This is a genomic window from Psychromonas sp. KJ10-2 (genome assembly GCF_047323255.1).
Taxonomy (GTDB): Bacteria; Pseudomonadota; Gammaproteobacteria; order Enterobacterales; family Psychromonadaceae; genus Psychromonas.
The window spans coordinates 865,069-1,787,814 of record NZ_CP178827.1 but is presented as its reverse complement, the minus strand read 5'-3'; the positions used below and the strand labels follow the sequence as shown (position 1 = coordinate 1,787,814).

774 protein-coding genes, 25 tRNA genes, 3 rRNA genes, 2 other RNA genes, 85 pseudogenes and 2 riboswitches (2 of these 891 cut by a window edge) are annotated in these 922,746 nt (G+C 38.6%); of the genes and pseudogenes, 554 read left to right on the top strand and 335 right to left on the bottom strand.

Annotation, left to right across the window (positions count from 1 at the left end; genetic code table 11):
* The 7 genes and pseudogenes from cysI to ACLKL2_RS08575 form a co-directional block, all read right to left on the bottom strand.
* Positions 1 to 1,359: the 5' portion of an assimilatory sulfite reductase (NADPH) hemoprotein subunit gene (gene cysI, locus ACLKL2_RS08605; protein ID WP_113820540.1), read on the bottom strand. It extends 330 nt beyond the left edge of the window; the window shows 1,359 of its 1,689 coding nt (coding positions 1–1,359); the start codon lies at positions 1,357 to 1,359; its stop codon lies beyond the left edge, outside the window.
* A pseudogene (locus ACLKL2_RS08600) lies at positions 1,359 to 3,151 on the bottom strand (assimilatory sulfite reductase (NADPH) flavoprotein subunit). The gene cysI and the pseudogene ACLKL2_RS08600 overlap by 1 nt, the downstream one beginning before the upstream one ends.
* A gap of 246 nt (positions 3,152 to 3,397) precedes the next feature.
* On the bottom strand, positions 3,398 to 4,009 hold the full coding sequence (locus tag ACLKL2_RS08595; protein ID WP_113820538.1) for a TIGR04219 family outer membrane beta-barrel protein: 612 nt from the start codon (positions 4,007 to 4,009) through the stop codon (positions 3,398 to 3,400).
* A 29-nt stretch (positions 4,010 to 4,038) separates the two neighbouring features.
* Entirely contained in the window at positions 4,039 to 4,494 is a 456-nt protein-coding gene (locus tag ACLKL2_RS08590; protein WP_413694076.1) for a copper chaperone PCu(A)C, read from the bottom strand.
* On the bottom strand, positions 4,491 to 4,700 hold the full coding sequence (locus ACLKL2_RS08585; protein WP_113820536.1) for a hypothetical protein: 210 nt from the start codon (positions 4,698 to 4,700) through the stop codon (positions 4,491 to 4,493). The genes ACLKL2_RS08590 and ACLKL2_RS08585 overlap by 4 nt, the downstream gene beginning before the upstream one ends.
* Before the next feature lie 148 nt (positions 4,701 to 4,848).
* Complete coding sequence (gene ilvN, locus ACLKL2_RS08580) at positions 4,849 to 5,349, bottom strand: acetolactate synthase small subunit (protein ID WP_113820535.1); 501 nt, start codon at positions 5,347 to 5,349, stop codon at positions 4,849 to 4,851.
* Positions 5,342 to 7,066, bottom strand: a complete 1,725-nt coding sequence (locus tag ACLKL2_RS08575) for an acetolactate synthase 3 large subunit (RefSeq protein ID WP_113820534.1) — start codon at positions 7,064 to 7,066, stop codon at positions 5,342 to 5,344. Before ACLKL2_RS08575 ends, ilvN begins: the two co-directional genes overlap by 8 nt.
* 444 nt (positions 7,067 to 7,510) lie before the next feature.
* Here ACLKL2_RS08575 and prfB point away from each other — a divergent pair, with 444 nt between their 5' ends.
* From prfB to ACLKL2_RS08555, 4 genes are all read left to right on the top strand, one after another.
* Positions 7,511 to 8,608 (top strand): peptide chain release factor 2, encoded by a 1,098-nt coding sequence (prfB, locus tag ACLKL2_RS08570; protein WP_413694075.1) that lies wholly within the window; start codon positions 7,511 to 7,513, stop codon positions 8,606 to 8,608.
* 62 nt (positions 8,609 to 8,670) lie between these two features.
* Positions 8,671 to 10,188, top strand: coding sequence for a lysine--tRNA ligase (lysS, locus tag ACLKL2_RS08565; protein ID WP_113820532.1), 1,518 nt, complete (start codon positions 8,671 to 8,673; stop codon positions 10,186 to 10,188).
* A gap of 528 nt (positions 10,189 to 10,716) precedes the next feature.
* Positions 10,717 to 11,025 carry a hypothetical protein gene (locus tag ACLKL2_RS08560; protein ID WP_413694074.1) on the top strand — a complete coding sequence of 103 codons (309 nt, stop codon included), beginning with the start codon at positions 10,717 to 10,719 and terminating at the stop codon, positions 11,023 to 11,025.
* Between the two features lie 109 nt (positions 11,026 to 11,134).
* Complete coding sequence (locus ACLKL2_RS08555) at positions 11,135 to 11,896, top strand: DUF6969 family protein (RefSeq protein ID WP_413694073.1); 762 nt, start codon at positions 11,135 to 11,137, stop codon at positions 11,894 to 11,896.
* Positions 11,897 to 11,942: 46 nt separating this feature from the next.
* On the opposite strand, the gene ACLKL2_RS08550 is transcribed toward ACLKL2_RS08555, so the two are convergent.
* The gene (locus ACLKL2_RS08550) at positions 11,943 to 12,404 is read right to left on the bottom strand and encodes a GAF domain-containing protein (RefSeq protein WP_413694072.1); all 462 of its coding nucleotides are present in this window, start codon (positions 12,402 to 12,404) and stop codon (positions 11,943 to 11,945) included.
* A 174-nt stretch (positions 12,405 to 12,578) separates the two neighbouring features.
* On the opposite strand from ACLKL2_RS08550, the gene ACLKL2_RS08545 reads away from it, so the two are divergent.
* The 4 genes and pseudogenes from ACLKL2_RS08545 (at position 12,579) to ACLKL2_RS08530 (ending at position 15,601) form a co-directional block, all read left to right on the top strand.
* Positions 12,579 to 12,875 (top strand): EF-hand domain-containing protein, encoded by a 297-nt coding sequence (locus tag ACLKL2_RS08545; RefSeq protein WP_113820549.1) that lies wholly within the window; start codon positions 12,579 to 12,581, stop codon positions 12,873 to 12,875.
* 488 nt (positions 12,876 to 13,363) lie between these two features.
* A complete protein-coding gene (locus ACLKL2_RS08540) occupies positions 13,364 to 13,615 on the top strand; it encodes a hypothetical protein (RefSeq protein WP_413694071.1) in 252 nt (83 codons plus the stop codon).
* A gap of 104 nt (positions 13,616 to 13,719) precedes the next feature.
* Positions 13,720 to 14,805: an ATP-binding protein gene (locus ACLKL2_RS08535; protein WP_413694070.1), complete on the top strand. Its 1,086-nt coding sequence runs from the start codon at positions 13,720 to 13,722 to the stop codon at positions 14,803 to 14,805.
* Positions 14,806 to 14,919: 114 nt separating this feature from the next.
* Positions 14,920 to 15,601, top strand: a pseudogene (locus ACLKL2_RS08530) (response regulator).
* A gap of 67 nt (positions 15,602 to 15,668) precedes the next feature.
* On the opposite strand, the gene rplI reads toward ACLKL2_RS08530, so the two are convergent.
* Genes rplI through rpsF form a run of 4 tightly spaced genes read right to left on the bottom strand, consistent with a single transcriptional unit; the run spans position 15,669 to position 17,081 of the window.
* Positions 15,669 to 16,121, bottom strand: coding sequence for a 50S ribosomal protein L9 (rplI, locus tag ACLKL2_RS08525; protein WP_113820526.1), 453 nt, complete (start codon positions 16,119 to 16,121; stop codon positions 15,669 to 15,671).
* Between the two features lie 16 nt (positions 16,122 to 16,137).
* Positions 16,138 to 16,365: a 30S ribosomal protein S18 gene (gene rpsR, locus ACLKL2_RS08520; RefSeq protein ID WP_113820525.1), complete on the bottom strand. Its 228-nt coding sequence runs from the start codon at positions 16,363 to 16,365 to the stop codon at positions 16,138 to 16,140.
* Between the two features lie 9 nt (positions 16,366 to 16,374).
* Positions 16,375 to 16,680 carry a primosomal replication protein N gene (priB, locus tag ACLKL2_RS08515; RefSeq protein WP_113820524.1) on the bottom strand — a complete coding sequence of 102 codons (306 nt, stop codon included), beginning with the start codon at positions 16,678 to 16,680 and terminating at the stop codon, positions 16,375 to 16,377.
* An 8-nt stretch (positions 16,681 to 16,688) separates the two neighbouring features.
* The gene (rpsF, locus tag ACLKL2_RS08510) at positions 16,689 to 17,081 is read right to left on the bottom strand and encodes a 30S ribosomal protein S6 (protein WP_113820523.1); all 393 of its coding nucleotides are present in this window, start codon (positions 17,079 to 17,081) and stop codon (positions 16,689 to 16,691) included.
* A gap of 309 nt (positions 17,082 to 17,390) precedes the next feature.
* Between rpsF and ACLKL2_RS08505 the strand changes: the two genes are divergently transcribed.
* Positions 17,391 to 18,635: a DUF481 domain-containing protein gene (locus ACLKL2_RS08505; RefSeq protein WP_413694069.1), complete on the top strand. Its 1,245-nt coding sequence runs from the start codon at positions 17,391 to 17,393 to the stop codon at positions 18,633 to 18,635.
* Between the two features lie 82 nt (positions 18,636 to 18,717).
* Here the strand turns inward: ACLKL2_RS08505 and rlmB are convergent, their stop codons facing one another.
* Together rlmB and rnr are read right to left on the bottom strand one after the other, a co-directional pair.
* On the bottom strand, positions 18,718 to 19,458 hold the full coding sequence (gene rlmB / locus ACLKL2_RS08500) for a 23S rRNA (guanosine(2251)-2'-O)-methyltransferase RlmB (RefSeq protein ID WP_413694068.1): 741 nt from the start codon (positions 19,456 to 19,458) through the stop codon (positions 18,718 to 18,720).
* Between the two features lie 46 nt (positions 19,459 to 19,504).
* Positions 19,505 to 22,021: a ribonuclease R gene (rnr, locus tag ACLKL2_RS08495; RefSeq protein WP_413694067.1), complete on the bottom strand. Its 2,517-nt coding sequence runs from the start codon at positions 22,019 to 22,021 to the stop codon at positions 19,505 to 19,507.
* A 208-nt stretch (positions 22,022 to 22,229) separates the two neighbouring features.
* Here rnr and ACLKL2_RS08490 point away from each other — a divergent pair.
* The 5 genes from ACLKL2_RS08490 to ACLKL2_RS08470 all read left to right on the top strand — a co-directional run bounded on the left by ACLKL2_RS08490 (position 22,230) and on the right by ACLKL2_RS08470 (position 22,922).
* Positions 22,230 to 22,306: transfer RNA gene (locus tag ACLKL2_RS08490), tRNA-Arg, on the top strand.
* Between the two features lie 64 nt (positions 22,307 to 22,370).
* Positions 22,371 to 22,446, top strand: a tRNA-His gene (locus tag ACLKL2_RS08485).
* 27 nt (positions 22,447 to 22,473) lie between these two features.
* Positions 22,474 to 22,550 (top strand) — tRNA-Pro (locus ACLKL2_RS08480).
* 111 nt (positions 22,551 to 22,661) lie between these two features.
* Positions 22,662 to 22,756: transfer RNA gene (locus tag ACLKL2_RS08475), tRNA-OTHER, on the top strand.
* A gap of 71 nt (positions 22,757 to 22,827) precedes the next feature.
* Positions 22,828 to 22,922 (top strand) — tRNA-OTHER (locus tag ACLKL2_RS08470).
* Between the two features lie 1,017 nt (positions 22,923 to 23,939).
* Here the strand turns inward: ACLKL2_RS08470 and ACLKL2_RS08465 are convergent.
* Both ACLKL2_RS08465 and ACLKL2_RS08460 read right to left on the bottom strand, forming a co-directional pair.
* Entirely contained in the window at positions 23,940 to 24,347 is a 408-nt protein-coding gene (locus tag ACLKL2_RS08465) for a hypothetical protein (protein WP_413694066.1), read from the bottom strand.
* Between the two features lie 35 nt (positions 24,348 to 24,382).
* Positions 24,383 to 25,381 carry a KAP family P-loop NTPase fold protein gene (locus ACLKL2_RS08460; protein ID WP_413694065.1) on the bottom strand — a complete coding sequence of 333 codons (999 nt, stop codon included), beginning with the start codon at positions 25,379 to 25,381 and terminating at the stop codon, positions 24,383 to 24,385.
* A 623-nt stretch (positions 25,382 to 26,004) separates the two neighbouring features.
* Here ACLKL2_RS08460 and ACLKL2_RS08455 point away from each other — a divergent pair.
* From ACLKL2_RS08455 to ACLKL2_RS08445, 3 genes are all read left to right on the top strand, one after another.
* A complete protein-coding gene (locus ACLKL2_RS08455; protein WP_413694064.1) occupies positions 26,005 to 26,466 on the top strand; it encodes an outer membrane beta-barrel protein in 462 nt (153 codons plus the stop codon).
* A 900-nt stretch (positions 26,467 to 27,366) separates the two neighbouring features.
* A complete protein-coding gene (locus tag ACLKL2_RS08450) occupies positions 27,367 to 28,293 on the top strand; it encodes a porin (RefSeq protein WP_413694063.1) in 927 nt (308 codons plus the stop codon).
* A 591-nt stretch (positions 28,294 to 28,884) separates the two neighbouring features.
* Entirely contained in the window at positions 28,885 to 29,796 is a 912-nt protein-coding gene (locus ACLKL2_RS08445; protein WP_413694062.1) for an aldo/keto reductase, read from the top strand.
* A gap of 73 nt (positions 29,797 to 29,869) precedes the next feature.
* Here the strand turns inward: ACLKL2_RS08445 and ACLKL2_RS08440 are convergent, their stop codons facing one another.
* Positions 29,870 to 30,499 (bottom strand): LysE family translocator, encoded by a 630-nt coding sequence (locus tag ACLKL2_RS08440; protein ID WP_413694061.1) that lies wholly within the window; start codon positions 30,497 to 30,499, stop codon positions 29,870 to 29,872.
* A 118-nt stretch (positions 30,500 to 30,617) separates the two neighbouring features.
* A complete protein-coding gene (locus ACLKL2_RS08435; RefSeq protein ID WP_413694060.1) occupies positions 30,618 to 31,346 on the bottom strand; it encodes a tRNA-uridine aminocarboxypropyltransferase in 729 nt (242 codons plus the stop codon).
* 156 nt (positions 31,347 to 31,502) lie between these two features.
* Here ACLKL2_RS08435 and ansA point away from each other — a divergent pair, with 156 nt between their 5' ends.
* Positions 31,503 to 32,504 carry an asparaginase gene (gene ansA, locus ACLKL2_RS08430; RefSeq protein ID WP_413694288.1) on the top strand — a complete coding sequence of 334 codons (1,002 nt, stop codon included), beginning with the start codon at positions 31,503 to 31,505 and terminating at the stop codon, positions 32,502 to 32,504.
* A gap of 53 nt (positions 32,505 to 32,557) precedes the next feature.
* Here ansA and ACLKL2_RS08425 read toward each other — a convergent pair whose 3' ends face one another.
* From ACLKL2_RS08425 to ACLKL2_RS08415, 3 genes are all read right to left on the bottom strand, one after another.
* A complete protein-coding gene (locus ACLKL2_RS08425; RefSeq protein ID WP_413694059.1) occupies positions 32,558 to 34,333 on the bottom strand; it encodes an alkaline phosphatase D family protein in 1,776 nt (591 codons plus the stop codon).
* A gap of 299 nt (positions 34,334 to 34,632) precedes the next feature.
* Positions 34,633 to 35,247, bottom strand: coding sequence for a glutathione S-transferase family protein (locus ACLKL2_RS08420; protein WP_413694058.1), 615 nt, complete (start codon positions 35,245 to 35,247; stop codon positions 34,633 to 34,635).
* A gap of 23 nt (positions 35,248 to 35,270) precedes the next feature.
* Positions 35,271 to 35,741, bottom strand: coding sequence for a MarR family winged helix-turn-helix transcriptional regulator (locus ACLKL2_RS08415; protein ID WP_413694057.1), 471 nt, complete (start codon positions 35,739 to 35,741; stop codon positions 35,271 to 35,273).
* A 235-nt stretch (positions 35,742 to 35,976) separates the two neighbouring features.
* Between ACLKL2_RS08415 and ACLKL2_RS08410 the strand changes: the two genes are divergently transcribed.
* Positions 35,977 to 37,128: an iron-containing alcohol dehydrogenase gene (locus tag ACLKL2_RS08410; protein ID WP_413694056.1), complete on the top strand. Its 1,152-nt coding sequence runs from the start codon at positions 35,977 to 35,979 to the stop codon at positions 37,126 to 37,128.
* 92 nt (positions 37,129 to 37,220) lie between these two features.
* Here the strand turns inward: ACLKL2_RS08410 and ACLKL2_RS08405 are convergent, their stop codons facing one another.
* Complete coding sequence (locus ACLKL2_RS08405) at positions 37,221 to 38,606, bottom strand: ABC transporter ATP-binding protein (RefSeq protein ID WP_413694055.1); 1,386 nt, start codon at positions 38,604 to 38,606, stop codon at positions 37,221 to 37,223.
* Positions 38,607 to 38,986: 380 nt separating this feature from the next.
* On the opposite strand from ACLKL2_RS08405, the gene ACLKL2_RS08400 reads away from it, so the two are divergent.
* Entirely contained in the window at positions 38,987 to 39,817 is an 831-nt protein-coding gene (locus ACLKL2_RS08400; RefSeq protein WP_413694054.1) for a YHYH protein, read from the top strand.
* Between the two features lie 501 nt (positions 39,818 to 40,318).
* Here ACLKL2_RS08400 and ACLKL2_RS08395 read toward each other — a convergent pair.
* The gene (locus tag ACLKL2_RS08395) at positions 40,319 to 40,963 is read right to left on the bottom strand and encodes a single-stranded DNA-binding protein (protein ID WP_413694053.1); all 645 of its coding nucleotides are present in this window, start codon (positions 40,961 to 40,963) and stop codon (positions 40,319 to 40,321) included.
* A 653-nt stretch (positions 40,964 to 41,616) separates the two neighbouring features.
* Here ACLKL2_RS08395 and ACLKL2_RS08390 point away from each other — a divergent pair.
* The 17 genes from ACLKL2_RS08390 to ACLKL2_RS08310 all read left to right on the top strand — a co-directional run bounded on the left by ACLKL2_RS08390 (position 41,617) and on the right by ACLKL2_RS08310 (position 57,749).
* Complete coding sequence (locus ACLKL2_RS08390) at positions 41,617 to 42,459, top strand: 23S rRNA (adenine(2030)-N(6))-methyltransferase RlmJ (protein ID WP_413694052.1); 843 nt, start codon at positions 41,617 to 41,619, stop codon at positions 42,457 to 42,459.
* A gap of 315 nt (positions 42,460 to 42,774) precedes the next feature.
* A complete protein-coding gene (gene alaS / locus ACLKL2_RS08385; protein ID WP_413694051.1) occupies positions 42,775 to 45,402 on the top strand; it encodes an alanine--tRNA ligase in 2,628 nt (875 codons plus the stop codon).
* 41 nt (positions 45,403 to 45,443) lie between these two features.
* Entirely contained in the window at positions 45,444 to 46,676 is a 1,233-nt protein-coding gene (locus tag ACLKL2_RS08380) for an aspartate kinase (RefSeq protein WP_413694050.1), read from the top strand.
* Positions 46,677 to 46,774: 98 nt separating this feature from the next.
* Positions 46,775 to 46,957, top strand: a complete 183-nt coding sequence (csrA, locus tag ACLKL2_RS08375; protein ID WP_113818314.1) for a carbon storage regulator CsrA — start codon at positions 46,775 to 46,777, stop codon at positions 46,955 to 46,957.
* 1,664 nt (positions 46,958 to 48,621) lie between these two features.
* A tRNA-Ser gene (locus ACLKL2_RS08370) sits at positions 48,622 to 48,714 on the top strand.
* A gap of 18 nt (positions 48,715 to 48,732) precedes the next feature.
* Positions 48,733 to 48,809, top strand: a tRNA-Arg gene (locus ACLKL2_RS08365).
* A 63-nt stretch (positions 48,810 to 48,872) separates the two neighbouring features.
* Positions 48,873 to 48,949: transfer RNA gene (locus tag ACLKL2_RS08360), tRNA-Arg, on the top strand.
* A gap of 79 nt (positions 48,950 to 49,028) precedes the next feature.
* A tRNA-Arg gene (locus tag ACLKL2_RS08355) sits at positions 49,029 to 49,105 on the top strand.
* 80 nt (positions 49,106 to 49,185) lie between these two features.
* Positions 49,186 to 49,262: transfer RNA gene (locus ACLKL2_RS08350), tRNA-Arg, on the top strand.
* Between the two features lie 569 nt (positions 49,263 to 49,831).
* Positions 49,832 to 50,086 (top strand): OadG family transporter subunit, encoded by a 255-nt coding sequence (locus ACLKL2_RS08345; protein ID WP_113818313.1) that lies wholly within the window; start codon positions 49,832 to 49,834, stop codon positions 50,084 to 50,086.
* A gap of 32 nt (positions 50,087 to 50,118) precedes the next feature.
* The gene (gene oadA, locus ACLKL2_RS08340) at positions 50,119 to 51,915 is read left to right on the top strand and encodes a sodium-extruding oxaloacetate decarboxylase subunit alpha (RefSeq protein WP_413694048.1); all 1,797 of its coding nucleotides are present in this window, start codon (positions 50,119 to 50,121) and stop codon (positions 51,913 to 51,915) included.
* A gap of 22 nt (positions 51,916 to 51,937) precedes the next feature.
* Complete coding sequence (locus ACLKL2_RS08335; protein ID WP_413694287.1) at positions 51,938 to 53,056, top strand: sodium ion-translocating decarboxylase subunit beta; 1,119 nt, start codon at positions 51,938 to 51,940, stop codon at positions 53,054 to 53,056.
* Between the two features lie 82 nt (positions 53,057 to 53,138).
* Entirely contained in the window at positions 53,139 to 53,408 is a 270-nt protein-coding gene (locus ACLKL2_RS08330) for a hypothetical protein (RefSeq protein ID WP_413694047.1), read from the top strand.
* Positions 53,409 to 53,742: 334 nt separating this feature from the next.
* Positions 53,743 to 55,323, top strand: coding sequence for a glutamate--cysteine ligase (gene gshA, locus ACLKL2_RS08325; protein ID WP_413694046.1), 1,581 nt, complete (start codon positions 53,743 to 53,745; stop codon positions 55,321 to 55,323).
* 153 nt (positions 55,324 to 55,476) lie between these two features.
* Entirely contained in the window at positions 55,477 to 56,091 is a 615-nt protein-coding gene (locus ACLKL2_RS08320; RefSeq protein WP_413694044.1) for a hypothetical protein, read from the top strand.
* Positions 56,092 to 56,137: 46 nt separating this feature from the next.
* Positions 56,138 to 56,647, top strand: coding sequence for an S-ribosylhomocysteine lyase (gene luxS / locus ACLKL2_RS08315; RefSeq protein WP_113818307.1), 510 nt, complete (start codon positions 56,138 to 56,140; stop codon positions 56,645 to 56,647).
* Between the two features lie 178 nt (positions 56,648 to 56,825).
* The gene (locus tag ACLKL2_RS08310) at positions 56,826 to 57,749 is read left to right on the top strand and encodes a LysR substrate-binding domain-containing protein (protein ID WP_113818306.1); all 924 of its coding nucleotides are present in this window, start codon (positions 56,826 to 56,828) and stop codon (positions 57,747 to 57,749) included.
* A gap of 29 nt (positions 57,750 to 57,778) precedes the next feature.
* Here ACLKL2_RS08310 and focA read toward each other — a convergent pair whose 3' ends face one another.
* Positions 57,779 to 59,299, bottom strand: coding sequence for a formate transporter FocA (gene focA / locus ACLKL2_RS08305; RefSeq protein ID WP_413694043.1), 1,521 nt, complete (start codon positions 59,297 to 59,299; stop codon positions 57,779 to 57,781).
* A 331-nt stretch (positions 59,300 to 59,630) separates the two neighbouring features.
* Positions 59,631 to 60,908 (bottom strand): HlyC/CorC family transporter, encoded by a 1,278-nt coding sequence (locus ACLKL2_RS08300; RefSeq protein ID WP_413694042.1) that lies wholly within the window; start codon positions 60,906 to 60,908, stop codon positions 59,631 to 59,633.
* A 328-nt stretch (positions 60,909 to 61,236) separates the two neighbouring features.
* Here ACLKL2_RS08300 and ACLKL2_RS08295 point away from each other — a divergent pair, with 328 nt between their 5' ends.
* Positions 61,237 to 61,980, top strand: coding sequence for an endonuclease (locus ACLKL2_RS08295; protein WP_220149645.1), 744 nt, complete (start codon positions 61,237 to 61,239; stop codon positions 61,978 to 61,980).
* A gap of 64 nt (positions 61,981 to 62,044) precedes the next feature.
* Here the strand turns inward: ACLKL2_RS08295 and ACLKL2_RS08290 are convergent, their stop codons facing one another.
* On the bottom strand, positions 62,045 to 62,839 hold the full coding sequence (locus ACLKL2_RS08290) for a cytochrome C assembly family protein (RefSeq protein WP_113818302.1): 795 nt from the start codon (positions 62,837 to 62,839) through the stop codon (positions 62,045 to 62,047).
* 299 nt (positions 62,840 to 63,138) lie between these two features.
* Here ACLKL2_RS08290 and ffh point away from each other — a divergent pair.
* The 7 genes and pseudogenes from ffh (at position 63,139) to hldE (ending at position 68,915) form a co-directional block, all read left to right on the top strand.
* Positions 63,139 to 64,571 (top strand): annotated as a pseudogene (gene ffh / locus ACLKL2_RS08285) (signal recognition particle protein).
* A 208-nt stretch (positions 64,572 to 64,779) separates the two neighbouring features.
* Complete coding sequence (gene rpsP, locus ACLKL2_RS08280) at positions 64,780 to 65,028, top strand: 30S ribosomal protein S16 (protein ID WP_113818300.1); 249 nt, start codon at positions 64,780 to 64,782, stop codon at positions 65,026 to 65,028.
* A gap of 26 nt (positions 65,029 to 65,054) precedes the next feature.
* On the top strand, positions 65,055 to 65,582 hold the full coding sequence (gene rimM / locus ACLKL2_RS08275; RefSeq protein ID WP_113818299.1) for a ribosome maturation factor RimM: 528 nt from the start codon (positions 65,055 to 65,057) through the stop codon (positions 65,580 to 65,582).
* A 19-nt stretch (positions 65,583 to 65,601) separates the two neighbouring features.
* Positions 65,602 to 66,348 carry a tRNA (guanosine(37)-N1)-methyltransferase TrmD gene (gene trmD, locus ACLKL2_RS08270; protein WP_113818298.1) on the top strand — a complete coding sequence of 249 codons (747 nt, stop codon included), beginning with the start codon at positions 65,602 to 65,604 and terminating at the stop codon, positions 66,346 to 66,348.
* A gap of 42 nt (positions 66,349 to 66,390) precedes the next feature.
* The gene (rplS, locus tag ACLKL2_RS08265) at positions 66,391 to 66,741 is read left to right on the top strand and encodes a 50S ribosomal protein L19 (RefSeq protein ID WP_113818297.1); all 351 of its coding nucleotides are present in this window, start codon (positions 66,391 to 66,393) and stop codon (positions 66,739 to 66,741) included.
* 282 nt (positions 66,742 to 67,023) lie between these two features.
* Positions 67,024 to 67,395 (top strand): YbaN family protein, encoded by a 372-nt coding sequence (locus ACLKL2_RS08260; RefSeq protein WP_113818296.1) that lies wholly within the window; start codon positions 67,024 to 67,026, stop codon positions 67,393 to 67,395.
* A gap of 92 nt (positions 67,396 to 67,487) precedes the next feature.
* The gene (hldE, locus tag ACLKL2_RS08255; protein ID WP_413694041.1) at positions 67,488 to 68,915 is read left to right on the top strand and encodes a bifunctional D-glycero-beta-D-manno-heptose-7-phosphate kinase/D-glycero-beta-D-manno-heptose 1-phosphate adenylyltransferase HldE; all 1,428 of its coding nucleotides are present in this window, start codon (positions 67,488 to 67,490) and stop codon (positions 68,913 to 68,915) included.
* Positions 68,916 to 69,010: 95 nt separating this feature from the next.
* On the opposite strand, the gene ACLKL2_RS08250 is transcribed toward hldE, so the two are convergent.
* Positions 69,011 to 70,348, bottom strand: coding sequence for a TolC family outer membrane protein (locus ACLKL2_RS08250; protein WP_113818294.1), 1,338 nt, complete (start codon positions 70,346 to 70,348; stop codon positions 69,011 to 69,013).
* A 539-nt stretch (positions 70,349 to 70,887) separates the two neighbouring features.
* On the opposite strand from ACLKL2_RS08250, the pseudogene nudF reads away from it, so the two are divergent.
* From nudF to parE, 4 genes and pseudogenes are all read left to right on the top strand, one after another.
* Positions 70,888 to 71,489, top strand: a pseudogene (gene nudF / locus ACLKL2_RS08245) (ADP-ribose diphosphatase).
* A 172-nt stretch (positions 71,490 to 71,661) separates the two neighbouring features.
* Complete coding sequence (gene cpdA / locus ACLKL2_RS08240) at positions 71,662 to 72,498, top strand: 3',5'-cyclic-AMP phosphodiesterase (RefSeq protein ID WP_413694040.1); 837 nt, start codon at positions 71,662 to 71,664, stop codon at positions 72,496 to 72,498.
* A 19-nt stretch (positions 72,499 to 72,517) separates the two neighbouring features.
* Positions 72,518 to 73,105: a YqiA/YcfP family alpha/beta fold hydrolase gene (locus ACLKL2_RS08235; protein ID WP_413694039.1), complete on the top strand. Its 588-nt coding sequence runs from the start codon at positions 72,518 to 72,520 to the stop codon at positions 73,103 to 73,105.
* 95 nt (positions 73,106 to 73,200) lie between these two features.
* A complete protein-coding gene (parE, locus tag ACLKL2_RS08230) occupies positions 73,201 to 75,090 on the top strand; it encodes a DNA topoisomerase IV subunit B (RefSeq protein WP_113820261.1) in 1,890 nt (629 codons plus the stop codon).
* Positions 75,091 to 75,245: 155 nt separating this feature from the next.
* On the opposite strand, the gene ACLKL2_RS08225 is transcribed toward parE, so the two are convergent.
* The 8 genes and pseudogenes from ACLKL2_RS08225 to rsgA all read right to left on the bottom strand — a co-directional run bounded on the left by ACLKL2_RS08225 (position 75,246) and on the right by rsgA (position 82,872).
* A complete protein-coding gene (locus tag ACLKL2_RS08225; RefSeq protein ID WP_413694038.1) occupies positions 75,246 to 75,524 on the bottom strand; it encodes a ricin-type beta-trefoil lectin domain protein in 279 nt (92 codons plus the stop codon).
* Positions 75,494 to 75,778 carry a hypothetical protein gene (locus tag ACLKL2_RS08220; protein ID WP_413694037.1) on the bottom strand — a complete coding sequence of 95 codons (285 nt, stop codon included), beginning with the start codon at positions 75,776 to 75,778 and terminating at the stop codon, positions 75,494 to 75,496. Before ACLKL2_RS08220 ends, ACLKL2_RS08225 begins: the two co-directional genes overlap by 31 nt.
* Before the next feature lie 274 nt (positions 75,779 to 76,052).
* On the bottom strand, positions 76,053 to 77,237 hold the full coding sequence (locus ACLKL2_RS08215) for an energy transducer TonB (protein ID WP_413694036.1): 1,185 nt from the start codon (positions 77,235 to 77,237) through the stop codon (positions 76,053 to 76,055).
* A gap of 39 nt (positions 77,238 to 77,276) precedes the next feature.
* The gene (locus ACLKL2_RS08210) at positions 77,277 to 78,188 is read right to left on the bottom strand and encodes a MotA/TolQ/ExbB proton channel family protein (protein WP_413694035.1); all 912 of its coding nucleotides are present in this window, start codon (positions 78,186 to 78,188) and stop codon (positions 77,277 to 77,279) included.
* Between the two features lie 90 nt (positions 78,189 to 78,278).
* Positions 78,279 to 79,352, bottom strand: coding sequence for a potassium channel family protein (locus tag ACLKL2_RS08205; protein WP_413694034.1), 1,074 nt, complete (start codon positions 79,350 to 79,352; stop codon positions 78,279 to 78,281).
* Positions 79,353 to 79,361: 9 nt separating this feature from the next.
* On the bottom strand, positions 79,362 to 80,900 hold the full coding sequence (ilvA, locus tag ACLKL2_RS08200) for a threonine ammonia-lyase, biosynthetic (protein ID WP_113819024.1): 1,539 nt from the start codon (positions 80,898 to 80,900) through the stop codon (positions 79,362 to 79,364).
* Positions 80,901 to 80,945: 45 nt separating this feature from the next.
* Positions 80,946 to 81,796: pseudogene (gene asd / locus ACLKL2_RS08195) on the bottom strand (archaetidylserine decarboxylase).
* Between the two features lie 68 nt (positions 81,797 to 81,864).
* Entirely contained in the window at positions 81,865 to 82,872 is a 1,008-nt protein-coding gene (rsgA, locus tag ACLKL2_RS08190) for a small ribosomal subunit biogenesis GTPase RsgA (protein WP_413694286.1), read from the bottom strand.
* A 127-nt stretch (positions 82,873 to 82,999) separates the two neighbouring features.
* Between rsgA and orn the strand changes: the two are divergent.
* The 4 genes and pseudogenes from orn (at position 83,000) to ACLKL2_RS08170 (ending at position 84,159) form a co-directional block, all read left to right on the top strand.
* A pseudogene (gene orn, locus ACLKL2_RS08185) lies at positions 83,000 to 83,540 on the top strand (oligoribonuclease).
* Between the two features lie 322 nt (positions 83,541 to 83,862).
* Positions 83,863 to 83,938: transfer RNA gene (locus ACLKL2_RS08180), tRNA-Gly, on the top strand.
* A 49-nt stretch (positions 83,939 to 83,987) separates the two neighbouring features.
* Positions 83,988 to 84,063 (top strand) — tRNA-Gly (locus tag ACLKL2_RS08175).
* Between the two features lie 20 nt (positions 84,064 to 84,083).
* Positions 84,084 to 84,159: transfer RNA gene (locus tag ACLKL2_RS08170), tRNA-Gly, on the top strand.
* Positions 84,160 to 85,010: 851 nt separating this feature from the next.
* On the opposite strand, the gene ACLKL2_RS08165 is transcribed toward ACLKL2_RS08170, so the two are convergent.
* Positions 85,011 to 85,883: an endonuclease/exonuclease/phosphatase family protein gene (locus tag ACLKL2_RS08165; RefSeq protein ID WP_413694033.1), complete on the bottom strand. Its 873-nt coding sequence runs from the start codon at positions 85,881 to 85,883 to the stop codon at positions 85,011 to 85,013.
* A 149-nt stretch (positions 85,884 to 86,032) separates the two neighbouring features.
* On the opposite strand from ACLKL2_RS08165, the gene ndk reads away from it, so the two are divergent.
* The 4 genes from ndk (at position 86,033) to ACLKL2_RS08145 (ending at position 88,181) form a co-directional block, all read left to right on the top strand.
* Entirely contained in the window at positions 86,033 to 86,461 is a 429-nt protein-coding gene (ndk, locus tag ACLKL2_RS08160; protein ID WP_413694032.1) for a nucleoside-diphosphate kinase, read from the top strand.
* Positions 86,462 to 86,640: 179 nt separating this feature from the next.
* Entirely contained in the window at positions 86,641 to 87,513 is an 873-nt protein-coding gene (locus tag ACLKL2_RS08155; RefSeq protein WP_113817358.1) for a prepilin peptidase, read from the top strand.
* Positions 87,514 to 87,517: 4 nt separating this feature from the next.
* Positions 87,518 to 88,018: a tRNA adenosine(34) deaminase TadA gene (gene tadA, locus ACLKL2_RS08150; protein ID WP_413694031.1), complete on the top strand. Its 501-nt coding sequence runs from the start codon at positions 87,518 to 87,520 to the stop codon at positions 88,016 to 88,018.
* Entirely contained in the window at positions 88,011 to 88,181 is a 171-nt protein-coding gene (locus ACLKL2_RS08145; protein WP_181817662.1) for a hypothetical protein, read from the top strand. The genes tadA and ACLKL2_RS08145 overlap by 8 nt, the downstream gene beginning before the upstream one ends.
* A gap of 104 nt (positions 88,182 to 88,285) precedes the next feature.
* On the opposite strand, the gene ACLKL2_RS08140 is transcribed toward ACLKL2_RS08145, so the two are convergent.
* The 3 genes from ACLKL2_RS08140 to mltF all read right to left on the bottom strand — a co-directional run bounded on the left by ACLKL2_RS08140 (position 88,286) and on the right by mltF (position 91,869).
* Positions 88,286 to 89,230: a DMT family transporter gene (locus tag ACLKL2_RS08140; RefSeq protein ID WP_413694030.1), complete on the bottom strand. Its 945-nt coding sequence runs from the start codon at positions 89,228 to 89,230 to the stop codon at positions 88,286 to 88,288.
* Positions 89,231 to 89,542: 312 nt separating this feature from the next.
* Entirely contained in the window at positions 89,543 to 89,818 is a 276-nt protein-coding gene (locus tag ACLKL2_RS08135; RefSeq protein WP_413694029.1) for a CBS domain-containing protein, read from the bottom strand.
* Positions 89,819 to 90,027: 209 nt separating this feature from the next.
* Complete coding sequence (mltF, locus tag ACLKL2_RS08130) at positions 90,028 to 91,869, bottom strand: membrane-bound lytic murein transglycosylase MltF (protein ID WP_413694028.1); 1,842 nt, start codon at positions 91,867 to 91,869, stop codon at positions 90,028 to 90,030.
* Between the two features lie 192 nt (positions 91,870 to 92,061).
* Here mltF and purL point away from each other — a divergent pair.
* From purL to ACLKL2_RS08105, 5 genes and pseudogenes are all read left to right on the top strand, one after another.
* A pseudogene (purL, locus tag ACLKL2_RS08125) lies at positions 92,062 to 95,959 on the top strand (phosphoribosylformylglycinamidine synthase).
* 145 nt (positions 95,960 to 96,104) lie between these two features.
* The gene (locus ACLKL2_RS08120) at positions 96,105 to 98,807 is read left to right on the top strand and encodes a sensor domain-containing protein (RefSeq protein ID WP_413694027.1); all 2,703 of its coding nucleotides are present in this window, start codon (positions 96,105 to 96,107) and stop codon (positions 98,805 to 98,807) included.
* Positions 98,808 to 98,934: 127 nt separating this feature from the next.
* Complete coding sequence (gene cls / locus ACLKL2_RS08115) at positions 98,935 to 100,413, top strand: cardiolipin synthase (RefSeq protein ID WP_413694026.1); 1,479 nt, start codon at positions 98,935 to 98,937, stop codon at positions 100,411 to 100,413.
* 509 nt (positions 100,414 to 100,922) lie between these two features.
* Positions 100,923 to 101,378, top strand: a complete 456-nt coding sequence (locus tag ACLKL2_RS08110; RefSeq protein WP_413694025.1) for a hypothetical protein — start codon at positions 100,923 to 100,925, stop codon at positions 101,376 to 101,378.
* Between the two features lie 13 nt (positions 101,379 to 101,391).
* Positions 101,392 to 101,577: a DUF1289 domain-containing protein gene (locus ACLKL2_RS08105; protein ID WP_413694024.1), complete on the top strand. Its 186-nt coding sequence runs from the start codon at positions 101,392 to 101,394 to the stop codon at positions 101,575 to 101,577.
* Between the two features lie 328 nt (positions 101,578 to 101,905).
* Here ACLKL2_RS08105 and ACLKL2_RS08100 read toward each other — a convergent pair whose 3' ends face one another.
* A complete protein-coding gene (locus tag ACLKL2_RS08100; protein WP_413694023.1) occupies positions 101,906 to 102,343 on the bottom strand; it encodes a MerR family transcriptional regulator in 438 nt (145 codons plus the stop codon).
* A 530-nt stretch (positions 102,344 to 102,873) separates the two neighbouring features.
* Positions 102,874 to 105,558, bottom strand: a complete 2,685-nt coding sequence (adhE, locus tag ACLKL2_RS08095; protein ID WP_113819958.1) for a bifunctional acetaldehyde-CoA/alcohol dehydrogenase — start codon at positions 105,556 to 105,558, stop codon at positions 102,874 to 102,876.
* A gap of 351 nt (positions 105,559 to 105,909) precedes the next feature.
* On the opposite strand from adhE, the gene ACLKL2_RS08090 reads away from it, so the two are divergent.
* Both ACLKL2_RS08090 and ACLKL2_RS08085 read left to right on the top strand, forming a co-directional pair.
* Positions 105,910 to 107,031: an AI-2E family transporter gene (locus ACLKL2_RS08090; RefSeq protein WP_113820292.1), complete on the top strand. Its 1,122-nt coding sequence runs from the start codon at positions 105,910 to 105,912 to the stop codon at positions 107,029 to 107,031.
* A 1-nt stretch (position 107,032) separates the two neighbouring features.
* Positions 107,033 to 107,962 (top strand): class I SAM-dependent methyltransferase, encoded by a 930-nt coding sequence (locus tag ACLKL2_RS08085; RefSeq protein ID WP_413694022.1) that lies wholly within the window; start codon positions 107,033 to 107,035, stop codon positions 107,960 to 107,962.
* Between the two features lie 147 nt (positions 107,963 to 108,109).
* Here ACLKL2_RS08085 and ACLKL2_RS08080 read toward each other — a convergent pair whose 3' ends face one another.
* From ACLKL2_RS08080 to ACLKL2_RS08070, 3 genes are all read right to left on the bottom strand, one after another.
* On the bottom strand, positions 108,110 to 108,625 hold the full coding sequence (locus tag ACLKL2_RS08080; RefSeq protein WP_413694021.1) for a hypothetical protein: 516 nt from the start codon (positions 108,623 to 108,625) through the stop codon (positions 108,110 to 108,112).
* Positions 108,626 to 108,980: 355 nt separating this feature from the next.
* Positions 108,981 to 111,146, bottom strand: coding sequence for a phosphate acetyltransferase (pta, locus tag ACLKL2_RS08075; RefSeq protein ID WP_113818875.1), 2,166 nt, complete (start codon positions 111,144 to 111,146; stop codon positions 108,981 to 108,983).
* Between the two features lie 61 nt (positions 111,147 to 111,207).
* Positions 111,208 to 112,407: an acetate kinase gene (locus ACLKL2_RS08070; RefSeq protein WP_113818876.1), complete on the bottom strand. Its 1,200-nt coding sequence runs from the start codon at positions 112,405 to 112,407 to the stop codon at positions 111,208 to 111,210.
* A 278-nt stretch (positions 112,408 to 112,685) separates the two neighbouring features.
* Between ACLKL2_RS08070 and yfbV the strand changes: the two are divergent.
* A pseudogene (gene yfbV / locus ACLKL2_RS08065) lies at positions 112,686 to 113,134 on the top strand (terminus macrodomain insulation protein YfbV).
* On the opposite strand, the gene rlmA reads toward yfbV, so the two are convergent.
* From rlmA to pflB, 3 genes are all read right to left on the bottom strand, one after another.
* The gene (gene rlmA / locus ACLKL2_RS08060; protein WP_413694020.1) at positions 113,131 to 113,946 is read right to left on the bottom strand and encodes a 23S rRNA (guanine(745)-N(1))-methyltransferase; all 816 of its coding nucleotides are present in this window, start codon (positions 113,944 to 113,946) and stop codon (positions 113,131 to 113,133) included. The pseudogene yfbV and the gene rlmA overlap by 4 nt on opposite strands.
* A gap of 103 nt (positions 113,947 to 114,049) precedes the next feature.
* Positions 114,050 to 114,790 (bottom strand): pyruvate formate lyase 1-activating protein, encoded by a 741-nt coding sequence (pflA, locus tag ACLKL2_RS08055; protein WP_413694019.1) that lies wholly within the window; start codon positions 114,788 to 114,790, stop codon positions 114,050 to 114,052.
* Positions 114,791 to 114,978: 188 nt separating this feature from the next.
* Positions 114,979 to 117,264, bottom strand: a complete 2,286-nt coding sequence (gene pflB / locus ACLKL2_RS08050; protein ID WP_413694018.1) for a formate C-acetyltransferase — start codon at positions 117,262 to 117,264, stop codon at positions 114,979 to 114,981.
* Between the two features lie 534 nt (positions 117,265 to 117,798).
* Here pflB and ACLKL2_RS08045 point away from each other — a divergent pair.
* Positions 117,799 to 118,248 (top strand): ACT domain-containing protein, encoded by a 450-nt coding sequence (locus tag ACLKL2_RS08045; protein WP_413694017.1) that lies wholly within the window; start codon positions 117,799 to 117,801, stop codon positions 118,246 to 118,248.
* Positions 118,249 to 118,406: 158 nt separating this feature from the next.
* On the opposite strand, the gene ACLKL2_RS08040 is transcribed toward ACLKL2_RS08045, so the two are convergent.
* Positions 118,407 to 119,927, bottom strand: a complete 1,521-nt coding sequence (locus tag ACLKL2_RS08040) for a DUF3360 family protein (protein ID WP_413694016.1) — start codon at positions 119,925 to 119,927, stop codon at positions 118,407 to 118,409.
* A gap of 437 nt (positions 119,928 to 120,364) precedes the next feature.
* Complete coding sequence (fldB, locus tag ACLKL2_RS08035) at positions 120,365 to 120,883, bottom strand: flavodoxin FldB (RefSeq protein ID WP_413694015.1); 519 nt, start codon at positions 120,881 to 120,883, stop codon at positions 120,365 to 120,367.
* Between the two features lie 57 nt (positions 120,884 to 120,940).
* On the opposite strand from fldB, the gene xerD reads away from it, so the two are divergent.
* The 3 genes from xerD (at position 120,941) to recJ (ending at position 124,516) form a co-directional block, all read left to right on the top strand.
* On the top strand, positions 120,941 to 121,837 hold the full coding sequence (gene xerD / locus ACLKL2_RS08030) for a site-specific tyrosine recombinase XerD (RefSeq protein ID WP_413694014.1): 897 nt from the start codon (positions 120,941 to 120,943) through the stop codon (positions 121,835 to 121,837).
* 143 nt (positions 121,838 to 121,980) lie between these two features.
* Entirely contained in the window at positions 121,981 to 122,832 is an 852-nt protein-coding gene (dsbC, locus tag ACLKL2_RS08025; protein WP_413694013.1) for a bifunctional protein-disulfide isomerase/oxidoreductase DsbC, read from the top strand.
* Entirely contained in the window at positions 122,780 to 124,516 is a 1,737-nt protein-coding gene (recJ, locus tag ACLKL2_RS08020; RefSeq protein ID WP_413694012.1) for a single-stranded-DNA-specific exonuclease RecJ, read from the top strand. The genes dsbC and recJ overlap by 53 nt, the downstream gene beginning before the upstream one ends.
* Before the next feature lie 94 nt (positions 124,517 to 124,610).
* On the opposite strand, the gene trmL is transcribed toward recJ, so the two are convergent.
* Complete coding sequence (gene trmL, locus ACLKL2_RS08015) at positions 124,611 to 125,075, bottom strand: tRNA (uridine(34)/cytosine(34)/5-carboxymethylaminomethyluridine(34)-2'-O)-methyltransferase TrmL (protein WP_113820582.1); 465 nt, start codon at positions 125,073 to 125,075, stop codon at positions 124,611 to 124,613.
* A gap of 333 nt (positions 125,076 to 125,408) precedes the next feature.
* Here trmL and ACLKL2_RS08010 point away from each other — a divergent pair, with 333 nt between their 5' ends.
* The 3 genes from ACLKL2_RS08010 to cysE are packed head-to-tail and all read left to right on the top strand — an operon-like array spanning position 125,409 to position 127,152.
* The gene (locus tag ACLKL2_RS08010; RefSeq protein ID WP_413694011.1) at positions 125,409 to 126,032 is read left to right on the top strand and encodes a cation diffusion facilitator family transporter; all 624 of its coding nucleotides are present in this window, start codon (positions 125,409 to 125,411) and stop codon (positions 126,030 to 126,032) included.
* Entirely contained in the window at positions 125,998 to 126,345 is a 348-nt protein-coding gene (locus tag ACLKL2_RS08005; RefSeq protein ID WP_413694010.1) for a cation transporter dimerization domain-containing protein, read from the top strand. Before ACLKL2_RS08010 ends, ACLKL2_RS08005 begins: the two co-directional genes overlap by 35 nt.
* Positions 126,346 to 126,372: 27 nt before the next feature.
* Positions 126,373 to 127,152, top strand: a complete 780-nt coding sequence (gene cysE, locus ACLKL2_RS08000) for a serine O-acetyltransferase (protein WP_413694009.1) — start codon at positions 126,373 to 126,375, stop codon at positions 127,150 to 127,152.
* A gap of 30 nt (positions 127,153 to 127,182) precedes the next feature.
* Here the strand turns inward: cysE and ACLKL2_RS07995 are convergent, their stop codons facing one another.
* Entirely contained in the window at positions 127,183 to 127,404 is a 222-nt protein-coding gene (locus ACLKL2_RS07995) for a DUF1653 domain-containing protein (protein WP_113820585.1), read from the bottom strand.
* Between the two features lie 172 nt (positions 127,405 to 127,576).
* Between ACLKL2_RS07995 and ACLKL2_RS07990 the strand changes: the two genes are divergently transcribed.
* On the top strand, positions 127,577 to 127,810 hold the full coding sequence (locus tag ACLKL2_RS07990) for a cell division protein ZapB (protein ID WP_113820586.1): 234 nt from the start codon (positions 127,577 to 127,579) through the stop codon (positions 127,808 to 127,810).
* A 79-nt stretch (positions 127,811 to 127,889) separates the two neighbouring features.
* Here ACLKL2_RS07990 and rraA read toward each other — a convergent pair whose 3' ends face one another.
* The 3 genes from rraA to pyrB all read right to left on the bottom strand — a co-directional run bounded on the left by rraA (position 127,890) and on the right by pyrB (position 129,913).
* Entirely contained in the window at positions 127,890 to 128,405 is a 516-nt protein-coding gene (gene rraA, locus ACLKL2_RS07985) for a ribonuclease E activity regulator RraA (RefSeq protein ID WP_113820587.1), read from the bottom strand.
* Positions 128,406 to 128,512: 107 nt separating this feature from the next.
* Positions 128,513 to 128,968, bottom strand: coding sequence for an aspartate carbamoyltransferase regulatory subunit (gene pyrI, locus ACLKL2_RS07980; protein WP_413694008.1), 456 nt, complete (start codon positions 128,966 to 128,968; stop codon positions 128,513 to 128,515).
* A gap of 9 nt (positions 128,969 to 128,977) precedes the next feature.
* Positions 128,978 to 129,913: an aspartate carbamoyltransferase gene (pyrB, locus tag ACLKL2_RS07975; RefSeq protein ID WP_413694007.1), complete on the bottom strand. Its 936-nt coding sequence runs from the start codon at positions 129,911 to 129,913 to the stop codon at positions 128,978 to 128,980.
* Positions 129,914 to 130,097: 184 nt separating this feature from the next.
* On the opposite strand from pyrB, the gene dacB reads away from it, so the two are divergent.
* Positions 130,098 to 131,561: a D-alanyl-D-alanine carboxypeptidase/D-alanyl-D-alanine endopeptidase gene (gene dacB / locus ACLKL2_RS07970; protein WP_413694006.1), complete on the top strand. Its 1,464-nt coding sequence runs from the start codon at positions 130,098 to 130,100 to the stop codon at positions 131,559 to 131,561.
* A gap of 250 nt (positions 131,562 to 131,811) precedes the next feature.
* On the opposite strand, the gene ACLKL2_RS07965 is transcribed toward dacB, so the two are convergent.
* Both ACLKL2_RS07965 and srmB read right to left on the bottom strand, forming a co-directional pair.
* A complete protein-coding gene (locus tag ACLKL2_RS07965; RefSeq protein ID WP_413694005.1) occupies positions 131,812 to 133,347 on the bottom strand; it encodes a hypothetical protein in 1,536 nt (511 codons plus the stop codon).
* A 153-nt stretch (positions 133,348 to 133,500) separates the two neighbouring features.
* Complete coding sequence (gene srmB, locus ACLKL2_RS07960; RefSeq protein ID WP_413694004.1) at positions 133,501 to 134,862, bottom strand: ATP-dependent RNA helicase SrmB; 1,362 nt, start codon at positions 134,860 to 134,862, stop codon at positions 133,501 to 133,503.
* 230 nt (positions 134,863 to 135,092) lie between these two features.
* Here srmB and cobT point away from each other — a divergent pair.
* The 7 genes and pseudogenes from cobT (at position 135,093) to ACLKL2_RS07925 (ending at position 143,659) form a co-directional block, all read left to right on the top strand.
* A pseudogene (gene cobT / locus ACLKL2_RS07955) lies at positions 135,093 to 136,147 on the top strand (nicotinate-nucleotide--dimethylbenzimidazole phosphoribosyltransferase).
* A 47-nt stretch (positions 136,148 to 136,194) separates the two neighbouring features.
* Positions 136,195 to 136,971, top strand: coding sequence for an adenosylcobinamide-GDP ribazoletransferase (locus tag ACLKL2_RS07950; protein WP_413694003.1), 777 nt, complete (start codon positions 136,195 to 136,197; stop codon positions 136,969 to 136,971).
* A gap of 12 nt (positions 136,972 to 136,983) precedes the next feature.
* Entirely contained in the window at positions 136,984 to 137,649 is a 666-nt protein-coding gene (gene cobC, locus ACLKL2_RS07945) for an alpha-ribazole phosphatase family protein (protein ID WP_413694002.1), read from the top strand.
* Between the two features lie 268 nt (positions 137,650 to 137,917).
* A complete protein-coding gene (gene nhaD, locus ACLKL2_RS07940) occupies positions 137,918 to 139,360 on the top strand; it encodes a sodium:proton antiporter NhaD (protein WP_413694001.1) in 1,443 nt (480 codons plus the stop codon).
* A gap of 804 nt (positions 139,361 to 140,164) precedes the next feature.
* Positions 140,165 to 140,590 (top strand): pilin, encoded by a 426-nt coding sequence (locus ACLKL2_RS07935; protein ID WP_413694000.1) that lies wholly within the window; start codon positions 140,165 to 140,167, stop codon positions 140,588 to 140,590.
* 6 nt (positions 140,591 to 140,596) lie between these two features.
* A pseudogene (pilB, locus tag ACLKL2_RS07930) lies at positions 140,597 to 142,281 on the top strand (type IV-A pilus assembly ATPase PilB).
* Positions 142,282 to 142,432: 151 nt separating this feature from the next.
* Positions 142,433 to 143,659, top strand: a complete 1,227-nt coding sequence (locus ACLKL2_RS07925; protein WP_413693999.1) for a type II secretion system F family protein — start codon at positions 142,433 to 142,435, stop codon at positions 143,657 to 143,659.
* Positions 143,660 to 144,751: 1,092 nt separating this feature from the next.
* Here ACLKL2_RS07925 and ACLKL2_RS07920 read toward each other — a convergent pair.
* The gene (locus ACLKL2_RS07920) at positions 144,752 to 145,435 is read right to left on the bottom strand and encodes a LysR family transcriptional regulator (protein ID WP_413693998.1); all 684 of its coding nucleotides are present in this window, start codon (positions 145,433 to 145,435) and stop codon (positions 144,752 to 144,754) included.
* A 211-nt stretch (positions 145,436 to 145,646) separates the two neighbouring features.
* Between ACLKL2_RS07920 and ACLKL2_RS07915 the strand changes: the two genes are divergently transcribed.
* The 4 genes from ACLKL2_RS07915 to ACLKL2_RS07900 all read left to right on the top strand — a co-directional run bounded on the left by ACLKL2_RS07915 (position 145,647) and on the right by ACLKL2_RS07900 (position 149,555).
* A complete protein-coding gene (locus ACLKL2_RS07915; protein ID WP_113820599.1) occupies positions 145,647 to 146,627 on the top strand; it encodes a TRAP transporter substrate-binding protein in 981 nt (326 codons plus the stop codon).
* A gap of 183 nt (positions 146,628 to 146,810) precedes the next feature.
* Complete coding sequence (locus tag ACLKL2_RS07910; protein WP_413693997.1) at positions 146,811 to 147,311, top strand: TRAP transporter small permease; 501 nt, start codon at positions 146,811 to 146,813, stop codon at positions 147,309 to 147,311.
* Positions 147,312 to 147,370: 59 nt separating this feature from the next.
* Positions 147,371 to 148,645: a TRAP transporter large permease gene (locus tag ACLKL2_RS07905; protein ID WP_113820601.1), complete on the top strand. Its 1,275-nt coding sequence runs from the start codon at positions 147,371 to 147,373 to the stop codon at positions 148,643 to 148,645.
* A 160-nt stretch (positions 148,646 to 148,805) separates the two neighbouring features.
* Positions 148,806 to 149,555 carry an aspartate dehydrogenase gene (locus ACLKL2_RS07900; protein ID WP_413693996.1) on the top strand — a complete coding sequence of 250 codons (750 nt, stop codon included), beginning with the start codon at positions 148,806 to 148,808 and terminating at the stop codon, positions 149,553 to 149,555.
* A 129-nt stretch (positions 149,556 to 149,684) separates the two neighbouring features.
* Here the strand turns inward: ACLKL2_RS07900 and ACLKL2_RS07895 are convergent, their stop codons facing one another.
* Both ACLKL2_RS07895 and yddG read right to left on the bottom strand, forming a co-directional pair.
* Positions 149,685 to 149,975: a putative quinol monooxygenase gene (locus tag ACLKL2_RS07895; RefSeq protein WP_413693995.1), complete on the bottom strand. Its 291-nt coding sequence runs from the start codon at positions 149,973 to 149,975 to the stop codon at positions 149,685 to 149,687.
* A 72-nt stretch (positions 149,976 to 150,047) separates the two neighbouring features.
* On the bottom strand, positions 150,048 to 150,971 hold the full coding sequence (gene yddG, locus ACLKL2_RS07890; protein WP_413693994.1) for an aromatic amino acid DMT transporter YddG: 924 nt from the start codon (positions 150,969 to 150,971) through the stop codon (positions 150,048 to 150,050).
* A gap of 185 nt (positions 150,972 to 151,156) precedes the next feature.
* On the opposite strand from yddG, the gene ACLKL2_RS07885 reads away from it, so the two are divergent.
* Both ACLKL2_RS07885 and chrA read left to right on the top strand, forming a co-directional pair.
* Positions 151,157 to 152,173, top strand: a complete 1,017-nt coding sequence (locus tag ACLKL2_RS07885; RefSeq protein ID WP_413693993.1) for a hypothetical protein — start codon at positions 151,157 to 151,159, stop codon at positions 152,171 to 152,173.
* 339 nt (positions 152,174 to 152,512) lie between these two features.
* Complete coding sequence (gene chrA, locus ACLKL2_RS07880) at positions 152,513 to 153,685, top strand: chromate efflux transporter (protein WP_413693992.1); 1,173 nt, start codon at positions 152,513 to 152,515, stop codon at positions 153,683 to 153,685.
* Between the two features lie 286 nt (positions 153,686 to 153,971).
* On the opposite strand, the gene ACLKL2_RS07875 is transcribed toward chrA, so the two are convergent.
* Positions 153,972 to 155,564 carry an ABC-F family ATPase gene (locus tag ACLKL2_RS07875; RefSeq protein ID WP_413693991.1) on the bottom strand — a complete coding sequence of 531 codons (1,593 nt, stop codon included), beginning with the start codon at positions 155,562 to 155,564 and terminating at the stop codon, positions 153,972 to 153,974.
* Positions 155,565 to 155,741: 177 nt separating this feature from the next.
* On the opposite strand from ACLKL2_RS07875, the gene ACLKL2_RS07870 reads away from it, so the two are divergent.
* The 4 genes from ACLKL2_RS07870 to ACLKL2_RS07855 all read left to right on the top strand — a co-directional run bounded on the left by ACLKL2_RS07870 (position 155,742) and on the right by ACLKL2_RS07855 (position 159,650).
* Positions 155,742 to 157,004 carry a DEAD/DEAH box helicase gene (locus ACLKL2_RS07870; protein WP_413693990.1) on the top strand — a complete coding sequence of 421 codons (1,263 nt, stop codon included), beginning with the start codon at positions 155,742 to 155,744 and terminating at the stop codon, positions 157,002 to 157,004.
* A gap of 825 nt (positions 157,005 to 157,829) precedes the next feature.
* On the top strand, positions 157,830 to 158,393 hold the full coding sequence (locus ACLKL2_RS07865; RefSeq protein ID WP_413693989.1) for a DNA-3-methyladenine glycosylase I: 564 nt from the start codon (positions 157,830 to 157,832) through the stop codon (positions 158,391 to 158,393).
* A 287-nt stretch (positions 158,394 to 158,680) separates the two neighbouring features.
* A complete protein-coding gene (locus tag ACLKL2_RS07860; RefSeq protein WP_113817377.1) occupies positions 158,681 to 159,157 on the top strand; it encodes an NYN domain-containing protein in 477 nt (158 codons plus the stop codon).
* A gap of 127 nt (positions 159,158 to 159,284) precedes the next feature.
* The gene (locus ACLKL2_RS07855; RefSeq protein WP_181817663.1) at positions 159,285 to 159,650 is read left to right on the top strand and encodes a NirD/YgiW/YdeI family stress tolerance protein; all 366 of its coding nucleotides are present in this window, start codon (positions 159,285 to 159,287) and stop codon (positions 159,648 to 159,650) included.
* A 50-nt stretch (positions 159,651 to 159,700) separates the two neighbouring features.
* On the opposite strand, the gene hemB is transcribed toward ACLKL2_RS07855, so the two are convergent.
* From hemB to ubiE, 8 genes and pseudogenes are all read right to left on the bottom strand, one after another.
* Positions 159,701 to 160,714, bottom strand: a complete 1,014-nt coding sequence (hemB, locus tag ACLKL2_RS07850; RefSeq protein ID WP_413693988.1) for a porphobilinogen synthase — start codon at positions 160,712 to 160,714, stop codon at positions 159,701 to 159,703.
* Between the two features lie 79 nt (positions 160,715 to 160,793).
* The gene (locus tag ACLKL2_RS07845) at positions 160,794 to 161,579 is read right to left on the bottom strand and encodes a TatD family hydrolase (RefSeq protein ID WP_413693987.1); all 786 of its coding nucleotides are present in this window, start codon (positions 161,577 to 161,579) and stop codon (positions 160,794 to 160,796) included.
* Positions 161,580 to 161,582: 3 nt separating this feature from the next.
* Positions 161,583 to 162,348: pseudogene (tatC, locus tag ACLKL2_RS07840) on the bottom strand (twin-arginine translocase subunit TatC).
* A gap of 15 nt (positions 162,349 to 162,363) precedes the next feature.
* The gene (tatB, locus tag ACLKL2_RS07835; RefSeq protein ID WP_113817386.1) at positions 162,364 to 162,753 is read right to left on the bottom strand and encodes a Sec-independent protein translocase protein TatB; all 390 of its coding nucleotides are present in this window, start codon (positions 162,751 to 162,753) and stop codon (positions 162,364 to 162,366) included.
* A 131-nt stretch (positions 162,754 to 162,884) separates the two neighbouring features.
* Entirely contained in the window at positions 162,885 to 163,127 is a 243-nt protein-coding gene (tatA, locus tag ACLKL2_RS07830) for a twin-arginine translocase TatA/TatE family subunit (RefSeq protein WP_413693986.1), read from the bottom strand.
* 79 nt (positions 163,128 to 163,206) lie between these two features.
* Complete coding sequence (gene ubiB, locus ACLKL2_RS07825; RefSeq protein WP_413693985.1) at positions 163,207 to 164,847, bottom strand: ubiquinone biosynthesis regulatory protein kinase UbiB; 1,641 nt, start codon at positions 164,845 to 164,847, stop codon at positions 163,207 to 163,209.
* A complete protein-coding gene (locus ACLKL2_RS07820; protein WP_413693984.1) occupies positions 164,844 to 165,494 on the bottom strand; it encodes a ubiquinone biosynthesis accessory factor UbiJ in 651 nt (216 codons plus the stop codon). The genes ubiB and ACLKL2_RS07820 overlap by 4 nt, the downstream gene beginning before the upstream one ends.
* A gap of 26 nt (positions 165,495 to 165,520) precedes the next feature.
* A complete protein-coding gene (gene ubiE, locus ACLKL2_RS07815; RefSeq protein WP_113817389.1) occupies positions 165,521 to 166,276 on the bottom strand; it encodes a bifunctional demethylmenaquinone methyltransferase/2-methoxy-6-polyprenyl-1,4-benzoquinol methylase UbiE in 756 nt (251 codons plus the stop codon).
* 375 nt (positions 166,277 to 166,651) lie between these two features.
* Between ubiE and pgi the strand changes: the two are divergent.
* The 6 genes and pseudogenes from pgi (at position 166,652) to ACLKL2_RS07785 (ending at position 172,567) form a co-directional block, all read left to right on the top strand.
* A pseudogene (pgi, locus tag ACLKL2_RS07810) lies at positions 166,652 to 168,303 on the top strand (glucose-6-phosphate isomerase).
* A 364-nt stretch (positions 168,304 to 168,667) separates the two neighbouring features.
* A complete protein-coding gene (locus ACLKL2_RS07805) occupies positions 168,668 to 169,522 on the top strand; it encodes a hypothetical protein (protein ID WP_413693983.1) in 855 nt (284 codons plus the stop codon).
* 53 nt (positions 169,523 to 169,575) lie between these two features.
* A complete protein-coding gene (locus ACLKL2_RS07800; protein ID WP_413693982.1) occupies positions 169,576 to 171,192 on the top strand; it encodes an aldolase catalytic domain-containing protein in 1,617 nt (538 codons plus the stop codon).
* Positions 171,176 to 171,838, top strand: a complete 663-nt coding sequence (locus ACLKL2_RS07795; protein ID WP_413693981.1) for an HAD family hydrolase — start codon at positions 171,176 to 171,178, stop codon at positions 171,836 to 171,838. The genes ACLKL2_RS07800 and ACLKL2_RS07795 overlap by 17 nt, the downstream gene beginning before the upstream one ends.
* Positions 171,828 to 172,337, top strand: coding sequence for a 3-deoxy-manno-octulosonate cytidylyltransferase (locus tag ACLKL2_RS07790; protein WP_413693980.1), 510 nt, complete (start codon positions 171,828 to 171,830; stop codon positions 172,335 to 172,337). The genes ACLKL2_RS07795 and ACLKL2_RS07790 overlap by 11 nt, the downstream gene beginning before the upstream one ends.
* Positions 172,338 to 172,381: 44 nt before the next feature.
* Positions 172,382 to 172,567 carry a hypothetical protein gene (locus ACLKL2_RS07785; protein ID WP_413693979.1) on the top strand — a complete coding sequence of 62 codons (186 nt, stop codon included), beginning with the start codon at positions 172,382 to 172,384 and terminating at the stop codon, positions 172,565 to 172,567.
* Between the two features lie 73 nt (positions 172,568 to 172,640).
* On the opposite strand, the gene ACLKL2_RS07780 is transcribed toward ACLKL2_RS07785, so the two are convergent.
* From ACLKL2_RS07780 to ACLKL2_RS07770, 3 genes are all read right to left on the bottom strand, one after another.
* A complete protein-coding gene (locus tag ACLKL2_RS07780) occupies positions 172,641 to 173,255 on the bottom strand; it encodes a hypothetical protein (protein WP_413693978.1) in 615 nt (204 codons plus the stop codon).
* Between the two features lie 86 nt (positions 173,256 to 173,341).
* On the bottom strand, positions 173,342 to 173,812 hold the full coding sequence (locus ACLKL2_RS07775; RefSeq protein ID WP_413693977.1) for a hypothetical protein: 471 nt from the start codon (positions 173,810 to 173,812) through the stop codon (positions 173,342 to 173,344).
* A gap of 36 nt (positions 173,813 to 173,848) precedes the next feature.
* Entirely contained in the window at positions 173,849 to 174,889 is a 1,041-nt protein-coding gene (locus tag ACLKL2_RS07770; protein ID WP_413693976.1) for a glycosyltransferase family 9 protein, read from the bottom strand.
* A 36-nt stretch (positions 174,890 to 174,925) separates the two neighbouring features.
* Between ACLKL2_RS07770 and ACLKL2_RS07765 the strand changes: the two genes are divergently transcribed.
* A complete protein-coding gene (locus tag ACLKL2_RS07765) occupies positions 174,926 to 175,630 on the top strand; it encodes a 3-deoxy-D-manno-octulosonic acid kinase (RefSeq protein WP_413693975.1) in 705 nt (234 codons plus the stop codon).
* Here the strand turns inward: ACLKL2_RS07765 and waaA are convergent.
* Positions 175,611 to 176,897, bottom strand: coding sequence for a lipid IV(A) 3-deoxy-D-manno-octulosonic acid transferase (gene waaA, locus ACLKL2_RS07760; RefSeq protein WP_413693974.1), 1,287 nt, complete (start codon positions 176,895 to 176,897; stop codon positions 175,611 to 175,613). The two genes, ACLKL2_RS07765 and waaA, sit on opposite strands and share 20 nt — an antisense overlap.
* An 83-nt stretch (positions 176,898 to 176,980) precedes the next feature.
* Between waaA and ACLKL2_RS07755 the strand changes: the two genes are divergently transcribed.
* Complete coding sequence (locus ACLKL2_RS07755; RefSeq protein ID WP_413693973.1) at positions 176,981 to 178,021, top strand: CDP-glycerol glycerophosphotransferase family protein; 1,041 nt, start codon at positions 176,981 to 176,983, stop codon at positions 178,019 to 178,021.
* 262 nt (positions 178,022 to 178,283) lie between these two features.
* The gene (locus ACLKL2_RS07750; RefSeq protein ID WP_413693972.1) at positions 178,284 to 179,378 is read left to right on the top strand and encodes a glycosyltransferase; all 1,095 of its coding nucleotides are present in this window, start codon (positions 178,284 to 178,286) and stop codon (positions 179,376 to 179,378) included.
* A 135-nt stretch (positions 179,379 to 179,513) separates the two neighbouring features.
* Here ACLKL2_RS07750 and ACLKL2_RS07745 read toward each other — a convergent pair whose 3' ends face one another.
* The gene (locus ACLKL2_RS07745) at positions 179,514 to 180,356 is read right to left on the bottom strand and encodes a glycosyltransferase family 2 protein (protein ID WP_413693971.1); all 843 of its coding nucleotides are present in this window, start codon (positions 180,354 to 180,356) and stop codon (positions 179,514 to 179,516) included.
* 394 nt (positions 180,357 to 180,750) lie between these two features.
* Between ACLKL2_RS07745 and glpE the strand changes: the two genes are divergently transcribed.
* From glpE to tkt (ACLKL2_RS07730), 3 genes are all read left to right on the top strand, one after another.
* Positions 180,751 to 181,062: a thiosulfate sulfurtransferase GlpE gene (glpE, locus tag ACLKL2_RS07740; protein WP_113819922.1), complete on the top strand. Its 312-nt coding sequence runs from the start codon at positions 180,751 to 180,753 to the stop codon at positions 181,060 to 181,062.
* A 50-nt stretch (positions 181,063 to 181,112) separates the two neighbouring features.
* Positions 181,113 to 181,463 (top strand): DUF6572 domain-containing protein, encoded by a 351-nt coding sequence (locus ACLKL2_RS07735; protein WP_333382964.1) that lies wholly within the window; start codon positions 181,113 to 181,115, stop codon positions 181,461 to 181,463.
* A 231-nt stretch (positions 181,464 to 181,694) separates the two neighbouring features.
* Entirely contained in the window at positions 181,695 to 183,683 is a 1,989-nt protein-coding gene (tkt, locus tag ACLKL2_RS07730) for a transketolase (protein ID WP_413693970.1), read from the top strand.
* Positions 183,684 to 183,763: 80 nt separating this feature from the next.
* Here the strand turns inward: tkt (ACLKL2_RS07730) and ACLKL2_RS07725 are convergent, their stop codons facing one another.
* The 3 genes and pseudogenes from ACLKL2_RS07725 to tal (ACLKL2_RS07715) form a co-directional block, all read right to left on the bottom strand.
* Positions 183,764 to 184,033 carry a capsular polysaccharide synthesis protein gene (locus ACLKL2_RS07725; protein ID WP_413694285.1) on the bottom strand — a complete coding sequence of 90 codons (270 nt, stop codon included), beginning with the start codon at positions 184,031 to 184,033 and terminating at the stop codon, positions 183,764 to 183,766.
* Between the two features lie 89 nt (positions 184,034 to 184,122).
* A pseudogene (locus tag ACLKL2_RS07720) lies at positions 184,123 to 184,604 on the bottom strand (capsular polysaccharide synthesis protein).
* Between the two features lie 518 nt (positions 184,605 to 185,122).
* The gene (gene tal, locus ACLKL2_RS07715) at positions 185,123 to 186,082 is read right to left on the bottom strand and encodes a transaldolase (protein WP_413693969.1); all 960 of its coding nucleotides are present in this window, start codon (positions 186,080 to 186,082) and stop codon (positions 185,123 to 185,125) included.
* A 259-nt stretch (positions 186,083 to 186,341) separates the two neighbouring features.
* Here tal (ACLKL2_RS07715) and rbsD point away from each other — a divergent pair, with 259 nt between their 5' ends.
* The 8 genes and pseudogenes from rbsD (at position 186,342) to ACLKL2_RS07675 (ending at position 192,272) form a co-directional block, all read left to right on the top strand.
* Entirely contained in the window at positions 186,342 to 186,749 is a 408-nt protein-coding gene (gene rbsD, locus ACLKL2_RS07710) for a D-ribose pyranase (protein ID WP_113817820.1), read from the top strand.
* Between the two features lie 21 nt (positions 186,750 to 186,770).
* Positions 186,771 to 188,274: pseudogene (gene rbsA / locus ACLKL2_RS07705) on the top strand (ribose ABC transporter ATP-binding protein RbsA).
* Positions 188,271 to 189,254, top strand: a complete 984-nt coding sequence (gene rbsC / locus ACLKL2_RS07700; RefSeq protein WP_413693967.1) for a ribose ABC transporter permease — start codon at positions 188,271 to 188,273, stop codon at positions 189,252 to 189,254. The pseudogene rbsA and the gene rbsC overlap by 4 nt, the downstream one beginning before the upstream one ends.
* 34 nt (positions 189,255 to 189,288) lie before the next feature.
* Positions 189,289 to 190,167: a ribose ABC transporter substrate-binding protein RbsB gene (gene rbsB / locus ACLKL2_RS07695; protein WP_413693966.1), complete on the top strand. Its 879-nt coding sequence runs from the start codon at positions 189,289 to 189,291 to the stop codon at positions 190,165 to 190,167.
* Between the two features lie 146 nt (positions 190,168 to 190,313).
* On the top strand, positions 190,314 to 191,243 hold the full coding sequence (rbsK, locus tag ACLKL2_RS07690) for a ribokinase (protein ID WP_413693965.1): 930 nt from the start codon (positions 190,314 to 190,316) through the stop codon (positions 191,241 to 191,243).
* Positions 191,244 to 191,266: 23 nt separating this feature from the next.
* A complete protein-coding gene (locus tag ACLKL2_RS07685) occupies positions 191,267 to 191,569 on the top strand; it encodes a LacI family DNA-binding transcriptional regulator (RefSeq protein WP_413693964.1) in 303 nt (100 codons plus the stop codon).
* Positions 191,539 to 192,009 (top strand): annotated as a pseudogene (locus ACLKL2_RS07680) (substrate-binding domain-containing protein); the annotation flags it as partial. The gene ACLKL2_RS07685 and the pseudogene ACLKL2_RS07680, both read left to right, overlap by 31 nt.
* On the top strand, positions 191,994 to 192,272 hold the full coding sequence (locus tag ACLKL2_RS07675; RefSeq protein WP_413693963.1) for a substrate-binding domain-containing protein: 279 nt from the start codon (positions 191,994 to 191,996) through the stop codon (positions 192,270 to 192,272). The pseudogene ACLKL2_RS07680 and the gene ACLKL2_RS07675, both read left to right, overlap by 16 nt.
* A 123-nt stretch (positions 192,273 to 192,395) precedes the next feature.
* On the opposite strand, the gene ilvD is transcribed toward ACLKL2_RS07675, so the two are convergent.
* The 4 genes and pseudogenes from ilvD to ACLKL2_RS07655 all read right to left on the bottom strand — a co-directional run bounded on the left by ilvD (position 192,396) and on the right by ACLKL2_RS07655 (position 197,032).
* Positions 192,396 to 194,234 carry a dihydroxy-acid dehydratase gene (gene ilvD, locus ACLKL2_RS07670; protein WP_413693962.1) on the bottom strand — a complete coding sequence of 613 codons (1,839 nt, stop codon included), beginning with the start codon at positions 194,232 to 194,234 and terminating at the stop codon, positions 192,396 to 192,398.
* Between the two features lie 102 nt (positions 194,235 to 194,336).
* Entirely contained in the window at positions 194,337 to 194,588 is a 252-nt protein-coding gene (gene ilvM / locus ACLKL2_RS07665) for an acetolactate synthase 2 small subunit (RefSeq protein WP_413693961.1), read from the bottom strand.
* Positions 194,585 to 196,230 (bottom strand): annotated as a pseudogene (ilvG, locus tag ACLKL2_RS07660) (acetolactate synthase 2 catalytic subunit). The gene ilvM and the pseudogene ilvG overlap by 4 nt, the downstream one beginning before the upstream one ends.
* Positions 196,231 to 196,561: 331 nt before the next feature.
* Positions 196,562 to 197,032 (bottom strand): hypothetical protein, encoded by a 471-nt coding sequence (locus ACLKL2_RS07655; RefSeq protein WP_413693960.1) that lies wholly within the window; start codon positions 197,030 to 197,032, stop codon positions 196,562 to 196,564.
* 305 nt (positions 197,033 to 197,337) lie between these two features.
* Here ACLKL2_RS07655 and ACLKL2_RS07650 point away from each other — a divergent pair.
* Positions 197,338 to 198,853: pseudogene (locus tag ACLKL2_RS07650) on the top strand (YifB family Mg chelatase-like AAA ATPase).
* A 94-nt stretch (positions 198,854 to 198,947) separates the two neighbouring features.
* Here ACLKL2_RS07650 and ACLKL2_RS07645 read toward each other — a convergent pair.
* Genes ACLKL2_RS07645 through pepA form a run of 3 tightly spaced genes read right to left on the bottom strand, consistent with a single transcriptional unit; the run spans position 198,948 to position 203,828 of the window.
* The gene (locus ACLKL2_RS07645; RefSeq protein WP_413694284.1) at positions 198,948 to 201,806 is read right to left on the bottom strand and encodes a valine--tRNA ligase; all 2,859 of its coding nucleotides are present in this window, start codon (positions 201,804 to 201,806) and stop codon (positions 198,948 to 198,950) included.
* A complete protein-coding gene (locus ACLKL2_RS07640) occupies positions 201,806 to 202,282 on the bottom strand; it encodes a DNA polymerase III subunit chi (protein WP_113819764.1) in 477 nt (158 codons plus the stop codon). The genes ACLKL2_RS07645 and ACLKL2_RS07640 overlap by 1 nt, the downstream gene beginning before the upstream one ends.
* Before the next feature lie 31 nt (positions 202,283 to 202,313).
* Complete coding sequence (gene pepA, locus ACLKL2_RS07635; RefSeq protein WP_113819763.1) at positions 202,314 to 203,828, bottom strand: leucyl aminopeptidase; 1,515 nt, start codon at positions 203,826 to 203,828, stop codon at positions 202,314 to 202,316.
* A 207-nt stretch (positions 203,829 to 204,035) separates the two neighbouring features.
* On the opposite strand from pepA, the pseudogene lptF reads away from it, so the two are divergent.
* Together lptF and lptG are read left to right on the top strand one after the other, a co-directional pair.
* A pseudogene (gene lptF / locus ACLKL2_RS07630) lies at positions 204,036 to 205,113 on the top strand (LPS export ABC transporter permease LptF).
* Positions 205,114 to 206,178, top strand: a complete 1,065-nt coding sequence (gene lptG / locus ACLKL2_RS07625; protein WP_413693959.1) for an LPS export ABC transporter permease LptG — start codon at positions 205,114 to 205,116, stop codon at positions 206,176 to 206,178.
* 72 nt (positions 206,179 to 206,250) lie between these two features.
* Here the strand turns inward: lptG and ACLKL2_RS07620 are convergent, their stop codons facing one another.
* Positions 206,251 to 206,793: an RDD family protein gene (locus ACLKL2_RS07620; RefSeq protein ID WP_413693958.1), complete on the bottom strand. Its 543-nt coding sequence runs from the start codon at positions 206,791 to 206,793 to the stop codon at positions 206,251 to 206,253.
* A 176-nt stretch (positions 206,794 to 206,969) separates the two neighbouring features.
* On the opposite strand from ACLKL2_RS07620, the gene ACLKL2_RS07615 reads away from it, so the two are divergent.
* From ACLKL2_RS07615 to ACLKL2_RS07530, 18 genes are all read left to right on the top strand, one after another.
* Positions 206,970 to 207,054 (top strand) — tRNA-Leu (locus tag ACLKL2_RS07615).
* Positions 207,055 to 207,165: 111 nt separating this feature from the next.
* Positions 207,166 to 207,768, top strand: a complete 603-nt coding sequence (locus tag ACLKL2_RS07610; protein WP_413693957.1) for a tyrosine-type recombinase/integrase — start codon at positions 207,166 to 207,168, stop codon at positions 207,766 to 207,768.
* Complete coding sequence (locus tag ACLKL2_RS07605) at positions 207,762 to 208,175, top strand: site-specific integrase (RefSeq protein WP_413693956.1); 414 nt, start codon at positions 207,762 to 207,764, stop codon at positions 208,173 to 208,175. The genes ACLKL2_RS07610 and ACLKL2_RS07605 overlap by 7 nt, the downstream gene beginning before the upstream one ends.
* Positions 208,175 to 208,750 carry a hypothetical protein gene (locus ACLKL2_RS07600; RefSeq protein WP_413693955.1) on the top strand — a complete coding sequence of 192 codons (576 nt, stop codon included), beginning with the start codon at positions 208,175 to 208,177 and terminating at the stop codon, positions 208,748 to 208,750. The genes ACLKL2_RS07605 and ACLKL2_RS07600 overlap by 1 nt, the downstream gene beginning before the upstream one ends.
* A gap of 95 nt (positions 208,751 to 208,845) precedes the next feature.
* A complete protein-coding gene (locus ACLKL2_RS07595) occupies positions 208,846 to 209,058 on the top strand; it encodes a hypothetical protein (protein WP_413693954.1) in 213 nt (70 codons plus the stop codon).
* Between the two features lie 2 nt (positions 209,059 to 209,060).
* A complete protein-coding gene (locus ACLKL2_RS07590; protein ID WP_413693953.1) occupies positions 209,061 to 209,459 on the top strand; it encodes a hypothetical protein in 399 nt (132 codons plus the stop codon).
* A gap of 106 nt (positions 209,460 to 209,565) precedes the next feature.
* Positions 209,566 to 211,722 (top strand): VapE domain-containing protein, encoded by a 2,157-nt coding sequence (locus tag ACLKL2_RS07585; protein WP_413693951.1) that lies wholly within the window; start codon positions 209,566 to 209,568, stop codon positions 211,720 to 211,722.
* A 778-nt stretch (positions 211,723 to 212,500) separates the two neighbouring features.
* Positions 212,501 to 213,634, top strand: a complete 1,134-nt coding sequence (locus tag ACLKL2_RS07580) for a phage major capsid protein (protein WP_413693950.1) — start codon at positions 212,501 to 212,503, stop codon at positions 213,632 to 213,634.
* A gap of 55 nt (positions 213,635 to 213,689) precedes the next feature.
* The gene (locus ACLKL2_RS07575) at positions 213,690 to 214,214 is read left to right on the top strand and encodes an HK97 family phage prohead protease (protein WP_413693949.1); all 525 of its coding nucleotides are present in this window, start codon (positions 213,690 to 213,692) and stop codon (positions 214,212 to 214,214) included.
* A 2-nt stretch (positions 214,215 to 214,216) separates the two neighbouring features.
* Positions 214,217 to 215,251 (top strand): phage portal protein, encoded by a 1,035-nt coding sequence (locus ACLKL2_RS07570; RefSeq protein ID WP_413693948.1) that lies wholly within the window; start codon positions 214,217 to 214,219, stop codon positions 215,249 to 215,251.
* Positions 215,251 to 215,541, top strand: coding sequence for a head-tail connector protein (locus ACLKL2_RS07565; RefSeq protein ID WP_413693947.1), 291 nt, complete (start codon positions 215,251 to 215,253; stop codon positions 215,539 to 215,541). The genes ACLKL2_RS07570 and ACLKL2_RS07565 overlap by 1 nt, the downstream gene beginning before the upstream one ends.
* On the top strand, positions 215,541 to 215,858 hold the full coding sequence (locus tag ACLKL2_RS07560) for a phage head closure protein (RefSeq protein ID WP_413693946.1): 318 nt from the start codon (positions 215,541 to 215,543) through the stop codon (positions 215,856 to 215,858). The genes ACLKL2_RS07565 and ACLKL2_RS07560 overlap by 1 nt, the downstream gene beginning before the upstream one ends.
* The gene (locus ACLKL2_RS07555; protein WP_413693945.1) at positions 215,855 to 216,244 is read left to right on the top strand and encodes an HNH endonuclease; all 390 of its coding nucleotides are present in this window, start codon (positions 215,855 to 215,857) and stop codon (positions 216,242 to 216,244) included. Before ACLKL2_RS07560 ends, ACLKL2_RS07555 begins: the two co-directional genes overlap by 4 nt.
* Complete coding sequence (locus ACLKL2_RS07550) at positions 216,241 to 216,588, top strand: P27 family phage terminase small subunit (protein ID WP_413693944.1); 348 nt, start codon at positions 216,241 to 216,243, stop codon at positions 216,586 to 216,588. The genes ACLKL2_RS07555 and ACLKL2_RS07550 overlap by 4 nt, the downstream gene beginning before the upstream one ends.
* Positions 216,569 to 216,829, top strand: coding sequence for a hypothetical protein (locus tag ACLKL2_RS07545; protein WP_413693943.1), 261 nt, complete (start codon positions 216,569 to 216,571; stop codon positions 216,827 to 216,829). The genes ACLKL2_RS07550 and ACLKL2_RS07545 overlap by 20 nt, the downstream gene beginning before the upstream one ends.
* Before the next feature lie 10 nt (positions 216,830 to 216,839).
* Entirely contained in the window at positions 216,840 to 218,219 is a 1,380-nt protein-coding gene (locus ACLKL2_RS07540; RefSeq protein ID WP_413693942.1) for a terminase large subunit, read from the top strand.
* 754 nt (positions 218,220 to 218,973) lie between these two features.
* Positions 218,974 to 219,546, top strand: a complete 573-nt coding sequence (locus ACLKL2_RS07535) for a PEP-CTERM sorting domain-containing protein (protein WP_413693941.1) — start codon at positions 218,974 to 218,976, stop codon at positions 219,544 to 219,546.
* 337 nt (positions 219,547 to 219,883) lie between these two features.
* On the top strand, positions 219,884 to 220,819 hold the full coding sequence (locus tag ACLKL2_RS07530; protein ID WP_413694283.1) for an SDR family oxidoreductase: 936 nt from the start codon (positions 219,884 to 219,886) through the stop codon (positions 220,817 to 220,819).
* A gap of 97 nt (positions 220,820 to 220,916) precedes the next feature.
* Here ACLKL2_RS07530 and ACLKL2_RS07525 read toward each other — a convergent pair whose 3' ends face one another.
* On the bottom strand, positions 220,917 to 221,333 hold the full coding sequence (locus tag ACLKL2_RS07525) for a hypothetical protein (RefSeq protein ID WP_413693939.1): 417 nt from the start codon (positions 221,331 to 221,333) through the stop codon (positions 220,917 to 220,919).
* A gap of 935 nt (positions 221,334 to 222,268) precedes the next feature.
* Here ACLKL2_RS07525 and ACLKL2_RS07520 point away from each other — a divergent pair.
* The 4 genes from ACLKL2_RS07520 to ACLKL2_RS07505 all read left to right on the top strand — a co-directional run bounded on the left by ACLKL2_RS07520 (position 222,269) and on the right by ACLKL2_RS07505 (position 225,346).
* Positions 222,269 to 223,252 (top strand): TRAP transporter substrate-binding protein, encoded by a 984-nt coding sequence (locus tag ACLKL2_RS07520; protein WP_413693938.1) that lies wholly within the window; start codon positions 222,269 to 222,271, stop codon positions 223,250 to 223,252.
* 203 nt (positions 223,253 to 223,455) lie between these two features.
* Entirely contained in the window at positions 223,456 to 224,151 is a 696-nt protein-coding gene (locus ACLKL2_RS07515; RefSeq protein WP_413693937.1) for a TRAP transporter large permease, read from the top strand.
* A complete protein-coding gene (locus ACLKL2_RS07510; protein WP_413693936.1) occupies positions 224,151 to 224,774 on the top strand; it encodes a TRAP transporter large permease subunit in 624 nt (207 codons plus the stop codon). Before ACLKL2_RS07515 ends, ACLKL2_RS07510 begins: the two co-directional genes overlap by 1 nt.
* Positions 224,774 to 225,346: a TRAP transporter small permease gene (locus ACLKL2_RS07505; RefSeq protein WP_413694282.1), complete on the top strand. Its 573-nt coding sequence runs from the start codon at positions 224,774 to 224,776 to the stop codon at positions 225,344 to 225,346. Before ACLKL2_RS07510 ends, ACLKL2_RS07505 begins: the two co-directional genes overlap by 1 nt.
* A gap of 45 nt (positions 225,347 to 225,391) precedes the next feature.
* On the opposite strand, the gene ACLKL2_RS07500 is transcribed toward ACLKL2_RS07505, so the two are convergent.
* The 4 genes from ACLKL2_RS07500 to ACLKL2_RS07485 all read right to left on the bottom strand — a co-directional run bounded on the left by ACLKL2_RS07500 (position 225,392) and on the right by ACLKL2_RS07485 (position 229,494).
* On the bottom strand, positions 225,392 to 226,021 hold the full coding sequence (locus tag ACLKL2_RS07500) for a YitT family protein (protein WP_413693935.1): 630 nt from the start codon (positions 226,019 to 226,021) through the stop codon (positions 225,392 to 225,394).
* A gap of 321 nt (positions 226,022 to 226,342) precedes the next feature.
* Positions 226,343 to 226,804, bottom strand: a complete 462-nt coding sequence (locus ACLKL2_RS07495; protein ID WP_413693934.1) for an Lrp/AsnC family transcriptional regulator — start codon at positions 226,802 to 226,804, stop codon at positions 226,343 to 226,345.
* 321 nt (positions 226,805 to 227,125) lie between these two features.
* Positions 227,126 to 229,087: an EAL domain-containing protein gene (locus ACLKL2_RS07490; RefSeq protein WP_413693933.1), complete on the bottom strand. Its 1,962-nt coding sequence runs from the start codon at positions 229,085 to 229,087 to the stop codon at positions 227,126 to 227,128.
* On the bottom strand, positions 229,081 to 229,494 hold the full coding sequence (locus ACLKL2_RS07485) for a hypothetical protein (protein ID WP_413693932.1): 414 nt from the start codon (positions 229,492 to 229,494) through the stop codon (positions 229,081 to 229,083). The genes ACLKL2_RS07490 and ACLKL2_RS07485 overlap by 7 nt, the downstream gene beginning before the upstream one ends.
* Before the next feature lie 663 nt (positions 229,495 to 230,157).
* Here ACLKL2_RS07485 and ACLKL2_RS07480 point away from each other — a divergent pair.
* The 6 genes from ACLKL2_RS07480 to ACLKL2_RS07455 all read left to right on the top strand — a co-directional run bounded on the left by ACLKL2_RS07480 (position 230,158) and on the right by ACLKL2_RS07455 (position 234,342).
* On the top strand, positions 230,158 to 230,436 hold the full coding sequence (locus ACLKL2_RS07480) for a hypothetical protein (protein ID WP_413693931.1): 279 nt from the start codon (positions 230,158 to 230,160) through the stop codon (positions 230,434 to 230,436).
* Positions 230,437 to 230,465: 29 nt separating this feature from the next.
* Positions 230,466 to 230,840, top strand: a complete 375-nt coding sequence (locus ACLKL2_RS07475; protein WP_413693930.1) for a PEP-CTERM sorting domain-containing protein — start codon at positions 230,466 to 230,468, stop codon at positions 230,838 to 230,840.
* A gap of 235 nt (positions 230,841 to 231,075) precedes the next feature.
* Complete coding sequence (gene metN / locus ACLKL2_RS07470; RefSeq protein WP_113819749.1) at positions 231,076 to 232,110, top strand: methionine ABC transporter ATP-binding protein MetN; 1,035 nt, start codon at positions 231,076 to 231,078, stop codon at positions 232,108 to 232,110.
* Positions 232,100 to 232,786 carry a methionine ABC transporter permease gene (locus ACLKL2_RS07465; protein ID WP_113819748.1) on the top strand — a complete coding sequence of 229 codons (687 nt, stop codon included), beginning with the start codon at positions 232,100 to 232,102 and terminating at the stop codon, positions 232,784 to 232,786. The genes metN and ACLKL2_RS07465 overlap by 11 nt, the downstream gene beginning before the upstream one ends.
* A 48-nt stretch (positions 232,787 to 232,834) precedes the next feature.
* Positions 232,835 to 233,653, top strand: coding sequence for a MetQ/NlpA family lipoprotein (locus ACLKL2_RS07460; RefSeq protein WP_413693929.1), 819 nt, complete (start codon positions 232,835 to 232,837; stop codon positions 233,651 to 233,653).
* A 206-nt stretch (positions 233,654 to 233,859) separates the two neighbouring features.
* Positions 233,860 to 234,342 carry a DUF1348 family protein gene (locus ACLKL2_RS07455; protein WP_413693928.1) on the top strand — a complete coding sequence of 161 codons (483 nt, stop codon included), beginning with the start codon at positions 233,860 to 233,862 and terminating at the stop codon, positions 234,340 to 234,342.
* 339 nt (positions 234,343 to 234,681) lie between these two features.
* Here the strand turns inward: ACLKL2_RS07455 and ACLKL2_RS07450 are convergent, their stop codons facing one another.
* Entirely contained in the window at positions 234,682 to 235,167 is a 486-nt protein-coding gene (locus ACLKL2_RS07450) for a YHS domain-containing (seleno)protein (RefSeq protein ID WP_113819745.1), read from the bottom strand.
* A gap of 160 nt (positions 235,168 to 235,327) precedes the next feature.
* Here ACLKL2_RS07450 and ACLKL2_RS07445 point away from each other — a divergent pair, with 160 nt between their 5' ends.
* The 27 genes and pseudogenes from ACLKL2_RS07445 to ACLKL2_RS07315 all read left to right on the top strand — a co-directional run bounded on the left by ACLKL2_RS07445 (position 235,328) and on the right by ACLKL2_RS07315 (position 263,606).
* Positions 235,328 to 236,149: an AraC family transcriptional regulator gene (locus ACLKL2_RS07445; RefSeq protein ID WP_413693927.1), complete on the top strand. Its 822-nt coding sequence runs from the start codon at positions 235,328 to 235,330 to the stop codon at positions 236,147 to 236,149.
* A 308-nt stretch (positions 236,150 to 236,457) separates the two neighbouring features.
* On the top strand, positions 236,458 to 237,636 hold the full coding sequence (locus tag ACLKL2_RS07440; protein ID WP_413693926.1) for a hypothetical protein: 1,179 nt from the start codon (positions 236,458 to 236,460) through the stop codon (positions 237,634 to 237,636).
* Positions 237,637 to 237,911: 275 nt separating this feature from the next.
* A riboswitch (cobalamin riboswitch) is annotated at positions 237,912 to 238,052 on the top strand.
* A gap of 129 nt (positions 238,053 to 238,181) precedes the next feature.
* Complete coding sequence (locus ACLKL2_RS07435) at positions 238,182 to 239,018, top strand: DUF4198 domain-containing protein (protein ID WP_413693925.1); 837 nt, start codon at positions 238,182 to 238,184, stop codon at positions 239,016 to 239,018.
* Between the two features lie 63 nt (positions 239,019 to 239,081).
* Positions 239,082 to 239,689: pseudogene (gene cbiM / locus ACLKL2_RS07430) on the top strand (cobalt transporter CbiM).
* Positions 239,689 to 240,276, top strand: a complete 588-nt coding sequence (locus tag ACLKL2_RS07425; protein ID WP_413693924.1) for a hypothetical protein — start codon at positions 239,689 to 239,691, stop codon at positions 240,274 to 240,276. The pseudogene cbiM and the gene ACLKL2_RS07425 overlap by 1 nt, the downstream one beginning before the upstream one ends.
* Positions 240,276 to 241,070, top strand: coding sequence for a cobalt ECF transporter T component CbiQ (gene cbiQ, locus ACLKL2_RS07420; protein WP_413693923.1), 795 nt, complete (start codon positions 240,276 to 240,278; stop codon positions 241,068 to 241,070). The genes ACLKL2_RS07425 and cbiQ overlap by 1 nt, the downstream gene beginning before the upstream one ends.
* Complete coding sequence (locus ACLKL2_RS07415; RefSeq protein WP_413693922.1) at positions 241,054 to 241,557, top strand: energy-coupling factor ABC transporter ATP-binding protein; 504 nt, start codon at positions 241,054 to 241,056, stop codon at positions 241,555 to 241,557. Before cbiQ ends, ACLKL2_RS07415 begins: the two co-directional genes overlap by 17 nt.
* Positions 241,544 to 241,747 carry a hypothetical protein gene (locus ACLKL2_RS07410; RefSeq protein ID WP_413693921.1) on the top strand — a complete coding sequence of 68 codons (204 nt, stop codon included), beginning with the start codon at positions 241,544 to 241,546 and terminating at the stop codon, positions 241,745 to 241,747. Before ACLKL2_RS07415 ends, ACLKL2_RS07410 begins: the two co-directional genes overlap by 14 nt.
* A 9-nt stretch (positions 241,748 to 241,756) precedes the next feature.
* A complete protein-coding gene (locus ACLKL2_RS07405; RefSeq protein WP_413693920.1) occupies positions 241,757 to 243,577 on the top strand; it encodes an ATP-binding protein in 1,821 nt (606 codons plus the stop codon).
* A gap of 24 nt (positions 243,578 to 243,601) precedes the next feature.
* Positions 243,602 to 245,041 (top strand): cobyrinate a,c-diamide synthase, encoded by a 1,440-nt coding sequence (locus tag ACLKL2_RS07400; protein ID WP_413693919.1) that lies wholly within the window; start codon positions 243,602 to 243,604, stop codon positions 245,039 to 245,041.
* A gap of 13 nt (positions 245,042 to 245,054) precedes the next feature.
* On the top strand, positions 245,055 to 246,221 hold the full coding sequence (locus ACLKL2_RS07395; RefSeq protein WP_413693918.1) for a cobalt-precorrin-5B (C(1))-methyltransferase: 1,167 nt from the start codon (positions 245,055 to 245,057) through the stop codon (positions 246,219 to 246,221).
* Entirely contained in the window at positions 246,218 to 247,642 is a 1,425-nt protein-coding gene (locus ACLKL2_RS07390) for a precorrin-8X methylmutase (protein WP_413693917.1), read from the top strand. Before ACLKL2_RS07395 ends, ACLKL2_RS07390 begins: the two co-directional genes overlap by 4 nt.
* Positions 247,642 to 249,063 (top strand): precorrin-6y C5,15-methyltransferase (decarboxylating) subunit CbiE, encoded by a 1,422-nt coding sequence (gene cbiE, locus ACLKL2_RS07385; protein ID WP_413693915.1) that lies wholly within the window; start codon positions 247,642 to 247,644, stop codon positions 249,061 to 249,063. Before ACLKL2_RS07390 ends, cbiE begins: the two co-directional genes overlap by 1 nt.
* On the top strand, positions 249,060 to 249,797 hold the full coding sequence (cobI, locus tag ACLKL2_RS07380; RefSeq protein WP_413693914.1) for a precorrin-2 C(20)-methyltransferase: 738 nt from the start codon (positions 249,060 to 249,062) through the stop codon (positions 249,795 to 249,797). The genes cbiE and cobI overlap by 4 nt, the downstream gene beginning before the upstream one ends.
* Positions 249,794 to 250,570 (top strand): cobalt-precorrin 5A hydrolase, encoded by a 777-nt coding sequence (locus tag ACLKL2_RS07375; RefSeq protein ID WP_413693913.1) that lies wholly within the window; start codon positions 249,794 to 249,796, stop codon positions 250,568 to 250,570. Before cobI ends, ACLKL2_RS07375 begins: the two co-directional genes overlap by 4 nt.
* Positions 250,571 to 250,593: 23 nt before the next feature.
* Positions 250,594 to 251,379, top strand: a complete 786-nt coding sequence (gene cobJ, locus ACLKL2_RS07370; protein ID WP_413693912.1) for a precorrin-3B C(17)-methyltransferase — start codon at positions 250,594 to 250,596, stop codon at positions 251,377 to 251,379.
* Between the two features lie 73 nt (positions 251,380 to 251,452).
* Entirely contained in the window at positions 251,453 to 252,256 is an 804-nt protein-coding gene (gene cobM / locus ACLKL2_RS07365; protein ID WP_413693911.1) for a precorrin-4 C(11)-methyltransferase, read from the top strand.
* Positions 252,243 to 253,334: a cobalamin biosynthesis protein CobW gene (gene cobW / locus ACLKL2_RS07360; RefSeq protein ID WP_413693910.1), complete on the top strand. Its 1,092-nt coding sequence runs from the start codon at positions 252,243 to 252,245 to the stop codon at positions 253,332 to 253,334. The genes cobM and cobW overlap by 14 nt, the downstream gene beginning before the upstream one ends.
* A 6-nt stretch (positions 253,335 to 253,340) precedes the next feature.
* Positions 253,341 to 255,683 carry a cobaltochelatase subunit CobN gene (gene cobN, locus ACLKL2_RS07355; RefSeq protein ID WP_413693909.1) on the top strand — a complete coding sequence of 781 codons (2,343 nt, stop codon included), beginning with the start codon at positions 253,341 to 253,343 and terminating at the stop codon, positions 255,681 to 255,683.
* Entirely contained in the window at positions 255,650 to 257,131 is a 1,482-nt protein-coding gene (locus tag ACLKL2_RS07350; protein WP_413693908.1) for a cobaltochelatase subunit CobN, read from the top strand. Before cobN ends, ACLKL2_RS07350 begins: the two co-directional genes overlap by 34 nt.
* On the top strand, positions 257,128 to 257,781 hold the full coding sequence (gene bluB / locus ACLKL2_RS07345; RefSeq protein WP_413693907.1) for a 5,6-dimethylbenzimidazole synthase: 654 nt from the start codon (positions 257,128 to 257,130) through the stop codon (positions 257,779 to 257,781). The genes ACLKL2_RS07350 and bluB overlap by 4 nt, the downstream gene beginning before the upstream one ends.
* Before the next feature lie 94 nt (positions 257,782 to 257,875).
* Positions 257,876 to 259,054: a sirohydrochlorin chelatase gene (locus tag ACLKL2_RS07340; RefSeq protein WP_413693906.1), complete on the top strand. Its 1,179-nt coding sequence runs from the start codon at positions 257,876 to 257,878 to the stop codon at positions 259,052 to 259,054.
* 385 nt (positions 259,055 to 259,439) lie between these two features.
* Positions 259,440 to 260,048, top strand: coding sequence for a histidine phosphatase family protein (locus tag ACLKL2_RS07335; RefSeq protein ID WP_413693905.1), 609 nt, complete (start codon positions 259,440 to 259,442; stop codon positions 260,046 to 260,048).
* Between the two features lie 102 nt (positions 260,049 to 260,150).
* The gene (locus ACLKL2_RS07330; RefSeq protein WP_413693904.1) at positions 260,151 to 260,969 is read left to right on the top strand and encodes a cobalamin biosynthesis protein CobD/CbiB; all 819 of its coding nucleotides are present in this window, start codon (positions 260,151 to 260,153) and stop codon (positions 260,967 to 260,969) included.
* Between the two features lie 48 nt (positions 260,970 to 261,017).
* The gene (locus tag ACLKL2_RS07325) at positions 261,018 to 262,043 is read left to right on the top strand and encodes a threonine-phosphate decarboxylase (RefSeq protein ID WP_413693903.1); all 1,026 of its coding nucleotides are present in this window, start codon (positions 261,018 to 261,020) and stop codon (positions 262,041 to 262,043) included.
* Between the two features lie 362 nt (positions 262,044 to 262,405).
* Positions 262,406 to 262,636 carry a DUF302 domain-containing protein gene (locus ACLKL2_RS07320; RefSeq protein ID WP_413694281.1) on the top strand — a complete coding sequence of 77 codons (231 nt, stop codon included), beginning with the start codon at positions 262,406 to 262,408 and terminating at the stop codon, positions 262,634 to 262,636.
* Positions 262,637 to 262,844: 208 nt separating this feature from the next.
* A complete protein-coding gene (locus ACLKL2_RS07315) occupies positions 262,845 to 263,606 on the top strand; it encodes a transporter substrate-binding domain-containing protein (RefSeq protein ID WP_413693902.1) in 762 nt (253 codons plus the stop codon).
* Between the two features lie 57 nt (positions 263,607 to 263,663).
* Here the strand turns inward: ACLKL2_RS07315 and ACLKL2_RS07310 are convergent, their stop codons facing one another.
* Together ACLKL2_RS07310 and ACLKL2_RS07305 are read right to left on the bottom strand one after the other, a co-directional pair.
* A complete protein-coding gene (locus tag ACLKL2_RS07310; protein WP_413693901.1) occupies positions 263,664 to 264,695 on the bottom strand; it encodes a hypothetical protein in 1,032 nt (343 codons plus the stop codon).
* A 188-nt stretch (positions 264,696 to 264,883) separates the two neighbouring features.
* Complete coding sequence (locus ACLKL2_RS07305) at positions 264,884 to 265,621, bottom strand: acyltransferase family protein (RefSeq protein ID WP_413693900.1); 738 nt, start codon at positions 265,619 to 265,621, stop codon at positions 264,884 to 264,886.
* A 358-nt stretch (positions 265,622 to 265,979) separates the two neighbouring features.
* Between ACLKL2_RS07305 and ACLKL2_RS07300 the strand changes: the two genes are divergently transcribed.
* From ACLKL2_RS07300 to ACLKL2_RS07155, 30 genes and pseudogenes are all read left to right on the top strand, one after another.
* Positions 265,980 to 266,438, top strand: coding sequence for a sulfotransferase (locus tag ACLKL2_RS07300; protein ID WP_413693899.1), 459 nt, complete (start codon positions 265,980 to 265,982; stop codon positions 266,436 to 266,438).
* Complete coding sequence (locus tag ACLKL2_RS07295) at positions 266,396 to 266,872, top strand: hypothetical protein (RefSeq protein WP_413693898.1); 477 nt, start codon at positions 266,396 to 266,398, stop codon at positions 266,870 to 266,872. Before ACLKL2_RS07300 ends, ACLKL2_RS07295 begins: the two co-directional genes overlap by 43 nt.
* Before the next feature lie 913 nt (positions 266,873 to 267,785).
* Entirely contained in the window at positions 267,786 to 268,004 is a 219-nt protein-coding gene (locus ACLKL2_RS07290; RefSeq protein WP_413693897.1) for an acyltransferase family protein, read from the top strand.
* On the top strand, positions 267,947 to 268,801 hold the full coding sequence (locus tag ACLKL2_RS07285) for an acyltransferase family protein (protein WP_413694280.1): 855 nt from the start codon (positions 267,947 to 267,949) through the stop codon (positions 268,799 to 268,801). The genes ACLKL2_RS07290 and ACLKL2_RS07285 overlap by 58 nt, the downstream gene beginning before the upstream one ends.
* A 116-nt stretch (positions 268,802 to 268,917) precedes the next feature.
* Entirely contained in the window at positions 268,918 to 269,340 is a 423-nt protein-coding gene (locus tag ACLKL2_RS07280; RefSeq protein WP_413693896.1) for an SGNH hydrolase domain-containing protein, read from the top strand.
* Positions 269,322 to 269,678 carry an SGNH hydrolase domain-containing protein gene (locus tag ACLKL2_RS07275; protein WP_413694279.1) on the top strand — a complete coding sequence of 119 codons (357 nt, stop codon included), beginning with the start codon at positions 269,322 to 269,324 and terminating at the stop codon, positions 269,676 to 269,678. Before ACLKL2_RS07280 ends, ACLKL2_RS07275 begins: the two co-directional genes overlap by 19 nt.
* 94 nt (positions 269,679 to 269,772) lie before the next feature.
* Entirely contained in the window at positions 269,773 to 270,771 is a 999-nt protein-coding gene (locus tag ACLKL2_RS07270) for an NAD-dependent epimerase (protein WP_413693895.1), read from the top strand.
* Between the two features lie 146 nt (positions 270,772 to 270,917).
* Positions 270,918 to 272,016 (top strand): annotated as a pseudogene (locus ACLKL2_RS07265) (oligosaccharide flippase family protein).
* Positions 272,017 to 272,423: 407 nt separating this feature from the next.
* The gene (locus tag ACLKL2_RS07260) at positions 272,424 to 272,759 is read left to right on the top strand and encodes an acyltransferase family protein (RefSeq protein WP_413693894.1); all 336 of its coding nucleotides are present in this window, start codon (positions 272,424 to 272,426) and stop codon (positions 272,757 to 272,759) included.
* A 25-nt stretch (positions 272,760 to 272,784) separates the two neighbouring features.
* Entirely contained in the window at positions 272,785 to 273,312 is a 528-nt protein-coding gene (locus ACLKL2_RS07255) for a hypothetical protein (protein ID WP_413693893.1), read from the top strand.
* Positions 273,313 to 273,504: 192 nt separating this feature from the next.
* Complete coding sequence (locus tag ACLKL2_RS07250; protein WP_113818624.1) at positions 273,505 to 274,671, top strand: glycosyltransferase; 1,167 nt, start codon at positions 273,505 to 273,507, stop codon at positions 274,669 to 274,671.
* A complete protein-coding gene (locus ACLKL2_RS07245) occupies positions 274,672 to 274,869 on the top strand; it encodes a hypothetical protein (protein WP_413693892.1) in 198 nt (65 codons plus the stop codon).
* A gap of 41 nt (positions 274,870 to 274,910) precedes the next feature.
* A complete protein-coding gene (locus ACLKL2_RS07240) occupies positions 274,911 to 275,780 on the top strand; it encodes a glycosyltransferase (RefSeq protein ID WP_413693891.1) in 870 nt (289 codons plus the stop codon).
* Position 275,781: 1 nt separating this feature from the next.
* A complete protein-coding gene (locus tag ACLKL2_RS07235; protein WP_413693890.1) occupies positions 275,782 to 276,720 on the top strand; it encodes a glycosyltransferase family 2 protein in 939 nt (312 codons plus the stop codon).
* Positions 276,720 to 277,295 carry a hypothetical protein gene (locus ACLKL2_RS07230; RefSeq protein WP_413693889.1) on the top strand — a complete coding sequence of 192 codons (576 nt, stop codon included), beginning with the start codon at positions 276,720 to 276,722 and terminating at the stop codon, positions 277,293 to 277,295. The genes ACLKL2_RS07235 and ACLKL2_RS07230 overlap by 1 nt, the downstream gene beginning before the upstream one ends.
* Positions 277,292 to 278,317: a glycosyltransferase gene (locus ACLKL2_RS07225; RefSeq protein ID WP_413693888.1), complete on the top strand. Its 1,026-nt coding sequence runs from the start codon at positions 277,292 to 277,294 to the stop codon at positions 278,315 to 278,317. Before ACLKL2_RS07230 ends, ACLKL2_RS07225 begins: the two co-directional genes overlap by 4 nt.
* Position 278,318: 1 nt before the next feature.
* On the top strand, positions 278,319 to 279,515 hold the full coding sequence (locus ACLKL2_RS07220; RefSeq protein WP_113818628.1) for an O-antigen ligase family protein: 1,197 nt from the start codon (positions 278,319 to 278,321) through the stop codon (positions 279,513 to 279,515).
* Positions 279,508 to 279,870: an acyltransferase family protein gene (locus ACLKL2_RS07215; protein ID WP_413693887.1), complete on the top strand. Its 363-nt coding sequence runs from the start codon at positions 279,508 to 279,510 to the stop codon at positions 279,868 to 279,870. The genes ACLKL2_RS07220 and ACLKL2_RS07215 overlap by 8 nt, the downstream gene beginning before the upstream one ends.
* A complete protein-coding gene (locus ACLKL2_RS07210) occupies positions 279,843 to 280,487 on the top strand; it encodes an acyltransferase family protein (protein WP_413693886.1) in 645 nt (214 codons plus the stop codon). The genes ACLKL2_RS07215 and ACLKL2_RS07210 overlap by 28 nt, the downstream gene beginning before the upstream one ends.
* Before the next feature lie 328 nt (positions 280,488 to 280,815).
* Positions 280,816 to 281,406, top strand: a complete 591-nt coding sequence (locus tag ACLKL2_RS07205) for a hypothetical protein (protein ID WP_413693885.1) — start codon at positions 280,816 to 280,818, stop codon at positions 281,404 to 281,406.
* A complete protein-coding gene (locus ACLKL2_RS07200) occupies positions 281,403 to 282,221 on the top strand; it encodes an undecaprenyl-phosphate glucose phosphotransferase (protein WP_413694278.1) in 819 nt (272 codons plus the stop codon). Before ACLKL2_RS07205 ends, ACLKL2_RS07200 begins: the two co-directional genes overlap by 4 nt.
* 99 nt (positions 282,222 to 282,320) lie before the next feature.
* On the top strand, positions 282,321 to 282,815 hold the full coding sequence (locus tag ACLKL2_RS07195) for a hypothetical protein (protein WP_413693884.1): 495 nt from the start codon (positions 282,321 to 282,323) through the stop codon (positions 282,813 to 282,815).
* Positions 282,815 to 283,507 (top strand): outer membrane beta-barrel protein, encoded by a 693-nt coding sequence (locus ACLKL2_RS07190; protein WP_413693883.1) that lies wholly within the window; start codon positions 282,815 to 282,817, stop codon positions 283,505 to 283,507. Before ACLKL2_RS07195 ends, ACLKL2_RS07190 begins: the two co-directional genes overlap by 1 nt.
* Positions 283,497 to 284,021 carry a polysaccharide biosynthesis/export family protein gene (locus tag ACLKL2_RS07185; RefSeq protein ID WP_413693882.1) on the top strand — a complete coding sequence of 175 codons (525 nt, stop codon included), beginning with the start codon at positions 283,497 to 283,499 and terminating at the stop codon, positions 284,019 to 284,021. The genes ACLKL2_RS07190 and ACLKL2_RS07185 overlap by 11 nt, the downstream gene beginning before the upstream one ends.
* A 23-nt stretch (positions 284,022 to 284,044) precedes the next feature.
* Positions 284,045 to 286,231, top strand: coding sequence for a GumC family protein (locus ACLKL2_RS07180; RefSeq protein ID WP_413693881.1), 2,187 nt, complete (start codon positions 284,045 to 284,047; stop codon positions 286,229 to 286,231).
* 29 nt (positions 286,232 to 286,260) lie between these two features.
* The gene (locus ACLKL2_RS07175) at positions 286,261 to 287,013 is read left to right on the top strand and encodes a tyrosine-protein phosphatase (RefSeq protein ID WP_413693880.1); all 753 of its coding nucleotides are present in this window, start codon (positions 286,261 to 286,263) and stop codon (positions 287,011 to 287,013) included.
* Between the two features lie 803 nt (positions 287,014 to 287,816).
* Entirely contained in the window at positions 287,817 to 288,734 is a 918-nt protein-coding gene (locus ACLKL2_RS07170; protein WP_413693879.1) for a DMT family transporter, read from the top strand.
* A 198-nt stretch (positions 288,735 to 288,932) separates the two neighbouring features.
* On the top strand, positions 288,933 to 289,868 hold the full coding sequence (locus tag ACLKL2_RS07165) for a YHYH protein (protein ID WP_413693878.1): 936 nt from the start codon (positions 288,933 to 288,935) through the stop codon (positions 289,866 to 289,868).
* A gap of 19 nt (positions 289,869 to 289,887) precedes the next feature.
* A complete protein-coding gene (locus tag ACLKL2_RS07160; RefSeq protein WP_258546859.1) occupies positions 289,888 to 290,448 on the top strand; it encodes a hypothetical protein in 561 nt (186 codons plus the stop codon).
* A gap of 167 nt (positions 290,449 to 290,615) precedes the next feature.
* Positions 290,616 to 291,500, top strand: coding sequence for an alpha/beta hydrolase (locus ACLKL2_RS07155; RefSeq protein WP_413693877.1), 885 nt, complete (start codon positions 290,616 to 290,618; stop codon positions 291,498 to 291,500).
* 95 nt (positions 291,501 to 291,595) lie between these two features.
* On the opposite strand, the gene ACLKL2_RS07150 is transcribed toward ACLKL2_RS07155, so the two are convergent.
* The 3 genes and pseudogenes from ACLKL2_RS07150 to dgcN all read right to left on the bottom strand — a co-directional run bounded on the left by ACLKL2_RS07150 (position 291,596) and on the right by dgcN (position 294,545).
* A complete protein-coding gene (locus ACLKL2_RS07150; protein ID WP_413693876.1) occupies positions 291,596 to 292,456 on the bottom strand; it encodes a D-amino-acid transaminase in 861 nt (286 codons plus the stop codon).
* A 95-nt stretch (positions 292,457 to 292,551) separates the two neighbouring features.
* Positions 292,552 to 293,304, bottom strand: a pseudogene (gene dgcA / locus ACLKL2_RS07145) (N-acetyl-D-Glu racemase DgcA); the annotation flags it as partial.
* 236 nt (positions 293,305 to 293,540) lie between these two features.
* A complete protein-coding gene (gene dgcN, locus ACLKL2_RS07140; protein WP_413693875.1) occupies positions 293,541 to 294,545 on the bottom strand; it encodes an N-acetyltransferase DgcN in 1,005 nt (334 codons plus the stop codon).
* 1,328 nt (positions 294,546 to 295,873) lie between these two features.
* On the opposite strand from dgcN, the gene htpG reads away from it, so the two are divergent.
* From htpG to ACLKL2_RS07120, 4 genes are all read left to right on the top strand, one after another.
* Entirely contained in the window at positions 295,874 to 297,778 is a 1,905-nt protein-coding gene (gene htpG, locus ACLKL2_RS07135) for a molecular chaperone HtpG (protein WP_413693874.1), read from the top strand.
* Between the two features lie 132 nt (positions 297,779 to 297,910).
* Positions 297,911 to 298,555, top strand: coding sequence for an adenylate kinase (gene adk, locus ACLKL2_RS07130; protein WP_113818641.1), 645 nt, complete (start codon positions 297,911 to 297,913; stop codon positions 298,553 to 298,555).
* 228 nt (positions 298,556 to 298,783) lie between these two features.
* A complete protein-coding gene (locus ACLKL2_RS07125) occupies positions 298,784 to 299,164 on the top strand; it encodes a C40 family peptidase (protein WP_413693873.1) in 381 nt (126 codons plus the stop codon).
* A 58-nt stretch (positions 299,165 to 299,222) separates the two neighbouring features.
* A complete protein-coding gene (locus tag ACLKL2_RS07120; RefSeq protein ID WP_413693872.1) occupies positions 299,223 to 299,333 on the top strand; it encodes an NlpC/P60 family protein in 111 nt (36 codons plus the stop codon).
* 12 nt (positions 299,334 to 299,345) lie between these two features.
* Here the strand turns inward: ACLKL2_RS07120 and ACLKL2_RS07115 are convergent, their stop codons facing one another.
* Positions 299,346 to 299,966: a flavin reductase family protein gene (locus ACLKL2_RS07115; RefSeq protein WP_413693871.1), complete on the bottom strand. Its 621-nt coding sequence runs from the start codon at positions 299,964 to 299,966 to the stop codon at positions 299,346 to 299,348.
* 195 nt (positions 299,967 to 300,161) lie between these two features.
* Here ACLKL2_RS07115 and ACLKL2_RS07110 point away from each other — a divergent pair, with 195 nt between their 5' ends.
* Complete coding sequence (locus ACLKL2_RS07110; RefSeq protein WP_413693870.1) at positions 300,162 to 300,578, top strand: 3-phosphoshikimate 1-carboxyvinyltransferase; 417 nt, start codon at positions 300,162 to 300,164, stop codon at positions 300,576 to 300,578.
* 67 nt (positions 300,579 to 300,645) lie between these two features.
* Here the strand turns inward: ACLKL2_RS07110 and ACLKL2_RS07105 are convergent, their stop codons facing one another.
* The gene (locus tag ACLKL2_RS07105) at positions 300,646 to 301,773 is read right to left on the bottom strand and encodes a JmjC domain-containing protein (protein WP_413693869.1); all 1,128 of its coding nucleotides are present in this window, start codon (positions 301,771 to 301,773) and stop codon (positions 300,646 to 300,648) included.
* Between the two features lie 162 nt (positions 301,774 to 301,935).
* Here ACLKL2_RS07105 and ACLKL2_RS07100 point away from each other — a divergent pair, with 162 nt between their 5' ends.
* Positions 301,936 to 302,865, top strand: a complete 930-nt coding sequence (locus ACLKL2_RS07100) for a DMT family transporter (RefSeq protein ID WP_413693868.1) — start codon at positions 301,936 to 301,938, stop codon at positions 302,863 to 302,865.
* 82 nt (positions 302,866 to 302,947) lie between these two features.
* On the opposite strand, the gene purB is transcribed toward ACLKL2_RS07100, so the two are convergent.
* From purB to mnmA, 3 genes are all read right to left on the bottom strand, one after another.
* Positions 302,948 to 304,318 (bottom strand): adenylosuccinate lyase, encoded by a 1,371-nt coding sequence (gene purB / locus ACLKL2_RS07095; protein ID WP_113818993.1) that lies wholly within the window; start codon positions 304,316 to 304,318, stop codon positions 302,948 to 302,950.
* A 75-nt stretch (positions 304,319 to 304,393) separates the two neighbouring features.
* Positions 304,394 to 305,071, bottom strand: coding sequence for a high frequency lysogenization protein HflD (hflD, locus tag ACLKL2_RS07090; RefSeq protein ID WP_413693867.1), 678 nt, complete (start codon positions 305,069 to 305,071; stop codon positions 304,394 to 304,396).
* Positions 305,072 to 305,119: 48 nt separating this feature from the next.
* On the bottom strand, positions 305,120 to 306,262 hold the full coding sequence (gene mnmA, locus ACLKL2_RS07085; protein WP_413694277.1) for a tRNA 2-thiouridine(34) synthase MnmA: 1,143 nt from the start codon (positions 306,260 to 306,262) through the stop codon (positions 305,120 to 305,122).
* A gap of 293 nt (positions 306,263 to 306,555) precedes the next feature.
* On the opposite strand from mnmA, the gene ACLKL2_RS07080 reads away from it, so the two are divergent.
* Entirely contained in the window at positions 306,556 to 308,469 is a 1,914-nt protein-coding gene (locus ACLKL2_RS07080; protein ID WP_413693866.1) for a methyl-accepting chemotaxis protein, read from the top strand.
* A gap of 97 nt (positions 308,470 to 308,566) precedes the next feature.
* On the opposite strand, the gene ACLKL2_RS07075 is transcribed toward ACLKL2_RS07080, so the two are convergent.
* Entirely contained in the window at positions 308,567 to 308,866 is a 300-nt protein-coding gene (locus ACLKL2_RS07075) for a hypothetical protein (RefSeq protein ID WP_413693865.1), read from the bottom strand.
* A gap of 229 nt (positions 308,867 to 309,095) precedes the next feature.
* Positions 309,096 to 310,007, bottom strand: coding sequence for a LysR family transcriptional regulator (locus tag ACLKL2_RS07070; RefSeq protein WP_413694276.1), 912 nt, complete (start codon positions 310,005 to 310,007; stop codon positions 309,096 to 309,098).
* A 165-nt stretch (positions 310,008 to 310,172) separates the two neighbouring features.
* On the opposite strand from ACLKL2_RS07070, the gene ACLKL2_RS07065 reads away from it, so the two are divergent.
* From ACLKL2_RS07065 to ACLKL2_RS07050, 4 genes and pseudogenes are all read left to right on the top strand, one after another.
* The gene (locus ACLKL2_RS07065) at positions 310,173 to 310,829 is read left to right on the top strand and encodes an NAD(P)H-dependent oxidoreductase (protein WP_413694275.1); all 657 of its coding nucleotides are present in this window, start codon (positions 310,173 to 310,175) and stop codon (positions 310,827 to 310,829) included.
* A gap of 337 nt (positions 310,830 to 311,166) precedes the next feature.
* Entirely contained in the window at positions 311,167 to 312,246 is a 1,080-nt protein-coding gene (locus ACLKL2_RS07060) for an efflux RND transporter periplasmic adaptor subunit (protein ID WP_413693864.1), read from the top strand.
* Positions 312,246 to 315,364 (top strand): annotated as a pseudogene (locus ACLKL2_RS07055) (multidrug efflux RND transporter permease subunit). Before ACLKL2_RS07060 ends, ACLKL2_RS07055 begins: the two are co-directional and overlap by 1 nt.
* Before the next feature lie 137 nt (positions 315,365 to 315,501).
* Complete coding sequence (locus ACLKL2_RS07050) at positions 315,502 to 315,975, top strand: FKBP-type peptidyl-prolyl cis-trans isomerase (RefSeq protein WP_413693863.1); 474 nt, start codon at positions 315,502 to 315,504, stop codon at positions 315,973 to 315,975.
* Positions 315,976 to 316,024: 49 nt separating this feature from the next.
* Here the strand turns inward: ACLKL2_RS07050 and ACLKL2_RS07045 are convergent, their stop codons facing one another.
* The 3 genes from ACLKL2_RS07045 to ACLKL2_RS07035 all read right to left on the bottom strand — a co-directional run bounded on the left by ACLKL2_RS07045 (position 316,025) and on the right by ACLKL2_RS07035 (position 318,536).
* Complete coding sequence (locus ACLKL2_RS07045; protein ID WP_413693862.1) at positions 316,025 to 317,392, bottom strand: L-serine ammonia-lyase; 1,368 nt, start codon at positions 317,390 to 317,392, stop codon at positions 316,025 to 316,027.
* 83 nt (positions 317,393 to 317,475) lie between these two features.
* Entirely contained in the window at positions 317,476 to 318,132 is a 657-nt protein-coding gene (locus ACLKL2_RS07040) for a DUF1007 family protein (RefSeq protein WP_413693861.1), read from the bottom strand.
* An 11-nt stretch (positions 318,133 to 318,143) separates the two neighbouring features.
* Entirely contained in the window at positions 318,144 to 318,536 is a 393-nt protein-coding gene (locus ACLKL2_RS07035; protein ID WP_113818982.1) for a DUF2750 domain-containing protein, read from the bottom strand.
* A 474-nt stretch (positions 318,537 to 319,010) separates the two neighbouring features.
* Here ACLKL2_RS07035 and ACLKL2_RS07030 point away from each other — a divergent pair, with 474 nt between their 5' ends.
* A complete protein-coding gene (locus tag ACLKL2_RS07030) occupies positions 319,011 to 320,681 on the top strand; it encodes a sensor domain-containing diguanylate cyclase (protein WP_413693860.1) in 1,671 nt (556 codons plus the stop codon).
* Between the two features lie 373 nt (positions 320,682 to 321,054).
* On the opposite strand, the gene ACLKL2_RS07025 is transcribed toward ACLKL2_RS07030, so the two are convergent.
* The 6 genes from ACLKL2_RS07025 to rpsU form a co-directional block, all read right to left on the bottom strand.
* Positions 321,055 to 321,131 (bottom strand) — tRNA-Ile (locus ACLKL2_RS07025).
* Between the two features lie 232 nt (positions 321,132 to 321,363).
* Entirely contained in the window at positions 321,364 to 323,208 is a 1,845-nt protein-coding gene (gene rpoD, locus ACLKL2_RS07020) for an RNA polymerase sigma factor RpoD (protein ID WP_113818160.1), read from the bottom strand.
* A gap of 97 nt (positions 323,209 to 323,305) precedes the next feature.
* Positions 323,306 to 323,704: a hypothetical protein gene (locus tag ACLKL2_RS07015; RefSeq protein ID WP_413693859.1), complete on the bottom strand. Its 399-nt coding sequence runs from the start codon at positions 323,702 to 323,704 to the stop codon at positions 323,306 to 323,308.
* Between the two features lie 5 nt (positions 323,705 to 323,709).
* A complete protein-coding gene (dnaG, locus tag ACLKL2_RS07010; protein ID WP_413693858.1) occupies positions 323,710 to 325,053 on the bottom strand; it encodes a DNA primase in 1,344 nt (447 codons plus the stop codon).
* A 218-nt stretch (positions 325,054 to 325,271) separates the two neighbouring features.
* Positions 325,272 to 325,715 carry a GatB/YqeY domain-containing protein gene (locus ACLKL2_RS07005; protein ID WP_113818162.1) on the bottom strand — a complete coding sequence of 148 codons (444 nt, stop codon included), beginning with the start codon at positions 325,713 to 325,715 and terminating at the stop codon, positions 325,272 to 325,274.
* An 18-nt stretch (positions 325,716 to 325,733) separates the two neighbouring features.
* The gene (gene rpsU / locus ACLKL2_RS07000) at positions 325,734 to 325,949 is read right to left on the bottom strand and encodes a 30S ribosomal protein S21 (protein WP_025563760.1); all 216 of its coding nucleotides are present in this window, start codon (positions 325,947 to 325,949) and stop codon (positions 325,734 to 325,736) included.
* A 289-nt stretch (positions 325,950 to 326,238) separates the two neighbouring features.
* Here rpsU and tsaD point away from each other — a divergent pair, with 289 nt between their 5' ends.
* Complete coding sequence (gene tsaD / locus ACLKL2_RS06995) at positions 326,239 to 327,258, top strand: tRNA (adenosine(37)-N6)-threonylcarbamoyltransferase complex transferase subunit TsaD (protein WP_413693856.1); 1,020 nt, start codon at positions 326,239 to 326,241, stop codon at positions 327,256 to 327,258.
* 90 nt (positions 327,259 to 327,348) lie between these two features.
* On the opposite strand, the pseudogene queG reads toward tsaD, so the two are convergent.
* A pseudogene (queG, locus tag ACLKL2_RS06990) lies at positions 327,349 to 328,528 on the bottom strand (tRNA epoxyqueuosine(34) reductase QueG).
* Positions 328,529 to 328,802: 274 nt separating this feature from the next.
* Here queG and tsaE point away from each other — a divergent pair.
* The 11 genes and pseudogenes from tsaE (at position 328,803) to ACLKL2_RS06935 (ending at position 340,303) form a co-directional block, all read left to right on the top strand.
* On the top strand, positions 328,803 to 329,270 hold the full coding sequence (tsaE, locus tag ACLKL2_RS06985) for a tRNA (adenosine(37)-N6)-threonylcarbamoyltransferase complex ATPase subunit type 1 TsaE (RefSeq protein WP_413694274.1): 468 nt from the start codon (positions 328,803 to 328,805) through the stop codon (positions 329,268 to 329,270).
* Between the two features lie 196 nt (positions 329,271 to 329,466).
* A pseudogene (locus tag ACLKL2_RS06980) lies at positions 329,467 to 329,859 on the top strand (AMIN domain-containing protein); the annotation flags it as partial.
* A 26-nt stretch (positions 329,860 to 329,885) separates the two neighbouring features.
* Entirely contained in the window at positions 329,886 to 331,673 is a 1,788-nt protein-coding gene (locus ACLKL2_RS06975) for a LysM peptidoglycan-binding domain-containing protein (RefSeq protein ID WP_413693855.1), read from the top strand.
* Positions 331,655 to 331,894 (top strand): LysM peptidoglycan-binding domain-containing protein, encoded by a 240-nt coding sequence (locus tag ACLKL2_RS06970; RefSeq protein WP_413693854.1) that lies wholly within the window; start codon positions 331,655 to 331,657, stop codon positions 331,892 to 331,894. The genes ACLKL2_RS06975 and ACLKL2_RS06970 overlap by 19 nt, the downstream gene beginning before the upstream one ends.
* Before the next feature lie 18 nt (positions 331,895 to 331,912).
* Positions 331,913 to 333,792, top strand: a pseudogene (gene mutL / locus ACLKL2_RS06965) (DNA mismatch repair endonuclease MutL).
* 1 nt (position 333,793) lies between these two features.
* On the top strand, positions 333,794 to 334,729 hold the full coding sequence (gene miaA / locus ACLKL2_RS06960; protein WP_413693853.1) for a tRNA (adenosine(37)-N6)-dimethylallyltransferase MiaA: 936 nt from the start codon (positions 333,794 to 333,796) through the stop codon (positions 334,727 to 334,729).
* Positions 334,730 to 334,883: 154 nt separating this feature from the next.
* Complete coding sequence (gene hfq, locus ACLKL2_RS06955; protein WP_113818168.1) at positions 334,884 to 335,111, top strand: RNA chaperone Hfq; 228 nt, start codon at positions 334,884 to 334,886, stop codon at positions 335,109 to 335,111.
* Between the two features lie 181 nt (positions 335,112 to 335,292).
* The gene (gene hflX, locus ACLKL2_RS06950; RefSeq protein WP_113818169.1) at positions 335,293 to 336,624 is read left to right on the top strand and encodes a ribosome rescue GTPase HflX; all 1,332 of its coding nucleotides are present in this window, start codon (positions 335,293 to 335,295) and stop codon (positions 336,622 to 336,624) included.
* 215 nt (positions 336,625 to 336,839) lie between these two features.
* Positions 336,840 to 337,948, top strand: a pseudogene (gene hflK, locus ACLKL2_RS06945) (FtsH protease activity modulator HflK); the annotation flags it as partial.
* A pseudogene (gene hflC / locus ACLKL2_RS06940) lies at positions 337,948 to 338,814 on the top strand (protease modulator HflC). The pseudogenes hflK and hflC, both read left to right, overlap by 1 nt.
* A gap of 130 nt (positions 338,815 to 338,944) precedes the next feature.
* On the top strand, positions 338,945 to 340,303 hold the full coding sequence (locus ACLKL2_RS06935) for an adenylosuccinate synthase (RefSeq protein ID WP_413693852.1): 1,359 nt from the start codon (positions 338,945 to 338,947) through the stop codon (positions 340,301 to 340,303).
* 373 nt (positions 340,304 to 340,676) lie between these two features.
* Here the strand turns inward: ACLKL2_RS06935 and ispB are convergent, their stop codons facing one another.
* A complete protein-coding gene (ispB, locus tag ACLKL2_RS06930; RefSeq protein WP_413693851.1) occupies positions 340,677 to 341,648 on the bottom strand; it encodes an octaprenyl diphosphate synthase in 972 nt (323 codons plus the stop codon).
* A 559-nt stretch (positions 341,649 to 342,207) separates the two neighbouring features.
* Between ispB and rplU the strand changes: the two genes are divergently transcribed.
* From rplU to ACLKL2_RS06900, 6 genes and pseudogenes are all read left to right on the top strand, one after another.
* Positions 342,208 to 342,519: a 50S ribosomal protein L21 gene (rplU, locus tag ACLKL2_RS06925; RefSeq protein ID WP_113818175.1), complete on the top strand. Its 312-nt coding sequence runs from the start codon at positions 342,208 to 342,210 to the stop codon at positions 342,517 to 342,519.
* A gap of 16 nt (positions 342,520 to 342,535) precedes the next feature.
* Positions 342,536 to 342,793: a 50S ribosomal protein L27 gene (gene rpmA / locus ACLKL2_RS06920; RefSeq protein ID WP_113818176.1), complete on the top strand. Its 258-nt coding sequence runs from the start codon at positions 342,536 to 342,538 to the stop codon at positions 342,791 to 342,793.
* A gap of 152 nt (positions 342,794 to 342,945) precedes the next feature.
* A pseudogene (gene cgtA, locus ACLKL2_RS06915) lies at positions 342,946 to 344,117 on the top strand (Obg family GTPase CgtA).
* 187 nt (positions 344,118 to 344,304) lie between these two features.
* Positions 344,305 to 344,460, top strand: a pseudogene (locus ACLKL2_RS06910) (hypothetical protein); the annotation flags it as partial.
* 82 nt (positions 344,461 to 344,542) lie between these two features.
* Entirely contained in the window at positions 344,543 to 345,172 is a 630-nt protein-coding gene (locus ACLKL2_RS06905; protein WP_413693850.1) for a mechanosensitive ion channel family protein, read from the top strand.
* 254 nt (positions 345,173 to 345,426) lie between these two features.
* Positions 345,427 to 346,536: a mechanosensitive ion channel family protein gene (locus ACLKL2_RS06900; protein WP_113818179.1), complete on the top strand. Its 1,110-nt coding sequence runs from the start codon at positions 345,427 to 345,429 to the stop codon at positions 346,534 to 346,536.
* Positions 346,537 to 346,706: 170 nt separating this feature from the next.
* On the opposite strand, the gene barA is transcribed toward ACLKL2_RS06900, so the two are convergent.
* Entirely contained in the window at positions 346,707 to 349,418 is a 2,712-nt protein-coding gene (barA, locus tag ACLKL2_RS06895) for a two-component sensor histidine kinase BarA (RefSeq protein ID WP_413693849.1), read from the bottom strand.
* A gap of 115 nt (positions 349,419 to 349,533) precedes the next feature.
* Between barA and rlmD the strand changes: the two genes are divergently transcribed.
* Both rlmD and relA read left to right on the top strand, forming a co-directional pair.
* The gene (gene rlmD, locus ACLKL2_RS06890; protein ID WP_413693848.1) at positions 349,534 to 350,868 is read left to right on the top strand and encodes a 23S rRNA (uracil(1939)-C(5))-methyltransferase RlmD; all 1,335 of its coding nucleotides are present in this window, start codon (positions 349,534 to 349,536) and stop codon (positions 350,866 to 350,868) included.
* Between the two features lie 244 nt (positions 350,869 to 351,112).
* Positions 351,113 to 353,324, top strand: a pseudogene (gene relA, locus ACLKL2_RS06885) (GTP diphosphokinase).
* A gap of 79 nt (positions 353,325 to 353,403) precedes the next feature.
* Here relA and priA read toward each other — a convergent pair.
* Positions 353,404 to 355,638: a primosomal protein N' gene (gene priA, locus ACLKL2_RS06880; RefSeq protein WP_413693847.1), complete on the bottom strand. Its 2,235-nt coding sequence runs from the start codon at positions 355,636 to 355,638 to the stop codon at positions 353,404 to 353,406.
* A gap of 334 nt (positions 355,639 to 355,972) precedes the next feature.
* On the opposite strand from priA, the gene rpmE reads away from it, so the two are divergent.
* The 11 genes and pseudogenes from rpmE to ACLKL2_RS06825 all read left to right on the top strand — a co-directional run bounded on the left by rpmE (position 355,973) and on the right by ACLKL2_RS06825 (position 369,089).
* Positions 355,973 to 356,188, top strand: coding sequence for a 50S ribosomal protein L31 (rpmE, locus tag ACLKL2_RS06875; protein ID WP_113818184.1), 216 nt, complete (start codon positions 355,973 to 355,975; stop codon positions 356,186 to 356,188).
* 555 nt (positions 356,189 to 356,743) lie between these two features.
* Positions 356,744 to 361,312: a biotin carboxylase N-terminal domain-containing protein gene (locus tag ACLKL2_RS06870; RefSeq protein WP_413693846.1), complete on the top strand. Its 4,569-nt coding sequence runs from the start codon at positions 356,744 to 356,746 to the stop codon at positions 361,310 to 361,312.
* A 95-nt stretch (positions 361,313 to 361,407) separates the two neighbouring features.
* Positions 361,408 to 363,742: pseudogene (locus ACLKL2_RS06865) on the top strand (diguanylate cyclase domain-containing protein); the annotation flags it as partial.
* Between the two features lie 6 nt (positions 363,743 to 363,748).
* On the top strand, positions 363,749 to 364,621 hold the full coding sequence (locus ACLKL2_RS06860; protein WP_413694273.1) for an EAL domain-containing protein: 873 nt from the start codon (positions 363,749 to 363,751) through the stop codon (positions 364,619 to 364,621).
* Positions 364,621 to 365,373, top strand: coding sequence for a class I SAM-dependent methyltransferase (locus tag ACLKL2_RS06855; protein WP_413693845.1), 753 nt, complete (start codon positions 364,621 to 364,623; stop codon positions 365,371 to 365,373). Before ACLKL2_RS06860 ends, ACLKL2_RS06855 begins: the two co-directional genes overlap by 1 nt.
* A 241-nt stretch (positions 365,374 to 365,614) precedes the next feature.
* Positions 365,615 to 366,244, top strand: a complete 630-nt coding sequence (locus ACLKL2_RS06850; protein WP_413693844.1) for a TnsA endonuclease N-terminal domain-containing protein — start codon at positions 365,615 to 365,617, stop codon at positions 366,242 to 366,244.
* Complete coding sequence (locus ACLKL2_RS06845) at positions 366,241 to 366,882, top strand: hypothetical protein (protein WP_413693843.1); 642 nt, start codon at positions 366,241 to 366,243, stop codon at positions 366,880 to 366,882. The genes ACLKL2_RS06850 and ACLKL2_RS06845 overlap by 4 nt, the downstream gene beginning before the upstream one ends.
* A 152-nt stretch (positions 366,883 to 367,034) precedes the next feature.
* Positions 367,035 to 367,502: a hypothetical protein gene (locus ACLKL2_RS06840; protein ID WP_413693842.1), complete on the top strand. Its 468-nt coding sequence runs from the start codon at positions 367,035 to 367,037 to the stop codon at positions 367,500 to 367,502.
* Positions 367,499 to 368,080, top strand: a complete 582-nt coding sequence (locus ACLKL2_RS06835; RefSeq protein WP_413693841.1) for a Mu transposase C-terminal domain-containing protein — start codon at positions 367,499 to 367,501, stop codon at positions 368,078 to 368,080. Before ACLKL2_RS06840 ends, ACLKL2_RS06835 begins: the two co-directional genes overlap by 4 nt.
* Complete coding sequence (locus ACLKL2_RS06830) at positions 368,077 to 368,688, top strand: TniB family NTP-binding protein (RefSeq protein ID WP_413693840.1); 612 nt, start codon at positions 368,077 to 368,079, stop codon at positions 368,686 to 368,688. Before ACLKL2_RS06835 ends, ACLKL2_RS06830 begins: the two co-directional genes overlap by 4 nt.
* Positions 368,689 to 368,720: 32 nt before the next feature.
* Positions 368,721 to 369,089 (top strand): hypothetical protein, encoded by a 369-nt coding sequence (locus ACLKL2_RS06825; RefSeq protein ID WP_413693839.1) that lies wholly within the window; start codon positions 368,721 to 368,723, stop codon positions 369,087 to 369,089.
* Positions 369,090 to 369,732: 643 nt separating this feature from the next.
* Here the strand turns inward: ACLKL2_RS06825 and ACLKL2_RS06820 are convergent.
* Positions 369,733 to 370,804 (bottom strand): annotated as a pseudogene (locus ACLKL2_RS06820) (IS3 family transposase).
* Positions 370,805 to 371,187: 383 nt separating this feature from the next.
* Here ACLKL2_RS06820 and trpS point away from each other — a divergent pair.
* Positions 371,188 to 372,227, top strand: a pseudogene (trpS, locus tag ACLKL2_RS06815) (tryptophan--tRNA ligase).
* 701 nt (positions 372,228 to 372,928) lie between these two features.
* Here trpS and ACLKL2_RS06810 read toward each other — a convergent pair.
* From ACLKL2_RS06810 to ACLKL2_RS06795, 4 genes are all read right to left on the bottom strand, one after another.
* Entirely contained in the window at positions 372,929 to 374,074 is a 1,146-nt protein-coding gene (locus tag ACLKL2_RS06810) for a hypothetical protein (RefSeq protein WP_413693838.1), read from the bottom strand.
* A gap of 638 nt (positions 374,075 to 374,712) precedes the next feature.
* Complete coding sequence (locus tag ACLKL2_RS06805; protein ID WP_413693837.1) at positions 374,713 to 375,747, bottom strand: IS110 family transposase; 1,035 nt, start codon at positions 375,745 to 375,747, stop codon at positions 374,713 to 374,715.
* A 111-nt stretch (positions 375,748 to 375,858) separates the two neighbouring features.
* Entirely contained in the window at positions 375,859 to 377,253 is a 1,395-nt protein-coding gene (locus ACLKL2_RS06800; protein WP_413693836.1) for a DEAD/DEAH box helicase, read from the bottom strand.
* Entirely contained in the window at positions 377,247 to 377,816 is a 570-nt protein-coding gene (locus ACLKL2_RS06795; protein ID WP_413693835.1) for a hypothetical protein, read from the bottom strand. The genes ACLKL2_RS06800 and ACLKL2_RS06795 overlap by 7 nt, the downstream gene beginning before the upstream one ends.
* A 155-nt stretch (positions 377,817 to 377,971) precedes the next feature.
* Between ACLKL2_RS06795 and ACLKL2_RS06790 the strand changes: the two genes are divergently transcribed.
* On the top strand, positions 377,972 to 378,166 hold the full coding sequence (locus tag ACLKL2_RS06790; RefSeq protein ID WP_413693834.1) for a helix-turn-helix domain-containing protein: 195 nt from the start codon (positions 377,972 to 377,974) through the stop codon (positions 378,164 to 378,166).
* 94 nt (positions 378,167 to 378,260) lie between these two features.
* Here ACLKL2_RS06790 and ACLKL2_RS06785 read toward each other — a convergent pair whose 3' ends face one another.
* Positions 378,261 to 378,473 carry a DUF3892 domain-containing protein gene (locus ACLKL2_RS06785; RefSeq protein ID WP_413693833.1) on the bottom strand — a complete coding sequence of 71 codons (213 nt, stop codon included), beginning with the start codon at positions 378,471 to 378,473 and terminating at the stop codon, positions 378,261 to 378,263.
* Positions 378,474 to 378,737: 264 nt separating this feature from the next.
* Between ACLKL2_RS06785 and ACLKL2_RS06780 the strand changes: the two genes are divergently transcribed.
* From ACLKL2_RS06780 to ACLKL2_RS06715, 14 genes and pseudogenes are all read left to right on the top strand, one after another.
* On the top strand, positions 378,738 to 380,366 hold the full coding sequence (locus ACLKL2_RS06780; RefSeq protein ID WP_413693832.1) for a type I restriction-modification system subunit M: 1,629 nt from the start codon (positions 378,738 to 378,740) through the stop codon (positions 380,364 to 380,366).
* Positions 380,356 to 381,309 (top strand): restriction endonuclease subunit S, encoded by a 954-nt coding sequence (locus ACLKL2_RS06775; RefSeq protein ID WP_413693831.1) that lies wholly within the window; start codon positions 380,356 to 380,358, stop codon positions 381,307 to 381,309. Before ACLKL2_RS06780 ends, ACLKL2_RS06775 begins: the two co-directional genes overlap by 11 nt.
* 26 nt (positions 381,310 to 381,335) lie before the next feature.
* Complete coding sequence (locus tag ACLKL2_RS06770; RefSeq protein WP_413693829.1) at positions 381,336 to 381,812, top strand: hypothetical protein; 477 nt, start codon at positions 381,336 to 381,338, stop codon at positions 381,810 to 381,812.
* A 1-nt stretch (position 381,813) separates the two neighbouring features.
* A complete protein-coding gene (locus ACLKL2_RS06765; protein WP_413693828.1) occupies positions 381,814 to 384,486 on the top strand; it encodes a hypothetical protein in 2,673 nt (890 codons plus the stop codon).
* Between the two features lie 20 nt (positions 384,487 to 384,506).
* Positions 384,507 to 385,337, top strand: coding sequence for a hypothetical protein (locus tag ACLKL2_RS06760; protein ID WP_413693827.1), 831 nt, complete (start codon positions 384,507 to 384,509; stop codon positions 385,335 to 385,337).
* Positions 385,338 to 385,355: 18 nt separating this feature from the next.
* A pseudogene (locus ACLKL2_RS06755) lies at positions 385,356 to 388,709 on the top strand (type I restriction endonuclease subunit R).
* Between the two features lie 23 nt (positions 388,710 to 388,732).
* Positions 388,733 to 389,419: an HNH endonuclease gene (locus ACLKL2_RS06750; protein ID WP_413693826.1), complete on the top strand. Its 687-nt coding sequence runs from the start codon at positions 388,733 to 388,735 to the stop codon at positions 389,417 to 389,419.
* Between the two features lie 415 nt (positions 389,420 to 389,834).
* Positions 389,835 to 390,836, top strand: a complete 1,002-nt coding sequence (locus tag ACLKL2_RS06745; protein ID WP_413693825.1) for a TniQ family protein — start codon at positions 389,835 to 389,837, stop codon at positions 390,834 to 390,836.
* A 4-nt stretch (positions 390,837 to 390,840) separates the two neighbouring features.
* Entirely contained in the window at positions 390,841 to 391,392 is a 552-nt protein-coding gene (locus tag ACLKL2_RS06740) for a hypothetical protein (protein ID WP_413693824.1), read from the top strand.
* The gene (locus ACLKL2_RS06735) at positions 391,341 to 392,933 is read left to right on the top strand and encodes a type I-F CRISPR-associated protein Csy2 (protein ID WP_413693823.1); all 1,593 of its coding nucleotides are present in this window, start codon (positions 391,341 to 391,343) and stop codon (positions 392,931 to 392,933) included. Before ACLKL2_RS06740 ends, ACLKL2_RS06735 begins: the two co-directional genes overlap by 52 nt.
* Positions 392,934 to 392,947: 14 nt before the next feature.
* On the top strand, positions 392,948 to 393,982 hold the full coding sequence (locus ACLKL2_RS06730; RefSeq protein ID WP_413693822.1) for a type I-F CRISPR-associated protein Cas7f/Csy3: 1,035 nt from the start codon (positions 392,948 to 392,950) through the stop codon (positions 393,980 to 393,982).
* 118 nt (positions 393,983 to 394,100) lie between these two features.
* Positions 394,101 to 394,406, top strand: a complete 306-nt coding sequence (locus ACLKL2_RS06725; RefSeq protein ID WP_413693821.1) for a type I-F CRISPR-associated endoribonuclease Cas6/Csy4 — start codon at positions 394,101 to 394,103, stop codon at positions 394,404 to 394,406.
* Positions 394,360 to 394,632 carry a type I-F CRISPR-associated endoribonuclease Cas6/Csy4 gene (locus ACLKL2_RS06720; protein WP_413694272.1) on the top strand — a complete coding sequence of 91 codons (273 nt, stop codon included), beginning with the start codon at positions 394,360 to 394,362 and terminating at the stop codon, positions 394,630 to 394,632. The genes ACLKL2_RS06725 and ACLKL2_RS06720 overlap by 47 nt, the downstream gene beginning before the upstream one ends.
* Positions 394,633 to 395,314: 682 nt before the next feature.
* Positions 395,315 to 395,488: pseudogene (locus ACLKL2_RS06715) on the top strand (Txe/YoeB family addiction module toxin); the annotation flags it as partial.
* Between the two features lie 151 nt (positions 395,489 to 395,639).
* Here ACLKL2_RS06715 and ACLKL2_RS06710 read toward each other — a convergent pair.
* On the bottom strand, positions 395,640 to 397,286 hold the full coding sequence (locus tag ACLKL2_RS06710) for a diguanylate cyclase (RefSeq protein WP_413693820.1): 1,647 nt from the start codon (positions 397,284 to 397,286) through the stop codon (positions 395,640 to 395,642).
* Between the two features lie 533 nt (positions 397,287 to 397,819).
* Between ACLKL2_RS06710 and ACLKL2_RS06705 the strand changes: the two genes are divergently transcribed.
* On the top strand, positions 397,820 to 398,017 hold the full coding sequence (locus ACLKL2_RS06705) for a cupin domain-containing protein (RefSeq protein WP_413693819.1): 198 nt from the start codon (positions 397,820 to 397,822) through the stop codon (positions 398,015 to 398,017).
* 393 nt (positions 398,018 to 398,410) lie between these two features.
* On the opposite strand, the gene ACLKL2_RS06700 is transcribed toward ACLKL2_RS06705, so the two are convergent.
* Positions 398,411 to 398,716 (bottom strand): DUF1566 domain-containing protein, encoded by a 306-nt coding sequence (locus ACLKL2_RS06700; protein ID WP_413693818.1) that lies wholly within the window; start codon positions 398,714 to 398,716, stop codon positions 398,411 to 398,413.
* A 32-nt stretch (positions 398,717 to 398,748) separates the two neighbouring features.
* Positions 398,749 to 399,456, bottom strand: a complete 708-nt coding sequence (locus tag ACLKL2_RS06695) for a DUF1566 domain-containing protein (RefSeq protein WP_413693817.1) — start codon at positions 399,454 to 399,456, stop codon at positions 398,749 to 398,751.
* Between the two features lie 253 nt (positions 399,457 to 399,709).
* Here ACLKL2_RS06695 and ACLKL2_RS06690 point away from each other — a divergent pair, with 253 nt between their 5' ends.
* The 3 genes from ACLKL2_RS06690 (at position 399,710) to ACLKL2_RS06680 (ending at position 403,712) form a co-directional block, all read left to right on the top strand.
* Positions 399,710 to 400,252, top strand: a complete 543-nt coding sequence (locus tag ACLKL2_RS06690) for a heparan-alpha-glucosaminide N-acetyltransferase domain-containing protein (protein ID WP_413693816.1) — start codon at positions 399,710 to 399,712, stop codon at positions 400,250 to 400,252.
* A 461-nt stretch (positions 400,253 to 400,713) separates the two neighbouring features.
* Positions 400,714 to 402,381, top strand: coding sequence for a solute:sodium symporter family transporter (locus ACLKL2_RS06685; protein ID WP_413694271.1), 1,668 nt, complete (start codon positions 400,714 to 400,716; stop codon positions 402,379 to 402,381).
* A 266-nt stretch (positions 402,382 to 402,647) separates the two neighbouring features.
* Positions 402,648 to 403,712: a LacI family DNA-binding transcriptional regulator gene (locus ACLKL2_RS06680; RefSeq protein ID WP_413693815.1), complete on the top strand. Its 1,065-nt coding sequence runs from the start codon at positions 402,648 to 402,650 to the stop codon at positions 403,710 to 403,712.
* 65 nt (positions 403,713 to 403,777) lie between these two features.
* Here ACLKL2_RS06680 and ACLKL2_RS06675 read toward each other — a convergent pair.
* The 4 genes and pseudogenes from ACLKL2_RS06675 to ACLKL2_RS06660 form a co-directional block, all read right to left on the bottom strand.
* Positions 403,778 to 405,881 (bottom strand): annotated as a pseudogene (locus ACLKL2_RS06675) (alpha-galactosidase).
* Positions 405,882 to 406,212: 331 nt separating this feature from the next.
* Positions 406,213 to 407,442: an ABC transporter substrate-binding protein gene (locus ACLKL2_RS06670; RefSeq protein ID WP_413693814.1), complete on the bottom strand. Its 1,230-nt coding sequence runs from the start codon at positions 407,440 to 407,442 to the stop codon at positions 406,213 to 406,215.
* A 40-nt stretch (positions 407,443 to 407,482) separates the two neighbouring features.
* Entirely contained in the window at positions 407,483 to 408,334 is an 852-nt protein-coding gene (locus tag ACLKL2_RS06665) for a carbohydrate ABC transporter permease (protein ID WP_113817481.1), read from the bottom strand.
* Positions 408,334 to 409,260: a carbohydrate ABC transporter permease gene (locus ACLKL2_RS06660; RefSeq protein ID WP_413693813.1), complete on the bottom strand. Its 927-nt coding sequence runs from the start codon at positions 409,258 to 409,260 to the stop codon at positions 408,334 to 408,336. The genes ACLKL2_RS06665 and ACLKL2_RS06660 overlap by 1 nt, the downstream gene beginning before the upstream one ends.
* A gap of 386 nt (positions 409,261 to 409,646) precedes the next feature.
* Between ACLKL2_RS06660 and ACLKL2_RS06655 the strand changes: the two genes are divergently transcribed.
* Entirely contained in the window at positions 409,647 to 410,774 is a 1,128-nt protein-coding gene (locus ACLKL2_RS06655; protein ID WP_413693812.1) for an ABC transporter ATP-binding protein, read from the top strand.
* A gap of 295 nt (positions 410,775 to 411,069) precedes the next feature.
* Here ACLKL2_RS06655 and ACLKL2_RS06650 read toward each other — a convergent pair.
* Positions 411,070 to 414,166, bottom strand: a pseudogene (locus ACLKL2_RS06650) (beta-galactosidase).
* Between the two features lie 409 nt (positions 414,167 to 414,575).
* Here ACLKL2_RS06650 and ACLKL2_RS06645 point away from each other — a divergent pair.
* Positions 414,576 to 415,577 (top strand): substrate-binding domain-containing protein, encoded by a 1,002-nt coding sequence (locus tag ACLKL2_RS06645; protein ID WP_413693811.1) that lies wholly within the window; start codon positions 414,576 to 414,578, stop codon positions 415,575 to 415,577.
* Positions 415,578 to 415,796: 219 nt separating this feature from the next.
* Here ACLKL2_RS06645 and galM read toward each other — a convergent pair whose 3' ends face one another.
* From galM to galE, 5 genes and pseudogenes are all read right to left on the bottom strand, one after another.
* Positions 415,797 to 416,888 (bottom strand): galactose-1-epimerase, encoded by a 1,092-nt coding sequence (galM, locus tag ACLKL2_RS06640; RefSeq protein WP_413693810.1) that lies wholly within the window; start codon positions 416,886 to 416,888, stop codon positions 415,797 to 415,799.
* Between the two features lie 10 nt (positions 416,889 to 416,898).
* Positions 416,899 to 417,852, bottom strand: coding sequence for a galactokinase (gene galK, locus ACLKL2_RS06635; RefSeq protein ID WP_413693809.1), 954 nt, complete (start codon positions 417,850 to 417,852; stop codon positions 416,899 to 416,901).
* A gap of 22 nt (positions 417,853 to 417,874) precedes the next feature.
* Positions 417,875 to 418,057: a galactokinase family protein gene (locus tag ACLKL2_RS06630; RefSeq protein ID WP_413693808.1), complete on the bottom strand. Its 183-nt coding sequence runs from the start codon at positions 418,055 to 418,057 to the stop codon at positions 417,875 to 417,877.
* 18 nt (positions 418,058 to 418,075) lie between these two features.
* Positions 418,076 to 419,129 (bottom strand): annotated as a pseudogene (locus ACLKL2_RS06625) (UDP-glucose--hexose-1-phosphate uridylyltransferase).
* A gap of 85 nt (positions 419,130 to 419,214) precedes the next feature.
* Positions 419,215 to 420,225, bottom strand: coding sequence for a UDP-glucose 4-epimerase GalE (gene galE, locus ACLKL2_RS06620; protein WP_413693806.1), 1,011 nt, complete (start codon positions 420,223 to 420,225; stop codon positions 419,215 to 419,217).
* Positions 420,226 to 420,470: 245 nt separating this feature from the next.
* Between galE and ACLKL2_RS06615 the strand changes: the two genes are divergently transcribed.
* The 14 genes from ACLKL2_RS06615 to ACLKL2_RS06550 all read left to right on the top strand — a co-directional run bounded on the left by ACLKL2_RS06615 (position 420,471) and on the right by ACLKL2_RS06550 (position 437,443).
* Positions 420,471 to 422,402 carry a putative nucleotidyltransferase substrate binding domain-containing protein gene (locus ACLKL2_RS06615; protein ID WP_413693805.1) on the top strand — a complete coding sequence of 644 codons (1,932 nt, stop codon included), beginning with the start codon at positions 420,471 to 420,473 and terminating at the stop codon, positions 422,400 to 422,402.
* A complete protein-coding gene (locus ACLKL2_RS06610; protein ID WP_413693804.1) occupies positions 422,402 to 423,118 on the top strand; it encodes an exonuclease domain-containing protein in 717 nt (238 codons plus the stop codon). The genes ACLKL2_RS06615 and ACLKL2_RS06610 overlap by 1 nt, the downstream gene beginning before the upstream one ends.
* Positions 423,119 to 423,388: 270 nt before the next feature.
* Positions 423,389 to 424,309 carry a manganese-dependent inorganic pyrophosphatase gene (locus ACLKL2_RS06605; protein ID WP_413693803.1) on the top strand — a complete coding sequence of 307 codons (921 nt, stop codon included), beginning with the start codon at positions 423,389 to 423,391 and terminating at the stop codon, positions 424,307 to 424,309.
* 195 nt (positions 424,310 to 424,504) lie between these two features.
* Positions 424,505 to 425,845: a UDP-N-acetylmuramate:L-alanyl-gamma-D-glutamyl-meso-diaminopimelate ligase gene (gene mpl, locus ACLKL2_RS06600; protein WP_413693802.1), complete on the top strand. Its 1,341-nt coding sequence runs from the start codon at positions 424,505 to 424,507 to the stop codon at positions 425,843 to 425,845.
* Positions 425,846 to 425,858: 13 nt separating this feature from the next.
* Entirely contained in the window at positions 425,859 to 426,473 is a 615-nt protein-coding gene (locus tag ACLKL2_RS06595; RefSeq protein WP_413693801.1) for a flavin prenyltransferase UbiX, read from the top strand.
* A gap of 526 nt (positions 426,474 to 426,999) precedes the next feature.
* A 16S ribosomal RNA gene (locus ACLKL2_RS06590) occupies positions 427,000 to 428,541 on the top strand.
* A 114-nt stretch (positions 428,542 to 428,655) separates the two neighbouring features.
* Positions 428,656 to 428,730: transfer RNA gene (locus tag ACLKL2_RS06585), tRNA-Glu, on the top strand.
* Between the two features lie 425 nt (positions 428,731 to 429,155).
* Positions 429,156 to 432,041, top strand: a 23S ribosomal RNA gene (locus ACLKL2_RS06580).
* A gap of 150 nt (positions 432,042 to 432,191) precedes the next feature.
* A 5S ribosomal RNA gene (gene rrf / locus ACLKL2_RS06575) occupies positions 432,192 to 432,307 on the top strand.
* The 16S, 23S and 5S rRNA genes sit together here with 1 tRNA gene alongside, the layout of an rRNA operon.
* 1,028 nt (positions 432,308 to 433,335) lie before the next feature.
* Positions 433,336 to 434,259, top strand: coding sequence for an ABC transporter ATP-binding protein (locus ACLKL2_RS06570; protein ID WP_413693800.1), 924 nt, complete (start codon positions 433,336 to 433,338; stop codon positions 434,257 to 434,259).
* Positions 434,249 to 435,022, top strand: a complete 774-nt coding sequence (locus ACLKL2_RS06565; RefSeq protein WP_413693799.1) for an ABC transporter permease — start codon at positions 434,249 to 434,251, stop codon at positions 435,020 to 435,022. Before ACLKL2_RS06570 ends, ACLKL2_RS06565 begins: the two co-directional genes overlap by 11 nt.
* On the top strand, positions 435,019 to 435,696 hold the full coding sequence (gene trmB, locus ACLKL2_RS06560) for a tRNA (guanine(46)-N(7))-methyltransferase TrmB (RefSeq protein WP_413693798.1): 678 nt from the start codon (positions 435,019 to 435,021) through the stop codon (positions 435,694 to 435,696). The genes ACLKL2_RS06565 and trmB overlap by 4 nt, the downstream gene beginning before the upstream one ends.
* Positions 435,697 to 435,769: 73 nt before the next feature.
* Positions 435,770 to 436,795, top strand: a complete 1,026-nt coding sequence (msrP, locus tag ACLKL2_RS06555; RefSeq protein ID WP_413693797.1) for a protein-methionine-sulfoxide reductase catalytic subunit MsrP — start codon at positions 435,770 to 435,772, stop codon at positions 436,793 to 436,795.
* An 18-nt stretch (positions 436,796 to 436,813) separates the two neighbouring features.
* Positions 436,814 to 437,443, top strand: a complete 630-nt coding sequence (locus ACLKL2_RS06550; RefSeq protein ID WP_413693796.1) for a protein-methionine-sulfoxide reductase heme-binding subunit MsrQ — start codon at positions 436,814 to 436,816, stop codon at positions 437,441 to 437,443.
* Between the two features lie 63 nt (positions 437,444 to 437,506).
* Here the strand turns inward: ACLKL2_RS06550 and ACLKL2_RS06545 are convergent.
* The 8 genes and pseudogenes from ACLKL2_RS06545 to dksA form a co-directional block, all read right to left on the bottom strand.
* A pseudogene (locus ACLKL2_RS06545) lies at positions 437,507 to 438,645 on the bottom strand (glycerate kinase).
* Positions 438,646 to 438,976: 331 nt separating this feature from the next.
* Positions 438,977 to 439,357, bottom strand: coding sequence for an aspartate 1-decarboxylase (gene panD, locus ACLKL2_RS06540; RefSeq protein ID WP_413693795.1), 381 nt, complete (start codon positions 439,355 to 439,357; stop codon positions 438,977 to 438,979).
* Between the two features lie 70 nt (positions 439,358 to 439,427).
* The gene (gene panC / locus ACLKL2_RS06535; RefSeq protein WP_413693794.1) at positions 439,428 to 440,282 is read right to left on the bottom strand and encodes a pantoate--beta-alanine ligase; all 855 of its coding nucleotides are present in this window, start codon (positions 440,280 to 440,282) and stop codon (positions 439,428 to 439,430) included.
* 45 nt (positions 440,283 to 440,327) lie between these two features.
* Positions 440,328 to 441,122 (bottom strand): 3-methyl-2-oxobutanoate hydroxymethyltransferase, encoded by a 795-nt coding sequence (gene panB, locus ACLKL2_RS06530; RefSeq protein ID WP_413693793.1) that lies wholly within the window; start codon positions 441,120 to 441,122, stop codon positions 440,328 to 440,330.
* A gap of 58 nt (positions 441,123 to 441,180) precedes the next feature.
* A complete protein-coding gene (folK, locus tag ACLKL2_RS06525; protein ID WP_113819427.1) occupies positions 441,181 to 441,663 on the bottom strand; it encodes a 2-amino-4-hydroxy-6-hydroxymethyldihydropteridine diphosphokinase in 483 nt (160 codons plus the stop codon).
* 18 nt (positions 441,664 to 441,681) lie between these two features.
* Positions 441,682 to 443,046, bottom strand: a pseudogene (gene pcnB, locus ACLKL2_RS06520) (polynucleotide adenylyltransferase PcnB); the annotation flags it as partial.
* Positions 443,047 to 443,287: 241 nt separating this feature from the next.
* On the bottom strand, positions 443,288 to 444,181 hold the full coding sequence (gene gluQRS / locus ACLKL2_RS06515; RefSeq protein ID WP_113819425.1) for a tRNA glutamyl-Q(34) synthetase GluQRS: 894 nt from the start codon (positions 444,179 to 444,181) through the stop codon (positions 443,288 to 443,290).
* 68 nt (positions 444,182 to 444,249) lie between these two features.
* Positions 444,250 to 444,699 carry an RNA polymerase-binding protein DksA gene (gene dksA / locus ACLKL2_RS06510; RefSeq protein WP_113819424.1) on the bottom strand — a complete coding sequence of 150 codons (450 nt, stop codon included), beginning with the start codon at positions 444,697 to 444,699 and terminating at the stop codon, positions 444,250 to 444,252.
* A 274-nt stretch (positions 444,700 to 444,973) separates the two neighbouring features.
* Here dksA and hrpB point away from each other — a divergent pair, with 274 nt between their 5' ends.
* The 7 genes from hrpB to rlmF all read left to right on the top strand — a co-directional run bounded on the left by hrpB (position 444,974) and on the right by rlmF (position 451,934).
* A complete protein-coding gene (gene hrpB / locus ACLKL2_RS06505) occupies positions 444,974 to 446,992 on the top strand; it encodes an ATP-dependent helicase HrpB (protein ID WP_413693792.1) in 2,019 nt (672 codons plus the stop codon).
* Positions 446,961 to 447,455, top strand: a complete 495-nt coding sequence (locus tag ACLKL2_RS06500) for an ATP-dependent helicase C-terminal domain-containing protein (protein WP_413693791.1) — start codon at positions 446,961 to 446,963, stop codon at positions 447,453 to 447,455. The genes hrpB and ACLKL2_RS06500 overlap by 32 nt, the downstream gene beginning before the upstream one ends.
* A gap of 209 nt (positions 447,456 to 447,664) precedes the next feature.
* A complete protein-coding gene (mrcB, locus tag ACLKL2_RS06495; protein WP_413693790.1) occupies positions 447,665 to 449,761 on the top strand; it encodes a penicillin-binding protein 1B in 2,097 nt (698 codons plus the stop codon).
* A 1-nt stretch (position 449,762) separates the two neighbouring features.
* Complete coding sequence (locus tag ACLKL2_RS06490) at positions 449,763 to 450,182, top strand: SufE family protein (protein WP_413693789.1); 420 nt, start codon at positions 449,763 to 449,765, stop codon at positions 450,180 to 450,182.
* On the top strand, positions 450,175 to 450,441 hold the full coding sequence (locus ACLKL2_RS06485) for a hypothetical protein (protein WP_413693788.1): 267 nt from the start codon (positions 450,175 to 450,177) through the stop codon (positions 450,439 to 450,441). Before ACLKL2_RS06490 ends, ACLKL2_RS06485 begins: the two co-directional genes overlap by 8 nt.
* A complete protein-coding gene (locus ACLKL2_RS06480) occupies positions 450,404 to 450,928 on the top strand; it encodes a DUF3108 domain-containing protein (RefSeq protein WP_413693787.1) in 525 nt (174 codons plus the stop codon). The genes ACLKL2_RS06485 and ACLKL2_RS06480 overlap by 38 nt, the downstream gene beginning before the upstream one ends.
* A gap of 40 nt (positions 450,929 to 450,968) precedes the next feature.
* Positions 450,969 to 451,934, top strand: a complete 966-nt coding sequence (gene rlmF, locus ACLKL2_RS06475) for a 23S rRNA (adenine(1618)-N(6))-methyltransferase RlmF (protein ID WP_413693786.1) — start codon at positions 450,969 to 450,971, stop codon at positions 451,932 to 451,934.
* Positions 451,935 to 452,037: 103 nt separating this feature from the next.
* Here rlmF and ACLKL2_RS06470 read toward each other — a convergent pair whose 3' ends face one another.
* Positions 452,038 to 452,616, bottom strand: coding sequence for an acetate uptake transporter (locus tag ACLKL2_RS06470; RefSeq protein ID WP_413693785.1), 579 nt, complete (start codon positions 452,614 to 452,616; stop codon positions 452,038 to 452,040).
* 297 nt (positions 452,617 to 452,913) lie between these two features.
* Between ACLKL2_RS06470 and ACLKL2_RS06465 the strand changes: the two genes are divergently transcribed.
* The 4 genes from ACLKL2_RS06465 (at position 452,914) to ACLKL2_RS06450 (ending at position 456,085) form a co-directional block, all read left to right on the top strand.
* Complete coding sequence (locus tag ACLKL2_RS06465; RefSeq protein WP_113819418.1) at positions 452,914 to 453,681, top strand: ABC transporter ATP-binding protein; 768 nt, start codon at positions 452,914 to 452,916, stop codon at positions 453,679 to 453,681.
* A 68-nt stretch (positions 453,682 to 453,749) separates the two neighbouring features.
* Positions 453,750 to 454,523, top strand: a complete 774-nt coding sequence (locus ACLKL2_RS06460) for an ABC transporter substrate-binding protein (RefSeq protein ID WP_113819417.1) — start codon at positions 453,750 to 453,752, stop codon at positions 454,521 to 454,523.
* Positions 454,524 to 454,667: 144 nt separating this feature from the next.
* On the top strand, positions 454,668 to 455,408 hold the full coding sequence (locus ACLKL2_RS06455; protein ID WP_113819416.1) for an ABC transporter permease: 741 nt from the start codon (positions 454,668 to 454,670) through the stop codon (positions 455,406 to 455,408).
* A 2-nt stretch (positions 455,409 to 455,410) separates the two neighbouring features.
* Positions 455,411 to 456,085 carry an ABC transporter permease gene (locus ACLKL2_RS06450; RefSeq protein WP_413693784.1) on the top strand — a complete coding sequence of 225 codons (675 nt, stop codon included), beginning with the start codon at positions 455,411 to 455,413 and terminating at the stop codon, positions 456,083 to 456,085.
* Between the two features lie 469 nt (positions 456,086 to 456,554).
* On the opposite strand, the gene ACLKL2_RS06445 is transcribed toward ACLKL2_RS06450, so the two are convergent.
* On the bottom strand, positions 456,555 to 457,430 hold the full coding sequence (locus tag ACLKL2_RS06445) for a LysR family transcriptional regulator (RefSeq protein ID WP_113819924.1): 876 nt from the start codon (positions 457,428 to 457,430) through the stop codon (positions 456,555 to 456,557).
* A 105-nt stretch (positions 457,431 to 457,535) separates the two neighbouring features.
* Between ACLKL2_RS06445 and ACLKL2_RS06440 the strand changes: the two genes are divergently transcribed.
* From ACLKL2_RS06440 to cdd, 7 genes are all read left to right on the top strand, one after another.
* Complete coding sequence (locus ACLKL2_RS06440; protein WP_413693783.1) at positions 457,536 to 457,826, top strand: carboxymuconolactone decarboxylase family protein; 291 nt, start codon at positions 457,536 to 457,538, stop codon at positions 457,824 to 457,826.
* Positions 457,827 to 457,860: 34 nt separating this feature from the next.
* Positions 457,861 to 458,349 (top strand): DUF4865 family protein, encoded by a 489-nt coding sequence (locus ACLKL2_RS06435; protein WP_413693782.1) that lies wholly within the window; start codon positions 457,861 to 457,863, stop codon positions 458,347 to 458,349.
* 121 nt (positions 458,350 to 458,470) lie between these two features.
* Positions 458,471 to 459,124 (top strand): LysE family transporter, encoded by a 654-nt coding sequence (locus ACLKL2_RS06430; RefSeq protein WP_413693781.1) that lies wholly within the window; start codon positions 458,471 to 458,473, stop codon positions 459,122 to 459,124.
* Between the two features lie 357 nt (positions 459,125 to 459,481).
* Positions 459,482 to 460,402 (top strand): YheT family hydrolase, encoded by a 921-nt coding sequence (locus ACLKL2_RS06425; RefSeq protein WP_413693780.1) that lies wholly within the window; start codon positions 459,482 to 459,484, stop codon positions 460,400 to 460,402.
* Positions 460,403 to 460,645: 243 nt separating this feature from the next.
* Positions 460,646 to 462,655 carry a transketolase gene (gene tkt, locus ACLKL2_RS06420; protein WP_413693779.1) on the top strand — a complete coding sequence of 670 codons (2,010 nt, stop codon included), beginning with the start codon at positions 460,646 to 460,648 and terminating at the stop codon, positions 462,653 to 462,655.
* Positions 462,656 to 462,699: 44 nt separating this feature from the next.
* A complete protein-coding gene (gene udp, locus ACLKL2_RS06415) occupies positions 462,700 to 463,458 on the top strand; it encodes a uridine phosphorylase (protein ID WP_413693778.1) in 759 nt (252 codons plus the stop codon).
* Positions 463,459 to 463,597: 139 nt separating this feature from the next.
* Positions 463,598 to 464,011, top strand: coding sequence for a cytidine deaminase (gene cdd, locus ACLKL2_RS06410; RefSeq protein ID WP_413694270.1), 414 nt, complete (start codon positions 463,598 to 463,600; stop codon positions 464,009 to 464,011).
* 157 nt (positions 464,012 to 464,168) lie between these two features.
* On the opposite strand, the gene ACLKL2_RS06405 is transcribed toward cdd, so the two are convergent.
* The gene (locus ACLKL2_RS06405; RefSeq protein ID WP_413693777.1) at positions 464,169 to 465,533 is read right to left on the bottom strand and encodes a hypothetical protein; all 1,365 of its coding nucleotides are present in this window, start codon (positions 465,531 to 465,533) and stop codon (positions 464,169 to 464,171) included.
* A gap of 382 nt (positions 465,534 to 465,915) precedes the next feature.
* Here ACLKL2_RS06405 and tal (ACLKL2_RS06400) point away from each other — a divergent pair, with 382 nt between their 5' ends.
* The 9 genes and pseudogenes from tal (ACLKL2_RS06400) to ACLKL2_RS06360 all read left to right on the top strand — a co-directional run bounded on the left by tal (ACLKL2_RS06400) (position 465,916) and on the right by ACLKL2_RS06360 (position 475,209).
* The gene (tal, locus tag ACLKL2_RS06400) at positions 465,916 to 466,866 is read left to right on the top strand and encodes a transaldolase (RefSeq protein WP_113819973.1); all 951 of its coding nucleotides are present in this window, start codon (positions 465,916 to 465,918) and stop codon (positions 466,864 to 466,866) included.
* Between the two features lie 156 nt (positions 466,867 to 467,022).
* Positions 467,023 to 468,279, top strand: a complete 1,257-nt coding sequence (locus ACLKL2_RS06395; protein WP_113819974.1) for a NupC/NupG family nucleoside CNT transporter — start codon at positions 467,023 to 467,025, stop codon at positions 468,277 to 468,279.
* Between the two features lie 131 nt (positions 468,280 to 468,410).
* Positions 468,411 to 469,184 carry a deoxyribose-phosphate aldolase gene (gene deoC, locus ACLKL2_RS06390; RefSeq protein ID WP_113819975.1) on the top strand — a complete coding sequence of 258 codons (774 nt, stop codon included), beginning with the start codon at positions 468,411 to 468,413 and terminating at the stop codon, positions 469,182 to 469,184.
* Positions 469,184 to 470,431, top strand: a complete 1,248-nt coding sequence (locus ACLKL2_RS06385) for a phosphopentomutase (RefSeq protein ID WP_413693776.1) — start codon at positions 469,184 to 469,186, stop codon at positions 470,429 to 470,431. Before deoC ends, ACLKL2_RS06385 begins: the two co-directional genes overlap by 1 nt.
* A 15-nt stretch (positions 470,432 to 470,446) precedes the next feature.
* Positions 470,447 to 471,157, top strand: coding sequence for a purine-nucleoside phosphorylase (deoD, locus tag ACLKL2_RS06380; RefSeq protein WP_113819977.1), 711 nt, complete (start codon positions 470,447 to 470,449; stop codon positions 471,155 to 471,157).
* Between the two features lie 175 nt (positions 471,158 to 471,332).
* Entirely contained in the window at positions 471,333 to 472,121 is a 789-nt protein-coding gene (locus ACLKL2_RS06375) for an outer membrane protein OmpK (RefSeq protein ID WP_413693775.1), read from the top strand.
* A 177-nt stretch (positions 472,122 to 472,298) separates the two neighbouring features.
* Positions 472,299 to 473,624, top strand: a complete 1,326-nt coding sequence (gene deoA / locus ACLKL2_RS06370; protein ID WP_413694269.1) for a thymidine phosphorylase — start codon at positions 472,299 to 472,301, stop codon at positions 473,622 to 473,624.
* A 347-nt stretch (positions 473,625 to 473,971) separates the two neighbouring features.
* Positions 473,972 to 474,948: pseudogene (gene add / locus ACLKL2_RS06365) on the top strand (adenosine deaminase).
* 45 nt (positions 474,949 to 474,993) lie between these two features.
* The gene (locus ACLKL2_RS06360) at positions 474,994 to 475,209 is read left to right on the top strand and encodes a TIGR02450 family Trp-rich protein (RefSeq protein WP_413694268.1); all 216 of its coding nucleotides are present in this window, start codon (positions 474,994 to 474,996) and stop codon (positions 475,207 to 475,209) included.
* A 113-nt stretch (positions 475,210 to 475,322) separates the two neighbouring features.
* Here ACLKL2_RS06360 and ACLKL2_RS06355 read toward each other — a convergent pair whose 3' ends face one another.
* The gene (locus tag ACLKL2_RS06355) at positions 475,323 to 477,152 is read right to left on the bottom strand and encodes an ABC transporter ATP-binding protein (protein ID WP_113819982.1); all 1,830 of its coding nucleotides are present in this window, start codon (positions 477,150 to 477,152) and stop codon (positions 475,323 to 475,325) included.
* A gap of 210 nt (positions 477,153 to 477,362) precedes the next feature.
* On the opposite strand from ACLKL2_RS06355, the pseudogene ACLKL2_RS06350 reads away from it, so the two are divergent.
* The 3 genes and pseudogenes from ACLKL2_RS06350 to ACLKL2_RS06340 all read left to right on the top strand — a co-directional run bounded on the left by ACLKL2_RS06350 (position 477,363) and on the right by ACLKL2_RS06340 (position 480,660).
* A pseudogene (locus tag ACLKL2_RS06350) lies at positions 477,363 to 478,396 on the top strand (adenosine deaminase).
* 680 nt (positions 478,397 to 479,076) lie between these two features.
* Positions 479,077 to 479,394 (top strand): hypothetical protein, encoded by a 318-nt coding sequence (locus ACLKL2_RS06345; RefSeq protein ID WP_413693774.1) that lies wholly within the window; start codon positions 479,077 to 479,079, stop codon positions 479,392 to 479,394.
* A gap of 72 nt (positions 479,395 to 479,466) precedes the next feature.
* A pseudogene (locus ACLKL2_RS06340) lies at positions 479,467 to 480,660 on the top strand (IS3 family transposase).
* Between the two features lie 109 nt (positions 480,661 to 480,769).
* Here ACLKL2_RS06340 and ACLKL2_RS06335 read toward each other — a convergent pair.
* Together ACLKL2_RS06335 and ACLKL2_RS06330 are read right to left on the bottom strand one after the other, a co-directional pair.
* Complete coding sequence (locus ACLKL2_RS06335; RefSeq protein ID WP_413693773.1) at positions 480,770 to 481,432, bottom strand: cupin domain-containing protein; 663 nt, start codon at positions 481,430 to 481,432, stop codon at positions 480,770 to 480,772.
* 26 nt (positions 481,433 to 481,458) lie between these two features.
* Positions 481,459 to 482,232, bottom strand: a complete 774-nt coding sequence (locus tag ACLKL2_RS06330) for an SDR family NAD(P)-dependent oxidoreductase (RefSeq protein WP_413693772.1) — start codon at positions 482,230 to 482,232, stop codon at positions 481,459 to 481,461.
* Between the two features lie 160 nt (positions 482,233 to 482,392).
* On the opposite strand from ACLKL2_RS06330, the gene ACLKL2_RS06325 reads away from it, so the two are divergent.
* Positions 482,393 to 482,692, top strand: coding sequence for a winged helix-turn-helix transcriptional regulator (locus ACLKL2_RS06325; RefSeq protein WP_413694267.1), 300 nt, complete (start codon positions 482,393 to 482,395; stop codon positions 482,690 to 482,692).
* A 183-nt stretch (positions 482,693 to 482,875) separates the two neighbouring features.
* On the opposite strand, the gene ACLKL2_RS06320 is transcribed toward ACLKL2_RS06325, so the two are convergent.
* Positions 482,876 to 483,142 carry a hypothetical protein gene (locus ACLKL2_RS06320; RefSeq protein WP_413693771.1) on the bottom strand — a complete coding sequence of 89 codons (267 nt, stop codon included), beginning with the start codon at positions 483,140 to 483,142 and terminating at the stop codon, positions 482,876 to 482,878.
* Positions 483,143 to 483,459: 317 nt separating this feature from the next.
* Here ACLKL2_RS06320 and ACLKL2_RS06315 point away from each other — a divergent pair, with 317 nt between their 5' ends.
* Complete coding sequence (locus ACLKL2_RS06315; protein ID WP_113819985.1) at positions 483,460 to 483,729, top strand: DUF1778 domain-containing protein; 270 nt, start codon at positions 483,460 to 483,462, stop codon at positions 483,727 to 483,729.
* Positions 483,726 to 484,259, top strand: coding sequence for a GNAT family N-acetyltransferase (locus ACLKL2_RS06310; RefSeq protein ID WP_413693770.1), 534 nt, complete (start codon positions 483,726 to 483,728; stop codon positions 484,257 to 484,259). Before ACLKL2_RS06315 ends, ACLKL2_RS06310 begins: the two co-directional genes overlap by 4 nt.
* Before the next feature lie 266 nt (positions 484,260 to 484,525).
* Here ACLKL2_RS06310 and ACLKL2_RS06305 read toward each other — a convergent pair whose 3' ends face one another.
* Entirely contained in the window at positions 484,526 to 484,726 is a 201-nt protein-coding gene (locus ACLKL2_RS06305; RefSeq protein WP_413693769.1) for an Lrp/AsnC ligand binding domain-containing protein, read from the bottom strand.
* Positions 484,727 to 484,767: 41 nt separating this feature from the next.
* On the bottom strand, positions 484,768 to 484,980 hold the full coding sequence (locus tag ACLKL2_RS06300) for an Lrp/AsnC family transcriptional regulator (protein WP_413693768.1): 213 nt from the start codon (positions 484,978 to 484,980) through the stop codon (positions 484,768 to 484,770).
* Between the two features lie 149 nt (positions 484,981 to 485,129).
* Between ACLKL2_RS06300 and ACLKL2_RS06295 the strand changes: the two genes are divergently transcribed.
* Genes ACLKL2_RS06295 through ACLKL2_RS06285 form a run of 3 tightly spaced genes read left to right on the top strand, consistent with a single transcriptional unit; the run spans position 485,130 to position 487,244 of the window.
* Positions 485,130 to 485,918 carry a hypothetical protein gene (locus tag ACLKL2_RS06295; RefSeq protein ID WP_413693767.1) on the top strand — a complete coding sequence of 263 codons (789 nt, stop codon included), beginning with the start codon at positions 485,130 to 485,132 and terminating at the stop codon, positions 485,916 to 485,918.
* Positions 485,852 to 486,043: an EamA family transporter gene (locus ACLKL2_RS06290; protein WP_413693766.1), complete on the top strand. Its 192-nt coding sequence runs from the start codon at positions 485,852 to 485,854 to the stop codon at positions 486,041 to 486,043. Before ACLKL2_RS06295 ends, ACLKL2_RS06290 begins: the two co-directional genes overlap by 67 nt.
* Before the next feature lie 28 nt (positions 486,044 to 486,071).
* A complete protein-coding gene (locus tag ACLKL2_RS06285; protein WP_413693765.1) occupies positions 486,072 to 487,244 on the top strand; it encodes an aromatic amino acid transaminase in 1,173 nt (390 codons plus the stop codon).
* Between the two features lie 122 nt (positions 487,245 to 487,366).
* Here ACLKL2_RS06285 and ACLKL2_RS06280 read toward each other — a convergent pair whose 3' ends face one another.
* Both ACLKL2_RS06280 and ACLKL2_RS06275 read right to left on the bottom strand, forming a co-directional pair.
* Complete coding sequence (locus ACLKL2_RS06280; RefSeq protein WP_413693764.1) at positions 487,367 to 487,759, bottom strand: outer membrane beta-barrel protein; 393 nt, start codon at positions 487,757 to 487,759, stop codon at positions 487,367 to 487,369.
* Between the two features lie 35 nt (positions 487,760 to 487,794).
* Positions 487,795 to 488,880, bottom strand: a complete 1,086-nt coding sequence (locus ACLKL2_RS06275; RefSeq protein WP_413693763.1) for a DUF3943 domain-containing protein — start codon at positions 488,878 to 488,880, stop codon at positions 487,795 to 487,797.
* 274 nt (positions 488,881 to 489,154) lie between these two features.
* On the opposite strand from ACLKL2_RS06275, the gene ACLKL2_RS06270 reads away from it, so the two are divergent.
* On the top strand, positions 489,155 to 490,195 hold the full coding sequence (locus ACLKL2_RS06270; protein ID WP_413693762.1) for an acyltransferase: 1,041 nt from the start codon (positions 489,155 to 489,157) through the stop codon (positions 490,193 to 490,195).
* 141 nt (positions 490,196 to 490,336) lie between these two features.
* Here the strand turns inward: ACLKL2_RS06270 and ACLKL2_RS06265 are convergent.
* From ACLKL2_RS06265 to cmoA, 4 genes and pseudogenes are all read right to left on the bottom strand, one after another.
* Positions 490,337 to 492,425, bottom strand: a pseudogene (locus tag ACLKL2_RS06265) (cation:proton antiporter).
* Positions 492,426 to 492,666: 241 nt separating this feature from the next.
* Positions 492,667 to 493,071, bottom strand: a complete 405-nt coding sequence (locus tag ACLKL2_RS06260; RefSeq protein WP_413694266.1) for an NUDIX hydrolase — start codon at positions 493,069 to 493,071, stop codon at positions 492,667 to 492,669.
* A 489-nt stretch (positions 493,072 to 493,560) separates the two neighbouring features.
* Positions 493,561 to 494,547: a tRNA 5-methoxyuridine(34)/uridine 5-oxyacetic acid(34) synthase CmoB gene (gene cmoB / locus ACLKL2_RS06255; RefSeq protein ID WP_413693761.1), complete on the bottom strand. Its 987-nt coding sequence runs from the start codon at positions 494,545 to 494,547 to the stop codon at positions 493,561 to 493,563.
* A 28-nt stretch (positions 494,548 to 494,575) separates the two neighbouring features.
* Positions 494,576 to 495,313, bottom strand: a complete 738-nt coding sequence (gene cmoA, locus ACLKL2_RS06250; protein WP_413693760.1) for a carboxy-S-adenosyl-L-methionine synthase CmoA — start codon at positions 495,311 to 495,313, stop codon at positions 494,576 to 494,578.
* Between the two features lie 171 nt (positions 495,314 to 495,484).
* Here cmoA and aspS point away from each other — a divergent pair.
* The 6 genes and pseudogenes from aspS (at position 495,485) to ACLKL2_RS06220 (ending at position 501,172) form a co-directional block, all read left to right on the top strand.
* Positions 495,485 to 497,289, top strand: a pseudogene (aspS, locus tag ACLKL2_RS06245) (aspartate--tRNA ligase).
* Between the two features lie 301 nt (positions 497,290 to 497,590).
* On the top strand, positions 497,591 to 498,085 hold the full coding sequence (locus ACLKL2_RS06240) for a hypothetical protein (protein ID WP_413693759.1): 495 nt from the start codon (positions 497,591 to 497,593) through the stop codon (positions 498,083 to 498,085).
* Positions 498,086 to 498,187: 102 nt separating this feature from the next.
* Positions 498,188 to 498,469, top strand: coding sequence for a putative quinol monooxygenase (locus ACLKL2_RS06235; RefSeq protein ID WP_413693758.1), 282 nt, complete (start codon positions 498,188 to 498,190; stop codon positions 498,467 to 498,469).
* 315 nt (positions 498,470 to 498,784) lie between these two features.
* The gene (locus ACLKL2_RS06230; RefSeq protein WP_413693757.1) at positions 498,785 to 499,525 is read left to right on the top strand and encodes a hypothetical protein; all 741 of its coding nucleotides are present in this window, start codon (positions 498,785 to 498,787) and stop codon (positions 499,523 to 499,525) included.
* A gap of 501 nt (positions 499,526 to 500,026) precedes the next feature.
* Entirely contained in the window at positions 500,027 to 500,437 is a 411-nt protein-coding gene (locus ACLKL2_RS06225; protein ID WP_413693756.1) for a hypothetical protein, read from the top strand.
* Between the two features lie 321 nt (positions 500,438 to 500,758).
* Complete coding sequence (locus ACLKL2_RS06220; RefSeq protein ID WP_413693755.1) at positions 500,759 to 501,172, top strand: VOC family protein; 414 nt, start codon at positions 500,759 to 500,761, stop codon at positions 501,170 to 501,172.
* A gap of 423 nt (positions 501,173 to 501,595) precedes the next feature.
* On the opposite strand, the gene ACLKL2_RS06215 is transcribed toward ACLKL2_RS06220, so the two are convergent.
* From ACLKL2_RS06215 to ACLKL2_RS06200, 4 genes and pseudogenes are all read right to left on the bottom strand, one after another.
* Complete coding sequence (locus ACLKL2_RS06215) at positions 501,596 to 502,660, bottom strand: MFS transporter (RefSeq protein WP_413693754.1); 1,065 nt, start codon at positions 502,658 to 502,660, stop codon at positions 501,596 to 501,598.
* A 699-nt stretch (positions 502,661 to 503,359) separates the two neighbouring features.
* A pseudogene (locus tag ACLKL2_RS06210) lies at positions 503,360 to 503,851 on the bottom strand (ZapG family protein); the annotation flags it as partial.
* Positions 503,852 to 504,368: 517 nt separating this feature from the next.
* Positions 504,369 to 505,571, bottom strand: coding sequence for a hypothetical protein (locus ACLKL2_RS06205; protein ID WP_413693753.1), 1,203 nt, complete (start codon positions 505,569 to 505,571; stop codon positions 504,369 to 504,371).
* A 214-nt stretch (positions 505,572 to 505,785) separates the two neighbouring features.
* Positions 505,786 to 506,040 (bottom strand): hypothetical protein, encoded by a 255-nt coding sequence (locus tag ACLKL2_RS06200; RefSeq protein ID WP_413693752.1) that lies wholly within the window; start codon positions 506,038 to 506,040, stop codon positions 505,786 to 505,788.
* A 315-nt stretch (positions 506,041 to 506,355) separates the two neighbouring features.
* Between ACLKL2_RS06200 and ACLKL2_RS06195 the strand changes: the two genes are divergently transcribed.
* Positions 506,356 to 506,973, top strand: coding sequence for a MarC family protein (locus tag ACLKL2_RS06195; protein ID WP_413693751.1), 618 nt, complete (start codon positions 506,356 to 506,358; stop codon positions 506,971 to 506,973).
* Between the two features lie 124 nt (positions 506,974 to 507,097).
* Here the strand turns inward: ACLKL2_RS06195 and ACLKL2_RS06190 are convergent.
* The 4 genes and pseudogenes from ACLKL2_RS06190 to queC all read right to left on the bottom strand — a co-directional run bounded on the left by ACLKL2_RS06190 (position 507,098) and on the right by queC (position 510,043).
* Positions 507,098 to 507,579 (bottom strand): annotated as a pseudogene (locus ACLKL2_RS06190) (Hsp20 family protein).
* Positions 507,580 to 507,824: 245 nt separating this feature from the next.
* Positions 507,825 to 508,467 (bottom strand): annotated as a pseudogene (locus tag ACLKL2_RS06185) (DUF3581 family protein); the annotation flags it as partial.
* Between the two features lie 231 nt (positions 508,468 to 508,698).
* Positions 508,699 to 509,352, bottom strand: a complete 654-nt coding sequence (locus tag ACLKL2_RS06180; RefSeq protein ID WP_413693750.1) for a cupin domain-containing protein — start codon at positions 509,350 to 509,352, stop codon at positions 508,699 to 508,701.
* Between the two features lie 28 nt (positions 509,353 to 509,380).
* Positions 509,381 to 510,043 carry a 7-cyano-7-deazaguanine synthase QueC gene (queC, locus tag ACLKL2_RS06175; RefSeq protein ID WP_113818610.1) on the bottom strand — a complete coding sequence of 221 codons (663 nt, stop codon included), beginning with the start codon at positions 510,041 to 510,043 and terminating at the stop codon, positions 509,381 to 509,383.
* Between the two features lie 86 nt (positions 510,044 to 510,129).
* On the opposite strand from queC, the gene queE reads away from it, so the two are divergent.
* On the top strand, positions 510,130 to 510,807 hold the full coding sequence (queE, locus tag ACLKL2_RS06170; protein WP_413693749.1) for a 7-carboxy-7-deazaguanine synthase QueE: 678 nt from the start codon (positions 510,130 to 510,132) through the stop codon (positions 510,805 to 510,807).
* A gap of 66 nt (positions 510,808 to 510,873) precedes the next feature.
* Here the strand turns inward: queE and ACLKL2_RS06165 are convergent, their stop codons facing one another.
* Entirely contained in the window at positions 510,874 to 511,767 is an 894-nt protein-coding gene (locus tag ACLKL2_RS06165; RefSeq protein ID WP_413693748.1) for a polysaccharide lyase family 7 protein, read from the bottom strand.
* A 218-nt stretch (positions 511,768 to 511,985) separates the two neighbouring features.
* On the opposite strand from ACLKL2_RS06165, the gene ACLKL2_RS06160 reads away from it, so the two are divergent.
* The gene (locus ACLKL2_RS06160; RefSeq protein WP_413693747.1) at positions 511,986 to 513,113 is read left to right on the top strand and encodes a M14 family metallopeptidase; all 1,128 of its coding nucleotides are present in this window, start codon (positions 511,986 to 511,988) and stop codon (positions 513,111 to 513,113) included.
* 90 nt (positions 513,114 to 513,203) lie between these two features.
* On the opposite strand, the gene ACLKL2_RS06155 is transcribed toward ACLKL2_RS06160, so the two are convergent.
* From ACLKL2_RS06155 to ACLKL2_RS06145, 3 genes are all read right to left on the bottom strand, one after another.
* Positions 513,204 to 514,475 (bottom strand): leucine-rich repeat domain-containing protein, encoded by a 1,272-nt coding sequence (locus ACLKL2_RS06155; RefSeq protein ID WP_413693746.1) that lies wholly within the window; start codon positions 514,473 to 514,475, stop codon positions 513,204 to 513,206.
* Positions 514,476 to 514,625: 150 nt separating this feature from the next.
* Positions 514,626 to 515,351, bottom strand: a complete 726-nt coding sequence (locus ACLKL2_RS06150) for a heparan-alpha-glucosaminide N-acetyltransferase (RefSeq protein WP_413693745.1) — start codon at positions 515,349 to 515,351, stop codon at positions 514,626 to 514,628.
* Positions 515,352 to 515,372: 21 nt separating this feature from the next.
* A complete protein-coding gene (locus ACLKL2_RS06145; protein WP_113818616.1) occupies positions 515,373 to 515,987 on the bottom strand; it encodes a LysE/ArgO family amino acid transporter in 615 nt (204 codons plus the stop codon).
* Positions 515,988 to 516,110: 123 nt separating this feature from the next.
* Here ACLKL2_RS06145 and ACLKL2_RS06140 point away from each other — a divergent pair, with 123 nt between their 5' ends.
* A complete protein-coding gene (locus tag ACLKL2_RS06140) occupies positions 516,111 to 517,019 on the top strand; it encodes a LysR family transcriptional regulator ArgP (protein ID WP_113818617.1) in 909 nt (302 codons plus the stop codon).
* 12 nt (positions 517,020 to 517,031) lie between these two features.
* Here the strand turns inward: ACLKL2_RS06140 and ACLKL2_RS06135 are convergent, their stop codons facing one another.
* Positions 517,032 to 517,481, bottom strand: a complete 450-nt coding sequence (locus tag ACLKL2_RS06135; protein ID WP_113818618.1) for an RrF2 family transcriptional regulator — start codon at positions 517,479 to 517,481, stop codon at positions 517,032 to 517,034.
* 153 nt (positions 517,482 to 517,634) lie between these two features.
* On the opposite strand from ACLKL2_RS06135, the gene hmpA reads away from it, so the two are divergent.
* Positions 517,635 to 518,819, top strand: coding sequence for an NO-inducible flavohemoprotein (gene hmpA / locus ACLKL2_RS06130; protein ID WP_413693744.1), 1,185 nt, complete (start codon positions 517,635 to 517,637; stop codon positions 518,817 to 518,819).
* An 86-nt stretch (positions 518,820 to 518,905) separates the two neighbouring features.
* Here hmpA and ACLKL2_RS06125 read toward each other — a convergent pair whose 3' ends face one another.
* Both ACLKL2_RS06125 and ACLKL2_RS06120 read right to left on the bottom strand, forming a co-directional pair.
* Entirely contained in the window at positions 518,906 to 520,540 is a 1,635-nt protein-coding gene (locus ACLKL2_RS06125; protein ID WP_413693743.1) for a response regulator, read from the bottom strand.
* 182 nt (positions 520,541 to 520,722) lie between these two features.
* A tRNA-Tyr gene (locus ACLKL2_RS06120) sits at positions 520,723 to 520,806 on the bottom strand.
* Between the two features lie 136 nt (positions 520,807 to 520,942).
* Between ACLKL2_RS06120 and ACLKL2_RS06115 the strand changes: the two genes are divergently transcribed.
* Complete coding sequence (locus tag ACLKL2_RS06115; RefSeq protein ID WP_413693742.1) at positions 520,943 to 521,419, top strand: VC2046/SO_2500 family protein; 477 nt, start codon at positions 520,943 to 520,945, stop codon at positions 521,417 to 521,419.
* Positions 521,420 to 521,765: 346 nt separating this feature from the next.
* Positions 521,766 to 522,365 carry a DUF3332 domain-containing protein gene (locus ACLKL2_RS06110; protein ID WP_258546887.1) on the top strand — a complete coding sequence of 200 codons (600 nt, stop codon included), beginning with the start codon at positions 521,766 to 521,768 and terminating at the stop codon, positions 522,363 to 522,365.
* A 263-nt stretch (positions 522,366 to 522,628) separates the two neighbouring features.
* On the opposite strand, the gene purU is transcribed toward ACLKL2_RS06110, so the two are convergent.
* The 17 genes and pseudogenes from purU to ACLKL2_RS06025 form a co-directional block, all read right to left on the bottom strand.
* Positions 522,629 to 523,468, bottom strand: a complete 840-nt coding sequence (gene purU, locus ACLKL2_RS06105) for a formyltetrahydrofolate deformylase (protein WP_413693741.1) — start codon at positions 523,466 to 523,468, stop codon at positions 522,629 to 522,631.
* Positions 523,469 to 523,528: 60 nt separating this feature from the next.
* On the bottom strand, positions 523,529 to 523,987 hold the full coding sequence (locus ACLKL2_RS06100; RefSeq protein ID WP_413693740.1) for a YchJ family protein: 459 nt from the start codon (positions 523,985 to 523,987) through the stop codon (positions 523,529 to 523,531).
* A 62-nt stretch (positions 523,988 to 524,049) separates the two neighbouring features.
* Positions 524,050 to 525,720, bottom strand: coding sequence for an asparagine synthase B (gene asnB, locus ACLKL2_RS06095; RefSeq protein WP_113818915.1), 1,671 nt, complete (start codon positions 525,718 to 525,720; stop codon positions 524,050 to 524,052).
* Between the two features lie 207 nt (positions 525,721 to 525,927).
* Positions 525,928 to 527,085 (bottom strand): cation:proton antiporter, encoded by a 1,158-nt coding sequence (locus ACLKL2_RS06090; RefSeq protein WP_413693739.1) that lies wholly within the window; start codon positions 527,083 to 527,085, stop codon positions 525,928 to 525,930.
* 2 nt (positions 527,086 to 527,087) lie between these two features.
* Positions 527,088 to 527,465 (bottom strand): cation:proton antiporter, encoded by a 378-nt coding sequence (locus ACLKL2_RS06085; protein ID WP_413693738.1) that lies wholly within the window; start codon positions 527,463 to 527,465, stop codon positions 527,088 to 527,090.
* A 370-nt stretch (positions 527,466 to 527,835) separates the two neighbouring features.
* A complete protein-coding gene (locus tag ACLKL2_RS06080) occupies positions 527,836 to 529,440 on the bottom strand; it encodes a tetratricopeptide repeat protein (RefSeq protein ID WP_413693737.1) in 1,605 nt (534 codons plus the stop codon).
* A gap of 225 nt (positions 529,441 to 529,665) precedes the next feature.
* A complete protein-coding gene (gene yfaE / locus ACLKL2_RS06075) occupies positions 529,666 to 529,920 on the bottom strand; it encodes a class I ribonucleotide reductase maintenance protein YfaE (RefSeq protein WP_413693736.1) in 255 nt (84 codons plus the stop codon).
* Between the two features lie 14 nt (positions 529,921 to 529,934).
* Positions 529,935 to 531,080, bottom strand: a complete 1,146-nt coding sequence (nrdB, locus tag ACLKL2_RS06070) for a class Ia ribonucleoside-diphosphate reductase subunit beta (RefSeq protein WP_113818919.1) — start codon at positions 531,078 to 531,080, stop codon at positions 529,935 to 529,937.
* A 68-nt stretch (positions 531,081 to 531,148) separates the two neighbouring features.
* On the bottom strand, positions 531,149 to 531,985 hold the full coding sequence (locus ACLKL2_RS06065) for a sterol desaturase family protein (protein ID WP_413693735.1): 837 nt from the start codon (positions 531,983 to 531,985) through the stop codon (positions 531,149 to 531,151).
* Positions 531,986 to 531,987: 2 nt separating this feature from the next.
* Positions 531,988 to 532,620: a CDP-alcohol phosphatidyltransferase family protein gene (locus ACLKL2_RS06060; RefSeq protein WP_113818920.1), complete on the bottom strand. Its 633-nt coding sequence runs from the start codon at positions 532,618 to 532,620 to the stop codon at positions 531,988 to 531,990.
* Between the two features lie 21 nt (positions 532,621 to 532,641).
* Positions 532,642 to 533,292 (bottom strand): ATP-binding cassette domain-containing protein, encoded by a 651-nt coding sequence (locus tag ACLKL2_RS06055; RefSeq protein ID WP_413693734.1) that lies wholly within the window; start codon positions 533,290 to 533,292, stop codon positions 532,642 to 532,644.
* An 8-nt stretch (positions 533,293 to 533,300) separates the two neighbouring features.
* Positions 533,301 to 535,007 carry an ABC transporter permease gene (locus ACLKL2_RS06050; RefSeq protein ID WP_413693733.1) on the bottom strand — a complete coding sequence of 569 codons (1,707 nt, stop codon included), beginning with the start codon at positions 535,005 to 535,007 and terminating at the stop codon, positions 533,301 to 533,303.
* Positions 535,007 to 536,286: pseudogene (locus ACLKL2_RS06045) on the bottom strand (ABC transporter substrate-binding protein). The gene ACLKL2_RS06050 and the pseudogene ACLKL2_RS06045 overlap by 1 nt, the downstream one beginning before the upstream one ends.
* On the bottom strand, positions 536,273 to 537,121 hold the full coding sequence (locus ACLKL2_RS06040) for a DUF547 domain-containing protein (RefSeq protein WP_413693732.1): 849 nt from the start codon (positions 537,119 to 537,121) through the stop codon (positions 536,273 to 536,275). The pseudogene ACLKL2_RS06045 and the gene ACLKL2_RS06040 overlap by 14 nt, the downstream one beginning before the upstream one ends.
* Positions 537,121 to 539,274: an FAD-dependent oxidoreductase gene (locus tag ACLKL2_RS06035; protein WP_113818925.1), complete on the bottom strand. Its 2,154-nt coding sequence runs from the start codon at positions 539,272 to 539,274 to the stop codon at positions 537,121 to 537,123. The genes ACLKL2_RS06040 and ACLKL2_RS06035 overlap by 1 nt, the downstream gene beginning before the upstream one ends.
* A gap of 374 nt (positions 539,275 to 539,648) precedes the next feature.
* Positions 539,649 to 541,918 (bottom strand): annotated as a pseudogene (gene nrdA, locus ACLKL2_RS06030) (class 1a ribonucleoside-diphosphate reductase subunit alpha).
* A gap of 673 nt (positions 541,919 to 542,591) precedes the next feature.
* Positions 542,592 to 542,936, bottom strand: coding sequence for a thioredoxin family protein (locus tag ACLKL2_RS06025; protein WP_413693731.1), 345 nt, complete (start codon positions 542,934 to 542,936; stop codon positions 542,592 to 542,594).
* A gap of 379 nt (positions 542,937 to 543,315) precedes the next feature.
* Between ACLKL2_RS06025 and ACLKL2_RS06020 the strand changes: the two genes are divergently transcribed.
* Positions 543,316 to 544,299: a DUF1852 domain-containing protein gene (locus ACLKL2_RS06020; protein ID WP_413694265.1), complete on the top strand. Its 984-nt coding sequence runs from the start codon at positions 543,316 to 543,318 to the stop codon at positions 544,297 to 544,299.
* Between the two features lie 53 nt (positions 544,300 to 544,352).
* Positions 544,353 to 545,381: a methionine synthase gene (locus ACLKL2_RS06015; protein WP_413693730.1), complete on the top strand. Its 1,029-nt coding sequence runs from the start codon at positions 544,353 to 544,355 to the stop codon at positions 545,379 to 545,381.
* 89 nt (positions 545,382 to 545,470) lie between these two features.
* On the opposite strand, the gene mtgA is transcribed toward ACLKL2_RS06015, so the two are convergent.
* The 6 genes and pseudogenes from mtgA to ACLKL2_RS05985 form a co-directional block, all read right to left on the bottom strand.
* Positions 545,471 to 546,154, bottom strand: a complete 684-nt coding sequence (gene mtgA, locus ACLKL2_RS06010) for a monofunctional biosynthetic peptidoglycan transglycosylase (protein ID WP_413693729.1) — start codon at positions 546,152 to 546,154, stop codon at positions 545,471 to 545,473.
* A 234-nt stretch (positions 546,155 to 546,388) separates the two neighbouring features.
* Entirely contained in the window at positions 546,389 to 546,787 is a 399-nt protein-coding gene (locus tag ACLKL2_RS06005; RefSeq protein WP_413693728.1) for a DUF2061 domain-containing protein, read from the bottom strand.
* Positions 546,788 to 547,137: 350 nt separating this feature from the next.
* Positions 547,138 to 547,728: a polysaccharide lyase family 7 protein gene (locus tag ACLKL2_RS06000; RefSeq protein ID WP_413693727.1), complete on the bottom strand. Its 591-nt coding sequence runs from the start codon at positions 547,726 to 547,728 to the stop codon at positions 547,138 to 547,140.
* Positions 547,729 to 547,750: 22 nt separating this feature from the next.
* Complete coding sequence (locus ACLKL2_RS05995; protein ID WP_413693726.1) at positions 547,751 to 548,221, bottom strand: polysaccharide lyase family 7 protein; 471 nt, start codon at positions 548,219 to 548,221, stop codon at positions 547,751 to 547,753.
* A gap of 117 nt (positions 548,222 to 548,338) precedes the next feature.
* Positions 548,339 to 549,303, bottom strand: a pseudogene (locus ACLKL2_RS05990) (PQQ-dependent sugar dehydrogenase).
* Between the two features lie 48 nt (positions 549,304 to 549,351).
* The gene (locus tag ACLKL2_RS05985) at positions 549,352 to 549,480 is read right to left on the bottom strand and encodes a hypothetical protein (protein ID WP_413693725.1); all 129 of its coding nucleotides are present in this window, start codon (positions 549,478 to 549,480) and stop codon (positions 549,352 to 549,354) included.
* A gap of 301 nt (positions 549,481 to 549,781) precedes the next feature.
* Between ACLKL2_RS05985 and ACLKL2_RS05980 the strand changes: the two genes are divergently transcribed.
* Together ACLKL2_RS05980 and ACLKL2_RS05975 are read left to right on the top strand one after the other, a co-directional pair.
* Positions 549,782 to 550,558, top strand: a complete 777-nt coding sequence (locus ACLKL2_RS05980) for a DUF1223 domain-containing protein (protein WP_413693724.1) — start codon at positions 549,782 to 549,784, stop codon at positions 550,556 to 550,558.
* 215 nt (positions 550,559 to 550,773) lie between these two features.
* Positions 550,774 to 552,544, top strand: a pseudogene (locus ACLKL2_RS05975) (protein adenylyltransferase SelO).
* A gap of 437 nt (positions 552,545 to 552,981) precedes the next feature.
* Here ACLKL2_RS05975 and ACLKL2_RS05970 read toward each other — a convergent pair.
* A complete protein-coding gene (locus tag ACLKL2_RS05970; RefSeq protein ID WP_413693723.1) occupies positions 552,982 to 553,575 on the bottom strand; it encodes an AEC family transporter in 594 nt (197 codons plus the stop codon).
* A gap of 46 nt (positions 553,576 to 553,621) precedes the next feature.
* On the opposite strand from ACLKL2_RS05970, the gene ACLKL2_RS05965 reads away from it, so the two are divergent.
* The gene (locus ACLKL2_RS05965; RefSeq protein ID WP_413693722.1) at positions 553,622 to 553,861 is read left to right on the top strand and encodes a hypothetical protein; all 240 of its coding nucleotides are present in this window, start codon (positions 553,622 to 553,624) and stop codon (positions 553,859 to 553,861) included.
* Between the two features lie 421 nt (positions 553,862 to 554,282).
* Here ACLKL2_RS05965 and ACLKL2_RS05960 read toward each other — a convergent pair whose 3' ends face one another.
* The 3 genes from ACLKL2_RS05960 to ACLKL2_RS05950 all read right to left on the bottom strand — a co-directional run bounded on the left by ACLKL2_RS05960 (position 554,283) and on the right by ACLKL2_RS05950 (position 558,882).
* Positions 554,283 to 556,616 carry a glucose/quinate/shikimate family membrane-bound PQQ-dependent dehydrogenase gene (locus ACLKL2_RS05960; protein WP_413693721.1) on the bottom strand — a complete coding sequence of 778 codons (2,334 nt, stop codon included), beginning with the start codon at positions 556,614 to 556,616 and terminating at the stop codon, positions 554,283 to 554,285.
* A gap of 149 nt (positions 556,617 to 556,765) precedes the next feature.
* On the bottom strand, positions 556,766 to 556,954 hold the full coding sequence (locus ACLKL2_RS05955; protein WP_113818938.1) for a CsbD family protein: 189 nt from the start codon (positions 556,952 to 556,954) through the stop codon (positions 556,766 to 556,768).
* 479 nt (positions 556,955 to 557,433) lie between these two features.
* Positions 557,434 to 558,882 (bottom strand): DUF3360 family protein, encoded by a 1,449-nt coding sequence (locus ACLKL2_RS05950; protein ID WP_413693720.1) that lies wholly within the window; start codon positions 558,880 to 558,882, stop codon positions 557,434 to 557,436.
* Positions 558,883 to 559,405: 523 nt separating this feature from the next.
* Here ACLKL2_RS05950 and ACLKL2_RS05945 point away from each other — a divergent pair.
* On the top strand, positions 559,406 to 559,594 hold the full coding sequence (locus ACLKL2_RS05945) for a hypothetical protein (protein ID WP_113818940.1): 189 nt from the start codon (positions 559,406 to 559,408) through the stop codon (positions 559,592 to 559,594).
* Positions 559,595 to 560,148: 554 nt separating this feature from the next.
* Here ACLKL2_RS05945 and ACLKL2_RS05940 read toward each other — a convergent pair.
* From ACLKL2_RS05940 to ACLKL2_RS05925, 4 genes are all read right to left on the bottom strand, one after another.
* Positions 560,149 to 560,664: a DUF2982 domain-containing protein gene (locus tag ACLKL2_RS05940; RefSeq protein WP_413693719.1), complete on the bottom strand. Its 516-nt coding sequence runs from the start codon at positions 560,662 to 560,664 to the stop codon at positions 560,149 to 560,151.
* A gap of 821 nt (positions 560,665 to 561,485) precedes the next feature.
* Positions 561,486 to 561,590, bottom strand: coding sequence for a DUF2474 family protein (locus tag ACLKL2_RS05935; protein WP_413693718.1), 105 nt, complete (start codon positions 561,588 to 561,590; stop codon positions 561,486 to 561,488).
* Positions 561,590 to 562,588, bottom strand: a complete 999-nt coding sequence (gene cydB, locus ACLKL2_RS05930) for a cytochrome d ubiquinol oxidase subunit II (RefSeq protein ID WP_413693717.1) — start codon at positions 562,586 to 562,588, stop codon at positions 561,590 to 561,592. Before cydB ends, ACLKL2_RS05935 begins: the two co-directional genes overlap by 1 nt.
* A 5-nt stretch (positions 562,589 to 562,593) precedes the next feature.
* A complete protein-coding gene (locus tag ACLKL2_RS05925; protein WP_413694264.1) occupies positions 562,594 to 563,991 on the bottom strand; it encodes a cytochrome ubiquinol oxidase subunit I in 1,398 nt (465 codons plus the stop codon).
* Between the two features lie 586 nt (positions 563,992 to 564,577).
* Here ACLKL2_RS05925 and ACLKL2_RS05920 point away from each other — a divergent pair.
* Both ACLKL2_RS05920 and ACLKL2_RS05915 read left to right on the top strand, forming a co-directional pair.
* Positions 564,578 to 565,027 (top strand): outer membrane beta-barrel protein, encoded by a 450-nt coding sequence (locus ACLKL2_RS05920; protein WP_413693716.1) that lies wholly within the window; start codon positions 564,578 to 564,580, stop codon positions 565,025 to 565,027.
* Complete coding sequence (locus ACLKL2_RS05915; RefSeq protein ID WP_413693715.1) at positions 564,981 to 565,154, top strand: hypothetical protein; 174 nt, start codon at positions 564,981 to 564,983, stop codon at positions 565,152 to 565,154. Before ACLKL2_RS05920 ends, ACLKL2_RS05915 begins: the two co-directional genes overlap by 47 nt.
* A gap of 439 nt (positions 565,155 to 565,593) precedes the next feature.
* Here the strand turns inward: ACLKL2_RS05915 and purT are convergent, their stop codons facing one another.
* Complete coding sequence (purT, locus tag ACLKL2_RS05910; RefSeq protein WP_413693714.1) at positions 565,594 to 566,784, bottom strand: formate-dependent phosphoribosylglycinamide formyltransferase; 1,191 nt, start codon at positions 566,782 to 566,784, stop codon at positions 565,594 to 565,596.
* Positions 566,785 to 567,333: 549 nt separating this feature from the next.
* Here purT and ACLKL2_RS05905 point away from each other — a divergent pair.
* The 3 genes from ACLKL2_RS05905 (at position 567,334) to ACLKL2_RS05895 (ending at position 570,611) form a co-directional block, all read left to right on the top strand.
* Positions 567,334 to 568,737, top strand: a complete 1,404-nt coding sequence (locus tag ACLKL2_RS05905; RefSeq protein WP_413693713.1) for an ATP-dependent nuclease — start codon at positions 567,334 to 567,336, stop codon at positions 568,735 to 568,737.
* Positions 568,738 to 569,199: 462 nt separating this feature from the next.
* On the top strand, positions 569,200 to 569,964 hold the full coding sequence (locus ACLKL2_RS05900) for a hypothetical protein (RefSeq protein WP_413693712.1): 765 nt from the start codon (positions 569,200 to 569,202) through the stop codon (positions 569,962 to 569,964).
* Between the two features lie 347 nt (positions 569,965 to 570,311).
* A complete protein-coding gene (locus tag ACLKL2_RS05895) occupies positions 570,312 to 570,611 on the top strand; it encodes a 2OG-Fe(II) oxygenase (RefSeq protein ID WP_413693711.1) in 300 nt (99 codons plus the stop codon).
* A gap of 815 nt (positions 570,612 to 571,426) precedes the next feature.
* On the opposite strand, the gene ubiG is transcribed toward ACLKL2_RS05895, so the two are convergent.
* Positions 571,427 to 572,086, bottom strand: coding sequence for a bifunctional 2-polyprenyl-6-hydroxyphenol methylase/3-demethylubiquinol 3-O-methyltransferase UbiG (gene ubiG, locus ACLKL2_RS05890; protein WP_413694263.1), 660 nt, complete (start codon positions 572,084 to 572,086; stop codon positions 571,427 to 571,429).
* Between the two features lie 424 nt (positions 572,087 to 572,510).
* Here ubiG and gyrA point away from each other — a divergent pair, with 424 nt between their 5' ends.
* The 13 genes and pseudogenes from gyrA (at position 572,511) to tldD (ending at position 590,009) form a co-directional block, all read left to right on the top strand.
* Positions 572,511 to 575,231, top strand: coding sequence for a DNA topoisomerase (ATP-hydrolyzing) subunit A (gene gyrA, locus ACLKL2_RS05885; protein WP_413693710.1), 2,721 nt, complete (start codon positions 572,511 to 572,513; stop codon positions 575,229 to 575,231).
* A gap of 59 nt (positions 575,232 to 575,290) precedes the next feature.
* Positions 575,291 to 576,379 (top strand): 3-phosphoserine/phosphohydroxythreonine transaminase, encoded by a 1,089-nt coding sequence (gene serC, locus ACLKL2_RS05880; protein WP_413693709.1) that lies wholly within the window; start codon positions 575,291 to 575,293, stop codon positions 576,377 to 576,379.
* 32 nt (positions 576,380 to 576,411) lie between these two features.
* The gene (hisC, locus tag ACLKL2_RS05875) at positions 576,412 to 577,518 is read left to right on the top strand and encodes a histidinol-phosphate transaminase (RefSeq protein ID WP_413693708.1); all 1,107 of its coding nucleotides are present in this window, start codon (positions 576,412 to 576,414) and stop codon (positions 577,516 to 577,518) included.
* Between the two features lie 14 nt (positions 577,519 to 577,532).
* Positions 577,533 to 578,824 (top strand): annotated as a pseudogene (gene aroA, locus ACLKL2_RS05870) (3-phosphoshikimate 1-carboxyvinyltransferase).
* A gap of 337 nt (positions 578,825 to 579,161) precedes the next feature.
* Entirely contained in the window at positions 579,162 to 580,199 is a 1,038-nt protein-coding gene (locus ACLKL2_RS05865) for a rod shape-determining protein (protein WP_113819585.1), read from the top strand.
* 50 nt (positions 580,200 to 580,249) lie between these two features.
* Entirely contained in the window at positions 580,250 to 581,131 is an 882-nt protein-coding gene (gene mreC / locus ACLKL2_RS05860; protein ID WP_113819586.1) for a rod shape-determining protein MreC, read from the top strand.
* Positions 581,115 to 581,399 (top strand): rod shape-determining protein MreD, encoded by a 285-nt coding sequence (mreD, locus tag ACLKL2_RS05855; RefSeq protein WP_413693707.1) that lies wholly within the window; start codon positions 581,115 to 581,117, stop codon positions 581,397 to 581,399. Before mreC ends, mreD (ACLKL2_RS05855) begins: the two co-directional genes overlap by 17 nt.
* Positions 581,344 to 581,598, top strand: coding sequence for a rod shape-determining protein MreD (mreD, locus tag ACLKL2_RS05850; RefSeq protein WP_413693706.1), 255 nt, complete (start codon positions 581,344 to 581,346; stop codon positions 581,596 to 581,598). The genes mreD (ACLKL2_RS05855) and mreD (ACLKL2_RS05850) overlap by 56 nt, the downstream gene beginning before the upstream one ends.
* Complete coding sequence (locus ACLKL2_RS05845) at positions 581,598 to 582,167, top strand: Maf family protein (RefSeq protein WP_413693705.1); 570 nt, start codon at positions 581,598 to 581,600, stop codon at positions 582,165 to 582,167. The genes mreD (ACLKL2_RS05850) and ACLKL2_RS05845 overlap by 1 nt, the downstream gene beginning before the upstream one ends.
* Before the next feature lies 1 nt (position 582,168).
* The gene (rng, locus tag ACLKL2_RS05840) at positions 582,169 to 583,641 is read left to right on the top strand and encodes a ribonuclease G (protein ID WP_113819589.1); all 1,473 of its coding nucleotides are present in this window, start codon (positions 582,169 to 582,171) and stop codon (positions 583,639 to 583,641) included.
* A 107-nt stretch (positions 583,642 to 583,748) separates the two neighbouring features.
* Positions 583,749 to 587,666, top strand: coding sequence for a YhdP family protein (locus ACLKL2_RS05835; protein WP_413693704.1), 3,918 nt, complete (start codon positions 583,749 to 583,751; stop codon positions 587,664 to 587,666).
* A gap of 23 nt (positions 587,667 to 587,689) precedes the next feature.
* Positions 587,690 to 588,553, top strand: a complete 864-nt coding sequence (locus ACLKL2_RS05830; RefSeq protein WP_413693703.1) for a carbon-nitrogen hydrolase family protein — start codon at positions 587,690 to 587,692, stop codon at positions 588,551 to 588,553.
* 64 nt (positions 588,554 to 588,617) lie between these two features.
* Positions 588,618 to 590,009: a metalloprotease TldD gene (gene tldD / locus ACLKL2_RS05825; RefSeq protein WP_413693702.1), complete on the top strand. Its 1,392-nt coding sequence runs from the start codon at positions 588,618 to 588,620 to the stop codon at positions 590,007 to 590,009.
* A 114-nt stretch (positions 590,010 to 590,123) separates the two neighbouring features.
* On the opposite strand, the gene yjgA is transcribed toward tldD, so the two are convergent.
* Positions 590,124 to 590,633, bottom strand: coding sequence for a ribosome biogenesis factor YjgA (yjgA, locus tag ACLKL2_RS05820; protein ID WP_113819593.1), 510 nt, complete (start codon positions 590,631 to 590,633; stop codon positions 590,124 to 590,126).
* Between the two features lie 124 nt (positions 590,634 to 590,757).
* Here yjgA and pmbA point away from each other — a divergent pair, with 124 nt between their 5' ends.
* Positions 590,758 to 592,083 (top strand): metalloprotease PmbA, encoded by a 1,326-nt coding sequence (gene pmbA, locus ACLKL2_RS05815; protein ID WP_413693701.1) that lies wholly within the window; start codon positions 590,758 to 590,760, stop codon positions 592,081 to 592,083.
* A gap of 277 nt (positions 592,084 to 592,360) precedes the next feature.
* On the opposite strand, the gene ACLKL2_RS05810 is transcribed toward pmbA, so the two are convergent.
* From ACLKL2_RS05810 to rsfS, 5 genes and pseudogenes are all read right to left on the bottom strand, one after another.
* Entirely contained in the window at positions 592,361 to 593,194 is an 834-nt protein-coding gene (locus tag ACLKL2_RS05810) for a septal ring lytic transglycosylase RlpA family protein (RefSeq protein WP_113819521.1), read from the bottom strand.
* 4 nt (positions 593,195 to 593,198) lie between these two features.
* Positions 593,199 to 594,275: a rod shape-determining protein RodA gene (rodA, locus tag ACLKL2_RS05805; protein ID WP_413694262.1), complete on the bottom strand. Its 1,077-nt coding sequence runs from the start codon at positions 594,273 to 594,275 to the stop codon at positions 593,199 to 593,201.
* Positions 594,276 to 594,293: 18 nt separating this feature from the next.
* A complete protein-coding gene (gene mrdA / locus ACLKL2_RS05800; protein WP_413694261.1) occupies positions 594,294 to 596,198 on the bottom strand; it encodes a penicillin-binding protein 2 in 1,905 nt (634 codons plus the stop codon).
* A 3-nt stretch (positions 596,199 to 596,201) separates the two neighbouring features.
* Positions 596,202 to 596,671: pseudogene (gene rlmH, locus ACLKL2_RS05795) on the bottom strand (23S rRNA (pseudouridine(1915)-N(3))-methyltransferase RlmH).
* Complete coding sequence (rsfS, locus tag ACLKL2_RS05790; RefSeq protein WP_113819524.1) at positions 596,671 to 596,997, bottom strand: ribosome silencing factor; 327 nt, start codon at positions 596,995 to 596,997, stop codon at positions 596,671 to 596,673. Before rsfS ends, rlmH begins: the two are co-directional and overlap by 1 nt.
* A 298-nt stretch (positions 596,998 to 597,295) precedes the next feature.
* On the opposite strand from rsfS, the gene mraZ reads away from it, so the two are divergent.
* From mraZ to lpxC, 18 genes and pseudogenes are all read left to right on the top strand, one after another.
* Entirely contained in the window at positions 597,296 to 597,757 is a 462-nt protein-coding gene (gene mraZ / locus ACLKL2_RS05785; RefSeq protein WP_113819525.1) for a division/cell wall cluster transcriptional repressor MraZ, read from the top strand.
* A pseudogene (gene rsmH, locus ACLKL2_RS05780) lies at positions 597,757 to 598,684 on the top strand (16S rRNA (cytosine(1402)-N(4))-methyltransferase RsmH); the annotation flags it as partial. The gene mraZ and the pseudogene rsmH, both read left to right, overlap by 1 nt.
* 21 nt (positions 598,685 to 598,705) lie before the next feature.
* Positions 598,706 to 599,019: pseudogene (gene ftsL / locus ACLKL2_RS05775) on the top strand (cell division protein FtsL).
* 109 nt (positions 599,020 to 599,128) lie between these two features.
* Positions 599,129 to 600,844 (top strand): peptidoglycan D,D-transpeptidase FtsI family protein, encoded by a 1,716-nt coding sequence (locus tag ACLKL2_RS05770; RefSeq protein ID WP_413693700.1) that lies wholly within the window; start codon positions 599,129 to 599,131, stop codon positions 600,842 to 600,844.
* Complete coding sequence (locus ACLKL2_RS05765; protein ID WP_413693699.1) at positions 600,844 to 601,257, top strand: Mur ligase domain-containing protein; 414 nt, start codon at positions 600,844 to 600,846, stop codon at positions 601,255 to 601,257. The genes ACLKL2_RS05770 and ACLKL2_RS05765 overlap by 1 nt, the downstream gene beginning before the upstream one ends.
* Entirely contained in the window at positions 601,155 to 602,387 is a 1,233-nt protein-coding gene (locus ACLKL2_RS05760) for a UDP-N-acetylmuramoyl-L-alanyl-D-glutamate--2,6-diaminopimelate ligase (RefSeq protein WP_413694260.1), read from the top strand. The genes ACLKL2_RS05765 and ACLKL2_RS05760 overlap by 103 nt, the downstream gene beginning before the upstream one ends.
* Positions 602,380 to 603,204 (top strand): UDP-N-acetylmuramoyl-tripeptide--D-alanyl-D-alanine ligase, encoded by an 825-nt coding sequence (locus tag ACLKL2_RS05755; RefSeq protein ID WP_413693698.1) that lies wholly within the window; start codon positions 602,380 to 602,382, stop codon positions 603,202 to 603,204. Before ACLKL2_RS05760 ends, ACLKL2_RS05755 begins: the two co-directional genes overlap by 8 nt.
* The gene (locus tag ACLKL2_RS05750; protein ID WP_413693697.1) at positions 603,185 to 603,856 is read left to right on the top strand and encodes a glutamate ligase domain-containing protein; all 672 of its coding nucleotides are present in this window, start codon (positions 603,185 to 603,187) and stop codon (positions 603,854 to 603,856) included. Before ACLKL2_RS05755 ends, ACLKL2_RS05750 begins: the two co-directional genes overlap by 20 nt.
* A gap of 48 nt (positions 603,857 to 603,904) precedes the next feature.
* A pseudogene (gene mraY, locus ACLKL2_RS05745) lies at positions 603,905 to 604,988 on the top strand (phospho-N-acetylmuramoyl-pentapeptide-transferase).
* A 1-nt stretch (position 604,989) separates the two neighbouring features.
* On the top strand, positions 604,990 to 605,733 hold the full coding sequence (murD, locus tag ACLKL2_RS05740) for a UDP-N-acetylmuramoyl-L-alanine--D-glutamate ligase (protein ID WP_413693696.1): 744 nt from the start codon (positions 604,990 to 604,992) through the stop codon (positions 605,731 to 605,733).
* Between the two features lie 30 nt (positions 605,734 to 605,763).
* Positions 605,764 to 606,318, top strand: coding sequence for a glutamate ligase domain-containing protein (locus ACLKL2_RS05735; RefSeq protein ID WP_413693695.1), 555 nt, complete (start codon positions 605,764 to 605,766; stop codon positions 606,316 to 606,318).
* Positions 606,318 to 608,551, top strand: a pseudogene (gene ftsW / locus ACLKL2_RS05730) (putative lipid II flippase FtsW). The gene ACLKL2_RS05735 and the pseudogene ftsW overlap by 1 nt, the downstream one beginning before the upstream one ends.
* Before the next feature lie 97 nt (positions 608,552 to 608,648).
* Positions 608,649 to 610,109 (top strand): UDP-N-acetylmuramate--L-alanine ligase, encoded by a 1,461-nt coding sequence (gene murC / locus ACLKL2_RS05725; RefSeq protein WP_113819535.1) that lies wholly within the window; start codon positions 608,649 to 608,651, stop codon positions 610,107 to 610,109.
* Positions 610,109 to 611,029 carry a D-alanine--D-alanine ligase gene (locus ACLKL2_RS05720; protein WP_413693694.1) on the top strand — a complete coding sequence of 307 codons (921 nt, stop codon included), beginning with the start codon at positions 610,109 to 610,111 and terminating at the stop codon, positions 611,027 to 611,029. The genes murC and ACLKL2_RS05720 overlap by 1 nt, the downstream gene beginning before the upstream one ends.
* Positions 611,030 to 611,034: 5 nt before the next feature.
* Complete coding sequence (locus ACLKL2_RS05715) at positions 611,035 to 611,778, top strand: cell division protein FtsQ/DivIB (RefSeq protein WP_413693693.1); 744 nt, start codon at positions 611,035 to 611,037, stop codon at positions 611,776 to 611,778.
* A 182-nt stretch (positions 611,779 to 611,960) separates the two neighbouring features.
* Positions 611,961 to 613,205 (top strand): cell division protein FtsA, encoded by a 1,245-nt coding sequence (gene ftsA / locus ACLKL2_RS05710; RefSeq protein ID WP_113819538.1) that lies wholly within the window; start codon positions 611,961 to 611,963, stop codon positions 613,203 to 613,205.
* Between the two features lie 34 nt (positions 613,206 to 613,239).
* A complete protein-coding gene (gene ftsZ, locus ACLKL2_RS05705; RefSeq protein ID WP_413693692.1) occupies positions 613,240 to 614,508 on the top strand; it encodes a cell division protein FtsZ in 1,269 nt (422 codons plus the stop codon).
* An 87-nt stretch (positions 614,509 to 614,595) separates the two neighbouring features.
* On the top strand, positions 614,596 to 615,525 hold the full coding sequence (gene lpxC, locus ACLKL2_RS05700) for a UDP-3-O-acyl-N-acetylglucosamine deacetylase (protein WP_113819539.1): 930 nt from the start codon (positions 614,596 to 614,598) through the stop codon (positions 615,523 to 615,525).
* A 335-nt stretch (positions 615,526 to 615,860) separates the two neighbouring features.
* Here lpxC and ACLKL2_RS05695 read toward each other — a convergent pair whose 3' ends face one another.
* The gene (locus ACLKL2_RS05695) at positions 615,861 to 616,322 is read right to left on the bottom strand and encodes a DciA family protein (RefSeq protein ID WP_413693691.1); all 462 of its coding nucleotides are present in this window, start codon (positions 616,320 to 616,322) and stop codon (positions 615,861 to 615,863) included.
* A 129-nt stretch (positions 616,323 to 616,451) separates the two neighbouring features.
* On the opposite strand from ACLKL2_RS05695, the gene ACLKL2_RS05690 reads away from it, so the two are divergent.
* From ACLKL2_RS05690 to mutT, 4 genes and pseudogenes are all read left to right on the top strand, one after another.
* A complete protein-coding gene (locus tag ACLKL2_RS05690; RefSeq protein WP_413693690.1) occupies positions 616,452 to 617,303 on the top strand; it encodes a M23 family metallopeptidase in 852 nt (283 codons plus the stop codon).
* Positions 617,304 to 617,343: 40 nt separating this feature from the next.
* Positions 617,344 to 619,924 (top strand): annotated as a pseudogene (gene secA / locus ACLKL2_RS05685) (preprotein translocase subunit SecA); the annotation flags it as partial.
* Between the two features lie 65 nt (positions 619,925 to 619,989).
* Positions 619,990 to 620,070 (top strand): annotated as a pseudogene (locus tag ACLKL2_RS05680) (SEC-C metal-binding domain-containing protein); the annotation flags it as partial.
* A 102-nt stretch (positions 620,071 to 620,172) separates the two neighbouring features.
* Complete coding sequence (mutT, locus tag ACLKL2_RS05675) at positions 620,173 to 620,556, top strand: 8-oxo-dGTP diphosphatase MutT (RefSeq protein WP_413693689.1); 384 nt, start codon at positions 620,173 to 620,175, stop codon at positions 620,554 to 620,556.
* On the opposite strand, the gene ACLKL2_RS05670 is transcribed toward mutT, so the two are convergent.
* Together ACLKL2_RS05670 and nadC are read right to left on the bottom strand one after the other, a co-directional pair.
* Complete coding sequence (locus tag ACLKL2_RS05670; RefSeq protein WP_413693688.1) at positions 620,540 to 621,448, bottom strand: DNA ligase; 909 nt, start codon at positions 621,446 to 621,448, stop codon at positions 620,540 to 620,542. The genes mutT and ACLKL2_RS05670 overlap by 17 nt on opposite strands.
* A gap of 65 nt (positions 621,449 to 621,513) precedes the next feature.
* Positions 621,514 to 622,368, bottom strand: coding sequence for a carboxylating nicotinate-nucleotide diphosphorylase (gene nadC, locus ACLKL2_RS05665; protein ID WP_413693687.1), 855 nt, complete (start codon positions 622,366 to 622,368; stop codon positions 621,514 to 621,516).
* Between the two features lie 116 nt (positions 622,369 to 622,484).
* Between nadC and coaE the strand changes: the two genes are divergently transcribed.
* The 4 genes from coaE to ACLKL2_RS05645 all read left to right on the top strand — a co-directional run bounded on the left by coaE (position 622,485) and on the right by ACLKL2_RS05645 (position 624,480).
* The gene (coaE, locus tag ACLKL2_RS05660) at positions 622,485 to 623,084 is read left to right on the top strand and encodes a dephospho-CoA kinase (protein WP_413693686.1); all 600 of its coding nucleotides are present in this window, start codon (positions 622,485 to 622,487) and stop codon (positions 623,082 to 623,084) included.
* Positions 623,085 to 623,152: 68 nt separating this feature from the next.
* Entirely contained in the window at positions 623,153 to 623,884 is a 732-nt protein-coding gene (gene zapD / locus ACLKL2_RS05655; RefSeq protein ID WP_413693685.1) for a cell division protein ZapD, read from the top strand.
* 15 nt (positions 623,885 to 623,899) lie between these two features.
* Positions 623,900 to 624,094, top strand: coding sequence for a DNA gyrase inhibitor YacG (gene yacG, locus ACLKL2_RS05650; protein WP_113819548.1), 195 nt, complete (start codon positions 623,900 to 623,902; stop codon positions 624,092 to 624,094).
* Positions 624,095 to 624,135: 41 nt separating this feature from the next.
* The gene (locus ACLKL2_RS05645) at positions 624,136 to 624,480 is read left to right on the top strand and encodes a HopJ type III effector protein (RefSeq protein WP_113819549.1); all 345 of its coding nucleotides are present in this window, start codon (positions 624,136 to 624,138) and stop codon (positions 624,478 to 624,480) included.
* A 74-nt stretch (positions 624,481 to 624,554) separates the two neighbouring features.
* Here the strand turns inward: ACLKL2_RS05645 and yciH are convergent, their stop codons facing one another.
* Positions 624,555 to 624,881 (bottom strand): stress response translation initiation inhibitor YciH, encoded by a 327-nt coding sequence (gene yciH / locus ACLKL2_RS05640; RefSeq protein WP_413693684.1) that lies wholly within the window; start codon positions 624,879 to 624,881, stop codon positions 624,555 to 624,557.
* Positions 624,882 to 625,111: 230 nt separating this feature from the next.
* On the opposite strand from yciH, the gene ACLKL2_RS05635 reads away from it, so the two are divergent.
* From ACLKL2_RS05635 to ACLKL2_RS05580, 12 genes are all read left to right on the top strand, one after another.
* Positions 625,112 to 625,336, top strand: a complete 225-nt coding sequence (locus ACLKL2_RS05635; RefSeq protein WP_413693683.1) for a FeoA family protein — start codon at positions 625,112 to 625,114, stop codon at positions 625,334 to 625,336.
* Between the two features lies 1 nt (position 625,337).
* A complete protein-coding gene (gene feoB, locus ACLKL2_RS05630) occupies positions 625,338 to 627,632 on the top strand; it encodes a Fe(2+) transporter permease subunit FeoB (RefSeq protein ID WP_413693682.1) in 2,295 nt (764 codons plus the stop codon).
* Positions 627,629 to 627,859, top strand: a complete 231-nt coding sequence (locus ACLKL2_RS05625; RefSeq protein WP_181817759.1) for a FeoC-like transcriptional regulator — start codon at positions 627,629 to 627,631, stop codon at positions 627,857 to 627,859. Before feoB ends, ACLKL2_RS05625 begins: the two co-directional genes overlap by 4 nt.
* A gap of 186 nt (positions 627,860 to 628,045) precedes the next feature.
* On the top strand, positions 628,046 to 629,164 hold the full coding sequence (locus ACLKL2_RS05620) for a bifunctional tRNA (adenosine(37)-C2)-methyltransferase TrmG/ribosomal RNA large subunit methyltransferase RlmN (protein ID WP_113819554.1): 1,119 nt from the start codon (positions 628,046 to 628,048) through the stop codon (positions 629,162 to 629,164).
* 143 nt (positions 629,165 to 629,307) lie between these two features.
* Positions 629,308 to 629,910, top strand: a complete 603-nt coding sequence (gene pilW / locus ACLKL2_RS05615) for a type IV pilus biogenesis/stability protein PilW (protein WP_413693681.1) — start codon at positions 629,308 to 629,310, stop codon at positions 629,908 to 629,910.
* Between the two features lie 206 nt (positions 629,911 to 630,116).
* Positions 630,117 to 630,692, top strand: coding sequence for a helix-turn-helix domain-containing protein (locus ACLKL2_RS05610; RefSeq protein WP_413693680.1), 576 nt, complete (start codon positions 630,117 to 630,119; stop codon positions 630,690 to 630,692).
* A gap of 345 nt (positions 630,693 to 631,037) precedes the next feature.
* Positions 631,038 to 632,147, top strand: a complete 1,110-nt coding sequence (gene ispG, locus ACLKL2_RS05605) for a flavodoxin-dependent (E)-4-hydroxy-3-methylbut-2-enyl-diphosphate synthase (protein WP_113819557.1) — start codon at positions 631,038 to 631,040, stop codon at positions 632,145 to 632,147.
* A 243-nt stretch (positions 632,148 to 632,390) separates the two neighbouring features.
* Positions 632,391 to 633,668, top strand: a complete 1,278-nt coding sequence (gene hisS / locus ACLKL2_RS05600) for a histidine--tRNA ligase (RefSeq protein WP_113819558.1) — start codon at positions 632,391 to 632,393, stop codon at positions 633,666 to 633,668.
* A 37-nt stretch (positions 633,669 to 633,705) separates the two neighbouring features.
* Positions 633,706 to 634,380, top strand: coding sequence for a YfgM family protein (locus ACLKL2_RS05595; RefSeq protein ID WP_413693679.1), 675 nt, complete (start codon positions 633,706 to 633,708; stop codon positions 634,378 to 634,380).
* Positions 634,381 to 634,394: 14 nt separating this feature from the next.
* Positions 634,395 to 635,594, top strand: coding sequence for an outer membrane protein assembly factor BamB (gene bamB / locus ACLKL2_RS05590; protein WP_113819559.1), 1,200 nt, complete (start codon positions 634,395 to 634,397; stop codon positions 635,592 to 635,594).
* A gap of 77 nt (positions 635,595 to 635,671) precedes the next feature.
* Positions 635,672 to 637,135 (top strand): ribosome biogenesis GTPase Der, encoded by a 1,464-nt coding sequence (gene der / locus ACLKL2_RS05585; protein WP_113819560.1) that lies wholly within the window; start codon positions 635,672 to 635,674, stop codon positions 637,133 to 637,135.
* 4 nt (positions 637,136 to 637,139) lie between these two features.
* Positions 637,140 to 637,364: a zinc ribbon domain-containing protein gene (locus tag ACLKL2_RS05580; protein WP_413693678.1), complete on the top strand. Its 225-nt coding sequence runs from the start codon at positions 637,140 to 637,142 to the stop codon at positions 637,362 to 637,364.
* Between the two features lie 94 nt (positions 637,365 to 637,458).
* On the opposite strand, the gene ACLKL2_RS05575 is transcribed toward ACLKL2_RS05580, so the two are convergent.
* Genes ACLKL2_RS05575 through ACLKL2_RS05560 form a run of 4 tightly spaced genes read right to left on the bottom strand, consistent with a single transcriptional unit; the run spans position 637,459 to position 641,108 of the window.
* Positions 637,459 to 638,040 carry a BON domain-containing protein gene (locus ACLKL2_RS05575; protein ID WP_113819562.1) on the bottom strand — a complete coding sequence of 194 codons (582 nt, stop codon included), beginning with the start codon at positions 638,038 to 638,040 and terminating at the stop codon, positions 637,459 to 637,461.
* Between the two features lie 8 nt (positions 638,041 to 638,048).
* Positions 638,049 to 638,636: a D-sedoheptulose-7-phosphate isomerase gene (locus tag ACLKL2_RS05570; protein ID WP_113819563.1), complete on the bottom strand. Its 588-nt coding sequence runs from the start codon at positions 638,634 to 638,636 to the stop codon at positions 638,049 to 638,051.
* 8 nt (positions 638,637 to 638,644) lie between these two features.
* Entirely contained in the window at positions 638,645 to 639,013 is a 369-nt protein-coding gene (locus ACLKL2_RS05565; protein WP_113819564.1) for a YraN family protein, read from the bottom strand.
* A complete protein-coding gene (locus ACLKL2_RS05560) occupies positions 638,982 to 641,108 on the bottom strand; it encodes a penicillin-binding protein activator (RefSeq protein WP_413693677.1) in 2,127 nt (708 codons plus the stop codon). The genes ACLKL2_RS05565 and ACLKL2_RS05560 overlap by 32 nt, the downstream gene beginning before the upstream one ends.
* 118 nt (positions 641,109 to 641,226) lie before the next feature.
* Here ACLKL2_RS05560 and rsmI point away from each other — a divergent pair, with 118 nt between their 5' ends.
* The 4 genes and pseudogenes from rsmI to ACLKL2_RS20255 all read left to right on the top strand — a co-directional run.
* Entirely contained in the window at positions 641,227 to 642,087 is an 861-nt protein-coding gene (gene rsmI / locus ACLKL2_RS05555) for a 16S rRNA (cytidine(1402)-2'-O)-methyltransferase (protein WP_413693676.1), read from the top strand.
* 38 nt (positions 642,088 to 642,125) lie between these two features.
* An RNA gene (gene rnpB, locus ACLKL2_RS05550) (RNase P RNA component class A) lies at positions 642,126 to 642,498 on the top strand.
* A gap of 482 nt (positions 642,499 to 642,980) precedes the next feature.
* A complete protein-coding gene (locus ACLKL2_RS05545; protein WP_413693675.1) occupies positions 642,981 to 643,571 on the top strand; it encodes a hypothetical protein in 591 nt (196 codons plus the stop codon).
* A 228-nt stretch (positions 643,572 to 643,799) separates the two neighbouring features.
* Positions 643,800 to 643,877 (top strand): annotated as a pseudogene (locus tag ACLKL2_RS20255) (transposase); the annotation flags it as partial.
* Positions 643,878 to 644,122: 245 nt separating this feature from the next.
* On the opposite strand, the gene ACLKL2_RS05540 reads toward ACLKL2_RS20255, so the two are convergent.
* Positions 644,123 to 645,520, bottom strand: a complete 1,398-nt coding sequence (locus ACLKL2_RS05540; protein ID WP_413693674.1) for an SLC13 family permease — start codon at positions 645,518 to 645,520, stop codon at positions 644,123 to 644,125.
* An 88-nt stretch (positions 645,521 to 645,608) separates the two neighbouring features.
* On the opposite strand from ACLKL2_RS05540, the gene ACLKL2_RS05535 reads away from it, so the two are divergent.
* Complete coding sequence (locus tag ACLKL2_RS05535; RefSeq protein WP_413693673.1) at positions 645,609 to 646,409, top strand: AraC family transcriptional regulator; 801 nt, start codon at positions 645,609 to 645,611, stop codon at positions 646,407 to 646,409.
* Between the two features lie 131 nt (positions 646,410 to 646,540).
* On the opposite strand, the gene ACLKL2_RS05530 is transcribed toward ACLKL2_RS05535, so the two are convergent.
* The 4 genes from ACLKL2_RS05530 to ACLKL2_RS05515 all read right to left on the bottom strand — a co-directional run bounded on the left by ACLKL2_RS05530 (position 646,541) and on the right by ACLKL2_RS05515 (position 649,313).
* Entirely contained in the window at positions 646,541 to 647,272 is a 732-nt protein-coding gene (locus ACLKL2_RS05530; RefSeq protein ID WP_413693672.1) for an anti-sigma factor, read from the bottom strand.
* The gene (locus ACLKL2_RS05525) at positions 647,269 to 647,841 is read right to left on the bottom strand and encodes a sigma-70 family RNA polymerase sigma factor (RefSeq protein WP_413693671.1); all 573 of its coding nucleotides are present in this window, start codon (positions 647,839 to 647,841) and stop codon (positions 647,269 to 647,271) included. The genes ACLKL2_RS05530 and ACLKL2_RS05525 overlap by 4 nt, the downstream gene beginning before the upstream one ends.
* 101 nt (positions 647,842 to 647,942) lie before the next feature.
* Positions 647,943 to 648,494, bottom strand: a complete 552-nt coding sequence (locus ACLKL2_RS05520) for a DUF3455 domain-containing protein (protein ID WP_413693670.1) — start codon at positions 648,492 to 648,494, stop codon at positions 647,943 to 647,945.
* Between the two features lie 309 nt (positions 648,495 to 648,803).
* Positions 648,804 to 649,313: a GNAT family N-acetyltransferase gene (locus tag ACLKL2_RS05515; protein WP_413693669.1), complete on the bottom strand. Its 510-nt coding sequence runs from the start codon at positions 649,311 to 649,313 to the stop codon at positions 648,804 to 648,806.
* An 806-nt stretch (positions 649,314 to 650,119) separates the two neighbouring features.
* Between ACLKL2_RS05515 and ACLKL2_RS05510 the strand changes: the two genes are divergently transcribed.
* Both ACLKL2_RS05510 and ACLKL2_RS05505 read left to right on the top strand, forming a co-directional pair.
* Entirely contained in the window at positions 650,120 to 651,322 is a 1,203-nt protein-coding gene (locus ACLKL2_RS05510; protein ID WP_413693668.1) for a discoidin domain-containing protein, read from the top strand.
* 13 nt (positions 651,323 to 651,335) lie between these two features.
* Entirely contained in the window at positions 651,336 to 652,019 is a 684-nt protein-coding gene (locus ACLKL2_RS05505) for a polysaccharide lyase family 7 protein (protein ID WP_413693667.1), read from the top strand.
* A 94-nt stretch (positions 652,020 to 652,113) separates the two neighbouring features.
* Here ACLKL2_RS05505 and ACLKL2_RS05500 read toward each other — a convergent pair whose 3' ends face one another.
* The gene (locus tag ACLKL2_RS05500) at positions 652,114 to 654,105 is read right to left on the bottom strand and encodes a TonB-dependent receptor domain-containing protein (RefSeq protein ID WP_413693666.1); all 1,992 of its coding nucleotides are present in this window, start codon (positions 654,103 to 654,105) and stop codon (positions 652,114 to 652,116) included.
* Positions 654,106 to 654,820: 715 nt separating this feature from the next.
* On the opposite strand from ACLKL2_RS05500, the gene ACLKL2_RS05495 reads away from it, so the two are divergent.
* Together ACLKL2_RS05495 and ACLKL2_RS05490 are read left to right on the top strand one after the other, a co-directional pair.
* Positions 654,821 to 655,555: a hypothetical protein gene (locus ACLKL2_RS05495; RefSeq protein WP_413693665.1), complete on the top strand. Its 735-nt coding sequence runs from the start codon at positions 654,821 to 654,823 to the stop codon at positions 655,553 to 655,555.
* Positions 655,546 to 656,595: a 3-oxoacyl-ACP synthase III family protein gene (locus ACLKL2_RS05490; protein ID WP_413693664.1), complete on the top strand. Its 1,050-nt coding sequence runs from the start codon at positions 655,546 to 655,548 to the stop codon at positions 656,593 to 656,595. Before ACLKL2_RS05495 ends, ACLKL2_RS05490 begins: the two co-directional genes overlap by 10 nt.
* An 81-nt stretch (positions 656,596 to 656,676) precedes the next feature.
* Here the strand turns inward: ACLKL2_RS05490 and ACLKL2_RS05485 are convergent, their stop codons facing one another.
* The 3 genes from ACLKL2_RS05485 to ACLKL2_RS05475 all read right to left on the bottom strand — a co-directional run bounded on the left by ACLKL2_RS05485 (position 656,677) and on the right by ACLKL2_RS05475 (position 658,494).
* Positions 656,677 to 657,108, bottom strand: a complete 432-nt coding sequence (locus tag ACLKL2_RS05485) for a hypothetical protein (protein WP_413693663.1) — start codon at positions 657,106 to 657,108, stop codon at positions 656,677 to 656,679.
* 496 nt (positions 657,109 to 657,604) lie between these two features.
* Positions 657,605 to 658,159: a LysR substrate-binding domain-containing protein gene (locus ACLKL2_RS05480; protein ID WP_413693662.1), complete on the bottom strand. Its 555-nt coding sequence runs from the start codon at positions 658,157 to 658,159 to the stop codon at positions 657,605 to 657,607.
* A gap of 20 nt (positions 658,160 to 658,179) precedes the next feature.
* Positions 658,180 to 658,494 carry a LysR family transcriptional regulator gene (locus ACLKL2_RS05475; protein ID WP_413694259.1) on the bottom strand — a complete coding sequence of 105 codons (315 nt, stop codon included), beginning with the start codon at positions 658,492 to 658,494 and terminating at the stop codon, positions 658,180 to 658,182.
* A 152-nt stretch (positions 658,495 to 658,646) separates the two neighbouring features.
* Here ACLKL2_RS05475 and ACLKL2_RS05470 point away from each other — a divergent pair, with 152 nt between their 5' ends.
* The 7 genes from ACLKL2_RS05470 (at position 658,647) to ACLKL2_RS05440 (ending at position 665,844) form a co-directional block, all read left to right on the top strand.
* Entirely contained in the window at positions 658,647 to 658,862 is a 216-nt protein-coding gene (locus ACLKL2_RS05470) for a DUF6552 family protein (RefSeq protein WP_413693660.1), read from the top strand.
* A gap of 288 nt (positions 658,863 to 659,150) precedes the next feature.
* On the top strand, positions 659,151 to 660,428 hold the full coding sequence (locus ACLKL2_RS05465; RefSeq protein ID WP_413693659.1) for a hemolysin family protein: 1,278 nt from the start codon (positions 659,151 to 659,153) through the stop codon (positions 660,426 to 660,428).
* Between the two features lie 306 nt (positions 660,429 to 660,734).
* Positions 660,735 to 662,645: a biosynthetic arginine decarboxylase gene (gene speA / locus ACLKL2_RS05460; RefSeq protein WP_413693658.1), complete on the top strand. Its 1,911-nt coding sequence runs from the start codon at positions 660,735 to 660,737 to the stop codon at positions 662,643 to 662,645.
* On the top strand, positions 662,646 to 663,611 hold the full coding sequence (gene speB, locus ACLKL2_RS05455; protein ID WP_413693657.1) for an agmatinase: 966 nt from the start codon (positions 662,646 to 662,648) through the stop codon (positions 663,609 to 663,611).
* Between the two features lie 224 nt (positions 663,612 to 663,835).
* The gene (locus ACLKL2_RS05450; protein WP_413693656.1) at positions 663,836 to 664,774 is read left to right on the top strand and encodes a LysR family transcriptional regulator; all 939 of its coding nucleotides are present in this window, start codon (positions 663,836 to 663,838) and stop codon (positions 664,772 to 664,774) included.
* Between the two features lie 219 nt (positions 664,775 to 664,993).
* The gene (locus ACLKL2_RS05445; RefSeq protein ID WP_413693655.1) at positions 664,994 to 665,527 is read left to right on the top strand and encodes an alpha-ketoglutarate-dependent dioxygenase AlkB family protein; all 534 of its coding nucleotides are present in this window, start codon (positions 664,994 to 664,996) and stop codon (positions 665,525 to 665,527) included.
* Positions 665,528 to 665,538: 11 nt separating this feature from the next.
* Complete coding sequence (locus ACLKL2_RS05440; protein WP_113818594.1) at positions 665,539 to 665,844, top strand: NIPSNAP family protein; 306 nt, start codon at positions 665,539 to 665,541, stop codon at positions 665,842 to 665,844.
* A gap of 87 nt (positions 665,845 to 665,931) precedes the next feature.
* Here the strand turns inward: ACLKL2_RS05440 and ACLKL2_RS05435 are convergent, their stop codons facing one another.
* The 5 genes from ACLKL2_RS05435 to hydA form a co-directional block, all read right to left on the bottom strand.
* On the bottom strand, positions 665,932 to 666,933 hold the full coding sequence (locus tag ACLKL2_RS05435; protein WP_113819063.1) for an ABC transporter substrate-binding protein: 1,002 nt from the start codon (positions 666,931 to 666,933) through the stop codon (positions 665,932 to 665,934).
* 82 nt (positions 666,934 to 667,015) lie between these two features.
* Complete coding sequence (locus ACLKL2_RS05430) at positions 667,016 to 667,966, bottom strand: ABC transporter permease (protein WP_413693654.1); 951 nt, start codon at positions 667,964 to 667,966, stop codon at positions 667,016 to 667,018.
* Positions 667,959 to 668,756: an ABC transporter permease gene (locus tag ACLKL2_RS05425; protein WP_413693653.1), complete on the bottom strand. Its 798-nt coding sequence runs from the start codon at positions 668,754 to 668,756 to the stop codon at positions 667,959 to 667,961. The genes ACLKL2_RS05430 and ACLKL2_RS05425 overlap by 8 nt, the downstream gene beginning before the upstream one ends.
* A 102-nt stretch (positions 668,757 to 668,858) precedes the next feature.
* Positions 668,859 to 669,710, bottom strand: coding sequence for an ABC transporter ATP-binding protein (locus ACLKL2_RS05420; RefSeq protein ID WP_258546876.1), 852 nt, complete (start codon positions 669,708 to 669,710; stop codon positions 668,859 to 668,861).
* Positions 669,711 to 669,740: 30 nt separating this feature from the next.
* Positions 669,741 to 671,180, bottom strand: a complete 1,440-nt coding sequence (gene hydA / locus ACLKL2_RS05415; protein WP_113819060.1) for a dihydropyrimidinase — start codon at positions 671,178 to 671,180, stop codon at positions 669,741 to 669,743.
* Positions 671,181 to 671,646: 466 nt separating this feature from the next.
* On the opposite strand from hydA, the gene ACLKL2_RS05410 reads away from it, so the two are divergent.
* A complete protein-coding gene (locus tag ACLKL2_RS05410; RefSeq protein ID WP_413693652.1) occupies positions 671,647 to 672,876 on the top strand; it encodes a Zn-dependent hydrolase in 1,230 nt (409 codons plus the stop codon).
* 100 nt (positions 672,877 to 672,976) lie between these two features.
* On the opposite strand, the gene ACLKL2_RS05405 is transcribed toward ACLKL2_RS05410, so the two are convergent.
* On the bottom strand, positions 672,977 to 673,627 hold the full coding sequence (locus ACLKL2_RS05405) for a TetR family transcriptional regulator C-terminal domain-containing protein (RefSeq protein ID WP_413693651.1): 651 nt from the start codon (positions 673,625 to 673,627) through the stop codon (positions 672,977 to 672,979).
* A 290-nt stretch (positions 673,628 to 673,917) separates the two neighbouring features.
* Here ACLKL2_RS05405 and ACLKL2_RS05400 point away from each other — a divergent pair.
* The 9 genes and pseudogenes from ACLKL2_RS05400 to ACLKL2_RS05360 form a co-directional block, all read left to right on the top strand.
* A pseudogene (locus tag ACLKL2_RS05400) lies at positions 673,918 to 674,231 on the top strand (dihydropyrimidine dehydrogenase); the annotation flags it as partial.
* Positions 674,217 to 675,269, top strand: a complete 1,053-nt coding sequence (locus ACLKL2_RS05395; RefSeq protein ID WP_413694258.1) for an FAD-dependent oxidoreductase — start codon at positions 674,217 to 674,219, stop codon at positions 675,267 to 675,269. The pseudogene ACLKL2_RS05400 and the gene ACLKL2_RS05395, both read left to right, overlap by 15 nt.
* Before the next feature lies 1 nt (position 675,270).
* Positions 675,271 to 675,393, top strand: coding sequence for a hypothetical protein (locus ACLKL2_RS05390; RefSeq protein ID WP_413693650.1), 123 nt, complete (start codon positions 675,271 to 675,273; stop codon positions 675,391 to 675,393).
* A 194-nt stretch (positions 675,394 to 675,587) separates the two neighbouring features.
* Positions 675,588 to 676,119 (top strand): annotated as a pseudogene (locus ACLKL2_RS05385) (tRNA-dihydrouridine synthase); the annotation flags it as partial.
* Positions 676,120 to 676,122: 3 nt separating this feature from the next.
* Complete coding sequence (locus tag ACLKL2_RS05380; RefSeq protein WP_413694257.1) at positions 676,123 to 676,428, top strand: 4Fe-4S dicluster-binding protein; 306 nt, start codon at positions 676,123 to 676,125, stop codon at positions 676,426 to 676,428.
* Positions 676,400 to 676,540 (top strand): hypothetical protein, encoded by a 141-nt coding sequence (locus tag ACLKL2_RS05375; RefSeq protein WP_413693649.1) that lies wholly within the window; start codon positions 676,400 to 676,402, stop codon positions 676,538 to 676,540. Before ACLKL2_RS05380 ends, ACLKL2_RS05375 begins: the two co-directional genes overlap by 29 nt.
* Positions 676,541 to 676,572: 32 nt before the next feature.
* Positions 676,573 to 677,910 carry an aspartate aminotransferase family protein gene (locus ACLKL2_RS05370; RefSeq protein WP_413693648.1) on the top strand — a complete coding sequence of 446 codons (1,338 nt, stop codon included), beginning with the start codon at positions 676,573 to 676,575 and terminating at the stop codon, positions 677,908 to 677,910.
* 37 nt (positions 677,911 to 677,947) lie between these two features.
* Positions 677,948 to 679,441, top strand: a pseudogene (locus ACLKL2_RS05365) (CoA-acylating methylmalonate-semialdehyde dehydrogenase).
* A 301-nt stretch (positions 679,442 to 679,742) separates the two neighbouring features.
* Entirely contained in the window at positions 679,743 to 681,626 is a 1,884-nt protein-coding gene (locus ACLKL2_RS05360) for an RCC1 domain-containing protein (protein WP_413693647.1), read from the top strand.
* Between the two features lie 45 nt (positions 681,627 to 681,671).
* Here the strand turns inward: ACLKL2_RS05360 and ACLKL2_RS05355 are convergent, their stop codons facing one another.
* Positions 681,672 to 682,892, bottom strand: coding sequence for a hypothetical protein (locus ACLKL2_RS05355; RefSeq protein WP_413693646.1), 1,221 nt, complete (start codon positions 682,890 to 682,892; stop codon positions 681,672 to 681,674).
* A 330-nt stretch (positions 682,893 to 683,222) separates the two neighbouring features.
* Between ACLKL2_RS05355 and ACLKL2_RS05350 the strand changes: the two genes are divergently transcribed.
* The gene (locus ACLKL2_RS05350) at positions 683,223 to 684,089 is read left to right on the top strand and encodes a carboxylate/amino acid/amine transporter (protein WP_413693645.1); all 867 of its coding nucleotides are present in this window, start codon (positions 683,223 to 683,225) and stop codon (positions 684,087 to 684,089) included.
* 72 nt (positions 684,090 to 684,161) lie between these two features.
* Here the strand turns inward: ACLKL2_RS05350 and ACLKL2_RS05345 are convergent, their stop codons facing one another.
* From ACLKL2_RS05345 to ACLKL2_RS05320, 6 genes and pseudogenes are all read right to left on the bottom strand, one after another.
* A complete protein-coding gene (locus tag ACLKL2_RS05345) occupies positions 684,162 to 685,514 on the bottom strand; it encodes a PepSY-associated TM helix domain-containing protein (RefSeq protein ID WP_413693644.1) in 1,353 nt (450 codons plus the stop codon).
* Positions 685,515 to 685,716: 202 nt separating this feature from the next.
* Entirely contained in the window at positions 685,717 to 686,532 is an 816-nt protein-coding gene (locus ACLKL2_RS05340) for a mechanosensitive ion channel family protein (protein WP_113819050.1), read from the bottom strand.
* A 272-nt stretch (positions 686,533 to 686,804) separates the two neighbouring features.
* The gene (locus tag ACLKL2_RS05335) at positions 686,805 to 687,092 is read right to left on the bottom strand and encodes a hypothetical protein (RefSeq protein ID WP_413693643.1); all 288 of its coding nucleotides are present in this window, start codon (positions 687,090 to 687,092) and stop codon (positions 686,805 to 686,807) included.
* Positions 687,093 to 687,097: 5 nt separating this feature from the next.
* The gene (locus ACLKL2_RS05330; protein WP_413693642.1) at positions 687,098 to 687,337 is read right to left on the bottom strand and encodes a hypothetical protein; all 240 of its coding nucleotides are present in this window, start codon (positions 687,335 to 687,337) and stop codon (positions 687,098 to 687,100) included.
* A 30-nt stretch (positions 687,338 to 687,367) separates the two neighbouring features.
* Positions 687,368 to 687,466: pseudogene (locus tag ACLKL2_RS05325) on the bottom strand (hypothetical protein); the annotation flags it as partial.
* A 338-nt stretch (positions 687,467 to 687,804) separates the two neighbouring features.
* On the bottom strand, positions 687,805 to 688,176 hold the full coding sequence (locus ACLKL2_RS05320) for a hypothetical protein (protein ID WP_413693641.1): 372 nt from the start codon (positions 688,174 to 688,176) through the stop codon (positions 687,805 to 687,807).
* A 376-nt stretch (positions 688,177 to 688,552) separates the two neighbouring features.
* Here ACLKL2_RS05320 and gloA point away from each other — a divergent pair.
* The 3 genes and pseudogenes from gloA (at position 688,553) to ACLKL2_RS05305 (ending at position 691,099) form a co-directional block, all read left to right on the top strand.
* A pseudogene (gloA, locus tag ACLKL2_RS05315) lies at positions 688,553 to 688,936 on the top strand (lactoylglutathione lyase).
* Positions 688,937 to 688,952: 16 nt separating this feature from the next.
* Positions 688,953 to 690,050: an alkene reductase gene (locus tag ACLKL2_RS05310; RefSeq protein ID WP_413693640.1), complete on the top strand. Its 1,098-nt coding sequence runs from the start codon at positions 688,953 to 688,955 to the stop codon at positions 690,048 to 690,050.
* A 203-nt stretch (positions 690,051 to 690,253) separates the two neighbouring features.
* Complete coding sequence (locus ACLKL2_RS05305) at positions 690,254 to 691,099, top strand: DMT family transporter (protein WP_413693639.1); 846 nt, start codon at positions 690,254 to 690,256, stop codon at positions 691,097 to 691,099.
* A 55-nt stretch (positions 691,100 to 691,154) separates the two neighbouring features.
* Here ACLKL2_RS05305 and ACLKL2_RS05300 read toward each other — a convergent pair whose 3' ends face one another.
* The 3 genes from ACLKL2_RS05300 to ACLKL2_RS05290 form a co-directional block, all read right to left on the bottom strand.
* On the bottom strand, positions 691,155 to 692,075 hold the full coding sequence (locus ACLKL2_RS05300; protein ID WP_113819044.1) for a bile acid:sodium symporter family protein: 921 nt from the start codon (positions 692,073 to 692,075) through the stop codon (positions 691,155 to 691,157).
* Between the two features lie 179 nt (positions 692,076 to 692,254).
* Entirely contained in the window at positions 692,255 to 692,917 is a 663-nt protein-coding gene (locus ACLKL2_RS05295; RefSeq protein ID WP_413693638.1) for a DUF3047 domain-containing protein, read from the bottom strand.
* A gap of 207 nt (positions 692,918 to 693,124) precedes the next feature.
* Entirely contained in the window at positions 693,125 to 694,321 is a 1,197-nt protein-coding gene (locus tag ACLKL2_RS05290; RefSeq protein ID WP_413693637.1) for an MFS transporter, read from the bottom strand.
* Between the two features lie 359 nt (positions 694,322 to 694,680).
* Here ACLKL2_RS05290 and ACLKL2_RS05285 point away from each other — a divergent pair, with 359 nt between their 5' ends.
* From ACLKL2_RS05285 to ACLKL2_RS05270, 4 genes and pseudogenes are all read left to right on the top strand, one after another.
* Positions 694,681 to 695,490 (top strand): phosphate/phosphite/phosphonate ABC transporter substrate-binding protein, encoded by an 810-nt coding sequence (locus tag ACLKL2_RS05285; RefSeq protein WP_413693636.1) that lies wholly within the window; start codon positions 694,681 to 694,683, stop codon positions 695,488 to 695,490.
* Positions 695,491 to 695,893: 403 nt separating this feature from the next.
* A pseudogene (locus tag ACLKL2_RS05280) lies at positions 695,894 to 697,602 on the top strand (ATP-binding protein).
* 23 nt (positions 697,603 to 697,625) lie between these two features.
* Positions 697,626 to 697,976, top strand: a complete 351-nt coding sequence (locus ACLKL2_RS05275) for a response regulator transcription factor (RefSeq protein WP_413694256.1) — start codon at positions 697,626 to 697,628, stop codon at positions 697,974 to 697,976.
* A 30-nt stretch (positions 697,977 to 698,006) separates the two neighbouring features.
* On the top strand, positions 698,007 to 698,909 hold the full coding sequence (locus tag ACLKL2_RS05270) for an HD-GYP domain-containing protein (protein ID WP_413693635.1): 903 nt from the start codon (positions 698,007 to 698,009) through the stop codon (positions 698,907 to 698,909).
* A gap of 185 nt (positions 698,910 to 699,094) precedes the next feature.
* Here ACLKL2_RS05270 and ACLKL2_RS05265 read toward each other — a convergent pair whose 3' ends face one another.
* The 3 genes from ACLKL2_RS05265 to ACLKL2_RS05255 all read right to left on the bottom strand — a co-directional run bounded on the left by ACLKL2_RS05265 (position 699,095) and on the right by ACLKL2_RS05255 (position 700,331).
* Positions 699,095 to 699,547, bottom strand: coding sequence for a DUF6691 family protein (locus ACLKL2_RS05265; RefSeq protein ID WP_413693634.1), 453 nt, complete (start codon positions 699,545 to 699,547; stop codon positions 699,095 to 699,097).
* Between the two features lie 15 nt (positions 699,548 to 699,562).
* Positions 699,563 to 699,916 (bottom strand): YeeE/YedE family protein, encoded by a 354-nt coding sequence (locus ACLKL2_RS05260; RefSeq protein ID WP_413693633.1) that lies wholly within the window; start codon positions 699,914 to 699,916, stop codon positions 699,563 to 699,565.
* Positions 699,917 to 700,016: 100 nt separating this feature from the next.
* The gene (locus ACLKL2_RS05255) at positions 700,017 to 700,331 is read right to left on the bottom strand and encodes an ArsR/SmtB family transcription factor (protein ID WP_413693632.1); all 315 of its coding nucleotides are present in this window, start codon (positions 700,329 to 700,331) and stop codon (positions 700,017 to 700,019) included.
* A gap of 362 nt (positions 700,332 to 700,693) precedes the next feature.
* Here ACLKL2_RS05255 and ACLKL2_RS05250 point away from each other — a divergent pair, with 362 nt between their 5' ends.
* Positions 700,694 to 702,358: an FAD-dependent oxidoreductase gene (locus ACLKL2_RS05250; RefSeq protein WP_413693631.1), complete on the top strand. Its 1,665-nt coding sequence runs from the start codon at positions 700,694 to 700,696 to the stop codon at positions 702,356 to 702,358.
* A gap of 67 nt (positions 702,359 to 702,425) precedes the next feature.
* Here the strand turns inward: ACLKL2_RS05250 and ACLKL2_RS05245 are convergent, their stop codons facing one another.
* A complete protein-coding gene (locus ACLKL2_RS05245) occupies positions 702,426 to 702,677 on the bottom strand; it encodes a DUF2999 family protein (protein ID WP_113819034.1) in 252 nt (83 codons plus the stop codon).
* 445 nt (positions 702,678 to 703,122) lie between these two features.
* Between ACLKL2_RS05245 and ACLKL2_RS05240 the strand changes: the two genes are divergently transcribed.
* From ACLKL2_RS05240 to ACLKL2_RS05210, 7 genes are all read left to right on the top strand, one after another.
* Positions 703,123 to 703,725, top strand: coding sequence for an EAL and HDOD domain-containing protein (locus ACLKL2_RS05240; protein WP_413693629.1), 603 nt, complete (start codon positions 703,123 to 703,125; stop codon positions 703,723 to 703,725).
* Positions 703,710 to 704,117 carry an HDOD domain-containing protein gene (locus ACLKL2_RS05235; RefSeq protein ID WP_413693628.1) on the top strand — a complete coding sequence of 136 codons (408 nt, stop codon included), beginning with the start codon at positions 703,710 to 703,712 and terminating at the stop codon, positions 704,115 to 704,117. The genes ACLKL2_RS05240 and ACLKL2_RS05235 overlap by 16 nt, the downstream gene beginning before the upstream one ends.
* Positions 704,102 to 704,323, top strand: a complete 222-nt coding sequence (locus ACLKL2_RS05230) for a hypothetical protein (RefSeq protein WP_413693627.1) — start codon at positions 704,102 to 704,104, stop codon at positions 704,321 to 704,323. The genes ACLKL2_RS05235 and ACLKL2_RS05230 overlap by 16 nt, the downstream gene beginning before the upstream one ends.
* A 277-nt stretch (positions 704,324 to 704,600) precedes the next feature.
* Positions 704,601 to 705,101 carry a YceI family protein gene (locus ACLKL2_RS05225; RefSeq protein WP_413693626.1) on the top strand — a complete coding sequence of 167 codons (501 nt, stop codon included), beginning with the start codon at positions 704,601 to 704,603 and terminating at the stop codon, positions 705,099 to 705,101.
* 319 nt (positions 705,102 to 705,420) lie between these two features.
* On the top strand, positions 705,421 to 705,951 hold the full coding sequence (locus ACLKL2_RS05220; protein WP_413693625.1) for a redoxin domain-containing protein: 531 nt from the start codon (positions 705,421 to 705,423) through the stop codon (positions 705,949 to 705,951).
* Between the two features lie 82 nt (positions 705,952 to 706,033).
* Complete coding sequence (locus ACLKL2_RS05215; protein ID WP_413693624.1) at positions 706,034 to 706,687, top strand: LysE family translocator; 654 nt, start codon at positions 706,034 to 706,036, stop codon at positions 706,685 to 706,687.
* A 29-nt stretch (positions 706,688 to 706,716) separates the two neighbouring features.
* Positions 706,717 to 707,019, top strand: a complete 303-nt coding sequence (locus tag ACLKL2_RS05210; RefSeq protein ID WP_413693623.1) for an NUDIX hydrolase — start codon at positions 706,717 to 706,719, stop codon at positions 707,017 to 707,019.
* Between the two features lie 176 nt (positions 707,020 to 707,195).
* On the opposite strand, the gene ACLKL2_RS05205 is transcribed toward ACLKL2_RS05210, so the two are convergent.
* A complete protein-coding gene (locus ACLKL2_RS05205; RefSeq protein WP_413693622.1) occupies positions 707,196 to 708,386 on the bottom strand; it encodes an MFS transporter in 1,191 nt (396 codons plus the stop codon).
* 271 nt (positions 708,387 to 708,657) lie between these two features.
* Between ACLKL2_RS05205 and ACLKL2_RS05200 the strand changes: the two genes are divergently transcribed.
* Positions 708,658 to 709,110: a hypothetical protein gene (locus ACLKL2_RS05200; protein ID WP_413693621.1), complete on the top strand. Its 453-nt coding sequence runs from the start codon at positions 708,658 to 708,660 to the stop codon at positions 709,108 to 709,110.
* Positions 709,111 to 709,187: 77 nt separating this feature from the next.
* On the opposite strand, the gene ACLKL2_RS05195 is transcribed toward ACLKL2_RS05200, so the two are convergent.
* Complete coding sequence (locus ACLKL2_RS05195; protein WP_413693620.1) at positions 709,188 to 709,571, bottom strand: PaaI family thioesterase; 384 nt, start codon at positions 709,569 to 709,571, stop codon at positions 709,188 to 709,190.
* A gap of 243 nt (positions 709,572 to 709,814) precedes the next feature.
* Between ACLKL2_RS05195 and ACLKL2_RS05190 the strand changes: the two genes are divergently transcribed.
* Positions 709,815 to 710,354, top strand: a complete 540-nt coding sequence (locus ACLKL2_RS05190) for a GAF domain-containing protein (protein WP_413693619.1) — start codon at positions 709,815 to 709,817, stop codon at positions 710,352 to 710,354.
* Complete coding sequence (locus ACLKL2_RS05185; RefSeq protein WP_413694255.1) at positions 710,327 to 710,767, top strand: GGDEF domain-containing protein; 441 nt, start codon at positions 710,327 to 710,329, stop codon at positions 710,765 to 710,767. The genes ACLKL2_RS05190 and ACLKL2_RS05185 overlap by 28 nt, the downstream gene beginning before the upstream one ends.
* 75 nt (positions 710,768 to 710,842) lie before the next feature.
* Here ACLKL2_RS05185 and ACLKL2_RS05180 read toward each other — a convergent pair whose 3' ends face one another.
* Positions 710,843 to 711,445, bottom strand: coding sequence for a phosphoribosyltransferase (locus ACLKL2_RS05180; RefSeq protein WP_258546886.1), 603 nt, complete (start codon positions 711,443 to 711,445; stop codon positions 710,843 to 710,845).
* Between the two features lie 115 nt (positions 711,446 to 711,560).
* On the opposite strand from ACLKL2_RS05180, the gene ACLKL2_RS05175 reads away from it, so the two are divergent.
* The 10 genes and pseudogenes from ACLKL2_RS05175 (at position 711,561) to ACLKL2_RS05130 (ending at position 724,498) form a co-directional block, all read left to right on the top strand.
* On the top strand, positions 711,561 to 712,136 hold the full coding sequence (locus ACLKL2_RS05175) for a phosphoribosyltransferase (protein ID WP_113819213.1): 576 nt from the start codon (positions 711,561 to 711,563) through the stop codon (positions 712,134 to 712,136).
* Positions 712,137 to 712,460: 324 nt separating this feature from the next.
* Positions 712,461 to 714,086 (top strand): methyl-accepting chemotaxis protein, encoded by a 1,626-nt coding sequence (locus tag ACLKL2_RS05170; protein WP_413693618.1) that lies wholly within the window; start codon positions 712,461 to 712,463, stop codon positions 714,084 to 714,086.
* Positions 714,087 to 714,690: 604 nt separating this feature from the next.
* Positions 714,691 to 716,297: pseudogene (ushA, locus tag ACLKL2_RS05165) on the top strand (bifunctional UDP-sugar hydrolase/5'-nucleotidase UshA).
* 166 nt (positions 716,298 to 716,463) lie between these two features.
* On the top strand, positions 716,464 to 717,543 hold the full coding sequence (locus tag ACLKL2_RS05160) for a porin (protein ID WP_113819211.1): 1,080 nt from the start codon (positions 716,464 to 716,466) through the stop codon (positions 717,541 to 717,543).
* 44 nt (positions 717,544 to 717,587) lie between these two features.
* Positions 717,588 to 718,319, top strand: a complete 732-nt coding sequence (locus tag ACLKL2_RS05155) for a lamin tail domain-containing protein (RefSeq protein WP_413693617.1) — start codon at positions 717,588 to 717,590, stop codon at positions 718,317 to 718,319.
* A complete protein-coding gene (locus ACLKL2_RS05150; protein ID WP_413693616.1) occupies positions 718,316 to 718,585 on the top strand; it encodes a hypothetical protein in 270 nt (89 codons plus the stop codon). The genes ACLKL2_RS05155 and ACLKL2_RS05150 overlap by 4 nt, the downstream gene beginning before the upstream one ends.
* 28 nt (positions 718,586 to 718,613) lie before the next feature.
* A pseudogene (locus tag ACLKL2_RS05145) lies at positions 718,614 to 720,722 on the top strand (ExeM/NucH family extracellular endonuclease); the annotation flags it as partial.
* 88 nt (positions 720,723 to 720,810) lie between these two features.
* Positions 720,811 to 721,341 (top strand): annotated as a pseudogene (locus ACLKL2_RS05140) (carbohydrate binding domain-containing protein); the annotation flags it as partial.
* Positions 721,342 to 721,590: 249 nt separating this feature from the next.
* Positions 721,591 to 722,793, top strand: a pseudogene (locus ACLKL2_RS05135) (endonuclease); the annotation flags it as partial.
* A gap of 664 nt (positions 722,794 to 723,457) precedes the next feature.
* Entirely contained in the window at positions 723,458 to 724,498 is a 1,041-nt protein-coding gene (locus tag ACLKL2_RS05130) for a porin (protein ID WP_413693615.1), read from the top strand.
* Positions 724,499 to 724,569: 71 nt separating this feature from the next.
* Here the strand turns inward: ACLKL2_RS05130 and ACLKL2_RS05125 are convergent, their stop codons facing one another.
* Both ACLKL2_RS05125 and ACLKL2_RS05120 read right to left on the bottom strand, forming a co-directional pair.
* Complete coding sequence (locus ACLKL2_RS05125; RefSeq protein ID WP_413693614.1) at positions 724,570 to 726,150, bottom strand: BCCT family transporter; 1,581 nt, start codon at positions 726,148 to 726,150, stop codon at positions 724,570 to 724,572.
* 310 nt (positions 726,151 to 726,460) lie between these two features.
* Positions 726,461 to 727,432 carry a polysaccharide lyase family 7 protein gene (locus ACLKL2_RS05120; RefSeq protein WP_413693613.1) on the bottom strand — a complete coding sequence of 324 codons (972 nt, stop codon included), beginning with the start codon at positions 727,430 to 727,432 and terminating at the stop codon, positions 726,461 to 726,463.
* Positions 727,433 to 727,945: 513 nt separating this feature from the next.
* Between ACLKL2_RS05120 and ACLKL2_RS05115 the strand changes: the two genes are divergently transcribed.
* The 5 genes and pseudogenes from ACLKL2_RS05115 (at position 727,946) to ACLKL2_RS05095 (ending at position 733,264) form a co-directional block, all read left to right on the top strand.
* Positions 727,946 to 728,902, top strand: a complete 957-nt coding sequence (locus ACLKL2_RS05115) for a TRAP transporter substrate-binding protein (RefSeq protein ID WP_113818646.1) — start codon at positions 727,946 to 727,948, stop codon at positions 728,900 to 728,902.
* 65 nt (positions 728,903 to 728,967) lie between these two features.
* On the top strand, positions 728,968 to 729,444 hold the full coding sequence (locus ACLKL2_RS05110; RefSeq protein ID WP_413693612.1) for a TRAP transporter small permease: 477 nt from the start codon (positions 728,968 to 728,970) through the stop codon (positions 729,442 to 729,444).
* A 20-nt stretch (positions 729,445 to 729,464) separates the two neighbouring features.
* Positions 729,465 to 730,773, top strand: a pseudogene (locus tag ACLKL2_RS05105) (TRAP transporter large permease).
* A 279-nt stretch (positions 730,774 to 731,052) separates the two neighbouring features.
* Positions 731,053 to 732,717 (top strand): methyl-accepting chemotaxis protein, encoded by a 1,665-nt coding sequence (locus ACLKL2_RS05100; RefSeq protein WP_413693611.1) that lies wholly within the window; start codon positions 731,053 to 731,055, stop codon positions 732,715 to 732,717.
* A gap of 151 nt (positions 732,718 to 732,868) precedes the next feature.
* Entirely contained in the window at positions 732,869 to 733,264 is a 396-nt protein-coding gene (locus ACLKL2_RS05095) for an ATP-binding protein (protein ID WP_113818650.1), read from the top strand.
* 43 nt (positions 733,265 to 733,307) lie between these two features.
* On the opposite strand, the gene ACLKL2_RS05090 is transcribed toward ACLKL2_RS05095, so the two are convergent.
* Both ACLKL2_RS05090 and ACLKL2_RS05085 read right to left on the bottom strand, forming a co-directional pair.
* Positions 733,308 to 734,285, bottom strand: coding sequence for an ATP-binding cassette domain-containing protein (locus tag ACLKL2_RS05090; protein ID WP_413693610.1), 978 nt, complete (start codon positions 734,283 to 734,285; stop codon positions 733,308 to 733,310).
* Positions 734,285 to 734,686, bottom strand: coding sequence for a hypothetical protein (locus tag ACLKL2_RS05085; protein ID WP_413693609.1), 402 nt, complete (start codon positions 734,684 to 734,686; stop codon positions 734,285 to 734,287). Before ACLKL2_RS05085 ends, ACLKL2_RS05090 begins: the two co-directional genes overlap by 1 nt.
* A gap of 270 nt (positions 734,687 to 734,956) precedes the next feature.
* Between ACLKL2_RS05085 and ACLKL2_RS05080 the strand changes: the two genes are divergently transcribed.
* The 3 genes from ACLKL2_RS05080 to ACLKL2_RS05070 all read left to right on the top strand — a co-directional run bounded on the left by ACLKL2_RS05080 (position 734,957) and on the right by ACLKL2_RS05070 (position 738,248).
* On the top strand, positions 734,957 to 735,961 hold the full coding sequence (locus ACLKL2_RS05080) for an ABC transporter substrate-binding protein (protein ID WP_413693608.1): 1,005 nt from the start codon (positions 734,957 to 734,959) through the stop codon (positions 735,959 to 735,961).
* A gap of 150 nt (positions 735,962 to 736,111) precedes the next feature.
* Entirely contained in the window at positions 736,112 to 737,002 is an 891-nt protein-coding gene (locus ACLKL2_RS05075) for an ABC transporter permease (RefSeq protein WP_413693607.1), read from the top strand.
* Position 737,003: 1 nt separating this feature from the next.
* On the top strand, positions 737,004 to 738,248 hold the full coding sequence (locus ACLKL2_RS05070; RefSeq protein WP_413693606.1) for a quaternary amine ABC transporter ATP-binding protein: 1,245 nt from the start codon (positions 737,004 to 737,006) through the stop codon (positions 738,246 to 738,248).
* A 68-nt stretch (positions 738,249 to 738,316) separates the two neighbouring features.
* On the opposite strand, the gene ACLKL2_RS05065 is transcribed toward ACLKL2_RS05070, so the two are convergent.
* Genes ACLKL2_RS05065 through ACLKL2_RS05055 form a run of 3 tightly spaced genes read right to left on the bottom strand, consistent with a single transcriptional unit; the run spans position 738,317 to position 742,857 of the window.
* Positions 738,317 to 739,726, bottom strand: coding sequence for an efflux transporter outer membrane subunit (locus ACLKL2_RS05065; RefSeq protein ID WP_413693605.1), 1,410 nt, complete (start codon positions 739,724 to 739,726; stop codon positions 738,317 to 738,319).
* A 2-nt stretch (positions 739,727 to 739,728) separates the two neighbouring features.
* Positions 739,729 to 741,669: a MacB family efflux pump subunit gene (locus ACLKL2_RS05060; RefSeq protein ID WP_413693604.1), complete on the bottom strand. Its 1,941-nt coding sequence runs from the start codon at positions 741,667 to 741,669 to the stop codon at positions 739,729 to 739,731.
* Positions 741,670 to 741,672: 3 nt separating this feature from the next.
* The gene (locus ACLKL2_RS05055) at positions 741,673 to 742,857 is read right to left on the bottom strand and encodes an efflux RND transporter periplasmic adaptor subunit (protein WP_413693603.1); all 1,185 of its coding nucleotides are present in this window, start codon (positions 742,855 to 742,857) and stop codon (positions 741,673 to 741,675) included.
* Positions 742,858 to 743,258: 401 nt separating this feature from the next.
* Here ACLKL2_RS05055 and ACLKL2_RS05050 point away from each other — a divergent pair, with 401 nt between their 5' ends.
* A complete protein-coding gene (locus ACLKL2_RS05050; protein WP_413693602.1) occupies positions 743,259 to 743,555 on the top strand; it encodes a hypothetical protein in 297 nt (98 codons plus the stop codon).
* Positions 743,552 to 744,136 carry a crotonase/enoyl-CoA hydratase family protein gene (locus ACLKL2_RS05045; RefSeq protein WP_413694254.1) on the top strand — a complete coding sequence of 195 codons (585 nt, stop codon included), beginning with the start codon at positions 743,552 to 743,554 and terminating at the stop codon, positions 744,134 to 744,136. The genes ACLKL2_RS05050 and ACLKL2_RS05045 overlap by 4 nt, the downstream gene beginning before the upstream one ends.
* 16 nt (positions 744,137 to 744,152) lie before the next feature.
* Here ACLKL2_RS05045 and ACLKL2_RS05040 read toward each other — a convergent pair whose 3' ends face one another.
* The 4 genes from ACLKL2_RS05040 to ACLKL2_RS05025 all read right to left on the bottom strand — a co-directional run bounded on the left by ACLKL2_RS05040 (position 744,153) and on the right by ACLKL2_RS05025 (position 747,790).
* A complete protein-coding gene (locus ACLKL2_RS05040; protein WP_413693601.1) occupies positions 744,153 to 745,352 on the bottom strand; it encodes a response regulator in 1,200 nt (399 codons plus the stop codon).
* Positions 745,298 to 745,678: an ATP-binding protein gene (locus ACLKL2_RS05035; RefSeq protein ID WP_413694253.1), complete on the bottom strand. Its 381-nt coding sequence runs from the start codon at positions 745,676 to 745,678 to the stop codon at positions 745,298 to 745,300. Before ACLKL2_RS05035 ends, ACLKL2_RS05040 begins: the two co-directional genes overlap by 55 nt.
* 17 nt (positions 745,679 to 745,695) lie before the next feature.
* Positions 745,696 to 746,667 (bottom strand): sensor histidine kinase, encoded by a 972-nt coding sequence (locus ACLKL2_RS05030; RefSeq protein ID WP_413693600.1) that lies wholly within the window; start codon positions 746,665 to 746,667, stop codon positions 745,696 to 745,698.
* A 223-nt stretch (positions 746,668 to 746,890) separates the two neighbouring features.
* Positions 746,891 to 747,790 (bottom strand): HD domain-containing phosphohydrolase, encoded by a 900-nt coding sequence (locus ACLKL2_RS05025; RefSeq protein WP_413693599.1) that lies wholly within the window; start codon positions 747,788 to 747,790, stop codon positions 746,891 to 746,893.
* A 404-nt stretch (positions 747,791 to 748,194) separates the two neighbouring features.
* Positions 748,195 to 748,291: riboswitch (guanidine-I (ykkC/yxkD leader) on the top strand.
* A gap of 51 nt (positions 748,292 to 748,342) precedes the next feature.
* Between ACLKL2_RS05025 and ACLKL2_RS05020 the strand changes: the two genes are divergently transcribed.
* The 10 genes and pseudogenes from ACLKL2_RS05020 (at position 748,343) to ykgO (ending at position 758,610) form a co-directional block, all read left to right on the top strand.
* Positions 748,343 to 749,038, top strand: coding sequence for a putative urea ABC transporter substrate-binding protein (locus ACLKL2_RS05020; RefSeq protein ID WP_413693598.1), 696 nt, complete (start codon positions 748,343 to 748,345; stop codon positions 749,036 to 749,038).
* Entirely contained in the window at positions 749,017 to 749,430 is a 414-nt protein-coding gene (locus ACLKL2_RS05015; protein WP_413693597.1) for a hypothetical protein, read from the top strand. The genes ACLKL2_RS05020 and ACLKL2_RS05015 overlap by 22 nt, the downstream gene beginning before the upstream one ends.
* 20 nt (positions 749,431 to 749,450) lie before the next feature.
* Positions 749,451 to 750,263 carry an ABC transporter permease gene (locus tag ACLKL2_RS05010; protein ID WP_413693596.1) on the top strand — a complete coding sequence of 271 codons (813 nt, stop codon included), beginning with the start codon at positions 749,451 to 749,453 and terminating at the stop codon, positions 750,261 to 750,263.
* Entirely contained in the window at positions 750,263 to 751,054 is a 792-nt protein-coding gene (locus tag ACLKL2_RS05005) for an ABC transporter ATP-binding protein (protein WP_413693595.1), read from the top strand. The genes ACLKL2_RS05010 and ACLKL2_RS05005 overlap by 1 nt, the downstream gene beginning before the upstream one ends.
* 9 nt (positions 751,055 to 751,063) lie before the next feature.
* The gene (locus tag ACLKL2_RS05000; protein WP_413693594.1) at positions 751,064 to 751,834 is read left to right on the top strand and encodes an urea amidolyase associated protein UAAP1; all 771 of its coding nucleotides are present in this window, start codon (positions 751,064 to 751,066) and stop codon (positions 751,832 to 751,834) included.
* Positions 751,835 to 751,836: 2 nt separating this feature from the next.
* On the top strand, positions 751,837 to 752,475 hold the full coding sequence (locus ACLKL2_RS04995; protein WP_413693593.1) for an urea amidolyase associated protein UAAP2: 639 nt from the start codon (positions 751,837 to 751,839) through the stop codon (positions 752,473 to 752,475).
* 108 nt (positions 752,476 to 752,583) lie between these two features.
* Entirely contained in the window at positions 752,584 to 756,189 is a 3,606-nt protein-coding gene (gene uca / locus ACLKL2_RS04990; protein WP_413693592.1) for an urea carboxylase, read from the top strand.
* Entirely contained in the window at positions 756,189 to 758,024 is a 1,836-nt protein-coding gene (atzF, locus tag ACLKL2_RS04985) for an allophanate hydrolase (RefSeq protein ID WP_413693591.1), read from the top strand. The genes uca and atzF overlap by 1 nt, the downstream gene beginning before the upstream one ends.
* A gap of 202 nt (positions 758,025 to 758,226) precedes the next feature.
* A pseudogene (locus ACLKL2_RS04980) lies at positions 758,227 to 758,457 on the top strand (type B 50S ribosomal protein L31); the annotation flags it as partial.
* A 27-nt stretch (positions 758,458 to 758,484) separates the two neighbouring features.
* The gene (gene ykgO, locus ACLKL2_RS04975) at positions 758,485 to 758,610 is read left to right on the top strand and encodes a type B 50S ribosomal protein L36 (protein ID WP_113819944.1); all 126 of its coding nucleotides are present in this window, start codon (positions 758,485 to 758,487) and stop codon (positions 758,608 to 758,610) included.
* A 51-nt stretch (positions 758,611 to 758,661) separates the two neighbouring features.
* Here the strand turns inward: ykgO and ACLKL2_RS04970 are convergent, their stop codons facing one another.
* Entirely contained in the window at positions 758,662 to 759,648 is a 987-nt protein-coding gene (locus ACLKL2_RS04970; protein WP_413693590.1) for an MFS transporter, read from the bottom strand.
* The gene (locus tag ACLKL2_RS04965; RefSeq protein WP_413693589.1) at positions 759,608 to 759,784 is read right to left on the bottom strand and encodes a hypothetical protein; all 177 of its coding nucleotides are present in this window, start codon (positions 759,782 to 759,784) and stop codon (positions 759,608 to 759,610) included. Before ACLKL2_RS04965 ends, ACLKL2_RS04970 begins: the two co-directional genes overlap by 41 nt.
* Positions 759,785 to 760,024: 240 nt before the next feature.
* Here ACLKL2_RS04965 and ACLKL2_RS04960 point away from each other — a divergent pair, with 240 nt between their 5' ends.
* On the top strand, positions 760,025 to 760,864 hold the full coding sequence (locus ACLKL2_RS04960; protein WP_413693588.1) for a LysR family transcriptional regulator: 840 nt from the start codon (positions 760,025 to 760,027) through the stop codon (positions 760,862 to 760,864).
* A 52-nt stretch (positions 760,865 to 760,916) separates the two neighbouring features.
* Here the strand turns inward: ACLKL2_RS04960 and ACLKL2_RS04955 are convergent, their stop codons facing one another.
* The 3 genes from ACLKL2_RS04955 to ACLKL2_RS04945 all read right to left on the bottom strand — a co-directional run bounded on the left by ACLKL2_RS04955 (position 760,917) and on the right by ACLKL2_RS04945 (position 763,356).
* Complete coding sequence (locus tag ACLKL2_RS04955) at positions 760,917 to 761,207, bottom strand: DUF2218 domain-containing protein (RefSeq protein ID WP_113819942.1); 291 nt, start codon at positions 761,205 to 761,207, stop codon at positions 760,917 to 760,919.
* Positions 761,208 to 761,366: 159 nt separating this feature from the next.
* Positions 761,367 to 761,591 (bottom strand): hypothetical protein, encoded by a 225-nt coding sequence (locus ACLKL2_RS04950; protein ID WP_413693587.1) that lies wholly within the window; start codon positions 761,589 to 761,591, stop codon positions 761,367 to 761,369.
* Complete coding sequence (locus ACLKL2_RS04945) at positions 761,581 to 763,356, bottom strand: TonB-dependent receptor plug domain-containing protein (protein WP_413693586.1); 1,776 nt, start codon at positions 763,354 to 763,356, stop codon at positions 761,581 to 761,583. The genes ACLKL2_RS04950 and ACLKL2_RS04945 overlap by 11 nt, the downstream gene beginning before the upstream one ends.
* Before the next feature lie 122 nt (positions 763,357 to 763,478).
* Here ACLKL2_RS04945 and ACLKL2_RS04940 point away from each other — a divergent pair, with 122 nt between their 5' ends.
* Positions 763,479 to 763,685 (top strand): hypothetical protein, encoded by a 207-nt coding sequence (locus tag ACLKL2_RS04940; RefSeq protein ID WP_413693585.1) that lies wholly within the window; start codon positions 763,479 to 763,481, stop codon positions 763,683 to 763,685.
* A gap of 11 nt (positions 763,686 to 763,696) precedes the next feature.
* Positions 763,697 to 764,491, top strand: a complete 795-nt coding sequence (locus ACLKL2_RS04935; protein WP_413693584.1) for an AraC family transcriptional regulator — start codon at positions 763,697 to 763,699, stop codon at positions 764,489 to 764,491.
* A gap of 17 nt (positions 764,492 to 764,508) precedes the next feature.
* On the opposite strand, the gene ACLKL2_RS04930 is transcribed toward ACLKL2_RS04935, so the two are convergent.
* The 11 genes from ACLKL2_RS04930 to ACLKL2_RS04880 all read right to left on the bottom strand — a co-directional run bounded on the left by ACLKL2_RS04930 (position 764,509) and on the right by ACLKL2_RS04880 (position 770,350).
* Entirely contained in the window at positions 764,509 to 765,264 is a 756-nt protein-coding gene (locus tag ACLKL2_RS04930; RefSeq protein ID WP_413693583.1) for an ABC transporter ATP-binding protein, read from the bottom strand.
* 24 nt (positions 765,265 to 765,288) lie between these two features.
* A complete protein-coding gene (locus ACLKL2_RS04925) occupies positions 765,289 to 766,239 on the bottom strand; it encodes an iron chelate uptake ABC transporter family permease subunit (RefSeq protein ID WP_413693582.1) in 951 nt (316 codons plus the stop codon).
* The gene (locus ACLKL2_RS04920; protein WP_413693581.1) at positions 766,229 to 767,167 is read right to left on the bottom strand and encodes an ABC transporter permease; all 939 of its coding nucleotides are present in this window, start codon (positions 767,165 to 767,167) and stop codon (positions 766,229 to 766,231) included. The genes ACLKL2_RS04925 and ACLKL2_RS04920 overlap by 11 nt, the downstream gene beginning before the upstream one ends.
* A gap of 54 nt (positions 767,168 to 767,221) precedes the next feature.
* Entirely contained in the window at positions 767,222 to 767,674 is a 453-nt protein-coding gene (locus tag ACLKL2_RS04915) for an ABC transporter substrate-binding protein (RefSeq protein WP_413694252.1), read from the bottom strand.
* Positions 767,659 to 768,117, bottom strand: coding sequence for an ABC transporter substrate-binding protein (locus tag ACLKL2_RS04910; protein WP_413693580.1), 459 nt, complete (start codon positions 768,115 to 768,117; stop codon positions 767,659 to 767,661). The genes ACLKL2_RS04915 and ACLKL2_RS04910 overlap by 16 nt, the downstream gene beginning before the upstream one ends.
* Positions 768,118 to 768,890: 773 nt before the next feature.
* Positions 768,891 to 768,980: transfer RNA gene (locus ACLKL2_RS04905), tRNA-OTHER, on the bottom strand.
* A 748-nt stretch (positions 768,981 to 769,728) separates the two neighbouring features.
* Positions 769,729 to 769,805: transfer RNA gene (locus ACLKL2_RS04900), tRNA-Met, on the bottom strand.
* Positions 769,806 to 769,840: 35 nt separating this feature from the next.
* A tRNA-Met gene (locus ACLKL2_RS04895) sits at positions 769,841 to 769,917 on the bottom strand.
* Positions 769,918 to 770,035: 118 nt separating this feature from the next.
* A tRNA-Met gene (locus ACLKL2_RS04890) sits at positions 770,036 to 770,112 on the bottom strand.
* Between the two features lie 42 nt (positions 770,113 to 770,154).
* Positions 770,155 to 770,231, bottom strand: a tRNA-Met gene (locus ACLKL2_RS04885).
* Positions 770,232 to 770,273: 42 nt separating this feature from the next.
* Positions 770,274 to 770,350, bottom strand: a tRNA-Met gene (locus ACLKL2_RS04880).
* A 355-nt stretch (positions 770,351 to 770,705) separates the two neighbouring features.
* Between ACLKL2_RS04880 and ACLKL2_RS04875 the strand changes: the two genes are divergently transcribed.
* The 3 genes from ACLKL2_RS04875 (at position 770,706) to ACLKL2_RS04865 (ending at position 773,723) form a co-directional block, all read left to right on the top strand.
* A complete protein-coding gene (locus ACLKL2_RS04875; RefSeq protein WP_413693579.1) occupies positions 770,706 to 771,113 on the top strand; it encodes a hypothetical protein in 408 nt (135 codons plus the stop codon).
* A 227-nt stretch (positions 771,114 to 771,340) separates the two neighbouring features.
* Positions 771,341 to 772,237 carry a glucosaminidase domain-containing protein gene (locus ACLKL2_RS04870; protein ID WP_413693578.1) on the top strand — a complete coding sequence of 299 codons (897 nt, stop codon included), beginning with the start codon at positions 771,341 to 771,343 and terminating at the stop codon, positions 772,235 to 772,237.
* 274 nt (positions 772,238 to 772,511) lie between these two features.
* Positions 772,512 to 773,723 carry an outer membrane protein transport protein gene (locus tag ACLKL2_RS04865; protein ID WP_413693577.1) on the top strand — a complete coding sequence of 404 codons (1,212 nt, stop codon included), beginning with the start codon at positions 772,512 to 772,514 and terminating at the stop codon, positions 773,721 to 773,723.
* A gap of 87 nt (positions 773,724 to 773,810) precedes the next feature.
* Here the strand turns inward: ACLKL2_RS04865 and ACLKL2_RS04860 are convergent, their stop codons facing one another.
* Positions 773,811 to 774,110: an RnfH family protein gene (locus ACLKL2_RS04860; protein WP_413693576.1), complete on the bottom strand. Its 300-nt coding sequence runs from the start codon at positions 774,108 to 774,110 to the stop codon at positions 773,811 to 773,813.
* A gap of 21 nt (positions 774,111 to 774,131) precedes the next feature.
* Positions 774,132 to 774,569 (bottom strand): type II toxin-antitoxin system RatA family toxin, encoded by a 438-nt coding sequence (locus tag ACLKL2_RS04855; RefSeq protein WP_413693575.1) that lies wholly within the window; start codon positions 774,567 to 774,569, stop codon positions 774,132 to 774,134.
* A 146-nt stretch (positions 774,570 to 774,715) separates the two neighbouring features.
* Here ACLKL2_RS04855 and smpB point away from each other — a divergent pair.
* The 3 genes and pseudogenes from smpB to ACLKL2_RS04840 all read left to right on the top strand — a co-directional run.
* Positions 774,716 to 775,192: pseudogene (gene smpB, locus ACLKL2_RS04850) on the top strand (SsrA-binding protein SmpB); the annotation flags it as partial.
* Positions 775,193 to 775,286: 94 nt separating this feature from the next.
* Positions 775,287 to 775,640: a transfer-messenger RNA gene (ssrA, locus tag ACLKL2_RS04845) on the top strand.
* Positions 775,641 to 775,750: 110 nt separating this feature from the next.
* Positions 775,751 to 776,428, top strand: a complete 678-nt coding sequence (locus tag ACLKL2_RS04840) for a pseudouridine synthase (protein WP_413693574.1) — start codon at positions 775,751 to 775,753, stop codon at positions 776,426 to 776,428.
* Positions 776,429 to 776,677: 249 nt separating this feature from the next.
* On the opposite strand, the pseudogene folE2 reads toward ACLKL2_RS04840, so the two are convergent.
* Positions 776,678 to 777,596, bottom strand: a pseudogene (gene folE2 / locus ACLKL2_RS04835) (GTP cyclohydrolase FolE2).
* A 402-nt stretch (positions 777,597 to 777,998) separates the two neighbouring features.
* Between folE2 and arcB the strand changes: the two are divergent.
* Complete coding sequence (arcB, locus tag ACLKL2_RS04830; protein ID WP_413693573.1) at positions 777,999 to 780,242, top strand: aerobic respiration two-component sensor histidine kinase ArcB; 2,244 nt, start codon at positions 777,999 to 778,001, stop codon at positions 780,240 to 780,242.
* Positions 780,243 to 780,506: 264 nt separating this feature from the next.
* Here arcB and arcA read toward each other — a convergent pair whose 3' ends face one another.
* A complete protein-coding gene (gene arcA, locus ACLKL2_RS04825; protein WP_113819780.1) occupies positions 780,507 to 781,226 on the bottom strand; it encodes a two-component system response regulator ArcA in 720 nt (239 codons plus the stop codon).
* 518 nt (positions 781,227 to 781,744) lie between these two features.
* On the opposite strand from arcA, the gene thrA reads away from it, so the two are divergent.
* The 4 genes from thrA (at position 781,745) to tesB (ending at position 787,448) form a co-directional block, all read left to right on the top strand.
* Complete coding sequence (gene thrA / locus ACLKL2_RS04820; protein WP_413694251.1) at positions 781,745 to 784,207, top strand: bifunctional aspartate kinase/homoserine dehydrogenase I; 2,463 nt, start codon at positions 781,745 to 781,747, stop codon at positions 784,205 to 784,207.
* Positions 784,208 to 784,239: 32 nt separating this feature from the next.
* A complete protein-coding gene (thrB, locus tag ACLKL2_RS04815; protein ID WP_413693572.1) occupies positions 784,240 to 785,196 on the top strand; it encodes a homoserine kinase in 957 nt (318 codons plus the stop codon).
* Complete coding sequence (gene thrC / locus ACLKL2_RS04810) at positions 785,193 to 786,470, top strand: threonine synthase (protein WP_413693571.1); 1,278 nt, start codon at positions 785,193 to 785,195, stop codon at positions 786,468 to 786,470. The genes thrB and thrC overlap by 4 nt, the downstream gene beginning before the upstream one ends.
* A gap of 63 nt (positions 786,471 to 786,533) precedes the next feature.
* The gene (gene tesB / locus ACLKL2_RS04805) at positions 786,534 to 787,448 is read left to right on the top strand and encodes an acyl-CoA thioesterase II (protein WP_113819784.1); all 915 of its coding nucleotides are present in this window, start codon (positions 786,534 to 786,536) and stop codon (positions 787,446 to 787,448) included.
* Between the two features lie 4 nt (positions 787,449 to 787,452).
* On the opposite strand, the gene ACLKL2_RS04800 is transcribed toward tesB, so the two are convergent.
* Together ACLKL2_RS04800 and ACLKL2_RS04795 are read right to left on the bottom strand one after the other, a co-directional pair.
* Positions 787,453 to 787,528 (bottom strand) — tRNA-Ala (locus tag ACLKL2_RS04800).
* 177 nt (positions 787,529 to 787,705) lie between these two features.
* The gene (locus ACLKL2_RS04795; RefSeq protein ID WP_413694250.1) at positions 787,706 to 789,328 is read right to left on the bottom strand and encodes a choice-of-anchor I family protein; all 1,623 of its coding nucleotides are present in this window, start codon (positions 789,326 to 789,328) and stop codon (positions 787,706 to 787,708) included.
* Positions 789,329 to 789,760: 432 nt separating this feature from the next.
* Between ACLKL2_RS04795 and ACLKL2_RS04790 the strand changes: the two genes are divergently transcribed.
* The 7 genes from ACLKL2_RS04790 (at position 789,761) to ACLKL2_RS04760 (ending at position 798,153) form a co-directional block, all read left to right on the top strand.
* Positions 789,761 to 789,846: transfer RNA gene (locus tag ACLKL2_RS04790), tRNA-Leu, on the top strand.
* Positions 789,847 to 790,347: 501 nt separating this feature from the next.
* The gene (locus ACLKL2_RS04785; RefSeq protein WP_413693570.1) at positions 790,348 to 793,899 is read left to right on the top strand and encodes an EAL domain-containing protein; all 3,552 of its coding nucleotides are present in this window, start codon (positions 790,348 to 790,350) and stop codon (positions 793,897 to 793,899) included.
* 192 nt (positions 793,900 to 794,091) lie between these two features.
* Positions 794,092 to 795,033, top strand: coding sequence for a 23S rRNA pseudouridine(2604) synthase RluF (gene rluF / locus ACLKL2_RS04780; protein WP_413693569.1), 942 nt, complete (start codon positions 794,092 to 794,094; stop codon positions 795,031 to 795,033).
* Positions 795,030 to 796,076 (top strand): thiamine-phosphate kinase, encoded by a 1,047-nt coding sequence (gene thiL / locus ACLKL2_RS04775; RefSeq protein WP_413693568.1) that lies wholly within the window; start codon positions 795,030 to 795,032, stop codon positions 796,074 to 796,076. Before rluF ends, thiL begins: the two co-directional genes overlap by 4 nt.
* Positions 796,077 to 796,088: 12 nt before the next feature.
* The gene (locus tag ACLKL2_RS04770; protein WP_413693567.1) at positions 796,089 to 796,607 is read left to right on the top strand and encodes a phosphatidylglycerophosphatase A family protein; all 519 of its coding nucleotides are present in this window, start codon (positions 796,089 to 796,091) and stop codon (positions 796,605 to 796,607) included.
* Positions 796,608 to 796,609: 2 nt separating this feature from the next.
* Positions 796,610 to 796,918: a hypothetical protein gene (locus tag ACLKL2_RS04765; RefSeq protein WP_413693566.1), complete on the top strand. Its 309-nt coding sequence runs from the start codon at positions 796,610 to 796,612 to the stop codon at positions 796,916 to 796,918.
* Positions 796,891 to 798,153 (top strand): ABC transporter substrate-binding protein, encoded by a 1,263-nt coding sequence (locus ACLKL2_RS04760; RefSeq protein ID WP_413693565.1) that lies wholly within the window; start codon positions 796,891 to 796,893, stop codon positions 798,151 to 798,153. Before ACLKL2_RS04765 ends, ACLKL2_RS04760 begins: the two co-directional genes overlap by 28 nt.
* Positions 798,154 to 798,260: 107 nt before the next feature.
* Here ACLKL2_RS04760 and dxs read toward each other — a convergent pair whose 3' ends face one another.
* The 3 genes from dxs to xseB are packed head-to-tail and all read right to left on the bottom strand — an operon-like array spanning position 798,261 to position 801,288.
* Positions 798,261 to 800,120 (bottom strand): 1-deoxy-D-xylulose-5-phosphate synthase, encoded by a 1,860-nt coding sequence (gene dxs / locus ACLKL2_RS04755; protein ID WP_413693564.1) that lies wholly within the window; start codon positions 800,118 to 800,120, stop codon positions 798,261 to 798,263.
* Between the two features lie 2 nt (positions 800,121 to 800,122).
* Positions 800,123 to 801,013 (bottom strand): (2E,6E)-farnesyl diphosphate synthase, encoded by an 891-nt coding sequence (ispA, locus tag ACLKL2_RS04750; RefSeq protein WP_113819792.1) that lies wholly within the window; start codon positions 801,011 to 801,013, stop codon positions 800,123 to 800,125.
* A gap of 35 nt (positions 801,014 to 801,048) precedes the next feature.
* The gene (gene xseB / locus ACLKL2_RS04745; RefSeq protein ID WP_413694249.1) at positions 801,049 to 801,288 is read right to left on the bottom strand and encodes an exodeoxyribonuclease VII small subunit; all 240 of its coding nucleotides are present in this window, start codon (positions 801,286 to 801,288) and stop codon (positions 801,049 to 801,051) included.
* Positions 801,289 to 801,501: 213 nt separating this feature from the next.
* Between xseB and pomA the strand changes: the two genes are divergently transcribed.
* Both pomA and ACLKL2_RS04735 read left to right on the top strand, forming a co-directional pair.
* Positions 801,502 to 802,275, top strand: a complete 774-nt coding sequence (pomA, locus tag ACLKL2_RS04740) for a flagellar motor protein PomA (protein ID WP_113819794.1) — start codon at positions 801,502 to 801,504, stop codon at positions 802,273 to 802,275.
* Positions 802,275 to 803,245, top strand: a pseudogene (locus ACLKL2_RS04735) (flagellar motor protein MotB). The gene pomA and the pseudogene ACLKL2_RS04735 overlap by 1 nt, the downstream one beginning before the upstream one ends.
* A 52-nt stretch (positions 803,246 to 803,297) precedes the next feature.
* Here the strand turns inward: ACLKL2_RS04735 and ACLKL2_RS04730 are convergent.
* Both ACLKL2_RS04730 and rnd read right to left on the bottom strand, forming a co-directional pair.
* Complete coding sequence (locus ACLKL2_RS04730) at positions 803,298 to 804,668, bottom strand: AmpG family muropeptide MFS transporter (protein ID WP_413693563.1); 1,371 nt, start codon at positions 804,666 to 804,668, stop codon at positions 803,298 to 803,300.
* Positions 804,669 to 804,730: 62 nt separating this feature from the next.
* Positions 804,731 to 805,852: a ribonuclease D gene (rnd, locus tag ACLKL2_RS04725; protein WP_113819797.1), complete on the bottom strand. Its 1,122-nt coding sequence runs from the start codon at positions 805,850 to 805,852 to the stop codon at positions 804,731 to 804,733.
* A 461-nt stretch (positions 805,853 to 806,313) separates the two neighbouring features.
* Here rnd and leuC point away from each other — a divergent pair.
* From leuC to ACLKL2_RS04695, 6 genes and pseudogenes are all read left to right on the top strand, one after another.
* Positions 806,314 to 807,710 (top strand): annotated as a pseudogene (leuC, locus tag ACLKL2_RS04720) (3-isopropylmalate dehydratase large subunit).
* A gap of 11 nt (positions 807,711 to 807,721) precedes the next feature.
* Positions 807,722 to 808,343, top strand: a pseudogene (leuD, locus tag ACLKL2_RS04715) (3-isopropylmalate dehydratase small subunit).
* A gap of 192 nt (positions 808,344 to 808,535) precedes the next feature.
* Complete coding sequence (locus ACLKL2_RS04710; protein WP_413693562.1) at positions 808,536 to 810,065, top strand: alpha-isopropylmalate synthase regulatory domain-containing protein; 1,530 nt, start codon at positions 808,536 to 808,538, stop codon at positions 810,063 to 810,065.
* Positions 810,066 to 810,430: 365 nt separating this feature from the next.
* On the top strand, positions 810,431 to 810,859 hold the full coding sequence (locus ACLKL2_RS04705) for a DUF3010 family protein (RefSeq protein WP_113819801.1): 429 nt from the start codon (positions 810,431 to 810,433) through the stop codon (positions 810,857 to 810,859).
* A gap of 76 nt (positions 810,860 to 810,935) precedes the next feature.
* Positions 810,936 to 811,217, top strand: a complete 282-nt coding sequence (locus ACLKL2_RS04700) for a hypothetical protein (protein ID WP_413693561.1) — start codon at positions 810,936 to 810,938, stop codon at positions 811,215 to 811,217.
* Positions 811,218 to 811,530: 313 nt separating this feature from the next.
* Positions 811,531 to 811,773 carry a cysteine-rich CWC family protein gene (locus ACLKL2_RS04695; protein ID WP_113819803.1) on the top strand — a complete coding sequence of 81 codons (243 nt, stop codon included), beginning with the start codon at positions 811,531 to 811,533 and terminating at the stop codon, positions 811,771 to 811,773.
* Here the strand turns inward: ACLKL2_RS04695 and ACLKL2_RS04690 are convergent.
* Positions 811,763 to 812,350: an ankyrin repeat domain-containing protein gene (locus ACLKL2_RS04690; protein ID WP_113819804.1), complete on the bottom strand. Its 588-nt coding sequence runs from the start codon at positions 812,348 to 812,350 to the stop codon at positions 811,763 to 811,765. The genes ACLKL2_RS04695 and ACLKL2_RS04690 overlap by 11 nt on opposite strands.
* A 78-nt stretch (positions 812,351 to 812,428) precedes the next feature.
* Positions 812,429 to 813,979 carry a catalase gene (locus ACLKL2_RS04685; protein ID WP_413693560.1) on the bottom strand — a complete coding sequence of 517 codons (1,551 nt, stop codon included), beginning with the start codon at positions 813,977 to 813,979 and terminating at the stop codon, positions 812,429 to 812,431.
* Between the two features lie 382 nt (positions 813,980 to 814,361).
* Here ACLKL2_RS04685 and ACLKL2_RS04680 point away from each other — a divergent pair, with 382 nt between their 5' ends.
* The 9 genes and pseudogenes from ACLKL2_RS04680 (at position 814,362) to ACLKL2_RS04640 (ending at position 825,791) form a co-directional block, all read left to right on the top strand.
* Positions 814,362 to 815,234 carry a DnaJ C-terminal domain-containing protein gene (locus tag ACLKL2_RS04680; RefSeq protein ID WP_113819806.1) on the top strand — a complete coding sequence of 291 codons (873 nt, stop codon included), beginning with the start codon at positions 814,362 to 814,364 and terminating at the stop codon, positions 815,232 to 815,234.
* Between the two features lie 215 nt (positions 815,235 to 815,449).
* Complete coding sequence (locus ACLKL2_RS04675; protein ID WP_413693559.1) at positions 815,450 to 815,608, top strand: hypothetical protein; 159 nt, start codon at positions 815,450 to 815,452, stop codon at positions 815,606 to 815,608.
* A gap of 137 nt (positions 815,609 to 815,745) precedes the next feature.
* Positions 815,746 to 816,384 carry a uridine kinase gene (udk, locus tag ACLKL2_RS04670; RefSeq protein ID WP_113819808.1) on the top strand — a complete coding sequence of 213 codons (639 nt, stop codon included), beginning with the start codon at positions 815,746 to 815,748 and terminating at the stop codon, positions 816,382 to 816,384.
* 352 nt (positions 816,385 to 816,736) lie between these two features.
* Entirely contained in the window at positions 816,737 to 818,086 is a 1,350-nt protein-coding gene (locus ACLKL2_RS04665; protein WP_413693558.1) for an 8-oxoguanine deaminase, read from the top strand.
* A 304-nt stretch (positions 818,087 to 818,390) separates the two neighbouring features.
* Complete coding sequence (locus ACLKL2_RS04660) at positions 818,391 to 819,131, top strand: THUMP domain-containing protein (RefSeq protein ID WP_413693556.1); 741 nt, start codon at positions 818,391 to 818,393, stop codon at positions 819,129 to 819,131.
* Positions 819,079 to 820,668: a bifunctional 23S rRNA (guanine(2069)-N(7))-methyltransferase RlmK/23S rRNA (guanine(2445)-N(2))-methyltransferase RlmL gene (gene rlmKL / locus ACLKL2_RS04655; protein ID WP_413693555.1), complete on the top strand. Its 1,590-nt coding sequence runs from the start codon at positions 819,079 to 819,081 to the stop codon at positions 820,666 to 820,668. The genes ACLKL2_RS04660 and rlmKL overlap by 53 nt, the downstream gene beginning before the upstream one ends.
* Positions 820,669 to 820,881: 213 nt before the next feature.
* Positions 820,882 to 822,791 (top strand): annotated as a pseudogene (gene uup, locus ACLKL2_RS04650) (ATP-binding cassette ATPase Uup).
* Between the two features lie 7 nt (positions 822,792 to 822,798).
* Positions 822,799 to 824,607 (top strand): DUF3466 family protein, encoded by a 1,809-nt coding sequence (locus ACLKL2_RS04645; protein WP_413693554.1) that lies wholly within the window; start codon positions 822,799 to 822,801, stop codon positions 824,605 to 824,607.
* Positions 824,608 to 824,825: 218 nt separating this feature from the next.
* Positions 824,826 to 825,791, top strand: a complete 966-nt coding sequence (locus ACLKL2_RS04640; RefSeq protein ID WP_113819813.1) for a PstS family phosphate ABC transporter substrate-binding protein — start codon at positions 824,826 to 824,828, stop codon at positions 825,789 to 825,791.
* 589 nt (positions 825,792 to 826,380) lie between these two features.
* Here the strand turns inward: ACLKL2_RS04640 and ACLKL2_RS04635 are convergent.
* The 9 genes from ACLKL2_RS04635 to ACLKL2_RS04595 form a co-directional block, all read right to left on the bottom strand.
* A complete protein-coding gene (locus tag ACLKL2_RS04635) occupies positions 826,381 to 828,762 on the bottom strand; it encodes a cellulose synthase subunit BcsC-related outer membrane protein (protein ID WP_413693553.1) in 2,382 nt (793 codons plus the stop codon).
* Positions 828,762 to 829,802, bottom strand: a complete 1,041-nt coding sequence (locus ACLKL2_RS04630; protein WP_413693552.1) for a glycosyl hydrolase family 8 — start codon at positions 829,800 to 829,802, stop codon at positions 828,762 to 828,764. The genes ACLKL2_RS04635 and ACLKL2_RS04630 overlap by 1 nt, the downstream gene beginning before the upstream one ends.
* Positions 829,799 to 832,084 (bottom strand): cellulose biosynthesis cyclic di-GMP-binding regulatory protein BcsB, encoded by a 2,286-nt coding sequence (locus ACLKL2_RS04625; RefSeq protein ID WP_413693551.1) that lies wholly within the window; start codon positions 832,082 to 832,084, stop codon positions 829,799 to 829,801. The genes ACLKL2_RS04630 and ACLKL2_RS04625 overlap by 4 nt, the downstream gene beginning before the upstream one ends.
* The gene (locus tag ACLKL2_RS04620) at positions 832,084 to 833,031 is read right to left on the bottom strand and encodes a PilZ domain-containing protein (protein WP_413693550.1); all 948 of its coding nucleotides are present in this window, start codon (positions 833,029 to 833,031) and stop codon (positions 832,084 to 832,086) included. The genes ACLKL2_RS04625 and ACLKL2_RS04620 overlap by 1 nt, the downstream gene beginning before the upstream one ends.
* Positions 832,980 to 834,275 (bottom strand): glycosyltransferase family 2 protein, encoded by a 1,296-nt coding sequence (locus ACLKL2_RS04615; protein WP_413693549.1) that lies wholly within the window; start codon positions 834,273 to 834,275, stop codon positions 832,980 to 832,982. The genes ACLKL2_RS04620 and ACLKL2_RS04615 overlap by 52 nt, the downstream gene beginning before the upstream one ends.
* 6 nt (positions 834,276 to 834,281) lie before the next feature.
* Positions 834,282 to 834,695 carry a hypothetical protein gene (locus ACLKL2_RS04610; protein ID WP_413693548.1) on the bottom strand — a complete coding sequence of 138 codons (414 nt, stop codon included), beginning with the start codon at positions 834,693 to 834,695 and terminating at the stop codon, positions 834,282 to 834,284.
* Between the two features lie 347 nt (positions 834,696 to 835,042).
* Positions 835,043 to 835,999, bottom strand: a complete 957-nt coding sequence (locus ACLKL2_RS04605) for a GGDEF domain-containing protein (RefSeq protein ID WP_413693547.1) — start codon at positions 835,997 to 835,999, stop codon at positions 835,043 to 835,045.
* Complete coding sequence (locus ACLKL2_RS04600) at positions 835,999 to 836,997, bottom strand: response regulator (protein WP_413693546.1); 999 nt, start codon at positions 836,995 to 836,997, stop codon at positions 835,999 to 836,001. The genes ACLKL2_RS04605 and ACLKL2_RS04600 overlap by 1 nt, the downstream gene beginning before the upstream one ends.
* 236 nt (positions 836,998 to 837,233) lie before the next feature.
* On the bottom strand, positions 837,234 to 838,202 hold the full coding sequence (locus tag ACLKL2_RS04595; protein ID WP_413693545.1) for a tRNA-dihydrouridine synthase: 969 nt from the start codon (positions 838,200 to 838,202) through the stop codon (positions 837,234 to 837,236).
* A gap of 282 nt (positions 838,203 to 838,484) precedes the next feature.
* Here ACLKL2_RS04595 and apt point away from each other — a divergent pair, with 282 nt between their 5' ends.
* From apt to ACLKL2_RS04565, 6 genes are all read left to right on the top strand, one after another.
* Complete coding sequence (gene apt / locus ACLKL2_RS04590; RefSeq protein WP_113818689.1) at positions 838,485 to 839,024, top strand: adenine phosphoribosyltransferase; 540 nt, start codon at positions 838,485 to 838,487, stop codon at positions 839,022 to 839,024.
* A 3-nt stretch (positions 839,025 to 839,027) separates the two neighbouring features.
* Positions 839,028 to 841,511, top strand: coding sequence for a DNA polymerase III subunit gamma/tau (gene dnaX, locus ACLKL2_RS04585; RefSeq protein WP_413693544.1), 2,484 nt, complete (start codon positions 839,028 to 839,030; stop codon positions 841,509 to 841,511).
* A gap of 40 nt (positions 841,512 to 841,551) precedes the next feature.
* Positions 841,552 to 841,881 carry a YbaB/EbfC family nucleoid-associated protein gene (locus ACLKL2_RS04580; protein ID WP_113818687.1) on the top strand — a complete coding sequence of 110 codons (330 nt, stop codon included), beginning with the start codon at positions 841,552 to 841,554 and terminating at the stop codon, positions 841,879 to 841,881.
* 537 nt (positions 841,882 to 842,418) lie between these two features.
* On the top strand, positions 842,419 to 842,670 hold the full coding sequence (locus ACLKL2_RS04575) for a hypothetical protein (protein WP_181817716.1): 252 nt from the start codon (positions 842,419 to 842,421) through the stop codon (positions 842,668 to 842,670).
* Between the two features lie 127 nt (positions 842,671 to 842,797).
* Entirely contained in the window at positions 842,798 to 843,829 is a 1,032-nt protein-coding gene (locus ACLKL2_RS04570) for a phosphotransferase (protein WP_413693543.1), read from the top strand.
* Positions 843,813 to 844,625 carry a 3'(2'),5'-bisphosphate nucleotidase CysQ family protein gene (locus ACLKL2_RS04565; RefSeq protein WP_413693542.1) on the top strand — a complete coding sequence of 271 codons (813 nt, stop codon included), beginning with the start codon at positions 843,813 to 843,815 and terminating at the stop codon, positions 844,623 to 844,625. Before ACLKL2_RS04570 ends, ACLKL2_RS04565 begins: the two co-directional genes overlap by 17 nt.
* 234 nt (positions 844,626 to 844,859) lie before the next feature.
* On the opposite strand, the gene ACLKL2_RS04560 is transcribed toward ACLKL2_RS04565, so the two are convergent.
* The 4 genes from ACLKL2_RS04560 to ACLKL2_RS04545 all read right to left on the bottom strand — a co-directional run bounded on the left by ACLKL2_RS04560 (position 844,860) and on the right by ACLKL2_RS04545 (position 847,447).
* Positions 844,860 to 845,861 carry an LlaJI family restriction endonuclease gene (locus ACLKL2_RS04560; protein WP_413693541.1) on the bottom strand — a complete coding sequence of 334 codons (1,002 nt, stop codon included), beginning with the start codon at positions 845,859 to 845,861 and terminating at the stop codon, positions 844,860 to 844,862.
* 186 nt (positions 845,862 to 846,047) lie between these two features.
* On the bottom strand, positions 846,048 to 846,842 hold the full coding sequence (locus ACLKL2_RS04555; RefSeq protein ID WP_413693540.1) for an AAA family ATPase: 795 nt from the start codon (positions 846,840 to 846,842) through the stop codon (positions 846,048 to 846,050).
* A complete protein-coding gene (locus tag ACLKL2_RS04550) occupies positions 846,787 to 847,056 on the bottom strand; it encodes a hypothetical protein (RefSeq protein WP_413693539.1) in 270 nt (89 codons plus the stop codon). The genes ACLKL2_RS04555 and ACLKL2_RS04550 overlap by 56 nt, the downstream gene beginning before the upstream one ends.
* Positions 847,057 to 847,135: 79 nt before the next feature.
* Positions 847,136 to 847,447, bottom strand: a complete 312-nt coding sequence (locus ACLKL2_RS04545; protein WP_413693538.1) for a hypothetical protein — start codon at positions 847,445 to 847,447, stop codon at positions 847,136 to 847,138.
* A gap of 537 nt (positions 847,448 to 847,984) precedes the next feature.
* On the opposite strand from ACLKL2_RS04545, the pseudogene dcm (ACLKL2_RS04540) reads away from it, so the two are divergent.
* Both dcm (ACLKL2_RS04540) and dcm (ACLKL2_RS04535) read left to right on the top strand, forming a co-directional pair.
* Positions 847,985 to 848,444: pseudogene (dcm, locus tag ACLKL2_RS04540) on the top strand (DNA (cytosine-5-)-methyltransferase).
* A gap of 59 nt (positions 848,445 to 848,503) precedes the next feature.
* Positions 848,504 to 849,136: a DNA (cytosine-5-)-methyltransferase gene (dcm, locus tag ACLKL2_RS04535; RefSeq protein ID WP_413693537.1), complete on the top strand. Its 633-nt coding sequence runs from the start codon at positions 848,504 to 848,506 to the stop codon at positions 849,134 to 849,136.
* A 66-nt stretch (positions 849,137 to 849,202) separates the two neighbouring features.
* On the opposite strand, the gene rplQ is transcribed toward dcm (ACLKL2_RS04535), so the two are convergent.
* The 6 genes from rplQ to rpmJ all read right to left on the bottom strand — a co-directional run bounded on the left by rplQ (position 849,203) and on the right by rpmJ (position 852,273).
* A complete protein-coding gene (gene rplQ / locus ACLKL2_RS04530; RefSeq protein ID WP_028869287.1) occupies positions 849,203 to 849,583 on the bottom strand; it encodes a 50S ribosomal protein L17 in 381 nt (126 codons plus the stop codon).
* Positions 849,584 to 849,618: 35 nt separating this feature from the next.
* On the bottom strand, positions 849,619 to 850,605 hold the full coding sequence (locus ACLKL2_RS04525) for a DNA-directed RNA polymerase subunit alpha (RefSeq protein ID WP_413693536.1): 987 nt from the start codon (positions 850,603 to 850,605) through the stop codon (positions 849,619 to 849,621).
* A 25-nt stretch (positions 850,606 to 850,630) separates the two neighbouring features.
* Positions 850,631 to 851,251, bottom strand: a complete 621-nt coding sequence (gene rpsD, locus ACLKL2_RS04520) for a 30S ribosomal protein S4 (RefSeq protein WP_113819690.1) — start codon at positions 851,249 to 851,251, stop codon at positions 850,631 to 850,633.
* Positions 851,252 to 851,284: 33 nt separating this feature from the next.
* On the bottom strand, positions 851,285 to 851,674 hold the full coding sequence (gene rpsK, locus ACLKL2_RS04515; RefSeq protein WP_019613697.1) for a 30S ribosomal protein S11: 390 nt from the start codon (positions 851,672 to 851,674) through the stop codon (positions 851,285 to 851,287).
* 11 nt (positions 851,675 to 851,685) lie between these two features.
* Complete coding sequence (gene rpsM / locus ACLKL2_RS04510; RefSeq protein ID WP_113819689.1) at positions 851,686 to 852,042, bottom strand: 30S ribosomal protein S13; 357 nt, start codon at positions 852,040 to 852,042, stop codon at positions 851,686 to 851,688.
* A 117-nt stretch (positions 852,043 to 852,159) separates the two neighbouring features.
* Entirely contained in the window at positions 852,160 to 852,273 is a 114-nt protein-coding gene (gene rpmJ / locus ACLKL2_RS04505) for a 50S ribosomal protein L36 (RefSeq protein WP_005417265.1), read from the bottom strand.
* Between the two features lie 300 nt (positions 852,274 to 852,573).
* On the opposite strand from rpmJ, the gene ACLKL2_RS04500 reads away from it, so the two are divergent.
* The 3 genes from ACLKL2_RS04500 to ACLKL2_RS04490 all read left to right on the top strand — a co-directional run bounded on the left by ACLKL2_RS04500 (position 852,574) and on the right by ACLKL2_RS04490 (position 856,691).
* Positions 852,574 to 854,259 carry a LytS/YhcK type 5TM receptor domain-containing protein gene (locus ACLKL2_RS04500; protein WP_413693535.1) on the top strand — a complete coding sequence of 562 codons (1,686 nt, stop codon included), beginning with the start codon at positions 852,574 to 852,576 and terminating at the stop codon, positions 854,257 to 854,259.
* 8 nt (positions 854,260 to 854,267) lie between these two features.
* Positions 854,268 to 854,963 (top strand): two-component system response regulator BtsR, encoded by a 696-nt coding sequence (gene btsR / locus ACLKL2_RS04495; protein ID WP_413693534.1) that lies wholly within the window; start codon positions 854,268 to 854,270, stop codon positions 854,961 to 854,963.
* Positions 854,964 to 855,194: 231 nt separating this feature from the next.
* Positions 855,195 to 856,691: a carbon starvation CstA family protein gene (locus ACLKL2_RS04490; RefSeq protein WP_413693533.1), complete on the top strand. Its 1,497-nt coding sequence runs from the start codon at positions 855,195 to 855,197 to the stop codon at positions 856,689 to 856,691.
* Between the two features lie 1,080 nt (positions 856,692 to 857,771).
* On the opposite strand, the gene ACLKL2_RS04485 is transcribed toward ACLKL2_RS04490, so the two are convergent.
* Positions 857,772 to 857,990 (bottom strand): DUF3622 domain-containing protein, encoded by a 219-nt coding sequence (locus ACLKL2_RS04485; RefSeq protein WP_413694248.1) that lies wholly within the window; start codon positions 857,988 to 857,990, stop codon positions 857,772 to 857,774.
* A 135-nt stretch (positions 857,991 to 858,125) separates the two neighbouring features.
* On the bottom strand, positions 858,126 to 858,482 hold the full coding sequence (locus ACLKL2_RS04480) for a VF530 family DNA-binding protein (RefSeq protein ID WP_413693532.1): 357 nt from the start codon (positions 858,480 to 858,482) through the stop codon (positions 858,126 to 858,128).
* A 165-nt stretch (positions 858,483 to 858,647) separates the two neighbouring features.
* Here ACLKL2_RS04480 and ACLKL2_RS04475 point away from each other — a divergent pair, with 165 nt between their 5' ends.
* From ACLKL2_RS04475 to ACLKL2_RS04465, 3 genes are all read left to right on the top strand, one after another.
* Positions 858,648 to 858,980 carry a YajD family HNH nuclease gene (locus ACLKL2_RS04475; RefSeq protein WP_113818677.1) on the top strand — a complete coding sequence of 111 codons (333 nt, stop codon included), beginning with the start codon at positions 858,648 to 858,650 and terminating at the stop codon, positions 858,978 to 858,980.
* Between the two features lie 388 nt (positions 858,981 to 859,368).
* On the top strand, positions 859,369 to 860,865 hold the full coding sequence (locus ACLKL2_RS04470) for an alanine/glycine:cation symporter family protein (RefSeq protein ID WP_413693531.1): 1,497 nt from the start codon (positions 859,369 to 859,371) through the stop codon (positions 860,863 to 860,865).
* 151 nt (positions 860,866 to 861,016) lie between these two features.
* Positions 861,017 to 861,313: a DUF1244 domain-containing protein gene (locus ACLKL2_RS04465; protein WP_113818676.1), complete on the top strand. Its 297-nt coding sequence runs from the start codon at positions 861,017 to 861,019 to the stop codon at positions 861,311 to 861,313.
* Between the two features lie 406 nt (positions 861,314 to 861,719).
* On the opposite strand, the gene ACLKL2_RS04460 is transcribed toward ACLKL2_RS04465, so the two are convergent.
* Positions 861,720 to 862,511 (bottom strand): class I SAM-dependent methyltransferase, encoded by a 792-nt coding sequence (locus tag ACLKL2_RS04460; RefSeq protein ID WP_413693530.1) that lies wholly within the window; start codon positions 862,509 to 862,511, stop codon positions 861,720 to 861,722.
* Between the two features lie 115 nt (positions 862,512 to 862,626).
* A complete protein-coding gene (locus ACLKL2_RS04455) occupies positions 862,627 to 863,571 on the bottom strand; it encodes a tetratricopeptide repeat protein (protein WP_413693529.1) in 945 nt (314 codons plus the stop codon).
* A 148-nt stretch (positions 863,572 to 863,719) separates the two neighbouring features.
* Between ACLKL2_RS04455 and ACLKL2_RS04450 the strand changes: the two genes are divergently transcribed.
* Positions 863,720 to 864,676: a S49 family peptidase gene (locus ACLKL2_RS04450; protein ID WP_413693528.1), complete on the top strand. Its 957-nt coding sequence runs from the start codon at positions 863,720 to 863,722 to the stop codon at positions 864,674 to 864,676.
* A 583-nt stretch (positions 864,677 to 865,259) separates the two neighbouring features.
* Here ACLKL2_RS04450 and ACLKL2_RS04445 read toward each other — a convergent pair.
* Positions 865,260 to 866,717, bottom strand: coding sequence for an aminoacyl-histidine dipeptidase (locus ACLKL2_RS04445; protein WP_413693527.1), 1,458 nt, complete (start codon positions 866,715 to 866,717; stop codon positions 865,260 to 865,262).
* 559 nt (positions 866,718 to 867,276) lie between these two features.
* On the opposite strand from ACLKL2_RS04445, the pseudogene carA reads away from it, so the two are divergent.
* Both carA and carB read left to right on the top strand, forming a co-directional pair.
* A pseudogene (gene carA, locus ACLKL2_RS04440) lies at positions 867,277 to 868,426 on the top strand (glutamine-hydrolyzing carbamoyl-phosphate synthase small subunit).
* Positions 868,427 to 868,494: 68 nt separating this feature from the next.
* Positions 868,495 to 871,726 (top strand): annotated as a pseudogene (gene carB / locus ACLKL2_RS04435) (carbamoyl-phosphate synthase large subunit).
* Between the two features lie 122 nt (positions 871,727 to 871,848).
* Here carB and ACLKL2_RS04430 read toward each other — a convergent pair.
* Positions 871,849 to 872,538: a helix-turn-helix transcriptional regulator gene (locus ACLKL2_RS04430; protein ID WP_413693526.1), complete on the bottom strand. Its 690-nt coding sequence runs from the start codon at positions 872,536 to 872,538 to the stop codon at positions 871,849 to 871,851.
* A complete protein-coding gene (locus tag ACLKL2_RS04425; RefSeq protein WP_413693525.1) occupies positions 872,481 to 872,924 on the bottom strand; it encodes a hypothetical protein in 444 nt (147 codons plus the stop codon). Before ACLKL2_RS04425 ends, ACLKL2_RS04430 begins: the two co-directional genes overlap by 58 nt.
* 184 nt (positions 872,925 to 873,108) lie before the next feature.
* On the opposite strand from ACLKL2_RS04425, the gene ACLKL2_RS04420 reads away from it, so the two are divergent.
* The 3 genes from ACLKL2_RS04420 to ACLKL2_RS04410 all read left to right on the top strand — a co-directional run bounded on the left by ACLKL2_RS04420 (position 873,109) and on the right by ACLKL2_RS04410 (position 878,435).
* Entirely contained in the window at positions 873,109 to 874,893 is a 1,785-nt protein-coding gene (locus ACLKL2_RS04420; protein WP_413693524.1) for a hypothetical protein, read from the top strand.
* Between the two features lie 22 nt (positions 874,894 to 874,915).
* The gene (locus ACLKL2_RS04415) at positions 874,916 to 876,421 is read left to right on the top strand and encodes a hypothetical protein (RefSeq protein ID WP_413693523.1); all 1,506 of its coding nucleotides are present in this window, start codon (positions 874,916 to 874,918) and stop codon (positions 876,419 to 876,421) included.
* 703 nt (positions 876,422 to 877,124) lie between these two features.
* Entirely contained in the window at positions 877,125 to 878,435 is a 1,311-nt protein-coding gene (locus ACLKL2_RS04410; protein WP_413693522.1) for a DUF2254 domain-containing protein, read from the top strand.
* Between the two features lie 198 nt (positions 878,436 to 878,633).
* On the opposite strand, the gene ACLKL2_RS04405 is transcribed toward ACLKL2_RS04410, so the two are convergent.
* Complete coding sequence (locus tag ACLKL2_RS04405) at positions 878,634 to 879,851, bottom strand: MFS transporter (protein WP_413693521.1); 1,218 nt, start codon at positions 879,849 to 879,851, stop codon at positions 878,634 to 878,636.
* 545 nt (positions 879,852 to 880,396) lie between these two features.
* On the opposite strand from ACLKL2_RS04405, the gene ACLKL2_RS04400 reads away from it, so the two are divergent.
* The 3 genes from ACLKL2_RS04400 (at position 880,397) to ACLKL2_RS04390 (ending at position 882,933) form a co-directional block, all read left to right on the top strand.
* A complete protein-coding gene (locus ACLKL2_RS04400; protein WP_413693520.1) occupies positions 880,397 to 880,876 on the top strand; it encodes a DUF1294 domain-containing protein in 480 nt (159 codons plus the stop codon).
* Between the two features lie 152 nt (positions 880,877 to 881,028).
* Complete coding sequence (locus ACLKL2_RS04395) at positions 881,029 to 882,189, top strand: alpha/beta hydrolase (RefSeq protein ID WP_413693519.1); 1,161 nt, start codon at positions 881,029 to 881,031, stop codon at positions 882,187 to 882,189.
* A 153-nt stretch (positions 882,190 to 882,342) separates the two neighbouring features.
* Complete coding sequence (locus ACLKL2_RS04390; RefSeq protein WP_413693518.1) at positions 882,343 to 882,933, top strand: AAA family ATPase; 591 nt, start codon at positions 882,343 to 882,345, stop codon at positions 882,931 to 882,933.
* Positions 882,934 to 883,057: 124 nt separating this feature from the next.
* Here the strand turns inward: ACLKL2_RS04390 and ACLKL2_RS04385 are convergent, their stop codons facing one another.
* From ACLKL2_RS04385 to ACLKL2_RS04365, 5 genes and pseudogenes are all read right to left on the bottom strand, one after another.
* Positions 883,058 to 883,414 (bottom strand): RidA family protein, encoded by a 357-nt coding sequence (locus ACLKL2_RS04385; protein ID WP_413693517.1) that lies wholly within the window; start codon positions 883,412 to 883,414, stop codon positions 883,058 to 883,060.
* 1 nt (position 883,415) lies between these two features.
* Positions 883,416 to 884,059, bottom strand: a pseudogene (locus ACLKL2_RS04380) (cysteine hydrolase family protein).
* A 41-nt stretch (positions 884,060 to 884,100) separates the two neighbouring features.
* Positions 884,101 to 884,859, bottom strand: a complete 759-nt coding sequence (locus ACLKL2_RS04375) for an amino acid ABC transporter ATP-binding protein (protein ID WP_413694247.1) — start codon at positions 884,857 to 884,859, stop codon at positions 884,101 to 884,103.
* 129 nt (positions 884,860 to 884,988) lie between these two features.
* Positions 884,989 to 885,597: pseudogene (locus ACLKL2_RS04370) on the bottom strand (amino acid ABC transporter permease); the annotation flags it as partial.
* Positions 885,598 to 885,670: 73 nt separating this feature from the next.
* Positions 885,671 to 886,477 (bottom strand): ABC transporter substrate-binding protein, encoded by an 807-nt coding sequence (locus tag ACLKL2_RS04365; RefSeq protein WP_413693516.1) that lies wholly within the window; start codon positions 886,475 to 886,477, stop codon positions 885,671 to 885,673.
* Between the two features lie 126 nt (positions 886,478 to 886,603).
* Here ACLKL2_RS04365 and ACLKL2_RS04360 point away from each other — a divergent pair, with 126 nt between their 5' ends.
* From ACLKL2_RS04360 to ACLKL2_RS04315, 10 genes are all read left to right on the top strand, one after another.
* Positions 886,604 to 887,473, top strand: coding sequence for a LysR family transcriptional regulator (locus ACLKL2_RS04360; RefSeq protein WP_413693515.1), 870 nt, complete (start codon positions 886,604 to 886,606; stop codon positions 887,471 to 887,473).
* Between the two features lie 121 nt (positions 887,474 to 887,594).
* Positions 887,595 to 888,557, top strand: coding sequence for an ornithine cyclodeaminase family protein (locus ACLKL2_RS04355; protein ID WP_413693514.1), 963 nt, complete (start codon positions 887,595 to 887,597; stop codon positions 888,555 to 888,557).
* A 210-nt stretch (positions 888,558 to 888,767) separates the two neighbouring features.
* Positions 888,768 to 889,160: an SMU1112c/YaeR family gloxylase I-like metalloprotein gene (gloA2, locus tag ACLKL2_RS04350; protein WP_113818664.1), complete on the top strand. Its 393-nt coding sequence runs from the start codon at positions 888,768 to 888,770 to the stop codon at positions 889,158 to 889,160.
* A 33-nt stretch (positions 889,161 to 889,193) separates the two neighbouring features.
* Positions 889,194 to 889,562, top strand: coding sequence for a VOC family protein (locus ACLKL2_RS04345; protein ID WP_413693513.1), 369 nt, complete (start codon positions 889,194 to 889,196; stop codon positions 889,560 to 889,562).
* A gap of 258 nt (positions 889,563 to 889,820) precedes the next feature.
* Complete coding sequence (locus tag ACLKL2_RS04340) at positions 889,821 to 890,438, top strand: hypothetical protein (RefSeq protein WP_258546862.1); 618 nt, start codon at positions 889,821 to 889,823, stop codon at positions 890,436 to 890,438.
* An 11-nt stretch (positions 890,439 to 890,449) separates the two neighbouring features.
* The gene (locus ACLKL2_RS04335) at positions 890,450 to 891,013 is read left to right on the top strand and encodes a zf-TFIIB domain-containing protein (protein WP_413693512.1); all 564 of its coding nucleotides are present in this window, start codon (positions 890,450 to 890,452) and stop codon (positions 891,011 to 891,013) included.
* A gap of 56 nt (positions 891,014 to 891,069) precedes the next feature.
* Positions 891,070 to 891,537 carry a rhomboid family intramembrane serine protease gene (locus ACLKL2_RS04330; RefSeq protein WP_413693511.1) on the top strand — a complete coding sequence of 156 codons (468 nt, stop codon included), beginning with the start codon at positions 891,070 to 891,072 and terminating at the stop codon, positions 891,535 to 891,537.
* A gap of 305 nt (positions 891,538 to 891,842) precedes the next feature.
* Positions 891,843 to 892,442: a YitT family protein gene (locus ACLKL2_RS04325; protein ID WP_413693510.1), complete on the top strand. Its 600-nt coding sequence runs from the start codon at positions 891,843 to 891,845 to the stop codon at positions 892,440 to 892,442.
* Between the two features lie 165 nt (positions 892,443 to 892,607).
* A complete protein-coding gene (gene aphA, locus ACLKL2_RS04320; protein ID WP_413693509.1) occupies positions 892,608 to 893,318 on the top strand; it encodes an acid phosphatase AphA in 711 nt (236 codons plus the stop codon).
* A gap of 434 nt (positions 893,319 to 893,752) precedes the next feature.
* Entirely contained in the window at positions 893,753 to 894,787 is a 1,035-nt protein-coding gene (locus ACLKL2_RS04315; protein ID WP_413693508.1) for a DUF2235 domain-containing protein, read from the top strand.
* A 5-nt stretch (positions 894,788 to 894,792) separates the two neighbouring features.
* Here the strand turns inward: ACLKL2_RS04315 and ACLKL2_RS04310 are convergent, their stop codons facing one another.
* The gene (locus ACLKL2_RS04310; protein ID WP_413693507.1) at positions 894,793 to 895,707 is read right to left on the bottom strand and encodes a LysR family transcriptional regulator; all 915 of its coding nucleotides are present in this window, start codon (positions 895,705 to 895,707) and stop codon (positions 894,793 to 894,795) included.
* A gap of 147 nt (positions 895,708 to 895,854) precedes the next feature.
* On the opposite strand from ACLKL2_RS04310, the gene ACLKL2_RS04305 reads away from it, so the two are divergent.
* The 3 genes from ACLKL2_RS04305 to ACLKL2_RS04295 all read left to right on the top strand — a co-directional run bounded on the left by ACLKL2_RS04305 (position 895,855) and on the right by ACLKL2_RS04295 (position 898,094).
* Positions 895,855 to 896,304, top strand: coding sequence for a DoxX family protein (locus tag ACLKL2_RS04305; RefSeq protein WP_113819030.1), 450 nt, complete (start codon positions 895,855 to 895,857; stop codon positions 896,302 to 896,304).
* Between the two features lie 78 nt (positions 896,305 to 896,382).
* Entirely contained in the window at positions 896,383 to 897,324 is a 942-nt protein-coding gene (locus ACLKL2_RS04300; RefSeq protein ID WP_413693506.1) for a glutathione S-transferase C-terminal domain-containing protein, read from the top strand.
* Entirely contained in the window at positions 897,321 to 898,094 is a 774-nt protein-coding gene (locus ACLKL2_RS04295; RefSeq protein ID WP_413693505.1) for a dioxygenase family protein, read from the top strand. The genes ACLKL2_RS04300 and ACLKL2_RS04295 overlap by 4 nt, the downstream gene beginning before the upstream one ends.
* Positions 898,095 to 898,157: 63 nt before the next feature.
* Here ACLKL2_RS04295 and ACLKL2_RS04290 read toward each other — a convergent pair whose 3' ends face one another.
* Entirely contained in the window at positions 898,158 to 899,027 is an 870-nt protein-coding gene (locus ACLKL2_RS04290) for an AraC family transcriptional regulator (RefSeq protein ID WP_413693504.1), read from the bottom strand.
* Positions 899,028 to 899,146: 119 nt separating this feature from the next.
* Here ACLKL2_RS04290 and ACLKL2_RS04285 point away from each other — a divergent pair, with 119 nt between their 5' ends.
* Entirely contained in the window at positions 899,147 to 899,359 is a 213-nt protein-coding gene (locus ACLKL2_RS04285) for a YrhK family protein (protein WP_413693503.1), read from the top strand.
* Positions 899,360 to 899,395: 36 nt separating this feature from the next.
* On the opposite strand, the gene ACLKL2_RS04280 is transcribed toward ACLKL2_RS04285, so the two are convergent.
* Together ACLKL2_RS04280 and ACLKL2_RS04275 are read right to left on the bottom strand one after the other, a co-directional pair.
* On the bottom strand, positions 899,396 to 899,962 hold the full coding sequence (locus ACLKL2_RS04280; RefSeq protein WP_413693502.1) for a hypothetical protein: 567 nt from the start codon (positions 899,960 to 899,962) through the stop codon (positions 899,396 to 899,398).
* Between the two features lie 409 nt (positions 899,963 to 900,371).
* Positions 900,372 to 901,919 carry an alanine/glycine:cation symporter family protein gene (locus tag ACLKL2_RS04275; protein WP_413693501.1) on the bottom strand — a complete coding sequence of 516 codons (1,548 nt, stop codon included), beginning with the start codon at positions 901,917 to 901,919 and terminating at the stop codon, positions 900,372 to 900,374.
* Positions 901,920 to 902,539: 620 nt separating this feature from the next.
* On the opposite strand from ACLKL2_RS04275, the gene ACLKL2_RS04270 reads away from it, so the two are divergent.
* Together ACLKL2_RS04270 and ACLKL2_RS04265 are read left to right on the top strand one after the other, a co-directional pair.
* Positions 902,540 to 902,806 carry a hypothetical protein gene (locus ACLKL2_RS04270; RefSeq protein ID WP_413693500.1) on the top strand — a complete coding sequence of 89 codons (267 nt, stop codon included), beginning with the start codon at positions 902,540 to 902,542 and terminating at the stop codon, positions 902,804 to 902,806.
* Positions 902,803 to 902,955, top strand: coding sequence for a hypothetical protein (locus ACLKL2_RS04265; protein ID WP_413693499.1), 153 nt, complete (start codon positions 902,803 to 902,805; stop codon positions 902,953 to 902,955). Before ACLKL2_RS04270 ends, ACLKL2_RS04265 begins: the two co-directional genes overlap by 4 nt.
* A 95-nt stretch (positions 902,956 to 903,050) precedes the next feature.
* On the opposite strand, the gene ACLKL2_RS04260 is transcribed toward ACLKL2_RS04265, so the two are convergent.
* Together ACLKL2_RS04260 and ACLKL2_RS04255 are read right to left on the bottom strand one after the other, a co-directional pair.
* Entirely contained in the window at positions 903,051 to 903,374 is a 324-nt protein-coding gene (locus tag ACLKL2_RS04260) for a PEP-CTERM sorting domain-containing protein (protein ID WP_413693498.1), read from the bottom strand.
* A 47-nt stretch (positions 903,375 to 903,421) separates the two neighbouring features.
* Positions 903,422 to 903,583, bottom strand: a complete 162-nt coding sequence (locus ACLKL2_RS04255; RefSeq protein ID WP_413693497.1) for a hypothetical protein — start codon at positions 903,581 to 903,583, stop codon at positions 903,422 to 903,424.
* A 538-nt stretch (positions 903,584 to 904,121) separates the two neighbouring features.
* Between ACLKL2_RS04255 and ACLKL2_RS04250 the strand changes: the two are divergent.
* The 4 genes and pseudogenes from ACLKL2_RS04250 (at position 904,122) to ACLKL2_RS04235 (ending at position 907,707) form a co-directional block, all read left to right on the top strand.
* Positions 904,122 to 904,933, top strand: a pseudogene (locus ACLKL2_RS04250) (formate/nitrite transporter family protein).
* A 44-nt stretch (positions 904,934 to 904,977) separates the two neighbouring features.
* A complete protein-coding gene (locus ACLKL2_RS04245; RefSeq protein ID WP_413693496.1) occupies positions 904,978 to 906,687 on the top strand; it encodes a protein kinase domain-containing protein in 1,710 nt (569 codons plus the stop codon).
* Between the two features lie 82 nt (positions 906,688 to 906,769).
* Positions 906,770 to 907,165, top strand: coding sequence for a DUF4174 domain-containing protein (locus ACLKL2_RS04240; protein ID WP_413693495.1), 396 nt, complete (start codon positions 906,770 to 906,772; stop codon positions 907,163 to 907,165).
* 35 nt (positions 907,166 to 907,200) lie between these two features.
* A complete protein-coding gene (locus tag ACLKL2_RS04235; protein ID WP_113818819.1) occupies positions 907,201 to 907,707 on the top strand; it encodes a hypothetical protein in 507 nt (168 codons plus the stop codon).
* A 236-nt stretch (positions 907,708 to 907,943) separates the two neighbouring features.
* On the opposite strand, the gene ACLKL2_RS04230 is transcribed toward ACLKL2_RS04235, so the two are convergent.
* The 4 genes from ACLKL2_RS04230 to ACLKL2_RS04215 all read right to left on the bottom strand — a co-directional run bounded on the left by ACLKL2_RS04230 (position 907,944) and on the right by ACLKL2_RS04215 (position 911,722).
* Positions 907,944 to 908,633, bottom strand: coding sequence for a haloacid dehalogenase type II (locus ACLKL2_RS04230; RefSeq protein WP_413693494.1), 690 nt, complete (start codon positions 908,631 to 908,633; stop codon positions 907,944 to 907,946).
* 347 nt (positions 908,634 to 908,980) lie between these two features.
* Positions 908,981 to 909,553 (bottom strand): acyl-CoA thioesterase, encoded by a 573-nt coding sequence (locus ACLKL2_RS04225; RefSeq protein ID WP_413693493.1) that lies wholly within the window; start codon positions 909,551 to 909,553, stop codon positions 908,981 to 908,983.
* 124 nt (positions 909,554 to 909,677) lie between these two features.
* Positions 909,678 to 910,517 carry a hypothetical protein gene (locus ACLKL2_RS04220; RefSeq protein WP_413693492.1) on the bottom strand — a complete coding sequence of 280 codons (840 nt, stop codon included), beginning with the start codon at positions 910,515 to 910,517 and terminating at the stop codon, positions 909,678 to 909,680.
* Positions 910,518 to 910,621: 104 nt separating this feature from the next.
* A complete protein-coding gene (locus tag ACLKL2_RS04215) occupies positions 910,622 to 911,722 on the bottom strand; it encodes an alcohol dehydrogenase family protein (RefSeq protein WP_413694246.1) in 1,101 nt (366 codons plus the stop codon).
* 810 nt (positions 911,723 to 912,532) lie between these two features.
* Between ACLKL2_RS04215 and ACLKL2_RS04210 the strand changes: the two genes are divergently transcribed.
* From ACLKL2_RS04210 to ACLKL2_RS04200, 3 genes are read left to right on the top strand one after another with little or no spacing between them, the layout of a single operon-like run.
* Entirely contained in the window at positions 912,533 to 913,834 is a 1,302-nt protein-coding gene (locus tag ACLKL2_RS04210; RefSeq protein ID WP_413693491.1) for a c-type cytochrome, read from the top strand.
* Between the two features lie 18 nt (positions 913,835 to 913,852).
* The gene (locus tag ACLKL2_RS04205) at positions 913,853 to 914,332 is read left to right on the top strand and encodes a (2Fe-2S)-binding protein (protein ID WP_181817728.1); all 480 of its coding nucleotides are present in this window, start codon (positions 913,853 to 913,855) and stop codon (positions 914,330 to 914,332) included.
* The gene (locus tag ACLKL2_RS04200; protein WP_413693490.1) at positions 914,313 to 916,619 is read left to right on the top strand and encodes a xanthine dehydrogenase family protein molybdopterin-binding subunit; all 2,307 of its coding nucleotides are present in this window, start codon (positions 914,313 to 914,315) and stop codon (positions 916,617 to 916,619) included. Before ACLKL2_RS04205 ends, ACLKL2_RS04200 begins: the two co-directional genes overlap by 20 nt.
* Positions 916,620 to 916,676: 57 nt before the next feature.
* Here ACLKL2_RS04200 and ACLKL2_RS04195 read toward each other — a convergent pair whose 3' ends face one another.
* Together ACLKL2_RS04195 and ACLKL2_RS04190 are read right to left on the bottom strand one after the other, a co-directional pair.
* The gene (locus ACLKL2_RS04195; protein ID WP_413693489.1) at positions 916,677 to 917,390 is read right to left on the bottom strand and encodes a nucleotidyltransferase family protein; all 714 of its coding nucleotides are present in this window, start codon (positions 917,388 to 917,390) and stop codon (positions 916,677 to 916,679) included.
* The gene (locus tag ACLKL2_RS04190) at positions 917,383 to 918,375 is read right to left on the bottom strand and encodes an XdhC family protein (RefSeq protein ID WP_413693488.1); all 993 of its coding nucleotides are present in this window, start codon (positions 918,373 to 918,375) and stop codon (positions 917,383 to 917,385) included. Before ACLKL2_RS04190 ends, ACLKL2_RS04195 begins: the two co-directional genes overlap by 8 nt.
* A gap of 553 nt (positions 918,376 to 918,928) precedes the next feature.
* Here ACLKL2_RS04190 and ACLKL2_RS04185 point away from each other — a divergent pair.
* From ACLKL2_RS04185 to ACLKL2_RS04170, 4 genes are all read left to right on the top strand, one after another.
* On the top strand, positions 918,929 to 919,558 hold the full coding sequence (locus ACLKL2_RS04185; RefSeq protein WP_413694245.1) for a glutathione S-transferase family protein: 630 nt from the start codon (positions 918,929 to 918,931) through the stop codon (positions 919,556 to 919,558).
* A 60-nt stretch (positions 919,559 to 919,618) separates the two neighbouring features.
* Complete coding sequence (locus ACLKL2_RS04180) at positions 919,619 to 921,064, top strand: diguanylate cyclase (protein ID WP_413693487.1); 1,446 nt, start codon at positions 919,619 to 919,621, stop codon at positions 921,062 to 921,064.
* Between the two features lie 77 nt (positions 921,065 to 921,141).
* On the top strand, positions 921,142 to 922,236 hold the full coding sequence (locus tag ACLKL2_RS04175) for a YHYH protein (protein WP_413693486.1): 1,095 nt from the start codon (positions 921,142 to 921,144) through the stop codon (positions 922,234 to 922,236).
* A gap of 180 nt (positions 922,237 to 922,416) precedes the next feature.
* A protein-coding gene (locus ACLKL2_RS04170) for a HalD/BesD family halogenase (RefSeq protein ID WP_413693485.1) crosses the window boundary here: on the top strand, positions 922,417 to 922,746 show its beginning. Its footprint extends 456 nt past the window's final position; the window shows 330 of its 786 coding nt (coding positions 1–330); the start codon lies at positions 922,417 to 922,419; its stop codon lies beyond the right edge, outside the window.

Below are 922,746 nucleotides of genomic sequence, written 5' to 3'. Positions count from 1 at the left end.
TAAACCTTCAACATCGTCTGTTAAGCCTGGTAGGTAACGCTCAGCTTCTGCCATCGCTAATGGACATGTTGGTAAAGATACACATGCCATTGAGTCCATACGTTGGTCACTGGTGTTATCATCGATTAAGCCACATTCGCGAGCTAATTTTTCAATGTTGTCTTTTTCTGCTTCCGGTACGCTTGCGATCACTAGATTTTGGTTCGCTGTCATGCGGAAAGTACCTTGGTGTACTTTAGCAATTTTCACTAAACCTGATTTTAATGGCTTACCATCAAAGTCTAGGATACGGCCGTTTTCAATGAACACAGTTAGGTGCCATTTGTTATCGATACCTTTTACCCAACCGATACGATCTCCACGCTCTGTGAATTCGTAAGCACCTGGTGCTGCGAAGGTAATACCTGCACGTTTTTCAACTTCTTTTTTGAAGGTTTCAATACCGTGTGTTTCTAGTGTGTATTTAGTACGAGCATGTGAACGACTAACACGACCACCTAGGTCACGCTGAGTTGTTACCACTGCTTCAGCCACTTCCATCACTTTGTCTACTGGGATGAAACCAAAGTCATCACCTAGACGTGGGAAGGTCGTTTTATCACCGTGTGTCATACCTAGACCAGCACCTACTACTACGTTGTAACCAGTGATCTTGTTATCTTCAATGATGGCAATGAAGTTAAGGTCATTGGCATGGATATCCACATCGTTGTAAGGTGGTAATGCCACTGCAATTTTAAATTTACGTGGTAAGAAGATGTTGTGATAAATCGGCTCTTCTTCTGTATCTAATACTTTTTCACCATCTAACCAAATTTCAGCATAAGCGTTTGATTTTGGTAGGAAGTGTTCACTGATCTTTTTAGACAGTTCGTACACTTCTGTGTGTAACTCAGATTGCTCTGGGTTAGAGGTACAAATCGTATTACGGTTAACGTCACCCGCAGTAAAGATAGAATCGATGTTCGCTTTGAATTTCAATTCTTGGAATACTGATTTTAAGTTACGTTTAAAAATACCGTGGTATTGGAAAGTTTGACGCGTGGTAATACGGATACTACCAGCATCAGTTAACTCTTCAGCAATACGGTCAATCTCTAACCATTGCTCAGGTGTTACAACACCACCAGGTAGACGCGCACGTAATAGAAATGAGTAAAGCGGCTCTAGTTTTTGTTGCTTACGCTCAGCACGGCGATCACGGTTATCTTGTTGGTATAAACCATGGAACTTAACAAGTTGCACTTCATCAGGATGGAATGAACCTGTTGTTGTATCGTTAATACCTTCTACTAAGTTACCGCGAAGATAATTACTTTCAATTTTAATGCGTTCGTTGTCGTGTAATTTCTGGCTCATTAGTAAACATCCCTTTGGTAGCGTTTTGCTTGGCGTAATTCTGTTAAGTATTCTTCTGCATCTTCAAGGCTTAATTTACCTTGCTTACTGATAATTTCGATAAGTGTTGTTTGTACGTCTTTAGCCATGCGATTTGCATCACCACAAACGTAAAAATGAGCACCATCTTGTAACCATTTGAACACTTCAGCTGCGTTCTCTTTTAAACGGTCTTGTACGTAGATTTTTTCTGCTTGGTCGCGAGAGAAAGCTAAATCTAATTTAGTTAATAGACCTGATTTCAGGTAATTCTGCCATTCAACTTGGTATAGGAAATCTTCGTTAAATGTTTGGTCACCAAATAATAACCAGTTTTTACCCGTTGCATCCGTTGCTTCACGCTCTTGCATGAAAGCGCGGAATGGTGCGATACCTGTACCTGGGCCAACCATGATCACTGGTGTGTCTGGGTTAGCTGGAAGACGGAAGTTGTGGTTATCTTCGATAAATACTTTGACCTCTTCACCTTCTTCTAAACGGTGAGATAAGAAAGTAGAAGCACTGCCACCACGTTGTTGGCCGAGTTCGTTATCAAATACTACTGCACCAACAGTTAAGTGAACTTCTTCTTCCACTTCTGTTTGGCTTGATGCAATTGAATATAAACGTGGGCTGCTTCGGCGCAATAATGCAACGAAGTTTTCTTCTGTTACTGGGTCATTACCTTCTACTGTTACTACATCAACAATTTGATGTGTATTAGCAAAGTCACGGCATGCGTTTTTGTCTTCTGCTAATGCCAGTAGTTCTTTATTTTCAGTTAATGCTGCGTAACCTTCGATAAAGCCTGGTGTGTACCCGTTAGCTCGAACTCTTCAATTAATGCATTTTTTAAGGTAATCGTTTGCTCACCTAGTGTGATCTCTTTATCCGCATCTAAGCCTAGTTTAGCAATCAGTTCATCAACCATTGCTTGATCGTTCTTAAACCATACACCAAGCGCATCACCGGCCGTGTAGTGTAAATCTGAGCCTTCTAAATCGATTTCGATATGACGCACATCTTTAGCTGATTCATTACCAGTGATTTTCTGGCTAGTTAACAGGCTTGCAGAAAATGGGTTTTGCTTGTTGTATTTGTTTGCAGCCGCTGGTGAGCTTGATGCTACTGCTGCAGTTGTTACACCTTCTTTTTGCAGTGTTGATTCAACTGCGTCTAATGCTTTATCAAACCAAGCTTGTGTTACTTCTTGATAATCTACATCGGCATCTAAACGTTCAGTGATGATTTCACCACCTAATGCTGCTAAACGCTCTTCGAAGTCTTTACCTGTTTGACAGAAGAATTCGTAGCTTGAGTCACCTAAACCTAATACTGCAAATTTTAAATCTGCCAGTTTTGGTGCTTTTTTAGACGCTAAGAATGCATGTAGGTCGATAGCATCATCCGGTGCTTCACCTTCACCGTTTGTGCTTGCCACTACAATCACATGACTCTCATCTTTAATCGCTTTAACTTTGTAATCAGCCATTGAGATAAGTTGATTTGGGATGCCACGTGCAGCTGCTTGTTCTGCTAACTCTTGTGCAACGCCTTTTGCGTTACCAGTTTGTGAGCCGACTAAAATAGTTAAGCTTTGTCCTGCACTTTGTGTAGGAGCTGCTGCAGCTACTGGGCCTTGGCTTACGCCTGCTAGGTAACCACTAACCCATGCAGTTTGTACTGCATCTAAGCCAGCTGTTGCTTGTTGCAATTGAGCCAGTTGTGACTCAGATAAAGGCGAAGTTAAAGCCGATAAATTGTTAAGTGCCATGAAGTAATTTCCGCTATTACATTAAGATATGCGGAGTTTACGCGAGGTTATCTAGTCTACGAAAGAATAAAAGTTACTCTTTTATAACTAAATGGCATTTAAAGTGTAGGGGTAATAATCATTATCATTTAGGTGGTTTTTAAGGTGCTAAATATGGCTTTTTTCATCCTTTTAAAAGAAAAAAGCCATTAAGAATACGTTCTTAGTGGCTTTATAAAAGTGGTTTTATTTATTATCAAGCACTGTTTAGAAGTGTACTTCTACGCCTGCAAATAAACCTTTTACTTCTTGTGTACTGTTGGTGTGGTTAAGGTCTAACTCTTGTAGTTTATAACCAACACGTGCAGATACATTAACAAAAGGTGAGTCTGGGTTAAATGTGTAAGCCAAACCAATTTCAGTATCTAGGTAATCATCACTGGTTACAGATCCTGCAATGATTTCACCAAAGGCATGCATGCTTACACCTGGTACATGTACTTTAGCAGCACCGTAAGCCTGTGCAATTGAAGCGCTTTCGTTAAAACCATCAGCATCTGTGTAAGCCACACCTAAATCAACTTCTACTAGGTCATTATCTAAAATTTCGTAGTATAAAATAGCGTTTTTTGCTTGGCTATCTTCAGTTGTAAAGTCATCATTTTGTAAATCAGAAAACTTGATTTTACCATTTGGGATAAGTGGAATGAAATGTTCAAATGCAATGTAACCTGAGATGTTATTTGAACGATCTGACTGGCCTTGGTATGTTGTTTCGTTAGTATTGTAATCAATACCCGCATAAACACCTAAGAAATCAGCCATTGCTGGCATGCTCATTGTAGCTGCTACCGCAGCGGCTAAAATTTGTTTTTTCATAATAGGAAATTCCTTTGTGATCTCAATTATTATTGGTGTTTAGTATCTGCTGTTTTGTGAGACATTGTAATTTTTTGTATTGGCGCAGTGATATCTATTGCATCTCCATTATCAAAATAGAGTGTAATATCAACACTGTCACCGGCAACCAAATCATTTTTTAAACCTAAAAACATGACATGATAACCACCAGGTTGTAATTGTACACTATTATGCCCCTTTATGAGTATAGACTCAACTTGGCGCATTTTCATTAATCCTGCTTCACTAATGTGTGTATGTAGTTCTACGCGATCTGCTATGTCACTGCTGACAGAGACTAGTTTAACACTCTCTTCACTCTGGTTGTCTATCGTTAAAAAAGCTGCACTGTTTTTAACATGTGGTGGGGTTGCTCTAACATATTGATCAGTTACAGTTAATTCTGCAGCTAAACTATTTAGTGAAAATAAGAGAGAACAAATAACTAAACCTAAACGACTCATGATTTTTCCTTATCATGCTTAAAGAAGTAATAATAAATAAGATAGCCGAGTAGTATCCAAATACCAAATTTAAATAAAAAAGAAAGTGCGCCAACTAAGATAAAACAGGCAACCATAATAATGGCAATGACCGCTAAGCTTAGTACGGATATACCAAACATAAAAAGTACAAATGCGGACATTAGTAATGCAAAAAGCTCAAACATTTGAATCTCCTATAATAGCAAATAGACCATTTCATATATTGCTGCTGATTGATATTAGGCCGGCATATACAAAAAATGCAAAGTACAGAAACTATACTTTGCATTAATTATACTGATTTTAATGTAAATTACTTCGGGACTTTGTCTATTAAGCGCGTAAAGACTTATCACCGCGAGCAATACCACATACACCAGAGCGAACGATTTCTACTATTTCGCTACATTCATCCATTGTTGCTACGAATGCATCTAGCTTGGAGCCTGCACCCGTTAATTGGATAGTGTATAAGTTTTGTGTGATATCAACGATTTGACCACGATAAATATCACTGGTGCGTTTCACTTCTTCACGTGCTTCAGGGCCTACTGTACGCACTTTTAATAGCAACAATTCACGTTCAACATGCGGTGTTTGTGTTAATTCAGAAACACGTAGCACATCGACTAGCTTGTGTAATTGCTTCATCATTTGTTCAAGTGTTGCATTATCAACTACGTCAGTCGTGATGGTCATACGTGACAATGTGTTGTCGTTGGTTGGTGATACCGTTAATGATTCAATGTTATAACCACGTTGTGCGAATAAACCTACAACACGTGCCAGTGAGCCTGATTCATTCTCAATTAATACAGAAATAATTCTACGCATCAGTTTGCTCCGTTTTGCTTAGGTACATGTCTTCCATACTGCCGAATTTAACTTGCATTGGGTAAACGTGCTCTTCTGGGTCAATGGCAACATCTACAAACACAACACGTTCTTTTAATTCAAAGGCGCGTGTTAGTGCAGGCTCAAGCTCATCAATAGTATCTACTTTAATACCAATATGGTTGTAAGCTTCTGATAACTTAACAAAATCAGGTACACTATCCATATAAGAGTGAGATTGACGACCACCGTAGAACATTTTTTGCCACTGTTTTACCATACCTAATGAACGGTTATTTAATAGTAAGATAACAACAGGAATGTTGTATTGCATACACGTTGATAACTCTTGAATATTCATTTGAATAGAGCCATCGCCAGTCACACAAACCACAGGGCGGTCTGGGTGTGCAATTTTACAGCCCATTGCTGCCGGTAAGCCAAAGCCCATGGTACCTGCACCACCAGAGTTGATCCATTGGCGAGGTTCTTTGAATGGGTAGTATTGTGCCGCAACCATTTGGTGCTGGCCAACATCAGATGTCACAATCGCATCACCCTTGGTTACCTTGTATAAACACTCAATAACTTGTTGTGGTTTGATATGCGTATCGCATGTTTTATAAGCTAGGCAATCTTTCGCGCGCCATTCATTAATTTGATCCCACCAAGCGTTAATATCATTGCTGTCATTCATTGCGTTAGTTTCATCAATCAGATCTAACATCTGTTGTAATACCACTTCAACGCTACCTACAATCGGTAGGTCGGCATGAATATTTTTTGAAATTGATGTAGGGTCAATGTCAATGTGCATAATTTTTGCGTTTGGACAGAATTTATCTACGTTATTGGTTACTCGGTCATCAAAGCGCGCACCACATGCAAAGATTAAATCTGCATTGTGCATTGATTTATTCGCTTCGTAGGTACCGTGCATACCTAACATACCGATGAATTGCTCGTGTTCACCAGGGAATGCACCTAGACCCATAAGCGTATTGGTTACTGGTAAGTTGAGTTTTTCAGCCAGTTGTAATACTTGTTTTGACGCATTGGCAATGATTGCACCGCCACCTACGTATAAAACAGGTTTTTTAGCGCCGACTAAGGCGGAAACTGCACGTTTGATTTGTCCTTTATGACCACTAAGTGTTGGGTTATATGAACGCAAGCTAACACTTTCAGGGTATTCATAAGGGAATTTGTTAAGTGGGTTTTGTACATCTTTTGGTAGATCAATAACTACCGGGCCAGGTCGACCTGTTGATGCAATGTAAAACGCTTTTTTGATCGCCTTTGGAATATCTTCCGCAGTACGACAAGAGAAACTGTGTTTTACAACTGGGCGTGAAACACCAATCATATCCGTTTCTTGGAAGGCATCGTCACCAATCCAAAAAGTAGGTACTTGACCAGATAAAACAACTAATGGAATTGAATCCATGTAAGCTGTTGCGATACCAGTAATACAGTTTGTAGCGCCAGGTCCTGCTGTTACTAATACACAGCCAACTTTACCTGTTGAACGTGAATAAGCATCTGCCATGTGTACAGCAGCTTGTTCATGACGTACTAAAAAGTGTTCAATTTCATCAGATTGAAAGATTGCGTCGTATATATCTAATACTGAACCGCCAGGGTAACCAAAGATATGTTCTATACCTTCGTCCTGTAGAGAGCGCACTACCATTTCTGCGCCTGAGAGCATTTCCATGAGTTGTATCCTTATACAATCGGTTAATTGCGTCGTTTTCTACCTGTATCGGGTAGAAGCGAACCTTGTGTCAATAAGCCATCAACGTTACGTTAATGAGGCACTAACTTTACGTTAATAAAATTAAAATGCATCCTAATATTGCTACTTTTTGGTCTTTTTTGTTGACTTATTTGTGGTCTAACAAGTTTTTAGCGATGAACCGGTGAATTTGCTTTGACTTTGTTGGTTGCTTGTTTTGCCTTGTTAGCTACTTTTTATAAACCAAGTCGCTGTTTTAAGCGTATTAGTTAGCTATACAGGGGACTTTGTTATTACTTTTCGCTGATTCCTAGAGTGTGTTGATATCAAGCGCAGACAAATTCTTATTGTTCCCTATTTATTTACACAATAATTGGTTAAAATTCGGCTCTTTTTATTAATAAAATAATATAGTGAGTATTGATGTTTGAAGTAAACCCAATCCTTAATCAACTTAAAGACCTAACTGAGCGTGCTGAAATGCTTAGGGGTACCTTTGACTATGACGCTAAACTAGAGCGTTTAGAAGAGGTAAGTCGAGAGTTAGAGTCATCGGAAGTATGGAATGATCCTGACTATGCACAAGCTTTAGGTAAAGAGCGCAGTAGTCTTGAATTAGTGGTTAAAACTATTGATGCCTTAACAGCCGGTACTGACGATATTGAGATGTTGGTGGAAATGGCTGTTGAAGAAAATGATCAAGACACCTTCGATGAAGCGATTAAAGAAGCCAACGATCTTGAGAAGCAATTAGAAGTACTTGAATTCCGTCGTATGTTCTCAGGCAAACAGGATGCATGCTCTTGTTATCTTGATATTCAATCAGGCTCGGGCGGTACAGAAGCACAAGATTGGGCCAACATGCTACTGCGTATGTATTTACGTTGGGGCGAAGCTAACGGTTACAAAACCGAATTAATGGAAGCTACACCAGGTGATGTGGCTGGTATTAAAGGGGCTACGATCCGTTTTAGTGGTGAATATGCTTATGGTTGGTTGCGTACTGAAACAGGTGTACATCGTTTAGTACGAAAATCACCGTTTGATTCATCGGGTAAACGTCATACTTCATTTGCTTCTGCATTTATCTATCCAGAGATTGATGACAACATCGATATTCAGATTAATCCTACAGATTTACGTATTGATGTATATCGAGCGTCAGGTGCGGGTGGTCAGCACGTTAATACAACGGAATCAGCGGTACGTATTACCCATACACCGACCAATATTGTTGTACAATGTCAAAATGACCGTTCACAACATAAAAATAAAGATCAAGCGATGAAACAACTGCGCGCTAAACTCTATGAGCATGAGTTACAGTTGCAGAATGCTGAAAAACAGATCAACGAAGATGGTAAGTCAGATATTGGTTGGGGAAGTCAAATTCGTTCTTACGTACTAGATGACTCGCGAATTAAAGATTTACGCACCGGTGTTGAAAACCGCAACACACAGGTGGTGTTAGACGGCGATCTAAACAAATTTATTGAAGCAAGCTTAAAATCAGGTTTGTGATTTAACAATCAAGCTTGAAACAACAATCATTTTAAAAATTGAAGTAAAAGATAGGAACTATCATGTCAGAGCAAAACAAAGCAGAAGAACCACAGGTCGAGTTAAGCGAAATTCTAGCGCAACGTCTAACTAAATTAGATGCGATGCGTGAAAAGGGTCAAGCTTTCCCAAATGATTTCCGTCGTGAAAACATCTCTGACGATCTTCATAAGTTATATGATGCTAAGAGCAAAGAAGAGCTAGAAGAGTTAGCTGTTGAAGTTAGTGTTGCTGGTCGTATGATGACACGTCGTATTATGGGGAAAGCAAGTTTTGCAACCTTGCAAGATATGGGCGGTCAAGTACAAGTCTACGTTGCACGCGATAACTTAGCTGAAGGTTTTTACAACACTGAATTCAAAAAGTGGGATTTAGGCGATATCGTTGGTGCAAAGGGGGTTTTATTTAAAACTAAAACAGACGAGCTTAGTATTAAAGTATCTGAAATTCGCATCCTGACTAAAGCATTACGCCCGTTACCAGATAAGTTCCACGGTTTATCTGATACTGAAGCATGTTACCGTCAACGTTACCTTGATTTAATTGCCAATGAAGAGTCTCGTAAAACATTTATTTTACGTAACAAAATCGTTAATGCGATTCGTACTTACTTAAACGACCGTCAGTTTATGGAAGTAGAAACGCCTATGCTACAAGCAATTCCTGGTGGTGCAACGGCTCGTCCATTTGAAACATTCCACAATGCGTTAGACTTACCTATGTACTTACGTATTGCACCAGAGTTAAATCTTAAGCGTTTAGTGGTTGGTGGTTTTGAGCGTGTATTCGAAATTAACCGTAGCTTCCGTAACGAAGGTGTTTCAACACGTCATAACCCAGAATTCACTATGATTGAGTTCTACCAAGCTTACGCTGATTACATTGATCTAATGAACTTAACCGAAGATATGTTACGTACTATTACTGAAAATGTATTAGGTTCAAGCATCGTTAAATACGGTGAAGAAGAGTTTGATTTTGGTAAGCCATTTGTACGTTTAACGATGAAAGAGTCAATCCTAGAGTATAACGAAGGGATTGAAGCTGCTGAGTTAGACAGCATGGAAGGTTTAAAAGCGTTAGCTAAGCGTTTAGATATTCATATCAAAGATAGCTGGGGCGAAGGTAAAGTGTTAACAGAGATCTTTGAAGAGACGGCTGAGCACAAATTAATGCAACCAACTTTCATTACCGCTTACCCTGCAGAGGTTTCACCGCTAGCACGTCGTAGCGATGATAACCCAGATGTAACTGACCGTTTTGAGTTCTTCGTAGGCGGCCGTGAGTTAGCCAATGGTTTCTCTGAGCTAAACGATGCACAAGACCAAGCACAACGTTTCATGGATCAAGTTGCTCAAAAAGAGTCGGGAGATGATGAAGCAATGTTCTACGATGCAGATTACATTACTGCTCTTGAGCATGGTTTGCCACCAACAGCGGGTGAAGGTATTGGTATTGACCGTTTAGTAATGTTGTTTACTGACAGCCATACTATCCGTGACGTATTGTTATTCCCTCACATGCGCCCACAAGCTAAATAAGCTGATACTGGATATGAAAAGCGTTTATCGCTTTTGTTGACCATTTAAGCCTCGTTAATACGGGGCTTTTTTATGCCTGTAATAAATACCATTTGTAAGTTTTGTTACCCACTAACAGCAGTATTGATGTATCAGATAGCTATATCAGAAAATAATTGCTATTTATTTGCATTTAAAAATAGGGCGTGACCGTGATCACTGTGTGAATAAGAGGATGAACACTTTAATTTGTTGTTGTGATTGTTTTTTGATGTTTATGTCGTTTATTGAGCTGCTAAAATACTGATTTAATAGCAGTGATAATCTGTCATAAAAAAGCTTAATAATATTTTTTATAAATCATGTGCATTTGTTTTTTATCTGTGAGATATCAAGTATTTGATAACAACTTGATAAACTTGCATTTGTGATGACTTTTTCTGAAATTTTTAAATATAGTGCTAGGTCTTCTGAGAGGCAATAACGCATACCAAATAAGTGGCGCAGTTGTTGTAAGTGATTTTTAACTTAACCCTAAGGACAATGAAAATGAAAAAGATTTTAAAAAATAAACCTGCTGTTATCGCTGCTGGTATCGTTGGTGCTGTTTTAACTATTAATCCTGCTGTTGCATCTTGTGGTGCTTCATGTGATGCATTTTGTTCTCCATGCAAAGCTAAGTCTACAAAAGTTGTTAACCCTTGTGTCGCCGCCAATCCGTGTGCTGCACAGAATCCATGTGCCGCTAAAACCCCATGTGCATCCAAGAACCCGTGTGCAGCAAAGAACCTATGTGCCGCTAAAAATCCATGTGCAGCCAAGAATCCATGTGCTGCTAACCCTTGTGCTGCCAGTTAAACGTTATGCGTTGTAACAGATGATATGCTACCTGAGTGATGGTGTGATTGTTTTGCACCATTGCCTTTTTTCAATTACCTGTACTTTTAAATAATAAGGTAACGCTTATATGTCAACAAAAATTGGTTGGTCTGCCTGTGAAGAAGCCCTTCCACTCGAAATGCCTTCACTTGAGTATATTGATAATTTAGATGAGATGCTGGTGGCTGCACAAACCGTTAAGGAGTGCCATCGTTTATTAAATAAAGCGGGTATTAATGTGGTTAGTGAATTACTTAAGGGGCAGGGGACTTTTTATCAGTTAAACCATTATCCTGAACAAGATGTCTACGATGATGAGTCTCACTGTCAATATTATTATCATAATCACAGAGGCGTAGAAGGGGAGCATGGGCATTTTCATACTTTTATACGCTCACCTGCTATTCCTGAGTCTATTCAACCTATGTCAGGTTTTATGCAGTCTGAGCCTTGGCCGTCAGGAGAGGATGCGCTAGCGCACTTTATCTGTATCTCCATGGACGATGAAGGGTTTCCGGTTGGGTTATTTACCACTAATCGTTGGGTTTGTGCACAAACTTGGTATTCAGCTGAAGATACGATTGCTTTGCTTGATCGTTTTTATATTGATCATGCTTATCCTAACCTAGTGGTAAACCAGTGGATCACAGCGATGTTTGTGTTATTTAGACCTTATATCGTGGCGTTACTAACACATAGAGATAAAGTGATTGCCTTAAAACAAGCTGAAAATCCAGAGGTAGATGTACTAGAAGATCGTGAGTTAGATGTAACCGGTTCATTTACGATTACAATTGATCAGTGGGTTGCACAATTAACGGCGTTAATGAATATTGATATTGCTTTGTAATAAGGTGCATCAAATACTGAATTGATGCACCTTATTAAGTATTTACTTAAAAATTAAGCTTATCTTGTATTTGCTCTACAAAGTGAATTAAGCCTGCTTCATCTATTTCAGTAAAACGTTCTGTAATAGGGCTATCAATATCTAATACCGCTACTGTTTTACCCTGTGAGTTAATCGGTACAACAATCTCTGATTGACTTGCTGCATCGCAGGCAATGTGTCCCGGAAATTCATGTACGTCAGCGATACGTTGTGTGCTATTGGTACTGAATGCTTTCCCACAAACCCCTTTATCTAATGCAATACGGACACAAGCGACATTACCTTGGAAAGGGCCTAATACTAGTTCCTCTTCCTTATAAAGGTAAAAGCCTACCCAATTAATTTGGTGTAAGTTGCTATTAAGTAACGCACTTAAATTAGATAGGTTGGCAATCAGATCTTTTTCATCTTCGATCAGTGCAACGGCCTGTTTTGTTAATGACTGATAGTCAGCTAATGTTTTCATTTATACCTACTCTATACGTGAAATTATTGGCTTAGTATCAGGCTTTATTCTCTCAAATAAAATAGATAGTTAAATGAAATACCTGTTTTTTCAAATTATTTTCTATTTTGCACAGTATTTGCACATTCTGTTGTTATTGTCCTTGCGAAATTTAAACCTGATAGGATTTTTGAAATGAAAAATAGTTCAAACATATTACTAGCTTTAGTTATGTCTGTAGGTGTTATGAGTCAAAGTTATGCTGCCAGTTCTGATCAAGACCGACCTGAAGGCGGCCCTCAAGGTGGTCCACCACAATTTTCTTCTGTTGATACTGATGGTGACGGCGAACTTACTTTCGATGAATTTTCTGCTCAAGAGATCCCACACGGTGATCACCAAACTGTGTTCGATGATATGGATTCAGATGGCAACGGTGTAGTGAGTGAAAATGAATTTACTAGTTTTAAACCGCCTCGTCCGCAGTCTTAAAATTAATGATATTGCGAACATTCTGTTCATGACCTTAGTGCATGTCGATTCGTTATATCAGCAACAGATTTTCTAAACATAGATTTTTCTAAGCTTAGAAATAAAGGTACTTTCCAATTCGACCTTAACGGAAAGAAATAATAATAACAATAACCCAACTATATGATAAAAGAGCATAAGATTCTGGTCATGTAACAGTAAGCTAACAATAAATAACGATATTTATGTTAGCTTATATAAGTGGGACTCAAAGTGGGTGATTTGATTTATACTATTTTGATACAGGTAGTATGAATTATTAAATAAACCCGTTAGCGTATCTATCATGCTAGCGGGTTTAGTTTTTCCGATATTGTATTACTTCACTTTTAGCTTCTCTAACTCGTCGTATCACCTTTCAGTGTGTTATTAAAATATCAGTGCTATTTATTGTTAATGTTACCGAGATTAAAGGTACAATATTCATCACATGAGCATGAGAACCCTGCATGAAAATACATAATAAATTATTCCTCGTCTTCTTCGGCTTCAGTCTTGTATTAGTAACTGCGTTAGTTTTATTAATACAATGGAGTATTGGTAAAGGTATTATTGAATATGTGAATAGTAAAGAGGTTGAAGCATTAAAGCCCTTAGTGGCAGTGCTTGAAGATGAATATAAAAAAATAATAATTGGCAAAGTATACAAAATAGAAATAGGCATTTTGGACATTTATTATTTCTATATTCGCAAGGTTTAGACCCGCAATCTCAAGCTTCTACTTATGAGGCAAAACCAAATAGTAGGTTACCAAGAGCTGAGGGATTTGCCCCGCCACCAAGAAGGCGCCGTCCCCCGACTGATTTGAACGAAGGTTTTGCTGTTTTTGATGCTAATGACGCGCTTATCGTTGGTCATTATATCAAAGGCATTGATTATAATAGAATTGCAATCATGACTGATAAAGTGAATGTAGGGTGGTTAATGATCCCTAAGCATAAACAAATCACCGATGGTTATGAGTTAGACTTCATTAAACAACAACGAAGTTATCTTTGGTTAATTGCATTGATCACTATGGTGCTGGTTATTCTAATTACATTGCCATTAGCAAGACACCTTGCTGAGCCGATTAAAAAAATCATACTAGGTATGCATAAACTCACCCAAGGCGACTATCAACAGCACGTAGATGTAAAGCGAAAAGATGAATTAGGTGAGTTAAGCCGAGATTTTAATGAATTAGCACTGACACTTTATGAAAATGATAGTGCGCGTAAGCGTTGGTTAGCAAACATCTCCCATGAATTACGCACACCAGTCGCTATTTTAAGAGGTGAGTTAGAAGCAATCTTAGATGGTGTAAGAGCATTAGAGAAACAGAATATCGAGTCAGCGAATGATGAAGTTAAGCACTTACAGCATTTGATTGATGACCTGCATTTACTGACCAGTGCGGACATTGGTGGCATGCATTACCGTAAACAAAGCCTCGACGTGGGCCTGTGGCTAGAGTCGGAAGTGCCTAAATATACCAGCTATCTTGCCGCCGCTAATATTAAACTTGAGCTTGAGAAACAGTCTGGTGAGTTTATTGCTTTTGTTGATCCAACACGATTATGCCAACTGTTTGAAAATATCATGAATAACTGTATTAAATATTCGATAGCTAATTTAGTGAAATTATCATGGGCAGTTATCACTCATGATCAGCAAAAATATTTACAAATTACAGTGGAGGATAATGGCGTTGGTGTTGCTGAGCATCATCTACCCCATCTTTTTGAGTCGCTATATCGTGTCGAGAATTCAAGAAATAGACAAACTGGTGGCTCTGGGTTGGGGTTATCAATTTGTTCGCATATTGTGAGTGCACATCAAGGTAATATTAAAGCTGCTAAGGCTAAGTTAGGTGGATTAGCGGTGATCATCGAATTGCCTTTAGAATAGAATGGCAGTTTGCTCTGTATGAAGGCTAATATACTAATATCCGCTTATTTAACCCTAATTTTACCTAGCTAAAGTTAGGCTTGTCTTTATTGATGTTATTTATAGGAGTTGCCTGTGGCCAATTCAATTTTAATTGTTGAAGATGAAATAAAATTAGCGAACCTACTCGCTGATTATTTCAAATTGACTGATTATGAACCACATTTAATTGATCATGGTGACCTGGTGATTGATTGGGTAAAAACACATCAACCCAGTGTTATTTTATTAGACCTTATGTTGCCTGGCACTGATGGTATTACGTTATGCAAAGCGATTAGAGCCTTTTCTGATGTGCCTATTCTGATGGTTACCGCAAAGGTCGATGAAATTGATCGCTTACTTGGCTTGGAACTAGGGGCTGACGATTATATCTGTAAGCCTTTCAGTCCTAGAGAGGTGGTGGCGAGAGTTAACACTGTCATGAGAAGGGTGAAAAATAGTCATTCAGTGACTTCTCACTGGTTTTTCGCTTGATGAAAATCGTCTTGTCGCTATTTTTAATGGTACTGAATCATCATTAACTTCGGTTGAGTTTCAACTGCTTAAACGTTTAGCCAATAAACCTAGTCGTATTTTTACCCGTGAACAGTTAATGCAAAATATGTATTCAGATGATCGTATTGTGAATAACCGTACTATCGATAGTCATATTAAAAAGTTAAGAAAGAAGTTGATTGATATTAGTCAGGGAGAAGATTTGATTCAATCGGTGTATGGGGCGGGGTATCGTTTAGTTTTACCTGAGCAGTTATAGTTTTCTGTAGATAAAAAAATACCCGCTCGAGAGCGGGTATTTTTATCACATCAAAGTGTTTAACTGATTACTCAGCTTCAACAACTTCAAGGTTGATAACTGCAGTTACATCAGAGTGTACTGTAACAGTAATCTCGTAAGAACCAGTTAAACGTAAAGCGCCTTCAGGAAGACGAACTTCACTTTTAGCAACTTCTACACCAGCAGCAGTGATTGCATCAGCAATATCACGTGTACCGATTGAACCGAACAGTTTACCAGCATCACCAGCTTTAGAAGTGATAACAACCGCTTCTAATGCAGTAAGAGCTTCACCACGTGCTTGAGCAGCAGCTAGGTTAGCAGCTTGCTTAGCTTCTAGATCAGCACGACGTGCTTCAAAAGCTTCTAAGTTAGCTTTGTTTGCTGGTACAGCTTTTTGCTGTGGGAAAAGGAAGTTACGTGCGTAACCTGCTTTAACGTTTACTTTATCGCCAAGTTTACCAAGGTTAGCAACTGTATCTTGTAGGATAATTTCCATAATCTATAGCTCCTATTTACTTGTGTAAATCTGTGTATGGTAAAAGTGACAAGTAACGTGCACGTTTGATTGCGCGCGCTAGTTGGCGTTGGTATTTTGCACTTGTGCCAGTAATACGGCTAGGTACGATTTTACCACTTTCAGTGATGTAGTTTTTTAATGTAACAACGTCTTTGTAATCAATCTCAACAACATTTTCTGCTGTGAATCGACAGAATTTACGACGGCGGAAGTAACGAGCCATGGTAGTTCCTTAAATTTGTTCTATGTACTGAGCATGTAACACCAATTTACCAAGATTACTCTTGCTTTGGTGGTAAGTGATAAAACCACTTACTTTAATTTGCATGCCTTTCGATAATTTATTTTTCAACTGACTTGCTAATGGTCCACTTGTGGCAATTGGCATATAGCACATTGCATTCCGTGGTAATCCAGCTTCTTCTTGCACTGAACGATGTTCTATCGTCAGGTTACAGTGTTCAACGCCACTTGGGCTAATTTTATGTATCGGACTTTCGGTCACAATACCTGTAAGTTGCAAAAAGTTATCAGTCACTCAGTTTCTTATGCTTCAGCTTCTGCTGGTGCAGCTTCTGCTTCTGGGCGCGGAGCACGAGGAGCACGTTCAACACGCTCTTCTTTTGCTTTTGCTACTACAGATGCTTCAGTTACAGCAGTTTTAGTACGCATGATCATGTTGCGGATCACAGCATCGTTGAAACGGAAAGCAGTTTCCAGATCGTCGATTACTTTTTGCTCAGCTTCAATATTCATAAGAACGTAGTGTGCTTTGTGTAGTTTGTTGATTGGGTAAGCCAGTTGACGACGGCCCCAGTCTTCTAGACGATGAACAGTACCTGCTGCTTCAGTGATAGCAGTAGTGTAACGCTCAATCATACCATTAACTTGTTCACTCTGATCAGGGTGAACCATAAATACGATTTCATAATGACGCATATAAAAATCGCTCCTTACGGGTTAGTAGCTTCATAAGTTGGCTCAGCCGTACCAAATAGAAGCAAGGAACAAAAAGGGTGGCTGATTTAAGGCGGCAAATTGTACATTCTGCAATCAAACTGCGCAAGCAATAAAGCGAATATATTTTAAACTTTATGACTGAACTTTTCGAATTGGTTTGTATCTATTACTAGGCAAGCTAAAATAACTATTTACATACTTATCAAAGAGTCGATTTAATTGAATTCTCTACCCGTTTACATTCTGATAGCTAGCTTAGTGGCAGTGAGCGCCAATGCATGGTTTTTCATGGACTCGTTTCAAGGAGAAGACGCGGAGCCTAATAAAAAAGAAGAGGTAAAAGAACAAGAAACTGTGGTTGACCCCGAAGTGGTGGTTCTACAACAAACACCCATCCCTAAAGAGGAATCTGAGTCGCTGTTAGTGACTGCAACACAAGCTCAGGCTAAAAAGCAGATCGATGCGCTAAAAGCACAACTCGAAGCTGAAAAATTAAAAAACCAACAAGCATTAGCCGCCCAGCAAACACAACAGAGTAAATTAAATTACTTACAATCAGAAAATGAACGCCTGTTTGATCAGGTGTCTACGTTAGATAACCAAGTCAACATACAAGAGTCTTATCTTGCTGAAAGTTTAAAGCGAGAACAGCGCTTAAATGAAACACTGCAAAAGCAGTTATTACAGAAAGCGAGCATTACGAGTTCGCCGATCGACAACATTAAATCATCCATTGATCAACAACCGGATTTGTTAAAAACTAAAAAAGATAGCAGTGGTAAGGAGGCTATTTCAGATGCTGAGTTTATTGATGTCGCAGTGCAAACCAATAATATCAAAACTGATGTTGTTGATGGTAATGAGCCAGTAAACGAAGAGGAAAAACGTTTTAGTGGGGCAGTGGAGTTTGGCTTTAATTATGACCAAGATATTGATGTCACTAAAAGTGCTGATGGCCGCTTAATTTTAGATTATAACGTGACCGATAATTACAACATCAATAATGATATTCAATTTGAATTTGAAGATGAAGAAGATGAGGATACAGATAATGACTGGCGTTGGCAGCTTCAAGGTAACTACAGTTTAGACCTGGTAAATTCTTTATTTTTACGTAGTGATATTCAGCGTAGCCAATCTGCATCTTATGAAAAAGAGGACACCTTTACTGTAGGGCATGGTCATGTTTTCTTTAACGAAAACAACCATAAATTTAACACAGAGTTTGGCCCTGGTTATAAAGTGGCTGAGCCTAACGACGGTGAAGATGAAGTCTCGTATAATGAATTCATTGTTCGAACTAAATTAAACTATGAAAGGATTGTCACTGAAAACTTACAAGTGACGTTAGAAGGAACCTTTGAGTTAGGCCATAAAAACAGTGTGTATGAAAGTGAATTTAAAATACAAAATAGAATCTATCAGGAGTTATATTTAATTTTTGATATTAACTATAAGTATAATCAAAATGTACCTGATGATACTGAGAATGACGAATTATCCACTGGTTTTAATTTACAGTATGCATTCTAAATAACAGACGCTTAACCGCCATAAAAAAGGCCTAGTCATATTGTTATGACTAGGCCTTTTTTATTTATTTTAATACCAATGATTAGCGGCGTTGGCGTACTACTTCAAATAAGCAGATGCCTGTGGCTACTGATACGTTCAAACTTGAAACGGCACCTGCCATTGGTAGTTTGATTAATTCATCGCAATGCTCGCGTGTTAAGCGGCGTAAACCTTTACCTTCAGCACCCATCGCTAAAGCCATACCACTTTCTAGTTTACAATCGTAAAGGCTTTGTTCTGCTTCACCTGCTGTGCCGTAAATCCAAATACCTTTATCTTGTAAGTTACGCATTGCACGGGCTAAGTTGGTAACATGTATCAATGGAATTGATTCCGCTGCACCACAAGCCACTTTACGTACAACAGGCGTTAAGCTTGCTGAGTTATCTTTAGGGATGATCACTGCATGCACACCAGCGGCTTCTGCACTTCGTAAACAAGCACCTAAGTTATGTGGGTCAGTGACACCATCTAGAATTAATAGAAACGGTGGCATATCTAAGTTAGCTAAAATAGGCTCTAAATCATTATCGGTAAGCACTTTCATTGCTTTTACTCGTGCCATGATACCTTGATGCTGCTCTCCATCTGATTTCTCATCTAATGCTTTACGTTGCATAAATTGAACTGATACACCCCAATCTTTAGCTTTATTCAGTACATCATTTAAACGTTCGTCATCACGTCCTTTTAACGCGTAAATCTCAATAACACGTTCAGGTTGCTTTTCTAATAGGGCATCAACGGCATGCATACCGTAAATAATTTCATTTTTACTCATTTTTATTCTCTAATATTTAATATGTTTAATCTCTGATTAGGCTTTATTACACCCTAATCAGATTTTTTAGCTTTATTACGTGCACGTTCTGCGCGACCAGGTCGGCTTTTTTTGGTGCTAGTCGTCTTTTTCTTTTTAGATGATGGGGTGTTTTTACACCTTGTTTCACCGGGCGTTTCTTTTTCGGCGTTGCTTTTTTAGCTGCCGGCTTCTTCGTTTCTATAGAGCCTTCTTGCAGCTTTTCACGTTCGGACTTGGGTGCTGCTTTTTCGCCAGTTGAACGCGTTGCTTTACTACGTGCTCTTTTATCAATAGGGCGGTCAGATGATTTTCTTGGTGAAGGTTTACGGCCACGCGTGCGTTGACCCGCTAATGCTTCATCAGCGAGTTCAAAATCAATCTTTTTATCATCTAGGTTAACCGATAGTACTTTAACCTCTAATACATCACCAATGCGATAAACTCGACCGGTGCGCTCACCAGTTAAGGTTTGTTTACCTGCATCAAATTGGTAATAATCAGAAATTAATCCAGTGACATGTACTAAGCCGTCAATATGAATGTCATTTAAGCGAACAAAGAAACCAAAGTTAGTTACTGCCGCAATAGTACCGATCATTGTGTCGCCAATATGATCCTGCATATATTCACATTTTAAGGCATCGGCTACATCACGTGTTGCATCGTCAGCGCGACGCTCGGTCATTGAACAATGCTCACCAAGTTGGCTAACTTCATCATATTGATAGTTATAACCACCGGTTTCCGTCCATTTTGCTTTTAACTGATTATTTTCTTGGTGTGCAACTAGGTATTTAATTGCTCGGTGTAAAATAAGATCAGGGTAACGACGAATAGGCGAGGTGAAATGTGCGTACTCTTCTAATGCTAAACCAAAGTGTCCTAAGTTATCACCTTGGTAAACTGCTTGTTTCATTGAGCGTAATAGCATGGTTTGCAGTAGTTCTTTATCATCACGTTCTGCGAAGCTTTCCGCTAAATCTGCATAGTCACGTGGTGAAGGCTTTTCGCCACCTTGTAAGGTTAAGCCTAACTCTCCTAAGAATGAACGGAAGTTAGCTAGCTTTTCTTCACTTGGTGTTTCATGAACACGGAATAAAGCGGCAGCATCGGCAGAGCCAATGAAACGCGCTGAAGCAACGTTCGCTTGGATCATACATTCTTCGATGATTTTATGTGCATCGTTACGGACTAACGGCACAATTGAATCGATTTTACGTGCTTCGTTAAATAAGAAGCGGACTTCTAATGTTTCAAACTCCATACCACCACGAATGTGACGCGCTTTTTTGAAGGCTTTATAAAGGTTCTCAAGTTCTTCTAAGTGTGGCACTAATGGTTTGTATTGCTCACGTAATGGCTGATCACCTTCTAAAATAGAAGCCACTTTAGTATAGGTAAAGCGCGCATGTGAATTCATAACTGCTTCATAGAATTTATAATCCGTTAAATGGCCATCTTTAGAGATAACCATTTCACTGACCATACATAGGCGGTCTACTTTTGGATTGAGCGAACATAAACCGTTAGACAGTACTTCCGGTAACATTGGAATGACTTGGTCAGGGAAGTAAACAGAGTTACCACGATTTACTGCTTCTTTATCTAATATCGTGTCTTTACGCACATAATAACTTACATCCGCAATAGCTACCCATAAACGCCAGCCGCCATTCGGCTCTTTTTGACAAAAAACAGCGTCATCGAAATCACGTGCATCTTCACCGTCAATAGTCACTAATGGTAAGTCACGAAGATCAACGCGTCCTTTTTTAGCCTCTTCGGGTACAAACTCACCGTAATGCTCAATCTCTTTATCTAACCCTGCTGGCCATTCATGTGGAATGTCGTGAGTACGTAAAGCAATTTCCACTTCCATTCCTGGTTCCATATCTTGGCCCAGTACTTCTGTTATTTTACCTGTTGCTAAAAAACGTGCTTTAGGACGCTGTACTATTTCAACCACCACGATTTGTCCGTGTCGCGCTCCGCCGTTATTTTCTTTGCTAATTAATATCTCTTGATTAATGCGAGAATCATCAGGCACCACTGAGCCCATTCCATCTTCAACAAAATAGCGACCAACGATGGTTTCTTTACGTGCTTCTAATAAACGCACAAAGCGTGCTTCAGTTCGGCCACGTGAATCTACTTTTACGGGCTGTGCGAGAATAGTGTCACCGTGGAATAAAAAACGCATTTGATGATTAGGTAAAAATAGGTCTTTGCCATCATCTGCTGTTTTTAAGAAACCAAAACCATCTTTATGGCCAATAACAACACCAGTGGATAGATCTAACTTGTCAGGTAACCCGTAGGTCGCGTTTCGGCACCAAACTAATTGGCCATCACGTTCCATTGCTTTTAAGCGGCGACGTAATCCTTCCGCTTCTTCATCACTTGATAATGAGAATGCTTTAAACAAAGCATCACGAGTGATTGGTTTTCCATGTTTTTCGATAAATTGTAAAATGAATTCACGGCTTGGTACGGGATGTTCGTAAGTTTGTGATTCGCGATCTAAATTTGGGTCTAATGTCATATATGAAACTCTTTGTAAGGCAATTAGTGAAAGTATATCTGAAAATAGATAAAAGCTTTGAATTAATGAAGAAAAGGCTGATTTTTTTGTTTTTTAAGCAGATTGTACATCTATTGAGCAAGTAAACCTATTTTATTAAAAAAACTATAAAAAAGACTAGACAGCTTTTGCAGGGTTCAGTATTATCCGCGCCACGCTAAAGACGTGAGCATCCGTAGCTCAGCTGGATAGAGCGTTGCCCTCCGGAGGCAAAGGCCACAGGTTCGACTCCTGTCGGGTGCGCCATTACTTCGAGAGCAATAGTTTGAAAGAAAGCTCGGAAGTAAAGAAAGTCTTTAGATTGTTAGTGGCGGATGTAGCTCAGTTGGTAGAGCCCCGGATTGTGATTCCGGTTGTCGCGGGTTCAAACCCCGTCATTCGCCCCATCTTTTCTTGATGTAAAACTAGATACTCGGTGATTAGCGCAGCTTGGTAGCGCATCTGGTTTGGGACCAGAGGGTCAGAGGTTCGAATCCTCTATCACCGACCACATATAGAAAGGCCGTAACATTGCAAAATGTTACGGCCTTTTGCATTTCTGAAGCCTGTAGCATTTATGATGTTACGGGCTTTTTGCATTTTAGGTGTTTGATAAAATACTCGGTGATTAGCGCAGCTTGGTAGCGCATCTTCATGATTTTAATAGAGAGTTGGACCAAAGGGTGGTTTTAGGTTCGAATCCTCTATCACCGACCACATTTGAATAATCCGCTTAGCTCATAGAGTTAAGCGGATTTTTCGTTTCTGAACCTCTGATTTTTCATACTCGGTGATTAACGCAATTTGGTAGCGCATCTCCATGGTTTCATAAGGAGTTGGACTAGAGGGCGGTTTTTAGGTTCGAATCCTCTATCACCGACCACTGTTTTAGGTCATAACTCGTCTACGCTCGTCGGATCATCTAGAGCATTATTTACAGTGTTTTCGCCATGTCGGCGACTTTACTTTTTCTTGGTCAGAAGAAAAAGTAAGCAAAAAGACTGACACTGAATAACTTTCTAATCCAAGCTATTAATGCATTTTAAACGTACCGTTTCGTACGTGCATCCATGCACTAGCCTCAACTAACCCAAACATCCTGTTTGGTTTTACTAAAATGCGTTAATAGCTTGGGAAAGTTCAACAGTGGTGTCGTCGTAGCCACGTTGAGTATCGTTTTTTGGGGCGCAGAATTCATCCAGCCTTATTTTTAGAGGCTTAATTTAAAGTTACTTCGTTAAGTAATAACTCGTCTGCGCTCATCCTGTCTGTTTGATATTTCATTGCTTGGTGTTTCGCCATGTCGGCGACCTACTTTTTCCTACCAGAAGTATAAAGTAGGCAAAAAGACTGGCTCCCAATTCGTTTTTTAATCTGAATGAATAACAGCCTTCTTAACGCAGCGCTCAGACTCGACATCCATGTCTCGAACTGAGCTAGTAACGGCCCCCATGCCTTAACTTGCTGAAGTCAGTGATTAATTCAGAAAAACTCAACGGGAGGGATGTCATAGCCATATTGAGTAACGTTTTTTGGGGCGCAGGATTCATCCTGCCTTATTTTTAGAGGCTTAATTTAAAGTTACTTCGTTAAGTCATAACTCGTCTACGCTCGTCCTGTCTGTTTGATATTTCATTACTTGGTGTTTCGCCATGTCGGCGACCTACTTTTTCTTACCAGAAGAATAAAGTAGGCAAAAAGACTGGCTCCCAATTCGTTTTTTAATCTGAATGAATAACAGCCTTCTTAACGCACCGCTCAGACTCGACATCCATGTCTCGAACTGAGCTAGCAACGGCCTCCATGCCTTAACTTGCTGAAGTCAGTGATTAATTCAGAAAAACTCAACGGGAGGGATGTCGTAGCCGTATTGATTTTCATGTTATTAAGTAAATAAACGTTAATCAGATATAAATGACAATTCAACCAGTGAAATATAATCCGAAGAAGTTGCACAAGCTGTATTTGGATTGAATACAATATTAGCGTTTAAGCTTTTATATAATGAGTCTATGTTATGTGAGTCTAAACTTTCTAACTGAGTTGTATTGACAAAAGGTTGGATGTTGGAGCTAGGATTTTTATATTCAGCTATACAATCGTTTAGAAAATATTCAAATTGATAAGAATTCTTAGTTATTTTTAAAGGTTGCACCGATTGTTTTTTCGATACACCATTCGATGCATCATTATTATTTATGCTGTTTTTAGATCGATATGGGTTAGTTCCCTCCTCTCTTAATCTTAAATATAACTCAGGATGTAATTTCTTTAATATTATTAAGATTAATAGACTTAAAATACTCATTCTTTTAGTTGTAGTAATTTTATATGAATCGAGAGCTAAAAGTATTTTTTTACTTCTCTAAGAGATGATATTCCATGGTAAATCAAAACCATTTCAATTAGGGATACAACATATTCATGATTCAGTATATTGTCTTGAATTGGAAAGTTGGGGTAATCCAATTCAGATAAATTAACTCGTATATACTCTTTCAATGCAGGAGAAGGTAAAGTTACAGAGAGGTCAAAGAATCGACTTAAATAAAGATTAGCATCAAATCCATTACCATAAACCGCCTTTATTGAATGTTGTAGTTGTTCTGAATCTGTTGCAATCACAAATACGAAGTTTTTAGTATTAAAAAAATGTTTAACGCTTTCTATTACTTCTATTGAATAATTCGGTCTACACCGGTCTAGTTCATCAATTAAAATATAAACAGGGTATTTTTTGGGATGACCACCGGATTTTCTGACGTCAATAAAGGCTTCTGCTATAGCTTCTAAGGCAATTTTGAAATCTTTAATGCCATTCATTTTTTGACGTTGTTCTAAAACTGTTTTTAATACATCTTTAAGTGCATCTCCACATTCTTTCTCAGCTATATCTATGCCAAAAGTTGAAGAGACATCTTCAATTAGAGATTCATCGTCAGGGATACCTGTCTTATGTTTTAGATACCCAACAGCTAATGAGGGGATAGATTTCTTTACAAAATGAGTTCCTTTTTCAAAGAAATTTTTAATTAGTGCATTGTTGTCAGATATAGGGTTAGCAAGTTGAGAATGAAAGCAATCGATGAGAGCAGTCATTGGGTCATGGCTAAAATCAGACTTCCAAGCGTCAAAATAAATGACAGGATGATTGTGTTTTAATTGATTGTACCAACATTTTAAAAAGGTAGTTTTACCTGCTCCCCACTCCGAATTTAGATTAAGTACGTAGCCTTCAGGCCCTTTAGGAGTTAAAAAAGTTGTTAAATAATCTGCATAAGGTTTACGTTGAATTATTGGATATCTTTCAAATGTTTCTTCTGCACTGATAATTTCTGCCATAGATTTTCTCAATTAATTATTTTTATGTTGTAAATATTATCTGATAGTTACATGCAATGCATAATAAACAATTAAAAGTATTAATTAGTTATATTGCATTTCTAGACTCGGAAGTAGCTAGTAGTGCATCACTCAATGTGGTTACTACATCTTCACAGTTGAGTTTTTTGAAGCCATGAAATAATTTTAGTAAAACTAAATAGGATGTTTGGATTAGCTGGTATGGGGGATGGAGTGATTTATTCAGTAGCATAGTTATATAAGCGGGCTAAGCTCTGCGTTTCATCTGCAGTCCGAAACGGTAAGTTTAAAATAGAGAAAGTGGCTCCGCCGATAAACCGAAACCGTTGTTTGTAAATGTTAATAAAGTAGAGTGAGCGGAGACGACTCTGTCTCAGGATGATTGAGTTCATACATTGTCACTAATGCTTAATGTTGTAATCTCGCCTCGTCCTTCAATGAACTCTTTTTGCTAAAGAGGGTCATAACCAACCTGAGTAGATGCTTTATTAATTAAACGTTAAGTCTTAATAATTTGCATCTTTACTTTCCATTAATTAGCAACGCTGTTTTGTAAAAAATTAATGTCTAATTATTCGACACAATAAAAATTAAGGTAAAAAATGAGTAAAACAACTAAAACGTTAGCGGGCTCCCTGTTATTAGCGACTTTATCTGCGTCTGTATTAGCCGCTCCACAAACAAACTCATCTGCATCAAGTATTAAAGCGGGTGTGGCCTTTGACCAAGGTTTTGGTGTTACCGCTCAATTCAATAATAAAATTAATGCCTTTATAGGTAACGATGGAGTATCAGCTGATTACCTTTTTAAGCAAGGCGCTTTCAACTCTGATATTCCTATTAATTGGTATGTAGGTGTTGGTGGGGCTATTAATTGGGATGATAATGACCACGATAATTCCTATGCTGTCCGTGTGCCGTTAGGTGCTTCAATCCCTTTTGCAAAAAGCTGGGACGTTTATGGACAAGTTGCTCCTGACCTGGCATTTAAAGATAGACATAATGATAACAACGACTTTGAATTTGGTGTCGATGTTGCTTTAGGTGTACGTTACGGTTTTTAATTGCTTGATATATGTCTTGTAAAATAGAGGTGGGATGAGGTCCTACCTTTATCTATCCCTTTATAATCAAGCTATACTTATGTGCCTTTGCTTTTTAGATGGCTTAAAAAGAAAGTCGTCTATTATACCAATCACACTAAATAACTGATCTATTTTACTTGTTAAAATAACTGACTCCCTCGTTGTAATTTTCGCAAATAGAAAAAACTATTTAAGAATTAACATTTTTTAGTTAATCGTCGAGAGGTTTAAATTACGTTTTGAACCAAGCCATTTTTCCTGCGCAAAATGTAGATCACTTATTTAATACAACTGGTATTACTAGCCAAACGTATTATTAGTTTTGGCTATATATTTTAGTTGTCTAGCCATACTGACCGTAAATTACGAAATAGGTTTTGAACTTAGACGCTAAGCGAATTAGTCGCATTTGCCTTATGGCTCCGCTTTACCCAGCTTGTTTTACTTTGCTTCGGAAGTTGTCAATTATATCTTGGTCTATTTTGTATTTTGTTATAAATGAGGGAAACAAATAAGAATGTGATCTTGATCTTTAATTCAAAAGAGAGATGTTATTCACTGTTATTTTTTATGGTTATTGCTGATACAAAAAAAGTTCAATATTTCATCATGTTTTTTGTGAAAAAATGGAAAAATGATGGATTTAACACTTATTTAGCATTTTGGTTTGATTAATTAATGAGATGTATGTCACATTAAGGTTCTTTTTTGTCAAATAATTTGTGACGTCTCGTCATATAAGTGTGTTTGCTATTTCAGCCTTGAGAATTGTGTGGTAATTTTATTTTGCGCTTAAAGAGTTGTAATGCGTTGTTAACATTACATGACTTAAGTATTCAAAGGACTCAATTAAAATTAATAGCCACAAGGTGATGGAAAATGAAAAAAACAATCTTAGCAACAATGCTGACTTCTCTATTCGCAGCAACAGCAGCACACAGTGCAACAGTTTATGAAGCTGATGGCGTAACACTAGATCTTTTTGGTGATGTTGAAATTCAAGCTAACAAAGCTACTGAAGACAACTCAGCAAAAATGATTCACCTTGATGATGCTGACTTCGGCGTTCAAGCTGGTTATGTACTTAGTGATAGTTTATCTGCGATTGCTAAAATCTCTGTAACGGGTGAAGATGAAACTGGATCTACAAACAACATCGATCTTGATGAAGCGTTTGTTGGTTTAAGCTTTACACAGTTTGGTACAGTAACTATTGGTCAACAATACACTATCGCAGATGATATCGGTATTGCTAACGATTATGCATTTGGTATCAACAGTGGTTACGCTGGTGTTGCAACAGATGGTAAGCAAGTAGTTAAATATGTAGTTGATAACGGTAACTATTACTTTGGTGTTTCTTACTTATTAAATGAAAATGCAGCTTCTGATGATGTAGAGTCTATTGATGCTCGTTTAGGTGTGCGTATTGATGCATTAGACTTAACAGCTTACTTAGGTAAAGCTGATGATGCTGATCAGAGCGCTACTTCTGTTCTTTTAGAAGCTCGTTACTCGATGGATGATTTAGAGCTTGCTGCATCTGTTAGTAGCCTTGACGGTTATACTTCTGCTGAAGACAGTACTGCATTTGGTTTAGCTGCTGCATACACTGTTGATAAAGTAACTTATTCTGGTGGTTACTCTCTTCTAGATGTTGATGGTGATGACGATAAACTTAACACATATTTTGTTAATGCAGCATACGCATTCAATAGCAATGTAACTGTTTACGGTGAACTTGGTGGCGATGATTCTGACGATTCAGAATTAGGTTACGGTGTTGGTATGGCTGTAACATTCTAATTTAGTTTTTATTAAATAAAGTGTTCTTTTTGTTCTAAACAAAATAAATACTAACTATTTAATAAACAATAAAACTGCTTACTTGTGCAAACAGGTAAGCAGTTTTTTTATGGGTGATCCTTATAAAAGTGAATCACTTATAGAGTGACTATCTAGGTTAGTAACTGTTTTTTGAATAATACCAATCACACTAAGTAACTGATCTATTTTACTTGTTAAAAGAACTGACTCCTTCGTTGTCATTTTTGCCAATAGAACAACTATTCAAGCATTAACATTTTTTAGTTAATTCTTCGCCAGACTATTAACGAAGTTAATTATCGAGAGGTTTAAATTACGCCTTGAATTAAGCTACTTTTCCTACACAAAATTTAGATCACTTATTTAATGGATCTAACACATAGATATTATTATTATAAATTTGATATTAAACGCACATTAATACCCACTAGTAGTTATTTGTGGAGTTTGCCATGGGTACAATAGGTTAGTGTCTTTAGAAAAATGAACGAAGAGATGGAAGGACCTTTGAAAGTGGGGGGTATCAGTACCTACTTATTGTTATTAGAACAAATAATTTGAGGAAGTAATATGTTAGAGCAAGTTGAAAAGGTCATTATGGCGCCACAGGGACCCGCTTTTTCTAAATTAGTACAAGGTTACTGGCGTTTAGGGAGCTGGAATATGTCTGCTCAGCAACGCTTAACCTTCTTAAAACAACATATTGAACTAGGTATCACAACTGTTGATAATGCGGCTATTTATGGTGATAGTGAGGTGTTATTTGGGGAGGCGTTAGCGCTCGATCCACAAGTAAAAGAGCAGATTCAAATTGTGTCTAAATTTGGCATTAATGGTATCGAAGCATCTATAAATGAAAAGCGAGTTTCCCATTACGATAGTAGCAAGTCGGCCATTATTCGCTCAGCTGAGAATTCATTAAAGCGTTTAGGGGTTGAACAACTTGACGCATTACTAGTACATCGACCTGATTATTTGATGGATGCTGACCAAGTTGAAGAGGCATTTTCTGAATTAAAAAAATCTGGAAAAGTAGCTCATTTTGGAGTGTCTAATTTTACACCTTCACAATTTGATTTATTACAATCACGTTTAAACCAACCTTTGATTACTAATCAAGTAGAAATTAATCCTATCAATCTATCTGCACTTGAAGATGGTGTACTGGATCAATTACAGCAATACCGTATTCGTCCGATGGCATGGTCATGTCTAGCTGGTGGTAATATTTTCCAGCATTCAGATTTACAAAATGCGCGCCTACGTGCTTGTTTGGAGCAAATAGCTGAAGAAATTGGCGCGATTTCAATGACTCAAGTTATTTTTGCTTGGGTATTAAAGCATCCTTCAAAAGCAGTTGCTTTACTGGGGACTGGTCAAATAGAAAGGGTGAAAGAAACCGTTGGCGCTTTAGCATTAAAAATGAATACCGAACAGTGGTATCGCATCTTAGTGGCCTCTAAAGGCCAGCCTGTTCCTTAGGGGGGATTGTTTAAATAATTGTGCAGCAAGGGGCTTGTTTATGATCTCCTTACTGCACAACTTGAATTATTTCTTATATTAAGCTGAAGAAGAGTTCCCCTGCAAAGATTAATAATATTCCACCCATGACACGTTCAAACCAATAGCCTTGTTTTACAAAACGTTGGCGGACGCTCTCTTTGGAGAATAAAAAAGAGACGAGGCTAAACCACGCGGCTGTTGTTAGCACAATCCATATACCATAAATTGATTGGATTGCGATGGGGGTGTTTGGACTGACGATGGTAGTGAAGATCGCTAGAAAAAATAAGGTGGCTTTAGGGTTAAAGACATTGGTCATGAAACCAATGCTAAATGCTTTCTGTTGATCTTTTTTATTATTGTTTGTGTCGAGCGGATTCGCTTGGTTTGTGGTGGCTTTACTACTCAGTAAGTTAATACCTAAGTAGGTCAGATAGGCAGCCCCTAGGACTTTTGCCGATAGCATTAAATAAGAGGATTGTGAGATCAATAAACCTATACCCAATACAGTATATATAACATGAATTGCAATACCTGCACCTATTCCTAAGCTGGTAATAATCGCGGTCTTTCGTCCAAAGCTAATGCTTTGCCTAAGTACAATGGCGAAATCAGGTCCAGGGCTGATGACGGCGAGAAAATGAATGAGCGTTAACATTAAAAATTCGTGTAAGTAATGCATATTGTCCTTTCAAAGATAAAGTGAATGAAGAAATAAAACAGATTAAGCTTAGCCATACTTAACCAATACAGTACCAAAGCTAAGTGTTTGAACTAGCTAAATAAACTGGTTGCTATGTTTATTTATTTAAGGCTAAAGACAATAGCGCCTGCTGACTATTTTCAGGTAAAGGATGTCGACCTTTGCCGAGTAAATAGTTTTCTTTAAAGGTATTAAACAGAAGGTGCATGATGTCAGCATTTTCAAACTCTTTTAAGCTGGATAAGACTAAACTCGCTACTTCAGCAGTGGCTAGTTGGTTGTCTTTTGTTGCTTTTCGCACAAGGTATTCTGATAATTTTTCTGGTGAAAAAGATAACACTGGAAAGTTGTTTAAATAAGGACTTTTACGAAACATTTTTTTTGCTTGTGCCCACGTTCCATCTAATAAGATAAATAGAGGACGTTTATTTTGTATTAACTCTGGAAGTGTTGCTTGCTCGATTATCTGTCGATTTACCTCAGCATACTCCGAAGGAAAAACAACAATCGGCATCCACTTTGGATCCCTTAATAGATCTAACATCTCTGCTTGAGGTTTAGTACGAGACCAAATATAAGCGTAAGTATCGTCAATAAGATCGGCAATCAGTCGACCAGTATTACTGGGTTTCAAAATTTCATCATCATACATCAATAATAAAAATGCACTTTGACTACTGACGGTTTGTTTAATCTCACATAAGCACAGGTAGGGTAATAGCATACAGTGCTTACAACGGTTAATACTGCCTCCTCTCGCTAGGAAAGGACGGGTACTTTGACTTAAACGATAATCATATAATGTGTGAACTGCATGGATCCGCATAGTGAACTCTTTGATTGTAAAAATGATCCGATTTAATTTTTTATACAACAGCGATGGATTTGTTACTATACGCGAATAGGGCAATATTATTCTAACAATTCCCTTAAAACCTATTATTAATTATTTTACTGAGAATATAATGGCTGAAAAAAACGTATTTATATCGCTTACACTGGCGGCACAATCGGTATGAAACCTTCGAAAAATGGCTATATTCCTGTTGCAGGTTATTTATCTGAAACGATTAAAAATATGCCGGAGTTTTTTCATGAAGATATGCCAGATTTTGAAATTCATGAATATGAGCCATTGATTGACTCTGCTGATATCTCTCCACAAGCATGGCAAATATTAGCCAACGACATTCAGCAAAGATACCATGACTTTGATGGTTTCATTATATTGCATGGCACTGACACCATGTCTTATACTGCGTCGGCGTTATCGTTTATTTTTGAAAGTTTAAGTAAACCAGTCATTATTACCGGATCTCAAATTCCGCTTTCCCAGCTTCGTTCTGATGCGCGTGCTAACTTGTTGAACTCTTTATATATTGCGGCTCATCATCCGATTAATGAAGTGTGTTTATTCTTTAATAACCAACTATTCCGAGGTAACAGAACCACTAAACAACATGCAGATGGTTTTAGTGCTTTTGTTTCACCAAACTACCCTGTGTTGTTGGAAGCCGGTATTGATATTAAAAATATCGCAGGAAAGAAGCAGCGTACAGTTAATACTCGTCTCACCATTGGCCAAATCGAAAAACAGTCGATAGCCATACTGCATCTATTTCCTGGATTAGATTGGCAGGTATTGGATAATTTATTAAAAAGCCCATTACAGGCATTAGTACTTTTAACTTATGGTGTGGGTAATGCCCAGCAAGATCCTGAGTTATTGAATACATTAAAAGAAGCCAGTGATCGTGGCATTTTAATTGTTAACTGTAGCCAGTGTTTAAAAGGTAGTGTGAATATGGATGGTTATGCCACAGGGCATGCGTTAAGTGAAGCAGGGGTGATCGGTGGCATTGATATGACAACTGAAGCAGTGATTGCTAAATTACACTATTTATTGAGCCAAGATCTGAGTTATAAAGTAGTGAAGGAGTTATTAACGACTGATTTACGTGGTGAGTTGAGCACTTCTTTTTAAAAATTTATTTAAAATGCCTCGTTATTTATTAACGAAGCATTTTGATATTCACCTTATTCAGTTGTTAAAATCAATCCAGCATCATCTGCTAAGCTGCTTGCTATTGTAGAGCGCTCTGTTAATTGTTGGTATTGATCAGATAAAATCGTATCAACAAAGTGCCATTCACTTTCTACTTTTTCTGGTGTAAAAGTCAGTGTTAAGAAACCACGGTCTTTAACATTAACATATTGTAACCCCTCGACTAACGAAACAAAGCCGGCTTCAGTTGCCTCAACAACGGTATCACTAATGCCTAAGTAATATTCAAGCCCTGGCGAGGAAATCGATGGTGCTGCAAATTCAACACCCACAATTGCGTCCTTTGTATTAGATAAGTTATTCGCCCAAGCGTTATGGGTATCACCTGCAACCACAACTAAGTTTTTGTCATTATTATTAAAGATGTCTAATACTTTATCGCGCTCGGTAGCGTACCCATCCCATGCATCCAGGTTGTAGGGAAGTGTTGGGAAAGATAGTTGGCTCAATACCTCGGTTGTTAACTTATCTGCATTCTCTGCGTAATAAGTTTGTTCTGCTGTTGTTAAGGTAGGGTCGCTAGCTTCGATTCGGGCGGCTAGTAATGCTAATCCACCTAACTCTTCGTAATCACTGGTGCTCATTGCATTCAATGCTATCGCACCTGGTAATTTCATCTCACCCATTAAGACTTGTTGTCCCAATAACTGCCAACGGCCTGTATTGGTTGTTACGGTATCTTCAAGCCACTGTAATTGCTCTGCGCCTAGCATGGTGCGTTCTGTTTCATATAAATCTTGATTAAATGTTTCTTCATCAAAAAACAGGCTACCATCATAGTAATCTGCATAATTTAATTGTTGGTCACGTGCTAATACACGTGTGTCTAACATGTAAAGATCGATGAGATCACCAAAAGCAAAGTGGCGGTAAATTTCTTCATTATTACCTTCACTCCATGGGCGAATCGGTAACCATTCAAAATAAGCTTGTAGGGCGGCGAGTTTTCGCTCTTCGAAGCTACCTTCTCCATCATTATGATTACCTGCGCCGTCTCGCCAAGTGTCATCAGCAACTTCATGGTCATCCCAGACAGTAATAAAAGGCACTTTACTATGTAGTAATTGTAAATCAGGATCACTGTGATATTGGGCGTATCGAGTCCGGTAATCACTTAAGCTAAATAACTCTGTTGCAGGTAATACTTCTCGGTCGAGTGCTTCTGCGTTTTCACTTGCATATTCATCTCGCGCATATTCATAAATGTAATCACCCAAGTGTAATACGGCATCTAACGATTCTTGCTGGGCTGCTAAGTTATACACATTAAAAAAGCCTGCAGGGTAATTTGCGCAAGACATTACAGCTAATTTTACAGAATCAGGGGAACCATCACTGATTGTTTTAGTGGTGCCTATGGTCGATGTTACACCATGACTAATAAAACGATAATAATAGGTGGTGTCTGTTTCTAGGCCGATCACATCTATTTTCATCGTATAATCTTTTGCTGCATTGGTGGTGCTGTTACCTGTGCTGATTAATGTTGTAAAGGTTTGATCTTTTGATACTTCCCATGAAACAGTCAATTCTGCTTCAATATCGGGTGTAATGCGTGTCCAAAGAATGACTGAATTAGCCAAGGGGTCACCACTGGCTATTCCATGATTGAAACTAACATTAGCAACGCTCACTTCACTTTCATGTTCTTCGCTAGCACAACCCATCAAACCATAAGAAACAACTGCTGCACCAGCACCTCTCGCCGTTAAGATCAGAAAGTCGCGGCGTGATATAGAACCTTTCATAAAACTATCCCTATTTTAAAAATTAATAGTGTATGGTGCTTTTATGACAACTGAGTTGTTAATTGATTGCTTTTTATTTGATAAATTATAGAAATATATATAAGTGCACTATGTTGAATAGATAACTCTGTATTGAATTGTTCGATTAAACTCTAAGTGAGTTTAAGATTAATACCAATTGCATTAAGCAGGGGGATGGCAAAACGATAGGCGGCTTTAGTAAATTGCATGTGGAAAAAGACGCAAAGTAGTGTCATCTACTTAGCATCTTTCATTTTATATACTCATCATTGCAATAATTAGTTACCTAACTCGATATTTTCTGCTCTTTGGAAGGCTGGGTGAGTGGCAAGTTGTTTAGCATAAGCTGATATATGCGGAAAATTAGCTAGTTGACCGCTATTCGCGACCAGTTCAACAATGAACGACATCATAATGTCTGCTCCTGTTAATTTATCAGCAACTAAATAGCGTTTGTCAGCTAGTGAATCATTAAAGTAGCTGATCACTTTGAAGGTTTCTGTATCTGCATAATCTGCTAGAAAGTTAGTGTCACAGCCATCTTTGTTCACAAACATTTTTAATAATAAAGGTAAAATGGCTGAGCTTTCGGCAAAGTGAATCCATTGGCTATATTCAACTTCGTCTGTTGTTGATTTTTCTGGAGCCAGTTGGCCGTTCGAATATTTATTAATCAGGTATTCTGTAATAGCACCTGATTCTGCAATGATTAAACCATCATCTTCAATCACCGGTGATTTCCCTAATGGATGAATGGCTTTTAACTCTGGAGGCGCTAGGAAGGTTTGACTATCTCTTTGGTATTCAATAATACTATAATTCACGCCAAGTTCTTCAAGTAACCAAATAATACGTTTTGATCGAGATTTATTCAGATGGTGTAGTTTAATCATATTTATATGCCTTATTTTGAGGACTACTCTTGCAAGTTATCACACATTTTGTCGCAGCTTTCTTTTAAACTTAATAGTTCTTCAATGGGTAGCTTAGATTTACATAACATCTCATTGGGCACCGCTTCTGCTAGGGATTTTAATTGAGCACCTTGTGCTGTTAAAAATATTTCTCGCACTCGCTCATCTTCTAATCCACGTCGTCGGACAAGTAGTTGCTTGTTTTCAAGTCTTTTTAACAACGGGGTTAGAGTACCTGAATCTAAATGTAATTTATTACCTAACGACTTTACGTTAATACCATCATGGCTCCACAGCACAATCATCACCAGATACTGAGGGTAAGTTAAATCTAATGCATTGAGCATTGGGCGATACGCTCTGATGATTGCATTTGCCGCACTATAAAGAGAGAAACAAACTTGTTTTTCGATCACCAGATCTGATGTGTCGGATGCCATATTAGTATCTTGTTTTAGTGTGTTGCTAGCCATATTCAATCCTTTAAATAATTATGTTGCGCACAATATACTTGCGTTATTGCTTTTATGAAGCATATAATAGCGGCCAATTAGATTGTGTGCAATTTATTTTGTTGATGTGTTGGTCGCTATCTTAGACTGATTCATATTCGATCATCACTTTTTAAAATAGTTAACTAATAATCTATTCTCATCAGGTCATATTTTATTAAAACAGCTTAAATAAGCTGTTCTATAGGAGTCATCAATGAACAACTTCAGTTACAAAAACACCACAGAAATTCATTTCGGCCAAGGTCAAATTACCGCGATCACTAATAGTATTCCTAAAGATAAAAAAATATTAGTGACTTATGGCGGTGGCTCTATTAAAGGGAACGGTGTTTATGATCAAGTCGTTGCGGCACTGGCTCAGCATAATTGGGACGAGTTTTCAGGCATTGAGCCAAATCCACAATATGACACATTAATGAAAGCGGTTGAACGCATTCGTGCTGAAGGGTTTGATTACTTATTGGCTGTTGGTGGTGGATCTGTTGTGGATGGGACTAAATTTATTGCAGCGGCTGTCAACTTTGAAGGTGAAGAAGCCTGGGATATTCTTGCTAAACAAGGCGAGATTAAAACTGCATTACCATTAGGTTGTATTTTAACACTACCAGCGACGGGTTCAGAAACAAATGCAGGTGCTGTTGTTACTCGTGGTAAAGAAAAATTAGCATTTGGTAATCCGCTTGTACGTCCTCAGTTTGCAGTACTTGACCCACAAACCACGTTAAGCTTGTCTGAACGCCAAACATCTAATGGTGTTGTTGATGCCTTTGCTCATGTAATGGAGCAATACTTAACGTACCCTGTTAATGCAAAAATACAAGATCGATTTGCAGAAGGCATTCTATTAACATTAGTTGAAGAAGGACCAAAACTGATTGATGATTTACAAGATATGGAAGCGCGTACCAACGTAATGTGGGCTGCGACTCAAGCATTAAGTGGTTTAATTGGTGTAGGTGTTCCTCAAGATTGGGCAACACACATGATTGGTCATGAACTTACGGGTAATTTTGGTGTTGATCATGGTCGTAGTTTAACCATCGTTTTACCTGCTATCATGCAAGTCTGCCGTGAAGAGAAAAAAGCAAAACTATTACAATACGCTGAGCGTATTTGGAATATCACTGAAGGTTCAGATGATGCTCGTATCGATGCAGCTATCGAGCAAACAAAAGCCTTTTTCTCTGCAATGAAAACACCAGTATCATTAAGTGAAATCGACTTAACTCAAGCAGATATTGATACAGCAATGGTAAGTTTAGAAGCACATGGTATGACTAAGCTTGGTGAGAATGGAACAATAGATTTAGCACGTTCTCGTCAAATTTTAGCAACTGCACTTTAAGTTAAGCGATTGTTTAAATAGTTAGTTTAATGATTGCTTTAAAACCTCATTAGTTGGACTAATGAGGTTTTTGTGTTTGTCTGCTCACAAGCTTAGTTCAGGTCTATTACTTGGTCACAGCATTTTCCAATTAAGACCGGATCATGGCTAACAATCAATAATGCACACTTTTGTTCGCGCGCTAAATTAATTAATAACTCGGTAATTTCTTTTGCGATAAAAGGATCCAATCGAGAAGTAGGTTCATCTGCAAAGAGAAAAACAGGATCAAGCAATAAAGCCCGCAAAATTGAAAAGCGTTGTAGTTCACCACCAGACACATTTTTTGCACTGCGTTCTAGTAGCGATGAAGTTAAATTAAGCCTTTGCATCAACGGCTTAATTTTATCTACATTAATTTTATGTAGCTTTACCAAGTCATCGAGTAAGGTTTGTAGTGTGGTATGCTGACTTAAACTCGATGGAGGATCTTGAAATAGCTTTAACCATTGGCATGTTTTGGTATTGGTCAGTAATTTACTTACCTTTCCCTGTAGCGGTGGGAGCAATCCTAATAGCGTATCACCTAGTGTGCTTTTACTACAGCCACTGTCACCAACAACACCAATAATCTCTCCTGCATGGCAAGTTAGATTGAGCTGGGATGCAAGTATTTGCGTGCCACGAACTATGCTTAAGCTATTTGTTTCTAAAATTGCTCTTCCAAGCGGTTGCTTAGGTTTATCAATTTGCCAATATTTGGGATCTGCATAAACTAAAGATTGTGTATATTTAGCTTGTGGATCCTTGAGTACAGCTGCAGATTCTCCGGTTTCGATCATCTCGCCATCCTTTAATACTAATATATCGCCACCTAACTGCTGAGCAACTTCAATATCATGTGTGATGGTTAATAGGCTGCCACCTAATGTACTTTTTTGAAGTAATTTAACAATGTCATTACGGCGACTAATATCTAAACCTTTAGTTGGTTCATCGGCAATGATCAGGTTCGCGCCTCCTGCCGTTGCACTTGCAATCGCTAGGCGCTGCGCCATGCCACCTGAAAGTTCGCTAGGGCGTTGTAGTGCTTTATCTTTTAAACCAAGGTGATTTAAGTCCTCGATACTATGTTCAAAAGCTTGTTCGTTATCTAACCCTTGAACCAGTTCATACACTTCAGCGATTTGTTCATAATTAGGCATAAGTGGGTCAAGTGAATGCCAAGGCTCCTGAGGCAGCATACTAACCTGCTTGCCCCACAAGTTAGCACTATCAGCCGGAGTGACATGATTTCCAAGTATTTCGATACTGCCAGAAACGCTTAACGTGTCGGGTAATAATCCCATAATCGCTTTTGCAATTAAGGTTTTACCTGATCCTGTTTGCCCTAATATGGTTAAGGGGCGTCCTTGATATACCGTTAAAGAAATATTATTGAGCAAGCATTTCTGTCCTGCTTTTACCGTTAGTCCTGTGACTTTAATGAGTACTGTCATTTTTATTTCCTGATAAAAGGTGAAAGCCAAAAACGAGTGTTGCAATAGCAATTAACGGCTGAATTAAAATCCAAGGGGCTTGAGCATAATAGGGAAATAACTCTACGCTCATTGGAGGTTTTTCACTTACAGCCAATGTCTATGACCATGCAGATAAACATTCAATCAATGATGATGCACTGGCGGAGGCAAGTGAAATAGTCAGTTGTACGCTTGAGAATGGTCAGGCATCCGAGTGTGCCAATTATATTGTAAAGTACCTTCCAGACAGCCTAGAGGTTGGCCCATTTTGCCCATCAACGTTAGATGAGAAAGGCGGAGTTTGGCATTGGGATGGTGACGAAGCGGGTTTGTATCGAATCGATGGCGACTTTTTAAAAATGCTTTCCACCCAAGGTTATACTTTTTACAATGAGGCGGGCGAAGTTTATTCCTTTGATATTCGTACAGAAGGGCCTACAACCTCCAACGAATGTATTCAAGCTACCGTTGATTCTGACGTGAAAATGACGGTGCTTATTCCTATTAATCCAGTGATGGCAGACAAGCTAACAAGCCTAGAAACCGTTTCTCAAGTCGGTATTGCTTTAGATGGTGTACCTATTTTTGGTGATGCACCATCCGTATTGGATACAGGGCATATGCCAGCGCTAGATACTTGTGGCGGGCATATTGATCCAGGGGTGGTATCTTGGCATGCGACAGCGACAGACGTTAATGCTATCTACAAGGCAGAAGGTGTAGACGCAAAGTGTTCAAATGTGACTCAAGATCAAACCGCTCAATTTGGTTATGCATTTGATGGCTTTGCCATGTATGGAACACTCAATTACGACGGTTCTGTACCTGATGATCTTGATCAGTGTGGCGGTCATGTTGGTCTGACGGAAAAAGGCGGTGAAGCGGTTTACCATTACCATGCCCGTGATAGTTTCCCTAACTTGCTAACTTGTTTAGTGGGGGTGGTTGCAAAGGATAACTTTTCTACTAATGCCAGTGGCGGTCTTGGTTCATCTCATGGCGGTGGCGGACCAGGTGGGCCTGGACCAGATTTTGATTCAGTCGCGGAAGCGCTAGGCGTGGATGCTGATCTTCTAGAGCAAGCGATAAAAGAGGCCGGTGGTCGCGATGCAGATTTAAGCCAGGTGGCAGAAGCGTTGAGGGTTTCAGTTGATGCGTTACAAAAAGCAATGCCCAACCCTAAAAAGTAACACCGAGTGGTTTTAAAGAATCATTTGTGTGTTACCTGATAGGTTTCGTAACTAGATAATACTATTGAACCTCAATACTGGATAAGAAAAGCGAGTCAACATCGCTATTTATAGGGATTACTGCGTTAAATTATTGCTCAATAATTTGCCTAGAACTACGCACAACTAGCAGTATTGTCTATTACATGATTTAACTATCTAATTTTATATGATGTTTCGCTTCCATTAACCAGAACTGAGATTATTGAATAATAAAAATATACTAACTTTAATCTAGATAACAAAGCGCTGCTGCTGGGTACGTTTCCTGCACAAAATTTAGAACTCTTATTTAATGCAATTGGTATTACCTTAATTGGTATGGCCTCGTGGCCAAAAATCAACTCACTAAATTCAAGAGATAAAAAAACCTAGCATCGCTAGGTTTTTAACTATGTTTTACTTCTTAAATTATTATTTAGCAAATCGTCTTCCAACAAGTTACTACAAAATAACTCTACTCTAGAACGGAATGTCGTCATCAAAGTCCATTGAAGGCTCGTTAAAGCTAGCTGGTGCCGTCGGTGCTGGTTTTGCCGCTGGTGGCGGTGTTGGAGCAGCAGGGCGAGATGCTGGCGGTGGCGTCGGTTGAGGCGCTTGTTGTGGTTGGTAAGCTGGTGCCATTTGCGGAGCCGCTTGTGGTGCTGGTGGCTGTTGAGGTTGGTTGCCCCAAGATTGTTGTGGCGCCGACGATTGTGGTGCTGGATTTGAGTAACCACCTGGTTGCTGCCCACCTTGATAAGGTTGGCCTTGCCCTGGTGCTTGATTACGTGCATCTAGCATTTGGATATCGTTAGCAATGATCTCTGTTTTGTAGCGATCTTGGCCATCTTGACCCTGCCATTTATTGGTTTGTAATTTACCTTCAACATAAACTTTCGCACCTTTTTTAAGGTACTGGCCTACCATTTCGCCGAATTTACCGAAAACAACAATGTTGTGCCATTCTGATTTATTTTCGTATTCACCTGTTTGTTTGTTTTTCCAACTTTCCGTTGTTGCAATTGAAAAGTTAGCTACTGCGCCACCATTTTGGGTGTAACGCATTTCAGGATCTTTACCTAGGTTACCCACTAGGACTACTTTGTTTACACTACGGTTAAACATGTTTTTGCTCCGCTATTTCGACTTTACTTAAAATATTGTTAGTACTTCATTGAAAGAATGAAACACTATAATTTGTTGTGCTTATTGCTGTTCAAAAACCTGTGCATTGCTCTGGCTATTAACAGCTTTATTTCTGATTTTACGCTGATTCGGAGGTTCGAAAAGGGCGATGATTTAATTCAGATGTTGTGCTGTTTTTACTCCACTTTTTTATCATTCTTCAAAAGTGAAAATAGTCAGTTTACTGCGGTTGTAGATACCGAGAGAAAATAAAAACTAGTATTAGTATCAATTCTGCTAGGCATAAAAAACAAGCCACTACTACCGTCTAGTTTATAGGAAAATGCCCCTATAATACTACCGAAAATTCATTTAAAAGGTGAACTGAACCATAAAACTTCGCTATAGCGCTTGGGCCATCTGCTGGGAACAATATAAACAATAATTTTAGTGTAAGGTGAATGGTAAAATGTAGTGCCATTTTAGCTTGTATAAGTCAATTAACAGGTTTTAGAGGAGGGCGATTCAGCCTTTTAACTAACTGGTTGAGTCATGTATTGTGTTTATTCTGCTTGAGTCGATGTTTTTCGCGCAATCACTGCGTAAACTATTTATACTAGCCGCGTTATTTTATTAATTTTTTGGAGTTTTTTGTGCTCAGTTACCGTCATTCATACCATGCAGGCAATTATGCAGATGTGTTAAAACATACTGTGGTTGTTTCTATCCTTGATTATCTATTACAAAAAGATAAGGCCTTTTGTTATTTAGATACCCATTCAGGATGTGGAGCTTACCAATTAGACTCTGAACAATCTTTAAAAACTGGTGAGTTTAAAGATGGGATCGCTAAGTTATGGGATCTACAAACCTTACCTGTTCCTGTGTCTCGTTATCTAGAGCAAGTACGTGCATTTAACGGTGTGGAGAAACTAAATTCATACCCAGGATCACCGATGATCTGTAATCAAATGCGTCGTGATGATGACCGTATGTTTTTATTTGAGTTACATCCTAATGAATTCACCAATATGCGTTGCAACTTCTCGGGTGATCGCCGTATTAAAATGGCTAATACAGATGGTTTACAAGGCTTAATCGCTAATATGCCACCGAAAGAACGCCGCGGTTTGGTATTGATTGATCCCTCTTATGAAATTAAAACAGAATATGAAGAAGTGGTGGAAAGTTTAATCGCAGCGCATCGTCGTTTTGCCACTGGCACCTATGCATTATGGTATCCAGTAGTAAAACGTACCGTGATTAATAAAATGGAACGAGCACTTAAAGCCTCTGGCATTAAAAATATTCAATTATTTGAGTTGGGTATTCAAGCTGATTCGGAAGAGCATGGTATGACGTCAAGTGGCATGATAGTGATCAATCCTCCTTGGACACTTTTAAAAGAGATGCAGCATAGTTTACCTTTCTTAGCTGAAACCTTAGGTCTTGATGGCCAAGGCCATTACCGAGTTGAAACATTAGTCGCTGAGTAATAACTGCATAAATAACCTAGCTTTTTATTGTTGGGGTTAGGTTATTGTATTATTTACTTCAATAATGACTGTTTTATATTAGCGCTAACCTACCTAGTTAGTGACTTTCTTGTGAATTAGTTGAACATCTCGTTTTATTATTTATCTAAAAACATCCTGTTGCTTAAAAAATTATTGCTATCTCTGCATTTATAGCTACTTTCGCCTCACCCAGTGGCGTGATATATTAGCCTCCATTTATTTTTGATCTGTTTAGGGCTTAAATCCTCCTTGTTTTAAGAAAGCCTAAATCGACACTTTTACACGGAATATATCATGACTAAATCGACCTCTGATATTCGCCAAGGATTCATGGACTTCTTTGGTAAAAAAGGGCATCAGACAGTGAGCAGCAGTTCACTTGTTCCTGATAATGACCCGACGCTGCTATTTACAAATGCAGGGATGAACCAATTTAAGGATACTTTTTTAGGTTCTGAAACAAGATCTTACACGCGTGCAACTTCAAGCCAACGCTGTGTACGTGCTGGTGGTAAACATAACGATTTAGATAACGTGGGTTACACTGCGCGTCACCATACTTTCTTTGAAATGTTAGGTAACTTTAGCTTTGGTGATTACTTCAAAGAGCAAGCCATTGCATTCTCGTGGGAGTACTTAACAGAAGAGTTGAATATTCCAAAAGAAAAACTGTTAGTAACAGTTTACGAAAGTGACGATGAAGCATTTTCATTATGGGCTGATAAAATCGGCGTACCAGAAGATAAAATTATCCGTATCGGTGATAAATCACCTGAGAAAAAATTTGAATCAGATAACTTCTGGTCAATGGGTGATACAGGACCTTGTGGTCCTTGTTCAGAGATTTTCTATGATCACGGTGAGCATATTTGGGGTGGTCCTCCAGGTTCTCCAGAAGAAGATGGCGATCGTTTCATTGAAATCTGGAACCTAGTATTCATGCAATATAATCGTCTTGCTGATGGCACCATGGAAAACTTACCAAAACAATCTGTTGATACTGGTATGGGTCTTGAGCGTATTTCTGCGATCATCCAAAATGGTCATTCAAACTACGATATCGACCTTTTCCAAGGCCTGATCAAAAAAGTAGCGGACGTCACTGGTGCAAAAGATCTTGAAGATAAATCTTTACGCGTAGTGGCTGACCATATTCGTTCATGTGGTTTCTTAATCTGTGACGGTGTAATGCCTTCTAACGAAGGGCGTGGTTATGTATTACGTCGTATTATTCGTCGTGCTGTTCGCCATGGGCATAAGTTAGGCGCACAGGGTGTATTCTTCTACAAAGTTTACGAAGAGCTGATTAACCAAATGGGACAAGCGTACCCTGAACTTGAAAAACAACGTGAGTTTGTAGAAAAAATATTACGTTTAGAAGAAGAGCAGTTCGGTAAAACACTAGAGCGTGGTCTGCAAATCTTGGATAACGAATTAGAAGCATTAACTGGCTCTGTTATTCCTGGTGATCTTGTATTCAAACTGTACGATACTTACGGTTTCCCTGCTGATTTAACGGCAGATATCGCACGTGAGCGTGAATTAACTATCGACCAAGATGGTTTTGATGCAGCAATGACTGAGCAACGTACACGAGCTCAACAAGCGAATAACTTCGGTAAAGATTACAACGATGTTTTAAAAGTTGAAGATAAAACTGAGTTTCTTGGTTACCAAACTTTAGAAGCTGAAGGTACTGTTGCTTCGTTAATTAAACAAGGTGAGTTTGTACAAACCTTAGCTGAAGGTGATAACGCGCAAGTTATTTTATCGCAAACACCATTTTACGCTGAATCGGGCGGTCAAGTCGGTGATGCTGGTGTCTTAACATTCGGCGATACAAAATTTGTGGTTACTGATACTAAAAAATCAGGTGATGCATTCCTACACATTGGTTACTTAAGTACAGGTACATTAACTGTCGGTGATACGCTGCAAGCGCACGTAGAAGCTGACCGTCGTAAAGCAATTGCCTTACATCACTCTGCAACGCATCTATTACACGCTGCATTACGTGAAACGTTAGGTGAGCATGTTACGCAGAAAGGTTCACTATGTGATGCTGAGAAATTACGTTTTGATTTTTCTCACTTTGAAGCGCTGTCAACTGACACATTAAACAAAGTGACTTACTTAGTTAACCAAGCGATTCGCGATAACTTTGAAGTAGTAACTCAGCTGATGGACATTGATCAAGCTAAAGAGAGCGGTGCAATGGCTCTATTTGGAGAGAAGTACGATGACATGGTGCGTGTTGTGACAATGGGCGACTTCTCAGTTGAACTTTGTGGTGGTACACATGCTAAACGTACTGGTGATATGGGCTTATTCCTTATCACATCTGAAGCAGGTACGGCTGCTGGTGTACGTCGTATTGAAGCGGCTGTTGGTGATGCAGCGAGTGACGTATTACAAAATCTTCGAGAGCAATTCAACAAGGCTTGTGATCTAGTTAAAGGTGATACTTTCACATTAGGTGAAAAAATCCTGAGTACGTTAGAGCGTAATAAAGCACTAGAGAAAGAGTTAGCACAATTAAAAGCGAAAATGGCTAGCGAGGCTGGCTCTAATCTAACTGACCAAGCCGTTGACGTGAATGGCGTAAAAGTTGTTGTTGCTCATATGGAAGGGGTAGACCCTAAATCATTACGCACTAGCGTTGATGAGATGAAGAACAAACTACAATCAGGTGTTGTGGTATTAGCAACAACCGTAGGTGACGATAAAGTTAGCCTAGTGGTTGGTGTGACTAAAGACCTAATTGGAAAAGTAAAAGCAGGTGAATTAGTGAATGTTGTTGCTGTTCCTGTTGGTGGTAAAGGTGGCGGCCGTCCTGATATGGCGATGGCTGGCGGAAACAACCCAGCTGCTTTAAAAGATGCATTAGCGTTAGTTAACCCATGGTTAACCGAACGTTTGTAAGAATTTGGAGTCTATACCCGTGAGTATAGCAAGGAAATGAGATGGCACTGATAGTTCAAAAATATGGCGGTACTTCAGTTGGTACTGTTGAGCGTATTAAAGCGGTTGCGGATAAAGTCAAAGCAACGAGAGAAGCGGGTCATGATGTAGTGGTTGTTTTATCTGCAATGTCAGGTGAAACAAACCGTTTAATTGCCTTAGCAAAAGAGTTTATTGAGAAACCAAGTGCACGTGAAATGGATGTGCTGTTAACAACAGGTGAGCAAACGACCATTGCATTATTATCAATGGCGTTGCATAACCTAAACGTTGAAGCAGTATCAATGACCGGTGATCAAATTCGCATGAAAACGGATGCAAGTCACTCTAAAGCACGTATTTTAAATGTTGAGACTGAGAACCTTCAGAAACATTTAAAAGCGGGTAAAGTAGTGGTTGTTGCTGGTTTCCAAGGTCGTAGTGAAGATAACAACATCACCACATTAGGTCGTGGTGGTAGTGATACTTCAGCAGTCGCCATTGCCGCTGCATTAAAAGCCGATGAATGTCAGATCTATACTGATGTTGATGGCGTATATACTACTGACCCGCGTGTTGAGCCAAATGCACGTCGTCTTGATAGCATCACTTTTGAAGAGATGTTAGAAATGGCTAGCTTAGGCGCTAAGGTATTACAGATCCGCTCTGTAGAATTTGCAGGAAAATACAACGTGCCACTACGTGTACTTTCTAGTTTTAAAGATGGTGGTGGTACGTTAATTAGTTACGAGGAAAATAAAATGGAATCTCCTGTTATCTCTGGCATCGCATTCAACCGTGATGAAGCGCGTTTAACTTTATCTGGTGTGCCGGATCAGCCAACCATTGCTGCTCAAATTCTTTCTCCTATTGGTGCTGCCAACATTGATGTAGATATGATTGTGCAAAACACACTAGGTGATGGTAAAACTGATTTTACTTTCACTGTACACCGTGATGATTACGAAGAAGCAACGAAACTATTAAATGTAGTATGTACTAAGTTAAGTGCAGATTCAGTACAAGGTAATAACGAAATTGCTAAAGTATCTATCGTTGGTGTAGGTATGTGGAATCATCCTGGTGTTGCACAAAAAATGTTTGAAACATTAGGTGCTGAAGGGATCAACATGCATCAAATTGCTACTTCTGAAATTAAAATCTCAGTATTAGTAGATAGTAAGTATTTAGAATTGGCTGTACGTGCTTTACACAAAGCATTTGAGCTTGAGACTGAACCAAAGCAAGAAAAATAAACTATGTCATAACACAGTAAAATAAATGATATTTTTACTGTGTTATGAGCCATACTGATTAATCAATATATTCAATCTAATAATTTAGGAGCTTAAATATGCTAATTTTGACCCGCCGTGTTGGCGAAACGCTAATGATCGGTGACAACGTGACTGTGACAGTATTAGGTGTTAAAGGTAATCAAGTACGTGTTGGTGTAAATGCGCCAAAAGACGTATCTGTTCACCGTGAAGAGATTTACATGCGCATTCAAGCAGAAAAGAACGCAACAGCCAGTTAAGTAAGTTTTTAACCTGTTGCCTGTTACTTTTGTGCATAGAGGCTAAAAGCCGCTATTAACAGTAATAAATATGATTTTTGAAAAGAAGAGCTAATTAGCTCTTTTTTTATGTCTGTTGGTTTTTGTTTGGTTGGTTTTGACCTCGGCTTTGACCTTTGACCCTCGACCTTTGGCGCTGAGCGAATTAGACGACTGCCTATTACCATGGGCGGAAGAACTCTGCGATTCCTTTTCTTTTCGTTTATATGCACAACTTACGTAACATCTTTTGAACTTGGGGCGCTGGCTTCAGCCTGCAGTATTTTGTGTGTTGGTTTTGATCTTGGGCCGCTGGGCGAATTAGGCTATAGCCTAGTGCTATAAGCGGAAGAGCTTTGCGATTCCTTTTCTTTTCGTTTATATACACAACTTACGTAACATCTTTTGAACTTGGGGCGCTGGCTTCAGCCTGCAGTATTTTGTGTGTTGGTTTTGATCTTGGGCCGCTGGGCGAATTAGGCTATAGCCTAGTGCCATAAGCGGAAGAACTCTGCGATTCCTTTTCTTTTCGTTTATATACACAACTTACGTAACATCTTTTGAGCTTGGGGCGCTGGCTTCAGCCTGCAGTATTTTGAGTGTTGGTTTTTATCTTGGGCCGCTGGGCTAATTAGGCTATAGCTTAGTGCCATAAGCGGAAGAACTCTGCGATTTCTTTTCTTTTCGTTTATATACACAACTTACGTAACATCTTTTGAACTTGGGGCGCTGGGCGAATTATCCGGAAGGCTAGAGCAATGAGCGGAAGAGCTCTGCGATTCCTTTTTCAGCCTGCAGTATTTTGTGTGTTGGTTTTTATCTTGGAATGCTGTCCCTAAGTCGCTTGTTTTGATTTTAAGTCTTGACCTGTTGTATTTGGCTCATCTACGTTCGTCTAGGCTGTTTGATATTTACTAGCAGTGTTTTCGCCATGTCGGCGACACGACTTTCTTTTACCAGAAAAGAAAGTAGGCAAAGAAACTGGCACCGAATCATTTTCTCATCCAAATTCTTTATTACTTTTATAACGTACCGGCTCTATGGCACATCCCTGTACCAAACGAGCCTAAGCCAAACGTCCTGTTTGGCCTTACTAAAAGTAATAAAGCATTTGGGAAAATGCTACGGCGATGAGTTGTTACCGTAATGCTATATGGCCGATTGTTAAGAGTATTGGTTCCTGCTTTAGTCTGAGGTATCTTGTGTGTTGGTTTTGACCTTGGGCCGCTGGGCGAATTAGGCTATAGCCTAGTGCTATAAACGGAAGAGCTCTGCGATTCCTTTTTAACCTTGTTTTTCATTTTAGGCTTTATTTAGCATTCATTTACGTTAGCGGTTTAATCCCTTTCAGTATTTTCCATGACTTTTAGGGCAAACTTAAATGTGTTGCGCTATTCATGGTCACTTTCTTTAATTATTTCCGCTGTTTTTAGTTATTACTGCTCTTTTAAATCGAATTTTTGGGAGTGGTGCTTAACTTAGTTACACTGCTTTAATAATAAAACCTGTTTTCAGACTGCTTAAAAACACCCCATTTAACCTAAAAAAGCAACACTTTGTTTAATTAGCAAGCAAGCAAAACTTTTTCTTCAAAAAAAGTTTGACTTGTTTTCATAAGACAGTAATATGTGCGCCAACAAGACGACGGTGGGGTGGCCGAGTGGCCGAAGGCGCTCCCCTGCTAAGGGAGTAACGGGTTTATAGCCTGTTCGAGGGTTCGAATCCCTCCTCCACCGCCATTCTTGTAGATTCTTAAAGCGGGTGTAGCTCAGCTGGATAGAGTACCTGGCTACGAACCAGGCGGTCAGGGGTTCGAATCCCTTCACCCGCACCATCTTTCTATTTGCACGAAAAGACGGTGAGCTTAAGAATTGAATAAAAACAAAAGAATATCGCGGCGGGTGTAGCTCAGCTGGATAGAGTACCTGGCTACGAACCAGGCGGTCAGGGGTTCGAATCCCTTCACCCGCACCATTCTTTAAGGCTTACCTTTGGTAAGTTTTTTGTTTTTAGAGCTTTATTAATATTATTCCCAATAATATTAAACACCAATGCGGGTGTAGCTCAGCTGGATAGAGTACCTGGCTACGAACCAGGCGGTCAGGGGTTCGAATCCCTTCACCCGCACCATTCTTTAAGGCTTACCTTTGGTAAGTTTTTTTGTTTTTAGAGCTTTATTAATATTATTCCCAATAATATTAAACACCAATGCGGGTGTAGCTCAGCTGGATAGAGTACCTGGCTACGAACCAGGCGGTCAGGGGGTCGAATCCCTTCACCCGCACCATTTCTTTATTTTCCTACTATTTCACATAATATTTATTCAATAAATCCGAATTATAATTCAATTTTTGCTTTCCCATTAAATCCCTGTATTTATTTATATTCTTTATACTTTTTGATGTTTTTTATAAATTGCTTGAGCGCTTTTATTACCTTTATTTTCCAGCCTGTTTTTTATTTAGGATAACTGCATGTTTATTTAGTTTGATTGCAAATTAAGTCATGTTTTATATAGGAAATGTGCAGCATAAAATACCTAGAAATAACATTAAATAGTGCACTTTAAATCTCAACTCTGCTTAGTGGGTCAACTTCGTTGACTTTCATTTTATAGGCCAAACCAGTACAATAAACTGCTGCCGGATAATATTTTATTAATAGTGATATATATTAATGAGTTAATTTAATTAAATAACTTATTAATGATTCATTATTACTAAATCGGAACAGATTCTGGCAGGTATTCAAAGTCCACTTTATCGCGACATAAAATATACATTAATTGAATAAATATTCACTTTTGTAGTTGTCATCGGTCAAGTTGGATATTTATAAAAGGATAAGGATACGTCTATGGATATTTCAGGCTCTTTAGTTACTGCTTTAATGTTACTGGGTCTTGGTATGGCATTTGTTTATTTGTTTTTAGGGTTATTATTTATTTGTATTACGTTAATGGCGAAATACATCCCTGCAGATAAACCTGTTGCAACCCCACAAAGAAAAGCACCTGCTGTTCCTACAGCGAGTGACACTCAGGTTAACCCACAAGTCATTGCTGCTATTACCTCAGCAGTGCAACAATACCGTAAAGCACAATCAGCATAATGGACAAGAAATTAATAAAGGAGCAAGTGAATATGTCTAAGCCTCTAGCAATCACAGAAGTTGTGTTACGTGATGCACACCAATCATTATTTGCAACACGCATGCGCATTGACGATATGCTACCCATTGCAGAGAAACTAGATGAAGTAGGTTACTGGTCTTTAGAGACATGGGGCGGCGCTACTTTTGATTCATGTATTCGTTATTTAGGTGAAGATCCTTGGGATCGTATTCGCGCTTTAAAAGCAGCGATGCCTAATACACCACAACAAATGCTATTAAGAGCACAAAACCTATTAGGTTACCGTCATTACGCTGACGATGTGGTGCAAAAATTTGTTGAACGTGCACATACTAATGGCGTTGATGTTTTCCGTATCTTTGATGCGATGAACGATCTTCGTAACTTTGATACGGCGATTAAATCAGCAATCGAAGTTGGCGCACATGCACAAGGTACGCTGTCATACACGACCAGCCCTGTTCATACTATTGATGGTTGGGTAGATATGGCAAAACGTCTTGAAGATATGGGTTCTCACTCTATCTGTATTAAAGATATGGCCGGCCTATTAAAGCCTTATGTGGCAGAAGAGCTAGTAACCAAAATTAAAGCCTGTACTGATATTCCATTAGCGTTACATTGCCATGCAACAACTGGATTAAGTGTTGCTACACAACAAAAAGCGATCGATTCAGGTGTTGATATTATCGATACAGCGATCTCATCAATGAGTATGACTTACGGTCATTCACCAACAGAAACACTGGTTTCTATTGTGGAAGGCACGGCACGTGATACTGGGTTAGATCTGCATCAATTAGAAGATATCTCTTCTTACTTCCGCGAAGTACGTAAAAAGTACGTTAAGTTCGAAGGCGAATTAAAAGGGGTTGATCCTCGTATTTTATTAGCGCAAGTACCTGGTGGCATGTTAACTAACATGGAAAGCCAGCTTAAACAGCAAGGTGCTGGCGATAAAATGGATGAAGTATTAAAAGAGATCCCACGCGTTCGTGAAGATCTAGGCTTTATTCCACTAGTAACTCCAACGTCGCAAATTGTAGGTACACAGTCGGTTATTAACGTATTAATGGGTGAGCGTTACAAAAACATCACGAAAGAAACCGCTGGTGTATTAAAGGGCGAGTACGGAGCAACGCCTGCTGCCGTTAATACTGAACTGCAAGCAAAAGTATTAGATGGAGCGAGTGCCATTACTTGTCGTCCTGCTGATAATATCGCACCAGAAATGGCCTCTATTGAAGCAGAATTCAAGAAGTTAGCAACAGAAAAAGGCATTAAAGTTGCTGAGAACGAAGTGGATGACGCATTGATTTATGCGCTATTCCCTGAGATTGGTTTGAAATTCCTAGAGAACCGTAATAACCCAGATGCCTTTGAACCTGTACCAAGTGCAGACGATATGATGGTCGCGTCAACAGCGAAAGAGCCAGAGGCTTATTCTGTTTCAGTTGATGGTCAATTATATACAGTACAAGTTGGCCCAGAAGGCAGTATTGATGGTATTGCGCCAGTTAAAGCGAATGGTGCTGCGCTTCAAACAACATCATCAGGTTCAGCTCCTGCCGCGCCAGTTGCCACAACGGGAGTAGGCGAAGATGTACCTGCACCTTTAGCGGGTAATATCTTTAAAGTACTGTCAAAAGTTGGTGATCAGGTTAATGAAGGTGACGTTTTATTGATCATGGAAGCGATGAAAATGGAAACAGAGATACGTGCGCCTAAATCAGGCACAGTGCAAGCAGTCAATATCCGCGAAGGTGATGCGGTTGCTGTAGGCGAATCATTGTTCTTAATTGGTTAAGGAAGATAACGTGAATGGATTAATGACACTATGGGCAGATACTGGGATTGCAAATTTCCAGTGGCCCGAGCTAGTGATGATGGCGGTAGGGGCTTTGTTATTGTACCTAGCCATCGCGCGTAAGTTTGAGCCTTTATTACTATTACCTATTGGGTTTGGTGCTATTTTAGCGAATATCCCAAATGCTGGTTTTAATGATGAAGGTGGCATGCTTTATTACATCTACCATATCGGGATTGAAACGGGAATTTTCCCATTAATCATCTTTATGGGGGTTGGGGCGTTAACTGATTTTGGTGCGCTTATCGCAAACCCTAAGACATTATTCTTAGGGGCTGCAGCGCAGTTTGGTATTTTTGCGACGTTATTTGGTGCGATTTTATTAAACTTAGTACCTGGGTTTGAGTTTAGCTTGGCGGATGCTTCAGCGATTGCCATTATTGGTGGTGCAGATGGACCTACAGCTATTTTCTTAGCCTCTAAATTAGCCCCTGATCTGTTGGGCGCGATTGCGGTTGCTGCATACTCATACATGGCCTTGGTTCCGATTATCCAACCGCCTATTATGCGTGCATTAACAACACCTGAAGAGCGCCAGATTAAAATGGAACAGCTACGCCCAGTGAGTAAAAAGGAAAAAATCATTTTCCCACTGGCGGTATTGTTTATGACTATTCTATTTTTACCTGCTGCAACGCCACTAGTTGGCATGTTCTGTTTAGGTAACTTAATGCGTGAGTCTGGTGTAGTGGATCGTTTAAGCTCTACAGCACAAAACGAGCTGATTAACATCGTGACTATTTTCCTAGGCTTAGGTGTTGGTTCTAAATTGTCTGCTGATAAGTTCTTAAACTTAGAAACCTTAGGTATTTTAGGCTTAGGCGCAGTAGCCTTCTCAATTGGTACTGCATCTGGAGTCTTAATGGCGAAAGGCATGGGGCGTTTCTCGAAAAGTCCAATTAACCCTCTGATTGGTGCAGCAGGTGTTTCTGCGGTACCGATGGCCGCACGTGTAGCGAATAAAGTTGGCTTAGAAGCTAATCCACATAACTTCCTACTCATGCATGCGATGGGACCAAACGTAGCTGGGGTACTGGGTAGTGCTGTAGCAGCGGGTGTATTGTTAGCGATTGTTGGTTAACACATTCATTTAGTACCGTTTAGTCTCTAAGGCCACTATCTTATAGTGGCCTTTTTTGTGTTTAATCAATTGGAGTTCGGTAATGAGCGATTACTGGCTGTTATTTAGCAGCGGTTTTATCTCGTCGACATTATTTCCTGGTGGTTCAGAAGTGTTGTTTGTTTATTATCTAAAACAACAGTTGAGTTTAAAGTGGGGATATTTCTTAGCGGTAACCTTTGGAAATAGTTTAGGCGCAGTAACCACTTACTTATTAGGTTATTACTTCTCTTGGGGCCAAGAAAAAGCGGCATTAAAATACCCTAAAACCTTAGCTTTTGTAAGAAGTGGGGAAACCTTGTTTTACTGTTAAGTTGGTTACCGGTTATTGGTGATGTTATCTGTTTATTTGCTGGTTGGTTGAGGCTAGCACGTGCGACTGCTTTCTTAAATATTGTACTTAGTAAAAGCATTCGCTATCTGTTTTTGATGTGGTTGTTTATTTTTTAATAATGAATAGCATTTTTCAGCATTATAAATACTCTTTTACAGGTGTGAAATAATGCAAAGAAGCCAATAAATAGGGGGGCCATTGGAACAAATGTTCATGTTCTTGCTTTTACTGGCGACTTTCAGAAAATCCTTATTTAGTTCAATGAAGTTCGGTGGTAAAGTTAGCGCTCTAAAAATTACTCAGGGGCTAACTTTTGTCTAACAATTTTCAACAGCGTATCACTATCCTCAGCAAATACTCTAACAGTCTCACTGAATTTGGTCGCGGTATAGAGCGCGAAACATTACGTGTAAATGAAGACGGAAAATTATCTCAGGAGAAGCACCCAAGTGCTTATGGTTGCGCATTAACACATGACTCGATCACTACTGATTTTGCTGAAAGCTTATTAGAGTTTATTACGCCTGTTGCTAAGGACGTAGAGCAGCTTTTTGATTACTTAAATGATATTCACCACCATGTGGCTGTAAATTTACCTAGCGAGCAATACTTATGGCCAATGAGTATGCCTTGTTATGTACAAACTGAAGATCACGTTGAATTAGCGCAGTTTGGCACCTCTAATATTGGTCGAATGAAAACCACTTATCGCCAAGGTTTGAAAAATCGCTACGGTAGTATGATGCAGATTATTTCTGGTGTGCATTATAATTTCTCATTACCAAGTGATTTTTGGGATGTGTGGTCTGAACTACATAACTCTCCATTAACAGGGCAAGCTGCACAATCAGCAGGTTACATGGGGCTGATTCGAAATTACTTACGCTATGGCTGGGTTATCCCTTATTTATTTGGCGCTTCACCTGCAATTTGTAAGTCTTTTCTGCAAGGGAAAGAGACTACATTATCTTTTGAAAATACGGGTAAAGGGACTATCTACTTACCTTACGGAACTTCATTACGTTTAAGTGATTTAGGCTATACCAACAGCTCGCAGTCTGGTTTGAATATTTGTTACAACAATTTAGATAATTACCTAACGAGTGTACGTAAAGCGCTATCAATGAAGGACCCTAGCTTCACTGAAATGGGGGTTGTCAAAGAGGGTGAGTATTTACAACTAAATGACAATGTGCTGCAAATTGAGAATGAGTTATATGCATCGATTCGTGCAAAACGCGTACAGACTGGCAATGAAACTCCCTCTCAAGCACTTAAAGCTCGTGGCATTGAATACATTGAGATTCGTTCATTAGACGTTAACCCATTCTGTAAGTTAGGCATCACCAAGGAACAAGTACATTTCTTAGATTTGTTCTTAACTTGGTGTGCAAGTGTCGCGTCTCCTGAGTTATCTCAAGAAGAATACAAAGCCTGCGCGAGTAACTTTAACGACGTCGTGACTAGAGGCCGTGATCCTGAATTAACATTAACCATCGCAGAGCAAACATTTGATGTGGCAGGTTGGGGTGAATGGTTAAATTCGCAACTAATGGAAATGGCGATTGTATTAGATAAAAATAATGATGATGATTGCTACCAAAATGCAATGCAGCATATTAGTCCTCGCTTTAGTCACCCAGAGTTGACAAGTTCAGCACGTATTTTAGAGCGCATTAAACAGACGCAAGGCGATAATGGTTCATTAGCGTTACAGTTAAGTAAGCAATACAAAACAGAGCTTACAGAGCAACCTTATGCTGTTTGGTCTGAGCAAGTGTTTGCTGAGCAGAAGCAAGAATCTATCGTTAAGCAAAAGCAAATTGAAGATGCAGATACATTATCTTTCCCTGACTTTTTAGCCAATTACTTTGCTAACGCAAATAAAGCATAATCATTAATAATGGAGTAGATAAGGAGACTTATCTACTTCGACTTCGACTTTATTGATAGTGTTGCATCGCATCATTTTATGATTGGTTTATTTAATAACCTGTAACGTCATCTTATAATGAGTATCTTGCCAGTAAATAGGAAATCAAATCAGATGTATTTAGTTAAAAAATTAAGTCTGTTACTTTTCCCATTATCATTAATGGCTTGCTCTACTGCTCCACCAGAAAACCCTGAAAATATTTGTGATATCTTTTTTGAGTACCGTGATTGGTACACAGCTTCAAAAGAGATGAATGAACGTTGGGGTACGCCTATTCATGTGCCGATGGCCATGATGTATCAAGAAAGTAGTTTTAAACATGATGCTGCTCCACCGATGGAGTATTTTTGGTTTATCCCCATTGGCCGAGTTAGTGATGCCTATGGTTATGCTCAAGCTCGCGATGCGGCTTGGGGCGATTATCAGAGAGAATCAGGCAATAGTTGGTCAGATCGTGATGACTTTGATGATGCCATCGACTTCATGGGATGGTTTACTTATAAGACCCATAAAATAAATGGTATTTCAAAGTGGGATGCATATAACCAGTATTTGAATTATCATGAGGGCTGGACAGGTTATAAAAATAAAACCTATAACCAGAAGGCTTGGTTGATTAATGTATCAAAACAAGTGGATGCACGTTCCAAGCGTTATGCAACACAGTTAAGAGGTTGCCAAGAAAATTTAGATTCAAGTTGGTTATGGCGTTTATTTTTCACATAACGAGCTGAACACGATTAAAACACCTAACTTAGTAAAAGGAAAGACCATGCCATTATTAGATAGCTTTACCGTTGATCATACGATCATGAAAGCACCAGCTGTGCGTATTGCTAAAACAATGCAAACGCCAAGCAAAGATACAATTACTGTATTTGATTTACGCTTTACCGCACCTAATAAGGATATTTTATCAGAGAAGGGTATTCATACACTTGAGCATCTTTATGCTGGATTTATGCGTGATCACCTAAACAGCGATAAAGTAGAGATTATTGATATCTCACCAATGGGGTGTCGTACCGGTTTTTACATGAGCCTTATTGGCGCGCCAACAGAAGATCAAGTGGGTAAGGCTTGGTTAGCGGCCATGCAAGACGTATTAAACGTTGCCGATCAAAATGAAATTCCTGAGTTAAACGAATATCAATGTGGTACCTATGCAATGCACTCGCTTGAAGAAGCAAAAGAAATTGCACAAGCAATTATAGATGCGGGTATTGGTGTAAATAAAAATGATGATATCTCTTTATCAGAAGCGCAATTACAAGCTCTGTAATTCTACAGATTAACCGTTTATTGTTCTAAAAGGCTGCTTTGCAGCCTTTTTATTGTTAGTAAAAACAACCTCCTATCTTCCTTATTTAATCACCTAATATTCAGTTACTTGTTTCATATCAAGTATCAAAATAATTGATAGTTTACATTGATAGCAAATCAACTAGCTATGAAACAATATGAAATACACATTGAAACAACTGCAAGTTTTTAATGCCATCGCCAGTAATCAAGGGGTCAGTAGGGCTGCCGATGAGTTATGCATGACACAATCTGCTGTTAGCATGTCTTTAGCTCAATTAGAAAACCTATTGGATAGGCCTTTGTTTATTCGTCATGGAAACCGCTTAACCTTAAGCCATTGGGGACGTTGGCTAAGGCCACAAGCTAGAAAACTCATTCAAAACGCAGAACAAATCGAACAAGGTTTAAAGGATCAGAATTTGATTAGCGGTTCTTTGTCATTATGTGCAAGCCAAACACCTGCTAAGCACCTCTTACCACGTTTAATCAGCAATATTGATAGTGACTTCCCCGAATTACGTATTGAGCTAACGGTTAAGAACAGTGAAGAGGTGATTCGAGGGTTATTAAATCATGAGTTTGAATTAGGCATTATTGAAGCAAGAAATGATGATAGCAGGGTAATGCAAGAAGCAATCGTAGATGATCATCTAGTGGTTTTCACTAACCCTTATCACCCTTATGCAAACGATCAAAAAGTGAATTTAGCACGTTTGGAGCAAGCTCGTTGGATATTACGAGAACACGGCTCTGGCACAAGAAGGATCTTTGAAAGTGCAGTTTATGGATTAATAGAACAGCTAGACGTGTGGAAGGAATATGAAAGTGTTGCTGTGATCAAGGAGTTAGTCAAAAATGGTGTGTATTTGGGATGCTTGCCGTTATTGGATGTTCATCAAGAAGTCGCTAGTGGGGAGTTGGTTATTTTAGATACGCCGGATTTGAATATGCAACGTAGTTTATCCTTTGTCTGGTTAAATGAGCTAGGGGATAACCCTTTAAAAGAGTGCGTGATGACCGAGGCAAAAAGATTAGTGCGCGACGCAAAGAAAAATAAGGTTAAGCATTTTTATGATTAACCTTATGTTATTCAGCTAGATATAAAGCGTTAAGCTGCTTGGTGCGAATGCTGTGTCGCTGGTTCCGTTTGCTTAGTGTCTGGTGTTAAGTCACTTAATAAATAGTCGGTGATATGTTGGCGGCTAATCGTTGCAACGACTTTATCATTTTCTATTACTGGGTAAATAGAAGGGCGTTTAGCGGCTGCTTTGTTAAGGCGTTGTTGATAGTCTAGATATTGGCTAGAGAGTAATACACCTGAGTCACTGACTGGGTAAAGGATCGTTTTATCTACAGTCATAAACTCAATCAGTTCTGACACGCTTTGCTCCGGTGTCACACTGAGTACCTCTGTTTGCATTACATCGTTTACCGTTAATTCACTGTCTAGTTCAAAATCGTTAGCCCACCATGAGCGTAATAAATCCTGCTCCGAGACAAAACCTACTAAGTTATTGTCTGCATTAACAACCACAGCGCCACGTACCTTATGTGTTGATAATTGAAGTAGCGCGGCTGTGGCACTTTGTTGCGCAGTTAACGTTACTGCTTGTGTGTCCATAAGTTGGGCTACGGTTAATTGTGTAAGTGATGAATTTTTCATGATTGAAACTCCTTGTGATGGAAGGTGAATAGCTGCTGATGTAGCTGTATATATATTTGCTTTATGTGTTGTTGTTGAAGTATCTGTGGGGGTTAAAGGGGTTGGTGTTGCGTCATAAATAAACCAGTACCCTAACCCAACCATCACTCCTCCTCCGACTATATTGCCGAGTGTCACTGGGATTAGATTGCTGGTAATAAAATGGCTCACTGTTAAGTCTGCGAAGCTATTGGCGTTATATCCTAGAGATAGGAGGTATTCAGGTGATACGGTATTTTGTAAAACAATACCCAAAGGCACCATGAATAAATTGGCGATGCTATGTTCAAAGCCACTGCTTACAAACATGGCAACAGGTAATATCAGTAGTAACGATTTAGTGAGCATATCTTTGCTGCTAAATGTCATCCAAATGCCTAGACAAACCAATAGGTTACATAAAACACCTAATGAGAAAGCTTCTAACCAAGTATGATGAATTTTATGCTGGGCAAGCTTGAGGACACTTAATCCCCACTGACCTCCATCGAGTAGATACATTTTCCCACCAACAACTAATAGCAGGATTAACATCGCACCAACAAAATTGCCGATATAAACGCGTCCCCAACAAGCTAATAGCTGTTTACTGTTGAGCTTACCTTGTGCCCAGGCAACGCTACTGAGTAAGGTGCTAGTAAAAAGTTCTGCACCGCAGACAACCACTAAGATCAGGCCAAGACTAAAAGCAATACCGCCTGCTAATCTAGTTAATCCCCAGGATGAGGCATCTGATCCGGTTGTGACGGTAACGTAAAAAACAAAAGCGATGGCAATGAATATTCCGGCAAATACTGATAAGCCAAAAGAGTGCCGAATGCTTTTATTAATTTTATGTAATCCATACTGGCTCACCTCTAATAAAGGCGAGGCCAATGGCATTTTTTTGATGGTACTTTCATTTATGCTGCTAGTGGGATGATTCATATTCAATCACTAAGCCTCCGAAGTATGTGTAAAGAAAATGTTTAATTAGCGTTGTAGATTCGCTTTAAAAACAATACGACGATTAGCTTAAGAAGAATATTTGATAGTTTTTATTATCAATATCAGGAATATTGATAATAAGTTTTATGTTGGTAGGTCATATAAAACCAAGCAGGGGATATCACAGCTATTGATTGAGCTGATAAAGGAGTTGTTGTTATGGAGTGTGGTACGGGAGGTATTCGTTATTAAAGGAGATGTCAACATATCTAGCCGTGAATCTTAAATGACTAGATATGATGTCATCGATTTTTTAAATTCGCTTAGCGATTTAAACCGTTTCTTCTGTATATAGTGCAGGTAGAATTTTAACTAATTTAACCATATTATTTTCTACTTCCATGATCTCCATTGGGTAACCACAAATGCGGGTACTGACAGCAGAAGTAGGGATAGTTTCTAAGTGCTCTAAAATTAATCCATTTAATGTGCGGGGGCCATCGGTAGGTAATGACCAGCCCATCTCTTTATTAAGATCTCGGATACCAATACTACCTTCAATAATATAGCTATCGTCTTGTTGCTTATGTATCTCTTCAGAGCTGTGTGGCTCATGTGTGGTGGTAAAGTCACCCACAATTTCTTCTAGAATATCAGCTAAGGTCACTAGGCCTTGAATATCACCGTATTCGTCGACAACCAAACCCATACGTTCTTTGTTTTGCTGGAATTTGATCAACTGCGTATTGAGTGGAGTGCCTTCGGGAATAAAGTATAACTCACGCACACTTCTCAATAAGGTGGTCTTAGAGAAGTCTTCTTTCAAGAAGTTAAGTAAGGAATCACGTGCATGTAAAAAACCAATCGCCTCATCAATCGTATCGCGATATAACAAGGTCATTGTGTGTGTGCGATGCTTAAGTTGCTTTAAAATAGTTTCCCAATCTTGGTTGATATCAATGGCCGCAATTTCATTTCGTGGCACCATAATTTCATCAACAGTGACTTTTTCCAGCTCTAAAATACTTAATAACATTTGTTGATGGTGCTCTGGGATCATCGAACCCGCTTCATTCACTACTGATCTTAACTCATCACTAGAAAGCGCATGATCGCTTTGTTCGTTAACATTAATGCCAAATATGCGTAACAGACCATTAGAGATCCCATTAATACACCAAACAAATGGACTGAGTAATTTTTGTAATGGAGCGAGTAACAGCGAACTTGGAAATGCTATTTTTTCAGGGTACAAGACGGCTAACGTTTTTGGTGTTACTTCAGCAAATATAAGTATCACGAAAGTTAATACACCTGTTGCAATAGCAATACCAGCATCACCAAATAAACGTTGCCCAATAATAGTGGCAATTGCTGAGGCTAAAATATTTACCAAGTTATTGCCGATTAGGATCAGTCCAATGAGTTTATCTGGCTTGTTTAATAACTTTTCAACACGTACTGCTGTCTTATTTTTATCTTCGGCTAAGTGACGTAAGCGATAACGATTTAAAGACATCATACTGGTTTCTGAGCTTGAGAAATAAGCTGAAATGATGATTAAAATGACTAAGCTAATAAATAGTGCACTTGTAGGTATATCGTTCAAAAGTTGTCTCTATGGTTGCTTTAAAAAATAAACATGAATAACCTCGATATTAGCGAAGAAACACCGATATAACAAAGTAGATTTTCGAAAAATGAAGATTAATAATAAATTTTAGATAGAAACCATAAAAGACTTTGATAAGTTTGATTAAAGAAGAGGATTTGGCTGATTTTTTATATTTAAAAAGGATCATTACCTCCTGCAAGTTAGAAGGTTTTTTGTACAGATTATTAAGGTTAAATTAATTCCCTGTTTGCTTTCTTAATTGCTTGTTTTTTAGGCGCTTTATAGTAGATAATATGCCCTTTTTTTATAAGGGAATATAACTATCAAAACTTTTATTATTTTATCACTGTTGCCACTCTCTTTATCACTCCACGCAGAAAATACACAAATACAGTCTTTTTCCAGTGCCAAGAAGAAATTGGAAAAAGAGATCTATTTAACTTCTCAAGATCGCCATACGGTTTATTGTGATGCTGAATTTGATAGCCAAAAGAATATTATCCCGCCGAATGGATTCGAAAGTGATAAATATCAGAAGAGAGCTAAACGCATCGAATGGGAACATATTGTTCCCGCTGAGAACTTTGGGCGTAACTTTAGCGAATGGCGTAATGGCGCTGCTGTTTGTGTTACCAGTAAAGGTAAAAGCTACAAAGGACGCCGTTGTGCTGAAAAAGCCAATGAAGAATATCGTTATATGCAAGCTGATATGTATAACTTATATCCCGCGATTGGTTCTGTGAATGCAAGCCGTCGTAACTATAACTTTGTTATGTTAGGTGATGTTGAAAGTAGTAGTTTTGGTAGCTGTAAAATGAAAATTGTAAACAGTAAAGCGGAGCCTCCAGAAGCAAGCCGAGGCATTATTGCGCGTACTTATTTATATATGGATGGGTTATATACTCATTATAAAATGAGTAATCAGCAGCGCCAATTAATGAATGCTTGGAATAAAACGTATCCTGTTGATGCCTGGGAATGCGAACGAGCAAGGCGTATTAGTAAGATTCAGGGGAACAGTAATCAGGTACTTGAACAAAGCTGTAGAGAGGCTGGTTTTAATTAAGTAAAAAGGCATTAGATAATTGAGAAAGCAGCAATATTGAGTAAATGCTGCTTTCTCTTGATTGTTAAAGAATAATTTCTCGTACTATTCGACTACCGAAATAAGCGAGTGTTAATAATGAAGAACCAGCAATAGTAATGTAAATGACTAAACGCCCACGCCAGCCATTCTTATAGCGACCCCATAATAACACCGCATAAACAACCCAAGCGATCATGGTTAATAGTGCTTTATGGCCATTCTCAGATTCAAACATATCCTCTATGAAGATAAAGCCTGTGAGTAAGGTGCCGGTTAACAAAATAAAACCAATGAAAATAAGTTGGAATAAGCTTTTTTCTAACGTCATTAATGGTGGAAGATTTACTTTGCATAATAGTGTTTTATGCTTTTTTAAGCGATGATCCACATAAGCTAACTGCAGGGCAAATAAACTGGCAATAGTCATGATCGCATAAGCTAATATCGCTAATATAATATGTATCCCAAGTTGAGGATGATTCTCTAAATGGGTGATGTAATGGCTAGGTAAAAACATCACGACAATAAAGTTAATCGCGTTAAACCCATAAACAACCGGCAATAGCACTCCGGTGTTAACCTTTTTACTCATAGCAAAAGAGAGAAGGGCAATGACAAAAGTCGCTAATGATAAAACATTTAAGATAGGGAGGTTTTGCCCGTTAACCAAGAAGATATGTTGGTATAACCACACTGCATGCGTTAATAAAGCAATACTAGAGAGGCTTATCATTGGCATACTGAAAGTAGGGTTAGGATTACATGAAAAAAGCTGTCGGCTAGCTAATACGCCACTGAGGACATAAAAAACAATGCTTATAATTGCCAGTAGATCCATATGTTGTTGTACCTATTATCGTAAAGTGAAACTGTTTAAGGCTCACATTATAAGCTTTATTAAACAGATGAGAAGTTAATAGTATTTTTCATTCGTTATAAAAGCAATTATAACTATTATCATTTAGGTGTTTATATGACTGCCACATCAAAATCGCTAAATGTGCTAAATCATAAAGGGTAACGGCATTACGGGTGAGCTTCAACTAAACAATTCCAATGACTGTTCTTATTTTGCACCTTGGGTGATAACGGGTATAATAAAAGAATCCTAATAATTAATAGCAATGAGTCATAAACATGTTTGAGAACTTAACGGACAGATTGTCGAAAACGCTGAAAAATATCAGCGGCAAAGGTCGATTAACAGAAGATAATATCAAAGGTACATTACGCGAAGTGCGAATGGCACTGTTAGAAGCGGATGTAGCATTGCCTGTTGTTCGTGATTTTATTCAAGCAGTTAAAAAACGTGCTATCGGTAGAGAAGTCACTAAAACACTAAATCCAGGGCAGGCGTTTATCAAGATCGTACAAAGCGAGCTTGAATCTGCAATGGGCGAAGTTAATGAAAACTTAAATCTAGCGACTCAACCGCCAGCAGTCTTATTAATGGCCGGTTTACAAGGTGCGGGTAAAACCACCTCTGTTGCAAAGCTTTCATTATTACTAAAAAACAAAGAAAAAAATCTGTTTTAGTAGTAAGTGCCGATGTTTACCGCCCAGCGGCGATTAAACAGTTGGAAACCTTAGCATCTGAAGTTGATGTAGAGTTCTTCCCAAGTGATATCACACAAAAGCCTATTGATATTGCAAATGCCGCTATTGCACATGCGAAAAAGAAATTTATTGATGTAGTGATTGTTGATACGGCGGGTCGTTTGCACGTTGATGGCGAAATGATGGATGAAATCAAAGATCTTCATCAAGCTATTAATCCTGTTGAAACCTTGTTTGTCGTTGATGCCATGACTGGCCAAGATGCTGCAAATACAGCACAAGCGTTTAACGAAGCTTTACCACTAACAGGGGTTATCTTAACCAAAGCTGATGGTGATGCACGTGGTGGTGCTGCTTTATCTATTCGTCATATTACTGGTAAGCCTATTAAGTTTATCGGTATGGGCGAGAAGATTGATGCACTAGAACCGTTCTATCCAGATCGTATTGCTTCTCGTATCCTAGGCATGGGTGATGTTCTTTCATTAATCGAAGAACTTGAAACTAAAGTCGATAAAGATAAAGCTGCGAAATTAGCGAGTAAAGTACAAAAAGGTAAAGGTTTTGATTTAGAAGACTTCCGTGACCAGTTAGTGCAAATGAAAAGCATGGGCGGCATGATGGGCATGATGGATAAACTACCTGGTATGTCGAATGTACCTGATGCAATGAAGAGTCAAGTGAACGATAAAGCAACTAATCAAATGGAAGCGATCATTAACTCAATGACTAAAAAAGAGCGTGCTAAACCTGAAATCATTAAAGGTGGCCGTAAGCGCCGTATTGCAGCAGGTTCAGGAACGCAAATTCAAGATGTAAACAAGTTACTTAAGCAGTTTACGCAAATGCAGAAGATGATGAAAAAGATTTCTGGCAAAGGTGGGATGCGTAAAATGATGGGCGGAATGCAAGGAATGATGGGCGGCATGGGCGGTGGTATGCCTGGAATGGGTGGCGGCATGCCTGGTGGCATGAAAATGCCTCCTGGTTTAGGCGGTTTCCGCAAAAAATAAGTACCTATAACGCTTAGTTAAAGCACTCTAAAAGCCCCGTTGGAAGCGATTCAACGGGGCTTTTTGTTTTTTTAGTCTTAAGTACTCTTTGTAAATTGTGATTTTGATTGTTCTTTTCTCAAATAAGAGTATAATTTTGCGGCTTTCTACAGAAGCAGGTGGTCAGAATTCACTGACTTTCGACGTTTAACAATATAAAGAGGACGATATGGTAACTATTCGTTTAGCTCGTGGTGGCGCTAAAAAACGCCCATTCTACCAAGTGGTAGTAACTGATAGCCGTAGCCCACGTGACGGCCGTTTCCTTGAAAAAGTTGGTTTCTTTAACCCAACAGCACAAGGTCAATCAGAAAAATTACGTTTAGATACAGATCGCATCAACCATTGGGTTGGTCTTGGCGCACAGCTAAGTGATCGTGTAGCTAAATTAGTAAAAGATAACGAAGTAGCTGCTTAATTGCAGTTAGGTGAAGGGGATATTCGGTGAGCGATAAAGCACAACCAATAGAGATAGGCAAGTTTGGTGCGGTTTACGGCATCAAAGGCTGGTTAAAAGTCCACTCCTACACCGATGATCCGGAAAGTATTTTTCAATACAAACCATTGTTAATGAAATCTGCTGGTGGAGTTCAAGAAGTAATTATTACTGATTGGAAACGCCACAATAAAGGTTTTGTTGCAAAAGTAGATGGTTATGATGTTCGTGAAGAAGTACAAGCCTTAGTTGGTATTGAGCTTTTAGTGAATCCATCAAGTCTTCCTGAATTGGAAGCTGACTTTTACTGGCGAGATTTGGTCGGGTGTCAGGTTAAAACTGACAAAGGTTATCATCTTGGTGTTGTCACCGATTTGATGGAAACAGGTTCAAATGATGTACTTGTTGTAAAAGCCAACTCGAATGATGCTTTTGGGCAAAAAGAGCGGTTAATTCCGTTCATCGAAGAGCAAGTAATATCCAATGTTGATATTGCAGGCCAACTAATTACTGTTAATTGGGAACCTGATTTCTAATTACCCTAGGAGAAAAGTTATGTGGTTAGGGGTTATTAGCCTCTTCCCGGACATGTTTCGGGCCATTAGCGAAAATGGGGTAACAGGTCGAGCGATTAAAAATAACCTGATCTCTATCGAATGTTGGAATCCTCGTGATTTTACATTAGATAAACATAGAACGGTCGATGATCGTCCCTATGGTGGTGGACCTGGTATGTTGATGATGGTGCAACCTTTGCGGGATGCGATCAACGCAGCAAAACAGAGTGCAAGAGAAGCAGGGCATGAGGCAAAGGTGATTTACCTTTCTCCTCAAGGTCGACGTTTAGACCATCAAGGTGCACAGTCACTATCAAGCTCTGATGCTTTGATATTAGTGGCAGGGCGCTACGAAGGGATAGACGAACGCATAATCGAAAGCTTAATAGACGAAGAATGGTCTGTTGGTGATTATGTGTTAAGCGGTGGTGAGCTACCGGCGATGATTTTAATGGATGCTGTGGTACGTTTTGTACCGGGTGTACTAGGTCATAGTCAATCAGCTGAACAAGACTCCTTTGCGGATGGCTTGTTGGACTGTCCTCACTACACAAGACCCGAGGTGTTAGATGGAAAACAAGTGCCAAGTGTTTTATTGAGTGGTGATCACGAGAAGATTCGTCAATGGCGATTAACTCAATCATTACAACGCACGAAACAAAGAAGACCCGATTTATTACAAAACCTAGCTCTGACTGACGAGCAAGCAAAATTGCTTGCTGCTCTGGACAGTAGCTCCAACTAGACAGCGATGTTATTAGTTAACTAGGCATAAAAAGGTATAAAAATGAGCAAGATTATAGAAGCAATTGAAAACGAACAACTTCGTACAGATATCCCTGAGTTCTCTCAAGGTGATACTGTTGTTGTACGTGTTCGCGTAAAAGAAGGTGAAAAAGAGCGTCTTCAAGCATTTGAAGGTGTTGTTATTGCTAAGCGTAACCGTGGTTTACATTCAGCATTCACAGTTCGTAAAATCTCGAGCGGTGAAGGTGTTGAGCGTGTATTCCAAACTCACAGCCCACTTGTAGGAAGCGTTGAAGTTAAACGTCGCGGTCTGGTTCGCCAAGCTAAACTTTACTACTTACGTGAACTTACTGGTAAAGCTGCTCGTATTAAAGAGAAGCTAGGTAAGTAATTTCATAGTTTTAGCTTAATAAAATAAGCTGAAACATGTAAGTTGCAAATTGCTATAATAAAAAGGTCTGCTGATGCAGGCCTTTTTTTTGCTTTAATTCTTTAGCGTAATACAAGCTTTTATTATGTGAATTAAGATGTTTCTATTCAGCGAGCATTATAATACTTAATGGATAGTTTTCACTTGGCGGAGCTTGCAACCAATTGTTTTTAGTCTATTATTTTTTTAATAGTTAATTCGCTAGGCTGAAAACATGAATATGAATACCTACTGGGAGTGGGAATGAGAACGATCTTATTAAAATACACCTTATTTAGCATTGGCCTAATATCGACGATATTAGGTGCATTAGGTGTTATTTTACCGCTCTTGCCCGCCACACCTTTTTTTATACTAGCGCTATTTTGTTTTTCAAAAAGCTCTCCTAAGTTTCAACAATGGTTATTAAACTTACCGGGTATTGGTAATGACCTGAGAAACTGGCAGACACATAAAAAAATTCATAAAGAGCGTAAGCCTGCAATCTATTTGAGTGTGGTTATTAGCTTCCTTATCTCAATTACCCTATTAATAGGAAAACCACATTTACAACTTATGTTGATCACCATGATGTGTATATTACTTTTATTTATTAGACGCCTACCTGAGTATTAATCTCTATTTACCTACAAATTTGATGTTTTGAAAATGTGATTTGATGATCTCTGTGATAATCTAAGCCGATATATGGTTTAGAGATAAATAAAATGAAAATAACCCTACCTGAATATGAAAAAGCTAATGTATTAGTCGTTGGCGATGTAATGTTAGATCGCTATTGGCATGGTCCTGCAGCGCGTATTTCTCCAGAAGCCCCTGTTCCTGTTGTTAATGTGAAACAGGTTGAAGAGCGTCCAGGTGGTGCAGCTAACGTTGCCTTAAATATTGCCGCGTTAGGTGCCAAGTCAAATATCATTGGTTTAGTGGGCGCAGATGAAGCTGCTCAAGCAATTAAAGATAGCTTAAGCTCTGTTCACGTTGAAACTGACTTTGTTACGGTAAGCAGTGCGCCAACTATTACCAAGTTACGTGTATTAAGCCGTCATCAACAACTGATTCGTCTGGATTTTGAAACCTCTTTTAGTGATGTTGATAGCGCACCTATGATCGCTAATATGAGCAAAGCATTGCGTGCTAAAAATCCTGTTGTGGTGTTTTCTGATTACAACAAAGGCTCTCTGGCTGACGTACAAAAAATGATTCAAATTGCCAAGCAGCAAGGTGCAACAATATTAGTGGATCCAAAGGGGACTGATTTTGAAAAGTACCGTGGCGCTACCTTATTAACACCAAATTTATCTGAGTTTGAAGCTGTGGTTGGCACCTGTGACAATGATCAAATGTTATTTGAACGTGCCGCTCAATTGGTAAAAGATCTAGATTTAGAAGCGATGCTAGTAACACGAAGTGAACACGGCATGACGTTAATACGTGAGAATCAAGCACCTTTCCATCTCCCTACACAAGCACAAGAAGTATTTGATGTAACTGGTGCAGGTGATACGGTTATTGCTGTCTTAGCGGCTTCTATTGCTGCTGGTAGTAGTTTTGAAGATGCCTGTGCATTAGCGAATGCCGGCGCTGGTGTTGTTGTTGGTAAGATTGGTACTTCAACGGTGAATACTATTGAATTAGCTAATGCGGTATTTAGTCAGCAAGAGATTGGTTTTGGTGTCCTGTCTGAAGAGCAATTGAAGTTAGCGGTAAAATTAGCGCAACATCGCGGTGAAAAAGTCGTCATGACAAATGGCTGTTTTGATATTTTACATGCCGGTCATGTTTCCTATTTGAATACAGCAAGAGAGCAGGGTGAACGCCTTATTGTTGCAGTTAATAGTGATCAATCTGTACGCCGTTTAAAAGGTGATGGTCGACCAGTTAATCCTGTAGATCGTCGCATGGCTGTATTAGCGGGCTTAGGTGCTGTGGACTGGGTGGTTGAGTTTACTGAAGATACACCACAGCGTTTGATAGCAGGAGTTTTACCTGATCTATTAGTAAAAGGTGGTGACTATAAACCAGAAGAGATTGCCGGCGGTGAAGAAGTGATTGTTAATGGTGGTGAAGTGCGCGTTTTACAATTTAAAGATGGCTGCTCTACATCAGAAATAATTAAGACTATTCGCAATAATTAAGGCTATTCGCCATAATTAACGACTCATTAAAGCTAGGGCGTTCAGCCAATAAAAAAGGGAAGCAGTTGCTTCCCTTTTATCTATTAAATTGTTAATTAAGAGCTAGTGTCAGTCTTTTTAATCTCGTTAGTTTGCTTTGATAACCCTGCTGAAATATCAAATAGATCCTGTTCAGTTAATGTACCTGCTGATAGTTTTAGCTGTAACATGTTAATGATGTAATCGTAACGTGCATTAGCTAATAGGTTCTCAGACTCGTATAAGCTATTTGTTGCATCTAGTACATCAACAATTGTACGTGTACCTACTTCAAAGCTTGCTTCGGCGGCATCTAATGCACTTTGTGATGAAATTACACTTTGTTCATAGGCACTGATAGAACTCACAGATGCTTGAACATTGTTGTAACCACTACTGATACTCACTTCTGTACTACGGAAGGTTTCTACTAAATCTTGGCTAGCCATGACGTAGCTGTATTGTGCTTGTTTTACCTGTGATGTAATTGAACCGCCAGAGTAAATCGGCACATCTAGACTTAACCCAGCTGTTGCAGACTTTGCAGCATAAGAGCCTGAATCGTAATCATCGTAGTTGTAATCGTCGTAATCTAAATCTAATGTGAAATCAATCGTTGGACCATGCCCGGTTTCAGCTAAGTCGATATTCATTTTTGCTAATTCTTTAGCGATACGCATCGAGTGAAGCTCTAAATTATGTTCAATCGCTCTATTGCGCCACACGCTTACGTCACCTTCCAATGGTGTTGCTTGGAAGTTTTCAGTATCAAGGTAAGTGACTTGTTTTACATCTTCGCCAGTTAACTGACGTAATAGGTAGTAATTATTGGCTAACGTGTTTTTGGCTATAATTAAATCGGCAACCGTTGTGTCGTATTCAGCCTGTGCTTCATGCACGTCTGTGATAGCAATTAAACCGACATCAAAACGTTGTTGAGTTTGCTCTAATTGACGTTGAACAGCACGCTTATTTGCTTCAATAGATTTTACTGCCTCATCAGCACTCAATACATTAAAGTACGCAACTGCAACACGGTAAATTAAGTTCTGTGCTGCGTAACCATAAATCGCAGAATATTGTACTGCTTGTTTTTCAGCAATATCTGCATTTTGCCAATAAGTACCATTGTAAATCGACTGTGTTAGATCAAAGCCTGCACCGAAGTAATTATATCGGCTAGTATCTCGACTTGATTGTACTCTGTTTGCATCTAACCCAAACCCTATTTGTGGCAACAAGTCTGCTTTTGACTCATTTACTTGCTCTTTAAAAAAGTCATATTCAGCTTTGCTTTTTAAAATAACAGGGTCTTTTAGTTTCGCGGCTTCGTAAACTTGTTTTAAAGTATCTGCATTAGCAGCTAGGCTTGATAAACCTAGTAAGGTCGCTATATAAATGCGTTTTAGAGTCATGGTAAGAAGATCCTATTGGGTATATTGTTATGATACTTATTATCTTAGTAAGCTTAACAAGCACAAAGTTAAGCATGGGTTAAGCATATTATAAACTATTTTTTTGTTATCTTTATTATTGTAAATTTAAACTGAATATAAGGAATAATTAACGATCTATATTAAAAATGATGCTCAGCCTCTAGTGTCTGATCCTGTTTATAAAGATTATTTAAATGCAATAAATTGATTATTCATTCTAAGCGATTGACTTAGAGTGAAGTAAATCCATTCAAAGATAATGTTTTTTAGCATGGTGGTTTGCTTTATGTTAATGATTTTAATGGTGTTTTTGTAAGGTTATTTACATACATAATCATTAAGTTAAATCATTAAATTGTGACCAATATCCTATATCTTTTTAAAAAATGAGTAAATCGTTTATTGATGCCTATTATGCACTTTAGTATTTCAATTAAGCTATCAATCTAACCTATTTACTAGATAATTTTGTAATATTAAGTTGAGTACCTAAGCTATCATAAACGCAATAATGGAAGATGAATATGTACGATAAAAATGACGTTGAAATTGTAGCTAGTGAACCTTTGTATAAAGGTTTTTTTAAGTGTAATAAATTGACCATTCGCCATAAATTATTTTCAGGGAGTGGAACCAACCCATTCAAAGAGAATGTTTTGAAAGAGGCAAAGCGGCGGCTTTGCTTGCTTATGATAAAAAATTGGACACTGTGGTGTTAGTGGAGCAGTTTCGTCTTGGGGCAATGGACTCCCCACGATCGCCTTGGTTGTTAGAGTTAATTGCCGGCATGATCGATGAAGGGCAAACTGCTAAACAGACGGTTCTACGAGAAGCTTATGAAGAAGCTGGCTTAGCGGTGGATGATTGCCAATTTATGCTAAGTTATTATGTTAGTCCGGGAGGCTCTACGGAAACCGTTGACCTATTCATTGCCAATGTGGATAGCAGTAATGTACAAGGTGTATTTGGTTTAGCTGATGAAGGTGAAGATATTCGAGTACATGTAGTAGCACGAGAGGAAGCTTATCAATGGGTAACCAGCGGTAAAATAGATAATGCGATTACCATTATCGGTTTACAGTGGTTACAACTGAACTATAAAGACGGACTAAATATCTAACTAAATATACAATTTTTACGTTTCATTTCTCGGAAATGTGGCACTGTCGACATTTTTGGTGATTAAATCATTTTCATTTTTTTGACGATGGTAAAATAAATAACTTAAATCTAACTAAAACCACTGGTTTTTGTGGTGTTTTTTCATTTTAGCAGAGCGAAATAGATAATAAATGAATGGTGTAAATCAGACAGTTGTAAACCTAGTGCCTGACTCTACGGGTGATATTAAGTTACTACAAATTACCGATACTCACCTTTTTGCTGATTGTGAAAAAGATTTGTTAGGTATTAAAACCGTCGCAAGTTATGACGCAATCATTGAACACGCTGCTAAATATGCAGGGCAATGTGCTGCAGTGTTATGTACGGGTGATCTATCTCAAGACCATTCTGCACAATCTTATGTGGACTTTAGTGAGCGTATCAAAACCTTATCTATGCCTTGTTATTGGTTACCTGGTAACCATGATATGCAAGAGATCATGCTACCGTCATTATTAGCTGAAGGGTTAGCGCAAGCCAAACAAATTGTTAGTGAACATTGGCAGATCATTTTGTTAGATTCTCAAGTATCTGGTGTGCCTTATGGCCACTTAAGTGACTCACAACTCTCTTTTCTGCAGCAAAAGTTACAACAGTACCCAGATAAACATACTCTGATTGCCGTGCATCACCATGTATTACCGGTTGGTGCAGCCTGGTTAGACCAACACATTCTTAAAAATAACGAGCAATTTATCGCGCTCATTAGTCAATTTGATAACGTTAATGCCGTGTTATCCGGCCATGTTCATCAATCATTTGATCAAGTTAAAAATAATGTTCGCTATATCACCAGCCCATCTACTTGTGTGCAATTTAAGCCACAAAGTGATGATTTTGCTGTAGATGATAAACCGCCTGGATATCGCTATTTAGTCTTAAAAAAGTCAGGTAAAATAGACACACAAGTAGAGCGCCTTAACCCTGGTAAATTTACAACGGATGAGAACGCAACAGGTTATTAATATTAAATAAAGAGGTAAAATGAGAGACCCTAACATAACTAAAGTTTTGCTTTCGTTACATGGTTTTCATAGTTCTCCAGGTTCACTAAAAGCGCAGCAAATGCGTGAATACTTACAATCAGAACACCCCGATATCCATTTTATCTGTCCGCAACTTCCCGTTTTCCCTGAGCAAATGTGGCAAACTATTGAGTCGATTTTTAACCAATATGAAGGTTGTGAGATTGCAGTAATGGGCAGCTCTTTAGGTGGATTCTTGGCGACTAACGTTGCCCAGCAATATGCCGCGAAAGTGATTTTGATTAACCCAGCAGTGACACCGGATCTATTATTAACACGTTATCAAGGTGAGCAGACTCATCCTCATTTATTGGAAAACTATTTTATCGATCAAGATTATGTTCAACAGTTAGTTGCTTTGAACGTTGATCTGATAAATCTCCCTAAAAATATTTGGGTATTATTACAAGAAAACGATGAAGTATTGGACTATAGAGAAGCATTAAAAAAGTACGCTCAGTGTAAAATAACTTGTGAAAAGGGTGGTGATCATAGCTTTATTGGTTTCGAACGTTACTTAGCAGAAATAATTCACTTTCTTTATTAAATACATACAATCAATATATTTGTTCTGTGTTAACTTAAGCACAGAAAAATAACCCAAGATCAACACTACATAATAGACGTCAAATAGGTGCATGCATGAGCGAACAATATAATTCAGATTCCATTGAAGTATTAAACGGGTTAGATCCCGTTCGTCATCGACCAGGCATGTACACAGAAACTAATCGTCCTAATCACTTAGGGCAAGAAGTTATTGATAACTCGGTGGATGAAGCTTTAGCGGGCCATGCCAGTTCGATTCAAGTTATTCTGCATGAAGACCAATCCTTAGAAGTTATAGATGATGGGCGTGGTATGCCTATTGATATTCACCCAGAAGAGAAAATATCAGGGGTGGAGCTGATCTTTTGTAAGTTACACGCAGGTGGTAAATTCTCTGGTAAAAACTATGAAATATCTGGTGGTTTGCATGGTGTAGGTATTTCAGTTGTGAACGCACTTTCTACACGTGTTGATGTACAAATTCGTCGTGATGCTAAAGTCTTCCATATTGCTTTTGAAAATGGCGAAAAAGTCGAAGAGTTAAGTGAAGTAGGCACCTGTGGTAAACGCAATACTGGTACCAGTGTTCATTTTAGACCAGACCCAAAATACTTTGATAGCTTTAAATTCTCAGTTTCTCGTTTATTGCACCTGTTAAAAGCCAAGGCAGTGTTATGTCCTGGTCTAAGTATTAAATTTAAAGATCGTGTTAATAAAAATAACTATGAATGGTGTTATCAAGATGGTCTCAATGATTATTTATTAGAAGCCGTTGCTGAAAACGAATTACTTCCCTCTGCACCTTTTGTTGGTAAGTTCTCAGCGAATAGCGAAATGGCTGACTGGGCGGTAGTGTGGTTACCAGAAGGCGGCGATTCAATTACTGAGAGTTATGTAAACCTTATTCCAACAGCACAGGGCGGGACACATGTAAATGGTTTCCGCCAAGGTTTGTTAGATGCAATGCGTGAGTTCTGTGATATTCGTAATCTCCTTCCACGTGGTTTGAAATTGAGTCCAGAAGATATCTGGGACAAATGTAGTTATATTCTTTCGGTTAAAATTAAAGAGCCGCAATTTGCCGGGCAAACTAAAGAACGTCTATCTTCAAGACAATGTGCAGTGTTTGTTTCTGGAGTGGTTAAAGATGCGTTTAGTCTATGGTTGAATGCCAATGTCAGTGAAGCAGAAGCGCTAGCTGATTTTTGTATTAACAATGCCCAAACACGTAATCGTAAAAGTAAAAAGGTTGCTCGTAAGAAGGTCACACAAGGGCCTGCATTACCGGGTAAGTTAACCGATTGTTCGACTCAAGATCCGGAGCGTGGTGAACTGTTCTTAGTGGAGGGTGACTCAGCTGGCGGTAGTGCAAAACAAGCTCGAGATAGAGACTTCCAAGCGATTATGCCATTGCGCGGTAAGATCAAGAATACATGGGAAGATGAGTCAGATATTATTTTAAACTCTGAAGAGATCCATAATATCTCTGTTGCTATTGGTATTGACCCTGCTTCTAGTGATTTATCGGCGTTACGTTATGGAAAAATATGTATCTTAGCCGATGCCGATTCCGATGGGCTACATATTGCAACACTGATTTGTGCGCTATTTGTAAAACACTTTAGAGCGGTTGTTGATGCTGGCCACTTTTATGTTGCTATGCCTCCCTTATATCGTATTGATATTGGTAAAGAGGTTTACTATGCACTAGATGAAGGTGAAAAGAACGGTATTTTAGATCGTATTGAAGCGGAAAAGAAACGCGGGAAAGTTAACGTACAGCGATTTAAAGGTCTGGGTGAAATGAATCCCCTGCAGTTACGAGAAACTACCATGGACCCTAATACTCGTCGTCTAGTACAACTCACCATTGAAGATGCTGACAAAATGTTAGAAGTCATGGATATGCTGCTGGCTAAAAAGCGGGCGAGTGATCGTAAAACATGGTTAGAAGAAAGTGGTGATATGGCTGCCATTGATTAATATAATCGATTAGCAATGATTAAATAATGAATACCTTTTCATTCATTATCGAAGATTAACTAAGTTAATCTTCGATAAATTCAATTTATGCCTGAAAGTAAGTTATTTTTTACATGAAACTTAGCTTTCTTATTCAATACAACTGCTATCACCGTTTAAATGCCCGTGCGAGTAAACCATTGCTGAAAAATAGCTCGGTCTGGGCTGCATTTATGTAAGGTGAGATCTTTTATTTGATGGTTAGAAGTACCTTGAAGACCTCGGCGTGTTGATAGTGATGCAGTAAAGCATAATGATTCATCGGCAAGTGGGCGGATGGTTCCATCACCTAAAAGTGAAATTTGCTGTAGCTTGTTTTGGTCGCAGTTATGAAGTGTGACTTGTGCGCCTTCGATTGCTTCCGTCACTTGAGCGCAAACGTTAAACTCTGGCATATATAACTTATCTTCACTAAGCTTCTCAGTAGTAAATCTGAACCCAGAGCTCCCTTATAGCTATAACAAGTGTGTACTTGTAAGCCATTGGCTGGATCTATGTTTTTACCTCCACCACTGATATCTAAACAATAACCATTTAAATATCCATCGAGGTTATGTTTTAATGCGATTTCGACATTGTCAGCATGCATTGAAGTGGTCGTTGCTACAGCCAGTAAGCCGGTTAACCCTACAATTGAATGTTTCATCATTATAGTTTCCCGTGAGTTTGTGGCTAATACCAATTGTATTAAATAACTGATCTAAATTTTGCGCCGGAAAAATGGCTTAGTTAGAGGCGTAAGTTGATGTAAATGGTTGTTCCCTATACGAAACTTACAACGAAAAATAAGTTGTTTTAACAAGTAAAATAGATCAGTTACTTACTATGATTGGTATAACATTAGCTCAATTAATTAATGTAATTGCGATTATAAGGGTAACAGCTTAACTAATTTGGGAACCCTATACTGTAGACTTGATCGACTACTTATAACTGAATGAAAATATTTGTTTACTAGATACTTTATCTTGTCCTTGTAAGCTAGGCATAAAACGCTCTTGTGCAATAAATTCAATTACCGCTTCATCTAACTCTTTAGAGCCACTAGATTTTAAAATCTCAGTCTCCTTGGTGCTACCTGTAGGCAATACGGTCATAGAGGCAACAACTTGTCCTTTTTGGTTAAGTTTTGCAGCTACAGCAGGGTAGTCGGGCTTTTTACCGGAAATCGCCACTGCTTCAGGTAATTGACGAGTCTCACTTAACGTTAGCAAGCTCTTATCAACTTTGGGCTTAAAAGTAGGTTTTGTTGTTTTGCGAGTAACGGATACCTTATCACTATTTTTTGGGGAAGTTGTTTTTAATGTTTTTGCTACTGTTGTTACTACAGTTGCTGTTTTTTTACTGACTTTTACAGGTTGGGGGCTGGTGGTTTTTCTCACCTGTTTTTGCTTAGGTAACTCAGGTAAGTTAACTATTTCTTGTTCAAATAACTCCGCTTTTAATAGTGCTGCGTCATCTGCTTTGTGTGTATCGATATTGACTAAATACAGTTGAGTGCTTAGCTTTTCTTTATCTTGGTTATTAGTTGGTTTGGTTAAGCTATTCTTAACAATAACTTTTTTATTTTCAATAATTTCTAACTGTTCTGTGTTCGTTAGCTTGTCTGAACTTGACTCTTTAGGAGCAAACTCTGTAGACGACGGTTCAATGGTTGAAGCTTCTACTATCGCTTCTGTGGTTAAGCTTGTTGTTGCAACGGGCGTTGAAATTTTTCTGTCTTGCTCTACTGAGTTTTCCGCTAAGGCTAATTGTATTGGCTTAACGCTATTGTTTACAATCTCAGTAATATTTTCTCGGTGGCTTGTTTCAATTTTTATGTTAGCAGGTTGTTGGTTTATTAGGGGTAAATTACCGCTTTTTTCAGGTGAATGAAAATCTGCCTTGATAACATTAGGCTTTGAGTGATCTGCTGGTATATTGCTATGGTCAATTTCCATTGTTGGACTATTATTGCTTTGAAATGTTGCTTGTTGAGGCGCTGAAAGGCTCACAGAAAGCTGCTCTATGTTTTGCTCAGGTGTTTTAGTCTGGGTAAAGTAAAAGAACAAGTAATGTAATAACAGACTAATTATAATGAATGTAAAGTAATGATATGACGTTTTCATGGAATATGTTTGCTCTATCTAAACGAATTAAGTAAATGTCTATTGTAGTTTTTTTGCTTGTTCATAAGTTTGTACATCTACCAAAGATATTTCTTGGTTGTACATTTTGGCAATCGCAGCATGAGGAACACGTTTAATCTCTTCGCTTTGTTCATGAATAGCAACGTTCACTTCGTCCGTTTCATCAGAAAACTCATAATGATATGGCATCTCTTGTTGCTCAGAAACAGGTTTCGTTTCTACTTCTTTTGTTTGTTTCTCTTTTACCGGGTTTTCCACTGGTGTTTGTACTAAATGATGTTGCAAACAGATGTCATTAAACTGATGACGTATATTTTCTAAGTGTAATGTTTGTTTAATGAGTAATGAGCGGAATATTTGTTGTGGAATTAAAGTCAGTAATAAAATACCAATACTAGTGGTTAGCGGGATTAATGCTTGCGCTACACTGGCAATAATAATTGAAGTATCATGTATCTGTTGATGGCTAAATAGCTCAAAAGATTGGGTTAATATTAATAAAGCGCCTGATAAACCTAATATTGGCGAGATAAAAAGTGCTGACCTTAATAACTTTTGCCCTTTAGAAAGCAAGTTTATTTGCGCTTTTTGTGCAAAGCTAATGCGTTCTTTAGGTGAAGAAGGTAAAAGGTTGATGCTCTCTTTAAGCATAGTGAGGGCTGGTGTTGGTAGTGATTGACAAACGATTAGTGCTGCTGTTTTTTCTTGTCTCACCAATGCAGCAAAACATTCTTGAATAAGGAAGCGTTCTTTTTGTAAACGGTATACAAACCAAAAGAACAAGCGCTCCAAAATAACCACATTAGTGATCAACGATAATAACAATAATAGCCACATGACCGATCCACCTTGTTGAAACCAAGTGGGCATATGCTGTGTTATTGGATCTAACCATGGCAAAAAGTGTGATGGAGACATACCTGTACTCATTATTTGCTGCATCCTTGCATTATAAATTGAATAATATATAGAGTAATAGAAAACCAGAAAACTTCCCACTTAATTAGTGGTAGTTGTTATTTATTTGATCTCTTTCCAATTTATATCATTTTCATCAAGGCGTTCATTGGCAATATAATGAAGGTGATATCCGCTAGCAATTGAGGCTTCACTATTAGGGTTTAAATGCATCCCTTGACCACTCTTATGCATGCTATAACCAATCAGAATCATATCGTAACGATGTTTGAAGGTATCAAATAACTCTCCAAAGGTAATGCTTTTTTCAAGCTCTGGTACTAAAAAACTGTATAAAGTTGCACCGTCTAAGGTAGATAGTAATTTCTCAGTCACCTTGCTGGAGCCAGGATCTTGCATACTTCTCACCATCATCTGTGCACTGTTATCAATACTACACTCGATATTAGGACAGTGAATTTTTAATAGTTGAGCTTTTGTCTCATCAAAAAAGTGTGCGGTAATATTGGCATTTTTATCGGCAAAGGTGGCAATACTCAGTGCAATTGAAAGTGTTTCATCATCGGAATTGCCATCAATAATAATGCGTTGTGCTTTACGTAATGCAATCCTGTCTAATTCTTTAGTGTCCGAAAAGGCACCTAATTTGGCAAAAGAAACTTCTTCGACGTCAGGTAGCGGGTTTTTCATATCTTGCGTTACACATAATAAAATACGGCGCTGTTGGCGTTTTTTATCACCCAAGATCAATTGCACAATTTGATTTGTTGAATGCTCATCCCAGCATAACAAAAGAATATGGTCAGTTAAGTGTGAGTAGTCATTACTACCGTTCATATTTTTTCTCGCTATATCAATGAATAGTTGCGTTGTTTTACCAATAAAAGAAGCAAATACAATTAAACCCGATGGGATCTGCCATAGGGCGACTATTGCCTTTCCTAAATCCGTGGTTGGGCTGAAATCGCCAAAACCGACTGTTGATACCACCACCATATTATAATAAAAGAATCTGATAGGGTCAGTGGTTAACTCTGGCTCTTGTGCAAGCACAAATAAAAAATAGGTGATCAGTGCTTGCAGTATTAATAGAGCAAGCATCGCAGGCCAAGTTAATCGGCGTGTTAACTTCTGTAAAATTCTCGCTAATTGTGATGACGATAAGTAAGTACGCATATAAAAGTCTTAGCTATGTTTGGCATGTGATAAAAAGTATCGATATGCTGGATTTAATGTCTCATCCTTATAACTATAACCTAACGCGTCTAAATGTTGACTAAATTCAGCAGTTTGTGTGTCATCCAACTCAAAACCTGCAAGCACTTGCCCATAAGCTGCACCATGGTTTCGATAATGGAATAGGGTGATATTTGCATGCATGCCTAAAAGGTTTAAGAATTTTAACAGGGCGTTAGGATGCTCTGGAAACTCAAAGCTGTAGAGGCGCTCAGTCAGTTGTTGTGAAGGCACACCACCAACCATGTAACGAACATGCAATTTAGCCGTTTCATCGTGACTTAAGTCTGCTACTGAGTAACCTGCATCAGTTAAGCCTTCGGTTAAACTGCTTAGTTCATCAAAACCTTGAGGCGTACGAACACCCACAAAGATATTCGCTAACTTACTATCGCTATAACGATAATTAAACTCAGTGATCACTCGACCATCTAGTTGGTTACAGAAGGCTAAAAATGCCCCTTGTTTTTCAGGGATAGTGACGGCCAAAATACTTTCATTTTGTTCACCTAATTCACATCGTTCAGAGACGTAACGTAAGCTATGGAAATTAACGTTAGCACCACTTAAAATAGCCGTTAAGCGTTGATCTTTTAATTGATGCTGTTGTGCATATTTTTTCAAACCGGCTAATGATAATGCACCAGCGGGTTCCGCAATAGCACGTGTATCATCAAAGATATCTTTTACTGAAGCACAAATCTCATCACTGTTTACCGTGATCACTTCATCGATATATTGTTGGCATAAGCGGAAGGTTTCTTGGCCGATAGTTTTTACTGCTACACCATCTGCAAATAATCCAACCTTAGGTAATGTCACCGGTCCACCTGCTGCTAATGCCGCTTTTAAACAAGCGGCATCTTCAGGTTCAACGGCAATAATCTTGATATGTGGTAATAGTTGCTTAATATACACAGCAATACCAGCCGCTAAACCGCCGCCACCAACAGGTACGAATATTTTATCAATGTGAACATCTTGTTGTAGTAACTCTTTGCCCACTGTCCCTTGCCCCGCAATAATATCTGGATCATCAAAAGGGTGGATCAAGGTGTAACCATGTTGCTCAGCTAGCGCCAATGAATGTGCATTAGCAGCATCAAAACTTTCACCTATTAGCACAACGGTAGCGCCAAAACTACGAACAGAATTGACTTTAATATCGGGTGTGGTCTTTGGCATAACAATGGTCGCTTTCACGCCCATTTTTTGAGCTGATAAAGCAAGACCTTGTGCATGGTTACCTGCTGATGCGGCAATCACACCATTGTTTTTTTGAACATCAGTTAAACTTGCTAACTTATTATAAGCACCACGTAGCTTAAACGAGTGAACAGGCTGTAAGTCTTCTCGTTTTAGTAAAATATGATTATCTAAACGCTTAGATAATTTCTTTAACGGTTGTAGCTTAGTTTCAATAGCTGCTTCATAGATAGGCGCTAATAAGATATTTTTTAAATATTGTTCACTGCTGATGTTCGACATTACTGGCCTTGTTATTATTGTTTTATATTCAATGGGGAAAACTATTTATTTTACCGTAGCAAATAGTTTACCTAAACGCGTGACACTTGATGGGGCAAGTTCCTCAGCAAACTCAATGGAGTCTTTAGGGAATAGGGCAACAATTGTGCTGCCTAGTTTAAAGCGACCCATTTCTTGACCTTTTTCGATAACGATCTCTTGGTCTTGGTAATCCCAGTATTGTAGCTCTCTGTTTTTCTGTGCCTTTAACGTTCCTTCCCATACTGTCTCAATACTACCCACAATAGTTGCACCCACTAATACCATCGCCATTGGGCCTACTGCTGTTGAGAAAATTGCAACCGCACGTTCATTACGTGCAAACAAATTCGGTACATTTTGCGCCGTTAATGGGTTCACTGAAAATAGATCACCAGGAATGAAAATGAGCTGCTTTAATTTACCGGTAATAGGCATATGGATGCGGTGGTAATCTTTAGGCGCTAGGTAAATGGTAGAAAAAGACCGTCATCGAATGGTGCTGCTACATCATCACGCCCACCTAACAGTTCACGTAAACTAAAGTCATGACCTTTTGCTTGAAAAATACGACCTTGTTTAATTTCGCCCTGTTGACTGATACAACCATCTACTGGGATCGCCAGATTTTCATCACCCTCAACAATAGGGCGTAAACCACTTTTTAGTTCACGAGTAAAAAAGTCGTTAAAAGTATCAAAATCTTCTGCTTCTGAGTGTTTGGCTTCACTCATATCGATATTGAACTGTTTAATGAATTTTTTAATTAAGAAGGTAGTGAATGCACCCATCTTAGCTTCTGCTAATTTACCTGCAATAAAGGTAAATAAATGTTTTGGCAGAATATATTGAAAAACGATTTTCATTTGGTCGTTCATATTAAAACTCTCTGTTTTTAATGTAATTAAAGTTTAAAACTCATTAATGCGATTATTTTAAGTGGTGACTAATACACATTAGGATCGCGATGACGTGCATTTTTGGCGTCATCCATGGTTTCTAAAATACGTAAAAAGCTGTTGAATCGAGCACTATCAATATGCCCATCTTCAACCGCAGCCACAAGGGCACAGCCTGGATCTGCTTGGTGCTTACAATCTCTAAAGCGGCAGCCGCCTAAAAACTCTCTAAACTCGATAAAACCACTGGCAATACGCTCTGCTTCTAAATGCCAAAGTGAGAATTCACGAATCCCTGGGCTATCAATTAAATCACCCCCTTCTGCAAAATGATACAGGCGAGCTGTTGTGGTGGTATGTTTACCTAAACCAGAGCCCTCTGATATTTCACCGGTTAACGCTTCAACTTCCGGTAATAGCATATTAAGTAGGGACGTTTTACCCACTCCAGACTGCCCAACAAAGATATTCACCTTGTCTTTCATTACTGATTTTAGGTGGTCTAAACCATCACCTAATTTAGAGCTATAAATAACTTGGTAACCAATATCGCGGTAGCTTTGTAATTCTTTATCAATCAGTTCTGCAGACTCTTCATCTAATAGATCGACTTTATTTAGGACGATGATTGGCGTAATACCAATATCTTCACAAGCAACAAGGTAGCGATCAATAATATTTCGTGAGAATTCAGGAGCAATGGAGCTAACAATAATGATGTGATCGATATTGGCTGCAATGGGTTTGATACCATCATAATAATCTGGGCGAGTTAATACCGTTTTACGAGGATGAACGGCTTCAATGACACCGCTGATCCCTTGATGGGATTCTTTACCTGCACGCCATACTACGCGATCGCCAGTCACTAAAGATCGGATTGAGCGGCGTAATGTACAACGTTCTACTTTACCTTGGTCATCTTCAATATCTGCATGTTGTCCAAATCGACTAACCACTAATCCTTCTAATTGTGGACCGAGTTCAGCCTCATCCCATTGTGTGTCGCTTTTAGGTGCTAAGCGTTTGTTATGATTACTTTGAACACGACGGATTTGGTTTTTACTGAGTTTTTCTTCTTAGCCACAGACTTCCTTTGCTACCACTGGTGATTTGAATCGAGTATTATACTCTATTCTTATATTAAATAGCGATTCATCAATAGAAAAGGGTACTAGGAAAATGAATAAAGATAATTTGGTGTGGATTGATTTAGAAATGACCGGAGTTAAATCCTGATACCGATAAAATTATTGAAATTGCCACTATTGTGACTGATAGCGATTTGAATATTTTAGCGGAAGGCCCACAATTTGTTATTCACCAAAGTGATGCCGCATTAGATGCAATGGATGAGTGGTGCACTGAGCATCATGGCAACTCAGGTTTAACAACAAGAGTAAAAGCCAGTGACATTAGTTGTGAACAAGCGGAACAAGCCACCTTAGATTTCTTGAAAGAGTGGGTACCAGCAGGTACAGCTCCTTTATGTGGTAATAGCATAGGTCAAGATCGCCGTTTTATGGTGAGACATATGCCTACATTAGAAGCTTTTTTCCATTACCGTAGTATTGATGTAAGTACGATCAAAGAGTTAGGTCGTCGTTGGGCACCTGAAATGGTTGCGGCACACAAGAAAACAGGTACCCATTTAGCGCTGCAGGATATCAAAGAGTCTATTTCTGAGTTACAACATTATCAGAAGCACTTTTTTAGTTATTAAGTATCACTCGAATAATGAAAGCGTCATTTAATTTTTAATTGATGACTTATTTTATCTAATTCATACCGTTAGTTTTGCGAAGGGCAAAGTGAATTATTGCAAAAATAACGGTAACGGATCCTTTGCTTACCCTAACTTGAAGTGACTAGCTCGCTTTTTAGGCAAGTTATTAGGTAGTTGTTCAAAAACTCTGCAAGCAAACTTAGTTAAGTAGAAAATAGCTAAAAAAAGCTTGCAATCATTACCGCCATCTCTATAATTCGCACCTCGTAACGGACAGGCATCACCAAATGCTTTATCAGCCGCTACAGGAAAATATGAAGCGGTACTAGCTCAGTTGGTAGAGCACAACCTTGCCAAGGTTGGGGTCACGAGTTCGAGTCTCGTGTACCGCTCCAAGTTTTAATCTCCTGATTAAGAATAATTTTCCAAATAGTTTTAGATGAAGCGGTACTAGCTCAGTTGGTAGAGCACAACCTTGCCAAGGTTGGGGTCACGAGTTCGAGTCTCGTGTACCGCTCCAAATTCTAAAACCTATATGAAGCGGTACTAGCTCAGTTGGTAGAGCACAACCTTGCCAAGGTTGGGGTCACGAGTTCGAGTCTCGTGTACCGCTCCAAATCAAATTGTTCCCAGTCTAATATTATATTTCAACCCCATTGAACAACCTTGCAAAGTTAATAGCTGGTGTCACGCGTTTTCGAGTCTCGTGTATCGCTCCAAATCAAATTACTCCAAGTCTAATATTTTATTTCAAACCCATTGAACAACCTTGCAAAGTTAAGGGCTGGGGTCACGCGTTTTTCGAGTCTCGTGTACCGCTTCAAATCAAATATTCCCAGTCTAATGTTATATTTCAAACCCATTGAGCAACCTTGCCAAGTTAAGAGCTGGGGGCACGCGTTTTTCGAGTCTCGTGTGCCGCTCCAAATCAAATTATTCCCAGTCTAATATTATATTTCAAACCCATTGAACAACCTTGCCAAGTTAAGAGCTGGGGTCACGAGTTCGAGTCTCGTGTACCGCTCCAAATCAAATTATTCCCAGTCTAATATTATATTTCAAACCCATGAACAACCTTGCCAAGTTAAGAGCTGGGGTCACGCGTTTTTCGAGTCTCGTGTACCGCTCCAAATCAAATTATTCCAGTCTAATATTATATTTCAAATCCATTGAACAACCTTGCCAAGTTAAGAGCTGGGGGCACGCGTTTTCGAGTCTCGTGTACCGCTCCAAATTACTTGCTAAAGCCTATTACTTCCCAAAATATTAAAACAAGTTCACCCTCAATATTTATATTAATACCAATCATAGTAAGTAACTGATCTATTTTACTTGTTAAAACAACTTATTTTTTCGTTGTAAGTTTCGTAAAGGGAACAACCATTTACATCAACTTACGCCTCAAACTAAGCCATTTTTCCGGCGCAAAATTTAGATCAGTTATTTACTAAAATTGGTATAACTTAGTCAATTGCTCAATTGAAAAGTCACTAGTTGAGGTGTGTGATCGGATGCATTAGTAGGAATACTTCGTGCATTGGTGACAGTTAAGCCGCTATAAAAAACATGGTCTAAGGGCTTATCAAATATCTTCAGCCTGTTATCCGTGGTAAAAGTCACTTCATTTAACGCTAACTCTGTTAATGCTTTAACAACCGCCGATGTTCGAGCTTCGCTCCATGTATTAAAATCACCGGTAACGATCATTGGGCCTTGATGAGTTTTAATTAAGGTGAGGTAAGGGCTTAATTGTTCGGTTAATGGTGTTGCAGTGAGTGTGAAATTCACTGCATGTAGATTCACTAACAATAAAGTATCTGTCGTTCCTTGCATCGGGTAAGTTGATGCCAAGGCACTTTTAGGGATACGGCTCCAAGGTTCAGTATAAAGCGTGCCACATAATTGTTGTGCAGGTACTCGGCTTAAGGTATTTACTCCGTAATTGAGCTGCTGATATTGAAAGGCCACATTTTGTAAGCTGGATAAATTTTGTTGCTGTGCAAAGCTTATCAAGGTGCTGTTATATTTGGCCTCTTGTAAAGTAATTAAATCAACTTGTGTTGCCCATTTGTTTAATTGAGTGTCCCATCCAACACTCTGCTGTTTATAGATATTCCAGTTTAATAAAGAAAAAGTACTAGGTAACACCTTGTTGGGATTATTGATGGGTTGAGCATTGAAGGCAGGGCAGGTCGCCGTAAAATACCTTTGTTGTTGATTAATAATAGTCGTCTCATTTGGTGAATGAGGTAATGAAGGACTAATCGCAAACCATAAAGAGATCGTCACTATTACGATCAGGGAAGTGATGATCTGCTTTCTACTAAAATTAACTCGCATTTTGTTTTGCCTTAAATAAAAACTGCACGATAAATGCCCATCTGTATGAAGGAAATGTGATATTGGTTCTGTAAGCTCAGGTTGTTATTGATAGCCAGTGTCTATACAGGGTATATTATGAATCCCATTAACTAATTTAAGAAACTATTATGCCATTAGAAAGAACACTTTCCATGATTAAACCTGATGCTGTTGGTAAACAACTAATTGGCACGATCTTACAACGATTTGAACAAGCAGGTTTTACTGTTGTTGCTGCAAAACTAATGCAATTAACACGTGAACAAGCTGAGGGATTTTATGCTGAACATGAAGGCCGTGATTTTTATGAACCATTAATTGAGTTCATGACATCAGGTCCAACCATGGCATTGGTATTACAGGGTCAAGATATCATTCCAGCTTACCGTGAGTTAATTGGTAAAACTGACCCAACACAAGCAGCTGCTGGTACTATTCGTGCGGACTTTGCGGAGTCTACACGTTTAAATGCGGTACATGGTTCTGATAGCCCAGAGTCTGCTGCGCGTGAAATTGCTTACTTCTTTGTTGATGAAGAGATTTGCGTTAAAGCATAAGCAATTTGATATCCTTCATATCGGTTAATATGGCTAAAGGTATCTTTTGTTTAATAACCTCCTGCCAGCAGATTAATCACTGTGAATGATCACCTATAGTCAGTATCGTCATTATTAATTCTCTTGATGATACTTACTATTTATCCGCATAATCTATAACAATAATAATTAAGGCATTTATGAGTGACGTGATCACATTGATGGAACAAGTTCCCTCTTTCTATTTTGGGTTTGTTTTAATCTTAGGTTTATTGGTTGGTTCATTTTTGAATGTTGTGATTTATCGCTTACCTGTCATGATGCAGCGAAGTTGGGAAGCAGATTGTGCAGAAACCTTTCCCGACAGTAATATCAAAGTCGATGATTCCACCTTTAATTTAGTCCTGCCTCGTTCTCGTTGTCCTAAGTGTAACCACTTAATTGGCTCGCTGGAAAATATTCCTTTAGTTAGCTGGTTGCTACAAAAAGGCCGTTGCAAGCACTGTGACTGCAAAATTCCTGCGCGTTATCCAAGTATAGAGCTATTAACTGGCTTAATGTCATTAGCAGTCGCTTATATTATCCCTTTTGGTTGGCCTGTTTTATTTGCATTATTGTTCACCTGGACACTGATCAGTTTAACTTTCATTGATGTCGATACCATGCTTTTGCCTGATCAGTTAACTTTACCTCTAGTATGGTTAGGTTTACTGGTGAATATGTCTGGTACCTTCACAGGGCTCCAGGATGCTGTTTTAGGCGCCGTTTTCGGTTACTTGACCCTTTGGTCAATCTATTGGGCGTTTAAGCTTCTGACGGGCAAGGAGGGCATGGGATACGGTGATTTTAAGTTACTAGCTGCATTAGGCGCATGGTTTGGCTGGCAAGCACTGCCTTTAATTATTATTCTTTCTTCGTTCGCTGGTGCCATTCTCGGTATCATTATGATCGCCACCTCTAAGGATAAACAAAGTAAACCTATGCCTTTTGGACCATACTTAGCGATAGCTGGTTGGGTTTATTTAGTTTACGGCGTGCAACTGACTGATCTCTATCTATCATTGATTCTTTAATCCCATGAATACTGAACATTATACTGACCATGACTGGATGCAATACGCATTAACCTTAGCTGATAAAGCTGAAGCATTAGGTGAGATTCCGGTTGGTGCTGTGTTGGTTAAAGATAATCAAATTGTTGGAGAAGGGTGGAACTTATCGATTATCGAACATAATGCTTGTGCCCACGCCGAGGTGAATGCCATTGCCAAGGCTGGACAATATTTACAAAACTACCGTCTTATTGATTGCACTTTGTATGTGACTTTAGAGCCTTGCCCTATGTGTGCAGGAGCGATTGTACATTCTCGTATTAAGCGCTTAGTTTATGGTGCTGGAGATTATAAAACTGGCGCAGCGGGGAGTGTGTTTGATTTAGTGCGCAATGAACAATTAAATCATCAAGTCGAGGTGACTGCTGGTGTTGATGCTGAGCAATGTGCCACAAAAATAAGTGATTTTTTTAAGCGACGTCGTAAAGAGAAAAAAGCACTCAAAAAGGAGCAAAAGAATGAGTAGCAAAGTGGTGAATTTTGAAATAGAAAAAGAAACCAAGAACAGTGTACGCTACAAAGAAGTGCCGGAAGATGGACAAGCGCCTATAGTTGGCAGTTTATATCTACAAAAGTGGTTTGCAGGAAACAGTAAGCATATTCAAGTTACTATTGAAAAGAAAGATTAACTAGGCCCAGGTCTGGAGAATCAATAAGGCATAAATACGGCACGGCATCATAGGTTATAACGCCTTTATTCATTTGAGAATAAAGGCGTTTTTTTGTTGTGTACTTAAATGGACTTAGTCGCTGTAGGCTTAATTTCATTATTAATAATGGTTTTATTCGTTTGTTTGTTCGCTTGTTTTTTGGCGAAATAAGTACTTAATAAAGATCCTGATAATGATGTCAGTATGATCAACCCCATTAACAAATATTGTGTAGAGCTAAATTGCTCCCCGACTAATAATAATCCCATCAAGATCCCGGCAATCGGGTTACTGATCCCAGCAAAGGTAAACTCGACGACTGTCATTCTACTTAACATCCAAACATATAAGGTGTAAGCCAACATGGTATTAAGTACGATCAACCAAATTAACCCGCCAATATTTAGCGGACTAATATTCTGTAATGCAGTAAGGTATTGAGCTGGTGAAGATAAAGCATGCATTATTGCGATCACGGTTAAAATACTACCACCTATAATTAACTGCCAACATAATACCGGCCACCAATGCATTTTTAAGCCTAGGCTTTTCGTTATATTGCTGCCAATCACAATACAACCCAGCGCACATAACATGGCAACTAAACCAACAGGGTTCAGTTTGAGGTGCAAGGGATCAAATAACAACCAAGCGAGTGTGATGAGTGTAGCACCTGAAATTAGTTGTACTTTAGTCGGCGTATTCTTATGCACTAGCCAATAATAAAACATCGCAAAAACAGGTAAAGAAACCATGCCTACACCAGAAATAGCTGACGGCAATGTTTGCGCCATAATAAATAATAGGCCGAAAAAGAGCGCGATGTTGATACAACCTAAGCGTATTAATACAGGCCACTCTTTTGGCTTTGGTAAGTTAGGTTTAAAGGCTATCAGTAATAATCCTGCTGGTAGTGCACGCAATGCGCCTAATAAGAGAGGAGGCCATCCGCTTAAAGTGTACTGTGTGACTGCATAGGTGGTACCCCAAAAAATGCAGCGATCATTGCCAATATTACGTTCATTCATGTTGCTCTTAAAATAAAAAGGGTGAGCACTCTGCCTATTTTTAATCCATTTGTACAGAAAACTATTTTGCTATCGTGGCTTAGGTTGGGATAAATGAAAGATGGGAATTTCTAAGTGTTTGATCTGTTTATAGAACAAACACTTCAACGCTGGCTTTTTATTTTATTAATTTATAGCTGTTTTTGTGAGCACAGAGACAAGTTATTTTGTAAATGTGTCAGTAAATCTGTTCGCTTCATAATACCGATAAGTTTGTCACCTTTGACAACGGGAAAAATGTTATCTGATAAGTGCTGAGTTTTAATTGCCACTTCAAGAAAGATCTTCATCGGCATTAAATGTACTAAAGCTTGTGGTCATCACGTTATCAACTTGTACCGGTTTATCACAATGGTAAGCACTGCTTAATAATGCTTTTTGACAACCAATGAGGGATACCATTCCAAGTAGCTTCTTATCTACATTAACTACTGGCAACTGTGATTGTTGGCTACTAATCAATGTTTTAACGATATCTGTTAGCGAGGTGTGACACTGTAATGTGATTGGTTTGTTGTGCATGATTTGGCTAACTGTTTTTTTGCTCATGGAGGTGCCCTTATCTTTGTTGAAAGTTTATGAAGAGCATCTTAAAGCAAGCTTTAACATTGTCTAAATCGATTGTTTTTATTAAGTTGATAGGTTTTTTGTTTTTATTTGTTTAAAGCTTTGAAAAATGTTTCATTTCGAAGATGATGGGTTATAAATTTAGGATGGGAAACTGAGAGGATTGTCGTCCTCTCAGCGGTTTTATTCAATTATGGGGTATCAGTTGTTTCTGTTTGCTCTTCAGCTAATTTAGCCTCAGCTTCTGCTTTTTGCTCAGCGGCTAGTTTCGCGGCTGCTTCTGCTTCAGCTTTTTGCTCCGCAGCTAGTTTTGCGGCTGCTTCTGCTTCAGCCTTTTGCTCCGCAGCTAGTTTAGCCGCCTCAGCTTTGGCTTTTTCCGCTGCTTCTAAGGCTGCTTGTTTGGCTTTTTCAGCAGCTAACTCTGCTTGCTTCTTGGCTTCTTGTTCCGCTTCTTCGGCTTCTTTATCAGCTATTATTCTAGCTTGATTCTCAGCTTCAATTGCAGCTTGGTGTTGTTCTTCAGCTAAGGCTTCTTCTTCAAGTTTCTTTTGTTTTTCTAGCTCAATCGCAGCTAGCCTTTCCTCTTCAGCTTTAGCAATGGCGGCTAATCTTGCTTCTTCCGCTTTTTGTTCTTCTGCTAATTTTAAGGCTTTTTCTTGCTCTTGTGCATGCCGGGTTAAGGTTTCTAAATATTCTCGAATATTATCAACATAATGTTTAGCTTCTCGGCCTCGGGCATAACCGTAACGGGTTTTGGTATACCATTTTCGTTCATGGAGTAGTGGTAGGTTTTCTTTCACTTCTGCCCATGAATCTGGATTTTGACCTTTCATTTTGGTGATCCTACGAACATCTAGCAAGTGACCTAAACCAATATTGTAGGAAGCCAATGCAAACCAAATTCGTTCATCTTCTGAAATACTTTCCGGTAATCGTTTAATTAATTGCGTGAGGTATTTCGCACCACCTTGAATGCTTTGCTCGGCGTTCAAACGGTTTTTAATCCCAACAAATTTAGCGGTATCTAGTGTCAGCATCATCATGCCTCGTACACCCGTTGGTGACGTTGCTTTCGGATTCCAATGTGACTCTTGGTAACTGATTGATGCGAGCAACAACCAAGGCACTTCAGGGGTGGCATATTGTTTAAATAAAGTTTCATATTTAGGTAAGCGGCTATCAATGCGTTTTAAGAAAATACGGGTGTCTACGTAATCAAAATCACCGATATGACCAAAGTATTTCTCTTCCACTTTAGCAATGGTGCCTGAGTTATATTGATTACCCATAAACTCAATCATAGCGGAATACAAAGAGTCATCTTGTGCTTTACGAATTAACCAAGCGACAGGTTGTTTTTCATAAATAGTGAAGGCTTCGGCAAGCGCTGGATAATAGCGTTGTTTTTGTGCCAAGGTAGTACTGTCAACAATCGCATATCTAATCTCTTTTTGAGCGACCTTTTGTAGTAGCGACTCTTGATCTTCATTTTCTAAGACATTAATGACTAGGTCAGGGTGATCAACTAACGAAGCTTTAATATTCTCTTCATGACTACTGCCTTTTAAGACATTAACTGGGGCGTCGATATCTGCAATATCACGAGGACGGTAGGTACCTTTGTGATAAACCAAAGTTTGCGATAAATAGTAATAAGGTGGAGAGCTACGATATTTCTCTGCTCGCTTGGGCGTTAAGGTTAATCCTGCCCCTGCAAAATCAATTTCATTGTCTTCTAAAGCTGAAAATAGCGAGTCTAGATCGTCATATTCTTTGATGATTAATTTAAGGTGTAAATACTTAGCAAATTTTTTGCCTAACTCATAATCCAAACCGCTGTAATTGTCTCCATCAAAGCTATAAGTTAGCGCGCTATTCATAGTGCCCATAATTAACGTTTGGCGAGCTTGCATATCTTCAAGATCTGTTGTTGGCGTGACCAGGTTACAAGCGGTTAACAAAAAGAGAAAAATGGCGCTAAAAAACAGCTGTAACTTAAACGTTATAGCAGTGCGAAAAACAGGTTTATTCATAAAAGTGTAGCCGATCCAATGAGTCGAATTGGTAGATTATCCAAGAAACGATTTAAATATCTATTTATTTACCAATTATCAGGTTTATTTATGACAGACTATAGAGTGTTTCTATTTAATAAAAAATGCTTTTCTTTTATAATATTGAGCTAAACCCAAGTTCATTTATTTATCCAACGAGAGTAATAACCTATGGAAATTTTGCGTGGGGCACCTGCCTTATCGACATTTCGTGTTAACCAGTTGTTGAAAAACTGTGAAGTGTTAGATTTACCTGTAACAGGCATTTATGCTGAATTTATGCATGCTGCAGATCTATCTGATTCTTTAAATGACCAAGAGTTAGCTGTATTACAAAAGCTATTAACTTACGGACCTAAAATTGCAGAGCATGACCCAGTGGGCACTTTGTTATTTGTTACACCACGCCCAGGCACTATTTCGCCTTGGTCTTCAAAAGCAACGGACATTGCTAAAAATTGTGGTCTTACCAAAGTAAAACGTTTAGAGCGTGGTATCGCTTATTACGTTGAAACTAAAACAGAGTTAAATGAACAACAAATTCAAGCGTTAACTAGCCTATTGCATGACCGCATGATGGAAGTAGTGTTAACGTCGTTGGAAGATGCGGCGACTTTATTTGTACAAGGTACGCCGAGGCAAAATGACCAGTGTTGATGTGTTAGGTGAAGGCCGTAGCGCATTAGAAACTGCCAATGTGAACTTAGGTTTAGCACTTGCCGATGATGAAATCGATTACTTAGTTGAAAACTTTATTAAGTTAGAACGTAACCCTAACGATATCGAACTAATGATGTTTGCACAGGCAAACTCAGAGCATTGTCGTCACAAAATATTTAATGCTGATTGGACCATCGATGGTCAAAAACAGCCTAAATCATTATTCAAAATGATTCGTAACACACACGAATTACACCCAGAGCATGTGTTGTCTGCTTATAAAGATAATGCCGCGGTAATGGAAGGTTACCAAGCAGGGCGTTTCTTCCCAAGTGTTGATGACCGTGAATTTGGTTACCATCACGAAGATATCGATATCTTAATGAAGGTTGAAACACATAACCATCCAACGGCTATCTCGCCATTCCCAGGTGCTGCAACGGGCTCTGGTGGTGAAATCCGTGATGAAGGCGCAACAGGTATCGGCTCTAAACCTAAAGCTGGTTTAGTGGGTTTCTCTGTGTCTAACTTACGTATTCCAAGCTTTGAGCAAGCATGGGAAACTGATTTTGGGAAGCCAAGCCGTATTGTGTCAGCTTTAGACATTATGTTAGAAGCACCGTTAGGTGGTGCAGCATTCAACAATGAGTTTGGCCGTCCTAATATCCTAGGTTACTTCCGTACCTATGAAGAGAAAGTAGATAGCCATAACGGTAGCGAGATTCGTGGTTACCACAAGCCAATTATGCTTGCTGGTGGTTTAGGTAACATTCGCCGTGAACATGTGCAGAAAAAAGATATTCCAGTTGGCGCGAAATTGATCGTGCTAGGTGGCCCCGCTATGAACATTGGTTTAGGTGGTGGTGCTGCTTCTTCAATGGATTCAGGTGCTTCTTCAGAAAATTTAGATTTTGCTTCAGTACAACGTGAAAATCCAGAAATGGAACGTCGTTGTCAGGAAGTGATCGATCGTTGTTGGCAGATGGGGGAAAATAACCCAATTCAATTTATTCACGATGTAGGTGCGGGTGGTTTATCTAACGCGATGCCTGAATTAGTGGATGATGGCGGCCGTGGTGGAATCTTCGATTTACGTGCAATTCCAAACGATGAGAAGAGCATGGCACCACATGAAATCTGGTGTAATGAATCTCAAGAACGTTACGTAATGGCAGTTAAGCCTGAAAACCTAGCAACCTTTGAAGCGATTTGTAAGCGTGAACGTGCACAATACGCGGTGATTGGTACGGCTACTGAAGAACTACATTTAACACTAAACGATTCTGAGTTTGATAACAAACCCATCGATATGCCATTAGAAGTGTTGTTAGGTAAAGCGCCTAAAATGCACCGTGATGTTCAATCACAAACGGCTAAAGGTAAAGCATTAGACCTATCTGGCGCTAGTGTGAAAGAAGCGGCAGAACGTTTATTACGTCTACCTTCAATCGCAGAAAAAACCTTCTTAATCACCATCGGTGACCGTACGGTAACGGGCTTAGTAGCGCGTGATCAAATGGTTGGCCCTTGGCAGGTACCTGTTGCCGATTGTGCGGTAACAGCAGCGAGTTACGATACATACTTTGGTGAGTCAATGGCGCTGGGTGAACGTACGCCAGTTGCATTACTTAACTTTGGTGCGTCTGCTCGTTTAGCAGTGGCTGAATCAATTACTAATATCGCTTGTTCTGATATTGGTGATTTCAAACGCATTAAACTCTCTGCTAACTGGATGTCTGCAACGGGTCACCCTGGTGAAGATGCTGGTTTATACGAAGCAGTGAAAGCGGTTGGCGAAGAGTTATGTCCTGAATTAGAGCTTACTATTCCAGTAGGTAAAGATTCAATGTCAATGAAAACACGCTGGCAGGAAGAAGATGGTAGCGATAAAGAGGTGACATCACCATTATCATTAATCATCACTGCATTTGGTGCGGTACGTGACATCCGTAATACGGTGACACCGCAATTACGCACAGACCAAGGTGAAACTGACCTGATCCTAATCGACTTAGGTAATGGTAAAAACCGTTTAGGTGGTTCATCACTAGCGCAAGTTTACAAACAGTTAGGTGAAACAACGCCGGATCTAGATAGCCCTGAATTATTAAAAGGCTTCTTTAACTCAGTGCAAAGTTTATTAGCTGATAAGAAACTATTAGCTTATCACGATAGAAGTGACGGTGGTTTATTCTCAACAATCACTGAAATGGCCTTTGCTGGACACTGTGGTGTAACTGTTAAGCTTGATCAAGTGGGTAGTAATGATTTCTCTGCATTGTACTCGGAAGAGTTAGGTGCGGTCATTCAGGTTAAACGTGAAGATAAAGAAGCAGTACTAAATACCTTGGCTGGACACGGTTTATCGTCTAACTCATTAGTGATTGGTTCAATCAATGAGACAGACCAAATTGAATTCCTACGCGATGGTGTTGAAGTCTTAACTGCTAAACGTGCTGAGTTCCGTGGTATTTGGGCTGAAACAACACTGAAAATGCAATCATTACGTGATAACTCTGAATGTGCACAACAAGAGTTTGACCTTAAATTAGATGATAAAGATCCTGGTCTATCAACTAAGTTAACGTTTGATATCAATGAAGATGTTGCAGCGCCTTATATTGCTAAAGGTGTTAAACCGCGTATGGCTATCTTGCGTGAGCAAGGTGTTAACTCGCAACAAGAGATGGCAGCAGCCTTTAACCGTGCTGGTTTCTCTGCGATTGACGTACATATGAGTGATATCCTATCGGGTAATGTTCAATTAGAGAGCTTTGCTGGTTTAGTTGCTTGTGGTGGTTTCTCTTACGGTGACGTACTAGGTGCTGGTGAAGGTTGGGCTAAGTCTATTCTGTTCAATGAGCAGGCGCGTAATCAGTTCCAAACTTTCTTTGAGCGTGAAAACTCATTTGCATTAGGTGTGTGTAACGGTTGTCAGATGCTATCAAACCTGAATGAGTTAATTCCGGGATCTGATCTATGGCCGCGTTTTGTACGCAATAACTCAGAGCGTTTTGAAGCACGCTTTAGTTTAGTAGAAGTACAAAAATCTAACTCGCTATTCTTAAATGATATGTCGGGTTCGCAAATGCCTATCGCAGTGTCTCACGGTGAAGGTCGTGTGGAAGTGAAAGACAGCTCACACCTTGCTGCTATTGAAGCAAGTGGGTCAGTTGCATTACGCTTTATCGATAACTACGGTAATAACACTGAATCTTACCCATCTAACCCAAATGGTTCGCCAAACGGTATTACGGGTCTAACGTCTAAGGATGGTCGTGTCACTATTATGATGCCTCATCCAGAGCGTGTCTTTAGAACAGTGGCTAACTCTTGGCACCCAGATGAATGGAAAGAAGATAGCCCATGGATGCGTATGTTCAGAAATGTGCGTAAACAGTTAGGTTAAGCATAGTTTAGTTAATAAAAGGGAGCATAATGCTCCCTTTTTGTGTTCTAATGAACGACTGTTATTATATTAATGGTATTAACTCAAAGCATTTGTAGTAGTGCAGTTTGTTAATGTTATTGTTTCGTCATGGAGGGCAGTTCGGTTGTCTAGTCAAATCAGTAAGGTTTTATACATAGGTAATAATGTACAGTTAGTTAAAGCCTTATTACCCATCAATGCAGCGTTTGGTGCAGCAAATCTTACCCACTGTCATTGTGTTAATGGTCTTGAGGAAATGTTGCAAGAGCAATATTTCGATTACTTCATTTGTGAAGTTCCTATCTCAGGGGGATTAAAAGAACGTATAAAACAGCTTTACCCTGTATTAGAGTGTATCTATTTATCAAGCCAACAAGAGGGCAATGCAACGTCCGTATGCTTTAATGACGCTAAAGCAAAAGATTGTATTTCAGATGAAATTAAATCAACACTTAACTGTATTAGCATTCCTATTTATTACAAAAGTAATGATGGTTTAATCATCGCTTGTAACTCTTATTTCTCTAATATCTTTGGAGACACCCCTGACAACTTGGTTGGTAAACAACTGCAGTCGCTTTTACCTTGTACCGTTGAAGCGCAGTTAACGCAGGAAAATGAAACAAGAAAATCCACGCAACCGTTAGTGTTAGAGTGCAATCTGACAGAGTGTTGTGGTGACCAACGTGAGTTTTTATTACGAGAAGAAGTCGACCTGGATTGTAATATGCGTGTTGGTATGCTCTTTGATATTTCAGAGATGAAGGCCGCTAAAGCTGAAGTTGAGAAAGAGCGTGTCATGTTGCGCGCTACCGCTGACTTATCTCAAGATCTTATTTTCTTTAAAGATCTAGATAGTCGCTTCATTGGTTGTAATAAACAGTTCGAAAAATTTGTTGGTTGTTCAGAAGCAGAGATTATCGGTAAAGCAGATGATGAGCTGTTTGAAATCAATCAGGCGAGAATGTGTCAGGCGCAAGACGCTCAAGTGATGAGCAACAATGAAAGCTATGCAAGCAATGAATATTTAACTTATAACAATGGTGAAAAGCATTTTATCTTTATGCAAAAAGTGCCATTAAGAGACAAGAGTGGTCAGGTTCAAGGTCTCTTTGCTATTGGTCGTGATATCACAGAAAAAAGCATGATCGAGAAGCAGCTAAGGTTGACCAACGTGGTGTTTGAAAATAGCCGTGATGGTATCCTAGTGACAGATAATACTGGATTAGTGATCACCGCTAACGATGCTTGTTTCAGTGTTTCTGGTTACTCAAAAGAGGAACTGATCAACGTTAATATTACCTCTTTTGCTGATGGTTTTGACTCTTGTACACTATTTGATGATATTGAAGTCGGGCTTAAAAAAGAGGGCAAGTGGCAAGGGAATGTGCGTTTCTATACGAAGATGGGTTATCTTGGTTATTTCTGGCTAGAAGTAAATGAAGTGAAACACGGTGATGACAACATGAATAACCGTGTATTTATTTTCACTGATTTAACGCAAAACAAAGATTACGAAGCGAAGATTCAATACCTGTCTAAACATGATTCGCTGACCGGATTAAATAACCGTATTGCACTGTTTACTCACCTAGAGAAAGCAATCGCTCGCGCTAATCACAAACAGACCGCTATTGGTGTCTTACATATCGAAATTAAGGGTATCAAAGCCGTTAATGAGCGTTATGGCCATAATAAAGGTGATGTTATCTTTAGAGGTATTGCTAAGCGCCTTAAAGAGCTGGCTTCAGATAAAGATATTATTGCTCGTGTTAGTGATGACCAGTTTGCACTAGTGATTGAAGAGTTAGAAAACGAACAGGTAGTGGCGTTAATTGCTCGCCAAATTGCTCAGCAGTTCTCTGGTACGGTTACCATGGAAGGCATTGCAGTTAATTTGACGACTTCCATCGGGATCAGTATTTGTCCTGATGATGGTTCAGATGTAGATAGTATTTTAACTAATGCGGAAAATGCCATGTACCGCAGTAAAAATGATAAAAGTAGCGCTTATCACTTTTACACAAATGAATTAACTATTAATTCTACGCACCAATTAGCCTTGGAGAATGAGTTAAAATTAGCGCTTACTGAGGATCAGTTTGATGTCTATTACCAACCTCAATATGACTTAAATAAACGTCAAATTGTTGCGGTAGAGTGTGTGTTTAGATGGCATCATCCTGAACATGGTACTTTATTACCTGAGCGTTTCTTAATGTTAGCAGAGCAATCAGGTTTGATGGCTGAACTTGGTTTGAATATGTTTACCAAAGCCGCTCAGCAAGCCATGAAGTGGCATAATGCAGGGATCAATTTTGGTCGAATTGCGCTCAATTTATCAAAATCCGAGTTATCGCAATTATCGTTAATCGCCTCTATTCAGAAAATATTCTTGGATACCGGTGCTAAAGCGGGATGGTTTGAGTTTGAAATTGAAGAAAGCTTGTTCAGTAATGACCTGTATACCATTCAAGATAATCTTTTAAATCTGAGTCGTTTAGGGATCTCCTTTACCGTTGATGGTTTTGGTGCAGAGCGCTCAGTGCTGTACTCTATTGATAAACTTAATATTGATAAGTTTAAAATATCTAAACACTTCATCCAAGGAGTACCAGGGTATTTAGCTGGAGAGGCGATGCTTAAATCTGTATTTGTGTTAGCGCACTCTTTAGGTATTGATGTGGTGGGTGACACCATTGAAAGTGACCCTAGGGAGCAATTGATAAACGAACATCAATTTATATCAGATAAAAACCAATCTCCTAAAGAGGCAATGACCGCGTCGGAAGCGACCTTTTACTTAAGATGTCATAAACGTAAATAACTGACTTACCCTTTGACCACAGTAGGCTAGCTAAAAATAACTATCCTATTGTGGCAGTTTTGATACCATCCGCATAACCCATTAACCTCCATTCTGGTTAACTTTTATTTTCATCGATAGGATAGTAATGCCAAACCTAAACATTAATATGAGCTGGTTAGAAAGCGAGGTTTACCTTGTGCTTTCTGCTACTTTATATTTTAGTTTTTTAACGCTAATTACATTGCGCGTGATCATTAAGCGTAAGCCAATAGGTGTATCTCTTGCCTGGTTATTTTTAATTTTTGCCGTGCCTTTAGCCGGCATGATCGGATACTTAATTTTTGGTGAGTTAAACCTAGGAGCAAAGCGCAGTAAGCGCCGAAAGTTGCTTTCCGGTGCGTTTTTAAAGTGGATAGAAGAGCAGGCAAATACTTACAAGCAAGATAAAGAGTTAATCAGCGAAAATGCACATTCAATGCAATCTTTTGTTGAATCCTACACCAATATGCCCATGGTGAAAGGAAATAAACATACCTTATTAACCACCACGGACGATATTCTATTAGAGCTAACCAAAGAGGTTAGAGAGGCTAAAAAGCATTGTTATTTAATGTTTTATATTTGTAATAGCGGTGGCTTAGTAGACAAACTATTAGAGGAGTTAAAAGCAGCGGCACAACGTGGTGTTACCTGTAAGTTATTGTTAGATTCAGTAGGCAGTAGCGACTTTTTTAAATCTATTTTACCGGCTCAATTACGCAAAGCTGGAGTCGAGGTGGTAGAGGGCTTACCTGTAGGTGCATTCCGATTGTTATTCCAACGCCAAGATTTACGCTTACATCGCAAACTCGTTTGTATTGATGATCATATCGCCTATACCGGCAGCATGAACCTAGTAGACCCTGCTTACTTTAAAGTTGAGAAGGGCATTGGTGAATGGATTGATTTAATGGTGCGTTGTGAAGGCCCAATAGTGCAACATATGGAAGGCTTGTTTATCTGGGATTGGAGTTTAGAAACAGCTCAGAGTCTGGCTCTACCACCTGCGAATCGTTCACTGTTTCCTTTAGTGGGAGATGAAAACTCGCAGCTTATTCCATCGGGTCCTGAGTTTGGCAAAGTAGGCATTCATCAAGTGCTATTGACGGCGATTTATGAAGCTAAATACAGCTTAGTATTGACCTCTCCATACTTTGTCCCTGACGAAAGCCTATTAACCGCCTTACAGGTTGCATCGATGCGAGGGGTCGACGTTAAGATTATTTTACCTGCTAAGAATGACTCGTTAATGGTCAAGTACGCATCACGTGCTTTCTTTGAAGACTTATTAAAAGCAGGCGTAGAGATTCATCAGTTTTATGGTGGTTTGTTACACAGTAAAAGTATTGTGATTGATGAAAAGTTAGCGCTGGTGGGGACGGTTAATTTAGACCTACGTAGTTTTTGGTTAAATTTTGAGATGACGATGTTGATTGATAACCCGAAGTTTGCAGGGGATCTTCTGACTGCACAAATGCATTATACGTTAGCGTCTAATCAGCTGACTTTGGAGAAATGGCGTAAGCGTCCTTTCTTTAAACGTATTTTAGAAGGTGTGTTATACCTGTTTAGTCCACTGTTGTAGGTTGATATTTTGTTATGAGTGTTTATCTAACTAAGTAACTAAGTAACTAAGTAACTAAGTAACAAAGTAACAAAGTATGTTAATTGCGTTTTAGCTCATCTTCTTTCGTCGAGTCTATGCCATATTTATTTATAGCTATTTCGCCATGTCAGCGTGTTATTTTTCTTTGTTTGGCTTGGCTCATCTACGTTCGTTCGGTCTATTCCATATTTATTTGCAGTGGTTTCGCCATGTCGGCGTGTTGCTTTTCTTTGTCTGGGTAGATTCAACTCATCATTTGAGATAAAGCTAAGGGCGGGGTGTTGTTATCGAGTTTGTTTTTCGTAATATGTGATGATTAGCTTTAACTTACTTGGTGGTTTACAACATGTCGCTTCTTCTGCCTCATTTAATGAATCCCTTGTTATCTCACTTTTGTTGATTGATAATCTTTTATTGGCTTGAATTTCGATTGGCAGTTTGTGGCGCTGTTTTTAAAGGCATGTTTATGCAAATTTACGCAATAATGGATGATAATTAATTTAATGAAAGATGTAAAAGGTGTGTTTCGTAATCTTGAAAAAATGCTCGAAAAAGCGAGTTGGTTTGATGATGGTTGGGAAATTTATAATCGTGGCAATTATATGCAACTCTCTAAACATAATTGGTTTAATCAAAATCAAGGTGGTATCCACTTTGAAACCTTTATTGAAGGCCCGCAAATTAAACAAAAGTCTTTTCCTATTTGTATGCACGTTGAAGAAGATTGTCCTTCTCAGTCTGAGTTTATTCGTCAATTTATGGCGTTAGAAGAGAAGCGCATTAAAAGTTGGAACGGTTACAAAAAGCTTGATAGTAGCTATGGTATTTGCCAACGTACCTTACCGCTTAATTTTAAAAACCTTGAACAACGTTTATTTGAAGAGTTTAACCGCCTTCGAGTGTTAGAAGAGAGCATTGATCAAGTGTTACTTGAAGTGCAATAAAGCGGGAATCAAGATGAAGAAAAGAAAAAGCCCTTGTATTGACCAATGTGATTTTTCTGGGAGCAAAGGTTGGTGTTTAGGATGTGGCAGAACCAGAAATGAATGCCAAAAATGGAAATCAATGACACCTTATAACATGACCATTCTGCAAAAAGAGCTTAAGAAAAGAATGTTAAAAATTAAGGTGGAAATGAGCTAAATCCGAAAGGAAGTTAAAAAACTATACCAATTATGTGTTGAGGTAGTTGGTTAAAATCTGCCTATCTAGCTCTGTAAAGAGTCATTAATTATGTGTTGAGGTAGTTGGTTAAAAGCTGCCTATCTAGCTCTGTAAAGAGTGATTAAAATAGATAGGCAGTTTGATTATTTAGAGGTTATCGCTAAAGGGATTAGCAACAACCTGAATCAGTACAGCAATCACCACAAGCACAGCTTTCTGCACATTTACAGCTGTCTGTATTACAACAACACTCTGGTGTTTTTTGTCTTCACAACATTTACATACTTCACTCATGCTTATTCTCCAGTTAGGTTAGGTCAGTACTACAGCATCGCCATTGATTTTCAAAACAATCAAGTAAATAACAATCCGTTTCTATGCTCTTGTTTGATCCACAAGAGTTTGAAAACACCTCTAATGCTTTAATCGTTGTCTGTAATTCAGAAATCTGTGTTTTAATTTCTTCAATTTTAGTTAACGACTTATGCTTCACAACCGATCGTGATTCACTACAACAATGATCGAAAACGAGAAATTCCTTAATTTCATCTAAGGAAAAACCAACGCCTTGAAGCTTTTTCACCAAACGAATGACACGAATATCTTCATTAGAGTAATGACGAAATCCATTCACTTTTTCAGGTTGCTCAATAATGGCTTTACGTTGGTAGTAGCGAATTGTTTCTACGCCAACATTGGCAGCTTTAGCCAGTACGCCAATGGTAATTGGTTTGTTCTCATTCATCGATAGCTCCTATCCTACACTCTGTACCTAGGTACAGAGTCAAGCAGAGTTTTTTTAAATAAAAGCAAAAATAATTGATATTGAACGTCGACATTTTATCATCACATGTAAGTTGAATTGTTTTTAGGGGCGCATGGCGAATTAACCGTCAAGTTAGTCTATGAGCGGGTAAGCTCTGCCCACCCTGTTTTTTAGTTAACTCGATTTGATGTTTATTGCCTTTGTTTTTACTAAAGCGATTCATTACACTGGGCAACTCAAGAGGAAGGTTATCTGTTATTGATACATAACATTAACTGCTTAGTTTTTAGGACAATAAGACTATGGTCTATTGTTCACCTAACTCCTGTGAACCCTTATTTCTGCCATCTTTTCTTAAATTCAAAAATTCCATATTTAGAATTCCTGCTTTAATGCTCCTTTAAGACTGTTTACTTTCATTATATTTTTAATATGCATTTTTTATCGAACGCTAAATACAAAAAAGCCTGCTAAAAGCAGGCTTGATATTGTTGTTTGAAGGGAGTGGATTAGCTAACTAATTCTTTCACTTTTTTAGCTGCTACTTTTTTCTCTTCTTTTACTTCTGCTTTTACTTCAACTTCAGGTGCGTCTACAACGTCTGCGTAAGCTTTACCGTAGTAAGAAGCGATTAATACTTCTTTTAGCTCGCCGATTAATGGGTAACGTGGGTTTGCACCTGTACATTGGTCATCAAACGCATCTTCAGCTAGTTTATCCACTTTTGCCATGAATTCAGCTTCGTTAACACCTGCAGCTTGAATTGATAGTGGAATATCTAGTGCTACTTTTAACTCGTCTAACCAGTTTAGTAGGGCATTTAGTTTATCTTCAGTGTTACCTTCAGTGAAGCCTAAGTGCGCAGCTACTTCTGCATAACGAGCACGTGCTTTAGGGCGATCGTACTGTGAGAATGCAGTTTGTTTAGTCGGGTTGTTTGTTGCGTTGTAACGAATTGTATTCGAGATTAATAACGCATTTGCTAAACCGTGTGGAATGTGGAACTCAGCACCTAGTTTGTGCGCCATTGAGTGACAAACACCTAGGAATGCATTGGCAAATGACATACCTGCGATTGTTGCTGCGTTATGTACTTTTTCACGTGCAATTGGGTCTTTCTTGCCGTTTTTGTAAGAGCTTGGTAAGTACTCTTTTAACATTTTAAGTGCTTGTAAAGCATGGCCGTCAGAGTATTCGTTTGCTAGTACTGACACATAAGCTTCCATAGCGTGAGTCACTGCATCGTAACCACCGAATGCACATAGTGATTTAGGCATATCCATTACTAGGTTTGCATCAACAACAGCCATGTTTGGTGTTAGTTCGTAATCCGCTAATGGGTATTTTTGACCTGTTTTTTCATCAGTAACAACAGCGAAAGGTGTTACTTCAGAACCTGTACCAGATGTAGTAGTGATACATACTAACTCTGCTTTTGAACCCATTTTAGGGAATTTGTAGATACGTTTACGGATATCCATAAAGCGCATAGATAAATCTTCAAAGTCAGTTTCTGGGTGCTCGTACATTACCCACATGATTTTCGCTGCATCCATTGGTGAACCACCACCCACTGCTAGAATCACATCAGGTTGGTAGCTTAAACATGCTGCTGCACCTGCTTGTACTACTGCTAATGTTGGGTCTGCTTCTACTTCATGGAACACTTCTACTTCCATGCCTTTTTCTTTTAAGATGCTACGTAAATCGTCAATGTAACCGTTATTGAATAAGAAGCGGTCTGTTACGATTAATGCACGTTTTTTGCCTTCTAGGTCAGTCATTGCAACAGGAAGTGCGCCACGACGGAAGTAGATAGATTTTGGTAGTTTATGCCACAACATATTTTCTGCTCGCTTAGCTACAATTTTCTTGTTGATAAGGTGTTTTGGACCTACGTTTTCAGAGATAGCATTACCACCCCATGAACCACAACCTAGTGTTAAAGAAGGTGCTAATTCGAAGTTGTAAAGGTCACCAATACCACCGTGAGAAGAAGGTGTATTCACTAAGATGCGTGCTGTTTTCATTTTATCGCCAAAGTAAGCGATACGGTCTGCATTCGCATCTTGGTCTGTGTAAAGTACTGAAGTATGACCAACACCACCGATATCTAATACGATGCCTGCTTGACGTACTGCATCTTCAAAGTCTTTTGCTTTAAATAGACCTAATGTTGGAGATAGTTTTTCGTGTGCGAACTCATCATCCCAAGATGCTTCTAAACCTTCACCGATTAAGATCTTAGTTGATGTTGGTACTTTAACACCCGCTAATGCTGCAATTTTGTATGCTGGTTGACCTACGATTTTTGCATTAAGTGCGCCATCGATAAGTAACACTTTACGTACTTTCTCAGCATCTGCTTTGTTTAGTACTGCTGCACCGTATTTAGCGAAACGTGCTTTTACTTCGTCGTAAATTGATTCAACAACAATCGCTGCTTGCTCAGAAGCACAGATAACGCCGTTATCGAATGTTTTAGACATTAAGATAGAAGAAACAGCACGTTTGATATCTGCAGTTTCATCGATAACAACAGGTGTGTTACCCGCGCCAACACCGATTGCTGGTTTACCTGAAGAGTAAGCCGCTTTAACCATGCCTGGGCCACCGGTTGCAAGGATAAGGTTGATGTCGTCATGTTTCATTAGTTTGTTTGATAGCTCTACTGAAGGTACATCAATCCAACCAATAATATCTTTTGGTGCACCAGCTTTGATCGCTGCGTCTAATACAATTTTAGCGGCAAAGTTAGTTGCATTTTTAGCACGTGGATGTGGTGAGAAGATACAGCCATTACGTGTTTTAAGTGAGATTAATGCTTTAAAGATAGCAGTAGATGTTGGGTTAGTTGTTGGTACGATTGCACACACGATACCTACTGGCTCTGCAATTGTGATAGTGCCGCCTTCTTCGTTACGGTCAATCACACCACAAGTTAATTCATCTTTGTATTTGTTGTAAATGAATTCAGAAGCAAAGTGGTTTTTGATCACTTTATCTTCCATAATACCCATACCTGATTCAGTAGCAGCCATTTTAGCAAGCTCGATACGTGCTGTAGATGCGGCTAATGAAGCGGCGCGGAAAATTTTGTCAACTTGCTCCTGTGAGTAGTTTGCAAATTCTTTTTGTGCTGCTTTCACTCGAGCAACCATTGCATTTAGTTCAGTGACATTGCTTACAGTCATATATTTCTCCAAAGTTTAATAAATTTAAAATCTTTAAAAGTGCTTTATTAAGATGATTTGGTAAAAACAGACTTAGTAAATAACTTTTAAATTTATTATAGGAACAATGGTGATTCTCATATTGATCAGGATCACTTTTATGTTTAGATTTTTATTATTTTTAAAGAGATTTAGATCACTTATTACTAAAAGTGTATTTACAGGCGAAATACTCGTTAATAATAAGTATATTAGTAATACAATATGTTTATTATTCAATGGTTTAAATTCTTAGTTATTATTGCTCATCTATCCTTTATAATCGGCGCTAATAACCTTATTAATCATCAAATCAATTAAGGAAAGTGCAATATGGTGAATACCTCCACAGCAGCACGTACCGCACTCTATTGTTCAGCTTTAGTTATCTCTTTAGCAGGTATAAAAGTCGCAGCGCCGATTGTTGTTCCTTTTTTATTGTCTCTGTTTGTGGCAATTATTTGTAATCCTGCGATTAATTATTTGGAATCTAAAAAATTTCCAAGAGGGTTGGCAATTACTTTCGTCATTGTCACTATATTCTCTCTGTTTATTGTATTAGGTGGTGTCATAGGGGCCGCGGTAAATGACTTTAGAAAAGCCATTCCTACCTATGAAGCACAACTGTCTGAGCAGATAAACTGGCTTGTAGAGTGGTTAGCTGGGCACGATATTGCTTTATCTATGGATGAGGTTGGGGGTTATTTTGACCCAAGTAAAGTGATGAATTTAGTGACCTCTACACTAAGTGGTTTTAGTAGTGTGTTGGGCAATATCTTTTTGTTGCTTTTAACCGTGGTATTTATGTTAGCGGAAGGTAAGGTCTTTACTAAAAAGTTACATATGGCTTTTAATGACTCAGCCGAGACGGATAAAAAGTTAGATCATTTTTTAAAAATGGTTAACCAGTATATGGCGATTAAAACCTTAGTCAGCTTAGCAACGGGTTTGATTATCGGCAGCGTATTATGGGCAATGGGGGTGCAGTTTTATGTGTTGTGGGCTTTGCTTGCATTCTTGCTTAATTATATCCCTAATATTGGTTCAATCATTGCAGCGGTCCCTGCGGTTATATTAACGTTTTTACAGCTGGGAGCTGGTTATGCCTCGGTGGTGGTTGGGTTGTTTGTGAGTGTGAATATGATCATGGGTAACCTGGTGGAACCTCGCTTTATGGGCCGTAGTTTAGGTTTGTCTACTTTAGTGGTGTTTTTATCGTTAATTTTTTGGGGATGGTTATTAGGTATGGTTGGCATGCTTTTATCTGTACCATTGACCATGATTTTGAAGATTGCTTTAGAGAACAGTGAGGATGGGCGTTGGGTCGCTATTTTATTAAGCTCTGATGAAGAGGTTGAAGTACTGGAAAATATCGATCAAGACAAGATAGATGCAGAGTCACAGAATACAGTGTCAGAGAGTTTAGTTAACGTTACCAATAAAGAAGAAAATTAATATGTTTACAGCATTGTTAGAAAAGATGCATTTCCCTGAAGTACAAGCAGGGCAAGAGAAAGAGATGGCGCGTTTATTTCACGGACGTGGCTTTAACTACCCAGAATACCAACACTTTAATATTGATTGGTTATCGCCAGTGGTATTGATTATTCTTTATAAAGAAGAAAGTGACCAATGGTTAGCTAATTTAAGTGAGGCGCTATTAGCAGAGTTAACTGCAAGAGGGTTTGCTGTAGAAAGTATTCAAGTGCAATTTCGTTGTCGTGACCTTGCGCCTACCTTTGTTTTATACGGTAAAGAGGTCACTGATTATGCTGCCGATGAAAATGGTTTGTCGTATAAAATCAGCCTAGGTAAAAACCAAAATTACGGTATCTTTTTAGATATGAAAAACGGCCGAACTTGGTTAAAAGAGCGTGCTCAAGGTAAGCGCGTGTTAAATCTGTTCTCCTATACTTGTGCTTTTTCAGCTGCGGCAATTGCCGGTGGGGCTGAGCAAGTGGTTAATTTAGATATGAGCAAAGCGGCATTAGCGGTGGGGCGTGATAATCACCGTTTAAATGGTCATGATTTAGCTAAAGTGAAATACCTAGGGCATGATTTGTTTAAGTCTTGGGGAAAAGTGAAACGTTTAGGCCCTTACGATATTATTGTTGCCGATCCGCCATCTTTACAGAAGGGCAGTGTTAATATTAAACGTGATTATCCTAAAATTATGCGTCGTTTACCTGAGTTATTAAACGCTGGTGGGCAAGCGCTATTATGTTTAAATAGCCCTGATTTGGATTTCCAATTTATTACCGATTCACTCGCTGAACATTGCCCTGAAGCAAAGGTTATCGATATTATCAAACCACCGAGTGAGTTTACTAATATTGAACCCGATAAAGGCTTAAAATGCGTGTTAGTGGCATTACAGCCTGTATAACTATTTAACATCAAGGAGCGCTAGTCGCTCCTTTTTTATGAATCAATGATTGATATGGTGATTATTGAAGACTGATGGTGTTAATGACCTGTTGAAACTCTTTTTCAATTGTTTCATAAGTATCAAGCTTAGCGGTGGCGGTAAACATTAGAAACACATTCTCAGAGAGGGAAAATGATATTGCATGGATACTGTGCCTTCTAAGCCTCCATCGAATTTAGCATACAGCGCATTTCTACCTATCACTTTCGTTTGTTTACACTCATACAGGGTAATATCACGTTGAAAGACACTGCTTAACTCTGACTTTGCACTGGCGCAGACCTCATTCAGCTCATTAGGGTTACTGGGTACATTACCCACTTGCTTCATCACATTAATGTTGTCAGTAAAGTCATTGGCTAGGTTTTCTGAGTTATTGGGGATGAAATAAAGATCCATATTACCAGATTGGATCACAGGCATGATCTGCTTTAATAATGCGGGTGGAATACCGTCTATTTGCTCGAAGTTAAATAGATCTGGATTGGCTTTTATCTCAGGACCAGTGAGTGGTGACCAACTGTTTGGGATCTCTATCGTGTAGCCTAAGTCACTAGTCGCTTGTTTAGCTTGTGTAAAAAAGCTGATCAGAATTAAGCTAGTACATAAAAAATATTTCATTGTTATCTCTCCGTGATAAACCTATTCCATTAACTTATACCAATTGTATTAAATAACTGATCTAAATTTTGCGCCGGAAAAATGGCTTAGTTTGAGGCGTAAGTTGATGTAAATGGTTGTTCCCTATACGAAACTTACAACGAAAAAATAAGTTGTTTTAACAAGTAAAATAGATCAGTTACTTACTATGATTGGTATTATTGAGCTATTTTACTAATTAACATTATTCACTTCTGTGTGGTAAGTATTGTAAATTATCTTCTTTGCATAAAATTATTTTAGGTAATAAAAAAGCCCCATTTAACTTTATCGTTAAATGGGGCTTTTAACATGTGCTTAGCTTGTTAAGTAAAGGTTAACCTTCGATTAACGCTGCTTTTTCACTTGCTTGTGTTGCTTGAATTGCTGTTAGTGCGATGGTGTAAACAATATCGTCTACCAATGCGCCACGAGACAAGTCATTAACCGGTTTACGCATACCTTGCAGCATTGGACCAATACTGATCAGGTTAGCACTACGTTGTACCGCTTTGTAGGTTGTATTACCTGTATTCAAGTCAGGGAAGATAAATACTGTTGCTTGGCCAGCTACTTTAGAGTCTGGTGCTTTGCTCTTCGCTACGTTTTCCATCACCGCTGCATCGTATTGTAAAGGACCATCGATTAATAGATCTGGACGACGCTCTTGTGCAATTTTAGTTGCTTCTCGTACTTTCTCAACATCCGAGCCTGCACCTGAGTTACCAGTAGAGTAACTGATCATCGCTACTTTAGGGTCAATACCAAAAGCAATCGCAGAATCAGCAGATTGAATAGCAATATCAGCTAGTTGGTCAGCCGTTGGATCTGGGTTGATTGCACAGTCACCATATACTAATACTTGGTCAGGCAATAACATGAAGAAGATTGAAGATACTAAACTTGCACCTGGTGCTGTTTTGATTAACTGTAAAGCAGGGCGAATAGTATTGGCAGTCGTATGAACAGCACCCGATACAAGACCTGCTACTTCATTCTCCGCTAACATCATTGTACCTAGTACTACAGTATCTTGCAGTTGTTCACGTGCAACTACTTCTGTTAAGCCTTTACTTTTACGTAGTTCAACCATAGGTGCTACGTATTGCTCAATTACATCAACAGGGTTTACGATTTCAACTTCATCAGTCACAACAATACCTTGTTGTGTTGCGATGCGGTGAATCTCTTCTGGGTTACCAAGCAATACTGGTTTAGCGATACCACGTTGTGCACAGATAACCGCTGCTTGGATTGTACGTGGCTCTTCACCTTCAGGTAACACGATGCGTTGGTTTGCTTTACGTGCTAATTCCGTTAAGTGGTAACGGAATGCTGGTGGTGATAAACGACGTGATAATGAAGAGTCTTCAGTTAAGGTGTTTAACCAGTGCTTATCGATATGGCTTGCAATGTACTCTTGTACTTTCTCAATACGCTCTAGGTCGTCAACTGGGATTTCCATGTTGAAGTTCTGTAAACGCTGAGCTGTTTGCCATGTGTTACTTTTGATCAGTAAGATAGGTAAACCAGCATCCATTGCGCTTTGACAAAGTTTGATCACTTCTTCTTCAGGTGTGTAATCACCTGTAAGTAGTAAACAACCAATCTTCATGCCATTCATCACTGCTAAACATGCAGCAATGATTACGTCACTACGGTCACCAGAAGTCACTAGCATAGAGCCAGCTTTAAAGTGCTCAACCATGTTTGGAATAGAACGTGCACAGAAAGTCACTGACTGTAGACGACGGTTTTCTAAATCACCTGCGTTTAAGATTTTAGCTTCTAAGTGAACAGCTAAATCTTTTACACGTGGTGCAATTAGGTCAGCACTCCATGGGATACAACCTAAGATAGGCAGTGGGCTTTTGCTGAACATTTGTAACACTTCAAGATTGTTATTAATGCTTGCTTCTGGGATATCAAACATCTCTGTGATATCCATACCCGCTTTATCATTTTCATCAATTGGTGCGCCAACTTTGTTAATGATACAACCTGCGATACGTTCGTTGTCTTTACCACCAAATGAAGAAACCGCAATTTCCATGCGCTCTTTCAATTGTTGAGATGTGTCGTTACTTGGGTGCGTAACAAATACCATCTCAGCACCTAATGCTTTAGCGATACTGTAGTTAACACTGTTAGCAAACTGGTGTTTATCAGTTGGTACTAAACCTTCAACGATAATTACGTCGCTGTCTTTAGTGCCTTCACGGAAACGCTCAACGATGTTTTCAAGTAATTCTGAAGTGCGACCTGAAGAAATAAGGTTTTCAGCGTATTTCATTGCAAAAGGTTCAGGAGGTAGGATATTACAAGAGTTACGTAGAGTAGTGGTTGAACGTTCTGTGCCTTGATCACCTTGGCGAGGTTGAGCAATTGGTTTGAAGAAGTTAACTGCAACGCCTTGACGTTCCATTGCGCGAACCATACCAAGACTAACAGAAGTCACACCAACACCAGCCCCGATTGGGATAAGCATTATTGTACGTGCCATGAGTTTTCCTTTTATAAGATCAAAAAAAGGGAGTATAGACTCCTTCAAAAATTAGTCGTAATTATGCTGATACTAAGGCAGCAGAATCTTGTGCGATAACCCATTCTTCATTGGTTGGGATAACCATTGCGATAGGTGAATCTTCTGTAGTGATAACACCTTGAGTACCGAATAATGCAATTTTGTTTTTCTCTGCATCAACTTTGTAACCAAAGATAGTCAGTAGGTCTAATACTTTTTCACGAATGATGTCAGAGTTCTCACCGATACCACCAGTGAATACGATTGCATCGATACGGCCTAGTGGTACTGCGTAAGAAGCGATGTATTTAGCTAGACGGTAGCAGAACATTTCGATAGCAAGTGTCGCACCTTCATGGCCTTCTTTGTAGTTATCTTCGATATCACGACAGTCGCTAGACAGACCAGAAATACCTAATAGACCACTTTGTTTTTGTAACATATCCATTACACCTTTCAGGCTGTAACCTTTACGTTCAACTAAGTGCTCAATGATACTTGGGTCGATATCACCACAGCGTGTACCCATTACTAGGCCTGCAAGTGGTGTCATACCCATACTTGTATCAACTGATTGACCATTTTTGATAGCAGCAACTGATGCGCCATTACCTAGGTGAGCAGAGATGATGTTAGTTTCAGACACTGGTTTGTTTAATACTTTAGCAGCTTCGCCAGTTACAAATAGGTGACTAGTACCGTGCATACCGTAACGACGGATATGAGATTCTTTGTATAGGTTGTAAGGTAAAGCGTATAAGAAAGCTTTTGCTGGCATTGTTTGGTGGAATGCAGTGTCAAATACAGCAACTTGTTGTAAAGTTGGGAATGCTTCTTGTGCCGCTTTAATACCTAAAATGTGAGCTGGGTTGTGTAGTGGTGCAAGTGATGCACACTCTTCAATACCTTCTAATACTACGTCATCGATGATCACTGATTGAGTGAATTTTTCACCACCGTGAACGATACGATGTCCAACAGCAATAAATTGCTCTGCCAGACCTTCAATTTTCTTGATGATCTCTTCTACGATGAAACTAATCGCTGCAGAGTGAGCACTGTTTTCAGGAAGTTTAGCTGACTCCTTCTTGCCATCAAATTTCCATTTGATGCGCGCATCAGGAAGGTTAAAACATTCTGCTAAGCCACTGATGATTTCATCACCATTGTTTGCGTTAATAACAGCAAATTTAAGCGAAGAACTACCACAGTTAAGTACAAGGACTAATTTATTGCTCATGAAAAAATTCCATTCAGTAAAGAATTAACAAAAAATATCAAACCAAGGCCCGATATTAAGCTAGTATATAATGATTAGGGACAACTTAATTAGTACTCAGTATTGGTTGACCTTGCTCATATTAAGTTATATTGGTAATTTTACCTGTATGTAATAAAATTACAAATAACAATTTGCTAAAAACTATCCGAAATCAATCAATGGTTGGATATTTTTTGTTCGATTAAGCGAAATGTTATTTTTGGGATATATGTCTAATCTTTTTAAGGAGAATTGCATTGTTTGGATTTTTTGATTTAGTAAAAAAAGGTGAACATTATTTAAAAACTTGGCCTAAACAAGCTTGCCTATATTCCTTGTTTATTGACAGTAAAATGGTTTGCTATACACAACTATTAATAAAAATATTTCCTGTTTTTATTGTTTTAGTTGCTTCGCTTTATATCATATTTCCGGTTTACTTCTCTTGGCCGAGTACTGCTACTTTTATTCTATTTTTAATTGGTTTGCCTATTCATTGTTTATTATGGTTAGGAAAAGATCTCAACAAACCCTGTCACCATCACTGTTTGCTTGGTATGTAGAAATTATTGAAGTGTTAAATGGAAAGCAACCAGGTCAACAAGTGATGGTGGATAAACCACGCTTTATTGACCTAGCAAAATTGCTTAACAGAGGGTTTAAAAAAGGTGGCGATAATTTTCTCTATAATAATGAGTTAATTTAATCTTTTTGAAATACTTCAATATTAAAATCGCATTCAATTTGCCATTTTTGCTGTGCAAGAAGTTCTGCTAATTTCTCTTTAGTGAACTTCCAAGCAAATGGCGTCATATTAATTAAATCTTTTAATTGCTGTGGATTTTCAATTTCCAAGGTGTAATTTAAGTCAATTTTATCTGTTTTAGTAAAGCCTTCAACTGCCTCATTTTCTTCCACATGCTCATTTATTTGCTCATAAATCACTTCTCTTAGCTGATATAAGTGACGTGGCGCAGGTGTTACTGTAATTAAATAACAGCTTTTTTTGATTAATCGTTGTAACTCTTCCGCTTTTGAAGGCGCATAGATGCGGATCATTAGGTCTAATGTGTCATCAGCTAGGGGGATTTGGTAAGCACTAGCCACACAAAAATCGATGTTTTTATAGCGTTTTGCAGCATAACGCACCGCGACTTTAGAGATATCGACACCGCACACCTCATCCTTTGGCAGTTTTTCTTTGATGATATTGGTGTAATAACCTTCCCCGCACCCAAGGTCTAAAATACGTGCTTGCTCGCTATTCGTTAAATATTGCGCACTGATCTCAGCAACTTTATTGGCTAAAGGTAAGTAACCATGTGTATTAAGAAAGGCACGTCTTGCCATCATCATCTCTTGATTATCACCGGGATTTTTAGAGCCTTTAGATTGCACTGGCAGTAGATTTAAATAACCTTCTTTTGCAATATCAAAGTGATGGTTATTTTCACAAATCTGAGTGTTATTAGTTTGTTTAAAAGGTGTTTGGCAAAGCGGGCAAATAAAAGAGGTCATAATGTTACTGCTCAATCAAAAAAGCTAAGCTTAACATAAAGGCAGTATAAACTGCCTTAACAAGTGAGATAAAAGTAGGGGATTATTCTTGGTGGTTATCTTGTTAAAAAATGACACTAGGGTGATATTCCAATAGGACTTGTTGTACCGCTGTCATTACCTCTTTTGTTGGTGGTTGTACACCTTCTAACGGGTATATTTCGCCCATTTCAATCCATTTATGTCGACCTAGTTCGTGGTAAGGCAACATTTCGATCTTCTCTATGTTTTTCATGGGTTCAATGAATTTACCTAATGCATGTGCATCCTCAAGGCTATCGGTAATACCAGGCACAACCACATAACGTAAATACACGGCTTGATTATGGTCTGCTAAATATTGAGCAAACTCTAAGGTATATTTATTACTGACATGAGTTAGGTCGATATGTTTTTTGTTATCCATTTGTTTTATATCTAAAAGTACAAGGTCAGTGCTGTCTAAGATTTTTTTAGTTCTATCATCAATTTTACGGACAAAACCATTGGTGTCTAAACAGGTATGAATGCCTTCTAAGCGGCAAGCTTCAAACATAGCTTGTACAAATTCAGGTTGTAGCATAGCTTCACCACCGGAAATAGTGATACCACCGCCCGATGCATTCATAAAGTGGCGGTACTGTAATAACTCTTTCATCAATTCATCAACCGTCATCTCTTTACCGCCTTCGGTATCCCAAGTATCTCGGTTATGACAATACTGACAACGCATTAAGCAGCCTTGCAAAAAGATGATAAAGCGAATGCCTGGGCCGTCAACGGTGCCACAGGTTTCAATTGAATGTACTCGACCAGTCACTGGCATAAAGTTACCTCTGAAAATAAATTATTTATATGTACTTTTATTAACTAATCCATTTTTTTAATATAAAGGGCATTAGTTAAAAGAACAGGTAAATAATTAATTGTTTGGTGATAAAAATAAAGGCTTCACCCGTTAAGGTGAAACCTTTGAAACGTTAACCTATTATTTTTCTCTCCACAAATTGAGAGTTACAGGCTAGCAGTAAAGGTACGTGTAATAACGTCCTGTTTTTGCTCTGCAGTTAATGAGTTAAAGCGAACTGCATAACCAGATACACGAATTGTTAATTGTGGATATTTATCTGGATTTTCCATCGCATCTAACAACATGTCACGGTTCATCACGTTAACATTTAAGTGTTGGCCACCTTCAATCTCTGGTGTGTGTTTAAAGTAACCATCCATTAAACCTGCTAGGTTTGATTTTTGTGAATCATCAGTTTTACCTAGTGCGTTTGGTACGATAGAGAATGTGTAAGAGATACCATCCTGTGCGTAAGAAAACGGTAGTTTAGATACTGATGTTAATGATGCTACTGCACCTTTTTCATCACGTCCATGCATCGGGTTTGCACCTGGTGCAAATGGCATACCTGCACGACGACCGTCTGGTGTATTACCTGTTTTCTTACCGTATACAACATTAGATGTAATAGTAAGAATTGACTGTGTTGCACGTGCATTACGGTACATTGGGCGTGATTTTATTTTCTTCATAAAGGTTTCAACTAGTTCACATGCAATGTCATCAACACGTGGGTCGTTGTTACCAAATTTAGGGTAATCACCCTCGATATCAAAGTCAGTTGCAATACCATCTTCATCACGAATAGGACGCACTTTTGCATATTTAATCGCTGCTAATGAATCCGCTGCAATTGATAGACCCGCAATACCACAAGCCATAGTGCGTGAAACGTCACGGTCATGAAGTGCCATTAGTGATGCTTCGTAGCTGTATTTGTCGTGCATGTAGTGAATACAGTTTAATGCTGTCACGTATTGCTCTGCTAACCAATCCATGAAGTGATCAAGGTTTGAGTAAACTTCATTGTAATCTAATACTTCACTAGTAATAGCTGGTAATGTTTTAGGACCAACCTGTGCTTTTGATTTTTCATCAACACCGCCGTTAATTGCGTACAGAAGTGTTTTTGCTAAGTTGGCACGTGCACCGAAGAATTGCATCTGTTTACCAACAATCATTGGTGACACACAACATGCGATTGCGTAATCATCGTTATCAAAGTCAGTACGCATTAGGTCATCGTTTTCATATTGAATAGATGATGTATCGATAGATACTTTTGCACAGTATTTTTTGAAGTTAATTGGTAAGTCTTCAGACCATAATACAGTAATGTTTGGTTCTGGAGATGGTCCCATAGTGTATTGAGTATGTAAGAAACGGAAGCTGTTTTTAGTAACTAATGTACGACCATCAACACCCATACCACCAATTGATTCTGTTGCCCAGATTGGGTCACCAGAGAATAGATCATCGTATTCAGGTGTACGTAGGAAACGTACCATACGTAGTTTCATTACTAGGTGGTCAATTAACTCTTGTGCATCTGTTTCTGTGATCACGCCAGCTTGTAAATCTTTCTCAATGAAAATATCTAAGAATGAAGCGGTACGACCAAATGACATTGCAGCGCCATTTTGTGATTTGATTGCAGCTAGGTAACCAAAGTAAGTCCATTGAATCGCTTCTTTAGCGCTGGTTGCTGGACCTGAAATATCAGCACCGTATTTAGCCGCCATTACTTTCATTTGGTCAAGTGCACGGTATTGCTCAAAAATCTCTTCACGCAGTTTCATTGTATCTTCTAATGAAGTACCTGCGATTAATTCTGCTTCTAAGCTTTTATGTTGTGCCGCTTTTTCTGCCATTAGGAAGTCGATACCGTATAACGCAACGCGGCGGTAGTCACCAATGATACGACCACGGCCGTATGCATCAGGTAAACCTGTTAGTACGCCAGATTTACGACATTTAAGAATATCACCAGTGTACACATCGAAAACACCTTGGTTATGTGTTTTGCGGTATTCAGAGTAGATAGTACGAATGCCGTCATCTAGTTCTTTACCGTACACTTTACAAGAGCCATCGATCATACGAATACCACCATTCGGGATAAGCGCACGTTTTAATGGTTTTTCAGTTTGTAAACCAACAATCGTTTCTAGGTCTTTATTAATGTAGCCAGCGTCATGTGCGGTAATAGTAGAAACCACGTCCGTATCGAAATCAACAGGTGCATGCGTTGCGTTTTCCTGTTTAATACCTACCATTACATTTTCCCAAAGCTCATCTGTCGCTTTGGTTGCATCTGCTAGAAAACTTTCATCACCTTCAAATGGTGTGTAGTTTTGTTGAATGAAATCGCGCACGTTTACTTCAGTTTTCCAAGCTTCGCCTGCAAAACCTTCCCATGCTGATTCAAATGCTTCGTTTAATTTAGTCATAAAGCTTTACCTTTACCGTTAGTGATTAAAAAAATAGTTAGAATTTGTTTGTCCTAGGGCAATGCAAATTATGGTGAATAACAGAACATTAAGTGGCTTTAACATCAGCGCAATATAAGAGTTAGATAAAAAATGCTGGCGTGTTGAGTCAGCAGCTGCGCTGTCTTGATTGGTCATTTGATAAGCTAGAAGCTTGTCTGTTCTGTTGCCTGTTTGCATCTTAGAAGTTACCCCCGTGATGGATTGGTTATTATTTTAACAAAGGTGCTTTTTCAAAAATTGATTCACATCAACTTGTTAGTGAACTTGTAATAAAATTACAGTTTTCTTTTTCAAAATGTATTGTCCAAGTTATAAAGAGGTGAGTTCTTTATATCAAAAGTGTTGTATAGGAGAGTGAAGAGGAATTCGATAAACCAGATGGGTAGATAAAATATTAGGTTTTTATGCTTAAGGTCAGGGAAATAGTGGGATTTAGTATTGATAATGGTGAATAAACCTACTGTTTAAATAAAACTAAAGGAGCTATATCCTATGAGCAATCAAATTTTATTGACCATTACTGGCGAGTACCATGTTAATTTGGTGAATATGTTATCTGAGAAAACACACGCATTAGAGGGTAAGTGGTTAAACAGTAAAATTAACCATATAGATAACCAGATGGCAGGATTAATTAAAGTCGAACTTGATCCTCAACACCTTAAACAACTGATTGATGATATTAAGCAATTAGGGTTAACGGTCACTTGGATGGAGCTGCCGCCTATAGTAGAAGAGCAAGTGAGACGATTTAATCTATCCATTGATGCTAAAGATAGATTAGGCCTAGTGAAGGATATCTCAGCGGTATTAAATGATTATGATCTGCAACTACAAAACATGGAATGTAATCGTATTGGTGTGCCCGATATTGGCGGTACAGTGTTTACCAGTCACTTTCATATTTCCACTGTAACCCCCTTGATCAGGATGAGTTATTGAAATCATTGCAGCAGATATCTACAGATTTAGTAGCAGATATTAAAAGGCTGTAAATAATGGTTAACATTGCTTTAGAAATGAATAAACGTTAAAGATGAAAAAGGCGCTATTAATAGCGCCTTTTCTGTATCTAGTTAGAGAAATCTAGTTAATGAACTTTATAGTAAAGCTGGTAAACCATATTGTTTTTCGAACATACCCACAGCTACCATCGCAATAAAGCACACGATTAATACTGACCCTGGAATAATGACTTTATCTAAAAATGATAAACGTTTAGCGCGCTCTTTATCACCAATTAAACCATTATTATCCAGTAACATGGTGAGTGCCCAAGCTAATACCGGGTTAAACACCGCCGCAGTGAAGATACAAATACCTGCTGCTTGAGAGTCTTTTGTATTTTTAATCATCTGCATACCTGCTTCTAATAATGGTAGGAAAACACCGACTAATAGCGCAATACGCATTACTGGCGGCCAAACTGCTATATCCATCGGGAACCCTAAAAATGCGATTAACATTACCAAGCTACCTAAGATAATAGAGCCCGCAGGAATAGGGCGTTTAGCAATCGCAGCTGGGATCATGTAAGTTCCCCATGAAGAGGTGATATTACCACCACCCACTGCTGTACCAACCATTTGACGAACAGAACACATGGTCATGGTGTCATCCACATCCATTAATACTTCTTCTGTATTTTTGGGGTAGTTTAATTCTTGGAATATACGGTGACCTAAAAAGTCTGGTGACCACATCGCCACAGCTAAGATGGCAAAAGGTAACGAGGCAATAAAGTGTTCAAGGTTAGGTAAACCTAACATCCAACCTTCAGTCGTACTTCCCCACCAATAAACAGGGTTTAAATTAGGTAAGCCCATTTCTGTTTCAAAAATAAGATCAAACCCTGCACCAAAGGCTAATGCGATTAATAAACCTGTGACGGCACAAGCTGGAATCGCTAACCAACGTTTATTGATTTTAGCAAGAATGGCATACAACACGATATTAGCTGCTAGCACGATTAAACCAATATAGCCCATGCTACCTGCTGCGACGTCTGCCGACTCTAAACCCTTTGCCCAACTTTGAATTTGTCCGATTTGACTGAATGCCCCTGTAAAACCTAAAAAGACGAGTAGGCCGCCAGCAACCCCTTCACTGGTCAGGTTAACCAGTTTAGATCCACCTTTGAAGTAACTCAGTAATAATCCGAAAATACCTAACAAAATAGCTAATGCTAGTGGGTGAGCACCTGCAAGTGCAATGGCACCGATTAGTGGGATCATTGGCCCGTGGTTACCCGCTAGATTAGCTTTAGGGTTTATAAAACCAGAGGCAACAATACAAAATAGAAAAGCTGGAATAAGCATCTCTACGCGTGCTACTTCAATGGCAAAGTCTTTACCTAGGGTGATATGTGCCCATTGCTCAGTAAGACCATCAGCCCATGACATCATTACCGCTGAGTACATGGCGATGATGCCAATAGTACCTGCGACTGCTGGTACAAGATCTTCCCATTCAAAATTAAAGTCTCGGCCTGGTAGGTTTAACCCGAAACGGCGTGGTTTCATGATTTGTAATTCATGATTCAAGTAATCTGCTCTTGAGGCAAACTCGCTGGCTGGCCTGTGCAGGTCTTGGTAGCTTTTACTTTTGTTGTCTTTTGGCATTGAGGAGGTACTCCTGTACTCTGGTTTAATTTAAAATTTTTTGATCGTGCTGAGCACTGTAATAAGGTTAAATATTTGTAATAAATTTAATATTTGTAGCTTAAACAAAGTCAGAGGAAGACGATTGATCTGGATCAGAAGAGTTACAGTATTGAAATTTAATTACATAAAAATCAGGTAACGATGATAATAAGGTCAGATAACTGTAAAGAGATGTTGTACAGATAGGTTTAATTTAATACTAGAAATGGATTAGGCGATATGAAATTTTGCAATGGTTGAAATAGTAAAGCTATTGAAAAATAGAAAGTTAATACTTTATTGGTGATATGGAAATAAGTTAACAGCGCAGTTATTTACGGGGGTGTTGCTTTATAGTGAATCGCGCTGTTAATTGATAATTTGTATCTCTATTACAGAATAGGGTAACAGATACTTTATAGCAGCTCTTGCATCTCTTCTAATATCTGTAAACACCACTCACTAATACGTTGGTCGCTTAGTTCGTATTGTGTATCTTCATCTAAAGCTAAACCCACAAAGTATTGACCATCTTCGGTAAGCGCTTTAGACGCATCAAACTGGTAACTTTCAACTGGCCAGTAGCCGATAAACTTAGGTTGTTGTGGTAATAATTTATCATGCAGCATACCCACCGCATCCACAAACCACTCGCTGTATCCATCTTGATCACCTAAGCCAAAAATAGCGACAATTTTACCATTGACGGTTAAACCATCAATTTGATCCCATAACTTGCCCCAATCTTCCTGAAGCTCGCCAAAGTCCCAAGTGGAAATGCCTAAAATGACAATATCGTAATCATTTACCTTGCTTAACCCCTCATCTTTTATGTTAAATAGGTCCACTAATGATTCACCTAGCTCTGCTTGAATTTTTTCTGCAGCGATTTCTGTGTAACAAGTGCTAGAGCCATAAAATAAACCGATTTTCATATGCGACCTTTTGAAGAAAAATAAAAGAGGCGCTAATTTACCGTTAAGGCCGTTAGAATGGAAGTATTAAGCATCGAACAATTTTTAGATTCACTCTGGTTAGAGCGTGGGTTGTCTAAAAATACGCTGGATTCATATCGTCATGACCTCTCTTTAGTGGAGTTATATTTAGTCTCTAAAAACACCACATTAACTGAAGCCAGTGAGCGTCAACTCAGTGATTACTTTGAAAATAGATTAAAAGGTGAGATTGATTATAAAAGTACCTCTACTGCTCGTTTAATGAGTGCAGTACGTCGTTATTATCAATATTTATGTCGTGAAAAAATTCGCGAAGATGATCCGAGTGCCAAACTAGAAAGTCCTAAAATTGTAAAACCTTTACCTAAATCATTATCTGAATCGGAGGTGGATGCATTGCTAGCCGCACCGGAATTAGATGATCCTATTCAATTCAGGGACAAAGCAATGCTTGAAGTGTTATATGCGACAGGGTTACGTGTTACGGAATTAGTAGGGTTGACCATGGAAGAGATCAACCTAAAACAAGGTGTGATCAGAATTACTGGTAAAGGTAACAAAACGAGATTAGTACCCTTGGGTGAAGAGTCTGTACATTGGTTAGAGCGTTATATCGAAGAGATGCGTTCAGCGTTATTATCAGGGCAAAGTAGTGATGTGTTGTTTCCAAGTCGCCGTGGCACACAAATGGTAAGACAAACCTTTTGGCATCGTATTAAACATTATGCGCATTTAGCAGGTATCGATAAAGAGGCTTTATCGCCACATGTATTGCGTCATGCTTTTGCCACACACCTATTGAACTATGGTGCTGACTTACGTGTCGTACAGATGCTATTAGGACATAGTGATTTATCAACTACGCAAATATATACCTATATTGCCAAAGATAGATTAAAACTATTACATGAAGAGCATCATCCTCGTGCTTAGTTAACATTGTTCTTATACTAAAGTCAGGCATAGATGATTTATCACAGAGGCTAATATGAGATATAAAGGCATTCACATTAGTCAGCAAGATAGGCATAATCAATCGTCATTAATTTAATTTTTCAGGGGTCATGATGTCCATATTGAACGTTAAAAAAAGTGTAGGTGCATTACTTGCTGGGGTGTTACTTAGCACCAATAGCTTTGCGGCTATTTCACCAGAAGTAAATGAACTGCTTACTAAAAAGTTACAATCATTAAAAGTAGAAGTGGATTCTATCGATGAGTCGCCTGTAAAAGGTTTATATGAAATTGTTAGCCAAGGGGCTATCTATTACATTAGTGAAGATGGGCAGTTTTTATTAAATGGCGATATCTATGACTTAGATAATGGCATGAATAACTTAACCAGCGCTAAAGTAGCTGAAGTGCGTAAAGCAAATACTGCTGAACATTTTGCAAAAATTAAAGACTTCGAAAAAGATATGATCATCTATAAAGCAGATGATGAAAAGCACGTGATCACCGTATTTTCTGATACCAGTTGTGCTTACTGTCAGAAATTGCATTCACAAATGCAAGAGTACAATGACCTAGGTATTACAGTGCGTTACCTAGCTTTCCCTCGTGGTGGCGTTAACTCAAATGCTTACCATACAATGGTATCGGTATGGTGTTCTGATGATCCAAAAGGGGCGATGGATGACGCTAAAAAACGTCGTAACATTGAACCTGTTACTTGTGATAATACAGTGAAAGAACAATATGATTTGGGTGTTGCATTAGGGATTACTGGTACACCGACTATCTTCTTAGAAGACGGTACGGCTATGCCAGGTTACTTACCACCAGACCGTTTACTGCAAGTATTAGAACAAAAAAATAGACTAGTACAGCGGCTATTTGTAAACTGCATTGATAATTCCTTATCATGCAGTTTTTATGTCTTCAGAAATCAACAAAACACAAATCCAACAACGCCCACTTCAGTGTGACGATAGTATATTGTCATTATCCTGCTCCCCTTTGTTAACCAAGCTCTATGCGAGCCGCGGTATCACTGAGAATGCCGAGCTAGATAACAGCACTAAAACCTTAATTCATGCCAGCCAATTAAAAGGGATGGATGATGCCTGTGATTTGTTATATCAAGCCTATTTGAGTCAGCAAAAAATTATTATTGTTGGCGACTTTGATGCCGATGGTGCAACCAGCACCGCATTAAGCGTATTGTCATTACGTGCGTTAGGGTTCCAACAAGTTGATTACCTTGTACCTAACCGTTTTGATTACGGCTATGGCTTAAGTCCAGAGATTGTTGATTTAGCAGTGCAGCAGGGCGCTGAACTGTTAATGACAGTGGATAACGGAATTTCTAGTATCAGCGGTGTCGCTCATGCTAAACAGTGTGGATTAAAAGTATTAGTTACCGATCATCACTTACCCGGCGAAGAAACTCCGATTGCCGATGCCATTGTTAACCCTAACCAAGTAGGGTGTGATTTCCCGAGTAAAAACTTAGCCGGTGTGGGTGTAGCCTTTTATGTAATGCTAGCGTTACGCTCATTAATGCAAGAAAAAGGCTGTTTTACACAATTCCCTGCGCCTAACTTGGCTAACTTCTTAGACATAGTCGCATTAGGCACAGTCGCTGATGTGGTGAAATTAGACGGTAATAACCGTACTTTAGTGCATCAAGGGTTAGCCCGTATTAGAGCGGGATATTGCCGTCCTGGTATTAGTGCATTAATACAAGTTGCCAAACGTAATCAACAACAGCTGGTGGCTAGCGATTTAGGTTTTTCATTAGGTCCAAGACTTAATGCTGCAGGGCGTTTAGATGAGATGAGCCATGGTGTTGAGCTGCTATTATGCAATGACCCATTACATGCTAATACCTTAGCAACCGAGTTGGATGGTTTAAATGTGTCGCGCCGTGAGATAGAACAAAGCATGCAACAGGAAGCGCTTGCTAACTTGCAAAAGCTCTCCATTGACCAAGCTAACTTACCCTTAGCTTTATGTTTATTTGAAGCCGATTGGCATCAAGGTGTGATAGGGCTGGTGGCTTCACGTATTAAAGAAAGGTATTACCGTCCTACTTTTGCTTTTGCCCGCGCTAATGACGGCGAAATTAAAGGTTCAGCTCGCTCTATTCCTGGTGTGCATATTCGCGATATGTTGGATGTAGTGGATAAAACTATTCCTGGTGTCATTTTAAAGTTTGGTGGTCATGCCATGGCTGCTGGCCTGAGTTTGCCGGAGAAAGACTTCGCACTATTTAACGACACCTTAAATAAAGTGTTAGCAGAACAAGTAGAAGATCATCTATTACAGAATGTTATTTTATCTGACGGCCAGTTAACACCGGATCAATTAGACTTATGTATCGCCCAAGAGTTGCGTGATGCAGGCCCTTGGGGACAAGGTTTTCCCGCGCCAGTTTTTGATGGTGTATTCGAATTAAAACAACAACGTATCGTTGGTCAAAAACACCTTAAAATGATGTTAGAGCATGAGGGAAAGTTAATTGATGCCATTGCCTTTAATATTGACCCTGAAGTGTGGCCTAATCTGTCGGTGAAAAAAGTGTTCTGCGTCTATAGCTTGGATGTCAATGAGTTCAGAGGGCAAAGAACCGCGCAGTTATTAGTACAGCTGTTAGAGCCGAGGGGGTAGATTTAAATGGCTAGATGAGAGATGCGAGGGGCTAGATGCTCGTATCTCAAATCTCTAACTTCGTATCTCGTATCTCTCACCCCGAATCTCGCCTTTATACTGCCCCTGGAAAGTCTAGTTGACGCCATGCTTCGTAAACAAATACCGATACAGCATTAGATAGGTTCATTGAACGGCTATCTTCACGCATTGGAATGCGTAGTTTTTGTTGTAATGGCAATGCATCTAAAATGCTTGCTGGTAAACCACGAGTTTCTGGACCAAATAGTAATACATCACCATCTTGGAAGTTTGCATTATGGTGATAAGTAGTGGTTTTAGTGGTACAGGCTAGTAAACGCTTACCTTCAACCGCAGCTAAGAACGTATCGTAATCTTTGTGGATATGCACATTGATCATCTCATGGTAATCAAGTCCTGCACGTCTTACTTTTTTCTCATCTAAATCAAAGCCAAGTGGTTCAATCAAATGCAATACACAGCCTGTATTAGCACACAGGCGAATAATATTTCCGGTATTAGGTGGAATCTCAGGTTCGTATAATGCAACTTCAATCATCTGTTTACTCTTGTTTTATAAGTTTAAATACGGCAAAGGTTTATTTTATGGGTGTTTGACGGAAAATAAAAGCAATGAAATATTAATGCTATGGTGAGAAGACATTAAAAACTTATCAATACCTACATTTATGTTTTATATATTGTATTTAATTGATTGATTAGTGTGGATAAAAATACAAGTTATACTGTTTCTGTATAAAGCTAGCCAAGCTAATTTGAAGATGTTTTCACCTGCTTATTCTCAGTGGATGAAAAACATACTAGCGGTTTTTTGTATATAAAATCATAATGGGTATAATACCTGCCCAACTATTTTCAAAGTGGTGTTAACGTGACCCAATCATCGCAATCGCAAGAATACGCTTATTTAATTAAGCGTGCAGGCCATGCCGCTATTATCGCTGCTTCATTGCTTATTATTGTTAAGTTAGTTGCTTGGGTGATGACAGGTTCTTCAAGTATTTTAGCGGCTTTGACTGATTCCTTGATGGATGTAACAACATCAATTATTAACTTGTTTGCTATTAAAATTGCATTGCAACCTGCCGATAAAGAGCACCGCTTTGGCCACGGTAAAGCTGAAAGTTTAGCGGGTTTAGCGCAAGCTGCGTTTATCTCTGGGTCTTCTATATTTTTAATGATTAATGGTATTTCTGCTTTAATCAATAATCAACAGATTCATGCGAGTAGTGTGGGGATTTCAGTAATGATATTTTCGTTACTGGTCACGCTAGCATTGGTGTTATTTCAAAGCTATGTAGTACGAAAAACCAATAGTATGGCGATTAAAGCGGATGCGTTACATTACCGTACCGATATAATGCTAAATGGGTCAGTGCTATTAGCGATTATATTAGCCAGCTATGGTTGGCATTGGGCGGATGGAGTCTTTGCCATTGGTGTTAGTTTATTTATTTTGTATGGTGCACTGGGAAATTGGTATCCAATCTATTGATGCATTAATGGATAAACAACTCCCTCAAGAAGACCAAGAATTAATTATTAAACGTGCTTACAGTGTAAAAGGTGTGCGTGGTGTACATGATTTAAGAACCCGTTATTCCGGATATGTTAAATTTATACAATTACATTTAGAGTTAGATGATGAGCAAAGTTTATTTGATGCGCATCAGAAAGCAGATGATCTTGAGTTAATCTTAGAAACTGATTTTCCTGGTGCTGATATCTTAATTCATCTTGATCCCATTTCAGTGGTGCCAGAAAAAAACTCTCTTGATGCAATACTAGCTGAGCCATCAACAAAATAACGATACAAAATAGTTTAAGGACAAAAAATGCAATGTAACGTAAAAAACCTTTGGGAGAAGATCAGACAAGAGGCTTGGGATAGTTCTGCTAATGAGCCTATTTTAGCTAGCTTTTTCCATTCAACTATTTTGAATCATAAAGATTTAGCCTCAGCGTTGAGCTATCAATTAGCAAATCGTTTAGACAGCCGCACTATGCCGGGTATCTTAGTAAGAGAAGTGATCGATGATGCTTTTTCAAGCGACCCAGGTTTGATTGAAAGCGCAATGGCAGATATTTTAGCCGTGCAAGACCGAGATCCTGCGGTAGAAGAGTATTCGATTCCACTGTTGTACTTAAAAGGTTTCCATGCCATCCAAATTCACCGCGTGGCGCACTGGTTATGGCAAGAAAAGCGTATTGCTTTAGCTTTTTATTTGCAAAATCGTAGTTCAGTGATTTTTGGTGTGGATGTGCATCCAGCTGCCACTATTGGCAAAGGGATTATGTTTGACCATGCAACGGGTGTTGTTGTCGGTGAAACCGCTGTGATTGAAGATAATGTGTCAATCTTACAAGGCGTTACTTTAGGTGGAACGGGTAAAGAGAGTGGCGATCGTCACCCTAAAATCCGCCAAGGCGTTATGATTGGTGCCGGAGCCAAAGTGCTAGGTAATATCGAAATTGGTATGGGCGCTAAAATTGGTGCGGGTAGTGTGGTATTAGAGGCAGTACCTCCACACACAACCGTTGCAGGTGTACCGGCGAAAGTGGTGGGAAAGCCTTCTTGCGATATGCCTTCCCTGTCCATGGAGCAGTGTTTGTGACAGGGTAAATGGCAGTGGTCGATTTAACGGTTAATCTTCGTTTACCAAGGCAAAGCGAGGCTGGCTTTTACCATCGATCACAACATCTTCTACAAACATAGATAACGGTCTTACCCATAATCGTCCTTCTCCGTATAAAGGGCGATATACTACCATCTCTTCATCGGTTTCACTGTGAATAGCAATATCTTCTACTTGGTAAAAATTACCTTTGTAATGCTGATACTTACCCTTAGTTAATTGTGCTGACATTTTTCCTCTCAAATAATTCCAAATTGCAGTGAGAAGGTTAACATAGTGAGACTTTAAAGACGATTTACATCTTTTTTTCGTAAAAATTAAAACAAAGGTTGAATAAGCGCCGTGGAATGCTTATTCTCGTTGGATTCCAGTTAACCATTTACTTTGTATTAAGGGTCTTTAAATGACATTCGAGCTATTAGAAAAATTAGAAAACAAAATTAACCAAGCTGTAGAGACTATTGCATTGCTGCAAATGGAAATTGAAGAGCTTAAAGAAGATAAAGCAAACCTAGCCGGTAAAACAGAACAGTTACAATCAGAAAATGACCGTCTAAATACTGAGCATCAGCAATGGCAAGATCGCCTAAGTGCATTAGTTGGAAAAATTGACCAAGCAGAAACTAACGTAGACTAATCGCTACTTTAGAGTGCTGTAAATAAAAAAACCAACATTAATGTTGGTTTTTTTATGCTTGTAATCGTTATATTAACGATTAGAAAACATCTTCTTCATCGGCGTCTTCGTCATCTAATACTAAAGGCTCTGGAGAAATAACAATCCCAGTGCTGTCAGCGTATAAGAAGTCTTCCGGTAAGAAAGTGACACCTGCAAAGTTAACTGGAGAGTTTACCTCACCAATTTCGTCGTCATCTGCGCCCACTGGCATCGCTGTAATAGCTTGAATACCGATATCCATCTCTTCTAGCGAGTCCACTTCGCGTACACAACCATTGACCACAATACCTTCCCAATCGTTTTCCACGGCCAGTTCTGCAATGTGTGCATTGATTAACGCGCGTCGTAATGAACCGCCGCCATCAATTAATAACACTTTGCCTGCACCGTTTTCTTCTAGCACCTGATAAATTAAACCTACCGACTCAAAACACTTAACGGTAACCACTTCTCCGGCAAAAGAGTTGCGTCCACCAAAATTGGTTAATAGCGGCTCAGCTACATCAATCGTATCGGCGTAGATATCACATAAAACAGAAGTATTGTATTGCATATAAATGCTCACTTTTAATGATGAAGTTTGTAATCAGTATAAACGTAACGCACTCTAATTCAATATTATTCTAGGATATTTGTTGAATGTTTTTTAACCAAGGTTAATTAATCTAACTCGTCAAAAGTTGCGCGCTCAAAAGATTTTTCACAGTAATGGCATTTTAGTTTCAAGGTCTTTTTTTGTTTCACATAAAAACGGCTTTGAACAGGCTCATTATGGCTGATGCAATTACTGTTAGGACAGGATAAAACATCAATAAATGAACTTGGTAATTGCACTTTGAACTTATTAACCACTTTAAAATCTTTAATTTGATTAATTGTCGCATGAGGAGCAAATAATGCTAATTGGTTAGCTTGTTTATCATTAAAGAAGGTATTTTCAATTTTGATTAAATCTTTGCTTTCGCCACTTTGAGTCGCCAAATTAAGCCCAATGGTGATCTTTTCATTGGTTTGTGTAAATTTAAAAAATTTAAGGATCTTGACACCTTGTTGCGCAGGAATATGGTCAATTACTGAACCTTGCTCGATCGCTTCTACTTGTAATTTCTTTTGCATGATCAACTCCTAAGGCTTTGCTTGAAAGTGGTTAGTTAATAATAAAGCGAGCAATGCTTGGCGAGCAAATACACCGTTTTGTGCTTGTTGAAAGTAATAAGCATAAGGTGTGCTATCCACATCCTGATTAATTTCATCAATACGTGGTAATGGGTGTAATACTTTTAGGTTGTCTTTTACATTATTCAACATACCTGCATTTAACAGAAAAGCTGATTTCATATGTTGATACTCAGTTTCATCAAAGCGCTCTTTTTGTACGCGTGTCATATATAACACGTCCAATTCATCAACGACTTCTTCAATACTCGTATGCAAAGAGAAATTAATATTACGTTCTGTTAACTCTTCAATAATATAGTCTGGCATAGCTAATGCTTCAGGCGAAATAAAGTAAAAATTACAGTTAAACAGCGACAAAGCTTGTGCTAAAGAGTGCACCGTGCGGCCATATTTCAGATCACCTACAAAGGCAATATTAAGGTTATCTAATCGCGCTTGAGTTTCATAAATGGTGAATAGGTCTAATAAGGTTTGCGTTGGGTGCTGATTTGATCCATCACCACCATTAATTACCGGTACAGAAGTAAACTCAGAGGCTAAACGAGCTGCACCCTCTTGCGGATGACGCATAAAGAAAGCATCTGCGTAAGATGAGATGACTTTTACCGAGTCCGCTAGGGTTTCGCCTTTTTGAGCCAGTGATGTATTACCGCCACTGTCAAAACCAATGACACTGCCCCCTAAACGCTGTACTGCGGTTTCAAAAGATAAGCGAGTACGTGTTGATGCTTCAAAGAAGCAACTAGCGATCACTTTGTTATTTAATAAGGTTGGTTGGGGAGTTTGTTTTAAGGAGTGGGCAGTTTCTAAAATTAATTCTAAATCGGGACGAGATAGATCGGCGATGGAAATGATATTTTTCTGGTACAGCGGATTATTCATTTTTTTACACTCATATTGTCTGGCCAAGTTCTGGGATAAGTGAAGCAGATAACGCGCAAAATTATATCACTAACCTTGTCTTACTATCCAATAGGTTTGTATTTATTAATCTGTTAAATTTTCATCGCATGGTGTGGTGATAAAGGTTATCCTCAAAATTGATTTCTCGATTAAGTGGTTTTATATGTTAAAAGTGTGTTTGTTTTTTATCAGTAGTGTTTTAAGTACAAGTGTTTTAGCGCAACAATGGCAACAGTTACAATCCCTATTACCTAAAGGTACACAGGTCTCTTACCTGGTTTTAGAAGCGGATAACCAGAAAACCATTGCCAGTTTTCAAGAAGAAACCCTAAAAACCCCAGCCAGCGTACAAAAGTTATTAACGGCTACTACAGCTAAATTAACCTTAGGTGACGACTTCCGTTACCAGACCGTTATTCAAGGTGATAAAAGCAAGTTAAAGGGAGGCATTTATAAGGGGGATTTACGTCTACATTTCTCCGGCGACCCAATGCTAACACGTCAGCATATTAAGCAGTTATTACAGCAGTTAAAACGAACTGGTGTGAATAAAATAGAAGGTGATTTTTTATTAGATAATAGTGCCTTTAACGGTTACCAATGGAGTAACGGCCAGGCTTGGAATGATTTAGGAGTTTGTTATACCTCTCCGACTAGTGCCATTATAGTTAATCGAAACTGTGTTCAAGGAAACTTAAGTGTGACTTCTGCAGAGGCCACTAAGGCAAGGTTATTTGTGCCTGATTATGAACCTGTAGATATCACAGCAGATGTTGATGTAGTCACCAAAGAACAGCGTGATACGTTGTTTTGTGATTTAGAATTAACTCGCGATAGCCATAATAAATATCATCTATGGGGCTGCATGGTTCCACGTAAACGTGCTTTTCCTTTAGCTTTTGCTGTTAACGATCCAAATACCTATGCACAAAAAATTGTCACCGCGGAAATGAAAAAGGCAGGCATCAATCTAATCGGTGATGTGAAAGTGGCTACATTAGCTTACCAAACAAGCATTCCATCTTCTTCTGTTATGGCTTCACACCTTTCCCCGAATTTACCTGTGTTATTGAAGCAGATGATGAAGGATTCAGATAACCTGATTGCCGATAGCTTATTTAAAACTATAGGTGCCCATTACTTTAAGCAGCCAGGTAACTTTCGTAATGGCACTAAAGCGATGAAGTTGATATTAAAAGAGCAGGGCATTGATTTAGAGAATGCTTATATTGCTGATGGCTCTGGTTTATCTCGTCATAACTTAATGAGTGCAGAGTTGTTTATGTCGGTGATGAAATTTGTTTATCAGCAGGACGCTAAGTTAGGTTTGTTGGGTAGTTTGTCCGTTGCTGGTGTTGATGGCACATTAAAATATCATAAGGGTGTGAATAGCAAAGCATTAAAAGGGAAGATCATTGCTAAAACTGGATCATTAAAAGGCGTTGCGAACTTAGTTGGGATTGTGAAAACGCCAACGGGTGATAAGTTGTTTGTATTAATGATTAACGGTTATAACCAAGCAAACAGTGTGACTAATGCAGTGATACCAAGAGTTGAAAAAGCTTCAGTATATCTTTTTGAAAAAGCTTTCTTTAAACATATCTATGAAGGTACAACACCGCAGTAGTTTTACTACCAAGTATTTACAAAAAGGGGCTGTATCTTATTCGATACAGCCCCTTTTTTATGCTTTGCTATTAAACGTTATTGTTTGTTATACCAATTGTATTAAATAACTGATCTAAATTTTGCGCCGGAAAAATGGCTTAGTTTGAGGCGTAAGTTGATGTAAATGGTTGTTCCCTATGCGAAACTTACAACGAAAAAATAAATTGTTTTAACAAGTAAAATAGATCAGTTACTTACTATGATTGGTATTATTTAATTGAAAACCAAGTGGTTGGTCTGCCTTGAGAAAATAACAACACACCAGTTGATTCTAATGGTGCATCAACTGCCTTAGCATCAGTCACTTTAAGTGGATAACTTAATCCGTCGGACTCTAGTTGTAACCATTGTTGATCTTTTTTGACTAACAAATCCTGCCATGAGAAGTGTTGTGTTTGAGCAACCTCAATAGGCGCTTCAATACGTGAAACTCGGCTAGAAAACACTAAACCTTTGTCTTTTTCTTCAAAGACCAACATTTCGCAGCCATTACTTGAACACCAATCTAATAAAACAATGGCTTCCTCTTTACCATCACTATTTAGGTCAAAGCGAACTGAGTTAAAACGGGTGTTTTTAGGATCGGTTCTATGTATCTTAAAGTATTGACGCACCGCTTGTTGTACTTCTACATCAACTTGATTCGGCGCATCTAATTGTTGCGGAGAAAATTGGCGTGTTACCTGTATAGTTTCACTGTCTAGATCGCCATGTTTAGCATTCATTTTGTCAAAGGTAATTGGGTGATCGAGTGGTGTGAGTACATTATCTTTATTGATTTCGGTGCAAGATAAACTCAGACCTTCTCGTTTGAAGACTAGTTCTTCACGAATATTTTTATCACCTTCTTTAGTAAGCATCACTACCACGGTATCAGGAGTATTACTTTTCCAAAAACCAGTTTTAATGTTCTGCTCTGAGATTTCACCCTGTTGGAAGACCACAGTATGGTTGTCGTTTAAAGACAAGTTGATATCTTGCTGTTGGATCGCTTGGCTGAAATATTCACCCGTATAACTTTGGTCATTATCTAACTCGCCTAGCTCACCACAACCAAAAAACTGACCATCCACACTTTCTACTTTAGTGGTGTAACCCCAGTATTCTTTATGGTCAGAAAGGTAACACTGCTCAGGTTCAATTTTTAAGGTCAGACGTTGATCATTGTCATCAATGGCGTGCAGTGTATGTTGTCTTCCACTCTCTATTTTTGAGTTGGTGATGGTGTAAGACTGGTTACTGGTTTTAGCAGCAAAATAGAGCTGGTTGTCATAAATGTTAATACGCCAGTAGGGCATGTCACCGGTTGCTTTAAAACTAAAGTTATCAACGGCTTTAGCACACTGTAATGATGACTTTGCAGAAGCCATATGGTGCACTTTATCGATACGCGTTACGACGGATTTACTAGACTTTTTATCTGTAAAACTTATTTCACCTGCAAACTCTATATAAACAGGCTCTGACTTACTATTGCCTATCTGCTGATAAATTTCAGCTAATGGTTCTTCTGTTTGAATTGCGTATTGCTCAGGATCATCACAAGGGGTGAAATAAGCTTGGTTATTTTTATAGCTAAGTTGCCCTCTAAAGCTAGTGCCTAATATATGAGAAAAAGGCGTAGCTTGAGGAGTTGTTGAAACTTCACTCACTGTTTGTGTATTGGTTTTAGGTGGGGCAGAAGTACAGGCTGATAATAGGGTGATTAATGACGTTGAAATTAACAATGGATAAGATAGACGCATAATTGACCTTTAGACAGTTTCAGCTGAGAAAAATAAAAACCTTTATTATAATTACTATAACAGTCTGAAAATAATTGTCTGTAAGCTCAGATAGTTAACTTCTCAATTCTAAGAGAAGTTAACTGTTTTGACAAATATTGTTGATAAACTTAATTATTTATCAACGTTTTCTTCTTGGTTTTTGCTTTTACCGGCCCAATTTGGCTTACCCTTAGCTTTAATGGCACGGTGACGCTGTTTACCCATATCTTGTTTTTTCTTTTGACGCTTCTCTTTTTGCAGGCGTTTTACTTCTTCTTCGCGTGCTTTGCCTTTTTTAGTTAAAGGTTTTTTAGTTTTACGTAAACTTGTTTTAGCTTCTTTATGAGCAGGGCGTAAACCTTTAATCACACGGCGTTTTAAGATTTGATCTGTATAACGTTCAACCTTAGCCAGAATATCAATATCATGTGCTTCGATAATTGAAATAGCAGTACCTTTTTTACCACCACGGGCTGTACGACCGATTCGGTGCACGTAAACATCTGCACTACGTGGCATATCGTAGTTAATTACATGCGTAATATCAGGTACATCAATACCACGAGCAGCAACATCAGTGGCGATAAGGATATTAGTTGTGCCTTCTTTGAACTGACGTAATGATAAATTACGTTTTTCTTGGTCCATTTCACCACGTAGGTAGTTACAACGGATATTCAGCTCTGCAAGTTGTGCGACTAATTGCGCAAGACGATCGCGGGTTTTTACAAATACAATCATCTTATATACTTGTTCATGCTCTGGTTCTTGCTCAAGGATTGCAGCTAATAATTTTAATTTATGCTCTGGGTTATCCGCTAGATGCACATACTGTAAAATTTTACCGCTTTCTCTGCGTGTTACTTCTGCATCTAATTTAACTGGGTTTTTTAATACGTCACGAGCAAATTCGCGTAAGCCTTTACCTTCCAATGTTGCAGAGAAAAGAGCGGTCATTTTACGCCAGCGAGCTTCACCTGCAATACGGTCCATTTCAGCGATAAAGCCCATGTCTAACATGCGGTCTGCTTCATCTAAAACGAGACATTCAACTTCACGACAATCAAAGGCTTCAGCGTCAATGTATTCCATTAAACGCCCTGGAGTCGCAATCACGATATCCACAGAGCCCATAATGGTATCTTCTTGTTCTTGATATGAGATACCACCGATAATGTTACCCACAACTAGTTTAGTGCCTTCCACTAACTGCTCTGCGACTTCACTGATCTGTACCGCAAGCTCACGGGTTGGCGTTAATACTAAAATACGTGCAGAGCCACCTTTACGACGAGGGTAATCAATCAAGCGTTGTACCGCAGGTAGCAAGAAAGCTAAGGTTTTACCTGTACCTGTTGGCGCGCTGGCCATGATATCTCGTTCATCCATTGCGGGTGGGATCACTAGGTTTTGAATACTTGTAGGGCGTGTGTGGCCCATTTTAGCAACGGCGTTTAATAAATGCTGATCAAGATCAAGCGATGCAAATGACATGAGATTTTCCAATACAATAAAACAAAAAGCACATTATAAAGCAAAGATTGTGTTTAGGGGGAATTGTCTACTAATTAACGTATTTATTCCTAGTAAAGGCTTGGATTGTTATAAAATTGATTTACCATAAGATAAAATCTTGTATTTACCTCATATAATGTGAACTTAGATATAATAAACGTGTATTCAATGAGTTAATTGATTTAAGTAACCTCGAGTAAGGAAGTTGTGTGTTTGATATTGTTGCCCCATTAGATAAAGTCAGCCAAGAGTTTGTTGATGCTTTACAAGAAAAAATCGACCTTAAAACTAAACCACAAGGTAGTTTAGGCCTATTAGAATCTGTAGCATTTAAAGTGGGGTTATTACAGCAAACTCTAACACCAAGCTTTACTCATCCGAGCGTAGTTATTTTTGCTGCGGATCATGGCGTGGCAGAAGAGGGCGTGAGCTTATTCCCACAAGTTGTTACTGAGCAGATGGTACTCAATTTTCTGCAAGGTGGCGCTGCCATTAACTGCTTTTCTAAACAACACAATATTGACTTAAAAATAGTTAATGCCGGTGTTAAGGCTAACTTCGACCATATTCAAGCCGATAACTTTATTAATCAGCCTATTACCTTAGGCACAGAAAATTTTGCACAGCATGCTGCGATGACTGAGCAACAATGTGAGGCGGCTATTGCACAAGGTGCTGACATTGTTTTACAGCAACATAAAGCGGGTTGTAATGTCATTGGATTTGGCGAAATGGGTATCGCTAACACTACGTCTGCTGCTGCTATCATGTCGGCACTATTATCTTTATCAGGTCAGCAGTGTGCTGGTAAAGGCACAGGTATCACTGACCAAACTGTGTTATCAAAAGCGAAGGTCATTGACCAAGCAATACAAGCGCATCAGTTACAAAATACCGATGCACTTACTGTGTTACAAAAAGTGGGGGATTTGAAATCGCCATGATGGTCGGTGCGATGTTAAAAGCCGCTGAACTATCCATGTTAGTATTAGTGGATGGTTTTATCGCTTCAAGTGCGGCACTCGTAGCCAGTGAAATAAATGAAAACTTTCTACAATATACGCAGTTCTGTCATCAATCTGATGAACAAGCACACCAATTGCTTTTAACTAATATGCAAGCAACGCCATTATTAAATTTAGGGATGCGTTTGGGTGAAGGTTCTGGTGTAGCGGTTGCGTATCCTTTGTTAGTGTCTGCATTAGCTTTTTTAAATGAGATGGCATCTTTTAATGATGCAGGTGTTTCGGACAGTGGTCAGTAAATACTCACTAACAGTTAATTGCACCAATGAATAAGGTTTAAATATAAATGAGGCAGGCAATCACTAAACAATGGACGTTATGCTGCTATGCATTGTCCTTTTTCTCACGTGTACCTGTCCCTGCTTCAACGGATTTTAAAGCTTACCCTTTTCATTTAGGGAATGCCTATTTTCCTTTTGTTGGTTTGTTGTATGCGTTTCTGTGCCTTTTAGCTTATTCATTTACTCACCTGTTTTTTGACGAAAGCCTTAGTGTATTGCTGATGTTAATAGTTGGGCTATTATTTACTGGCGCTTTACATGAAGACGGATTAGCAGATAGCGCTGATGGTTTTGGCGGGGGTTATAATAAAGCACAACGTTTAACGATTATGAAAGATAGCCAAATTGGTGCTTACGGTGTGATCGCGTTAATTATGCTGTTCGCATTAAAGTTAATCAGTCTCACCCAATTGGCTGAGTTAAGTAGCTCAACGCTGTTTATTACATTTGTTGTTGCTTCAGTATTAAGTAGAGCAAGTGCCTTGTTAATAATGCAATACAATCAATATGCAAGATTAGATGAAAGCAGTAAATCAACACAGTCTTCACAGGCTTTACCAAAGTCCTATTTTGTAACAACTGTCTTGTTAAGCTTATTGGTGCTGTTTTTGCTGCCATTCAGCACTGCTTTGACGGTTTTATGTTTGTTAATTGCTAATTCTTTTTTCTGGCAGCGATATTTTAATAATAGTATTGATGGTTACACTGGTGATTGCTTAGGATTATTGCAGCAGTTAAATGAGTTATTGATAGTGCTGATTTGTCTCGCGAGTTTAAGCTAAAGGTAGGAAGGTATGTCTGACACAAATCAAAACAACTTTCCTATTGCTCATAACATTTACCTAGTGCGTCACGGTGCGGTAAATTTATCTTCTGATATTTGCTACGGCCAGCTAGACTGTGAATTGACGGATAGTTTCGAAAAAGACCTGCAATCATTCATCGATTATTTTCAAAATAAGCAGTTAAAAACTGCAAATATGCAAATTATCAGTAGCCCTTTAAGTCGTTGCTTAAACTTAGCAAAGGGCTTACAACAAAGTCTTCAACTAACCTTTATTCCTTTAAAAATGGAGAATGCTTTTCAAGAGATTAACTTTGGTGAATGGGAAGGTAAAACCTGGCAATCTATCGGCCAACAAACCATCGAAGATTGGAATGCTGATTTACTCGACTATCAATTCCCCAAAGGAGAAAGTGCACGGCAGTTTGATTTGCGTGTTGTAACCGCTTGGCTTCAACTCAATGATTCTCTCTTGAGAGCAAAGCAAGCTCAAAATATTGTATTGATAACCCATGCTGGTGTTATTCGATCTATTCTTAGCCACTTCTTAAAAATCCCTTTAGATCATGCTTTAACCTTAAAAATAGATAAACTCAGCGTATCGACATTACGTGTTGTTCCACAACAAGCGAAATTATCACAATGCACGGCTATTAATCATATTTTAGGACAATAATTGAGGGTTTATTGATCTACTTTATCTTTTCTGTATTTGTTAAGCGTTAACATCGCCTCTACCTGCTTAAATTATTGCTCGAAAAAAGTTGGGTTATATAAGCTATCTATCTGATTAATTTTATTATTTTTGAAAATTTGAGCTTGTACAGTCTCAGGCTTCAAAGTTTTAATATTTAGCACTTTGTGAGCGTACATTACCAGTCAGAGCTTATGCTAGAATCGGGCGAAATTTAATGCTTCAATTTATTTACTTTAAGGAAAACGTAATGTTAAAGCTGCCCACACGACTCGGTGTCATATTGACCTTTTTTACCGTGTTCTTCTCTTCTAGTTTGTTTGCTAGTACCGGAGAAACCATTGATTTAACTTCACATGGCATTGGCTATGCGGCCATTCTATTTTTTGCCATTGCCTACTGTTTAGTGATGTTGGAGGATGTTATACACCTTCGTAAGTCAAAACCTGTGTTGGTAGCAGCGGGTATTATTTGGGGCATGATTGGCTTTTATTATTCTCAACATGGTATGAGCCATGATGCGGAAGCCGCTTTTCGTCATAACCTATTAGAATATGCTGAGCTGTTCTTCTTCCTGTTAGTAGCAATGACTTATATTAACGCTATGGAAGAGCGTCAATTGTTTGATGCATTGCGCGCTTGGATGGTTAACAAAGGCTTTACACTACGTTTGATTTTCTGGTTAACCGGCGTGTTAGCTTTCTTTATCTCGCCAATTGCCGATAACTTAACAACTGCACTATTAATGTGTGCAATTGTCATGAAAGTGGGTGGCAACAATAAAAAATTCATCTCCATTGCTTGTATCAACATCGTTGTCGCTGCAAATGCCGGTGGTGCATTTAGTCCCTTTGGTGATATTACGACTCTAATGGTTTGGCAAAAAGGCATGGTGGAATTCACTACCTTCTTTGCGCTATTTATCCCTTCTGCGGTGAACTACTTAGTACCTGCTATCATCATGAGCTTCTTTATCTCTAAGGACCAAGCAAAAGGTGACGGTGAAGTGGTGATCATGAAGCGTGGCGCTAAACGTATTGTTGGTCTGTTTTTATTAACTATCTTCTTTGCGGTCGCGGGCCATTCTTTCTTAGGTATGCCACCCGTATTAGGCATGATGACTGGGTTAGGTATTTTACAGTTCTTTGCTTTCTTCCTACGTAAAACGCAGAAAAACCATTATCAATTTGCCATGGCGCATACCGTGGATAAAAAAGAGCATGAGCGCCTTCGTGGTTTAGGTGATGGCGCACCTTTTGATATCTTCAATAAGGTAGCAAGAGCGGAATGGGATACTTTGTTATTCTTTTACGGTGTGGTGTTATGTGTGGGTGGTTTAGGATTTATTGGCTATCTAGGCATGATCTCTGAAGCCATGTACAGCAATTGGGATGCAACCTACGCTAATATTACCGTAGGTGTATTATCGGCTATTGTGGATAATATTCCTGTGATGTTTGCGGTATTAAGCATGGAGCCAGTGATGAGCCAAGGCCAATGGTTATTAGTGACATTAACTGCTGGTGTCGGTGGTAGCATGTTATCCATTGGTAGCGCCGCAGGTGTGGCATTAATGGGCCAGGCGCGGGGCATTTATACCTTTGGCGTACACTTAAAATGGGCACCTGTGATTGCATTAGGTTATATCGCAAGTATTTTTGTGCACCTTTGGTTTAATGCGGTGTATTTTTAACCTCTGAACACACCCAAGCCGTTGTATGCGGCTTGTTAGGATCCTTTTATGTAAATAACGTCAGCCATACTTAGTGCGAGGTAATTGGCTGACTTTAAATTTCAATAAAAGTGTCACGTTGTCGCTATAAACTGCTTTTTACCTTGCTTGATGATAAATAATTTATCCCAATGTGCCCATATAATGGGAGCTAGGTTGATTTATAAGATAAAAGTGAACTATTTTAAGCTGTTATTGATGATGATGGTTATTTAACCTTTACTTATCTATTAATAATTTGGTATAAATAATTCGTTTAAAGTGGGGGTGACTACTATTTTCTTAATGATGGTTAAGATTAAGTCATTGATAACGGCTTTTGACAATACAATGATAATAGTAAAAAGTAACTTTTTTGTGTAACGTAACATTATGTGACAATTAAACTGGTTTTTTTGAAAATAAAAACTATTTTATATACAGTCATTATAAATGACGGAACAACGATAAAGGGAACAAGACTGTAAGTGTCATCATGGTGAATAATTGCTAACTATTTAGTTGCTTAGGTAATTATTTAGTGAATCGTTATTAACTATAATGGCTGACCAGCAGTTGTTGCTAATTAATCGTTATTTTGGAAAATAACCGTTACAAAATAACAGTTACTAATATACAGCAAATTAACAGGATTATTTTTTAATGATAACTTAGCTTGTTAGCATCACTAACTGAGATAAGTGGGAAGAGAAAAATATAAGTTAAAAACCAATTATTGTTTGGTATACACTAAAACAATACTAAACAAAGCTTAAGGATATAAAAATGAAAAAAATACAACAGGGTTTTACATTAATTGAATTGTTAATCGTTATCGCGATTATCGGTATTCTAGCAGCAGTGGCACTGCCTGCTTATAACACATACACAGAAAAAGCTAAGTTTTCTGAAGTGGTTGTCGCTACATCTCCTCTGAAAAGTGCGCTAGAAGTTTGTGCTCAAGTTAAAGGTGCTGACCAATTGAGTTATGCATTATGCCCTGAAGCATCTGCTGCACAAGCAACAGCATCTGGCTATGTTCTAAGTGTCAAATATGATGGTGATGCGGAAGCTCCGTTAATCACTGCTATAGAATCTGGTGCTACAGCATCAGGTGGCGAAACTTATACTTTACAAGCAGATGTTGATGAAACTACAGGTAGAATTGAATGGACGACTGGCGGTTCATGTGTTGAAGCTGGTATCTGTTAATATTTAATGGCCATTCATAATATTAGCGGCTTGGCATCTAGCTTAGCCGCTCGTGGTTTACTTAATCCAGATAAACTGCAACAAATTACTACTTCCTCTATTTCTGAACAGAAAGCCTTAACCACTTATCTTGTTGAAAATAATTTCATTGATAGTGAAACGTTATTAAAGTTTTGTGTTGAAGAGTATGGTGTTCCTCTATTAGATATAGATAGTTTGAATATTGAAGAGATCTCTGAAAAATTTCTGCATGCCAAGCTAATAGAGAAGCATCATGTCTTGCCTGTCTATGCGCAACAAAAAACCTTGTATATTGCCATGGCCGACCCGACCAATGTCTCTGCGTTAGAAGACTTTGGTTTTAGCTTTAGTATGCACACTGAAGCCCTGTTAATCGAAGAAACGAAACTGACCGAAGTTATTGATGCTATTTTAGATGACGGCACCAGCTCTCTAGAAGATATGGGCAGTATCGATGATATTGAAGTTGATGAATCAGAGTCGCGTTTAGATGAAGCGCAGGCTGTCGATGATGATGCACCTATCGTAAAATATATCAATGGTGTATTACTGGATGCAGTGCGTAAAGGTGCGTCGGATTTACACTTTGAACCCTACGAAAAAAAATACCGTATTCGTTTCCGTGTGGATGGTATTTTACATGAGTTTGCCTCTCCACCGGTTAACCTAGCTAACCGCTTTTCAGCGCGCTTGAAGGTCATGTCTAAGCTAGACATCGCAGAGCGTCGTTTACCGCAAGATGGCCGTATTAAGCTGAAAATATCCAATAAACGTAATATCGACTTACGTGTCAGTACCTTACCCACCATGTGGGGGAAAAGATCGTAATGCGTATCCTCGATTCTTCGGCGGCGAATCTCGATATTGATAAATTAGGGTATACAGACGAACAAAAAGCCAAATACCTCAGCGCCTTAGCTAAACCGCAAGGTATGATCTTAATCACTGGTCCAACGGGCAGTGGTAAAACCGTTTCCTTGTATACCGGACTAAACATTTTAAATACCGTTGAGCGTAATATCTCAACAGCCGAAGATCCTGTAGAGATCAACTTAACCGGTATTAATCAAGTACAGATTAATAATAAAGCAGGCTTAAACTTTGCCTCTGCATTACGTTCGTTTTTACGTCAAGATCCCGATATTGTGATGGTTGGTGAGATCCGTGATTTAGAAACGGCTGAAATCGGTATTAAAGCGGCACAAACCGGACACTTGGTATTATCTACGCTGCATACCAACTCAGCGGCAGAAACCCTGACCCGTTTACTAAACATGGGCGTGCCCGCCTTTAATATCGCTTCATCGGTGTCCTTGATTATCGCACAGCGATTAGGGCGTCGTTTATGCAGTGAGTGTAAAGCGCCGCTAGAAATTTCAGACTCAGAATTATTGCATATTGGTTTTACTGAAGCACAACTCGCTGAAAAACATAATTTGTACCAACCTGTTGGCTGTTCAAAGTGTACCGATGGTTACAAAGGCCGTGTCGGTATTTATGAAGTCATGGAGATGTCTGAGCAATTAGGGCATATTATTCTTAATGAAGGTAACGCTATGCAGATTGCCGAGGCCGCACAGCAATCTGGTATGTACACCTTAAGACAGTCTGCCATCAAACAAGCATTAAATGGTATCACCAGCCTTAACGAAGTTACCCGTATCACCTAAAGGATCTGGAAATATCCCCCATTGCTTTTATAGGTTAAAAGCAATGGCGAAGCACTAATAAAGTAGAAAAAGTATAGTCAAAAAATATAAAAAATGAGATATAGCTTGTCTGTATTTCACTATATTAAATAACTTCATTAAGAGAATTTCCATGGCGAATAATAACACTATCATTGAGTTAAATACCTTTAGTTGGAATGGTATAAACCGTAAAGGGGCTAAGGTTTCAGGTGAGTTGCAAGGCGCTAGCCAAAATGAAGTCAAAGTAGAATTACGCAAACAGGGTGTGAGTGTTACTCGCATTAAAAAGAAGCCTAAATCACTGTTTTCCTTTGGTGATAAAGTTCAGCCAATGGATATCGCCATTGTGTCACGACAAATTGCAACTATGCTTAATGCCGGTGTGCCCTTGGTACAAAGCTTAGAATTAATCGCTAAAAGTAATGAAAAGCCTTCTCTACGTAAGTTGATGACCTCGATAGCCAATGAAGTGGCAACTGGTACGCCAATGTCGCAAACCTTACGCTCTTACCCAAGACACTTTGATGATCTGTACTGTGATCTAGTAGAAGCGGGTGAGCAGTCTGGTGCTTTAGATACCATTTACGATCGTATCGCTACCTATAAAGAAAAATCAGAAGCGTTAAAATCTAAAATTAAAAAAGCGATGTTTTATCCTGCAGCAGTTATTGCAGTGGCTTTTGTGGTTACTTTATTATTGCTGTTATTTGTTATCCCGCAGTTCCAAGATATTTTCTCTGGTTTTGGTGCTGAATTACCTGCGTTTACTTTGTTTGTATTAGGAATTTCAGATATTGTTCAAAATTATTGGTATCTAGTTATCGGTAGTGTGTTTTTAGCTATTTTCCTGTTTAAAAGAGCGCATCGAGGCAGTGAGAAAGTCCGTAATAATACCGATAAATTTGTTTTAAAGATTCCTGTTATTAGCCCTATTTTAGATAAAGCTGCCGTTGCCCGTTTTGCGCGTACTTTATCAACTACCTCAGCTGCGGGTATCCCTTTAGTTGATGCATTACTGTCAGCTGCTGGTGCTTCTGGTAACTATGTTTACAGAACCGCAGTGCTTGCAATGCGTACCGAAGTAATGGCCGGTATGCAAATTAATGTGGCCATGAAAACCACCGATGCTTTTCCGGACATGGTGTCACAAATGGTCATGATCGGTGAAGAGTCGGGGGATATTGATGGCATGTTAGCGAAGGTCGCGGATATCTATGAACAACAAGTTGATGATGCGGTAGATAGTTTAACCAGTTTATTAGAGCCGATGATCATGGTGGTATTAGGTGTTGTTGTCGGTGGTTTAATTGTTGCCATGTATTTACCTATCTTCCAACTAGGTAGTGTTATTGGTTAATCATCGTTATGTGATTAAACAAACCATTGAAATGAAGAATAAAAAGCGAACTTAACCGTTCGCTTTTTTGCTCTTGTAGGGAGTGCTTTTCTGCACTTTGTTTAACAGCTTCAGTTTATTTATGAACGTTACGTGAATTAGCCGGCATGTTTAGGGTTTTGCTGCACTCTGTTTGCCTTAGTATTTTGGTATTGCCGTTTCAATATTAGTATGCGATGACTCGCATACACTGCAGGCTGAAGCCAGCGCCCCGAATATCAAGCTTTGCTTGATAGCTACCACAATTTACAAGTGATGTTCAATGTTGTTACTGTGTTTTGCTGCAGTCTATTTGCCTTAGTATTTTGGTATTGCCGTCTTCAATATTAGCATGCGATGACTCGCATACACTGCAGGCTGAAGCCAACGCCCCGAATATCAAGCTTGGCTTGATAGCTGACACAATTTACAAGTGATGTTCAAAATTTTTATGATTACGTTATTTATCAAACTTACGAAATGTATTTTGACCTTGGGGCGCTGGCTTTAGCCTGCTTGTTTTGGTGTTGTTATTTTTTTGCTGCAGTCTGTTTACCTCAGTATTTCATATTGCCATCTTCAATATCAGTATGCGATGACTCGCATACACTGCAGGCTGAAGCCAGCGACCCGAATATCAAGCTTGGCTTGATAGCTGTCGCTACTTATTAGTGATGTTCAATCTTGTTATTGTTTTTTGCTGCAGTCTCTTTTGAGCATTGTTGTTTTTAATATTAATATCAGTATGCGATGACTCGCATACACTGCTGGCTGAAGCCAGCGCCCCGCATATCAAGCTTTGCTTGATAACTGCCGCTTCTTATTAATGATGTTCAATGTTGTACTAGTTCAAACAATGAAATATATGTTTATCTGATTGGCATGAATTGTAGATAAAGTCCCAGGTGAGTTTGAGGTCTTTGAACTGGTGTAAGTCTTTGCTGGTTGATATCCAGAGTTCTCTGGAGAGTGACAGACTGGGTAATACCTGAATGATGTCGCTATCATCATAGGCAACAAAATGCGGCAGAATCCCTAATCCTAAACCTGACCTAATGGCTTGGCTTTGTGTGCCTATCGTGGTGGACTTATAAACGAAGCTGGCGGTGGGGGAGATCTCTTTTGGTACTTGAGCTGCTTGGTAAACACTTGTTCTTCGATGTAACCAATAAAAGGGTGGTTTTTTAGGTCAGATTTAGCCTTAATAACTGGATGATTCGCCATGTAGTCTTTACTAGCAAATACGCCAAGTGTGTAATCTGCTAGTTTTTTCTGAATGATGTTTGAGCCATGTTGCGGCCCAACAGTGATACTGATATCTACTTTACCGCTAGTAATAAAGGTATTGCTGGCTAATGAGATAAGCTCTACGTTTATCTCTTGCTCTTGCAACCAACGTGGTAAACGACTGGCTAAATAATAGTTACTAAATCCCTCAGTCACTCCTATTCGAATGGTAGATCGAGTTTTTAATTCATTACGATATTTTTCATTGGCCAGCAGTAGGGTACTTTCACACTTTTCTGCATAAGGCAGTAGGTTTTCACCTGCTTTAGTGAGGTGGAACCCAAGGTTATTTTGATAAAACAGTTTAGTGCCCACTGATTTTTCTAACTGTTCTATGCGATTGGCAATCGTGACATGAGAGCATCCTATCTTTTGCGCGGCAGAAGAGAGTCGTCCATAGCGTTTTAAGGCGATGAAATACTTTAGATCATTCCAATTTATTGATAATAAATCCGGGCTATCATTGCTCATTTATCATCCTTGTATAATGAGGAATTGTTTACTTTTAAAGCAAATAAATCCTATCGATTGTAAATTTTTTAACACCTACTGTAAACAAACCTCTATTGTTTTTAAGTTGCTAAGGGGCTAATTTGAAACTATCAAAAGACAAACACAGAGCTGATGTTTGTTTTTTCTTCGCAAGATTAACTGGACTTTAACTGAAGAACGATAGGGAAATATGATGAAAAAAACCATACTAGCAGCATTGACATTATTCATGAGTACGTCAACCTTGGCGGCTGAATTTAACTTCACCTTTGCACATGTTCTGAGCGATCAAACACCTAATGGGAAAGCTGTACGTGCTTTTGCTAAAGAGGTAAATGAAAAATCTGATGGGCGCATCAATGTGATGGTGTTACCCGCAGGACAACTAGGCGGTGATGTTGAAATCATTGAACAGTTGCAAATGAACATGGTACAAATCGCTATCCCACCTACGGCAACGCTAGGGAACTTTGAGCCTCGAGTACAAATTTTAGATTTACCTTTCTTACTGCCTTCTAAACAAGTGATGAAAAAAGTATTAGATGGTCCAACCGGTCGTAAAATACTAGATACTTTAGATGGGCATGGCATGCATGCGATTAACTTTTGGGGTGCTGGTTTCCGTCATATGACTAACAATGTACGTCCTATCACTAGCCCTGATGACTTAAAAGGGTTGAAGATGCGTACTATGCAATCACCAATCTTATTAAGTACTTACCGTAACTTTGATGCTAACCCAACGGCTATGGCTTATTCAGAGGTGTATAACGGTTTACAACAAAGTGTGATTGAAGGGCAAGAAAACCCAATCGCTAATATTACTAGTAAACGTTTTTACGAAGTTCAAAAGTACATGACCTTAACCTCAAATGCTTATCATGGTTACGCGGCCATTATGAATGATAAGGCTTGGGCTTCTTTACCAGATGATTTAAAACTGGTGATGACGAATGCATTTAACTACGGGCGTGATCTATCACGCGACCTAACGGATCAGTTAGAAGCTGATGCGTTGGATAATATTAAAAAGCACACCGAAGTGACCGAGCTAACGCCTGAGCAAATACAGGTGTTTGTTAAAGCCAGCTTACCTGTTCACGAAGAGTTCCGCGAAACAATTACCTCTGAACTATTAGATGATGTTTACACGGATATTAATGACCTATAACTAGCTGAATTGGATGTTTTTTTACTCAGTTACAGTAAACATCATCCCGTAACAGCAATCATCAAATTAATCATTAATTAAACCATTATTGCGCTTGTTATTTATAGTAATGGATAACAAGCGATAATCACCAGTCGTTATATTAATAACCAAGCTTTATTCATAACGTGTAAGGAGGAAGATATGTTTGAACTAATCAGTAAGTATTTGGATAAAATAGAAGGCTTTTTTATCGCGAGCATACTCGCAGTCGCTTCACTATTAACCTTCACACAAGTATTTTTTCGTTACGCGTTAAATGATTCTATTTTTTGGGCTGAGGAAGCGGTTTTATATTTGATTATTTCAATGAGCTTTCTGTCCACCAGTTTGGGAGTAAGAAAAGGGTCACACATCACCTTAGATTTATTAAAGTCATGTTTGCCACCTTTTCTTATTCCTTTTTTTATTGTGATCTCCTCCGTCATTGGCATTGCCTTTGCTATCGCACTGTTTTATTACGGTGGAAACCTTTTCCTTAATACCCTTGACCGTGGACAACTTTCACCTGCACTAAGGATTCCGGTGGCATCTGTTTATGCCTTTATTCCGGCTACTGCATTGCTGCAAGTGTTCCGCTATACACAGATTATTCATGCCGTTGTAACAAAACAGCCAATACATAACGAGTCTCCTCAACAGTAAGTTTGTCGGTCGCTAATAAACGCTCATCTATGCGCTTTTTTATACAGTAAGGTTTTCACATGATCATGTTTTTGTTAATTATTTTCTTCATTCTATTACTGCTGGGTTTACCTATTTATGGCTCCCTTGCCTTCTCTGTTGTGGGGGCTATGGAAGTAACCAATACAATGGATCCAACTATCGTACCGATGCGCATGTTCTCCGGTATGAATAACTTTTCATTGATGGCTATTCCATTTTTCATCTTAGCAGCTGAGTTAATGCGAGTAGGCGGGTTATCTGCGCGATTGATTAAACTAGCGCAAGTGTTGATTGGTTGGGCGCCTGGCGGCTTAGCGTCTGCTGCCGTACTGTCCTGTTTATTCTTTGGCTCTATTTCAGGGTCAAGTCCAGCAACCGTGGTTGCCATTGGTAGCATCATGTTTCCTGCGTTAGTAGCGGCAGGGTACAGCAAACGCTTTTCTATTGGTTTATTAACCACAGCTGGCACCTTAGGGCCTATTGTACCGCCAAGTATCGCCTTGATTATTTATGGTTCAGTGACCTCAACCAGTGTTGGACAACTGTTTGCAGCGGGGATTTTACCTGCGCTGTTATTGGGTGGCTTAATCATTGTTTATTGTATGGTTTACTCAAAAATTAAAAAATACCCTAATGCGCCTTTTCCAACCTTTAAAGAGGTAGTTGCTGCCTTTAAAGGCTCTGCGTGGGGATTAGGTTTACCAACTATTTTATTGGGTGGTATTTATAGTGGTGTGTTTACCGCTACTGAGTCTGCTGCGGTCGCTTGTGCATACGGTTTGTTTGTTGGCATGTTCATTTATAAACAAGTGAATGCAAAAGCCCTATGGGAAATATTGCAAACGACGGGCTTAACTTCGGGGTCATTATTGTTGATTACTGCTGGTGCTTCTGCCTTCTCATGGTTACTAACTATGACTGGTTCTGCCTCTCTTCTAGCGAACTCAGTGCTGTCATTAAGTGATTCTTCTGTGGTGATCACCGCCTTGTTAAACGTGATCATGTTGATTGCTGGTTTCTTCTTAGACAGTGTGTCAGCGATTATTGTATTAGCACCATTGATGTTACCAATAGCTACCGATGTCGGCATTGATCCAGTTCATTTTGGGATTATCAATCTAGTGAACTACTCAGTGGGTATGATCACACCACCTGTTGGCTTAAACTTATTTGTTGCCGTGGCTATTTCAAAAATGAATCTATTAGAGATCTTCAGAGGTTGTATTCCTTTCTTAACCATTATGATCATCGGGTTAGTGATTATCACTTATGTGCCATGGTTAAGCTTGGCTATACCTAGCCTGTTGTATTAAGGCAGGCTAAAAGAATCAATCAAAATTACGCTAATTAAATCATTGCTATATATATTTAACAAAGGGTTACAATGAAACAGACACGTACATTAAAAGTTGGCATTATTGGATTAGGCGCGATTGGCCGTGAAGTGGCTAATCGCATTGAAACAGGTAATGAGTGGGTGAAGCGCAATTAGTTTCCTTATTGTGCAGAGATAAAACTAAACATATTGCCTTGAGTGAGGGACAATCTGAACACTTTAAGTCGATTATTACCGATGATATTGATGACTTTTTTGCAGCCAAGCCTGACATTGTAATAGAAGCTGCTGGGCAACCCTCATTAAAGCATTATGGTGAAATGGTATTAGCTAAGGGAATAGATTTGTTAGTGTCTAGCATTGGTTTATTCACAGACGATCAAATTTTAGGTGAATTCATTAACACTGCAGACCAATCAGGTGCAAAAATTTTACTCTCAACGGGTGCCTTACCGGCTGTAGATTGGATGTCAGCCGCTTCGTTATCTGAAGTTAATACCATTGCGATCACCCAAACTAAACCTGTTGCATCATGGAAGAATACACCAGCAGAAGAGTTTGTGGACCTTAATTCAATTGAAGATAGTACCTGCTTTTTTGAAGGAACTGCCCGTGAATCGGCAAACCTTTTCCCTAAAAGTAGTAATATAAGTGCCATGCTTGCGTTGGCAACCATCGGTTTAGATCAGACAAAAGTGAAGCTAGTGGCTGACCCAACCAGCGATATTATGAACACCTATATCGACTTCGATAGCACGGTAGGTAAGTTACAAGTTAATTGGCAAGGTGTACCGTCAATTGCGAATCCAAGCACTAGCGCTGATGTCCCTCTTGCGATTGTTAAATGTATTAGAAACCTATCTTCATCGATTAATTACGGCGCTTAATCAAACGAGCAGCTGATAATGCGTTTATGCTAAAGTTATAGAACAAAGGGTAATATAGCGGTTATTATCATTTAATAACCGCTATATTGGTTATTGGCGGTGGTTACTGAGTGCGATTAGTATTAACGATTAACTGATATCACTCATCTCACTGAGACTCACACTCTCAATACACCCTTCCGTTGCTGCTTTGTAATTTTTAATATTTTGGTGATGCATATGCGCTTGCCACAGAGTACGAGACTCCCAAGTTTCATAGAACAAAAAGTGCAGGGGATTATCATTGTCTTGATGGAGTTTATATTGGATACAACCTTGCTCATTTCGTGTTGCTTGAGTTAGTTTTAGCAGTTCATCTTTGACCTGGTCGAGCTTACCTACTTTAACAAAAATATTGGCGGCAATAGTCAGTTCAGTCATTTGCATCTCCTTTATGGTTTACTCGATTGTGATATTAAATCACTAAAGCTTAAATAGGCATTGTGATCGTGTCTAAATATTTGAAGTTTGTTTCGTATTCGTGTCAGGTTTCTCTCGGGTCACGATAAAGCAAATCAATGAGCCTAATGTGACTAACGCCACGCCTTGCCAGAAAGAACCACTTAACGTTAATGAAAGATACACAGAAGCAAATAACGTTGAGAAAACCGGCGTAAAGTAGGAAAGCGTGCCCAACAAAATAATATTGCCACCTATCACAGCTTGGTTCCATAAAGCATAACCCGTCCCAATGCTAATACCTGCAATTATTAAAGTTAAACTGGAAGGTAAGGTAAAGTGGATGCTGGGCTCGTTACTGAAAAAGAACTTTATCCATAGGGTGATAGCAGTGGCGGCAAAAAATAACACAATGGCATTTTTTCCATTGCTTATTCTTTTTGTGATCACACAATAAAATGCCCAAATAAACGCAGCTGAAAAGGCCATTAAGTAGGTGATTGGGTTATCGGCTATATTATGCAGTAAAATGTCTAATGAAAGACCTTGGTCACCGGCGATACACCAAGCCACACCGGCGAATGCAATGAGGATACTTGGGTAAACTAACAGGTTTACTTTCTTAGGGCTCAGCAATACGCTTAATAATATGGTGAGCGCAGGCCATAAATAATTGATGATAGACATTTCCATGGCTTGATGACGATCAGTAGCCATACCCAATGACAAAGCTAGACATATCTCATAGGTAACAAATAAAGCACCGCCAATTAATAGATAGCGCATAGGAAAGTCTTTAACTTTAGGTACACCCATCACACACATCAAAAAGATAGCACTAATGCTGTACATCATGGCAGCCCCTGCAATTGGACTAAATAATTCTGATAAATCACGAATTAAAGCAGCCACAGAGCTCCATAGTAAGATCGCGACAACGCCACAAAAGGTATATTTATTTTCAGTGATAAATGACATAGAAGACCAAGATTAATAACATGAGAATGAGACCTTCATTATCAATATTAATGATAGGGATGCAATAGATTAACTTATTTATTCAGTACCATTTTAGGTTATGCTATTACTAGTTGTCTTAAAGGTCATTTCTCTATCTGGGCAAAAAGATCTGTTTTATTGTTAACCGTTAAAGTGAGTTTTGAATGTTAGATGCCATTTGTATTTTATCTAAAGACCATCAGCCGACTAGGGAATACCAGGCTGTACAAGGTGAGGCTAAAGCACAAACTATATTCTCCATCTACGAATTCAAATTACTGCCAGCAGAGCAAATAGAACAATATCGACATTCGCTATTTTGCCCTGAGTGCTTACAGGTTGCCTATTTTAGGCGTGCTTCTAAGGATGGCAAGCAAGCTTGTTTTGGTTCTCGTAACCACCTTGAAGGTTGCTCTGAGCTAAATACTCATAAACGTAATGGACCTATGGCGTTGGTAGAAAAAACGATGCTGGTGGAACAGGATACTGAAGCACAACTAATTGCAGAGGCTGTTAATCCAAGCTCCATAACGGAAAATAAAGCACCAGTAATAGAAAGCCAACAAAAGGCTGAGGTAGATGAACAGCAAGGTTTTACTATCGACTTTAGTGTTAAGCGTACTGTGCGTCGTGACGCTTCTATTCAAAATAAAAAGGCAGAGGAGGGTTCTCAAGCACCTATTTCAGATAAACCTCAATCAGCAACCGCTGTATTAGAACCGTTACAAAAAACAGAAAAAACCGTAACCCAAAGGTTAAGTACCTTATTAAAAAGCTTATTTAAGAACAGTTCTTTAGCTACCTCTGATGTCTGGGTGCAGACCAGTGAACAGCATCGTTGGCGCGCAAAAAACTTGTTTGTGCATTTTAGCGATGCCGAGCAGCTAGAGAAAGTGGCCCCGAGAATGTATTGGGGTAGCATCAGTTATAGCGATAAGCAGTTGTTATGGTTAAATGTCGCTGATAATAAAAACCTTTCTATTCCTATTAGTCATTTTAAAGAGGAGTTGTTAGCCCGTTATGGGATCACACAAGCTGAAGACTTAAAAGGCGCTAAGATTATTATTTTTGCTAAATGCTTGAACAATAAACAGAAGAGCCGACAGTTTTTAACCTTGTGGGATAATGACTTACAATATCTGCACTTGGATTTAGCCATTCACTCTACAAGCAAGCAATAGATTAAATAAAATAACCCCCTTCACAAATAGTACCTCCTACAATATTTATGTAATAAATGTTGCCGCTGTCATTTTACTGTCATCTAACTGCTGTAGATTTTCTCTGTTTAAATGGCCGCTCTGTTTTTTATATTGGATGTGATCGTCATTTATTGAAGTACTGATTGATATCTTGTGATGATGAGTGAGTACTTTTGTGGATTGATTATTCACTTCACAAAGCAAGGTGAGCATTGACTGAAAAAATTGCTTATTGCCAGTTTTCGTCTTATACCGATCACTCATGCATACTTTTTTGATTGATAAACAAATATAAAATGGACAATGGAAGCGTCGTCGATGTGGAATATATTTAAAACTTTCTTACTCTTAGGTTGTTATAGCTTTGGTGGGCCTGCAGCTCATATCGCCTATTTTAGAGAAACATTTGTCCAGCGCTTAGCTTGGTTAAGTGAACGTCAATATGCCGAATATGTTGCCTTAAGTCAGTTTTTACCTGGTCCAGGTTCAAGCCAAGTTGGCTTTGCTATTGGCTATCATCGCGCTGGGTTAAAAGGCGCAATCAGTGCTTTTTTAGGGTTTACGCTTCCTTCTGTTTTATTGGTGGGATTGTTAGCGGTCAGTGCAGGTTACTTAACTGATAATAGCTTTTTTCATTCAGTGATCCATGGTTTGAAACTATTGGCTGTTGTCGTAGTGTTTGATGCAGTATTGATGATGTTTAAACAATTCTGTAAAGATAAAGCACATGTCGCATTATGCTTACTCAGCGCCTGTGTTCTATTGGTGATGCCCAGTGTTGCAACTCAACTGTTAGTACTGTTATTTGCAGTTTTGACTGGTGTATTATTATTTAAATTAAAACAGCAGGAATTTACCGATAAGAAAACTCACTGTCTGATCCTAAATCCACTACGTTCATTAAACTTCCGTCCTTTATTTCTGTTTATTATTTTATTGTGCGTTGCACCTTTTTTAAGCTTTTTAAGCCCTTTATTTTCAGTGTTTTCTGATTTCTTTCAGACGGGAAGTTTAGTGTTTGGGGGAGGGCATGTTGTTCTGCCTTTATTACAAAATATCGTCGCAGAACAGTTAACGTCGGATCAGTTCTTAACGGGGTACGCCATTGCACAAGCTGTGCCTGGGCCCATGTTTACCTTCGCCACTTATATTGGTTATTTTATTCTGCCTGAAATGCCATTGATAGGTGCGTTAGTCGCAACCTTAGGTGTGTTTCTGCCTGGCTTTCTATTACTATTAGCTTGTTTAAAGAATTGGCAACGCTTTGCTAAAATTCCGTGTGTGAATGCTGCGATTACTGGTGTGAATGCCGCGGTAGTTGGGTTACTTGTCAGTGCTTTATACCAGCCTGTATTTGTTAGTGCGGTGTTTAATGGGCTAGATATGGCGATTATTTTAGTGGGGATTTTTCTACAAAGAAGCCTCAAATTACCTATTGTATATTTAGTACTGTTATTTGCCATGACAGGGTTGTTGTTGGGTTATCTTTAACGATTGCTTGCAACTATTCCCTTCAATTATTCACTCTAACTATTACCTATAAAAATGAAAAATCCGATACTTAAAAAGCATCGGATTAGTTTATTTAGCTAAGATAAGTCACTAAGGTTTTAGTTATACCAATCATAGTAAGTAACTGATCTATTTTACTTGTTAAAACAACTTATTTTTTCGTTGTAAGTTTCGTATAGGGAACAACCATTTACATCAACTTACGCCTCAAACTAAGCCATTTTTCCGGCGCAAAATTTAGATCAGTTATTTAATACAATTGGTATTATTCACCAACACCTTGGCTTTTTAAATACTCTTCGTAAGTACCGTGGAAATCAACTACTTTATCTTCTTTAATCTCGATGATACGTGTTGCTAGCGATGATACAAACTCACGGTCATGACTGACGAATAATAACGTACCTTCGTAGTTTTCTAAGGCTAAGTTTAATGATTCAATCGATTCCATATCCAAGTGGTTGGTTGGTTCATCCATTAGTAAGATATTTGGTTTGTTCATCATTAACTTACCAAACAGCATACGACCTTGCTCACCACCAGAGATGATTTTAACTGATTTAGTGATGTCATTCGCACCAAATAATAAACGACCTAATGTGCCACGTACTACTTGTTCATCGTCACCTTCTTGCATCCATTGACCCATCCAATCCATTAGATTTTGGTCTTTTTCAAAATCAGATGAATGGTCCTGTGCGTAGTAACCTAACTGTGCATTTTCAGACCATTTGTACTCGCCTGAAGTTAGCTCAATTTCGCCCATTAAAGTACGTAATAGTGTTGTTTTACCTACACCATTTTGACCAATGATAGCGACACGTTCACCGACTTCGATCATTAGGTTTAAGTCTTTAAATAAAGTGTTTTCAAAGCTCTTTGTCATGGCAACGGTTTCTAATGCGTTACGGAATAGTTTCTTCTCTTGTTTAAACACAATGTAAGGGTTAACACGACTAGATGCTTTTACTTCATCTAACTGGATTTTATCCATTTGCTTAGCCCGAGACGTTGCTTGTTTTGCTTTTGATGCATTTGCAGAGAAACGGCTTACGAACTCTTGTAGTTCAGATAGTTGTGCTTTTTTCTTCGCATTTTCAGATAATAGACGTTCACGCGCTTGTGTTGCTGCTGTCATGTATTCATCGTAGTTACCTGGGTATAAACGTAGTTCACCGTAATCGATATCAGCCATGTGTGTACATACTGAGTTTAAGAAATGACGGTCATGCGAGATAATAACCATGGTACATTGACGTGCATTTAATTCAGTTTCTAACCAACGGATAGTATCGATATCCAAGTTATTGGTTGGCTCATCAAGAAGCATGATATCTGGGTTTGAGAAAAGTACTTGTGCTAGTAATACACGTAGTTTCCAACCTGGAGCAACTTCAGACATTGGTCCGTAATGTTGCTCTAATGGAATACCAACGCTTAATAGGATTTCTCCAGCGCGTGAATCGGCTGTGTAACCATCCATTTCTGCGAATTCAGTTTCTAAATCAGCTACTTTCATACCATCTTCTTCACTCATTTCTGGTAAAGAGTAGATACGGTTACGCTCATTCATTACTGCCCACATCTCTTTGTGGCCCATCAATACTGTATCTAGTACTGTGTGCTCTTCAAAGGCAAACTGGTCCTGATGTAGCTTTGCAATACGTTCATTAGGATCTTTGGTTACGTTACCAGCACTTGGCTCTAGATCACCGGTTAAGATCTTCATGAAGGTTGATTTACCACAACCGTTCGCACCGATTAAACCGTAGCGGTTTCCAGTACCAAACTTGACTGAAATATTTTCAAAAAGTGGTTTTGCACCAAATTGCATGGTGATGTTATTTGTACTTAACACGGCTTATTCCTAAATAGTTTGAGTATTGCTTTTTTAAAGAGGAGTATTATACAGATACCGTGAGGTTAATCACCTTTCAATTGTATGAATTTTATGCGTTGGTTTCGATAGCGTGTAAAGCCTGCTTAAGGTAAGCTACGCGCCTTAGGCATATGCCGTATTTTAATGAGATGTACTATGAGTTTTGATTCACTAGGTTTACCCGTATCGTTAGTAGAAGCTGTTAAAGCGCAAGGTTATGAAAAACCTTCTCCTATTCAAGAACAGGCTATTCCTGCCGTTATCGCAGGAAAAGATGTCATGGCTGCTGCACAAACTGGTACAGGTAAAACAGCAGGTTTCACCTTACCTTTATTAGCTAAATTAGAAAAAGGCCAACGTGCTAAACCGAATCAAGTCCGTGCATTGATTTTAACGCCTACCCGTGAGCTAGCAGCACAAGTGCAAGCCAGCGTAGAAAAATACGGTCAGAATATGCCATTACGTAGCATGGTGGTGTACGGTGGGGTAAAAATTAACCCGCAAATGCAAAACCTTCGTCGTGGTGTCGATATTCTGGTGGCAACACCGGGACGTTTATTAGACCTTTACCAACAAAATGCTATTCGTTTTCAGCAGTTAGAAGTGTTAGTGCTAGATGAAGCTGACCGAATGTTGGATATGGGCTTTATTCACGACATCAAAAAGATATTAAAAGCCTTACCGCCTAAACGTCAAAACTTACTATTTTCAGCGACTTTCTCCGATGATATTCGCGCTTTAGCAAAAGGTTTGGTGAATAACCCAGTAGAGATTTCAGTAACACCACGTAATACCACAGTAGAAAAGATTGAACAGGTGTTGTATGAAGTGGATAAAACCAAGAAAACAGCGTTACTAAGTCAGTTAATTTTAGAGAACAAATGGCAACAAGTATTAGTGTTTGTAAAAACCAAACATGGTGCAAACCGCCTCGTTAAAAATTTAGAAGCACGCGGAATTCGTAGTGCGGCTATTCATGGCAACAAGAGCCAAGGAGCACGTACCAAAGCCTTAGCACAATTTAAAGAAAGCCAAATTAAAGTGCTAGTGGCTACCGATATCGCTGCGCGTGGTATTGATATTGACCAACTACCTAATGTAGTGAACTTCGACTTACCACATGTCAGTGAAGATTACGTACACCGTATCGGTCGTACCGGACGTGCAGGTAATGAAGGTCTTGCTGTTTCATTAGTGTGTCAGGAAGAATTTAAACTATTAAAAGATATCGAACGCTTTATCAAAAAAGTAGTGCCACGTCGTGTTCAACCTGGTTTTGAACCTGGTGAGCCACTGCAACCTTCTGTGTTAGATACACGCGAGAAGAAAATAAAAAAGCCTAAAGTAGCTAAGCCAGCTAACCGTGCTGGTGGTAATAAAAAACCACGTGGTGTACGTAACAATTTTGTAGGTAGTTAAGTTAGCTTTTACTTTATGTGAAGGTAATCACCGCTAATAATAAGCCCTTATTATTCAATTTTTTTGATTGGTGATAAGGGCTTTTTTGATCGTGTTATTTGAGCGTAGACGAGCAAAATCAATAGTAATTTGTAAATCTCTATAACAATCTCTAAACAAAAACTAGCCAAACCCTTACCTTTCATTACTGTATGCAAACAAATAAAAAGTATTGGACAGCCACTTAGTTAATTAATATCAAAGAGTTAATGGTAAAACATTGCTCAATGTGGCTACATCAAAATCTCCCGTTGAGTTTTTCTGAATCAATGACTGCCTTTAGCAAGCTAAGGCATGGATGCCGTTGCTAGCTCATTTCGAGACATGGATGTCGAGTATGAGTGGTGCGTTAAGAAGGCTGTTATTTATTAAGATTAAAAAACGATTCGGGGCCAGTCTTTTTGCTTACTTTATTCTTCTGGTAAGAAAAAGTATGTCGCCGACAGGGCGAAATAAATGCAACTAATAGCCCAAATGCTTCAACGAGCGAAGACGAGCTAACCTTAAACGATATGCGTGAGTCGGTGTTAGTCCATTTGAGTAAGATAAAATAAAGTCGCCAACAGAGCAAAACTATGTCACCGACAGGGCGAAATAAATGCAACAAATAGCCCAAATATAGCAACGAGCGAAGACGAGTCAATGCATTTAGGAAGTATTCATTACTATAGAAGGCAATGAAAATAAGGGTAACGCCAAAGCAACAACAACTAGCTAAACCTCATCCTTTTCATTACTGTATGTAAACAAAATTAACTCTACACACTCAACAGGTCACCATTATCAATGAACGACATCAAAAAATGCCAGTGGGCTTTAAAAACCAAGCTTGAAGAGGATTATCACGATACCGAATGGGGTGTGCCTGTTTATGATGATACAAAACTCTTTGAAGCATTGTCTTTAGAGCTGTGTCAGTCGGGGTTAAGTTGGCATACCATCTTAAATAAACGAGAAGGTTATCGCGCTGCATTTGATCAGTTTGATCTTAAAAGTGTGGCGGCATTTGATGATGTAAAAATTGCAGAGCTGCTTTTGGACACGGGCATCGTTCGCCATCGTGCAAAAATATCCGCGATCATTAATAACGCGCAATGTATTTTAAATGTGCAAAAAGAACATGGCAGCTTTTCTGACTATATTTGGCAGTTTACTGATAACAAAACCCTTGTTGGAAATTGGCAATCAAAAGAAAAAGTGCCTGCATCAACGGAGTTATCAGCGCTAATTAGTAAAGACATGAAGAAAAAAGGATTTAAATTTTTAGGCCCGACGACTACCTACGCTTTTATGCAGTCTGTTGGTTTGCTTAATGACCATACTACGGATTGCTTTCGCTTTAATGCATAGCAATAAATTCAAAAAACTCAGCTAATAATAATGCTGAGTTAGTCATGATAAAAAGACCACACCGAATATAGACGAGCTACTACATGTGGTTTTGGACGATATAAGTCACGTACTTGGTATCGCTTAAAGCCATTAATGAGAAAGGATTGGGTCTGTTTATCTACTCTTTTAGTATGTGTATCACTGGCGGTTGCTAAGCGTGTGTTTGAAGCGCAGCTGTTTTGGTACCCGTTTAACTCATATTTATATCAGTAAACGTTAACCATCAAAGTAAAAGGTCATTCTTAATGAAAAAAATTGCTATTTTTGCTGATGTTCAAAACATCTATTACACCACTCGCCAAGCGTATGGAAAGCAATTTAACTATCGAAAACTATGGCAACAAATTAGCGCACAAGGTGAAATTGTTTGTGCTTACGCTTATGCCATTGAGCGTGGAGATAATCAGCAACAAAAATTCCAAGAGATGTTAAGGCATGTGGGCTTTGAAGTGCGTTTAAAACCTTTCATTCAGCGCAGCGATGGCACCGCAAAAGGGGATTGGGATGTCGGCATTACTATTGATGTAATGGAATTAGCTGCTGAAGTTGATACGGTTATTCTACTTACAGGAGATGGCGATTTTGCTATTTTATTAGATAAAGTAAAAAGTAAGTTCGCTGTTACTACTGAAGCTTATGGTGTTCCTAAATTATCAGCTAAAGCCTTAATTGATGCTTGTACTGAGTTTCATCCTATCGAGACTGATTTATTAATTGGCTAAACTGCTATCAAAGTTATTGTGAACGAATTAATACTTGTCTAGTCGTAAATAATGAGAGCGCTAGTTATTTACGTTTTAACGTTGTAAATGCTAACGCTATTTTTATTTCTACTAAATGAGGAACGATATGATTAATGCTAACTTTATGCTTAAAGGTCTAATGGCAGTACTGTTCGCCAGCCTATTTTCTATTAATGCACAGGCTGCATTCGTTGGTCCTGGCGCGACCTCTATCCAAACCATCAGCGCTAAAGAGGCGCTTGAATTAGCGGACGATAGTAAAGTGGCTTTACAAGGTTCATTAGTGAAGCAAACGACTGAAGAACATTACCTATTTAAAGACCAAAGTGGCGTAGTTATGGTAGAAATTGAAGATGAAGACTTTCGCCATATTACAGTAACGCCTGAAGATAATATTCGTATTACTGGTGAAATAGATAAAGAATGGACGGAAACTAAAATTGATGTAGAACGTATAGAGTTAATTAAATAACCTACATATCAAAATAAAAAAATGCCGCATTAGATACGGCATTTTTATTATTATTTACGGTTTTCTTCCTGTAACCAGATCGCTACTTGCTTAGCAAAATAAGTTAAAATGCCGTTTGCACCGGCACGTTTAAAGCATAATAGTGATTCTAAAACACACTCTTTCTCTTTTAACCAGCCGTTATCAATAGCTGCTTTATGCATCGCATATTCACCACTGACTTGGTAAGCAAAGGTCGGTACTTGTAGTTCATGTTTTACACGACGTACGATATCTAGGTAAGGCATACCAGGTTTTACCATTACCATGTCCGCACCTTCTTGAATATCTAAGGCAACTTCATGAATTGCTTCGTCGCTATTTGCTGGATCCATTTGGTAAGTAAATTTATTCGCGCCTTTTAAGTTACCTGCACTGCCTACTGCATCTCGGAAAGGCCCGTAGTAAGTTGATGCATATTTAGCACTGTAGGCCATGATTTGTGTATTAATAAAGCCTGCGTTCTCTAATGCTTCACGAATAGCGCCAATACGGCCGTCCATCATGTCAGAAGGTGCAACAATATCAGCGCCTGCTTGTGCGTGCGAAAGGGCCTGTTTAACTAATATTTCTGTAGTAATGTCGTTTAACACATAACCTTCACTATCGATAATGCCATCTTGACCATGTGTGGTGAAAGGGTCTAATGCAACATCAGTGATCACCCCTAGTTCAGGTGCGGCTGCTTTAATACATTGTACAGCACGTTGCGCTAAGCCATTTTCATTATAAGCTTCTTCTGCCATTTCCGTTTTAATGTCACTAGGGGTCACTGGGAAGATAGCAACTGCAGGAATACCTAATTCAGCTAGCTCTTTGACTTCAAGCGCGAGTAGATCTAAAGATAAACGTTCAATTCCAGGCATTGAAGGAATCGCTTCACGACAGTTAGTACCTTCAATGACAAACATTGGGTAGATTAAATCGTTTACTGATAATTCATTTTCTTGAACTAGGCGACGTGAGAAATCATGCTTACGTAAACGGCGTAGACGGCGAGCGGGAAAAGATTGAGAAACAGTCATAATGGCTCCAATGTGATTAATGAGGATATATCTAGCGTACTAAGTGCACAGGTTAAACTTAACTTAGTACGCTAGGTATTTAAGGAGTTAAATTAAAAAATGCGTTACTTGTGTGTTGCGTGTTGCTTAGTAATGATTGTAAATCTTGTTGTCTTGCATCGGCAATGGTTTTTGCAATATAAGGTAAGTATTTAGGTTCGTTACGACTCGATTTTGGTTTAGGTCGCATTGAACGTGGTAATAAATAAGGGCTATCTGTCTCGATCATTAAACGGTCATCAGGGATCATGTTAACGATATCCAACAGGTGCTGACCTCTGCGTTCATCGCAAATCCAACCTGTAATACCAATGTGTAAGTCCAGTGCTAAATATTGTTCAAGTTCAGCTTGTGTTCCTGTGAAACAATGAACAACAGCATTAGATAGCTGTTTGATGTAAGGAGTGACTAACTCAATAAATCGTTCACTGGCATCTCGTTCATGCATAAACACAGGTAATTGATATTCAATGGCTAATTCTAGTTGTTGTACAAAGGCTGTTTCTTGCTCGAGCGGTGTGGAGTAGTTGCGATTGAAGTCTAATCCGCATTCGCCGACTGCCTTCACTTGTGGTTGTTGAAGCAATTCTCGCAGTTTTGTTATTGCTTGTTGATCCATACTGCTTGCATCATGAGGGTGGATGCCAGCTGTGCTGTATAGAAACTCTGGATATGACTTTGCTAAAGTAAGTGCTTGCTCACTTTCAGTGATATTAGTACCAGTGACAATCAGTTTAGTTAACCCAGCTTGTTTAGCTTGGTCGAGTACGTTAGGTAAATCTTTATCAAAACGTGAGTTGGTTAAGTTAACGCCAATATCAATCATAACTTACGACGCTTTATCTATATTATTTTCTTGTTCTTCCTGCTCAGGCTTTTTCACATAAAAACGCGCAAACAGTAAACCGACTTCAAATAAAATCAGCATAGGTACTGCCAATAAGGTTTGTGAGATCACATCAGGTGGTGTTAATAACATGCCAAAAATAAATGCAGCCACAACAATATAAGGGCGCTTTCCTCTTAATGAATCAGGAGTCGTTGCACCTGTCCAGCACAGTAATAATGTTGCAACGGGTATTTCAAAGGCTAAGCCAAAGGCAAAAAATAGTTTTAAGACAAAGTCTAGGTAGCTGCTGATATCGGTCGCTATGGTCACCCCTTCAGGGGCTGTGCTAGTAAAGAATGAAAACACTAACGGGAATACCACATAATAAGAAAACACCATGCCGAGGTAGAATAGAAATGCACTACTAGCGACCAATGGCATGACTAATTTACGTTCATGTTGGTATAAGCCTGGCGCAACAAAAGCCCAGACTTGATACAAAATAGCTGGAATGGCAATTAAAATAGACAAGACAATGGTTAACTTTATTGGTGTAAAAAGGGAGTGGCAACACCCGTTGCGATCATGCTTGAGCCTTCTGGTAATTGGCTGGTAAGCGGAACCGCAATATATTGGTAAATATCATTGGAGAAATACACTAGCCCTAAAAATAGGACGAGGACAATCACTACGATTTTTAGGATTCTATCTCTTAATTCTAAAGGTGGGTGATTAGCGGCAAGCTGTGTTGCTCTTGATCTGACATCGACTCGCTCATGGGTTATTTGTCCTGCGCAGATGATTTTTCTGGTGTTGAATCGTTTGTTATAGATTGTGTTGGTGTTTCTTTTACTGACTTAATGATGTCATCAACATTGTTTTTATATGGCTGTGTAAGCTGTTCAACATCTTGTTTCATTTCATCAATTGAGGCTTTCAAATTAGGGTTTAACTGCTCTAGCTCTTGTTTACTTTTTTTGAGCATATTCTCATTCATTTCATGTAATTCAAGCTCTTGAGATATCTCATTTTTAACTGAGTTTGCCATGTTTTTGGCAGTATTAACCCACTTTACAACAGTACGAATTGCAATAGGTAACCGTTGTGGGCCTAACACAACTAGTCCAATCACAGAGATCAATACGATCTCCCAGAAGCCAATATCAAACATTAAATAATGTGCCTTTTACTAAAACCTACCTGGCACTTATACGTTAAAGTTAAGCTCGGTAGGAGATGGTCTTCAAAAGTTATGCCGATGAAACTCAATAAGTTCTCTACATTATACTTGATACGGCTTAGTCAAATAGATGTCTTAATGAGTCTGAGGGTATTAGTCTTTTTGTTCGCTTTTTCAGCCTTCAGACTTTCTGGTGCTTTTTTGTCTGAGTTTACAGCACTGCTATCTTCATCTTTCACTGCTTTTTTAAAGCCTTTAATTGCGCCACCTAAGTCACCGCCAATACCGCGTAACTTTTTAGTGCCAAATAAAAGAACAACAATTACAGCAATGATAACTAACTGCCAAATTCCGATACCGCCCATAATTTTTTCCCTATATAAATAATGTTGTAAGTTAACTGGTCAACAATAAACTATTAATATGAACTTTTTACTACAGTTGTCACAATTTGTTATTAAATCGCCAAGCAAGTACCCATGATATTACTGCGGGTACGGTCAAATTCAAGTTAATTTTTCCATCGTCTTGTAAATATACTAGAGCAGAGATAATACTCAAAGTAACAGCTAAGGCTGTTATCACTTGGTTTTTACTATTGCGGCTTTGTTGTTCATTTAAGCGCTGCATTAATAACTGTTGTTGCTTTTGAACTTGTTTTGTTTGCGCTAAATTATGGTAAACCAGCTCTGGAATATCAGGTAATTTTTCTAACCAAAATGGTGCTTTTAGTTTTAATTTATTGACTAAGGTTTTAGGACTCACTTGCTCTCGCATCCAATTCTCTAAGAAAGGTTTTGCAGTGTCCCATAAATCCAGTTGTGGGTATAATTGACGCCCTAGTCCCTCTATATATAACAACGTTTTTTGCAGCAGCACGAGTTGCGGCTGTACCTGCATATTAAAGCGACGCGCTGTGTTGAACAGATTAATTAAGACTTGAGCAAAAGATATTTCCGATAATGGTTTTTCGAAAATGGGCTCGCATACGGCGCGAATAGCAAACTCAAACTCTTCCACAGGTGTATCTGAAGGTACCCATTCTGAGTCGATATGTAACTGTGCAACTTGGCGGTAATCTCGGTTGAAAAAAGCCAGAAAGTTTTCCGCTAAATAACGTTTATCTTCATTGGTTAATGTACCTACTATGCCGCAGTCAATACCAATCCACAGTGGATCTTCGGGGTGCTCATAGGAAACAAAAACATTCCCTGGGTGCATATCTGCATGGAAGAAACTGTCTCTGAATACTTGAGTGAAAAACGCTTCAACTCCACGTTCAGCTAGCAGCTTTAAGTTAGTATTTTGTGCTTTCAATGCATCAATATCTGACACGGGAATCCCGTAAATACGCTCCATCACTAGCGCATCTTTAGTGCAGTAGTCTGAGTATATTTCAGGGACGTATAACAGTTTAGAGTTTAAAAAATTGCGACGTAATTGAATCGCATTGGCGCCTTCGCGCATTAAATCTAATTCATCGACGATGGTTTTTTCATATTCGCGGATCACTTCAACTGGGCGTAATCTTTTAGCATCTTTTAGAAAGCGTTGTAGTAGTCCTGCAAACCATTTCATTAATTGTAAGTCAGCTGAAATGGTTTTTTCGATACCAGGACGAGTCACCTTAATGACAACTTCTCTGCCATCTTCTTTTAACGTGGCAGTATGAACTTGTGCGATAGAGGCGGAGGCTAATGCCACTTTGTCAAAATCATCAAAAATCTCATCGATAGGGCGTTGAAAAGATTTTTCTATCTGTTTAATCGCAAGGTCACCTGAGAAGGCGGGGACATTGTCTTGTAGATGAGCAAGCTGATCAGCATAAATGGGGGCTAGCAGATCTCGGCGTGTTGATAGCATTTGCCCAAGCTTGATATAAATAGGGCCTAGCGATTGTAGGCTTAAATGTAATCGTTCTGGTAAGCTTAAATGCGCATGTTGGTTGCGTAACCAGAATAAACACAGGCGCAGGATCCAATAGCTTTTAGGCCTTTGAGCTTTAGGCACTAGTTCAATTAAGCCATATTCTATGAAGGTTTTTTGTATCTGGTATAAACGTGAGAGCTCTTTAATCTTTATCATTTTTTGTCAGCTAATACCTTGCTTTGTGATAGGTCGTTTAGCTGCTTTTCCAGCTTATTATTTATCTTGTTTAATAACTGTTCTGTATCACTCTCTAAACGACTTACTTGATCACTAAAGTAAGCCACCTCTAATGCACTCGGTGCGACTTTTACCTCTTCTGTTAAGTACAGAGAAGATTGTTTTTCGATACGTTTATATTGAGTTTGTGTGGTTTGCACTGCTTTCTTAGCGTGCTGGAAGAATTTATGTGCAATGACATCACCCACTTTCTGCGATAGGTGTTCTTCCCAATCTATCTGCATGTCGGTCAACAACATTGCAAACTGCTGTACTAATTGAATATCGCCATCTACTTCCAGTTCACCTGATTTAATCAACTGCGTTAATTGACGGTTGTCTTGTAGTTTATTGAGCGCTTGGAAACTCACTTTGATGGTGCAGTCTGGCTCACCTTCAAACTTGTTAAGCACATCAACCTGTTGCTCTGAAATAATAAAGTACAGTGGCAGCTTTAGTTCTTTTAAACTCGCCGCAATGATGGTGCCATTAAGTTGTTTACGTTTGCTTACCGCACTGCTATCTAATTGATGTAGTTGGTTCACGCCTGTTTCTATTAAGCCGCAAAGTAAATTGGTTAATGGCATATTAATCTCTCGTGGTAAAAGGCTGTTTAGTATTTGTAACCGCGATGCAAGGCAACAATACCTGCGCTTAGGTTAAAGTATTCTGTGCCTTCAAAGCCGACATTATTCATCATCTCTTTCAAGGTATCTTGGTCTGGATGCATACGAATACTTTCAGCAAGATATTGGTAACTTTCACTATCATTAGCGATTAATTTACCTAGCTTAGGTAAAATGTTAAATGAGTAAAAATCGTAGAACTTCTCAACCGGTGTGTACACTGGTTTTGAAAACTCTAATACTAATAAACGACCGCCTGGCTTTAATACACGGTAAATAGAGGCTAATGCTTTATCTTTGTCTGTCACATTACGTAAACCAAATGCGATAGTGATCAGGTCAAAATGGTTATCAGGGAAGGGCAGTTCTTCAGCATTAGCTTGCACATAACTGACGTTGCCTTCGATACCCATATCGCGCAGCTTAGTACGGCCGACTTTAAGCATTGAATCATTGATATCAGCTAAAACCACTTCGCCTTTTGTGCCAACAATACGTGAAAATTTGGCCGTTAGATCGCCTGTACCACCTGCAAGATCTAATACTTTTTGACCTTGGCGTACACCTGAACAATCAATCGTAAAACGTTTCCAAATGCGATGAATACCCATGGATAACACATCGTTCATGATGTCATATTTAGCGGCAACAGAGTGAAATACATCGGCAACGAGCTCTACCTTCTTATCCTCTTCAACGGTTTTAAAACCAAAGTGAGTAGTATTATCTGGGTTTTCTTGCATCTTATCTGTTTACCTTTTGATAAATATATTGGCTTAATTGGATATCATCGCATGATACCAATTTTTAAAGGATATTTGGATCTTTATTGTCGACCCTTACATTGCTTGTTTTAATGTTACGCTTTCTTACAAAAACTCACCCTGTTATTGGCTATTATTCAGCGCTAATAATTAACACCATCACACACGGTTTAGCGTTAAATTATTCACAAGAGTTATTTAAGTATGCCTATTTTAAAGGTACATTAGTTGTTGTAACTCATTGTTTTGCCTTTTTATCAATATTTAATGAACAGTGTGTGGTTATTTCTGATAACTTATAGTCAATGAGCAATAACTGCAAAAGCTTTAATATCATAAACTTGGGAACCTCTTATGCTGAAAAATATTCAACCAACCCAGACCAAAGCTTGGTCAACACTACAAACGCTATTCGATGACCATGCAGAGATGCAGATTTCACAACTGTTTGCAGAAGATGCACAGCGCTTTGAAACCTTTTCTCGACAATTCAATGAAGACTTTTTATTAGATTTCTCTAAAAACCTAATCACAGAAGAGATTTTGGCCAGTCTGTTGGATCTTGCAGAAGAGGTCGATTTATCAAGTGCGATTAAGGCACAGTTCTCTGGTGAGAAAATTAATATCACAGAGCAACGAGCTGTATTACATACTGCGCTACGTAATCGCAGTAATACGCCAGTATTCGTTGACGGTGAAGATGTAATGCCAAAAATCAACGAAGTGCTTGCTCAAATGAAAGCATTTTGTGAAAAAGTACATTCAGGTGAGTGGCTAGGTTACACAGGTAAGCGTATTACTGATGTTGTGAATATCGGTATTGGAGGTTCAGACTTAGGTCCTTATATGGTAACCGAAGCGCTTCGCCCTTATAAAGTTGAAGGCATTGAAACACACTTTGTCTCTAACGTTGATGGTACACATATTGTTGAAACCTTAACTAAGGTTGACCCAGAAACCACTTTATTCTTGATCGCTTCTAAAACCTTTACTACACAAGAAACCATGACTAATGCACATAGTGCTCGCGACTGGTTCTTAAACTTTGCACAAGATGAAGCCTTTGTGGCGAAACACTTTGCTGCATTATCTACAAATGCCGCTGCAGTGACTGAGTTTGGTATTGATACTGCCAATATGTTCCAGTTCTGGGATTGGGTTGGCGGACGTTACTCGATTTGGTCTGCGATTGGTTTATCTATCGCCTTAACAGTAGGCTTTGAAAATTACGAAGAGCTGTTAGCCGGTGCTCATGAAATGGACCAGCACTTTGCAACGACTGATTTTAAAGACAACATTCCAGTGTTATTGGCAGTGATTGGTATCTGGTACAACAACTTCTATGGCGCGGAGTCTGAAGCTATTTTACCTTATGATCAATATATGCACCGTTTCCCTGCTTACTTTCAACAAGGAAATATGGAATCTAACGGTAAATGTACCGACCGTAACGGTGACCCTGTCGATTACCAAACAGGGCCTATTATTTGGGGCGAACCTGGTACTAACGGACAACATGCTTTTTATCAGTTAGTGCATCAAGGTACTAAGTTAATCCCTTGTGACTTTATTGCGCCGGCCGTCAGTCATAACCCAGCGGGTGACCATCATCCTAAGTTATTATCTAACTTCTTTGCTCAAACTGAAGCCTTAGCTTTCGGTAAGACAAAAATGCAAGTGGAATCTGAATTTGCAGCGGCGGGAAATCGGCAGAAGAAGTCGCTGATTTAGTACCGTATAAAGTGTTTGAAGGTAATAAACCAACAAACTCTATCCTGGTTAAAAAAATCACCCCTAAGACATTAGGACAACTGATTGCAATGTACGAGCAAAAGATTTTCACTCAAGGCGTTATCTGGAATATCTTCACTTTCGACCAGTGGGGAGTTGAGCTAGGTAAGCAACTAGCAGGACAAATCTTACCAGAATTAAGCAATGATGATTGTGTAGAAAGCCATGATTGCTCGACCAATGGTTTAATCAACGCTTGGAAAGCTTGGAAGTAAACTTTAAATCGCTGTTTTAACTAGTGATTGCCTTAGATTGTGTTAATTTGAGGCAATCACTCCACCTTAATTCCTTTCTGTTTTACTCATTGTTGATAAATCATTACTATAGCGTCTTTGTGTTATCGTTTTATCGCGAGTAATACTGGAATACTTATTTAGTTTAAATTCTTCTTTGTTTCACCGTTCAACTTATACCAAGTAATGTTTTAAATAATTGGGCATAGAGTTTGGTTTAAGAATTAATATATAGAATTTTATACCTGGTAAATAGGTAAAAGAATAGATAGTACGGAAACTGCCTATTATTGAATGATAATAGACTATTATTGCAATATGCATTAACCAAATTACCGAGAAATACATGTTAGAGACAGCCATTCTGGTATTGCTTTACAATAAAGAAATGAAAGACAGTAGTACTTTGAATTCTTTAATGAAATCGACAGTTCAATATTCAAAGGCTAAAATCGTTATATGGAATAATGGCCCTAAAAAGTTAAATATTGTCAACTCTCAAGACCTTATCGATTTAGGCTACCAAATAGAGGTCGTCGAAACCATCTCAAATGATTCATTAGCTGTAATATATAACCGATTCATAAAAGCCAATCCAGCTAAAAAATATATCCTGCTCGATGATGATTCAGAATTAAGTGAAGAGTTTATTAGTGCTTCAGCCAATAGCCAACCAGAGCATCTTTCTTTACCCATTATTACAAGTAATGGGAAAGTACAATACCCTAGTATTGATCGAAAACGCTATTCCTCTTTAACTGAAATAAAGCCTGAAAGTCGTATTATGACTATCGGCAGCGGTTTAGTGATTGGTAGGGAGGTTGTTAATGCATTAAAGCAACATTATAAAAGCGTGTTTGATGAGCGCTTTTATTTATACGGTGTTGATACGACCTTTTGTTTAAGAGTGAACAAAAGTGGGCAAGCAAAGAGCGTAAAACTTATTACTGGTTTTGATCATTCGCTATCTAAGTTAGAAAATGAAACTATAAAGATGGTTCGTTTTAGACGTATTGAGAGGAGTTACGAACTGGGTTTAAAATTGAGGTATTATATACCTTTAAGTAGATCTCTATTTTTTTTGTTAAAAACGGGTACTAGTGTTTTAAAAAGATTATGTTTAGGAAAAAGATATAAAGTTAGTTTTTTGTATGTGGTGAAGGCATTTATTTCTGGTAAGCACTATAGAAGTAATGATTAACTATATCAAATTAGCTTTATTAAATATACAAATCAATTTGCAAAAGGTTTTACATGAAAATATTAGATTGCACATTACGTGATGGTGGTTATTACAACAACTGGGATTTTGAGCAAGAGGTCGTAGAAGCTTATTTAAAAGCTGTTAGCGCTGCCAATATTGATTACGTTGAATTAGGGTTGAGGAGTTTTCCTAAGCCTGAGTTTTTAGGTGCGTATGCCTATACAACTGAAGCACATTTAAACACATTAGATTTACCTGAAGGCCCTACTTATGGAGTGATGGTGGATGCAAAAACAATTTTAGAGTCTGAGTTATCAGTTGAAGATGCTGTTGATGCCTTATTTATTCCGGCTAGCGATAGTAAAATTAGCTTGGTGCGTATTGCGGCGCACTTCCCTGAAGTAGAATATTCTGGTCCTATCGTTCAGCATTTGAAATCATTAGGCTATATCGTTGGTTATAACTTAATGCAGTCAGGTGGTAAACCGGCAGACGTCATTGCAGATAAAGCTCGTCAAGCTAAAGAGTGGGAAGATTTAGATGTATTATATTTTGCCGATTCACTAGGTAATATGGATGGAACTGAAGTTGAGCGAATTGTTACGGCATTGCGCACTCAATGGACTGGACCTTTAGGGATTCATACTCATAACAATATGGCTAAAGGCTTAGATAATTCTTTAGCGGCTAAGAATGCAGGTGTTAGTTGGTTGGATGCGACGATTACCGGTATGGGGCGTGGTGCGGGTAATACTCAAACAGAAAGCTTACTGGCTGTTTTGGATAAAGGCGAAAGTAAATATGTATCTAAACCTATTTATGAGTTAGTCATACGCCATTTCGAATCAATGCAAAAACATTATGGTTGGGGAAGTAATTTACTGTACTTTCTAGGGGCTCAAAATGATGTGCATCCAACTTATATTCAAAACTTATTATCAAACAGCCATTATGGCACGGATGAAATCGTTGGCGCGATAGATTACCTTAGTAAATTAGACGGAACTACTTCATATAATGGTGCTGTATTAAATACTGCTTTATCATTTAACACTAATGAAGCTGCTAAATTATCTGGAACTGATGCAGTGTGTGGTTTGTTTGATGATAAAAATGTTTTAATTATTACTAATGCACCGACGACACAAAAATATTTAAACGCTATTTTATTATATATACAACAATATAAACCCGTTGTTATCTCTATTAACATCTCTAATGCAATTCCAGCAGAATTGATTGATTATTATGTTATTTCGCATAACGCTAAGTTTTTATCTGATGCCAATGAGTATAAATCGTTAAATAAGCCTATTATTTTTCCAGCGCATCGCTTTACAACAGAAGAGTTGGGTCTTATTGCTGATGTTCAGAAGCTAGATTATGGGTTAGATATTCAATCGGATGTACTAACGTCAAACACAACTCATTGTGTTATCCCTTCTGACATTACTGCTGCATATGTATTAGCTATGCTGTTAGAATCTAAACCGTTATCAGTTAATACCATCGGTTTTGATGGATATGATATCAATGATTTACGTCAACAAGAGATGGTTAAAATTTTTGAGTTATATAGCCAAGATAAACGTAGCAGTAATATTGTTTCTTTAACCCCAACAACTTACCCGTTAACGAAAGGCTCTGTTTATGCCCCACATTGCTAATTACGATGTGTATATCTTTGATTGTGACGGAGTAATTTTAGACTCTAATCAATTAAAGATTGATGCAATGCATAATGCGTTACTCCCTCTTATTTCGGATATAGAGAAGGTAACTATTTGCGTTGATTACTTTCGAGATAACTTTGGTCGCTCACGTTTTCACCATGTTGATGTGTTTGTAAACGAATTTTTAGGTTTAAAAGAAAGTGAGAAAGAACCGATAAAAACAGCTGTTCTAAAAGGGTATTCAAGCCAGTGTAAGGCACTTTATTTGTCTGCTGATTTAACCCCTAAGGTATTAAACTTTGTATCGAGTTTACAAGGTCATAAATATATTGCGAGTGGCTCTGAGCAACAAGAGTTAAGAGATGTTTTTAAAGAGCGGGGCTTAGACACTTATTTTGATGGTATTTTTGGCTCGCCCACTAAAAAATCTGACTTAATAAAAGAAATACTTAATAAACATAATTCGGTAACAGGCGTCATGTTTGGAGATGCTATTTCTGACTATGAAGGTGCGGAGCTTAATCATATTGATTTTATAGGGTATTTACCTTTTTCTAACGTTAAAGAGAAATTGCTTACTCTTTGTGAAAAAAATCAATCTGTAACTATTGAGTCATGGGATGAATTAAATGGAAAATAATATGAAATATGCAGTTGTTATTCCGGCTAGGTTTCAGTCTAGTCGTTTTCCTGGAAAGCCTTTGGTTGATATTTGTGGTAAACCAATGATTCAGCATGTTTGGGAAAGATGTTGTATGGCTGTCAGTGCTACAGATGTATATGTAGCTACAGATAGTAAAAAAATTGCTGATTGTGTTGAAGGGTTTGGTGGTCAAGTTGTCATGACGTCATCGGATTGCTTAACAGGTACTGATAGATTAGCAGAAGCTAATTTGAAGTTAGATTGTGATTTTTTAATTAATGTGCAAGGCGATGAGCCTGTTATAGAGCCTAGCAATATTACCAAGATTATCGAATTATTTAAAAAGACTGGGAATGTTACAAATGCTTATTGTGCCATTACATCAGAAGATGAATTTCGTTCGTTAACGGTTCCTAAAGTAGTGACCAGTAAAGGCGGGAAGCTTTTATATATGAGTCGCTCTACAGTTCCTTTAACTAAAGGGGCGATTATGTAAATGCTTATAAACAAGTCTGTGTATATGCATTCAGTCGAGAGCATTTGTCATTTTTCACATCACATAACGAGAAGACGCCATTAGAAGAAATTGAAGATATTGAGATTCTTCGCTTTTTGGAGTCAGACATACAGGTTGATATGGTTGAAGTTGAAAGCGGCTCTTTAGCCGTTGATGTACCTGCTGATGTTGATAAAATTATAGAATACTTAAAAAATACATTTTCTTAGCAATGTTAGTAATATCTAATATTTTAAAGTACGTGCTCTAATTTTTATTCAAAATTTAGAGTACGTATTTAAATTATTTGTCTTTTTCGAGGTTAATTTTTTCTGAAAAGAAACTGTCTTTTTGAATTAATTTACCTTTTCCTAGTTCTATTATTAAATCTGATTCAAGTGTAAGCTCATTAAAGCCAGGGTTTTTAAACTCATTCTTATTTGTTTTGAATAAATAAACGTTTTGTTCATATAAGGCTGCTTCGAATATGGCTGTGGAATTAAAACTGATAATTGCTCTATATTTATGTTTATTGAGACTTTCTGATAAAAGCATAGCCGAATCAATTATGAAGTTATCATTTGATTTAATTATATCATTTATTTTCGTGGATATAGATGGGTGTGGGCGGATAGTAAACTGTATTTTATAATCCTTTAAGAAGTTTAATAGTTTAATTGAGTCATCTAAATAAATATCTCTAGGTAAGATTACAAATATACGTTCAGACTTTATTTGTTTTGAAAGTATTGGGAATTTGCTTTTAGGATAACCAAAAACTATATAGTTTGAAGAGTTTGGAATTAATTTGCTTATTTCATTTTTCGAATAATTTCCCCATAATAATAAATAATCAGAGCATACATTTTCGTAATTTATTACATCGTATGGGGTATCATTTATATAGTTGAAGTACATACCATGTTGAAGGCTATAAGTTTTAATTCCTCTTTTTCTAAAATAATATGATATGAACGATTCGACTAGATAGGAACTGTTAAATGCTATGTACTTCTGACATTTGACTTCCTTTTTTCAAGTTGATCAATTATTTTGAAAGATATTGAGAATACGGTCGCTAGTTTTAGTCGTTGTGAAAATGAACATTCTATTTCTTTGGTAAATTGAAACCCTTTTACTATAGATAGGAAAGATGGGATAAAACCCAAAACCTTTCCTTTTGTACTGTTTTTGATTCTTACATATTGAGGGAGTGCGCTGGGGAAGTAGGCTTTAATTAAGTCTATATAGCTCTCTCTTTTTGTAGAGTATGTATAAATAATATTTTCTGAGTCTGACAGCTTAATATTATTAGGGTTTAAAAATAAATAATCAATATATAGCTTTAACGAAGGCTTCCAAACCATCATACCCAGATAACTACCAACAACTTTATTTAAAGGGTAGTCTTTATAATGTCTTTCTTTTATAAGATTTTTGAGTTCTAGATATTCTTTGAGATTTTTATTTTTCATAGTTTTATCTTTAATAAATGTTGAGTTCATCTGTTTTTAGTTTAATAGTTTATTAATTTTATATTTTAAACTTTGGAGTTCAATGTCTTTCATAATATGAGCACCTTTAGCTCTTGCACTCCAAGGTAATTCTGAGATTGGTTTTTTGTGTTGTAATTCAACATGCTTTTCATACACGCTGACAACATTATCCAGGCTTAAGTAAGGACCTGTTCTGAGTGGATTACTGTGACCATATAAGCCAATGACTGGTGTGCCTTGTGTCGTTGCTATATGTGCTGGACCTGAATCTGGGGCTAATACTATTCGTGCTTCCTTTAATGTTGCCGTGAGTTGCTTTAATGACGTTTTGCCAATAAGGTTGATCACTGGTTGTCGCATCAATTTTTGAATGTTCTCACCTAAAGTGATTTCTCTGGGGGCAGGAGAACCACATAGAGCAACTTCAAAACCTTTCTCTATGGCGTAATCTGCAATAGCTGCATAGCGCTCTGTTAACCAATTACGTTCATCTTTACTTGCAGCTGGGCTAATAACAAAGAGTGGTTTGCCTGATGGACTAATGCTCTGTGCGAAGTTGATATCTGACTCGCTGAGTGGAATGTGCCATGTTGGTGTGGTTTTCTCAATGCCAAGGTAATAAGCGAATTCAAAGAAACTATCTAATACATGTTGGGACGCGGTATCCGGGATTTTTTTATTGGTGAATAGCCATTGTCCCTCTTTAGCACGTTTTCGGTTAAACCCTACTTTGTATTTTGCTTTTATTCCAATGGTTAATGCGCTGGCTCTTAATGCGAGCTGCATATGTAATAGCGCATCAAATTTTCTACCAGAAAGCTGCTTCCAAATTGCTTTCATTCCTTGATAACCCGTTTTTTTATCGAAAACAATTACTTCAACATTGGGCAAGTCATTTAATAACTGCGCTTCAATTTTCCCCATAATCCAGGTGATTTTGGTCGTTGGCCATTGTTTTTGAATAGCTTGCACCATCGCCACTGCATGGCATACATCCCCAATTGCAGAAAGGCGTAGTAAGCAAATAGATTTTGGTGCAGATGTAAATAGAGGCATGTTAATATCTTATCTTTAAAGTAAATGGAATAAGTCATGTTGAAAACGATTGAGCAAAATAACCTGTATATAGTGTTTGATGATAGCTTAATTAGCGATGATATTGAACGTTGTTTTGATGCTCAATACTGGCAACACAAAGATAAAGTCACTGGCTCAGCAACAGGGCGTGGCACAACATGGTTTGTTCAGTTAAAGACAATACAAGCAGCGCTTCGTCATTATCGACGCGGCGGTTTGTTTGGCAAGATTATTTCAGACCATTATTTTTTTACTGGTTGGCAAGATACACGTTCGGTTGCAGAGTTTCATTTACTTAAAACTTTAAAAGACCTTGATGTAAATGTACCCACACCGATCGCTGCTAGAGTGGTTAAAAAAGGCATGACTTATCAAGCTGACTTACTGTCTGAAAAAATCCCAAATGCACAAGATCTGGTGAGTATTTTACAGCAACGTCAACTCAATGACGTTGAGTACCAAGCTATTGCATTGCAAATCAAAAAAATGCATCAAGCACAGGTTAATCACACAGACTTGAACATCCATAATATTTTATTAGATACACAAGGTAATGCTTGGATTATCGATTTTGATAAGTGCTATGAAGAAAGTGGCGAAGAATGGAAAGAAGGGAACTTGAAACGCTTATTACGATCTTTCAACAAAGAAGTTAATAAGCGCCAAATTAAGTGGGGTATTAAAGACTGGGAATGCTTAATTAAAGCTTATCATCAATAATATTTTGTATTGCTTTACTGGTTATATTGAGTGCCCCTTGATTGTTTTCTACAAAATCGAGGGCTAGCTGTCCTTGCTGCTCTTGCATCTGCTTATTCTCAAACAACTCCTTTACAGTATGAGCAATCTCTTCTGCGTCTTGGCAAATAGTGCAGGCGCCTAGCGCTGTTAACTGTTCGGTGATCTCTTTAAAATTAAAGTAACTAGGGCCATTCAAAATAGGCTTTTTGAGGGCCGCTGCTTCCAGTAAATTATGACCGCCGACTTTATCGCCAATTAAGCTTCCAGCGATAAAGCATATATCCGCTGCGCCTAACAACGTCATCATTTCCCCCATTGAGTCACCTAAGTAGACTTGAGTATGTGTTGTAACGGGCTGCTCGCTACTGCGTGAAATGACTGACAACCCACTATGAGTAATTAACTTTTCCACTGAACGGAAGCGTTCTGGGTGACGTGGCACAATAATCAATAACGCCTCTGGGGTGTTGGTTAACACTTGCTGGTGGGCTGCGATAATCTGTTCATCTTCACCTTTATGTGTACTTGCAGCAATCCATATAGGTCGCGTATTTCCTAGGGTTGACCTTAAATTCCGTGCTGCATCTAATTGTGCGTGAGTCGCTTTAATGTCGAATTTAATTGAGCCTGTTAATTGTATCTGTTGCTTTGAAAGACCAAGGTTAATAAAACGTTGTGCATCTTGTTGAGTTTGCGCCAGCACAAAGTTTATATTGCTTAGTAACAGGTTAAATATGAAAGGAAACTTTTTGTAACGTACAGCCGATCTTTCTGATAATCGAGCATTAATAACGGTCACAGGGATATTCATTTTTTGACAGTAATATAATGTATTAGGCCAAAGCTCAGTTTCCATGATAAATAATGCTTTCGGCTGCATACGGTTGATAAAGCTTTTAATAGCAAAAGGGAAGTCTAAAGGCATGTAACGGTGCTCAATTAAATCACCTAACTTTTTGGCTTCATCGGCACCGGTGCTGGTGGTTGTAGTCAGAATTATATTAAGAGAAGAAGTTTGTTGCTTAAGTGCTTTAATCAAAGGAGTAATAGCGACGACTTCACCAACAGAGACTGCATGAACCCAAATAGGGTTGTTAAATGGCTTTTGAATAGCTGGCGTTATGCCAAAATGCTCTTTCCAGCGTTGCCCAAATTTAGGCTTATTGGGTTTAGATTTATATAGACCAATTAAAAAAACTGGGGCCACCAATATTAATAAAAGTCGGTAAGTTAAACGTATAAGCATATGATCAATTATTCACTGTTTGCCAAAAAGATGTAGTGTACACTACTATTCTTTGTTTTTAGTTCAAAATGTAGGGTAAATCAATGCATGCATCACCATCAAATATAGAAAGAAAACCCTTAAAATTTCTTTTTTATGTAGAGCAAAACTACTCCTTCGATATTCTTCGTCCGATACAAAAAGAAGCGCTTCGACGAGGTTATCAAGTTAAGTGGTTAGTGGTTGGAGCAGAAGTTTCTGAACAGTACTTACAAGCTGGCGAAGAGAAAGTTTCCATCGAGCAAGCCATTAGTTATCAACCTAATGCAGTGTTTGCACCTGGAGATAGGATCCCTCGTTTTATTCCTGGTATTAAAGTCCAAGTATTCCATGGTCTCAATGAAAGTAAGCGTGGCAATGTATATCCTGAAAGAGGGTTGTTTGACCTTTACTGTACAGAAGGGCCTGAACGGACTGGGACATTAAAAAGTCTCAATAAACCTTACTTTAAGGTTGTTGAAACAGGGTGGGTGAAGCTCGATACTTTGTTTCAATATAAAAAAAATCAGAGTTTTGATAAGCCGCAGGTGTTGTTTGCTTCTACGTTTTCACCTTCTTTATCTTGTGCCGAATTCATTTATGAAGAAATTAAACGATTAAGTCAAAATGGAAAATGGCAATGGTTAGTCACTTTACATCCAAAAATGCCAGCTTCAACCGTTGAAAAATACAAGGCTTTAGAAAGTGAACATTTACTCTTTCTTGAAAACAATAGGGTGATTGAGGGACTCCATAGAGCTGACCTAATGATTTGCGATAATTCTTCAATTTTTCAGGAGTTTTTACTGTTAAATAAACCTGTGGTAACCGTTAATAATAGAGCGCCGTTGGATTGTTTTATTGATATAACAGAAAGCGAGGCGCTACAAGGAGCTATTATTCAAGCTTTATCCCCTTCAGCTGAACTTTTGGAAAGTATTAAAAACTATGGCCCGTCAGTAACTCCTTATTTAGATGGTAAGTCATCACAGAGAGTTGTGAAGGCAGTAGAAGAGATGATAGATAGTCATTGGGTAGACAAAAAGCCGATCAATTTAATAAGAAACTTTAAAATTAGAAAGAATTTAAGCTATTGGAAGTATTAGAACGCTAGTTAAGTCAAATCTTTAGGGGATTTATCTCATTTAATTGGCTTTATAAGGTAAGATACCATTAAAATTAGATAGATATTGTTTATGTTTTTGATAACTAATTATAATTAGCTAAATAGTAAGTAGTTACTTCTTAATTTTAACTAGTAGATTAACATTATTTAGCAATTTTTATATTCGTACTCTTTATTGCTCCTTAATTAAGCCAAAGAGGCTGTTTTCATCTCAATTAATTATTTTTGGATTTATAATTTACATGATCAATGTTTTAGCAGTGACACATCACTCTCGTGAAAATATTAACCCTATTCGCCCTGAGGCTTCTCAAATTATTGGGTTGCATAAAACGGGTAAAGTGAAAGTGGTTGCTTTATGTAATCCTAACTCACCACTTATTGCTTTATTTGAGTCGCATGGCATAGAAGTGTTCACTGATAAGCTGAATAAGAAGTTTTCATTAACAACGATAAAAACCATAAGACAATTGATAAAAGACCGTGATATTAACATTTTGCATTTATTCAACAATATTGCTTGTTGTAATGGTGCAATGGCAGCTATCGGTACGAATGTCAAAGCAATTGCTTACAGAGGGCAGACGGGTAACATGAGTCGATTAGATCCTGCCAGTTATTTAACATTACTCCATCCTCGTTTAGATAAGATTATTTGTGTTGCTAAAGCGGTTGAGTTAGAGCTTAAAACGCACTTAGGTCGACATAAAGATAAAGCGGTGACCGTTTATAAAGGTCATGATAGTAGCTGGTATCAAAATCCAAAGGCTGATCTGTCTGGATTAAAACTACCTGAAGACAGTTTTATTATTTCTCTAGTTGCTAATTTAAGACCGCGTAAAGGCTTACCTGTTTTAATGGAAGCGTTATCTTTATTGCCTAAGGATACAAATCTGGATGTTTTATTAGTCGGGGCGGATCCTTCATCAGAAAAAATACAGGCGTTAATTGAGTCAAGTGGGCGTGTTGGTCGAGTACATGCGCTAGGTTATCGAACTGATGCGCCAGAAGTTGCTGCAGCTTCTGATTTAACGGTATTACCAACAACCAAACGAGAAGGCTTATGTCGTGCTGTATTAGAAGCTAACTCCTATGGAGTCCCAGCCATTGTATCTGATACAGGTGGTAATGCCGAGTTAGTGAAAGATGGCCATTCAGGCATTGTTGTTCCGCCATCTAAACCGCAAGAGTTAGCTGATGCCATTATGAAGTTATATAATGATAGAGCGTTATGTGCACTTTACGGTAAAAATGCCAAAGAAAGAGCAGTGAATAAATTTAATGTTGAGCAAGGTGTTGATGACACCTTGGCTATTTATCGTGACTTATTGGCATAATTGCTATCCTTAGTTAGACTATTGCTAGTACCTAGGTCAAATAACAGGACTACTTTACTGGCCAAAATTATTAAGCAAATTGGCGAGGTTGCCCTTTCCAATTTGCTTTACTCAGTTATAACTAAGAAGTGAGGGTTACTTATCAAAGTTTACCTTTGAGTATTTAGGTTTACTGAAGGCGCTGCATCGAATAAAGCGTTGAGCCCACTTTTTATCGCTATTGCCAAAATCATGTGCACCTTGGCGAGCATAATCATATAATACTCGTTCAATATAAATGCTGCGTTCACCAGCCATTTCTAGCATCGGTAATGTGAATGTTTTATCATCACATCTTCTTACGTATGCATGACAGCAAGTGACAATATCCTCATACTTTACTTTTTTAAAGTTTAGCCAAGTCTTAATTTTCCCTCTTAGTAGAGCGCGTCGTATTGTTTTATTGTATTCGGCTTTTGTTATGGTTAAATCACCTCTGTTAATTTTATTCCATAGCTTGTATTTAAAGGTTTTTAAATGAGAGGCTCGCCATTTAAAGTAACGGAATAAATTAAAACGTGCTACAAATTTAGGGTAACCTTTGCAATTTTTATCTTTAATTCCATTTGATTGGTATGAGCCATAAGTCATTAAACATTGCTGCTTTGTGTAGACTTCTTTTAGATAACTTAATACATCGGTGGAAGAAAGTTTGTCATCACCATCGACCAGTACTATCACATCTTCATCTTCTGGATTAGCGGCTTTTATACAAGTACAGATATTACCCATAGAAAACAGTTTATTTTGGTGTTTAATAAGGTGGAATCGTTTGTCATCTTTTATATTTTCTTCAATAACTTGGCAACTATTGTCGGTAGAAAGGTCATCTCCAAAATAAACCTCAAAATTTGTATAGTCTTGTTGCTTAAGTATCTCTATGTTGGCTTTTAGTTCATCAGCCATATTGTAGACTGCACTTATTATTATAAATTTCATTAAAGAGGTACCTGTAAATTAAACTGTATTCGTATCCATGTTTGATATTGAAGTGCTAATATCAAAATATCGTCCATTATTGTATTTTTACTTAAGAACTCGAAAGTTTCAGTAATATTATAGTCAACATATTCTATGTTATTTATTAAACTTCGAAAATGATACCCTTTTGGGGTTAGTGTTTATTTTTATCCATTATGTAGCAATTCTTTGTCGTTGCCTTTATGTTATTGTTTATTATAGTTGATAGAGACTGTTTTGTAATAACAATGATATCTTTTTGTATTAGCCGTCACCTTGTAATAACATAAAAATCCTCGGTATATATTTTTATACGATAAAATAATTACCTACCTTTGCATTGATAAATGTTTAATTAATAAAGGAACAAAAAATGTCCACATTTAAGCTAATAGAAATAGCTGAAACCAAACAACGTTTAGAGAATGAAGAGGCTGTTCTTGTGGATACGCGTGATGCGCAGTCTTATGCTGCTGATCATGCAGAAGGTGCTTTTAATTTAAATAACGAAACACTGAAAGCGTTTTTTGAAAAAGTGCAGTTTGATACGCCTGTTTTTGTCGTTTGTTATCATGGGAATAGTAGTAAAGGTGTTGCTCAATATTTAGCTGACCAAGGTTATAAAGACACTTATAGCGTTGAAGGTGGAATGGCGATGTGGCGCGAATTATACCCTCTTACTTAAATGGAATTTATTCTTCCCCCTCGAATTGATAAAGAACGTTAGGAACAGCAATGAGCGTAGTTGAAACAGATAGCATTGATGCTATTGGTATGGAAAAAGAAGCGAAACGCGTATTTTTGAGTATTATCGACCCGTTAGTATGGGACCATGATGATGTGCATCTTTTTACCTTACAGGAAAAAATTAATACTTATTTGTATTTTATTGAGTCGGGTGAGTTACTAAAAGCATTACCCGATGCGAAAGGATTTGATATTGCGATAGAGTTAATTCTTAAGCATATGCCAACGGATCAAGCGATTACCTTTTTTGATAAAACCACACAAATCTTATTGGATCAGGGAATTATTTTTGTTTTTGGTCCAAACAAAAATACGGGCTACGCTGAACAACAAAGCTAGTTCATGGCGTTTTATTAAGGGTATTTAATATACCCTTAATTATTTTATTTCATATTATTGAGCTTCATTTTTGCATTTTCTATGCGATTCTCCAGTTAAACTTTATTTTCTCCAATTATGTGATCAATTTGTAAATTATTGTTTGCCCCCGTACCACGTATTTGTGATAATCCGCACCAGATATATCCGCACATATTCTTTATTAAATCTAAATGTAATCAGGAGAAACAGATGCCTTCTCGTCAAGAGTTAGCTAATGCCATTCGTGCCCTTAGTATGGATGCAGTTCAACAAGCCAATTCAGGTCACCCTGGCGCACCAATGGGGATGGCTGATATTGCACAAGTGCTATGGACTGACTTCCTAAAGCACAACCCAACTAACCCAGATTGGGCTGACCGCGACCGCTTTATTCTATCTAACGGTCATGGTTCAATGCTTATCTATTCTCTATTGCATTTAACAGGTTATGACCTTTCAATTGACGACCTTAAAAACTTCCGTCAACTGCACTCAAAAACACCGGGCCACCCTGAGTATGGTTACGCACCTGGTATCGAAACTACTACTGGCCCATTAGGCCAAGGTATTACCAATGCCGTGGGCATGGCGATTGCTGAAAAATCATTGGCAGCGCAATTCAATAAAGAAGGCCACGAGATTGTTGACCACAACACCTATGCTTTCTTAGGCGATGGTTGTTTAATGGAAGGTATCTCGCATGAAGCTTGTTCTTTAGCGGGCACATTAGGTTTAGGTAAACTAATTGCATTCTGGGATGACAACGGCATCTCAATCGATGGTGAAGTAGAAGGTTGGTTCACTGATGATACGCCTAAACGTTTTGAATCTTACGGTTGGCAAGTACTGTCAGTAGACGGCCACAATGCAGAAGCAATTAAAGCGGCGATTATTTCTGCTAAAGCAGAAACCACTAAACCAACGATTATCTGTTGTAAAACCATTATCGGTTTTGGCTCTCCGGCTAAGCAAGGTACACACGATTGTCACGGTGCACCATTAGGTCACGATGAAATCGCAGCAACACGCAAAGCGCTAGGTTGGGAGCACGGTCCATTTGAAATCCCTGCTGACGTTTATGCAGGTTGGGATAACAAAACACAAGGTCAAGCAGCAGAGCAATCTTGGGATGAGAAATTCGCAGCGTATGCAGCGGCTTACCCTGAATTAGCAGCAGAATACAAACGTCGTGTTAATAACGAACTACCTGCAGAATGGGAAGCAAAATCTTCAGCTTACATTGCTGACTTACAAGCAAACCAAGCAAATATTGCAACACGTAAAGCCTCACAAAACTGTATCGAAGCTTACGGCGCAATGTTACCAGAACTACTCGGTGGCTCAGCAGATTTAGCACCATCTAACCTCACTATGTGGTCTGGTACTAAAGCGATTACCGCTGATGATGCTTCAGGTAATTACTTGCACTACGGTGTTCGTGAGTTTGCAATGGCCGCTATCATTAACGGTATTGCGTTACATAAAGGCTTTGTCCCTTACGGCGCTACTTTCTTAATGTTCATGGAATATGCACGTAACGCACTGCGTATGTCTGCATTGATGAAGCAACGTGCGATTCAAGTATTTACGCATGACTCAATTGGTTTAGGCGAAGATGGTCCAACACACCAACCAGTAGAGCAAATTGCCAGCTTACGTTTAACACCAAACATGAACACATGGCGTCCATGTGACAGTGTTGAATCAGCTGTTGCTTGGAAGTTTGCCATTGAATCAGTGGATGCGCCAACTTCACTTATCTTTAGTCGTCAAAACTTGAAACCACAAGCGCGTGATGCACAGCAATTAGCTGACGTAGCGAAGGGCGGTTATGTGTTACTTGATTCTGAAACCCCTGCAGAGATTATCTTAATCGCAACAGGCTCAGAAGTAGAGTTAGCGATGCAAGCGGCAGCTGAATTAACAGCGCAAGGTAAAGCGGTACGTGTGGTATCAATTCCTTGTACTGAGCAATTTGAATTACAATCAGCGGAATACAAAGAATCAGTATTACCGTCTGCAGTGACTAAACGTGTTGCTATTGAAGCGGGCATTGCGGATTACTGGTGCAAGTACGTTGGTTTAAACGGCAAAGTTATTGGTATGACTACTTTTGGTGAGTCTGCACCAGCAGATCAACTGTTTGAAATGTTTGGTTTCACTGTTAAGAACGTTGTAGAAACAGCTAACGCTTTATAATCAATTTTTACGATTTATAAGCTTTAAAATGAGCCCCAATCATATACTTATGATTGGGGCTCATTCATTTTACCTTTCCCTTATTCACACTCTTCTAAAATATGATAAAGCAATGTATTCGGTGCATAGTTATCATGGTCATATTTCCAAGTTAGCTTATATATAGGAGTATCAGCCTCTTTAAGTGTTTGTTTGACCAATGCTGTGGGAGTCGAGAAAAATCCTGCTCTTTGAACTAAATGTGGCTCATCAGCGCTGATTTTTAAGGTCTTTTCCCAAACCTCTTTTGCTACGCTATCCTGTGCGACTAGCCTTTCAAATTTATAATGAAATGAAAAATAAGGGGTAATACCCAGTAATTTCGTTACTATTGGGTTGAACCAATATTTAGTTCGTTGCGTATTTTTATTGAGTATTTTTGATAATTTTCCTGTGATTTTTATTTGTTTTTCACTGGGGGATTAAAATCGTTTTCAATCCAATACTGCTTCATTAATGCATACAGTTTAGCTGGGATTGGTGCACCTTTTTGGGAGGTCATAAACCAACTGGATATCAGTCTATCTGGACCTGGGCGTTCATAAACAAAAAAACCAGACTGCGAGTAGGTATCTACCCATTCATCTAAAGGTTTATTACAAAAAGTGGTGCTGTCAGTCCAAACGCCACCGTATTGAGAGAGTAGCTTTAAACGTAATAGGTCTGATTGATGTGCTAGGGATAGCTTGTTTAATATTTTATCTGGGATATCTAATGTAACGTAGAGACTTATATTGTTTGCATCTAAAACAACGACTTCCCAGTTTGGATTTTTTTAATCCAAGAGTCGATACATTTTTTGACCAAGTAAGGTGCATCTTCAAGTCCTTGATACCAAAGTAACCACAGTTTTCTTGGTAGTTGCTCTTGTCCTTTATTCAAAGTGCTCTCCTGAAACTAGACTAATTGTTAATACTAATAAAAGTGATGTATATCACTTAAACCTGAAAGCTATCATACTAAATAATAGGTTTATATCACTCCCTCAAAAGGCTTATACCAATCACACTAAGCAACTGATTCATTTTACTTGTTAAAATAACTGACTCCTTTGTTGTAATTTTCGCAAATAGAACGACTATTTAAGAATTAACATTTTTTAGTAAATTCTCCGTCAGACTATTAACGAAGTTAATCGTCGAAAGGTTTAAACTACGCCTTGAACTACGCCATTTTTCCTGCGCAAAATTGAGATCACTTATTTAATGCAATTGGTATTATTATAAATAATCGTTTAGGTTAGTTTATACCTTCACGCTCAATTTACGCTTTGAATTGAACTGTTTTTAATACAATTGGTACCCATTTAACGAAATAGACAAAAAGGGGATATTAAAAAAGAGAGCTGAATAAATTAAGCTCTCTTTTTTAAGTGTTTGGAACAGAGGAGTTATAGCGATTTAGCTCGCTAGTAAAGTCGCTAGTTGTTCATCTAACTTTATTTGATCCAAAGTAAAGTTACGGATACCTTCTGCCAGTTTTTCTGTGGCCATCGCATCTTCATTCAGTGACCATCTAAATTCACTTTCTGTCAACGGTGTCACTTGTTGTTTAGGTATATTTTTGTCTTTTAGTTTTTGCTCGATAGGCGCTTCACTGCTCTGAAGTTCTGCCATCAAATCAGGGCTAATAGTCAGACGATCACAGCCGGCTAATGCTAAGACTTCTTCCACACTTCTGAAGCTAGCCCCCATCACCACAGTCTGGTAACCCTGTTGTTTGTAGTAATTATAGATATTAGTCACTGAAATAACGCCCGGATCTTGATCGGCTGGGTAGGATGTTTTGCCCGTTTGCTTCTTGTACCAATCTAAAATTCGCCCAACAAATGGTGAAATTAAGTAGACGTTCGCTTCAGCACAGGCTTGCGCCTGAGCAAAGCTAAATAGCAATGTTAAGTTGCAGTTTATCCCTTCTTTTTCTAACGTTTCCGCTGCTTTAATCCCTTCCCATGTTGCAGCTAACTTAATAAGAATTCGATCGTTTGTAATCCCAGCTTGATTATACAAAGTGATTAACTTACGTGCTTTAACAATCGAACTTTGTGTATCAAAAGAAAGACGAGAATCAACCTCTGTAGAGATACGACCTGGGATGGTTTTGAGTATTTCTAATCCCACCAATACCGATAACTTATCACTGGCATCAGTTACTTGTTGTTGTGCATCTTGTGATTGTTGTTTTGCCCACTCAGTCGCTTGCGTTAATAGGTTTTGATATTGAGGTAAAGACGCCGCTTTTAATAATAATGAAGGGTTCGTCGTTGCATCTTGCGGTTGGTATTTTGCAATAGCTTGTACATCGCCAGTGTCAGCAACAACGGTAGACATTTGTTTTAATTGTAATAATTGGTTGCTCATAAATAGTTCCATGATGGTTGTTTTGTTTTATTAGTAACAAGCCTGAACTGCTTAAGCAAGCAAGATTTTAGAGAATTATCGTGGTTTAACAGTTTTGAAACATTTTACGTGAACTTGCTCTCTTTTTATCAGTTTAGAGAGTGCAATTTTTTTATTAATGTTTAAATTTCACTGTATCGAAACGATTGCGCAATCGTTTTCCAAGTGTTTTTTATCAAGCTAATTAAAACATTAAATAAATGCGGAATAAGGTTGTTACATGAAAAAATCAGCACTGTTAAACGCTCAACTATCTCATTGTATTGCTTCATTAGGACATTTTGATGAAGTGACAATATGTGATGCAGGCTTACCCATTCCAAATCAAGTAGAGCGCATTGATTTAGCTCTCACACACGGAGTACCAAGCTTTCTAGATACAGTGGAAGTGGTGTTAAGTGAAATGCAGATCACTGGAATCATTTTGGCTGAAGAGATAAAAAATATCAGCCCTGTATTACACCAAGCACTACTTCAGTCTATTGAAAAGCAGCAGCAATCTGTAGACCTGACCTATCTTAGTCATGAAGAATTTAAAGCAAAAACGGTTAATAGCAAGGCAGTCGTTCGTACTGGTGAGTGCACACCTTTTGCGAATGTGATTTTTCAATCCGGTGTAGTTTTTTAATTTGTTGATGCGAGAAATATGATGAGAGAACCGATATTAAAACTCACTGATATCCATAAATCTTTTCCAGGTGTAAAGGCACTAGATGGAGCATCTTTAAATGTGTATCCGGGACAAGTGATGGCTTTGTTAGGTGAAAATGGTGCTGGAAAATCAACATTAATGAAAGTGATCACTGGCATCTATTCCCTAGATAAAGGTGAGATACATTATGAAAACAAGCCTATTCGTTTTAAAGGGCCACGCGATTCACAACAAGCTGGCATCAGTATTATTCACCAAGAATTGAACTTATTACCGGCGTTAACAATTGCTGAAAATATCTTTTTAGGGCGAGAAATGACCAATCGCTTTGGTGCGATCAATTGGTCTGCTATGTATCAAAAAGCTGACCAATTATTGGCGCGCTTAAGAGTAAAGCATAAGTCTTCAACGATTCTCAGCGAGTTGAGTTTAGGTGAACAACAAATGGTAGAGATAGCTAAAGCACTCTCCTTTGAATCTAAAGTGATCATCATGGATGAGCCTACTGATGCATTAACAGACAGTGAAGTGGAAGCCTTATTTAGTGTGATTAATGAGTTACGTGATGAAGGTTATGGCATTGTTTATATTTCGCATCGTTTGAAAGAAATTTTTGAAGTTTGCGATGACATTACTATTTTACGTGATGGTAAGTTTATTGCGCAAAAAACGGTCGCAGAGATAGATGAAGATAAGTTGATTGAACTGATGGTTGGGCGCCGTTTAGACGAACAATACCCACGCATCCCTTGTGTGCATCAAAGTAACTGCTTAACGGTTAGTGAATTATCTGGTGAAGCAATAGATAAGGTTAGTTTTACGCTAAAACACGGGGAGATATTAGGAATATCTGGCTTGATGGGCGCAGGTCGTACTGAATTGATGAAGGTTATTTATGGGGCATTGGCACGCCACTCTGGAGAGGTTGTATTAGAGGGGGAGTGATTAATCCTGATTCAGCATTACAAGGTCTACAGCATGGTATTGCCTATATTTCGGAAGATCGAAAAGGTGATGGCTTGGTTCTCGGTTTGTCGGTGAAAGATAATATGTCGTTGTGTGCACTTAAAAGCCTTTCTAGTGGATGGCAGTTAAAGCATCAGGAAGAGCGCCTAGCAGTGAATGACTTTATTGGCCTATTTAATATTAAAACGCCTTCGATGGAACAAATAATTGGTAATTTATCGGGGGAAATCAGCAAAAGGTAGCTATCGCTAAAGGCCTGATGACTAAACCTAAAGTATTGATTTTAGATGAACCTACGCGTGGCGTAGATGTCGGGGCTAAAAAAGAGATCTATCAACTGATCAATAAGTTTAAAGCTGAGGGCATGAGTATTATTTTGGTGTCTTCGGAAATGCCAGAGGTATTAGGCATGAGCGATCGTATTTTAGTGATGCATCAAGGCCAGATCAGTGGCGAATTTAGTGCACAGGAAGCAGATCAAGAAAAACTAATGGCTTGTGCTGTTGGTAAAAATCACAATGAGGTAGCAGCATGAGTTCAAACATTACAACCCCTGAAGTTAATCAGTCTAAAAGGTATATTTTCACTAAAGCCTGGTTTATTGAGCAAAAATCATTGATCGCATTGATTGCCTTAATTGCCGTTGTATCTGTGCTGAATGAGTATTTTTTTACACTTGATAATCTGCTTAATATTTTACGACAAACATCGGTGATTGCGATTCTTGCTGCGGGGATGACGTTAGTGATCTTAACGGCAGGCATTGATTTAAGTGTGGGCTCTATTCTTGCATTATGTGGTGCTTTTGCTGCCAGTATGATTAGTCTAGAGATCTCTGTGTTTATTGCTATTCCAGTTTCTTTATTAGGCGGCGCGGTTTTAGGGTCAATGACTGGCGTAATTATATCAAAGGGTAAAGTGCAAGCATTTATCGCGACCTTAGTGATGATGACATTACTGCGTGGTGTGACCATGGTGTATACCGATGGTCGTCCTATCTCTACAGGTTTCACTGATGTGGCTGATCATTTTGCTTGGTTTGGTACTGGTTACTTATTTGGCATTCCAGTGCCTGTATGGCTAATGATTTTTGTATTTGCAGGGATTTGGTATTTACTTAATCATACTCGTTTTGGTCGTTATGTTTATGCGCTAGGCGGTAATGAATCAGCGACTAAGTTATCAGGTATCAATGTTGATCGTATCAAGATCGGTGTGTATGGCATTTGCGGCTTATTATCAGCACTGGCCAGGATCATTATTACTTCACGATTATCATCAGCTCAACCAACAGCAGGTATGGGTTATGAACTTGATGCAATAGCAGCCGTAGTCGTTGGTGGTACTAGCTTGGCAGGCGGTCGTGGTTACATTATGGGAACCCTGATAGGGGCCTTAATTATTGGTGTGTTGAATAATGCACTCAACTTATTGGATGTATCTTCATACTTCCAAATGATAGTAAAAGCAGCGGTCATTTTATTAGCCGTATTAGTAGATAACAAACAGAAATAAACTTTAAATTTTTAAACTAAAAAAGGAAAGTCCAATGAAAAAGTTAACAACATTAATTTCAGCGGCAGTGATATCAGCAACATTCAATGCAGGTGCGATGGCACAAGATACGATTGCAATGGTCGTTTCAACGTTGAATAACCCTTTCTTTGTATCAATGAAAGAGGGCGCTGAGAAAAAAGCAGATGCACTAGGTTATAAAATAATTGTACTGGATTCACAAAATGATCCGAGCAAAGAGTTAGCAAATGTAGAAGATCTATTAGTACGTGGTGTTAAAGCGATTCTGATTAATCCTACAGACTCTGATGCAGTATCAAATGCTGTGCGTTTAGCTAATCGTGCTGCGGTGCCAGTATTAACACTGGATCGAGCAGCAAATAATGGCGATGTAGTCAGTCATATTGCGTCAGACAATGTCGCTGGTGGTGAGATGGCGGGTAAGTTTATTCGTGAAAAAATAGGTGACAATGCAAAAGTAGTTCAACTAGAAGGCATTGCAGGAACTTCAGCAGCACGTGAACGTGGCGAAGGCTTTATGAAAGCAGTTAAAAGCGAAGGTTTAGAGCTATTAGCGAGTCAACCAGCTGACTTTGACCGAACTAAAGGCCTTAACGTGATGGAGAACTTATTATCATCTCAACCTAAGACACAAGCAGTATTCGCACAGAATGATGAAATGGCATTAGGGGCTTTCCGTGCAGTACAAGCTTCGGGTAAAGATATCTTTATTGTGGGATTTGATGGCACTGATGATGGTATTGCGGCGGTTAAGCGTGGATTGTTAGGAGCAACTATTGCACAACAACCTGGGTTAATTGGTGAAATTGGTGTGCAATCTGCTGTGGATGTATTAGCTGGTAAAAGTGTCGCTGAAAACATTCCAGTACCATTAATGATGGTAGTGAAATAGTAATATAAAACGATAACTATAGCCGCTGATAACACCTTTGTTACGGTATATAGTTATCAAATTTTATCTGAACTTTCTCGTCACTGACTCGGATAATATTTATGGTTTAAATATGTATGTTAAAAATAGTTAATAAAGGTTTATTTATGCGTCAACTAACTGTGTTAGGAAGTGTTAATGCGGATCATGTTGTTAAAGTCGATAGTTTCCCTCGTCCTGGCGAAACATTACATGGACATGGTTACGCGGTTATAGCGGGTGGTAAAGGTGCTAATCAAGCGGTTGCTGCTGCACGTTTAGGGGCCAATGTTAATTTTATTGCTAGTGTTGGTGATGATAGTTTTGGGATAGGAATTCGCAAAACCTTCGAGAAAGATGGCATCAATGTTGAGGGAGTGATGATAGAAGAAGACACTCCAACGGGTATTGCCATGATTCAAGTATCGGCCAGTGGTGAAAACAGTATTTGTATTTGTGCAGAAGCCAATGCGTGTTTAACTCCGAAAAAAATAGCACCTCACCAAAGTAAAATAGAACAAGCAGATACCTTATTATTACAATTAGAGGTACCGATAGAAACCATTGAAAAGGCAGCAAAAATTGCTAATCTATCTGGTACAAGCGTGGTGCTTAATCCAGCTCCTGCACAGGCATTAAGTGATCAGTTATTGGCTTTAGTTGATATTATTACACCTAATGAAACAGAAGCAGAAATATTAACGGGTATTAAAGTCTGTGATGACCAATCTGCTCAACAAGCAGCTAATGTTTTGCATGATAAAGGCATCAATACGGTGTTAATTACACTTGGTAGTAAAGGCGTTTGGTTAAGTAAAACAGGCATAGGTCAACGTATTGAGGGGTATCGAGTTCAAGCTGTCGATACAACAGCAGCAGGTGATACTTTTAACGGTGCATTTTTAACAGGTTTATTAGAAGATAAGAGTTTGGATGAAGCTATTTTATTTGCTCATGCAGCAGCTGCGTTGACTGTGACAGCCGAAGGGGCTCAATCTTCAATTCCCTATCGAGACGATGTGATCAATTTTTTAAAAGCCCGAGTATCAAAAACATAACAATAAAGGAAACTCATAAATCAATGGCCACTATTAAAGATGTAGCAAAACATGCGCAAGTTTCTACCTCAACAGTTAGTCATGTATTAAATAAAACACGTCACGTGAGTGATGAGGTGACAGAGAAAGTGAAGGCAGCGGTTGAGTTATTAAATTATGCGCCATCAGCTTTAGCAAGAAGCTTGAAGCTTAAAAATACACGTACCTTCGGTATGTTAGTCACCACCTCCATTAACCCTTTTTTTGCGGAAGTAGTAAAGGGGTTGAGCGTCGTTGTTATGAGCAAGGTTACAACCTACTTTTGTGTAATACTGAAGGGGATTTAGAGCGATTACGTTTCAACATAGATATGTTGTTACAAAAACGAGTAGATGGTTTATTACTGATGAGTGATGAGCTAGTTAATCAGAATATTGATATATTCGAACGTCATGAGCCTGTGCCAACGGTTGTAATGGACAATGGGGATATGGGCTTTTCTACCGATAAAATCCAAGATAATACGTTTCAAGGTGGTTATATGGCCACACAACACCTTATTAAGAATGGTCATACTAAAATAGGGTGTATTCGTGGTCCTATTGATAAACCAACGGCAAAAAAACGTTATGCTGGTTTTGAAAAAGCCATGAATGAAGCGAACTTAACAGTTAACGCAGATTGGGTAGAAGTCTCTAATTTTGAGTGTGAAGATGCTGCCATTGCTTTTAAAAATCTGTATCAAAAAGGGAGTTACCGACTGCTATTTTTGTGTGTAACGACATGATGGCAATGGGGGTGATTAATGCGGCAAATGATTTAGGATTATCGATTCCCGATGATTTATCGATTATTGGTTACGATGATATTAAAATCGCGCGCTATATGACGCCTTCTTTAACGACCATCCATCAATCAAAATTTAATTTAGGTCGACAGGCCTTTGATACTTTACTAGATAAAATACAAACCAAGCGTGAAAACGATTTAGAGATTCAATTAGAGCCCACACTAGTGGAAAGAAGTAGTGTGAAAAACCTGAATCTGTAAACTTAACTTTAATTTAAATAGTACAACAATTTAAATAATACAACAGCATTAAAAAAGCCCATTATGCATCCACATAATGAGCTTTTTTGATATCTGTTTACTTAAATGCCTTAAGTTAATGGCTTATTTAAGCTTAGTGATATCTCTTACCGCACCTTTATCGGCAGACGTTGCCATTGATGCATATACTTTTAATGCCACTGAAATAGGGCGCACACGATCAACAGGCTTCCAACCAATTGCATCTTGTTTTGCACGACGCTCAGCTAATATTTCATCAGATACTTTCAAGTCCATCGCACGTGTTGGAATGTTAATATCAATGATATCGCCATTTTCGATTAGACCAATTAAACCACCAGCTGCCGCTTCAGGTGAAACGTGACCGATTGATAATCCAGATGTACCACCAGAGAAACGACCATCGGTAATTAATGCACACTCTTTACCAAGACCAATTGATTTCAAGTAACTGGTTGGGTAAAGCATCTCTTGCATACCTGGGCCACCTTGTGGACCTTCGTAACGGATAACAACTACATCACCAGAAACTACTTTGCCACCTAAGATTGCAGCTACTGCATCATCTTGGCTTTCGTATACTTTTGCCGGGCCTGTGAATGTTAGGTTATCGTCATCAACACCCGCGGTTTTAACCACTGCGCCATCAATGGCCATATTACCGAATAATACTGCTAAACCACCTTCAGTACTGAAGGCATTATCAATTGAACGAACACAACCTTCAACACGGTCATTGTCTACAGTATCCCAACGACATGACTGACTGAATGCTTTAACAGTACGGATACCAGCAGGGCCTGCTCGGTAGAAATCGATGATTGCTTGGTCTTTAGTTTGCATAATATCGTATTGTGCTAACTGCTCACGCATCGTCATGTTTAAGATGGTTGGTGTATCACCATTCAATAAACCAGCTCGATCTAGTTCACCCAAAATAGCCATTACACCACCTGCGCGATGTACATCCTCCATATGGTATTTAGGAGTAGAAGGTGCAACTTTACATAGTTGAGGAATACGGCGAGACATCTCATCCATATCGGCAACGGTGAAGTCTAATTCAGCTTCTTGAGCACACGCTAATAGATGTAGAATAGTATTAGTAGAACCACCCATGGCGATATCTAATGCCATTGCATTTTCAAAAGCGGCACGGTTAGCAATTGAACGTGGCAATACCGAGTAATCATCTTCTTGGTAGTGACGTCTAGCGATATCAACAATACGAGTACCTGCATCTAAGAACAGTTGCTCACGGTCAGCGTGTGTTGCTAGCATTGAACCGTTACCTGGTAATGATAAACCTAATGCTTCTGTCAGACAGTTCATTGAGTTTGCAGTAAACATACCTGAACATGAACCACATGTAGGACAAGCACTACGCTCAACCTTTTCAACATCTTCATCAGAGACTGTTTTATCAGCGCCCATTACCATTGCATCAACTAAATCTAGTTTGATGATTTGCTCAGAAAGCTTAGTTTTACCGGCTTCCATTGGACCACCTGATACCATGATCACTGGGATGTTTAAGCGTAATGCTGCCATTAACATTCCAGGTGTGATTTTGTCACAGTTAGAGATACAAACAATCGCATCTGCACAGTGAGCATTTACCATGTATTCAATTGAATCTGCAATTAAATCACGTGATGGTAAGCTGTAAAGCATACCTGAGTGACCCATTGCGATACCATCATCAACAGCGATAGTATTAAACTCTTTAGCGATACCGCCTGCGGCTTCAACAGCACCAGCAACAAGTTGACCCATATCTTTAAGATGAACGTGACCAGGTACAAACTGTGTGAATGAGTTTGAAATGGCGATGATTGGCTTACCAAAGTCATCATCTTTTACGCCAGTTGCGCGCCATAGTGCACGTGCACCAGCCATATTACGGCCATGGGTTGAGGTTTTAGAACGATAATCTGGCATGTTAATTTCCTTAAACTGCTTGCTGGCTAACTCTATTAGCCTTTATTTTAAATAATATAAGTACAAGTAAAACAGATAACCCTTAAGGGTACAATCTGCATTTTACGCGCTTGCTTTAATATCTTCGTTTGATGCGGATAGCGTTACTTTTAATATACCGATCACTTTATCAAGTTGTTTAGTAAGTAGTGCTATTTCATGGTCACTACTCACTGTTAATTCAATATGTGTAACTTGTTGTTTTGTAGTCGCATTGATGGTCACAATGGCGAAACCTCGGTGTCGACAAACACGCAATAGGCGCTCTAAAAACTCAGGGCTATGCATCGCTTCGATTGTTAATGTGTTATTCATCCTACACTCTCCATCATTTGATCATTTGCTGCACCAGGCGGTACCAATGGCCATACATTTTCTTCTTCTGAAATCGATACATGTAATAAGTAGGGGCCATCGCTATTTAATAAGCGTTGTAATGCGTCATCTATTTGAGATTTTACAACAATGGTTTCACCAGGAATATCAAAGGCGCTAGCAAGTATCACAAAATCTGGATTATCAGTTAAAATCGTTTCACTGAAACGACCATTAAAGAACAGCTCTTGCCATTGTCTTACCATGCCTAAACGCTGGTTATCAATGAGGAGAATTTTTACCGGTAACTGTTTACGTTTAATCGTTCCTAACTCTTGTATGTTCATCATAAACGAACCATCACCCGAAACTGCGATCACCATATCATTTGGGCGAGCAACTTGTGCGCCCACTGCAGCAGGAACACCAAAGCCCATAGTACCAAGACCAGAGCTAGAAATATGGTTTTCAGGACGATCTACAAACATGTGTTGAGCAACCCACATCTGGTGTTGGCCAACATCACTACAAATGACCGTATCTGCAGGCATGGTTTCTGCTAGCTGGCGTAATAAAGCCGGTGCAAAAATCGGCTCACCTGGATGATCATAACGATTAGCGTGCGTGACTTTCATCTCGCTAATATGTTGCTGCCATTGTTCAATACTCGGTTTTACAGAGATATCCGGTAGCACTTGTTTAAGGTCATCGGTCATGGAAATGGTGACTTGGCGTAACTTATCTATTTCTGCAGCATCTATATCGAGATGAATCACTTTTGCGTGTGGAGCGAATTCATCTAATTTGCCTGTTACACGGTCATCAAATCTTGCACCTACCGCGATTAATAAGTCACATTCTTGAATCGCTAAGTTAGAGGCTTTACTGCCATGCATGCCAACCATTCCCATGAAGTAAGGGGAATCATGTTCAATACAACCAATTGCTTTTAGCGTACATACGCTTGGGATCTGTGTTTGTTCAATGAAAGTTCGTAAGGCTGGTACCGCTTTTGCCATACCAACACCGCCACCGACATACAGTAATGGTTTTTGCGCGTCATTAATTAGATTTTTAGCTTCAGTGATTATTGCTTGATTTAGTGGTTGTTGTGTTTCTGCTAATTGCGCTAAAGCATACGCAATACTTGGACCGACTTGGATATCTTTAGGAATATCAATGAGTACTGGTCCTGGACGTCCGCTGGTGGCGATTTCAAAAGCTTGCTCAATAATTGGTCCTAATTGCTCAGCGGTTTCCACCATAAAACTATGTTTTGTACATGCTAATGATAACCCTAATACATCTACTTCTTGGAAAGCATCGGTACCAATTAAGTGGGTTGGTACTTGGCCTGTAATCGCAACAACAGGCACCGAGTCTAATAAAGCATCAGCTAAGCCTGTGATTAAGTTGGTGGCGCCTGGGCCTGAAGTGGCAATACACACTCCCACCTTACCTGTTGAGCGGGCATAACCAATGGCTGCCATTGCTGCACCTTGTTCGTGGCGACATAAAAGGTGATCAACACCACCATCAAACAGTGCATCGTAAAGTGGCATGATCGCGCCACCGGGTAACCAAATACCTGTGTTACATTTTGCTCTTTGAGAGCGTGAACAACAAAGTTTGCACCATTCATGGGGGTTTCCTGAATTTATTGATGGTCAACCAATCTGTTTTGAATGTGTTGAAGATTGATTTTAAAGGGTGGTCTTTATAGCAAAAAAGTGCAGTTCAAACAACTTTTGTTACATTTTTAAACAGATTATTGTATAGAGTCGTGAATAGATATTCACTTGAAAGTCGTTGTGTTTGAATCGTTATATTAGGGGGATGTACTTTATTTTAGAATGAGAAAGTAATTACATTTTAAACCGGTGATCGCACGCTTTAAAGCCTCGCTACAGTAGGGTAACAGAGGTGGCTTATTACCAACCTCTGTTTTTATATTGTTCTTTAGACTGCTGGCGTTATCTAAATGCTTTTGTGGGTGTATCAGTTTTGCTTTTTGTATACTCTGCGACAGTTAATTGTTCAAAGGCTAATGCAATCCAGCTACTCATTAACATATCATAATGTTGTTCAACGCCACTACAAGCTACCACTATGTTTCCATACACAAATGACCCATAAAATAAAATATCATCATCTTGTAAAGAAGAAGGGTGCTTAGATTGAATATCCAGATTAGCACAACCGTTACGCCAAGCTTGATGTGCTTTTTTTCTAGCTAAATGATCAAATTGAATCGTCCACTCTTTTGGGGTACCTAATGATTTTTCAACCAAAATAGCGTTATCGAAGGAAGATTCCCAAGGCTTTAAACTCGGATCCATAACGACGATATGTAACTCTTTTCTATTAGTACGCTCAAATAATTTGAGTATTGCAGGTGTTACTAAATCGATAGCATCTACAGCTATTTCTTTATTACTTCTCATTGATCATTTCCTTACTCTTTTGAGCATTAATGGTTATATAAATGATTAATATACGTTGATCATTTAATTTATTAAGTTGTCATACGATACTATTTAATGATTGGTAATACCGTGAAGAGTGGCTCACTTTAATGACTGTAAAAATAATTCAGATTTGTTTATGTAATGAGATTTTGTATTACAGATCTAATTATTGCATCGTAGTTTATGCTTCTAGGCCCTCTATTTTGCTGAATAAATTTTGACTTCTATACTTCAACTAACACGTAACAGTTAATTGTTAATGGATGGTCAAGGGAGTTCAAATGGCGTTAGCAAGGTTAGTATGTCGTTCTATTTCTGGTGTGGATGCCCCCGAAGTTGAGGTTGAAGTACATCTTGGTACAGGATTACCTGCATTTTCTCTCGTCGGCTTGCCGGAAACTTCAGTCAAAGAAGCAAAAGACCGCGTTCGTAGTGCCATTTTAAACAGCAATTATAAGTTTCCAAGCAAGCGGATCACGGTGAATCTCGCACCCGCTAATTTACCCAAAGAGGAGGACGTTTTGATTTAGCTATTGCTTTGGGCATTTTACTCGCCTCAGAGCAATTAAAATGCCATGAGATTCTACAATTTGAATGTTATGGCGAACTCTCGCTGTCCGGAGAGTTACGCCATGTTGATGGTATTATTCCTTGCGCATTAGCCGCAAAAGAGCAACAGAGACAAGTTATTGTATGTCGAGAAAATGCACACGAGTGTGCTTTAACGGGAGCCAATGGCGTTGTCGCGAACTGTTTAGCTGATGTCTGTGCCTATCTACAACAAGAGTTTACTTTGCCGCCTGCAGAGCAAGATGTAACTGCCGCCATCGAAGCTTCTTCTTTAGACTTTAGTGACGTTTTAGGTCAGGAACAGGCTAAAAGAGTGCTGGAGGTTGCTGCTGTCGGGTCGCATAATTTACTCTTGATTGGTCCGCCAGGTACTGGGAAAAGTATGTTAGCTGAACGCTTTATGACCTTGTTACCTAACTTGGAGGAGCATCAAGCCTTACAAACTGCTGCTGTGTACTCGGTATGTGGAAAGCAACGTAGTGATTGGTTTTTACCTCCTTATCGTGCACCTCATCATAGTGCTTCGGCTGTGGCGCTGGTGGGCGGGGAGGTAAACCTAAACCTGGTGAGATCTCATTATCGCATCACGGAGTATTGTTTTTAGATGAACTAGCCGAATTTCCTAGACAAGTGTTGGATAGCCTTCGTCAGCCGATGGAAAACCACCATGTGACTATTTCTAGGGCGGCAAACCAAGTGACTTTCCCTGCGCATTTTCAATTGATTGCAGCGATGAATCCGAGTCCTTGCGGACATATTTCCGGTAGTTTAAGACGCAGTACTCCAGATCAAATATTACGCTATCTAGGGCGCTTGTCTGGCCCCTTCTTAGATCGCTTTGCTTTAGCGATTATGGTGCCTTTATTACCAAAAGGTTTATTAGCTGAATCCCAACAAGGTGCAAAAAACAAAATAGAAACCAGTGCAGAAATCAAAGTGAGAGTGTTAGCGGCTCGCAGTGTGCAGTTAACACGACAGGGCAAGTTAAATCATTATTTATCAAGTCAAGAGGTCAATCAATTCTGTGTACTTAGCAAAGAAGATGCTGTCTTTTTAGAGCAAGCAATTGATAAAATGGGGTTGTCTATTCGTGCTTGGCATAGCTTGTTAAAGGTAGCGAGAAGTATTGCTGACTTGCAACAGCAAAAAGATATTAACAAAGCACACCTCTGTGAAGCTTTAAATTATCGAGCGATGGACAGGTTATTAAGCAGTTTTAATTGTTGAAGTTATTTTTAAATTTTACAAACAAAAAAAGGGGCTGTTGAACAGCCCCTTCTAAAATTAATACTTGTTAATTAAGTATAGTAAATTGAATGGATTAAAGTGCTTTAATCGTTTCAATTTGCTCATTAAGTTTGTCACAAGTTGTTTGGTATTCAGCTTGTTTTGCTTTTTCTTTAGTAATAACCGCTTCAGGAGCATTACTTACAAAACGTTCATTGCTTAGTTTACCAGATACTTTATCTAACTCTTTTTTAGCTTTTTCAAGTTGTTTAGCTAAACGTGCTAATTCAGCTTCTACGTCAATTAACCCTGCCATTGGAATCAATAGCTCTAAGTCACCAATTAATGCAGTCACTGAAGCAGGTGTTTCCTCACCTTGAGCAACAAAAGTCACACTTTCTAGTTTTGCTAATGCCGCTAAGAAAGCGTCGTTATCTGAAAAACGACGTCTCGCTTCATCATCTGCATTTTTAACTAGTACGTTCAGCGGTACTTTTGGACTAATATCCATTTCACCACGGATATTACGAACAGCATCGATCACTTGCTTAACCCACTCAAGGTCAGCAACGGCTTGCTCATCCACTTGTGAAGCATCATATTCAGGGTAAGCTTCTAGCATGATGGTATCACCACCTTGGCCCGTGATAGATTTCACTCGTTGCCAAATTTCTTCAGTCATAAACGGCAGCATTGGATGTGCAACACGTAATAAGGTTTCTAATACGCTGATTAATGTATGACGCGTACCACGTTGCTCTTCTTCGCTACCTTTGAATAAAACAGGTTTTGTTAATTCTAAGTACCAACCACAGAACTCATTCCAAATGAAATCGTAAAGAATGTTCGCTGCGATATCAAAACGGTAAGTATCTAACGCTTGACGGAACTCTTTGATCATATTTTGTAATTGACCTTGGATCCAACGATCGGCAAGGCTAAATTGCATTGCTTGGTTATCACCAAAGCCAAAATCTTGATCTTCCGCATCCATTAATACATAACGGCTGGCATTCCATAACTTGTTACAGAAATTACGGTAACCTTCAAGACGATTCATATCCCAGTTGATATCACGACCTGTCGAAGCCATTGCTGCTAATGTGAAACGCAGTGCATCAGTACCATGTGCTTCAATACCATTTGCGAAGGTCTTACGTGTATCTTTTTCAATTTTCTTCGCAAGTTGTGGTTGCATCATGTTGCCAGTACGTTTAGTTACTAGGCTTTCAAGATCTAAACCATCAATCATATCTAAAGGATCTAATACGTTACCTTTAGATTTAGACATCTTATCGCCATTTTCATCACGGATAAGCCCGGTCACATAAACGGTTTTAAATGGTACTTGTGGAGTGCCATCGTCATTCTTCATAAAGTGCATAGTAAGCATGATCATACGTGCTACCCAGAAGAAGATAATGTCAAAACCCGTTACCAATACATCCGTTGAATGGAAGGTTTTAAGATCCATAGTTTGGTTTGGCCAACCTAATGTAGAGAAAGTCCATAAACCTGATGAGAACCATGTATCTAATACATCGTCATCTTGGTTTAATACAACACTGTCATCTAAGTTATGCTTAGCGCGAACTTCTGCTTCATCGTGACCTACATATACTTTACCTGCTTCGTCATACCAAGCTGGGATACGATGTCCCCACCATAATTGACGAGAAACACACCAATCGTTAAGGTCATTCATCCACGAGTTGTACATGTTTTCGTATTGTTGTGGTACGAATTTAATGTCGCCATTTGCAACAGCTTCTGTTGCTGTTTTAGCAAGAGGTGCAACACGTACATACCATTGATCTGTTAGCATTGGTTCAATAACAACACCACCACGGTCGCCATAAGGTACGGTTAAGTAGTGGTCTTTTACTTCGTCTAATAAACCAATTGCATCTAATTCACTTACCACTAATTTACGCGCGGCTTCACGTGTTAAACCTTGGAATTGTACAGGTAAATCTGTTGGGTAATCTTCGCTTTTTTCACCGTTAGTATTAAATACTTCTGCGCTGTCACGAATACAAGCATCAAAGGTTAATACATTGATCATAGGCAGTTTATTACGCTTACCTACTTCATAGTCATTAAAGTCGTGAGCAGGTGTAATTTTTACACAGCCTGTACCTTTTTCCATATCTGCGTGTTCATCAGCAATGATTGGAATTTCACGATTAACAAATGGCAGTAAAATCGTTTTACCGATTAAGTGTTGGTAACGTGGATCTTCAGGGTTAACGGCAACACCGGTATCACCTAATACGGTTTCAGGACGTGTTGTTGCTACTACGATGTAATCTTTACCGTCGAGAGTTTTTACACCATTCGCTAATGGGTAACGGAAGTGCCACATGAAGCCTTTCACATCTTTGTTTTCTACTTCTAAGTCAGAAATCGCAGTGTGTAATTTTGGATCCCAGTTTACAAGACGTTTACCGCGGTAAATTAAGTCATCGTTGTATAAATCAACAAAGGTCTTTTTAACGGCTTCTGATAAACCATCATCCATAGTAAAACGTTCACGATCCCAATCCACTGAAGTACCTAGACGGCGCATTTGACGTGAAATGTTACCGCCTGATTCTGCTTTCCAGTCCCAGATTTTTTCGATAAATGTTTCACGACCTAACTCTTTACGTGTTTGGCCTGTTTCAGCAAACAGTTTACGCTCAACCACCATTTGTGTTGCGATACCCGCATGGTCGGTACCCATTTGCCAAAGTGTATTTTTGCCTTGCATACGTTGATAACGAATCAAGGTATCCATGATGGTATCTTGGAATGCGTGACCCATGTGTAAACTACCAGTGACATTTGGTGGTGGGATCATGATGCAGAAGCTTTCTTTATCAGTATCTCCGTGTGGCTTGAAGTAACCTTTTTCTTCCCAGGTTTGGTAATTTTTTTGCTCAATCGCACTTGGGTTGTATGTTTTTTCCATCATTTGTCTTCTGTCTGGTTAGTTGACTCTTGAGATGTTGCTTCAACATCTTGAGTAGAGAGGGTGTGGCCCAGTTTTTTATAGGCACTGTAACGCATTCGCGCATTAATTTTTAGTTGTTCTTGTGCAGGCACAAAATCAATAATTTGTTGGAAGTTTAAATTAAACTTCGGAATGGATTGGTTCAGGTTAATTAATACTGCGCGAGGGTGTTGTGGAGCAAGCCAGCTAATCTCAACCGGAGAACCGTATCGTGGGCCTTCACCCACTAAATTATGTGGTACAAAACTATCACCATCAAATTGCCATAAATACTCATCTACAACAAATGCGTCCTGTTGATTTTCAGTATAAATAAACACTTTTTTATTTTGTTGGTAATAATAAGCCGCCAACTGACAAGCCTGCACATAATGGGCAGGCAAGTTAGTATCCGTATCTTCTTGCGAATGTATGTAAAAAAGAACTTGGCTCATTGTTAACATGTACCTTGTTGAACTTGATACATTAAGCGTCGATGTCCGTTAGTTCTTGCTCGCTACGGTTCATTACAAATTGTGTTAGCAATGGAACAGGGCGGCCCGTTGCACCTTTGTTAGTGCCTGAACGCCATGCTGTGCCTGCGATATCTAAATGCGCCCAAGTGTAAGCTTTAGTAAAGCGAGATAAGAAACAAGCTGCCGTAATTGAGCCTGCTGGACGACCACCAATATTTGCCATATCAGCAAATGGGCTATCCAGTTGTTTTTGGAAATCATCATCCATAGGTAATTGCCATGCTTTATCACCGGTTTGGTTAGATGCGCCTAGTAGCTCATGTGTTAAACCTTTATGTGGGCTCATTAATGCGCTGATATTATGACCTAAGGCAATAATACAAGCGCCGGTTAAGGTCGCCATATCTACAACACATTCAGGTTCGAAGCGCTCTACGTAAGTTAATGCATCACACAATACTAAACGGCCTTCTGCATCGGTATTTAATACTTCAACAGTTTGTCCTGACATAGTGGTTAAGATATCACCTGGGCGATATGCTTTGCTTGATGGCATGTTTTCTGCCGCAGCCACTAAACCTATTACATTGATGTTTAAGTCTAATTCTGCTATTGCTTGCATTGTACCAAATACCGACGCGGCACCACCCATGTCATATTTCATCTCATCCATGCCTGCGCCTGGTTTTAGTGAAATACCACCTGAGTCAAAGGTCAAACCTTTACCCACTAATACAATAGGTTTTTGATCGCTTGGACCACCTTGGTAGTTCATGATCGACATGTAGGCTGGGTTAGCAGAACCTTGTGCAACGGCTAAGTAACTGTTCATGCCCAGCGCTTGCATTTGTGGCGTGTCAATAATTTCAGTGGTGATTTTATCAAAACGCTGATCTAATTCTTGTGCTTGTTGGCTTAAGTAAAGCGGTGTACAGATATTAGGAGGCATGTTTGCTAAGTCTTTACAAAGCTTCATGCCCGCTGATACTGCAATACCATGCTGTAATGCTAGCTCAGCACGCGCTAATTCTTTGCGGCTTGGCACGTTAAACGTTAGCTTACGTAAAGGACGACGAGTATTGTCTTTATTGGTTTTAAACTGATCAAAATTGTATAGGCTATCTTGCGTTGCTTCGACGGCTTGTCGAACTGCCCAGTAACTATCACGACCTTTAATGTGTAACTCAGATAAGAAGCAGATAGCTTCCAATGCACCTGTGTCATTTAAAGTCGTAATGGTTTTTTCAATGATTTGCTTGTATTGTTTTTCGGTTAATTCGCGCTCTTTGCCACAACCAACTAATAAAACACGTTCACTTAGAACGTTTGGTACATGGTGTAAAAATAAGACTTGGCCGACTTTACCTTCAATATCGCCGCGACGTAATAAAGCACTTAAATAACCTTCACTGATTTCATCTAATACTTCGGCTGCATGAGATAGACGGCGAGGTTCAAATACACCTACAACAATACAGGCGCTGCGTTGCTTTTCCGGGCTACCACTTTTAACTAGAAATTCCATATGTATCCTTAAAACGATTATATTAAGATTAACTGTGCTATTTTTATAAAAATGCAGTTATCATTAGCTCTTGTGGATCTTGAAACGTAATATAAACTTACTAAAATAGCAATTTTACCGCAATTGCTCTCTTAATCCACTATTTTACCGCTTTTGTAGCATTCTTATTTTACATTGGAGATCAGCTTGATAATTCTTCGTTATTTAATGTTAGAAACATTTAAAAGCCAAGTTGGCATTCTCTTTGTTTTGATCCTCATCTTTGTTAGCCAAAAATTCATCACTATTCTTGCTCAAGCTATTAATGGCGTGATACCTGCTGACTTAGTATTAACTATTCTGTTTCTAAATTTGCCGACCTTAGGCATCTTAATGTTGCCTATTAGTTTTTATTTAGCAATTCTTTTTGCACATGGTCGATTACACAGCGAGTGAAATGGTTGCCTTAACCTCATGTGGTTATAGCCCCAATAAAGTGTTGAAGGCCACTTTAACCTTATCTTTGTTAACCTTTACCTTCGCTTGCTTTAATACTTTATATCTTGCGCCAAAAGCAGAAGATAAAATGATGTCTATTATTGAACAGGCTGAAGCAAATGCCGGCACGGCAACCCTAATTGAAGGACGCTTTCATAAAGCCTCTGGTAACGGTGGTGTAGTTTACGTAGAGAAATATGTGGAAGGGCAAAATTTACAAAACGTATTTGCAGCACATTGGCCAAAAGAGGGCGGAATTTCTCCTTCTGTGATCACCGCAAAAAGCGGTAATGTCGCTGAGAAAAAAGACGGGACTTGGTTAACTTTAGAAAATGGGCAACGTTATGCAGGTATTGTGGGACAAAATGAATTTGAGAATTCAAAATTTTCAACTTACCAAGTACATATTGCTAACTCAACAGTAGAAAATAAAACGCGTGACGTAGAAGCTTTGCCAACCTCTAAATTGATTGGTGTTGATAACCCTAAATATCAAGCTGAGTTGCAATGGCGTATTGCTATTCCTGTTTCTATTTTATTGATCACTTTCATGGCTGTACCCTTAGCGCGAGTTAACCCTCGTCAAGGCCGTTATGCAAAGCTACTTCCTGCATTAGCCTTATATTTAAGTTTTTTCTTATTGTTAAGTGCGTCTAAGAGTTTGATTGAAGACGGTGCTATCCCTTACTTTGGTATATGGGCAGGACAAATATTGTTTCTTGTTGTCGGTATTGTTTTACATTTACAAACAATCGGTAAGTTGAATTTTAGCCGAAGAAAAAAACTGACGCCTAAGGTGGAAAAGTAGATGGGTATTTTAGATAGATACATTGGTCGAACAATTTTTGCAGCGACCTTTTTAAGCTTATTTGTTCTGATTGGTTTAAGTAGCATTATTAAATTTGTTGAGCAGATGAAAAGTGTAGGGACTGGTGCTTATACAGTATTCTCTGCAGCCTATTTTGTACTGTTGAAAATGCCCGTTGAGATTGCTTTATTCTTTCCAATGGCAGCCTTGATTGGCGCTTTAATCGGTCTAGGATCACTAGCGAGTAGTAGTGAGTTAGTGGTTATGCAAGCTGCGGGGATGTCTAAATTTAGAATCGCTACGTCAGTATTAAAAACGGCGATACCTATGGTTATTGCTGTGATGCTGTTAGGTGAGTTTGTTGCACCTCAAACGGATAAAGAAGCTTATTTCATGCGAGACCAGCTTCGTAAAGGGACAGAGAAAGTTGATAATAAGTATGGTGTTTGGGCAAAAGATGCTAACTCATTTGTCAGTATTGGGCGCATGAATAGTAAAGCGGAATTGTATAATGTTCAGTTGTACTTTTTTGCTGACGATTTGACTTTGAGTCGTGCAATGGTTGCCAATCAAGCCACTTATCAAGATGGCTCTTGGTTATTACAAGAGGTAAGCCAAACCAGTTTCTATGATGGGGAAACACAAGTTGAAAACTTCCCTGATTATGTGTGGGAAACTGAATTAACCCCGAAAAAACTAGAAGTGATTATCAGCGAGCCAGATAAAATGTCGATGCGTGATATCTACGATTACATCACTTATTTAGAAAGCAATGAGCAAGACGCAAGTAGCTATTGGTTAATATTGTGGCGTAAAGCGGTATTGCCTTTCACAGTAGTGGTAATGATGCTGTTATCGGTATCATTTATATTTGGTGGGTTAAGATCTGTGCCTATGGGGACACGTCTTATTTTTGGTATTGCCAGTGGCTTTACATTCCACGTATCCGGAGAATTATTTGGACCAGCTAGTTTAGTCTTTGGTTTACCGCCGATTTTAGGCGCTTTATTACCTAGTATTTTAGTGTTAATGATTGCCATGTACCAGCTAAGAAAACAAACCTAATATAAGCTAAATTTAGGTCATATTACTCAGTTAATGCGCTGCTTTAACTGAGTAATTTCTTGGTGATAACAACTACTTTTCTTCTTTGTTATTTTCTTTAAATATCCATTTATTTAATGCTTTTGGAAGTACCACCACTTCACACTCTGCCCACAAATCTTGAAAAGCATTACGATCCTTTAATAGTGCCATAAAACTGCCCAAACCAAAGGCTGAAGTCGCTAAACGAATCGCTGCTTGGGTAAAGCTAATGTTACTCCCATCGCTATTTTGAACTCTTAATTGTGCCACTTTCATACCTAAGGTTTGTCCTGAGTGGCTCCAAAAGTAAGTGAAAAAGCCAATAATAATGACCGATAAATAAATTAAAAAGGCTAGGCTATGGCCTAAATAGTCAGTGCTATCCACATATAAACTTAAGTCAATGGTGCCCAGTTTAGCTGCAACATTGATCACTAACAAAGCAAGCATAGTCGCCACCGTAATAACCAATCCTATTGTAAATAGATCAACTACGTAGGCACTTAACCGTCTCCAAAAAGAGGCTCGAGGACATTGTTGATACTGCTCCATTAACGCAAGTGCAGCATTGTTTTTGTTATTCTGTTTTACCATGATAATCCCTCAAATAGGTGAAAAAACAGTGTAGCAAATGGCTAATAATTTGGCATTTTATTTATTGGCAGTAAGCTCAGTAGTGAGATATTGCATGGTTTTTAAGCGCTTACACGCTTTACAGTTAAAAACACTTGTTTGTACCGCTTCCATAGGTATAATTCTCAGCACTCAATGCCCGAGTGGTGAAATTGGTAGACGCGACGGATTCAAAATCCGTTTCCGAGAGGAGTGACGGTTCAAGTCCGTCCTCGGGCACCATATTAAAATCCTGTTAAATCAACAGGTTGCAAGTAACTAAAGCTTGTTAATAGTAGTTTAGTCAGTGCGGTTGATATCTTTTTAACGTAATTTAACGTAAAGGTATTAATAATGGCGAAAATACAAGTAAGAAAAGGCAAAAATGGCGTTACGTATAAAGTTGAATTTATGCGTGATGGCTTTCGTGCATCTAAAACTTTTAAATTGAAGAAAGAAGCACAACAATTCTCAGCTTCAATTACTCTCAATCATGATTTAGCCCTCAGCTTAACAAATTCACCACAAAATAAAATAACATTGAAAACTGCTATTGATGATTATCTAAGCCAGTATACCGGTAAAGATAAAGCTATTCTTGGCCGTTTAAAATGGTGGTGTAAGTGTATCGGTGATCTAGAAATCAGTAAGATTGATAGACGTACAGTTAAAGCATCATTACAAATGTTACTTGATGCAGGTAAATCAAGTGCAACTCACAACCGTTATAAATCAGCTATATCCTCAGTGTTTGAATTCATGCGTGATGAGTATGATACTAACCACAACCCAGCCCGAGAAGTAAAACAGCTCACAGAAAAAGCCAATAAAGAACGATATTGTTCAAAAGTAGAACTTGCCAGATTGTTTGAACGTGCAAAAGAAAGTGATTGGAATCGTATGTACACAATCATATTAATGGCTATCACAACAGGTGCAAGGCGAGGGAGTTGTTAAAGCTTCAATGGCAAGACATAGACTTCAAGAATCAAACAGCTTACTTATATGATACAAAGAATGGTGATGATCGTGTTTTACCACTAACTGTTGAATGCTTAGAAGAACTAAAGCAATTTAAACAGTCAACTGGATTTATTTTTCCACACCATGAAAACCCTTCTGCTCACTTAGTGAACTTTGATAATCATTGGCGTAAATGCTTAAGGCTTGCCAAAATAGAAGGTTTACGGTTCCATGATTTACGACACACTTGTGGCAGTTGGTTAGCCATGAATGATGTGCCTTTAAAGGCAATTGCAGAGATTTTAGGTCATAAAACTATTCAAACGACTCAACGCTATGTGCATCATAGTACTAGCCACAAGGCTAGCCACCTTAATCGTGTATTTGGAGGTATTGTATAATGAGTAAATGGAAATTTAATAATGTTAAAGCAGAGTCCTATGAGTTTGAAAATAACACAGTGGAATTTACTAATGGGAAAGATAGCTTTGTAGTTCAGTTTGATACAGATATTTTTCATTTGGACCAACGAATTGAAGAGCACAATGTCCCTCAGTTTAAAGAAAAAGGGTGGGCAGCTAGGTTAGGATATATTCACAGACTTCAAGAAAACTTGAAAGTTAAGAAAGAATTGTATCCAGATGAACCTTCAAAAGTTCCTCAAAAAGTGATAAACGCGCTTGTTCCCGTTCCAGATGGAGAGCCAAGTAAAGAGTACATAGATAACTATATACGGGCTATTAAAATTTTAAATCCACCTGAAAAAGTAAAAGCTATTCAGCGCAAAGTTTATTTCAGTGACAGAACTAAATTAAGAGATGTACTTTCTGAGCGGTTTAAGGAAGGGGAGTTGACCGAAGCTGAAAAAAACAAAGCGTTACAATGGCGATATGAAGATGTTAAAGGTTTTTCTGATGTTAAAGAAACAACAAAGACAACTCGTTGGCAATGGAAAATAACATTAAATAGTAAATAAGTTATTTTCCCCCGAATTATAAAACCCTTGTTGGTTTAATAGAGTTGTTAACCGCACTTAACTAAACACACTATTAAATCACCAAGGACATCATTATGACTGAACAACAAAAACTAGCGATGGATCTAAACAATTGGATCCCAATGCGAAAAATACCTTCTGTGTTACCTCAATTTTCTTACAATCAAATTAAAACATTATTTTGGAAACGTGAAAGTAATGGATTAAGTCGATGCTCTAAAATGGTAGGGCGCACTCTTTATATTAATTTGCCAATGTTTGGCCTTTATTTAGCTGGAGAACTTTAATTATGAGTAACAAATGCATTATAGCCATTGATAACGGGATCACATATGATCTATGCAATGTTTTAAACGGTCGGTATATCGCCCGAGACATATCAATCCCATCGTTTAATGAATTACGCCAGTTAATCCCAAAGCTTAAAGATTCTCTCTTTATCGCCTTTAATGATGAAAAAATGTGGCAGGGAAATCTGCTCAATGCTCACAGTATTAAACCACGTGGTGAGGTGTACCAAGGTAATGAGCCAATAGGTAAACAATTTATATGGGTTAAGCGTATGGATAGTTTGAACACACAGTTTGAAGTCGTTTGTGAAAACAGAAAATTAATTGATAAATTAACATTATCACAAGCTGAGTGGGTGATTACACATATTGCTAATTCACTTATTGAATTATCTTAGATAATAAAAAAGCAGCTAAGTAGACCACTACTAGCTGCTTTTCTCCGTTCCCTGTTGACCACAACAAGGACAAACTAAACAATAATCTATTCAATAAGGTAATTCCATGAACACTAATAATATTACACACACTCGCTTAAATAATCAACAATTTCCATATGATTTTATTCCGTATGGTCGATGGGATGAAAAAGGTTCACGTCCTGCACCCTATAAACTTAAACAGCGCTACGATGAAAGCCACCAGCTATGGAGTAAGGCTGATAATGACCGTGTTGGTATTAGGCTCAACAACCTTGTGCTGGTGGATTATGACGGTAACAAAGAGAATGCGGTCGGTGAAATACCAAGCGTTGAAGAACTGGCTAATGTGTTAGGTTATGTTAATTACAGGGCCATGGCTGATGCGTCACTGATACAGTGGAATGAGGCGATGACCTCGCTGCACTTTTTATTTATAGCACCACCCGAATTCAACGTTACAGATTTTAAACAGCATAACGGTGGAACCGATGATTTCTTTTGGAAGCACATCGATATTAAAACAGCTAATCAGTTGGTTTATCTAAAGTCTGCTAAGACAGTTAATTTACGTGATCCATCTACTTACCCATTAGCACCTCAAGCTATTATGGACCAGTTGAAAGGGCGTTCTGCTAAGTCCACCAGCGTCACATTCAACTACGAACACAAAGCATCTGAACATCAAATCAAACTGGCTACTGAATGGCTAAATGAAGCATGTGAAGAAATGGAAAATACAGAAGATGGTGGACGTAATAACAAGCTTAATTCACTAGGTTGTACACTGGCTGGTTTAGTCGCTGGTGGATCGTTAAATAATGAAACGGCTTATACTGCATTATTCAATGCTGCTATTGCTGCAGGGTGTGAACGTGGTGAAACAGTAGCCACGTTAGCCAGTGCATGGGAAGAAGGCGGTAAGACTCCACGTCGTGATGCACCTTATACGGCTATGAAACAGAGTGCTTCAGAAGCGTTTGCAGATCACGTAGTACATAACACTAATATAACTAATGCTGATTGTGTTATCACAGCGAGCTTTCCAGACGTTAAAGAAACTAGGCAAGGTTCACGAGTATTAAGCACACAAGAAAATCTGAAAGCTTTACTTCATAGTTGCAATATACAAGTGGCTACAAACGCTATGAATTTAAATCTTGATATTCAACAAAACGGCACCGTTCATCAACTGTCTTACGATGCAGTAAGATCTGAGTTGATAGGGCATGCTGAACGCGCAGGACTACCAAAAGTGGCAATTGAAGAACACTTAACTGCTATTGCAGAGAAGAACAACTACCACCCTGTTGAAGCTGCATTAACAAATAAAGAGTGGGATCTTATCCCACGGGTTCAAACACTCCTAAACGCTATACCTACAGATAACCCAAAGATTAGAGATTTGATTATGCGTAAATGGCTAGTATCAGCCATGGCTGCAATATATCAACCTAACTTTGGAACGAAATTGGTTCCTGTTTTAAAAGGGTTACAAAGTGCTAAGAAGTCTGCTTTTTTATCTCGACTATCTACTATAACCCCTGATAGTTTTTTACCTGAAGCAACATTAAACCCTGATGACGTAGATTCTGTTATACGTGTAGCAAGTCATCATATTGTTGAATTAGCAGAGTTAGAGCGAACAACCAGAAGGGAAGCAGGCGCTTTAAAAGCGTTTATTACCAATACAAAAGACAGCTTTCGTAAGAAATATGGACGTTCAGACACTAAAAAGCAGAGACAAACAGTATTTATTGCAACAGTAAATGGCGATGATTTCTTTAAAGATACAACAGGTAACACACGATTTGCTGTGATTGAATTATCTAATGACATTAACATGGATGTTGTAAATAACGTCCTGGGTTACCAATGGAACAGTGGCAAATTGATACAAGATAAGCCTGAGCTTTTAGAACAGTTTTGGCTTGAAGTGAAGCACGAGTTTGACAATGGAGCGGCTTGGCATTTGGATGATCACGAACAAAAATTAATTGAATCTGTAAATAATCGTTTTGTTGCTAAAGGAGAGTTTTACGAAATCATTAAAGATGATTTAAATTCAATATGGTTCGGCAATCCTGTTGGTTTAACACCAACAGCTATAACTAAGCGTCTAAACTTACAGCCTAATATGTGTGCAAAAGTGGGGCGAGATTTAAAGCAGTTAGTTAAAGATGGTATTTTATGTAACGGTCAAGGGAGACTTAGCAGAGAGTACTTTATATATAATCAGTAAGTATATATACGGTGCAAGCACGTACAAGCACGTACAAGCAGAAATGCCATTGTGCTTGTACGCTAAAGCCCTTGGTATCACTGGCTTTAGTTTGATTGGTACAAGCGTACAAGCAGTTTACTATAAAAGATTTTAATAAGTGTAATAGTATATATACTCGGTACATTATATATAATATGTACAATAAACGTACAGGTTAATGGCTAAATATAAACAATGGCATTTCTGCTTGTACGCTTGTACCAAAACTTTAAACACTAGTCGTACCAAGGGCTACAGCGTACAAGCACAGTAGCATGTGCTTGTACCGATATACTGAGTATATATACTATCACTCAGTATATATACTAGGCTTGATTAAACCCTTAGCCTCATTAACCATGGCTGTATATATAACAACTAATGACTTAACGTGTCGCCTCTCGTTTGAATTACCACTTACATTAGTGGTAGTGCAGTGTTCACCACCGTGCTTAGCTAACCAACGTCTAGGCTGTTTAGGTAGCATACACTCACCAGCTTTGACTGCATCTTCAAGTATTCTAATTATCAAATTTATTTCTTTCATTATACGTATTCCCTCTTACTGGATTGGAATCTCACCGCCGTATTCCTTTAATTTTCGCTTACGGCTGATTTGTGAGAGCTTGCAAACCTGTAATGTAAAATTTAAAAATTCACACTTTTCAAAAGTCAAGCATTATATATAATATTGTTGACACTTGACATAATATGTCACATGATTGTATGTAATTCAATCAATTGAAAAGGTGTAAAGATGAAAAATTTAATTAAATTACAACGTGAACTTGCTGGTTTACGTACTGAAATGCGTAACCTACTAACAGTGGCAGATGAAGAAACTCGTTCGTTAAATGAAGCTGAAAAAAGTAAGTTTGATGAACTACGAAATAAAGCTGATGGTTTGAAAGAAACTATCACGCGCCATGAAGCATTGGAGCATGAAGAAGAACGTTCTTTATCTAATGTTGCAGAACAAACTAGCAAACATGAAATGCCAACGGATACAGAATTGCGCAACTTCTTATTACGTGATGAAGTATCAACACGCTCAATGGACACAAGCACAACAAGTGATGTAATGATTCCTGAAGTACAGCGTCAAATTATGATGGCATTGCGTGACCGTTCCCCTATTCGTCGCCTAGCTGCTAATAAAACAACCTCAACGCATGAATATCAGTTACCTGTACAGATTAACGGTGCAAGTGTGGCTGAAGCAGCCGAGAACGATACGCGCGGTGAAACATCAACCCCAACATTAACAATGGCTACAGCAACACTTTCTGAAGTTTATGCACAACCTAAAGTGTCACAGCAATTACTTGATATGAATGCTGGCTTTGATATTCAAGGTTTTGTAAATCAATCAGTCGCAGATGCTTATGCAGATAAAGAAGGTCAAAAGTTTGCAGACGTATTAAATAATGCAACGGCTTCAGCTGGTGCGTTTGTGTTTGGTGAGATCCGTACTGAAGATGTACCTTCTGTAACATATGGGGCAACTTACGTTTCAAGTATTCGCTCACTTACTAAAACAGTAAAACAAGCTATTCGTAAAAATGCCACGTTCTTAGTTTCTCCTGATGTATTAACGTATTGGGAAGACTTAGTTGATAAAGATGATAAACCAATGGTTGGAACTGTAGAAGGTGGCGGCTCTAAACGTTTCCTTGGTTACCCTGTTGAAGAGTGTGAAGAACTAGCTGAAGGATCTTTATATTTTGGGGATTTCAATCGTGGCATGTTTACAGTCGATCATACAAGTTCTATGGGGTCAGTTGTTGACCGAGTGACAGAGAAGGGACAAGTTAAATATTACTCTTATATCTATTCTGCAGCTGCACTAGCAGATCATAAAGCATTAGTTAAAGCGAACTTTACTGCTTAATTCCTCATTGCGTTATGGGCTCATGGATGAGCTTAACTTATAAGGAGTTAAATTTATGGATATTAGATCGTCAAAAATCATCAATAGCGACACTGGTAAACTTAAAGGTTCAGCTGTTGTTTATGGTTCCCAATCTCAAGACCTTGGCGGATTTGTTGAAGTTATTGAACAAGGTGCATTTAGCCAACACTTGATAACCCAGCCAGATATTCGAGCTCTATATGAGCATGATGGTAAAGAGCTATTAGGCCGCACCACAAGTGGCACTTTACTAGTTAATGAAGATTCACAAGGTGTACACGTAGAGATTCAACCACCATCAACCCGAGCTGGTGAAGATTGCAAAGAGTTGGTTAAGCGTGGCGATATTACAGGTATGAGTTTTGGTTTTGTTGCACTTGAAGATCGTTGGGATCACAACACAACACCATCAACTCGTTATGTAACACGCGCAGAACTATGTGAAGTTACGATCACCGCATTACCTGCCTATAAAGCATCGTCAGTTACATTACGTAGCTTAGCAGCATCAAAGCAAAGCGATAATAATGCGCTATGGCTTAACTATTTGGAGGCTTAATTATGTGGCCATTCAGTAAAGAAGAAAAACGCGCAGAAATTACTATTAAAGATCTAGTCGCGTTACTTAATCCGCGTGATAGTCGTTCAGGTGTAAGTGTTGATCAAGATAGTGCGCAAGGTCTAACCGCTGTTTTTTCTGCTGTTAACTTCATAGCTAAACAAGTGGCAAGTTACCCACTTAAATCTGATAACCAGTTCATCAATCAGTTGGTTAATGAATCACCCGATGCTGTTATCACTGCTAATCAGTGGAAGTTAAGCACCATGCTTAATTTATTGTTATCTGGTAATGCTTATTGCCGTATTAACTGGAACAGAAGTGGCTACCCGAAAAGCTTAGAGTTTTTACAGAGTAACCGAGTAACACCAGTGATCGAACAATACCAACTCAAAGGTTATTTTGTAGATGGTAAAGCCACGTTATTAAAAAACATTGTACATTTTCGTATTAACTCAATTGACAGCATGACAGGGCGCTCACCTATTGCTGTTTGTCGTGATGCTATCGGTTTAGGCATTGCACAGCAGAACCAAGCAGCAGATCAACAAGCTAATGGAATGAAACCAAGTGGCGTTATTGAATACCCTGAATTCCTTAATAGTGATCGTGGTAAGAAGTTTAAGTCGTCATTGAATGAACGAAAAGCAGGTGAAACGCTTGTACTTGAAGGTGGTTCACAATTTAAAGCCGTAAGCATGAGCAATGCTGATGCCGAGTTCTTAGAATCTCGATTATTCTCAGTTGATGAAGTCGCACGTATTTTTAACCTAGATAAGATTTGGTTACAAAATTCTGGTACTGGTGCGAAGTATGACGAAGTAAACGCTTCACAGAAATCATTACTGGCTAACACTATTAGCCCTTATTTAATCGCTATTGAATCAGAGCTTAGTTTAAAGCTGATGGATAGCATTAAGTTTAACTTAGCTGAATTACAGCGTTTAGATGCTAAGACTCGTTATGACGTTTACGCAACCGCTAAAGAGTTAGGCGTGTTAACAGTTGATGACATTAAGCAACGGGAGGCTATTTAATGCTTACTCTTACGTTAGTGAAAGAACACTTAAAAATTGAATCAGATGATACCGCTGAAGATACTATTTTACAGTTATACCTTGATGCTAGTTTAGATACAGCCAGTGAATGGATTGGTATCGATATTGTAAACGATGAAACGTTGAAACCTTCAATAGTAGCCGGTTGCTTAATGTTCATTGGCACACTGTATCAACACCGTGCAGACGTATCTGAATTAACACTATCAAAAGTGCCACTGGCTGTTGAACGCTGTTGGAATATCCACCGTGATCATGGGGTGTATTAATGGATACTGGTAGATTAAATAAACGTGTTCAGTTTGGCTCTATAAAAACTGAATCAGATGATTACGGACAAGCTATCGAATCTTTTACAGAAAAGTTCAAAGCATGGGCGAATATAAAATACATTTCTGGTCGAGAATCTTTGTTAGCTAATGTTGTTACTGTGAATCAAACAATTATTACTATCGTATGTCGTTACCGTTCAGATTTAACACTGAAAGACAAGGTGAAGTATGACGGACAAACGTGGGAGATTACGAATATAGCACCAGACGAACGTAATAATTTTATGAATGTAACAGCAGAGATAACCCAGTGATCTACCGTTGCGCTATGTGTGGTAAGCGAATTATACAAGCCGATAAAGGCCGATGCAGTAGGCACCGCAGGACATACCACAAAAAGCGTAAATTATCGGTCAAACAATACGGCCATGCATGGCAACAATTAAGAGTGAAAGCATTAAACCGTTTCCCTATTTGCTTATGTTGTTTTGCTGGTGGATTAATTAAAGAAGCTGAAGAAGTTGATCACCTATATGCATTAGATGATGACTCAACATTAGAGCAAGTTTTAAATATTGATGACTTAGCCCCGTTATGTAGAAAGTGCCATGTTCGTAAAACGAGAACGTGTGATAACAATCCCAAACAACTGGCTAAATTCATCTTAAAAATCGAGATAGCGAAGGAGTTATTTATATGAAAATTCGCAGAGCGCAAAACAGTAAGCTATTAGGCAAGTATGGGCGAAAGAAGTGGAAAGACTTAGCCGAATTAATGCGACCAACAGCAACCAATTCAGATTGGGATTTATTAGAGTCTTACTGCATGAATTGGCAAATGAGTAATTCAGCCGCTGAAGAAATTACCACGATCGGCACAACTGTTTTAAATGGTGCAGGTACTCGCGTACAGAATCCAGCAAATGCCATGTTTAACGCTGCACAGAAACAGCTAATTATTTTAAGCAAAGAGCTTAATTTAACAGAGCTATCACAGCATAGAAATCAAATGGAAAGTAATGAAGATGACGGATTTGACATCTAGTGTCACACCTATTTACCATCAATATGCATTAGATGTTAAGTCTGGTGCAATCATTGCGTGTAAGGCTATTAAGAAAACCGTAATACGTTACTTTAAAGAGCTTGAACGAGATGATGTGTATTTAGACCACGAAGAAGCTAAACGCTTTCTACACTTTTGCACGTTCATTACACACCATAAAGGCGAATTGGCAGGGCAAACTTTTATCATTGAACCACTGGGAAGCTTTCATCCTGGTTAATGTGTTGTGCATGAAGTGGAAAGAAACTGGCTTTAATAAGTACCGTGAAGCATTTGTATTTGTTCCTCGTAAAAATGGTAAATCATTCCTTTGTTCAGTATTCGCTAACTATCTGTTAATAGCAGATAAGGGCCAACATGACTTATTTACTTATGCAGTGAACGCACAGCAAGCGCGTTTAGTGTTTGATGGTGCTAAGCAGATGATCGTGCAGAACAAAGCACTGAAGAAACGATCTAAAGTAATGGCCCACCATATAGACCACACCAAGACTAACAGCCGTTTAAAACCAGTGAGCTCTAACAGTGGCGGTAATGAGGGTTTAGGTGGTACAGCCATTGGTGATGAATTACATACCCATCCTGATAGCTCTATGTTTGATGTTATGCAACTATCAATGGCTGCAAGGCGTAAAGCGTGGCACTTCATCATTACCACCGCAGGAACCAATACAACAAGCTTTTGTAAGCAGTATTACGACCAATGTAAAACTATTGAATCAGAATCAACCTTTACAGCCATTTATGAGTTAGACGATGAAAAAGAAATTGAACAGCCCGAGACATGGATTAAAGCAAACCCGAATTTGGGCATTTCTGTGTACTCAGAAGAAATTGCAGACACACTCGAAAAAGCTAGAACCATCCCACACCGTTACAGTGAAGTATTAACGAAGCGTTTTAATATTTGGCGTAATGGTGAACAAGAATTTATAGCTGAAAAAGACTGGCTCGCTTGTTATAAGCCTAAAGAGTGTAAGCCAAGTAATGAGCTACCTGTATTTATAGGCATTGATTTATCAAGTGCCAGTGACATATCAGCAGTGTGGTGTGTACAGGGAACTGGTGCATCGGGTGAAGTAAGAATATGGGGTAAATGCTATTTACCATCTTCAGCCCTTGAGCGCGGTAAAAAGAATAGTGAAATCTATCAGCAGTGGGTTAGGCAGGGTCATTTAACAGTGGCAGGTGATCGTACAGTTGATTATGAACACATTGAACGAGACATTCACAGCCTATGTGACCAGTACGATGTTCATTCAGTATCGTTTGATCCATGGAATAGTAATTTTTTACTTACTCGATTAGAAAGCCATGGCGTACCAGTGGAGAAAGTAAGACAGGGATTTATTAGTCTTAGTCCACCAACTAAGGCGTTACAGGTGGCTGTGATGCAAGAAAAAGTAATACACGATAATAACCCTATATTAAACTGGGCTGTTGGTAACGTTACATTATCAACAGATGCAGCTGCCAACATTAAGCCAGATAAAATGAAGTCTGAAAATAAGATTGATCCAGTAGCCGCATTATTAAATGGCTATCGCACATGGATGCTAGAAACTGAGTCTGGTGAGTTAAGCGATGAAGTTTTAACCGTTAATTGGTGATATTTTTAGGCGTAATTTAACGTAAATTAGGCGTAAAAGCGTAAACCAACCTCACTTATATTATCCCACACTCACCTATAACCCCTTGATTACGGGGTATTGCGCTGTTAATATCTCGTAATCAACTGCATTTTCGGGATTCAAAATCCGTTTCCGAGAGGAGTGACGGTTCAAGTCCGTCCTCGGGCACCATATATATGATAAAGCCTCAACATTTGTTGGGGCTTTATTATTTCTAGGTGATAGTCATTTCTATTTTATCTCAATGAGTACTCTTTCAATGAATGAGTTTTCCGCTGTATTCGTTATCTAAATCTAAGGTATTTCACTAGGTAGAGTTTATACCAATCATACTAAGTAACTGATCTATTTTACTTGTTAAAATAACTGACTCCTTAGTTGTAATCTTCGCCAATAGAACAACTATTTAAGAATTAACATTTTTTAGTTAATTCTCCGTCAGACTATTAACGAAGTTAATCGTCGAGAGGTTTAAATGATGTCTTGAACTAAGTCATTTTTCCTGCGTAAAATTTAGATCACTTATTTAATGCAATTGGTATTAGATGAACGGTTAAGAACTAATGTTGTTATTTTATCAATATATTGTTATTTAATTGTCGGTTTTTTTAACAGTTATATCTTTTTTAAAGTTAAAATGTAAAATAAAAGCATTAAAAACAGTGCTTTGTGTTTTTGGCATAGTTAGTGCTTTATTGATGAATATGGTTATTCATAACTTTAAGGAAATATTATGAACTTATTAAAATCAGCGCTAACAGCAGCACTTTTACTCTCTAGTACCTACGTTTCTGCAATTGCTTTTTACTCAGGTGTCGATGACGTATCTAGTAGTACTAGTCCTACAACAACTCTTACTGATGATGATGGTAATTGGATTGATCCAACAGGCACTGCGTTAGATGGTGCAACATGGGTACAACCTACCGATGCATGGGAAGTAGATGACAGTAGTTTTTATTATTACGAAGTGGATTTAGTTGATAGTGTTGATTACAACTTAACATCATTATTTGTTTCTTATGATGATGATTCAATTGTTTCTATCGGTGATACGGTTATCTTTGATTCTGAAACTAGTGGTATTGAAAAAGCATGGAAAGGTGTTTATGACATTTTTGATAGCTCATTCTCATCACTGTTAATTACATCTGATGATAAACTTACTTTTGCTGTGGTTAATAGCAATAATGATGCTACAGGTGTAATTTGGAGTGGTACAGCTTCTGTTCCAGAACCAAGCATGTTATTTGTATTAGGTTTTGGGCTTATCGCTTTTGCTTACCGACGCAAAACGAACGCATAACTTAACAGCGTATTAAATGTTAATAAACGGCTCTATTTAATAGGGTCGTTTTTGTATCTACTACTTTCAATTTTAAACCGATTATTTAACTTTCAGTCAATAAAGTAAATTACTCCTTTGGTTCTTCTCAGATATCTCTTCAAACCGCTTAAAAGCGAATCCTATATTCATGCTTTAACTTATAAAGAAATCATTATAAAAATGGCTATTTCGTTAATTGATACAAATAGGCATGTTTTAGATATTATTTCGCCTATTTAGCCGCCTTTATGAAGGTTATAGTTTATTTAATAAAAAACTAATTCTTAATGAAAGATACAGGGTTTAGATAATGACTATGACAAAGAAACAAGGCTGGACTCCACAACAGATCAAAGATATTTCCGGTAAAACCTATCTTATCACAGGCGCTAATTCAGGCGCTGGGTTTCAGGCTACCCGAATACTTATTGCTAAGGGAGCCAAGGTGGTGATGTTGAATCGAAATAGCACGAAGTCGGAAGCGGCTATCTTCGAGATAAAGAGAGAGTTTGGTCATGATGCTAATGTAAGTTATATCAACTTGGATTTGGCTGATCTTAATTCGGTTCGCCAAGCTGCAGCTGAAATTTTAGAAAAAGTACCTCAAATAGACGCTCTTATATGTAATGGTGCTATTGCGCAGGTAGCTAAACAAGAGTTGACTGTGGATGGTTTTGAAAGTCAGCTCGGAGTAAACCATTATGGTCACTTCCTATTATCTGGTCTGTTATTTGACCGTATTAATGCAAGTTATGGTCGAATCGTTGTTGTTGCTAGTGAAGGTCATAAAATGGGGTTAAGAACCATCCAATTTGATGATATGAACTGGGATAAGAGTTATCATCCAAACAAAGTTTATAGTCAAAGTAAATTAGCTCAAATGATGTTTGCTTATGAATTACAAGATAAGGTTAAGGCGACCAATAACAATGTCAAAGTCTATGTTTGTCATCCTGGTGCTTCTAATACTTCATTGATTAATGAAAAGGCTAACTTTGCAACCAGGTTCTCCTGGGGAATTATGGTAAAACTTGGTGTTGCGCAAACCGCTGAAAAAGGTGCTTTACCTGAGGTGATGTGTGCGACACAGGAAGACTTAAAACAGCGAGCTTATTATGGTCCAACAGGCTTTATGAACTTTGGCGGGCCAGTTGGCGAGTGTGAGCTAAAGGCATTTGTTTTAGATAAACCTGTATTAACTAAATTATGGGCTTTATCAGAGAAACAAACTGCTTTTAGTTGGTCACTTTAGTTTTTTAACAGAGTGTTAATAGCGCATTGCTTAAATACACCTCATCGAGATAAATCAGCAGGGGAATGCAACTACCTCTCTCCTGATAAATGTGCATTTATTCTGCTGGTTTATTGATCACTAAACCTTGTTCATCAAACTCAATGACTCGTGCTCTGTAATTAGAATTGAGGTTAAATCTAGCCTGGAGACTTGCTTCTATCTCACCACCGCAGGAATGTATTATTCCCATTGGTTCAGCTGGCAGCTCATGCAGGGAAAAGTAATGGTCCATATAAGTGGTAAAAGGCTTTAACTTTCTGATTTGATGAGAAGCACATGATAGACACCTTGGTTTAAACTTTGATTGTTTAAAATAATCGATCTTGGTCTGCATGGTTTGTTCTTCTCTGATGACGACCTCTTGAAGATTCTTAACCTGTTGTTTCTTTTGTTTTGAGAAACGATAAAAAGATGCCTTTTTCAAGCGTTCAATATCATCCAGCGCTTCCTCTCGAGCTTCAGTCGTATGCATTGTAAGGTAGGGAAAAGCGGCTTCTACAATAGTGTCGCATTGATCACACCATGCACTTTTAGTTACAGGTTGTTTGTCTGGGTGACCAATATATTGATAGGAAGCCCAACTTCCATAGCTTGTAAAATCACAGTGACTACATGAATAAGAAACGGAAGAGTAAGAGATAACGTACTACCTTATAATTTAATTAAAGTATGTAAACCATATTCTTAAGTATTATTGGTGACAAGTATAATAAAGCGTTTTAGCTTTTTTAAATGGCAATAAAAATAGTCGGAATTATTGACTAATAGCTCATGCAGTTACCACTGCAGAAAGTATCTTCTTAACACCTCTTGTTTCAATGCCATTAATGGCAATTTTTCAACTGTATGTCCACTTTGAATGTGAGTATTTGGATGAGGTTAATCTTCCATTATGTCTACTTTAGTACTTTACTGAGCGCTCCCTCACTTATCTGTATAAAAAACAAACATAAAATGAGATGGGAGCTTGAGTTTTTGATGCTTTTTTATTGTTATATTATTGTAATACAAAGTGTCATTAGAGATTGTTCAAGTAACTTTTAAAGGTTAATTCAGTATATACATTTTTGTTCATTTTATTCGTATTTAGTCGTTTTATTGAGTGGGTTTACATCACTTTTTTATTATTACCTAAGCGATCATTTATTAATTTTAGTTTTATCGGTTTCATAAGTCATTTGTACATGGAAGTCTGTCTATTATTTTTATGTGAATTCTAATTGCTTGTTTTTAAAGGTATTGGCGTTCATGGATGCTTATCGCTTGTAGTCAGTTTTTACTGCTTGAGCGTTATTCTATAAATACGAAGTGCTACTTTTGGTTAACAAAGTAGGGCGGTATAGAGGGTGTTTTAACGATATAAACATTCAGATAAAGGAAGATAACTGATTATATTAGGAGTTAATTATGCGTTTTAATTTTAAAAAGAGTTTGGCTTCAGCATTATGCTTAGCGTGGGCATCTTCAGCGTATGCGGCCGTTGAGTTTAAACTCGGCCATTTTGGGGCTGAAAACCATCCTTCTCATATTGCTGCTATGCAATTTGCTAAGCAGGTTGAAGCAAGAACCAATGGTGAAGTTGAAGTTGAAATTTACCCTAATAATGCATTAGGAAGCCCACCTGAAGTACTCGAACAAGTCATCATGGGGGTGGTTGATATGAGCCTTTCGGGGCAAGATCAATTAGCTAAACATGTGCCATTATTTGATACCGTGAGTATTCCTTTTTCCTTGACCGATGCCGAACATGCTGATCGTGTTTTAGATGGTCCTTTTAAAGAATGGGCTGCACCAGAATTAGATAAAATTGGTTTGGTTTATTTATCTAGTTGGGATTGGGGGTTCCGTCAATTGACTAACTCTAAGCGTCCTATTTTATCTCCTGCAGATGTTAAAGGGTTAAAGATTCGAACTCCTCCTGCAATGACCTATCAAGCAGCGATGCAAGCGATAGGGGCAAATGTACAAACTATCTCATTCAGTGAATTAGTGATGGCAATGCGTCAAGGCGTGGTTGATGGTCAGGAGAACCCAATTGGTGTGATTTACAGTCTCAAACTCTATGAGTCGCAAAAATATATTTCGATTCTTAACTACTTGTACAGCTCAATGGTGCATATTGTTTCTAAAGATGCTTGGGATAGATTAAATGATCAGCAACGTAAGATTGTTCGCGAAGAGTCAGATTCAGCTCGCTTATTAATGCGTAAGTTAATGAGAGAGGAGGAGTTAAAACAGATCCAAGATATGCGTGCTAAAGGCATTGTCATTGATGAACCTGATCTTGCCTCTTTCCAAGCGATGATGGGGCCTGCCTATGAACAAATTAAAAAGAAAGTAGGTACAGCTAATTTCGATAAATGGATTGAGATGACTGAGTCTCTTAAATAGTTAACATAAAAAATGTTAATAACTATCTATTTCGCCTTATCTTGTTAACTGAGTAAAGGCGAAATATTTCAATTTAACTAATGCATTAATAACCGGTTTATAGATTGAAATCAATCTCTCATGATAGATCGATAACAAAAGTGACTCGCTTCATGATTGCCAATCTTATTCACTCAATATTGGCTGCATTAAAGTTGTTTTAAATGCGTTATAAATCCAAGCAGGTAACCCCTATGTTGACCTTAGCTATATTCGGACTGTTAATTCTTCTTCTGTTGATTAATGTACCTGTGGTCGTTGCCATCGGTTTAACATCGGTCATATTTTTTGTTGGTTTAGGTGATGCGCGACTATTAGCGATGTTACCTCACCGCATGTATTACGGTACAACTGGGTTTACTTTATTAGCTATCCCATTTTTTATTTTAGCTGGTAATTTAATGAATACGGGAGGCATTACCGATCGTATTTTCCGCTTTGCGCAAACTATGGTTGGCCATATCTCTGGTGGTATTGGTCAAGTTAATATTGTTGCCAGTGTTATTTTCTCCGGTATGTCTGGGTCTGCGGTAGCCGATGCAGCTGGTTTAGGTCAAATAGAACATAAAGCCATGGTGGATCAAGGTTATGAACCAGCGGATTCTGCAACATTGGTTGCCGCTTCCTCGGTAATTGGGCCAGTTATTCCGCCTAGCATTCCCTTTGTTTTATACGGCTCAATTACTAGTGTCTCCGTGGCACGTTTATTCTTGGCGGGGTTTATACCAGGCGTATTGATGGCATTAGGGATGATGATTGCTTTAAGTATTTTAGCAAAACGTAAAAATTACCCCTGTGCTGATAATAAAGCCACATTTAGAGATCGCTTATCCTCTTTTAATGGTGCTTTTGGCCATTAATGGCACCGGTGATTATTGTCGGTGGCATTATGAGTGGTTTCTTTACTCCAACGGAAGCATCTGTTGTTGTGTGCGTTTATGCCGCGTTGTTAGGTTTTTATTACCGAGATTTAAAGTTAAAGGCTTTACCAGGCATTATTTACAAATCCATTACTCAATCAGTCAGCCTGTTATTTATTATTGCTTCAGCTAACTTCTTTGGGTGGTTAATCATCCATCAAAAAATTCCAGATAGTGTGATTGAAACCTTAGTAGGGTTTGGGGCAACACAGTCGATAGTGATGTGGATTGTGATAGGCATAGTACTGACTATGGGCTTGTTTTTAGAGGGTAATGCTATCTTTTTAATTACTCTACCGCTGTTTATGCCGATTGCCACTATGTTCGATATTGACTTGATTAACTTTGGGGTGGTGATGGTGTTATTAATTATGATTGGTAACTTAACACCGCCTGTTGGTATGTGCTTGTTTGCCGTTGATAGTTTTGCAAAAGTAGGTATGCCTGCCTTAGCGAAGAGGGTATGGCCATATTTATTAATGATATTTCTAATTACAGTGTTGATCGCCTTTGTGCCGAGTATTTCATTGTTCTTACCTAATCTTATTATGGGAGAAATGTGATGGTCTGTTTATTGAAAAATATTGATATCTGGGTGCAAAGAATACTTCGTTATATCGCCATTACCATGTTCTCAATTATTGCTCTTTTATTAATTGCGAATATTTCACTACGTTTAATTAACGATCTCATTCAGTTTTTACTGGCCCATGGTTGGGAGGGTACTGCAAACTTTATTCAGAGTATTATCACCATTAACTCTTTTTATTGGTTTGATGAGATTATTGAGCTGAGTTTTGCTGCACTGGTATTTTATGGCGCTGCTGGATTATGGTGTGCAAAGCTGCACTTTTCAGTAGGGGATTGGATAACGCCACGTATTAGTAATGTACGCTTACAGCATTTATATAAATTAGTAATTTTGCTTATTTCTGCAACTTTTATGGCTATCTTATTTTGGTACTCGCTTAAGTTAACCTTAAGAACCAATCAAGTGACCACTGTTTTTCAAATTAAGCAGTGGATCCTTTATTCCTGTGTGCCGGTTTCGTCAATGATCATGCTGATCTATTCAGTGGTAGATGTCATTATTGCGGCTAAAAACTTACTAAAGGGAGAGCAAGTCGTGGCATGATAAAAGGCTTGGAGTATGCTTTTTGCATACTCCTAATAAGCTTAATTATACGGTATATCTATCTTTACGATGATTAAGGGCAATGATTAAGTTGAGTACAATGCCACAGAAAATAGATAAAACTAATTGATATACGGACACAATGGATAAAGAGATTAACATGATCGTGAGGTCAGCCCCCATTAATAACCATCCCGCTTTAATTGAAAACCTTTCTTGTAAATATAATGCAAGAATATTGAAACCACCCAAACTCGCTTTATGGCGAAATAAGACAATGAAACCCACACCAAAAATAAAGCCGCCGAATATAGCGGCATAAACAGGATTAAGCGCTTCAATACTAATAAATAGATCATGCAAAGAGCTAAATATAGAAACCAGTAACACTGCAATAAAGGTTTTTAGAGTAAACATCCTACCCATACGTTGTAGTGCTAAATAATAAAAAGGTAGGTTAATAAAAAAGAAGATCACACCAAAGTTAATATCAAGTTTGTAATGAAGTAATAAAGATAAACCTGCCGTTCCACCTGTCAATAATCCAGCATGTTTTAAGAATAAAACTCCGAAGGAGACCAAACTAGTTCCGATTAAAATTGCCATTGCATCTTCAAACCAGCGATGCTTTGTTGTTACTTCCTGTATGTTATCTACTAGCCTAGTATCTGACATGCTTTACAGTCCTAATTTGTTTGCGTTAGTTGTGCATGCTTTATACCATGGTGATTAAATTGTGCAATAAGTTGTTTTATTTTGTTTTTATTGTGCATTTTTGGTGCGTTTGTGTCTGTTTTGGTGCGCGGTTTTTGTATTGAATTTAATGACTATGACAAGTGTGTTTTGGTGATAGGAGAAGAAAATTTTTAAAGGCTAAAGGTGACAATAGTGCACTCTTTTGAGCACACCAAGTTGAAGGCTATTCTACAGATCATATTCCTCTGGTTACTCTTTTATAATTAAGATTTTGAGGTTGGACTGATTAATCAGTTGGCACTAACCTACCGTTTTAATACCACTCTCTTTGATTCGCTCAAGTACGATGGACGTTTTGATATGTGAAATAAGTTTAGTTTGAAAAATGCGAGAAAGTAACGCATTCAAACTGTCTAAATCGGAAACCACCACTTTAAGCGAATAATCTGCATCACCTGTGGTTTTATAGGCATCTATTATGCTCTGCTCATTAACAACAAATTGATGAAAGTCTTGTGCATTTTCATTCTCATGATTAATTAGCTTTACTTCTACCATGGCCTGCATCTCTTGCTTTAATGCTTTGGGTGCGAGGCGAGCGTGATAGCCTAAAATCAATTGTTGTTGCTCTAAACTAATACGGCGACGTGAACACTGTGATGGGGATAAACCAACTAAGTCACTGAGCTCTTGGTTAGTGAGACGTCCATTTTCCTGTAACAAGGTTAATATTTTTACATCGTATTCATCATTATTGGACATTCCAGCACCTCTTATTAGTTGAGAGCAGAGAGTCTAACAAAGAAAATATCAACTGGCTTTCTAATTCATAACTAATACCAATCACACTAAGTAACTGATCTATTTTACTTGTTCAAATAACTTACTGCTTCGTTGTGATTTTCGCAAATAGAATCACTATTTAAGCATTAACCTTTTTTAGTTAATTCTCCGTCAGACTGTTAACGAAGTTAATCGTCGAGAGGTTTGAATGACGCCTTGCACTCAGCCATTTTTCCTGCGTAAAATTTAGCTCACTTATTTAATGCAATTGGTATAATATTTTCTACCAGCTGATGAAGACTAAATATCCCTACCTTTTTGTATTAAATAACCAGGAATATCGGCCGCTTGAATAGCTGGAGAAAAATAAAATCCTTGAATATAGTCACAGCCTTTTTCTGCTAAATAATTTAATTGCTCTTGCGTTTCTACGCCTTCTGCAACAATACTAAATTGCATTGCTTGTGCGAGTTGAATAATAGTTGATGTTAGTTGGCATTGGACTTTATCATTGGGCAGTTTTGTAATAAAGCTTCGGTCTATTTTTAAAGTGTCCCATGGCATATTTGCTAAATAGGAAAGTGATGAATACCCTGTACCAAAATCATCAATAGCTAATTTAATCCCTCGCTGTTTAATCCTTTTTAACTTAGGCGTCACTTCTTGAGCTCGTTCAATATAGGTTGATTCAGTTAATTCTAGTTCTAAATGTTGTGCGGGATATTGAGTCTGTTTAAGCACTTTATCTAAAGTTGAAATAAATTGGCCAAACCTGAGTTGATATGCAGAAATATTGACTGAAATAGTAATTGCTTGGTATCCCATGTCTATCCATTTACGCCCATCTATACAAGATTGTTCTAATACTAAAGCACCTAAACTTGCTATTAATCCAGTTTCTTCAGCTACCGGGATAAATTCCGCTGGAGATACCCACCCTAATTCATTGTCATTCCAACGAACTAATGCTTCAACACCATGTATTTTCTTACTTTTAGCTTTAAATTGAGGCTGATAAAATACTTGCAATGAATGCTCGTTAATCGCTTTTTTAAGCTTGGTACTGATGATTAATTTTCTTTGACTTTCTTGAGTTAAATGTTCTTCATAGAACCCAAAGGATCCTCGGCCATTGCGTTTTGCTTGATAAAGGGCTGCATCGGCTTCTTGTAATAAATCTTGACGTACTTCTGCTACTTGGCTACTTACACCAATGGTGGCAGATATGAACACTTGCACATTGTATTCAAGATTAATGACAGAAAACAAACTTACTTGAATTTGTTTAATAACCTCTTCGATTTTTTGTTTGTCAGTTGTATCGATTAATAAGGCAAATTCATCACCTCCGGTACGGCAAATAAGGTCGTTAGGGTTTAAAATCGTTGTTTTTATTTTTAATAGCCTGTTTGCAACTTCTTTAAGAAGAGTATCGCCTGCCATATGCCCGTAACTATCGTTTACATCTTTAAAGTGATCTAAATCAATCACTAATAAAGAGGCTGTTTGTATGTCATTTATGGCTAAGCGTTGATCGAGTACACGGCGGTTGGGGAGTTCTGTTAATTGATCATGAATCGCAAGATGATTAAGTTGTTGTTGGATAGCTTTTTGCTCATCAATGTTGATAAGAGAAAGTATGTAAGTGCTGCTTTTATCTTTTTCTGATTTTACTTCTGTTACAGAAGCAATACCTTGATGTATATAGTTTACTCCAAAGCTTACCTCACTCCGCCATTTCGAGGTGAGCATTTGAGTGTGGTTTAATGGTTGATTATTATGTTGAAAATAGTTGGTGATATTAAGCTGGTTACTATTAATATCTAGCTCGCTAACTTTTAGCATACTAGCAAAGGCCGCATTCGCTTTAACAATGTGGCCTTTATTATTTATAATGGCCAGCCCTTGACTAGAGTTTTTGAAAATAGTCTCTGCCTGTTTTAATCCATAATCCTTGGCCGATATTTCATTTAATAACTCCCTACTAGAAGTTAACAAGTGATTCCATTGGAAACCATCTGATTGTAAATAGGCTATAAATGAACGTCTTCTACATATTATAAATAATAAAATGGGTAGGCTATACACACTTGCCATTAATACTTTACCAGCTAGTCCTCCAATCACAATTTCAATCACTTCTGCGTTAAAACCAAAAGCAATCAAAGGGAATAGAATACCATCGGAACATAGTACTAATATGAATAAAAGTAGATAACATATTGCAGTGATATTGGGCGAGCGATTTAATTTCTTTAGCATATCAAAGCTGAGTAATAGGAAAAAAGCTCTACAATGATCAATACACCACCTAAAATAATAAATGGGATGGACACGTCGAATAACGCGCTAGAAGTCTGGTGTGGGTTGATAACATTCGGTGTATTTAATGTTTTAGCGACAATAGAAGATAGTGCAATATTAACAATATCAATAGTAACCACTAAGCGAATAATTTGTTTGAAAATTTGCAGGTCTTTTTCAACTAAAACAAACAGGACGGAAGTCATCATGAAAGCTCCGTAGCAAATATTACCACCAGAAATATTAATACCCTCTGAAATAGGGAAAGAGTACAGGTTGCCAAAAATCCCGCCAATAAAAAGCACTAGCGAAATGTAATAAAAGAATGATATTCGTCTTAATTCACCTTCATAAAAAGTAAACATTAAAGGGGCGATAGAAAAGATAACTACTTGTATAAAAAAAGGCTGGTCATACTTTATGTTCCTGGTATCCATAAGTGTCAATTATCTAAAACCTATATTTATCATACAATACGGGCATCAAAAAGATATTAATTTATTGTTTTTACTAAGTCTTTGGGGAATGCTTTAGCTAGATAATGGAGTGGGGCTTTTCATTAAATAATTTGGCAGATAATATGCCTGTACCACTTCCTTTTTTCAAAAAGCAGCGGTGTAAAAGCGTTTTAATGTCTATTTATAGTTGCTTGGTTATCTAAATTACCTTTAACTCCTATTTAACGATTATTTTTTGTTGAAAAGGGTTTTTATTTAAATTAGCGGTAGCTTTAACGCGTTGTTTTTAAATTAATAGAGGGGTTTTAGCTACCTGATTATTCCAATATTATATTAGCGATAATGTTTGTTATTTTTTTTGTAGCTATAAATGAGTATTTATGGATCTTTAATTTTATTATCTTCATATTATCAATGTTTTGCATGTTTATTTTTAATCTTAAATCGTAATTTTAGTTGTTATATAAGTTTGTTATGTTATAGAACTAGTCTATAATATGAGCAATAAACAAACAATTTAAAGGGAAGTCTTGATTTGTTATCAGGATTGACGAATAAAGGGAATTATTTATGAAAACTATCCTATCAACATTGAGTGCTGCTGCTGTTTTATTGTCTGCAAGTAGCTTATTTAATGCTGCTAATGCTAGCCTTATCTTTTCTGAAGATTTTAGTGGAGGCAGCTCTTCTTTAGTTAACTCAACAGACGCATCTTGGACAGATACAAGTGGTAAGGGCTTCGAGGTTTATTACGCTAATGGCGCAAATCGTCGTAGTATGAGTAAAACGTACGATCACGATAATGATAGCAGTACCGCGGAAATTAAGATCCCGGGGCGATTGAAGTAAATGATGATTTAGGTAGCGAAACATTAAGTGTGACATTTACATTGGATTCACTGATTGATGCAGGGCAGGAGTTATTATTAACTTTCTTTGCTGGTGAACGTGGTGATGCTTCAGGTGCAACAGTAGAAGTGTATAACGTGACACAAGATATCTCATTAAGTGGAATTTTAGAGCCTGTATTAGGGGCGGGTGAGTGGATTTACAACAGCTTCTCATTTGATGCTGCGACAACCACTAGCGGTGACGAAATTCAAATTAGCTGGACGGGCGGTGGTACAAACTCAGGCGTCAGCCAAGAAATAGCAGATGTTAACTTATCAATTGTTGATGTACCAGCACCAGCGACAGCTGCTATTTTTGCATTAGGTCTATTAGGATTTGGTGTTAGTCGTTTAAAAAAATAACGCTTTTTAACCTTATTTTTTAAAGCATCACCTTAGGGTGATGTTTTTTTGCCTAATGAAAAATCATCCAACTTAATCTTTAATATCCAAACAATTAATGTAAATCAAATTTGTTTATTTTAATTAATTGATTTAGACGTCTAGATGTCTTAGTATGCACCCATTATTACAACTTAGCTCACCGATTTTCTTTGATGGCTAATAGGTAACCAGTATTTAAATTTCAGGAAATCTGATGATAGAAATAAAAGATGTAAACAAGGTGTTTTATCAGGGAAATAAGGCGATTAACGCGCTTTCCGATATTAACCTGACTATAGAACAAGGTAGTATTTTTGGTGTGATCGGTTCATCTGGCGCAGGTAAAAGTACATTAATACGTTGTGTTAACTTATTAGAACGCCCAACTACCGGTGAAGTTTTACTGGATGGTGTTGATTTAACTAAGTTATCGGACCAAGAGTTAACGAATACTCGTCGTAAAATAGGGATGATCTTCCAACACTTTAATCTTTTATCATCACGTACAGTATTTAATAATGTCGCCTTACCTTTAGAGCTTGCTGGTGTTAGTAAAAGCGAAATTAAGACGAAAGTAGAAGATCTATTAGCGTTAGTTGGTTTAGCTGAAAAACGTGATGTTTATCCTGCAAACTTAAGTGGTGGTCAAAAACAACGTGTGGCTATTGCGCGTGCATTAGCGTCAGATCCTAAAGTATTGTTATGTGATGAAGCAACCAGTGCATTAGATCCTGCAACGACTATCTCAATTCTAGAATTACTACGTAAAATCAATAAAGAGTTAAACCTGACTATATTGTTAATTACCCACGAAATGGCGGTAGTAAAAGGTATTTGTCAGGAAGTGGCTATTATTGGTGGCGGTAAATTAGTTGAAAATGGTTTAGTGGGCGATATCTTTGCTCACCCTAAAACAGAACTAGCACGTGATTTTATCCGATCTACGTTAGATCTATCAATCCCAGCAGATTACCAAGAGCGCCTACACAGTACACGTGTTGAAAACAGCTATCCGTTAATTCGTTTAGAGTTCACTGGCGCGTCTGTTGATGCACCAGTTATTAGCCATGTAGCTCGTGAATTTAATATTGATATCAGTATTTTAAGTTCAAATATGGATTATGTAGGCGGCGTTAAGTTTGGTTTAATGTTAGCTGAATTTATCGGCCCTGATGCATGTGCAGAAAAAGCCATCGAATATTTAAAACAACAAAAAATTGAACTAGAGGTGCTTGGCTATGTCATTTAATGCAGTGGTAACTTGGTGGGCTGAAAACACACGCTTAATTGAACTATTAGTGAGTTCATTGTGGGAAACACTGATCATGGTGTTTACCTCTGGTTTTATCGGTTTTGTCGTGGGGATTCCATTAGGTGTGTTATTACACCTAAGTAAGAAGAATGGTTTATTAGAAAGTACTAGTTTGAACAAAATATTGGGAGTAGTGGTTAATATTGGCCGTTCAATCCCATTTATTATTTTGCTGGTGGCCTTGATTCCAGTGACTCGTTTTATTGTCGGGTCCTCAATCGGTACTGCCGCTGCCATTGTGCCTTTAACCATTGGTGCGATTCCATTTATCGCTCGTCTGGTTGAAGGTGCGTTATTAGAAGTACCTGCAGGACTCGTTGAAGCGGCACAAGCAATGGGTGCTAAGCCATTACAAATTATTAAGAAAGTATTATTACCAGAGGCATTACCGGGCATTATCAATGCGGCAACGATTACGCTTGTGACCTTAGTTGGCTACTCAGCAATGGCTGGTACCGTTGGTGGTGGTGGTCTTGGTGATGTGGGTATTCGTTATGGTTATCAACGTTTTGATGCCACAGTGATGATGATTACCATCGTTATTCTGGTGATTTTAGTACAACTGATTCAGTCACTAGGTGATTACCTAGTTAAACGTGTAGATCACCGTTAATTGTTTCGTTTTTAATTTTTATTAAAGCAACATCTCAAAGGAAATTGTATGAATGTTAATATCAAAAAAGTAATCGCAGTATTAGGTTTAGCGTCTGTATTTGCACTAACTGGTTGTGGTGAAAAAGAAGCGCCTGCAGTAGATAACAGTAAAGTGAAAATTGGCGTAATTGCTGGTTCTGAAGCACAAGTTGCAGAGATTGCAGCGAAAGTAGCAAAAGAGAAATACAATCTAGACGTATCATTAGTGACCTTCTCTGATTACATTACACCGAATGCTGCACTAGATGAAGGTTCAATTGATGCTAACGCATTCCAGCACAAACCTTACTTAGATCAGCAAATTGCTGACCGTGGTTACAAATTTGCAGTCGCAGGGAATACATTAGTGTACCCAATTGCTGGTTACTCAAGCAAAATAAAATCACTAGATGAATTAAAAGATGGTGACCAAATTGCAGTACCAAGCGATCCAACTAACTTAGGTCGTTCTTTAATTTTATTAGAGAAGCAAGGCTTACTAACGCTTAAAGAAGGTGTTGGCCTTAAAGCAACTGTATTAGATATTGTTAGCAGTGAAAAGAATCTAAAAATTGTTGAATTAGAAGCAGCACAATTACCACGTTCTTTAGATGATGTTGCACTCGCTATCATTAACACAACGTACGCAAGCTCAATTGATTTATCACCTGAGCATGATGGTTTATTCGTTGAGAATAAAGAGTCTCCATACGTTAACTTAATTGTTGCACGTGAAGATAATGTGAATGCTGAAAATGTACAAAACTTTGTCAAAGCGTACCAATCTGAAGAAGTGTACCAAGCCGCTTTAGAAATCTTCAAAGGTGGTGCTGTTAAAGGTTGGTAATCCCACTTTTAATACAAAAATAAAATGATTAGAAAGGTATGAAGCTGTGCTTCATACCTTTTTTTATATCTAATTTAAATAGGTTAGGTCGCTATTAATAGGCTAAGTATTTAGAAAAAGTGGTAACTTGGTGCTACTCTAATTGTGAAATAATACAAAAAAAGCGGTAAGTAGTTATATCAAACTTGATAGTTATTTGTAATTTATTGGAGATAAACGATGAAAACAGCGCGTCCACCTTTACCCCTTTTAATACCTCAAGTGCTTTATTAAAAGTAAGAGCTGCTGAAAATGCTTGGAACAGTAAAAAACCTGAAGCTATTTCACATGCTTATAGTGAAAATAGTGTGTGGCGCACCCGATCTCAAGTTATTCATGGTAGAGAAGAGATCATTACGTATTTAACCAAGAAATGGCAAAAAGAGTTAGATTATAGATTGATCAAAGAGTTATGGTCATTTAGTGGTAATCGTATTGCAGTTCGCTTTGCCTGTGAATATCGCACACAAGATAACCAGTGGTTTAGAGCACATGGCAATGAGAACTGGGAGTTTGATGGTTTTGGTTTAATGCAAAAACGCTTCGCCTGCATTAATGATTTACCCATTAAAGAGGAGGCACGTTTATTAGTGTGGGATGGTGATAAACGCCCTAAAGATTTTCCTAGCCTCTCTGAACTAGGGTTATAGAAAGTCACTATTTTATTATTGAGAACAAGTGACCCTTTATTTTTAATTCAAAGAATACCGATCCGAAACTAACAATGTTACGTAATATAATCGACGGTGCATTATTTTATGAAATTAATTTTGCCATCGTCAGGTCTCTATTAGGGATACTGTTGTTGGTAAAAATAATCACCTTGTCTTTGTAAATGATTGAGTCCATATATTAAGCGCAGACGTTATTTTTATTCTCAGGAGTTAGTTCTTCACTAAATTTAAGTGTTAGAGCTTTTTTAATATAAAAGGGGAATGATTGGATGCTAACTACTTTCAACCATTCCCCATTTTTCTTATTTGCATTGCTTAATCGTTTAACGCTTCAATTTGTTTTTCAGTTAACCCTTTAATAGCTGTCCAGTTTACCTGTGCCGTTTCAATATTCCCTGGCACATCTTTTAACCATTCTTTTTGTACATTTTTATTTAGGTTTAAATACAGCTTATTGTCTTCGATATACCAAGCTGTTGGTTCTACATCAAACTTTTGATTCACTGCAACGCCATAAGCACAAAAACCACCATATTGTGGAGCATATTTCGCTGGATCTGATTTAAAGAGGTCACGGTTTTTAGCACTAGCAAAATGGTAAATTGCGCCATTATATGCTGCTGTATATTTATCTGAACCCTTTGTTGGCTCCCCTTTTGTGAAGTATGTAACTGTGTCATAACCTTTAATCGCGAGGTCATTTTGGTTGGCATTGACTTCAATGTTTGCCGCGAAGCTAAAGCTACTGGCTAATAAAGCAGTACTTACGAGTGTTGATTTAATGATTGATGAAAGTGACATAGTTTGTTTCCCTTTTAACGAGTTGTTTATTGGTAGTTTGTTAATAGAAGTCAGGACTCACCCTTGGCTTGATGAGTAATATATGACTTTTTATTTTACAAAAGGGATGAGATAGTCTTTAAATTGAACCCAATCGTCCAAATCATTCAAGGGAGTAAGGATGGATCAGCTTTCTAGTATTTTGCAGCGTTTTTCAATGAATACAGAAGTGTTTTTTACTGGCAATCTATGCGGTATCAGCCACTTAGATAAGCAAGACAGTCAAGGGCACTTACATTTACTGCGTAGTGGCGAATTGACTATCATAGATGAGCAGGGAAAATCTTTGCTGTTTAATCAACCAACTGTGTTATTTGTTCCACTACCCCATGCTCATCGTATTGTCGGCAGTGTTGAGAACCCACCACAATTGGTTTGTGCTAAAGTCGTTTATGACCAAACGCAATCTAACCCCATTGCTAACTCTTTACCTCATTTACTGCATTTTAACTTTAATGATTGTCCCAATATCAATAAAACAGCCCAGTGGTTATTCGAAGAAGCCTTTCAAGATAAATGTGGTCGATTGCCGATGCTCAGTGCTTTAACTGATATTTTTATTATTCATATTTTACGCTTTGTATTAAGTAATAAGTTAATGGAACATGGTTTATTGGCTGGTCTTGCACATCCGCAATTAGCTAAGGTATTAGTGGCTATTCAAGCAAAACCTGAATACTCATGGGGGTTACAAGAGATGGCCGATATTGCATTAATGTCGAGATCTAAATTTGCTGATTTATTTAAAAGAGTCGTAGGTCAAAGCCCAGGAGACTACCTAGTCGATTGGCGTATTAGTGTTGCTAAAACATTATTAAAGGAGAATAAGTCGGTGGCGTTAGTAGCCAATAGCGTAGGTTATGAAAATGGCTCTGCCTTGGCGCGCATCTTTAGGAAAAAATTAGGGCTTTCACCTAAAGAGTGGCTGTTGTCCATTCAATAAAAAAGTCTCTTTAAATGTTTAATAAGCGCCTGTTTTCTAGTCTTTGTTGATGATTCGATTGACTACTTCATTAGAGCTAGTAAAGTCTGCAATAGGCGGTTTTATAGTGCTTTTTTAAACATTCTGCTTTGCATATTGACCTACTTTCAGTATAGTTTTAGCTTAATATCATGTATTATCTCGAGATAACAATCCTGTAATACTGACAGCTTTTTATAAAGCATAGTAAAGTTGATATGGACAATAAACTTAACATAACTCCCTTAGCTCATTTTCTGGTTAGGCGGCTCATTTATAATGGAGAAAAAGTGAGATACTGTAAGCTTACAATTGCTTTGATGTTGTCATTTGCAACGAATCTATCTGCTTTAGAGCTGATCACAGCCTCTGAAGATTCTGCTATTGAAAATATAAATCAACAATACGATATTAATAGCCTATTAATATCTTCTAATAATAAACTTGGCCGCTATAACAAAAATGAATTTGAATATAGAGCGTTAAGTTTAGAGATTGAAAACAACAAAAATATCTACCAAAACAACATTGATGCTTTAGCTGATAAAGTTGTCGCTAAAGACAATGTTGCGCAGTACTTTAAAGATCTAGAAGCGCTAGTGTTAAAAATTGATGCTTTAGAGAAAGAGTATGAAGAAAAAGGTAAAGCCTTAAAAGCTGAGCATCAAACTATTATTGATGATGGTAAAAAGTTAAAAGATGCACGTATTAAAAGAAACAGTGAGTTAGCTGCCTTAAAACAAAGAGTCGTTGCACGTTTAACGGAAGAGTTAGCTAACCCTAAAAGTGTTAAAGATGTTTCTTTAAGTGGGACGCTAAGCTGTACTACTTATCAGTCTATTAACCAGTGTTTAACTGAAAACGAAAACTTCATTGTTAAAGATGCTAAAAAATCTGATAACTTCCTAAATGAGCGTAGTGTGTTGCTATCTTACAAAATTGTAGATGCGAGCATGAATTTAGACGGTGATTTATCTTACCGTGCAGCAATGACATTTAAACCAGCTTACAATAATAAAATCGAATCTATCTTAAACGAAAAATTTGGTCTTAAATCTGCCGTACTAACTTTAAAAAGTAATGTAGATGTGGATTGGTATATCGATGGAAATAAAGTCGGTAGTGGTAAAGAGATTACTCAGGAAGTTGCCCTAGGTCGCCATGGTATTTTGGCTTCATATAACTCAGTCGGTCAATCTAGTATCGAAGTGGTTGAAGGTAATGATGAGCTTTTCTACACTTTTTCGGATAAATCGAAAAAAACTAAAGCCCAACACTCCTCTGCAACGCAAAAGCAAACGGTCAAAACAGATTACCCTAATGTCTCTACGACACCGCCAAGTAACTCATCTGAAAAGCCGGTGATCAAGTTACAACCCAAAAGTTCGATGAACGAAAAAGTGGATAAAGGTTACTTGTACTTTATGGGGCTTGAGCCTGAAGCTGAGTCTCAAGAAAAGTTCTTATAACGCTAATAATAAGCGATGAAAATTTAAAGAGTAACGCCGATTTCGCCGTTACTTTTTTATACCCTCATTTATTTTATTAGCATATTTTTTCTTAAGAGTTCGAGATTGTTAGCTCGATAATTATCGATATTACTATCAACATTTAAAGTCTTACCATTACTTCTCATTTATTGGCTCTGCTGTAATAACTTAAACATTTTATCGCTTTGAAAAAGTGGCTTTATATTGACTGTTTACCCTGTTACACGCTATTGTTCAGCTTCCTTAGGATATAGTCTTAAAGCTATGCATTTCATCTTAGAATAAACTAAGAGTGAGCTGTTTGGGAACTTGGTCAAACACCAAGGCTGCCCCCGCAACGGTAGAACAGATTAAATTTGTTAAGCCCGGATACCAAACCTTTGGATGATACTTGTTTACAACAAGTACCGTGGTGTTGCGGAGGGCTTCACCGGCTGGTTTATCTTAATTAACGTCACTCAGACATCAAGATAACCATCTCCTCCACAACTTCGCCTGTTATTTACTCAGACGGAGATTTTCCTTTGTTAAACGTTACAAAATTAACACCGAGCATTAACTTAAAACGTTTTATTGCTCCTGCTTTGCTAGTCATTGGTTGCATATTACCTTTTTATGCTAGTGCCCACTTTCAAATGATTTATACCCCAGAATTACTACGTGCTAAGGGCGGAAATATCAGCCTTAAAATGCCTTTCACTCATCCTGCTGCTAGTGGCCATGTGATGAAGGTCGATAAGCCTCAAGCTTTTTATATGATTAAAAAAGGTAAAAAAACAGATTTAATTGATAAGGTGTCAGAGATTGAGTGGGAAAGTGCTGTTGATACTGGCCATGCTTATCAGGCTGATGTGAAGTTACGTGGATTAGGGGATTATGTTTTCATCTCTCAACCATCACCTTATTTTGAAGCTGAAGAAGATTCTTATATTCAGCAAATCACTAAAACGATTGTGAATGTTGGCGGTTTACCAACGGACTGGAATGAAGACTTCGGTTTAGCTGCGGAAATCGTACCACTAACCAAACCTTATGCCATTTACGAAGGTGGCATTTTTACTGGTGTGGTTAAATCTCGCGGTCAAGCTGTACCTTTTGCTGAGATTGAAGTGGAGTTTGTTAATTATGTGCCAGAAATGGACAATAATCGTTTTGCTAAAACGCCATTAATGACTACTCCGTCAGACGTTTTTATCACACAAACTATCTATGCTGACGCTAACGGTACTTTTAGTTATGTGTTACCTAAAGCTGGACAGTGGGGATTTGCGGCGCTAGGTGTGGGTGAAGAAAAAACATATAACGGTAAAGAATTATCACAAGATGCCGTCATTTGGGTTGAAGCGACTAAATTACCATAAGCTAATAATCGATATTGACTGGTTCAGTGAGTATCTTCTCAAGTAAGTATATAAAGGTAAATTATGCATATAGTGGATGGTGCGCTATCTTCACCGGTGTTGATCAGTGGGGCTGTTTTGAGTGCAATAGGCGTATTTATTGGTCTTAAAAAAATGGATTATGATCATCTACCATTAGTGGGGGTGTTAGCTTCTGTTTTTTTATTGCCTCTTATATTCACCTACCACTGGGATTCTCTAGTGTGCATTTAATTATGAATGGTTTGTTGGGTATTATTCTAGGCTGGGTAGCCTTTCCTGCTTTATTAGTCGCGCTATTATTACAGGTGATCTTTTTCGGTTTTGGTGGATTATTAGTGCTAGGTGTAAACACGCTCAATATTGCGCTACCTGCAGTGCTTATTTATTATCTCTGTTATAAAGGTGTGCGTAATGATAGCCCTAAAATCGCAGCTATTTGGGGAGCCGTTGGTGGCGCAGGGGCGATATTCATTACTGCATTAATGGTGGCCTTTGCTTTAGCGTTATCCGGAGAGTCTTTTGTTTTAGCGGCAAAAGCGGTATTACCAGCGCATATTCCGATCATGGTCATTGAGGGTTTTGTTTCTTATGCCGCTGTGTATCTTATTCATACCGTTAAACCTGAATTTATAAGTAAAGGTTCAAATTAATGAATTGGTTAATCTCTTTTGTTGCTATTGTCAGTTTATCTATTTCTACTCATGCTGTTGCTCATAATGTAATGGGTGGCGTCTACGCAGAAGGTTTTGAAATCGAAGGTGAAGCAGGCTTTTCTAATGGTGCAATGGCAAACCCTGGTACAGTTGTGAAAGTGACTGATGATGCTGGAAATACGCTAGGTGAAGTGTTAATTGGTGAAGAGGGCACTTTTGCTTTCACTGCTAAACAACATATTACCCATCATTTTGAAGTGAATATGGGGGCTGGTCATATTTTAAAAATGGACCTACCTGCGGATGAATTGCCGGAAAGCTCAAATGACCCGTTAGTGACTAGTATTCTCAACGAGGAGCGAACAAACTCTGGCAATGAAGCTTCTTCAAAAGGGGCTGAGAGCATAGACACTTTGATGCTAGAAAAAGCTATCGGTAAACAACTCAAACCCTTAAGGCGTGAAATTCAGGAGCTAAAAGAGAAGTCAGGCTTACGTGATATTATTGGTGGTATTGGTTATATTTTTGGATTACTTGGCTTAGTGGCTTTTTTACGAGAGCGTAAACAAAAGGCTAAATTTTAATGTCACAAAGTTTAGAGCATAGCTTAACTTCTTGGTCCGGACAGGCTCTTAAACATCAAAACTCGTGGATTGATGGTATTGATGCTCGCGTGCGGGTTGTTTGCTCTACGTTATTTGCATTAGTGGTGGTATCGAGTCATTCCTTTACACCCACTTTGTTAGGTTTATTTTGTGCTTTTCTGTTGGTGAAAGCTAGCAAGTTAAATATTAAACGTACTCTGCGCCGCGTAGTGGCGATGGATTTGTTTATGTTGACATTAATCTGTATTTTACCTTTTACCACACCCGGTGATGCAATGTTTACTGTGTTTGGTTTAACCGCCAGTTGGCAAGGTTTACTTCATGCTTTATTGATTACGGTGAAAGCGAATGCAGTATTATTAGTGTTATTTTCACTAGTGGCGACCATGAGTGCCTCAACCTTAGGGCATGCGCTTGCACATCTTAAAGTACCTGATAAATTGGTACATTTAATGTTATTCATGGTGCGTTATTTAGATGTGATCAGCCAAGAATATAAAAAAATGCGTAGAGCGATGCAGGCCCGCGCGTTTGTTTTACGTACCAATAGACATACTTGGAAGAGTATTGGTTACCTTTTTGGTATGTTATTAATTCGTTCAGTAGAACGTGCAGAGCGTATCTCAGATGCCATGAAGTGTCGTGGTTTTTGCGGGCGTTATTACCTTAACGATGAGATGAAAATTCGTTCGATTGATTGGATTTTTGCTATCGTGTTTATCTCTTTTTTAATACTGCTAATAGGGCTTAATATTGATGGCTTATTCAAATAAACCTCTCATTAAGATAGAAGATCTTAATTATGCTTACCCAAGGCGTGGCAGTGTATTAAACGCAGTTAACTTTGCCTTATACGAAGGCGAAAAAGTAGTGATTAATGGTGATAATGGGGCAGGTAAAACCACTTTATTACATCTTATTGTTGGTTTGAAAAAAGCGAAAAAAGGCAAAATATCGGGATTTGGCGAAGTATGTGAAACTGAAAAAGAGTTTAATCGATTACGTGTTAAAGCGGGGTTATTATTTCAAGATCCCGATGATCAGTTATTTTGTCCTACCGTGTTAGAAGATGTGATGTTTGGGCCATTAAACTTAGGTTTTACCAAACAGCAAGCCATTGAAAAATCGATACAAACATTAACAAGTCTTGGTATGCAAGGTTTTGAATCTCGTATCACTCATCAGCTATCGGGGGGAAAAGCGTATGATCACCTTAGCCAGTGTGTTGGTGATGGAGCCACAAGTTTTGATTTTAGATGAACCAACCAATGCACTGGATGAAAAAGCCAAAGCACGCTTGTTATCAGTATTAAAAGCATTACCACAGGCGATGATTATTATCTCTCATGACAAATCATTTTCAGAGCAATTAGCAACACGACAATTAACCTTAAAAGAAGGCTCATTAGTTGATACTGAAGCAACAAACCAAACAATAGCAGTCGCTTAGGGGAGCATTATGGATAACGTAACTGAAGATATCATTTTTCCCTTTAGTGCAGTGCAAGGGCAAAGAACATTTAAATTAGCTTTATTATTAGCCACAGTTAATCCACTCATTGGTGGTGTATTAATTTCTGGTCCAAGAGGCTGTGCTAAATCAACCTTAGCCCGAGCTGTGGCCGATCTTTTACCTGTTACTGAAGATGCTGCCTCAGAGTTTGTTACCTTGCCATTAGGTGCCAGTGAGGAGATGTTGATTGGTACTCTGGATTTAGACCATGTGTTAAAAGGCAAACAAGTTAAGTTTTCACCGGGTTTATTACATAAAGCACATACAGGTGTGCTTTATGTGGATGAGGTTAACTTATTACCTGATCACCTTGTGGATCAAATCTTAGATGTAGCAAGTAGTGGTGTGAATATCGTTGAAAGAGATGGAGTGAGTCATCGCCATGATGCTCGCTTTACATTAATCGGCACAATGAACCCCGACGAAGGTGAATTAAGACCGCAATTAAAAGATCGTTTTGGCCTAATGGTTGAGTTAGATAACCAATACAGCATAGAAGAACGCATTAACATTATAAAAGCCTGGCAAGCCTTTGAGCTTGATAAAGTGGCTTTTTGTGATGAATACCAAGCGCCACAAATCTCATTACAACAACAGATAAGCGATGCGCAGGAGTTACTGCCTAAAGTGACCTGTGATGATACCTGTTTAATTGAAATTGCTACACGCTGTCAGCAAGCTAACGTAGATGGCTTACGTGCAGATATTATGATGCATCGAGCGAGTTTAACCCATGCTGCTTGGTGTGGAAGAGCAGCAGTAACGCTTCAGGATATAGAGCAAGTCACACCCTTAGTGTTAGCACATCGCTCACAACCATCTGGCACACCGCCTAATACATCACCTGATCAGCAGAATAATAAGCCTGATAATGGCAATAGAGGCGGCGGTTTCACTCGTCCAAAACCGCCTCAATCTAATGATTCTGAATCACAGGCTTCTGAACATCACTCAGAACAACAGCCTGAGCAACAAAAGCAATCGAATAGCGAACAAGGTGAATCCTCTGGGTCTACTGGCGAGTGGGGTGCAATGCCAACTCAATCCGGTGAGCAACAAAAAACCGCAGCACAATCGATTCAATTGCCTGAGTTACAGCATACGCCATTAACCAAAGTAATTAATGGCAATGTATTACAGGGTGAGTTACAACAAAATACTCAGGGTAAAACGGCAAAAGGGCTAAGAAAATCATCGCTAAACAGCCACAAGCCAGATTGGTTTAATACTTTGTCAAAAAGCCTAGGGCAATGGCCGCCAGCACAGTTTAGCTTTAAAAAAGCCAAAATAGGCCAAGCAAAGCACCACCTTATTTTATTGGATACCTCGGCTTCAACATTAGGCGATAGTTTATCGTCATTAGCAAAATCAGTGGTGATGAATATTGTTGATAGTGCTTACCTACAACGCGAAAAAATTAGTCTGTTAGGCTTTGGTAATAATCAAGTTGAAACCTTCATCAAAGCCGGTAAAGCACCTAAAAAAGTACAATCATTATTGGATGATATTAATGCAGTCGGTGGTACGCCTTTGCGTCAGGTATTAGAAAAAGCAAAACAAAGTATTAAACAGCTTAAAATACAAACACCAGACCTTGCATTGTTTTGTTATTTAATTACCGATGGTCGCAGTCGTGCAGATATAGATGACTTAAAATTACAAATACCGACCCTATTAGTGGATATTGAAAAAGCGACCATAAAGCGTGGTCGAGGTGTTGCATTAGCTGCACAATTAGATGCTCAATACTTTGCGCTTTCATCTTAAACACAGCGTTGATAAAGGAATCAAATGACCAACAAAGCAAGTTGTCCTGCACTATTTTTAGCGGCACCCGCATCGGGGCAAGGCAAAACAACCATAACATCAGCCATTGCGCGTTATTTTACTGCACAAGGTAAAGTCGTACGAGTATTTAAAACTGGCCCTGATTATCTTGATCCACAAATTTTAGCACAAGCTTCGCGAGCACACGTTGAACAGCTAGATATGTGGATGGCTGGTGAAGCTTATTGCCAGCAAAAACTGTTTGAAGCTGCACAACAAGCGGACCTGATTTTAGTAGAAGGCGCGATGGGATTATTTGATGGTGAACCTTCAAGTGCAGACTTAGCGGCACGTTTTAATATTCCCGTTGCCATTGTGATGGATGTAAAAGGTATGGCACAAACAGCCGCTGCTGTGGCCATTGGTTTAGCTAACTTTCGTGATGATTATAATTGCTATGGTTTGATCGCAAATAACTGTAGCAGCGAACGTCATGCACAATTAATTAGAGATGCCTTAGGTGAACAATTACCGTTATTAGCTTGCTTGAAAAAAGATCCTGAAGTGGCATTACCAGAGCGTCATTTAGGATTAGTGCAAGCTAGCGAAGTATTTGATGAATTAGAAGCTAAGTTTACCCTTGGTTGTGAATGGTTAGTGGATGGCGTAAAGCGCGCAGCTGCCAATAGCCCATTATTAGATTTACCTGCACCCGTTGATTTTTACTCTGCTGAGCAATCGCCAGTTGAGTCATTATTAACGGGGAAAACTATTGCCATTGCACAGGATCTTGCCTTTAGTTTTATTTATCAAGCGAACACCCGTTTATTAGAAGAGATGGGCGCGACATTAGCTTACTTCTCTCCTTTAAAAGGCGATCAATTACCTGAAGTTGATGCACTTTGGTTGCCGGGTGGTTACCCTGAATTGTATGCAGAAAAATTGGCTGCGAATAGTGATTTACAAGCTCAAATTAGTGAGTTTAATCAAGCGGGAAAACCTATCCTAGCTGAATGTGGTGGTTTTTTATATTGCCTTAATGAGCTGGTGGATTTAGATGAAAAACACCATAAAATGCTTGGCTTATTGGATGGTTACGGCAGCATGTCCGGTAAACGCGGTTGTCAGGGAATGCAAAAAGCAATCTTACCTGAAGGTGAAATTCATGGGCATGCACACCATAGGTCACGTGCCATTATGCAGATACAACCTATCGGTTATGGGCAACGTCAACGTCACCCTGCACCCGGAGAAGCGATTTATCGTACAGAGAATTTAACGGCGAGTTACTTACATCTATTTTTCCCATCGAATCCCGCTTTAATTGCGGATCTTTTTATGGGTAAGTTACAAGCGGTTGATCAAGAGAAATTAATGGCATGGGAAAACTATAATAACCCATCAGTAACGGGTGCAGTGAGTAAAGAGACTCAACAGCAAGCAGCCATGCAAGCACAACAATAGGGTAAGCTGAAATATGTGGCCGGAAACAAGCGAAACAGAGCAACCATTACGTAATGGTTTAACCACAGGAAGTTGTGCAACAGCTTGCTGTGTCGCTGCTGTGCGTGCGTTATTAGCCAACAAACAACCTGCCAGCGTTGAAATCACCTTGCCAAGAGGTGAAGTGGTTAACCTTGATATTATTGATTATCAAGCGCTTGAACAAGGTATACGGACTAGTACCATTAAAGATGCTGGAGATGATCCTGATGCCACACATGGCGCTACGTTATTTGTTGAATTACGCTTACAGCCAACAACAGGTATTACCTTTAAAGCGGCTGAAGGTGTCGGAACAGTAACCCGTGATGGGTTAGTGTTAGCGATTGGTGAGCCTGCGATTAACCCAGTGCCTCGAAAAATGATGACAGAGCACCTTGAACATTATGCTCAGGCATATCAGTATCAAGGTGGTTTTGAAGTGTCAGTGGGCATTGTCAACGGTGAGCAAATTGCCACTAATACCATGAATAGCCGATTGGGTATTATTGGTGGCTTATCAATTTTAGGTACTACAGGTATTGTTCGACCTTATTCTTGCGCCGCTTATATTGCGTCTATTCATCAAGGCATTGATGTAGCGAGAGTGAATGGTTTCACCCATTTAGCGGCTTCAACGGGTATTGCCAGTGAACATGCCATTAAAGCGTTTTATCAAATGGATGAGATCAGCCTGATTGAAATGGGCGACTTTGTTGGTGCCATGATGAAATATTTGCGCCGTGAAAAAATCGACCCTAAATCAGGTAACCGTATTCAAAAACTCAGTATTAGTGCAGGATTTGGTAAGTTAACCAAGTTAGCTAATGGACATTTAGATCTTAACAGTCGCCAATCCAGTATCGACTTTGAGCAGTTAGCAACCATTGCAAAAAATCTAGGTGCTAGTACCGAGTTACAACAACAAATTATAAGCGCAAACACCACTATCCAAGTGCTTAATATGACCAAACAAGCAGGTTTAGATATCGCCACTGTAGTGTGTATTGAAGCCTTAAAGTTTGCTAAAACCATTGTTCATGAATCCATTGAGGTAGAAGTATGGGCAGTGAATCGAAAAGGGTTGTTTGTGGCTAATAGTCATCAAGATAAGTTCGATGCCGATGGTAAGATAATCAATCAAACCGAGGCTAACCAATGAGAGTTTTAGTAGTTGGTGGTACAGCTGACGGGCGAAAATTAGCAACTGAATTACATAGGTTAGGCTTTGATGTTATCTACAGCATTGCAGGAATTGTGCGTAAAGCTACGGTACCTTGTTTGTCTATTAGCGGTGGTTTTACTCAGTTTCGCGGCTTAGCAAGATACCTTACAGACAATAGAATAACGCATGTTATTGATGCTACTCATCCCTTTGCTCAAACTATGAGTAATACCATTGCTACAGTCACTCAAGCTTTGTCTGTTACCGCTATCCGCTTTCATCGTAAAGCATGGCTGAAAACAGCGCAGGACAATTGGATTGAGGTCGATGATTGGCCTAGTTTAATTGAACAAGTTGCTCAACATGATTCGTTATTCATCACTGCAGGGCAAGTATCACAACAAGTGATTAATGCTTTATCTACACAATCAAAGCAAGTGTTATTACGTACTGCGATGCCAGCTAAAATCATTTTACCTGCTAATGTCACTTGGTTAAAAGCGATTGGTCCTTTTCATCTTGAAGATGAAAAACAGTTATTAGCCACTTATCATATTGATGCGGTGATCAGTAAAAACAGTGGTGGTGATGCCACTTATGCCAAGATTGAAGCCGCTGCATCAGCCAATATTCCCGTTTATCAATTTAAACGTCCAGATCTGCAAGCCTTAACTTATCAGTTTGATGATGCTGCAAGTTGCATTGCTTTATTACAATCATCACTGACTTTATCTGAATCAGCAGACACACCTAACACCAGAGTAATTGAGCAAAAAATGAAATTTGATTATATCCACGATCCCAGTTTGATCGAAAATGAAAGCTTTCGTCAAATCAGAACCTTAACTGACCTAGAGCACTTGTCTATAGAAGCCCAACAAGTGGTAATGCGTGTTGTGCATAGTGTTGGTATTCCAGCAGTCGCAACACAGGTTAAGTTCAGTGAGAATGCTTGCCAGTCTGGTATTGCGGCTTTAAAAAAAGGCGCACCAATCCTATGTGACGTGGAGATGGTAAAACAGGGGATCACCAAGCGAATGATTAAAACTGATCCTTACTGCTTTTTGAATGCACAAGGTGTCCCTGAGCGCGCAAAGGAAACTGGTGAAACACGAACTATGGCAGCATTAACCGCATGGTTGCCTTATTTAGAAGGCAGTGTAGTGGTCATTGGAAATGCACCTACTGCACTGTTTCGTTTATTAGAAATGATTGACCAAGGTGCGCCGAAACCGGCTTTGATTATCGGTATGCCAGTTGGATTTGTTGGCGCCGCAGAATCTAAACAAGCGCTATGGGATCTTCACCAAACACTAGGCATAGAATGCATTACATTATTGGGCCGCGAAGGTGGTAGCGCAGTATCAAGTGCAAGTTGTAATGCCTTATTACGTTGTATTAAAGGGGAATTATATTAATGATTAATTTTTTCAGTAAGTTAGCAAGTAAATTAGGGTTAACTCCAGGCTCAAGTAAGCACGCTAGAACACTTGCAACTGGCGCTCGCGAGATCTCCGTAATTGGTTTAGGTGTTGCAGAAAATGCGATGCTTAGTGAACAAGCATTATTTGCACTGCAGTCAGCAGATTTAGTGATTGGCTCTGAGCGTCAATTATTAACATTAGAGAAATACTTAGCCGTTCCACCGACTATCGCAACACTAGAAGAGGGCGAGCAACAAGATCTAGAGCCAAAGGCCGATAACCTTCCGCCAAGAACTGAGATTTTACCTAAATTAAAAGAGCTACAAGCATTAATTGAAACAGAACAAAATGTAGTGGTATTAGGCTCGGGTGATCCACTTTATTACGGTATAGGTACTTGGATCAGCAAACATTTCAAAGATGCATCAGTGCGCTTTTTCCCTGCTATTTCAAGCATTACTCAAGCTTGTCACAGCTTATCTATTTCACAACAAGATGTGAATGTAGTGAGTTTACATGGTCGTCCTTTAGCTAGATTAAAAGTGGCACTAAAAGCGCAACAAACCTTGTTATTACTAACCGATAACCAGAGTCTGCCTGAACACCTTGCCGAAGTGTGTCGTGAAGCAGGGTTTCCTGAAGCGGAAATTATTGTTTGTGAACGTTTAGGTTATAGCGACCAAAAAATATCTAAATTTACAGTGGCGAGTTTATTAGATGACACAGCAGAAAATGAACAGAGTTTTGACCCGTTACATGTTTCTTTTGTTTTATGTGGTCCGAATAAAGGCTATTTACCGGAGTTTCCTGGGATTAAGGATCACGACTTTGAAACTGGTGAATTAGGTAGCAAGGGCATGATAAGCAAGCGAGAAGTGCGTTTAGCTATTTTATCGCTATTACAACCAAGTAAAGATGATTTAATTTGGGATATTGGTGCTGGTTGTGGTGGTGTATCTGTAGAGTTAGCATATTGGCAGCCACAGGCAAAAATACATAGCATCGAACATCACCAAGAACGTTTTGATTGCTTGTTATTAAACCAACAAAAATTTGGTGTAGTACGTAACTTAAAACCACACTTAGCACGTGCACCTCAAGGCTTAGCTAATTTACCTGCTGCAAATAAAATCTTTATTGGCGGTAGTGATGGTGAATTGCCTCAGTTATTAACTCAGTTATGGGCGAAGTTGCCTGATAATGGTCAAATTGTTGTTTCTGCTGTAATGGAAAAAACTAAGTCACAATTATTAGATTTTTATTCTCAGCGTGAAACATTAAAAGACGCTGAATTAGAAACATTACAGATTGCCGTTAATAAAAGCAGAACTTTGGGTGGGCAATTAGCTTATCGTCCAGCGCTAGCGGTAAGTTTATTTAGTTTCACTAAAAAGGCGAAGAAGGTAATGTCATGAGTGAATTAACCTCAACACCCAAAACTGCATTATTTATTGGTGTGGGTGTCGGTCCTGGTGACCCTGAGCTATTAACATTAAAAGCATTTCGTGCGATTCAAGCCGCCGATGTGATCTGTTATTTAGAGAATGAAGCAGGGGAATCACAGGCGTTAACCATTGCCAGCGAAGCATTAAAAGATCCGATTAAAACACAACAGCACTTAGGGGTACGTTTTGCTATGTCGCGTCAGCGTGTTGCTGCTAATGCTGCTTATGATAAAGCGATTATGCAAATTCAAGCTGAGCTTAAGCAAGGTAAAACCGTGGTTTTTTTATGTGAAGGTGACCCGTTATTCTTTGGATCATTTACCTATCTATTAGAGCGATTAGAAAGTCAGTATCAATCACAAGTCATTCCTGGTGTACCTGCTTTTGTTGCGGCAACAGCTGAATTACAACTGCCATTAACGGTATTAAAACAATCTTTTGCAGTGATCACAGGACGTCATAGTGATGCCAAAGTTAAAGCGGCATTATTAGAGCATGATGCGGTTGTGATCATGAAGGCGGGGATTGAACGTCCACGTCTAATTAGCCTATTAAAAGAAACCAAGCGATTTGATGATGCCAATTATTTGGAATATATCAGTCGTGACCAACAAAAAATAATTCGAGATTTAAATCAGTTAGACAATGTTGCTGGACCATACTTCTCACTATTTGTGATCACCCGTGAGGAACTCACGGCGTGATCCGTATTATCTGTTTAACAGAAGTGGGGTTACAGCTAGCAAGGCGTTTACAACACCTTTTAGATAGTGCTTCAACACCTATAAATAGCGACGTTTGCTATAAACCAACGCCCTTTAAAGAGCATATACAAAGCTACTTTACACAAGGTGATATGCTTATTTTTATCTGCGCAACGGGTATTGTGATGCGAACTTTAGCGCCAGTGATAAAGGATAAATATAACGACCCTGCGGTGTTGGTTTTAGATGAGCAAGGGCAATTTGTGATCCCGCTACTATCCGGTCACGAAGGTGGAGCGAATGAATTAGCGAGACAAGTTAGCGAATTACTTGAAAACCAACTGGTGTTAACCACAGCTAATAGTTACTTAAAACCTAAATATGTTGTAGGTATGGGCTGTGAGCGCCACTGCCCTGAGGCAGTTTTACAAGGTTTATTAAATGAGTGTTTAGTGAAAGCTGGGTTAACCATCGATGATATCAGTGCCATTACCAGTATCGATATTAAGAGCGATGAAGTGGGGTTAATTGGCTTAGCTGAAACATTACAAAAACCTTACTTAACTTTTGATGCAAAGACCTTAAGCACGATGGAAGGGCGCCTTTCCACTAAGTCTGATTATATTTTAAAAACCGTTGGAGTATATGGCGTAGCAGAGTCTGCGGCACTGTATCAAGCCCAACAATTAACTAATAACGGTAGTGAGTTACTACTTAATAAACATAAAAACAAACAAGCTACCTGTGCAATCGCCAGAAGTTATAGCCTGTAGAACATTAAAAACTAGGAAATAAAATGAGTTTAAAAAAACAACTTTTTGTTGTCGGTATGGGACCAGGAAATGCAGATTTAGTCGCACCAAAAGCATTAAAAGCGGTTGAGCAAAGTACTGATTTAGTCGCTTATGGACTGTATTTAGACTTATTAGGAGAGCCTTGTAATAACAAGGTACACCATGATTTACCGTTAGGGGAAGAGATTGGTCGTGCGCGTCTAGCATTAGATCTAGCGGCAAGCGGCAAAACCACATCACTTATATCAAGTGGTGATATTGGCATCTATGCCATGGCGACTTTAGTCTTTGAATTGTTAGATAGACAACTTCAAGGCTTAGAAGAACACCCTGAATGGTTAGATGTTGAGATTGACGTTGTACCGGGTATATCTGCGATGCAAGCTGGTGCAAGTCGCATTGGTGCCATGTTAGGGCATGATTTCTGTACTGTGAGTTTGTCGGATCTTTTAACACCATGGGAAACCATCGATAAGCGTATCCATAGTGCTGGTGAAGGGGATTTTGTTATCTCTTTCTATAACCCGGTATCGAAAAAGCGTGATTGGCAGCTTAACCATGCTCGTGACGTGTTATTAAAATATCGTCCAGCATCTACACCTGTGTTACTAGGCCGTCAGTTAACCCGTGAAGATGAAACGATTCGTATTATCCGTTTAGATGAATTGGATGCGAAAGATGTTGATATGTTTACTTTAGTCAGTGTGGGTAATAGTGAGTCTCGCCATATCATTAATGGTGATAAGTCATGGGTTTATACGCCACGTGGTTATAAAAAGAAATTATAGCGTCGCACTTCAAGCGATTTCTGCGTTAAAAGTGATATTTAAAGCTAAAAGTATTAATTAAGAAGGATTCAACATGAAAGTTTATTTTATCGGTGCAGGGCCGGGTGATCCTGAGTTGATGACCATTAAAGGCGCACGTTTATTAAAGCAGTGCCCTATTGTTTTGTATGCAGGTTCATTAATTCCGCGTCAAACATTACAAGATGTTGAAGACAGCGCAGAGTTGATTGTTGATACCGCTAAGATCAATCTAGATGAGATGGAAGCTTACTTTGTAGAAGCTGCAAAAGAGGGCAAAGATGTTGCCCGTCTACAGTGTGGTGATCCTGCATTATATGGCGCTATCGCAGAGCAAATTCGTCGTTTAGAAAAACACGGTATCGACTATGAAGTGGTACCTGGTGTTAGTGCAACGGCTGCTTCTGCTGCCTATTTAGGCAAAGAGCTCACACTTTCAGGTGTATCGCAAACGCTGATCATGACGCGTTATGAAGGTAAAACACCTTTTCCAGAACGCGAGCGTTTACCACAGCTTGCTCAAAGTGGAGCAACACTAGCTATCCATTTAGGTATCACCAAAATTCGTAAAATAGTGGCGGAATTGATCCCACATTATGGTGAGGATTGCCCTGTTGCTGTTTGTTACCGAAGCTCATGGCCTGACCAAGATAAAGTGACAGGCACTTTAGTGGATATCGCAGACAAAGTAGAAGCAAAAGGCTTTAAATTAACTGCCCTTATTTTAGTAGGTCATGTATTGGATACCACCAACTTCCAAGATTCATACCTGTATAAAAAAGAGCAACCGAATATATTTCGTCGTCGTAAGAATACACTTTCCATTGAAGAGTTAGAGGTAAACAATGTCAGCAAGTAACGTTTCATTAAACAAAATTCCAACCACAGTCGTGACCGGTTTCTTAGGCAGCGGTAAAACAACTTTACTGGCTAACTTACTTAAAAAAGCTAAAGGCAAACGTATTGCCGTGATCATGAATGAGTTTGGTGAGTTAGATATCGATTCAGAACTACTACGCAGCTGCCCACTGGAATGTGAAGATGAAGCGGCAGAACTAGTCGGTGGCGAAGATGGTATTTACGAGCTCGCTAATGGTTGTATCTGTTGTACCGTTGAGGAAGAGTTTTTACCTGTGATGGAAAAACTGGTTGAGCGCCGTGATCAAATCGACCATATCCTGATTGAAACGTCGGGTTTAGCCTTACCAAAACCATTAGTACAAGCCTTTAACTGGCCGGGTATTAAAGAGCACTGCACAGTGGATGCAGTTATCACTGTGGTAGACGGTCCAGCTATTGCGGCAGGTCGTTTTGCTGCTGATGAAGATAAAGTATTAAAACAACGTGCTATGGACGAAAGTTTAGATCACGATCCAAGCTTACAAGAGCTATTAGATGATCAGCTTAACTCTGCTGATTTAGTAGTAGTAAGTAAAAGCGATCTATTAAATGAAGAAGAGCAATTGCGTGTTAAAGGCGTAGTACAAAAACGTCTACCAAGCTCTGTAAAAACCGCTTATATCAATAATGGTGATGTACCACTAGAAGTCTTAATTGGTATCAATGCAGGTTCTGAGAAAAACATTGATAAAGTGCATAACCACCACGATCATCATCATGCTCATGGCGCACATCACGACCACGCACATGATCACTTTGATTCAATGGTGATCAGCTTGGGTAAAGTGAATGCTGACAAACTGAAAGCTAACGTAGAAAAGCTGTTAAATGAATTTAATCTATTTCGTATTAAAGGTTTTGCAGCCGTTGAAAACAAACCAATGCGTCAAGTATTACAAGCAGTTGGTAAACGTTTAGATGTGCATTTTGACCGTTTATGGGAAGCGACTGAAACGCCAAAAACAGAATTAGTATTAATCGGTAAAGGTTTAGATCAAGCAACCGTGACTGCTATTCTAAAAAGCGCTGAGGTTTAATCGTTAATGCACCTATTAGCAGCACAACCGGGCGGGTTTGTTGAGCAAGAGGGGATTGTGGATTTAGCACAATCTCCGGCACCGTTAGTGGTGTTCAGCGCAGCCGATAGTCAATTAACCGCGCTTTCTGCAGGATATCAAACAGCCACTGAAGCTCACGCTTTAGTAGAAACGCGTTTAGTGAATTGGACTAACTTATTAAAACCAGCGGCCTTCGACCTTTATGAAGATAAAGTACTAGAGCAAGCGCAGGTTGTGATCGTGTCGTTGTTAGGTGGCAAAGCGTATTGGCAATATGGTGTGGATGGACTGATTCGTTGGTCAAAAGAAGCGCCTAATCGTCATCTTATTTTAGTACCCGGTGATGACAATATCGACCCAGAGTTGATTGAGTTATCTACTGTGTCAGCGCAAGTTCAGCATCAAGTTTGGCGTTACTGTCGAGCAGGTGGTATTGATAATAGTGCGCAGTTATTTACCTTTTTAAACCAGCAATTTTTTGAGCTTTCAGTGCAGTCGAAAGAAGCTGAATTCCTACCAGTCGCGCAGTTTTATAATCAAGATAAAATACAATGGCAAGCTGGACAGCAAGTGGTTGCGCTACTTTTTTATCGTAGCCATTTACAGTCCGCTAACTGTCAGATGTTTGATCAACTTATTCAATTAATGTCTGATAATGGCTTGAATCCACTACCGATAGTGATCAGCTCATTAAAAGATCCTGAAGCAATGACCGTGGTAAATGCTTTGATCGTCGAACATCATTGTCGCCTCATCTTAAACACCACAGGTTTTGCATCAAACACCGTCAGTACACCTGGGTTAAGCTCACAACCTAATAGTTTTACACGTTTATTTGACGTAGATATTCCGATTCTACAGCTAGTACTCTCCAGCAGTACCTTAGAAGATTGGCAAGATTATAAGCAAGGTTTACGCAGCCGTGATATCGCTATGCAAGTGGTGTTACCGGAAATGGATGGCAAAGTCTTAACGCGTGCCATTAGCTTCAAAAGTGAGGCGTTTTACGATGAAAAAACACAGATCTCTTTAGTACAATATCAATTACATCAAGAGCGTGCACTATTTGTGATTGAGCTGGCTAAAAAATATATTCAGTTATCTCAAACGGCTAATCAAGATAAACGCATTGCGTTGATCTTAGCAAACTATCCCACAAAAGATGGGCGAATAGGCAATGGTGTTGGTTTAGACACGCCCAATTCAACGGTCAATATACTGAATAAATTGAAAGCTGCAGGTTATCCAGTGGGGGATGTGCCAGAAAACGGTAATCAATTGATTGAGCAATTATTACAGTCTGTCACCAATAACCCAAATACCTTACATCATTTAGCCTGTTGGCAAAGCTTATCTTTAAAAGATTATAAACAATACTTTGCGGCATTACCTTTAGTCAGCCAACAAGCGATTACGGCACGTTGGGGGCAACCTGAAGACGATTTAAAATGCCGTGATGGACGCTTAATGATCGCAGGGATCCGTTTAGGCGAAACCTTTATAGGTATTCAACCTGCTCGTGGTTTTAATATCGACTTGTTAGCTAATTACCATGACCCTGATTTAGTGCCACCACATAACTACTTAGCCTTCTATTTTTGGTTACGTTTTACTTACCAAGTGAATGCCGTTATTCATGTGGGAAAACACGGTAATTTAGAATGGCTACCTGGCAAAGGCTTAGCGTTATCTAACGAGTGTTGGCCTGATGCGGTATTAGGTCCTATGCCTCACTTTTATCCATTCATCGTTAATGATCCTGGAGAAGGGGCGCAGGCAAAGCGTCGTACACAAGCAGTTATCGTTGACCATTTAATGCCGCCCATGGCGCGTGCAGAAACTTACGGGGATATGGCTGAACTAGAAGGGCTAGTGGATGAGTACTATCAAGCACAAGGTTTAGATACACGCCGTGAAGTTTGGTTACGAGAGCAGATTTTAGAGAAAGTACAAAGCACTAATATATTAGATGAATTAAATGAAGCAGCACGTGGTGATGATAACCAAGTGTTAGAAGAATTAGATACTTACTTGTGTGATATTAAAGAGTCACAAATTCGCCATGGCTTGCATATTTTAGGGGAGTTACCAGAGAACCATAAAATCGCAAATACCTTAATAGCCTTATTACGTTTACCACGTGGGGAAGGGTATATTAATCAAGGCATTTTACATTGTTTGGTCAATGACTTTTCGTTATTAGTTGATGGTGAGTTATTTGACCCATTAAGCGCAGGCCGTGAAAATTGGACTGGGCTTAAACCTGATTTATTGGCGACTGTCTGTGATTCATTATGGCGCAGTACCGCAGATACCCGGAGCGTTTAGAGCTGTTGGCTTTACAGTGGGTAGAGCATTACTTATTAGCGAATAACGACCTTGCTGAATTGATTGAGTTCCCCGCAACGCATGCTTTATTGGTTTACGCGCAAGAGACAATCTATAAAGCATTACAGCAAAGTGTTGATAATGAATTAAATGCGATTATCGAAGGGCTTGATGGTAAGTTCATCGAAGCAGGTCCCAGTGGCGCGCCAACCCGTGGACGATTAGATACCTTGCCTACTGGGCGTAATTTCTATTCCGTTGATAACCGTGCCATTCCATCTAAAGCCGCGTGGGTGTTAGGTCATCAATCAGCACAAGCGTTAATACATCGACATTTACAAGAACATGGTGATTACCCGAAACAACTGGGGTTATCAGTATGGGGAACAGCAACCATGCGAACTGGCGGTGATGATATCGCGCAGGCCTTTGCTTTAATGGGCGTAAAACCTATTTGGGCAGAAGGCAGTCACCGCGTAGTCGATTTTGAAATTATTCCCTTCCAACTACTGAATCGACCTCGCGTTGATGTAACGCTGCGTGTATCTGGCTTTTTCCGTGATGCTTTTGCAAATGTAATGGCGTTATTTGATGCGGCAGTGGTGGCTATTAGTGAACTTAAAGAGCCGAGTAATAACAATTTAATTCAGCATAATATTCAACAACGTGAAGCGCAATTAATTGCTGATGGTATGAATGTTACGCAAGCTAAACGTCAAGCAAGTTATCGTGTGTTTGGATCAAAACCTGGTGCCTATGGCGCAGGTTTACAAGGTTTGATTGATGAACGTTGTTGGGAAGAGAAAAGTGATTTAGCGGAGGCCTATTTAAACTGGGGCGGTTATGCCTACGGAAATAGTGACAAAGACGGCGTGCAGGCTAAGGAAGCGTTTTTAGATAGATTAAGCAATATCGACGTCGTGGTACAGAACCAAGATAACCGTGAACATGATCTGCTGGATTCAGACGATTATTACCAATTTCAAGGCGGTATGAGCAATGCGGCACAAGTCTATTCAGGCAAAGCGCCCACCATTTATCATAGTGACCATAGCAATCCAAGTAAACCAGTGATCAGAACGCTCAAAGAAGAACTAAACCGAGTGTTACGTTCACGCGTATTAAATCCAAAATGGATAGAAGCGATGCGTGAACATGGTTATAAGGGCGCTTTTGAAATGGGTGCGACAGTGGATTATCTGTTTGCTTATGATGCAACCACGGATTTGATAGCCGATTATCAATATCAGCAAGTGACCGATACCCTATTGATGGATCCAACTAACCAACAATTTTTAAAAGATAATAACCCACAAATAATGGAAGAGATGGCAGAGCGTTTAATGGAAGCGGCGCAACGTGGTTTATGGCAAGCACCTGATGAATATCAAGAAAAGCTACAAGACTTATTGTTACAGTGTGATGAAATGCAAGAGAGTAAGTCATGAAGAGCCAGCACAGTTATCAAGACAGCGAAAAGCAGGCCATTTATAAAGTGATTAAAGAGCGTCGAGATATGCGTCACTTTAGCCCACAACCTTTAGAAGAAGGGTTATTGTTAAAATTATTAACCGTTGCGAATCAAGCGCCGAGTGTTGGTTTGATGCAACCATGGCGGTTTATTCGAGTGACTAGTCAACAGTTAAGAAGTGATATTCAACAACTAGTTGCTTCCGAGCGAACAGCAACTGCAGATTTATTGGATGAGCGTAAAAGCGAGTTCTTAAAATTAAAAGTGGAAGGCATTGCTGAATGTGCAGAGTTAATTGTTGTTGCATTACCCGATGGTCGTGAAAAGCATGTGTTTGGTCGTCGAACCATGCCAGATATGGACTTAGCATCAGTATCCTGTGCGATTCAAAACATGTGGTTAGCGGCAAGGGCAGAAGGGATTGGGTTAGGCTGGGTGTCATTATTTGAGCCAGTTCAATTGGCTAATTTATTGAATATGCCAGCGGACAGCCGACCTATTGCGATTTTATGTATTGGGCATGTTGAAAAGTTTTATGAAAAGCCAATGTTAATAGAACAAAAGTGGGGCGAGGCTGCGCCAATAGAAACATTTTTGTTTGAGAATAGTTGGCCAGAAAAAGTGTAATAAATAGTAGGTTAACGTTGCTGTTTTTATGGCTATTGGTACCATGGCAGCCAAATTAGACCCCGCAAAAAATTGATAAGAAAAGAGATGTAAAATGAATGAACAACTAGTTAAAAAAGGCATTATGGTGTGTGGTCACGGTAGCCGTGATAAAGATGCTGAAGTAGAATTCTCATTAGTGGCTGAAGGCTTAAAAAAACGTTTTCCAGATATGCCTGTTGAGTACGGATTTTTAGAATATTCTGCACCTAATATTCACATGGGGTTAAACAGTTTAATAGCTCAAGGTGTTAATCACATATATGCTGTACCAGGTATGTTATTCGCAGCAACCCATGCGAAAAATGACATTCCTTCAGTATTAACCACCTTCGAAGAAAAAAACGAAGGTCTACAAGTAACGTATGGTCAAGAATTAGGCTTACAACAGCCAATGATTAATGCTTTTCAAGCACGTATTTACGAGTCATTAGGTTTAGATGTAAACAATCCACCTAAAGAACTTTACGATACTATGCTGGTGGTTGTTGGACGCGGTACTTCAGATACTGAAGCCAATGCTGAAGCGGCAAAATTAACGCGTATCGTGAGTGAAAATATGGGCTTTGGTTGGGCTGATACCGTTTACTCTGGTGTGACTTACCCTTCGGTAGGTGTTGGTCTTGAGAAGCTATTAAAGCTTGGTTATAAGCGTATTGTAGTTGCGCCATACTTCTTGTTTACAGGCCGTTTAATCAAACGTATCTCAGGTTACATTGATAAAGTAGCAAAAGATAATCCTGAAGTTGAATTCATCAATACACCTTACTTACGTGACCACGACAAAGTGATTGATGCCTTTGAAGTACGTGTTCGTAATATTATGGATGATAAACCGGTTCAGGGCGAAGACTTAATGGCAACATTTAAACGTCGTTTAGCCGCGGGTGAAGTGGATGTACATCATCACCATGCAGAATACCAAGATCCTGAAGCACACAGCCATGATCACTCTCATGACCATAGCCATTCACACGATCATTCGCATGAACATGGCCATAGTCATTCACATGACCATTCTCATGAACATGGTCACTCACATGATCATAGTCACAGCGAGCCACATAGCCACGGGGTTTATAAACATATTGCGCACCCATTAGGCCCAAGAACCATGATCGGTGAAGGTGTTTGTTGTTGTTTTATGGGGCAGTTCCCGCAAGAAATATTGGACGAAGAAAAAGAGCGAATTGAAAATGGTGTACAAGGTGAAGCCTTAGCACATCGTAAATAACCTCTGCGTTTTTAAGCCCTGAGCTACTGCAACAGTAAGTAGTCTTAATAAACAGTTATCAACTATCTTGATAACTGTTTATTTACCATTGACCTCCCTATACTATGTATTTATATTCAATGGCTTAGATACATTAAAATCAGTTAGTCTATTGAATCAAATTTTATTATGATTGTCTTATACCAATTGTATTAAATAACTGCTCTAAATTTTGCGCCGGAAAAATGGCTTAGTTTGAGGCGTAAGTTGATGTAAATGGTTGTTCCCTATACGAAACTTACAACGAAAAAATAAGTTGTTTTAACAAGTAAAATAGATCAGTTACTTACTATGATTGGTATGACAGTAAGTATACTTTTCACTTTTATCAATTTAAGAGCGTACATTGAATAACCAAACTACTTTTTATCTTGCCCGTCACGGACAGACGGAATGGAATGTTGCACAGCGTATTCAAGGTCAACTCGATAGTCCTCTTACGGATCAAGGCAAACAACAAGCTGCATTATTAGCAGAGCAATGCCGTCCGTTAAATATTACGCAAATTTTGACTTCTCCATTGGGGCGAGCGATTCAGACTGCGGATATTTGTGGGCAAGCTTTAGGCCTTATTCCTATTCCAATCAAAGGATTTGAAGAGCGTCATTTTGGTGATTGGCAAGGTAAGTTTACTTATCAAGTTAATACCTTAAGCGATTATGATGAAATCACTTCTCAGATAACCGACTGTAAACCTATGCAGGGTGAAAGCTCAAAACAACTATTAGCCCGTTTTGAAAGTACATTAAGAGATGAACTCGAAAATGCAGCAAAAGAGGTCAGTTTAATTGTTATCCATGGCGATATTTTACGTTGTTTTATGGCGCAGTTTATTCCTCACCTAACTCCCAGTTCAGGTACTCAGAATAACGCAAGTACTGGCTATGATTATAAAAATGCAGAACTGATTGCATTAAGTTACGATCAAGAGACCGGTGTTTTTAGCAGTCTATGATAGTTTTTCTTACTCTTGTGTTTGCCTTGGTTATAGATCACATTATTGGCGAACCTAACCGTTATCATCCACTGGTTTTATTTGGTAATTTAGCCAATATTCTTGAAAAAATTAAATAAAGGTACGCCACAGCAACGCTTCATTAAAGGTGTGCTTAGCTGGGCTATTTTAGTGTTACCACTGCCTTTACTTTATTTGTTGTTAATGTGGATCTTACCTGTTTACCTCATAATGTTAATCAACATCTACATTGTTTACTGGGCTGTGGCACTAAATAGTTTGAATCAACACGGCATGCAAATATATCAACCTTTACGTCGAGGTGATTTAGCACAGGCACAACACTTTTGCTCTTACATTGTTAGTCGAGACACCAGTGAATTGGATGCTCAAGCCATCAGTCGTGCGACTACAGAATCGATGTTAGAAAATGGTCACGATGGGGTAACCGCCACCTTAATTTATTTTGTTCTCGGTGGGGCACCGCTGGTTATCATCCATCGATTGAGTAATACATTAGATGCTATGTGGGGATACCGAAACGAGCAATATAACTACTTCGGTAAATGTAGCGCTCGCATGGATGACTTATTAGGTTTTGTCAGTGCGAAAATAACCGCGGTATTGTTTTCGGTGATTGGTCTCTTTAATGGTACGGCTAAGCGTGCATTAATCAACGCTTATCATCAGAGTAAGGATTATAAAAGCCATAATGGTGGCTGGGTGATGGCGTCTGGCGCCACCGTAATGCAAGTATGTTTAGGCGGTAGTGCAGTCTATTTCGGTAAAACCGTGGTTTCACCACAACTAGGCGAAGGTGAAACAGTGCAAAGCAAACACATTGCAGCGAGCTTAACCTTAGTCAAACAAGCAGTATTACTGTGGTTATTGATGGTTGCGCTATTGCAAAGCATGTTGTGATATTTATATTTTACTTCTCAAAAAAATTAAACAAGGTTTATTGAAATAATGGCGATCGTACATGGTGGGCAGCTGAGTAAAGTGGCAAAAAAGTATGCTATTCCTGAACAAGATTGGCTAGACCTTTCTACGGGTATTGCTCCTTTTAGTTATGCTATTCCTACTATCCCTGCAAAAGTGTGGCAGGATCTTCCCACTATTTCTGAATCTCTAATTAAAGCTGCTGAACATTATTATCAAGCAGATTATTGTTGGCCAGTAGCGGGAAGTCAGCAGTTAATCGAAAAGCTACCTACACTTTGGAATGATAAAAATCGATCAGTGAATACAGGTGAAATGAAGCACGCCTACTTGCCCAAAGTCGGTTATAAAGAGCATCAACAAGCTTGGTTTTTAGCTGGTTATCAGTTGCATTTTTATCAACAAACATTACCCGATAATATTGAAAAAAACAGTGTCGTGGTGGTGATCAATCCAAACAATCCACTTACTGATACTTTTTCCATTACTCAGTTAACGCAATTAAAAACACATTGCCAACAGCAACAAGCTTTATTGATTATTGATGAAGCTTTTGCAGATATATTTGAACCTGAGTTCAGCTTTGTGCCGCATATCATCAATGACAATCAATATGACAATCTAATTGTTTTACGCTCTTTTGGTAAATTTTTTGGTTTAGCCGGAATCCGTATTGGTTTTGCTTGTACCACACAACAATGGCTAGACATGATTAAAGAAAGTATTGGCCCTTGGTCAATTAATGGTCCTGCGTTATTTATTGCTGAGCAAGCGCTACAGGATAAACAGTGGCAACTTTCACAGAAGGTCAGACTTAATCAACAGAGTGAAGCAATGCAAGCCTTACTCAAATCATACCTGTTGAATGCGCGTATTGAAGCGAATGCTTTGTTTATTACTGTGTTTTTAAATGATGCGTCTGATATTTATGAGAAATTATGTAGCCAAGCAGTATATGTAAGGCTAACTGACGAGCAAAATGCACTTCGATTTGGTTTAACGGAATCATCAAACCTACCACGTTTAGAAAAAGCACTGTCTTCGCTTATTTAAGGCTAATATGTGAGCACTGTAAAATAGTGAATACTTACCTAGACTGAATACCTATAAAGTAAAGTAGCTTGTTAAAAAATAAGGTGTTACTTTGAATTCTGTTTTATTTTTACCGTCATAAAAACCTAAACCGAGAGAAATAATCATGAAAAAGCTTATCCCATTACTATTTTTATCTTTTTTTGTAACAAGTCATAGCTATGCCTCAGAGGGGTTACTTCTGTTGAGAGTCACCATTCAGTAAAAGAAACAGCAGATCGATTTGTCGATATATTATCTGAAAAAGGCTTAACGCTTTTTGCGCGTATTGATCATAAAAAAATGCGGAAAATGTTGACCTCGAATTACGAGATACACAAGTTCTGATTTTTGGTAACCCTAAAGTAGGCACTCCAATCATGCAGTGTGAGCAACAAGCTGCAATCGACTTACCACAGAAAGTGCTCATTGCTAAAGATGCTAATGGTAAAGTGTGGATATCTTACAATAACCCTGAGTACATGAAGCAACGTCACCAGGTAACTGGATGTGATGCGGTATTTTCTAAGGTAACTAATGTGTTGAGTGCATTAACTAGCGCTGCTGCTAAATAGGTGCGTATTTGGGAGTAATGCAGCTTTCTAGAGGCTGTATTACTCATTTTCGAAGCCATTAATTCATGTAAGGTAAAGTTAATTTCGATCTTCATAGCAAACAATCATTCCACTTAGTATTAATTTACGCTGCCTTATAAGCCATTGACATTAAGTTAGTTTCATCTTTAATAGAAACAATTCCATTCTACTTCTTATAAGGATATTTATGAAACTCTCTCAAATGGCTTTACTTTCATTCGCTACGTTAACTTTTAATGCGCAAGCAGATTTACTCGATGATATCCAAGAAAAGGGTGTTATTACCGTTGGCACAACAGGTGATTACAAACCTTTCTCCTATTACGATGGTTCAAACTACTTTGGTTACGATATTGACGTTGCTAAACATCTTGGCGAACAGCTAGGTGTAAAAGTCCAGTTTGTACAAACAACATGGAAAGATCTTGTTCCTAACCTACAAGCAGGTAAATATGATATTGCGATGGGTGGAATTACGCGTCGCATCTCTCGTCAATTAGCTGCAGAGCAGTCTCAAGGCTATATGACGTTTGGTAAGTTATTTCTCGTGGAGAATGGCAAAGAAGAGCAGTTTGATACCCTAGCGGAAGTGAATCTTCCAAGCGTAAAAGTTGGGGTAAACATTGGTGGTACCAATGAGAAGTTTGCTGAAAAGTTCTTAAATAATGCAACTTTAGTTAAATATGAAAATAACTTAGATGTCCCTAAAGCGGTTGCCAATGGTGATGTAGATGTAATGGTGACAGAGACACCGGAAGCACTTTATTATCAAACCATTAACAAAAAACTACAGGCAGTACGTGAAGAAAACCCCTTCACCAAAAGCCAGTTCGGTTACCTAATGCCTGTTGGCGAACAGCGTTTATTGAATACCGTTAATTTCATTATGGATGAGATGAAGCTAAAAGGTGTTGATATTGAGTTAATGAAAAACAACTCATTAAAGTAACGTTTTATTAATGAATAAATGCAAGGCACGAAATTTGAGTTTGTGCCTTTGCATTGTTTATTTTAGAAAGTGGTTAATTAAAAAGTCCGCTGGTAAACGCTCTGCAAAATAGGCCTCTCCGACAGCTGATAAGTGATCTCCATCAGCCCAAAATAGACTTTCACATGTCATGAAGTCATCAGGAAAGTTATAATCTAGGGTTTTATTTTGCGAGATAAATTGTAATGTATCGACCGCATCTACTTTTGATTTTATATATTGATCAAGTTCAGTAAATACAGCTTTTTGGCCATCTCTTAGTTCAAAGTCATGCGCACAGGTATTACTAAGTATTTGTTTGTAGTTAAAGTGGGGTTCAACTCTGCTGCCAAACCAGGTAACAGGGACTAATTCACTGAGTGCAGTGAGATAATCGAGGGTAAAGTTAACATGCTTGCTGTCAACACCAATACCTTCAACGCGGGCATTGGTTGCTAGTTTATCAAACATATAGCGAGAGCCTTTATCACCATGGCGATCAAGTAATAAGTAAAAGCCTGCTTGCTCATAAATAACATGATTAAATACGTGTTTATTGCTCGAGATAAAGTCTTTCACTTCATCGTATGGACATAAATTTTTATCATCCCATACTCGACATCCACTGCTAGTGACGCCGACTATGAAGTCATCATTAAAACGGGATGAAACCATGCCGAATAAATCGATAGCATGGCTATCTCCAATAATAAGTGTACCTGAACCGTATTTGGAAACGCATTCTTTCAAGCGCGATGCGATATCATTTGTTAAGTGTGCTGTATTAAAACGACATTCAGAAAACGCTTGTACACCTTTAGCATTCATACCCCAATTTGTTGTTTCAGTTGTAAGGTTAGATAACATGGTATAAGTCTTTTGTGTTGGTATATTCTGTCGTATCAACCAGCCATTATTGCCTTCATTAATAAAAACATAAGAAGACAATACACTAAGAATTAAGACCATATGCACAGGTTTCGAGGTTAAAAAAGATAATCGGTCAATATTCTTTTTAAATTTTATTTTTTCGATAAATCGATAGCTCAAAAAACCTAATACTATAGACAATATAATTCCGAAGTAGGTATAAACTGTATCTAACGAAAAATAGTAGATAGCTACAACCAAAGGCCAATGCCAAAGGTAGATAGAATAGGACCAAGCACCTAACTTTTGGAAAATAAAGTTACTAGTTAATAAGCTGTCAACACGTTGAGACTGTATAACTAAAAAAGCACCTAAAACAGGAAGTATAGCTAAATGACCTGGCCAAGGAGTGTCTTGCGATATAAAAAATAAGCACTGATGATCATTAATAAGCCAGTCAACTCTAGGTGTTTTTTATATCTAAATGGTATTGTGAAAGGGAATACACAAGCGACTCCTCCAAACATCATTTCCCAAGGGCGTGTAGGTAACAAATAATACGCTGGGTTAGGCCATAGGTGCGTTGCTATAATGCTAAAAATAAACAGTAGTATAGTAGTAATTAATAACGTAAATTTCATCGCCTTTAACGACATAAATTTGTGCATAGCTACTAATACTAACGGATAAATAATATAAAATTGCCATTCAACTGATAATGACCAAGTATGTAACAGCCACTTTCCATGTGAAGCAATATCGAAGTAACCAGATTCTCTCCAATACTCAATATTTGATAAAAAGGTCATGCTTACTGCGATATGTTTGGTTAATGCAGTGTAATCAATAGGGGTAATAAAAAACCAACCGAAAAGCAGTAAGGTAGAACACAATGCAGCTAGCGCTGGAATAATTCTATTGGCTCTGGCGACATAAAATGTTGAAATTGAGAATGATTGCTGCTCAATTCCTCTAAATATAATGCTTGTCATTAAAAAACCTGAAATGACAAAAAATACATCTACACCAGCAAAACCACCAGGTATCCAAGCTGCATTAAAATGAAATAATACCACCGCTATAACTGCAATCGCTCTAAGTCCGTTTATATCTTCCCTGAATCTCATAAATTATCTCAGTTTATTGGTCATAAAAAAAGCAATAAAAAATAAACTAAATACCATTGAACTTTTGTTTGTAACGGCGTCTAATAAAGAAGCGACTCAATATCTGGTTAAAATTAGCTAATTTTTATTGGTTATATTAATCATACTATTTAACTTGTTAAAGTAATTTCTTTTTATACAACATTTATAAAAACTTATTTAAAATCATTGGTATTAGTCAATCACGCTTTGAATTTTACTTAGTTGTATTGGCTTTATGTATTATATAATTTGCTAGGAAATGTATTTTTAATTAGTAGAGTTGCCTTTTAGAGGCTAGGCTTTATTCAACATTAATGCATAAATTTTTAGGTGAAATATGAAATGTATCTTTATTGGTGGTGCTGACAGAAGCGGAACAACTATGTTGGCATCTTTGTTATCAACGATCAAAGATAGCGTTGTGACACCTGAGTCTTTATTTAAAACAGATATTCCATTTGAATATCCTATTTCAATTCACGCATACTCACAAAACCTTGCTGAGGATAAACGGTTCAAGCGTTGGAACACTGATATTAGTGAACTTAAGGATAAGGATTACTTGTCTTATAGCGAGGTTTATCATGATATCTTGAGTTTATATGCTCAAGATAAGAGCGTAGGCTATTGGATCGACCACTCTCCTAATAACTTAATGTATGCAAAGTTACTTAATGCTACCTTTGAGGACTGTTATTTTATACATATCGTTAGAGACGGTAGAGCGGTTGCCCATTCTCAAATACCATTGGAATGGGGGAAAATACTTTTTTACACTCATCTAGAGCTTGGTTAAATAAGATCCTTTATGGTTTTATCACTCAGACTTTATTCCCTGAAAAAACCATTTTAGTCAAATATGAAGACTTACTAAGGGACAGTGAAAAAGAAATAGCCAAAATATTAACCCTCTTGGGCAATCCAGAATTGGAAGAAGTCACATTAAAAGGTGATTTTGTGCCTGAATTTTCTAAAAAACAACATTCACTAGTGGGTAAAACACCCGATATAAGTCGTGCTAATGCTTGGCAAAGCAAATTAACCAATCAAGAGATTGCTGACTTTCAATATTATGCAGCGCATACTTTGGAGGTGTTAGGCTATGAGTTAATGGATACTGAAAATACTAAAGTAACCAAAGGACATATGATTAAACAGTTTTTAAAAGAGATGTGGTTTAAAAAGGTAGTTAACCCAAGACAATATAAGTTAAAAAGAAAACTGCATTAAAATTTTAAGTTTCAACTATATATTGGTTACTAGTTCAGAATGTATAGACTAATAGTTATATGAATACAGTTTAATCGTTCATATTATTTGGTCAACTGGTCGCCAGTTACTTCCTATGTGATTTTATCCTTCTTATTACTACTTAATTTTTTAACTAACAGATTTATCAATAAAAAATTACTCTGTTTAATTTTTGTTTTTATTCCTTGTATTATGTTGATGATTATAAATCTCAAAAGATGTTGTGCCTATTATTAGGTATTTGATTTTTATGGGTAAGTATCTCTAATGAGGTGTTTTTTATTGTGTTTATTTCAAATTGAAACGATAAGTTACTTTACTTGACTAAAGTTGATATTAATTACCAAAAAGAAGTGACAAAAGAGATCTAAATCACTAATATTTATTACTCAGTCATTATTTTTTGACAAAAGTAAAAGTAAATTATTGTTTTATATTGTAACGAAAAGCGGCAAATATTTAGTATGTCTTTTGTTTTTGTAAACTACATTGTTAGCATTTTATAGATACCGTTTTGACTGTGATGGTCCAATAGCTATTTAGAGAAATTCGTTAGTGGTATAGGCGAAATATATCTTTTTAAGTAAATCGCATTATTAAGTAAACATTAAACGATCATCAATTTAATTTTAAAAAATAAGTACAACGGATTGTATTTTTAGCTTTATGGCTAATAACCATAAATACGTTAAGTCAGGTAAATGGAATTTCTAATGAACAACATTTTTCCCTTTCTGTTTTATCCATTTACTTACTCTTTGGTTGATACTTACAGTTCCTAACCGAAAATTAACCTTTTAGATTCATAATCTATTAAGTTTTTTAATATTAATAAATACAAAATGGATTATACATAAATGATATTTATTATCTTTTTAGTATGGAATTACAAATGTTGAATTTTAGACAAGATATAAATGGTCTTAGAGCTATTGCCGTCATTGCCGTTGTGTTATTTCACTTCAACCCCTCTTGGGTGCCTGGTGGTTTTGCTGGAGTTGATGTGTTTTTTGTTATTTCTGGATTTTTAATGACAGGGATAATATTTAGGGAATTCAAGCAGATAATTTCTCAATTTGGAAATTTTATATTGCAAGAGCAAATAGAATAATTCCTGCGCTGGCTGTTCTCTGTTTAGCCCTTCTTATATTTGGCTGGTTTTATCTCTCCCCATTAGAATATAGAGCATTAGGAAAACATATTGCTGCTAGTACTGGGTTTTTATCTAACTTTATCTATTGGATGGAGGCGGGCTATTTTGATGCTGCTTCTCATGAAAAGTGGCTTTTACATACTTGGTCTTTATCTGTTGAGTGGCAATTTTATGTTATTTATCCATTAATATTAGTCTCTTTACAAAATTTTGTATCAATGGAAACAATCAAAAAATATATTGTAATTGGTGCTGTTATCAGTTTTATTTTGAGTGCTATTTCAACATATCAATGGCCCAATCAAGCTTATTATTTATTACCAACAAGAGCATGGGAGATGATGCTCGGCGGTGTAGCCTTCTTGTATCCACTTTCACTAAAAGAGCAAAGTAAAAAGTATTTTGAGTGGGGCGGGCTACTTTTAATCGTTGTCTCATATGCTTTTATTTCAAAAGGGACTCCTTGGCCTGGGTACTTAGCTATATTCCCTGTTTTTGGTGCTTTTTTAATAATACAGGCTGACCGTGAAAATAGCCTTATAACAAGTAATGTTGTTTTTCAGAAGATAGGGAAATGGTCGTATTCGATTTATCTATGGCATTGGCCTTTTGTTGTTGCTATTTACTATTTTTCTTTGAATAGCATATTTATATATATTGGAATTTTTTATCAGTATTACTTGGATTTATTAGCCATAAGTATATTGAAACGATTAAATTTAAGAAAGAGTTTCCCAAACTTCTTGGTTATTTAAAATGTAAACCTTTATATTTTTGTATTTTAACTGCATTTTTAGGATCGATTGTATTTGTTAGTAATGGTGTTAATAAACCTATTCGAGGCATTAGCAATTCGGAAGAAACTCTGTATATGGCTAACTATCACCGTGATAATTATATTAAAAATTTTATGGGGTTATTCAGTCCAGAATGTAATTTTTTTGATACTGTTGAACGCCAACCTAAAAATGACATACCTAATAGTTGCCTCAATAAAGGTGAAGGTGGGATTTTCATTTGGGGTGATTCTCATGCTAAATCTTTATCTTATGGTATTAGAAAATCATTTAGCGGTGAAAATATAAGTCAAATTACCACTTCTAATTGTAGGCCACTTGTTAAAGAGGATACTGAACTAGATGGTGAATATAGGGTCGCTTGTGATAGAGCAAACGCTAAAGCCAAAGATGAAATACTAAAAATAAAACCAAAAGTAATTATTCTAGTTCAACATATTGATCACGATAAAAATGATTACAATGAAATTTTTCGTACATCACGAAACACAATTTAAAATCAAAAATTATCTTAATAGGTCCTGTTCCACAATGGGAACCATCATTACCAAATACAATCGCTAAAAGGCATTTTGAACCAACTAAAACCATAATAGAAGATCGATCTTTTGTGACTTCTCTATTTACAATAAATCGTCAATTACATGAGCGTTACGGTAACTCAGAAATTAAACATATTTCATTATTAGACGAGTTATGCAATGAAGAAGGTTGCTTGGCTAAAGTGGATAACAATAATACCCCTTTAGTATTCGATTATGGTCATTTATCGGTTGAAGGGTCTCAATATGTTGTAGAAGAAATTTTAAAAGAAAAAATAATGGATTACCTGTAATTTTACAAAAATGAAAAATCCAAACACATTGACATGATAATTTTAAATTTAAGTACTTAGTAAAACTAATTTAACTTTTAAAGGTAGTAAGCAGATGAAATATTTAGTAACAGGCGCAGCAGGGTTTATCGGCAACTTTGTGTCAGAGCGTTTATGTGACGCAGGGCATGATGTTATTGGTCTGGATAATTTAAATGATTATTACGATCCTAACTTGAAGTTAGCACGCTTAAAACGCCTTGATAAATTCGACAACTTTACCTTTGTAAAGCTTGACTTAGCAAACAGAGAAGGAATGGAAAGTCTATTTTCTGAAGAAAAATTTGACCGTGTTATTCACCTCGCAGCCCAAGCTGGCGTGCGTTATTCTATTGAAAATCCAATGGCTTATATTGATTCTAACTTAGTGGGGATGGCCACTATTTTAGAAGGGTGCCGACATAATAAAGTGAAACATCTTGTCTATGCATCATCTAGCTCGGTTTATGGTATGAATGAAAAAATGCCATTTTCTACGGAAGATGAAGTTAATCACCTGGTTTCTTTGTATGCAGCTACCAAAAAATCAAATGAGTTAATGGCTCATAGTTACAGTCACTTATACGACTTACCTACTACTGGACTACGTTTCTTTACCGTTTACGGCCCATGGGGACGTCCTGATATGGCGCCGTTTTTATTTACTGATGCCATTTTAAATGACCGCGAAATTAAAGTGTTTAACAATGGCAAGATGAAACGTGACTTTACCTATATCGATGACATTGTTGAAGGGATTATTCGCATTCAAGATGTGGTGCCAATGCGTAACGCAGACAATCCAAATACTTCACCTTCTTCAAGTAAAGCACCCTATAAAGTATTTAATATTGGTAATAATGAACCAATTGCGTTGATGACTTTTATTGAAGCGATAGAAAAAGCGGCAGGTAAAGAAGCGAAAAAGAATTATATGCCAATGCAAGCGGGAGATGTACCGGCAACTTTTGCGGATATTGATAGTCTAAAGGAAGAGGTCGGTTTCAAACCAGACACACAGATTGATTATGGTATGCAACAGTTTGTTGATTGGTACAAAATGTATCATGCCTAAAGTGGACTAACCAGTTTGCTATTACATAGCAAACTGGTACTTCTGCCGTTGATGATACTTAACCGTTAACTGTGTTTTTTTGATGGTTTTATGGGTTAAGTGTCTGTTTTTAATGTAATTTTGTCTTTTAGAGTGCTTGTGGGTACATGACCTTAAATAAAAAAATAGTGAAGGGATCGATCTGGAGTTTAATAGGCAATTCGGCTTATCAATTTTCTGGCTTAATTATATTTATTATTCTTTCACGACTCTTATCTCCAGTTGATTTTGGCACTGCAGCGCTAGCGATTATTTTTGTTGAGTTGACCAATGTGTTAGTTCGGTTTGGCTTAGTTGAAGTAGTTGTGCGGAATGTTAATTCGTCAGATAGCACTATTGAAAATAATGCTTTTATGGCTACGTTGTTGCTCGGTTTAATAACGAGTATTTTGTTTGTTATTTTTTCTTCTTCTTTAGAGGCATTTTTTGAGGCGCCGGGGTTAGCAATATCTTTGCAAATATTATCTGTTGTTCCCTTAATGCAAGCTTTGTCTACAACGCCCGAAGGGCTTTTAAGAAGGAGTTTAAGTTTAAAGCATTAGCAATAAGGCTATTATGTTCCTCTGTTTTTGCTGGCAGCATTGCGATTTACTTGGCTTATAATGACTTTGGTTTTTATAGCTTGATTATCCAAAAAATCATATCAACAACTATCCTGTTAGTCTTAGTTTGGAGGGGGTTAAATGGCGTCCTTCATGGCATCTCTCTTATGCCCGTGTAACAAATGTTTTAAAGCAAGGGCAGCCTATCGTTTTAAGTTCATTGATTGGGCAGGGTATTTTTAGGTTTGTTGAATTAATTGTTGGTTATTTTTTAGGTGTCGCTACTTTAGGGGTTTTTAAAATAGCGGGGAAATTATTGGATGTTATCGTTCAATTTACAATCAAACCGATTGTTGATGTCTCTTTTTCAGCCTTTGCTAATTTAAAAGAGTCACCAATTGAATTGGAAAAATGCTACCTAAATTTTATTACTACATGTGCAATGTTTGCACTACCGGCATTTGTGGGGACATTTATTATAGGGGCTGATTTAGTCCATTTGATTTTTGGGGAGAAGTGGTTGAAAAGTGGGCAGTTGTTGTCCATCTTATGTTTAGGCGGGATGGGCGTTACGTTAAATTATTTTTTGGCCAACTTTGTCATGCTACCAACAATTCACATATACCCTTTAGAATACGTGTGGTTGAGTTCGTTGTCGTTTTAAGTCTCGTTAGTATTTCAGCCCAGTACTCAATCTATCATGTTGTTTATTCTACTATATCAGTGACAACTCTGATTAGCGTAATAATGATTTTTATTCTTAAAAAGAAGTTCTCATTTTCAGTTAGCCGAATTTTTAGGGGGTAATACCTTCTTTAGTGTGTGCTTTGTTTATGGGAGGGGTGGTTTATCTTTGCTTACAAACTCAGATAAATAGCTTAGAACCGATCATTAAGGTGATTGTTAGCATCGTTATTGGAATCTCTGTGTATGCAATGTTTTATCTAATTATTTTTCCAAAAAAAGTAACGGAAATAGTGTTAAATGTAAAAAGATTACGTTCATAGTTGAGTGACATACCATTTGTATTAGGTGTGGAATTGTTTCATTTATTTATTGAAAGGAATCAATATGAGGCTGACCAGTTTACACTTTTTAAGGGCGATGGGAGCAATCTTTATTGTTATCTCTCATTCACATGGTGTTATTAGAAAACGATTTGAAAGCTTAGAGTTTACTGATTACTTTTGGCAAGTCGAACAAGGCTATACGAAAGTGTTTGGTGCGTTAGGCGTTGATTTGTTTTTAGTGCTATCTGGTTTTTTTGCTTTTATACCACTTGGAATAGAAAACAAGATGCAATGGATTTTCTTAAAAAAGGATTATTCGGATATACCCTATATGGTGGGTAGGTTTAGCCTGCTTATTAATATTGTCTATGGTACCAGGAGCCTCTGCCAACTATAGTTTATATCAGGTTGTTAATTCGATTTTGTTAAATCCTATTTATATCGATGGCAACATTAAACCCATTCTAGAAATCGGATGGACATTACATTATATCGTTTTTTATTATTTAGCGATTACATTGTTAATATCAATGAAGTTTCAATCCATTGAAATATTAAAAATATTAACAATTGGCTTTGCTTGTTTATCTATCATAGGGATTTTTATTGATACGACTATTCCTATCATTGAGGTCATCACTAATTCTCGTACTTTAGCTTTTGCTTTAGGTGGATGGGTAGCCTTTATTGTCATCGAAAAGCCAATAAACTGGCATGCAAGGCATACCATTTTGGCGTTATTAATTATTACTGGGCTCGTTTTGGCTTTTGTCTTAATAGATGAATGGAGGCTGAATGCGCCAACATTTTTAAGTCGGAGTTCTATTGCTATTGCAATTGTTCTGTTATTTGTTTTTCAGCCAACCTTAAAAACATTCAAATACCCTAATTTTTTAACTTATGTGGTGATGCTTCATACTCTATTTATCTATTTCACATGTTTCCATTAATGATTATGTCAGGTGTATGGAAGAGAGGGATTTTATTACCTCCTGATTTTCTTCCACCGTTTATCACGTGGTTTATTTTAATAATGTTAGGTGTATTAAGTGGAGTCATTGCTTACCTATTATTTGAAAAACCAATCTTTGCCTACTTAAAAAATAAATTTATTAAATAATTAAACAAAAAGGTACTAAGTAATGTCTATGAAGATATTAATGCTTACATGTCAATATATGCCAGATGTATTTGGCGGCGCAGAAAAACAATGTGGGCGTGTTTCTAAAGGTCTTAAAAAGAAAGGGCTTGATGTACAGATTTTAACATCTCGCCAACAATACAAAGGACAAGCTAAAGAAGTATTAAATGAAGTGCCGGTTACTCGTTTGTATTCACCGATCGCACCGGATTTATTAGGACGTTGGATTCCATTTTCAATTTACTGGTTATTAAGAGTGTTAATTTGGGCGGCTTTCAATCATAAAAGCTTTGACGTGATTCATTGTCACCAAGGTAAATTTGGTGCTTTTGTTGGTTGTTGTGTCGCTCGCTTATTCAATAAGCCAATATTGATTAAAGTTGGGAATTCGAATCAGTTTATGGATTTTAATGCTTTAAAGGCCAAAAAACTCTTTGGCCCTATTATGGCTAACTTTGTTTTAAAAACGAACCCAACAGTGGTCGCTATTACTGATGTGATTGCACAGAACTGTAAAGCGTTTGGGTTTAAAAATATTATCAATATACCTAACAGTATCGACACTGCATTAATTAATACTGATCTAGGTGTGGATAAGTCATTACAAGAAAAAAATAGGGCGATTATTAACCTTTTTTATCATGGTCGCCTAGAAAGTATAAAGAAAGTGGATGTATTGATGGAGTCGTTTGTCTTATTAGCCAATGAACAGCAGAACGTTCATTTTCATTTGATTGGAAGTGGCAGTGCTTTAGCTTCCGCTAAAGCCTATATCAAAGAAAAAGGGTTAGAGAATAAAGTCACTTTTCATGGGGAAGTGAATAACCCAGTGGAATTTATACAGCAGTTCGATGTATTTGTTAATGCCTCTGAAGCTGAAGGTTTTTCTAATTCATTATTAGAGGCATTGTTGGCAGGTAAAGTATTAGTTTCAACTCCTGTCAGTGGTGCAAGTGATGCAATAACAGATGGAAAAAATGGTTACATTTCAGAGTCTTTCGATGCCGTAGATATTAAAAACAGTACGATAAAAGGCATACAACTTTATAATCAAGATATCGATTCAGTTAAAGTTTTTTCAGAGCAATTAATTGCTGAAAATTTCACGGTAAATGTTATTGCAAACCAATATTTAACGCTTTATAAAAAATTAACAGGGATAGTGTAAATGAAAGTTTTAATTGGAATGACACGTTCAGATACTATTGTATCGGGTTCATTTAAACATATTTGCCAAATAGGTGAAAAATTTCGTGATGAAGGTGCTGAGGTTGTTTATGCCATAGGCGGCGACGGTGAAGCGATTGATAAATTACGTGAATCAGGCTTTAAAGTGCATGCCTTGACTGACTTAAAAGAGAGGTAAGTCCGTTTAGTGATCTTTTTTCATTATTAAAATTAGTTTGGTTGATTATCTCTGAAAACCCACAAGTGTGTTCTTGGCACACTGCTAAAATTGGTGCGTTGGGTCGTATGGCTGCAATGTTAACTTTCAAGCGATCTTATTATGTTCCACATGGTGTCCCATTTGTGAATACCCCTGAAAATAAAGGTTATAAAAAGTATCAGTTAATTGAAAAAATGTTATCTATTTTACCATCAAAGATCATTGGTGTGTGTGAGTTTGATAAGAATGAATATTTGCGCATTGGGGTACCCGATAAAAAGTTGTTAGTTATTCGAAATGGTATGTTGGGAAAAGATAGTGACACTTGGCAACTAACCGAAAAACCGGTTCATTTCATCACTGCTGCGCGTTTTGAAGATCAAAAAGATTACGTGACTTTAGCTGCTGCTTGTCATCAGTTACTTGCTGAAAAGAAACCTTTTACTTTGAGTATTTACGGTGATGGACAATACGAAGAGCAGGTTAAAGCGCGTTTCGCTGACTTTCCTGAAGGTATGATCGAATTTTGTGGAGTAGTAGATAACTTTGCAGAGAAATTAGCAGAAGCCGATGTGTTTATATTATCAAGTTTTTGGGAAGGGTTACCACGCAGTATTATTGAAGCGATGGCCTGTAAAAAAGCAGTGGTCACGTCTGATGTGGGTGGCTGTTCAGAATTAATTATCGAGCAAAAATCAGGTTATTTAGTACCTATCAGAAATGCACAAGTGATGGCACAATCAATGCGTGAATATATCGATGATAAGCAAAAAATAATTGATCACGGATTAGCTGCTTATGACTTATATTTAGCAAAATATTCGTTACCCGTCATGTTAAACAATTATGCTGAGGAATATGGTGTAATGAATAAAAAGCAGGGCTCATAAGATGACTATTAAAGTATCTCTGATTTGCCCTGTTTATAAGGTTATTGATTATCTACCTGATTTGATGACGAGTTTATTGGTGGGTGTTAATAGTGAACAAGTGGAAGTTATTTTTGTTGACGACTGTTGTCCTGAACATTCCATTACTGTGTGTGAGCAATTTGTTGAAGAGCATGCCCCTTTAATAAACTTTCATTATAAAATAATAAAACAGTCAATTAATCAAGGACAAGCCGCAGCGCGTAATGTTGCTTTAAAAAGTGCAGAAGGTGAATATATAGGTTTTATTGATTCGGATGATGCTATTTCTTCCTATTACTGGGAAACGTTAAGTCGTTATGTCAGCACTTCTGAATACGATATTATTGAATTTGATTTCAAAGAGTTTACCGGTACTTTACCAGAAGAAAACAAAGCGAGTGTTGAACAATTACCTTCTTCAAAATTAAATCCTTTTCATTACGGTTTTTTTGTTTGGACTCGATTATACAAGAAATCAATGCTCGAAGGTTTGCAATTTCCTGAAGGAGTGATATTTGAAGATATTTTTTACAATATTCATGCTTTTTCAAAAGCCAGAAAGACTCTGCGTTTATCAAGCTGTTTAGTGTTTTATCGGAAACGTGAAGGCTCAACAACTAGCAATCGAACTTCAACTTATTCAAACCTTTTGCTTAATTTAATTAACTCTTCAATGAAAACAATTAACAGTTTTGAGGATAAAGGTGAAGTAATTAATCAAGTTGCTAGATACTCATTATTGGTCAGCCTCAAAGGCTTCAAGATTAAAGAGCGTGCTGACAGACGACTGTTTTTCAAACAGTGTAAATCAATTAATTTATCTTTTATCCCTTTATTAAATCAATTTAGCGAGTCATTGTTAACAAAGTGCAAATTTAAGTTATCTCAATTTATTTGTTTAATAGGGACATTTTCATAATGATAAATATGACTCCAAAAGCTTTGATTCGTAGTGATTTATTTCGTTATGAAGGGAAGAGTAATTTCAAGGTGTTTTTAAAACTGTTTTTGAAAAACCCTTATTTTAGATTTCAAGTTTATTTAAGAATGGCACGATCAAATAACTTTGTTATTTCTAGCTTTTTTAAAGTGCTAAAAGCAGGCCTTGGTAGAAAGGTTAATGTCCAATTAAGTCCCAAAGTATCAGTTGGCTATGGCTTATATATTCCTCATGGGAACATTGTGGTCAATGCTAAAACAACTCTTGGTCATAATTGCAGTTTATTACAGTTTGTTTCTATTGGTGCTATGCATAATAGTGATGCAGCGACAATCGGAGATAATGTTTATATTGGCCCAAATACCAATATTGTCGGAAAAATTAACATTGGTGATAATGCCGTGTTAGGTGCTGGAACTGTAGCTGTAAAAAATGTTGAAGAAGCTATGGTCGTTGTAGGTTCTCCAGCAAAATCGATTAAACAAGTCCAGAATATTAATGACTATGCCATTAACCTCTGTAGTGAAGAATTTATAAACAAGGCTGGCAAATGAAAAAAGTAGTACACATCACTAATGATTTACAGCGCCTCGGCGGTGTGCAGCGTTTACTCGTTGATTTAATGACCTTGCAAAAAGATGAATTTAAGTTCGAAGTTATTTTAACGCGTGGTGAAAACGAATATGTTGATGAGTTAAAGCAATTAGGGGTTAGTGTTTACCATAAACGAGATATTGGTTTACGTGGTGTTATTAAACGTATGAACAATGCGGATTTAGTACACGCGCACCTTTTTCCTTCTTTATATATTGCGTTATTAACATCAACTCCGACAGTGATTACTGAGCATAACCCACATTATCGACGTCGAGATATTCTTTTTATCAAAACGTTAGAGAGTGTTCTTTTTCGTAAATTCAAAAAAACGGCTTGTATTTCAAAAGGTGTCCAAAATGCACTGTTAAGAGACTTAAAGTGGCCAACTAAGAAAACCGAGGTTATTTGTAATGGAATCGATTTAAGCCGTTTTTCGTTACAGAGGAAGAATATAGATCTTGATAAGAAGGTCTTCAAAATAGGGATGGTGGGCCGCTTACACCCACAAAAAGATATTAAAACGTTAATCGAATGCATCAAGTTACTTGACAGTGATTGCGAGCTACATTTAGCGGGAGATGGTGAGTTACGAACTCAACTAGAGTTATTTGCGGATGAAATTGGAGTCTCGAATAAAGTATACTTTTATGGCCGGGTGAATGATATCCCAGAATTTTTAGAGTCATTGGATCTTTATGTTCAATCTTCTAATTGGGAAGGGTTTGGCCTAGCGGCGGTTGAAGCAATGGCGGCTGGTCTCCCATGCTTAGCTACAAATGTAGAAGGGCTTAACGATATAGTATCAAAAGATGCATTATTTGACGTCGCTGATGTAGATAAGTTATTGGCATTAATATGTGAAGTTAAAGAGTCAAAAGATCTCTATGCTAAAATGTCATTAGACTCTTTAAAAAAGCACAATATTATTCTGCAGAAAACACCGCATTATTGTATCAGCAATTTTATAATGGAAGTATGAAATGATACCTGAAATAGCGCTACATAAACTATATTTAGAAACTCCAACGATGTTGAAATATAAGCGTCTGTTAACTATTTTAGCCGCATCAATTCTACCTCTTTATTTCTCCATGTTTCGTTATCATCTATTCGGTGCGACACTTAGGGTGGCAGACTTAGTTTGTGCGATTACTCTGCTTTTGACATTATTTATTTTCCCTAAGTTTTATTTGAAATTCTTTCAATTTAAATTCTTACCTATGTGGATAATTGCTTTTTATATCATAGTACAAGGGATATTTTTAGATAATACTTCTAGTTCGATTAAAGAATCTATTCAGTTTCTATGGGTATGCTTTTATTTAGGTATTGCTTCAATATATGCAGAATGGGATAGCAAAGCCTTTTATAAATGGATGCTTATATTTATCGCTATTTCAGCCTTATATACTGTTTTTTACCATTTCTCCTTAGGGCATTTTACACGTTACAAACTTGCTTCCGATGGAAAGTATGCTTTTGGGTTACTGTCAGTGCTTTTATTATTAAAGGCAAATGGTTCTGCGATGAGAAAGGATTGGATTTACTTTTTAATTAGCTTGATACCTCTTGGTCTTTCTATGGAAAGAAAAGGGGTTTTAGGTGTAATGCTGGTTATTCTTTTAGTTATTTTGACTCACATTATTATTGCGAAACCAAAATTAAAGGGAGTGATTATATTTTTAATTGGGTTTTCCATTCTGTTAGCCCCTTCTATTTTAAGTCAAATCAGTCATTTTATAGACATTAAAATTTATGAAAGTTATTTTTTAGATGAAAAACTCGCTTTGTTTACATCTAATATGCACAGAGAAAGTTTATTAATTAACGCCTACCAGATTATTAGGGATAATTTCTTTTTTGGTATAGGTGCAGATAGAATTACGGAGGCTATGGGGCGTTTCTATGCGGATCAACGTCTCAACAATGGTGCTCATAATTTTTATATGGATATGTCTGTAAAATATGGGATTGTAGGTTTGTTTTTACACCTGTTTTGGATCGGCTGTCTATCTCTTTTAAGTTTAGCGAGCAACAGGTTCACGGTTAATCTTTTATTATTTAATCTGTATTGCTTATTTGTTGTTACCTTCATGGCTGATGGCCAGGCTGTTTTAATTGTTTTTCTTTTTTCTTTCTTGAATCCTTATCTGTTTGAGCATAATAGCCATGATTAATTCAATTCAATATTTACGTGGCATTGCTGCTATTTTAGTTGTTTATTACCATTCAACTATTAAGGCCGTGCAAAATAACATTCCCGACGCGTCGATTTATTATATTGGGGAATCCGGCGTTGATCTGTTTTTCATTATATCTGGATTTATTATCTGTTTTGTTACTGATAATAAAGATTTCAATACGTTAAAGTTTTTAAAATCTAGGGTACTTAGAATCATCCCGCTATATTGGTTTTTTACAATAATTGCATTGTTTGCGTACCTTATTGTCCCTTCTATGGTGAACAGTAGTGGTGGGGAAACTCTCATTTTAGAATCCTTTTTTTGCTCCCAACTGAAAGTAAGTATCTGATTCAAAATGGCTGGACATTATCCTATGAATTTTATTTCTATTTGTTATGTGCGCTTGTTCTTACAGCTAGGCTAAATAAAATATGGTTACTTGCTGTATTATGTTTTTTGCCTTTTACCAGTTATTTTTATTCATTATCCATACACTTCTTTTTCGACCAGTTTTTATTAGAGTTTGCGATGGGAACACTGTCTTATATTATTTACTCTAAAAAGGTTAATAATAATTTACAAATATGCTTTTTATTCATTGTATTGGCTATTTATTTAATGTTGTTTAATGTGGTGGGGCTTTCTAATAGGTTTATTCTTTATGGCTTGCCTATGTGGTTAGTTTTCCATATTGGTCTGCTAATTAATGAAAAGTTAAAAACGTTTGAGCGAAACCTTTTTGGGAAAGCTCTTCACCTTTTAGGAAATTCGTCTTATTCACTTTATTTATCTCATGCTTTTACTTTGGTAATTTTGAATAAGATATACCTCTACTTATTTACAGAGAGTAATCTTGTAATCTATTTATTATTTTTAGTTGTCAGCTCCTTAATTGTTGGCCATTTTGTTTTTGAATATATAGAAAAGAATTTAAATCAGTACGCTAAAAAATTATTCAATAAATAAAATTAAAACGACATGCTTATTATTGAAAAATATATTTCTGTTCTTTTTTATTTGATATTAATGAAGTATGCTTTATTTAATGAATTCGTAGTTTAAATGTTCTTTATATCAACTTACTTATAAAGAGGTGTTTTTTTTATTTCTTTTTTAGTTGTTGTTTTTTAAAGTTTTTTCTTTAATTGTAAAGGATACTTTCATTCTCATTATTTGTTGTGAAATAGTCATTATCAAACACTTTTAATATTGTTAAAGTTATTATGTTTTGTTATTGTGATCACATTTTTGTGACTAAGTGATGTAGTCTAATAATAGTGAAGTAAAGGGATTTATGACTGAACAAGATTTCGTTAAGAACAATATAAATCAACTCTCTGCGGTATATCGAATTGTCGATTTTTCAGTTGTTCAATTTTTGTTGTTTTTTTGTATTGGCGCTCACTCTATTGAAGTAAGTGATCCCTATATCATTGTTGGCCTTATTGGGTCTCTCTCTTTCATTATTTTTGCGGAAAATATTCGTTTATACCGATCTTGGCGAACAGGTTCATCTTCTCGCCTCTCTCTCTATACCTTTTTGAGTTGGTTCTTTGCTGTTTTTATGGTCGTAGTTTATCTGTTTTTCAGCAAAATAAGTGAAGACCTTTCCCGATTAGTTATTGGTTCTTGGTTTCTTAGTAGTGCCTTGCTGTTAATTGGCTGGCGCATGTCCTTCCGTCTGTATCTATACAAACGTCGTCGCAATGGTTTGAATACAAGAAGGGTCGCCATTATCGGCTTAACTAGTTCAGGTTTTCGTCTAGCAACTGAATTTGCTAACCACCCTGAAATTGGTTTCACATTAAATGCCTTTTTTGATGATAGAGATAATATTCGTTTATCTTCTAATTCTAAGTTTTTTCTAAATTACAGGGTGATATAGCAACCGGAATTGAGTTAGCTAAACAGGGAAAGTATGACCTCGTTTATATTGCGTTACCTTTAGCTGCACAAAAACGTATTGAATCTATATTACGTGAATTAGGTGATACCACTGTTGATGTACATTTAGTACCTGATTTCTTTACTTTTAACTTATTAAACGGTCACCTCTCTCATGTCGGGTCTATTCAAACAATCAGTGTGTATGAGTCGCCATTAAGTGGGCTTTCATCGTTTGCTAAAAGACTTGAAGATATTATTGGTTCTGCATTGATTTTATGCATGATTGCGATACCTATGTTGATTATTTCAATATTAATTAAACTAGATTCTAGTGGGCCTGTTTTCTTTAAGCAAAAACGTTATGGCTTAGATGGTAAGGCGATTAATGTGTGGAAGTTTCGCTCAATGACTGTTGCTGATAATGGCAGTGTGGTGAAACAAGCCACTAAAGGTGATACTCGTATTACTAAATTAGGTGCTATATTAAGAAAAACGTCTCTTGATGAACTACCGCAATTTATCAATGTCTTACAAGGGCACATGTCGATTGTTGGTCCTCGCCCTCATGCTGTTGCACACAATGAAGAGTATAGGAAATTAGTCGACTTTTATATGTTACGCCATAAAATGAAACCTGGTATTACTGGTTGGGCACAAATTAATGGCTGGCGTGGTGAAACAGATACGCTTGAAAAAATGGAAAAGCGTATAGAGTTTGACCTTGAATATATTCGTCAATGGTCATTGTTACTGGATATTCGAATTGTATTTTTAACTGTGTTTAAAGGGTTTATTAATAAGAACGCTTATTAATAAAGTAAATAAATAGTTGCTTGAATGTTTGATTTGGAGTCAGTGATTGACATGGCTTTTTAGAGTTAACAATGAGCGCTTTATTTAAGGATGAAAAAAGTGAAATATTCAATTTTTTTAGCGATTTCTCCTGTGTTTGTTATTAACGCTTTTGCAGAAAGCTTTGACCCAGCCCCTATCAAAGTTACTGATGGTTTTATGGTTGTTCCTCAAGTATCTGCAAGTGTTAAATACGATGATAATATTTATGATCAAGAGGATGATACAACCTCCTCTGCTATTTATATCGTAACCCCTTCTATAAGGTTTGGTGTTGATGATGGTATTAATCGTTATGGTGGATCTTACCGTTTAACTTCAGCCTCTTATGAAAATGGCAGTGAAGATAATTATACGGATCACACTTTAAGCTTATTAGCACACACTGAATATACCGATAGGCACCGCACTGACTTCAGTCTTTCTTATGCTAATTTACATGAAGATAGAGGTAGTGGACTTAGTGAAGGCAACTCATCTTTTTTGATCAACCGATTAAATACAATGAGCTTAATGCAAGAGGTTATTATCAATTTGGCGGCCTCAACGCGATAATGCGTATTGGTGGTGGTGTTAACTTTTCAGATGTAGATTACCGTAATTTCATTGTTACCACTCGATTTGATGATGTCAGTAAGCTTACCTTTTTTGCTGATGCTGATTATCAAGCGGGCAACGTCACTTATTTAACCTTTGATGTGTCCACAACTGACGTTCAATATGATGAATTAGAAGTGGGGGAAGAAAGCGGTGATAATAGGGATTCAAGTGCATTAGTTGGTTTTAGGTGGTTAGGCTTAGGCAAAACGACAGCAACAGCTAAGGTTGGTTATCAATATAAAACCTTTGAATCTGAAAGCCGTGAAAATTTCTCCGGTAACACAGTAGAATTAGGTGCAACTTGGAAACCGCAAGAATACTCTACTTTTGATATTAGCTTTAGTCGAGCAGCTGAAGATTCAAGCACGGTTGGTGATTATATTCTCGAAATTAATAGTGGATTAGCTTGGAAGCAGTCTTGGACGGAGGACTTTGATACAAGTTTAAGTTTTTCTTACACAGATGAGGACTATATTGGCTTTAGCCGTAACGATAAAACTAAAAATTTAGCCTTAAATCTAAATTACACGGTAACTCGCTGGATAAAACTCCAAGCGGGATATCAATTTACTGATAAAAACTCAACAGAAACTGACATTAGTTACGATAAAAATGCAGTTAATCTAGGGATTGTGGTTGCTTTATGATGAATTATATTTTTGTACTTTTTATGTTTTTTTCTCCTTTAACTTACCTGCCGCTGAAGTTGATAACTATCGTTTAGATGCTGGGGATGAAATAAAAATACTCGTTTATGATGAGCCTGATCTAACTATTGAGACAATCATTAATGATGATGGAAATATTAATTTCCCTTTTATTGGTCTAGTTTCAGTTACTGGGAAAACAGTCCCAGAGGTTCAAAAAATTATTCATGATGGCCTATCCGGTGATTATTTATTAAATCCATCGGTGCAGGTCGATATTATGACTTATCGTTCGTTTTATATTCACGGTGAAGTTAATCAACCAGGTGGTTATCCTTATCAGCCTGGCTTGAATGTTGATCAAGCTGTCGCGTTAGCTGGTGGGTTAACCAATCGCGCATCGGTTTCAAAAATATATGTTAAAAAATCACAAACAGAAGGTGAGCAAAACGTTAAGTTAACCTATGCCGTTTCACCGGGCGATATTATTACTATTAAACAGAGCTTCTTTTAGCAAAAAATTGGGCGATAAAAATTATGCAATCAGTTAATAAACCTCTAAATTCACAAGAACAAGTCATTGACTTGAAAGCTTATTGGGCTGTGGTGATGAATGCTAAATGGAAGATTTTAGGTTTTTCTTTATTGATCACTATTCTTGTTGCTATTTTTGTTACAGGAATCACACCTATTTATCGTGCAACTGGTTCGTTATTAATAAAAACCAGTACGGATAATACGATTTCAATTGACTCTGTGTTGCCTTTAGATACAAGCCGCCAAGACTACTTTTTAACGCAATTTGAAATCTTAAAGTCACGCTCAGTTTCAGAGCAAGTGATTGATAAACTCAATCTAGCCAACAACAAAGAGTTTATGCCCGATGATAACGAAGTTAGCTTGATTAATGAGTTAACGAAATACGTTAAGTCTTATTTACCTGCTGAGTTTAACGTTGAAGAAAAACAAGAACCATTGGAAGCGAGAAGTGAGAAGGTATTATTAATTGATGCGTTTCAATCAAAATTAACCATTACACCTATTCGTAATACACAGCTTGTTGATATTTCTTTCGAAGCAAAAGATCCTAAGTTAGCAGCACTTATTGCGAATACCGTTGCTGATGTTTATATAAATCAAGAGGTGCTAGGGCAGTCCACTTCAACGAAAAAAGCTGCCGATTGGTTGGAAGTTAGGTTAGAAGAGCTACGTGTTAACCTTGAAGATTCAATTAATGCATTAGACGATTACCGTGTTAAAGAGAATTTAATTGACCTGAATGCGGCGGGTGTACTGAGTATTGCTAGCGATGAATTAGAAAGTCTAACGGAAAGCTATTTACGCGCTAAACAAACTCGATTTGAAGCAGAAACACTGTATTTGTTTGTTAGCAATGCTAATGGCAACGACATAAATTATTTGATGAGTATTCCTGAAATTAGTGAACACCCGCTTATCACTAATGTTAAAAATATTGAAAATCAAGCACAGCAAAGAGTTTCTGAACTAAGTTTCCGTTACGGTGCTAAACACCCTAAATTGGTTGCCGCGAAAGCACAATTGGAGTCGATTCAAGAAGAGCTCAAGCAACAAGCGAATAAGATAGTTAGGGGCTTTGCTAAAGAATTACAAGCAGCTAAGAATAACGAGCGACGTTTTATTAGAGAGCTTGAACAAGAGAAACGTAAATACCAAGACATATCTAGTACTGAGCAAGAGTATTTAAGGTTACAGCGTGAAGTAGAAGCAAACCAAAGCCTTTATGATACGTTTTTAACGCGTTATAAAGAGACTGAAGTCACTAGTGACCTTGATGTTGAGCAAGCTAAAATATTGGATCAAGCAGAAACACCCTTAGCACCTATTAAACCTAATAAAAAACTACTTGTGATTTTAGCCTTTATAGCTTCATTTGCTTTTGCGGTTATCTATGCATTTGTTATTGATGCCTTAAATGATACGTTTAGAACGGCTGCAGAAATCGAATCTAAGTTAGGATTGCGTTTATTAGGGTTATTACCTCTGATTAAATTAAAGCGTAAACAAACTTTATCGCCTCATGCATTTTTTGATGATAAGCATAAAGCGTTCTCAGAAGCCGTCAGAACTTTACGTACTGGGTTTATGCTTTCACATATCGATGATCAACATAAAGTGGTGTTAGTTACTTCATCTATTCCAGGTGAAGGTAAAACAACTACATCAATTAATATTGCTCTTTCTATGTCTCAAGTTGAGAAAACCTTATTGATTGAAGCGGATATGCGTCGCCCAAGCTTCCTTGGTGTATTTAAATTAGGGGCTGATCAAGCGGGATTATCTAATTTGATTTCAGGAACTGAAAAACTTGAGAATGTGATTGTACATGATGAAGCTTCTGGGCTTGATATCTTACCATCTGGTTTTATACCAAGTAATCCACTTGAGTTATTATCAGGTGCGAAGTTTGATGCGGCAATGACGATTTTAAAACAGAAGTACGATCGTATTGTTATCGATTCACCGCCTACTTTAGCAGTAAGTGATGCGTTAGTGTTATCTAAGCGTGCGGACTCTGTTATTTATATCGTTCAATCTGATTCTACGAAGCAAGCTGCCGTTAAAAAAGGTATCTCTCGTTTAATGCAAGTTAATTCTCATATAGACGGCATTGTATTAAATAGAGTTGATATTAAAAAAGGCGATAAAGAAGATTACGAAGGCTATTATGGTTATGGTCAATAATATAACTATGTGTTCGTACAAGTGGAATAATGATTGATTTACACAGTCATATTTTAGCGGGGATTGATGATGGGGCTCGTTCATTAACCGATTCCCTGCAACTCATTGAAGGTGCTATTGATAGCGGTGTGTGTAAAATTTTAGCGACACCGCATATTCATTTGGGGACTTTCGATAATGACTTATCAAGTATCCAACAAGCTTTCACTCAGTTAACTTCCGCTGTACAAGAAAACCCTTCAATCAATATATCCCTCGCCTATGCGGCAGAAGTACGTATATGCCCTGAAATTATGATGCTGGCTAATACTCAGCAATTACCTTTTATGGGTAAGTGGCATGGGAAGGATTTGCTATTATTGGAGTTTCCTCATAGCCATATTCCTCCAGGTAGTGAGAAATTAGTCGATTGGTTAATAGCACAAAATATACTGCCTATGATTGCACATCCTGAGCGTAATAGAGGCGTTTGGGAGTCATCAGGTTTATTGCTTCCTTTCAAAGAGCGAGATTGTTTATTTCAAGTCACGGCGGCTTCAATCATCGGTGATTTTGGTGAAAGGTCAAAGAAAATAGCATGGGATATGCTGAGGAATAATGACGCCTCGATTGTTGCTTCGGATATGCATAATTTGAAGCGTCGTCCTTCTAAAATGAAAGAAGCTTTTTTAGCTGTGAGCGATGAGTTAGGTGAAAATATCGCTAAACAATTATTTGTAACAACCCCAAATTTAATCTTTGAATCCAATCCAACTATTTGGACCAGTCAAGCTTCAAGCTAAGATACTTTGCTTTCTACTACTTTTAACTGTTTCTTTAACATCTGATTTAAGTATTTCGCTTGTCTTTTTCTAAAAGCTTATTATTATCAACCATGACTTAACCGCTGCTATTGATATAGTGGCGGATATACCAATTATATTAGTAAGTAAAATAGTTAGTTAATTGGTATGAGTCATTCGACTTCAGGGCGGGGTGTAATTCCCCACCGGTGGTATTTTCACGTTATGAATTTGTATCAGTGAAACAGCCCACGAGCGCCTAATACGATGAGTTATACCAATTGTATTAAATAACTGATCTAAATTTTGCGCCGGAAAAATGGCTTAGTTTGAGGCGTAAGTTGATGTAAATGGTTGTTCCCTATACGAAACTTACAACGAAAAAATAAGTTGTTTTAACAAGTAAAATAGAATCAGTTACTTACTATGATTGGTATTATTATTATATTAGGGTCAGCAGATTTGGTGAGAGGCCAAAGCCGACGGTTATAGTCCGGATGGAAGAAGATCGAGAATAAATAGCATACAGAAACATCAACCATTTGCCCTTTTTATACGATAACAAGGGGAAGCTAGTTCGATCTCTTGTAGAAATTATTGATCTTCATTATTTTGATGAGGAGATATTACGCTGCAGTTTTTGTAAGTTATTTATTCAATTCTTTAGTGTAAATACTATTGAATAATATCGTTACGATTAATAAAACTATTCCAGAAAGTAAATGGATTAGTTATTTGATATGGACGGTATAATGTTCTTTCCTACGCTCTGTCTTTCTCTCCTTTTTAGTTTAGGAATTGTAATGACAGGTATTACCTTTATATTTTTTGCGTGCTTATTATGGGCCGCAGATACGTTAATTCGTTATCCACTCTTATTTGGCGGCTCTAGTGCACAACAAATTGTGTTATTCGAGCATTTAATATTAGTTGCTGTATTAGCTGGCATCTTTATTTACAAACGTCGCTCATTCAACTTTATTTCTCGAAAAACCTTAATTCCTTTTATGGTGGTTGGTATTTTGGGATCTGCTTTAGGCACTTTAGCTTTTACCGAAGCATTTTATTTGTCTAACCCTACTGTTGTGATTTTGCTTCAAAAACTACAACCTTTAGTGGCTGTCACTCTAGCCTGTGTGTTGTTGAAGGAGAAAATAGATTCTCGCTTTTTCCTATGGTTAGGTCTGGCTATTTTAGGTAGCTTGTTGTTGATTTGGCCGGACCTTCAAACGTTATTAATCAGCCTGAAAGAAGGGGATTTAGAACATGGTCAACAAGCATTGTGGGGATACGGTTTGGCACTATTTGCAGTAGTTAGTTGGGGCAGTGCAACTGTGTTTGGCAAAAAGCTCAGTACACAGGGCTTAAGTAGTTTGGATATTATGGCTGGTCGTTTTAGTTTTGGCCTATTAGGCATGTTGCCATTTGCATTTATGGCTCCCACCTTGATAACAAGTATTGAGTTGACTGTATTGCAAAAAATTGCCATGTTAGCGTTATTGTCAGGTGTGTTAGGTATGCATTGTTACTACCAGGGGTTAAAGCGTATTCCTGCACATTGGGCGACCTTAGCGGAGATGTTTTTCCCGGTTGCAGCCATCTTTATCAACTGGTTATTTTTAAGTGTAGAGATGACACAAATACAATTACTCGGTGCGTTCACCTTAATAGCCGCAAGTGCTATGGTACAAAAAAGACCTGCACTAGCCACTTCATCTTAACTTCTTGTTTATTAATTTAAAGAGTATATTAAGTTAAAAAACATATTCAGTTAAAAAAACAGGGCCCTTATTTTTGAAAGGGGTCTCTGTTTTTAATCCCTTCGCTCTTCATTAAGCAACTATTTTTCAATGTGCACAGTCTTTGCACAATTAATAGTTAAGCTTCACCATATTAATAATGAGGGGGATCTAAGCAGCATGTTTGCTTATCAATTTTTAAACGTATTATTAGCCTGTATTGTCTTAATCTTATTAAGTGCATGTGGTGATAAGCATCAATCTGTTTTATCAAAGATTAAACCAGATCAATCAACTGCTGGTGTGTTATGTGATTATCAATATAACCAATACAACACGTCAAAATCAGTAGAAGCAAATAGTGTGGCTTATTGGTCATGTGATGGAAACTCACGAGATTTAGACGCAAATGGTATACCCGACCATGAAGTTGGGAGATTTCCCAATGCTAATAACGCCTATACAATTTTGCAACAATCTGTGTTCGAGAGTTATACCTTAACCCCAGTGAAAACCAATGTCACGACTACTTTTGGTCGCTCACACTCTGTTATTGGCATGCTGTTAAATGGTGTGAAAATGGCGGTTGGCTCTAGCTCTACGTGTCGAGATATTGATAATAACTGTGGTGTTAACAATAAAGCTGAACAGTGGAATATTGAAAGTATTGGTCAAGATGTATTTGATTTTGGTCTCGATCAAAACAATGCACATGTACAGGATAATGGAACTTATCATTATCACGGCATACCTGAAGGTTTTATTACCAATCGAGGCGGTAATAAAAAAACCATGACCTTAATTGGTTGGGCTGCTGACGGATTTCCTATTTATGCGCGTTATGGATATTCAAACCCCGCTGATGCCAACTCTGCAATCAAGTTGATGAAAGGCAGTTATCAATTGGTTAGTGAAATAAGTGATAGTCGACCTTCAGTTGATATTTATCCTTTGGGGACTTTTCAGCAAGATTGGGAATATGTACTAGGATTAGGTGATCTAGATGAATGTAATGGGCAAGTTGGTGTCACACCAGAGTTCCCTAAGGGTATATACCATTATTATGTAACAGATAGTTACCCTTACTTTCAACGCTGCGTGAAAGGAAAAATTTGAATGAATAAAGGTTTAAAAAATGAAAAATAAAATGAAATCAATGAAAAAAGGGCTACTGGGTATAGCTTGTGCGTTATGTTTAACAACGCCCAACACCAGCTTTGCTCACTTAATGGCTGCGCAACATGGCACATTAAGTTTCATTGGTACTAATGTTTATATTGCTTTGTCTTTACCCATGTCAGCTTTTAAAGGTGTTGATGATAATGATGATAAACATGTCACTATTCAAGAGTTTAATAATCACCGTGATTTGATCAGTGAAACCATTAAGCAGAATGTCTATTTAATGGAAGATAGCCATAAATTTGTGATTGACGGATTATTGTTAGAGCCAACAACAGGACATGAAGCAGCTAATAACTATAGACATACTGCAGGTGAAAGCATCGAGCAGGTGACCATTATGGGCCGCTATGCATTAACTTCAAACTCGGCTAAAGTTGATTTTAATATTGCGCTATTTAGTGATGATATGACATCACAGAACTATGACTTTGTGGCGACGGATAAAAATAAAAAGCTTACCCATGAATTTGAAGTGATGCCTAGTAAACCATCGATTTCAGTATTCAATTAATACAGCCTACAGAAGCCTCTTGATAGCTGAGCTGCTGTTTAGGCGGCTTCTTATTTCATCTCGTTAGTCTCAGCTACCTTAAAACAGCACTAAATCTCAACGGATAATGATCTCCTCGTGCTAAGCTACGTAATACCTTATTTAGTCGCTAACAAATGAGTGTCCCATTGAAGAAACTATTACTGCTTATTGCTTTGATCCCAGTTGCTATTCTTATCTTCTCATTCATAAAAGACAGCGCGGCTACTGAGCTTAAAATACTCAATACTGCCGTCTCATTATCATCCAACTTAAAAACAGAGAAAGATGTCGTTTTTGATCAAAGCCATGATCTAAAGCTGGATATCTATAGTAACAAAGACTGGAAAGCAGATACTAAACGCCCTGTATTGGTGTTCTTTTATGGAGGTGGTTGGAGTTGGGGTGATAAAGACTATTTTACCTTTGTTGCCGATAGTTTTGTGGATAAAGGTTACGTGGTCGTTATTCCCAATTACCGACTTTACCCTAAGGTCAAATATCCAGCGTTTATCAAAGATGGTGCAAAAGCCGTTGCTTGGGTAAATCAACATATAAACAAATTTGGTGGCGATGCCGAGCAACTGTTTATTACAGGCCATTCGGCTGGTGCTTACATTGCAGCCATGCTTGCCTTTAACGACCAATACTTAGCTGCTGAGGATCAACCAACCTCTATTATTAAAGCGGTGGCGGGTATTGCAGGACCTTATAATTTCACACCTAAAGAACAGCAATATATCGATATTTTTGGCGAAGAAAATTTCAATGATATGAGGATAGAAAATCACCTTATTGGCAATGAGCCGCCTGCGCTGCTCATTCATTCTGAAGGTGATACTACGGTAGGTCTCTTTAATCAAAAACTAATGGAAGAGGCTCTGACTGCAAACGGGGGGACTGTTGAGACGTTAGTCTACGGGCAGGACATAACACACATAAAAGTGTTAATGAAGTTACATCCGTGGTTTGCAAATGAAGTGAATGTTGGGTCTGATATCGATGCATTTTTTAAAGGTGTAAAAAACAAATAAAAAGGCAAATAGTGACTTCTATTTGCCTTTCATAATATTGATTTTTGGTATAAAAATTACTTGAGCACTTTAAGCTTGTGCATCCTTACTTGTACTTAGTTAACTGTTTTTGTTGCTAACTCAATGTAAATTTCACGTAATTTTTTCGCTACATTACCTGGTTTACCATCACCGATAGTGTGACCATCAATTTCAATCACAGGCCATACAAAAGTGGTGGCTGAACTAACAAATGCTTCTGCCGCTTGATACGCTTCTTCAGCCGTAAACAAGCGCTCTTCAATTTTGATATTTTCTTTCTCAGCAAGTTCAAGTAATGCTTTGCGCGTAATACCGTGTAAAATGTCATTACTTAATGGACGTGTTACTAACACACCGTCTTGCGTCACAATATAAGCATTATTTGAACTGCCTTCAGTGATGTAACCATCTTCAACTAACCACGCGTCATCAACTTGTTTTTCAATGGCACCTTGTTTAGCCATACATGGAGCCAATAACCCCACTGTTTTGATATCACGGCGTTTCCAACGAATATCTTCAGTAGTAATCACTTTCATGCCTTTCGTTGCTTTTGGACTATTTAATAGTTCACGCGCTTGAGTGAATAACACTAATGTTGGCTTCACATTTTCAGGGTAACCAAAGTCACGATCGCCAGCAGAACCACGGCTGATCTGTAAGTAAATACCGCCTTCGTTAAGCGCATTTTTTTTAATGAGTTCTTTCTGAATCGCTGTGATGTCTGTTAATGCCACAGGTAATTCAATTTGTAATTCATTACATGAACGTTGTAAGCGAATCATGTGGCCATCGTTGTCGACTAATTTACCATTAATCACTGCTGTTACTTCATAAACAGCGTCACCAAAAAGAAAACCACGATCGAAAATAGAAACCTTAGCTTCATCTTCTTGTAAATATTGACCATCTAGGTAGACAATACGTCCCATCATTTAATCCTCGTAATATAGCGGTAATCTAATTCTCGCTATTTATAAAATAGATAACCTAAATTCATTAACCTAAAATTTGGGTTCTTGTTAATGAATTAACCCCAAAGCGCTGCTTGGTAAACATTCATTAGACTTTCATCAAATTGGATGCCTGATTGACGATCTTCAGCCAGTAATAATGGCCCATCAAGATCTACAATTTGAACGTTTTGTGCGACGATAAAAGCAGGTGCCATTGCAAGCGATGTTGCAACCATACAGCCAACCATAATCTGTAATCCTGCTTTCTCTGCTTCTTCTTTTAATGCGATGGCTTCTGTTAAGCCACCGGTTTTATCCAGCTTAATATTGATCATGTCGTAGCGACCAATAATATTTTTTAAACTACTGCTGTCATGGCAAGACTCATCGGCACAAAGTGTGATTGGTCGAGGTAAATGGGCTAGAGCCCCATCATCACTTGCCGGAAAAGGCTGTTCAATCATTTCAACGTTTAATTTTACGAGCTCTGGCACCATCTCTAAATATTGTGCTTCATTCCAACCTTCATTTGCATCTACGATAATACGTGCATTAGGCGAACCTTCACGAACAGCTGCAACACGTTCCACATCACCTTCACCTGCAAGTTTTAACTTGAGCAATGGTCTGTGTGCATTTTTTATTGCCGCTGCTTTCATTCGTTCTGGTGTGTCTAAAGATAATGTGAAAGCAGTAATGACTGATTCAGGCTGTGCAACTTCAAGCTGTTGCCAAATACGTTGGCCTGATTGTTTGCAAGTTAAATCCCAGTAGGCGCAATCTAATGCGTTGCGTGCAGCGCCTGAGGGTAATAAGGATTGCATTTCTTGTCGGGTTAACCTCGGCTACTATCTTGTCTTCTAAAGCCCCCAGTTCAGCGATCACTGACTCGATTGATTCATCATAGCGAGCATAGGGAACGCATTCTCCACGACCAGTATGTTCACCTTGTTGCAGTTCAACTACAACAACATTGGCATGAGTTCTACTACCTCGAGAGATAGTAAAAGATCCTTCAATAAGCCAGCTTTCGTCTAGTAGGTTAACCTTCATTATTCAGCCCTTAAATTTTTGCTAATGCTTCAACAATACGACTAACACCTTCACGGAATGGGTCAACAGCAGGTAGATTAAATTCTGCTTCAACTTTCGTTAGGTATGCTTTAGCTTCATCTTCAGAAAGCTGTGACGTATTCACTGAAATACCAACAAATTTAACCGCCGGGTTAGTAATGCGGGCCATTGTTAGGTTAAGTTCCATACATGTTTTTAAATCAGGAAGTGGGTAAGTTGGCAGACCACGCATATGTTCACGTGTTGGTTCGTGACATAAAACTAGTGCATCGGCTTGTGAACCGTGAATAAGACCTGCGGTAACTCCTGAGAATGAAGCATGGAATAATGAACCTTGGCCTTCAATAACATCCCAATGATCGGTATCGTTTGCTGGTGCAATTGTTTCAACAGCGCCGGCGATAAAGTCAGCCACAACGGCATCAATACTCACACCTGAACCACTAATCAAAATACCTGTTTGGCCCGTTGCACGGAAACTTGTTTTCATATCTTGTGCTAACATTTCTTTTTCAAGTGCTAATGCGGTGTACATTTTGCCCACTGAGCAGTCTGTACCCACTTGTAATACACGTTTACCAGAGCGCTTTAAGCCACTTGCAACAGGAAATGTTTGGGTTGGGAAACGAACATCAAATAAGTTACGACCTAAGCTATCAGCTAATTCTTTAAGTTCTTTAATATCAGTTAACTTGTTATGTAAGCCCGATGCTAAATCCATCCCAGCTTCAAGCGCTGTTTTTAAGACTGTTAACCAGTTATCTGAAATAATGCCACCACGGTTAGCAACACCAATCACTAATGTTTTAACACCCGCAGCTTTTGCTTGTGCAATATCCATGTCTGTTAAACCACAGTCTGCTTGACAATCTTCCATACGGAATTGACCAGCACAGTATTCTGGATGCCATTGTTTGATGCCTTGTGCAACTTTAGCTGCTAGAGGATCTTGTGCATCGCCTAAAAATAATAGGTAAGGTTTTTTAATTTCCATATTGATATTCCCATTGGTAGTAGAGTGTATTTTATTATTGCCTAACGGCTCAGTTGCACTGTTTTAATCATGCTGAGATTCAAATAGTAATGCATCAAAATAATTAGGCTAACTAGACTGATAGAGCAGGTTATATGCCAACACACAGAATTTTAATTAGTTTATCTAAAGCGCTTCTCATCTTAGTAAATGTTATTTTGCTATCAACTACTCTAGCAGTTTTGCTTTAGTCTATAATGCTTATTTATGGTTAAATTGCAGTTTATTATTCTGTTGTTGTTTGTTTTGAATATGATGGAAAGTTTTTTGTTTTGTTGTATTTTTTCTCTGTTTTTTGCTAAAAATAAATAAACAGTTAAAAGCGTCAATTTGGCTTTTAAATTAATTATCATTTTTAATTTTAAATTTAAAAAACCTTTATATTTTCACCTTTGTGGCGTGTTTTTTATTTAGATTGTTCACTTTTGGTGCAGCTTGATTAACGTTCCTTATTAAAGTATTTAAAATAATGAATAAATTACTCGTCAAATAACTAAGCGTTATTTAATGTTTTATCTAGTTTTTTGTTGGTTATATTGTGCTGAAAAATAAGTGCTAAGTAATTTATTCCTCTGTTTCGGCAGGTTGTAGGTTTTCCAGTATTGGTTCCGTGTCGAGCTTATTGCTTTGAATGTTATTCACTTTGATTTTGAATGGCCTGATATCACAAAAGAAGAATGGTGTGATGCTAATTTCGGATATAATTGCGATCTTCGCGCGTTAAATCAAATTTTTACAGCTGGTGTATTACCTGCTTAATATTTATTAATAGACAAGTTTCCTTTATGCGATAACTCGCCAACGAATCCAAACAATGCTGTACCTTTAACGTTAGCTTTCTTAACTCACTTACAGCAAACAGGACGTTTGCTGTAAGTTCATCCGACACATGGACGTGCCGTATGAACTGATGCGTTTAGAAAGCCCTTTATTGGTTGGATTAAGAAAGCGATTCGGAGTCAGTCTTTTTGCTTACTTTTTCTTCTGATAAGAAAAAGTAGAGTCGCCGACAGGGCGAAATCCAAAGCCAAAAGTCTCAACGTGATCCGACGAGCGCAGACTAGCCGTACCGTACAATTATTAACAAACTACGCATCCTCACGAAGATTATGGAGACGAGTAATTCAATTACCCAACCCAACAAAAATCACCTCAAGTTTGATCCAACTTTCCCTTACCTCAACAACAACTCCAAAAAAAATTAAATTTCCTCTTGAAATCCAATTAACTGTCTCCATCTATTAATTAACTTATTAGTAGTAACCCTTAATTAAGAGAGAAATAGAAATATGGAACAGCAACAAAACCATGCTTTCAGTGCTGACACTGGTAAACTTCTTAAATTAATGATTCACTCTTTATACTCAAATAAAGAGATTTTCCTACGTGAACTTGTTTCAAACGCTGCAGATGCTGCAGATAAATTACGCTTTAAAGCACTATCTGACGGTAGCCTATTTGAAAACGATGCGGACCTACGTGTACGTTTAAGCTTTGATGAAGAAGCAAAAACGATCACTATCAGTGATAACGGTATTGGTATGACTCGTGACGAAGTGATCGAGCATTTAGGTACGATTGCTAAATCAGGTACTAGCGATTTCTTCGAAAAACTATCAGGCGACCAAGTAAAAGATTCACAGTTAATTGGGCAATTTGGTGTTGGTTTCTACTCTGCATTTATCGTTGCCGATAAAGTAACGGTTAACACACGTAAAGCGGGTGATGATGCATCTCAAGGTACAACTTGGGAATCAACAGGTGAAGCTGATTACACCGTTGCTAACATTGAAAAAGCTGATCGTGGTACTGAAATCATCTTACACCTTCGTGATGACGAAACTGAATTCCTCAACGACTACAAACTACGTAGCGTTGTATCTAAATACTCTGACCATATAAGCATTCCTGTACAAATGTTTAAAGACGCTGCGCCTGAGTCTGAAGGCCCTGATGGCGAGAAAGTACCAGCCGTTGAAGCAGCTTGGGAATCAATCAACAAAGCAACAGCTCTATGGAACTGTGCTAAAAGTGATTTAAAAGACGAAGAATACAAAGAGTTCTACAAGCACATCGCCAATGACTTTGAAGATCCACTAACTTGGTCTCATAACAAAGTAGAAGGTGAGCAAGAGTACACTAGCTTATTATACATTCCTAAACGTGCACCGTATGACCTATGGAACCGTGAAAAAGCACATGGCCTAAAACTATACGTTCAACGTGTATTTATTATGGACGATGCTGAGCAGTTCATGCCAACTTACCTACGTTTTGTAAAAGGTGTGTTAGATTCAAATGACCTACCACTAAACGTATCACGTGAAATCCTACAAGATACACGTGTAACAACTAAGCTACGTAGTGCTTGTACCAAGCGTGCATTAACTATGTTAACTAAGTTTGCTAAGAAAAATGAAACAGAATACAACGCATTCTGGAAAGAGTTTGGCCAAGTATTAAAAGAAGGTCCAGCTGAAGATCCAAGTAACAAAGAGCAAATTGCTAAACTGTTCCGCTTTGCTTCAACTGAAACAGATACAGCTGATCAAACTACCTCACTAGATGCTTACATCTCTCGCATGAACGAAGAGCAAGATAAGATCTACTACATCACTGCAGATAGCTTTAATGCGGCTAAAAACAGCCCACACTTAGAGATCTTACGTAAGAAAGGTATCGAAGTATTATTACTATCAGATCGCGTTGATGAGTGGTTATTAAGCCATTTACCAGAGTATGACGGTAAAGCGTTTATCAGCGTGACACAAGGTGATTTAGATTTAGGTAAATTAGACACTGAAGAAGAGAAGAAAGAGCAAGAGAAACAAGAGACTGAATTTGCTAGCTTCATCGAACGTACTAAGAAAGTACTAGGCGATAAAGTTAAAGATGTACGTTTAACACAACGTCTAACGTCAACGCCTTCATGTATTGTTGCTGATAGCGATGACATGAGCACGCAAATGGCTAAACTAATGGCACAAATGGGTCAACCAGTACCAGATAGCAAGCCAATTTTTGAGCTTAACCCAGAGCACGAAATGATCACTAAATTAGCAGATATGGCTGATGAAGAGTTATTTGCAGAATGGGCTGAGCTATTGTTAGCACAAGCAATCCTATCTGAAAAAGGTAGCTTAGATGACCCATCTGAATTTGTTGCTCGTATTAACAAGTTATTAATCGCTTAATGAAGCGCTTAATCAACACATAAATGTGTTAAAGGCCTGCTTATGCAGGCCTTTTTTGTTGATAATCTTGTGAATTTACTCTCAACGGTGTAAATTTCGCAGTAGAATTTATTAATTATATAGGAAGCTAGAATGCGTATTATCTTATTAGGTGCTCCAGGTGCCGGTAAAGGGACACAAGCTCAATTCATGATGGATAAATATGGTATCCCACAAATCTCAACGGGTGACATGTTACGTGCCGCTGCTAAAGCAGGTACAGAGCTTGGATTAAAAGCAAAAGAATTAATGGATGCAGGCCAATTAGTCTCTGATGACTTAATTATTGGTTTGGTTAAAGAACGTATTGCACAAGATGATTGTGCTAAAGGTTTCTTACTAGATGGTTTCCCACGTACTATCCCACAAGCTGATGCAATGAAAGCTGCTGGCGTGATTGTTGATTTTGTATTGGAATTTGATGTGCCAGACGAAGAGATCGTTAAACGTATGGCGGGTCGTCGTGTTCACTCTGGATCTGGTCGTACTTACCACATCGTTTACAACCCACCAAAAGTGGAAGGTAAAGATGACGTAACAGGTGAAGACCTATCTATCCGTCCTGATGATGAAGAAGCGACAGTACGTAAACGTTTAGATATCTACCACACACAAACAGCACCTTTAATCGCTTACTACAAAAATGAAGCGGCTCAAGGTAACGGCGCTCATCATAAATTTGATGGTACACAAGCTGTTGATGTTATCAGTAAAGAGCTAGCGACTATTTTAGGCTAAACTGTATAACATAGATCATGAATATTAGGGGCGTCAGCCCCTTTTTTATAAGCTATACCAATTGTATTAAATAACTGATCTAAATTTTGCGCCGGAAAAATGGCTTAGTTTGAGGCGTAAGTTGATGTAAATGGTTGTTCCCTATACGAAACTTACAACGAAAAAATAAGTTGTTTTAACAAGTAAAATGGATCAGTTACTTACTATGATTGGTATTAAGGAGAGCAAATGCAGTTGAGGCTATGGAAAAGTTATTCACGCCACTTTAGTTTATTATCCTTGCTCTATTTTATTGCAGCTTGTAGCTCTTCTCCTGAAAAACCAACATCACAACAAACCGTGTCAGCGCAACCGGCAAGTATTCAACTCTCTGCGCAAACTTCAGCTAAACAACCTAATATGCAACCCGACGATTTACTGTATGCGATTCTGCGCAGTGAGTACACTTATTGGGTGGGGAGTCCTTATCGATTAGGCGGTAACACCTTACGCGGCATTGATTGCTCTAGTTTAGTGCAGCAAGTGTTTAAGAATAGCTTTAATATTCCTTTGCCTCGTACCACGGAATACCAAGCTAAAAAGGTTATTCAATTAAGAGAAGTCAATTAAAAGTCGGTGATTTAGTCTTTTTAAAACCAGTCGAACTTCTCGTCATGTTGGTATCTATATGGGAAACAATGAGTTCTTTCATGTTTCAACCAGCAAGGGCACAAAAATATCTTCACTTTCTAATCCTTACTGGCGTAAACACTATTGGCAGTCTCGCCGAATTATCTAACAGAACCGCTAGTTAATCTGGTCTATTCAATTTAAATGGTGCTGTGATAGACGCATATTCACCACCGCCTAAACGAGCGAGTGGATTGATTTTTTCTGCTGAAATATCAATACGGTCAGTCTGTTCTTTGTTAATCACACTATCACTAACATAAAGGTGTTTAACCTCTACAAATATTAACGTTTGTGGTGCATCCCCAATCTCTTTAATTTCATATAATTCACAGGCATAAGCAATATCACATTGATTGAGACGCGGTAATGAAAAGTCTGCAAAGTCAGTGGTGGTTAAAGAAGTGTTATTTAGCTCAGATTCACCATGCGCTAAGGTGGCGGCCGTTTGAGTTACCAATTCAGCTTGTTGGTCGGAAGCTATATGAATCACCATCTTTTTATTTTTTAACACATTAACCAGAGTGTCTTTAGGGTCACCATTAAGCTTTTTACCTACAGAAAGCATCAATAAAGCTGGGGCACTTGATACCGCGGTAAAATATGAAAATGGCGCTAAATTAAAGCTGCTCGGTGAGCCATCTGATTCGGTGAGTACCCAAGCGATAGGGCGTGGTATCACGGTTTGAGTCATTAAATGGTAACGTTCTGATGCGCTGTGTTCTGAAAAGTTAAGTTGCATGTCATTCCCTGATTGAACAAGTTTAATTGGCAATATGCTTGGTATTGCCTAGAGAAAATATAGCTTACAGTAAAATAGTCAGTTATTTAAAACTGCAAAATAGCAGCCTTTATTAGTGTGATTGCTATAAAGTGTTAATATTACGCTATATTTAGTGACTGTAATTTACATTTAGCATATTAATAGGGTGTGGCGTTGGCTAATTTAAAAAAGAATATTAAAGATGAGCAAACTATTGTTAATTTATTAAGCAAAATGCCTAAGTCGGTTGCTGATAGTTTTAATGAAGAGCAGTTGACTCACTTATTTACTATTTTAAGCTCTCGTAGTTGGGCTAAACATAGCATTGATTTACGCGGCACTTTTAAAATTCCACTTTATCAACGACGTTTTTATTATGTATTTTTGGCAGGTAAAAACTTTCGGAAATTATCAAGACAAGAGCAGAATTTATCACTGATCAGTAAAGCGATTATGTTAACGATACTGATGATATTTTGCACTTTAGTCGGATTGTTAGTTGTTTATTTAATAAAGTCAGCCTTAGGTATTAACCTTATTCCTAACTTTTCATTTGGTATTTGGGGATGGTTCAAAGGACTGTGGGTTTAGCGCTTATTAAAGACTGTTTCTAAACATCGCTAATCGATAGCAAGCGATGTTTAGTTAACTTTACTGCTTATTCGGCATACCAGTAACCTAGGTTCACTAACTTAGTAAACAAAGTGAGTGCCGCTTCTTCATCTTTAAAGATAGTCAGTAATTCGCTGGCTGCTTCATCTTGGTCACATAAGCAATGTGCTAGTTCTGTAAATCCAGAAAAGTCATACTCTTCACCATTGATAAACACTAACTTGGGTGTTTGCTCAAAATAAACTGCACGTAATCCGCCTAAACGAGTGAATTGCGCACCGTCTTCTAAAAACTCAAGGATCTCTTTGTTTTCTAGTGGGTACTCAGGTGCAGCGACATCTAAGTCATGTTTTGCTTCACTGATCATACGTCCAAACCAAGGAATAAGGTGCTCTGGTGTTTTACAGTTAGCGAGCATCACTTGATGTAACTTGTTTAATTCAGTGTCTTCGATACAACCTGGTTTCTCACGCACTTGCATTGGAATATCAGTGTAACGTAATGCATTGTCATGGTTATCGATATTGTAATCGGTAAAGCTACTCAGTAGGTCGTTTTGATCCGGCGCTCGGAAGCCAACGCTGTAGTTTAAAGAGGGTTCAATAGCATAGCCTTCATGCGGGCAACCACTTGGAATATATAGAATATCACCTGGTTCCATCTCTACATCAATGGCCGCGTTAAATTCACCACAGTGCTTTAGTGCACCATGTGCGGCAAATTCCGGTAATGTTTGACGTGCACCCACACGCCAGTGACGCTTACCTTCACCTTGAATGATAAACACGTCGTAGTTATCAATATGAGGACCAACGCCACCTTTAGGAGTAGAGTAACTGATCATTAGGTCATCTATACGCCAGTTAGGTAGAAAGCGGAAAGGGCGGACTAGTTGTTGTGCATCAGGGTGCCAATGGTCAACGGCTTGAACTAGTAAAGTCGCGCCATCTTTTTCTAGGCGTTCAAAGCTTTTAAATGGACCACATTCAGCGTGCCATTGGTCATCTTCTTGATAAACTAAGCGACTTTCTAGGTCTTCTTCCATCGCTAAGCCAGCTAGTTCATCAGGAGCAATTGGATCTTGAAAGTCGATAAAACCTTGTTTGAGTAAAGCGGGTTTCTTTTGCCAGTAAGTATCTAAAAACTGGTTAATTTCAAAATTAAGTTCAAACATGTTGTCGCGCCTTTCAATGTAAAATAATTCGGAGTGTAACAGGTCGTTTATAAGCAGGGTAGCGATACCGCTGCGCTGTTAGATATTCAGCATTAAAAGACTATTTTTGTGTTAATGTTGATAAAATTTAGCCTCGTATTGGTTCATTTTCAAGGAAGCATAATGGAAAGATCGCTTAAGTTTAATAAAGCCACTGGTTTGCTCGCTGGTTTAGTTGTGGTGATGATCTGGTCTGGTTGGATCATTATTTCTAAATGGGGGTTATCACACTCTTTAACTGTGTGGGATGTCACTGGTGTACGATTTTTAACAGCGGCGGCAATTGTTATTCTATATGCATTGTTTAGCAAAGCTTCACTTAAGTCTATTTTCACCTTACCTATTATTATTTGTAGCCTATGTTGTGGTGCTTTATATGTTTGCGCGAGTTTGATTGGTTTATTAATTTCAGATGCCGCGAATACTGGAGTGATTATTAATGGCACTATGCCGATAATGTGCGCATTGATTTTGTACCTATGGGAAAAGCAGCGTTTAGGACGTACTCAATACTTGGGAATTGCTCTGATATTAGTTGCTAACAGTTTGCTTTTTACGAGCAGTGGTGGGGCAAGTTTAAGTGCTTTGTTATGGTTGTTATTAGCGGCTTTCTTTATCGCTTTTTATTCTGTTTCAATGAAGATATGGCAGATCCACATTAAGACGATTATGCTTGCTGTGCCTATTATTAATGCGTTATTTTTTACGCCAATTTGGTTTTTTCTACCTAGTCACCTAAGTATTGCACCAATTTCTGAAATTGTTTTGCAAGGTGTATATCAAGGCATAATTGTTAGTGTGTTAGCGTTATTTTGTATGAGTTACTGCATCAGTAAGTTAGGTGCAGTGTCAGCATCAGCAATTATGGCGTTAGTGCCTGTAGTCTCGGTATTGTTAGCGATATGGATTTTAGACCAAACTTTAACTTTCCAGATGGCCGTTGCCATTGTTGTCTGCTCTGTGGGATTAGCTTGTTATAGTAGTTTACAACCATTTTTAGATTGGTTGTTTAGCGTTAAGAAAAATGATGCTAACGTAGTTGTAGAGAAATAATACCGATGACATTAAGTGTGTTTAATACAATAAAGAAGGCAACCCGAAGGTTGCCTCTTATTAATTAAACTTAATGAGCGTATTAAGCCATTTTCTCTACAAGTTCAACAGCTTGACCAATGTAAGAAGCTGGTGTCATTGCTTTTAGTTCAACTTTAACTGCTTCAGGTAGCTCTAGTGTATCGATAAACTCGCTCATGCCAGGGCCATCTACACGTTTACCACGTGTTAGCTCTTTTAGTTTCTCGTATGGTTTTTCGATTGCGTAGCGACGCATTACCGTTTGGATTGGCTCAGCTAATACTTCCCAGTTTGCATCTAGGTCTTTTAACATGTTTTCTTCATTTGCTTCAAGCTTGCTGATACCTTTTAGGCTTGCTTCATATGCGATCACAGAGTAACCGATAGCAACACCTAGGTTACGTAATACCGTAGAATCCGTAAGGTCACGCTGCCAGCGAGAAACAGGTAGTTTTGCTGCTAGGTGATCGAAGATAGCGTTCGCTAAACCTAAGTTACCTTCAGAGTTTTCGAAGTCAATTGGGTTAACTTTATGTGGCATTGTTGAAGAGCCAATTTCACCAGCAATGGTTTTTTGCTTAAAGTGACCTAGGCAGATGTAACCCCAAACGTCACGGTCAAAGTCTAAAAGGATGGTATTGAAACGTGCAATTGCATCAAATAGCTCTGCAATGTAGTCATGTGGTTCAATTTGCGTTGTGAACGGGTTAAATGTAACACCTAAGCTAGTTACAAATTCTTCCGCAAAACCCTGCCAGTTAACTTCTGGGTAGGCACTTAGGTGAGCATTGTAGTTACCTACAGCACCGTTAGTTTTACCTAGTTGCTCAGTCGCTTCGATTTGCTTAACTTGACGTTGTAGACGTGCTACCACGTTTGCCATCTCTTTACCTAGTGTAGTAGGCGAAGCTGGCTGACCATGTGTACGAGACATCATAGGCATTGCTTTGTATTCAATCGCTTTCTCTTTAATCGCATCAACAACACGATTACAGTAAGGTAAAATCACGTCGTTTTTAGCCGTTGATAACATTAGCGCGTGAGATAAGTTATTAATATCTTCTGAAGTACAAGCAAAGTGAATAAATTCAGATACTGCATCAAGCTCTGCAACGTCAGCTACTTTCTCTTTTAAGAAGTATTCAACCGCTTTAACATCATGGTTAGTTGTTGCTTCAATATCTTTAACACGTTGTGCATCAGCTTCACCGAAGTTAGCTACGATAGCATCAAGGTGTGCATTTGCTTCAGCTGAGAAAGCAGGAACTTCTGCGATACCGTCTGTTTGAGCTAGTTTTTGTAACCAACGTACTTCTACTTGTACGCGGAATTTGATTAGACCAAACTCACTAAAAATATCGCGCAAAATTGCAGTTTTGCTACCGTAACGGCCGTCAACTGGTGATACAGCTGTTAGTCCTGAAAGTTCCATTTGTTGCTCCTAATGATGTGTAGGTTGTTTAAATAGTTTCTTTATTCCCTTACTTGGGAAAGAGTGATACGAATATTATGTTCTTAGTAAATTTTGTTTGGTTTGTTGCACTATCGCTTTGCGAGATAACAATAATTGACGACGTTTACCACCAATTTGACGCCATAGTACAACAGCTCGCACACCGGCTAATAATAATGCGCGAATTTTATGTTGTGTTTGTGACTGTTGCAAGTAAGTAGGGTTGCCATTCACTTGAATTTTGGGGCCTAAGTTACTAATTAGATCTTTATAGATAGAATCTAGGTTACTTAATACACTGCTATCATCGATGTCAAAGTGCGCTAATTGACGATTCACTTGATTAATACGCTCACCGAGTAGATTTAATGTACCTGAGTTGGCAGATAATTTACGCTCCAAGGCCATTAAACCTGCAACGTATTTAGTGACTTGCATATTACGTGCACCATCAACATTATCTAGTTGTGCAATAACTGTTTTGTAACCCAATTTAAGTGACTCATGCCCGCCTAAGATATCTAAAGGCGCTGCACTATCGGTACGCACGATTGAACGTAAAGAGGCATTAAAGGCAACTGCATCGGGACAGATACCCTTAGTCGCAATTTTATCGACTAAGTAAGCGGCTTGGCACATTGCAGCAAAGGCAATGCTACGAGATTCTAAGGTATGGAATGACATGATCAGTTCACTTCTTTTTATAAATGAATGTTGAGGTAGATGAGTCATCTACCTCTAAGCCTTATTGCTTTATACAGGTTATATTTGGGCTAATGGCTACTTTTGCAAGTGCTGGTCAATAATTGCACCACCAAGACAAACCTCATCTAGGTAAAATACTGCTGATTGTCCAGGCGTGACTGCCGCTTGTGGCTGGTCGAAAATAACTTCTAACGTATCATCGTCAATTGGGTTAACGGTACAAGGAATATCCGTTTGGCGGTAACGTGTTTTGACTGTGCATTTAAAGCTTTCTTTCTTCGGTGTTCTATCTACCCAATCACATTTTTTAGCGATTAAACCATAAGAGAATAGAGCAGGGTGGTCCGCGCCTTGAGCCACTAATAAACGGTTTTTCTCCATGTCTTTACCTACTACATACCATGGATTCTCATTTGAGTTTTGTAATCCACCTATGCCTAAACCTTTACGTTGGCCTAGCGTGTGATACATCAAACCTTGGTGTTGACCAATCACTTCATTTTCAGGTGTTACGATATCGCCTGGCTGTGCTGGTAAGTAAGTTTGTAGGAAATCAGTGAATTTACGTTCACCAATAAAACAGATTCCTGTGCTGTCTTTTTTATTGTGTGTCACTAGATCTTGCTCTTCTGCGATGCGGCGCACTTCTGTTTTTTCTAGTTCACCCACAGGGAATAAGGTTTTAGCAATTTGCTCGCCACCTACTGCATATAAGAAGTAGCTTTGATCTTTGTTTGTATCTAAGCCACGCAGTAATTGTGCTTTACCATCGATTTCACGACGACGGCAGTAGTGGCCTGTTGCGATATAATCTGCGCCTAAGTCTTCAGCAGCAAACTCTAAAAAGGCTTTAAACTTAATCTCTTTATTACACATGATATCTGGATTTGGGGTACGACCCGCTTTGTATTCTTCTAAAAAGTGCTCGAATACATTATCCCAATACTCTGCTGCAAAATTAATGGTATGAAGTTTGATACCTAATTTATCACAAACAGCTTTTGCGTCTTGAAGGTCTTCAGCAGCAGAACAATACTCAGCTGTATCATCCTCCTCCCAGTTTTTCATGAATAAGCCTTCAACTTGATAGCCTTGCTGCTGTAACAGGTATGCAGATACTGAGGAATCAACACCACCGGAAATTCCGACGATCACTTTAGTTTGGCTATTGTCTTTCATAAAATACTCTCCAACGAATTCAGGCGCAGATTTTAGCAGAATTTAGCGTCAATTAAACTAATAATGTGAGCAAGATCTATCATAGGGCTTGGCGTCTGTTTTGTAGGTTTTTTGAACACATAAAGTCATTTTTTTGTACTTTGTGAATTCTTTGATGGAGTTAAAACTTTTAAAAACTCATTTGTATTACTTATGGGGTAATAGTCATACTTTTAACATTCTCTTAAAAATTAATGATTAGGACTGGTTAGACTGTTGAAATAATTAAGAAACCAATTGAGTACGACCTTAATTTATTAACCATTGGTTTCAAGTTTCAACAAGGACACCTAATGAATAAGCTTGGCTTTAAACATATTTTAATTGTTGTGATCATCAGTTTGCTGATTTTGGCACTGGGCATCACTTCTTTCATTTCTATTAATAAGTTATCAGAAACGACTAAAAATACTCTGGTTGATAAGATCACCAGCGCATCTCAATATGAAGCAAACAACATTAAGCAATACATTGCCTCATATTCTCAACCGGTTAGCCATTTAGCCGCTTTATATAAAGCGAATAACTACCAAACTGATCATGAGAAGCATATGTTGTTTGCCAAAGAGGCAACTGGCGTTGCTAAGTTGACCTTAGGCTTTGATGATGGACGCTCTTATACCTCTCGCGCATCGGAATCCTTTCCAAATGGTGTTGGCATTCCATCTAAATATGACCCACGCACACGTTCTTGGTATCAGCTGGGTAAAAAAAGCGAGCAGCTGGCCTTGAGTGAGGTTTTTGCCACTAAACAAGGTGTTCTATTATTACTTGCGGTCCATGCCATAAAAGATGGGGTGATCGCATCCGATGTGCGTTTAACGCGTTTACAAACCTTAGTGGAAAGTGTGGATGTCGCTAAAGATTCAGTGGCGATTCTCGTAGACCAAAAAGGCATGGTATTAGCCTCAACGAGCGAAGTCGCTAAAGCGCAGAACCAAATCCAAACGATCCCTGAGTTAAGTGATTTTTCAAGCGTGATGTTAAGTAGTGAGCGTGTTATAGCAGATAAAAATTTAGCTGGGGAGCCAAGTTTATTGGTATCAACACGGGTTGAGCTAGAGGGCAGCGAACCTTGGTATTTAATGATTGCAGTAAAAGATAAAGTTGCTTTTGCCGCCGTATCTGAAGCGACATGGTCTTTATTAATGTGGGTTGTGTTAATAACATTAATATTTATTGTCGTATTTGTTTTTGTTCTGAATCGTATTTATCAACCAGTGATTGCCTTAAAAACATTAATCGCTAACTTATCTAGTGGTGACGGTGATTTAACACAGCGTTTAACGGTTAAATCACAGGATGATTTAGGGCAAATTGCTGGTGGAGTAAATCGCTTTATCGAAACCTTACAGTTGATGATGTTGGATGTTAAAAAAGTCAGTGGGCGATTATCAGAAGGAGTGGAAACACTGAAAAGTCATTCTGATATTAGTGCTGGCATTTTAGCACAGCATCAGCAAGAGACAGATCAAGTGGTGACGGCGGTGGAAGAGTTAAGTGTTACTGCTGAAATGGTGGCAGCTAACGCACAGGATACTGCGCAGTTTACCCAGGAAGCGAATAACTCAGGTGAAACCTCTAAAGATATTATTACAAATGCGCAAGTGAGCCTACAGCGCTTATCCAAAGAGGTAGAAAGTGCGACAGTAAATGTGGCGAATATGAGTCAGGAGACACAAGATATAGGATCTATATTAAGTGTGATTGGTGCGATCGCAGATCAAACTAATTTATTAGCATTGAATGCGGCTATTGAAGCTGCACGTGCTGGTGAGCAAGGTAGAGGGTTTGCGGTAGTCGCAGATGAAGTTAGGGCGTTAGCTGCACGTACACAAACCAGTACCGGTGAAGTAGAGAATGCGTTAGAGAAGTTACGCCATGAATCAACAGCTGTAGTTAGTTCAATCGATAGTACTCGAGCAACGAGTCAGCAAACGGTATCAGAGGCTGCTAGTGTTGCAGAGAGTTTAGAAGTGATGAATGGTTTTGTTTCAAAAATTAATGACTTAAGTAATCAGATTGCTTCTTCCGCGCAGGAGCAAAATGCGGTGATTAGAGAGGTGAGTCAAAATATGGCGCGTATTCACTCAATTGTGCAAGAGTTAAGTACAACGGGGGCAGATGTGAATCAAGAAACTCATCATATTCACGAAGTTAATGAGCAGCTTAATCATATTGTTGGACGTTTTAAATTAGATAAATAACGACAAGTCTATATTACATTATAAACTTCACGACAAGAGCATTTCAGGTTTGGCCTGTTATGCTCTTGTTTTATAGCGCGATTTTTTAGCTTAAAGGTTAATCTTCTTCAGCAAGTGGTGCAACACGCAGACTTGCTTCCTCTTCATCAAAGTACTCTTTTTCTAACAGTAATTGTTGCAGTTGTGGAACTGCAATTGCCTCACTATCAAGCTGTTTCAATAAGCGCTCTTCACATTGTTTTTTTATGGTCGCTGATGGCAGAGCTTGATATTCACGGCAGAAATAAAGTGGCGGTAGGCCAAAACAAAAAGCGGTTAATTGTGCGAGGTGCATTGCACCTAAAGGGGAGATTAATTGGGTTAACTGTTGTGCATGTTCATTTTGACTATCTGGCATTCTATTCTGCTCTATTTAATATTTTGTAAGAAACTGTACATCAAAAAGTCATTTATGTCTTTGATATCCAAAATATGATACTTGTTCAGCGCTGTGTTTGTTGAAAACATAGCGCTGGTCAATGTTATTACTAATATAATAGAAGCAAGGTCACCTTTAAAGGCATTACATAGCTTTATCATGTTGATTGTTTTTTGATGAATATTATTCGCTGAATAATTACTTTTAGTTAAGGACACGGGTATTGTTGACTGAACTGGTTAAACTTTTGTTGTAAAAAGTCGATGACTATACGTAATTTCTTTCTTGGGTATTCTGTTTGTAAATAAACTAGTTGTAATGGCAAATCTTCACCGCGATAGTCTTTCAATAAAATAATGAGTCTGCCTTGTTCAACATCTTTAGCAATATCTATCCAGTTTTTATAGGCGATACCGTGGCCTGCAATCGCCCATTCCCTTAACAGAGCACCGTCATTGGTGGTCTTAGCTGGCTCAATATTAAGATCTAATGCTTGGTTATCTTTTTGAAATTTCCATATATGTTGTTTGTTTTTGTCTAAATTCCAGTTTAATAAACGATGCTGTTGTAACTCGGCAGGACTGTTTGGTTGACCATGCTGTTTAATATAGTCGGGAGAGGCAACCACATAACGTGGTGATGAAGCTAGGTATCTACGTTTTAATGGCGAGTCTGCTAAATGCCCATAACGTAATGCTATTTGTAAGTTTTGCTCTATTAAATCACTGTTGTGATCACTTAAATGCAGTGTCATGGTGACCGCAGGTGTTGCGGATAAAAACTCTTCTAGCCAGTGACTAACAGTATTACGACCTAGGTCGGATGGTACACTTAATCCTATATCACCGCTCACTTGGTCATTATTGTTATTCAACGTATTGCTGGCGATTTCCAATATTTGAATGGCGTCTTTACTGCTTTCAATAAACAACTTTCCCTCTTCGGTTAATTGCATATTACGCGTAGAGCGAATAAATATTTGGCAGTTTAGTCGCTGTTCTAAGCGTTTTAGTGCTGCGCTCGCTGCCGCTGGCGTTAAGTTTAACTCTCGGCTAGCTGCAGAAATACTGTTGAGGTCGGCAATTCTAATCACTAATTTAAGGTCATTTAAATGATACATATTCAAAAATAATTTTAAAGTTATTCAAATTTAACCATTATTATCAAATAAAATAATCAAGTGTACAATGTTTTTATAAACTAGCAGTTTATCTAGTTATAGCGATTACATTTTATAACTCAAAGCTCAATGAAAGGCATTATTATGAAACAAACAGTAAACGATATTCGTGAACAGGTTGTCAGTGATTTAGCAACACGTTACACAACGAAAAAATATGATCCAAGTAAAAAAGTATCAGCAGAGGATTTAGAGGTGTTGTATGAAAGTTTACGTCTTTCTCCTTCTTCAATTAACTCACAACCTTGGAAGTTTATTGTCTTAGAAAGTGATGCGGCAAAACAGAGAATGCATGATTCTTTTGCCAATAAGCATCAGTTTAATCAGCACCTTATTTTTGATAGCTCACACGTGATTTTGTTTGCACATAATCCTGCTTATACACGTGACGACTATGCAAAAGTGGTTGATAAAGGTATACAGGATAATCGCACAGCATTAGAAAATAGAGAAAAAGCCTTTGCTGGTTTCCACTTTGCTGAAAGTAATACCGATCAACAGGGGAACAATGCTGCTTGGACCAAAGCGCAAGTGTATATTGCTTTAGGTAATGCCATGCATACCTTAGCGCGTTTGAAAGTTGACTCAACGCCGATGGAAGGCATTGACCATGATTTGGTAGGCGAGATTTTTGCTGAAGAGTTAGGTGGTTTTGAGTGCCATGTGGCGCTGGTAATTGGTTATCATCATAAGTCTGAAGATTATAACTTTAGTTTGCCTAAAACACGTCTCGCATTATCAGATGTATTAACTGTGCTTTAATAAGTTACCTCTTTTTGAAAAATTTAGGCTGATTTATTGAAGCGTAAACTTTAAAATTAAGAGCTTGCAGTGATATCATTTCAAGCTCCTACTTGCTTTTAGTTAACTTCTCCTTTTCCAGGACTAATAACTATCTCTTAATACTCAACCCCTCTGATTTTTAGTCTCGTTTGTTACAATTTCTCCACATTTTCTTCACAATCTTTGTGTTGTTTTACTTTATGATGGATCTAGTGTCATTTACGCCAATTAAGATCATTCTCTTAATTTTATCGGTGTTAGCTGTTATAAACATTATCTATGCGCTGTAACCTCACTTTTAAATAGAAGAAATAAAATGAAAAAATTTAACCCAGTTTTTATCTTAACGAGTTTTTTACTGAGTCTATTTAGCACCTTTGCTATTGCGGCAACTGCTCCTGCTGTGCCTATTTATAGTGAAGTAGTTGGTGCCCATCAGGTATCAGAGTCTTTATCCTTAGTTGGTAAGTTGCAGGCAAAAGAATATGTCAGTATTGAACCTGAAGTGGCCGCGAAGGTGACAAAAATTGCAGTAAAAGCTAACCAGAAAGTGAAGAAAGGGCAGTTACTGATTGAGCTAAATAGTGCTGGGGCTGGCGCATTATTAGCTGAAGCTAAAGCTTATTTAGCTAATGAGCAGCGTACGCTGAAAGATTATCAGCGTTTGATTGGCAAGCAAGCCATTACCCAAACAGAATTAGATAGCCAAGCTGCAGTGGTAACAATAGGTAAAGCGCGATTACTTGCTGCTCAAGTCTTTATTGATAACCACCGTATTACCGCTCCCTTTGATGGCACCATCGGCCTATTGGATTTTAGTGAAGGTAAAATGGTCGCGATTAGCGAAGCTTTATTAACTTTAGATAACCTCTCCGAAATGACCTTAGATTTACCTGTTCCTGAACGTTACCTTTCTAAAATAACCGTCGGTATGGAAGTATCAGCTAAAACCAGAGCATGGGGGGATGAACAGTTTGTTGGTAAAATTGTAGCAATTGATTCTCGTATTAATCCAGACACTTTAAACCTGCGTGTTCGCTTACTCTTTGACAATAAAAATGAACATTTAAAACCTGGTATGTTGATGTCTGCTAATCTGGTTTTTGCTGCGGTTAATGAACCTATTGTTGCCGTGCAGTCGCTGGAGTATTCAGGCACTAAACGTTTTGTTTATGTTGTAGGTGATGATAATAAAGTATCACGTCGCGAAGTGTTTTTGGGTGCCCGTATTAAAGACCAAGCAGTGATTGAATCAGGTTTAGATATTGGTGAGCGTATTGTGGTGCAAGGTTTGGTTAACATGCGAGACGGCTTAACTATTAAAGATTTAAGCACCGCCGAAGAGGCGGGTGAAACCACGGTTAATGTTAATTCATTACAGAAGGATAACAAATAATGTGGTTATCCGATGTGTCAGTCAAACGACCGGTAATGGCCATTGTATTGAGCCTATTACTGTGTGTGTTTGGGATTGTCTCCTTTGAAAAGCTAGCTGTACGTGAAATGCCCGATGTGGAAAGCCCGGTTGTCTCGGTGACCACTCGTTATGAAGGGGCAAGTGCTTCGATAATGGAAAGTCAGGTGACCTCCATAATTGAAGAGCAAGTGACTGGTATCAGTGGGATTGATGAGGTTGAGTCGGTTACACGTAATGGTATGTCACGTATTACCGTGACCTTTGATATCGGCTGGGACCTAACCGAAGGTGTTAGTGATATTCGTGATGCGGTCGCTAAGGCAGAGGGCGCTTTGCCTGAAGAAGCCGATGAACCGATTGTGTCAAAAGATAATGGCTCTGGTGAACCTTCTTTATATATTAATCTTAGATCCTCAACCATGGATCGTACTCAACTAACGGATTATGCAGAGCGTGCACTTACCGATCGATTTAGCTTAATTAGCGGCGTGAGCTCGGTGAATGTTACCGGTGGTTTGTATAAGGTGATGTACGTTAAATTGTACCCTGATTTAATGGCAGGTCGCTCGGTCACCGTGAGTGATATATTGACGGCATTAGAATCTGAAAATGTCGAAAGTCCAGGGGTGAAGTACGTAACGATACCACAGTGATGTCGGTACGGACCGCTCGTTTATATGCCCAACCAGAAGACTTTGATTATTTAGTAGTACGCAGAGCCAATGACGGCACACCCATCTATTTAAAAGATGTTGCAGAAGTAAATGTTGGTGCTGAAAACGAGAGTTCTGCTTTTAAAAATAATGGTATTGTTAATATCAGCTTAGGTGTTGTCACGCAGACAGATGCTAACCCTTTAGACGTTGCTGCAGCAGTACGTGCGGAAGTTGATAACATCCAACAATTCTTACCTGATAATACTGACTTAGAACTAAATTATGACTCTACAGTGTTCATTGAGCGTTCTATTGAGGAAGTTTATAACACCCTGTTGATCACCGGTGGTTTAGTGGTATTAGTGTTATATATCTTTATTGGTCAAGCGCGAGCAACCATTATTCCAGCAATCACCGTACCTGTTTCTCTGATTTCTGCTTTCATTGCTGCTTATTATTTTGGTTTTTCAATTAACCTGATCACCTTAATGGCGCTTATTTTATCGATAGGCTTAGTGGTCGATGATGCGATTGTGGTGGTGGAGAATATATTTCACCATATTGAGCAAGGTGAAAAACCGTTAATGGCCGCTTATAAGGGAGCCAGAGAGGTTGGTTTTGCAGTAATAGCAACAACGTTAGTGTTAGTGATGGTATTCCTGCCTATCTCATTTATGGATGGCATGGTTGGATTACTGTTTACTGAGTTTTCTGTGTTATTGGCTATGTCGGTGATTTTCTCCTCGTTTATAGCATTAACCTTAACACCTGTGTTGGCGAGTAAAATGCTCAAAGAGCATCAACAACAAAATCGCTTTAATCGTTGGATCGATAAGCAGTTCTCTCGCTTAGAAGGTGTTTATCGTGGTGGGCTTAAACATGCAATTAAACTGCGCATAGCAGCACCTTTGGTGATTCTTGCTTGTATTGGTGGTAGTTATTTCTTAATGCAACAAGTGCCATCACAGCTTGCCCCGAAAGAAGACAGGGGCGTTATCTTTGCCTTTGTAAAAGCTGCGGAAGGTACCAGCTTTAATCGTATGTCTGCGAATATGGATTTAATCCAAGAACGTCTATTACCTTTATTAGGGCAAGGCGTGATTAGATCTTTTAGCACACAAGCGCCTGCTTTTGGTGGTAATGCCGGAGACCAAACGGGTTTTGTGATCATGGTATTGGAAGATTGGAATGAACGTACTGTTTCAGCTAACCAGGCTTTAGGTCTGGTTAAGAGAACCTTAGGTGATTTACCGGATATTCGTGTGCGTCCACTTTTACCAGGGTTCCGAGGCGGTTCAAGTGACCAAGTGGAGTTTGTATTAGGTGGCTCTGACTACAGTGAATTAGGTAAGTATGCAGAGTTATTAAGACAACAAGCCGAAGCCGATGGCATGGTGGTGGGCAGTGATTTGGATTACTCAGAGAAAACACCTGAATTGTTGGTGTCTCTGGACAAAGAACGCGCTGCAGAACTCGGTGTGAGCTTGGAAGATATCTCTGAAACCTTAGAAGTGATGTTGGGTGGTAAGAGTGAAACTACCTATGTAGAGCGCGGTGAAGAGTATGATGTATATTTACGTGGTGATGAAAATAGCTTTAATAATGTGAGCGACTTAAGTCAAATCTACATGCGTACTAAAGATGGTGAGCTGATCACTTTAGATACTTTAGCAGACATTGAAGAGGTGGCCTCTGCGAGCCGTTTATCTCACTTTAATAAACAAAAATCTATCACATTAGGTGGTAGCGCTGGTGAAGGTAAATCATTAGGAGAAGTGTTAGATTATTTAGACGCTAAAGCGATTGAATTATTGCCTAGTGATATTACTGTTTCATACACGGGGGAATCGCAGGAGTACCGTGAAAATAGCAGCAGCGTGTTAATTGTATTTGGCTTAGCCTTGTTGGTCGCTTATCTAGTATTAGCTGCGCAGTTTGAAAGCTTTATCAACCCGCTTGTGGTTATGTTTACTGTACCTATGGGGGTATTGGGTGGTTTCATTGGTATGGTATTAATGAATCAAGGGCTGAATATCTATAGCCAAATTGGCATGATCATGTTGATTGGTATGGTAACTAAAAACGGTATTTTGATTGTTGAGTTTGCTAACCAGCTACGTGACCGTGGCAAGAGTTTAGATACAGCAATTATTGATGCGGCTGCACGTCGACTTCGTCCGATCTTGATGACCGCATTTACTACCTTAGCGGGCTCTATCCCATTGATTTTATCTGTTGGTGCGGGCTCTGAAAGTCGTATTTCAGTAGGGACTGTTGTGTTTTTTGGGATGGCTTTTGCAACCGTGGTTACACTGTTTGTTATACCGGCTATGTACCGATTGATTTCAGGTAATACACATTCACCTGGCCACGTTGAAGCCTTGTTAAATGAAGAGCTACGTTTGAGTGAAGCGGCTTCAAAACAAGATAAACCAGAATAAGTTAGCAATGTAATAAAGGTAAAAAGCGAGGAGAGTAACAACTTCTCGCTTTTTTTATATCTACGAAGAAATTGTGCTTAAACTCCTTTATAAAATTTAGTACCCTCTGTGCCTTAATCAATAAAATAGGGTTTACCATGCTTAAGTTTATTTTAATTGTTGCGATTGTTATCGTGGCATTTTTTGTTTTTCAATCGATGACTTCAGGAAAAGATGCACCTGTAAACATCCAAAAAGGGCAAGGCTTCTTAGCTGAAAATGCAACGAAAGAAGGCGTTGTTAGTACGGATTCAGGTTTACAGTACTTAGTGTTAGAAAAAGGTGAAGGCACAGAGCACCCAACAGCTAAGAGTAAAGTAAAAGTTCACTACCACGGTACGTTAATTGATGGCACTGTGTTTGATAGCTCTGTAGAGCGTGGCGAGCCAATCTCTTTTGGATTAAACCAAGTTATTCCAGGTTGGACTGAAGGTGTTCAATTGATGGTAGAAGGTGATAAATTCCGTTTCTTTATCCCAAGCCGTCTTGCTTATGGTAACCGTAGTGCGGGTAAAATCCTGGCTGGATCATTATTGATTTTTGATGTTGAGTTATTAAAAATCAACCCATAATGTGTTGATAGCAGTACACCTTTATTTATTAAAAGTGTACTGCTGTTGTTTATTCGCAAGGTGGCGCCATGTGAATAACCGCCAATCCTCCCTGTGATGTCTCGCGATATTTCTTATTCATATCCTTCCCTGTTTGATACATAGTTGCGATCACTTTATCTAAGGATATAAGGGATTTACTTTTACGCTTTAACGCCATTCTTGAAGCATTAATCGCCTTCATTGCGCCCATTGCATTACGTTCAATACAAGGTATTTGTACTAAGCCGCCGATTGGATCACAGGTCATGCCTAAGGAGTGTTCCATGGCAATTTCAGCTGCAATACACACCTGTTCATTACTGCCACCTTGGATTGCGGTTAATCCTGCTGCGGCCATTGATGAAGAAACACCTATCTCACCTTGGCAACCCACTTCTGCACCAGAAATCGAGGCATTACGTTTATATAACATGCCAATGGCTGCTGATACGGCTAAAAAGTCTTTCAGTTGGGTGGTATCAATTTCACGTAGATATTTATTGTAATACATTAATACCGCAGGGATAACACCTGCAGCACCATTGGTGGGTGAGGTTACTACTTGTCCGCCTGCGGCATTTTCTTCACTCACTGCAAATGCGTATAAGTTAACCCAGTCCAAAACACTCATGGGGTCGTTATCTATACTTTCGTTGGCTTGTAAGGTTTTTAATAGGGCAGGGGCACGCCTAACAACTTGTAACCCTCCTTCTAAAATACCTTCACTGATTAGTCCTCGCTGTAAACAGAGGCTGATTACTTTCCAAATTTTTTCAGCTGTTGCATCTAAAGTCTCTTGGTCGGTGAAAGTTAGCTCATTTTGCAATACTAAAGCGCCGATGCTGAGCCCATTTTTATCTGCTTGAGCTAGTAAATCAGTAGCAGAGTTAAACGGGAAGGGAACTTCCTCTGTTGTGTTAGCTGTTGGGTTTAATAATTGTTGTTCAGTACTAATAAAACCACCACCCGTAGAGTAATAGGTTTGAGAATCGAGTAATGTTTCACCGTTATAAGCAAGAAAACGTAGCGCATTTTCATGTAAAGGTAAGCTCGTTTTATGAAACTCAATATTAATATTAGGATCGAATACAATAGGTGTGTGACTAAGGAATGTTAATGTTTTCTGTTCTGATGCTTGTTGTAATAGGACCTTTGCCGTGGATGCTTTAATTGTGTCTGGTTTATAACCACTTAATCCTAATATGATCGCTCTATCAGTATGATGACCTTTACCTGTCAGAGATAAAGAGCCATATAGTTGGACCGTAATAGAGGTGATTGATTTTGCTTGCTCTTGGTTCGCTGTGGCAAATAAATACGCCGCTAACATAGGTCCACTGGTATGTGAGCTAGAAGGGCCTATACCGATTTTATAGATATCAAAAATTGAAAGCATCTATTACTCCTATTAAAAATGTAGAGGCCAAGGCGGGGAAGTGTAAGCCTCTAATTTATATCAACCCATTAGGTGACTATCTGTTATTGGCAATCTAACTTATATTGCTGAGAGAAGTATCTACCCAGTGTATTATCTGGTGTGACATCTGCTGCTAGCGCTAAAGTAAAAGCACGTTGAGCATCGGACACTTTAGGTTCAATTATCTCACCTGCACAAGCAGAGTTAAGTGCTGCGGAAATCTGTACATCACCTTTATTTAACCAAGACATATCAACAAAATAGGTTTGATCGTAAATGTAAAGTCTGAGGTTTTTTCCCGCAAAAGCAATAGGATTGGATAATGGAAGTTCAAAACTGAGTACTATCTTGTTTTTATCTTTAACCATTTGCGGGTGGATCGCACTTTTATACTTTACTGGTGTAGTGTCATTATATAAATAGGTGAAGTAATGCTCGTTATACATATTATCAATCACACCCACAGCGAGCTTTTGTAAGGTTTGTTGCAGGTGTTCAGGGCTAATATCCTCTCCCTGTAACATATAATCTGAGGTATCAGCATCAAATGTCCATGTCATATGCAGTGCAATAATATGTGTATCATCACTTTCGATGTAAGTGTTAGTGGCCACCCATGCATGAGGATGTGCCGATAATCGAGAAGGCAAGGTGGAGAGCAGTAAACAGGTAATTAGCAGTAGCCAATTACCTTTGATCAACTTTGAAAATCTAGGCATACAGCGATTAATTAATAACGTTTATGTTTTGAACTAGGCGTGATTTCCTGTTCAAACTCATCCGGAAACAGGATAATGCCATTAAGTTGGCTATCTGGGAAAATAACAATAGATAACTCATCTTCTTCTAACCCTGGAGTCCAGCGATCAAACCAGGTCGCTAAATCAATCGCTTTAGCGGTACAGTGTGACCATTCATCAGTTGCCCAATCTTCAGCAAATGCTTTATTTGGCCACACTGGCACACAATCTTCATCTTCAGTATTGAGCATGACACAACCATGTTCGTCAACTAATAGCCAAATCTCTTGTTGTTTTTGAATCTCTTTACATAAATATTGAAAACGTTGTTGAGCATCAAACTTTAAAATTTCTTTAATACGCTGTGGTGTTAAATCGCCCATATCTTATCCTGTTCAGTAAATTAGTTAATGACACGCTAGCTTAAAGTAAAAGTGATATTTTGCTAGTTTAGAATGCTCGAATATATACATTATCCGTTAACTTAATCATCATAATGTAGATCGTAAGTTGTTTGTTATATATTGTTTTTGAAGGTAAAAAGTACTCTGACAATGAGAAGAGTAATTAATAGCTCATTGGTTATTAAATGTGTAAGAGTGAGTAATTCTCAAACATTAAGTGCGCAAGGCCACTCTTTCTCTTTAAAATGTAAATATTTACATAAAAAAACATGGTTTTTTATAACCATATTTATATGCTTTATTTAATAACTATTGTATATTTTAGTTAAGTTTTATCAAAAAGAGTCGCTTATAGTTAAGTATCCACTTCTATTGCCGATAAATAATAATAACCTATTCGATACTCAATACGAATTGAAAAACTTTACTTAATCATTAAGTTCTAAGGCCATTATGTTTCATAGTATTAAAGCTCAAATAATTACTATTTATTCTCTTGTTATCTTCGCATTTGCTGCTTTGCTTTTATTGACGGTATACGTTAATGAAAAAGAGAGGATGCTGGATTTACAATTAGAAACCTCCACTAAAATATCGCAAATGCATGCCACTAAATTGAGCCAAGAATTTGCGCAATATGTTGCTATGTTGCAAGTACTGAGTAGTGACTTTGAACCAGTACACAATGACCAAGAAACGATACATAGACTATTACAGCGTTTAATCTTTGTTGGCGGAGATAACTTTGTTAATGCCGTTTATATTGATCAGGCCTTGAACTTAACCGATGCTAATTATCATAGAATGAAGGCCGTTCATCCGTCACTGCTAACCGGTAAAGATTGGGACAATAAAGAGTTTAATATTACTAACCCTATTGATAGTAGTTTTGAAGGTAAGCCTGTTATTATGGTTTCAGTACCTATTCGTAATGAAAAAAATGAGTGGAGTGGTACGATTGCAGCCGCGGTTCCTATCGACATCTTACCTAAAAAATTATCTGAAATTAAATTAGTAAAAGAAAGTTACGCATGGTTAGTGGATACCGACGGTTTGGTTATTTCCCATCCTGTTGCTAGTTTTATTATGAAAAATAGAGCAACCACAGAGCCGAATCCGAACTACCCTGGATTTAATGAAATAGTGAAACAGGCAAGTCTTAAAGATAATGGCTACGGTCGTTATATGGACGTTGCTTTAGATGAGTCTAAGATTGTGACTTATGCGCATATTCCTTATCTACCCGGCTGGACGCTTTATGTTACAACTGAAGAGTCTGAAATTTTCCAAGATATTTATGACATTCTATATAATGTATTAATTATTGCTATTGTGTTGATGGTGGTCTTTTTAATCTTTATTAGTCAGTTAGCTAACAAAGTGACTAAGCCAATTATCAAGCTAACACATGAAGTTAAATCGGTTGTTAATAGTAAAACAGATTATTTCCATGGCATTGATTCAAAAGATGAAATAGGGCAGCTTTCTAAAGCTTTTGACAGCAGTTTCAGAAAAATACGTACCCATACCATGCACCTCGAAAAAATGGTTAATCAGCGTACTCAAGAGATTGCCACTAAAAACTCTTTGCTCAGTGAGCAGAATGACCAACTCGAAGAGCTTGTTTCTAAAGATCCGCTTACTCACTTATATAACCGTAGAGCATTTAGTCGCTTACTTGATAAAGAACTTGCGCGAGCAAGAAGACATAAATCCTCTGTAACACTTGCCATATTAGATATTGATCACTTTAAGCGAATCAATGATACCTATGGGCATAATGTAGGTGATGAAGTATTATGCCGCTTTGCTAATGAGTTAACCACTAATATGCGTGTGGAAGATTTGATTTGTCGTTGGGGTGGTGAGGAATTTGTTATTTTATTATGGGAAGCGACGGCAAGCTCTGCGTTTAGGCATATGGACGAAATTCGAGAGAATATTGCTAATTTACATTTTGATACCGTTGATAAAGTTACTTTCAGTATTGGTATGGCTACTATGCGCGATAATGAAGAGTTCAAAGATTGGTTACATAGAGCCGATGATGCCCTTTATAAAGCCAAAGAGATGGGCCGTAATCGCACCATTATTGATAACAGTGAGCCACCGAAAGAAAGCTAACTTATACCACGCAAACTAACAGGAGAGCGCCATCAGAAGACTTCACTTCTTTTGGCTCTCCGACTCTAAAGCCATATCTTTAACCACAACTTTACCCTATCACCGCTCTTTTTCTAGAAAGGTTAATCATCAGCTATAATACCAATCATAGTAAGTAACTGATCTATTTTACTTGTTAAAACAACTTATTTTTTTCGTTGTAAGTTTCGCATAGGGAACAACCATTTACATCAACTTACGCCTCAAACTAAGCCATTTTTCCGGCGCAAAATTTAGATCAGTTATTTAATACAATTGGTGTAAGTTTTGTAGCACAGATGTAGCACACATAAAAAAAGGTTAGTAAGCATTACACTTACTAACCTTCTATATATGGTGGCCCTTCCCCGACTCGAACGGGGGACCTGACGATTATGAGTCGTATGCTCTAACCAACTGAGCTAAAGGGCCTTAATTTGTGCGCTGATTATATAAGCTACTCATTTCGCTGTCTAGTTTATTCAGTTTGATTGCTTATTTAATCAGCGCTATTTACTTAGCATTCTTAAATATTTCTTTTATATGGTTTTTATTAAGGAGTTATACATTTTTTTGGAATGAAGGAACAAAAAATTGTTTGGGGTGCAGATACAAAAAATCCTACCGAAGTAGGATTTTTTTAGAGTCATTCACTAAACGTCTATTACTCGTCTAGGAAGCTGCGTAGTTGCTCACTGCGGCTAGGATGGCGTAGTTTGCGAAGTGCTTTAGCTTCGATTTGACGAATACGCTCACGTGTTACATCAAACTGTTTACCAACCTCTTCTAAAGTGTGGTCAGTGTTCATATCGATACCAAAACGCATACGTAATACTTTAGCTTCACGCGCTGTTAAACCTTCTAATACATCGTTTGTTGCATTTTTAAGGCTTTCGCTCGTTGCGCTATCAACCGGTAGGGCAATCGTTGTATCTTCAATGAAGTCACCTAAGTGCGAATCTTCGTCATCACCGATAGGTGTTTCCATTGAGATTGGCTCTTTAGCAATTTTTAATACCTTACGAATTTTATCTTCAGGCATCATCATGCGTTCAGCTAGCTCTTCAGGCTGTGGCTCACGACCCATTTCTTGTAACATTTGACGAGAGATACGGTTAAGTTTGTTAATCGTTTCAATCATGTGTACTGGAATACGGATAGTACGCGCTTGGTCAGCAATTGAACGAGTGATTGCTTGACGGATCCACCATGTTGCATAAGTTGAGAATTTGTAACCACGACGGTATTCAAATTTATCAACGGCTTTCATTAGGCCGATGTTACCTTCTTGAATTAAATCTAAGAATTGTAAACCACGGTTGGTGTATTTCTTAGCAATCGAGATAACCAGACGTAAGTTGGCTTCTACCATCTCTTTCTTCGCACGACGAGCTTTTGTCTCACCAATGCTCATTGCACGAGAGATCTCTTTCAAGTTAGTAATGCTTAGTGTGCTTTCTACTTCGATAGCCAGCATTTTACGAATACAACGCTCTAGATCTTCTTCAGCTTCTTTAATACCTGCAACGTAAGCTTGGTCGCCACTTAGTACTTTTTCTAACCATGCGCTGCTTGTTTCATTACCTTTAAATAATTTAATGAATTCAGCTTTTGGCATTTTGCATTGTTCAACACAGATTTTTAGAATTAAACGCTCTTGTACACGCGCTGCATTCATATTACCGCGAATCAATTTCACCATACGGTCAAACTGTTTAGGGATTAGTTTAAATTGTTGAAAATATTCTGCTTGTTCGTTAATGGCTGCTAACGTCTCTGCATGTTTACGACCATTTTTAGTGATAGATTTTTCTACGATGTTATTTAAACGACGTAATTCAGCAAATTTTTCTGCTGCTTCTTCAGGACATGGACCTTTTGGACCTTCCTCTTCATCTTCAACGTCTTCTGCATCTTCATCGTCGTCATCTAGGTCTGCTTCAGATAATTCAGAACCGATGTTAGTTGCACTTACCGCTTGTGTCATATCATCATTTGGATCAATAAAACCACTGATTAGGTCAGTTAGTTTCATCTCTTCTGCTTCATAGCTATCGTAGTTATCTAATAGGTTACGAATCGTTGCAGGGTATTCAGAAACAGAATTTTGTACTTCTTTGATACCTTCTTCGATACGTTTAGCGATAACAATCTCGCCTTCACGTGTCAGTAGTTCAACAGTACCCATTTCACGCATGTACATACGTACTGGGTCTGTAGTACGGCCAATTTCAGATTCAACCGTTGCTAATACTTGCGCAGCAGCTTCTACAGCATCTTCATCTGGCTCATCATTATCTGTACCAGATAAAATTAGATCATCAGCATCAGGTGCTGTTTCAACAACACGGATACCCATGTCGTTGATCATTTGAATGATATCTTCAATTTGCTCTGACTCAACGATATCTTGCGGCAGGTGATCATTCACTTCTGCGAAGGTTAAGAAACCATTTTCTTTACCTTTAATGATCAGCTCTTTAAGCTGCGATTGAGGTGTTTGGGCCATAGGTACCATCCAAAAAATTAGTCGTAAAATGTGGTGTAAATGGGAAAAAATCTGAGCGCTCGATTATACGCCTAAATTGAATTTTATGCCAATCCCATTAATGTTGTTTTTGTTCTTTAAGAAGTTGTGCTAACTGCACCGTCTCTTGTATTGTTAAAACCTCACCTTGTCTTGATTTTTGTTTTAAAAATTCAATACGTTGTGTAAGGTGTAAAGATAAAAAATTATCTAAAATATCGAAGAATACTTCTTCGTAATTGTTTTTATCGACTTGGTTTTCCCAAGTTGCTAACGTAATTAATTGTTTTTCTTCTGGTTGACCACGCCAATGTTCCAATAACAGTCCTGTAGAGAGATGGGGTGTCTTTCTACAAATTTCAAGTAGTGTATTTAAAAGAGTTATGCCAGGTATTTCTATCTCTTTAAATTCAGGTATTTCATCCAATTGATAAGCCATTTGCGGATGTTGCAGCAATAACGAAATAGCTAGTCTCATTGGTGTTATCTTTTGCGAGGTAGGTTTTTCTCTACCGTTTGTGCCGCGGGTAATAACTTTTGTAAACCTTCTTTTTCAATCCCTAAGAGACTGATTAAACGAGTTTCCATCATCTGTCTAAAAACTGAATCAGGTAACTTAGTTAATAACGGAATCGCTAATTGTGCAAGTTTTGATTTACTATCAGCACTGGTCATATCAACTTGTGTTAACAATTGCTGGAACAAAAAGTCAGATAATGGCATCGCTTGATCAACGAGTTTTTCGAAGAAAACTTTACCTTCTTTTTGCACTAAACTATCTGGATCTTCACCATCAGGTAGGAACATAAAGCGTAATGTTCGCCCATCTTGAATCGCAGGTAGGGCATTTTCTAATGCACGCCAAGCCGCGGTGCGACCGGCTTTATCACCATCAAAACAGCAAATAACTTCACTGGTTTGTCTAAACAAAAGTTGGATATGATCGGGTGTGGTGGCTGTACCTAAAGACGCCACTGCATAGTGGATATCAAATTGTCCAAGTGCTACAACATCCATATAACCTTCAACGACTAAAATACGTTGAATATCTTTGTTATGTTGTTTTGCTTGGTATAAGCCGTATAGCTCTTTACCCTTGTGAAAAATTGGGGTTTCAGGAGAGTTTAGGTATTTTGGTGTTGTATCATCAAATACACGACCACCAAATCCAATCACTCGACCACGTTTATCTAAAATAGGGAACATTAAACGGTCCCTAAAACGATCATAACTACCGCCGCTATCTTTACTGATTAACATACCTGCATCAATGAGTTGTTGTTCAGTGTGTTTGTTGATAGCAAATTGTTTACGCACTTCATCCCAACCATCAGGAGCGTAACCAATTTGAAAATGTTTAGTAGTAGCGCCAGATAAGCCTCTACTTTTTAAGTAGTTAATGACTTTTTCACTGTTTTTATGTGTGCGTAATTGCTGTTGGTAAAAGCGCGTAATATCTCCCATCAATTGATATAAGTCTTTTCTATCAACATAGTTAGTAGGGGCTTGATTGCTATTTGATTCTTCACGTGGTATTTCAATGGAAAGTTGTTCTGCTAGTACTTCAATGGCATCAACAAACTCAATACCATCATATTCCATTAAGAAGGTAACCACATTACCGCTAACACCGCAGTTAAAGCAGTGGTAAAACTGCTGCTCTTCGCTGACTGAAAATGTGGAATCATTATTACCATTATGGAAAGGGCAGCGGGCACGATAGCTTTTGCCTTTTTTCTTCAACTTAAGACGGCTATCAATTATATCAACGATATCGCTACGAGAAATTAAGTCGTCAATGAAATTCTTTGGAATGCGGCCAGCCATTTAAGAGTCCTATGGAGAAATGAGAGTACTATACTCACAGTATTTAATACGACACAGATATTGTGTTTTTTAATTCAGGTTAGATGCTATCTTTTTCAAAATATTAGGGTGTTTAAAGTTAATAATTAAATATTAACTGATAAAGTTGCTTTCATTAAAACAAAAAAACCTCAGACTTAATGAAAAGCTGAGGTTTTTTAATCAAGAAAGCGAGATGACTATTTTAAGCTAGCTCTTACAAGCCCACTTACTGCAGCCATATCTGCTCTTCCTTGTATCTCTTTTTGGAGTATTCCCATCACTTTACCCATATCTTGCATACCTTGTGCATCAACAGATGCAATAGCTTGTTTGATATGAGCATCTACTTCTTCAGCAGTTAGTGCTTGAGGTAAAAACTCCTCTAAAATAGCAAGTTCCGTTTTTTCTATATCTGCAAGATCAGCTCGGTCAGCTTTTTCAAATTGAGTAATTGATTCTTTACGTTGTTTAACTGATTTCACAACAACTGTTGTAACAGCGTCATCATCAAGTTCAATTTTATCATCAATCTCAATTTGTTTAACAGCTGCAATCAATGAACGGATAGTCTTTAAACGGACTTTATCCTTTGCACGCATTGCAAGCTTTTGCTCTTCTTGTAATCTTGTTTTTATAGACATCGGAGACCTTTATCTATTCTAGTATAAACGTACGCGACGAGCGTTATCACGAGAAAGTTTTTTCAGGTGACGTTTAACAGCTGCTGCTTTAGCACGTTTACGAACTGTAGTAGGTTTCTCGAAGAATTCGCGTTTACGAGTTTCTGCTAAGATACCTGCTTTTTCACAAGAACGTTTAAAACGACGTAATGCTACGTCAAATGGTTCGTTTTCACGAAGTTTAATTACTGGCATATGCCTCTTACCTTTATGGTTACGGTCGTAAATTGACCAGTGCATTTAAATTGGTGCCGAATTTTAATCCTATTTGGGGCATGATGTAAAGAAATTCCGCATTAATTTTCATTAAAAAAGCAGAAAGATCTTAATGATCTTTAGATCCGTGCTTATAATCACGCTTGATAAAAAAATCCATCTTGGCTGTATTTTCCGTTAGAATGCGTTACATTTTTTATTTTGTTCTCTATTTTATTTAATTAGCGTTAATCAAAAGCTAATTATTTTAGTTATAAGGTTGTTTAGTATGCGAATTTTAGGCATTGAAACGTCATGTGATGAAACAGGTATTGCTGTTTATGACGATCAACAAGGTTTGTTATCGCACCAGCTATATAGTCAGGTGAAGTTACACGCTGATTACGGCGGTGTTGTTCCTGAGCTCGCGTCACGTGACCATGTGCGTAAAACCATTCCTCTTATTAAGGAAGCATTAGCCTTAGCGAATTGTACCAAAGATGATATTGATGCGATTGCTTATACAGCAGGGCCTGGTTTAGTGGGTGCATTATTAGTGGGTTCATGTATTGGCCGTAGTATTGCGTTTGCTTGGGATAAACCTGCGATTGCTGTTCATCATATGGAAGGGCATCTTTTAGCGCCTATGTTAGAAGATGATAAGCCTGATTTTCCTTTTGTGGCTTTATTGGTGTCTGGCGGACATACATTATTAGTGCAAGTAGATGATATTGGTGAATATACTTTATTAGGTGAAAGTATTGATGATGCCGCTGGTGAAGCCTTTGATAAAACGGCTAAACTTCTTGGCTTAGATTATCCTGGTGGACCTCGTCTGGCTAAAATGGCTGAAAATGGTGTAGCAGGGCGTTTTAAATTCCCGCGTCCAATGACTGACAGACCTGGTTTAGATTTTAGCTTTAGTGGTTTAAAAACCTCTGCAGCTGTTACCATTGCGCGTGAAGGTGATGATTTACAAACTCAATCTGATATCGCTTATGCTTTCCAGGAAGCGGTAATCGATACCATTGCTATTAAATGTAAGCGTGCTTTAAAGCAAACCGGCTTGAAGCGTTTAGTGGTTGCAGGTGGTGTGAGTGCCAATACTGCATTACGTGAGCAGTTAGCTGACACCATGCAAAAGCTAGGCGGTAAAGCATTCTACCCACGTGGTGAGTTTTGTACCGATAATGGTGCGATGATTGCCTATGCAGGTATGCAACGCTTGAAAGCAGGGCACATACAAGGTTTAGAGATTAAAGCCAAACCACGTTGGCCATTAGATCAATTAGAGAGTGTGAAGAGTTAAGTCTTCACTCTTTGTTGTGAATATTAAAAGCCGTTGCTCGTTAACCTGAGCAACGGCTTTTTTATAACTGATGGTTTGATTGGTATGCTATTAAGCGTCTCTAGGTAAACCTTTTTTTACTGCTTTGATTAAACGCTGGTTTAATCTGTCTATATTAATTGGTAATTTTAGTTGCTGCTCGGCCAGTGCCCATTCAATGTGCTCATTGACTAACTCATCTTCACTTTCAACTAACTTATTTTGTAAGCTAGTGATAACGTCAATACTACTTGGTGCATTACCTAACGCAATGGCGATATTTCTTAACCAACGCTGATAACCAATACGACGTATCGGAGAACCTTCAGTATTTTTTAAAAAGGTGCTTTCAGACCAAGCAAACAAACTCAGTAATGACTGGTTTTGTAAAAAGTCTTTGGCTTGATAATCGGATTCTTCAGTGGTGTCAGCAAAACGATTCCACGGACAAATCAATTGGCAATCATCACAGCCATAAATACGATTACCGATCGCTTTACGAAATTCGGTAGGGATAGCACCTTGTAACTCAATGGTTAAATAAGAGATACAACGTCGTCCGTCGACCACATAGGGAGCTACAATTGCTTGAGTAGGGCAAATCTTCATACAGGCAACACATTGCCCACATTGATTTGGTTGTGCTTGATCAACGGGTAAAGCAAGGTCAATTAATAGTTCGCCAAGAAAAAACCAAGATCCAGAATCTTTATCTAGTAGCAGTGAGTGTTTACCTACCCAACCTAATCCCGCTTTTTCAGCGAGCGGGCGTTCTAAAATAGGGGCACTATCAACAAAGGGACGGAAACCTAGCTCGCCCACTTCATTTTTTATTTTATCACCTAATTGCTTTAAACGTTTGCGCAGTACTTTATGGTAATCCCTGCCTAATGCATATCGACTTATATAGGCGAGATCTTTGTCTTCTAAATTTGCTGCAAACTGTGCATCGTCTGGTAAATAATCCATTCTTACGGAAATAACACGTAATGTACCTGAGTAATAACTCGTTTGGTCTAGCGCGCATCATGCCATGCCTTTCCATATAATCCATTTCACCGTGGTATTGGTTATCTAACCAAGCTTGTAAATTTGCTTCTTGGTCAGTTAAGTCAACATCACTGATCCCCACTCCTTGAAAACCTAGCGCTTTTCCCCACACTTTTATATTCTCTGCTAACTCGCTTAATACCGTTGAAGAGAGAGGTGTGCTATTGATATGTGAACTGGTAGATTCTTGAGTTATTTTCATTTGCCGTATATTTCGTTGCGAGAGGTCTATTTTTATCTATTTTCTATGCAGGCAGTTTAGCATAAGTTACTCAGCTTGAATGCTTCTCTTTAGTTCACTTTTAAGTAAATTGATTTACTTTCTGAAGTGATTGTTTATGCTCTGTAATAGGCTAGCACTAGTGTGAAGCATCTGCTTTCTGTTATTATCTGTGCTAATAGCGCAATTTCAGAGTGTTTTTTTATGCTATTTAACGAATTTCGCTGTCAATATACTCAACTCATGATTGGAATGAATAAATCTCAATGTCGAATCTATTAAAGAAAAGTTACTCAATGCTGAACAAACCGTGCAATTTGGTGACCGTTTAAGTAAAGCTTGTCAAACAGCAACCTGTATTTATCTGCATGGTGACCTTGGCGCTGGTAAAACCACTTTAACGCGCGGTTTTATCCAAGGTTTAGGGCACGTTGGTAATGTAAAAAGCCCGACTTATACTTTAGTGGAACCTTATGAGTTAGCAGAGTGGCAAGTTTATCATTTTGATTTATATCGTTTGTCTGATCCTGAAGAGTTAGAGTTTATGGGGATCCGTGATTATTTTGGTGAAACCAGCCATTGTCTAGTGGAGTGGCCGGAGCGCGGTGTTGGCTTTTTACCTAACCCAGATATAGATTTAACTATTGTTTATGTCGGTGAGCAGCGTGAAATTACGTTACAAGCAAATACCGAAAATGGCCTAAGAGTATTAAAGAATTTATGATGAATAAGTACAATCCAAGCAGGTTATTAACGCCGTTATTCTCTAATAAAGTGACTTTATTTTGCACTTTACTGATCATGCAATGTATCAGTTTAAGTGTAGCTGCCGCACAAAATGAGTTAAAAGGTGTGCGTACCGGCCTTCACCTGACAATACTCGGGTTGTACTTGACCTTGCTAACAAACCACAATACGAAACACATTACCTGAGTAAGCCAGATCGTTTAGTGATTGACTTGACCGGGACGCGTAATAAAGCGAATTTAAGTGCAATTACTAATAAAGGTAAATTGATCACTAGAATTCGTGAAAGTAAAACCGCAAAAGCGAATACCTTTAGATTGGTTATTGATTTAACCACCGCCAGTAAAGCAAGAATTTTCAGCCTACCACCTGCTAAACCTTACGGGCACCGTTTAGTGATTGATTTACCAACTATTGCTACTAAAGTACCCACTAAAATAGCAGCAACACCTAATGGCCGTAATATTATTGTGGCGATCGATGCTGGTCATGGTGGTGATGATCCCGGTGCTTTAGGTAAATATAGTTACGAGAAAAAGTCACACTACAAATCGCTAAGCGCTTAAAAAATACCATCGATGCGCAACGTGGTATGCAATCCTTTTTGATTAGAACGGGTGATTACTTTGTTAACTTAAACAAACGTTCTGAAATTGCACGTAAAGGTAAAGCTGACTTTTTGGTGTCTATTCATGCCGATGGTTTTACCTCTAGTCGTCCTAAGGGCGCTTCTGTTTGGGTATTATCAAATCGTCGTGCGACCACAGAGTTAGGTCGCTGGATGGAAAAAAATGAAGCGCAATCACAGTTATTAGGTGGTGCGGGCGATTTAATTCAAGACTCTGACAGTGTGCCATTTTTAAATAAAATGCTGCTAGATATGTCCATGGGGAATACCATGGGGGTTGGTTATAATATTGGTAGTTTGGTAACGAGCGAGCTTTCTAAAGTCACCACCATGCATAAAAAAGAGCCTGTGCATGCCAGCCTTGCGGTATTAAAGTCACCGGATATTCCTTCTATTTTGGTGGAAGCTGGATTTATTACTAATCCAACGGAAGAGCGTTTGCTTAATCAAGCTGCTTTCCAAAACAAAATTGCTAATGCCGTGTTTAAAGGTATTTATAAACACTTTAGTTTAAAACCACCGCAGGGCACTTTGTTTGCTCAGAAAAAACATGCAACTAAACATACGGTACGTAGCGGAGAGTCGTTATCGATACTTTCTAAGCGTTACAGTGTTAGTGCCGCGAAGTTAAAAAGCTTTAACCATTTGAAATCTAGTTCATTGAAGATTGGTCAGGTATTAAGTATTCCTGAAAACTATCAAGTGGTGGTTGAGCCACAATCTCAGGTTACCTCTGCGAGACCTTTAGTACAACAAGCAACGACACATACTGTTAAACGAGGTGAATCGTTATCTGTGATCGCCAGTCGATATGGTAAAACCACAGCGCAATTAGTCGCTTACAATAACTTATCAAATACGACGCTAGCAGTGGGGCAAAAAATCGAGATCCCAGGTGTAGGTGGCAATGCGCAAAATACTCAAACCATAGTGGTTAAAACGCCCGTAGTTCATACTGTAGCACGCGGTGAATACCTTTCTGCTATTGCTAAAAAATACAATAAAAGTATTAAGCAGTTATCTTCTTACAATAAATTAAGCTCAACGACATTACGAATTGGTCAGCGTATTAAGATTCCTGGTGCCTATACGGAAACGACTAAAACGCGAGTAATTGAGCCAAAGGTCGCACCTAAAGCACCTGCGCCAGTTGTTAAACATAAAATTTATACGGTACGTTCAGGTGATTCTTTATCGGTTATCGCAGAAAGATATGCGACCAATATGTCTAATTTGAAACGAATCAATAATTTAAAATCTAGCAGTGTCTATGTAGGGCAAAAATTAAAAGTGCCAGCAGGGCAAGTTGAAGCAGCGCCTGAACGCCTTCATGTGGTGAAAAAAGGTGAGTTTTTATCGCTGATTGCTAAAAAGTTCGACACCAGTATATCGACGTTAAAAAGCTACAATAACCTTAAGTCGACCTCTTTACGTGTTGGACAAAAGATTAAAATACCTGGGGCTGATAGCTCCAACTATCAATCGCCAGTCGCTAAAAAAGTGGTAGTGCCTACTGAGCATAAAGTAAAACGCGGTGAATCCTTATCTGTCATTGCACAACGATACGATAGAAGTGCAAAACAGTTTCAAGCATACAATAAACTTAGCTCGACGCGTTTATCGGTTGGACAAGTATTGAAAATCCCAAGTGCGAATTATAGTGCGCCGGTTCGACCTGCTACGCATACGGTACAAAAGGCCAATCTCTGTCTGTTATTGCAAGTAGATATGGCGTGTCTACACAACAGTTAAAGCAGTTTAATGGATTACGATCTAACGCATTAAATATTGGTCAGCGTTTGAAAATTCCAACGGCGAGTGCGCAGAAAACTCAGCATAAAGTGCGTAGTGGTGAATCACTATCGGTGATTGCACAACGTTATGGGACAACAACCAGTGCGATTATTTCGACCAATAAATTACGCAGTAAATCCTTAGCTGTTGGCCAAGTGTTAACAATTCCTGTGAGCTAGTTTAACGAGTTTATCATCATGGCAATTCAGATATTACCTGCACGATTAGCTAACCAAATTGCGGCCGGTGAAGTAGTGGAGCGTCCAGCTTCCGTGGTTAAAGAGTTAGTGGAAAACAGTTTAGATGCGGGTGCAAGCCGTATTGAGATAGAGATTGAACAGGGCGGTGCTAAGTGCATTCGCATTAAAGATAATGGTAAAGGTGTCAGCAAAGAAGAGTTGACCCTAGCATTAAGCCGCCATGCCACCAGTAAAATAAGTCACCTTGATGATTTAGAAGCGATTGTAAGTTTAGGTTTCAGAGGCGAGGCGTTAGCCAGTGTCAGTTCAGTTTCTCGTTTAACCTTTACTTCTAAGCCTGCAGACCAAGATCAAGCTTGGCAGGCCGTTGCTGAAGGTCGAGATATGCAAGTGAATGTGCAACCTGCTGCTCATCCGCAGGGCACCACGGTTGAAGTGTTGGATCTGTTCTTTAACACGCCTGCACGTCGTCGTTTTTTAAAAACAGAAAAAACTGAATTCCAACATATCGATGAGCTGATCAAGCGTATTGCACTGAGTCGTTTTGATATTGCGATCACCTTAAAGCACAATAAAAAAATAGTAAGGCAATATAGAGCTGCGCCAGAACAAGCACAGCAGGAAAAACGTATTGCGGCTATTTGTAGTGAACAATTCATTCAACATGCGGTATTTTTTGAGCATGCAGACCAAACTTTAAAAATATCTGGCTGGGTATCGGACCGTTTATCACCACGTCCTTTAGCTGACGTACAATATTGTTATATCAATGGACGAATGATTCGCGACAAATTGGTGAACCATGCAATCAAACAGGTATTTGCACACTTTATCCCGCAGGGCATGTTTCCTGGTTATATTATCTATATTGAATGTGATGCTAAAGAGGTGGATGTTAACGTTCACCCTGCTAAGCATGAAGTGCGATTCCATCAAGCGCGTTGGGTGCATGACTTTATTAGCAGTACACTCAACTCAACGTTAAGTGATAGTTCGTTATTAAGCCATGATCTTGAAGCGCAGCAAAATATGGCGCAGCCTCGTGTGGCAGAACATGCTTATCAGCCACCAAGCCAGGTATCAGAAGGGCAGGGGGAGATTATAATCACGCTCATAACAGTGAAGCTAGTCCTCGTCGTAATGAATACTCTGGAGGGACTGGCGGTTATGCGACGATGCCAACGCGTCCAGTATTAGATCAGCAAAAAGTAGGGGCGTATTGTGATTTTGTTGCTGAAGCATTTCAGCAAGATATAGGGTTAACAGTTGGTACTTCAGAAACATCAAAGTCTTCTGCTATTGTTAAATTAATCAGTGTTATTGACCAGCATCATTTATTGGTTCAACCACAGGTTGAGTCGCTAAGTGCGTTATCTGAGAATGGTTTGTTGATTATGTCTTTGCCTCGAGCCCGTCAACAGATTGTTGCTTCACAATTGTTTAATGCTTGGCAAGATGGCGAAGTGATCTCACAGCCTTTATTACTGCCGGTACGCTTTAAACTAAGTCCTGAAATGTTAGTGGTGGCTGAACAAGCAAGTTCATTATTAGCTCGCTTAGGTTTTACTTATAAATTTCAATCACAATTTGTGATTGTTAGCCAAGTGCCAGCCGCTTTTAGGCATGCGCCCATTGCGACTATTTTACCGCAACTGTTTGACACTTCAAATGAAGCTGAGCACCTGAGTAGTGAGCAGCAAGTTCAGCAAGTGTGCGATAAGTTAAGCCATCTATTACACGCTCAAGAGCAAGAGAAAGCCTTTTCTGTAACTGAGGTAACACCATTATTTGAAGCGTTAAGTAGTTTGCCTAATGAGGCGTTTCAACAATGCTTTAAACAACCTAATTTGTCATTATTATTACAGGGTATTCATTAGAATGACCGACACCAGCAGCACAGCTTTCCCTAAAGCTATTTTTTTAATGGGGCCAACGGCCTCAGGTAAAACCGACTTAGCCATCAAATTGGCTCAACAATGTCGTTGTGAAATTATCAGTGTGGATTCTGCACTGATCTATAAACAGATGGATATTGGCACTGCTAAGCCTAGTGCAGAAGAGCAAGCATTAGCACCACATATGTTAGTTGATATTATTGACCCTATAGACAGCTATTCAGCTGGCAACTTTCGAGATGATGCATTACGTTTGATGAGTGAAATCGTTGCAAGAGGTAACACACCTTTATTAGTGGGTGGCACCATGCTTTATTATAAAGCCTTAGTCGAAGGGTTATCTCCTTTACCAAGTGCAGACCCAGAAGTACGTGCTGCGATAGAAAAGCAAGTTAATGAAAGTAGTTGGCAAGCATTACATGAAGAGCTGCAACAGATAGATCCGGTTTCTGCTGCTCGTATTCATGTTAACGATCCGCAACGTTTAGCACGTGCTATTGAAGTGTATCGCATCACGGGTAAAAGCATGACTGAGCTGACTGAAGTAAAAAGCGAACCCATTCCCTTTGATGTTAAGCAGTTTGCCATTGCTCCCGCTGAAAAAGCTGTATTACATGAACGTATCGAACGTCGTTTTGATTTAATGCTAGTCGGTGGCTTTGAGCAAGAAGTAAGAGCCTTATATGAACGTGGTGATTTACACCTAGATTTACCTTCTATGCGCTGTGTTGGTTATCGCCAAATGTGGGAATATATTGAAGGTAAAATGGATTATGAAGAGATGCGTTTTCGAGGCGTGGTCGCCACTCGTCAATTAGCGAAACGTCAAATGACCTGGTTAAGAGGCTGGAAACAAGATATTCAATGGTTAGAAAGTGCCGATCCAGATAACTTTGAAAAAATTAAAAGCGTCTTATAAATGAGCAAACCTAGTGTAAACCGTTAGTTATTTAAATTACAAGAGGATAGAAGGAGGTACGGATCAAAATTTTACGTTTTCTGTCGGTTTTTTTCTATTCCTTAGTTATACTTATATTTGAATATAATAATAAAGAACACTTAAGGAATTGCTAATGGCAAAAGGACAATCATTACAGGATCCCTTCCTAAATACCTTGCGTAAAGAACGAATCCCAGTCGCAATCTATTTAGTGAATGGAATTAAGCTACAAGGGCAAATAGAGTCCTTTGACCAATTTGTCATTTTATTGAAGAACACTGTCAGTCAAATGGTATATAAACATGCAATCTCTACTGTTGTGCCTAGTAGAGCTCTACCTAGTATTACTCACGAAGAGTAGTCTTATCATAAGAATAAAATGGCTTGCTTATGCAGGCCATTTTTTTATCCAAGTGCATCACTTCTTGAAGGTAATCAGTATAATCATTAAATAGCTGTGTTAGGATTAAGTTTGCTGTTTAGCCTTGAAATTACGTTACTAAGCACCATCTATTACCTTTACTTACTTATTGGAGAATTATTTGTTTGATCGTTATGAAGCCGGTGAACAGGCTGTTTTAGTTCATGTCTCTTTTTCAGATGAAAATAATAAAGAAGATATTGATGAATTAAAGCTGTTAGTTAGCTCTGCCGGTGTTACGCCTGTTGCCACAGTGACAGGTCCTCGTAAGTCACCTCATGCACGTTTTTTTGTTGGTACAGGTAAAGCGCAAGAAATTGCTGATACAGTACACACCATGGGTGCTGATATCGTTATCTTTAACCATGCTTTGTCTCCTGCCCAATTGCGTAATATGGAGCAAAAGTGTGAATGTTTAGTACTTGATAGAACTGCACTTATTTTAGATATCTTCGCACAACGTGCTCGTACCTATGAAGGTAAGTTACAAGTAGAGCTTGCTCAGCTTCATTATATGTCGAGTCGATTAGTACGCGGTTGGAGTCACCTTGATAAACAGAAAGGTGGTGTCGGCATGCGTGGTCCTGGTGAAACCCAGTTAGAGACAGATAGACGTTTACTTGGTGCACGTATTACTACGATTAAATCAAGATTAAGCAAAGTATCAAAACAACGAGAGCAGGGACGACGAGCGCGTTTACGCAATGAAGTACCAACAGTATCTTTAGTTGGTTATACCAATGCTGGTAAATCGACCTTATTTAATCAAATAACCGAAGCAAAAGTGTATGCCGCTGACCAATTATTTGCGACCTTAGACCCAACCTTACGCAAAATATCTGTAGATGATGTAGGTACTTGTATTTTAGCTGATACAGTAGGGTTTATTCGTCATCTACCGCATGATTTGGTCGCTGCATTTAAAGCAACATTACAAGAAACCCGTGAAGCAACGCTGTTGTTACATGTTGTAGATTGCTCCGATGAAAATTACCTAGCTAATGTAGAAGCCGTTGAAGAAGTATTATCGGAAATTGATGCCGGTGAAGTACCGCATTTAATGGTGATGAATAAAATTGATGCACTAGAAGAAGCGGAACCAAGAATAGACTATGATGATTTAGGGGTGCCAACTAGAGTTTGGTTATCGGCGCAGAAAAATATTGGCGTGGATCTATTATTTAATGCCTTAAGCAGTTTATTATCGGGTAAGATTCGTTCATTACAATTATCAATACCACCTGCACAGGGTAAATTACGCGCCTTATTCTATCAGTTAGAGTGCATTGAAAATGAAGCGTACGCTGAAAATGGTCATTGTGTTATCGATATCCGTTTAAATAACACCGACTGGCAACGTTTGATAAAACAAGAGGGCGACTACATAGAGGAATTTGTGGTAGATAACAATTATCAAAGTGTCGCTGAATTAGAAAAAGAAGATTGGACCTAATATGTCATTAAGCACTTTATTATTAGACTGAACATTGTTACATTGCAGTAATAGTTTAAGTGTTTGGTAAATTCTTTTAAATAATTCATTATTAAACAGATTTTATTAATTCAATTTATGAGTAAATCAGGAGCTAACATGGCTTGGAATGAACCGGTAAAGATGATAAAAAAGATCAAGACCCGTGGAACAAAAACGATAAAAAGAATGAACAGGGACCACCAGACTTAGACGTTGTTTTTCAAAAAATATCTGGATTCTTAGGTGGCTTATTTGGAAAAAAATCAACGCAAGGTCCTTCTGGTGGTAGCAACAGTGGTAATGGCGGAAAGGTTGTTGCTATTGCTGTGCTTAGCATCATTGCTATTGTTTGGTTTGCAAGTGGTTGGTATACCATTAAAGAATCGGACCGTGGTGTAGTACTGCGTTTTGGTGCTTATCATTCACAGGTTGAGCCTGGTTTACACTGGAATCCAAAATTTGTTGATCAAATAATTCCAATTAACGTAGAAGCTTTCCGTACCTTACCAACGTCGGGATTCATGTTGACCGAAGATGAGAATATCGTACAAGTGTCAATGGAAATTCAATACCGTATTGTTGAGCCAGAAAAGTATCTGTTTAGTGTTACTAACGCTGATAATAGTTTATTACAAGCATTAGACAGCTCGTTACGTTTTGTTGTCGGTCATTCAACCATGGATGATACATTAACAACCGGTCGTGAAGTGGTCCGTCAAGAAACCTGGAAATGCTTAATAAAATCATTGAAAGCTACCATCTAGGTATTCAGATTTTAGATGTGAATTTACAACAAACACGTCCACCAGAACAAGTCAGAGATGCCTTTGATGATGCCATTGCTGCACAAGAAGATGAAGAGCGTTTTGTTCGTGAAGCAGAAGCTTATGAGCGCGAGAAAGAGCCAATTGCACGTGGTCAAGTTAAACGTATCGAGCAACAAGCTCGTTCATACGAAGAAGGTATTATCCTAGAAGCACAGGGGGCGGTAGCTAAATTTAATCAATTACTACCAGAATACAAAGCTAACCCTGAAGTGACTCGCCAACGTATTTACATTGAAACAATGGAAAAAGTACTAGGTAATGCATCTAAAGTGTTAATCGATAATAAAGCTGGAGGTAACTTAACTTTCCTTCCACTTGATAAATTGATGGATAAGTCTAACAACACAACACGCTTACCGGTGGAAACTGAGATCGAAACACGTTCACGTGCAGATCAAAAAGCAGACCAAGATGAACGTACTGCAGTTAATGAGAGAGCTTCGCGTAGCAGTCGTACAACGGGGAGAGACTACTAATGAAAAAATTATTAATACTACCAGCCATTTTGTTTATCGCTTTCATTAGCAGCGCGTTTGTTGTTTCTGAAGGACAAAATGGTATTGTTTTACAGTTTAGTAAAGTGAAACGTGATAGTGATAATAACCCAGTGGTTTATGCACCAGAGGTTACACTTTAAAGTTCCATTTATTGATACTGTACGAGTGATGGATACACGTATTCAAACGTTAGATGATCAACCAGATCGCTTTGTAACATCAGAGAAAAAAGATTTAATTATCGACTCTTATGTTAAGTGGCAAATTGATGATTTAGCCGTTTATTACCTAGCAACTGGGGTAATAAAATGCAAGCTGAAGCGTTATTGAAGCGTAAAATTAATAATGGTTTACGTAATGAAATTGGTTCTCACACGATTAAAGATATTGTATCTGGTAAGCGTGGCGAAGTAATGGAAACAGCATTGAAGCGTATGGCACGTTCATCTGAGTTAGGTATTAAAGTAATTGATGTACGTATTAAGAAAATTAATTTACCTGATGGTGTGAGTAATAGTGTTTACAAGCGTATGCGTGCTGAGCGTCAAGCGGTAGCAAGAGAACATCGCTCAGAAGGTCAAGAGAAGTCTGAAGTGATCCGCGCCAATATCGACCGTAAAGTGTCGATTATGCTAGCTCAAGCAAACAAAGAGTCAGCTGAGATACGTGGTCGTGGTGATGCAACATCATCTAAAATTTACTCTGAAGCTTTCTCTAAAGATGCTGAGTTTTATGCCTTTATGCGTAGCATGCAAGCCTACCAAAAAAGCTTTGCAGACAAACAAGATGTAATGGTATTAAGCCTGGATTCCGACTTCTTTAAATATATGACGGATAAGAAGTAATATTTATTATTTCTAGTTCGAGTTTAAATACTAAGTGATTGTAAAAAGGCCGATTTATCGGCCTTTTTTTATTTTAAATTATATAACTAGCGATAAACTCACAAAAGATATTGATCCAACTGTTTAAACTTTGCTAAAATCCCCGCTCAATTCGCTAGAGATATGTGATTCTGATGGGAAAAATGTAGTAATTCTTGGCACTCAATGGGGTGATGAAGGTAAAGGGAAAGTAGTTGATCTACTTACAGACAAAGCGCAATGGGTTGTTCGCTATCAAGGCGGCCACAATGCGGGTCATACACTAGTAATCGATGGAGAGAAAACAGTACTTCATCTGATTCCATCAGGCATACTGCGTGAAAACGTAAAATGTGTCATCGGTAATGGTGTGGTATTAGCACCAGATGCATTGTTCAAAGAAATGAACATGCTTATCGAGCGAGGCATTCCAGCCAAAGAGCGTCTTTCAATTAGTGAAGGCTGTCCTCTAATTCTTCCTTACCATGTAGCATTAGATGTTGCGCGCGAAAAAGCACGTGGCAATAAAGCTATTGGTACAACTGGTCGTGGTATCGGTCCAGCTTATGAAGATAAGGTTGCACGTCGCGGTTTGCGTGTAGATGACTTATTCAACATGGAAAAGTTTGCAGTTAAACTTAAAGAAGTAATGGAATATCATAACTTCCAACTAGTTAATTACTACAAAACTGACCCAGTAAGTTACGAAGATGTATTCGCACAAATGACGGAAATGGCTCCGCTATTAATTAGCATGGTTATCGATGTAACAGATGAGCTTGATAAAGCACGTTTACGTGGTGATCTTATCTTATTTGAAGGTGCACAAGGTACGTTATTGGATATCGACCACGGTACATACCCATACGTGACATCGTCAAACACGACAGCTGGTGGTGTTGCTACTGGTAGTGGTTTTGGTCCTACACACCTTGATTATGTGTTAGGTATCGTTAAAGCTTACACTACACGTGTTGGTTCGGGTCCTTTCCCAACGGAGCTTTACGATGGTGTTGAACACTTAGACCCTGCTGGTCATCACATGGGCACAGTTGGCCATGAATTTGGTGCAACAACAGGTCGTTTACGTCGTACAGGTTGGTTTGATGCAGTTGCTATCAAACGTGCAGTACAACTAAACAGTATTACGGGTTTTTGTTTAACTAAGCTTGATGTACTAGATGGTTTAGAAGAGATCAAAATCTGTACTGGTTACACTATGCCTGACGGTAAAGTTGTTGATGTACCACCTATGTGTGCTGACGGTTATGAGCAGGCTGTTCCTGTTTATGAATCAATGCCTGGTTGGTCTGAAGTATCATTTGGTGTGACTACTTATGATGCACTACCTGCTAATGCAAAAGCTTACATCAAACGTCTAGAAGAGTTGACTGGGATCCCAATGGACCTAATCTCAACTGGCCCAGATCGTAACGAAACAATTATCCGCGTTAATCCATTTAGCGAATAAATTTAATTGTTCAAAAAAGGCCCGCGTTATTGTTGCAATAGCGCGGGCCTTTTTGATCCTGCAATATGACCTGTCCTAAATAATACCAATCATAGTAAGTAACTGATCTATTTTACTTGTTAAAACAACTTGTTTTTCGTTGTAAGTTTCGTATAGGGAACAACCATTTACATCAACTTACGCCTCAAACTAAGCCACTTTCCAGAGCGCAAAATTTAGATCAGTTATTTAATACAATTGGTATAAGGTTGACACTTTTTAGCAATGCTAAGAAATCAAGTGACAAAAAAGGGACAATACATAAACATATTGTCCCTTCTCTTATTCTATATCTTCACTCTTGTTTTAGGGAGTGCGATATGACAGTTAGCTATTAGCTTTTTCGATTCGCGGCAATGTGCGCTAAGCTAATCAGTGCTTGCTTATGATTGTTATCAGGTAAGATCGCAATAGCGTTAATCGCTTTATCCGCTTCTTCCATGGCACGTGCTTTGGTGTATTCTAATGCTTTAGTCTCAGTTAACGCTTGCATGATCGCATCAAAGTTTTCAAGACCGTTACCTTTTTCAATTGCTTCTCGAATTAAGCTAGCTTGAGCCTCTGTACCATGTTGCATTGCATAAAGTAGTGGTAGGGTTGGTTTACCCTCAGCAAGGTCATCACCGGTATTTTTACCCATCTCTTTAGCATCAGATGCGTAATCCATTACATCATCCGTTAGTTGGAATGCTGTACCTAAGTATTTACCGTAATCTAATAATGCATTTTCGATATCGTTTGGTTGTTTACCTAATACAGCCACTAACTGCGTTGCTGCTTCAAATAATTTAGCGGTTTTGAAGTAGATAACATCCATATACACTTTTTCAGTGGTGTCTGGGTTATTACAGTTCATTAACTGTAATACTTCACCTTCGGCAATCACATTGGTTGCGCTAGCCAGTACTTTCATGACTTTTAGATTTTCTAGCTCAGTCATCATTTCAAAAGAACGGCTATAAAGAAAGTCACCCACCAATACACTAGCTGCATTACCAAAAAGAGCATTGGCTGTTTTCTCGCCGCGACGTAGCTCAGATTCATCAACAACATCATCATGTAATAATGTGGCCGTATGAATAAACTCTATAATAGCAGCCAGTTTTGTAGTTTCTGGAGAATGTACTTTTAGGGCTTGGGCTGCTAATACTGTGATCAAAGGGCGAATACGTTTACCGCCACTGTTGATGATGTAAAAACCGAGTTGATTAATTAATGCAACATCAGAGCTTAGTTGCTCAGTAATCAATTGATTAACTTGAGTCATATCATTAGAAGAAAGCTGCTGAATTTGTTTAATATCCATGCCTAAATAGTCCCATTGGAAAGAGTGGGTGTATTATTCCCGTTTCTGGACGATATCTCAACTCTATAGGGGTATTTACGAAGCCTTAATCATCATTTAATAATCAACTCTTGATTAATGCTGTTTTAAGTTGATTTTTGCGATTATATTTTGCTTATTTTTAATACTTTTTTTGTTGTTTTTAGGTAAGTTGAGAATACTTACCTCTCTTGTTCTTATTAATAAAAGAGACAAAGAGTGAGAGAGGGAGGTGTTAATATTGATTGTTATTCACTCTTTGTAGAGTGAGGTATTTGCGCAAATAATTTTTGAACCAGAATCATCAACTTTGATTTTATGTGGTTTAAATGATTAAGAATCACTTGTTGATTTTTAGTCGCTTGCTGGGGTTTTTTCGCGACTAACAAAAATCTATCATTTAATTGCAATATTTTACCTAAAAGCCATTGCCAAAGTGACAATCTCTCTGTAGAATCCGCGTCCATTGTGATTAATTAGTGCGCTCTCGATGTTCTGTTTGAAATAAAACAACACGAGATGCCTGAACGGAGTAAGAAACATGTACGCTGTTATCCAGAGTGGTGGCAAGCAACACCGTGTTGCTGTTGAACAAACTCTTCGTTTGGAAAAACTTGATGTTGAAGCTGGTGCAACTGTAGAATTTGATAAAGTTCTATTAGTAGCAAGTGCTGAAGACGTTAAAGTTGGTGTTCCATACGTTGAAGGTAGTAAAGTTACTGCAGAAGTAGTAACTCACGGTCGTGGTAAAAAAGTTAAAATCGTTAAGTTCCGCCGTCGTAAACATTCTCGTAAGCAAGCTGGTCACCGCCAGTGGTTTACAGAAATTAAAATTACTGCGATTAACGCTTAATTAGGAGTTATTAAAAATGGCACATAAAAAAGCTGGTGGTAGTACTAATAACGGTCGCGATTCAGAAAGTAAACGCTTAGGTGTTAAACGTTTCGGTGGCGAGTCTGTTTTAGCTGGTAACATTTTAGTTCGTCAACGTGGTACTAAATTCCACGCTGGTCTAAATGTTGGCTTAGGTAAAGACCACACACTATTCGCTAAAGCGACTGGTACTGTTAAATTCGAAAAGAAAGGTAAGCCTGTTCGTTCATTCGTGAGCATCGTAGCTGAATAATCTATTTCGAAGCAAAGTTTAAAAAGCCTCGCAAATGCGAGGTTTTTTTTTGTCTATCTATTTCTATTGAAAATAAGAAATGTGATCTATGATCAATAGAAATAGGTATAATCGTCGCTCTTAAGTAGCGGCTATGTTTTTTGGAGGTTGTAATGAAGTTTGTTGATGAAGCAAGAATTAAAGTTGACGCTGGAGACGGCGGTAACGGCGTAGTCGGCTTTCGTACTGAAAAATATATTCCTCGTGGTGGCCCTAATGGTGGTGACGGCGGTGATGGTGGCGATGTTTATCTAGAAGCCGACGAAAACTTAAATACACTGATTGATTTCCGTTTTGTTCGCTTTTACAGCGCAGAGCGTGGTGAAAATGGTCAAGTATCAGATTGTACCGGTTCTCGTGGTAAAGATAAGATCATTAAAGTACCTGTTGGTACACGTTGTCGTGATGATGACACTGGCGAAATCGTAGGTGATTTGACTAAAAATGGTCAAAAACTAATGGTTGCAAAAGGTGGTTTCCATGGTTTAGGTAACGCACGTTTCAAAACCTCTACTAACCGTGCGCCTCGTCAAAAGACTGAAGGTACACCAGGTGAAGTACGTAACCTGTTATTAGAGTTATTGCTGCTAGCCGATGTGGGCATGTTAGGTTTACCTAATGCAGGTAAATCAACGTTTATCCGAAGTGTGTCTGCGGCTAAACCTAAAGTTGCTGATTACCCATTTACGACTCTTATCCCTAATCTAGGTGTAGTAAGTATGGGTCATGGTAACAGCTTTGTAATTGCTGATATTCCTGGTTCTAATTGAAGGTGCTTCGGATGGCGCTGGTTTAGGGACTCGCTTCCTACGTCACTTAGAGCGTTGTCGTGTATTACTGCACATGATTGATCTTTTACCTGCTGATGGTAGTGATCCTGCTGAGAATGCACTGGTTATTTTAGATGAGTTGAAAAAACACAGTCCAAAATTAGCGCAAAAGCCACGCTGGTTAATCTTCAATAAAACAGACTTGTTATTAGAAGATGAAGCTGAAGAAGTGATGCAACGTGTTAAAGATGCACCTAGAGTGGGATGGACCCGTTTATAAAGTAGCTGCTATCTCTAAAACGGGTACAACTGAACTATGTAAAGAGCTAGTTGCATACATTGAAGAGTTACCAGCAGAAGCAACACCAGAAGAAGAGCGTCAACAGGTTGAGTTCCAATGGGATGATTACCATAAATCTGCCATTGATGCTGTTGAAGGTGCTGTGCACCTCGATGACGATGATGACTGGGATGATGAAGATGAAATGATGGAAGTCATTTACGTCAGAGATTAAATTCTTCTCTTTGTTAATAAACATTAAAAAGCCGTTTAGAGTAAATCTAAGCGGTTTTTTGTTTTTAGCTGATAATAATAAATTTGTTTAATAGGAAAAATAGATCTGTTCATTAGCGTCATTGCTATTGATAATACGCTGGTTTTTATCTTGTTATAAATTAGTTTGTTCGTAATTGGGAGTAACCATGTCCTCTGTTGACCCTGTTCTATCAGAAAAAAGTAATGCCATATTAAATATGTTGATGCCATTAGTTGAGTGGATTCAACAGCACCAAGCGATTATCTCGCATTCTATTATCAATTTAGTCGTTGCTATATTAATCATCGCTGTGGGCCTCTCTGTGGCGCGTTTATCTGCCTATTTAATGAATAAAACCCTGATTAAAAAAGGGGTAGAGCAAACACTTCGGAGATTTCGTTTGTTTGATTCTTCGTTATGCATTAATCGCTATGAGTATTATTGCTGGTTTGGCGCATGTTGGGGTACAAACTGCTTCCTTAATTGCTCTTTTAGGGGCGGCCAGTTTAGCCATTGGTTTGGCATTAAAAGGGGCTTTATCTAATTTTGCGGCAGGCATTTTACTAATTGTATTACGCCCCTTTAAAATGGGGGACTTTATTGAAGCTGCGGGTACATCGGGCACTGTGGAGTCGATTCAAGTTTTCAACTGTATTTTAAAAGCGGGCGATAACCGATATATAGTTGTGCCAAATCGCAGTATTCTTAAAAGCAACATAGTGAATGTTTCTCGCAAGCCTGAACGCAGAATCGACCTAGTGATACGTGTTGATTACAAAAGTGACTTAAAGCAAGTCAAAGCTTTATTGGAAGAGGTGGTGTTAGCTAATGAAAAAGTCTTATCTACTCCAAAACTGCAAATTGCAGTCTCAGAGCTGGCGGCTTCAAGTATTAATCTAGTAGTGCGCCCTTGGGTAAAATCTTCGGACTACTGGTCGGTACGTTTTGCGTTAATAGAAGCAATTAAAGTCGCCCTAGATGAAGCGAATATTAATATTCCCTATGCTCAGCTACAGGTGCATTGTAAAGGCTAATAGAAGAAGGTTTAAGTCATTACTTTCATTAGCTTGGATGAATGTAACCAAGTTTTGTGCGACCCTTTTTTGAAACTTAATCTTACACTTTGTGTCATTAAAGATAATGATTTATAGGGAAGGGGTCATTTTGTAACATGATGTATTCATCATGGGTATTTTTATTTATGTGATCATTTTCGATATCGTAAATATATTATTATCAATCACATTAAGTGATTGGTATATGTCTATTTTTTATTTTGAGGGTTTTTATGCTTGATAAAGTTGAGTTATATATCGGCGATTGGTTGACCTCATTGAATATTGAGAGTTGGGTTGTCAATTTCTCGCTATTACTTTGTGTCACCATTTTAATACAATTCATTTGGCGTTACTTTGCCAATAAAATGGAAAATGCGATTTCAAAAACTGCAAATAACTGGGACGATATTGTTTTTTTCGCTATTAATAAACCAGTTAATTGGCTGATTTTGTTAATGGGGACCTCTACCTCACTTCGTGTTATAGCGGAAAGTGAAGAGTTAGCTATTTCTGAGTATCTCCCTATTGGACAAAAAGTCGCCGCTTTATTTTTACTGGGTTGGGTATTCTGGCGTTTAGTTTATAAAGCGGAGCATACTTTTGTTGCCGATGAGAAAAGAGATACAACCACTGTCACAGCACTCGCTAAGTTAGCTAAACTATCCATTTTAGCCTTTGTTACATTATCTATCGTACAAACATTAGGTGTTAGCATCTCAGGTGTATTGGCATTTGGTGGAATGGGGGGATTAATCGTCGGTATGGCGGCGAAGGATTTACTGTCTAACTTGTTTGGTGCAGCCATGGTTTATATGGATAAACCTTTCAAAGTAGGGGACTGGATACGTAGCCCAGATAAATCCATAGAAGGTACAGTGGAAGAGATTGGCTGGCGTGTTACTCGAATTCGTACTTTTGATAAACGTCCTTTGTATGTGCCTAATAGTTTATTTACGCACATTGTTGTAGAAAACCCTTCTAGAATGAGCAATAGACGAATTAAAGAGAACTTTGGTTTACGTTATAAAGATATTAGTCAGGTCGAGGCGATTATCAAAGCAGTACGTAGCATGTTGCAGGAACACAATGATATTGACCAATCACAGACTTTGATTGTGAATTTTGATGTGTTTAATAACTCATCATTAGATTTCTTTATCTACACCTTCACTAAAACCACTAATTGGATTTTATTCCATGAAGTGAAACAAGATGTATTGCTGAAAGTGGCTAAAATTGTCACAGATCACGGTGCGGAATTTGCCTTCCCAACACGGCAGCTTCACTTAGATCGTGAAGATCATCAACGTTTATTAGAAAGCGCTGATAGTGTGAAATAATCTTTGTTTATGGGGAATGATTAATTGATAGATGGCGCAGACCCGGAGGTCTACGCCATTTTTTATTTAGCAAGTGACTGAGCACTTAACGAGTTATGACTCTGCTAAGTAGGATTTTGCTTCTTTCTCTACATTGTCCAGCTCATCTAATAACTCTAGAAATTCAGGCTCTAGGTGGTCTGGGCTGATGTCTCTTTTAACTCTTTTTCGATTAAACCGGCAATGTCTTTCAGTTTAGGTACACCACTGTAACTACAACCACCGTGGAATTTATGGATTGCTTGTGTGAACTGTTGTTTATCAACTTCATCAACCATGGCTTCATTGACTATTTTACGCAGTGCGTCAAATTCTTCTAACAGCATACCTAGCATCTCTTTTGCTAAGTCTTCTTTGCCTGCTGACTGTTGTAACGCTAACTCCTTATCAAAAGATTTTTTCACCTTGGTGATTATTGACGCAATTTGAGGAGTGATATCTTCTATATTAGTTTGTTGAATGGTGCCAATAACTTCAGCAGCTGGTGCCCATTTGTTGATAATGGACTGTAATGCTAATTCATCAATCGGTTTTGCTAAACAGTCATCCATGCCTTTTTGTAGGAATTGCTCTTTTTCACCGGGTAATACGTGTGCGGTGACCGCGATAATAGGTGTGTTTTTATTGATTGAGTCTTTCTTAATCTGCGCACAGGCACTGATCCCATCTAATACCGGCATTTGTATGTCCATAAAGATGATATCAAAAGGCGTGGTTTTGGCATGGTCTACGGCCTCTTGACCATTTTTACAGGTTGTTACGTGATGTACTCGGTCACCTAACATAGCAGAGATCAGCTTCAAGTTTGCTCGGTTATCATCTACCGCCATGACATTAATTTTTTTACGCTCTAATGGGGTAGTGATTTGCACTCGTGCTGGTACCGTTTCATTTGAAACTAACGCGTTGGCAAAGTTTTTATGATTGATCGGTTTACCTAAACAGTGCGTGACTCCGGTATTCATTACCGTTTCAAAGGTACTTGGGTCACTACAGTTGATCAGTACAATAATATTATCTGTGTATTTCTTCGCTTGCTTAATTGCTTTGAGCAGCGGGCTAAGATCCATGTTATTACTATGGCCGATCACAATACTGTCATAGCACTTATTCAAGGACTGCTGCCATTGCTCTTCATTGTCTATGATGGTGGCATTAGTCTTCCACTCTTCTAATAACTCTGAACATGCACGCAACGCATAAGCATTACTTTCGTAGGCTAGCACTGAGCGGCTTGCTAATCTGTCTAATGGTAAAGTGGTTAATGGTGTGCGGCTACATTTCTCAATTTCAACCGTAAACCAGAAGGTTGAGCCCACATTAGGTGTTGAGCTCAGGTCAATGGAACCTTTCATTTGACGCACTAGTTTTTGAGTGATTACTAAGCCTAAACCAGTACCGCCATATTGACGCGTGATACTGCTATCCGCTTGACCAAAGGCTTTAAATAATTGGTCTTGTTGCTCTTTAGAAATACCAATACCGGTATCTGTAATAGTGAACTTAAGTTTAATGCATTTTTCTGTTTCGTTTTCAGGCTCAGTGCGCTCTATTTTGACCTCTATATTGCCTTTTTCGGTAAATTTAACTGCATTACCAATCAAGTTAGTGAGCACCTGTTGTAAACGCATTGCATCACCGACTAATTCCTGTGGTACATCAGGCGCGACAATCATGCTTAATTCAATATTCTTCTCATGGGCACTTTGTCCCAAAAGATGCATGGTTTCATCAACACTGTCTCTAATATCAAAGGGGATATATTCAAGATCCAATTTACCCGCTTCTAGTTTAGAGAAGTCTAGAATATCATTGATGATATTAAGTAAATTGCCCGCAGAGCGTTCAATCGTTTGTAAATAATCAACTTGGTTGTTGGTCATTTTAGTTTTCAATAGTTGCCTTGCAAAACCAATGACACCATTCAGTGGAGTACGTAATTCATGACTCATGTTTGCTAAGAACTCAGATTTAACTGATGCGGCTTGTTGTGCTTCTTTACGCGTGATATCTAGCTCTATATTTTGCACTTCCATCTGCTCTAAGGTTTCACGCAGCTCACTGGTGGCTAGGTCAATACTATCTTGCATCTCTTCATGGTGCTTAGACATAGCAAGCGCCATTTCATTAATACCGTGTTGTAATAAGCCTATCTCACCGGTGTACTCACCTTCTACACGAGAGTTAAGTCGACCTAAACTGATTTTTTCAACCACAGACGCCATATCTGAAATAGGTGCAGTAATACGTTTCGCTTGTTTGAATGCTAGGTATAAACTGCCGAGGATACCCATCAATACCACTAATAATGAGATTGCTGCATCGCGATACAGTAATAACTCAACCTGATCCTTATTGATCTCTAAGGCAACATAACCGACTACTTTACGGGGTTGATCAAAGGTAAGTTGGTATTCCAAATAATTGGTTTCATCGATAATCGGACTATGAATAACAATACTGTCGCCGGTGTGGCTTATTTGCGGCAAATCGGGGATTGGTTGATTGTTATCTAAACGTAATTTTTGATAATCACGATGATAGTTACTGATAACAAACAGTTCATTATCAGCGGTGAAAATCGCAATACTTTTGATCATCGGACTGTTTTTACGGTGAGTCGTGCCAATTAAACGACGTAAAATGGTACGAGTTTCATCTTGCATACCGTATTCACTGGCAATAGATAATGCATCGGCAATATTAAGTGCTCTATCGATTAAGAATTCATCTGCCTGTTGGAAACGATGAAATGAGAAGTATCCAGCTAATATGCCGCCAATAAGAACGGTGGGTAAAACGGTATAAGCAATAACTTGTGCGCGTAGGCCATATTTAGTCATAAGGTAAAATCTAATTTAAATGGAGTAATGAATGCTTGCATTTTTTGTGTGACAATAGCGTTCCGATAAACTTATCCGCTATCATGGCATAGCTTACTTCACCTGTGAAATATTTATGGCCCAGTTCTTCAAAGCATCACGCACAAATAAGCAAAATAATAGAATAATTAAACATTGTCAGGTTGAAAAGCTTGATCATCAAGGAAGAGGCATGCTTTTCCACCAAAATAAAGCCATGTTCGTGGAAGGTGGATTAGTGGGGGAAGTTCTTGATGTTTGTGTTGATGAAGACAAAAAACGCTATAAAAAAGCCAGTATTACTAAGATACATCAAGCCAGTGAATTACGTGTTGAACCAAGCTGCCAACATTATCAAGAGTGTGGTGGATGTCATTTACAACATATTGAGCAAGCCAGCCAGATTGAAGTAAAACAACAAGGTTTGATTAGTTTATTTGAGCGATTTGCAAAATACACACCACAACAACTGGCACCGACTATTACCTCTTCTCCTTGGGCATATCGTCGTTGTGCTCGATTTGGTGTGATTTACGATAAAAAAAGTAAAAAAGTGCAGATGGGCTTTCGTCGCTCTGGAAGCAGTGAGCTAATTAATCAGCAAACTTGTCCGGTATTAAAACCAGCTTTAGCAGATTTGATTTTACCGGTTAAAGGTTTGCTTAATCAGTTACAGGGAAAAATGGCGCTAGGACATGTTGAAATGGTAGAGGCAGATAATACGGTTGCCCTATTGTTGCGTCATCTAAAACCCTTATCGACACAGGATAAACAGTTAATTATCGACTTTTCTGCAACGCAAAATATCCAGTTTTATGCACAAAGCAGCCCGACAGATATTGAATGTTTAACAAATAATGCTCGATTAAGTTATGCATTAACTGAACAAGATTGCCAATATGATTTTAATATCAATGACTTTGTACAAGTTAATGCCAGTGTGAATGAGAAGATGGTGGCACAGGCTATCGAGTGGCTTGCATTGAAGTCCACGGATCGTGTGTTGGATCTATTTTGTGGTTTAGGTAACTTCAGTTTACCGATGGCCAAGCTATCTCAACAAGTGGTTGCCGTGGAAGGTGTGCAAAAAATGGTCGATCGCGGTACCGATAATGCTGCACGTTGTGGGCTTAATAACGTGCAATTTTATCAAGCAGACTTAAGTGATTTAAATGCGTTAAAAGCTGAATGGGCTCAGGAAGGTTTTGATAAGGTGTTATTAGACCCAGCACGAGCTGGTGCTGCTGAATGCATGAGTTATGTCATCAACAAACAACCATCTCATATTGTTTATGTTTCCTGTGATCCTGTGACCTTAGCGCGTGACAGTGAGCAGTTATTAAGTGCAGGCTATAAATTAAGCAAGTTGGGTTTGATTGATATGTTCCCTCAGACAGCACATATGGAGTCAATGGCATTGTTTACGCGATGAAGTGATTACTAGTCTAGAGTTTCCTAAGAATAACTAGACTATCACTTTATAAGTTAGTAATTTTAAGTATTATTAGTTTTTAATCAGGTGATTTAAAATTCACAATATTGATAGTGGGTGGGTAGTTTCCCAGTTAAAAAGGATAAAGTAGCAATGAGATTTTTCCTATGACTCAGTGCAGTAATGTATAGGATGAGTTGTTGTTTTATCACTTTTTATCGTTAGCTCATTTTTGGAGTGTTAGATGGTTTCAGTTCGTGATACACACTTTTACCAAAGTGCATTAAACGACCCAGATAAGTGGGTGACAACATTTGGTTTAAGTAAGCAAGATCAAAATAATCTGTTCGAAAATTATAATAAAGTAAGTGGCCTGTGCGACTCAGAGCAACAGGTAGCAGCCTTGCAGTTAGGCTGTGAGATGGTAGAGATCCTAGTGACTTTAAACATGGATATGGATACCTTAAATGCCGCATTAATCTTCCCTTTGTTAGCGCAAGAAGTCTTAAGTACCGAGAAAGTTGACGAATTATGGCCAAAACGTATTGCTAAATTGGCCAAAGGCGCGATGGAGATGGAAGGTATTCGTGCTCTACAAAGCCGAGGAAGCAAAAGGTGCAGAATCTCAGGTTGATAACCTACGTCATATGTTATTAGCCATGGTAGAAGATGTGCGAGCAGTGGTTATTAAGCTTGCTGAAAGAATATGTTATTTGCGCCAGAGTTAAAATTGCCGACGAAGAAACAAAAGTAAAACTAGCACATGAAATCTCTACTATTTATGCACCATTAGCGAACCGTTTAGGCATTGGGCAATTAAAATGGGAGCTAGAAGACCTCTCTTTTCGTTACCTACAAGCGGAAACGTACAAGAACATTGCCAAACAGCTTGATGAAAAGCGTATTGACCGTGAAAACTATATCCAAGACTTTGTTGATACGGTTAAGTCCTCTTTAAAAGAGATGAATATTGAAGGCACGGCTTATGGTCGTCCGAAACATATTTATAGTATCTACCGTAAAATGCAAAACAAAGATCTAAAGTTTGATGAGCTCTACGATGTGCGCGCAGTGCGAGTTGTGGTTGAAAAACTACAGGACTGTTATGCCGCGTTAGGTGCTATTCATACTAAATGGCACCATATCCCTCGTGAGTTTGACGACTATATTGCTAATCCTAAACCTAATGGTTACCAATCTATTCATACGGTTGTTTTAGGGGATAGTGGTAAACCTGTTGAAGTACAAATTCGTACTCAGCAGATGCATGAAGACTCTGAACTGGGTGTGGCTGCACACTGGAAGTATAAAGAGGGCAGTGCTGGTGGTAAGGCCGCAAGTAACTATGAAGAGAAAATAGCTTGGTTACGTAAACTGCTTGCTTGGCAAGAAGATATGAGTGAAGGCGATGATCTAGTAGAAGAGATCCGCAGCCAGGTATTCGATGACCGTGTTTATGTATTTACACCTAAAGGTGAAGTAATAGACATGCCAGCTGGCTCAACACCGTTAGACTTTGCTTATTATATCCATAGTCAAATTGGTCATCGTTGTATTGGTGCAAAAGTCGCGGATCATATTGTGCCTTTTACCTACCAATTAAAAACCGGTGACCAGATTGAAATACTAACTCAGAAAGAGCCTAATCCAAGTCGAGATTGGTTAAACCCACAGATGGGTTATATCAATGCACCACGCGCAAGGCATAAAGTGGCAACTTGGTTTAGAAAACAAGACCGCGATAAGAATATTATTGCAGGACGTGAACTGTTAGAAATCGAGTTAGCCAAAGTAGAGCTGAAGCTAACCGACGTAACACCTGCGATTACCCGTTTTAATGTGGGCACGGCTGATGATATCTATGCAGGCATAGGTAATGGTGACTTACGTATTAATCAGTTAGTCCATTTTCTAGATGGTTTCTATCATAAACAAACACTTGAGCAACAAGATGCCGCAGCTTTATTAGAGTTACAAAACCGTAAAGTCCAAGCTGCTCCTAAAAATACCGGTAAAGATATTATTATCGATGGTGTGGTTGACTTGATGCATCACATTGCTCGTTGTTGTCAGCCTGTACCAGGTGAGAATATTGTTGGCTATATTACACAAGGACGCGGTATCTCTATTCACCGAAAAAATTGTGAGCAACTAGCTGATTTAGAGGATGCACATCCAGAGCGTATTATCACTGCTAACTGGGGGATTCTCAATCTTCTGGTTACGCATTAACCTTACGTTTAATTGCTGATGATCGAAATGGTTTACTAAAAGATATCACTACCTTGTTATCTAATGAGAAGGTCAACTTGTTAGGGGTGAACAGCCAAACCAATACTAAAACCTTAACAGCAACCATTGACCTTTCTCTGGAAGTGGATAGTAATAAAGAGATTAAAAAGCTGTTAGCTAAGTTAAAACAGTTAAAAGATGTGTCTGACGCGCATCGACTTTAACTTTTCCCACCACCTGAATATTTGATTCAGGTGGTGGGGGTTGAAAAGGTGTGACATGATGTTTTTTAATTAACCTTTCTTAAATAAAGTCGATAGGGTCAACATCAATTGACCAACGCACTTTCCTACTTTCTGGCATCTTATCGAAGTGCGCTAAAGCGGTATTTAGCATTTTGGTTACTAGTATTCTTTGCTCGCTTTGTAATAAAAGTTGGAAGCGGTACTTGCCAGCTCTTCGTTCCATCGAGGCAGGAATAGGGCCCAATATAAGTACACGTTCATTGACTTTATTGTTATCGGCTATCTGTTGTAATGTTTGTTTACACAAGGTAAGAAAGTTTTCTGCTTGTGTGGCATTTAATGACTCAGCCCTAATCAAGGCTTGATAAGAGAAGGGCGGTAATTGTGCTAGACGTCTTTCCGTTAAAGCGCTACGTGAAAAGTCTGCGTAACCATTATTCACGAGCTCTTGTAATAAATTGTGCTCTGGGTGGAAAGTTTGCAAAACAACCTGTCCTTTTTTCTCAGCTCGTCCTGCTCGCCCCGCAACTTGAGTAAATAACTGTCCTAAACGTTCACTGGCTCTAAAGTCATTACTAAATAGTGCGCCATCAACATCAATCAAGGCTACCAAAGTCACATCGGGAAAGTGGTGGCCTTTTGCTAGCATTTGTGTCCCGAGTAAAATTTTATACTTCCCGCTATTAATATCATTTAAATAGGTATTAAAACTGTCTTTTTTTCTTGTATTGTCGCGGTCGATTCTCACGGTTGGGTGATCTGGGAAAAGTTGTTGAAGCGTTTCCTCAAGTTGCTCAGTACCGACACCTGTGGAGTGTAAGTTGGTTGAACCACAATCATGACATTGCTCTGGTACAGGGTGAGTCGCAGTACAATGATGACAATGAAGGTAGTTAGCACTTTTATGATAAGTGTAAAAAGCATCGCATCGTTGACATTTAGCTAGCCAACCACATTCATGACACATTAATACAGGGGCATAACCTCGACGATTAAGAAACAAAATCACTTGGTTATTTTTGGCTAAATGTTGTTGCATTAATGTAATCAGTTGCGGTGATAACCCCGATTTAAGTGGCAAGCCTGTTAAATTGATCAAGTCATTTTTAGGTGGTCGTGCATTCCCTGGCCGATGCGTTAAACGTAGGTGATGGTAGCGTCCACTTAAGGCATTATTTAATGATTCAAAAGCTGGTGTTGCGGAGCCTAATAAAATCGGAATATTTAATTGCGACGCACGTTTGATAGCAAAGTCTCTAGCATGGTAGCGGAAGCTATCTTGCTGTTTAAAAGAAGCATCATGCTCTTCATCTAAAATAATCACACCTAAGTTTTTAAAATCACTAAAAATAGCACTGCGTGTACCTATGATGATAGCGGCAGAGCCTTGTTGTGCATGTAACCAAGTCTCTAATTGTTGTTGGTCGTTTAATGCAGAATGTTTTAAATAAATAGGCACGTTAAAGCGTGCTTGAAAGCGTTTTATGGTTTGTGGGGTTAAACCAATTTCAGGCACTACCACTAATGCTTGTTGCCCTGCAGTCAATACTGCTTTAAGTATATTTAAATACACTTCGGTTTTACCGCTGCCCGTGATCCCCTCTAATAAAAAGCATTTAAAGTGGTTTAATTGTTGTGTCACGCTGGTCACGGCTAATGCTTGTTCAGTACTCAGTTGTGGCGTTTCTTCTATCGTTTGTGTTGATTCTGTCCAAGATAAGTTGCAGCTCGGTAATTGTTGATAACTGTTAATGAAGTGCTTTTCTTGTAAACTATTAAGTGTTGCTCGACTAACGCCTTGTTGCTTTAAAGCTTCGTAAGATAAGTCTTGCCCTATTAATAAGTTAAATGCTGCTAATTGCTTTTTAGCTCTAACTAAAGGTGCAGTATCCATCTCTTTATCTGTACATTTCCAATACTCCTTACTATTAAAGGTAGCGGGTTTACCTTTACGTAATAATGTTGGGATGGCTTGTTGAAATACATCACCAAAAGGGTGTTGGTAATAAACACTGGCCCATTGCAGTAATTTGTAAAGGGAATCACTTAATAATGGCTGGTGGTCGAGCAGTTCAGTGATACCTTTCAGCTTTTCTATCGCATAATCCGATGTTTCAGGTAGATCGGTTATGACACCAACCTGTTTACGATAACCACCACCAAAAGGGACGACAACACGTCGACCAATTAATGTGCGTGGATCATCAGGCACTAAATCATCGTTTAACAGGTAATCAAATTGTTTATGTAGTGGAATTGCCAGTGCAATTCTACAAATTAATGCGTTAGCCATAAGTGAAGTTGATGCATGAGAATGAAAAAAGGTATTGTATCGTGTTTATAGCGTAACTGCTTTGTTCTCCTTTATTATTTTTAAAATGTGCGTTAGTAGTTGTTTTATATAGAGAGTTGTTGATTAGGTTAAGCCCTTTTATAGCAGGGTTGGATAGGAGATAATTGCTTTAAAAATAAAGCTCAATATTTAAATGATTTACAGTTGTACTTTTATTAAACCTTACTATACAATTCGCAACCTGAAATTTAATGATAAATACGTGTGGTACTTTGTTGAATGAAATAATTCATTCAAGCTGAGCAGCGATACGGCCTAATATGAGGTTTTCCCAATGAAAAACGAAATTCATCCAGAATACAAATTAGTTACTGCTACTTGTTCATGTGGTAACGTGATCAAAGTTGGTTCTACTCTTGGTAAAGAAGAGTTAACTTTAGATATCTGTTCATCTTGTCACCCGTTCTACACTGGTACTCAACGTGTTGTTGATACTGGCGGTCGTATCGACAAGTTCAAAAAACGTTTCGGTGCTTTATCTTCTAAATAAGATAAATTACCCCGTTTTTAAAAAGCACCTTAGGGTGCTTTTTTGTTTCTAAAAGTAAGTAATAGCGATTATGTGAGCTAATCAAATTCATAATTTAATTTGCTATGTGGCATAATAAGTCATGATTTAGTGATAACATTTAAAAACTGCTTATTTAATAAACATAATTTTAATAAAAATTATTAAATAAATGGTTTAGAGATCGGTTTATAGAGATGAACTGTATTAAGTCATTAAATAATGTATTTGCATCATAAACTTTTCCAAGCTTGGTTGGTCTAACAGGCTCGTTAAATTTTAAAGCAGACCATTAAAGGCTATCTGATATCGGGTTGACTTCACAACTTAGTGGAACTATTGCTATTTTGTTGTTTTTTTAATCTTAATAGATCAGAATAGTTGTATATTTGGGCTACTATTGCCCCTAAGCTGAAAAATATACAATTTATTAACAAATGATTCATGTTGAATAGAGTTGAATACTGGAATCATCTGCTAATAAGTTGTAAATTACGGCATTTATTTTTTCCATCACTTTCTTGCAAGGGTAATTATATGACAGGAAAACCTTCATCTTCTCAGTTTGAAGTGAATAATATTGCAGATCCGCTATTTATTCATGCTGAGCATATCGCAAAAGATTTTTCTTTATTTCCAGACAATTCATTACCATCGAAAACAGATGGTGTAGAAGGTCTTATTGAAAGTAAGCGAATTAAATCAAATTTAGCGACAATCAAAAAGCTAGATGTAGATGCTTATATTGCGCGTACAGTCACGCCGGCTGAAAGTAACAAACGTCCAGGTGCTAAGAGCATTGTTGAAGGCTTCAATGGTAAAATCGTTACTGAGCAAGTTAACGGTGCTTTCTACTCTGCAGAAATGGAACTAGATTTCGGTGGCTACAGCCGTCGTGTTGGTTTTATTGCGCAAGAGCGTAGCTCAAACAATGGCGCGTGGATGCCAGAACATCACCTAGCAGCAAGTAAAGCGATTCGTAAATTTGCTGATTTATCACTTCCTATTGTGTACTTAATTGACACGCCAGGGGCTGACGCTGGTGAAGAAGCGAATAGCCAAAATCAAGCGCATACTATTTCTCAAATGATCACTGAAAGTGCGAACGTTGATGTCCCTACGATCGGTATCGTTGTGGGTGTTGGTTACTCTGGTGGTGCAATCCCATTAGCAACAGCTAACATTCTACTGTCTGTTCGTGATGGTATCTTTAATACAATCCAGCCTAAAGGTTTACAAAGCATTGCGCGTAAGTACAACCTATCATGGCAGGAATGTGCTCAATCTGTAGGTGTTTCTCCTGAAGAGCTACTAACGATGGGCTGTATCGATGGTATTGTTGATTACTCTCCTGTAGACCAAGATGAGCGTCAACATAATCTTCAAAAAGCAATTGTATCTGGTATTTTATCTATCGAAGCTAAATCTGTAGATTTCGTTCGTGATTACCCAGCATTACTTGAGCATTATAACCGCAGTTTATCTCGTTACCTTGAGCCATCAAGCAAACTAGCTGCAATCGAGAATGCAACTGAAGCACGTCTACTTGCTAAAAACCCAACATCACATAACAATGCATTCGGTACTACTTACCGTTATATGCGTTATTTAACATTACGTTCTCGTATCAAAGCGATTCAGAAGAACGAATACGGTCGTTTATCAAAACTGACTGTACCTGAAGGTGATTTAAAAGCACGTATTGAAGCTGATCGTAAACAGATCTTCTTAAACTGGTTAGAAAACCCAGATAAGTTAATCTACGATGACACACTAAACAAAAACTGGAAATCATTCCTACAAAAACGTGAAGATAAAAGCGTTGAGCGTAATGTACTGACTAAACTTATCCTAGGTGAGCCAAAAGCAAACTACGATAATGCACGTAGTACCTTAATGATCAACCTAACATGGTCTTTATACAATCGTTGGAAAACCAGTGCTGAAAATAATTTTCACTCACTAATCAAACATTTAGAGAATGAAGAGAAAGCACCGCTAACGGATTCTTGGCCTGAACTTGCTGACCTGAACATTATTGATGCTGTTTCTCACGTTGAAACTCGTGAAAGCTTTATTCTACATTGTCGTCACATGTTAGTGTTTAACGCACTATACGACAATACAATGGGTAACTTAGCATCTATTGCTAAAGAAGCGATGGCAACTAAAGAGCTATCTCGTGAATCAGTATCTTCTCTAGTTCGTAGTTCACTTAAAGCAGCATTAAGCAAAGTAAGTGATGACGATTACGAACAATTGAAAGTGACTTTCAATGCATGGTTACAATACTTCACTGAACAATCTGAGCGTGGTGAAATCCTAGCAAAAGTTGAAGAGTGGAAGAGTATCGGTGCACCACAAATGAACTCTAGTTTATTTGTGATCCTGACTTACCTATTCGAAAAACTGTTGCCTGAATACTACAACAGCCGTGAAGATGAAAGCTCATACAATGGTGCGATTAACCCAGTGCGTATCGGTCGTCGTAAAGACTTCTGGAACCGTTTAACTATGGGTTACCAAGATCTATTGATTCAAGCTGTATTACGTTCTGAGAAAAACAAAAAGAACAATTCACATCAAGCAATCATTGAAAAATTCTTTGCTAACTTCAAAGAGTCTCGTGCAGACTTAATGACAGCTAACCTACTAGAATTCCCTGGTTTCCGTTTATCTGTTGAAGATGCATTAGATAAAAATATCAAACCTTGTGGTTTAATCACTGGTACTGGTGACTTCACCTTACAAAGTGGTGAAGTTCAACGTGTTGGTGTTGCGGTATCTAACTTATCTTTCCAAGCAGGTGCCTTCGATATGGCAAGTGCTGAGAAATTCTGTGCGTTATTAGTTAAATGTGCAAAACAACATTTACCGGTTATTGCGTTCATCAGCTCTGGTGGTATGCAAACTAAAGAGGGTGCTGCTGCACTATTCTCAATGTCGGTAGTGAATGACCGTATTACACGTTTCATCCGTGACAACGACTTACCAGTTGTTATGTTTGGTTACGGTGACTGTACTGGTGGTGCACAAGCGAGTTTTGTAACACACCCAATGGCACAAACTTATTACCTATCAGGTACTAATATGCCGTTTGCTGGTCAAATGGTTGTACCTGCGTACTTACCATCGACATCAACACTGTCTAACTACTTATCTCGTGTACCAGGTGCAATGGATGGTTTAGTTATCAACCCATTCTCTGACGATTTAAATAGTAAGTTACGTGAAATTGATGAAAACATGCCAATGCCTGTTGCAACGGTTGAAGAAACTATTCAGCGTGCACTGTCTGGTTTTGTGCCAGTTTGTAACCTAGCTGATGAAGATAACTTCACTAAGTCAGATCCACGTCAATTAATGCACCCAGTGAAGAAGGTATTGATTCACGCACGTGGTTGTACTGCGGTTAAATTGATTCGCATCGCTAAACAAAACAACATCAACGTAGTGTTAGTAGCATCTGACCCTGATATGACAGCTGTACCAGCAGATATGTTAGGTGAAGGCGATAAACTTGTTTGTTTAGGTGGTAACACATCTGATGAAAGTTACTTAAACGCAAGTTCAGTATTAAAAGTTGCTGAATACGAGCAAGTAGACGCATTACACCCAGGTATTGGTTTCTTATCAGAAAGCCCACAATTTGCTGATTTATGTATTAGCCATAACGTTAACTTCGTTGGTCCAAGCATGAACAGTATGTTAACTATGGGTAACAAATCGAACGCAATCAAAACAGCACAAGCGAACGGTGTACCAGTAGTACCTGGCTCTCACGGTATCTTAAGTGGTGCAGAGCAAGCGTTAGATATTGCAAATGAAATGGGTTATCCAGTGCTGCTTAAAGCGGTAAATGGTGGTGGCGGTAAAGGTATCTTAGTTATCAATAAAGCTGAAGATATGTTCGCTGGTTTCAACCGTGTATCTGCTGAAGCACGTAGCGCATTTGGTAACGGTGATTTATACCTAGAGAAATACATTACATCTCTTCGTCACATCGAAGTACAGTTATTACGTGATAAATTCGGTAATACAAAAGTATTGGGTATTCGTGATTGTTCTGTACAACGTAACAACCAAAAAGTGGTTGAAGAATCAGCATCAACTATGCTGCCTGAGAAACTAGAGCAAGAAGCATTAAAACACACAGCTGCCTTAGCTAATGCTGTTGATTACATGGGCGCAGGTACGGTTGAGTTCATTTACGACCTAGATGCTGATGATATCTACTTTATGGAGATGAATACTCGTCTACAAGTAGAGCATCCAGTAACTGAAGCAACTTCTTGTATCGATATCGTTAAAGCACAATATGACATTGCATCAGGCGCAGATATTTCTGAGCTAACACCTAAGAAAGAAGGTTATGCAATTGAAGTTCGTGTAACAGCTGAGAAAGCGGGTATCGATTCTGATGGTGTAATGCAGTTATTACCACATCCTGGTAAAGTAGTTGAATGCATTATTCCTGAGCAAGATGATGTTGAAGTAATGTCTATGATTGCAACGGGTAAAGAAGTATCGCCTTACTACGATAGCTTAGTAGCACAGTTTATTTGTCACGGTAAAGACCGTAAGGATACTGTTCAGAAACTGTTAGCTTTCTTAGAAAAAGTAAGTATTAAAGGAATTGCAACAAACATTCCATTATTACAACGTATCTTAAAAGATGAGACTTTCTTAAACGGTGATTACGATACAACTTACTTACCTAAGTTTATGGCTAAACTTGATCAGCAAGTAATGATTGATGAGATGGAAGCGTCTGCTGCATCTGGTCTTGAAGGCGTAGCTGAATCAATTCAAGTTGATGGCAGTAACGAGCTGAAAGTAATTGCACAAAGTGCAGGTATCTTCTACCGTGCTTCATCTCCAGCTGAACCTGATTTTGTATTAGAAGGTGATATCGTTGGTACTGAGCAAACATTAGGTTTAATGGAAGCGATGAAGATGTTCTCACCAGTAACACTAGGCAGCTTTAACCGTAAAGATGCCGTGTTATATGATGCAAAAACTAAGTTCCGTATTGAGCGTATTATCAATACAAATGGACAACAAGTGTCAAGTGGTGACTTGTTATACATCATAACTCCTCTATAGGCTTGTTACCTTAAGAGAAGCGAAAGCCAGTCTATTGACTGGCTTTTTTTATCCTTAATAAAGTATATGATAGCTCGATTAGCATTTGTTTTTATATGGAAATTATCTTGTCTACGCTTTTACAATTCACCTTTCGAAAGACTATAGTAAAGTGCTATATTTTGTTGTCCTGTTTGGTCTCTTTTAATGTGCTCGCTGCTGATGTGTTAGTGCTGCATTCTGAATATCAAGGGGATCAAGAAACACGACAAATACAAAAGGGGATTGAGCATGCTTTTACCGATAGCAATATCGCCTTGTATGTGTCCTATTTAGACAGTAATCAACTGATGTCAGACCAAGCGTTAACTCGCCAGGTCGATTTTTTATCGCGCAAGTATGATATTAAAAGCTTTGATGCGATCATTGTTAGTGGTGAACACGCACTGCAACTGGTAAGGCAATATGGACAACGACTATTTGCTAATATTCCGGTTATTTTCACGGGCACTCAATTAAAAAGCCCCCAACTTTCTCAGTTTAGCCATGCTATTTCAGCGGTGGTTGAGCCTGAAAATATTCTAGACACTGTCTCATTAGGTTTAAAGCTTTTCCCGAATACCATCGATGTGTATATCGTGACCGGTAATGAAATCAGTAGTCAGCTTACTGACCAGGATAAACGTGGGTTATTAGAATATGACCAACAAAGCTTCATCATTTTAAACAATGAAAATGAAGCATCGTTAAAGAAAACCATCAGTCAATCGCCTAGTAATGGTTTGTTAGTTTTTAGTGATTTTTCAAAAGACAATAGTGGCTCTGCAGTTAACCGTGACGAAGTCTTAAAGTCACTAACCGCTATTGCTAAGATCCCGCTGCTTGTTATTCATCAACATGACTTAATTGAAGGGGTATTAGGTGGTGTGGTAACCAGTGGTTTTTCTCAAGGGGAAGCAGCAGGTGCAAAAGTATTAAAATTATTACAGGGTGTTCCTTTAGAGGATTTACCTGCAGAATTAAGCTTAACCAATAAGCACCTTATACAATATACAGAGCTCCTTAGATGGGGACTAAAAGGCACAGATTTACCTAATGGTTATGAGATCATTAATGAGCCTAGTTTAGAGACAGAAACTGATTTCAGAACCATGATTTTGTTTTTTATGTTATCGGTTTTAAGTTTAATTATTATCTTAATATGGCGTAAATATAGTCACCTTTCAAGCGTAAATACTTCCTTAAAAGCACAGCATGAGCGTGTAAATAACATCTTTAATGTTTCCTACGATTTCATCTTTATTTTGGACCTAGTAGGTGAAATAAAGATGGCGAATCAAACCGCTTTAGACTTTATCAATATGCATGAAAATGACATCAATGGTGAGATTTTATGGGAAACCCCTTGGTGGCAACATGACGCGGCCAGTAAGAAAAAATTAAAATCTGCCATGGGACAAGCGAGAGTGGGTAAAACCGCGCGCTTTGAATGTCGTTTAATCGACAAAAACCATCAGAGCAATGCCTTTGATGTATTTATTCAACCTGTTAAAAATGAGCGTAGTGCCAATAACCCACGTCATGAGATCACCTCAATCATCGTTGAAGCAAGGGATATAAGCTCTATTAAAGCGGTTGAGGAAGAGATTCAAAAAGCCAATAAGCGTTCTAACTTGTTGTTGGATGAAAGTCCTTCCATGCTATTAATGTTAAACGTGCAAGGCTTGATTCTGTCATGTAATAAGTTTGGTTGTAACTTGCTAGGTTATGGCGACGGTGAATTAGTAGGACGTAACCTAGTTACTCTGTATTCGCAGTTAGTTAACATTGAAGAGCTAAAAAACTACTTAGCTGAATGTGCCGATCAAGAGGACATGTTGCGTACCCGTGAAATATCATATTCGACCAAAAATGGTAGAAAAGTATGGATCAATGAAAGAGTACGTAAAATAGAAGGGCATGATCAATACTTCCTGGTTTGTGAAAATATCACTGAGCGTTATGAACTCTCCAAAGAGTTAAATTATCGCGCATCACATGATTACTTAACGGGATTAAAAAATAGATTATTCTTTGAAAGCCAGTTAGATAAAAATTTAGATGAAGTTAAACAGCAGCACTTACCCTGTTGTTTGATGTATCTGGACATGGATAAATTTAAAATCATCAATGATACCTGCGGTCACCATGCGGGCGATGAAGTACTACGCCAAATTGCCACTATCTTAACGGAAAGTGTTTCAGCAAGAGCCATGGTGGCACGATTAGGGGGATGAGTTTGCTATTATTTTACCTAATACAAAACTGGAAGAAGCAAAACAAGCGGCAGAAAGAATCATTGCTGCCATCGCCAAACATTACTTCTTATGGGAAGGTCATCACTTCTCTCTAGGTATTAGTATTGGTTTAACCGAATTATCCAACTTCTTCCGTGATGGTGTACATGCATTAAGTTGTGTGGATAGTGCGTGTTATACGGCTAAGCAGTCAGGTCGAAACCGCATTCATATCTACGAAGAAGACATCCAAGAAGAGTTACGCCGAGAAGAAGTGGTATGGGTGAATAAAGTACAAGATGCACTGCGTGATGAAACACGTTTCTGCTTGTACGCACAAATTATAAAACCTGTTAATGGCGATGAAAACTACCTACATTACGAAATCTTAACCCGCATGATTGATGAAAACGGTGAGCTAGCGCCGCCTGCTAAATTTATCCCAATCGCAGAAAGTTATAATCTTGCGGATAAGATAGATATGATCATCATCACTAAGACCTTAAACTGGCTGAAAAATCACCCAGAGCATGTGTTACAACTCAATATGTGCTCTATTAATTTGTCTGGTCAGTCATTAGGTGACCCGCAGTTTATTGAAGATCTGGTAGAGCTGTTAATGCACTCATCGTTACCACTTGAGAAGTTATGTTTTGAGATAACCGAAACCGTCGCCATTGGTAACTTCAGTAATGCTTCTAAATTAATTAACTCATTAAAACAGCTGGGGTGCCAATTAGCCCTAGACGACTTTGGTACTGGGTTATCGTCATTTGGTTACTTAAAACGACTTAATGTTGATTACTTAAAAATTGACGGTGTGTTTGTAAAAGATATGGCCACCGACGAGCAAGACTTTGGTATTGTGAAAACAATCCATGAACTAAGCCATCTGTTTGGTAAAAAGACCATTGCAGAATATGTAGAAAACGAAGCGATAATTGAAAAGTTAAATGAAATTGGTGTCGATTTTGCGCAGGGTTACCACTTAGGTAAGCCTATGCCGATAGATATGATGGCATTATTATCCACTTCATTAACCGAGGATATGTAATGAATATCGCATTAGTTTGTAATGAAAATATTCTAGCGCCAAAAGCTAAAAAATTACGCGAGAAATGGGGCTTTACCGCTCAAAAAAGTGAACAGTTTCAATTACGCCTGTTACCTGAACATTTAGCGCTAGAACAACTAGATGATAAACAACAAGGTTTAGTGTTTGTTGATTTTGCTTCTGGTGCCGTCGCACACCGCCGAAAGTTTGGTGGTGGTAAAGGCCAATCGATCGCTAAAGCTGTGGGAATGAAAGCCGGCGTAGAATTACATGTTATTGATGCAACAGCAGGTTTAGGTCGAGACGCCTTTGTCTTAGCCTCACTAGGTTGTTACGTCGATATGGTAGAACGTTCCCCTGTTGCCGCCGCATTATTAGAAGATGGCCTAGAGCGTGCTTATTTAGATGCTGAAATCGGTGATTGGATGCAACAACGCATGCGCTTAACCCATGCCAGTGGCTATGATTATCTGCAACAGCATCAAGCTGATGTTGTGTATTTAGACCCAATGTTCCCGCATAAAAAGAAATCCGCATTAGTAAAAAAAGAGATGCGTGTATTCCAAGGTGTGGTAGGAGCCGATCTCGATGCCGATGATTTATTAGATGTTGCATTAAATGCCGCGAAATATAGAGTCGTGGTAAAGCGCCCAGATTACGCCCCATTCCTAAACGATAAAAAACCTTCCATGAGTATTAAGACAAAGAAAAATCGTTTTGACGTATACGTCAAACAGGCGATTGGGGGCTAGGTTAAATTGTTGATATTTAATGGTTTTTTGTTGTCGCTACAACCATACTTTGACATAAAACAACCATACTTTGACAATTTTAAACTATACATTGACATAAAAAATAATAATGTAATTAAACTACAAAAAAATAGGTTTATAAATCAATGGATTATTGTGAATCACAATCATAGTCTGACAAATTGTTTTATTTTTAAACTAGTATATACTTTATTGTACAAAAAATAATCAGGTTTGTTTTATGTATATACGAAATTTACGTAAGCCTTCACCGAATAAAAATGTATTTAAATTTGCTAGTACAAAAATTAGTGATGTGATTATGTGTGAAAGTACACTGGAGTTCGATGCCTGTTTTCATCATGAATATAATGATGCAATTAAAAGTTATGGAAGCCAACCTCAAGGCTTTAAATATCAATTTAGAGGGAAAACACTTCCTTACACTCCAGATACACTAATTGAATATTTTGATGGTGTAGAAATATTTCATGAATACAAACCATACAGTAAAATTTCATCTCCTATATTCAGAGAGAAATTTGTAGCTAGAAGAGAAGCTTCATTGGCATTGGGATGTGATCTTATTTTAGTTACAGATAAACAAATCCGTGTTAATCCTGTTTTGAATAACTTAAAACTTTTACATCGTTATTCTGGTATTTATGGGATAAGTGCTATCCAAAAAGAGTTGCTTAAAACAATAAAAAACTCAGGTGTGGTAAAGCTTAACGACATATCTTCGGAATTTAACTTATCAACAGGTGAGGCCCGATCTTTCCTTTATGCTTTGCTTCATAAAGGTTTTTTAAAAGCAGATTTAAACAATGATGATTTAACTAATAATCCTAAGTTATGGTTTTCAGTATGAGTGATTTTTTTGATGAATTTTCGGAAGAGTTAATACCCATCAAGCCCGATACCCCACCTCAGTATATTAAATTAGAAGATGCAAACCTGGTTAAAAGAGATTTAGATACCTTTTCTAATTTCTTGAAAGATAAAGCGTTTGATAAATATAAGCTTATAAGCATTATAGACAAACAAAACCCTGGCGGATGGACTCAAAAAAATATAGATCCAATATTGGATAAGTTATTTGTTAAAGACAATTCAATAAGGCCTAATTGGCGGACGGTTGTTCGCTGGCGTAAAAAATATATAGAAAGTGATGGCGATGTTGCTTCATTGGTCGCTGGAAATCATAAAATGGGCAACAGAACAAAACGTGTAGATGGTGATAGCTCGTTTTTTAATAAAGCGTTAGAGCGCTTTCTAGATGCCAAAAGACCTAAAATATCTATAGCTTACCAATATTATAAAGATCTTATTATTATTGCGAATGAAAATATTGTTGATGGAAAAATTCCAACTGTTTCTTATAACGCGTTTAATAAACGAATTAAATCACTTCCCCTTATCCGACAGCCATTGCTCGACATGGTAAATTCAAAGCTGATCAATGGTTTGCTTATTGCTCATCTCATATACCGCCTACACGTATATTAGAGCGGGTAGAAATAGATCATACTCCACTTGATTTGATTTTACTGGATGATGAGTTAATGATTCCGATTGGACGACCTTACTTAACATTAGTCGTTGATGTGTTTAGTAGTTGTATTTTAGGGTTTCACCTAAGCTATAAAGCGCCATCTTATGTGTCTGCAGCAAAGGCTATTTCACATGCAATCAAACCAAAAAAATTAGACCACTTAAATATTAAGCTGCAAAATGAATGGCCCTGCTATGGAAAATTTGAAAGCTTAGTTGTAGATAACGGAGCAGAGTTTTGGTCAAAAAGCCTAGAGCATGCATGTCAAGCTACAGGCATCAATATTCAATACAACCCTGTGCGTAAACCCTGGTTAAAACCTTTTGTTGAAAGGTTTTTTGGAATGATTAATCAATACTTTTTATCTGAGTTACTCGGTAAGACTTTTTCAAATATTCTTGAAAAAGAAGAATATAATCCAAAGAAAGATGCAATTATGAGGTTTTCAACGTTTGTTGAAGAGTTTCATCGTTGGGTTGTTGATATTTATCATCAAGACAGTGACTCCCGAGATACTCGTATTCCTATCAAGCAATGGAGAAGAGGCTTTGAAATCTATCCTCCCTCAAAATGAGTGAACAAGACGAAGAGCGTTTTGCTATTTTAATGAACATATCAGATGAAAGAACATTAACGAGAAATGGATTTAAATTTGAAGAGTTAATGTATGACTCAACTGCATTATCTGATTATCGTAAACAATACCCACAAACAAAACAAACAGTAAAAAAAATCATCAAGATTGACCCTGATGATATTTCATATATTTATGTTTATTTAGAAGAGTTAAATGGTTATTTAAAGGTACCCTGTACAGACCCTTCTGATTATACAAAGGGGTTAAGTATTTATGAGCATAAAGCAATTAAAAAAATAAATCGGGAAATTATACGAGAAAGTAAAGATAGCGTTGGTTTAGCGAGAGCTCGAATGGCTATCCATGAGCGAGTAAAACAGGAACAAGAAGCATTTCTTACATCAAAAACTAAAGCGAAGTTAACAGCTGTTAAAAAACAGGCTCAAATAGCTGATGTCAGTAATACAGGAATTGGAAGTATTAAGTGTTTAGAGAAAGAAACCAAACAACCGAAAATAAGTAATATTAAATATTTATTAGATGATTGGGATGATGAGGTAGAGGCATTTGAATGAATAACTTAACTGAACCACAGATTCAGCAGTTACGTGATTTTAGCGATTGTATTGTTGTTCATCCAAAAATAAAAACGATCTTTAATGACTTTGATGAGTTAAGGTTTAACCGCAAATTTCAATCAGATCAACAGTGTATGCTCTTAATTGGTGACACTGGAGTAGGTAAAAGCCACCTTATTAACCATTATAAAAAGAGAGTATTAGCTACTCAAAATTATAGCAGAAGTACAATACCTGTTTTAGTGAGCCGTATATCAAGAGGTAAGGGGCTAGAAGCCACTTTAATTCAAATGTTAGCTGATCTTGAGCTATTTGGTAGTAGTCAAATAAAGAAGAGAGGATATAAAACAGACTTAACCAAAAAATTAGTAGAAAGTTTAATAAAAGCTCAAGTAGAGTTACTCATTATTAATGAATTTCAAGAGTTAATAGAATTTAAGAGCGTGCAAGAGCGTCAGTTAATAGCTAATGGATTAAAGTTTATTAGTGAGGGAGCTAAAGTACCTATTGTCTTGGTAGGGATGCCATGGGCTGAAAGAATCGCTGAAGAACCACAGTGGGCTTCTAGATTAATTAGAAAAGAAGGCTTGAATACTTTAGCCTAAAAAATAACAGCAGATACTTTCGTCAATATTTAATGGGGTTAGCTAAAAATATGCCGTTTGATGAGCCACCTAAACTTGAGGAAAAATATAGTACATTAGCCATTTTTTCAGCTTGTAAGGGAGAAAATAGAGCGTTAAAACACCTACTGACAGAAGCTTTAAAACAAGCGTTGATTTGTAAGGAGTATCTTGAAAATAAACACTTTATTTTTGCTTTTGATAAACTTTACCCATCTGGTAGCAATTCATTCAGTCAGCAAAAAACAACGATTGAAAATCCTTTCAAGCAAGATATTAAAGATATTAAAATCTATGAAGTCAGTAAAAACTCATCCTATAACCCTAATGCAATTGATCCAGAAGATACGCTTACAGGTAGAGAATTCTCATTGGTAGGGTAATATTTTTCGATGTGGAGTCATGTATGAAGAAGCTTGTTTGTTCATATGATATTTTCTAATTAGCCTTAGAGCAGATTGTGTCCTAGATAATACAGAATTAGAGCAAAGAGTTGCATATCTAAGTGTTAGAAATTGCAAATATTTAGTTAATGTTTTTTATAGTGCTCATATCTAATTGTACTTATTCTTTAAGATTTATTATTATTGAATATGGATGGGATTTGACCGTAAGTTACTGGTGATAAACTAAATTATAATATTTCAAACATGGCTTCGATAATATATGTCTAATAGTGATGTGTGGGATTGTCGTTTTCATTGGAATACCATTAAACCCAAACTCATTGATGATTTAACATCTAATCGGTTTAATTTTCAACCACTGCAAAAAGTAACCAAATCAAACGGGAGTTTTATTCACCTATGTACATCAGTTTGGTATTAAAACTCTTATCATGGGTGCTACGACGTTATTTACCCTCTTAACTACTGTGTACGCACTTAAAAGGGCATGGTGGAAGCAAACAAACCGTGACTTTAATCCAAGATGAAATACCACGTAATACCTTTGTATTTAGAACGGACGTTAAATCTTATTATGAATCTATCAATCACGTGATCTTCCCCCGACTTTGTAGACACATTAATTCTCGATTAAGTACCTTTTTTCATACTCATCAGGAGACACATGGCCAAGGTGGCTATGTAATCGCTTCCGATTGTAAAACATCTCAATATAATTGAACAAGTCTGCTCGAGCCGTATTACGATCCTCGTAGATTTTTCGCTTAACTCTTTCCGTTTTTAGTGAATGAAAAAACTTTCTACTACTGCATTATCCAAACAATGACCTCGACGACTCATACTTGGCACCAGATTATTCGATGTTAAAAAGTCACGATAATCACCACTACCATATTGGCTTCCTTGATCACTATGAACGATCACTTTTTGTTTAGGACTTCGCCTCCAAACCGCCATCAACAACGCTTTAATTACGATATCTTTACCCATGTTAGCTTGCATAGACCAACCAATAATTTTTCGAGAGAATAGATCTAAAACAACCGCTAAATATAACCAACCCTCATACGTTTTTATGTAGGTAATATCTGCAACCCAAGCTGTATCAGGCTCACATACAACGAATTGTTGCTGTAAATGATTATCTGCAATGAGTGATGGTACCGATGACTTAAAGAAACGACGCTTATAGCCAATGTTGGCTTTTAACTTATTGTGTTTCATTAATCGAGCAACGCGATTTTCTCCACAGGTTTCACCAAGTCGACGAAGCTCATGTGTTATTCTAGGGCTTCCATATACTCCTTCACTTTCTGCATATGCTTCTTTAATTCGTACTAGAAGGCGTTTGTTCTCTTGCTTCTGCTTAGATTCTGGGTGTTTAAGCCAAGCATAGAAGCCACTGCGATGAACATTAAGCGCTAAACACATCGATTTAACGCGATAGACATTGAGCCTGGTTTTTATGAACGCGTATCTTTCCTTGACTCGCTTGCAAAGAACGCGGCGGCTTCCTTTAAAATATTCCTTTCTTCGGTTACCCGCTTGAGCTCGGCTTTAAGCTTTTTAATTTCATCCTGCTCGGCTGATTTAGTTGGTGGAACTTTTGCTTTTTTGACCCAGTAATAGAGGGATTTATCAGAAATACCTAAACGCTTGGCAACATCAGGAACTGAATAACCTTTATTTATTACTTGTCTAACAGCTTCATCTTTGAATTCTTAGGGGTATTTATTATTATTCATAACATCTCTCTTTAAATTTCAGTTTCTAAATATAAGATGTCTACAAATTTGACGGAAGATCACTATTGCTTAAAAGGTGAAAATGGAATAGCGATTCGAAGATTACTAATGGGTGTTTTGTTGCTATTTTAAATTAAATTGAATCTTTTTTCTTAAATGATAGTCTCAAATAATGCAAACAAACAATGCACTTAGCTTCATTTCAATTTCATGGTGGCGTTCTATTTTATAGAGCGGCGATGAATCATATCTATTCAAAGCTGTCGGAAGACCGTTTATGAATAGCATAGCTTATGTCTCCGATAGCAATATTAATCAGGAGTCATATTATGCACAACCCTATATACACCAATACAAAAGAAAAAATATTAACAGGCGATAGAGCTACTGGCCAACTTCATCTAGGGCATTTTGTTGGGTCCCTTCAACAGCGAGTTGAATTGCAACATGAGCATGAGCAAACTATTTTAGTTGCCGATTTACAGGGGCTAACTGATAACGGCCATGATCCACACAAAGTATCTTCTAATATTTTAAATGTAGTTGCTGATTATTTGGCGGTTGGTATTGATCCTTTAAAAACAACTATTTGTCTACAATCCGCCATTCCAGCTCTATCTGAATTAACCATGTATTACTCAAACTTAGTTTCTGTTGCTAGATTACAGAGAAATCCAACAGTAAAAAATGAAATCGTGACTAAATCATTCGGCAGTTCGATTCCAGCAGGTTTTTTAACCTATCCGATTAGCCAAGCGGCAGATATTACTGCGTTTAGAGCAACGTTAATTCCTGTTGGTGATGATCAACTACCAATGATCGAACAAACAAATGAGATTGTAAGAAAATTAAATCATATCGCGCAGGAAGATATTCTTGTGGAGTGTCGACCATTATTAAGTAAAGTACCTCGTTTGCCGAGTTCTGATGGTAGAAGTAAAATGTCTAAATCTGTGGGCAATAGTATTCTTTTGAGTTCTAGTGAAAAAGACATCTCGAAAGCAGTAAAATCTATGTATACCGACCCTAAGCATTTAAACGTAGAAGACCCTGGTCAAATTAGTGGTAATGTTGTTTTTACTTACTTAGATGCATTTCATCCTGTTCCATCGTATATCAATGAGTTGAAGGTTAAATACCAAAAAGGGGGCTAGGTGACGGCACAACCAAAAAAATTTTAGAGGATTGCTTACAAGATTTATTGAAACCAATTAGAGAACGTAGGGAATTATTCATGTCTGATAAAGCGCAATTAATAGACATTCTTCGAATTGGTAGCCAACAATCTCAAGAAGAGTCGAATCAAGTGTTAAATAATGTAAAACGAGCTTTCGGTCTTAACTTATTTAATTGTAAAAATAAAGATTGAAGATATAGAAAGGAAAGAATATTTAGCTAAGTTGTTTGGCTAATAAGTATCAGCTACATGTTCATCGTGCACTATGAGGGGAAAGCGACGTGTAGTAATGTCTACTTTGTTGGATTTTCTGCCGTAAGTTTAATTATTTACGGCTCCTCAGAGCCTATTGCGGACATTAATAAGTTACTTTGCTATCTCGCTATGGAGCACAAAGCGCCATAGACATGGCGCATATTTACCTGTTTGTACGTTTTCATTCTAGCTCGCTAACTCCCATACGGTGTAAAAATGGTATTTATATACAAACTCGCCTGATTGAATAATTATGCAAAGTAATTTAGCACGTAAATTGAAAATGGACATTTCAGTATTAGGTGGTTTGCTAAATTAGTAAAAATGGATTAACTCAGGTATGGCAAACTTTAAATTATTTTCCGAGTTAACCCAACATAGACGGTTTAAATCGAATAGAAGACATTTCATAGTGCTTAATTTCTCCACTATTTCGACAATAATATGCCTGATAGAATTTAAAGTTATAATGGTCATTTTCTTTAACTTTATTCTTTATCACCTTAATAATCTGGATTTTGTCTTCATCAGATGTATTGATACCGAAAATAATCCCTTTCAACGCTTTAAAATCATATCGGAGGGTAGTATCTGTTTGTGAGTAACTGCCGAGCATATTACATATCAATAACCTATGCTCATTCTCGTATTCCCAGTCTTTGTTTTTTTGTTACTGAATTGTAAAAGTTATCCCAATACTGTTGCCTCCAATCATCAGTGTAGATCTGGGCTAGCGAGCTAACTACACCATCCCATGAAAACCAACTCTTGTATTTAGAAGGCTCTGGAAGTCGAGCTATAGACTCAAAGAAATTGATTGATTTGTACTTATGCTCATATTTAATTGGATAAAACTTAAATGACGATTTACCTTTAATAGCTCCTGTTTTACCCCATCCATGAATAGATCCATCTAGGGAAAGGTGGCTATTTCCATCACTATCGACTTCAGCCGCAAAAACCATACAGACACCAGTATGATTCTTTCCGTAATTACCCCAAACAGATGAATTACTGCATTCGCTCATAAAACATGCTGTAAACCAACCTGGGAACATCAACTGTTCCAGTTTTTGAACGTATAAACTAGTAAACGCAGTCGTAAATAGGCTGCGACTAAATTTTGACATGCCACTTGATAAAGCAAGAGCTAGATTACTTTGCTCGAATAAGAAGGTGTTTGAGTTCTGAAATGCACGTACTTTATCTTCTCCGTATTCAGCTTCTAACTTTTCAAGAGCAACAAAGTACCCATCATTGATTTTCTTCAGGGATGAAAAATCTATATTTTTAAATGAATTCTCTGGTACGGCAGATATTTCCTCTAGTCTTTCATAGATGCAATATAGTGCAAAGGGGTGAATAATCCTCAAGTAACATTGAAGCTCACTATTCTCAACTTTCCCTCTGTGAATAGATATCCCACTTATAAGGTTTTTGAGGTATTCTCCGCCAATAAACCTCTCAGAGATAACTGAAAACTCTACTTGGAAATTTTCGTGCAGATCGTCAACAGTCACACATGCATCGAAGTGTTCTTCTAAGTCAAAATCATCACCAATTATATTAAACTCAATGCTCCATTTCATCAGGCACAATAGGTAGTGATTAAAAAGGTTCGTCCATACAATTTCATCGCCTTGCCAGTAAATGTCCTTAAAGCCTTCCATGGGGTCATTAAGTAAGTGTGGTGGGGCAAAGAAGATAGATTGCCTTTCAAGCTCACTTCTTTCTCCGAAAAGGTTTTTTATGGATCGGAAACGATAAAAGGGAACGATTGACATGTGGAATTCCGTATATAGGTTAAATCAAAGAACCACCAATAATACTACTGATTGTAAATATGTAAATTAAAGCCTAACACTACTTTCAATGTATATGGTTCAACAAGAGAAATAGAATGATAGTAAAAGAAGGCAGAGGTGCAGGTATTTCATTTTGCTTTTTAATAATTAACTTTGGTTCTAAGTGTTGGGGAAGTTTGTGAACTAGCTTTCTAACTCGCTATGGGGGCGAAAGCGCCATAGCTGTAATATCATAAAACCAAGTGAATTTAGAATGATGCGAATGACCGCTATGGTGGCTTTTGAGACAGTCATATTTTAACTAAAACCTATAAACTCAAATTGAATTTTAGCTACTACACTCAGCGGAATTAATGATTTCCCTAACTCGTATATGGACTCCACCTGTTTTACAACGATTAATTTACATAAACATTTAAGATGCATTCGTATATACGGCTTTTTATTGAGAGAGCTACCCTCTAGCCTAAGATGTTTGCGCACCTATTATCCTCATCGCTTTGACAGTCTTTTATGACTTCCGAGATAGACAGGTTTTAATAGGTTGGTCTGACCGTTTATGCTTCATCATTGTTGTAAAATTGGGTAAAGCTATTTTATTGAGTTAACGTATTTTTTTATTCTGTCACTAATAACTGTTGTTGGTATTTAGTTTCATATCTTAAGATAGCCCAGGCTGTTCTGACCGTTTTATTTGCTAGTGCAATACAGGTCCTCCTAATGCCTAAGCGTTCTCTCAATTGTATTAACCACGCTTGTTTTAATGTTGTGGGCTCTTCAGGCAGTTTGGATATGTATGAAAGCGCTCCTTGGTATAGAGCACATCTCAATTCTTTAACACCCCCATTTTTAATAATCCCTGTCATATTGGTTTTACCTCCTGAACTATGTTGTTTTGGGGTAACACCAACAAAGGCGGCAGCTTGACGACCACTTGTAAATTGTTTTCCATCACCAATAGTTGAATACAGCATCCCAGAGCAGATTTCAGCAACACCTTCTAAATCCATCAAACTTTTACAAGGCTTTAACTGCCTCACTAATGTATTCTTTACTTTCTCTAGCTTAGTAAATTCAATTTTCAAGTGCAGATATTGTTCCCACAATTGACGTAAAGTAGAAATTAAACAGGCAGGAATTAAACTAGGCTCATCAATCGTATCTTGAACTGTTTTTTTTAATCCTAATGCCCCTCGTGAACTTGTAATGCCGTATTCATACAGCATTGCTCTAATATGATTGCCCAGTGAAGTGATGTTTCTAGAGAGAAATACTCGACTAGTTTCTAAAGATTGCAGTGATTGCTGTTCTTCATTTTTAGGTTTACTGTATTTTAAACCAATTTGTAAAGCTGCATTAGCAATTGCTAATGCGTCGTTAGCATCTGTTTTTTGGCCTTGAAGGAAACCTTTTACTTTTTTCGGACTAATTATTCTGACTTCATGACCAAATTGTTCGGCATATCTACCCCAATAATGACTACTACCGCAGCCTTCAATTGCAACGATTGACTGCTTGGCATTAGCGAGTAACTCTTTTAGCTTTTGTCGGTTAACGGCTTTATTCATAACCAATTCTCCGTGCTGGCTGATTTGGCAAACCTGAAGTACTGTTTTAGCTAGATCGATCCCGAAAATATTAGATTTAAGCATAATATGATCTCCTGATTAGTTACCGATACTCTACGCTACTTGTTAGAGTTGGTGGAGTCCACACATCGCTTTGGGGGCGAAAGCGACTTAGAAAAATAAGCTTTTATTCATCTAAATAGAAGTAAATGCTTCAATTAACTTTTCTCTGAATCCGCCAAAGTTTTTTAAATAAGCTGGAGGGGATGAGGTTCCATTTACAATTTGTGTATTACTACTTTTCTCTTGAAATGATAAATCATTGAGTGGTGTATTAACTGAAGTTGGTGAGTTGTCTAATAACGGTGTTGTTTTATAGGCATTTGCTGCTATATCAAAGCGGCTTGTGGCCTCATTGCTTCTAACTAACACGCATGCATCGGGTAACTCTTGCTCTATCCTGTTAGCAAAAATACTTAACTTTTCTTCAGCAAAGGTAAATAACCAAGCCTCTTGATTCATAGAATTATTAACCCTCAAAATTCTACCCAATACTTGTCGAAAATATAGTTCTGTTTTCACTCTGCTTAAGTGACAACAAACTTGAAGCCTAGGAATGTCTGTACCTTCTGATACCATTCCAACACTGACTATCCATTGCGTATTGCTACAACGAAAATATTTAATTTTATCCGATGAATTTTGTTCTTTATAAGTCACAATAACTGCGGTTTGTTGTAGTTTTTCTGTAAGTAACGTCAATATTTTTTGGGCGTGATCAACGGATGAAGCGACAATCAAACCACCTGCATCTGGATTTAATCTTCTTATCTCAGATAATTTATGGCAACCTTTTGCCAAAATATATTGAATGACAGCATCATGTGTAATTAAGTCTTGATAAGAAACGAGTGGTGCTTTTAAAAGAGCTTTTAATGATCTAAATATTCTAGTCTCTTGAGCTTGGGTTGTAACTGAGATCTCTTCGTTATCAATTAAAACAATTTTAGGGTTACGACAAACGCCATCATTAACGGCTTGCTGTAGAGAATAGATGTAATTACATTGAATTTTATTACCCGGATCGCTGTAAGTAGCTAATGTAATAGGGAGTAAGTCTGAGCGCCAAGGAGTACCTGTTAACGCTAATGTATATGAAGCATTATCTTGGATATTTTTAATGATGTCTTCACCCCACATATTTGTATCTTCGTTAGATGAACCAGCGCAATGGTGTATTTCATCAAAAACAACAAGCACACGATTATTTTTCAATAATTTCCAATAGTCATCATTAAAGAAGCGCATATTTTGGTACGTGTATGAGCAACCTATTGAACCAATTACACCATCAAAGTTACAGTTTAATCGCTTAGAAAATGTTCTTCTCATCCCATTTGAAATTTCAGTTGATGGGGAAAAGCAAATAACAAAGTCTATTTTATCTTTATCTATCAAATAAGCGGCTATTTCAGACGCGAGAACAGTTTTCCCTGCACCAGGTGTAGCTAAGCATAAAAAATGCTTATTAAGCTCCGAATAGTGCTTTCTTGCTTCTTGAAAGCATTCCTGCTGCCATTGCCTTAACATGCTGGCGTGCCAGTAGTTTCATAACCTAGCAAGTTTTGTAGTGCATGTACTTTTCCTAATAGCTTGACAGACCTTTGTTTAGCTTGAGATTGATGTATTTGTAATTTTTCTTGTAACTCAGGAAAACGAGATGATAGTCGTTTATATTCCTTAGCCTCTTCGAGTAAGGTGTTTAAGTCTATTTCATAGGTTAAAAGTTCTTTTTGTAACTCATCTTGGTAACTTAGTTTTTTTACTTCTTGTTGGCGCTGTTTACGTTGAATTAGCTTTTTAGCTTTATTTACCCTTTTTATTGGTACAAAAGTGGAGTTAAAAAATAACTCTGTTTTTGAATAAATAACTTTTCTAATTTTGTTATTTGGGTTGTCACTACGATTAATTAAGCCTTTTTCAATACCTCTGGTTAACTGGCGGTATATAAACTTTCTTGCTTCAACGGGATCTGTAAATTCAACGTGATGAGCTATTAGAGCCTCTTTAGCTTCAGATATAGTGAAATTATCCATTTGCTTAGTTACTAAAAGGGAATGTAAAAATACATTCATATCTACTTTATTGCTCATTGCACTGCCTCGGAAATAATCATAAACTTAGAATTCCTAAGTATACATGGCAATGTAAAAACTAGACAATCAGTTTTATATAAAACTCATAGAGATAATGTACTAGTGCAGGTTAAATCCTTTTTTACAGAGCGCCTTAAACAGGCCAGAAAAAAATGAAAATCAGTCAAAAAGATTTAGGCATTAATATAGGGATTGATCCAAGTTCAGCAAGTGGTCGCATGAATCACTATGAAACCGGTCGCCATATGCCAGACGTAGATACATTAAAAAAGATGGCTAAAGAATTAAATGTACCCGTTAATTATTTTTTTGTGAGTCTGAAGAGAGCGCTACGTTGGCATGTTTGATTGATAAACTCGATGATGAAGGAAAACGCAAGCTAATAGAGGCGTTAACGGGTAACAAGGATTAACAGGGAATCCTTTCCCACAAATCTGTCTCTTACTTATCTATATTATTATTTTTAGTTTTATCAGGGTTGGCTCTTATTGCTTTTTTACCACTCTTATTCGTTACGACATGATGATTTGGGTGTTGGCCGTTAATTGTCTCTTTAACTAATTGTGCACGAGTGACTATCCCTCTGCCACATATTGTATAGCTATTATTACTACCGTTCTTACTATCTGCATTACCACGAATATTTATAGCCATTTTGAACCTTTCAATAATTTTTATGTGATGTAGCGTATTAACAGTCAATATTAAACTGCTCATATATTGTACTAATCTTCAAGAAGTACTGCAATTTTGGCTGTTTTTATATACAGCTTGTAAATGTAAAATAGTCTCTCTTGCACATATTGTTCAATATGTGTTGATCCCCTTGATTTAAAAGTAAAAGTTTTATGAATAGTTCGGTATGATTATAGTTATTAAAGAGTAAGCTCTTTCAAGCGACATTTTAGGTATAAAATCATGGCAAAATCTCCCGCAAAAAAGACCCCCAAAAAAACACAAGTTGGTTTTGAAGAATCCCTTTGGGATGCCGCCAATAAATTGCGCGGCAGTGTTGAATCAGCCGAATACAAGCACATCGTATTAAGCCTTATCTTTCTTAAATTCATCAGTGATAAGTTTGAAGTGCGTAAAAATGTCATTGCCGCAGAGCATGGTGATCAATATATCGATATGGTAGCGTTTTACACCATGGAAAATATCTTTTATTTACCTGAAGACGCACGTTGGTCGTTTATTCAAATGAACGCCAAGCAAGATGATATCGCAGTAAAAATTGATTCAGCGTTACATGCCGTCGAAAAAAGCAATAAATCATTGGCGGGTGCGTTACCTGATAACTACTTTTCTCGTTTAGGGTTAGATGCCAGTAAACTCTCTGCACTAATCGATACCATTAACAATATCGACACAATCGCTAAAGAAAGTGCCGATAGCGCAGAAGAAGCTAAAAGCGAAGAAGATTTAGTCGGGCGTGTTTATGAGTACTTTTTAGGTAAATTTGCGGCATCAGAAGGTAAAGGCGGGGGCGAGTTCTATACGCCAAAATCCATTGTTACTTTAATAGCGGATATGATTGAACCCTTCTCAGGTAAAATTTATGACCCGTGTTGTGGCTCAGGCGGTATGTTTGTGCAATCGCTTAAATTTATTAATAGCCATAACGGCAATCAAAAAAATGTCTCTATTTACGGGCAAGAATATACCAACACTACCTATAAACTGGCGAAAATGAACCTCGCCGTACGGGGGATTTCGGGTAACTTAGGTGGCGTAGCAGGGGACAGCTTTTTTAAAGACCAACACCCTGATTTAAAAGCCGATTACATTATGGCAAACCCACCCTTTAACCAAAAACAGTGGCGTGCTGATAACGAATTAGTCGACGATGCACGTTGGGCGGGTTATCCAACACCACCAACAGGTAACGCCAACTATGCGTGGATCATGCACATGATTTCAAAACTTAGTGAACACGGCACCGCTGGTTTTGTATTAGCCAACGGCTCAATGAGTTCAAATACCAGTGGTGAAGGCGACATTCGTCAAAAAATCATCGAAAACGATTTAGTCGATTGTATGATCGCCTTACCGGAGCAACTGTTTTACACCACACAAATTCCTGTGTGTTTATGGTTTATCAGTAAAGATAAGCGTGGCAATGATGAAAAAGGGCTATTAAAACGCCGTGATCGTCAAGGTGAAACCTTATTTATTGATGCGCGTGAAATGGGCTCGATGGTTAACCGTACTTTAAAAGAACTCACCAACGACGATATTGCTAAAATCACCGAAACTTATCACATTTGGCGTGGCGAAGAATTAGCTACTGAAAAACAAAAAAGTGGCAAAGAGTACCAAGATATCGCGGGTTACTGTAAATCAGCAACCCTTGAGGATATGAAAGCCAATGACTATGTATTAACGCCAGGTCGTTATGTTGGTGCAGCTGAACTTGTTGATGATGGTATTCCCTTTGAAACCAAAATGACCGAACTCAGCCAAACCCTTTATAGCCAAATGAACCAAGCGCAAGAGCTTGATAAAGCGATCCGTAAAAACTTGGAGGCGCTGGGTTATGGGAAGTGATTGGAAAACAGTTGCCCTTGCTGATATATCAGAAAGGATTGGGGATGGTTTACATGGCACGCCAAAATACACGGAAGATGGAGGGTACTACTTTGTAAATGGTAATAATTTGGAAAGTGGAACCATCGTTTATAAAGATTCTACAAAGCGAGTAAGTTTTGATGAATATCAAAAGCACAAAAAAGAATTAGGTAATTCGACAGTATTAGTTTCTATAAATGGAACAATAGGTAATGTTGCGTTATATAACGGAGAAGAGGTTGTTCTTGGTAAGAGTGCCTGTTACATAAACCTGAAGGCAGGTATAAGTAAAGAGTTTATAAGATACATTTTGTCTGGTTATTTATTTCAAGAGTATATTCAAAGATGCTCTACTGGTAGCACAATAAAAAATGTGTCTTTGAAAATGATGCGTGACTTTACATTTCGTATTCCTGAATCTGAGAAAGAACAAAATAAAGCTGTTGAACTACTAAAGATTCTTGATCAAAAATTAAATCTCAATCAACAAACCAACCAAACCCTTGAAAAAATGGCGCAGACTTTGTTCAAAAGCTGGTTTGTGGATTTTGACCCTGTGTTTGATAACGCATTAGCTAGGGCTGATTTTAACCTAGAAAATCTCCCAAGTGCGTGGCCTGCGGCATTAGTACAACGTGCAACATCACGATTACAGGTGTTGCAAAATAACCCAACACTACAAGCCAAACTAACACAGCACCACCTAGCAGTGACTGAAAATAACATTGCACTGGCAGAAGCATCACAAGCAGAAAATACCCACCAACATTTCCCAAGTGAATTTGAATTAACCGACGAACCCTCAATCGGCATTAACGGCTGGATTCCTAAAAAATGGTTACTTAAAAATGTTGATGAGTTTTGTGATGTTAACCCCGAATCATGGACTAAAAAAATGCACCTGAAACTGTTCGATACGTAGATTTAGCAAATGCAAAAAATGGAACGGTGGGAGACGTTGTTAAATATGTATTCTTGGAAGCACCAAGTCGAGCTAGGAGAGTTTTACAGCCACACGACACAATTATTGGTGTAGTAAGGCCTGCAAATAGATCATTTGCATATATTAATGAATCAGGACTAACCGGGAGTACGGGCTTTGCTGTAGTCAGAGCAAAAAACAAAAACTATAGATCTTTTGCTTATTTATCTTTAACTAATGATGATTGTATACAAGAGTTTACTCGAATTGCCGATGGAGCCGCCTACCCTGCAATAAAGCCGGAAGATGTTGCTAAGGTCATTTGCATTTTTTCTGATTATATTATTCTTGAAAAATTTGAAAATATAGTAGGTGAATGGATGAATAAAATCGCTTCAAATGAACATCAATTATTACCATTAACCAAACTCCGCGACACGCTATTACCAAAGCTCATCTCAGGTGAATTACAGATCCCAGATGTTAAAGAGGCAAGTATTTAATATGGCAAAAGCAAAACAGTTAAGTAATCCGTTTTCTACTGGGAATGGAGGTGGTCGGTTTGAAGCTCAGATTCAAGCAAAATTTGTTACCTTAATGCTGACTGGAGGCTATGCTCCTTGTTTGCCTTGCTGGCCAATTGTAGAGCTTAAATTGCAGGGTATGGTAGATGATTATGCGACAGATGATTTAATCATATTTGTTGAAGATCCTGTGAGTAAGGAACGAAGGAAATTGTTAGGTCAGGTAAAGCACTCAATAGCGATTACTGCAGGCAGTGACACTTTTGCGGAGGTTATTAAAGCCGCATGGGGTGATTTTAATAACGTAGACTTGTTTAGTCAGGGTAAAGATATTATTGCTTTAATAACTGGCCCCATTAGTGCGACAGATTATCAAGGTGTGTGTTGGTTATTAGAGCAAGCTCGGCATACGAAAAATTCTGATGAATTTGTAACAAATGTTCAACGAGCAAAATTTAGCTCTAATAACGCACGAACTAAACTTGCAGTAATTCGAACACAATTAACCAAAGCAAATAACAATGTTGCTGTTAGTGATTTGCAACTTTATGAATTCCTTAAAAATTTCCACCTCCTTGGTTATGACTTAGCGAAGCCTGGCAGTATCATTTCATCATTGCTACAGTCTCATATTGGTCAATACAATAAGCAGATTCCGAATGAAATTTGGTCTCAAATAATAACAACAGTCCAATCCTATAATCAGAATGCTGGAACTATTACCCTAGAAAACTTGCCTAGTGAATTAGTTAAACATTTTAAGCTACCTGAATTAAGTCAAATTCCGGCCAATTTGCAGAATGAACAAGAAGAAAAAAATAGCAACAAAGAACTAATCGACTTTAACAGCTCTGATTACGCTACTTACTATTCAGTAGCTATGATGGTAGGTAGTTGGAGTGAGGCTGAAGAGTCTGATATCAATATATTAAAAGTATTAATAAATAGTGATTATTCTGTTTGGAAAATATCGTTGAGGGAAGCGCTACAGAATAATGACTGCCCGTTAGATTTCAGCAATGGTATTTGGAAGGTTGAAAATAGAGAGCTTTTATTTCAGCAACTGACACCTCGTATTTTTGATGAGAATTTAGAACGCTTTCAAGAGTTATCTTTAGCGGTCTTAAAAGATATCTCTACTGCTTTTGAACTTAAAGCAGAAGAACGATATGCCGCGAACATCTACAAAAAAGGCTTTAAATATTCACTTAACCTTAGGGCTGGTATTGTAGAAGGCCTAGCAATGATTAATAATCAATCTGAGTTGCTTGTAAATGTTAGTCCTCACAAAGCCGAATCTTTAGGTGTGTTAGTAATTAGGGGAATCTTTGAAAATGCAGATTGGCGTCTTTGGGCTGGCCTAAATGGATTACTGCCTGATTTATCTGAAATTGCTCCAGAGGCTTTTTTAACTGCATTAGAAAATACACTTATTTCCACTCCTGAAATATTTAAAGAGATATTTCATCAGGAGGATACTAGGGTATTTGGAACAAATTATTTAACTGGTTTATTATGGGCTTTAGAAGCATTAGCTTGGGATGAAAATTTACTTGTTCGTGTATCAATTGTTTTGGCTGAATTAGCTTCACTAGACCCTGGTGGGCGTTGGTCAAACCGCCCAATCAACTCTTTAACTGAGATTCTACTTAGTTGGAAACCCCAGACTACAGCTAACCTTAAAAAAAGAACCGTTGCTATTCAAACCATTTGTAATGAACAATCATTAGTTGGACGTCGCTTACTTGTTAGCTTATTACCAAATGAACACAGAACATCTACTCCAAATCATAAACCCAAATGGAGAAAGGTTCTTCCTGATGACTGGGAGAATAAGGGAGTAACTAAGCAAGAGTATTGGGAACAATCACTGTTTTGTGCCAACTTACTTATTAATTTAGCAGGCTCTGATATTGAGTCTCTTGCCGATATTGTTAGTCACTTTTCTAATTTACCTAAACAATCCCAAGAGAATTTTTTACATAAATGTTTAGTTTCTGCGGTAATAGAAGCTGATGAGACTGAGCGTTTATTACTTTGGAATAAACTAAATGCTTTAATCGCACGTCATAGAAAATTTTCAAATGCCAAGTGGTCTCTGTCAGAAGAAGTACTATTACCACTACAGCATTTAGCAAATAAACTTGCTCCCCAAAAAATTGAAAACTTGTATCTAAGTTTATTTTCTTATCGTCAGTCGTCTCAAATTGAACGTGATGAAGATGTAAGAAGTGAACGAAGGGACATTGCTATCAAAGAGTTATTAGAAGTAGGCGAGTTAGAGTTGGTTTTACGATTTTCTAATACTGTCGAAGACTCGGAAATTGTAGGGCAGACCCTAGCAAAAATTGGAGATTCTGAAATAGACTCCAATTTGTTACCTGATAATTTATTGAGCAAAGACAATAAAAACTGGCCGTTTATAAAAGCTTATATATGGGCTAGACAGGCTTTATGTGGTTGGGAATGGGTAGATAAGCTAGATCGTAGTACTTGGCATCGATCTCAAAATGTTACTTTTTTATTATGCTTGCCATTTAAAACAGAAACTTGGAAACGAGTAGAGAGCTGGCTGGGAGATAAACAAGAAAGTTATTGGAAAAACTCCGAAGCTAGGGCTTTTAGGGGGACGACGATGAAAACTTTGAATTAGCAATAAGTAAGCTAATTGAAGTGGGGCGATTTTCAGCAGCAATAAATTGCTATCAAGCACTTATCTATGGCAATGAGCATTTAATTAATGTAGAGCAAGCGAGTAAAGCATTACTCGGGGCTCTAACGGTCAAATCTGAACAAAATAGAGTTGAACAAAATACTGCGATTAAAATGATTGAATATCTTCAACAAACTTCTGCTACTGATATTAATGATCTTTTTCATATTGAGTGGGCTTATCTTCCTTTACTTGAAGATAATGATATTAATCCTTTAACATTAGAAAATAAGTTAGCGACAGAGCCAGCATTTTTTTGTGAGTTAATTCAGTTAATGTATCGTTCAACTAATGATGAAAGACAACCTGAAGCGACTGAGGCTCAGAGAAAATTAGCTTCAAATGCTTATAATTTATTGGGACAGTGGAAGCAAGTTCCTGGTACATCTAGTGATATTTTTGATAGTTCTCTTTTTAATTCTTGGTTGGATGAAGTCATAGAAATAACTCAAAAATCAGGCCACCTAGATATTGCTTTACTTGTTGTAGGCGAACAATTGATTTATTCGCCGAGTGATTCTAATGGGTTATGGATTAATTTAGATATTGCTAAAGTTTTGAATGATAAAAAGTATCCAACTATGAGGGATGGGTTTCGTACTGCTAAGTATAATGCTCGTGGTGTATATACTCGTGATTCTACGGGGAATTCTGAAATGAAAATTGCAAGTAGTTATAGAGAGCAAGCCGAACAAGTTGAAGAATATGGCTTTAACCGTATTGCTATCGCACTTAGAGAGTTGGCTGATAGTTATGATAGAGACGTCAAACAAACACGACTAAAAAGTTAATTTAAGAGTATTAATTGAATGAAATTCACTGAAGCCAAGTTAGAAGAAGCGATTATTGAGCTGTTAGGCGAGCAAGGTTACCCACACAATAAAGGTGGAGAGCATCCATTATTAGTTGATGGTGTGCGAGCTCAATCTGAAGTGTTAATTAAAGCGGATTTACGGGCTTTCTTAGCCAAGCGTTATGAAAGTGCGGGCATTACTGACGGTGAAATTGAATCGATTATTCGCAAACTAGAAACCCTGCCAGCCAGTGATTTATACGACAGTAATAAAACTTTTTGTAAGTGGTTGAGTGATGGGTTTTTATTAAAGCGTGAATCTGCTAGTACTGCGGGTAGTGCTTCTCAAAAAGATTTGTATATTCAACTGCTCGATTATGACAACGTCGAAACGTCAGTTAAACAATCATTATTGCCTGATATTGCTGATGCTGCGGTTGTTGATTCTGTAGTTGATCAAAAAACGTTAAAGGTAGCCGAAGATAATGTGGCTTACTTAGCGAATGCTAAAATAAACAAAGCAACGGATGATGACAATATTTATCGAGTCGTTAGTCAGTTAGAAATTGTTGGTGCAACGGGTGAAAAGCGGATTCCTGATGCGATTTTGTATATCAATGGATTGCCGCTCGTTGTGTTTGAGTTTAAAAGTGCAATACGCGAAAAAGCGCCAATATTTGAAGCCTTTGAACAGTTAACTATTCGTTATCGTCGTGATATTCCACAATTGTTTGTATTTAATACTTTGTGTGTGATTAGTGATGGCGTGAATAATAAAGTGGGGAACTTGTTTGCCCCTTATCAATTCTTTTACTCTTGGGGAAAAGTGACTGGCCAAGAGTTAGTTGCTGAAGATGGCATAAACTCGTTACATACTATGCTTCAAGGTTTGTTTGATAAAGCGCGTTTACGTGATGTGATGCGCCATTTTGTCTTTTTCCCTGATACGAGTAAAAAAGAGATAAAAATTGTACCGCGCTATCCACAATACTATGCGGCTAAGAAGCTCTTTGAAAATATCAAAGTGCATCAAAAACCATTAGGGGATGGTAAAGGGGGACTTACTTCGGTGCAACGGGCTGCGGTAAGAGCTATACCATGCAGTTTTTATCACGCTTGTTGATGAAAAGCGTCGACTTTAAAAGCCCAACGATTATTTTAATCACTGACCGAACCGATTTAGATGACCAGCTATCGCAACAATTTGGTAATGCTAAAACCTACATTGGTGATAATACTATTACCACGATCACTAGCCGTAGCCATTTACGTGAGTTATTAAAAGGTCGTAACAGTGGTGGTTTGTTTTTAACGACCATTCATAAATTTACTGAAGATGCTGAGCTATTAACGGATCGCTGTAATGTGATTTGTATTTCCGATGAAGCGCACCGTAGCCAAGTCAATTTAGATCAAAAAGTGACCGTGACAGAAAAGGGTGTTAAGAAAACCTTTGGCTTTGCAAAATACTTACACGACTCTTTACCTAATGCGACTTATGTTGGCTTTACCGGTACACCAGTTGATGCCACCTTAGATGTTTTTGGCCAGTGTTGTTGATTCTTATACCATGACTGAATCGGTAAAAGATGAAATTACAGTGCGTATTGTTTACGAAGGGCGCGCTGCAAAAGTGTGTTTGAACAATAATAAACTCAAAGAGATTGAACAGTATTATAAAGACTGTGAAGCCATTGGCAGTAACGAATTACAGATAGAAGAAAGCAAAAAAGCAACGGCTAATATGAATTCGATATTAGGCGACCCTGATCGCATTCGCGCGTTAGCTAAAGATTTTGTCGAGCATTATGAAAAACGTGTTGAAGAAGGCTCCACGGTTGCGGGTAAGGCTATGTTTGTGTGTAGCTCTCGTGGTATTGCTTATCAACTATACCAAGAACTAGAAACATTACGTCCCGCTTGGTTTGAAAAAATAGATACAGATAATGCCAATGAGTTATCTGATATTGAACGCAAGCGTGCGATAAGCGAAGGGCGTATTGCTGCACCTTCTGAACGGGTGAAAATGATCATGACCCGTGGTAAAGATGATGTGGAACGTCTGTATAACTTACTTGGTGGAAAAGACCAACGTAAAGCCTTAGATACACAGTTTAAAAATAAGAACTCAAACTTTAAAATCGCAATCGTGGTTGATATGTGGTTAACCGGTTTTGATGTGCCATTTTTAGATACCATGTATATCGATAAACCCATTCAAAAACACAGTTTAATTCAGACTATCTCCCGTGTTAACCGTCAGTTTCAAGGTAAAGATAAAGGCTTAGTAGTTGATTATATTGGTATTAAATCAGCTATGAATAAAGCATTGGCGCAATACTCTAAAACCGATGAAACCAATTTTGAAGATGTTGAAGCCTCTATTATTGAAGTTAAAAATCACCTCGCTTTGTTAAGAGATGCTTTCCATAAATTTGATTCTGCTCCGTACTTTACTGGCCAAGCAGTCGCACAGTTAAATTGTTTAAATCATGCCGCTGAATTTGTATTAACAACGGAAAAGCGTAGAAAACGTTTTATCGAGATAGTGAAACGCTTAAAAGCGGCTTATGACGTTTGTTGTGGTAGTGAAAAAATAAACGAAGATCAGCGTAATCATATCCACTTCTATTTAGCGATTCGATCTATTGTCTTTAAGCTCAGTACTGGCGAAGTGCCCGATGCTGCGCAGATGAATGCAAAAGTACGTGAAATGCTCTCTGAAGCATTACAAAGTGATGGCGTAGAAGAGATCTTTAAACTAGGCAATGAAAATGGTGGGGAGATTGATATTTTCAATGATGATTACATCGCTAAAATTGAAAAAATTAAACTACCCAATACCAAGATTAAGATATTACAACAGTTGTTGGCTAAAGCGATTGGCGAATTAAAGAAGGTAAACCAAGTACAAGGCACTGATTTCACCAAACGTTTTGAAGCATTAGTTGAACGCTATAACGAACGCAAAGAAGATGATGTGTTAGTGAGTGAAGTCTTAGAAGAGTTCTCTGACAGTATGGTTGACTTAATCTACGGTGTACGTGATGAAATGAATGCAGGCGATGAATTAGGCATTAATATAGAAGAGAAAGCCTTTTATGACGCATTAAAAACGCTAGCTGTTCGTTATGATTTTGATTATCCAGAAGACAAACTTATTGAACTTGCTAAAGCGGTGAAAGTGATTGTGGATAATAAAGCTAAATTTACAGACTGGAATCACCGTGATGACATTAAAGCAGCTTTAAAAGTAGAGTTGATTTTGGTGTTAGCTAAATTTGGTTATCCGCCAGTAAGTCGTGATGAAGTATACAAAGAAATTTTTGAGCAAGCTGAGGCGGTTAAGGCGAGAAGTGTGAGTGCTTAATAGCATTTCGAAAAGGAATATCGATGAGAGTACATGAAAAATATTTAAGGGCTATTGAAGATCATAATGATTGGCTTACTGTTTCTGAGTGGGCTGTAAAAGTAGCTGATATCTATCCTGATATTCTGAAAAAAGCTGAAGAGGATGCGCTTAATCAAAAAAATGATACAACTGGATTAAGAGAAATTGCTGCTCGGATTAGTTCAAGACTTTCGGCGGGTGGTTTTGCAAATATTGAAGTAGATATATCTGAGCGTCCTAAAAAAGCTCGTTATATTAGCCAAGAAGAACGAACAGATCATTTAGATCAAGATATTGAGGAAGACGTAGCCCCATTAAAGCGTCACGATATTATTAGACACCATATTGAATCTTTAACGACTCATGAGCTTTATAGAATTGATGAGCTAGAAGCTATTTCTAAACAAATAAAAACCTATTTCTCATTAGATTTTGAAGTTGATCATTCACAAGCACTATTAAATCCAGACTCACCAGGAAAACACCACCCAGATAATTTACAGTTATTATTAAAGAGTCACAACGGGAAGAAACATTCAAAAAACTGGGTTCGCTTTTCATTTGACGAACAAGTTGAATACATCACAACAGCTGTTAAGTTACAAGAAATAGTCGCTGCACGGTTGGATGTTAAATTAGAATCTTCAATTTTAGCTTTATTAATACAGCGCTTAAAAGATGTTTATTAATATAATCGAGGTGGCTATTTATTAAGTGCTTTTATTTTAAAAAGCGAAGCTGAACGCCAGTTAGTTGTATTGAAAATATACCGCGTAAAAGTTATTACTACAGGCCAAAAATAGTGGTACATGGTTATAAGTGCTTGCAATTTGAGTTTGATGGTTTACCTTTAACTTAGTATTTCTAAGTTTTGGAGGTGTTCATGGCTTTTTTATTTTCTCCCAAGGCTCGTCCATTCTGCGATGAATCACTAGAGAGTTACTTATTACGAATAGTTTCAGAAAATTTTTTGATTCTTATCAGGACCTTAGTCTTGCGATTAGAGAAGAGCTTCACGAGCTTGACTTTGAAGCCCATGGCGCTTTTCCTGTTGACCTAAAAAGACTAAATGTTTATCACGCTAAACATAATAGTCATTTTAGAATGCGGGCTATAAGCTTAATCGAAAAATTATTAGATTTACCTCCAACCGAATTGCAAAAACTTGCTCTCTTGAAATCTGATAGAAAATTTAATGACGCTGTGGCTGTATATCGTGATGGGGTAGATATCCCTTTATCATTTATTCGATATGATGGAGAAGATGGGAAAAGTAGTATCCCTGTTTGCCCTCATTGCTTAGCCGAAGAAGCTTATATAAAGCAAAGTTGGCATTTAAAATGGGTTAATGTTTGTACCAAGCATAATTGTTCTTTAATTTCTAAATGTCCTGAGTGCTCATCTTTAATTAATTATATTGAAAATGAATCAATTACTCATTGTTCATGTGGTTTTGAATTATCTAAAACAATAGTTTCTATTAAGTATGAAAAGGATGCTGAATTATTGAAACTGTTGCTGTCAGGTGAAGCGTCTGAACAACATTTATTATTTCAAACTAGCTCTCTCCATCAAAAATTTTCTACCTTACTTTGGTATCAAAAAAGATATTCTAAACAAGATATGTTTTGTTTAAGCTATGTTGTCGAATTCTTTGACCAATGGCCCACTAATATTTATGAAGAGCTCGACCATTTAACTGTAAATGCAGAAATTAAGTTAATCGATTTATTTAACCGAACCTCATTTAACTTTATTTATCGGGATCTCCTTACGTCATTACCCTATCAAGCTAACGATGCCCCTCATTTTATTCAAAGTACATTATTTGTGTATTTGAAAAACTTGGTAGAACTCAACCCTAAATCTAAAAAGGCCAATGTAGCCGATATGCTTGTCAGTATTTCTGAGACTGCTTTGTTATTAGGTACAACTTATGATCAGGTATATAGGTTATATCAAGATGGTATTTTACGTTCTGCTTTTAGGGCTAAGATGCATCAGCGTATTAACCCTCGCGTTGGTATTTTCTTCTTAAGAGAAGTGATTGAGTACAAGTCAAGTTTTGGGGAAAGATCTCCACGTATGTACCTATCAGTATGGTGAATGTATGCATTTAAGAGAATTGTTAATTATTGAGAGTGTTCCTGTCCGAAATAAAGCTTTTAAAAAAGCATTTAATGCCTATACAGAAGTCATTGATATTACTGGCTGTGAGTTAGAAACGTTAATTATTCTACTGAATTTAACTTATGCTAAAAAGTTTGTGGGTGACTTACTTGATAAGAAGCTTGCTAAGAAAATATTGAATGATTCACTTCATTTAGATATGTGCATTAATGAAGTGCAATGGTTGCATACGCATAACTTAAAATACCCTGATATTAGAGTTAGTTTGCAAAACTTAGTTGTTGCTTCGCCTGTTTTAAAAAGATCTGTTGTGAGTAGTGCTAACTATAAAAAATCCTTAGGGTGGTCGCATAATTCTGCACAAGTAAATAAGGCAAACTTATTTACTTGTTATTTCTCTTGGAAAGGGAGGTACAATCCCTTGCCACAATATTATCCATGTCATCTAAGGAGTGGAAAATTTGTTTTCAAGAGCTTGGCATGCCTGTTAAAGAATATAATAAAGTATGCAAGCAGGTTAATGAATATTTAAATGTAAAGTCTATTCCTAATAAGGTTGATAGGTATTCACCTCAAGTTAGAATTCCTTATCGTGATGGTTATTTAGCGGTTACTCCTGTGGTTAGTCATGTTATGCAAAGTGAGGTACAAAAGGCTGCATTACAAAGAAATGGAAAATATATTAATGTTGAATTTACGCGCCCAGCGAGTGTTAGTAGCTTAGTTTCTTCCCTTGGTGGTTTTGTTAATTTTTTTAATTATCCTCCGACCACACATAAAGCAGAACATGGTTTAACGCATTCTCGATCATCAAAATTGTTAAATGGAAATACAGTCTTTAACTTGAATGCAATCGTTGAAAGACGGTTTATTGATGCTTTAGAAGGCATTTTATTTAAGAACAATGCGCTAACATTAAAACAGCGTCGACAACAGAAATGTATCAATATTAAAGAAGTAAGAAAGGCATTATCTCGATGGTTAGCCCCTGTTTTGGAATGGCGCGAAGATATACTTGAACATCCAAGCTCGTTAAGTTTATTAGAAAATTGCAAAGAGACGTTAGAGTATCAAGTAATAACTGCTTCTAATGAACAACTACTTGAATTAGTTTTTCCATTATTTCGTTCATTGAATATTATGTTATCGAACTTGGTTAAGGTTCAAAAGTATGCTTTTAACCAACGGTTAATGGACGTTTTTAAGAATAGTTTAAAGTGGCTTTTAAATGGTATTGCAAAAGAAAGAGATCAAGCTTTACATGATGGTAATGAAGATAAGTTTCAACGATATTTATATTTAAAAGGGATTAGGGTTTTTGATGCTCAAGCTTTGTCAAACCCTTATTGCGCAGGTGTTCCATCATTAACAGCCGTGTGGGGAATGCTTCATCGATATCAAAGGCAATTGAATAAAATACTTGGAACTCAACTTAGATTTACTTCTTTTTCATGGTTTATTAAAAGTTTTTCTTATGTGGCAGGTAAAAAATTACCAGAGTTAGGAATGCAAGGAGTCAAAGGTAATGAGTTTAGAAGACCTGGTATTATTGATAATAAATATTGTGACTTACAATTTGATCTAGTCGTTCATATTGATGGTTGGGAGGATGACGTTATATGTTTGGATAGCAATTTAGATCTTTTAAGGTCGGCATTTCCTAATAACTTAGCTGGCGGTGTCATGCTTCAACCCGAATTAGATACTGTTAATAAATGGTGTGATTTATATAGTGACGAAGAGTTGTTATTTAAGCAACTTCGGAGGTTACCATTATCTGGTCGATGGGTGATGCCTACAAATTACCCCATTAATGATTTAAACGATCTTTTATTTTTACTAAAAACTAATTCTGAATTATCCCCAACTATGCTCGGTTTTCTTTTACTTGATAAACCTCAATCAAGAGGTAATTCACTTGAGCCTCTACATTGTTATGCTGAACCCGCATTAGGTATTGTCGAGTTTGTAAGTTCGATTGATATAAGGCTTCAAGGCCCCCAAAAGTACTTTAATAAATCTTTTTGGATGTTAGATGTTCAAGAAAGGTTTATGCTTATGAAAAGAATTTAAATTAAAGGTGCCTTATGGAAATATGTAATATATTAAAATATGACCGCTCATTATTTCCAGGAAAGGCTGTCTTTTTTTATAAAACCTCTGATTCTGATTTTGTCCCTCTTGAGGCTGAAGTTAGTCGGATTAGAGGGCCTAAAGCAGGTTTTACAGAAGCATTTAATCCTCAATTTAAACCTAAGAGCCTAGCACCCCAAGACTTAACTCATATTAATCTATTAACACTTGAAGAGTGTTATGTTCCTCCTAACGTTCAATTCCTTTATTGCCGGTTCTCTTTAAGAGTACAAGCTAATTCACTTGAACCATCTAGTTGTAGTGATCCTGCAGTGTTTTTATTGCTTAAAGAGTTTGCTCTTAAATTTAAAGATTGTGGTGGTTATAAAGAACTGGCGAATCGTTATTGTAAGAACCTTTTATTAGGCACGTGGTTGTGGCGAAACCAAAATACTGGTAATACACAAATAGAGATCAAAACAAGTTCAGGTAGTTCTTATATTATCAAAAACACTCGTCACCTTGCATGGGAAAGTACTTGGCAAGAAGCGGAACAAAAAGTATTAGATGAGTTAAGTCATGAAGTAGAGAAAGCTTTAATCGACCCTCGAATATATTGGAATGCTGATATAACCGCAAAAATAGAAACAGCTTTCTGCCAAGAAGTGTATCCAAGTCAAGTATTGGCTAATAAGGCTAACGAGGGGGAATCATCAAAATTATTCGTAAAAACAAAGTGTATCGACGGTCGTTATGCCGTTAGTTTCAACTCTGTAAAAATAGGTGCAGCTTTACAATTAATTGATGATTGGTGGGAAGGCAATGCTTTGAAAAGGCTACGTGTCCATGAGTATGGCGCTGATAAAGAATTAGGGATAACACGTCGCAATGCTGAATCTGAACTTAACTTTTATTCTTTACTTGCTAATTGTGAGTCGCACGTAGCTAATTTGAATGAATCACATACGAAAAAATCTTTTGATATCTCTCCTAATGTTTATTATCTGTTTTCTGTATTCATAAAAGGCGGAATGTTCCAAAAAAGCTGAATCGAAAAAGAAACCAGCACTTAAAAAGAAAGATTAATATGAAAAGATATTATTTTATGGTGCATTTTTACCTAAAGAAGCGAACTCTGCATTATTACTTGGTCGTTGTATTTCTATAATGCATGGTTTTATATGTAGACAAAATATCCAAGGTGTTGGAGTATCATTGCCTAGTTGGTCTAGCGATACAATTGGTAATACTATTGCTTTTATTCATTCAGATCCTGATGTTTTAAGCTTACTAAAACAACAGTCTTATTTTGTCGATATGTCTGATTGTGGTTTTTTTCAATTAGATCCTGTGACTTTAGTACCTGAGTGTTGTAAAGAGTATAAGTTTAAACGTAATCAAGCCATCGCTAAACGTTTTATAGGGGATCATAAAAAGGCGTTTAAAACGACATCAAAAGCGAGCAATAGCTAGGGGAGAAGAGTTTAAACCTAAAGTTAATCTTGAAGTTAAGGAGTTTGAACAATTTCATTGTATTTTAATGAGTAGTAATAGTAACCAACAAGAATTCATAATTCATATTCAAAGAGAAAATGTAGAAATACAAAATAAACCTTATTTTAGTCTATACGGGTTTGCAACAAATGAAAAGTTCAGTGGAACCGTACCAGACTTATCTTCTTTAATTACCGACATTTAACCCTTTATTTTACTGGTATTTTAACAGACTGATAATACTAGGATTTATTTGTCTTTATATATTTAAGGTAAATTAGTATTTGGTATATTAATAGCTTGATTTTTGTGAATGTTTTTTGATATTTTTATAGTGAACTGCCGTATAGGCAGCTGAAAATTGGGGCGGATTTAATAGCCAGGTTATCCAATTGTGAACTGCCGTATAGGCAGCTGAAAATTCAAAACAAGCCCATGATTGACATCAAAGAAAGTGAACTGCCGTATAGGCAGCTGAAAATATCGTCAAATGTCCGCAAGGGCTTATTTTAACGTGAACTGCCGTATAGGCAGCTGAAAATAAAAAAATCGTTTTGATGTTTATGTTAAGCAAAATCTGCCGGAAAGGTAGTTAAACACCTCTTATGTTGATAATGATATAAGAGGTGTTTTTGTATATTTTCTTAGAGAGAGGGGTTCTTGAATTTTGTAATAAAACTACATTTGGAATTTTACTATAATACCGATTGAATTTTTATGTCAGCTTATGGTTGTTTTTTATGTCATAGAATGGTGTTGTTATTCTGATAACCCCTTGTTATTTAGTTAGTGTTTATGTCAACTTATGGTTGTAGCGACATTTGTCTCTGTAGCCATAAGCTGGTTGTGGCGACAAATATAAATTTAAATTATGGTTGTAGCGACAGCAAGGGCAATATAAAAAGACGATTAAAAGAATTAACAAGTTAATTAGTGACACTAAACGCTCTCCATTTGAAGGAATAGGTAAGCCTGAATCATTAAAAGAGAATTTATCAGGCTTTTGGTCACGTCGTATAGACGAAACTAATCGGTTAGTTTATGCAGTTACAGAAATATAGTTAACTATTATTTCTTGTCGTTACTATTACTAAATTTCACATTACTACCAAGGCAATTCAATAAGTGCGCTATCTAGCGTTACTCATATCTTCGTTTGATAATATGGTTAAACTATTAACCAAATATACCCACATAAAAGTTAATATAAAACTATTTACGTGCTTGTTTATATTGATACATACGCTGGTCCGCTAACGATAAACATTCAGATTGATTTAGGGTTTCAAAACTTGTTGCAATACCAAAGCTGAGGCCTGCATTTTTCCATCCTACTTTACGTAACTCTTGTTCTGTTTTGAGCAATATAGTAGATAACTGGGTTAACAATGTTTCAGGTTGTTGCTTGCTTTCAATGGTCACCACCCAAATAAACTCATCGCCACCACATCGAAATACAGACCCTACCCCTTTTAAATTTGTTGCCATTAAATTGGCGGTATCGATTAGGAACTTATCTCCTTCATCATGCCCAAACTGGTCATTAATCTGTTTAAAGTTATCAAGGTCAATAAAAGTGATGCAATACTGGTCGCTTAAATTAGCGAGTGTTTCATTTAACGCAAAACGGTTGCCAATGTTAGTTAATGGGTCGATACGTGAAATAGTATAACTGCGGTTAAACTCTTTTTGTTGTATTAACATCCACTCTGTTAAACAAAGGAGAATGCACATACAATCAATGGTTAATGCTACCTCTACAATAAGTTCTCTAGGGATATCCCAATCAACTTTATAGAAATTGGTTAATACGTATAACGCTAACGCTAATCCGTATAAAAGGTTCCCTAATAGATAATATTTTGCTTTGTAATCTTTTTTGGATTGCATCAGTATCCCTGTAATGATGCAAAGCGGGATCCATACAATTGCGATGCTGTGTGAAATAAAGTAACTAATCGTGAAGGGTAAAAAGAGCATTAAAACACCTAAAATCAAGCTGATTATTGATAACAGGTTAAATATTTTGGACAGTTTAGGGTGGTCATATTCGCAGTTAAATAGCAATTTAGTGAATTGACTGGCTGAAACGATAGCAAAGGGGAATAATAAAATACCACTATAAACAAGGTTAACATTAGCAAGGTGGTTGAAGTAACTTAAGCTTCCCGATGCAGCAAGCCAACCTAGGCCATGTAACCCTATATAACCGGTACAAGCTAATGTTACTAAATATTTGGTTCTGATATATGTCAGGAAAGCGATTAAAGCTAGGGTTATCATCACCGTAAATGATATTGAGTTAAGAGAGTTTGCTGTGAATTGCTTGAAGTAGAATTCATCTTGACTATAAAACCTGATGCGCAGCGGTGTGGTGAACACTTTAGCTTGTACATAGACCCACAGTGTCCCGCTTTCTTTCTCTTTTAATGGTAATGGAAAAACCTGTGAATGCGCTAGTTTTGGTGCACTACCTGTTGTTTGTCCGAAATCTTCTAATGTAGTGATATCACCGTTGTCGGATTGCCAATAGGCGGTTCCGATATCTAAATAAACGGCATTAATATTAACAAACCAAGTTGTACTTTCTTCTTTATTGCTTAATTTTAGCTTGGTCACATAAGCATCACTTCCAGTAAATGTGGACTTCATCGATTTGCCATTTTGATATAAATGACTTAGCTCTGGGAAGCTAGGAGGGGCATGTAATGAGTCTGCCTGTACCCATAGGCGATGATCAATTAACTCAATGTTTTCGGTAGTATTGAACTCCTCATAAGATAGTGCATTTACCATATTAATATGAGCAAAAAACAGGCAAAGTACATATAACGTCAATAGAGAGATATTTCTTTTCATATAATTTGGCTTAATGTAATAAAAGTAGTGATTTCAATAGAATGGGTATCTATATATTAGGATACAAATCAAGAGATTGCATAATAGTAAATATATTGAAATTGACTATTCTATTTGGCTTATTGGGCATCCATATTAATATTTTTATCTTTTGAAATATTGTTAATCACTGAAGTACTTTCATTGAAAGTAATTTCACCCAAAAGTCTGATCAGTCGTAATGATTCTTTTAAACACCCAAGTTTCAGAATACATCCTTTATACCCTTCATTATCTATCGCTAGTAAAATTATATGTTCGGATAACATTATTGTATTATTTGCATTTTCAATTGGTCTATTTTATTTAGGCAATGTCTCCGGAATATTCGTATTTATCATCTGATGATTATGTTGGTATTGCTGTTTCTTTCAATGTCATCACTAATGGTGCTACAGCGGTTGTTCCTATTGCTGCTGCTTGTGCTGCTGCAGGTATTATCGCTGGCACGTTAGGCATCACAGAATATAGTAGACAATGCTTGCCATCCCTACATGCATCGAACCGATAGTGTTGATTATGCCGTTATTTTAAAAGGTGAAGTATGGATGCTGATGGACAGAGAGGAAGATGACGTATTATTAAAGACTGGTGATACTGTTGTACAGCGAGGGACAAACCATGCTTGGGCCAATAGAGGCACTGAACCTTGTCTTATTATGTTTGTGCTAGTGGATGGTGTATCTGAATGATTTAGTTCGTCATCCCATTATTAAATAAACACAACTGTTTAGTTGAAAAAATTTATAAACGCAACGCTTTTAACCGTTATAAAAAACGCAGTACACCTCTTATATGTATTATATAAGAGGTGTTTTGTCAGTATAAATGGGGTTTTATATTCCTTTTATAGGCAGGGGTAGCCATTATAAAAGTACCTTTATTTAACCGACCGAACCAATAAGGTGTAATTCTTGGTCATCACTAGATCAGTTGCATTCTCTGATGACATATCATAGTCCGCTGGCGAACCTGCTTTAGGATCACTACGTTGAGCGCCTGCTCCGTGCCAGTCAAAATATTCCGTTGCCGATGAATTCTTTTTACTGAATGATTTCCCGAATGAAATATAGTTGGCTGAATATTTAAAGTCGCCTTGTGTGGTACTTGACCAAACCCAGATGGGATCTTGGATAGTATTGTCTCCAGATAAGGTAAAGTAATGTGTCGATAGCTGGCCATTCACCAACTGGTTTACCGTATTGCACAATACTTTGTAGCTCTTTGATGCTAGGTAAGCGCCAATCTGAATGACCTGCATATTCAGCGTTTTCTGCATAGGCTAAACTGTCTTGCCAATTTCTACGTTTACCATCGTCAGTACTTTGCCACATTAACCCCGTTGCTTTGTCTGTGACCGTACCATCCGTGTTTTTTACAAATTGGTTCACGCCATAAACATGCTCTTCACCTCGCACACACCTTACAAAGTTACCGGTGCATGCACGCCTTTTGCATCTGTCCCAAAAATGTAACCTGTCTCATAGGCTTTAATATGCCCATCGGCAAAATTATAACCAAAGGCAGCATCTACATTTTCAGTATTATGTACTGGCCCTTGGGTGTATTTGGTGATTGACCAGTATTGGCCTATATAGGCCATTCTTTTATCGTATTGAAAATCAAAATAGTCAGTGTCGATATAAGGGGTATTTTCACTTTCAACACGAGGGTTAACGATTTCACCTCTAAAATCTGCTAATGAATAAAGCTCTTTAATGGTTGGTAAACGCCAATCAGTATAGTTTGCTGTGCGTAAGTTCTCGCAGTAGCTAATGGCATCATCATAAGAGTGGTGTTTGAAGTCGGGTGTTTTTTGCCAGACCATGCCGGTATTATTGTCGGTCACTGTGCCATCATGGTTATCCGTGTATGACGCTGTGACCCCTGAATATTGTGCATCTTGCCCGTATAAGTCTGCTCCTTTGACTGGGCAGGTAATGGTTTCTCCACTGTTGTCAAAGCACTTATCTTGTTGTGTGTCGACGACAACAAATTTAACTGCTGGTGGAGTTATTAGGTTGGGATTATTTTGGCTGCTATCAGTGCAGCCAAAATTGATTAATACCAAGGCTGCTAACATGCTAATGCGTGTCGCTTGGCAAAGAGTCGGTGTTGAAGTTAAATACATAGTCCTGACCTCATATATTATTATGTTTATTGAGTTGCACGTTCACTGTGAGCTGTATTTTTACGAATTGAATTGATTAACGCTAATGCTAACTTAATTAAAATAAACAAAGTTTGATCTTGCTTAATATACGAGTTCCCTCCTATTATAAAAGAATGATACAAATAGGCATAAAATAGCGATTATCTAGCAGGTATTTTTTAATTAAGCCTTGTAACCTTTCATATTATTAATAATAGGTTAGGGGATAAGAGTGGATATTTTAAAAGCATCAACAGATTGGGCAAAAGCAGAAGTTTTTTCCTCTTTGTTTTTTATTATGTTTGGCGTGATCTTTTTATTGGCGACGCTGGGTTTTTATCAACTGGGTAAAACAGAGATAGCTAAGACTTATATTATTCCTACTTTAATTGCCGGAAGCCTAGTATTAATTATTGGTTTGGGATTATTTTATGCCAATAAAACCAGAATCAATGAGTTTGAGACAGCTTATAAAGCGAGCCCATCTGCTTTTCTTCAGTCTGAAATCACACGAGCTGAAAACACGTTAAATGAATATCAAACTATTGTTTTTAAAGCGATCCCAGTCATTATTATTGCCTGTGCATTAGGCATCATATTTTTTAATACACCTATATGGCGAACGAGTATGATCACTATTATTGCTATGATGGCGGTTATTTTACTGGTAGATGGAACGGCACATGAGCGTATTGACAATTACCATAAACAGTTAGTATTAGAAGCCAATGCTGAGCAAGCACTGTTTCAAAAACCACAGTCTCAACAATCATAGTAATGACTAACAATAAGTTACTATATCTACTTACCTTCTTTAACTACAGCGAATGCCATATCAATAGACCGTTAATATGGTTATTGCATTTTTATAAATATTGCAATCTCTCTTCAAAAACAGGTGTTGTCATAAACCAAGTGAGTCGTCTACATTTATTAATGTTTAGGAAATCATTTTTACGTTACCTAGATCTCGCTATCCAATAAAACAAAGTGAGCTAGTTCTCGTTATTGGCTGCATAAGAAAAATGTAAACGTTAACACTGGTAGTATCCTTTGCATGTTTTGGCAAACATAGTTGTGCCAAAAGTAACACTGATAATTGGTTAACCTTAATAATTGGAGAGATATTATGTCAATAACGATTCTTTTGTCATTCTTCTTCTTTACTGGCTTTGTTGTTTTATATACTTGGGCTCGTGTAAAGAATGAAAAAATGATTCTAAAGATGGTTACTTCCTGGGTGGGCGTAGCTTAACTGGTGGTCTTATCGCAAGCTCACTTATTCTTACTAATCTTTCTGCTACTAGTTTTGTTGGCATGAGTGCGCTCTCCTATAAAGGGAATATGTCGGTGATGGGCTATGAAGTAGCCTCAGGTATCACGCTGGTTATCATCGCTCTGTTTTTAGTTCCACGCTATTTAAAGCAGGGGATCACCACCATTCCTGACTTCTTAGAGTCCCGTTATGACCTATCGGTAAAGCAGTTTGTAACGGTATTATTCCTACTCAGTTATATTATTAACCTTTTACCTAATACGCTTTACGCAGGTGCGATGGTGATTGGTGGTATCTTTGATGTTGAAGCAATGTTAGGCATTGATAGATTCCAATCGGTATTATTAATCTCTTCTATTATTGGTTTCCTAGGCTTGTTCTACGCTATTTATGGCGGTTTAAAAGCGGTAGTGATTGCAGATACACTCAATGGTGTTGGCCTGATCCTTGGTGGATTAATGATCCCTATCTTTGGCCTTATTGTGCTTGGAGACGGTAGTTTTGTAGATGGTTTCACGGTTATCTCAACTAACGCGACTGAAAAGCTGCAAGCGGTGGGGGCATCGGATGATCCTAACGTTCCTTTTTCAACTATGTTCACTGGTTTGTTATTAGTTAACTTATATTACTGGGGGACAGACCAAGCAATTATTCAACGTGCGCTGGGCGCTAAAAACCTAAAAGAGGGACAAAAAGGGGTAATTTTAGCAGGGGCGATTAAAGTGATTACGCCGCTATTCTTAATTATTCCAGGTATTATTGCTTACCATATGTTCGGGACTGTTGACGCATCAGGACAAAGTTTTGAAGCGGATACTATGTATACTCGTCTAGTGAACGAGGTGTTACCTAAACCATTAGTTGGCTTCTTTATTGCTGCAATGTTTGGTGCTATTTTGTCGACTTTTAACGGTGTTTTAAACTCTTCAACAACCTTATTTACATTAAATGTTTATAAGCCGATGTTTGATAAAGAAAATAAACTTTCTGATTTAGAGTTAGTGAATAAAGGACGTGTATTTGGCCTATTCATTGCTATTTTATCGGTAGGTATTGCACCATTCATTATGTTTGCACCAAATGGTTTATTTGACCTGTTACAACGTCTTGCTGGTTTATTCAGCGTGCCTATCTTTACCATAGTATTAATGGGTTACGTGACAAAACGTGTGCCTGCTATTGCAGCTAAAATATCGCTGGCTTTCTTTGTCGTGGCTTACGGTACCATTCAATTTACGCCAACGGCTTTCCATTCATACTTAGGTCCACTGCAACCGCTTGCTGAGTTACATTTCTTCCATCAATTAGCGGTGTTGTTTGTGATTTGTTGTACGCTAATGTACTTGATTGGTAAGGTACGTCCTCGTGAGACTGCTTATGTAATGCCAATTAACGAAAGTATTGATATCACGCCTTGGGCATTCCGTTTCGAAGCCTCTGGTATTATTCTTTACATGGTATTGGGCGCATACATTGTCTTCTCTGACTTAGGGTTAGTGACCGGAGATAAAGGCTTTATCGTTATATACGCTATTGTTGGCTTGGTCTTATTAGCAGGCATCATTGCGAGAATTAGAACCAAACAAAGACATGCTAAAAAATTAGCAGCTGGTTTGGCAACTAGTTAACGCTTTTAACCATCAAGAGATGCAATAGGTGCTGATACAGCACCTTGGATAAAAAGCAGAGCATAACCCGCTCTGCTTTTTTGATTGTAGGTCTTGCTCGGCCTCTAATTTTCCCCTTTAATTCAATCATTTTTAATGGTCGTGTTATTTGTTGATAGGGGGATCATAAAGTTGCTATTTGATTGAACCACGATGGCAATAGCCCCTGTATAATAGCAAGTGATAATCGGTGCCGTTCGTATAACAAATATATATGGAAGTAGATAATGAGTGTGACATTTAAAGATGTAGCTAAGCTAGCCAACGTTTCAACACAAACTGTTTCTCGTGTCACCAATGGTTCTGCAAATGTTGCTGAAGAAACACGTATTAAAGTTAATGCGGCCATCAAAGAGTTAGGGTATATCCCCAACAAAGGTGCGCAGATTTTAAGTCGCGCTAAATCGACTATGATTGGCGTAGTGACCGTTGACATCCTCTTACACGGTGCCTCTTTAATTACTAATGGCATTCGTAAACAGGCTAAACAGCATGGTTATGGTATCTCCTTAGCGGTGGTTTCAACGCATACTTATGAGAAAGTAACCGCGGCGATAGATGAGCTTAAATCACAGCGAGTGGAGTTTGTTATATTAAATATTCCGCTTAGCAAAGAGGAGTCAGAACAGATACAAACGACGTACCAAGGTATGCACTTTGTATTTATCGATGTGCCATTGGATAGCCAGGTTAATGCTGTCTATGCAGCTAATTATGAAGGTGCAAAAGCAGCGGTTAATTTAATGATTAGCTTAAAAAGAAAGCGTTTTTTAGTGATCACAGGACCTAATGACTCTAGCGCTTCTCAACAGCGTTTAGCGGGTTGGATAGATAGTATCGAAGCACATCCTGATGCTGCGATAGTTGATCAATTTGAAGGTGATTGGCTCGCCAGTAGTGGTTATTTACATACTCAACAAGCCTTGAGTAATAGTTGCCAGTTCGATGCCGTATTAGTGGGCAGTGATCAAATGGCATTGGGCGTGTTAAGAGCGCTTAACGAGTTTGCTTTACAAGTGCCTCAACAGGTATCTGTGATTGGTTTTGATGATACTGCCGACAGTGCATATTTCACTCCGCCTTTGACCACGATTAGGCAAGACTTTCTATTGATTGGTGAGCGTAGTGTATTGATGGTCTTAAAAATGGCTGAAGCTGAATTACAGTCTGTGCAACAAGAGTTTATTGAAACGCAGCTGATTGAGAGAAAAAGTACTCAACTTTATCAACAAAAAGAGGATAATAAAGACAAACTACGTGCTTTGCTTAAGCAGGCTGAACAGTTAATTTAATACCCATAAAGTGTTTGATAATAGGGTAATAACGGCTAGTGAGTGCTAGCCGTTAATTGCAATGGTTATACTTTTTCTAAGTAAATCATGATCGCCGATTCTGGGTCAAGAATAGGCAAAGTCAATCCAATATACTTCAGACTATCACCACTTAAGGTAATGGTTTTTTCAAGCCAAGCAGGGCGTTGTTTCATTAATTGGAAACTAGCCTCAGACGTTTCTACCATAGTCACTCGGTAGCTCGCATTACTATCAAGGTATTCGATACGTAAAGGCGAAGGTAACGCATAGTCCGGCATGGTTAATTGACAAACTGTTATTAATGAAGCTTGATCATTATATACCCCGTAGATATTTTGATGTTTATCAGGTGTATCCAAGCGCACATGCTGACCCGTATGTAATAGCGTGCGATATTGTTTATGCAAGGCGATATATTTTGTAAAGGTTTCTCTTTCTTCTTCTGATACTTGCAGTGGGTCAAGCTCAACGCCCATATGCCCACCTAATGCAGTAATACCGCGCATGTTGATATGATGGCGTCGATTCTGTTGAATGACACTCCTCAGGGCCGATATGTGCGCCCATCACCTCTGGTGGAAAAAAGTAGCTCATACCACGCTGAATAGCTTGGCGCTCTAATGCATCATTACAATCTGACGCCCAGAAACGATGGGTACGCTTGAGGATCTCAAAGTCGATTCGACCACCACCAGATGCACAAGACTCTATTTCTACTTTTGGATGTGCGGCTAATAATTGGTCTAGTAATCGGTATAAAGCCTTAGTTTGACCATGTATAGCCGCTTTACCTTGATGCCCAGGTTGTACTATTTCACGGTTCATATCCCACTTTAAGTAGGCAATGTTGTATTTTGATAACAGGCTATCAAGACGCTCAAAAAGGTAATCAAAACAGGCTGGGTTTTGTAGATCTAACAGGTATTGCCAACGCCCTGATGGTTGCTCATAACCGGGTAAAGCTAATAGCCATTCAGGATGTTCACGGTACAAGTTAGAGTCTTTACTGATCATTTCAGGCTCAACCCAAAGTCCAAACTCCATACCTTGTTGATTAACATGATCAATCACTGGCTCTAGACCATTGGGGTATTTAGTTTGATCAAGGTACCAATCACCTAATGAGGTACGATCATCATCACGACCAATAAACCAACCATCATCAATGATAAAGCGTTCAACACCCATGGCTGCGGCTTCAGTGGCCATCTTCATGATATAGTCTGGATCGTGTTTAAAGTAAATCCCTTCCCAGGTATTAAGATGCACAGGGCGAGGTTTATCAGTTGGAAAGCTAATAATATTAGCGCGTACAAAACGGTGGAATTTATCAGAAATACCATTTAAACCGTTGTCACTATAAGTGGCATATAACCAAGGTGTTGTATATTGCTGTGCAGGAGCTAGGCTGGTTTCACCAGCAAATAATAGTTCGCCTGCTTGTACAAAACGACGACCATCACTTTTAACATCTGCACGTAATTGATGGTTACCACTCCAACCTAGGTGGAAACCCCATACTTGACCCTGTTGCTCATTAAAATGCTCTGTCCCTACAAATAGGCCTGGGAAATTCTCATGGGAAGTTCTGCCACGACGGTTCTCTTGAATGAAACCACCATGAGTAAATGGTTGACGGTGTGTTTGAAATTCTCGGGTCCAGCGACCATAAAAAGACATCAGCTCATTGGCGTAGTTTGGGACTGGCAAGGTTGAGGCAAGCTTAGTCAGTTGATATTCACTTTCTCCAAGGTTAGTGACTGTTATGCGTTTTTGGATAACATCACTGTCAAAGTGGAGTTGTAACTCAATATCTAACTGCAGCTGTGCTGCTGTATCTTGTAAGGAGAAGCTGACCGCTTGAGAAGAGATCTGTTTACCCACTAGGTTAAATACTGGTGCCCAGTCTTTACCATCTCTATGACCTTCAATGCCTGGTGCGTTAAATTGCCCGCTACCTGTTTCTGGACATAAGGTCAGCGGAATATCCACATCAAGGCGAGCTTGCGAGATAGGGCGCTCAGTTGACAGTAGCAACTCTGAATCAATCTGATTTATTTTTGCCCCCCAATGTAAAATTTCTGGGGCACGATCAAGTTTGATAATTAAACTGCAATGCTTGCTAGTGAGGTGAATAATGTCGCTCATGTTATCTCCAAAGGTAAAACAATAGGGGTTATACCAATCACTCATTAACTGAGTTACTTTACCGAGGTAAAATTGATCATATTTATCGATGCTATTGGTATTAAATAACGATTTAATGTTTTCGAAAACATTTTGTTGTAGATTGTCACTTCCTGATTTAATTACTACTGTTTAGATTGATAACTGTGACCCCACTCAATCTTTTTTAGCGGATTTAAATAATGGTTTTTAACAGGGAATAAAACAGAGAAGCGTCAGTGTTAGAAATGTATTTAATAAATATAAAAAAGCCCTCATAGGAGAGGGCTAGTTAACGGCTATATTTTCTTAATTATGATTTGAAAGCACGTTGACGTACTTTTTCTAAACGCTTGAGGATACTATCAAGACGATCTGGTTTAACCATAAACTCTTGGAAGCCTTTCATTGCTTCTTTGGCCATCGCTGGATCTGTGTCTCGGTCAAAGAACTGTGCAGTACCATCGGCATTATTAAGCATCTCAACACCTTTGTTTAGGAAAGGGTTATCAACTACATGTGCTTTCTTATTAGGTGGGATTTGCAATAGTGCTTTATTCACCAAGGTTTGGTTCTCTGGCTCTGCCATAAAGGCTAAGAACTTACGTGCATCCGCTTTGTTCTTGGCTTTAGAAGGGATATGTAAGGTATCCATTGGCGCATCTTCTGCTAATCCAACTTCTGGATTAATCACTGGGAACTGCATAAACGCCATTTTATCTTTTAACTCTTCAGGGAAGTTAGGCGTGATAAAGTTACCAATCAAGTACATAGCTGCTTCGCCACGGTATAGGAACGGCTGTGCTTCCTGCCATGAGTAAGTGGCATGATTCTCTAGGTAGTAACCCGCATCAATAAGCTCTTTCCAGGTTTCAAAAGTCTTTTTCACACGTGGATCTGTGTAAGGTACTTTACCGTCCATCAAGTCCATATGGAACGCTAACCCATTGACACGTAAGTTGATGTAATCAAACCAACCTGCGGTAGTCCATAGGTATTTAGAGCCGATCGTGATAGGGGCGATATTGTTTTTCTTCAATAACGCACAGGCAGCAAGATACTCTTCCCAGGTTTTAGGTTCGCTAATACCGTATTTATCAAAGATATCTTTACGGTAATAGATGCCCCACTGGTAATAAGTGTAAGGTACACCCCATTGCTTATCATCTATGGTCATCGCAGGTTTAGCACTGGCAAAATCTTGATGAAGTTGATTGTTATCCCAGACATCGGATACGTCTTCAAATAACCCGCGGTCAACAAAGGCTTTCATACGGTTACCTGCGTACCAGAAAACCACATCTGGTGGAGAGGTCACCAACCAGTTACGAATAGTGGTTTTATAACCTTCATGGTCGTAGAGGTTATAGGTCACATGAATATCTGGATTCTGCTTTTCAAAGGCATCTATGATTTCGCTAAATGCCGCTTTAGGTGCAGGATCGGATGCATCGGAATTAATAATTAATTCACCGGAATAGGACATTGAAGAGAGCGCCATTGACATTGCGCTGGCCGCCAATATTGTTTGGATCTTTTTCATATTGTTTCCTTTTTAGTCACTAAGGTTTTGATGTTAAAGGTTAACCTTTAGTTGCACCTAACGTTAACCCTGCAATAAAGTGGCGTTGCATTGCAAAAAACAGCGCAACAGGTGGTAATGCGGCTACTACTGCACCCGCAGATATTAAATTCCATGAAGCAAGCCATTGCCCTTGTAGCGAGCTAAGTCCTGCCGTTACTGGGCGAACCGTATCACTCTGTACCAGCACTAATGCCCAAAAATAATCGTTCCAAATAAAGGTGAATACTAATACTGCTAATGCGGCCAACGCGGGTCTAACAAGTGGCAGTACGATATGCCAGAATATTTTGAATTCACTGACCCCATCAACACGTGCTGATTCTAATAATTCATTAGGTAAACCCACGATAAAGTTACGCATAAACAGGGTACAAAAGCCGGTTTGGAAAGCCACATGGAACATAATAAGTGCCATGTGTGTGTCATATAACCCGAGGCTAATGGTTAGGTCTCGAACCGGGATCATTAAGATTTGAAAAGGGACAAAGTTACCGCCAATAAAAATAGCTAACATCAGAATGTTGCCTTTAAATTGGTACTTAGCTAACGCATAACCGGCCAAGGTAGATAGGGCTACAGCACCCATTACAGCGGGTATAGTAATCATGATTGAGTTAAGTAAGTATTGTCCCATCTCAGTAGATTGAAAAACCAACATATAGTTTTCAATAAAATTAAAGCTGGTGGGCCAACCCCAGTAATTACCTTGGTTAATATCCTGAATCGAGCGTATCGAGGTCATCATGACAGCAGCTAATGGCATCAACCATAAGACGATGGTAATAGGCAATGAGATACGATAAGCCACATTCACTAGTTTCGATGAGTGTTCAATTGGTTTTGGGTACATTATTTTTCACTCCGTAACATACGAACTAGGAAGTAAGCGATGTAAACTGCCATGATCAGAAATAGTACTACCGCAACAGCTGCGCCATAACCCATGCGATAATTGAAAATAGACTCTTCGTACATCATATAAGCAAGTACTGTTGAGCTTCCCCAAGGACCGCCGGCTGTCATAGTGGCCACTAAATCAAAGGATCGAAGGGCACCAATCACGGTGACGACTACGGCGATAAAGGTCGCTGGGGCAAGTTGTGGCAATATAATGTGGCGCAGCATTTTAAAGCCTTTAGCTCTATCTAAGCGGGCTGCTTCAATTTGGTCTGGACTGAGGTTGTTTAAGCCTGTGAGGTACAGGATCATACAATAGGCGATTTGTGGCCATAAACCAGCAGCGATAATGCCGTAAGTCACATATTCTTCACTGGATAATAGGGCAATCGTATTAAAGCCAAATAGATCTAAAATGCTATTTAACAAGCCTAGATTGGGGTCGTAAAACCAAGAGAAGACTAAGCCGATCACCACCTGTGAAATAACAAAAGGGAAGAAGAACAGTGCTTTAACTAAGCGTATTCCACGTACTTTTTGATTTAAGAAGAGTGCAATGCCTAACCCGATTGGCGGGGCTAACATAAACAGCACCATCCAAATGACATTATTGGTTAACGCTGTCCAGAACGTCTCGGAGTCAAACAGTTGTATATAATTATCAAAACCAATCCAAGTTTTATCTCCTAATCCATCCCAACTGTAAAAACTAAGTATAAAACTGCTCACGATCGGGTACAGCACATACAGGGCAAAAAGTAATAAAGCAGGGGCCATAAAGACCCAAGGTACAAGATGTTTAGGCATCCGGCTACCCAGTTTTTTTGGGGTAACTGGTAGCGACTTCGTCTCATATGCGACTGAGCTTTGTTCAGACATATCTGCTCCATGTATGTTGTAAATTAAATCAATTTTGTCTCTTTCAGGTTTGTAAATAGAAATGAGAATCGTATTAGACTAGTCTATAAAAGCTCAGGAGGTAAAACGTTTCCACAAAGAAGATTTTTGAAATGAGAGTTTATCCACAGTATTGGTTATCCGTATAAAATCAATTCAAATAAAGCGAGGTTATCGCTATTTATTATTTTCATCCTAGGTTAGGTTGATGCTTTAATTGAATAAAATTACGCTATTTTTGTTTTCGAAAACAAATTGGTGGAACTTATCAGTAAGGTATCAGGGGTATTACAATACTTAGCAATATCAGTATCGCATTTATTATCTTTTTTATTGTTTGATGAAGGTATACCGATATTGCAGGCGTTATGAATAAACCAATATATAAAGAGGCATTAATAATGGCAGCAATCTCATTACAGCAAGTGGTAAAACGTTTTGATAAAGTGGAAACCATTCACGGTATCGACTTAGAGATAAAAGATGGTGAGTTCACCGTATTTGTTGGGCCATCGGGTTGCGGTAAATCAACACTATTACGTTTGATCGCAGGGCTTGAAGAGATCACTAGCGGCAGTATCTCAATCGGCCAAAATGATGTGAGTCATGTTGAGCCTGCAGACCGTGGTGTGGCTATGGTATTCCAGTCTTATGCTTTATATCCGCATATGACGGTGGAAGAAAATATGGGCTTTGCTTTAAAAATGGCAGGTGTTGAAGCAAGCGAAATTAAAAAGCAGGTTAAGCAGGCCAGTGATATTTTGCAGTTAGATGCTCTATTAGCGCGTAAACCAAAGGAGTTATCGGGTGGGCAGCGTCAACGTGTCGCCATTGGTCGAGCCATTGTACGTGACCCTGATGTATTTTTATTTGATGAGCCGTTATCTAACTTAGATGCGGAGTTACGTGTTGAGATGCGCTTACAGATTGCTAACTTGCATGCACAATTAGGCAATACTATGGTTTATGTAACCCATGACCAAGTGGAAGCCATGACATTGGCTGACCGTATTGTTATCTTAAAAGATGGTCAAGTAGAGCAAGTGGGCACACCTATGGAGCTTTACTATCAACCTAAAAATGAATTCGTGGCTGGCTTTATTGGTTCGCCTAAAATGAACTTCATCCCAGTAACGGTTAAGAATGTTGAAGGGCAAAGCTTAAAGGTTGCTTTACCTGATGGCCAACAAGTGTCCATTCCAACGCATTCAGTTAACTATCAAAAGGGTGACTTATTAACCCTAGGTATTCGACCTGAGCATATTCAGTTAAATGATCAAGCGGAGCATGCTTTAACCTTAGATTTTGATGTGGTGAATGTAGAGCGCCTTGGTAATAGTACTTACTTGTTTGGACATCATGGTGATATTGATAATTTTAGAGTGCATATACCTGCCGATAAACAAGTTGCTAAAGGAGATCAGATGCAGTTATATCTAAATCAGAAAGATTTACATTTGTTCGATCTCAGCAGGGTTATCCTTATGTGCTTATGAGGCACTGTAACTCGCTTTCACATTAGGAATTGATTTAAGTTCGGATAGAAATTGAGTCTGTTAAAAGTGCTTTGATTAAGCACTTGTTGGGAATAAGTACGCTAGTGTTAATGCTTGTTCCCTTTATAAAGCGGTCAACGGAGCCTTGGTTCTTTTAACCGTCAGGTAAGTTCGTAATGTACTGTTATTGCTAGGCAATTGAAATAAAAACGCTGCTAACCATTGTTAGCAGCGTTTTTTGTAGAGCAAACTTATAGCAACTCGCTAGATTGATATAAGCTATTGCTGATAAGTATTATTTAAAAGATAAGTTAACTTGGTAGTGGTAACGTTTTTTCTGTAATAGAAATTCAGCGTGAACACTTGGGCTCCAAGAGTCATCTCCACCAATCCCCATATGGAAACCATCCAAACGCAAGTACACTTTATCTTCTGCAATCAACTCATTAGTGTGTTTTGCTTGTGCTACATTTTGCTGACTATAACGGCTTACCGATAAATGAAAGTCCCCACTTATGGATAAAGAACCAACTTGAGCCTCTTTTACATCACAACGTAAACCACTTTCCGTTGGGAAAATGTAAGGCGTGTGCATGGCTTCAATATCACAAGCATAGCGTCCAATATGTGCTGAAGCGATACGATCAGGGTAATTTTCATGAGGTCCTCGACCATACCAATTTACCTCGGCTATCAGTGTTAGGTAAGATTAACTCCAATCCAACACGGGCCAAAGAGGGCAGAGACGGAGCCGCTTCAACTTGAATCTCTATATTCACCGCACCTTGTGCATCGATAGTGTATTGCCACTGGGTGGTGATCAGCAGTTTATCTTGATAAGAGTAGGTAAAATCGACATTAACTTGTACAGCATGAGGCAATGAGTAAGCGCTGATATTGCTACAATTCACTTGTAAGTCACTAAGTCCAGCAGATTGCCAACGGTTGATCCAAGCGTTAACGTCAATGTTATCAGCTTCACTGGTGCCAATATCATTGTCCAATGGTGCGCGGTAAAAGTTATCCTTAGGACCTGCTAATAACTTGATTTCACCATCAACTTGCCATTCACTGATTAAGCCGGTACGGCGACTGAATTGGATATAAAAATCGCCATTAGAGACGAAAATATAATCATTGTCTTGTTGCAATTCCGGTGCTTGCTCAGTTGGTTTCTGTAATAAAACTAGCCCACATTCACTTTTTAACGGCAACTGCTCAGTGGCAACTTCAAATCCTTTATCGGCCCAAGCTTTATCTTTATTAAGGCAAACACTCAGGTTCAAGTGATAATCATGACCCGCTGTTTGTGTGGGTAATGTGTCTAACAAGTTATATGTTTGAGTGCTTTGTGCTGCAACATCTAATACAATTTCACCAGAATCAATAATCAGTCCTGATTCAGTGACAGTCCAGCATAGTGTTTCTCTATCACTTGCGGTAAATAGGTTTTCATTGGTGATATCTATCGCTAAACCATCACTGTTATGTAAAGAGAACTGGTAAAATTGCTGCTCTTTTTTTGCTTCTAGCAAACTTGGGTGGGCAGTGCGATCTGGAAAAATTAAACCATTAATGCAAAATTGACGGTCATTAATTTTGTCTCCAAAGTCCCCTCCGTAAGCCCAGTATTTTTCACCTTTTGAATCTGTTTTAGTTAACCCTTGGTCAACCCAATCCCAGATAAAACCTCCCTGTAATCTTGGGTTATCTCGGAATGCTTGCCAATATTTATTAAAGCTGCCTAAGCTGTTCCCCATCGCGTGTGCGTATTCGCATAGAATAAGCGGGCGTTGTTCATTCGGTAAGCCTATCCATTTTTTTAATGCGATTTTAGGGGTTACATTGGGAGCGTTAGCCAGTGTTACATCTTCATCAACACGGGCATACATAGGCGCGATGATATCCGTTGCTGCGGTATCTGAGCCACCACCTTCATATTGTACCAGACGAGTAGGATCTTTTTGCTTAGTCCATTGATACATTGCATGATGGTTACTGCCAATACCAGACTCATTACCCAATGACCAAATGATAATACTGGGGTGGTTTTTATCACGCTCTACCATGCGAGTCATACGGCGCATGTAAGCATTTAACCAACTCGTTTCATCGGATAAGCGTGCCATTGGGAACTGACCATGGGTTTCAATATTGGCTTCGTCGACAACGTATAAACCATATTGGTCACACAGTTCATACCATAATGGATGATTTGGGTAATGCGCTGTTCTTACGGCATTAAAGTTATTTTGCTTCAATAACTTAATATCAGCGAGCATATCTTGTTTAGAAACAGCATGACCCTTTTCTGGGTGATGTTCATGACGATTAACACCACGTATCAATAATGCTTGTCCATTTACCTTGAGTTGCCCATCACTAATTTCAACAACACGAAAACCAACTTGATAAGCTTCACAATCAACCAATTCACCTTGGTCATTTAATAAAGAGACAACTAAACGATATAGGTAAGGCGTTTCTGCACTCCATTTTTCTGGCGAGTTGATACTGATTTGCTGCTCTACTCGATCTAAATAGGCACCTTTTTCATCAATAATACGTTGTCCTGATCTACCTTGGCAGATATTGGACACCGCCTGTTTCTGCGCATCAAAAAGCTGTATGTTAACTTGATGATCTTGCCTTTTTTGATTTAATAAGGTGCAAACATTTAATGTAGCGTTGTTATAACAAGCGTCTAAGCTGGTGGTGATCGATACATCTTGGATCGCCACCTGTGGCTTACTCAATAGGGTTACGTCTCTAAATATGCCACTTAACCACCACATATCTTGATCTTCTAGGTAACTACCATCGGACCAACGCATTACCATGACGGTTAACTGGTTATTTTCTGCGACTAAATACTCTGTTAAATCAAATTCAGCTGGTAAGCGACTATCTTGCGAATAGCCTATCCAAATGCCGTTACACCAAAGGTGAAAAGCTGAGTTTACCCCATCGAAAATAATGCTGGTATTACGTGTCTGCCAGGTGTCCAGTAAGTCAAATTGATAACGATAAACCCCAGTTGGATTATCCTGAGGGACTAAAGGTGGGGTATCGGTAAAGGGGTATTTAATATTGGTATAAATTGGATTGTCGTAACCTTGCAACTGCCAATTGCTAGGGACGGGTATTAGTGGCCAATCTTGAGCATTAAAATCTGGATTTATACAGGCTTCAGGTACACTTTCTGGCTTATCAAAGAGAGTAAATTGCCACTGACCATTTAACGATTTTTTAAAATCTGAAGTGTGATTATTTAATGCTGCATCACGGGAATGATATGCTGATAAAGGCGCATGCGCTTCGATCACGTTGTGATGAGTGACATGGTGGTTTTCCCAGTCGCGTGCATTGATTATGTCAGAAAATGTTTTCATATATTCCCTTGTACATGTATCTAGTATATTAATAGGTTACAATTTAAACTAATATAAATTGTAAGCGTTTACATTTTTTATTTTATGTTATTTTTTTACAAATAAACTGGAGCTGAGTAGCATCTTCTAACTTTAAATACTGATAACGTATAACAATACTAATGGCAGTCGTTTATTGATTTACTTTATTGGCTAGAATAAGTCATTAGTTTTTTATAGTTTCATAAAGGGAACAAACATTTACATTAACTTACAGCCAGAGTAGGTTATTTTTACTAGGTAAAGTTTAGAGCTTGTATTTAAGTTCATTCGTTTACTCAATAGGTTAGGAATTGCCATCAAGATTCTCAATAGGTAATGAGTTACCTTTGTGTAAAGGTAATCAATAAACAGCTTTTAAGAGGGTAAAATGGCAACAATTAAAGATGTCGCGAGAGAAGCGGGTGTGTCCATTGCAACGGTATCTCGTGTTGTTAATAATTCACCAAAAGCAGGTAAAGCATCGATCAAAGCAGTACGTACTGCGATGAAAAAACTGGGCTATCGCCCTAATGTCAATGCCCGTGCTTTGGTTAGCAAAAACTCTAATACCATTGGCGTGCTAGTCAGTGATATTTCAGACCCATTCTTTGGGGCATTAATTAAATCCGTTGACCAAGTTGCCCGCGAGCATAATAAACATCTATTAATTGGTAATGGTTACCATGATGCGGATAGCGAAAGAGAGGCTATTGAACTGTTGATTAATAGTTGTAGAGAATCATTAATTATCCATGCTAAGGCGTTAAGTGCTGAAGAGTTAATAGGTTTTGCAAAAGAGGTGCCTGGTTTAGTATTGATTAACCGTTATATTCCTGAGATTGCTGATCGTTGTATTGCCTTTGATAACTTTAAAGGGACTTACATGGCCACAGAATTTTTGATTAACAGTGGCCATCAACACATTGTCTACATTAATTCGAATCATAAAATTGATGATGCTTCGGAGCGACAAGCGGGTTATTTACAAGCATTAAAAGATTATAAGTTGGATTGTCCTGCTCATTATATTGCTGCTGCAGATAGTAATGATCAGGGAGGAAAATCCGCAATGATTGAATTACTGTCCAAGAATACTGATATTAGTGCGGTAGTGACCTATAACGATTTTATGGCCGCAGGTGCTTTGAGTGCATTAGAGGAAAGTAATATTAGTGTGCCAGCTCAAATGTCCATTGTTGGTTTTGATAATGGCTTAATTTCTCGTTATGTATACCCTAAATTGACCACCATAAATTACCCTATTGAAATGATGGCAAAACAAGCCACGGAGTTGGCCTTAAAGTTAACCAAAAAGAACCATACACCCCAGATACGAGTATTTCTCTCCTACTTTAGTGAAGCGTTTATCGGTACAAAGTATTTAGAGTAAGCGTTTCAACTACCGTCAGTTTACAAACAAAAACGTTAGATACTTCAATCATGTTTTTGAAGTGTCTGAATACCTCTTATACCAATTGTATTAAATAACTGATCTAAATTTTGCGCCGGAAAAATGGCTTAGTTTGAGGCGTAAGTTGATGTAAATGGTTGTTCCCTATGCGAAACTTACAACGAAAAATAAGTTGTTTTAACAAGTAAAATAGATCAGTTACTTACTATGATTGGTATTACGCCATTTAACTATAGATAAACTCGTAAATGGTTTTTTGGTAATACTCTTTTCCACCGCTAATATTGCTGCGTTAGATGACCATTCTGGATGGTTAGGAGAATCCGGTAAAAATTGTGTTTCTAGTGCGATCCCCGCATAGTCTGAATAGACTCCCGCATTTCGATTCGGAGTGCCTGCTAACCAATTTCCAGTGTAAAGCTGCATCGCAGGTTTAGTAGTATATAGATTCAAAGTAACTGCTTTATCGGCGCTAGTGAGTTGTACTGCTAGCTGCCCTAATTGACCATCCGTGTTGAGTTGGAAGGCATGGTCGTAACCTTTACAGAGTTGTTGCTGCTGATCCTGTAAAAAATCTTGTTTGATTAACTTAGCCTGTCGAAAATCAAAGCTTGTATCAGTAACTGGGGTTAAACCATCCAACGGAATACCTGTTTCATTGGTAGGTAAGTACTGGTCAGCATCAATTTTTAAGCTATGTTTTCGACAATCACTAGCAGGATCTGCACCATCAAGATTAAAATATGCATGATTTGTTAAGTTAACTGGCGTCGCTTTATCAGTAACCGCGTGATAACTAATTTGCATTTGATTTTGTTCAGTGAGGGTGTAGTTGACTGAAGCAGTTAAGGTGCCAGGAAAACCTTGATCACCATCCTCAGAAAGTAGGGTAAAGGTCACTGAATGTGCTGTTTGCGAGCTAATCTGCCAACGTCTTTGATCAAAACCATCACTACCACCATGTAAACAGTTACCTGCTTGGTTAGTATCCACCTGGTAAGCCTGTTTATTGATGCTAAATTGTCCTTTATTGATGCGATTTGCATAGCGCCCCACAGTGGCGCCCAGATAGGTGCTTTGAGATATAAAATCCGCCATGTTCGACACGCCTAATAGGACTTCTCGAGGTGCTTGCCCTGGTATAGGTAAGGTGCAACTTAACCAAGTCGCGCCAATATCCATCACAACAGCTGTCATGCCCCGTGTATTTTGCAAGGTTATTAGATTCGCAGGTTGTCCATCTGGTGCATTATCTTCAGTCATAGTGGTAAAGAGTGTCGGTATATCCATGGTTTCTGCCTTAAATTGAACTTGCGCCTGATTGGGGTGTGCAGATATAAATCGCTTCTTTAATCCCAGTGTGAGCTTGATAGTGTTGTTCAATGGTTGTGCGAGCTGAATCAACTAACTCTGTTGGTATTAAGGCCACACAACATCCACCAAAACCACCACCTGTCATACGCACACCACCTTGATCACCTAGCAGGTCACTTAACAAGCTGACGATATAATCAATTTCAGGAACGGTAATTTCAAAATCATCACGCATTGAAGCATGTGAAGCGTACATACATTCGCTGATTTTCTGTAAATCACCGGCGATCATTGCATCAGCGCAGGCTAATGTACGATCATTTTCTGAAATAACATGATGCGCTCGCTTATAAATATCTGAGCCTTTGTCAATGCTTGATGCAGCTAATTCAGTTAAAGTTGCATCACGCAGTGCCGGTTTACCCAGTAGGCGAGCAGCTTCTTCACATTGTTCTCTTAGTGCATTGTAAGCACCATCCACTAGGCTATGGGGCACCTTAGAGTCGATGATCATAATACTAACGCCTTGCGGGATAGATACGGCTTTTGTTTTTAAACTACGGCAGTCCAATAACAAAGCATGGTCTTTTTCACCACAGGCGGAGATCATTTGATCCATGATCCCACAAAAACAGCCTGCAAAGTGATGCTCTGCCGCTTGTCCGATCAAGGCTAACTCTGATTGTGTGACATCCAGTTCAAACAGCGCTTTCATTGCTTGACCTGTTACCACTTCAAGCGCGGCTGAAGAGCTTAAGCCTGCGCCTAAAGGAACATTACCTGTTATAGCAATATCTGCACCACCTAACACATAACCTTTCTCTTTAAGAAAGTGAATAACACCGCGCATATAGTTAGCCCAGAGTTTATCATCGGTCGCTGTGATGGTTTGGTCGATGCAAAAAGAGTCCTGCACATTGTCGTAATCTACTGAGATCAAACGAATAATATTATCGTCACGTTTAGCAGCAGGCGATCATAGTTTGATAATTAATGGCACAGGGCATCACAAAACCATCGTTATAATCAGTATGTTCGCCGATCAGGTTAACGCGTCCTGGTGCTTGTACAAAAGTTGTTGCTGGATAACCACAGACTGTTTGAAATGCTTCTGTTGCACGTTGTTTTAATTGATTCGTTAGCATAGATAAGTACCCGTAAAATTATGATTTTTCTTTATAATGAACATCGCTGACATCACGTAACTTCTGAGCCGCTTGCTCCGCGGTGAGATCGCGTTGAGATTCTGCTAACATTTCATAACCCACCATAAATTTACGCACTGATGCTGAACGTAATAAAGGCGGATAGAACAGAGCATGTAATTGCCAATGATCAATGTCTGTCCCAGCTTCAAAAAACGGAGCGTAATGCCAGCCCATAGAGTAAGGGAAAGAGCATTGGAATAGGTTGTCATAACGACTGGTTAATTGCTTAATGGCGAGTGCTAAATCATCACGCTGCGCTTCAGAAAGTTCACTCATACGGCGGATCGCTGTTTTAGGTAATAACATGGTTTCAAACGGCCATGCAGCCCAATAGGGAACCACTGCAATCCAGTGCTCCGTTTCTACCACGGTACGTTCACCATCTTCGATTTCAGCTTGTACATAATCCACGAGAAGGTTTGAATTATGTTGTTGATAGTATTCTTTGAGGTGTTTTTCTTTACGTTCTATTTCATTAGGTAAAAAGCTATTTGCCCATACTTGTCCATGTGGGTGCGGTTGCGAGCAACCCATGGTTTCACCTTTATTCTCAAATGCTTGTACCCAAACATAATCTTTACCTAAGGTTTCGATCTGTTCATTCCAGGTATCTACTACTGCACGAATACTTTGTACAGTTAACTCCGGCAGTGTTTTACTGTGGTCAGGTGAAAAACAGATCACACGGCTTAATCCACGAACGCCTTGTGTTTTAAACAGCGGGTTTGTTGATTCTGGTGCTTCAGGCGAATCCGTCATTAATGCTGCAAAGTCATTAGTGAACACATAAGTGCCAGTATAATCTGGGTTTTTGTCACCAGAAATACGTGTGTTACCAGCACACAAAAAACATTCTTTATCGTAGCTTGGTAGCTGTTGAGTTGATGGTTTTTCATCCTGTCCACTCCAAGGGCGTTTAGCCCGGTGGAGAAACTAAAATCCATTGTCCAGTTAATGGATTATAACGACGGTGTGGATGATCAATTGGGTTAAACTTAATCTCAGACATAATGCTTCTCTATTGTATATAGTACCAATCACACTGATTAACTGTCATTGGTATAAACCTAGGCTATGACTAGCCAGTATTGGTATTAATAACCTTGCGGATTGTTTGATTGCCAGTGCCAAGTATCAGCAGCCATTTGCTTCACATCGCGTGTAGCTTTCCAACCTAATTGTTGTTCTGCTTTATCTGTACTTGCCCAGCACTCAGCAATGTCACCTGGTCGACGAGGGCATATTTGGTACGGAATTTGTTGCCCGCTGGCTTGCACAAAAGCATCGATCATTTGAATCACGCTGGTACCGTTTCCAGTCCCTAGGTTAAAAGTATGTAAACCGGATTGTTGTGCCACTTTATGTAATGCCGCCACATGTCCATCTGCTAAATCCATCACATGAATATAATCACGTACACCTGTACCATCTGGTGTTGGGTAATCATCACCAAATACTGATAGTGTGTCGCGTCGACCCACTGCAACTTGTGCAATGAAAGGCATTAGGTTGTTAGGTGGACCTTGAGGATCTTCACCTAGTGTGCCTGATGGATGAGCACCTACCGGATTAAAGTAGCGTAATAAGGTGATGCTCCAATCTTGCTCTGCTGCATAAAAATCAGAAAGACAAGACTCGACCATGAATTTGCTACGACCGTAAGGGTTCGTTGTTTCACCAACAGGGGAGTCTTCGGTGATCGGAACACTACTTGGATCTCCATATACGGTAGCTGAAGAGCTGAACACAATGCTTTTAACGCCAGCATTACGCATTGCACGCATCAAAACCAGTGATCCATTAACGTTGTTATCATAGTATTCAAGTGGTTTAGCAACAGATTCGCCTACGGCTTTTAAACCTGCAAAGTGAATAACAGATTGAATTTCATGTTCACTAAACACTTGGTTTAAGAAGGCTTCATCACGGATATCACCTTGATAAAAAGCTGGGCGAACTTTAGTTAATGCTTCAATCCGATCTAATACTGCTAATTTACTATTACAAAGATTATCAACAATAATAGGCTCAATACCTGCCGCCAACATTTGTATGCAAGTATGGCTTCCGATATAACCCATTCCACCTGTAACGAGAACTTTCACTGCTTTTTCTCCTGTTGCTATTTAATTGATAGAGATAGTAGCAATTAAAATGCTAAGAATAAGCGATCTGACGCACATAATGTAAACGTTTACAATTTTATTTTCATTGGTTATTTTACATGTTTTTTCTGGGCTTTTATCACCTTTGTAAGGCGTTTTTAGATTAAGTAATTGATTTAAAATGTGTAATTATTTCTCTTTTTACGCTGTTTAGCTGGTGGAAAAATAAAGTTGACGCTGAAGCGATGATGGCACTGTGCGGTGCGCTAGCTGTCTATATCAAGCGATTATGTTATAAAGGCTTTTATCTTATTTGTATTGCTGGTTTTATTATGTCTGAAGCACTTATCCCCAATATTGAATTGTTTATTGCCAATATCGATCCTTTTAGTCTATTACCCGCTAGCTTAATGCAAAAGGTTACCTCTACGGTAAAGATCACCTATCTAGCAAAGGGAGAGGTGATTGCATCGCCTAAAAATGAACAGGATAAGTATCTTTTTATTGTTAAAACCGGCGCTGTTGAACAAAGGTTATTAGATGGCAGTTTAAGAGGTCGTCTTGAAGAAGATGATGTATTTGGTTTTAGTTTGTTTTCCTCCTCTGAAACACGTTACCAAATTACTGCCATTGAAAACACTTTACTGTATATGGTACCGGCTAAGACTATCTATCATATTCAATCGCATTACCCTGAATATGCACAACACTTTACTGCTAAACCAGAAGATCGTATTCATTCCGCGGTGGAGTCAACTTGGTCTGATATGGGAGACAGTTCGTTTTTCAATCGAGTGAGTCAGGTGTGCAGTGATAAATTTGTTGAAGTTCAAAGCGATACCCCGATATTTCAAGTGGCTACACGTATGCGGGAGCAATCTACTTCTTGTGCTGTGGTTAAAAATCAAGGGCAATTAGTGGGGATTATTACTGATACAGATATGATCGAGCGGGTTATTGTCGCGCAGAAAAGTACGCAATTGCCTATTAGTGAGATAATGAGTGGCTTACCTATTACGACTACTCCTGATGCAAGCGTATTTGATGCCGCAGTGTGTATGATGGAAAAAAATATTAAACATCTGCCTATTTTAGAAAACGCTCAAGTGACCGGGTTACTTTCGTTATATCAATTATTTCAAAATCACCGAATTCAAGCAGTGTATCTAATTAATAAAATCAAGAAGTCGCAGGATGAAGCTGAATTAGCACGCTATATGCCAGAGCGAGAGCAAGTTTTTCTAGCGTTAGCCAATGATAAAGTGCCAGCTGATCTGATTAGCACATTGTTAAGTATTATTATGGATGCTGTTAATCAACGTTTGATTGAAATCGCGATCGCTAGGTTAGGCGCTGCTCCCTGTGATTTTTGTTGGATTGCATCGGGTTCCCATGCTCGTAAAGAAGCCAATCTACTGTCTGATCAAGACAGTGCCATTATTTTATCTGATCAATCGACAGATAAAGATAAAGTGTATTTTCGTCACCTTGCCATGATAGTGACAAAAGGCATGGACTTATGCGGATATGAATTGTGCTCAGGTAAATTTATGGCGGTCACTGCAAAATGGTGTCAGCCATTATCAATATGGAAGGAATACTATAAAAAATGGGTGAGAAGCCCTGATTATGAACGCCTGTTAAATCTAAGTGTTTTTCTTGATACTAGGGTGATATACGGTAATCAGCAATACCGACAAACCTTAGTTAATGAATTTAAAGAGATGACTGCTGAGCCGATTTTTCTTAGTAAATTAGTGCGTGATGCGGTAGAAAATAGAGCGCCTTTAGGCATTTTTCATAAGCTAGTATTAACCAAAAATGAAAAGAATGAAAAAACACTGAATATCAAACGTTATGGTATCAATATTATTGTCGATCTAGCTAGGATTTATGCGTTATCTGCAAAGTCAGATACCTGTAATACCAGTGAACGATTGCTGGCCGCTAATAAAGCGGGGTTAATTGATGATGCAACCTTAAAGAATATCTTAAGTGCATATAATTTTTTGAAGAGCTTCCGTTTTTCCTACCAGTTTGACATGTTAAGTAAAGGTCTGACGCCGAGTAACCATATCGACCCTGATTACTTTGGTAGTTTTGAGCGAAAACATATTAAAGATGCATTCCGCTTAATTGATAATTGGCAGCAGTTTACAAAAATGAAATTTAGCTAATGTTCGGGTTATTTAAAACAAAAAATCCTTTTGAAATATTGGAAAAACAACGTAAAGATTTTTTAAATATTCAGTTACCTGAGCAGATTAGGTCGAGTTTTAAGCAACCTATAGCGAATAAAGATATCATGTTCGACCAGCTTTCATTGTTAGTGTTAGACTTTGAAACCACTGGCGGAGAGCCTAGCCAAGATCATATTATTAGTATGGGCTGGGTTGAAGTGCATCAAAAGCAGATAGATTTAGCGCTTAAAAAGCACTTTTATCTTAATAATAGTGAGCAGATTACCCATCAAACCGCTGTGGTTAATCAGATTGTCCCTGAAATGTTGGAGCAGGGCAGTAGCTTAGATAAAGCCATGACTTCTTTATTCTCTCATTGCCAAAACAGAGTGTTGGTCGTGCACGGTAAAGTCATCGAGAAAGGTTTTATAGATTATTATATGCAGCAAAAATATGGCGTATCTGAGTTACCCTTATTGTGGATTGATACCATGAAGATAGAAGTGTGGTTAGCAAATAAATTGGGAGGTAACACTTTATCTCAAGATAATCGTTTAACTGCAGTAAGAAAGCGTTATCAGCTTCCACAATATAATGCTCATAATGCCTTGGTGGATTCCTTAGCCACTGCCGAATTATTATTAGCGCAAATCGCTAGAATATATCGAAATAAACCAGTTACCCTTGAAACTTTATATAAAATTAGCCAATAAATTTGAATTGATTTGCTTATAAAAGGGCGATTGGGATTGGTTAATTGCTATCATTTGTCAGTGAATTCATTAAGCAGTACTTGATGTGCAAACTGGTACTTATATAATAAGCAATAGATGACTAGATAATCAAAGCCAAAGTAGAAGCAAGCATGGACATTAAAAGATGCTTATTATTTTCTACTAAGATGGCTGTTTAGACTTAATAAAAATGACAGAATCAGGTATTCTGCCCCCCAAATTAATTTACTAACATATGTGGAAACAACGATGATCGTATTAGGACACCAAAACCAGGACTGTGATAGCCTTTGTAGTGCTATTGGCCTTGCAAGCTTATTTAATAAAATGGGTAAAACAGCAACACCTGCTCTACAAGGTGAGCCAAATCCAGAAGCGTTATTCTTATTAGAGCAATCAGGTTTACCACAACCAGAAATTCGCACTGAAGTAGCTGGCGAAGAGATCTTTATTGTTGATTACTCTGACTGGGGTCAAGGCACTGCAGACATGAAGAAAGCAACGATTCTAGGTATTGTTGACCACCATAAACTAGGTGATATCACAACTTCTACTCCGTTAGAGTGTTGGATTTGGCCGGTAGGTTGTAGTGCAACTATCGTCTACAACATGTATAAATTTAATAACCAAGTACCAGATGCGCCAGTCGCTAAAATGATGATGGGTGCAATCATCTCTGATACGGTTAACTTCCAAGGCCCAACAACGACTGATATCGATAAAGTTGCTGCGAATGAATTAGCTGAAATTGCTGGGGTTGATGATATTGAAGCATTTGCTGCTGCTCAGTTTGAAGCAAAATCTGATATCGCATCAGTACCTGCTGCTGAATTAATCCTACGTGACCAAAAAGTATTTGAAATGGCGGGTGATAAATTAGCAATTGGCCAACTTGAATTAACTTCTTTAGATACAGCATTATCTAAAAAATCAGACATGTTAGCTGAGATGGGCGTTCTGCAAGCAGAAAAAGGTTATCATTCAACCATCGTTTTATTAACAGATATCAATAAACTTGATACCGTGGCAATTATAATCTCAGAAGATGAAGATAAAGTCGCTAAGGCATTGAACAGTACTGTAGTAGATCATACATTTGATTTACCAGGTGTAGTAAGCCGTAAGAAGCAAATTATTCCATTCTTACAAGCTGCATTTGAAGCAGAGTAAAAACAACTAGTAAACTAAGTCAGTTAGTTTATTAGTTACTGTTTTATAGCTAAGGCGAATTTCCTGAAGGAGTTCGCCTTTTTTATTACCTAAAATAAAGTTTATCTCTTTTAACTATTACCCCCTCTTATTTTTTGTCAGATATGTTGTTACCATCTTTGCACTTTACTATTTTATTCGGCATATCGAGGTTTCATGCATATTCATATACTTGGCATTTGTGGCACATTCATGGGTGGCGTTGCTATCTTAGCTAAATCATTAGGTTACAAAGTAACTGGCTCTGATAAAAATGTTTATCCGCCAATGAGTACTCAATTAGAAGAGCAGGGTATCGAATTAATTCAGGGCTTTGACCCAAGCCAATTAGATAATAAACCAGACTTAGTGGTGATTGGTAATGCCATGAGTCGCGGTAATCCATGTGTAGAAGCTGTTTTAGATAAACAAATTCCCTATACCTCTGGTCCACAATGGTTATTAGAGCATGTGTTAAAAGATCGTTGGGTATTAGCAGTCGCTGGTACCCATGGTAAAACCTCAACCTCTAGCATGTTGGCATGGATCTTAGAAGTACGCCAATATGCAACCTGGCTTTTGATTGGCGGCGTGCCGGAGAATTTTGGGTTATCTGCGCGTTTAGGCGAAACTCCTTTCTTTGTTATTGAAGCCGATGAATATGATAGTGCCTTCTTTGATAAACGATCTAAATTTGTTCATTACCGCCCAAGAACCTTAGTCTTAAATAACTTAGAGTTCGACCATGCAGATATTTTTGAAGATTTAAACGCCATTAAAAAACAATTTCATCACTTGATGCGTAGTATACCGAGTACTGGACGTGTATTTATCCCTAACAAAGACGAAGCATTAATGTCAGTGAAACATATGGGCTGTTGGAGTGAAGTGGAATACCTAGGTAAAAACTGGTCTGCCGTTAAAGTAAAAGAAGACGGTACACAGTTCCAAGTGCAGTTAGACCAACAATATCAAGGTCTGGTTAATTGGGAGTTGATGGGTGACCATAATATTGATAATGCCTTAGCGGCAATTGCTGCGGCTCGCCATGTTGGTGTAACACCAGAAATATCAATTCAAGCATTAGCTGAATTTAAAAGTATCAAGCGCCGTATGGAAGTAAAAGGAACAGTCAATAACATTACTGTCTATGATGATTTTGCTCATCACCCAACAGCGATCAAAACAACCTTAGCGGGGTTACGTGCAAAAGTAGGTGAGGCAAATATCATCGCCGTGTTAGAACCTCGCTCAAATACAATGAAACTTGGTATCCACAAAGAAGCTTTAGTTAACTCTTTAAATGTTGCTGACCACGTATATTGTTTTGAAGACAAAAATATCCAATGGTCAATGCAAGAACTATTTGATGAGCAGGGTAAAGCAGTTCAAATAGAAACAGATATGGATACATTAGTGGAACAAGTTGTTAAACAAGCAAAACCCAATGACCATATACTAGTGATGAGTAATGGTGGCTTTGGCAATATCCATCAAAAATTATTAGATAGATTATAGAGTGAGTAAAAAGATGACAATGCAATATAACGATACAGTAACGTTAGGTGTAACGGGCGCATCAGGTAGTGGATACTTTCTACGTTTGTTACAAACTATGGTGGATGCCAATGTAAAAGTCTACCTATTGTTATCAGAAGCAGCACAAATCGTATTGAAAACAGAAGTTGAAGAAGATTGGCCGGTTGAGATCGATGCATTAAATACATTCTTAGTATCTCGCTTTAATAGTAAAGAAGGGCAAATTGTTGCATTAACTGCAAAAGATTGGTTTTCACCGGTAGCATCTGGCTCTTCAGCGCCTAAAAAAATGGTGGTTTGCCCATGCAGTTGTGGAACACTTGCTTCAATAGCGCAGGGTTTATCTAATAATTTAATCGAAAGGGCGGCTGATGTTGTATTTAAAGAAAGAGGACAGTTGATTGTAATGCCAAGAGAAGCACCGTTTTCTACATTACATTTAAAAAATATGCTGACATTATCAGAGTTAGGCGCAACAGTTATGCCATTAGCGCCAGGTTTTTATCATAAACCTACCAGTATTTTAGAGTTACAAGACTTTATGGTAGCTAGAGTAATGGACCATTTAAAGATAGAGCACCAAACTAGTCAACGTTGGTGTGAGTAAAAAATCATCAAAAACAGCGGTATTTGATGGTTATTTAAACAAATTAAAATTAATTGTAAAAATAACCATTTAATTACAATAAAACGCTTGCCAATGTGATCTTAATCCCTATAATGCGCACCCACAGGCACGGGACGGAACGCAAGTTACCCAGCGAGTTTGAGAACAAATAAGGTTAACGATTCAAGCTTCGGTTTGAAATTTAGTTTTGCCGAATGGCAATTTTCATGTCTTAAAAAGATTAATTATCTTTTTGAAAACATTAAATAAAAGACCTTGACATTGTTCGAAAGGCGCGTAATATACGCCGCCTAGCCGAAAGGCACGCTCTTTAACAATTTGATCAAACAATCTGTGTGAGCACTTATTGTTGATGTGATTTCAAATTAGAAATCCTAACTTAGTTAGGTAACATCAATACTTAGTGACACACGAATTAATTCATTAATTCAGAATAACATTGTACTTCGGTACATAGTTTTAGTCAGTAATATTGAGTCGCAACTTAGGTTGCAAATTAAACTTTAAATTGAAGAGTTTGATCATGGCTCAGATTGAACGCTGGCGGCAGGCTTAACACATGCAAGTCGAACGGTAACAGAAAGTAGCTTGCTATTTTGCTGACGAGTGGCGGACGGGTGAGTAATGCTTGGGAATATGCCTTATGGTGGGGGACAACAGTTGGAAACGACTGCTAATACCGCATAACATCTCCGGATCAAAGTGGGGACCTTCGGGCCTCACGCCATAAGAGTAGCCCAAGTGGGATTAGCTAGTTGGTAAGGTAATGGCTTACCAAGGCGACGATCCCTAGTTGGTCTTAGAGGATGACCAGCCACACTGGAACTGAGACACGGTCCAGACTCCTACGGGAGGCAGCAGTGGGGAATATTGCACAATGGGCGCAAGCCTGATGCAGCCATGCCGCGTGTGTGAAGAAGGCTTTCGGGTTGTAAAGCACTTTCAGCGAGGAGGAAAGGTTGTACTTTAATAGAGTGCAGCTGTGACGTTACTCGCAGAAGAAGCACCGGCTAACTCCGTGCCAGCAGCCGCGGTAATACGGAGGGTGCGAGCGTTAATCGGAATTACTGGGCGTAAAGCGCGCGTAGGCGGTTAATTAAGTCAGATGTGAAATCCCAGGGCTCAACCTTGGAACTGCATTTGAAACTGGTTAACTAGAGTTTTGTAGAGGGTGGTAGAATTTCAGGTGTAGCGGTGAAATGCGTAGAGATCTGAAGGAATACCAGTGGCGAAGGCGGCCACCTGGACAAAGACTGACGCTGAGGCGCGAAGGCGTGGGGAGCAAACGGGATTAGATACCCTGGTAGTCCACGCAGTAAACGATGTCTATTAGAATTTTGTAGCTATATGCTGTGGGATTCAAAGCTAACGCATTAAATAGACCGCCTGGGGAGTACGGCCGCAAGGTTAAAACTCAAATGAATTGACGGGGGCCCGCACAAGCGGTGGAGCATGTGGTTTAATTCGATGCAACGCGAAGAACCTTACCATCCCTTGACATCCAGAGAATCTGTTAGAGATAGTAGAGTGCCTTCGGGAACTCTGAGACAGGTGCTGCATGGCTGTCGTCAGCTCGTGTTGTGAAATGTTGGGTTAAGTCCCGCAACGAGCGCAACCCTTATCCTTATTTGCCAGCGGGTTATGCCGGGAACTCTAGGGACACTGCCGGTGATAAACCGGAGGAAGGTGGGGACGACGTCAAGTCATCATGGCCCTTACGGGATGGGCTACACACGTGCTACAATGGCAAATACAAAGGGCAGCTAACCAGCGATGGTATGCGAATCTCCTAAAGTTTGTCGTAGTCCGGATCGGAGTCTGCAACTCGACTCCGTGAAGTTGGAATCGCTAGTAATCGTGGATCAGAATGCCACGGTGAATACGTTCCCGGGCCTTGTACACACCGCCCGTCACACCATGGGAGTGGGCTGCACCAGAAGTCATTAGCTTAACCTTCGGGATGGCGATGACCACGGTGTGGTTCATGACTGGGGTGAAGTCGTAACAAGGTAGCCCTAGGGGAACCTGGGGCTGGATCACCTCCTTACGTAAAGAAACACACAACAAGCTTTTTATAAGCCTTTATTCCTACTTGTAGGAATGATGTGAGTGCCCACACAGATTGTTTGATTAGAATGATAAAGCGCAAAGTAGTTTCCGGGTCCCCATCGTCTAGAGGCCTAGGACACCGCCCTTTCACGGCGGTAACAGGGGTTCAAATCCCTTGGGGATACCAACTACTACTTTCAAAGATACTTAATAACTATTTTTACATAGAATAATTATTAAGTGTTTTTAACACTGCTCTTTAACAATTAGGAAAGCTGATAAATGTTCTTATTTGTCGCACAAAAACAATGAGTTACTTGTAACTTGATTGGTGTGATAAATAAAACGAAATGTTTAATTCATTAACGTGAATTAAACGAGTTCTCAATATTAAAACTTCAGGTTTTAGTATTGTAATCAAGCAAATAGTTCATTTTTACGAAGTAAATGTGAACACAAATGCACATTACATGCAAATGTAATGAGTACGTATCTACACACTCTTAGAGTGTTAGGTGCACGAAAAACGTAAACGTTTTTCATATGTAAATATGAGAATCGCAAGCGTCTTGGAAACAACATACACATTTAGACACTGTTTAGGTGTTGTATGGTTAAGTGAATAAGCGTGCACGGTGGATGCCTAGGCAATTAGAGGCGATGAAGGACGTGGTAATCTGCGATAAGTCCAGGGGAGTTGATAACAAGCGTTATATCCTGGAATTTCCGAATGGGGCAACCCGGCACTTAGTGTCATCGTTATGTGAATACATAGCATAGCGAAGCAAACGAGGGGAACTGAAACATCTAAGTACCCTTAGGAAAAGAAATCAACCGAGATTCCGACAGTAGCGGCGAGCGAAATCGGAACAGCCCTTAAGCTGTTTAAAAGTTAGTGGAAGGCTCTGGAAAGTGCCACGGTACAGGGTGATAGTCCCGTACACAAAAACTTCTTACAGTGAAAACGAGTAAGTCGGGACACGAGAAATCCTGATTGAATATGGGGGGACCATCCTCCAAGGCTAAATACTCCTAATTGACCGATAGTGAACCAGTACCGTGAGGGAAAGGCGAAAAGAACCCCTGTGAGGGGAGTGAAATAGAACCTGAAACCGTGTACGTACAAGCAGTAGGAGCGGATTTATTCCGTGACTGCGTACCTTTTGTATAATGGGTCAACGACTTAATTTCAGTAGCAAGGTTAACCATTTAGGGGAGCCGTAGGGAAACCGAGTCTTAACTGGGCGAATAGTTGCTGGGATTAGACCCGAAACTTGGTGATCTAGCCATGAGCAGGTTGAAGATTGAGTAACATCAATTGGAGGACCGAACCCACTAATGTTGAAAAATTAGGGGATGACTTGTGGCTGGGGGTGAAAGGCCAATCAAACCAAGAGATAGCTGGTTCTCCTCGAAAGCTATTTAGGTAGCGCCTCATGTATCACTGTTGGGGGTAGAGCACTGTTAAGGCTAGGGGGTCATCCCGACTTACCAACCCTTTGCAAACTCCGAATACCAACAAGTGCAATCATGGGAGACACACGGCGGGTGCTAACGTCCGTCGTGGAAAGGGAAACAACCCAGACCGCCAGCTAAGGTCCCAAAGTATATGTTAAGTGGGAAACGATGTGGGAAGGCTTAGACAGCTAGGAAGTTGGCTTAGAAGCAGCCATCTTTTAAAGAAAGCGTAATAGCTCACTAGTCGAGTCGGCCTGCGCGGAAGATTTAACGGGGCTAAACATATCACCGAAGCTGCGGACGCATATTTATATGCGTGGTAGAGGAGCGTTCTGTAAGCCGTCGAAGGGAAAGGTGTAAACCATCCTGGAGGTATCAGAAGTGCGAATGTTGACATGAGTAACGATAAGGGGGTGAAAAACCTCCCCGCCGGAAGACCAAGGGTTCCTGTCCAACGTTAATCGGGGCAGGGTGAGTCGACCCCTAAGGCGAGGCCGAAAGGCGTAGTCGATGGGAAACGGGTTAATATTCCCGTACCCTTATATTTTGCGATGGGAGGACGGAGAAGGCTAGGTGGGCCTGGCGATGGTTGTCCAGGTTCAAGCGTGTAGGTAGGTGACTTAGGTAAATCCGGGTTGCTATATACTGAGACGCGATGTCGAGCTACTAAGGTAGTGAAGTCATTGATGCCATACTTCCAGGAAAAGTCTCTAAGCTTCAGAAATATGAGGATCGTACCCCAAACCGACACAGGTGGTCAGGTAGAGAATACCAAGGCGCTTGAGAGAACTCGGGTGAAGGAACTAGGCAAAATGGTACCGTAACTTCGGGAGAAGGTACGCCCTTGACGGTGATGAGACTTGCTCTCTAAGCTGTTGGGGGCCGAAGATACCAGATGGCTGCAACTGTTTATTAAAAACACAGCACTCTGCTAAATCGTAAGATGACGTATAGGGTGTGACGCCTGCCCGGTGCCGGAAGGTTAATTGATGTGGTTAGACTTAGGTCGAAGCTATTGATCGAAGCCCCGGTAAACGGCGGCCGTAACTATAACGGTCCTAAGGTAGCGAAATTCCTTGTCGGGTAAGTTCCGACCTGCACGAATGGCGTAATGATGGCCATGCTGTCTCCACCCGAGACTCAGTGAAGTTGAAATCGCAGTGAAGATGCTGTGTACCCGCGGCTAGACGGAAAGACCCCGTGAACCTTTACTATAGCTTAGCAGTGAACTTAGAGCCTACATGTGTAGGATAGGTGGGAGGCTTTGAAACCGCGTCGCCAGATGCGGTGGAGCCGACCTTGAAATACCACCCTTGTATGTTTTGAGTTCTAACCATGGCCCCTGAATCGGGGTTTGGGACACTGTTTGGTGGGTAGTTTGACTGGGGCGGTCTCCTCCCAAAGAGTAACGGAGGAGTACGAAGGTTGGCTAATCACGGTCGGACATCGTGAGGTTAGTACAATGGTATAAGCCAGCTTAACTGCGAGACAGACACGTCGAGCAGGTACGAAAGTAGGTCATAGTGATCCGGTGGTTCTGAATGGAAGGGCCATCGCTCAACGGATAAAAGGTACTCCGGGGATAACAGGCTGATACCGCCCAAGAGTTCATATCGACGGCGGTGTTTGGCACCTCGATGTCGGCTCATCACATCCTGGGGCTGAAGTCGGTCCCAAGGGTATGGCTGTTCGCCATTTAAAGTGGTACGCGAGCTGGGTTTAGAACGTCGTGAGACAGTTCGGTCCCTATCTCGCCGTGGGCGTTTGAGAATTGAGAGGAGCTGCTCCTAGTACGAGAGGACCGGAGTGGACGAACCGCTGGTGTTCGGGTTGTTATGCCAATAGCATTGCCCGGTAGCTACGTTCGGAATCGATAACCGCTGAAAGCATCTAAGCGGGAAGCGAGCCTCAAGATGAGTTCTCACTGGAACTTTAAGTTCCCTAAAGGGCCGTTGGAGACTACAACGTTGATAGGCAAGGTGTGTAAGTGCGGTAACGTATTGAGCTAACTTGTACTAATTACCCGTGAGGCTTAACCATACAACACCTAAGTAGTGTTGTTATGTGACCAAGATAGTCAAAGAAGAGGTTAAAATATAGCGCTTGTGATAGCGTATTTACATAGACTGCTACGATTAAATAGAACGAATAAAGAACATTAGAATGTCACTTTCCTAATTACAATTTATGCTTGGCGGCCATAGCGCTGTGGTACCACCTGATCCCATGCCGAACTCAGAAGTGAAACGCAGCTGCGCCGATGATAGTGTGGGGTCTCCCCATGTGAAAGTAGGTCATCGCCAAGCGCCTCATTTAAAATAGCCCCACTGGTTAGTTCCGGTGGGGCTTTTTTAATTGTGTTGATTTATGCTGAGCGACTTGAACATGGGATAAACAAAGTAGCGACGTAGTCGCCATCCTTATGTGTGACAGTAGGGCGAATATCGCGACAGCGATGGGGCATGAGCAATGTTCACCCATCGCCAAGCGCCTCATTAAACGAACCCTGTTGACTGACGTCGACAGGGTTTTTTTATGCCTGAAATTCGAGGATATAATACTTACAGTACTTACCGTACTGACCTATTCTGTTTACGACACATCCTTTGACCTTGGGGCGCTGGCTTTAGCCTGCAGTGTCTTTGTGTTAATTTTGGTTTTAGCTTATGACATTAAAAATTAAATAATTATTAGCTTCTCCCATTTAGGGTATTAGCCGAATGTGGTCGTTTTCTGTGTTTAAGGAGCTGATTAATACTCACAATATCACTAAAAGCCAACACATTAAAACTGCAGGCTAAAGCCAGCGCCCCGAATATCAAGCTTTGCTTGATAGCTGTCGCACTGTTATGAGATCAGTGAAAGTGTTGAATTTTAATGTTGATGTAACGTATTTAAGAAACATCTTTTGACCTTGGGGCGCTGGCTTTAGTCTGCAGTGTTTTGCTTTTTTGTGTTGTCTTTGATTTACTGCTTTGTAAGAAAGCGATATGAAATTTGAAGTGCCAACACCAAAAGATCTGCAGGCTGAAAAAGGGTGCGCAGAGCTTGCCTGCTCATGAGACCAACCTGACGGTTGATTCGCCCAGCGCTCCTAATATTAAGCTGTGCTTAATTGCTGTTGCCTAATTCGACCAGTACCTTAATCTTACACAATATGTACTATTACCTTTGTTATTTTACTGTCAGTAATTGTTTATTAGTTTACCCTTAAGAATCACTTAGTAGAGGGCAAGTTTATGTTACAATTCAGGCTTTATTTTTTACTGTGTTTATTCAAGTAGATTTCTTATATTTTATAACTTGAGTGAATGATTATTAAGGCTTTATTGTTATGAATGCAATTGAACTTCACAATATAACGAAAACCTACAAAGGTGGTGTTACAGCTTTAAAAGGAATTTCTTTACAGGTCAAAGAAGGTGATTTTTATGCTTTATTGGGACCAAATGGGGCTGGTAAGTCATCGACTATCGGTATTATCTCTTCGTTAGTAAATAAAAGCTCAGGCAAGGTAAGTATTTTTGGCTATGACATCGATACTCAACTTGAACTAGCTAAAAGCCAAATCGGTTTAGTTCCTCAAGAGTTTAACTTCAATCAATTTGAGCCGCCTTTACAAATATTAGTTAACCAAGCTGGTTATTATGGGACGCCGCGTAAAGAAGCCTTTGTAAGGGCTGAAAAGTATTTAAAGCAGCTAGATTTATGGGGTAAACGTAATGAGCCTGCACGTGAGTTATCTGGTGGCATGAAACGCCGCCTAATGATCGCGCGCGCCTTAATGCATCAACCTAAATTATTGATTTTAGATGAACCGACAGCAGGTGTTGATATTGAGTTAAGACGTTCAATGTGGACGTTTTTAACTGAATTAAATCAACAAGGTGTAACGATAATTCTAACGACTCATTATTTAGAAGAAGCTGAAAACTTATGTAGAAATATCGGCATTATTAATCAAGGTGAATTAGTGATTAATACCAGTATGAAAGAGTTATTGAGTCGATTAGATAATGAAACCTTTATCTTGGATGTTGAACATTTTAGTCAATTGCCTACCAGTAATGAATTTACTTTAACGGCTATTGATGACAGTACCTTAGAGTTAGAGCTGCCAAAGTCACAATCACTTAATCAAGTATTTGCTTTGTTAAGTGAGCATGATGTTGAAGTTAAAAGTTTAAGAAATAAATCTAACCGCCTAGAAGAGTTATTCTTAGAGCTAGTAAAGAATGGAGTTATCGATGCTAAATAATCAATATGTGATTGCTGTTAACAGTATTTGGCGAAAAGAGATCAATCGCTTTATGCGAATTTGGGTGCAAACCATAGTGCCGCCTGCGATTACTATGTCTTTATATTTTATTATTTTTGGTAATTTAATTGGCTCTCGTATTGGTGAAATGAATGGTTTTAGCTATATGGCCTTTATTGTGCCTGGTTTGATCATGATGTCGGTGATCACTAACTCTTATTCTAATGTGGCTTCGTCATTTTTTAGTGCCAAACTACAACATAATATCGAAGAGCTGTTAGTGGCGCCTGTCCCGAATTACCTGATTATTTTAGGTTACATGGGTGGCGGTGTTGCTCGTGGTTTAATGGTTGGATTGATCGTCACTTTAGTTTCGTTATTTTTTGTAGATTTGCATATACATAATATCTTTGTGTTAATTGCGAGTGTGTTATGTACTTCTATTTTATTTTCATTAGGTGGGTTGCTGAATGCTGTATTTGCTAAAACCTTTGATGATATTAGTATTATTCCAACCTTTGTTTTAACGCCTTTAACCTATTTAGGTGGTGTCTTTTATTCTATTTCGCTATTGCCTGACTTTTGGCAGGGTGTTTCACATTTTAATCCTGTGTTTTATATGATCAATGCTTTTCGTTATGGTTTCTTAGGGGTATCTGATGTACCAATTATATGGTCATTTGTAGTGATTTTTAGCTTTATTACGGTGACTTATTCTCTGTTATATATTTTATTAAACAAAGGTATAGGTGTGCGTACATGATCGATATTACAGGCGATTCACGGGTTATTACATCGAATCAACAGGGGTTAAATGAGAAACTCGATGAAGTGGTTTTAAAACATTTACAGCATGACTTTAAAAAGCCATACCAGACTCATACATTACAAGCTTTTAAAGAGGTGGAGAAGTGGGTTGAGCAACAGGGAAAGCCAATTATTTTTGATTCATGTTGTGGCGTAGGTGAAAGTACTTATCATATTGCAAAAGCTCACCCAGAAGCGATTGTATTAGGTATGGATAAATCAGCAGACCGATTATCAAAACATCCTAATGATAATGAAGAAGTGATCCAAACCTTAGATAATTATCGTTTATTACAGGTCAATCTCAATGATTTTTGGCGTTTAGCGGTAGAAGCAGAATGGACATTGTCACACCATTATCTGCTATACCCAAATCCATGGCCAAAGGCAAAGCATTTACAACGTCGTTGGCATGGTAGTGCAGTTTTTCCTTCTATCATTAAGCTGGGTGGGAAGTTAGATGTGAGAAGTAATTGGTTTACTTATGTTGAAGAGTTTCAAAGAGCGCTAGTATTAGCTAATGTTGAAAGTCAGATCGATGTCTATAGTGCCGAGAAAGCTATTACGCCTTTCGAAAGAAAATATTGGGCGAGTGGCCAGCAATCCTTAAGATTATTATGCGATCTGTAAGATACTTGTAATTAAATGAAATATTATGTGTGTTTTATAGGTCTATCTTGATTCAATTAAGTGAGGAAAAGATATGCTTATTAAACACACTAAAAAATCACAGTTAAAAGAATCACAAATAACTGGTGAGTCGGTTTATAAAGAGCGTCGAAATATAATGAAAGGGGTGGGGCTTGCTGCGTTAACGCTACCTTTTACAAAAACTGCCACTGCCGGTGTTTTTGATATCTTTACCAGTAGCGGTGATGAAGCAAAGGCAGGTGGCACTTTTCAGCGTACACCGCTCAGTTTTACTAAAAATACTAACTTCCAATCATTAACCAGTTTGACCCCAGAAAGTAAAGTCCTTGAATACAACAACTTCTATGAATTTGGTACGGGTAAAGGTGACCCTGCTGAATACGGTCAACAATTCAAAGTTGATCCATGGTCATTAACTATTGATGGGCTAGTAGATAATCCAATTACCCTGAATTACGAAGATCTATTAAAGAAATTTGAGATAGAAGAGCGCTTATACCGTATGCGTTGTGTAGAAGCCTGGTCTATGAATATACCATGGTTAGGGTTTACCTTAGCCAGTTTATTAAAACAGGCGGGGATTAAGTCTAATGCTAAGTTTGTTCGTTTTGAAACTGTTTATGACCCTGAACAGATGCGCGGTCAAAAGTCACGATTTGTAGGTGGAAGTATTAACTTTCCTTATGTAGAGGGCTTAACTATCGCTGAAGCGATGAATCCATTAGTGCTGATGTCGGTTGGCTTATATGGTAAAACCTTAGCTCCACAGAATGGTGCACCGATACGCTTAGTCGTGCCATGGAAGTATGGCTTTAAAAGTATCAAGTCAGTAGTAAAAATTACAGTGACTGATAAAGCACCTGTTAATACATGGCAAGCAATTGGCCCCGATGAATATGGTTTTTTTGCAAATGTGAATCCTAATGTAGATCATCCTCGCTGGAGTCAAGAAACTGAACGTTTTATTGGTGAAGGTAATGTTTTCCAACAATCTAGAAAACCAACTTTAATGTTTAATGGGTACGAAGAGGAAGTGGCTGATTTGTACAAAGGCATTAACTTGTCTCGTTACTTTTAATGGTCACTGAGTATAGAGATGTTTAAGATTCCACCATTAGCTATTACCTTAATTAAAGCGATTATTCACTTAGGTTCATTATCGACTTTACTGTATTTTTATATATTGATTGATAGTAATCGCTTAGGAGCTGATCCTGTTAAAGAGATGATCCACTTTCTTGGTAAAACAGGACTGAACTACTTATTAATTACGTTAGTGATTACACCTTTTGCTAAGCGTTTTAAACAACCTTTATTATTAAGGCTAAAGAGAGTATTGGGTTTATATAGTTTTGCTTGGATCTGTTTACATTTTACCGCGTTTCTCTGGTTAGAGTTAAACTGGCAAGTGGGGTTACTGATAGAAGAAACCATTAAGCGACCTTATCTAACCTTAGGCATGGCCGCTGGAACAATCCTTTTATTGTTGAGTATTACCTCTCTCAACGCTATTAGGAAAAGAATGAAACAAGCTTGGTTTACTCTTCATAGATGGGTATATGTGGCGTTAATATTAGGCACTGTACATTATTATTGGTCGGTGAAGTCTGGACTGATAGAACCAAGTATTTACTTTGCCTTATGCTTTATTTTATTAAATGAGCGTCGACAATACTTTAAATCTTTATATTATTCAGTTTTTAAAAAATCAAAAACTATAAACTAAAAGGTATTAAAGGGTGCTATCAGAAAATAGCACTCTGACTTATTAACTTATTAACTTATTAACTTATTTACCTTTAAGCGCCCACAGTTGAGCAATATTCTCTGCGACATTTTCTACGTTTACTTTAGCGTCTGCAAAAGCTTGTTGTAATGTCATTGCGCCTGGTACTGCTGCAAAAACAGCGTCTATGCCACATTCATAAACAGCTTGGTGATCTTTTCCTAAACTGCCAGCGATACCGATTACTGGAATAGCAAATTGTTTGGCGACTTTAGCTACTCCCATCGGGGTTTTACCAAAAACTGTTTGATGGTCAATACGGCCTTCACCTGTGATCACTAAATCCGTTTGTTGCATATCTTCGCTTAATTTAACTGCTTCTAGTACGAGCTCTATCCCTGGCTTTAAACTTGCCTTAGCAAAAGCCATTAATGCAGCGCCCATCCCGCCAGCAGCGCCTGAACCGGCAGTGTCTAATACATCAATAGACAGTTGTTGTTTAATGCATTGACCATAATGAAGCAGGGCTTTATCTAATAGTTCGATATCTTGTTCTGTAGCACCTTTTTGCGGACCAAAGACATGAGTTGCCCCTCGCTCGCCACATAAAGGGTTGTCAACATCACAGGCAACTAATACTTCGCAGGCTTGCAGGCGAGGGTCCATGTCATCAATATCTATTTTAACGATATCTTGTAACCCAGCGCCGTTTGCGGTGATCTCTTGATTGTTTTGATCTAAAAATCGCACCCCTAAAGCACTCATCATACCCATGCCACCATCGTTAGTGGCACTGCCACCTAAACCAATGATGATTTTTTTTGCACCATCATCTAATGCTGCTTTAATTAACTCGCCAGTACCAAAACTTGAGGTCACTTTCGGGTCTCTTGCGTGCTCAGGTACGTGATGTAAACCACTGGCTGCTGCCATCTCAATAACGGCGGTATTAGAATCATCGCCTAACAAACCATAAAAGGCATCCACTGCTTTACCGATAGGGCCCGTAACTGGAAGATTTTTCACCTCTCCTTGAGTCGCATCGACTAACGATTGAACAGTGCCTTCACCACCATCTGCGACGGGTACTAACACGTATCGTGCATCTGGAAAGACTCTTTAAAGCCGGTTTCAATAGCGATACAAACTTGTTTAGCAGTTAAACTTTCTTTATATGAATCAGGTGCGATTACTATTTTCATGCTCATCCCTCTGCTTAAATGATATACCTATTATTAACGTTAGCACATTCTCAGCGCTGATCCGATAAAAGGAAAGTAGATAATACCAATTGTATTAAATAACTGATCTAAATTTTGCGCCGGAAAAATGGCTTAGTTTGAGGCGTAAGTTGATGTAAATGGTTGTTCCCTATACGAAACTTACAACGAAAAAATAAGTTGTTTTAACAAGTAAAATAGATCAGTTACTTACTATGATTGGTATAAGTAGATGGATTTTCATGGGGGAATAAAAAAGGCCGTTAACAATTAATGCTAACGGCCTCTATACTTAATGACTGATTGCGTCAGATTAAGCAACTTGAATAGGTACGTCTTTACTTGTACGAACAATGTTATTGTCTTTATCTAAGTAAACTAGGCTTGGTTTGTGGCCTGCAATTTCTTCAGCCTCTAACGCAGCATAAGTACAGATGATCACTCGGTCACCAACGCAAGCTTGACGTGCAGCTGCACCGTTAACTGAGATGATTTTTGAACCACGTTCACCTACGATTGCATAAGTAGAGAAGCGCGCACCGTTTTCGATATTGTAAATTTCGATTTGTTCATACTCTAAAATACCAGCTTGCTCAAGAAGGTCCTGATCGATTGCGCATGAACCTTCGTAATTTAATTCAGCGTGAGTAATACGAGCTTGGTGCAACTTGCCTGTTAGCAGTGTCTTTTTCATACAAAACCTTTAATTTTAAAATTTGAAATGAGTCTGTTTTTCTCAGTACGGCGACTATAAAGTAAAAACTTTAAGGGTGCAAATCAACAACTAGGTTGTCAATTAAACGTGTTTCACCTAAGAACGCGGCCATTAATACAACTGCTTGTTTACTATCAGCTGTTAAAGGCGCTAATGTTACTGGATCAACAACATGAATTTTGTCGGTTTTAAAACCAGACTGATCTAGCGTTTGACCAGCATCTTTGATCAGTTGTTTATAGCTCCCCCAATTATGTGGTAGCTGTTGTCCCAATTGATTCATTACTTCCGCAATTTTAGGCGCAATTAACTTTTCATCGGCTGAAAGCTTGTTGTTACGAGAACTCATGGCTAACCCTGATGTTTCACGTACCGTTGCAACAGGAATGATTTCAATGGGCATCGCTAGGTCAGTGACCATTTGTTTGATAACACATAGTTGTTGGAAATCTTTTTCACCAAAACAAGCAAAGTCTGGTTGTACTAGATTAAATAACTTAGCGACTACGGTACTCACACCTCGGAAGTGTCCTGGGCGTAATTCACCTTCTAAACAATCGGATACACCAGGTACTTCCACAAAGGTCTGTGCTTCCAGACCATTCGGGTAAATTGTGTTAGCTGAAGGGGTGAATACAATATCCACAGCCGCTTGTTGTAACTTTTCACAATCCGCTTCAAGGGTTTTTGGGTAATTGGCTAAGTCATTGGCATTGTTAAATTGTAATGGGTTAACAAAAATACTGACCACTGTAACGTCAGCATGTTGTTGTCCCTCTTTAACTAACGTTAAATGACCTTGATGTAGGTTTCCCATTGTTGGGATAAAACTAACTTGCTTCCCTTGCTGTTTGATATCGCGTATTGCTGAGCGCAATAGCTTAGGGTTTTGGATTACTTGCATAGTTAACTCTTAATACGTTAAATAATAAAATAGGGTGCACTAGCCTTAATAAAAGCTATGTTCTGCGCCTGGAAATATTTTATTTTCTACTTGCTCTTTATATAGCTCAACTGCACGACGGATATCGCCTGTTTCTACTAAAAAGTTTTTAGAGAACTTAGGGCAGAAGCCTGCTGAAATGCCAAAAGCATCATGCATTACTAGAATTTGTCCATCGGTTTCTGTACCTGCACCGATCCCGATAACAGGAATGTGCAATGCTTTAGTGACACGTTCAGCTAACGCAACCGGCACACACTCTAATACCAATAGTTGAATACCCGCTTGTTGTAATGCTAATGCATCTTCAACTAGCTTATCAGCTTGCTCTTCAGCACGACCTTGTACTTTATAACCACCAAATACATTCACTGATTGAGGGGTTAAGCCTAAATGGCCACATACTGGAATACCACGTTGTATTAAGCCGATCACTGACTCGTTTAACCAATCGCCGCCTTCTAATTTCACCATGTTAGCGCCTGCACGCATTAATGTTGCTGCATTGCTATAGGTTTGCTCTGGTGTTGCGTAAGACATAAAGGGTAAGTCTGCAATGATTAATGACTTTTCAGTGGTACTCGCTACTGCAGCAGTGTGGTAGGCAATATGTTCAACGGTAACGGGTAGGGTAGAGTCATGGCCTTGTAATACCATGCCTAGAGAGTCGCCTACTAATAATACCTGGATACCTGCCTGGTCAAAAATAGCCGCAAAACTTGCATCATATGCGGTAATACAGGTGATTTTCTCTTGCTCTTGCTTCATTTTAGCTAAACGAGAAACGCTTATTTTAGCCATTGTTGCTCCTAACTAGCAGTGTTTTATAGGGGTGATTCTACTGGCGTAATCAATTAATTCAACCAGTAATAGCAGTCAGACCATTTTTATCGCAATCTTTTAGCATCTCGATCAAAGGTGTGCCATCGGGCATGGTCAACTCTGGTGCAATTTCAAATAAAGGATACAGAACAAACTCTCGATCTTTCATGCCATAGTGGGGAATGGTTAAGCGCTGATCGTCAATCACTTGCTCTGCGTATAGCAAAATATCTAAGTCTAGGGTTCTTGGTCCCCAACGCTCTGCTTTACGCTCTCGACCTTGTGATTGCTCAATGGCTTGTAATGCATCTAAAAGAGCAATAGCCGATAAGTTAGTTTCAACTGCTGCAACTGCATTAATATAATCGGGTTGGTCTTGAGGGCCCATTGGCGCACTACAATACAGAGATGAGCAACTGATTAAGCTCGTCTCTGTAATATAATTCAGTGCTGTGATTGCTTGTTTTGCTTGTTCAACTGGATCGGCTTGATTGCTACCAATCGCGATGTAACTAATCATTCTTTTACTCACAGCAGGCTTGCGTTTAGGTTTACTATAACGACGCTTTTTAGCCGGTCTATCAGCATTTGGTTTATACTCTTTGGCTTTATTAGTGTGGCTACGTGCATTATTGTGCTCAGGCAATTTGTTATGAAGTTGGTATTCTTCCCACCAAGCTGTTAATTCAGCAAGTTCTCGGCTTTGCTCTACACGTGCTCTTAATGATAAGAAGTCAAAGGCCGCACGGAATTTTTCATGGGCATAAACACGTTGTGCACGTTTACCACCAAAGCGCGGCAGACGGTGTTGTAATACCCAAATGTCACGAATAGCTGCAGTAAAACGTTTAGGAATTGCAATGGTTTTTACTTGAATGGTTAATACTTCATTCATCGCTAGCATAAAGGCATCGTGTAATTCGATACCACTTTCAAAACTCATCTCTTGTGCGCGCTGCTCAAGTGGGTACCAAAGCATCACTGCATAAATATAGGCAGGGGTAACACGTTTACCTTCAGCAATACGTTTGTCTGTATCGGTTAAGGCCTGTTCAATCATTTTAGTGGCTTTATCATCTTCTCCCCCTTAAATAGGATAGGGAATAATACAGGTAGTAGCTTGTATTCTTTTAATAGACGGTAAGTTGCTAAACCTTGGCCTGATAATAAAAGTTTAATCACTTCATCAAAATGACGTGCAGCTGGAATATCTTGCAATAACGAAGCTAAGCGGCGGATAGGCTCTGCACACTCATCGCTAATAGATAAATCTAACTTCGCGGCAAAACGGATAGCGCGTAACATACGTACCGTGGTCTTCACGGTAACGTACTTCTGGCTCGCCAATCAAAGTTAGGCGACGTTGAGCTAAATCATCCATACCACCACAGAAGTCATATAACGAATAATCTGCGATATCGTAATAGAGTGCATTTACGGTAAAATCACGGCGCTCGGCATCTTCTTCTAATGAACCGTACACATTATCACGCAGTAACATGCCTTGCTGTGACTGTTTTACTTTTTGTTTGTCTTGTTCAGCTTCGTCATGGTGACCACGGAAAGTAGCAACTTCTATGATTTCACGACCAAAAAGGATATGAGCTAAACGGAAACGACGACCAATTAAACGACAGTTTCTAAAAAGCGCTTTTACTTGCTCTGGTGTTGCATCGGTAGTGATATCAAAATCTTTTGGTTTTAGCCCTAATAATAGATCGCGCACACCGCCACCCACTAATAAAGCGCGGTAACCAGCATTATGTAAACGATATAAAACCTTTAATGCATTTTCATCAATATCTGAACGTGAAATAGAGTGTTGGTCACGTGGAATGCGATATTGAGATAATGATTTCGTCTGTTCGGCTGCTTTCTTTTTTTGAAATACTTTTTTTACCAGTTTGCTTAAGCGTTTAATAGCTCTATCCTCTGCATCTACTTAGATGGAATTAGTCTGAAAAATTGTGCGCTTATTTTATGTGCGCTGTTGCTTAAAAACAAATTAAATTTATAGTTCGCTACTATAGCGTCTATTAAATAACCGCTACTGTGCATAAACACTGCATTACTTAGTCAATATTTATCCATTGACAGAGGAGTTTAAATCTCTAACAGATAGCCCAATAGGGCGAATATTAAATTTATATTTGAATTTCACGTTGTTTTGGGACGCTTTCTAACGACCAGTGTTGTATGGCCCAAGTTAAAATATCACTACAGTTTTGTTGCGGAATATTATTTGGGACAGTATGACCTAAAAAGGCCAGTACTTTTTTTAATGTTGGTATTGGATTTGATTTATCAACTGCAGCTGCATGGTTTTGCTTTGACAACTTCTGCCCAGGGGCTGTAACTGCAACAGGCAGATGTACATAATTAGGCTTATTGGCCCCCAATAACTGATACAAGCACAGTTGTTTACCTGTAGTAGTGATTAAATCAGAACCTCTTACAATTTCAGTTATACCTTGTTTAATATCATCAATCACTACGGCTAAATTGTAAGCATATAATCCATCTTTGCGTTTAATAATGAAGTCATCTTCAATTTCTGATGGAGCTAATTGAATTAAGCCTTGTAACTGATCTTCAAAGTTATTTGGCTTGTGGGTGATAGATAATAGATTAATGCGCAGTGCATTATTGGTTAGCGGGTTGTTTAAGTGGCGACAATGCCCTAAATATAATCCCCCTTGTTCCTTGATCATCTTGCGTGTGCAGCAACAGGCATAACATAGGCCTTGTTTGATCAATGAAGTTAATACTGCTTCATAGTGAGCACTTTGTTGGTGTTGATAGATGACCGGACCATCCCACTGTAAACCAAAGGCTAATAAGGTCGCTAAGATATCATCGCTGGCACCTGCTACTTCACGTGGCGGGTCGATATCTTCAATGCGCACTTGCCATTGGCCTTGTTGAGATTTAGCTTGTAGGTAACTGCCAACCGCTGCCACTAAAGAGCCAAAGTGCAGAGGGCCAGAAGGAGATGGGGCAAAGCGCCCAATGTAAGGTTTAGAAAACTGTGAATCCACTTGTTTTACTCTATAAACAAAAACGGCTAGCAATCGCTAACCGTTTTAAGCTGAGTTAAGACTGTTGCTTAACCAATGCTTTGTTTTTCTTTGATTTCAGCTAACGTTTTACAGTCGATACATAGATCGGCAGTAGGACGTGCTTCTAGGCGACGAATACCGATTTCAACACCACAAGATTCACAGAAACCAAAATCATCTTCTTCTATTTTTTTCAAAGTTTTGGAGATTTTCTTGATCAAGCGACGTTCACGGTCACGAGCACGAAGTTCTAGGCTGAATTCTTCTTCTTGAGTAGCACGGTCAACAGGATCAGGGAAATTAGATGCTTCATCTTTCATGTGATCAACAGTGCGGTCTACTTCTTCACGTAGTTGTGTAGTCCAAGCTGTTAGAATATTTGTAAAGTGTGCGCGTTGCTCCTTACCCATATACTCTTCGCCAGGTTTTTCTTGGTATGGCTCCACTCCAGCAATAGCTAAAATACCGAGTGTTTTCTTGCTTGTATTAGCAGGCATAAACTTTCCTTCCAGTGATGCAACTTAAATCATCTTTAAACGCATTAAAACGGTGATAAATATAAACAATTGGTTGAACAAACTTTGCTAAGATAGTGGCATCAGTTTTTTTTCGGCGGTATCTATAGCAAGCATCTTCAATAAAGTCAAATAAAGAGTTACATATTGTGAAGTTGTGGTCTTATTTTTGCATTTTGCTCACAATGCGTAAAATAACCTGTTTTTTTATTATCTATTGTTAGTGCCGTTTTTTGTGGTTTAAGGTTGTTATTTTATGTTACCAATTGAAACAGTATTTGCTGACTTACAGCATCAACTTACTGTGCATTCTCAAGTTATTTTACAGGCCCCACCAGGCGCCGGTAAGTCGACCTTCTTACCCTTAGCGTTATTAAAAAGTGGTGCCTATCGCGGTAAAATTATCATGCTAGAACCAAGGCGTTTAGCAGCCCGTAATATCGCCCATTATTTAGCGGAGCAACTGGGCGAGTCTATCGGTGAAAAAGTAGGGTATCGTCTGCGTGGCGAATCAAAAGTGAGTAAAGAAACCCAACTAGAAATAGTGACTGAAGGGATTTTAATTCGTTTATTACAACAAGATCCTGAATTAATCGGCGTTGATTTAGTTATTTTTGATGAATTTCATGAGCGTAACTTACATGCTGACTTAGGGTTAGCCTTTTGCCTAGATGTGCAGGAAAATTTACGCGATGATTTGAGTGTGTTGATTATGTCTGCCACCTTGGATAACCAATCCTTGCAACAACACCTACCTAATGCCGCCTATGTTAGTTGTGAGGGGCGTGCCTTTCCCATAGAGTATATCCACCATAGTGCGAAAATAAGCACCAAAGTTGAGCAACACAGCGCGTTAGTCGCCTTGGTCAAACACGCGTTTCAGGAACAAACCGGTAATATTTTAGTATTTGTGGCAGGAGTAAAAGAGATTTTGCAATGTTGCCAAGCCTTACAAGTTTGGATTGACCAGCATCATTTACCCGTGTTGTTAGCTCCTTTATACGGTCGATTGAGCTTGGATGAGCAGCAACTTGCAATTAAACCTCCACCTCAAGGTAAACGTAAAATAGTTGTCTCGACTAATATTGCAGAAACCAGTTTAACTATTGATGGTATTACAGTGGTTGTTGATTCTGGACGCGAGAGAAGTTTTCAATTTCAATCTCATACTGGGATTGGGAAATTAAAAGATCAGATGATTAGCGAAGCTAGTGCGATACAGCGTGCCGGTCGCGCAGGAAGACAGAGTGCTGGCACATGCTATCGATTATGGTCTAAAGAGACACGTTTAAGAGCGCAGAATGAAGCACCGATTATACAAAGCGAATTAACTGATTTAATGTTAGAAGTGAGCGCTTGGGGAGTGACTCACCCTGAACAGTTACCTTTCTTAACGCAACCTAATACACGCAATGTACAAGTGGCTTTACAGTTATTACAAAAACTTAATGCCATTGATGAAAGAGGTCGTTGTACCACCTTAGGTGATCAGATTATCGAATTTGGTTTAAGTCCGCGTCTAGGGGCCATGTTAATTGCTGCTAAAAAATTAGAAGCTGCATTGAATGAACCGGGAATAGTCGCGTTAGCTTGTTTATTAGCCGCATTAATAGAGAGTAATGAAAAAAGCAGCGATGATATTAGCAGCGCATTAGATAAACCATCTTACTCAGTGAATCAGCAGTATCGCATCCTACTGAAAAAATGTGCGTCTAAAGCACCAGCGCAGTTACCTCGTGCTTATTGTGGTTTATTATTGGCTACCGCCTTTCCAGATCGTATCGCCTTGTGCCGAGGTCAAAATCAACAGCAGGATTATTTACTGAGTAATGGTGCTGGTGGGCATTTATCTGCACATTCTTCCTTAATTGGTGAAGAGATGTTAGTGGTGACCGATCTTGCATTATCTGAACACAGAGCAAATAGCATTATTTTCAAAGCAGCACCGGTCAACTTAGAAGATATTAAAACGCATCTTGCACATTACCTCAACCATGAGGATTATCTTTGTTGGTCATTAAAACAAAATAAATTAATTGCTGAGCGGCGTTTAATGTTAGGGAAGATTACCCTTAATAAAGTGCCTCTAGCTAAAGTGACTAAACAACAAAAACTCCAAGCATTATTAAATGGAGTGCGCCAAGTTGGGCTATCAATGTTACATTGGAGTGATGCGAATAAAGCGTTATTAACGCGATTAAACTATGCATCACAGCAATATAATGAATTCCAACTTACAGGATTTGCAGAGTTTAATCGAACAGGCATTGATTGACTCTGTAAATCAATGGTTAGCTCCTTTTTGTATCGATGTACAGCATCCCGATCAGTTTAAGAAAATTGACCTAAAGAGTGCCTTGTTATCTCGCTTAACATGGGATCAACAACAACGCTTTGAAAAAGACTTCCCGCTGACTATTACCGTACCCACTGGCTCTGCGATTAAATTGCAGTATCGCGATAAACAGTTACCTTTATTGTCAGTAAAAATGCAGGAGTTGTATGGACAAGCGGAAACACCCACTGTTTTAGATGGGCGTATTCAAGTGCAACTTGCATTACTTTCTCCGGCAATGAAACCATTGCAATTAACCCAAAACTTGCATTCATTTTGGGCGGGTGCTTATCTGGAAGTGCAAAAAGAGATGAAAGGGCGTTACCCAAAACATTATTGGCCGGATAACCCAGCCACTGCCGTTGCAACACGTAAAACGAAAAAGCACCTATCTATGGGGTGATATCAGTGAATAAACTAAGTAGTATGAGCGGCGCATTAAAGAGTGACATCGTCTTCACTGAATTATCTATTATATTAAATCGAGTTAATTAAACCTGTTATGGCAAAAACACCACAAAAAAAGGCACGGCAGATAAGCCAAAAACAAGTGCTACAAGTAAAGCAACAAAAAGTACCGCGAAAAAAACGACCAGCACACGTAAAAAAACAGTGCGTAAACCGGCTAAAGCACCACTTAAACATCGTATTCTAAAAGCAATATGGTCATTTACTTGGAAAGCGACATTGGCGTTTATTGCTTTTATCGTAATAGCAGGTATCTACTTTGATAAAAAAGTGGAGAACCGTCTTGATGGTTCAACATGGGATCTACCTGCCACACTTTACGCTCGTCCATTATTGTTAAAAGTTAATGAGCCCTTAACGCAAACAGCACTCGTTAGCGAACTGAAATTACTAAATTATCGCGCAGTACAAAGGATTCAAAGTGCAGGGCAATTTGCTGTGAATGGTAACCAGGTTACTATTTATCGACGTGCTTTTGATTTTCCAGATCGCTCTGAAGCTGCTGCAATTGTGAATGTCTCTTTTGACGGTAACCGCATCGCAAGCTTGACTCAACGACAGGGAACCATTGCTGAATTTCGTTTAGACCCTTTGTTATTGGACAGACTAAATAGCAAACAGATACAAGATCGGGTGTTTGTGCCGTTTCAGAAAATTCCAGATCTGTTAATTAATACCCTGATCTTAATGGAAGACCGTGATTTCTATCATCATCAAGGTGTCTCTCCCTTTGCCATTTTGCGTGCTTTTATGGTTAATATGAAAGCTGGGCGCACTGTGCAAGGTGGCAGTACTTTAACGCAACAGTTAGCTAAAAACCTGTTCCTTTCTCAAGAGCGTAGTTTATGGCGTAAGTTTCAAGAAGCCTATATCGCTGTCCTGATCGACCATAAATACAGTAAAGATAAAATATTGGAGTCGTACTTAAATGAAGTTTATCTTGCGCAAAATGGGGCAACAGGCGTGTACGGTGTTGGCTTAGCCAGCGATTATTATTTTGCACGTCCCATTGATGAATTACGTGTTGAACAGGTGGCTTTGCTGGTGGCTATTATTAAAGGGCCATCTTATTACAATCCAAGACGTAATCCGAAACGTGCATTATCTCGTCGGGACTTAGTCTTACGTTTGATGCTTGAGCATAACTATATTAATACTGCTCAGTACCGTATTGCGGTTAATAGCCCTTTAAATTTAAGTGGTGCAAAGGCATTAAATAATCGCGCAAACCCAGCTTTTGTTAGTTTATTAAATCGTGAGTTAGTGAGCAATGTCCCCGCTAATATCCGTAAGCAGAGTGGTTTATCTATCTTTACCTCGATTTCGCCTTTAGCACAAAAGAATGCGGAAATAGCCATTCAAACGGGTATCAAAAAAGTCCAGAAAAAAGGACAAGATGATTTGCAAGGGGCGATGGTGGTCACTGACCGTGAATATGCGGAAGTGCGTGCGCTGGTATCGGGTAAGGATGTTAAATTTAGTGGTTTCAATCGAGCTTTAGATGCTCGTCGTCCCATTGGCTCTTTAGTCAAACCGCCAGTGTACTTAACCGCGTTAGATAATGGCTATAGTTTAACTGATACTTTAAATGATAAAGAGATTGTGCTCAAAAACAGTACCGGGCAACGTTGGCGACCAAAGAATTACGATCGTAAATTCCGTGGACAAGTGACTGTAGAGCAAGCCTTAGTAAGCTCTTTAAATGTACCCACGGTTAACTTGGGCATGCAAATTGGCTTAAGTAATGTCATTGATAGCTTACATGCCATGGGCGTAGAACAAAAAATTAAAGCTTACCCATCTTTAGTGTTGGGCAGTTTATCGCTTTCACCCTTTGAAGTGGCACAAATGTATCAACCGATTGGCATGCGAGGTGTGTATAAACCATTGACGATGATCCGTACTATTGTCTCTAGTGATGGCATTCCTTTATATCAGCGTAGCCCTGCAGCGCGACAAATATTTTCAAGTACTGCGGTCAATCAGCTATCCAGTGCGTTACATAAGGTCACCACGGAGGGGACTGCGCGTAGCTTACGTTGGCGTAACCCAGGGCAAAATTTCGCAGGTAAAACCGGCACCACCAATAATCTTAACGATAGCTGGTTTGTGGGCTTTGACCAAGATGAAGTCGTGACCACTTGGGTAGGTAAAGACAACAATAAAAGTGCAGAGCTAACCGGCAGTAGTGGCGCGTTAGTTTTATTCTCAGGTTATATGAAACAAAAGGTAGGACAGTAAGGTGCAAAAGTTAACCTCTATTACACAATTTGAAGAGTTGAAAGCAGCCTTTATGGCAAATAAAAGCTGGGATGCACAGTACCGTTTGATTATACAGTTAGGGAAGGTATTAGCGCCTTTCCCTGAACAGATGAAACTAGCGTCTAACCAAGTAAGAGGATGTGAAAGCACTGCTTGGTTAATCTGTACTGAAAATAACGGACTTTATACCTTCACCATGGAGAGTGAGGCGCGGATAGTCAGAGGATTAATGCAAATAGTGGCAATCATCTTTAATAATAAAAGTGCACAAGAGATAGCTTTAATCGATTGTGATGAACTATTTGCTGAATTAGGGTTACTAAACCATTTAAGCCCTTCTCGAAGTAATGGTTTATTTTCCATTATTAACACCATTAAAGGAGTTAACTCTATTGATTAACACACGCTATATCCCTTTATTAAGTTTATTGTTACCTTTTTCTGGTAGTGTTGTTGCAGCCTCTGAAAGTAATGCTCAACAGGAGAGTATTATGATCCCTGAAATACAACAACCCGCGCCTAACCAACGTTATACCTATGATGTATTTTATAAAGGTTTATCAATTGGCCAGATGAAACAAGCGTACCATTGGACGGGTGATCAAGTGGTAGTGGAGTCCGATGCTGACTTTTCTTTTTACTCTTCTCTTTGGTGGTAATCAGCAGTCTGATATTTACTGGAGCGAGCAAGAGAAACGCTTTTTAAGTAGCGCTTTTTTCCGTGAAAGCAGTGGTTTTAGCACGGTGAATATGACCGCAAATTTTGATGCGACGGGTCGTAACTCAGTCATCAACAATAATGGCGAACGCACCGAGTATAGTAATCCTGAAGGTCCGATTGTTGATTTTAATACGATCAATCTACAAATTAGTACTGGGTTAAAGTTTGGAGAAACTGATTTTGAGTTTTATATGCAAACCTCCGATGATATTGCCCACTACTTCTTTGAGCTAAAAGGCAAGGAGACAATTAAAACCAAGTTTGGTGAGCTAGAAGCTTACCGAGTACAGCAAGTTAGGAAGAAAGACCGTACCTTTATCGCTTGGTTTGCACCTCTGTTTAATCATCAGATGGTTAAATTTGAATATCAACGAAAAGTTTTAGATATCAGTGGCGAGCTAGTAGATTACAGTACTGAGTTTTAAACCGATTATTTTTATTATGCGTCATGTCATGGATTCAACTTTGAACACAGAAAAAGCACAAAAAACAGCAAAACCGACTTTACACCCTCGTAACTTGCACCAAGGGCAATATGACTTTGTCAGTTTAATGAAAGCCTGTCCTGAACTTCAACCTCATGTGATCACTAATCCAAGAGGGGAGTTAAGTATTAACTTCAGTGATCCTCAATCGGTTTTGTTATTAAATAAAGCATTATTAGCCTACTTTTACGATATTACCTTTTGGCAAATCCCTGAGGGGTATTTATGCCCACCAATTCCAGGAAGAGTCGATTACCTGCATTATATTGCTGACCTGTTAAGTGAGAGCTTTCAAGGTGAAGTGCCAACCGGCTCTAAGATAAAAGGTTTAGATATTGGTTGTGGTGCTAATTGTATTTATCCTATCTTAGGCAGTCGCAGTTACGATTGGTCTTTTATCGGGGCAGATATTGATTCACTGGCAGTAAAAACAGCTTCATTATTGGTTAAAGCAAATCACAATATCAGTAAAAAAATAAGCATACGTCAGCAAAAGAATAAACAACATATTTTAACTGGAATGGTAAAACCCTCAGATCGTTTTGCTTTTACACTGTGTAACCCGCCTTTTCATGCTTCCATGGAAGCCGCTGCGGCAGGTAGCCAACTTAAACAAAAGAACTTGAGTAAAAAGGCGGTGAATACACTTGATAAAGCCAAGTCTGAACTGAATTTTGCAGGTAAAGCCCACGAATTAAGTTGTGCTGGTGGTGAAATTGCCTTTGTAAAACAGATGGTCACTGAAAGTGCGACGCTGCAGGAGCAGGTATGTTGGTTTACTTGTTTATTATCTAAAGGTGAAAACGTAGCGCCAATTAAGAAGCTATTAAAGCAGTGTGGTGCAGATCAGGTCAAAGTGGTGGAGATGGCACAGGGTCATAAAATCAGCCGTTTTATCGCTTGGAGCTTTTTAAGTGAGCAGAAACGACTGGCATTTTTTGGATAAGGTTGAAATTTTAGTATTCGTTATTCAAAAGAAATACCCATAAAAAAACCGAGCTATAATAGCTCGGTTTTTTTGATTGGCTCAGTCACCTTTTGATTAAAAGTTATTTTTCGCCAATTGGTAGGATAGTGCGACCGTATTGTTCGTTGATCACTTCAGCCATCGCTAAGTAGATTGCACTGAAACCACAAATAAGACCTTCAAAACCTGCGATACGACCAATTAGTTCATTACCTGTGAAATCACGGATAGCTAATAGGAAGAACAATACTGTTAAGCTAGCAAAAATGAACTGTAATACACGGTTACCACGTAGCGTACCGATAAACATAAAGCCAGTGAAAATACCCCACATAACTAGGTACCATGCCATGAATGCATGTGGTGTTGCTTGTGTTGGACCACCTTCTAAACCAAGTTCTGGAAATAGTAATAACACCACTAAGCTGATCCAGAAAAAACCGTATGAAGTAAATGCCGTTAAACCAAAAGTGTTACCTTTTTTGAATTCTAAAATCCCTGCTATAACCTGTGCTGCACCACCGTAGCATAAGCCCATTGCAAGAATCATTGCGCTGATTGGAAAGAAACCTGCATTGTGTATGTTTAACAGTACAGTTGTCATGCCAAATCCCATTAGACCTAGCGGAGCGGGATTAGCGTAATTAGTTGATTGTGACACGTCATTTACCTTTTTGTATTATTTAATAGAGTTGAGATCGCGCGCACGATACCATGTGTTCAAATTTTGTAAAGAAAATCCGGAAAAATTGATGTTTTGCTTTGTTTTTAATCAATTTTAGCTAAAAAATATTAAAAGTGTGCTCTGTTGATTTATTTTTAAGGGGAAATAAAAATTATTTTATTGTACATTTTATCCCATTGGTGCAGAGTAGAAGATTGCGTTAATTTTATTAATCCATTCAACACACTAGGTACAATACATAATGAACCCGTTTAACCATGATGAAATATACTAATGACTGTACCTACTCTCTCAATTAAAAACCTGCACAAATCCTTTGCTGATAATCAAGTATTAAAAGGCGTAGATCTAGAAGCGCATAAAGGCGATGTAATCTCTATTTTAGGGGCATCAGGATCAGGTAAAAGTACTTTATTACGCTGCGTTAATTTATTAGAAACACCTACATCAGGCGATATCCTGGTTAACGGTGAGTTAATCGAAATGAAGCAGGATAAAAAACGCGGTGCAATACCTGCTTCAATTAAACAGGTTGAGCGTATCCGCAGCCGTTTAGCCATGGTGTTTCAAGGATTTAATCTTTGGTCACATTTATCTGTACTAGAGAATGTGATTGAAGCGCCTGTTCATGTATTAGGAGTACCGAAAAAAGAAGCTATTGTAAAAGCTGAAGCATTATTACAGCGCGTTGGCCTTTATGAACGTAAGGATTACTATCCTGAACAACTGTCTGGTGGACAACAACAACGTGTTGCTATTGCCCGTGCCTTAGCTGTTGAACCGGAAGTAATGTTATTTGATGAACCAACTTCGGCATTAGACCCAGAATTAGTAGGTGAAGTATTGACGGTAATGCGAGACCTAGCTGAAGAAGGCCGTACCATGCTGGTGGTAACACATGAAATGGCATTTGCTAGAGATGTATCGAATAAGGTTCTATTCTTACATCAAGGCCTAGTAGAAGAGCAAGGTAAGCCAGAAGATATCTTTACTAACCCAACTTCAGAACGTTTTAAACAGTTTATCTCAACTGTGTATTAGATTTACATGAGGCATTAAGCCTCGCATATTACTAAAGACAATCGTTTATCATAAAATAAGGAAATACCATGAAAAAAATTAGCCTATTAATCGCACTGTTTGCATTTGCATTCAATACTGCACACGCAAAAGAATGGAAACAGATCCGAATCGGTGTAGAAGGTGCATACCCTCCGTTCAGTAAAACAGAAGAAGACGGCAGTGTAACTGGTTTTGATATTGATATTGCTAATGCACTATGTGCAGAGTTAGAAGCAAAATGTACTTTAGTAAAACAAGATTGGGACGGCATTATTCCTGCACTTTTAGGTCGTAAATTTGATGCGATTATCGCCACAATGGATATTACTGAAGAGCGCCAAAAGAAAGTCGCTTTCACTAAAAAATATCAACATATTCCAGCACGTTTTGTTGCTAAAAAAGGGACTACTTACGAAGGTACTGAGGCATTCATGAGTGGTAAAAAAATTGGTGTGCAACGTGCAACAACAATGGACCTATACATTTCTGACAACTTCCCATCTGCTAAAATCAAACGTTACGGTTCTGCCGATGAAGCTTACTTAGATTTAAAAGCAGGTCGTGTTGATTATGTAATGGCTGACTCTGCAGCTATCGCTGACGGTCTATTAGCAAAAGAAGATGGTGATAAGTTTGAATTTGTTGGTCCTAAGTTAAATGATCCAAAATGGTTTGGTTACGGTGCAGGTATTGCAATTCGTAAGCAAGATACTGATTTAGCTGAGCAATTAAACCAAGCTATTGATGCTATCCGTGCTAACGGTACTTACAAGAAAATCCAAGATCAATACTTCACTTTCGATGTATACGGTCAAGAGTAATAGTGTTAATAGCTATTAACACATTGCGTTAAAAATAGAGAGGATGAGCAACCAGCTGTAATATCTTTGTCGGTTGAGTCATCCTTTTTTTATGTCAATCAAGTCGTTATCTTTGATATTGGCATTTATTAAAAAGAAGTTTATATGTTTTCTTTATACGGTTACCAAGACATTTTTATAGAAGGTGCATGGTTAACACTTCAAGTGGCTTTGCTGTCTTTAGTGCTGTCTGTTGCTTTAGGGTTATTAGCAGCATTAGCTAAATTATCTCATTCGACAGTCCTAAAAAGTATCGCAACGCTTTACACTACCATTATTCGTGGTATTCCTGATTTGATTCTGATGTTACTGATCTTCTTCGGTGGACAGTTGCTGATCAATGATATGAGTTACAACATCAATGAATGGTTAAATGAAACCATGACGGGGTATTACCCTGACCATGAATGGACCTCGTACCTACCTGACTATATTGATATAAGCCCTTACTTTGCAGGCATTGTGACCATAGGTTTTATCTTTGGTGCATATATGGCAGAGACTTTTCGTGGCGCGATTATATCGGTCAACAAAGGTCAGCTTGAAGCGGCTACCGCTTATGGCATGAACAAATACAAACGCTTTTCTCGTGTGATGTTTCCACAAATGATGCGTTATGCATTACCTGGTTTAGGTAATAACTGGTTAGTTTTATTAAAAACCACCGCACTGGTATCAATTATCGGTTTACAAGATATGGTGAAGATTGCTGGTGATGCTTCTGGTTCAACGCAGAAACCTTTTACTTTCTACCTAGTGGTTGCATTAATATTTTTATTTTATACCGCTGTTTCTACCTCTGTACTAAAGTGGGCAGAGCGTAAATATAGTATACAAACGAGATAGACATGGATTTTTCAATTATTCTTAATGAATACCCGTTTTATTTAGAAGGGTTATGGACAACCACTTGGTTAGTCACAGCCTCTTTATTGATAGGATTAGTGATTGCTATTCCAGCGGGAATTTTACGTAGTCATTCCAACTGGTTTATTAAAGGGCCTATTTGGGCTTATATGTACTTTTTCCGTGGTTCGCCATTGTTAGTGCAATTATTCCTTATCTATTATGGCGCAGCGCAGTTTGATTGGTTACGTCAAAGTTGGTTATGGTACTACTTTCAAGAAGCTTGGTTTTGTGCCTTATTAGCCTTTGCTTTAAATACTGGTGCTTACACGGCTGAGATTGTTCGTGGTGTGATCAGTACTATGCCAGTAGGTGAACTGGAAGCGGCGAAAGCTTATGGTATGAGCCGTTGGCAACGATTAAGACGTATCACTTTACCTAACTCTTTACGCCGTGCGTTACCAGCTTATAGTAATGAAATTATTTTTATGATCCACGGTAGTGCGATTGCTGGTGTGGTGACCATTGTTGATATCACTGGTGCCGCTCGTGTAGTTAATGCACGTTATTATGCTCCCTTTGAAGCTTATTTAGCCGCAGGTCTTTTATACATGTGTTTAACTTTCTCAGTTATTTACCTGTTTAAACTATGGGAAAAAAGTTACCAACATAATTAGCCCCTTATCTACTTTATGAGTGTGTTGGTGGCTAGCCATCACACTCATTTAATGACTTAACCTCAGTTATGGTTAATGGAAGCGAAACATCATATAAAATCAGATAGTTAAATCATGTAATAGACAATACTGCTAGTTGTGTGTAGTTCAAGGCGTAATTTAAGCCTTTCGACGATTGAGCAATCTATGGCATCGCTAAAACCTTTATTAATCACCTTAACTTATACCAATTGCATTAAATAAGAGCTCTAAATTTTGCACAGGTAAAATAGATCAGTTACTTATACCAATTGTATTAAATAACTGATCTAAATTTTGCGCCGGAAAAATGGCTTAGTTTGAGGCGTAAGTTGATGTAAATGGTTGTTCCCTTTACGAAACTTACAACGAAAAAATAAGTTGTTTTAACAAGTAAAATAGATCAGTTACTTACTATGATTGGTATTAGTGTGATTGGTATTAGTTTAATTTAGGCATAATTATCTGTAATGGTGTTTGAGATTAACTCTATTAATCTATCCCTCATATTATTTTTTGTGCCTGAGGCGCTGTGTACTTGAATGCCGATATGACCAATACTGGGAAGTTTTGTTTTGATCACTTGCAGGTGACTAGGTTTGCCAATGCGAGTCCTTGCTGTGATCCCGATCCCTGTATTGACCGCTGGCCAAATACCGCTAAGGCTCTGACTTTGATAAACAACTTCCCACTTGATTCCTTTGGCCTCTAAGGCCGCGATTGCTTTTTGTTTAAACAGACAATTTGGTTCAACCATCACTAATGGTAAGGGTTTGTTATTATCTAAAAAGTAGTTAAGTGGAAAGTCTGCACTACTGATCCATTGTATTTCTGTGTTGGCGACAAGTTGTGAATAAGCAGTCGTTTCATGTCCTTTCCAAGTTACTGATAAATCAAGCGAGGTATCCTTTGTAGAGGAGATCAAATTGGCATACCTGTCGATCATGGTATGTAAGTGAATGTTTTCATTGATACGGGTAAAGCGACCTAAGCATTCGGTAATAACCTGCTCTGCAAAATCTTCTTGTAGTCCCAATATTAAAGATCCTTGTAGCTCGATGCATCTGAGTGTTTCTAGTACTTCATCATTCAAAGCCAACATCTTTTTAGCGTAGTGTAAAAGGTGTTCTCCTTGTTCTGTGGGAAGCAAGTTTCTACCTTCTTTTTTTACCAGGGCTGAGTTTGTTTGTGCTTCTAATTTTTTTAAATGCGCACTTACCGCTGATGTCGACTTATGTTGATGTTGTGCAGCAAGTGTAAAGCTTTTCAACTCCATACCTAATACAAATGTCTTAAGAGCTTGCAAATCTAATACCGTATTTTTCATCTTCGCATAGTCCTGAATTATAGGATTGATTGAGTCGTTTTATTTGATTTTAAGTACTGTCTTTGTGTGTGATTATAGATATATGTTCAGAAAGAGGAAGCCAAAATGAATAAAGATTTATTAACACTTGCCCCAAAACTAAAAACACTCACTGATGATGTTTTATATCACGATATATGGGAGAGAAGGTTACTGAATAAACGAGAGAGAAGTATTGCCACATTGTCTGTGCTTATCTCACTGGGGCGATTTGAACAATTACCCCATCATATCAATTTAGCAAAGCAGCATAATGTTAATGAAGATGAGTTAATCGAACTCTTTACGCACTTAGCTTTTTATAGCGGCTGGCCCGCTGCAATGAGTGCACTTAAACAGCTTCGCGATAATCAATAATAACAGCACATAACATCAAGTAGAGGAAACAACAATGATAGCAATGCAGTATAAAATAGTACTACCGTCGGATTATCCAATGGCATTAATTGAAGATAGAATTGAGAAAAATGGCCATTTATTAAACGGTTATCCTGGGTTACTGTTTAAGGCTTTTTTATATTCTCGTAAAGATGCAGATAATTATGCTAATCCAGTTAATAGCTATGCACCATTTTATATATGGGAAGATCACCTCTCAATGTCAACATTTCTTAATAGCGATGGTTTTAAAGCGTTATGTGATCACTTTGGTCAACCGAATATTGAAATATGGTTTGTAGAGGGTGAGGCAATAAAACCAAATTCAGATGATTGTTTTGCTGTTATACAAAAGGGGAGCAAACTAGATTCTGATATCACTGCATTCAACTACACCGCTTGGGAACCGTTAAGTGTTAATTGGGCAAGTGAAGGGAATAAAGTGGTTTGTGCAGAACAGGAGGTTTACGCCATTGGTTATGTTGCACAGAAAGCGAGTTGAAATTCTAAACCTGTCACATTGCATAATTAAGTGATGGATTGGTTGTAGAATAATCAGTCCACAATGTTTGGTTAATATAATCGCTTTGCGCTTTGTAACATTGTTAAGTGGGTGTCTTTATATGGAAGTTAGTTTAGTAACCACTTTTGTAACGGTGGTATTTATGCATTTTATTGCGCTTATTAGTCCTGGACCTGACTTTATTATTCTAGTCAAAAGTGCAATAAAGAATGAAAAAGAAAAAGCGATAGGCGTCGCATTAGGTATATCAATAGCCAATGCCCTTTATATTGGATTATGCTTAGTGGGCGTCGGTGCAATATTAGCCAAATCATTCATTATTATGATGGTACTTAAGATCTTGGGTGGACTGTTTTTAATTTATTTAGGTGTTCGTGCGCTAAGTGCTCGAAAATCCGATTATCCTCATTTCTCGGAGCCTATACATAGCACTAACAGTGAGGCCCAATTTTATAAAGAGTTTGTCGTTGGTTTTATGTCTGGTGTGTTAAACCCTAAAAATATTTTGTTCTATTTAAGCTTATTTACCCTTGTATTGACGCCCGATATCTCCTTGGCCTTTAACATTATTCTGGGAGTTTGGATGACGTTATTGGTGTTTATTTGGGATGTAGGGGTTATTTATTGTTTATCTGGGAGCAAAGTAAGAAGCCAATTTATTAAACTCACTTATTATTTTGATAAAATAACCGGTGCTTTACTAGGTGGGCTAGGGGTGACTATTATTAAAGCTGCGCTACAAAAAATAGATTAAATTGCAATTGATACGGTAAAGACTCTTTTGGCTGCATTATTTTTCTGTCAGCTATGTGAAATTTTTCGGTTTATTAAATGATATTAAATACTTAATATCGAGAAACGAACTTTGGGCGGTGTTATGAGTCTTAGTCGTCTATTTTTAATTATCTTGTGACTATCTGTTATTTTATTGTACCCATTATTTTATAGAGATTTTTGTATAATAAATGTTGTCATATAACTGTTAACTTTGTTAATTAGTCTAGGGTTACTTAATTGGTAATGAGTGAGAGCAAATGAATCAATTTATACCGGCAAAAGGACTTTCCAACCAACATTTACAATCTATTCTTTCCAGTACTGGGCCGCGCAAATGGTTAGAAAAAGGCGTTGTTCAGGGTTACTCGCTAGTGCCCAAACAGAAATAATTACTACACCGCAAGGGGTTAAGTTACAGGGCACACTATCTAAAACCTCCGCAGACTGTAAAGGCCTTGCAATTATCTTGCATGGCTGGGAAGGCTGCACAGAATCTTTATATATGCTCTCTAATGGTCAAAAACTATTGGATGATGGGTATGATGTTTTTCGCTTAAATTTTCGTGATCACGGTGGAACGCAACATTTAAATAAAGAATTATTTAACTCTGTGAGGTTACTTGAAGTAGTTGAAGCCGTTAAGTACTTATGCGCTCAATATGGTGGTAAGCATAACTTACTCTGCGGTTACTCTTTAGGTGGCAACTTTTGTTTACGTGTGGCTAATTTAGCAAAAGAGTGTGGTTTGAAATTAGATCAAGCCATTGCTATTTGTCCTTTACTTGATCCGCCTACCACTATGAAAGTGTTAAATAATGGCTTTTCTATTTATCAGAAATACTTTGTTAAAAGGTGGAAAAGCTCTCTGGTGAAAAAACTAAAACATCATAAACACCTTAACTACGGCGATGCGTTACAGAAGCTGCATACCTTAGATGCGATGAACCAATTCTTTGTAACTGAGCATACTGAGTTCAGTAGTGCAGATGCATACCTGCGTGGATATTCCATACTAGGTGATGCGTTAAATAAGCTGAGTATTCCTAGTACTATTATCACCTCTTTAGATGACCCAATTATTCCTGCACATCAATTAAAGGACCTCATCTCCTCACCTTGGTTAAGCGTCGATTTACAGGAAAAGGGCGGACATTGCGCCTTTATTAAAAACTGGAAACTGGAAAGTTGGGTGTGTGACCGTGTTGTACATTATGCCAATGTACAATTTAATCAGCGCTTTATTTATAACAGTTAATGGCTGCTTTATTCACGGTTGTTTGCCTTTATTAATCCTCTCGCATATCTATGCTAGGGATTTTTTGTCATTAGCCTCTTTTGTATTTTTAAATTAAGTAGTTAAAAACAACATATTTTGTGTATAGAGTTTTTATGCCAATACTTTTGACCATTGGGTCGATCTAGATCTCACTTTAATCTCTGTTTACTTCTTACACTGACTTCACTTTATTAAAAAACCTTTTTAGTGTTGGAGTTATTAATGTCATCAAACCCTTCTAGCTTACCTTCTCGTCAAGCGTTAGCTAATGCCATTCGTGCCCTTAGTATGGATGCAGTTCAACAAGCCAACTCAGGTCACCCTGGCGCACCAATGGGGATGGCTGATATTGCACAAGTGCTATGGACTGACTTCCTAAAGCACAACCCAACTAACCCAGATTGGGCTGACCGCGACCGCTTTATTCTATCTAACGGTCATGGTTCAATGCTTATCTATTCTCTATTGCATTTAACAGGTTATGACCTTTCAATTGACGACCTTAAAAACTTCCGTCAACTGCACTCAAAAACACCGGGCCACCCTGAGTATGGTTACGCACCTGGTATCGAAACTACTACTGGCCCATTAGGCCAAGGTATTACCAATGCCGTGGGCATGGCGATTGCTGAAAAATCATTGGCAGCGCAATTCAATAAAGAAGGCCACGAGATTGTTGACCACAACACCTATGCTTTCTTAGGCGATGGTTGTTTAATGGAAGGTATCTCGCATGAAGCTTGTTCTTTAGCGGGCACATTAGGTTTAGGTAAACTAATTGCATTCTGGGATGACAACGGCATCTCAATCGATGGTGAAGTAGAAGGTTGGTTCACTGATGATACGCCTAAACGTTTTGAATCTTACGGTTGGCAAGTACTGTCAGTAGACGGCCACAATGCAGAAGCAATTAAAGCGGCGATTATTTCTGCTAAAGCAGAAACCACTAAACCAACAATTATCTGTTGTAAAACCATTATCGGTTTTGGCTCACCCGCTAAGCAAGGCACACACGATTGTCACGGCGCACCACTAGGCCACGATGAAATCGCAGCAACACGCAAAGCGCTAGGTTGGGAGCACGGTCCTTTTGAAATCCCTGCTGACGTTTATGCAGGTTGGGATAACAAAACACAAGGTCAAGCAGCAGAGCAATCTTGGGATGAGAAATTCGCAGCGTATGCAGCGGCTTACCCTGAATTAGCAGCAGAATACAAACGTCGTGTTAATAACGAATTACCTGCTGAGTGGGAAGCGAAATCTTCTGCTTACATTGCTGACTTACAAGCAAACCAAGCAAATATTGCAACACGTAAAGCCTCACAAAACTGTATCGAAGCTTACGGCGCAATGCTACCTGAATTATTAGGTGGCTCTGCAGATTTAGCACCATCAAACCTAACAATGTGGTCTGGTACTAAAGCGATTACGGCTGATGATGCTTCAGGTAACTACTTGCACTACGGTGTTCGTGAGTTTGCAATGGCTGCTATCATTAATGGTATTGCGTTACATAAAGGTTTTGTCCCTTACGGCGCGACTTTCTTAATGTTCATGGAATATGCACGTAACGCACTGCGTATGTCTGCATTGATGAAGCAACGTGCGATTCAAGTATTTACGCATGACTCAATTGGTTTAGGCGAAGATGGTCCAACACACCAACCAGTAGAGCAAATTGCCAGCTTACGTTTAACACCAAACATGAACACATGGCGTCCATGTGACAGTGTTGAATCAGCTGTTGCTTGGAAATTTGCCATTGAATCAGTGGATGCACCAACATCACTTATCTTTAGTCGTCAAAACTTGAAACCACAAGCGCGTGATGCACAGCAATTAGCAGACGTAGCGAAGGGCGGTTATGTGTTACTTGATTCAGAAGCCCCTGCAGAGATTATCTTGATTGCAACAGGCTCAGAAGTAGAGCTAGCGATGCAAGCGGCAGCTGAATTAACAGCGCAAGGTAAAGCGGTACGTGTGGTATCAATTCCTTGTACAGAGCAATTTGAATTACAATCAGCGGAATACAAAGAATCTGTATTACCGTCTGCAGTGACTAAACGTGTTGCTATTGAAGCGGGTATTGCGGATTACTGGTACAAGTACGTTGGTTTAAACGGCAAAGTGATTGGTATGACTACTTTTGGTGAGTCTGCACCAGCAGATCAATTATTTGAAATGTTTGGTTTCACTGTGCAGAACGTGGTACAAACCGCAGCTAATTTATAATTACAGAAAAATAACGGTAAGATACCGTTAATGAAGGAGATTTTATGTCTGATGTATTTCATTTAGGCCTAACCAAAGCGATGTTAGATGGTGCAACCTTAGCGATTGTTCCTGGTGATCCTGAGCGTGTAAAACGTATTGCTGAATTGATGGAGAACGCGACTTTTTTAGCAAGTCATCGTGAGTACACAAGCTACCTTGCTTATATCGATACAAAGCCTGTCGTTATTTGCTCAACGGGTATTGGTGGTCCATCTACGTCAATTGCAGTAGAAGAGTTAGCACAACTTGGTGTGCGTAGTTTCTTACGTATCGGCACAACGGGTGCTATTCAACCGCATGTAAATGTGGGTGATGTGATTGTGACACAAGCATCAGTGCGTTTAGACGGCGCAAGCTTACATTTTGCACCGTTAGAGTTCCCTGCGGTTGCTGACTTTAATGCAACGACAGCTATGGTAGCCGCGTGTCGTGATGCTGGTATAGAGCCACATGTTGGCGTAACGGCTTCTAGTGATACTTTTTATCCTGGTCAAGAGCGTTACGATACGGTGTCAGGACGTGTTACTCGCCAATTTAAAGGTTCAATGCAAGAGTGGCAGGAGCTTGGTGTACTTAACTATGAAATGGAGTCATCGACACTGTTTACTATGTGTGCATCACAAGGTTGGGCTGCTGCTTGTGTAGCTGGTGTGATTGTAAACCGAACACAACAAGAGATTCCAGATGAAGCGACCATGAAAAAAACAGAGTCGCATGCAATCTCAATTGTAGTAGCTGCAGCTAAAAAATTATTAAACTAGGCTACAGTTAAAGCTAAAACTAAAACAAAAAATCAAAGTGGGTAATAAAGAGCACTTTTTAAAATACAGATAACATGTAATAAAAAGTGCTCAACTATAATAAAGTTGGCTTAAGTGATTGGTATTTATATAACGGGAAATTTATAATGAAAAAAACTATTTTAGCGAGTTAGAAACACTGCTGGATAATAGCTCTGCACCATACTCAGGATTTAATGTCGCTTCTGTAGTAGTGTGTAAAGATGGACGTGTTTTTAAAGGGGTAAACGTTGAGTCTGCTGCTTATCCAACTACCATCTGTGCAGAACGTAATGCGATTTTTACTGCGGTAGCAGAAGGGATCAGCAAAGGGGATATCCAAGAAGTACACATTGGTGCGCGTAATGCAGACAAACAGCTAGTGACAGCACAACCTTGTGGTTCGTGTCGCCAAGTGATTGCTGAGCAATCTTTGAATGATTGTATTGTTTACAGTTACCAATCTGAAACAGAGTATTCTGAAAATACCATTGCGACGTTATTGCCTTTTGCTTTCTTAGGCGAAGAGCTTTAATAGAAACGTCCTTAGGTAACCATATTAATTAACCTCAATGTTGGATAGTAAGTTGCTCGTTTTACTTATCTGATAGCAATTGCATTAAATAAGTAAAATAAATTAGTTACTTACTGTGATTGGTTTACAATTGAGGTTATCTTTTCACTACCATCGGTTATTCCCCCGTATATTCCTTATAAGTCATCGCTTCACTCAATAAGCTCATCTCATCATATATATGGTTAGCAACGCCAAATTGCATTGCAGTGCTTTTATCATCTTGTGCGTAACAAAAGTTAAATAATACTCTGTGTATTTCAGAGAGGTTAGTAATAGTGTTAAAGCTATTCAAACTCTTATTTAAATGTGTATCTAAATAATCATAATAGCGATTCAGCTGCTCTGTATCTGTCATTTTAAAAGGGTATTGGTTTTGTTTATTATCAGTTAATAAAGAATAGGCGCCTTTATCGAAGCTGTGCCAACGATCGCTCCACCATCCTACTTTTCTATTTTTAATGATCTCTTGGTTATTCAGGAAGGGCAGATAATAAAAGATATCCGCTTTACCTGCTTTTATTTCAGGATGTGCGGACATTAACGCTGCTGCACGAATACTACTCTCTAATTCAATATAGTGACTGTAATGTTGCGCTTTTTTAATAAATCCGCGTAATAAGGAGAAGTGCACGTATACCAATTTATTAGGGTAGATTAAATTACAGTGATTAATTGCTTTTAATTCACCGATTAACAGCTTTTCAAAGTGTTTACGGTGTAAGGTTTGCTGGTAATGGTTTTTTATTTCACTCTCAATATTATTCGCAAAGGCATCTTTGATCACAGTACTTTCAGTGCTGTTGTATATATCTTGTTCGAGTAGTTCAACTTTAGTGAGGTTAGTGGTTTGCAATAGAATGTAACCACTGTCAGCTTCTGCCGTTAATAAGGTATAAAAGCCACGTTTATGGTTAAGATGCACGACTTTACCTTCAGTTTGTAAAGACAAAGAATCTCGGTTGATCTCCTCCTGTTCTTTTAAGCGGCTAAAATTAGTTAATAGCAATGAGAGCTTTTCTAAATAAAAGTAATAAAGGCGTGCAGATAAGCCAGTTTTTCTAATTGCGCTATTGATATCTAATTTATCAATAATGGTTTGTAAGACTTGTGTAATAGCCTCAACATTTTTATGTTTAGTCTCACTGTATACATGTTGGCAATTTTTACATTTTAAACGCTGTGTTCCAGCGACAGTAAAACCATGTAATTGTGATCTATTCTTCTCATTGAAGAAAAAATGGCTATAACAATGGCGACAATGTGTGATTTTCCTCGCAAAATGAAAATCAAGCTTTTCTTTTAAGATATTTTCTATTAATTGATTATTTATCCAAGGAGGATTACTTCCATAGGCCTTACACTCGATAGACAGGTAACCTAAACGTTTGCTTTGATAGACGTAATCCTCACTATTTTCCACACCAAAGTTTTTGCAACTAACTGTTTTACAACAATTAAAATCTTTTCTTATATCAAACATAGTCTTTACTCCTTGGGGGCCACATTAGCATAAACCACATATTTTGTTAGTGCCAGCCTCTATAAAGATGTAAATATTAATTAGAGTGATGTAGATCACATTTCATGATGGGGCGAATGCCTAGAATTTGTTCATAGGAAACGAGATAGAAGAAATTTTTAAGAAGTAACATGGAAGTTGTTGTCAGGGTTTATTTTTCTAATATTCCTGTATTACCACCATGAATACTATCAAATATTTTGAAAGCATTAGGATTTATATTGGTCACTGACTTTGCCCGTATTGATACCAGCCTTTTTATCGTAAAAACACCTGTATAAATAAGAGACTCGCCGTAATGCGTTCTCTGCTTACCAATAACGTATGAAGTGAAGGACTGAATATGCAAAGTAAATTAGAGCAGTTACGTAAAGTAACAACCGTGGTTGCAGATACTGGTGATATAGAAGCTATTAAGCAATACCAACCTGAAGACGCAACAACTAATCCATCACTTATATTAAAAGCAGCTTCTATTGAAGCTTATGCGCCACTGGTTGCTGATGCTATTGAATATGCAAAAAAGCAAAGTACTGACAAGCAGCAACAAGTAGAAATAGCTTGCGATATGTTAGCGGTAAACATTGGTAAAGAGATTTTAAAAACTATCCCTGGCCGTATTTCTACTGAAGTGGATGCACGCCTTTCATTCAACACTGAAGCAAGCTTAGCCAAGGCTCGCCAATTAGTAAAAATGTATAACGATGCTGGAATCAGCAATGATCGTATTTTAATTAAGCTAGCGGCAACCTGGAACGGCATTCAGGCGGCTAAAATACTTGAAAAAGAGGGAATTAACTGTAACCTCACGCTGCTTTTTTCGTTTGCCCAAGCGCAAGCCTGTGCTGAAGCGGGTGTGTTTCTTATTTCACCTTTTGTTGGACGCATTATGGACTGGTACAAAGCCAAGCAGGGAACTGATTTTTCTGCTGCTGAAGATCCAGGTGTGTTATCTGTTACTAAGATTTACAACTATTACAAAGAGCATGGTTACAACACAGTTGTAATGGGGGCAAGCTTTAGAAACATCGGTGAGATTTTAGAATTAGCAGGCTGTGATCGTTTAACCATTAGCCCACAGTTATTACAAGAGCTAAGCGACTCAGAAGGCACGATTGAAACGAAATTAGTCGCTGATAAAACCGTTAAAGCAGCACCAGCAGCATTAACTGAGTCGGACTTCTTATGGGCACATAACCAAGACCCAATGGCAGTTGAGAAATTAGCAGAAGGTATTCGTAACTTCGCAGTAGATCAAAACATTTTAGAAACCATGATTATGGAGAAACTATAATCGCGGTAAACAAATTTGGTTTGTTATGGATGATAGCAAACCACAACATATTCGAGTTTTTCGGATTATACATGCCTGGGTTGGCCAGGATATCAGACGGAGATGACTGTTGAGTTATTCTTCAGTCTAACTGACATAAATGAACGGAGTACAAATATGCAAATCGTTATGGGCTTAGTGGGCATTATCAGCCTTCTTTTAATTGCCTTTATTTTCTCAAAAAACAAAAAAGCAATTAATTACAGAACAGTGGGTGGCGCATTCGCAATTCAAGCGATTATTCCTGCACTGGTAATCTTTACACCGTGGGGCGTTTCAGTTCTACAAGGCATCACTGGTGCTGTACAAGGTGTAATTAATAGTGCTAATGCTGGTGTGAGCTTTTTATTTGGCGGATTAGTTTCTGGCAAAATGTTTGAAGTGTTTGGCGGTGGCGGTTTTGTCTTTGCATTTAAAGTACTTCCAATCATTATTTTCTTTGCTTCGTTCATGGCTGTGTTATACCACCTAGGCATCATGCAGTTCATCATCAAAATCTTTGGTGGTGCATTACAAAAGATTCTAGGTACAAGCCGTACTGAATCTATGTCTGCTGCGGCAAACGTATTTGTTGGTCAAACGGAAGCGCCATTAGTGGTTAAACCGTATATCAAACATATGACACGCTCTGAATTATTCGCTGTTATGTGTGGTGGTCTAGCATCAGTAGCGGGTTCAGTATTAGTAGGTTATGCATCTTTAGGTGTAAGCCTTGAATACCTAATTGCAGCTTCTTTCATGGCGGCACCAGGTGGTCTATTAATGGCTAAAATCCTAGAGCCTGAAACAGAAGTGGCTCAAGAATTATCTGCTAAAGATTTAGCGGCTGCTGAAGAAGAAGATAAGCCAGTAAATGTTATTGATGCTGCTGCATCTGGTGCGTCTTCAGGTCTTAAATTAGCGTTAAATGTAGGTGCAATGCTAATTGCTTTCATCGCATTAATTGCACTAATTAACAATATCTTAGGTTCTGTTGGTGGTTTTGTTGGTTTAGAAGCATTAACCCTAGAGCAAATCTTAGGTTACCTATTTGCGCCAATCGCATTCCTAATCGGTGTTCCATGGTCTGAAGCCGTTGCAGCGGGTAGCTTACTAGGTCAAAAACTAGTAGTGAATGAGTTTGTTGCTTACATTAACTTCATCGGTGTTAAAGAAGCGATGAGTGAGCACTCTCAAGTGATTATCACTGTTGCGTTATGTGGCTTTGCTAACTTATCTTCAATGGCTATTTTATTAGGTGGTCTAGGTGTATTAGCGCCATCACGTCGTGCTGATATTGCACGTCTAGGTCTTAAAGCGGTAATGGCTGGTACATTATCTAACTTAATGAGTGCAACGTTAGTGGGTATTTTCTTTGCCCTAAGCATTGCATAAAACTTAAGTTTTTATGAGGGTTCCTTTTGAACCCTCATTTGTTTTTACTTAGTTTTTATCAATTGTGTTAATGAAACATTAATCAACATAATCGATAAACCCTAAATACAATGAAATCAAAGGATTTTTAAATGAGTGATTTACAATTAGCATCGCGACAAGCAATTCATTTGATGGATTTAACGACATTAAACGATGACGACACAGATCAAAAAGTTATCGACTTATGTAAGCAAGCGCATAGCGCTGCAGGAAATACGGCTGCTGTTTGTATATATCCCCGTTTCATTCCCATCGCACGTAAAACATTACAAGCTCAAGGCACTGCTGACGTAAAAATCGCAACAGTGACTAACTTCCCACACGGTAACGACGATTTAGCGATTGCCGTGGCTGAAACAAAAGCGGCTGTTGCCTATGGCGCAGATGAAGTTGACCTAGTATTCCCGTATAAAGCTTTGATTGCAGGTAATGCAGCAATCGGTGAAGAGATGGTGAAAGCGTGCCGTGAAGTATGTGGTGAAGCGGTGGCATTAAAAGTCATTATCGAAACTGGCGAATTAAAAACGGCTGAGTTAATTGAACAAGCAAGCTTAATTTGTATTGAAGCAGGCGCTGACTTTATTAAAACATCAACGGGTAAAGTACCTGTAAACGCGACGTTAGAAGCGACTAAAGTGATGATCGAAGCGATCAAAAAGTCAGGAAAAGACGTCGGTTTTAAAGCCGCTGGTGGTGTTAAAGATGCACAAACAGCTAACGACTACATGCAATTAGCGCGCGATATTATGGGCGCAGATTGGGTTGATGTTGACCATTTCCGTTTTGGTGCATCTAGCCTACTAGGTAACTTATTGAATGAACTTAATTTATCAGATACGCCTGTAGAGACGGGAGGTTACTAATGAAACGTACCATTATCTTATTGTTAGATTCGTTAGGCATAGGCGCAAGCCATGATGCTGACCAATTTGTAGGTAGTTTAGCGGACGGCACCACATTTAATGATGTTGGTGCAAACACCTTTGGCAGTATCGCTAAATTATGTGCCGCTGGTGAAGCCGATATCGGCCGTAAAGGCCCGCTTCATTTACCTAACCTTACTAAATTAGGTTTAGCACACGCCTGCAAAGAAAGTTCAGGTGAGTTCCCAATGGGGTTAGATGAATCTGTTGAGCCCATTTCTGCTTATGGTTACGCGCAAGAAATTTCTACTGGTAAAGACACGCCAAGTGGTCACTGGGAAATTGCGGGTGCACCTGTGCTGTATGAATGGGGTTACTTTAAAGATAAACAAAATAGCTTTCCACAGGAACTATTAGACCTAATCGTTGAGCGTACTGGTATTTCTGGTTATTTAGGTAACTGTCACTCTTCCGGTACTGTAATTTTAGACGAGTTAGGTGAAGAACATATTAAAACGGGCAAGCCTATTTTCTACACATCAAGCGATAGTGTATTCCAAATAGCCTGTCATGAAGAAACTTACGGCGTAGAAGCGTTATACGAGCTATGTAAAACCGTTCGTGAATTACTTGAACCTTACAATATTGGTCGTGTTATTGCGCGACCATTCTTAGGTGACAAACCGGGTAACTTTGCACGTACAGGTAATCGCCATGATTATTCAGTATTACCACCGACTAAAACACTCTTAGATCGCATGGAAAGTGCCGGTGGTGAAGTAGTAAGTATTGGTAAAATCTCTGATATTTACGCGGCACAAGGTATTACGCAAGCAATTAAAGCAACTGGCTTAGAAGCGTTGTTTGATGCGACATTAAAATCACTAAAAGAAGCTACTAAAGAAACGATTATCTTTACTAACTTCGTTAACTTTGACGCCGATTTTGGACACCGTCGTGATGTAGCGGGTTACGCTGCAGCACTAGAGTATTTTGATACGCGCTTACCAGAACTGCTTGAAGTATTAGATGATGAAGATCTGGTTGTGTTATCAGCTGACCATGGTTGTGACCCGACTTGGCCTGGTTCAGACCATACTCGTGAGCATATTCCTGTGCTTTTCTACGGTAAAAGCGTACCTGCTGGCCCTGTTGACTTACGTGACACTTTTGCAGATATCGGTCAAACAATCGCTGAATATCATCAATTACCGGATCTAGATTACGGTAAAAGTATTTTTAAATAATGTTGGAGAAATAAGATGGCAACACCTCATATTAATGCAGAAGATAATGCATTTGCAGAAACAGTATTAATGCCTGGTGATCCACTACGCGCTAAGTATATTGCTGACAACTTTTTAGAAGATGTTGTACAAGTAACTGACGTTCGTAACATGTTGGGTTTCACAGGTACTTATAAAGGAAAAAAACTATCTGTAATGGGTAGCGGTATGGGTATCCCATCTTGTTCTATTTATGCAACGGAACTGATCAAAGATTACGGTGTTAAAAACATCATCCGTGTTGGTAGTTGTGGTGCGGTTAGCCCTGACATCAAAGTACGTGACGTGATCATTGGTATGGGTGCTTCTACAGATTCAAAAGCCAACCGTATCCGTTTTGCTAATCATGACTTTGCAGCGATTGCTAGCTATGAGCTACTAGAAAAAGCAGTGAACTCTGCACGCGCTCATAACATTAAAGCACAGGTAGGTAACATCTTTTCTGCTGATACATTTTACACACCAGAGCCAGAAGTTTTCGACACACTAGAAAAATACAACATCCTAGGTGTAGAGATGGAAGCGGCTGGTTTATATGGCGTTGCTGCTGAATATGGTGCAAAAGCGTTATGTATTTTGACAGTGTCGGATCATATCCGTACTGGCGAACAACTATCTTCTGATCAGCGTCAAAACAGCTTTGATGAGATGGTACTAATCGCACTTGATTCTGTCGTTGCAGAATAAGTGGGAAGCAAAAAGACCTGGCATGAAGTTTTTGAGTCACTGAGATGACAGGCATTTTGTTATCACCATCTAGTGTGCAATTGGTGGTAACAAAATTTTATTATTGAGCTTTTAGCCGATGTCGGCATAAAAATTCATCACTAAGCATTTTTTACTTTTTAAAAGGAATTTAACTATGAAAAAAACACTACTCCCTCTAGCCTTGCTTGCTTCATCTTCTGCATTCGCAGCCGACTATACTGACGGTGATACGCATAAAAATGATTACAAATGGATGCAAGGTAACTTAATGTACGCTGTCAATGAGCTACCTGGTGAATCAGATCACGATTACCTTGAGCTTGAATTTGGTGGCCGTGCAGGGATTTTGGATTACTACGGTTACGCTGATGTATTCAACCTAGCAAGTAGCGAATCTTCTGATAAAGATGGCGCAGATAAAATCTTTATTAAATTTGCTCCTCGTATCTCTTTAGATGGCTTAACAGGTAAAGATTTATCATTTGGCCCAGTTGAAGAAGTGTATTTTGCTACTTTATTTAACTGGAGTGGTGGTGATGATAGCGTAAACAACTCTTTCTGGGGTATTGGTTCTGACGTAATGGTACCTTGGTTAGGTAAAGTGGGTTTAAACCTTTACGGACTTTATGATCTGAATGAAAAAGAATGGAATGGTTACCAAATTTCTACGAACTGGTTCAAACCTTTCTACTTCTTTGACAATGGTTCATTTATCTCTTACCAAGGTTACATCGATTACCAATTTGGATACGATGATGACTTTGATGCGCTATACACAGATAACGGTGGTGCAATGTTTAACGGTATCTACTGGCACTCAGATCGTTTCGCAGTAGGTTACGGTTTAAAAGCGTTTAAAGATGCATATGCATTAGTAGATGGTGGCTTAGCGGGTAAAACAACTGGTTTGACTCATTACTTCGCCGTAACTTACAAGTTCTAATAATAAATAATATCTATACTTAATTTCTTTAAGTTAATGATGTTAATGCTTGCAGCATAGTGGCTGTGCTGTAAGCATCCTTACTCTTCCCCAATGATTTCCTAAGTTATTTGTAAATATGATCTATTTACAAATCATTTAGTGATGACCTCACCTTATTATCGGAGTGCCCCTATGATCCTAGTACCACAAGAAATTATTCGTCATAAACGTGATGGCAAAACCCTAAGTAACGAAGAGATTAACTTTTTTATTCAAGGTATTACTGATAACAGTATCAGTGAAGGACAGATCGCTGCGTTTGCAATGGCTATTTACTTCCAAGATATGAATATGGATGAGCGTGTAGCGATAGCCTCTGCGATGCGAGATTCAGGTGATGTACTTGATTGGTCATCATTGAACCTAAGTGGTCCAATCGTTGATAAACATTCTACTGGTGGTGTTGGTGATGTTATTTCATTAATGCTAGGGCCAATGGTCGCTGCATGTGGTGGTTATGTGCCAATGATTTCGGGTCGAGGTTTAGGCCATACTGGTGGCACCTTAGATAAGCTTGATGCGATTCCTGGTTATCAAACCACTGTGACTAATCAGCAGTTTAGAGAGGTGGTTAGCACTGCGGGTGTCGCGATTATAGGGCAAAGTGCGAACTTAGCGCCGGCGGATAAACGTTTTTACGCAACGCGTGACATTACCGCTACGGTTGAATCTATTCCGTTAATCACTGCATCGATTTTATCTAAAAAATTAGCGGCAGGGTTAGATGCCTTAGTGATGGATGTAAAAGCCGGCAGTGGGGCGTTTATGCCAACCTACGAGCAATCACAACAGTTAGCAAGAAGTATTGTTGACGTAGCCAATGGCGCAGGATGTAAAACGTCTGCACTAATTACCAACATGGACCAAGTATTAGCGAGTAGTGCAGGGAATGCCGTTGAAGTTCGAGAGGCGGTGCGTTTCTTAACTGGTGAATATGTAAATCCAAGACTGCATGAGGTTACCATGTCCTTATGTGCTGAAATGTTAGTGTCTGCTAATTTAGCTGCTGATACCGAACAGGCTAAAGGCAAGCTGCAAGCGGTATTAGATAACGGTAAAGCGGCGGAAGTGTTTGGCAAAATGGTCGCTGGTCTGGGTGGTCCTGCTGATTTTGTAGAAAACTACGATAAACATTTGATTAAATCTGCCATTATTCGTCCAGTATTTGCGAATCAATCGGGTTATGTAAATGCCATTGATGCGCGAGAAGTAGGCATGTCAGTAGTGAATATGGGCGGGGGACGTCGTATTGCAACGGATACCATTGACTTTGCTGTTGGTTTGAGTGAATTAGTGAGTATCGGTGATAAAATTGATACACAAACGCCGATTGCGATGGTGCATGCACAAACTGAGCAACAATTTGCAGAAGTACAACAAAATGTATTAGATGCTATTCAGTGTGCAGATACTAAAGCAACACTTGAACCGCAGGTGTATGAAACAGTACGCGTTAAATAAACGGATACATTAATGGTTAAATAAGCGGGTAGAATATTTAATACTATTATCAATACTGATTTTGTGTAACATAGCGCCCCTTAAAATCCATTGCAGGTATAATATATAAAGGTTAGCCCTGAGTTGTTCAATACAAGTTAGTTAACTGACTAATGAGTGATAACAACATATTATGTTAACGGTCTTAATTTCCTAGTAAAAATTAATCTATTAACTACTTTGCTTGTGACAAAAAATAACCACATTACCTATACTATTAAAAGCTTAAACTACCTTATCTTGTAACCTCGGAAATTGCATTTTAAGGTGGTTTGGGCTTTATAATGGTTTCATAAAAGGAATAAATAATGATTAACAATACTATCCCTCTCACTGATATTCATCGCCATTTAGATGGCAATATTCGTATTGAAACCATATTAGATTTAGGCCAAAAATTTAACCTACCGCTACCCGCTACAGACATTGAAACATTGCGTCCTTTTGTTCAAGTGGTAGAAACACAGCCTGACCTGGTTTCTTTTTATCAAAATTAGACTGGGGAGTAGAAGTATTAGGCGATCTTGAAGCATGTTACCGTGTCGCCTATGAAAATGTGCAAGATGCTAAAAATGCACGAATCGATTATACAGAGCTGCGTTTTTCCCCATATTACATGGCATTTAAGCACAATTTACCTGTTCAAGGTGTTGTTGAAGCTGTTATTGCCGGTGTCGCAGACGGTAGTCGAGACTTTAACGTTAAAACAAATTTAATCGGTATTATGAGCCGATCTTATGGTGCTGAAGCGTGCCAGATAGAACTAGATGGTCTGCTTAGTCAGAAAGATAAGCTGGTGGCTATTGATTTAGCAGGTGACGAACTGGGTAAACCGGGTGACTTGTTTGTTAATCATTTTAAACAAGTGAGAGATGCTGATTTACGTGTGACTGTGCATGCCGGTGAAGCGGCTGGTGCAGAAAGTATTTGGCAAGCGATCCAAACCTTAGGTGCGCAACGTATTGGTCATGGTGTAAAGGCTATTGAAGATCCTAAACTAATGGATTACCTGGTAGAGAATAGAATTGGTATTGAGTCATGTATTACTTCTAACTTGCAAACCAGTACCATTGCAGATATCAACAAACATCCTATTAAAACGTTTTTAAACCATGGTGTATTAGCCTGTTTAAATACAGATGATCCTGCAGTTGAAGGAATTGAATTGCCTTTTGAATATGAAGTGGCCGCACCGAACGCGGGGCTATCAATCGAGCAAATTAAGCAAGCACAAATTAATGGTTTAGAGATTGCTTTCTTATCTGACGCAGAAAAAAGGCATTAAGAGAGATCGCTGCAAACCGTTAATTGTTGTATAGGAGTCATCGCTATCAATCAAATTAACCCTAAAAAATTGCTCAACAGTAAATGGACCGCTGTTAAGTCTATTAATAAAGAGAAACACTTTCTCATCACTAAAGTCAGCTTTGATGAAGAAGGGGTTGTCACTTTGTGTGTAATAGAAGCGATTATCTCTCACCGCCAAACAGAAATTGATTGGCGTGATTTAAAAGAGACAAGTCTTTGGAAACAGGGCTGGAAATAACCTTTCGCAATGTAGATTTCTGTTATTAACGCATTAAAAAGCCATCAATGATTGATGGCTTTTTTGTGTCTGAAAATTAGGTGTTATAACATTATATCAGGTTTGGTACTTGCTTAATCACAACCTAAAAAACCGCCTGTCTGATGTGCCCAGAGTTGTGCATAAACGCCATTTTGATCAAGTAGTTGTTGGTGGCTACCTTGCTCAATAATATTACCTTTATCTAAGACGATTAATCTATCCATTGCTGCAATGGTTGATAAACGATGCGCAATGGCAATCACGGTTTTACCTTGCATCAATTCATTTAAACTCTCTTGAATGGCCGCTTCCACTTCAGAGTCTAAGGCAGAGGTGGCTTCATCTAAAATCAAGATAGGTGCATCTTTTAACAATACGCGCGAAATAGCGATACGCTGTCGTTGCCCGCCCGAAAGCTTCACGCCACGTTCACCAACTTGCGCATCGTAACCAACATTGCCTTCGTTATCGGTTAATCTGCTAATAAAATCATGGGCCTGTGCTTGTTTAGTCGCATTGATCATCTCTTCTTCCGTCGCATCAGGGCGGCCATATAGAATATTTTCACGGATCGAACGGTGCAATAATGAAGTATCTTGAGTCACCATACCGATTTGTAAGCGTAAACTTTCCTGCTGTACATCTTTGATGTCTTGACCATCAATGATAATTTGACCTTTTTCTACATCATAAAAGCGCAGTAATAGGTTAACTAAGGTCGATTTTCCGGCACCAGAGCGGCCAACTAAACCAATCTTCTCTCCGGCTTTAATATTCAGATCAAACCCTTCAATCACCCCTTTATTTTCACCATAATGAAAGCTCATCTGTTTAAAGTATAAATTACCCTCGGTTACTTTAAGTGGTTTGGCACCTTCTTTATCTTGGATGATATTAGGCTTCGCTAAGGTATTCATGCCATCCGTTACTGTACCTATGTTTTCAAATAGGGCACTTAACTCATACATGATCCATTGTGACATACCGTTTAAACGCAGAGACAGACTGATTGCGATAGCAATTGAACCGACAGAGATAGCACTTTGCATCCACAGATAGATAGAGATAGCCGTGATTGAAAAGGCCAATAAATAGTTAGATATCTGCACACACATATTCACCCCTGTTGCTAAACGCATTTGGCGATAAACTGTATTTAAAAAACCTTTCATTCCTTGTTTAGCATAAGCGGACTCAGATTCCGTATGCGCAAATAGCTTAACGGTTGATATATTGGTGTAACTATCGACAATACGACCTGTCATGGTTGAACGAGCATCAGCTTGTTCTGTCGCGACATTTTTTAATCTTGGAACAAAGTAGTATTGAATACCAATATAAACCACTAACCAAACTAGCATAGGCATAGCTAAGCGATAATCAGCTTGAGCGACCATCACCACCATAGAGATGAGATAAACCACGATATAAACCATTACGTTTAGCAGCTTCATCACCGTTTCACGTACTGCGAGGGCAGTTTGCATCACTTTAGTGGCAATACGTCCAGCAAAGTCATCTTGGTAAAAAGAGACACTCTGTTTGAGCAAATAGCGGTGAGCAAACCAACGTATCGACATCGGATAGTTACCCAGTAATACTTGATGAATCACTAATGAATGCAACAGAATTAAGATGGGGATCACGACTAATACAGTTAATGACATTAATAAAAGCGTTGAGCCTTCCTCCTGTAATAACGTCTCCGGATTTTTAGTCACTAACCAATCTACTAATTGTCCCATGAAACCAAATAAAGAGACCTCTAATACCGCTAATGTTGCAATCAGTAACGTCATAAAGCACAGTGCTACTTTATAGCCTTGTGTGTAATGCAAACAAAATGCAAACAAGGTATTTGGCGGTTGAGTTGGTTCTTGATCATTTAATGCAGGCACTAAATTTTCAAAAAATTTAAACATGTTAAGTCCTTAAATCTTTTCGCTTTTATGACAGTCATTGAGTCAGTTAGGAAGGTTTTTGAATGGGTGATCATAATGGTTAAGTGATACAAAACAAGCTTTAATTGTCATCCCATCTTTTTCCTCGTTTTTTAATCAAAAAAAGCAAGTTTATTTTATTATCGACTGAAAATTAGTTATCTTAACTTAAGTCATTTAAAAGAGAATATTATGTCGAATTCAATCCCCCAAACAGAAAGTGCACCGGTTTCATCTAGTTGGCTCAATCTGTTACCTAAAGTTGAGCTACATTTGCATTTAGAAGGTAGCTTAGAGCCGCAAATGTTATTTGATTTAGCAGTGCGCAATCATGTTGCTTTACCCTATGCGAACGTGCAAGAAGTTACCCAAGCATTTCAATTTACACAACTACAAGACTTCTTAGATATTTACTATCAAGCGGCACAAGTATTAGTCACAGAGCAGGACTTCTATGACTTAACTTGGGCTTATTTAGAGAAGTGTAAAGCGCAAAATGTATTACACGTTGAACCATTCTTTGATCCACAAACTCACACTGATCGTGGTATCGATTTTGCTACTGTGATCAATGGTATTGACCGTGCGTTAACCGACGGGCAGGAAAAACTAGGTATCAGCAGTGAGTTAATTATGTGTTTTTTAAGACACCTAGACGAAGAAAGCGCATTTGCTACCTTAGCACAAGCAATGCCATTCTTGGATAAAGTGAAAGGTGTTGGCTTAGACAGCTCTGAATTAGGACATCCCCTGAAAAATTCAGCCGAGTTTTTGCTAAAGCACGTGAGTTAGGTTTACTAACCGTGGCGCACGCTGGTGAAGAAGGGCCTGCAGAATATATTTGGACTGCGATTAATGATTTAAAAGTGTCACGTGTGGATCATGGTGTAGCTGCGATTCAAGACCCTGAGTTAATTACTTACCTACAACAAACGCAAATGCCGCTCACTGTGTGTCCATTATCGAATACCAAGCTAAAAGTCTTCGAACAGATGCAACAACACAATATTTTAGAATTATTAGCATTAGATATTTGTGTCACCGTAAATTCCGATGATCCTTCTTACTTCGGTGGTTACATGACTGAAAACTTTGAAGCGCTTGCTGACGCATTAGAGTTGAATCAAGCACAGGCGATCAAGTTGGTTGAGAATAGTATTGTTGCTAGTTTTTGTAGTGATGAACGCAAACAAGAAATGGCCCAAATACTCAACAGTTATCAGTAAATATTATTGCCTTTACATTAGAGCTATGGGTGATTGCCAATTAAGTTTGCGACAAAGTAGGTGATATTAATGAGCCATTGAGAGTTAGCTCTTTTCATAGCTCAATTAAAACTGTTGGTGTGAGAAGGGTAAGCTATGGAGTTTATAGTGCTAAAGCGAAATAGGGGATATAGTGAGACAGAAATTTTGTCCTGTTTGTAGGCTATATCGTTTTGCTCGAATTACATCTCGAAGCGCTTGCAAAAAGGTGATTTGATGATAGTAAAAACACCTTACAATAATTGATTATTTATACAGTTGTAATAATTGTTACATAAAGATGCAATTTTTTGTGTAGAAAGCAGCATTTGCATGCTCACTTGCCCCAATAATTATTTCGTAATTACTTGATTTTTAATGTTTAGTTTTTATTCATTGCATCATACTCAGCGCAATTGAACTGAGTATGACGCAATGCTTAGTTTCTACAATAGTAATATTGAATATTACTATTATTAAAATAATGTAAAGCTTTGACTATTAACGAACCAATTGTTATTTATTGTACTAATTTTAAAATCCATTCTCCGCTACTATCGTGAATTATGGATAATATCCTGTTATGTGTTCATGGAGTAATGATTTTGAATGAGTGGACTGTGAAGTAGAGAAAAGTTATTAAGTCTAGTCTATGGACTACATTGCCAATAATTGTATTAGCTGTATTAATCCCATTTATTTCTATATTTGTTCCTAGCCTTATGCCTAATAGTGAAACTGTAGCAACTTGGTTTCAAAGGTGTGGTTCAATTGTTGTAGCTTTGGCTGTTTGGATTGAGATTAAGAATAATGCAATAAGCGGTTATATATATCCGAGTGGTTTGAGTACGGGAGAATATACTATTTTAAAAAGTGAATTTGGTTTGTATTTTAATCTTATTAAGTGGTCAGGGTTTATATTGGCAATTATTGGAACACTAATTTGGGGGTATGGTGATATCCCTTTAAAAAATACATAACAAGGCAATTAATCGGAACTTGATGCTCACCCACTTTAGTAGACACCTCCTCTATACACTGAGGAGGTTGAAATGCCCAAATATACACAACCAAGAAAGACACTGGTTTTATCCAGTAAGCTTTAAAATTAAAGCGGTCAAACTAAGCTTAAGAGACGATGTAATGTCTAAGGATGTTGCTTCAGCACTTGATATTCATCCATTAATGTTAAGTCGGTGGCGAAAAGAGTATCGAGAAGGAAAGTTCTTAAAGGTACAGCGCTACAGTGTCGATAGTGAAAATATGAAAAAAGTCCCTACTAAAAAAGAATTAACTGCAATTCAGAAGCTTCAGAAAGAAAATGAGCGTTTGAAATTGGAGAATGATTTGCTAAAAAAGTGGCAACGGTATCTGGCGGAAGTACATCAGAACGATTTGGATTCATCCAAAGGTTCGGAGAAGTCTTAGGCGTCAAATACCTTTGTGAATGGCTTGAGGTCTCTCGCAGTGGCTACTATGCCTGGTTAAAAAGGTCTATTTCGGTGAGGGCCTTATCAGATGCAGTTTTGTTGCAAAGTATTAAGAAAGTGTTTAACGATAATCACCAAACTTATGGAAGCCCCCGAGTCTTTCATGCCTTAAAAAGGGCTGGCATAAGAACAAGTGGAAAGCGGGTTGCACGATTAATGCGTGAAAATGGGCTAAGGGCACGGGCAATAAAAACTTATAGCAAGCCCGCTAAGATAAAGTTCTTTTATAAAGAAATACAAAATGAACGTAAGAATATTGAGAAGCCAACAGATATCAATCAACAATGGTCAGGTGATATTACGTATCTTAAAGTTGGAACTAAGTGGCACTATCTTGCAGTCGTTATTGACTTGTTTTCACGTAGAGTTATCGGATGGGCTTTTGGGAAGAACAAATCTACAGAGCTTACTCTTAAAGCATTACGTTTGGCGATTAAAAAGCGTCAACCTGTCAATCGTGTATTGTTTCATACAGACCGAGGTGCGGAATATAGAGCACATAATGTTCAGGGATATTTAAAAAGACACAACATTAATGCGAGTATGAATCGACCAGGGTGTTGCACGGACAATGCAGAAGTAGAGTCATTTTTTCACTCGCTTAAAGCCGATTTAATTCGAGGAAATCGTTTTGAAACAATGAGTAAGTTGCATTCTAAGCTTAAAGGCTATTTAAACTATTTTTATAATCGACAGCGCTTGCATTCGAGCTTAGGATATAAAACACCTGTAGAATATGAATTAGCAAAGATATAACAAGTGGAAGGTGTCCACTTTTTCGGGTGAAGATCAACTAAAACAGTGGGTTATGTTTCGCTACACATCTTAACCCACTATTTTAGTCCGCTTATTGCAAGCGTTATATTTACAAATGTCCCACCTTCACATAAATGAGTGCACCATCTTCTTTCGTAAAAGGCAAATGCTTACTCATATGGGGGCTACGAAGCCAGCTACCTTTAGGGTATCGGCCATGCTCATCATAAAATGTACCTTCCAATACAAAGATTTCCTCACCTCCCCAATGGTTATGCGGTTGGAATTGAGTGTGAGGAGCCCATTTCACCAAGGCGACATGTTCACCTTTAAACTCATGCAGTGGCATCACCGTTAGCCCCTCTACAAGTCCTTGATACCATGAGTTGTTTTGGGTGTCTATCACCTTTTGCTGTGTATCGTCTTGATCAAATTGATGTAACTTTACCAGTATTGTTGCACCTTCTTGACCTATTTGGGGCGTGTGAGAAGTACCTATTGGGTTGCGTACATAGCTCCCTTTTGTGTAGTTTTGATGCTCATCCGAAAAGGTGCCTTCTAGTACTAGAAATTCTTCGCCACCACTGTGAGTGTGTGACGAAAAGGTACTGTAAGGCGCATAACGAACGATAGAAGTCGCGCGAGCGACCTCGTTTCCAACGCGATCAAGCATCATGCGCTCAACACCGGGCATCGGGGACTCAACCCACTGATAGTCAGTGGGCTGAATCACGACACGTTGCTCGAAGTCAGCATTAATTAAAGTAGTCATGTCGACCTCCAATAAATAGTATTCCTTTAGTTTCTACCTGCAATAACGCCGCCGTCAACGTCCCAAATCGCACCTGTTACCCAACTTGAATCATCTTGAAGAAGAAAGACGATGGTATTGGCGATATCATCCGGTGTACCAATACGGCCAATCGGATGGAAACTATTAAAACCGGCGAGGGCATCGTCCATCTCAGCCGGATCGATAAAAGTTTCATAAATTGAGGTTTTTACTACCGCAGGTGACACCGCATTAACCCTAATATTTTGATCAGCTAATTCCATCGCCATGTGCTGTGTTAATGCATGTATCCCTGCTTTGGCCATGGAATATGCGGAAGACGGAGTCGCTTTGATCGCTTGCTTAGCCCACATAGAACCAATATGCACAATGGCTCCACCACCGTTATTACTCATGTTTTGAGACACTGCTTGGCTTATAAAAAAGGTAGCTCGATTGAGTATTGCATAAGCATCATAATCCTCTAACCCGTGTTCTAAATATGGCTTAGGGTTAAAATAACCCGCTGCATTGACAAGGTATTTGATGTGCCTTTCTTCTGTGTTAAGTGCTTGAATCACCCTGTCGACATCTTCTTGATCATAAAGATTAGCCTGTAATGTTTCTACAGCCACATTACTGGCAGCGATTTCGGCTAATTCAGCTTTAGCGGTTTCTAGCTTGGTAGAATTGTTGCCGAGAATAATGGTGCTAATGCCTTGTGTAACCAGTTGCTTTGCGGTTGACAAGCCCATGCCGCTTGAGCCACCAATGATGAAAGCCATGTTTAAAGTTGTCATAAATTTCTCCGATATGTGTTAAGGTTCGAAGATAATTTACCGATTCACCGTAGCGTTATAAAGTATGTACATATTGGTAAGGTAGGTACTTTTTGGTACATATTTATGAAAGACAAAGAAAAAATATTTGAGAAAAATTGCACCTAGTGAAAGTGCCCAAATGGTTGAGACCATTTATGGTTGCAAATGGTCACTTACTGTTTACCAACTTCTTGCGAGCGAAATTAACCGCCCAGGCGAAATGGTGCGAAGTGTTGAAGGTCTAACGACTAAAGTGCTCAATCAATGCTTACGCAAGAATGTAGAATTCGGGATATTGGAGCGTATTTCTTATAATGAGGTGCCGCCAAGAGTTGAGTATAAGGTTACCGAGCTTGGCACCAAATTTATGGAAGTTCTTGATGAGCTTGAGAAACTACAAAGTGAAATTGACAATAAATATAACAAACGCGTCAATTAGGACGCTCGCAAGCTCGCGCCTATTACGCAGGCGTTAGCTCAAAAGAGACATGATACAAATGCCATCACTAGTACCTGTGCCCAATACCTCATTGCTTAGTGCTTACAATAAGCGGGCGTTTACTGATTGCTACTGTACTTCGATCTCTAAATCAGTGACCTTGTCTCAGTTCATTGAGGCCTTCTACACAACACGTCTATTTAAATTTGAGCGTTGGTTGCTCGCTAAGGCGCTTTGTATTCCATCTTCCGACGAAGAGGTGTCGCTACTTGCGCAGTCAAATTCAACCGAGCTCTCAGCATGGCAGGTCGAGAGCCGATCAAGTAACGAAATTCTACTTGCTGCATGGCAAACAAGGTCCTGGCTTTGCGTAAAGCCGCAGGATGGCACAACACCGTCTACTACACTGTATTTTGGCTCTGCAGTAATTTCGACGAGAGCAGATGGCAAGTTCGGCCTAGTGTTTCACATGTTTGGCGGTTTTCATCGGCTGTATTCAAAGCTTCTGCTTTCCGCTGCAGCAAAAAAGGTCATTGCTAACTTGATCCAAAATGAGAGCTAACAAGATAAGCCTGTCTGACGGCTTTTTTCGTTACTGGTCCTGCGGTTTACGCTACGCGACCACAAAATAATCCACTACAAAGCCACAGCTGTTTGCGGCGTTATATTCTCTCTCGATCCCTAAACTATCCGTACAAATTGAATGTGCTTTAAGTTTGCACTATAATCATTCAAGTTACGGCATTAATCCGTACATAGGAGGGGTTATGGCAACAGCACGTTTAGATATCCGTCTTGATGAAGAGATTAAGGCAAAAGCCGAAAAAGCATCGGCTTTACTTGGTTTAAAAAGTCTCACTGAATATGTAGTGAGGCTTATGGACGAAGATGCAACTCACGTTATTGAAGAGCATGAAAGTATTATGGTTAAAGACAGTGTCTTTGATGAGTTTATAGCTGCATGTAATAAAGCAAAAGCACCGAATCAAGCGTTGCTTGACGCTGCCAAATTTACAGATGAAAGTGGTATTAAGTGAGTTGGGCTAAAGAGTTCGTAGAACTTAGTAAGTCAAAGCATGACCGCAACTCATTCAACTGTGGTGAGCATGAGCTAAACGTATTTATCAAAACTCAAGCTGCAAAGCACATGCAAGCAGGTATTAGCCGAACAATGGTTTTACCTAGTGCTCAACCAATGATAAATCAAAAGTTCGCTATTTGTGCATTTTATAGTGTTGCACCGAGTTCAATCAGCCGAGGAACATTACCGGCACAGCTAGCAAAGAAACTTCCTAGGTATCCAATCCCTGTTTTTCTTTTGGCTCAATTAGCTGTGCACAAGGAGTTTCATGGCTCAGGGCTTGGAAAGGTTAGTCTAATTCGTGCGTTGAAGTACTTGTGGGAAGTGAATCATCACATGAGGGCATACGCAATTGTTGTGGATTGTCTGACAGATTCTGCTCAAGCGTTCTATACGAAGTTCGGCTTTGAAGTATTGTGCGAACATAATGGGTGTATTCGTATGTTTTTACCAATGAAAACGGTAGAACAGATTTTTAATCAATAGGCTACGAATATAATAAAGCATTGAATGAATAGGGCCGCGTCTTGTTTTTTGCTTCTAACTATTGAGGTTGAGCAATATTGGCCAAGGTTTGTAGTCCACTAGCTCACTTAGCGACTTCTCTTTCCTAGCTACCTTTGGGCGATAGTCATTTGAAACTAAACATCGGCCAGAAACAGGCGCTTTTTTAATATCATTTTTTATAAATAGAATTTGTCACAAACTTAATTAACTGTCAGCAGCAGTCCTGAATTAGCATTATTCTCAGGTTATTTGTAGATAGGTAATGCACGTTGAGTGTTCAACTGCCTCACTGATAAATGCGTGTGGATATCTTTAACACTGGTTATTTTATGTAATTTAGTGGTGAAGGCTTCATATCCGGGTAAATCATGTGTTACTACTTCAATAAGATAATCAAACGCGCCGGATACAATATGTGCATTGACTACTTCTTTCATGGCTAACAACGTTGTTTCAAACTCTTCTAGTGCCTTTTCTTGATGACGGTTTAAACTGACTTCAACAAAAAAGTCATGTTGATCCCAATCTGTGTTTTATTCAAATTAGCTTGATAGTCTTCTATATAACCTTCCTCTTCCAAACGCTTTAAACGTCTTGCACAGGGCGAGGGCGATAAGTTCACTTTATCAGCTAAATCAGCGATAGAGATACGGCCTTCTGTTTGTAATAGGGCCAAGATATTGCGGTCTATTTTATCCATGATTATCTCGTTTGGTGTTTTAGTGCGTGTAACTATATATTATTAACTTTTTAAACCAAATAATCTTTCAATTAAAGTTTATTTAAATGATAACGGCGCTGTTTTTGATGGATAATAAGCTGATTAAATATTAATAGGATCTGGCCGTTATGCTCAATACGCAAGGTGTTCATAGTAACAAAGTTCATCGCTCTTTCTTTTCAGCTAAGGTCTTAGGCTATTCAGCAATGATCTTAGTCTTACTTATCTGGTCGAGCTTTGCACTATCGATTCGTACTATAGACGGTTCAAGTTTAACTATTGCCGACGTTGCATTATTGCGCTTTATCGTGCCGGCAATATTATTTGCACCTTGCGCTATTGCACATTTCAAGGTGATTAAAAGCATTAAAGTGATTGATCTTGCGTTCATTTTATTAGGTGGGATTCCATTTGTATATCTTGCTGCTTTGGGGGCTAAAACAGTTCCTACAGCGTATGTTGCGACGATACTAGCAGGTACACCGGGCATTTTTGTTGCCATCATTACAGCACTTTTCTTTGCTGAGATTATTTCTAAAAAGCGTTTGTTAGCGCTGTCATTAATATTGGTTGGCGTAGTGATGATGTTACTGAATGAAAGACAGTCATTTTCTCAACAAACACTAATAGGTGTCGGCTTTTTGTTCGCTGCTAGTGCATGCTGGGCTATATTCGCAGTCACTTTAAAGCGAGTTAATCTAAAGCCGATCACCGTGGTTATTATTTTGTCTTATCTATCAGGTTTTATTATGCTGATATTGATTAGCTCTGGTATGGTAGAGAGTGAAATTGGCCGTTTTTCATTTCAGCAAGCTTTACCTTTATTGTTATTCAAGGCCTTGGTATCGGGGTGGTCGCCACTTTCTGTTTCTCTTATGCGATCAACAAGCTGGGCGCTAGAAATGCATCATTATTAGGTTCAATTTCACCTGCAATAACGGCTTTTTTAGCAGTACCAATATTTGGAGAATCTCTATCATTATTTATTATTGGTGGAATAGGGATGACTATCGTGGGCGTTATTTTATCGAATCGTTGTTAAGTTATATTTATCTAAGGAAATACAAGATATGTTAGAAAATTTACCTGTTGTGCAAGGTGATCCTCTGTGGGCATTATTACATCAATTTAATGACGACCAGCGTGCTCATAAAATAGATATGTTGGTGGGGGTTTACCGCGATGAAACAGGTCAAACGCCTGTTATGCAACAAGTGCAAAAAGCGGAAATAAAGTTAGCTAACGAAGCGGCTTCTAAGAGTTATAAAATGTTATCGGGTAATCTTGAGTTTAACGATCATATCGCTAAATTTGTGTTAGGTAATAGCCCTAGACTTGACGAGCAGTGCACTATTCAAACGGTTGGTGGATCTGGTGCGTTAAGAGTACTGGCTGATTTTATTGCAACTTTGTCACCACAGGCTGTGGTATGGAACACTGAACCTGGTTACCTTAATCATCGTCCAATTATGGAAGGCGCAGGCTTAACGGTTGCACCTTTTCGTTGGGAGCATAATACAGGTGTGTTAGATATTGATAAGTGTTTTGAAGACTTATCAGCCGCTAAAGAAGGCGATGTGATTATATTGCATGGAAGCTGTCATAACCCGTCTGGCGTGGATCCTTTAATTGAACAATGGCAGCAGTTGATCGATTTTTGTATCGCTAAAAAAGTAGTGCCATTAATTGATATTGCCTACCAAGGTTTTGGTGTGGGGCCTGAAGAGGATGCGGCGGGTTTACGCTTGTTTGCAGAGCAAGTTGACCTTATGTTCGTGGCAACAAGCTGTTCAAAAAACATGGGTTTATACTGTGAGCGCACCGGGGCGGCAATGGTATTAACCAGTGATAAAGCACAACATCAAGCATTACGTACTTTATTAGAGCGTATTACTCGTGCTAACTACTCAATGCCTCCGAACCATGGTTCTGCGGTAGCTTCATTATTGTTTAACGATCCAGAAGATTGGCTAGATGAGTTAGCCGTATGTAGAAATCGTATCAATGATCTGCGTGTTGCATTAGGGCAGTTATTATCTGAGATGAGGGCTGATGAATCATTACAAGCGGTGACGAGACAGAAAGGAATGTTTTCGATGTTGCCACTCACTGCTGAGCAGATGACTGCGTTACGTGAAAAGCATGCTATTTACGGCATGTTAAATGGACGAATTAATATTGCAGGGCTAAAGCAAGAGCAAGTGAGTTACCTTGCTAATGCATTAATTGATGTAATGAAGTAAGGCTCACTTTAAGGGCCTTATTAGATATTGTTTACTCAGTGTTTCACACCGAGTAAACCTTTTACCTTGTACCTTTCACCTTGTATCTTTTATCTTTTATCTTTTATCTTTTATCTTTCACCTTACTTCTCACCTTCACCAAAACGGTAAATTACTTTACCCGTTAATAGTTGATCATGACTGCCTTCATCAGAGGTAAAGTAGTTAACAAGGTCTGCTTGTAGTGCCCATTTTGCATTGAAGCGGTAATGTAACCCAACACCTGCATTGATTTGTAAGTTGTATTGATCATCATCTTTATCCCAAATCTCTTCACCGATACCAGCGGTTAAGTAAGGGCGTAGGTTAGCTTCGCTATTGAAGTAATATTGCCCATCAACACTAAATGACTCGTAAGTGTAATCTGGTGCAACAATACCTTCGAATAATTGCGTGGAGTTATAGTTCAAGCGAGCTGAAAATGCACGAGAGAAATATAAACCCAAGGAGAACTGCGCATATTGTTGGTTGATCAAGTTGCGTTTGTTGTCAAAATTAAGGTAACCCGACCCTAAACTGAATCCGATAATGCCAGTATTAACAGGGTCTTTTGAGTGACCAAATGAATAGCCATCATTGATGCGGCGTCTGCCACTGATACCCGATTCTGCAGGGCTAGTGTTATTGCCGAACGCATAGTTAACTTGGAACATGATCTGTTTGTCACCAGGATATTGCCCGAAGAATCTTGCTCGTTTAAACGAATGTATCCGGTACCTGCTTTGATTAAATCAGCACCAAATAAACGGTTAAAATTACGTCCAATGGAATCAATTGGATCAAGTAAAAATAACGCGGTATTACCTAAGTATTCGCTACCCATTACTGTGCCGCCGCCAGCCCAAATTTCACGCTCTTTATTAAATGCCCATTCACCATAAACCCAGCCTAATACAGGGGTAATGACAATATCTTGCATAGAAGGTGTTTCAGCAAAGGCTTCCACGCCATACTCCCAAAATACTGTAGACATTAACGCTGAGTATAAAAAAGCATCCCATTGGCGATAGCCAGATTTACGTGCCGTTTGATAGTAAGCACCGCCAAAGAAAGGGTGCATGACATAATTTAATATCACGTCATCTCGATCCCACACTGGGCCGTCAGTTACGTTATCTATCCATTTTTGAGCAAAACTATCATCATCGTCGCTATTCCAGTTAGTCACAGATTCTGGCATCACTGCCAATGCGGAAATAACACCTAATCCATAGTAAAAAATAGAGTTAGTTTGTGAGACTAAGCGAGCTCTATCTTCACCGTGTGTTGGTGAAAAGAGTGATACAGTATAAGGGTTATCGTAGAAGCTTTCTGGCACATCAAATTGTTCCCAAGATGAGTTGGTAAACGACGTTTGGTAGGCAGTTTCTTCTTTTGTAGGTTCAACAGGCGTTAGGTCTGGTAAAGGCGCAATGATTTGTTGGTCAGTGCCTGTATACTCTGGTGTTTCTTGTAATTGATTTTGCTCTGCTAGTGGCACTTGACTAGCGGTATAAATATCATCACTTTTTTTATCATTTTCTGCAGCGAATAAACTGGGTGTAGCTAATGCGAATAAGCTACAAAATAGATAAAGGCGACAATGTTGGATGATCAAAAGTAAATCCTTTTAGACTAGTAAACGTCTAGTAATGAGTCTGAGATATTTACTTTATTTAACAAACATAAATGTAATAGCAGCGACTGAGTGGCATGGAGAAAAAGTGCGCTTATTATCACGTTTTTTCATCTTTCTGCAATGTTTCATTTTTTAAATAGTTTCAAGCTGTAGATTTATTAGCATTCAGCCAAGGATACTTTTATCAGATTTGTTATGAACTTAATAACGATTGTAAACTCTATTTTTTATCTTTATTTAATTAGGTAAAACTATGCAGGCATCACGCCCATCCATTTTTTATATCGACTTTTTGCGTTTTATTGCGGCTATTGCCGTAGTGAGTATTCATGTATTAGGGCCTTTTCGTTATTTATATGGTGATATTCCTGATATTGAGTGGTTAGCTGCCGCTGGTACAAACAGTGTCACGAGATGGGCTGTGCCGGTATTTATGATGATCAGTGGCGCGTTACTGCTTTCTAGTAATAAGGTGTTTGAATGGCGTTATTATCTCACTAAGCGTGTAAACAAAGTGGTTATTCCCTTTATTGCTTGGACTATTATCTATGCGCTGGTGGGCGGCTTTATGCTTGATGGCATTTATTCTGGCGATTGGCAAAGTGATAAAGCACTGGCTATATTAACAAGCTCACCCACTGAGCCCGTTTGGTATCATTTGTGGTTTTTTTATGACTTTATTCCTTTGTATTTTGTGATCCCTTTTTTACTGCCTTTATTAAAACAAGCTAAACCCGATCATATTAAATTAGCGCTTGCCTGTTGGTTAGTCTTATTGACGATGCATTGGTTTAAAGTAGGGGATGTGTTGCAACAAAACCTTGTTTTGTATTCGGGATATTTAGTCTCCGGTTGGTATTTATTTAATCGAGATAACCGTCCACAGTTAACGTTATGGATAATGGCAGGTGTTGCGATGCTGTTATTAAACGTTATCGGTACTTGGTATTTAGCTTTGGATGAGGGCAGATATCGCTCGTTATTTATGGGCTATAAAACGCTGAATACGGCGGTTATTGCAGGGATGTTATTTGTACTTGCACAAACCTATGCAGAACGAATTCAAGGTAAATGTCGAGCACTCGTTACATTGATTTCTACTTACAGCTTAGGGATTTATCTTATCCATCCATTGTGGTTAATTCCCGTTAGGAATCTAAGTAATGGTTATTATGATGCCTTTATGACTAATTGGATTGCTATCCCAATGTTAACGATTATCGCGTTGGTTTTGTCCTTGTTTACCACTATGTTGCTGGTGAAAATACCTTTATTGAAACGGTTAGTTCCTTAAAAACATACCCTCTTAAAATAATAGCCTCTTAAAAAATAGTTTCTTAAAAGCACTGAAACTAGAAAAAACGATGCCAGTGACCTGAATAAGTCTGATTACTGGCATCGCTTAATAGACGATTAATCCTTGTTTAAAGGTTTGCTATTTAGCCTTAACTTTTTTATCAGCAAGCGTTTCATCTTTGAGGCTTTCTTCCACTATTTCTGTGGTCTCATCATCTAATTTAGCTGCTTCTTCTACAGCTAATAAACGCGCTTGTTCCTCTTCTTCTAATGCTTTACGACGCGCCTTTTCGGCCGCTCGTTGCTTTGCTTCTTCAGCTTCACGTTCCGCTCTGGCTTCAGCTGCAATAATCGCCGCTGCTTTTGCCTCTGCTTTGGCTAAGGCTTTTGCTTGGCGTTCTGCTTCTTCATCTAATGCTCTTTGTTCAACCGCACGCTCTTGCGCTTCTTTTGGTAGTAAGCTGATCAGCTCAATACCGACTGGGAAGTTAAGGTTGCTTTCACCGGAAATGATATTCAGCTCGCCTTCTTTGGTGATGTACAATAATGGCATTGCCGTTTCACCATAACGTTTTTTAAAACGCTCAAAGGAAAAGTTTTCAGTAATATTAGTCACTTTTATGATTGCCCCTTTAGCCATTAAGCTTGCTAGTTTCGCGTAAGAAACCCCTTCACCAAATAAGCTTAAACGCTTTAAATAACTTTCTGATAACTGGTGACGTGCACTGCTTATATCAGGGTTATTTAACCCAAATACTTTTTCTGTACCAAGCAAGTCTTGGAAATGGAAAGTCACTAATGGATTTAGTTGACGGTAAGGTGACATGACTAACACACGACCAATACCTCCCAAGTCCATAAAGTTACTGGCGTGTTCTGAGGCTGGATTACCAAAATAAACAGGGATATTCTGCATACGCGCTTTACGAATACTGTCCCAGTTATTATCAGTTAAAATCACTTTGATATGTTTAGAGATTAATAGCTTAGCTAATTCACGTGAGAAGGTGGACGCACCAAACATCAATAAGCCTTCGTTTGAGCCTTCTTTTACGCCTAAAAACTTCGCCCAAGGGCCGGCGGTTAAGCTTTGGATAACGACTGTACCGATAATGATCAAGAACACTAGAGGCACAATCGCTTCAGCGCCGTCTAACCCAACGGTTTCTAATTTTATAGCAAATAACGAAGAGATCGCCGCAGCAACAATACCGCGTGGTGCAACCCAACTTAAGAACCATTTATCCTTGCTAGAAAGGTTGGTACCTAGACCTGAAATCCATACACTCAATGGGCGAGCAATAAACATCGTGACTAATAACACGCCTAGACCTCCGAACCCTAGGTCGAGCATAGCGCTAGAGTCAAGCCTCGCAGCTAATAGAATAAACAGGGCAGAGATCAATAATACGGTTAAGGTTTCTTTAAATTCTAAGATATCTGCAATATCAACACCACGCATATTGGCTAACCAAATACCCATCACGGTGACTGTTAGTAAGCCTGATTCTTCTTGGATAATATTTGAAGCAACAAAAATACCCAACATAATCGTTAACACGGCAGTGTTACGTAAGTAATAGTGGAAATAAGTTCTTTCGAATGGCAATACCTGTTAAATAACCAGTCATCGCGCCTATACCAAAGCCAAGTGATAAAGTGATCCCTAAAGATTGTAGAATGTGTGATGTGGGGTCTGCATTAACCGCGATATATTCAAAGACTAAGACGGCTAGTAAGGCTCCGATTGGGTCAATGACAATCCCTTCCCAGCGCAGGATTCTTGCTAGGCTAGATTTAGGTTGAACAGTACGCAGCATAGGTACAATAACCGTAGGGCCTGTCACCACAACCAGCGCACCAAATAACATGGCAATCGACCAGTCAAAACCTAATAAGTAATGTGCGGCAGGGGCGATACAAGCCCAAGTAATGAAAGCTCCAATCAACACTAAGTGGCTGACCATTCGCCCATGCTCTTTAATCTCTTTGAAATTAAGCGTTAATGCACCTTCAAATAGAATGACCGCTACCCCGAGCGAGATAATGGGGAATAATAGATCGCCGAATAATTCATCTGGGTTTAATACACCCATCACTGGACCCATTAAAAGCCCACATAATAACAGTGGTAAAATCGCAGGTAGATGAAGCTTCCAGCCTATCCATTGACACAAAAGCGATAGCACACCAATTAATGCCAGCATGCCGGTGATGTGTTCAACCATATATATTTCCTTTTACAAATTATGTTGCTATACCAAGATAGAATATCTTGTTGTTATCTAGATGAGACGCTAACAGTACTGCTATTTATGATTCCTTTATCGTTTATCTGTTGGTTATACTGCTTGAAAGCACGCTGAGATCAGCTAAACATGACAACCTAGTTTAATTTTATCCGCTTATAGTACCACTTAAGTTAGCGTTTTATGTTACGGATTAGATATAGGGCTATTTGTCGCTACTTCAACCCTGTAAATGTTGTTGTAAATTGATAATCATCTGCGCCGTTGCACCCCAAATTAAATGGTTTTGATAAGCGCAACAATAGGTAAAGTGGCGTTTATGGTTAGCCACTAAATGTTGTTTAACAAAATTATCATTGTTTAATAGGTAATTGAAGGGCACTTCAAAGCAACTTTTTACTTCACTTTGGTCAATAATGACTTGTTGATGTTTGGCGACAAAGCCAATAAAAGGAGTGACATGGTATCCGCTAGTGGTCGTGATATCCGGTAATTGCCCCACTAATTGAATATGTTTTTCCTCAATACCAATCTCTTCTTCGGTTTCGCGTAGCGCCGTTTGCGCTAATGACAAATCGGATAACTCAAAACGGCCTCCGGGAAAGCTAACCTGCCACTGGGTGATGCCTTAAGTGCAAAGCACGTTGGGTTAGTATCATATGTAAGCCATTACTTCTTTGTATTAAAGGCATTAACACTGCCGCTTTTTTAAGTGGTCGAGGATGATGTTGAAGTTGTGCAAGATGAGAGGAGGAGAGGTAAGCGTCGCTTGCTGCAACATAAAACGGTTCAGGAACTGCTGTCTGTTCATTTGGTATACCAATTGCTTTAAATAAGTGATCTAAATTTTGCGCAGGAAAAATGGCTTAGTTCAAGGCGTAATTTAAGTTTAATAGCTGCTCTATTTGCGAAAATTACAACGAAGTAATAAGTTATTTTAACAAGTAAAATAGATCAATTACTTAGTGTGATTGGTATTAGCTTTTCCCACCTTAAAACAAAGTATTAAAATAGGCTATATCATTGATTAATACAATAACTGGTGAACAGATTAAATATCAAAAGGTGTTTATTACTTTTATAAAGCTAGTATTAAACACCTTTAAGTTACTTTTTAATTAAGTGGTTTAACCGCTTTTTTAGCAATTAATAGCGCACGTTTAGGCGCTGGGTGACCTTCGATGGTTTTAGTCGGGTCATTGGGATCTAGATAATCCTCAAGGGATTCATTTTTCATCCAAGCGGTGCTGCGTTGTTCGCCGGTTAACGTGTCATTAATATCAACAATGCGAACGTCTTCAAAGCCACACTTTTCAACCCATAATTTAAGCGCTTCAGCACTTGGCAAGAACCAAATGTTACGCATTTTGGCATAACGGTCAGCAGGCACTAATACGTCATCTTTATCACCGGCAATCACTAAGGTTTCTAATACTAGTTCACCGCCTTCTACTAGTTGATCTTGCAGTTGCGTAATATGGTCCATAGGCGATTTACGGTGGTATAACACACCCATTGAAAAGACCGTATCAAAGGCTTCCAATTTAGGTAACTCTTGAATCCCTAAAGGCAATAAGTGCACGTTTTGGTCTTTATTAGCAAAGTGGCGTACTGCTTCGAATTGGCATAAAAACAGTTCGCTTGGGTCAATGCCCACCACAAATTCGGCACCTTCTCCACGCATGCGCCACATATGATAACCACTGCCGCAGCCAACATCTAACACATAGCGGTATTTAAGCGGGCTGATATGCGGTAAAACACGATCCCATTTCCAGTCACTGCGCCATTCAGTATCAATATGCACCCCGTGAATATGAAAAGGGCCTTTGCGCCACGGGTGGAACTTTTGTAATAGGTTTTCTAACTTCTTGGTCTCACCTGTTGATAATTCACTGCCGTTACCGATACGCACTTCGTCTTTCAACTCAATGTGCTCACTATGGATAGTCGGGAACTTGTTTAATACACGAATCCAGCTGGCTAATGTGCCGTGCACATGGGTGTTTTCCCAGTCATGTAATTGTGCGGGTAAGTCGCGTAACCAATGGCTCAAACGGTTTTTAGCAATAATACTATAGAAGTTATTGAAGTCGATCATGTGTTGCCTTGCTGTAATATAATGATGATTAATCTTTAATACTGAGGATTGAACCAAAGTTAAAGCACTGATACCAAAGTTCATTGTGCTTAAACCCAGCTTCTTGGAGACGTTGATAATGTTGTTCAACGGTATCTGAAATCAGCACATTATCTAATGAAGAACGCTTTTGACTGATTTCTAATTCGCTGTAACCTTGACTGCGTTTAAAGTCTAAGTGCAAATCAATTAATAGCTGGTGGATTGTTGGATCTTCAAAAATAAATTTTTCAGATAAAATTAAAACGCCACCTGGTAATAAACCGTTATAAATATTGGTTAGTATCGATAAACGCTTCTCTGGTGTTAAAAATTGCAGAGTAAAATTTAAAACAACCACCGAGGCATTTTCAATCTGAATATTACAGATATCATCTTGCAATACCGTCACCGGTACCTCTGATTTATAAGCTTGGATATATTGTTGGCAGCTTTCTACCATGGCCGATGAATTATCCACGGAAATTATCTGGCAACCTTGTTGTTCATCTAGCCCACGACGCATAGATAATGTCGCCGCACCTAATGAACAGCCAAGATCGTACAAGTTAGAGTTATCTTGAGCACAACGGCGCGTGATCATCGCAATACTATTAATAATCTTTTCATAACTCGGTACCGAGCGTTTGATCATATCAGGGAAGACTTGCACGACCTGCTGATCAAAGCTAAAAAAGCTATCCACTTTTTGTAAAGGTTGACTAAAAATATTATCGGTTTGGCTCATAGGGCTGCCTAATTAATTAAAGTTTAAACTGGGTTGTTGAATTTGTATTGCCGCGCATTTTACTTAAATTGTGTGGCAGGGTCATTTTTTATTTAGCCATATGCCTCAAGGGCATTTTCTTTTATAATGTGTTGAATTATTTTGTAATGTATTTAAAAACAGGAATCGATAATGCGCACTATGTATTGTGGTGAAGTGACCGAGGCTAACATTGGTCAAGAAGTTGAATTAGTAGGTTGGATAAACAAACAACGCGATCTAGGTGGTGTAACCTTTTTAGATGTACGTGATCGTGAAGGCATTGTGCAAGTTTTCTTCGATAACGATACCCCAGAAGCGACAGCGATTGCAGCCACTGTGCGTAATGAATTTTGTATTAAAATGAAAGGTGAAGTACGTGCACGTCCTGAAGGTCAAGTGAACAAAAACATGACTACGGGTGGTATTGAAATTCGTGGTCTTGAGCTGGAAATATTAAACCGTGCTAAACCGTCTCCATTAGATAGCAACCAAACCAACTCTGAAGAGCAACGTTTACGCTACCGTTACCTAGACCTACGTCGTCCAGAAATGGCTGAGCGTATGGTATTCCGTTCAAAAGTAAGTAGCTTTGTACGTCGTTTCTTAGACGACAACGGCTTCCTAGATGTTGAAACACCTATCTTAACCAAAGCAACACCAGAAGGTGCGCGTGACTACTTAGTACCAAGCCGTACTAACAAAGGTCAATTCTTTGCATTGCCACAATCTCCACAGTTATTTAAACAACTGTTAATGATGTCGGGTTAGATAAATACTACCAAATCGTTAAATGTTTCCGTGATGAAGATTTACGTGCCGATCGTCAACCAGAATTCACACAAATAGATATCGAAACGTCATTCATGACCGCTGATCAAGTGATGGATAAAACCGAAGAGATGGTGGTTAAGCTTTTCCAAGAGATGCTAGATGTTGATTTAGGTTTATTCCCTAAAATGACTTACGCAGAAGCAATGCGTCGTTTTGGTAGTGATAAGCCAGACTTACGTATCGACTTTGAATTAGTTGATGTAGCTGACCTATTAAAAGAAGTAGAATTCAACGTATTCTCTGGTCCTGCCAATGATGCAGACAGCCGTGTTGCGGTTATCTGTGTACCAGGCGGTGCGTCACTTTCTCGTAAAAACATCGATGAATACGGTAAGTTCGTTAACATCTACGGTGCTAAAGGCTTAGCATGGATGAAAGTGAACGAAGTGGCTAAAGGCCTTGAAGGTGTTCAATCGCCAATCGCTAAATTCTTAAACGAAGAGATCGTTGCTGAAATTCTAAAACGCACAGAAGCGAAAGATGGCGACATCATCCTGTTCGGTGCTGACAAAGCCAACGTAGTTGCTGAAGCTATTGGCGCATTACGTCTGAAAGTAGCAGAAGACCTAGGCTTAATTAAAGATGAGTGGAAACCACTTTGGGTAATCGACTTCCCAATGTTCGAACCACTTGAAGATGGTTCATTAACACCATTACATCACCCATTCACAGCACCAATCAACTTAACGGCTGAAGAGTTAGAAGCAAACCCAGTCGGTGCTATCTCTAACGCTTACGACATGGTATTAAACGGTTGTGAGTTAGGCGGTGGTTCTGTACGTATTCACAAACAAGATATGCAAGCAGCGATTTTCCGCATCTTAAACATCTCTGATGAAGAAGCACAAGACAAGTTCGGTTTCCTATTAGAAGCACTACAATACGGGACACCACCACATGCAGGTTTAGCATTTGGTTTAGACCGTCTAGTGATGTTAATGACCAAAACAACCTCTATTCGTGAAGTGATTGCCTTCCCGAAAACAGCATCAGCGGCATGTCCGTTAACTAATGCACCGGGTTTTGCTAACCCAGCTGCATTGGCTGAGTTGAATATTGCGGTTGTGAAAGAAACTAAAGCTGAGAAAGAAGAGTCTAAAAGGGTTAATCCTTTTTTGATTTAGTTTTCTCTTGATAGAAAGGGAGATGATGTTGCTAGTGATAGTGATGTTGTCTCCCTTTTTTATGCTTTTTGAGGGCAGAGGGCGTCTGCGTTTATATATTTTCCTTGCTCCTTATTCCTTTCCCTTGTTCCTTTCTTCTTCATGACTTATATTTCATTTTTTATTTTAAATTGTTGATTAAAATGATAATTGTATTAGTCTAAGTCTATTATTAATCATTAGATGCTTGGCATCTTTCCGTTGGAAAGGTGATATTTTGTTATTTAATATGCTGTTATATGTTCTAAGGAAATCAAGTCTCGTGGATACTAATTTAAATGATCCTCTTTCTGAAGTTACGAGGAAAGAACGTAAAGTCTTGTTAGGGCTAAGTATGGTTAGTTTATTCTTTTCTCAAGCCGGTATTCTTCCTTCTAAAATAAGTGCATTAGGCATTGAATTGAAGACTACAGATCAAAACACTATCCTATATCTAATGTCAGCTGGTTTAGTTTATTTTATTGTCGCTTTTTCTCTATATGCTATGTCAGACTTTATGGTTTGGAAGAAAGCAATAAATCGAGATTATTTGTCTCAATTTCGAAAAATGGTCATTAATGATTATTCTCAAGGTCCAGATAATCCTATTGATTGCGATGTTGAAAGTGAAGAAGCTAGGTTATATAAAAAAAATAAAATCTGGGCTACTTTGACCAAACCGGTTTCAAAAGCTAGAGCATTCTTTGAATTTTTACTTCCGATCATTGTTGGTTTATATGCAGTAGTAATGATGCTGTTGAAAGCATCGAACATATAACAAGGCGTCTAAAACAGTTGGCTATTGTTCGTTCCTCACAAAATTATAGCTAACAATTTTAGTCCGCTTAATATGGGCGTTATACGTTTCAGGAGTTCAGTGTTGGCAAAGGTTATATTAAAAGGATTTATAGTCGTACCCGACTCAGATCTTGAGGTAGTAAAACGTGAGTTGGTTATCCATAAAAGTCTCACGTTAAAAGAGGCAGGTTGTCTTACCTTCACTGTCACACCTGATGAACTAAACCGTAACAAGTTTTGTGTTTACGAAGAGTTCATTAGTCAAACTGCCTTTGATAATCATCAAGCTAGAGTTAAATCATCTAAATGGGGTCAAGTAACTCACAATGTAGAAAGACATTACCAAATCAGCAGTGTTGACTAAACGTATAACAAAGCAATTAAAACGGAACTTTGATGCTCACCCACTTTAGTAGACACCTCCTCTATACACTGAGGAGGTGTCTACTAAAGTGGGTGAAGATCACAAAAAACAGTTGGTTGTTTTCGTTCCTCAACATTTTAACCAACAATTTTTAGCCCGTTAATGGGGCGTTAGGCATTTTGATGAGTCTGCATAGTTACTAGTTTGTAGTTAATATATGTTGAAGATAATCAATTAGTTGTAATTATTTTATGATTATTATTGGTCAACAGAATATAATTCGTATTGTCTTTTTAAATATTATAAGGAAATAGCATGGGTTTTTGGAACCAAATTCTAGATAGTTTAGCTAAAAAATTTGATTCAGTATTAAATCGTCCTTTTGAGAATAAATTTACTTGGTCATTATTTACTCTTGGAAGTTTATTAATTACAAGTTCTATGGTTTACAGTTATACAGCTGACGTTAAGGCGGAGTTAAAAAATAATGGCATTAGTTTTATATTCAATTTTGCATCAGGCCCTGAAATTATTCCAACTATTATCGGTTCATTATTAATTGGCTTTTCTATCGCCATTTTCTGGAAAACAAAAATACCGAAAACAAATAATACAAGATCAGACTTTCACAAGTTAGTAGAGAAAGGAATTGATTCATTTTCCGACTATGAAATTCAAAAGTCATTTAAAGCCGAATTCAATTATTTAGCTCCGGTTACAGCTATTAAGTTAATATTAAAGTTGGAAGATTCCCTCTCTAAATTCTTTGATTACAAAAAAGCTAGAAGTCACATTGATATTTCTAATGATATTTTTTCAATTAAGAAACCTAAAAAACTAAATTTGATTAGTGTTATTTCAACGTTTTTCTATTTTATATTTGCTTTTTTAGCAATGGCTTCATTACAACTCATAATTTGGTCCATCAAAACAAATAATAGTTCTGGCATACTTACCTTTTCCGTTTTGTTTTGTTGTTTAACTGCTGTTTCAATAACTAGTCTTAATACTTATAGTGAAACTGCAGCGGCTAGAAGGCTATCGAACACTGTTTAGTTCATGTGAAACATGCCTAACAAGTTAATCAACTGGACGTATTACGGTTGTCATCGTTTTTGCAAATGGAAATAACTGGACACCCATAAACTTTGACGAGTTATGAATACTCTTTTACCTTTTAGTAATGTAGTTTTCACGCGCTAAGAGGTCGTTGTTATGACGCAGTCCCGCCAATCACAAGTATCGTTATCTGATACGCCTTATTACCATTGTATTTCACGCTGTGTTCGCCGCGCTTATTTGAGGAAGGTGATCAAAATAGAAAGTGTGAGGCGTCCAGAAACTTTGATCATTGCTATTTTAAGGACTACCTTTTAGTTATAAAGCTATCCATATTAATAAATGTTGGGCTGTTCATCATTTTTAATGGCCTGTAACAATAATTAAATGGGGGGATTACGGATTTAAGATGGATTTACCTTACTCTTTCATTAGGTTTATTAGCGTCACTCTAATGAGAGAATATTGAATAACTAACATCTAATAGGGAGCAATAAGATGGCGATTAAAAAATATAAAATGGCTACTTCGACGTTATTACCCATTGCAATCGTTACCATGCTAATTGGTTGTAATACCACTCAAGAGTCAGAAGTTATAAATCAGGATATTAATGCAATGTCAGGTCAGGAAATATCAGCAACATTTTCTGGTAAAACGGTGCAGTGGTATTGGGAGAATGAAACGGGGACCCAAACTTATAATGCTGATGGCTCTGCTAAAGCAACTCGTAGTAAAAATAGAACAAAAACGGGCAAATGGTGGGTCGACAATGATAAATCTTGTCGAACATGGATTGATTATAATGTAGGTAAAACCACCTGTTACCAGATAGTCAATAAAGGAGATAATCAGTTTGATCTCTATTTAGACGGGGTGTATGTGTATGCAGAAAAAATCATAGAGTAGTGTGGATGCACAAACCTTGCTTATAGCTCACTTAATGCCAATTTACTTAATTTTACCCTTCACCTTGTTGGTTCTCATGTTATGAAGCAGGGGTTGTGACACTACCATGTTCATGTCACCCTTATTAGCAACTATAGTCAGTATAAAATAATATTGCTTTAATAAAAGGGGAGATGAGGGAGCTAGCCTTAATGGTATCATCTCCCGTTGTGTTTGCCTGTCATTGGTATTTAATTTATTGTTAAGTTACTGTGATTGTTACTTAAATAAATAACATTTTATCAACGCTACCCCTAATAAGTATGTAAAAAGGCATTGGATATGTTAGACATTTTAGCTATCGACCACATTGTATTAAGAACCACAAAGTTAGATAAAATGCTGCACTTTTATACTCAAATATTAGGCTGTCATGTTGAACGCGAAACGGATGCAGGCGTTGGACTGACTCAATTGAGAGCGGGTAATGCCTTAATTGATATTGTTACGGTTGATAGTGAATTAGGCGCCGTTGGCGGTGGTGCACCGACTAAAACAGAGCGGAATGTTGACCATTTTTGTTTACAAATAAAACCTATCTCAGAGCAAGTTATCATTAACCATCTTAAAGAACATGGGATAGAAGCAGGCGAGTTTGCCAGTCGTTACGGTGCTCAAGGGCAAGGGCGCTCTATTTATATCGAAGACCCTGAAAGTAACACGGTAGAGTTAAGGTGTCGCAATTTGTTGAACTAAGTGGGGTTAGGTGCATGCCTTGTCAGTTAATCGAGTAATAAAGGACTCAACTTGAAAATAGAAAGTAACCAACAATATTTTGACGTTTGTTTTGATAAACAATTATTTGTGTACACCCATCTATTTTGAATTAATTTAAAACGTAAACTATTTTTTAGATGTGCTTATTGTTGCATTTAGGAGGTAGTTTTTTATGACTCAATCCCGCCAATCACAAGTATCGTTATCCGATATGCCTTATTACCATTGTATTTCACGCTGTGCCCAATCGCCATCAATGTAGCTTGGATAATCTGTTCATCATGATAAATTCCTTAAGGAAATCGATGCATGATCGAGTCAGATTAATACGCTAACGCTTGATGGACAATTGGTTTTTCTCCTAGCTTAGTAAAAAATAAGCAAATGGTGAATTTTATTTACCTAACGAGTTGGCTGCGCTTTAAATAATACCTGTACGTAAATCAGGTAAAGTGCTGCAAGGACGGAGACAACAGCAAAAATAGACTGAATATCGCCTGGGATGATTTCTAAAAAAGAGGTTAGAAATTGCCCTAAAAATACTGCCATTGCAAAGTAAGAGAGGTTTTTGCCTCTTTGCTTTGACGCACTTCTTTCCACTGTGATGTGGTTTAAAAGAGGAATAGATAAACCAAAACCAATGCCAGAAAACACACCGCCAAGAATCAAGATGTAAGGGTTTTCGCCAAAGTAATAAGCGCAATGGGAGAACGCGTAAAACATGAAGGCGAGAGATAGTGTGCCTTTTTCTTTGCAACGAACGTATATTTTAGGCATAAAGTGCGCTGTTATGACCGCCATTAATGAGACAAAGGCGAGGAATAAACCTATCTTATCTTCTGTGTATCCAGAGTGTTCCATGGTAATCGGAAGTACAACAAAGCCAGCAAAGAAAAAGGTCATGGCGATGCAAGAGGTAACGAAAATAGGCTTTAGAGAAACCTGAGGTGTGTTTACGGACTCATGATTTGTTGTTACTGGTTCAGCTGGATATTTATTTGGAACGATTAGTAGCATCATACCTAAGAAAACCCACGCCATGGCGTACAGTAAGAAAGGCTGATTCCAACTATTAAGAGCCAACAATCCACCTACGAATAAAAATATTACGCCACCAAGTTCAATCGCCATACCTTGTTTTGCCATCATAGCGAGGCGTTTGTGACCAAAGTAAAACTGTGAGATTAGGGTGGTGCTACCGGCCATAGTTAACGCAGTTGCCGCGCCTAATAAGATGCGATTGATGAAAACCATTTCTGGACCATAGAGCCATTGCCCTGAAAGGCCCAATGCGCCATACAATAATAAAGCGATTGCAGTGCAATGATAAGCGCCATATTTATCGATAAGACGTCCTGCAAAAGGAGCGAAAATAACCACACCTAATGATGGCAATGTGATTAATAAACTAGCGAAGTCTTCCATACCAAGGTGTTGAGCAATGCTGGGTAACAGCTGGTGCAACAATGGACCCCACCATAATGGTTAAGCTGGAAATACACAGCAAGGTGAGACTCCCTAAAGTGGAAAGGTGTTTCATAATTTCTCCTGATAATAAGTGTTTGAATGAATTTGACGATATTGTAAGTGGTTGGGTTTTATATTAAAAATGATTTAATATGATGGAATCTATACGGTTTTTGTATGGATAAATACAGGGAGCGGACACGCAAAACTTTGGTGAGTTATCGTTATGCTTCTTTTTTAGTTATACCCAATTCACCTCAAGATGCTTAGTTCAGCGAGAATTTATTGTGCTTCAGGCAAGGCGCGGACTTGAAGGCATAGTCATTCTACGGCGAAAGTTTGCAACGCAGTATGAAGCACAATAAAACTCGCCCTCTGGGAGCTATCCAGAACTCACATTTCATCGTTATGCAGGCTTGAAAGGGAATGCCATTCCTTCGTCTGCATGCCTTGAACTGAGAGCTCTGGATGACTCTGAGTCAAGTATCTTGAAGTGGATTGGGTATATCGTTGTTACGTCTTTATTTGTGTGGCTAGGATAAATACATAGATAAGTTTTTTTGATCACAAAGGCGAGACACCTAGGCCTCTGAAAAATAATTAAAAGCGTTGTTTAAAAATAATGATGCGGGGTGTTTATAGAGGCTGTGCAGTCGTAATGAGTATTACGACTGCACTTTGACAGGTTTTTAATTAGCTTTACTTTGTTTCTTCTTTTTTAACATCAGAGTTTTCTGATTTCACTTTAGTCTCGGTAATTTCAATGTCTTCTGATTTCACTTCAGTTTCAGTGATTTCAACGTCATCATGTTTAACTTCAGTCTCAGTAATTTCAACGTCATCAGATTTAATTTCAGTCTCAGTAACTTCATCAGATTTAACTTCAGTCTCAGTAACTTCAACATCTTCAGGTTTAAGTTCTGTCTCGGTAACTTCTACTTCTTCTGAATTAACTTCACCTTCAGTGATTTCAATTTCTTGATTAGTGTTTTCTGCTTCTTTTAATAAAGGAAATTGAGTGGCCGCAGTTTCACCTAATAATGACTGTGATTGGTCTGCCATATGGCTGTAAAGCGCTTGATAACTAGTGGCGACTTGCCCCATTAATTCTGCACTGCTATTAAAGTGCTCATTGACTTGTGCTTTGTATTTTTCTAATTCTACTTTGTTCTTATCTAGTTCTGCTTGTTGTTTAGAGGCTTTTGCTTCTGCCCAGGGTTAAATGATAAATAAGAAAACCAATAACACCTCCAGCAATAAATGCTAAGAATAAAGGTATTAATTCATTATATTCGTTCATATCTATTTCCCTATATTGAACTTGTTGTAGAGGTAAGCATCAATGCTATTTATTAATAAAGTGATTTTGTAATGCTTTGATAATTTGTTAACTATACTATAAATAACTTTCATATCAGAAGATCAAAACAGAAAGTGTGCGGTAGCTAATAACTTAGGTGTGATATTTTTTGATTATACCTTTGAGTAGTGTTGCTTTTAGAGCATTAGTAAAGTTTTTGATGAGGGGAGAGTTTATTTTGTGGTTAACAAGTCATCTCTGATTATTTATTGACTATCACTAATGAAAAGAGAGACATGCTTAAATGTCTCGTAGTGTCGTGTATTGTTTAATTTACAATGATCAAACTGGTAAATATTGGTGGTCAATAATTACCAGTGATAATGACTAATCACAATGCCCAGCTGATTATTCTATTTCACTAACAAGGTATGCACCTTCTGGTCTCTCATAAACTGAGTAATCTGGTTTAGGGCTTTGTGTCATTCTATCGTTTATTTCAATCATTATGTCCATTTCATCGGCTGTCATATAACCATCGTCTTGCGTTGTAGACCATGTCATTGCGGCGCCGCCATCAGTAATCGTTCTAACAAATCGGTAAGCTTGTTCAACATCAAACATAAGTTCTGCTCTGGAACTGCTCCATGAATTTCTAATAGGAAACCATCCGTGCTTTAATGCATATTTACTTTGATCATAGGTATCCCAAGGCGTTTCAATCATGTCAGGAATAGTATATTCTTCATAAGCCCAAGAATTGGGTGGCGCACCTCTACCTAGTGGTGTGATATGTCCGTTAGTAAAATCCATGTATTCATTTGTGATGACATGTTTCACTATTTTATAGGCTGTATCGTCTTGATCATCTACACCGTCAGAATCAACGTACAAATAATCCCCGAGGTCATCGGTAAAATAGTGTTGGTTATAATTAATAGCGATGGCTAAATCCGGATCAACACTGCGGAGCATTGCGACAAAATCAGATACCTCTCCAGGTAAATTTCTTGAATTATCTAACCAGTATCCGTCCACTAAACCGTCGAAACGTTCTACATATCCTTTTGCTAAATTACGCCAAGCAGCCGCTTCATCTCCGTCCCACTCATTAGTATAGTAACTGTCCCATGCAGTTTGGATATCAGTATCGCCACGCTCTTCAGCCATCGAAGGACCTGCTGAATTTAAATAAAGAATTACTTTTTTACCCGCTGCGCGATATATATTAATAACATCAAGAATGATTTGCTCGTTTTCTATTGAGGGGACCATATCTGGGTGAATCGCTGATACATCTACATTATTATTAGTTCGTAATGTAAATAAGTGTCCGTGAGCTGGGTGAGTAAATGACGTTATGACATAACTTGCGGCAGGGATATTAGCAACAATTTCTTCTGCTCCGGCTTGCCAATTAGAAGAACCTGCGGATTTATCAAGTTTATAACCACCGTCAACACGTTGTGTTATTCCCCAATTACCAGCCATCCAACTCGCGTTGTGTTCAAGGGCAGCGCTTTCCGTTTCACTTTCCTCATATGAATCAATAATACTTGTGGACTCAGCTTCACTACTACTTCCACAACCTACTAAAATGGTCATAGCCATTAACACTAGTAATCTTAAGTTTATTTTGGTCATTGTTAAATTCTACTCATATTAAATAAATGGTAGCCAATACATGATCTTTACTGACTAACTATATAGTATAGTAAAATTTACATAATATTGTTTTTAAATGTGGGTAATGCTCATTGTTAAGTAACTTTGTGTATTCCAAGTAAATGTAATGGATGTATTTGAAATCCATTAGCTCATTTTTTTAGTCATCACTCATCGCTAATTCAGCTTCGATTTGTTCAACGTAATTCTTTGTTGAAAATAATGGTAAAGGGCGACTTAAACCGAAAAATGCGTTGATATGTTTAATCGCCGGTAACTTACCACTTTCTTTTAATACAGCTGTGGTTGTTACCTTGAGCTCAGCTAAATTGATGCCATGTTCTTGGGCGAATTTCTCCACTGGTTTATACGTGGTTTTTTCTGAAAAAATATTTGCGAAGTCGCTGTATCCCATTATTTTGTATCCTTAAATATCATTGTTACTGTTATGTTGGCTGTTCTTATAGAGCATTATTACTGAAGTCATAAGACCAGATCGCCAAATAAGGGAAGTATGTGACATCCATAATTCTTTGACCACTTATATTTTAAATTTTACCTTGTACGATGGGGCATTAAATAACATAAGATTAAGGGGTGTTGAGGTTAGTAATGGGGTAAACCGTTTGGTTATTATGCTTAAAATAAGTATTGTGTATAGGGATAACTATTCAATTCTCTAAACTTTTAAGTGAGTTGATTGAGGAAGTTTTTTAAGAGGAATCATTAAATGAATGAGATATATACGCAAGCTATTACCGTATTTCTTGGTTTTTTTGCGATCATGAACCCCATTGCAAATACCGCTGCGTTTGCTGGCCTTGCTGGAGATAAAAGTAAAGCGGAACAAATTAAAATTGCAGCGAAAGCATTGATAATTACATTCATCGTTATCGTAGCTTTCTCGCTACTTGGTAAAGCAATTTTTCATTTATTTGGTATTACTATTTCTGCGTTGAGAATAACCGGAGGTATTTTAGTCTTTCTGGTTGGGTATCATATGCTTAATGGCAGTGGTTCTAAATTACATTCTGCAAAAGAACATGAAGAAGCTGATATCGCAGTCTCACCTTTGGCTGTTCCCTTGCTTGCTGGACCTGGAACGATTGCCACTGCGATGAATTATTCTTCTTCGGGTGAAATCTCTGGCATATTAGTCACTATCTCTGTGTTTGCTGTTTTGTGTATTATTACCTTTGTGTGCTTTATTTTCAGTTCTAGAATTTTAGCTGTGATAGGAAAGGGCGGCTTAGGTATTGTGACTCGATTAATGGGGCTGATTCTGGCTGTGATAGGTATGCAAATGATCATTGAAGGTGTGACTGAAGTTATCAATACCATTACTTAACGAATATTGTTGAGCTATTGATCAATTTAGGCTGAATTAAACTAATTGCTCTATTAAAAAGAGGCTGTTTAACAGCCTCTTTTTTAGTTTATGATGGCTTAATCATTAACAAAGAGTTGCTAACTTATGCTGTTTTCTCTTTATTGTTAATTAACTTTTCTTCTCGGTGCGTTAAAGATTTATCGCTTTGATTAATTGAAATCTTCTTCGGTTTCATGGTTTCTGGGATCTCTTTAACGAGGTTAATATTTAATAAACCATTGGCTAAGTCTGCGCCTGTTACCTCAACATAATCTGCTAAATTAAATTTACGTTCAAAGGCTTGGTCAGGTATTCCCTGATGCAGGTATTTACGCTCCTCTTGCGTGTTTTGTTTGCTACCTGAAACCGTTAATACTCCTTTCTCAACTTGGATATCCAGCTCTTCTTGTGAAAAGCCTGCGACAGCTAATGAGATGGTGTAGTTATTTTCACCGAGCACTTCGATGTTGTAAGGTGGGTAACCACTCGTTTTTGTGTCTGTGGTTAATGCGTTATCAATTAGTGATGCTAAACGATCAAAACCAACGCTGTTACGGTAAAGGGAGTTAAATCAATCGTATTCATAATAAGTTCTCCTAAGAGTAAATAAAATAAACCAATAGACGATGAAAATATTAATAGTCCATCGCGTCCACCATTATTATTTAGGGGCACTAAAATTTGTTTTCAATAGGAGATTTAAAATTTTTTTATTGAAAGACAGCAATCGTTGGGGAGGTGTGGGTAATCATGTTGTGTTTAGGTATAAAAAAGGAAAACTGAGTTTTCCCGAATCATTATAATTTGAACCCAGCGTTCACAGCAAAGTCTTAAAATGCGTTGCGGTTTGCTAGGTAATTATCTGCAAAGGCTGTAATAGCATCATGGTCATAAGGTTTTAAACCACCAACTACTACTGTTTTAATACCACGGCCGATGATTTTATCACCGTCATAAATATCAAAATGTAAGAATTCGTTAGCACGTTTTGATTCAACTTCTAGCTTACTTTCAGCTAATTCTACACGCAGAGGGTTTGTTAACGTTAGGCTATCAAACTCAAAACTCATGCTGTTGTACATTACTAATGGACGAGCAGGATTAAACATCACTTGATGTTTTTTCATTAACGGCATTAATAGTGTTGGGAAGTTTTGACCAGAAAAACCACATAGTTTTTAATCAGAGACTCAATTAATACTAAATCTTGTGTTGTTTCACCTGACTTGTTGATTTCTAGTACGCTTTTGCCTTGTGCATTGGTAACAACAATGTCGTCGCTTGTTGCTTCAGGGAAAGTTAATGGAATATTGTCTCCCACCATATTGGTGAAAGTGAAGCTCATTGATTTGCTTACACCGTATTCTTTTAATGCTAATGAAAACAATAGATCGCCAGGTACACAGAATCTTTTTGAGTCAGGGTCATGAATAGGGTTGAAGTCTTGGCATTCTTTTTGGCAAAGATACTTGCTTGCTCTGCACTGATGGTGATGTTGCTGTCTTGCTGGATATAATAAGGATCTAGTAACATTTCAGCTCTCTGATTTAAAACATATGAATAGGATAAAGCATGCCAAATAACGGCGTAACTTCACATTTTATAAAAAAATGGCAGATTTGGAATAGCAGAACTTGAATTAGTTAAATATTGGCGTTGATCCTGCTTATGTTTGTTAGCAGCGCTTAATCTAAAATAATGCAGTTATATTGGCAAATGACCTGTTTTTACTAGAATAATTGTTTCTTCCTCAACAAACGGGTTATGTTCACTCATGTGTGGGCTACGAATCCAAGTATGCTTAGGGTAAAGACCAAACTCATCTTGGAAAGTTCCTGAAATCACTAATATCTCTTCACCTCCAAAATGTTTATGAGGTTTGAAGTGTTCGCCAGCTGGCCATTTTACTAATGCGGTATGTTGGCCTTCAAAGTCGTGTAGTGGCATCACTTGTAAGTTACCAATTCCTTGTAACCAAGGTGCTTGTTGTGTATTGATACGAACAGATTCCAGGTCTGCATCATCGAATTGATTAAGCTTTACAAAGATTAAACAGCCTGGTTCACTAAAAGGTTTATGTCGACTATTTGGAGGATTACGCAGGTAAGTACCTGCGGGGTAATCACCATCTTGGTCAGAGAAAACACCTTCTAGCACAAATATCTCTTCACCCTGTGGGTGAGGGTGTTCACTGAAATATGACTTAGGTGCATATTCTACAATGCTAGTGATATGCACTTCATCTTCAGACCTGGCTAATGGTTTACGCAATACTCCTGGCATTGGACTGTTTATCCAAGGTTGCTGTTGTGTATCGATGACTACTTTTTCGGTGAAGTCGATATTAATATTAGCCATGTTAATCCTAGGTGATGATTGTTTTATTTTAAGCTTCGTAGCTAATTGGGTCGGTTAAACCATTGCTAGCAAAGGCTTCTAAACGTTCTTTACAGCTACCACATTGACCACAGGCTTTTTCTCGACCGTTATAACAAGTCCAAGTTTTGCTGTAATCTAAACCCATTCTTAAGCCATCTTTTAAGATGCCTACTTTATCGCTCTTTAAATATGGAGAGTGAATTTGTGTTTTTTCATAATTAGCCACTGCTGCTACTTCATTCATTTTATCAACGAAGATAGGGCGGCAATCAGGGTAAATCTCATGGTCACCTGAGTGAGCTCCGTAATAGACTTGCTCAGCGCCAATCGAGACCGCATAGCCGATAGCTAACGAAAGTAGGATCATATTGCGATTAGGCACCACGGTATTAACCATGTTGTTATTGTCATAATCACCGGTTGCGACTTCAATGGAGCTGTCTGTTAAAGAAGACCCGCCAATCAGCTGGTTAATTGCAGTAATGTCGATAATTTTATGGTTGATGTCCAGTGATTGACATACCTCACTAGCGACTTGGATCTCTTTTACATGGCGTTGACCATAATCAAAAGTCAATGCAAAAGGGGTTAATCCTTCTTCAATCGCTTTGTGTAAAACAGTATAAGAGTCCATACCACCAGAATAAATAACCACGACCTTTTTGCTCATAACGCTTGTGTTTCCTATTGTATTCACTTATAAACAGCCCAAATAAAAAGTGAGCAAGTATATTTCAAAGAAGGCATGTTACGTCAATGAGTCAAAACTATAAAGTAAATGAACTATTTCAAACCATCCAGGGCGAAGGTTTTTACACCGGAGTGCCTGCTATTTTTGTTCGTTTGCAAGGTTGTGATGTTGGTTGTGCATGGTGTGATACTAAGCATACTTGGGAAATTGATCCGGATAAAAAGTCTGATTTAGTGATTGTTACGGATAAAAGTAATGAGTCTGACCGTTGGGCTGATTGTTCGGCTAAAGAGATTGTTGATGAGATAAAACGTTTAGGTTACACCGCTAACTTAATTGTGATCACCGGTGGTGAGCCTTGTATGTACGACCTACGAGAGCTAACACAAGTATTACATGAATTTGGCTTTTCCATTCAAATTGAAACCAGTGGAACTTACCCTGTATTGGTGGATCAACAAACTTGGGTGACCTTATCACCAAAAGTAAATATGCGTGGTAAAAAAGAGGTATTAAAAGAGGCTCTACAACGCGCTAATGAGATTAAACACCAGGTTGGCACTGAAAAGGATATTGAGCAGTTAGATGCACTATTAGCAAAACTAAAGTCAGTATCTGATAAAACTATTAGCCTACAACCCATTTCACAAAAAGCCAAGGCAACGGCATTATGTATGCAAGTGTGCATTGAGCGTAATTGGCGTTTATCAGTGCAAATGCATAAATATTTACAGATAGATTAATCTATTAGTATTGGTTGTATTTTGTTGAGTAAGTTTGCCGAGGCAGTGAAGTGTTAACCTTGTTTATTAAGGCTCACAGAGGTTAACACTCGTTATTGATTTACTCAGTTTCAGTCGCTTTATATTGTAATTTGTAAAGTGCGCTTCACTCATACCATGGGTGAATTGATTATAAACACCGGCTTTAAAGTAGCTTAACAGATGACGCCAGTAATCAATATCATGTTCAACAAGACGTTTGCCATCGACATCAATCACTAATTGTTTATTGCCTACTGTGATATCAAAGGCCGTCGCTTTATCGGTTGCTGCTTTACCTAAATCATATTTTTTATAAGCGACGTCTGCTTTGCACATCTCTTTATCTTTATTCTTCTTACCAAAGGTTCCTTTACAAATCACTGCGTTGTTTTTCACAATACCCCAGAAATGGCCTTTTACACCGTCATTATTTTCTTTCCAGACCACGCGTAACAGTGGATGAGGGACATTATGTGTACCTTGGTTATCTAACCCTTTGTTGTGTACCTGGAGAAAGGTGATTTCATTTTGCTTGGAATCAGAGTCCTTCATGGAGCCGATTGGGTCAATGAGTTGTACCTCAGCACTCAGTGTGTAGTGCTTGTTTGGTAAGTCGGTACGAAAATTATTATGTACACGTACTTCATTGCGCAGGTGTGTTTCTTTCATTTTAAACACTAAGGCTTCTGACTTTTTATCAACATAGAAATACGGGCTAACAATACCGCTAAAGTCACCATCTAATGCAAAGTATTCTTTGTTACCTTTTTTACCTTCAGGGTCTGATATCTGTAATTCTGAGGCTTTTAATATAGATTGAAATTGCGGGTAGTTAACGGGCTCTCCTAATACTCCATCAGGGTTGGAAAAAGTCACGTTTGCATGCGCGACAGAAGTGAATGCGAGTAATGCAGGGATAATAAAGCGATGTTGTTTCATAGTTAATTACCTTAGTCATTCTAATAATTTAGTCATATTGTAGTATTTATTGAAATTAACATATGCAAACATTCAGTGATGAGCGTGAGCGCAACTTTTTATCATAATAATTCGCTTTTTTAATTGTTTATGACCTAGCGCGTAATCTTAAAGGCTTGTTGTTGTGGCGTAATCAGTTATGCTCAAAACTCTTTAACGATATTTACAAAGGAAAGGTTATGCGCATTACAGCTAATTTCGACTCGGGAAACATTGAAGTCATTAATATAGAAGATAAAAAAGATGTTCAATTGGCTATTCGTCCAGATGTGGGTAACGAGTTTTTTCAATGGTTTAACTTCCGTGTAGAAGGCGAAGTGGGCGAGCAATATGTCATGAATATTGTTAATGCGGGTGAAGCGTCTTATTTAGAAGGTTGGGAAAATTACCAAGCTGTTGCTTCCTATGATCGTCAACATTGGTTCCGTTTACCTACTTTTTATAAAGATGGTAAATTAAGCATTGTAGTTAATATGGACTGTGAAAGTATTCAAATCGCTTATTTTGCACCTTATAGCTACGAACGTCATCAAGACTTGTTAGCGGCTGTGCAGATGCACCCTTTGGTTAGCCTTGAGCATTTAGGCGAAACTTTAGATAAGCTTGACTTAACGTTAGTAAAAGTAGGCGATGATGACCCTAACAAGCGTAATATTTGGGTCACTGCTCGCCAGCATCCAGGTGAAACCATGGCAGAATGGTTAGTAGATGGACTGTTACACAGTTTATTAGACAGTGATAATGCAACCGCTAAACTATTATTAGATAAAGCTAATTTTTACATTGTGCCTAATATGAATCCAGATGGTAGTGTACGTGGGCATTTACGTACTAATGCTGCGGGTATTAATTTAAACCGTGAGTGGTTAAACCCAAGCCTAGAGAAAAGCCCAGAAGTCTTCCATGTGATTAATAAGATGAAAGAGACTGGTGTTGATCTGTTTTATGATGTGCATGGCGACGAGGCGTTACCCTTTGTATTCCTTGCTGGCTCACAGGGCACACCAAGTTATAACGATAGATTAGCGAAACTGCGTGATAGATTCTCTGATGTCTTTAAGTTAGCCACTGCGGATTTCCAATCTGAATTTGGTTATGAGATAGATGCGCCTGGTGAAGCAAATATGACGGTGGCAACAAACTGGGTGGCTGAACAGTTTGATTGTTTAGCCAATACTCTAGAGATGCCGTTTAAAGATAATGATAATGTACCTGACCCAACGATGGGGTGGTCTCCAGAACGCTCTATCAAGCTGGGCGAAGCATCATTAGTGGCGATGTTAGCAGTCGTGGATGAATTACGTTAATTGTTAGATTAACATCAAAAGAGCCACTTATTGATATTGTCAGTGGCTCATACTGTTATTTAGTTTTTTGTATCTGTGTATTATCACGCTTTAGCACAATTCAACTTTTTCAAAGGTTAATACTTTTAACGCTTGGTATTCATGGCTTTCTTTATCTTCAATGCGGCAAATACTTAACAGGTCATCGATAAAGTGGATAAACGCACGTTCTTCCATCTCTTTAATGGTCTCTTGGATCATAGGCAGCAAACCTTGGTAGGTGCTGGCTGCCCCAAAGTCTCCAAAGATGATATTACCTTGCGCATCAAATAAGGTGTTATGAGCGTATAAATCACCATGGCACACTTGGTTATTATGTAAATGTTCAAAGACCCTTTGCATCTGCTCAACTATTGTCTTGATCGTGTTAATTGGTAATTCAAAACCTGCTTCAAAGGTATCGCGTGTGCAAGTATCAAAGTTAGGCGGTAAACCTAGGTTTTTAAAGTGTGGTGGGATTAATTCCATCACTAATGCTAATTGCTCTGCGTCGACAACACGCGCAATTGGTTTAACTAAATTATGGTGTTCACCGACTCTCAAGCAAGCATCTAATTCATCTTGAGGGTAGCCATCACTGGTGACTTCGCCTTTAAAGACTTTCACTGCAATTTCGTTTGGCCATAGGTTATCCTGGTTTGCTGCATCAACCCATTTGGCTTTATAGATAACCCCAGAAGCACCTCGTCCTAATACCTCTTGCAGCTCATAGTGTGAAGCATCAATCACCGGAATCGTTGAGGGTTTCGTCTCAGCGCTAGTGCTACAAAATGGGTTACCTGCAAAGGCAAACCAAGCTAGCTTAGGTAGGTTTAATACCTGAATAGGGAATGCTAGTAATTGGTTGGCTGAGATGCGCAGTAATTCTAAATTTAATAATTGGTCAGTACTCTTAGGCAGACGCTTTAATTGATTACCCGCTAAGGCAAGCTTCTGTAAACGAGGGCGATCACCCAGCGCTTCCGGTAAGTAGGATATCTGGTTATCAGTTAAAATTAACCACCGTAATGGCATAGGTAATGCCGCTGCACTAACCTGTTTGATCTGATTAGATTTAAAGCCAACCATCTCTAATTTAGGACAATCGCCCAAGGCTTCAGGGAGTTCTGTAAAACAGTTATTAGAAGCAAAAATAATCTTCAAATGACGTAGTTGCGCTATCTCTTTTGGCAAACTAGTAAGCTGATTATTTGATAAGTCTAGTATTTCTAAGCTTTCGGCTAAGGTTAAAATTTCCATTGGAAATTCTGTAAGTGATTCAACTAATTGTAAACGTTTGATTCCAATTAATTTTCCAGCTTTAAGTTGTGCAAGCGTATGCAAAATAGACTTCCTAATAATGGTACATTTTAAAAAAGTGGCGACATAATACAATAAATGACTGATAAGTGCCCGTATCAAGATGGGTTACAGCAACTCAAAATATCAGGGGTAGCGATAATAATAGGTTAGTTTGAATTTTATGCCTTACTTTTATGCCATAGTAATAGCAAACATAATGCCGTACATAATAGGTTGGTGAAGTATATAAATTGCTAAGGAATGCTGCCCTAATCGAGCTAAGGTATTGGTAAATTTATTATTTTTTGCTTTTAGATTAAATAATGATTTGTGCATTAAATAGATACCAATTAATACCGATGCAATCCAAGGAATAAAACTGGCTAAATCCATTGTCTTAGTAGGAATATTGAGATGATAGACGGACCACACCCAAATTGGTTTCATACTGAGCCAACCCATTTGGTAACTTATTAGGCAACTCACGCCTAAAAGTAGCGCAGTGTTTGGAAAACGAGAAAAGACTGCGGCAATGGGTAACGCCACAGCAATAAAATGGATGATGCCAAAGTAGATCCAAGCATTTGGATACATGAAAATGCTACCTACTGTGATCAACCAAGCCACTGCAATTAGTTTTCCCGTGGATTTAGTCAGTTTAAACCAGTTGATTTGTTGGGAGTAGGCGAGGTAACTGCTCATGCCAACGGCCAGTAAGAATCCGCTGACAATGACTCTTCTAAAGACTTGCCATTCAAGCTGCTTACTGGTGTTAATGTCCCACCAATCAAACACTGCGAGGTTATAACAAAAGTGGAAGATAACCATTAACACAATGGCACTTCCACGTAATAGATCAACTTCAAATATGCGTTTTTTGTGTTTTATCTGTGGCTCATCATGTTGTTTTATTAGCATCTTCCGGGCAAACTTTGTCTATTAATTCGTTAATACATAATATAACAAATAAGTAGCTAATACCCACATCATACAAGCGATTACAAAGTCGATTATCTGCTGGCTTCTAGGTTTAGATAGGACTGGTGCTAGTTTTTGACCTAATAAAGACAAACCAAAGAACCAAATAAATGAGGCGCTTACGCCGCCTAATACAAACCACGGACGTTGATCAGCTGTTAAGTTAGCGGCAAAACCACCTAGGATAACCACAGTATCGATATACACATGTGGATTGAGGATAGTAAAAGCACAACACGCTAACAAAATAGCTTTAAAGTTGCGGTTTTTACTTTCTCCGTTGAGGTTATTGCCACCTTGCGCGGCACTTTTAAAAGAGAGGAATCCATAATAATACATAAACACCGCACCGAGTACGCCAATACCTGTGAGTAACCATGGGTTTGCATTAAAAACCTTAGCACCACCCCACACACCAACGGACATAAAAATAGCATCAGCAAGTGAGCAAAATCCTGCAACAAATAGATGGTACTGACGACGAATTCCTTGGTTTAATACAAAGGCGTTTTGCATACCAATTGGCATAATTAAAGTGGCCATTAACGTGAGGCCAGTAAAGTAGGTCGTAAGCATAATATTCCAGTAGCTGATTGTTTGTTGTGGCTACTATAGTTTTTTTCTTTATGTTAGTGTAGCTAATAAATTTAATGTTTAATTAGTTTTTCTAATGATGGTGAATAGAGGAAGTTATAAGCGATGGATTTAAGCCAAATTGATTATAAGTTATTGAAAGCTTTGGATGCCGTCGTGATGGAGCAAAGCTTTGAACGTGCGGCACAACGTTTGTTTATTACGCAGTCTGCTATTTCTCAACGCATTAAATTATTAGAAAAACAGTTTGGTGAGCCACTGTTAATTCGTTCTACACCACCTCAATCTTCACCTCTAGGGCGTATTTTATTAGGCCATTATCAGCGGGTTTTACAGCTAGAGATGGAGTTAAATCAGCAACTTGATCTACAAACTAACCAAGCACAAACCTTACCTTTATCGGTTAATGCAGATAGTTTAGCCAGTTGGTTGATCACTGCGTTAAGTCCGATTATTCAGAAAAATAATGTGCAACTTAATCTATTTGTACAAGATGAATCAACGACTTGGGAACGTATGCGTAGCGGTGAAGCCTTAGCATGTTTAACCAGTAAAGCTAAGGCTATTAGCGGTAGTGACAGTCATTTTCTTGGATACATGGAGTATGTTTGTGTGGCGAGCCCTGATTTTATTCAACGCTTTTTTAAAAATGGGGTAAACAGAGAAAGTTTACAGCATGCACCTGCGATGTCCTTTGATCAACATGATGACATGCACTTTGCTTTTATGCGTGAAAACTTTCAATTGCAGATGGGGCACTATCCTTGTCATACCATTCGCTCATCGGAAGCCTTTGTTGATTTAACCTTAGCTAGTGGTGCTTACAGTTTTAATAGTACCTTCAGTGTTGAACATCACCTGAAGAGTGGGGCGCTGGTGGATATCTTGCCCGAGCAGCGGGTACGAGTACCGCTATACTGGCATTGTTGGCAATTAGGCGGAGAGTTGATGAAGCAACTCACCGAGCAAGTGGTGGAATATTCTCGTCAAGTACTGCAGCAACAGAGCCTGTAGATCTATCGGAGATTACGCCAAATTAATAGGCTGATCTAAACTTACTTTCCACACATCATTGGTTTTGGCGATACAGATATCTGCTAAGCTGTGCTTTCTTAATTCATCGAGAAAAGCTTGCATTGCTTTATGAAAGATAGGCTTGACCAAACAAACGCTATTTAATCGACAAGGTGGATCTTGGCAGTTCACCGGAGCCAGGGTCGTTTCCATCACTTCAATCACATTACCTAAATTGATCAGGTCTGCGGATTTAGCTAGTTTTATCCCGCCACTTTTTCCTCGCACTGTTTGAATAAATCCCGCTTTACCTAAGTGATGAATGACCTTAGTAAGGTGATTAAAGGAGATCCCAAATAATTCTGCAATGTCAGTCGCCTTTGCTAATGGTGCATTATCAACCTGAGTATTTAAGTAAATTAATACACGAATCGCATAATCTGTATGTTTAGTGAGCTGCAATAGATAACCTTTTAACGCCGTTTGATTCTGTTGTTTATTGAACTTGATGGTTTGATTTTAATTATGCATTTTAATTGCATCTTTTAAAATAAGTATTTAATATGCATCTTAACTTTAAACAAGTATTTTAAATGCAACTTAATGAGGTGGCACATGTTAACAGATAATGAAATTACGATAATTAAAGCGAGCGCACCTGCTTTGGCTGAATATGGCGAGCAGATCACTGGACGTTTTTATCAAATACTCTTGGAGAAAAATCCTGAATTAAAAAATATCTTTAACATGACCAATCAGAAATCAGGTAATCAAAAGCAAGCATTAGCGATGGCGGTTTATGCTTTCTCAAAATATGTCGATAACTTGTCTGTTATCCTTGGTGATGTAGAGCGTATCGCGCAAAAACATGCCAGTTTAGGCATTAAAGCTGAGCATTACCCGCTGGTGGGCAGTGCCTTGCTAGAAGCTATTGAAGAAGTGTTAAACCCTGGTGAAGAGGTGATTGCGGCTTGGGCGAGTGGTTATGGTGTACTGGCTAATGTGTTTATTGAAAGAGAAAAAGCACTGTACGAAGAAAATGCTAAAAAGGCCGGTGGTTGGTCTGATACACGTGATTTCACTATTGTAAAAATGCAGCAAGAAACGCCTTTGATCACCTCTTTTTATCTACAACCTAATGATCAAAAACCAGTTGCAGAGTACAAAGCTGGTCAATACATCAGTATTTATTTAACACCACAGGGTCAAGACTATCAGCAGATAAGACAATATAGCCTATCGGGCGCTTTTGATGGAAAAGGTTACCGTATCTCAGTTAAAAAAGAATTAAATGGCCAAGGGGAAGGGCTTGTTTCTAACTATCTACACAGTCAATTTAAGGTGGGTGATACAGTAAAAGTGACACCACCATGTGGTGAGTTTGTGTTACAAGCAACCGATAACCCAGCTGTTCTGATTAGTGGTGGTGTAGGTATCACACCGATGCAAGCTATGTTAGAAACCTTAAGCAAACAAACGACAGCACGTGAAGTACACTTTATACATGGCGCACAAGACCAACAACATCATGCCTTCAAAGGGGAGTTAGATTTATTAGTTGAGCAAGCCAAAGTCAATGCTTACTGTTTCTATCAACAAACCGATAATGTGACGGAAAATGAACATCAAGGTTTGATTGATTTACAGAAAATACAGGGGCTATTACCTACTGGTGCTGAGTATTATATTTGTGGTCCATTAGTCATGATGAAAGCGGTATATGAGCAATTGAAAGCATTACAGATCAGTGATGATAAAATCCATTATGAGGTCTTTGGACCGAATAAAAGCCTAGCTTAATATCATTGGTATTATCCTAACGCTGCTTAATGCCTTTTATACAAAGGATATTAAGCAGTGTTTTAAGCTATTCGGCTATTTAGAGACTAGATAGCGCTCTTGATTTTTTTGAACTCATAACGGAGCGCTTGTAAACGTTCAGCGTGTACTTCAGGCAAGTGTGTATTATTTAATAATGCAGTGGTATTTTGGAAGTTAACAATTAAATCCCCTTTGTTTTTAGGGTTCTTTTGTAACATATGAATAAACACCTGCGAGCGGTTTAAGATTGCACCTGAATTTAATGGCTCTAATAATAATGCTTGGTCAAAACGTTCTAATGCTTGTTCATATTCGCCATTGGTGAAATGTTCGATACCCGCTTTATTATGTGCTTTAAAATTATTCATGCGCTTTTGTAACGCTAGCCCAGTGTGTTTTTTGATATTTATCTCAGTGGTTTGGTCGATAATATGACGTTGGTTTAACTCGGCCAATAAAGGCGTTGCTTCCTCAAATTCACCAATATCCAATAACGATAAAGCGCTTTCAATTAAAAAAGTGGTATCAAAATCTTCTACGACACCGGTTGTGTTTTTTAAGGTGTTAAAAATACGGCGTTTAGCTTTTAGTGGCTCGTTTAAAGCAAATAATACGTTGGCTTGGTAGATTTCATCAAAACCATTAAAGTTAAAGTCTTTATTCTTTCCTTCTTCAAAACGGCTTTGATACAAGGTTGAAGAGACACGTTTTAGGATCTGTCGGCGCTCATTTAAGTCAGCTTCTTGTTTCGCTAAGTTAAGAATACTGCGCAAGTAATTCGCGAGGTGGCAAGGATCTGGGTAAAAAGAGTTACGACTCAAGAATAAGATAGAGCTGTAACTATTGACCATCACTAAATACTCCTCCATCTCATTAGCTAATAAAGCCACTTCTTGATGACGTTCGATACTATGATGTGTTGCATTAGCTGCTTGCGTTAAAATGGTTAAGGCATTATCTAATTGTCCATCTTGCTTGTAAGAGTGTGCTAACCACCGATAGGCTTCCATCTGCAAAGGTGAGTTCTCTATCAAACGTGTTAATACTTCAATGGACTCTTTATATTTTTTTTGCAAGAACAGCGATCTGCCTAAGCTAATACAGGGGCGAACCAAGGGTCTTAATTCAACTAATGGCTTTAAAATACGGTCAGCGTTAGTAAACTCTTCAGTCTCAATGTAGATTTCAGCCAGTAAGTTTTTACATAGGTTTCGGTTTTCTGAAGAGGCTTGGATCTTATCTTTACATAATGAGATAGCGAGTGGGTAATCTTTATCTGAGATCGCTTTATAGATATCCTGCAACATTGATTTACGCTTAGTAGCAGCGATTAAACGCGTACTTAGCTGAACAGGAGAGAAGGGCTTCATTAGATAATCATCAGGTGATTTTTCCATGGCCGTTAATACCATGCGTTTATTGCTGTCGCCGGTGATAATAAAACACAGAGCGTGAGCGGGGATTAACTTATTTTGCTTTAAGTAATCTAAAAGTTGTACGCCATTTTTACCTGCCCCTAAATTGTAATCAAACAGATAGATATCAAACTTAATGAGACTCGCTACTTTCACTGCCTGGTCAGTGCTTTCAACAAAGGTAATATTAGTAGCACCTTGGTTGATTAACATCGCTTTGAGCATGACATGGAAAGGTTTTTGATCATCTACGATTAAGATTTTTTTATTATTATAACGATACATAGTTAATACCAATCTATTTTAAAATCTTTATTGCTGATAATACCAAGTACATTGATGGATAAAAATAAGTAAAGAAGTGTAGGCGGTATTTTTCAAGATATAGCCCTTTTTACATTATGTTTGAATAATTTAAAAGGGATTGGAAGCAGAATGTGGCGTGACTGCATAGTATGAAGTTGAAATGGTGGAGGGAGGTGGATTCGAACCACCGAAGCTTTCGCGACAGATTTACAATCTGTTCCCTTTGGCCACTCGGGAACCCCTCCGTTATTTCGAGGAGCATAATATCAGAAAATAGTTACATGTGAAGATTAAATTTAAAAAAACATTAAATAAAATCAGCTTGTTGCCGATAAATACATAAGTGAACATTAAAACAGCAACAGGACGCTACACGTCAGTATGAATATTGAACAACTTAAACAACAAGCGGTGATTAATGAGTGGCAGTTAGGACAACAGTTAAATACTGCTGTGCATGCTGGTACCCGCGATAAGTTTAATTTGTTACTGAGCTTTTTATCCGATGATGCACGTGACTTCGCGCAATTTGATGTTAAAAGCAACCCAGAGCTTGTGTCAGAAGAGCAGGACCTAAGAGCCTACTTTGAGTTACCTGCAACTCAGCCGTTATTAGATAGTGGCCCGTCTAGTACTTTATTGGCTGAATTAAACCAAGATTTACATCAAGGGCAACTTGCAGATATTCGATTAAAACAGTTATTAACCAATGAGGCGCTATTTGCAAGGAATGAGCAGGGCGTTTTACCCGCGGATATTCTTGATAACTTACCCCTACATAAAAAACTACGAGTGGATACAGCTACTCAAGCAAAAACATTCACCAGCGAACCTCTACAAGAAGGTTTACCCGCATAGATGCAAGCCTGTTAGATGAATATAAAAATTTAGATTTAGATAATAACCCACTAAAAGTAACGCAACCTAGATATTGAAATGAGTAATACTTTATGTCGATTTTACGTACTTTCTGTTAATTAATATGAGGTTATTGGTAGAGTAGTAGATTATCAATAAGGACCTGACAAAACGTGCCAGTTGAACTTCACTTAACCAGTGCTGTCAAAGGGGCAACTTAACTAGCATTATATTAACGGTATCCAATGTAACTAAGTCTTTTAAATAAGCCTTTTAAATAAGTCACTGGTTATTAATATAGTGTGAATTAGTTTTGTTTTTATATATTCAAAATAGGAAAATATCTATGGGAAACAAAATGCCTAAAAGTGCGGTGAAAAAAATCGCTATGTTGACTGCAGTCGCATCGCTCACCTCTGCTTTATCTGCTTGTGTTGGTAGTAATGCGGTCACGGATAAAGTGATGCAGTTTAACTTAGAAGTAGTGGACAATCGTTACGCGCGTGGTGGTGTTAATATCTTATTATTACCTGTTTATGCCCTAACATTAGCCGTGGATGTTGTGGTCTTTAACTCATTGGAGTTTTGGACGGGTAAAAACCCATTAAACGGTAGCCCACATATTTTCGACTCGGAAGTGAAAACCCAATACAAAATTAATGAAAATTTAGACCCATCATTAAGAAAAGCACCGCTAAAACCATTATCCAATAAAAAAGGTGATACTGATGCTGATGATGAAAAAGCCGTGTATTCCGTACAAGTGAACCCTGTTAATGAAAATACTATCGACTACGATATTGTTTATACAAATGGCGAAAAAGCAGTTTTACGTGGTGAAAAAGTAGGGGAAGAAGTTACTTTCTCATTAAATGGAGAAGTGGTTACAACGGCGTCAATGAATGAATTATCGTCATACATGGCTAAGCAACAACCACAATCTTAATCGACGGTGATGCTACTTTTTAGCTTAATAGATAATAAAAAACCTTAACAATTGTTAAGGTTTTTTTGTTTTTAATCTAATACCAATCATAGTAAGTAACTGATCTATTTTACTTGTTAAAACAACTTATTTTTTCGTTGTAAGTTTCGTATAGGGAACAACCATTTACATCAACTTACGCCTCAAACTAAGCCATTTTTCCGGCGCAAAATTTAGATCAGTTATTTAATACAATTGGTATAAATAATTTTTCAGCTATTCGATTATTTGAATACGACAGTACGGTTAGCGTACACAAAGACTTTATCATCTAGTACTTGTTGTAATGCGCGACTTAATACTGATTTTTCAACATCACGGCCAGCTTTTGCAAGTAGTTCTGCACTGTAAGCGTGGTCAATATGTGCTATGTCCTGTGTGATAATTGGTCCTTCATCTAGGTCATTATTCACAAAGTGAGCCGTTGCACCAATTATTTTTACACCACGGTCAAAGGCTTGCTGGTAAGGTTTAGCACCAATAAATGCTGGTAAGAACGAGTGGTGGATATTGATTAAGCGGTTTGCATAAGTTTCAACAAATTTAGGCGTTAAAATACGCATGTATTTCGCTAAGATAACGTAATCAGGCGTATAAGGTGCAATCGCCTCTAATACTTTCTCTTCGTGCTCTTCGCGCGTTAACCCTTCGTGACTGACTGTGTGGTAAGGGATATTAAACTTACTTACTAGGTCTTCTAGTGTGTCGTAGTTACCAATAACAGCTGCAATCTCAACATCGATACCACCATAGGTGCTTTTCATTAAGATATCACCGATACAGTGTGCTTCTTTAGTTACTAGGATAACAATACGCTTACGCTCTGTTGAGTTGATTAATGAGCGTGATGCGCCTGCCGGTAAGCTGTAATCTAAGTCTGCTAATAACGTTTCATCATTGAAATAACCTTCAATTTCAGTACGCATGAAAAAGCGGTTGTATTGATGGTCAACAAACTCATTATTTTTAACAATATTTAATTGGTGTTTTTGACAGATATTCGTAATTTGTGCAATCAGGCCCTTAGAATCAGGGCAGGTTGTTAATAGTGTTTTCTTTTGCATTTTGTTCTCTATTGATTAAAACATGCTGTGTTTAGGAATATTCATTTAATAATGAATCGTTTAGCCACAACATTTTTTATATTTTTTACCGCTGCCACAGGGGCAATCATCATTGCGCTGTATCTTACCTGATTTTTGTTCAGGATAAAAAGTTCCGTCACAATAAAACCACTGTCCTTGCTGTTTTACAAAGTTTGAGTGTTCATGATGACAATGTAGTTGACCGTCCATATGGTACCAGGCTTTAAATTCTACAAACCCTTTTTCGGCTCCTGTCTCTGTATTGACGATATCAAGGTTTTTCCAATCAAGTGATTGTTCAGATAGTTGTGTAACGGTTAAGTCGCCACGATACTCTGGATGATAAGTAGAAAATAGGTATTCACCCAGTTGTAAACAAAATGCGCTATAACGAGATCGCATTAGTTGCTCACAGGTATCCGCTATTTGTTGGCCTTGATGCAACGGCTGACAACAATCTTGATAGGCTTGACCACTTTTACATAAACATGCATTCATTTTCTTTGCCCCATAAAAAAAGCGCTCATTGAGCGCTTTAATGGTTTCAGTTTAAGCTGAAATTATTTTTGCGCGTAAGCATCGTTATGGATGCCAGCAGCACGACCTGACGGGTCAGCATTATTTTGGAAGCTTTCATCCCAAGCTAATGCTTCAACTGTTGAACAAGCAACAGATTTACCGTGTGGTACACATTCTGCCGCACTATCTAGTGGGAAGTGCTCTTCAAAGATACTACGGTAGAAGTAAGCTTCTTTTGTATCTGGTGTATTGATTGGGAACTTAAACTCAGCTGTTGCTAGTTGTTGGTCCGTCACTAGAGTGTCAACATGCTCTTTTAGTGTATCAATCCAGTTATAACCAACACCATCAGAGAATTGCTCTTTCTGACGCCATAGTACTTCTGGTAATAGTTGACCATCAAAAGCTTCACGTAGAATGTTTTTCTCGATACGGCCATCTTTGATCATTTTAAGTTCTGGGTTAGTACGCATTGCTACGTCCATGAACTCTTTATCTAAGAATGGTACACGTGCTTCAACACCCCAAGCTGACATTGATTTGTTAGCACGTAAACAGTCAAACATGTGTAGTTTGCTTAGTTTACGGTTTAACTCTTCATGGAACTCTTGAGAGTTTGGCGCTTTATGGAAGTATAAGTAACCACCGAATATTTCATCAGCACCTTCACCTGAAAGTACCATTTTGATACCCATCGCTTTAATCTTACGTGCCATTAGGTACATAGGCGTTGATGCACGGATAGTTGTTACATCGTAAGTTTCTAGGTGGTAGATAACTTCTTTAAGCGCATCGATACCGTTTTGTACAGTAAAGATAATAGGGTGGTGAACCGTACCTAATTCGTCAGCTACTTTTTGCGCTGCTGCTAAATCTGGAGAACCTTCTAGGCCAACAGAGAAAGAGTGCAGTTGTGGCCACCATGCGCCGCTTTGATCGTTATCTTCAACACGTTGCTTAGCAAATTTTTGCGTGATAGCAGAGATAACTGAAGAATCTAGACCACCAGATAGTAATACACCGTAAGGTACATCACACATTAGTTGGCGTTTAACCGCTTCTTCTAATGCTTGGCCGATTTCTGCAGCGCTGCCGCCGTTATCTTTAACTGCATCATATTCCATCCAATCACGAACGTAATATTTAGTTAATTCACCTACTTCACTGTCTAAGTAATGCCCTGGTGGGAACTCAGATACTTTTGAACAGATAGGCGTTAACGCTTTCATTTCTGATGCTACGTAGTAGTTACCGTGCTCATCCCAACCTTGGTATAGAGGAATGATACCCATGTGGTCACGACCAATTAGGTATTTGTCTTTTTCTTGGTCATATAAGCAGAAAGCAAAGATACCGTTTAGGTCATCTAGGAATGCATTACCTTTCTCTTCGTATAAACCTAGGATAACTTCACAGTCAGACTTAGTTTTAAACTGGTAACCACAAGTTAGTTCAGCTGCTAGCTCTTGGTGATTGTAGATTTCGCCATTAACAGCAAGGATGTGTGTATTATTTTGATTGTATAAAGGCTGTGCACCATTATTCACGTCAACGATAGAAAGACGTTCATGAACAAGGATCGCTTTATCAGAAGAATAAACACCAGACCAATCTGGGCCGCGATGACGAAGCAGTTTTGACATTTCAATTGCTTGTTGGCGCAATGCGATAGGATCGCTTTTAATGTCGAGCACACCAAAAATAGAACACATAGGGTTACCTTTTATATTGTAAACGAATAATAAGGTTATTCGTTACTTCTTGAATTACTTTTAAGCATTAGTTTATTAACTAAAATGCTTCGTGATCAAATTAGATCAACATACTGAGAGACTTGATTTTTGCAGAATAAACATCAAAAGTCACACGAAATCAGTACAATTTACTAACAAAAAACATCGATAGCCTGATATTTCTTACTATAAGTCCAATTTGTGCGGACTTTTTTCTAAAATTGTTTGAAAATCTGTCCAAACATGTCGCGCAAATCCTGCACCCGCCTCTTCATACATATTAAACACTAAATTCACGCCTAAGGCATTTAATTCCTCTTCATCGGTTTTATAATGCGCTAAGGCGGCGACTTTAAAAGTACAGTTTTCAATATTGTTTAATTGTTCAGCAGCATAACGGTTACCGTTGTGATCTGGCATAGCTAATAGAATCAGTTTAATTTTATCTGTCAGCTGGAGCTTATTCCAAAAGTCCGAATCTAATGCGTCGCCAGTGATCACACGTCTGCCTGCTTCTCGGTGCTGTAAGGTCGTGAGGTGGTTATAATCAATACCCATTACTTTTTCACCGTAAGTGGTTTTTAGCGCGTCGTAGGCACCCACACCGATACGTCCCATACCCATTACTAAGATTTGTGCATCACCCACACGAACAGGGCGGTCATCTAAATGTAAACGAGTGGCTTGATAGCGTTTTAGGGCTAAACGGTAACGGTCATAAATAGCATCAGCATATTTATTTAAAAGCGCTGCAATGATAAAGCTCAGTGATACGGCGATGGCAGTGATAATTAACCAGTCTCGACTTAACCAGCCCTTGTAGGTCGCTAACGAAGCAACGATTAATCCAAATTCACTGTAATTGGCTAAGCTAAATGCCGCAAATAAGGAGGTACGAGAGCGTAATTTAAATTTACTCAGCGTTAAAAAGTACAGCACAATTTTACCCGCTAATAACACAGATAATACTAGGGCAATCATTAAGTGATCAAATTGTGGTAACCCGCCAAAACCAATGTTTAGGAAGAAACAGACAAGGAACAGCTCTTTTAGGTTAAATAATGAACGGGCCATCTCTTTGGCACTTGGGTGTCCTGCTAATAACATACCCGCAATTAAAGCACCTAAATCCGCTTTCATACCCAAGCTTTCAAATAATCCTGCCCCTACGATCAAGGCTAATACAAAACCATATAAAACTAATAGCTCACCGTGACCGGCTTTATCTAATATTTTGTATAACAGTGGTCTAATTAATGGCAAAGCAAGTAAACCAATCGCCCAAATCGAAGGGATTTTACCGACGGATATAGTTAAGAATAATACGGCAAAGATATCTTGCATGATCAAGATACCAATGGCGATCCGTCCATAAAGCGAGTTTGCTTCACTTTTTCTTCTAAAATCTTTACTGCAAATACAGTACTGGAAAAACTTAAAGCAAAGCCAATCAGTAATAATCCATAAATATCTAATTCAGAAAATAAAGCCACACCGAGCTGTTTAATGACCAATAAAATTGCCGTATAAAATAGAATACTGGCGACAATATGGATGCTCGCACCCGCCCATACTTCGGACTTTAACAAGGTACGTATATTAAGTTTCAATCCAATTGAAAAGAGTAATAGTGTCACGCCTAAATTGGCTAGTGTAACTAATACGTCGGAGGACTCGAAGCCCATGAAGTTGAGAGTAAAACCTGCTAATAAAAAACCTACCATAGGGGTAAGCCAGTTAAATTGATGATCATGCCAAAGCTGAAAGCCATGCCGATAAAAAGTAAGATTGTGGTGTCCATGAACTCGCTTATTTATATAATTAGAAGATGCTCGATTAAATTTATAGCATGCTCTTTAATTGTTCCTTGATTGCTTCATGTTATTTTATCCTGTTATTAGGCGAAAGGGGAATTTCGTTAATTTCGAGGTTAATTTAATACTTCGCGGTTAATTTAATAGAGAAGGGGGATTTATATTGTTCCTTTCATTTTTACTTTGCTATTTTCAGTTTTTTTGATGTCCTCAAGTTTGGTTTATGTGGGGCAACTTATAAAATACTTGTCTCACCTACACCATAAGTTGTTTAGCGGTATTATTCTACTTCATTAACCACATATTGATTAGTCACTTGTTCTGGCAGTTCATATTCGACAAAAGTTGTGGTGTCAGGCCAAGACCTATATGCGTTGATCATAATGTTATCTTTTAATATCCAATGGTAGCTTGCCTCACCCTGTGCAGGATCACCAATGGAATGACTTGGTAGTCCATACTGTTCGATTAATTTATCTTTAACTTGATCAATTAATTCAGGCTTATTGCGGCCGATGTAGGTATATGTGGCTTTGGAAAATCCATTATTCTGATCGTATTGCATTGTTAACTCGCTGGTGCCTCTAATCACTGCACCAGTGAAATAAGTATCCGATTGCAATTGATCATCTTCAGAAATAACCTTGATAGATTGCTGTTTTATTTTTGCTCTTAATAAATCTCGATTAGCACAACTGATCAATTCATCAAACAGTTTAGTGCTTGCTTCTTTTAGGCAGTTATCGTGGCTAACTAAGCGTGTTAGCCTCTCTTTTGCCCACTTTTGAGGGGACTTTTGATAAAGAGCAATGGCTGCTTTTTTGTCTTGATGAGTAAAAATACCCGTTTCATAAAAGTAAGCTAACTTAGCATGAGCGAGAGGGTAATTAAGCTCAGAAGCATACTGATAGTTTTTCACCGCTTTTTGTAAATTAGGCGCGATATTGTGTCGGTAATCCGTGGTACCTTTCTCATAAATTTGACCAAGAATATAATAGGCTTCAGCATTATCTCTTCGTGAGGCTTGGGTATACCAGTCTATAGCACGTTGTATGCTTTTCTCTGTACCTTTGCCTATTTCTGACAGGTATCCAAGCTGGAATTGCGCGTCGGTATTGCCTTGCAAAGCCGCGCGTCGATACCAACTTAGTGCTTTAGCATTATCGACTTCACCGCTTGCACCAGACTCAAAAATAGTGCCCAGTTTGAATGCCGCTTGTGAGTAATCATTATTAGCTGAACGGGAATAGAGTTGAATGGCTTTGGTATAATTTTGTGGTTTGCCTAACCCATGTTCATACATGTAGGCAAGTTGGTATTGCGCCACTGCATTGTTTTGCGCAGCAGCTGCTTGGTACCAATGTACTGCTTTTTCATAATCTATCTCTAGGGCTTCGCCAGATTGATAAATTTTACCGAGATCTATTTGTGCATTAACGTGGCTTTGTTCGGCTGCTTTTTCATACCAAAATATACTTTTATCGTTGTTTTTGTAGGTGCCAATGCCATATTGGTAGTAATTACCTACTTGGAATTGGGAGATAGGATCGCCTTGCTCTGCTGCTAAAAGGTAATAACTTAACGCGGCTTCACTGTTCTGCTCAACACCTTCACCTTTTTCGTAGAGGGTACCAAGTACATACTGCGCTGCTTCGTATTCTTGTTCCGCTGACTTTTTATACCAATAAACGGCTTTTTTTAGGTCCTTTTTCACGCCTTGACCACTTTCATACATCCAGCCGATAGTGTATTGCGCCGGAGCATCGCCTTTTTCAGCTAAAGGTAACCAAATTTTAACGGCTTTCTTATAGTTGCCTGAATGCGCAGCTTCATAACCTTCTGAAAATTTTACTTGTGCAATAACTTGTCCTGATAAAAGGGGCAAGGAAACTGCTAAAAAAACTAATGGAGACAATATTTTCATAGTATAAGCACTAGGTTCCATGTGATAAAAATATGATGTTATTGATTATGCCATTAGATAAAGATTAAAACAGATATATATTACTTATATTGGCAATATAAATTTATCAGGTAAGAGTGATCTGGTTTATATTTTTAACATAAGCCTTGATGAGTGTTTGACTTTACTGTTTGAATACTATGAGAATTAAGACAGGGACTTGATTGTTATGTCTTTTTGGCTTTTACTGCAACAGAGTAATACCTCACCATCTTTTAGGTAAGCCATAGGGAAAGTGGTGTAGGAAACATCGCCAGAAACAAGCTGTGAACGACAGGCGCCACAATGCCCATCTCGGCAATGAAATTCAACGGACACTGCTTGCTTTTCTAAATTTTCAAGCAGTGTCGCCTCTTCATCCAAAGTATATTGTTGACCATTATAAATGAGTTTAGAGGACATATCGTTGGCTATGCTTACAGTTCAAAGCTGCTTAAGTCGTCACTATCAACGGTACTGTTGATTTGACCTACTAAGTAAGAGCTTATTTCAGCTTCTTGCGGCGCTACTTGAACATTGTCACTAACTAACCAGTGGTTAATCCACGGGATAGGGTTACTCTTAACGTTAAATGGTGCTTCGTAACCAATTGCTTGCATACGTTGATTAGCAATGTATTCAACATATTGGCATAGGATTTCCTCGTTAAGACCAATCATTGAACCATCTTTAAACAGGTATTGCGCCCATTCTTTTTCTTGTTCAGCTGCTTTTAAGAAGATATCACGACCTTCAGCAAAACATTCGATAGCGATTTCAGCCATCTCAGGATCATCTTTACCGTCAGCCCATAGGTTTAACATTTGCTGTGTTGAGTTAAGGTGCAGTGCTTCATCACGAGCGATAAGTTTGATGATTTTTGCATTACCTTCCAATAAGTCACGCTCTGCAAAAGCAAATGAACAAGCAAATGATACGTAAAAACGAATCGCTTCTAATGCATTAATTGAACAAACGCATAGATACAGTTTCTTTTTAATATCACGTAAAGTTAGTTTTTCTGTTTTACCGTCTAGGTTAACGTAAGGTACGTCGTTTTGTTCTAAGCCATGTAGTTGCATAAATTGCACGGCATGAATTAAACCATCATAATAAAATGAGATGTCAGTGGCGCGTTTTTGAATTTCATCATTATTAACAATATCTTCAAACACTTCATTTGGATCAGTAAATAGGTTACGCAGAATGTGCGTGTAACTACGGCTGTGAATTGTTTCAGAGAAAGACCATGTTTCAATCCATGTTTCTAATTCTGGTAAAGAGACAATTGGTAGTAACGCCATGTTAGGGCTACGACCTTGAATCGAATCTAAAAGTGTTTGGTATTTCAGGTTGGAAATGAAAATGTGTTGCTCATGATCAGGTAAGTTTAAAAAATCAATACGATCACGGCTTACGTCGATCTCTTCTGGACGCCAGAAAAAAGATAACTGTTTTTCGATTAATTTTTCAAATACTTCAAATTTTTGTTGGTCATAACGAGCCACGTTAACCGGGTTACCAAAGAACATAGGTTCTTTCATCGCATCGTTGGAAAGGGTAGAGAAAGTTGTGTAAGCCATGTGACTCTCCGTCAGAATTCTAATTTCGCGTATCTTAACAACTTACTACGTTTCTGACTACGACTCGATCACTTCTTTCTCTTAATTTTGACCTTATTTTTTCGTTTAAAGGGCATAAGTAATAACCCCCATAAATGCGCATTGTCTTTTGCTTCTGGAAATTCACTAATACCAATATCAATCTCTAAATCAGGTTTTGTTGCTTGGGCAGAATAGCTACCAAATAAACGATCCCACCAAATCACACTGAAACCATAATTAGAGTTACTTTCTTTAAATAGCTGACTGTGGTGAATACGATGCAGAATTTGGGTCATTAAAAACAATCTAGTGACGGCTTCTACTTTTGCAGGTAAGCGAATATTGGCGTGGTTGAATATGGCAAAGCCGTTAAGCAATACTTCAAATAAAATCACAGCAAAAGCGGGAATACCTAATAGGAAAATAGCCATCCCTTTGATCGCTAAGCTAGCGATGATTTCTAACGGGTGAAAACGTAAACCGGTACTGCTATCTACATGGGTATCAGCGTGATGTACTTTATGTAATTGCCACAGAACAGGGATTTTATGGAATAACCTATGCTGCCAATAAATAAGCATATCTAAGAGCAATAAGCTTAGCGTAATAACTAACCATCCAGGTAAATCAATAATATTGAATAGTCCTATTTTTTGCTCGGTAAAAAATAGGGCTAAACCCATTAACCCCAAAGGAAAAACTAATCTTGCCGATAGACCAGATAAAAATACAATGCCAAAGTTACCGGTTAGACGCATCTTTTGTGAAGGTGCTGAAGGCTCCTTTGATAATTGTCGAGCAGGAAATAACCTTTCAACGGTAAACATCACCGCTAGAATGCTAACAAATACAATTAATCTAAGTAGGGCATCGTCAACAACCATGGTTATTCCTTGGTCTCAGTTTGATGTGATTTCAATGTTTTGTATCCACCATGAATACGGGTAAATACTGTCATCGCACCTAGTAACGCAAATAGGTAAGCTAGAGCAGGGAAGTATTGTGGCCAGATACAAAAAGCCACAAAAAACGCGATGGTTTCAGTGCCTTCTGTTAAGCCGTTAATAAAGTAAAAGCTCTTATTGGCAAATTGCGGTCTGTCTAAATTAAGTTTTTCAGCGGGAATTGCAAAGGCTAAAAAAGTAGAACCGGTACCAATAAATACTGCTAATAATACTGCAGCGGGTAAGGCGTTAAACTCTGGTTCAGCCATGGCAAAACCAAGCGGTATTGCCGCGTAAAATAAGAAGTCCACGCAGATATCTAAAAACCCACCTGCGCTAGAGCTGCTACCTTGGTAACGAGCTAAGGCACCATCTAAGCCATCTAGGATACGGTTAAGAACAATCATCACTAATGCCGCTGACCACATTTTATTAGCAAGTAATGGCACCGCAATCATACCGATAAAGAAACCCACTAAGGTCACTTGGTCAGGTGTAACACCTCGTTTGTCTAAAGTTTTCACCACTGGCATTAACAGAGGTTTGATAACTGGTGTGATAAATCTATCTAACATCGACTTCCCGTTTTGCTACGATTAAATAAGTTTGTCTAGGGTGATCACTTTACCCTTTGCGGCAGTGGCATCACTTTGATCATGGGTCACCATCACAGCAGGCAGACTGTAGCGTTGAATTTGCTCAAACACTAATTGGCGTGTTTCTTGGCGAAGCTGACTGTCTAATTTACTGAAGGGTTCATCCAATAAAATAGCCTTAGGTTTACTTAATAATACACGTAATAAAGCGACACGTGCTTGCTGCCCACCGGATAAACTTTCTGGGCAGCGTTTTTCCATGCCCTCTAAGCCAACTTGTTTTAAAGTTTCACTGATCTCATCGAGTCTCTCTTGCTTATTGCCTTTAGGCATAGCAAAAGCGATATTACCTTCCACGGTTAAATGTGGGAACAGCAATGGATCTTGATATAACAAGCCAATATGACGTTGATGACTAGGCGTTTCAGACACATCTGCACCATTTAAGTACAGTTTGCCTGTTGCTTCAAACTCATTAGGCAACATACCTACTAACCAGTTTAGTAAGGTTGATTTACCACTCCCTGATGGACCCATGATGGTTAATACTTGCCCACCAATAATCTCTTCATCTAATGAGAGTAATGTTTTATCTTTTTGTTTCAATTGTAGTTTTTCGATAACCAGTGACGGTATTGTTATTGATTTCATTTTTTGTCCTATACACGTGCACGTGAGAAAATTTTCGGTGTTAACCAAGCTAAAATAAAGAATAAAGCTGGCAGTAACATTTGCATCAAGGCATAAACTGCACTGGTACGTCGACTTGCACCATTGGCTAAAGTGACGGCTTCAGTGGTGATAGTATTAATTCGACCAGCACCGGCTAACAGTGTCGGTAAATATTGGCTGAAACTAATGGCTAACCCTAAGGCACTAGCGATTAAAATGGGCGATATTAATAACGGTAATTTTAACTGCCAGAATATTTTTGAAGGAGCAGCGCCTAAGCTAGCTGCTACCGAACTAAAGCGAGGGTCTAAGCGACGGTAGCTATTAGCCAAAGATAAAAATACGTAAGGTAAAACAAACAGTAAGTGAGCAAAGATCACGTTCAAGTAGGTATTTTGGCTATTCACTTGCTCGAATAACCAGACTAATCCAAATAGGAAAGCAATACTTGGAATCAACAAGGGTAGATAGATAATTAATCCACTTACTGCAGAAATAGTTTTATTGCTTTGTTGCTCAGACTCTAAGGCAAACAGGGTTAATACGATGGCGAGTAGAGTACTACTAAAGGCAATCACTAAGGTATTGAATAAAGGTGCTTGCATCTGAGTTAAGGCTGATTGCCAATGCATAGTCATAAACTGATCTGGCAGTAGGTTAGGGTAAGACCAGAAACCTGCAAAAGACCAAAAAACCATGCCTAGTAAAGCAAGGATAATGGTGCTGACCATCACAAAGGTGATCACATCAGTAATAAGTTTGATGATCATGCCACCGTGTTCACGTTCACCATTTGTTAACCAGGCTGCGCTACATTTTTTTACCAATAACTCGATACCCCACCAAGTAACCAATAAAGATAAAGTCACTAGGATTTGTACGATAGCGCCAGAAGAGGCTTTTATACGCAGGCTTAAATCTACATCGTTAAACCATTGCATAATCGCCACCGCTAAGGTTGGTGGTGTGTTTGGTCCTAAAATTAATGGGATTTCCACGCTGGCACTTGAGTAAGCTAATACTGCTAAAATAGGTAAGCGCATATAACCGTATAAACTAGGTAAGATAACCTTAAAGAACCCAGTCATCGGGCAGTAACCTAAACTCGAAGCTACCTTGTGTTGTTGTCTAAGTACTTTACCTATTTCTGGTTGAGCCAATACACCCAACGCAATTAATAGTAAAAAGGGTAACTCTTTTAAGGCTAAGCCTAAAATGATGCTTAAACCATAAGGGTCATGGGGAAATAACCAATCTGGTGGTGTATCCCAGCTGGTTAACCAAGGTGAAAAAAGACGTGATAAAAAGCCTGATGGTGCAATTAAAAAACCAATGGCAATCGCTGCTGCCGCATGTGGAATCACTAAAATAGGGCCCAGTAAACGTTGAATGCGTTTTAACCATGGGCTATTAAAGTAACTGGCAAGTATTAACACGGTTATAAGGAAAGCGAGTAACGTACTTACCAAGCTTGTGCCATAACTGAGCAGCAACATGCGTTCAATGCCAGGTGTGGCAAATAGCTCAGTGAAACCAAATAAACCAAATTCAGTGGCGCCCAAGGCTGGGAACCAACCAAAAGCGGGTAACAACACCCCTAATAACCCGCCCAATACAGGGACAACCAGTAGGGCGATCATCACTGCTGGGCTAGTACGAACGGTACGTGTAAAAAATGTATTAGCAACAATCATTATTGTACTCCATAACGGGCAAGCCATTGCTTAGTGATCACAGCAGACCAGCTAGGGTGCAACTCACTTAATAGACGGGTGTTATCAACATTAATAATAGTTGCACTTAAATGTTGTTGTTCGGTCATATCGAAGTAAGCATGTTGTGTGGGTGTCAGTTGCGATAAATCTAATACACTACTATCACCCCACACTGACGTTTGTTGTTTTTTTGCCTGTGCCTCAGGGCTTAATAGGAAATTAGCAACGACTTTAGCGCTGTCTAAATGTGGTGAATTATAGGGAATAGCAACAAAGTGGATATTGCTTAAACTGCCGTCGAGCATACGGTAACTACGTGTACTATCCGGTAAGTCATATCGAGCAATGGCAGAAGGAATTTCTGCAGCAGAAAAAGTGAAGGAAACTTGTAACTCTCCATCTCCACTTAAACGGCGTAAGGCAAGGCCATTGGATACAAAGTGATGACCTTGACGCCATAAGTTAGGGTGTAATTGCTCTAAAAATTCCATAAGGCTGGTAATATTTGCGCTTCACTTTCAGCCGTAGCTGCTTGGTATAGTTTGTTCTTGATATCTTCTGGTTGGTTCTCATTTAAAATAATTAAGGCATATTTTAAAAAGCTCATCCCTAAAAACTCTGGTGGTTTAGGGTAAGTAAATCGACCTGGATGTTGTTTTGTCCAGCTTAATAGTTCGGCTAAGGTTTGTGGTGGTTGTTGGACTTTTAGACTGTCGTAATAGAAGGTGAGGGCTGCTTGTCCCCAAGGTGCTTCCATGCCTTCGGTTGGTACACCAAAGTCACGTGTCATGGCCGGGTTGTTTTCTGGATTAGTGAGGGCAAAGTTAGGCAGTTTATCGGCCCAGTCTAAGGCTAATAATTTATGTTTGGCCATCGAAGCAAAGTTGGCTCCGTTGATCCAAACTAAATCAACTTGACCGTTACGGTGATTACTGGCTGATTTTTCAGCGAGAACCTGGCTTACCGCTTCACTGGTGTCGGTGAGTTTCACATGGTGTAGGTCAATGTCATATTGTTGCTTCACTTGCTGAGCAACCCATTGAATGTAATTATTTATTTGCTGATCACCACCCCAAGCATGAAAGTAGACACTTTGTTTAGCGCCACGCATTTCAATATTTTCCCACATCGCCGCAGCATTAGACTGCGACTCCGCGGCAAAAACAGTTTGTTGGGGTAATAAAAGAAGTAATAAATAACAAAGTGCTTTATAAAAGCCAGTAAAACTATGCTGGCAAATTTTATTAACGGCTTGCATTAAGATTCCAATCATAATCTAAATATTTAACTTTAAACTTTTGATTTTTAAGTGTCGATTGTTGTGCTTCAGTTAATTGCAGTGCATCAACATATAAGTTTATAAAGCCCTGGATAGATTTCGTTCCTCGAAATCCTACTTCAAAATCTTCGTCGTACCATTTAAAAATAGACGACAGGTTGAGATTGTTACCTTTGATGTAATTACGGCTTGAATCAGTCAAAAAACGCTCAGTTTGTTGTGTTAATTGCTGCTCCAATTTATCCGCTGTGTATGCCTCTTCGCGTAAAGCTGGGCAACCAATACTGGCGCAGTTTACTGCAAAGTGGATACGTGGGTCGTTATAACGACCACTGCCACGAATCAAACCATGTTCAATATCATTTAAACTGATGGTTTTACCTAACAATGGGACAAACTCTTTGTCCCATGGAGAGCTAAATAAACTGCCGAGGTCTTTAATTGAATCTAAGTCAGGGTATTTCGTTAAGATAAACTCAACTGTCCATGCATTGTAAGCATTGATTAAAAAAGCTAACTGTTTCTCTTTTGACCAAGCATCAAACTCTGTGCGTGTTGTCTCAGCTAGTGAGTCTAGGTACGTTTGTAGTGTATCTTCTTGTTGTTTAAAGCCTGCATAGTCAACGGCGGTACTATGACCTTGGTTGATTGGCGTAATATGCTCTGCTAACAAGTTAGTCCAAGTGCTGTGTAAATTAGTCGTTGTCTCAGCGTAAGCGCTGCTTAACATTGAACCACTTAATATTGCTGCTCCCAAGGTGAAGCGCACTAGGGCGCTTACCTTGTTTGTTGTGTGTTGGATTGCTGATTTCATTATCCGCGTCTCCAAGTGTGGTATTTTTCTAACCAATTTAGAACGGTTTGTGGCGCATGATTTCTTTTCCATTCACCGGCAGCGTATTTATTACCTTCAGCCCATGTTGGGTAACTGTGGATCGTACCTAGGATTTTGTTCAGTCCTAGACCATGTTTCATGGCTAATACAAACTCTGCAATTAAGTCACCAGCATGTTCAGAAACAATCGTCACACCTAGAATTTTATCTTTACCTTTTGGTGTAATTACTTTGATGAAACCTTTGGTTGCACTGTCTGTAATTGCACGGTCTAACTCTTCAAAATCAAAACGAGTGATTTCATAATCGATACCTTTTTGTTTTGCTTCATCTTCGTTAATACCAACGCGTGCTACTTCTGGGTCGATAAAGGTCGTCCAAGGAATAACGCGGTAATCCACTTTAAATTTCTTCAAGTTACCAAACAGACCATTTACTGCAGCGTACCAACCTTGGTGTGCAGCAACGTGTGTGAATTGGTAAGGGCCAACAATATCACCTGCAGCAAAGATATTAGGGTACAGTGTTTCTAAGTATTCGTTGGTGACGATAGTACGGTTGGTTTCAATACCTAGCTCTTCTAGGCCGTAACCTGTTAAGCGTGCACTTCGACCTACAGCACATAATAGTTGGTCGTATTCAATCTCAATCTCTTCATCGTTATGTTTAACAATGATGTATTTTTTGCCATCTTTAGTTTCACAACGTAATGCTTGGTGTGAGGTTAAGATGTTTACGCCACTCTCTTTTAATGATTCGGTAGCAAACTCAGACACTTCAAGATCTTCTTTGATCATGATGCGCTCAGCCATCTCAATTTGCGTCACGTTTGAGCCTAAGCGAGCAAAGCTTTGTGCTAATTCAGAACCGATTGGACCACCGCCTAATACCACTAGTTTTTCTGGTGGTGTCTCTAATTTAGCAAACTCAGTCCACAATGTATCACTAGTCACGTAACCTGTTTCTTCGATACCAGGTAGTGGTGGAACAAATGGACGAGCACCGGTTGCGATAACAATAGTACGTGTTGTTAACTTCTTCTTAGTACCATCTTCGTAGCTAATCTCTACTGTCCAAGGGTCAAGGATTTTTGCGTAACCTTTTTCTACTTCTACACCTAGGTCTGTGTAACGTTCAACACTGTCATGTGGTGCTACATCAGCAACCACTTGATGTACACGTTCCATTACCTTTTTGAATGAAAACTGTGGTGTTGTATCTTCTAAACCGTAATGGTGAGCATTTCTAATTTGCTCTGCAATTTTTGCACTTTTGATGATCGCTTTACTTGGTACACAACCATAGTTTAGACAGTCTCCACCCATTTCTCCGGCTTCAACTAAAGTTACTTTCGCTTTTACAGCAGCTGCGATGTAACTGGTTACTAGGCCACCTGCACCAGCGCCAATAACAACCATGTTACGGTCAAACTTAGCTGGTTTAGTCCAGTTTTTGTAGACTTGACGTTTTTTAATCATATTAACAATACCTTTTGCAATAAGTGGGAATATACCGAGTAAAACAAATGAGACGATTAAGCCAAAAGACAAGATGCCTGACAGACTATCGATTTTAGCTAATTGTGTACCTGCATTAACGAAGATAAATGTACCGGCTAACATACCAATTTGACTTACCCAATAGAATGTCCACGATTTAAGTGCGGTTACACCCATTAGTAGGTTGATTAGGAAGAAAGGGAAGATTGGCACTAAACGTAAAGTGAATAGATAAAATGCGCCTTCTTTTTTAATACCTTCATCAATAGCAGATAAACGTTCAGGGAAGCGTTGCTTAAGTGAATCTCGTAACAGGTAACGTGATACTAAGAACGAACATAATGCACCAATACTCGAAGCAAATGATGCAATCACTAAGCCTTCAAATAAACCAAATAGAGCACCGGCAGCTAAGGTTAAAATAGCCGCACCAGGCAAAGCTAATGCAGTGACTAATACGTATAATAGAAAGAAACCACCAATCACTAACACTGGAGATTGTTCACGTAATGAGGTGAACTGATCCATTGAACCTTTTAACCCTTCAAGGGTGAGCAATTGATGTAGGTTGAAGTGAAAAAACAACCCTATTAATCCGATTGCTAGTATCAAGAGTACTATCTTTTTTAACATAATTTATTAGCCTTTATATGATTGCACGTTAATGCTTTATTACTGGTCCTTGCTAAGCATTAACTGCGGGTTGTTGTCCGTTATTAGTATGTGTGAGCAATAATTTATGATGTCATTATTTAAAGCTCTCATACCAAGACCCGAGAAGGTTTAATTTAATTGCTTAATTTTTTAAATAATTACAATTATTTATAATTAACTTTTAAATGGGTGGTAAATGTTGCTTATTTAGCCTTTATTTAATTAGAGGTATTTTTAGTCTAGAAGAGGTTGTAGATATTGTAAAAGTTTAACTGTGTTTTTTTAAGCGGTAACAAAAAAGGATGCCCTGAGGCATCCTTTTGATTTTTCATTAATAATTGAAACTAGCTAGACTAGATTTTACAAGCGCCGCCTGCACAACCATCATCTTCGATGACTTTCTCATCATCAGCACCATCACGGGTGTTATGGTAGTAAAGTGTTTTTAATCCCATCTTGTAAGCCATTAATAGGTCTTTAAGTAGAATTGTCATCGGTACTTTACCGTCATCAAATCGTTTTGGATCGTAGTTAGTATTTGCAGAGATAGCTTGGTCAACAAATTTCTGCATGATACCTACTAGTTCTAAATAACCCTTATTATTTGGAATACTCCATAATAACTCGTATTGTTCTTTGTATTTATCAAACTCAGGAACAACCTGCTTCAAAATACCATCTTTACTTGCTTTAACACTAATGAAACCACGTGGAGGCTCAATACCGTTCGTTGCATTAGAAATTTGGCTTGATGTTTCAGACGGCATCAAGGCTGACAATGTTGAGTTACGTAGACCATCTTTAACTATGTCTGCACGTAGTTGTTCCCAATCTAGGTGGTAACCTTCATCACAAATCGCATCTAAAGATTTTTTGTAGTTATCTAGCGGTAAAATACCTTGTGAATAACGTGTTTCATGAAACTTCTCACAAGCGCCACGTTCTTTAGCTAACTTGTTTGATGCTTTCAATAGGTAGAACTGAATCGCTTCAAAGGCTTTGTGTGTTAGGTTGTTTGCACTACCGTCAGAGTATCTTACTCCGTTTTTCGCTAAGTAATAAGCGTAGTTGATTACACCTATACCTAATGTACGGCGGCTCATGCTGCTTTTTCAGCAGCAAGAATTGGGTAATCTTGGTAATCTAACAGGTTATCAAGTGCTCTTACTGCAAGTTCAGCTAACTCTTCAATCTCATCTAGTGACTCAATGGCCCCTAAGTTAATTGCAGATAAAGTACAAAGCGCGATTTCACCTTCTTCATCTTTAATGTGCGTTAACGGTTTAGTCGGTAACGCAATTTCTAAACATAAGTTACTTTGACGTACTGGTGCTACTTTACTATCAAATGGACTGTGTGTATTACAGTGGTCAACATTTTGAATGTAAATACGGCCTGTACTTGCACGCTCTTGCATTAACAGAGAGAACAGCTCAACCGCAGGGATTGAGCTCTTACGAATAGACTCATCTGCTTCGTATAGGTGGTATAAACGTTCAAACTCATCTTGATCTTCAAAGAAAGCATCGTATAACCCTGGTGTATCAGAAGGGCTGAATAGGGTGATCTCTTTCTTGTCAATTAAGCGTTGGTAGAATAAACGACCCAGTTGTACACCGTAATCCAGGTGACGGACACGGTTTGATTCAATACCACGGTTATTTTTAAGTACCAGTAGTGACTCAACTTCTAAATGCCAAATTGGGTAGAAGACAGTTGCAGCACCACCACGCACACCACCTTGTGAACAAGACTTAACAGCCGTTTGGAAGTGTTTGTAAAATGGAATACAACCTGTGTGGTAAGCTTCACCACCACGAATGTTACTACCCATTGCACGGATTCGACCTGCATTAATACCAATACCTGCACGTTGCGATACGTATTTAACAATCGCACTAGAGGTTGCATTGATAGAGTCTAAGCTATCGCCCGTTTCAATTAATACACATGAACTGAATTGACGAGTTGGAGTACGCACTCCAGACATGATAGGTGTCGGTAGTGAAATTTTAAATTGTGACGTCGCATCGTAAAAACGCTTAATGTAATCTAAACGTGTTTCTTTATCGTAATCAGAGAATAAACAAGCAGCTACCATTAAGTATAAGAACTGCGCACTTTCGTAGATTTCGCCCGTTACACGGTTCTGTACTAGGTATTTACCTTCAAGCTGTTTTACCGCTGCGTAAGAGAAGTTTAAATCACGAGAGTGGTCAATAAACTGATCCATCTCTTCAAACTCTTGCTTAGTGTAATCTTCTAGTAAATGTTCATCATATTTACCTTTAGAAACCATCTTGCTCACGTGTTCAAATACACTTGGTGGCGTGAAGCGTTGGTAAGCGCGTTTACGTAAGTGGAATACTGCTAAATGTGCCGCAAGATATTGGTAATCTGGAGACTCTTCTGAGATTAAATCAGCAGCCGCTTTAATGATCGTTTCATGGATGTCGTCAGTACGAATACCATCATAGAATTGAATGTGAGAATTTAACTCAACCTGAGAAACTGAAACGTTGTTTAAACCTTCTGCAGCCCATGTGATGACGCGATGGATTTTATCAAGGTCAATGGGCTCTTTTTTCCCATTACGCTTAGTGACAGACAGGTTTTTATTCATTTTTAGAGGCCTTTGCTTGATGTTAGTAGAGTAAAGCGGTAAGCGATTTAAGCTATCTTTGCTCTAGTGTGTGTTGTTCAAATAGAACACAACATGTAGTGTTGCTTTAAAAGAAGAGACACAAGATAAAGCTTTTTGAGAATTTTTCAAGGGATAAGTTTTGTTAAATTAGTGGATAAAATTGTGGACAAATAGAGATGATTTAAGTTGGTTAGTAGTCACTAACAAATGGTTTCAGTTCAGCTCTGTTTTATAGGAAATGCAAACATTATTTTAGCTTTTTTTCACAAGAAATTATTTGAGGTAGAAATATCTTTTTTGTAAAATCAGAACTTGTTCATGTTTTTATTATCTTTTTTCATTGTTTTTTCTGTTGCATTTAGTGCTTGATTATAGGCTTAAACTATCTACCAAAATGTAGGTGGCATCTGGTTGTTTTTTGCTAATATGCACTTACTTTTAATATGCGTTAATAAGGTTGAATTAAGTTGTTTTTCAGCAATAAAAAACGCTTAAATAACCTGTTATACACTGAAAATATGACCTTTAAAGCGTCTAAAAAGGTGAGGGGGAAGACCATTAAAGAGAGGTTATTCACCTTAATGGTGGCTGTTCTCCTTGAAAGTCGATTTAGGGGGCTTAACTTGCCCCGAAAGCAATGAAGTTTAAGTCGTTACTTTGTGGATAATAGTTGTTGTACAGATTGTAATTGTGTTGGACGGACTTCGCGTGCGACTTCATTCCCATCTTTTAATAAAATTAGTGTCGGCCACAGCTTGACCTTAAATGCGCGTCCCAACCGTTTGCCTTTTCCATCAAAGACTTTGATATGTCTTAATGCATTATATTCCTTATATTCAGCGAAAGTGGCTTGGACTAATTCGCTACCTAATTGACAATGTGGGCACCAAGGAGCGCCAAATTCAAGCAAGGTAAGTCCTGTTAACTTACTTACTTCAGCAAAGGTAATGGTTTCTTCTTGATACTCAGGTTGGAAGCCAAGTTGATTCGTTTCCATGTGTTTATCCTTTTCGTTATGTTCAATTAACAGCTTGCTAATGATAACAATTCCAATATAAATCAGTTCAGCGATATTTTGAAAGTATCAAGGTTATTGTAACGTTTTGAGAGGGAAGCCATACATTAAGCCTGATGTTTCTGTGTTATCTATTTACCGTTGTTAATCACCTTGTATTAATTTTTTTCATGTTAATTTTAATATTAATCATTTTTATTCATGTTTGTTTTCACGTATAAAATACCTACTGCTGTTTAATGCTAGTCAATATTGCCGTTATTTTTTCATTTTAGGCTATCGATATTACTAAAAATATTGGCTAGGAGCCTTATAAACAGGGACTGTGCAGACTATATGATAGAGAATTGGAGTTAAAATGATGAGTACAGATTTTACATTTAAGATTAATAGCACAACGTTAGATGAGCATTATCAACCGGCTGACAATACACGAGCGACAACTAATTTTGCTAATTTAGCGCGCGGAGAAAAACGTCAAGATAATTTACGTAATGCATTAAAGATGATCGATAATCGATTTAACCGTCTAGCTTCTTGGGATAATCCTAAGGGCGATCGTTACTCGGTTGAACTTGAGATCATCTCTGTTGAAATGGATCTTGAAAAGAGCGGTCACTCTTTTCCCTCTATCGAAATGTTAAAAACCAATATCGTTGATCATACAACAGGTCAGCGTATTGAAGGGATTGTTGGTAATAACTTCTCATCTTATATCCGAGATTACGATTTCAGTATTTTGTTATCGGCACATAACAAAGATAAACCTTCATTCACTGCACCTGAAAATTTTGGTGAGCTACATGGGAAACTGTTTCAGTCCTTTTTGAACTCTTCTGCTTATAAAGCACACTTTTCTAAAAAACCGGTGATTTGTTTAAGTGTCGCTGAGACTAAAACCTACCAACGAGTGGGCAATCAGCATCCGATATTAGGTGTTGAGTATTTGCCTAATGCCAGTTCTTTAACAGAACAATATTTTAACAAGATGGGTTTGCAGGTGCGCTATTTCATGCCTCAACAGGCCACTGCACCACTGGCGTTCTACTTTATGGGGGATTTATTAAACGATTACAGCAATCTGGAATTATTAAGCACCATCAGCACCATGGAAACCTTTCAGAAGATTTATAGACCTGAAATATATAACGCTAATACGGTGGCTGGTGAGACTTATCAACCTAATTTACAGAACTTGGATTATTCATTAACGCATATTGTATATGACCGTGAAGAGCGTAACCGTTTAGGTATAGCACAGGGTAAGTTTGCTGAGCAGCACTTTATTAAACCCCATCAAAAACTTTTTGAGCAGTTGAATACCCAAGCTGTTTGTTTAGCTTAATGATCTAAGAAAATTGTAAACACGAATTTAAGAAATCTAAATAGGATATATTGATGAACGTATTATTACCCACCTCTACAGCGGGCAGCTTGCCAAAACCTTCATGGCTTGCAGAGTCAGAAACACTATGGTCACCTTGGAAATTAGAAGAACAAACATTAGTTGATGGTAAAAAAGATGCATTATGTTTGTCGTTACATCAACAGCAACTCGCTGGTGTTGATATTGTCAGTGATGGCGAACAAACCCGTCAGCACTTTGTGACGACTTTTATCGAACACCTTAATGGCGTGGATTTTGAAAACCGTAAAATCGTTAAAATACGAGACAGATATGATGCCAGTGTGCCAACTGTTATCGGCCCTGTTAGCCGACAAAAATCAGTATTTGTTGAAGACGCTAAGTTCTTACGTCAACAAACAGACCAGCCAATTAAATGGGCCTTACCTGGGCCTATGACCATGATAGATACTTTATATGATGATCATTATAAAAGCCGTAAAGAATTAGCTTGGCAATTTGCAATCATCTTGAATCAAGAAGCAAAAGAGTTAGAAGCCGCTGGCGTTGATATTATTCAGTTTGATGAGCCCGCTTTTAATGTGTTTTTTGATGAGGTGAATGATTGGGGAATTGCCTGTTTAGAGAGAGCCATTGAAGGGCTTAAGTGTGAAACTGCAGTACACATTTGTTACGGTTATGGCATTAAAGCCAACACCGATTGGAAAAAAACACTCGGCAATGAATGGCGTCAATACGAAGCTGTGTTCCCTAAATTGAAAGCCTCTAATATCGATATCGTTTCTCTGGAGTGTCACAACTCCCATGTACCGATGGAATTATTAGCACTTATACGTGGTAAAAAAGTAATGGTGGGGGCGATTGATGTTGCAACCAATGAAATTGAAACACCAGAGCAAGTCGCCAATACTTTAAGGGAAGCACTTAAGTATGTTGATGCCGATAAACTCTATCCTTGCACCAATTGCGGTATGGCACCTTTATCACGCGAAGTTGCAAACGCTAAATTAAATGCACTAAGTGCTGGCGCCGCGATTGTTCGCCAAGAGCTAACCGCCTAGTCTGTTAATAAGAAATAGTTAACACTCAATGTGCAATCTTGAACATTGAGTTTTTGCTGTCTGAAGTTTATATATTCATCTGCTTATGATTAATCTTCAAGAATGGGGTTAAGGTAAGCTGCACCTAGTTGTCGCATTTGACGTTCAACCCAAATCACTCGTTGACTAAGTTTAGCTGTTAAGTTGCGTGGATCTCGGGTACGTGGGCTAGGTAATAAGACGGCTAATTGTGCAGCTTGGTGTGCAGTTAACCGGCTTGCTGCTCTACCAAAGTAATGTTGGCTGGCTGCTTCTACACCATAAATGCCTTTCCCAAACTCAGCGATATTTAAATACACTTCCAAAATACGTTTTTTGCCCCAAGCAGCTTCAAGGCTGACTGCTAGACCTGCCTCTAACCCTTTACGGATAAAGCTTCTACCCGACCAAAGGAAGATGTTTTTTGCCGTTTGTTGAGTAATGGTACTCGCGCCACGTAATCCATCACCGTCATCATATTGCTCAAGTGCATCAACAATCGCGGTAAAATCGACACCATAATGGATTGGAAAACGCTGATCTTCAGAAGCCACTACCGCCAATGACATAGAAGTGGGCAGTTTATCAATACTGATCCATTTTTGAGTGACAGGGTAAGGGCTTTGTAGCATAAATGCAGAGGTTGGTAATGGTACAAAACGAAACAGCAACAAGGTTAATGTCATCAATACCAGTAACCGCCACAGGACATACCAGATCTTGCCTAATAAACTTGATTTTTTCTTCTTTGCCATGTGTTATTTCTCTTTGGTATTCACGATGTTATTAAATATCCTTTAGTAAACTAAGAGGAGACAACCTAAGAGCATGCCATATTTTCAATATTTTATCTCTTTTTGCAAAGATTGGGTCTGTTCTGAAAATAGATGGGGTTTGGAGTAAGTGTTTTTCCAGCTCAACCTTTAGGTAAACAATAAAGGAGAGCTGGATGGGGGTGAAGCTTTTCTTAAATGATTAATTCAGTGGTATTAAGCAACAATAGCGTGTTCAATGTCGTAATCTGCTTGTTTATTTTTATTACCCCATGCTTTTTCATGGAAGAAGTAAGCAAAAGAGTTAATTGTTGGCTCAATGGTAGCCATTAGTCCACCGATGAATGCATCGCCAGTTAAAGCGTAAGTCACTGCAAAGGCAACATTAAAGTGAATAACCGCAAAGCTGATTGTTTTCGCTTTAGTCATTGACTCACGTTTTTTAAGGAAAGGGACGTGTTGCCAAACTTTTTCATGGAAGTAAAAAGCAACGGTGTTGATTGATGGTTCGATAACCGCAATCAAACTGCCTAATAAAAAGTCACCAGTTAATGCAAAAGCAACTAAGGTTGCGATGCTGAAGTGGATGCCTGCAAAAGTAATTGTTTTAGCCATTGTGTGTCCCTCTTAAAGTATGTCTCTGTTATGTGTGGCTATTATTGATAGTTATTCTCATTAAGTAAAATGGGTAGTTTCTATACAATTGATAGGTTTTTTGTGTGGTTATTTATAAATTGATAGGTTTTTGTGTTTTATTTTGGGGCTGTATTTCTCAAGCTGTTGAATTTAAAAAGTTAAATTAGCTTGGTTAGAGAAGGTGACAATTCGGCGGAGTGGAGTTTTTGTATTACAGATAAAAAATTGTGGTGATTAACAGGTTTTATTAATGTTAGGTAGGTTTATTGTTTTTAGACAGAAGTGATAAAAACCGTTATTTAAACAGTTTTTATCACTGAGCAAATTAATTACTGCTTGTTAGGCGCTTCAGAAGGACTTAACTCAATATTATAAAAAGTAGCTTGAGCGTAATCTCCATTGGCTTTATCTACTAACCAATCGCCTGTGCCAGGGCAGTTTGTATACCAAATACCAGGTGCATCTTTAGTACTACATTGGTTATATGCACCTGCTTTGAAGTAAAACCAATCCTGTTGATATCCGTCTGGGTTATCTAATGCATCTACCTTACCGTAAGCATCGATATTATTAGATAAATCAATTTGATAATTAACTTCAGCTTGATTATTGGTGGTAAAGGTGAGGTGCATAATATTGTTGTGCACGTTAATTACATAACTAAAGACCTCCCCCAATGCGATTCCTTTAGCAGACGGATCAACTGGGTTTTCCCAAGTATTTCCCCAAACTGGATAGGCAACATCGCTACGATTAGGATCTTTTCTTGGTAGGTTCTTCTCATAGGTCCAAAACACTGAGCCCGTGGTATGGTTTGGCCATTTTTTATAATAAATTTTAATGGGTTCATTACCCCAACCAAATTGATCATCTGTGTCATATAAAAGGTATTCATCTTTTCCTGCATGTATTTGACCCACAACCATAGAATAAGCAGGTGGTTTATTCGGGTAACTCAGCGTGCACAGACACGGCATCTACTTTTAATGTGGCTTTTAATTGTCCACCGATATCGGCAAAATCCTTTGAATCGTGGTTTGAAGCAAGTGCAAAGTTATTCATCTCATCTTTAGGGCTGCCGCCAGACGCACCATTCATCATCTGTCTTAGTTCACTACGTGTATTGGTGGAACCAGTGGTTGTTGCTGCTCTGTTCGGTGCCACAAAGATCACTTCACCTTCTGTATTGGCATGGAAAAAATCAGCGTTATAAAAGGCTTTAATATCATTGACACTGACCTCTCTTACTTTGCCGCTATTGCCCTCCATAGGCAGTGTGATTTTCCAATAACTTAAATCAATGATATCGGCAGGTAGAACACCACTTTCTGGAGGAGGTAGAGCACAAGCAGAGACAAGCAAAGATAGACTGGCACTGCTCAATAGATATTTTAGAGGTGGATAATGCGTCATAGAAGCTTCCTGAATTAATGTAAGTAATAGATAAATTCAGTGTAACCTTAACGCTTGTCATATTTGTAATACAATTAACTAATTGTGAGATAAATCCTGTTGATGGTAGCTTATTCTTTAACTGTCTTGAGGGAGCAGCCTTAAAATACCTTTACCATCAATGCCTAAATAAATATAACCATCATTACCTTGTATTACATTTCTGACCCTACCGATACCGGCTAATAACTTAGTTTGTTTCAACACTTTGTTGTTATTTATCTCTAGCAAGACTAAATGCCCATATTTCATTCCACCGAGTAACACCTTACCTTGCCATTGCGGGTATTTATCACTACTGACATAAGCCATTCCAGAAGGTGCGATGGAAGGATCCCAATACAATTTAGGTTGTTCCATTCCTGGTTTTTCAGTGATGTCAGTATAATTAGTGCCGATGTAATTAATGCCGTAACCAATCACAGGCCAACCATAGTTTTTACCTGCTTCAATCAAATTCACTTCATCACCACCTCTTGGACCATGCTCATGAGACCAAAGCTGGTTAGTATCGGCGAGTATCATTAAACCTTGTGGATTACGGTGTCCGTAGGAGTAGATCGCTTTTTTAGCCTTGGCTTGTTGGTAAAAGGGTTAGCCGTCGGGATGCTACCATCAAGGTTTAATCGATAAATTTTACCGCCATCCAATGATAGATTTTGTGGGTTTTTATCTCGTTGTCCTCGGTCACCAATAGAAAAGTAAACAAACTGATCAGTCACGGCAATTCGGCTACCATAATGCTGGCCTTTATTAGAATCACCTTCGCCCTGATATAGCTGTTTCTGCTCAATTAACTGATGATTATTTATATCTAATTTAGCTCGCATCAAAGCTGTGTTACTGGCTATTTTATTGTTATGGGTATATTGGCTAGCATAGGTGAAGTAGATGATCTGGTTGTTTGCAAAATCAGGATGCAAAGCAATATCAAGTAAACCACCTTGTCCATAGGCATGTATCTCAGGTAAACCAGTGATTTCAATAGAAGGTTTGCCTTCAGTTAATAACCATAATTTACCTGAACGTTCTGTTGCTAGCATTTTACCATCAGGCAATTGAACCAGTCCCCAAGGGATAACGATATCAGACTAAATTACGTGTGTTTGATAAGCTGATTTATCTTCATACATCGGCAATGAATGTTCAGCCTGCACCGTTGAAACTAAAAAGCTAAGGTAAATAAATAGTAGTGCCTGTAAATATCTGTTCATTGTCACTTCACTCCTTGAAAGCCGTTACTTTGATTTGAACATTACACTGTTAATACAGCACGATAAATATGTTGGAGGTTAATTGTTGACCACTTCATTATGCGAAGTAAGGGAATAGTTTACAAGCATTTTGGATGCTCGCACTTTTAGCTACCTTTGAGCATTAGCCTCCTTTATATATTTAATGCAATCAAATCTCTTTTTATTAGGTCTTCTAAACACAATAGACCCACATCATCGATGTTAGAGGTTTGAAAATCGATAAGTTAGTTGAAGTTAAATCACTTAATAATCAAAGAGGACATCCATGAAAAAACTAATTACATCTGGTTTGTTAGCTGTTGCCATGTTCAGCCAGCAACAAGCGCTCGCTGAAACCTTTAACAGTGGCATCGATTCAGTTGCCTTAGTTGAATTATTTAGTTCCGAAGGTTGTAGCTCATGCCCTCCTGCGGAGAAAAAGCTAAGTGAATTAGTGGAGAGCCCGCAATTATTTAAAACATTTGTACCAGTTGCCTTTCATGTTGATTACTGGGATAGGCTAGGGTGGGCAGACCGTTTTGCTTCACCTGAATACACGGCTAGGCAATATAGTTTGTCATCAACGGGTAAGCAACGTAGCGTTTATACTCCCAACTTCATTATCTCTGGTAATGAGTGGAAAGGCTTTTTTAGAGGGCATCCTATAGAAGGCGCAGTAGGAGCGATGCGCAAAAGTACCATTGGTAATCTACAAATTGATTACCAGTCATCAGATTCTCTGCATCAGGTAAAAGCGGTGTTCTCTCCAGAGCAGGGTTTTACTGCCGATCCAAATAAACCCCTTATCTTATCCGTTGCACCATTGGGTATGGATTTACAAACTCACGTTAAACGTGGTGAAAACCGTAATCGACAACTACGTCATGAATTTGTAGCGTTAGATTGGCAAAAAGTTGCGATGACCTTTGAAAATAACCAATGGGTAGCAACATTGAATTTATCTAAAGATGCCCATCAAGAACAAGCGCAGGCAATTAGTGCATGGGTGAGTAACGAAACTAGCTTAGCGCCGATTCAAGCGGTTGGTGGATATATTCAATAGCGAGTAATTAGCTTTATATTCAGAAACTAATCATGATGCCGATGATTAGTTTCTGGCTGTTTTAAATTAAACAATCTTAAATAGCGAGTGCAGTATGACGGCTTAAAAGCTTAAGATAAAACCAGTCGATTATAATAAGTACAGAAGTCTTAGGCAGATCGGGGTAAGATATCAGCTATACACTTTTATCTAGCTCAACCTTGGTATCAATCATTATGAAAACATCTCAGTCTCAGAAAAATACCTCGACTAAACCTATTATCTCAACCTTCGATGAACTTGCTAAGTTAGCAAATTATTCGTTGATGGAGTCGCTTAATTGTGACCCAGATGCAACACAAGATGGTGTTGATCATAGAGCAAGACAAGTTTTCTCAGGGCATTATGTTCCAGTTAAACCAACTCCTATTCAAGATCCGCAATATGTAGCACACAGCCAGCAGTATTTTGCGGAGCTTGGTTTAGCCGACAGCCTAGCTGAGTCTGATGATTTTATGCGACTCTTTTCTGGTGATGCCAGTCAAGTGCCTGAACCCATGCGTCAGTATGGTTGGGCGACGGGATATGCGCTTTCCATTTATGGTGTTGAATTTATTCATCAGTGTCCGTTCCAAACCGGTAATGGTTATGGTGATGGCCGCGCTATTTCCATCCTTGAGGCGGTGATTAATGGTCAACGTTGGGAGATGCAGTTAAAAGGTGGTGGTCGTACACCATATTGTCGTGGTGCCGATGGTCGTGCGGTCTTGCGTTCTAGTGTTCGTGAGTTTTTAGCGCAGGATCATATGCATGCATTGGGTGTGGCGACTTCACGCTCTTTAAGCTTGTATGTTTCAAAAACTGAAACGGTGCAACGTGGTTGGTACGCTGAAGGTTCACGCTCTGAAAACCCAGATATGATGGTTACTGAGCCTGTTGCTATTTCTACGCGCGTGGCTCCTCCTTTTACGGGTTGGACAAATAGAGTTGTTTGCGCGACGCACCCGTGAAGATGATAATCATATCGCCCTAGAAGAGCTGCAAAAAATAGTACTGCACTTGATTGATCGTGAGTATAGCGAAGCGATTGATAGCGGGCTCAGCCTATCTGAAAAAGTAATCCAGTTAGCTAGCGAGTTTCGTGAGCGTCTTACTACTCTCATTGCAAATTGGATCCGTGTGGGATTCTGCCAAGGGAACTTTAACAGTGATAATTGTGCCGCTGGTGGTTATACACTGGATTATGGTCCGTTTGGGTTCAGCGATCTATTTAACCCTCATTATCAGCCTTGGACGGGCGGTGGTAATCATTTCTCATTCATGAACCAACCTAAAGCAGCACAAAGCAATTTTGAAATGTTTTGTTCAGCATTAAAACCGCTATTGGCGACAGAGGAACAGGCTTTAACGGCATTGGAAGAGATTCAAAGCGAGTTTTCAACTGTGATGGAGTCGAAAATGCAAGCTATGTGGGCAGCTAAGTTGGGCCTTAGCAGCTTGGATAAACCTACTCATATGGCAGTACTTCGTGAACTACAGATGTTAATGATGCAAACAGCGATTGATTACACTATTTTCTTCCGTGAGTTATCGTCAATCCCTAAGGATATACGCCCACTTAAGAAGAGCTTTTACAGTAATTTAATCAATCAAAATGCAGCTCAGGATGCAAAAAATGAACAAGTAGATACACGTTGGATTGAGTGGTTTGTTAAATGGAAAGCCTTACTAAATAGTGATTGTGAGGAAAATACAGGTAGAACGCTTGAGACAGTTGCCAAGGAAATGAAACAAGTTAACCCTAAATATATTCTACGAGAGTGGTTCCTTAAACCTGCTTATCAGCAAGCCGGAATAGGGGATTACAGTTTAATTCACGAGTTACAAGCAGTAATGGCATCTCCATACGAGGAGCAATCGCAAGCAGTGGAAGATAAGTTTTATCAATTGAGACCACTTGAGTTATTCAATGTCGGCGGCGTAGCACACCTTAGTTGTTCATCGTGATGGGTATAACCTAGCTAGGTTTGGCTGCCCATGATTAATGGGCAAAGCCTGCCTAATATTCAGTGCTCTATGGTGATATTGATGAAAGGGCATCGGTATAAATTTAGGTGAGTATCGCCGTTGCGAACAAAAGGGCAGCGAACAGGAGTGAGTTCGCAAACACTGCGCTGGCATACTTTGCTTCCCCTTTACGATACCAATTACCGAATATAAATGGCTTGTTAACTTTCATTTTTAGCTCTGAAATGCTCATATTTCTATTTAGCTTATGATGATGCCCGAATACAAAGATTCGCTTAAACAGAATGCAAAAGATCAGGTTGAGCCCGATGACTAGTATTGGCACCACTAAAATTAACGTAATAAAGTCCATTTATCTCCAATAAATAACAGTATTAAATGTACCTAGGGTTTATCAATCATTTCGGCCTTCCTTTTTAACCTAGTGACAAAGCGATGACCAGCACGATTGGCAGTGTGATAATGCTGAAAAAATTGCTGAATAATACCATCGACGCGACTTTTTCAGGTCCAATATCAAATCTTTCGGCAAGCATATAATTCATCACAGCTGGTGGCAGCATTGTGAATAAAAGCAACATTTGTAAATGTAGTGTTGGTAACGGGATAAAGAGGTAGATTGCTATAAAAGCAATGGCCCCTGTGACAAATGACAATACCGTACACATAATGCCAACTTTTAATCCACTAAACCGAATATTACACATCTGTGAACCCAATGATAACAGCATAATTGGAATAGAAGCACCGCCGAGTAAATGAGTCGCGTCATAAAGTGGCTTCCATATTCCTATCCCACTCAAGTTTAATACCAACCCTAATAAAGCCGCTAAAAATACTGGCATAGTCAGCATTTTTTTAATGGGGTTTCTATCACTTAATAAAGCAACACCGATACTAAGGTGCGCACAGGAAGAGATAACAAAAAGCAGTACCGCAGGTGCAAGTGCGGTATTACCAAAAGTGTAAGTAAACAGAGGAATAGCTAAGTTACCGCTATTTCTGAACATATTAGAGGGGGCCCAAACTTTAAAATTTAACTTAAGAATTTTGCAAATGGGGATCATTAATAGGCCCGGTAATAATACCGCAACAACTGATGCAGTAATTAAAGGGAGTTGTCCCATCTCCATTGGCATCACTGCCAAAGATGAAAATACAAGTGCCGGAACAAGTACATCCATATTGATGCGATTGATTGGTTTGAAATCAGGTTTTAACCAGCGCCCAATAAAAATCCAACAAGGGTTATTGCAAAAACAGGGAAAAGTATTCCAACAACTTGAGCAAACATAATCATCCTTATGTTCTAAAAGAGAGAGGTCTATTTTGAATTCGATAATGCGTTTAATTAGACTTTGAAGATGTTTAATAACATAAACTATTTATATCAACAATATAATGCTGCTGGTTATTTTATAGTTTGGATGTAGAGGACGTTTTTGAAGGGACCTAGTTATCTCGTTTTTGAAGGGACCTAGTTATCTCGTTTTCAGGGGGCAATGTGGTAATGGATCGTTGTCATAAATATCATTTAACTCATTCAACAAATAAATAGGCTAGCCATAACCTAACATTACATCTCGTTCCCTCGGTCCACCGTGGTAATGCAGAGTTGTAACAAATACCATTAGACCGATTCAACAAATAAATAGGCTAACCATAACCTAGCATTATTGAGTTATAGCTAGCCCATATTTAATGTAATTATCTAACGTTATTTTTTTAGTTTATAAGCCATCACATAATCTCCAATTTTTGTACCAATAGAGCCATGGCCGCCTGCAACTTGTACCACCATTTGTTCACCTTTACTGTTTAAGTAGGTCATTGGCGTGGCTTGTCCACCTGCTGGTAATCGCGCTTTCCATAACTCGTCACCATTAGCGAGATTGTAAGCTCGTAAATAATTGTCAACAGTCGCCGCCATAAACACAATGCCGCTATCGGTAATAATTGGGCCACCAATACCAGGTACACCCATCTCAATAGGTAATTTAAGCGATGTCATATCTTCAATGGTGCCATTTTTATGCTTCCAAGCTGTTTCACCTTTATTAAGGTTTACGCCTGCCACATATCCCCATGGTGGTTGTTGACAAGGAATGCCTAGTGGCGAAAGGAATGGCTTCAAATCTACCGCATAATCCGCCCCTTCATTGGAATTTACGCCTTGCTCTCCGGTATTTGAACCACTCAAATCTGCGCCTTCTTTTGGCACTAACGTAGAAGTAAAAGCAAGATATAAAGGCATGCCAAATAATTGCTGACGTTTAGGATCGATGGCAATACTGCCCCAGTTGAAAACCCCAAAATTGCCTGGGAATATAATAGACCCTTCCTCTGATGGCGGAGTGTAACGTCCTTCATAGCGTAATTGTTTAAAATTAATTCGACATATTAACTGGTCTAAGGGCGTTGCTCCCCACATATCCGACTCTGTTAACTTCTCAGGCTTGAAAGACAAAGCAGAAGTAGGTTGCGTTTGCGAAGTATAATCGCCTGGGATCGCACCTTGTGGTGCTGCTACTTCAGTGATCGGCAATATAGGTTTACCTGTTGCTCTATTAAGCACATAAATATCACCTTGTTTGGTTGGAATAACCAAGGCAGGTTGTTTTCCAGTATCGGTTTCTAAATCCAATAAAGAAGGTTGAGCAGGTGTATCCATATCCCACAGGTCATGGTGAACAAACTGCTGTACCCAAGCAACTTGACCTGTTTTAAGGCTCAATGCCACAACGGATGTTGCATATTTTTCTTCTGCTGGCGAACGATAAGCACCTAATTGATCTGGAGTTCGGTTACCCATAGGAAAGTAAGCTAATCCTAGCTCTTCATCTGCACTGGCGACAGACCAACTATTCGGTGAGCTCGTAGCATACACTTCATCTTCGCCAATTGGCGCTGTTTTATTTGGCTTACCAGAGTCCCAATTCCATACTAACTCACCAGTTTTCACGTCATAAGCTCGGATCACACCAGAAGGAGAATTAATATCGTAATTATCATTGACTGAACCCGCGACGATCACAACACCACCTGCAACCAATGGAGGCGAGGTTGAGTAATAATAACCTGACTGTTTAAATGGCATGTTATGCATTAAATCTAACTCTCCATTCTCAGCAAAGTTAGCACAACGAGCTCCGGTACTTGGGTCAACAGCGATCAAACGGGCATCTGATGTTGGTAAGAATAATTGAGCATCACACTGTAATGTACTTAGGTTTTCTGAAGGGGTAGAGACTGTTTCTACTAAAGGAGGTTGTTTACTATCACTCGGAGGTAAATAAGAAACTCCACGACAAGTTTGATGTTGGCGCTGACTGTCAGCTGGTACTTTAGCATCGTAAACCCATTGCTCTTCACCTGTATCTGCATCTAAAGCAATAAGCCAGTTATGAGGCGTACAAAGGTAAAGTGCATTACCTATTTTAAGAGGGGTTGCCTCGTAGGTTGTTTCGCCGACATCTTTAGGGCCTTTTTTATCTCCGGTTTGATATTGCCATGCTAATTGTAATTGATCGACATTCTCCAGGGTAATGTTAGCTAAAGGCGAAAATCGTTGCCCTAAATTGCTTCTACCATAGGCATTCCAATCACTTTCATTTACATCACTTGCAAAGGGGGCACTAACCACTCTCGGCAATTCACCTTCTACGGTTGTCGGTGATGTAACCATTAAAGGTGAAAGTGTCGTTGCACTGGCTGCTATCCAAGCTGGTAATAAAAATATCCAACCCTGGCGATGTTTGAAAAAAGCAATTAAGAGAAGGGGAATTGCTAAAATGAGGAAAAGTCCCATCCTGGTTGCTAAGGGCCACCAACTCAGACCTGACTCAAGAACCGACCAAATTAATGTCGCCATTAAAAGGATAGCGTAGACAAGATTTGCTAATGCATTTCTATTACGTAGTAATAATGAAACGGCGATAAATGCAACACCTGCGAAGCAATAATATAAGCTGCCACCTAAGGCTATTAACCATGCACCGCCAATTAATAAAGCTAAACCTATAATAAAAAATAATACTGATAAAATGATCATAAACACTATCCTTATTTTTGTGACCTCTAAAGTATACTGAGTAATGGGCTTTATCTCGGTCCCTCATTCCACCGTGGTCATACAAAAAAGGCCAATTGAATTGGCCTTTGCTTTGATTATTTAATAAGAGTTAAGAAGGGTGAGACCTATTAGAATGACTTATTAAACTCTTTTTCTGCTTCATCTTTTTCCATGCCGTACTTCTCTTGCATTTTACCCTGGAAGACTTCTAAGTTACCGTCGATCTCTTGTAAGTCGTCATCTGTTAACTTACCCCATTTCTCTTTGATAGAACCTGATACTTGTTTCCACTGACCTTTCATAATGTCGTTATTCATAAGATAGCTCCTTAAGCTAGTTTGGATAAATGCAATATAGTGATTGCGTCAATGTTCTCAGTAAGGAGTGTTACAAGTTATATGCCAAAACTTAGGTTATTGATTTTAATGTTTATTTTGTGGTGGGTAAAAAGAGTCTGATTTTTACCCTGTAACTATTACAGGGCCAATTGAAAGGTTTTCATGCAGTGAGTAATGTAGGAGGGGAATCATAGTTATTCATCTTCAATGTGACGCTATCTCGTTCCCACGGCTCTCCGTGGTAACGTACACCTTTGATTCCTTTAGTCTAGCGCATGATAAGGTAAAGAAAATCTCACTCTTTATTTTTAACTGCTTGATAATTATGGATTAATTGTGTGGTGTCCATTGGATCGTAAAATATCAATCAAGTCTTTTCAATCTGCAACTTTTATCTAATAAAAATATAAAAGTCCAATGCGTTAAATGTCTTGGACTTTTATTAAGGTTATATACAATTAATGACGAAAACTCGATATTAATGCAGGGATACCTGGCAACATACCAACAGCTGCCATTACAGTGGTTAATATCACAAACATAACACTTGGTATAATCCAGCGATTCATTTTACTCAATTTCGCACTACGTTCTTTACAGCCGATTAAACCAAGATTATCCAGTAACATAGTAAGCGACCAACCAAAAGCAGGGTTAACAAGAGTCGATGCAAATACTACAATCGCTGCAGATTGCGTTGTTTTACCTTCACGTGTCATTTCCATTCCAGCTTCAAGTAAAGGGATAAACACACCTACGATTAATGCAACGCACAACACAGGTTGCCATATGGCTAAATCCATAGGGTATCCCCATACCGCAGCTATTACACAAAATAGAGCAGTTAATAAAGCACCTGCCGGAATAGGGCGTTTAGCAATGGCTGCCGGTATTAAATAAGTTCCCCATGATGAAGTAAAATTAGAGCCACCTAAAAGCGAACCAAAGACTTGACGAATAGAGGCTGTGGTCATGGTGTCGTCTATATTCATTTGTACTTTTTCAGTACGCCCTGGATAACTAATCTTTTGAAATACTTGATGACCCAAAAAATCAGGTGACCACATCGCGACGGCTAAAATCGCAAAAGGTAATACCACTACAAAACTCTCTATTGTTGGCAAACCTAACATCCAACCCGTATTGTCTCCCCACCAATGGGCTGGATTCAGGTTAGGTAAGCCTGGGTCAGTAATAAACTCAAAAGGGGCACCCATTGCAAAGGCAATCGAGCCGCCTAGTAAACAGCTTAACGGCACCGCTAACCAACGCTTTTTCCAATGTTCGAGTAATGCATACAGCAAAATCGTGCTGATAATGACGACAAAGGGGATATGTGACATACCAATGCTATCTCCCCAAGCTAATAATTTTTTAACTTGAGAAATAGTCCCCACAAACCCGAGATATAATAGTAACCCACCACAAACACCTTTACTGGTTAGATTGGCTAATCGACTACCACCTTTACTAATGGCGAGAATCAAACCAAAGGCTCCAATAAGTAGGCCAAATGCCATAGGGTGGCCACCTGCTGCAACCACAATAGGAATAAGTGGAATTAAGGGGCCATGAGTACCCGCTAAGTTAGCAGTTGGCAGTAAAAATCCGGAAAAAAGAACAATAAAAACAGAGACAATTAATAGCTCATAACGCACGTTCTCCAATACAAAGCCTTCATCAAGGCCAAGCGGTGCTGCAAACGTTGCGGCTATCGCACCGACCATCACTATTTTGCCTATGGTGGCAGCCATCGCCGGAATAGTATCTTCTATCTCAAATCGATAATCTTTAAACGGCCAGTTAGGACGCCAACGTTTAGGCGACATTATTTGTAATTCATGCTCTAGGTATTCTTCTCGGGTATTAAAGTCAGAGCTTGGCTTATGTTTCTGCTCGTAATTCAATTTATCGTTAACTTGTTGAGATGCTGATTGTTGTTCTTGTGAGGAATTAGCTTTTTATTCATTTTTATTCCCTGAGTTATTGCGTGAAAGTGTTAACATTTTTCAAGCTGGCAACACTAACTCAAGGTCATAATGGTTACGAATAAGGAGTTACAATCATTGGTGTTGCATCATGTTTTATTATTGATTCGTATCAAAAAATGTATCCTATACCTTATTCTCTGAATAATTATATGTTGTTCTTTTACATAAACTTATTTTCGATGAATGAAGTTAATATTGAAATAACGGAATAGTTAAATAGATGAAACAATCTATCGTGAATTGAATATATTTTGCATTGTGTGTTTTAACTTAAAGGTAAAATTCCCCCAAATAAGTCTTCTCATGTAATCTTTTGGTGTAAATGCATACTGAAGTAATACTCGTTCATATTGAATAATTTGATATGTTGAATACATGATGTAACTATTAATCTCGTTCCCAAGGTCCTTCGTGGTGACGTATATCTTTAAGGGGCGTTATGACTATTATTTGGATTTTAATCGCATTATTTGTGGCTGTTGCCTTGATGGTGGTGTTAGGTGAACGTTATGCAAAACCTATTAGTGCAAAACAACAAGCTAAATACAGTAAAATCTTACCTATATTAGTATTTGTGATGCTATTTATCGCATTACTAAAACAAGTATTTGAATCTGGGGTTCTTTAATTGTGTATGGGGTTTTAGTAAATCAGGTGTGAATTATTTCGTTACTTATTAACTGTTGTATCGCCCTGTCAACCAGTTACTTTCTTTTACGTGCGGTAAATCAACACGTCAATGACTGGACGAGCGCAGACGAGAAATAACTCTCAGTAATCTAGGTGAATATGCGTTCCCTCGGAGAACTTTGGGAACGAGGTGGTTTAGCTACAACAAAACAGGATGTTTGGCTTAGGCTCGTTCTGGCCATGGATGGACAGCAAGAGCCGGTGCGTTATAAAAGCAATCTATGATTTGGATCAGAAAGCGATTCGATGCCAGCTCTCTTTGAATTCTTTGAAAGTATGGGTTCTCTAATGGTCTAGAGAAAGTAAAGTCGCCGACAGGGCGAAACTACTGATAATAATAATTAAAGCTGATTTGACGAGCGCAGACGAGATATACAATCATCACTCTAGGTAAATATGTATTCCCAAGGAGGAGCTTGGGTGTGAAAGGTGGGTTTTATAAACTTAATACATCTACTTATGCCTATGCAGCCGATTAATGACGGCTAAAAACTAAGCAGGTCCATTTACAATAATGTAATGATGGCACTCTTTTAATAACCTTAAAAATTGGTTTATATCTCGATCCAAGCTGCTCTCTGGTAAATAGAGGTGGTAACCATAGGCTTTAGCGAGTTGTTCACTACGATGTAACCATGCTGCGATTGGACCTTTATATACCACGTCATTTAACGTATAGGGTTCAAAATTAATCAGGTCTTCTTCAGCACTAATTTCTTTATTAATAATCGCTAAAACAATCAACTCTTGTTGTTCGTGAATTAACTTGTTGGCGAGTCTTGGGGATATGTTTTTGGCGAGATGATCTAAATTATTTAGCTTGATACCAAGGTAAGGTAATTGTGTATGCTGACCTCTAACATCCGCTTTAATTTCCCCAAAACGAATAATATCTTGCCATCGTAGAGACCATTTTCCATTCAGGTGACAATACTTAATCATTTCAGGGGTGATAAAAAAGCTGGTTTCAGGCTCTATGTATTTGAGGAACCCAATGAACGCAATCATCAAGCTAATGCATATGAGTAAAATCAATTGAATTTTAAAGGTTTGCCAAAGAAATAAACTGATAAGCCAAAAAATAAATATCAATGTAAAGCCGAGGCATATAAGCGTCAGTGCATTACGTTTAGAACTTGGGCGAACTTTAATCACTCTATTGACTGTATCTTCCAAATTTAACCTTCCTTGAAAACTTGGTTTTTGAATAAATACTCGCTGGAACAACATGTTTTTGAGAATAAACCAGGGGTAGTTGATCTTTCAAGTATATTTTTACTTCATTCCCACGGTCCTCCGTGGGAGTGCATATTAACTAGAGTGATAAGTGTAAATTCTCGTCTCTGCTTGTCTAGTCATTCACACTTTTATTTACATTTATTTCGCCCTGTGGGCGACATACTTTTTCTTACCAGAAGAATAAAGTAAGCAAAAAGACTGGCTCCTAATTCGTTTTTAAACTATTCCTTTGGGTAAGAGTTATGACCTCCTTTTTAACGCACCACTCAGACCTGAGCTAGCAACGGCTGCTCATAAACACGATACTGTCGTATCAATCGCTGCCATATTGAGTAAGGTTTTATTTTAAGCGTTTGATATTGTTTACTTAAATGTGTGGGGGCAGCATTTTAATTTACAAAATTTAAACGCAAATGAGTAACAGAACCTAGAAACACTTTAAATTATATAATCATTTTAAAACAATAAAAGCGGTCTATATAAAAGGCGCTAAATCCCTTAATACCAACCATCTACCAATAATTGATAGATGATTGGCGGCTGAAATACAGGTTAAAAGGCGTTTAAAGCTTAATTTATACCGCTCAACATCAGTTAATAATAAAACGTAGTAAATAAGCAAACATAGTTAGAGCGAAGACACTGCTAAACCAAATAGCGATAAACCAAGCCCATTTTCTAGTGATAGGTTTCATTAATGGTACCCCTCATCATGTTTTAGTTTTCCTCTAAACACCCAATAAGCATAACCGCTATAGGCAATGATCATCGGTAACAGAACAGCAGTACCGACAAGTAAAAACTTCAAACTTGAATCTGGAGCTGCTGCTTGTTGATAGGTTAATGCAAATGGCACCAGATAAGGGAATGTGCTCACTGCAAATCCCATCGCTGAAACTAAAAATAAGCCCATCGCTAAAAGGTAAGTACGAACTGCTTGATGAAGCTTAAGCGCTCTAAATAGTTGCCAGCTACAAAGAACAGCTAGTATTGGTAGGGCGTAATAGAGTATTGAGTTAGGAAAGCTAAACCATCGCTCAGATACGATTGGGTTGTGTAATGGTAACCACACACTAACCACTAGAATACTCAACACCAATGTAACAGCCCAGCGTTTAGCAATTCTATAGTAGCGACTAGCGAGCTCTTCAGGCAGTTTTATTATTAACCAGCAGGCACCGAGTAGAATATAAGCGCAAACAGTGGCAAGGCCGCAAAATAATGTGAATGGGGTCAACCAATCGAACCAACCACCGGCGTAACTGCGTCCTGAGATTTCAATACCCTGTAGCATTGCGCCAAGCATCACCCCTTGCATTAGGGCTGCACCAAATGATCCGAGGAAAAATGCGATATCCCAGATAAATTTTCCTCGTTTGGTTCTAAATCGGTATTCAAAGGAAACACCGCGTAACACCAAACCTAATAACATGATAGTTAGCGGGGCATAGAGCGCTGGCATCACCACCGCATAGGCGAGAGGAAACACAGCAAATAATCCTCCGCCTCCAAGTACTAGCCAGGTTTCATTACCATCCCAAACTGGCGCAATACTGTTCATCATTAGGTCGCGTTCACCTTCACTCTTTGCATTGGGGAAAAGCACTCCAATGCCTAAGTCAAAGCCATCAAGAACCACATAAATCAATACCGCTAGGCCAATTAATCCGTACCAAATAAGTGCGTAATCCATGATTGTTACCTCTCTGTTAATCGGTTAGGGTGAATAGCAGCTGGTACATTTTCACCTTCAGGCAGACGCGGGTCTAAGGGCTCTTCATAGCGAGTTGGTGATTTACGCATGAGTCTGAGCAGATAAAAGAAGCCAGCGCCGAACACACAAAAATAGACAACAATAAAGGCGATTAAAGAGGTACTAATAGCGGTAGCATCAATCGGTGAAGCAGAATCTGCCGTGCGTAATAGCCCATACACAGTAAAGGGTTGTCTTCCAACTTCAGTCGTTATCCAGCCGGCTAATATGGCAATAAAGCCTGCAGGCCCGAAGGCGACACATAGTCGGTGGAATAGGCTTGGCTGGTATAGTTTGTCTTTTTTACGTAGCCACAAGCTGAATAAGCCTATTACTAACATCGCAAAGCCAATACCGACCATGACTCGAAAACTCCAGAATACAATGGAGACTGGTGGATGATCTGTTTCCAGAAAAGCATCGAGACCTTTAAGTTCACCGTTAAGGTCATGAGTCAAGATAAGACTACCAAGCTTAGGAATAGCAACTTGATAGTTCATTTGCTTGGCTTCATCATCGGGTATACCAAATAGAATGAGTGGTGCCCCTTGATGAGTTTGATAGTGTCCTTCCATCGCTGCTAATTTGGCAGGTTGATGCTCTAATGTGTTTAAACCGTGGAAATCCCCGGCGATAATTTGCAGCGGTGTAACGATAGTAATCATCCATAAGGCCATCGAAAACATAGTTTTGGCCAATGGGTTGTGGGGCGCTTTAATCAGGTGATATGCACCGACGGCGGCAATCACAAAGGCAGTGGTTAAGTAAGAAGCCAATAACATGTGTACTAGGCGATAAGGGAAAGAGGGATTAAACACCACAGCAAACCAGTCTTCAGGAATAAATTGTCCGACTTCGTTGATCGCATAACCTGCAGGAGTTTGCATCCAACTATTTACTGAGAGGATCCAGAAGGCCGATAAAAACGTCCCAAACGCAACAATACAGGTAGAAGTGAAATGCAGTTTTTTACCAACGCGAGACATACCAAACAGCATCACACCAAGAAAACCCGCTTCTAAAAAGAAGGCGGAAAGAACTTCATAACCCATTAATGGGCCAAGAATTGGGCCTGTCTTATCGGCGAACACACTCCAGTTAGTACCGAACTGGTAACTTAAAACAATGCCACTCACCACCCCCATACCAAAACTGATGGCAAATATCTTTATCCAATATTTGTACAGCTGGATATATTTTTCTTTACCGGTTTTGAGCCAGAGTCCCTCTAATACAGCTAGGTATGAAGCCAAGCCGATAGTGAAGGAAGGAAAAATAATATGAAAAGCCACGGTAAAGGCGAATTGAAATCGCGCTAAGTCAATTGCTAAGGTATCCATAATCACTCCTAAGGGGGTATCTAGGAATTTTTACGTTGGTAAAAGGTTAAAAGATCTACTTTTGATCTATTCCTTTGAAGTAAAGCAACACTATTGTCTTAACGCATTGTTTATCATAGGCGACGTTCATGTTCTGAATTCAGCGAGGAACGAACAAAGTACACGCTGAGCTTAGCCTGCTCATATAACTTTGCGGTCGCATAAATCCCTGCCTGCCCTAGCTTGCTAAAAACAGTGATTAATTCAGAAAAACTCAACGGGAGGAGTGGTGTAGCCGTATTGAGTAAGGTTTTGTTTTAACTAGTTGATATTTCTTATTTAAACATGTGTATCCAAAACTGTGTTTGAACGATTACAGCATGTAATTTCTTCATAGTAGATTATAAAAAATTCATATGAAAACAATAGATTGTACATTTTTAGAACGAAAATTAGCCTTTTTTAGGGGATAAATGTTGGCACATATTTTGTAGTACATACTTTGTAATTAGATAAACAGCTTAAACAGCTTTAATAGTTTAAAGAGCAACTCTACTAACAAAGTAATTCAGTATGAGTATTAAATAATAAAACACTTATGGAGCATACAATGAAAAAGTCAATTTTAGCATACGCATTAATTTCAACTGGTTTTTTAAGCACTGCAACATTGGTGCATGCAGAAGCATATAACCCAGATTCCGATGCGGCAGGTGTTTATGTAGGTGGTAATTATGGTTATTTACGAGTGGATGGGGATGACGAATTTGATGATGATAAAGACGCTTATCAACTATTTCTAGGTTACTCTTTGAATGAATATATTGCTGTTGAGGGGAGTTATGTAGATTTTGGTGATTATGGAAACTCTGTGGCAAGTGCAGAAACGGATGGATATACCCTTGGTTTAAAATTAGGTTTACCAGTGACAAACAATATCGAAATTTATGCTAAAGGCGGTCAGCTCTGGTATGAAACAGATTACTCTGTTTTGGGCGTTGATGGAAACGAAGATGACACTGGGTTATTTGCCGGTAGGGGTGAGTTACCACTTAGATAAAAACTGGGCAGTTAAAGTCGATTATACCGTTTATGATAATGATTTAGATGTTGATAGCGCGGACAGCGATTCTGATTTTTCAACGGATATGAAATACGCATCAGTTGGTCTTGAATACAAATTCTAAATTCCAAAAATAAGTTAATAAGATACCAAAAAGGCAAATCATGTTGATTTGCCTTTTTGGTATATGCCGTCTTGCTAGTTTATGTAGATTTCGGCCTTTATAAAACTATGTTGTTGTATAATTAGCTCCTTGCCTGAGCTTGCTAAAGGTGGTGACTCATCAAGAAAACTCAACGGGAAAAATGGACGTAGTAGCCTTGAATAAAGTGTTATCGTAATTGGTTGGTTTTTGTTAATTCAACTAATGCGGCAGTACTTTGCAAGTAAAATAGATCAGCTAATTAGTGTGATTGGTATTACCTCTAATGCTATTTCTTGATAATAGCATTCCATAAAACCGTATAAAAAAGCCAATACTGCTTTGGCAATATTGGCTTTTCATTTGTTATTTCTGGAAAAATAGGTAAAGGCTATGTCAAGGTTCAGCAATAAGCCTTTATTTAATAAGCAATGTTTACAGCAGCACTGACAGATTTTGCATTATCAATGGCTTGTTCAATATTGTCACCACGAGCAATCGCGACCCCTAAACGGCGACTACCGTTAATATTGGGTTTTGCAAATAAACGTATCTGCGAACCTGCTACTTTGCCTAGCGCAGTTACTACACCTTCAAATTGGATATCTTGAGATGTGCCATTACCTAAAATAACACTCGAAGCTGAAGGGCCGTATTGCGTAATGTTACCAATAGGGAAACCTAAAATAGCGCGCACATGCAAAGCGAACTCAGATAAGTCCTGTGAAATCAAAGTCACCAAGCCTGTATCGTGTGGGCGAGGCGAGACTTCGCTAAAGTAAACTTCATCACCTTTTACAAAAAATTCCATCCCAAATAAACCAAAGCCACCTAATTCAGTAACCACCTTGGTCGCAATAGCTTGAGCTTTCTGTAAAGCTGCTTCTGACATCGCTTGTGGCTGCCATGATTCACGGTAATCACCGTCTTCTTGACGATGGCCAATAGGGGCGCAAAAGTGTATGCCATCAACCGCGCTAACCGTTAATAAAGTAATTTCATAATCAAATGGAACAAAGCCTTCAATAATAATACGACCTTCGCCAGTACGGCCACCTTCTTGAGAATAAGTCCAAGAGTTATCTAAATCAGCGTCCGTTTTTACTACGCTTTGACCTTTACCTGAGCTACTCATTACAGGCTTAATGACACAAGGCTGGCCAATCTCTTTAACGGCTTGTAAATACTCTTCTTTAGTATCAGCAAAAATGTAAGGTGAAGTTTTTACGCTTAACGTTTCAGCGGCTAAACGACGAATGCCTTCTCTATCCATGGTTAATTTTGCAGCACGCGCAGTCGGGACAACATTAAAACCTTGTTGCTCTAACTCCAATAAGGTATCAGTTGCTATTGCTTCTACTTCAGGAATAATAAAATCTGGGTTTTCTAAGCGAATGATTTCTTCTAAGCGTTTTCCATCTAGCATGCTGACAACATGTGAACGATGTGCGATTTGCATTGCTGGTGCATTTGCATAGCTATCAGCAGCAATCACTTCGATGCCAAAACGTTGTAGCTCGATAGCTACTTCTTTGCCTAATTCGCCTGAGCCTAATAGTAATGCCTTAGTTGCACTGGCCGATGTTGCCGTACCTAAAATTGGATGTGTCATGTAATTCACTCTTATGTGGATGAAAAGATGAGATATTAAGTTTTGGATTCTACCAGAAAAAGAGTTTAGCTAGCATTGATTAACAGTAAGAAAGGAGCGTTTTAATTATTTTATATTTTCGCCAACTATATCCAATGGATCTGCCCATCGATCAGAATGGTTCTACTTAATGATGTTAGCCAACAAATCAATTGTTTCAAATACCAAATACTGGACACCCATACATTAAAGTTTTTTATATCAGTGAGTTAATAAATAATCCGATACTCGACGCGGCTACATTCTTTGTCGTAGTAAAGTCAATGGGTGTCCAACTTTGAATAATGCATGGGTGTCCAGCTCTTATGTACGTCATCTCTTCGTTGTAAATATTGCATTTTTCTGCCTTCCTTTTGACTTTTATTTTTAAATTGTTGATTAAAATGATAATTACAGTAGTCTAAGTCTCTTATCAATCATTAGATGTTTGCCACCATTCCACTGGAAAGGTGGCATTTTGTTATCTAATAAAGTGTTACATTGCGTCGAAATATGGAGTCTCCTCGTTAAATGGAAATAATTAAGTCTGTTCAGATTAGAAAATTTCGTTCATTAAAGTCAGTAACCAAAAAATTAGAATTTTCAGATCTTAATATTTTTGTAGGGCAAAATGACCAAGGAAAATCGAACTTGTTGAGAGCATTAAACCTTTTCTTTAACAATGAAACGGATTTAGATACTCGCTTTAGATTTTCAGAAGATTACTGTTATCACTCAAATACTGGCAAGGGTACCAGAAATGAAATTAGAATAGATTTAGTCATTGAGCCACCTAAAAAACGTTTTAAGCATGCAAAGCCGTTAAAGTGGACAAAACGATGGAGAAAAGATGGGTCGATCATTGAAGAAAGAAAATATATAGAAAGTGGTAATGAAGTACCTTCTAGAGATGGCGTGTCACAATGGTTAGATAAAATTAGATATAGATATATTCCTGCGATAAAGGGACAAGATTACTTTTCAGCTTTAATGGGGGAACTTTACGATGTACTGAATGAAGCTTATGCCGATATTTTATCTACACAAGGTGAAGAGTTCATAAGTGGAATCCAAAACATAACTAAAGGAATAACTGAAGATTTATCTGAACAAATTGGGATTTCAAATACAATTCAAGTTCCCTCGGATTTTAAGCAGCTATTTTCTAATCTAGATTTTGGTGTTCGACTAAGTGGTAATACTTACCACTTAAAGCAACGCGGTGATGGAATAAAAATTAGACATATACCTGTGATTTTAAAATATATGTCAGAACAAGAACGAAGTATATCAAGAGCGGGTTATGTTAAACCCGATACTATTTGGGGCTTTGAGGAACCTGAAAATAATCTAGAATTAAGATACGCCTTTGAGTTAGCTAAAACATTTAAAGAGTACTCAAAGGATATTCAAATTTTCATTACAACTCATTCTCCTGCATTTTATGCACTTGACCAAACTGATGGCGATAATGTAAATACGTTTTACATTTCACAAGGCGAAGATAGCTGTACTCAGGTTGATGTTGTTTCACATGAGAAAACCAATGAACTTCATGAAAGTATGGGATTACTTCCAATTATTACTCCTTATTTGACTAAAATATATGAGCATCAAAGTGAAATTGAAGACTTAAAGTCTAAGTTAGTTCAACTTGAAGATAGTGTACGTTTTGTTGTTTTAACAGAGGATGAAAAGCATGAACATGTTATTTCATATTTTAAAGCACAAGGTTGTAATGAAGAAGTAACTGAATTTTACTCTTATCTTGGTGCTAATCAAATAAGTTCGGCACTCATTCTGGGTAAATATTTAAAAGATAAAAGACCTGATATACAAGTAATTATTCATAGAGATAGAGATTATCATAATGATAAAGATATAGACTCTATAAAAAATAGAGTCGAAAAAATGGTTTCATTTTTTCGTTACTAAAGGTGTAGATTTAGAGTCAGAGTATATTTGTCCAAATCATATTAATGCTTTATATCAAGAAATTTCAATAGAGAAGGCTGAAACACTAATCCATAGTGCAACATTGAAAGCGAAGGATGCTTCTGTAGATCGGTTAATTGATCATGATCTGAAGAGCAATAAACCTGAGCAATCGGCTTATGCAAAACAAATTCGCTTACTGAATAAAAAGTATGAGGGTAACGTTGAGCGCTACAGGTATGGAAAAAAGTTTTTGGTGAATTAAAGTCTGAGATACAAAGAACGTTAAAAACTAATCCAGACTTATTTAAAGAAACTGAATTTATAAAGAATGAAGCCCTAGTCAAAATATTTTCAGAATAACAATGTAACAAGCCACTTCACACCGGAATTTTACTCGCTTCGCTCCCAAAATTCCGGTGTGTGTGGCGTTAGCTCACTTTTAAAAATGGAGAACTCATTGTGTTAGGACAATCGAAAGGTACAGTTTATACTCATGCATACTTTTCAGCTTCAGTAGAGAGAACTTTACAAGCTGATAATTTTGGAGAAACCTGTGCAGGTTTAACTAGCGTTGCATTGACTGCATTCATGGTAGAAAGTTATTTAAATTATCTTTGTGAGAAATTATGCGATTATGAGGCTAGAGCAAACTTGTTTTTGGATGATACGGATCCTGTAGAAATTAACAATATACTAAAAGAACTTCCTAAAAACGAATTACCTCTTCATGTAAATCTAGCTGAGACTCTAGGTTATAAAAAACAAACTGAAACAATAATAAAATCACTTATATCTTCTTTATGGAAGGGCAAGCGTGCAGACTTTCAATGTGACTTTAATGCAGGACTCTCGTTTTACGAATTAGAGAAAAAGTACAAGTTATCAACAAAGAATAAGTTAAAAGCTTTATTAAAAGCCAGTAATGCTGAACAGCCTAAATACGATAAATTTATACAGCAGTTCAAGCAATTATTTGATGCTAGAGACGCTCTTGCTCATGGTAGGAGCGAAAATGTTTCTGAATTTTTTGTCAAAAAACCGAATGGTAAAATCCCAAAGTCTGTACCTACAATTGCAGCAAGCTGGCAAAACAGTTGCTCAATTGAACAAGCGAATAAAATGTATAGTTCATCAAAAGAGCTTGTATCGTATTTTAATCAAGAGTTTCTACAAGAATTCTCGCCATTAACTAATCTAAGTTCTCAAATATCTGCTGTGAGCTAACAAGCTAATCAACAAAAGTTCTGGATGCCCATATATTATTTATTTTAAATAAAGTTCTGGACACCCATACATTAAAGTTTTTCTATCAAAGAGTTAGTGAATAATTTGATACTCAACGCGGCTACAATTCCTCGTCGTAGAGTCTTCCCAAATCATACATTGCTTTTAACAAACTTAAACAGGGTGTTGGTTAGGTTCGTTCTGGTCAAAATGAATGGGGTTTGAACAGAATACGTATTAATGAATAAGCTATTTGGTTATATCTCATCGCATTTTGATATGGCTAAACAGGACTATTACATGATGGCTCAATGCTAGAATAAACAGGTAAACTGCATGGAGACAATATGACCGAAACCATTAAAAATAGAACCATTCTTTATAGTAAGCTATTTTCGATAAATCTAGTTACTTATCCTATTAATCATAGTGTCAGGGCGCACGTTGATAATGTTCAAAAAGGGCGTTATTACAAACTTAATTTTATATTGGTACAGCCCAAAGTGGGCGGTGTGTTTAAGTGTAAAAAATGCATTATTAACTTATTTAACCGCGTGTATTTATTTAGACCCGATAAGTATGAACACAGTGTCACTAACATTGAATCAGGAAAACGTGTCTTACTCAGTTTTGCATTAAATATATAATGTTTTGCGTACTCTTTCGAAAACAGTATCAATGAGATACATAAAAAGTATGGGCAGCCAAACTTACCCTAAGCATTTTTATTAATAAGTTTAATGAGTTAATAAGGTGAGATTCAGCGCGGCTAACGCTCCCCGTCAGGGTGAAATCAATGTTAATAAACATCAATCAGCCTCGACGGGCGCAGATGAGTACTAGCAAAACAAAACACAAGGTCAAAACAAGCAGGTTGAAAAAAGGAATCGAAGGGCTCTTCCGTTCATGAAACTAGCCTGTCGGCTAACTCACCCAGCCCTCGAAAACCTATTATTCATAAGCTTAATATTAACTTAACAGGTAGTTAGAGCGTAATAAAAGTTGGAAATATCAATTAGTCTCAACGAGCGCAGACGAGTATTCGTAAAAAACACAAAGTCAAAACATGCAGATTAAAGTCAGCGCCCCTAAAACCCATACTTTATAAGCTTAATACTAATTTAACAAACTGAACTAACAATTCCTGATTTTTAGCTAAAATAAATCCTTGCTCAAAGTGGTTACGAAAATTTCCCGCCGTTGAGCTTTTCTAAATAACGATTATATTTTAGTAATACCAAACAGGATGTTTGGGATAGTTGAGACTAGTGCATGGATGCACGTTCGAAACGGTACGTTTAAAATGTAATCATTATTTGGACTAGAAAGCGATTCGGTGTGCCTTTTTCTTTGGTTACTCTCTTTTGGGCACGCAAAAGAAAGTAACATGCCGTTAGGGCGGAAATCCAAAGCCGGAAATATCAATTCAACTTGATGAGCGAAGACGAACCAAAACTAAGAACTAAACCGCTTTAGTACACTTCAACATATAGTTTACATCTACATTCTTCGTGATCTTAAAATTACTCGCTAACGGGCTATATTCCACGCCACATAAATCATCACACTTTAACTGAGTGTTATCAATTGCGCTTAATAACTGAGAAGGGCGGATGAACTTTTCATATTCATGGGTGCCTTTTGGTACCCATTTTAACACATGCTCTGCCCCTAATATCATCATTAAGTAGGCTTTCCAGGTTTTATTGATGGTTGAAAAGTACACTGTGCCACCTGGTTTTACTAAGTCACAACAGGCTTGGATCACTGAGGCTGGATCTGGCACATGCTCTAACATCTCCATACAGGTCACTACATCAAACTGTTGTGCATTGGCTTCGGCAAACTGCTCGGCTGTGGTTTTCTTATAAGTGACTTTAGTTTCTGTTTCTAAGGCATGTAAACGCGCGATTTGTAACGAGGCGTGAGCCATATCGATACCCGTAACTTCTGCCCCTTTAATGGCCATGCTTTCTGCTAGGATACCGCCACCACAACCTACATCGACGATTTTTTTACCAAACAAACCTTGTACACCTTGTTCGATATATTCAAGACGAGTAGGGTTTAACATATGCAAAGGTTTGAAATCACCTTCTAAATCCCACCATTGTTCTGCCATTGCTGAGAATTTTTCAATCTCTTGTTGATCAACATTATTTTCTGAAATCAACTCTTCTGATGTTGCTTCTAACGCTGAAATGGTTGTTGGTGTGTTGTGATCCATGCTGTGTGCACCCTGTATGTGTTGTGGCAGATAAAAGTGGGCTAATGTCGTTGATTATTGCGTCATTTGACCTAGTAAACGATTATACCGTGATAATAATTCCGATGGGGAATTTTATTTTGCGACGCTGAGCGCTTTAATTTGAAAATTTAACTGTTTAAAAAATGAACGTTAAAACGATAAATGCCTCAAATTCGCCCATAAAACGATTCTCAGGCGATTTAGCTGCTTAAAAGCCTTTTGCTGAGATGCATTTGTGCTACTATCAATCTCTTACTAAATTCAGTCTATTTCCACTAAATTAAGGATTTAAGTTTCTATGAGCGAATTTGCCTCTGACGTTTCTCCAATTAATATTGAAGATGAATTAAAAAATTCTTATCTTGAATACGCTATGAGCGTGATCGTAGGGCGTGCCTTGCCCGATGTACGTGACGGTCTAAAACCAGTACATCGCCGTGTTTTATTTGCGATGAATATCTTACGTAATGATTGGAACAAACCTTATAAAAAATCAGCACGTGTTGTTGGTGATGTAATCGGTAAATACCATCCGCATGGTGACACGGCCGTATACGATACGATTGTTCGTATGGCGCAAGACTTCTCACTACGTTACATGTTGGTTGATGGTCAAGGTAACTTCGGTTCTGTTGATGGTGATAGCGCGGCAGCGATGCGTTATACAGAGATCCGTATGCAGAAGTTAGCACATGAATTATTAGCTGACTTAGAAAAAGAGACGGTTGATTACGTACCGAACTACGATGGTACTGAGTTCATTCCTGAAGTACTGCCTACAAAAATTCCAAACCTACTGATTAATGGTTCATCGGGTATTGCGGTAGGTATGGCAACTAATATCCCACCTCATAACTTGGGTGAAGTGATCAATGCATGTTTAGCCTTGATCAAAAATGAAGATATTACGATCCCTGAGTTAATTGAGCATGTTCCAGGACCTGATTTCCCAACAGCGGGTATTATCAATGGTCGTAAAGGTATTATCGATGCTTACACAACGGGCCGCGGTAAAATTAAAGTACGTGCTAAAGCGGAAGTTGAAGTTAATGAAAAAACCGGTCGTGAAACGATCGTAGTACATGAATTACCTTATCAAGTGAATAAAGCGCGTCTTATCGAAAAAATCGCTGAATTTGTAAAAGATAAGAAAATTGAAGGTATTAGTGCATTACGCGATGAGTCTGATAAAGACGGTATGCGTATGGTGGTTGAAGTTAAGCGTGGTGAAGTGGGTGAGGTTGTTTTAAATAACTTATACGCACAAACACAAATGCAGGTTACGTTTGGTATCAATGCTGTAGCACTTGACCATGGTCAGCCTAAATTATTCAACCTAAAAGAGATGTTAGAAGCGTTTATTCTGCATCGTCGTGAAGTGGTTACTCGCCGTACGGTATTTGAATTACGTAAAGCCCATGACCGTGCTCATATCCTTGAAGGTTTAGCAATTTCACTGGTTAATATCGAGGAGATCATTGAGTTAATTCGTCAATCTCCAACACCAGCTGAAGCTAAATTAGGTCTACAAGCACGTGGTTGGGATTTAGGCGCTGTTTCTTCTATGTTAGAAGCAAGCGGTGTTGATGCAGCTCGCCCAGATGGGTTAGCTGTTGAGTATGGTATCCGTGATAACCAATACTTTATGACTGAAATCCAAGCGCAAGCGATTCTTGATTTACGTTTACATAAATTAACCGGTCTTGAGCATGAGAAAATTTTAGGTGAGTACAAAGAGCTATTAGAAGTCATTGCTGCGCTATTGTTCATCCTTGAAAGTCCTGCTCGTTTGATGGAAGTGATCGAAGAAGAGTTAGAAGAAGTGCGTGATAACTTCGCTGATCCGCGTCGTACTGAGATTACTGAATCTGAAGCCGACCTATGTATGGAAGATTTAATCGTTGAAGAAGATGTGGTCGTCACACTGTCTCACGAAGGTTACGTTAAGTACCAACCTCTATCTGACTACGAAGCACAGCGTCGTGGCGGTAAAGGTAAAGCAGCGACTAAGATGAAAGATGAAGATTTCATTGAAAAACTATTAGTGGCAAGTACTCACGATACGATTCTATGTTTCTCTACACGCGGTCGTTTGTACTGGCTGAAAACATTCCAATTACCATTAGCGTCTCGTCAAGCTCGTGGTCGTCCAATTGTGAACATTTTGCCGCTTGAAGAGGGCGAACGTATTACTGCTATCTTGCCGGTACGTGAATATGAAGATGATAAATACGTATTCATGGCAACAGCAAACGGGACGGTTAAGAAAACTGCATTAAGTGCTTACAGCCGTCCACGTTCAAGTGGTCTGATTGCAATTAACTTAACTGATGATAACGAACTGATCGGTGTTGCATTAACTGACGGCACCAATGAAATCATGTTGTTCTCTGATGCAGGTAAAGTGGTGCGCTTTAAAGAAGCTGAAGAGAGTGAAGTGACTGATGAAGAAGGTAACGTTGTTTTAGATGAAAACGGTAACCCTGAAATCAAGTTCAAAGGTGTTCGTCCTATGGGTCGTACAGCAACCGGTGTTCGTGGTATTAAATTAAACGAAGGCGGTAAAGTTGTTTCATTGATCGTACCAAACGAAACGGGTCATATCTTAACAACCACTGAAAATGGTTACGGTAAACGTACTCCATTAGAAGATTACTCGTCTAAGAGCCGTGCAACGCAAGGTGTTATTTCAATCAAAGTCAGCGAACGTAACGGTAAAGTTGTGGGCGCGGTACAGGTTGATGAAAACGATGAAATCATGTTGATCTCTAACAAGGGTACATTAGTACGTACTCGTGTTTCTGAGGTATCAGTAGTGGGTCGTAATACACAAGGTGTTACGCTGATCCGTACGTCTGAAGATGAAAAAATCGTTGCACTACAACGTATTGATGAAATTAAAGATGTGCCTGTTTACGAAGATGAAGAAGGCGAAACAGCCGCTTCTGTAGAACAAGGTAGCACACCTGAAGCACCTGCTGACGTCGTTGATGAACAAGAGACTGACACAGCGGAGTAGTTAATATTTACAATTAATAAGCGGCTAGAGCCGCTTATTTTGTTTTAAGGGATATAAAAATGAGTAAGATTTATAATTTTTGTGCTGGCCCAGCAATGTTACCTGAAGCAGTAATGCAACAAGCACAAAGTGAATTTTGTAACTGGCAAGGCTCGGGTGTATCAGTGATGGAAGTCAGTCACCGTAGCCCTGAATATATCGCACTAGCTAAACAAGCAGAAGCCGATTTACGTGAGTTACTGTCAGTACCAGACAATTACAAAGTATTATTTTGCCAAGGTGGTGGACGTGGTCAATTTGCTGCGGTTCCACTTAACTTATTAGGTGAAAACCTAGATGCTGATTACATCCTGACGGGACAATGGTCTAAGTCTGCTGTGGTTGAAGCAAAGAAACACGCACGTATTAAAGAAACAGACATCATGACCACAACGGAAGACGGTAAAATTACTGTTAAACCTTGTGATGATTGGCCTGTTAACAGTGGTGCTGCTTACCTACATTACTGTCCAAATGAAACCATTGAAGGGATTGAAATTTTCGATGTACCTGTAACGGGTATTGTGCCGTTAGTGGCAGATATGAGCTCGACTATTTTATCTCGTCCATTGGACATCAGTAAGTTTGGTTTAATCTACGCCGGTGCCCAAAAAAATATCGGCCCATCTGGTTTAGCTATTGTTATTGTACGTGAAGACTTAGTGGGTAAAGCGCGTAAAGCGATTCCATCAATCTTTGATTACGAAATTCAAGCAAACGCTGATTCTATGTATAACACGCCGCCAACGTACTCATGGTATTTAGCGGGTTTGGTGTTTAAATGGTTATTAGCGCAGGGTGGCATTGCCGAAGTTGAGAAAAAGAATATTGCTAAAGCAGAACTCCTGTACAACGCCATCGATAGATCTCCTTTCTACAGCAATAACGTAGATAAAAGCGTACGTAGTCGTATGAACATTCCTTTCACCTTAGCCGATGATAGCCTTAATGAAACCTTCCTAAGCGAAGCGAAACAAGCTGGTTTATTAACGCTTAAAGGCCACAAACTAGTGGGTGGAATGCGTGCGAGTATTTATAATGCGATGCCAATTGAAGGTGTACAAGCCTTAGTTGATTTTATGGCTGAATTCGAAAAACGCTACGCATAATCTCGTCACAGAAGTGATTGAAAGGAAGTAAAATGAGTAATGATTTTTTAAGCTTGGCAAATACAGGCGTGCAAAAGTTGCGCCCGTACCAAGCAGGTAAACCAACTGATGAATTAGAGCGTGAGTTGGGATTAACCGATATTGTTAAGTTAGCCTCTAATGAAAATCCACTTGGATTGAGCGACTCAGTTAAAGCCGCATTACAACAAGAGTTAACGGAATTAACACGCTATCCAGATGCTAATGGTTATTACCTTAAACAGGCATTAGCTGATAAATATGCAGTGGCACTAAATCAAATTACCTTAGGTAACGGCTCTAACGATTTATTAGAACTGATTGCACGTGCTTTTGTGGATAATAGCCATGAAGTGATGTTTGCTGAGCATGCTTTTGTGGTTTACCCATTGGTAACGCAAGCCATTGGCGCAACTGCTGTGGTAGTAAAAGCAAAAGACTATGGTCACGATCTGGATGCGATGGCTGCGGCGATCACAGATAAAACCAAACTGATCTTTATTGCTAACCCTAATAATCCAACGGGTACTTTTTTAGAGCAAGATGAGATTAAAGGATTCTTGAAGCAGGTGCCAAGTAATGTGTTAGTGGTCTTAGATGAAGCGTATTTTGAATATGCATCAGCTGAGCGTCGTGGTAATGCGATTGCTTGGATCACTGAGTTTCCAAACCTGATTGTGACACGTACTTTCTCTAAAGCGTATGGCTTAGCTGGCTTGCGTGTCGGTTATAGCATTTCTCACCCAGATATTGCTGATATTTTAAATCGTGTACGTCAACCGTTTAACTGTAATGCTTTAGCATTAAAAGCAGCGGAAACTATCTTACAAGATGAGCAGTACCTAGCTGATAGTGTGCGCTTAAATGATGCGGGCATGAAAGACTTAAGTGCTTTTTTTGACGCAAATAATTTACAGTACATCCCATCAATGGGTAACTTTATTACGGTAAATGTTGGTCAGTCGGGCGATGAAGTTTACCAAAAACTCTTGCTAGAAGGGGTGATTGTAAGACCGATCACCGGTTATGGTTTACCACAACATTTACGTATTAGTATCGGTACGGATGCCGAGAATCAACGTTTTAAACAAGCACTCACCCGTGTTTTAAATTTGCAATAAGAGAAACAGATAGAATGAAACAGTTATTATTAAACCCGATTAAACAAGTCGATGGCGAGATTAATCTACCCGGTCAAAAAGCTTGTCAAACCGCGCATTATTATTAGCGGCACTGGCCGAAGGAACGACCACGTTAACTAACTTATTAGACAGTGATGATATTCGTCACATGTTAAATGCGTTAAAAAAGTTAGGCGTTAATTACACGCTTTCTGCTGATAAAAAGCAGTGTGTTGTAGAAGGTCTTGGTCGTGCATTCAATACCCAAGCGTTAGGTGATATTGAGCTTTTCTTAGGGAATGCGGGGACTGCGATGCGTCCTTTATGTGCTGCATTATGTTTAGGTCAAGGCGAATATACCTTGACGGGCGAACCACGTATGTTTGAACGTCCAATTGGTTCATTAGTTGACTCACTTAAGCAAGCTGGCGCAGATGTTACTTACTTAAAAGATGAAAACTACCCACCTTTAAAGATTAAAGGAACTGGCCTAAAAGGCGGTGAGATTAGTATTGATGGTAGTGTTTCAAGCCAATTCTTAACGGCATTTTTAATGTCTGCACCAATGGCTTCTGAAGATACAACGATTAACATTGTCGGTGAGTTAGTATCAAAACCTTACATTAAAATTACTTTACAAATCATGCAAGATTTTGGTGTTGAAGTAGAGAATGTTGATGGTGAATACCAGCGCTTTGTAATTAAAGGTGGTCAAACTTACCAAGCGGCAGGCAATTACCTAGTAGAAGGTGATGCTTCATCGGCTTCTTACTTTTTAGCGGCTGCGGCGATTGGCGGCGGTAGCATTAAAGTAACTGGTATTGGTAAAAAATCAGTACAGGGTGATATTCAGTTTGCTGATGCCTTAGAAGCGATGGGCGCAAATATTGAATGGGGCGATGATTACATTAAAGCCAGCAAAGGTCAGCTAAAAGCGATTGATATGGATATGAACCATATTCCTGATGCGGCGATGACCATTGCAGTTGCTGCTTTATTTGCTGAAGGGACGACTAAAATCACTAACGTTTATAACTGGCGTGTGAAAGAGACTGACCGTTTATATGCAATGGCAACGGAGCTACGTAAAGTGGGCGCTGAAGTGATTGAAGGCCATGACTTTATTGAAGTGACACCGCCTGCACAGCTTAAACATGCCGAGATTGATACCTATGATGATCACCGTATGGCGATGTGTTTTTCATTAGTGGCATTAAGCGATACACCTGTGACTATTAATGATCCTAAGTGTACGTCTAAAACGTTCCCTGATTACTTTGAAAAATTAGCAGCAGTGAGCCATTAAGATTATTAATGTATTAAAAACCTACTTCGGTAGGTTTTTTTATAACTAAAATTTCATCTGTTTTTGAACTACTTGTTCACTTAAAAGTAGAAACTATTTTTGTTTCTTTGTGTCTGTTTAGGTAGATTTGTCGATAGACATATTCAGATTGTTGCTGGTTGAAAAATAGACGGATAGTTGAATGTTATCTTGGTAACCCTTCGACGGTGATCAAAATAACTAATTTGTGCTCGCTAATACCAGTAAAAGCAAGCTTTTCACTTTCTTTTCTTGCTGTATTTTTAGCGGGTTGGTAGAGTACGCGAATTACTTTTATTCGCTTCTTTTGGAAATATTCATGTTTAAAATGTTCCGCGGTATGTTTTCTAACGATTTATCGATCGATTTAGGGACTGCAAATACCCTTATATACGTAAAAGACCAAGGTATAGTCTTGGATGAGCCTTCTGTAGTTGCAATTCGAATGGATAAAAATGGCAAAAGGGTTGCCGCTGTAGGTAGTGCTGCAAAGCAGATGTTAGGTAAAACACCTGGCAATATTCAAGCAATTCGTCCAATGAAAGACGGTGTCATTGCTGACTTCTATATCACTGAAAAAATGTTACAACATTTTATCAAACAAGTGCATAACAACAGCTTTATGCGTCCTAGCCCACGTGTTTTAGTATGTGTGCCTTGTGGTTCAACCCAAGTTGAGCGTCGTGCTATTCGTGAATCTGCAATGGGCGCAGGCGCACGCGATGTATTCTTAATTGATGAGCCAATGGCTGCGGCAATTGGTGCTGGCATGCCTGTATCTGAAGCAAAAGGTTCAATGGTTGTTGATATCGGTGGTGGTACTACTGAAGTCGCTGTTATCTCATTAAATGGTATCGTTTACTCTGCGTCTGTACGTATCGGTGGTGATAAATTTGATGAAGCAATCATCAACTATGTACGTCGTAACTACGGTTGTACAATTGGTGAAATTACCGCTGAACGTATCAAGCACAGCATTGCTATTGCTTACCCAATTGATGAAGTGAAAGAGATTGAAGTACGTGGTGTCAATGTCGCTGAAGGTGTGCCGCGTAGCTTTACGCTCAACAGCAATGAGATTTTAGAAGCATTACAAGAGCCATTGAGCGGTATTGTTTCAGCTGTGATGTTAGCACTAGAGAAAACTCCGCCAGAGCTTGCAGCTGATATCGCTGAGCAAGGTATGGTCCTAACAGGTGGTGGTGCATTATTATGCGAGCTTGACCGTCTGTTGTCTGAAGAATCTGGCATCCCAGTGATTGTTGCTGATGATCCTCTTACCTGTGTTGCACGTGGTGGCGGTATGGCATTAGAGATGATCGATACACATGGTGGTGATGTCTTTAACGGAGATTGATATCAATTAACGCAGGTTGATCCCTGCGTTAACATTCAATAGAAACCCCCATGAAACCAATTTTTACCCGCGGTCCTTCTTTCATACTTAGGCTATCCATTGTGATAGCCTGTTGTGTGGGATTAATGATCGCTGATAGTCAGTTCAATTTATTCTCTTCGGCTCGTGTCTACTTAAATTCGATTGTTTCACCTATCCAATATGTTGCTGATGCGCCACAGAAAATATTCAGTTCATTTTCTGAAAACATCATGACCAGACAAGCACTCGTCGACCGTAATCAACAATTAGAAAAAGACAATTTACACTTAAAAGCTGACCGCCTGTTATTAGGGCAGTTACAAAGTGAAAATAAACAACTTCGCCAACTGTTAAACTCAGAAAGAAAGTTTAAATATAAACGTATGATCACCGAGGTGATGAGTTTACGCTCAGACCCTTTCACACATCAGTTATTGATTGATAAAGGTGCATTAAACGGCGTGTATTTAGGCCAACCTGTAATTAATGAGCAGGGTGTGGTTGGACAAGTCTCACAAGTGGGTAGTACCACTAGTCGAGTGGTGTTAATTGTCGATGCAACACATGGTATTCCTGTGCGTGTACAACGTAATGATGTGATCGCAGTTGTCCATGGTAGTGGTGCTTGGGATCAACTGAAAGTCCCTTTTGTGCAAAGTAATGCCGACATCAAAGAGGGCGACTTGTTAGTCACCTCTGGTTTAGGTGGGCGTTTCCCTGCTGGTTATCCGGTGGCTAAAATTAGCCGTTTTGATTACCAAGAAGGTGAGTTATATGCGACGGTAACCGCAACACCAGTTGCTGACTTAGACAGAAGCCGCTACTTATTATTGCTATGGAATGATGATCCATTAGCTGATGCTGATTTAACATTAGACTCTCCGGAAGAATTCGATGCCCCTGTTGAATAGTTATAGAGTTATCTATCTGACTTTCTTTGTCTGTTTGGTGGCTGATATTTTTCCGCTGCCTATTATGTTTAATGCATTTCGTCCTAATTGGATGATTTTAGTGATTTTTTACTGGATTATTGCGCTACCGCATAGAGTGAACATCGGCCATGCCTTTATACTAGGTTTAATCTTGGATCTCATTATTAGGTTCAACATTAGGGACGCATGGTTTGCTGTTTTCATTGTTGGCGTATTTAACCAGTATCAATTTCCAACGTTTTCGTAACTTCACTTTAGTACAAACTACTTTATTGCTGGGGTTGTTTATCTTTATTGCGAAACTCGGGTTGTATTGGATAGCCTCCAGCATGCAGGAGATTATTTTACATCGTCCATATTTTTGGTCGATCTTTACTTCCATGTTGATTTGGCCTTGGTTCTTTCTATTTATGCGCTATCTGCGTGTTCGTTATAAGGTAAGTTAATGCCATTCAAACTATTACTAGCATCAGGCTCTCCACGTCGTGGTGAATTACTGTTACAAATTAACGTTGAGTATCAACGTATTAAAGCTGGCATCGATGAGACCCAACAGGTCGCTGAAAGTGCTGAGCATTATGTACAGCGATTAGCCTTAGAAAAAGCCTTAGCAGGTTTGCATAATAACAAACAGCAAGGTGTGGTGCTTGGTGCAGATACGATTGTGGTGTGCGATGGTATTGTGATGGAAAAGCCGCAGGATAAGTTGCATGCAAAACAGATGATGAATCGTTTATCAGGTAATACTCACCAAGTATTCACGGCAGTAGCGTTAGTCTCTGCGCAACAACAGGCAGTGCAACTGGTTACTACTGATGTAACCTTTAAAAACCTCAGTGATCAAGAAATCTCAGACTATTGGGAAACAGGCGAACCACAAGATAAAGCGGGTGGTTATGGCATTCAAGGAATTGCTGGGCAATTCGTAACGCATATATCCGGTAGTTATAGTGCTGTAGTAGGGTTGCCTCTCTACGAAACGGCACAACTTATTAAACGCTTTGAAGAGGCTTAACATGTCTGTTGAATTATTAATGAATATTACCCCAACTGAGACACGCGTTGCGTTGATCGAAGGGGGTGTTTTACAAGAGTTACATATAGAGCGTCAAGTCAGTAAGGGTATCGCAGGTAACATCTACAAAGGTAAAGTGACGCGCGTTTTACCCGGCATGCAAGCTGCGTTTGTTGATATTGGTTTAGAAAAAGCGGCATTTTTACATGCTTCTGATATCGACTTACATGCAGAATGTTTTACCGGTCCAGAAAAAGATAAACGTAAAGTGGCTGATATTTCTACCCTAGTGAGACCTGGCCAAAATATTATCGTGCAAGTGGTGAAAGACCCATTAGGAACAAAAGGTGCACGTTTAACTACGGATATTACTTTACCGTCACGTTATCTGGTATTTATGCCAGACACTACGCATGTGGGCGTTTCACAGCGTATTGAAAGCGCTGAAGAGCGTGAACGCTTAAAAAGTATCACCCAATCCTGCGTGGATGAGTTGGGTGGTTTTATCATTCGTACTGCTGCCGAAGGTGCGCCTGAAGCAGAGTTAAGAAACGATGCGGCTTTCTTGCAACGGGTTTGGCGAAAAGTGGTCACTCGTAAGCAACGTACCCAATCAAAAAACAAGATGCTTTATCAGGATTTAGGGTTAGCATTCCGTATTTTGCGTGACTTTGTGGGTAATGAAATCGACCGCGTACGTATTGACTCTAAATTAAGCTTTAAAGAGTTATCTAAATTCAGCGCTGATTTTGTACCTGAGTTAGAGGGTAAGGTTGAATATTATGATGGTGAGAGCCCAATCTTTGATCTTTTTGATGTTGAGAATGAAGTACAACGTGCGTTAAATCGTAAAGTAGAGTTAAAGTCAGGCGGTTATTTAATTATTGACCAAACCGAGGCGATGACCACGGTAGATATTAATACCGGTGCATTTGTTGGGCATCGTAACCTTGAAGAGACAATTTTTAATACGAATATTGAAGCGACTTTGGCGATTGCCCGTCAATTAAGGTTACGTAACTTAGGTGGCATTATCATACTCGATTTTATTGATATGAAGTCAGTAGAGCATCGTCGCCGAGTATTTAATAGTTTAGAAAAAGCCTTAGCAAAGGATCGTGTTAAAACGCATATTAATGATTTCTCGCCATTAGGCTTGATTGAGATGACACGCAAGCGCACCCATGAAAGCCTTGAACATATTTTCTGTGGCGAATGTCAAACCTGTAATGGTCGTGGTTATGTTAAAACCGTAGAAACCGTCTGTTATGAGATATTACGTGAAATATTACGTGTTGACCGTGCGTACTCTGCAGAACGTTTTTCTGTTTATGCCTCAGTTGCAGTGGCCGAAGCGTTAAAAGGGGATGAGTCTTATAACTTAGGTGAGTTGATTGTCTTTATGCAAAAACGCGTTGAAATTCATGCTGAGCCAATGTATGGACCTGAGCAGTTTGATGTAGTAATGAATTAGTTAAAGTGTGGTTAATTGCTTTTATATCAAAGCGTATTAATATTGATAACTACTCTCTTAATTGGTACTGGTAATGCAGTAAAAGGACGGTAAATGGGTTTTCATTTTTGAAACATTTTACTTTAAAGTGTATGAAATGCTTAGTAGTACTATTGGTCGTGACATTAATTGTCTTAGCCGTAGTACTCACGGCTGCTCGATTTGCCATCAATGGCGTTGAGGATTATAAAGCGCAACTGGTTGAGTGGGTCGCCGCTGAACATGATATTAATGTGGATGCCGATAAGGTATCTGCAGGGATCGATTTCTCTGGTTTAGTTTTAACCTTAAATAATGTTACCTTCACTGAAACCGAAGTATTGCCCTTCGAATTAAAAATTAATAACCTTTTTCTGCATTTAGACTTTCTAGAAAGCCTACAAAAGCAACAGCTTGTATTTAATGATATCTCTATTAAAGGCGCTGATTTACTGCTTAAATCCACCTTAAATACGGATGGTTTGGGACAGTTTTCCGATACAGAAGGTGACAGCGGTTCACAAGGTACTATTGATTCATTAAAGAATATTTTACTACTGCGTCTAAGCTCTTTTTCAATCACTGAGAGCCGCATTCGTTTTACCGATCATCTTTATAATCAAAAGACCATTTTAATCCAAGACCTCAGTTGGTTAAACGATGGTGAGCAACATCAAGGGGTAGGTAAGGCTTCATTACCTAATACTCTGGGTGACAATACATTAGAGTTTATTATTGATGTCACTGGTGACGCAGAAGATTCCCAAGACAAGTTAGTAGGTAGTTTATATGCTCATGCTGAAAACCTGAATGCCACTGAATATTTAAAACCTCAGGTTAACCCTGCCGCGGAGCTCGCTTCTGCAGTGGTATCATTCCGATTATGGAGTGACTTTGATGTTGATGGCTTCAAAAATATGCAGTTATTGTGGGATAACTCGGAAATCGCATGGACGATGTTAGGGGAGTCGGAAAGTTGGCAAATTAACGATGGCTCCATGCAATTTAGCTATGATAATGAGCATTGGTTATTTGATAGTTATGACCTTAATATTACCCATAATTATACCCCTTTACATGATGTACGTATTGCCGGACATGGTGACGTCGGACGTTTTGGTAAGTTCGACTTAAACGGGATTAATGTCAACGCTATCACTCCCTTTGCTTTACTCTTTTCCTCGCTCTCTGAGCAACAGCTTGAGTATGTTTCTGATTTAGAGGTGGGAGGTAAGTTAAGTCAATTTAATATGAGCTTTAACCCGATTGGGCAATTAACCGTTAACGCAAAGATTGATGGCTTTAGTAACCAAGCTAACGATATTATTCCTGGTATCAATAATGCTGATATTAAGGTGACAGCGGATCAAGATAGCGGTCATGCATCTATCTCATTACCACCACAAAGCATTAATTTTGATGGTCAATTCAACCGTGCAATGCCCTTACAAAAAGGGGAAATCGATTTACATTGGCATGTTGGTGAAACAGGGGTAACCCTTGCCAGTAACGGTGTAGAGATTGAAACCGACGATCTTAAAAGTACCTCTCAATTCTCTTTATTTTTCCCTAATCAAGAGCAACAAGATACTAGCCCCTATTTACGCTTGTATTCCTACGCATCCTTAAATGATGCGGGTAAAGCACAGCACTATTTACCGATTGAAGCGATGGGTGAGGGGGTCTTTAGTTATCTTCAGTCTGCCATTCAAGAAGGGACTGCAGATGGTGCGAAGATATTATGGGATGGACCATTAAGCGCTTATCCATTTAAAGATAATCAAGGTATTTTCCAAGCCTATGTGCCGCTTAAAAATGCACAGTATGACTTTTTTGGTGAATGGCATGGGTTATACGATTTAGACTTAGACCTATTATTTGAAAATGATGCCTTATACATGGATAGCAAAAAAGCTAAGTTAGGCAGTATGAAGATAGATAAACTATCGGCTAAGATTGCGCATCTTGCGAGTAATGGAGGGATTGAAATATCGGCGGAAATCGATCAAAAAGCCGATGCAATTATGCAATACCTAGTCAAATCACCGATTAAGGAGAGTCTGCAACAAGTTAATGATACGCTACAAATCAGCGATAACTTGCAAGGCACACTGGGTTTATCCATTCCTTTTGCAAAAGAAAACGGTGAAGTACAGGTTACAGGTGATTTTGAGCTGGCTGGTAATGATGTCAATATCAAACTCAGTGATACAACCAACTTGTTGTTAGAAAATACGCAGGGGAGTTTCAGCTTTACTGATGATCATTTTGAAGGGGATGGTTTAACTGCCAATTTACTTGAACAACCTGTTAATTTCTCCTTTTCCAGTGATGACAAAGAAGGTAAATACCAACTACTGGTCAGCCTGTTTGGTCAGTGGGATATGGGGAAACTAAGCCGCCATCAAGCGGATTTAGCATCACTTCAGTTAAGTGGTAACTTAGATTGGCAAGGACAAGTTAATTTTAGCCAAGAGCAAGGTAAGTATCAGTTTGGGGTGAATATTACGTCTCCTTTACAGGGTACTAAAATCAACTTACCTGCACCCTATAACAAAAATGCATTGCAGTCTTGGCCAAGTAAAGTGAATGTTAATGGCGACCAAGATGGAATACGTTGGGATGCGTTAATCTCCAATAAGTTAACCTCATTGGGTGAACTCCATTATCCAGATCAGCAACTACAACTTAAATACTTTTACTTAGGGTTAGGTGAGCAGTTAAGCCAACCTATTGATAAGAGTAAACAAGTAATACGCATTAATGAATCAAGAGTGAATTTAACGCCTTGGGTCACTGTCGTTAAAGATCACTTACAAAATCAATCGCAAACAGAGAGTGAGCAAGCATTAATACAGCTTGATCACCTTTATTTAAATGTAAAACATGCGGAGCTATTTGAACAACCCATTGTAAATTTAGCCGCTGATTTACAGCAGGGAGATAAGAAGCTTGGCATTAATGTGCAGGGTGATGATCTCCTCGCCAGCCTTGAATACCGTAAAGGGATACCAGATCGTTACGATATCAATATCCAAAATATGAACTTCCAATCTTTAGATATGCAAGCTGTAGAGGATACCTTTGCACAACCCGAGTCCTCGGCTTTAGCTGAGCCAAGTGATAACCTTCGTTTAGATTATCCGGAAGTCTTTTTAGACTGTGTCGTGTGTATCTATAATCAAATGTCATTCTCTCCGCTAAAAGTACATGTGTTTCCGAGTAAATCTCGATATAACATAGACTATGTGCAACTCGGTGAAAAAGAGCAGGCGACCACTATCTCTGGAGTATGGGATCAGCGCCGTACTAATATCATTTTTGATGCAAAGGGCAGTAGTAACACGAATATTGTTCGCCGTTTAGGTTATAAAAGCCCAATGAATTACCAACAGGGTGAACTAAGTGGCGCATTAAATTGGGTAGGTGCGCCTTGGCAATTTAACTTTGATTCTTTAGATGGTGATTTGGCTGTTGATGTAGAAAATGGGCAAATTACCGAAGTGGACGATAAAGGCGCTCGTCTATTAAGTTTTTTAAGTTTAGATGCGATACGTCGCAGTCTTAACTTAGAGTTTGATGATGTATTCTCTAAAGGCTTAGGGTTCGATACTATGTCTTTATCGGCGAAAATCAGCAACGGTATTCTAAAAAATGATGATTACTTTTTAGATGGTTCAGCGGGCAAAATATCCGGTGAAGGCTTAATTGATTTACCAAACTTAAATGTTAATTATCGTTTTAGTTACAGCCCTGCAGTTACCTCTAGCTTACCGGTATTAGCGGCCTTTGCGATTAACCCATTAACTGGTGCAGCGGTACTGATGCTGACCAAGATTCTGGAGCCTGTCGTCGATACCATTGTGCGTGTTGATTTTTCAGCAAAAGGACCTATCTCTGATCCTAAAATTACTATTGAAGATAGATTAAAAGGCTCAGTGAAGTTACAAAATAGTGAAGTATTAGAAAAGTTAGAAGATAACCAAGCTAATAACACAACTAAATAGCAGCTCTGCTAAGGAGTAATAAGATGAGTGATAATCATAAAACTTGCACGTTAACTGCGATTCAAATTATTAGCAGTGATTGTATCGAACATAATTTTGAGCAAGTAAAGGAACAACTTGATACATTAAGCTTCGACTCGGATAGTGAGCATCTTGTTTTATTACCTGAAAATGCGCTATGTTTTGGCGATCGTCAAGCCTATTTGTTAAAATCGGAAGCGTTAGGGGATGGTGTTGTACAGCGACGTTTAGCTGAGTTAGCCAGAGCCTATTCCTGTACTTTGATTTGCGGTAGTTTTCCCATTAAAAGTGAGCAAAGCGATAAAGTCTATACCACTTGCTTAGTCTATTCTGCACAAGGTCAGTTACTGGACCATTACCATAAAATTCATCTGTTTGATGCGGATGTAGAAGATGCACAGGGCGCTTATAGAGAGTCTGATACCTTCATTCCTGGGCAACAAGTGAAAGTAGTAGACTGTGGTTTTGCTAAAGTTGGTTTAGCAATATGTTATGATTTACGTTTTCCGGGATTATTTCAGCAGCTCAGAGAACAGGGTGCGGAGATTATTATCCTACCTGCTGCTTTTACCCAAGTAACGGGGGAAGCACACTGGCAAGCACTATTACAAGCGCGAGCCATTGAAACACAATGTTATATGTTAGCTGCTAACCAAGGTGGTGTGCATTTTGTTCATCAGCCGGAACATAAAACACGTCACACCTATGGGCATTCCATGATAGTGGATGCATGGGGTGCAGTTGTAACGCAATTAACAACGGGTAATGGCGTAGTACAGGCTGATTTTTCATTGCATGATGTTATTCAGATTAGAAAGAAAATGCCAGTGCAGCAACACAATCGATTTACTAGTATTTATAAATAAGGATCTTTAATGTCTTTTGAACAAGTCGTAGACAATTTTTTAGCCCCTGCAGAGATGCAAATTAGTGATCTCAGAATCACAGCTTAGCCAAATATCTGGAGCGCAAATTGATTACGCAGATTTTTATTTTCAAGCTAGCAGACATGAATCTTGGTTATTAGAAGATGGTATTGTCAAAGAGGGCAGTTATAACATCGAGAAAGGTGTTGGTATCCGCGCTGTTTCTGGAGAGAAAACAGGTTTTGCTTACTCTGACCAGATTTCTAAAAATGCCATTGCTGAAGCGGCTAACGCAGCAAAAAGCATTGCTAACTCAGGCCAAGAAAAAACCGTTAAGTTGATTATGCCTACGGCACAACCACTGTATTACGGTGCTGCTGATCCATTACAAAGTATGAGCCGTGATAAAAAAATCGAGCTGTTAAAACAGGTTGATAGTTTTGCCCGTGCTTTAGATCCTGCGGTAACTGAAGTGACTGTGTCATTAAATGCGGTTTACGAAGAGATATTAGTGGCAGCAAACGATGGGACTTTAGCATCGGATGTGCGCCCATTAATTCGTTTTAGCTGTTCTGTGTTAATTGAAAAGAACGGGAAACGCGAACGTGGTAGTGCAGGCGGTGGTGGTCGTTTTGATCTAGATTACTTCACTGATACACAAGAGGGTGAATTAAAAGCCTTTGGTTATGCTCGTCAAGCGGTGCGTCAAGCACTGATTAATATTGAAGCTGTTGCTGCACTCGCTGGCGCAATGCCGGTTATCGTTGGCGCTGGTTGGCCAGGTGTATTATTACATGAAGCAGTAGGTCATGGTTTAGAAGGTGACTTTAACCGTAAAGGCTCTTCAGCATTTTCTGGTAAAATTGGTCAACAGGTTGCGTCTAAACATTGTACTGTTATCGATGATGGTAGTATTGCTGACCGTCGTGGCTCAGTTAACATTGATGATGAAGGAACTAAAGGTCAACGCAATGTGTTGATTGAAAATGGTATTTTAAAAGGTTACATGCAAGATAAATTAAACGCGCGTTTAATGGGGGTTGACCCAACCGGTAACGGGCGTCGTGAATCTTATGCGCATTTACCTATGCCACGTATGACCAATACCTTTATGTTAAATGGTGAATACCAACATGAAGAGTTAATTGAAAGCGTTAAAAAAGGCATCTACGCGCCTAACTTCGGTGGTGGTCAAGTGGATATTACCTCGGGTAAATTTGTGTTCTCTGCCTCTGAAGCTTACTTGATTGAAGATGGTAAAATTACTGCACCAATCAAAGGAGCGACATTAATCGGTAATGGTTTTGATGCGATGCAACAAATTTCCATGGTAGCCAATAATATGTGTTTAGACCCAGGTGTTGGTGTCTGTGGTAAAGAGGGACAAAGCGTACCTGTTGGTGTGGGACAACCTTCTCTAAAAATTGATCAATTAACGGTCGGTGGTACTAATTAATTTGGGTAAATCTTTCCTTTGAATAATGCCTTTAAATAACAGCTATAAAAAAGCCAGAATAATGATTATTCTGGCTTTTTAGTTTTATAGCAATGATTAGTGCGATTGCTACATTTATAAACAGTGAGTTTTTAAGTAGATAAATAACTCTTTAGCTGTTTTAGCTGGTTTCTCTAGCTTCTTCTCTTTATTCGCTTGGCGTACCAATTGACGTAGCTTTTGACGCTCAAGTTGTGGGTACATCTCTAATGCATCATTGATTTTTGGATCACCTAGTTCAATCATCTGCTCTGTTAACAACTCAAGGTGAGCAATTGCATGAGTACGCTTACGATTGTTATCGTTTAAGATATCTAACTTAGCGGTGATTTTTTCCATATCTTCAGTACGTAATACTTTACCGATATACTGTAACTGTCTACGTAATGCTTCATGTTTATTAGCAATTTTATGAGCTACTTTGATCCCTTCCATTAAGGTATCGCTTGCAGGGATTTGTGCAAGTTGCTTAGCATTTAATGCCACAAGTTGACGACCAATATCCTTTAAAGCTTCTGCTTCACGTTTGATTTGCGACTTACTGATCTCTTCTTCTTCGAGTATTTCTTCAACTTTTTTATTCATAGCTTTTGGTCTATCACGTTAGGGATTAAATAATTATGCGCATCATAACATCATCACAAGATGCTTACCTTAATCCATGTTATTATTTCTTATCTTAAATTTATTTACCTTGTGGTGCTTGAACATGATTGAACAGAAACAGTTACTTGAAAAGGCCGTGAACACGGCGCTTAATATTGCCAATGACTTAGGGGTGAGCCAAGCTGAAGTCGCTTTAGGAAAAAGTGCAGGTATTTCAGTTAATACACGTTTAGGTGAAGTGGAAAATATTGAGTTTAATCATGATGGTGCAATGGGTATCAGTGTGTATATCGATCATCGTAAAGGCAGTGCATCAACGGCTGATTTAAGTGAAGAAGCGATTGCTGCGAGTGTTAAAGCGGCTGTGGATATTGCTAAATACACTAGCCAAGACCCTTATGCAGGGTTATTAGATAAGCAATACTTAGAAACCAACCCACTGGATTTGGACCTGTACCATCCAAGCGATAAAAACACCGATGAATTATTAGCATTAGCTAAACAGTGTGAAGATATAGCGTTAAATACAGATAAACGTATTGTAAATTCAGATGGCGCAGGCATGAATAGCCACACTAGTTTGCAGGTTTACGGAAACAGTAATGGCTTTTTAGAGAGTTATGCGAGTAGTCGCCATAGTTTAAGCTGTGTATTGATTGCCCAAGAAAATGATGAGATGCAACGTGATTACAGCTATACCAGCGCACGTGATATGGATGATCTTTATTCAGCGCAATGGGTTGCAGATCAAGCGGTATCAAGAACCATTGACCGTTTAGGTGCACGTAAGATTAAAACACAAGAAAGCCCAGTGGTTTTTTGCCCGGAAATGGCCAGTGGTTTATTTGGGCATTTAGTAAGTGCAATCAGTGGTGCAAGTTTATATAAGAAATCATCTTTCCTATTAGACTCTATTAATACGCAAGTGTTCCCTGATTGGATGTCAATCACAGAAGACCCGCATATTGTTAAAGGCATTGCCAGCTCGCCTTTTGATAACGAAGGTGGCCGGACGGTAAAGCGTGATATTATCAATAATGGTTTCTTAGAAACTTATCTATTAACCGGTTACGCTTCACGCAAAATGGGCTTACCAAGTACGGGTCATGCTGGCGGTATCCACAACTGGTTTGTTAAAAATAATGGCTTAGATTTAGCGGGTATCCTAAAAGAGATGGGCACAGGTTTATTTGTGACTGAATTAATGGGGCAGGGGGTAAACATGGTGACCGGTGATTACTCACGTGGTGCTGCTGGTTTCTGGGTAGAGAATGGTGTGATCAGTTACCCTGTCCATGAGATAACCATCGCAGGTAATCTGAAAGAGATGTTTATGGACATCAGCGCAATTGGCTCTGATATCGATCCAAGAAGTAGTTTAAAAACAGGCTCTATCTTAATTAAGAAGATGAAAATAGCTGGCGAATAAGTAATACCAATCATAGTAAGTAACTGATCTATTTTACTTGTTAAAACAACTTATTTTTTCGTTGTAAGTTTCGTATAGGGAACAACCATTTACATCAACTTACGCCTCAAACTAAGCCATTTTTCCGGCGCAAAATTTAGATCAGTTATTTAATACAATTGGTATAATTAATATCTAACGTGATTGATATAATTAACTCTCGAAAATTAAAAAGCCCAATGTTAGTGATAACATTGGGCTTTTTGTTCGCTATTTAATTACTTAATCAGTTATTTAGCTATTTAGTATGAATGATGTAGGCTTTTTCATAGTCTGCTCGAATCTCTGAAAGTAGTCTATCCGCTTTACGTTGACTGCTTAATGGGCCAACTCTTAGGTAATACAGGTCACCTTTTTGCTCAAAGTAGGTCATCACATGATATTTGTGAGTGGCTTTTTGAGTGAGTTGCTCTGCTTTTTCGGGGCTTGAGGTCACCAAGTATTGAATACTATAATTGCCATCCACTGCTTCACTTTGTTCTTCATAAAGTGTGGAAGTGTCAGTTTCTTCAGGGAAGTGCAGTAGTTTAATCTCAACCTGTCCTGTGCCCGCTTTAATAATATCTAGTTTATCAGCCGCAGCATAAGAAAGGTCGATGATACGACCTTCATGGAAAGGACCACGGTCATTCACACGGACGATGATCTGTTTATTATTTTCTAAGTTAGTGACTTGCACATAACTGGGCAATGGTAAGTTTTTATGTGCCGCACTCATGGAGAACATATTGTAGCGTTCGCCGTTAGAGGTTAGGTGACCATGAAACTTATTACCGTACCAAGAGGCACCACCACGTTGTGTCAATTTGGTAATATCACGCCATACTTCATAATCAACACCACGTACCGTGTAATCTTTATTACCACCACGCGAATAGGGTTCATAACGTGGCACTGCATCTTCAACATTGTCTAGCGGTGGGATCTCTGCAGGAGCATGATCTTGGCTATATTGGTAACGACCATTAGCAGTATCTTGGTTGTTAGTATTGTCCGTTTTTGCTGTTTCATTGCTACTACATGCTGCTAAAAATAGGGCAACAAAACATAAGGTGATCAGGTGTTTTATCATATAACTACCGCTTAATATTAAATCGTTTATGCGTATGGATTGACATTAAAATACCAAATCCTGCAAGTAAAGTTACAATCGAGGTACCACCAAAGCTCACTATCGGCAATGGGACACCTACAACAGGTAATAAACCACTTACCATGCCTATATTTACAAAAACATAAACAAAGAAGGTCAGTGTGATACTTCCTGCGATCAGTTTAGTGAAAGCATCCTGTGCTTGATTTGCAATGATCAAACCACGTGTTATCAGGAAGATATAAATGCTTAACAGGAGTAGGACACCAACAAATCCAAATTCTTCTGAAAAAACTGAAAAAATAAAATCGGTATGGCGTTCAGGCAAAAATTCCAGTTGTGATTGTGTGCCATGCATCCAACCTTTACCCCACAGTCCACCGGAGCCGATGGCTATTTTCGATTGGATAATATGGTAACCCGCACCTAGAGGATCAGCCTCTGGATTTAATAGCGTTAATACTCGCCCTCGTTGATAATCGAGCATCAAGAAAAACCATAAAATAGGAATAAAAGCTAATACCGCTGCTACGGCTAGGCCGATATATATCCAAGAAACACCCGATAAAAACAACACAAATATCCCTGAAGAGGCTACTAGAATAGAGGTGCCTAAGTCAGGTTGTTTAGCGATTAATAAGGTTGGGATAACCACTATAAGTAATGCAATAAAGGCTTGTCTAAAGCGTGTTGGCATGGTGAACTGACTAATATAATAGGCGACCATTAACGGCATGATCAGCTTCATTACTTCTGAGGGTTGGAACTTAGTAAAGCCTAAGTCTAACCAACGTTGTGCACCTTTACCGGTATGACCAATGACTAATACTGCAATTAATAGTAGCACACTGACCAGGAAGATTGCGGGTGTCCAGCGTTGGTACCATTCAGGCGGTATTTGTGCGATAAAAATCATCGCCGCAAGGGCTATCGCTAAGCGAGTAACCTGACGATATAGCATATCCAAGCCACCCACAGAATATAATACAGTTAAGCTGATGCTCATTAAGGCAAACAGACCCAATAGTAAATAAGGGTCGATATGCAAACGGTAAAAAATGCTTTTTGAGCTTGAGTACTAACCATATTTACTGATCCGCTGAAGAGGTGGTTGGTATAGGTGACACTTGTTCTTCTCTTTAAAGTATTCATCAAATAGTGCACGGGCAATAGGGGCCGCGTTGGTACTACCGCCACCGGCATTCTCTAATACTACGGTTGCTACAATTTCAGGTGACTCAAAAGGGGCAAAGGCAATAAACATGGCGTTATCACGATGACGTTCACTGATTTTATCTGCATCATAAACTTCATCTTCTTTAATGTTAATGACCTGTGCAGTACCCGATTTACCAGCCACTGTATAATCTGCATCGCCAAAACTACGGTAAGCGGTACCACGACGTTTACTGGTTACACCTTGCATCGCTTCTAATGCTATCTCCCAGTAGCGTTCACTAGCCAATGTTACTTTCTTACTGGTATCGTATTTAGGTGTCACTGTTTCATCAGCTGAAATAATAGACTGCAAAATATGCGGTTTAATATTATCACCACGACGCGCTAACATAGCAGTTGCTTTAGTTAACTGAATAGGCGTTACTGTCCAGTAACCTTGACCAATACCAATCGAGATAGTGTCACCATCATACCAAGGTTGATTAAAACGAGAGCGTTTCCAATCACGAGATGGCATGATCGCTTTAGTCTCTTCTGCGAGATCTAATCCACTGTATTCACCAAAACCAAATAAACGCATAAAGGGCTCAATACGATCAATACCTAGTTTATAAGAAGTATCGTAGAAGAAAGTATCACAACTTTGCTCGATAGCATGAAATACATCAACTAAACCATGACCCCAACGTTTCCAGTCACGGAAGCGGCGTTTTGAGTTAGGTACTATCCACCAACCTGGATCGTAAACTTGAGTTTCTTCGGTGATCACTTTTTCATCTAAGGCTAATAGTGCCATTTGTGGTTTGATCGTTGAAGCTGGCGGGTAACGACCCTGTGTTGCTCGGTTGATCAATGGACGATCTCGAGATTCTAATAAAGCTTGATATTGTTTTTGACTGATTCCAGTTACAAATAAGTTAGGATCGTAGCTTGGTGCAGAAACAAGGCTTAAGATTGATCCATTTCTTGCATCCATTAAAATAATGCTACCGCGGTTATCACCAAGTAACTCTTGGGCTTTTAGCTGTAAATTAATATCAATATTAAGCTTTATATCTTTACCAGGTGTGGGGGCGGTAAAGCTCAAAGTACGGATAACCTTACCCCAGCTATCTACCTCTACTTGGCGTTGTCCTGGTTGACCATGCAATATATCTTCGTAATATTTCTCAATACCTAGCTTACCAATGTAGTGAGTACCTTGGTATCGTGCTCGTTCACCCTTTGCTTCAATTTTTTCTAAATCGCGGTTATTGATTTTAGCAATGTAACCCAATACATGAGTAAAGGCGTTACCAAACGGATAGTAACGTTTTAAACTCGCTTGGATCGAAAAGCCTTTGAAAAGATGTTGGTTAACCGTAAATAGTGCCACTTCTTCGGGGGTCAGTTGGTCACGTATGGTGATTGCTTTGAAGGAGCGAGAGTAGCGGTTATTTTTATTAAATTTCTCGATTTCGTCATCGGTTAAGGAGAGGAGTTTGGTTAAACGCTTAATATCATTTTTCAAGTCATTGGCTTTATTCGCGATAACTTGCAGACTATATACCGGACGGTTCTCAGCTAAAATAACGCCATTTCGATCGTAGATTAAACCTCGGTTTGGTGGGACGGTCTGTACGCTGATTCGGTTGGCATTGGAGCGTGTTTTATAAGTATCAAAGGAGTTTATTTGCAGGTAATACAGGTTGGTAAATAAAATGCCTACGGCAAATAAGATCCCTAAGAAAACCACAATGGTTCTGCGCATGAAGAGGGCAGATTCAGCACTGTGGTTACGGATGCTATTACGTTTTCTTTTCACCATCTACTCTCTGTGGTAAGGGTGATTAATTGTTAGGGTAAATGCGCGGTACAAGCTTTCTGCAACAATAATACGAACCAAGGGATGCGGTAATGTTAATGCAGAAAGTGACCAACGTTGTTCAGATAATTTGATGCATTCAGGCGCTAATCCTTCAGGGCCACCGATTAACAAACTAATGTTACGCCCATCGTGTTGCCATTTGGTCATTTCACTGGCTAATTGCTCTGTGGTCCAAGATTTCCCAGTCACTTCCAGCGTGACAATTTTGTTACCTTTTGGGATCGCTTCTAAGGTTAGTTCACCCTCTTTTTTAAAATGCGTTTAATGTCTGCATTTTTACCACGTTTACCTGCGTTAATTTCCACTAGCTCAAGTTGCATCTCTTTCGGGAAGCGTCGTGCGTATTCAAGGTAACCTTTTTCAACCCAGTCGGGCATTTTGGTGCCCACTGCAATTAGCTGAATTTTCATTATGCCGTTTCAGTCCATAACTTTTCTAATTGGTAGAATTGACGAGTTTCGTCTTGCATTACATGCACGACAACATTACTCATATCAATCAGTACCCACTCACTGCCTTCAAGGCCTTCAACGCCTAGTGGCACTTCGCCGGCGTTTTTAGCTGCCAATGCAGTTTGCTCTGCAATTGAACGTACATGACGTTTTGAAGTACCCGTACAGATAATTAATGTATCAGTCACATCAGAGATATCAGCCACATCGATGGTTACGATATCTTTTGCTTTCATGTCTTCAAGTTGGTCAATGAGAAATGCTTTTAATTGGTCGTCTTGCAAGGGAATTTCCTTCCGTTTTTATTGATTAAATTGTAATAAGCCGCGGAGTATATCACGCAACTTATAAATTGGTCGCCTTTTGAGGTTAATTTCACATTTTTATTAACTGATAAACCATACAAATTAAATGCATTCCAGAGAAAAGTGTGACCTGTGTCACTTTTTTAAAAGATCCATCACTTGCAATAATATTGGAGTTTATTAGACTGGGTGGTCAAAAGTGGGGAAAAGTGTCGATTTGTGGATCTTTTTCTGAAAAAGTGGATCATTTACCCATCTAAAATGGAATTGAATAATCATGTTGCGTGGTGCAAATGCAATAAATCTTGATACAAAAGGACGTATTGCGATCCCGACTCGGTATCGTGATTGGCTGATGGATAACTGTCAGGGTCAACTTGTGTGCACCATCGATTTTCAATCTCAAAATTGTTTATTACTTTATCCATTACATGAATGGTTATTGATAGAAAATAAACTACGCGGTTTATCCAGTACCAACCCACAGGAAAGACGTATACAACGCTTGATATTAGGGCATGCCAGTGAGTGTGAACTAGATAAAAGTGGACGTACTTTAATCGCACCGACACTACGTCAACACGCAAAATTAGATAAGAAGATAATGTTAGTAGGGCAATTGAATAAATTTGAAATTTGGGATGAGCAAGTGTGGCATCAACAAGTACAGCAAGATCTACAAAGTGATATGTCGTTAGGCATGGAATTAAGTGATTCTCTTAAGGAGTTCTCGTTCTAATGAGTGAGCATATAACCGTATTATTAGATGAAGCTGTGGATGGTTTAGCGATTAAACCTGATGGCATTTATGTTGATGGCACCTTTGGTCGAGGTGGCCACTCTCGTCATATTTTGTCCAAACTAGGCCCTAACGGTCGATTAATTGCGATCGATCGTGATCCACGTGCGATTGCCACTGCCGAAGCATTAAAGTTAGAAGATAGCCGTTTTGATATCGTTCATGGGCCTTTTTCTGGTATTGCTGAATATATTAAAGAGATGGGATTAGCTGGCAAGATTGATGGTGTGTTATTAGATCTTGGTGTGTCATCACCACAATTAGATGATGCAGAGCGTGGATTTAGTTTTATGCGTGATGGCCCATTAGATATGCGTATGGATCCTACATCAGGGATCAGTGCTGCAGATTGGTTAGCAAAAGCAGATGTTGATGATATCGGCTGGGCACTAAAAACCTTTGGTGAAGAGAAGTTTGCTTATCGTATTGCGCGTGCAATTGTTGCTGATCGCGAAGAAACGCCTTTTACACGTACTTTACAGTTAGCACAGTTAATTGAACGTTTATGCCCTCAGCGTGAAAAAGAAGAAACACCCCGCGACACGTAGCTTCCAAGGGATTCGCATCTACATTAACAGTGAACTAGAAGAGATTCATAAAGTACTGGATGGTGCTTTAGATATTTTGGCAATTGGTGGGCAACTATCAGTGATCAGTTTCCATTCTTTGGAAGATCGCATTGTAAAACGCTTTATTCGTAAACAAGAAAAAGGCCCTGAGTATCCAGCAGGTTTGCCCTTAACCGATGCACAAATGCAAGTCGGTAAGAACGTCAAATCTGTGGGCAAGGCATTAAAACCCAGTGCTGCTGAAATTCAAGCAAACCCGCGCTCGCGCAGTTCTGTGTTACGTGTTGCTAAAAACTTAGACAGCCAGAGGCAAACTAAGATGGTGGCATCGCGTGATAACTTATTACTGATTATTTTGGCTGACTTACGTCACAACGTCATCTTGGTCATTCTAGGCATAATGATATTAATCAGTGCGTTATATAACATTTATATTACGCATGAAACACGCGAGTTGGTGACAAAAAAGAATATTTGTCACAACAGAAAGACAACTTAATGATTGAATGGCGAAACTTATTGATCGAAGAGCATACGCTTGATGAACATAGTCGGATCCGTTCCGTAGCTGGTGACCAATTATCAATGGCACAGCCAACTAAAAAAAATAGTGTATTAGTGGAAATCCGATGAATAGAAAACGCAGCACAGCAAGGCCTAAAGCAGGCCCTCAAACGCGCAAGAAAAAAGTCTATCCAACGTATTCGTCGGGTCGATATTTTTTGTAGCCGTCACTATATCCTTGATCGCCGTTGCCTTGATCTCTCGCCTTGCTTTTATTCAAATCCTAGAGCCTGAATACCTGACGAATGAAGCTGATAAACGTAGTTTACGTGTCACTAGTTCTGTTGCACACCGTGGCAATATTGAAGATCGTAATGGTGAAGAGTTAGCGATCAGTGTGCCTGCTTATGCCATTTGGGTTGATCCTAAAGAAGTTAAAAAACACTTTGCTTTCACTAAAGATGAGTGGGAAAACAGTGTGGTTGTTAACCCTAAAACTGGCCTAGAGCGTCATACTAAAAAGTTCTTTTATGAATCAAAAAAATGGCCGGCTCTAGCTGAAGTCCTTGATATTAAGATGGAAGACTTAGCAAAGGTATTACAAAAACCTCGTTCTCGCTTTGCTTATCTAAAACGCCAAGTTAATGATCCCGTTGTGCAATATGTAAAACAGTTAAAGTTATCAGGTATTGCTAGCCAACTTGAATCGCATCGTTTTTACCCAACGGGTGAAATTAATGCCAATATTTTAGGGTTAACGGATCTCGATGCACAGGGCATTGAAGGTATTGAAAAAAGTTACAATGATTATCTAGAAGGGCAAACCGGTAAGCGCCGTGTACGTAAAGACCGTTTAGGTAATGTGATCGATGATATTGAAGTCTTAAAAGAGAAAAAATTAGCGGGTAATTTACAACTAACCATAGATCAACGTATTCAAGCCGTGGCTTACAGTGAATTAAAACGTGCTGTGAAAATGAATAATGCAACCTCTGGATCGATTGTGGTGATCGATATTCACAGCGGTGAAATTTTTGCAATGGCCAACTATCCTTCATTTAACCCTAATGATCGTAATCAATACCAAGCCTATAAATTACGTAATCGTGCTATTACTGATACCTTTGAACCGGGTTCAACGGTTAAACCACTAGTTGTAGCCAGTGCGTTAATCCATCATAAAACCAATGTTGATGAGGTGATTGATACGTCTCCTGGTTGGATGAACTTAGGTGGTCGTCGAGTACGTGATAGCCATAACTACGGTAAAATGCACCTAGCCAAAATATTGAAAAAATCTAGTAACATTGGAGTAAGTAAACTTGCTTTGCGTTTAAAGCCTGAAGAGTTGCAACAAACTTTTGCTGATTTTGGCTTAGGTAATGATACTGGTATTGGTTTAATTGGTGAAAGCGTGGGGCGTTTACCAATTCGTCACCGTTGGTCTGATTTTGAATTGGCGACTATGTCTTTTGGTTATGGGATAACGGCAACCACATTACAATTAGCTAAAGCTTACGGTATTTTAGGTAGCGGTGGTGTGCAATATCCATTGTCTATTATTAAAGGTGCTAAACAACCTGGTGAACAAGTTGTTCCTGAAAATATTGCGCGTGAAGTAGTAGAGATGATGGAAGGCGTTAGTGAAAAGGGCGGTACTGCACCAAAAGCAAAAGTTGATGGCTACCGTATTGCGGGTAAAACAGGTACATCACGTAAAGCGGAAGCAGGTGGTTACGGTGATGATTACGTTGCTGTTTTTGCCGGTTTAGCACCAGCTACTCGCCCACGTTTCTCGATTGCTGTGATGATTAATGAGCCACAAGGCGACCGTTATTACGCAGGTGATGTAGCTGCACCAGTATTCTCTGAAGTAATGAAAAGTACGTTACTGTTAACCCATGTATTACCTGACGGTGGAGATGAGAGTTACACCTACCTGGAGGCTAAATAATGGCCTCGGACAGCGCTCAACCCGATACTAGTTGTCCACTTTCTTGGTTGTTGGCAGACTTACTGCCAAACCAAGTTTCATCACTTTCTGTTAAAATTTCAGGCATGATCTTAGACAGCAGAGCAGTCACTTGCGGTGATCTGTTTGTTGCGGTACAAGGTGCTGTTAGTGATGGTCGTCAATTTATTGATAACGCGATTGCTTCTGGTGCTGCAGCCGTTTTATCTGAAACCTTAATAGAGCATGAAGACGGTAAATTAAGTGTTCAGGGTGATACGCCGGTTATTCACATTTTTCAGCTGCAACAGAAATTAAGCGCGATTGCTATGCGCTTTATTTTCCCCAGTCAAACTTACACCATGTTACTGCGGTCACTGGTACAAACGGTAAAACGACTATTGCCAGTCTTTTAGCTAATAGTTATATGTTATTGGGTCAACAAAGTGCGCAAATGGGCACGATTGGTAATGGTTTATATAACCAATTACAAGCTAGTTTAAATACGACATTAGATGCTATTTCAGTGTGCCGCGAGTTAGCTAGTTATCAAGCCCAAGGTGCAACGCAAACGATCATGGAAGTTTCTTCTCATGGTTTAGTGCAAGGGCGTATTGCGGCAGTGCCATTTAATACCGCTATTTTCACTAATTTAACCCGTGATCACCTTGATTATCATGGCACTATGCATGCCTATGCAGAAGCCAAACAAACCTTGTTTGATAAATTTCCTTTAAAGCATCGTATTATTAATGCCAATGATGCCGTGGGAAGAGATTGGTTAGCAAAATACCCTGACGCTATTGCCTATGGTTTAAATATTGGTCAAAGCTTCACTAAGCAACATTACTTTAATGTGACTAAAGTAGATTATCTCCCACAAGGGTTAGCCTTTGAGTTTGCCTCAAGTTGGGGGGCAGGTATCATGACTAGCCCTTTTTATGGTGACTTTAATGTATTAAATATGGCAGCGGTAAGTTGTGCATTATTAGCTGATGGTGTGCGCTTAAACGACATCCAAAAAGTGATGGCAGAGTTAACCGTTGTCCCAGGCAGAATGGAGCAGTATTTCTTTGCGAAACAACAGATCACCTTTGTAGTTGATTATGCTCATACACCCGATGCATTAGATAATTCCTTACAAGCATTACAACATCATAAACAACAAGGTCGTATTATTGCGGTATTTGGTTGTGGTGGAGACCGCGATAAAGGTAAACGTCCGCTAATGGCTAGCGTTGCTGAACAAGGTGCTGACTTAGTAGTGATTGTTGATGATAATCCTCGCAGTGAAGAGGCGACTTTAATTGTAGAAGATATTAAAGCAGGGTTAACAAAACCAGAGAAAGCGCTAGTGATACATGAGCGACAACAAGCGATTCAATACTTATTAGCTAATGCACAACAACACGATATAGTGTTATTAGCGGGCAAAGGTCATGAAGATTATCAGATATTTGGTGATAAAAAAGTGCATTATAGTGATCGAGAAACACTACAAGCATTAGTCAAAGAACAAGCAATACAGGACAACACCAATGATTGAACTTACTGTCGAACAGTTATGTGAAGCAACTCAGGGCCGTTTAAGAAAAGGTTATCATAGCGCCGCTAAGTGCGCTTGTGTTTCTATTAACAGTGTCAGTACAGATACTCGTACTCTTCAACAAGGCGATCTATTCATTGCCTTAAAAGGTCCATCATTTGATGCCCACCAACTATTAGCCAGTGCCGTTGAACAGGGCGCAGCTGTTTTATTGGTAGAGGAAGCGAGTGACCTTGCTATCTCATTCAATAATGTCGTAATTGAAGTAGCAGATACACGTATTGCATTAGGATTATTAGGGCGTTACGTCAGAGAGCAAATCAGCAACCTGAAATGCGCTGCTATTACTGGCAGTAATGGTAAAACAACCTGTAAAGAGTTACTAAGCGCCATCTTAACTGTACATTGTGACAATCAAGACGCCGTATTAGCAACGGCGGGTAATTTTAATAATGACATTGGTTTACCTTTAACCCTACTAAGATTAGCACAGCAACATCAATTTGCTGTGGTGGAATTAGGTGCAAACCATATTGGTGAGATTGCTTATACGTCTGCGTTGGCAAAACCCGATGTGGCTTTAGTTAATAATATTATGCCAGCACATTTAGAGGGCTTTGGTTCTCTTGAAGGAGTGGCCACCGCAAAATCAGAGATTTGGTCAAACTTAAATGCAACGGGGACGGCGGTTGTGAATCTTGATGCTAAATTTGCAGAGACGTTCATTACTCGATTAACTGAACAAAAACAGCGTTATATTTGCTTTTCAAAAGAGCCTAAAAACCAGAGCCGCAGATGTGTTTGCTACCGACATTAGCAGTAACCCATTAGGGCAAGCGCAATTCACATTGAACATTAATTCAGCAAGCTGCCCAGAATACGTAAATAATCTGCAAAATATTGATGTGCAGTTGAACCTTCCAGGCTTACATAATGTCAGTAATGCATTGGCGGCAAGTAGTATGGCGTTAGCCCTAGGTTGCTCGTTATTAAGCATTAAAAAAGGGTTAGAAACCTTACAGCAAGTGGCTGGCCGTGTTAATTGTTCTGTATTGTCTGAACAGTTGACTGTGATTGACGATACTTACAATGCCAACTCTGCATCAGTGAATGCAGGTATTGAGCTATTAGCGCAATATCAAGGCCAAGGCCTGTTAATTTGTGGTGATATGGGCGAATTGGGTGATTATGCTGAACAAGAGCACGCTGCAATTGGTGAGTATGCTCAACAAAAAGGCATTGAGAAATTATTTACGGTTGGACATTTGAGTCAACTAGCAACAAATGCGTATAATGCGGCCTCTCAAAACGCAGAGGCGGAACACTTCTCAGACAAACAACAACTTGAATTAGCACTTGATGCTTTTTTAAGTGGTCAAAAATCGAAAGTAGTGGTGCTTGTTAAAGGCTCGCGCAGTGCAAGGATGGAAGAGATCGTGGCTTTCATTAAAGGGAAATTTAGTGCGTAAGCTTCATCATCAGCTATTAAGCTGCTTTACAAAATAGGATTTTAAAAAATGGTCGTCTGGTTAGCAGAGTTACTTTCGAGTCATTATACTTTTTTCAATGTTTTAACATACTTATCCGTGAGAATGGTGTTAGCTGTGTTAACCGCATTGGCATTTTCATTGTGGGCCGGGCCTAAATTAATTCGTTACTTACAAAGCCAGCAAATAGGCCAGATTGTACGTGACGATGGCCCTGAATCTCATTTTAGTAAAGCCGGCACACCGACTATGGGTGGTTTATTAATTCTTGCTGCTATCGTGTTAAGTACACTGTTATGGGCAAGACTAGATAATCTTTATGTATGGGTGGTGATGTTTACGACCATCTCATTTGGTGCCATTGGTTTTATGGATGACTACTTAAAGGTTGTACGTAAACACCCAGATGGTTTGATTGCGCGTTGGAAGTACCTCTGGCAATCGGTTACTGCGTTAGTGTTAGGTGTCGTGTTATACCTGACTGCACAGGGCGATGCGCAATTAACTTTAGTGGTTCCTTTCTTTAAAGAATATATGCCTTACTTGGGCCTATTGTTTATTCCTTTAGTGTATTTCACTGTGGTAGGTAGTAGTAATGCCGTTAATCTAACAGATGGTTTGGATGGTTTGGCTATCATGCCAACAGTAATGGTTGCTGCTGCATTTGCATTAGTGGCTTACTTAACCAGTCATATTAACTATTCACACTATCTATTCATTCCTTATATCCCACAAGCCAGTGAGTTAGTGATTATTTGCGGAACGATTGTTGGAGCTGGGTTAGGTTTCCTATGGTTTAACACCTATCCTGCACAAGTATTTATGGGCGATGTAGGCTCATTAGCATTGGGCGCTATTCTGGGTGTGGTTGCTGTTCTGGTAAGACAAGAGTTTTTATTGGTGATCATGGGCGGTATTTTTGTATTGGAAACCGTATCCGTTATTTTGCAAGTAGGCTCTTATAAAATGCGTAAGCAACGTATCTTCAAGAATGGCACCCATCCATCACCATTATGAGAAAAAAGGCTGGCCTGAACCACGTGTTATTGTACGTTTTTGGATTATCACAATTGTATTAGTCTTAGTCGGACTAGTGACTCTGAAGGTACGTTAATATGACAAGTAAGCGAGTTGCTATTATTGGTTTAGGTGTGACAGGTTTATCTTGTGTGACTTTTTTCAATAATAAAGGGATTAATGTTACTGTTTTTGATACTCGCTCTGCTCCTCCTGGTAAAGATAGCTTAGATGTTAATACTGAGTTAGTGATTGGTCCTTTATCTGCAACACGCTTATCAAGCTATGATCTATTAGTGGTTAGCCCAGGGATTGCTATTGCAACCCCTGCGATTGCTACAGCGATAGAAGCGGGTGCAGAAGTGGTTGGTGATATTGAGTTATTTGCTCGCGAGCTAGCAACGCCCGCTTATCAAGATGCAAAGTTAGTCACTATTACCGGCTCTAATGGTAAAAGTACGGTAACCACATTATTAGGTGAAATGGCTGCCCATGCTGGCGTTAAAGTCGGCGTTGGCGGCAACATCGGTGTACCTGCATTAGATCTATTATCCCCTGATAAACAATTGTATGTACTAGAACTTTCAAGTTTCCAATTAGAAACCACTTCATCTTTAAATGCTGATGTTTCAACTATTTTAAATATCAGTGAAGATCATTTAGATCGCTATCCAAGCTATCAAGCTTATATCGATGCAAAACACAAAATATATACACAAAGTAAAGTGTGCTTAATCAATCGCGATGACCCACTTACTTTTACTTTGCAACAACCACAACTTAGCTTTGGTTTTGACCATTCAGAGTTCGGATTGATAGCGCAGCAGGGCGAACCTTTTTAGCGCAAAACCAACAGCCATTATTGCCTTGCAGTGCAATTAGAATTAAGTGGTAAACATAACTGGATGAATGCGTTAGCTGCGCTTGCTTTAGGGCTACAGGTTGATCTTCCTATGAAGGCAATGCTGGCTGCATTACAAACTTACAAAGGCTTAAGTCATCGATGTGAATTTGTTGCTGAACATCAAGGTGTGCGTTGGATTAATGATTCTAAAGCCACCAATATCGGCGCGACGCAAGCAGCCTTGTTAGGTTTATCGGAAACTATTACCGGCAAAGTACATGTTATTTTAGGTGGTGATGGTAAAGGGGCTGATTTTAACGAGTTAGCTCCTGTGTTAACGGAAATTAAGGGACAAATTGTCTGCTTTGGTCAAGATGCGGCACTGATTGCTGCACAGCATCCATCGGCAATTATCGTTGCTGATTTGATGCAAGCGGTGAATCATATTGAGCAACATGCGACTACTGGCGACCTAGCTATTTTAACACCTGCCTGTGCGAGTTTAGATATGTATAAAAACTTCATGGCGCGTGGTAATCATTTTATTCAGTTAGTGAATCAATTGACGGAGGCGTCACTCTGATGTTCCGTGCGATAGCAGCGAAATTAGGTAATCTATATCAATCTTTAACCGTGGAGTCAGAAACTCACCCACGTGCCTATGATCGTTCATTTCTGGTGTTGGTTTTTACCTTGATGGGGATTGGCTTAGTGATTGTTGCATCGGCCTCTATGCCTGAAGGGATTGCATTATCTGCAGATCCATTCCGTTTTTTAAAGCGGCACCTGATCTACATTATTCTCTGTTTGTTTATCTTAGCGGCAGTGGTCTCTATTCCCATTGACCATTGGCATAAATATACTCCGGTTATTTTGTTACTATCTGGTTTAGGGTTATTAGCAGTACTGGTGATTGGTACTGAAGTTAATGGTTCATTGCGTTGGTTACGTTTAGGGCCATTAAATATCCAGCCGTCTGAATTCGGGAAACCTCGGTTGTTCTGTTTATTTCCAGCTACCTAATGCGTCGTCAAAAGGAAGTAATTGATACCATCAAAGGTTTTATCAAGCCATTAGTGGTATTAGCGATCCTGGCGATGTTGTTACTGTTACAGCCTGACTTAGGCTCAACCGTAGTAATTGTAGTGATCATGATGGGCATGCTTTTTATCGCTAATGCACGAATGATCTCCTTCGTGGGTATTGCTGTTGCGTTATTGTCGGTGATTATTTTGCTGATTGTGACCTCTCCTTACCGTATGGCAAGGGTCTTTGGTTTCTTAGACCCATGGTCAGACCCATTTGGCCGAAGCTATCAGTTAACGCAATCATTAATGGCCTTTGGTCGGGGTGGTTGGTTTGGCGAAGGCTTAGGTAACTCAGTACAAAAATTGGAATACTTACCTGAAGCGCATACCGATTTCATTATGGCTATCTTAGCCGAAGAATTAGGTTTTATTGGTGTAAGCATCGTTATTATTTTAGAGTTTGTATTGGTTTATAAAGCCTTTTCTATTGGTAAAAGGGCGCTGGAAAAGAACCTGATATTTTCGGGGTATGTTGCTATCGGTATTGCTATTTGGTTTGCTTTTCAAACAGCCGTTAATATCGGCGCGGCTTCAGGTATTGCACCAACTAAAGGGCTAACATTGCCGTTGATCAGTTATGGTGGCTCCAGTTTGATCACTATCGCGATAGCGGTTGGTCTGGTATTAAGAATCGATTTTGAAACGCGCATTCACTCTGCACAGGCGCGTATTACTAAAAAAATAAGAAAAAGCCAAGTGTTGCTAAACAAGCAAACGAAGCTGTGGTGGAAAATAATGAATAAAACAAAAACGCTATTAGTGATGGCTGGCGGCACTGGCGGGCATGTTTTTCCTGGTTTGGCTGTGGCGAATAAGTTAAAAGAGGAAGGGTGGCAAGTAAGCTGGTTAGGCACTGCTGCCAGAATGGAAGCTAGACTGGTTCCTGAGCACGGTTATGAAATCGACTTTATTGATGTAGTAGGTGTGCGAGGTAATGGAATTAAGCGTCTATTAGCAGCGCCATTTCAAGTAATAAAATCTATTTTCCAAGCACGTAAAGTATTAAAAAAACGTAACGTAGACTTAGTGTTAGGTATGGGGGATTTGCCAGTGGACCCGGTGGTATTGCAGCTTGGACAATGGGAATTCCGGTTGTGCTGCATGAACAAAACGCAACAGCTGGTTTAACTAATCGCATTCTTTCCTATTTTTCTAAAAAAGTGTTAATGGGCTTTAGCGGTGCATTTTCTGGTGAAAAGGCTGTTTTAGTAGGGAATCCAATTAGAAAAGAGCTATTAGACTTGCCTGAAAAAGTTTTTTCGACTCCAGAACAAGCTTTAAAAGTATTAGTGATTGGTGGAAGTTTAGGCGCTCGAGTTTTAAATGAAACAGTTCCCGATGCATTGCTGAACTTCGATGCTCGGCAGGTGTCTGTTTTACATCAAACTGGCAAAGGTTTTTCAGAGTCGGTAACTGAGAGTTACCAACAAACTCAGGTTGATTACCAAGTACAAGAGTTTATTAGCGACATGGCTTCTGCCTATCAATGGGCAGACTTGATTATATGTCGAGCAGGTGCATTAACCGTAGCTGAAGTTGCGGTGGTAGGGCTACCTGCTATCTTTGTTCCTCTACCTCATGCTGTGGATGATCACCAAACCAAAAACGCACAAAGTTTAGTAAGTGCTGATGCCGCGATATTAATTGCGCAAAAAGAGTTGGATGCGAATAAATTAAGTGAATGTTTGATGACATTAAGTCAAAATAGGCTGTTACTTAATGAAATGAGTCAAAATTGTAAAAATATAGCTATTAGAGAGGCAACGCAGCAAGTGACTGATGTTTGCCTGTCTTTAGTATCAAAATAAAGTAGAAGTGAATCCCGATGATAAAAATTGAACTAGCAGAAATTCGTACCATGATCCCAGAAATGCGTCGTGTAAAACAGATTCATTTTGTTGGTATTGGTGGTGCGGGTATGGGCGGTATTGCCGAAGTATTAGCCTATGAAGGTTATAAAATCACTGGTTCTGATATCGCTGAAAACACTGTGGTTAAACGTCTGCGTTCATTAGGTGTTGAGGTCTTTATTGGCCACGCACAAGAAAATATTTACGGCGCTTCTGTGGTTGTTGTTTCTACCGCTATTAATCCTGAAAACCCAGAATTGTTAGCTGCTAAACAAGCGCGTATTCCAGTGGTGCGTCGTGCAGAGATGCTTGCTGAGTTAATGCGTTACCGTCATGGTGTGGCTGTTGCCGGTACCCATGGTAAAACAACGACTACCAGTTTGATTGCGAGTATTTACCGTGAAGCTGATTTAGATCCGACCTTTGTTATTGGTGGTTTGTTAAATAGCGCGGGTACTAATGCTAAATTAGGACAAAGCCGTTACTTAATTGCCGAAGCTGATGAAAGTGATGCATCTTTCTTGCACTTACAGCCAATGGTGTCTGTAGTGACTAACATCGAAGCGGATCATATGGATACTTATCAAGGTGACTTTGAAGTATTAAAAGATACCTTTGTCCAATTTATTCAAAACTTACCGTTTTACGGTACGGCAGTGGTTTGCTTAGACGATAAAGTAGTAGAGGAGCTGATCCCTCGTTTTGCACGTCAATGTGTCACTTATGGGTTTAGCGAACAAGCTGATGTGCGTATTTCTGGTTTCAAGCAAACGGTTAATCGCAGTGAATTTATCGTGCACAGAGCAAATCGCCCTGATTTAACTATCCATCTTAATTTACCGGGTAAACATAATGCCTTAAATGCAGCTGCTGCGATTGCAGTGGCGATGGAAGATGATATTGATGATTCAGCAATTTTAGCTGCTTTAGAGAGCTTTGAAGGTATTGGTCGTCGTTTTGAACAATACGGTGAATTCGAAACAGGTCGTGGTAAAGCGATGTTAGCTGATGATTACGGTCATCACCCAACAGAAGTACAGGCGACAATTAATGCAGCACGTGAAGGCTGGCCTGAAAAACGTTTAGTGATGGCTTATCAGCCGCACCGTTACACACGTACACGCGATCTATATGAAGATTTTGCTCATGTGTTATCACAGGTAGATCAATTATTGTTACTAGATGTTTATGCCGCTGGCGAAACACCTATTGCTGGTGCAGATAGCCGCTCTTTGTGTCGTACTATTCGTCAACAAAGTGGTAAAGAGCCTATTTTTGTCCCTTCACCAGCTGCGTTACCTAGTGCGTTAGCAAAAGTCTTACAAGATGGAGACTTAGTGCTGACTCAAGGTGCTGGTAATATCGGAGCAGTAGTTAAAACGCTAGCAGAGTTCAAGCTAGATATTGAAAAAATGCAACAAGCGAGCGCAAATTAATGACAACAGAATTTGGTAAAGTAGCGGTTTTATTTGGTGGTAACAGCGCAGAGCGTGAAGTGTCATTAAGTTCAGGTAATGCAGTATTAAGTGCATTACTGCGTCAAGGTGTCGATGCACATGCTGTTGATCCTAAACATGATGACTTATCACAAATCAAAGCCTTAGGTTTTGACCGTGCTTTTATCGTGTTGCATGGCCGTGGTGGCGAAGATGGCACAATCCAAGGTTTCCTTGAAACATTAGAGATACCTTACACTGGTAGTGATGTTTCTAGCTCTGCGATTGGTATGGATAAAGCCAAAACTAAACAAATTTGGCAAAGTTGCCAGTTACCAACTGCGCCGTATCAAATTATTATCAAAGAAAACTTTAAAGCAGCGCAGGCTGCAGATATACTTAGCAGTCTATCTGGTACTGTGATAGTGAAACCTGTACATGAAGGGTCAAGCATCGGTATGGCTAAAGCAGAAACGGCTGAACAGTTGATCGCTGCATTAGAAGACGCCTTCAAATACGATACAAAAGTATTATTAGAGTCTTGGATCACTGGTGATGAATTCACCGTGTCTATGCTCAATGGTAAAGCTTTACCTGCGATCACCATGAAAACGTCTCATACCTTTTATGATTACCAAGCTAAGTATCAGTCTACTGATACCCAATACTTGTGTCCTTGTGGGCTAGATGAGCAGCAGTTAAATGAATTAAACCAGCTAGCGGAAGAAGCTTTTATGGCGGTCGGTTGTAGCGGTTGGGGACGTGTTGATTTTATGCGTGATGAACAACATAACTGGTACTTGTTAGAGGTGAATACTGTACCTGGTATGACGGAAACTAGCTTAGTGCCAAAAGCCTCAAAACAGGCTGGTATTAGTTTTGATCAACTTGTATTACGTATTTTAGAGCAAACCTTATAATTTATGTGGCTGAAGCTAAAAAAATCACCATCAGTAAATGGATTAGCTTCTTTATTTTTTTACTGTTGATTTATACCTTGCAAGATGGATTTTTTAAGTTAAAGCATTGGTTAACAGACGAAAAATCTTTACCGTTGACTGCATTAATTTTGACGGGTGAGCGTCATCATGTGACGGAAGATGTGGTAAGAAGTGTGTTAGCAAAACAGCATGATAAGTTGAATTTCTTCACCTTAAAGATTGCTGAAATACAAAAACAGTTAGAAGAGAAACCATGGGTTTATTCAGCATCGATTCGTAAACATTGGCCGGATACCTTAAAAATCCATATTGTTGAGCAAGCTATTGCAGCTTCTTGGAATGAAAAATCATTGCTAAATCGCTTTGGCGAAATTATTGATGTTCACCCTGATACAGATGATCAATACATCGCTTTATCCGGCGAAGATGATCAAGCTGAAGTGGTTTTAACTACGTATTTGCAATTAAAGCAACTCTTGCAACCTAGTCATTATCGTATTGCCGGTTTGTCTAGTGATAAACGTAATGCGACACAGCTAGTATTAAAAAATGGGATCAGTTTAAAGTTAGGTAAAGAGCAGAAGCTTGAGCGTATTCAGATATTTTTAAAGGCTTTCCCGAGGATTGCTGAAAATTATGATATTAACACCATCGATTACGTTGACTTGCGTTACGACACTGGGTTAGCAATCGGTTGGAAAGAAGCTGAAAAAGAGCAGAAAAAATAGAAATTAAGTGATGTTGAATTACTCAACATAATGGCTTAGTAAAATAGGTTGATTTTTTCCTAAAAATGACTGTCTCATTGTGAGTAGAATTTAAAATAGTGAAATTAATCATATATTTACTATAATTAGTATTACAATAAAGTTAATTATTCTCTTATACGAGAGAAAGTGGTGATGAACGAATGGAAAGTAATTACACAGTTGGTTTAGACATCGGTAGCCATAAAGTCGTTGTCTTGATTGGTGAGTTATTAGCAAACGATGCAATTAATATTGTTGGTGTGGGCTCTGCTCCTTCAAAAGGTGTAGATAAAGGCTCCGTCACTAATCTAGATTTAGTGGTTGAATCTATCACAACTGCATTAAAACAAGCTGAAGATATGGCCGACTGTCGTGTTTCATCGGTGAACTTATCTGTGTCTGGTTCGCATATCGAATCGATTAATGAAACCGGAACCTGGGCGATAGAAGCACATGAAGTCACTTCTTATGATGTAGAGAGTGTCTTACATAATGCTCGTTCAGTGAAAATACGTGATGAGCAACGTTTATTACATGTTATTCCTCAAGAGTATTCCATTGATGCTCAAGGTCGAATTAACAATCCAATCGGTTTGTCGGGTGTAAAATTAAAAGCAAATGTACATTTAATCACCTGTCATAACGATCTAGTTAAAAATTTAGAAAAAGCAGTTGAACGATGTGGATTAGTTATTGACCAACTAACATCATCAGGCGTAGCGTCAAGTGCAGCGATTTTGAGTGAAGATGAAAAAGAGCTTGGCGTATGCATGATCGATATGGGAAGTGGTACAATGGATTTGTCGATCTATATCGCTGGCGCTTTACAACATAGCATGGTGTTAGATTATGCTGGTAATTCAGTCACTAATGACATTGCCATTGCCTTTAGTTCTCCGCCGACTTCGGCAGAAGAAGTAAAAGTAAAATACGGCTGTTTAGATAGGTCATTAGTGAATAGTGATGAAATAATTGAACTACCGAGTGTAGGTGGTCGAGCAGCACGTAGTTTACAGCGTTCTATTTTAGTTGATGTCATTGAGCCACGTTACAGTGAATTATTGATGTTAGTAAAAAACGAAATCTACAAGCTGAACGATAAATTTGCACGCGAAGGATTAAACCAACAGCTTGCTGCTGGTGTTGTTATTACCGGTGGTGCTGCACAAATTGAAGGTTTAGTTGACGTTGCTGAAGAAGTATTTGGTAACATTCAAGTCAGAATTGGTAAGCCAGAGCATATTAAAGGTTTAGCAGATGATGTAAACTCTCCAGCTTACTCAACAGCTGTTGGTTTATTACGTCATAAAAATAATGAATTTGCTGACGAAGATGAAGCCGAAACTGAGAATCGTTTTACAAGTATTTTTAGCAAAGTTAAAAATTGGATTAAAAAAGAATATTAGTTATCAAGTTGCATGGATTGGGTGGTAACAAACGATGTCACAAGAAGTTAATAGAGTGGAAGAGAATCAAATGTTTGAAATAATCGATGATGAAGATCATTCAGCACAGGCCATAATCAAAGTTATTGGCATCGGTGGTGGTGGTGGTAATGCGATCAATTATATGATCGAAAAAGGCCTAACAGGTGCCGAATTTATTGCAATGAACACGGATGCACAGGCATTACGCTCATCAAAAGCAGATATTCGCTTACAATTAGGTTCAAATATAACCAATGGTTTAGGTGCTGGTGCTAACCCGGAAATCGGGTACAAATCAGCGCTAGAAGATAAAGAGCGTATCCGAGAGATCGTGACTGGCGCCGATGTTGTATTTATCGCTGCAGGTATGGGCGGTGGTACAGGTACGGGTGCTTGCCCTGTGGTTGCTGAAATAGCAAAAGAAGAGGGCGCATTAACCATTGGTGTTGTGTCAAAACCTTCTATGTTTGAAGGCCGTAAGCGTATGAACTACGCAACACAAGGTATTGCTCGTTTATCTGAAAACATTGACTCATTATTAATTATCCCGAACGATAAATTACAGAAGTCATTACCACGAGGTATCTCTTTCCTAGACGCATTAAGTGCGGCTAATGGAGTACTTTATGATGCAGTTTCTGGTTTCTCGTCTATTATTAATAATGAAGAAAGTACTATTAATATCGATTTCGCGGACGTACGTACCGTGATGACTGAAGCAGGAACAACTGCAGTAATGGGTATTGGTGTGTCTGCTGGCGAGAACCGTGCAGAAGAAGCCGTTGAAGAGGCTATCTCTTGTCCATTACTGGAAGATGTTGATCTATCTGATGCGCGTGGCGTATTAGTACACATTGTAGCTGGTATTGATTTCAGTTGGGATGAGTACCACACAGTGGGGGATGCATTGAAACAATTTGCTTCTGAGGACTCTCAGAACATTATTGGTGTAACAGTTGATCCAACGCTAGAAACTGGTGAATTACACGTTACTGTGATTGTGACGGGTATTGGTGAACGTAAGTCAGAGCTGAATGTAGTTAAAAATCCAACATTAAATAGTAAAAAAGATGTTAATGAGACTACAGAAAAAACAGTTGCTGCCGATAATACTAGTAATGCTAGTGTACAAGCAGAAGAACAAGCGTTAGCTAAAGCAACTGAAGAAGCGGCTCAGGCGGAACCTGAAATTGTTGAGCCAATTGCTGAAGTTAAAGATAAAAGCAGTGCTGAGAGTTATTTAGATATTCCAGCGTTTTTAAGACGTCAAGCGGATAACTAATTTTACCTTGGAAATATTACAGTTTGTGATATAAGTCGCAAACTGCTATAATTCGCAGCAGAAATTATCGTAGTGGAGATCATTCTTATGATTAAACAAAGAACATTGAAAAAAAGTGTTAAATCAACGGGCGTTGGTTTACATTCAGGGAATAAAGTAACTATTGAGCTGCACCCTGCACCTGCTAACTCAGGTATTGTTTATCGTCGAATAGATCTCGACCCTGTAGTTAGCTTTAAAGCCCATGCTCAAGCTGTGCAAGAGACATTATTATGTACTTGTCTAGTGAATGAGCAAGGTGAAAAAATTTCAACTGTAGAGCATTTATCTGCAGCGCTAGCTGGTTTAGGTATCGATAATGTGATTATTGATGTGGATGCACCTGAGATTCCAATCATGGATGGCAGTGCAAGCCCGTTTATCTTCCTACTGCAATCTGCAGGTATTGAAGAGTTAAATGTTGCTAAGAAATTTATCCGAGTTAAAAAGACGATTCGTGTTGAAGATGAAGAAGAAGGTAAGTGGGCTGAACTACACCCTTCTAATAACGGCTTTAGCTTAGACTTTAAAATTGACTTTGATCACCCTGTTTTCGAAGGTCAAAACCAACATGTTGAAATGCAATTCTCTGGTGATCTGTTTGTTAAAGAGATCAGCCGTGCACGTACATTTGGTTTTATGAAAAGTGTTGAGTACCTTCAATCTAATAACCTAGCATTAGGCGCAAGCTTAGATAACGCCATTGGTTTAGATGAGTTCCGCGTACTAAACCCTGAAGGTTTACGTTACGAAGATGAGTTTGTAAAACATAAAGTATTGGATGCTATTGGCGACCTTTACTTATCTGGTTTTACTATTCTTGGTCACTTAAAAGCTTACAAAACAGGTCATGCTTTAAATAACAAACTACTGTGTGCGTTATTAGCGGATCAAGAAGCATTTGAAATGGTTACGTTTGAAGAGCCTGTGAGCGAGTCTCCAGTGCAATACATCGAACCAGCATTTGTTCCTGCATAAATACGATTGAGTTGGCCGATAAGCCAACTCATGGAAAACCACCTTGTTAGTAATAACAAGGTGGTTTTTTTTGCCTGAAAGATATTTAATACCAATCACACTAAGTGATTTTTCCTACGCAAAATTTAGATCATACCAATCATAGTAAGTAACTGATCTCATTTTACTTGTTAAAACAACTTATTTTTCGTTGTAAGTTTCGTATAGGGAACAACCATTTACATCAACTTACGCCTCAAACTAAGCCACTTTTCCGGCGCAAAATTTAGAACAGTTATTTAATACAATTGGTATCACTTATTTAATGAATGGAGTGAATGGAGAGAAACAGCTTATTACTTTTTATCGTCGGAAAAGGTCGCTAAAGATTGCAATGCTTTTTTAAGTTGAGGGTCTGCATTTTCAGCTAATGCCGGGAATGCTTCTGAAATCCCTTTACTCATTTTTTCAGCACGCTTTTTAACCGGCTTGGCTTTTTTGATTTGAGTTGGAGATGCTTTTGCTAGTTGTGGGTTCACTTTCACTTTAATATTTCTAACCGAGGAGTGATGTTGGCGTAATTCACTCAACAGGTCACTTCGTACAAATTGTAAGCGCTGTACCCAAAGTGCACTGGGACTTTCTATTAACAAGCTCCCATTTTCAATATTTCCTATCCGACAACCACTGATATTGTGTTGTTTTAAAAACCTTTGTAGTACTATATCTAATTTAGTTATTAATGATGTGCTTTGTTGGAAGTTATTTTTATCCAATAACAACGAGATTGGTTTAGGTTGTTTTTTATTTCTTGTCATAACAGCCATCAAAAGTGAATTAGGTTTATGAGTATAACGGTTATTTATAATAGGAATGAGTCTAAACACAGCTTTTCTATAACAAAATCTACATTTATTTTTGTCTGCATTACATTTGTTGCAGTATTGATGACCAGTGCATGGTTACTACAATCACACTATCATCAGCAGTTTATACAATATAAAATCAACACCTTACATGAAAAAAATGAAATCAAACAACAATACTTAGAATCCATCACTTCGCAAACTAACCAACAATTACAAATGCTAGCTCAAAAGGTCAGTGAGTTACAAGCGCAAAGTAATCGCTTAAACAGTTTAGGTGAGCGGATCATCGATAAATCCAATCTGCCAAAAGCAGAATTTGAATTAGAGAATACAGAAGAGCAGGTGACTGAAGAAACGCCAGTCACTGAAACAGAAGACACCAGTGCATATCTTGCGATTGATCATCCTGAGCTCTCTCCATTGGTAAATCAAGTCTCAATGTTGGAACAACAATATAAAAATAATGAAAATTTGTTTCAACAACTTGAAATTACCTTCAACAATCTCCATCTTATTGATGAGCTATTCATTTCTGGTCGTCCAGTACCTTATAAAGGGTCTTGGATCTCCTCTTCATTTGGAACGCGAACAGACCCATTTACTGGACGTTTAAGACGTCATAAAGGGGTCGATATTGCTGGTTATACAGGTATGCCAATTATGGCAACCGCCGCCGGTGTGGTAACTATCTCTGAAGCAAGAAGTGGTTACGGTTATTTAGTTGAGATTAATCATGGAAGTGGTTTTATGACTCGATACGCACATGCTTCTGATATCGTCGTTTCTGTCGGTGATGTTGTTGAAAAAGGGCAGCAAGTTGCGGTAATGGGAACCACTGGGCGCTCAACGGGCCCACATGTACATTATGAAGTACTCAAAAATGGCCAACAAATAGATCCAAATTATTATATACAAAGAATATCAAGTTAAATGACAATTTTTTCCGATTTTATACAATGAGAAAAGCAAAATGATCACATCGATAATAACAAAAATAATAGGCAGTCGAAATGACCGTTATCTGAAGAACCTGCGCAAAGTTGTTAATGAAATTAATAAACTTGAGCCAGAGATAAAGGCACTGTCAGAAGAAGAGTTAAAAGCAAAAACAGTTTATTTCAAAGAGCGTCTTGCTAATGGTGAAACCATTGAAGACATTCTTGTTGAAGCATTTGCTGTTGTTCGAAGTGCATCTGAGCGTGTATTTGGTATGCGTCACTTCGATGTTCAGTTAATTGGTGGCATCGTATTAAACGAAAATAAAATCGCAGAAATGCGTACAGGTGAAGGTAAAACATTAACTGCAACCTTACCTGCGTATTTAAATGCTTTAACAGGTAAAGGTGTTCACGTTATTACTGTGAATGATTACCTCGCGCGTCGTGATGCTGAATGGAATGCACAGCTTTTTGAATACTTAGGTTTAACCGTTGGTATTAACTTGTCAGGTATGTCTGGCGAAGAGAAACGTGCCGCTTATGCAGCTGATGTGACTTATGGTACAAACAATGAGTTTGGTTTTGATTACCTACGTGACAACATGGCTTTTGAAGCGTCACAACGTGTAATGCGTGGCCTAAACTTTGCTATTGTTGATGAAGTAGATTCAATCTTAATCGATGAAGCAAGAACACCGTTAATTATCTCAGGTCCAACAGATGGCGACCCAACGCTGTACACTAAATTAAACAGTATTATTCCTTTATTAAGCAAACAAGATAAAGAAGATACTGAAGAATACGTAGGTGAAGGTGACTTCACGGTTGACGAGAAAAGCAAACAAGTATTGCTAACGGAACGTGGCCAAGAAAAAGTAGAGCGTATTTTACAGGAGCGTGGACTATTAGAAGAAGATACTTCTCTATACGCCGCTTCTAGCATCAGTTTATTACACCATGTGAACGCAGCTTTACGTGCTCATACCTTGTTTGAAAAAGATGTTGAATACATTGTGACTGCTGAAGGCGAAGTGGTTATCGTTGATGAGCACACTGGTCGTACAATGCCAGGTCGTCGTTGGTCTGAAGGTTTACACCAAGCGGTAGAAGCAAAAGAAGGCGTACAAATTCAGAATGAAAACCAAACATTAGCGTCAATCACTTTCCAAAACTACTTCCGTCTTTATGAAAAACTAGGCGGTATGACAGGTACAGCTGATACTGAAGCTTTTGAATTCCAATCTATCTATGGTCTAGAAACTATTGTTATCCCAACTAACCGTCCAATGGCACGTAAAGATGGCGGTGATTTGGTTTACCTGACGGAGATTGAAAAATACCAAGCGATTATTGAAGATATCAAAACGCGTTTAGAACGTCGTCAGCCTGTATTGGTAGGTACGGTTTCTATCGAGAGTTCTGAATTGCTATCAAGCTTAATGGAAAAAGCTAAGATTAAACACAGTGTGTTAAATGCTAAATTCCATGAAAAAGAAGCAGACATCATCGCGCAAGCAGGTGCACTTGGTTCAGTAACAATTGCGACGAACATGGCGGGTCGTGGTACGGATATCGTACTAGGCGGAAACTTACAAAATCGTCTTGAGAAATTAGGTAACCTATCTGAACAGCAAATCGAAGCTGAAACAGCGAAATGGAAAGCTGAACAAGCTGAAGTATTAGCGGCAGGTGGTTTATACATTATTGGTACTGAGCGTCATGAATCTCGTCGTATCGATAACCAGTTACGTGGTCGTGCGGGTCGTCAAGGTGACGCCGGTGAGAGTCGTTTCTACCTATCAATGGAAGATTCATTGATGCGTATCTTTGCCTCTGAAAAAGTATCTAATATGATGAAAAAATTAGGTATGGAAAATGGAGAAGCGATTGAACACCCATGGGTTACTCGTGCTATTGAAAATGCACAACGTAAAGTAGAAGGTCGTAACTTCGATATGCGAAAATCATTACTGGACTTCGATGATGTTGCCAATGACCAACGTAAAGTGGTTTACCAGCAGCGTAACGGTGTGATGGACAGTGAAACAATCACTGAAAACATCGAGCAGTTCTGGGATGATGTATTCAATGCTTGTATCGATGAATATGTACCCCAGCAATCGTTAACTGAGCAATGGGACCTTGAAGGGTTAGAAAAACGCTTAAAACAAGATTACTTAATTGAGCTACCGGTTCAACAATGGTTAGTTGATGATGCAAACTTACAAGAAGAAACAATTCGTGAACAAGTGGTGACACACGCACGTAATGTTTACCAAGACAAAAAAGAGCAAGTCGGTGAGTCAATCATTGCTGGTTTTGAAAAATCTGTGATGTTACAAACAATCGATATGCTATGGAAAGAACACCTAGCTGCAATGGATCATCTACGTCAAGGTATCCATCTACGTGGTTACGCTCAAAAAGATCCTAAACAAGAATACAAACGTGAGTCTTACGAGTTATTCATTGCCATGCTTGAAAACTTAAAAACAGATGTTGTTGGTATCTTATCTAAAGTACAAATTCAAAGCCGTGAAGAAGCACAAGCAATTGAAGAGCAACGTCGTGAAGCGGAAGCAAAAGCGAATATTCAATATCAACACGCGCAAGTAAACAGTGATGGCGAAGAAGAAAAGCCAGAAGCTGCTGAGACGGATGATACGTTTGTACGTCAAGACAAGAAAGTAGGCCGTAATGACCCTTGTCCTTGTGGTTCAGGTAAAAAATATAAGCAATGTCACGGTAAACTAAGCTAGGGTTTATTTTTTACTCGCTAAGTTTCTTAAGTGATAAATAAAAAAGGTGGTACTTCATTGAAGACCACCTTTTTTAATGTGATTGATATAGGAGAATAATCAATGCCTCAACAAACCATTAGTATTGCCATTGTGCAAAATAAACAAAAAGAGTTGTTAATCAGCCGACGTCAAAAAGGCCAACATTTAGCAGGTAAATGGGAGTTCCCTGGCGGCAAGGTAGAGCAGGGTGAAGCCCTTGATACCGCTATGTGTCGAGAGCTAAAAGAAGAGGTGGGTTTAACAGCTACTGAATACTCATTATTTGAGTCTCTTAACTTTGATTATGATGATCTTACATTAACCCTACACTTTTATTTGGTTACCGACTTTACTGGTGAAGCAAGTGAACTAGAAGGACAACAAATAAAGTGGATTCAGCCTGCTGATTTAGTCGATTATGATTTCCCTAAGGCTAATATTACGGTCATTAATAAATTGCTCTAACTCGCATGAAAGAAGCAAACCGAGGAATGTTATTACGTGTTTTACCTGTGTAACGATAAGTAATAACTTTGCCTATCGGAGGCGGGTTTTGGCGTTCTTTATCGCTAAATCCTGTACCAATTTTAAAACGAATACCATCTTCTGTTTCGACCAATAAAGCACCCAACATACCTTGATATTTGCCTTTACCGGGAAAGTGACCAACCACTGTCGCTTCAGCATCTTCAAAGCGTTTTAACTTCATTAAGTCTCGACTACGAAGGTGCTGATACAGGGCATCTTGATGATGTAACATTAATCCCTCTCCACCGGCATTAACCACTTTGTCTAATAAGTTGAATAAAGCCTCACTGTCAGTGAGTTTGTTTTGAGGGATCATTTTAAAATATGGGTTATTTGTTGAAGTGACTAGCTGTTCCATTGCTGTCACTCGCTCACTAAAAGGCTGAGGGCTAGTCGGTAGGTCAAAAATCATAAACTTAACCTGTTGCCAGCGTTGATTGTGCTTATCTTGAGTACGCACAATGCTAGAGGCTTGCTCAAAGGTTTGTCTGGCTATCCATAGTTCACCATCAACAGCTTGCCTTGGAAAATTCGCGATAAACCAATCCGGGGCTGTAAAGGTATTTCCCTGTTTAGAGAGGAGTTGTTGTCCATCCCAATAGGCACGAATACCATCGAGTTTTTCACTAACAAAATAGTCGCTCACTATAATATCTTGGCGATATGAGGTGGCCAGTTGAATTGCAGGTGCGTTGAGGTTTTTGGCAGACAGTGAATAAGGTGTAGAAATACTCAATACAATCAAGGTTTGGCAGACAGATAGCAAAACAGATTTCACAAAACATCTGTTTAATAACTTACTCTCAAACTTGTGGTATAACGTTGTCATGAAACCTCCAACACTTAGCCCTTAACGGCGTGAACTAAGTGTAGAAAGGTTTTTAGATATTGGTATTATTCTTGTACAAAACGCATTGATAAATCGACAGCTTGTACATGTTTCGTGAGCGCGCCTACAGAAATGTAATCAACACCTGTTTCAGCGTAGCTAAGAATAGTTGAGTTATCGACGTTGCCTGATACTTCTAGATCTGCTTGCACAGGGTTACTTTTGTTAATGGCAACCGCTTCTAACATCATTGGAATGGTAAAGTTATCTAACATCACACGTTGTGCACCTGCATCTAAGGCCTGTTTTAACTCATCGATGCTTTCTACTTCAACTTCTACCCAACGTTCAGGGTGTTGTTGGTTAGCCGTTGCAATGGCTTGTTTAATACCACCGCACGCCATAATATGATTTTCTTTAATCAAAAAGGCATCGTACAAACCGATTCGATGATTAAAACCACCGCCACATGTAACCGCGTATTTAGAGGCATTACGTAAACCAGGTAAGGTTTTACGTGTGTCTAATAGTTTACAATCAGTGCTCGCAATTAAATCTGAGTAGTACTTAGTGGTGGTGGCGATACCTGAAAGTGTTTGAATAAAGTTTAAGGCAGTACGTTCACCGGTTAATAGGATGCGAGCAGGGCCCTCAAGCGTAAATAACGGGCTATTAGGGGCAACCAAATCTCCATCTTTTACATGCCAAGTGATAGTGGTGCAATCACCTAGTTGTTTAAACACTTCGTCTGTCCATGCTTTACCACAAAATACAGCTTGCTCACGGGTGATCACCGTTGCTCTAGCATGTTTATCTTCGGGAATTAAATTAGCGGTAATATCGCCTTCAGCGGCCGATAAGCCATTTAAATCTTCATGTAGGGCTAGGCTTACACTTTGTGCAACTTCTTGTTCAATCATGGTAAATTTCCAGACAAGGGTAAAAAAGTGAAATATTACCCTAATGAACATTGAATACCAATGATCTAAGTGGTTATGATCTATAAAATAAAGCAATTCAAGCAAGAGTGTAAAATATGCGAGTGATTATTGGGTTAACAGGTGGAATTGGCAGTGGTAAATCAACGGTTGCTAAGGAATTTAAAGCATTAGATATAGATATTGTGGATGCTGACCTTGTGGCAAGAGAAGTAGTTGCAGCTGGTCAACCCGCATTAGCAGAGATTGAACTTTATTTTGGTCAACAAGTCATAGATGAGAATGGCGGACTGAATCGAGCGATGCTGAGACAAATTATCTTCTCATCAGAGCAGAAAAAACAATGGTTAAATGACCTATTACATCCTCTTATTAGAGAAGCTATATTAGCTCAGCTCGCACAAGCAGAGAGCCAATATGTGATATTAGAAGCACCGTTGTTGCTAGAAAATAAATTAACACAATACACTGACTTTACGTTGGTAGTTGATGTACCTGAAACCTTGCAAATTGAACGTGCTATGCAGCGCGACAACAACTCAAGGTCACAAATACAAGCGATTATAGATGCACAAATTAGTCGACCAGAAAGGCAAAAGCAGGCTGATTATATTATCGATAATAGCAAACCCGATCTTGTTGCACTTAAGGAACAAGTTAAAATGCTACATTTACAGTTTTTATCCATACAAAAGTAAGGTTTTTGATTGTTTAGTGCTAGCTCCTTATGTAACCTTACTTTTTATAAAAATGAATAGACAGTCTTATGATCTCTTTTGAATATCCCCTGACAGAAAAAAGCCGTAGTTATTTACGTTTTGAATCGCTTTTCCTACAAATTAATCAAAGCATCTCTCTGAATAACGATAATGATGCCATTACCTATTTCAAATCATTATTTGAGTTAATTGAATTAAGTGATCGCAGTGATATTCGCCATGATTTAATTAAAGACCTACGAGCATTATCTGAAGAGATGCAATCTTGGTTAAGCAGTGATCAAGCCGATACAGAGGCAATTAAAGCGTTAATGGTAGAGATTAGCGAATTAATTAGTGCATTATTGGTGATGTCTAAACAACTTAAGTTCTTTAAAGAGAGCCGCTTTTTAACCTCGCTTAAACAGCGTTTCTTTATTCCTGGTGGTTGCTGTAGTTTTGATTTACCGCAGTTTCACTTTTGGTGTGCACAGCCGATGGAAATGAAAAGAGCGGATACTAAAAATTGGTATGAATACTTTCAAGTACTAGAGCGTGCTTTGTTTCTATTTTTGAAAATTAAACGTCATCAAGGTATTAAATCAGTACAAAAAGCAAATAATGGCTTCTTCCAAGGGGAAGTTGAGCATGCTTTATTTATTATCTTAAATGTTGATCCTAGCTTGCAGGTTTACCCTATGGTATCTGGCCACAAACATCGTTATTCTGTGCGCTTTATGAATGCAGATGCGGAAAATAGCCAAGCTGAACATATAGAATTTGAACAAATATTTTGTTAATGGTGAGGAATAAAGATGAAGGTTAATTGTCCAACATGTAAAAAAGAAGTGGTTTGGGATAAAACCAGCATGTATCGCCCATTTTGTTGTAAACGCTGCCAGCTTATCGATTTAGGTGAATGGGCTGATGAAGAAAAGCGTATTAAAGGCGAGTCAGTTAGCCCTGAAAATATGCCACAAAATAAAACGATTTATTTCGAAGAAGATTAAACTAATTTTAGAAAAGACAAAAGAAAATAAAAGGGTACAGGATGTTATTACAAGATTTTTTAAACAAACTAAGCAATACACCAGAGCAAGTTGAATTTGCAGATACGATGGCGGTGATTGAAGAAAATTATGAATTCAAAGCAACGGCTTTTAATAATGGTCAGCAAAAAAATGCTGAAGGTGAAAATGCTGGCTCATGTAAGATATTCTCATTTGCACAGTTAAATAAATTATCAGAGGCACAAACATTAGCGTGTTTTGGTACTTATTACCGTGATGATGTATTAGCACATCCAGATGCTCAAGATCACCAAAACATTCGTCAGTTTATGATTAATGGTTGGGCTGGTATCGACTTTGCTGGTACTGCATTAACTGCTAAATAGTAAATAATTAGATTAAATTAAGAGAAAAGGGGCTGTTAGCCCCTTTTCTATTCTTGTTAATAAGTTTACTAAACCTAGCCGCCCGATAATTTTACCTGATAACCTTTTTTCTCTAACACGCTTTTAATAATGTCACGTTGATCCGTTTGAATCTCGATAACAAAATCCTTCACTGTGCCGCCACAACCGGTTTTCTTTTTAATCTCTTTTGCTAATGCTTTGATTTCTGGCTCATCAAGTTGTAACCCTTTAATTAAGGTTACGCCTTTGCCTTTACGACCCTTTGTTTCTCGGTGTAAACGGATAATGCCATCACCTTCTGGCGCAGTTGCTTTCTCTTTGGCTTTTTCTACTTTTCCACCATCGGTAGAGTAGACTAAATTTAATTCACTAAAATCCATGATATTTCCTACTTAGTAAGTTCTTATTTAAGTTTATACCTGTTCCTATTAAAGATGTAAAACCCAACTCGTTATTCATAAAACCCTTGTAAATAGGGCGACTAAATTGATCTAAAACAACAGACTCTTTATTACCTAGTCAAGCGCGTCGAATTGCATTGTTAATGATAATAGTTTGTATTAATTTCCTATTTCAAGCATCTCAATGAATAAAATTGATAGGGGTTACCATGAGATTATCTGAGTTAAAAACAGGACAAACGGCCAGTATTGTTAATATTAATACGCTGGATCCGGTAATGCGTAAAAAATTACTCAACTTAGGTTTTTTACCACGTGCAAAAGTACAATTATTGCGTACTGCACCTTTAGGTGACCCTTTAGCCATTCGATGTGCAAATAGCTCGATTGCGGTACGTAAAAGCATTGCACAACAAATTATAGTGGAGTACTAACATGTCTCTAAATATAGCTACTATCGGTAACCCTAACTCAGGTAAAACCACTTTATTCAACGCATTGACTGGTAGTCATCAACGAGTGGGAAATTGGAGTGGGGTGACAGTTGAAAAGAAAACCGGACACTTTAAGATTAATGATAAAAGCATAAAAATTATTGACTTACCGGGTATCTATAATCTAGATATCGACCAACAAGGTAGTTCAATAGATGAACGTGTTGCCTTTGATTACATCATGGATAGCCAGCCAGATATGGTATTGAATATTATTGATGCCAGTTGTTTAGAAAGAAGTTTATATTTAACCATGCAGTTATTAGAGCTAGGTCTACCAGTGGTTGTCGTGTTAAATAAAATAGATGTGGCAGATAAACAACATAAGGTGATTAATCATAAGCAGCTAAGTGAACAACTAGGTTGTCCAGTCATCGCTATTTCGGCTCATAATCAACAGGCTGTTACTAAGTTAACACAAACTATAGGCAAGCTAGAACTTACTGCGTTAATACCTAATTTATCATTAGATTATGGCGATCAGTTAGAAGCCGTATTGTCGAAAATTGAATATTATTTCGATATGGAAAGTCATCTTAATAAAAAAGCCTTGGCCATTAAATGTATAGAAGGTGATGCTTCGATTATTGATCAGTTACCGATATCAACCCGTTTGAAAATACAAAACCTCAGCAACCAGATTTCATTTGATATCGATTTACAAGTAGCCGATACACGTTACACCTATATCTATCAATTGACTCAATTAGCGGTGCGCAGCAAAGGCTGCTTAAGTAAAAGTTTAACCGATAAAATAGACGCAGTTGCATTGAATCGTTATTTGGGATTGCCACTATTTTTATTAGTGATGTACTTGATGTTTATGTTTGCTATCAATATTGGTAGTGCGTTTATTGATTTTTTTGATATTGCTTCTGGGGCTTTGTTTGTTGATCAAACAGCGCAATGGTTGACTGCAGTAAGTGCACCAGATTGGTTAATTAATGTGTTAGCTTATGGTGTGGGCGGTGGTATTCAAACGGTGATGACCTTTATTCCTGTTATTGCCTGTTTGTATCTGTTCTTAGCCGTACTTGAGAGCTCAGGTTATTTGGCCAGAGCAGCCTTTGTGATTGACCGTTTAATGCAAGTGATTGGCTTACCCGGTAAATCCTTTGTACCTATGATTGTTGGTTTCGGTTGTACTGTACCTGCTGTTATGGCCGCAAGAACCTTAGAAAAAGAGCGTGAACGTTTGTTGACGGTGGTGATGTCACCCTTTATGTCCTGTGGTGCACGTTTACCTGTATATGCCTTATTTGCTAGCGCATTCTTTCCAGAGCAAGGTCAAAATATCGTATTTCTACTGTATCTGATTGGTATTTTAGTCGCAGTATTAACCGGCTTTATTTTAAGTAGAACGATTTTACCAGGCAAAAGTGAAAACATGATATTGGAAATTCCTGATTACGAATTACCAACAATAAAAAATACGGGAATTAAAACTTGGCAGAAATTGAAAGGGTTTGTGTTTGGTGCAGGACAAACTATCGTCTTAGTGGTGACACTGTTAAATGTGGTTAACTCAGTGGGTATAGATGGTAGTTTCGGTCATCAGGACAGTGAAGGGTCAGTATTAAGTAAAGCTGCTCAAATTATTACTCCCGTACTTTCTCCTTTAGGCATTACCGATCAAAATTGGCCTGCAACCGTAGGTATTGTCACTGGGATATTTGCGAAAGAAGCAGTAGTAGGCACGTTAAATAGCCTATACGCCAATGAAGTCAGCGAAGATGAAGAGGCATTAAGTTTATCAGAAAAGCTTATTGCTGCAGTGGACACTATTCCTGAAAATTTAATGGGCATTGATGTTAGTGATCCATTAGGTATTAATGTTGGAGAGTTAGAAGATTTAACCCTTGCTGCCGAAGAACAAGGGGTTGATTTAACCATTTACACTAATATACAGCAGGCTTTTGTTAGCCAGCAGGCTGCTTTTGCTTATCTACTGTTTATCTTACTTTATGCACCTTGTGCTGCGGCGATGGGGGCAATAGTCAGAGAGGTAGGGATGAATTGGGCACGCTTTGTAGCAGTCTGGTCAACGGGTATTGCTTATCTTATTGCTGTGGTTTATTACCAAATGGCCACCTTTGCTGAGCATCCTGTAATGAGTTTGACCTATTTGTCATTGGTTACCTTATTGGTTGCTGGTGCTATCTATGTACTGAAAAACAAAGGTAATCTGTTAATACAGTCTAGTCATGACGACCAACATAAATGGGCGAGAGTATGATCTTAAAACGTTTATCAAATTATATTGAAACGCATCAATATGTGGCAGAAAGCCGTTTACTTAGTACTTTTCATATTAGTCGAGAAGGGGTAGCGCCAATGTTAGCGGTATTAATGCAACGCGGACATATTAAAAAGATAGTCAATACTCGGGGCGATAGGCTATCTGCTCAGATTTTTTATAGCTGGCAAAAAGACAAAATGATCCCATTAGTTAGCGTTGTGTGAAAAGTGTTGTTTATTTTTCAAACAAATAAAACCGTAAAATTTCAAATAATGCTTATGCAACAAGTACCTGATGACAGAAATGCATCAGGTATTTTTTTAGTTAAAATTTGTGACTAGCATCGGGTATTCAAAATATGTACAATCCCCTCCGAATTTATACCAGAATTAGTCTAGTTGAGGCATCGCATGAGTCAGAAAAAAGTAAACCTATTAGATCTAAACCGTCAAGGTTTACGCGATTTTTTCACTGAAATGGGTGAAAAACCGTTTCGTACAGAACAAGTAATGAAATGGATATACCATTTTGGTTGTGATGATTTCGATCAAATGACCAACATTAATAAAGCATTGCGTGAAAAATTAAAGCAACGTGCTGAAATTGTTGCACCGGAAGTAAAAGTTGAACAACGCAGTGAAGATGGCACCATAAAATGGGCAATGACACTGGGTGATCAAGAAGTAGAAACAGTTTATATTCCTGAAAAAGACCGCGCGACCCTATGTGTATCTTCTCAGGTAGGTTGTGCATTAGCTTGTGATTTCTGTTCAACGGCGCAACAAGGTTTCAACCGTAACTTAAGCGTGTCTGAGATTATTGGTCAGGTATGGCGTGCAGCTAAAATCATCGGTGTAATGGGTGAAAGTGGTCAACGTCCAATTACTAACGTCGTAATGATGGGGATGGGTGAGCCATTATTAAACCTAAACAATGTAATTCCAGCCATGGAATTAATGTTGGATGACTTAGGTTATGCTCTGTCTAAACGCCGTGTGACTCTATCGACATCGGGTGTTGTTCCTGCATTGGATATCTTAGGTGATCGTATTGATGTGGCACTCGCTATCTCATTACATGCGCCAAATGATAAATTGCGCTCTAAAATGATGCCAATTAACGATAAATACGATATCGCTGACTTCTTAGCGGGCGTTAAACGTTACGTTGCAAAATCAAATGCAAACCGCGGTAAAGTTACTGTTGAGTACTTATTACTTGACCACGTTAATGATTCAACAGATCAAGCTCATGAACTTGCACACCTGTTAAAAGATACCCCGTGTAAGATTAACTTGATTCCGTTTAATCCGTTCCCAGGTAACGATTACACTAAACCAAGTAACAGCCGTGTAGACCGTTTTAATAAAGTATTGATGGAATACGGCTATACAGTGATTGTGCGTAAAACCCGTGGTGATGATATTGATGCGGCTTGTGGGCAGTTAGTAGGAGATGTAATCGACCGTACTAAACGTACTATGAACAAACGTAAACACGGTGCAAGCATCGATGTGCAAGAAAGTTAATCCACTTTAAAATCAGATGGTTCTTGGGTAAATAGATCAAAATCCAAGAACCATTAAAAAAACATGCATCCAGCTTCAAGTTACTTCACAATAGGGTAACTTGAAATAATTTTCCGGCACGACTATTAGCGCTAGAGGAATGTATGCGACTTATCTTTATAATTTTATCATCTATCTTTTTCATCTCAGCTTGTGTATCAAGTGAAACTGTCACTACCTTAAACAACCCCAAAGGCCAAAAAATGGCATTTGATCCTAAAGGGGCTGCTGATACACGTATTAAACTTGCCTTAGTCTACATTGAAAATGAACAGATGCAGCAAGCTAAAGAAAACCTCGACAAAGCATTATCTTATCAACCTGACAGTGCAAAAGTGCATCGTATTTTTGCTTACTATTATGAAAAGGTGCAAGAGAATGAAAAAGCTGAAAAATTCTACAAAGAAGCTATCTCTTTAGATGATAGCGATGGTGATACCTACCATAACTACGGTACCTTTTTATGTGGTCAAGCACGTTATGATGAAGCTGATGCCGCTTTCTTAAAAGCCATTTCTGTCCCTAAATACACTCGTGTTGCACGCTCTTATGCGAATGCGGCTATTTGCTCTGAGAAAGCCGGTGCCAATGAAAAAGCCATTTTTTATTATAAGTATGCCCTAGCGCATAGTCCTAAAAGCAATGAGATTAATTTATCTTTAGCAAAAATCAACATTACAGAAAAAATTATAAAGAAGCGATATTAAACCTATTTTCTTTCCAAAAAGCATCGGATGCTACTGCTGAAAGTCTATGGCAATGGATTCGTTTGAGTTATGCTACTGGGAAAGAAAATAGTTTAGAGCGATATTCTAATCAGCTATTAACGCAATTTCCCGACTCTCAACAAGCGTTAGACTATTTAACTAATAAGCATCACAACCTTTCAAACTAAGTTGATAATGGAACCTGTATGACTCTTGATAACGCTTTAAAAGAACAACGTGTAGCCGCTAATTTATCCGTTGAAGATATCGCATTAAAACTCAACTTAAAAGTCACAGTGATTAACGATATTGAAAATGACTTAGAGCAAGTGATTGAAGAGAAGCGTTATCCAATTATCTATCTACGTGGCTATTTAGCTAATTACGCCAAAGCGGTGCAATTACCAGAGATAGAGTCCTATGCTGAATATCAACAACTGAGCACACCTTCAAAGCACAATAACACTTTAAGTAACCCTTATTTATTAAGTAAAAAGAAAAAATCATCGAACAAGTTTGGCTGGTTTATTTTTCTGTTGTTTGTTGCCGGTATTGCTACAGTGGTAACACAGTGGGAGTCGATTAGCGCAGCGCTTTACAAAGAATCTTCAGTGGATACTGAAAATATTCACATGCGTTTACCTGAGTCAGAAAGCACTCACTTAATTGTACCACTCAATGAACAAAGCCTTCCTGTAGTCGAAACCCCAGAGCAAGTCACTGAGACACAAGCTACTGATACAGAACAAGTTACTGAAAATCAGGACGTTGTGACTGAATAAGCCTAAGTTAGCACTTGCAGGTGTTTGCTGATTTCATTTAAAATCACCTTATTAGCGTTGAATCTCAGTAAAAAGTTATTTCATTCGTATTTAGAAGTGAACTTTACTGGTTTCAACGAATCAATTTAATGTAAAATAACTGAGTGATTCAGAAGCAGTACTTAAGCGGTGTTTTGATTTGCTTAATGTAATGATATTCAAGAGGTGAGTGTACCTTGGTTTATATGATTATTATCCAGCAACCCCTTAGAACTGCTCCTTCGTTAACGTTACATTTGTCATAAAATAGATCATATTAGCTTCTATGATTACTATTCGACCTTTAACTTTTTAAGAGTAAATATAATGAGCCATACCTCTTCGATTAAACGCCGCGACTGTAAACAGATCATGGTGGGCAATGTCCCTGTGGGTGGCGGTGCACCTGTTACCGTGCAGTCTATGACTAATACACTAACCACAGATGTTGAAGCAACTGTGGCGCAAATTAAACGCCTAGAAGCGGTAGGTGCGGACATGGTGCGAGTGTCTATTCCAACAATGAACGCAGCTGAAGCATTTAGAGAAATTAAAAAGCAATCTAATATTCCACTGATTGCAGATATCCATTTCGATTACCGTATCGCGTTAAAAGTCGCTGAGTACGGCGTTGATTGTTTGCGTATTAACCCTGGTAACATTGGTAACGAACAACGTATTCGTAGTGTGGTGGATTGTGCAAGAGACAATAATATCCCAATACGAATTGGTGTTAATGGCGGTTCATTAGAGGCTGATATTCAAGAAAAATATGGTGAACCAACAGCGCAAGCCTTGGTGGATTCAGCGCTACGCCATGTAGATATATTAGACCGTTTGAACTTTGACCAATTTAAAGTGAGTGTAAAAGCTTCTGATGCTTTATTAGCCGTAGAGTCATACCAACTATTAGCACAGCAGATTGTGCAACCTTTGCATCTTGGTATTACTGAAGCGGGTGGTTTACGAAGTGGTAGTGTTAAGTCTGCAGTGGGTCTAGGCATGTTATTATCGCAAGGTATCGGTGATACATTACGTGTTTCCTTAGCGGCTGACCCAGTGGAAGAGATCAAAGTCGGTTTTGATATTCTTAAATCATTACGTATTCGTAGCCGTGGTATTAATTTTATCGCTTGCCCAACTTGTTCACGTCAAGAGTTTGATGTGATTGCAACGGTTAATGCGTTAGAAGAACGTTTAGAAGACGTAGTGATGCCAATGGATGTATCTATTATCGGTTGTGTTGTAAATGGACCTGGTGAAGCATTAGTGTCTGACTTGGGTATTACTGGCGGTAAAAACAAAAGTGGTTTTTACGAAGATGGTACACGGCAACGTGAGCGTTTTGATAACGAAAAAGTAATCGATCAAATGGAAGCAAGAATTCGTGCACGTATTAGTCGTAGTGATGAAAGCAACATTATTATTAAAAGCTAATCTAAGCGCACTAAATAAATTAAACACTTAACTACTTAATATAAAATAAATATTAGGATTGAGTTTAATATAGATGATGAAGCCCAAATGTTTTGAACATTTGGGCTTTTTATTAGACTTTAAACGAGCAAAGCCGAGTTGTATTGTTCCATCTCACCGTAAACTTCCCTATAATGACTCTCAATTTTATTGAGAATACATCTTAAATGTATTTTTATTCATCGACAGAATTCGGAAATCATTGTGGCAAAGAAGATACAAGCTATTCGTGGTATGAATGATACCCTTCCTGAACAAACCCCAGTTTGGCAGAAACTAGAATCCTTAATTAGACAAACCGTGAGCAGTTACGGTTACTCAGAAATTCGCATGCCAATCGTTGAAAGTACTCATCTTTTCAAACGTTCTATCGGTGAAGTAACTGATATCGTTGAAAAAGAGATGTACACCTTTGATGATCGTAATGGTGATAGCTTAACCCTTCGCCCAGAAGGTACAGCATCATGTGTTCGTGCCGGTAATGAGCATGGTTTATTATACAACCAAGAACGCAGAATGTGGTACATCGGTCCTATGTTCCGCCATGAACGTCCACAAAAAGGTCGTTACCGTCAGTTCCACCAAGTGGGTATTGAAACCTTTGGTATGGCAACACCAGATATCGATGCAGAAGTGATTTTATTATCTGCTCGTTTATGGAAAGCATTAGGCATTGAACAGCATGTAGAGTTACAACTTAACTCATTAGGCAGCAATGAAGAGCGTAATGCCTACAAAGAAAAATTAGTGGAATTCCTGCAAGCGCATGAAGACCAATTAGATGAAGATAGCAAGCGTCGTATGCTAACTAACCCGTTACGTGTGTTAGACAGCAAAAACGAAGGCGTACAAGCATTATTAGAGAATGCACCGAAACTATCGGACTATTTTGGTGACGAAACAGCTGAGCATTTTGCAAAAGTACAAGCCTATCTAGATGCTGCGGGCATCAAGTATGTGATCAACGAGCGCATTGTACGTGGCCTAGATTACTACAACCGCACGGTATTTGAGTGGGTGACATCAAGTTTAGGGTCACAAGGTACTATTTGTGCTGGTGGTCGTTACGATGGTTTAGTAGAGCAACTGGGTGGTAAAGCAACACCGGCTGTTGGTTTTGCAATGGGCCTTGAGCGTATCATCTTAATGTTAGAAACATTAGAGCTTAACGGTGACGTAAAAGGTGATGTTGATATCTACAGTATTTTAGTGGGTGAAAACACTGACGTTGCTGGTTTTAAAGTAGCAGAGCTAGTACGTGACCACTTACCAGAATTAAAAATGATGCATCATTGTGGCGCGGGTAACTTTAAAAAACAGATGAAACGTGCAGATAAAAGCGGTGCGTCAGTAGCATTGATTATCGGTGAAAGTGAATTAGAAGATGGCACTGTAACCATCAAAGACTTGCAAGGTAATTCAGAACAACAAACCGTTGCAATTGATAGCTTAGTGCAGGTGTTACCTAGTTACTTTGCGTAAATTATTCATCAATAAATAGAATCAGTAAGGAATACACGTGGTTGAAATTATCGAAGGTTACGAAACAGAAGAACAGCAAGTTGATGCCATTAAAAAATGGTGGAATGACAACGGGACTATGCTTATCGTGGGCGCAGTGATCGGCTTAGCGGGATTATGGGGATGGCGTTACTATGGTGAAAGCGTTACTGCTAGCCAAGAAAAAGCATCAACTGAATTTGCACAAGTGTCTGCTAAATTTAACGCGCAAGGTGATGCTCAGGATAGCACTGAACTGAAACAGTTTGTGGCGGCTAACGAAGGTAATAACTACGCAACATTAGGCGCATTATTATTAGCAAAAGAAGCGGTAGATGCAGGTGATTTTGAGCTAGCTAAAACCCAGTTATCTGACCTATTAGCAAGTAATGAAGTAGAATCATTAACCCCCATCATCGCATTACGTTTAGCGCGTGTTAGCGCTGAATTAGGTGAATATGATGATGCGTTAAGCACTTTAAATAGTGTCGAAGATGATGCTTTCTTAGTAAAAGTAAATCAAGTTAAAGGTGATATCTACCTTAAACAAGGTGATACAGACGCAGCGCGTGATGCTTATCAAACGGCTGTTGATGCAAGTGAAGGTCGTATTGACCCTGTATTGCAACTACAACTTAATGATTTAGCTGTGCAACAAAATGCAACTGCACCGAAATTAGATGACGCACAATAAACTGAGATAATATCATGATTAAATGGGTCAAAAATGCCACCGTCATTGCTACTAGTGCAGTTGTATTAAGTGGTTGTTCTATTTTTAGTGGTGACGAAGATGTCGTGGAAATGGCTGAGTTACCAGTCTTTGAAGCAACCTATGAACCACAGATAGCTTGGTCTAGAAGCATTGGTGATGGCGTGGATAAATACTATTCACAACTACAACCTGCTGTTGATAATAATGCGGTTTATGTGGCGGCACGAGATGGTGACGTTGCTGCTTTTTCTGCGGAAAAAGGCGAAAAATTGTGGTCTATCGATTTAGAAGATCACCAAACTAATGACTTTAATCGTTCAGCGCGTATTTCAGGCGGTATCGGCTTAGGCTATGATACGCTTTACTTAGGCACTGAAAATGCACAAGTGTTTGCTCTTGATAAACAGAATGGTGACATTAAGTGGGTGAGTGAACTCAATGGTGAAGTGATTGCACAACCTGTTTATGACAGTGGTTTAGTTGTGATCCATACTTCACGTGGTGAGCTGGTTGCTTTAGACAGTGAAACAGGCGAGCAACGTTGGTCATTGCCAAATGCACAACCGCGATTAACCTTACGTAGTAGTGCTACACCAAGTATTGCACAAGGTGGTATCATCTACGGTCGTGCCGATGGTTATGTATCAGCTGCGCTATTAGAAAATGGCCAACCACTGTGGCAACTGCCTGCGGCGAGAGCTTACGGTGCAACAGAGTTAGACCGTTTAGCCGATGCAGATATGAAACCTGTGATTGTTAATGGTACAGTTTACGCGCTTGCGTTTAATGGTAACCTAGTGGCTATCGACCTATTAAAAGGTGAGCAGTTATGGGCTAAGCCTTACTCTGGTTACAATGATATTAGTGTGGCAGGGCGCGATATCTACTTAACCGATTACCGTGGTTATGTTTTTTCAATCAACCGCAGTGATGGCACACAAAATTGGTCGAATAAACAGCTTGCTTACCGTAACTTAACAGGTGTAACTGTTGCTAATGACTTTATTGTTGTTGGTGATGCAGAAGGTTATTTACATTGGATTGACCGTGAAACAGGTCAATTTGTAGCACAACAAGAGTTGGATTCCGATGGGCTATATATTGAGCCAGTGGCAACCTCAACTCATCTTTATTTACAAACACGCAGTGGTGATTTAATTGCCATTGAAAAACCGATCTTAAATGTAGAATAATTTCATCGGTTTTTACGCTATACTGTAGCCCCATGCTGTGCATGGGGCTTTTTTAGTTTTATAGGATTTCAAAATATATGTTACCAGTCATCGCTTTAGTAGGTCGCCCTAATGTAGGTAAATCTACGCTTTTCAATCGTTTAACTCGCACCCGAGATGCGCTAGTTGCCGATTTCCCTGGCTTAACGCGTGACCGTAAATATGGTCAGGCGAAAGTCGAAGAACTTGAATTTATCGTGATTGATACCGGTGGTATTCAAGGTGATGAAGAGGGAATCGATGCATTAATGGCGGAGCAATCATTAATTGCAGTCGAAGAAGCAGATGCGGTTTTATTCTTAGTAGATGCACGTGCTGGTTTAACCGTTGCTGATGAAGCAATCGCGGCACACCTACGTAAGCAAAACAAAAAAGTCATGGTTGTGGCAAATAAAACCGATGGTATTGATGCTGACTCTATGTGTGGTGAATTCTATGCATTAGCCTTAGGTGATATTTTCCAAATTGCTGCAGCACACGGTAAAGGTGTGCGTCAGATGATTGATGCGGCACTAGAAGAGTTCCAAGAAGAAAACCCAGTAACTGATGAAGTTGATGAGTACGAATTCGCATTAGAACATGATGATGAAGACGAAGATAAAATTGCACAAGAGCAAGAGCGTCTTGCAAATTTACCAATTAAACTCGCATTAATCGGTCGCCCAAATGTAGGTAAATCAACACTAACTAACCGTATTTTGGGTGAAGAGCGTGTATTAGTTTATGATATGCCAGGCACAACACGTGACAGTGTTTATATCCCAATGGAACGTGATGGTCGTGAATATGTACTGATCGATACAGCCGGTGTTCGTAAGCGTAAAAAAGTAAATGAGACAGTAGAAAAATTCTCTGTGATCAAAACCCTAAAAGCCATTGAAGACTCAAACGTTGTATTGTTAATTATCGATGCACGTGATGGTATTTCAGACCAAGATTTGAGTTTACTAGGTTACACATTAAACTCAGGTCGTTCATTAGTCATTGCAGTGAACAAATGGGATGGCATGACAGAGTACGATAAAGAGCGTGTTAAAACGGAATTAGATCGTCGTTTAGGCTTCATTGACTTCGCTAAAATTCACTTTATTTCTGCGTTACATGGAACAGGTGTTGGTCACTTATTCGAGTCAGTAGAAGAAGCTTACATGTCTTCAACTAAACGTATCTCTACTGCAATGTTAACGCGTATTATGGGTATGGCAACCGACGACCATGAGCCACCAATGGTGGGGGCGCGTCGTGTTAAATTACGTTACGCACATGCGGGTGGTTATAATCCACCATTGATCGTTATTCACGGTAACCAAGTGAAGAAACTGGCTGATTCATACAAACGTTACTTAATGAACTACTTCCGTCGCACATTAGGCATCATGGGCACACCAATTCGTATCGAATTTAGAGAAGGTAGTAACCCGTTTGAAGGCCGTCGTAATAAACTAACGCCGCATCAAATGTACAAACGTCAACGTATGATGCGTCATCATAATAAGAAGTAATGAGATGCAACTGCTTTGTCCTAACTGTCAGTCCGAATTAACCCGCAGTGGTGAGTCAAAACGCCACTGTCAAGCATGCCATAGCGACTTTATACTTAATATTGAGTGCAATGAGTGTGGAGAAGCATTACAGCGTTTAAAAGCCTGTGGTGCGGTTAATTTTTGGTGTGATCATTGTAATGAGTTGAAGAGTAAATCTTCTGCAAATTATAGGCTGGTCGAAGCTTAATAGTCTACGTTGAATAAATGACTGTCAGCTATAAAAAAGGAGTGTTAATACACTCCTTTTTTCGTTTGTTAGGTCTGGTTTTAGTTAGTTAGCGCTATTTAGCTGGGATTATCTCAAATACTCTTACTACCTGTTTTACACCGTCAATATTACTGGTTATTTCAGTCGCAAAGTCAGACATCTCTTTAGTTACTTGCCCAATCAAAAATACTTCTGCATTTTCTGTCACCACTTTAATTTTTAATGGATTAATTTTATCGTGGCCGGTTAGTTGGCTTTTCACCTTAGTGGTTAACCAAGTGTCCTGTGTTTGTTGCACAATGCTGATCGGTTGATTAACACGTAATTGGTTATATACACCCGCCACGCCATCAATATTATTTAATAGACTTTCAATCTGATTACTGTGTTCTTGAGAGTCAATCTGACCAATTAATAACAGGTAACTATTATTCGCCACGATATTAATACGAATCTCTCTACTATAAGCATCTGAAGCAACAATGGCATCAATAGCAGCTTCCGATAAATCATCATCTTTCACTAACTGTGCAATACTACGTTCATCACTGCTTACTGCCACTGCAGTCCCTGCAGCCACAATCAAACCACCTGCACAACCTTGTAAAGCCAGTGTAGAAAGTAAAAGTGTAACGATAAAAAATGGTGTTCTCATTGTCTGTCCTAGTATTGAGGGAATAATTGCTGGTCTATTAAATCACTTAAACAATTCACCACCAACATGTGAATCTCTTCGATACGCGCACCTTTATCACTAGGAGCGCGAATTTCAATATCATCAGGGCCTAATAGGCCGGCGATTTCACCACCATCAACACCTGTCATAGCAATGATCTGGATATTTTTACTTAATGCTGTTTCAACCGCTTTGACCATATTGCGGCTATTACCACCGTGACTGATGGTGATCAACACATCACCCGGTTGTGCTAAGGCTGAAATTTGACGCGCATAGATTTGATCAAAGTGACTGTCGCTGGCAATTGCCGACACTAAAGATGAGTCTGAAGTGATCGCAATTGCTGGCAAAGCAGGGCGGTCTGTTTCATATTTATTTAGCAAATGTGAGGCGAAGATTTGCGCTAAACCAGCTGCGCCACCATTACCACAGATAAGTAGTTTGTGGCCGTTGATTAAACAATCTTTTAATAAAACAGCAGCAGCTTCAATCTGCTCTGGTAAGGCTTCTGCGGCAACGATTTTAGTTTGAATGCTCTCTGCAAAGTGAGCGTGGATTTTTTCATTAACCATGTGATTTATTACTCTTGAAATGCATCTTGTATCCATTGCGGTTGTGTTGCTGACTCGCTAATTGCAATCACATCAAAGCGACAATAGGGCTCTTGATCAAGCTGAGATAAATAGTGCTTAGCGGTCTTTATTAATTTTCGCTGTTTTTGTGCTGTAATGGAAGCGGTTGCTCCACCAAAATCCTGATTTTTTCGATAACGTACTTCAATAAATACCAATGTTTCTTGATCTGACATAATCAAATCGATTTCACCAAAGCGACAATAAAAGTTTTGGCAAATTAACTGCAAGCCCTGTTTTTGTAAAAAATCCAGAGCTTGCCGTTCCGCTTGAACGCCGCGGGTATTACTGGCTTGAAAGAGGCGAGGTAACTTCAACTAAATTACCATCCTCATAAGTAGCCCAGGTTAACTTGCTCTCAACGGTATTGTTTGCATCTAAGGTTAATTCACCCACTAGACCAGGGAATTTATAACCTTCAATGACCTGTAACGGTTTTAATTGCTCAATTAAGTTATAGCTATCATACCCTAGGGCAAATAAACGTAACGTACTTAAACGCTGTTTTGGCCAGATTGCTTGAATCTTCTCATTCATCTGAGTTTCATCATTAATTAAAAAGTTCACATCAGAGAAAGTGAGCCCGTTTAACTCTTTATCCTGCGTATTAGTGATATCCGCTGAATGACTGCGCGAACTTGCATAAAGTGGAATGGTCTCAGCAAAAGGGCTAATAGTGACTGCTAAGAAAGGTTTAATAAAGATTAACTCGCGACGTTTACTAATGATGTAAATGGCATCAATATCACGGCGACTTCTTACTTCTGCTTCTAGTTTTCTGCCCAACATACCTTGCATCTGGCTAATGCGCTCTTTACTTTGGTCAGTGTGCAATGCACTTGCTAAGAACTTCCCATAATCAGAATCTTTAGAAAAGTAGTGGCTTTCAGCAGGGTAGCTTTCAACACTTTCATCAGTCGCTTGTTGTGCTTCCGATAATGACTTCCAACGTGCCTCAAACGCCGCTGCAGTTCGGCGACCAAAATTAGAATTTGGCGCTATCAGTAAGGGTTTTTTATGCTTGTTTTGGAAGATAACCTCAGCTGCTTGCTCCGCTTCACCCTCTGGTGATAGTGGGAATGCATAGTGAATTGATGAAGTACGTTGATCAGCAGGAAAGCCGTTCAACGCCAACACAGGAATATCTTTCACTAAAGGTAATAGTGCTTCTACATTAGGTTTTAATAACGGCCCAATAACAAAACCAATGTGTTGGCTATGTAATTGATCTGCAATCTCTTGCATGGTCATTGTATTAGTATCAAGGAACAACATATGTGGTGGTGTTGCAATATAGTCGCTGTCAGCTCTTGTACTGATACCTTGTGCATCGCCTGCACTGTTCACTAAACTTGTATCATAACCTGTAACTTGCTGTTCGCGCTCACGTTTTTTGTTATCAGCCTGATTGTAAAAAGCATAACTAATACCGTATTGGATAGCTTGAGCAGGTTTTTTGAAACGACCTGTTAAAGGTAACAATACCGCAATTTTAGTTGGCTGATATGGAGTCGCTTCTGGAATATTTTGTAATTGTGATGGCATGTAATCAATCACAGGGTGATCTGGGTACAGTAGTTTCCATGCTTCTACACCACGTAATAATTGGTTAGTACGTAGTTGATAACGATGGTAGATACTTGCTAAAGCATACCAACCTTGTTCAAACATCTGTTGCTCTGTTAATGGCGCCGCTTCAGTGTTTGTTGATTGTTGTGCATTTATTTGTGCTTCAATGGCTGCTAATTCACTATCAAAGCTGTTGTTTGTAGTGGCATCTGAAACAGGTGCTGAACTGCTTTGGCGGCTATTAGCAGGTGTATTGTTAAACTGATTTAAGACACTTGGGTCAAGCATATTTAATTCAGAAAGCAGTAAATCATTGTATTGTTGTTTTTGCTTAGCACCAGTTAATAAAGGCGTTAATTGGAACAGGGTATCAACCGCTGCTTGATGCTGCTTATTACGCACATGCAATTCTGTTTTTAACTGCAGGTAATGTAGGTTAGCAGGGTCAGAAATCACACTCGCATCAATACGTTTAAGAGAGTTCATCGCATCATCTAGCTGGTTTTGCGCATATTGATTATCGGCTATCAATAATAGAAGATGATTTTTTTGCTGTGCATTGAGTGTTTTATTTTGTAAATATTCAATCACTGAGTCAGCTAACACATATTTACTTTCTTTGGTTAGGGCTTGTACCGCCGCTAACTGCCATTCAGTATTTTGTGGTTCCTTCACTTCTTCTGCTTTTTGTAGCAGGTATTCCGCTGTTTCATAGAACTCCGTGAACAGGGCAGGCGCACCTTGTTTATCTTGCCCGACACTTGTACAAGCTGAAACAAGCAAAATGCTTAAAGCAACAAGATAGAAATGTATAATACGTTTAGATAAATTTGCAGTGGTCAAATTATTGTCCTTTTTAATCAAACTAATTCAAGATCAGTTTTCAGATAGGTATCAAGATGCCTATAGTGTAATATTGCCGACTTAGTTAAACAATCCTTAACACTTATTAGAGTCGAATATGTCTGAAAATAATCAATTAAATAACGAAGTAAGCGCAAAGTTGTACATTGTCGCCACTCCTTTGGGTAATATCGGTGATATTACCTATCGTGCCGTTGAAATCTTAAAAAACGTTGATTTAATTGCTGCCGAAGATACTCGCCACAGTGGTAAACTGCTGAGTTACTACCAAATCAGCAAACCTACTTTCCCATTACACGACCACAATGAACGCCAACGCGGTAGTGTCTTGATTGAAAAAATAAAAGCAGGTCAATCTGTTGCATTAATTTCTGACGCTGGTACTCCATTAATCAGCGACCCTGGTTATCATTTAGTCAATGAATGCCGAGAAGCGGGGGTTGATGTTGTACCTGTGCCTGGCGCATGTGCTGCAATTACTGCACTTTCAGCCGCTGGCTTACCTTCTGACCGCTTTTCTTTCGAAGGGTTCTTACCCGTCAAAGAAAAAGCAAAAACAGAGAAATTAACCGCACTCTCTGAAGAAACGCAAACCATGATTTTTTACGAATCTCCTCGCCGTATGCAGGATACCGTAAAACATATAATAAATATCATGGGCGAAGAGCGAAAATTAGTGGTTGCGCGTGAATTAACCAAAATGTTTGAATCTTATTATGTGCTACCCGCCGGTGAAATGTTGGAGTGGTTAGCATCGGATAGTAACCATTGTCGTGGCGAATTTGTGTTAATGGTTGCAGGTGCGACTAACGATCAAGGGGCGCTGTCAGTCGAGGCAATTAACACTCTGACATTATTGAAAAAAGAGTTACCGTTAAAAAAAGCAGCCGCTATCACTGCTGAAATTCATCACCTTAAGAAAAATGACTTATATAAATGGGGTTTAGAGAACCTCTAACGCTTGTTATCTGTATAAGTTTCCGTATAATCCGCCGCGGAGTTGGCTAGATCGTCGCCGCTTTAATGGGTTGGTAACTTGTTATCAATGTTATTAGAGGGGAGGAAAGTCCGGGCTTCAAAGGGCAGGGTGCCAGGTAACGCCTGGGTAGCGCGAGCTAACGACAAGTGCAGCAGAGAGGAGACCGCCTGCTAATTTATTAGTAGGTAAGGGTGAAAGGGTGCGGTAAGAGCGCACCGGCTAATGGGTAATCATTAGTGCAAGGTAAACTCCACCCGAAGCAAGACCAAATAGGCTTCCTGAGGTATGGCCCATACTGGAAGCGGGTAGGTTGCTTGAGCCTGTGAGCGATTGCAGGCCTAGACGAATGACGATTCACGACAGAACCCGGCTTATCGGCTAACTCCAACCATTTAGCCCCTAGTTTATGCAAATAAACTAGGGGCTTTCTCGTTTCTGGAGCAAGGTGACAAGGTACAAGGTACAAGATACAAGATACAAGGGGGCAAGGTACAAGGGTGCAAGGTACAAGGGAAAAAGTACAAAGTAGCAGGGTAGGTAATGTTACTGGACTAGATGAAAAGTTAAGCGATGAACTCACTTCTTTAAATGTTAATACTAACGCTCATTTTGGTTCGCTGTTGGAGACGGTTTTTATACAGAGGAGTCAATATTCCATATTACCGTTATTAATTTGGACTTTTTCCATCCATTCTCATGATGAAGATTTGACAAAATAACTTAATTGATTGATTTTATGATTGGTAAAGGTATTGTTATGTTAATTTTAGCAAATTAACATATTCTGTATTTCCACCGGAAATATGGAATTTTTCGGTTTAATAAACTGTTAGCCTTCATATTGAAATTACGTGTTACTTAATAAGGGTAAAATGAAAGATATATTTAAAAGTGTTTGGAAAGATCCTGTCTGGAGCAAAGTAATTGCAACAGCTATTATAGCATCAGTTACAGGGGTTATAACCAACTGGAATACTGTAACTAGCTTACTGTTTGGATACATTCCTGTGTGGAGTGCTTATTTTCTACTGTTAATACTTACCTTCTTTGCAATATCATATTTGTACGGCTGGATTAAAAATTCGACTTTTGAACGCAAGCCTAAACCCATATATATTAGAGAGGATATGCTTGCAAAAACAATGGGTTATAATTACATTTTGAATTCTATGCTTTTTGATTATGATAAAAATATGCCCTTATGTGAGCTTATTGAAGCAATCAAAAATAATTTTGTAGAGTATTCACTGCACGAGTTAGTTTATGGTACTGACTGGGAACTGATTTCTCTAAATAATAAAGTCGTAATTGATAAAAATAAAATTTATAAATCTCTTTCTCAACTTGGGATTAAGGCTGGTGACTTTATCGAAGTGTACCCAAAATGTAGTAAAGAAAAGATTCAGTCATTTCCTCCCCACCCTTCATTATGTGTACACCCTAATCATTACCGTGCAGATTAAGGCTAACAAGGCATTTAAACGGAACAAAAACAGTGGGTTACGTTTCGCTTCGCTACACATTTTAACCCACTATTTTTGTCCGCTTAATGCGGCGTTGAGGCTGTAGAATTTCTCCAAAAAGAGCGTTTATCGCTCTTTTTTTAATTGTGTCTCATTGTACAGAAAACGACCTTGAATGCGGTGATCGACTGTGATCTAATAGCTATTATTCGCTCAGAGTTAAATGTAATGGCTAACTATAAACCTGACTTATCCTGCCAAAGTAAATTCATTCCGATTGATTTTTCACAGCAAATTATCCCTGGTAGAGCTATGGGACACCCAAAAGCTTTGACTAGTCCAAGAAGATTTTCGTGTCCTTAATTACTCCACTTAACGATTGCTTTAAAAGTGACAAAACATGTTTTGACCTTGGGGCGCTGGGCGAGTTAGCCGGCAGGCTAGTATTACGAGCGGAAGAGCTCTGCGATTCCTTTTTTAGCCTGTATGTTTTAATGTTTTAGGTTAATACCTTTCACCTTTCACCTTTAACCTTTAACCATTCCCTAACCTTAATTTATCCAACCTAATAAGTGCCACCACAAGTAATCCAGTGGCATTAATATAATAAGGGTGATCAGTGCTAGTGGTAGGGTGATTTTTAACAAACTAGCGAGTGATTCTTTGGCCAGTTGCATCGCAATAATCAACGGGGCAACTTGGTAAGGGAAAATAACCGTAGAGAAACCGATCACCTGTGTCATTAATACAGCGGGAACTGAAAAACCGGTTGCTTGTGCAAAATCAGCCGCCATGGGGGTTAATACTGTTGGCACTCCTGGGGTGGTGGTCACCAAGCCTGTCACTGTTGAAATTAATGATAATGACATAAAGCTTAAGAAAGTACTTTCAACGGATTCAGGTAGCAGATGGATAAATGCTTCACCCATGGTCTCTCCCACGCCGGATACATTTACCAATGTACCTAAACCTAGCGCAGCAGAGACAAATATCACCGTGCCAAAGTCGATTGAGCTATTGAATTTCTTCGCTTCTAAAACGCCAAATTTAGGCATTAATAAAAGAATCGCCGCCACTAAACCCACCCAAGCGGCATTGATGCCATGCAATGAGTCAGTGACCCAAAATAGTAGGGTAATGCTTAAAATGATTAATACTTTTAATTGTAATTTATGATCAAACTCTGTGTTTTGTTGTTCTGATTGTGCTGAATTTTCAGATGCGTTAATGGTGGCTGGAAAGAGTTTTAAGACTAACCATATTAATGCCAAAGACTTCACTAGGCCTAACACTGGAAAGTGCAGTAATAAGTATTCCATATAACCAAAGTGCACATTAAACAAATTCTCACTGGAGCCCGCTAGAATCATATTGGGAATATTAGCTGGTAATACCGCAAAGCTTGGCATGTTACAGGCAATGGCTAGCGCTGTTGCAATACCACGACGACCATTACTTCCTCCAGTAAATCCTACTTTTTCTGCCAGTGCCATGCCTATTGGAATCAAGACCACGGCTCTGCCAATGGAAGAGGGCATAATAAACCCTAACAAGATGGCGCTGACCACTAACCCTGCTATCAGGCGTGGATAGCTGATGGTGAGGTGCGGTGCGATAATCGCAGCTAGTCTTTTATCTAATCCTGATGACGAAATAGCTGAGCCAATAATAAAGCCTGCAATAATTAACCAGACGGCTGTAGAGCCAAAACCTGCGAATAATAAGTTAGGTTCTATTAATTGCAGTGTAATGGTTAACGCAAAGAAAATTAAACCAGTTAAGAAGGGAGGAAATAATGAAGCACTCCAACAGGTAAGGGTAATTAAAATAACCGCAGCACTGTAGGAAAATGCAACAGGCTGGTTAGCCATGGGGAATAACATGATATAAACAGCGAACAGGATAAAGGCGAATGCGATTAACTTTTTAATACTGATTTTATTTTCCACTTGTGCATCCTTAATTATCGAAAATGTTGGTAGTTAGGTCATTGATGGTTATGATAATCCAACCTTGATGACGTTTTAAGTGTGGTTTATGACAAAAGATATTCATAAGACGACAAAATTGCCTCCTAGTGATATGGCATACATAGTCGACCCAGAACAACCTGTGCTTACACATGGGAGAAATATGCAGGCAGAGGCTGGTATGGTGGCGCATGATCATCCGCGTGGACAGTTGTTATGGTCAGAGCAAGGTATCCTTAGAGTAAGTGGTGAAGAGTCTGTATGGGTCGTTTCATCTACACATGCTATGTGGATACCTGGTGGAATTACCCATCAAGTGAGTAGTGAAACGGACACCAAAATCCGCAACCTCTATATTGACCCTTTTTATCCAGTTAGAAAGTTTGAAAAGAATATTGCCATGTTAACCATGACACCATTAATGCAAGAGATTATTTTGCGTTTAGCTGAACAGAAAAATTTGTTAACGGAACAGCGACTTAAGCATTTGGGCCTAGTGGCGATAGATGAGTTAGAAATATTAGAAAGGAGTGATGTGTATATTCATTCCGGTAAAGACCCACGTTTGCAACGCTTGGTGAGTTATATGGTGCAGCATCCACAACAAACCTTATCTTTAGTTGATTTATCAAGTTTAGCGGGAGCCAGTGTTCGAACGATGGAACGTTTATTTAAAGCTGAAACTGGGATGACCTACCGACAATGGCGGAGTCGTTTTAAATTGATGAATGCCCTAGGACAGTTAAACGAAGGGCAGAGCACTACGGCAGTAGCGCACCAGTTAGGGTATAAAAGTGTCAGTAGTTTTATTCATGCTTTTAAAATGCAGTTTGGTTTTACACCACAAGCCTATGCAAGCAGAAATTAATGCTTGTGATTGGTATTATACAGGCGTTTTACCTTGCCTGTTTTGCAGTGATTGATAACCGATAAATTATAAAAAGAAATACAACACGTGTACTCAGTGTTGTATTTCCACTTTCTTTAATCGCAGCAGTATTACATCGAAATACCGCGGCCGATTGAGGTGATTGGGCCTGTTGGTTTACCTGTTGGTGAGCCGGTTTCCTGTTCTAGGGTTAACTCGAACAATTGGTTTTCAGTGAGTGGTGGTAGCTTGTTGATATCAACTTTAAGCGTTTCGCCTTTTTTCACTAAACCCAATGAGACTGGCGCATCCCAACCTTCTGCTTTAGTCCAAAACTGTAATGCTTTCCCTGCTGGTATTTCTACCGCACCTAACGGCACTAGTTGCATTTGGTTACTGTGACTCGTTTGTATAACCCAACCTGGTGTTTTATTTTCTGGTTGTACTAACACAGCAATATAAGTGGGTTCACTGAGTACCGGTGCTGCAGTGTGTAATTTAATACCAAGTACCATAGCTAGCACGAGGCATGCCATTGAGATACCACGCCATAACACTAAATTTTGCCAGAAAGAGACAAGCGGATTACTGCTTGCTTGTGTGACAGGTTTAAGTGATTGTTCAAGTTCATCTAAACTACGTTCGATGCGAGCTGATAAAGGTTGAGGTGCTGCGATTGGCTCAAGTCGATCAGTAATCGATAAAAAGTGTGCTTGCCATTGATTCACTTCTTTTTGTAGCTCTGGACTGTTGGCTAAACGTTGTTCAAATGCACTTCTTTCTTCTACTGTTAGTGTACCAAGCACATATTGGCCTGCTAACTGGTCATCTATATTAGGAGTTTTTGGTGTTTCTTTATTCATTTTAAACACTCCTTTAAAGCATTCAGACTGCGCTTGATCCATGATTTTACGGTGCCAAGAGGTTTATCAATCAATTTAGCAATTTCATCTTGTGTATAGCCGTCAACATAAGCGTGTAATACGCATAACTTACGCTCTGGCTCTAAGTATTCTAAACAAGTTTGCAGTGACGCTTGGGCAAGGTGGTCTTCTGCTAATTCCGACATGTCATCGGCTTGTCCCGCTGAGGCCAACACTTGGTTATCGCATAGGTCGAGTAGAAAATCTGGCTCAGCCAATACTTGGCGATTCGTATGTTTTAGTGCATTTAATGCTAAGTTACGGGTTAAGGTGTAGATCCAACCACGGGCAGAACCTAGCGTTTCTTGATAAGCATCTGCATTTTTCCAAATCTTAATAAAAGCATCATGCACCACATCTTCCGATAACGGACGGTTTTTGAGAATGCGCGTAACGACTGTGAGCAACCTTGATGCTTCTTGTTCGTATAATTGCCTTAAGGCATGTCGGTCGCCTTGAGCGCATTGCTGTAGAACACCTTCATAATCAAACCCTATTGATGATACCAAATGATTTCCTTAATCAAAAAAGCCCAGTATGTAACTGGGCATCTTAGGGCATTATACTCACTTACTCTAGAGAATAGTTTGCAAGAGGTGAGAGGAAGCGCTTATTTTGCTTTCCAGAATAGGTATTCACCTGAGTAGTTAACGACTACTTTATGGCCGAGTTTATCCATGTTGCATCCTGTTTCTGGTGATGCGCCACCACTGAGATTAATACGTTGGATGTAAGTAACATCTTTTAATGCGCCAGGACGTTTAGATTCATTTGCTTTCACTAACTGCATTGGAATGCTGCCTTTAGCTGAAGGAGAGACTGCAAGTTGTTTGCCAGTAATTGATGAACCGTCAAGCGATTCCCATGTTGCTGGTGGACCAAAGTAAGACACTAAATGATTACCTTTGTTATCACTTAAGATGGCACGTGGGCCTGCAAATGCCCATTTTGCTTTTTCTTCATCGGATGTATCTACTTTACATTCCCAAGTGATGTTCCCTTTTGCAGCAGTAAACATAGCGACCATGTTACCTGCCGGTACACGTACTTCACTTGGTAAGTTTTCTTGAGAAAAAGTACCCGCATAAGATTGCGTTGCTACCATCATTAAAGCTGATGCTGTTGTGATTTTTAGTGCTTTTAACATGTGTTGATTTTTCATTGTCGTTTCCCTTTTAATTGGTAGATTTCGAATTTGAAAAACAGTCGTTTTCCTACTGTTATTAGGTACTACCATCGACAAGCTGATTTGGATGCAGTGAAAGTGAAATAAAGTTAAATTTTTTAAAATAGTGGTAGCTTTAGGCGTTAAAATACAGGGGGTAATCTTAAGTTGTTGAATTTTATATAATATATTTAATCTGCAATTCAGTTAATTTATTTTGAATAAATTAACTGAAACTTAGTATTTTGCCACTGATAAGTGCTTATTCACTGATAAGATGGCTAATCTCATTGTTTGCTTAAGTCATTAAGAATGGTTTAATGATTTATTGTGTAATTGGTAACGTAATATGCGTTGCTCATTATTTTCATAACAAAAATCGCCTAAATATTGTCCTCCACATTTTTCTATTAATCGCCTACTGGCGATATTTTTATCAGAACAAGTAATCAGTACCTTATCATTGACTACATGGGTGAGTACCCAATTGAGCATGCTGTAAGCAATGCCATTTTTTCTGGCAGTTGGGAGTGTCTCGAAACCAATATGACCTGTTATATTCTCTATCTTTTCATTGGTGCCATGACGAACTCTTATTGACCCCAAAATATGCGTCGATTTAATACAGAAGTATGTGGTGATAGCAGGCCAATGTGCGGGTAATTGTTTACCTTCAGCATAAGCTAAGCGCTTTTTAAAATAAGCTTGATGATCTTCAGTGGTAGACGAATATAAATGTAACCCATCATCAGCACATTGTTTTGCATAGGCTAGAAAGGCATCTAAATGACTGATATTTGCTTGTATGATTTGCATATAATAATGACGCTTATTGTGATGGACGTTGTAGAAATATCTCATGTTATTAACAACTACATAGTATAGCTGTCAATCGAATGTCGCCAATACAATATAGCCACTCATTAAGGGGGAAGGTGTAAACACCGCTGTTCGGAGGAAGCCGAGTCTAGCAATGTATTGTCTGAAGCAATCACCGGTCTGCCTAAGTATCTCTTCATATATTTTCTCAAATCCACGCCCATATAACTTTTACAATCATCGCTTTCATTACACTATTCTTTTAATAATATTGTATGAATAGTGTTTTTGATGAATAAATAATTCAATGCTCTCATTCAATAGTGATTGCTTCGCTGCTTATGATGTTAATTTTTCTCTAGTAGATTGCATTATTTTGTCGTTGATTTGAACGGGAAATATTGTATTTATTCTTTACAACATATTGAAATATTGTTTTTTTCTGCGTTATTTGCGTTTTATTTTTTTGTCATGACAGAAGTAGAGGTGAAATAGCGCTTTAATAATATTAACAGTGATATTGACGACATATTATAAATTTATCTATATTTTTCAGTTGTTTATTGTTTTTTAGTTTAGTTCATTTTTTAAACGCTCAATTATCTGTAAATGTGATCATTGAAGTTTCAATTAGTTAAAATTTTGTTTTTGGTCGCTTTTTGCTCTCGAATTAGTTGTTAAGTATTACAAATTGTCTAATCCTAGGTCGCGCATTTTATGCGATAGACAAGGCTAAATTAATCAATGATAGGAGGTTATTGCTTTACCACTTCTATGGAATCTAATACTTAAGGAAATCTTTTATGCAACTCAAAACAAAACTGAGATATACAACAGCACTTGTTGCTGCTGCATTATCCGTCACTGTTATCCCAGCAGCTAGTGCTTCATCTGTTAGCATTGTAAATGCTGGATTTGAAGATGGTTTCACCAGCGATAGCTGGATAGATACAGATCCATCTTCGATCTCTAGTGATCAACGTAGTGGCACTAAAGCGGCTAAGATCACGGGTGATGGCGGTAAGTTTGAACAAGATGTATCAGTTGAAGCGAATACGGATTATGCACTAACAGCGTATATTAAAGGCACGGGTAAAATAGGCGCAACCGTTAACGGTACACGCTATACACGCACAGGTGGTGGCGATGATTATGAGCTTGTTACCGCAACTTTTAACTCAGGATCTGCTACTACTATTACTATTTTTGGTAATTATTATGGAGCTGAAGCGCGTTTTGATGATTTTGCATTAACCAGTACAGGTACAACCGAAGTGGTTGAAGAGAGTATAGAGTCAGGTACCTGTAGTGGTACTGTTTCTTTAGCGATAGATTCAGCCAGCGATGATGGTACCAATGACGGTCATGGCCCTGAAAATGCGATTGATAAAAATACCTCAAGCGATTCACGTTGGTCATCAAAAGGGATTGGTAAAGTAATCACTTTTGATTTAGCAGGTGAAGCCACTGTAAAAGAGTTGGCAATTCAATGGTATAAAGGGGATCAACGTAGTAATTATTTTGATATAGAGACTTCAACGGATAACAGTAATTGGTCCTCTGTGTATGCTGGTGGTATTTCATCAGGTAATGATGCGAGTTATGAAACTATCGATGTCACAGATTCAGAAGCACGTTATGTACGTGTTACTGGTTCGGGCAATTCAGCCGGCTCTACCTGGAATAGTATTATTGAAGCGCAGGTATTGGGTTGTTCTGATGATGGTGTTGAAGAGGCTAGCACGGAAGAAACAACCGAGGAAACTGAAGAATCAACAGTTGAAGAAACATTTGTCGGTAGTTGTAATATTGATATGTCAATTTGGGGTTATACCACGGGTGATGGTGTCTCCATGAATGATGTAGAAGACATTCAAGACTTAGTAGATAACAAAACATTAGGCTCCAATGGTGCAGAAGAGATCACTTGGGATGATGGGTGCCCAACCTTTACCGTCGCTAATGATGCTGCAAGTTCTTGGTGGGTCAACTTATCCTCGCTCTGAATTAAGAGAGTTAATGGCAAGGTATACAGATGGCGGTGACGCAAATGTTAAAGGCTTTACTAAAAATAATTGGGTAACCAGTGAAGCTTCTGATAGTAATCAAGACTTGGTGGGCGGTGTTAATGGCAATATGAAAGCGACATTAATTGTCAACACTGTCTCCGTTGATGCGGACAGTGAAGACCAAATTGGTCGTATTATTGTGGGCCAAATCCACGGCGAAGACCATGAACCGGTGAAAATTTATTACCGAAAATTGCCTGAACACGATAAAGGTTCAGTGTTCTTCACCGTTGACGACTCTAGTGGTGACCCTGGTGATCGTATTAACATCATTGGTTTCACTGATAAAAATGATACTGATGAAGATGCAAGCGGAGACCCAGTTGAGCCAGAAAATGGGATTGCTTTGGGTGATGAGTGGAGCTATGAGATTGACCTCACTGGTGATCAGTTGAAGGTAACGGTATGGCATGATGGCTATACTTATACCACTGCTGATTCTATCGAGTACACTAAAACACGATCTAAGCAGTTAATCCGTGTATCAAGTGATATCGATGCGATTACAATTGATGACTTTTATGCAGATGATTACATGTACTTTAAAGCCGGTTTATATAACCAAAATAAAACAGGAACAAGCTCTCCTGACTATGCATCGGTTACTTTTAAAGTGATTGATGTTAGCCACTAATCGTTATTGATATAACATTTTAATATTGAAGTGGATACAAAAAGGCCCCGTCATATTGCTATGACGGGGCCTTTTATTAAGGTTTGTTAGCTAATTAAAATTGGTAAGAAGCAGACACCTTGATTTTACGGCCATCTTCGTAATCGGTTGTGTTGCTATCCGAATCTAAGCTTGAGTAGTGAGAGGCATGAGATGCATATTGCTCATTAAAGATATTATCAATACCCGCTGTTAACGTTAAGTCTCTAACTTGTGCTAGGCGCCATTGCACAGAAAAGTCATGCACGTCGTAGCCTGCTTTTGAAGTATCTTCTGATACATCTTTATGTAAGTCTAATGTCACCATGCTTGTCCAGCTAACATTCACGTTAATACTTGGGAATGTGTAACCAAGGTTAAGTGAGAAGCTATCGCCTACTTCGTTATCTAATGCTTGCCCTACAGTTTTAACGTAACTAGCATTAGCACTCTCATTGACATCTGTGTATTCAGAATCAGAATGTGCGTAAGTTAAACGGCTAGTGAATAGACCTTTACGTAGGTTAACGCTTGATTCAACACCTCTAATTTGCACATCACCTAAGTTCTCGATACCCACTTTACCCGTGATAGAGTTATCAATGTAATCATCGATTTGTGTTTCAAATAAAGTCACAGAGAAACCAAACTCATCCATACCCACAAAGTCTATTGTTTCGTAAGATAAACCAACTTCGTAGTTAATACCTGTTTCAGCTTTTAGGTCAGGGTTGTCATCATGTACTGTAGATAAGAATGAACCTGGTAATACAGGACCTTGGAACAATTCAGTTGCACTGGCACGTGTTGTCCACTCGTCATTAATCATGTATTCGGCAGCTAATGCAAAGCTTACTTCTTTGAATGTATCGTCTGATGAGTTTGCATCCATTGTATAGACATCGTAACGAACACCTGGCGTTACCAATAGTTTATCGGTTAATGCAATTTCATTTTCAATGTATACAGCAACACTATCTACATATTCTTTGTTACCAGCACGCACACCATCAGTGGTTCTTTCTGCATTTTGTTTTTGACCTTCGATACCGTAACGTAATGTATAAGGTGCACTATTCGCTGCAACATCTGTTTCAGCTAATACTTTAAAACCAATATTATGGGTGATACCTTCTTGATTTGTGCTACCTTCACCGTAATCAGGGTTATAGGTCATTGTATTGCTGTATAATGTTGAGTTTACTTGTGTATTGCTTAGCTCAATTTCATGGTTTAAAGTAAATGTTTCACGTGTATAAGCGATATCGTAAATTACACCAGTTGGATCGTAATCAGCACCTAAGTTACTTCTTAAGGTGTAATCACCAGAGTCATCGTAGTAGTCATAGCTTAGCTCTAAACGATGTGTATCAGTGAAGTTAAAGCCCGCTTTTAGTAAGATGTTTTGCATCGTACCTTCTTGACCTAGTTTTACATTACCATCACCATCTTCTGAGTTATTACGCTCAATCGCATTATAGTATGCAAGGAAATCAACATGCTCATTGATACGTGAGTAAACAGTCCCTGAGTATGAGTAATAATCGTTATCTGCATAACCACCGTAAACACGTGCCCCTACGGTTTCGCCGTCTCTTAATAGATCGTCAGCATCTTTAGTTTCAAATGCAACACCTCCACTTAAACCACCATTGATGATTGAGTTCGTACCTACTTGTAGATCAACTGATTGAAGAATATCAGGGTTGATCAGTAAGTTACCCACGTGGTGGAATACGTTATTACTTTGGTCTGCGCCATCAATAGTGATATTTAAGTCAGTCTCAGTCACACCACGAATGTTAATTGATTGGTTTAGTGAGTGTGAACCACCTACGTCAACACCAGCTTGGTCACGTAACAAACCACTTATATGATCTGCTTGCTTTGACTCAATATCTTGCGTTAATAAAGAGGTTTCGTTGTTGATTTGGGTGCCCCAAACCTCAACTGCATCATAAGTTGTTGCTGCTGGTGTTTCTGCGTCTGCTGCAAATGCAGAAGCAGAGAGTACTGAGCTAATCATAATGGTTATAGGTAGGCGTTTGAATGGTAATGAATTATGCATTGTTTATCTCATCCTGAAATAATACTGAACCTATTTAAATATTATTTATCATGTAAATAACTAATACAGAGCTAGAGTGCTGTTAATAGAGACGGTATATATAAAAAGTTTGTTGCTATTGATAGTTATTATCATTAGAAATTTTCGAGGTGGATTAGACTTTATATTGATATTAAAGGCAATCATTCTCATATGCATTTAAACGATATTGATTATGCGCAAAATAAATGTAAATTATGTAAATTTTTATATGTCATTGATTTTGTGTTTTTTTATTTTTTGGGGGCAATAAATAGGCAGGATGCTTCAAAAATTAATGAATAATAGATGTTAAAAGTGCGTGTTGAATTTTTATTTTTTAATACTAGGCGAAAATAGCCATTAAACAGCTTAGCTTGATTTTATTGCATTTTTAGTGCGCTTATTATGCCTTGGTAAACCTCTTGATACTCCTGGTTGTACTGGCTTATTGATTAGAAAATATAGGTCAGCAAAATATAAGTCATTTATTATATTTTGCCATTATCATCAATAATTGAATTAAAAATTTGTTGAACAAGGTCTCTCATTAGTAATAACTGCTAATGAGGAAGTAAATTGATGACCTTGAACACTCATCTCCCCGACAACAGTAGCTCGTGCTTTACTGTGTTAGATAATAGATATATTACAAAATCCGCGAGCAGTGACCACTGTCACTGGTATGGTGAAGACTATGTCTGCTAACCTCACTCGCTGTTTTTCCTTACCTAAATCATCTTATGCTTTAGTCGATGGTCGACATAACGCCAATGGGCAACGTATCAGAAATTGGACTTACCATCCCGACAATCATCCCGCAGGTTGGCAGAGTGAAGATCAATATGCATTAGCTCATCTGATCCCTTTGCTTTTGTGCGGTGAGCAGTCGGCTCAATTAGTATTTAATCAAGAGATCACCCGTTTATTTGTTCAAGATAGTCCTGAAAATGACAAGATGATCAAGAGTTTAATAAGTGTCGAACAAGATGAAGCGAGGCACGATCAAGCTTTACAATGGGTGCTGCAACATCTACCTGTAGTGGCACAGCAGAATAAGATTCAAGGGCAGGCGAGGTTGTTCTATGCCAAATTAGGTCGTGGTGAAAGTCGTTGTCAGCACTTTATTAAAATCGCCACTTTAGATGCTTGTGTGACACAAATTATGCATGCGTTAGCACATTGCTTATTAGGTGAGTCTCACCCTTTTGCAGTGCTCTGTGGCTTGATTAAAAAAGATGAAGCTAAACATGTTTATATAGCAAAACGTCATGCTCAAGCTCTCGGGGCCACTTCGGCAATGTTTAAACATGAACAACAAATTATCAGTGGTCTATTACATCAATTATTAATAACACAAACTCAGCACTTTACCGCATTAGGCGTAGATCTAGAGCGGGTATTCGATGTTTTGGAGTCGAAATGGCAGTAACTTTTGCACCTAACGAACTGAACTTATTAGCGATTAATGCATTTTTACCTCCACAACAGGTTACAAACCAAACTTTGTTTTCTGCATTGAATAGGTTATGTGGAAAAACCGCGCAACGAAAAGCAAAAATAATAGCCAAACGGTTAGGTATTGAAGGGCGTTATTTAGTAAGAAATTTGGCAAAACCATTAAGTGCTTGTTCTCCTACCAGTATCGATATGAGCCATCAAGCATTAACAGCGGCATTAACTGCGGCAGGCTTAACGGCGAATGACTTAGGGTATTTATTAAGTCATACCTGTACGCCACATACTCAAGTGCCCCCCAACGCATCCTGGATTGCTGATAAATTAGGGCTACAATCACCTTATTTGGAGTTAAGACAAGCCTGTACAGGCTTCGCTAATGCGTTACAAATAGCCAGTGCCTTTAGTATAAGTGATCCAAGGCCGTTAGCTATTGTTGGTTGTGAAACAGGCTCGGTTTATTTTGATATTAACAACGCTTTTATTAGTACCTCTCAAATGGTTAATTATATGCAAATGGGGGATGGTTGCGCTGCGGCGATAGTACAGCAAGCGACAAAGCCCGAACAACGCCTCAGTGATATTTATATGGGGCAAATTGGTCATGGTAAAGCCCCTGGCTTTTATCTTGATGGCGGCTCAAAAACAGTCGGGACAGGTGAAATGGCTCGCTTTCATCATAATAGCCAAGCGGTGAAAGATAATGGAGAGTCACTTTTTGAATTGGGGTTGCAAGCAGTGCTTTCTCGAGGATATCAATTGGATGATTTTAATTATATTTTGCCGCATCAAGCCAATGGTTATATCGATACTATGATCGCCAAAAAGTTGAACATAGCTCCACATAAAGTGATTAATGATGCTAAAGACTTAGGCAATTTAGGATCGGCTGCGATATGGGTGAGCTTAGCGCGATTAGTAAATTCAGGTAAGTTAAACAGTGGCGATAAAGTAATGGTGTTAGGCGCTGAGGCAACTAAATATCTATACGGTGGGTTTGTTTATACGCATTAAACAGAAAAATAGGCAGAGTTTGTGTTTTTCTTATACAAACTCTGTTTTTATTGTTCACAGGATCAGGCTTAATTGGCCTTATTAATATTGATACTGATATTTTTGAGTTAATCTTTGTAGTTTAAAGAAGTACTCATTGTTATCCATTTCACCATTTTTGTATTGAAACTCTAATATTAATAGCTCTTCCTCATGTTGTTTTTTAAGGCGGTAGGCTGTCATATCATAGTTAATTTTTCTGGCGCCATTCCAACCATTTACTGGCTCCCATAATATAGAAAAGGGCCATAAAAGTAGATTCGTAATACCACGTCCTGGGTTGCCAGTATAAAAAGACCTGGCACCAGGTAATATACCTAGTACTGCACCCAAAGTAGGTGTTTTCTCTTCTACTAATACGCCATCATTTTCAAACGCGGCATACTCTCTTTCCTGTCTTTCAGTTAATCCACCCACACATCCAGATAATGTTAATAAAGCAAAATTTAACATTATAATTTTTGCAAACTTCATTATTTTTCCTTTTAAAATTTAGGACTGATAATTTTTAAAGGTTTTATTGGTTGAAAAGCACAGAATTACCATTAACTAACCAGCACAAACTGCCTTTAAAATTATCATTTTTTATTATTGTTATTAAAAAATAATGAGTCTGTTTTGACACTAATGACATAAATAAAATACTGATACTTATTTATTTTTTAAGGTCATCGGTATCACAAGCTATTTTCCTTCCTTTGATTAAATGTAGTGTCTAATAGGGGCTCTCTTATTGTCATAATCGATGTTATCAGCACAGTCTATTTACCTAAGTTCACTTTAGTTATCGCTTGATGCGACTCACCTAGATTTTTAACGGTCTTGTTTTTCTTATCAAGTTTAAAAATCAACGCACATAATAAACTAATTGCCGTTAATAATGCACTACTGTTTGATTTTGCTTATTGATCAAGGTGTGGGAGATGCAAAGAGTCAGTAGCAGACTAATCGACTAGATAGCCCGATCAGGTCATTCAAGTAATCGCGATGATTCATTTATTTGGAACTCTGAGAAGATCCAGTTAATTAACGCATCGCGGTTTGGGCTGTTTTTATGATGGTCGGGATAGACTAAATAATAGCCACCTTGATTGTCGCGGGTATCAGGGCATAACTCAATCAAACGGCCTTGGGCTAATTCATTATTTAACAAAATCTGCGGGGCCAGGGCAATACCTTGACCATTTGCTGCGGCATCTATAGCTAAGGTGGTTTGGTTGAATTGCGCTATTCTGCTTTGTGTTGTTAATTCATTTTCTGATAAAAATGCATCCCATAATTTATGACTGTCTTGAATTAAAGGGTAACTGAGACAATCTTCTAATCTGTTAATCGCTTGCAAATCTTTGGCAAAGTGCGGGCTACACACTGCTCGTAGATTAAGTGGTGATAAGGCCTGTGTATGTAGACCTTTTACTGCCTTTAGGCGCCCTTGTCGAATGGCCAAGTCGACATTATCCGATTGAAAGTTGGTTAACTTTTCAGTGGCTATGGTTTGTACATTAATATTAGGGTATTGCTGCAAGAAGTTAGATAACCTAGGTACTAGCCATTTCGAAGCAAAAGAGGGGTAATACTGATGGTAATAGTTGTTTCTTCTGGTTGAATAAGTTGTGTTGCTTGATCAATGATATTTAAGGCTCGATGAATAGCTAAGTGATAAGTATTGCCATGGTCGGTTAGTTTAAGGCCTCGCGCTTGGCGTTGAAATAGCTGCACGCCTAAGTCAGCTTCTAATTTTCGGACTTGTTGTGCCACCGCTCCCTGTGTCAGGTTTAACTCTAACGCGGCGAGTCGAAAGTTTTGATGGCGTGCCGCCGCATCAAACATTTTTAATGCATTTAAATTAGGCTTAGCCAGACTATTTCCTTTATTTATTAGCCAGTAGATTTTCTACACTCTAGCGCGTTCAAAGATGATTAGTCAAGAGAGCTGTAGTCACGCATATTTCACTCTATTAAATAGGTTTTTCATTAGGCATTTATGGCCTATCAGATAATTAGAGGTAAAAAATGCAAAGAGTCGATATTGTTAAATGGGTGGCAACGGTTATTCAACTTATTGGTTATGGTTTTACTGGCTTGAATTTTATGCCATGGAATATTTATGCTTTTTTAGTGGGCATAGTGTTGTGGTTTATGGTGGGGGTGATGTGGAAAGATAGGGCCATTATGATTGTGCATGTGGGGGCTTTTTTATCTTTGTTAATTGGTTATATCAACGCTTGATATTTTTGAGGCATTTTTAAGGGTAGCTAGCATGATATGATTTTCTTGTTAGTGACTGCTTTATCAACTCATTAATCCTCCTTTCTATTAACTTACTCTTGCTGAATTTAAGTAATAAATTCAGCTTCTTAAATATGGTTGATAAATAAACACGCATTTTTCATAAAATAAGCGTTGTCGAACGCTAAACTCACACTATAATGCGCCAAATTTTACAGCTAAATGGGTTAGTCTGTTAGGCAGTAACAATTATTTTCGATGATTTGTTGCTATAAAAGGATATAAAAATTGAGCGATGTATTAAGCATTGTTTTACTAATATTAGCTGGCGCTGTGTTTGCTATGTCTGAAATATCGATTGCGGCAGCACGTAAGATAAAGTTGCGTGTCATGGCTGATGAGGGGAGTGCTAAAGCTTTGGAAGTGTTGGAGTTGCAACAGCAAATCAGGCAATTTTTTGCCATGATGCAGATAGCGTTAAACGGCATTTCAATTTTAGGTGGGATTATTGGTGAGCAAGCTTTAACACCTTACATTAAACAGGTGATTAGTTTGTTTTACCAAGGCGCGTTGCTCAATCAGGTTAGCTTTATCCTCTCTTTTATCTGTTTAACGTCTTTGTTTATTCTGTTTGCTGACCTGCTACCAAAACGTTTAGCGATTATTATGCCTGAATCAGTGGCTATTCGTATTGTCTCTTTGATGCGTGGCATCACTTTTGTATTAATGCCTGCGGTTTTTTTATTTAATGGGTTAACCAATATGATGTTACGTTTGTTTCATATCCCAACCGAACGAACTGAGTTAGTCACCACTGAAGATATTATTGCGATGATGGATGCGGGCGCTGAAGATGGTAGCTTGCAAAAACAAGAGTATCAGTTAATTGGTAATGTATTTGACCTCGATGTGCGCACCATCGGTAGTGTGATGACACCGCGTGATCAGATCATCTATTTTGATTTAGACGATAGCAGCGAAGAGATTAGTCAGAAAATTATTGAACAACCACACAATGACTTTTTAGTGTGCAATGGTGGTTTAGATAATATTGAAGGCAGTATCGAATCGAAGGAGATTTTACGTTTGGTGCTAAAAGGGGAGTTAGCAGAAATTCACCGAACACAGGTCGATAAAGATCTATTCTATTTACCAGAAACACTGACGCTCTCTGAAGCATTGAATGCCTTTAAAGTCGCCACACAACCCTTTGCTATCATTGTGAATGAATACGCCACTGTTGTTGGCATTGTCACAGTAAAAGATTTACTCAGTAGCTTTATGGGTGAATTAATTACCCATCAAGATGAAGAGCAAATTGTGCAACGTGATGAATCTTCGTGGTTAATTGAAGGCTTAACCCCGATTAATGATGTGATGCGTTGTTTGTCGATTGAGGATTTCCCTGATCGTACTCAATACGAAACCATTGCTGGGTTTATGATTTATATTTTAAAACGTTTACCCAAGCGGACCGATCATTTTATTCACCAAGGGTATAAATTTGAGGTGCTCGATCTCGAAGGCGTGCGTGTCGAGCAAATTTTAGTGACAAAAATTAAATAATATTAACCGTTTTCTTTACCGCTTTGACCACTTTTCCCTATTAATCTACCTGTATTCACTCAAACGTTGATAGCACTGAGCGTTTGAGTGCTTAACCTATTGCAATCTGCTTAGAGTAAAATTATTTGGTTATTAGTAATCAATAAAAATGCATAGAGTTAACTTATTGAACAATTTTTTCGATTAATAAGTGCAAAATTATTAGTTAGACGTTCTTGCATTCTTCACCAATAATCCGCGCCAATAAAACGCTGACTTCAATTTTCTGAGTCATCATTCTTTCTACCTTATTTGTGAGATACGAATTTGCAACATTCAATTGATATGGAACGCATCAGAGCTGAATACAATGTACGCTACTGGAGCCAAGGTTTTTACGGTATTAACGATCAAGGTGAAGTGTATGTGTCACCTCGTAGTGATAGTGATCACCAAGTCGCATTAAGTGACATTGCTGCGCAATTAGAAGCGCGTAATTTAAGCATGCCTGCATTAGTGCGTTTCCCACAAATCTTGCACCAACGTGTGCATAATATTTGTGATGCTTTTAATCAAGCGATCAAAGAAATTGAATACGACAATCGTTATTTACTGGTTTACCCAATTAAGGTAAATCAACAAAAAGAAGTGGTTGATGAAATTCTAGCAAGCCAAGCACAATTAGAGCACAAACAATTAGGCTTAGAAGCAGGCAGTAAGCCTGAATTACTGGCGGTATTAGCTTTAGCACATCAAGGGAGTTCAGTGATTGTGTGTAATGGTTACAAAGACAGAGAATATATTCGCTTAGCGTTAATTGGCGAGAAACTAGGTCATAAAGTGCTGATTGTTTTAGAGAAATTATCAGAGCTAGACTTAGTGTTAGAAGAAGCGCGAGCATTAGGTGTTAAACCTCGCATGGGATTACGTATTCGTTTAGCGTCACAGGGTGCTGGTAAATGGCAATCAAGTGGTGGTGAAAAGTCTAAGTTTGGTTTAGCTGCTTCACAAGTATTAACCGTGGTTGAGCGCTTAAAAGCGGAAAACCAGTTAGATACATTACAGTTAGTGCATTTTCACCTAGGTTCGCAAATGGCGAATATCCGTGATGTGCGTAATGGCGTCAGTGAAGCCGCGCGTTTTTACTGTGAATTACGTGCGATGGGCGTGCCATTAGATTATTTAGACGTAGGTGGTGGTTTGGCGGTAGATTACGACGGAACACGTAGTCAATCACATAACTCGATGAACTATAGTTTAGCGGAATACGCACGTAATATCGTGATCACCATTAGCGATGTATGTAGCCTTTATGAGCAACCAAAGCCGATGATTATTTCTGAGTCTGGTCGTTCATTAACAGCACATCACGCGGTGTTAATTACTAATGTTATTGGTGCGGAAACCTATAAACCAGAGGTGATTGAAGCACCTGTTGAGCAAGCGTCATTGTTGTTACAAAACATGTGGAACAACTGGAGTTTATTATCTGGTGGCAGTGATGATCGCGCATTGATTGAAATCTACAATGATACACAAAGTGACATTGTAGAAGTACATAATCAATTTGCAACGGGTGTGATTAACCTGCAACAACGTGCTTGGGGTGAACAAGTTGCATTACGCATTTACCATGAATTAAGCTCGCAAATGAGTACTAAAAACCGTTTTCATCGTCCAATTTTAGACGATCTAAATGAGCGTTTAGCAGATAAGTTTTTTGTTAACTTTTCGCTATTTCAATCGGTGCCAGATGCATGGGGAATTGATCAAGTATTCCCAATTTTACCACTGTCTAACTTGCAAAATGCAGGTGAGCGCCGTGCTGTATTATTAGATATTACCTGTGACTCTGATGGTGTGATTGACCAATACGTTGATGGTCAAGGCATTGAGACAACCTTACCGGTGCCAGCATGGTCTGCGGATAAGCCTTATTTAATGGGGTTTTTCTTAGTCGGTGCGTACCAAGAGATTTTAGGTGATATGCATAATCTATTTGGTGACACGCACAGTGTGGTAGTGAATGTTGATCAACAAGGTGGATTAGATATTGAATCCGTTAACGAAGGTGACACCGTTGAAGATGTAATGAAATATGTGCATATCGATGTTGAAGCGATTCGTGATAACTACCGTGCTTTAGCGTCTTCTCGTGTATCACTTGAAGAGCAGCAAAGTATTTTAGATGAGCTAGAGCAAGGTCTAGCGGGTTACACTTACTTAGAGGGTTTTTAGATGTCAGCTTCATTACACAATGTACCTAAGCCTACATTTGATGATCTGTTTACTAAAGAGGATTTCTCTTTATATTCTAATGCGATGACGTTTATGCGTCGTCCATTAGTGAAAAACCCATTGCCAACAGAAGCTGATGTAGTGGTCTTAGGTGTGCCATTTGATATGGCGACTTCAGGGCGATCCGGTGCCCGTATGGGACCAGATGCGATGCGACGCGCATCAGTCAACTTATCATGGGAGAGTAAGAAATTTCCATGGGAGTTTAAGTTATTCGACCATACCAAGGTGGTAGATGCGGGTGATTTAGTGTTTGATTGTGGCGATGCACAGGATATGACACAACGCCTTGAAGCGGCGGCCGGTCAGATTCTTAATAGTGGCAAAATGCTGTTAAGTTTAGGTGGCGATCATTTTGTGACACTGCCTTTATTACGTGCTTATGCAAAGCATCATGGTGAGATGGCCCTTATCCATTTTGATGCACATACTGATACTTACAATAATGGTAGCTGTTACGATCATGGCACTATGTTTTTTCATGCACCCAATGAGGGGTTGATTGATCCTGCATCATCAGTACAAATTGGTATCCGTACTGAATATAAACAGCAAGGTCATGGTTTTAATGTGATTAATGCGATGGAAGCCAATGATCGAAGTGTGGATGACATCGTGGCACAAATTAAAGCAACAGTAGGCAATAAACCCGTCTACTTGACCTTTGATATTGATTGTTTAGACCCCGCTTTTGCGCCAGGAACAGGCACACCTGTTTGTGGTGGGATTAGCTCAGATAAAGCATTAAAGATCATTCGTGCTCTACAAGGTATTAATCTAGTAGGAATGGATGTAGTGGAGGTTTCTCCTGCTTATGACCAAAGCGATATTACTGCCTTAGCGGCCGCAACCATTGCGCTAGAGTTATTGTACGTTTGGACGGCGAATAAATTAGCTGTTAAATAACCACTTTTATATTGATGCCAGTACATCACATTGAGTTTAATAAACTAGCTGAATGTGATGTCACTGATTGACTTACGGTCCCTTTTCTCGCCTTGTTGCGTAATAAATCTTCACATTAATGGTTTCTGCACTTTTCTTGGTCTTTCTACATTAATTGATTAGTCATTATCTGCCGCAAATTGATATGATAGTGGTAATCAATAAGATTAATGTAAAGGAAGATAATGAACCTCGCTCAAATTGATTTGAATCTGTTATATGTTTTAAAGCATTTATTAGAAGAAAAACATGTTTCTAACACCGCACTCGCCCTTAATATGAGCCAGTCATCGGTGAGTCGATCATTGCAAAAAATGCGTGTGTTCTTTGATGATGAATTGTTAGTACGTAAACAGTACGGGTATGAATTAACTTCCAAGGCTGAGAGCATTAAACCGGATATTATGACGGTGATTGCAAGCTTAGAAAAGTTAGCGCACAAGCAATCATTTGACCTAGCCACAATGAGCAGTGAAGTGCGTTTTTATGGTCTGCAGCCTCAATTCAATTGTTTTATGCCTAAGGTAATAGCTAAAGTGAGAAAGTTAGCACCAAACATGGTGGTTAGCTTAGACTCTACGCCTAAACGTCACTTTGAAGCCTTGATAGCAGGGGATGTACATTTTGCTTTGTCTGCACATGAGCCGCCAACGTCAGAGCAAAATATCTATCGTATGAAGGTCGCCAATAGAACATTTAAACTATTGATGAATAAGCAACACCCATTGGCGGATCAGCCGTTAACTGCGGAAAAATTAGCAAGCTGCGACTTTGGACAAATCTCTTTGCAAGGTGAGAAGAAATTGCCCTTTGACCATAAATTTCAAGAGCTAGGGTTAACTTGTAATAAAAACCCACTTTCAGTGCCTGTCTTATTAAGTAATTTTAGTTCAGTTCCGAGCATTGCAGCAGAAACGGATATTATCTTTTATTTACCGACGCCTTTTGCCGAAACTGCTTGCCAAGATGCTCGTTTAATAACCCGTGATGTACCCGATGAATTACAAATTGGTTTTGGTTGTGTGTATTTATATTGGCATAAGCGTTTTCACGATGACCCTATGTGTATTTGGATGCGCTCACTTTTTAAAGAGTTATATAACAGTGAGAAAACCTTAGCTTAAATAGAGATCTAAGTTTTACTGTCAATATTTGCAGGCCTTAACATTAATTGCTAATTTAGAAGTGAAATTTCTAATGGCAAGCAAATCTTGCCCTTTAAAAAGGCGCCTAAATGTACAATATGGACTTGTTTTCTGAGTTAGCACCTGCACCCATTAGTATTATCGATTACGATGGTATTGTTGAGTATTACGGGATGATGTTGTCTTATCAACAAGCAGATGATTTTTGACAAGCTGTTAACCCAAATCCAGTGGAAGCATGATCAAGCTAATATTCAAGGGCAGTATATTATTACATCTCGAAAAGTTGCTTGGTATGGTGATCAGCCTTTCCATTACACCTACTCGAACACCACAAAAGTCGCCTTACCTTGGACACCTGAGTTATTAGAATTAAAGCAGTTGGTTGAGCAACAGACTGGTTATCAATTTAATGCCTGTTTATTAAATTTATACCACAGTGGAGAAGAGGGTATGACCTGGCACAGTGATGCCGAAAAAGATTTGATTAAAAATGGTGCAATAGCTTCCGTTAGTCTAGGTGCGGAGCGAAAATTCTCATTTAAACATAGACATAATCAACAAACCCTTTCGGTTTTATTACAACATGGTAGTTTATTAGTGATGCGAGGCGAAACACAAAGCCACTGGTTACATTGTTTACCACCCACTAAAAAAATCAGTACTCCACGTATCAATTTAACTTTTAGAATGATTAATCAGCGCAATATTAATCAACCATCAATTTATTAGGAGAAACCATTTTGGTCACTTGCTATTTGAATTACGTTATCGACCCCTACAAACTTAAAGAGTTTGAACGTTATGCAAAGCTCTGGATACCTTTAGTCAATAAATTTGGTGGGCAACATCATGGATACTTTTTACCTTCAGAGGGGGCAAATAATAAAGCGCTCGCTTTGTTTTCTTTTGATAGTTTAGCCAGTTATGAACAGTATCGTATTGATTCGATGTTTGATGCAGAGTGTATTGAAGCCTTTAGATATGCTGAAGAAACACAATGTATTATCAGCTATGAGCGCAGTTTCTTTCGTCCTGTTTTTGAATAAAGTGACAGGTTAAAGTGAACATTGTGCACAGAATAAAAAACACCGAATGTTGCCATTCGGTGTTTTTGTTTAAGCTTAGCTAATTAGTTAAAGTTCTTTGTATTTGTCATAAACAATGTGCGAGTAGGCACCCACTGGTTTTTTAGTGATAACAGGTGCTGAGTCACTGCTTAATAAAATATCCACAGTGCGATCAAATGCTGCAGGGTCTAAATAACCCATATCATCGCCTGAGCCTAATAACTTAGCGACTTCCGTCATCATACGGATTTGATGAGCTTCAGTTTGCGCACCTGTGTCATCATACTCTAGGACGATCATAGCGGCTTCTTCAGGGTTGTCTGCTGCCCATTTCCAACCTTTTAATGATGCTTTTAAGAATTTAGCGTAGGTTTCTACTTTCTTGTCGTCTTTTAAGTCTTCTTCAAGTACGTATAAACCATCTTCTAAAGTCGCCACACCTTCATCTTCATACTTAAATAGTACTAACTCTTCAGGTGTTAAACCGCCATCCATGATTTGACCGTATTCATTGTAGGTCATGGTCGAGACACAATCTGCTTGTCCTTGGAAGATTGGGTCAACATTAAAGCCTTGTTTTAAGACAGTTACACCCTCGTCACCGCCTGTGGTTGGGTAACCTAGCTGTGACATCCAGCTAAGGAATGGGTACTCATTACCAAAGAACCAGACGCCAAGGGTTTTCCCTTTAAAGTCAGCCGATGTTTTGATACCACTGGACTTTAAACAGGTCAGCATCATCCCAGATTTACTGTAAACCTGAGAGATATTGACCATAGGTAAGCCTTTTTCACGTGTTGCTAATGCGGAAGGTAACCAATCCACAATAACGTCTGCACCACCGCCTGCTAATACTTGAGCAGGTGCAATATCAGGGCCACCGGGTTTAATAGAAAGGTCAATGCCTTCGTCTTTATAGTAACCATTCTCTAAAGCGGCGTAATAGCCTGCAAATTGAGCTTGTGTTACCCATTTTAATTGCAGTGTCAGTTTATCTGCTGCACTAGCGCTAAAGCTTGATGCAAATAAAGCGGCGCCCGTTGCGAGTGTGATTAGCGTTCTTTTCATAGTTTATTCCCTTTTCTATTGTAAAGTGACGTAAAACTAATTGAATTCAATGTCCTACTGTTATTGAATTAATTAGATTGCATTAACTGTTTTTACCTTCTCGGTACGAGGGGTGCCAAAACAATAAGGACTTCTCTAATAAAGCAAGTGCCCCATAACTTAATGAACCCGCTATAGCGGCCACCACAATAGTGGCCCATACCAAGTCCATATTCATTCGACCTACCTCGGTCGAAATTCGAAATCCCATGCCAACGATAGGTGTGCCAAAGAATTCAGCAACGATCGCGCCGATTAAGGCTAATGCAGAGTTTAATTTCAATGCATTAAAGATAAACGGAAGGGCATGAGGTAATTGGTTCTTAAAGAATATTTGTGATTTTTTAGCGGCATAGGTGTGCATCAAATCTTTATGTAGTGCATCGGTGGATTGCAAACCCGTCAGGGTATTAATGAACATCGGGAAAAAGGTCATTATCACAATCACTGCGGCTTTAGACTGCCAGTCAAAACCAAACCACATCACCATGATTGGTGCGATACCCACAATCGGAATCGCAGACATAAAGTTGCCCAATGGCATCAGTGCATCCTGCAGTACTTTATTTCTGACTGCCCATTGCGCCACTAGAAAGCCCGATAAACACCCTATGATATATCCCGCTAATACCGCTTTTAAGTAGGTTTGTTTAAAGTCAGCCCAGAGCATCGGAATATTACTGATCAACGCATGGAATATGTTGCTGGGTGCAGGCATTAAAATAGGCGAAATAGCATAACCTTGAACAATGCTTTCCCAGGTTAATATCAGCATAAAAGCGAATAAAGTTGGAATGATTGGTTTAATGTATTTGTGTTTAGTTTCTAGGTTAGTTAACTGTCCTAATAATTTGGCCATACTGTAGGCCGCTGCGATTAATAATAAAACAGAAGGTGAGAAGGCATGATAGAAACCCGTTTCACTAAACACCACTAACCCTAATTGCAGTACAATTAAAGCGATATAGATACAATTTTTTAATGCTTTAGGCATGATCAAGTTCTCCTCGGCGGCGCAACAGCACTCTTTCTGCAATCCCTACTAACCACACTAAAATAGATCCCAACGTTGCGGCAACGATCAGTGCTGACCAGATTTGTTCGGTTTGACCATAATAGGAGCCACTCAGTAAACGAGCACCCAATCCACCCTGTGCACCAGTAGGTAATTCAGCGACAATCGCACCGACTAATGCAGCGGCAATTGCCACTTTTAAACTTGCAAACAGGTAAGGCTGTGCTGAATACCAACGTAACTTCCAGAAGATATCCTTAGCGGTAGCACTGTAGGTGTGCATTAACTCTTCATGTAATTTATCCGATGAACGCAAGCCTTTTACCATGGCAATGGTGACCGGAAAGAAGGATAAATACATAGAGATAATCGCTTTAGGGATCACACCAGTAATGTTAATTGCGCCTAATACCACCACTATCATGGGGGCAATAGCTAAGATAGGAATTGTTTGTGAGGCAATCACCCAGGGCATTAAGCTCGACTCTAAGGTTTTGTTATGTACTATGCCCACGGCAATTAAAATACCTAACAAAGAGCCAAATACAAAACCTAACAAGGTAGAGTTTAGGGTAATTTGTGCATGGTAGATTAAAGAACGTTTAGAGGTTACTGGGCGATCAATAATCGACTTGATCAACTCTTGTCCCACTTGATGAGGTGCAGGCAACATTGGGCGCTTTACGTCGTAAGCACCTGCAATAATTTGCTGATAGGTCCAGGATTGATTTTTGCGCTCTAGGTTATTAATCAGTTGATTACCATTCATCAGTAAGGCTGCGAGATACCAAACTGCAATCACGATCGCAAATACACTGACGAAAGAAAAATCTTTTGTTTCATAAATGTCTAATCCTTTAGTCGGTTATGATTAATCGATAGCATGCTCGTGAGCAAGTGCAGTACGAATCTCGCTAGCTAAGGCATGAAAAGCTGGATCGTCGCGTAACGCTAACGTTTTTAATCGAGGTAATGGGCTCTCTATTACTTTAACGATACGGCCAGGACGCGGTGACATCACTACAATATGAGTGGAGAGTAAAACCGCTTCATCAATCGAGTGGGTTACAAAAACGACCGTTTTTTGTGTTTCACTCCAAATTCGCAGTAGTTCAATGTTCATGTGATCACGGGTTATTTCATCCAATGCACCAAAGGGTTCATCCATTAGTAATAAATCTGGATTTAAACACAATGCGCGGGCAATAGACGCGCGTTGTTGCATTCCACCTGATAGCTGCCATGGAAATTTCTTATGGAAGTCTTGTAACCCAACCATTTTTAAATATTTATCTATTTGTTTATTTTGTTGCGCAGGTGATAAGCCTGAAATTTCCATAGGTAAAGCGCAGTTTTGTTGGATATTACGCCAAGGTAATAAAGCGGCGGCTTGGAATACGTAACCATACAAGCGGTTTAAACGCGCATCCTGTGCATCGGTACCATTGACTTTTAAATCACCTGACGTGGCTTTTTCTAAATCGGCTATAACCCGCAGTAAAGTGGTTTTACCGCACCCAGAAGGGCCGATAAAAGAGACAAAATCACCACTTTTAATACTTAAATTAATATTTGATAGTGCATGTACATCGCCATCTTTACTGGGAAAAATAAGCGATAAATCATCAATGGCGATCATTTCTCGCTTAGTTTGTTCAGCTTTTTCAGGCTTTTCAGTTACTTCGGGGGCAGATTCCATTGCTGCTTCTTCAGTTGCTAGCATATAACCTCACTTATCTGTTTGTTATTTTTATTAACGTTCAACCGTATAAGGTGCATGCTCTTGGTTATATTTTTTAACCGCATCAAATATGGTCGGGTAAGCAGGGCGTTTGATATAGCGTCCAGCGCCTTCAACAACATTCAGTTGACCATCTTTAAAGACCACTTTCCCTTGGCTGATGGTAATATGTGGCGAGCCTGTAACAGTGCGTCCTTCAAAAATATTAAAATCAATTTTTTGGTGATGTGTTTTAGCTGATAGCGTATGTTCTTTAGCCGGATCCCAAATCACAATATCTGCATCAGAGCCCACTGCAATACAGCCTTTCTGTGGGTAAATGTTGAATATTTTGGCTGTATTAGTAGAGGTCACTGAGACAAACTCATTTTCAGTTAAGCGGCCTTTATTAACACCTGAATCCCATAACACCATTAGGCGGTCTTCAACACCGGCTGTCCCGTTAGGAATTTGTGTGAAGTTATCTTTCCCCATGGCTTTTTGATCTTCACAAAAGCAGCAGTGATCGGTGGCGGTCGTTTGTACTGTGCCACCTTGTAACGCCTTCCATAAGGCTTCTTGATGGCCTTTAGGGCGAAAAGGAGGGCTCATGACATGCGCAGCAGCTGTTGCCCAATCTGGATTTTTGTAGACACTATCATCTAGTTCTAAATGCCCAGCTAAACATTCACCATAAACACGTTGCCCTTCGGATTTTGCTCGTGCTATTTCATCAATAGCTTCAGTGCATGAAACATGAACTAAATACAAAGGAACGCCAATGGATTGAGCAATACGAATAGCGCGGTTAGAAGCTTCACCCTCTACTTCTGGCGGACGTGATTGCGGATGTGCTTCTGGGCCTGTTATGCCCGCTTTAAGCATCTTTTGTTGTAAATGATGTACTAACTCTCCATTTTCAGCATGCACTGTGGGCATGGCACCTAGCTCTAAACAGCGGTTAAAGCTGTTTACCAAGGTTTCATCTTCGGCCATGATGGCATTTTTATAAGCCATGAAGTGTTTGAAGCTATTGACGCCTTCTTCTGTTACTAGAGTTTGCATATCTTGTGATACTGATTCATCCCACCAAGTGACGGCCACATGAAAAGAGTAATCGGAAACCGAGCGCGACGCCCAACCTTTCCAAGTGTCAAATGCTTCCATTAAAGGTTGTTGTGGGCTAGGGATAACAAAATCGATGATCATAGTCGTACCGCCTGCCAGGCCAGCGGCTGTACCTGAATAGAAGTCTTCGCTGGCTACTGTACCCATAAACGGTAATTGCATATGTGTGTGCGGGTCAATACCGCCAGGCATCACTAATTTTCCTGTTGCATCGATCACTTCGGTACCTTCCGGTACTTCAAGCTCATTGCCTATTGCTTTAATAACGCCATCTTCACAATACACATCTGTAAACAGACTTTGATCTGCGTTAACTAGCTTTCCGCCTTTGATTAATAAACTCATTGTGATCAACTCCTCCATGAAGGTGGCCTTGCGCGCACCAATAATAAAATCGAGATGCTCATCTTGAATATGATATTTACAAGATAAGATTTGTGTTTATTAAAGGGTTTGCAATTTACAAGCCAATAACTAACTAACTGACCAACTGGACGGGAATTGTTGTTCTGATAGGCGCTGTTACTTACTTCTAGGCAATTAAAGTCTATTTTTAAAGGGCTTGGTAAATAGTAGGGGGCAATAGCCTTGCTCAATATCAGGGCATTTGCTCACCATAGTGGTGCATGAATATTGTACTGATAATGATTAATATCCACTCTATTTGTTTTAAATGTACGCAGGTAGCTATATATAAGGGGTGTCATTAAACTTTAAACTTGTTGTCCTGTTGGTCAGTATCTTGCATTGTACTAAATTAATTATGTTATGTGCGTAATGTCGTTTAAATCAACTTGTATTGGAGTCAAACATGGAAGCATTAAAAATTAATAGTGATCGCCTCTGGGATAGTTTAATGGTAATGGCGAAAATAGGGGGCACAGCGAAAGGCGGATGTTGTCGTCTTGCATTGACTGATTTAGATAAGCAAGGACGTGAATTATATATTAAATGGGCTGAAGAAGCGGGCTGTACTGTAAAGGTTGATGCAGTCGGTAATATTATGTGTACTCGCCCTGGTGAAGATATGAGTTTACCGCCAGTGGGAACAGGCAGTCACCTTGATACCCAGCCGACAGGTGGTAAGTTTGATGGTGTATATGGTGTATTGGCTGGGTTAGAAGTGGTGCGTACAATGAACGATCAAGGCATTAAAACTAAGCACCCCATTGAAATTTCAGTCTGGACAAATGAAGAAGGTTCGCGTTTTGCACCTGCTATGATGGGCTCTGGTGTGGTTTCTGGTCGCTTTACTCTGCAAGAGATTTTAGACACTAAAGACGTTGATGGTTTGCGCTTAGGTGATGAACTTGAACGCATTGGTTTTGCGGGTGAAACGCCGGTTACTGGTCGTCAATTCCATGCTTTCTTTGAAACACATATTGAGCAAGGGCCTTATTTAGAAGCAGAAGAAAAACAAGTGGGCGTAGTGACTGGTGGTCAAGGGCAACGTTGGTATAACGCAGTGTTAACTGGGCGAGAATCTCATGCTGGTACCACACCTATGCATTTACGTAGTGATGCATTAATTGCAAGTTCGCAACTGGTGTTAAAGGTTGAAGAGATCGCCAAAGCGCATCCACCAGGCTGTGGCACAGTGGGCTTTATGCAAGTGATGCCAAACTCGCGAAATACTATTCCAGGCGAGATCTCCATGAGTATTGACCTACGTCATCCGATTGATGAAGAGCTAACTAAAATGGATGAAGCCTTAAAATCTGCGATTAAAGAGATAGAGGCAACGGGTCCAACCATTGCACTTGACCCATTCTGGTATTACGAACCTATTCACTTTAACGAAGACTGTGTGAATGCGGTACGCCAAGCAACGGTGGACTTAGGTTATAGCCATATGGATATTATTGCGGGGGCTGGACATGATGCTTGTTATGTTTCGGATTTTGCTCCGACGAGTATGATTTTTACACCCTGTTTAGATGGAATTAGTCACAATGAAATTGAAAGTACCACTCAGGAAGAGTGTGAAGGGGGCTGTTCTGTACTGTTGAATGCTATGCTGACCATGGCTGAAGTGGTTTAGGTTACATTCAGTAAAGGCAATTAATTAGTCGTTTAAACACATTGTAAATAAGTTGATAAATACTTTATTTACAATGTGTTATAAATTTTAAATCGGCAGGTTACAGTTGTTTAATACCACATCCTCTTAATACTATTTGCGTGATCAGTTCTGCACCCGTTTCAAAATCATCATCATCTAACTCCGCTTTACCCATCAAAATACTACTTTGTAATCCATAGTCGGCATAGGCTTGTGTTGATGACCAGATCATAAACAGTAAATGTTCTGGGCTAATTGGATTCATCCATTGCTTGGCGATCCACTCGCGAATCACTTGGCAGGTGCTAATAAACTGTACTTTTAAGTCGGTTTGTAGCTTTTCTTTTAAAAATGGCGCGCCATGTAGTAGCTCAGAAGCGAAGATACGAGAGGCATTGGAGTGATCTTTAGATTGTCTTACCTTAAGCAGAATATACTGTCTGAGCGCCTCTTTAGGATGCTGATCTGCGGTCATCTGTTCCATATCCACCAACCAAATCTTTAAAATTTGGCTAAGTACTTCTTTATAAAGCACCTCTTTAGTTTTGAAATAATAGAGAATATTCGATTTTGGCAGGTTCGCTTGTTCGGCAATAGAAGAGATAGTGGTGCCATTATAGCCAAATTCAGCAAAGCGCTGTTCTGCTACGGTTAAAATTAACTGTAGGTTACCTTTACGAATATCAGCTGATTTTCGGCGTTTTATTACACTTTTCTTAGTGTCAGTCATTAATCATTCTCCGCACTGTTTTATCGCAACAGCCTTGTCATGGTGCAGCATTACTCCACATTCATATCTTAGATCGAAGTGATTACTATTTAAAGACTTATAAGCGATCTCAGCGTTTAATATAAGCTTAATTTTTATACTAAGCAAAACAATCGCTTAGCCTCATGTTCGTTTTTTAATCTAACTTGTTGACTCTGTGGTCAGGTAGTTGGCTTGTTGTTTGCATTGTCCAAAGGGTCAATCATAAAAAGATAGTGCAACATTAATTATAAATAGGAGAGGTTATAGTGATGAATATGGACAATTCAGTAAACTATTCACAGCAACAATTAGCATTAGACCAAATGTTTAAGGACATCAATCCAGCCTTAAGTGCGCGTCAGGCAGGTATCGAAAGTTCACGTTGTTATTATTGTTATGACGCACCTTGTATTAAGGCATGCCCATCTAAAATTAATATTCCTAGCTTTATCGCTAGTATTCATGCCGATGATTTAACCGGTGCTGCTAAAACTATCTATAAAGAAAATATTATGGGGGCAGTTGTGCACGTGTTTGTCCTACTGAAATTCTCTGTGAGCAAGCTTGTGTGCGTAATCATGAAGCTGAAAAATCGCCTGTAAAAATTGGCTTATTACAACGCCACGCAACGGATAATGCGGAATTTGAAGGGCATCCCTTTGAACGTGCAGAAAACACAGGTAAAAAAATTGCTGTGGTAGGTGCTGGCCCTGCTGGGTTAAGTTGTGCACATCGTCTAGCACTGTTAGGTCATGAAGTGGAAGTATTTGAAGCACAGCCAAAAGCGGGTGGTTTAAATGAATATGGTATCGCTAAATACAAGTTAACCGAAAATTTTGCTCAGAAAGAGGTCGACTTTATCTTAAGTATCGGTGGTATTACGGTGCACTATGATCGCGCTCTCGGTAAAGATATTAGCCTATCAACACTTAAGGAAGAGTTTGATTCGGTGTTCCTCAGCATTGGTTTACAAGACACTTCATCACTGTATTTAGAACATGAAGATAACGATTCAGTATTAAATTCAGTTGATTTCATTAAAGAGTTACGTCAAGCCACTGATATTGACCAACTGGATATCCCAAAAGACAGCGCAATAGTGATTGGTGCAGGTAACACCGCCATTGATATTGCGTGTCAATTAAAGCGTTTAGGCACTGAAGAGGTCACCTTAGTTTATCGCCGTGGTGAAGCACAAATGAGCGCTACTGGCCATGAACAGCAAATAGCTAAAAACCATCAAGTTCGTATTAAAACATGGAGTCAACCAGAAAAAATTAACCTTGATGAACAGGGTAAATTAAGGTCAATGACCTTTAGTAAAACGTACCTCGATCAAGACAAGCTAAAAAGCACTGGAGAGCAGTTTGAAGTGCCTTGTAGTGCTGTGTTTAAAGCCGTTGGTCAAAAAATGGCATACCCACAAACCGAACAACTTATTCCTACTATTAGTAACGGTAAAGTCGCTACATTTCATAACCAATTAACCAGTATTGAAGGTGTGTTTGCTGGTGGAGATTGCACGGGTGTAGGGCAAGACTTAACTGTTGAAGCAGTGCAACAGGGCAAACTAGCGGCATTAGCCATTCATCAAGAACTAACTTCATCTGAGGAGAAATAACATGGCTGATTTATCAATTGATTTTGTAGGTATTAAAGCACCCAATCCATTTTGGCTAGCCTCAGCGCCACCAACAGACAAAGCCTATAACGTTGAACGTGCTTTTGAAGCGGGTTGGGGGTAGTTTGGAAAACCTTAGGTGAAGACCCTGCTGCGGTCAATGTTTCATCTCGTTATTCTGCACTGTATGACCACAATGGTGAGGTGTCTGGTTTTAACAATATTGAATTAATCACTGACCGTAGTTTAGAGATTAACTTGCGAGAAATTGAAGCGGTGAAAAAAAGCTGGCCTGACCGTGCCTTAGTGGTGTCGTTAATGATGCCTTGTGAGGAACAGATTTGGAAAACTATTTTAAAACAAGTAGAAGCAACTGGCGCTGATGGTATTGAACTTAACTTCGGTTGTCCTCATGGCATGCCTGAACGTGGTATGGGGGCTGCTGTTGGCCAAGTGCCTGAGTATGTTGAGATGGTCACTCGTTGGTGTAAAGAGCACAGTAAAATGCCGGTCATTGTTAAGTTAACGCCCAATATTACCGATGTAAGGTTCCCAGCGCGTGCGGCTAAAAGTGGGGGCCGATGCGGTGTCGTTAATTAATACCATCAACTCTATTACCAGTATTGACCTTGATGCGATGGCTGCTCGACCAATTGTAGACGGAAAAAGTACACACGGTGGTTACTGTGGTCCTGCCGTTAAACCGATTGCGCTGAATATGGTGGGTGAAATTGCCCGTGACCCTGAAACCGCTGGTTTACCGATTTCAGGCATAGGTGGTATTGGTAATTGGCGTGATGCTGCTGAGTTTATTTCCTTAGGCGCTGGCTCCGTACAAGTTTGTACTGCGGCGATGATTTACGGGTTTAACATTGTCACTGAGATGAAAGAAGGTTTATCAAACTGGATGGACAGTAAAGGCTACGAAAATATTGAAGCCTTTAAAGGATTAGCAGTTCCGAATACAACGGATTGGAAAAAGCTCAATATGAACTACAAGGTGGTGGCTACCATCGATGAAGATAAATGTATTGGTTGTGGTCGTTGTTACCAAGCCTGTGAAGATACCTCTCATCAAGCTATCGAAGTGACTGCAAATGAAGATGGTACTAATAGTTTTGGCATTATCGATGATAACTGTGTGGGTTGTAACCTCTAGTGAAATTACTTGCCCAGTTGATGACTGTATCACCATGGATGAGCGTTCTAAAGGGCAGCCATATATGAACTGGATGCAAGATGAACGTAATCCGCATCGTGAAGAAGTATAACGGCTCATGTCATCTATTTTTTGAGGTAAATTATGAATAAAAAACAGGTTAACCATAGTCTGACACAGTCGCAATTAGATGCGCATTGGATGCCTTATTCCGCCAATCGTGAATTCAAAAAAGATCCAAGAATCATAGCATCCGCAGCAGGGCGCTATTTTACTGATGATGCAGGGCGTAAAATTTTTGATGGATTATCTGGTTTGTGGTGTACAGGTTTAGGACATTGTCGACCGGAAATTACTGAGGCAGTGAGTCAACAACTTAATACCCTTGATTACTCACCAGGTTTTCAGTTTGGCCATGAGAAGTCATTTCAACTAGCCGAAAAAATTACTGAGTTTATGCCGCAAGGTTTAAACCGCGTGTTTTATACCGTGTCTGGTTCTGAAGCCGCTGAAACCTCATTAAAGATGGCACGTGGTTACTGGCGTAAAAAAGGGCAAGCGACAAAAACCAAATTGATAGGTCGTGGTTTAGGTTATCACGGCAGTAATTTCGGTGGTATTTCGGTCGGAGGCATTGGTGGTAATCGCGCCATGTTTGGGCCTGCGGTGGAAGCGGATCACCTTCGTCATACCTTGTTGCCTGAAAACTTGTTTAGCCAGGGACAACCTGAACAGGGTAAAGCTTTAGCGGAAGAGTTACTCGATGTGATTGCATTACATGATGCGTCAAACATCGCTGCGGTTATTGTCGAGCCATTATCTGGGTCTGCGGGGGTGATTCCACCTCCTGTTGGATACTTAGATCGTCTTCGAGAAATTTGTACCGATAATAATATTCTACTGATATTTGATGAAGTCATTTGTAGTTTTGGTCGAATGGGCGCAAAAACCGGTGCAGAAGCTTTTGGCGTTGTACCAGATATGATCAATATTGCTAAACAGGTCACTAACGGTGCTATTCCGATGGGGGCAGTGGTGGCTAAACAAGAGATTTACGATACCTATATGGATAATAGCGGTGGCGACCATATGATTGAGTTTCCACACGGTTATACCTACTCAGCACATCCCGTTGCTTGTGCGGCGGGTTTGGCGACATTAGATCTTTTACAGCAAGAGAAATTACCGGAAAGAGTGAAAGCAATGAGCGATTACTTTCAGCAAGCGGTACACAGTTTAAAAGGCTGTAAGCATATTGTTGATATTCGCAATTATGGTTTTGCCGCAGGTTTTACTATTGCGCCAAACAATGGTGACCCTGCATTAAGACCTTATCAAATTGGCATGAAAATGTGGAAGAAAGGTTTTTTCATTAGATATGGTGGCGCGACTGTTCAACTAGGTTTGCCTTTCACCACTGAGAAGGCTGAAATCGATTCCTTAATTAATGCGTTAGGTGAAACTTTCAACGAGATAGCTTAAAAAACTAATAACGTGGTAATACCACATGGAGATTGTTATGACACAAGTAGTAGGCCATTTTATTGATGGTGAAGTAATAGAAGATAATAGCCGAACACAGGATGTATTTGACCCAGCATTAGGGGAAGTTGCCACACAAGTTGCATTAGCGTCTAAAGAAACCGTGGAGGCGGCGATCGCATCGGCACAACAAGCTTTTCCTGAATGGCGTAATACACCACCTTTAAAACGTGCTCGTATTATGTTTCGTTTTAAAGAGTTATTAGAAGAGAACCGCGATAAAATTTGTCATCTTTTAGGTAAAGAGCACGGTAAAATTTTGCATGACGCAGCGGGCGAGTTACAACGTGGTATTGAGAACGTTGAATATGCTTGTGGTGCTCCCGAATTGTTAAAAGGGGAGTACAGCAAAAATGCAGGACCGAATGTTGATTCCTGGAGTGAAATGCAATCAATTGGTGTCGTTGCTGGGATCACACCTTTCAACTTCCCTGCAATGGTACCGATGTGGATGTTCTCCATTGGCGATCGTGTGTGGTAACTGTTTTATTCTAAAACCTTCTGAAAGAAACCCAAGTGCACCTTTATTTTTAGCGCAGTTATTACAACAAGCCGGCTTACCTAAGGGGGTGTTAAATGTAGTAAATGGTGATAAACAAGCTGTTGATGCCATTCTCGAAGATAAACGTGTAAAGCGGTGAGTTTTGTTGGCTCTACCCCAATTGCTGAGCATATTTATACAAAAGCAACTGCAAGCGGTAAACGTTGCCAAGCATTAGGTGGTGCAAAAAATCACGCGATTATTATGCCCGATGCCGATATGGACAATGCAGTTAATCAACTATTAGGTGCAGCTTTTGGTTCCTCTGGTGAACGTTGTATGGCGTTATCTGTGGTTGTCGCCGTAGGTGATCAAGCCGCTGATGCATTGATTGAAAAAATGACCGTCGCCATGCAGAGCTTAAAAGTCGGTGTCTTCGATAATACTGATAACGATTTTGGCCCTGTTATTACCAAGCAGCATCAGCAGAAAGTAGTGGGTTACATTGATAGCGCTGAAGCCGATGGTGCAAGTATTGTTGTTGATGGCCGTGACATAAGCGTTGCAGGTTATGAAAATGGCTACTTTGTTGGCGCAACCTTGATCGATAACGTTAAAGCAGAGATGGACAGTTACAAAGCTGAAATATTTGGCCCTGTACTTCAAGTGATGCGCGTTGAATCTATGGATCAGGCGATGCAGTTAATCAATGACCATGAATATGGCAATGGCACTTGTATCTTCACTCGTGATGGTGAAGCCGCGCGTTATTTCTCAGATAATATTGAAGTGGGTATGGTTGGCATTAACGTGCCATTACCGGTGCCAGTTGCTTACCATAGTTTTGGTGGTTGGAAACGTTCACTGTTTGGTGATTTAAGTGCCTACGGCCCAGATGGTGTTAAGTTCTACACTAAACGTAAAACCATTACACAGCGTTGGCCATCAAGTGGCGTAAGAGAAGGAGCGAGTTTCGCTTTTCCTAGCTAAAGCATAATAGCTATGGCATTAGAGTCATATCATTAAATAGAAAGCCCTTGTTTGTTAAACGCAGGAAAGGGCTTTTTTGTATCCAAGAAATGCTGAAAGAAAAATGTTAGTTGTTTTTTTAGATTTTCTCCTTTGGTTTTTATTCAATAAAAACAACTTATAATACTTGGCCCTATTAACGTTAACCTTATGATCAATAAGGTTTAAATTTAAGTAGTAAAAAATGTAAATTGACTCGTGTTTTAGCCTCTTAATAAATATATTGATAACTATTATCATTTATGTAGGTGTAAAATAAAATATGAAGTTAACTAAAGTCTTGGCATTAAGTGCATCGGTTGCATTGACGACTGCTTGTAACGAAGACTCAACAGATTCAGTTGAATTATTGGATGTGATGAATGGCCAATTAGAAGTGGCTGTTTCTGGTTTAGCTTATTCGACGGATACACTGTCTGGCACAACCGATGAATCTGGTTCATTTGAGTATCGTGATGGTGAAACCATCACTTTTAGTCTAGCAGGTTATAGTCTCTCAGAAGTTGTGGCTGACTCTAGCATTACTATTTCTGACTTAGTAGACGAGAGTAGCGCGCGTCAAACACAGACAATTAAACTATTAAAAATGATGCTAGCATTAGATGACGATGGCGATATATATAATGGTCTAAGTTTGGATACCAGTGTGTTAAGCGATGACAATGCTGACTTTATCGACATCGATGATACGAATTTTGAACAAGTAACAAGCGCAGTGAGCAATGCTACTGCTTTTGCTTACGCTAAAACTATGAATTTAGGAAGCAATACGACCTTATCTGCTGGTAACCATCATACGCTTGGATTAACAGTTGCGGGTAAACCTTTTAGTTTTGGTGAGAACTACGGTGGAGTTGTGTATGCTGAATCACCAAGCCGTTACTGTGGCAGTGAGTTAAGGTTAAAGTTAGGCAGAGAGTCTGATACAGACCTTGAACCAGGAACAGAATTAAATGAAGAAGGTAATGATAGTCTTTCTGATGAAGAAAATGCTTGTTATATCGAAGCTAATATAGCGCGACAGTATGGGCTCTATAATGCCAGCTCCGGTTGGGTTACCTTGAGTGATGACTCATTAAGCTTCAAACGTATTTCAACGGATCAAACTGATGGTGCAATGGTCACGGAAGATGGTCGATTATTTGTTTTTGGGGCGAATACACTAGGTGGCTTAGGTTTAAGTCATACTGATCCGGTTACATTCCCAACGGAAGTGTTGTTACCAAATGATGATTTAGCTACTTATGCAACATCGGGCTCGGCTAATACTTATGTTGTGACTCGTTCTGGTAATGTTTACTCGTCGGGCGATAATGGGAATTTGCAACTGGGTCGATTAGATGACTCCTCTGATGACCAAAGCACCTTCGGTTTAGTGTTAATATCAGAGGTTATTGTTGACCTTGCTGTACGTGACCACACTGTTTATGCATTAACAGAAGATGGTGATGTCTATTCTTGGGGCAATAATTCAAGTAAGGGTGAGCTAGGTGATGGTAGTGTCAGTGTTGACCGCTCTACACCATTAAAAATATTGGAAGGTAAGAATATAGTTGCTATTGAAGCCGGTGCCGATTTTGGTTTAGCTGTTGATAATGAAGGTGTTGTTTATGGGTGGGGTAACAACAGTTATGGTGCGCTAGCACAAGGAACACCTGAATTGAGTGGAGCTATTTATAAAGTTTCTGACGTTGAAAGTGTATTAATCCCGGAAGTAATTGATAATTTATCTACTGGCTCAGAAGCGTTAGGGTCGGATCGTATCATTGCATTCCAAGGCGGTAGTCGTAATGCTCGTGCATTAACAGAAGCTGGTGACATCTACTCTTGGGGTGACATGGGTACTGGGTATATGGGAAATGGTTATGAAACCGATAGCTCAGGTATTGAGCGTCAAATCTCAGTAGAAGCGGTTAAAAACACAACCTTAGATGACCAGTTTATAGTTACTATGAGTGCTAATACATCAAGTCATTTTGCTGTCACAGAAGACAACACTGTTTATGCATGGGGATCTGGTAGTGATGGTCGTTTGGCAGTAGAGCAAGACGAGTGTGCTGAAACTAATATCAGCCTGTATGATGAGACTGCTTCATCGACAGTTTGTTACTCTCCGATTGAAGTGGATGTTATCCCTAGTATTTAATCATATTAGTGAAAATGCCGCTCTCGAGCGGCATTAATCATAAATTTAGTATTCTGTTAAATCACCTGTATACATCTTGTCGTCATCACTAGGATCACGGTCATTATCAGAAACGCTGTTAGTGTAGTCAGAGTCATCAACGTTATTTTCTACTACCCAATGGTCTGGTGAAATCGATTTGGTAGTTGATGCACTGTAGGCGGCACCACCAGAGCCAAGCGGTAATGTTAATGTGACCGACACACTATCCTCATCGTAATACTCATCATCAAAGGTGAGTGAGTTGTCATGAATGTCATTGTTATAACCCCAACCGCTAGATTTTTCATTTATTTCAAATGCATTCTCAAAGTATTCATTATCATTTTGATCACCAGTGTTGAAAGCCGCTTCTGCATGATTGCCTTTGAAATCAATAAAACTTAAACCACCATTCAGGATGTCGTTCATACCTTCTGCATCAAATGTATTATCAATGATGTAAGCGTAAGAAGAACCTTCTTTAATATCTACATGTTCGGCTGTTACATTTGGACCTAAGGTGTTACTTAGAATTTGATTGTAATCTGTTGCTGGGTCGTAAGTGTTTGAGCTGGTGCCTGTATCATCCCACTTAGTGTAATCAGAACCAATATAGATTGCTTCACCATACTTAACATTATACAGGCCGGTATCGTGTACGTTCGAGTTCTGAACGATATTATAGGAGCTTCCATCGCGAAGGTGAATACCTGATTGACCTACGTCGTAAACTTCAACATTATTAATGGTGACATAATCAGCTTGATCGAGAGAGATACCTGTTCTAGCATTAGTAACTTCAATCTTCTCAATATAAACATAGCTAATACCTTGATCGTTAGAATCATCATCATCTGCACCATCGATGGCTAATACCGTACCATTGTTATAATCATCACCATCCAGTATTGGCATATCAAGATAAGTTTTACCGGTAATCCAAATAGGTTTATTTTGTGTACCACCTACATTCAATTCAAAATTTCCAGTATAGGTACCAGGTGCAATGATAATTTTATCACCTGCACTTGCATCTTCTAAGGCATCTTCTAATTCGCTTGTCGTTTCTACATTAATCACATTCCATGAAATATCATCAAAATCTAAGATCATTTCATCTCCGGTCTCTGTATAGCTGTCTGCATAACCAGTTGAGCTATTGATGCCATCATCAGCATAAACACTTGATGTAAATACGATAGTTGCTATCGCAGTCATTATTTTATTTGGGGTAAAAATTCTCATTTTGCAATTCCTTTTTAAATAGGTTTTAAAACGACTTTTATAAAACACTGGTTGATAACAAAAATCATTATCACTTGTGTGTTTTTAACTTAACTCATAACTGGATAGATAGTAAACATTATTATGAATAAAATACTTATTTAGAGAGTGTTTAATGAAAGTTTAAAATATCGAGCGTAAAGTAGAGCTGAATACTTGTTGGGTAAACTAATGGGAAAAAAGGAAATAAACTTCACTTTATTAATATAAATGATGCCTTATCTTTTATATGACGATGTTGATTATATCCAGTAAACTACACAACCTTATTTAATTGAAAATGGATTTACTATGGCTTATTTATTATCGGTGACTCTACTGTGGGCATTCTCTTTTAGCTTGATCGGTGTGTATTTGGCTGGTCAAGTTGATGCTTGGTTTAGTGTATTTATCCGTATTGCATTTGCGACCTTAATATTTTTGCCATTTCTAAAAATTAAAAAAATCGATAAACGTGTTGCTTTGAAAATAATGCTGATTGGTGCTGTTCAATTGGGCATGATGTATATTTTTTACTATCACTCATTTTTATATTTGTCTGTCCCAGAGGTCTTACTATTCACCGTAATGACGCCTATCTATGTAACTTTATTAAATGATGCGCTTGATAAGTGCTTTAACCCTCGTTTTTTTGCTGTGGCTTTAATTGCTGTGTGTGGGGCTGTGGCAATACGTTATGAAAGTATCACCAGTGATTTTCTATTCGGTTTGTTACTCGTGCAAGGTGCTAATCTTTGCTTTGCTTTAGGGCAGGTGGCTTACAGTCGTTTAATGTCTGATAGTAAGATTGAGCATAAGACGGTGTTTGGTTGGTTCTTTGTTGGTGCATTGTGTGTTGCCACTGTTTGTTATGCTTTGTTTGGTGACGCGAATAAATTACCAACCACAAGTACACAATGGGGAATCTTACTTTACCTTGGAACGATTGCATCAGGCCTTGGTTACTTTGCATGGAATAAAGGCGCAACTAAGGTTAACGTAGGAACACTGGCAATTATGAATAATTTATTAATCCCTGCTGGCATTTTAGTTAATTTAGTTATTTGGAATAAAGAAGCTGATTTATTTAGGCTGACTATCGGTGCGGTTATTATTTTGGGTGCTTTATTGATTAATCATTATTTAAATAAAAAAACAGCTGTAACGGTAAGTCATTAACCATTATTAACGTTAACCTGTTAGTAAAACAGGTTAACTTTTAATATTTATTACCATTCTACCTTTTTTAGTTTAATCAAAAACTGCTCTTGCTTTCGGTGAAATTAATAATACGATTCTATCCAGTATTAACACACCAATGATTGCTGTTGCGCCAAGTGGGAACAGTAATGAAATGGGTAATAACAACCAGGTTGCTTGTTTCCAACGCTTTAGGTTCTTAGGCTTTTTAGGTGCTGCTAATGCTATTTTCCCCTGTGGTCGGCGCAACCACCAGATCACTACACCTGTTATACATATCAATAGGATGCCTAAACAAAATAAGGTATTAACCACATAATTCCATAGTCCCCATTGTCCCATATGTAACGAGATGCCTATCGCCATTGATTTTGCAGCTAAGCTATAATCTGCATAACCAACATCCGCTAACACTTCACCTGAGTACTGATCAAAATGTACAGTGCGGTCATCAGTCGCATTCTCAATATCTTTACTCATAGAGCTAGCTGAAGTGGTGTAAACACCTGTGTCACCTTTTGGAAAAAACACTTGGAATTGTGTAAAACCTAATGTTTGAGATTGCTCAATGATGTGATCTAAGCTGACAGTTTCAGTATTTCGGCTAGCTATAGATTCAGGTAAAGCAGACTGCTCTAATCCCCAAGGCACTTGCTTTAAACCTGGTACATTTAAACTATCATGGGTGAGGGTAGATGAAACACTACTCGCACTTTTTTGCATTGGGAAAGTGCTCCAAAGTTGTAACATTGAACCACCCCAAACACTGGCCCAAGCTAACCCTGATAAACAGAAAAAGACTAAAATAACAGATATCCAAGCACCGATAACAGAGTGTAAATCGCGCCAATATTCACGTCCTTTATTAGCCGTTACACAGAGTGCTGCTTTTAAAGTTTTACCTGAGCGTGGCCACCATAAATAGAGTCCTGTGATCACCAGTAAAATAGTAAAGCTGACTGCTATTTCAATCATTTTATCGCCGCTATCACCGAGCATAAAGGTGCCATGAGTATTATCAGCCCAGGCATAAAGAGAGTCAGATATGGACAAGTCACCTAATACCTTTGCTTGGTACGGGTCTACAAAAACAGTTAATGCATCACCATTATGCATGACTTGAAACCGTGTTGAATCAGCGGGGTCTCTTGATGAGTGAATTGATTTAATAAGGTCTTCAGGGTAAGCCTGTGCGACTAATGTTTTTTGTGCTGTATAGCTGATAGGGGATTGAGTAACTTGTTCAACTTGATATAAATCTTGGTTTGCCAATTTTTCGACAACAGGCGAGTAAAGCATTAATAAACCAGTTACCGCGAGCATTATTAAAAATGGGATAGTGTAAAGTCCTGCATAAAAATGCCATCGCCACACAGACATATAAAAAGATTTTGAGTTACTCATAGAAGTCCTTAAAAGAGTGATGTTATTGCTTTAATAACTGGTTATTGAACAATGTTATTAATGGTTTGATAGGGGAATTCGAGGGCGAAGATTATACCTTAATAGAAATAATTATTCCTGATAAATGAGCAATAACTTAAATGTTAGATATAAAAAAACCGAATGTATGACATTCGGTTTTGGAGGTAAGTCTTAAATAAGATTAACCTTGTTTGTGTACATGTACATCCATTTGTGGGAATGGAATGCTAAGGCCTTCATTGGCGAATGTTTTGTAAACATTTTCATTCATAGCGAAGAATACACCCCAGTAATCTGGTGCTTGAACCCATGCACGAACCGTGAAGTTAACTGAGCTATCTGCTAGTGCAGATACAACGATAACAACTTCAGGATCTTTAAGAATACGTGCATCAGCATCACACATTTGTTTAATGACTGCGCGTGCTTTATCAACATCATCACCGTAAGCAATACCAATTGTCCAATCTACACGACGCTTCTCTTCTGTTGAGAAGTTAGTCATTGAACCTGTTGATAGCCCACCATTTGGTAAGATGATTGTTTTGTTATCACCTGTTTTTAAGATAGTGTTGAAAATTTGAATTTCACGCACTGTACCAGCGTGACCTTGTGCATCAATGAAATCACCTACTTTGAATGGTTTGAATAGTAAAATCATTACACCACCTGCAAAGTTTTGCAGTGTGCCTGATAATGCCATACCAACGGCTAGACCTGCTGCTGCTAAAATAGCAACAAATGATGTCATTTCAATACCAAGCATGCCAAGTACAGAAATACCTAACATCACTTTTAAGATCATACCGATTAAGCTGTTTAAAAACGGCTTTAATGAGGCATCAACGTTACTCTTAGTCATCAACTTGTTTAAACCGCTTAACACTAGCTTGATGATCCAAGAACCAATTATCCAAACTACAATTGCAGCAATTAGTTTAGGTCCATATACCAGCGCGATTTCTGTTGCTGAATCCATTATTTCATTTGCGTCCATACATCCTTCCTTAGATTTTAAAGTACATAAAATTGACAATCTATATAAAACTGTGAAATACATCCAGCACTGATTTTAAATAATTTTCTTCATAGTGAGCTGTATCATGTTTATACAAAAAAGTGACTGTTTTTTGCTGGATTTTTAACTAATGAGTAGTAGTGGATTTTAACCACATGGAAGATCTGTAAAATGAGTTTTAGTCTCATTTAATATAGTTAGGCACTATAAAGATGAAGTTTATAATGCCTAAATTATTTACATCATGTTAATCATGTTTTATGTGTGGTGTCTGAAGCGTCTTTATCCGATTCTATGGTTTGAATCGGTTGATTTCGAACACACATTAACGCCGTTGACATATATTGGCATGTACCAATGTATAGATCATTATGCACACCTTCATATTGACAAGCTTGTGACCGCGCTTTTTCAGTGCAGGCTTGTAATGCCAATTTATTTAATGGGCCAGAATGTGCTAAAGCAGCATTAGATACAAATAGTGATATTACGCCGAGGGCTAATAAACAAAGTTGTTGTTTTAATTTTTTATCATTCATGATCTTTACTCTTCCGGTCTTGGTGGGCGTTCACCATTTTCTGGGCCACCGTTTGGTGGACCGCCAGCAGGACCACCCTCAGGTCGAACCGTTTCACCATGCATACAACCGATAAACATATTTTCACTTGGGCTAGCTGCATGGTAGTGATATCCACGGATATCATCGGTAGTACCACGACACTCATCAAGCATCTCTTCTTCGCCTTTAGCATTCTTCATTGCGTAAATAGGGTAACCATCCATCGCATAACCAATTAATGGTGCATGTCCATCATCAGTGGTTTCTGATTTATCAGTACAACCGTTTGTCGAATGGTAGTGATAACCTTGATGTTCATTGATATGTCCACCACAATCATCAAATGCAGCAATGGTATAACTACCTAAGATGGCATCAACAGGTGCTGGGCCGGCTAATTCTGCTCCATCAAGGGCAATACCTACAGTGTGTACTCGACCCGCCGTATTTTTAGCTGGGATAGGTGTCGTTGGAATTAAGTAGGTTTGTGTAAAGTCATCGTCAAGATAAGCCAGTTCGCACTCAATACAGTTTTGTTTGTATTGCTCTTCAACATCTGGGCGAGCTGCACCTAAACAAGCTGCTTTAGTAGCGGTATAGCGTACTTTATTGGTTTTAGCATCATAAACAGCCCATTTATCATCTTCATAATACTCATCAAGCTTTAAAATGAACTCTCCTGTTATGTCAACTAACTCTCCACTGCCATCTTTGCTAAACCATTTACCGCCATCTTCTGGGCCGTCGCTAGTGGTTCTTGGACAAAACGGGCCGGCTCTCTACCTGCTGGTGCACCTGAAGTGACTAATTTATAACAGGTTGTTTCTGTGCCTTCCGCTGTGGTGCAGTCGACAATAGTTGGCTCTTCAGTAAATGCCCCTTTTTTAAACATTGTCAGGTTGATTCCTTGATACACTTGATTTGCCTGGCTGGTAGGGGAGGCAGTCTTTGTTACCGTTGATGTCACAGTGTCTTTTTCAGTTTCACTGTTACATCCTACTAAAGTGGCTAATGCACTAAAGGCAACGAGTCCTGTTAATATTCGCTTGTTTATTAAGCTCATTATGAGATCCTTTTTTGTTAAGAGCATAGGTGTTGATACCGCTTATTTATTTTCTTGGACTTATTATGGATAAATAGCATCAGTATCAGTTTACAATACATGCACAATTGAAATTGTGGCTTAAAGGTATCATTTTTTAGCCATAAAATCATATGGATACAATTAAACACCACACATTTTAGTGATGCATAGTTTTATGAAAAGTTAATTTATATTATTGATAAATAACTTACACCTGATACTGACAAAGTGTGCGTGACAAAGTTCCTAACTTATAATTTTTGATTATTATGATCATAAAAAATGATAATTTTATTGTTTAAGCTTGCCACTGTATCGTTAGCACTATTATGACACCCCAATTAGTAAGATTTAAATGAAGTTTTTACATACTATGCTCAGAGTAAGCGATCTTGAACAGTCCATTGACTTTTATAGCAAAGTATTAGGGATGAAAGTGTTAGAGAAAAGTATCAATGAAGCTTACCGCTATACCTTAGTTTTTGTCGGTTATGAGAGCAAAGAAGCTAGCGCGAGTATTGAGCTGACCTTTAATTGGGATACGCATGAATATTAATTAGGTAATGCGTTTGGTCATGTTGTATTGGGTGTTGAAGATATTTATGCTGCCTGCAAAAAAATAGATGCATTAGGTGGCAAAGTGACACGTGAACCTGGCCCTGTAAAGGGAGGAACAACCCATATTGCCTTTATTACCGATCCCGATGGATATCAAATAGAGTTGATTCAATTAGACTAATTTAGAGGAAATAAAAATGAAAGAGGCACTATTTCAACCATTGCAATTAGGTAAATTATCCCTAAAAAACCGCATCGTTATGCCACCAATGACACGTTCTCGTTCAACACAACCAGGGAACGAAGCTAATGACATAATGGCAGAATACTATGCACAGCGTACAGGTGCTGGTTTAATCGTTGGTGAAGGTACACAGATTTCTACATTAGGCCAAGGTTATGCCTGGACGCCAGGTATCTATAGCAAAGCTCAAATTGCAGGCTGGAAGAAAGTGACCGATGCAGTACATAGCAAAGGTGGTGTGATGTTTGCTCAGCTGTGGCACGTTGGTCGTGTAACCCATACTGATAATACGCAAGGTGTACAACCTATTTCATCTTCTGCGTTAAAAGCAGAAAATGTAAAAGTGTTTGTAGATAACGGTATTGGTGAACCAGGTTTTGTTGATGTTGTTGAACCACGTGAAATGACTAAAGCGGATATTGAAGAGGTCATTGGGCAATACCGTCAAGCTGCATTAAATGCATTGGAAGCAGGGTTTGATGGTATTGAATTGCATGCTGCTAATGGCTATTTAATTAATCAATTCATTGATTCAAATGCTAATAATCGTACTGATGAATACGGGGGTAGCATTGAAAATAGATTACGTTTTCTAGGTGAAGTTGTTGAAGCCATGACAGATGCGATTGGTGCCGACCGAGTTGGGGTACGCTTAGCACCTTTTACTTCGTTAAATGGGACTGTTGATGAAACACCAGTTGAAACTTATGTTGCTGCGGCAGCGTTATTAAATAAACTAAAAGTGGTGTATATCCATATCGCAGAAGTTGATTGGGATGATGCTCCGGATACGCCTGCTGCTTTTAAACAAGGTATTCGTGATGCTTACCAGGGTGTGATTATTTATGCTGGGCGTTATGATGCGGATAAAGCTGAAAGGGCCATAAAGGAGGGTATCGCTGATATGATCGGGTTCGGGCGTCCCTTTGTAGCTAACCCTGATTTACCAAATCGAATCAAACAGGGGTACCCATTAGCGGTTCATAATCCTGATACACTATTTGGTGGTGCTGAAAAGGGATTAACAGATTACCCTGAATATAATGCTTAATATCAAATTAATGTAATGATAACTATCAAAATTTAACGCATAATACGGCCACACAAAGTGATTCAACTTAAAAGCAACCTTGCAGTTTTGTTAGGTTGCTTTTGTGTTTCTGATTACAGCCTTTGTGTTATATGCAAGCATACTATTATGCCTCAACAAAATAGTATGCTTAATCAAGTTTATCATTATAAAAGAGTATCATTATGCGTGGAGAAATCCATTTAGTACTTGCCACCTTACTAGCCGGTATCGGTTGGATCGCCTCAAAATTAGTTATTACCGGTATCCCGTGCGACTTATTTATCGCCAGTCGGTTTTTCATTGCCAGTTTTATTCTATTACCTTTCTGTTATAAAAGTATTTTACGCTTAAATGCACGCCAAGTATGGTCTGTATGTGGGGTTGGGTTGATGCTAACCTTGGGAATCCAAGTTTGGATCTATGCGGTCTCAATTACAAATAGTCTCTCAGAAGGTGCGTTTATCATGAGCTTAGCCATGATTATCGCGCCATTTACTGCTTGGATATTTTTTAGAGAAAGACCTAATAGGGCATTTTGGATAGCCTTACCCATTGCGATTATTGGTATGATGTTATTAACCTTAGCTAATGGTTGGCAAGTGGAAAGTAGCCAATGGTGCTTCTTATTATCATCGGCGCTATTTTCAGTGCATTTTATCTTTAATAAGCGTGTTACCAATACTGTTAAACCCTTAGTCTCTATCTATCTTCAATTACTGACAGTAGGCAGCGTCAGTTTTATCTATGTGTTGTTAACCCAAGAGATTGAATATGAGTTAAACAATACGGTGATTTTCTGGTTCATTGTTTCTACCTTGATTGCCACCTCGATTCGTTATCTTTTTCAAAGCGTTGGCCAATTCTCTGTAAAGATTGAAACCGCTGCTCTGATTATGATTTTAGAGCCGATTTGGACATTGTTATTGAGTATTAGCATGTTAGGTGAGGAGGTGAAACTGCAAAAGCTATTAGGTGCTGCGGTGATCTTCTTATCTTTATTTATTTATGTGAAGCTATCACGCAGATAGTGTTAGCGTTTAACATGCACCTCGAACTCGCTTATGAACGAGGTGCATAAAACGCTTAAGCTTTATCTTGCTTAGCGCTACGTGACCAGTAACCGGCTAATAGTGAGCCGCTGATGTTGTGCCAAACAGAGAAGATAGTGCCTGCGATGGCTGCAGTTGGTGCAAAGAACTTCATGGCTAATGCTGCTGCTAATCCTGAGTTTTGTAACCCTACTTCAAAGGCAATAGTACGGCATACCTTTTCTTCAAAACCTAGCTTTTTAGTAATAAAGTAACCAGCTAATAAACCAAATGAGTTATGCAAGATAACCGCGACCGCCACCATTGGTCCCACAGTAATTAAGTTATCAACATTCAGTGCCACCACGATTGCGATAATCACCACAATAGCCGCCATCGAGATAAGTGGCAAGATAGGTGAAATTAAGCTAATTTGCTTATGCAAGAAGGTATTAATCACTACGCCTAATAGAACAGGTACTAATACAATTTTCACTAAGCTAATGATCATACCTGTGACAGGAATATCAATTGCTTTACCGATTAATAACTCTATTAATAGCGGGGTTAAGATAACGCCTAGTAAGGTACTGATTGCTGTCATAGTAATTGATAACGCAACATCACCTTTGGCTAAAAAGCACATTACATTACTGCTTGTTCCGCCTGCAACAGCACCTACAAGTACTAAACCTACGGTTAAGTTAGTATCGAAGTTAAGTAAAGTCGCGATACCTAATGCCACTAAGGGCATGACAGTAAACTGCAATATCACGCCGACTGAAACGGCTTGGCCATTTTTACTTACTTTTGCAAAATCTTTAGCAGTTAATGTTAAGCCCATGGTTAACATAATTAGCGTCAATAAAGGCACTATATAGGCTTTTAATGCAATAAATAAGTCAGGTTGGAAAAAGGCTAACACTGACAGTGCAATCGCCCATATTGGAAATAAGTTAGTTATTGTTGCGAACATCATGATTCCGAGTTTATATTTTCAAAGGGCATGAGAATAAACATTTGATTTTGAATATGCAATAAACAGCTTGTTAATATGTGTCTTTGTTTCGCATAAATGCAGGAAATCGACTTAAGGGAGAATGAGAGTGGCGTAGATTGGGTAGGTTAGAAAGTTAAAAACTAAAGTATCTGCAGTTATTGAGCGCTAAAGCTAAGATCACCGTAATAAGATTGTGCGTTTCCAGCACTATTGTCGGTATCTGTCATGATCGCAATAACATCAATATAACGATAAGCTTTTAGGTTTTTTTGCTCACTACCTTTGTCGCCAAATTGCTCGATAAGATCTTGGTAAACATTCCGTTTCTCTTGATACCATTGATTAATATTGGCTTGTTTTCCACGCACAGCAAGCATCTTCACTCGATCGCCTATAAAAGCGTTATTCCATACTGTCCCTTGCGCTTGGTTACTCGACCAAACGTAACTTAAGCATTTACTACTCCAGACAGCAAAGCCGCCATCGATCACCACGTACACTCTAGCGACATAATCATCGCCCGATTTTGTTTGTTCATTTAAACCCGGAAGTTTTGCTGTTGTGAGCCAATCCCATTGTATGTAGGGTGTTTTTAATAGATCCACTGGTTTTTTTAATATCAAGCCTGAAGCACTGTTGTTACTTTCAGCTTTTAATACCGTACGCTCACCATATTTTACTAGGTTATAGCTTGATTGCCCTGCAAAGGATTCTTCTTCCCAGTCTGCTAAACCAAGGGTGGCAAAGTCAGTGATTTGGGTGACTGCTTGTACTTGTAAGCTTATCAAAAAACAAAAAAGTAATGATGTTATACGCATGGTATTTCTCTTTGAATAACTAGATGAACTTGCATCATAGCGTTACATAAGGTCATTGGGCAATCTAGATTAAATGGAATGAGGATCAATTGATTAATGCGCGATATTATATTGCTGGTGTTTACTGTCAAAAGTAATTGGATGATAAATTGATACGAGTGAACATGCCTCTTCATTTTCATTATCAAAACGAAGAGGCAACTTAATTTAAGACGTTAACATTGATTGATTTTTACGACTTAATTGGAAATAACTTAATCCCCACATGATAAATCCACCTAAGAATAGCAGGGCTGCTACATAGCCCGTTTGATTCGGTTGTGCACCTTGTGCAATGGCCATTCCACCAACCCAAGGACCAATTGCATTGGCGATATTAAAGGCACATTGTACTAAAGCTCCAATCATCGCGTGACCATCTGGTGAAACATCCATGAGTAAGGTTTGAATTAATGTGGCTAATCCGATACTGCAGCCAATTAAGAAGATCACCGCATATAATTGCCAAATATTATGGCTTGCACCCACATACATAAGCGAAAAAATAATCGTAAAGACTAAGCTTAATCCGGTCGCTTTTATGGCAGACCCATCGGCCGCTTTACCTAAGAAATAGTTACCGATAGTGCAGCCAATGCCAAACATTACCATGGCAATAGAAATGGTATAAGCAGGACTATGTGTTACATCTAGGATGGTGTCTGCGATATAAGTATAGATACAGAATACACCGCCAAAGCCAACAATAACTATGCCTAGAATCGACCACACTAGTTTGTCTTTTAATACACTTAATTCATTAAGCAAATTAGAAGGTTTACTGTTGTTTACATTAGGCACCACAAAATACACCAAGATAACCGCAATCAAAGATAAAAATGAGGCGCCTGCTAAACAGTATCGCCAACTTAGATTTTGACCCACTAAGGTAACTAACGGTACGCCCACGATAGTAGCAATGGTTAAGCCCATGAAAATCTTAGACATAAATGTAGCGCGTTTACCTTTGGGAGCGATTTCTGCTGCTAATAATATGGCTGCACCAAAATAGGCTCCGTGCGGTAAGCCACTTAAAAACCGAAATAAAATAAGTTGGTTTAAGGAGTTTGAAAGAGCACTTAACCCATTGGCGATAAACATTAACCCTAAGAAAATCAGCAAGGCTTTACGTTTTCTCATATTGGCAGTGCTTAACATCAGAATAGGAGCTCCTACAACAACGCCGATAGCATAAGCACTAATTGCATGACCTGACTGTGTAGGAGTGACATTAAACGTATCACTGATTAAAGGTAGCATCGGCATCATAGAGAATTCGGTTAAACCCAATATAAAGGTTCCGAGTGCAAGTACTATCATAATACCCACTCGGTTAATGGGCTGTGATGCGTGGCTTGTGGTCATAATCTTCCTTTCTGTTAGCAAGCATTGTGAGTGGATTAATCGACTCATTTAATACCTGCTAAACCTCATTGTTTTATAAAAGTAAATAATAATTGGAAATGTGACCTTAGTCACCTTAATTTTTAAATGTATGCTAGAGCGCAGACCACTTAAGCTCGCTAGCTGTAAACCTGTTGGGAAAGTCGTCTAATTTTTATTAATCATCACATTTTTTATCTTAAATCAGTAGGGAAACTTTTGTTTTAATCTACACTTAAGGGGTAATTTACATATCTATAAATGATCTTGGGTTTTGCTTTTATCGTATTGTTCTGCCGCGATGGTTCATTTGAGTTTTATTCACATAGGAGGTGATTAATATGCAGGTGCTGTTTATTTCATTAATGGTTCTGTTTTTATCCAGCAATCTATTTGCACAGGAGAGGGTATTAAAGCTTGGTGTTGTTCCTCAACAATCAGCTTCTAGTTTAGCTAAAGTTTGGTTGCCATTAACTCAGTCTATATCTGAAAAAACCGGTTATAAAATCCGTTTCTCTACTGCTCCCAATATTCCGGAGTTTGAAAGACGAGTCGCGGCCGGTGAATATGATATTACCTACTTAAACCCTTATCATTATACAGTGTTTAGTCAGTCAAACGGTTTACGCGCCATTGCTCGTCAAAAGGACAAACGTATTCATGGCATTATGGTGGTGCGGAAAGACAGTGATATTTCTAGTTTATCGATGCTATCAGGCGTTGAAATCGCTTTTCCTGCTCCAGCCGCCTTTGCTGCAACTATTTTACCACAAGCTCATCTCCGTCTAGAAGGTATTTCATTTATGCCTCAGTACGTTTCATCCCACGATTCCGTTTACAGTGGTGTAGTAAAAGGGTTATTTCTTGCGGGTGGTGGGATTGACCGTACTTTATCAACTTTCCCTAAGGCGCAGTCAGAACAACTAAAAGTAGTATGGCGATCTAAAGGTTATACCCCACACGCTTTTGCTGTTTCTGCTGAATTAAGTGAGGAAGAGACCGATCGCATCCAAGATGCATTACTGTCGTTGAATGATCAGCAAGAAGGCATGGAAATATTGACCAGATTAGGTTTCAAAACAGGTCTGATGAAAAGTGAAGACAGTGATTGGGATGATGTTCGTTCCTTAAAAATTGACTTGCTTAAATAATTAGAGAAACGGTTTATATGCTGAACTTTAAACTCTCTTTTAAAATGAAAACGATTTTCGGTATTGCTATTATCGAAACGCTTTTTCTTTTGTATTAGTCCTTAATAGTCGTTCTATTCTATATCAAACAATTGAGTTAGATATTCAAGATCAAGCGAATAATATTTCAACTTTATTAGCAACAGCCTCTGTCGATGCAGTGGTGTCTCAAGATATCGCTACCCTAGATTCTATTTTGAATTCCTCTATCGCTACTTCACAAATATTATATATTCGGATCTTAGGGGTTGATGGTGTGTTAGCTGAGGTTGGCAGTCAGCATTTCTTAAATCAGCCCTTTAAAGAAGACAATTCGATTGTTGATAGTGAAAGTGACGGTACTTATGACGCTTATGCCAATATCATGATCGATGGCTATCAGTTTGGTCGCGTAGAAATTGGCTTGTCTATCGAAGAGCAACATTCGATCATAAACCAAGCAACAAATCACCTATCTAGCATCGCATTTGTTGAAATGTTATTCGTTGCCCTGTTTTCATTGTTACTAGGCCTGGCATTAACCAAACGATTAACTGTGTTGCAGGAAGCAACTTTAAAAGTATCACAGGGGGAAACAGGGTTACAGATTCCCATTGAAGGTAGTGATGAAGTGACGGATGCGGCGAAAGCATTTAATTTGATGTCTAAAAAAATAGGGCAGGTGACACAAAAGTTAAAATCAGATAACTCACGTATGGATACGGTGATGAATACGGTGACAGACGGTATCTTTATGGTGAGTCTTGAAGGTGATATTCATTCAATGAATCGTTCTGCTTATCAATTATTTGGGCTTGAAGAAAGCCTAAAAGTGACACAGAGTATTTATGACTTGATTCCTGAGTTTGATTTGAATGAGGTCATAACTACACAAAACAAGCATATACAAGATGTAGAAGGGCTGACCTTAAAAGGGAAACATGTTGCACTGGAAATACATTGTAATCAGATGGAGTTCGATAATCAGCAATACATTGTCGGTGTTATTCGCGATAAGACTGAGATCAATCGGCTTCAATATGAGCTTCAGGCTGTGTTTAATCTGAGTCCGAATGGCTTTATGATATTAGCTAACGATTTAAATATCTCCTATGTTAATCCTGCTTTTTATTCGATGTTTTCTATCGCACCTGAACGTTGTGAATTAGGTGGAAATAATTGGGCTTGTTTCACTGATTTCATAGAAGACTCTATTGATGATGAACACCACCAAAATTTGTCAATATTGGAAGAGTTATTAACTGAAAATGTTTTATATTTAAAGTCTCCAATTGAAAAAGTGTTAACCATTTCCCGTCGAAAAATTGATATAGCAGATCCCGACTCCTCGGACATTCTTTTCTTTGTCGATATTACCCATTTAACCATTGTAGATAAAATGAAAAGTGAATTTTTATCTACAGCCGCCCATGAGTTACGCACTCCTTTAGCCAGTATTTGTGGTTTTTCTGAACTATTGTTATTACGAGAATATGACAAAAGTGCGGCGGACGAAATGCATAAAATCATTCATCGTCAATCACTCAATTTGAAACATTTATTAGATGAGTTATTAGATTTATCTCGCATCGAGGCAAGGGCTGGTAAGGGCTTTGATATTTCTATACAGGATATTGAAACTGTTGTTAAACAGTCTTGTGAGGAAGTTGAGGGAGCCTTTAAAGGGCGTAAAGCGATGATTTATCCTGCTGTTGCATGGCCAACAACGCTTGCTTTTGATGTCGATAAAATACGTCGAGTATTAAAAAACTTGTTAAGTAATGCATTTAAGTATTCATCTAAAGATATCACCTTACTGACGGATGAAAAGGAAGAACAAGGTAAGGCATTTTTTGGCATCAGTATTATCGATAGAGGAATTGGTATGACACCGCAACAGTTGTCACGTTTGGGTGAGCGTTTTATCGAGCAGATGATTCCGGTTCAACGCCTGGTAGTGGTTTAGGAGTTTCATTAGTCAATGAAATTGTGTCTATACACGGTGGGAAGACTGAATATAGCAGTGAAAGTGGGCAGGGTATGACGGCAACGTTTTGGTTACCACTGACTGTTCAGAAATTTATTAAGGGGTAAATAATGGATAAAAAAGAGTACTTATCGTTGATGATCAAGGTGAATTACGAAAGTTAGTACGCATGACATTAGAGTTTGGCGGCTATGAACTTCATGAAGCGGGGTATGGTGAACGCGCATTGGAGCTAGCGACAGTTATTAAACCAGATTTGGTTATTTTAGATGTCATGATGCCTGGTGAGATTGATGGTTATCAAGTCTGTGAACAACTAAAAAAGGGGGCATTTGAGAAGGTACCTTATGTGATTTTATTAACGGCTAAAGGTCAAGCTTCAGATTTACAAGAAGGTGATCGAGTCGGTGCAGATGATTATTTAATTAAACCTTTTAGCCCTTTACAGCTGATTGATACTGTTAAAATAGCTTTACAGTAATCGTATGTTAACTTGATTATAGGAGGGCTTATGTCTATCAAAAATAGCATTGATACGAGTGTTAATTCATCAGTCACTAAACTGGATTTTACTTTTTCTTCGCTTGAGCCATATCATCAAGCTTTGAGTACTTTGAAAGCTGAAAATGCGGCATTACAATCACAGTTGTTTCGATATGCGGAAGATTTTCAAAAGTTATTATGTGAGCGTGATTCAGCGGCAAAAAGTGAAAATGAGAAAAACGCTGTCTATCAACAATTAGAAAGATTCAATCAAGACTTTATGATTCTATTAGCGCAGAAGGAGAAATCTTATCGTGCATTAGAATCTTCACATTTGGATACCATCAGACGATTAGCCACTGCTGCCGAATTCAAAGATGATGATACAGGTGTCCATATTGTAAGAATGAGTCGTTTCTCTGCGATGATTGCTGAGGCTTATGGGCAGGATAATGAGTATTGTAATTTACTTGAACAAGCCAGCCCAATGCATGATATCGGTAAGATCGGCGTACCTGATAGTATTCTTAAAAAATCAGGGCAGTTAACGCATGAAGAGTGGGTGGTTATGCGTAAGCACCCAGAATACGGTGCTAATATATTAGGTGGATCTGATGTGCCAGTATTAAAAATGGCTGAAGAGGTAGCACTTGCTCACCATGAAAAATATGATGGTTCAGGTTACCCTTCTCAATTGAAAGGAGAAGATATTCCCTTAAGTGGTCGTATTGTCGCTTTAGCTGATTTTTTTGATGCGTTGACCATGGACAGATGTTATCGACCTGCTTTTCCCGATCAAAAAGCATTAGCTATGGTCGAAGAGGGAAAGGGAACGCATTTTGATCCGAAAGTGGTTGATGCCTTTTTCTCTGTGAGCGATAAAATTATAGCTGAGCGTGAGAGGATTAATGCAACGAATAATGCAAGTTAAATAGGACATTGATGGCCATAATTTAAGGTGATATTGAACGAGTATTGATACCTGATAGATTCTAATCGTACTCATTTAATACATTATTGGATGATTTTTTGTTTAATAATACGGTGTGGTCATGAGTGATTTCTTTAATCGACTCATGATAATGGATGTGGTTATTGCTGTGGTCATTGCTATGGTTATCGACCGATAATTTGATTCTGAAAGTGTATTGTTCTTTTCTTGAATACTTTATCGACCAATAACATACCTATAGACATACTTAATGTAAATAATAGTATTGTTAAAGATCCTGTCCCTAAATTAGTGAGCGCTGGACCAGGGCATAATCCTGCTAACCCCCAACCTATACCAAATAACATTGCGCCTATTACAAGTTTACTATCAATATTTGTATTGGTTGAGAAGCTTATTTTATCGCCACTCAACGCAAGGTTTCTTTGTTTAATGAATACATGATAGCAAGGTGTAAAGACCAGTAAGGCACCTAATATAACAAAGGCTAAGCTTGGATCCCATTGTCCCGTGACATCTAAAAAACCAATCACTTTAGTTGGATCAATCATATTGGATATTATCATTCCAGTGCCAAATAGTAGACCTGAAATGGATGCCGACAGTAATTTTAACATGGCTAATTCTCCCTATTAACGGAAAAAGACTACAAGCATCGCGCTACCAATAAAGATACAGGTAGCTAAGATAGAGCGTTTTGATAAGCGGGCAATGCCTATAATGCCATGTCCACTTGTACAACCATTACCCAGTCGCGTCCCTATACCTACGAATAAACCCGCGATGATATATAAAGCGATAGATGGGGAAGTTAACGCAGAGGATGCATTAGGTGAAAAAAAGAAACCGAGCACCATGCCGCCAATAAAAAGTAGACGCCATAAAAAGTCTCTTTTGCGTGGCTGTAAAAGGCCGCTAAAAATACCACTAATACCGGCGACTTTACCTGAGAATAGCAGTAAAATGACAGCTGAAGTTCCTAGCAATGCACCGCCTGCTAGCGCAGACCAGGGGTAAAATTGTCCATAACTGACCTCTATCTTTTGTTTTAGTATTAGATAGCAGCGAGTCATCAGTTAGTAGCTGTTATTCAGAGACTAATGTTGGACAAAAAGCTTGTTGCATAGCCTTAAGTATAATATTGACTCTGTCGTCAGCTAACGAATAAAACACTGCTTGCGCTTCTTTTCGAATGCTTACCAATTGATTTTTCCTTAACACGCTTAAATGTTGTGAAAAGGCTGATTGGCTTAATTTTGTATGTTCACGCAGTTCAGCTACGCCCATTTCGCCCTCAGAGAGCAAACATAAAACAACCATGCGGTCTTTGTGAGCCATTACCTTTAGTAATTCACTAGCTTCGCCGGCATTTTCATGAATCATTGCTAATTTATCTTGCATATAATCTCCTTTTGATTACTAGGAGTATATTATATTAATCACACTCACTAAGTGAGCTATTTACTCGCTAAAATCACTTATCTGCTTTGTTTATCCTATTTGGCATCGCGGCATGTTTACCTCGCCTCAATAAATCAAAACCTATTTCGTTCATGTAGGTAGTTGCTCACTTATCAATATTAGTATCATAACAGTCTAATTTAGCTTGATCTACATTAATAAATGCTAAATTAGATTTTTATTTATTAGATTTATCTAATTTAAGGGGGTAGTATTTTATCTTAATTATGCATCGGTCGCCATTTTATGACCTAAATACTGTTTAGTTACAGCGTAAAATGGCATTTATCTTCGGAGGTTTTATGTCTAAAAAAATATTAATTGTAGGTGGCGTTGCTGGTGGAGCGTCGGCGGCAGCGAGAGCACGTCGTTTAGATGAGCAAGCAGAGATTATTATTCTAGAGCGTGGTGCTTATATTTCATTTGCTAATTGTGGGTTGCCGTACCACATTGGAGGAGAGATAAAATCAAGAGACACACTTATTTTACAAACGCCAGAAAGCTTTAAAAGTCGTTTTAATGTTGATATCCGCGTTCAACATGAAGTGCTCTCTATTGATAAACAAGCTAAAACCATAACAATTAAAAATAGAGAGACTAATACTGAGTATGATGAATCTTATGATGCATTGATCTTAAGTCCAGGAGCTAGTCCATTTGTACCTGATATTGCTGGCATAGATAACCATTTAACGCATCGCCTACGCACTTTGCCAGATATGGATGCAATCATGGCATCTATTGAAATCAATAAACCCAAACATGCCACAGTATGTGGTGGAGGTTTTATTGGTTTGGAAATGGTTGAAGCGCTTCGTCATTGTGATATTCAAGTGACTTTGGTGGAATTCGCACCACAAGTGATGGGGCCCGTGGATATGGAAATGGCTAATATGCTGCATAATGAGTTAATTGCTCATGATGTCAACTTAGTACTAGGTAAAGCCTTACAACAGGTCAAACCTTGTAATGCCAATGATTCCGATTTAACGTTAGTGTTAAATGATCAAACCGAGCTAAACACCAATTTATTAATTATGGCGGTTGGGGTAAAACCTGAAACATCACTAGCAATAACAGCCGATCTTGAAATCGGTTGTTTAGGCGGGATAAAAGTGGATGAATTTATGTGTACCAGTGATTCGTCTATTTATGCGGTTGGTGATGCCGTAGAAACACCTGAATATGTCACTGGTGATGCAATGCTTGCACCATTAGCAGGGCCTGCAAATCGCCAGGGGCGATTAGCGGCGAATGTTATATTTGGAGCAAAGGAAACTTACGCTAGAACACAAGCCACGGCTATTTGTAAAGTGTTTGATCTCGCTGTAGCAAGTACTGGCTTAAATGAAAAAACTTTACAGAAAAAACAGATTCCTTATCAGAAAATTTATGTGCATGCTGCAAATCATGCAGGGTATTACCCTGGCGCACATCCGGTATCCTTGAAGTTATTATTTTCACCTGAGCAGGGACAAATATTAGGTGCGCAAGCGGTCGGAAAAGAGGGCGTTGATAAACGTATTGATGTTATCTCTGTTGCACAACGTGCAGGTATGACGGTATTTGATTTACAAGATCTTGAGTTATGTTATGCGCCACCATTTGGTTCTGCACGAGACGTGGTGAATCAAGCTGGTTTGGTTGCTTCGAATGTAATTAAAGGTGAGGAAGTTGAGTTTCATAGTGATTTTTTAACGTCGTTATCCGATCAACATGTTTTAGTTGATGTACGCGGTGAAGGGGAAGTCGCTAACAGTGGTATGTTACCAAATGCGATTAATATTCCATTGGATCAATTACGTCAATCATTAACACAGTTACCTCAAGACAAGGAGATACTGGTGTATTGTCAAGTGGGGTTACGAGGTCATGTAGCCAGTCGTTTATTGACTAACTTAGGTTATAAGGTGAGAAACTTAAGTGGTGGTTATAAAACTTACTTATTAGCAAATCAGGTTAACTAATTATTACTTTGCAATAGAGATGTTGAAGCATTGAGTTAAGTGATTAACTCAATGCTTTTTTGCTTAATTATGGTTTTAACTTCTCTTTTGCGGCTTCAACTTTTGCAAAATCTAATCCCAACTCATCAGTTGCTTCTTTAATCAGCGCTGGGTTTTCCATAATAGTGGCCATTAATTGTTTTAATTGCTCTGGTGGAATACCTAATTGTTGAATTAGACCTAATGCCATCATTGGATTATCAGTGAGTGCTTCAAATAATGAGGCGATTTTCTGATCGCTAACATTATGTTCTTTTAGGATAGCTAAAATTGGATTCATAAAAGACCTTATCTTGTTGTTTGTTAAGTAATCGTAAATACACTTATTTACTGTGGTGGTTATCATATAACTTTCCATCGATTTCAGTACATAGGGATTTAACAAAAATCAATTAAAAATCTGACAAATAGAATGGTTTTGACTGGCTAAATTGAGATAAACATGGGTTAGGATATAAATTGTACGTTAAAACCACTAAACTATTTGATTTCATACTTTTTGTACTACCATCTTTATAGCTCACAATTCTTTATTTTATGCTTTTATTTTTATTTTTTATAATATAAATTCAAAGATAAATCTGTCATTGTTGTTTGATATCAATTGTTAGCAAAATTTATACATACATACTTATAAGCCAATAAGAATAGATATAGTGAACTTGTCTTTATGTGGTTTACTAAAATAAAAATAATATTATTAATCATTTTAATTTAGGTGGGATATGTCTTCTTATGTAGCACGGCAGCCAATTGTAGACAGGGATAAGCAAACTGTCGCGTTTGAATTATTATACCGAGATGGTGAAGAGAACTCTTTTCCTGATGTGAGCGCGGATTATGCCACTAAGAGTATATTAGTTAATCAGATACTCGTTCACCAGAAGCGAATTTTGGACGATAAGACTGGGTTTGTAAATTTTGGTTATGAAAGTTTATTAGAGCGTCTTCCATTTGACTTCCCACATCAAAACTATGTTATCGAAATCTTAGAGAATTGCCCGCCGAGTAAGGAACTATTTAATATTGTTGTTGAACTGAAGCAGAAAGGCTATTGTGTTGCTTTAGATGATTTTGTCCCTAGTAAAGAATGGCGTTGTTTTTATCCTTATATTGATATTATTAAATTTGATATTACAACTTACTCCTTGGATAAAGCGGCTGCCTATTTAAAAAAATTGGCTGTTTACGATATAAAGTTTTTAGCGGAGAAAGTCGAAAGCTATGAAGAGTTTCATCAAGCTAAAGCTGCGGGTTTTGAATTGTTTCAAGGGTACTTTTTAGTAAACCTGAAATTATTCAAAGTAAAATATTGGACTCTACGGTAAGTTCAAAAATTCAGTTATCAGTGGCGATAGCACAGGAAACGTTAGATTTAGTGTTAATAGAAAATATTATTGCAAGCAATCCAGGTTTGTCCTTTAAGTTATTAAACTTTGTGAATGAATATTCAAAATTACGATCTCCAATAAAGTCACTGCAGCAGGCTTTAATTTACCTTGGTGAAGATAGGGTTCGTAAATTTATTACTTTTGTCGTTATTAAGACATTAAACTCTGACAAACCCTCTATCTTAAGTAATATGTCGTTACAGCGCGCAAAATTCTTTGAAATGTTACTCTCTTCAATGGGCTTAGAGCATAAAAAGAGTTGGGCTATTTATGTGGCATGCTATCAATTATCGATGCGTTATTGGACGCTGATATGGAAGCAATTCTAATGCCTCTTAATATCAATCAGGAGATAAAAGATGCGTTACTAGGCGGTGAGGGGGTCTTGAATAAAATGATTAAGCTAGCTGAAGCTGTTGAAGTCTCTAATTGGGATAAAGTCGATCAATTAACTAAGGTACTGGGAATAACTGAGTCGCAGGTTATTAACTCTTCTGTTGAATCCACGCTTTGGGCTGATGAAATATCAGCCTGATTATGTATGTTAATCAATCGGAGTCATCAAATCTCTGTTAACTGATTGATTAAATGTTCATGTTTGATATTGTTGTTGGGCTTTACTTGAAGCACTGTAGTCAACTATCCACCGTAAATATGGAATGATTGTACTTAACATGATGTTAAGACGATGGTATTTGTAGGTTTTTTAATTTAACTAAAATTAATGGAGATTTTCATGAAAGTGCTATCAGGACTTGCATTCTTCCTCACTTTTTATCACCAAATGTATGGGCGCAATGGGATCTCATCCAATGACAGCTCCGGAGTTGAATTTTGTGACAGTAAAAAGCTTGAAAATAGGCGAAGTTCACCGCTTTGAACATTTAACCGGTTCAATTAGCGATACTGGTCAAGTGACTTTAAATATCGATTTAAATAGTGTTGAAACCAATATTGGTATTCGTAATGAGCGAATCAAAAAGCAGTTGTTTGAAACCGATAATTTTTTGCAAGCAACGGCCAGTGGGTTTATCAATGTAAATAAGGTCGCGAGACTTGAAGTTGGCGATACTTACACGGAATCCGTCCAGCTCACTTTATCTTTCCATGGTATTGCTCATAAAGTGACTAATGATGTGCAGGTAACTAAATTAAAAGATGATAAATTATCAGTCACTTCATTAATGCCATTGGTGATTAATGCCAGTAATTATGGGCTAACTGAAGGTGTTGAAAAATTAAGAGCACTGGCTGGATTACCTTCCATAAGTGATGTAGTGCCTGTCACGTTTAGCTTGATCTTCAACCCTTGAAAAGATCATTTGTCTATTACATCCATTACTTGGAACTATTAATCTAAGCAAATGGATGTAATGATAGTTGGAGTAATACCAATCATAGTAAGTAACTGATCTATTTTACTTGTTAAAACAACTTATTTTTTCGTTGTAAGTTTCGTATAGGGAACAACCATTTACATCAACTTACGCCTCAAACTAAGCCATTTTTCCGGCGCAAAATTTAGATCAGTTATTTAATACAATTGGTATAATATATTCATAAATTGAATATTACTGGAAAACTTCACACCCTATAAATTCATTTATTTTCACTATCGAAGGAGTCATAAAGATGCATACATCATTACCGGCGGGTTCAGCATTCCCTAATATTGTAGTAACAGACCTTGAAGATAACATTATTGAGTTGGGAAAAATATCTACCACGGCAGACTGGAAAATGGTCGTTGTTTATCGTGGTAAGCATTGCCCTCTATGTACAAAATATCTAAACCTATTAGAGACCTATAAGCAAAGAATTGAAGATAATGGTGTTGAAATTGTTGCGGTATCTGCAGACAGCAAAGCACAACTTGAAGGGCATTTATCTGACTTGCAAGTCTCTTTCCCACTGTATTATGGTTTAACCATAGAGCAGATGCAGGTCTTAGGTTTGTATATCTCCAACCCTCGCTCTGAGAAAGAGACAGATCATAAATTTGCTGAGCCAGGCATGTTTGTTATCAATGAAAAAGGACAAGTACAGGTATTAGATATCTCTAACGGTCCTTTGGCGCGCCCTGAAATCGGTACCCTAGCAGCAGGTTTAGAGTTTATTAAAGCACCTGAAAATGATTACCCGATCCGTGGCTCCTTCGAGTAATACTTTAAGCTAATAGGGTGTATCCCATTATTTAATGGGTCACCTGACTACTATTAAAAGCAACACTATTAAGAGTGAATAAATGGAATTAAGTACTTGGTTGGTTTATATCAGTGTGATTAGCCTATTATTGTTTAGCCCTGGACCGTCTGCACTATTGTGTATTTCTGATGGGGTTAAATTTGGCTATAAAAAGTCTATTCCGACTATCTTAGGCGGTGCATTATCAGCGCTGCTGTTGATGACAGTATCAGCTATTGGCTTAGGTGCGGTGCTTGCTGCATCAGAAATGCTATTTTTAGTGATTAAGATACTAGGTGCAGCATACCTTATCTATTTAGGATGGAATTCATGGCGTGAAGGTGCAGTGAAATTACCGAGCACCAAGACCCCACAACAAGACTCATCGACATTGATTTACTCGCCTGATAAATTATTTAAAAAGAGTTTTATGGTTGGTATTAGTAACCCTAAAGACCTGCTGTTTTTTATTGCGTTATTTCCGAGTTTTATGAATGCAGACGAGCCACAAATGCCTCAATATCTGATCTTAGCCAGTACTTGGTTTTGTTTAGAATATTTATTGATGTCAGTTTATACTGGGCTAGGTGCAAAAATGGCACCTGTATTTGCTAACCCTGCTCCTATGCGTTGGGTCAATCGTACCTTAGGGACTGTTTTTGTTGGTTTAGGAGGTATGTTAGCTGTTTCTGCTTTATTGACTAAAAAACTATAAAGCTCGTTTACTTTACTTAAGGAATAAATGTGTCAAAAGAGATTGATAAATTAGCTTGGTTATTGGTACAAGATGGGAAGTTATTAGTGGCTCGCTCGCATAATAAATCTTTGTTTTATTTACCCGGTGGCAAGCGCGAATTGGCAGAGTCTGATCAGCAAGCACTTAGCCGTGAAATTAATGAAGAGCTATCAGTTAACTTACACAGTGATAGCATTCGTTATGCGCAAACATTTTATGCCGAGGCTGATGGGCAACAAGAGCCTGCGATCGTTAAACTAAGCTGTTACTTTGCGGAGTTCGAAGGGAGTTGGTCGCGAGCGCTGAGATAGCTGAAATTAAATGGTTAAGCTTACCAAGAAAAAGCACAGTGCTCGCTAGGTGCAATAAAGGTCTTTGAATGGCTTAAACAGCAACAAGCCATATAGTTAACCCAGTATTGTAGCGAATGATACCACTCTTTATATCAATGACACTCACCGCTTTTCGCTAATCAGTGTCATTGCTGTTATACATCTTCATCTAGTTTTATATCGCGCCCACCAAGATAACCAAATACACCAGATAAAAAACAAGTAATGGCACATAACCACAGTGTGGTTGTCCAGCTTTCAAAGTAAGCATGCAACATACCCGTTGCAATAGGTCCGATTGCCGCTAAGGTATAGCCTAGTGATTGTGCCATGCCCGACAATGACGCTGCTTGTAGAGAATGGTTTGTGCGATAACTAATATAAGAGAGACCTAAGATAAAGATAGCGCCTGAAGAAAAGCCTAATAAAATAGACCAGACAAAGGCCGCATCAGGTAAATACAACAAACCTAAAAAGCAAATGCTACCAATAATCGCTAAAGATATTGCTAATATACTTTGGTCTTTTAACTTTGCTAATAATGGAATTAATATTAATCCTGGCGTTGCTGTCGCTAATTGAAAAGTACCGTGCAGCACACCCGCTTCTTGAGCTGTGTAGCCAGTCTCCATCAATATGTTAGGCAACCAAGCAATAATGATATAGGTGAAAAATGAATTAAAGCCTAAACATAAGGTGATCTGCCAAGCTAAGGCATGATGCCAAATTTTACCATTAGTGATTGGTGCTAATAGGCCTTTAGTTAGTTTGGTGTGAAGTCGTAACTGCGGTATCCAAATAATGATACTGATTAACGTGAGTATGCCATAGCATGATAATGCCACTGCCCAACCAATATCTTTGTAGGCGGCTAATGGAATGAGTAGGGCAGAATAACTACCTGAAAATATCCCCATGGACAATACGTACGCCGAGGTCATTAAGGCCACTTTATGTGGGAAGTCACGTTTAATTAAACTGGGTAATAATACGTTTCCAATAGCAATACCCACACCAATGATCGCGGTGCCTACATAAAGTACAATAACTGAGTCAATTAAGCGTGAACTTAAGCCAATGGCGATCAATATTAGTGCAAGAAATAATGATATTTCTAAACCTTGTTTTTTAGCTAATTTCGCGGCAACGGGGGATGCAAAAGCAAAGGCCAGTAGAGGTAAGGTTGTTAGCATACCTGCTTGAGAGGCACTAAGGTCAAAATAACTAATTATTTGGTCTAATACTGGACCAAGACCTGTGACTGGTCCTCGCAAGTTAGCCGCTATTAATAGGATACCTAAAACTAATATAAAAGAGGCAAAACGAGAACGTGTTGAGATTAACATGGATATAATAAGCTCTGAAATTAAAAGAATAATTATATCAGATCTCCTAAGGTGAACGTATGATATTCATACTTTTTGTTGATTTACTTTCAGGCACTGAAATGGGTATCTGTTGCGTTTAAATTTTACATGTCTTATTGCCTTCGCTTCAGGTAAAATCCAGCTTATTTTTTCCCAAATACTCAGCAAGTGATCGTGATGATTCTGTTGGATAGAAGTTACCTCAAGGAATCTGATTGAGATAACCTTATAATTTTTTAATAGGAATAACATGTTAATTGTTGATTACCAAAGTAAAAGCTACTTCCGTTTTTTAAGTAATATGTCGAAAATTGCACAGCATAAAACACGCTTTTTAATTACCTTTAATGGTGGTGATGAATCTCAACTTGCTGAGTTTAGCGAGGCACTTACCTCAGAAACAAATAGTGGTATACAAAGTAATAACGTTATTGAACAAAAAGCTTCTGAGGAAGAGGTTGCTGCATTATTTTCTCAAGCACGAGATACACGTGATATTTTAACTTTTGCAAAAGCGGATCGCTTATTCGATAAAAAAACGGCAGTAAAAGCATCTCATGAGCGTGATAACGGCTTTGATTTAAATAATCTGTTTAAGCAGATTGCTAAACATAACGGTATTGTTGTTCTAGCGCCTCTACAGAAACAAATTTTGAGTGCTTCTATGTCAACTAAAATGGATGTTTTGGTACGTTTTAAATAGGTTTAAATAAAGATAACAATGAAGTGATTCTATCACTTCATTGTTATTAAGACAGTCTTATTAAGTCAGTGGGCTAGTTACGCATCTTCAATAACTGCATAAGTACCAGTAGCATAAGCCACTAACACTTCTTTTTCATCGAATAATTCAATGGTCACAAATGTAGTTGTTCTGCCTTGGCGTTTGACACTGGCCGACGCTAGTAAGTACTTTCCTAATGCGGGCTTCAGGTAGTTAATCTTAATTTCCATTGTCACAGCCGTATAACCAGATTGTAAATTCGATACGGCCGCATACCATCCTGTATTATCCATCAAGGTTGAAATAACACCACCATGTACAAACCCTTTGTGTTGTAGATGATAAGGCTGAGTATGTAGCTCAACGTTAGCTTGGCCTTCTGTGAAGTCTTTTAATTTGGCACCTGTGTGCTCTAAAAATGGGAAATGGATCTCTTTCATTAATAATTCCTTAGGGTGGATAATACAAAAATGCAGTGGATATTGAGATTGCTTAATGCTATTTGATATATTGATATTAATAAGGTGCCGATCATCGCAACAAAATCGGAATAACTTAAATGAGTAAAGGAGAAGTTTCCAATCATTTTATGTTTAACTTATCATGCTTAGTACTTAAGTGTTAATTTTTAGCTTTTTAGTTGTTATAGTTTAGGTTCTTTGCTTTTTTGTTCAGGATTATTTATGAAAAACCCAGATATTCCCAGTAATGAAAAACAGCGTTTAGCGATGCTTAAGTCCTTGGAAGTCTTGGACACATTAGCAGAGGAGCGCTTTGATCGTATTACTAGGCTTGCTAAACGCTTGTTTGATGTTCCCATTGCTTTAGTGACTTTAATAGATGAAAACCGTCAATGGTTCAAATCATGTATTGGGCTTGATATTAATGAATGGCCTCGTGAAACCTCTTTTTGTGGCCATGCTATTTTAGGTGATGAGATATTGGTTATTCCTGCCGCAAGCAAGGATCTTCGCTTTTACGATAATCCCCTAGTCATAGATGAACCTAAAGTAGAATTTTATGCTGGATGTCCGCTAGTTATCAACGGATATAGATTAGGGACTATTTGTATTGCAGATCATTATGCTCGTGAATTTAGTAAAGATGATTGTGATGCCTTAAAAGATTTAGCTAAAACAGTGGAATTCGAGTTGTCTGCTGTGCAATTAGCCACTCAAGATGATCTAACAGGTCTATTAAATCGCCGTGGTTTCTCTCTTTAGCCCAAAACTCACTTAATCTATGTAATAGAAGTGAGCTTCCTGCATCTTTAGTCTATCTTGATTTAGATCGCTTTAAAGCGATTAATGATACCTTTGGTCATGAGGTTGGCGATCAAGTCTTAACTATTTTTGCAAAAGTATTAGGTGATAATTTTCGTTCTTCAGATGTTATTGGACGCTTGGGCGGTGATGAGTTTGTAGTGTTATTTAGTAATACAGATGCTGCTAATACTGAACAATTAATGTCAACGTTAACCATGGCATTGCAGACGGAACTTGATGATAATAAAATCACCTTAGATGTTTGTTTTCTCTATGGCATTACTGAGTACAACGTGGATAAGCATAATGATATTCAGCAGCTACTGTCTGAGGCCGATCACGCTATGTATCAATGTAAGTACAATGAATAAAATAAAGGATATTTAAAACAATTAAGCAGTTGTGTTAGTAACTACTTAATTTTTTAACGAAGTAACAGGATCTGTTTAGCCAATGGATTTTTTGGTGAAAAACTCAGGAACAATAGATTTATAAGCAAATGACTTATGTTCTTTAATCTCTTCCAATGATAAGCCTTGCAACTCATAGGGAAATACTACCCAATCGTCAGTTGAATGAACAAAGTAATCGGGACCTGCACAATCTGTTAATGTCTTTTTCTTCCAAACCGTGGCAATACGTACATCTTCAGGCATATTTCGCTTTAGCCTTGCTTTCAGCTCACTGATCACTGCTTCTGCATTTTTACCTGAGCGGTACATATCATCGACGATCAGCAGTTTATCATCTGCATTAAGCTGTTTAACTAAGTAAGTTAGACCATGGACATTAATCGGTTGATCACCTGTTGTTTGTTGGTGATAACTGTCAAAACCACCATAGGAAGTTCGGATTGATATATGGTCGGTTTTTATACCTAATGTTTGTAAACATTCCTGCACGTAAATACCCACTGAGCTACCGCCTCTCCATAACCCTACAATAAAAGTCGGTTTAAAGTCGCTGGCAATAATTTGCGTTGCTAATTGGAAAGATTCCTCAATTAAGGTGTCTTCATCTAAAAATATTTTTTCGTCGTATTTAGCCAAGAAATCACCCATTTATTGTGTTATGTTTATTGGAATTTATTGAAAAAATTAGAACATAAAGTCACTTTATATTCAATCACTAGTGACATTAACTTTAAGCAGATTTGGAAGTGATATGGCAGAAAAACAATATTTAACCGCTCAAAATTTATTAGAAGATTCATATGCTTTAGCACGTCAAATTTTGGATAGTGATTTCAAACCAACCTTTATCGTCGCTATATGGCGTGGCGGTGCACCTATTGGTATTGCTGTACAAGAGTTTTTAGCCGTGCATGGTATTGAGTCTGACCATATTGCTATTCGTACTTCTTCTTATGCTGCCGCTATCGATCAGCAGCAAAAAGAGGTGAAAGTTCATGGTTTAAATTACCTGGTGAAGAATCTAGAACATCATGATCGCCTGTTATTAGTTGATGATGTTTATGATACAGGGCGCTCCATTGAAGCAATTATCAAAGAGCTACAGCGTAAAACACGCTTAAATATGCCTGAAGATGTTCGTGTTGCTGTGCCGTATTTTAAGCCAACACGTAATCAAACGGATAGAGTGCCAGATTACTACTTACATGAAACCGATGCTTGGTTGAAGTATCCGCATTCATTAGAAGGGTTGTCGGCTGAAGATATAGCTGCAAAACGTCCGCGTTTATACGAAATCATTAAAGATTTTTTACCTGCTGAAAAGTAGCATCGCATTATTCAGTTTATAGTCAGAGGGTTTCCTCTCTGACTACTTTTCCTGTTAACTTTCCTTCTCTTTTTAACTCATGCTTACCTCTATTTTGCCCATTTATCAAAATAAAATACCTTAGATAGGTACTTAAACTAAACAAACTCAGTAATACCATGGCCTGTATTAAGATGGCAAAAAACTATGGCTTTATAGAATTTTTTTACTTTTCTAAGCCGTTATTTATTTTATCTAAACAGAAGTAATTTTTTTATATTTAAATGGAGTATTCGCTATTAACACACTAATCTTATGGTTTTTAGATACTCCTTGAGAAAATATATGACAATTAATTTACGCTTAGTGATTGGCTTTGGTGTGGTGATGTTAATGATGTTGATATTGAATTTTATCAGTATCCATCGTGTTAATTTTATTGATGATACGATCACCGAAATTACGGATGTTAATGCAGTTAAACAACGCTATGCCATCGATTTTAGAGGCAGTGTTCACGACCGTGCTATTGCATTGCGAGATATCGTATTAGCAAGAACAGCGTCTGAGATGCATGTCGCAATGGAAGCGTTAGCGCGATTAGGTGAGAGTTACCATCAATCATCATTGGCAATGAATAAGATTATTGAGTCGGATATGGCTACTCTTGATGAAAAAAGCATCTATCAACAGATTAAACAGATAGAGTCTCAAGCGATGCCATTAGTTACTCAGATCATCGATGCCAAACGTGCAGACAACATTAACTCTGCCAATGAGATATTACTTAATCAAGCCAAACCAGCTTTTATCGAATGGTTAGCTGTGATTAATGAGTTTATTGATTATCAAGGTATTGCTAATCAAGAAGCGACAAAAGAGGTGCGAATAGTTGCAAGCTCATTTCAAAGCTGGATGGTCAGTTTAACCAGTTTTGCCATTCTCCTTGGTTTATTTGTGGCCTTCCGTATCAGTTACCAAGTTAAACAGTCCGTAGGTGGTGATCCCCAAGAGGCTGCTAAAGTGGTGTCTAAAATATCACAGGGGAATCTCACAGGTAAAATAGTGTCTTGTTGTCCAAACAGTATGATGGCTTCAATTGGCATTATGCAGCAACAGTTAAAGTCCACTGTGAATAATATTATTGCTTCTTCTTCTGAGTTATCAGAACGAGCAACATCAGTGACTGCGGGGTCGTTACAAGCGTTAACCGCCGCAGACCAACAGGTAGCACAAACCAAAGATGCACAGGTGCGCTTAGTATCAATGACTGAAAGTATCGATAATGTGGTTGATACGGTGAAACAAACTGAAGATAACTCTATAAGCACAGCGACATTATCGCAGCAAGGTAAAGAGGCCGTGCAACATGTTGCTAATGAGATTGGCAATATATCTACTACTGTTAACGCTACGGTATCGCAAATTACTATTTTACAGGAGAGAACCCGAGAGATTGGTGAGATTATTAATGTCATCCGAAGTATTTCTGACCAAACTAATTTATTAGCATTAAATGCCGCGATAGAAGCTGCTCGTGCAGGCGAAACAGGCAGAGGGTTTGCGGTGGTTGCCGATGAAGTACGTCAATTAGCGATCAGAACAGGTGATGCAACGGGCGAGATTGAATCCATGATAAATCAAGTGCAAGGAGATACAGAAGCCTCTGTGAGAGCAATGGAGACAACCGTACCTCAAGTTGAGAAGGGGTTAACATTAACCCATCAAGCGAATCAGTTATTAAATGATATACAGCGTCAAGCTGATGACTCGTTGGCTAAGGTACAAGAAGTGGTCTCCGCAACTCATCAACAAGTTGTTACTATTTCTGATGTTTCTAATGGTGTTGAGGAGATTTCAGTGATGGCAAAAGAGACTAGCGAAACCTTAAAAAATAATCTGCATCAAGCCGAGTTATTGGAAGCACTCTCGAAAAAATTAAATAAAGATACCGAGTATTTCAGTGTATAAATAGCAAAAATTGAATCCAAAAGAGAGGCTTTGGTTAAGTATCAAAGCCTCTCTTTTTACTCCTATATTGTATGACTAATTAAGCAGGTGACAAGACACTTTTCCACAATAAATATCTGCTTAAAACCCACCTTAAATAATGCTTTCTTTTCATCAAGTTCATTGCATTTAGCTTGTTAGCGATGTAATCAAAGCCACATATTACATCTTGCTAGTCAACAATATGTCATTATTATATCAATTTGAATAAATGGTCAAGATACCTTAGCACCAATAAAGAGCGTTACTTGACCCTTTGGTCAGTATTGTGTTTGCCTTTAACTATTCAAATAACACTATTTTTAAGTTGATATGCTGATATTGGTTAATCTGTATCACCAATTTGGGGCGTTAAAGCACCAAATTTGAACTATTTCAGTACATCAATTAACCATAAGTTGTGTTGATTTTAATCATGCTTTGATAGATGGTTTAAATAGTGGTTGGGTTCATGGAATAGTAATAACCCGTTATTAAACTACGTTATAGACAACTAGTTTACCGAGTTTAAGGGATTAAATTGATGGATACAAAACAGATGAAATACGCAAGTTTAGCTTTGATTATGCTTGCAGGAAGTAGTGTTTTAAATGCTCAAACTAATGATCACCATGATTGGGTTGCTGATCAAGAATATAAGTTGACCATTTTACATACCAATGACAACCATGGGCACTTTTGGCAAAATAAATATGGCGAATATGGTATGCCGGCTAGAGCAACATTAATCAACTATATTCGAGCAGAAGTAGAGGCTGAAGGCGGGGCTGTTCTGTTACTGTCTGGCGGTGATGTTAATACTGGTGTACCCGAATCCGATTTACTTGATGCAAAACCTGACTTTATCGGCATGAATATGATTGGTTACGATGCGATGGCTGTGGGTAATCATGAGTTTGATAATCCTTTAGATGTGCTAGCTCAGCAAGCTGATTGGGCTAACTTTCCTTTTTTAGCGGCAAACATATACAAAGATGGCAAGCGTATGTTTGATGCTTACAAAATTTTTGATAAAGCGGGCGTTAAAATAGCGGTGATCGGCTTAACTACTGAAGATACCGTGAAAATTGGTAATCCCGAATTTATTAAGCAAGTGACCTTTACTGATCCTAAAGTAGAAGCTAAGCAAGTCATTGCAGAGTTAAAAGCCACTGAAAAACCAGATGTTATTATCGCGGCAACCCACATGGGACACTACCTGAATGGTAACAGTGGTGCGAATGCACCTGGTGATGTGCAATTAGCTCGTTACCTTGAACCTGGTGACCTTGATATGGTTGTTGGCGGACACTCTCAAGAACCTGTGTGTATGGAAGGAAAAATAAATACGCAAGTTTCAAAGCGGGTGATGCATGTACCCCTGATCAGCAAAATGGTACTTACATCGTTCAAGCTCATGAATGGGGTAAATACGTAGGGCGTGCCGATTACACCTTCAAAAATGGTGAGCTAACATTGCAGTCATACCAATTAATTCCGGTTAATCTAAAACACAAAGTTGCCTGGGAAGATGGTAAAAAAGTCCGCGTTTTTGTTGAGCAAGAGATTGTTCAAGATGAAGAAGTGCTAAACACCTTAAAACCATTCCAAGAACAAGGCCAAGAAGCATTAAATATTGTTGTGGGTAGTACCGATGGTTTGTTACAGGGGGAACGTAAAGTCGTTCGTAATAACCAAACTAACCTAGGTTACTTGATTGCAACATCTCATAAGCAACGCGTACAAGCTGACTTTTCAGTCATGAATTCTGGTGGTATTCGTGCTTCTATTGAAACGGGCGATATTACCTACAAAGATATTTTAACCGTACAACCTTTTGCCAATACCGTCACCTATGTGGACATGAGTGGTGCTGAAGTCATGGACTACTTAAAACAAGTTGCTACTAAACAGAAAGATTCTGGTGCTTATCCACAGTTTTCAGGTATCACTATGAAAATCAATGGTATGCAGCTTAGTCAGGTAATGATTTCAGGTAAGCCAATCCAAGTTGAACAACAGTATCGTTTCAGTGTGCCCTCGTTTAATGCAGCTGGTGGTGATGGATATCCTAATATTACGCAACATCCCACCTATGTAAATACAGGGTATGTGGATGCGGAAGTATTAAAGGATTATGTCCAATCTCATTCCCCTATTAAGGTCGCTCAATTTATTCCTGAGTACCAATAATCTCTTACTATTCCATCATTATTTAGGGAATAAAAAAGTAAATAATTTATCAGTTAAACAAAACTGTCATAAAGCCCTGTTAACTTCATGCGCTTTGTGATTTCTGACGCGTCTATTTTCAAAACGGGTTCGTCATATTTTAAAAACATTGTATAAGGATGATGAAATGTTAAATAAAACAATGCTAAGCATTGCTGTTGCAACGGTTTTAGCGAGCCCAATAACACAAGGTGCCACTATTTATGAAAAAGATAATGGCGATAACTTGCAAGTGTATGGTGAAGTGGGTGTTGGTGGGCATATAGGAGCAGATTACGAGTACGGTGAATTCTACACCGATGACGAATCTTACATTGATGACAGCTTTGCGACCTTAGGACTTAAAGGCGAATACGATGATGTGTATTACCGTTTAGAGCTAGATTATGAACGTGAGAACTGGGAATACGGCTCAGGTGATATGGTGCTTGCCATCGATAAACTGTTTATAGGTTACAAATTCTATCAACAGCATGCCATTGAAATTGGTTTAACCGATACAGCGTTAGACGATTACGATAAATTTGGTGACTTTACCTTTGATACCACAGTAGAAACGGGTGAAGGTGGTGACCAGGAGAATACCGTTAAATATGAAGGTGTGATGTCTAACTTTAAGATGGGCTTATCTTACACTTACGATGGTGAAAGCTCTTCTGGCTCTGAATTAGGTGACGTGATCAATGGTTATGTGGGCTTCTTCAGTGATTATGCTGATGTTGTTTTAGGAGCTGAAACCCGCACAGGCTCTGAAGGTATCTCTAAATACGGTGAGCAGATGCTGTATACCTTAGGATTAAGAGCTTACCTTGGCGATGACCTGGCGATTGGTTTAAATGGTTTTATCGAATATGAAGATATTGCTCAAGAATCGACACTTATTTCAATTAGCGACGACCTAGAAGAAACATACTCTTATAACGATTATCAAACGCTTGAAAATAAAGGGGCGTTGATTTCTGCTCGTTACATTGCAACGGAAAAACTGGAGCTTACTGGCTCATTTAACTACGAGGCTTATGAAGAGTGGGATATCTACAGCCCATATGGTGTTGCACCTGATGATGAGTATTCATGGGGCAAAGAACGTATCTGGGGCACATTAGGGTTTAATTTCAAACCCACTAAATCAGTGGTATTTGCATTGGAAGCTAACTTTGGGGAAGCAGCGCAAGACGCTTATGCATATGGTCGTGTTTATTTCTAACTTGCTGTAAGCAGTTAAAAATCAAAGATTAATTTAAGGATAAAATGATGAGTAATATTTTGAAAAAGACCACATTATCGCTAGTTATTAGTGGTATTTTGGCAGCCAATGCTAATGCTGCAATCACCGATATTATTATTAGTGAGTATGTAGAAGGGTCAGGCGATAATAAAGCCATTGAATTGACCAATACGGGTTCAAGCAGCTACACATTCCCTAGTAATATTGAGTTACAATATAGCTCTTACGATAACCAAATTAGAACACCCGACGGTGATAATATATTGGAAGGGCTCACCATTGCAGGTGGTGCGACAGTTGTTATTTATAACAGCGCTGCAGATGCTGCCTTGAGTGAGTCAATTGCCAGTTCTGCGACAGCGGTTATTGCGGCCAGTTATGATGAGCAGTCCTATTACAGCTTAAGCTTTAATGGTGATGATCACGTGGCGATTATCGATACGGACACTAATACCACTTATGACACAATTGGTACTGATGGCACCTATTGGGGAAGTGGTCAAACATTGCGCCGTAGGGCTGGTGAAGGAGATTCTACACCTGTTCAATCATCCACTTACTCTTCATCTGACTGGGAAGATTTTGGTGAAGATGTTTTCGATGACCTTGGCACAGCAACTTACTCAGAGTACGAGGAAGTGGTTGCTTCAACTTGTTCTTTAGACACACAAACAACTATTGCTGAAATTCAAGGCTCTGATTCAGCTTCTCCCTTATTAGCAGCGGTTTTGAGTCTGCTGAAAGTTATAATGTGACAGGTATCGTCACAGCGGTCACTAGTTATCCTGAAAAAGGTTTTTACTTACAAGATGTAACACCAGATGGTGATGAATTGACGTCAGATGGTATTTTTGTGAGTACTGCTAACGCTACCGATGACATGATCGGTAATACGGTATGTGTGACAAGTACTGTGACTGAATACTACACACTGACACAATTAGAAACTGATGAATGGGATATCATTGATACAAGCACTTCAGCGCCTGCAGCAACTGATATTGAAATGATCGCAGAATGATAACGGTTCGTTTAATGCAACGTTAGAGCGTTATGAAGGTATGTTAGTTAACTTACCTGAAGATATCGACATGAACACTAGCGGTAATCAAGATATGCGTGTCACTAAAACTTTTGGTTTTAACTATGACAGCTACCGTAATGATTTAATTTTGTCTTATCTTCGTCCTAATATGAATCCTACCCAGGATAATGTTGCAGGTAGTGATGAAGCTTATGCTGCTGAAGATGAAAATGATGATTATCGCTTAATTGTGGAAAGCAGTGAAAGTGCTGATGATGGCGAAATTCCTTATTATCCAAATTTCAACTCAAATCCGGAAGATAACTATATTCGTATCGACGATAGTGTTATTGGCATGGAAGGTGTGATTACCTATAGCTACGGCAATTTTAATATGGTCGTCACTAATGAATTGGTGAGCAGTAACTTTACCCATAATACAGATAGAACTTCCTCTCCAGATTTAAGCACAACGACCGATGATGATAGCTTTGTGATCAAAGTCGGTACTCAAAATGTGCTTAACTTATTTAACTCTCCATATGGTGGCGATAGCAATAGCTTTGGTGATAACCGTGGTGCCGATGATGAAGATGAATATACCAAACAACTTGCGAAATTAGTTTCTGCTATCAAAGGGTTAGATGCTGATATTGTTGGGTTAATGGAAATAGAAAATAACGGTTTTGGCAGTGATAGTGCTATCCAAGCGCTTGTTGATGCGATTAATGATGAATATTACGATGAAGATCCTAAGGATGTGGATAGTGATGTTTCCATCAGTAATCGTTATGTCTTTGTTGGTTATGACTCGAACAGTGACCTTGTATTAGATGAAAATGATGCGTTAGGCACAGATGCGATTAGTACAGGTTTAATTTACCGCCCTACAAAAGTAAGTATTGAAAGCATGCAAGTGATTTCAATGCCTGAGCAACACGCTCCTGTGGTTGTTAATGATAGTAACGTTGTTGTCAAAGACAGCAGTGGCGAAGTGCTTGAGAGCGGTGATAATTATCAACGTGAAACGCTTGCTGCTACCTTCAAAATTCCTAATACAGGTAAAACGTTAACGGTCGCTGTTAACCACTTTAAATCAAAAGGATCAACATGTTGGGAAGATTGGGATGGTGTTGAGTTTGGTGATGAAAGCACCTGGTCAGATGATGCCCCTGATGCAGATTTACAAGGATCTTGTGAAAACTTACGTGTAGCCGCAGCGGTTCAATTAGCTGAGGAGCTTGATGAAATTGGCGGTGACCGTGTCATTGTGGGTGACTTAAACTCTTATGGTCAAGAAGACCCAATGTTAGTACTTACAGAGAACACTACGGGTAAAGAGATTATTGCTGCACGTGATACTTACATCGGTGATAAGCCACAATTTAACGTTGATGGTTCTGCTGAAACAATTACAAAAACCTACGGTTACCTAAATACAGTCGCATTAAAAGATGCAGCAAAAGATCAACAAAGCTGGAGTTATTCTTACGATGATGAAATAGGTTCGTTAGACCATATTTTAATAAGTCCTTCATTAGAAACGCGTCTTATCGATGCAGTTGATTGGCATATCAATGCCCCTGAATCATCGCTATATGATTACAACAGTGAATATAAAGGTGATTTTGCAGATAACTTTTACGTGGATGATGAGTATCGCTCTTCAGACCATGACTCTGCGATTATTTCATTAAGCTATGAATATGGTGAAGTGGGTGAAGGAGAACCAGTATACCTAACCATTAGCAGTAGTGCTGTCACTGTTCCTTATGTTTTAGCGGAAGGCGCTTTAGTGGATGATGTTGTACAAATCGCTTTATCCTCTTCGGAAGATATGAGTGATGTTGTACTACCAAACATTACCATCACAGAAGACAACCAATCATTAGTAGAAATTGAGGTCTATGGTATCGAAGCGGGTGAATACACCGCCAAGATGACCCTAACACGTGATGGAGAAGTGTTATCTGACTACACTCAATCAATGACTTTCGAAGCAGCTTCTGAAGATTCTACTAGCGCAACTATCGCACCGGCTGAGGAGTATGACGGTTCAGGTGGTGGTGCATTTGGTTTATTCAGCCTACTGTCACTTTTTGGCTTAGCATTCTTACGTCGCCAAAAGGCCTAACTTAACCTAGTCATTAGGATGCCAATACAGAGATTGTATTGGCATCACTAGCACGTTTATTTTTAAATGGTATTTAAAGAGAGATAACATGGATAACAAACTAAAAACAGCGTTACTGTTATTAGCATTCGGTGGCTTAGCGGCTTGTGAAAGCAGTGATGATAACTCTACGATCACTAGTAATAATTATATTACAGCGATCCAAGAGAGTGAGTCGACTGAAGAAGAAACGGCGACAGAAACGGAAGATGACAGTAGTACTGAAGACACCAGCAGCGAAGATACTACAACAGCGAGCGTACTCTTAAATGGTGATTTTGAAAGCTGGACCGATGGCGTGCCAGATAGTTGGACAACCATTGAAGATGGGATCACTGTTATCCAGTCTACAGAGCAGTTTTATGAAGGTGAAAATTCTGCAGAAGTAACGGTAACAACTGCTACTCAAGGTGATACTGATTTCCGTCAATCTATTGATGTTGAATCTGGTGTGACTTATACCGTGACGACATGGGTTTATCATACGGAAGGTATGGTGAGTGCTCGCTTATATGTAGACGGTTACCAAAACTATTCAGATCCTGACTTAGTCTATCAATGGCAAGAAATGACCTATAGCTATACCGCCGACGAAGATAAAAATATCGAGGTGGGTTTACGATTCTATGATCAAACAGGTTTTGATGAAGAAGAGATTGTTTATGTCGATAACTTTTCGGTTAGTAATGAAAGTGTTGAGAGCGAAGAAGAGGCAACTGAAGAGGTGACTGATGAGACTTCAACTGAAGAAGAAGTAACAGAAGAAACAACTGATGAAGAGACTACTGAAGAGTACGCAACTGACGATACCGAGAGCACTTTATTACTAAATGGTGACTTTGAAAGCTGGACTGATTCATTGCCAGATAGCTGGACAACTATCGATAGTGATATTGGCGTTACACAGGATACAAGCAATTATTATGAAGGAACGTCTTCTGCACAAGTAGCAGTAAACTCAGGTACTCAAGGTGATACTGATTTACGTCAATCTATTGATGTTGTCGCAGGCACTTCTTACACTTTCAGCACATGGGTTTATCACACCGATGGTTTTGTTAAAGCGAGATTATATATAGATGGTTACGCCGATTACTCTGACAATACGATAGTAAACGAATGGCAAGAAGTCACTACTACTTATGAAGCGACAGAAACCACTAGTATTGAAGTTGGTGTGCGTTTCTACGACCAGACTGGTTTTACCGATTCTGAAATTGTTTATATTGATAGTTTGTCAGTGACTACCGATTCAAGCTCTGATACTAGTGCCTATTATGCCAGTGCAGAAGGGTTATCTGGCCTTGAGTTAAAAACAGCTTTGTATAATATTGTTAAAGATCACACCACTAAAACATACGCTAATTTATGGGACTTCATGGGTACTAATTCATTAGATGTTTATTATGAAAATGATGGTTCTATTTTAGATATGTACTCTGAAAATGTGTCTACGTCAGATAGTTATAATTACACGCCGGTGACAGATCAATGTGGTAACTATACTGGTGAGGGTAGTTGTTATAACCGTGAACATTCATTTCCTAAGAGTTGGTTTGATGAAGAATACCCAATGTATACTGATATTCATCATATTTTTGCTACCGATGGTTATGTAAATGGTCAACGCAGTAGTTATCCATATGGTGTTGTAGGGACAAGTAGTTATGTTTCTGATAACGGCAGTAAAGTAGGATCGGCAAGTAGCGACCTAGGTTATACTGGTACCGTTTTTGAACCCATTGATGAGTTTAAAGGTGACTTTGCTAGAGCGTATTTCTACATGGCAACCCGTTATGAAGATATTGTATCTACTTGGGAAACAAATTCAGATAATGCTGCTGCAGTATTAGATAGCAGTTCTGATTATGTTTATGAAGACTGGGTGATTACACTGCTTAAAGAGTGGAATGAAAGTGATCCTGTGAGCCAAAAAGAGCTTGATAGAAATGAAGCGGCTTATGAATTCCAAGGTAACAGAAACCCATTTATTGACCACCCTGAATACGTTAGCGAAATTTGGGCTGATTAATATAATAGGAAAGTAAATTATACCAATTGCATTAAATAAGTGATTGGTATTAGTCAGTATACTGATAATCTCAGCAAAAAGGTCTGTATTTACAGACCTTTTTGCTATTAAAAGGAGTAGTTTTACTTTATCTCTTGTCCTGCTATTGCATACTATTTAGTAAGCATCTCACCTTACGTCCCTGCTATTTTTTATATTTAATAATTAAATTTTGATCGTTTTTCAAGCTTAAAAGTTAAAGTTCCATAAATATTAATCATTTATAAGTCTTTAATTTGGAAACTTTTAAAATTAAACTTATCATCCAAATGTATGCAATTTATATTTATTTTGTATGCATTTATTATTGCTTGATAGGTTTGTTTTCGATTCTATTGAGTGATCTAAAGCTTATTGTATCAATCACACCAATAGCAGAGCTATTTTTGGTTAAAACGACTTATTTTATGTGATTGTGGTTAAGGGAATAACCATTATAAGGGCAACCTTTTTATTTTCTTCCACAAGTATGCCTAACCGTTAATCTTCATAGGCATCAATTACGCTTTAAATGATGTGTATTTTTTCCTGAAACCTAGTTCAGCGGCTTGGTTGTGTTTGTATCAATTATTATAAAAAGAAATACATATTAGTATTCAAAAACATTAAATTAAGGAACTTTTCAATGTTCAAAAAATCGATTCTTTGTTTGTCGATCGCAACTGTTTCTGTTGCGCAAGCTGCCACTATTTATGAAAAAGAAAATGGCGATTACTTGAAAGTATATGGTGAAGTTGGCGTAGGTGGTCATGTCGGGGCTGACTATGAATATGGGGAGTTTTATACGGACGAACAATCATATATTGATGATAGTTTTGCCACACTAGGGTTAAAAGGTGAAACGGAAGGGATTTATTACCGTTTAGAGCTGGATTACCAACGTGAAAATTGGGAATACGGTTCAGGTGATATGGAACTGGATGTTGATAAATTATTCTTGGGTTATAAGTTTTATAAACAACATGCTATTGAAGTTGGTTTAACCGATACCGCATTGGACGATTACGATAAGTATGGTGATTTTACCTTTGATACCACAGTAGAAACCGGCGAAGCGGGCGACCAAGACAATACTATTAAGTATGAAGGTGTTGCTGACGCGTTTCGAATGGGCATCTCTTATACCTACCAAGGTGAGAGCTCATCGGGTTCAGAGCAAGGTGATATCGTAAATGGTTATGTTGGTTATTTCAGTAATATTGTAGATGTAGTTGTGGGGGCTGAGACGCGTCGTGGGTCTGATGGTCTGTCGAAATATGGAGAGCAAAACCTATTTACGTTAGGTTTACGAGCCTATGTATTAGAAGACCTAGCGATTGGTGTCAATGGATTTATTGAGAATGAAGATATATCGGAAGAAGATTCTGATAACGCAGATGTTTACAATGATTACCACACACTTAAAAACAAAGGTGGTTTGGTCTCTGCTCGCTTTAATGCAACCGATAAAATTGAGCTGACTAGTTCGATTAATTACGAAGAGTATGAGGCCTGGGATAGCAGTAGTGCTTACGGTGATGGAGTGGATTACTCTTGGGGTAAAGAGCGTATTTGGGGAACGGTTGGTATCAATTTTAAACCGAGTAGACCCATTATTTTAGCAATAGAATTAAATGTAGGTGAAGCGGCACAAGATGCCTATGCATACGGGCGTATTTATTTTTAATCGCTAATAAATAATAAAAAGGCTATCAAACTGAGTTTGATAGCCTTTTGTGTTTTAGATGTGGATATCACCTATTTATAGAGAGCTCGCTCTGTATTCAAGCCTTTAATTAAACTGACACACATAATAAGCAATACAAAGGTGAAAGGGAGCGCAGTAGCGACTACACCTGATTGCAACGCCTGCAATGCTTCTTTACCACCAATCCATAACATGACCGCTGCAATTGCACCTTCGGTGGTGGCCCAAAAAATACGCTGAGGTATTGGTGCATCAATCTTACCGCCTGCGGTAATGCTATCTATGACCAATGAACCAGAATCTGACGAGGTTACAAAGAAAATCAGTATTAACACAATAGATATGATTGAAATAATATTGCCAAAAGGTAATTGGTCGTATACATGAAATAAAGTTAAAGAGATATCTGTTAGCCCATTAGCTCCTAATTCACCGACTTTGTTGACTACTTGATCCAATGCAATACCACCAAAGACTCCCATCCAGATAATGGTTAATAGTGTTGGCACAAAAATCACACAAAATAGGAATTGACGAACTGTACGGCCTTTTGAAACACGCGCAATGAACATACCAACAAATGGTGACCATGAAATCCACCATGCCCAATAGAATACTGTCCAACCATGCATCCATACTTCATCTTCACGACCATGTGGATTACTCAGAGGAATAATATTGTTGATATAATCGATTAATGTATTTGGCACAGAGCTGATAACAACATCAAAACTCACAGCAATCACAAATACTAGCAATGCAAAAGCAAAGACCATGTTGATATTACTGAGTAGTTTTACACCGCCTTCGATACCACGAATAATGGATAAAATAGCGATGAAAGTAACAAAGGCAATCACTGCGAACTGCATGCCAATACCGCCATTCGTTCCAAATACATGATTAATACCACTGGTCGCCTGTTGTGCACCCAAACCTAATGATGTCGCCAAACCAAATAAAGTCGCTAATACGGCTAAAATATCAATGATATGACCTAACCACCCCCAAGCTCTATCACCAAAGATTGGGTAAAAAACCGACCGAATTGAAAGGGGTAAACCTTTGTTGTAGGTAAAAAAGGCTAACGCCAGTGCCACTATCGCGTAGATTGCCCAGCCATGTATGCCCCAATGGAAAATAGTGGTGCCCATTGCTAATGCTTTAGCCTCCGGTGTATAAGGCGCTACATTAAATGGCGTTCCCCACCAATCAGTGAAATAAGCCGTTGGCTCAGCAACGCCCCAAAATAACAACCCAATCCCCATTCCCGCTGCGAATAACATCGCCAACCAGGAAGCCGTTGTATATTCCGCTTTAGCATCTTTGCCACCGATACGGATTTTGCCTAATGGGCTCAACATGACAATGATTGCAAATATTAAAAAGAAGTTAGTGGACCACATAAATAGCAGATCAAAATCTTTCATAATGCCATTTTTAAGGTCATTTAATACCGTTTTAGCGGTGGCGGGTTCAACCATTAACGTCATGGCGATAAATAGCAGGATCAGACCTGCACTTATTCCAAAGACAGGGTTATGTATATCAAAGCCCCACTTTTGAAGGTTATCTTGACCGACTTGATAGTCGGTTGTTTCAATACTGTATTTGTTCTGTTGATTATCCATAATATTTTACTGCCAGCCCTTAAAGCGAAGATTTATTTAAAGAGTAAAGATGACTAACCTATTAATGAGGGTTATGACAACGAGCTCTTAAAGGTTAAATTAATAGTAGCAAAGTGAGATCTTTTATCATCTTTATTATTTAAATACGCTGAAGATATTCTATTAGATCTAAAGTTGTCTGATTATTTTAAATTACATTTCAAATAGATAGGTCAAACTAGGGGGATTGGCGACACTGAGGTTTGATAAATGGAATAAAGGCTGGAAAAACCAGCCTAATATAAAGTGATTAAGGGATAACTAACGAATATTAGTGGGACACTTTTAAGTCATAGAAAGTTGCTTGTACGTAGTCTTTAGCATCGCCAGTTTTGTTTTGGTTGTAAACACCTGCTTTAAAGTACATGTATTGACCACCAACATCATAGCGGCTTTCTGACATATCAACATGTTTAGTGATATCTGCTTTACCTGGGCGCATCACTGTTACTGCTAAATCATGCCCTGTGACGTTGATGCGATAACTGAATTTCTCTCCTAATTTAATACCATCTTCTGGCTCTGCTGGAGTTGCATCTTGGTGCCAATAGTTGGGTAATGAGTTACCTATGATATCTATCCATTGTTCACCTGCTTCACTATTTGGTTCGTGTGCAAAGTAGATTGATCCTTTTTCATGCTGTGGTAATTTTCGGTAATATAACCTAATTGGCTCATCATTATTTGCGTGGATTTGACCGATAATCACACGACCTTGTTGCCAGCTAACACCCGTTGTTGTGACATGATTAACTGCTAGTGTCGCCTCTAATGTCCCATCAACACCGCCGGCATTTTCTAGGTCAGCATCAGGCGCGGTCGAAAATACCCAGTTATTACCACCAACCCCTTTAGTGCTGTATGAAGTATTACCTCGACGTATCATTTCACGTAGTTCTGAACGTGTATATTTAGTGTTTTTAGAGGTTTTAGCTCCTTTTATTGGTGACTTAAATACCATGCCACCATCATCGGCTAAATAAAAATATTCTGGATCAGAGTAACCTGCAGCTAATACCTTCTCTTTAATTTGGTCTGATTTTCCGTTGCCATCAGAGTCAACTGGCACACTAATCGTCCAACCTAATAGATCAAATTGACTGGCAGGAGAACCTGCTTTGGCAAGTACTGCAGTATTGTCGTCTGCAGTGCTTGCACAACCAAGTAATGCAAATGAACAAGCGATTACAGTTATTTTATAGTTGTTTTTAGCACCACTATCAGAAATTTTTTTAGTTAACATATCAATGCCTATTTTAATAATTAATTTGGGTTTAATAGTTAGAGTCATTAATGAGGATACGGCAGGGCCGTTAATTCTTAGATTAAGAGTCGTAGTACACTCACTCAGTATTTTTTAACATTATGTAATTAGTTTTATTGTTAAATCATGTTCTAACTTTGATTATATTGTCATACATATAAAGTGTGTTTTGTTATTTAGCTCTCTAAATAGAGATTTATTTAAATTTATCCACAAGTCCTGTATTTTTCTTTTCTTGATTGTTTTAAGTTATTGAAAATATAGTTTTAATTTAAATTCAGTGTGTTAGTTATCATTTTTGATTTTATTTATACTAATAACTAGATTGTGGTGACAAAGATCTGATTTTTAAATAAGTAAAAGTGACAAGTGTCATAGGAATATATTTTGTTATTGTAATACTTAATGTTCTTTGTAATATCTGCGTTGTTTGTCATGAAGCATTAATGATGCTCATAAAATATTGCTACTTTAAATAAGGAAATGAAGACAATGAAAAAGATACTGTTACCTTTACTTACTACCTTACTTCTTACGCCAAGTGTTTATGCAAAAACATTAAACCTAGGTCACGCGATGTCATTAGAAAGTGCAGCGCATAAAGGCATGGTGATCATGGCTGAAAAAGTAAAAGAGAAGTCCGATGGTGAGTTAACTATTCGTATATTTCCGAATGCACAGCTAGGTTCAGAGCGTGATCAAGCTGAACAGGTAGTCACTGGCGCGATTGATATGGCTAAAATTAATGGTGGTTTAGCAGAGTCTTTTGAGCCAACGTTTAAAGTAAATGCATTACCTTTCTTATTCCGTGATGTACCACACATGAGAAAATTCATGAAAAGTGACGTGGCCGAAGAGATGTTGATGTCAAGTAAAGGCAAAGGCTTTATTGGATTAACTTTTTATGATTCAGGTACGCGTAGTTTTTATGCAAAAAAAGCAATTAACTCACCAGCTGATCTTGCGGGTATGAAAGTACGTGTACCGGGTTCTCCAACTATGATCGAAATGGTTAACTTATTAGGTGGTAAAGCAACACCTGTTCCATTCACTGAGGTTTACACAGCACTGCAACAAGGTGTAATCGATGGCGCAGAAAACAACATATCTAGTTTAGTTGAAATGAAGCATAGTGAAGTGGCTAAATTTTACTCGATGGATCAACATTTAATGACACCTGATGTGATCATCATTTCTGAAAACTCATTTAACTCGTTAACACCTGAAGAGCAAAAAATACTAAAAGAAGCGGCTGCAGAATCTCTTGAAGAACAAATCAAGATTTGGGATGCAACTGATGAGATGAATAAAGCGAAAGGTATTGAAGCCGGTGTTACATTTGTTGAAGTAGATAAAGCCCCGTTCCGTGCAGCAGTTAAACCTATGATTGATGAAGCTAAAAAAGATCCTAAATTAGCCGGTTATATTGAAAAAATTGAAGCGCTTTAAATAAGTAATAGTAAAACTATCATTTTGCTCTGGCTTTGCTAGAGCAAAATTTTTGAGGTATAGACATGTTAATAACGTTAAGAAAGCTGCTTGATAGAGTCATTCTTGGTATTTCTTCCCTTGCATTGATGCTGCTGGTGGTTACGGTCACTTGGCAAGTATTTAGTCGTTATGTATTAAACGATCCCAGTAATTGGACTGATGAGCTTTCCCGTTACATTATGGTGTGGCTTGGTTTATTAGGTGGCAGTTATTTATTTGGAGCAAAAGGGCACTTAGCTATTACCTTGCTTGATAATTATCTCAAAGGCAAACCACATATAGCATTACAATTATTGATCAATGCGATTTGCTTTTCCTTTGTATCTTTAGCCATGTTAAAAGGTGGCTTAGCATTGATGGAAAGAACAACACAGCAATTATCACCTGCATTACAACTTCCGATGTCTACTGTTTATTCAATATTACCCATTTCAGCAGTCATTATTTTGATTTATTTAGCTTTAAATACCCTAGATTTATTTAAAAACAAAACAGTATAAAATTTAAAAGGATTTCTATTATGGACTTGTCCATTGGTGTTTGGTTGTTATGCCTATTTTTATTCATGATTGCGATAAGCGTTCCAATTGCGGTAGCAATTGCAATGTCATCATTAACTATCATGTATTTTATTTTACCCTTTGATGTGGCAAGTATTACCGCAGGTCAAAAAATTATTACCGGTATCGATAGCTTTAGTTTGTTAGCTATTCCCTTCTTTATTCTCGCCGGTAACATTATGAATGTTGGCGGGATTGCTTGGGCGATTAATTAATCTCGCTAAACTTATGGTAGGTTGGATCCCGGGTTCTTTATTACATGTAAATATTTTTGCCAACATGATGTTTGGAGCAGTTTCAGGGTCTGCCGTCGCGGCAGCTGCTGCGGTAGGTAAAACCTTAGGTCCTGAATTAGAAAAAGAGGGCTACGATAAAAATCTCGCCACCGCTGTTAATGTGGCTTCATGTCCTGCAGGTTTATTAATTCCACCAAGTAATTCATTAATTGTCTTTTCAGTTGTATCTGGTGGTACCTCCGTCGCAGCATTATTTATTGCTGGATACGTGCCTGGTATCTTGATGGGATTAAGCTGTATGATTGTTGCTTACTTTATTGCTAAGAAAAAGGGCTATAAAACCAGTGCCAATGATGGCTTCACAGTAAGAGACGTATTACGTATCATTTGGCAGGCGATTCCAAGTTTAGGGCTTATCTTTGTGGTAATAGGCGGTATTATCGGCGGTGTCTTTACAGCAACGGAAGGGGCTTGTATTGCGGTGTTGTATTCCTTTGGCTTGTCACTCTGTTATCGAACATTGAAGTGGTCGCATTTCTCGAAAATTTGTAATGAGACAACACAAATTACTGGCATCATGTTGTTCCTGATTGGTGCTTCAACTATCATGTCTTGGGCAATGGCTTTCACTGGTTTGCCAACCATGATCAGTGATTGGATGTTATCGATTTCTGATAACCCGATTATCATCTTTATTTTGATGAATATTATCTTACTGATTATTGGTATGTTCATGGATTTAACGCCGGCGGTATTAATCTTCACACCAATCTTTATGCCAATTGCTACCACACTGGGCATGGATCCGATTCACTTTGCCATGATGATTATCTTTAATTTATGTATTGGCATTGCAACACCACCGGTTGGGACTGCACTGTTTGTTGGCTGTAGCGTCAGTGGCACTAAAATTGAAAATGTAATAAGAAGTATTATGCCGTTCTGTGCGGTGTTGATTGTCACCTTATTATTAATTACCTTTATTCCTGAAATTAGTTTATTCCTGCCAAGGTTTTTTGGCTTAATTAGCTAACTTGGTTTAATTAACTAAGTAATATACCGATTCATCTTTATAGCCAACTTTAATAGTTGGCTTTTTTATTGCTTATGAATTCCTATTAACATTATAAAGTCAGTGATGTGACGTTTTTAAAGAGATAACTTATTTACTTACAGCGGTACATCACAGTTTTCTGACATTTTATAAAAAGTTCGTAATTAAGATGAGACGTATTTGAAATTTGCCAATATACTCTAAAAAATAACCCTCTTTAGGTACTTTGTTATCCCTTTGTAAGGGAATGGAATCTACATGAATAAATTAACCATGCTTCAAAAATTACTTTTACTCACACTAATCCCGCTAATCAGTATTTTAGCTTTGTTATCCTTTATCTCGTTTTCACTGGAGAAGAAAGGTTTAGAGGATAACATCGCAGAGTTTCGTAGCGCATTGATTAAAGAACGAGAGCAGCAACTTAGGGAGATTACGGAAGTGGCATCAAATGTTGTGTCGCATCAGTTATCTTTACCTAATCAAGGTGATGTTAACGCTGCTCTTCGTGATCTTCGTTTTGGTAATGCGGGTTACTTTTATATTTACGACACAAAAGGTGTCAATATCTTCCATGCCATTAAACCAGAGTTAGAAGGCAAAAACCTCATTGATTTAACTGATACTAAAGGTAATAAGTTGATCGTTGGTTTATTGAATGCCGCGCAAAAAGGTAATGGAGTTTATTCATTTTATTTTCAAAAACCAGGTTCGCCAAAACAATTTGAAAAATTAGGCTTTGCTGCAATGGTACCCAACACTAATTGGATGATAGGTACAGGCGCTTATATTGATGATATTGAAACAGTTATTGATGCATACAGTGAGACGACTACGGCTACATTAAAAGATAAATTATGGCTTACCTTATATATTTCAATTGCATTAATCATATTGACTATTGTCATCGTTGTCTTTGTTGCATCTAGAATGGTTAAACCAATAAAAGGTATGGCTGATAATCTAAATGATATTGCACAGGGTGAAGGGGACTTAACTTTACGTCTGCAGATTAACGGGCACGATGAGATTGCACAACTAGGACGTTCGTTTAACTTATTTGTAGATAAATTACAAAATACCATTAGCGATATTAACACAGCGACCTTAGGGATTAATCAAGCCGGTCGTGATATGAATTCACAAAGCTCTGAAATTGCATCACAGTTACAGCATCATAATAATGAAACAGAGCAAGTGGTATCGGCGATCACTGAAATGTCATCCACAGCCAATGAAGTGGCTAATAATACCAACCAAGTAGCCGAAGCGACGCAAGCAGTGACATTAGATGTAATGAATGCGCAAGAGTGTGTTGAAACTTCGTTATCGGAAGTGACTGCATTAGTTGAAGAGATTAATGGCGCTGCAAGTAGTGTGACAGCATTAAGTGACCAGTCACAAAAAATTAATCAGGTATTAAGTGTGATTGGCGCGATTGCTGAACAAACTAACTTATTAGCCTTGAATGCGGCCATTGAAGCTGCACGAGCAGGTGAGCAAGGGCGAGGTTTTGCGGTGGTTGCCGATGAAGTACGTAGCTTAGCAAGTCGTACTCAACAAAGTACCTTAGAGATAAATGAAATGCTTGATGAGTTACATCGATTAGTGAAAGTATCAGTTAATGCTATGTCTTTAAGCCAAGAGCGCAGTACTCGTACTGTTGATTCATCTCGCACCATTTCAGAAAGCTTAGTGTCAGTGACCACTTCTATTACGTCTATCAATGATATGAGTACACAGATTGCAACAGCAACCACAGAACAAAGCTCAGTCACTGAAGAGATTAATCGTAATATTTATGAAATCCAAAATATTGTGAATAGCTTAACGTCGAGCAGTGTTGAGGCTGAAAAAATTGCCAGTGATGTATTGTCAGAAGGTGGCAAGTTAGAAAAGTTGGTGGGGCAATTTAAAATTTAATCTGATTAAATTCTTACCTTTTATTAAGTGGCCTAACTGAGCTGTCTGTTAGGTCACTTGTTTATCTCAAACACTGTCATTAAAATAAGCTGATTGTGTCAATCACAATCAAACCATTTTTTATTTACTTTTCTTATGATGAAGCGTCTTCATGTCTCAACTTACACTTACTTTAATCAGAGGTTTACCAGGAAGTGGCAAAAGTACACTTGCTAAGAAACTGCTCCAAGAAGCTCAACAGAATACGCTGCATGTTGAAGCTGATATGTACTTTATTGATCGAGGTGGGGTTTATCAGTTTCAGCCTGAAAAGTTATCGGAAGCGCATCACTGGTGCCAACAACAATCTTTGATGGCCTTAAAAAACAAACAAAATGTGATCGTTGCAAATACCTTTGTTAAGCGTTGGGAAATGAAGTTCTATGAGCAGTTAGCGACGCGCTTTAATGCAAGATTGAAGGTGATTAACTGCGCAGGAAAGTTTACTAATATCCATGAGGTGCCTGAGCCTGTTATTGCAAAAATGCGTAAAAATTGGCAAGTCTAAAACAGCTAGACTTACCAATTTTATGTTTTATATACAGAGGTGTTTATAAAGTAATATGCTGCTCAAAAATCGATAAAAATTCATCTTTACGGTGGCTAACCAGTAACATGGTACTGTGTTGTTGAGTTGCTAAATGCTCTAAGAAGTTCAGTACGCGATGACGGTTTAATTCATCTAACCCCTGTGTTGGCTCATCTAATATAAGCAGGTAAGGGGACTTCACTAATGCTCTGGCAATCAAGGCTAATCTTTGCTCTCCATAGCTTAAACTTTGGAAAGGTGTTTTTTGTTTATCTTGCATGCCAATTTTAGTTAACCATTGTTCCGCAAGATCAATATGGGCTGCACTTGGTTGTTGATAAACACCAATGGAATCATAAAACCCCGATAAAATGACACTGAGTAGATCACTATTGATGCGGTATTGTCTGTGTAACTCTGAACTGACAATCCCCATATTCTCTTTGACTTGCCAAATGGTTTCGCCTGACCCACGTTGATAGCCTAATACCTGAATGTCATTGCTATAACATTGTGCGCAATCACCGGTAATTAATTGCATTAAAGTAGACTTACCGCTGCCGTTAGGTCCTGTAATTAACGTATGTTGTAGTGGTTTAATGGTCACATCAAGGTCTTCAAATACGTTAACGCCGTTGTAATGCACTTTGCCTTTATTCAATTTAACTAGGTAAGGGTGTTTAAAATCAGCTAACTCACATTGATTTTCTGGCCATTGTGTATGATCCGGTGTTGGCGCTAACAATGCATCGAGTTGTTGTTGAGTTTGCGGATCCGTCAATTCGCCAATTTCCGTTAAATAGCCACGCTCAATAAAGGCGATATGGTTACACCATACGGGGATATCTTGACGGTTATTAAGCATCAGCAAAACATTAACACCACTTTCATTGAGTTTGTGTAATGCTTGCGATAGCGCTTCACAGGAGCCTACATCTAAACTATCAAAAGGGTTGTCACAGACTAATAACTCAATGCCGCTGAAAATAGCCTGTAGCATTAATAACTTCCTACTTTCCCCGTACTTAACTTCAAATAGCCTGTGTCCATGCGGTGCGCTAAACCAAATTCAGTAATTAATGGATCTTGCCATTTATCTTTAGGTAAAAAATCGCGTGCTTTAGTAGGCGCTTGTTCAAGGTCAACAAAATCTGGCGCTTCAATATCCAGTGTAATTTCGTAGGTGGCTTGCTGCTGTTCAAATGAGATAAGACCTATTTTATCAGGTTTAGGTAGTTGTAATGTATCGGCTTGTTGTACGTCTAAAATACCTTGAAATAGTTGATTAATATATTGCTTACCTGAACCATTTTTACCTAATACACACCAGCTTTGATTAGGTGCTATTTGCCATTGTTTAATATTTAATTTTGGATGAACTAAATTTCTAATTTTTATCATAAATAATGCCGGTTAAGTGTACTGAAAAAGTGAAAAATATTGTGCCATAAACAGAGCTTATGAGTAAGAGAGAAAAGTCGCTTTTCTAGCCATATTTAGGTGCGATTAAATAAAAGTTATTGAAAAATAATGCTTTATTTATCATTCGTTTGAGCGCGTATTGTCGCTTCTCAGGAAGCTCATCTTCATATCAACACCATTTTAGTGTATGATACAAGCGATTTTTGTAAAAAATTCGTTTTAAATTCATTAGTTAATAAGGATATTAATATGCGTAAAATCATCTCCTCTTCTATCTTACTTGCTTGTGCTTCGTTTACGTTGCCAGCCGCTGCAAGTGAATGTGGCAAAGTCACAATTGCGGATATGAATTGGGCCTCTGCAACTGTTGTTGCTAACGTTGATCGTTTCATCCTCGAGCATGGTTTTGGTTGTGATGCTGAGCTAGTACCTGGCGATACCATGCCAACGGGTGCAGCTATGATTGAAAAAGGTCAACCTGATATTGCTCCGGAATTTTGGAGTAACTCAATGCGTGACGCATTAGATAAAGGTGTTGCTGAAGGTCGTATTCGTTATGCGGGTACAACTTTGACCGATGGCGGTGAAGAAGGTTTCTGGGTACCAGCTTATATGGTTGAGAAAGATCCGTCTTTAGCGACTATCGAAGGTATTAAAGCCAATGCGAAGCTATTTAAGCACCCTGAAGATCCTGAACTGTCAGGCTTTATGGGATGTCCTTCTGGCTGGAACTGTCAAATATCAACAAGCCAATTGTTTACTGCACTTGATTTAGAGTCAGTTGGCTTTGAATTATTAGATCCAGGTTCTGGTGCTGGTCTCTCTGGTTCAATTGCAAAAGCTTACGAACGTGAAGAAGCTTGGTTAGGCTACTACTGGGCACCAACAGCCGTTTTAGGTAAATATAAAATGGTTAAAGTTGACTTTGGAACGGGCATCGATAAAGAGGAGTTCCTTAACTGTACAACTCAAATCGACTGTTTAACTCCTAAAGTGACTATGTATCCACCATCTGCTGTTGATTCAGTAGTGACGGAAGAGTTTGCTCAGCGCGCACCTGAAATCGTTAAATACTTAGAAGGTCGTGAGTACACTAACGAGCAAATGAATGGTTTATTAGCTTGGATAGAAGAAGAGCAAGCAGACGGTGACTACATCGTTGAGCACTTCCTAACTGACTATGAATCAACATGGACAACTTGGGTTGATGCACCAACAGCTGCAAAAATTAAAAAAGCATTAGCAGAGTTATAAATCCCCACAATTAAGCCTAGTTTTTCTAGGCTTTTATCATTCTAGGTAAGTAAATAACCCTTTATTTTCTTATAATGTCAGATGACCATCACATGGTTGGCTAGATATTTACCTAGGTTGGTTAAACATTTTTCAGGAGAGAAAAAGAAAATGTCAGACAAGTCATGGATCTCAGAAATCCCGCAACTTGATCGTAAAGAATTAAGAGACTTCAAAAAACTACTCGACGGTTTATTTCGAGACTTTTCACGAGAATACGGAGATGCAATACAATCCTTCTTCGACCCTCTATTAGCTACCCTCATTTGGTTTGAAAAATTATTATTATCTACCCCTTGGTGGTTGGTGATTGCTGTTGTTGCTGGTTTTGCTTATGCCGCTAGTCGTTCCTTCAAGTTAACTATCTCAGTGATAGTTGCCTTTTTGGTCATAGGTTATTTCGGCATGTGGGAAGATACCATGCGTACCATGAGTATGATCATCGTCTCAACCTTGCTAGCAATATTTATTGGGGTTCCGATAGGTGTTGCGATGGCGCGCTCTAATCGCATACAGTCTATTGTCACCCCTATTTTAGATGTGATGCAAACTATGCCTGCTTTTGTATACTTAATTCCGGTTGTTATGTTGTTAGGTATCGGTAAAGTGCTAGGGGTTATTGCTGTTATTATCTATGCAATCCCACCGGTTATTCGTTTAACCAACTTGGGGATACGCTTAGTTGATAAAGAAGTGTTAGAAGCTGCGACCGCTTATGGAGCAAGTCCAATACAGCGTTTATTTGGTGTGCAAATCCCATTAGCCATGCCTACTATTATGGCTGGTATAAATCAAACGATCATGATGGCGTTAGCGATGGTGGTTATTGCATCGATGATTGGTGTGAAAGGATTAGGTCAGCCTGTGTTACAAGCAATTAGTAATCAATACTTCACTCAAGGTTTATTAAATGGTCTTGCCATTGTTGCGTTAGCGATTATCTTTGATCGAATCTCCCAAAGTTATGCTAAACGTACATTACAGAATTTTGGAGACCAATAAGATGAGCACAACAGATAAAAAAGCACCGTTAATTAGTATTAAGAGTCTATATAAAATTTTCGGTAAGAATGACAAAAAGGTGTTAGAAGAAGTAAAAGCAGGAAAATCTAAAGAGACTATTTTAGCTGAAACTGGCCATACGGTTGGATTAGCAGATATTAATTTAGATATTTACCCTGGCGAAATATTTGTGATTATGGGGCTTTCTGGCTCAGGTAAATCAACATTAATCCGTCATTTTAATCGTCTTATTGACCCAACAGCAGGTGAGATCATTGTGTCTGGTGATGATGTGATGAAGCTCGATAAAAAAGCCTTGCAAAAATTCCGTCGTAATAAAATGTCCATGGTATTCCAACGCTTTGGTTTAATGCCACATCGTACTGTACTCCAAAATATTGCTTACGGTTTACAGGTACAGGGTGTGCCTAAAAAAGAACGTGAAGCGCGTGGTGAAGAGTGGTTAAAAACTGTGGGGTTAGACGGTTATGCTAACCAATACCCGGGGCAACTTTCAGGTGGTCAACAACAGCGTGTTGGCTTAGCGCGTGCGTTATGTACCGATGCGGATATTCTGTTAATGGATGAAGCCTTCTCGGCATTAGACCCATTGATCAGAAGTGAGATGCAAGATCAGCTCATTGAATTACAAGATAAGCTACATAAAACCATTGTATTTATCACCCATGATTTAGATGAAGCATTACGTATTGGTGATAAAATTGCCATTCTACGCGATGGCTTATTGATTCAACAGGGCACACCGGTGGATATTCTGCTCAATCCTGCAGACGATTATGTTGAAGCGTTTGTTAAAGATGTTAACCGAGCGCGTGCATTAACTGTTGAAACAGTGATGCAACCGCAAATTTGCCGTATCTCCAGTGAGAATATCGGTGAAGCGGTGATGCAAATGCGTAAATCTAAACACGATTACGGTTACGTAGTGAGTGACGATGGTTATCAAGGTGTGATCACACAAGAAACCTTAGAAGGTGTTGAGAAGAGTGATTACCATAATGAAATTACGGATGAATTATTAGAAGATGTACCTTCGGTTCAAAGTGATGCATTACTAGAGTCTGTTATCCCAGATATGCTAGATAACGAACATCCACTTGCGGTTGTGAATGATGAAGGCGAAGTAGAAGGGCATATATCGAGAAGTACTTTATCAGATATATTAAGTGACCAAGCTACAGAGGAAGTGTCTGAAGAGGAAGCTAAGCCGCTAGAAAAAGCTTAATTTCTTAATCCTCTATGCTAAAAAGCCTCCCTCATGAAACTCATGATGGAGGCTTTTTTACAACCGTTTTATAGTAAGTCTTCTGAAATAGTGACTTCAGGTGCAATATCTGACCCGCCTAATGCTTGATATAAGGTCGCTTGTATATTGAATTGATTGTAGCGGTTTTCTAAAATATCTTGCTCAGTATCACGTAAAGTATCTTGTGCGTCTAACCAGTCTTGAATGTCAATGGCACCATAACGATATTGACTGGCATAAATACGCTCAGCCGCTGCCGCAGCATTATATTGTTCTTGTAACCTTACACCTTGATACTGATATTGTTGCCTTGCAGAAATGGCATTATCTACTTCGCTGAATGCACCATATAAGGTATCACGATAGCTAACAATCGCCGATGCCACATCAATTTGTGATAGCTTTTTGTTTAGTTCCATCTCATTCCATTGCAGGAAAGGTAACATTAAGTTCGCGCCTAATGTGCCAATTGGATTGGATAATAGATCTTTGAGTTGATCAGAAGATGAGCCTATCGCGCCAGATAAAGTTAAACTCGGCAGATAACCTGCAAAAGTGGCATCCTTAGTCGCATAAGCAGATTTCAAACTGTAAAGCGCTGACTTCACATCAGGGCGACGAATTAAAAGGTCTGCGGGCACACCGGCTGCAATCATGGGGATATTGCCTTCAGGTAACTGGTTAATGGTGATGGGCATTTTCATCGGTGGTTGATTATATAAGATAGCCAATGCATTTTGTGCTTCAACAAGATCTTGTTGTAATTCACTATAGGAGACTTGTTGTTCTGCTAGACTGCGTTGCGATTCAAAAATATCCAGTTGAGTGACTGCGCCTGAGCGGTATTGGCTTTCAATAATCGCTAAGCTTTGTTTAGCTGATTGTATATTATCCTGGCTTAGGTCAATGCTTTGTTTGAGGTAGCCAATTTGCCAATATAAGGAGGCCGTCGTTGCAACTAAGCTTTGTGCAGTGCTTTCCCTGTCCTCGGCATTAGCAAAACTTGTCCATTTTGCAGCATCAACCTCAGAGGCAACACGCCCCCATAAGTCTAGTTCATAACTGATCGATAGGTCTGTACTGTAACTGCTGCTATTGTCACTGCTATGCAATGACGTATCATGACTCGCATCGGTACTTGAACTAAGTTGAAATGAACCTTCCGCTTCTGTTAACCCTGCTTTTAAACGGGCACTACGTAAGGTCAGCGTTGCTAATGCCAAATCATTGTTACTGCTTAATACTCGATCAATCAGGGCATTTAGTTGCGGGTCATTGAAACGTTCCCACCAGGGATCAAGTTGAACTTGTTCAGTTATACTCAAGCTTTGCCAGCTTTCTGGAATAGCTACCTCAGGCTGGTAGTCCTGATTCGGCTGGGTGGAACTACAGCTACTAATGAACAATGTAGTAGCTAAAGCATAAGTACAACGCAATAGTGAAGATGGTTTTATCATAATTATTCTCTCGCTAATGCATCAACAGGGTCAAGCTGCGCTGCATTTCGTGCTGGTAAAAATCCAAAAAGTACACCAATTAAGGTCGAGCAGGCAAAGGCTGCAACAATTGAGCCCGTTGAATAAATCATTTGGAAATTACCGCCTGTAGAAGCAAAAATAAAGCCGATAAGGTAGGCGAGGGCAATACCAATAGCACCACCGCATAAACATACTAATACTGCTTCAATTAAAAACTGACGTAAAATATCACTTTGTCTCGCACCAACGGCCATTCTAACGCCTATTTCACGAGTCCGCTCAGTCACCGATACCAGCATGATATTCATGACACCAATACCCCCGACAATTAATGAAATAACAGCAATGGCTGAAATTAATAGGGTCATGGTTTGTGTCGTTTTCTCGATACTCTGACGAATTGAATCGGTATTCACCGTAAAGAAGTCTTGACTACCGTGACGCATTTTTAACAGAGAGGTTATCCCTTGTTCAGCGGCGCTACTTGATGCAGATTCATTAACCCTAACCGTAATGCTATCGAGGTAGTTTTGATTGATCATACGACTGGCTACTGTGCTATATGGGATCCATACATTTAATGCATCACTATTCCGGAATGTGCTGGTTTTAGGTTTCGTGACACCAATAATACGTACGGGTAATTCGCCAAGGAAAATTACCTCACCAATTGCTGACTTATCTAAAAATAGTGCTTTACGAGTGTTATCATCAATAACGGCATCTTGCGATAAACTTACTACATTAGTTTCATCCCAGAATTGCCCTTCAGCAATTTCATAACCTTTAACACGAAAATAATCTGCCCCGACACCATTAAAGCTGGCTGACACACCTTGGTTTGCATAGCGGATCGTGCCTGAACTACTGATTGATGGAGTGACACTATCTACGTAGGTTAAATTTTTGAGTGCATCGCTATCCAATGAAGTTAGCGTACGTACTAGGTTTGAGCGTCGATCACCAAAGCCTGATCCGGGACGCACATCAATAGTATTGGTGCCCATCTCACTGATATTTTTTAATACGGCTTGTTGTGATCCTTCCCCTAAAGCCACCACAGAGACTACAGAAGCGATACCAATAATGATGCCGAGCATGGTTAAAAAGGTACGTAAACGATGTGATGACATGGCTAATAAAGCCATTTTAAAGGCTTCAACATAACGACTAATGGTATTATTTTTGTTATTGTCAGCGTCAAGTTGAGGCAGGGTATTGGTTGTTTTTATCTGCTCTTTTTGTGCATCTCTGATGATCACACCATCTTTGATCTCGATGATGCGATCTGCAAAGTTAGCGACATCCATATCATGTGTAACTAAGATAATGGTATGTCCGTCATGATGCAGTTCCTGTAATAACTTCATCATTTCATCGCCACTTTGGCTATCTAAAGCACCCGTAGGCTCATCGGCAAGAATAACATCGCCACCATTCATTAACGCACGTGCAACACTGACGCGTTGTTGCTGACCACCACTTAATTCACCCGGTTTGTGGTCAAGTCGATCAGCTAAACCTAAACGAGTTAAAAGTGCACGTGCACGACTGTCTCGTTCACTTTTATCTTTTCCAGCATAAATAGCTGGAATTTCTGCATTTTCAATAGCATTTAGGTCGCCTAATAAATGGTAACGCTGAAAAATAAAACCAAAATGCTCACGACGCAATTGAGCTAACTGGTCAGCATCCATCTGAGAGGTATCTTGGCCATTGATAAAGTAACTACCTTGGCTAGGTTTATCTAAACAACCTAATATATTCATTAAGGTTGATTTACCTGAGCCTGATGCGCCAACAATCGCGACCATTTCGCCACGTTTAATGGATAAATTAACATTATTTAATACTGTTAGTTTTTGATCTCCCGCTGCGAAGGAGCGGAATACGCCAGAGATCGCTAATAGAGGATTATCCATTGTTTAAAACCCCATTGGTGAACGCGGTTTACGTGTGCGTGATGGGGAGTTCGCGGCCGCGGAGCCAACTACTATTTGTTCGCCTTCTGCTAAACCCTCGGTTACTTCTGTATAAATCTTATTGCTGATGCCTACTTGCACATCTTTATAGGTTACTTGGTCGTTTTCTAGTATAGGTACTTGGTAACGTACTGGGCGACCTGGTCGCTTTTGTACTACTTGTGAAGGCACTAAAAGTACGTTGTCCGCTTTATTTAATACAATGGATACCTGTGCTGTCATGCCAATACGTAAGACACCATCTGGATTTGCTACTTCAAAAAGGCCATTATAATAGATGGCGTCTGAATCACTGGATTCCATGTCACTATCGTCACCATCCATTGAGGTTGGGCCTGGCTCAATAGCGCGTAAAATACCTTCATAACGTTTGTTTGGTTGACCTAAAATGGTGAAATAGACAGCTTGACCTGGACGTGTATTGATGACATCTGCTTCGGAAATTTGTGCTTGTATGGTCATCTTACTGAGGTCTGCTAATTCGACTAAAGTGGGGGTCGTTTGGCTAGCATTAACGGTTTGGCCTACTTCCACAGAGTTGTAAACCACAACACCTTCCATTGGCGCTTTGATTACCGTGTAGCCTAGGTCTAACTCCGCACTTGCAATGCTGAGCTTATCTTGTACTTGTTCTGCTTTTAATTGATCCAGCTCTGCCTTATAAACCGCCAAGTCAGCTTCAGCAGTTTCATAGTCCTCTTTAGAGCTAGCATTATCTTTAAACATCGATTTTTGACGATTAAAGGCTTTTTGCGCTTGCGTAATTTGTGCTTGTTTCGCTTTATATTCGGCATTGGTAATGGCAAGAGAGGCCTTTGCCGTTTCTAACGCATTTTTTTGCGTTAAATTATCGATTTCTGCAATTAAGTCACCTTTATTAACATGCTCGCCAAGGGGCACAGGTAAACTGATAACTTGCCCCGATACCTGTGAACCCACGCTCACTAATTTAGAAGCTTGTAACATACCTATTGCCAGTACGCTATTTTCAATATTCCCTCGCTGTACGGGCTGCGTAGCATAACCTTGTTCAGGTGGTGTTGAATTAAAAAAATACAGGGCGCTAGCGATGATTAGAATAGTGGCAATGACCACGATAGCTAACATATTTTTAGTTGTTTTTTTCATGGGTAAAGGGTCCATAAGGCATTAAAGGTATCAGCAAATTAATTATGAAAGTCTTTGAGCTCGGTGAAATACATATCAGCGACATAAGTAGCATTTATTAATAGTAACGTATCATTGAACGACTATTTATCATGTGCTTATGATGCTTTCATTAATCATTGTATCAAGTAAACAGCATAATTATTACGATGCTAAAGAATAGCGAGTTAAGAGATGGTTAAGAAAAAGTGTTGTTGAAAAAGTAAACTATAAATTTAAAGTAACTAATTGATATATCGTCAATATTGGTCAGTTTAACCGCATTTTATATTGGTACACTTTAAGTGCATTTGTCAATTCAGATAAATGTGCGATTCAAATAATAGTTTGGGTCGATTAAATATACTTAAAGGAAATATAAAATGAATAATTTAGCACGTGTAACTGAACTACAAACATCTAATAAAAAGGTATCTTCGCAACACCAATATTCTCAATTATCGGTTTATTATGATGCGAAATATAAAGCAGGTTGGTATTACATGCACGCAAGTCCTCGTCCTTGTTTTACCGCTCAATTATTAGATGAAATTACAGATTATCAGAAGAGCGTTCAGTTTGAGAATAAATATGGTGACTCTGAAAAGTATGACTATATTATCGCCGCTTCATCTGTTGATAATGTATTTAATTTAGGGGAGACTTATCAACATTTCTGAGTTTAATTAAACAAGGAAAGCGTGATGAATTACTCACTTATGCAATTAAGTGTATAGATACACTGTATCGTAATATGGTGCATGTCGATAGTGAGCTTACAACTATTGCCTTGATCCAAGGAGATGCTCTAGGTGGTGGATTTGAGGGGGCTTTATCAAGTAATGTTACTATTGCTGAACGAGGGGTTAAGTTAGGACTTCCTGAAGTTGTCTTTAATTTATTTCCTGGTATGGGGGCTTATTCATTACTGAGTCGAAAAGTCGGTCCTGTTAAAGCAGAAGAGATCATCTTGAGTGGTAAGTTATATCTCGCAGAAGAATTGTATGAAATGGGAGTGATTGACATACTTGCTGAAAAAGGGAAGGGGGAAATAGCAGTATATGATTATATTAATTCAGCTAACCGAAAAGCAAATAGCTATCAAGCTATGCGAAAAGTGAAAGATATATGCAACCCTATCCCATATCAGGAACTATTTGATATCACAGAGGTTTGGGTAGATGCTGCGTTAAGGTTAACTGATAAGGATCTACGTATAATGGAGAAGCTAGTGGTGCGTCAAACAGCAAAGCAAGTATAAAATAACTTGCTTTAATTTAAAGTTTTCCTGTAGAGGCTTTAAGTAAAATTATACGTAGAGCTTCTACAGTTTTCTTGTATGCGAACTCTAACTCTTCAATTGAGGCGAGGAGTTTAGCGCTATTTAGGTCATAAGGTTTAAAGTTTTCCCCTTCAATACAAAGGTTAGCGAGTTTGTTTGCCCCTAATTCAGTAGCAGCTCCTTTAATAGCATGTAATGACTCTCGTAATTTTAGATAATCATCTATCTTAGCATTCTCTAATTGTTGGATATGTTTATTTCCATCCATTATAAAAGCGGCAATTAGTTTATCCATAAAGTTATCATCACCACTTAAAGAAAATAATTCAGCTATTGTTTCTGGGTCACACCATTGTTCTCCTACTTCTTCTATTTTTTTAGAAGTAGGGGATAAAGTTTTTATATTGCCAGCTGAAGTATCTATACCTGGTGTTAAATTTAGTTTTTTTGAATGGGATAAAATGGCTATTTTTTCTAACAATTCGTGAGAGTCTACAGGTTTTGTTAAAAACTCATTTACTCCCAAACTAATTGCTAATTGCTTTGCTTCCGTTGTGGCATCGGCAGTTAGCATTATTATTGGTATTACTTGAGTAGTGTCCATAAATTGTAAGGTTTTTATTACATCATCACCAGAACATTTAGGCATGTTTTTATCGACTATTAGTAAATCAATTTGTTCATGATTTTTAGATAAAACCTCTATGGCTTCCTCTCCGTTATCAACAAGCTGTACTTTGTGCCCTGCTCGTTTAAGTATTCCAGAAATAACTTGTTGGTTAATCTTATTGTCTTCCGCAACGAGTACATTTAATTTTTTTGCTCCTATTTGATTTGAGTAAAACTCACTAAAAGAGATAACATTAGAATCCTTATTCCCATTATTTCTTTGATTCTGATATAAGGCATTAAATAGTGCTCTTTTATCGTGTAAATCAATGATTACACTCGTAAGTTGAGTTTTTATTGTTTTAGGTATGTGGCCCGTTGAAGGTGGGGATATTAAAATAATAGGTAATTTAGTAAATTTTAAATCAGAGTTTAGAAAAGTTAAAAGTTGTTCTAATTCCCCTATTGCGGCTAGGCTTAAAATGTCGATAATAATTACTTTATATGGCTGGCTCGTATTTGATTTTTGCTTTAATAGAGAAATTGTATGACTAATTTTTCGAGTGAAGTTAGCAGATACCCCCAATCATTTAACATTGGCTTTATTATTTCTTTATTTGTACTTGAAGTTAAAACTAATAATTTATCATGACTAATTTCAGCTAAAGGGGTTAATACTAAATTAAAAGGCAATTCAAACCAAAATGTAGAACCATGACCTAATTCACTATCAACGCCAATTTCACCTCCCATTAACTCTACTAGCTGTTTTGAAATAGTTGTACCTAACCCAGACCCGCCGATATGTCGAGCAGTTGCTTCACCAACTTGCGTGAAATCATTAAATACACTATCTAAATAGGCTTTTTCGATACCAATTCCAGTATCAATAATTTCAAACCTTAGGAATATAGTATGTTCTGTTTGTTTTATTTTTTTATATTTAGTTGAATTGAGCCTTGATCCGTGAATTTGATTGCATTCCCTATTAAATTAACCAAAACCTGACGAAGGTATTGCGGATCACCTTTTAACAGGTAAGGAATATTTGAACAGGTGCTAGAATCGATATCTAATGACTTACTTTTAGCGATTAACTTTTGGGTCGTCATTACGGAATCAACTATAGACAGAAGGTCAATCGTTTCTTCTGATATTTCGATTCTGCCAGCTTCAATTTTAGATATATCTAGTACTTTTTCTATCAAACCCAGTAATATTTTCGCTGAGCTTTGCATTGAATGTACTAAGTTACGCTGTTCATCTTCAAGTTTAGTTTCTCTTAATAAATCACTAATTCCTAACACTCCATTTAAAGGGGTCCTTAATTCATGTGACATATTAGCTAAAAATCGACTTTTAGCCTGATTTGCTTTTTCAGCCATACTGATAGCGGCATAAAGTTTATTAATAAGAAAAATTGAATATAAGGGAATCAATGTGATGACCAGCATCAAACTAATTGCAATGGAAAGGTGTTGTTGCCAATACTCTCCCAATACAATAGCAATGAGAAAACCTAAACCTCCCACAATTAGTGATATGTATAAATAATATATTCCAAATCTAAATCCATTTCCGATGATCACCCAAAGGTAAAATACAAATAAAAAGATAGTTTCTTGAATAGCGATTACCATTAATATTGAAAGCGATACAAGATCTAATAATATGCCAATAATTCTTCTAGCAGCACTAGCTCTTAGTTGCATTGAAATATTAATAACGATTAAAATTGAGCAGATGAAATAACCTAGAGACATTAAAGGTACGATCATATTTTCGATAGTATGACCATGATCTGATGATAGAAATGGGATTACAAAATAGGTCATTAACAATAAGCTAACAATCACTCTAACTAATGCTTGTTCGGGTTCTGAATCACCCGTTTTTTTCATATGATTTTTTATGGCATATGCTTTTTTAAATATGAAATTCATCAATAAAAATAGCCAATATTATTCAAAGGGTTATGCTCATCTGGAAATTCACTCTGTATTTTTAAAATACGTGGCAAACGCGCTTTAAAAGCGTCAACACATTGCGGATCAAATTGTGTTCCGGAATTAGCTATAATAAAGTCTATAGCATCTTGAATTGCCCATGCTTTTTTATAGGGTCTCACGAAATTAACGCATCAAATACATCTGCAACTGACACGATACGCGCAATAAGAGGAATATTTTCACCAGCGAGTTTATTGGGGTAACCGCTTCCATCAAAGCGTTCATGGTGATTAAGTGCGATAATCGCCCCCATTTGCATATACTTTGATTCACTGCCTGATAATATTTCAGATCCAATAGCCGCATGAGTTTGCATTATTGTCCATTCATCGGGTTCAAATTTACCTGGTTTGAGTAAGATTTTATCTGGGATGCCTATTTTACCTATATCGTGCATTTGTGCCGCATGCTCTAAGTCACTGCATTCCGCTTCTGTTAATCCCATTTCACAGGCAATCTCTTTGGAATATTTAGCCATTCTAATGACATGATTGCCTGTTTCTTCATCTCTATATTCACCGGCTTTAGCTAATTTTAAGATGGTTTCTTTTTCTCGTTGTAAAATTTGTTCAGTGGCTAGTTCAACTTGTTGTGCAAGCCAATCCGCTCTATTTTGAATAATGACATGCTGTTGATGAAGCTTAAGTAGATTTCTACATGTGGTACGGCATTCTATTTGATCAATAGGGCGAGTTAAAAATGCCGTAACACCGGCATCTAATGCTTCATAGCGAATGGCTTTTTCACTGACCACGGTAATCATCATGATTGGAACATGTTCACCATGATTTAATTTTCGTACTTCTTGAATAAACTCAATACCATTTAAACCAGGCATTCTGTAATCAGTTACAATGAGATCGGCTGGATTTTTGCTCAACCATTGTAAGGCATCATAAGGGTCTGCAAAATCAATGACTTTAATGTCATTTGCGATTTGTAAAATAACCTTTTGTAAAATCATTCTGCCCGTTGACTGGTCATCAACAATAACTACATGTCTTTGTTTATTCAAAATGCGTTTCCATTTCAGTATCGATATGAATGAATTGATATCTTTAGAGGTATATATTAACTAATAGTTGCTATTATTTATACTCGCATCTGATAGATAAACCCATTAATCGCATATGTTTATAATATTTTATTTATAATTGATGAATATAATCATTATCATTAGTTTCTCTATTCTACTCTTTATTTTTTATAAAGACCTAATCACTCCAATTTTGTTTGTTGTTGGTGCGTTATATGATTACTATTGGTGCACTCTTATTTTAAATTTATTTTTGAAAAAACTTTAAGTTATTGAAAATAAATTAATTTAATTTTTGGCACAGTGATTGCTTTTATTAGATTGTTAAAATGCTCGTATGAGAGACATTGGTCGCAGTCGTAGTGTTGCCAATATACAATATAAAAATAGACATCTAGGGTTCCGGCTGTTTGCAGTGACTGGTCCGAGAGTTGTCGACCTTTTTCTAAGGTTACACGGAGGGATAAAAGCTCAGGAGAAGACGCAACAATGTCTCTCATGCTTTTAAATGTGTAACTAAGGAGAAAAGAAATGGAATTAACTAAATACCTTCGTAAATCAATCACTAAAGTACTTACTGTTAGCACATTATGTAGTGCCTTAATTGTTACCCCGTCCTCTGCGTTTGCAGAAACTAAATCAGAATTTCGCTTAGCTTGGACCATCTATGTCGGGTGGATGCCGTGGGATTATGGTGCTACTTCCGGCATCGTTAAAAAGTGGGCTGATAAATACGATATCAAAATCGATATTGTACAGATCAATGACTATGTTGAGTCGATTAACCAATATACAGCGGGTCAATTTGATGCAACTGTAATGACCAATATGGATGCGCTGACGATTCCTGCCGCCAGTGGTGTTGATTCAACGTCACTGATTATCGGCGACTTTTCTAATGGTAATGATGCCGTTGTATTAAAAGGCACTGATAACTTAGCTGATATCAAAGGTCAAAACGTCAACTTGGTTGAATTAAGTGTTTCTCACTATCTACTTACCCGTGCTTTACAAACTGTTTCTCTAGCAGAGCGTGACGTACGTGTGGTTAACACTTCTGACGCTGACCTAGTGGCTGCATTTACTACTGATGATGTGACAGCTGTGACCACTTGGAACCCTCTATTAAGTGAAATCACTGCAATGCCAGATACTAATAAAGTATTTGATTCTTCTCAAATCCCAGTGAAATCATCGACTTACTCGTGGTTAATTCTGATGTATTAGCTGATAACCCTAAACTAGGTAAAGCATTAACTGGCGCATGGTATGAAATCATGCAAACCATGAAAGGTGATGATGCAAAGGCAACGATGGCGCGTACGGCCATGGCTGATGCTTCTGGTACTGATTTAGCTGGTTACGATGCACAATTAGCATCAACGAAAATGTTTTATGAAGCAAAAGATGCTGTTGAGTTTAACAATAGTCCTGCGCTGTTAAGCACTATGGGTAAAGTTGCGGAGTTTTCTTTTGAGCATGGTTTATTAGGTGAAGGCGCAGCTGATGCTAAATTCATCGGTATAGAAACACCAACAGGTGTTTATGGTGATAAAGGTAATATCAAGTTACGTTTTGACCCAAGCTTCATGCAAATGGCTATTGATAACAAACTATAAGGCTGATCATTATGAGATTAATGAATAGCAAACCGAGTCGCACTACGCGACTATTATTAACCCTGTTACCTTTTGTTGTCTTGATAATTGCTTATACGATGGCATCTGATGCGCGTCTATTAGAAAACCCAAGTGACAAACTATTACCTGCATGGTCTAGTTTCTATGATGCGATACAACGTATGGCTTTTGAGCCGAGTAAACGTACTGGCGAATACCTGTTATGGGCGGATACCGGTGCAAGTTTACAGCGTTTATTACTAGGTGTTGGCATTAGTGCGTTAATCGGTTTAGTGATTGGTGTGGTGAATGGCATGTTACCGATTATGCGTGCCACATTCTCGCCACTGATCACTGCTATCTCATTAATTCCACCGATGGCTATCTTACCCGTGTTATTTATTGTATTCGGGTTAGGTGAACTATCAAAAGTGATGCTGATCATTATTGGTATTTGTCCGATTTTGATCCGAGATTTACAACTGCGTACTGAATCATTGCCATCTGAGCAACTATTGAAGGCACAGACGTTAGGCGCAAATAGTTGGCAAATTATGGTCAGAGTGGTGTTACCACAAGTATTGCCTGCACTAATAGATGCGGTACGTTTAACTTTAGGTAGTGCTTGGTTGTTCTTAATTGCTGGTGAAGCGATTGCTGCAACTGAAGGGTTAGGGTATCGCATTTTCTTAATTCGTCGTTACCTTGCGATGGATGTCATTTTACCTTATGTGTTGTGGATTGCGGTATTAGCTTTTGTAATGGATGCCTTATTACGATTGCTTTCTCAACGAGCTTTCCCTTGGTACCACGGTAAACGAGGAAATGATTAATGAAAGATAACATCATTGAAATGAAGCAGGTGTGGAAGGAATACGGCGATACAGTTGTCCTCGAAAAGCTTGACTTGACAGTAAAAGCGGGTGAATTCGTGAGCATAGTTGGCGCATCAGGCTGTGGTAAAACAACATTGTTAAATATGTTGTTAGGCACAGAAACACCGAGCCGCGGCAGTATTTTATTGGACGGTGAAACGATGGCTGCAGAGCCCAATGAAACCCGTGGCATTGTGTTTCAAAAGTACTCTGCTTTTCCACATCTTAATGCATTGGAAAATGTCATGTTAGGAGGAGAGTTTGCAGCTTCTCCATTACTTGGCAAAGTGTTTTCAAAAAGTAAACGTGACGAGTTAAAAGCGGCGGCATTAGAGATGTTAACGGCTGTTGGTTTAGGTCACGCCGCACATCGTTATCCTAACGAAATGTCTGGCGGTATGCAGCAACGTTTGGCCATTGCTCAAGCCTTAATTAAAGAGCCTCGTATCCTGTTATTAGATGAACCTTTTGGCGCTTTAGACCCAGGTATTCGTAAAGATATGCACGAATTAATTCGTGAACTTTGGAAAAAACGTGGTTTAACCGTATTTATGATCACGCATGATTTATCTGAAGGTTTTAGCCTAGGCTCTCGTGTCTGGGTATTAGATAAACCACGCATTGATCCACAAGCTCCTGAGCGATTTGGGGCACAGATTGTCTACGATATCGCACTGGAAACAGGGCAAGCAGTCCCTTCATCACTGCAACATTTAGTCAAAGATACAGTTACTGAAGAAACTGTTTAGGAGAATAAAATGTCCCAAAGTCAACAACCACAGAGTCGCGTTGCAGATGCGATTTATGAAGAACATATTCCAGGTGCAAGTCACTGGTCACTCGTCGTGCCAGCAGGTCATTTATTGACTGTTACTGACTTGGAAGGCGGTGCGAATGCATCCATGTTGTTTTATAACCCAAATAATTTATTAGAGCGTTATAACGCGCCAGATACCTTAAAAGGTCAACACACTTTCAAACTCACACAAGGGCACTGCTTATATTCGGATATGGGGCGTATCTTCTGCTCTATTGTTAGTGATGATACAGGTTGGGTTGATAGTGTTGGTGGTGTAGCTAACAAGCAAAAAGTATTAGATAAATGGGGCGCACGTGACTATCAAGGTGACCATAATAACTGGTTACAAAATGGTTACGATAGTTTGTTAGTAGAAGTTGCTAAATATGGTTTAGGTAAACGTGATTTAGCTGCCAACATCAATATTTTTAGTAAAGTCGCTAGTGATGATCAAGGTGATTTAAACTTTGTTGAACAACACAGTAAAGCAGGCGATAGCGTTGGTCTACGTTTTGAAATGGACACGCTAGTGATTATTTCAACTTGCCCACATCCAATGAACCCAAGCAGTGAATACCCAAATCTACCAGTTCTGTTATCTGTCAGTAAAGCTGCACCTGTTGCCGATGATGATCTTTGTGTAAACCTATGTGGTGAAAATAGCCGCGGGTTTGAAAATAACCGTCGTTATCAATGCCAACACGGCCATACACATACAGTAGGAGCATAATTATGATCATTGAAAGTCCACTACAAGCTGAACATGCCGTTCATCGCGATATCGTTCCTGCAGGTGATTACTACATGAAAGTCGTCAAAGCAGGTCAAACCTTACGCATTTTAGATTTAGAAGGTAACCAAGCTGCTGATACCTTATTTTACAACGCTAATGACCCAAGCGAACGTTACAGCGCAATGGATACCATTCGTGAACAAGGCAATGTATATCTAACAGCGGGCACAAAACTGCTATCAAACGATGGTAATACTCTGCTAGAAATTACTGCTGATACCTGTGGTCGTCACGATACATTGGGTGGTGCATGTGCAACTGAAAGTAATACAGTGCGTTATTCTCTAGAAAAAAAATGCATGCATGCTTGTCGTGATAGTTGGTTATTAGCAGTGGCTGAAAATCCACAATATGGTTTAAGCAAACGAGATATTACCCATAACATCAACTTCTTCATGAATGTACCTGTGACTAAAGAAGGTGGATTAACCTTTGAAGATGGGATCAGTGGTGCAGGTAAGTATGTTGAAATGAAAGCAGCAATGGATGTGATTGTTTTATTGTCAAACTGTCCTCAGCTAAACAACCCATGTAATGCTTACAACCCAACACCAGTTGAAATGTTAGTGTGGGACTAAAACTACACAGAGGTTGATTCAATACAATCAATGAGAATACAAGGACGACCTTGTTGCTAATTTCTCAGTATTAATTCGGGACGACCCGACCTGTACAAGGTCACTATTATGTTTACTAAAGTATTAATTGCCAATCGTGGTGCTATCGCTTGCCGTATTATTAGAACACTGTCTGCCATGGGTATCGAAAGTGTATCAATCTACAGCCAAGCTGATGCTGATAGCCTTCATGTTTCACAAGCTGACCATGCTTTCTCTCTAGGAGAGGGTAATGCTAAGCAAACTTATCTTGATATGAATAAAGTGATCAACATTGCTAAGCAATGTGGTGCACAAGCTATTCATCCTGGATATGGGTTTTTAAGTGAAAATGTAGATTTTGTTGCTACCTGTGAAGCGAACGGGTTAGTGTTCTTAGGCCCAACTGCTGAACAGATGTTGCAGTTTGGTTTAAAACACCGAGCACGTGAGTTAGCAGAGCAAGCACAGGTTCCATTATTGCCAGGTAGTGATTTATTAAACAGTGTAGAAGAAGCCTTACAACGCGCTGATGTGATTGGTTACCCAGTGATGTTAAAAAGTACTGCTGGTGGCGGTGGTATCGGTATGCAGCGCTGTAATAGTGCAGAAGAGCTAAGCCAAGCTTACGATTCAGTAAAAAGGTTAAGTGAAAATAACTTCAGTAATAGTGCATTATTTTTAGAAAAATTTATTGTGCAAGCTCGTCATATTGAAGTACAAATATTTGGTGATGGTAAAGGTGGTGCAATTGCACTAGGTGAACGTGACTGTTCAGCACAACGTCGTAACCAAAAAGTGATTGAAGAAAGCCCAGCTCCGAACCTAAGTGACGAATTACGTAGTGAGTTACATCAAACAGCGACACGTTTAGCATCGATGGTGAACTACCGCAGTGCAGGTACAGTGGAATTTGTATTTGACCAACAAGCACAACAATTTTACTTCCTAGAAGTAAATACGCGTTTACAAGTTGAGCATGGTGTCACAGAGATGGTATATGGCGTTGATATCGTGAATTGGATGGTCAGTTTAGCGGCTAATACTATGCAGCCTTTAGCTAATTTAAGCCCAAAATTAGTGGCTAATGGCCATGCGATTCAAGTGCGTTTATATGCAGAAGATGCTAACAAAGACTTCCAACCAAGCGCGGGGTTAATTAGTCATGTTGAATGGGCAACAGAAGTCGAACAAGGTCAGTTGCGTATCGACCATTGGTTAGAAAGTGGTGTAGAGGTGTCGCCTTTCTTTGACCCTATGTTAGCAAAAATAATCTGTCACAGTGATAGCCGTTCACAGGCGTTAATGGGATTAAAGCAAGCCTTATCCGAAAGCCATGTATATGGTATTGAAAGTAATAAAGGTTATCTATTACAACTACTTAATAACGATGTCGTTGAAGCGGGCGAGCTGTTAACGCAAACCTTAAACCAGTTTACCTATTTACCCACTTCTATTGATGTCTTAGCTGGCGGGACCCAAACCACCATTCAAGATTACCCTGGGCGTAAAGGTTACTGGGATGTGGGTGTGCCGCCGTCAGGCCCAATGGATAGCCTGAGCTTCTGCTTAGGTAATACCTTATTAGGTAATGCAAAAAGTGATGCGGGTTTAGAGATCACAGTCAGTGGCCCTACACTTCGCTTCAATAGTGCGACTCGCTTTATTTTAACAGGTGCAAATATTCAAGCTGAGTTAGACCAAGACAGTATAAAAATTGGTGAGATTATAACCGTTAAAGCTGGGCAAACACTGACTCTTGGTAATATTCAAGGTGCAGGTGCACGCAGTTATTTATCAGTGCAAGGTGGTATTCAATGTCCTGATTACCTAGGCAGTAAATCAACCTTTACCCTAGGTCAGTTTGGTGGTCATGCTGGTCGTGCATTGCGTACTGGTGATGTATTACACATTGAAGAATTATCACACAATATAATTAAAAATCATGAACTAAATACTCAATTACCCGACATTAGCGATGAGTGGACGATCCGTGTTATTTATGGTCCACATGGCGCGCCTGACTTCTTCAAACCAGAAGATATCGATGCATTTTTTGAGGCAACTTGGAAAGTACACTTTAACTCAAGCCGAACGGGTGTCCGTTTGATGGGACCAAAACCAAAATGGGCACGCAATGATGGTGGCGAAGCAGGTTTACACCCTTCGAACATCCACGATAACGCCTATGCAGTGGGTACCATTGATTTTACGGGCGATATGCCAGTGATTTTAGGCCCAGATGGTCCGAGCCTAGGTGGTTTTGTTTGTCCGGTCACCATTATTAAAGCAGATTTATGGAAAGTAGGTCAGCTTAAGGCGGGTGCAACTATTCGCTTCCAAGCTGTTTCTATAGAGGATGCTCAACAGTTTGAGCTGGCACAATTAGCAGCTATCGAACAAGGTCAGTATCTACCTCAAGCGCTGCCTAGTGTGTTACCAGAAAGTGCGATTATAAAACAGCTTGATAAAACGGCATTAAATGAACAAGTGGTATTTCGTGCGAGCGGTGAAGACTATCTGTTAGTGGAGTATGGTCAACAAGTATTAGATGTGGCGTTACGTTTCCGTGTTCATGCATTAATGTTGAAACTACAAAGCCTTAACCTGCAAGGTATGAAAGAGCTGACGCCAGGGATCCGTTCGTTACAAATTCATTACGATAACTTGCGATTACCACTTGACCAGTTACTTGATATCGTAGTCGATGCGGAACAGAGTTTAGGTGATGATAGCCAACTGTCAGTGCCATCTCGTATCGTTAATATTCCACTTTCTTGGGATGATTACGCAACGCGTTTGGCGATTAAAAAATATGACGAATTAGTACGTAAAGATGCACCTTGGTGCCCTGATAATATCGAGTTTATTAGACGTATTAATGGCCTTGATTCAGTAGAGCAAGTGAAAGAGATTGTTTTCAATGCGAGTTACCTTGTGATGGGGTTAGGTGATGTGTATTTAGGGGCTCCAGTGGCAACACCGTTAGATCCTCGTCATCGTTTAGTGACGACAAAATACAACCCAGCAAGAACCTGGACGCCAGAAAATGCAGTGGGTATCGGTGGTGCTTATCTCTGTGTTTACGGCATGGAAGGCCCTGGCGGTTATCAGTTTGTAGGGCGAACATTACAAATGTGGAATCGTTACCGTCAAACAGAAGAGTTTAAAAAACCGTGGTTATTACGCTTTTTTGACCAAATACGTTTTTACCCTGTGAGTAGCGAAGAGTTAACACAGATCCGTAAAGACTTCCCTCGTGGTGATTATCCATTAAAAATTCAAGAGACAACCTTTAGTCTTGCAGATTATCAAGCGCAATTAAGTGAAGACCAAGCATCGATTGTGACCTTCAAAGAAAAGCAACAACAAGCCTTTGAAGCAGAGCGTCAACGTTGGCAAGAAACAGGTCAGGCTAATTTTGTCGCTAAAGAGATGACGCAAATTGAAACAGATATCGCTAGTCTAACTGAGCAACAGCGTGGTGTGGATAGTCATGTTGCTGGCAATATTTGGCAAGTATTGGTTAAACCTGGTGAAACCGTTAAAGCAGGGCAAACCTTATTAATTTTAGAAGCAATGAAAATGGAAATAGAAGTGGTTGCGCCTGCCGATGGCAAGGTGGTGAGTATTGTGCAAAAAGAGGGCGCACAAGTACATGCAGGACAACGCTTAATGATTTTGGAGAAACTATAATGGATAAGTCAATGCAACAACAAAATATGAATATAGAGGTGTTAAAAGCGGCTTACCGTAGTGGTGAGTTAGACGTTAAAACTTTCCTGAAAACTAAGTTAGCGCAAGCCAAAAGTGATACTAGTAATGTTTGGATCAGTACCATTTCTGAGCAACAGCTCGAGCAGATGTTAACGGTACTTGAGTCTAAATCGATCGATGAACTCCCTTTGTACGGGGTACCCTTTGCCGCTAAAGATAATATTGATTTTGCTATGTTACCCACTACTGCAGCCTGTGAGGCCTACTCATTTCAACCAACTGAATCGTCCAGTGTTGTAAAGCTATTGATTGACGCTGGGGCAATTCCATTGGGTAAAACTAATCTTGACCAATTTGCAACGGGCTTAGTGGGAGTGCGAAGCCCTTGGGGTGCGGTAAATAATAGCTTTGATGCTGAGTATGTTTCTGGTGGTTCAAGCTCTGGTAGCGCAGTGGCAGTTGCAACGGGACAAGTTAGTTTCTCTTTAGGCACTGATACCGCGGGATCTGGTCGTGTACCTGCGGCGTTAAATAACATTGTCGGGATGAAAGCAACAAAAGGATTAATCAGTTGTACTGGCGTAGTACCAGCGTGTAAAAGCTTAGATTGTGTCACTATCTTTGCTAATAGTACTAGTGAAGTGAACCTCGTATTAGATGTCGCCGCAGAGTTAGATACCGATGATTGTTACTCACGTGATAACCTACTCACCAACAGTGCTGCGCATTATGAAGCAAACAAATCACTGGCTGGATTAAAAGTCGGTTTACCGGAAGCATCTCAGCTAAACTTTTTTGATGACCATGTCGCTCAGGCATTATTTGAAAGCAGTGTTGAGCGCTTAAAAGCAGCTGGCGCCGATATTATTACGATCAATTTTCAACCCTTCTTAGATGCTGCAAGACTCTTGTATGAAGGCCCTTGGGTAGCAGAGCGATATGCCGCTATTGAAGCATTTTTCAAAGCCGATCCAACACAGTGTTTACCTGTGATACAAACTATCGTCGGTGGCGCAACGGCACATTCAGCGGTAGATACTTTCAAGGCAATGTATCGTTTACAAGCTTTTAAAGTACAGTGTGATGCTATTTTAGCGGAATTAGATTGTGTCTTAACGCCGACAGCAGGCACGGCATACCGCATCAAAGAGGTTGAAGCTGATCCGATTCAACTTAATTCAAATCTCGGTTATTACACCAACTTTATGAACCTATTAGATTATGCCGCAATTGCGTTGCCTGCAGGTTTTTTACCTTCTGGTTTACCCTTTGGTATTACGTTATTTGGCCCCGCCTTTAGCGACCGATTGTTATTAAGTGTCGGTGCTCAGTGGCAAAAAACAACTGATTTCACCCTAGGGGCGACAGAGCATAAACTTGTTAATAGTGACCTAACCTTAAGTTCAGAAGCACAAGCTGGACTGGTGGATATAGCTGTTTGTGGTGCGCACTTATCTGGTTTTCCACTCAACCATCAATTGACTGAACGTGGTGGATATCTGGTAAAAAGCACTAAAACGTCAGCAGATTATCGTTTTTATGCGTTAGCGGGTGGTCCCCCATTTCGTCCTGGTTTAATGAGAGTCGCAGAACAAGGTACAGCCATTGACGTTGAAGTATGGCGTTTACCAGAAAGCACTCTGGTTAGCTTTTTAGTGGGTATTCCAGAACCATTAGGGCTCGGCAAAGTAGAGCTTGATGATGCGAGTTGGGTGACCAGTTTTATCTGTGAAGGTTATGCCTTTGAATCAGCGAAAGACATTACTGAGTTTGGTGGTTGGAGAGCGTATATGAGCACTCAATCAACCCATTAAATTAATTAGTTTTATTAATGAAAAGCCACGTTATACGTGGCTATACCTGCCTTTCTTCTTCATTGTTATCTCTACTTATATCATTTACTAATGCAACTACAATAAAGTTAATGATAACTATTATCAAAAATGTCTTGCATAAGCTTCCCATTTTTATTAAATTGTTATGTTATAACATTGGTTTTTGAAGTAGAGGTTTATTATGAAAGAGAGCATCCACCCTAAATATCAAAAAGTGGCTTTTCACGACACATCTGTTGATAAGTATTTTATTGTTGGTTCAACGTTACAGCCAACTAAAACGGTTGAGATAGATGGGGAAACTTACCCTTATTATGCGATTGAGGTGTCAAGTGAGTCTCATCCTTATTACACAGGTAAACAGACGGTTGTTACTCAGGATGGTCGTGTCGCTAAGTTTAATAATCGCTTTGGTAAAGTTAAAGTCTTAGGAGGTGATATGAAAGTATTAAGTTCATTAAAAAGTGCTAAAACACGTCACCCTGATTGTCAAATAGTGAGAAGAAAGGGGAAGTCTTATGTTATTTGTAAAACTAACCCGCGCTTTAAAGCAAGACAGGGCTAGTTGGTTAGCATTAAACGAAATCGATGCATTAAGATGCATCGATTTTAATGATTAGGTTCTTTTGGCTAATGCGTTAAAACATCCACTACCAACTAAAAAGAGTATACTCACCGCAATGACCCCAGGCCATTGATATAATGCAAAGGCTTTTAATCCAACCATAGAACCTATTGCACCGCCTAAGTAATAACCGAGCATATAGATACCATTAATACGGCTTTGCGCAGTTGGGTCAATACTAAATACACGCACTTGGTTTGCGACTTGCGCACTAAAAATACCGAAATCGATCAGGATAATACCGACAACTAAAGCGATCAGATTTCCTGCAAATAAACCTGTAATAACAAAGCCTAATGCAATCAATACTAAAGCAAGCATCACCACGTTTTTAGAGCCTAGTTTATTGACCCATCTTCCTGCTAATTTTGCTCCAATCACACCAGCTAGCGCAATAACACCAAATAAGCCAGCTTGTTGTGCATTGTAATTAAAAGGAGCATCGCTGACATAGATGGCCAATGTAGCCCATAATACGTTAAATGAAGCAAACCAACATGCACCTGAGAAAGTATATTTCTGCAGTGATTTGTGTTTTATAAATAGACTTAAAGTACTTTTAATTAATGCCCAATAACCTAATTGGCTGTGTGGTTTATTCGATGGTAAAAAAGTAAATAACAACACGCCAAATATTGCGGATATACCTGCTGACATAATAAACACGGCACGCCAACCATATTGCTCTCCTACATAACCACTCAAGGTTCTTGATAATAATATACCTAAGGTTAATCCCATCATTAATGTACTTAAGGTCGCTCCTTTATTTTCTGGAGACACCATTGATGCAGCAAACGGAATTAATTGTTGGGTGATATTCGCGCTGACACCAATTAAAAAAACCGCAATTAATAATAGAGGCAGATTAGGGGAAATAATCGCCAGTAAACAAGAAGCAACGAGTAAACACGATAAAAAACCAATTAAACGGCGTCTAGGCAGTGCATCTCCGAGGGGAAATAAATAATAATGCAAAGGCGTAACCAAATTGAGTTAACGCTGGAATACTGCCTAATTGGCCACTCGTCAGTTCAAACTCCTGTGCAAGTAAAGGCAAAATAGGTTGGTTGTAATACAGGTTAGCTGCTGTTGCTGCTATCGCAGTGGTCATTAAGAGTAGGATAAAACGACTTAAGGATTGAGGGGGTATGTATGGGCATGTTCGCTCTCTGATTATTGAATATAAACAGAGAATAAAGAGAAATTGTTCATAACAAAAATGTTAATATTTTATGGAATCTATACACCGTTTGTATAGGAAGGTACGCCAGGAGCGAAATATGGATATTAAATCTTTAAAAAGTTTTGTTGTGGTCGCTAAACATAAAAGTTTTTCTGAAGCAGCGAGGAATTGCATACGGTACAACCTGCAATTAGTCGCCATATTTCTGCTTTGGAGACGGAGTTAGCGGTAACATTATTTCATCGTACTTCAAGAGAAGTGAGTATTACTGAAGCGGGCAAACAGCTGCTGGTGGACGCCAATGCTATTTTGGCGATGACAGAGCAAGCTAAAACACAGGTCAAACGTGCAGAAAATGGCGAAATAGGGACATTACGAATTGCTCACTTAAGCTCAGCTTGTTTAACTTTTATGGCTAAATTAGTTCGTCAATATAAGCATCAATATCCGCAGGTACATGTGGTGTTATTGGAAATGACTGCAACGGAGCAAATTGATGCATTACAATCAGGGCAGATCGAAATTGCGTTTTCTCGGCCTTTACCGAGTACTATTGCCGCTGACTTTACAGATCATGTGATTTATAGTGATCAACTGGTGGCGATTGTGAATCAAGATCATGCCCTTGCAAATCAAGGGCAACTGGATTTATCGCAATTAAAGCACGACCCCTTTATTATTTTTAATCGTGATGAAGCATTAGGGTTGTTTGACGAAACGATCACGCAATGTAAACAAGCTGGTTTTTCTCCTAATATTGTCAGTCAGCCCCGGCATATGCAAACCTTAGTGACAGAAGTTGCTGCAGGCTTAGGTGTCGCCATTGCCCCTTATTGCATTCGAAAGTTGTATAGCGAAGGGTGTCATTTTATTAAATTGAATAAGGTAAACACTGAGATTAATGTGCAATTACAGCATGCGTGTAATAACAAGAGTGCTATTGTTAAAGCATTTACAGACATTACGCTAGCGTTTAAAGATGAAATAGCATTAAGTATGGCGAATTGATGTGGGGAGGAGTGCTTCTTCACAGGGATGAAGAAGCACTTGATGTGGTGAATTATGTGTTTGACCAAACCATACTGATGGTTTCTCTTCTAGAGAGCATGGTGACATGCTGCTCTAAAATGCGTTGTATTGTAGACAGTTTGTCTTGTGAATCAGCACTGCAATATAGGGCTAATGCATTAGCCTCTTTTAAATAGGTTAATTTACACTCTCCCATTGCGAAATTAACTTTTCCTGCTTGCTGATCCCACTCTGCGGGAACCTTACGTGAGAAATGTTTGCAAAGCGTCTGTAAATAACGTCCTGCATGTTCTGACTTTATTAATGTTTTACTATTGTGCATGTCACTTTGTCCATAATAATACCAATCTCAGTCATTAAGGGCCGGCGTACTTGCTATAACAAGTTACTTTTAACGATCTAAAAGTGAGGGGGTTTATTGAGTATAATTGGTATAAAAAAGAGAGCCTAAGGCTCTCTTTTAGTTGATATTTAAAGAATATTAAAATTGATAAGCCGCTGATAATTTAAAATTACGGCCTGGTTCATAATCATCTAGTGTGTAACCTCGTGCAGAGCCAGTTCTTGATGCGTGAGAGGTGTATAACTCGTCTGTCACGTTATCTATACCAAAGGTTAATTGTAGTCCTTCAATGCTTGATGGAGTCCATTGAGCATAAAGATCATGTGTGTTGTAAGCTTCTTTAACCGCACTATCATCTTCCACATTGTCCTCTTCTAATACAAAGTTGGATGTCCAGCCTACTAATGAGATCAAAAGAGGTTAGCTCGTAATCTAATGAAAGTGAGATGCTGTCGCCGATGTCCATACTACGACCGTTTGCATCAAGTAGAGGACCACCAGTGCTTGTATTGTCTGAATCTGAGCGAGAGTAAGATAATTTAGTGAAGAACGCGTCATAACCATAGCTTGTACTTAACTCAAAACCTTTGATTTCAGCATCACCAATGTTCTCGATTAAATACGAACCATCATCTTGATAAGTTTCTGTAATGTAATCATCAATATTAGTTTGGAACACAGTCGCACTCGCACTCACTGAATGCTCACCAAAGAACTCCGAGTAACGTATGCCCACTTCACTGTTTAAACCTGTTTCAGCTTTAATATCATCATCTAAATAAGCAACGTCTTGGTACTGAATAAAGGTTTCAAGTAACTCTGGGCCCTTAAACAAGCTACGCGCACTCGCAAATAAACTAACAGAATCGGTCACATCCCAATCAACACCTAAGCCCCAAGTCACATCATCAAATGTTTTGTCACTGGTTTCAGCATCACGACGGAAATTATCGTAACGAAGGCCGGCTGTCACAGAGAAGTCATCGGTGAAGTAAAAGCGATCTTCAATGAAAATAGCGCTAGAAATGGCATTTTCATCCATGTAATCAGTATCACCATAAGTACTGCTACTGTTTTGGTGAACAAAATCGATACCATAGCTGAATTGATTATCGAAATTAGCGATCACTAGGTTAGATTCAAACAGGGCGTTAGCACCGATATTTTGGTTTTCAGCGGTATTCACTGAAACACGGTTGGTTGGCCATATGCCTTCCATAACTGTTTCATCACGCGTAATTTCAGTGGTACTAATGTAAACACTGGTTTTACCGCTGTGTTTGTTGCCTTTTAGCTGGTAAGAAGCGGTGAATGTGTCGCGGTCGTAATCCGTAGGAATGAGTAAATCGCCACTTAACCCTACATTGGCATCACCAGACATATCTGGACGAGGATTGTAGTCACCGCTATCTCGATACATATCATAACTTAGTTCAAATCGATGTTTAGCAGAAGGTTCATAACCTACTTTAAATAAAATATTTGATACTTTACCCGCGGAACCATAAGTTTCAGTGCCATCGCCGTCTTCGAAGTTATCGCGGTCTACAATATTACCGTAGATCATCGCGTCCACTTTATCGCTCAACATCCCGTAAACGGTTAACGATCCTTGTTGATTATCATTGGTTGCGTAACCACCATAAATACGCGCACCCACACGTTCTCCATTTCGCAGTAAATCTTTACCATCTTTAGTTTCGAATAGCACTGTGCCGCCTAAGCCTGATTGCGTCACAGAGTTATTACCTACCTCGATATCCACTGATTTAAGGATATCTGGGTTTAACGTCAGGTTACCAATATGATGGAACATATTTGCATGCTGTGATGCACCATCTAATCGAATATCTAAGTCACTTTCGCCTAAACTACGTACATTAATACGTTGTGTTAATGAGTGTGTTCCACCCACATCAACACCTGGAATATCACGAAGTAGATCCGACATATGGTCTGCTTGCTTTAATGAAATATCTTGGTCACCTAGGTTCTCTGAACTACTTGATACGCTAGTTCCCCATACCACTATTTGATCCATAACTTGTGAATCATCTGCAATAACTTGGGTACTAAGCCCCAATAACACAGCGACACACACTTTATTTCTAACTGCCTTGAATTCCATTTACTTCCCTTAAATTATAATTAGTAATGATATTTATTCGCGTTTATAATAAGAGAGTTGATGGAGGCAGAACAGCTTAATCTATTATGCAAAATAACCATTATGTTATGAGGAAGGTGCACATGGAAGAGATGAATAAATATACCCTAAAAGGGTGTGGGACACGTTGTTTAGAGCAACATGACCTGCAAACTGTTATTTCTGAAAACTATTCTCGTCATATATCATCATCACAAAAAGCACCACCTATCGCTTTATCGGAAGGGAAATTTATCTCCTATCAAGTACAAAATAGTTTTACCATTCAGGGGGAAGGACACATGAATTAATCGATTTTCAAGTGTTATCAACAGCCCAAAAGTCGGTAATGATGGTCATTTTGTTGGAGGGTAAATTAGATTTTGGTTATGACTCGCTTAATTTCACATTAGACGCCGATGCTGCCTATAATGCGGTGTTGGTTAATTTGAATAAACCAGCCAGTTTCCATCGTCAATTGTATACGGATAATTATGTCACAAAACTTAATATCGCTTTACCCATTGATTGGTTGGAAAGCCGCTGTGATAACAATGACCCTTTCCGTGTCTTTCTTTCAGAGCACCTTGCCCATTTTAAACTCAGGTTAGACGCGTCAGTATTAGCATTAAGTCAGGAACTGATTAACTTAAGCTCTCCAGTTAATTTTATGCAAAGAATGCAAGTTGAATCGTTAACGTTGCAGCTGTTTATGGCCATCTTTAAGCAGTTAAAGAGTACTGATATTGTTGGATTACATGCGTCAGAAACGCCAAAGGTTGCTCAGTTAGAGGACCGTTTTGATCATCGCCTAGACCCTTTAATGGTCTATATTGAAGCACATCTCAATGATCCTATTTCAATACAAACCTTGTCACAAGTATCTGCGATGAGTGCTTCTAGTTTACAGCGAAAATTTAAAAGCACATTAGGGTGTAGTGTTAATACTTATATTCGTCGTCGCCGTTTGGAGATAGCAAAACAGCAGCTAGCGAGAGGTGCGGTATCAATAACAGAAGCGGCTTATAATGCGGGTTATCGTCACCCTTCAAACTTTACTAATGCCTTTAAAAAACAATTTGGTTTTTCACCGACTCAGTCATTGAAAAATAGCTAAACATTAATCGCTAGAGATCAATAATACACACAGACATGTTGATTATCTAAAGTAACCACTTTAAAAGGCGTATCATAAACACTTTCTAAAACAGAGGCTTGAATAACTTGGTCGACATTTCCTGCAATAGCAATTTCACCATTTTTCATGGCGATAATATTATCTGAATAGCAGGAAGCAAAGTTAATATCATGGATGACAATCACCACTGCTTTGTTCATTTCATGCGCTAAACGACGAATGTTTTTCATAATTTGCAGTGAATGTTTGATATCTAGATTATTGAGTGGTTCGTCCAGTAATACGTAATCTGTATCCTGCGCCATTACCATCGCAATAAAAGCTAATTGTTTTTGCCCGCCACTTAAATTATCAAGATACTTATCTTGAATCGTGACTAAGTCTAAATATTCAATGGCATGTTGTATCACCTGATGATCGGTGTCTGTTAATTTACCTTGTGAATGGGGGAAGCGTCCAAATGAGATGAGCTCCTTAACAGTAAAGCGCATGTTTAAATTATTCGATTGTTTTAATACAGCTAACCTTTTAGCTAAAGTGTTAGTTGCCCATTTTTCTAGTTCAGTACCATCCACATAGACATTACCCGAATCTTTATTAAGTAAACGGCTCATGATTGATAGTAAAGTACTTTTTCCTGCCCCATTCGGGCCAATAATGGAGGTGACTTTGCCTTTTTCAAAGGCAACATTGATATTGCTCGCAACCAATTTACCTGCATATTGTTTGTTAATATTTTCTACTTTTATCATCTGTCTACTTACCTATTACTATGTTTAGACAATTTGGTTCTTAAGCAGCATTCTTAAGAAATACAGCCCGCCAATAAAGTTAATGACCACACTTAACGTGGTTTGCAACGCAAAGACATGCTCAACAATGACTTGGCCACTGAGTAATGCCAACATAGAGATTAAACTACAGCCTATAAAAAGTGTTTTATGTTGGTAGGTATTAAACCATTCTCGAGTCAAATTAGTCACTAAAAGTCCTAAAAATAAGACCGGGCCAACTAATGCAGTAGAAACAGCAATTAATAAAGCACTGAGTAATAAAATACGTTTGGTGACGATTGGCACATCTACACCTAAGCTGGTGGCATTGTCATTTTCTAGCCATAACACATTGAGCACATTAGCATGTTTAAAGAGTGCGATTGCAGCTAACAGAATGATTGGTATGCAAAGGTAAATTAATGGCTTCGAGACCTTGCCAAAACTAGCAAACATATTGGCTTGTACTGCAGCATATTCATTAGGATCTAACATCATCACTAACATATTAGCCATATTAAAAAGCAACTGGCTAAGTACCACTCCGACCAACAACAACACAATGATATTGCGTCTTCCACAACCAAAGTAAAAGTGGAAGAGTAGGGTAGAGAAGCCGACCATAATAAACGCTGAAATAGAGAAGTTAATATAAGGGTTAAGCGCGACAACACTTAAGCTACCCGCGACAAACACAATGCTAACTTGTATTAATAAATATAAAGCATCAAAGCCCATGATACTGGGGGTTAAAATCCGATTATGGGTGATGGTTTGAAATGCAAAAGAAGATAAGGCAATAGCGACACTGGCTAAGATCATCGCAAGTACTTTTGGGGTACGTTTAGACAAAAAGTACTGATAATTATCCATTGTTAGCCCATGGCCCAGTAAAAATACTGCAAACCCTATAATCAATATTAATAGCAGAAATAATTTAGATTTATCTGTCATTGGCTTCTCTCTTTAACAATAAAATAATAAAGACTAAGCCACCAATAATGCTGATAAACATAGATACGGGTAATTCGTAAGGGAAAATAATAATTCGGCTGATTAAATCACAAACCAGCACTACACATGCGCCTAATAAAGCGGTGTTGGGTAAATTTTTCTTTAAATTATCACCTTGATAATAACTAATAATATTAGGCACGATTAAGCCTAAGAAAGGTAACTCACCGACAATCATTACCACAGTGGCGGCCATTATTGAGACCAAAATGACGCCTATTGTGACAATTTGTCCATATTTTAAGCCTAAGTTGGTGGCAAAGCTTTTACCAATCCCTACGGCAGAAATTTGGTTGGCGTACAAATAGGTGATAATGGCGCAAGGAACCGCGATATAAAGTAACTCGAAGTCACCTTGTAAAATATTAGAAAAGTTAGCTAGGCTCCAGTTCGACAGGTTTTGTAAGGCATCAAACTTATAAGCAATGAAGGTCACCACTGACTCGATAATATTACCGAATATTATTCCGATTAACGGGACAAAAATGGCATTTTTAAATTGAATGGATTGTATTAATTTAACAAAAGCTAAGGTACCAATAATAGCGGTTAAGAAGATTAGCCATAATGCTTCACCATGACCAAATATTAATAGACTTAACATATAGCCGAGCATGGCACACTCTATGGTGCCTGAGGTAGAAGGAGCAGCAAATTTATTTTGACTAATTTGCTGCATTACTAAGCCTGCGATACTTAAGCCTGCTCCTGCCAGTAAAATAGCTAATAAGCGAGGAAGGCGACTAGTAATAAGCAAATCCCAGGCGGCAGGATCGAGAGTGATCAAAGAGATAATAGACAGCTGGCTCACACCCACAAACAGCGAGCCTAGACTGAGTAGACATAGCGAAAGAAATAACCACTTCACAGTATTGTTCCGATAATAAATTGCCCATCCATTTGATGGGCTAAAAGAAGAGGATTAGTGAGACATATCAGTAATCATTTGCTGCGTCGCTGTTACACCGCCTATGGTGAGGTACCAGGCATTAATATCTAAAAATATCATGCGTTTGTTTTGATAGGCAGGCGTTGCTTTAATTAAGTCATTTTCGAATTGTTGACGAATTTCACTTTTACCCTTATTGACTAGTACATCTCTATCAAGCACAAATAAATTAGTCGGTTGTGCATCACGAATGAATTCATAGGACACTAAATCCCCATGACGACTATTTTTAATATTTTTAATGGTTTCTTGGTATCCAAATTCATTATAGATAGCTGAAAATCGAGATTTTTCACCAAAGGCTGAGATATTACCGCCAGAACTCATGATCGTTAATGCGTCTACTTTATGTTGTTCATTATGTGATTTAATGGCATTAATTTGCGCATCAAGTCGTGTAATGGTTTGTTCTACTTTTGTGGAAATATCAAAGAGCTTACCAATATTTCTCCATTGCGTTTGAGTGCTTTCCCAGTAGGTTTTTTTCCATCTAATACATAAAGTAATGTAGGGGCAATTTCAGATAGCTCTTGGTAAGACTGGGCACTACGTGGCCCAACAATAATTAAATCGGGTTTAAGGTTATAAATAGCTTCGAAGTCCGGTTCAAATAATGCACCTGAGGACGCGATGTCATCCTGATCATATTGTGCTAAGTAAGGCGGAAACGTCGTTCCTTTTGTTACTGCAATTGGTTTGATACCAAAATAATCTAGCGTATCTAAAGGCCCGATACCAATCACGACAACACGTTGAGGTATATGATCCACTGATGTTGTTCCTAAACTGTGTTTCACCGAAACGGTTCCCGCGATTGCACTTAAACTCGCTACACACAAAAGTAGTAATAATGTTTTTTTGATATTCATAACACCTTCAAATTGATAGTAATGATAATTATTATTAGTATAATTTTTTTAGAGTGTGGGTGCAAGTGGAGTTGTTGTTATATTACAAATATTAAAGCGGATAATGCGTAGTTGAGAACATTACAGATCATTATAAAAGTATTATCAAATAGATAGTGGTTAAGAGAGGGGGCTGAACCTAAAGCTTCAGCATTGTTTATAGAGAGCTGATCTACCAGCTGATGGATCTTAAATTGGATTTTAAATTTATTAAATCAAAATATATAGATAATTAATTATTTGGGAATTCTTAAGAAAAGGGGGATAAATAAAAAGTGGTTGCGATAGCAGGATTTGAACCTACGACCTTCGCCATTGTTTTTAGAGAGTTGAGTCCGATGGGCTACCAAGTTGCTATATCTATGAAATTTACGAATTTATAACGAAATATAATTTTTCATATGTTATAGATTTTCTGATTATTGTAAAAGGCATTCAAATAGTAAAGGGTGTTAATCTAGAAGTGTTGCGAGAGCAGTGTGTTAATCTACGACCTTCGCCATTGTTTATAGAGAGTTGAGTCCGATGAGCTACCAAGCTGCTATATCTATGAAATTTACGAGTTTATAACGAAATATAATTTTTCATAAGTTATAGGTTTTTGATTATTGTAAAGGGTATTCACATAGGAAAGGGTGTTAATCTAGAAGTGGTTGCGAGAGCAGGGTTTTAATCTACGACTTTCGCCATTGTTTTTAGAGAGTTGAGTCCGATGGGCTTTTCTTTAAACAAAGTGGTTGCGAGAGCAGGATTTGAACCTACGGCCTTCGCCATTGTTTTTAGAGAGTTGAGCCCGACGAGCTACCAAGCTGCTCCATCTCGCGTCCGATATTGATGTTTTATTTTACAACTGAAAAGTTGGTTGCGAGAGTAGGGTTTGAATCTACGACCTTCGCCATTGTTTATAGTGAGCTGAGCCAGATGAGCTACCAGCTAATGGGTCTTAAATTGGATTTTAAATTTATTAAATCAAAATATATAGATAATTAATTATTTGGTAGTTCTTAAGGAAAGGGGGATAAATAAGAAGTGGTTGCGAGAGCAGGGTTTTAATCTACGGCCTTCGCCATTGTTTTTAGAGAGTTGAGTCCGATGGGCTACCAAGTTGCTATATCTATGAAATTTACGAATTTATAACGAAATATAATTTTTCATAAGTTATAGATTTTCTGATTATTGTAAAAGGTATTCAAATAGTAAAGGGTGTTAATCTAGAAGTGTTGCGAGAGCAGTGTGTTAATCTACGACCTTCGCCATTGTTTATAGAGAGTTGAGTCCGACGGGCTACCAAGCTGCTATATCTATGAAATTTACGAGTTTATAACGAAATATAATTTTTCATAAGTTATAGGTTTTTGATTATTGTAAAGGGTATTCAAATAGGAAAGGGTGTTAATCTAGAAGTGGTTGCGAGATCAGGGTTTTAATCTACGACTTTCGCGGTTGTTTTTAGAGAGTTGAGTCCGATGGGCTTTTCTTTAAACAAAGTGGTTGCGAGATCAGGGTTTTAATCTACGACTTTCGCCATTGTTTTTAGAGAGTTGAGTACGATGGACTTTTCTTTAAACAAAGTGGTTGCGAGAGCAGGATTTGAACCTACGACCTTCGGGTTATGAGCCCGACGAGCTACCAAGCTGCTCCATCTCGCGTCCGATATTGATGTTTCATTTTACAACTGAAAAGTTGGTTGCGAGAGCAGGATTTGAACCTACGACCTTCGGGTTATGAGCCCGACGAGCTACCAAGCTGCTCCATCTCGCGTCCGTCATTGTTTTACTTCGTTAAATATTGGTTGCGATAGCAGGGGTTGAATCTGCGACCTTCGCCATTGTTTATAAAGAGTTGAGCCCGATGGGCTTTTCTTTCTTTAAACAAAAGTTGGTTGCGAGAGCAGGATTTGAACCTACGACCTTCGGGTTATGAGCCCGACGAGCTACCAAGCTGCTCCATCTCGCGTCCGATATTTATACTTAAACGCAATTAACTTTTATAAAAAGTTGGTTGCGAGAGCAGGATTTGAACCTACGACCTTCGGGTTATGAGCCCGACGAGCTACCAAGCTGCTCCATCTCGCGTCCGATATTTATACTTAAACGCAATTAACTTTTATAAAAAGTTGGTTGCGAGAGCAGGATTTGAACCTACGACCTTCGGGTTATGAGCCCGACGAGCTACCAAGCTGCTCCATCTCGCGTCCGTTTAAGTGCGGCGAATGATATAGAGATCACATTATATTGCAAGCGTTATTTAAATAAATTAAGCAATTCAGGTGCCAATTGCTTAAAGAGTGCTCACCTTGTTGTTTTTTGATCGTTTAATCATCACATGTAAACGCAGTTACATAACTCGGTTATTAACCATTAATCTGTGAAGTAAGAAGTGCGCTAACTAATTTAATGTTTAATTGAAGAACAAAAGTGCCATTTATTCGTTCTGAGTTTTATTTGTATGATTTTCAAACATCAAAGTATGGCTATCACACTATCTTATGAAGTTCGGAGTATTTATCTATTATTAGCGTATTATACTGTTATTTATAGTGATGGTTAATGATGGGGTATATCCCTGCGTTATCTACTTATTTATTCATTTTTTATATAGAGGTCAATATGGATAGTAATGGTTCTAAACCTGGTGATTCAGTATTACGTGAGTTAACGGGCTTTATGCCTAAAGCATTCGTGATTATTATTGCGGTTGCTTATATGTCAGTTTTAACATTACCTCCTGTTATACAAGCACTAGGGTTAACAGCTTTACCTGTGGTGTTGGGAATTATGCTTATTCAATATTGTCTGCTTTTTTATGTAGGTAAAATTCATGGTGATGGCGTTTTAAAAACCATGAGAAGTAATGGCTTTATTGGTTGGTTAATGTGGTTGGCACTAATATGTATGCTGATGTTACCAGTGGTTCACTTATTAACACTTGTTGGTGTTATCAATAGTGGCGCATAATGCTGTTTTTATAAAAGTTGAGCTAGGTAACATCTTAAATTTATTTGTTACCTGGTTTGTTTTCAAGTAATCTCCGCCCTTTAATTAATAGACACATTGTATTAATTCACTTCATTATTTCGTCTACCTCAAATATTACACTCGCCTACTCATTTAGATTGACGACTTGATCGTTTCTATATGCTGTTGCGTATTGAGTTAGCGTACTTATTTTGGAAACGTTAATTATGAAAAAATTACTGACGATCATATTTGTGACATTGTTTTTTATTTCTGCTTGCTCAGAGAAAACATCACCAGCAGATAAACTGATGTCTAATCCTGAAGAAGTGAAAATCACTTCGTTATCGGACTTAGATGAAGTGTTTACACAGTTTCATTATACGCAAGCAGATTGGGAAAACGGCAATAAAGAAGTACCCAGGTTAACCTTTGAGAAAGTAAACCCTAAGTGGCAAGAAATCTCTGACAATATGCCTGTTAAAAACAAGAAAATGATATTTTTACGCCTAATGTTACCTTTAGTGCTGGTCTCAAATGAGCGTATTTTACAAGAGCGTGAAGTCGTTAAGTCTGCCAAATTGAATTCAGCAGAATTGATTGCGATTGCTGTGAAATATAAAGCGGTAGATGAAGGCGCGAGTAGTTTAACGGAACAACAGAAACAAGATCTGTTATCACGCGTTAATACTATTCCTCCATCGTTAGCGTTAGCACAAGCTGCAGAGGAAAGTGCTTGGGGTACCTCGCGTTTTGCACTTGAAGGTAATGCCTTTTTTGGGCAGTGGGACTTTAGTGGTAATGGCATTAAGCCAAAACAGCAGCGTAAAGAGTTAGGTAATTATGGTATTGCACGTTTTGATAGCCCATTAGCTTCAGTAGAAGGGTACATGTTAAATATTAACTCTACCTCTGCTTATCAATCATTACGTGATTTAAGAGCAAAAGAGGTTGCTGCAGGTAATACCTATTCAGGGACTTTATTGGCAGGCACATTAATTAAATATTCTGAACGGGGTCAAGCTTATATTGATGGCTTACGTTCCTTAATCAGTTATAACAAATTGGGGTTAACTGATGATACCTATTTGTCGAATAATAAATTAGTACACCTAGTTTATTAATCGCTTGCTCGCCACTCATACCATATTAATAAGTGTAATGTATTGATTTGGTAGGGGTAGAGTAATGATAAAACCCCAACTTAACTCAATTATTTAACAATTATTATCACTAGCATTTGCATTTGATCACGATTTTTAGGGCTTTCTTAATTTAGCCGTGTTATTTCAATTAAGCTTAGCGGCAAGTTTAGGCGTGATGATCAGTTTATAACAGCAAGGAAGAAAATATGAGCAGCAGGACTAACTGCAACCAACTTTTAAAAAAACATTATTAATGGGATGTTTATCTGCCACTGCAATACAAGTAAATGCCGCTGGTTTTCAGTTAAATACACAATCAGCAACTGGATTAGGACGTGCTTTTTCTGGTGATGCCGTGATTGCTGATAATGCATCTGCGATGGCGCGAAATGCGGCTGCGATGGCATTGTTCGATAGAACCGCTTTATCACTGGGTGTTAACGTTTTAGAAACAGATATTAGTGTGGAAGATGGCACTTACTCTAGTGACCTTACAGGTTATAGTGGCAGTTCAAATTATAGCGATGCAGGTGGATTATCATTTATCCCTAATATTCATGCTATTTTTCCTTTAAATGAAAAATTTGCTGTAGGTGTTAATTTATATACCAACTTCGGCACGAGAACCGATTTTGATGACTCATTTACTGCAAGTGAATATGGCGGTTATACCGACGTCGAAAGTATTAATTTAGGCTTTGCCATCTCCTATCGTATTAATAATCAGTGGAGTGTCGGATCCGGTTTGGATGTGATTTACGGGATAGGCAAGTTAGAAAGAGATTTGAATGTTTATTCACCAGCTGATGGTAGTACGTTAGCAACAAGTGAAGTGTTAGATGCTGATGTAAACGGCTTTGGTTTAGGGTTTAATGTGGGTGTTGTCTATGAGCTTAACGAGAATAATCGTTTTGGTTTATCTTATCGCTACAGCCCAGACTTAAAAGTAAAAGGTGAAGTGACTTATAATGGTTCAACCACTGAAGATGATACTTTAACCTTAGGTTTACCTGATATGGCTGAGTTTTCTGGTTATCACCGTATCAAAGATACAAAATACGCAGTCCATTATAGTGTTCAATGGATTGGCTGGTCTTCATTCGATACCTTAGAGTCAGATGCTTACGGTACTATCAGTAATTATCAATGGAAAGATGCGATGCACTTTGCCATTGGTGGCACTTATTACTTAAATGAAACTTGGACTTTACGTACTGGTTATTTATATGACCAAAGCGCGCAAGATGAAGTGACTTCTATTTCTGTGCCTGATTCCGATAGACAATGGTTTTCAGCAGGGGTGACTTATCATTTCTCTGAAGATACAAATGTTGATCTTGGTGGAACTTACTTATTAGGTAAAACCGTTGATGTGGTTGAAGAAATCGATGGTGTATCGTCAGTGACAGGCACAACGCAAGCGAATGCTATCTTAATTGCTTTACAATATAGTCATCAGTTTTAGTTTTAGGTTTTGCCAATAAAAAGCACTTGCTTAAACGTCATGTAACTGTTGACGTTCAGTTAAGTGCTTTTTAATCTATGTATTTCGCTAGCTTTTATTCGATTTTAGCGCTCTTTCTGCACGTAATTTACGCATCTCTTTCGGATCAGCAATCAGCGGGCGGTATATTTCAATACGATCACCTTGCTTGACAGTGCTATCTAGCTTATCTGGTTTACTAAAAATGCCCACTACCGCTTCACTAGGCACAATTTCCGGGAAGTGTTTAACAATGCCTGATAACTTAATAGCCTGTTCAATAGTGGTACCAGTAGGCACCTTTAAAGATAATAATACTTGCTTATGTGGCAATCCATAAACGACTTCGATATCAATTAACTCATTCATTGAAATTCTCTACCTTAATACTTAACGGTATCCGTAAACGGTTTTTGCTCTGTTAGAAAATGATTTAACCATAGAGCCAACTAATTCATGAAATACACGCCCAAAGGCAAGCTCTATAATAGAACTACTGAATTCAAATTGTAAATCTAAACTAACTTTACAAGCTTGATCGTCTAAAGCAGTGAAAGTCCAACCACCTGTTAGATGCTTAAAGGGGCCTTCTACCAAGTTCATGCTGATAGATTTACCAGGAATAAGTTGATTTTCCGTGATAAAGGTTTGCCCAATCCCCGCCTTAGAGACTTTAATTGATGCCTTCATTAAGTTTGTTTCATCTACTAACACTTCGGTGGCACTACAACCAGGTAAAAACTCAGGATAAGCATTCACATCATTCACTAATTGATACATTTCTTGTGCGCTATACATCAACAGTGCGCTTCGTGATACTTGAGCCATGTTTTACCTCGTTTAAAAATTAGCATCTTACACGATGCACAGCTTGAACTGAAAAAAATAGCATAAAATGCTTGTAAATGAGTGACTTTTCAACAAATCAAATAGCCATTTAAAAAAACAAACTTTATAATGCAGTCTATGGCTAAAAAAATTCAAAATCAAAAAATAACGATAATACGATTGCACGCAATAAACGTGCTTCTCATGAGTATCACTTAGAGGAACGTTTTGAAGCGGGACTTGAGTTACAAGGTTGGGAAGTTAAAACGTTACGTGCAGGTAAAGCAAATATTGCTGATAGCTACATCTTCTTAAAAAATGGAGAAGCTTGGTTACTTAACGCAACATTTCCACCACTGATTGCAGCATCATCTCATGTTGTTTGCGATCCTTTACGTTACCGTAAATTGCTACTTAAGCGTCGAGAGCTTGATAACTTAGTGGGTAAAGTAGAGCGTCAGGGTTATTCAATTATCCCTATTTCGCTGTACTGGAAAAAAGCCTGGGTTAAAATCTCCTTTGCATTAGCAAAAGGTAAACAGGATCACGATAAGCGTAATGATGTTAAAGATCGTGAGTGGAAAGTACAAAAAGAGCGCATGATGAAGCATGACGCTCGATAAATGAGCAACTGGCACGCTATTTGTTAGATAATACTATCTTGATGCAAATAGCTTTGTTAGACTCAACAAGTTGGTAATTTATTACTAACCATCTGGGGATGATTTAGGACTCGACGAGATTCATGAAACCCAAGGTGCATGCCGAGGTGACGGCTGGCCTCGTAAAAAGCCGTCAAAGTTATAGTTGCAAACGACGATAACTACGCTCTAGCAGCTTAGGCTAGCTAGCCTTCCACCCACGTTTCTCCTATGGGCAGGGATTCGGAAGGTCATTTACATTTGGATAGCGAGGGAACCTTGTTCGAGGGTGAACCGCGAAATAGTATCGAACTCGCTCTTTGCAATCCTGTCTGTCGGAGTGTCGAGAGTTAACCTAAAGATAGACTAAGCATGTAGTACCGAGGACGTAGGCTTTTCGGACGGGGGTTCGACTCCCCCATCTCCACCACCTACTGAAAAAGGCTGATTTCCTAACGGATTTCAGCCTTTTTTGTATCTAATCCTTTTTAATAAGGTGCTGCCTAATAATCAAATCTATGAGAAGTAGAGAGCGTTGCTATGCAAGACTTTATATATAACCCGCCCACAGTGCCGTGGTTAGATACAATTTATAAAGACAAAGATATGATTGTGTTTAACAAACCAGCGGGAATTTTATCAGTACCAGGGCGTGATATTGAACGTCATGACAGTATGTATAGCCGTTTATTAGAGAAATACCCGAATAGTCATACTGTGCATAGATTAGATCTTGCGACTTCAGGCGTGATTATTTTTGCATTGAGAAAAGATGCAGAGCGTGCCTTGAAAATGCAGTTTCAAGAGCGAGAGACCAAGAAGATTTATTATGCGCGTGTGTTTGGACATATTAAAGATAAGCAGGGCTGCATTGATGTGCCGCTTGGTAAAGATATTGATAATCCGCCGCGCCATCGCGTTGATCATCAAGCAGGAAAACAGTGTAAAACTTTTTATGAGGTGATTAGCTACGCTGAGCAAAGTACCTTAGTTAAACTGATGCCGGTTACAGGGCGTACACATCAACTGCGTTTACATATGATGGCAATAGGTCACCCTATATTAGGTGATGATTTTTATGCCGATCCTGATGCGTTAAATTTATCTCCACGTTTGTTATTACATGCCAGTGAAATAACGATTCAACACCCTTACAGTAAAAAAATGGTTAAATTTAGTACTGAAGTGCCTTTTATTGATCCGGTTAATGGTCAGTAATTGGTATAATACCAATCATAGTAAGTAACTGATCTATTTTACTTGTTAAAACAACTTATTTTTTCGTTGTAAGTTTCGTATAGGGAACAACCATTTACATCAACTTACGCCTCAAACTAAGCCATTTTTCCGGCGCAAAATTTAGAGCAGTTATTTAATACAATTGGTATAACCATTAATTCGTTATAGATATAAAAAAACCTCTGGTCATCACTGAGCAGAGGTTTTTGTTTATAGGCTAATTAATACTTAAGCTTGGTAGCCGTCTTTAATGCCTTTAGTTGTTACTGAAACTGCATCGTGAGCATGTAAGCTTTCGTAATGGTTTACACGTAACCAGAAGTCATCAAATAATTCCTGTTGGTTTAATGCAAACTTTAATTGACGAGCAGAATCTTCACAGAACATTAGGTTTTGACCGTTTAAGCGAGCAAATTCTTGTTCATCTTCACGCTTAACTGCTGCTTGAACTGGTGTTTTTAGCGTGGCTTCGATTAGGTCGATTAAGGCAATGATTGGGAAATTATCTGCTTCATTACTTAATTTAACTTTTACTTCAGCAACACTACGTTGGCTGTGTGGCGTTGCCACAATACCTTGTGTTGAACCTAACCAGGTTAAGATATCTTCTTTAGCAATATTAGCTTGCTCTTCATACTGCTTGCTGAATGCATCTTGAATTAATTGACGCGCTAATGCAGCAGAACATGGACAAGTTGAAGAGTAAGGAACATCTACTTTTAGTTCGAAATCAAATTCACCGTCGATTAAACGGCCTACAATAACAACCGGTAAGCTTTCCAACCACGTTTTTCACTGATTAACGATTTACGACGTAAATTGTAATCAAAGGCCACTTTTACATAAGCTTCAGAGCTTAAATCATGATGGCTCTCAATAAAACCACTTAACAGTGTTGTTAAGGTGCCCAGTGTTAATTCAGACTCTGTAGAAAGCTGATCCAATTGCAGGTACAAACGAGACATATGAATGCCTTTTGCTTGCGGGTCACCAGGTTTACGAATACTTCAGCTTTTGCGCTGACTTGTTGAGCAGGGCAATCATCTGTTTGTACCATTAACGGTAACTCAATATTACTCATACCAACGCGGTCAAGCGTTCCTTCAGTTTGAGCTTGTGCGCTATTTGCGATATCTGGCATTGCCATTCAATAAGGCTCCCTTCAACATGCTTTACATGGATAGATTATGAAAATTGAGCGCGCATTATAAACGGGTTCTCAACAATTAAAAACCATGAAATACAAAGGTTTTTTCAAACTGATTGATAATTTATACCAATACTTGTAAATCGATAGGCAAGACTTAAAAAAAGTGATTGATTTTATTATATTTAACCTCGGTTTGGATTTCCGGAAGTGAAACGCCACTTAAAATAAGATAGCTAAATAATTTTATATAGGCAGCCGTTTAACTAGCTGTCTCGACTCGCTTTTCTTACTCTGTGTTGAGGTTAATTCACAACTGTTTTGATTTGAAGAGGGTTAACAGTAAATAAAATCGGTACAATAGCGGAATAACTAGTTTGTTGATCAACAGAGTGAGGATGTGTGAGTTTACTTAACCTTAAAACCTGGGTGCATTATTATGTCGCGCTATTAAAGCGCCTTGGTCCAATCAAATTCAGCTTATTATTAGCTTTTGCCATTATTTCCGCTGATGCGTGTTTGCAGGTGATTATTACTCATGTGTTTTCAGAAGAGTTGGATCTCGCAGATATATTCCGCTCCTTTGTATTGGGTTTAATTATCACCCCTTGGGCTGTGTATTTTTTAAGTGTGGTGGTAGGGGATTTAGATAATGCCAGACAACGCCTAGCATTAACGGTACAAAAATTAGAAAATATATCCAAAGATGATAAAGCCAAAACCTCATTATTAGAGAATGAGATCCTAGAGCATCAAAAGACCCAACTGCAGTTAATAGAAGGTACTAGTTTATTACGTTCGTTCTTTGATACCTCGCCGGACCTTATTTTTCATTGTGATGTTGATGAACGTTTTGTTAGTTGTAATAAAGCGATGGGTAAATTATTAGGTAAAACCGAGGATCAGTTGGTGGGATTATCACCCAGTGATATTTTCCCTCCAGAGTATGCGCAAGCGGTGACAGAGCGCCACCACCGAGTGATTGAAACCCATCAAGAAGAGATCCATGCAACTTGGTTACAATACCCAAATGGTCAGCTTGCTTATTTAGAAATCCGTGCGTTACCGCTATTTAATACTCAACATGAGTGCGTAGGATTAATTGGTTTTGGTCGAGATATAACCGATCGTAAAAAACATCAAGAGTTTCTTGAAAAAGCCAGCCGTGACAAAACCACTTTCATTTCAACTATTAGCCATGAATTGCGCACACCACTGAATGGTATTGTGGGATTAAGTCGTATGTTATTGGATGAAAACTTTAATAAAGAGCAGATCCAGTATCTCAAAACCATCCATATGAGTGCTATTACCTTAGGCAACATCTTCAATGATATCGTGGATCTAGATAAGCTTGATAGAAGACGTCTTAACTTAGCGAATGATTGTATTACTGTGGATGATTTTATGAATGATCTGCAAAGTCTAGCGTATATTCAAACTGAGCAAAAACAGCTTCAATTAGTATTTGAGCAAGCTACAGATTTACCCAACTGTTTATATTCTGATGGTACCCGTTTACGCCAGGTGTTATGGAATTTGATAACCAATGCCGTGAAGTTTACTGACCATGGTAAAGTGACTATTCGCTGTAGTCATCAGGTGGATGGTGATAAAAAATGGTTACGATTTGAAGTGGAAGATACAGGAGTCGGGATCCCTGAAGATAAACTAGATAAAATTTTTGCTATGTATTATCAAGTAAAAGGTGAACGTCATGCAACGGGAACCGGAATTGGTTTAGCTGTTTCAAGTCAAATAGTAGAAGCGATGCGTGGTCGTTTAACGGTATCCAGCGAGCTGGGTAAAGGCAGTACATTCACACTTGAACTACCAAGTGCATGTTCACCAAAACAGGTTAAGTCACATTTTACTGCACCAACCTTATCGATCTTGTTAGTTGAAGATATCGAGCTCAATATTCTAGTCGCACGCGCTTTATTAGAAAAACAAGGGCACCAAGTTGATGTGGCGATGAATGGTCAAGAGGCCATTGATAAAGCAACTCAATATGAATATCAATTGATTTTAATGGATATCCAGTTACCAGATATGGATGGTTATGAAGTCACGCGCCGTTTACGTGAGATGAAACAGAGTTTACCACCGGTTGTAGCTTTAACTGCGAATGTATTTTCTAACACACAGCAATTTGTTGAAAAAGGGTTAGATGATGCCATTGGTAAACCGTTAAGTTTATCTTTATTGAATGCTATGTTAGAGCGTCACTTTAGTGATGGACGCGCCATCTCCTTAACCCAAAGCCATCACCCTGAAACTGAAGTGGCTAAAGCGCAGGCGACCTTATTTAACGAAGTTATGTTAAAAGAATTAATGGAGTTTTTACCGACGTCTGTGATGTTAGATAATGTCAGTCTGTTCGAAGGACTTATGCCAGAATACCTTGCTGTACTAGAAAGTCACATGGTGGCAAAAAATGAAAAAGGTATCGTTGATAAATCCCATAAAATAAAAGGGGCTGCTGCGGCTATTGGTTTATTACGTATACAAAATTTAGCGCAAAAAATGCAATCTCCTGAGTTACCTGCCTGGTGGGATAATATTGATGATTGGCATGAGATGATTAAAAGCTTGTACTTAAAAGATGTTGCTGAATTGAAAAAATGGATTGTAGCCAATGGTTAAGAGTCGTAATGCTATTTAATCTAACTTTGCTTATCTGCAGATACTAAAAAGGCTAACAAATTTGTTAGCCTTTTTAGTATAAAGTGAAGTGTAATACCAATCATAGTAAGTAACTGATCTATTTTACTTGTTAAAACAACTTATTTTTTCGTTGTAAGTTTCGTATAGGGAACACCATTTACATCAACTTACGCCTCAAACTAAGCCATTTTTCCGGCGCAAAATTTAGATCAGTTATTTAATACAATTGGTATAAAACGATGACTAGTTTTCTAACTCACCACAAAAACGATAGCCTTCACCATGGATAGTTGAAATAATTTCAGCTGATTCTGGCACTGTTTCAAAGTGTTTACGGATACGACGAATCGTGACATCCACCGTACGATCATGGGTTTTTAATTCACGTCCTGTCATTTTCATTAATAGGTCGGCACGTGTTTGAATCTTACCTGGATTTTCGATGAAATGCAGAATCGCTCTGAATTCACTGCGAGGCAATTTAAAGACTTGGCCATTAGGGCTAATCAATGAGCGGCTATCAATTTCTAATGTCCAACCACTAAATTTATAAGATTCTACTTTTTGACGAACCTGTTCAAAGTACAACTTGTCTTGCATGGTACGCGTTAATAAATTACGTGCACGAATGGTTAATTCACGAGGATTAAATGGTTTTGTAATGTAGTCATCGGCACCAATTTCTAACCCTAAAATCTTATCGACTTCATTGTCTCGTCCTGTTAAGAAAATTAACGCGATATTCTTATGTTCACGTATTTCTCGTGCTAATAACAAGCCATTTTTACCAGGTAAGTTAATATCCATGATAATGAGGTGGATATCATTATTGTTTAAGACCTGGTGCATCTCTTCACCATCATTGGCTTCAAAGACTTGATAACCTTCTGCTTCAAAAACACTCTTTAAGGTACTGCGTGTTACTAACTCATCCTCTACAACTAATATTTTAGCGCTAGACATGAATTGACTCCTATAAAATTAACAATATTTTCTCTACTTTGCCTATGGCAAGGTGGAGTGAAACTTTATCACCGATGTGGTTTGTTGGTTTTTTGAACAAAGTAGGGCGTTAATTACGAATGCGATCTAAAAAAACCTAGTTTCTAATGGTCAAAGTGTAATTACTTAACATATAGATAACAACTTATTATGTCGTTAAACAAGTGTTTTAGGTTATCTAATTGATATTTATCAATAGATTTGAGTGTTTAGTTAACATTTTGTTATTTGTTATGCGAATTAATTACAACCTATCTCTGTTGTTTGTTTCAGTCGGCAATAAGCTTTGATATAATCGAGGGATAATAGATTTAATGAAAATAACAAAAACACATGGATTTAACTTCAATTTTTCAGCTAAAACAACACAGTGCTGCATGTCGATTGCAGTGCGTTTGCTTTGTTGTGAAAAAGTAAAATCAATCTTTATAAAACCCGCTAGTGATGGCGGGTTTTTTCGTATTTATGCAGGGGGTACGATGCGCGTACTTAAATTTGGCGGGACTTCATTAGCAAATGCACAACGATTTAATCAGGTTGCTGATATTGTCATTAATAATCATCAACAATCTCAAATCGCACTTGTTTTATCAGCACCATCTGGTGTGACCAACAATCTAGTTGCGGTAGTAGAAAAGACCAGCCAAGGATTATCTGCGGATGAGCATTTAATTGCGATTCAAAAAATATTTTCAGAACTTATTCAAGGTTTAAAATCAACTTATGCTGAATTGGCCGATGAGTTATTACGCAATACCTTTGAAACTGAAATTGCTGAGTTAACTAAATTATTAGAGGGTGTTCGCTTATTAGGACAATGTCCTCCAAGTATTGAAGCGCGTATTCTAAGTAAAGGTGAAGTATTAAGTATTGCTTGTATGAAGCAATTACTTATTGCAAAAGGGCAAGAAGTAGAAACCATAGTTCCTCAACAAAAACTTATCTCCTTTAAAGGTGGTTACTTAGAAGCTCAAATTGATATTAAAGCATCACGTGCGTTATTTGAAAAAGAAGCGATTGTAGCCAATGCTATCTACTTAATGCCAGGATTCACTGCGGGCAGCCCTGAAGGTGAAACGTTAGTCTTAGGTCGTAATGGTTCAGATTATTCTGCAGCAGTATTAGCCGCTTGTTTGCGTGCTGAGTGTTGTGAAATTTGGACTGACGTTGATGGTGTTTACAGCTGTGACCCACGTTTAGTAAAAGATGCTCGTTTATTAAGTTCTTTAAGCTACGCAGAAGCGATGGAATTATCTTACTTTGGTGCAAAAGTATTGCATCCAAAAACCATTGCACCGATTGCACAACACAGCATCCCATGTCTGATTAAAAATACCCATAATCCACAAGCGGAAGGTACTTTGATTAGCTCACAAAAGAGTGACCAAAAATTACGTGTGAAAGGTATTTCAGACCTTAAAGGTTTGAGCATGCTGAGCATTTCTGGTCCAGGTATGAAAGGCATCGTAGGCATGGCCGGCCGTATTTTTACTACGGTTTCACGTGCTGGTGTGTCGATTATTTTGATCACGCAATCATCATCTGAATACAGCTTAAGCTTTTGTATCTATTCTAACGATACACAACAAGCGATTGATGCATTAACTGAAGAGTTTAGCTTAGAGTTTGAAAATAACTTATTAGAAGAAATCGATGTAATTGATAAACAAGCTATTATTTCATTAGTTGGTGATGGCATGAAAAAAGAGAAAGGTGTTGCGGCACGTTTCTTAATGGCATTAACCGATGCTTCTATTAATGTTACTGCCATTGCACAAGGCTCTTCAGAACGTTCAATTTCTGCGGTTGTTTCTGAGAAGAAAACTAACGAAGCGGTAACGGCATGTCATCATAGTTTCTTTAGCAAAGCACAATTTATCGACCTATTTGTTATCGGTTGTGGTGGTGTCGGTGGTGCATTAGTGGATCAAATTCACCGTCAACAAAGTTACCTAGCTGAACGCAATATTGCAATTCGTGTGTGTGGTGTAGCAAACAGCCGTGCCATGTTATTAGATGTAAAAGGCGTTGACCTAACAAATTGGCGTGACCAGTTAAAAGATGCTACTTCAGAGCTGTCATTAGTTTCAATGAAAGCCTTGGTTGATGGTTCACATATCATCAACCCTGTGATTGTTGACTGTACAAGTAATGATGCAATCGCAGCGCGTTATGTTGACTTTTTAGGTGCTGGCTTCCACGTGGTAACAGCCAATAAGAAAGCCAATACAAGTAGCATGGATTACTACAACCAACTACGTTTAACTGCGTTAATGAAGCGTCGTAAATTCTTATACGATACAAACGTTGGTGCAGGTCTACCGGTTATTGAAAACATGCAAAACTTGTTTAATGCGGGTGACAGCTTAGTTAAATTTAATGGTATTCTATCTGGCTCTTTATCTTTCATCTTTGGTAAATTAGATGAAGGTCAGTCGTTCTCTGATGTAACTACTGAAGCGCGTAATATTGGTTTTACTGAACCCGATCCACGTGATGACTTAAGCGGTACTGACGTAGCTCGTAAGTTACTGATTTTAGCTCGTGAAGCAGGTATGGAATTAAGCTTAGATGACGTTGAAGTAGAGCAAGCTTTACCACCAGGTTTTGATGACACTGGTACAACTGATGAATTTATGGCGCGTTTACCAGAAGCCGATGCTTACTTTAAAGAGTTACAAGACAAAGCGAATGAAGAAGGTAAAGTACTGCGTTACATTGGTAGTATTGAAGATGGCAAATGTAAATGTAGTATCATGGCGGTTGATGAAAATGATCCGTTAAATAAAGTAAAAGATGGCGAGAATGCCTTAGCCTTTTATAGCCAATATTACCAACCAATTCCGTTGGTATTACGTGGTTACGGGGCAGGTACTGAAGTAACTGCAGCAGGTGTCTTTGCTGATGTATTAAGAACATTAAACTGGAAACAAGAGTTTTAATATCAACTCTTATCAGGAACAGGGGTTTTAAAATGTCTATTGTTGTTTACGCTCCCGCTTCAACAGCGAACGTGAGTGTAGGATTTGACGTATTAGGTGGGGCATTGACTCCTATTGACGGCGCACCATTAGGTGATCGCGTTAAAATTACTAAAGGTGATTACGGATTCTCACTGCAATGTGTAGGTCCGTATTCACATAAGTTACCAGAAGACTATAAAAGTAATATTGTTTATGATTGTTATTTAGCTTACCAAGCTGCACTAACAAAAATGAATAAAGAGATTTTACCAGTGTCGCTAACGCTAGAAAAAAACTTACCTGTAGGCAGTGGTTTAGGATCTAGTTCAAGCTCTATTGTAGCAGCATTAGAAGCATTAAACGCATGGCATGATTACCTGTTAGATGAGCATACTATGCTTAGCATAATGGGTGATATGGAAGGTAAAATCAGCGGCAGTGTGCATTATGATAATGTGGCGCCTTGTTACTTAGGCGGTATGCAGTTAATGATTAATGAAGGTGGTGAAATCAGCCAAAAAATTCCTTCATTTAAAGAGTGGTATTGGGTTGTAGCTTATCCAGGGATTGCTATTTCAACCTCGGCTGCACGTGATATTTTACCATCACAATACCGTTTATCAGATGCGTTAACTTACGGCCGTCGTTTAGGTGCCTTTGTTCATGCATGTCATAGTGATCAACCAGCATTAGCAGCAACTATGCTGAACGATGTTATTGCTGAACCGTATCGTTCACAATTGATCCCAGGTTTTGATGCTGCACGTGTTTTTGCAAAACAAAGTGGTGCACTGGCGATGGGTATTTCAGGTTCAGGCCCAACGGTATTTGCAGTGATGGCTGATTTAGCACAGGCTGAATTATTAAAGAATTGGTTAACAGAAAACTTTATTCAAAATGAAGACGGTTTTTGTCATATTTGCCACCTTGATGAACAAGGTGCGCGCGTGTTAGGAAAAGAGTTATGAATTTATACAACATCAAAGACAACAGTGAACAAGTCAGCTTCCAACAAGCTGTAAAACAAGGACTAGGACGTGGCCAAGGCTTATTCTTTCCTGACACTATTGCACCATTAGATAATATCGATGCACTATTAGAAATGAACTTAGTGGATCGTTCAACTGAAGTATTATCACACTTAATTGGTGATGAACTAAGCAAAGAAACAGTGCACAGTATTGTTGCTAACGCATTTACTTTTCCTGCACCAGTAAAAAAAGTAACTGATAATATCAGTGCATTAGAGTTGTTCCACGGCCCAACGCTTGCGTTTAAAGACTTTGGTGGTCGTTTTATGGCGCAATGTTTAGCGTCGTTTAAAGATGATGGTAAAATTACTATCTTGACCGCAACTTCTGGTGACACAGGTGCGGCCGTTGCACATGCTTTCTATGGCATGGAAAACATCAACGTAGTTATCCTGTATCCAAAAGGAAAAATCAGCCCATTACAAGAGAAACTATTTTGTACACTAGGTGGTAACATCTCTACTGTTGCTATTGAAGGTGATTTTGATGATTGTCAGGCAATGGTTAAACAAGCATTTGATGATCAAGAGTTAAAACAAGCAGTAGGCTTAAACTCTGCTAACTCGATTAACATCAGTCGTTTATTAGCGCAAATTTGTTACTACTTTGAAGCCTTTGCACAATTAGATGCACAACAACGTGAAAACTTAGTGGTCTCTGTGCCAAGTGGTAACTTCGGTGATTTAACGGCTGGTTTATTAGCTAAAGCATTAGGTTTACCGATTAAACGTTTTATTGCTGCGACAAATGAAAACGATACCGTGCCACGTTACTTGAAAGAGGGCACATGGGCACCGAAGAAAACCGTTGCAACTTTATCCAATGCAATGGACGTGAGCGCACCAAATAACTGGCCACGTATTGAAGAGTTATTCAAAGTGAAAGGGTGGTCTTTAGCTGAATTAGGTTACGGTAAGTTATCTGACGAAGAAACGAAGAAAACATTGATCGCAATGGATAAGCTAGGTTATGAATGTGAACCGCATGGTGCGATTGCATACCATGAACTAGCTGCACAACTGCAAGAAGGTGAAACAGGTTTATTCTTATGTACTGCTCACCCAGCTAAATTCAAAGAGAGCGTAGAAGAGATTCTAGGCCGTGATATCTTCATTCCAGAAGCCTTAGCATCTCGTGCAGATTTACCATTATTATCAAAAGAGTTCCCGGTTGATTTTGCTAAAGTACGTGAATTGTTAATGTCTTTGTAGAATGAACTAACCTTTTTAGTATTAAATTAGGGCGTATTACACGCCCTTTTTTGGGAGTAAAATATGGGTAAGGTATTAAACGATCTATTAGGTCAGTTAAGTTTAGAAAAACTAGAAGAAAACTTATATCGTGGACAAAGCCAAGACTTAGGTTATGGCGCTGTATTTGGTGGCCAGGTGATGGGCCAAGCAATTTCAGCTGCGAAAGAAACGGTACAAACTGATCAACAAGTCCATTCTTTTCATTCTTATTTTTTACGTCCTGGTAAAACAGACCAAGCGATTGTGTATGACGTAGAAAGAATTCGTGACGGTAAATCACTGTCTGCAAGGCGTATTAAAGCAGTCCAAAATGGTAAGCCTATTTTTTATATGACTGCTTCTTTTAAAGCCACTGAAAAAGGCTTTGAACATCAAGATGAAATGCCTGATGCACCTGCGCCGGAAGATCTTATTTCAGAGCAAGAGATGGCTCTACTGCATTCCGATATGTTACCCGCTTTTATCCGCGATAAATTAGTAGCAGAAAAACCCATTGAGATGCGTCCTGTTACCTTAGTAAATCCTGTTGAGCCTGATATTGAGCCACCTAAACGCTTAGTTTGGTTTAAAGCCAATGGCCGTATGCCAGATGATTTACGTGTACATCGTTACCTGCTTGCTTATGCATCAGACTTTAACTTTTTGCCCACTGCATTACAGCCGCACGGTGTGTCGTTTTTAGATGAAACAATGCAGGTGGTGACCATTGATCATTCAATGTGGTTCCATCATGATTTTCGTTTAGACGAGTGGTTATTATATGCAGTGGAAAGTTCTGTCGCTTCAGATGGTCGTGGTTTAGTAAAAGGACAGTTCTTTACCCGTGAAGGTAAATTAGTCGCGTCTAGTGTGCAAGAGGGGTTGATACGTCAGCACCGAAAGGCAAAACCAGTGATTAAGGTTCCTGTAGAAATGGCTGCTTCGAAGGGGTCTTAAAAAATGGTGGAGCTATGCGGGATCGAACCGCAGACCTCAACGCTGCCAGCGTCGCGCTCTCCCAGCTGAGCTATAGCCCCACTAAATAAAAGCAGGTAAAACCAAAACAGATAAAACTAAAGTAGTATTATCTGTTGTCCACATCATACGTTAAATGAATGACGTAGCACAATAGTTTTATTTAAATAAGGGCTATAAATCAATGTGCTACACCTATTTTTGGTTGAATATTGTACAGTTTTGGCTGCTTCTTAGTTTTATTGTTTGCTTTCTATACGGTAAAAGCGTGTTGTGCCGCTTACTTCATTACCAACAATTAAGATAGGTGTGCCAGTTGGGCTCGCTTTAGCATCAACGAATTTGAACCCTTCAGGTCCTAAATCCCCCGCATCTACTTGGTAGGTTGCAAATCCTTGCTCATTTTTATTTTTCTTATTGTCTTTTGGATCAACAGACATATCTCGACTATTAAGATACTGGATAAACTTAGCTTGGTTTGGTTGGCTAATGTCATACACCATAATGCCACCCATTCTTTCTAAACCAATAAAAGCATAGGTTTTGTTATTTATGGTGGCAACGGTTAATGCTTCTGGCTCTGGGCCTTTTTTAGCACTTCGATCTTCGGCTTTCAATTTACTGTGGCTCTGATTAAACTGATTGCCGTATTTCTCTGCGGTAATACGTTCAAAATCACTGCCTGAGTCAAATACCATTGTATTGCTATCCATATCCCAAATAGAGAAAGAACGGCCACCAAAGGTTAATAGACGATCTACTTTGCCATCCCCATCTAAGTCACCGTACTTAAGCGTCATTGAATGTGAGAATTTAATTCGGTTAACTGTATTGGCTAATGATCCACCCTTGGCAAAATGAGTTAGGTCTAACTGCGAGCTAGATAATTTAGGTTGATAAACATCACTAGAAAATGCATCTTTTAATTTAATATCATCGGCACAACTTTGATCTTCTAAGTGGTAATACAAATGGCCTTGTTCACATTCCGCTTGTGATAAACCACTTACCCAATCGCTGCGGTCATCACCTTCATTGGCTGTAAGAAGGTAATCAATACCATTAATACGGGCTGTTGCTATAGAGTCTGGTTGATACATACCCAGTAAGGCTTGGTTAGTTAATAATGCTTTTTTATCTTTATCGTTTCCGTCTAGTTCATTGCCCGCTAATAGATGATCTTTCAAACCTAGGGCGACTATTCTTTCAATACGTTTCTGTTTAAGGTCAATAATGGCGATTGCGTTGTTTTCTTGCAGGGCAATATAGGCCTTTGTACTGTCTTCATTAACAGCGATATATTCAGGCTCTAGGTCTTGTGAAACCGTTGCTTGATAACCATTAAATAATACACCTTGAGGTAAGGTATTATGGCGACTAGCTCCTCGATTAAAGGCGCTAAAGTTGAGCAATTGTGTTGTTGTGATTAACCCTTGGTTGTGCCAATCAATATCGATTATCGCAACTTCGCCTTCAGGGTCAATGGCATAGTTTTTCTCACTAGGTTCGCCTTCAAGCGCAACAAGCAGTTGTTTACCATTGGGGGTAAAAGTCACCATATCAGGTAAAGCACCTAAGACTTGTGCTGAAATAAAGCTAAGGTCTTGTGTGTTATAAAATGCAACCCAGCCTTTATCGGTTTTATTTTTTGCTTCAATAGCCACTGCTAATAACCCATCATAAACAGCGACACTATTGGCTGCGCCAGCTTGTGCTTTGAGATGTTGTTTAATATCTGCTTTTACGTTTAGGTGTTTAGCTAAGAGAGGGCGATCAATATCTTGGCTATTTATCACATCTATTTGCCCAGATTGAGCATTCACAACAAAGGTTTGTTGTGTTTTTTTATCAAAGCTAACAATCTCTGCTGCGCTTTGATCAAAGATATTAGCGTGATATCGGCCAGCCTCGACTAATTTAATCGATGATGTTTTTGTTCAGCAATACTTGTGTGGCTTAACAGGGTGGAGCAAAGAATAACGGAAGTAATTACATTATATTTCATGGTGCTTCTCTAAGTAGTCAGTGTCTAACTAATAATATGGGGCTAATGTATGACAGTTTTATTATTTTGTTTTAAATCGTTTTAGTCGGGGCGGGTAAAAAAGTCTAGAACACACCAGGTTTATCTCCATATGTCTAAATATGAAACAATAATTGTTCTTTTAATATCAATATGTTGAAAATGTAAGCGGTCAGTTAATTATTTCGTTTTTATTACCGTTTAGGGGTTGTGCTTAGCCGTAACTTCTCTATAATACGCCTCACTTGCTTGAGAACACTTTCAAAGCAACGCCTGGGTGGTGAAATCGGTAGACACAACGGATTTAAAATCCGTCGCTTAATAGGCGTGCCAGTTCAAGTCTGGCTCCAGGCACCAATTCTAAGAAAAAGCTTCGCAATCGCGAAGCTTTTTTTTGCCTCTTATTTGTCCTTATTTTGCTATTACTTTTACTTTCTCGCTTTTAAACAACGTAAGCATCAATTTTTCAATTTCACATTATTTATAATCAATGACTCACTTAGAATATTGTTTTATAGACCTTTTGGTTCTAATCAGTTAAATTTGATTTCAATGCTTTATCATTAATAAAATATGATTTCTATATGTCATATTTAGTAATTTTGTCTAAAATTACAGCACAGTGATCTTAATCGAAGTAGAAAAATTTTAAACAGCTCCGTTTTTAGTTACTTTCCGAATATATTGTTAATTGGATTTATTGATCTTATTAGGCAGTTTTTTGATCTTGTTGGAGTGGTAGTAGGGGGGCAGTTTGGTTAAGGTTATTTCTAAAACGTAGTGATTTACTGATATTAGGCATAATTGATGAGTATCATCGATCTGGGCAGTAACAAAGCGAAAGGATTTATATAAATAATGGAATATTTCCAGACATTAAAATCTCGATTATTATTTTTGGTCTTCTTGGTGACCTTGCCTGGCGTTGTCGCTATTTTTGTTCAAGCTGCCTCACAGCGTAACACTGCAATAGATACTGCTCGGTTAAGTGCGGTGGCCATTGCCGATAACATTACTGCTGAACAAGAAAAAATATTACAAAAGACCGAAAGCTTCCTTAAACGTTTATCAAATTATACTGTTTTACTCTCTCCGGACACTGCGCAATGTAGTGAGTTTCTCGCTAACTTACACCATTTAACCGATTACTATGTGAACCTCGGGGCTCCTAATAGCAAAGGGGAGTTAACCTGTACTGCATTGCCCTTAGAAACGTCTGTTAACGTTGCTGATCGACCTTATATTAAACAAGCCATTGCTACTGGTGCTTTTTCCGTTGGTAGATTTCAGGTCGATCGTGCTGCGAATACGACTACTATAAATTTTGCGTATCCCATTGTTGATCAAGAGAATATAGTGAAAGGGGTTGCTGTGGCAGCTGTCTCTTTAGACTGGTGGAGTCAACAATTAGCGCATGCAAATTTACCAGAAAATGCCGTCGCTTATATTACTGACCATGAAGATAATATTATTGCAACTTACCCAACACAAAAAAATCTATTAGGTGTCGCTATCGGTTCCATTCAACACTTTTTTGGAGCCAGTGCGAGTGAGCAGACATCTATGTTAGAAGATAATCAAGGACATTTAAGAATTTTTGTCAGTAGAAATTTAATGAATGTTGAAGGCGATACGCCAGTTAAAATGATCATCGGTATCCCATTTTCAGAAGCATTACAGACTATTGATAACCGCTTGTTCAAAATCTTCTCTACTATTTTATTCTTTATCATCCTATGTATTGTATTATCTATTGTGGCGATTAATAGGAGTGTATTAAGACCGCTTAACGCATTAAAAACGTCGACACAACAATTAGCATTAGGGCATAAGGATGATCTAAGTGCCCTAACCGGCGCCACTGAGCTGATTGACTTACAACAACAGTTTAGCAAAATGGCAAGTACTCGTTTAGATACCGAGCAACAGTTAAAAATTAGTCAGTTTTTCCTGAAGCAAAGTGAAGAAAAGTTGTCTCGACATTTACAAAACACGCCATTAGGTGCAATAGGTTGGAATACTGATTTTATCTGTACGGAATGGAATAGAGCAGCAGAAATTATATTTGGCTATTCAGCTTATGAAGCATTAGGCACTCATATTATGACGCTAATTGTGGCTCCAGAATTAAGAGATGAATTTGCTGAGCATTATGCATTGTTATTACAAAATAAAGGAGGCACATTTTTTAGCGCCGAGAATGTCACTAAAACAGGCGAAGTCATTTTTTGTAATTGGTATAACACCTTAATTCAAGACAATAATAATGAAATCGAGGAGATCGCAACCTTAATCAAAGACGTCACTGAAGATAAACGTAACCAAGATACCTTGGATAAGTTTTTTAAATTACCAATGACATTGCACCTTATTCTTGATTTTGATGGTTATGTGAAAAAGGTAAATAATGGCTGGGCTAATATTTTGGGCTACTCGTCAGAGGAGCTAATGGATTGTTTTATTCTCGATAAAATACACCCTGATGACCGTGAAAAGACTTTATATGAGATTGAACGTATCAGCCAAGGTGGAGAAATCGTTGCTTTTGAAAATCGCTATGTAACAAAGAGTGGTGAGTTTAGAACCATAGACTGGTCATCTATTGCCTCCATGGATGAGAAATTTATCTACTCAATTGGTACTGATATTACTGAAAGAAGAGGTAACGAAGACGAGCTAAGATTGGCTGCAGGTGTGTTTACCCATGCTAAGGAAGCCATTGTTATTTCTGATGTACATAATCATATTATTGATGTCAATGAAGCGTTCACCACCTTAAGTGGTTATAAGAAACAAGAGGTAGTCGGACTGCGTAATAACATTCTAAAATCAGGGCTACATGATAAGCACTTTTATCAAGGGATGTGGGATAGCATCTCTACAAAAGGGTTTTGGTCAGGTGAGATTTGGAATCAACATAAAAGTGGGGCAATTATCCCACAATTATTAACCGTTAGTACTGTCTATGACCGCTCAAATAAAGTGAAAAACTATATCTCCTTATACACAGATATTACAGATCTTAAAGAACAACAAAAACGCTTAGAGCATATTGCACATTATGATGTGTTAACTGGTTTACCAAATCGTAGTTTACTTGCTGATCGCTTAAAACAAGCCATGTTAAATTGTGATGTAAATGATAAATTCTTAGCCGTAGTATTTTTAGATTTAGATGGTTTTAAAGTAGTTAATGACACCTATGGCCATGACGTGGGTGATGAGTTATTGGTCAAAGCGGCGAAGTTAATCCAAGGTAGTTTACGTAATGGTGATACGTTAGCGCGTTTTGGTGGTGATGAGTTTGTAGCGGTATTTGCTAATTTAGAAAAAGAAGAGAATTGTGAGTCGCTGTTAGAAGGGATGTTAGCTGCTATAAGAAAACCAGTCATAGTTGAAGAGCACGCTTTAAAAGTATCGGCGAGTATGGGGGTGACATTTTACCCACATGATGGGGTAAGTGCAGATCAATTATTACGTCATGCGGATCAAGCTATGTATTGTGCGAAACAAGAGGGTAAAAATCGATATTACCTGTTTGATATGGAGCAAGATATTGCACTGAAAAGTCACCATGAGAAGTTAGTTCGTGTCGGGAAAGGTTTACAAAATAATGAGTTTGTTCTGTATTACCAACCAAAAGTAAATATGAAAACAGGCGAATTAGTTGGTGCTGAAGCGTTAATCCGTTGGCAGCATCCAGAACGTGGTTTATTAGCCCCAATCGCTTTCTTACCCATCATTAATAGACATCAGTTAAACATTGAGTTAGGTGAATGGGTGATCATCACCGCATTAGCACAAATAGCCAGTTGGCGTGAGCAAGGCGTTGATATCATTGTCAGTGTTAATATCGATGCGCAACAGCTACAGCAAAAAAACTTTGCCGAACGCTTAGGTGAATTATTACAAGCTCAGCCGAATGTCCCTCCTCATTTCTTGCAATTAGAGGTACTGGAAACCAGCGAATTACAGGATATTGAAGATGTTGCTAAGATCATGCAAGCCTGTACCGAGCTAGGTGTGGGGTTTGCTTTGGATGACTTTGGTACAGGTTATTGCTCATTAACCTATTTAAAACGTTTACCCGTTGAGTTAATTAAAATTGATCAAAGCTTTATCCTGGGAATGTTAGATGATCCTGATGATTTATCGATTGTCGAAGGGGTGATGGGATTATCAAAAGCGTTCCAAAGAGATGTGATTGCAGAAGGAGTAGAAACGTTAGCACATGGTGCTGCATTATTACGTTTAGGCTGCTGCCATGCTCAGGGGTATGGAATAGCACGCCCAATGCCTGCTAATGAGGTGTTACCTTGGGCGAAAAGTTGGAAACCGGATATTAGCTGGTCCGATATTACCCCTGGCGAACTTCATGATAGTAAAAAAGAAACCGTTGAAACTGTATAGAGGGAGCTTTGCATCGTTAGTTATACAAAGCAAAAATGCCATAATCTAATCTCTTGATTAAAAAATCGCTATCAGCCTACTAATATTAGGTTTGCTAGCGATTATATCCGCTCATTTCATTTCCGTTAACTTCCTGATTATGCTTTAATACGGCGCTTAAAGCGTGATTAATTAATAGCATTGGGGTTTACCGTGAGTCAAGATACCGAAAAACGTCTTAATAAATTTATCAGTGATTCGGGGTATTGTTCTCGACGTGAAGCAGACAAATTAATAGAGCAAAACAGAGTCAAAATTAATGGTGTAGTGCCAGAATTAGGTACTAAAGTACAACCTGGTGATACTGTTGTTGTAGATGGTAAACGTATTAGTAAGATTGCTGATAATAAATCAGACCGTGTTTACATCGCTTATAACAAACCAGTTGGCATTACCTGTACTACTGAGCGTAATGTTTATGGCAATATCATCGATGCAATTAAACATAAAGAACGTATCTTTCCTATTGGGCGATTAGACAAACCTTCAGAAGGGTTAATATTTTTAACCAGTGATGGTGACATAGTTAATAAAATCCTACGTGCTGAGAATGCTCATGATAAAGAGTATCGTGTGACGGTTGACCAACCACTGAGTGAACGTTTTGTTGATCGCATGCAGCGCGGTGTACCTATTTTAGACACAATTACCAAACCGTGTATTGTAAAAGTAGAAAGCCGCTTTGTATTTACCATTATTTTAACCCAAGGTTTAAACCGCCAAATTCGCCGTATGTGTGAATACTTGGGGTATGAAGTGACACGTTTACAACGTACTCGCATCATGAATGTGACTTTAAAAAACCTAAAAGCGGGTCAATGGCGTAATCTGTCTGAACAAGAGATGGCAGAAATTAATACCGCGGTTGCAGGCTCCTCTAAAACCGCTGTGAATACAGCGCAACCAAAACAACAATCTACTGACCAAGCTAATAGTGCTAAAATAGCACGAAATAAGCCGTCGGCAGATAATCGCGGTAAACGGTTTGATAAATCAGCGCCTAAAACTAAAAAAGTGTTTGTTAATAATGCTAAGAAAACAACCAAGACAAACACTACAAAAAATAAACCTACACTGTCGTTAAAAAGAAAATGAGCCAAGGCGAGTTTGATATCATTAAGCAGTACTTTGAGCGTCCAATAAAAGGGGATCAAGGTGTCAGCATTGGCATTGGTGATGATTGCGCTATTTTGGATATCCCAGCAGGCTCACAATTAGCGGTCACCACAGACAGTTTAGTGTCAGGTGTACACTTTTTTGAAGATGTTGATCCCTATCGTTTAGGGTATAAGTCCTTGGCGGTCAACTTAAGTGACATCGCAGCGATGGGTGCAGAGGCTAAATGGGTATCTTTGGCGATCACCTTACCTAGTGTTAATAAAACATGGTTAAGTGAATTTTGTCGTGGTTTTTTTGCATTAGCGGATAAGTACAAGGTGCAATTGATTGGTGGTGATACCACGAAGGGCCCATTATCGATTACGGTTTCTGCGAAAGGTTTGGTTAAAAAAGGTAAAGCCTTAACACGACAAGGTGCTCAGGCAGGTGATCTGATTTGCGTGAGTGGCGCATTAGGTGACGGTGGCTTAGGCCTAGCGGTTAAACTATTAGCAGATGAAGGAAATTCTTTGCAGAATAAACAAGCTTTTATTGATGCGCTGGAGTTAACTGAACCTCGTTTGACACTTGCTCAACAATTAGCGAGTTATGCAACGGCTTGTATTGATATCTCCGATGGCTTAAGTCAAGACTTGACCCATATTTTGAATAAATCACAATGCCATGCGCAAATTGAATTGGAAAAACTACCGCTTTCAGCCGCAATGCAACAGGAAGTAAAACTGGGTAATATAAGTCAGTCTCAAGCGTGGAAATATGCATTAAGTGGTGGGGATGACTATGAGTTATTGTTTACTATTCCTGAACATAAGTTATCAGCATTCAAAGCGCATTTAGCGGGCCATTCGCAACAACACGCATTAGCTTGTTTTGAGATTGGCAAAATAACCCCTTTATCTACAGCGTCATCTCAATCAACTGGTAATACTAGGCATTTAATGACTCAACAAGCAATCTCATTCACTCATCAACAACAACCCGTAGTATTAGACAATACTGGTTGGGATCATTTTAAATAAGGTAACATAATCATGTTAAATCGTGATGATTTAAACGGCTTAAAACTTTCTAATCCAATGCATCTTGCCGCTATCGGCTTTGGTAGTGGTCTTGTACCACAAGCACCTGGTACATTTGGTACCTTAGCGGCAGTGCCATTATTTTATCTATTGGCAATACTTAATATTGAATCCTACTTGGTGATCTTAATTGTTACTAGCTTAGCCGGTTTTTGGTTTTGTGAAGTAACCAGTCGCGCGATGGGAGTGCATGATCATAAAGCGATAGTTTGGGATGAATTTGTCGGTTATTGGATCACTATGTTTCCGGTGTTATTGATGTATCCTGACGTTAATAGTAGTTTAGATATACCATTCGTTTGGATTGTCATTGGATTTATTTTATTTAGATTTTTTGATGTACTCAAACCTTATCCGATCAGCTGGTTAGATAAAAAAGTAGCAGGCGGTTTTGGGATTATGATAGATGATATTGTGGCAGGTATATTTGCGGCAATAGGCTTATTTTTGATCATGCATTATTGGGGGTAAATATGTTATTACGTTGGATTTTGATGGCCTCAATGCTCTACTCGGTAGGCAGCTTGGCGCAAAGCCAAAACGTTTTTAACCCTCAAGCGATTACCGTCGCCATTGATAAAACGCCGGTTTCATTTAATCCGTTTGCCGATGATTCTTTAATGAGCCTGCAATTTAAGCACCTTTTGTTTGACCCTTTATTTCGATGGGATGATCACAAAAATCTACAAGGGCGCTTAGTCGATCATTGGGAACGTTTAGATAAAAATACGGTGCGTTTTTTCTACGAGAAAATGTGCATTTTCATACGGGAAATTTATTAACCTCTAAAGATGTGATTTGGTCTTTTGAGCAAGCAAAGCGACAATCAGATACTAGTTTTTTAAGCAAGTTAGAGTGGGTGAAAGCAACCCAGCAGTTTAGTTTCGATATTCGCTCTAGTTTAACGGATATTCAATTATTAGATCATTTAACTAACTTATTTGTATTGGATTCAACCTTCTACCAAAGTCATGCCAACCTGTTAGATACGTCTCCTTCGATTATATTACCACCGGTTAAAACCTTACCCATCTCGGGAACTGGACCCTATTTGATACAGCAATACAATCCGATGTTAGGTATTGTTGTAGTGGCAAATCCTCATTATTGGGATAGCGAACCGGAGATTAAATTCTTCCGCTTTATGCGCATTAATAAACCACAATCGAGACTATTTGCACTGTTAGCTGATGATGTGCAAGTGAGTTATGGTGTGCCTAATGAGACCGCTGCAGACCTTGAAGAGAATACGGTAAAAAACTTAGTCAAAGTGCCATCTTCGGATGTTATCTTCTTAACCATTAATGATAAGTTATCGCCCATTTTAGAAAATGAAAAAGCCCGTAAAGCCATTCATCTGGCGATTAATCAACAGGGCATGCTTAAGTATATTCTTAAAGATAATGGTCAAGTACACCCATCTGTGATGTCATTAGCAGACAACACCTTAATGGGTGGTAAAGATAATAGCAGTAAAGAGATCATGCCTGAGTATGACTTGGATAAAGCTAAAGCCTTAATCAGTACCATGGATATACCTAAAACCATGTCACTGTTAGTAAAGTTAGATGATTTGGGCAATACCAAAAAAGTGGCTGAAGCGTTAACTAAAATGCTCAAGCGAATTGGCATTACAGTCGTGGTTCAAGAGATAGATTCTGATGATATTTGGCGAAATACTAACTTGTATTACGACTTTACTGTTTCCACTTGGGAAACGCGCTTAATGAGTCGTGATAATATGTTTGAGAATCTATTTTTAGACAGTGACCTAGCTGATTATCTCCAGGATAAATTTAAACAGCAGGGCTTGAGTAATAACTTCAAATCACAGGCCGGTTACTTTAAATCGCTACAACAAAATAACTGGGTGATTCCACTATTTTATCAAGACAAAATTTGGGCGCAAAATGATAAGTTTAATCTGCAAGAGATTTTCTCTAGTAATGGCATACCTTATTGGTCATTGTTTAAGATTAAAAAGCAGCTAGAAATATCGAGTAAAAAAGAAAAGTAAATATTGCAGAGCATCTTTTGGTTATTGTTAAAAAATAGACACAAAAAAAGCAGGTAAACCTGCTTTTTTATCGTTTTAAAACCATTCATTGAATGGTAATAAAGTAATTATGAAAAGAATGCGTTGATTTGCTCTTCAATCCCTGCGCTATCTAATTTTAACATTTGATAAATTTCAGCCTGTGTTCCTTGTTCAATAAAGGTATCTGGTAAACCTAGATTTAACAGTTGCCCGTTGAATTTTTGACTGAGTAAAAACTCATTCACTGCCGATCCTGCACCGCCAGCAATACTGTTTTCTTCAATAGTGACTACCTGTGTATGACTGCTTGCTAGTTGTGTTAATAAGGCTTTGTCTAAAGGTTTTACAAAGCGCATATCTACTAAAGTAGCATTTAACTTTTCAGCCACTGGTATTGCTGCTTGTAAGAAAGTACCAAAACATAAAATAGCTAAACCTTCACCTTCTCTCACTAACTTGGCTTTACCAATTTCCAGTGCGCTCATTTGTGTTTCTATCGGCACACCAGTACCACTTCCTCTTGGATAACGAACAGCAGCAGGGGTGTTGAGTAAGTGACCGGTATAAAGCATATTACGGCATTCTTGCTCATCAGACGGTGTCATGACAGTCATATTTGGCACACAACGTAGGAAACTTAAATCGTAAGCACCTTGGTGTGTAGGCCCATCTGCACCGACAATACCTGCTCTATCAATTGCAAATAAAACCCCTAGGTTTTGAATCGCAACATCATGAATAAGTTGGTCGTAACCACGTTGCAAAAAGCTAGAGTAGATAGCTACAATCGGGTTTAACTCCGCAATTGCCATGCCTGCCGCTAGTGTCACAGCATGCTGCTCTGCAATGGCGACATCATAGTATTTATCTGGGTGACGTTTAGAAAACTCAACCATACCTGAGCCTTCACGCATTGCAGGCGTGATCGCAGTTAATTTAGGATCACTATCTGCCATATCGTTTAACCATTGCCCAAATATTTTTGAGAAGGTTGGAGCACAAGGTTTAGGCGTAGGTAAAGCTTGATCTGGAGTGAATTTAGGTACCGCATGATAAGTAATAGGGTCTAATTCAGCTTGTTTATAGCCTTTACCTTTTTTACTCATAATATGCAGGAATTGTGGACCAGGGTGATTACGCATATTACGTAAGGTATCCACCAAATCTATCACATTATGTCCGTCCATTGGGCCAATATAATTAAAACCAAACTCTTCAAAGATAGTCCCAGGTGAGACCATGCCTTTTAAGTGCTCTTCGGTCTTCTTGGCTAACTCTTTAATTGGCGGAATGTTAGACAGTACTTTTTTGCTGCCTTCACGGAATTGAGTATATAAATCACCAGAGAGTATTTTCGCTAAATGATTATTTAGTGCACCCACGTTTTCTGAAATGGACATTTCATTGTCATTAAGCACCACTAACATGTCATTGTTTAATGCACCTGCATGATTTAGCGCCTCAAAGGCCATACCTGCAGTTATTGCACCATCTCCGATCACGGCAACGACTTTACGACCTTTCTGCTCTTTTTCAGCTGCAATGGCTAAACCAAGCGCTGCGCCAATTGAAGTTGATGAATGGCCAACACTAAGTACGTCGTATTCACTCTCTTCTCGCCATGGGAAAGGGTGGAGACCTTTAAACTGTCTGATACTTTCCATTTGGTCACGACGACCAGTGAGTATTTTATGCGGGTAGGCTTGATGACCCACATCCCAAATAAGATGATCAAAAGGGGTGTGGTAAACATAATGCAAAGCAACTGTTAATTCTACTACACCTAAACCTGATGCAAGATGACCACTGCTTTGACTTACACTGGTTAATAAAAATTGACGTAACTCTTCACATAACGCAGGTAACTGCCTCTTTTTTAATAAACGCAGATCTTCTGGGTAATTAATATTTGCAAGTAACGGGTAATTTCTTAAATCCAATGGCATATTTATTTGTCACGCTTAATGATGTAATGAGAAAACAACTCGAGTAACTGAGTATTATAAGGTAATTGCGATAAAGCATGAAGCGCTTCTTGATATAAGTCTTGGGCTTTTTGTTGAGCTGCCTCTAAACCTAGCAAAGCAGGGTAAGTTGACTTATTCAATGCTTGGTCAGACCCTTGAGGTTTGCCTAAAGTTGCAGTATCACTGGTAATATCTAAAATATCATCCTGTACTTGGAAAGCGAGACCGATAGCGCGAGCAAAACGGGTTAATAGATCAAACTCAGCGGGCGTAATGTCCACCTTAGTGAGTGCGCCCATTTGCACAGCGGCTAAAATCAACGCACCGGTTTTAGCATTATGGATCGCTTCTAATTCAGCTAATGAAGTGGCGCGATTTTCTGCAGCAATATCTAAGACCTGGCCTGCACACATGCCTTTTTCACCGGAGGCGCGAGCCAAAGTGTTAATCATTTTTAATTGTGCTGGCGCTGTTACACCCTCAATTTCCGTGGATAAAATGTCAAAGGCTAGAGTTTGTAAGCCATCACCAGCAAGAATCGCCATGGCTTCATCATATTTGATATGGCAAGTCGGGTGCCCGCGTCTTAACGCATCGTTATCCATCGCCGGTAAATCATCATGAATTAATGAATAAGCGTGAATACATTCAATGGAGCAGGCGATAGGGTCAAGTGTTTCAAGTCTACTACCCAGCATGCTACCGACGGCATAAACTAAAAAAGGGCGAACGCGTTTTCCACCTAATAATGCACCGTAGGTCATTGCTTCATTTAAAGCAGGCGCGGGACTAGTGGCATGGTTAATATGTTGTTCAAGCTGTGTATTTACACGCGCCTGAAATTGCTTCATCGTTGAAGTTAATTGTGTCATGTAGGCTACTTAGTATGAGAAAAGTAAAGCAAAAATTATTCTTCAAATGATTGCAATGGTGCTTGCACATCATTTTGCATTAAGATGCTAACTTGTTGTTGAGCATGCTGAAGTTTCTGATTATTACTGCGAGATAATGCGATGCCACGTTCAAATTGCTTTAATGCATCTTCAAGGGGTAAATCACCAGCCTCTAAATGTAGAACAATTTGCTCAAGTTCTGTAATTGCTTCTTCGTACTGCATATTTTCAGGTTTTTTAAGGCCATGGGGGATCTCTTTTCTATATTTTCTGCAAGGTTACCGTGACTGATAAGGATGTCAAACTAAGGCATACAAATAATTGCTAAAAAGTGAACTTGTAAGCTGTTTAGAGGCTTCATTATAATCTTGATTTTAAATATCTATATTTGGACTACAAACTAACTATAAATAGCTATACTATCTAATAAATGTTGGATAACTAATAAATTTTAAAAGGATTAATCTGTGGATTTAGCAACGCTGGTTGGGATTATAGGTGCCTTTGGCTTTGTTGTCATGGCAATGTTGTTAGGTGGCACCATTGATATGTTTATCGATGTGACCTCTATTTTGATTGTTTTTGGCGGTACAACCTTTGTGGTCATGATGAAATACAACATTGGTCAATTTTTTGGTGCAGTCAAAATCGCCATGAAAGCTTTTATGTTTAAAACTGAGTCACCTGATGAGTTAATCATCAAAACCGTAGAGATGGCTGATGCTGCTCGAAAAGGCGGCTTCTTGGCGTTAGAGGAAGCTGAAATAACCAACCCATTTATGCAAAAAGGCGTAGATATGCTGGTGGATGGCCATGATGCAGATGTAGTACGTCAAACTTTACAGAATGATATTCGCCTTACGGCAGAGCGCCATGAAGTAGGAGCAGATATCTTTAAAAACTTTGGTGATGTTGCGCCTGCGATGGGCATGATCGGTACTTTGATCGGTTTGGTAGCCATGCTGTCTAATATGGATGATCCTAAATCGATTGGTCCTGCGATGGCGGTTGCGCTATTGACCACTTTATACGGTGCGGTCGTTGCCAACATGGTGGCTTTGCCTATTGCCGATAAACTGAAGTTAAGAGCGGCAGAAGAAAAACTTAATCGTAGTCTTATTTTGGATGGTGTGCTAGGTATTCAAGATGGACAAAACCCACGTGTTATTGAAGGTGTGTTACGTAACTATTTACCTGAATCTAAACGCAGCAACGGCGATGCAGACGCTGGGGGTGAGTAATGGAAGAAGAGTGTAAATGTCCACCGGAAGGGTTACCCGCTTGGATGGGAACCTTTGCTGACTTGATGTCATTATTGATGTGTTTTTTGTACTATTACTGTCATTCTCTGAAATGGATGTACTAAAGTTTAAACAGATCGCGGGTTCAATGGCCTTTGCCTTTGGTGTACAAAATCAACTAGAGGTGAAAGATATTCCCAAAGGGACATCAATCATAGCTCAAGAGTTTAGACCTGGTAAGCCAGAACCAACGCCCATTGAAGTGATAATGCAACGTACCACAGAGGTAACGCAGACCACACTCGATTTTCAAGAAGGTGATAGTGAAAAGTCAGGGGCACAACAAAATGTACCGGTTCGTGAAACTGCAATTGAAGTGAATGAAAAAACTAAAGAGGTGTTATCGGCGGAAGCGGCTGAGTCAACGGCTGATCCTTCTGAACAACAATTAGAGTTAACCGAAGATGCTTCAACGGCAAGTCCTGCCCAACAGCAGGCATTAGCCAAACAGGTTGCAGAAGATCTACGTGAAGAGATTGAAGATGGTGCCATTGAGATTGAAGCGCTAGGGCAGCAACTTATTATTCGCGTCAGAGAAAAAGGAGCATTCCCAGCAGGGTCTGCATTTTTACAACCACGTTTTAGACCAGTTATTGCAAAAATTGCCAATATATTAGTGGATATCCCCGGTGTGGTTACCGTCGCTGGGCATACTGACAATGAGCCAATTCAGTATGAATTGTATCGCTCAAACTTAGATCTCTCCGCGCAACGTGCTGTTTCTGTTGCCCAGGAGATGTTGAAGGTATCCAGGATCCGTAGTAAAAAAATGCTCGTTGTTGGTTATGCTAATAGTAAACCGCTGGTGGAAGGGAATAGTGCTGCGGCACAAAATAGAAACCGTCGTGTTGAAATCATGATCATGCAAGGGGAAGCCAGTGAATCTGGTGAGATTTCGGTAGATCAATAAGCAAAGGATGTTGCTCCAATCGGGAGCAACATCTTATCGGTTTAGGCTTCAATCACTTTTTTAACAACATGATTAAAGCCAACACTGGTAAGCCTATCAAAGCTGAGGCAATAAAGAAGTTCACATAACCAAAGCTATCCACGTATACCCCAGAAAATCCAGCAATAAACTTAGGAAACAAAAGCATCATAGAGCTAAATAAAGCATATTGTGTGGCTGAAAATTCAATATTAGTCAGTTTCGATATATAAGTAATAAAGGCCGTTGTGGCAATACCTGCACTGATATTATCCATGGAGATAATTAAAGTTAATAAGGTTAAGTCTTTACCCACAAAAGCGAGGACAGCAAAAATAAGGTTGGTCAGTACAACTAAGAATGCACCTAAAAATAAGATGCTGTAAGTGCTATAACGATTTAATAAAATACCGCCTAAGCCTGCACCCACTAAGGTCATTATTACACCAAAGACTTTGGATATAGCAGCAACTTCACCCTTGGTGTATCCCATATCCACATAAAATGGATTAGCCATGATCCCCATTACAATATCTGAAATACGATAACTACCAATTAAAATGAGTATCAGTAATGCGTGTTTACCATAGCGATTAAAGAAGTCCGTAAAGGGCGCAATCACCGCAATATTTAACCATGCGATAAAACGGGCGGCTATTCCTGGTAATTGAGATGCCTGTAATTTTGCTTCTATTGCTTGTTGACGCTGTTCTAAGGCGTGTTGTTTTTCTGGGTTTTGTTCAGGCTCATCGGCAACAAAAGTGGTCACAATGCCCACTATCATACAAACAGCCATAACAAAGTAGGATAATGACCAAGCAGATAGTTGATAAGCTTCTGATTCACTCGACAATGCAGCGATCGCTAAAGCCCCTGCGCCAGCCATGATCATCGCTAAACGATACCCTGTCATATAAGCAGCTGCCATGGCAGCTTGAAATCTTTCAGGGGCAGACTCAATACGAAACGCATCGATCACAATATCTTGTGTAGCAGAGCTATAAGCCACCACTAAAGCACAAACAGCAAACAATGCTAGGTTTTGTTGTGGATCGCTTAGCGCCATACCGACAATGGCTAACACAATGGCTAGTTGAGAAAGCAATAACCAAGAGCGTCGTCGACCTAACCATTGTGTTAACAAGGGGATTGATAAACGATCGACAAAAGGTGACCAAATCCACTTAAACGCGTAGGCGAGGGCAATCCAGCTAAAGAAACCGATACTGGCTCGGCTTACTCCTGCTTCTCTTAACCAAAATGATAAGGTAGAAAAGACCAATAAAATCGGCAAACCAGCGGAGAAGCCAAGAAAAAACAAAATAGCGACACGTTTTTGTAGATAGATTTTACAGCTTGCTAACCAGCCTTTTTGTTCAGTTTCTAAGGTCGTTTCTGTGTGCATCGCATTTCTCAATTTATTGGGTTACATCTTATATTGGTGTATTTCCTAACAACATAAACGGTTTATTGGCTGATAACATAATCTAATTGATGCCCGATCATCTGATGGCGCCAACCAGTTAATAGCTTAGGTTTGCTCGCTGTTAAACGTTGCTCATCAGTTAATTTCCAACACCAACTTAAATATTGATTAATAATGCGTTTTGAGGCAATCAATTCGACAGGGAGTTCATGACGTTCAGCGCAGGCTTTGATTTTGTCACGAATTGCTTTTAGTGATTTTTTATAATCTGGAAAATCAATTAAGCGAGTGACTAAATCTGGAAACGTTTCAGGATCCTGTTGCACAACATCTGCAATGATATTTAAAATTTGCTGACCATGAATACGGATCTCACTAGGCGCTAGTTTTAAGCGTTTTAAATCATTAAAGCTAGTTGGCTGATAATGTGCCAGCAACCATAGGTGTTCAGCCTTAACCACAAAATTAAGCGCAAGGTTACGTGCTTGTGCGGTTTTTAAGCGCCATTTCGCTAACGCTTTAATGACCGCCAGACTTTGTCTATCTAACTGGAACAGGTTATCTAATGTTTTATAAGCTTTTTCAGGATCAACTGCTTGCATTTTTTGGTCAAGGATCGTCTGACACTCTTCTTGAAAGTGGTCAGTCATGCCTTTCTCTTCCAGTTGTGCTTGTAATACCGTTAAACAAGGCTCTAGGTATAAAACATCCGCTGCCGCATACACTTGTTGTTTTGCTGTTAATGGACGAGCACACCAGTCAGTACGTGATTCGCCTTTGTCTAATACAACACCTTCGATGGATTCCACCATCTTAGCGTAACCTAATGAAGCACCTTGGTTTAAGAAAGCGCAAGCTACCTGTGTATCAAACAAAGTAATATTGAGATCGCCCTTTTGTTGCTTGATGATCTCAAGATCTTCACTGCTGGCATGTAAAATACAGTGCTTATTATCGATGGCTTGCCAAAATGCGTCGATATTACCAATAGCAATAGGATCAATTAAGGTGATCTTCTTATTTTGAGAAACTTGTAATAAGCCTAAATTGGCATAGAAAGTGCGCGTGCGCACAAATTCAGTATCGAGAGAGACAGGGGAGTTATCTAAAGTTTTTACGTATTCAGATAGTTGTGCCTGGGTAGTAATGATATCAAATTGCATCAACTGTAAGCCTAATTTAAGTTCTAATATGGCGTTTATCTTACGGAAAATGTTGAATTTTTCTATTAGAATATTGATTATCTTTTTTCTGTGATTAGCCACTATAAATGCATAAAAAGTATTAAATATTGCATAAACATATAAAGGGATAGCGCACAAATTTGAGTCGATATATTGTAGGTTTGCTATTGTTCCATTAGAATAAGACTTTACAAATTCACCGATATCTGCTTATTGATAATCATTCGTATTAGCAATATATGCAAACCGGTAACTAGATTTTTAAGTAATACCAACTCCATTCAATATTTGGTCAGTTTAGATTCAGTAAAAAATGGGCGACGTAAACTGTGGTTAATGTGATGATTAATTATGTTAACCACAGTTTACGAGTACCTGTTTGCTTCAATATAAATGACTCCAATATGTTTGGTTTGGTTAATAGTGTGGTAAGGGAAACAATGACTAGAACAATGTATGAAAAAATCTGGGATGCGAACCTAGTTCACGAACCAGAAGCTGGCTCTCCGCTTTTGTTTGTTGACAGACATCTAATGCACGAAGTAACAAGCCCACAAGCTTTCGAAGGCCTTCGTCTACAAAACCGTAAAGTACGTAACGTGCATAGTATTCTAGGTACAATTGACCACTGTGTTCCAACTAAAGATCGTTTTAATATTGTTGATGCAATCGCTAAAAAACAAGTTGAAACAATGACTGCAAATTGTGAAGAGAACGAAATCAATCTTTACGGTATGGACAGCAACCAAAATGGTGTTATTCACATCGTTGTACCTGAGCATGGTTTTGTTCATCCAGGTATGGTTGTATGTTGTGGTGATAGTCACACAGCAACACACGGTGCTTTCGGTGCACTTGCATTTGGTATTGGTACCAGTGAAGTTGAACACGTAATGGCAACACAAACATTACAACAGAAAAAGCAAAAACAATGTTAGTAAAAGTAGAAGGCAAACTACCTGCTTTCTCAACTGCTAAAGATATTGCGTTAGCAATTATCGCTGAAACAGGTACAGCTGGCGGTACGGGTTACGTAATGGAATTCGCTGGTAATACGATCACTGACCTAACAATGGAAGGCCGTATGACACTGTGTAATATGGCTATCGAAGCTGGTGCACGTGCCGGTCTTGTTGCACCTGACCAAGTGACTTTCGATTACCTAGAAGGTAAAGAATTCGCACCTAAAGGTGATCATTGGCCTGCTGCTGTTGAATACTGGAAATCACTAAGTTCTGATGAAGGCGCAGAGTTTGACGCTGTTATCGAATTAAAAGCAGAAGATATTGCTCCACAAGTTTCTTGGGGTACATCTCCAGAGCAAGTTATCTCAGTAACAGGTGTTGTTCCATCACCATCTGACTTCACTAATGAAGTTAAATCTCAAGCTTGTGCAAGTGCACTTAAATACATGGCATTAGATGCAGGTCAAAAAATGACTGATATCCATATTGATGTTGTGTTTATTGGTTCTTGTACTAATGGCCGTATTGAAGATTTCCGTGCTGCTGCAGAATTACTGAAAGGTAAAAAAGTTGCTGAAGGCGTACAAGCGTTTGCTGTACCGGGTTCTTTCCCAGTTAAAGACCAAGCAGAGAAAGAAGGGATCGATAAGATCTTTATCGATGCAGGTTGGGAATGGCGTGATCCAGGTTGTTCAATGTGTCTAGCAATGAATGGCGATGAGTTAAAAGATGGTCAACGTAGTGCATCTACTTCAAACCGTAATTTCGAAGGTCGTCAAGGTAAAGGTGGTCGTACTCACCTTGTATCACCAGCAATGGCTGCTGCAGCATCAGTTGCAGGTCACTTTGTAGACATCCGAGATTGGAAATAGGGGCGAAAATAATGCAACCATATATTAAACATACAAGTATCGCAGCGTTAATGGATCGTAGTAACGTTGATACAGACCAAATCATCCCAAAAAACTTCATGAAAAAAGTTGAACGTACTGGTTTCGGTATCAACTTATTCCATAACTGGCGTTTCCTTGCGGATAACATCACTCCAAACCCTGAGTTTGAATTAAATAAACCTGCTTTCCAAGGTGCTAAAATTTTAGTTGCTGGCGAAAACTTTGGTTGTGGTTCATCTCGTGAGCATGCTCCTTGGGCAATCGCTGACTACGGTTTTAATACTATTATTTCTACAAGCTTTGCTGATATTTTCTTTAGTAACTGTTTTAAAAATAGCATTCTGCCTATCGTGGTTACTGATGAGCAACTTGCTGCGCTTATGGCTGAAATATCAGGAAACGAAGGTGTTGAATTTACTGTTGATTCTAGAAGCTCAAAAAGTAACAACACCAGGTGGTTTATCTATCTCTTTTGAAGTTGATGCATTCCGTAAAGAATCATTACTTGAAGGCTTAGACGATATCGCTTGGACACTAAAACACGAAAAAGAAATCTCTGCTTATGAAGTAGAGCACAAAAAACGTCTTCCATGGTTATGGCCTAGCGCTTAATCTGTTTTAGTTCGTTACAATCAAAAAAGGCGCACCTGTTGCGCCTTTTTTATCGAAAACTTATTGCATTAAGTATTTGATTTATTAAGGCTATATGTCTTAATGAAGAATGTTAATTTGGTTATTTTAATGTTAGCCATAAATGCAATAGTGCAATAAGTTTTTACCGAGTAATTTAGAGTGGAGTAAACAATGACTCAAGATAACGTCACTGTACAGTTGATGGATACAACATTACGCGATGGAGAACAAACGCAAGCTGTTTCATTTTCTCCCGCTGAAAAAGTGAGCCTAGCAAAAGCGTTGTTGCAAAGACTTAAAATTGACCGTATTGAAGTGGCTTCCGCACGTGTTTCTGAGGGTGAAAAAGTTGCTGTTGCACAATTAAATAAATGGGCAACCAAAGAAGGTTTAGTTGACCGTATTGAAGTGTTGGGTTTTGTTGACCATACATTGAGTGTTGATTGGATCACGGACACAGGTGGTAAAGTACTTAATTTACTAGCAAAGGGCAGTTTAAAACATTGCTCTGAGCAGTTGAAAAAATCATTAGATGAGCATATAACAGATGTAAAACAAACCATCGATTATGCGTTGTCAAAAGGGCTAAAAGTCAATATCTATTTAGAAGACTGGTCAAACGGTTACAAAGACAGCCCTGAATATGTTTATGAGATGCTTGAAAAGTTATCTGATGCTGGTATTACGCACTTTATGTTACCAGACACATTAGGCGTGATGTCTCCCGATGAAGTCTTTGCTAGTTTGAGTGATATGGTGACACGTTTCCCAACACTTAAATTCGATTTCCACCCGCATAATGATTATGGCTTAGCCACTGCGAATGCGATGTTTGCTGTAAAAGCTGGCGTATCTTCAATTCATTGTACGATGAACTGTTTAGGTGAGCGTGCAGGTAACGCGTCTTTAACAGAAGTTGCGGTAGTCTTGCAGGATAAGCTGGGTAAAAAAGTAAATATTGATGAATCAGAGATCCATAACTTAAGTAAGCTAGTAGAAAATTTCTCTGGTAAACGTATTGCTGATAATACACCGATTGTTGGTGCTGATGTATTTACACAAACCAGTGGAATTCATGCTGATGGTGATAAAAAAGGTGGGTTATATATTTCTGCGTTAACGCCTGAACGTTTTGCTCGTTCACGTAGTTATGCTTTAGGCAAAATGAGTGGTAAAGCGTCGTTAGCTAAAAACCTAGAAGAGATGGATATAGATTTAGATGCAGAGCAACAGAAAAAACTGTTGAAACGTATCGTACAATTAGGCGATCAAAAAGCCACCATCACGGCAGATGATTTACCTTTTATTATTGCGGATTTATTAGAACGTAATGACTTTAATAACGTTGAATTATTGAATTGTTCTATCAATTCAGGTTTAGATTTAGAGTCCACGGTAAGTATCCGCGTGCGTGTCAATGATAAAATTCATAAAGCCAGCGGCAGTGGTAATGGTGGTTTTGATGCCTTTATTAAAGCCATGAAAAAAATACTTAATGAACATGACTTTATTTTCCCTGAATTAGTAGACTTTGAGTTACGTATCCCGCCTGGTGGTCAAACAAGCGCTTTAACTGAGTGTTCAGTGACCTGGGAAGATGATGGGGAACAGTTCACAACTCGTGGGGTGAATACCAACCAAGTTATTGCTGGTATTGGTGCTACGTTAAGAATGATTAACCTGCGTTTACAAGATAAGTAATACAGAACAATCTATAATTTATCTAAAGCCTTAATCTTTGATTAGGGCTTTTGTGTTTTGGCGAATATACTATCGCCTAAAGTAATTGCATTAAATAAGTGATCTAAATTTTACGCAGGAAAAATGACTTAGTTCGAGGCGTAATTTAAGCCTTTCGACGATTAACTTCGTTAATAGTCTAGTGGAGAATTAACCAAAAGAGATTAATTCTTTAATAGTTGTTCTAAAAATGACAACGAAGAAATAAGTTATTTTAACAAGCAAAATAGGTCAGTTACTTAGTGTGATTGCTATTATATATGTAATAAATAATACTGATTACTGTGTTTAAGTGATCGGTACAATAAATGAAAGAAGGAAAAACAATGAGAGTATGTGGTGTTGAATTAACAGGTAACGAAGCCGTTATTGCAATCATGCAATATAAAAATGGTTTATACGATGTGCCGCCTGTGCGTACAACTAAACTAACATTAACTGATCCTATCAATACTGAACCTCTTAAAAAGTTTCAGTTTGATTTCGCACAATTAATGAAAGATTACCAAGTCGATAAAGTGATTATTCGTCAACGTGCATTAAAAGGTAAATTTGCTGGTCACACTTTAAGCTTTAAAATCGAAGGGGCTTTACAACTGATTGCTGGTTTAGATGTACAAGTGATCACGCCTGACTACATCAAAGAGGGCCTTAAAAAAGCACAAAACTCGCCAACGGCTGTGGAATTAGGTCTTAAAAAATTCCAAGAGCAAGCGATGTTAACGGCTTTTGGTTACCTAGAGCACCGTGTTTAAAAAAGCACGGTTATCAATATTCAATAGGCAAGATGTTGTTTAGCGATTGAATAGATTTAATCTTTTGGAGAAGCCTGTGGAAAACAGTTTTGAAAATTTCGTTGCACAATTTAAAGCGCAACAACCTGTATCATTAGCCGTTTTTTTCTATCAAGCGGAATTACATTTAATTAAGCAATTAAAAGATTATTTGCAGATTGAACAAACAACAGAGCGCAGCTTTTTTCACTTGTCGAACAAGCAAAGAAAATCAAACAAAATGAAACGAGTAAACGTTTTTGGAATGCGCTTCTTGCTTTTAATCAAGTCAACTTCAAACCTGTTAAAAACAATGCACAGCCATGGCTGCGTTTTGTGAATATTATTGAGTCTTTACAAGGGTATTCGGGTAGCCAGTTATTTGATGCCAAAAACATTCAAGTTAAACGACAACACCGTTTATTTTTTGCTTATATGTTGGCTCTGGGAGCACCTTCGTTATATCGCAGGTAGTGAGGATGAATATAGTCCAAGTAGTGGGCTATTAGCGACTTACTCAAGTGCTCATTCCGAAGAAGACCATGTGCATAGTGATGCATGCGAAAATAATGGATGTAGCAGTCACTAGTTTTTCATTAACAACACGTTTCTACTATTGGAGCGTGTTGTCTTTTAATAAATAAGTTTTTTAAGTGAATAAACAAATTTGCCCACTATGTTTACATCAAAACCGCTGTGATGTGAGCGCTAAACAAGACTGTTGGTGTAACAAAGTGGTGGTGCCACAAGGCTTAATTGATTTGTTAGCTGAAGCAGTAAAAGATAAGCAATGTATTTGTAATGTTTGTATCAGTCGTTATGTTGCAGACCCTGAAAATTTTAAGGTAAAAACGCTCACTGATAAACCTGATCTATCCTACCCAGTTACTGATTAGCCTGTTCGATACTCACCGCTGAGTTACCACTATTATCTTCTAAGTTAATATCTGCACCACGTTTGACTAATAAGGTACGTAGCTCTTCACGACCAAATAATGTCGCAAACATCACTGCTGTTTGACCAGCTTTATTTTGTTGATTTTCATCGCAGTCTTCAGACATTAAAGTCTTAGCGATGCTTAACTCGCCTCTGAAAACAGCAGCCATTAATGCGGTATTACCTCTATTATCTTGTGCACAGACATTGGCACCATGTTCAATTAAGCTATTTACAATTGTCTTTTGACCATTATAAGTTGCAATCATTAATGCGGTGTAACCTTTATGATTTTTTATATCTACAGGTAACCCAGCCTTTAGAAATTCGTTGATCACTTCATTATCACCTGTACGAGCGGCTGCATAATAATAGGGCATTAAATCTGTATAGGTACTATTTTGTGTTGTGTCCTTATCCTGTGCAAATGCACTGGGAGTGAGTACAGAGAATAAGAGAAGAGGAAAGGTACTAGCAAACACCCAATTTGATTTTTTTACTCTATTAATCGAAATTAATAACTTAATAGTAAACATACCTTTCCTCTTTTACCTGTTTAAAGGGGTAGGGGTGATGTTATTAATGTTCACCTTATTACCTACCCATTCATTTATTTATAATGTTGCTGCGATCTCTTTTACTTTCTCAAGGTCACCGTTAACTGCTTCTGTTAAACGTGTTCCATATTCAGTATCGGCTTTGTAAAAGTGACTTAACATTTTATGTTGGATCTGTTTGTTTTTTACCTGACCTAAATCACCCGATAAGTTACGGATCAAGTTAGTACGTTGTTGAGCAGTATAAGAACGGTAAAGGTCACCAGCTTGCGCAAAATCCAATGTTTTATAAATCGTTTTTTGCTGTACCTTACCTACCAGTTCAGGTGTGCTATGAAGTGCTTTTGCATCTTCAGCAACACCTTCATAATTTGGTTGGTAGTTTATATCTGACTGTGTATTACCAACATTACCTATGCCACCTTGGTTGTAATTGACCACAGGTACAACAGGGCGGTTAATGGGTAATTGTTGATGATTAGCCCCTAAACGATACAACTGAGTATCTGCATAGGAAAATATACGACCCTGTAATAAACGATCTTCAGAAGGCTCAATACCAGGAATTAAATTTGCAGGCGCCATCGCCACTTGCTCTGTTTCTTGGAAAAAGTTATCTGGAATACGGTTTAACGTCATCGTTCCCACTTTTGTTTCTTTTATATTTTCCCAAGTTTTAGTCGCATCTAATGGGTTATAGGCAAACTTATTTAAATCAGCTGGATTTAATGTTTTGATATATAAATCCCATTTTGGAAAGTTACCTTCGGCAATGTTGGTGTAAAGATCACGTGTCATATGTTGTGTATCTATCGACTGCACCTCTTTCACTTGGTCTGCATCTAAATTATGGATACCTTGATGACTCTTCCAGTGAAACTTTACATATCTTACGTCACCATCATCATTGATCATCTTATATGCATGAACACCAAAGCCATCCATTTCACGGTAACTTGCTGGTGTGCCGTTATCACTAAATACACGGGTTAGCATATTAGTTGACCCAGACTCATGAGAGAAGAAATCAAAGAAACGGTTAGGATCTTGAATATTAGTAACTGGAGACGGTTTAAGTGAATGCACCATATCAGGGAATTTAATGGCATCACGGATAAAGAATACTGGGATATTAATACCGACTAGATCCCAGTTACCTTCATCACTATAGAACTTAGTTGCAAAACCTCTTGGGTCACGCAATGTTTCTGGGCTTCCCTTAGGGTGGATCACCGATGAAAAGCGCACAAACACTGGTGTTTCTTTACCTTTATTAGAAAACGGTGCTGCTGTGGTGACATTAGTAAAGTCAGTAGAAGCAACAAAAACACCGTGAGCGCCTGTACCACGTGCATGCACTACACGCTCCGGAATACGTTCGCGGGCAAAGCGTTGTAATTTTTGTATCAGGTGAACATCTTCTAATAACACACTACCATTAGGGCCCGCAGTTAATGAATTTTGATTATCTCCAATCGCTGCACCATTATCTTTTGTCATTACTTCCGCGTTGACATTAAAAATGGAGGCTATTCCTAGAATAGGCACTAATAAGTTAAATTTATGTTTCACATTTATTTCCTTTAAACATTTTCGTAACAAGTGCATGGATAATAGTGAGGTTTAGTTGAAAAATATAAACGTTTGTACGAATACAATTGATAGGTTTTAATTGCAATTTAAATTTTATCTATAAGTTTTACTTATTGTTTATTTTTGCTGATTATTTAAGCGAATAAAAAAGGAAACGGATTAGTTTTTATACTAGTGTCTTTTAAATACCTATTTTTATATTTAAAAACATAGGTTTATACATAAAAAATAAAGTGATTTAAAAGCGATTAGGTTAATTGATTAATATATAACGTAAAAAGTGAGATCACTTTGTCTGCTTCAAGTCGCAATTTTTATGTGATTTTAAATTAGTTACGTTATAATTCGCCCGCTTTGATGTGCATTATGTTATTACCCTGGAATTATCGAGAAAAGAATGTCAAAACGTGATTGTTATGAAGTATTAGGTGTTAGTAAAACAACATCTGATAAAGAGATTAAAAAAGCTTATAAAAAACTGGCGATGAAGTATCACCCAGATAGAAATCCAGATAACCCTGTCGCACAAGAAAAGTTCCGTGAAGTAAAAGATGCTTATGAAATTTTAAGTGATCCTGAAAAACGTGAACAATATAACGACTTTGGACACAGTGCTTTTGAAAATGGTCAAGCACGTGGACGTGGTGGATTTGGTCAGGGTGGTTTTGGCCAAGGCGGTGATTTTAATGATATGTTCGGCGATATGTTTGGACAACGTCATCAACAACGACAACAACCGCGTCGTCCTCAACCTAAAAACGGCTCAGATATTATTCTAAAAGTGGAATTAACGTTGGAAGAGTGTGTAGAGGGTTGTACTAAAGAAGTGCGTTTGCCTAATACAACGAACCCATTGGGTGTGGTTATTCCTGCCGGAATTAATCAAGGTCAACGAGTGCGCGTTGCTGGACAAGGTAATCCAGGGACTTTAGGCGCTCCTCGTGGAGATCTGTTTGTTGAAGTTGAATTATTGGAACATGAATTTTTTGTTCGCAAAGGCAATGACTTATATTGTGATTTAGCAACTAATTTCCCAACGGCTACTATTGGTGGAACCGCTAAAGCACGTACATTTACCGGACACATTAATCTGAAAATTCCAGCGGGTACACAGGCAGGACGTAAGTTCAGAATTAAAGGCCGTGGTGTTAAAGCCATGAACAGTGATTCAGTCGGTGACTTAATTTATAACGTGGTGATCCCTACACCAACAGAACTGACAGATCAGCAACATAAGCTATTAGCAGAATTAGCTGAATTGATGGCGTAAAGGCTGGATACGAACGATGAGGTTACTATTGCAGTTAATTAGAAACAGTTGGGTTATATTATCAATTATATTAGCCTCATTAATCATCTTTTTGTCACTGACTCCAATGGAACAGTTACCCTCTGTTCCTGGTACTGATAAGACACATCATTTTATAGCTTATAGTGCTTTAGTGTTTCCACTAATGCTGAAAAAACCAAATTACTGGATGGTTATTGTCTCTATTATTTGCGTTACTCAGCGGCACTATTGAATTGATCCAACCTTATCAAAACCGTTACGGTGAGTGGATGGATCTTTTTGCTAATATTGGCGGCTTAATTTGTGGCAGTATTTTAGCTTATTTTGTTAATCGTGCTTACCCAGCACAATAAATTTATCACTCTATACTGAGGGATGGTTCTAGTTACTTAATCAGATTGGTGTCACCGGTATGATTAATGTCTGCATGGTGTGATGAACCATGTTAATGCCATTTCGACTAAACTTAATACATTTATAAAGGTCAATTTTGAATAAAAATCACTGTGTCGTTATTGCAATTGCAGGGGCTTCTGCCTCAGGGAAAAGTTTGATTGCACATACCATCTGTAATGAACTTCGTCAGGAGTTAGGAACAGATCAAATAGGTATCATTTCTGAAGATGCTTATTATAAAGATCAATCACACATGCCAATGGAAGAGCGTGTGCAAACCAATTACGATCACCCAAAAGCCTTTGACCATGAATTGTTAGGGCAACACATTGAATCTTTACAAAATAACCAATCAGTTGAAATTCCTGTATACAGTTACACGGAACATACACGCACCGATGAAGTGATTAACTTATCACCTAAAAAAATCATTATCATTGAAGGTATTTTATTACTAACAGATTCAAAACTGCGTTCACAAATTGATGCAAGTATCTTCATTGATACTCCATTAGACATCTGTTTAATGCGCCGTTTAACCCGTGATATTATGGAACGTGGCAGAACATTAGACTCTGTTATGGAGCAGTATAAAAAAACCGTAAGACCGATGTTTTTACAGTTTATCGAACCTTCTAAACAACACGCTGATATCATCATCCCTCGTGGTGGTAAAAATCGTATCGCCACAGATATCCTGAAAACACGTATCAAATACTTATTAAATAAATAAGCATTTATGGCTCATAGCATCCCTAAAAACGCTTCTATCTGAAGCGTTTTTTATGCATCGAGTTGATGTGAAGCTTTCGGTTGATAAAGCTTAGTTGTTTAAATTTAACGACTTAATCAATAATTGTATGTTAATTCATCAATAAATAGATACAATGTAATCTCTCAGCAGATTAACACGCAAGTCACTGCTATTTATTATATCGCGACGATATAACTACCTTATTAATCAATAAAGCTAAATATAAAAGGCTTAGTGATTGAATGAGTTAGCAGTAGGTGACTGATCAGCTTAGCTTTATTGTTTTAATATCCCTCATTATCGTTCGCTCTATTTATATAAAGGTGAACAGATGTCTACAACACTATGGATCAAAAAACCACTTTCCACTTTCACAGCTAATCAGCAAGATGCAAGTAACGGGATCGTTATTAAAGATGGAATTATCATCGAGTTAGTGCCAAAAAATAGTGAGCCGACTCATGATATCGACCAATATTTTGATGCGAGTCAGCACATTTTACTGCCCGGTTTAATCAATACTCATCATCATCTCTATCAAACATTAACCAGAGCATTCCCACCTGCGTTAAACAAGCGCCTATTTCCTTGGTTGCAAGCCTTATATCCAGTTTGGGCAAAACTGCAACCAGATATGTTACATGCGGCGACAGAGTTAGGGTTATCTGAATTGTTATTGTCAGGCTGTACAACCGTTGCTGATCATCATTACCTTTTTCCTGAGGCATTAACTGAAGCGATAGATATTCAAGTATCAGCAGCAACACTGATTGGAAACCGTGTGATGCTAACACGTGGCTCTATGAGCTTAGGTGAAAAGGATGGGGGATTACCACCTCAATCAACAGTACAAAGTGATGCTGCTATTTTGGATGATTGCCAACGCGTGATCACCCAGTTTCATCAACGCGGAGACGGCGCTAAAGTACAATTAGCATTAGCTCCGTGTTCACCTTTTTCAGTAACTACTGACCTCATGATAGAAACGGCCAAACTAGCACGTCACAACCAAGTACGGTTACACACACATTTAGCTGAAACAGAGGATGAAAACAGTTTTTGTATAAAAACATTTGGCTTACGTCCACTGGATTATTTAGAGTCTGTTGGATGGTTATCATCGGATGTTTGGCTTGCCCATGGCATCCATTTTAATGACCAAGAGATTAAACGATTGGGTGCTGCAAAAACTGGCATCGCGCATTGTCCATCTTCTAATATGATCCTCGCTTCTGGGGTTTGTAGAACTAAGGAGTTGCAGGCAGCAGGTTCACCAGTAGGCTTGGCCGTTGATGGCTCTGCCTCTAATGATGGCTCGAATATGATACAAGAGGTGCGTCAAGCGCTGATGATTAACCGATTACGTTATCAAGCAGACGAAGTCTCACACCTTGATGCCTTGTATTGGGCAACAAAAGGCTCTGCACAAGTGTTAGGACGTGGTGATATTGGCGAATTAGCGGTGGGTAAACAGGCGGATTTAGCCCTGTTTAAATTGGATGAACTACGCTTCTCTGGTGCACACGACCCTTTAGCTGCATTAATTTTATGTGGCGCACATAAAGCAGATGTTGTGATGGTGGCGGGTGAGTGGAAAGTAAAATCTGGGTACTTGATGGACCATGATCTTGCAGATATGCAAGCACGGCACAGTCAAGCTGCTAAAAAGCTAGTCTTGTAACCTTATAAAAGTGATTGAATAAGCCTTAATCTAATGGTTAAGGCTTGTTTTAGACTCAGCCAAGCTATCAAAATTCACTTTAATACCTTTGCTGAACAAAACTTAACCCATTAATTCTTCAGCTTTTATCAAACAAATCATAAGTCAAAGCAATGCTGTGTAATATTTTTGAAGTTAATATCTGCTAAGCTAAAGGTCATCGATTAATCATCACTAACAAAGACCTGAAAATTCCATAGGGATAATCCTTTTTGCAAGGTATAATACGCGCTATTTTTTATTCAACAATTGCATGAGAGCGTCTATGTTCAGTTATTTTATCCCAACAGCGAAAGGGCTTGCGCCTTTATTAGAAGTAGAACTTAAAGATCTTGGTATTGAAAATACTAAGCAAATTGCTGGTGGTGTTAGCTTTGACGGTTCATTAGAGCAAGGTTACCAAGTGTGTTTATGGTCGCGTTTTGCGTCTCGTGTTTTGCTTAAGTTAAGTGAATTCAAAGTGATCGACCCAATGGATTTATACTTAGGTTGTAGCAACATTCCATGGGAAAGCCACTTTGACGTGGATAAAACCTTCTCTATCGATTTTTCAGGAAGCAATGATGAGATCCGTAATACTCAGTTTGGCGCATTAAAAATTAAAGATGCCATTGTGGATCGCTTCCGTAAGAAATTTTATGAACGTCCAAACGTTGAAAAGCGCGATGCCGATATCCGTTTTAATGGTCGTTTATTCAAAGATAAAGCCTCAATCTACCTTGATTTATCTGGCTCACCATTACACCTACGTGGTTACCGTACTATTGCGGGTGAAGCTCCATTACGTGAAACATTAGCTGCCGGTATTATTAAGCGCAGTGGTTGGAAAGGTGAAGCGCTACTCGACCCGATGTGTGGTTCAGGTACTTTGATTATTGAAGCTGCGATGATGTCATTGAACATTGCACCGGGTACATTACGTGATAAATTTGGTTTTGAGCAATGGAAGCAGCATGATGCTGAAACACTGGAGAACGCTCAAAACAAGCGCACAAGTTTACAGTAAACGTGCTGTTAATGATTGTGATGCACGTTTTTATGCGTCAGATTTAAGTAAAGATATGGTCAGTATTGCACGTCAAAATGCACAACGTGCTGGTGTCGCTGAGCTAATTGAATTTAGTGTCCAAGATGCTAAAAAAGTGATGCCGCCGGAAGAGTTAACAACGGGTATGCTGATTTCAAACCCGCCATACGGTGAGCGTTTAGGTGGTTTCAGTGACACTATTACCTTGTATACTGAGCTTGGTCATCACTTTAAAGATGCCTTTGCAGGTTGGAACTTAAGCATGTTCGCGATGGATACTGAGCTACTAAGCTGTCTTGGTATGCGTGCTGGACGTAGTTATAAATTCTTCAATGGTCCGATTGAGTGTGTGCTTAAAAATTACCGAATTTCTCCAAAGCGTAACGTGGAAGTAACGGAACAAGTTGCAGCAACAGCTAAACCAACTAAAACACCTAAAAAAGCTGACGTAGTTTATAAAGAGTCAACGGAAGATAACCCGTGGGGAACCATTACACCGGCGCAACAATTCCCAATGGCTGAAGAGTCTGAATCTGAATTAGTGTTTAAAGAAGTTAAACAGATTAAACCTGCGATTTATGCGGAAGATTTTGCTAACCGTTTACTGAAAAATATGAAACGTTTAGATAAATGGGCTAAGCGTGAAGATATTCAATGTTACCGTTTATATGATGCCGATTTACCTGAATATAATGTGGCGATCGATCGCTACAACGAATACTTAATTATTCAAGAATACCGCGCACCAAAAGAGATTGATGCACAAAAAGTACGTCGTCGTTTCTTAGACATCGTTTCAACAACGCGTTACCTATTGGACTTAACCGATGATCAATTGATTATCAAAGTACGTGAACGCCAAAAAGGGCGTCAACAGTACGAAAAATTAGACAGCAAAAAGCAACGTCTAGTGGTGCAAGAAGGGCCGGCTAAAATCATTGTTAACTTGCAAGATTATTTAGACACAGGCTTATTCCTTGACCATCGTCCTACGCGCTTACGTTTAGGTAAAATGGCCGCAGGAAAAGATTTCTTAAACCTATTTTGTTACACAGCAACAGCTTCTGTACATGCTGCATTAGGTGGTGCGAAATCAACTACCAGTGTAGATATGTCAAATACTTACTTGAACTGGGGACAAGAAAACTTCCTAGAGAATGGCATCAAAGGTAAACATGACTTTATCCAACAAGATTGTATTAAATGGTTACAACATGCCCATGAAATGTACGACTTGATCTTTATTGATCCACCCACTTTCTCAAACTCAAAACGTATGAGTGATGTGTTTGATGTTCAGGATGATCATGTTGCTTTACTAACAGCGGCAAGCGAACGTGTAAATTCAAAAGGTGAGATCATCTTCTCAAACAATAAACGTGGATTTAAACTAGATATCGAAGCAATTAAAGCGCTAGGTTTTTATGTGAAAGATATCAGCAAAGCGTCTATTCCAGAAGATTTTAAAGGCAATGATAAAATTCATCAGTGTTGGTTATTAACTAAACGCGATTAAGGTCATGGAATTAAATAACTTGCACAATTTGCAGTGATAACATGACAACACATAAAGGCCAATATTGATTGGCCTTTTGACGTTCAATAAATACAACAATTTGTATCTTGCGATAGCTGGCACGATGCTAATTAGAAGATTTAGTTAGCGAAACGAAATAGGTGTTTACCTAGCAGGCATAAGATAAAGACACATTAACGAGAGTGAATTAACGTGGCATTATTAACATTACATAACGCAGAACTGGCCTTTGGTGGCGGTGCATTATTAGATAAATCAAACTTAGTTATTGAAGCAAATGAACGTGTTTGTTTAGTGGGCCGTAATGGCGCAGGTAAATCGACATTATTAAAAGTATTAGATGGCCGTATTCAACTTGATGACGGCACATTATTGATCAATAACGATGTGAAAGTCGCTCGTTTAGAGCAAGATCCACCAACTGCCAGTATCATGAGTGCTTATGATTATGTGGCATCAGGTATGGAAAATGCGGGTAAAGTATTAAGCCAATACCACGAACAGTTAGGTGTTGTTGCTGAAGATTGCAGTGAAAAACAACTTAATAAATTACAACGTTTTCAAGAGCAAATTGACCAGCTTGATGCATGGCAACTAGATTCTAAAATCAATCAAATACTTGATCGATTAGCGATCAATCCTGAAATTACTTTAGATCAACTATCAGGTGGATGGTTACGTAAAGTTGCATTAGCTAAAGCGTTAGTGAATGACCCTGATTTGTTGCTATTAGATGAGCCTACCAACCACTTGGACGTAGGGACGATTGAGTGGCTTGAGCAATTCTTAATGTCTTTCCAAGGTTCAATTGTTTTTATCAGTCATGACCGTGAATTTATTCGTCGTTTAGCAACACGTATTGTTGATATCGACCGTGGCAAGTTAAGTTCATGGCGGGTGGTTACGAAGCTTATTTAATTGCGAAAGAAGAAGCATTGCGTATCGAAGAAGAGCAAAATGCGGAATTTGACCGTAAACTCGCCATTGAGGAAAAGTGGATACGTCAAGGCATTAAAGCCCGCCGTACCCGTAATGAAGGTCGTGTACGTGCATTAAAATCATTACGCCAAGAACGCTCCGAGCGCGTTAACGTGCAAGGTAAAGCTAAAATTGTCGTGGATGAAGCGGCACGTTCAGGCAAAATCATCTTTGAAACTGAAGGCTTGTCTTATAGTTATGAAGATCTACGTATTGTACGCGATTTTGATACCACTATTATGCGTGGCGATAAGATTGCCCTAGTAGGTCGTAATGGTTGTGGTAAAAGTACATTACTTAAATTATTACTGGGCGATATTGAACCTGATCAAGGGACAGTGAAGTGTGGTACTAAATTAGAGGTGGCTTACTTTGATCAATACCGCGATGCATTAGATCCAGAAAAAACCGTGGTTGATAACCTTGCTGAAGGCAAGCAAGAAGTTGAAATTAATGGCAACAAACGTCATGTCCTCGGTTACCTACAAGACTTTTTATTCCATCCTGATCGTGCCCGTACTCCGGTCAAAGCATTATCTGGTGGAGAAAAGAATCGTCTGTTATTAGCCAAAATTTTCTTAAAACCAAGTAATTTCTTAATTCTTGATGAACCGACCAACGATCTCGATGTCGAAACGCTTGAGTTATTGGAAGAGTTGTTAGCGAACTATCAAGGCACATTATTATTAGTGAGCCATGACCGTAGTTTTGTTGATAACACAGTAACCCATACTTGGTTCTTTGATGGTAATGGCAATATTCAACAATTTGTGGGTGGTTATAGTGATGCTGTTCGTCATAAAGCGCAAAGTGAAGCGCCAGTACAAGCAGTGAAAGAAACAAAACCAGCACCAGAAAAAGTTGAAAAAGCAGCGGTAAAATCGCCTAAAAAGAAAAAGCTATCGTATAAAGTTCAACTTGAACTAGATGGTTTACCTGCATTAGTCGAGCAGTTAGAAGAGAAAGTAGTAGAGTTACAGGAAACGATTAATACACCTGAGTTCTTTACTAAAGATAAAAAAGAAGCTGACCAATTCTTAGCGCTATTAGCAGAAACAGAAGAAAAACTAGAAAATGCTTTTAGCCGTTGGGAAGAATTAGACGAATTACAAAACGGAGAATGATTTTAACATGAATTACAGCAAAGCTATTTCAGTTATAGCACTACTATCAACCAGTAGTGCTTGGGCTGCAACTTCTTCTTATTATGAATATGAGATTTTGTCTCCAGACACGACCGGTAGTAATTATGGGCCTTTTCCATCTGCGATTACTGAAGAAGGCGATACCGTGGGGGTCTATGCTTTAAAAGCAGATCTTGATCAAAATATTGATATTGGTCTGCCTTTTACCTTCAACCAAGAATGTTTCTATGACGATGATGTCTGTGAGCTGATCTATTACGGTAGTGAAGATTCCACCGACGCAAGCTATGAAAATGGTTATCAAGACTGGCGTACTACGAGTGCTGAGATTGACAATAATGAGACAGATGCTGAGAGTTACTTCTTAGCCGCGACTAACAATGTAAAAATAGAAGGTTTTGGCGATGATACTGACGTTAAAATAACTGACGTTGTTGATTCTGATGTAGGCAGCTTTGCCGTAGGTTATGGTTCTGGACCATACACGGATGGAGAGCGTGATTACGTTCGTCGTGCTTTTATTGTTGACCCAAGTACAAGTTACGCCACTATCTCATTAATTCCAACAGCATTTGATGACGACGAAGGTGGTTTTAGTAGCGCTTATCGCATGCGTGATGTGACTTATAATAACGGTGATACTAAAACGCTGATTGTTGGTAATGCAAGTAAATCATTAGCGGGTGGCGATAGTGACTATTTTGACCTTTGTTACAATGAAGGTGATGAAGACGATTTAGACGATCTAAACTACTTAGTGAATTGTCCTGGGTTTGATACGCAAGCTTGGGCTTGGGAATATGATAGTAGCGCTACTGAAATCGAAGGTTTTGCTTTAGCGACTGAATGGTTAGATGATAACACCACGCGTGATGGAAGTGACGCGACTTACAGTGCCGCTGCCTTTGATATTAATAGCTCGGGCGTGGCAGTAGGTGTATCAACTTACGAATATTCAGACAGTGATGAAGGTGGTCGTCAACGAGCGATCATCATGACGCCAGATGATGATGGTGCTTATGATACACCGACCGTGATTGTTGATGCGACTGATGAATCTGATTCTGATGGTGATTACGACAAAAACGATGATTCTACTTATTACAACTCATGGGCAGAAAGCATTACCGATGAAAACATAGTGATGGGTAACCGTCAATATGGCTCAACTAAAAACGTAAACTACCCAATCGAAATGTTCATTTACGATATTGATGATGACAGCATTAGCATTCCTTTAGAGGACACTAAAGTGTTATCAACTAAACAACGTTTAGCGGGCGATAGTGCTTCATACCGTGGTGCAAATAGCTATGGTTATGACATGAATGAAAACGGCTTAATCGTGGGTAGTGCAGATGCTTACGACCAAACTGATCCGGTAGTAGGGGGTGATCCTCGAACACAAAGTGCATTCCTTTATGATAATACAACTGGTGATAGCTGGTTTATTGATGACTTACTATGTACAGAAGATGATGATGGTGTAGTAACACATCCATTAATTCGTTTAGAAAGTGCAACTGCAATCAATGATGACGGTGTGGTATTAGCTGAAGGTTTCCAATATGACAGTGACAGCGACTACAACAGCAGTGTTAATGCAACAGCCGTATTATTAAAACTAACGCCAAGTACGACAATGGATCCAGATGATAGCCCGAACTGTTGGGATTCAGAAACATTGGCTGACGATGATGAAGATTACGAGAGAAGTGGTGCTGCAACACTATGGTTATGGTTACTTGTTTTACCATTAGCACTCGTTCGTCGTGTTTATAAAAACAAAGTTTAAATTTAAATAACTGTTTAAACAATTGATAAAAAAGGTTTATTGCTTAAAGGCGATAAACCTTTTTGTTTTTTAGTGAATAAAATAATTCATGTGTAATGAAATTGTCACATTACACGTTCATATTAAGCACCATCGCTACGAAGCGTAATGAATATTTTGTTAAATAACTAATAAAATACAAATCGTAAAAATTAACTTAGTAGAAAATGGAGTTTTGAATGAAACTTAAAATGTTAGCCGCAGCGGTTACTTTAGGTACTGCGTCATTAATGTCGACAACTGCTATTGCAGCAGATCACGAACTACACTCTTACACAAAAGTAAGCGGTATTTCAGGTAACCTTTCATCTGTTGGTTCTGATACATTAGCAAACATGATGACTTTCTGGGCAGAAGAGTTTAAGCGTCAATACCCAAACATCAACATTCAAGTTCAAGCAGCGGGTTCTTCAACAGCTCCACCTGCACTAACTGAAGGTACTTCACAATTCGGCCCAATGAGTCGTCAAATGAAGTCTAAAGAAATTGAAGCATTTGAAAAACATTACGGTTACAAGCCAACAGCCGTTCGTGTTGCAATCGATGCACTAGCTGTATTCGTAAACAAAGATAACCCAATTGAAGGTCTATCAATTTCTGACGTTGATGCTATCTTCTCTTCAACTCACAAATGTGGCGCAGATAAAGATGCTACACGTTGGTCTGATGTAGGTTTAGGCGATAGCTGGGCTGAGAAAGATATCCAATTATTTGGTCGTAACTCAGTATCTGGTACTTACGGTTACTTCAAATCTAAAGCACTTTGTAAAGGTGACTTCAAAAGTTCTGTAAATGAGCAACCTGGTTCTGCATCTGTAGTTCAATCTGTTGCATCTTCACTAAACTCAATCGGTTACTCTGGTATCGGTTACAAAGTTGCTGGTGTTAAAGCTGTTCCACTTTCTAAGAAAGGAACTGATTACGTAGCAGCAACAACTGAAAATGCGATTAGCGGTAAATACCCACTATCTCGTTTCCTATACGTTTACGTGAACAAGCACCCAAACAAACCATTATCTCCACTACAAGCTGAGTTCATTAAATTAATGCTATCTCAGGAAGGTCAAACTATCGTAGATAAAGATGGTTACATTCCACTACCAGTATCTGTAGTAGAAAAAGAGCTTGCTAAACTAGGTCTATAATCCACCTAATTTAACAAACCAAATAAACAGCGCTTTTTAGCGCTGTTTTTGTTTGTGTAGAGGAAAATACTTCTAGAATAACAAGTCTAAAGTAAGCGTTTCTTATACCAATTGTATTAAATAACTGATCTAAATTTTGCACCGGAAAAATGGCTTAGTTTGAGGCGTAAGTTGATGTAAATGGTTGTTCCCTATACGAAACTTACAACGAAAAAATAAGTTGTTTTAACAAGTAAAATAGAATCAGTTACTTACTATGATTGGTATTAAAAGGGGTATCGAAGCTAATTAAGATAAACAACATTCAAAAAATCGCTTTGTGATTGTTAAAGATAAAATCAGGTTAGTTATAACAGCTTAATCTTATGAGCGGGCACCTCTTTAAGATGTGTTGTTTAATTTATTTCTAGTTAACTAAACAAGCTAACAAAGGGGCCCTCGTACTAGACAAAGATTAATATAGACTAATAGCGATTAAGCAAAGTTTACTATTTGGTGCGCAGACTTTAGTCTGCCAGTTTGCGGTTTACTGCATACTTTTATTCGCTAAGATGATGTCTAATGTGTCAGTTATCACCTATCTAAATGATTAATGCCAAGCATAGTTTTCAGTGTAAGTAGAAGAGGATATTAATCCATCGCTGGTTAGTCCGGTCTTCTTAACAAAATTCCAGCGAACATTGAGATTAATATTGGTTTCATTGTAATCGGCGGCATAACTTGAACTAATCAAGCCGGCAATTTCCCAATGTGGTGAGAGTAACCATTGTCCTTCAATAAGAAATTGACTACCGATCCCACTATCGTTTTCTTGGCTCAGTGTACTGCTAGTAGAAGTAAAAGGGAATTGTTCGATACTGCCTGGCGTTACCCAATAATAACCGAGACTTAATTGACTACGAATTTGCCAATAGGTGTCTTCTAATGTTAATAACTCTGCTCGTCCACCCAAGTTAATATAACTTTCAGGGCTAAAGTAACCGCCATTACCGTCGGTGTAATAATTCAAATTCTTATAGTAGCTCATCCAGCTAATCGTTGGCCCAACTCGTAAATAATCTAATTTATCAGCATAGCGTTCCGTTAAGTCACGGGTAAAACCTAAATTCAATGCAAGCTTGGTATTATCTTGAACACTTTCACCAGTTAGCCTCGCTATATTCAGCTCAGGTGTTACTGACCATTTAGGTATAAAAATATAAGAAGTAAGTGCTCGAATACCTGTTTCTTTCACTGCCCCCCATCTTTCTATTTCACTCCCATAAAGTCCCATGAGACTTAAAAAACTGTCATCAACTCTTTCACGGTATAACGTTGCTGCTGTTATTAGGGAAGCAGAGTTATACCAAACTGCAGATAATTTAGCAGATAAACTAGAGGCTAAATCACTGTCTACTTGTGTATATTCAATTTCAGCAAAGGTGTTCAAACGTCGGGTTTGTCGTTTTATAAAACCACTAATGCCTGTTTCTGTTGCATTGTTGCTGGCTATTGAAGTGGCAAGCGTATTTTGCCAAAAGTCATCGCCAATATTAGCACTATCGCTATGAAGCGTGTGATAGTTTACTCGTGCCCCGTAGCGGTAGTCATTCCAAAATTTCTGAAAACCTAAATAATAATTTGCACTTTGTAAATTCGCTATCTCATCTTCACTGCTCTGCTTACGCCAGTCGAGGCCTCCTTCTAACGTCAGTTGCTGATTGGCTTTTTGTTGATCTTCAAGATTATTGAAGCGATCAAATTGCTTGCGTGACCACGCGACTTGCATCTCACGTTTTTTTAATGCAGCAGTCATTGCAGGAGAGTTGATAGCCAATTGTTCAAGTTGCTCTTGGTCATCGCCTAATAGGCTTAGTAATACTTGAGCATAATCACTGTTATTTGGCTGATGGGTCATCAAAGTTGAAAATGCGCTAATACTTTCAGGTTGATTATTTAATTTATATTGAGACCAAGCATATAAGGCAAGTTGATCAGCATTAAGCGGTTGGTATGTTTGTATTTTAGCCGCAGCCACTAAACTAGATTGATAATGTTGTTGATTGTATTGATCGAGTTGTATGACCGAAAGTGCGTCAACGCAATAATTAACTAATGTTGCTTGGGTTGGATTATTACAAGCTAGCCGAGTGGCTTCTGTTTGTCGGCCTTGTTTCTCTAATACAATTAATTGTGCGTCATAATTTTCAGTAAACTCAAACCAATCAAGCGCTACGGTGTATTCTAATTGATCGATGGCTTGCCACGCATGAGCGTCAATCTTTTCGTTTATCGCTTGATCTGGATATTGTTTGAGCAGGGCGAATAGTTGACTTTTATTCTGTTTTTTCACGGCGTCTGTAACAAGCGCATTAATCGCTATCGACTTTGCTTCATTGGCACTGGTGTTATTGGGAGACGTTTCTTCTACCACTTTTATATGTGCAAGCGCAGTTTGGTAGTTGCCTCTGTAAATGGATACCCAAGCCATTAATGTGTTATTGCTCAATGTGTTATCTTTAAAAGCGAGTGTGGATGCCAACTGATAGTGTGTCTGAGGCATGCTTGGCCAGTAATTGGGGCCTTTTTTAGCAAGGTTCACAAAGTTGAGTATGATTGCTTCAGGCGCTTTAACTTGTTGAATTGCAACTGGGCTAGCTGAAGCTTGACTGGCTACTTGGTTGTTAAGCTGAGTTGGTTTAGAAAGATTATCCATTGCATTAACGAGTACTGGCTCAGCCACCCAGTTAGGGTAAGTCTTTTTTAGCTTTAAATACTCTTGTTGTGCTTGATCAGTAAAACCATTATTAATGTAATACCAGATAGGGGTAGTATCAACGTTTTCCTGTGTGTTTTTAAACAGTTTTTTAGCGTTGTTAGTACTTTGAACATGAATACTTTGTTCACTGTATTGTACCGCAAGTTTTTCTGCATAAGTCAGTTGGCTGGTGACGCAAAGGGTTGCCATTGCCATAACATTGATTAACTTCATTATTTTAAATCACTTTTCAAAAGAGCAAGTTGCGATAATAGAATAAGGCTTGAAGAATAATAATCGGTGGTCTGTTGTATTGTTGGTAAGGGGGTATTTTGACTATTCATAATAGATTGTGTCGCGCTTGCAATCGCTTGCATACCACTATTATAAGCATAATCTGCAACCTGACCATTTTCTAAGTTAACGGTTGCGGGCACAAAATCTTGTTCCCAAAATGCCATAAATGGGGCGATTAATGATGTATTTTTATCTTCTGCTAACATTAAATAAATAGGTAGCCGACAAGCGTTATAGCCATAATCATAAGATAGTGCACCGCTCAAAGTGATGCCATCTTCGGAAAGAATTATCCAATCAGAAGGTAGTTTCCAATCACCAAAGCGAGTAACCTCCATCAAATCAAGCCCTGATTGATAAACGTCAGTCCAAATGGGATCGTTAGTCATTTCTGTAAATAAGTTAAGTGCAGGAAACACCCAATAGGATAAGTTAATTTGAATGCTGCCATCAGAGTGTTGAAAGCCAACTTCACCAGGTAAAATGAGTTGATAGCCAAATTTATGTTGAATTAGCTTGGTTTTAATCGACGCTAAAATAGCAGTAGCTTGGTTAAGGTAAGCTGGCTTTCCCCATTGTTTATGCGCCTCTAATAGGGCCCAAGCAATTAAGATATCGCCATCGGTTGCATTGTTAGGATCTGTAATACATGAGTCATCACATTTCCCCTGTTTGCTAGGCGTATACTGCCAACTGAACAGTTGATCATCCCGTTGTAAGGTTTGTTGTGTCCATTTCCATATACTTTTAAACTGATTTTTATCATTAGCAAACACGGCAAAAAGCAATCCATAGCCCTGACCTTCACTATGCGATATGTTTTGATTACCAGTATCGATAACTCGACCCGCATCGACAAACTGAGTTTTATAAGTTGCCCAGCTCTTTTGGAATGGAGTCAGCTTAGCTTCAGGCCATTGAGTCCAAGCAAATATAGTAATAACTAATAAGATAACTATATATTTGATGCTTTTCATTCTTTCCAATCTTCCTTAATTTTTTGATGGCGTCGTTTTAGTAACAACCAAGTGAAGACCATAAACATAAATACAATGGCCACTATAATCAATAATAAATACCAAGGGTGATTAGTCCCCCATGCACCTAATGCCGTCCATGAATCCGTTGCTCCTAACATATAAGCACTAGATACTTGCATTACAATTAAAGGCGATTTAGCGTTATCCCAAGCGAAGAAGTCCCCAGCTAATTGGCTCCATAATGGACCTTGAACAAGCTCACTGATGCGTTCAGTTAGTCGTTCAGTCGTTTCTGCAGCAATAATAAATAAGGTACCTGTCTTATCAGCAACTGGGTTTTTAGTGGCTACTACTAATGAAAAATCACCTAAAGTACTTTGCTGAGTAGTAAACCCCGCAGCAGTATTAGGTTGTAGGTTTTGATTATCGTTAGCCGTCACTCGATTATATAATTTATTCTGTAAGCGATAAGGCCATCTTTTACTATCAGTAATTGCAGTGCTTAAATCACTATATAACTCTGCGCTTAAATCCTTAGGTGTTGCTAAAACCATAGCGGTATCAGTCAGTGTTGTTGGAATGCCCATTTCAACATATAAATTTGGAATTAAATTACCCGATGATTGGGCTAACTTACCTGCCATGGTGAGCGCAGCTGATCGCATTGTGGCTTGTGTTATGTAGATACCGGTATCATCTTGTGTTTGATATTGTGCAAAGGGGTAACCGGTTTGTCCCAATAACCTTAGATCTGGTTGTCTGGCTAGATGAGCTGCGGTGGGTAATTCAATTTTTGAATCAGTATCCAATTGGAAATGTAAATAATCCCCATTGACGCTTCGACACTCTCCAATGAGCTGTATTGAGTTTTGATTAACATGAAAGGCAAGTTCATTTTTGCCTCCGTCAAATAACCTTGCAGGAATAGAAAGGGTGTAATTATGGTAGAAATCACCATCTTTTTTATCCAGTTTCAAACCGTGGATAACCTTACCATTAACGGTAATATTAAAGGTTGAACCGTCTTCATATCCTGCACCGTAACTGAAATCTAATGTTAACTCTACGGTGTCTGTTTCACTTGCATAGAAGTCTGCGGGTAATCTAATTTCAATTTTTTTAGTCAATAGACCAGGTCCATTAAAGTTAATGGCTGTGACACCTAATTCGGAAAGAGTATAAGATTTTCCTGGCTGCAATGTAACTTGTTGTTGTGGAATAAACGCATTGTTGACGGTGGAGTGAACATTAATTGATTGATCTGGATTGAGTCGATCATCCATATAAGCTAGCGTAGTGGCTGCTCGAACAACATCTTGTTCAGAAAGTCCTGATACAATTAAACGAATGTGCGAAGCCACTAACTCTTCACCTTCAATGATGACAGCAGGTGTTTTTTCTATTCTTAAATATGGTCCATTAATCTCTTCAAGTGTCTTTTCTGATAGTGCCTGTTGTAATGAGTTTTTAGTGCCTATCAGTACATGGATATCATCAGCTTTTTTATCTGTTATATACCAGCTGCTTTGTCTGTATTTACTTTCAGAGATTGGTTGAACAATAGACTTGGTGTCTGCAGTTTTACTCTCGATATTTTGGTAATCAATATGTAAAGATTGGTATTGAGTTCTTAATGCAAGTGCTTGTGCAACCGCTGGAATAGCATATTTGTTAACAATAGCGTTTTCTTGTTTATTATCTAACGTGAAAATCTGAGCTTGATGTTGCCCACCAATACCAGGGTTAAAGAAATCAGATAGTTTTTGTAGGTTTAGTTGGTTAATAACTTTGGTCGTTTCGAAAGCAATGTATGAGTTATATAAATTTATTTCACTCCATAAGTCAGGTGCATTAGTATCTTGGCAGCGGTCTACATATTGGCTTGCCACAAAGGTCAATGTATTGTATTGCGGACGCCACAGTTCACTCGGGATGCGAACATCAGCCTGTAAATTTGGCTTGTTAGGGTTTAACGTTATTTGACCTATCGTTACATTATTAAATCGCACGTTTAAAATGGAGCGTTCTTGAAGCATCGTAATTGAAGAGGTTGCCTTAAGATGGAGTGTCGCAGAACTCACTGCTAATAAAGGAGATAAGGTTATACCTAAATCTTGAACGGGTCTTTCACCATTGAGTCTAAGCAATGAATTCCCACCATAAAACTCACTCAATCGAAACTCGTTTGATGTTTTAGCTTGTGCCGGCAGGCTCAAAAACGCAATCAATAAAAGCGTTAATAATCTAACATAAGGTTGAATCAATTTTAAAGGTAACATTAGCTTCTCTGTTTTAATTTCATATAAATATGTAGAAATAATGGTTTCATACTGACACTCACAACATGTTTTAGTCCATAAAAGTAAGATATCGGTCGTGTTCTGCGTTTTTGAAAACTATCCCAACGTTCACTATCACAAAGTGTGTAAGCAATAACATTGTTTTTTTCTTGGTCAGTGCGCGTTAAAAACTGCAACCTAACCTCCTTTGTGTCGCTATTTTGGTGCATGACTTGGCAAGCAATTTCAACATGTTTATTAAGAGCACTGGCATAAGCAATTAGGCGTACTTCTTTCGGTAATGTGTGCTCAAATGTTAAGGATAAATTTGCACCCGTACGTGATAGGTTGCGTAAGTTACCTTGCCAAATTTGGTGCTCTGAGGCTGCTATTTTTACATAGTCATAAGCCGGTAACCTAGACGCTTTACGTACTTGCTTCTTTTCAATCAATACATCTAATAAGCTGACACATAGAATAAAGTTAAAAGTATTCCAAGCAAAAACCACAAAGGTTAACTCCCAAGATTCAGGCGTACTATAAAAATGGTATAAGGCCCCTAAATTGCCAATAAACAGCATGACTAATAACCAATAAAAGGAGTTTGCAAGAGAGGATATATAGTTTTTACTTTGATCTTCACCTTTTGGTGTCACTAAAAAGCTCGGATTATTGGGGCTTTTAATTACCGTAAGTAATGCTCTAAATAAAAAGGTACATTGCAAAATTTCGTAAAGCTCTGAGACTAAAGGCCATCTATTTTTACCAAATAGAACATGTGAAAGCCGAAAACTGACGATAATATGCGGCACGGTATAGATTAAAATTTCTGTAAAAGTGGCATGAATAAGTTCTAAGCCAAATAATAGGTAGCCTAATGGTGATAATAGAAAAACTAAACGGGCAAAGGGAAAAACCAAAATAGAATGGAACTCATGTAGCCGCATTTCTGATACCAATGTAACCCTGAGTTAAGGAATGGTTTTTTAAGGATCAGGATCTGTGCCATGCCTTGAGCCCATCGTTCACGTTGCTGAATGAATGATGAAAAACTTTCTGTCGCTAAACCACTGATCATCGGTTTATCGACATACACTGATTTATAGCCTAATGCATGAAGTGCTAAGGCCGTTTCAGCATCTTCGGTGATGGAATCCCCAGCAATGCCGCCTACCATATCAAGGTGACGCCTTCTTAATACTGCTGCGGAACCACAGAAAAACGAGGAAGACCAAAAGTCTAAGCCTTTTTGTATGGTGTTATAAAACATATCATTTTCCGATGGCATACGAGTAAAAGCGGAAAAATAATTTCGTTCAATGGGATCGGGGTTATCCATAAAATGCGGAGATTGTACTAAAAAGACATCTTTATCTTTAATCATCCAGGGGACAGTACGATCTAAAAAGTCAGTGGTTGGAACGTGATCAGCATCTAGAATAACCACTAATTCACCATCCATATTTAATAAAGCAGTATTGATATTACCTGCTTTTGCGTGTTCGTTTTTTGCTCGCGTATGGTATTCAACGTCCAAGGATTGACATAATGCTTGTAACTTTTTACGTCGTGTTAACGCATGTTGGGCTGCGATTACATTCTCTTGAAATACTTTCTGATCGGTTCCACCATCATCCAATAAATGAATGTTAAGTTTATTAGCTGGGTAATCGAGCATCTTGGCAGCTCGAAGGGTTACCTCTAATAAGGTTTCTGACTCATTGTAGCTAGGTACGACTAGATCCACAGTGGGAATTTTTTCATCGGTAAACTGTTTAATACTTTGTCTTGGACGATTGAGTGGGAAAATATTAACAAAGCAACCTAAAAGGTGAATAACACCAGAATAGATCTCAGCGATAAATAACGTGATCATGGCAATAAAAGAGAAGATATCATCTGATTCTAATGTATTTACACCACGCCATATCAAATAACGGATAGATAAGAAACAGCCAATAATAATGGCAAATAAACGAAACAGTTCTCGTTTTTTACTGTGTTGAATTGCTTCAGATGACGCGCTATATACAAAAACAATAACACCCATAGAAAGAGCAAGTTGACTTGCCGCTTGTAGCGGAATACTGGCAAGCGCAATTAAGAAAAACAAGCTCAGTAAAGTAAAGAGCTTTAATACTGACATCCTTAATGTTAAGCGTCGCGTCAAAAGGGGGCTGTTCGTGATCATGGTGTTTTATCGCTCCATTTGACAATAGATTTGCGAATTGCAGCGATTAATTAATAATATCTTTGATTCTGAAAGTTCGATATTGAAGTCCTCTTCATAAAACTTTTGGGAAAGTGCATTACGTTGCATCAAACTCAAATTTGTTAAAGGTGTCACCCAGATTAAACAGGCAATAGAAATACCCAATAAGATGCATAGGCTAGTAAATATAAAAACTGAGATAGTTTGAGGCGCTAATGCATTAAAACTAATAACAGTTAAAGACAGCGTGATAATACTAAAGCTGAGTAGTTTAAATAGTTGGTAACGGCGTAATGCGTACTCGGCCTTTTTCCAAAGTAGTAGGCGCTTAGCTAATAAAGTGTACTCAGTTGAATTAGGGAGATGAACTAAACCTACTTCCTGTAATGTTTTTGTCATGCATCTCTCTTAGCTAATATTGATGGGAAATAGTTTCATTAAATTAATACGGATTAGGTATTTATTAGGATCAGTATTGTAAATAAAAGCACCAGAAAGGCAATTAAAGTTCACGATCCATCTGTTTTTATATTGACAATCGGTAGTTGTTGGTATATGTATTTTTTAGATGTGTGTGAGGAGCTGTATTTTTTATCAATGTAATATTTGAAAATATATTGGGCTTGTCAACAAAAACACCACTTTATGTAAAGTGGTGTTTTTGATTAACCTTACTATGATGTAGCGTATTCATAAAATGATTTATGCCACTTATATTAAAAATCAGTTAAGCAGTGTCATTAGTATTAATGCTCGCTAATACCAACTTGATTTCGGCCATTATTTTTTGCGATATATAATCCTAAATCAGCAACCTCAATCCATGATTCAAAGTTAGTAATCGACTCTGTAATTTGTGCAACCCCAAAGCTAGCAGTGACCTTCACTTGTTTGCCTTGGTATTCAAAATGGATTGCTTCAATGGCTTCTCGTAAACGCTCTGCTACCAGTGTGGCTTGCTTTAAATTAGTATCAAGCAGCAATAAAGCAAACTCTTCACCGCCTACTCGGCCGATAATATCCTGTTTTTTACTTTTTTGACGAACTGCTTCAGCAATGCCTTTTAATACTTCATCACCGAAAGGGTGACCATAGGTATCATTAATTTTTTTGAAATGGTCTATATCAAAAATAATTGTCGAGGTGGGACTTGCAGCGTTTTTACTATTGATAAACTCATTTGCACATAAACTACGCCAGTGCCCTTGGTTATTGAGTTGAGTTAAACTATCGGTGTGACTCAAATGCTTTAATTGAGAGTTCGCCTCTTGGAAGGCTTGCTTTGTTAAAGCGATATCCGTTACATCATAAACTATCATGCATATTTGTGTTACTTGCCCTTGGAAATCCGCTAACGGTAAAAAGGTAACGTTTTGATACATGAACTCTGCATTACTCGTGATAGGTCGATAGCTTTTAAATTTAAACAGGTATGGGCGTTGTTCCCATGTAGTAAAGGCTTTGTTTTTTAGTAGACAAACACTGTTGATTTTTTGTTGCAACCAAGTTTGTGGGATACTGGTAAACACATCGGTAATCTTTTTATCGATCATGTGAGCAGATAGTAAACCAGAATGATTTTCCATAAATCCATTCCAGACTTTTACAGTGTAATCTTTTTCAATAATCACTAGACCCACGTCGATATTATGAACCATATCAATCAGCCAATGAATGTCCTTCAAATCTATGTTAGTAGCCATTAGTCGAGTAAATATCCTATTTGAGTTTGAATAACTGGAATAGAGTCTTCAGTGAATAAAAGTAACAGGTCACACTTAATATTATGATCTTGAATTCGGTAGTTAACTTCAATCGTTAACATTTTTTGCCAGCATTCTTGTTGATTTTTGATGATATCTTCTATTTTTGCATGTTGACCTAATACGTTAGGTTGACCTTGACTGAAGGGGATATTGAATTGCTCTGCCAAGCCATTTAAAAATGCACCAATTAAGATGTTAGAAATATCATTCATCACTTCAATTTCTAAATGGTTACTTTCTAAATCTTCGTATTGCAGTAATTTAGTCATATCACTAAAGCTCGCATCGTGGAAAATAATAATCGCTTCTCCATTAATACCTGAGCCAATAAATCCTTGGCTAACCGCAGATACCTTTTCATATTGAGCAATATGATTCAGGGTCATATGCAGTTCACTGCCTTCTAACGTATTCACATTAGGAACAGGCAGTAAAATAAATACATCTAGTAAACGACCTAACAAGTCACCCGCATGTCCCATGGCAATATTCGACACTTCTTGTAATGCATCACGCAATTCTATGCGTTCTATCTCTTCTGGCGCTGAACGTGAACTATAGCCACCTGGCTTGTAAATGCCATATTGCTCTAACAAAGTTGTTAATTTTTCGCTATTAATGGGTTTTTCGATGAAGTCGATCGCACCGAGTTCACGCACGCGCTTATAGGCTTCAGATTGAACATCACCAGAAATAACAATCACAATGGCAGGTAAATCTTCGCGTTTAATCGTTTCTAATACTTCATAACCGCTCATTACAGGCATATTAAGATCAAGAAAGACTACATCACCTTTGTGCTGTCTAATACTTTCTATACCTTCTTGTCCATCTTTGGCGAAATGTATAGAGATATCCCAATCTTTGGGTAATGACCGCGCTATTTGTTTTCGGGCTAAGGTCGAATCATCACATATTAAAACAGGTGTGGACATAGTATTCCTATTGTATTTCCATATATATCAACAGTCTAAGCAACGTAAAATCAGTTTAGGTAAGAAAGTTAGGGGATTTTCAAAGAAAAAACCAACTGATTTCTAACACTTTTTAGGTGTTTATATCATAAGCCAGAAGGGGGGATTACAAAGCAGAGCGTTGTTTTTTGTACAAAAATGTTGTTTAGTTATGATCTTAATATGCAAATCATTACAAAAAATATGTTTATTTTGTATTACTGATGGATTTTTGCTTTTAAGTTCTCATTTTGTTGTGCTTGTTGCAGTGCTGATAACATTTCATTGGGCTCGCGAATTGCTCTCACCGATTGCAAAAATGGATCCGCTTCAATATGTTGTAACTTCATAAACATTAACCATTGTTTAATTCGGCTTGGCATGAATTTCTCTTTATCTTCAATGTGACGTAACCATTGAAAATATTGTTCCATGACTTCAAGGTTTTGTAACCAAGAATAGGGCGCTTCAATGCCTTTTAAAGCATTTGCTAAATTGGGAACAGCGAGTGAACCACGACCGATCATTAAATGGTCGCATCCGCTAATTTCCATACATTGTTGTGCATCTTCAAAACTGAAAATATCACCATTAGCAATGACCGGAATATCGATAGCTTGTTTAATTTTTTTAATCCAATGCCAATGTGCTGGTGGTTTATAACCTTCTTCCTTGGTGCGGGCATGTACCGCTAACTCGCTTGCACCTGCTTCTGCAATTGCCTGTGCATTTTCAATCGCTAAGCTTTTATCTGCATAACCTAGTCGAATTTTAGCGCTGACCACATGCTCACTCGGCACGTTATCTCGGACAGCTTTAACAATTTGATGCAGAGCTTCAGGATCTTTTAATAGCACTGCGCCGCCGCGGCTTTTATTAACCGTTTTAGCTGGGCAGCCAAAATTCAGATCAATGCCATCAGAGCCAAGCTTGATCGCACGTAATGCATTTTCAGCTAAACATTCTGGGTGTTGACCTAATAGTTGTACGCGAACAGGTGTGCCAAATTCAGTGCGGCTGGCATTTCTTAATTCTGGACATAAACGATGAAAAACACGAGAGGGTAAAGGTAACTCAACCACACGAACAAATTCTGTTACACAACGATCTATACCACCAATATCGGTTAAAAATTGGCGCATGTGAAAGTCCATTACACCTTCCATTGGAGCAAGCGTTATATGCATCAGTGTTCTCGGTTCATTCTCGGCTAAATAAGGAGCGCGGATTATACCTAGTCTCTTACTTTTAGCAAAATAAACTAATGAGAGCGAATAAACCGATTGGTTAGATGAAATAACTATAAAAATGGAGGATTTGATAGCAGTAAATAATGGGATTGTTGTAATTAGCAGACTTTTTAGTCAATTATCAAAATACTTTGTCAGTTTATGACAAGACAACTTGCACTCAGGCAAGCAACTATTTAACCTTATACAATTAATATAGACAGGAATATAAAGAAGATCATGCAACCAATAGTATTAATTAAAAACAGCATCAAAAGCATCGTAGATTACCCAATCCCAGGGATTATTTTTCGAGATGTCACCAGCTTAATTGAAAATGGTGAAGCTTTTGCGGCAACCATTGACCTATTTAAAGCACGTTACAAAGATCAGAAGATCGACAAAATTGTCGGTACTGAAGCACGCGGTTTTATCTTTGGCGCACCATTAGCTGCCGCATTAGGCGCTGGTTTTGTTCCTGTACGTAAACCTAATAAATTACCGCGTGAAACGATACAAGAAAGTTACGAACTAGAATACGGCGATGATACGTTGCAACTTCATAAAGATGCCATCAAACCGGGTGAAAAAGTGCTATTAATGGATGATCTATTAGCAACAGGCGGTACGGCTGAAGCATCAGTTAAGTTAATTAAACGTCTTGGCGGTGAAGTAATAGAAGCTGCTTTCGTTATTGAACTACCTGACTTAAAAGGTGGCGACAAACTAGCTGCTTTATCTGTACCTGTTTTTTCTTTGATTGAATACGCAGGCGAATAATCAGTGAGCTATCAAGTTCTAGCAAGAAAATGGCGACCACAAACTTTTAAAGAAGTGATTGGTCAGCCACATGTGTTAACGGCGTTAGAAAACGGGTTAACACAAGATCGCGTTCATCATGCTTACTTATTTAGTGGGACACGTGGTGTCGGTAAAACGACTATCGCTCGTATACTCGCAAAAAGTTTGAATTGTGAAACAGGCGTCACTGCGACTCCTTGTGGTGTCTGTGCTAATTGCCAAGATATCGATCAAGGACGATTCGTTGACTTGCTAGAAATTGATGCTGCTTCTCGTACCAAAGTAGATGATACTCGCGAACTATTGGACAACGTGCAATATAAACCAGCGCAAGGGCGCTATAAGGTTTATTTAATCGATGAAGTACACATGCTGTCTAAGCACAGTTTTAACGCACTGTTAAAAACCTTAGAAGAGCCACCAGAGTATGTGAAATTTCTACTAGCGACTACAGATCCTCAGAAACTACCTATCACGGTTTTATCACGTTGTTTACAATTTCACTTAAAAGCAATTTTACCTGAACAGATAGAACAGCAATTGTCGGCCATTTTAACTCATGAGCAAGCTACCTTTGAACAGCCTGCTTTGCGTGTTATCGCTAAAGCTGCTGATGGTAGTATGCGAGATGCGTTAAGTTTAACGGATCAAGCATTAGCATTTGGAGCAGGGCATCTAGAATATGCTGCTGTACTGAAAATGCTCGGGACAATAGATCAGTCACATTTACATTACTTATTGCATTATATTGCCTCGGGTAATAGCCCAAAAGTATTTGAAAAAATCCAAGAGTTTGTCCGTTTAGGGGCTGACTTCTCAGCTTTACACCAAGAACTGGCTAGTTTGTGCCATCAAATAGCGTTAATGCAGTTACAGCTCAATGCCAACGTGACTGAAAAAAGCACCGTACAATTGTTAGCTGAACGTTTAACGCCTGAAGAAGTGCAACTATTTTATCAGATTGCAGTACAAGGCTTTAAAGATTATGCCTATGCGCCGAATGGTAAAATAGCCTTAGAAATGACTGTTATGCGTTTATTGGCGTTTAAACCAGCTAATTATGTTGATGTTGATGAGTCAATGATGACGAAAGCTGAACAGGTGGAGCCAATAACAGCAGATCCGATTGTTGCGCAACAACCAGTGCTTCCGACACCCACTTCGCAAGCAGATGCATCGACTGCAAACACCGCTGAAAGGGTGAGTACCGCCCCTGTTAGTCAAGCATCTGTGCAGCAGGAGGTGTCTGTTGAACCGCAGCAACAGGCAGTTGTTCAGTCAGCGTCACAAGCAACACATGATGTGAGTCAGGCCGAACCACAAACTGAACTATCGCCAGCACAACCAGCTGTGACTGAGCAATCTGCTCACGATCAGCCAATCAATGAACAAGTTGCAGCAACAGTTAACAAGGAAGCGCCAACGCTTGAGCCACAATCGACAGCTCAGCTTGAAACGGCTAACTTTGATTTAGCGGCAACCAACAACTCTCGTAACATGTTACGTAGCCACCGATTAAAGCGAGAAGCACTAAAAAAGACTGAAGCGGCAGCTGAACAACCTGCTACACGATCACAGGATCAGTTTGTCGCGTCAGAAAGTGTGTCTGTTACACCAAAAGCTAACCCAACACCTGCTCCAGTAGAAAGAGCGGTTGAACCTCAAGCGGTTGCAGCAGAACAGAATAGAGATGTGCGAGGCCATTCAAATCAACAGGAGTTACCTCCTTTAGATTCGTATCACGAGCAACCAAGTCAACAGGCTTATGAACAATATCAGCCAAGCGACCAAGATTATTTTTCTGACTATCAAGTTGATAATTATCAACCACAAATTGAGCCACCGGTTGCACATTCAGAGTCGGCAATAACACGACAAGCTCAGACGTCAGGCGTTCTTGAGCAGCAAGTTACGACACCACCAGAGTTAACCGAAAAACAAGTTGAAACAACTGTGAAACCGGTTAGCGCAGACGATATTTCAGGATTGAGCTCAACTCATCATACAGGAACGGGTGTTACATTCGTTAACGACCCCAATATGGCCGTTGCTGAGATTGATGTCGCTAGTTATGTTGAAAATAAAATGACTGATCCCTGGTTTTTAGATATCAAAGCGATGAAACTGGTGGGTTTTGAAAAATTACTAGCAAAAAGCTGTGTCATGCAAACGCAAGAGCAACAGATTCGTTTATCACTAGAAAGTGCACAAAAGCATTTACTTAATAACCAGAGTTTATGCGAAGACTTAAAAGCTAAGTTACGACAGTACTATGGATCACAATATACTGTGAGTATTGAACAAGGTGAAGTCGATGGTCTGCATACACCAGTGCAATTAGAAAAAATGGTATTCGCTCAATACCTAGACAAGGCAAAAACGTCGATTAAAAATGACCCAATAATACAGACTTTGGTAGGAGATTATTCTGCAAAGGTCTATGAAAATAGTGTCGTGCCGTTATAATCGGCATGGTAAACCTTCACTAATTATAAAGAGAGAAAATATGTTTAATAAAGGCGGTATGGGCGACTTAATGAAGAAAGCCCAAGAGATGCAAGAAAACATGCAAAAAGCACAAGCTGAAATCGCAAACACAGAAGTAGTAGGCGAATCAGGTGCAGGCCTAGTTAAAATTACCTTATTAGGTAACCACAACGTACGTAAAGTTGAGATTGACCCAAGCCTACTTGAAGACGACAAAGAAATGCTTGAAGATCTGGTTGCAGCTGCAATGAATGACGCTGTTCGCCGTGTAGAAGAAGTTAACAAAAGCAAAATGAGCGGGTTAACTGGCGGTATGGATTTACCACCAGGCTTCAAAATGCCTTTCTAGGTTTAACCACCTAACACCTCTAAAAAGCTTGGTTCTATTTGTAAAATATACAAATCACCAAGCTTTTTTGCTTTTAAAAGCAAAGAACCCACGGTTCTTTTTCAGCCAGCTTAGTTATCTCACTTCAATTAAACGAAACATCTTTTAAGGGGCGCTGGGTGAGTTAGCCGACAGGCTAGTGTCACGAGCGGCAGAGCTCTGCGATTCCTTTTTTCAGCCTGCATGTTTTTGTTTTTGTGTTTAATCTTTTGAGTCGTTTTTAGTTGCCTTACTGATTGTGGATGACAATGGTATTCAGTGAACCTCATACTTGCTTGAACCTTGAACCTTGAACCTTGAACCTTGAACCTTGAACCTTGAACCTTCAAAGCCACTCCTCCAACTGTCGTGACCTTACCCATTCTCAACACATCTGTCTCAAACCTCAGCTTTATCTAACAATAGCCTTTTAAATATCATGTAATTTAGGTAACTTATTATATGTCATCATTCATTTAACAAACGAAAAGGGTCCGCGCTATGTTAAAAGTCTGCTTAATGTTACTCATCGCATCATTGTCATTTTCTGTGCAAGCACGACAAGGTGAGTTTGTAAGGTGTTTAGATGGCTTAGCGAGCCTAGGGGATATTCGTAGTCATGTTGATGTTGTGTGCGGAAAACCTCTGCAAATTTATAAAAGTAAAACTAATGACGGAACAAAAATTCAACAAGCCGTCTATAAAATAAAGGGAAAGCTTTACACCTTGACCTATTTAGCGGGTAAGCTCACTAAAATAGAGTTTGCATAAACAATGCGTTAGCAGAATTTAAAAACGCATTTTCAGTATTAAAGCCATTCAGTAATATGTCTACCAATGGCTAACTGATGTTATACACTGACCTTTTCGAACCTCTTTATTACAGATAGACACTTATATGCTCATTTCATCATCATTAGAAGCCACTTTATTAACGTTAACAGAAGCAAAAACAATCAATGAGCTTGAACCAATTCAAGCTGTGTGGGGCGGTTATGGCGAACTATTTAGAGTGAGTCTACAAGGCGGTAAAACAAACTCCGCCGTAGTAAAGCAGGTTAATACCCCGCAACCTAGCTCACACCCCAAAGGCTGGAATACAACCCTGTCCCATCAGCGAAAGCTGTACTCTTATCAAGTAGAGGTAAATTGGTATCAATCCTACGCTCATCTTCATAACCAGCATTGTTATGTGCCGCGTTGTATTGCTTCACAACACGATCAACAACTCAATGTATTAGTACTAGAAGATCTCGCAGAAGTAGGCTATCCCGTTGTTAAAGCAACTGCAACCTTAGAAGAAGCCAAAACCTGTATCAAATGGCTAGCGAATTTTCACGCCTTACACTTACAAAGCAATACAGAGAAAACATACAGCGGCCTATGGGAAACAGGTACTTATTGGCACCTTGCTACACGCCCTGATGAGTTAAAAGCGTTGCAAGACCTCCCACTTAAAGCGGCAGCAGCCCAAATCGATAAAATCCTTAGCGATTCACCATTTCAAACATTAGTACACGGTGATGCTAAACTGGCTAACTTTTGCTTTTCTGAGGATGCCCAACACGTTGCAGCGGTTGATTTTCAATATGTGGGTAAAGGGTGTGGTATGAAAGATTTAATCTTATTTATCAGTAGTGCGATTCCACCAGAGAACTGTTCTGCATTACAAAACACCTTAATCGATTATTATTTTGATTGTTTAAAAACTGCGATGATTTCAACACAACCACAAATCGACCCAATGCAACTAGAGCAAGCATGGCGACCTTTATATGCAATTGCGTGGGCGGACTTTCAACGTTTTGTAAAAGGCTGGTCACCAGTGCATTGGAAAATCAATGACTATACGGAAAAAATCACTGCACAAGCACTTCAATCCTTATCTCAATTCCCAGTAGATGGAGGTGAGCATGCAATTAACAACTGATGAACTCAATAAATTAAGTCAACTGGCATTACAAGCGGCTAAAATATCAGGCGAATACATTCGAGGTTTTGATAGGTCCCAGCTTGAAACTCACTTTAAAGCCGCAGGTAATAGCCAAAGTGCTCAAGTAGTCACAGAAGTTGATTTTGCCCGTCAGAAAATCATTCTAGATATTTTACAAAAGAGTGTTGAACAATATGATTTAGCAGTACTTAGTGAAGAAAACTGCAGTGAAGCGCACGCCCATCTTCACCCTCGTTTATACAAAGACTACTTCTGGTGTATCGACCCATTAGATGGCACCTTACCTTTTATTGAAAGTGGCAAGGGATACGCAGTATCCATTGCGTTGGTGAGTCAAAAGGGTCAACCTATTGTAGGAGTCATCCACCATCCACCGAGTAACACAAGCTTCCATACACATATCGGTAAAGATGGCATAACACGTGGTTATAAAAACGGACTTGCACTACCACCAAAGTCCTACGACATAGAACTTTCAACAACGTCTAAACAAACCTTCACTTTTTACAGTGATAGAAGTTTCAAGTCACACCCTCAATACAAGCCGTTAGTAAACCAATTAACAAAGCTAGCCGATCAGTTAGGCTATCAACACGTTGAAATACACGAGTTACATGGCGCGGTTATCAATGCGTTATCTGTAATTGAAGCAGACAGCAATAATGCTGCTTGTTATATCAAACTCCCGAAAGCAGAAATAGGCGGAGGCAGTTTATGGGATTTCAGCGCCACCGCCTGTTCTCGCAAAAGCGACCAACACATGGGTGAGTGACATAAACGGAGCGCCATTAGATCTCAACCGACAAGATTCAAATTATATGAATCACAAAGGCGTACTTTATGTGTCAGAGCAACACCTCGCACGAAGGCTCATTATTATGTTTAGTTTGTTAAAATAATGGTTCAATAATACCTTAATAGTTAAAGTTTCTTTTTTCATTTACATTGAATATTTTTTTAGTAAGAGTTTTTAATTCTCTGCCTTCGACATAAATTTTAAGTAACTCTATGGGATCTTGATAATGACAATGGATCGGTGAATACTCTGACAAACAATCCATTTCTGATTGTATTGGTTTTCTCTCTCTGCTACATGTGCCGACTTGAGAAAAGCCTCTTTACCCGGAAAAATAAAATGATTGGAAATAACTGCATCTTCACCTTCTAGTTGCGAAACAGCTTTTTGATAGTAAAACTGCTTAACTAAATCTGCCCAACCAGGCGCTGTTTGAGGTGATCTTGCTTCATAATATTTAGCATCAACTACAGCGAATAATTTGTATTTTTTATGTTTAAGGACAGTATCTGTCCTTTGTCCTTTTTGTGCCATTGTTACAAAGTTATCTTTTATCGTACGATAAACAGGAATAGGTAATTTTTTATTGACAGAATATTTACCAACCAAACATTCATCAAGCATTGTCTCCCATAGCGTGTGAAATTTACGAACACCAATCAACACATCACTTACCTCTGTACCTTTTTTAAGTCGAAGATATTTAATCAAACCTTTAATGAGAAAAATATCGCGTTCATAATAACTTAAGCAAAGTTCTCGCTCTAGGTAAGCAATTTGGCTTCGTTTATCTCCAATTGGAGCTTCTAATCTTAATAAATGTTCGTCAATAATATTTGGAGTATTAAATAGCAACTTCCCATAATTGATTAGTAATTCTCGAATTACTTGTGCATGAATTTTTGCTGTTTCACAATTAGCCATGTAACGAGATCGAGAAGTGCTCAAGTCTAAATAAACAGGACTTCCATTAGAGGGAAAGGCGGTGCTTCTTGCGATCGTACGGGACCAATTAACCTTTCCTATATTAATTGTCTGTTCTTTGATTCTGCGTACATATAAACCGTTAATACGATAATCATCAAGTAATTGAGTTATTTGTAAAAGAGTCCTACCACCAATGACGGTATCACCTTGCTCTTGAGAATAAATACCACTTTCTTTATTGCGAAAGTATTTAAGCAACCCTTGTAATAAATAGTAGCCAGGCATGTTTAAATCACTTTCATGGTAACTATGATTTCTAGGAGGAATATAGCTAAATTAGTCCCATAGGAAAGTAGACCACAAAAATGGATTTTTACATCATCAATAGCGACAAGACCGTACGAACGCATAACTGACAAAATTTCTTCCGGTATGTTTTTTAAAAAACTACGGTCACTAAAATAGGTAATATTATTCACTAATATTCTCTTTTTTTGATCCTTCTAATATAACTTCTTCACCATTTTCTTTGATGGCCTCCTCAATTTGTGAATTGAATATAGGTAGGTCAATTTGGAAAGCGTTAGATAAATCACCGAAAGTTTTATAATTTGGAGAAAATAACTTTGTATGTCCTAAATGGCGCAGAACATCATCCCAGAGATAAACGAATAACTTACCATTTAAAGTATCTTTAATAGCTTCTTTATTTTCCAGTTCATTTTGATTTAAGAAAAATGGACCTAGTAATCGATCTTCTGCAACGTTACATTCAATCAAGGTTTTATTAATGATTTGTGCGAAACTAGACCAAGAAATATTGTAAACGCCATTAGTAGTTGAAATAGGGAATGTATTGTTAGGTGCGTCTACATTATCAAAATCAATTTTTATGTACTTAAAGCTCCAACGCCGTTTGAATGCAGTATCCATAGGCATAACTGCTTGGTCACTGCTGTTCATTGTCGCTAGTAAGGATAAATTAGCTGGGATAAAAAGTTTTGTAATAATCTTATCTGCAGGTAATTGACTGATTATATAAGCAAGCATATCAGGGTCTGTTGCATCAATTTCGTATTTACTCGCTCCATTTTCTCTATCAAGTAACTGAAATAATTCACCAAAAACGGCGGCAGCAGGGGCTCTATTAATTTCTTCAATAATTAGATAGACATGCTCATTAGGTGAGTTTAATGCTTGGATTAAAGCTTTAATAAAAGGGCCCGAGTCGAAACTGATAAGTAATTTGGCGTTTAGAAGAGTCATTAGGATCTTCTTCCATTTTGGGTTTCAATGAGCCGACAAAATCGCTGTATTGCGTATCTGGGTGAAAAACAGTTATCACTTTTTTACCACTAGCAGTTTTTTCATTAACAATATGACTTTTACCAGTGCCTGGTGCACCATAGAAAATAATATTATAACCTTTAATACTGGAGTATGAATTTTCTAATGTATTGTTCTCATTAACAGTATCCATAGACTTATCAACATTGTCTGAAAAATATGCAACATCATGGTTCATTGATGAAAAGTATTTTACTAGCTCTGGTGAATTACTAAAATGTTTTTACTATTGTTTGTAAGCGTGCTGAGTTTGCAACAATTACTCTCGCTGCTAAACAAAATGAAGACTGAAATACATCTGTACGATCTAATGTTTTCCCTTTAGTTTGTTCACTTATTTTGAGTGGTTGAAACCACCAGTCTCGATCAGTCAGGAGCTTTAAAAATAACTCAAGATCATTGTTATCTAAATTTTCTTTTAAGTATTTTAAAGCCTGAACTCCGACAGGACTGGTGAAATTTTCATTTTCAGATGGCAGCTTTTTTAAATATGAATCTATATCTTTGGAACTATAGGATTGCATGCCCTTCAGGTAGGCTTTTAATTCATTTGTAATGGATTGGTACTTTGTCAGTTCACTTTCTAAGGGTAAAAAGCATAAGCATACCAAAGCAGCGAGGATGGTAAATCAGTCTTAAGCTTACTTTCAGTAGTGATAGTTATTGAATAGGGCGATACTTCAAACAGAGATTTTCGTTCTATTTTTGACAATTCTTTTTTAAAAGTTTGGCTAAGGACGGATCTATACGTACATCATTTTTATGGAGTAAAGCATCATATGTCGAACGACATTCTTGAATGACTTGATTTAGGTCTTTTAACATAGTGTCCCTTGCCTGTCTTAATATACAGTGATATAGTCTCCGGGTTAAAAACCGGATAAGTAAAGTAAAGTATGAAAGTAGATAATAAAATCAATAATATATCAGAATTTATAAAAAGAACGAGAAAAACTCGGGTTGGGGCGCACTCAATTTGCTAATTTATTAGGAATGCCCTCAACTGGCGAGAGAACTATAAGAGGCTGGGAAAATGGAGAGCACGTTCCCAGCAAAAAAAGTTGGCAGATATTAATGCACTAAAATCAAAAATCGATAATTTTTTAGAGAATGCTCCATTTAAATATAATGGCACATTAGAAGGCGATTTTAAATTTATTGATTTATTTGCAGGTATTGGAGGCATACGCTTACCATTTCAAAAATTGGGGGGAAATGTGTATTTACTTCTGAATGGGATAAGTTTGCCCAAAAAACTTATTTAGCGAATTATGGTGAAATGCCAAATGGGGATATTACTCAAATTGAAGCGAAAGATATTTATCCAAATGAAAAATTTGATTTGCTGTTAGCTGGGTTTCCCTGCCAGTCATTTCTCAGGCTGGTTTAGGTAAAGGTTTTGATGATACTCGTGGAACTATGTTTTTTGAAATTCAACGAATACTTGCCGAAAAACGTCCTAAAGCTTTTTTACTTGAAAATGTAAAGCAGTTAAGGGGCATGATAAAGGGCGTACTTTAGAAACAATACTATCAATTCTTCGCGGAGAGCATGAACAACAAGTTTCTGATGATATTCCTATGAGTGAAGAAGCAAGAAATGCCCTTTCTCAAAAGCTTAATTATAGTGTTGATGTGAAAGTGTTAAGGGCAGGAGACTTTGGTGTTCCACAAAATAGAGAGCGTATTTTTATTGTTGGATTTGATAGGGATCACTTTGGTGACGATATAAGTTTTAATGATTTATTTAAATGGCCCGCGGGTTCAAAAGAATTAACCAGAGTCGGCGACATCCTTCAGTCAGATGAGGAGCTTACAGCAGATTATGAGAAATTCAATAAAGATAGGTTTACTATTTCAGACAGGTTATGGGCAGGGCACCAAAAAAGAAAAGAACAACATAAAACGAAAGGTAATGGTTTTGGATGTACCGTAAATAATAGAGATGACGTTTATACAAACACGATTAGTGCCCGTTATTACAAAGATGGCTCTGAAATCTTGATTAACCAAGATGAAATATGTAAAAACCCAAGAAAATTAACCCCAAGAGAGTGCGCTCGTTTACAAGGTTTTCCTGAAGAATTTATCGTGGATTCAGTATCTCAGGGTCAAATATATAAACAATTTGGAAACTCTGTTTGCATGAAAGTTATTGATGCTGTTGCAGAGGAAATAGTTAATACATTAAAAAAATTTGAGAAACACACATAAGAAGCTTTATGCAGATACAAAAAAGCCGAACATAAGTTCGGCTTTTTCTTGCAACTATAAAGAGGCTTACGCTTCTTCGTCCGCTACAACTGGACGGTCTACAAACTGGATGTAAGCCATTGGAGCTTTATCGCCAGTACGGAAACCACATTTAATGATACTAGTGTATCCACCAGGACGAGTCGCGTAGCGAGGACCTAGTTCATTAAATAATTTTGCCACTACTGCATCATCACGAAGACGAGCAAAAGCTAGACGACGGTTAGCAACACTATCCGTTTTAGCTAGTGTAATTAATGGCTCAATTACACGACGCAATTCCTTTGCTTTAGGCACGGTAGTTTTAATAACTTCATGCGTAGCAATTGAGATTGCCATATTACGAAACATAGCCTGACGGTGGCTGCTGTTTCTGTTAAGTTGACGTCCACTTTGACGATGGCGCATAACCTAATCCTTATTATTCGTGAATCGGTTTGATACTAATCTTCAATTAAACTTGCTGGCGGCCAATCTTCTAAGCGCATGCCTAGAGATAATCCACGAGAAGCAAGTACATCTTTGATTTCAGTTAGAGACTTCTTACCTAAGTTAGGTGTTTTTAGAAGCGCAACTTCAGTACATTGTACTAGTGAACCGATATAGTGAATCGACTCTGCTTTTAAACAATTAGCAGAACGAACAGTTAATTCTAAATCATCTACTGGGCGTAAAAGAATTGGATCAAATACAGGTTTTTCTTCTTCAACTGGAACTTGTACTTTTGTTCGTAAATCAACAAATGCGTCTAATTGCTCAGCTAAAATTGTAGCTGCGCGACGAATTGCTTCTTCTGGCTCTAAAGTACCATCTGTTTCCATATCGATAACAAGCTTGTCTAAATCGGTACGTTGTTCAACACGCGCTGATTCAACACTGTAAGCAATACGCTCAACAGGGCTGAAAGTCGCATCTACTAATAAACGACCAATTGGACGCTCATCTTCTTCGCTATGAATACGAGATGAAGCTGGAACATAACCGCGACCTGATTCAATTTTAATACGCATGCTGATTTCAGCATTGCCTGTTAAATTACAGATCACGTGTTCTGGATTGACTATCTCTACGTCACCATCATGAATGATGTCGCCTGCAGTAACAGGACCAGCGCCAGATTTAGTTAAACTAACTAAAACTTCATTTTTACCTTCAAGCTTTACAGCTAGACCTTTCAGGTTAAGAAGAATCTCTAGGATATCTTCTTGAACGCCTTCTTTTGTGCTGTACTCATGTTGTACACCATCAATTTCGACTTCCGTTACCGCCGTTCCCGGCATAGATGATAACAAAATACGACGAAGAGCATTACCCAAAGTATGGCCAAAGCCACGCTCTAGTGGCTCAAGAACCACTTTTGCTCTAGTTGTTGAAACTTGTTCGATATCAACTAATCTTGGTTTTAGAAAATCAATTACAGAACCCTGCATTTATGCCCTCTCTTAAAAATTAACTTTACTTAGAGTAAAGTTCGATGATTAACTGTTCGTTAATCTCAGCGGATAAATCTGAACGTTCAGGTTGACGTTTAAACTCGCCTTCCATTTTCGTTGTATCAACTTCTACCCAAGCTAGGGCTTCACGTTGACCAGCGATTTCTAATGCAGCGCCAATACGTGATTGCTTTTTAGCTTTTTCACGGATTGAAATTACATCGCTAGGTTTAACGTTGAATGAAGGGATATTTACAACTTTACCGTTCACTAGAATAGCTTTGTGGCTAACTAGTTGACGTGATTCAGCACGTGTTGCGCCAAAGCCCATGCGGTATACAACATTGTCTAAACGGCCTTCAAGTAATTGAAGTAAGTTTTCGCCAGTGTTGCCCTGTAAACGAGCAGCTTCTTTATAGTAGTTACGGAATTGCTTTTCTAATACACCGTACATACGACGTACTTTTTGTTTTTCACGTAATTGTAAACCGTAGTCTGATAGACGTGGTTTACGTGCACCGTGTACACCTGGTGCATTTTCGATCTTACACTTAGAATCGATCGCGCGGACACCTGATTTTAAGAATAAATCAGTTCCTTCACGACGGCTAAGCTTAAGCTTAGGACCTAAATATCTTGCCATTGTTCTTTCTCCAATTACCCTAGAAAGTTGCGATTAAACGCGACGTTTCTTTGGTGGACGACAACCATTATGTGGGATTGGTGTAACGTCAGTAATATTAGTTACACGGAAACCCGCCGCGTTTAGTGCGCGAATCGAAGATTCACGACCAGGTCCTGGTCCATTTACAAAAACTTCAACGTTTTTAAGACCGTACTCTTTAGCTGCTTCAGCAGCACGTTCAGCAGCAACCTGTGCAGCGAACGGAGTAGATTTACGAGAACCACGGAAACCAGAACCACCTGCAGTAGCCCAAGAAAGAGCATTACCTTGACGGTCTGTAATAGTTACGATTGTGTTGTTGAAAGAAGCATGGATGTGAGCCATACCATCAGCAACTTGCTTTTTAACGCGCTTGCGAGCACGAGTTGGTGTTTTAGCCATTATCTCTTACCCTATTTCTTAATTGCTTTACGCGGACCTTTACGAGTACGAGCATTCGTTTTAGAACGCTGTCCACGTAGAGGCAAGCTGCGACGGTGACGAAGTCCACGGTAACAACCAAGGTCCATAAGACGCTTGATGCTCATAGATACTTCACGACGTAAATCACCTTCAACGGCGAATTTAGCTACTTCTGTACGAAGAGCTTCGATTTGTGTTTCATCCAGATCTTTAAGCTTAGTAGTTTCAGCAATGCCTGACTCAGCACAAATAATTTGTGAACGAGTCTTGCCGATGCCAAAAATAGCAGTTAATGCGATAACTGCATGCTTATGATCAGGAACGTTAATGCCAGCGATACGGGCCACTATGCACTCCTTAAAGTTAACGATTCATTTGTGAAAAGCCCGGTAGGATACTCGACAAATGATGATTATATGATGTGATTAAAATAAAATCACAGGATATTTGATATCCACTTTTTATTAGCCTTGGCGTTGTTTATGCTTTGGCTCTACACAGATAACACGCACAACACCGTTGCGCTTGATAACTTTGCAGTTACGACAGATTTTTTTAACGGATGCACGTACTTTCATTGCAAAACTCCAGTGAGTAAATGTTAATTTTTACTTTTATGAGTCAGCTCAAAAAGTAATCACATTTAAAAGGCGCGAGATTATAGCAAGCTTTTAACATATATTCGAGTAATAGTTACTTTTTAGAAAGATTTTTAAATTAGTATTTTTATAGTCTTAACCTAATACCGTCATTATACTTATAATTTACTTAACTGTTATTTAAGCGCTATTTATCCTCACTGCACACTTAAAATTTCCTAAAAATACTGTATAACAGTGCTTTTCTGCCAATGTTGTTTTGTCTATTTAGGAGTTGTTGTGGAAATTACGTTATTGTTGTTGCAGCAACTGAGTGTTTATTTGGTGATTATTTATCTACTAAGTAAAACGCCGCTTTTTATGCCCCTTATATTTGTTTCTGGTCGTAACTCTCATCGCATTGCGTGTTATGTGTTGTTCAGCTCTTTTTGTATTTTAGGCACTTACTTTAGTTTATCTATTGAAAATGCCTTGGCTAATACGCGCGCGATCGGTGCGGTGATGGGCGGTTTATTGGGTGGGCCGCTAGTGGGCTTGGCGGTTGGTTTGACCGGTGGTTTACATCGTTATTCAATGGGGGGATTTACTGATTTAGCTTGTACTATTTCCACAACGTCGGAAGGGTTGATTGGCGGGCTGTTACATCTTTACTATTTACGTAAAGGGCAAATAGAGAAGATTTTTAAACCCATGAAGGCCCTTATCATCACCTTGGTTGCTGAAGTGATACAAATGGCAATTATCTTAATTGTCGCTAAGCCTTTCGATCAGGCATGGTTACTGGTGCAATCCATTGCGTTACCGATGATCATTGCTAACTCATTGGGAGCGGCACTGTTCATGAGTATTATCCAAGATAAGAAAGCGATTTTTGAGAAGAATTATAATGCTTTTTCTAATAAAGCCTTACGTATTGCGCAGCGTGCTGTTGGGGTGTTTCGTCATGGTTTTGATGCGCAAAGTTGTCAAAAAATTGCGGGAATTATTCATGAAGAAACCGGCGTTGGGGCCGTTTCAATTACCGATAGAGAGAAGATTTTAGCGTTTATTGGTATTGGTGATGATCACCATGTTTGCGGGCGTATGATCTCCTCTGATTACACATTAAAAGCGATTGAAACCGGTGAAATGACCTATGCTGACGGTTATGCAACGGCTTATCAATGTTCAATTCATGAAGGTTGTAAATTAGGCTCTGTACTGGTTGTGCCTTTGTTACAAGCTGATGGTCAAGTGTTTGGAACGGTTAAGTTATATGAGCCGAAACAAAAGTTGTTTTCTACTCTGAACCGAAGTTTAGGCGAAGGTTTGGCTAAGCTGATATCAAATCAAATTTTATTAGGCCGTTACATTCAGCAAAAAAACTTATTGAATCAATCTGAAATTCGTTTGTTACAAGCACAGGTCAATCCACACTTTTTATTTAACACCTTAAATACGATCAGTGCGGTGACTAGAAAAGATCCGAAGAAAGCACGCGAACTTATTCAGCATTTATCGCAATTTTTTAGAAGTAACTTAAAGCAAGACATTGAGCAAGTGACCGTGAAAGAAGAGTTAGCACATGTTCATGCTTATTTAGAAATTGAGTTAGCGCGCTTTGCTGACAGATTAAGTGTCACTGAGAATATTGCTGACGAATTATTATCACTTAAAGTGCCCACTTTTACACTCCAGCCGTTAATTGAAAATGCTATTAAGCACGGTACATCGACCTTGATTGGTAAAGGAAAGTTGGAAATTAATGGCTATCTGCTAGAAAAAGGAAAGGATACCATGGTGGTATTAGAGGTTATTGATAATGCAGGACAATATCAAGAACCTAGTAATGCAACAGGTTTGGGCTTACAAATTGTTGATAAGCGTATAAAAAATCAATACGGGCAACATTATGGTTTGACCATGACCTGTGAAACCGACGTTTATACTAAAGCAACGATTCTTATTCCACTGCAAAAACAATAGGAAGTACCATGTTAAAAGCGATTGTAATTGATGATGAACTGTATGCTCGTGAAGAGTTAAATGAATTATTAGTCGAAACGAATCAAGTACAAGTGATAGAGCAGTGTAGTAATGCTATTGAAGGTTTAAAAGCGATTAACAGTTTAAAACCTGATGTGGTGTTTCTGGATATTCATATGCCGCAAATTACTGGGTTAGATCTGTTAAGTATGCTTGATCCCGATACCATGCCTAAGGTGGTGTTTGTGACAGCCTATGATGAATATGCGGTTAAAGCTTTTGAAGATAATGCCTTTGATTATTTATTAAAGCCCGTTGAAAGTGAGCGATTATTAAAGACCTTAAAACGTATTAATGCAGAAAGAACAGAACTACCCAATTATGGACCAATCACCACTAATAAATTAGAGTTAATTCCTTGCTCTGGTTTTAATCGTATTTTGTTGTTAGCGCCTAATGAGATAGAAATTGCAATGTCTGAGCAGACGGGGGTGCATCTATTAACGGATAAAGATAAGTTCACGGCGAGTTTATCTTTGAAGGTATTAGAAGAGAAAACTGATTTAATTCGTTGCCATCGTCAGCATTTGATTAATCCTAGCTGTATTCGTGAAATCAAGCTATTAGATAATGGCTCTGCGGATATTATGACAGAAGTCCAATCATCATGCTCCAGTGAGTCGTCGTTATTTAAAGGTGATTAAGGACCGCTTTGGTTTACTGTGAGCTAGAATCAAATAGATAAATGAAATGCTAAAATTAAAAACTCAATGAGAAGGGAAGTTAGCCCACTATTAATAACTTGTTAAAACCGTTTAACATTCATAACAACCGTTTAAATGTGTATTTTGCCACTCAGTTAATCAACTAATGCTATTTATAGGCAATGGATTAAAGTGCGAGCATCAAATTAATTCATTTAAAAGGACGACACCATGATTTGGTTTTTATTTTGTTTAGCATTATTAATTGGCGGTTATTTTATTTACGGTACTTTTGTTGAAAAAGTCTTCGGTATTAAAAAACAACGTCAAACGCCTGCTTACGAAAAACAAGATGGCGTGGACTATGTAGCCATGTCAACACCTAAGGTTTACCTTGTACAACTGCTGAACATTGCAGGTGTGGGGCCAATCTTCGGTCCAATCATGGGGGCGTTATATGGTCCTGCTGCAATGTTATGGATTGTTTTAGGTTGTATTTTTGCTGGTGGTGTACACGATTACTTCTCTGGCATGTTATCAGTACGTAACGGCGGGGCTTCTGTTCCTTCTATTACGGGTAAGTACTTAGGCAATAACGCAAAACACTTTATGAATGTGTTTGCGCTAGTATTATTACTATTAGTGGGCGTAGTATTTGTATCTGCACCAGCGGGTATGATCACTAACTTAGTTAATGAACAAACGGATATGACTGTCTCGCTTATGTCGATGGTTGCGATTATCTTTGCTTATTATGTGGTTGCGACGATTGTGCCTGTTGATAAAATTATTGGTCGCTTCTATCCATTCTTTGGTGCGTTACTTATCTTTATGTCTGTTGGTTTAATCGCGGCTGTGGTGGTGTCAAGTGATCATACTTTATTAGGTGATTATGAAGTTACACAGATGTTTACTAACATGAACCCTAACGATCTTCCACTTTGGCCTGCTCTATTCATTACTATTGCTTGTGGTGCTATCTCTGGTTTCCATGCAACACAATCGCCTTTAATGGCTCGTTGTATTGAAAATGAAGAGAATGGTCGCTTTGTATTTTATGGAGCGATGATTGGTGAAGGTGTAATTGCTTTAATTTGGTGTGCGTTAGCGTTATCTTTCTTTGGGTCAGTTGAAGCATTATCTGACGTAGTTGCAACAGGTGGTCCGGGTGCTGTGGTATACGGTGCATCATTTGGTTTATTAGGTGTGTTTGGTGGTATCTTAGCGTTCTTAGGTGTGGTCATTTTACCTATTACCTCTGGTGATACGGCATTCCGTTCAAGTCGTTTGATTCTTTCTGAGTACTTCAATATGGATCAAAAATCGATGCGTAACCGTTTATTAATGGCGCTACCGTTATTTATTCTGGGTGGCATATTAACGCAGGTTGATTTCGGTATTATTTGGCGCTACTTTGGCTTTGCTAATCAAACAACGGCAGTAATGATGTTATGGACTGCAACGGCTTACTTAGTGCGTCATAATAAATTCCACTGGATTTCAACAGTACCAGCTATGTTTATGACAGCGGTGGTGATTACATTTATTCTAAATAATTCAAACCTTGGTTTTGGGTTATCAATGCAAATCTCAACTATCGTTGGTATCTTATCAACCGTAGCAATCACTGTGTACGTGTTAACTAAATCAAAACGTGCGCTGTTTGTGAATGAAGAAGGGAATGCCATTGATGATGACGGTGTAGAAATCGCTCCTCAGAAAAGCTAAACGCAACTATATAAGTTGTTATAGTTAATAGATTAAAAAGCCCATCTACCGATGGGCTTTTTGGTTTTGGTGAAGGGTTTTAGGTTTGAAGTTAAAGCTAGATGAAACAAGTTGTCATTGAAGAAGGGAGGCATGTTAGTAGCGACAGCGATTAAGCGGAGCTTGAGATTAGAGGCGGTAGGCGAATCAACCGTTAGGTTGGTCCCATGAGCAGGTAAGCTCTGCGCACTCTTTTTTAGCCTGCCATTATGCGGGTCACCGCATAATGAGTATTCGTTTTAATAAATGAAAATCTAATTCAAGATATTCAACATTCAATACAAAGTTCAAAAGATGCAGGCTGAAAAAGGAATCGCAGAGCTCTTTCCGGTCGTAATACTAGCCTGTCGGCTAACTCACCCAGCGCCCCTTAAAGACGTGTCGTTAAATTGGGTTATAATTAATTAGGAGCCTAAATAGGCATCGTAGGGTTGTTAGTTTATTGTTGCGGATAAATACTGATTAGTAGCGGTAGCTATTAGACGGAGTCTGATTTCTGGGGCGCATGCTTTAGCCTGCAAGAATGTGAGGCATCGCATATGACGTTTCGCTTGAATGAGTAAAAATTTAATTCAAGATATCCGACACTAAAACACTAAAACACTAAAACACTAAAACACTAAAACACTAAAACACTAAAACACTAAAACACTAAAACACTAAAAACTGCAGGCTGAAGCCAGCGCCCCTTAGAAGATGTTTCGTTTAATTGAGTGAGTTAACTAAGTTGCTTAAAAAGGGAGCGTAGGTTTCTTTTGTTATTGATTGGCGTAAACACAAGTTAGTAACGGTAACGATTAGACGGAGTCTGATTTCTGGGGCGCATGCTTTAGCCTGCCAGTATGCGGGTCACCGTATATGTTATTTGGTTAATTAAACCCTTTTCCATCCATAAACAAAAAGGCCAATCTATTGCTAGATTGGCCTTTGAATGTGTTGCGTGAGCAGGGTACTTAGACGTTGAATTACTCTTCGTCGTAATCGTAGTCGAATTCTGCGTCGTCAGCTTCTAGTGCGCGGGCACGTGCTTCTTCTCTTTTGCTAAGAATGCAGCATTTGCGGCTTCTTTGGCTGCAGCTGCTTTTTCAGCTTGTGCGTTACGCTCTGCACGGCGTTCTGATTTACGTGCATTGGCTTCTTTTGTTTTGTTAAAAAGCCTTCTAATTCTTTTTCAGCCCATTCAATGGCTAACGCTTCAGTGGCAAAACCATCTTGTTGCTTTGATACATTGCTTCTACGAGCACTAACACGACGGGTGATTTCTGCACTCCAGGTATTAGCGTCCTGTTTGATTTGGTAATCGAACTTTTTGTTGGGTCATGAGCTATTCCTAGTTTAGACGTTGTTTATTTTAGGCGCGCGATAGTAACACAGTTTGGTTACAATCTTCACCGCTTATTTGTTGTTAATTTTAGCCCATTGAAATCCATCGTTGCTTTTAATCACTGATGGTTTTTTCTCTGCTTTTGGAGCGGGCGTTTGTTGTTTTTTATCCTGGGTTGCTAAGATACTGCGGATCAGTTTAGTGGTTTCAGGATGTTTGCTGCAGAAAGTTTTTAAATACATGATTTCAACACGGCTTCTCGCCCACGGTGTTTGACGTAAAAATTTTAAGCATGACTTTTGCGTGGGGTTGTTTAAAAAGCACTTGATGCCTAATTTATCCCCCATCTCTTTCCATGTATATTTGGTTTGTAGGTCGATTAGGATTTGAGCCAGCTTAACGCCGTGCAATGGGTCATTTGTTTGCATGTTTAATTGTCTTTTCTGAATCTGAATAATTTACTGTGTCAGCTTACAGCAAGTGAGAATTAATGCTTAATTAAATGTCAATAATCACACTTTTTATATTGAATTAGTTCACTTATCTCCATTGAAAACATATCATGAGGCTGATTTTGATATTAAGAGGTTGAGATGGCTTACATTCCAAGTAATTATAAAAGTTTAGAAAGCGATTATCGTGATAAAGCGTTAAAGCTGTTTCCTTGGGTATGCGGGAAGTGCGCCCGTGAATTCCCATATTCAAACTTGAAAGAGTTGACGGTTCATCACATGGACCACGACCACAGTAATAACCCTGCTGATGGTAGTAACTGGGAATTATTGTGTATTTATTGTCATGACCATGAGCATGATAAATATACTCAAGCAGACTTATATGGCAGTCATGTTGAAGCGGGTGATGATAATGTTGCCACTGCAACATACAATCCTTTTGCTGATTTACTTTCTAAAATGAAGAAATAGCTTAAAATGTGATCTAGTGCATGCTTTGCGATAAGTGAAAAAAGCTATGTACTAGCTCATTTAGTTTTCTTTATATTGACCTATCACATTGATTTATTTGTTTTTATTTCATTACATTTTGTAATGATATCTAACCTGTCTTGCACTTAACAACAAATTTACCCCTTAATGCTGTTTGTTAAATGCTCATTATTTGTTTGTTTATTGTTAATAAATTGTATGTTTATAAGTCTTTCAAATAACTAACCCCATATATATCAGTGCTTTCAGTTAATTGATCCTATTTAACATTTTACTTTTTAGCCTGTAATGTTTAGTTTATCGGCCTGTAAGAATTGGTCAGTTTTTGACTGGTTCAAGGATATTTATTTTCAGTAAGGAAAGTTGTATGCAGGAATTAGTGGATTTTTTAAATGGTCTGATATGGAGTCCAGCACTTATTTATTTGTGTTTGGCAGCGGGACTTTTTTATTCGCTTCAAACTAAGTTTGTCCAAGTTCGTTTATTCAAAGAGATGTACACCTTGTTACTGTCGGGTAAAAACTCGAAACAAGGTATCTCATCATTCCAAGCGTTATCTGTTTCATTATCTGGTCGTGTAGGTACGGGTAACATTGCTGGTGTTGCTGCCGCAATCGGTTTTGGTGGCCCCGGTGCTGTTTTTTGGATGTGGGTAGTTGCTTTTTTAGGTGCGGCAACCGCTTACGTTGAATCAACATTAGCGCAAGTTTACAAAGAAGTAGACGGTGGCCAATATCGTGGTGGTCCTGCTTATTACTTAGAAAAAGTAACAGGCCAACGTTGGTACGCTATTCTTTTTGCTGTGGCCACTATCGCTGCTTGTGGTCTTTTATTACCTGGTATTCAATCAAACAGTATTGGTAACGGTATTGAGTTAGCGTTCGGTTCAGGTGCATTTATTGAAACTGGCATGGGTGTATTCAGCCAAGCTAAAATAATGACCGGTATGCTAATTGTGCTAATGCTTGGTTTCATCATCTTTGGTGGTGTTAAGCGTATTGCTAACTTTACACAAGTTGTTGTGCCATTTATGGCGTTTGCTTATGTCTTAATTGTAGTGGTGATTATTGGTTTACATATTACTGAATTACCTTCTATCTTCATGATGATTGTAGGCGATGCATTTAGCCCAATGGCAGGTGTTGGTGCGGCAATTGGTTGGGGTGTTAAACGTGGTGTTTATTCAAACGAAGCGGGTCAAGGTACAGGGCCTCATGCCGCAGCTGCTGCAGAAGTTGAACATCCTGCGCAACAAGGTTTAGTACAAGCATTCTCTGTTTACATTGATACATTGTTAGTGTGTTCTGCGACTGCATTTGTTATCTTAATTACTGGTGCTTACAACGTTCACGGTGTTGGTGAAGCGTACTTAGTACAAAATGTAGGTGCTGAAATTGCAGCTAATGGTCCTGGTTTCACGCAATTAGCCGTTGATAAAGTATTGCCTGGTATTGGTAAACCATTCATCGCATTAGCCTTGTTCTTCTTTTCATTCACGACTATTTTAGCTTATTACTACATTGCTGAAACTAACGTAGCTTACTTACGTCGTACGCTTAAATTACCTGATTTCACTTTCCTATTAAAAATAGTGCTTATCGCTGCTGCTTTCTACGGTACAGTGAAAACTGCTAACCTAGCATGGGGTTTAGGCGATGTGGGTGTTGGCTTAATGGCTTGGTTAAACATTGTGGGTATTTTACTTATCTTCTTTATGGGTAAACCTGCTATCAAGGCATTAAAAGATTATGAGCAGCAACGTAAAACAAAACCAGAGTCTTACTCTTTTGATCCGGTTAAATTAGGTATCAAGAAAGCGACATTCTGGGAAGATAGATTAGAAAAAGAGAAAGCTAAAAAATAAACATTAGTTCAATGAACTGATTGAGTTAAGTTGTTATTTTTCTATAAACGCCATTTAGTTTTATCACTAAATGGCGTTTTTTGTTTTATCGTAACTGCATTTACAGTTATATTGTGAAGTATAGATTCAACGTTAATTAAGGTAGCTAAAAATGGATAACGCACAACAAGTAGAATTAGAAGCAGCGGCATTTCGTCGTTTATTAAAGCATTTAGATAGCCGTAAAGATGTGCAAAATATTGAGTTAATGAACACTGCTGACTTTTGCCGTAACTGTTTATCGAAATGGATGTTAGCGGAAGCTCAAGAGCGTAATATTGAGATGACAGACGAGCAAGCCCGTGAACATATCTACGGTATGCCATACAGCGAATGGAAGGCGAATCATCAGTTACCAGCGACACCGGAACAGATGGCGAAGTTTGAAGCGTTAAAAGCGAAGAAGTAGTTTAAACATACAGGTGATAAACTGAATTACTTAATGCTAGTGTCACGCCTGTAAGAGTTTAGTGATTTGTTTTGCTGCTTGCTGGTAATCTAATTCAATTAAGTGAAACATCTTTTACGGGGCGCTGGGCGAGTTAGCCGACAGGCTAGTATTACGACCGGAAAGAGCTCTGGGATTCCTTTTTTTAGCCTGCATCTTTTGAACTTTTGTGTTTAGTGTTTAATAAATGAATATCTTGAATTAGATTTTCATTTATTAAAACGAATACCCATTATGCGGTGACCCGCATAATGGCAGGCTAAAAAAGGGTGCGCAGAGCTTACCCGCTCATGAGACCAACCTGACGGTTGATTCGCCAAGCGCCCCTAATATTAAGCTTTGCTTAATCGCTGTCGCTACTAATTTTTTACTCTCTATCTAATATCAATTGCCACATGGCTTCATAGTTGAGCATGTTAAGGTGCTTTTTGGTACTTTGGTGCTTTATTTTGTCTTGTTCGTTGTTATAAGGGCCGGTAGCGCATAACTCACAGTAGGCTTCACCTTTATATAACGATTCATTCAATTGTGATTTGATGGCATGCGCGGAGTTGTCACTCCATACGTAGGTGATGCCTTTGGTGTCTTTAACATGTTTATCGCGGTCGACATTTCGTACTTTGTAACCAGGGAAAGCATCAATATTAAAATCGTGCCAGCCTAGGTAATCAATATTAGTGTTTCTGTGTAACGCATTCTCAATGTTCCACTCTTTATAAGGCTTCACATCTTTTGAGGTGATGTAACACAAGCGCGCGCCATTTGGATCTAAAAAGTGCTCAAATGAGTTAACTAAAAAGTGACGTAATAGCTGACGGTTTAGCGTATTGATATGTACTTCTTTGCACTTTTCTTGAAACTCTTGATGTGATTTAAAGGCTGGGATCAGCGGGAACTGAAAGATCACTAAATCAAAACTATGCTTTTCTAATGTTGACCAAGCACCAGGATCCGTGACGTCGAACTCACATAAGACAGGACATTGCTGATCTAATAATGTTTGGTAATCATTGTGTGCATATTTGCCTAATAACACGTCACTCGTATCTAATACGGTTGCGGTTAAACTTGCTGGCTGGTGGTGAGTTAATAAAGAAGCAGAAAAAGACAGATCGCCGTCTCCAACTGTTAATACTCGCCATGTTTTATCAATGATCATTATCTGTTCCTGTATTAAAAATCGCGCGCAGTATAGCAAAGAGGAGGGGAATGTTGTGTTATTTTTACGAAGAAAAAGAGCCTAAAACTTATTAGGCTCAATAGGAAAGGCGAAGTTAACTATCTGATGAGGTTAATAATGCATCGAAAGCTTCATTGCCCTGTAGGTTTTCAAAATCACTTTCGTCAGCGGCTAATTCTCTTAATGCAGAACGACCCTCAATGGCTTTCTCTAAATCGCTAATTGCTTGATCTTCCACACCTAAACAGGCATAAGCACAGGCGCGTTGGTAGAAAGCATCTTGATTGGTATCATCCATGTCTAATACGCGGTTACAAATACTCAATGCCCAGTGGAACTCTTTTAATTCCATTGCAGCATCGGCTTTAGAGGTTAATGCTTCTAAGTCACCAGGTCGGATTTTTAAGATAGCATCATAGGCCGCCATTTTTTGCTCTGGCGTTTGACCTTTTTGCGCACGTAACCAAAGGTTATGAATTTCGTTAATCTTTTCGATTTCAATATGGTTATCGGCAATACGTAATGTTTTTCTTCGTAAATCTTTTTCTAAGGTTTTAAATTTCTCTTCATAGGATTGTGCAATCATTTTAATTTCAGCATTGGCTTTTTTGGTGGTGTTCACACGAATCTCATGCAATGACTTCCAACCAAATAGGGCAACTAATGACGCTACACCGGCAATCACGTAGAAGAAGAAGTTCACGGTTTGCTCTGCGTAACTTAATGATTTGTCTGCAACGTCTAATTCACGATCAGTGATTTGCACAGTAAGGCTGCGCTCTAGATCTTGTAGATCGTGGCGTAAAACTTTTAGCTCATCTAAGACATAACGCTCAACTAAGGCTTTTTCAGCGAAGATTGGTGTGTTTGATTGCGCTTCTCTCGCCGCTAATGCCGATTCAACCGCAGCTTCTAATTTTTGCACATGTTCAACTGCCGTAGCAGATTGCTCTGTTACAGGCTGTGTAGTTTCTTCTTCTGCCCATAACAGAGATGAAATGATGCTGAAAAATGCAAATAGTATAACTTTAATTGGCATAAACCGGTGTCCTTTGACGCACTAAAAATTGAACGTGAAAGTATGAACTAAGCGCACAGTATTACAATACCAAAGCTAACATTTCTGCTTGATATTGCAATTAATTACAGGTTGAATAGTGGGCTTATTCCATCCATGAGAAATAATTATGCAAGAGCCTGAAAGTCATCAAGAAAAGTGGTTGTCTGGTTTCATGAAAGAAACCTTTAAAGAGCAGAAAAGAACCCGTCGTTGGGGAATCTTTTTTAAATTACTAACCTTTACTTACCTGTTTGTTGGTTTGTTTTTATTTATGAATACAGGGTTATTAGATAAAAAGACCGCTACACAAGTAGAGCATACTGCCATGGTAGTGGTAAATGGGGTGATAGCCGCTGACGAAGATGCGAATGCTAATAGTATTGTGAGTTCATTAAGAGCTGCATTTAAGGATGAACATTCAAAAGCGGTGATGATGGTGATTAATAGCCCGAGCGGTAGTCCAGTTCAAGCGGGTTATGTGAATGATGAAATTAAACGTTTACGTGGTTTATACCCTGAGAAAAAACTGTATGCAGTGATTGCAGAGTTAGGTGCATCGGGTGGATATTACATGGCGGTGGCTGCTGATGAAATCTATGCTGATAAAGCAAGTTTAGTCGGTTCTATTGGTGTGACTGCATCAGGGTTTGGCTTTGTTGATTTAATGAAGAAAGTAGGGGTGGAGCGTCGTCATTATACTTCAGGTGAGCACAAAGCTTTCTTGGATCCGTTTTCTCCAGCTAAAGAGGAAGAGGGCGAGTTTTGGCAAGGTGTTTTGGACAGTACTCATCAGCAGTTCATTAAAGTAGTGGAAGAAGGTCGTGGAGATCGATTAGTTAAAGATAATAAAGACTTGTATTCTGGGTTAATTTGGAATGGTGAACAGGCTTTAAAAATGGGCTTAATAGATGGTTTAGGTAGCCCAGGCTATGTCGCAAGAGAAGTGATTCAAGCGGAAGAGATTGTAGATTATTCAATTAAACCGTCACCATTGGAAAGCTTTACAGAAAGTTTAGGCTTATCAATCGGTGAAGGTGTTGCTACGTTATTAAATAGCTCAAATGCGTCAATGGAATTGAGATAACACTGGCTATTTTGAGCTAGTATCTTCTTACATTGATAACGCCTCTGATATCAGAGGCGTTTTTGTTGGTGGGGCGAGTTAGCCGGCAGGCTAGTGTTACGAGCGGAAGAGCTCTGCGATTCCTTTTTTAGCAACTTAGTTAACTGAAACTCAATTAAACGAAACATCTTTTGAACTTGGGGCGCATGCTTCAGCTTGCAGATTTTTTTGTGTTGAGTGTTTAATAAATGAATATCTTTAAGTAGATTTTCGAGTATTCAGGGAAATAGTTGTATGCGATGGCTCGCATACTGGCAGGCTGAAGCCAGCGCCCCGGATATTAAGCTTCGCTTAATAGCTGTCGCTAGTCGCTGGTATTTATCCTCAATAATAAACCAAGCGCTTTGGATATTAAGCTTCACTTAATAGCTGTCGCTACTATAAGCTGTATTTATCTCCAATAATTACGACTCATTTATCAAGTTGTTTAATTTTGTGGGGAGTTATGTCTCGCTTTACTCAATGGAGCTATGCAATAACTTTTATACTGACTTCAACCTGCTTTTTCAGGCTGAAGCGCTATCCTACTTTTACTACTTAACTATTACTCAATTGCTTTTAATGTGGCTTTTAGTAGTTTCCAGTAGTTATCTACTGAGGCTATTTCTATTTTCTCATCTGGGCTGTGTGGGAACTTGATGGTTGGGCCGAAGGAGATCATGTCCCAGTGCGGGTAGTTTTCGCAGAATAAACCGCATTCTAGTCCTGCATGAATAATCATCGTCTTGGGTTTGTGATCGAATAGTTTTGTATATTCTGTTTCCATCACTTGGTAAATCGCTGAATCAGGATTTGGTGTCCAACCCGGATAATTACCTTCTTTAGCAACTCGTCCGTCATATTTTTTAAAGTGTGCTGCAATCTGATCTGCACGCTGATGTTTGTCTGCTTCTATTTGCGAACGTACTAATACTTGAATAGCAAATTGATTCATCAAACCACTTTGTTGTGTGATCACACCAAGGTTGCTAGAGGTTTCTACTACATTAGGAAAGTTATCATCCATTGCGTAAATACCATTTGAACAAGATGCTAGGGCATTGATCAAGTTATCGTGACAGTGGTGGGTTAACACTGAACCTGGTAAGTCACAGGGTTGGAGTGTCACGGTAAAGTTATCTTCACTTTCTCGGTATTTGTCTCTTAAGCTTACCTGTAATGTATTGACCACGGTTTCTAAACTATTTTGATATTGTGCATCGCACACGATCACTGCGCTGGCTTCTCGTGGAATAGCATTACGTAAACTACCGCCAGAAAGTGATGAGATTAAGAAAGGTGCTGCATCAAGATTAGTTAATACATTAGCAAGCTCTTTAATAGCATTCGCTCGACCTAAGTTAATGTCTACGCCTGAGTGTCCGCCTTTTAAACCAGATATCGTTATTTGGTAAGCGCTGTCAGTAATATCCGTTTCCATTTTTTCAAAGGGAAGCAAGATATTAACGTTCACTCCGCCCGCGCAACCCACGTATAGTTCACCTTCTTGCTCTGAGTCGGTATTGATGAACACTTTCCCTTCTAGTTGCCCAGCTTCTAAACCAAAGGCTCCGGTCATGCCTGTTTCTTCATCGGTAGTGATCAATACTTCTAATGGACCATGTTCAATGTTTTTATCAGCTAATACCGCTAAGCATGATGACATGCCAACACCGTTATCTGCACCTAGGGTCGTATGATCGGCGCGTAACCATTTACCATCTACAATAGGAGTGATTGGGTCGGTTAAAAAGTTATGTACTTTATCATTGTTCTTTTGCGGCACCATATCGAGGTGACATTGCAAAATAACCGGTGTTTTATCTTCATATCCTTTAAAAGCGGGCTTTTTAAGTATTAAATTACCGATTTTGTCTTTTACACAGGCAATGTTATTTTCTTTTGCCCAATTTATAATCCAGTTTCTTAATTGCTCTTCATGCTTAGAAGGGTGAGGAATTGCGCAGATATTTTCGAAGAATGACCAAACTGGAGCTGCTGAATGTGATTGTAATTGTTGCATAAACAGGCCTTTTGCCGAATAAAATGAAAATAACCTCAGTTTTTCTTGGTTTAAAATTCAAACACCATCAATTTTTAAATTTTTTATATAAATCGATTTGTATGAAAAATAAACAGAGGTTATTGTGTAAAAACAAGCCCTAAATACACTTAAACAAGTTGAGCCTTTATTTACGAACTTTAAGTAACTCAATAGAAATAATAATGCCAAGTGAAATTTATTTACATTATTATAAATCAATAGGTTACTTTGTTTTTGTTGTTGTTTAAATTGGTTGCTTTCTTATTCGTTACGCTACGCGCTTTAGTGAATAAATCCAATCCCTTTACTGACTAAATTTGAGAAATTTGATCGAGATAACTTTTGTGACGGGGGTCATATCTTCTAAAGTAAAAATTAATAAGATAAATTTTTAACAAAATGTAAAATTTGATTGGTCAATTGGACTGAAGATCTCATAAAATGCACGGAATTTGCCAAATTTTACTATTTTCTGGTGAAAAAATGCTCTGCATGGCCTCACTCAGATTATATAAATTTTTATTTATTTGTTTTATTTATGGAGGTTAACTTGAGTCATTCTGCCATACTGGTGTTGGAAGATGGGACTGTCTTTAAAGGCGTATCAATAGGCGCTGACGGGAGTTCTGTTGGTGAGGTTGTTTTTAATACGTCAATGACCGGCTACCAAGAAATCCTAACTGATCCATCCTACGCAAGACAAATCGTCACTCTCACTTATCCCCACATCGGCAACACCGGCACCAACCAAGAAGATGAAGAATCCCCAGCAATTCATGCTTGTGGTTTAGTTATCCGTGATTTACCTCTCCTAGCAAGCAATTTTCGAAATCAAGCCTCTTTAAGCGAATACTTAGTATCACGTAATGTTGTTGGTATTGCTGATATTGATACGCGTAAGCTAACACGTATTTTACGTGAGAAAGGTGCACAAGCGGGTTGTATTATCGCTGGTGAAAACATTGATGAAGCTGCTGCATTGGCTCAAGCTAAAGCATTTCCTGGTTTGAAAGGTATGGATTTAGCGAAAGAGGTGACAACAGCAGAGTCATTTGAATGGTCTGAAGGTAGTTGGACGCTAACTGGCGGTTTACCTGCACCAAAGACAGATTGCAAATACCACGTAGTTGCTTACGATTACGGTGTAAAACGCAATATCTTACGTATGTTAGCAGACCGTGACTGTAAGTTAACAGTAGTACCAGCGCAAACACCAGCCGCTGAAGTACTAGCAATGAACCCTGATGGTATTTTCCTTTCAAATGGCCCTGGTGACCCAGAACCATGTACTTACGCCATTGAAGCGATTCAAGCCATTTTAAAAACTGATATCCCAGTATTTGGTATCTGTTTAGGTCACCAGTTACTTGCATTAGCAAGTGGTGCAAAAACAGTGAAAATGAAGTTCGGCCACCACGGTGCTAACCACTCCGGTGAAAGACATTGAGCGTGATGTAGTGATGATCACTAGCCAAAACCACGGTTTTGCAGCAGACGAAGCAACACTACCTGCTAACTTACGTGCAACGCATGTTTCATTGTTTGATGGTTCTTTACAAGGTATTCATCGTACTGATAAAGCGGCATTTAGTTTCCAAGGTCACCCTGAAGCTAGCCCAGGTCCACATGATGCAGCACCACTATTTGATCACTTCATTGAATTGATTGAACAGTACAAAAACGCTTAGTTGAACCGGATAACCTTGTGTTCGAAGGCTTTCGAACACATTGAACAGATATAAAAAGGTAATTTCAGATGCCAAAACGTAATGACTTAAAAACCATCCTTATCATTGGTGCAGGCCCGATTGTTATCGGCCAAGCTTGTGAATTTGACTACTCTGGTGCACAAGCATGTAAAGCACTAAGAGAAGAAGGCTACCGTGTAGTACTTGTAAACTCTAACCCTGCAACCATTATGACTGACCCAGAAATGGCCGATGCTACTTACATCGAACCAATTCACTGGGAAGTGGTTGAGAAAATTATCGCTAAAGAACGCCCATGTGCAGTTTTACCAACAATGGGTGGCCAAACGGCGCTTAACTGTGCACTAGAGCTTGAAGAAAAAGGCGTGCTAGCAAAATACAACGTTGAGATGATTGGTGCAACGGCTGATGCCATTGATAAAGCAGAAGACCGTAGCCGTTTTGACGCTGCAATGAAGAAAATTGGACTTGAATGTCCACGTGCCGGTATCGCACACACAATGGAAGAAGCTTACGGCGTATTAGAGATGGTTGGCTTCCCTTGTATTATTCGTCCCTCTTTCACCATGGGTGGAACAGGCGGTGGTATTGCATACAACCAAGAAGAGTTTGACGAAATTTGTTCAAACGGTTTAGATCTTTCACCAACAAACGAATTATTGATTGATGAATCATTAATCGGTTGGAAAGAATATGAAATGGAAGTGGTTCGCGACAAAAATGATAACTGTATCATTGTATGTGCCATTGAAAACTTCGACCCAATGGGTATTCATACGGGCGATTCAATCACAGTTGCACCAGCACAAACCTTAACAGATAAAGAATACCAATTAATGCGTAACGCTTCTTTAGCAGTATTACGTGAAATCGGTGTTGAAACAGGTGGTTCAAACGTACAGTTTGGTATTAATCCAGCAGACGGCCGTATGGTATTAATCGAGATGAACCCACGTGTATCACGTTCATCTGCATTGGCGTCTAAAGCAACGGGTTTCCCAATTGCTAAAATCGCTGCAAAACTGGCGATTGGTTACACGCTTGACGAATTACAAAATGATATCACTGGCGGCAAAACACCAGCATCATTTGAACCAACGATCGATTATGTTGTTACTAAGATCCCACGCTTTAACTTTGAAAAATTTGCTAACTCAAATGACCGTTTAACGACGCAAATGAAATCAGTTGGTGAAGTGATGGCGATTGGTCGTAACCAACAAGAATCAATGCAAAAAGCACTACGTGGTTTAGAAGTTGGTGCAGATGGCTTTAGCCCAATGGTTGACTTAAATGCTGCTGACGCAAAAGAAAAAGTATTATACGAATTACGTGAAGCTGGCGCTGAGCGTATTTGGTACATCGGTGATGCATTCCGCCTGGGTATGACCATGGAAGAAGTGCATAACATCACTAAAATTGACAACTGGTTCCTAGTTCAAATCGAAGATCTTATCTTAGAAGAGAAAAAACTAGCAGAAGGCGGTTTACGCTCACTAGATGCTGATTCGCTACGTAAACTAAAACGTAAAGGTTTTGCTGATAGCCGTATCGCTTCTGTGATTGGCTCTTCAGAAACTGAAGTACGTAAACTACGTGAAAAATTTGCATTACACCCAGTTTACAAACGTGTAGATACTTGTGCTGCAGAGTTCTCATCTGACACGGCTTACATGTACTCAACGTACGATGAAGAGTGTGAAGCAAACCCAAGTGATAATGAAAAAATCATGATCATCGGTGGTGGTCCTAACCGTATTGGTCAAGGTATTGAGTTCGATTACTGTTGTGTACATGCGGCTATGGCCATGCGTGCAGACGGCTACGAAACTATCATGGTTAACTGTAACCCTGAAACGGTTTCAACTGACTACGATACTTCAGACCGTTTATACTTTGAGTCAATTACATTGGAAGATGTGCTTGAAATCGTACGTGTTGAAAACCCTAAAGGTGTTATCGTGCAATACGGTGGTCAAACACCACTTAAATTAGCACGTGCACTTGAAGCGGCTGGCGTACCAATCATCGGTACTTCACCAGAAGCAATTGACCGCGCAGAAGACCGTGAACGTTTCCAACAAGTGGTTGAGCGTTTAGGTCTTAAACAGCCTGAAAATGATACAGTTACCACACTTGAGCAAGCGGTTGAATCTGCTAAGCGCATTGGTTACCCATTAGTTGTACGTCCTTCTTATGTACTAGGTGGTCGTGCGATGGAAATCGTATACGACGAGCAAGACTTACGTCGCTACTTTAAAGAAGCGGTCAGTGTTTCTAATGAATCACCAGTATTACTTGACCGCTTCCTAGACGACGCTGTTGAAGTAGATATCGATGCAATCTGTGACGGTACTGATGTAGTTATCGGTGGCATCATGGAGCACATTGAGCAAGCGGGTGTTCACTCTGGTGATTCTGCATGTTCATTACCTGCTTATACACTGAGCGCAGAAATCCAAGATGAAATGCGTGGTTACATCAAAGCATTAGCATTGGAACTCGGTGTAGTTGGTTTGATGAATACACAGCTAGCGGTAAAAGATAACGAGATTTACATGATTGAAGTAAATCCACGTGCTGCACGTACAGTTCCGTTTGTTTCTAAAGCGACAAGTGTGCCAATTGCTAAAATTGGCGCAAGCGTTATGGCAGGTAAAACACTGAAAGAACTAGGTGTGACTGAAGAAGTTATTCCACCATACTACTCTGTTAAAGAGGTCGTATTACCGTTTAACAAATTCCCAGTGCTCTGACCCAATCTTAGGTCCTGAAATGCGTTCAACGGGTGAAGTAATGGGCGCTGGCGTTACCTTTGCTGAAGCTTATGCAAAAGCAGAATTAGGTTCGACTAAAGAAGTGCCTGAAATTGGTCGCGCATTAATCTCTGTGCGTAACAGTGATAAAAAGCGTGTTGCTAAATTAGCACAACAAATGTTGGACTTAGGTTTTGAACTAGACGCAACACACGGCACTATGATCATCTTGCAAGAGTCTGGTATTGAAGCTCGCCTTGTAAATAAGGTTCACGAAGGCCGTCCGCACATTCTAGACCGTGTTAAAAACAGTGAATACAAATACATTGTAAACACCACAGAAGGGCGTTTATCAATTGAAGATTCACGTCAGCTACGTCGTGCAGCGTTACGTTACAAAGTAAACTACACAACCACGCTAAACGGTGCATTTGCAACCTGTCGCGCTCACACTGCTGACCCAACAGCAGAAGAAGCAACAGTAAGCTCAGTACAAGAACTACACAAGCGCGTTAATGGTTAATCATTAAATTGAACATTAATAGTTAGTTAAGTAGTAATAGAAAGCCACTCTTTGAGTGGCTTTTTTATGTTTTAAATAAAAAATATAATTGTTATAACATGGTTTTAATATACTAATGATAGCTATTTATTTGCTGTATCAATCAAGTGGCAAGCAGGGCTACGTAATATTTTAACGATTAACTCAGTTTGTCTGTGTGTAGAGGTTTTTGCCATTATCCGTTTAATATAGGTGCGTACTGTTTGATAACTTAAATATGTATTATTTGCTATTTCTGTCAGTGACTTGCCAGAGATTAACCCATCACAAACTAAACTTTCTTTAATAGTTAAATTATACAATTTACATAAAATATCTCGATCAACAACGATTTTGTTTTCACTATAAATAAAGACTGCAATGCCCGTGTTTGTATTTAAATTTTTTTGAATGAAAGGGATAAAGGCTAATGTTAATTCAGTATTGTCTTCCATTTTAAGCGGTAAAATATGTATTTCGCCTTCTGTTGAACACTCTTTTATCACTTTCGCTAATTGATGGCTCGTTTTTTTGTTTGATATCCCTGTTTTCTTGTCTAATTCTTTTAATGTCTTGTACTTATCTAAAATGAGCTGTGCATGATGATTGCAACAATGGATTCCACCTCTACTATCAAGTAACACAATTGGAATAAACATTTGTTGTAGAAATGAATCTTGTAGTAATGAGGTTTTATTATGTTTTTTTTGGATTAAAAATAGCTCTAATGAGTGTTTTAAATGGGGTAACAGTTGGCGTAATAATAGCTTATTAAATAGAAAATCCTCTTCCACTTCATTGTGAAGAAAAAAAGCCGGCAAACCCATTCATTATCATTGATTAAAACAATTGTCGTTACCAAACCATTATCTTTTGTAGTGACTTTTTCGTTTGCTAAGCACTGATCCTTAACGCTCTCACCTATAGGTATCTTTGATAGAGAAGAAATGAGCTCTCTTCTTTTAGTTGGAGAATTGATGATTAAGTTCGTTGAAGGTACGCTTTCCTTTACTCTCCAACAAATATCATCTGATGAATTTTTCTTGCTAAACACCTCAATGCTACTTAAACACATAGATAAAGTACGATTAAAATCCAGTAAAAAATCTATAAAACCAGCTGGTTGTATTAACGCACTGTAAAGCTGCTTTACTAAATGATCTAAGTTGCTGTCTTCCATGTACAACTCCTTTATTAACATCAATTAATATAAAACTTAATGTAATTAAAAGATTAATTCAGTCCACAAATGAGGATAGATCTGGCAATTGATATGTAATATGTTTTGGTTGTGTAAATATTATACACAAAGCGTCTATTATTTGTACTTTTGGCTACGTTAAACAGAATAAAAGGACTTATTTATGAAACTTAATCCACTGATATTAGCATTCGGAATTATTCCACTTACTGGTTGTGGCGGAGGTGGTGGAGATGACAGCAGCAATACCTCAACCTATAGCGTTACAGCAATTGATGGGTATTTACGAAATGCACAAGTTTGGTTAGATATTAATAGTAACTATCAATTAGATGATGAAGAGCCTAGTACTACTACAGGTGAAGGTGGTAATGCCGAACTTGATGTAACCGGTATTGAAAACCCTGAGCAGTATTCGGTAGTCGTTAAAGCTATTGCTAGACAAACTATTGATGAAGACACAATAACCACTAGCAATCCATCAGGTAGTTTAACTACATCATCATTTATTTTATCTGCTCCGGCAGGACAACAGATCATTACTCCATTATCTACGCTGATTGATCTCAAAATGAAAAATGGGCAGACACAACAAGAAGCCCTTACTGAATTATCTAGTGAGTTAAATATTGAAGAAACGGCAATATTGAATGATTACCTAGATACAGAGCAAGGTGCCGTTGCAGCAAAAGCAAAATCACTTATATTGTTAGGAGTTATTCCAGACTCAGAAGAAAATATGGCGGCACTCTCAGATGGTACAAGTAATATTGATGAGGTTTTAACAGAAAGCACATTGATAAGTTTACAGTCTATAGAAGCAGATCAACTATTGGTTAACGATGAGAACCAGCTAACGACTATTGATATTGTCGGTACCGATGATGTTGATTACGACCCCGATGCTAATGGTGCAGATAAAGATGGCGATGGAATTATCAATATATTAGATGCATTTCCTAATGATGTGTCTGAAACCGCAGATAGTGATAATGATAGTGTAGGCGATAATGAAGACGACTTCCCATATAACGCAACTGAAACAGTTGATACAGATAATGATGGTGTAGGCGACAATGAAGATCCTGATGCTAATGGTGATGGGGTTATTGATGTTGATGAAGCTGGATTCGAGTATGCGTCGTTCGAAAATAAACGACTTTACAATGTTTATTTAAAAGAAGCTGATAGTGGCGTTTACTACAATATCAATACCTATTTGTTTCATTCATCTAATGAAAACCTCGAGTTTGGTTATGGCTACCTTGATGAAAATGATGATTACTTTGTTGATGCTACAAGTTGGACGATAACTGATGGCTCATTAGTAATTCCTGACTACGGTTCTCGTTATAAGTTGATTGAATCAACAAACGATTATTTTAAAGTGTGTTACTCAGGTGATATCACTAATGATGTTCTCTGTGATGATTCTTATGCAAGTTATTTTTTCTTCGATAAAACAACAGCTAAAACGTTTATTAGCAGTAATTCGACGACTGGTACTAATATTGACCTGAGCAATATGACAGATTCAAGCCTAAGTAGTTACTTTAGTGCATTAGAATACGATGTCGCCGAGCAGGTTAGTACGATTGACTTATATGACATAGGCATTGACTCTTTATCTGGAATAGAGCAGTTTGAATTACTTGAAAAACTGTTTGCTGGTAATAATCACATCACAGATATATCGCCACTCAATAATTTCACACATCTTAGATACTTACAAATACAAGAGCAATTTGATAATGATACAAATGATGATCTTAATTTAATAAGCTACGAGCCTATTTTAACTATGCCTTCATTAACACGTTTAAATTTAACTGAGTATGGTGATTTACCACCAAACAATGCATTTGATTTAGCTGCCATGATTAACGGGCTAGATGATAAATCAAGTATGACTCGATTAGAGCTTTATGGTGTAGATCTCAACGAATGAGGGGGTTAGCGCGATTATTGATATGCCTAATTTAGAAAGGTTAGTCATTTCAGATTCTGCAACCGTTGATGATTTAAGTTCATTAAGCATGAATACTTGGCAACACCTCGAAAAGTTAGATCTTAGTTGGAATAATACTACGAGTAATGCTTCTTCCTATGAAGAGCAAGTAGCGGCTTTAGTAGAATTTAACCTTGACGACATGATAACCGCAGGGTTGAATCTATCACAACTAACTCAGTTAGGTCTTTCTCAAACAACCTTAAGTGACGACGATCTTTTAAATATTGCTACAAATGTAGGGAGTAATTTAGAGGTTTTACGTTTAAGGGATATCAATTTTAGCAATTATTCAAACCTTTTTGATAATCTTAATACTCCTAATTTAATCAGGTTATCTATAGGCACCTATATTACTGATCAAGAGAAAAAGATTGATTTTGATCTTAGTAACATCGATGACAACCTTACGCCAGGAAAGCTTGAAAGACTCTATTTAGAGAATGGTAATATTAGTCATTTTTCCATAAGTGAATTCAGTAGCTTGAAACGTTTAAGATTAAATGATTCATCTATTAGTGATATGACATTAACTGAATTTAATTCCGATATTCAACAGCTTACTGAGCTTGAAGATTTAGAAATTGATAACCTGATTATTGATGGTGAAGTGGTATATTGCAGTGATTTAGTACTATATTCTGGTACTGATTGTGAGGATGAAGAAGCCGATACAGTATTGTTTACCACTGAACTCATTAGTGGACAAACTTGGTATACCAGTGACTTTTTTGAATTGGTTTTTAACGAAGATGGAACCAGTTTAATGGCAACTAGCCTTATCAATTCAGAAGAATCAAATGAGGAGCCTCTTACACTTACTATAGATAGCGGCAATTTAATGATCGGTGATGACCAGGAGTTATCAATCGATACAGAAAATGATAATGCCTACAATACAACATTAACAAATTTAGACGACCAAACAGATGAAAAAATAATTTTGTACACTAACTTATCTGCATTTAAAGCTACGTTATATTCAGGATTATCAGACGGAATTACAATAGTGGATAGTAGTAATGATTCTACTAATTCAGGGTATTCAGGTTTTGAATTAGAAAGTGTTACTGCAATAGAAGATGGTGATAACCTTATTATTACAGTCAATGCAGCTGGTAATATTTTAACTGCGCTTAATTCATCTGCTCCGAACAATTATAATAATGTATTTTGGATCGGAATAAACCAATATTTTGACTTTGGGTTTAGCAAATCTGGCGAAGCATGGTTAGACCAAGATATTTGGGAAAATGGAGAATATACTGAGGGGAGTGAGGTAGATAGTAATGTTTATGAATATACGATCCTAGATGATACTGTTACTTTAACGATACCATTATCGATAATTCCTAGTAACGATTATCTATCAATTAAAGTAGAAATAGGTATTGATCAATTTGGTTCAGCAGATGAAGCAGAAGATGATGCTGCTTATGATGCTATTTATTTAGGTATTGATTGGTAAATAAAACCATTAATAGATATTGTTGCTGTCTCACTTGATGACAACAGTATCTATTTTTTTACAGAGCCTGTATTTTTTGGGGCTGCTCAAACGATGTTATAGCAATTGCATTAAATAAGTGCTCTCAATTTTGCGCAGGAAAAATGGCTTAGTTCAAGGTGTAATTTAAGCCTTTCGACGATTAACTTCGTTAATAGCCTATCGGAGAATTTACCAAAAGATGTTAGTGCTTTAATAGTTGTTCTATTGACGAAAATGACAACGAAGGAGTCAGTTATTTTAACAAATAAAATAGATCATTTACTTAGTGTGACTGGTATTATATAGGTTAGGTTAATCTTGTGAGCAAAATCCCCAATACTTTACGTAAGATGGGGTTTAGCTACTTTATTAATCACAGTAGAAACCATCATTGAAAGTTTTATATAAAATTAATTTTCTTGCTTGATAATTGCCTAGAGACCCATCACGTTATCTTCTCCTCCTTATCGCTATTTACTGACTTGCTTATTATTCGTCGTGCCCATTTAGAGGTGCATCCATGATATTCATTGTGCAATTTGAATAGGAACGATGAAAGCCATGGTTTATAAACACAATCTATTTGAATCTCAAGTAGATGTGAATTAGTGTGGTTTTATTATTATGTAATCAGCCTATAAATCAGAATGTCAGCTTACCTAGGCATATATAAGGGACTATCATGACTTCATTCATTTCGTTAGATCGCCTTCGATTTTTATTCAGTCGTTTTGCTGAACGACTTTGGGTGAGACCATTAGTGATCTGTTTATTGTCGGTTGTTGTGGTCTTTGCAGCGAAGTTTATAGATGGTACTGAGTTAGCTAATCTTGCACCTTTAGTTGAAAAGGACTCAGTTGAAACCTTGCTTTCTATTATGGCTTCTAGCATGTTGGTGATCGCAACACTGTCTGTATCATCTATGGTTGCTGCCTATGCGGCGGCGAGTAACTCTGCGACGCCTCGATCTTTCTCGTTAGTCGTTGCCGATGACGTATCGCAGAATGCACTATCTACCTTTGTTGGCGCCTTCATTTTTAGTGTCGTGGCAATTACCGCTGTAAAAAACACTTTTTATGATAAAGCGGGATTGTTTGTGCTTTTTGTTTTGACGGTGTTTGTCTTCGCCGTGGTGATTTTGACCTTTGTAAGGTGGGTAGACAGTATTGCACGTTTGGGAAGAGTCGGTTCAACCATTGATAAAGTTGAAAGTGCAACAGAAAAAGCGCTGATTAGAAGAAGAGACAAGCCTACACTTGGTGGGGTGTCTATTTTAGGTTCACCTATTAAAGGCCAAGCTGTGCATACAGCTAAAATTGGCTATGTTCAGCATATTGATATGGCGGTAATCCAAGACTGGGCAAATGATGCAGACGTGTCAGTCGTTTTATCGGCTTTGCCTGGTACATTTGTATCCCCCGATCAGGCGTTGGCTTACGTTACTATTTCATCAGATGAGTGGTCGGAATTAGACTGCGCATGTTTAATCGACGCCTTTCATATTGGAAAAGATCGGACCTTTGAAGATGATCCTCGATTTGGCTTGGTTGCATTGTCTGAAATTGCAGCTCGCGCTTTATCTCCTGCAGTAAACGATCCTGGAACGGCGATAAAAGTAATTGGCACATTAGTGCGTTTGCTCTCTATTCTTAATTCTCCTTCCAAAATTCAAAGTAAAAACCAAGTTGAATTTGATCGTGTAGCCGTACCAGAGGTGTTAGTGTCAGATATGTTTGAAGACGCTTTTACAGCTATCGCTCGTGATGGAGCGGGTAGTATAGAGGTGTGTGTACGCTTACAAAAGGCACTTAACTCTCTTGAGTCACTTAATAATGATGATATTCGTAAAACTGCTCGATATCACAAAGACTTAGCGTTGAAGAGAGCATGTAGTGCACTTGAAATAGAAGAGGATTTAGTTGCAGTTAAGCAGGCAGCAAGCAAAGGGGGAGCTTTAAATAGGGGAAGTCTAGACTGCAAGCGTTTTATATAGCTTGGTCTCGACATGCTCATCTACCTTTATAACAGATCCAATGCCTATTGGAGTGTATGAATAATTTAATCAAACATTAAATTTTAAACAATGAACAGGTTTGTGCAGCTAGATTGAAGCTAACCTTGCCGCCTGTTCTCCGTTTAACATTATGGGTTCTCTAAGTTAATTTTATTCATACACTGATTAATGAGTCGACTATTTTGCCTTTGTTCTAAAATCTGTTAACCAATATAAAAATGCAATCGCCCCAAAAGCGCCGCCCAACCAAGAAACCCCAGTCCAACCGCCCATCTCATAGACATATCCGGATGACGCAGATCCCACTACGCCTCCGAAGAAAAAGCTGGTCATGTAAGCTGTTGTAATTCGGCTTCTTGCGGCTGGGTTTAATGTATAAATAACACTTTGATTTAAGATGTGAGAGCCTTGCTGACCAACATCTAGCAAGATCACGCCTATGATGATCGCAATAAGGTGTGTGCTGAATAAGCCCATGATGGTAAAAGCAATCATGATCAATGACAGCAATAACCCTGTTCCCATACGGGTATACCCCTTATCATGCAGTTTACCCGCAAAACTAGCACTTAAAGCACCTGCTGCACCCAATAAGCCGAATAATCCAATCAAGGAATCACTGTAATTGTAAGGAGGGCGTGCAAGCAAAAACGCTAAGGAGGTCCAAAATACACTAAAGGCAGCAAAGCCGAGTGTGCCATACACAATTCGACGTATTAACAAAGGTTCATCACGTAATAAGTGAAGTATTGAGCCTATTAATGCAGGATAAGTTAAGCGCATTTCACCGCGACTTTCAGGAAGCATTTTCCATAACACGGCTGTTTGAACTAGCATGCTAAAAGTAGCAAACCAAAAAACCGCTTGCCATCCATAAGCATCAGCTATCACACCCGACACAGTTCTTGCTAATAAAATGCCCAATAATAAGCCTGACATCACACGCCCAATCACAGCACCACGTTGTCCTTCTTCCGCTAAAACAGCGGCAAAGGGCACTAACACTTGCGCTGCAACTGCGGTTAGTCCAATGGCCAAACAGGATAATAGAAATATACCAATACTAGTGGACATTGCTGCACCAGCTAAGCCAATGGCAGTACCTGCAGTCACAATAGTAATTAAGCGACGTCGTTCAAGTAGATCTCCGAGAGGCACGATTAACACCAAACCCATTACATAACCTAACTGCGTCATGGTAATAATCAGACCAGTAGTACCGATAGAAGTACCAAATACCTGGGCTAATGTATGCAGTAAAGGTTGTGCGTAATAAAGGTTTGCCACCGCCATACCGCAAGCAACGGCCATCACATACACTAATAAATTATTGGGCTTTAAGGAGAGGGTTTTCGGAGAAGCTTGATCCTTGTGATCACTTTTGGGATTAGACAAAGTAAGTTAACCTCGAAATTTTGATAAAAAGATAACAGAGTGATGGCAGTGAGTTTGAAAGCACTATTTATCCATCATAACGTGCTAATAGATAGAATGTAATGCTATCAAATAATAAAAGATAAGAGGATTAATGAGGAGAGCATTATTTTAGTGACTGGTATATGTTGTGAAGAGGACTCAAGCATTATTAAAACAGAGGAGTTAACTGTTTGATTAAATTCATCAAAAACTATAAAGTTGATTTTATAAATAATTGGTTATAATTTTATGCTGGTGCAAAATAGGGTCATTTGATAGATTTTTAAGAGCTTTCTTCAAGTTTTATCTATCACTTTAGCCGCATCGAGTTTACTGCATAATGATTAGACTATTCACTTAAGAGGGAATATGAGGCTACAAGGTAAAGTATTAAATTGGAATGATGATAAAGGGTTTGGTTTTGTTGAGCCAAATGGAGGGGGGAACGTATTTTTGTTCATATTAAAGCCTTCAAACCTCGCTCTAGACGTCCGGTTAATGGCGATCTTATTATCTATGATGTAGTGCGAGATAATAATAATCGAGGTAAAGCTGAAAATATTAAATTTAGTCGCGATGTAAAAGCTTCTCATAAACAAAGTTCGACCACTAGTCGACGTAAGTTTGGTCATCTAGTTACTGGTCTTTTTATTGTCGGGTTATTATTCTCAACCTTTACTGGAAAGCTGGTGTGGCTTATCTCAGCTATATATTTATTAATGAGTGTGGTCACCTATATGGCTTATGCTATTGATAAATCAGCGGCTCAAAATGGTCGTTGGAGAACCAAAGAAAGCACTTTACACCTGCTTTCTTTGATAGGTGGCTGGCCTGGCGCTTTTCTTGCCCAGAATAAATTACGTCATAAATCCAGCAAGAAAGAATTTAAAAATATGTTCTGGTTTACTGTGTTATTAAATTTAGGTGGTTTCTTCTGGTTACACACAGGAAGCGGCGTTCATTTTACAAATAACGTTATTTTACCGTTACTTTACCGTTACTAAGTCGCTGATAAGTTTATAGGTGGTTACGCATTTTCGATCTAAACGTGTGTTTAATACGTAGATAAAAATTACTAAATATCAGTAGTTATTATTGTGAGTAAATAACACCTACTATTCTGCTCTTATCATAAAATTTTTAATAGGATCTTAACTTGATTTCATTATTCTTACGTCATGCTATTCTGAGCTCGGTTGTGTTACTGACTGCCTGCAGCCAAGCTAATCTTAACCCAAATTATCAAGTCGCCGATGCTTTACCTAGTTACTCACAAGATACCTTTGAGCAATATATTAGTGAGACAAGAGCGTGGTTGTTAACGCATCGCGTTTTTAAAACTAATGATGTTGAAAAAGAGTTACGCGCTAATTTACCTTTCGAATTGATTCCTGAAAACCCAAATGGCGATGCGGTGCTTTTAGTACATGGCTTAGGTGATTCTCCGTATTCATTTATCGATATTGCTGATCATTTAGTGTCGAAAGGGTATTTGGTAAGAACCGTTTTATTACCTGGTCATGGAAGTAAATCAGGCGACTTAATGTTACCGAATTTAGCAGATTGGCAAGGTGTGGTGCACCATCATATCGAGTTATTAAAAGCTAAGGCGAATAAACTGTGGCTGGGAGGCTATTCTACTGGAGCAAACTTGGTAACATCTGAAGCATTAAATGATGATGGCATCGCTGGGTTATTGTTGTTTTCGCCTGCTTTTAAGCCAGAAAAGTCGGTGGTGAAATGGGCTAGTTTAGCCAGTTACTTTGTAACATGGGCTGATCAAGATCCTGAAACCAATTACATTCGTTATAACTCTTTACCTATGCATGGCGCAGCTGTTTATTACGATACTGCTGCAACAGTACAAGAAGATCTGCAAGGCATCACTTATCAGCAACCAGTGTTTATGATGATGAGTGAAGGTGATCGTGTCATTGATAGGGCATTTCCTATTGCTGTATTCGAACAACAATTTATCAATCCACGCAATCACTTAGTGTGGTTGGGAGAGCAAGACCTCTCTACTTCACAAAGCACGCGTTTTAGCATGGACCGTTCTGATTTAAATATCGTGAACGGCTCTCATATGGGATTATTATATTCACCTGATAATACAGAGTATGGTCAAAAGGCGAACATTATTATTTGTAATAACGGCCAGTCTGAGGAACAACAAAAAGCCTGTGAAGCAGGCAAAGATATTTGGTTTTCTTCTTACGGTTGGCATGTGGAAGGTAAAGCATTGGCACGCTTAACTTACAATCCTTACTTTGAGCAAAGTATGGCCGAGCTGGATCGCGTAATGGAAAATAAATAATCAAATGTAACTATTCAAATGTAATTATTTTTGGAAAGCTAGTTGTTATATTTTAGATCGCTAATCCAGTGAACACTGGAACACTTGAAAGTGAACTGAGCCAAAAAATTGGCTCATTTCATCTTAAATCGCTTGTATTATTAAGGATGAATAATGAAAAGACTTATTTTAGTCACGTCACCGCCAGCCAGTGGCAAAACCTACATTTCTAAAAAGTTAGCTAAAGCATTGAAGCATGTTGTGTATTTAGATAAAGATACATTGATCGTGCTATCACATCAGATTTTCAAGGTGATGAATGAAGAAGTCAACCGAAGCTCTGATTTTTTTGAGGAGCATATTCGTAATTACGAGTATGACGCGGTGTTAGCTTTAGCGATGGAAGCGCTAGAGTACGACGATATTGTATTAATTAACGCGCCATTCACCCGTGAAATTAGAGACACTGCATTTATTGATAATTTAAAAAATCAACTCATCGAAAAAGACGCGCGTTTGACGGTTGTCTGGGTGATGACTGATGTGGATGTGGTTAAAAGTCGTATGATAGAAAGAAACTCATTAAGAGATACTTGGAAGCTCGAAAACTGGGACGAGTATATTAAAGACGTTGATTTTTCAATCCCTACGAGTATCGATAACCCAGATATTGTTGATGATCTATTACTCTTTAAGAATTCCAATCAAGAAGAATATGAAAACTCATTGAAAGATCTTGTTTCAATATTAGAACAAAAACGGTAGCTGATTTTCAGACCTTTCATTCTCATATAACTAAAGAAACAGAGACAGTATTAATAAGTCTGCACAGGTTAGGTAATTGATGTTATCTAACCTGTTTATTTTAAAAGGCAGCGCTAATTTATTATCAATTTGTTGGTATTCCAGCAATAAACATCATTTCTACTTTCCAGTCTGGATTCGCTAGTTTGCACTCTACGCAGGCTCGTGCCGGTTGGTGGCCTGGTGTTACCCATTCATCCCATACTTTGTTTAATTGACTAAACTCACTCATATCTGATACCCAAATTTGTACTGATAAAATATGCTCTTTTGTGGCACCAACAGTAGCTAATAAGTTTTCTATATTGCTTAATATTTGCTGAGTTTGCGAAGTCATATTCGCTTGATAGTCGTTTGCGACTTGACCTGCACTATAGATGGTATTGCCATGTACGACTAATTCACTCATGCGTGGGTTACTTTGATGATAAGTTATGCTCATTTTATGCTCCTATTTTTTGAAAGGCTGGTTTATATTGATTAAAAGTTTCAAGTATTTCGTCTAAGTTACGACGAGCGCCAGTTTGAAGGTATTCCATTGCATTCAATGCTGCGTTATGTGCTTGAGTACTTGAGCCGGCAACACAATCTTCAATAACACGACAAAAATAATCAGATTGATGACCGTCAGAAAAAGTGTAATGAACACATACATCAGTCAGCCCACCACACAGTATTAAGGTATCGATCTTTAACCCTTTTAATAAGATTTCAAAGTCTGTTCCGAAAAAGCCGAGTAACGACGTTTTTTAATTAAATAGTCATCCTTTCTAAAGCCGGTAATATCCGCAGCAATTTCTGTATTAGGGTTGCCTTCAATACAATGAACATCTTCACTTCCATCTAGCTCGCGTCCAAAATCTATGTGATCAGGTCTATGCACCTCTTGTATGAATATAACGGGAATGCCAGACTCTCGTGCTCTATCAATCGCCAATCTAGATTTAGTTAAGCGTTCAGCGTAATTAGGCATGTGTGCGATCGCTCTTACATCTTGATGAATAAATGCGCCAGTTTGAATGTCGATAACAATCAGTGCTGGGCGTCCTTCTATTATTTTTCGTTTTGTTTGTTGCTTAGTGCTCATAAAAACCTCATTGATTAATCTTATATATTGGCTGATTGGATTTACGAGGGGTTGAGCCCCATAAATTCACGCATTCTTATTTGTGCTGCAGTTGAATTGGTTGTATTTAGGATGTTTTCTGGTTTTTCATTCACTTGTATCACACCGTGCTCCATCATCACCACACGATCTGAAACAGATAAAGCAAAATCCATTTCATGGGTCACAATCACCATAGTCATTCCTTCTTTTGCCAGGTCTTGAATCACTTTTAATACTTCACCTACCATTTCAGGATCTAATGCTGATGTTGGTTCATCAAACAAGATAATGTCAGGGGAGAGGGCAAGAGTGCGTGCTATTGCGACTCGCTGCTGCTGACCTCCAGATAATTGATGCGGGTATTTATTCGCATGCAATAATAAACCGACTCGATCTAATAAGTATAAAGCTTGTTGTTTATTGGTGTTTTGACCCGTTTGTTTTGCATGGTAACGCGGAGCCATCATGATGTTTTCGAATACGGTCATATGTGGAAATAAATTAAAGCCCTGAAAAACCATACCAATACGCAGCATACCTTCTTTAATACAGCGCTTATCGGTTGAAGCATCGATACCGCCCGTTAAGTAATTTTCTCCGAATAAAATGATTTCACCAGTATCTAACTCTTCCAGTAAATTAAATGTACGAATTAGTGTTGTTTTCCCAGAGCCGGAAGGTCCAATTACACTGACCACTTCCCCCATTTTAATGGTTAAATCAATATTTCTTAATACTAGGTGTTGGCCATATGATTTATGTAAACCAATCAGTTGCATGGCTGGTGGAGAGCCTGCTATTGCGATGTTCTGTCTCAGAGGGAGCGGCTGAGCTGTCTCTCTTAATTGTTTACTCTCAACGTCAGATAAAGTCTCTGGATCACGTGCTACAACATCCAAATGCCTTTCTAGCCATTGCAAAATAGAGCCAAAAACCGTGACGATAAGTACATAATAAACAGCAACGGCTAATAGCGTCTCTAATACCAGAAAGTTTTGTGCATATAAGTTCTGCCCTGTCATTAATAACTCTGAGAGTGAGATGACTGAGACTAAAGAACTCAACTTGATCACTGAAACATATTCGTTAATCAAAGCTGGTAATGAGATACGAAATGATTGTGGAATAACAATCAAACGTTGGATGCCAATAAATCCGATATTCAGCGCATGGCCTGCCTCACGTTGACCTTTAGCTACAGACAATAATCCACTACGGTGGATTTCGGCCATGTAAGCCGCTTCCGTAATCACCAAACTAATTAAACCAGCTATAAAAGGGCTACTCAGGTAACTACTTGTGGATGGGAATAATTGTGGTAGGTTGTAAACAAACACCAATACAACAAGCAGTGGGACACTTCTAAAGAACCAAATATAGACTTTAGCAGGTGAGGCTATCCAGCGAGAAGAGGAAGCTTTTGCACAAGCAATTAAAAATCCTAACACCAAGCTTATACACCAAGACAAGGTGCTAATTAGTACTACAATAAGGCTCGCTTCCCAAAATTTTGGCATTGAAAATAAAGAGAAAAAGTATTCCCACTCTATACTCATTTTACTTACTCCTTGTTGGTGTGGTAGTTATGATTTATTGAGTAACAGAGTTGAGTTCATATTTCTCTAATAGATCAGGAAAAGATCCATTGGAATTAATCGTGTCAAATGCTTGTTGTAAACTATCTTTTAATGCTGGGTTGTTTTTATTGACGTAGATACCAAGCGTTTGAGGATAAATAAGATCTTCTGAACTAATTTCAATACGTCCTTTAGACTTTTTAACGATTATTTTGGCAGCACCAGATATTTCAACTTGTGCTTCAATATTTTTAGACATTAATGCTTGTGATACTTCAGGTGCTGATGGGAAAGCACGTACCCTAATTTCTCCTTTGCCTTGCTCTTTACAATAACTGTCGGATAACTTATTCAATGCAGTGACCCAAGTTGTCCCTTGCTGTAGTCCCACCGTCATACCACATAAATCTTTTTCAGTTCTAGGTTGGTATTTTGAACCTTTTCCGACCATTATCGCAGCGCCAGTTCGGGCATAAGGAATCACATAGGCCTTTTTTTGTCTCTCTGGTGTAACATAGATACCTGAAATAACAATGTCATATTTATTGGCGTTAAGCCCTAACATTAGCCCTGAAAACTTGGTTTCAACATAATTCACTTCAGCCCCAATTTGTTTCCCTAATAACACTGCCATATCGGGATCGAAGCCAACCACCTTATCTCCCTCATAGGATTCAAAAGGCGGGTAGGTCATCTCCATACCTATAGATAATTTCCCTGCAGTTAATGTTTCAGCAGCGCAGATAGTATTGCTGAATGTAGTTAGACCAAGAATGGTAAGTGTGAGTCCAGTGATAAAAGTCCTTTTTGAATGTTTCATAGCTTCTCTCCTTAGTGATGAATTAGGTTTGTGTCATTAACAGACCCAATAACAGTAGCATTTGAGATAAATGAGTGAGAGTGATTAATTCTTGACCTAAGCTTAAGTAAAACTTATGCTTCAAACATGAATCAGAGATTACCCCCATTATCATCATTAAAAGCTTTTCATAGCGCATCTATAAGGGAAAGTTTTGCGGAAGCTGCTCGTGAGTTATGTGTCAGCCAGAGTGCTATTAGTCAGCAAATTAGAGTACTTGAAGAGTCGCTCGGTGTTAAATTATTTAAGCGCTTGGGTAATAAAGTTCAGCTAACAGACGCAGGTGAAAGCTTAAGTATTCAAGTTAATCAAGCATTTACACTGCTTTCAGAAGCTTGTTTAAAAACATCTCTTATTGCGACTCAAAAGTCATTAGTGATTAATGCTGAACATGCGATGGCAAGTCGATGGTTGCGACCTCGTTTAGCTAAATTTCGACAATTAAATCCAGATGCAAAAATCACTCTGAATTTAGGTTGGGAGCCTAATCATGCAAGTGAAGTTGATATTGTTATTCACTTTGAAGAAAGGTTTAATACAGAAAAGTATGAGTTAACTCGGCTTCTCCCTATTGATTGTTATCCTGCTTGCTCCTCCTCTTTCTACCAAAACAACGCTGATCGACTGCTTAATAACATAGAACAGGTACCGTTAGTTCATGACAACAGTAGGACGATTTGGATGCAATGGTTTAATAAATATTTACCTAATAGTAACAGCTGGAAGCATGGTTATGTTTATTCAGATTTGTCACTTGCTTTAGAAGCTGCACTTGATGGGGAGGGCTTATTCTTAGCTGATGATATAATTTGTAAACAAGAAATTGAATCCGGTGCGTTAGTTAAAGTATCTTCACAATCACTCGTTACTGCCTGGTATTGTATTGCAGTGAGTAAAGCCAATAAATCGAATCTATTCATTGATGAATTTATTGAATGGATGGTAGAAAATAGCTGATTTAGCCTTGCCTGAAAAAGTTAATCGTTAATTTAAATTGACTTTTTTGTTTATTTCAAATCAAAATACCTTTCAATTTTTGACCAATTACTATCAGTAAAGATCATTAAAAAGGGGTGTTATGAAAATAGTTAGTGCTCAAGAAGTACAACAGATATTGTCTTTTGAAAAACTTATTCCAGCATTAAAATCAGCTTTTAGTGATGATTTTGGTATGCCACAAAGACAGATGTACTCGTTTCCTGGCGGCAGTGAAGAAAAGCAAAATACTTTCGCTGTTTTACCGGCTTGGACTCAAGATGTAGTAGGGGTTAAATCATTTACACATTACCCTCAAAATCCTGAAAAAGGACGTTTAACTGTTTCTGCACAGGTTTTATTGTTTTCAAGGGACACCGGTGCGCCGTTAGCCTTAGTTGATGGGACAAGTTTAACTTATTGGCGAACGGCTGCTATTTCCGCACTCGCCTCTAGTTTGATGTCTCGTGAAAATGCCAGTACCTTATTATTATTTGGAACCGGTGAATTAGCGCCTTATATGGCTTTAGCACATGCTAGTGTGAGGCCCATTACTACTATTTATATTAGTGGGCGTGACTTGCAAAAAATACATAACACAATCGAAAGCATCAAAAAGGTGCGTCCAGAACTGTGTGTATTGCCTTATCAAAAAAATGAAGGTGAGATGATTGATGTGGACATTATAAGTTGTGCAACAGGTAGCTCAACTCCTGTATTTGATGGTGCCTCAGTTAAACAGGGGACACATATTGATTTGGTTGGGAATCATCATCCTACTTGTCGAGAGTGTGATTCCTATAGCATAGAAACGTCTTATGTTATCGCCGATAGTTATCTTAATGTGTTTAATGAAGCTGGAGAAATATTGATCCCAATGTCTGAAGGGAAAATAGAAAAAACACATGTAAAAGGTGAGTTGGCAGAACTTTGTGCTGGGGATGTACTAGGTCGATTAAGCCTTGAACAGACCACTTTATTTAAATCAGTAGGTACTGCTTTAGCAGATGTAGCCAGCGCTTATCATATTTATACTCAATTGATGAACGAACAAGATATTAATTAACTGATATATTGTTATTTAAGTGGTGTCTGCCACACGCATACATCACTTGTTTAATAACCAAATGACCTTTCTATTTTTTACTTTTAATTCGCTATTATATTCAAAATACTAATGGCTCTATGATTAATGATTTGCTTTGTATTTTATGTTTTTGATCGATTATAAAATAATAGTGATGTAAATTTTCTCTTTTTCTATTGGGAGTATCGATTGTTTAAGTCAATTAATCATGTTGCCATCATTTGTTCAGACTATTCAAGGTCTAAGCATTTTTATACTGACATTCTTGGGTTGCAAGTGATTGCTGAGCATTATCGTGCAGAAAGGCAATCTTATAAATTGGATTTATCATTACCTGATGGCGGACAAATCGAATTGTTTTCATTTCCTGATCCGCCAGAAAGGTTAACAAAACCTGAAGCGCTAGGATTAAGGCATTTAGCATTTACCGTTGATTCAGTTGTGCAAACAGTTGAGTATTTAATTTCTAAGGGTATTGATGTTGAAGCTATCAGAGTCGATGAATTGACTCATCGACCATTCACATTTTGTAAAGACCCAGATGGATTACCCTTGGAGATTTATGAAGGGGAAGGCGGTTAACTTTACACTATAAAGGTTAGGGAGGGAGCAATAATGATAAAAAGTATAAATCATGTGCAAGTGACAATACCGTTTGGTGGTGAAGAAGAAGCCAAAAGATTTTATGGTGGTGTATTAGGTTTGAAGCAGTTAATACAACCTGAGAGTTTGAGAGCAACAAATAGTCTCTGGTTTGAGTTAGGATCATTGCAACTTCATTTAGGTTGTGAGGATAATGCACATAGAACAAATTCTAGAGCGCACGTGGCTTATAATGTAGATAATATCGAGCAATGTCGCAGAACATTTGAAGCACTAGGCGTTGAAATATATGAAAATACACAAATTGAAGGTATCAAAAGATTTGATATTCGAGACCCCTTTGGTAATCGACTCGAAATAATGGAAATGACTTCTGTTTAGTAGGGTATGTGTTAGTTAAGTTAAAGCTAACGTCGAGCCCTTGTTCAAAACGCTTCTATGACGACAACTTATCCCTAAATTAACCCTGAGAATCACTCGCCTTTTTTTATTTTTACTGTTTTTGCTACAAATATATATCATTAATTTATATGGTAAATTTAATTAAATCATTAATATGTGATATTATTAAAAATTAAATATACGGTTAATACCAACTCGTCATTAATACTACCTATACATAAATGGAAGATAGGCATCATGGAACCTGATACACCAAAAACAACCGAGTCTACTGAGAAAAACAATAAAAAACAACGACCTGCAATTCGCTTTGATAACTCTGACTTAATAAAAAGTGGCTTTTGGGTCGGTCAAATCTTTATGGTAATAGCAACAGTAATAGGTGTTTATTTAGCTGCCCAAGAAGGTTTATCGCAAGCTTTATTATTCGAAAACTTAAACAGTAAAGAGAAGAACTTTTATCTACAACATGCCTTAGCTGATGAGCTTAGTGACAATATTAAGACACTGGATAGTTATGCTAAATTACTGCAAGAGAAGTCTCCTTATAATGTAAAAGCTTACCATCCTGTGGTTGATGATTTTGTATGGGGCAACATGAAGTACTCATCAAATGCATTAGAAACACCAAGTAATATACTCTCCGGCGTTCGCCGTTATAACTCTGAAACGGCGCTGATCATTACAAAAATAGAAAATAATCAATTTGGTCCAAAATATGGTTCAGGTTTGCTTCTGGAGCTTAATGAAAAAGTAAGTGAAGGTGCTCTTAAAAACTTAATCAATAATTATACTCAACTTCATAAAGAACTGATTGCAGCTGGTATTGAAGTCGGCCCATTGGCCAATAATTAAGGAAGATAATAATGAAAAACTGCCCAAGTTGTAACAGCTCTAAAATGAGAAAATATGAGTTCCATCAACAAGAAGTAGATCAATGCCAAGACTGCCATGGAATCTGGCTAGAGTTAGGTGAATTAGACGGTGCCTTGTCTATTGCAGATAATAATAACGACCAAGTTTTGCTTGAGCAAAATCTCGGAGAGGTACTGGGCCAATCAGATCGCCACTGCTATGTCTGTGATCAAAGGTTAACTCGATATCATTTAATGTCTGGATTTAAAGTAGAGGTGGATGCTTGTTCTGGTTGCCATGGCGTTTGGTTAGATAATGATGAGCTTGAAAAAGTGAGTCAGTCTCCTGCAATTGCTGAAGCGTTGTTAGAATTAGATAAACCAGTGCATAAGCGAACTTGGCTATTTCAATTTTTGTCTCAAATGCCAGTGGAATACAATTTAAAGCCCAAAAGAACACCATGGGTGACTTATGCATTACTTGTTTTCAATGTGTTAATTTTTATGAGCTATGGTTTGGGGGCAGCAGTGAAGATTTTGCATTCAATAACTTTGCTTTGCACTCTGACCAAGTGAGCCATGGTCAACAGCTGTGGACACTACTAACACATATGTATATGCATGGTGGATTAATGCATTTAGTGGGGAATATGTATTTCCTATATATTATTGGCGATAATTTAGAAGATACTTTGGGCCGTGGAAAATTTATTCTTTATTACACTTTGTGTGGTCTTGGTGCAGCTGTTGCACAGATTTTAGCTGATCCTAATTCAATGATTCCAATGGTAGGCGCAAGTGGTGCGATTGCAGGTTTGTTTGGTATGTATTTATTATGGTTCAGACATGCAAGTTTGACTTTCATGATTATTGTTTACCAGAAAAAAGTAAGCCCTGTTATTTTCTTTGGCTTTTGGATTTTAACTAATATTTTGGGTCTTTATTTAGCAAATGAAAGTGGTGGTGGCGTAGCTTATTGGGCTCATATTGGCGGTTTTATTGCAGGTATTGCGATTGGTTTATTGGTTAAAAAGAAAGTGTTTGCTGCCAATCCTTTGTTGGCTATTCTTAACAGTCATGAAGTTAAAGTAAAACGTTAAATATCAACTACAACGACAGCCTGTAGATAGGTTGTCGCTGTTCATTAATATAATTGTTATATGAACAAGCCACCTTAAGTGCACTGTTTTGATCCATCCTCTGTCATTAATCCGTGTATTGTATGAGCTAAAATGAACCTCACCGCAGTTGAGAAAAGGGGGATGACTCTATTACTTTTAAAACGTGAATTTGGCTTATTTATTGCTAACTTATTTGAGATTGTCGCTGTAGAGTTTATGATGAATAAACTCTACATTCAGTGTTGAATAATGTATGTATTGCGTAATGTTAGGAAGGGAACTAAATGCCAAGTAACAAACATAGTTTTATTGAAGATGTGCAAGCAATCATTATTGCAACGTTATTAGCTTCACTAGGGGTAATGTTGTTTAAAAAAACCGGTTTATTAATTGGTGGTACCGCTGGGTTATCTTTTTTAGGACAATACGCAACTCAATTTAGCTTTAGTGAAATATTTTTTATTATTAATCTTCCGTTTTATATACTTTCTTATAAACAGCTAGGGTGGAAGTTTACGCTAAAGACCTTTGTAGCTGTTTTATTATTATCTGTTTTTGTTGAGTTTACACCTACATTTATTACGGTGAGCTTTTTAGATCCTATCTATTCAGCGGTGGTAGGTGGATTATTAATTGGCTTTGGTTTATTGATGTTATTTCGACATGGTGCAAGCTTGGGAGGATTAATGATTTTGGCGCAATTTTTAAATCAAAAATACAAGATTCCCATCGGTAAATTTCAAATGTCAGTGGACTTTGTCGTGTTGTTACTCGCTATTTTTATTGTTGATTGGTGCGCTATTTTACTCTCTATATTAGGAGCAACAGCATGTAATTTAATCCTAGTGATTAACCATAAACCAGGGCGCTATAGTGGTAAATAGGCACACTTGTTAAGTGCTATTTTTTAAAATCAATAGTTTATGATTAGCTTGATTAACGGGTTTTATTTTTGTTCTGTTTATATACCTTTATCATCTGCACGTGTGTTGTATCCAACAACGCTAATTATCATCTAATTTCTGTTTCAAAACGTTAAGGACTCTTCTATGAAAAAAAGTTTGTTAACCCTCTCCCTTATTGCTTCTTCGTTTCTCTCGTCCAGTGTAATTGCAGATCCTAAAACACCAGGTACTCAAGCGGGTTATTCAACTGCTGAACTATTATCTCAGGGGATTCCTGATGATTTAAATACGGTATCCGTTGAAGCGTTAACTGAGGAGTTAAAAGGTAAACCAGCTATGTCGGTTGGTTTTGATATCGATGATACTGTTTTATTTAGTAGTCCTGTTTTTTATCGCGGCCAGCAAGAGTTTTCACCGAGTGGTTACTCATATCTTTCTAATCAACAGTTTTGGGATAAAGCGAACTGTGGCTGGGATGCCTTTAGCCAACCGAAAACCATCGCCAGTAAGTTGATTGCGATGCATCAAGCACGAGGAGACGATATCTACTTTATTACGGCTCGTACACCCTCTGATTGTGACTTTATGACAACTTATATTAAAAAGACTTTTGATATTAAACAGATGCACGACGTTATTTTCTCAGGAACAAGTAAAGAGGCTTATTTAAAAGCTCCGTATATAAAACAACATAATATTAAAATTTACTATGGGGATGCAGATGGTGACATTATCTCTGCTCGCCAAGCTGGTGCTGAAGGGATCCGTATTATGCGGGCAGCTAACTCAAGTTATAAGCCGTTACCAAAAAATGGATTATACGGAGAACGTGTTGTATTAGATTCGCAATACTAAATTAACCTTTTAAGTATGTTGATTGTAAACCACTCATTGAGTGGTTTTTTTATGCCTGAAACATGTTCAAACTACTTCTTATGCCAATTGTATTAAATAACTGATCTAAATTTTGCGCCGGAAAAATGGCTTAGTTTGAGGCGTAAGTTGATGTAAATGGTTGTTCCCTATACGAAACTTAAACGAAAAAATAAGTTGTTTTAACAAGTAAAATAGATCAGTTACTTACTATGATTGGTATTATTACTGATGTTGATTAGTTTTACATTTATTTGGTTTATGAAGATTATAAGAATAATTATTAGCGATAAAACAATAGTTTGAAAGTTTGGTCTAGACATTGCTACTTTAATATATGTTGTTGTAACACCTCGATAAAAACTTTGAATAAAGTGTTTATCTTCATGTGAAAATGAGCAAAAGGAAGGTGATATATGAAAAAACGAATAGTTATTTGTGCTGATGGGACTTGGAATCATCCTGAAAATGATCTTAAGAAAGATTTTCCTACCAATATTTTAAAACTAGCTCGTGCAATCAAACCTTTTTCTTCAGACCAATCTCCACAACAAGTTTTTTACGATTGGGGCATTGGTTCCTATTACGATAATACTATTGGAGGTGCAACTGGCAGGGGGCTACATAAAAATATCATGGATAATTATCGTTATATTATCCAAAACTATTCTGATGGTGATGAGCTTTTCTTATTCGGCTTTAGCCGTGGTGCTTATACTATTCGATGTCTCTGCGGATTAATTAATAACTGTGGAATTTTAAAAAGAGATAATGCGAAGCTGGTACAACACGCTTTTAATCATTATAAAAAATCAGGTGAAGCTTACACTCCCAGTGGAAAAGAATCGATAAAATTTAGGAATGACTATTGTCACCAATCAAGAGAAGTAAAGTTTGTAGGGGTATGGGATACAGTTGGGGCGATGGGGATACCCTTGACATTTTTAGGATTATTTAACGATAAGGATGAATTTTATGATAATAAAATTGGCAGTAATGTTTTGATTGCAAGGCATGCGCTTGCTATTGATGAACATAGATGTGACTTCATCCCAACGATTTGGTCTGCAGGTGATAATATGGACATTAAACAGGTTTGGTTCGCTGGTGCACATAGCGACATCGGAGGTAGTTACCCACCTGATAAGTCGGGAACCATTTTATCAGATAATGCATTAAGTTGGATGCTTGAAGAAGTCACAACAGCTGGCTTAGATGTTGAAACACATTTACAAGAGAGCATTAAAGAGAGTACGCTTGCTACTATGCATAATTCAAGAAGGTCCTTTTATCGTATTAAAAGTAAATATTTTCGCACTCTTGATCATGGTCAAGGGCAGGTATTGATTCATAAGTCGGTTAAATACCGCTGGGATAACGATCCTAAATATAGACCAAAAAATGTAGTCGATTACTTAGTGGATCATAAATGGAGCGAATCTATCCTTTAAAGCAATTAAGCCTGAAAATCATCCCAATAAGGTTGTTCACCATAATAGTGACTAATAAAATCAATAAATGCAGTGAGTTTGTTTGAGGTTAATTTTCGATGCGGATAAACCACATACAAGCTCATTACATCAGGTGCAAAATCTTCTAGTATCACTTTTAACTTTCCCTGTTTAACTGCTTTACTGACGATAAAAGTCGGTTGTACCACATAACCTTCACCCGCAACCGCAGCCTCTATTAATACATCCCCATTATTTGAAGAGATACTTTGTCTTTGTGCTTTTATTGAATGCCTTAATGCGTTGATTAGGGGTAAATGAGTTCGGTTATAGTCCATGTAGTTATAATGTAAAAAATGGTCTGGATTAAGTTGATCTGGGTGTTCAGGTATACCATTTTTCTCAAGGTATTCAGGAGATGCACAGGTCACAATATGAATAGGGGCAATACGTTTTGCAATCAATGAAGAGCTCTTTAGCTCACTAATACGCAAGGCTAAATCAAAACCTTCCTCAACAACATCCGTCTTGCGATCATTTAATTGTAAATCAATTTTAACGGCAGGGTTTTTACGTCTAAAATCTCTTAATAACGGGGCAATATGTTTGGTGGCAAATGATACTGGCGCACTGATCCGTAATGTACCTTGGACTTCATTTTTAAATTGACCTAAATTGCCTTCCATATCTTGAATGTTTTCTAATATTTGTTGTACATGCTGCACACACTGTTCACCTTCTGCCGTAAGGCGAATTTTACGTGTTGTACGATTAAACAATCTAACACCTAAATGATCTTCTAAATGAGCAATATATTTACTGACTAGTTGGTTTGATATGTCCAACTTATCTGCTGCTTTAGTAAAGCTGCCTTCTTTTGACACTGTGATGAAGGCTTTCATCATGTCGAGTTTATCCATCTTATAGACCTTATCTAATACAATGTCTGCTTCATTAACAACACTATGTTGATAATAATTCAATGAATGGCATATTTATCATTTAATTTGTTGTTAGTAAACTGCTTTCCGAACTAAACAAACAATCAATTTTTTAAAGGGTAAACAATGAATAAGCAAATTATAAACAAAGTTCTTCAGACTAAAGCAGGGTTAGGGTCATTAGCAATTCGTGTTCCAGTGGGCATTGTATTAGCAGCACACGGTGGACAAAAATTGTTTGGCTGGTTTGGTGGATATGGCTTAGAAGGCACTGGTCAATGGATGGAAAGTATTGGTCTTGCACCTGGATTTCTGATGGCTTTGTTAGCGGGTAGTGTTGAATTCTTTGGTGGCCTCGCTTTGATTTTAGGTCTATTAACACGACCTGCGGCATTGCTCACTGCATTCACCATGTTAGTGGCTATTTTCACTGCGCATATTAGTCACGGTCTATTTATTAGTAATGGTGGGTTCGAGTATGCCTTGATCTTATTTGCGGCTAGTTTAGCGTTAACGTTTCAAGGAGCAGGGTGCTTCTCTGTCGATAACCGTTTAACAAGATTCATGGATAAATAATTAATAACTACCCCCTGATTTTTGAATAATAACTTAATAGGTTTCTGATCAGATATCAGAGACTTTATAGGAGTCACTATGTTAGTTAATGGTGTTTGGGAACGTAAATGGGATCCAGTACAGAAACAAGATAAGAAAGGCCGCTTTATTCGTCAAAGTAGTGCATTTACCAAACGTATCGATGACCCTCATGCTGCACTTGAAGATGGTCTGCGCTTATATGTGGCCTATATTTGTCCTTGGGCAACACGGGCGTTAATCGCTCGCTCATTATTAGGATTGGAGGAAGCAGTGAGTGTCGAGGTTGTAGAGCCTGCATTAACTGATTTTGGTTGGCGGTTTGGTGATTTTCCTGGTGCAACCAATAGTCAGGTTCAAGGTGTGGAGTTTGTACATCAGTTATACACTATGACTGACCCTGAATATACAGGACGAGCCACTGTGCCTATTCTTTGGAATTGTAATAATAACAACATTATTAATAATGAATCTGCTGATATCTTGCGTATTTTTAATGATGACTTAAGACCTATTCATCAATCATTGGTTAATTTATATCCCCCTGCATTGCAAAATGAGATAGATATGTTTAATGATAGTATCTATAACAGTTTAAATAATGGTGTCTATCAAGCGGGTTTTGCTAGCACTCAGCAGGCTTATAATGAAGCGGTTACGGCGATATTTTCACGTTTAGGTAAGTTAGAAGAGCACTTTTCAGTTAATCAATATGCGGTGGGACAAAAGCTCACTGAAAGTGATATTCGTTTATTTGTTACACTGATTCGTTTTGATGTGGCGTATCACGGGTTATTTAAAACTAATCTTAAAAGAATCGCTGATTACCCTTATTTATCAGGGTACTTGCTGCGGTTACTCAAGCTCGATGCTTTTGCCAAGAATACACGTATAGGCCACATTAAAACCGGCTATTACTCTATTAAAGCATTGAATCCTTCGATGATTGTGCCAGCAGGGCCAATAATGGGTTGGTTTGATTTATTACAGGAGGGGGTATGAGTTTAGCTCCGTTATTATTTGTTAGTCATGGCTCACCAATGTTTGCCTTTGATACAGGTTTGGCTGCACAGCAATTTGCTCGTCAATCAATACATTTTGATCATGTACAGGCAATTGTTGTTGTCTCGGCACATTGGTTAACCCATGGGAATTACATTACAAGCAGTGAAAGTCCACAGGTTATATATGATTTCAGCGGATTTCCACATGCCTTGTATGATTTACTATACCCCGCATGTGGTTCGTCGATTATAGCCAAACAAGTAATCACGTTATTTAATGATAATGGTATCGAAATGAAAGCTGATACTCAGCGCGGTTGGGATCATGGTGTTTGGGTCCCTTTACGTCATCTTCGCCCAAATGCTGATAAACCCATACTACAAATTTCTATCAATGTTGAGCATGATACAAACCAGCTGCAACACCTTGGCCAGGTATTAAAACAATTAAGGTCGCAAAATATTGGGATTATATGCTCAGGCAGTGTGACTCATAATTTAAGTGATACTAGAGCAGAACATGAGCTGGTGGCCGATTATGCACAACAATTTCAAGAGTGGGTAAGAGAAGCTGTCATCAGCAAGGATATCGAGGCTATCAAACAACCCAGTAAATCGCCTTTTTATCGGCAATCACACCCAAGTTCAGAACATTATTTACCATTGATAGTGGCGTTGGCCGCCATTGATGTGTATGAGTCGGTTAATGTATTAACAAGTCCAATTTTGCACCATACTATCTCAATGGAAAGTTATATTTGGACTTGATAAAAACGACCATCGGATTTGTATTTTGTCTTGAATTCAACGAATGAGTGATATTAATAAATATTATGCACTTATCCATTGCTTGGGTGATTTTCCATATAAGCGTTTGAATTCACGACTAAACTGTGAGGAACTAACATAACCAACTTGCATCGCTGCCTGACTTACTTTCATACCGCTAGCAATTTTCATTGCTGCATTATTAAGACGCATTGATTTCATAAATTGAATAGGTGATAAAGTGGTTGCTTGCTTGAATTTACGATGTAAAACGGCTCGACTTACACCAATGTTGCTTGCCATTTCATCAATAGTCACCGGTTGATCTAAGTGATCATTCAAATAGTTAATCGCCTTAGTCACTTCATTACCTACAGCAAAAGCTTGTTGAGCAGATTTACCGGCATCACCTTTAAAAATTGCATAATAGAGTTCTCTCAGACGACCTTCGCCCAATAACTCTGCTTGTTTTGCATCTGAATTTAACTGTAATAAGCGTAATAGGGAGCTGCTAAATTCACTATCCCATCGGGCTAAGGTTAATCCTGAAGAGATCGATTTACCTTGTGATAGACGTGTTTTATATTGAGTAGAATCCACTGCAATCGCAAGTTCAGTCATCACTTTTGTATCGAGGGAAATCATAACACCTAATAATGGTGTATCAGATGATGCGTTTGGAACACCTGCTTCAATGGGCATTGACTGAGTGCAACATAAGTAATGGTTAGCATCATAGCTGTGTTTACTGCCATCAAGTATCGCCTCTTTTGCTCCGCTGACAATAGCAATAATAGTCGGCTCATAAACCACGGGAGTACATGGTACCGGTTCAGTTACCCGAAAAATGTGTACACCTTTAATGGCGGTTTCAACCATGCCATTATGCTTAATAGTATTTTCAATCAGTAGTTTTATTTGCGCTTTACTCATTAGTTAAAAATATCACCAAGAGTGGTAAGATTCAATTTATTGATATTATTTCAGTCTTGATAAGGGGGATTAATGAGTAAAAAAATGAGTTTGATCTAGACATTGGTCAAGAACATATAGTGATACAACGACGTTATGAAGCGTTAGGTGCAGTTAATGACTTATTTATTGCTATTTGGTTTTTAATTGGCAGTGCATTTTTCTTAAATGATGCTCTGATTGAAAGTGGCACCTGGTTGTTTATTGTTGGGAGTGCACAACTCATCATTAAACCTGTTATTAAGTTAATGAGTCTTATACACGTAAATAAAGCCTTTCAAAAAAACACTTAATCATACAAAAAGGTGTATTGTCATTATGGGGTGGGCTCACAGTATAATTTCCCTTCTGCAATCAAGTACCTCTACACCTAAAAAAGTACCTAATAAGTTGCCGTCATGCATTAGTTGAATTAAGTCGTTATGATTGAGGATATTAATTCTTCGGCCATGCTCAGTTAATAAATTAAGCTCATAACAAGGGTAGCTGATAGCATGTTTACGTTGAATCATTTTATTATTAATTTGTAATGAGACGATATTGTGCAGTTTAACGTTACGGTCAGTGTGGTTATTAAATACGCCCGTTACTCTATTGAATGTTGCTCTGCTTACAAAAGGCTGGATTAATGCAATACCAAAGGTGCCAATGGCAACACCGAAACCACCCACAAAAATAGCAAGATCGTATTTGTCAGAAATAATCAGCTGATAGCTAGCTAATGCAATTAAAAAGAGACCTACCACGATATAGACAACACAAAATAGCATCGATGTTATAGTGGGGCGTAAAAAAGCTAAGTCTCCTTCCACAATCACTTTATGAGATAAAAATTTAGGTCCATCTTTGAGTAGAGTACGAGTGAGATCTATAGTGACTGTGTCGTTATGGTTCATATACTATCCTTGTATATTGCACTAATTAACTAATTAACTAATTTATTGCTACTTTGTAAATTTCCTAAAAGGGAAATTATATTCTGCACCTATTCTTTAAACTAAATTATACCAATTGTATTAAATAACTGATCTAAATTTTGCGCCGGAAAAATGGCTTAGTTTGAGGCGTAAGTTGATGTAAATGGTTGTTCCCTATATGAAACTTACAACGAAAAAATAAGTTGTTTTAACAAGTAAAATAGATCAGTTACTTACTATGATTGGTATTATGCCTTTATGTAAAGATGGTAGCCGTTATGTCATCAATATGACTATCATATAGCGAATATCATATACAAAAAAACTCACCGAAGTGAGCTTTTTATTTAATGCGACGAATATGTCGCATATTAAATGTTAATTAGGATTATTTTGTATCGTACCTTTTTATTTCACCTGATTTAACACGTGCAATAAATGAGTGTAGCTCTTTCTTAACCACTGGCATTAAGAAGTATAGGCCGATAATATTAAAGATAGACATTGCAAAGATAGCTGCATCAGAGAAGTCGATTACCGCCCCAAACTGAATAGTTGCGCCGACTACAACAAAGACACAGAACATAAGTTTAAACACTAATTCAGTACCTTTACCTTCACCAAACAGGTAAGTCCAAGCTTTTAGACCGTAGTATGACCATGAGATCATAGTAGAGAAAGCAAACATAACTACAGCCAATGCTAGTAGGTATTTAAATACACCTGCTGTTTCAGTAAATGAAGCCGCTGTTAGTGTTACACCTGTTAAGCCACTACCGTCAAATGGTGCAACGTTTAGACCAGCAATAGTGATAACTAATGCTGTCATAGTACAAATTACAACAGTATCTACAAATGGTTCTAGTAATGACACTAAACCTTCTGTGACTGGTTCTTTTGTTTTTACTGCAGAGTGAGCAATAGCCGCCGAACCTACACCCGCTTCATTAGAGAAGGTTGCACGTTTTAAACCTTGGATTAATGCGCCAACAAAACCACCAACAACACCTGCACCAGTAAAGGCACCTTCAAAGATTGCTGCGAATGCTGGACCAACTTGACCGATGTTTGCACCAATAACGATTAAAGCCATACCAACGTATAACGCTGCCATCCAAGGAACTACTTTCTCAGTTACAGAAGCGATTGAAGGCATACCACCTACAATTACAGAGAATACTAATGCTGCTAATACTACACCTGTAATAATGCCGTATTCACTTGGTACATCAAATGCGTAAGTTAACATTGCGTGTGCTTGGTTAGCTTGGAACATGTTACCGCCACCCAATGAACCTAAAATACACATTAATGCGAAACCAATTGCTAACGCTTTACCTAAACCACCTAAGCCTTTCTCACCTAAACCTTGGCTCAAGTAGTACATTGGACCACCTGAAACTGCACCTGATGGTAAGATAGTTCTGTATTTTACACCTAATGTACATTCACAGAACTTAGAAGCCATACCTAGTAAGCCACATAAAATCATCCAGAATGTTGCACCAGGTCCACCGATAGCAAGTGCAGCACCTACACCAGCAATGTTACCCGTGCCAACAGTACCTGATAATGCCGTTGTTAATGCTTGGAAGTGAGATACTTCACCTTCTTCTTTTGAATTAGGATCCGTATATTTACCTTTAACAATATCGATAGCCAAACCAGCTTTTCTAAACTGTATAAAACCAAAATAAAGAGTAAAAATGATAGCTGCGATTAGTAACCAGCCTACGATAAGAGGAAAGCTTGCGTCGCCAACTGGAACGCTTTTAAAAATTAAGCCAACAAACCAGCCGGTATAATCATTGAAGAATCCATCAACAGATTCACTGAGGCTTGCGATTGCTTGGCTAAATGAGCTGGTCTCTTCAGCAAAAGCGGTGGTGCTAAATGCTAATAAAAAGACAGATAAGACATCTCTAATTTTTTTCATATTTACTTCCTTGTAGTTTTATTGTTTTAGAACAAATCCTTATGCTACTTAATAGTGTATGTGCTTTTGTTTAGTTTCATTAACTAAAATTCAACCTTTTTGATTGATTAAAAAGAGTTTTATGCTGTTTTATTTTATTAAGCAGTATAAAACACTGAATTATTAAATATGTTAAGTGAAACCAACCTAAATGAACTTACTATAAAGTAGATCATATCATTTGCCTATCAAGCGATTCCTTTTTTATCATACGAGTTTTTATTGAACATTATGTGATCAATATCACACCGATGTATTCGAGGTTGTTGATTTTTGGAATGACTGACGGTTATTTATTCAGAATGTTTTTCATTACTGAATTTTTGTTCGCTAATTAACCATTAGTAAACCTATTATATAATTGATATGCAATAAGCATTAATAAGTGAATTTTTTGCTTTATTGTTTGTTAACAGGTTTAAGGGAGACTTTGTAAATTATGACTTGGGCTCTTACGGTTAGCAAAATGAACTTCAATTTCACTTTTATGTCTTAATGGGTATACGAGGTTAATCTGGCATTGATTAACTTATTTCATATTCAAAAAGTCATCAAACAAAGCACAATTTCAAAGGAATATTATGAATATAAAAATACAAAAGCGCATTGCATTACCATTAATATTGGGGTTAAGTATTCAATTGTCAGGTTGTGGCACAATTCTTAAACCAGAGAGAAAAGGGCAAAGCGCTGGGCAACTGGATGCCAGTATCGTTGTTCTAAATGCCATTGGCTTATTGTTTTTTTTAGTGCCTGGTGTGATTGCCTTCGCAGTGGATTTTAGTAATGGCACTATTTACTTGCCGGAGGCTCTGCTTCAAATGGGAAAGAAAACAATAACATTGTGAAAATTGAAGGTGAAATGACTAATGAAAAAATTCAACAAGCTATTTTCGAGCACACAGGTAATAGGATTGATCTTGACGACGACAATGTACAAACCATAGCGAATACTGCTACAGATGTGGATAAGGATAAAGTGGCGCGCCTGTTATAATAAATCTATTTTGTCATCAATTGTCGAACATTAAATATAGTCCCCAACTATCGTCAATAGTGACTTAGTTAGGGACTAAGTTTTACTGAATAAAACTACTTTTTCTTTCTTAATTTTGCAAAACCTAATAAACCCAGTCCTAATAACATAAGTGGAGCCGGCTCTGGGATTGATGTTGATTCAGTGAAAGATATTGTTCCAGATAGTTCATTGATCGTACCGCAACAATTCACACTTGAACTGGCATCAAAAGAGAAATCAAGAAAACCATCACTTATTAATGACGAGAAAACGCTCTCTGAGAGTGTCGCTGTTCCTGTGATGGTCGAGATAGACTGATTACCGACATCATTGGTAAAATTAAATAAATCATTGCTTGTATTACTATCTAAAATACGACCTAAACTAAATCCATCCAATACTAGATCCGCATATTCATAGTTAGAGTTGAAATCGCCATTAACATTTAATGTAAAAATCGCATCGCCTGCAATTGAAGTGGAGTGACAACATTATCGTAGTTAATAAGCGCGCCGCTATTACTTGCACTTGTGCTCTCAAAGTTAATTAATGCTGCATTAGCATTCATTGCAAATAAGAGGGTGGTTAGACCCAGTCGTTTTTTCATTTTAAAAATCCTTTTAAATCAATTATTAATTCCTATGCCATTGTTTATCTTTCACCACAGCGACTAGGAATTAGCAAGTAACATACCAATTTCTAAGTTGTTGTTATATTAGAGTTATTTTTCTTTATGATACTTTTTGTAAACTTTTTCGACAGGTTGTTTTATGTGAGTTAGAGATTGTTAGCTAACATAAAAACTACCTAGCAATAGGCATACAGGCTGAAAACGTGCTTTTTATAGGCAGGTAACCTAATAGGTTGATTTAATGAATAAACTGAATAAAAGTGTAAATTTTACCGACATTGTTAGTATTAAGTCACTAGTAAGTTATTTGTGTTATTAGGAATTAACGTTTGAATTTTAGCGCTCTATTTTGGTGCACTTATGAATTATTATACTTTTAAATGTATAAAATTAGTGAATTAAAAATATAGCGTTAAAAAAATAAGTTATAAATCAATGGTTTAGTTTGTGGCATTGTTTGTGCTTTGTATTAACGTAAGTAGTTGTTTTTTAATTAATCTAAGGAAAGGTAGTTATGTCATATTTAGAACCCAGTGAATTTGTTACTAAAATGGTCGATGCAGGTGAATCTAAAGTTTATATGTCCACGAAAGATACCTTGATCAGGGCTTTTATGGCGGGGGCTATTCTCGCTTTAGCGGCTGTTTTTGCGATAACCGTGGCCACTAAAACCGGCAGTGCAATTCTTGGCGCCTGTTTATTCCCTGTCGGCTTTATCATGCTCTATTTAATGAAATTTGATCTGCTTACCGGTGTGTTTACTTTAGTTCCTTTATCGTTATTAGACAAACGACCAGGAGTGACCTTCTCAGGTGTTATGCGTAACTGGGGACTGGTATTTATTGGTAACTTTTTTGGTGCGATCACCGTGGCATTTATGATGTCATTTATCCTAACCTTAGGTTATGGGACAGATGGTGGTGCGATTGCTGCAAAAGTCGCTACCATTGGTGAGTCGAGAACCTTAGGTTATCAAGCCCATGGCGTTGGTGGTTGGTTTACTATCTTTATCCGTGGCATGTTATGTAACTGGATGGTGTCAATGGGTGTCGTGGGCGCTATGATCTCAACCTCTGCAGGGAGTAAAATGGCGGCAATGTGGATGCCAATTATGCTGTTCTTTTATATGGGATTTGAGCACTCAATTGTAAATATGTTCCTATTTCCTTTTTCAATGATCATGGGGGAGACTTCACTGTTACTGATTATCTGTTATGGAATGAGTTACCAACCGTATTGGGTAATTTAGTGGGTGGCTTATGTTTAGTTGGCTTACCACTTTATTACACGCACGTGAAAACATCAGCACAACGTGTAATGCGTTAATTGCATCAAGTGTTTAACTTAGGCTGTTGGGTACAGGAGGTATTGTGGGATTACCATTGAGGGTGAGTATTGGTAGTGCAAGTGATAAAGGCATTAAAGCAATTAACCAAGATCACATTGGACACTTAATACCTAACGAGCCTTTGTTAAGCACAAAAGGAGTGGTGCTGGCTATCGCCGATGGCATCAGCTCCAGTCAAGTGAGTCAAATCGCTAGTAAAACAGCAGTTTCAAGTTTTTTAGCTGATTATTATTGTACAGCTGATACTTGGTCAGTTAAAAGTTCGGGGCAAACTGTCCTTAAATCAATTAACTCGTGGTTACATGCACAAACCTTAGATAGCCCTAACCGTTTTGATAAGAATAAAGGCTATGTCTGTACCTTTAGTGCATTAATCTTAAAATCTAATACGGCACATATATTCCATTCTGGCGATAGTCGCATCTATCGGTTATCGGGTGAACAATTAGAACAATTGACTGAAGATCATCGTCTACGTGTATCCGATGAGGTTAGTTATTTAACACGTGCATTAGGAATTGATAAAACCTTACCCATCGATTATACAAGTTTGCAAATACAAAAAGACGATCTGTTTATACTCGCTACCGATGGTGTATTCGAGTTTATTGATGGTTATAAAATATCAAAGATTATTCAACAAAAGTCGAACTTAGCTGAGGCAGCGAACGAGGTTATTGTGCAAGCAATGGCTGCCGGCAGTAATGATAATTTAAGCGTTCAAATTGTACGAGTAGATAGTATACCCGATTATCAATTAGATGAAGTACATCAGTTAACACAATTGCCGATGCCACCCAATCTAGCACCAAGAATGGAATTTGATGGTTATCAAATATTACGGGAGTTATATATAAGCAGCCGTAGTCATGTATTTTTAGCTAAAGATCTGACGACACAGACACAGGCTGTGATTAAAACACCCTCAGTGGAAATGCGCACTGATGAACAATATCTTGAACATTTTATGTTAGAGCAATGGGTTGCAAAGCGCATTAATAACCCATATGTGGCTAAAGCCATTAACGCTAATCGCAAGCAAAATTTTGTATACCTTGTTAGTGAATATATTGAAGGGAAATCACTGCAACAGTGGATCATCGATAACCCAAATCCTAGCTTGGAAGTTGTGCGTAATATTATTGAGCAGGTAGTGAAAGGAGTGCAAGCCTTTCATCGTCAGGAGATGATTCATCAAGATTTACGCCCACAAAATATTATGATCGATAGTGATAATACGGTAAAAATTATTGATTTTGGCTCTACCTATATTGCTGGTGTTAGTTATGTTGAACAGGAGCAAATGTTACGCGGTACTTTGCGTTATTCTGCGCCAGAATATTTTTTAGGTGAGTGGGGGACTGCGGCGTCGGATATCTATTCCATTGCAGTTATCACCTACCAGATGTTATCGGGAAAATTTCCTTACAAGGCAGAAATAACACAGGCTAGGAGCCTATCCGCGCAACGCAAGTTAAGGTATCGACCTATTATTACTGCTGATACAGAATTACCTTTGTGGATTGATGATACTTTGCAACGGGCTTTACAAGTTGAGCCTAAGCATCGTTATTCAGTGTTATCTGAATTTATCTATGATTTAAGGTATCCAAGCAAGCAGTTTTTAGCAAAAGGGCGAGCACCTTTAATAGAGCGTAAACCCGTGGTGTTTTGGCAAGGTATGAGTACGCTGTTGCTGTTCATTATTATTGGATTATTGTTAACGAGGTAAAGAGACGTTATGAGGTCAGTCGTACATATAAACCTAATTAAAAGTGAGTATCATTATGCAATATATATTACTGCTGCTAGTTATGTTGACAACCACTAGTTGCGAAGCACAAGCGGAAAATTTAAATAATATTAGTGAATTAATGTGGAAAAATCGCGTTATTTTATTGTTATCAAGCGACGATGATAAACGTAATCAACAGTTATTCGCCAAGTATGAAGAGGCTGTTATCGATCGGAATCTTGTATGGTTTATTGTTCAAGATACACAGGTGATCAGCAATTATCAGGGCGGGATATCTAAGCAATTTGTTGAGCGCATAAAAGACACGTTTCCTCTGAATAAATATCGGGTTTTATTGATTGGTAAAGATGGCGGCATTAAATCGCGCGCACAACAATTAGATATAACGGAGCTAATCTCGACCATAGATTCAATGCCAATGCGGCAACAAGAGATGCTGCAACAAAATGACTAATATAAATAAACTCTCCACATGTAATAGGATACTTTATGCAACCTAAAGGATGCCCTAATATTATTGATATTGAAGCCTCTGGTTTTGGAGGTGAAAGTTACCCCATTGAAGTGGGGTTGGTATTAAGTGATGGAACAAAATTTTGTACGTTAATCTCACCTTCAAAAGATTGGGATTATTGGAATGAAGAAGCTGAGCAGGTGCATAATATTTCTCGTGAAACATTAAAACGTTATGGTAAACCTGTTGTTGAAGTGGCACATCAACTCAATGAAATATTGGCCGGAATGACCTTATATTCTGATGGTTGGGTAGTGGATAAACCTTGGTTGATTCGTTTGTTTCATGCGTCTGGTGTAGAAATGAAATTTGATGTTAGCCCATTAGAGATGATTTTGTCGGAACATCAGATGAAAATATGGCATGAAACCAAGGACAAAATTATCGTTCAAACTAAAATACAGCGACATCGTGCCACCAATGATGCTTGGGTGATACAGGAAACCTACCGTCAAACGAATGCGCTAGTAAAACAGACTTAACGGCTATAGGTACTACTCTAATAATAAGGACTACATCACTATAATCAGTGATGTAGTCCTTAAGTAGGATTAACCGATATTGCTATCGATTACAAATTCTTTTACTACATCATCAATGTTTTTGATGCAATAACTCAAACCAGTCAATCTATTTAGCGTCTGCTTCTAACTGTGCTGCAATTTCAATTAAATCTTTTCCAGTTAAGCTAGGCGTGTTTGCTAATGGGTAAAGCGCTTTACCAGTGGCGAAGAATATAAGCCGTTTTCCAACCTACTTTATCGGCACCGGCAATATCCCAAGCATGTGCTGCAATTAACATCGCATCTTCAGGTGCAACATCCATCTCTTTTTCTGCCCACTGGTACACTTTTAAATCAGGCTTAAAGGTTTGTAAGTTTTGTACTGTTAATGAACCATCGAAGTATTGCGCTAATCCTGAGTTTTTCAATTGTGCTGCAATACCCGCATCTGAAGAGTTAGTTAATGTGATCATCTTATAACCCAGTGCTCGAATTCTTGTTAAGCCTTCTACTACATCTGCGTGAGGTGCAAGATCTCTAAAGGGCGTTAATACAGCTGTTTTTGCTTGCTCTGGAGTTAACTCAATGTTTTGTTGATTGGCTATCATCTCTAATGAGGCTATACCTATCTCTGCGAAGCTGTGGTACTCGCCTGTTTCATTACTCACCAATGAATAATGAAGCATGGTCGTGAACCAAAATGGGACCAATTCATCACGCCCACCTAGCGCTGCGGATACTGACTTGCCAACGTTACCCAAGTCTAGCAGTGTTTCATTAACGTCAAAGAAGATTACTTTAGGTGTTATTTTATCTTGTTGTTTTGTGGTTGTTGCATTAACTACATTGGAAAGGAAGCCCGTTGAAATTACCAAACCGATCATGAAAGATTTCAGGTTTATCATTATAAAATTGCCTTTAAAGTTAGTTTTAAAAATAGCGAATAGTGATACTAAATAATCGAATTATTCAGTTAACGTTCAACGCTTTAAGATTAATCTCATGTACATTTTAAAAATGCAGTGTGATTGTTTAACAAGACCTGATTGCTATTTTTAAATTTCAGCATCCGCTATTCATGGTAAAAATTTAAGATTAATTACTAACATTTAATCGATATTGATAATCAGTTTATATTTTTTGGGAATAGTACTAATTTACTGGGGAAAAAATAAAAATGTAAGAAGGAATATTTGGCGCGTACTATACGCCAAATGCTCTAGTGGAAGGGGTGTATACTCTACAAATTAGATTATGATTTTTGGAGGCTTAATTCACGTTGCGCACGTGATTCTTTAATCGCTTCTGAACGTTTCTTTTTACGTACCAAGGCTGCCGCAAAACGTGCTTTTTCTCTGTCTGTTTCACAAATTATTTTAGGTATTTGACGTGGTTTGCTATCTGGACCAAGTGAAACAAAGGTTAAATACGCAGAGGCGGTATGACGAATTTCTCCGGTCAATACCGCTTCAGCTTCAACTCGAGCGCCGATTTCCATTGAGGTTGAGCCAACATAGTTAACACTGGCTTTGATGCGAAGAATATCACCGACATAAACAGGCGAGTGGAAATCCAGACGGTCTAAAGAGGCAGTGACCGCATTACCGCCTGTGTGTCGCATGCCTACCATACAAGCTGTGTTATCCACTAGTTTCATGATTGAACCACCGTGTACATTACCGGCGATATTTGCATCGGCATCCATCATTTGTTGCACCACAGTGATGCTACTGAATGCGATTGATTTTGGCTCCATGTTATCTTCGATGTAAGCGTCAGTGGGTCTTACTTGCTTTCTATCAATGGGTTTGACTGATTTCATCATATTCTCCAAGTGAGAGTGCACTATTCATTGAATCGTTCCTATAACGAATAGTGTTGATTGAGCGATAAAACATCCCTATCAGTATCAAATTACTTATAAATAAGATTTAGATTTCTATAATAGCTTACAGATCTACAATATATTCTGCCATTGGAATCAGGTAAATAGCCCAAATAATTAAAACAACATGTAATACATCGTTTTCAGAGAACCAAATGCGTTTTGCTTCCCAGAGCTTGTTTGTCCATCCTAGATAATCGTATATCCAGAATAAGATCATGGTTAACCAGATTAAAGCCCAAGATCCAAGTAAGGCTAGATCAACCGCTGTGCCTAAGGTGAAATAGCGCCAGCCATTAAGGCCCATGAAAAAGAACATAATAGGGGTACAAAACCATACCATACGCTCAAAGGTGATCCAGGATTTAATTGGTTTAAATCCACCAATAAAAGTGAGTATGATGTAGATAATGCTACAGGCGACAGCATAAATAATAGAAGCGGTGAGTAGGTCTCCCTGAGTGCAAGAGTAACAAACTGCCACTAACATCACGTTCATACTGACTTGCTGAAACATCATGTAAATCACTTCCCACCAACTTGTCCAACGACAAACCGAGCGATTTTGGCATTTCAATTGGTAACCAAAGGCTTGATAACTGGTGCCCGCAATCAATGCACCAACACCCCAAAGAATCAAAGACCAGCCCCATAAGATACGTGACATATGACCATCTTCAATAGCGAGGTAATAGATGCCTACTGCAGTTGTTAACACACCTAGAAGATAAACGAGAAAAGAGGAGCTAGGTTGGGTGATAACAACCTGTTTGCCAAACATATTGATTGTGGAACAGGGTTGTATCTCAAACCAAGTTTGTTGATTGAGGTTGGGGTTCTCATTTTTGATGGTGTCTAGACGTTTAAAAGCTTTGCAGATAGTCGCTTTAAAAGTTGAAAGCATGTGTACCTCAGGTTGCTACTTAGCGTAGTGATGTGTGTTCTCCGATAACCTGCTTTATTATGATTGATAAAGCAGGGCTGATGGGTAGTAAAAATATTGTTTAATTAAAAATGACTTTTTTGCTGCTCTGTCATTGCTGGTGGTAACAATACAAATTTACCCACATGATGCTTTTCGGTGAACTCACGTTGTGCTTGTTCAATCTCAGATAACGGGAAGCTTTTAGCTAATAATGGCTTAATTTCACCACGTTCAATGTAACCAATAAGATTTGGGAATACAGGTTCATCCCATGCTGTACAGCCTATTAAGGTCAGATCTTTAAGGTACATAGTACGCATATCTAAGTTGACCATTGGACCCGCAATAGCACCTGAAGAAGCATAACGTCCACCACGTTTTAAGACCTCAGTCATTTCTGGGAATGCATCACCAGCTACGTTATCGATAACCACGTCTACTGATTTTTCACCTAAAATGCTTAAAACGCTGTCATTACGCTCAATAACAGTGTCGGCGCCTAATGCTTTAACTTGCTCAATTTTACTTTTACCAGCAATCGCCGTCACTTTTGCTCCACGGCGCTTACATAGTTGTACTACGGCAGAACCCACACCACCAGATGCTCCCGCCACTAACACATGCGAGTTTTGATCAACACCTGCGCGATATATCATGTTTTCTGCAGTGCCGTAAGCACAAGGGATAGTCCCCAATTCAGCATCACTCCAATCACAGTCAACAGGGAATACTTCAGAAGCGGCGATGTTAACAAATTGAGCAAATGCACCATCAAAGTCAGAAGCCATCCAGATGTTTTCTAATGAATCCCAACCGTTTGAACGAATACAAGAGCGGATTAAAATACGCTGACCAATTAATGCTGAGTCAATACCTTCACCAACGGCAATCACACGACCACAACAGTCTGTACCTTGAATAAATGGGAAAGGGGTTGCGTCATTCCAGCCGCCATCAGCTGTTTCTGCTGCATCGCTCATCTCATCTTCATTGCTGGTTAAGTTTTCAGTGCCTTGTGTTACTTTTGAAGAGTACCAACCTAAACGAGTATTGATCTCTGTGTTATTAACACCTGCGGCGAGGACTTGTACCAGTACTTCTCCAGCGCTAGGTGTTGGTACAGGGACATCTCTATAATCTAATTTGTCATAGCCACCATTACCCGTTGTTACTACTGCTTTCATGGTTAATGTCGTATCGGTTAAATCAAATCTATTGCTGTTAGCCACTGTTATATATTCCTTATATTAATACCGAGTTGTGAAAAGCTAATTATAATAAATAGCAGGTTAAATCATCACATTGGTAGGCATCGGTAGTATCAATTTCACCTAATAAAAAACCGAACGGGTTGGAGTCGTTCGGTTTGTCAGAAGATATTAGTCTGCTCGACTTGGTTATCTACTATAAATAGGTGTTCTCTAATATAAGCTTACACATATTATCAGTAAGATAACAGGGAATGACTTATTTAACCTTAGTTCAGGGTAATTGCCCTCAGCTGATATCTGATACTAGAAAGTTAACTCGATGACTAGGCAATACTGCTAGTGATAGGAAGTTCAGGAAAATATTTGACACATTAATGAGTTATTGAAAGTAATGTAACTCAGGCCTTTGTAAATACCGGTTTGATTTACTTTTTTGTGTAGTATTAAGGTTATATTCGTTACGACGGGCAATTGTACAACTTATTCTGTTTAATAAGCAGGCGGCTAGCGTTTATATGATTCTCAGAGGTTGCTTTCACATTTTATTAACACTATTCTTATACTATGTTTGTAATTTATTGTTTTTATGTGCCCATGTTTGTTTAAGTGTTCTATTTGATCACTTCCTTTTAACAACAAATATTTAAAACACTAATGGCTAATGGCCGGTATTTCTGGACAAAATACTGATGACATTACTGCTGTCTTACAAAGCCAAACAGGGAGAGTGCGCTTGAAAATTAACTCCTTATCACTATTAAATTCAAAAAAAGGCTGTGCATTATGTTGAAACGCATCGTAATAGGCATTTGCGGAGCATCGTTGTTGGGTTTAGGTTTATTTAGTTTATATGCTTGGAACTCATCGATTGATCCCGTTACCCCGCCGTTGACCAAGGATTACTCCCCAGAAGTTATTGCTCAAGGTAAGATCTTAGCATCTGCTGGATATTGTAGTACCTGTCATACACCACCAGGTGGTGAAGAATATGCAGGTAACTATGAGATGCATACTGAGTTTGGGACCATCTATTCTAGTAATATCACGCCGGATGTTAAAACTGGTATTGGTAGTTGGTCTGAAGAGGCATTTATGCGCGCTATGCGCACCGGTGTGAGTCGTGATGGTCATCATCTATTACCTGCTTTCCCCTATGAACACTTCAACAAAATGAGCGATCAAGATATTAATGCAATTTACGCTTATATCATGACCTCAATCTCGGCTGTTGAGCAAGAAAAGAAAGACAACGGCATTCCATTCCCTCTCAATATCCGAGCACTACAAGCAGGTTGGAAACTATTATTTGCTGATACTGAACCATTTGTTGAGAATACTGAGAAGTCAGAGCAATGGAACCGTGGTGCTTACCTTGCAGAAGGTGTTGCGCATTGTGGTGCCTGCCATACTCCGCGTAACGCATTAGGTGGTGAACAGTACGAAAAAATGTATGAAGGTGCAGCGATTGATGGTTGGATTGCTCCGTCATTAACTGATACCAGTACGTCGCCGATCCCTTGGCGAGCTCAAGACTTTTATGAATACTTAACAACGGGTAATTCGCCTTATCATGGCAGTGCAGCAGGGCCAATGGCACCAGTGATGCACAAAGGTTTATCTGCTTTACCTAATAGTGATATTGAAGCGATTAGTGTTTACTTTGCTGCAGAAAATGGAACAGATCAAAGTATCGACCCAAGCACCAGTGAGTCTTTAAAGTCTGCGATTGCAGCACAGCATGAACAAGCCGATTTACGTATTGATCAAGGCGCTCGACTGTATGCTACTACTTGTCAAGCTTGCCATTACAGCAGTGAAACTATCGTAAAAGGGCGTCCTTTAATTACTTTAGGCTCGTCTACTCATCTCGATAAACCCACTAACCTAGTAAATATTATGTTGGACGGTGTACGCAGTGACCAAGGTATCCATGGTGTAGTTATGCCTGGCTTCAGAGATGCATTAAGTGATCAAGATATTGCATCGATAGCTGCTTATTTACGTCAAGCAGCAGGGGAAGAGAGTTGGCCTAAATTGCTTGAGCAAGTAGGTGAGATTCGTAACCAACCTCGATTTGAGCATTAATTCACTGGAGAAGTCATCATGGCAAAATTTATATTAAACGGCGAAGCAAAAAGCGCTGATGTTGAAAGCGATACTCCTCTATTGTGGGTTATACGTGACGAATTAGAGATGACCGGCACCAAGTTCGGTTGTGGTATTGGTACTTGTGGTGCCTGTACGGTACATGTAGGCGGACGTGCAACACGCTCTTGTATCACGCCGGTTTCCTCGGTTGAAGGTGCTGAAATCACTACCATAGAAGGACTCGCTGAAAAAGACGATCATCCGTTACAGATCTCTTGGAAGAAAATTCAAGTGCCGCAGTGTGGTTATTGTCAATCTGGGCAGATTATGCAGGCAGCCGCTTTATTAAAGGATATTCCAAATCCATCGGATAAAGATATAGATGCGGTGATGGGCGGTAATTTATGTCGCTGTATGACCTATATTCGTATCCGTGATGCGATTCATGAAGCAGCTAATACTATTAAGGAGGGTAATGATGAGCAGAATATCTAGAGGTAAATCTGGTGGCATCACTCGTCGTGGTTTTTTAATTGCGATGACCTCCGTAGGCATGAGTTTTGGTTTCCCACGACACCTATTAGCGGCAATGAACCCTGCGTCTCCTGACGGCAAAATTTTACCAAGTGAAGGGGATGTTTATGAACCTTCGTTATGGTACTCCATCGACACGGCTGGCAAAATTAAAGTCAATATTATTCGCTCTGAAATGGGCCAACATGTTGGTACTGCCATTGCGCGTATTTTAGCCGATGAGCTGGAAGCGTCATGGGATGATATTGAAATTATTCATGTAGATAGTGACCCGCGCTGGGGCTTTATGGCTACGGGCGGTAGCTGGTCTGTATCGCAAAGTTGGCCTGTGTATCGTAAAGCGGGTGCGGCAGGGCGTATTGCCTTAATTGAGTCTGCTGCTAAAAAGTGGGGAATTCCTGCTGCACAATGTCAAGCAATAGACGGTAAAGTTGTGTCTAGTAAAGGTGAAATAAGTTACGGTAAATTAGTAGAACTAGGTTTAACGCGTCAATTTACAGAGGATGAATTAAAAACCTTACCGCTTAAACCTAATCAAGATCTTAAGCTGGTGGGCAAGCAAGTTACCTCATTAGATATTGCTAACAAAACCAATGGTAAATCTATTTATGGTATCGATGCAAAAGTAGATGGGATGGTTTATGCCAATCCTATTTTGCCACCTACGCGATACGGCTCTAAAGTCGTAAGTGTAGATGATACAGATGCACAACAAGTTAAAGGTTATCAAAAGACTATTACTTTAGATGATCCTAGCGAAAGTGTGACAGGTTGGTTGATGGTCATTGCAAGTAGCTTTGTCGCTGCTCAAAAAGCATCAAAGCTCGTTAAAGTTACCTGGGACGCTGGTGCAACAACGAAGGTGTCAGAAACAGATATTATTAACCATGGTAAAGCTTTGATTGAAGATCAAAGCAAAGGCAGTATTTTAGATACTGGCAATGTAGATACCGACAGCGCGTTTGCTAATGCTAGTAGTGATATCTCAGAGCAATATATCACTGATACAGTGTTGCATGCGCAAATGGAACCTCTCAACGCTTTAGTCTTTAAAAATCCAGATGGTATTTGGGAAGTACATTCAGGTTGTCAATGGCAGTCATTAACTTTACCCGTTTTGGCTAAAGCTTTAGCTGAAGATGAAGCAAATATTGTGCTTCGTTCTTATATGTTAGGCGGTGGCTTTGGACGTCGCTTAAATGGTGACTATACCGTACCTGCTGCATTAGCTTCAAGGGCAATGGGCGGAGCGCCAGTTAAAATGGTATTAACTCGTGCACAAGATACGCAATTTGATAGTGCACGTTCAGCATCAGTACAGCAATTGAAAATGGCCTTCGATAACAATAAATCTGTTATTGGTATGGAACATCATGCCGCAGCAGGTTGGCCAACTCAGGCTTTAGCGCCAGGATTTATGCCTAAAGGTATTAATGATGAACCTTATGATCCTTTCTCCATTGCGGGTGCAGATCATTGGTATAAAGTGGGGGCTCAAAAAGTACGTGCTATTTCTAATGACTTAGCAATGTCAACATTTCGACCTGGTTGGCTACGTTCGGTAGGTCCTGGGTGGACTGGCTGGGCAGTTGAAAGCTTTATGGATGAAGCTGCACATCATGCAGGTAAAGATCCATTACAATTTAGATTAGATATGTTGATTGCAGAAGGTCGTAATGCCGGCTCAACTCCAGTTGCTGAAGGTGGTGCTGCAAGACAAGCTGCTGTGCTCAAAAAAGCCGGAAAGATGATCGGATGGGGCAGTGAACAACCGAAAAATAGCGGTTTAGGTATTGCTTCTACCTTTGGTCAAGAGCGTGATATGCCAACTTGGGTAGCCTGTGGTGTTCAGGTTAAAGTGGACAAAGCTAATGGCTTAGTAGACGTAGAAAAGTTAGTGATTGCCATTGATGCAGGTATTATTGTTGATCCTAATGGCGCTGAAGCACAATGCCAAGGTGCGGCTTTATGGGGGCTTTCAATGGCTTTGTACGAAGGGACTGAATTACTTAATGGTCAGTATAAAGATGCTAACTTTGATACCTATACGCCATTACGTTTAGCACAAGCGCCAGAGGTTAAAATTGAGTTTATAGTTAATCAATATCCACCTTCTGGTTTAGGCGAACCTGCTGTAACACCGGTTGCACCTGCGATTGCTAATGCCATTTATAATGCGGTGGGTGTGAGATTACGTAAACTACCAATGAAACCAAAGCATTTAAGAGCGGCGCTTAATCAAGCTTAAAAACTAAAGATAACGAGTTGTTAAAGTATTGCTATTAAATACTTAACAACACGTACTTTAATTGTCTTTTGTATTTTTGGCATTGCACCTATTTTCAGTCTCTATTTTTAGTAAAACTGTTTCTGCCAAGTTAATGAGATCTTCCTCAGTATCAATATCATAAATACCATTAGCTAAGAATAAGGTGGTTAATTCGTTGCTTGCAGCTAGTTTTTTTAATAGTGGTTTTGCTCCTTTATCTCCTTGTAACTCACCTAAAGCTAGAAAGTGCGTGTGTTTAAAGATAGCCGGAGCTGCTAACTTCTCTTGATAATAAGCACAAACGTTGTTCTGGGTTTTTAGCCATAATTGCACTAGTTGCTGATAATCTAAATAGCTGATCCCAATATGGTCGGCCAAAGTAATTAAAAGGTTGTTAGCTTGGGCTTGCTCAGTAGCTTGCAGTGCGGTTTTGATAGAACTTGATAAACCACGGTCACTATCTTCATTAATGATGATCTTAGTGCCTTTAGGGAGTAGCTGTTGCAGTGTTTGTTGATGATGGCCAAGCACAATGACGACTTGGTTTTGTATCTTTAAGGTATCGAGATAAGTAGATAGCGCATTGAGTTTATCTAGACTGTGTAGCAATAATGGCTGAGTTTTTGCTGTGCTGCCATCAATGCTTAAATCCGTGATTGGCTGCGCTAGTTTAGCACCATTAAAACGACGACTCTGGCCCGCCGCTAATAAAAGTAAGGTAATGCTATTATGGTTTAAAACATTATTCATACAGGGGTAACTTACCATGCAATAGGGCATGGGACTCGGCTAAAATACTTAATGCAATAGACTCAGGTAGTTCTCCTCCGATATCAAAACCAGCTGGTGCTGAAAAGTAACCTGAAAAGTCCGATAAGCTCACATTTGCTTTAGCAAATACTTGGTCTCTGCGATGACGAGGACCAAGTAGCGCAATGTAAGCGGGGCTGTTACTGGCAATCAATTTTATGGCTAATGCATCTAACCCTAAATTATGTTGCATCACTACAACTGCATCAACCTTGTTAAGTACCGATGAAGGTAATGATGAAATAGGGTCTTTAATTATCTTTGTATCAACAAAATTAATGGGGTGAGCATAACTACTACGTTGATCAAAGACAGAGACAGCCCAACCTAATTGTAACGCTAACTTAGCTAATGGCTGTGCATCTAAGCCACCGCCAAAAATTGCTAAATGAAAGCGTGGTCTAAATGGGATAGCAAGTGTTTTAACCTGTGAGTCTGATGGGTTAATGAACGATGCTTTAGGGTCATGAACTTGCGCATTAGTAGGCACAACTTGTGTGTTTACTGATGTTGATGGCGTTCCGGTTTTCACCAAAGGAATATGAAATTCACATTGACCATGCTGTAATTGCTGTCTAAGCGTTTCTAAATGCAAGTAGTTATTGTTAGGTGTTACAGGGATTAATAATAAATCAACAATACCGCCACAACCTAGTTGATGACTGGCATCACTCTCATCGCTGGCATCGTAAGTCACATTAATGGCTTGGTCTTGTTGTAGTGAACGTTGTGCATGACGAAGTAAGTCACCCTCTAAACAACCACCACTGACTAAACCAATACTTTTTCCTAGGGCATGAAATAACATCATGGCACCGGTTTTACGGTAGGAAGAACCTTGAATATTAGTGATCACCGCTAGCACCCAGTCATCCTTTGGAAATTGCTTCCACTGTGCTAGTAAGTCTTCGATATGGTGTGACATTGAACTCCAATACAACTTTAGATTTATAACATTTTAATGGTTAAAAATGATGTTAACTAATTAATAGATCTGTTAATTACGGCAATGCGTAAAACCTATTTGTAGCAGAAAATTACATTTAAAATACGTTCTATTGAACTGTGCTAATTTTAAGGGAATTTCAGCTATTAATCATTTTTTAATAACAAATAGCTTAAATGATAACTAAAATCCTTAAATAGATTGAATAGTCAATAACAGGTACTATCTTTATTTGTGTTGTTTATTTATTGATGATTAGTGATCGATATGGCTGTTAAATGAGAAGGTTAGAGACAGTACGATTTTTTATATGACTGTTAAAATGATATGATCAATTGATAGTGGTGAGTATCACGGTTGAATTGAATAAGCGCAACGATATACATAATAGGCTTAAATTTTGTGTAGAAAAAGTGATAGCTTTAAGGGTTATATAAGCATTTGTTATTCATAAAAATCTTTGTGAAATGGCAAGCTATTTCTACAAAGGTAAAACCGCGTAATGAGCGTGATTAAAACAACATAGGAAGCAATTATTTTTACTTTATATTGGGATAAAGGGGGCGCTAATATGGCGACCCATGCGATTTTTGAAGAGTTAGCTGTTAATTATGACTTAATTGAAGTTGACCTAGCGAAAAATATGCAAAAATCGCCTGAATACCTAGCAATTAATCCTAATGGTAAGGTGCCGACACTAGTGCATAAAGGGGAGGTTATTTATGAATCCTCTGCTATTTTAATGTATGTATTGGACCAATATCCACAGTCAGGATTATCGCCTGATTTAATGAGCTCAAAGCGTGGAGTTTATTATCAATATATGTCGTGGATGTCTAATACATTGCAAGAAGCGGCGAATCGATGGGCACACCCAGAACAATTTGTAAATGGTGACACTAATTTACAACAGGTCGTCGATAAAGCAAGTGAAGAACTCGCACGGTGTTGGAAAGTAATTGATCAAGCTTTAGAAAGTGATGGGCCTTGGTTATTAGGAGAACAGTTAAGCGGCGCTGATTTTCATCTGCTTATGGTCGCTTATTGGAGTCGTCGTTATACAAGCCGAGCTCAAGATTGGCCGAATGTGAAGAAACATTATCAAAGCATGTTAAAGCGTGATGCAGTGCAAAAAATGATGCTTCAAGAAGGCTTAGTTTAGTTAATGATTGTCGATATTATTTGTTAAAACATAAACTTGAATATTAGTTAAGGTCTATTTATGGAAGAGCATAAAAGTGGTCAACAACAAAATAGGCCATTAAATGGAGTTAATTTAAAAGTAGATAGCTTACAACTCAACTTATTGACAGCAATGTTTGATGGTTTCTCAGAGGCGCTTGTTGTGGCTAATACCAATAGAGAAATGGTTTATGTAAATAACGCGTTTGTGAAGCTTTTTGGTTATTCGCAACAGGAGTTGTACGGTCACCAAACAAAAATGTTTTATGCTGATCAAGCAGATTTTTTTGAGCAAGGTAAGAAACGTTTTAACTTAAAGAATGATACAGCGCCAGATACCTACCGTGTAACTTATCAACGAAAGGGTGGAGACCAATTTTTAGCATTAACTACTGGTGCTGCCATGCGAGACTTATCCGGTGAAGTGATTGGGTATATTGCATTTATTCGATCAGCGCGCTCTGCAGAACAGTCTTTAGATACTTTACAACAGATTCATAATATTACTTCTGATACAAATGCCTCCTATGATCAACAAATGACTTCATTACTTGAGATTGGTTTACGCCATTTTGGTTTTGAAATCGCAATCATATCGCACATCATGGACGAGGATTATGTGGTTGAGAGTTGTGTTGATGTGAATAATGAGCTACAACCGGAGACTCATTTTGATATTGAGGGGACCTATTGCACCCATACTCTGAAAGCAGGCCAAACTGTAGGTTTTCACTTTACCGGTGAAAGTGATATTAAATACCATCCTTGTTATCAAAACTTTAAGCTAGAATCTTATATTGGCTGCCCGATTAAAGTCGATGGTAAACTTTATGGAACAGTAAACTTTTCAAGTCACACTCCCACAGCCCCATTCTGTAAAGATGATTATATTTTAATGGAGATATTGGCTGATACATTAAGTTATATCATCTATAAGAAAAAATCAGAGCAAAGGCTGATGTTATTGGCTAGCACGGATGAATTAACTGGTCTGTTAAATAGGCGAGCAACATTAGCGCGTTTAGGTGAACAAGCTTTGATGTCACTGCGTGCCAATTATAATTTGAGCATTATTTCAATTGATATAGACCACTTTAAAAATATCAATGATAAATGGGGACATGCAGTTGGCGATATTGCGTTAGCTGAGTTTGCTAAAACTATGAAAACCTTAGGGAGAGAAACTGATTTCTGCGGTCGTATTGGTGGAGAAGAGTTTATTTTTGTGATGCCAGGATCCGGAGAAATTGGCGCTGCACAAGTTGCAAATAGCTTACGCGATAAATTACAAAACCTCAGTATTCAGCTAAACGAAAGTGCTACAACTAAGCTGACCTTTAGCGCTGGGTTAGCTGTGTATCAGGCTAAGGAGTCAATAGAAGATTTTTTAGTACGAGCAGACCAAGCCATGTATCAAGCAAAACAGCAAGGAAGAGATCAAACTTTCCTAGCTAGTCTAATTGAAAGAATTGAAAAAGAAGCTTAAGGTTAAATAATAGTAATCAGCTTAACTGACTTAAATTGTGTTAATGTACCTTTTTTATCAAAATTTTAGGTGCATTAATGCAGATTAAATTAACCTTAATATCGAGTATTATTCTTACCAGTTTAGTTGCTGGTTGTTCTGAACCAGACTCCCTTATAAAAGATAACGCCACAACAGACTCCTCTCAAGAACAACAAAAAGCCAGTGAGCAGCTGATTAATGCACCTGTTGATTTAAGTATGTTCGCCGATGGTGCTATTGTCGGAGATGTTGAAACCGTTGAATGTACTTTAAGTGGCGGAACTGAAACCAGTTGTTATCGGATCACCATTGCAGGTGCTCCAGCCGATCCTGATTCATCTCCAGAAGGACCTTACTGCCCACCTACAATAGAATCGAGTGTTGAAGAAGGGGGCACATGGATTGATGGTGAAGGCACTGTTTATCAAGTTGATGGCGCATTTATTAAAAATTTGTCGACTTTATACAAAGACAAAAAATGGCAAATGTATGATATCAATACAGGTGAAGTCATCGTGATTGATGGTGCTAAAGGTTGTGAAGTAGCTGGTGACCCTAGACCTATTCCTGGGTTTAATAATTTCTGCTTATCGTGCTCTTTGGAAGATTTAGAGGGTGGCATTCAAAAAACCGTATTAATTCCTAAAGTACCAGTGCCACTGACTGAACCTAACGCTATCAATGGTCGCTCTAACACTGGCATTGCTTTAAATGGTGTGTTATTTGGTCCTCCAGCGCCACTGGATATGATCTTAAGCTCTTATACATTAGGTGTATTAGATGATTGTGGTGCACATGCTAACCCACATGAAGGTTACCATTACCATTCCGCTAATGGATGCTCTGAAATTGGTATTCAAGAAGATGGCCACTCAGCGATGATCGGATATGCACTAGATGGATATGCTATTTATGCAAAAACAGATAAAGACAGTATTGAGTCTGAGGGGTTAGATGCCTGTGGCGGCGAAACAGATCCGATACGTGGTTATCATTATCATGCTTCAGCACTAGGTACAAACCAGATATTTGGTTGTTTTATGGGAGAAACTGGGTATTTTGAGGAGAAGAAGGGCGACCAGAGAGGGGGCCGGAAGGTGCCCCTGGTGATAATCAAGGGTCACCACAAGAGTAATACACTGACCGCTTAGTCGGTAACCTAATTAATGGGGTTGATAATAAATTAATCCCATTAAGTTAAATAGTTAACTAACCTAAGATTATCTTAGGCAAAAAATCAATGATTACCTGTGGTTGTTTATATGCTAAATTTACTGACTATTAATTGGTTAAATAGTTATCGTAATAAATAATGAAAAGGATAGGGCAGAATGGAGTTCGCATTAGCTGATGTTATTGATTTAACAACTAGCCCAATAGATGATTCGACATTTAGAAAGGCTTGTAAGCGCACCTTGGATGAGAATGGTGCATTAGTAATAAAAGATTTTTTAAAACCTGCTGTTATCTCATTATTGCAACAAGAAGGTAAAGATAATCAACATCTTGCTTATTATACAGGCAATAAACATAACGTTTATTTAACTGAAACTGATCCTAGTTATAGCGATTCACACCCAAGAAATCGTCTAGTTACTTCCTCTAAAGGTTGTATTACCACAGATCAAATACCGACAAACTCGGCGTTACATAGCCTTTAC

Coding starts and splice junctions, on each gene's coding strand:
- ACLKL2_RS05720 (WP_413693694.1), top strand. CDS start 610,109: ATGACAACAGAATTTGGTAAAGTAGCGGTTTTATTTGGTGGTAACAGC.
- ACLKL2_RS04410 (WP_413693522.1), top strand. CDS start 877,125: ATGACTTCATTCATTTCGTTAGATCGCCTTCGATTTTTATTCAGTCGT.
- ACLKL2_RS07160 (WP_258546859.1), top strand. CDS start 289,888: ATGAAAAATAAAATGAAATCAATGAAAAAAGGGCTACTGGGTATAGCT.
- ACLKL2_RS07910 (WP_413693997.1), top strand. CDS start 146,811: ATGTTTGAACTAATCAGTAAGTATTTGGATAAAATAGAAGGCTTTTTT.
- ACLKL2_RS05635 (WP_413693683.1), top strand. CDS start 625,112: ATGAGATTATCTGAGTTAAAAACAGGACAAACGGCCAGTATTGTTAAT.
- ACLKL2_RS04280 (WP_413693502.1), bottom strand. CDS start 899,962: ATGAACCATAACGACACAGTCACTATAGATCTCACTCGTACTCTACTC.
- ACLKL2_RS05845 (WP_413693705.1), top strand. CDS start 581,598: ATGCCATTCAAACTATTACTAGCATCAGGCTCTCCACGTCGTGGTGAA.
- ACLKL2_RS06335 (WP_413693773.1), bottom strand. CDS start 481,432: ATGACTACTTTAATTAATGCTGACTTCGAGCAACGTGTCGTGATTCAG.
- tal (WP_413693969.1), bottom strand. CDS start 186,082: ATGAGCAACCAATTATTACAATTAAAACAAATGTCTACCGTTGTTGCT.
- ACLKL2_RS05490 (WP_413693664.1), top strand. CDS start 655,546: ATGGCAGTAACTTTTGCACCTAACGAACTGAACTTATTAGCGATTAAT.
- ACLKL2_RS04730 (WP_413693563.1), bottom strand. CDS start 804,668: ATGCACACAGAAACGACCTTAGAAACTGAACAAAAAGGCTGGTTAGCA.
- ACLKL2_RS07525 (WP_413693939.1), bottom strand. CDS start 221,333: ATGCATACGACTGAAGCTCGAGAGGAAGCGCTGGATGATATTGAACGC.
- ACLKL2_RS04315 (WP_413693508.1), top strand. CDS start 893,753: ATGAAAAAACGAATAGTTATTTGTGCTGATGGGACTTGGAATCATCCT.
- ACLKL2_RS06160 (WP_413693747.1), top strand. CDS start 511,986: ATGCGCATTACAGCTAATTTCGACTCGGGAAACATTGAAGTCATTAAT.
- rplI (WP_113820526.1), bottom strand. CDS start 16,121: ATGGAAATTATCCTACAAGATACAGTTGCTAACCTTGGTAAACTTGGC.
- ACLKL2_RS06140 (WP_113818617.1), top strand. CDS start 516,111: ATGGATTTAAGCCAAATTGATTATAAGTTATTGAAAGCTTTGGATGCC.
- ACLKL2_RS05215 (WP_413693624.1), top strand. CDS start 706,034: ATGGAATTAAGTACTTGGTTGGTTTATATCAGTGTGATTAGCCTATTA.
- ACLKL2_RS04770 (WP_413693567.1), top strand. CDS start 796,089: ATGTTAAATCGTGATGATTTAAACGGCTTAAAACTTTCTAATCCAATG.
- mreD (WP_413693707.1), top strand. CDS start 581,115: ATGCCCCTGTTGAATAGTTATAGAGTTATCTATCTGACTTTCTTTGTC.
- ACLKL2_RS07540 (WP_413693942.1), top strand. CDS start 216,840: ATGAAGTGGAAAGAAACTGGCTTTAATAAGTACCGTGAAGCATTTGTA.
- ACLKL2_RS05445 (WP_413693655.1), top strand. CDS start 664,994: ATGATTTTTGACAAGCTGTTAACCCAAATCCAGTGGAAGCATGATCAA.
- ACLKL2_RS06745 (WP_413693825.1), top strand. CDS start 389,835: ATGCGGGCTATAAGCTTAATCGAAAAATTATTAGATTTACCTCCAACC.
- ACLKL2_RS06220 (WP_413693755.1), top strand. CDS start 500,759: ATGTTAGACATTTTAGCTATCGACCACATTGTATTAAGAACCACAAAG.
- ACLKL2_RS06480 (WP_413693787.1), top strand. CDS start 450,404: ATGCTGACTTTTCTTTTTACTCTTCTCTTTGGTGGTAATCAGCAGTCT.
- ACLKL2_RS05050 (WP_413693602.1), top strand. CDS start 743,259: ATGAATAATTTAGCACGTGTAACTGAACTACAAACATCTAATAAAAAG.
- ACLKL2_RS07490 (WP_413693933.1), bottom strand. CDS start 229,087: ATGCTAAAGAAATTAAATCGCTCGCCCAATATCACTGCAATATGTTAT.
- ACLKL2_RS05970 (WP_413693723.1), bottom strand. CDS start 553,575: ATGTTCAGAAATAGCGGTAACTTAGCTATTCCTCTGTTTACTTACACT.
- ACLKL2_RS04470 (WP_413693531.1), top strand. CDS start 859,369: ATGCAGGAATTAGTGGATTTTTTAAATGGTCTGATATGGAGTCCAGCA.
- rbsB (WP_413693966.1), top strand. CDS start 189,289: ATGAAAAAGTTAACAACATTAATTTCAGCGGCAGTGATATCAGCAACA.
- ACLKL2_RS05500 (WP_413693666.1), bottom strand. CDS start 654,105: ATGCATAATTCATTACCATTCAAACGCCTACCTATAACCATTATGATT.
- ACLKL2_RS06430 (WP_413693781.1), top strand. CDS start 458,471: ATGGAAGTTAGTTTAGTAACCACTTTTGTAACGGTGGTATTTATGCAT.
- ACLKL2_RS06295 (WP_413693767.1), top strand. CDS start 485,130: ATGCTCAATACGCAAGGTGTTCATAGTAACAAAGTTCATCGCTCTTTC.
- ACLKL2_RS04560 (WP_413693541.1), bottom strand. CDS start 845,861: ATGCCTGGCTACTATTTATTACAAGGGTTGCTTAAATACTTTCGCAAT.
- rbsC (WP_413693967.1), top strand. CDS start 188,271: ATGAGTTCAAACATTACAACCCCTGAAGTTAATCAGTCTAAAAGGTAT.
- ACLKL2_RS06035 (WP_113818925.1), bottom strand. CDS start 539,274: ATGTTAAAAAAGATAGTACTCTTGATACTAGCAATCGGATTAATAGGG.
- ACLKL2_RS05810 (WP_113819521.1), bottom strand. CDS start 593,194: ATGATAAAACACCTGATCACCTTATGTTTTGTTGCCCTATTTTTAGCA.
- ACLKL2_RS04995 (WP_413693593.1), top strand. CDS start 751,837: ATGATCATTGAAAGTCCACTACAAGCTGAACATGCCGTTCATCGCGAT.
- ACLKL2_RS08395 (WP_413694053.1), bottom strand. CDS start 40,963: ATGTTTAACCGTAGTGTAAACAAAGTAGTCCTAGTGGGTAACCTAGGT.
- ACLKL2_RS06040 (WP_413693732.1), bottom strand. CDS start 537,121: ATGAAATCAGCAATCCAACACACAACAAACAAGGTAAGCGCCCTAGTG.
- ACLKL2_RS05070 (WP_413693606.1), top strand. CDS start 737,004: ATGAGCACAACAGATAAAAAAGCACCGTTAATTAGTATTAAGAGTCTA.
- ACLKL2_RS06655 (WP_413693812.1), top strand. CDS start 409,647: ATGAATAAACCAATATATAAAGAGGCATTAATAATGGCAGCAATCTCA.
- ACLKL2_RS05470 (WP_413693660.1), top strand. CDS start 658,647: ATGCAAAGAGTCGATATTGTTAAATGGGTGGCAACGGTTATTCAACTT.
- ACLKL2_RS07645 (WP_413694284.1), bottom strand. CDS start 201,806: ATGGAAAAAACATACAACCCAAGTGCGATTGAGCAAAAAAATTACCAA.
- tatB (WP_113817386.1), bottom strand. CDS start 162,753: ATGTTTGATATTGGCTTCTGGGAGATCGTATTGATCTCTGTGATTGGA.
- ACLKL2_RS04385 (WP_413693517.1), bottom strand. CDS start 883,414: ATGAGCATAACTTATCATCAAAGTAACCCACGCATGAGTGAATTAGTC.
- pyrI (WP_413694008.1), bottom strand. CDS start 128,968: ATGCAAAAGAAATTACAAGTAGAAGCGATCGAGCAAGGTTCAGTAATT.
- ACLKL2_RS04300 (WP_413693506.1), top strand. CDS start 896,383: ATGTTAGTTAATGGTGTTTGGGAACGTAAATGGGATCCAGTACAGAAA.
- mpl (WP_413693802.1), top strand. CDS start 424,505: ATGCATATTCATATACTTGGCATTTGTGGCACATTCATGGGTGGCGTT.
- ACLKL2_RS06285 (WP_413693765.1), top strand. CDS start 486,072: ATGTTAGAAAATTTACCTGTTGTGCAAGGTGATCCTCTGTGGGCATTA.
- ACLKL2_RS04390 (WP_413693518.1), top strand. CDS start 882,343: ATGAAAAGACTTATTTTAGTCACGTCACCGCCAGCCAGTGGCAAAACC.
- rbsD (WP_113817820.1), top strand. CDS start 186,342: ATGAAAAAATCAGCACTGTTAAACGCTCAACTATCTCATTGTATTGCT.
- bamB (WP_113819559.1), top strand. CDS start 634,395: ATGATTAAATGGGTCAAAAATGCCACCGTCATTGCTACTAGTGCAGTT.
- ACLKL2_RS07350 (WP_413693908.1), top strand. CDS start 255,650: ATGGCGCAGTACCGCAGATACCCGGAGCGTTTAGAGCTGTTGGCTTTA.
- ACLKL2_RS04765 (WP_413693566.1), top strand. CDS start 796,610: ATGTTATTACGTTGGATTTTGATGGCCTCAATGCTCTACTCGGTAGGC.
- ACLKL2_RS04210 (WP_413693491.1), top strand. CDS start 912,533: ATGTTGAAACGCATCGTAATAGGCATTTGCGGAGCATCGTTGTTGGGT.
- cbiE (WP_413693915.1), top strand. CDS start 247,642: ATGATTAATTTTTTCAGTAAGTTAGCAAGTAAATTAGGGTTAACTCCA.
- cobC (WP_413694002.1), top strand. CDS start 136,984: ATGTCTGACACAAATCAAAACAACTTTCCTATTGCTCATAACATTTAC.
- ACLKL2_RS06695 (WP_413693817.1), bottom strand. CDS start 399,456: ATGTATTTAACTTCAACACCGACTCTTTGCCAAGCGACACGCATTAGC.
- ACLKL2_RS07515 (WP_413693937.1), top strand. CDS start 223,456: ATGCGTTATAAATCCAAGCAGGTAACCCCTATGTTGACCTTAGCTATA.
- pflA (WP_413694019.1), bottom strand. CDS start 114,790: ATGCCAGTGACTGGTCGAGTACATTCAATTGAAACCTGTGGCACCGTT.
- hrpB (WP_413693792.1), top strand. CDS start 444,974: ATGTTACCAATTGAAACAGTATTTGCTGACTTACAGCATCAACTTACT.
- ACLKL2_RS08005 (WP_413694010.1), top strand. CDS start 125,998: ATGGTGCACTGGGAAATTGGTATCCAATCTATTGATGCATTAATGGAT.
- ACLKL2_RS08425 (WP_413694059.1), bottom strand. CDS start 34,333: ATGAAAGGTTCTATATCACGCCGCGACTTTCTGATCTTAACGGCGAGA.
- ACLKL2_RS07750 (WP_413693972.1), top strand. CDS start 178,284: ATGATCAATGTTTTAGCAGTGACACATCACTCTCGTGAAAATATTAAC.
- udp (WP_413693778.1), top strand. CDS start 462,700: ATGTCTGATGTATTTCATTTAGGCCTAACCAAAGCGATGTTAGATGGT.
- thrA (WP_413694251.1), top strand. CDS start 781,745: ATGCGCGTACTTAAATTTGGCGGGACTTCATTAGCAAATGCACAACGA.
- ACLKL2_RS05330 (WP_413693642.1), bottom strand. CDS start 687,337: ATGGATGGTTACCCTATTTACGCAATGAAGAATGCTAAAGGCGAAGAA.
- ACLKL2_RS04630 (WP_413693552.1), bottom strand. CDS start 829,802: ATGAAAAGCATCAAATATATAGTTATCTTATTAGTTATTACTATATTT.
- ACLKL2_RS07935 (WP_413694000.1), top strand. CDS start 140,165: ATGAAAAAAATACAACAGGGTTTTACATTAATTGAATTGTTAATCGTT.
- ACLKL2_RS06200 (WP_413693752.1), bottom strand. CDS start 506,040: ATGGGATACAGCGACTTCGCAAATATTTTTTCAGAAAAAACCACGTAT.
- coaE (WP_413693686.1), top strand. CDS start 622,485: ATGCGAGTGATTATTGGGTTAACAGGTGGAATTGGCAGTGGTAAATCA.
- hydA (WP_113819060.1), bottom strand. CDS start 671,180: ATGAGTTTATTAATCAAAGGCGGAAAGCTAGTTAACGCAGATCAAAGT.
- ACLKL2_RS04570 (WP_413693543.1), top strand. CDS start 842,798: ATGCTCATTTCATCATCATTAGAAGCCACTTTATTAACGTTAACAGAA.
- ACLKL2_RS04445 (WP_413693527.1), bottom strand. CDS start 866,717: ATGCAACAATTACAATCACATTCAGCAGCTCCAGTTTGGTCATTCTTC.
- ACLKL2_RS06085 (WP_413693738.1), bottom strand. CDS start 527,465: ATGGTAGGTTTTTTATTAGCAGGTTTTACTCTCAACTTCATGGGCTTC.
- ACLKL2_RS04665 (WP_413693558.1), top strand. CDS start 816,737: ATGTCTACAACACTATGGATCAAAAAACCACTTTCCACTTTCACAGCT.
- ACLKL2_RS04945 (WP_413693586.1), bottom strand. CDS start 763,356: ATGGAATTCAAGGCAGTTAGAAATAAAGTGTGTGTCGCTGTGTTATTG.
- ACLKL2_RS08540 (WP_413694071.1), top strand. CDS start 13,364: ATGAAAATACATAATAAATTATTCCTCGTCTTCTTCGGCTTCAGTCTT.
- ACLKL2_RS04490 (WP_413693533.1), top strand. CDS start 855,195: ATGATTTGGTTTTTATTTTGTTTAGCATTATTAATTGGCGGTTATTTT.
- ilvN (WP_113820535.1), bottom strand. CDS start 5,349: ATGCGTAGAATTATTTCTGTATTAATTGAGAATGAATCAGGCTCACTG.
- deoC (WP_113819975.1), top strand. CDS start 468,411: ATGAGTGATTTACAATTAGCATCGCGACAAGCAATTCATTTGATGGAT.
- rnd (WP_113819797.1), bottom strand. CDS start 805,852: ATGCAATTTGATATCATTACTACCCAGGCACAACTATCTGAATACGTA.
- thrC (WP_413693571.1), top strand. CDS start 785,193: ATGAATTTATACAACATCAAAGACAACAGTGAACAAGTCAGCTTCCAA.
- rpsP (WP_113818300.1), top strand. CDS start 64,780: ATGGTAACTATTCGTTTAGCTCGTGGTGGCGCTAAAAAACGCCCATTC.
- ACLKL2_RS06740 (WP_413693824.1), top strand. CDS start 390,841: ATGCATTTAAGAGAATTGTTAATTATTGAGAGTGTTCCTGTCCGAAAT.
- ACLKL2_RS08575 (WP_113820534.1), bottom strand. CDS start 7,066: ATGGAAATGCTCTCAGGCGCAGAAATGGTAGTGCGCTCTCTACAGGAC.
- ACLKL2_RS07050 (WP_413693863.1), top strand. CDS start 315,502: ATGCTTAAGTTTATTTTAATTGTTGCGATTGTTATCGTGGCATTTTTT.
- ACLKL2_RS04940 (WP_413693585.1), top strand. CDS start 763,479: ATGGAAGAGATGAATAAATATACCCTAAAAGGGTGTGGGACACGTTGT.
- ACLKL2_RS05620 (WP_113819554.1), top strand. CDS start 628,046: ATGAGTCAGAAAAAAGTAAACCTATTAGATCTAAACCGTCAAGGTTTA.
- rbsK (WP_413693965.1), top strand. CDS start 190,314: ATGCGTCAACTAACTGTGTTAGGAAGTGTTAATGCGGATCATGTTGTT.
- ACLKL2_RS07300 (WP_413693899.1), top strand. CDS start 265,980: ATGAAATGTATCTTTATTGGTGGTGCTGACAGAAGCGGAACAACTATG.
- uca (WP_413693592.1), top strand. CDS start 752,584: ATGTTTACTAAAGTATTAATTGCCAATCGTGGTGCTATCGCTTGCCGT.
- mutT (WP_413693689.1), top strand. CDS start 620,173: ATGCCTCAACAAACCATTAGTATTGCCATTGTGCAAAATAAACAAAAA.
- ACLKL2_RS06405 (WP_413693777.1), bottom strand. CDS start 465,533: ATGTTTGATATAAGAAAAGATTTTAATTGTTGTAAAACAGTTAGTTGC.
- thiL (WP_413693568.1), top strand. CDS start 795,030: ATGAGCCAAGGCGAGTTTGATATCATTAAGCAGTACTTTGAGCGTCCA.
- oadA (WP_413694048.1), top strand. CDS start 50,119: ATGTCTAAGCCTCTAGCAATCACAGAAGTTGTGTTACGTGATGCACAC.
- ACLKL2_RS06570 (WP_413693800.1), top strand. CDS start 433,336: ATGAATGCAATTGAACTTCACAATATAACGAAAACCTACAAAGGTGGT.
- yacG (WP_113819548.1), top strand. CDS start 623,900: ATGAAGGTTAATTGTCCAACATGTAAAAAAGAAGTGGTTTGGGATAAA.
- galM (WP_413693810.1), bottom strand. CDS start 416,888: ATGGATATACCGACACTCTTTACCACTATGACTGAAGATAATGCACCA.
- purB (WP_113818993.1), bottom strand. CDS start 304,318: ATGGAACTTTCAGGACTAACAGCTGTATCACCAGTTGACGGCCGTTAC.
- ACLKL2_RS06775 (WP_413693831.1), top strand. CDS start 380,356: ATGGGAAGTGATTGGAAAACAGTTGCCCTTGCTGATATATCAGAAAGG.
- ACLKL2_RS05295 (WP_413693638.1), bottom strand. CDS start 692,917: ATGCGTATAACATCATTACTTTTTTGTTTTTTGATAAGCTTACAAGTA.
- ACLKL2_RS04610 (WP_413693548.1), bottom strand. CDS start 834,695: ATGACAAAAACATTACAGGAAGTAGGTTTAGTTCATCTCCCTAATTCA.
- ACLKL2_RS04635 (WP_413693553.1), bottom strand. CDS start 828,762: ATGAAGTTAATCAATGTTATGGCAATGGCAACCCTTTGCGTCACCAGC.
- rlmA (WP_413694020.1), bottom strand. CDS start 113,946: ATGACCTCTTTTATTTGCCCGCTTTGCCAAACACCTTTTAAACAAACT.
- ACLKL2_RS04420 (WP_413693524.1), top strand. CDS start 873,109: ATGAAACTTAATCCACTGATATTAGCATTCGGAATTATTCCACTTACT.
- tesB (WP_113819784.1), top strand. CDS start 786,534: ATGGGTAAGGTATTAAACGATCTATTAGGTCAGTTAAGTTTAGAAAAA.
- ACLKL2_RS04865 (WP_413693577.1), top strand. CDS start 772,512: ATGGGATGTTTATCTGCCACTGCAATACAAGTAAATGCCGCTGGTTTT.
- ACLKL2_RS06005 (WP_413693728.1), bottom strand. CDS start 546,787: ATGGCTAAAACAATTACTTTTGCAGGCATCCACTTCAGCATCGCAACC.
- ACLKL2_RS08110 (WP_413694025.1), top strand. CDS start 100,923: ATGATAATTAATTTAATGAAAGATGTAAAAGGTGTGTTTCGTAATCTT.
- ACLKL2_RS07220 (WP_113818628.1), top strand. CDS start 278,319: ATGATACCTGAAATAGCGCTACATAAACTATATTTAGAAACTCCAACG.
- ACLKL2_RS08410 (WP_413694056.1), top strand. CDS start 35,977: ATGAACAACTTCAGTTACAAAAACACCACAGAAATTCATTTCGGCCAA.
- ACLKL2_RS06425 (WP_413693780.1), top strand. CDS start 459,482: ATGGTTAGAAAAAGGCGTTGTTCAGGGTTACTCGCTAGTGCCCAAACA.
- ACLKL2_RS08550 (WP_413694072.1), bottom strand. CDS start 12,404: ATGAAAACATTAGCTGACTATCAGTCATTAACAAAACAGGCCGTTGCA.
- ACLKL2_RS04620 (WP_413693550.1), bottom strand. CDS start 833,031: ATGCGGCTACATGAGTTCCATTCTATTTTGGTTTTTCCCTTTGCCCGT.
- ACLKL2_RS05085 (WP_413693609.1), bottom strand. CDS start 734,686: ATGATAAAAATTAGAAATTTAGTTCATCCAAAATTAAATATTAAACAA.
- ACLKL2_RS05020 (WP_413693598.1), top strand. CDS start 748,343: ATGGAATTAACTAAATACCTTCGTAAATCAATCACTAAAGTACTTACT.
- ACLKL2_RS06050 (WP_413693733.1), bottom strand. CDS start 535,007: ATGATTGTTGCTAATACATTTTTTACACGTACCGTTCGTACTAGCCCA.
- ACLKL2_RS07965 (WP_413694005.1), bottom strand. CDS start 133,347: ATGCGTCTATCTTATCCATTGTTAATTTCAACGTCATTAATCACCCTA.
- dksA (WP_113819424.1), bottom strand. CDS start 444,699: ATGCCTGCTAATACAAGCAAGAAAACACTCGGTATTTTAGCTATTGCT.
- ACLKL2_RS04600 (WP_413693546.1), bottom strand. CDS start 836,997: ATGTCCACACCTGTTTTAATATGTGATGATTCGACCTTAGCCCGAAAA.
- ACLKL2_RS05545 (WP_413693675.1), top strand. CDS start 642,981: ATGAAAGATATATTTAAAAGTGTTTGGAAAGATCCTGTCTGGAGCAAA.
- ACLKL2_RS07640 (WP_113819764.1), bottom strand. CDS start 202,282: ATGAGCCAAGTTCTTTTTTACATACATTCGCAAGAAGATACGGATACT.
- ACLKL2_RS04455 (WP_413693529.1), bottom strand. CDS start 863,571: ATGCCAATTAAAGTTATACTATTTGCATTTTTCAGCATCATTTCATCT.
- focA (WP_413694043.1), bottom strand. CDS start 59,299: ATGAATCATCCCACTAGCAGCATAAATGAAAGTACCATCAAAAAAATG.
- ACLKL2_RS05765 (WP_413693699.1), top strand. CDS start 600,844: ATGGCCTCGGACAGCGCTCAACCCGATACTAGTTGTCCACTTTCTTGG.
- ACLKL2_RS05830 (WP_413693703.1), top strand. CDS start 587,690: ATGAGTGATAATCATAAAACTTGCACGTTAACTGCGATTCAAATTATT.
- fldB (WP_413694015.1), bottom strand. CDS start 120,883: ATGAAAATCGGTTTATTTTATGGCTCTAGCACTTGTTACACAGAAATC.
- ACLKL2_RS05075 (WP_413693607.1), top strand. CDS start 736,112: ATGTCAGACAAGTCATGGATCTCAGAAATCCCGCAACTTGATCGTAAA.
- deoD (WP_113819977.1), top strand. CDS start 470,447: ATGGCAACACCTCATATTAATGCAGAAGATAATGCATTTGCAGAAACA.
- ACLKL2_RS05290 (WP_413693637.1), bottom strand. CDS start 694,321: ATGACCACAAGCCACGCATCACAGCCCATTAACCGAGTGGGTATTATG.
- ACLKL2_RS04615 (WP_413693549.1), bottom strand. CDS start 834,275: ATGATCACGAACAGCCCCCTTTTGACGCGACGCTTAACATTAAGGATG.
- ACLKL2_RS05920 (WP_413693716.1), top strand. CDS start 564,578: ATGAAAAAGTCAATTTTAGCATACGCATTAATTTCAACTGGTTTTTTA.
- ACLKL2_RS07920 (WP_413693998.1), bottom strand. CDS start 145,435: ATGAGCAATGATAGCCCGGATTTATTATCAATAAATTGGAATGATCTA.
- ACLKL2_RS07505 (WP_413694282.1), top strand. CDS start 224,774: ATGGTCTGTTTATTGAAAAATATTGATATCTGGGTGCAAAGAATACTT.
- ACLKL2_RS04450 (WP_413693528.1), top strand. CDS start 863,720: ATGCAAGAGCCTGAAAGTCATCAAGAAAAGTGGTTGTCTGGTTTCATG.
- ACLKL2_RS08080 (WP_413694021.1), bottom strand. CDS start 108,625: ATGAAATATTTTTTATGTACTAGCTTAATTCTGATCAGCTTTTTTACA.
- ACLKL2_RS08560 (WP_413694074.1), top strand. CDS start 10,717: ATGAAAAAGATTTTAAAAAATAAACCTGCTGTTATCGCTGCTGGTATC.
- trmD (WP_113818298.1), top strand. CDS start 65,602: ATGTGGTTAGGGGTTATTAGCCTCTTCCCGGACATGTTTCGGGCCATT.
- ACLKL2_RS06595 (WP_413693801.1), top strand. CDS start 425,859: ATGACAATGCAATATAACGATACAGTAACGTTAGGTGTAACGGGCGCA.
- ACLKL2_RS08345 (WP_113818313.1), top strand. CDS start 49,832: ATGGATATTTCAGGCTCTTTAGTTACTGCTTTAATGTTACTGGGTCTT.
- ACLKL2_RS07395 (WP_413693918.1), top strand. CDS start 245,055: ATGTGGCCGGAAACAAGCGAAACAGAGCAACCATTACGTAATGGTTTA.
- rplS (WP_113818297.1), top strand. CDS start 66,391: ATGAGCAAGATTATAGAAGCAATTGAAAACGAACAACTTCGTACAGAT.
- ACLKL2_RS04625 (WP_413693551.1), bottom strand. CDS start 832,084: ATGTTACCTTTAAAATTGATTCAACCTTATGTTAGATTATTAACGCTT.
- ACLKL2_RS07015 (WP_413693859.1), bottom strand. CDS start 323,704: ATGAGACTAGCTATTTCGTTATTGCTGCAACATCCGCAAATGGCTTAT.
- glpE (WP_113819922.1), top strand. CDS start 180,751: ATGTCCACATTTAAGCTAATAGAAATAGCTGAAACCAAACAACGTTTA.
- ACLKL2_RS08105 (WP_413694024.1), top strand. CDS start 101,392: ATGAAGAAAAGAAAAAGCCCTTGTATTGACCAATGTGATTTTTCTGGG.
- ACLKL2_RS07755 (WP_413693973.1), top strand. CDS start 176,981: ATGCATGCATCACCATCAAATATAGAAAGAAAACCCTTAAAATTTCTT.
- ACLKL2_RS07030 (WP_413693860.1), top strand. CDS start 319,011: ATGTTTCATAGTATTAAAGCTCAAATAATTACTATTTATTCTCTTGTT.
- luxS (WP_113818307.1), top strand. CDS start 56,138: ATGCCATTATTAGATAGCTTTACCGTTGATCATACGATCATGAAAGCA.
- ACLKL2_RS06830 (WP_413693840.1), top strand. CDS start 368,077: ATGAATAACTTAACTGAACCACAGATTCAGCAGTTACGTGATTTTAGC.
- ACLKL2_RS08040 (WP_413694016.1), bottom strand. CDS start 119,927: ATGCCAAAAGACAACAAAAGTAAAAGCTACCAAGACCTGCACAGGCCA.
- ACLKL2_RS05255 (WP_413693632.1), bottom strand. CDS start 700,331: ATGCAAGATAAATTAGCAATGATTCATGAAAATGCCGGCGAAGCTAGT.
- ACLKL2_RS08220 (WP_413694037.1), bottom strand. CDS start 75,778: ATGATGAAACATTCAATTGTAGGGTTAACCGGCTTACTGGCTGTAGCA.
- ACLKL2_RS05485 (WP_413693663.1), bottom strand. CDS start 657,108: ATGAAGTTTGCAAAAATTATAATGTTAAATTTTGCTTTATTAACATTA.
- ACLKL2_RS07445 (WP_413693927.1), top strand. CDS start 235,328: ATGGATCAGCTTTCTAGTATTTTGCAGCGTTTTTCAATGAATACAGAA.
- apt (WP_113818689.1), top strand. CDS start 838,485: ATGCAACCAATAGTATTAATTAAAAACAGCATCAAAAGCATCGTAGAT.
- ACLKL2_RS06805 (WP_413693837.1), bottom strand. CDS start 375,747: ATGCTTAAATCTAATATTTTCGGGATCGATCTAGCTAAAACAGTACTT.
- ACLKL2_RS07425 (WP_413693924.1), top strand. CDS start 239,689: ATGAATTGGTTAATCTCTTTTGTTGCTATTGTCAGTTTATCTATTTCT.
- serC (WP_413693709.1), top strand. CDS start 575,291: ATGAGTAAGATTTATAATTTTTGTGCTGGCCCAGCAATGTTACCTGAA.
- ispA (WP_113819792.1), bottom strand. CDS start 801,013: ATGACACAATTAACTTCAACGATGAAGCAATTTCAGGCGCGTGTAAAT.
- ACLKL2_RS06735 (WP_413693823.1), top strand. CDS start 391,341: ATGCCTGTTAAAGAATATAATAAAGTATGCAAGCAGGTTAATGAATAT.
- ACLKL2_RS05300 (WP_113819044.1), bottom strand. CDS start 692,075: ATGTTCGCAACAATAACTAACTTATTTCCAATATGGGCGATTGCACTG.
- ACLKL2_RS04925 (WP_413693582.1), bottom strand. CDS start 766,239: ATGACAGATAAATCTAAATTATTTCTGCTATTAATATTGATTATAGGG.
- ACLKL2_RS06605 (WP_413693803.1), top strand. CDS start 423,389: ATGATCGTATTAGGACACCAAAACCAGGACTGTGATAGCCTTTGTAGT.
- ACLKL2_RS07175 (WP_413693880.1), top strand. CDS start 286,261: ATGATTGATTTACACAGTCATATTTTAGCGGGGATTGATGATGGGGCT.
- ACLKL2_RS07150 (WP_413693876.1), bottom strand. CDS start 292,456: ATGATGGGACGTATTGTCTACCTAGATGGTCAATATTTACAAGAAGAT.
- miaA (WP_413693853.1), top strand. CDS start 333,794: ATGACCGACACCAGCAGCACAGCTTTCCCTAAAGCTATTTTTTTAATG.
- ACLKL2_RS07535 (WP_413693941.1), top strand. CDS start 218,974: ATGAACTTATTAAAATCAGCGCTAACAGCAGCACTTTTACTCTCTAGT.
- ACLKL2_RS05965 (WP_413693722.1), top strand. CDS start 553,622: ATGGGGATCATTAATAGGCCCGGTAATAATACCGCAACAACTGATGCA.
- nadC (WP_413693687.1), bottom strand. CDS start 622,368: ATGATTGAACAAGAAGTTGCACAAAGTGTAAGCCTAGCCCTACATGAA.
- hemB (WP_413693988.1), bottom strand. CDS start 160,714: ATGACTGTTTCTCAATCTTTTCCCGCTCGCCGTCTACGCCGTTTACGT.
- ACLKL2_RS06870 (WP_413693846.1), top strand. CDS start 356,744: ATGACAGGAAAACCTTCATCTTCTCAGTTTGAAGTGAATAATATTGCA.
- ACLKL2_RS06445 (WP_113819924.1), bottom strand. CDS start 457,430: ATGAAAAATACGGTATTAGATTTGCAAGCTCTTAAGACATTTGTATTA.
- cobW (WP_413693910.1), top strand. CDS start 252,243: ATGTCAGCAAGTAACGTTTCATTAAACAAAATTCCAACCACAGTCGTG.
- rpsR (WP_113820525.1), bottom strand. CDS start 16,365: ATGGCTCGTTACTTCCGCCGTCGTAAATTCTGTCGATTCACAGCAGAA.
- nhaD (WP_413694001.1), top strand. CDS start 137,918: ATGTTAAAGCTGCCCACACGACTCGGTGTCATATTGACCTTTTTTACC.
- ACLKL2_RS06705 (WP_413693819.1), top strand. CDS start 397,820: ATGCATCGAACCGATAGTGTTGATTATGCCGTTATTTTAAAAGGTGAA.
- ACLKL2_RS04785 (WP_413693570.1), top strand. CDS start 790,348: ATGGAATATTTCCAGACATTAAAATCTCGATTATTATTTTTGGTCTTC.
- ubiE (WP_113817389.1), bottom strand. CDS start 166,276: ATGCAAGAAAACCCAGATAATACTACTCACTTTGGTTTTAAAACCGTT.
- ispB (WP_413693851.1), bottom strand. CDS start 341,648: ATGGATATTAAACAAATTCAGCAGCTTTCTTCTAATGATATGACTCAA.
- ACLKL2_RS08320 (WP_413694044.1), top strand. CDS start 55,477: ATGTATTTAGTTAAAAAATTAAGTCTGTTACTTTTCCCATTATCATTA.
- ftsZ (WP_413693692.1), top strand. CDS start 613,240: ATGTCACAAGAAGTTAATAGAGTGGAAGAGAATCAAATGTTTGAAATA.
- ACLKL2_RS04595 (WP_413693545.1), bottom strand. CDS start 838,202: ATGCATATAACGCTTGCTCCAATGGAAGGTGTAATGGACTTTCACATG.
- pilW (WP_413693681.1), top strand. CDS start 629,308: ATGCGACTTATCTTTATAATTTTATCATCTATCTTTTTCATCTCAGCT.
- rplQ (WP_028869287.1), bottom strand. CDS start 849,583: ATGCGCCATCGTCAAAGTGGACGTCAACTTAACAGAAACAGCAGCCAC.
- ACLKL2_RS08505 (WP_413694069.1), top strand. CDS start 17,391: ATGGACTCGTTTCAAGGAGAAGACGCGGAGCCTAATAAAAAAGAAGAG.
- purU (WP_413693741.1), bottom strand. CDS start 523,468: ATGCAAAAGAAAACACTATTAACAACCTGCCCTGATTCTAAGGGCCTG.
- ACLKL2_RS05005 (WP_413693595.1), top strand. CDS start 750,263: ATGAAAGATAACATCATTGAAATGAAGCAGGTGTGGAAGGAATACGGC.
- ACLKL2_RS07580 (WP_413693950.1), top strand. CDS start 212,501: ATGAAAAATTTAATTAAATTACAACGTGAACTTGCTGGTTTACGTACT.
- ACLKL2_RS04465 (WP_113818676.1), top strand. CDS start 861,017: ATGGATAACGCACAACAAGTAGAATTAGAAGCAGCGGCATTTCGTCGT.
- ACLKL2_RS07895 (WP_413693995.1), bottom strand. CDS start 149,975: ATGACTGAACTGACTATTGCCGCCAATATTTTTGTTAAAGTAGGTAAG.
- trmL (WP_113820582.1), bottom strand. CDS start 125,075: ATGATTGAAGTTGCATTATACGAACCTGAGATTCCACCTAATACCGGA.
- atzF (WP_413693591.1), top strand. CDS start 756,189: ATGGATAAGTCAATGCAACAACAAAATATGAATATAGAGGTGTTAAAA.
- folK (WP_113819427.1), bottom strand. CDS start 441,663: ATGATTAGTTACATCGCGATTGGTAGCAATCAAGCCGATCCAGTTGAA.
- ACLKL2_RS04215 (WP_413694246.1), bottom strand. CDS start 911,722: ATGAAAGCAGTAGTAACAACGGGTAATGGTGGCTATGACAAATTAGAT.
- btsR (WP_413693534.1), top strand. CDS start 854,268: ATGTTAAAAGCGATTGTAATTGATGATGAACTGTATGCTCGTGAAGAG.
- ACLKL2_RS04685 (WP_413693560.1), bottom strand. CDS start 813,979: ATGCACTTGTTACGAAAATGTTTAAAGGAAATAAATGTGAAACATAAA.
- ACLKL2_RS05495 (WP_413693665.1), top strand. CDS start 654,821: ATGTCTGCTAACCTCACTCGCTGTTTTTCCTTACCTAAATCATCTTAT.
- ACLKL2_RS07570 (WP_413693948.1), top strand. CDS start 214,217: ATGTGGCCATTCAGTAAAGAAGAAAAACGCGCAGAAATTACTATTAAA.
- ACLKL2_RS05225 (WP_413693626.1), top strand. CDS start 704,601: ATGACAGCTCCGGAGTTGAATTTTGTGACAGTAAAAAGCTTGAAAATA.
- ACLKL2_RS04460 (WP_413693530.1), bottom strand. CDS start 862,511: ATGATCATTGATAAAACATGGCGAGTATTAACAGTTGGAGACGGCGAT.
- ACLKL2_RS07390 (WP_413693917.1), top strand. CDS start 246,218: ATGAGAGTTTTAGTAGTTGGTGGTACAGCTGACGGGCGAAAATTAGCA.
- ACLKL2_RS05000 (WP_413693594.1), top strand. CDS start 751,064: ATGTCCCAAAGTCAACAACCACAGAGTCGCGTTGCAGATGCGATTTAT.
- ACLKL2_RS07495 (WP_413693934.1), bottom strand. CDS start 226,804: ATGTCCAATAATGATGAATACGATGTAAAAATATTAACCTTGTTACAG.
- cmoA (WP_413693760.1), bottom strand. CDS start 495,313: ATGAGCCAAACCGATAATATTTTTAGTCAACCTTTACAAAAAGTGGAT.
- ACLKL2_RS07745 (WP_413693971.1), bottom strand. CDS start 180,356: ATGAAATTTATAATAATAAGTGCAGTCTACAATATGGCTGATGAACTA.
- ACLKL2_RS07315 (WP_413693902.1), top strand. CDS start 262,845: ATGAAACTCTCTCAAATGGCTTTACTTTCATTCGCTACGTTAACTTTT.
- ACLKL2_RS04270 (WP_413693500.1), top strand. CDS start 902,540: ATGAATATAAAAATACAAAAGCGCATTGCATTACCATTAATATTGGGG.
- ACLKL2_RS07115 (WP_413693871.1), bottom strand. CDS start 299,966: ATGCAACTTAACTTTTCAGAACACAGCGCATCAGAACGTTACCATTTA.
- ACLKL2_RS06205 (WP_413693753.1), bottom strand. CDS start 505,571: ATGGCTATGACCATTTTAGTAGGTTGTGGAAGTAGTAGTGAAGCTGAG.
- dacB (WP_413694006.1), top strand. CDS start 130,098: ATGTTAAAAGTGTGTTTGTTTTTTATCAGTAGTGTTTTAAGTACAAGT.
- ACLKL2_RS06660 (WP_413693813.1), bottom strand. CDS start 409,260: ATGTCTGAACAAAGCTCAGTCGCATATGAGACGAAGTCGCTACCAGTT.
- lpxC (WP_113819539.1), top strand. CDS start 614,596: ATGATTAAACAAAGAACATTGAAAAAAAGTGTTAAATCAACGGGCGTT.
- ACLKL2_RS04910 (WP_413693580.1), bottom strand. CDS start 768,117: ATGAATATCAAAAAAACATTATTACTACTTTTGTGTGTAGCGAGTTTA.
- ACLKL2_RS07915 (WP_113820599.1), top strand. CDS start 145,647: ATGATGAAAAAAACCATACTAGCAGCATTGACATTATTCATGAGTACG.
- ACLKL2_RS07100 (WP_413693868.1), top strand. CDS start 301,936: ATGGAAAGATCGCTTAAGTTTAATAAAGCCACTGGTTTGCTCGCTGGT.
- cobM (WP_413693911.1), top strand. CDS start 251,453: ATGAAAGTTTATTTTATCGGTGCAGGGCCGGGTGATCCTGAGTTGATG.
- ACLKL2_RS05535 (WP_413693673.1), top strand. CDS start 645,609: ATGACAAAAGATATTCATAAGACGACAAAATTGCCTCCTAGTGATATG.
- ACLKL2_RS06565 (WP_413693799.1), top strand. CDS start 434,249: ATGCTAAATAATCAATATGTGATTGCTGTTAACAGTATTTGGCGAAAA.
- parE (WP_113820261.1), top strand. CDS start 73,201: ATGAGCGAACAATATAATTCAGATTCCATTGAAGTATTAAACGGGTTA.
- ACLKL2_RS07450 (WP_113819745.1), bottom strand. CDS start 235,167: ATGTCACTTTCATCAATCATTAAATCAACACTCGTAAGTACTGCTTTA.
- ACLKL2_RS04555 (WP_413693540.1), bottom strand. CDS start 846,842: ATGACTCTTCTAAACGCCAAATTACTTATCAGTTTCGACTCGGGCCCT.
- hisC (WP_413693708.1), top strand. CDS start 576,412: ATGAGTAATGATTTTTTAAGCTTGGCAAATACAGGCGTGCAAAAGTTG.
- rpsD (WP_113819690.1), bottom strand. CDS start 851,251: ATGGCAAGATATTTAGGTCCTAAGCTTAAGCTTAGCCGTCGTGAAGGA.
- ACLKL2_RS05305 (WP_413693639.1), top strand. CDS start 690,254: ATGCGTGGAGAAATCCATTTAGTACTTGCCACCTTACTAGCCGGTATC.
- ACLKL2_RS05510 (WP_413693668.1), top strand. CDS start 650,120: ATGCAACTCAAAACAAAACTGAGATATACAACAGCACTTGTTGCTGCT.
- ACLKL2_RS08420 (WP_413694058.1), bottom strand. CDS start 35,247: ATGATTAAACTACACCATCTGAATAAATCTCGATCAAAACGTATTATT.
- ACLKL2_RS04545 (WP_413693538.1), bottom strand. CDS start 847,447: ATGCAATCCTATAGTTCCAAAGATATAGATTCATATTTAAAAAAGCTG.
- ACLKL2_RS07170 (WP_413693879.1), top strand. CDS start 287,817: ATGACAGGTATTACCTTTATATTTTTTGCGTGCTTATTATGGGCCGCA.
- rpoD (WP_113818160.1), bottom strand. CDS start 323,208: ATGGCCCAAACACCTCAATCGCAGCTTAAAGAGCTGATCATTAAAGGT.
- ACLKL2_RS06465 (WP_113819418.1), top strand. CDS start 452,914: ATGACTGTACCTACTCTCTCAATTAAAAACCTGCACAAATCCTTTGCT.
- ACLKL2_RS05690 (WP_413693690.1), top strand. CDS start 616,452: ATGACCAGTGCATGGTTACTACAATCACACTATCATCAGCAGTTTATA.
- hmpA (WP_413693744.1), top strand. CDS start 517,635: ATGTTAACAGATAATGAAATTACGATAATTAAAGCGAGCGCACCTGCT.
- ACLKL2_RS08310 (WP_113818306.1), top strand. CDS start 56,826: ATGAAATACACATTGAAACAACTGCAAGTTTTTAATGCCATCGCCAGT.
- hldE (WP_413694041.1), top strand. CDS start 67,488: ATGAAAATAACCCTACCTGAATATGAAAAAGCTAATGTATTAGTCGTT.
- ACLKL2_RS07795 (WP_413693981.1), top strand. CDS start 171,176: ATGCCCCACATTGCTAATTACGATGTGTATATCTTTGATTGTGACGGA.
- ACLKL2_RS06230 (WP_413693757.1), top strand. CDS start 498,785: ATGGGTTTTTGGAACCAAATTCTAGATAGTTTAGCTAAAAAATTTGAT.
- ilvA (WP_113819024.1), bottom strand. CDS start 80,900: ATGTCGAACATCAGCAGTGAACAATATTTAAAAAATATCTTATTAGCG.
- ACLKL2_RS08400 (WP_413694054.1), top strand. CDS start 38,987: ATGCTTTCCACCCAAGGTTATACTTTTTACAATGAGGCGGGCGAAGTT.
- ACLKL2_RS07805 (WP_413693983.1), top strand. CDS start 168,668: ATGTTAGAGACAGCCATTCTGGTATTGCTTTACAATAAAGAAATGAAA.
- ACLKL2_RS05570 (WP_113819563.1), bottom strand. CDS start 638,636: ATGGTTAATGAAAAAATCCACGCTCACTTTGCAGAGAGCATTCAAACT.
- ACLKL2_RS05320 (WP_413693641.1), bottom strand. CDS start 688,176: ATGAGCTTAATAAACAAGCGAATATTAACAGGACTCGTTGCCTTTAGT.
- alaS (WP_413694051.1), top strand. CDS start 42,775: ATGACTAAATCGACCTCTGATATTCGCCAAGGATTCATGGACTTCTTT.
- ACLKL2_RS07800 (WP_413693982.1), top strand. CDS start 169,576: ATGAAAATATTAGATTGCACATTACGTGATGGTGGTTATTACAACAAC.
- ACLKL2_RS05080 (WP_413693608.1), top strand. CDS start 734,957: ATGCGTAAAATCATCTCCTCTTCTATCTTACTTGCTTGTGCTTCGTTT.
- ykgO (WP_113819944.1), top strand. CDS start 758,485: ATGAAAGTATTAAGTTCATTAAAAAGTGCTAAAACACGTCACCCTGAT.
- ACLKL2_RS06785 (WP_413693833.1), bottom strand. CDS start 378,473: ATGGCTATAAATATTCGTGGTAATGCAGATAGTAAGAACGGTAGTAAT.
- ACLKL2_RS05100 (WP_413693611.1), top strand. CDS start 731,053: ATGAATAAATTAACCATGCTTCAAAAATTACTTTTACTCACACTAATC.
- ACLKL2_RS04180 (WP_413693487.1), top strand. CDS start 919,619: ATGGAAGAGCATAAAAGTGGTCAACAACAAAATAGGCCATTAAATGGA.
- cbiQ (WP_413693923.1), top strand. CDS start 240,276: ATGTCACAAAGTTTAGAGCATAGCTTAACTTCTTGGTCCGGACAGGCT.
- ACLKL2_RS06790 (WP_413693834.1), top strand. CDS start 377,972: ATGAAAATCAGTCAAAAAGATTTAGGCATTAATATAGGGATTGATCCA.
- ACLKL2_RS04345 (WP_413693513.1), top strand. CDS start 889,194: ATGATAAAAAGTATAAATCATGTGCAAGTGACAATACCGTTTGGTGGT.
- ACLKL2_RS07120 (WP_413693872.1), top strand. CDS start 299,223: ATGGGAAACAATGAGTTCTTTCATGTTTCAACCAGCAAGGGCACAAAA.
- ACLKL2_RS04680 (WP_113819806.1), top strand. CDS start 814,362: ATGTCAAAACGTGATTGTTATGAAGTATTAGGTGTTAGTAAAACAACA.
- rpsK (WP_019613697.1), bottom strand. CDS start 851,674: ATGGCTAAAACACCAACTCGTGCTCGCAAGCGCGTTAAAAAGCAAGTT.
- ACLKL2_RS06115 (WP_413693742.1), top strand. CDS start 520,943: ATGAATATTGAACAACTTAAACAACAAGCGGTGATTAATGAGTGGCAG.
- ACLKL2_RS05980 (WP_413693724.1), top strand. CDS start 549,782: ATGAAAAAACTAATTACATCTGGTTTGTTAGCTGTTGCCATGTTCAGC.
- ACLKL2_RS07595 (WP_413693954.1), top strand. CDS start 208,846: ATGACTGAACAACAAAAACTAGCGATGGATCTAAACAATTGGATCCCA.
- ACLKL2_RS05945 (WP_113818940.1), top strand. CDS start 559,406: ATGACTATTATTTGGATTTTAATCGCATTATTTGTGGCTGTTGCCTTG.
- ACLKL2_RS04360 (WP_413693515.1), top strand. CDS start 886,604: ATGAATCAGAGATTACCCCCATTATCATCATTAAAAGCTTTTCATAGC.
- trmB (WP_413693798.1), top strand. CDS start 435,019: ATGATCGATATTACAGGCGATTCACGGGTTATTACATCGAATCAACAG.
- ACLKL2_RS05065 (WP_413693605.1), bottom strand. CDS start 739,726: ATGATAAAACCATCTTCACTATTGCGTTGTACTTATGCTTTAGCTACT.
- cls (WP_413694026.1), top strand. CDS start 98,935: ATGCCAAACCTAAACATTAATATGAGCTGGTTAGAAAGCGAGGTTTAC.
- cysE (WP_413694009.1), top strand. CDS start 126,373: ATGCAATGTAACGTAAAAAACCTTTGGGAGAAGATCAGACAAGAGGCT.
- ACLKL2_RS04175 (WP_413693486.1), top strand. CDS start 921,142: ATGCAGATTAAATTAACCTTAATATCGAGTATTATTCTTACCAGTTTA.
- ACLKL2_RS05060 (WP_413693604.1), bottom strand. CDS start 741,669: ATGGATAATCCTCTATTAGCGATCTCTGGCGTATTCCGCTCCTTCGCA.
- ACLKL2_RS05935 (WP_413693718.1), bottom strand. CDS start 561,590: ATGAAACCTATCACTAGAAAATGGGCTTGGTTTATCGCTATTTGGTTT.
- ACLKL2_RS07950 (WP_413694003.1), top strand. CDS start 136,195: ATGAGGCAGGCAATCACTAAACAATGGACGTTATGCTGCTATGCATTG.
- ACLKL2_RS07080 (WP_413693866.1), top strand. CDS start 306,556: ATGAATAAGCTTGGCTTTAAACATATTTTAATTGTTGTGATCATCAGT.
- rpmJ (WP_005417265.1), bottom strand. CDS start 852,273: ATGAAAGTACGTGCATCCGTTAAAAAAATCTGTCGTAACTGCAAAGTT.
- ACLKL2_RS07550 (WP_413693944.1), top strand. CDS start 216,241: ATGAAAATTCGCAGAGCGCAAAACAGTAAGCTATTAGGCAAGTATGGG.
- ACLKL2_RS05380 (WP_413694257.1), top strand. CDS start 676,123: ATGATTTACGGGTTTAACATTGTCACTGAGATGAAAGAAGGTTTATCA.
- ACLKL2_RS07260 (WP_413693894.1), top strand. CDS start 272,424: ATGAGGCTGACCAGTTTACACTTTTTAAGGGCGATGGGAGCAATCTTT.
- ACLKL2_RS06670 (WP_413693814.1), bottom strand. CDS start 407,442: ATGAAAAAGATCCAAACAATATTGGCGGCCAGCGCAATGTCAATGGCG.
- ACLKL2_RS05420 (WP_258546876.1), bottom strand. CDS start 669,710: ATGCTAGCAACTGAAGAAGCAGCAATGGAATCTGCCCCCGAAGTAACT.
- ACLKL2_RS04205 (WP_181817728.1), top strand. CDS start 913,853: ATGGCAAAATTTATATTAAACGGCGAAGCAAAAAGCGCTGATGTTGAA.
- ACLKL2_RS07845 (WP_413693987.1), bottom strand. CDS start 161,579: ATGATTGATATTGGCGTTAACTTAACCAACTCACGTTTTGATAAAGAT.
- ACLKL2_RS06090 (WP_413693739.1), bottom strand. CDS start 527,085: ATGCAAGATATCTTTGCCGTATTATTCTTAACTATATCCGTCGGTAAA.
- ACLKL2_RS08380 (WP_413694050.1), top strand. CDS start 45,444: ATGGCACTGATAGTTCAAAAATATGGCGGTACTTCAGTTGGTACTGTT.
- cobJ (WP_413693912.1), top strand. CDS start 250,594: ATGAGTTTAAAAAAACAACTTTTTGTTGTCGGTATGGGACCAGGAAAT.
- ACLKL2_RS04310 (WP_413693507.1), bottom strand. CDS start 895,707: ATGGATAAACTCGACATGATGAAAGCCTTCATCACAGTGTCAAAAGAA.
- aphA (WP_413693509.1), top strand. CDS start 892,608: ATGAAAAAAAGTTTGTTAACCCTCTCCCTTATTGCTTCTTCGTTTCTC.
- ACLKL2_RS04475 (WP_113818677.1), top strand. CDS start 858,648: ATGGCTTACATTCCAAGTAATTATAAAAGTTTAGAAAGCGATTATCGT.
- ACLKL2_RS06125 (WP_413693743.1), bottom strand. CDS start 520,540: ATGTATCGTTATAATAATAAAAAAATCTTAATCGTAGATGATCAAAAA.
- ACLKL2_RS04525 (WP_413693536.1), bottom strand. CDS start 850,605: ATGCAGGGTTCTGTAATTGATTTTCTAAAACCAAGATTAGTTGATATC.
- ACLKL2_RS05160 (WP_113819211.1), top strand. CDS start 716,464: ATGTTAAATAAAACAATGCTAAGCATTGCTGTTGCAACGGTTTTAGCG.
- ACLKL2_RS05915 (WP_413693715.1), top strand. CDS start 564,981: ATGACACTGGGTTATTTGCCGGTAGGGGTGAGTTACCACTTAGATAAA.
- ACLKL2_RS04375 (WP_413694247.1), bottom strand. CDS start 884,859: ATGCAACTGATTGGTTTACATAAATCATATGGCCAACACCTAGTATTA.
- ACLKL2_RS05335 (WP_413693643.1), bottom strand. CDS start 687,092: ATGAATGATAAAAAATTAAAACAACAACTTTGTTTATTAGCCCTCGGC.
- rpmE (WP_113818184.1), top strand. CDS start 355,973: ATGAAAAACGAAATTCATCCAGAATACAAATTAGTTACTGCTACTTGT.
- ACLKL2_RS05670 (WP_413693688.1), bottom strand. CDS start 621,448: ATGACAACGTTATACCACAAGTTTGAGAGTAAGTTATTAAACAGATGT.
- ACLKL2_RS07270 (WP_413693895.1), top strand. CDS start 269,773: ATGAAATATTTAGTAACAGGCGCAGCAGGGTTTATCGGCAACTTTGTG.
- tkt (WP_413693779.1), top strand. CDS start 460,646: ATGTCATCAAACCCTTCTAGCTTACCTTCTCGTCAAGCGTTAGCTAAT.
- ACLKL2_RS05530 (WP_413693672.1), bottom strand. CDS start 647,272: ATGAATAAAGAAACACCAAAAACTCCTAATATAGATGACCAGTTAGCA.
- ACLKL2_RS07520 (WP_413693938.1), top strand. CDS start 222,269: ATGCGTTTTAATTTTAAAAAGAGTTTGGCTTCAGCATTATGCTTAGCG.
- murD (WP_413693696.1), top strand. CDS start 604,990: ATGACAAGTAAGCGAGTTGCTATTATTGGTTTAGGTGTGACAGGTTTA.
- ilvD (WP_413693962.1), bottom strand. CDS start 194,234: ATGCCAGATTATCGTTCTAAAACCTCAACCCATGGCCGTAATATGGCT.
- hfq (WP_113818168.1), top strand. CDS start 334,884: ATGGCAAAAGGACAATCATTACAGGATCCCTTCCTAAATACCTTGCGT.
- ACLKL2_RS05095 (WP_113818650.1), top strand. CDS start 732,869: ATGTCTCAACTTACACTTACTTTAATCAGAGGTTTACCAGGAAGTGGC.
- ACLKL2_RS05695 (WP_413693691.1), bottom strand. CDS start 616,322: ATGACAAGAAATAAAAAACAACCTAAACCAATCTCGTTGTTATTGGAT.
- feoB (WP_413693682.1), top strand. CDS start 625,338: ATGTCTCTAAATATAGCTACTATCGGTAACCCTAACTCAGGTAAAACC.
- ACLKL2_RS04425 (WP_413693525.1), bottom strand. CDS start 872,924: ATGGAAGACAGCAACTTAGATCATTTAGTAAAGCAGCTTTACAGTGCG.
- ACLKL2_RS05220 (WP_413693625.1), top strand. CDS start 705,421: ATGCATACATCATTACCGGCGGGTTCAGCATTCCCTAATATTGTAGTA.
- ACLKL2_RS07780 (WP_413693978.1), bottom strand. CDS start 173,255: ATGTACTTCAACTATATAAATGATACCCCATACGATGTAATAAATTAC.
- panC (WP_413693794.1), bottom strand. CDS start 440,282: ATGCAAGTAATCCAAAACCCTAAGCTATTGCGCTCAGCAATACGCGAT.
- rsmI (WP_413693676.1), top strand. CDS start 641,227: ATGTCTGAAAATAATCAATTAAATAACGAAGTAAGCGCAAAGTTGTAC.
- ACLKL2_RS06300 (WP_413693768.1), bottom strand. CDS start 484,980: ATGGATAAAATAGACCGCAATATCTTGGCCCTATTACAAACAGAAGGC.
- adhE (WP_113819958.1), bottom strand. CDS start 105,558: ATGACTGTAAGCAATGTCACTGAACTAAATGCAATGGTTGCTCGAGTG.
- ACLKL2_RS06435 (WP_413693782.1), top strand. CDS start 457,861: ATGATAGCAATGCAGTATAAAATAGTACTACCGTCGGATTATCCAATG.
- ubiG (WP_413694263.1), bottom strand. CDS start 572,086: ATGGCAGAACAATGGTGGGATTTAGAAGGTGATTTCAAACCTTTGCAT.
- ACLKL2_RS07480 (WP_413693931.1), top strand. CDS start 230,158: ATGAAAACTATCCTATCAACATTGAGTGCTGCTGCTGTTTTATTGTCT.
- ACLKL2_RS07125 (WP_413693873.1), top strand. CDS start 298,784: ATGCAGTTGAGGCTATGGAAAAGTTATTCACGCCACTTTAGTTTATTA.
- ACLKL2_RS08135 (WP_413694029.1), bottom strand. CDS start 89,818: ATGAGCAAAAAAACAGTTAGCCAAATCATGCACAACAAACCAATCACA.
- ACLKL2_RS08555 (WP_413694073.1), top strand. CDS start 11,135: ATGTCAACAAAAATTGGTTGGTCTGCCTGTGAAGAAGCCCTTCCACTC.
- hflD (WP_413693867.1), bottom strand. CDS start 305,071: ATGACTCATCTACCTCAACATTCATTTATAAAAAGAAGTGAACTGATC.
- ACLKL2_RS07280 (WP_413693896.1), top strand. CDS start 268,918: ATGGCTAACTATCACCGTGATAATTATATTAAAAATTTTATGGGGTTA.
- ACLKL2_RS04955 (WP_113819942.1), bottom strand. CDS start 761,207: ATGCACAATAGTAAAACATTAATAAAGTCAGAACATGCAGGACGTTAT.
- ACLKL2_RS08225 (WP_413694038.1), bottom strand. CDS start 75,524: ATGCCAGAGTTTAACGTTTGCGCTCAAGTGACGGAAGCAATCGAAGGC.
- ACLKL2_RS07305 (WP_413693900.1), bottom strand. CDS start 265,621: ATGAGATTCAGGGAAGATATAAACGGACTTAGAGCGATTGCAGTTATA.
- ACLKL2_RS07610 (WP_413693957.1), top strand. CDS start 207,166: ATGGCGAAAATACAAGTAAGAAAAGGCAAAAATGGCGTTACGTATAAA.
- ACLKL2_RS05755 (WP_413693698.1), top strand. CDS start 602,380: ATGATTGAACTTACTGTCGAACAGTTATGTGAAGCAACTCAGGGCCGT.
- ACLKL2_RS05340 (WP_113819050.1), bottom strand. CDS start 686,532: ATGGACGCAAATGAAATAATGGATTCAGCAACAGAAATCGCGCTGGTA.
- cobI (WP_413693914.1), top strand. CDS start 249,060: ATGAGTGAATTAACCTCAACACCCAAAACTGCATTATTTATTGGTGTG.
- mtgA (WP_413693729.1), bottom strand. CDS start 546,154: ATGGCAAAGAAGAAAAAATCAAGTTTATTAGGCAAGATCTGGTATGTC.
- queE (WP_413693749.1), top strand. CDS start 510,130: ATGAGTCAAAACTATAAAGTAAATGAACTATTTCAAACCATCCAGGGC.
- ACLKL2_RS04575 (WP_181817716.1), top strand. CDS start 842,419: ATGTTACTCATCGCATCATTGTCATTTTCTGTGCAAGCACGACAAGGT.
- ACLKL2_RS05375 (WP_413693649.1), top strand. CDS start 676,400: ATGATAACTGTGTGGGTTGTAACCTCTAGTGAAATTACTTGCCCAGTT.
- ACLKL2_RS04565 (WP_413693542.1), top strand. CDS start 843,813: ATGCAATTAACAACTGATGAACTCAATAAATTAAGTCAACTGGCATTA.
- ACLKL2_RS06845 (WP_413693843.1), top strand. CDS start 366,241: ATGAGTGATTTTTTTGATGAATTTTCGGAAGAGTTAATACCCATCAAG.
- ACLKL2_RS07040 (WP_413693861.1), bottom strand. CDS start 318,132: ATGCCTAGATTTTCAAAGTTGATCAAAGGTAATTGGCTACTGCTAATT.
- ACLKL2_RS08440 (WP_413694061.1), bottom strand. CDS start 30,499: ATGCATTACTTACACGAATTTTTAATGTTAACGCTCATTCATTTTCTC.
- ACLKL2_RS04660 (WP_413693556.1), top strand. CDS start 818,391: ATGTTCAGTTATTTTATCCCAACAGCGAAAGGGCTTGCGCCTTTATTA.
- ACLKL2_RS04710 (WP_413693562.1), top strand. CDS start 808,536: ATGACTCAAGATAACGTCACTGTACAGTTGATGGATACAACATTACGC.
- ACLKL2_RS05170 (WP_413693618.1), top strand. CDS start 712,461: ATGACAATTAATTTACGCTTAGTGATTGGCTTTGGTGTGGTGATGTTA.
- cpdA (WP_413694040.1), top strand. CDS start 71,662: ATGAATGGTGTAAATCAGACAGTTGTAAACCTAGTGCCTGACTCTACG.
- ACLKL2_RS04580 (WP_113818687.1), top strand. CDS start 841,552: ATGTTTAATAAAGGCGGTATGGGCGACTTAATGAAGAAAGCCCAAGAG.
- rraA (WP_113820587.1), bottom strand. CDS start 128,405: ATGCAATACAATACTTCTGTTTTATGTGATATCTACGCCGATACGATT.
- ACLKL2_RS05125 (WP_413693614.1), bottom strand. CDS start 726,150: ATGGATAATCAACAGAACAAATACAGTATTGAAACAACCGACTATCAA.
- ACLKL2_RS06060 (WP_113818920.1), bottom strand. CDS start 532,620: ATGTTAGATAGATTTATCACACCAGTTATCAAACCTCTGTTAATGCCA.
- ACLKL2_RS07215 (WP_413693887.1), top strand. CDS start 279,508: ATGATTAATTCAATTCAATATTTACGTGGCATTGCTGCTATTTTAGTT.
- pta (WP_113818875.1), bottom strand. CDS start 111,146: ATGGCACGTACAATAATGCTTATCCCAATCGGGGCTGGTGTTGGTGTG.
- ACLKL2_RS05055 (WP_413693603.1), bottom strand. CDS start 742,857: ATGAAAAAAACAACTAAAAATATGTTAGCTATCGTGGTCATTGCCACT.
- adk (WP_113818641.1), top strand. CDS start 297,911: ATGCGTATTATCTTATTAGGTGCTCCAGGTGCCGGTAAAGGGACACAA.
- ACLKL2_RS06795 (WP_413693835.1), bottom strand. CDS start 377,816: ATGAGCAATAAAGTAGATATGAATGTATTTTTACATTCCCTTTTAGTA.
- ACLKL2_RS06100 (WP_413693740.1), bottom strand. CDS start 523,987: ATGAATGCATGTTTATGTAAAAGTGGTCAAGCCTATCAAGATTGTTGT.
- ACLKL2_RS04225 (WP_413693493.1), bottom strand. CDS start 909,553: ATGATGAAATCAGTCAAACCCATTGATAGAAAGCAAGTAAGACCCACT.
- rlmKL (WP_413693555.1), top strand. CDS start 819,079: ATGATGCTGAAACACTGGAGAACGCTCAAAACAAGCGCACAAGTTTAC.
- ACLKL2_RS07465 (WP_113819748.1), top strand. CDS start 232,100: ATGTCATTTAATGCAGTGGTAACTTGGTGGGCTGAAAACACACGCTTA.
- rlmB (WP_413694068.1), bottom strand. CDS start 19,458: ATGAGTAAAAATGAAATTATTTACGGTATGCATGCCGTTGATGCCCTA.
- pyrB (WP_413694007.1), bottom strand. CDS start 129,913: ATGAATAATCCGCTGTACCAGAAAAATATCATTTCCATCGCCGATCTA.
- ACLKL2_RS06765 (WP_413693828.1), top strand. CDS start 381,814: ATGGCAAAAGCAAAACAGTTAAGTAATCCGTTTTCTACTGGGAATGGA.
- ACLKL2_RS04415 (WP_413693523.1), top strand. CDS start 874,916: ATGCCTAATTTAGAAAGGTTAGTCATTTCAGATTCTGCAACCGTTGAT.
- ACLKL2_RS04305 (WP_113819030.1), top strand. CDS start 895,855: ATGAATAAGCAAATTATAAACAAAGTTCTTCAGACTAAAGCAGGGTTA.
- ACLKL2_RS04870 (WP_413693578.1), top strand. CDS start 771,341: ATGAAAAAATTACTGACGATCATATTTGTGACATTGTTTTTTATTTCT.
- nrdB (WP_113818919.1), bottom strand. CDS start 531,080: ATGGCTTACACAACTTTCTCTACCCTTTCCAACGATGCGATGAAAGAA.
- ACLKL2_RS07865 (WP_413693989.1), top strand. CDS start 157,830: ATGAACGACATCAAAAAATGCCAGTGGGCTTTAAAAACCAAGCTTGAA.
- ACLKL2_RS08045 (WP_413694017.1), top strand. CDS start 117,799: ATGAGCAATCAAATTTTATTGACCATTACTGGCGAGTACCATGTTAAT.
- ACLKL2_RS07565 (WP_413693947.1), top strand. CDS start 215,251: ATGCTTACTCTTACGTTAGTGAAAGAACACTTAAAAATTGAATCAGAT.
- ACLKL2_RS05940 (WP_413693719.1), bottom strand. CDS start 560,664: ATGATTGCGTTCATTGGGTTCCTCAAATACATAGAGCCTGAAACCAGC.
- ACLKL2_RS05115 (WP_113818646.1), top strand. CDS start 727,946: ATGAAAAAGATACTGTTACCTTTACTTACTACCTTACTTCTTACGCCA.
- ACLKL2_RS06680 (WP_413693815.1), top strand. CDS start 402,648: ATGAGTGTGACATTTAAAGATGTAGCTAAGCTAGCCAACGTTTCAACA.
- ACLKL2_RS06730 (WP_413693822.1), top strand. CDS start 392,948: ATGGAAATATGTAATATATTAAAATATGACCGCTCATTATTTCCAGGA.
- gyrA (WP_413693710.1), top strand. CDS start 572,511: ATGAGCGAATTTGCCTCTGACGTTTCTCCAATTAATATTGAAGATGAA.
- ACLKL2_RS04275 (WP_413693501.1), bottom strand. CDS start 901,919: ATGAAAAAAATTAGAGATGTCTTATCTGTCTTTTTATTAGCATTTAGC.
- htpG (WP_413693874.1), top strand. CDS start 295,874: ATGGAACAGCAACAAAACCATGCTTTCAGTGCTGACACTGGTAAACTT.
- ACLKL2_RS04290 (WP_413693504.1), bottom strand. CDS start 899,027: ATGAGTAAAGCGCAAATAAAACTACTGATTGAAAATACTATTAAGCAT.
- ACLKL2_RS06850 (WP_413693844.1), top strand. CDS start 365,615: ATGTATATACGAAATTTACGTAAGCCTTCACCGAATAAAAATGTATTT.
- msrP (WP_413693797.1), top strand. CDS start 435,770: ATGCTTATTAAACACACTAAAAAATCACAGTTAAAAGAATCACAAATA.
- ACLKL2_RS08460 (WP_413694065.1), bottom strand. CDS start 25,381: ATGGCAGAAATTATCAGTGCAGAAGAAACATTTGAAAGATATCCAATA.
- rpsF (WP_113820523.1), bottom strand. CDS start 17,081: ATGCGTCATTATGAAATCGTATTTATGGTTCACCCTGATCAGAGTGAA.
- dnaG (WP_413693858.1), bottom strand. CDS start 325,053: ATGGCTGGCCGCATTCCAAAGAATTTCATTGACGACTTAATTTCTCGT.
- ACLKL2_RS07045 (WP_413693862.1), bottom strand. CDS start 317,392: ATGCTTTCAATTTTTGATATCTATAAAATCGGTATAGGCCCTTCTAGC.
- ACLKL2_RS07075 (WP_413693865.1), bottom strand. CDS start 308,866: ATGCCAGATAGTCAAAATGAACATGCACAACAGTTAACCCAATTAATC.
- ilvM (WP_413693961.1), bottom strand. CDS start 194,588: ATGAATAACACATTAACAATCGAAGCGATGCATAGCCCTGAGTTTTTA.
- ACLKL2_RS05270 (WP_413693635.1), top strand. CDS start 698,007: ATGTCTATCAAAAATAGCATTGATACGAGTGTTAATTCATCAGTCACT.
- ACLKL2_RS06165 (WP_413693748.1), bottom strand. CDS start 511,767: ATGAAACAACATCGCTTTATTATCCCTGCATTACTCGCATTCACTTCT.
- ACLKL2_RS04480 (WP_413693532.1), bottom strand. CDS start 858,482: ATGCAAACAAATGACCCATTGCACGGCGTTAAGCTGGCTCAAATCCTA.
- lptG (WP_413693959.1), top strand. CDS start 205,114: ATGGGTATTTTAGATAGATACATTGGTCGAACAATTTTTGCAGCGACC.
- ACLKL2_RS05370 (WP_413693648.1), top strand. CDS start 676,573: ATGAATAAAAAACAGGTTAACCATAGTCTGACACAGTCGCAATTAGAT.
- ACLKL2_RS05120 (WP_413693613.1), bottom strand. CDS start 727,432: ATGTTAACTAAAAAAATTTCTGATAGTGGTGCTAAAAACAACTATAAA.
- ACLKL2_RS06065 (WP_413693735.1), bottom strand. CDS start 531,985: ATGGTTGTTGACGATGCCCTACTTAGATTAATTGTATTTGTTAGCATT.
- ACLKL2_RS05450 (WP_413693656.1), top strand. CDS start 663,836: ATGAACCTCGCTCAAATTGATTTGAATCTGTTATATGTTTTAAAGCAT.
- ACLKL2_RS06900 (WP_113818179.1), top strand. CDS start 345,427: ATGCTTGATAAAGTTGAGTTATATATCGGCGATTGGTTGACCTCATTG.
- queC (WP_113818610.1), bottom strand. CDS start 510,043: ATGAGCAAAAAGGTCGTGGTTATTTATTCTGGTGGTATGGACTCTTAT.
- ACLKL2_RS05515 (WP_413693669.1), bottom strand. CDS start 649,313: ATGCAAATCATACAAGCAAATATCAGTCATTTAGATGCCTTTCTAGCC.
- ACLKL2_RS04335 (WP_413693512.1), top strand. CDS start 890,450: ATGAAAAACTGCCCAAGTTGTAACAGCTCTAAAATGAGAAAATATGAG.
- ACLKL2_RS04200 (WP_413693490.1), top strand. CDS start 914,313: ATGATGAGCAGAATATCTAGAGGTAAATCTGGTGGCATCACTCGTCGT.
- ACLKL2_RS08260 (WP_113818296.1), top strand. CDS start 67,024: ATGAGAACGATCTTATTAAAATACACCTTATTTAGCATTGGCCTAATA.
- ACLKL2_RS04330 (WP_413693511.1), top strand. CDS start 891,070: ATGCATTTAGTGGGGAATATGTATTTCCTATATATTATTGGCGATAAT.
- ndk (WP_413694032.1), top strand. CDS start 86,033: ATGCCATTAGAAAGAACACTTTCCATGATTAAACCTGATGCTGTTGGT.
- ACLKL2_RS07325 (WP_413693903.1), top strand. CDS start 261,018: ATGGCGATCGTACATGGTGGGCAGCTGAGTAAAGTGGCAAAAAAGTAT.
- xerD (WP_413694014.1), top strand. CDS start 120,941: ATGGAAGTATTAAGCATCGAACAATTTTTAGATTCACTCTGGTTAGAG.
- ACLKL2_RS08445 (WP_413694062.1), top strand. CDS start 28,885: ATGTTAGAGCAAGTTGAAAAGGTCATTATGGCGCCACAGGGACCCGCT.
- cydB (WP_413693717.1), bottom strand. CDS start 562,588: ATGGATTACGCACTTATTTGGTACGGATTAATTGGCCTAGCGGTATTG.
- ACLKL2_RS05110 (WP_413693612.1), top strand. CDS start 728,968: ATGTTAATAACGTTAAGAAAGCTGCTTGATAGAGTCATTCTTGGTATT.
- cmoB (WP_413693761.1), bottom strand. CDS start 494,547: ATGATCGACTTCAATAACTTCTATAGTATTATTGCTAAAAACCGTTTG.
- ACLKL2_RS05230 (WP_413693627.1), top strand. CDS start 704,102: ATGGAAGCAATTCTAATGCCTCTTAATATCAATCAGGAGATAAAAGAT.
- arcA (WP_113819780.1), bottom strand. CDS start 781,226: ATGTCTAGCGCTAAAATATTAGTTGTAGAGGATGAGTTAGTAACACGC.
- ACLKL2_RS06610 (WP_413693804.1), top strand. CDS start 422,402: ATGTTCGGGTTATTTAAAACAAAAAATCCTTTTGAAATATTGGAAAAA.
- rnr (WP_413694067.1), bottom strand. CDS start 22,021: ATGACATTAGACCCAAATTTAGATCGCGAATCACAAACTTACGAACAT.
- ACLKL2_RS07860 (WP_113817377.1), top strand. CDS start 158,681: ATGAAAAAAATTGCTATTTTTGCTGATGTTCAAAACATCTATTACACC.
- ACLKL2_RS08290 (WP_113818302.1), bottom strand. CDS start 62,839: ATGGATCTACTGGCAATTATAAGCATTGTTTTTTATGTCCTCAGTGGC.
- ACLKL2_RS07885 (WP_413693993.1), top strand. CDS start 151,157: ATGTTAGATGCCATTTGTATTTTATCTAAAGACCATCAGCCGACTAGG.
- ACLKL2_RS07415 (WP_413693922.1), top strand. CDS start 241,054: ATGGCTTATTCAAATAAACCTCTCATTAAGATAGAAGATCTTAATTAT.
- yddG (WP_413693994.1), bottom strand. CDS start 150,971: ATGTCATTTATCACTGAAAATAAATATACCTTTTGTGGCGTTGTCGCG.
- ACLKL2_RS06150 (WP_413693745.1), bottom strand. CDS start 515,351: ATGCTAATAAAACAACATGATGAGCCACAGATAAAACACAAAAAACGC.
- ACLKL2_RS07685 (WP_413693964.1), top strand. CDS start 191,267: ATGGCCACTATTAAAGATGTAGCAAAACATGCGCAAGTTTCTACCTCA.
- rplU (WP_113818175.1), top strand. CDS start 342,208: ATGTACGCTGTTATCCAGAGTGGTGGCAAGCAACACCGTGTTGCTGTT.
- ACLKL2_RS08585 (WP_113820536.1), bottom strand. CDS start 4,700: ATGTTTGAGCTTTTTGCATTACTAATGTCCGCATTTGTACTTTTTATG.
- ACLKL2_RS08595 (WP_113820538.1), bottom strand. CDS start 4,009: ATGAAAAAACAAATTTTAGCCGCTGCGGTAGCAGCTACAATGAGCATG.
- ACLKL2_RS07180 (WP_413693881.1), top strand. CDS start 284,045: ATGCAATCAGTTAATAAACCTCTAAATTCACAAGAACAAGTCATTGAC.
- ACLKL2_RS04255 (WP_413693497.1), bottom strand. CDS start 903,583: ATGAAAAAACGACTGGGTCTAACCACCCTCTTATTTGCAATGAATGCT.
- lysS (WP_113820532.1), top strand. CDS start 8,671: ATGTCAGAGCAAAACAAAGCAGAAGAACCACAGGTCGAGTTAAGCGAA.
- ACLKL2_RS05200 (WP_413693621.1), top strand. CDS start 708,658: ATGTTAATTGTTGATTACCAAAGTAAAAGCTACTTCCGTTTTTTAAGT.
- ACLKL2_RS05955 (WP_113818938.1), bottom strand. CDS start 556,954: ATGAATAACGACATTATGAAAGGTCAGTGGAAACAAGTATCAGGTTCT.
- ACLKL2_RS07405 (WP_413693920.1), top strand. CDS start 241,757: ATGGATAACGTAACTGAAGATATCATTTTTCCCTTTAGTGCAGTGCAA.
- pflB (WP_413694018.1), bottom strand. CDS start 117,264: ATGACTAAATTAAACGAAGCATTTGAATCAGCATGGGAAGGTTTTGCA.
- ACLKL2_RS07585 (WP_413693951.1), top strand. CDS start 209,566: ATGAACACTAATAATATTACACACACTCGCTTAAATAATCAACAATTT.
- tal (WP_113819973.1), top strand. CDS start 465,916: ATGCAAAGTAAATTAGAGCAGTTACGTAAAGTAACAACCGTGGTTGCA.
- ACLKL2_RS06015 (WP_413693730.1), top strand. CDS start 544,353: ATGAACGTATTATTACCCACCTCTACAGCGGGCAGCTTGCCAAAACCT.
- ACLKL2_RS04645 (WP_413693554.1), top strand. CDS start 822,799: ATGAATTACAGCAAAGCTATTTCAGTTATAGCACTACTATCAACCAGT.
- ACLKL2_RS06110 (WP_258546887.1), top strand. CDS start 521,766: ATGGGAAACAAAATGCCTAAAAGTGCGGTGAAAAAAATCGCTATGTTG.
- panB (WP_413693793.1), bottom strand. CDS start 441,122: ATGGCTAAAATAAGCGTTTCTCGTTTAGCTAAAATGAAGCAAGAGCAA.
- ACLKL2_RS06055 (WP_413693734.1), bottom strand. CDS start 533,292: ATGAAATCAATAACAATACCGTCACTGGTTATCGAAAAACTACAATTG.
- ACLKL2_RS05195 (WP_413693620.1), bottom strand. CDS start 709,571: ATGAAAGAGATCCATTTCCCATTTTTAGAGCACACAGGTGCCAAATTA.
- tatA (WP_413693986.1), bottom strand. CDS start 163,127: ATGGGCGGTATCGGAATTTGGCAGTTAGTTATCATTGCTGTAATTGTT.
- ACLKL2_RS05995 (WP_413693726.1), bottom strand. CDS start 548,221: ATGACGCATTATCCACCTCTAAAATATCTATTGAGCAGTGCCAGTCTA.
- rlmD (WP_413693848.1), top strand. CDS start 349,534: ATGGCCCAGTTCTTCAAAGCATCACGCACAAATAAGCAAAATAATAGA.
- ACLKL2_RS04235 (WP_113818819.1), top strand. CDS start 907,201: ATGCAACCTAAAGGATGCCCTAATATTATTGATATTGAAGCCTCTGGT.
- ACLKL2_RS04930 (WP_413693583.1), bottom strand. CDS start 765,264: ATGATAAAAGTAGAAAATATTAACAAACAATATGCAGGTAAATTGGTT.
- ACLKL2_RS04195 (WP_413693489.1), bottom strand. CDS start 917,390: ATGAATAATGTTTTAAACCATAATAGCATTACCTTACTTTTATTAGCG.
- ACLKL2_RS06615 (WP_413693805.1), top strand. CDS start 420,471: ATGATGGCACTGTGCGGTGCGCTAGCTGTCTATATCAAGCGATTATGT.
- ACLKL2_RS07590 (WP_413693953.1), top strand. CDS start 209,061: ATGAGTAACAAATGCATTATAGCCATTGATAACGGGATCACATATGAT.
- ACLKL2_RS05175 (WP_113819213.1), top strand. CDS start 711,561: ATGGCAGAAAAACAATATTTAACCGCTCAAAATTTATTAGAAGATTCA.
- ACLKL2_RS04605 (WP_413693547.1), bottom strand. CDS start 835,999: ATGGCTACTAACATAGATTTGAAGGACATTCATTGGCTGATTGATATG.
- ACLKL2_RS05610 (WP_413693680.1), top strand. CDS start 630,117: ATGACTCTTGATAACGCTTTAAAAGAACAACGTGTAGCCGCTAATTTA.
- ACLKL2_RS07575 (WP_413693949.1), top strand. CDS start 213,690: ATGGATATTAGATCGTCAAAAATCATCAATAGCGACACTGGTAAACTT.
- ACLKL2_RS06665 (WP_113817481.1), bottom strand. CDS start 408,334: ATGTACCCAAAACCAATTGAACACTCATCGAAACTAGTGAATGTGGCT.
- ACLKL2_RS07250 (WP_113818624.1), top strand. CDS start 273,505: ATGTCTATGAAGATATTAATGCTTACATGTCAATATATGCCAGATGTA.
- ACLKL2_RS08435 (WP_413694060.1), bottom strand. CDS start 31,346: ATGCGGATCCATGCAGTTCACACATTATATGATTATCGTTTAAGTCAA.
- ACLKL2_RS05405 (WP_413693651.1), bottom strand. CDS start 673,627: ATGACTGACACTAAGAAAAGTGTAATAAAACGCCGAAAATCAGCTGAT.
- ACLKL2_RS08100 (WP_413694023.1), bottom strand. CDS start 102,343: ATGAATGAGAACAAACCAATTACCATTGGCGTACTGGCTAAAGCTGCC.
- ACLKL2_RS05245 (WP_113819034.1), bottom strand. CDS start 702,677: ATGAATCCAATTTTAGCTATCCTAAAAGAACATAATGTTAGCGATCAG.
- ACLKL2_RS07340 (WP_413693906.1), top strand. CDS start 257,876: ATGAATGAACAACTAGTTAAAAAAGGCATTATGGTGTGTGGTCACGGT.
- ACLKL2_RS04855 (WP_413693575.1), bottom strand. CDS start 774,569: ATGGCTCAAGTATCACGAAGCGCACTGTTGATGTATAGCGCACAAGAA.
- ACLKL2_RS04965 (WP_413693589.1), bottom strand. CDS start 759,784: ATGACCACTGCGATAGCAGCAACAGCAGCTAACCTGTATTACAACCAA.
- ubiB (WP_413693985.1), bottom strand. CDS start 164,847: ATGATAAAGATTAAAGAGCTCTCACGTTTATACCAGATACAAAAAACC.
- speB (WP_413693657.1), top strand. CDS start 662,646: ATGTCAGCTTCATTACACAATGTACCTAAGCCTACATTTGATGATCTG.
- ACLKL2_RS07500 (WP_413693935.1), bottom strand. CDS start 226,021: ATGTCAGATACTAGGCTAGTAGATAACATACAGGAAGTAACAACAAAG.
- ACLKL2_RS07225 (WP_413693888.1), top strand. CDS start 277,292: ATGAAAAAAGTAGTACACATCACTAATGATTTACAGCGCCTCGGCGGT.
- ACLKL2_RS04640 (WP_113819813.1), top strand. CDS start 824,826: ATGAAACTTAAAATGTTAGCCGCAGCGGTTACTTTAGGTACTGCGTCA.
- ACLKL2_RS04190 (WP_413693488.1), bottom strand. CDS start 918,375: ATGTCACACCATATCGAAGACTTACTAGCACAGTGGAAGCAATTTCCA.
- ACLKL2_RS08145 (WP_181817662.1), top strand. CDS start 88,011: ATGAGTAGCAAAGTGGTGAATTTTGAAATAGAAAAAGAAACCAAGAAC.
- ACLKL2_RS04355 (WP_413693514.1), top strand. CDS start 887,595: ATGAAAATAGTTAGTGCTCAAGAAGTACAACAGATATTGTCTTTTGAA.
- ACLKL2_RS07735 (WP_333382964.1), top strand. CDS start 181,113: ATGAGCGTAGTTGAAACAGATAGCATTGATGCTATTGGTATGGAAAAA.
- ACLKL2_RS07245 (WP_413693892.1), top strand. CDS start 274,672: ATGAAAGTTTTAATTGGAATGACACGTTCAGATACTATTGTATCGGGT.
- dcm (WP_413693537.1), top strand. CDS start 848,504: ATGAGTGAAGAAGCAAGAAATGCCCTTTCTCAAAAGCTTAATTATAGT.
- mltF (WP_413694028.1), bottom strand. CDS start 91,869: ATGAATAAACCTGTTTTTCGCACTGCTATAACGTTTAAGTTACAGCTG.
- ACLKL2_RS08455 (WP_413694064.1), top strand. CDS start 26,005: ATGAGTAAAACAACTAAAACGTTAGCGGGCTCCCTGTTATTAGCGACT.
- ACLKL2_RS06450 (WP_413693784.1), top strand. CDS start 455,411: ATGGATTTTTCAATTATTCTTAATGAATACCCGTTTTATTTAGAAGGG.
- ACLKL2_RS05960 (WP_413693721.1), bottom strand. CDS start 556,616: ATGATCATTTTATCAGTATTATTTTTTATTATAGGTTTAGCTTTATTA.
- ACLKL2_RS08590 (WP_413694076.1), bottom strand. CDS start 4,494: ATGAGTCGTTTAGGTTTAGTTATTTGTTCTCTCTTATTTTCACTAAAT.
- panD (WP_413693795.1), bottom strand. CDS start 439,357: ATGAAAAAGACACTGCTAACAGGCAAGTTGCACCAAGCTCGTATTACT.
- yciH (WP_413693684.1), bottom strand. CDS start 624,881: ATGGATTTTAGTGAATTAAATTTAGTCTACTCTACCGATGGTGGAAAA.
- ACLKL2_RS05345 (WP_413693644.1), bottom strand. CDS start 685,514: ATGAGTAACTCAAAATCTTTTTATATGTCTGTGTGGCGATGGCATTTT.
- ACLKL2_RS06460 (WP_113819417.1), top strand. CDS start 453,750: ATGAAAAAAATTAGCCTATTAATCGCACTGTTTGCATTTGCATTCAAT.
- ACLKL2_RS08545 (WP_113820549.1), top strand. CDS start 12,579: ATGAAAAATAGTTCAAACATATTACTAGCTTTAGTTATGTCTGTAGGT.
- chrA (WP_413693992.1), top strand. CDS start 152,513: ATGTGGAATATATTTAAAACTTTCTTACTCTTAGGTTGTTATAGCTTT.
- ACLKL2_RS07105 (WP_413693869.1), bottom strand. CDS start 301,773: ATGTTTGAACTTAATTTTGAAATTAACCAGTTTTTAGATACTTACTGG.
- ACLKL2_RS05580 (WP_413693678.1), top strand. CDS start 637,140: ATGCAACTGCTTTGTCCTAACTGTCAGTCCGAATTAACCCGCAGTGGT.
- ACLKL2_RS08405 (WP_413694055.1), bottom strand. CDS start 38,606: ATGACAGTACTCATTAAAGTCACAGGACTAACGGTAAAAGCAGGACAG.
- ACLKL2_RS05355 (WP_413693646.1), bottom strand. CDS start 682,892: ATGAGAATTTTTACCCCAAATAAAATAATGACTGCGATAGCAACTATC.
- dgcN (WP_413693875.1), bottom strand. CDS start 294,545: ATGGAAATTAAAAAACCTTACCTATTATTTTTAGGCGATGCACAAGAT.
- ACLKL2_RS06145 (WP_113818616.1), bottom strand. CDS start 515,987: ATGCTTACGACCTACTTTACTGGCCTCACGTTAATGGCCACTTTAATT.
- ACLKL2_RS07295 (WP_413693898.1), top strand. CDS start 266,396: ATGGGGGAAAATACTTTTTTACACTCATCTAGAGCTTGGTTAAATAAG.
- ACLKL2_RS06385 (WP_413693776.1), top strand. CDS start 469,184: ATGAAACGTACCATTATCTTATTGTTAGATTCGTTAGGCATAGGCGCA.
- ACLKL2_RS07620 (WP_413693958.1), bottom strand. CDS start 206,793: ATGGTAAAACAGAATAACAAAAACAATGCTGCACTTGCGTTAATGGAG.
- ACLKL2_RS06355 (WP_113819982.1), bottom strand. CDS start 477,152: ATGTTTAAATTTTTTGAAAATTTAGTGCCTGCATTAAATGATCAAGAA.
- ACLKL2_RS06020 (WP_413694265.1), top strand. CDS start 543,316: ATGAGTACAGATTTTACATTTAAGATTAATAGCACAACGTTAGATGAG.
- ACLKL2_RS07530 (WP_413694283.1), top strand. CDS start 219,884: ATGACAAAGAAACAAGGCTGGACTCCACAACAGATCAAAGATATTTCC.
- ACLKL2_RS07655 (WP_413693960.1), bottom strand. CDS start 197,032: ATGAGAAGTAATAAAGAAATAGCTGTAGATGCTATCGATTTAGTAACA.
- ACLKL2_RS07290 (WP_413693897.1), top strand. CDS start 267,786: ATGTTGAATTTTAGACAAGATATAAATGGTCTTAGAGCTATTGCCGTC.
- ACLKL2_RS05240 (WP_413693629.1), top strand. CDS start 703,123: ATGTCTTCTTATGTAGCACGGCAGCCAATTGTAGACAGGGATAAGCAA.
- rpsU (WP_025563760.1), bottom strand. CDS start 325,949: ATGCCAGTAATTAAACTTCGTGAAAACGAACCATTTGACGTAGCATTA.
- yjgA (WP_113819593.1), bottom strand. CDS start 590,633: ATGAATAAAAAAGTTGAAGAAATACTCGAAGAAGAAGAGATCAGTAAG.
- tsaD (WP_413693856.1), top strand. CDS start 326,239: ATGCGAATTTTAGGCATTGAAACGTCATGTGATGAAACAGGTATTGCT.
- ACLKL2_RS08085 (WP_413694022.1), top strand. CDS start 107,033: ATGTTTACAGCATTGTTAGAAAAGATGCATTTCCCTGAAGTACAAGCA.
- mreC (WP_113819586.1), top strand. CDS start 580,250: ATGAAACCAATTTTTACCCGCGGTCCTTCTTTCATACTTAGGCTATCC.
- ACLKL2_RS04860 (WP_413693576.1), bottom strand. CDS start 774,110: ATGAATGAGTTAATTGATATCGAAGTCGTTTATGGATTGCCACATAAG.
- ACLKL2_RS04340 (WP_258546862.1), top strand. CDS start 889,821: ATGGAACCTGATACACCAAAAACAACCGAGTCTACTGAGAAAAACAAT.
- ACLKL2_RS08090 (WP_113820292.1), top strand. CDS start 105,910: ATGGTGAATACCTCCACAGCAGCACGTACCGCACTCTATTGTTCAGCT.
- ACLKL2_RS05430 (WP_413693654.1), bottom strand. CDS start 667,966: ATGCCTAAAGCATTAAAAAATTGTATCTATATCGCTTTAATTGTACTG.
- ACLKL2_RS05645 (WP_113819549.1), top strand. CDS start 624,136: ATGTTATTACAAGATTTTTTAAACAAACTAAGCAATACACCAGAGCAA.
- dxs (WP_413693564.1), bottom strand. CDS start 800,120: ATGCCATTGGATTTAAGAAATTACCCGTTACTTGCAAATATTAATTAC.
- ACLKL2_RS07400 (WP_413693919.1), top strand. CDS start 243,602: ATGACCAACAAAGCAAGTTGTCCTGCACTATTTTTAGCGGCACCCGCA.
- ACLKL2_RS07925 (WP_413693999.1), top strand. CDS start 142,433: ATGGCGAATAATAACACTATCATTGAGTTAAATACCTTTAGTTGGAAT.
- ACLKL2_RS07775 (WP_413693977.1), bottom strand. CDS start 173,812: ATGAAAAATAAAAATCTCAAAGAATATCTAGAACTCAAAAATCTTATA.
- rng (WP_113819589.1), top strand. CDS start 582,169: ATGTCTGTTGAATTATTAATGAATATTACCCCAACTGAGACACGCGTT.
- ACLKL2_RS05030 (WP_413693600.1), bottom strand. CDS start 746,667: ATGAAAAAAACGGGTGATTCAGAACCCGAACAAGCATTAGTTAGAGTG.
- yfaE (WP_413693736.1), bottom strand. CDS start 529,920: ATGTCCTCTAAACTCATTTATAATGGTCAACAATATACTTTGGATGAA.
- ACLKL2_RS06440 (WP_413693783.1), top strand. CDS start 457,536: ATGAATAAAGATTTATTAACACTTGCCCCAAAACTAAAAACACTCACT.
- ACLKL2_RS07855 (WP_181817663.1), top strand. CDS start 159,285: ATGATTAATGCTAACTTTATGCTTAAAGGTCTAATGGCAGTACTGTTC.
- ACLKL2_RS06270 (WP_413693762.1), top strand. CDS start 489,155: ATGCAGGCATCACGCCCATCCATTTTTTATATCGACTTTTTGCGTTTT.
- ACLKL2_RS08140 (WP_413694030.1), bottom strand. CDS start 89,230: ATGAATGAACGTAATATTGGCAATGATCGCTGCATTTTTTGGGGTACC.
- ACLKL2_RS07995 (WP_113820585.1), bottom strand. CDS start 127,404: ATGTCAGCACAATTAACTAAGGGTAAGTATCAGCATTACAAAGGTAAT.
- ACLKL2_RS05625 (WP_181817759.1), top strand. CDS start 627,629: ATGATCTTAAAACGTTTATCAAATTATATTGAAACGCATCAATATGTG.
- ACLKL2_RS06025 (WP_413693731.1), bottom strand. CDS start 542,936: ATGGAAACGAATCAACTTGGCTTCCAACCTGAGTATCAAGAAGAAACC.
- ACLKL2_RS04550 (WP_413693539.1), bottom strand. CDS start 847,056: ATGGATACTGTTAATGAGAACAATACATTAGAAAATTCATACTCCAGT.
- ACLKL2_RS05250 (WP_413693631.1), top strand. CDS start 700,694: ATGTCTAAAAAAATATTAATTGTAGGTGGCGTTGCTGGTGGAGCGTCG.
- ACLKL2_RS04220 (WP_413693492.1), bottom strand. CDS start 910,517: ATGCTTTCAACTTTTAAAGCGACTATCTGCAAAGCTTTTAAACGTCTA.
- ACLKL2_RS04230 (WP_413693494.1), bottom strand. CDS start 908,633: ATGATAAACCTGAAATCTTTCATGATCGGTTTGGTAATTTCAACGGGC.
- pepA (WP_113819763.1), bottom strand. CDS start 203,828: ATGGAATTTCTAGTTAAAAGTGGTAGCCCGGAAAAGCAACGCAGCGCC.
- ACLKL2_RS07545 (WP_413693943.1), top strand. CDS start 216,569: ATGACGGATTTGACATCTAGTGTCACACCTATTTACCATCAATATGCA.
- mraZ (WP_113819525.1), top strand. CDS start 597,296: ATGTTGCGTGGTGCAAATGCAATAAATCTTGATACAAAAGGACGTATT.
- ispG (WP_113819557.1), top strand. CDS start 631,038: ATGAGCCATACCTCTTCGATTAAACGCCGCGACTGTAAACAGATCATG.
- ACLKL2_RS07460 (WP_413693929.1), top strand. CDS start 232,835: ATGAATGTTAATATCAAAAAAGTAATCGCAGTATTAGGTTTAGCGTCT.
- ACLKL2_RS05360 (WP_413693647.1), top strand. CDS start 679,743: ATGAAGTTAACTAAAGTCTTGGCATTAAGTGCATCGGTTGCATTGACG.
- ACLKL2_RS08210 (WP_413694035.1), bottom strand. CDS start 78,188: ATGAGTACAGGTATGTCTCCATCACACTTTTTGCCATGGTTAGATCCA.
- der (WP_113819560.1), top strand. CDS start 635,672: ATGTTACCAGTCATCGCTTTAGTAGGTCGCCCTAATGTAGGTAAATCT.
- ACLKL2_RS05505 (WP_413693667.1), top strand. CDS start 651,336: ATGGCAAGGTATACAGATGGCGGTGACGCAAATGTTAAAGGCTTTACT.
- ACLKL2_RS06375 (WP_413693775.1), top strand. CDS start 471,333: ATGAAAAAAACACTACTCCCTCTAGCCTTGCTTGCTTCATCTTCTGCA.
- ACLKL2_RS08335 (WP_413694287.1), top strand. CDS start 51,938: ATGACACTATGGGCAGATACTGGGATTGCAAATTTCCAGTGGCCCGAG.
- ACLKL2_RS08215 (WP_413694036.1), bottom strand. CDS start 77,237: ATGAAAACGTCATATCATTACTTTACATTCATTATAATTAGTCTGTTA.
- ACLKL2_RS07230 (WP_413693889.1), top strand. CDS start 276,720: ATGATAAATATGACTCCAAAAGCTTTGATTCGTAGTGATTTATTTCGT.
- ACLKL2_RS07485 (WP_413693932.1), bottom strand. CDS start 229,494: ATGTTTACTTTTTATGAAGGTGAATTAAGACGAATATCATTCTTTTAT.
- ACLKL2_RS06195 (WP_413693751.1), top strand. CDS start 506,356: ATGAATGAGATATATACGCAAGCTATTACCGTATTTCTTGGTTTTTTT.
- ACLKL2_RS06225 (WP_413693756.1), top strand. CDS start 500,027: ATGGCGATTAAAAAATATAAAATGGCTACTTCGACGTTATTACCCATT.
- ACLKL2_RS08070 (WP_113818876.1), bottom strand. CDS start 112,407: ATGAGCAATAAATTAGTCCTTGTACTTAACTGTGGTAGTTCTTCGCTT.
- ACLKL2_RS05865 (WP_113819585.1), top strand. CDS start 579,162: ATGTTTAAAATGTTCCGCGGTATGTTTTCTAACGATTTATCGATCGAT.
- ACLKL2_RS04295 (WP_413693505.1), top strand. CDS start 897,321: ATGAGTTTAGCTCCGTTATTATTTGTTAGTCATGGCTCACCAATGTTT.
- prfB (WP_413694075.1), top strand. CDS start 7,511: ATGTTTGAAGTAAACCCAATCCTTAATCAACTTAAAGACCTAACTGAG.
- cobN (WP_413693909.1), top strand. CDS start 253,341: ATGCACCTATTAGCAGCACAACCGGGCGGGTTTGTTGAGCAAGAGGGG.
- ACLKL2_RS06855 (WP_413693845.1), top strand. CDS start 364,621: ATGAATATCGCATTAGTTTGTAATGAAAATATTCTAGCGCCAAAAGCT.
- ACLKL2_RS05310 (WP_413693640.1), top strand. CDS start 688,953: ATGAAAGAGGCACTATTTCAACCATTGCAATTAGGTAAATTATCCCTA.
- priA (WP_413693847.1), bottom strand. CDS start 355,638: ATGGCTAACGCATTAATTTGTAGAATTGCACTGGCAATTCCACTACAT.
- ACLKL2_RS05190 (WP_413693619.1), top strand. CDS start 709,815: ATGAAAAACCCAGATATTCCCAGTAATGAAAAACAGCGTTTAGCGATG.
- ACLKL2_RS05285 (WP_413693636.1), top strand. CDS start 694,681: ATGCAGGTGCTGTTTATTTCATTAATGGTTCTGTTTTTATCCAGCAAT.
- tadA (WP_413694031.1), top strand. CDS start 87,518: ATGAATACTGAACATTATACTGACCATGACTGGATGCAATACGCATTA.
- asnB (WP_113818915.1), bottom strand. CDS start 525,720: ATGTGTTCTATTTTTGGTGTGCTCGACATTAAAAGCGATCCTATCGCA.
- ACLKL2_RS05130 (WP_413693615.1), top strand. CDS start 723,458: ATGTTCAAAAAATCGATTCTTTGTTTGTCGATCGCAACTGTTTCTGTT.
- ACLKL2_RS06455 (WP_113819416.1), top strand. CDS start 454,668: ATGTTTTCTTTATACGGTTACCAAGACATTTTTATAGAAGGTGCATGG.
- ACLKL2_RS06825 (WP_413693839.1), top strand. CDS start 368,721: ATGGGGTTAGCTAAAAATATGCCGTTTGATGAGCCACCTAAACTTGAG.
- ACLKL2_RS05435 (WP_113819063.1), bottom strand. CDS start 666,933: ATGAAAAGAACGCTAATCACACTCGCAACGGGCGCCGCTTTATTTGCA.
- ACLKL2_RS05265 (WP_413693634.1), bottom strand. CDS start 699,547: ATGTTAAAATTACTGTCGGCATCCATTTCAGGTCTACTATTTGGCACT.
- waaA (WP_413693974.1), bottom strand. CDS start 176,897: ATGCTTATACGTTTAACTTACCGACTTTTATTAATATTGGTGGCCCCA.
- bluB (WP_413693907.1), top strand. CDS start 257,128: ATGAAGAGCCAGCACAGTTATCAAGACAGCGAAAAGCAGGCCATTTAT.
- ACLKL2_RS04840 (WP_413693574.1), top strand. CDS start 775,751: ATGCAAGACTTTATATATAACCCGCCCACAGTGCCGTGGTTAGATACA.
- zapD (WP_413693685.1), top strand. CDS start 623,153: ATGATCTCTTTTGAATATCCCCTGACAGAAAAAAGCCGTAGTTATTTA.
- ACLKL2_RS05350 (WP_413693645.1), top strand. CDS start 683,223: ATGGCTTATTTATTATCGGTGACTCTACTGTGGGCATTCTCTTTTAGC.
- ACLKL2_RS07005 (WP_113818162.1), bottom strand. CDS start 325,715: ATGTCTATAAAAACAAGATTACAAGAAGAGCAAAAGCTTGCAATGCGT.
- srmB (WP_413694004.1), bottom strand. CDS start 134,862: ATGTCATTTGCATCGCTTGATCTTGATCAGCATTTATTAAACGCCGTT.
- ACLKL2_RS05090 (WP_413693610.1), bottom strand. CDS start 734,285: ATGCTACAGGCTATTTTCAGCGGCATTGAGTTATTAGTCTGTGACAAC.
- ACLKL2_RS05895 (WP_413693711.1), top strand. CDS start 570,312: ATGACCGAAACCATTAAAAATAGAACCATTCTTTATAGTAAGCTATTT.
- ACLKL2_RS08330 (WP_413694047.1), top strand. CDS start 53,139: ATGAGCGATTACTGGCTGTTATTTAGCAGCGGTTTTATCTCGTCGACA.
- ACLKL2_RS06810 (WP_413693838.1), bottom strand. CDS start 374,074: ATGTCAATCGTTCCCTTTTATCGTTTCCGATCCATAAAAAACCTTTTC.
- ACLKL2_RS05390 (WP_413693650.1), top strand. CDS start 675,271: ATGGCTGATTTATCAATTGATTTTGTAGGTATTAAAGCACCCAATCCA.
- ACLKL2_RS04365 (WP_413693516.1), bottom strand. CDS start 886,477: ATGAAACATTCAAAAAGGACTTTTATCACTGGACTCACACTTACCATT.
- ACLKL2_RS06645 (WP_413693811.1), top strand. CDS start 414,576: ATGGCAACAATTAAAGATGTCGCGAGAGAAGCGGGTGTGTCCATTGCA.
- ACLKL2_RS07770 (WP_413693976.1), bottom strand. CDS start 174,889: ATGCCTCTATTTACATCTGCACCAAAATCTATTTGCTTACTACGCCTT.
- ACLKL2_RS06780 (WP_413693832.1), top strand. CDS start 378,738: ATGGCAAAATCTCCCGCAAAAAAGACCCCCAAAAAAACACAAGTTGGT.
- ACLKL2_RS07070 (WP_413694276.1), bottom strand. CDS start 310,007: ATGTATCATTTAAATGACCTTAAATTAGTGATTAGAATTGCCGACCTC.
- ACLKL2_RS07060 (WP_413693864.1), top strand. CDS start 311,167: ATGAAAAAATTTAACCCAGTTTTTATCTTAACGAGTTTTTTACTGAGT.
- barA (WP_413693849.1), bottom strand. CDS start 349,418: ATGACTAAATATGGCCTACGCGCACAAGTTATTGCTTATACCGTTTTA.
- csrA (WP_113818314.1), top strand. CDS start 46,775: ATGCTAATTTTGACCCGCCGTGTTGGCGAAACGCTAATGATCGGTGAC.
- ACLKL2_RS08415 (WP_413694057.1), bottom strand. CDS start 35,741: ATGGCTAGCAACACACTAAAACAAGATACTAATATGGCATCCGACACA.
- ACLKL2_RS07035 (WP_113818982.1), bottom strand. CDS start 318,536: ATGGGCGATTTAACACCACAGCGTATTAAAGAAATTTTAAAGTTTGAT.
- purT (WP_413693714.1), bottom strand. CDS start 566,784: ATGACACATCCAATTTTAGGTACGGCAACATCGGCCAGTGCAACTAAG.
- ACLKL2_RS08205 (WP_413694034.1), bottom strand. CDS start 79,352: ATGCGTACTTACTTATCGTCATCACAATTAGCGAGAATTTTACAGAAG.
- ACLKL2_RS08165 (WP_413694033.1), bottom strand. CDS start 85,883: ATGCGAGTTAATTTTAGTAGAAAGCAGATCATCACTTCCCTGATCGTA.
- rpmA (WP_113818176.1), top strand. CDS start 342,536: ATGGCACATAAAAAAGCTGGTGGTAGTACTAATAACGGTCGCGATTCA.
- ACLKL2_RS08250 (WP_113818294.1), bottom strand. CDS start 70,348: ATGACTCTAAAACGCATTTATATAGCGACCTTACTAGGTTTATCAAGC.
- ACLKL2_RS08155 (WP_113817358.1), top strand. CDS start 86,641: ATGAGTGACGTGATCACATTGATGGAACAAGTTCCCTCTTTCTATTTT.
- ACLKL2_RS06395 (WP_113819974.1), top strand. CDS start 467,023: ATGCAAATCGTTATGGGCTTAGTGGGCATTATCAGCCTTCTTTTAATT.
- ACLKL2_RS06750 (WP_413693826.1), top strand. CDS start 388,733: ATGAGAGTACATGAAAAATATTTAAGGGCTATTGAAGATCATAATGAT.
- ACLKL2_RS08450 (WP_413694063.1), top strand. CDS start 27,367: ATGAAAAAAACAATCTTAGCAACAATGCTGACTTCTCTATTCGCAGCA.
- ACLKL2_RS06835 (WP_413693841.1), top strand. CDS start 367,499: ATGAGTGAACAAGACGAAGAGCGTTTTGCTATTTTAATGAACATATCA.
- ACLKL2_RS07600 (WP_413693955.1), top strand. CDS start 208,175: ATGAGTAAATGGAAATTTAATAATGTTAAAGCAGAGTCCTATGAGTTT.
- ftsA (WP_113819538.1), top strand. CDS start 611,961: ATGGAAAGTAATTACACAGTTGGTTTAGACATCGGTAGCCATAAAGTC.
- ACLKL2_RS07820 (WP_413693984.1), bottom strand. CDS start 165,494: ATGCCATTAACCAATTTACTTTGCGGCTTAATAGAAACAGGCGTGAAC.
- ACLKL2_RS04705 (WP_113819801.1), top strand. CDS start 810,431: ATGAGAGTATGTGGTGTTGAATTAACAGGTAACGAAGCCGTTATTGCA.
- ACLKL2_RS06180 (WP_413693750.1), bottom strand. CDS start 509,352: ATGGCTAATATTAATATCGACTTCACCGAAAAAGTAGTCATCGATACA.
- ACLKL2_RS07165 (WP_413693878.1), top strand. CDS start 288,933: ATGTTTGCTTATCAATTTTTAAACGTATTATTAGCCTGTATTGTCTTA.
- ACLKL2_RS07560 (WP_413693946.1), top strand. CDS start 215,541: ATGGATACTGGTAGATTAAATAAACGTGTTCAGTTTGGCTCTATAAAA.
- ACLKL2_RS06315 (WP_113819985.1), top strand. CDS start 483,460: ATGGCAACAGCACGTTTAGATATCCGTCTTGATGAAGAGATTAAGGCA.
- ACLKL2_RS04875 (WP_413693579.1), top strand. CDS start 770,706: ATGATGGGGTATATCCCTGCGTTATCTACTTATTTATTCATTTTTTAT.
- ACLKL2_RS04325 (WP_413693510.1), top strand. CDS start 891,843: ATGCCAAGTAACAAACATAGTTTTATTGAAGATGTGCAAGCAATCATT.
- ACLKL2_RS06975 (WP_413693855.1), top strand. CDS start 329,886: ATGCAATCCTTTTTGATTAGAACGGGTGATTACTTTGTTAACTTAAAC.
- ACLKL2_RS07905 (WP_113820601.1), top strand. CDS start 147,371: ATGATCATGTTTTTGTTAATTATTTTCTTCATTCTATTACTGCTGGGT.
- pmbA (WP_413693701.1), top strand. CDS start 590,758: ATGATTGAACAGAAACAGTTACTTGAAAAGGCCGTGAACACGGCGCTT.
- ACLKL2_RS07510 (WP_413693936.1), top strand. CDS start 224,151: ATGGCACCGGTGATTATTGTCGGTGGCATTATGAGTGGTTTCTTTACT.
- ACLKL2_RS07190 (WP_413693883.1), top strand. CDS start 282,815: ATGCGTATTGGTGGTGGTGTTAACTTTTCAGATGTAGATTACCGTAAT.
- ACLKL2_RS05155 (WP_413693617.1), top strand. CDS start 717,588: ATGATGAGTAATATTTTGAAAAAGACCACATTATCGCTAGTTATTAGT.
- ACLKL2_RS07205 (WP_413693885.1), top strand. CDS start 280,816: ATGACTGAACAAGATTTCGTTAAGAACAATATAAATCAACTCTCTGCG.
- ACLKL2_RS06630 (WP_413693808.1), bottom strand. CDS start 418,057: ATGCTAACGAATCAATTAAAACAACGTGCAACAGAAGCATTTCAAACA.
- ACLKL2_RS05425 (WP_413693653.1), bottom strand. CDS start 668,756: ATGAATGGTAATCAACTGATTAATAACCTAGAGCGCAAAAATCAATCC.
- metN (WP_113819749.1), top strand. CDS start 231,076: ATGATAGAAATAAAAGATGTAAACAAGGTGTTTTATCAGGGAAATAAG.
- ACLKL2_RS06330 (WP_413693772.1), bottom strand. CDS start 482,232: ATGACAACTTTAAACATGGCTTTCATCATTGGTGGCTCAAGCGGCATG.
- ACLKL2_RS06800 (WP_413693836.1), bottom strand. CDS start 377,253: ATGTTAAGGCAATGGCAGCAGGAATGCTTTCAAGAAGCAAGAAAGCAC.
- ACLKL2_RS08465 (WP_413694066.1), bottom strand. CDS start 24,347: ATGAGTATTTTAAGTCTATTAATCTTAATAATATTAAAGAAATTACAT.
- ACLKL2_RS07765 (WP_413693975.1), top strand. CDS start 174,926: ATGTTGAAAACGATTGAGCAAAATAACCTGTATATAGTGTTTGATGAT.
- ACLKL2_RS06325 (WP_413694267.1), top strand. CDS start 482,393: ATGGTTGAGACCATTTATGGTTGCAAATGGTCACTTACTGTTTACCAA.
- ACLKL2_RS05905 (WP_413693713.1), top strand. CDS start 567,334: ATGGAAATAATTAAGTCTGTTCAGATTAGAAAATTTCGTTCATTAAAG.
- ACLKL2_RS07990 (WP_113820586.1), top strand. CDS start 127,577: ATGACATTCGAGCTATTAGAAAAATTAGAAAACAAAATTAACCAAGCT.
- ACLKL2_RS05010 (WP_413693596.1), top strand. CDS start 749,451: ATGAATAGCAAACCGAGTCGCACTACGCGACTATTATTAACCCTGTTA.
- ACLKL2_RS04240 (WP_413693495.1), top strand. CDS start 906,770: ATGTTGACAACCACTAGTTGCGAAGCACAAGCGGAAAATTTAAATAAT.
- ACLKL2_RS05205 (WP_413693622.1), bottom strand. CDS start 708,386: ATGTTAATCTCAACACGTTCTCGTTTTGCCTCTTTTATATTAGTTTTA.
- ACLKL2_RS06725 (WP_413693821.1), top strand. CDS start 394,101: ATGCATGGTTTTATATGTAGACAAAATATCCAAGGTGTTGGAGTATCA.
- ACLKL2_RS06710 (WP_413693820.1), bottom strand. CDS start 397,286: ATGAAAAGAAATATCTCTCTATTGACGTTATATGTACTTTGCCTGTTT.
- ACLKL2_RS06550 (WP_413693796.1), top strand. CDS start 436,814: ATGTTTAAGATTCCACCATTAGCTATTACCTTAATTAAAGCGATTATT.
- ACLKL2_RS04690 (WP_113819804.1), bottom strand. CDS start 812,350: ATGTTTACTATTAAGTTATTAATTTCGATTAATAGAGTAAAAAAATCA.
- ACLKL2_RS05410 (WP_413693652.1), top strand. CDS start 671,647: ATGGAAGCATTAAAAATTAATAGTGATCGCCTCTGGGATAGTTTAATG.
- ACLKL2_RS07235 (WP_413693890.1), top strand. CDS start 275,782: ATGACTATTAAAGTATCTCTGATTTGCCCTGTTTATAAGGTTATTGAT.
- ACLKL2_RS07870 (WP_413693990.1), top strand. CDS start 155,742: ATGAGTTTTGATTCACTAGGTTTACCCGTATCGTTAGTAGAAGCTGTT.
- ACLKL2_RS07790 (WP_413693980.1), top strand. CDS start 171,828: ATGGAAAATAATATGAAATATGCAGTTGTTATTCCGGCTAGGTTTCAG.
- murC (WP_113819535.1), top strand. CDS start 608,649: ATGATAAAAATTGAACTAGCAGAAATTCGTACCATGATCCCAGAAATG.
- ACLKL2_RS05520 (WP_413693670.1), bottom strand. CDS start 648,494: ATGAAAAATCAACACATGTTAAAAGCACTAAAAATCACAACAGCATCA.
- tkt (WP_413693970.1), top strand. CDS start 181,695: ATGCCTTCTCGTCAAGAGTTAGCTAATGCCATTCGTGCCCTTAGTATG.
- ACLKL2_RS05575 (WP_113819562.1), bottom strand. CDS start 638,040: ATGAGAACACCATTTTTTATCGTTACACTTTTACTTTCTACACTGGCT.
- thrB (WP_413693572.1), top strand. CDS start 784,240: ATGTCTATTGTTGTTTACGCTCCCGCTTCAACAGCGAACGTGAGTGTA.
- recJ (WP_413694012.1), top strand. CDS start 122,780: ATGTCTTCAGAAATCAACAAAACACAAATCCAACAACGCCCACTTCAG.
- ACLKL2_RS08235 (WP_413694039.1), top strand. CDS start 72,518: ATGAGAGACCCTAACATAACTAAAGTTTTGCTTTCGTTACATGGTTTT.